927 protein-coding genes, 17 tRNA genes, 3 rRNA genes, 2 pseudogenes, 11 riboswitches and 2 other annotated features (1 of these 962 only partly in view) are annotated in these 922746 nt (G+C 44.4%); of the genes and pseudogenes, 701 read left to right on the top strand and 248 right to left on the bottom strand.

Going from position 1 to position 922746, the window contains the following annotated elements; translation table 11 throughout:
* Positions 1-5: 5 nt before the first annotated feature.
* The 13 genes from N5C46_RS09805 to N5C46_RS09745 all read left to right on the top strand — a co-directional run bounded on the left by N5C46_RS09805 (position 6) and on the right by N5C46_RS09745 (position 8632).
* On the top strand, positions 6-1325 hold the full coding sequence (locus tag N5C46_RS09805; RefSeq protein WP_261751896.1) for a sensor histidine kinase: 1320 nt from the start codon (positions 6-8) through the stop codon (positions 1323-1325).
* A gap of 187 nt (positions 1326-1512) precedes the next feature.
* On the top strand, positions 1513-1725 hold the full coding sequence (locus N5C46_RS09800; RefSeq protein WP_261751895.1) for a hypothetical protein: 213 nt from the start codon (positions 1513-1515) through the stop codon (positions 1723-1725).
* A gap of 56 nt (positions 1726-1781) precedes the next feature.
* Complete coding sequence (locus N5C46_RS09795; RefSeq protein ID WP_261751894.1) at positions 1782-1946, top strand: hypothetical protein; 165 nt, start codon at positions 1782-1784, stop codon at positions 1944-1946.
* A gap of 189 nt (positions 1947-2135) precedes the next feature.
* Positions 2136-2525: a VOC family protein gene (locus tag N5C46_RS09790; protein ID WP_261751893.1), complete on the top strand. Its 390-nt coding sequence runs from the start codon at positions 2136-2138 to the stop codon at positions 2523-2525.
* Positions 2526-2748: 223 nt separating this feature from the next.
* Positions 2749-3927 (top strand): MFS transporter, encoded by a 1179-nt coding sequence (locus tag N5C46_RS09785; RefSeq protein WP_261752330.1) that lies wholly within the window; start codon positions 2749-2751, stop codon positions 3925-3927.
* 112 nt (positions 3928-4039) lie between these two features.
* Positions 4040-4663 (top strand): DUF421 domain-containing protein, encoded by a 624-nt coding sequence (locus tag N5C46_RS09780; protein WP_261751892.1) that lies wholly within the window; start codon positions 4040-4042, stop codon positions 4661-4663.
* Between the two features lie 142 nt (positions 4664-4805).
* The gene (locus tag N5C46_RS09775; protein WP_261751891.1) at positions 4806-5033 is read left to right on the top strand and encodes a spore coat associated protein CotJA; all 228 of its coding nucleotides are present in this window, start codon (positions 4806-4808) and stop codon (positions 5031-5033) included.
* Positions 5033-5293, top strand: coding sequence for a spore coat protein CotJB (locus tag N5C46_RS09770; protein ID WP_098441517.1), 261 nt, complete (start codon positions 5033-5035; stop codon positions 5291-5293). The genes N5C46_RS09775 and N5C46_RS09770 overlap by 1 nt, the downstream gene beginning before the upstream one ends.
* 27 nt (positions 5294-5320) lie before the next feature.
* Complete coding sequence (locus tag N5C46_RS09765) at positions 5321-5890, top strand: manganese catalase family protein (protein WP_261751890.1); 570 nt, start codon at positions 5321-5323, stop codon at positions 5888-5890.
* Positions 5891-6044: 154 nt separating this feature from the next.
* A complete protein-coding gene (locus N5C46_RS09760; RefSeq protein WP_261751889.1) occupies positions 6045-6911 on the top strand; it encodes an ABC transporter permease subunit in 867 nt (288 codons plus the stop codon).
* A complete protein-coding gene (locus N5C46_RS09755; RefSeq protein WP_261751888.1) occupies positions 6908-7930 on the top strand; it encodes an ABC transporter permease in 1023 nt (340 codons plus the stop codon). The genes N5C46_RS09760 and N5C46_RS09755 overlap by 4 nt, the downstream gene beginning before the upstream one ends.
* A gap of 95 nt (positions 7931-8025) precedes the next feature.
* Positions 8026-8433 carry a YbaN family protein gene (locus N5C46_RS09750; RefSeq protein ID WP_261751887.1) on the top strand — a complete coding sequence of 136 codons (408 nt, stop codon included), beginning with the start codon at positions 8026-8028 and terminating at the stop codon, positions 8431-8433.
* Between the two features lie 19 nt (positions 8434-8452).
* Positions 8453-8632: a hypothetical protein gene (locus tag N5C46_RS09745; RefSeq protein ID WP_034762029.1), complete on the top strand. Its 180-nt coding sequence runs from the start codon at positions 8453-8455 to the stop codon at positions 8630-8632.
* A 108-nt stretch (positions 8633-8740) separates the two neighbouring features.
* Here the strand turns inward: N5C46_RS09745 and N5C46_RS09740 are convergent, their stop codons facing one another.
* The 8 genes from N5C46_RS09740 to N5C46_RS09705 all read right to left on the bottom strand — a co-directional run bounded on the left by N5C46_RS09740 (position 8741) and on the right by N5C46_RS09705 (position 17177).
* Positions 8741-10300 carry a glutathione ABC transporter substrate-binding protein gene (locus tag N5C46_RS09740; RefSeq protein ID WP_261751886.1) on the bottom strand — a complete coding sequence of 520 codons (1560 nt, stop codon included), beginning with the start codon at positions 10298-10300 and terminating at the stop codon, positions 8741-8743.
* 196 nt (positions 10301-10496) lie between these two features.
* The gene (locus N5C46_RS09735; protein ID WP_261751885.1) at positions 10497-11795 is read right to left on the bottom strand and encodes an SLC5/6 family protein; all 1299 of its coding nucleotides are present in this window, start codon (positions 11793-11795) and stop codon (positions 10497-10499) included.
* 4 nt (positions 11796-11799) lie between these two features.
* The gene (locus N5C46_RS09730; protein WP_261751884.1) at positions 11800-12489 is read right to left on the bottom strand and encodes a response regulator transcription factor; all 690 of its coding nucleotides are present in this window, start codon (positions 12487-12489) and stop codon (positions 11800-11802) included.
* A 13-nt stretch (positions 12490-12502) separates the two neighbouring features.
* Positions 12503-13270: a sensor histidine kinase gene (locus N5C46_RS09725; protein WP_261751883.1), complete on the bottom strand. Its 768-nt coding sequence runs from the start codon at positions 13268-13270 to the stop codon at positions 12503-12505.
* 69 nt (positions 13271-13339) lie between these two features.
* Positions 13340-14320, bottom strand: a complete 981-nt coding sequence (locus N5C46_RS09720) for an ABC transporter ATP-binding protein (protein ID WP_261751882.1) — start codon at positions 14318-14320, stop codon at positions 13340-13342.
* Positions 14317-15321 carry an ABC transporter ATP-binding protein gene (locus N5C46_RS09715; RefSeq protein WP_261751881.1) on the bottom strand — a complete coding sequence of 335 codons (1005 nt, stop codon included), beginning with the start codon at positions 15319-15321 and terminating at the stop codon, positions 14317-14319. The genes N5C46_RS09720 and N5C46_RS09715 overlap by 4 nt, the downstream gene beginning before the upstream one ends.
* Before the next feature lie 12 nt (positions 15322-15333).
* Positions 15334-16254, bottom strand: coding sequence for an ABC transporter permease (locus N5C46_RS09710; protein ID WP_261751880.1), 921 nt, complete (start codon positions 16252-16254; stop codon positions 15334-15336).
* Between the two features lie 17 nt (positions 16255-16271).
* The gene (locus N5C46_RS09705; protein ID WP_261751879.1) at positions 16272-17177 is read right to left on the bottom strand and encodes an ABC transporter permease; all 906 of its coding nucleotides are present in this window, start codon (positions 17175-17177) and stop codon (positions 16272-16274) included.
* Between the two features lie 239 nt (positions 17178-17416).
* On the opposite strand from N5C46_RS09705, the gene N5C46_RS09700 reads away from it, so the two are divergent.
* The 11 genes from N5C46_RS09700 (at position 17417) to N5C46_RS09650 (ending at position 26839) form a co-directional block, all read left to right on the top strand.
* Positions 17417-18937 carry a glutathione ABC transporter substrate-binding protein gene (locus tag N5C46_RS09700; protein WP_261752329.1) on the top strand — a complete coding sequence of 507 codons (1521 nt, stop codon included), beginning with the start codon at positions 17417-17419 and terminating at the stop codon, positions 18935-18937.
* A gap of 62 nt (positions 18938-18999) precedes the next feature.
* The gene (locus tag N5C46_RS09695; protein WP_261751878.1) at positions 19000-20244 is read left to right on the top strand and encodes an amidohydrolase family protein; all 1245 of its coding nucleotides are present in this window, start codon (positions 19000-19002) and stop codon (positions 20242-20244) included.
* 18 nt (positions 20245-20262) lie between these two features.
* On the top strand, positions 20263-21498 hold the full coding sequence (locus N5C46_RS09690) for an amidohydrolase (protein ID WP_261751877.1): 1236 nt from the start codon (positions 20263-20265) through the stop codon (positions 21496-21498).
* Positions 21495-22436 carry a DMT family transporter gene (locus N5C46_RS09685; protein WP_261751876.1) on the top strand — a complete coding sequence of 314 codons (942 nt, stop codon included), beginning with the start codon at positions 21495-21497 and terminating at the stop codon, positions 22434-22436. Before N5C46_RS09690 ends, N5C46_RS09685 begins: the two co-directional genes overlap by 4 nt.
* Before the next feature lie 372 nt (positions 22437-22808).
* Positions 22809-23003 carry a helix-turn-helix transcriptional regulator gene (locus N5C46_RS09680; protein WP_261752328.1) on the top strand — a complete coding sequence of 65 codons (195 nt, stop codon included), beginning with the start codon at positions 22809-22811 and terminating at the stop codon, positions 23001-23003.
* A gap of 18 nt (positions 23004-23021) precedes the next feature.
* Positions 23022-23441: a hypothetical protein gene (locus tag N5C46_RS09675; protein ID WP_261751875.1), complete on the top strand. Its 420-nt coding sequence runs from the start codon at positions 23022-23024 to the stop codon at positions 23439-23441.
* 170 nt (positions 23442-23611) lie between these two features.
* Positions 23612-23935 (top strand): PadR family transcriptional regulator, encoded by a 324-nt coding sequence (locus N5C46_RS09670; RefSeq protein ID WP_159361452.1) that lies wholly within the window; start codon positions 23612-23614, stop codon positions 23933-23935.
* A gap of 2 nt (positions 23936-23937) precedes the next feature.
* Complete coding sequence (locus tag N5C46_RS09665) at positions 23938-24708, top strand: DUF1129 family protein (RefSeq protein WP_261751874.1); 771 nt, start codon at positions 23938-23940, stop codon at positions 24706-24708.
* Positions 24709-24856: 148 nt separating this feature from the next.
* On the top strand, positions 24857-25507 hold the full coding sequence (locus N5C46_RS09660; protein ID WP_261751873.1) for a lysoplasmalogenase: 651 nt from the start codon (positions 24857-24859) through the stop codon (positions 25505-25507).
* Between the two features lie 125 nt (positions 25508-25632).
* The gene (locus N5C46_RS09655) at positions 25633-26208 is read left to right on the top strand and encodes a sigma-70 family RNA polymerase sigma factor (protein WP_261751872.1); all 576 of its coding nucleotides are present in this window, start codon (positions 25633-25635) and stop codon (positions 26206-26208) included.
* Complete coding sequence (locus tag N5C46_RS09650) at positions 26201-26839, top strand: hypothetical protein (protein WP_261751871.1); 639 nt, start codon at positions 26201-26203, stop codon at positions 26837-26839. Before N5C46_RS09655 ends, N5C46_RS09650 begins: the two co-directional genes overlap by 8 nt.
* A gap of 42 nt (positions 26840-26881) precedes the next feature.
* Here N5C46_RS09650 and N5C46_RS09645 read toward each other — a convergent pair whose 3' ends face one another.
* Positions 26882-27070: a hypothetical protein gene (locus N5C46_RS09645; RefSeq protein ID WP_261751870.1), complete on the bottom strand. Its 189-nt coding sequence runs from the start codon at positions 27068-27070 to the stop codon at positions 26882-26884.
* Between the two features lie 373 nt (positions 27071-27443).
* Here N5C46_RS09645 and N5C46_RS09640 point away from each other — a divergent pair, with 373 nt between their 5' ends.
* The 4 genes from N5C46_RS09640 (at position 27444) to N5C46_RS09625 (ending at position 30564) form a co-directional block, all read left to right on the top strand.
* Positions 27444-28097, top strand: a complete 654-nt coding sequence (locus N5C46_RS09640) for a hypothetical protein (RefSeq protein WP_261751869.1) — start codon at positions 27444-27446, stop codon at positions 28095-28097.
* A 16-nt stretch (positions 28098-28113) separates the two neighbouring features.
* Positions 28114-28353 carry a hypothetical protein gene (locus N5C46_RS09635; RefSeq protein ID WP_261751868.1) on the top strand — a complete coding sequence of 80 codons (240 nt, stop codon included), beginning with the start codon at positions 28114-28116 and terminating at the stop codon, positions 28351-28353.
* 170 nt (positions 28354-28523) lie between these two features.
* Positions 28524-30230, top strand: coding sequence for a methyl-accepting chemotaxis protein (locus tag N5C46_RS09630; protein ID WP_261751867.1), 1707 nt, complete (start codon positions 28524-28526; stop codon positions 30228-30230).
* A 136-nt stretch (positions 30231-30366) separates the two neighbouring features.
* A complete protein-coding gene (locus tag N5C46_RS09625) occupies positions 30367-30564 on the top strand; it encodes a hypothetical protein (protein WP_261751866.1) in 198 nt (65 codons plus the stop codon).
* A 63-nt stretch (positions 30565-30627) separates the two neighbouring features.
* On the opposite strand, the gene N5C46_RS09620 is transcribed toward N5C46_RS09625, so the two are convergent.
* Together N5C46_RS09620 and N5C46_RS09615 are read right to left on the bottom strand one after the other, a co-directional pair.
* Positions 30628-31035, bottom strand: coding sequence for a hypothetical protein (locus N5C46_RS09620; RefSeq protein ID WP_261751865.1), 408 nt, complete (start codon positions 31033-31035; stop codon positions 30628-30630).
* A 110-nt stretch (positions 31036-31145) separates the two neighbouring features.
* Complete coding sequence (locus N5C46_RS09615; protein ID WP_261752423.1) at positions 31146-31286, bottom strand: hypothetical protein; 141 nt, start codon at positions 31284-31286, stop codon at positions 31146-31148.
* Positions 31287-31863: 577 nt separating this feature from the next.
* Between N5C46_RS09615 and N5C46_RS09610 the strand changes: the two genes are divergently transcribed.
* From N5C46_RS09610 to N5C46_RS09580, 7 genes are all read left to right on the top strand, one after another.
* Positions 31864-33066, top strand: a complete 1203-nt coding sequence (locus tag N5C46_RS09610; protein WP_261751864.1) for an MFS transporter — start codon at positions 31864-31866, stop codon at positions 33064-33066.
* Positions 33067-33512: 446 nt separating this feature from the next.
* A complete protein-coding gene (locus N5C46_RS09605; RefSeq protein ID WP_261751863.1) occupies positions 33513-33953 on the top strand; it encodes a GyrI-like domain-containing protein in 441 nt (146 codons plus the stop codon).
* A gap of 230 nt (positions 33954-34183) precedes the next feature.
* Entirely contained in the window at positions 34184-34369 is a 186-nt protein-coding gene (locus N5C46_RS09600) for a hypothetical protein (protein WP_261751862.1), read from the top strand.
* Entirely contained in the window at positions 34366-35157 is a 792-nt protein-coding gene (locus tag N5C46_RS09595) for an AAC(3) family N-acetyltransferase (RefSeq protein ID WP_261751861.1), read from the top strand. Before N5C46_RS09600 ends, N5C46_RS09595 begins: the two co-directional genes overlap by 4 nt.
* 16 nt (positions 35158-35173) lie before the next feature.
* Complete coding sequence (locus N5C46_RS09590; RefSeq protein ID WP_261751860.1) at positions 35174-35446, top strand: YesK family protein; 273 nt, start codon at positions 35174-35176, stop codon at positions 35444-35446.
* A 54-nt stretch (positions 35447-35500) separates the two neighbouring features.
* Positions 35501-35752 (top strand): hypothetical protein, encoded by a 252-nt coding sequence (locus N5C46_RS09585; protein WP_261751859.1) that lies wholly within the window; start codon positions 35501-35503, stop codon positions 35750-35752.
* Positions 35753-35824: 72 nt separating this feature from the next.
* Positions 35825-36565 carry a phosphotransferase family protein gene (locus tag N5C46_RS09580; RefSeq protein ID WP_261751858.1) on the top strand — a complete coding sequence of 247 codons (741 nt, stop codon included), beginning with the start codon at positions 35825-35827 and terminating at the stop codon, positions 36563-36565.
* Positions 36566-36653: 88 nt separating this feature from the next.
* Here N5C46_RS09580 and N5C46_RS09575 read toward each other — a convergent pair whose 3' ends face one another.
* Positions 36654-37424, bottom strand: coding sequence for an SGNH/GDSL hydrolase family protein (locus N5C46_RS09575; protein ID WP_261751857.1), 771 nt, complete (start codon positions 37422-37424; stop codon positions 36654-36656).
* Positions 37425-37531: 107 nt separating this feature from the next.
* Between N5C46_RS09575 and N5C46_RS09570 the strand changes: the two genes are divergently transcribed.
* Together N5C46_RS09570 and N5C46_RS09565 are read left to right on the top strand one after the other, a co-directional pair.
* Positions 37532-38458 (top strand): ABC transporter ATP-binding protein, encoded by a 927-nt coding sequence (locus N5C46_RS09570; protein ID WP_261751856.1) that lies wholly within the window; start codon positions 37532-37534, stop codon positions 38456-38458.
* A gap of 7 nt (positions 38459-38465) precedes the next feature.
* Positions 38466-39449: an ABC transporter permease gene (locus N5C46_RS09565; RefSeq protein WP_261752327.1), complete on the top strand. Its 984-nt coding sequence runs from the start codon at positions 38466-38468 to the stop codon at positions 39447-39449.
* 191 nt (positions 39450-39640) lie between these two features.
* On the opposite strand, the gene N5C46_RS09560 is transcribed toward N5C46_RS09565, so the two are convergent.
* The 5 genes from N5C46_RS09560 to N5C46_RS09540 form a co-directional block, all read right to left on the bottom strand.
* Positions 39641-40291 (bottom strand): zf-HC2 domain-containing protein, encoded by a 651-nt coding sequence (locus N5C46_RS09560; protein WP_261751855.1) that lies wholly within the window; start codon positions 40289-40291, stop codon positions 39641-39643.
* A 1-nt stretch (position 40292) separates the two neighbouring features.
* A complete protein-coding gene (locus tag N5C46_RS09555) occupies positions 40293-40778 on the bottom strand; it encodes an RNA polymerase sigma factor (protein WP_261751854.1) in 486 nt (161 codons plus the stop codon).
* Between the two features lie 255 nt (positions 40779-41033).
* Positions 41034-42401, bottom strand: coding sequence for a PTS ascorbate transporter subunit IIC (locus tag N5C46_RS09550; protein WP_261751853.1), 1368 nt, complete (start codon positions 42399-42401; stop codon positions 41034-41036).
* 29 nt (positions 42402-42430) lie between these two features.
* Positions 42431-42697: a PTS sugar transporter subunit IIB gene (locus N5C46_RS09545; RefSeq protein WP_044338820.1), complete on the bottom strand. Its 267-nt coding sequence runs from the start codon at positions 42695-42697 to the stop codon at positions 42431-42433.
* A gap of 19 nt (positions 42698-42716) precedes the next feature.
* Positions 42717-44816 (bottom strand): BglG family transcription antiterminator, encoded by a 2100-nt coding sequence (locus N5C46_RS09540; protein WP_261751852.1) that lies wholly within the window; start codon positions 44814-44816, stop codon positions 42717-42719.
* Between the two features lie 260 nt (positions 44817-45076).
* Here N5C46_RS09540 and N5C46_RS09535 point away from each other — a divergent pair, with 260 nt between their 5' ends.
* From N5C46_RS09535 to N5C46_RS09450, 18 genes are all read left to right on the top strand, one after another.
* Entirely contained in the window at positions 45077-45496 is a 420-nt protein-coding gene (locus N5C46_RS09535) for an HIT family protein (protein WP_261751851.1), read from the top strand.
* Between the two features lie 68 nt (positions 45497-45564).
* A complete protein-coding gene (locus N5C46_RS09530) occupies positions 45565-45825 on the top strand; it encodes a PH domain-containing protein (protein WP_261751850.1) in 261 nt (86 codons plus the stop codon).
* A gap of 12 nt (positions 45826-45837) precedes the next feature.
* Positions 45838-45990, top strand: a complete 153-nt coding sequence (locus N5C46_RS09525) for a hypothetical protein (protein ID WP_261751849.1) — start codon at positions 45838-45840, stop codon at positions 45988-45990.
* Positions 45991-46004: 14 nt separating this feature from the next.
* Positions 46005-46283, top strand: a complete 279-nt coding sequence (locus N5C46_RS09520) for a YesK-like family protein (RefSeq protein WP_261751848.1) — start codon at positions 46005-46007, stop codon at positions 46281-46283.
* Positions 46284-46740: 457 nt separating this feature from the next.
* Positions 46741-48471 (top strand): ATP-binding protein, encoded by a 1731-nt coding sequence (locus N5C46_RS09515; RefSeq protein ID WP_261751847.1) that lies wholly within the window; start codon positions 46741-46743, stop codon positions 48469-48471.
* Between the two features lie 115 nt (positions 48472-48586).
* The gene (locus N5C46_RS09510) at positions 48587-49378 is read left to right on the top strand and encodes a phosphotransferase (RefSeq protein ID WP_261751846.1); all 792 of its coding nucleotides are present in this window, start codon (positions 48587-48589) and stop codon (positions 49376-49378) included.
* Positions 49379-49381: 3 nt separating this feature from the next.
* Positions 49382-49852, top strand: a complete 471-nt coding sequence (locus N5C46_RS09505; RefSeq protein WP_261751845.1) for a GyrI-like domain-containing protein — start codon at positions 49382-49384, stop codon at positions 49850-49852.
* 12 nt (positions 49853-49864) lie between these two features.
* On the top strand, positions 49865-50284 hold the full coding sequence (locus N5C46_RS09500; RefSeq protein ID WP_261751844.1) for a YhfM domain-containing protein: 420 nt from the start codon (positions 49865-49867) through the stop codon (positions 50282-50284).
* Positions 50285-50519: 235 nt separating this feature from the next.
* On the top strand, positions 50520-51107 hold the full coding sequence (locus N5C46_RS09495) for a histidine phosphatase family protein (protein ID WP_261751843.1): 588 nt from the start codon (positions 50520-50522) through the stop codon (positions 51105-51107).
* Positions 51104-51568, top strand: coding sequence for an NUDIX hydrolase (locus N5C46_RS09490; protein ID WP_261751842.1), 465 nt, complete (start codon positions 51104-51106; stop codon positions 51566-51568). Before N5C46_RS09495 ends, N5C46_RS09490 begins: the two co-directional genes overlap by 4 nt.
* Positions 51569-51663: 95 nt before the next feature.
* The gene (locus N5C46_RS09485; RefSeq protein ID WP_261751841.1) at positions 51664-52137 is read left to right on the top strand and encodes a DinB family protein; all 474 of its coding nucleotides are present in this window, start codon (positions 51664-51666) and stop codon (positions 52135-52137) included.
* Between the two features lie 231 nt (positions 52138-52368).
* A complete protein-coding gene (locus N5C46_RS09480) occupies positions 52369-52713 on the top strand; it encodes an ArsR/SmtB family transcription factor (protein ID WP_229593121.1) in 345 nt (114 codons plus the stop codon).
* 20 nt (positions 52714-52733) lie between these two features.
* Complete coding sequence (locus N5C46_RS09475) at positions 52734-54023, top strand: arsenic transporter (RefSeq protein ID WP_261751840.1); 1290 nt, start codon at positions 52734-52736, stop codon at positions 54021-54023.
* Positions 54024-54047: 24 nt separating this feature from the next.
* Complete coding sequence (gene arsC / locus N5C46_RS09470) at positions 54048-54467, top strand: arsenate reductase (thioredoxin) (RefSeq protein ID WP_206854179.1); 420 nt, start codon at positions 54048-54050, stop codon at positions 54465-54467.
* A 72-nt stretch (positions 54468-54539) separates the two neighbouring features.
* Positions 54540-54905 (top strand): arsenite efflux transporter metallochaperone ArsD, encoded by a 366-nt coding sequence (gene arsD, locus N5C46_RS09465; protein ID WP_261751839.1) that lies wholly within the window; start codon positions 54540-54542, stop codon positions 54903-54905.
* Between the two features lie 15 nt (positions 54906-54920).
* Complete coding sequence (arsA, locus tag N5C46_RS09460; protein ID WP_261751838.1) at positions 54921-56699, top strand: arsenical pump-driving ATPase; 1779 nt, start codon at positions 54921-54923, stop codon at positions 56697-56699.
* Positions 56700-56712: 13 nt separating this feature from the next.
* Entirely contained in the window at positions 56713-57135 is a 423-nt protein-coding gene (locus N5C46_RS09455; RefSeq protein ID WP_261751837.1) for a protein-tyrosine phosphatase family protein, read from the top strand.
* 12 nt (positions 57136-57147) lie between these two features.
* Positions 57148-57423 (top strand): adhesin, encoded by a 276-nt coding sequence (locus N5C46_RS09450; RefSeq protein ID WP_261751836.1) that lies wholly within the window; start codon positions 57148-57150, stop codon positions 57421-57423.
* Positions 57424-57468: 45 nt separating this feature from the next.
* Here N5C46_RS09450 and N5C46_RS09445 read toward each other — a convergent pair whose 3' ends face one another.
* The 3 genes from N5C46_RS09445 to N5C46_RS09435 form a co-directional block, all read right to left on the bottom strand.
* Positions 57469-58335 carry a permease gene (locus N5C46_RS09445; RefSeq protein WP_261751835.1) on the bottom strand — a complete coding sequence of 289 codons (867 nt, stop codon included), beginning with the start codon at positions 58333-58335 and terminating at the stop codon, positions 57469-57471.
* 21 nt (positions 58336-58356) lie between these two features.
* The gene (locus N5C46_RS09440; protein ID WP_261751834.1) at positions 58357-58512 is read right to left on the bottom strand and encodes a hypothetical protein; all 156 of its coding nucleotides are present in this window, start codon (positions 58510-58512) and stop codon (positions 58357-58359) included.
* 71 nt (positions 58513-58583) lie between these two features.
* On the bottom strand, positions 58584-58907 hold the full coding sequence (locus tag N5C46_RS09435; protein WP_261751833.1) for an ArsR/SmtB family transcription factor: 324 nt from the start codon (positions 58905-58907) through the stop codon (positions 58584-58586).
* Positions 58908-59175: 268 nt separating this feature from the next.
* Here N5C46_RS09435 and N5C46_RS09430 point away from each other — a divergent pair, with 268 nt between their 5' ends.
* A complete protein-coding gene (locus tag N5C46_RS09430) occupies positions 59176-59307 on the top strand; it encodes a hypothetical protein (RefSeq protein WP_261751832.1) in 132 nt (43 codons plus the stop codon).
* A 79-nt stretch (positions 59308-59386) separates the two neighbouring features.
* On the opposite strand, the gene N5C46_RS09425 is transcribed toward N5C46_RS09430, so the two are convergent.
* Positions 59387-59803 (bottom strand): universal stress protein, encoded by a 417-nt coding sequence (locus N5C46_RS09425; RefSeq protein WP_261751831.1) that lies wholly within the window; start codon positions 59801-59803, stop codon positions 59387-59389.
* 278 nt (positions 59804-60081) lie between these two features.
* Between N5C46_RS09425 and N5C46_RS09420 the strand changes: the two genes are divergently transcribed.
* From N5C46_RS09420 to N5C46_RS09405, 4 genes are all read left to right on the top strand, one after another.
* The gene (locus N5C46_RS09420) at positions 60082-61560 is read left to right on the top strand and encodes a SulP family inorganic anion transporter (protein WP_261751830.1); all 1479 of its coding nucleotides are present in this window, start codon (positions 60082-60084) and stop codon (positions 61558-61560) included.
* Positions 61561-61830: 270 nt separating this feature from the next.
* Positions 61831-62385 (top strand): GNAT family N-acetyltransferase, encoded by a 555-nt coding sequence (locus tag N5C46_RS09415; RefSeq protein ID WP_261751829.1) that lies wholly within the window; start codon positions 61831-61833, stop codon positions 62383-62385.
* A 1-nt stretch (position 62386) separates the two neighbouring features.
* Entirely contained in the window at positions 62387-62758 is a 372-nt protein-coding gene (locus N5C46_RS09410) for an iron chaperone (protein ID WP_261751828.1), read from the top strand.
* A gap of 18 nt (positions 62759-62776) precedes the next feature.
* Positions 62777-63370, top strand: coding sequence for a YdeI/OmpD-associated family protein (locus tag N5C46_RS09405; protein WP_420720444.1), 594 nt, complete (start codon positions 62777-62779; stop codon positions 63368-63370).
* A gap of 27 nt (positions 63371-63397) precedes the next feature.
* Here N5C46_RS09405 and N5C46_RS09400 read toward each other — a convergent pair whose 3' ends face one another.
* Entirely contained in the window at positions 63398-64750 is a 1353-nt protein-coding gene (locus tag N5C46_RS09400; protein WP_261751826.1) for a polysaccharide deacetylase family protein, read from the bottom strand.
* 216 nt (positions 64751-64966) lie between these two features.
* On the opposite strand from N5C46_RS09400, the gene N5C46_RS09395 reads away from it, so the two are divergent.
* A complete protein-coding gene (locus N5C46_RS09395) occupies positions 64967-65602 on the top strand; it encodes a zinc dependent phospholipase C family protein (RefSeq protein WP_261751825.1) in 636 nt (211 codons plus the stop codon).
* Positions 65603-65730: 128 nt separating this feature from the next.
* On the opposite strand, the gene N5C46_RS09390 is transcribed toward N5C46_RS09395, so the two are convergent.
* Entirely contained in the window at positions 65731-67149 is a 1419-nt protein-coding gene (locus N5C46_RS09390; RefSeq protein ID WP_261752326.1) for a DHA2 family efflux MFS transporter permease subunit, read from the bottom strand.
* Positions 67150-67403: 254 nt separating this feature from the next.
* Here N5C46_RS09390 and N5C46_RS09385 point away from each other — a divergent pair, with 254 nt between their 5' ends.
* The 6 genes from N5C46_RS09385 (at position 67404) to N5C46_RS09360 (ending at position 69949) form a co-directional block, all read left to right on the top strand.
* Entirely contained in the window at positions 67404-68000 is a 597-nt protein-coding gene (locus tag N5C46_RS09385) for a TetR/AcrR family transcriptional regulator (protein ID WP_261751824.1), read from the top strand.
* 21 nt (positions 68001-68021) lie between these two features.
* Positions 68022-68204, top strand: coding sequence for an SE1832 family protein (locus tag N5C46_RS09380; RefSeq protein WP_061808884.1), 183 nt, complete (start codon positions 68022-68024; stop codon positions 68202-68204).
* Positions 68205-68602: 398 nt separating this feature from the next.
* The gene (locus tag N5C46_RS09375) at positions 68603-68803 is read left to right on the top strand and encodes a hypothetical protein (RefSeq protein ID WP_261751823.1); all 201 of its coding nucleotides are present in this window, start codon (positions 68603-68605) and stop codon (positions 68801-68803) included.
* 23 nt (positions 68804-68826) lie between these two features.
* Positions 68827-69456 (top strand): YdcF family protein, encoded by a 630-nt coding sequence (locus tag N5C46_RS09370; RefSeq protein ID WP_261751822.1) that lies wholly within the window; start codon positions 68827-68829, stop codon positions 69454-69456.
* On the top strand, positions 69453-69677 hold the full coding sequence (locus N5C46_RS09365) for a hypothetical protein (RefSeq protein ID WP_261751821.1): 225 nt from the start codon (positions 69453-69455) through the stop codon (positions 69675-69677). Before N5C46_RS09370 ends, N5C46_RS09365 begins: the two co-directional genes overlap by 4 nt.
* Positions 69678-69712: 35 nt before the next feature.
* Positions 69713-69949 carry a DUF3953 domain-containing protein gene (locus N5C46_RS09360; protein WP_261751820.1) on the top strand — a complete coding sequence of 79 codons (237 nt, stop codon included), beginning with the start codon at positions 69713-69715 and terminating at the stop codon, positions 69947-69949.
* On the opposite strand, the gene N5C46_RS09355 is transcribed toward N5C46_RS09360, so the two are convergent.
* A complete protein-coding gene (locus tag N5C46_RS09355) occupies positions 69935-70210 on the bottom strand; it encodes a hypothetical protein (protein WP_261751819.1) in 276 nt (91 codons plus the stop codon). The genes N5C46_RS09360 and N5C46_RS09355 overlap by 15 nt on opposite strands.
* 129 nt (positions 70211-70339) lie before the next feature.
* On the opposite strand from N5C46_RS09355, the gene N5C46_RS09350 reads away from it, so the two are divergent.
* The 35 genes from N5C46_RS09350 (at position 70340) to N5C46_RS09180 (ending at position 100672) form a co-directional block, all read left to right on the top strand.
* Positions 70340-71032, top strand: coding sequence for a hypothetical protein (locus N5C46_RS09350; RefSeq protein WP_261751818.1), 693 nt, complete (start codon positions 70340-70342; stop codon positions 71030-71032).
* Between the two features lie 226 nt (positions 71033-71258).
* Complete coding sequence (locus tag N5C46_RS09345; protein WP_261751817.1) at positions 71259-73220, top strand: PhoX family protein; 1962 nt, start codon at positions 71259-71261, stop codon at positions 73218-73220.
* A 157-nt stretch (positions 73221-73377) separates the two neighbouring features.
* Entirely contained in the window at positions 73378-73887 is a 510-nt protein-coding gene (locus tag N5C46_RS09340; RefSeq protein ID WP_261751816.1) for a nucleoside deaminase, read from the top strand.
* A gap of 1 nt (position 73888) precedes the next feature.
* On the top strand, positions 73889-74365 hold the full coding sequence (locus N5C46_RS09335; RefSeq protein ID WP_261751815.1) for a hypothetical protein: 477 nt from the start codon (positions 73889-73891) through the stop codon (positions 74363-74365).
* Positions 74366-74383: 18 nt separating this feature from the next.
* Positions 74384-75007 (top strand): kinase, encoded by a 624-nt coding sequence (locus N5C46_RS09330; RefSeq protein WP_261751814.1) that lies wholly within the window; start codon positions 74384-74386, stop codon positions 75005-75007.
* Positions 75008-75098: 91 nt separating this feature from the next.
* A complete protein-coding gene (locus N5C46_RS09325) occupies positions 75099-76352 on the top strand; it encodes an ATP-binding protein (RefSeq protein ID WP_261751813.1) in 1254 nt (417 codons plus the stop codon).
* 313 nt (positions 76353-76665) lie between these two features.
* A complete protein-coding gene (locus N5C46_RS09320; protein WP_261751812.1) occupies positions 76666-77733 on the top strand; it encodes a DmpA family aminopeptidase in 1068 nt (355 codons plus the stop codon).
* 16 nt (positions 77734-77749) lie between these two features.
* Positions 77750-78241: a kinase gene (locus tag N5C46_RS09315; protein WP_261751811.1), complete on the top strand. Its 492-nt coding sequence runs from the start codon at positions 77750-77752 to the stop codon at positions 78239-78241.
* Between the two features lie 16 nt (positions 78242-78257).
* Positions 78258-78689: a cytidine deaminase gene (locus tag N5C46_RS09310; protein ID WP_261751810.1), complete on the top strand. Its 432-nt coding sequence runs from the start codon at positions 78258-78260 to the stop codon at positions 78687-78689.
* A 46-nt stretch (positions 78690-78735) separates the two neighbouring features.
* Positions 78736-79209 carry a GNAT family N-acetyltransferase gene (locus tag N5C46_RS09305; RefSeq protein ID WP_261751809.1) on the top strand — a complete coding sequence of 158 codons (474 nt, stop codon included), beginning with the start codon at positions 78736-78738 and terminating at the stop codon, positions 79207-79209.
* The gene (locus tag N5C46_RS09300; RefSeq protein ID WP_261751808.1) at positions 79190-79999 is read left to right on the top strand and encodes an MBL fold metallo-hydrolase; all 810 of its coding nucleotides are present in this window, start codon (positions 79190-79192) and stop codon (positions 79997-79999) included. Before N5C46_RS09305 ends, N5C46_RS09300 begins: the two co-directional genes overlap by 20 nt.
* Before the next feature lie 90 nt (positions 80000-80089).
* The gene (locus N5C46_RS09295) at positions 80090-80656 is read left to right on the top strand and encodes an AAA family ATPase (protein ID WP_261751807.1); all 567 of its coding nucleotides are present in this window, start codon (positions 80090-80092) and stop codon (positions 80654-80656) included.
* A 39-nt stretch (positions 80657-80695) separates the two neighbouring features.
* The gene (locus N5C46_RS09290) at positions 80696-81292 is read left to right on the top strand and encodes a GNAT family N-acetyltransferase (RefSeq protein WP_261751806.1); all 597 of its coding nucleotides are present in this window, start codon (positions 80696-80698) and stop codon (positions 81290-81292) included.
* A 26-nt stretch (positions 81293-81318) separates the two neighbouring features.
* Positions 81319-82203, top strand: coding sequence for an alpha/beta fold hydrolase (locus N5C46_RS09285; RefSeq protein WP_261751805.1), 885 nt, complete (start codon positions 81319-81321; stop codon positions 82201-82203).
* Positions 82204-82220: 17 nt separating this feature from the next.
* Positions 82221-82790 (top strand): class I SAM-dependent methyltransferase, encoded by a 570-nt coding sequence (locus tag N5C46_RS09280; RefSeq protein WP_261751804.1) that lies wholly within the window; start codon positions 82221-82223, stop codon positions 82788-82790.
* 264 nt (positions 82791-83054) lie between these two features.
* Positions 83055-84341, top strand: a complete 1287-nt coding sequence (locus N5C46_RS09275) for a histidine--tRNA ligase (RefSeq protein ID WP_261752325.1) — start codon at positions 83055-83057, stop codon at positions 84339-84341.
* 184 nt (positions 84342-84525) lie between these two features.
* Entirely contained in the window at positions 84526-85356 is an 831-nt protein-coding gene (locus N5C46_RS09270; RefSeq protein ID WP_261751803.1) for a glycerophosphodiester phosphodiesterase, read from the top strand.
* Between the two features lie 293 nt (positions 85357-85649).
* On the top strand, positions 85650-86069 hold the full coding sequence (locus tag N5C46_RS09265; protein ID WP_261751802.1) for a MarR family winged helix-turn-helix transcriptional regulator: 420 nt from the start codon (positions 85650-85652) through the stop codon (positions 86067-86069).
* 12 nt (positions 86070-86081) lie between these two features.
* Entirely contained in the window at positions 86082-87275 is a 1194-nt protein-coding gene (locus tag N5C46_RS09260; RefSeq protein WP_261751801.1) for an MFS transporter, read from the top strand.
* 195 nt (positions 87276-87470) lie between these two features.
* Complete coding sequence (locus N5C46_RS09255; RefSeq protein ID WP_261751800.1) at positions 87471-87947, top strand: GyrI-like domain-containing protein; 477 nt, start codon at positions 87471-87473, stop codon at positions 87945-87947.
* 112 nt (positions 87948-88059) lie between these two features.
* Positions 88060-88533, top strand: coding sequence for a DUF2975 domain-containing protein (locus N5C46_RS09250; RefSeq protein ID WP_229593200.1), 474 nt, complete (start codon positions 88060-88062; stop codon positions 88531-88533).
* Positions 88534-88542: 9 nt separating this feature from the next.
* Complete coding sequence (locus N5C46_RS09245; RefSeq protein ID WP_034762209.1) at positions 88543-88764, top strand: helix-turn-helix domain-containing protein; 222 nt, start codon at positions 88543-88545, stop codon at positions 88762-88764.
* Between the two features lie 2 nt (positions 88765-88766).
* Positions 88767-89582, top strand: a complete 816-nt coding sequence (locus tag N5C46_RS09240) for a DUF817 domain-containing protein (RefSeq protein ID WP_261752324.1) — start codon at positions 88767-88769, stop codon at positions 89580-89582.
* Positions 89579-89833 (top strand): hypothetical protein, encoded by a 255-nt coding sequence (locus N5C46_RS09235; protein ID WP_261751799.1) that lies wholly within the window; start codon positions 89579-89581, stop codon positions 89831-89833. The genes N5C46_RS09240 and N5C46_RS09235 overlap by 4 nt, the downstream gene beginning before the upstream one ends.
* Positions 89834-89947: 114 nt before the next feature.
* Positions 89948-90232, top strand: coding sequence for a DUF3784 domain-containing protein (locus N5C46_RS09230; protein WP_261751798.1), 285 nt, complete (start codon positions 89948-89950; stop codon positions 90230-90232).
* Between the two features lie 122 nt (positions 90233-90354).
* Complete coding sequence (locus tag N5C46_RS09225; RefSeq protein ID WP_261751797.1) at positions 90355-91323, top strand: ATP-binding cassette domain-containing protein; 969 nt, start codon at positions 90355-90357, stop codon at positions 91321-91323.
* Positions 91313-92092, top strand: coding sequence for an ABC transporter permease (locus tag N5C46_RS09220; protein ID WP_174523023.1), 780 nt, complete (start codon positions 91313-91315; stop codon positions 92090-92092). The genes N5C46_RS09225 and N5C46_RS09220 overlap by 11 nt, the downstream gene beginning before the upstream one ends.
* A gap of 281 nt (positions 92093-92373) precedes the next feature.
* Entirely contained in the window at positions 92374-92769 is a 396-nt protein-coding gene (gene spxA, locus N5C46_RS09215) for a transcriptional regulator SpxA (RefSeq protein WP_261751796.1), read from the top strand.
* A gap of 74 nt (positions 92770-92843) precedes the next feature.
* The gene (locus N5C46_RS09210) at positions 92844-93260 is read left to right on the top strand and encodes an RrF2 family transcriptional regulator (protein ID WP_034762217.1); all 417 of its coding nucleotides are present in this window, start codon (positions 92844-92846) and stop codon (positions 93258-93260) included.
* 59 nt (positions 93261-93319) lie between these two features.
* Positions 93320-93652: an IDEAL domain-containing protein gene (locus tag N5C46_RS09205; RefSeq protein ID WP_034762219.1), complete on the top strand. Its 333-nt coding sequence runs from the start codon at positions 93320-93322 to the stop codon at positions 93650-93652.
* Between the two features lie 294 nt (positions 93653-93946).
* On the top strand, positions 93947-94960 hold the full coding sequence (locus N5C46_RS09200) for a C45 family autoproteolytic acyltransferase/hydrolase (RefSeq protein WP_261751795.1): 1014 nt from the start codon (positions 93947-93949) through the stop codon (positions 94958-94960).
* Positions 94961-95150: 190 nt separating this feature from the next.
* Positions 95151-96890, top strand: a complete 1740-nt coding sequence (locus N5C46_RS09195) for an ABC transporter ATP-binding protein (RefSeq protein ID WP_261751794.1) — start codon at positions 95151-95153, stop codon at positions 96888-96890.
* Positions 96887-98659, top strand: a complete 1773-nt coding sequence (locus tag N5C46_RS09190; RefSeq protein ID WP_261751793.1) for an ABC transporter ATP-binding protein — start codon at positions 96887-96889, stop codon at positions 98657-98659. Before N5C46_RS09195 ends, N5C46_RS09190 begins: the two co-directional genes overlap by 4 nt.
* 315 nt (positions 98660-98974) lie before the next feature.
* Positions 98975-99673, top strand: a complete 699-nt coding sequence (locus tag N5C46_RS09185; protein ID WP_261751792.1) for a hypothetical protein — start codon at positions 98975-98977, stop codon at positions 99671-99673.
* A gap of 93 nt (positions 99674-99766) precedes the next feature.
* Complete coding sequence (locus tag N5C46_RS09180; protein WP_261751791.1) at positions 99767-100672, top strand: HD domain-containing phosphohydrolase; 906 nt, start codon at positions 99767-99769, stop codon at positions 100670-100672.
* Between the two features lie 187 nt (positions 100673-100859).
* Here the strand turns inward: N5C46_RS09180 and N5C46_RS09175 are convergent, their stop codons facing one another.
* Complete coding sequence (locus N5C46_RS09175; RefSeq protein ID WP_061810063.1) at positions 100860-101063, bottom strand: IDEAL domain-containing protein; 204 nt, start codon at positions 101061-101063, stop codon at positions 100860-100862.
* A 150-nt stretch (positions 101064-101213) separates the two neighbouring features.
* On the opposite strand from N5C46_RS09175, the gene N5C46_RS09170 reads away from it, so the two are divergent.
* Together N5C46_RS09170 and N5C46_RS09165 are read left to right on the top strand one after the other, a co-directional pair.
* Positions 101214-101924 (top strand): SDR family NAD(P)-dependent oxidoreductase, encoded by a 711-nt coding sequence (locus N5C46_RS09170; protein WP_261751790.1) that lies wholly within the window; start codon positions 101214-101216, stop codon positions 101922-101924.
* 14 nt (positions 101925-101938) lie between these two features.
* Entirely contained in the window at positions 101939-102298 is a 360-nt protein-coding gene (locus tag N5C46_RS09165) for a MerR family transcriptional regulator (protein WP_261751789.1), read from the top strand.
* A gap of 45 nt (positions 102299-102343) precedes the next feature.
* Here N5C46_RS09165 and N5C46_RS09160 read toward each other — a convergent pair whose 3' ends face one another.
* From N5C46_RS09160 to asnB (N5C46_RS09135), 6 genes are all read right to left on the bottom strand, one after another.
* Entirely contained in the window at positions 102344-102712 is a 369-nt protein-coding gene (locus N5C46_RS09160; RefSeq protein ID WP_261751788.1) for a hypothetical protein, read from the bottom strand.
* A gap of 166 nt (positions 102713-102878) precedes the next feature.
* A complete protein-coding gene (locus N5C46_RS09155) occupies positions 102879-103679 on the bottom strand; it encodes a YibE/F family protein (RefSeq protein WP_261751787.1) in 801 nt (266 codons plus the stop codon).
* On the bottom strand, positions 103676-104797 hold the full coding sequence (locus N5C46_RS09150; RefSeq protein ID WP_261751786.1) for a YibE/F family protein: 1122 nt from the start codon (positions 104795-104797) through the stop codon (positions 103676-103678). Before N5C46_RS09150 ends, N5C46_RS09155 begins: the two co-directional genes overlap by 4 nt.
* Positions 104798-105095: 298 nt before the next feature.
* Positions 105096-107489 (bottom strand): transthyretin-like family protein, encoded by a 2394-nt coding sequence (locus tag N5C46_RS09145; RefSeq protein ID WP_261751785.1) that lies wholly within the window; start codon positions 107487-107489, stop codon positions 105096-105098.
* A gap of 180 nt (positions 107490-107669) precedes the next feature.
* Positions 107670-109370: a S9 family peptidase gene (locus tag N5C46_RS09140; RefSeq protein WP_261751784.1), complete on the bottom strand. Its 1701-nt coding sequence runs from the start codon at positions 109368-109370 to the stop codon at positions 107670-107672.
* 353 nt (positions 109371-109723) lie between these two features.
* A complete protein-coding gene (asnB, locus tag N5C46_RS09135; protein WP_261752323.1) occupies positions 109724-111547 on the bottom strand; it encodes an asparagine synthase (glutamine-hydrolyzing) in 1824 nt (607 codons plus the stop codon).
* Positions 111548-111925: 378 nt separating this feature from the next.
* On the opposite strand from asnB (N5C46_RS09135), the gene N5C46_RS09130 reads away from it, so the two are divergent.
* From N5C46_RS09130 to N5C46_RS09095, 8 genes are all read left to right on the top strand, one after another.
* Entirely contained in the window at positions 111926-112759 is an 834-nt protein-coding gene (locus N5C46_RS09130; RefSeq protein ID WP_261751783.1) for an STAS domain-containing protein, read from the top strand.
* 164 nt (positions 112760-112923) lie between these two features.
* A complete protein-coding gene (locus N5C46_RS09125) occupies positions 112924-113472 on the top strand; it encodes a hypothetical protein (RefSeq protein WP_261751782.1) in 549 nt (182 codons plus the stop codon).
* 129 nt (positions 113473-113601) lie between these two features.
* Complete coding sequence (locus N5C46_RS09120) at positions 113602-113934, top strand: hypothetical protein (protein WP_051758405.1); 333 nt, start codon at positions 113602-113604, stop codon at positions 113932-113934.
* Between the two features lie 150 nt (positions 113935-114084).
* Positions 114085-116130 (top strand): DUF4179 domain-containing protein, encoded by a 2046-nt coding sequence (locus tag N5C46_RS09115; protein ID WP_261751781.1) that lies wholly within the window; start codon positions 114085-114087, stop codon positions 116128-116130.
* 196 nt (positions 116131-116326) lie between these two features.
* Positions 116327-118234, top strand: a complete 1908-nt coding sequence (locus N5C46_RS09110; RefSeq protein ID WP_272501232.1) for a PTS mannitol transporter subunit IICBA — start codon at positions 116327-116329, stop codon at positions 118232-118234.
* An 85-nt stretch (positions 118235-118319) separates the two neighbouring features.
* Entirely contained in the window at positions 118320-120389 is a 2070-nt protein-coding gene (locus N5C46_RS09105; RefSeq protein WP_261751780.1) for a BglG family transcription antiterminator, read from the top strand.
* A gap of 5 nt (positions 120390-120394) precedes the next feature.
* Positions 120395-121534, top strand: a complete 1140-nt coding sequence (locus tag N5C46_RS09100) for a mannitol-1-phosphate 5-dehydrogenase (protein WP_261751779.1) — start codon at positions 120395-120397, stop codon at positions 121532-121534.
* 344 nt (positions 121535-121878) lie between these two features.
* Positions 121879-122526 carry a 2OG-Fe(II) oxygenase gene (locus N5C46_RS09095; RefSeq protein ID WP_261752321.1) on the top strand — a complete coding sequence of 216 codons (648 nt, stop codon included), beginning with the start codon at positions 121879-121881 and terminating at the stop codon, positions 122524-122526.
* 43 nt (positions 122527-122569) lie between these two features.
* Here the strand turns inward: N5C46_RS09095 and N5C46_RS09090 are convergent, their stop codons facing one another.
* On the bottom strand, positions 122570-123529 hold the full coding sequence (locus N5C46_RS09090) for a DMT family transporter (RefSeq protein WP_261752320.1): 960 nt from the start codon (positions 123527-123529) through the stop codon (positions 122570-122572).
* A 196-nt stretch (positions 123530-123725) separates the two neighbouring features.
* Positions 123726-123902, top strand: a riboswitch (Lysine riboswitch).
* A 114-nt stretch (positions 123903-124016) separates the two neighbouring features.
* Here N5C46_RS09090 and lysA point away from each other — a divergent pair.
* The 6 genes from lysA to N5C46_RS09060 all read left to right on the top strand — a co-directional run bounded on the left by lysA (position 124017) and on the right by N5C46_RS09060 (position 132428).
* Positions 124017-125303 (top strand): diaminopimelate decarboxylase, encoded by a 1287-nt coding sequence (lysA, locus tag N5C46_RS09085; RefSeq protein WP_261751778.1) that lies wholly within the window; start codon positions 124017-124019, stop codon positions 125301-125303.
* A gap of 109 nt (positions 125304-125412) precedes the next feature.
* A complete protein-coding gene (locus tag N5C46_RS09080; protein WP_261751777.1) occupies positions 125413-126282 on the top strand; it encodes an ABC transporter permease subunit in 870 nt (289 codons plus the stop codon).
* Positions 126282-127307: an ABC transporter permease subunit gene (locus tag N5C46_RS09075; protein ID WP_261751776.1), complete on the top strand. Its 1026-nt coding sequence runs from the start codon at positions 126282-126284 to the stop codon at positions 127305-127307. Before N5C46_RS09080 ends, N5C46_RS09075 begins: the two co-directional genes overlap by 1 nt.
* A 558-nt stretch (positions 127308-127865) precedes the next feature.
* Positions 127866-131579: a S8 family peptidase gene (locus tag N5C46_RS09070; RefSeq protein WP_261751775.1), complete on the top strand. Its 3714-nt coding sequence runs from the start codon at positions 127866-127868 to the stop codon at positions 131577-131579.
* Positions 131580-131703: 124 nt separating this feature from the next.
* Complete coding sequence (locus N5C46_RS09065; RefSeq protein ID WP_261751774.1) at positions 131704-131952, top strand: hypothetical protein; 249 nt, start codon at positions 131704-131706, stop codon at positions 131950-131952.
* A gap of 194 nt (positions 131953-132146) precedes the next feature.
* A complete protein-coding gene (locus tag N5C46_RS09060) occupies positions 132147-132428 on the top strand; it encodes a GyrI-like domain-containing protein (protein WP_261751773.1) in 282 nt (93 codons plus the stop codon).
* 59 nt (positions 132429-132487) lie between these two features.
* Here N5C46_RS09060 and N5C46_RS09055 read toward each other — a convergent pair whose 3' ends face one another.
* Positions 132488-133390 carry a LysR family transcriptional regulator gene (locus tag N5C46_RS09055; protein ID WP_261751772.1) on the bottom strand — a complete coding sequence of 301 codons (903 nt, stop codon included), beginning with the start codon at positions 133388-133390 and terminating at the stop codon, positions 132488-132490.
* Between the two features lie 118 nt (positions 133391-133508).
* Here N5C46_RS09055 and N5C46_RS09050 point away from each other — a divergent pair, with 118 nt between their 5' ends.
* Entirely contained in the window at positions 133509-135506 is a 1998-nt protein-coding gene (locus N5C46_RS09050; RefSeq protein ID WP_261751771.1) for a YhgE/Pip domain-containing protein, read from the top strand.
* A gap of 47 nt (positions 135507-135553) precedes the next feature.
* Here the strand turns inward: N5C46_RS09050 and N5C46_RS09045 are convergent, their stop codons facing one another.
* The gene (locus N5C46_RS09045; RefSeq protein WP_261751770.1) at positions 135554-136261 is read right to left on the bottom strand and encodes a DUF1836 domain-containing protein; all 708 of its coding nucleotides are present in this window, start codon (positions 136259-136261) and stop codon (positions 135554-135556) included.
* Between the two features lie 157 nt (positions 136262-136418).
* Here N5C46_RS09045 and htpX point away from each other — a divergent pair, with 157 nt between their 5' ends.
* From htpX to rlmD, 10 genes are all read left to right on the top strand, one after another.
* The gene (htpX, locus tag N5C46_RS09040) at positions 136419-137300 is read left to right on the top strand and encodes a protease HtpX (RefSeq protein ID WP_229593269.1); all 882 of its coding nucleotides are present in this window, start codon (positions 136419-136421) and stop codon (positions 137298-137300) included.
* Positions 137301-137524: 224 nt separating this feature from the next.
* Positions 137525-138610, top strand: a complete 1086-nt coding sequence (locus N5C46_RS09035; protein ID WP_261751769.1) for an ABC transporter substrate-binding protein — start codon at positions 137525-137527, stop codon at positions 138608-138610.
* Complete coding sequence (locus tag N5C46_RS09030; protein ID WP_261751768.1) at positions 138600-139424, top strand: alkaline phosphatase family protein; 825 nt, start codon at positions 138600-138602, stop codon at positions 139422-139424. The genes N5C46_RS09035 and N5C46_RS09030 overlap by 11 nt, the downstream gene beginning before the upstream one ends.
* Positions 139425-139507: 83 nt before the next feature.
* The gene (locus tag N5C46_RS09025) at positions 139508-140353 is read left to right on the top strand and encodes an ABC transporter permease (protein ID WP_261751766.1); all 846 of its coding nucleotides are present in this window, start codon (positions 139508-139510) and stop codon (positions 140351-140353) included.
* Positions 140350-141129: an ABC transporter permease gene (locus tag N5C46_RS09020; RefSeq protein WP_261751765.1), complete on the top strand. Its 780-nt coding sequence runs from the start codon at positions 140350-140352 to the stop codon at positions 141127-141129. The genes N5C46_RS09025 and N5C46_RS09020 overlap by 4 nt, the downstream gene beginning before the upstream one ends.
* A gap of 1 nt (position 141130) precedes the next feature.
* Positions 141131-142132 carry an ABC transporter ATP-binding protein gene (locus N5C46_RS09015; protein WP_261751764.1) on the top strand — a complete coding sequence of 334 codons (1002 nt, stop codon included), beginning with the start codon at positions 141131-141133 and terminating at the stop codon, positions 142130-142132.
* Positions 142129-142908 carry a DeoR/GlpR family DNA-binding transcription regulator gene (locus tag N5C46_RS09010; RefSeq protein ID WP_261751763.1) on the top strand — a complete coding sequence of 260 codons (780 nt, stop codon included), beginning with the start codon at positions 142129-142131 and terminating at the stop codon, positions 142906-142908. Before N5C46_RS09015 ends, N5C46_RS09010 begins: the two co-directional genes overlap by 4 nt.
* 12 nt (positions 142909-142920) lie before the next feature.
* Positions 142921-143886, top strand: a complete 966-nt coding sequence (locus tag N5C46_RS09005) for a histidinol phosphate phosphatase domain-containing protein (RefSeq protein ID WP_261751762.1) — start codon at positions 142921-142923, stop codon at positions 143884-143886.
* A 188-nt stretch (positions 143887-144074) separates the two neighbouring features.
* Entirely contained in the window at positions 144075-145241 is a 1167-nt protein-coding gene (locus N5C46_RS09000) for an N-acetylmuramoyl-L-alanine amidase family protein (RefSeq protein WP_261751761.1), read from the top strand.
* A 160-nt stretch (positions 145242-145401) separates the two neighbouring features.
* Positions 145402-146766: a 23S rRNA (uracil(1939)-C(5))-methyltransferase RlmD gene (gene rlmD, locus N5C46_RS08995; RefSeq protein WP_406688037.1), complete on the top strand. Its 1365-nt coding sequence runs from the start codon at positions 145402-145404 to the stop codon at positions 146764-146766.
* A 147-nt stretch (positions 146767-146913) separates the two neighbouring features.
* Here rlmD and N5C46_RS08990 read toward each other — a convergent pair whose 3' ends face one another.
* From N5C46_RS08990 to N5C46_RS08980, 3 genes are read right to left on the bottom strand one after another with little or no spacing between them, the layout of a single operon-like run.
* Positions 146914-147504, bottom strand: coding sequence for a hypothetical protein (locus tag N5C46_RS08990; RefSeq protein ID WP_261751759.1), 591 nt, complete (start codon positions 147502-147504; stop codon positions 146914-146916).
* Positions 147501-148526, bottom strand: coding sequence for an ABC transporter permease subunit (locus tag N5C46_RS08985; RefSeq protein ID WP_261751758.1), 1026 nt, complete (start codon positions 148524-148526; stop codon positions 147501-147503). Before N5C46_RS08985 ends, N5C46_RS08990 begins: the two co-directional genes overlap by 4 nt.
* Positions 148523-149428 (bottom strand): ABC transporter permease subunit, encoded by a 906-nt coding sequence (locus N5C46_RS08980; RefSeq protein ID WP_261751757.1) that lies wholly within the window; start codon positions 149426-149428, stop codon positions 148523-148525. Before N5C46_RS08980 ends, N5C46_RS08985 begins: the two co-directional genes overlap by 4 nt.
* A gap of 161 nt (positions 149429-149589) precedes the next feature.
* On the opposite strand from N5C46_RS08980, the gene N5C46_RS08975 reads away from it, so the two are divergent.
* The 7 genes from N5C46_RS08975 (at position 149590) to N5C46_RS08945 (ending at position 158095) form a co-directional block, all read left to right on the top strand.
* Complete coding sequence (locus tag N5C46_RS08975; protein ID WP_261751756.1) at positions 149590-150984, top strand: amino acid permease; 1395 nt, start codon at positions 149590-149592, stop codon at positions 150982-150984.
* A 107-nt stretch (positions 150985-151091) separates the two neighbouring features.
* Positions 151092-152540, top strand: a complete 1449-nt coding sequence (locus N5C46_RS08970) for a protein adenylyltransferase SelO (protein WP_261751755.1) — start codon at positions 151092-151094, stop codon at positions 152538-152540.
* A 67-nt stretch (positions 152541-152607) separates the two neighbouring features.
* Entirely contained in the window at positions 152608-153642 is a 1035-nt protein-coding gene (locus N5C46_RS08965; protein ID WP_261751754.1) for a zinc-binding dehydrogenase, read from the top strand.
* Positions 153643-153826: 184 nt separating this feature from the next.
* Positions 153827-154399, top strand: a complete 573-nt coding sequence (locus tag N5C46_RS08960; RefSeq protein WP_261751753.1) for a cysteine hydrolase family protein — start codon at positions 153827-153829, stop codon at positions 154397-154399.
* Positions 154400-154545: 146 nt separating this feature from the next.
* Complete coding sequence (locus N5C46_RS08955; RefSeq protein WP_261751752.1) at positions 154546-155175, top strand: TetR/AcrR family transcriptional regulator; 630 nt, start codon at positions 154546-154548, stop codon at positions 155173-155175.
* A 2-nt stretch (positions 155176-155177) separates the two neighbouring features.
* Entirely contained in the window at positions 155178-155879 is a 702-nt protein-coding gene (locus tag N5C46_RS08950; RefSeq protein WP_261751750.1) for an ABC transporter ATP-binding protein, read from the top strand.
* On the top strand, positions 155879-158095 hold the full coding sequence (locus N5C46_RS08945; RefSeq protein WP_261751749.1) for an ABC transporter permease: 2217 nt from the start codon (positions 155879-155881) through the stop codon (positions 158093-158095). Before N5C46_RS08950 ends, N5C46_RS08945 begins: the two co-directional genes overlap by 1 nt.
* Positions 158096-158158: 63 nt before the next feature.
* Here the strand turns inward: N5C46_RS08945 and nei are convergent, their stop codons facing one another.
* Positions 158159-158995, bottom strand: a complete 837-nt coding sequence (gene nei / locus N5C46_RS08940) for an endonuclease VIII (RefSeq protein WP_261751748.1) — start codon at positions 158993-158995, stop codon at positions 158159-158161.
* A 139-nt stretch (positions 158996-159134) separates the two neighbouring features.
* Positions 159135-159241, top strand: a riboswitch (SAM riboswitch).
* Between the two features lie 92 nt (positions 159242-159333).
* Here nei and mmuP point away from each other — a divergent pair.
* Both mmuP and mmuM read left to right on the top strand, forming a co-directional pair.
* Entirely contained in the window at positions 159334-160746 is a 1413-nt protein-coding gene (mmuP, locus tag N5C46_RS08935; RefSeq protein WP_261751747.1) for an S-methylmethionine permease, read from the top strand.
* Positions 160715-161665 carry a homocysteine S-methyltransferase gene (gene mmuM / locus N5C46_RS08930; RefSeq protein WP_261751746.1) on the top strand — a complete coding sequence of 317 codons (951 nt, stop codon included), beginning with the start codon at positions 160715-160717 and terminating at the stop codon, positions 161663-161665. The genes mmuP and mmuM overlap by 32 nt, the downstream gene beginning before the upstream one ends.
* 152 nt (positions 161666-161817) lie before the next feature.
* On the opposite strand, the gene N5C46_RS08925 is transcribed toward mmuM, so the two are convergent.
* Positions 161818-162717 carry a Gfo/Idh/MocA family protein gene (locus N5C46_RS08925; RefSeq protein WP_261751745.1) on the bottom strand — a complete coding sequence of 300 codons (900 nt, stop codon included), beginning with the start codon at positions 162715-162717 and terminating at the stop codon, positions 161818-161820.
* 176 nt (positions 162718-162893) lie between these two features.
* A riboswitch (purine riboswitch) is annotated at positions 162894-162997 on the top strand.
* Positions 162998-163132: 135 nt separating this feature from the next.
* On the opposite strand from N5C46_RS08925, the gene N5C46_RS08920 reads away from it, so the two are divergent.
* From N5C46_RS08920 to N5C46_RS08895, 6 genes are all read left to right on the top strand, one after another.
* The gene (locus tag N5C46_RS08920) at positions 163133-163996 is read left to right on the top strand and encodes a 5'-methylthioadenosine/S-adenosylhomocysteine nucleosidase (RefSeq protein ID WP_261751744.1); all 864 of its coding nucleotides are present in this window, start codon (positions 163133-163135) and stop codon (positions 163994-163996) included.
* 108 nt (positions 163997-164104) lie between these two features.
* A complete protein-coding gene (locus tag N5C46_RS08915) occupies positions 164105-164890 on the top strand; it encodes an SDR family oxidoreductase (RefSeq protein WP_261751743.1) in 786 nt (261 codons plus the stop codon).
* Between the two features lie 51 nt (positions 164891-164941).
* Entirely contained in the window at positions 164942-165916 is a 975-nt protein-coding gene (locus tag N5C46_RS08910; RefSeq protein ID WP_336275565.1) for a TRM11 family SAM-dependent methyltransferase, read from the top strand.
* 266 nt (positions 165917-166182) lie between these two features.
* Positions 166183-167214 carry a Delta(5) desaturase DesA gene (locus N5C46_RS08905; protein ID WP_261751742.1) on the top strand — a complete coding sequence of 344 codons (1032 nt, stop codon included), beginning with the start codon at positions 166183-166185 and terminating at the stop codon, positions 167212-167214.
* 75 nt (positions 167215-167289) lie between these two features.
* The gene (locus N5C46_RS08900) at positions 167290-167763 is read left to right on the top strand and encodes a response regulator (protein WP_261751741.1); all 474 of its coding nucleotides are present in this window, start codon (positions 167290-167292) and stop codon (positions 167761-167763) included.
* A gap of 129 nt (positions 167764-167892) precedes the next feature.
* Complete coding sequence (locus N5C46_RS08895) at positions 167893-168264, top strand: DUF2500 domain-containing protein (RefSeq protein ID WP_261752318.1); 372 nt, start codon at positions 167893-167895, stop codon at positions 168262-168264.
* 45 nt (positions 168265-168309) lie between these two features.
* Here N5C46_RS08895 and N5C46_RS08890 read toward each other — a convergent pair whose 3' ends face one another.
* From N5C46_RS08890 to rluF, 3 genes are all read right to left on the bottom strand, one after another.
* Positions 168310-169308: an inorganic phosphate transporter gene (locus N5C46_RS08890; RefSeq protein ID WP_261751740.1), complete on the bottom strand. Its 999-nt coding sequence runs from the start codon at positions 169306-169308 to the stop codon at positions 168310-168312.
* A 14-nt stretch (positions 169309-169322) separates the two neighbouring features.
* Positions 169323-169940, bottom strand: a complete 618-nt coding sequence (locus tag N5C46_RS08885; RefSeq protein WP_079531227.1) for a DUF47 domain-containing protein — start codon at positions 169938-169940, stop codon at positions 169323-169325.
* Positions 169941-170110: 170 nt separating this feature from the next.
* Positions 170111-170818 (bottom strand): 23S rRNA pseudouridine(2604) synthase RluF, encoded by a 708-nt coding sequence (rluF, locus tag N5C46_RS08880; protein WP_261751739.1) that lies wholly within the window; start codon positions 170816-170818, stop codon positions 170111-170113.
* 154 nt (positions 170819-170972) lie between these two features.
* Here rluF and N5C46_RS08875 point away from each other — a divergent pair, with 154 nt between their 5' ends.
* From N5C46_RS08875 to N5C46_RS08865, 3 genes are all read left to right on the top strand, one after another.
* Entirely contained in the window at positions 170973-171746 is a 774-nt protein-coding gene (locus N5C46_RS08875) for a MerR family transcriptional regulator (RefSeq protein ID WP_261751738.1), read from the top strand.
* Positions 171747-171831: 85 nt separating this feature from the next.
* Positions 171832-171978 (top strand): DUF3934 family protein, encoded by a 147-nt coding sequence (locus N5C46_RS08870; protein WP_082386265.1) that lies wholly within the window; start codon positions 171832-171834, stop codon positions 171976-171978.
* A 292-nt stretch (positions 171979-172270) separates the two neighbouring features.
* Positions 172271-172471, top strand: a complete 201-nt coding sequence (locus tag N5C46_RS08865) for a cold-shock protein (protein ID WP_034762311.1) — start codon at positions 172271-172273, stop codon at positions 172469-172471.
* Positions 172472-172549: 78 nt separating this feature from the next.
* On the opposite strand, the gene N5C46_RS08860 is transcribed toward N5C46_RS08865, so the two are convergent.
* Complete coding sequence (locus N5C46_RS08860) at positions 172550-172762, bottom strand: hypothetical protein (protein ID WP_261751737.1); 213 nt, start codon at positions 172760-172762, stop codon at positions 172550-172552.
* Positions 172763-173006: 244 nt separating this feature from the next.
* Here N5C46_RS08860 and N5C46_RS08855 point away from each other — a divergent pair, with 244 nt between their 5' ends.
* The 8 genes from N5C46_RS08855 to N5C46_RS08820 all read left to right on the top strand — a co-directional run bounded on the left by N5C46_RS08855 (position 173007) and on the right by N5C46_RS08820 (position 182834).
* The gene (locus N5C46_RS08855) at positions 173007-173207 is read left to right on the top strand and encodes a cold-shock protein (RefSeq protein ID WP_034762315.1); all 201 of its coding nucleotides are present in this window, start codon (positions 173007-173009) and stop codon (positions 173205-173207) included.
* Between the two features lie 531 nt (positions 173208-173738).
* On the top strand, positions 173739-175184 hold the full coding sequence (locus N5C46_RS08850; RefSeq protein ID WP_261751736.1) for a DEAD/DEAH box helicase: 1446 nt from the start codon (positions 173739-173741) through the stop codon (positions 175182-175184).
* A gap of 115 nt (positions 175185-175299) precedes the next feature.
* A complete protein-coding gene (locus N5C46_RS08845) occupies positions 175300-176166 on the top strand; it encodes an AraC family transcriptional regulator (protein ID WP_261751735.1) in 867 nt (288 codons plus the stop codon).
* 189 nt (positions 176167-176355) lie between these two features.
* Complete coding sequence (locus N5C46_RS08840; protein ID WP_261751734.1) at positions 176356-177372, top strand: LacI family DNA-binding transcriptional regulator; 1017 nt, start codon at positions 176356-176358, stop codon at positions 177370-177372.
* 143 nt (positions 177373-177515) lie between these two features.
* On the top strand, positions 177516-179624 hold the full coding sequence (locus N5C46_RS08835) for an amylo-alpha-1,6-glucosidase (RefSeq protein WP_261751733.1): 2109 nt from the start codon (positions 177516-177518) through the stop codon (positions 179622-179624).
* Between the two features lie 56 nt (positions 179625-179680).
* Complete coding sequence (locus N5C46_RS08830; protein WP_261751732.1) at positions 179681-180934, top strand: ABC transporter substrate-binding protein; 1254 nt, start codon at positions 179681-179683, stop codon at positions 180932-180934.
* A 154-nt stretch (positions 180935-181088) separates the two neighbouring features.
* Positions 181089-181988 carry a carbohydrate ABC transporter permease gene (locus N5C46_RS08825; protein WP_261751731.1) on the top strand — a complete coding sequence of 300 codons (900 nt, stop codon included), beginning with the start codon at positions 181089-181091 and terminating at the stop codon, positions 181986-181988.
* A gap of 15 nt (positions 181989-182003) precedes the next feature.
* Positions 182004-182834, top strand: a complete 831-nt coding sequence (locus tag N5C46_RS08820) for a carbohydrate ABC transporter permease (protein WP_261751730.1) — start codon at positions 182004-182006, stop codon at positions 182832-182834.
* A 127-nt stretch (positions 182835-182961) separates the two neighbouring features.
* Here the strand turns inward: N5C46_RS08820 and N5C46_RS08815 are convergent, their stop codons facing one another.
* Together N5C46_RS08815 and N5C46_RS08810 are read right to left on the bottom strand one after the other, a co-directional pair.
* On the bottom strand, positions 182962-186129 hold the full coding sequence (locus N5C46_RS08815; RefSeq protein WP_261751729.1) for a bifunctional cytochrome P450/NADPH--P450 reductase: 3168 nt from the start codon (positions 186127-186129) through the stop codon (positions 182962-182964).
* A gap of 82 nt (positions 186130-186211) precedes the next feature.
* Positions 186212-186781, bottom strand: coding sequence for a TetR/AcrR family transcriptional regulator (locus N5C46_RS08810; RefSeq protein ID WP_261751727.1), 570 nt, complete (start codon positions 186779-186781; stop codon positions 186212-186214).
* A gap of 532 nt (positions 186782-187313) precedes the next feature.
* On the opposite strand from N5C46_RS08810, the gene N5C46_RS08805 reads away from it, so the two are divergent.
* From N5C46_RS08805 to N5C46_RS08780, 5 genes are all read left to right on the top strand, one after another.
* The gene (locus N5C46_RS08805; RefSeq protein ID WP_261751726.1) at positions 187314-188138 is read left to right on the top strand and encodes an SDR family oxidoreductase; all 825 of its coding nucleotides are present in this window, start codon (positions 187314-187316) and stop codon (positions 188136-188138) included.
* A 168-nt stretch (positions 188139-188306) separates the two neighbouring features.
* Positions 188307-188393: riboswitch (cyclic di-GMP riboswitch) on the top strand.
* Between the two features lie 97 nt (positions 188394-188490).
* Positions 188491-189411, top strand: coding sequence for a methyl-accepting chemotaxis protein (locus N5C46_RS23220; RefSeq protein WP_272501231.1), 921 nt, complete (start codon positions 188491-188493; stop codon positions 189409-189411).
* 593 nt (positions 189412-190004) lie between these two features.
* Positions 190005-191264, top strand: a complete 1260-nt coding sequence (gene hflX, locus N5C46_RS08790; protein ID WP_261751724.1) for a GTPase HflX — start codon at positions 190005-190007, stop codon at positions 191262-191264.
* Between the two features lie 111 nt (positions 191265-191375).
* Positions 191376-192443 carry a PLL family lectin gene (locus N5C46_RS08785; protein WP_261751723.1) on the top strand — a complete coding sequence of 356 codons (1068 nt, stop codon included), beginning with the start codon at positions 191376-191378 and terminating at the stop codon, positions 192441-192443.
* Positions 192443-193075, top strand: a complete 633-nt coding sequence (locus N5C46_RS08780) for a GNAT family N-acetyltransferase (protein ID WP_261751722.1) — start codon at positions 192443-192445, stop codon at positions 193073-193075. The genes N5C46_RS08785 and N5C46_RS08780 overlap by 1 nt, the downstream gene beginning before the upstream one ends.
* Positions 193076-193100: 25 nt before the next feature.
* Here the strand turns inward: N5C46_RS08780 and N5C46_RS08775 are convergent, their stop codons facing one another.
* The 3 genes from N5C46_RS08775 to N5C46_RS08765 all read right to left on the bottom strand — a co-directional run bounded on the left by N5C46_RS08775 (position 193101) and on the right by N5C46_RS08765 (position 196284).
* A complete protein-coding gene (locus tag N5C46_RS08775; protein WP_261751721.1) occupies positions 193101-194519 on the bottom strand; it encodes an alanine/glycine:cation symporter family protein in 1419 nt (472 codons plus the stop codon).
* 274 nt (positions 194520-194793) lie between these two features.
* Positions 194794-195897: a DUF1648 domain-containing protein gene (locus N5C46_RS08770; RefSeq protein ID WP_261751720.1), complete on the bottom strand. Its 1104-nt coding sequence runs from the start codon at positions 195895-195897 to the stop codon at positions 194794-194796.
* 3 nt (positions 195898-195900) lie between these two features.
* On the bottom strand, positions 195901-196284 hold the full coding sequence (locus tag N5C46_RS08765; protein WP_261751719.1) for a GntR family transcriptional regulator: 384 nt from the start codon (positions 196282-196284) through the stop codon (positions 195901-195903).
* A gap of 187 nt (positions 196285-196471) precedes the next feature.
* On the opposite strand from N5C46_RS08765, the gene N5C46_RS08760 reads away from it, so the two are divergent.
* Positions 196472-196978, top strand: a complete 507-nt coding sequence (locus tag N5C46_RS08760; protein ID WP_261751718.1) for a GNAT family N-acetyltransferase — start codon at positions 196472-196474, stop codon at positions 196976-196978.
* Between the two features lie 154 nt (positions 196979-197132).
* Entirely contained in the window at positions 197133-198833 is a 1701-nt protein-coding gene (locus N5C46_RS08755; RefSeq protein ID WP_261751717.1) for a transglutaminase domain-containing protein, read from the top strand.
* Positions 198834-198982: 149 nt separating this feature from the next.
* Here N5C46_RS08755 and N5C46_RS08750 read toward each other — a convergent pair whose 3' ends face one another.
* A complete protein-coding gene (locus N5C46_RS08750; RefSeq protein WP_261751716.1) occupies positions 198983-199759 on the bottom strand; it encodes a halocin C8 precursor-like protein in 777 nt (258 codons plus the stop codon).
* Positions 199760-200167: 408 nt separating this feature from the next.
* Here N5C46_RS08750 and N5C46_RS08745 point away from each other — a divergent pair, with 408 nt between their 5' ends.
* Both N5C46_RS08745 and N5C46_RS08740 read left to right on the top strand, forming a co-directional pair.
* Positions 200168-201205: a TDT family transporter gene (locus N5C46_RS08745; protein WP_261751715.1), complete on the top strand. Its 1038-nt coding sequence runs from the start codon at positions 200168-200170 to the stop codon at positions 201203-201205.
* A complete protein-coding gene (locus N5C46_RS08740; RefSeq protein ID WP_336275561.1) occupies positions 201202-201921 on the top strand; it encodes a sulfite exporter TauE/SafE family protein in 720 nt (239 codons plus the stop codon). Before N5C46_RS08745 ends, N5C46_RS08740 begins: the two co-directional genes overlap by 4 nt.
* A 50-nt stretch (positions 201922-201971) precedes the next feature.
* On the opposite strand, the gene N5C46_RS08735 is transcribed toward N5C46_RS08740, so the two are convergent.
* The gene (locus N5C46_RS08735) at positions 201972-202328 is read right to left on the bottom strand and encodes a DUF488 domain-containing protein (RefSeq protein ID WP_261751714.1); all 357 of its coding nucleotides are present in this window, start codon (positions 202326-202328) and stop codon (positions 201972-201974) included.
* A 201-nt stretch (positions 202329-202529) separates the two neighbouring features.
* Between N5C46_RS08735 and N5C46_RS08730 the strand changes: the two genes are divergently transcribed.
* The 3 genes from N5C46_RS08730 to N5C46_RS08720 all read left to right on the top strand — a co-directional run bounded on the left by N5C46_RS08730 (position 202530) and on the right by N5C46_RS08720 (position 208568).
* Positions 202530-203222 carry an ABC transporter ATP-binding protein gene (locus N5C46_RS08730; protein WP_261751713.1) on the top strand — a complete coding sequence of 231 codons (693 nt, stop codon included), beginning with the start codon at positions 202530-202532 and terminating at the stop codon, positions 203220-203222.
* A complete protein-coding gene (locus N5C46_RS08725) occupies positions 203219-207766 on the top strand; it encodes an FtsX-like permease family protein (protein ID WP_261751712.1) in 4548 nt (1515 codons plus the stop codon). The genes N5C46_RS08730 and N5C46_RS08725 overlap by 4 nt, the downstream gene beginning before the upstream one ends.
* Positions 207767-207950: 184 nt before the next feature.
* Positions 207951-208568, top strand: coding sequence for a LysE family translocator (locus N5C46_RS08720; RefSeq protein WP_261751711.1), 618 nt, complete (start codon positions 207951-207953; stop codon positions 208566-208568).
* Between the two features lie 74 nt (positions 208569-208642).
* Here the strand turns inward: N5C46_RS08720 and N5C46_RS08715 are convergent, their stop codons facing one another.
* Positions 208643-208975, bottom strand: a complete 333-nt coding sequence (locus N5C46_RS08715; protein ID WP_261751710.1) for a winged helix-turn-helix transcriptional regulator — start codon at positions 208973-208975, stop codon at positions 208643-208645.
* Positions 208976-209108: 133 nt separating this feature from the next.
* Here N5C46_RS08715 and N5C46_RS08710 point away from each other — a divergent pair, with 133 nt between their 5' ends.
* Positions 209109-209603, top strand: a complete 495-nt coding sequence (locus N5C46_RS08710) for a lactoylglutathione lyase family protein (RefSeq protein WP_261751709.1) — start codon at positions 209109-209111, stop codon at positions 209601-209603.
* Positions 209604-209723: 120 nt separating this feature from the next.
* Positions 209724-210182, top strand: a complete 459-nt coding sequence (locus N5C46_RS08705; RefSeq protein ID WP_261751707.1) for a GNAT family N-acetyltransferase — start codon at positions 209724-209726, stop codon at positions 210180-210182.
* Between the two features lie 65 nt (positions 210183-210247).
* On the opposite strand, the gene brnQ is transcribed toward N5C46_RS08705, so the two are convergent.
* Positions 210248-211546: a branched-chain amino acid transport system II carrier protein gene (gene brnQ / locus N5C46_RS08700; RefSeq protein ID WP_261751706.1), complete on the bottom strand. Its 1299-nt coding sequence runs from the start codon at positions 211544-211546 to the stop codon at positions 210248-210250.
* Positions 211547-211873: 327 nt separating this feature from the next.
* Here brnQ and N5C46_RS08695 point away from each other — a divergent pair, with 327 nt between their 5' ends.
* Positions 211874-212047 carry a hypothetical protein gene (locus N5C46_RS08695; protein ID WP_261751705.1) on the top strand — a complete coding sequence of 58 codons (174 nt, stop codon included), beginning with the start codon at positions 211874-211876 and terminating at the stop codon, positions 212045-212047.
* 45 nt (positions 212048-212092) lie between these two features.
* On the opposite strand, the gene N5C46_RS08690 is transcribed toward N5C46_RS08695, so the two are convergent.
* Positions 212093-213511 carry an NAD-dependent succinate-semialdehyde dehydrogenase gene (locus N5C46_RS08690; RefSeq protein WP_261751704.1) on the bottom strand — a complete coding sequence of 473 codons (1419 nt, stop codon included), beginning with the start codon at positions 213509-213511 and terminating at the stop codon, positions 212093-212095.
* 188 nt (positions 213512-213699) lie between these two features.
* On the opposite strand from N5C46_RS08690, the gene N5C46_RS08685 reads away from it, so the two are divergent.
* Positions 213700-214635 (top strand): NADP-dependent oxidoreductase, encoded by a 936-nt coding sequence (locus N5C46_RS08685; RefSeq protein ID WP_261751703.1) that lies wholly within the window; start codon positions 213700-213702, stop codon positions 214633-214635.
* A 50-nt stretch (positions 214636-214685) separates the two neighbouring features.
* On the opposite strand, the gene N5C46_RS08680 is transcribed toward N5C46_RS08685, so the two are convergent.
* Entirely contained in the window at positions 214686-215663 is a 978-nt protein-coding gene (locus N5C46_RS08680; RefSeq protein ID WP_261751702.1) for a DUF4003 domain-containing protein, read from the bottom strand.
* A 148-nt stretch (positions 215664-215811) separates the two neighbouring features.
* Here N5C46_RS08680 and N5C46_RS08675 point away from each other — a divergent pair, with 148 nt between their 5' ends.
* Together N5C46_RS08675 and N5C46_RS08670 are read left to right on the top strand one after the other, a co-directional pair.
* Complete coding sequence (locus N5C46_RS08675) at positions 215812-216024, top strand: helix-turn-helix transcriptional regulator (protein ID WP_261751700.1); 213 nt, start codon at positions 215812-215814, stop codon at positions 216022-216024.
* The gene (locus N5C46_RS08670; protein ID WP_261751699.1) at positions 216021-216386 is read left to right on the top strand and encodes a permease; all 366 of its coding nucleotides are present in this window, start codon (positions 216021-216023) and stop codon (positions 216384-216386) included. The genes N5C46_RS08675 and N5C46_RS08670 overlap by 4 nt, the downstream gene beginning before the upstream one ends.
* A 42-nt stretch (positions 216387-216428) precedes the next feature.
* On the opposite strand, the gene N5C46_RS08665 is transcribed toward N5C46_RS08670, so the two are convergent.
* The 3 genes from N5C46_RS08665 to N5C46_RS08655 form a co-directional block, all read right to left on the bottom strand.
* Complete coding sequence (locus N5C46_RS08665) at positions 216429-217907, bottom strand: flavin monoamine oxidase family protein (protein WP_261751698.1); 1479 nt, start codon at positions 217905-217907, stop codon at positions 216429-216431.
* Positions 217908-218054: 147 nt separating this feature from the next.
* Positions 218055-218378, bottom strand: a complete 324-nt coding sequence (locus N5C46_RS08660) for an ArsR/SmtB family transcription factor (RefSeq protein ID WP_261751697.1) — start codon at positions 218376-218378, stop codon at positions 218055-218057.
* Entirely contained in the window at positions 218379-218813 is a 435-nt protein-coding gene (locus N5C46_RS08655) for an SRPBCC family protein (protein WP_261751696.1), read from the bottom strand.
* A 254-nt stretch (positions 218814-219067) separates the two neighbouring features.
* Here N5C46_RS08655 and N5C46_RS08650 point away from each other — a divergent pair, with 254 nt between their 5' ends.
* Positions 219068-219925, top strand: a complete 858-nt coding sequence (locus N5C46_RS08650; protein WP_261751695.1) for an AraC family transcriptional regulator — start codon at positions 219068-219070, stop codon at positions 219923-219925.
* A 53-nt stretch (positions 219926-219978) separates the two neighbouring features.
* On the opposite strand, the gene N5C46_RS08645 is transcribed toward N5C46_RS08650, so the two are convergent.
* Both N5C46_RS08645 and N5C46_RS08640 read right to left on the bottom strand, forming a co-directional pair.
* Complete coding sequence (locus N5C46_RS08645; protein ID WP_261751694.1) at positions 219979-220779, bottom strand: hypothetical protein; 801 nt, start codon at positions 220777-220779, stop codon at positions 219979-219981.
* Entirely contained in the window at positions 220779-221591 is an 813-nt protein-coding gene (locus tag N5C46_RS08640) for a hypothetical protein (RefSeq protein ID WP_261751693.1), read from the bottom strand. Before N5C46_RS08640 ends, N5C46_RS08645 begins: the two co-directional genes overlap by 1 nt.
* Before the next feature lie 247 nt (positions 221592-221838).
* Here N5C46_RS08640 and N5C46_RS08635 point away from each other — a divergent pair, with 247 nt between their 5' ends.
* A complete protein-coding gene (locus tag N5C46_RS08635) occupies positions 221839-222705 on the top strand; it encodes a DMT family transporter (RefSeq protein ID WP_261751692.1) in 867 nt (288 codons plus the stop codon).
* A 150-nt stretch (positions 222706-222855) separates the two neighbouring features.
* On the opposite strand, the gene N5C46_RS08630 is transcribed toward N5C46_RS08635, so the two are convergent.
* From N5C46_RS08630 to N5C46_RS08610, 5 genes are all read right to left on the bottom strand, one after another.
* Entirely contained in the window at positions 222856-224211 is a 1356-nt protein-coding gene (locus N5C46_RS08630; RefSeq protein WP_261748840.1) for an IS1182 family transposase, read from the bottom strand.
* Positions 224212-224376: 165 nt separating this feature from the next.
* Entirely contained in the window at positions 224377-225030 is a 654-nt protein-coding gene (locus N5C46_RS08625; RefSeq protein ID WP_261751691.1) for an ABC transporter ATP-binding protein, read from the bottom strand.
* A 1-nt stretch (position 225031) separates the two neighbouring features.
* Positions 225032-226069: an ABC transporter permease gene (locus N5C46_RS08620; RefSeq protein ID WP_261751690.1), complete on the bottom strand. Its 1038-nt coding sequence runs from the start codon at positions 226067-226069 to the stop codon at positions 225032-225034.
* Positions 226070-226141: 72 nt separating this feature from the next.
* Positions 226142-227512, bottom strand: a complete 1371-nt coding sequence (locus N5C46_RS08615) for a HAMP domain-containing sensor histidine kinase (protein WP_261751689.1) — start codon at positions 227510-227512, stop codon at positions 226142-226144.
* Complete coding sequence (locus tag N5C46_RS08610) at positions 227509-228183, bottom strand: response regulator transcription factor (RefSeq protein WP_261751688.1); 675 nt, start codon at positions 228181-228183, stop codon at positions 227509-227511. Before N5C46_RS08610 ends, N5C46_RS08615 begins: the two co-directional genes overlap by 4 nt.
* A gap of 186 nt (positions 228184-228369) precedes the next feature.
* On the opposite strand from N5C46_RS08610, the gene N5C46_RS08605 reads away from it, so the two are divergent.
* The 6 genes from N5C46_RS08605 to N5C46_RS08580 all read left to right on the top strand — a co-directional run bounded on the left by N5C46_RS08605 (position 228370) and on the right by N5C46_RS08580 (position 233561).
* Positions 228370-229041, top strand: a complete 672-nt coding sequence (locus tag N5C46_RS08605; RefSeq protein ID WP_261751687.1) for a sigma factor-like helix-turn-helix DNA-binding protein — start codon at positions 228370-228372, stop codon at positions 229039-229041.
* A 21-nt stretch (positions 229042-229062) separates the two neighbouring features.
* Positions 229063-229647 (top strand): ATP-dependent Clp endopeptidase proteolytic subunit ClpP, encoded by a 585-nt coding sequence (clpP, locus tag N5C46_RS08600; protein WP_261751686.1) that lies wholly within the window; start codon positions 229063-229065, stop codon positions 229645-229647.
* Between the two features lie 189 nt (positions 229648-229836).
* On the top strand, positions 229837-230355 hold the full coding sequence (locus N5C46_RS08595; RefSeq protein WP_261751685.1) for a hypothetical protein: 519 nt from the start codon (positions 229837-229839) through the stop codon (positions 230353-230355).
* Positions 230356-230433: 78 nt separating this feature from the next.
* Positions 230434-231492, top strand: coding sequence for a C45 family autoproteolytic acyltransferase/hydrolase (locus N5C46_RS08590; RefSeq protein WP_261751684.1), 1059 nt, complete (start codon positions 230434-230436; stop codon positions 231490-231492).
* A 214-nt stretch (positions 231493-231706) separates the two neighbouring features.
* On the top strand, positions 231707-232279 hold the full coding sequence (locus N5C46_RS08585) for a helix-turn-helix transcriptional regulator (RefSeq protein WP_261751683.1): 573 nt from the start codon (positions 231707-231709) through the stop codon (positions 232277-232279).
* Between the two features lie 34 nt (positions 232280-232313).
* Complete coding sequence (locus N5C46_RS08580; protein ID WP_261751682.1) at positions 232314-233561, top strand: ATP-binding protein; 1248 nt, start codon at positions 232314-232316, stop codon at positions 233559-233561.
* Between the two features lie 48 nt (positions 233562-233609).
* On the opposite strand, the gene N5C46_RS08575 is transcribed toward N5C46_RS08580, so the two are convergent.
* The gene (locus N5C46_RS08575; RefSeq protein ID WP_261751681.1) at positions 233610-234284 is read right to left on the bottom strand and encodes an NAD(P)H-dependent oxidoreductase; all 675 of its coding nucleotides are present in this window, start codon (positions 234282-234284) and stop codon (positions 233610-233612) included.
* A gap of 169 nt (positions 234285-234453) precedes the next feature.
* Here N5C46_RS08575 and N5C46_RS08570 point away from each other — a divergent pair, with 169 nt between their 5' ends.
* The 7 genes from N5C46_RS08570 to N5C46_RS08540 all read left to right on the top strand — a co-directional run bounded on the left by N5C46_RS08570 (position 234454) and on the right by N5C46_RS08540 (position 239753).
* The gene (locus N5C46_RS08570) at positions 234454-234999 is read left to right on the top strand and encodes a GNAT family N-acetyltransferase (protein WP_261751680.1); all 546 of its coding nucleotides are present in this window, start codon (positions 234454-234456) and stop codon (positions 234997-234999) included.
* Positions 235000-235211: 212 nt separating this feature from the next.
* Positions 235212-235463, top strand: coding sequence for a FeoA family protein (locus N5C46_RS08565; RefSeq protein ID WP_034762401.1), 252 nt, complete (start codon positions 235212-235214; stop codon positions 235461-235463).
* Positions 235464-235465: 2 nt separating this feature from the next.
* Positions 235466-236191, top strand: a complete 726-nt coding sequence (locus N5C46_RS08560) for a FeoB small GTPase domain-containing protein (protein WP_261751679.1) — start codon at positions 235466-235468, stop codon at positions 236189-236191.
* Positions 236178-237569, top strand: coding sequence for a nucleoside recognition domain-containing protein (locus tag N5C46_RS08555; RefSeq protein ID WP_261752316.1), 1392 nt, complete (start codon positions 236178-236180; stop codon positions 237567-237569). The genes N5C46_RS08560 and N5C46_RS08555 overlap by 14 nt, the downstream gene beginning before the upstream one ends.
* Positions 237570-237686: 117 nt before the next feature.
* Positions 237687-238295: an SAM-dependent methyltransferase gene (locus N5C46_RS08550; protein ID WP_261751678.1), complete on the top strand. Its 609-nt coding sequence runs from the start codon at positions 237687-237689 to the stop codon at positions 238293-238295.
* Positions 238296-238369: 74 nt separating this feature from the next.
* Positions 238370-239287 (top strand): ketopantoate reductase family protein, encoded by a 918-nt coding sequence (locus tag N5C46_RS08545; protein WP_261751677.1) that lies wholly within the window; start codon positions 238370-238372, stop codon positions 239285-239287.
* A gap of 304 nt (positions 239288-239591) precedes the next feature.
* Positions 239592-239753 carry a hypothetical protein gene (locus tag N5C46_RS08540; RefSeq protein ID WP_261751676.1) on the top strand — a complete coding sequence of 54 codons (162 nt, stop codon included), beginning with the start codon at positions 239592-239594 and terminating at the stop codon, positions 239751-239753.
* Between the two features lie 70 nt (positions 239754-239823).
* Here N5C46_RS08540 and N5C46_RS08535 read toward each other — a convergent pair whose 3' ends face one another.
* The 6 genes from N5C46_RS08535 to N5C46_RS08510 form a co-directional block, all read right to left on the bottom strand.
* On the bottom strand, positions 239824-241143 hold the full coding sequence (locus N5C46_RS08535) for a (Fe-S)-binding protein (RefSeq protein WP_261751673.1): 1320 nt from the start codon (positions 241141-241143) through the stop codon (positions 239824-239826).
* Positions 241140-242552: a glycolate oxidase subunit GlcD gene (gene glcD / locus N5C46_RS08530; protein ID WP_261751672.1), complete on the bottom strand. Its 1413-nt coding sequence runs from the start codon at positions 242550-242552 to the stop codon at positions 241140-241142. Before glcD ends, N5C46_RS08535 begins: the two co-directional genes overlap by 4 nt.
* A 98-nt stretch (positions 242553-242650) precedes the next feature.
* Positions 242651-243817 carry an anhydro-N-acetylmuramic acid kinase AnmK gene (gene anmK / locus N5C46_RS08525; RefSeq protein WP_261751671.1) on the bottom strand — a complete coding sequence of 389 codons (1167 nt, stop codon included), beginning with the start codon at positions 243815-243817 and terminating at the stop codon, positions 242651-242653.
* On the bottom strand, positions 243810-244724 hold the full coding sequence (locus tag N5C46_RS08520) for a BadF/BadG/BcrA/BcrD ATPase family protein (RefSeq protein ID WP_261751670.1): 915 nt from the start codon (positions 244722-244724) through the stop codon (positions 243810-243812). The genes anmK and N5C46_RS08520 overlap by 8 nt, the downstream gene beginning before the upstream one ends.
* Positions 244725-244727: 3 nt before the next feature.
* Positions 244728-245825, bottom strand: coding sequence for a DUF871 domain-containing protein (locus N5C46_RS08515; protein WP_261751669.1), 1098 nt, complete (start codon positions 245823-245825; stop codon positions 244728-244730).
* 12 nt (positions 245826-245837) lie between these two features.
* Positions 245838-246176 carry a PTS lactose/cellobiose transporter subunit IIA gene (locus N5C46_RS08510; RefSeq protein ID WP_261751668.1) on the bottom strand — a complete coding sequence of 113 codons (339 nt, stop codon included), beginning with the start codon at positions 246174-246176 and terminating at the stop codon, positions 245838-245840.
* Between the two features lie 160 nt (positions 246177-246336).
* Here N5C46_RS08510 and N5C46_RS08505 point away from each other — a divergent pair, with 160 nt between their 5' ends.
* From N5C46_RS08505 to N5C46_RS08475, 7 genes are all read left to right on the top strand, one after another.
* Positions 246337-247203, top strand: a complete 867-nt coding sequence (locus N5C46_RS08505) for a MurR/RpiR family transcriptional regulator (protein ID WP_261751667.1) — start codon at positions 246337-246339, stop codon at positions 247201-247203.
* Between the two features lie 2 nt (positions 247204-247205).
* On the top strand, positions 247206-247511 hold the full coding sequence (locus N5C46_RS08500; RefSeq protein ID WP_060673327.1) for a PTS sugar transporter subunit IIB: 306 nt from the start codon (positions 247206-247208) through the stop codon (positions 247509-247511).
* Positions 247512-247538: 27 nt separating this feature from the next.
* The gene (locus N5C46_RS08495; protein WP_261751666.1) at positions 247539-248819 is read left to right on the top strand and encodes a PTS sugar transporter subunit IIC; all 1281 of its coding nucleotides are present in this window, start codon (positions 247539-247541) and stop codon (positions 248817-248819) included.
* Positions 248820-248891: 72 nt separating this feature from the next.
* Entirely contained in the window at positions 248892-249182 is a 291-nt protein-coding gene (locus N5C46_RS08490) for a hypothetical protein (RefSeq protein WP_261751665.1), read from the top strand.
* Between the two features lie 15 nt (positions 249183-249197).
* Complete coding sequence (locus N5C46_RS08485; protein ID WP_261751664.1) at positions 249198-250529, top strand: 6-phospho-beta-glucosidase; 1332 nt, start codon at positions 249198-249200, stop codon at positions 250527-250529.
* 275 nt (positions 250530-250804) lie between these two features.
* Positions 250805-251728, top strand: a complete 924-nt coding sequence (locus N5C46_RS08480) for a DMT family transporter (RefSeq protein ID WP_336275559.1) — start codon at positions 250805-250807, stop codon at positions 251726-251728.
* Positions 251729-251746: 18 nt separating this feature from the next.
* Entirely contained in the window at positions 251747-252298 is a 552-nt protein-coding gene (locus N5C46_RS08475; protein WP_261751663.1) for a cysteine dioxygenase, read from the top strand.
* Positions 252299-252341: 43 nt separating this feature from the next.
* Here N5C46_RS08475 and N5C46_RS08470 read toward each other — a convergent pair whose 3' ends face one another.
* Positions 252342-253892 (bottom strand): glycoside hydrolase family 10-like protein, encoded by a 1551-nt coding sequence (locus N5C46_RS08470; protein ID WP_261751662.1) that lies wholly within the window; start codon positions 253890-253892, stop codon positions 252342-252344.
* A 278-nt stretch (positions 253893-254170) separates the two neighbouring features.
* Here N5C46_RS08470 and mnmH point away from each other — a divergent pair, with 278 nt between their 5' ends.
* From mnmH to N5C46_RS08410, 12 genes are all read left to right on the top strand, one after another.
* Complete coding sequence (gene mnmH, locus N5C46_RS08465) at positions 254171-255211, top strand: tRNA 2-selenouridine(34) synthase MnmH (protein WP_261751661.1); 1041 nt, start codon at positions 254171-254173, stop codon at positions 255209-255211.
* A 519-nt stretch (positions 255212-255730) separates the two neighbouring features.
* The gene (gltB, locus tag N5C46_RS08460; protein WP_261751660.1) at positions 255731-260329 is read left to right on the top strand and encodes a glutamate synthase large subunit; all 4599 of its coding nucleotides are present in this window, start codon (positions 255731-255733) and stop codon (positions 260327-260329) included.
* A 17-nt stretch (positions 260330-260346) separates the two neighbouring features.
* Positions 260347-261834 carry a glutamate synthase subunit beta gene (locus N5C46_RS08455; protein WP_261751659.1) on the top strand — a complete coding sequence of 496 codons (1488 nt, stop codon included), beginning with the start codon at positions 260347-260349 and terminating at the stop codon, positions 261832-261834.
* Between the two features lie 590 nt (positions 261835-262424).
* Positions 262425-263471 carry an ArsR/SmtB family transcription factor gene (locus N5C46_RS08450; protein ID WP_261751658.1) on the top strand — a complete coding sequence of 349 codons (1047 nt, stop codon included), beginning with the start codon at positions 262425-262427 and terminating at the stop codon, positions 263469-263471.
* A 12-nt stretch (positions 263472-263483) separates the two neighbouring features.
* The gene (locus tag N5C46_RS08445) at positions 263484-264398 is read left to right on the top strand and encodes an ABC transporter permease subunit (RefSeq protein ID WP_261751657.1); all 915 of its coding nucleotides are present in this window, start codon (positions 263484-263486) and stop codon (positions 264396-264398) included.
* Positions 264395-265297 (top strand): ABC transporter permease subunit, encoded by a 903-nt coding sequence (locus N5C46_RS08440; protein ID WP_261751656.1) that lies wholly within the window; start codon positions 264395-264397, stop codon positions 265295-265297. The genes N5C46_RS08445 and N5C46_RS08440 overlap by 4 nt, the downstream gene beginning before the upstream one ends.
* Before the next feature lie 118 nt (positions 265298-265415).
* Positions 265416-266858 carry an N-acetylglucosamine-specific PTS transporter subunit IIBC gene (gene nagE, locus N5C46_RS08435; protein WP_261751655.1) on the top strand — a complete coding sequence of 481 codons (1443 nt, stop codon included), beginning with the start codon at positions 265416-265418 and terminating at the stop codon, positions 266856-266858.
* An 87-nt stretch (positions 266859-266945) separates the two neighbouring features.
* Positions 266946-267680, top strand: a complete 735-nt coding sequence (locus N5C46_RS08430) for a DUF2161 domain-containing phosphodiesterase (protein ID WP_261751654.1) — start codon at positions 266946-266948, stop codon at positions 267678-267680.
* A gap of 92 nt (positions 267681-267772) precedes the next feature.
* Positions 267773-269641 carry a squalene--hopene cyclase gene (gene shc, locus N5C46_RS08425; protein ID WP_261751653.1) on the top strand — a complete coding sequence of 623 codons (1869 nt, stop codon included), beginning with the start codon at positions 267773-267775 and terminating at the stop codon, positions 269639-269641.
* 62 nt (positions 269642-269703) lie between these two features.
* Positions 269704-270639, top strand: a complete 936-nt coding sequence (locus tag N5C46_RS08420) for a heme-dependent oxidative N-demethylase family protein (RefSeq protein WP_261751652.1) — start codon at positions 269704-269706, stop codon at positions 270637-270639.
* Positions 270636-271112, top strand: coding sequence for a dimethylamine monooxygenase subunit DmmA family protein (locus tag N5C46_RS08415; protein ID WP_261751651.1), 477 nt, complete (start codon positions 270636-270638; stop codon positions 271110-271112). Before N5C46_RS08420 ends, N5C46_RS08415 begins: the two co-directional genes overlap by 4 nt.
* A 13-nt stretch (positions 271113-271125) precedes the next feature.
* Entirely contained in the window at positions 271126-272082 is a 957-nt protein-coding gene (locus N5C46_RS08410) for a PDR/VanB family oxidoreductase (protein ID WP_261751650.1), read from the top strand.
* Positions 272083-272138: 56 nt separating this feature from the next.
* On the opposite strand, the gene N5C46_RS08405 is transcribed toward N5C46_RS08410, so the two are convergent.
* The 4 genes from N5C46_RS08405 to N5C46_RS08390 all read right to left on the bottom strand — a co-directional run bounded on the left by N5C46_RS08405 (position 272139) and on the right by N5C46_RS08390 (position 275098).
* Entirely contained in the window at positions 272139-272324 is a 186-nt protein-coding gene (locus tag N5C46_RS08405; protein ID WP_261751649.1) for a hypothetical protein, read from the bottom strand.
* Between the two features lie 93 nt (positions 272325-272417).
* A complete protein-coding gene (locus N5C46_RS08400) occupies positions 272418-273668 on the bottom strand; it encodes a helix-turn-helix domain-containing protein (RefSeq protein WP_261751648.1) in 1251 nt (416 codons plus the stop codon).
* Between the two features lie 107 nt (positions 273669-273775).
* Entirely contained in the window at positions 273776-274432 is a 657-nt protein-coding gene (locus tag N5C46_RS08395) for a VC0807 family protein (RefSeq protein WP_261751647.1), read from the bottom strand.
* Positions 274433-274534: 102 nt separating this feature from the next.
* Positions 274535-275098 carry a hypothetical protein gene (locus N5C46_RS08390; protein ID WP_261751646.1) on the bottom strand — a complete coding sequence of 188 codons (564 nt, stop codon included), beginning with the start codon at positions 275096-275098 and terminating at the stop codon, positions 274535-274537.
* A gap of 114 nt (positions 275099-275212) precedes the next feature.
* Between N5C46_RS08390 and N5C46_RS08385 the strand changes: the two genes are divergently transcribed.
* The 3 genes from N5C46_RS08385 (at position 275213) to N5C46_RS08375 (ending at position 278787) form a co-directional block, all read left to right on the top strand.
* Complete coding sequence (locus tag N5C46_RS08385) at positions 275213-276097, top strand: ABC transporter permease subunit (RefSeq protein ID WP_261751645.1); 885 nt, start codon at positions 275213-275215, stop codon at positions 276095-276097.
* Complete coding sequence (locus N5C46_RS08380; protein ID WP_261751644.1) at positions 276090-277094, top strand: hypothetical protein; 1005 nt, start codon at positions 276090-276092, stop codon at positions 277092-277094. Before N5C46_RS08385 ends, N5C46_RS08380 begins: the two co-directional genes overlap by 8 nt.
* Before the next feature lie 178 nt (positions 277095-277272).
* Positions 277273-278787, top strand: coding sequence for a flotillin family protein (locus N5C46_RS08375; RefSeq protein WP_261751643.1), 1515 nt, complete (start codon positions 277273-277275; stop codon positions 278785-278787).
* A gap of 168 nt (positions 278788-278955) precedes the next feature.
* Here N5C46_RS08375 and ade read toward each other — a convergent pair whose 3' ends face one another.
* Positions 278956-280698, bottom strand: a complete 1743-nt coding sequence (gene ade / locus N5C46_RS08370) for an adenine deaminase (protein WP_261751642.1) — start codon at positions 280696-280698, stop codon at positions 278956-278958.
* Positions 280699-280776: 78 nt separating this feature from the next.
* A riboswitch (purine riboswitch) is annotated at positions 280777-280878 on the bottom strand.
* Between the two features lie 99 nt (positions 280879-280977).
* On the opposite strand from ade, the gene N5C46_RS08365 reads away from it, so the two are divergent.
* From N5C46_RS08365 to N5C46_RS08325, 9 genes are all read left to right on the top strand, one after another.
* Positions 280978-281448, top strand: a complete 471-nt coding sequence (locus tag N5C46_RS08365) for a DinB family protein (RefSeq protein ID WP_261751641.1) — start codon at positions 280978-280980, stop codon at positions 281446-281448.
* A gap of 135 nt (positions 281449-281583) precedes the next feature.
* Positions 281584-282375, top strand: a complete 792-nt coding sequence (locus N5C46_RS08360) for a DUF4397 domain-containing protein (protein ID WP_261751640.1) — start codon at positions 281584-281586, stop codon at positions 282373-282375.
* Positions 282375-282989, top strand: a complete 615-nt coding sequence (locus N5C46_RS08355) for a class F sortase (protein WP_261751639.1) — start codon at positions 282375-282377, stop codon at positions 282987-282989. Before N5C46_RS08360 ends, N5C46_RS08355 begins: the two co-directional genes overlap by 1 nt.
* A gap of 128 nt (positions 282990-283117) precedes the next feature.
* Entirely contained in the window at positions 283118-284506 is a 1389-nt protein-coding gene (locus tag N5C46_RS08350) for a bifunctional metallophosphatase/5'-nucleotidase (RefSeq protein ID WP_261751638.1), read from the top strand.
* Positions 284507-284641: 135 nt separating this feature from the next.
* Complete coding sequence (locus N5C46_RS08345) at positions 284642-285604, top strand: alpha/beta hydrolase (RefSeq protein WP_261751637.1); 963 nt, start codon at positions 284642-284644, stop codon at positions 285602-285604.
* A gap of 14 nt (positions 285605-285618) precedes the next feature.
* Complete coding sequence (locus tag N5C46_RS08340) at positions 285619-286713, top strand: threonine aldolase family protein (RefSeq protein WP_261751636.1); 1095 nt, start codon at positions 285619-285621, stop codon at positions 286711-286713.
* A 217-nt stretch (positions 286714-286930) separates the two neighbouring features.
* Complete coding sequence (locus N5C46_RS08335) at positions 286931-288328, top strand: FAD-binding oxidoreductase (protein ID WP_261751635.1); 1398 nt, start codon at positions 286931-286933, stop codon at positions 288326-288328.
* Complete coding sequence (locus tag N5C46_RS08330; protein ID WP_261751634.1) at positions 288325-289305, top strand: bile acid:sodium symporter family protein; 981 nt, start codon at positions 288325-288327, stop codon at positions 289303-289305. The genes N5C46_RS08335 and N5C46_RS08330 overlap by 4 nt, the downstream gene beginning before the upstream one ends.
* A 114-nt stretch (positions 289306-289419) precedes the next feature.
* Positions 289420-289785 carry a PH domain-containing protein gene (locus tag N5C46_RS08325; RefSeq protein WP_261751633.1) on the top strand — a complete coding sequence of 122 codons (366 nt, stop codon included), beginning with the start codon at positions 289420-289422 and terminating at the stop codon, positions 289783-289785.
* Between the two features lie 97 nt (positions 289786-289882).
* Here the strand turns inward: N5C46_RS08325 and N5C46_RS08320 are convergent, their stop codons facing one another.
* The 4 genes from N5C46_RS08320 to N5C46_RS08305 form a co-directional block, all read right to left on the bottom strand.
* Positions 289883-290911: a FecCD family ABC transporter permease gene (locus N5C46_RS08320; RefSeq protein ID WP_261751632.1), complete on the bottom strand. Its 1029-nt coding sequence runs from the start codon at positions 290909-290911 to the stop codon at positions 289883-289885.
* Positions 290908-291915, bottom strand: a complete 1008-nt coding sequence (locus N5C46_RS08315) for a FecCD family ABC transporter permease (protein WP_261751631.1) — start codon at positions 291913-291915, stop codon at positions 290908-290910. The genes N5C46_RS08320 and N5C46_RS08315 overlap by 4 nt, the downstream gene beginning before the upstream one ends.
* A 69-nt stretch (positions 291916-291984) precedes the next feature.
* Complete coding sequence (locus N5C46_RS08310; RefSeq protein ID WP_261751630.1) at positions 291985-292911, bottom strand: iron-hydroxamate ABC transporter substrate-binding protein; 927 nt, start codon at positions 292909-292911, stop codon at positions 291985-291987.
* Positions 292862-293707, bottom strand: a complete 846-nt coding sequence (locus N5C46_RS08305; protein WP_261751629.1) for an ABC transporter ATP-binding protein — start codon at positions 293705-293707, stop codon at positions 292862-292864. Before N5C46_RS08305 ends, N5C46_RS08310 begins: the two co-directional genes overlap by 50 nt.
* A 177-nt stretch (positions 293708-293884) precedes the next feature.
* Between N5C46_RS08305 and N5C46_RS08300 the strand changes: the two genes are divergently transcribed.
* Complete coding sequence (locus N5C46_RS08300) at positions 293885-294931, top strand: NAD(P)/FAD-dependent oxidoreductase (protein WP_261751628.1); 1047 nt, start codon at positions 293885-293887, stop codon at positions 294929-294931.
* Between the two features lie 123 nt (positions 294932-295054).
* Here the strand turns inward: N5C46_RS08300 and N5C46_RS08295 are convergent, their stop codons facing one another.
* Both N5C46_RS08295 and N5C46_RS08290 read right to left on the bottom strand, forming a co-directional pair.
* Positions 295055-295783 (bottom strand): TerC family protein, encoded by a 729-nt coding sequence (locus tag N5C46_RS08295; protein ID WP_261751627.1) that lies wholly within the window; start codon positions 295781-295783, stop codon positions 295055-295057.
* Positions 295784-295990: 207 nt separating this feature from the next.
* Entirely contained in the window at positions 295991-296290 is a 300-nt protein-coding gene (locus N5C46_RS08290; RefSeq protein ID WP_420720443.1) for a hypothetical protein, read from the bottom strand.
* A 192-nt stretch (positions 296291-296482) separates the two neighbouring features.
* Here N5C46_RS08290 and N5C46_RS08285 point away from each other — a divergent pair, with 192 nt between their 5' ends.
* The 3 genes from N5C46_RS08285 to N5C46_RS08275 are packed head-to-tail and all read left to right on the top strand — an operon-like array spanning position 296483 to position 299537.
* Complete coding sequence (locus tag N5C46_RS08285) at positions 296483-297496, top strand: tripartite tricarboxylate transporter substrate binding protein (RefSeq protein WP_336275555.1); 1014 nt, start codon at positions 296483-296485, stop codon at positions 297494-297496.
* A 54-nt stretch (positions 297497-297550) separates the two neighbouring features.
* Entirely contained in the window at positions 297551-298009 is a 459-nt protein-coding gene (locus N5C46_RS08280; RefSeq protein WP_261751625.1) for a tripartite tricarboxylate transporter TctB family protein, read from the top strand.
* Positions 298010-298022: 13 nt separating this feature from the next.
* On the top strand, positions 298023-299537 hold the full coding sequence (locus N5C46_RS08275; protein ID WP_261751624.1) for a tripartite tricarboxylate transporter permease: 1515 nt from the start codon (positions 298023-298025) through the stop codon (positions 299535-299537).
* Positions 299538-299580: 43 nt separating this feature from the next.
* Here N5C46_RS08275 and N5C46_RS08270 read toward each other — a convergent pair whose 3' ends face one another.
* From N5C46_RS08270 to N5C46_RS08255, 4 genes are all read right to left on the bottom strand, one after another.
* Positions 299581-300270 (bottom strand): response regulator, encoded by a 690-nt coding sequence (locus tag N5C46_RS08270; protein ID WP_261751623.1) that lies wholly within the window; start codon positions 300268-300270, stop codon positions 299581-299583.
* Positions 300271-300282: 12 nt separating this feature from the next.
* The gene (locus N5C46_RS08265; protein ID WP_261751622.1) at positions 300283-301866 is read right to left on the bottom strand and encodes an ATP-binding protein; all 1584 of its coding nucleotides are present in this window, start codon (positions 301864-301866) and stop codon (positions 300283-300285) included.
* 183 nt (positions 301867-302049) lie between these two features.
* Positions 302050-302487, bottom strand: a complete 438-nt coding sequence (locus N5C46_RS08260; RefSeq protein WP_261752312.1) for a hypothetical protein — start codon at positions 302485-302487, stop codon at positions 302050-302052.
* Positions 302488-302506: 19 nt separating this feature from the next.
* A complete protein-coding gene (locus tag N5C46_RS08255) occupies positions 302507-302845 on the bottom strand; it encodes an ASCH domain-containing protein (protein WP_261751621.1) in 339 nt (112 codons plus the stop codon).
* 185 nt (positions 302846-303030) lie between these two features.
* Between N5C46_RS08255 and N5C46_RS08250 the strand changes: the two genes are divergently transcribed.
* The 5 genes from N5C46_RS08250 to N5C46_RS08230 all read left to right on the top strand — a co-directional run bounded on the left by N5C46_RS08250 (position 303031) and on the right by N5C46_RS08230 (position 306219).
* Positions 303031-303969: a DMT family transporter gene (locus tag N5C46_RS08250; RefSeq protein WP_261751620.1), complete on the top strand. Its 939-nt coding sequence runs from the start codon at positions 303031-303033 to the stop codon at positions 303967-303969.
* Positions 303970-304043: 74 nt separating this feature from the next.
* On the top strand, positions 304044-304565 hold the full coding sequence (locus N5C46_RS08245) for a ferritin (RefSeq protein WP_261751619.1): 522 nt from the start codon (positions 304044-304046) through the stop codon (positions 304563-304565).
* Between the two features lie 123 nt (positions 304566-304688).
* Entirely contained in the window at positions 304689-305225 is a 537-nt protein-coding gene (locus N5C46_RS08240) for a DUF3189 family protein (RefSeq protein ID WP_261751618.1), read from the top strand.
* Positions 305226-305321: 96 nt separating this feature from the next.
* The gene (locus tag N5C46_RS08235) at positions 305322-305465 is read left to right on the top strand and encodes a hypothetical protein (protein ID WP_261751617.1); all 144 of its coding nucleotides are present in this window, start codon (positions 305322-305324) and stop codon (positions 305463-305465) included.
* Between the two features lie 118 nt (positions 305466-305583).
* A complete protein-coding gene (locus N5C46_RS08230) occupies positions 305584-306219 on the top strand; it encodes an FMN-dependent NADH-azoreductase (protein ID WP_261751615.1) in 636 nt (211 codons plus the stop codon).
* 51 nt (positions 306220-306270) lie between these two features.
* On the opposite strand, the gene N5C46_RS08225 is transcribed toward N5C46_RS08230, so the two are convergent.
* From N5C46_RS08225 to N5C46_RS08210, 4 genes are all read right to left on the bottom strand, one after another.
* The gene (locus tag N5C46_RS08225; RefSeq protein WP_261751614.1) at positions 306271-307545 is read right to left on the bottom strand and encodes an MFS transporter; all 1275 of its coding nucleotides are present in this window, start codon (positions 307543-307545) and stop codon (positions 306271-306273) included.
* Positions 307546-307576: 31 nt separating this feature from the next.
* Positions 307577-308872 (bottom strand): alkaline phosphatase family protein, encoded by a 1296-nt coding sequence (locus tag N5C46_RS08220; RefSeq protein WP_261751613.1) that lies wholly within the window; start codon positions 308870-308872, stop codon positions 307577-307579.
* A gap of 165 nt (positions 308873-309037) precedes the next feature.
* Complete coding sequence (locus N5C46_RS08215; protein ID WP_261751612.1) at positions 309038-309829, bottom strand: polymer-forming cytoskeletal protein; 792 nt, start codon at positions 309827-309829, stop codon at positions 309038-309040.
* 26 nt (positions 309830-309855) lie between these two features.
* Complete coding sequence (locus tag N5C46_RS08210; protein ID WP_261751611.1) at positions 309856-310491, bottom strand: YhbD family protein; 636 nt, start codon at positions 310489-310491, stop codon at positions 309856-309858.
* Positions 310492-310694: 203 nt separating this feature from the next.
* On the opposite strand from N5C46_RS08210, the gene N5C46_RS08205 reads away from it, so the two are divergent.
* The 3 genes from N5C46_RS08205 to N5C46_RS08195 all read left to right on the top strand — a co-directional run bounded on the left by N5C46_RS08205 (position 310695) and on the right by N5C46_RS08195 (position 315807).
* The gene (locus N5C46_RS08205) at positions 310695-312746 is read left to right on the top strand and encodes a catalase (RefSeq protein ID WP_261751610.1); all 2052 of its coding nucleotides are present in this window, start codon (positions 310695-310697) and stop codon (positions 312744-312746) included.
* A 200-nt stretch (positions 312747-312946) separates the two neighbouring features.
* Positions 312947-313375, top strand: coding sequence for a hypothetical protein (locus tag N5C46_RS08200; RefSeq protein WP_261751609.1), 429 nt, complete (start codon positions 312947-312949; stop codon positions 313373-313375).
* Positions 313376-313668: 293 nt separating this feature from the next.
* Positions 313669-315807, top strand: coding sequence for an ATP-dependent Clp protease ATP-binding subunit (locus tag N5C46_RS08195; RefSeq protein ID WP_261751608.1), 2139 nt, complete (start codon positions 313669-313671; stop codon positions 315805-315807).
* Between the two features lie 146 nt (positions 315808-315953).
* Here the strand turns inward: N5C46_RS08195 and N5C46_RS08190 are convergent, their stop codons facing one another.
* Positions 315954-316466 (bottom strand): CBO0543 family protein, encoded by a 513-nt coding sequence (locus N5C46_RS08190; RefSeq protein ID WP_261751607.1) that lies wholly within the window; start codon positions 316464-316466, stop codon positions 315954-315956.
* 112 nt (positions 316467-316578) lie between these two features.
* On the bottom strand, positions 316579-317322 hold the full coding sequence (locus N5C46_RS08185) for a Cof-type HAD-IIB family hydrolase (protein WP_261751606.1): 744 nt from the start codon (positions 317320-317322) through the stop codon (positions 316579-316581).
* A 161-nt stretch (positions 317323-317483) separates the two neighbouring features.
* Between N5C46_RS08185 and N5C46_RS08180 the strand changes: the two genes are divergently transcribed.
* Complete coding sequence (locus tag N5C46_RS08180) at positions 317484-317795, top strand: MGMT family protein (protein ID WP_261751605.1); 312 nt, start codon at positions 317484-317486, stop codon at positions 317793-317795.
* Between the two features lie 11 nt (positions 317796-317806).
* On the opposite strand, the gene N5C46_RS08175 is transcribed toward N5C46_RS08180, so the two are convergent.
* Positions 317807-317989: a hypothetical protein gene (locus N5C46_RS08175; RefSeq protein WP_261751604.1), complete on the bottom strand. Its 183-nt coding sequence runs from the start codon at positions 317987-317989 to the stop codon at positions 317807-317809.
* Positions 317990-318221: 232 nt separating this feature from the next.
* Here N5C46_RS08175 and N5C46_RS08170 point away from each other — a divergent pair, with 232 nt between their 5' ends.
* Positions 318222-319016 carry a cyanophycinase gene (locus tag N5C46_RS08170; protein ID WP_261751603.1) on the top strand — a complete coding sequence of 265 codons (795 nt, stop codon included), beginning with the start codon at positions 318222-318224 and terminating at the stop codon, positions 319014-319016.
* Between the two features lie 14 nt (positions 319017-319030).
* Positions 319031-321661 carry a cyanophycin synthetase gene (gene cphA / locus N5C46_RS08165; protein ID WP_261751602.1) on the top strand — a complete coding sequence of 877 codons (2631 nt, stop codon included), beginning with the start codon at positions 319031-319033 and terminating at the stop codon, positions 321659-321661.
* A gap of 81 nt (positions 321662-321742) precedes the next feature.
* Here the strand turns inward: cphA and N5C46_RS08160 are convergent, their stop codons facing one another.
* The gene (locus tag N5C46_RS08160; RefSeq protein WP_261751601.1) at positions 321743-323362 is read right to left on the bottom strand and encodes an ABC1 kinase family protein; all 1620 of its coding nucleotides are present in this window, start codon (positions 323360-323362) and stop codon (positions 321743-321745) included.
* 222 nt (positions 323363-323584) lie between these two features.
* On the opposite strand from N5C46_RS08160, the gene N5C46_RS08155 reads away from it, so the two are divergent.
* Entirely contained in the window at positions 323585-323926 is a 342-nt protein-coding gene (locus N5C46_RS08155) for a VOC family protein (protein ID WP_261751600.1), read from the top strand.
* Between the two features lie 335 nt (positions 323927-324261).
* On the top strand, positions 324262-324762 hold the full coding sequence (locus tag N5C46_RS08150) for a DoxX family protein (protein WP_261751599.1): 501 nt from the start codon (positions 324262-324264) through the stop codon (positions 324760-324762).
* A gap of 92 nt (positions 324763-324854) precedes the next feature.
* Here N5C46_RS08150 and N5C46_RS08145 read toward each other — a convergent pair whose 3' ends face one another.
* From N5C46_RS08145 to N5C46_RS08135, 3 genes are all read right to left on the bottom strand, one after another.
* Positions 324855-325040, bottom strand: a complete 186-nt coding sequence (locus N5C46_RS08145; RefSeq protein ID WP_060673389.1) for a YfhD family protein — start codon at positions 325038-325040, stop codon at positions 324855-324857.
* Positions 325041-325143: 103 nt separating this feature from the next.
* The gene (locus N5C46_RS08140) at positions 325144-325269 is read right to left on the bottom strand and encodes a YfhE family protein (protein WP_079531092.1); all 126 of its coding nucleotides are present in this window, start codon (positions 325267-325269) and stop codon (positions 325144-325146) included.
* Between the two features lie 71 nt (positions 325270-325340).
* Positions 325341-326246 carry a TIGR01777 family oxidoreductase gene (locus tag N5C46_RS08135; protein ID WP_261751598.1) on the bottom strand — a complete coding sequence of 302 codons (906 nt, stop codon included), beginning with the start codon at positions 326244-326246 and terminating at the stop codon, positions 325341-325343.
* 91 nt (positions 326247-326337) lie between these two features.
* Here N5C46_RS08135 and recX point away from each other — a divergent pair, with 91 nt between their 5' ends.
* Together recX and N5C46_RS08125 are read left to right on the top strand one after the other, a co-directional pair.
* A complete protein-coding gene (recX, locus tag N5C46_RS08130) occupies positions 326338-327144 on the top strand; it encodes a recombination regulator RecX (protein ID WP_261751597.1) in 807 nt (268 codons plus the stop codon).
* A gap of 40 nt (positions 327145-327184) precedes the next feature.
* Positions 327185-327598, top strand: coding sequence for a hypothetical protein (locus N5C46_RS08125; RefSeq protein WP_261751596.1), 414 nt, complete (start codon positions 327185-327187; stop codon positions 327596-327598).
* A 102-nt stretch (positions 327599-327700) separates the two neighbouring features.
* Here N5C46_RS08125 and N5C46_RS08120 read toward each other — a convergent pair whose 3' ends face one another.
* Entirely contained in the window at positions 327701-329269 is a 1569-nt protein-coding gene (locus tag N5C46_RS08120; protein WP_261751595.1) for an IS1182 family transposase, read from the bottom strand.
* A 164-nt stretch (positions 329270-329433) separates the two neighbouring features.
* A complete protein-coding gene (locus tag N5C46_RS08115; RefSeq protein WP_261751594.1) occupies positions 329434-330105 on the bottom strand; it encodes an SDR family NAD(P)-dependent oxidoreductase in 672 nt (223 codons plus the stop codon).
* Positions 330106-330459: 354 nt separating this feature from the next.
* Here N5C46_RS08115 and N5C46_RS08110 point away from each other — a divergent pair, with 354 nt between their 5' ends.
* A complete protein-coding gene (locus N5C46_RS08110) occupies positions 330460-330786 on the top strand; it encodes a YfhH family protein (RefSeq protein WP_261751593.1) in 327 nt (108 codons plus the stop codon).
* 37 nt (positions 330787-330823) lie between these two features.
* Here N5C46_RS08110 and N5C46_RS08105 read toward each other — a convergent pair whose 3' ends face one another.
* Both N5C46_RS08105 and N5C46_RS08100 read right to left on the bottom strand, forming a co-directional pair.
* Complete coding sequence (locus N5C46_RS08105) at positions 330824-330982, bottom strand: YpzG family protein (protein WP_079531087.1); 159 nt, start codon at positions 330980-330982, stop codon at positions 330824-330826.
* A 31-nt stretch (positions 330983-331013) separates the two neighbouring features.
* Positions 331014-331178 (bottom strand): small, acid-soluble spore protein K, encoded by a 165-nt coding sequence (locus N5C46_RS08100; RefSeq protein ID WP_034762570.1) that lies wholly within the window; start codon positions 331176-331178, stop codon positions 331014-331016.
* Between the two features lie 151 nt (positions 331179-331329).
* On the opposite strand from N5C46_RS08100, the gene N5C46_RS08095 reads away from it, so the two are divergent.
* Complete coding sequence (locus N5C46_RS08095; RefSeq protein WP_034762572.1) at positions 331330-331605, top strand: YfhJ family protein; 276 nt, start codon at positions 331330-331332, stop codon at positions 331603-331605.
* A gap of 42 nt (positions 331606-331647) precedes the next feature.
* Here the strand turns inward: N5C46_RS08095 and N5C46_RS08090 are convergent, their stop codons facing one another.
* Complete coding sequence (locus tag N5C46_RS08090; protein ID WP_261751592.1) at positions 331648-332634, bottom strand: metal-dependent hydrolase; 987 nt, start codon at positions 332632-332634, stop codon at positions 331648-331650.
* Positions 332635-332721: 87 nt separating this feature from the next.
* Here N5C46_RS08090 and N5C46_RS08085 point away from each other — a divergent pair, with 87 nt between their 5' ends.
* Complete coding sequence (locus N5C46_RS08085) at positions 332722-333030, top strand: hypothetical protein (protein ID WP_261751591.1); 309 nt, start codon at positions 332722-332724, stop codon at positions 333028-333030.
* A gap of 49 nt (positions 333031-333079) precedes the next feature.
* Positions 333080-334186: an A/G-specific adenine glycosylase gene (gene mutY, locus N5C46_RS08080; protein WP_420720442.1), complete on the top strand. Its 1107-nt coding sequence runs from the start codon at positions 333080-333082 to the stop codon at positions 334184-334186.
* A 32-nt stretch (positions 334187-334218) separates the two neighbouring features.
* Here mutY and N5C46_RS08075 read toward each other — a convergent pair whose 3' ends face one another.
* Positions 334219-334443, bottom strand: coding sequence for a hypothetical protein (locus tag N5C46_RS08075; protein WP_034762579.1), 225 nt, complete (start codon positions 334441-334443; stop codon positions 334219-334221).
* A 105-nt stretch (positions 334444-334548) separates the two neighbouring features.
* Here N5C46_RS08075 and fabL point away from each other — a divergent pair, with 105 nt between their 5' ends.
* The 10 genes from fabL (at position 334549) to nikC (ending at position 344843) form a co-directional block, all read left to right on the top strand.
* Positions 334549-335292: an enoyl-[acyl-carrier-protein] reductase FabL gene (gene fabL, locus N5C46_RS08070; RefSeq protein WP_261751590.1), complete on the top strand. Its 744-nt coding sequence runs from the start codon at positions 334549-334551 to the stop codon at positions 335290-335292.
* Positions 335293-335368: 76 nt separating this feature from the next.
* Positions 335369-335575 (top strand): gamma-type small acid-soluble spore protein, encoded by a 207-nt coding sequence (locus N5C46_RS08065; protein ID WP_034762583.1) that lies wholly within the window; start codon positions 335369-335371, stop codon positions 335573-335575.
* Between the two features lie 252 nt (positions 335576-335827).
* Positions 335828-336091: a YgaB family protein gene (locus N5C46_RS08060; protein WP_420720441.1), complete on the top strand. Its 264-nt coding sequence runs from the start codon at positions 335828-335830 to the stop codon at positions 336089-336091.
* A 183-nt stretch (positions 336092-336274) separates the two neighbouring features.
* The gene (locus N5C46_RS08055) at positions 336275-336805 is read left to right on the top strand and encodes a nucleoside tri-diphosphate phosphatase (RefSeq protein ID WP_034762875.1); all 531 of its coding nucleotides are present in this window, start codon (positions 336275-336277) and stop codon (positions 336803-336805) included.
* 169 nt (positions 336806-336974) lie between these two features.
* Positions 336975-338723 carry an ABC transporter ATP-binding protein gene (locus N5C46_RS08050; RefSeq protein WP_261751589.1) on the top strand — a complete coding sequence of 583 codons (1749 nt, stop codon included), beginning with the start codon at positions 336975-336977 and terminating at the stop codon, positions 338721-338723.
* 307 nt (positions 338724-339030) lie between these two features.
* Positions 339031-340047 (top strand): ABC transporter ATP-binding protein, encoded by a 1017-nt coding sequence (locus tag N5C46_RS08045; protein ID WP_061810823.1) that lies wholly within the window; start codon positions 339031-339033, stop codon positions 340045-340047.
* Positions 340022-340987 carry an ABC transporter ATP-binding protein gene (locus N5C46_RS08040; RefSeq protein ID WP_061810824.1) on the top strand — a complete coding sequence of 322 codons (966 nt, stop codon included), beginning with the start codon at positions 340022-340024 and terminating at the stop codon, positions 340985-340987. Before N5C46_RS08045 ends, N5C46_RS08040 begins: the two co-directional genes overlap by 26 nt.
* A 74-nt stretch (positions 340988-341061) precedes the next feature.
* Entirely contained in the window at positions 341062-342651 is a 1590-nt protein-coding gene (locus N5C46_RS08035; RefSeq protein WP_261752309.1) for an ABC transporter substrate-binding protein, read from the top strand.
* A 263-nt stretch (positions 342652-342914) separates the two neighbouring features.
* On the top strand, positions 342915-343919 hold the full coding sequence (locus tag N5C46_RS08030) for an ABC transporter permease (protein WP_034762595.1): 1005 nt from the start codon (positions 342915-342917) through the stop codon (positions 343917-343919).
* 27 nt (positions 343920-343946) lie between these two features.
* Positions 343947-344843, top strand: a complete 897-nt coding sequence (nikC, locus tag N5C46_RS08025) for a nickel transporter permease (protein WP_034762597.1) — start codon at positions 343947-343949, stop codon at positions 344841-344843.
* Positions 344844-344888: 45 nt separating this feature from the next.
* Here nikC and N5C46_RS08020 read toward each other — a convergent pair whose 3' ends face one another.
* Both N5C46_RS08020 and N5C46_RS08015 read right to left on the bottom strand, forming a co-directional pair.
* Positions 344889-345971, bottom strand: coding sequence for an FUSC family protein (locus N5C46_RS08020; RefSeq protein ID WP_034762600.1), 1083 nt, complete (start codon positions 345969-345971; stop codon positions 344889-344891).
* Positions 345972-346208: 237 nt separating this feature from the next.
* Entirely contained in the window at positions 346209-347495 is a 1287-nt protein-coding gene (locus N5C46_RS08015) for a glutamate-1-semialdehyde 2,1-aminomutase (protein WP_261751588.1), read from the bottom strand.
* 199 nt (positions 347496-347694) lie between these two features.
* On the opposite strand from N5C46_RS08015, the gene N5C46_RS08010 reads away from it, so the two are divergent.
* The 10 genes from N5C46_RS08010 to N5C46_RS07965 all read left to right on the top strand — a co-directional run bounded on the left by N5C46_RS08010 (position 347695) and on the right by N5C46_RS07965 (position 355112).
* Positions 347695-348705: an ABC transporter ATP-binding protein gene (locus N5C46_RS08010; protein ID WP_034762604.1), complete on the top strand. Its 1011-nt coding sequence runs from the start codon at positions 347695-347697 to the stop codon at positions 348703-348705.
* A 48-nt stretch (positions 348706-348753) separates the two neighbouring features.
* On the top strand, positions 348754-349545 hold the full coding sequence (locus N5C46_RS08005; RefSeq protein ID WP_261751587.1) for an ABC transporter permease: 792 nt from the start codon (positions 348754-348756) through the stop codon (positions 349543-349545).
* Positions 349546-349548: 3 nt separating this feature from the next.
* Positions 349549-350334, top strand: coding sequence for an ABC transporter permease (locus tag N5C46_RS08000; RefSeq protein WP_261751586.1), 786 nt, complete (start codon positions 349549-349551; stop codon positions 350332-350334).
* A 61-nt stretch (positions 350335-350395) separates the two neighbouring features.
* A complete protein-coding gene (locus N5C46_RS07995) occupies positions 350396-350800 on the top strand; it encodes an ion channel (RefSeq protein WP_060673410.1) in 405 nt (134 codons plus the stop codon).
* Positions 350801-350873: 73 nt separating this feature from the next.
* A complete protein-coding gene (bcp, locus tag N5C46_RS07990; protein ID WP_261751585.1) occupies positions 350874-351338 on the top strand; it encodes a thioredoxin-dependent thiol peroxidase in 465 nt (154 codons plus the stop codon).
* 228 nt (positions 351339-351566) lie between these two features.
* Positions 351567-352517, top strand: coding sequence for a D-2-hydroxyacid dehydrogenase (locus N5C46_RS07985; RefSeq protein ID WP_261751584.1), 951 nt, complete (start codon positions 351567-351569; stop codon positions 352515-352517).
* A 1-nt stretch (position 352518) separates the two neighbouring features.
* Positions 352519-353067: a cob(I)yrinic acid a,c-diamide adenosyltransferase gene (locus N5C46_RS07980; RefSeq protein ID WP_261751583.1), complete on the top strand. Its 549-nt coding sequence runs from the start codon at positions 352519-352521 to the stop codon at positions 353065-353067.
* 92 nt (positions 353068-353159) lie between these two features.
* Positions 353160-353600: a peroxide-responsive transcriptional repressor PerR gene (perR, locus tag N5C46_RS07975; protein ID WP_371928721.1), complete on the top strand. Its 441-nt coding sequence runs from the start codon at positions 353160-353162 to the stop codon at positions 353598-353600.
* Positions 353601-353718: 118 nt separating this feature from the next.
* Complete coding sequence (locus N5C46_RS07970) at positions 353719-354282, top strand: transposase (protein ID WP_261749724.1); 564 nt, start codon at positions 353719-353721, stop codon at positions 354280-354282.
* The gene (locus N5C46_RS07965; protein WP_336275584.1) at positions 354168-355112 is read left to right on the top strand and encodes an IS3 family transposase; all 945 of its coding nucleotides are present in this window, start codon (positions 354168-354170) and stop codon (positions 355110-355112) included. The genes N5C46_RS07970 and N5C46_RS07965 overlap by 115 nt, the downstream gene beginning before the upstream one ends.
* Positions 355113-355165: 53 nt before the next feature.
* On the opposite strand, the gene N5C46_RS07960 is transcribed toward N5C46_RS07965, so the two are convergent.
* Positions 355166-355516, bottom strand: a complete 351-nt coding sequence (locus tag N5C46_RS07960) for a YgzB family protein (protein WP_034762624.1) — start codon at positions 355514-355516, stop codon at positions 355166-355168.
* A 154-nt stretch (positions 355517-355670) separates the two neighbouring features.
* Here N5C46_RS07960 and N5C46_RS07955 point away from each other — a divergent pair, with 154 nt between their 5' ends.
* The 29 genes from N5C46_RS07955 (at position 355671) to N5C46_RS07815 (ending at position 374322) form a co-directional block, all read left to right on the top strand.
* Positions 355671-356537 (top strand): nucleotidyltransferase-like protein, encoded by an 867-nt coding sequence (locus N5C46_RS07955; protein ID WP_261751582.1) that lies wholly within the window; start codon positions 355671-355673, stop codon positions 356535-356537.
* A gap of 260 nt (positions 356538-356797) precedes the next feature.
* Positions 356798-358349: ribosomal RNA gene (locus tag N5C46_RS07950) — 16S ribosomal RNA — on the top strand.
* A gap of 197 nt (positions 358350-358546) precedes the next feature.
* A 23S ribosomal RNA gene (locus tag N5C46_RS07945) occupies positions 358547-361483 on the top strand.
* A 299-nt stretch (positions 361484-361782) separates the two neighbouring features.
* Positions 361783-361899 (top strand): 5S ribosomal RNA (rrf, locus tag N5C46_RS07940).
* Together the 16S, 23S and 5S rRNA genes with 16 tRNA genes alongside form the textbook arrangement of a ribosomal RNA operon.
* Positions 361900-361906: 7 nt before the next feature.
* A tRNA-Asn gene (locus tag N5C46_RS07935) sits at positions 361907-361981 on the top strand.
* 6 nt (positions 361982-361987) lie between these two features.
* Positions 361988-362079 (top strand) — tRNA-Ser (locus N5C46_RS07930).
* A 16-nt stretch (positions 362080-362095) separates the two neighbouring features.
* Positions 362096-362170: transfer RNA gene (locus tag N5C46_RS07925), tRNA-Glu, on the top strand.
* Positions 362171-362209: 39 nt separating this feature from the next.
* Positions 362210-362285, top strand: a tRNA-Val gene (locus N5C46_RS07920).
* A gap of 75 nt (positions 362286-362360) precedes the next feature.
* Positions 362361-362434: transfer RNA gene (locus N5C46_RS07915), tRNA-Met, on the top strand.
* A gap of 90 nt (positions 362435-362524) precedes the next feature.
* A tRNA-Asp gene (locus tag N5C46_RS07910) sits at positions 362525-362601 on the top strand.
* A gap of 17 nt (positions 362602-362618) precedes the next feature.
* Positions 362619-362694, top strand: a tRNA-Phe gene (locus N5C46_RS07905).
* A gap of 14 nt (positions 362695-362708) precedes the next feature.
* Positions 362709-362784: transfer RNA gene (locus tag N5C46_RS07900), tRNA-Thr, on the top strand.
* A 16-nt stretch (positions 362785-362800) separates the two neighbouring features.
* Positions 362801-362884 (top strand) — tRNA-Tyr (locus N5C46_RS07895).
* Between the two features lie 119 nt (positions 362885-363003).
* Positions 363004-363077: transfer RNA gene (locus N5C46_RS07890), tRNA-Trp, on the top strand.
* 11 nt (positions 363078-363088) lie between these two features.
* Positions 363089-363164: transfer RNA gene (locus N5C46_RS07885), tRNA-His, on the top strand.
* A 39-nt stretch (positions 363165-363203) separates the two neighbouring features.
* Positions 363204-363275 (top strand) — tRNA-Gln (locus tag N5C46_RS07880).
* Between the two features lie 4 nt (positions 363276-363279).
* Positions 363280-363354 (top strand) — tRNA-Gly (locus N5C46_RS07875).
* Between the two features lie 7 nt (positions 363355-363361).
* A tRNA-Cys gene (locus tag N5C46_RS07870) sits at positions 363362-363435 on the top strand.
* Between the two features lie 8 nt (positions 363436-363443).
* Positions 363444-363527: transfer RNA gene (locus tag N5C46_RS07865), tRNA-Leu, on the top strand.
* A 4-nt stretch (positions 363528-363531) separates the two neighbouring features.
* Positions 363532-363605: transfer RNA gene (locus N5C46_RS07860), tRNA-Gly, on the top strand.
* Positions 363606-363912: 307 nt separating this feature from the next.
* A complete protein-coding gene (locus tag N5C46_RS07855) occupies positions 363913-364809 on the top strand; it encodes a carbohydrate ABC transporter permease (RefSeq protein ID WP_261752307.1) in 897 nt (298 codons plus the stop codon).
* Positions 364809-365636 carry a carbohydrate ABC transporter permease gene (locus N5C46_RS07850; protein ID WP_224520626.1) on the top strand — a complete coding sequence of 276 codons (828 nt, stop codon included), beginning with the start codon at positions 364809-364811 and terminating at the stop codon, positions 365634-365636. Before N5C46_RS07855 ends, N5C46_RS07850 begins: the two co-directional genes overlap by 1 nt.
* An 82-nt stretch (positions 365637-365718) precedes the next feature.
* Positions 365719-366996 carry an ABC transporter substrate-binding protein gene (locus N5C46_RS07845; protein ID WP_261751581.1) on the top strand — a complete coding sequence of 426 codons (1278 nt, stop codon included), beginning with the start codon at positions 365719-365721 and terminating at the stop codon, positions 366994-366996.
* Positions 366997-367138: 142 nt separating this feature from the next.
* Entirely contained in the window at positions 367139-368950 is a 1812-nt protein-coding gene (locus tag N5C46_RS07840; RefSeq protein WP_261751580.1) for a cache domain-containing sensor histidine kinase, read from the top strand.
* Positions 368931-370499: a response regulator transcription factor gene (locus tag N5C46_RS07835; RefSeq protein ID WP_261751579.1), complete on the top strand. Its 1569-nt coding sequence runs from the start codon at positions 368931-368933 to the stop codon at positions 370497-370499. Before N5C46_RS07840 ends, N5C46_RS07835 begins: the two co-directional genes overlap by 20 nt.
* Positions 370500-370514: 15 nt before the next feature.
* Positions 370515-371240, top strand: a complete 726-nt coding sequence (locus N5C46_RS07830; RefSeq protein ID WP_261751578.1) for a ThuA domain-containing protein — start codon at positions 370515-370517, stop codon at positions 371238-371240.
* 19 nt (positions 371241-371259) lie between these two features.
* On the top strand, positions 371260-372285 hold the full coding sequence (locus N5C46_RS07825) for a Gfo/Idh/MocA family protein (protein ID WP_261751577.1): 1026 nt from the start codon (positions 371260-371262) through the stop codon (positions 372283-372285).
* A gap of 15 nt (positions 372286-372300) precedes the next feature.
* Positions 372301-373341, top strand: coding sequence for a Gfo/Idh/MocA family protein (locus tag N5C46_RS07820; protein WP_261751576.1), 1041 nt, complete (start codon positions 372301-372303; stop codon positions 373339-373341).
* A gap of 12 nt (positions 373342-373353) precedes the next feature.
* Entirely contained in the window at positions 373354-374322 is a 969-nt protein-coding gene (locus tag N5C46_RS07815) for a sugar phosphate isomerase/epimerase family protein (RefSeq protein ID WP_261751575.1), read from the top strand.
* Between the two features lie 134 nt (positions 374323-374456).
* Here the strand turns inward: N5C46_RS07815 and N5C46_RS07810 are convergent, their stop codons facing one another.
* Together N5C46_RS07810 and N5C46_RS07805 are read right to left on the bottom strand one after the other, a co-directional pair.
* Positions 374457-374600, bottom strand: coding sequence for a hypothetical protein (locus N5C46_RS07810; protein ID WP_261751574.1), 144 nt, complete (start codon positions 374598-374600; stop codon positions 374457-374459).
* Entirely contained in the window at positions 374581-375252 is a 672-nt protein-coding gene (locus N5C46_RS07805; RefSeq protein ID WP_261751573.1) for a B3/B4 domain-containing protein, read from the bottom strand. Before N5C46_RS07805 ends, N5C46_RS07810 begins: the two co-directional genes overlap by 20 nt.
* 99 nt (positions 375253-375351) lie before the next feature.
* Here N5C46_RS07805 and queG point away from each other — a divergent pair, with 99 nt between their 5' ends.
* From queG to N5C46_RS07760, 10 genes and pseudogenes are all read left to right on the top strand, one after another.
* Positions 375352-376491 (top strand): tRNA epoxyqueuosine(34) reductase QueG, encoded by a 1140-nt coding sequence (queG, locus tag N5C46_RS07800; RefSeq protein ID WP_261751572.1) that lies wholly within the window; start codon positions 375352-375354, stop codon positions 376489-376491.
* 85 nt (positions 376492-376576) lie between these two features.
* Positions 376577-377446: an amidase domain-containing protein gene (locus N5C46_RS07795; protein ID WP_420720455.1), complete on the top strand. Its 870-nt coding sequence runs from the start codon at positions 376577-376579 to the stop codon at positions 377444-377446.
* Positions 377447-377451: 5 nt separating this feature from the next.
* Positions 377452-377496: pseudogene (locus N5C46_RS23305) on the top strand (hypothetical protein); the annotation flags it as partial.
* A 16-nt stretch (positions 377497-377512) separates the two neighbouring features.
* Positions 377513-377986: a tRNA (uridine(34)/cytosine(34)/5-carboxymethylaminomethyluridine(34)-2'-O)-methyltransferase TrmL gene (trmL, locus tag N5C46_RS07790; RefSeq protein ID WP_079534738.1), complete on the top strand. Its 474-nt coding sequence runs from the start codon at positions 377513-377515 to the stop codon at positions 377984-377986.
* 87 nt (positions 377987-378073) lie between these two features.
* The gene (gene nfsA / locus N5C46_RS07785; protein WP_261751570.1) at positions 378074-378823 is read left to right on the top strand and encodes an oxygen-insensitive NADPH nitroreductase; all 750 of its coding nucleotides are present in this window, start codon (positions 378074-378076) and stop codon (positions 378821-378823) included.
* A 549-nt stretch (positions 378824-379372) separates the two neighbouring features.
* On the top strand, positions 379373-381268 hold the full coding sequence (locus tag N5C46_RS07780; RefSeq protein ID WP_034760298.1) for a PrkA family serine protein kinase: 1896 nt from the start codon (positions 379373-379375) through the stop codon (positions 381266-381268).
* Positions 381269-381369: 101 nt separating this feature from the next.
* Complete coding sequence (locus N5C46_RS07775) at positions 381370-381552, top strand: hypothetical protein (RefSeq protein WP_224520610.1); 183 nt, start codon at positions 381370-381372, stop codon at positions 381550-381552.
* Positions 381553-381628: 76 nt separating this feature from the next.
* On the top strand, positions 381629-381802 hold the full coding sequence (locus N5C46_RS07770) for a hypothetical protein (protein WP_098441226.1): 174 nt from the start codon (positions 381629-381631) through the stop codon (positions 381800-381802).
* Positions 381803-382065: 263 nt separating this feature from the next.
* Positions 382066-383226 carry a sporulation protein YhbH gene (yhbH, locus tag N5C46_RS07765; RefSeq protein ID WP_371928753.1) on the top strand — a complete coding sequence of 387 codons (1161 nt, stop codon included), beginning with the start codon at positions 382066-382068 and terminating at the stop codon, positions 383224-383226.
* Between the two features lie 140 nt (positions 383227-383366).
* Complete coding sequence (locus tag N5C46_RS07760; RefSeq protein WP_261751569.1) at positions 383367-383858, top strand: STAS domain-containing protein; 492 nt, start codon at positions 383367-383369, stop codon at positions 383856-383858.
* 24 nt (positions 383859-383882) lie between these two features.
* Here N5C46_RS07760 and rpiA read toward each other — a convergent pair whose 3' ends face one another.
* Entirely contained in the window at positions 383883-384569 is a 687-nt protein-coding gene (gene rpiA / locus N5C46_RS07755) for a ribose-5-phosphate isomerase RpiA (protein WP_272501230.1), read from the bottom strand.
* A gap of 85 nt (positions 384570-384654) precedes the next feature.
* On the opposite strand from rpiA, the gene N5C46_RS07750 reads away from it, so the two are divergent.
* The 7 genes from N5C46_RS07750 to N5C46_RS07720 all read left to right on the top strand — a co-directional run bounded on the left by N5C46_RS07750 (position 384655) and on the right by N5C46_RS07720 (position 389665).
* Positions 384655-385644, top strand: coding sequence for a Gfo/Idh/MocA family protein (locus N5C46_RS07750; protein WP_261751567.1), 990 nt, complete (start codon positions 384655-384657; stop codon positions 385642-385644).
* Positions 385645-385681: 37 nt separating this feature from the next.
* On the top strand, positions 385682-386419 hold the full coding sequence (locus N5C46_RS07745) for an alpha/beta hydrolase (RefSeq protein ID WP_261751566.1): 738 nt from the start codon (positions 385682-385684) through the stop codon (positions 386417-386419).
* Between the two features lie 106 nt (positions 386420-386525).
* Positions 386526-386843, top strand: a complete 318-nt coding sequence (locus N5C46_RS07740; protein WP_261751565.1) for a YciI family protein — start codon at positions 386526-386528, stop codon at positions 386841-386843.
* A gap of 10 nt (positions 386844-386853) precedes the next feature.
* Positions 386854-387876, top strand: coding sequence for a phosphotransferase enzyme family protein (locus N5C46_RS07735; RefSeq protein ID WP_261751564.1), 1023 nt, complete (start codon positions 386854-386856; stop codon positions 387874-387876).
* Entirely contained in the window at positions 387873-388076 is a 204-nt protein-coding gene (locus N5C46_RS07730) for a hypothetical protein (protein WP_261751563.1), read from the top strand. Before N5C46_RS07735 ends, N5C46_RS07730 begins: the two co-directional genes overlap by 4 nt.
* 122 nt (positions 388077-388198) lie before the next feature.
* Positions 388199-389005: a pyrroline-5-carboxylate reductase gene (gene proC, locus N5C46_RS07725; RefSeq protein ID WP_261751562.1), complete on the top strand. Its 807-nt coding sequence runs from the start codon at positions 388199-388201 to the stop codon at positions 389003-389005.
* 120 nt (positions 389006-389125) lie between these two features.
* Positions 389126-389665: an NAD(P)H-dependent oxidoreductase gene (locus N5C46_RS07720; protein ID WP_261751561.1), complete on the top strand. Its 540-nt coding sequence runs from the start codon at positions 389126-389128 to the stop codon at positions 389663-389665.
* Positions 389666-389742: 77 nt separating this feature from the next.
* Here the strand turns inward: N5C46_RS07720 and N5C46_RS07715 are convergent, their stop codons facing one another.
* The 3 genes from N5C46_RS07715 to N5C46_RS07705 form a co-directional block, all read right to left on the bottom strand.
* On the bottom strand, positions 389743-390414 hold the full coding sequence (locus tag N5C46_RS07715; protein WP_261751560.1) for an SIMPL domain-containing protein: 672 nt from the start codon (positions 390412-390414) through the stop codon (positions 389743-389745).
* Positions 390405-390911: a hypothetical protein gene (locus N5C46_RS07710; RefSeq protein ID WP_261751559.1), complete on the bottom strand. Its 507-nt coding sequence runs from the start codon at positions 390909-390911 to the stop codon at positions 390405-390407. The genes N5C46_RS07715 and N5C46_RS07710 overlap by 10 nt, the downstream gene beginning before the upstream one ends.
* A gap of 88 nt (positions 390912-390999) precedes the next feature.
* Positions 391000-391950, bottom strand: a complete 951-nt coding sequence (locus N5C46_RS07705; protein WP_261751558.1) for an L-lactate dehydrogenase — start codon at positions 391948-391950, stop codon at positions 391000-391002.
* Positions 391951-392285: 335 nt separating this feature from the next.
* Between N5C46_RS07705 and N5C46_RS07700 the strand changes: the two genes are divergently transcribed.
* Positions 392286-392822 (top strand): GNAT family N-acetyltransferase, encoded by a 537-nt coding sequence (locus N5C46_RS07700; protein ID WP_261751557.1) that lies wholly within the window; start codon positions 392286-392288, stop codon positions 392820-392822.
* Between the two features lie 143 nt (positions 392823-392965).
* Entirely contained in the window at positions 392966-393511 is a 546-nt protein-coding gene (locus N5C46_RS07695; protein ID WP_261752306.1) for a histidine phosphatase family protein, read from the top strand.
* 59 nt (positions 393512-393570) lie between these two features.
* On the opposite strand, the gene N5C46_RS07690 is transcribed toward N5C46_RS07695, so the two are convergent.
* Positions 393571-394872 (bottom strand): NCS2 family permease, encoded by a 1302-nt coding sequence (locus tag N5C46_RS07690; protein WP_034760258.1) that lies wholly within the window; start codon positions 394870-394872, stop codon positions 393571-393573.
* A 241-nt stretch (positions 394873-395113) separates the two neighbouring features.
* Here N5C46_RS07690 and N5C46_RS07685 point away from each other — a divergent pair, with 241 nt between their 5' ends.
* The 3 genes from N5C46_RS07685 to cydC all read left to right on the top strand — a co-directional run bounded on the left by N5C46_RS07685 (position 395114) and on the right by cydC (position 400414).
* The gene (locus N5C46_RS07685; RefSeq protein WP_261751556.1) at positions 395114-396757 is read left to right on the top strand and encodes a M20/M25/M40 family metallo-hydrolase; all 1644 of its coding nucleotides are present in this window, start codon (positions 395114-395116) and stop codon (positions 396755-396757) included.
* Between the two features lie 207 nt (positions 396758-396964).
* Positions 396965-398695 (top strand): thiol reductant ABC exporter subunit CydD, encoded by a 1731-nt coding sequence (gene cydD / locus N5C46_RS07680; RefSeq protein WP_261751555.1) that lies wholly within the window; start codon positions 396965-396967, stop codon positions 398693-398695.
* On the top strand, positions 398696-400414 hold the full coding sequence (gene cydC, locus N5C46_RS07675; protein WP_261751554.1) for a thiol reductant ABC exporter subunit CydC: 1719 nt from the start codon (positions 398696-398698) through the stop codon (positions 400412-400414).
* A 50-nt stretch (positions 400415-400464) separates the two neighbouring features.
* On the opposite strand, the gene N5C46_RS07670 is transcribed toward cydC, so the two are convergent.
* Both N5C46_RS07670 and N5C46_RS07665 read right to left on the bottom strand, forming a co-directional pair.
* Positions 400465-401082, bottom strand: coding sequence for a nitroreductase family protein (locus tag N5C46_RS07670; protein ID WP_261752305.1), 618 nt, complete (start codon positions 401080-401082; stop codon positions 400465-400467).
* A 202-nt stretch (positions 401083-401284) separates the two neighbouring features.
* Positions 401285-401425, bottom strand: coding sequence for a hypothetical protein (locus tag N5C46_RS07665; protein WP_261751553.1), 141 nt, complete (start codon positions 401423-401425; stop codon positions 401285-401287).
* Between the two features lie 149 nt (positions 401426-401574).
* Between N5C46_RS07665 and N5C46_RS07660 the strand changes: the two genes are divergently transcribed.
* The 8 genes from N5C46_RS07660 (at position 401575) to wrbA (ending at position 410244) form a co-directional block, all read left to right on the top strand.
* Positions 401575-402534, top strand: coding sequence for a LacI family DNA-binding transcriptional regulator (locus N5C46_RS07660; protein WP_261751552.1), 960 nt, complete (start codon positions 401575-401577; stop codon positions 402532-402534).
* A 208-nt stretch (positions 402535-402742) separates the two neighbouring features.
* Positions 402743-403009, top strand: coding sequence for an MscL family protein (locus N5C46_RS07655; RefSeq protein ID WP_261751551.1), 267 nt, complete (start codon positions 402743-402745; stop codon positions 403007-403009).
* 96 nt (positions 403010-403105) lie between these two features.
* On the top strand, positions 403106-404038 hold the full coding sequence (locus tag N5C46_RS07650; protein ID WP_261751550.1) for an ATP-grasp domain-containing protein: 933 nt from the start codon (positions 403106-403108) through the stop codon (positions 404036-404038).
* A gap of 226 nt (positions 404039-404264) precedes the next feature.
* On the top strand, positions 404265-405446 hold the full coding sequence (locus tag N5C46_RS07645; protein ID WP_261751549.1) for a sensor histidine kinase: 1182 nt from the start codon (positions 404265-404267) through the stop codon (positions 405444-405446).
* 192 nt (positions 405447-405638) lie between these two features.
* Positions 405639-407906, top strand: a complete 2268-nt coding sequence (gene helD / locus N5C46_RS07640) for an RNA polymerase recycling motor HelD (protein WP_261751548.1) — start codon at positions 405639-405641, stop codon at positions 407904-407906.
* Between the two features lie 133 nt (positions 407907-408039).
* Positions 408040-408870, top strand: coding sequence for an aldo/keto reductase (locus tag N5C46_RS07635; RefSeq protein WP_061810930.1), 831 nt, complete (start codon positions 408040-408042; stop codon positions 408868-408870).
* Between the two features lie 283 nt (positions 408871-409153).
* The gene (locus tag N5C46_RS07630; protein WP_261752304.1) at positions 409154-409555 is read left to right on the top strand and encodes a DoxX family protein; all 402 of its coding nucleotides are present in this window, start codon (positions 409154-409156) and stop codon (positions 409553-409555) included.
* A gap of 74 nt (positions 409556-409629) precedes the next feature.
* Positions 409630-410244, top strand: coding sequence for an NAD(P)H:quinone oxidoreductase type IV (gene wrbA, locus N5C46_RS07625; RefSeq protein ID WP_261751547.1), 615 nt, complete (start codon positions 409630-409632; stop codon positions 410242-410244).
* Positions 410245-410326: 82 nt separating this feature from the next.
* On the opposite strand, the gene N5C46_RS07620 is transcribed toward wrbA, so the two are convergent.
* On the bottom strand, positions 410327-411211 hold the full coding sequence (locus tag N5C46_RS07620; protein WP_261751546.1) for an RluA family pseudouridine synthase: 885 nt from the start codon (positions 411209-411211) through the stop codon (positions 410327-410329).
* A 177-nt stretch (positions 411212-411388) separates the two neighbouring features.
* On the opposite strand from N5C46_RS07620, the gene N5C46_RS07615 reads away from it, so the two are divergent.
* Complete coding sequence (locus tag N5C46_RS07615) at positions 411389-411784, top strand: DUF5365 family protein (protein ID WP_034763266.1); 396 nt, start codon at positions 411389-411391, stop codon at positions 411782-411784.
* 180 nt (positions 411785-411964) lie between these two features.
* On the opposite strand, the gene N5C46_RS07610 is transcribed toward N5C46_RS07615, so the two are convergent.
* Together N5C46_RS07610 and N5C46_RS07605 are read right to left on the bottom strand one after the other, a co-directional pair.
* On the bottom strand, positions 411965-412438 hold the full coding sequence (locus N5C46_RS07610) for a thioredoxin family protein (RefSeq protein ID WP_034763152.1): 474 nt from the start codon (positions 412436-412438) through the stop codon (positions 411965-411967).
* A 1-nt stretch (position 412439) separates the two neighbouring features.
* Entirely contained in the window at positions 412440-412865 is a 426-nt protein-coding gene (locus tag N5C46_RS07605; RefSeq protein WP_261751545.1) for a disulfide oxidoreductase, read from the bottom strand.
* Positions 412866-413024: 159 nt separating this feature from the next.
* On the opposite strand from N5C46_RS07605, the gene N5C46_RS07600 reads away from it, so the two are divergent.
* The 6 genes from N5C46_RS07600 (at position 413025) to N5C46_RS07575 (ending at position 421124) form a co-directional block, all read left to right on the top strand.
* On the top strand, positions 413025-414698 hold the full coding sequence (locus N5C46_RS07600) for a glycoside hydrolase family 13 protein (RefSeq protein WP_261751544.1): 1674 nt from the start codon (positions 413025-413027) through the stop codon (positions 414696-414698).
* Between the two features lie 188 nt (positions 414699-414886).
* Positions 414887-416428, top strand: a complete 1542-nt coding sequence (locus N5C46_RS07595; RefSeq protein ID WP_034763158.1) for a bifunctional GNAT family N-acetyltransferase/carbon-nitrogen hydrolase family protein — start codon at positions 414887-414889, stop codon at positions 416426-416428.
* Between the two features lie 440 nt (positions 416429-416868).
* The gene (locus N5C46_RS07590) at positions 416869-418620 is read left to right on the top strand and encodes a phospho-sugar mutase (RefSeq protein ID WP_261751543.1); all 1752 of its coding nucleotides are present in this window, start codon (positions 416869-416871) and stop codon (positions 418618-418620) included.
* Between the two features lie 174 nt (positions 418621-418794).
* On the top strand, positions 418795-419910 hold the full coding sequence (locus N5C46_RS07585; protein WP_261751542.1) for a GAF domain-containing sensor histidine kinase: 1116 nt from the start codon (positions 418795-418797) through the stop codon (positions 419908-419910).
* A gap of 14 nt (positions 419911-419924) precedes the next feature.
* Positions 419925-420560 (top strand): response regulator, encoded by a 636-nt coding sequence (locus N5C46_RS07580; RefSeq protein WP_261751541.1) that lies wholly within the window; start codon positions 419925-419927, stop codon positions 420558-420560.
* A 21-nt stretch (positions 420561-420581) separates the two neighbouring features.
* Positions 420582-421124 carry an NADPH-dependent FMN reductase gene (locus tag N5C46_RS07575; RefSeq protein ID WP_261751540.1) on the top strand — a complete coding sequence of 181 codons (543 nt, stop codon included), beginning with the start codon at positions 420582-420584 and terminating at the stop codon, positions 421122-421124.
* Positions 421125-421244: 120 nt separating this feature from the next.
* Here the strand turns inward: N5C46_RS07575 and N5C46_RS07570 are convergent, their stop codons facing one another.
* On the bottom strand, positions 421245-421499 hold the full coding sequence (locus N5C46_RS07570; RefSeq protein ID WP_034763164.1) for a YhdB family protein: 255 nt from the start codon (positions 421497-421499) through the stop codon (positions 421245-421247).
* A 167-nt stretch (positions 421500-421666) separates the two neighbouring features.
* On the opposite strand from N5C46_RS07570, the gene N5C46_RS07565 reads away from it, so the two are divergent.
* The 4 genes from N5C46_RS07565 to N5C46_RS07550 all read left to right on the top strand — a co-directional run bounded on the left by N5C46_RS07565 (position 421667) and on the right by N5C46_RS07550 (position 425425).
* Positions 421667-421969 (top strand): DUF3889 domain-containing protein, encoded by a 303-nt coding sequence (locus N5C46_RS07565; RefSeq protein WP_034763166.1) that lies wholly within the window; start codon positions 421667-421669, stop codon positions 421967-421969.
* A 251-nt stretch (positions 421970-422220) separates the two neighbouring features.
* Positions 422221-423411: an MFS transporter gene (locus N5C46_RS07560; protein WP_261751539.1), complete on the top strand. Its 1191-nt coding sequence runs from the start codon at positions 422221-422223 to the stop codon at positions 423409-423411.
* Between the two features lie 150 nt (positions 423412-423561).
* Positions 423562-424974, top strand: a complete 1413-nt coding sequence (locus tag N5C46_RS07555) for a SpoVR family protein (protein WP_061810943.1) — start codon at positions 423562-423564, stop codon at positions 424972-424974.
* A gap of 106 nt (positions 424975-425080) precedes the next feature.
* Positions 425081-425425 (top strand): hypothetical protein, encoded by a 345-nt coding sequence (locus N5C46_RS07550; RefSeq protein ID WP_261751538.1) that lies wholly within the window; start codon positions 425081-425083, stop codon positions 425423-425425.
* Between the two features lie 223 nt (positions 425426-425648).
* Here the strand turns inward: N5C46_RS07550 and N5C46_RS07545 are convergent, their stop codons facing one another.
* Positions 425649-426278 (bottom strand): YczE/YyaS/YitT family protein, encoded by a 630-nt coding sequence (locus N5C46_RS07545; RefSeq protein ID WP_261751537.1) that lies wholly within the window; start codon positions 426276-426278, stop codon positions 425649-425651.
* A 204-nt stretch (positions 426279-426482) separates the two neighbouring features.
* Here N5C46_RS07545 and N5C46_RS07540 point away from each other — a divergent pair, with 204 nt between their 5' ends.
* A complete protein-coding gene (locus tag N5C46_RS07540) occupies positions 426483-428078 on the top strand; it encodes an SLC13 family permease (protein ID WP_420720454.1) in 1596 nt (531 codons plus the stop codon).
* Between the two features lie 44 nt (positions 428079-428122).
* Here the strand turns inward: N5C46_RS07540 and N5C46_RS07535 are convergent, their stop codons facing one another.
* From N5C46_RS07535 to N5C46_RS07525, 3 genes are all read right to left on the bottom strand, one after another.
* Positions 428123-428899 (bottom strand): 3-hydroxybutyrate dehydrogenase, encoded by a 777-nt coding sequence (locus N5C46_RS07535; protein WP_034763177.1) that lies wholly within the window; start codon positions 428897-428899, stop codon positions 428123-428125.
* A gap of 18 nt (positions 428900-428917) precedes the next feature.
* Positions 428918-430204: a GntP family permease gene (locus N5C46_RS07530; protein ID WP_034763179.1), complete on the bottom strand. Its 1287-nt coding sequence runs from the start codon at positions 430202-430204 to the stop codon at positions 428918-428920.
* Between the two features lie 99 nt (positions 430205-430303).
* Positions 430304-431629 carry a hemolysin family protein gene (locus N5C46_RS07525; protein ID WP_261752302.1) on the bottom strand — a complete coding sequence of 442 codons (1326 nt, stop codon included), beginning with the start codon at positions 431627-431629 and terminating at the stop codon, positions 430304-430306.
* A gap of 300 nt (positions 431630-431929) precedes the next feature.
* Here N5C46_RS07525 and N5C46_RS07520 point away from each other — a divergent pair, with 300 nt between their 5' ends.
* The 3 genes from N5C46_RS07520 to N5C46_RS07510 all read left to right on the top strand — a co-directional run bounded on the left by N5C46_RS07520 (position 431930) and on the right by N5C46_RS07510 (position 433656).
* Positions 431930-432259 carry a hypothetical protein gene (locus N5C46_RS07520; protein WP_224520576.1) on the top strand — a complete coding sequence of 110 codons (330 nt, stop codon included), beginning with the start codon at positions 431930-431932 and terminating at the stop codon, positions 432257-432259.
* Between the two features lie 179 nt (positions 432260-432438).
* Entirely contained in the window at positions 432439-433332 is an 894-nt protein-coding gene (locus N5C46_RS07515) for a cation diffusion facilitator family transporter (RefSeq protein WP_261751536.1), read from the top strand.
* 138 nt (positions 433333-433470) lie between these two features.
* Positions 433471-433656 (top strand): Fur-regulated basic protein FbpA, encoded by a 186-nt coding sequence (locus N5C46_RS07510; protein WP_034763185.1) that lies wholly within the window; start codon positions 433471-433473, stop codon positions 433654-433656.
* A 45-nt stretch (positions 433657-433701) separates the two neighbouring features.
* Here the strand turns inward: N5C46_RS07510 and N5C46_RS07505 are convergent, their stop codons facing one another.
* Positions 433702-434604: an aldo/keto reductase gene (locus N5C46_RS07505; RefSeq protein ID WP_261751535.1), complete on the bottom strand. Its 903-nt coding sequence runs from the start codon at positions 434602-434604 to the stop codon at positions 433702-433704.
* A gap of 86 nt (positions 434605-434690) precedes the next feature.
* On the opposite strand from N5C46_RS07505, the gene N5C46_RS07500 reads away from it, so the two are divergent.
* The 8 genes from N5C46_RS07500 (at position 434691) to splB (ending at position 440928) form a co-directional block, all read left to right on the top strand.
* The gene (locus N5C46_RS07500; protein WP_261751534.1) at positions 434691-435614 is read left to right on the top strand and encodes a phosphotransferase enzyme family protein; all 924 of its coding nucleotides are present in this window, start codon (positions 434691-434693) and stop codon (positions 435612-435614) included.
* Between the two features lie 49 nt (positions 435615-435663).
* Positions 435664-435773, top strand: a riboswitch (TPP riboswitch).
* Positions 435774-435940: 167 nt separating this feature from the next.
* Positions 435941-436927 carry an ABC transporter substrate-binding protein gene (locus N5C46_RS07495; RefSeq protein ID WP_261751533.1) on the top strand — a complete coding sequence of 329 codons (987 nt, stop codon included), beginning with the start codon at positions 435941-435943 and terminating at the stop codon, positions 436925-436927.
* A gap of 12 nt (positions 436928-436939) precedes the next feature.
* The gene (locus N5C46_RS07490; RefSeq protein WP_261751532.1) at positions 436940-437233 is read left to right on the top strand and encodes a thiamine-binding protein; all 294 of its coding nucleotides are present in this window, start codon (positions 436940-436942) and stop codon (positions 437231-437233) included.
* On the top strand, positions 437230-437991 hold the full coding sequence (locus tag N5C46_RS07485; protein WP_261751531.1) for an ABC transporter permease: 762 nt from the start codon (positions 437230-437232) through the stop codon (positions 437989-437991). Before N5C46_RS07490 ends, N5C46_RS07485 begins: the two co-directional genes overlap by 4 nt.
* 1 nt (position 437992) lies before the next feature.
* Positions 437993-438730 (top strand): ABC transporter ATP-binding protein, encoded by a 738-nt coding sequence (locus N5C46_RS07480; RefSeq protein WP_261751530.1) that lies wholly within the window; start codon positions 437993-437995, stop codon positions 438728-438730.
* On the top strand, positions 438723-439502 hold the full coding sequence (locus tag N5C46_RS07475) for a TatD family hydrolase (protein WP_261751529.1): 780 nt from the start codon (positions 438723-438725) through the stop codon (positions 439500-439502). Before N5C46_RS07480 ends, N5C46_RS07475 begins: the two co-directional genes overlap by 8 nt.
* 139 nt (positions 439503-439641) lie before the next feature.
* Positions 439642-439887, top strand: a complete 246-nt coding sequence (locus tag N5C46_RS07470) for a transcriptional regulator SplA domain-containing protein (RefSeq protein ID WP_034763200.1) — start codon at positions 439642-439644, stop codon at positions 439885-439887.
* Between the two features lie 12 nt (positions 439888-439899).
* On the top strand, positions 439900-440928 hold the full coding sequence (gene splB / locus N5C46_RS07465) for a spore photoproduct lyase (protein WP_261751528.1): 1029 nt from the start codon (positions 439900-439902) through the stop codon (positions 440926-440928).
* Positions 440929-440974: 46 nt separating this feature from the next.
* On the opposite strand, the gene N5C46_RS07460 is transcribed toward splB, so the two are convergent.
* Positions 440975-441403 carry a low molecular weight phosphatase family protein gene (locus tag N5C46_RS07460; RefSeq protein WP_098441178.1) on the bottom strand — a complete coding sequence of 143 codons (429 nt, stop codon included), beginning with the start codon at positions 441401-441403 and terminating at the stop codon, positions 440975-440977.
* 372 nt (positions 441404-441775) lie between these two features.
* Between N5C46_RS07460 and N5C46_RS07455 the strand changes: the two genes are divergently transcribed.
* The 3 genes from N5C46_RS07455 (at position 441776) to putP (ending at position 445642) form a co-directional block, all read left to right on the top strand.
* A complete protein-coding gene (locus tag N5C46_RS07455) occupies positions 441776-443020 on the top strand; it encodes a dicarboxylate/amino acid:cation symporter (protein ID WP_261751527.1) in 1245 nt (414 codons plus the stop codon).
* Between the two features lie 214 nt (positions 443021-443234).
* Entirely contained in the window at positions 443235-443798 is a 564-nt protein-coding gene (locus N5C46_RS07450; protein WP_098441176.1) for an NAD(P)H oxidoreductase, read from the top strand.
* 374 nt (positions 443799-444172) lie between these two features.
* On the top strand, positions 444173-445642 hold the full coding sequence (gene putP, locus N5C46_RS07445; RefSeq protein WP_061810957.1) for a sodium/proline symporter PutP: 1470 nt from the start codon (positions 444173-444175) through the stop codon (positions 445640-445642).
* 55 nt (positions 445643-445697) lie between these two features.
* Here putP and N5C46_RS07440 read toward each other — a convergent pair whose 3' ends face one another.
* Positions 445698-447095, bottom strand: coding sequence for a cryptochrome/photolyase family protein (locus N5C46_RS07440; protein ID WP_261751526.1), 1398 nt, complete (start codon positions 447093-447095; stop codon positions 445698-445700).
* 197 nt (positions 447096-447292) lie between these two features.
* Between N5C46_RS07440 and N5C46_RS07435 the strand changes: the two genes are divergently transcribed.
* Positions 447293-447745, top strand: a complete 453-nt coding sequence (locus N5C46_RS07435; RefSeq protein WP_261751525.1) for a helix-turn-helix transcriptional regulator — start codon at positions 447293-447295, stop codon at positions 447743-447745.
* Between the two features lie 62 nt (positions 447746-447807).
* Here N5C46_RS07435 and N5C46_RS07430 read toward each other — a convergent pair whose 3' ends face one another.
* Both N5C46_RS07430 and N5C46_RS07425 read right to left on the bottom strand, forming a co-directional pair.
* Positions 447808-448326 carry a universal stress protein gene (locus tag N5C46_RS07430; RefSeq protein WP_261751524.1) on the bottom strand — a complete coding sequence of 173 codons (519 nt, stop codon included), beginning with the start codon at positions 448324-448326 and terminating at the stop codon, positions 447808-447810.
* A gap of 338 nt (positions 448327-448664) precedes the next feature.
* A complete protein-coding gene (locus tag N5C46_RS07425) occupies positions 448665-450725 on the bottom strand; it encodes a sigma-54 interaction domain-containing protein (protein WP_261751523.1) in 2061 nt (686 codons plus the stop codon).
* A 165-nt stretch (positions 450726-450890) separates the two neighbouring features.
* Here N5C46_RS07425 and yfcC point away from each other — a divergent pair, with 165 nt between their 5' ends.
* From yfcC to N5C46_RS07375, 10 genes are all read left to right on the top strand, one after another.
* Positions 450891-452393, top strand: coding sequence for a putative basic amino acid antiporter YfcC (gene yfcC / locus N5C46_RS07420; RefSeq protein WP_261751522.1), 1503 nt, complete (start codon positions 450891-450893; stop codon positions 452391-452393).
* A 57-nt stretch (positions 452394-452450) separates the two neighbouring features.
* The gene (iadA, locus tag N5C46_RS07415) at positions 452451-453626 is read left to right on the top strand and encodes a beta-aspartyl-peptidase (protein WP_261751521.1); all 1176 of its coding nucleotides are present in this window, start codon (positions 452451-452453) and stop codon (positions 453624-453626) included.
* A gap of 247 nt (positions 453627-453873) precedes the next feature.
* Positions 453874-455142, top strand: a complete 1269-nt coding sequence (locus N5C46_RS07410) for an MFS transporter (protein ID WP_261751520.1) — start codon at positions 453874-453876, stop codon at positions 455140-455142.
* A gap of 422 nt (positions 455143-455564) precedes the next feature.
* On the top strand, positions 455565-456098 hold the full coding sequence (gene sigY, locus N5C46_RS07405; RefSeq protein WP_261751519.1) for an RNA polymerase sigma factor SigY: 534 nt from the start codon (positions 455565-455567) through the stop codon (positions 456096-456098).
* Positions 456082-456399 (top strand): YxlC family protein, encoded by a 318-nt coding sequence (locus N5C46_RS07400; protein ID WP_261751518.1) that lies wholly within the window; start codon positions 456082-456084, stop codon positions 456397-456399. The genes sigY and N5C46_RS07400 overlap by 17 nt, the downstream gene beginning before the upstream one ends.
* Positions 456396-456602 (top strand): sigmaY antisigma factor component, encoded by a 207-nt coding sequence (locus tag N5C46_RS07395; RefSeq protein ID WP_261751517.1) that lies wholly within the window; start codon positions 456396-456398, stop codon positions 456600-456602. The genes N5C46_RS07400 and N5C46_RS07395 overlap by 4 nt, the downstream gene beginning before the upstream one ends.
* A 538-nt stretch (positions 456603-457140) precedes the next feature.
* Positions 457141-458898 carry an ABC transporter ATP-binding protein gene (locus N5C46_RS07390; protein WP_261751516.1) on the top strand — a complete coding sequence of 586 codons (1758 nt, stop codon included), beginning with the start codon at positions 457141-457143 and terminating at the stop codon, positions 458896-458898.
* On the top strand, positions 458895-460913 hold the full coding sequence (locus N5C46_RS07385) for an ABC transporter ATP-binding protein (RefSeq protein WP_261751515.1): 2019 nt from the start codon (positions 458895-458897) through the stop codon (positions 460911-460913). The genes N5C46_RS07390 and N5C46_RS07385 overlap by 4 nt, the downstream gene beginning before the upstream one ends.
* Before the next feature lie 211 nt (positions 460914-461124).
* Positions 461125-461505 (top strand): hypothetical protein, encoded by a 381-nt coding sequence (locus N5C46_RS07380; protein WP_261751514.1) that lies wholly within the window; start codon positions 461125-461127, stop codon positions 461503-461505.
* Positions 461502-461984 (top strand): endolytic transglycosylase MltG, encoded by a 483-nt coding sequence (locus N5C46_RS07375; protein ID WP_261751513.1) that lies wholly within the window; start codon positions 461502-461504, stop codon positions 461982-461984. The genes N5C46_RS07380 and N5C46_RS07375 overlap by 4 nt, the downstream gene beginning before the upstream one ends.
* A gap of 46 nt (positions 461985-462030) precedes the next feature.
* On the opposite strand, the gene N5C46_RS07370 is transcribed toward N5C46_RS07375, so the two are convergent.
* Positions 462031-462639: an NAD(P)-dependent oxidoreductase gene (locus tag N5C46_RS07370; protein WP_261751512.1), complete on the bottom strand. Its 609-nt coding sequence runs from the start codon at positions 462637-462639 to the stop codon at positions 462031-462033.
* Positions 462640-462839: 200 nt separating this feature from the next.
* On the opposite strand from N5C46_RS07370, the gene N5C46_RS07365 reads away from it, so the two are divergent.
* The 4 genes from N5C46_RS07365 (at position 462840) to fumC (ending at position 466629) form a co-directional block, all read left to right on the top strand.
* Complete coding sequence (locus tag N5C46_RS07365; protein ID WP_261751511.1) at positions 462840-463655, top strand: amino acid ABC transporter substrate-binding protein; 816 nt, start codon at positions 462840-462842, stop codon at positions 463653-463655.
* A complete protein-coding gene (locus N5C46_RS07360; protein ID WP_261751510.1) occupies positions 463639-464334 on the top strand; it encodes an amino acid ABC transporter permease in 696 nt (231 codons plus the stop codon). Before N5C46_RS07365 ends, N5C46_RS07360 begins: the two co-directional genes overlap by 17 nt.
* Before the next feature lie 18 nt (positions 464335-464352).
* Positions 464353-465087: an amino acid ABC transporter ATP-binding protein gene (locus N5C46_RS07355; RefSeq protein WP_261751509.1), complete on the top strand. Its 735-nt coding sequence runs from the start codon at positions 464353-464355 to the stop codon at positions 465085-465087.
* Positions 465088-465243: 156 nt separating this feature from the next.
* Positions 465244-466629 carry a class II fumarate hydratase gene (gene fumC, locus N5C46_RS07350; RefSeq protein ID WP_261751508.1) on the top strand — a complete coding sequence of 462 codons (1386 nt, stop codon included), beginning with the start codon at positions 465244-465246 and terminating at the stop codon, positions 466627-466629.
* 91 nt (positions 466630-466720) lie between these two features.
* Here the strand turns inward: fumC and N5C46_RS07345 are convergent, their stop codons facing one another.
* From N5C46_RS07345 to N5C46_RS07335, 3 genes are all read right to left on the bottom strand, one after another.
* Positions 466721-466939 (bottom strand): alpha/beta-type small acid-soluble spore protein, encoded by a 219-nt coding sequence (locus N5C46_RS07345; RefSeq protein ID WP_034763234.1) that lies wholly within the window; start codon positions 466937-466939, stop codon positions 466721-466723.
* Between the two features lie 594 nt (positions 466940-467533).
* Positions 467534-468631 (bottom strand): ABC transporter ATP-binding protein, encoded by a 1098-nt coding sequence (locus N5C46_RS07340; RefSeq protein WP_034763235.1) that lies wholly within the window; start codon positions 468629-468631, stop codon positions 467534-467536.
* Positions 468632-468727: 96 nt separating this feature from the next.
* Positions 468728-469645, bottom strand: a complete 918-nt coding sequence (locus N5C46_RS07335) for a PucR family transcriptional regulator (RefSeq protein WP_261751507.1) — start codon at positions 469643-469645, stop codon at positions 468728-468730.
* Positions 469646-469792: 147 nt separating this feature from the next.
* Here N5C46_RS07335 and N5C46_RS07330 point away from each other — a divergent pair, with 147 nt between their 5' ends.
* Complete coding sequence (locus N5C46_RS07330) at positions 469793-470053, top strand: metal-sensitive transcriptional regulator (protein ID WP_034763238.1); 261 nt, start codon at positions 469793-469795, stop codon at positions 470051-470053.
* A 53-nt stretch (positions 470054-470106) separates the two neighbouring features.
* Here the strand turns inward: N5C46_RS07330 and N5C46_RS07325 are convergent, their stop codons facing one another.
* On the bottom strand, positions 470107-470295 hold the full coding sequence (locus N5C46_RS07325) for a hypothetical protein (protein WP_261751506.1): 189 nt from the start codon (positions 470293-470295) through the stop codon (positions 470107-470109).
* Positions 470296-470392: 97 nt separating this feature from the next.
* Positions 470393-470602, bottom strand: coding sequence for a YheE family protein (locus N5C46_RS07320; RefSeq protein ID WP_261752301.1), 210 nt, complete (start codon positions 470600-470602; stop codon positions 470393-470395).
* A 126-nt stretch (positions 470603-470728) separates the two neighbouring features.
* Between N5C46_RS07320 and N5C46_RS07315 the strand changes: the two genes are divergently transcribed.
* A complete protein-coding gene (locus tag N5C46_RS07315; RefSeq protein WP_060670520.1) occupies positions 470729-471127 on the top strand; it encodes a ferritin-like domain-containing protein in 399 nt (132 codons plus the stop codon).
* 42 nt (positions 471128-471169) lie between these two features.
* Here N5C46_RS07315 and N5C46_RS07310 read toward each other — a convergent pair whose 3' ends face one another.
* The 4 genes from N5C46_RS07310 to N5C46_RS07295 are packed head-to-tail and all read right to left on the bottom strand — an operon-like array spanning position 471170 to position 476157.
* Positions 471170-472363, bottom strand: a complete 1194-nt coding sequence (locus N5C46_RS07310; RefSeq protein ID WP_261751505.1) for a YheC/YheD family endospore coat-associated protein — start codon at positions 472361-472363, stop codon at positions 471170-471172.
* Complete coding sequence (locus N5C46_RS07305; protein WP_261751504.1) at positions 472360-473733, bottom strand: YheC/YheD family endospore coat-associated protein; 1374 nt, start codon at positions 473731-473733, stop codon at positions 472360-472362. The genes N5C46_RS07310 and N5C46_RS07305 overlap by 4 nt, the downstream gene beginning before the upstream one ends.
* Positions 473733-474824, bottom strand: coding sequence for a YheC/YheD family endospore coat-associated protein (locus N5C46_RS07300; protein WP_261751503.1), 1092 nt, complete (start codon positions 474822-474824; stop codon positions 473733-473735). The genes N5C46_RS07305 and N5C46_RS07300 overlap by 1 nt, the downstream gene beginning before the upstream one ends.
* Before the next feature lie 4 nt (positions 474825-474828).
* Entirely contained in the window at positions 474829-476157 is a 1329-nt protein-coding gene (locus tag N5C46_RS07295; RefSeq protein WP_261751502.1) for a YheC/YheD family endospore coat-associated protein, read from the bottom strand.
* 131 nt (positions 476158-476288) lie between these two features.
* On the opposite strand from N5C46_RS07295, the gene N5C46_RS07290 reads away from it, so the two are divergent.
* The 6 genes from N5C46_RS07290 (at position 476289) to N5C46_RS07265 (ending at position 483186) form a co-directional block, all read left to right on the top strand.
* The gene (locus tag N5C46_RS07290) at positions 476289-477428 is read left to right on the top strand and encodes a DUF445 domain-containing protein (protein ID WP_261751501.1); all 1140 of its coding nucleotides are present in this window, start codon (positions 476289-476291) and stop codon (positions 477426-477428) included.
* A 74-nt stretch (positions 477429-477502) separates the two neighbouring features.
* Positions 477503-477856: a YlbF/YmcA family competence regulator gene (locus tag N5C46_RS07285; RefSeq protein WP_261751500.1), complete on the top strand. Its 354-nt coding sequence runs from the start codon at positions 477503-477505 to the stop codon at positions 477854-477856.
* A 133-nt stretch (positions 477857-477989) separates the two neighbouring features.
* Positions 477990-478862 carry a Cof-type HAD-IIB family hydrolase gene (locus N5C46_RS07280; RefSeq protein ID WP_336275548.1) on the top strand — a complete coding sequence of 291 codons (873 nt, stop codon included), beginning with the start codon at positions 477990-477992 and terminating at the stop codon, positions 478860-478862.
* Between the two features lie 133 nt (positions 478863-478995).
* Complete coding sequence (locus N5C46_RS07275) at positions 478996-480489, top strand: coproporphyrinogen III oxidase (protein ID WP_261751499.1); 1494 nt, start codon at positions 478996-478998, stop codon at positions 480487-480489.
* Positions 480490-480676: 187 nt separating this feature from the next.
* Positions 480677-482290: a long-chain fatty acid--CoA ligase gene (locus N5C46_RS07270; RefSeq protein WP_261751498.1), complete on the top strand. Its 1614-nt coding sequence runs from the start codon at positions 480677-480679 to the stop codon at positions 482288-482290.
* 101 nt (positions 482291-482391) lie between these two features.
* Positions 482392-483186: an enoyl-CoA hydratase gene (locus N5C46_RS07265; protein ID WP_261751497.1), complete on the top strand. Its 795-nt coding sequence runs from the start codon at positions 482392-482394 to the stop codon at positions 483184-483186.
* A gap of 94 nt (positions 483187-483280) precedes the next feature.
* Here N5C46_RS07265 and N5C46_RS07260 read toward each other — a convergent pair whose 3' ends face one another.
* Entirely contained in the window at positions 483281-483466 is a 186-nt protein-coding gene (locus tag N5C46_RS07260; protein WP_261751496.1) for a YhzD family protein, read from the bottom strand.
* A 191-nt stretch (positions 483467-483657) separates the two neighbouring features.
* Here N5C46_RS07260 and N5C46_RS07255 point away from each other — a divergent pair, with 191 nt between their 5' ends.
* The 6 genes from N5C46_RS07255 (at position 483658) to N5C46_RS07230 (ending at position 491403) form a co-directional block, all read left to right on the top strand.
* Entirely contained in the window at positions 483658-484557 is a 900-nt protein-coding gene (locus N5C46_RS07255) for an ABC transporter ATP-binding protein (RefSeq protein ID WP_261751495.1), read from the top strand.
* The gene (locus N5C46_RS07250; protein WP_261751494.1) at positions 484550-485800 is read left to right on the top strand and encodes an ABC transporter permease; all 1251 of its coding nucleotides are present in this window, start codon (positions 484550-484552) and stop codon (positions 485798-485800) included. The genes N5C46_RS07255 and N5C46_RS07250 overlap by 8 nt, the downstream gene beginning before the upstream one ends.
* 143 nt (positions 485801-485943) lie before the next feature.
* A complete protein-coding gene (locus N5C46_RS07245; RefSeq protein WP_261751493.1) occupies positions 485944-487155 on the top strand; it encodes a metallophosphoesterase family protein in 1212 nt (403 codons plus the stop codon).
* Positions 487156-487160: 5 nt separating this feature from the next.
* Positions 487161-490112, top strand: a complete 2952-nt coding sequence (locus tag N5C46_RS07240) for an ATP-binding protein (RefSeq protein WP_261752299.1) — start codon at positions 487161-487163, stop codon at positions 490110-490112.
* 53 nt (positions 490113-490165) lie between these two features.
* Positions 490166-491107, top strand: a complete 942-nt coding sequence (gene yhaM / locus N5C46_RS07235; RefSeq protein WP_034763296.1) for a 3'-5' exoribonuclease YhaM — start codon at positions 490166-490168, stop codon at positions 491105-491107.
* A gap of 116 nt (positions 491108-491223) precedes the next feature.
* The gene (locus N5C46_RS07230; protein ID WP_034763298.1) at positions 491224-491403 is read left to right on the top strand and encodes a sporulation YhaL family protein; all 180 of its coding nucleotides are present in this window, start codon (positions 491224-491226) and stop codon (positions 491401-491403) included.
* 52 nt (positions 491404-491455) lie between these two features.
* On the opposite strand, the gene N5C46_RS07225 is transcribed toward N5C46_RS07230, so the two are convergent.
* Positions 491456-492409 carry a peptidylprolyl isomerase gene (locus tag N5C46_RS07225; RefSeq protein ID WP_261751492.1) on the bottom strand — a complete coding sequence of 318 codons (954 nt, stop codon included), beginning with the start codon at positions 492407-492409 and terminating at the stop codon, positions 491456-491458.
* Between the two features lie 186 nt (positions 492410-492595).
* Here N5C46_RS07225 and N5C46_RS07220 point away from each other — a divergent pair, with 186 nt between their 5' ends.
* The 3 genes from N5C46_RS07220 to N5C46_RS07210 all read left to right on the top strand — a co-directional run bounded on the left by N5C46_RS07220 (position 492596) and on the right by N5C46_RS07210 (position 493081).
* Complete coding sequence (locus tag N5C46_RS07220) at positions 492596-492682, top strand: YjcZ family sporulation protein (protein ID WP_044337791.1); 87 nt, start codon at positions 492596-492598, stop codon at positions 492680-492682.
* A 92-nt stretch (positions 492683-492774) separates the two neighbouring features.
* Complete coding sequence (locus N5C46_RS07215; RefSeq protein ID WP_060670486.1) at positions 492775-492858, top strand: YjcZ family sporulation protein; 84 nt, start codon at positions 492775-492777, stop codon at positions 492856-492858.
* A 127-nt stretch (positions 492859-492985) separates the two neighbouring features.
* Positions 492986-493081 carry a YjcZ family sporulation protein gene (locus N5C46_RS07210; protein ID WP_079534381.1) on the top strand — a complete coding sequence of 32 codons (96 nt, stop codon included), beginning with the start codon at positions 492986-492988 and terminating at the stop codon, positions 493079-493081.
* Positions 493082-493144: 63 nt separating this feature from the next.
* Here N5C46_RS07210 and N5C46_RS07205 read toward each other — a convergent pair whose 3' ends face one another.
* On the bottom strand, positions 493145-493324 hold the full coding sequence (locus tag N5C46_RS07205; RefSeq protein WP_034763303.1) for a hypothetical protein: 180 nt from the start codon (positions 493322-493324) through the stop codon (positions 493145-493147).
* A 221-nt stretch (positions 493325-493545) separates the two neighbouring features.
* Entirely contained in the window at positions 493546-494082 is a 537-nt protein-coding gene (locus tag N5C46_RS07200; protein WP_034763304.1) for a DUF3267 domain-containing protein, read from the bottom strand.
* A 183-nt stretch (positions 494083-494265) separates the two neighbouring features.
* Here N5C46_RS07200 and N5C46_RS07195 point away from each other — a divergent pair, with 183 nt between their 5' ends.
* Positions 494266-494595 carry a YhaI family protein gene (locus tag N5C46_RS07195; RefSeq protein ID WP_261751491.1) on the top strand — a complete coding sequence of 110 codons (330 nt, stop codon included), beginning with the start codon at positions 494266-494268 and terminating at the stop codon, positions 494593-494595.
* 1 nt (position 494596) lies between these two features.
* Here the strand turns inward: N5C46_RS07195 and N5C46_RS07190 are convergent, their stop codons facing one another.
* A complete protein-coding gene (locus tag N5C46_RS07190) occupies positions 494597-495172 on the bottom strand; it encodes an HTH-type transcriptional regulator Hpr (protein ID WP_261751490.1) in 576 nt (191 codons plus the stop codon).
* Positions 495173-495538: 366 nt separating this feature from the next.
* Positions 495539-495910 (bottom strand): YtxH domain-containing protein, encoded by a 372-nt coding sequence (locus N5C46_RS07185; RefSeq protein ID WP_261751489.1) that lies wholly within the window; start codon positions 495908-495910, stop codon positions 495539-495541.
* A 164-nt stretch (positions 495911-496074) separates the two neighbouring features.
* On the opposite strand from N5C46_RS07185, the gene N5C46_RS07180 reads away from it, so the two are divergent.
* Positions 496075-496269 (top strand): membrane protein YhzF, encoded by a 195-nt coding sequence (locus N5C46_RS07180; protein ID WP_034763309.1) that lies wholly within the window; start codon positions 496075-496077, stop codon positions 496267-496269.
* 61 nt (positions 496270-496330) lie between these two features.
* On the opposite strand, the gene N5C46_RS07175 is transcribed toward N5C46_RS07180, so the two are convergent.
* Positions 496331-496867, bottom strand: a complete 537-nt coding sequence (locus N5C46_RS07175; protein ID WP_034763310.1) for a tryptophan transporter — start codon at positions 496865-496867, stop codon at positions 496331-496333.
* A 171-nt stretch (positions 496868-497038) separates the two neighbouring features.
* Complete coding sequence (locus N5C46_RS07170) at positions 497039-497461, bottom strand: HIT family protein (RefSeq protein WP_261751488.1); 423 nt, start codon at positions 497459-497461, stop codon at positions 497039-497041.
* Positions 497462-498768: 1307 nt separating this feature from the next.
* Between N5C46_RS07170 and N5C46_RS07165 the strand changes: the two genes are divergently transcribed.
* From N5C46_RS07165 to N5C46_RS07150, 4 genes are all read left to right on the top strand, one after another.
* Positions 498769-499512, top strand: coding sequence for an ABC transporter ATP-binding protein (locus tag N5C46_RS07165; RefSeq protein ID WP_261751487.1), 744 nt, complete (start codon positions 498769-498771; stop codon positions 499510-499512).
* The gene (locus N5C46_RS07160) at positions 499502-500731 is read left to right on the top strand and encodes an ABC transporter permease (protein ID WP_261751486.1); all 1230 of its coding nucleotides are present in this window, start codon (positions 499502-499504) and stop codon (positions 500729-500731) included. The genes N5C46_RS07165 and N5C46_RS07160 overlap by 11 nt, the downstream gene beginning before the upstream one ends.
* A 62-nt stretch (positions 500732-500793) precedes the next feature.
* Entirely contained in the window at positions 500794-501495 is a 702-nt protein-coding gene (locus N5C46_RS07155; RefSeq protein WP_261751485.1) for an EcsC family protein, read from the top strand.
* Between the two features lie 142 nt (positions 501496-501637).
* Complete coding sequence (locus N5C46_RS07150; protein ID WP_261751484.1) at positions 501638-502045, top strand: DoxX family protein; 408 nt, start codon at positions 501638-501640, stop codon at positions 502043-502045.
* A 40-nt stretch (positions 502046-502085) separates the two neighbouring features.
* Here N5C46_RS07150 and N5C46_RS07145 read toward each other — a convergent pair whose 3' ends face one another.
* Positions 502086-503288 carry a M20 family metallopeptidase gene (locus N5C46_RS07145; protein ID WP_272501229.1) on the bottom strand — a complete coding sequence of 401 codons (1203 nt, stop codon included), beginning with the start codon at positions 503286-503288 and terminating at the stop codon, positions 502086-502088.
* Between the two features lie 96 nt (positions 503289-503384).
* On the opposite strand from N5C46_RS07145, the gene N5C46_RS07140 reads away from it, so the two are divergent.
* Positions 503385-503978: a phosphatase PAP2 family protein gene (locus N5C46_RS07140; RefSeq protein ID WP_261751483.1), complete on the top strand. Its 594-nt coding sequence runs from the start codon at positions 503385-503387 to the stop codon at positions 503976-503978.
* Positions 503979-504018: 40 nt separating this feature from the next.
* Here the strand turns inward: N5C46_RS07140 and N5C46_RS07135 are convergent, their stop codons facing one another.
* Complete coding sequence (locus N5C46_RS07135) at positions 504019-505416, bottom strand: hypothetical protein (protein WP_261751482.1); 1398 nt, start codon at positions 505414-505416, stop codon at positions 504019-504021.
* Positions 505417-505653: 237 nt separating this feature from the next.
* Here N5C46_RS07135 and liaF point away from each other — a divergent pair, with 237 nt between their 5' ends.
* From liaF to N5C46_RS07120, 3 genes are read left to right on the top strand one after another with little or no spacing between them, the layout of a single operon-like run.
* Positions 505654-506466 (top strand): cell wall-active antibiotics response protein LiaF, encoded by an 813-nt coding sequence (liaF, locus tag N5C46_RS07130; protein WP_261751481.1) that lies wholly within the window; start codon positions 505654-505656, stop codon positions 506464-506466.
* Positions 506467-506485: 19 nt separating this feature from the next.
* Positions 506486-507520 (top strand): sensor histidine kinase, encoded by a 1035-nt coding sequence (locus N5C46_RS07125; RefSeq protein ID WP_420720440.1) that lies wholly within the window; start codon positions 506486-506488, stop codon positions 507518-507520.
* Positions 507521-507538: 18 nt separating this feature from the next.
* Entirely contained in the window at positions 507539-508192 is a 654-nt protein-coding gene (locus tag N5C46_RS07120) for a response regulator (protein ID WP_272501228.1), read from the top strand.
* A 92-nt stretch (positions 508193-508284) separates the two neighbouring features.
* On the opposite strand, the gene N5C46_RS07115 is transcribed toward N5C46_RS07120, so the two are convergent.
* A complete protein-coding gene (locus N5C46_RS07115) occupies positions 508285-508860 on the bottom strand; it encodes a cysteine hydrolase family protein (protein WP_261751479.1) in 576 nt (191 codons plus the stop codon).
* 144 nt (positions 508861-509004) lie between these two features.
* Entirely contained in the window at positions 509005-509511 is a 507-nt protein-coding gene (locus N5C46_RS07110; protein ID WP_261751478.1) for an antibiotic biosynthesis monooxygenase family protein, read from the bottom strand.
* A gap of 276 nt (positions 509512-509787) precedes the next feature.
* Between N5C46_RS07110 and hemE the strand changes: the two genes are divergently transcribed.
* The 3 genes from hemE (at position 509788) to hemY (ending at position 513354) form a co-directional block, all read left to right on the top strand.
* A complete protein-coding gene (gene hemE, locus N5C46_RS07105; protein WP_261751477.1) occupies positions 509788-510816 on the top strand; it encodes a uroporphyrinogen decarboxylase in 1029 nt (342 codons plus the stop codon).
* A 90-nt stretch (positions 510817-510906) separates the two neighbouring features.
* Positions 510907-511839, top strand: coding sequence for a ferrochelatase (gene hemH / locus N5C46_RS07100; RefSeq protein ID WP_261751476.1), 933 nt, complete (start codon positions 510907-510909; stop codon positions 511837-511839).
* A 117-nt stretch (positions 511840-511956) separates the two neighbouring features.
* Positions 511957-513354: a protoporphyrinogen oxidase gene (gene hemY / locus N5C46_RS07095; RefSeq protein ID WP_261752296.1), complete on the top strand. Its 1398-nt coding sequence runs from the start codon at positions 511957-511959 to the stop codon at positions 513352-513354.
* A gap of 115 nt (positions 513355-513469) precedes the next feature.
* Here the strand turns inward: hemY and N5C46_RS07090 are convergent, their stop codons facing one another.
* Positions 513470-514876: a LysM peptidoglycan-binding domain-containing protein gene (locus tag N5C46_RS07090; RefSeq protein WP_261751475.1), complete on the bottom strand. Its 1407-nt coding sequence runs from the start codon at positions 514874-514876 to the stop codon at positions 513470-513472.
* 188 nt (positions 514877-515064) lie between these two features.
* Here N5C46_RS07090 and N5C46_RS07085 point away from each other — a divergent pair, with 188 nt between their 5' ends.
* The 3 genes from N5C46_RS07085 (at position 515065) to N5C46_RS07075 (ending at position 518856) form a co-directional block, all read left to right on the top strand.
* Positions 515065-515637, top strand: a complete 573-nt coding sequence (locus N5C46_RS07085) for a TetR/AcrR family transcriptional regulator (RefSeq protein WP_261751474.1) — start codon at positions 515065-515067, stop codon at positions 515635-515637.
* A gap of 125 nt (positions 515638-515762) precedes the next feature.
* Positions 515763-517961 carry a YhgE/Pip domain-containing protein gene (locus N5C46_RS07080; protein ID WP_261751473.1) on the top strand — a complete coding sequence of 733 codons (2199 nt, stop codon included), beginning with the start codon at positions 515763-515765 and terminating at the stop codon, positions 517959-517961.
* A 142-nt stretch (positions 517962-518103) separates the two neighbouring features.
* Positions 518104-518856 carry a FixH family protein gene (locus tag N5C46_RS07075; protein ID WP_261751472.1) on the top strand — a complete coding sequence of 251 codons (753 nt, stop codon included), beginning with the start codon at positions 518104-518106 and terminating at the stop codon, positions 518854-518856.
* 65 nt (positions 518857-518921) lie between these two features.
* On the opposite strand, the gene yhfH is transcribed toward N5C46_RS07075, so the two are convergent.
* Entirely contained in the window at positions 518922-519056 is a 135-nt protein-coding gene (gene yhfH, locus N5C46_RS07070; RefSeq protein WP_079533738.1) for a protein YhfH, read from the bottom strand.
* A gap of 196 nt (positions 519057-519252) precedes the next feature.
* Here yhfH and N5C46_RS07065 point away from each other — a divergent pair, with 196 nt between their 5' ends.
* The 3 genes from N5C46_RS07065 to N5C46_RS07055 all read left to right on the top strand — a co-directional run bounded on the left by N5C46_RS07065 (position 519253) and on the right by N5C46_RS07055 (position 522692).
* Entirely contained in the window at positions 519253-519987 is a 735-nt protein-coding gene (locus tag N5C46_RS07065; RefSeq protein ID WP_261751471.1) for an MBL fold metallo-hydrolase, read from the top strand.
* An 11-nt stretch (positions 519988-519998) separates the two neighbouring features.
* Positions 519999-520985: a lipoate--protein ligase gene (locus N5C46_RS07060; protein ID WP_261751470.1), complete on the top strand. Its 987-nt coding sequence runs from the start codon at positions 519999-520001 to the stop codon at positions 520983-520985.
* Between the two features lie 150 nt (positions 520986-521135).
* Entirely contained in the window at positions 521136-522692 is a 1557-nt protein-coding gene (locus N5C46_RS07055) for a fatty acid--CoA ligase family protein (protein WP_261751469.1), read from the top strand.
* A gap of 41 nt (positions 522693-522733) precedes the next feature.
* On the opposite strand, the gene N5C46_RS07050 is transcribed toward N5C46_RS07055, so the two are convergent.
* On the bottom strand, positions 522734-523036 hold the full coding sequence (locus N5C46_RS07050; protein ID WP_261751468.1) for a hypothetical protein: 303 nt from the start codon (positions 523034-523036) through the stop codon (positions 522734-522736).
* 151 nt (positions 523037-523187) lie between these two features.
* Between N5C46_RS07050 and N5C46_RS07045 the strand changes: the two genes are divergently transcribed.
* From N5C46_RS07045 to N5C46_RS07025, 5 genes are all read left to right on the top strand, one after another.
* Positions 523188-523964 carry an enoyl-CoA hydratase-related protein gene (locus N5C46_RS07045; protein WP_261751467.1) on the top strand — a complete coding sequence of 259 codons (777 nt, stop codon included), beginning with the start codon at positions 523188-523190 and terminating at the stop codon, positions 523962-523964.
* 453 nt (positions 523965-524417) lie between these two features.
* Complete coding sequence (locus tag N5C46_RS07040) at positions 524418-525737, top strand: serine hydrolase domain-containing protein (protein ID WP_261751466.1); 1320 nt, start codon at positions 524418-524420, stop codon at positions 525735-525737.
* A 98-nt stretch (positions 525738-525835) separates the two neighbouring features.
* The gene (locus tag N5C46_RS07035; protein WP_261751465.1) at positions 525836-526768 is read left to right on the top strand and encodes an alcohol dehydrogenase; all 933 of its coding nucleotides are present in this window, start codon (positions 525836-525838) and stop codon (positions 526766-526768) included.
* Positions 526769-526881: 113 nt separating this feature from the next.
* On the top strand, positions 526882-528483 hold the full coding sequence (gene dcuS, locus N5C46_RS07030; RefSeq protein WP_261751464.1) for a DcuS/MalK family sensor histidine kinase: 1602 nt from the start codon (positions 526882-526884) through the stop codon (positions 528481-528483).
* Positions 528476-529186 (top strand): response regulator, encoded by a 711-nt coding sequence (locus N5C46_RS07025; protein ID WP_261751463.1) that lies wholly within the window; start codon positions 528476-528478, stop codon positions 529184-529186. The genes dcuS and N5C46_RS07025 overlap by 8 nt, the downstream gene beginning before the upstream one ends.
* A 95-nt stretch (positions 529187-529281) precedes the next feature.
* On the opposite strand, the gene N5C46_RS07020 is transcribed toward N5C46_RS07025, so the two are convergent.
* Complete coding sequence (locus tag N5C46_RS07020; RefSeq protein ID WP_261748840.1) at positions 529282-530637, bottom strand: IS1182 family transposase; 1356 nt, start codon at positions 530635-530637, stop codon at positions 529282-529284.
* Positions 530638-530927: 290 nt separating this feature from the next.
* On the opposite strand from N5C46_RS07020, the gene N5C46_RS07015 reads away from it, so the two are divergent.
* From N5C46_RS07015 to N5C46_RS07005, 3 genes are all read left to right on the top strand, one after another.
* The gene (locus tag N5C46_RS07015; RefSeq protein ID WP_261751462.1) at positions 530928-532250 is read left to right on the top strand and encodes a 2-hydroxycarboxylate transporter family protein; all 1323 of its coding nucleotides are present in this window, start codon (positions 530928-530930) and stop codon (positions 532248-532250) included.
* A gap of 70 nt (positions 532251-532320) precedes the next feature.
* Positions 532321-533223, top strand: coding sequence for an AEC family transporter (locus N5C46_RS07010; RefSeq protein WP_261751461.1), 903 nt, complete (start codon positions 532321-532323; stop codon positions 533221-533223).
* 131 nt (positions 533224-533354) lie between these two features.
* A complete protein-coding gene (locus tag N5C46_RS07005; RefSeq protein ID WP_261751460.1) occupies positions 533355-534605 on the top strand; it encodes a YeeE/YedE family protein in 1251 nt (416 codons plus the stop codon).
* A 38-nt stretch (positions 534606-534643) separates the two neighbouring features.
* On the opposite strand, the gene N5C46_RS07000 is transcribed toward N5C46_RS07005, so the two are convergent.
* Together N5C46_RS07000 and N5C46_RS06995 are read right to left on the bottom strand one after the other, a co-directional pair.
* A complete protein-coding gene (locus N5C46_RS07000) occupies positions 534644-535708 on the bottom strand; it encodes a CotH kinase family protein (protein ID WP_261751459.1) in 1065 nt (354 codons plus the stop codon).
* A gap of 114 nt (positions 535709-535822) precedes the next feature.
* A complete protein-coding gene (locus N5C46_RS06995) occupies positions 535823-536380 on the bottom strand; it encodes a helix-turn-helix domain-containing protein (protein ID WP_261751458.1) in 558 nt (185 codons plus the stop codon).
* Between the two features lie 102 nt (positions 536381-536482).
* On the opposite strand from N5C46_RS06995, the gene N5C46_RS06990 reads away from it, so the two are divergent.
* From N5C46_RS06990 to N5C46_RS06975, 4 genes are all read left to right on the top strand, one after another.
* Complete coding sequence (locus N5C46_RS06990) at positions 536483-537202, top strand: AzlC family ABC transporter permease (RefSeq protein ID WP_261751457.1); 720 nt, start codon at positions 536483-536485, stop codon at positions 537200-537202.
* Positions 537199-537510, top strand: coding sequence for an AzlD domain-containing protein (locus N5C46_RS06985; RefSeq protein ID WP_261751456.1), 312 nt, complete (start codon positions 537199-537201; stop codon positions 537508-537510). The genes N5C46_RS06990 and N5C46_RS06985 overlap by 4 nt, the downstream gene beginning before the upstream one ends.
* Before the next feature lie 287 nt (positions 537511-537797).
* The gene (locus N5C46_RS06980; protein ID WP_224520508.1) at positions 537798-539069 is read left to right on the top strand and encodes a M48 family metallopeptidase; all 1272 of its coding nucleotides are present in this window, start codon (positions 537798-537800) and stop codon (positions 539067-539069) included.
* A gap of 180 nt (positions 539070-539249) precedes the next feature.
* Positions 539250-539573, top strand: a complete 324-nt coding sequence (locus N5C46_RS06975; protein ID WP_261751455.1) for a hypothetical protein — start codon at positions 539250-539252, stop codon at positions 539571-539573.
* 37 nt (positions 539574-539610) lie between these two features.
* Here N5C46_RS06975 and N5C46_RS06970 read toward each other — a convergent pair whose 3' ends face one another.
* Together N5C46_RS06970 and N5C46_RS06965 are read right to left on the bottom strand one after the other, a co-directional pair.
* A complete protein-coding gene (locus N5C46_RS06970; protein WP_261751454.1) occupies positions 539611-540291 on the bottom strand; it encodes a DUF421 domain-containing protein in 681 nt (226 codons plus the stop codon).
* Positions 540292-540411: 120 nt separating this feature from the next.
* Positions 540412-540648: an IDEAL domain-containing protein gene (locus tag N5C46_RS06965; protein ID WP_034763355.1), complete on the bottom strand. Its 237-nt coding sequence runs from the start codon at positions 540646-540648 to the stop codon at positions 540412-540414.
* 196 nt (positions 540649-540844) lie between these two features.
* Between N5C46_RS06965 and N5C46_RS06960 the strand changes: the two genes are divergently transcribed.
* A complete protein-coding gene (locus N5C46_RS06960; protein WP_261751453.1) occupies positions 540845-541414 on the top strand; it encodes a competence protein ComK in 570 nt (189 codons plus the stop codon).
* A gap of 7 nt (positions 541415-541421) precedes the next feature.
* Here N5C46_RS06960 and N5C46_RS06955 read toward each other — a convergent pair whose 3' ends face one another.
* Positions 541422-541811, bottom strand: coding sequence for a YhjD family protein (locus N5C46_RS06955; RefSeq protein WP_261751452.1), 390 nt, complete (start codon positions 541809-541811; stop codon positions 541422-541424).
* A 207-nt stretch (positions 541812-542018) separates the two neighbouring features.
* Here N5C46_RS06955 and N5C46_RS06950 point away from each other — a divergent pair, with 207 nt between their 5' ends.
* The 4 genes from N5C46_RS06950 to N5C46_RS06935 all read left to right on the top strand — a co-directional run bounded on the left by N5C46_RS06950 (position 542019) and on the right by N5C46_RS06935 (position 548785).
* Positions 542019-543989 (top strand): S9 family peptidase, encoded by a 1971-nt coding sequence (locus N5C46_RS06950; RefSeq protein ID WP_261751451.1) that lies wholly within the window; start codon positions 542019-542021, stop codon positions 543987-543989.
* 251 nt (positions 543990-544240) lie between these two features.
* The gene (locus N5C46_RS06945; RefSeq protein ID WP_261751450.1) at positions 544241-544882 is read left to right on the top strand and encodes a TVP38/TMEM64 family protein; all 642 of its coding nucleotides are present in this window, start codon (positions 544241-544243) and stop codon (positions 544880-544882) included.
* On the top strand, positions 544879-545439 hold the full coding sequence (lepB, locus tag N5C46_RS06940) for a signal peptidase I (RefSeq protein WP_098441092.1): 561 nt from the start codon (positions 544879-544881) through the stop codon (positions 545437-545439). Before N5C46_RS06945 ends, lepB begins: the two co-directional genes overlap by 4 nt.
* Before the next feature lie 205 nt (positions 545440-545644).
* A complete protein-coding gene (locus tag N5C46_RS06935; RefSeq protein WP_261751449.1) occupies positions 545645-548785 on the top strand; it encodes an AfsR/SARP family transcriptional regulator in 3141 nt (1046 codons plus the stop codon).
* 63 nt (positions 548786-548848) lie between these two features.
* Here the strand turns inward: N5C46_RS06935 and N5C46_RS06930 are convergent, their stop codons facing one another.
* Positions 548849-550363 (bottom strand): HD-GYP domain-containing protein, encoded by a 1515-nt coding sequence (locus N5C46_RS06930; RefSeq protein ID WP_261751448.1) that lies wholly within the window; start codon positions 550361-550363, stop codon positions 548849-548851.
* 450 nt (positions 550364-550813) lie between these two features.
* Between N5C46_RS06930 and N5C46_RS06925 the strand changes: the two genes are divergently transcribed.
* The 12 genes from N5C46_RS06925 (at position 550814) to N5C46_RS06870 (ending at position 562871) form a co-directional block, all read left to right on the top strand.
* On the top strand, positions 550814-551998 hold the full coding sequence (locus N5C46_RS06925; RefSeq protein WP_406688022.1) for a substrate-binding domain-containing protein: 1185 nt from the start codon (positions 550814-550816) through the stop codon (positions 551996-551998).
* A gap of 100 nt (positions 551999-552098) precedes the next feature.
* A complete protein-coding gene (locus N5C46_RS06920; protein WP_261751446.1) occupies positions 552099-552863 on the top strand; it encodes an ABC transporter ATP-binding protein in 765 nt (254 codons plus the stop codon).
* Positions 552847-553554 (top strand): ABC transporter ATP-binding protein, encoded by a 708-nt coding sequence (locus N5C46_RS06915; RefSeq protein ID WP_261751445.1) that lies wholly within the window; start codon positions 552847-552849, stop codon positions 553552-553554. Before N5C46_RS06920 ends, N5C46_RS06915 begins: the two co-directional genes overlap by 17 nt.
* 12 nt (positions 553555-553566) lie before the next feature.
* The gene (locus tag N5C46_RS06910; RefSeq protein WP_261751444.1) at positions 553567-554427 is read left to right on the top strand and encodes a branched-chain amino acid ABC transporter permease; all 861 of its coding nucleotides are present in this window, start codon (positions 553567-553569) and stop codon (positions 554425-554427) included.
* 43 nt (positions 554428-554470) lie between these two features.
* Positions 554471-555427 (top strand): branched-chain amino acid ABC transporter permease, encoded by a 957-nt coding sequence (locus tag N5C46_RS06905; protein WP_261752295.1) that lies wholly within the window; start codon positions 554471-554473, stop codon positions 555425-555427.
* Between the two features lie 14 nt (positions 555428-555441).
* Positions 555442-556446: a 3-oxoacyl-ACP synthase gene (locus tag N5C46_RS06900; protein ID WP_261751443.1), complete on the top strand. Its 1005-nt coding sequence runs from the start codon at positions 555442-555444 to the stop codon at positions 556444-556446.
* A 16-nt stretch (positions 556447-556462) separates the two neighbouring features.
* Complete coding sequence (locus tag N5C46_RS06895; RefSeq protein WP_261751442.1) at positions 556463-557374, top strand: intracellular short-chain-length polyhydroxyalkanoate depolymerase; 912 nt, start codon at positions 556463-556465, stop codon at positions 557372-557374.
* A complete protein-coding gene (fabG, locus tag N5C46_RS06890) occupies positions 557371-558114 on the top strand; it encodes a 3-oxoacyl-ACP reductase FabG (protein ID WP_261751441.1) in 744 nt (247 codons plus the stop codon). Before N5C46_RS06895 ends, fabG (N5C46_RS06890) begins: the two co-directional genes overlap by 4 nt.
* A 25-nt stretch (positions 558115-558139) precedes the next feature.
* A complete protein-coding gene (locus N5C46_RS06885; RefSeq protein WP_261751440.1) occupies positions 558140-559318 on the top strand; it encodes a thiolase family protein in 1179 nt (392 codons plus the stop codon).
* Positions 559319-559585: 267 nt separating this feature from the next.
* Complete coding sequence (locus N5C46_RS06880) at positions 559586-560680, top strand: endonuclease (protein WP_261752294.1); 1095 nt, start codon at positions 559586-559588, stop codon at positions 560678-560680.
* A 118-nt stretch (positions 560681-560798) separates the two neighbouring features.
* Entirely contained in the window at positions 560799-562286 is a 1488-nt protein-coding gene (locus N5C46_RS06875) for a class I adenylate-forming enzyme family protein (protein ID WP_336275545.1), read from the top strand.
* A gap of 48 nt (positions 562287-562334) precedes the next feature.
* A complete protein-coding gene (locus tag N5C46_RS06870) occupies positions 562335-562871 on the top strand; it encodes a GNAT family N-acetyltransferase (RefSeq protein ID WP_261751438.1) in 537 nt (178 codons plus the stop codon).
* Positions 562872-562908: 37 nt separating this feature from the next.
* On the opposite strand, the gene N5C46_RS06865 is transcribed toward N5C46_RS06870, so the two are convergent.
* Positions 562909-564066 (bottom strand): MFS transporter, encoded by a 1158-nt coding sequence (locus tag N5C46_RS06865; protein WP_261751437.1) that lies wholly within the window; start codon positions 564064-564066, stop codon positions 562909-562911.
* Positions 564067-564229: 163 nt separating this feature from the next.
* Here N5C46_RS06865 and addB point away from each other — a divergent pair, with 163 nt between their 5' ends.
* From addB to N5C46_RS06850, 3 genes are all read left to right on the top strand, one after another.
* Positions 564230-567712: a helicase-exonuclease AddAB subunit AddB gene (addB, locus tag N5C46_RS06860; RefSeq protein WP_261751436.1), complete on the top strand. Its 3483-nt coding sequence runs from the start codon at positions 564230-564232 to the stop codon at positions 567710-567712.
* On the top strand, positions 567705-571463 hold the full coding sequence (gene addA, locus N5C46_RS06855) for a helicase-exonuclease AddAB subunit AddA (RefSeq protein WP_261751435.1): 3759 nt from the start codon (positions 567705-567707) through the stop codon (positions 571461-571463). The genes addB and addA overlap by 8 nt, the downstream gene beginning before the upstream one ends.
* Positions 571464-571553: 90 nt before the next feature.
* Positions 571554-571856, top strand: a complete 303-nt coding sequence (locus N5C46_RS06850) for an HNH nuclease-like protein HlpB (RefSeq protein ID WP_261751434.1) — start codon at positions 571554-571556, stop codon at positions 571854-571856.
* Between the two features lie 46 nt (positions 571857-571902).
* Here the strand turns inward: N5C46_RS06850 and N5C46_RS06845 are convergent, their stop codons facing one another.
* From N5C46_RS06845 to N5C46_RS06820, 6 genes are all read right to left on the bottom strand, one after another.
* Positions 571903-572121 (bottom strand): spore germination protein, encoded by a 219-nt coding sequence (locus N5C46_RS06845; RefSeq protein WP_034763373.1) that lies wholly within the window; start codon positions 572119-572121, stop codon positions 571903-571905.
* Positions 572122-572199: 78 nt separating this feature from the next.
* Positions 572200-572607, bottom strand: coding sequence for a spore germination protein GerPE (locus N5C46_RS06840; protein WP_261751433.1), 408 nt, complete (start codon positions 572605-572607; stop codon positions 572200-572202).
* 3 nt (positions 572608-572610) lie between these two features.
* Positions 572611-572790, bottom strand: a complete 180-nt coding sequence (locus N5C46_RS06835) for a hypothetical protein (protein ID WP_060670356.1) — start codon at positions 572788-572790, stop codon at positions 572611-572613.
* Positions 572765-573394 (bottom strand): spore germination protein GerPC, encoded by a 630-nt coding sequence (gerPC, locus tag N5C46_RS06830; RefSeq protein WP_261751432.1) that lies wholly within the window; start codon positions 573392-573394, stop codon positions 572765-572767. Before gerPC ends, N5C46_RS06835 begins: the two co-directional genes overlap by 26 nt.
* A gap of 31 nt (positions 573395-573425) precedes the next feature.
* On the bottom strand, positions 573426-573650 hold the full coding sequence (locus N5C46_RS06825; RefSeq protein ID WP_079533795.1) for a spore germination protein GerPB: 225 nt from the start codon (positions 573648-573650) through the stop codon (positions 573426-573428).
* 13 nt (positions 573651-573663) lie between these two features.
* Entirely contained in the window at positions 573664-573885 is a 222-nt protein-coding gene (locus tag N5C46_RS06820; protein ID WP_224520486.1) for a spore germination protein, read from the bottom strand.
* A gap of 130 nt (positions 573886-574015) precedes the next feature.
* On the opposite strand from N5C46_RS06820, the gene N5C46_RS06815 reads away from it, so the two are divergent.
* From N5C46_RS06815 to N5C46_RS06800, 4 genes are all read left to right on the top strand, one after another.
* Positions 574016-575203, top strand: coding sequence for a DUF418 domain-containing protein (locus tag N5C46_RS06815; protein ID WP_261751431.1), 1188 nt, complete (start codon positions 574016-574018; stop codon positions 575201-575203).
* A 24-nt stretch (positions 575204-575227) separates the two neighbouring features.
* On the top strand, positions 575228-576097 hold the full coding sequence (locus N5C46_RS06810; protein ID WP_261751430.1) for a fumarylacetoacetate hydrolase family protein: 870 nt from the start codon (positions 575228-575230) through the stop codon (positions 576095-576097).
* 72 nt (positions 576098-576169) lie between these two features.
* The gene (locus N5C46_RS06805) at positions 576170-576541 is read left to right on the top strand and encodes a YisL family protein (protein ID WP_060670344.1); all 372 of its coding nucleotides are present in this window, start codon (positions 576170-576172) and stop codon (positions 576539-576541) included.
* A gap of 161 nt (positions 576542-576702) precedes the next feature.
* Positions 576703-579612, top strand: a complete 2910-nt coding sequence (locus tag N5C46_RS06800) for a bifunctional diguanylate cyclase/phosphodiesterase (RefSeq protein WP_261751429.1) — start codon at positions 576703-576705, stop codon at positions 579610-579612.
* Between the two features lie 64 nt (positions 579613-579676).
* Here the strand turns inward: N5C46_RS06800 and N5C46_RS06795 are convergent, their stop codons facing one another.
* On the bottom strand, positions 579677-580240 hold the full coding sequence (locus N5C46_RS06795; RefSeq protein ID WP_060670340.1) for a DUF2777 family protein: 564 nt from the start codon (positions 580238-580240) through the stop codon (positions 579677-579679).
* A gap of 148 nt (positions 580241-580388) precedes the next feature.
* Between N5C46_RS06795 and asnB (N5C46_RS06790) the strand changes: the two genes are divergently transcribed.
* The 4 genes from asnB (N5C46_RS06790) (at position 580389) to N5C46_RS06775 (ending at position 586407) form a co-directional block, all read left to right on the top strand.
* Positions 580389-582245: an asparagine synthase (glutamine-hydrolyzing) gene (gene asnB, locus N5C46_RS06790; protein WP_261751428.1), complete on the top strand. Its 1857-nt coding sequence runs from the start codon at positions 580389-580391 to the stop codon at positions 582243-582245.
* 337 nt (positions 582246-582582) lie between these two features.
* Entirely contained in the window at positions 582583-584106 is a 1524-nt protein-coding gene (locus tag N5C46_RS06785; protein ID WP_261751427.1) for a phytoene desaturase family protein, read from the top strand.
* The gene (locus N5C46_RS06780) at positions 584103-585605 is read left to right on the top strand and encodes a phytoene desaturase family protein (RefSeq protein WP_261751425.1); all 1503 of its coding nucleotides are present in this window, start codon (positions 584103-584105) and stop codon (positions 585603-585605) included. The genes N5C46_RS06785 and N5C46_RS06780 overlap by 4 nt, the downstream gene beginning before the upstream one ends.
* The gene (locus N5C46_RS06775; RefSeq protein ID WP_261751424.1) at positions 585571-586407 is read left to right on the top strand and encodes a phytoene/squalene synthase family protein; all 837 of its coding nucleotides are present in this window, start codon (positions 585571-585573) and stop codon (positions 586405-586407) included. Before N5C46_RS06780 ends, N5C46_RS06775 begins: the two co-directional genes overlap by 35 nt.
* A 108-nt stretch (positions 586408-586515) precedes the next feature.
* Here N5C46_RS06775 and N5C46_RS06770 read toward each other — a convergent pair whose 3' ends face one another.
* The 4 genes from N5C46_RS06770 to N5C46_RS06755 form a co-directional block, all read right to left on the bottom strand.
* On the bottom strand, positions 586516-587901 hold the full coding sequence (locus N5C46_RS06770; RefSeq protein ID WP_261751423.1) for an ammonium transporter: 1386 nt from the start codon (positions 587899-587901) through the stop codon (positions 586516-586518).
* Positions 587902-587963: 62 nt separating this feature from the next.
* Positions 587964-588305, bottom strand: coding sequence for a P-II family nitrogen regulator (locus N5C46_RS06765; protein WP_098441062.1), 342 nt, complete (start codon positions 588303-588305; stop codon positions 587964-587966).
* 269 nt (positions 588306-588574) lie between these two features.
* A complete protein-coding gene (locus N5C46_RS06760) occupies positions 588575-589930 on the bottom strand; it encodes an MATE family efflux transporter (protein ID WP_261751422.1) in 1356 nt (451 codons plus the stop codon).
* 111 nt (positions 589931-590041) lie between these two features.
* Positions 590042-591802, bottom strand: coding sequence for an alpha-glycosidase (locus N5C46_RS06755; protein ID WP_261751421.1), 1761 nt, complete (start codon positions 591800-591802; stop codon positions 590042-590044).
* A gap of 292 nt (positions 591803-592094) precedes the next feature.
* On the opposite strand from N5C46_RS06755, the gene N5C46_RS06750 reads away from it, so the two are divergent.
* From N5C46_RS06750 to N5C46_RS06730, 5 genes are all read left to right on the top strand, one after another.
* Positions 592095-593372 carry an extracellular solute-binding protein gene (locus N5C46_RS06750; protein ID WP_261751420.1) on the top strand — a complete coding sequence of 426 codons (1278 nt, stop codon included), beginning with the start codon at positions 592095-592097 and terminating at the stop codon, positions 593370-593372.
* 150 nt (positions 593373-593522) lie between these two features.
* Complete coding sequence (locus tag N5C46_RS06745) at positions 593523-594809, top strand: carbohydrate ABC transporter permease (protein WP_261751419.1); 1287 nt, start codon at positions 593523-593525, stop codon at positions 594807-594809.
* A 1-nt stretch (position 594810) separates the two neighbouring features.
* Positions 594811-595653, top strand: coding sequence for a sugar ABC transporter permease (locus N5C46_RS06740; RefSeq protein ID WP_079534824.1), 843 nt, complete (start codon positions 594811-594813; stop codon positions 595651-595653).
* Positions 595654-595691: 38 nt separating this feature from the next.
* A complete protein-coding gene (locus N5C46_RS06735) occupies positions 595692-597227 on the top strand; it encodes an alpha-amylase family glycosyl hydrolase (RefSeq protein ID WP_261751418.1) in 1536 nt (511 codons plus the stop codon).
* Between the two features lie 125 nt (positions 597228-597352).
* Positions 597353-598384, top strand: a complete 1032-nt coding sequence (locus tag N5C46_RS06730; protein WP_261751417.1) for a LacI family DNA-binding transcriptional regulator — start codon at positions 597353-597355, stop codon at positions 598382-598384.
* A 70-nt stretch (positions 598385-598454) separates the two neighbouring features.
* Here the strand turns inward: N5C46_RS06730 and N5C46_RS06725 are convergent, their stop codons facing one another.
* Positions 598455-599327, bottom strand: a complete 873-nt coding sequence (locus tag N5C46_RS06725) for an SDR family oxidoreductase (protein WP_261751416.1) — start codon at positions 599325-599327, stop codon at positions 598455-598457.
* Positions 599328-599428: 101 nt separating this feature from the next.
* Between N5C46_RS06725 and N5C46_RS06720 the strand changes: the two genes are divergently transcribed.
* Complete coding sequence (locus tag N5C46_RS06720; RefSeq protein WP_261751415.1) at positions 599429-599602, top strand: hypothetical protein; 174 nt, start codon at positions 599429-599431, stop codon at positions 599600-599602.
* Positions 599603-599661: 59 nt separating this feature from the next.
* Here the strand turns inward: N5C46_RS06720 and N5C46_RS06715 are convergent, their stop codons facing one another.
* From N5C46_RS06715 to N5C46_RS06700, 4 genes are all read right to left on the bottom strand, one after another.
* Positions 599662-601014, bottom strand: coding sequence for a CoA-disulfide reductase (locus tag N5C46_RS06715; protein WP_261751414.1), 1353 nt, complete (start codon positions 601012-601014; stop codon positions 599662-599664).
* A 69-nt stretch (positions 601015-601083) separates the two neighbouring features.
* Positions 601084-601575, bottom strand: coding sequence for a YajQ family cyclic di-GMP-binding protein (locus N5C46_RS06710; protein ID WP_034763412.1), 492 nt, complete (start codon positions 601573-601575; stop codon positions 601084-601086).
* Positions 601576-601727: 152 nt separating this feature from the next.
* Entirely contained in the window at positions 601728-601859 is a 132-nt protein-coding gene (locus N5C46_RS06705) for a DUF3941 domain-containing protein (RefSeq protein ID WP_094075248.1), read from the bottom strand.
* A gap of 57 nt (positions 601860-601916) precedes the next feature.
* Positions 601917-602774: a DegV family protein gene (locus tag N5C46_RS06700; protein WP_261751413.1), complete on the bottom strand. Its 858-nt coding sequence runs from the start codon at positions 602772-602774 to the stop codon at positions 601917-601919.
* Positions 602775-602941: 167 nt separating this feature from the next.
* Here N5C46_RS06700 and N5C46_RS06695 point away from each other — a divergent pair, with 167 nt between their 5' ends.
* Both N5C46_RS06695 and N5C46_RS06690 read left to right on the top strand, forming a co-directional pair.
* Entirely contained in the window at positions 602942-603796 is an 855-nt protein-coding gene (locus tag N5C46_RS06695; RefSeq protein ID WP_079534816.1) for a YitT family protein, read from the top strand.
* A 54-nt stretch (positions 603797-603850) separates the two neighbouring features.
* Entirely contained in the window at positions 603851-604234 is a 384-nt protein-coding gene (locus tag N5C46_RS06690; protein WP_261751411.1) for a Gmad2 immunoglobulin-like domain-containing protein, read from the top strand.
* Between the two features lie 40 nt (positions 604235-604274).
* Here the strand turns inward: N5C46_RS06690 and N5C46_RS06685 are convergent, their stop codons facing one another.
* The 3 genes from N5C46_RS06685 to N5C46_RS06675 all read right to left on the bottom strand — a co-directional run bounded on the left by N5C46_RS06685 (position 604275) and on the right by N5C46_RS06675 (position 605537).
* Positions 604275-604466: a DUF3813 domain-containing protein gene (locus tag N5C46_RS06685; protein WP_034763417.1), complete on the bottom strand. Its 192-nt coding sequence runs from the start codon at positions 604464-604466 to the stop codon at positions 604275-604277.
* A complete protein-coding gene (locus N5C46_RS06680) occupies positions 604466-604612 on the bottom strand; it encodes a hypothetical protein (protein WP_167562130.1) in 147 nt (48 codons plus the stop codon). The genes N5C46_RS06685 and N5C46_RS06680 overlap by 1 nt, the downstream gene beginning before the upstream one ends.
* Positions 604613-604721: 109 nt before the next feature.
* Entirely contained in the window at positions 604722-605537 is an 816-nt protein-coding gene (locus N5C46_RS06675; RefSeq protein ID WP_261751410.1) for a Cof-type HAD-IIB family hydrolase, read from the bottom strand.
* A gap of 189 nt (positions 605538-605726) precedes the next feature.
* Between N5C46_RS06675 and N5C46_RS06670 the strand changes: the two genes are divergently transcribed.
* The gene (locus N5C46_RS06670; RefSeq protein WP_261751409.1) at positions 605727-606500 is read left to right on the top strand and encodes a prolyl oligopeptidase family serine peptidase; all 774 of its coding nucleotides are present in this window, start codon (positions 605727-605729) and stop codon (positions 606498-606500) included.
* A gap of 84 nt (positions 606501-606584) precedes the next feature.
* Positions 606585-606893, top strand: coding sequence for a metal-sulfur cluster assembly factor (locus N5C46_RS06665; protein WP_060670294.1), 309 nt, complete (start codon positions 606585-606587; stop codon positions 606891-606893).
* A 59-nt stretch (positions 606894-606952) separates the two neighbouring features.
* Here N5C46_RS06665 and N5C46_RS06660 read toward each other — a convergent pair whose 3' ends face one another.
* Together N5C46_RS06660 and N5C46_RS06655 are read right to left on the bottom strand one after the other, a co-directional pair.
* Positions 606953-607645 (bottom strand): Crp/Fnr family transcriptional regulator, encoded by a 693-nt coding sequence (locus N5C46_RS06660; RefSeq protein WP_261751408.1) that lies wholly within the window; start codon positions 607643-607645, stop codon positions 606953-606955.
* A 71-nt stretch (positions 607646-607716) separates the two neighbouring features.
* Positions 607717-608526: an undecaprenyl-diphosphate phosphatase gene (locus N5C46_RS06655; RefSeq protein ID WP_261751407.1), complete on the bottom strand. Its 810-nt coding sequence runs from the start codon at positions 608524-608526 to the stop codon at positions 607717-607719.
* Between the two features lie 194 nt (positions 608527-608720).
* Here N5C46_RS06655 and N5C46_RS06650 point away from each other — a divergent pair, with 194 nt between their 5' ends.
* Both N5C46_RS06650 and clpB read left to right on the top strand, forming a co-directional pair.
* Positions 608721-608900, top strand: coding sequence for a YjzC family protein (locus N5C46_RS06650; protein WP_034763424.1), 180 nt, complete (start codon positions 608721-608723; stop codon positions 608898-608900).
* A 122-nt stretch (positions 608901-609022) separates the two neighbouring features.
* Complete coding sequence (gene clpB / locus N5C46_RS06645; RefSeq protein ID WP_261751406.1) at positions 609023-611614, top strand: ATP-dependent chaperone ClpB; 2592 nt, start codon at positions 609023-609025, stop codon at positions 611612-611614.
* A gap of 32 nt (positions 611615-611646) precedes the next feature.
* Here the strand turns inward: clpB and N5C46_RS06640 are convergent, their stop codons facing one another.
* A complete protein-coding gene (locus tag N5C46_RS06640; protein WP_336275582.1) occupies positions 611647-611784 on the bottom strand; it encodes a DUF2929 family protein in 138 nt (45 codons plus the stop codon).
* Between the two features lie 293 nt (positions 611785-612077).
* On the opposite strand from N5C46_RS06640, the gene N5C46_RS06635 reads away from it, so the two are divergent.
* The 8 genes from N5C46_RS06635 (at position 612078) to N5C46_RS06595 (ending at position 619268) form a co-directional block, all read left to right on the top strand.
* Positions 612078-612821: an alpha/beta fold hydrolase gene (locus N5C46_RS06635; protein ID WP_261751405.1), complete on the top strand. Its 744-nt coding sequence runs from the start codon at positions 612078-612080 to the stop codon at positions 612819-612821.
* A 22-nt stretch (positions 612822-612843) separates the two neighbouring features.
* A complete protein-coding gene (locus N5C46_RS06630) occupies positions 612844-613563 on the top strand; it encodes a hypothetical protein (protein WP_261751404.1) in 720 nt (239 codons plus the stop codon).
* A 101-nt stretch (positions 613564-613664) separates the two neighbouring features.
* Positions 613665-614633 (top strand): BMP family ABC transporter substrate-binding protein, encoded by a 969-nt coding sequence (locus tag N5C46_RS06625; RefSeq protein WP_261751403.1) that lies wholly within the window; start codon positions 613665-613667, stop codon positions 614631-614633.
* Positions 614630-614818: a ComZ family protein gene (locus tag N5C46_RS06620; protein WP_034763435.1), complete on the top strand. Its 189-nt coding sequence runs from the start codon at positions 614630-614632 to the stop codon at positions 614816-614818. Before N5C46_RS06625 ends, N5C46_RS06620 begins: the two co-directional genes overlap by 4 nt.
* A 170-nt stretch (positions 614819-614988) precedes the next feature.
* Positions 614989-615921, top strand: coding sequence for a beta-ketoacyl-ACP synthase III (locus tag N5C46_RS06615; protein ID WP_159361745.1), 933 nt, complete (start codon positions 614989-614991; stop codon positions 615919-615921).
* A gap of 51 nt (positions 615922-615972) precedes the next feature.
* Complete coding sequence (gene fabF, locus N5C46_RS06610) at positions 615973-617217, top strand: beta-ketoacyl-ACP synthase II (RefSeq protein ID WP_261751402.1); 1245 nt, start codon at positions 615973-615975, stop codon at positions 617215-617217.
* A gap of 95 nt (positions 617218-617312) precedes the next feature.
* Positions 617313-618074 (top strand): DUF2268 domain-containing putative Zn-dependent protease, encoded by a 762-nt coding sequence (locus tag N5C46_RS06605; RefSeq protein ID WP_261751401.1) that lies wholly within the window; start codon positions 617313-617315, stop codon positions 618072-618074.
* Positions 618075-618518: 444 nt separating this feature from the next.
* The gene (locus tag N5C46_RS06595; protein WP_261751399.1) at positions 618519-619268 is read left to right on the top strand and encodes a YjbA family protein; all 750 of its coding nucleotides are present in this window, start codon (positions 618519-618521) and stop codon (positions 619266-619268) included.
* Between the two features lie 101 nt (positions 619269-619369).
* Here the strand turns inward: N5C46_RS06595 and trpS are convergent, their stop codons facing one another.
* Both trpS and N5C46_RS06585 read right to left on the bottom strand, forming a co-directional pair.
* Complete coding sequence (gene trpS / locus N5C46_RS06590; protein WP_261751398.1) at positions 619370-620368, bottom strand: tryptophan--tRNA ligase; 999 nt, start codon at positions 620366-620368, stop codon at positions 619370-619372.
* 51 nt (positions 620369-620419) lie between these two features.
* Positions 620420-620652 (bottom strand) — a binding site (T-box leader).
* 43 nt (positions 620653-620695) lie between these two features.
* Entirely contained in the window at positions 620696-621079 is a 384-nt protein-coding gene (locus N5C46_RS06585) for a DUF3899 domain-containing protein (protein WP_261751397.1), read from the bottom strand.
* 510 nt (positions 621080-621589) lie between these two features.
* On the opposite strand from N5C46_RS06585, the gene N5C46_RS06580 reads away from it, so the two are divergent.
* The 12 genes from N5C46_RS06580 to pepF all read left to right on the top strand — a co-directional run bounded on the left by N5C46_RS06580 (position 621590) and on the right by pepF (position 636176).
* Positions 621590-623242, top strand: a complete 1653-nt coding sequence (locus N5C46_RS06580; protein ID WP_261751396.1) for a peptide ABC transporter substrate-binding protein — start codon at positions 621590-621592, stop codon at positions 623240-623242.
* Positions 623243-623414: 172 nt separating this feature from the next.
* Positions 623415-624344, top strand: a complete 930-nt coding sequence (gene opp3b / locus N5C46_RS06575; protein ID WP_261751395.1) for an oligopeptide ABC transporter permease — start codon at positions 623415-623417, stop codon at positions 624342-624344.
* Positions 624344-625378 (top strand): oligopeptide ABC transporter permease, encoded by a 1035-nt coding sequence (opp3C, locus tag N5C46_RS06570; RefSeq protein WP_261751394.1) that lies wholly within the window; start codon positions 624344-624346, stop codon positions 625376-625378. Before opp3b ends, opp3C begins: the two co-directional genes overlap by 1 nt.
* Positions 625379-625396: 18 nt before the next feature.
* Positions 625397-626467, top strand: coding sequence for an ABC transporter ATP-binding protein (locus N5C46_RS06565; RefSeq protein ID WP_261751393.1), 1071 nt, complete (start codon positions 625397-625399; stop codon positions 626465-626467).
* A complete protein-coding gene (locus N5C46_RS06560) occupies positions 626467-627402 on the top strand; it encodes an ABC transporter ATP-binding protein (protein ID WP_261751392.1) in 936 nt (311 codons plus the stop codon). The genes N5C46_RS06565 and N5C46_RS06560 overlap by 1 nt, the downstream gene beginning before the upstream one ends.
* 262 nt (positions 627403-627664) lie before the next feature.
* On the top strand, positions 627665-628816 hold the full coding sequence (locus N5C46_RS06555; RefSeq protein WP_420720453.1) for a putative glycoside hydrolase: 1152 nt from the start codon (positions 627665-627667) through the stop codon (positions 628814-628816).
* 296 nt (positions 628817-629112) lie between these two features.
* The gene (locus N5C46_RS06550) at positions 629113-629685 is read left to right on the top strand and encodes a GNAT family N-acetyltransferase (RefSeq protein WP_261751390.1); all 573 of its coding nucleotides are present in this window, start codon (positions 629113-629115) and stop codon (positions 629683-629685) included.
* A 297-nt stretch (positions 629686-629982) separates the two neighbouring features.
* Positions 629983-630378: a transcriptional regulator SpxA gene (spxA, locus tag N5C46_RS06545; RefSeq protein WP_032089161.1), complete on the top strand. Its 396-nt coding sequence runs from the start codon at positions 629983-629985 to the stop codon at positions 630376-630378.
* 334 nt (positions 630379-630712) lie between these two features.
* Positions 630713-631384, top strand: coding sequence for an adaptor protein MecA (gene mecA / locus N5C46_RS06540; protein WP_261751389.1), 672 nt, complete (start codon positions 630713-630715; stop codon positions 631382-631384).
* 105 nt (positions 631385-631489) lie between these two features.
* A complete protein-coding gene (cls, locus tag N5C46_RS06535; protein WP_224520449.1) occupies positions 631490-632995 on the top strand; it encodes a cardiolipin synthase in 1506 nt (501 codons plus the stop codon).
* Between the two features lie 90 nt (positions 632996-633085).
* Complete coding sequence (locus N5C46_RS06530) at positions 633086-634264, top strand: competence protein CoiA (protein WP_261751388.1); 1179 nt, start codon at positions 633086-633088, stop codon at positions 634262-634264.
* An 88-nt stretch (positions 634265-634352) separates the two neighbouring features.
* Positions 634353-636176 carry an oligoendopeptidase F gene (gene pepF, locus N5C46_RS06525; protein WP_261751387.1) on the top strand — a complete coding sequence of 608 codons (1824 nt, stop codon included), beginning with the start codon at positions 634353-634355 and terminating at the stop codon, positions 636174-636176.
* A gap of 96 nt (positions 636177-636272) precedes the next feature.
* Here the strand turns inward: pepF and N5C46_RS06520 are convergent, their stop codons facing one another.
* From N5C46_RS06520 to N5C46_RS06500, 5 genes are all read right to left on the bottom strand, one after another.
* The gene (locus N5C46_RS06520; RefSeq protein ID WP_261751386.1) at positions 636273-636461 is read right to left on the bottom strand and encodes a hypothetical protein; all 189 of its coding nucleotides are present in this window, start codon (positions 636459-636461) and stop codon (positions 636273-636275) included.
* 280 nt (positions 636462-636741) lie between these two features.
* Entirely contained in the window at positions 636742-637608 is an 867-nt protein-coding gene (locus N5C46_RS06515) for a ClpXP adapter SpxH family protein (RefSeq protein ID WP_261751385.1), read from the bottom strand.
* Entirely contained in the window at positions 637601-638002 is a 402-nt protein-coding gene (locus N5C46_RS06510) for a globin domain-containing protein (RefSeq protein WP_261751384.1), read from the bottom strand. Before N5C46_RS06510 ends, N5C46_RS06515 begins: the two co-directional genes overlap by 8 nt.
* A 246-nt stretch (positions 638003-638248) precedes the next feature.
* Positions 638249-638890 (bottom strand): lytic transglycosylase domain-containing protein, encoded by a 642-nt coding sequence (locus N5C46_RS06505; RefSeq protein WP_261751383.1) that lies wholly within the window; start codon positions 638888-638890, stop codon positions 638249-638251.
* Between the two features lie 47 nt (positions 638891-638937).
* A complete protein-coding gene (locus N5C46_RS06500; RefSeq protein WP_261751382.1) occupies positions 638938-639525 on the bottom strand; it encodes a CYTH domain-containing protein in 588 nt (195 codons plus the stop codon).
* Between the two features lie 128 nt (positions 639526-639653).
* Here N5C46_RS06500 and N5C46_RS06495 point away from each other — a divergent pair, with 128 nt between their 5' ends.
* The 4 genes from N5C46_RS06495 to N5C46_RS06480 are packed head-to-tail and all read left to right on the top strand — an operon-like array spanning position 639654 to position 642409.
* On the top strand, positions 639654-640028 hold the full coding sequence (locus N5C46_RS06495) for a UPF0738 family protein (RefSeq protein ID WP_261751381.1): 375 nt from the start codon (positions 639654-639656) through the stop codon (positions 640026-640028).
* A 19-nt stretch (positions 640029-640047) separates the two neighbouring features.
* Positions 640048-640710: a GTP diphosphokinase gene (locus N5C46_RS06490; RefSeq protein ID WP_261751380.1), complete on the top strand. Its 663-nt coding sequence runs from the start codon at positions 640048-640050 to the stop codon at positions 640708-640710.
* Positions 640707-641504 carry an NAD kinase gene (locus N5C46_RS06485; protein WP_060670229.1) on the top strand — a complete coding sequence of 266 codons (798 nt, stop codon included), beginning with the start codon at positions 640707-640709 and terminating at the stop codon, positions 641502-641504. The genes N5C46_RS06490 and N5C46_RS06485 overlap by 4 nt, the downstream gene beginning before the upstream one ends.
* Positions 641505-641518: 14 nt before the next feature.
* Entirely contained in the window at positions 641519-642409 is an 891-nt protein-coding gene (locus N5C46_RS06480; RefSeq protein WP_261751376.1) for an RluA family pseudouridine synthase, read from the top strand.
* Positions 642410-642475: 66 nt separating this feature from the next.
* On the opposite strand, the gene prpE is transcribed toward N5C46_RS06480, so the two are convergent.
* Positions 642476-643213 carry a bis(5'-nucleosyl)-tetraphosphatase PrpE gene (gene prpE / locus N5C46_RS06475; RefSeq protein ID WP_261751375.1) on the bottom strand — a complete coding sequence of 246 codons (738 nt, stop codon included), beginning with the start codon at positions 643211-643213 and terminating at the stop codon, positions 642476-642478.
* Between the two features lie 278 nt (positions 643214-643491).
* Between prpE and mgtE the strand changes: the two genes are divergently transcribed.
* The 5 genes from mgtE to N5C46_RS06450 all read left to right on the top strand — a co-directional run bounded on the left by mgtE (position 643492) and on the right by N5C46_RS06450 (position 648834).
* Positions 643492-644835, top strand: a complete 1344-nt coding sequence (gene mgtE / locus N5C46_RS06470) for a magnesium transporter (RefSeq protein ID WP_261752293.1) — start codon at positions 643492-643494, stop codon at positions 644833-644835.
* Between the two features lie 21 nt (positions 644836-644856).
* Entirely contained in the window at positions 644857-646719 is a 1863-nt protein-coding gene (locus N5C46_RS06465) for a monovalent cation:proton antiporter family protein (protein ID WP_261751374.1), read from the top strand.
* Positions 646720-646829: 110 nt separating this feature from the next.
* Positions 646830-647315 (top strand): DinB family protein, encoded by a 486-nt coding sequence (locus tag N5C46_RS06460; RefSeq protein ID WP_261751373.1) that lies wholly within the window; start codon positions 646830-646832, stop codon positions 647313-647315.
* A gap of 80 nt (positions 647316-647395) precedes the next feature.
* Positions 647396-648172 (top strand): enoyl-ACP reductase FabI, encoded by a 777-nt coding sequence (gene fabI / locus N5C46_RS06455; RefSeq protein WP_034763489.1) that lies wholly within the window; start codon positions 647396-647398, stop codon positions 648170-648172.
* Positions 648173-648294: 122 nt separating this feature from the next.
* Positions 648295-648834 carry a spore coat CotO family protein gene (locus N5C46_RS06450; protein WP_261751372.1) on the top strand — a complete coding sequence of 180 codons (540 nt, stop codon included), beginning with the start codon at positions 648295-648297 and terminating at the stop codon, positions 648832-648834.
* Between the two features lie 45 nt (positions 648835-648879).
* Here the strand turns inward: N5C46_RS06450 and N5C46_RS06445 are convergent, their stop codons facing one another.
* Positions 648880-649374 carry a CotY/CotZ family spore coat protein gene (locus N5C46_RS06445; protein ID WP_261751371.1) on the bottom strand — a complete coding sequence of 165 codons (495 nt, stop codon included), beginning with the start codon at positions 649372-649374 and terminating at the stop codon, positions 648880-648882.
* A 134-nt stretch (positions 649375-649508) separates the two neighbouring features.
* Between N5C46_RS06445 and N5C46_RS06440 the strand changes: the two genes are divergently transcribed.
* From N5C46_RS06440 to N5C46_RS06395, 10 genes are all read left to right on the top strand, one after another.
* Positions 649509-649865 carry a DUF1360 domain-containing protein gene (locus N5C46_RS06440; RefSeq protein ID WP_261751370.1) on the top strand — a complete coding sequence of 119 codons (357 nt, stop codon included), beginning with the start codon at positions 649509-649511 and terminating at the stop codon, positions 649863-649865.
* A 262-nt stretch (positions 649866-650127) separates the two neighbouring features.
* Positions 650128-650595 (top strand): sporulation protein, encoded by a 468-nt coding sequence (locus N5C46_RS06435; protein ID WP_261751369.1) that lies wholly within the window; start codon positions 650128-650130, stop codon positions 650593-650595.
* A 12-nt stretch (positions 650596-650607) separates the two neighbouring features.
* Positions 650608-651078, top strand: coding sequence for a stage V sporulation protein AC (gene spoVAC / locus N5C46_RS06430; RefSeq protein ID WP_261751368.1), 471 nt, complete (start codon positions 650608-650610; stop codon positions 651076-651078).
* Positions 651078-652094: a stage V sporulation protein AD gene (gene spoVAD / locus N5C46_RS06425; RefSeq protein ID WP_261751367.1), complete on the top strand. Its 1017-nt coding sequence runs from the start codon at positions 651078-651080 to the stop codon at positions 652092-652094. The genes spoVAC and spoVAD overlap by 1 nt, the downstream gene beginning before the upstream one ends.
* 20 nt (positions 652095-652114) lie before the next feature.
* The gene (gene spoVAE, locus N5C46_RS06420) at positions 652115-652471 is read left to right on the top strand and encodes a stage V sporulation protein AE (protein WP_034763503.1); all 357 of its coding nucleotides are present in this window, start codon (positions 652115-652117) and stop codon (positions 652469-652471) included.
* 14 nt (positions 652472-652485) lie between these two features.
* The gene (locus N5C46_RS06415; protein ID WP_261751366.1) at positions 652486-653178 is read left to right on the top strand and encodes a DUF421 domain-containing protein; all 693 of its coding nucleotides are present in this window, start codon (positions 652486-652488) and stop codon (positions 653176-653178) included.
* 79 nt (positions 653179-653257) lie between these two features.
* Entirely contained in the window at positions 653258-653389 is a 132-nt protein-coding gene (locus N5C46_RS06410) for a YjcZ family sporulation protein (RefSeq protein ID WP_079534613.1), read from the top strand.
* A gap of 154 nt (positions 653390-653543) precedes the next feature.
* Complete coding sequence (locus N5C46_RS06405; protein WP_034763965.1) at positions 653544-653804, top strand: sporulation-specific transcription regulator SpoVIF; 261 nt, start codon at positions 653544-653546, stop codon at positions 653802-653804.
* A 168-nt stretch (positions 653805-653972) separates the two neighbouring features.
* On the top strand, positions 653973-654245 hold the full coding sequence (locus N5C46_RS06400) for a hypothetical protein (protein ID WP_261751365.1): 273 nt from the start codon (positions 653973-653975) through the stop codon (positions 654243-654245).
* A gap of 27 nt (positions 654246-654272) precedes the next feature.
* Entirely contained in the window at positions 654273-655169 is an 897-nt protein-coding gene (locus N5C46_RS06395; RefSeq protein WP_261751364.1) for an MBL fold metallo-hydrolase, read from the top strand.
* Here N5C46_RS06395 and N5C46_RS06390 read toward each other — a convergent pair.
* The 4 genes from N5C46_RS06390 to N5C46_RS06375 all read right to left on the bottom strand — a co-directional run bounded on the left by N5C46_RS06390 (position 655166) and on the right by N5C46_RS06375 (position 657785).
* A complete protein-coding gene (locus N5C46_RS06390; RefSeq protein WP_261751363.1) occupies positions 655166-655840 on the bottom strand; it encodes a DUF421 domain-containing protein in 675 nt (224 codons plus the stop codon). The genes N5C46_RS06395 and N5C46_RS06390 overlap by 4 nt on opposite strands.
* 116 nt (positions 655841-655956) lie before the next feature.
* Positions 655957-656379 carry a GNAT family N-acetyltransferase gene (locus tag N5C46_RS06385; protein WP_261751362.1) on the bottom strand — a complete coding sequence of 141 codons (423 nt, stop codon included), beginning with the start codon at positions 656377-656379 and terminating at the stop codon, positions 655957-655959.
* Positions 656380-656382: 3 nt separating this feature from the next.
* Positions 656383-656901: a YjcG family protein gene (locus tag N5C46_RS06380; RefSeq protein ID WP_034763515.1), complete on the bottom strand. Its 519-nt coding sequence runs from the start codon at positions 656899-656901 to the stop codon at positions 656383-656385.
* A 161-nt stretch (positions 656902-657062) separates the two neighbouring features.
* Entirely contained in the window at positions 657063-657785 is a 723-nt protein-coding gene (locus tag N5C46_RS06375; RefSeq protein ID WP_261751361.1) for an alpha/beta hydrolase, read from the bottom strand.
* 150 nt (positions 657786-657935) lie between these two features.
* On the opposite strand from N5C46_RS06375, the gene N5C46_RS06370 reads away from it, so the two are divergent.
* The 4 genes from N5C46_RS06370 (at position 657936) to N5C46_RS06355 (ending at position 662396) form a co-directional block, all read left to right on the top strand.
* A complete protein-coding gene (locus N5C46_RS06370) occupies positions 657936-658490 on the top strand; it encodes a phosphatidylglycerophosphatase A family protein (RefSeq protein ID WP_261751360.1) in 555 nt (184 codons plus the stop codon).
* A 294-nt stretch (positions 658491-658784) separates the two neighbouring features.
* Complete coding sequence (locus N5C46_RS06365; protein ID WP_261751359.1) at positions 658785-659780, top strand: TAXI family TRAP transporter solute-binding subunit; 996 nt, start codon at positions 658785-658787, stop codon at positions 659778-659780.
* 122 nt (positions 659781-659902) lie between these two features.
* Positions 659903-660424 carry a DUF1850 domain-containing protein gene (locus N5C46_RS06360; protein ID WP_261751358.1) on the top strand — a complete coding sequence of 174 codons (522 nt, stop codon included), beginning with the start codon at positions 659903-659905 and terminating at the stop codon, positions 660422-660424.
* Complete coding sequence (locus N5C46_RS06355; RefSeq protein WP_261751357.1) at positions 660411-662396, top strand: TRAP transporter permease; 1986 nt, start codon at positions 660411-660413, stop codon at positions 662394-662396. Before N5C46_RS06360 ends, N5C46_RS06355 begins: the two co-directional genes overlap by 14 nt.
* A gap of 42 nt (positions 662397-662438) precedes the next feature.
* Here the strand turns inward: N5C46_RS06355 and N5C46_RS06350 are convergent, their stop codons facing one another.
* A complete protein-coding gene (locus N5C46_RS06350; RefSeq protein ID WP_261751356.1) occupies positions 662439-662681 on the bottom strand; it encodes a WYL domain-containing protein in 243 nt (80 codons plus the stop codon).
* A 148-nt stretch (positions 662682-662829) separates the two neighbouring features.
* Between N5C46_RS06350 and N5C46_RS06345 the strand changes: the two genes are divergently transcribed.
* A tRNA-Val gene (locus N5C46_RS06345) sits at positions 662830-662901 on the top strand.
* Between the two features lie 129 nt (positions 662902-663030).
* Here the strand turns inward: N5C46_RS06345 and N5C46_RS06340 are convergent.
* Positions 663031-663204 (bottom strand): hypothetical protein, encoded by a 174-nt coding sequence (locus N5C46_RS06340; RefSeq protein WP_179126173.1) that lies wholly within the window; start codon positions 663202-663204, stop codon positions 663031-663033.
* Between the two features lie 374 nt (positions 663205-663578).
* Between N5C46_RS06340 and N5C46_RS06335 the strand changes: the two genes are divergently transcribed.
* The 5 genes from N5C46_RS06335 to gndA all read left to right on the top strand — a co-directional run bounded on the left by N5C46_RS06335 (position 663579) and on the right by gndA (position 668861).
* The gene (locus tag N5C46_RS06335) at positions 663579-663779 is read left to right on the top strand and encodes a cold-shock protein (RefSeq protein WP_034763533.1); all 201 of its coding nucleotides are present in this window, start codon (positions 663579-663581) and stop codon (positions 663777-663779) included.
* A 183-nt stretch (positions 663780-663962) separates the two neighbouring features.
* Positions 663963-664730, top strand: a complete 768-nt coding sequence (locus tag N5C46_RS06330; protein ID WP_261751355.1) for a 3-hydroxyacyl-CoA dehydrogenase — start codon at positions 663963-663965, stop codon at positions 664728-664730.
* Positions 664731-664811: 81 nt separating this feature from the next.
* Entirely contained in the window at positions 664812-665957 is a 1146-nt protein-coding gene (locus tag N5C46_RS06325; RefSeq protein WP_261751354.1) for an acyl-CoA dehydrogenase family protein, read from the top strand.
* A 14-nt stretch (positions 665958-665971) separates the two neighbouring features.
* Positions 665972-667126 (top strand): thiolase family protein, encoded by a 1155-nt coding sequence (locus N5C46_RS06320; RefSeq protein ID WP_261751353.1) that lies wholly within the window; start codon positions 665972-665974, stop codon positions 667124-667126.
* 322 nt (positions 667127-667448) lie between these two features.
* On the top strand, positions 667449-668861 hold the full coding sequence (gndA, locus tag N5C46_RS06315) for an NADP-dependent phosphogluconate dehydrogenase (protein ID WP_261751352.1): 1413 nt from the start codon (positions 667449-667451) through the stop codon (positions 668859-668861).
* 39 nt (positions 668862-668900) lie between these two features.
* Here gndA and N5C46_RS06310 read toward each other — a convergent pair whose 3' ends face one another.
* Both N5C46_RS06310 and N5C46_RS06305 read right to left on the bottom strand, forming a co-directional pair.
* On the bottom strand, positions 668901-669062 hold the full coding sequence (locus tag N5C46_RS06310; protein WP_167562134.1) for a hypothetical protein: 162 nt from the start codon (positions 669060-669062) through the stop codon (positions 668901-668903).
* A 122-nt stretch (positions 669063-669184) separates the two neighbouring features.
* Entirely contained in the window at positions 669185-669955 is a 771-nt protein-coding gene (locus N5C46_RS06305; RefSeq protein WP_261751351.1) for a SurA N-terminal domain-containing protein, read from the bottom strand.
* Between the two features lie 565 nt (positions 669956-670520).
* A riboswitch (cobalamin riboswitch) is annotated at positions 670521-670701 on the top strand.
* A gap of 144 nt (positions 670702-670845) precedes the next feature.
* On the opposite strand from N5C46_RS06305, the gene N5C46_RS06300 reads away from it, so the two are divergent.
* On the top strand, positions 670846-673083 hold the full coding sequence (locus N5C46_RS06300) for a ribonucleoside-diphosphate reductase subunit alpha (RefSeq protein WP_261751349.1): 2238 nt from the start codon (positions 670846-670848) through the stop codon (positions 673081-673083).
* A gap of 16 nt (positions 673084-673099) precedes the next feature.
* Positions 673100-674137 (top strand): ribonucleotide-diphosphate reductase subunit beta, encoded by a 1038-nt coding sequence (locus N5C46_RS06295; RefSeq protein ID WP_261751348.1) that lies wholly within the window; start codon positions 673100-673102, stop codon positions 674135-674137.
* Between the two features lie 42 nt (positions 674138-674179).
* Here the strand turns inward: N5C46_RS06295 and N5C46_RS06290 are convergent, their stop codons facing one another.
* Together N5C46_RS06290 and N5C46_RS06285 are read right to left on the bottom strand one after the other, a co-directional pair.
* Complete coding sequence (locus N5C46_RS06290; RefSeq protein WP_272501227.1) at positions 674180-675646, bottom strand: aldehyde dehydrogenase family protein; 1467 nt, start codon at positions 675644-675646, stop codon at positions 674180-674182.
* 23 nt (positions 675647-675669) lie between these two features.
* Positions 675670-676413, bottom strand: a complete 744-nt coding sequence (locus N5C46_RS06285; protein WP_406687383.1) for an SDR family oxidoreductase — start codon at positions 676411-676413, stop codon at positions 675670-675672.
* Between the two features lie 178 nt (positions 676414-676591).
* On the opposite strand from N5C46_RS06285, the gene N5C46_RS06280 reads away from it, so the two are divergent.
* Positions 676592-676921 carry a DUF3243 domain-containing protein gene (locus tag N5C46_RS06280; protein WP_261751346.1) on the top strand — a complete coding sequence of 110 codons (330 nt, stop codon included), beginning with the start codon at positions 676592-676594 and terminating at the stop codon, positions 676919-676921.
* Between the two features lie 40 nt (positions 676922-676961).
* Here the strand turns inward: N5C46_RS06280 and N5C46_RS06275 are convergent, their stop codons facing one another.
* From N5C46_RS06275 to kynA, 3 genes are all read right to left on the bottom strand, one after another.
* The gene (locus N5C46_RS06275; RefSeq protein ID WP_034763564.1) at positions 676962-677405 is read right to left on the bottom strand and encodes an SACOL1771 family peroxiredoxin; all 444 of its coding nucleotides are present in this window, start codon (positions 677403-677405) and stop codon (positions 676962-676964) included.
* A gap of 105 nt (positions 677406-677510) precedes the next feature.
* The gene (locus N5C46_RS06270) at positions 677511-677711 is read right to left on the bottom strand and encodes a cold-shock protein (RefSeq protein WP_034763568.1); all 201 of its coding nucleotides are present in this window, start codon (positions 677709-677711) and stop codon (positions 677511-677513) included.
* Between the two features lie 246 nt (positions 677712-677957).
* Positions 677958-678797: a tryptophan 2,3-dioxygenase gene (gene kynA / locus N5C46_RS06265; RefSeq protein ID WP_261751345.1), complete on the bottom strand. Its 840-nt coding sequence runs from the start codon at positions 678795-678797 to the stop codon at positions 677958-677960.
* A 253-nt stretch (positions 678798-679050) separates the two neighbouring features.
* Between kynA and N5C46_RS06260 the strand changes: the two genes are divergently transcribed.
* Positions 679051-679863 (top strand): YihY/virulence factor BrkB family protein, encoded by an 813-nt coding sequence (locus N5C46_RS06260; protein ID WP_261751344.1) that lies wholly within the window; start codon positions 679051-679053, stop codon positions 679861-679863.
* A gap of 34 nt (positions 679864-679897) precedes the next feature.
* Here the strand turns inward: N5C46_RS06260 and N5C46_RS06255 are convergent, their stop codons facing one another.
* Complete coding sequence (locus tag N5C46_RS06255) at positions 679898-681292, bottom strand: peptide MFS transporter (protein WP_261751343.1); 1395 nt, start codon at positions 681290-681292, stop codon at positions 679898-679900.
* A gap of 422 nt (positions 681293-681714) precedes the next feature.
* Here N5C46_RS06255 and N5C46_RS06250 point away from each other — a divergent pair, with 422 nt between their 5' ends.
* The 3 genes from N5C46_RS06250 (at position 681715) to N5C46_RS06240 (ending at position 685641) form a co-directional block, all read left to right on the top strand.
* Positions 681715-682770, top strand: coding sequence for a M42 family metallopeptidase (locus tag N5C46_RS06250; RefSeq protein ID WP_261751342.1), 1056 nt, complete (start codon positions 681715-681717; stop codon positions 682768-682770).
* Positions 682771-682959: 189 nt separating this feature from the next.
* On the top strand, positions 682960-684435 hold the full coding sequence (locus N5C46_RS06245) for a UDP-N-acetylmuramoyl-L-alanyl-D-glutamate--2,6-diaminopimelate ligase (protein WP_261751341.1): 1476 nt from the start codon (positions 682960-682962) through the stop codon (positions 684433-684435).
* A gap of 123 nt (positions 684436-684558) precedes the next feature.
* Positions 684559-685641 carry a GGDEF domain-containing protein gene (locus N5C46_RS06240; protein ID WP_261751340.1) on the top strand — a complete coding sequence of 361 codons (1083 nt, stop codon included), beginning with the start codon at positions 684559-684561 and terminating at the stop codon, positions 685639-685641.
* A 28-nt stretch (positions 685642-685669) separates the two neighbouring features.
* Here N5C46_RS06240 and N5C46_RS06235 read toward each other — a convergent pair whose 3' ends face one another.
* Positions 685670-686887 (bottom strand): NupC/NupG family nucleoside CNT transporter, encoded by a 1218-nt coding sequence (locus N5C46_RS06235; protein WP_261751339.1) that lies wholly within the window; start codon positions 686885-686887, stop codon positions 685670-685672.
* 171 nt (positions 686888-687058) lie between these two features.
* Here N5C46_RS06235 and N5C46_RS06230 point away from each other — a divergent pair, with 171 nt between their 5' ends.
* The 4 genes from N5C46_RS06230 to nhaC all read left to right on the top strand — a co-directional run bounded on the left by N5C46_RS06230 (position 687059) and on the right by nhaC (position 692168).
* Positions 687059-687292: a YueH family protein gene (locus N5C46_RS06230; RefSeq protein WP_261751338.1), complete on the top strand. Its 234-nt coding sequence runs from the start codon at positions 687059-687061 to the stop codon at positions 687290-687292.
* 113 nt (positions 687293-687405) lie between these two features.
* Complete coding sequence (locus N5C46_RS06225) at positions 687406-688974, top strand: peptide chain release factor 3 (protein WP_261751337.1); 1569 nt, start codon at positions 687406-687408, stop codon at positions 688972-688974.
* A gap of 236 nt (positions 688975-689210) precedes the next feature.
* Positions 689211-690239, top strand: a complete 1029-nt coding sequence (locus N5C46_RS06220) for an EAL domain-containing protein (protein WP_261751336.1) — start codon at positions 689211-689213, stop codon at positions 690237-690239.
* A 519-nt stretch (positions 690240-690758) separates the two neighbouring features.
* Complete coding sequence (gene nhaC / locus N5C46_RS06215) at positions 690759-692168, top strand: Na+/H+ antiporter NhaC (protein WP_261751335.1); 1410 nt, start codon at positions 690759-690761, stop codon at positions 692166-692168.
* A gap of 62 nt (positions 692169-692230) precedes the next feature.
* Here the strand turns inward: nhaC and N5C46_RS06210 are convergent, their stop codons facing one another.
* Positions 692231-693103, bottom strand: coding sequence for a hypothetical protein (locus tag N5C46_RS06210; RefSeq protein WP_261751334.1), 873 nt, complete (start codon positions 693101-693103; stop codon positions 692231-692233).
* Positions 693104-693290: 187 nt separating this feature from the next.
* On the opposite strand from N5C46_RS06210, the gene N5C46_RS06205 reads away from it, so the two are divergent.
* The 7 genes from N5C46_RS06205 to N5C46_RS06175 all read left to right on the top strand — a co-directional run bounded on the left by N5C46_RS06205 (position 693291) and on the right by N5C46_RS06175 (position 702730).
* On the top strand, positions 693291-696380 hold the full coding sequence (locus N5C46_RS06205; RefSeq protein WP_261751333.1) for an efflux RND transporter permease subunit: 3090 nt from the start codon (positions 693291-693293) through the stop codon (positions 696378-696380).
* Positions 696381-696502: 122 nt separating this feature from the next.
* The gene (locus N5C46_RS06200) at positions 696503-697591 is read left to right on the top strand and encodes an SDR family oxidoreductase (RefSeq protein ID WP_261751332.1); all 1089 of its coding nucleotides are present in this window, start codon (positions 696503-696505) and stop codon (positions 697589-697591) included.
* Positions 697592-697794: 203 nt separating this feature from the next.
* Complete coding sequence (locus N5C46_RS06195) at positions 697795-698256, top strand: hypothetical protein (protein ID WP_261751331.1); 462 nt, start codon at positions 697795-697797, stop codon at positions 698254-698256.
* 63 nt (positions 698257-698319) lie between these two features.
* Positions 698320-698415, top strand: a riboswitch (yybP-ykoY riboswitch).
* A gap of 100 nt (positions 698416-698515) precedes the next feature.
* Complete coding sequence (locus tag N5C46_RS06190) at positions 698516-699301, top strand: TerC family protein (RefSeq protein ID WP_261751330.1); 786 nt, start codon at positions 698516-698518, stop codon at positions 699299-699301.
* A 215-nt stretch (positions 699302-699516) separates the two neighbouring features.
* On the top strand, positions 699517-700716 hold the full coding sequence (locus tag N5C46_RS06185) for a DUF5667 domain-containing protein (RefSeq protein WP_261751329.1): 1200 nt from the start codon (positions 699517-699519) through the stop codon (positions 700714-700716).
* A gap of 191 nt (positions 700717-700907) precedes the next feature.
* On the top strand, positions 700908-701603 hold the full coding sequence (gene sigI, locus N5C46_RS06180; protein ID WP_261752291.1) for an RNA polymerase sigma-I factor: 696 nt from the start codon (positions 700908-700910) through the stop codon (positions 701601-701603).
* Positions 701600-702730 carry an anti-sigma factor domain-containing protein gene (locus N5C46_RS06175; protein ID WP_261751328.1) on the top strand — a complete coding sequence of 377 codons (1131 nt, stop codon included), beginning with the start codon at positions 701600-701602 and terminating at the stop codon, positions 702728-702730. The genes sigI and N5C46_RS06175 overlap by 4 nt, the downstream gene beginning before the upstream one ends.
* A gap of 92 nt (positions 702731-702822) precedes the next feature.
* On the opposite strand, the gene N5C46_RS06170 is transcribed toward N5C46_RS06175, so the two are convergent.
* The gene (locus tag N5C46_RS06170; protein WP_034763616.1) at positions 702823-703023 is read right to left on the bottom strand and encodes an alpha/beta-type small acid-soluble spore protein; all 201 of its coding nucleotides are present in this window, start codon (positions 703021-703023) and stop codon (positions 702823-702825) included.
* 266 nt (positions 703024-703289) lie between these two features.
* Here N5C46_RS06170 and N5C46_RS06165 point away from each other — a divergent pair, with 266 nt between their 5' ends.
* Entirely contained in the window at positions 703290-704642 is a 1353-nt protein-coding gene (locus N5C46_RS06165; RefSeq protein ID WP_261751327.1) for a TrkH family potassium uptake protein, read from the top strand.
* Positions 704643-704712: 70 nt separating this feature from the next.
* Here N5C46_RS06165 and N5C46_RS06160 read toward each other — a convergent pair whose 3' ends face one another.
* Positions 704713-705237 (bottom strand): hypothetical protein, encoded by a 525-nt coding sequence (locus N5C46_RS06160; protein ID WP_261751326.1) that lies wholly within the window; start codon positions 705235-705237, stop codon positions 704713-704715.
* Positions 705238-705371: 134 nt separating this feature from the next.
* On the opposite strand from N5C46_RS06160, the gene N5C46_RS06155 reads away from it, so the two are divergent.
* Positions 705372-705530 carry a hypothetical protein gene (locus N5C46_RS06155; protein WP_261751325.1) on the top strand — a complete coding sequence of 53 codons (159 nt, stop codon included), beginning with the start codon at positions 705372-705374 and terminating at the stop codon, positions 705528-705530.
* Positions 705530-705655: a hypothetical protein gene (locus N5C46_RS06150; RefSeq protein WP_261751324.1), complete on the top strand. Its 126-nt coding sequence runs from the start codon at positions 705530-705532 to the stop codon at positions 705653-705655. The genes N5C46_RS06155 and N5C46_RS06150 overlap by 1 nt, the downstream gene beginning before the upstream one ends.
* Before the next feature lie 29 nt (positions 705656-705684).
* On the opposite strand, the gene N5C46_RS06145 is transcribed toward N5C46_RS06150, so the two are convergent.
* Both N5C46_RS06145 and N5C46_RS06140 read right to left on the bottom strand, forming a co-directional pair.
* Positions 705685-707412 (bottom strand): B12-binding domain-containing radical SAM protein, encoded by a 1728-nt coding sequence (locus N5C46_RS06145; protein ID WP_261751323.1) that lies wholly within the window; start codon positions 707410-707412, stop codon positions 705685-705687.
* Positions 707413-707755: 343 nt separating this feature from the next.
* Positions 707756-708781: an acyltransferase family protein gene (locus N5C46_RS06140; protein ID WP_261751322.1), complete on the bottom strand. Its 1026-nt coding sequence runs from the start codon at positions 708779-708781 to the stop codon at positions 707756-707758.
* A gap of 169 nt (positions 708782-708950) precedes the next feature.
* On the opposite strand from N5C46_RS06140, the gene N5C46_RS06135 reads away from it, so the two are divergent.
* From N5C46_RS06135 to N5C46_RS06125, 3 genes are all read left to right on the top strand, one after another.
* Complete coding sequence (locus tag N5C46_RS06135; RefSeq protein ID WP_261751321.1) at positions 708951-711104, top strand: PAS domain S-box protein; 2154 nt, start codon at positions 708951-708953, stop codon at positions 711102-711104.
* Between the two features lie 14 nt (positions 711105-711118).
* On the top strand, positions 711119-711574 hold the full coding sequence (locus N5C46_RS06130; RefSeq protein WP_261751320.1) for a methylated-DNA--[protein]-cysteine S-methyltransferase: 456 nt from the start codon (positions 711119-711121) through the stop codon (positions 711572-711574).
* Between the two features lie 159 nt (positions 711575-711733).
* Positions 711734-712327 (top strand): DUF2087 domain-containing protein, encoded by a 594-nt coding sequence (locus tag N5C46_RS06125; RefSeq protein ID WP_261751319.1) that lies wholly within the window; start codon positions 711734-711736, stop codon positions 712325-712327.
* Between the two features lie 42 nt (positions 712328-712369).
* Here N5C46_RS06125 and mtnA read toward each other — a convergent pair whose 3' ends face one another.
* The 3 genes from mtnA to N5C46_RS06110 form a co-directional block, all read right to left on the bottom strand.
* Positions 712370-713422 carry an S-methyl-5-thioribose-1-phosphate isomerase gene (mtnA, locus tag N5C46_RS06120; protein WP_261751318.1) on the bottom strand — a complete coding sequence of 351 codons (1053 nt, stop codon included), beginning with the start codon at positions 713420-713422 and terminating at the stop codon, positions 712370-712372.
* Positions 713423-713437: 15 nt separating this feature from the next.
* Positions 713438-714622, bottom strand: a complete 1185-nt coding sequence (gene mtnK / locus N5C46_RS06115; RefSeq protein ID WP_261751317.1) for an S-methyl-5-thioribose kinase — start codon at positions 714620-714622, stop codon at positions 713438-713440.
* Positions 714623-714740: 118 nt separating this feature from the next.
* A riboswitch (SAM riboswitch) is annotated at positions 714741-714896 on the bottom strand.
* A gap of 95 nt (positions 714897-714991) precedes the next feature.
* On the bottom strand, positions 714992-715774 hold the full coding sequence (locus tag N5C46_RS06110; RefSeq protein WP_261751316.1) for a carbon-nitrogen family hydrolase: 783 nt from the start codon (positions 715772-715774) through the stop codon (positions 714992-714994).
* A gap of 121 nt (positions 715775-715895) precedes the next feature.
* Between N5C46_RS06110 and N5C46_RS06105 the strand changes: the two genes are divergently transcribed.
* The 10 genes from N5C46_RS06105 to N5C46_RS06060 all read left to right on the top strand — a co-directional run bounded on the left by N5C46_RS06105 (position 715896) and on the right by N5C46_RS06060 (position 724679).
* Positions 715896-717080, top strand: coding sequence for a pyridoxal phosphate-dependent aminotransferase (locus N5C46_RS06105; RefSeq protein ID WP_261751315.1), 1185 nt, complete (start codon positions 715896-715898; stop codon positions 717078-717080).
* Between the two features lie 48 nt (positions 717081-717128).
* A riboswitch (SAM riboswitch) is annotated at positions 717129-717231 on the top strand.
* Positions 717232-717330: 99 nt separating this feature from the next.
* The gene (locus N5C46_RS06100; RefSeq protein ID WP_261751314.1) at positions 717331-718539 is read left to right on the top strand and encodes a 2,3-diketo-5-methylthiopentyl-1-phosphate enolase; all 1209 of its coding nucleotides are present in this window, start codon (positions 717331-717333) and stop codon (positions 718537-718539) included.
* The gene (locus tag N5C46_RS06095; RefSeq protein WP_261751313.1) at positions 718539-719198 is read left to right on the top strand and encodes a 2-hydroxy-3-keto-5-methylthiopentenyl-1-phosphate phosphatase; all 660 of its coding nucleotides are present in this window, start codon (positions 718539-718541) and stop codon (positions 719196-719198) included. Before N5C46_RS06100 ends, N5C46_RS06095 begins: the two co-directional genes overlap by 1 nt.
* Entirely contained in the window at positions 719195-719842 is a 648-nt protein-coding gene (locus tag N5C46_RS06090) for a methylthioribulose 1-phosphate dehydratase (RefSeq protein WP_261751312.1), read from the top strand. The genes N5C46_RS06095 and N5C46_RS06090 overlap by 4 nt, the downstream gene beginning before the upstream one ends.
* Positions 719839-720351, top strand: a complete 513-nt coding sequence (locus tag N5C46_RS06085) for a 1,2-dihydroxy-3-keto-5-methylthiopentene dioxygenase (protein WP_261751311.1) — start codon at positions 719839-719841, stop codon at positions 720349-720351. The genes N5C46_RS06090 and N5C46_RS06085 overlap by 4 nt, the downstream gene beginning before the upstream one ends.
* 204 nt (positions 720352-720555) lie before the next feature.
* Complete coding sequence (locus N5C46_RS06080) at positions 720556-720801, top strand: aspartyl-phosphate phosphatase Spo0E family protein (protein WP_261751310.1); 246 nt, start codon at positions 720556-720558, stop codon at positions 720799-720801.
* A 233-nt stretch (positions 720802-721034) separates the two neighbouring features.
* Entirely contained in the window at positions 721035-721493 is a 459-nt protein-coding gene (locus tag N5C46_RS06075) for a MarR family winged helix-turn-helix transcriptional regulator (RefSeq protein WP_420720439.1), read from the top strand.
* Positions 721494-721638: 145 nt separating this feature from the next.
* Complete coding sequence (locus tag N5C46_RS06070) at positions 721639-723333, top strand: M3 family oligoendopeptidase (RefSeq protein ID WP_261751308.1); 1695 nt, start codon at positions 721639-721641, stop codon at positions 723331-723333.
* Positions 723334-723457: 124 nt separating this feature from the next.
* Complete coding sequence (locus N5C46_RS06065) at positions 723458-724489, top strand: YkvI family membrane protein (RefSeq protein ID WP_261751307.1); 1032 nt, start codon at positions 723458-723460, stop codon at positions 724487-724489.
* A gap of 70 nt (positions 724490-724559) precedes the next feature.
* On the top strand, positions 724560-724679 hold the full coding sequence (locus tag N5C46_RS06060; RefSeq protein WP_219169248.1) for a DUF6254 family protein: 120 nt from the start codon (positions 724560-724562) through the stop codon (positions 724677-724679).
* A 41-nt stretch (positions 724680-724720) separates the two neighbouring features.
* Here N5C46_RS06060 and N5C46_RS06055 read toward each other — a convergent pair whose 3' ends face one another.
* A complete protein-coding gene (locus N5C46_RS06055) occupies positions 724721-726106 on the bottom strand; it encodes a DUF2254 domain-containing protein (RefSeq protein ID WP_261751306.1) in 1386 nt (461 codons plus the stop codon).
* 134 nt (positions 726107-726240) lie between these two features.
* Entirely contained in the window at positions 726241-726420 is a 180-nt protein-coding gene (locus N5C46_RS06050; RefSeq protein WP_044337597.1) for a YkvS family protein, read from the bottom strand.
* A 166-nt stretch (positions 726421-726586) separates the two neighbouring features.
* Here N5C46_RS06050 and N5C46_RS06045 point away from each other — a divergent pair, with 166 nt between their 5' ends.
* The 13 genes from N5C46_RS06045 to N5C46_RS05985 all read left to right on the top strand — a co-directional run bounded on the left by N5C46_RS06045 (position 726587) and on the right by N5C46_RS05985 (position 737143).
* Complete coding sequence (locus N5C46_RS06045; protein WP_034756172.1) at positions 726587-726781, top strand: hypothetical protein; 195 nt, start codon at positions 726587-726589, stop codon at positions 726779-726781.
* A 194-nt stretch (positions 726782-726975) separates the two neighbouring features.
* Complete coding sequence (locus tag N5C46_RS06040; RefSeq protein WP_261751305.1) at positions 726976-727566, top strand: cell wall hydrolase; 591 nt, start codon at positions 726976-726978, stop codon at positions 727564-727566.
* A 98-nt stretch (positions 727567-727664) separates the two neighbouring features.
* Positions 727665-727844: an aspartyl-phosphate phosphatase Spo0E family protein gene (locus N5C46_RS06035; RefSeq protein ID WP_261751304.1), complete on the top strand. Its 180-nt coding sequence runs from the start codon at positions 727665-727667 to the stop codon at positions 727842-727844.
* Positions 727845-727978: 134 nt separating this feature from the next.
* Entirely contained in the window at positions 727979-728725 is a 747-nt protein-coding gene (locus N5C46_RS06030; RefSeq protein WP_420720438.1) for an SDR family NAD(P)-dependent oxidoreductase, read from the top strand.
* A gap of 148 nt (positions 728726-728873) precedes the next feature.
* Positions 728874-729812, top strand: a complete 939-nt coding sequence (locus N5C46_RS06025; RefSeq protein ID WP_261751302.1) for an AAA family ATPase — start codon at positions 728874-728876, stop codon at positions 729810-729812.
* Complete coding sequence (locus N5C46_RS06020) at positions 729812-731005, top strand: DUF58 domain-containing protein (protein WP_261751301.1); 1194 nt, start codon at positions 729812-729814, stop codon at positions 731003-731005. Before N5C46_RS06025 ends, N5C46_RS06020 begins: the two co-directional genes overlap by 1 nt.
* A complete protein-coding gene (locus N5C46_RS06015) occupies positions 730975-732231 on the top strand; it encodes a hypothetical protein (protein ID WP_261751300.1) in 1257 nt (418 codons plus the stop codon). Before N5C46_RS06020 ends, N5C46_RS06015 begins: the two co-directional genes overlap by 31 nt.
* Positions 732232-732323: 92 nt before the next feature.
* Positions 732324-732938, top strand: a complete 615-nt coding sequence (locus N5C46_RS06010) for an ABC transporter ATP-binding protein (RefSeq protein ID WP_261751299.1) — start codon at positions 732324-732326, stop codon at positions 732936-732938.
* A gap of 18 nt (positions 732939-732956) precedes the next feature.
* Positions 732957-733739, top strand: a complete 783-nt coding sequence (locus N5C46_RS06005; RefSeq protein WP_261751298.1) for an ABC transporter permease — start codon at positions 732957-732959, stop codon at positions 733737-733739.
* Between the two features lie 72 nt (positions 733740-733811).
* Complete coding sequence (locus N5C46_RS06000) at positions 733812-734069, top strand: hypothetical protein (RefSeq protein WP_061810120.1); 258 nt, start codon at positions 733812-733814, stop codon at positions 734067-734069.
* A gap of 316 nt (positions 734070-734385) precedes the next feature.
* Complete coding sequence (locus N5C46_RS05995) at positions 734386-734652, top strand: phosphocarrier protein HPr (RefSeq protein ID WP_034756145.1); 267 nt, start codon at positions 734386-734388, stop codon at positions 734650-734652.
* Positions 734652-736373, top strand: a complete 1722-nt coding sequence (gene ptsP / locus N5C46_RS05990; protein WP_261751297.1) for a phosphoenolpyruvate--protein phosphotransferase — start codon at positions 734652-734654, stop codon at positions 736371-736373. Before N5C46_RS05995 ends, ptsP begins: the two co-directional genes overlap by 1 nt.
* Positions 736374-736966: 593 nt before the next feature.
* A complete protein-coding gene (locus N5C46_RS05985; protein ID WP_261751296.1) occupies positions 736967-737143 on the top strand; it encodes a hypothetical protein in 177 nt (58 codons plus the stop codon).
* 43 nt (positions 737144-737186) lie between these two features.
* Here N5C46_RS05985 and N5C46_RS05980 read toward each other — a convergent pair whose 3' ends face one another.
* Positions 737187-738338, bottom strand: a complete 1152-nt coding sequence (locus N5C46_RS05980; protein ID WP_261751295.1) for an aminotransferase A — start codon at positions 738336-738338, stop codon at positions 737187-737189.
* Positions 738339-738469: 131 nt separating this feature from the next.
* Here N5C46_RS05980 and corA point away from each other — a divergent pair, with 131 nt between their 5' ends.
* From corA to queE, 4 genes are all read left to right on the top strand, one after another.
* On the top strand, positions 738470-739465 hold the full coding sequence (gene corA / locus N5C46_RS05975) for a magnesium/cobalt transporter CorA (RefSeq protein ID WP_261751294.1): 996 nt from the start codon (positions 738470-738472) through the stop codon (positions 739463-739465).
* Positions 739466-739584: 119 nt separating this feature from the next.
* A riboswitch (PreQ1 riboswitch) is annotated at positions 739585-739629 on the top strand.
* Between the two features lie 123 nt (positions 739630-739752).
* On the top strand, positions 739753-740418 hold the full coding sequence (gene queC, locus N5C46_RS05970) for a 7-cyano-7-deazaguanine synthase QueC (protein WP_261751293.1): 666 nt from the start codon (positions 739753-739755) through the stop codon (positions 740416-740418).
* Positions 740415-740849: a 6-carboxytetrahydropterin synthase QueD gene (queD, locus tag N5C46_RS05965; protein ID WP_261751292.1), complete on the top strand. Its 435-nt coding sequence runs from the start codon at positions 740415-740417 to the stop codon at positions 740847-740849. The genes queC and queD overlap by 4 nt, the downstream gene beginning before the upstream one ends.
* Complete coding sequence (gene queE / locus N5C46_RS05960) at positions 740846-741568, top strand: 7-carboxy-7-deazaguanine synthase QueE (protein WP_261751291.1); 723 nt, start codon at positions 740846-740848, stop codon at positions 741566-741568. Before queD ends, queE begins: the two co-directional genes overlap by 4 nt.
* A gap of 57 nt (positions 741569-741625) precedes the next feature.
* Here the strand turns inward: queE and N5C46_RS05955 are convergent, their stop codons facing one another.
* A complete protein-coding gene (locus tag N5C46_RS05955) occupies positions 741626-741823 on the bottom strand; it encodes a hypothetical protein (protein WP_261751290.1) in 198 nt (65 codons plus the stop codon).
* A 117-nt stretch (positions 741824-741940) separates the two neighbouring features.
* Between N5C46_RS05955 and N5C46_RS05950 the strand changes: the two genes are divergently transcribed.
* Positions 741941-742861 carry a chemotaxis protein gene (locus N5C46_RS05950; protein WP_261751289.1) on the top strand — a complete coding sequence of 307 codons (921 nt, stop codon included), beginning with the start codon at positions 741941-741943 and terminating at the stop codon, positions 742859-742861.
* A 79-nt stretch (positions 742862-742940) separates the two neighbouring features.
* Here N5C46_RS05950 and N5C46_RS05945 read toward each other — a convergent pair whose 3' ends face one another.
* Complete coding sequence (locus N5C46_RS05945) at positions 742941-743408, bottom strand: YkyB family protein (protein ID WP_098440926.1); 468 nt, start codon at positions 743406-743408, stop codon at positions 742941-742943.
* Positions 743409-743651: 243 nt separating this feature from the next.
* Positions 743652-743867: pseudogene (locus N5C46_RS23300) on the bottom strand (hypothetical protein); the annotation flags it as partial.
* 219 nt (positions 743868-744086) lie between these two features.
* Between N5C46_RS23300 and N5C46_RS05940 the strand changes: the two are divergent.
* The 6 genes from N5C46_RS05940 to N5C46_RS05915 all read left to right on the top strand — a co-directional run bounded on the left by N5C46_RS05940 (position 744087) and on the right by N5C46_RS05915 (position 749879).
* On the top strand, positions 744087-746177 hold the full coding sequence (locus N5C46_RS05940) for a sensor domain-containing protein (protein ID WP_261751288.1): 2091 nt from the start codon (positions 744087-744089) through the stop codon (positions 746175-746177).
* 170 nt (positions 746178-746347) lie between these two features.
* Positions 746348-746566, top strand: a complete 219-nt coding sequence (locus N5C46_RS05935) for a hypothetical protein (protein WP_261751287.1) — start codon at positions 746348-746350, stop codon at positions 746564-746566.
* A 133-nt stretch (positions 746567-746699) separates the two neighbouring features.
* Positions 746700-747467 (top strand): 2,4-dienoyl-CoA reductase, encoded by a 768-nt coding sequence (gene fadH / locus N5C46_RS05930; RefSeq protein WP_224520368.1) that lies wholly within the window; start codon positions 746700-746702, stop codon positions 747465-747467.
* A gap of 160 nt (positions 747468-747627) precedes the next feature.
* Complete coding sequence (locus N5C46_RS05925; protein ID WP_261751285.1) at positions 747628-748851, top strand: EAL domain-containing protein; 1224 nt, start codon at positions 747628-747630, stop codon at positions 748849-748851.
* 73 nt (positions 748852-748924) lie between these two features.
* Positions 748925-749164, top strand: coding sequence for a hypothetical protein (locus N5C46_RS05920; protein WP_235576015.1), 240 nt, complete (start codon positions 748925-748927; stop codon positions 749162-749164).
* A gap of 211 nt (positions 749165-749375) precedes the next feature.
* Complete coding sequence (locus N5C46_RS05915; RefSeq protein ID WP_261751284.1) at positions 749376-749879, top strand: DUF3993 domain-containing protein; 504 nt, start codon at positions 749376-749378, stop codon at positions 749877-749879.
* Positions 749880-749947: 68 nt separating this feature from the next.
* Here the strand turns inward: N5C46_RS05915 and N5C46_RS05910 are convergent, their stop codons facing one another.
* Together N5C46_RS05910 and N5C46_RS05905 are read right to left on the bottom strand one after the other, a co-directional pair.
* A complete protein-coding gene (locus tag N5C46_RS05910) occupies positions 749948-750181 on the bottom strand; it encodes a glutaredoxin family protein (protein WP_261751283.1) in 234 nt (77 codons plus the stop codon).
* Positions 750178-751131, bottom strand: a complete 954-nt coding sequence (locus N5C46_RS05905) for an MBL fold metallo-hydrolase (protein ID WP_261751282.1) — start codon at positions 751129-751131, stop codon at positions 750178-750180. The genes N5C46_RS05910 and N5C46_RS05905 overlap by 4 nt, the downstream gene beginning before the upstream one ends.
* Positions 751132-751287: 156 nt before the next feature.
* Here N5C46_RS05905 and N5C46_RS05900 point away from each other — a divergent pair, with 156 nt between their 5' ends.
* Both N5C46_RS05900 and cbpB read left to right on the top strand, forming a co-directional pair.
* Positions 751288-751533, top strand: a complete 246-nt coding sequence (locus N5C46_RS05900) for a YkuJ family protein (protein ID WP_034756109.1) — start codon at positions 751288-751290, stop codon at positions 751531-751533.
* A 135-nt stretch (positions 751534-751668) separates the two neighbouring features.
* A complete protein-coding gene (cbpB, locus tag N5C46_RS05895) occupies positions 751669-752109 on the top strand; it encodes a cyclic-di-AMP-binding protein CbpB (protein WP_034756107.1) in 441 nt (146 codons plus the stop codon).
* A 128-nt stretch (positions 752110-752237) separates the two neighbouring features.
* On the opposite strand, the gene N5C46_RS05890 is transcribed toward cbpB, so the two are convergent.
* Positions 752238-752963 carry a sulfite exporter TauE/SafE family protein gene (locus tag N5C46_RS05890; RefSeq protein ID WP_261751281.1) on the bottom strand — a complete coding sequence of 242 codons (726 nt, stop codon included), beginning with the start codon at positions 752961-752963 and terminating at the stop codon, positions 752238-752240.
* Positions 752964-753073: 110 nt separating this feature from the next.
* On the opposite strand from N5C46_RS05890, the gene N5C46_RS05885 reads away from it, so the two are divergent.
* The 11 genes from N5C46_RS05885 (at position 753074) to N5C46_RS05835 (ending at position 768297) form a co-directional block, all read left to right on the top strand.
* On the top strand, positions 753074-753952 hold the full coding sequence (locus N5C46_RS05885; RefSeq protein ID WP_261751280.1) for a transcriptional regulator CcpC: 879 nt from the start codon (positions 753074-753076) through the stop codon (positions 753950-753952).
* Between the two features lie 95 nt (positions 753953-754047).
* Positions 754048-754755 carry a 2,3,4,5-tetrahydropyridine-2,6-dicarboxylate N-acetyltransferase gene (dapD, locus tag N5C46_RS05880; RefSeq protein WP_034756098.1) on the top strand — a complete coding sequence of 236 codons (708 nt, stop codon included), beginning with the start codon at positions 754048-754050 and terminating at the stop codon, positions 754753-754755.
* A 114-nt stretch (positions 754756-754869) separates the two neighbouring features.
* The gene (locus tag N5C46_RS05875) at positions 754870-755988 is read left to right on the top strand and encodes an N-acetyldiaminopimelate deacetylase (protein ID WP_261751279.1); all 1119 of its coding nucleotides are present in this window, start codon (positions 754870-754872) and stop codon (positions 755986-755988) included.
* Positions 755989-756224: 236 nt separating this feature from the next.
* A complete protein-coding gene (locus N5C46_RS05870; protein WP_261751278.1) occupies positions 756225-758624 on the top strand; it encodes a DUF8725 domain-containing protein in 2400 nt (799 codons plus the stop codon).
* On the top strand, positions 758621-759556 hold the full coding sequence (locus tag N5C46_RS05865) for an ABC transporter ATP-binding protein (RefSeq protein WP_261751277.1): 936 nt from the start codon (positions 758621-758623) through the stop codon (positions 759554-759556). Before N5C46_RS05870 ends, N5C46_RS05865 begins: the two co-directional genes overlap by 4 nt.
* Positions 759553-760404 carry an ABC transporter permease gene (locus N5C46_RS05860; protein ID WP_261751276.1) on the top strand — a complete coding sequence of 284 codons (852 nt, stop codon included), beginning with the start codon at positions 759553-759555 and terminating at the stop codon, positions 760402-760404. Before N5C46_RS05865 ends, N5C46_RS05860 begins: the two co-directional genes overlap by 4 nt.
* A 4-nt stretch (positions 760405-760408) precedes the next feature.
* Positions 760409-761899, top strand: a complete 1491-nt coding sequence (locus N5C46_RS05855) for a DUF8809 domain-containing protein (RefSeq protein ID WP_261751275.1) — start codon at positions 760409-760411, stop codon at positions 761897-761899.
* A gap of 5 nt (positions 761900-761904) precedes the next feature.
* A complete protein-coding gene (locus N5C46_RS05850) occupies positions 761905-762906 on the top strand; it encodes an AAA family ATPase (RefSeq protein WP_261751274.1) in 1002 nt (333 codons plus the stop codon).
* Positions 762903-763766, top strand: coding sequence for a DUF58 domain-containing protein (locus N5C46_RS05845; RefSeq protein WP_261751273.1), 864 nt, complete (start codon positions 762903-762905; stop codon positions 763764-763766). Before N5C46_RS05850 ends, N5C46_RS05845 begins: the two co-directional genes overlap by 4 nt.
* 9 nt (positions 763767-763775) lie before the next feature.
* Entirely contained in the window at positions 763776-765536 is a 1761-nt protein-coding gene (locus tag N5C46_RS05840; RefSeq protein ID WP_336275541.1) for a vWA domain-containing protein, read from the top strand.
* On the top strand, positions 765520-768297 hold the full coding sequence (locus N5C46_RS05835) for a VWA domain-containing protein (protein WP_261751272.1): 2778 nt from the start codon (positions 765520-765522) through the stop codon (positions 768295-768297). The genes N5C46_RS05840 and N5C46_RS05835 overlap by 17 nt, the downstream gene beginning before the upstream one ends.
* Positions 768298-768334: 37 nt before the next feature.
* On the opposite strand, the gene N5C46_RS05830 is transcribed toward N5C46_RS05835, so the two are convergent.
* Positions 768335-769201: a mechanosensitive ion channel family protein gene (locus tag N5C46_RS05830; protein WP_261751271.1), complete on the bottom strand. Its 867-nt coding sequence runs from the start codon at positions 769199-769201 to the stop codon at positions 768335-768337.
* A 355-nt stretch (positions 769202-769556) separates the two neighbouring features.
* Here N5C46_RS05830 and N5C46_RS05825 point away from each other — a divergent pair, with 355 nt between their 5' ends.
* The 7 genes from N5C46_RS05825 (at position 769557) to N5C46_RS05795 (ending at position 777839) form a co-directional block, all read left to right on the top strand.
* Complete coding sequence (locus N5C46_RS05825; RefSeq protein ID WP_034756074.1) at positions 769557-770099, top strand: peroxiredoxin; 543 nt, start codon at positions 769557-769559, stop codon at positions 770097-770099.
* Positions 770100-770178: 79 nt separating this feature from the next.
* Positions 770179-770634: a TlpA family protein disulfide reductase gene (locus tag N5C46_RS05820; RefSeq protein ID WP_261751270.1), complete on the top strand. Its 456-nt coding sequence runs from the start codon at positions 770179-770181 to the stop codon at positions 770632-770634.
* Positions 770635-770837: 203 nt separating this feature from the next.
* Positions 770838-772592: an ABC transporter ATP-binding protein gene (locus tag N5C46_RS05815; protein ID WP_261751269.1), complete on the top strand. Its 1755-nt coding sequence runs from the start codon at positions 770838-770840 to the stop codon at positions 772590-772592.
* 10 nt (positions 772593-772602) lie between these two features.
* Positions 772603-774426, top strand: a complete 1824-nt coding sequence (locus N5C46_RS05810; protein WP_261751268.1) for an ABC transporter ATP-binding protein — start codon at positions 772603-772605, stop codon at positions 774424-774426.
* Between the two features lie 240 nt (positions 774427-774666).
* Positions 774667-776004, top strand: a complete 1338-nt coding sequence (locus N5C46_RS05805) for a cytochrome ubiquinol oxidase subunit I (RefSeq protein WP_261751267.1) — start codon at positions 774667-774669, stop codon at positions 776002-776004.
* Positions 776005-776063: 59 nt separating this feature from the next.
* Positions 776064-777077 carry a cytochrome d ubiquinol oxidase subunit II gene (locus N5C46_RS05800; RefSeq protein WP_261751266.1) on the top strand — a complete coding sequence of 338 codons (1014 nt, stop codon included), beginning with the start codon at positions 776064-776066 and terminating at the stop codon, positions 777075-777077.
* A 102-nt stretch (positions 777078-777179) separates the two neighbouring features.
* A complete protein-coding gene (locus N5C46_RS05795; protein WP_034756057.1) occupies positions 777180-777839 on the top strand; it encodes a potassium channel family protein in 660 nt (219 codons plus the stop codon).
* A gap of 46 nt (positions 777840-777885) precedes the next feature.
* Here N5C46_RS05795 and rnjA read toward each other — a convergent pair whose 3' ends face one another.
* Together rnjA and N5C46_RS05785 are read right to left on the bottom strand one after the other, a co-directional pair.
* Positions 777886-779553: a ribonuclease J1 gene (rnjA, locus tag N5C46_RS05790; RefSeq protein WP_079531628.1), complete on the bottom strand. Its 1668-nt coding sequence runs from the start codon at positions 779551-779553 to the stop codon at positions 777886-777888.
* A 3-nt stretch (positions 779554-779556) separates the two neighbouring features.
* Positions 779557-779763, bottom strand: a complete 207-nt coding sequence (locus N5C46_RS05785; RefSeq protein WP_034756052.1) for a DNA-dependent RNA polymerase subunit epsilon — start codon at positions 779761-779763, stop codon at positions 779557-779559.
* Positions 779764-780416: 653 nt separating this feature from the next.
* On the opposite strand from N5C46_RS05785, the gene N5C46_RS05780 reads away from it, so the two are divergent.
* Positions 780417-781190, top strand: a complete 774-nt coding sequence (locus N5C46_RS05780) for a Cof-type HAD-IIB family hydrolase (RefSeq protein WP_261752289.1) — start codon at positions 780417-780419, stop codon at positions 781188-781190.
* Between the two features lie 52 nt (positions 781191-781242).
* Here N5C46_RS05780 and def (N5C46_RS05775) read toward each other — a convergent pair whose 3' ends face one another.
* Entirely contained in the window at positions 781243-781797 is a 555-nt protein-coding gene (gene def, locus N5C46_RS05775) for a peptide deformylase (RefSeq protein ID WP_261751265.1), read from the bottom strand.
* A 325-nt stretch (positions 781798-782122) separates the two neighbouring features.
* Between def (N5C46_RS05775) and N5C46_RS05770 the strand changes: the two genes are divergently transcribed.
* The 5 genes from N5C46_RS05770 (at position 782123) to lpdA (ending at position 788251) form a co-directional block, all read left to right on the top strand.
* Positions 782123-782782: a YkyA family protein gene (locus N5C46_RS05770; protein WP_261751264.1), complete on the top strand. Its 660-nt coding sequence runs from the start codon at positions 782123-782125 to the stop codon at positions 782780-782782.
* Positions 782783-783247: 465 nt separating this feature from the next.
* On the top strand, positions 783248-784363 hold the full coding sequence (pdhA, locus tag N5C46_RS05765; protein ID WP_034756042.1) for a pyruvate dehydrogenase (acetyl-transferring) E1 component subunit alpha: 1116 nt from the start codon (positions 783248-783250) through the stop codon (positions 784361-784363).
* A 3-nt stretch (positions 784364-784366) separates the two neighbouring features.
* Complete coding sequence (locus tag N5C46_RS05760; protein WP_034756039.1) at positions 784367-785344, top strand: alpha-ketoacid dehydrogenase subunit beta; 978 nt, start codon at positions 784367-784369, stop codon at positions 785342-785344.
* A gap of 155 nt (positions 785345-785499) precedes the next feature.
* Positions 785500-786837 (top strand): dihydrolipoamide acetyltransferase family protein, encoded by a 1338-nt coding sequence (locus tag N5C46_RS05755; protein ID WP_034756037.1) that lies wholly within the window; start codon positions 785500-785502, stop codon positions 786835-786837.
* A gap of 4 nt (positions 786838-786841) precedes the next feature.
* Positions 786842-788251: a dihydrolipoyl dehydrogenase gene (gene lpdA, locus N5C46_RS05750; protein WP_034756034.1), complete on the top strand. Its 1410-nt coding sequence runs from the start codon at positions 786842-786844 to the stop codon at positions 788249-788251.
* 107 nt (positions 788252-788358) lie between these two features.
* On the opposite strand, the gene N5C46_RS05745 is transcribed toward lpdA, so the two are convergent.
* Positions 788359-788751 carry a small peptidoglycan-associated lipoprotein gene (locus N5C46_RS05745; protein WP_261751263.1) on the bottom strand — a complete coding sequence of 131 codons (393 nt, stop codon included), beginning with the start codon at positions 788749-788751 and terminating at the stop codon, positions 788359-788361.
* Positions 788752-789041: 290 nt separating this feature from the next.
* On the opposite strand from N5C46_RS05745, the gene N5C46_RS05740 reads away from it, so the two are divergent.
* The 3 genes from N5C46_RS05740 (at position 789042) to N5C46_RS05730 (ending at position 790546) form a co-directional block, all read left to right on the top strand.
* The gene (locus N5C46_RS05740) at positions 789042-789290 is read left to right on the top strand and encodes a hypothetical protein (protein WP_261751262.1); all 249 of its coding nucleotides are present in this window, start codon (positions 789042-789044) and stop codon (positions 789288-789290) included.
* Positions 789291-789355: 65 nt separating this feature from the next.
* On the top strand, positions 789356-790195 hold the full coding sequence (locus N5C46_RS05735) for a polysaccharide deacetylase family protein (RefSeq protein ID WP_261751261.1): 840 nt from the start codon (positions 789356-789358) through the stop codon (positions 790193-790195).
* A gap of 231 nt (positions 790196-790426) precedes the next feature.
* Positions 790427-790546 (top strand): GapA-binding peptide SR1P, encoded by a 120-nt coding sequence (locus N5C46_RS05730; RefSeq protein WP_082051137.1) that lies wholly within the window; start codon positions 790427-790429, stop codon positions 790544-790546.
* Positions 790547-790644: 98 nt separating this feature from the next.
* Here N5C46_RS05730 and N5C46_RS05725 read toward each other — a convergent pair whose 3' ends face one another.
* Entirely contained in the window at positions 790645-792114 is a 1470-nt protein-coding gene (locus N5C46_RS05725) for an aminotransferase class I/II-fold pyridoxal phosphate-dependent enzyme (RefSeq protein ID WP_261751260.1), read from the bottom strand.
* 484 nt (positions 792115-792598) lie between these two features.
* Between N5C46_RS05725 and N5C46_RS05720 the strand changes: the two genes are divergently transcribed.
* Positions 792599-793576, top strand: coding sequence for an NAD(P)H-dependent flavin oxidoreductase (locus N5C46_RS05720; RefSeq protein ID WP_261751259.1), 978 nt, complete (start codon positions 792599-792601; stop codon positions 793574-793576).
* A 6-nt stretch (positions 793577-793582) separates the two neighbouring features.
* Positions 793583-793855: a UPF0223 family protein gene (locus N5C46_RS05715; RefSeq protein WP_034756022.1), complete on the top strand. Its 273-nt coding sequence runs from the start codon at positions 793583-793585 to the stop codon at positions 793853-793855.
* A 60-nt stretch (positions 793856-793915) separates the two neighbouring features.
* Here the strand turns inward: N5C46_RS05715 and N5C46_RS05710 are convergent, their stop codons facing one another.
* Positions 793916-794536 carry a YktB family protein gene (locus N5C46_RS05710; RefSeq protein ID WP_261751258.1) on the bottom strand — a complete coding sequence of 207 codons (621 nt, stop codon included), beginning with the start codon at positions 794534-794536 and terminating at the stop codon, positions 793916-793918.
* Positions 794537-794715: 179 nt separating this feature from the next.
* Between N5C46_RS05710 and N5C46_RS05705 the strand changes: the two genes are divergently transcribed.
* Together N5C46_RS05705 and N5C46_RS05700 are read left to right on the top strand one after the other, a co-directional pair.
* Positions 794716-794910, top strand: coding sequence for a hypothetical protein (locus N5C46_RS05705; protein ID WP_034756016.1), 195 nt, complete (start codon positions 794716-794718; stop codon positions 794908-794910).
* Between the two features lie 222 nt (positions 794911-795132).
* A complete protein-coding gene (locus tag N5C46_RS05700) occupies positions 795133-795930 on the top strand; it encodes an inositol monophosphatase family protein (RefSeq protein WP_261751257.1) in 798 nt (265 codons plus the stop codon).
* A 51-nt stretch (positions 795931-795981) separates the two neighbouring features.
* On the opposite strand, the gene N5C46_RS05695 is transcribed toward N5C46_RS05700, so the two are convergent.
* Positions 795982-796167 carry a YlaF family protein gene (locus N5C46_RS05695; protein WP_034756006.1) on the bottom strand — a complete coding sequence of 62 codons (186 nt, stop codon included), beginning with the start codon at positions 796165-796167 and terminating at the stop codon, positions 795982-795984.
* A gap of 288 nt (positions 796168-796455) precedes the next feature.
* Between N5C46_RS05695 and typA the strand changes: the two genes are divergently transcribed.
* A complete protein-coding gene (gene typA, locus N5C46_RS05690) occupies positions 796456-798294 on the top strand; it encodes a translational GTPase TypA (RefSeq protein WP_098440889.1) in 1839 nt (612 codons plus the stop codon).
* Positions 798295-798317: 23 nt separating this feature from the next.
* Entirely contained in the window at positions 798318-798626 is a 309-nt protein-coding gene (locus N5C46_RS05685; protein WP_034755992.1) for a YlaH-like family protein, read from the top strand.
* Between the two features lie 44 nt (positions 798627-798670).
* On the opposite strand, the gene N5C46_RS05680 is transcribed toward N5C46_RS05685, so the two are convergent.
* Both N5C46_RS05680 and N5C46_RS05675 read right to left on the bottom strand, forming a co-directional pair.
* Positions 798671-799078, bottom strand: coding sequence for a hypothetical protein (locus N5C46_RS05680; protein WP_261751256.1), 408 nt, complete (start codon positions 799076-799078; stop codon positions 798671-798673).
* A 22-nt stretch (positions 799079-799100) separates the two neighbouring features.
* Complete coding sequence (locus N5C46_RS05675) at positions 799101-799301, bottom strand: YlaI family protein (RefSeq protein WP_224520338.1); 201 nt, start codon at positions 799299-799301, stop codon at positions 799101-799103.
* A 173-nt stretch (positions 799302-799474) separates the two neighbouring features.
* Here N5C46_RS05675 and N5C46_RS05670 point away from each other — a divergent pair, with 173 nt between their 5' ends.
* On the top strand, positions 799475-799930 hold the full coding sequence (locus tag N5C46_RS05670; RefSeq protein WP_261751255.1) for a pyridoxamine 5'-phosphate oxidase family protein: 456 nt from the start codon (positions 799475-799477) through the stop codon (positions 799928-799930).
* A gap of 51 nt (positions 799931-799981) precedes the next feature.
* On the opposite strand, the gene N5C46_RS05665 is transcribed toward N5C46_RS05670, so the two are convergent.
* Positions 799982-800584 (bottom strand): YhcN/YlaJ family sporulation lipoprotein, encoded by a 603-nt coding sequence (locus tag N5C46_RS05665; protein WP_261751254.1) that lies wholly within the window; start codon positions 800582-800584, stop codon positions 799982-799984.
* A gap of 178 nt (positions 800585-800762) precedes the next feature.
* Here N5C46_RS05665 and N5C46_RS05660 point away from each other — a divergent pair, with 178 nt between their 5' ends.
* Positions 800763-802091, top strand: coding sequence for a PhoH family protein (locus N5C46_RS05660; protein WP_261751253.1), 1329 nt, complete (start codon positions 800763-800765; stop codon positions 802089-802091).
* A gap of 76 nt (positions 802092-802167) precedes the next feature.
* Here N5C46_RS05660 and N5C46_RS05655 read toward each other — a convergent pair whose 3' ends face one another.
* Positions 802168-802665 carry a peptidyl-prolyl cis-trans isomerase gene (locus tag N5C46_RS05655; protein ID WP_261751252.1) on the bottom strand — a complete coding sequence of 166 codons (498 nt, stop codon included), beginning with the start codon at positions 802663-802665 and terminating at the stop codon, positions 802168-802170.
* Positions 802666-802804: 139 nt separating this feature from the next.
* Between N5C46_RS05655 and glsA the strand changes: the two genes are divergently transcribed.
* The 4 genes from glsA to pyc all read left to right on the top strand — a co-directional run bounded on the left by glsA (position 802805) and on the right by pyc (position 809114).
* Entirely contained in the window at positions 802805-803728 is a 924-nt protein-coding gene (gene glsA, locus N5C46_RS05650) for a glutaminase A (RefSeq protein WP_261751251.1), read from the top strand.
* Between the two features lie 194 nt (positions 803729-803922).
* The gene (locus N5C46_RS05645; protein WP_034755973.1) at positions 803923-804204 is read left to right on the top strand and encodes an Fpa/YlaN family protein; all 282 of its coding nucleotides are present in this window, start codon (positions 803923-803925) and stop codon (positions 804202-804204) included.
* Positions 804205-804313: 109 nt separating this feature from the next.
* Positions 804314-805531: an FtsW/RodA/SpoVE family cell cycle protein gene (locus N5C46_RS05640; protein WP_261751250.1), complete on the top strand. Its 1218-nt coding sequence runs from the start codon at positions 804314-804316 to the stop codon at positions 805529-805531.
* Positions 805532-805673: 142 nt separating this feature from the next.
* Positions 805674-809114, top strand: coding sequence for a pyruvate carboxylase (gene pyc, locus N5C46_RS05635; protein WP_261751249.1), 3441 nt, complete (start codon positions 805674-805676; stop codon positions 809112-809114).
* A 42-nt stretch (positions 809115-809156) separates the two neighbouring features.
* Here the strand turns inward: pyc and N5C46_RS05630 are convergent, their stop codons facing one another.
* Entirely contained in the window at positions 809157-810017 is an 861-nt protein-coding gene (locus N5C46_RS05630; RefSeq protein ID WP_261752288.1) for a COX15/CtaA family protein, read from the bottom strand.
* Positions 810018-810552: 535 nt separating this feature from the next.
* Between N5C46_RS05630 and cyoE the strand changes: the two genes are divergently transcribed.
* The 7 genes from cyoE to N5C46_RS05595 all read left to right on the top strand — a co-directional run bounded on the left by cyoE (position 810553) and on the right by N5C46_RS05595 (position 817264).
* Positions 810553-811467 (top strand): heme o synthase, encoded by a 915-nt coding sequence (gene cyoE, locus N5C46_RS05625; RefSeq protein ID WP_261751248.1) that lies wholly within the window; start codon positions 810553-810555, stop codon positions 811465-811467.
* Positions 811468-811568: 101 nt separating this feature from the next.
* Positions 811569-812645 (top strand): cytochrome c oxidase subunit II, encoded by a 1077-nt coding sequence (gene coxB / locus N5C46_RS05620; protein ID WP_261751247.1) that lies wholly within the window; start codon positions 811569-811571, stop codon positions 812643-812645.
* Positions 812646-812674: 29 nt separating this feature from the next.
* A complete protein-coding gene (gene ctaD, locus N5C46_RS05615; RefSeq protein ID WP_261751246.1) occupies positions 812675-814543 on the top strand; it encodes a cytochrome c oxidase subunit I in 1869 nt (622 codons plus the stop codon).
* Complete coding sequence (locus N5C46_RS05610; protein ID WP_261751245.1) at positions 814543-815172, top strand: cytochrome (ubi)quinol oxidase subunit III; 630 nt, start codon at positions 814543-814545, stop codon at positions 815170-815172. Before ctaD ends, N5C46_RS05610 begins: the two co-directional genes overlap by 1 nt.
* A 4-nt stretch (positions 815173-815176) precedes the next feature.
* Positions 815177-815509: a cytochrome c oxidase subunit IVB gene (gene ctaF, locus N5C46_RS05605; RefSeq protein ID WP_159361829.1), complete on the top strand. Its 333-nt coding sequence runs from the start codon at positions 815177-815179 to the stop codon at positions 815507-815509.
* Between the two features lie 284 nt (positions 815510-815793).
* A complete protein-coding gene (ctaG, locus tag N5C46_RS05600) occupies positions 815794-816702 on the top strand; it encodes a cytochrome c oxidase assembly factor CtaG (RefSeq protein ID WP_261751244.1) in 909 nt (302 codons plus the stop codon).
* A 100-nt stretch (positions 816703-816802) separates the two neighbouring features.
* Complete coding sequence (locus tag N5C46_RS05595) at positions 816803-817264, top strand: DUF420 domain-containing protein (RefSeq protein WP_034755946.1); 462 nt, start codon at positions 816803-816805, stop codon at positions 817262-817264.
* A 79-nt stretch (positions 817265-817343) separates the two neighbouring features.
* On the opposite strand, the gene ytvI is transcribed toward N5C46_RS05595, so the two are convergent.
* Together ytvI and N5C46_RS05585 are read right to left on the bottom strand one after the other, a co-directional pair.
* The gene (ytvI, locus tag N5C46_RS05590) at positions 817344-818402 is read right to left on the bottom strand and encodes a sporulation integral membrane protein YtvI (RefSeq protein WP_261751243.1); all 1059 of its coding nucleotides are present in this window, start codon (positions 818400-818402) and stop codon (positions 817344-817346) included.
* A 193-nt stretch (positions 818403-818595) separates the two neighbouring features.
* Positions 818596-818955: a YugN-like family protein gene (locus tag N5C46_RS05585; RefSeq protein ID WP_261751242.1), complete on the bottom strand. Its 360-nt coding sequence runs from the start codon at positions 818953-818955 to the stop codon at positions 818596-818598.
* 675 nt (positions 818956-819630) lie between these two features.
* Here N5C46_RS05585 and N5C46_RS05580 point away from each other — a divergent pair.
* Positions 819631-820560, top strand: coding sequence for a CAP domain-containing protein (locus N5C46_RS05580; RefSeq protein WP_261751241.1), 930 nt, complete (start codon positions 819631-819633; stop codon positions 820558-820560).
* A gap of 35 nt (positions 820561-820595) precedes the next feature.
* On the opposite strand, the gene N5C46_RS05575 is transcribed toward N5C46_RS05580, so the two are convergent.
* Positions 820596-821084: a PaaI family thioesterase gene (locus N5C46_RS05575; RefSeq protein ID WP_261751240.1), complete on the bottom strand. Its 489-nt coding sequence runs from the start codon at positions 821082-821084 to the stop codon at positions 820596-820598.
* Between the two features lie 162 nt (positions 821085-821246).
* On the opposite strand from N5C46_RS05575, the gene N5C46_RS05570 reads away from it, so the two are divergent.
* From N5C46_RS05570 to N5C46_RS05555, 4 genes are all read left to right on the top strand, one after another.
* Positions 821247-821669: a YlbD family protein gene (locus tag N5C46_RS05570; RefSeq protein WP_034755933.1), complete on the top strand. Its 423-nt coding sequence runs from the start codon at positions 821247-821249 to the stop codon at positions 821667-821669.
* Positions 821670-821680: 11 nt separating this feature from the next.
* On the top strand, positions 821681-821923 hold the full coding sequence (locus N5C46_RS05565) for a YlbE-like family protein (protein ID WP_224520327.1): 243 nt from the start codon (positions 821681-821683) through the stop codon (positions 821921-821923).
* 92 nt (positions 821924-822015) lie between these two features.
* Positions 822016-822408, top strand: a complete 393-nt coding sequence (locus tag N5C46_RS05560) for a hypothetical protein (protein WP_261751239.1) — start codon at positions 822016-822018, stop codon at positions 822406-822408.
* Between the two features lie 136 nt (positions 822409-822544).
* Positions 822545-822991: a YlbF/YmcA family competence regulator gene (locus tag N5C46_RS05555; protein ID WP_034755927.1), complete on the top strand. Its 447-nt coding sequence runs from the start codon at positions 822545-822547 to the stop codon at positions 822989-822991.
* A 56-nt stretch (positions 822992-823047) separates the two neighbouring features.
* Here N5C46_RS05555 and N5C46_RS05550 read toward each other — a convergent pair whose 3' ends face one another.
* On the bottom strand, positions 823048-823362 hold the full coding sequence (locus N5C46_RS05550; RefSeq protein ID WP_261751238.1) for a hypothetical protein: 315 nt from the start codon (positions 823360-823362) through the stop codon (positions 823048-823050).
* A gap of 135 nt (positions 823363-823497) precedes the next feature.
* Here N5C46_RS05550 and N5C46_RS05545 point away from each other — a divergent pair, with 135 nt between their 5' ends.
* Entirely contained in the window at positions 823498-823773 is a 276-nt protein-coding gene (locus N5C46_RS05545; protein ID WP_261751237.1) for a YlbG family protein, read from the top strand.
* Positions 823774-823854: 81 nt separating this feature from the next.
* Here the strand turns inward: N5C46_RS05545 and N5C46_RS05540 are convergent, their stop codons facing one another.
* The gene (locus tag N5C46_RS05540) at positions 823855-824244 is read right to left on the bottom strand and encodes a DUF7147 family protein (RefSeq protein ID WP_034755919.1); all 390 of its coding nucleotides are present in this window, start codon (positions 824242-824244) and stop codon (positions 823855-823857) included.
* A 193-nt stretch (positions 824245-824437) separates the two neighbouring features.
* Between N5C46_RS05540 and N5C46_RS05535 the strand changes: the two genes are divergently transcribed.
* The 3 genes from N5C46_RS05535 to coaD all read left to right on the top strand — a co-directional run bounded on the left by N5C46_RS05535 (position 824438) and on the right by coaD (position 827180).
* Entirely contained in the window at positions 824438-825838 is a 1401-nt protein-coding gene (locus tag N5C46_RS05535) for a hypothetical protein (protein ID WP_261751236.1), read from the top strand.
* Positions 825839-826106: 268 nt separating this feature from the next.
* On the top strand, positions 826107-826664 hold the full coding sequence (gene rsmD, locus N5C46_RS05530; RefSeq protein WP_261751235.1) for a 16S rRNA (guanine(966)-N(2))-methyltransferase RsmD: 558 nt from the start codon (positions 826107-826109) through the stop codon (positions 826662-826664).
* Positions 826665-826694: 30 nt separating this feature from the next.
* Entirely contained in the window at positions 826695-827180 is a 486-nt protein-coding gene (gene coaD, locus N5C46_RS05525) for a pantetheine-phosphate adenylyltransferase (protein WP_261751234.1), read from the top strand.
* A gap of 78 nt (positions 827181-827258) precedes the next feature.
* Here the strand turns inward: coaD and ylbJ are convergent, their stop codons facing one another.
* Entirely contained in the window at positions 827259-828479 is a 1221-nt protein-coding gene (gene ylbJ, locus N5C46_RS05520) for a sporulation integral membrane protein YlbJ (RefSeq protein ID WP_261751233.1), read from the bottom strand.
* A gap of 175 nt (positions 828480-828654) precedes the next feature.
* Between ylbJ and N5C46_RS05515 the strand changes: the two genes are divergently transcribed.
* A complete protein-coding gene (locus N5C46_RS05515) occupies positions 828655-829434 on the top strand; it encodes a patatin-like phospholipase family protein (RefSeq protein ID WP_261751232.1) in 780 nt (259 codons plus the stop codon).
* A 7-nt stretch (positions 829435-829441) separates the two neighbouring features.
* The gene (locus tag N5C46_RS05510) at positions 829442-830485 is read left to right on the top strand and encodes a SepM family pheromone-processing serine protease (protein WP_261751231.1); all 1044 of its coding nucleotides are present in this window, start codon (positions 829442-829444) and stop codon (positions 830483-830485) included.
* Between the two features lie 54 nt (positions 830486-830539).
* Here N5C46_RS05510 and N5C46_RS05505 read toward each other — a convergent pair whose 3' ends face one another.
* A complete protein-coding gene (locus N5C46_RS05505; RefSeq protein WP_261751230.1) occupies positions 830540-831754 on the bottom strand; it encodes a nucleotidyltransferase in 1215 nt (404 codons plus the stop codon).
* A gap of 237 nt (positions 831755-831991) precedes the next feature.
* Here N5C46_RS05505 and N5C46_RS05500 point away from each other — a divergent pair, with 237 nt between their 5' ends.
* The 4 genes from N5C46_RS05500 (at position 831992) to N5C46_RS05485 (ending at position 834400) form a co-directional block, all read left to right on the top strand.
* A complete protein-coding gene (locus N5C46_RS05500) occupies positions 831992-832534 on the top strand; it encodes a YceD family protein (RefSeq protein ID WP_261751229.1) in 543 nt (180 codons plus the stop codon).
* Between the two features lie 64 nt (positions 832535-832598).
* Entirely contained in the window at positions 832599-832772 is a 174-nt protein-coding gene (rpmF, locus tag N5C46_RS05495; protein ID WP_034755898.1) for a 50S ribosomal protein L32, read from the top strand.
* Positions 832773-832902: 130 nt separating this feature from the next.
* Positions 832903-833661, top strand: a complete 759-nt coding sequence (locus N5C46_RS05490) for an enoyl-CoA hydratase/isomerase family protein (protein ID WP_261751228.1) — start codon at positions 832903-832905, stop codon at positions 833659-833661.
* Positions 833662-833788: 127 nt separating this feature from the next.
* Entirely contained in the window at positions 833789-834400 is a 612-nt protein-coding gene (locus tag N5C46_RS05485) for an RsfA family transcriptional regulator (protein WP_261751227.1), read from the top strand.
* 48 nt (positions 834401-834448) lie between these two features.
* On the opposite strand, the gene N5C46_RS05480 is transcribed toward N5C46_RS05485, so the two are convergent.
* Positions 834449-834925, bottom strand: coding sequence for an N-acetyltransferase (locus N5C46_RS05480; RefSeq protein WP_034755893.1), 477 nt, complete (start codon positions 834923-834925; stop codon positions 834449-834451).
* Positions 834926-835157: 232 nt separating this feature from the next.
* On the opposite strand from N5C46_RS05480, the gene N5C46_RS05475 reads away from it, so the two are divergent.
* The 46 genes from N5C46_RS05475 to pyrE all read left to right on the top strand — a co-directional run bounded on the left by N5C46_RS05475 (position 835158) and on the right by pyrE (position 883428).
* Entirely contained in the window at positions 835158-836507 is a 1350-nt protein-coding gene (locus tag N5C46_RS05475) for an acetyl-CoA carboxylase biotin carboxylase subunit (RefSeq protein ID WP_261751226.1), read from the top strand.
* Between the two features lie 62 nt (positions 836508-836569).
* Positions 836570-836785 carry a biotin/lipoyl-binding carrier protein gene (locus N5C46_RS05470; RefSeq protein WP_034755887.1) on the top strand — a complete coding sequence of 72 codons (216 nt, stop codon included), beginning with the start codon at positions 836570-836572 and terminating at the stop codon, positions 836783-836785.
* Between the two features lie 94 nt (positions 836786-836879).
* A complete protein-coding gene (locus N5C46_RS05465; RefSeq protein WP_034755884.1) occupies positions 836880-838421 on the top strand; it encodes an acyl-CoA carboxylase subunit beta in 1542 nt (513 codons plus the stop codon).
* Between the two features lie 139 nt (positions 838422-838560).
* Positions 838561-839457: a ketopantoate reductase family protein gene (locus N5C46_RS05460; RefSeq protein ID WP_261751225.1), complete on the top strand. Its 897-nt coding sequence runs from the start codon at positions 838561-838563 to the stop codon at positions 839455-839457.
* 1 nt (position 839458) lies between these two features.
* On the top strand, positions 839459-839845 hold the full coding sequence (locus N5C46_RS05455; RefSeq protein ID WP_261751224.1) for a DUF3397 domain-containing protein: 387 nt from the start codon (positions 839459-839461) through the stop codon (positions 839843-839845).
* 88 nt (positions 839846-839933) lie between these two features.
* Positions 839934-841553: a bacillithiol biosynthesis cysteine-adding enzyme BshC gene (gene bshC / locus N5C46_RS05450; RefSeq protein ID WP_261751223.1), complete on the top strand. Its 1620-nt coding sequence runs from the start codon at positions 839934-839936 to the stop codon at positions 841551-841553.
* Positions 841554-841772: 219 nt separating this feature from the next.
* Complete coding sequence (gene mraZ, locus N5C46_RS05445; protein WP_034755875.1) at positions 841773-842204, top strand: division/cell wall cluster transcriptional repressor MraZ; 432 nt, start codon at positions 841773-841775, stop codon at positions 842202-842204.
* A gap of 38 nt (positions 842205-842242) precedes the next feature.
* On the top strand, positions 842243-843178 hold the full coding sequence (gene rsmH, locus N5C46_RS05440) for a 16S rRNA (cytosine(1402)-N(4))-methyltransferase RsmH (RefSeq protein WP_261751222.1): 936 nt from the start codon (positions 842243-842245) through the stop codon (positions 843176-843178).
* Between the two features lie 25 nt (positions 843179-843203).
* Complete coding sequence (ftsL, locus tag N5C46_RS05435) at positions 843204-843572, top strand: cell division protein FtsL (RefSeq protein ID WP_261751221.1); 369 nt, start codon at positions 843204-843206, stop codon at positions 843570-843572.
* On the top strand, positions 843572-845764 hold the full coding sequence (locus tag N5C46_RS05430; protein ID WP_261751220.1) for a penicillin-binding protein: 2193 nt from the start codon (positions 843572-843574) through the stop codon (positions 845762-845764). Before ftsL ends, N5C46_RS05430 begins: the two co-directional genes overlap by 1 nt.
* A 161-nt stretch (positions 845765-845925) precedes the next feature.
* Complete coding sequence (locus tag N5C46_RS05425) at positions 845926-847845, top strand: stage V sporulation protein D (RefSeq protein ID WP_261751219.1); 1920 nt, start codon at positions 845926-845928, stop codon at positions 847843-847845.
* 206 nt (positions 847846-848051) lie between these two features.
* Positions 848052-849512 (top strand): UDP-N-acetylmuramoyl-L-alanyl-D-glutamate--2,6-diaminopimelate ligase, encoded by a 1461-nt coding sequence (locus N5C46_RS05420; RefSeq protein ID WP_261751218.1) that lies wholly within the window; start codon positions 848052-848054, stop codon positions 849510-849512.
* 2 nt (positions 849513-849514) lie between these two features.
* Positions 849515-849937, top strand: coding sequence for a hypothetical protein (locus tag N5C46_RS05415; protein WP_261751217.1), 423 nt, complete (start codon positions 849515-849517; stop codon positions 849935-849937).
* A 2-nt stretch (positions 849938-849939) separates the two neighbouring features.
* A complete protein-coding gene (gene mraY / locus N5C46_RS05410) occupies positions 849940-850914 on the top strand; it encodes a phospho-N-acetylmuramoyl-pentapeptide-transferase (RefSeq protein WP_261751216.1) in 975 nt (324 codons plus the stop codon).
* Entirely contained in the window at positions 850915-852264 is a 1350-nt protein-coding gene (murD, locus tag N5C46_RS05405; protein WP_261751215.1) for a UDP-N-acetylmuramoyl-L-alanine--D-glutamate ligase, read from the top strand. It begins immediately after the preceding gene.
* A 113-nt stretch (positions 852265-852377) separates the two neighbouring features.
* Positions 852378-853478 (top strand): stage V sporulation protein E, encoded by a 1101-nt coding sequence (spoVE, locus tag N5C46_RS05400; protein ID WP_034755851.1) that lies wholly within the window; start codon positions 852378-852380, stop codon positions 853476-853478.
* A 632-nt stretch (positions 853479-854110) separates the two neighbouring features.
* Positions 854111-854896, top strand: a complete 786-nt coding sequence (locus N5C46_RS05395) for a cell division protein FtsQ/DivIB (RefSeq protein ID WP_034755849.1) — start codon at positions 854111-854113, stop codon at positions 854894-854896.
* Entirely contained in the window at positions 854880-855581 is a 702-nt protein-coding gene (locus tag N5C46_RS05390; RefSeq protein ID WP_261752287.1) for a DUF881 domain-containing protein, read from the top strand. Before N5C46_RS05395 ends, N5C46_RS05390 begins: the two co-directional genes overlap by 17 nt.
* Positions 855582-855644: 63 nt before the next feature.
* Positions 855645-856373 carry a DUF881 domain-containing protein gene (locus N5C46_RS05385; RefSeq protein WP_261751214.1) on the top strand — a complete coding sequence of 243 codons (729 nt, stop codon included), beginning with the start codon at positions 855645-855647 and terminating at the stop codon, positions 856371-856373.
* A gap of 1 nt (position 856374) precedes the next feature.
* Complete coding sequence (locus tag N5C46_RS05380) at positions 856375-856737, top strand: small basic family protein (RefSeq protein ID WP_034755840.1); 363 nt, start codon at positions 856375-856377, stop codon at positions 856735-856737.
* Positions 856738-856851: 114 nt separating this feature from the next.
* Positions 856852-858150 (top strand): cell division protein FtsA, encoded by a 1299-nt coding sequence (gene ftsA / locus N5C46_RS05375; RefSeq protein ID WP_061809829.1) that lies wholly within the window; start codon positions 856852-856854, stop codon positions 858148-858150.
* Between the two features lie 41 nt (positions 858151-858191).
* Positions 858192-859355, top strand: coding sequence for a cell division protein FtsZ (gene ftsZ / locus N5C46_RS05370; protein ID WP_061809828.1), 1164 nt, complete (start codon positions 858192-858194; stop codon positions 859353-859355).
* A gap of 268 nt (positions 859356-859623) precedes the next feature.
* A complete protein-coding gene (gene spoIIGA, locus N5C46_RS05365) occupies positions 859624-860550 on the top strand; it encodes a sigma-E processing peptidase SpoIIGA (RefSeq protein ID WP_261751213.1) in 927 nt (308 codons plus the stop codon).
* A 53-nt stretch (positions 860551-860603) separates the two neighbouring features.
* Positions 860604-861323 (top strand): RNA polymerase sporulation sigma factor SigE, encoded by a 720-nt coding sequence (gene sigE / locus N5C46_RS05360; RefSeq protein ID WP_034755828.1) that lies wholly within the window; start codon positions 860604-860606, stop codon positions 861321-861323.
* 200 nt (positions 861324-861523) lie between these two features.
* Positions 861524-862300 carry an RNA polymerase sporulation sigma factor SigG gene (gene sigG / locus N5C46_RS05355; RefSeq protein WP_060669863.1) on the top strand — a complete coding sequence of 259 codons (777 nt, stop codon included), beginning with the start codon at positions 861524-861526 and terminating at the stop codon, positions 862298-862300.
* Positions 862301-862440: 140 nt separating this feature from the next.
* Positions 862441-862728 carry a YlmC/YmxH family sporulation protein gene (locus tag N5C46_RS05350; protein WP_034755825.1) on the top strand — a complete coding sequence of 96 codons (288 nt, stop codon included), beginning with the start codon at positions 862441-862443 and terminating at the stop codon, positions 862726-862728.
* A 51-nt stretch (positions 862729-862779) separates the two neighbouring features.
* On the top strand, positions 862780-863601 hold the full coding sequence (gene pgeF, locus N5C46_RS05345; protein WP_261751212.1) for a peptidoglycan editing factor PgeF: 822 nt from the start codon (positions 862780-862782) through the stop codon (positions 863599-863601).
* 1 nt (position 863602) lies between these two features.
* The gene (locus tag N5C46_RS05340) at positions 863603-864277 is read left to right on the top strand and encodes a YggS family pyridoxal phosphate-dependent enzyme (protein ID WP_261751211.1); all 675 of its coding nucleotides are present in this window, start codon (positions 863603-863605) and stop codon (positions 864275-864277) included.
* 16 nt (positions 864278-864293) lie between these two features.
* Positions 864294-864737: a cell division protein SepF gene (locus N5C46_RS05335; protein ID WP_261751210.1), complete on the top strand. Its 444-nt coding sequence runs from the start codon at positions 864294-864296 to the stop codon at positions 864735-864737.
* 8 nt (positions 864738-864745) lie between these two features.
* Positions 864746-865009, top strand: a complete 264-nt coding sequence (locus N5C46_RS05330) for a YggT family protein (RefSeq protein WP_034755819.1) — start codon at positions 864746-864748, stop codon at positions 865007-865009.
* Positions 865010-865106: 97 nt separating this feature from the next.
* Positions 865107-865877 carry a YlmH family RNA-binding protein gene (locus tag N5C46_RS05325; RefSeq protein ID WP_261751209.1) on the top strand — a complete coding sequence of 257 codons (771 nt, stop codon included), beginning with the start codon at positions 865107-865109 and terminating at the stop codon, positions 865875-865877.
* A gap of 89 nt (positions 865878-865966) precedes the next feature.
* Positions 865967-866482, top strand: a complete 516-nt coding sequence (locus tag N5C46_RS05320; RefSeq protein ID WP_034755815.1) for a DivIVA domain-containing protein — start codon at positions 865967-865969, stop codon at positions 866480-866482.
* Positions 866483-866530: 48 nt separating this feature from the next.
* Positions 866531-866764, top strand: a binding site (T-box leader).
* A gap of 120 nt (positions 866765-866884) precedes the next feature.
* On the top strand, positions 866885-869656 hold the full coding sequence (gene ileS / locus N5C46_RS05315) for an isoleucine--tRNA ligase (RefSeq protein ID WP_261751208.1): 2772 nt from the start codon (positions 866885-866887) through the stop codon (positions 869654-869656).
* Positions 869657-869794: 138 nt separating this feature from the next.
* Positions 869795-870076: a hypothetical protein gene (locus tag N5C46_RS05310; RefSeq protein ID WP_261751207.1), complete on the top strand. Its 282-nt coding sequence runs from the start codon at positions 869795-869797 to the stop codon at positions 870074-870076.
* Between the two features lie 106 nt (positions 870077-870182).
* Complete coding sequence (lspA, locus tag N5C46_RS05305) at positions 870183-870677, top strand: signal peptidase II (RefSeq protein WP_261751206.1); 495 nt, start codon at positions 870183-870185, stop codon at positions 870675-870677.
* Positions 870649-871560, top strand: a complete 912-nt coding sequence (locus N5C46_RS05300) for an RluA family pseudouridine synthase (RefSeq protein ID WP_034755805.1) — start codon at positions 870649-870651, stop codon at positions 871558-871560. The genes lspA and N5C46_RS05300 overlap by 29 nt, the downstream gene beginning before the upstream one ends.
* A gap of 194 nt (positions 871561-871754) precedes the next feature.
* Positions 871755-872300, top strand: a complete 546-nt coding sequence (gene pyrR, locus N5C46_RS05295; RefSeq protein ID WP_034755802.1) for a bifunctional pyr operon transcriptional regulator/uracil phosphoribosyltransferase PyrR — start codon at positions 871755-871757, stop codon at positions 872298-872300.
* Between the two features lie 148 nt (positions 872301-872448).
* Positions 872449-873777 (top strand): solute carrier family 23 protein, encoded by a 1329-nt coding sequence (locus tag N5C46_RS05290; RefSeq protein ID WP_061809823.1) that lies wholly within the window; start codon positions 872449-872451, stop codon positions 873775-873777.
* Between the two features lie 166 nt (positions 873778-873943).
* Positions 873944-874822: an aspartate carbamoyltransferase catalytic subunit gene (locus N5C46_RS05285; protein WP_261752286.1), complete on the top strand. Its 879-nt coding sequence runs from the start codon at positions 873944-873946 to the stop codon at positions 874820-874822.
* A 16-nt stretch (positions 874823-874838) separates the two neighbouring features.
* Positions 874839-876125, top strand: coding sequence for a dihydroorotase (locus N5C46_RS05280; RefSeq protein WP_261751205.1), 1287 nt, complete (start codon positions 874839-874841; stop codon positions 876123-876125).
* A complete protein-coding gene (locus N5C46_RS05275; protein WP_156029913.1) occupies positions 876122-877213 on the top strand; it encodes a carbamoyl phosphate synthase small subunit in 1092 nt (363 codons plus the stop codon). Before N5C46_RS05280 ends, N5C46_RS05275 begins: the two co-directional genes overlap by 4 nt.
* Complete coding sequence (gene carB / locus N5C46_RS05270) at positions 877206-880418, top strand: carbamoyl-phosphate synthase large subunit (protein ID WP_261751204.1); 3213 nt, start codon at positions 877206-877208, stop codon at positions 880416-880418. Before N5C46_RS05275 ends, carB begins: the two co-directional genes overlap by 8 nt.
* Positions 880415-881188 carry a dihydroorotate dehydrogenase electron transfer subunit gene (locus N5C46_RS05265; protein ID WP_261751203.1) on the top strand — a complete coding sequence of 258 codons (774 nt, stop codon included), beginning with the start codon at positions 880415-880417 and terminating at the stop codon, positions 881186-881188. The genes carB and N5C46_RS05265 overlap by 4 nt, the downstream gene beginning before the upstream one ends.
* Positions 881185-882126, top strand: a complete 942-nt coding sequence (locus N5C46_RS05260) for a dihydroorotate dehydrogenase (RefSeq protein ID WP_261751202.1) — start codon at positions 881185-881187, stop codon at positions 882124-882126. Before N5C46_RS05265 ends, N5C46_RS05260 begins: the two co-directional genes overlap by 4 nt.
* Positions 882098-882808: an orotidine-5'-phosphate decarboxylase gene (gene pyrF / locus N5C46_RS05255; protein ID WP_261751201.1), complete on the top strand. Its 711-nt coding sequence runs from the start codon at positions 882098-882100 to the stop codon at positions 882806-882808. The genes N5C46_RS05260 and pyrF overlap by 29 nt, the downstream gene beginning before the upstream one ends.
* The gene (pyrE, locus tag N5C46_RS05250) at positions 882805-883428 is read left to right on the top strand and encodes an orotate phosphoribosyltransferase (protein ID WP_261751200.1); all 624 of its coding nucleotides are present in this window, start codon (positions 882805-882807) and stop codon (positions 883426-883428) included. The genes pyrF and pyrE overlap by 4 nt, the downstream gene beginning before the upstream one ends.
* Before the next feature lie 104 nt (positions 883429-883532).
* Here the strand turns inward: pyrE and N5C46_RS05245 are convergent, their stop codons facing one another.
* Positions 883533-885236 (bottom strand): Rqc2 family fibronectin-binding protein, encoded by a 1704-nt coding sequence (locus N5C46_RS05245; RefSeq protein ID WP_261751199.1) that lies wholly within the window; start codon positions 885234-885236, stop codon positions 883533-883535.
* 213 nt (positions 885237-885449) lie between these two features.
* Here N5C46_RS05245 and N5C46_RS05240 point away from each other — a divergent pair, with 213 nt between their 5' ends.
* Positions 885450-888131 carry a calcium-translocating P-type ATPase, SERCA-type gene (locus N5C46_RS05240; protein WP_261751198.1) on the top strand — a complete coding sequence of 894 codons (2682 nt, stop codon included), beginning with the start codon at positions 885450-885452 and terminating at the stop codon, positions 888129-888131.
* Between the two features lie 124 nt (positions 888132-888255).
* Here N5C46_RS05240 and N5C46_RS05235 read toward each other — a convergent pair whose 3' ends face one another.
* On the bottom strand, positions 888256-889611 hold the full coding sequence (locus N5C46_RS05235; protein WP_261748840.1) for an IS1182 family transposase: 1356 nt from the start codon (positions 889609-889611) through the stop codon (positions 888256-888258).
* A 241-nt stretch (positions 889612-889852) separates the two neighbouring features.
* Between N5C46_RS05235 and N5C46_RS05230 the strand changes: the two genes are divergently transcribed.
* The 34 genes from N5C46_RS05230 to N5C46_RS05065 all read left to right on the top strand — a co-directional run.
* A complete protein-coding gene (locus tag N5C46_RS05230) occupies positions 889853-890728 on the top strand; it encodes a YicC/YloC family endoribonuclease (RefSeq protein ID WP_261752285.1) in 876 nt (291 codons plus the stop codon).
* 56 nt (positions 890729-890784) lie between these two features.
* Positions 890785-891057, top strand: coding sequence for an extracellular matrix/biofilm regulator RemA (gene remA / locus N5C46_RS05225; RefSeq protein WP_034755776.1), 273 nt, complete (start codon positions 890785-890787; stop codon positions 891055-891057).
* On the top strand, positions 891058-891672 hold the full coding sequence (gmk, locus tag N5C46_RS05220) for a guanylate kinase (protein ID WP_034755774.1): 615 nt from the start codon (positions 891058-891060) through the stop codon (positions 891670-891672).
* A complete protein-coding gene (gene rpoZ, locus N5C46_RS05215) occupies positions 891673-891894 on the top strand; it encodes a DNA-directed RNA polymerase subunit omega (protein WP_261751197.1) in 222 nt (73 codons plus the stop codon).
* 134 nt (positions 891895-892028) lie between these two features.
* Positions 892029-893258 (top strand): bifunctional phosphopantothenoylcysteine decarboxylase/phosphopantothenate--cysteine ligase CoaBC, encoded by a 1230-nt coding sequence (gene coaBC, locus N5C46_RS05210; protein WP_261752284.1) that lies wholly within the window; start codon positions 892029-892031, stop codon positions 893256-893258.
* Positions 893245-895668 (top strand): primosomal protein N', encoded by a 2424-nt coding sequence (priA, locus tag N5C46_RS05205; protein ID WP_261751196.1) that lies wholly within the window; start codon positions 893245-893247, stop codon positions 895666-895668. The genes coaBC and priA overlap by 14 nt, the downstream gene beginning before the upstream one ends.
* A 31-nt stretch (positions 895669-895699) precedes the next feature.
* Complete coding sequence (gene def, locus N5C46_RS05200; protein WP_261751195.1) at positions 895700-896182, top strand: peptide deformylase; 483 nt, start codon at positions 895700-895702, stop codon at positions 896180-896182.
* Positions 896182-897132: a methionyl-tRNA formyltransferase gene (gene fmt, locus N5C46_RS05195; protein WP_261751194.1), complete on the top strand. Its 951-nt coding sequence runs from the start codon at positions 896182-896184 to the stop codon at positions 897130-897132. Before def (N5C46_RS05200) ends, fmt begins: the two co-directional genes overlap by 1 nt.
* Complete coding sequence (rsmB, locus tag N5C46_RS05190; RefSeq protein ID WP_261751193.1) at positions 897125-898462, top strand: 16S rRNA (cytosine(967)-C(5))-methyltransferase RsmB; 1338 nt, start codon at positions 897125-897127, stop codon at positions 898460-898462. Before fmt ends, rsmB begins: the two co-directional genes overlap by 8 nt.
* Before the next feature lie 138 nt (positions 898463-898600).
* Positions 898601-899350, top strand: coding sequence for a Stp1/IreP family PP2C-type Ser/Thr phosphatase (locus N5C46_RS05185; RefSeq protein ID WP_261751192.1), 750 nt, complete (start codon positions 898601-898603; stop codon positions 899348-899350).
* Positions 899351-899354: 4 nt separating this feature from the next.
* Complete coding sequence (gene pknB, locus N5C46_RS05180; protein ID WP_261751191.1) at positions 899355-901367, top strand: Stk1 family PASTA domain-containing Ser/Thr kinase; 2013 nt, start codon at positions 899355-899357, stop codon at positions 901365-901367.
* 133 nt (positions 901368-901500) lie between these two features.
* Complete coding sequence (rsgA, locus tag N5C46_RS05175; RefSeq protein WP_261751190.1) at positions 901501-902382, top strand: ribosome small subunit-dependent GTPase A; 882 nt, start codon at positions 901501-901503, stop codon at positions 902380-902382.
* 2 nt (positions 902383-902384) lie between these two features.
* Positions 902385-903035, top strand: coding sequence for a ribulose-phosphate 3-epimerase (rpe, locus tag N5C46_RS05170; protein WP_261751189.1), 651 nt, complete (start codon positions 902385-902387; stop codon positions 903033-903035).
* 57 nt (positions 903036-903092) lie between these two features.
* Complete coding sequence (locus N5C46_RS05165) at positions 903093-903740, top strand: thiamine diphosphokinase (RefSeq protein ID WP_261751188.1); 648 nt, start codon at positions 903093-903095, stop codon at positions 903738-903740.
* Positions 903741-903853: 113 nt separating this feature from the next.
* Positions 903854-903934 (top strand): stage V sporulation protein SpoVM, encoded by an 81-nt coding sequence (gene spoVM, locus N5C46_RS05160; protein ID WP_032088878.1) that lies wholly within the window; start codon positions 903854-903856, stop codon positions 903932-903934.
* 469 nt (positions 903935-904403) lie between these two features.
* Complete coding sequence (rpmB, locus tag N5C46_RS05155; RefSeq protein WP_034755741.1) at positions 904404-904592, top strand: 50S ribosomal protein L28; 189 nt, start codon at positions 904404-904406, stop codon at positions 904590-904592.
* Positions 904593-904817: 225 nt separating this feature from the next.
* Positions 904818-905180 (top strand): Asp23/Gls24 family envelope stress response protein, encoded by a 363-nt coding sequence (locus tag N5C46_RS05150; RefSeq protein WP_034755738.1) that lies wholly within the window; start codon positions 904818-904820, stop codon positions 905178-905180.
* Positions 905181-905195: 15 nt separating this feature from the next.
* Positions 905196-906860: a DAK2 domain-containing protein gene (locus tag N5C46_RS05145; protein ID WP_261751187.1), complete on the top strand. Its 1665-nt coding sequence runs from the start codon at positions 905196-905198 to the stop codon at positions 906858-906860.
* A 96-nt stretch (positions 906861-906956) separates the two neighbouring features.
* Positions 906957-907619: an L-serine ammonia-lyase, iron-sulfur-dependent subunit beta gene (sdaAB, locus tag N5C46_RS05140; protein WP_261751186.1), complete on the top strand. Its 663-nt coding sequence runs from the start codon at positions 906957-906959 to the stop codon at positions 907617-907619.
* 46 nt (positions 907620-907665) lie between these two features.
* Positions 907666-908559, top strand: coding sequence for an L-serine ammonia-lyase, iron-sulfur-dependent, subunit alpha (gene sdaAA, locus N5C46_RS05135; RefSeq protein ID WP_034755730.1), 894 nt, complete (start codon positions 907666-907668; stop codon positions 908557-908559).
* Complete coding sequence (recG, locus tag N5C46_RS05130; RefSeq protein ID WP_261751185.1) at positions 908546-910597, top strand: ATP-dependent DNA helicase RecG; 2052 nt, start codon at positions 908546-908548, stop codon at positions 910595-910597. Before sdaAA ends, recG begins: the two co-directional genes overlap by 14 nt.
* A 92-nt stretch (positions 910598-910689) precedes the next feature.
* A complete protein-coding gene (gene fapR / locus N5C46_RS05125) occupies positions 910690-911271 on the top strand; it encodes a transcription factor FapR (protein WP_254651311.1) in 582 nt (193 codons plus the stop codon).
* Positions 911272-912261 carry a phosphate acyltransferase PlsX gene (plsX, locus tag N5C46_RS05120; protein WP_261751184.1) on the top strand — a complete coding sequence of 330 codons (990 nt, stop codon included), beginning with the start codon at positions 911272-911274 and terminating at the stop codon, positions 912259-912261. It abuts the gene before it with no gap.
* Position 912262: 1 nt separating this feature from the next.
* Positions 912263-913207: an ACP S-malonyltransferase gene (gene fabD / locus N5C46_RS05115; RefSeq protein ID WP_261751183.1), complete on the top strand. Its 945-nt coding sequence runs from the start codon at positions 912263-912265 to the stop codon at positions 913205-913207.
* Positions 913208-913951, top strand: a complete 744-nt coding sequence (gene fabG / locus N5C46_RS05110; protein ID WP_261751182.1) for a 3-oxoacyl-[acyl-carrier-protein] reductase — start codon at positions 913208-913210, stop codon at positions 913949-913951.
* 94 nt (positions 913952-914045) lie between these two features.
* On the top strand, positions 914046-914279 hold the full coding sequence (gene acpP, locus N5C46_RS05105) for an acyl carrier protein (RefSeq protein ID WP_034755712.1): 234 nt from the start codon (positions 914046-914048) through the stop codon (positions 914277-914279).
* A 191-nt stretch (positions 914280-914470) separates the two neighbouring features.
* A complete protein-coding gene (gene rnc, locus N5C46_RS05100) occupies positions 914471-915217 on the top strand; it encodes a ribonuclease III (RefSeq protein ID WP_034755710.1) in 747 nt (248 codons plus the stop codon).
* An 11-nt stretch (positions 915218-915228) separates the two neighbouring features.
* Complete coding sequence (gene smc, locus N5C46_RS05095) at positions 915229-918795, top strand: chromosome segregation protein SMC (protein WP_261751181.1); 3567 nt, start codon at positions 915229-915231, stop codon at positions 918793-918795.
* Between the two features lie 16 nt (positions 918796-918811).
* Positions 918812-919798 (top strand): signal recognition particle-docking protein FtsY, encoded by a 987-nt coding sequence (gene ftsY / locus N5C46_RS05090; protein ID WP_261751180.1) that lies wholly within the window; start codon positions 918812-918814, stop codon positions 919796-919798.
* 180 nt (positions 919799-919978) lie between these two features.
* The gene (locus tag N5C46_RS05085) at positions 919979-920290 is read left to right on the top strand and encodes a putative DNA-binding protein (RefSeq protein ID WP_371928757.1); all 312 of its coding nucleotides are present in this window, start codon (positions 919979-919981) and stop codon (positions 920288-920290) included.
* Between the two features lie 12 nt (positions 920291-920302).
* Positions 920303-921646 (top strand): signal recognition particle protein, encoded by a 1344-nt coding sequence (ffh, locus tag N5C46_RS05080; protein WP_261751179.1) that lies wholly within the window; start codon positions 920303-920305, stop codon positions 921644-921646.
* Between the two features lie 118 nt (positions 921647-921764).
* Entirely contained in the window at positions 921765-922037 is a 273-nt protein-coding gene (rpsP, locus tag N5C46_RS05075) for a 30S ribosomal protein S16 (protein WP_034755689.1), read from the top strand.
* Between the two features lie 12 nt (positions 922038-922049).
* On the top strand, positions 922050-922283 hold the full coding sequence (locus N5C46_RS05070) for a KH domain-containing protein (RefSeq protein WP_261751178.1): 234 nt from the start codon (positions 922050-922052) through the stop codon (positions 922281-922283).
* A 231-nt stretch (positions 922284-922514) separates the two neighbouring features.
* Positions 922515-922746, top strand: the 5' portion of a protein-coding gene (locus N5C46_RS05065; protein WP_034755683.1) for a YlqD family protein. It continues 155 nt past the right edge of the window; only the first 232 of its 387 coding nucleotides appear in the window; its start codon is at positions 922515-922517; its stop codon lies beyond the right edge, outside the window.

The raw sequence follows: 922746 nt of genomic DNA, 5'->3' as shown, positions 1-922746 counted from the left end.
TACCGATGGATCATTTTGAGCTATTGACCGGTCTACTTCTTAACCTCCTTGCCATATTGATCATCATTTTACTGATAAGCTTTCATTACCTTTCCCGAAATAAAGTACATAAGCTTCACATCAAACCGCTGTCGATCTATTTAGCCAGTTCGCTGCTTCTGTTACTCAGCCTTGCGTTAAGCGTTCGATTGGAAGATGGATTTATGTATGACTTGCGGTTCATCCCTTTTTTACTCGGTGGGATATACGGCGGGAACCGGGTACTGCCCTGGCTCGCTCTTACCATGATCGCCGTTCGTGCCCCGATGATGGGACCCGGATTATGGGTGACCGTGGTCATGGCGGTTCTCTTCACGCTGCTCATCCTGTATATGCGTCCGAGATGGGAGGGGAAAACGTGGATGACAAGGGTGTACTGGTATACGCTCTTTGCCTTCGGATACTCGGTCCTGTCATTATGGATCCCGTCCTTGATCTTTCACTTCGGGTATGAAAATTCTTTCTTGATCTATTCGGCCGTTCTCAGCGGATCTACGTTCTTCGTCTTTTACCTGTGTGAAATCATCCGGACCATCTATATTCTTCAGTTGGAAGCGATCAAATACGAGAAGATGCAGGTGGTCAGTCACCTGGCGGCGAGCATGAGTCATGAAGTGCGGAATCCCCTCACCACGGTAAAGGGATTTCTTCAGCTGATCAATGAGGATCCAACCAACGTCAGCACGAATCGTGAGCTGTCGAAGGTCGCTGTCAGGGAAATCGACCGGGCGACAGAGGTGATCAATCAATACTTGGACTTTGCTCGTCCTCACCCAGAGGTTGAGGTGGAAGTAGAGATCCGGGGTGAAATGAACCGGTCCAAGGAAATCATCATGCCCCTGGCGGTGAAAAAAGGAATCATCCTGAAGGTGAACATCCTTCATCATCATTCCATCAAAGGGGATCCCAACAAGCTCCAACAGATTCTCATCAACGTCATGAAAAATGGTCTCGAGGCAATGGAAACGGGTGGTACGCTCCGGATCTTCAGCTATCAGGAAGGTGAAAAGGTATTCATCGTCATCAACGATACTGGAATTGGCATGACCAAAGAACAACTCATGCGCCTCGGCGAACCCTACTTCTCCATGAAAGGCAAAAACGGGACAGGCCTCGGCATGATGACCGTCTACCAACTCACAGAAGGAATGAAGGGCACCATCAACGTCCAAAGCAAGCCCGGCAAAGGAACCTCCGTCATCCTCTCCTTCCCCATCTACAAAGAAGAAGGAGAAGGAACCCTGGCTACCCCGGCCCATACAACAAAGGTCCGTCCCTCACTGTGAGAGGGCCGGACCTCTGCTTTTTTAAGGGCGAGGGACGGACCTCTGTTTTCAGCCCATTTTCGATGTGAAACCCACTAGGTATGGGATTTTAGCTCGAGTTTCAGAGGTCCGTCCCTCGCCATTTGAAACTTTTTACATGTCCGACCGTATAGATAAGTAAGAATAATTAAAGAAGGGAATGGATTCTGTGAATGGGATCTTACTGATCATCATTTTAGGAGCAATCGGTTGTGCCATTGTGGGGACGGTCTTTCTAGCCAATAAAGCACTGGGTCAATACATGCACAATAAAAGAGGGATCGAACAGCAGTCAGCGATCATCACTTGTCCGAATTGCGGGGCGGAGAATGAGCGTCAGATGAATGGGCAGCATTGCAGGGAGTGTTATGAGGCGTTTTAGGAAACGGATCGAGTCTTTGGAAATGAGCAATGGGAAGTAGAAAGGAGAGGTTAAACATGATTTGGTTATTCATACTGGGTCCGATCATTCTCGTCTCTGGCATCGCGATTTACTTGGAGAAAAAGTCAGGGATGACGCCTCCTGATCTGACGGAACACGCGATGAAAATCGATGAGGCGGATAAGAATAACAACGTGCACAAGAATTCGGGAGGTTCATAAACAATGGTCAGCGGCTATATGCCCTGGCTATTTTTCGTTGAGGGACGGACCTCACTTTTCTGCTCGTTTTATGAATGAAACCCACTGGAATCAGGATTCTCATTGGAAATTTAGAGGTCCGTCCCTCTCGCCGAACGGCCGTTTCTTCTGTAGAATAAACAGAAAGACAATTAGAAGGAAGTGAGCCGATTGATTAAGTACACATGTCTTCATCATGTGAGTTTGAATGTGACGGATCTTGAGAGGGCTAAAGCGTTTTACGGGGACATCCTGTGTTTAAAGGAAATTCCACGTCCTGATTTCGATTTTCCCGGAGCCTGGTATGATATTGAGGGCCAGCAGCTTCACCTGATCGCGGACCCGTCTTCCCAGACCATCCGAAAAGACAAGCATCTATCCAGCAGGGAAGGTCACTTTGCCCTCAGAGTGGAGAACTACCATGATACGCTTCGGTGGTTAAAGGAAAAAAATGTAGAGGTTCTCAAGAAACCCCATTCCAAAAGCGGCTTCGCCCAGATCTTCTGTGCTGACCCGGATGGAAATCTGATTGAATTGAATGTAGATCAAAAAGAGTTGTAAAAGAAATCAACAAGAGCTTCTTTCTCATGAGGGAAGCTCTTGTTTTTTTTGCCGCAATGATTCTGCTCATCCCATCACCATTCAAAATTGCCATTCGTTTCATTGAATGTTCTTCCATCCTTTTTCAAATACTGATTAAATAGCAGATCAATCCAAAAGGGTGGTTTAGTTGAACGAACAATGCAATAGCACGACGAAGATTAGCAATTGGTGTGTGGTGAGCATGGCATCGATTCCTTTGGTCATGACCCTGGGGAACTCCATGCTGATTCCTGTACTGCCGATTTTTGAAAAAGAGGTGGGGATCACTTCTTTTCAGACCAGTATGATTATAACAAGTTACTCGATTGCGTCGATCTTTCTGATTCCAGTGGCTGGATATTTGTCGGATCGCTTCGGCAGGAAGGTGGTCATCCTGCCGAGTTTGCTGATTGCGTTAATTGGAGGACTGGTCGCAGGCTTTGCGTCCTGGAAGATGGACGATCCCTTTACGTGGATCATTATCGGACGTGTCCTCCAGGGGATCGGTGCTGCCGGGGCGGCCCCGATCATCCTGCCCCTGGTTGGTGATTTGTATAAAGATGATGATGAAAAGACGAGTTCCTGTCTTGGATTGATCGAGACGTCCAACACATTCGGCAAGGTGTTGAGTCCCATATTAGGGGCTTTATTTGCTGCGTATTTATGGTATCTTCCGTTTTTCTCTATTTCAGTGTTCAGTCTCATTTCGATCGTCCTTGTTCTCTTTTTCATTAAAGTTCCCAAGAAGAAGGAAGAACCCGTTGCCCTTTCAGCCTTCATCCAGAGTACGAAGAAGATTTTCAAACAAGAGGGAAAATGGATCTTTACGGTGTTTCTCGTGGGGATTTACATCATGCTCGTCCTGTTTGCCGTTTTGTTTTTCCTATCAGATTCGTTGGAGAAAACCCATGGATTATACGGGGTGAAAAAAGGCTTTGTCCTCGCCATCCCATTATTGGCTCTTTGTATTTCTTCCTTTATTACGGGAAGAAAAATCAAGGGAGAGCTAAAGGTCATGAAGGTGATTATGACGGTAAGCTTGATTCTGATGAGCATCAGTGTCGCCCTGATCGGATTCGTTGATCAGCGACTGATTCTTCTCCTGGCTGTTTCAAGCTTCCTCGGCCTCTCCATCGGTGCACTCCTTCCGACGATGGACGCGTTGATCACGGAAAACATCGAGAAAGAAGAGAGGGGGACGATTTCCTCCTTCTATAGTTCGTCCCGTTTCATAGGAGTGGCTGCCGGTCCGCCGTTGATGGCCGTATTGATGAAATCCCTCCTGAATATTAGTCTCATTGGGGCGGGAGTCCTTGGCATCCTGATGTTTATGCTTGTGTTGATTTTTATCAAGCCTGAAAAGTCTGGTTCAGCGGCATAAGAAAACCAACCTTACGAGGATAATGTAGCGTTACGGAGGAATAGTATAGAGACATACCCTGTTCCCTCTTCATCACTTGAAGAGGGATTTTTAGCGAAAGGACGGAGATGACATGGACTTTGATTGGATTTGGAAAGCGATACTCATAGTGCTGGCGGGCACCTTATTGCTAAGGGTCGCCGGGAGAAAATCGATCTCCCAGATGACACTTGCCAAGACGGTCATCATGATCGGGATCGGATCACTACTCATACAACCGGTGGCAGGTAAAAATATTTGGACGACGATCGGAGTTGGGCTGATTCTCGTTCTGACCCTCATCGTCATTGAATACCTCCAGGTGAAATCAGACCGAGTCGAACAGTTCATCACCGGCAAATCCAAAATTCTGATGGAAGATGGCGTCATTAATGAAAAGAATTTTAGAAAGTTGAGGATGACAGTCGATCAGCTTGAAATGAAATTAAGGCAGCAGGGAGTCAGTCAATTGTCGGATGTGAAATGGGCGACCCTTGAGCCGAATGGACAAGTGGGAGTGGAATTGATGGCAAGCGCAAAGCCCGTGACGATGAAAGAATTTGCCCAGCTCCAGGCAGAGGTAAAGAGACTGATCAATCTGCTTCAAATCCCTCAGACTACGGGCAGGCCGGTCAGCCGGCAAATGGAGGGTGAGGACATTTTTACAGAAATCAAACACCCTTCCTCCGTCAATCCTCCACCAAAGCATCTTCAGTAACAGAATCAGAAGACCCCTTACCTGAGATGGTTCGGGGTCTTCTTTATGACCTTGGACACGCCCCAATTTCCACCTACCCGTCATGGGGGAAGATCCTTCTGCATAACAATAGAAAGATATTGTCAATTCAGGAGGGAGTACCTTGCATACGAACTATAAAGTGTATCATCCATACGTAAGTCCCTTTGATCCTTGTCCGCCGATCACGCAGAAGGTGTATTCGACACCGCCTAATCTCTATATGGGATTCCAGCCTGCAAATCTAGAGCAGTTCACCCCGAGGGAGGCACTGCGCAACGGAACGCTCTGGAAGGCGTTCTACGATCCTTACTACAGCCCATATGAAACGAGTGGGGATGGTGACTCATGATGAAGCAGCTTCCGGCTCATTATTACGAAGTGATGGAGGAACTTCAGACCGTTGATTTCGTCATCGTCGAACTGACCTTATACTTAGACACTCATCCAGAAGATTACGAGGCGATCAAACAGTACAACGAATACGTACGGATGAGGAAAAAAATCAAAAAGAAATTCGAAAAGGAATTCGGTCCCTTGACCGGGTTCGGGTACAGCTATTCAAACTATCCGTGGGACTGGAAAGACGCCCCTTGGCCATGGCAGGTCTAATACGGAATAAAGGAGAGGATGGACACGATGTGGGTGTATGAAAAAAAACTTCAATATCCTGTACGGGTCAGTACATGTAATCCGAAGCTGGCGAAATTTCTGATCGAGCAATACGGCGGCGCGGACGGAGAACTGGCAGCAGCCCTTAGATATTTAAATCAGCGTTACACGATTCCCGATAAGGTCATCGGTTTACTGACCGACATCGGGACCGAGGAATTCGCCCATTTGGAAATGATCGCCACCATGGTGTATAAACTCATCAAAGACGCCACACCGCAGCAAATGAAAGATGCGGGTCTCGATGCGAACTATGTAAATCACGACAATGGCATTTTTTATCAAAATGCGTCCGGTGTCCCCTTCACAGCCTCCTATATCCAGGCAAAAGGTGACCCGATTGCAGACCTATACGAAGACATTGCTGCCGAAGAAAAAGCGAGAGCCACATATCAATGGATCATCAATATGAGCGATGACCCGGACCTGAACGACGGACTGCGTTTCTTGAGGGAACGGGAAATCATCCATTCCCAGCGTTTCCGGGAAGCGGTGGAAATATTGAAGGATGAGCGTGATCGGAAGGTGTTTTTTTAAATGAGGGAAAATGGTCAGGGGCTACCAGCTCTGATCATTTTTTTCTTTAAACCTGATTCGGACACATAGTCCGTCAAATAAGAGTATAATTGACAGAATTTTCAAATCTGGTATATTGGTAATGATTAGCAGGAATCATTACTGGAGGTACAAGATGAAACAACTCAAACAATCCGGCCTTGAAGCCGTTCTCATTATCATCGGAATCATTCTCGTCAGTGCCACATCCGGCCTGTTCACAACTCAGGCGTTTTCCCTCGTTACCTATGGACAGGAACTGATGGAGGTATGCAAGGAGCTAGTCGAGCCTCACCATCTGGTCTATACGAACCCCGTCTCGCATATCGAACGTCCGCTATTTCCCATCATCCTGAAAGCGTTCCTGAGCAGTGCACGTATCTTTTTCCTGGCACTCGGTATGGCGTTAACGGGTTCCATCTTACTGATGATCCTTTATTTTTCAGTGGGGAAAAAGATCCGGAAAGGGGTGGAAGGTGTCGCTTTCTTTATCGCGTCTCTTCCTGATATTTTTGTGATCGGGATCCTTCAACTATCGGTCATCTGGTTCTTTAAACAATCCGGTATTCTGCTCCTCGATGTAGCATCCCTGGGCGAAAATCAGGTCATCCTGTTCCCGGCCATCACGCTCTCGATCCTGCCGACGTTCTTTTTTCTCGGATCTATGGTGTCTTTTTTGAAGGAAGAAGAGGGGCTTCCCTATGTGGAGCTTGCGAAGGGGAAGGGTCTCGGCCGATTCCGGATCATGTTCATTCATATGATGCGGAATGTGCTCGTCAGCCTAACCTATCACGGCAAGCAGATCATCTGGATGATGCTGTCGAACCTATTAATCCTGGAATACTTATTCAATGTGTTCGGGGTCACGTCGTTTCTCTTTTCCTATAACACACCTGCGATCTTCGCGGTTACGTCGATCATGCTATTCGTTCCCCTCTATCTCCTTTTAAAATTGATGCAGTTTGTGATCTCGAGAAAAATAGGAAGGGAGATGAGTCTATGAGAAAGTGGAATCGGTATCACGTCACCATCAGCATCTGTTTACTATTCATCGTCGTGCTCGTCGGGTGGAGCATGATCTTTTATCTGACCGATGCCAAAATCCCGAATACATATATCCTCTACGATGATGAGGCAAATATCATCGGCGACGCTCCGTTCCCTCCTTCAGCCGACTTTCCGTTCGGGACGGACCGGGAAGGGGATCACTTGTTTTACAAAGTATTGGAGGGGGCGCAGTATACCATTGGCGCCGCCATCCTGATTTCCCTTCTCAGCTTCATCCTGTCCTTTGCCGTCGGGGTGATGGGAGGGTTTACGACATCACGGGCGAAGAAGTGGACGCAATCGATTTTCACGTCCTTCTATTTCATCCCGCAATCGATCATCGCCTTCAATATGCTTTACCCCTTGCTATGGGAACCCAGGCAAGGGTTCGAGACAAGTTTCACCGAACGGGTCATTTGGCAGTCCATCGCCCTGGCCGTAATCATGGCTCCGACAACGGCGATTCTCTTATCCAACGAAACACGGCAGATTCTCGACAAAGAATTTGTGACGTGTGCCCGGGTCCTTGGTGGAAGCAAGACTTTCCTGTTCAAGAATCATGTGCTTCCACACTTGAAGCCGCGGCTCTTTATCATTTTTCCTAAAATCATGATCCAGGCGCTTCTCATCATCGCCCACCTCGGATTCTTCGACCTATTCTTCGGTGGGACCGATGTGTGCTACGGACCCATGTGCCCGCCTCCGCAACCTTTCGTACAGGAATGGGCGAGCATCATGTCCATGAGCTATGTCGAATTGACCAACGCCTGGTGGATCTTTATGATCCCGATGTTCTTCTTCGCCCTGACGATCCTGTCATTGACGGGGATTGCGAGGGGACTTGAGGGATTGTTGGAGGAGGATGAGGTGAAGGCGGGTTCGGTTGAGAAGAAGAAGGCTGAGCGCAAGGAGAACGGTGCTTTGGTGGAGAGTGATTTTATTTTGTTAGACCAGGGTGTTGATAGGAGTGGATGATGGATTAACAATAATCTCCTAACCCGTCACACCCAACTTTCTGCTATATTTATAGTACAATGAAGGAAATCGGTTGAGGGTAGGGGAGATGAGTCATGACATTGAAAAAGATGAAAAGCATCCTGTTCATGCTGCTCGGGTTCATAGCCCTGGCGTGCGGGGTTGCCGGAACAGTCCTGCCTGTCCTGCCGGGTGGACCGTTTTACCTGCTGGCGGTTTACTTCTTTTCCAAGAGCTCAAAGCGCGTGGACGCCTGGTTTAAAAACACGTATATCTACAAAAAATACGTGGTCTCCTTTCTCGAAAAAAAGGGCATGACCCTGAAAGAAAAAATCAGGATCAATCTGACCGCAGACTTCTTTATCCTGCTTTCCATCCTGTATGTCGACATCCTTGCTGTCCGGATCATCCTCATCGGACTCGCATTATATAAACATTATTATTTTATCAAGAAAATCAAGACGATCCCTCCGCAGTCGTACCAAGTGGAGGAGAGCCAGTGATCGACAGGCTTTAGTTAACATGAAGAGATATCAATTAAAACGTGATTTCAGGGGAGTCAAAAAAGGCTCCTGTTTCTATTTAGTCGTTGAATCCGAATATATCGGCATCAAGGAATATGTGGTACGAACGCAGGATTTCTCGAGGAGACTGATCATCTCTGAAAGGGAGATGGAGAAGTATTTTAGAAGGATGATATAATTCACAAAAAAAGCAGCGTATTTTTCTTCAATTTCTCGAAGAAAGATACGCTGTTTAGTAATAAAGGGACTTTTTTAGGAAGAGGGGACCTCTTCCTTTACCCTATATTCAATCTATTCTAATCTTATTGATCTCCATATAACCTGCAGGGCTAATGGAGAAATCCTTCACGCCTTTTCGAACGGCAGCCATATTCTCAATCACTCGAACCGGGATATAGACTGCATCTTTCATCTCCAGTTCCTGGGATTTCGCGTAAAGCTCGATTCTCTTCTCTTGATCTTTTTCAGAGCGTGCTTCTTCGATCAGTTGGTCGACCTCATCATTGCCATAGAAGAAGGTATTACCGGCCGGGCCGCTGGAATCGCTGTGGAAGAGGTTGTATTGGTTATAGTCGGCATCGCCGGTTGCGTTTCTCCAGCTGATGATGAACATTTCTGAGTTGCCGCTTGTGGCTTGCTCGACAAAGGTTCCATACTCCTGGATCTGAATGTCAAGATCGATTCCAATTCCTTTGAGCTGGGATTGCATGACTTCTGCCAGGCTGATTCTTTCTTTACTGTCCATGGTGAGTAGTGTAGTTTTGAATCCATCAGGATAACCAGCTTCTGCAAGGAGTTTCTTCGCTTCATTGACATTATAGTCATATGCTTTCATATCTGGATGATAGCCGAAGACTTTAGAGCCTAATAAGGAATTCGCTTTTTTTCCAATATTGTTAAAGACGCCTTTCATGATGGAATCCATTTCGACTGCATGGGAAATGGCTTTCCGGACACGGACATCATTAAACGGTTCTTTCTGTACGTTAAACCCAACGTACTCAGTCCCAAAGCCTTCACTGCGGTAAACTTCTACGTTAGCAGAAGCCTTCACTGAATCCATCATATTGACAGATAAAGGTTCAGCGATATGGGCTTCACCCGTTTCAAGCATGGAAATTCGCGTTGTCTCTTCCGGTACTACCTTGAATACGACCTCACTGACATTTGGTTCATCACCCCAATAGGAATCGTTTTTATGAAAGGTAATTTCTTTTCCCGTTTCCCATGATTCAAATACAAAAGGACCTGTTCCAACCGGCTCTTGGATAATGTCTTTTCCATATTTGTCTATGGTCTTTGGACTGATAATCCCCCCTTCATGACTCGCCAAGATGGATAAAAGGGGAGAAAAAGGCTCTGTTAAAAGAATCTGAAGGGTATGATCATCGATGACTTTGACTTCTTTGACCATTTTGAATACGACTGCCCGAGGGGAAGCCACCTTTGGATCAATCAACCGGTCAAATGTTTTCTTCACTGCTTCTGCGTTAAACGGTGTTCCATCATGAAATGTGACATCGTCCCTTAGTTTGAACTCCCATGTGGTATCATCAAGCTGTTCCCACTCTTTTGCAAGGAGGGGCTTGATTTTGGCATTTTTATCCCTGCCCACAAGCCCCTCATAAATTTTACCGTGTGTCACACTGGCTGCATTGATGGTAGACATGAAATGATGGTCAAGGTTCTCCACATCGGATTGGCGGACGATGACCAGCTGGTCCTGTTTCTTGGAAGCCTGTCCATCCTCCTGACCACCGGAATTGGCCCCCATGTTGGTGGAACATCCGCTCATTACAAGTAATACGGCCAGAACGATCATTATGAATCTACTCTTATTTTTCATTTATATATCCTCCCTTCTGTATTGAATTAATTATAAGAATTTTCAGATATATAAAATTAAGAAATCTTTACCGCTTTTTTTGTTTTGTTGACCTCTTCTGTGAATAAAGGGAAATGTTAGTGGAATTCTTCAAGAGTATATAAAAGAAAGACCCGTCAACATAAGCGACGAGTCTGAGTTTAATTCAAATGCTTCTCTATCTATGTTTCACCACCTCATTTCCAATGAGGACAAGAATGACCAGTCCACTCGCCAAAACAAAACTGATCCACGTAGACTGAATGGAACTATAGCTTGAAAGAGACAGCATTCCACCACCAAGGCCAATCAATGAACAGTAAGGAATGGATGCAGGGACTGTTTTCTTATAAAAAATGACCACCAACATGGTCGGGATGATTGCAGCATATACCTGGGCGAAGAAAAAGATGAGCTCCATCAGGCTGGGTGACAAGATCGAGCTTATGAGAAACAGTGCCAGGGAAATCACACCTGAGACCAGGTAGGTCTTCTTTAATTGCTGGTCTTCGTGCCACTCGTATCGATGATTCAGCATATTACGGATGACCATGATCGATGTGGCATGAAGCTCTGCTCCCACTGTGGAGGCAATGGCACTGAAGCAGCATCCAATAAATAAGAGAAGCAGGAACAAAGAATCGATCTTCTCTACGAGCTGACTTAAGATGGAGTAAATGTTTTCAAAGCCATGCCCATAAACCGCAATCAGAACAATGGCTGTGAAGGCAAGGGGGATGGTCGCCCATATCATTCCGGCCATCATAAAGGATGTTCGGACTTTGGACTTTTCAATGATATACATTCGCTGCCAACTTGCCCGATCGATCAATACTTGTCCAAATCCAATCAGTAAAGCTGTCAGGATAAACAAGGTGATTTCATTATGTTTCATAAATAATAAGTAAGGATGATACAGCAGCAATCCATCATAAACGGGGAAAATGCCTTTTTGAATGAAAAAATAAACAGGAATCAGAATAATGGCTGCGAAAATAAATGAGATATGAATGCCCTCGAATCGATGGATCTGCTTCATACCCCCTAAAGACAGGAGGAAGCAGTATAGAAAGAAAACGAGTAATCCTACATAGATCGGCGTTTTTAAGAGAAAATGAAATAGCACACCTGCCCCGAGCGCCTGTACGAGCAGGGAATCGAGGCTAGTTAGGAGCAATACCCACATGACAAACCAATACGACCGCCCCTGGAGCCTTTTCCTCAATACATCCCCGATGGTCATGGAGTCAGGGAATCGATTCCTGATATATGGAGTGATCCATCCGAATAGAAAGAGGGCGATGGCTCCCATCATGGCATATCCGATACCACCTAGGAGACCATATTTCACTAGGGTTTCAGGGGAGGACAAAATCGTGTTCCCCGTCACCCATCTGGTGAGTAGGGTAACCACTCCATATGCCACTCCAAAGGAGATGGTTCCTTGTATATACTCACGATACGTCCTTGGCTTCATTGATTTATACCTTCTCTCTTATCCGGTATTCCCGAGGAGTACAGCCGGTTTGCTTCTTAAATAATGAGCTGAAATAATGCTGGCTACTGAACCCGCACTCTTCCGATATGGAGGAGATGGACTTTTCCGATTCCTGCCGGAGCAATCGTTGTGCAGCTTGGACTCTGAAATCATTCAGGTATTCAGAGAAGCTGATGCCCATTTCTTCGTGGAACTTTCTGCTCAGGTACGTGCTATTGATATGGATCTGGTTCGCAAGGGATGAAAGGGAAAGCTTCTCGCTAAATTGTTCATGGATGATCGTTAATGCTTCCTGGACGATATGGGATTGAATGGCTGCATACTTATATTGGTCCAGAACGTGAAAGAGTTCTTCTTCAATAATCGGTTTCGTTAGATAATCTTTTGCCCCGAGGCGAAGGGAGGCCTGTGCATAGTTGAATGATTGGAAGGCCGTCACCATGATGATATCGATGTGTTCATACTTCTTCATTTCCATCCCAAGTTCGATCCCAGATTTACCGGGAAGCTGGATGTCGAGTAATGAAAGACGGATCGGGTGTTCAGAGAGGATCTTTAAGGCCTGTGACGCGTCAGCTGCAGTGTGGATCGTCCAGTAGGGATATTGTTCAGAAATCATATATTCGAGCTGCTCCAGTTCAAGGGGCTCATCGTCAACAAGTAATAGATGCATTCCGTTTCCTCCTTCATGACATATTTTTGTCCTCTTTTGTTGTACGTGGCCAGAAGACCTGGACACTTGTTCCTTTTGTTTCCTCATTCAGATTAATGAGGATTTCTTCTTTCGGGAAGAGCATCTGCAGTCGTTTCTGGATATTGAGTAACCCAATTCCCCGATCACTCTCCTGAGGAGCCAGTTGATCCGTGGCGGTTGCCGTGCTATTCCAGACTTCTAAATAAACCCTTTTCCCCTGCTCATGGAGGATGATCATCAGCTTCCCTTGTCCGGGACTTCGTTCGAGACCATGCTTGAAAGCATTCTCAACGAGAGTTTGCAGGAGGTAAGGGGGCACAAGGGAAACCCTGCAGCATTCTTCCACGTTCCAGACGACATCCAATCGGTCTCTGAATCTCAGTCTTTGGATTTCAAGGTAATATTGGGTGTATTCAATCTCCTCGTCAATCGTGATGAGGGGATCTGTCTGTTTGTATTTAAACTTGAAGTATTTCGACAATACCTCGATGGCGGATATCAGTTCCTGTTTCCGATTCAATCGTGCCAGGCTCAGGATGATATTCAGTGTGTTGAAAAAGAAATGGGGCTGAATCTGCTGGTTCAGTTGATTGTATTTCGCTTCCTGCAGCTCCTGTTTCAGAAGCAATTCGTTCTTTTCCTTCTCCAATTGATCCAGCCGTTTTTCAAACAGAAAGAGAAATAATAAGCTAAAAGCCCCAATGATTGGGGCCAGTACAGACAGCATGATATAAAAAGAAAAAGATTCCTGTGTGATCATGGGAAGAACTCCTCTAAGGGTGAGTCATACTTTCTATTTTATAAGAAATTGTCGATTCTGAACATATGCTCAAACATAATGGCATCTTGTAAAATGTTCCCCAGATCCCTTCATAGGAGGCAGTTCTTGTTTACACAAATCCGTTGCAAGAGGGCATCTCGTATGAAACTTACATCCAGGAGGCGGATTCAATGGGGAAGGGACATCTCCCTTTAACAGGATCCGATCCTTCTTCTTTGAAAAATCCGGTACGGGTATGGCCGATAGCAGGGCTTTAGTATAGGGATGAGTAGGATGATCGAACAATTCCTGCTTCGTCCCGATTTCGACGACCTTCCCGAGATACATCACGATGACCCGATCCGAAATATGACGGACGACACTTAAGTCGTGAGAGATGAAGAGGTACGTCAATTTCAATTCCTTTTGGAGTTTTTTGAGCAGGTTCAGAATTTGTGCCTGTATGGAAACGTCCAGTGCGGATACGGCTTCATCACAAATAATCACTTTTGGGTTGACGGCAAGGGCACGTGCGATACCGATCCGTTGTCTCTGACCGCCACTGAATTCGTGGGGAAGGCGATCGAGTGATGTAATCGGAAGTCCCACATAGCCAAGTAATTCCTTCATGCGTTCCTCTTGTTTTGAAGCAGGAAGCACCTTTTGAATGGTCATGGCTTCTTTCAAGATTTTCCTGACGGTTTGTCTTGGGTTCAAGGAGGCGAACGGATCCTGGAAGATGACCTGGATGTCACCCCTTAAGCTCCTTAATTCCTTCTTTGTTAAACTATTCAATTCAATTCCATTGTACTTGATACTGCCTTCCGTCGGCTTATCCAGCTGCAGTATGGCACGACCTGTTGTTGATTTACCGCATCCGGATTCTCCTACAATGCTGAGGGTTTCCCCTTCGTAGAGGGTGAAATGGAGGTCATCCACGGCTTTTACTACTTGTTTCGGTTGGAATAAGGATTCCCGTTTGACAGGGAAATACTGCTTCAACCCCTTCACTTCTAAAATCGGCTTCTTTCCGGTCATCACTGCGGTCATGTCATCTGCACCTCTTTCTCATCTTGTTCGGCATTGTATAAGAAGCATCTGATCTGGCTTCCGTCCTTGAGTGAATGAAGCTGTGGCTCTTCTTCATGGCATTGCGCAGTCGCCAGCGGGCAACGGGGGGAGAAGCGGCACCCCTTGGGCATATCATAGGGGGATGGGACGCTGCCTGGCATCGTTTGAAGCTCATCCTGGTCTTCATATAATTTCGGCAGTGAAGACAGAAGACCATTCGTGTAAGGATGTTTCGGATGGGAGAATAATGCTTCCGTCGAACTATACTCCACAACCTGCCCGGCATACATGACCGCGACCTTATCACATAATTCAGCCACCACCCCCAAGTCATGGGTAATGAAGATGATGCCCATATTCAATCTCTTCTGGAGGTCCTTCATCAGCTCCAGGATCTGGGCCTGGATGGTCACATCGAGAGCGGTGGTCGGTTCGTCGGCAATCAGGACTTCAGGATTACAGGCAAGAGCCATGGCAATCATGACACGCTGTCTCATCCCACCGCTCAGCTGAAAAGGTTCTTGTTTCGCCCTTTGTTGAGGTGAAGGGATACCCACTAATTCAAGCATCTCCACGGCTTTTTTCCAAGCGTCTTTTTTTCCTAGCTTCTGATGGACACGAATGGCTTCGGCAATTTGCTCCCCGACGGGTATGACAGGGTTCAATGACGTCATCGGCTCTTGGAAGATCATTGAAATTTGATTGCCCCGAACCCGCCTCAGCTCTGAGTCGGACATTTGAAGGATGTCTTTCCCTTTCAGTTCAACAGTGCCGTCCACTATTTTTCCGGGAGGGGAGGGAACGAGGCGGAGGATCGATAGGGATGTCATGCTCTTTCCGCATCCCGATTCCCCCACAATACCAAGAGTTTCCCCCTCATGAAGGACAAAGTCGATTCCATCGACGGCTTTTGTCACTCCTTTTTTTGAAGTGAAATGGGTTTTCAAGTTTTTAACTTCCAAGACAACAGTTTTACTCATTTCAACCACTCCTTAATTAAGTTCAATCCGTTTGTTGAAGAATCGGTATAAAACATCTACAAATAAATTGACGAACACGAACACGAGGGATGCGACCAGGACGCCTCCTTGAACCATTGGAAGATCTCGGGTACGAATCGAGTCCACGATCATTCGGCCAAGACCATTGATGGCAAAGACGGATTCAATTAAGACCGTTCCCCCGAGCAACGCCCCAAATTGAAGACCGACCACCGTGATGACGGGTATCAATGCATTCCGCAACGCATGTTTATAGATGATGGCAAAGCCTTTCAACCCTTTTGCCTGGGCGGTCCGGATATAATCCTGCCTAACAACTTCGAGCATGCTGGACCGCGTCATTCTGGCTACGATGGCTGCTCCTCCGACACCCAGGGTAAATGCCGGTAAGATGATATGTAGCATGCTGTCCCATCCTGCAACCGGTAAAAGCTGAAGCTTGACGGAGAATAGATAGATGGATAACAGGCCCAGAAAGAAGCTTGGCAGGGAAATCCCCAATAAAGCAACGACCATCACTGAAATGTCCGTAGCCGAGTATGGACGTACGGCGGAAATAATCCCTGCGGTCATCCCAAGGACTACTGTGATAAGAATGCTGTAAAAAGCAAGTTCAATCGTGATGGGTAAGCGTGTCATGATTTCTGAGATGACTGGCTGCTGACTCTTTAAGGATTCTCCTAGATCACCTTGGAAAACGTTCAAGATGTATTCTCCGTATTGAACATAGAGAGGTCGGTTTAACCCGAGCTCCGTCCGTAATTGATTGATCGCTTCTTTCGATGCCCCTTCTCCTGCAAGTATGACCGCAGGATCTCCGGGAACCATCTGCATGATGAGAAAAACCACCAGGGTCACTCCGAAGATGACGGGGATGATCTCGATTAATCTTCTAAAAATGTACAGTATCATTTCGTTTTCCTCCTTAATTAAGATTTCAGTCTCGGATCAAGAACATCCCTGAGCCCGTCCCCGAATAGGTTAAAACCCAATACGAGAATGGAAATGGCCAGCCCCGGGAAGAGGGCGATATAAGGGGCGGTAAATAAAAAGTCCCTTCCACTGGACAGCATCGTCCCCCATTCAGGCGAAGGTGGCTGTGCTCCCAATCCCAGGAAGGATAATCCTGCTGCTGAAAGGATGGCGGTAGCGAGCCGCAGTGAACCCTGAATAATGATGGGAGATAAAATGTTCGGCAGAATGTGCCGGAAGATGATGATGAAATCATTGGCTCCGAGTGACCGGATGGCATCGATATATTCAAGCTTCTTCGTTTCAAGTGTGGATCCCCGTACGACCCTTGCAAATAAGGGGATGGAGAACACCCCGACGGCAATCATGACATTCACAAGACTCGGTCCTAAGGCAGAGATGATGGCAAGAGCCAATAGAATCCCCGGGAAAGCAAGCATGACATCGAGGATCCGGCTGATGAGGGTATCGATCCATCCACCATAAAATCCGGAAACCAATCCCATGATGATGCCAAAAAATGCTCCGAATCCTACAGCTGCAAAGCCGACCCCCATGGAAAGGCGTGACCCATAGAGGATCCTTGCAAGGATATCCCTTCCTTTATCATCGGTTCCCATCCAATGCTCTGTGTTCGGGGGCTCGAGTTTATTGTCCAGTTGAATGGCATAAGGATCATGGACGGAGAGGAGAGGAGCAAACAAAGCAATGAGTATATAGAAGAGAATGATCCCTCCTCCCACTACGGCTGCCTTATTTTTTGAAAAGGTGTCCCAGAAGGGTTTGAACCTTTTTTCGTACAGGCCGGGTTTTGAATCGAGCAGGGGTGATTGAAGTTCTTCCACTTTAATTTCGGTCGACATGACGTTTCCTCCTTAATGAAATGGTTTGTGTAATTCAAAGATAGAGGACGAGAGTGGGAAAGGGAAGATGATAAGTTTGAATTGTCAAAATAATTAAAAAGTTGGTAAAGATATTGAAAATTATTCTCCGTTTTCTTTTTTATAATGCAGATAGGCACCAACAATTCGGGAAAGGGAGAGTGGATGAATTGAAAGAAAAGAAGAAGTATCTCAGGGGGATCGCAGGACTGTTCATTGTCATGGTCATGCTTATCACCCAAGCATGTTCCACCAGTAATGTAGAAGGTGGAACGGCAAGTAAGCAAGGCGGAGGATCGGAAGGCGGAGTACTGAAGGTCGTCCGGTTATCCGATGCGACTAATTTAGATCCACATTTCATCACGGATATCCCATCAGCCAACGTACTCTATCAAAAGGTATATGAAACCCTTGTGGCATTCGATAAGGATATGAACATTGTTCCTTCACTGGCGAAAAGCTGGGAGCAGCCGGATGACACGACGTGGGAATTCACGTTGAATGAAGGAATCACATTCCATGACGGATCTGCATTGAATGCGGAAGCGGTGAAAGTCACGTTCGACCGCTTATTGGATCCAAATACCGGGTCCCCGCAAAAGGACAAGCTCGGTATGATCAAAGAAATCAATGTATTGGATGACTACAAGGTGCAGTTTAAGCTTGATGCCCCTTATGCTCCACTATTATCAATCCTTGCAAGTAACGAAGGAAGCATCATGAGTCCAAAAGTCATAAAGGAAAATCCTGATAGTCTGGCAAAGCATCCGGTGGGAACCGGCCCATTTGCCTTCGAATCATGGAAGTCAGGCCAGTCCATCATCCTGACTAAAAATGAAGACTACTGGGGAGATAAACCGAAAATTGATGGAATCGAGTTTCAAGTCGTACCAGAAGACGCAACCCGCTTAGCGATGATTGAAACAGGCGAAGCTCATATCAGTGATCAGGTCCCGGTGACGGAAATCGAGCGCATCGAAAGCTCGGACACATTGAATCTGTATCGAACGGAAGGACTGGCTGTTGAATACGTCGGATTCAATACAAAGAAAAAGCCTTTCGACAATGTGAAGGTGAGACAAGCGATTTCCATGGCCATTGAAAGAGAAGCCATTATCAAAGGGGTGTACAACGGTGTGGGAACATTGGCGAACGCTGCAATGAGTCCGAAAGTATTCGGTCACAGCGACAATGTGAAGCCATATGAATATGACCCGAATGCCGCCAAGGGGCTTTTGAAAGAAGCAGGATTTGAAAAAGGTCTTGAGTTGACACTGATTACGAGTGACCGTAAAGAACGGATCAATATGGCAGAAGTCATCCAGTCCCAACTGAAGGGGATCGGGATCAAAGTCAACATTCAGGTGCTTGAGTATGGTGCGTATATTGAAGCCGTCGACACTGGAGAACACGATATGTTCATCGGTGGATGGGGGAATGCAACTGGTGATGGAGACTACAATCAATACAACCTATTCCACTCTTCCTCCCATGGGTCTCCAGGGAATCACTTCTACTATACAAATGAAAAAGTAGATGAACTCATCGAGCAGGCAAGAAGAGAAGTAAGTCCGGAAGTAAGAAAAGATCTGTATGAAGAAGCCATGAACATCGAAATGGAAGAAGCGGTTTACATCCCAATCAGGAACTACGAGCACTTAGCTGTCTACAACAATGAAGTGAAAGATTTCTGGTTAAATGCCGTCAACTACTTAATGGTGAATGACGCAACGATTGAATGAAAATTTGGCAGGACGGTGAGTCACCACCATCCTGAACATACTAAAATGCGGAGGTTGAGATGATGAAAACGATATGGATGAAAAATGTGAGAATGGAAACGGGATTCGAGAAAGAAAGTGAAATTGTCATGAGAACGCTGACGGACATTGCCCATATCAAAATTGAAAGTGGAAAGATTACCTCTATTACCCATGACGAGCCACAGATCGAAGTCGGGACCGAGGTTGTAGATGCAAAAGGGAAGCTATTGCTCCCCTCTTTCCGTGAAATGCATATCCACATAGATAAAACCTATTACAGTGGACCGTGGAAGGCATGCCGTCCAATTACGAAAGGGATTTTCACGAGAATTGAAGAGGAGCAGGAACTGCTCCCAAAGCAATTGCCATATGCCCAGGACAGGGCGGAAAAGATGATCGAGCTTCTGCTGCAAAACGGACACACCCACATCCGTACTCATTGCAATATCGAGCCGACCTCCGGTTTGAAGCACCTCGAAGTCACGGTTGCCGCCTTAGAAAAATATAAACAGCACCTGACCTATGACATTGTGGCGTTTCCTCAGCACGGGCTGTTGCGCAGTAACTCTGTCGAACTGATGCGGGAGGCCATGAAAAATGGTGCTACCCTTGTAGGTGGAGTCGATCCCGCCACAGTGGACCGTCATATCGATCGGTCCCTCTATACGACCTTTGACATCGCCACGGAGCATAACGCCGGTGTTGACCTGCATCTTCATGATCCGGATACACTTGGAGCATTTACGTTTGAGCGCGTAGCTGATTTTACAAAAGAAGCGAATCTAAAGGGACGTGTCACGTTGAGTCATGCCATTGCCCTTGGTGATCTGGAAGGCCAGGCTCTTACGGACATAATGGAGATTCTAAAAGATCAAGAGATTGATATTACGACCACGATCCCGATTAATCGTCCGACCATTCCTGTGACAGTACTGGATCAATACGGCCTGCAGGTATCCGTGGGTCATGACAGCCTGACCGATCACTGGTCCCCATTTGGAACCGGGAATACGATCGAGAAGCTGAACATCCTTGCTGAACGATTCCGGTTGATCGATGAGTATTCTATCAACCGTACCTGGAAGTACGCTTCCGGCGGGATCACCCCATTGAATGATGAAGGGATCCAAGTGTGGCCGGAAGTCGGGGATCGGGCAGACTTTGTCCTGGTCGATGCGAGCTGTACAGCCGAAGCAGTGGCAAGAAGAGCTCACATTGATTCTGTTTATAAAAATGGAGAGAAAGTTGCTCTTCCAGAAACTGAATCTGCATTGATCAATAAATGATAGAGGGGAGATATTTCGATGATTTGGCTGAAAAATGTGAAGCTTGAAGTAGCGAATAGAGAACACCAGGGAATGATGGAAACCCAAACGGCATTATTCCACCTCGGAATCAAGGAAGGGAAAATCGTCCAACAGCTGCCTCATACACAATCTATTCCAGAGACGACTGAGGAGATTTATGATATCAAAGGTCATCTGGCCATTCCAACCTTTAAAGAGATGCATAACCATTTGGACAAAACGTATCTGTCCCTTGGATGGAAAGCGACGAAGCCTGTTAAAAACCTGAAAGAAAGACTGCAATTCGAAGCGGAAGAACTGAAAGGACTTGCCCCCACGACGAAGCAAAGAGCGAAAAGCATGATTGAAGAAATTCTTTCAAGCGGGTCCACCCATATCCGCACTCACGTAAACATCGATCCCTATATCGGGTTGAAGAACCTCGAAGGCGTCATCGAAGCATTGGAAGAGTACAAGCATGCTGTCACGGCTGACATCATAGCTTTCCCGCAGCATGGATTATTAAGAGAAACTGTTCCATCATTAATGAGAGAGGCTATGAGAAGCGGGGCAACCATGGTAGGAGGACTTGACCCTGCCGGAATCGATCGATCTATCGAAACATCACTCTATGAAACCATGAATATTGCAACGGAGTTCAATGCAGATGTCGACATCCACCTTCATGATGGGGGCCATGTGGGAACCTACACGATTGAAAAATGGATGGAGCACGTGGAAGACTCTAACTGGCAGAACCGGACCGCCATCAGTCATGCCTTTTGTTTAGGGGAGGTGGCTGAAGGGAAACAGGCTGAGCTTGCAGATCGATTAAGAGAAAACGGAGTGGCCATCATGTCCACCATTCCGCTGACCAAGTCACTCCCACCAATCAGGCTGCTGGATGATCATGGGGTGAAGGTTCATCTTGGATGTGATGGATTCTATGATTCATGGAGCCCCCTAGGACATGGGGACGTACTGGAGAAAGTATATAAATACGGGCAGATAACCCGAAGAAGCGATGAAGTATCCCTGCGTGACAGTCTGAAATGGATCACAGGCGGGATAACAGCATTGACGAAAACAGGCGAATACAAGTGGCCGAAGGTGGAAGACGATGCAAGTTTTATTTTCGTGGATGCCGCGTCATCAGCTGAGGTCGTGGCCAGAAGACCGAAACGAGTGGCGGTAATGAACAAAGGGAAAGTCGTCTATGGGTCTCTCTGGAGTACTCAAGAGTTAGTGAAATGAACGGAAGGTTAAATGGAAAGCCCGTGTATCTATACATGGGCCTCCTTTTTTGTGTGACCTGCTGGGGGAGTAACTTCATATTCGGAGCGATATTGGTACAGTATTTCAAGCCGATGGAAATTGCTTTTTTACGGCTAATTTTTATTATCCTGTTTCTGTTACTTTGGTTTTATAAACCCATTATACGCGCAGGTTCGGTGAAAGTGATGTTTGTCCCGTTAGTATTCATCGGCTTTATTGGCGTGACCTTGAATCATTGGAGCTTCTATGCAAGCTTGACCAAAGCTTCACCTGTAACAGCTGCCCTGATTCTGGCGACTGCCCCCATCTGTACATCACTTATTAATTCGCTTGTATTCAAGGAACGGAAAAACGCATTATTCTGGATGTGGAGTATACTCGGATTCGCCGGAGTATTTCTGGTCATCGTGAAGAAAGGATCCATTGTATTCGGCATGGGTGAAGGCTGTATCCTCCTTACCATGCTCACGTTTTCAGTATACATGGTACTTGTGGAACGATATGCCAAGCATCTGTCTTCCATTCTGTTGACCTTTTATTCAACTTTGGTGGGTTTGATTTTGATGATGGCCTTTTTGCCATTCTATGATGTCACTTTTCTTAGGGTTGTTCCATTCAGCATATGGATTCTTCTCTTCTTCACAGCCATCATCATGCATGGGATTTGTCCCCTGATTTGGAACCATTGCATTTCGAACGTCGGATCTACCAACACGTCACTACTGTTGAATGTAGAACCCTTTGTGGCCATGGTGGTCGGGTATATTGTGTTAAAGGAATCGGTAAGTGGAATGCAGCTGGTGGGGGGATTGTTAATTTTGTTGAGTGTGACGATGGCTATGTATTCTAATCGGGGAACCCTCACGAATATCGACGGAAAAGATATAAAAAAAGAAGTAGCGGAACGATTAGTCTGAAGCCGGCTCAGGTTATAATCGCTGGGCATTTTCACACGGGGTCCAAACCAAACTCTGGCGCATTGTAGAATCGCTTGTATTCTAAATCGGATTCAAGAAACCCCATCTAGGTCACATTCTTTTCCCTCGTACGTGATCGGCTCTTGAAAGAAGAAACAGTTGGATACCGAGTCTTCTTTTGGGAGGCAACTCCCTTAACAATTTTGGAAGGCGAGGTCAAACATGATTTATCGGTGCGTATCGTGAAACTTCTTGGTCGACTTCAAACATCTGGTGAGGAGGTCGTACCGATATAAGCCGCCAGCCTATGCCCAGAAAAACCTGACTAAGGAGTTATATTACGCCATATATATGTTACTATTATCTCAAGAGATGCTTGATGTATATGGAAAAAAAGTAAAAATTTCCTTTGGTGAAAATTCAACCCAACAGCAGCTGGCAAACCAAATGGGAGTCACCATGCAGACGATCAGCCTGATTGAGAAAGGTTCATACAATCTACCATTGAATTTATTTCTGGAAATCTGTTATGCCGTCGGGAAGACGCTGGATGAAGTGTTTGGATAGGTAAGGGGGAGAAGTAAGTTGAAGAAAATTGCAGACGAGCGACTAAAACTACAAAACTTAAAAAATATTAGAGTACTGTTCCTGTTTCAGAACGCAGGCATCATCGGGATTCTTGCCTATGACTTTATCACATCGGGACTGGACGGGATGACGGATAATCCTCTTTGGTTTCTGTTTATCATGACGACCATTGTTTCAGCTTATTTGTCCATGAGCATCAGTGTGGATCATGAAGAAGAGAGGCAGCCTCCCAAGAAGAGTTTGTGGATTGCCGTAGTGGTCGTGACCATCTTATCCGTTATATTGGGGATCATCGCCTCTTTACCGGACGGGTCCGATATGACAGATGGATTAATCGTTGGAGGGGTTGTTTTTTTATGCGGGTTGATCCCCGCCATCTATGTGTATACCATCAGGGAAAAAAGGAATGACGAATAGGAAGGTCCGTCCCTCATGAGGGACGGACCTTCCTCATAAGGGGTTGATTTATTTTCCAGCATCTGCTAAAGTATATCTATATTGTATTGCAACATAGTCCTGATCTGAAATTTTTTTAGATAACTATCTTGCTTTGCAATATAGTTTGATTGTGGAGAGGAGGAACGAGGGTGTCATCCAGTCAGTTATTAAAGGGGATCCTGGAGGGGTGCCTGCTTTCCATCATTTCAAAAGGTGAAGTGTATGGGTATGAAATGATGGAGAAGCTTGCGGCCAATGGATTCAAAATGGTGAAAGAAGGAAGCATTTATCCGTTGCTCCTCCGAATGAAAAAAGAAGGGCTCGTGACAGCCTGTCAGAAAGAAATGCCTTCAGGCGGGCCGAAGCGAAAATATTACTATATCACGCCAAAAGGAAAAGAAGAGTTGGAGGATTTCAAACAAAGGTGGAGAGAAGTCTCTGTGAGTGTGAATCAATTACTGGAGGAGGAGTGAGCATGTCATTATCGAAAGAGAGCGAAGACTTTCTGGGGAATTTGAGAATCTATCTGATGTCTAGCGGGAAGAACGAACAAGAAGTAGATGAGATCGTGGGGGAACTGGAGGATCATTTGGTTGAAACGGAGAAAAGGGGAAAGAGCGTATCAGAGGTTACCGGTTTGACACCCCGGCAGTACATGAATCAAATTTCCGCAGAGATGCCCATCGATTACAAGAGTATCTTCGAGTATATCGTGATGGTATTAGTGGGCGCTTTCTCTTTTATCGTATTGAGTGACGCCTTAAGCGGGGACCTGACCTATTCGGTATTTGAATTGATTGGGTATCCACTTGTCATGATTGGGTTTTTATTCTGTACCTCAGCGGTGTTTAAATATGTTTCAAGCCATCCGGTGTCAAAAGCAAGAGAATGGACACTATTTTCGATTCTTGGAGGAGTTCCCATCTTATTGTTCATGGGATTGTTATTTCTTGGACAGAACGTCGAGGCACCTACCGTTGTAATGGAAGGAATCGGAAGGCTATTTGCGCTCATTCTTGCCTTCGCGGCCATCATTGCCGTGTCTCTGTGGTCAAAAACGTGGATCATGATCATCCTGGCGATCCTTGTGAATGGACCGCAACTACTCATTCAACAAAGCTCCTTTCCAGAAGAAACGAAACTGATATTGACAGGTCTTTCCCTTCCCGTTTTTGTCGGTGGATACTTTTTACTTCTTATCGTCAAAGAGAGGAAGAAAGAAAAACATTCAAGACCCGTGACATAAAGGGAAAGCGTGAAGGATGATCCATTTGGGGGAGCGTCCTTCTTTACATTCTTCGGGAATGTCATTGAAGTATCATAAAAGGAATTCGGCTCAAAAAGGGAGTATATATAGCAATAGGAAACAGAACGTAAAAGGACGTGTATTTACAATGATGAAATGGTCACTTCCCCTCCTTATTGGAGCCATGTCAGTAATTTATTTATTCATCCCATCCGAGCCATTACCCGTGAAAGTGATCTTTAAGCTCATCCCCATGTTTCTCATCATCGTCTTCGCCTTTCGTCAGTTATCTTCCAAACCAACACCGGCACTGCGTTTCATCCTCTTAGGCCTCTTCTTTTGCACGCTTGGAGATGCGTTCATTGCGGTTTCATTTATAGCAGGCCTTGGGGCGTTTCTGGTCGGACACCTTTTCTACTTGTGTGGCTTTATTTATTTATCTCGGATGAACAAGTGGAGACTTGCAGCTGCCATCCCGATTGCATTGTATTCATTCCTGATTGGACGGCAACTGATTTCAGCACTCCGAACAGATGGGGATATTGGTCTCGTCATACCGGTCATTGCCTACATGCTCGTCATTTCCATCATGGCTTTATCCGCGATCCTGACCGGAAACAAGTGGGCCATTGCCGGGAGTATCCTGTTCGTTCTATCCGATTCCATTCTGTCATGGAATATGTTCGTATCAGAGATCCCTTTTTCAGCCGTCTTCATCATGACCACCTACTACTCTGCGCAGTTCCTGATTGCGAGTAGCCTCTCATCCCTGCAACAAATAAAAGAAACAATTGTATGAGATGGAATGTTCTGTAATAATGAAAACGGGCACTGCCCGGTGAAAGCCTGACCGAGGAGACTCGACAGGTTTTATTTTTGGTTAAAAATGTAAAATTAAAACTTTTATCATTTGAGTAACGTCTAATGAATGATACATACAAAGCAGGTGAATTTTCTAAAATGGAAGAGCGGACAAAATCCGAGAAAGACCGGTTGCTTGAGGAAGCCATGACCCAGTACGGAAATGATGTCTATTATGTGGTTTATTCCTATGTGAAAGAACATAGCCTGGCCGAGGATCTGACACAGGAGGTCTTCATCAAGTTTTATCAAAAGATGGATACGTTCAGGGAAGATTCCTCCCTGAAGACATGGATCATCTCTGTCGCCATTAACCACTGCAAGGATTATTTAAGAAGATGGGATACGAGGATGATCAGTATCTCCAATAAGATCAACGACATGGTGAAAGGAAAGATGGGGGCACCGGAACAGACCGTGATCAAAAATGAGCAGAATTCTGAGCTGATTCAAAAAGTCCTCGACCTTCCCGTAAAATATCGAGAAGTCATTTTCCTCTATTATTTTGAAGAAATGAAGCTTGCCGAAATCGGTGAGAGTCTCGACATCAACACGAATACAGTGAAGACCCGGCTGACAAGAGGCAAGGCACTGCTTGGTTCCACGATCAAACGAAGCGAGGTGTTTAAGAATGGATGAACTGAAATCATTGCGCGGGTTGATGAAAGAAGAGACCTTCAAGGGACGTGGTTTTACCGAAAAGATGAGAGAGAATATCTTGAATGAAGTCCATTCTAAACCATCCAAGTCGTTTTCTATCTGGAAAAAACCGATTTTTGCCCCTGTCCTGTCTTTTCTATTTTTCGCCGCCTGCCTATCGATCTTTATTTACTTCAGTGGAACACAGCTGGGCATCATCGGGAATAATGCGAGCGCCCCGTTATATGAAGCAAGCGATCGTCCGGAATTCCTGGGAAAAGAGTTCAAATACATCACCAAAGTTCCCTTCAAAGTGACAAATGTCAGCTCGGAAGCGAAGGAAGGCCCCTACGGAAACGCACAAATCGTCACTCTCATGGGTCCGGAAAAGCAGACGATCACGATGTCATTTCAACTTCTTGAACCTGGGTTAGATCTGACACTAACTGAAGAACCGGTAAAGGTCGGTACTTCCAAAGGAAGCTATTCTGAAACAGAGGGCCCGTTAAAGTCAAACAGGCTCACGTGGATAGAGGGTGAGGCAATATATGAACTGAAATACATGCCCGCCAGGTCCGACATCACCCTTACTAAAGACGACATGATCAAAATGGCGGAATCCTTCCGTTAAGGAAAAAGGATGATGGTTGCCTGCACCATCATCCTTTTCCTGTTAACTCCCGTAAACCACTTTCACGATTTTTCCGCTATTGTCATATGTAACCCTTTTCCACTGACTGCCGCCGTTTGCGCTTTTATATAAGACAATCGTATAACTGCCCGACGTACTCCGGGAAGCTTCTTTCCAGGTGACGCCACCCTGGCCACCGCCGTCTTTAATGACTTTTGTTCCGTTACTCATCATAGTCCAACTCCTTTTGTTAGTGAATTCCATTAATCTATGACTATCATACTATAAATCTGCTGGATATATTTTCTTTTTATACAGGCATGACCTGGGGAAATCGCGAGTGAAGATCTGGCTAGCTATCGAAATCCAGTCGGGATATTAATATTTTAATAAAAAAATTCGACAGGTTGGCATGAAAGTTGGTAATCCCGCACGATTCTCCCTACTCCGGCATGATTAATCTGAATCTCGCATGATGATCCCAGATTCTGCATGAAGGGGAGCGAATCCCGCACGAATGAATAATAGGATTGTATAATATGTGTAGGTTTGAAATAATTGGTAGTGTCATAAACAGATTTTTTACAAAAGGAAGTTAAAAACCATGATAAAAAATAAAAAATACCTCATTGTTTCAGGCGTGATCCTCATTATCTGCATGTCCCTTTATTTCCCGTATCCAAATAACCGGATCATATTCAACCGTGTCACCTTCATGTCCTTTCCCATCAGCGATCAGGATGGATACAATCTACTAGCCATCATTGGTTCTTTCCTATTTATCTTTGCGATGATCTTACTCGTAAAAGGAATGTCGAGTTACCATGTTCGAACGGTGATCATCGTTTTATTCGCCTATACCTTATTGCCTCTGGGACTCGTGGCGGTTTACCAAGAAACGGTTGCCGAAGGAATCGCCGCTATTTCGTACGATGGAGAGGGGACATGTGATTTTGAAAGGGTCAGTGAGGATGAATTAAATGGAGAATGCCAGCTGCTGATCACCAACCATAGTGGTGATCCCGTGACATTCGAGATCGAATTTCTGGATCCATATATTCCGGATAAGGCTTACCGTTTGACTTCTCTCATGAATGAGGGAGGCCCTTATCAAATCACTGTAGAAGCCGATCGTGAAAAAATGGTTGAAGTCAAAGAGTTACTCGACATATCAGATTTCCCCAATCACGGGGATGGAGGAGGTTCCACGAACGTTCACTTCAAGATTTCTGATGGGGAGAGGGAACGGGTTTTATAAGGGGGAGGGTGGTTATATGAAATGGCAAGTGAGTTTAATAGCGGCGATATCCCTACTTTTGATAGGGTTACTGATTTACCTTGGACCTTTCCGGCAATCACTGTTTCTTCAGGCGTTATTTTTATTTTTTTCAACCGTAATGGCTCATGCTGCTTACAAAAACAGGTCGTCTATTGCTTTCTGTATTTTGTCCATCGGTGCTGTGGTTTCCTTGGGCTCCATCGTCATTATCATTATTAACAATTTTACGATTTAACATGATTTTCATCATATGCAATTGTAAAAAGCAACGGGATGATTCTCGTTGCTTTTAGTTATTTGGAAAAAGAATCCCTCTATTAGTTCTTAAGTAATGGTATGATAGTTTTATATGTAGAAATTTGTCGTCATTTAGCAAATGGTGGAGAAGTCAGAGGAGAGAAGCGGATGAAAAAAATGAATTTCAGGAACTTAAAAATTGGCAAAAAGTATGGATTGACCTTAACATTCGTGTTTATTTTATTTGGAATAGCGACTGTTATCGTCACAGGTTTATTGTATAAAGTGGGGAATGATGTGAAAGACCTGCAGAGAAGAAGCGATCTTGCCATTGATATCACGGAGATGGGATCGATCACAAGATCAAAGAGCATTCGCATCACTCAATACATAGAAGAAGGGAACTCACAATATGTGGATGAGTTCACTGAAAGAAGAGAAAAGTTCAATACGTTTGAAGCAGACGTCAGATCGAAAATTCAATCCAAAGAGGATATGACTTTGTTCAACCAGGTCATCCAATTGGATAAAGCGATGAATGATTTATTCATGGATGGTGTGGTTCCTGCAGCTGAAAGCGGAAATCTTGATGAAGCAAGGAGACTTGCCAAGCAGGCGGATGGCATTCGGAGTAATACAGTGGATGTGTTGTATGAACTGAGGGATAACGTAAATGAACAGCGGGCTGATGCCGTGACGATGGTGAACACGAACCAGGAGAAGACGTTCTACACCCTGGTCCTGTCAATGCTTGTCGCGATGATCATAGGAGGCTCCAGCGTATTCTTTATCAGCCGCAGGGTGACGAAGAATCTGACCAGGGTCGTGGAGATGAGTAATGAAATGGCCGGTGGCAACCTGACTGTCGAACCTGTCGACTATGATGGGAAAGATGAGATTGGACAACTGGCAACTGCCGTCAATGCGATGGGAAAAAGCTTGAGGACGATGATGACGCACATCATCGATATCTCTGAAACCTTAAGCAGTCAAAGTGAAGAACTGACTCAGTCAGCCGAAGAGGTGAAAGCAGGTTCAGAGCAGGTGGCAAGTACGATGGAAGAGTTGGCCCTCGGATCTGAAACCCAGGCTCATAATGCCTCGACCCTTTCCGGGAAAATGGAGATTTTCTCCGAGCAGATGGAAGAAGCCAACACGAACGGGAAAGAAGTCGTCATTTCTTCTACAGACGTTTTATCCAAAACGGGCGAAGGAAAACAACTGATGAACCAGTCTGTGAAACAGATGTCAGTGATTGACGAGATTGTTCAGGACGCTGTGTCCAAAGTGCAGGGACTTGATCACCAAACGAAGGAAGTGACGAAGCTTGTTTCCATCATCAAAGATGTGGCGGAGCAAACGAATCTCCTCGCCTTGAATGCAGCGATCGAAGCGGCCCGTGCAGGGGAAGACGGAAGAGGATTCGCCGTTGTCGCAGAAGAAGTGAGGAAGCTTGCCGAGCAGGTGTCGAGATCAGTGGAGGATATCACCCTAATCGTCGGCAGCATCCAAAAAGAATCGTCCGATGTCGCAGATTCACTGGAGGAAGGCTATAAAGAAGTGGAAAAAGGGACCCACCAGATCAAAACGACAGGGGAAACCTTTGAAACCATCAGCTATCAGGTGAATGGCATGGCGGACCGGATACAAACGGTCACGACAAATCTTGCCACCATGTCTGCGGGCACCCAGGAAATGATGGCGAGCATCCAGGAAATCGCCTCCCTATCAGAAGAAGCAGCCGCCGGAGTCGAGCAAACTTCCGCCTCGACCCAGCAAACAAGCAGCTCGATGGAAGAAGTGGCGGGAAGCTCAGAACAGCTGGCGAAACTTGCGCAGGAATTAACTGGTCTCGTACGGAAGTTTCAAGTGTAAAAGATAGATAGTCAAAGCCACAGAGGATGGATTCTCTGTGGCTTTATTTTTTTCGTATTCAACACCACAAAGATCTCAAAAAAGTGATAAAATGGAAATTAATCCCATAACGTGGCACGCTGAAAGGAGTCTCTTCATGTTTAAAAAAAGCATTCAATTACCCCTGGGTTATTTTGTCGGTAAGATCCTCTACCAATTCATTAAAAACGAAGAGATCAGGTGGATAGAAAATATCAGTATTAGCTTTGGTATATTTTTATTTGTGTTGTTGTTTCATTGGGCAGATAAGCCGTATAAATGGAAAAAAGATAACGTTCAGGGGAAAGGAAAGTAGAAACGAAAGACGAAGAAAAAATGTGTGGGGCAGGGTGAATGAGAAGATTCATGCTGCAAAATATTACCGTTCCACCCGATTCTCAAGGTTGAATACCCGTTTATCGATGTCTGTCAGCCTTGTATTTAAGTAGTGAAATTCAGATTCTGTCTGCTGTTTCGTCACTTTTAACACAGCAATGACATCCTCGGTTTGGGATACTTCAATTCGATTGACGGTTTCCTTGATATCCTTCACGTCGGCTTGGGTTGTTTTAAGGTCAGAGCGGATGCTGCGAACGTCGGCTTGGGTTGTTTTGAGGTCAGAGCGGATGCTGCGAACGTCGGCTTGGGTTGTTTTGAGGTCAGAGCGGATGCTGCGAACGTCAGCTTGAGTCGTCTTCAGCTCACTTCGAAATTCCTTCATATCCGTGCGCACTTCTTTCATCTCATCACGTAAATCCAACAGTATTTCAAGTATCTGCTTTTCCATTTTTCTCACCTCCTTTTCATTATTATAATACACCTGAATGAGACATTCTACCTTGAATCATTTCCATTTTGGAAGAAAAAAGGGGACGATGAGATCGCCCCTCTGCATCATTAATCCCGCATGGATCCTGCTTCCCGTGAAGTCATAGCTCCTTGGCCTGCAGCTACGTCTTTTTGGATTTGTTTTTTCACCTGCTGTGGGTCGGTCCCTGTTGTCATGGATTTCATCTCTGTCTGATCAGGTTTTTTCATAATAGCAATCACCTCCACGTTTAATTTAGGCTCTTAGTATGGGCTGTTGTCGCAGGGGATATAAATCCTCCTCTTGTCCAAAAAAAGGAAGAGAGATATAATAAGAATGAATCTTACATACTAAAGGAGGGAATATCATGCATACGTTCACTTTGGACATCAAAAAATACCGTGTATTAATGATGTCTATTATTGGAATTTCAGCCGTCCTCGGGACACGTCTGTCCTTTTTTAGCTGATTTTTCATAGTGTGAACGAGTGTGTGAGTTCCTGTAATAGCGAGAGCCATGGGGAATGATTCCCTGTGGCTTTTTTTAATTTTATGTAGCGGTGGCGGCTCGGGAGCGGCCAGCTATTCAGCTGCTGAATATCAGGGGATTTTCAGCAGCTGAATAACAAAGGAATATCAGCAGCTGAACCCGCCTGCGCTTTTTTAATCCAGCTCCGGCGGCTAAAGGCTCGAGGTCATAAGCTAAACAGACCAAAACGGCAAAAAACGCCGTTCCGCCCTGTTCATCTTATGCTTGTCGCCTTTGACCAAGCCGCCTGCGCTTTTTTAACGAGAGGACGAATCGAAATGATGAACATATTAAAAACAAAAAACAATATCTATTTACTATACTTTTATCTCTTTTTTGCCCAGCTGTTTTTCGACCGGGCGTTATGGGTCATCTATCTTGGCGACAAGGGGATGACATTGGGCGAGATCGGGGTCCTTGAGGCGCTTCTCCACTTGGCCATTGTGTTATTCGAGGTACCAACCGGAATGATTGCCGATTTGTACGGGAGGAAGGTCAGCCTGGTGATCGGGAATCTGTTCAGTCTCCTATACGGATTGTTCATGCTCTTGAGCGGAAACTTCTCCATGTTCACCCTGGCGTTTCTGTCCATGGGGCTCATGGTCACCCTTCATTCGGGTGCCGAGCAGGCATTTGCCTATGATACGTTGAAGAATGACAAACGGGAAAAGGATTATACCCGGGTGATCGGAAGCATGACGGCGATATCACTGTTATCCCTGAGTCTGGCGAAATTCCTCGGTGGCTTCATGGCGGAAGTGAGCTGGGAATGGGTCTACGGATCCACGATTGTCACCCACGTTCTGGCCGTGATTCCGCTTCTGTTCATGAAAGAACCGGAGCGGGAGAAAACCGAGGAGATCAGCGGACGCTGGTACAATCAGTGGGTCCATCAATTCCGTTTGGGGGTCAATGTGTGGAAACATAACCCGGTCATTCACGCACCGGTTGTCCTTTTTATCCTGGCGAGTGCGGTCATGGTGATCATGGTATTTTACGGGCAGGAATATTTCGTGGAACTGGGCTATTCGTCCATCGTCGTGGGAGCCGTCTTTACCATCGAAGGACTTCTCGGCGTCGTCATGGCAAAGATTGCGTACAAGGTGGAGGAGAGGTTCAAGTTCTTTAACATCCTCTATTACGGATTGGGACTTTTTCTTGTGTTCTTCCTCCTGTTTATCTTCGCAACGGACTGGGCGATCCTGCTGTCGTTTCTGATCCTTGCCCAGCTGTTAAGTTTGTTCGAACCGATTTTCAGCTCCTTCGTGCAGAGCTTTTTGAAAAGCAATATTCGGTCGACTTTCCTTTCTCTGATCGGCTTGATGGAGAGCTTTGTGATCATGATCAGTTTTCCGCTGTTTGGCTATGCCATTGAACGGACCGGTTTCACCGACGGATTCGCCTGGCTGCTGGTGATTTTCTTTGTGGTGGCAGGTGGGTATTTGGTTGGTCAGAGGGTGAAGATGAAGGGACGGATGTAAGGGGGAGTTCCTCTTCTTTTTTAAAGATGTCTTGCCCTTTATAGAAGTACCAGCAAAAGTAAAATAAGCGGAGATTTTCCGGTAACATTCAAAATATCCTTTGTTATGGGTGATATAGGCGGAGATATTCCGCCTATCCACCGAAAAGTCCCTCATTTTTGTCTTTATAAAAACAATAGGCGGAATTACTCCGTCTATTTTGGCTTTTTTTCCTATACATTACGAAATAAGCGGAATTATTCCGTCTATATATCAGCTCTAGTGCCCTACCTAATCTCCCAACTGATACGTTACGAATGTAACCGGAATTCACAAGAACTTTTATTCATCCGTCAATTCTGGAGATTCTATTGTCCCTCAAAAAAAAATCCTTATTTTTTAGTAGGGGATTTACATGTTCCAAAAGGGTAATTATGGTAAAATTAAAGGAGCGGGGAGGGATATGAATGGTTGCTAAAATGAAGAAGACATTTCGTTTTATAGGATTGAAGGGGGAAGGAGCCTTTCGTGATTTTAGTACGGAAGTGCCAAAGCATGCGCAAGAGTTTCTCCGAAGGTTACACGAAGTAAAAGGCGAGACTGGTCCGGAAATCGCCCTGTATGAGCCGAAAAGGGACCAAGAGCATGTGAACGGAATCTATTATGTCGGGGTCACATTAGACGAACCCCTCACCAACGTTCCTGAGGGGATGTCGTATATGGAACTGAACGAAGACTATGCGACGACGAAAGGAAAAGATATTGAAAATCTTCATAGGGATCTAAACAAGTGGGTGCATGATCAAGGATATCAACTAAGAGCAGAATCATATATTGTGGAGACGTATCATCACTTGGAGGATGGCGGGGAAGAAGTGGCGGTTTACTTGCCGATTGAAGGAGCTTAATAAGCTTCTTTTTTTGTATCTAATTTCATTTTATCACCCTGATTTCCAGAATATCAGTCTTTTAATTCTGTCTATTTTTTAGGATTTAGCCACGGGGAATCTCTACAAGGGAAGGCAAAGTTTGTTTTATCAGAAAGAAAATACAAATAATGATTGTGAAATCCCTAAGTATTTGAAATAATTGGAATTACTTACTGAAAATACAAGGAAAACCTTCGGAGGAACCAACCATGAAAACAGGTCCAATTCTTTTCATAACAGGGTTACTACTCTTTATGCTTGGAATCTATTTATCTACATATATCGCTAGCCTGGGTGTGTTATTAAGTGTCGGTGGCGGGATGATGCTTGGCGTCAGCAGCTATTTCATGGGGACGCATCAGGTGAAACAAAGAAAAAGGGTGAAAAGGCCATGAAAAAAGGAAGTCTCGTCACCAAAGATCATATGGTACAAGATTTAAAGAGGATGGGCGTTACAAAAGGAATGACCGTCATCGTCCACTCCTCCTTAAAATCAATCGGCAGAGTCATAGGCGGACCGGTTTCCGTGATCCTGGCACTGGAAGAGGCAGTCGGTACAGTAGGGAACATCGTCATGCCGACCCAAACCGAGCATCTTTGCGACCCGACGGAATATGGAAGCGGTTATTCAGATGAGGAACTGGAACTCATCCGGGAAAACATGCCGACCTTTCATCCCGATTTAACTCCGACCTCTTATATGGGGTTCATTCCGGAGACATTCAGAAAACAGGATGGGGTGAAACGGAGCCCGCACCCCCACACATCATTCGCTGCCTGGGGGAAAGACGCTGCCCGCATCACGCAGGAACATGGTCTCGACTTTTCCATGAATGAACAATCCCCATTAGGAAGGATGTATGAGCTGGGGGGCTACATCCTTCTCCTTGGTGCCCCGACGAATTCAAATACCTCATTGCACCTTGCTGAATACAGGCAAGACAACACCTTTGTGAAAGAAAAAATATGGGATGTCAAAGTGAAAAAAGGAGAGAAAGAAGTCTGGACGACATATCGTGATATCAACAATGAATCCGATGATTTTGACCGATTGTTTGAGGAGTTTCATAAAGAAACATCTTCTGTAAAAGAGGGTCTGGTGGGGGAAGCGAGGAGCTACTTCATGCCGATGCGACAGATGGTGGACTACGCTGTAGGATGGATGGATAAAAACAGAAACTGACGGGGAGGCATTCGATATGTTCATTGACGTGATGTCGTTGGTCGTCATCGGGGCTGTTGCTGCGTGTGTTTTACAGGCTTTACAGAGGTACGGTAGGATCCCTTCTTTTTATAATGTGAAGTTATTCTTTGGGGTGATCCTACTATCTTCCCTCTGCTGGATTATTAGTCTGGCTGTGGGCGGATGGGGTGGTTTAAGCTTAACTGCAATCGGATTGAACGGGCTGGTGGCAGCGGTGTCTGGGTTGGTTTGCTCGTTTCTATTGAATATCCTATTAAGAGACGGATAAAGAATGATCTTTTTATATCCGACATATGTAGATTAGAGAAGAGGAGGGGTACAATTGAAAAAAATATTCAGTTTAGGTTCATTCATCATCTTTCTAATCGGTCTAGTATTTTATTTTTTAGCCCTGTTAGGAAAAGATACGTTCTTACTGCCTGCTGTCATCATGGCAGCCATTGGTTTTCTGGCAGCTTTGTTCGGTGAGAAAACGATCTACAGAAAAATCGGTCTGTTTGGAAATGGTCTCATACTAGTGGTCGGGCTGCTACTTCCGTTTGTGGTAACGACGTTTTTTTGGAATAAGCCTTAAAGCCAGGAACTTCTTTGATAAAGAAGTTCCTTTATATTATAGAAGATGCTAGAGGGTAAGGGGCGAAACACAATGAACTTAGGAACTCCCATTGCAACCGGAAACACAGCCAAAGTCTATCTCTACCAAAATAAAATATACAAAGTCTTTAATGAATACCTACCAGTCAAGGAATCCCAAAAAGAAGCAAAAAAGCAGCAGTATGCCCATTCATGTGGGCTGCATGTACCTGAAATCTATGAGGTCAAAAACATAGACGGAAAACAGGTTATCATTATGGAGCATATAAAAGGAAGAACACTAGGTGATCTCCTGACTGACAACATGGAAAAAACGGAGTACTATATGGGCTGGTCTGTAGATATCCAAATGGGCATTCATCAGCTCAACGCTCATTCCATTGAACCGATGTTTGAAAAACTGCATCGCCAAATAGAATCTGCACCTGATTTGGAAGATGGGGTAAAGACTCGTTTACTGAAAAAACTAGATTCCATGACCCTTGAAGAAAAGCTCTGCCACGGAGATTTTCATTTATACAACTTGATTTTGTCAGGGGATAAAGTCGCCATCATCGACTGGGTTGATTCCAGCGCAGGGGATAGACGGGCTGACGTCTATCGGAGCTATCTCCTGTATTCCCAGGTCTCAGAGGAGCTGGCGGAATTGTATATACGCCTGTATTGTGAGAAAAGCGGACTGTCCAAAGATGAAATTTTCCAATGGGCCCCAATCATCGCCGCAGCAAGACTGTCAGAAAGGGTTTCTTCCGAAGATCCAAAACGACTTTTGGAGATTGTGCATCAAGTTTAATAATATGCCGTGGGGACAGGTACCTAGGAACACACAAAAAAGCCACGGTACCTGTCCCCATGGCTTTTTGAATTCACCTTTTTTGCAATCATTCTATAACATTTTTCTCAATAACAAGTGACAGGCTATCAGCCATTTGCTTATAAGTAGCGTCATTTGGATGGAAGTTGTCACTTGAAAGATCGCGTTTGGCATCCGTGACCAAATTGAAGGTGTCCACGACTTGAATGTCGTATTTCAAGCCTAATGTACGGGCGGATTCATTCCATTTTTGGATGACAGAATCAAATGAATCCCCGTCCGGTAATTCTTTAAAGGGATTATATAGCCCCATATAGAGGATGACGGCATCTTTATTTATGTCACGAATGGTTTCAAACGTTTTTTCCAAGTTTGGAATTTCCGTTTCAAGAATGCCAAGGGCGGTGTCTTCTGAATAATTGTTTAATATCTCACCGGAATTAAAGAGATTGTTCCCTCCAATTGTGATGGAAATGATTTTGGCATCCTTAAGAGATCTCTTGACCTCCTTTTGTTCCAACTGAGCCCGTAAATCTTCAATCCTGGCCCCCCGTATACCTAAGTTTTGGTACCGATCCACCGTATTGGTTTCTTTAAGTGAATCCCCAACCAGCGGGACGAAACCTTCTCCTTTTGAAGATCCTACCCCTCTTGTCAATGAGTCGCCAAGGGCAATATACGTTTCTCCGGGAGTGACGGTAGCTTCTTCAGATTCTGCCACGATCTTCTCTTGGGGAGGGTTGGCGATATCCGAATAGGCTCTTGCAAATCCGTATCCAAATAGAACGGTCAGTGCAAGGGAAAGGGTGATAAATAGTGGCCACATCCATTTTTTCATCTCGTAATCTCTCCTTCTATTATGATTGTACCAACTTTTACTCATGCTGAGTATTGAAAAGAGCAATTGAGAAAAAAGTTCGGTAGAATAGATGTAGGGTGATAAATATGAGCATAAAGCCAACCGTTCAATTGAAAAATGTAACGAAAGTAATAGGGAAAAAGACGATTATTGATAATATATCATTTGACATATATCCAGGAGAAGTATTTGGATTCCTTGGTCCCAATGGTGCCGGGAAAACGACGACGATCCGGATGCTCGTCGGTCTGATCAAGCCAACCTCGGGAATCATTAAAATCTGTGATTTTGATGTGAGAAAGCAATTTGTACAGGCGATGCAGCGCCTTGGTTCGATCGTTGAAAATCCAGAATTGTATAAGTATTTGAGCGGTCGGGAAAATCTGCAACTGTTTGCACGGATGCTGCCTGGGGTGGACAGTGAACGAATACAGGAGGTCATTGATCTCGTGGATTTGACTGCTCGAATTGATGACCAGGTACAGACCTATTCACTGGGGATGCGTCAGAGGCTCGGGATTGCACAAGCATTGTTGGGTCGTCCGGATGTGCTTATATTGGATGAGCCTACGAACGGGTTGGATCCGATGGGAATAAAGGATCTTCGTACATTTATCAGGAAACTGGTCGACGAAACGGGTCTTTCCGTTCTTGTATCCAGCCATATATTAAGTGAAATTGAAATGCTTGCCGATCGAGTGGCGATCATGAGCCGTGGGAAAATCGTGAAGGTAGGTACGGTAAGGGATTTAGTGGATGCATTGTCATCGGGGGTGGACTGGAGAGTCAATGATGCGTTTCGTGCACTTGACATCGTTAAAGCATCTCCCTATGTCCAATCTGCAGAATTGTACGATGATCATACGATCCATACTCTCATGGATGAAAGCAAAACGTCGATCCTGAATGAATCGTTACTACAGGCGGGAATTGAGGTATGGACCATTGAAAGGAAGGTCCAGACATTGGAGGACTTATTTATTCGTTTGACAGGGGGCGATCATATTGTCTAATCCCAATATGCTGGGTCTGATTCATAATGAAGTCATGAAGATTGCCTCCAAAAAACGCTTTGCGGTTGTCATCGCGATTTTAATCATTCTCGTCTCTATGTTTACATATGCACAATACCGGGAGATACAAGAGAAGATTGAAAAGCAGGGTACGCTGGACTGGAGGGTAGAGCTGCAGCAGGAGATCGTCGACCGGCAAAACCGGCTCGCATCCAGTGGGATCCAGGATGAGGCCAGACAATTCCTTGAATTGGATTTGAAGCAAAAGCAATACTACCTGGACAACAACATCAATCCGAACTATCCCGGGGCACCTACATTCATTCGCATCTTCTTCTCCCAGGGACTCACACTCGTCCTGCCTTTACTCATTATCATCATTATGGCAGATGTTGTGAGTGGAGAATACAATGATGGGACCATCAAGACATTATTATCAAGACCGATTAAACGATGGAGGATCCTGATGGCCAAATGGCTGACGGTTTTGCTGTATACATCGATGCTGATCGCAGCTACGGTGATTGTCTGCTATGGGATTTCAGGGATCGTCCTCGGATATGATGGCTGGACGGCACCTATCCTGACGGGCTTTCAAGCTTCTCCATCGGGTGAATTTTCGACGACCTATATCCATACTCTCCCGATGTGGGAATATTTACTGATGTCAGCGGGTCTTGCGTGGGTTGTGACAGCGACTGTTGCAACGATTAGCCTGATGATTTCAGTGCTTGTGAAAAATACAGCAACCGGTATCGGGGCGATGATGGCTGTGTTGATTGCAGGCACCCTTTTATCTTCTATCGGTTCTAGCTGGACGAGCTCAAAGTATTTGGTGAACCTGAATTTTGATCTCATCAATTACCTGGAAGGTCAAGCTCCTCCAATAGAAGGGATGTCACTGCCGTTTTCATTAACCGTACTTGCAGTATGGACTGTCGCTTGCCTTGCCGTTGCGTTTTGGAATTTTACTCAGAAGGATATTTATTAAATGCATCGTATTAGAAGAAACAGAAGTAGCCACCCTCCACAAATATGGAGGGTGGCTACTTTTTTTTCCTTCTCCCCAGTCCCTTTCGACTTAAAGCTGATGAAGAAAAGGACGATGATTAAAACAGGAAATTCAATCAAGGTGATGAGATGACCCAGCACATAATAAACCATGATACTTGTCCCCACGGCTTAAAGGTCAGAATGGTATAAATCGATTAAGGATAGTTCTTTCGTGTGGTGTTTGTATTGGATCGATATTTTGTCATCAGCTGTCAGTTTTTTCTCTTTCCCATTATCCAGTAATAAAGTGTTTTCATCCAAGAAGGTATAGGTAATGTTAATCTCATTCTTCAGGCTTTCTGGAGTTGAAAAATCTTCGCGCTTCTCATAAATAATCATCCAGTCTATATAGTCTTGATTCAGCTGTTCTTTTCTAGGTAACAAGAAGTGGTTGTCTTGTTTTGATGTAAATGTCAGTGTAACCGTTTTCCCTTGCTTTTGGATGGTTGTTTGAACATCGTTTGCATCTGCTATCCACATTCTTACGAAGAGCAGGTAATAGCTAAGCATCAAAATGAGGAAAAGGAATAGGAGAGAGGCGACAATCGTGAATATTTTCTTTCTGTTCTTTGATCGTACTTTTTTGAAGTAGTCCACATTTCTATCCTCTTTTGCCTGTACATGCACATGTTCTGACATCCATTCTTCTCGCATGTCATGTACATATTCTCTACATTCTTTGCACTGTTCCATATGTACGCCCATTTGCTTATTGGTCTCTTCGCTCGTTAAATGTTCCAGATAGCTCGGAACCAAATCTTTAAACACATGATGGTCCATTTTATTGATCACCCTTTCTTATTTGTTGTTTGGCACGATAAAATGTGACTCTTGCCCAATTCTCTGTTTCTCCCAATATCGAGCCGATGTCTTTGAACGATAAATTCCCCAATAACCTGAGATAAAGGAGTTCGCGTTTTTTCTCGCTAAGTTGTTGAGCCTGTTGAAAGAAATGGACTTTGTCTTCGTTTTGAATATATTGTTCTTCCAAATTGTAAACAGGAGTGTGTTCACTACTTAGTGATTCCACTAACCGGTGCTTCTTCCTTTCACGATTGACTTCTTTCAGCCAAACGTTCTTGGCGATTGAACAGAGCCAGGTGGAAAACGAGGCTTTTCCGTTTTCCCGAAAATGACCGATGGACTTAATGGCCTGATAAAATGTTTCTTGAGTCAACTCCTCGGCAGATTGAGCGTCATTTGTCAGGGTTACTAGGTATCTAAAAATAAAATCTGCGTATTCTTGATAAACATCTTCCTTATCCACGTCTTACCTCCTTTTCGACAAAGTGTTGGTCACAAGAGAATGAACCCTTTTAAAAACTTAATCATCTATTACTCCAGGGAAACGTTCATTCGTTACAAAAAATATGTAAAAATTTCTCAAGGACTAGATTACAGGAAAAACTTCCTTTAGAGAATGGTTTTTTTCTATTGTCATTGATTTCACACACCACGGTACCTGTCCCCATGTCTCACAGCGAAAAAAACCACCCGCAACTCGCGGGTGGCTGAATTCATCTTACGCTACTTCTGTTTCTTCCTTCTCCCCAGTTCCTTTCGACTTAAAGCTGATAAAGAACAGGACGGCAAGAAGAACGATGATGGATACGAATACCATCATATTGGATTCGATCAGACTGACAAGGTTACCAAGTACGATGCCGACCAATCCGAAGTCTGCATCTCCAAACGTGGTTCCCTGGAATCCGAGTGAACTTAACACCGGTAATAACAGGGCAGGCAGGAAGCTGATCATGATTCCGTTCGCCATGGAACCGATGACGGCACCGCGGCGTCCGCCGGTAGCGTTACCGAATACGCCGGCTGCTGCCCCTGTGAAGAAGTGGGGGACGAGTCCCGGAACGATGACCTTCAATCCGAGTAGTGGAAGGAAAAGCATGCTCACAAGTCCGGCGATGAAGCTGAATAGAAATCCGATGATGACGGCGTTCCCTGCGAATGGGAAGATCGCCGGGCAATCAAGGGCGGGTTTAGCATTCGGAACGACTTTGTCCGCGATCCCTTTGAAGGCAGGTACGATTTCACCAAGGAGCATGCGCACCCCTGCTAAAATGATGTACACACCAACAGCGAATGTGATCCCTTGCATAAAGGCGAAAACAAGGAAGTTCTGTCCTCCGCTTAATTCTCCTTCGACGAAAGCTGGACCGGCTGCGCCAGCTACGACGAAGAACAGGATGACCATCGTCAGGGAAACGGAAACGGATGTGTCGCGAAGGAATCCGAGTGACTTTGGCACTTTGATTTCTTCTGTCGATTTGCTTCCTTTTCCAACTGCTTTCCCGACCATCGCTGACACTAAATACCCGATCGATCCGAAGTGACCGACGGCAAAATCATCTGAACCCGTGACTTTGCGAGTGAACGGCTGAAGCATCGCTGGAGACAGGACCATCAATGCCCCAAGGATGATCGAACCAAGAACGATCAACGGTACTCCCGTGAATCCACCGGTCGTCAGGATAACGGCGATCATGCAGGCCATGAACATGGTATGATGTCCGGTTAAGAAAATGTATTTAAAAGGACTGAATCGTGCAATCAGAATATTGACCACCATACCGAACAACATGATCATCGCTGTTTCCGTACCGAAGCTCTCCTGGGCAAGAGCCACGATCGCTTCGTTGTTCGGGATGACCCCGTCGACTTCGAAGGCGTGGTTGAACATGCTGCTGAACTGCCCAAGGGACTGGACGAGTACATTCGCACCCGCCCCGAGGATGACGAAGCCCATGACCGTTTTGAGGGTTCCGGACACGACATCCCCTGAATTCTTGCGCTGGATGAGGAGCCCGATTAAGGCGAATAGACCGACAAGGATTGCAGGTGTACCGAGTATATCCTTCATTATGATATCAATCATGTGTATCGCTCCTTCTTTTTAAAAGTGGACTAGATATTTTGTTCCAATGCTGCGCGAAGTTCGTTCTTGTCCATCAGGTTCTTCAATTTCACTACATTTTTACGGCCATCTTCAAGGCTCTCGACGATATCTTCAGAACCGAGGAATAGATCCGCTTGTTCCGTCTTGGCTGTTGTCAAATCCGTGTGGGATACTTCTGCTTCTTTCCCCATATCCTTCAATGCTGCTTTTACGTTCATTTCTACGATCATGCTGCTTCCTAATCCGTTTCCACATACCACTAATACTTTTTTCATTTTGATTTCCTCCTCAAATTTATACTTCTACAGTTTGATTGATTAATTCAATGACGGTTTCTTGATCGTTTGCTACGATCAACTTTTCTACATTGCCTTCATTTGATAATAGTTCTGTAAGCTGTGAGAGTGCCTTTAAGTGCGTTTGATTATCGATTGCCGCAAGCACAATGATGAGCTGAGCGCGATGCTTTTCTTTTTCGGAAAAATAAACCGGTTCCTCGAGTCGCAGGAAGCTCATCCCCAGCTGTTCGACTCCTGTTTCAGGACGTGCGTGGGGGATTGCGATATTCGGTGCGATGACGATATAAGGACCCAATTCCTTCACGTTCGTGATCATCGCCTCCACGTAATCCGGTCGGATCGCTTGTTGGTCGACAAGGGGCTGGCTTGCCACCTTGATGGCTTCCTCCCAATCCGTGACACGGTCTTTCAGCTGGATCGTCTGTTCTGTCAGTAATTCATTAAGCATAGGCTTTCTGAGCTCCTTTATCGTGGGAGTAGTTTGTTCTAAAAGCTGGACCAGTTCTCTTTTTAATGCGGCTTCTTCATGGATGGTCGCGTGACGCTTGATCACATCCATCAGAAGTTCGGTCCGGTTCTTTTCGGACGGCTTCGAGTCGAAAAGCTCATTCATCCGCTGCATGACCCGTTCCTTTTCCGAATTCGTCAGAATGGCGGGCACATGGATGACGGGAATGTCTTTTTCTTTTATATAGTTGGTAGAAAAAATAATATCCGCCTCATACTCGTTCGTTCGATAGTCCCTCATGGAGAGCGTCGTGATGACATTGAGCCCGGCAATCAGATTCTCGAGCTGGGTCCGGAGCATATTGGATGTCCCGATCCCGTTTTCACAGACGATCAGGGCTTTGAACTTCGTCTCGACCTTTTTCTTCTCTTTCGTCAACCATCCTCCGAAATGCAGGGTGATATAGGCTGCCTCTTCATCGGGTACCGCTTTTCCGACATAGAGTTCCAGATGTCTCATCACCCGCTTTGTCAGGTGAAAGATGTCAGGGTACGTCGTTTGAATGCTGTCAGCCAGATCATTCGCAATCGAGAGCCCGTACTTGAGCCGGTAAAACGTCGGTTTGATATGGGAGATCAGGTTTTCCTCCAGTCCCTGTTTGTCATCGAATACAACACAGGAGTAAAGCTGGAAATCATGGATCATCCGTTGAACGACTTCCTTCAGCCCTGACAATTCCTGTTCCGTATAGCGGTTGAAATTATCCTGCTGGACTTTCGATCCGAGCAGGTTCATCGTGATGAAGCAAACCTCATCATCCGGAAAAGCGACGTCCAGCTTATTTGTGATATGAAGGGCTGCCCGGTAGGCTTCCGTCTGCCTCAAGACTTCTTTCTCCTCGTCAGGCACCGAGATATACTTTTGCAGTTCTATCCGCTTCATGATCATCAGGATCTGAAGCGACAGGATCTCGACCATTTCATCCGTCAGCGTCAATCCCAATTCCTTTTCCGCTTCATAAAGAATTTCCCTCACCAGGCGTCTTTGCTCGGTTTCCTGTGACCACGTATCGGCTTCCGGCTGGATCATCTTGTGAACCTCATTCCGGACATTCTGCCAATCGTGGTGCGAGAAGATGGTGGCGAGGATCGTGGAAAGCATCGTTCGCTTTGCCTCTTCGGGACCCTTCAACCGGTAGCCTGATCCTTTTTTGTAATAAAGTTGGAGTCCTGCTTCACGAAATTCCTTCTTGATGTCTTTAATCACCTTCGCGATCGTTCCCCGGCTCATGCTCGTAAGATCCATGAACCGCTGCATCGACGCATCCTGTTCCTCCAAGAGGATCGAGGCTTTAATGAGGACTTCGCGTTCTTCTTTCGATAACTGATACTGCCAATCTTCAAAACTCTGATCCTTCGAAATCATCAACTTCGATTTCGAATCAGGGGGCAAAAACAACCCTTTTCCATGCTGACTTTCAATCGGTTCCAAGCCTTCCGTCCTCAGCCAGCTGTTGATCTGATCAAGATCGTAATAAATGGTCCTTTGGGACAGGTTCATTCTGGCAACCAGTTCCTTCGTCGGGACCGGATCGGGCGAATGCTGAATGATGGATAATAAGTGTGCACGTCTTTTATCCAATACCATGAGGATCCTCCTCTGATTAATTTTGCATATTTATATTCTTGTTTAGTAGATGATCATCTTATGAGTCTAGTATATAGGCATTTAACCAGTAATGAAAGGGGTTTCACTGTGTAGAGTTTGTATGGGGTGTTTTTGCAAAAATGAACAGTAAAGCAAAATGAGTGTCACTACTGGGATTTGGGTTGTCAAAGGAAGGGGGGTTTGAAATAATTGGAAGGAGAGGTTAGAGTATCGCAAATTTATATAGAAGGAGAAAACACATGACCAATCAAGAAACCTGTCCATTCTGCCATCCGGAAAAGGACAAAGACCAAAACATCGTATTCGAAAATGAATCCTGCTATTTCCTGCAGCATAACAAGCACCAGGATGTACTGGAGGGGTCCGGCGTGATTGTGCCGAGAAGTCATCACGCAAATGCTTTCGAGTTAACAGAGAAAGAATGGAACGATACATACGAATTATTACAAAAAGCAAAGACATATTTAGATGAAACGTTTTCACCAGACGGCTATACCCTTGGATGGAATGTCGGAGAGGTATCCAATCAGTTCATCTTCCACTGCCACCTGCACGTAATCCCGCGGTATAATGACGAACCGCTGGCTGGAAAAGGGGTACGGTACTGGTTAAAGCAACCTGAAAACAAGAGGAAGAAAGAGGCGTCAAGTTTGAAATAGGAAGAAATTTGAAACCTTCTGTATCCTTATCTCGTAGAAATATGTATAGATAGATAGGAGTGATCAGAATGGAAGTAAAGGTATCGAGGAACAATGAGAACCTGCGAATCAAATGGCAGTTAAGTCAAATTGACATTCCCCTTTCACAAATCAAAGATGTATTAATGGATGATACATATGGTGGCGAAGAGAAGATGGCCATCCGAATCGGATTTCCTTATGGACACACAGACAGAATCGTCATCAAGACCCATTCTGAAACGTATATTCTGTATACGAGCAATGGTGGATTGAAAGATAAGATTCTCTCATTCATGGAAGCGAGTTAGGTGGGTTTCTGGATGTGGGTCGCCATTTCTTTGCCATTGGCCGGAGGTATTGCTGCTGCTCATTCCGGTAAGAAAAAAACGGAAAGAAAACATGTGGTTGCCTTCCTTGGGTTTATTGTGGCCGTGATACTCTTTTTCTTATGGTGGTTTAACAGAGGAGTTTAATAGGGGGTGGCAATATGTTGATGTTAGAGGGATGGCTGCCAATCATCATGCTTTTTGTCATTTCAGCATGTCTGATTGTTTTGATCGCCAGGTTTACCCGTAATCATATCGTATTCAGTTTGTCTGCACTATTGGGCTTGGTCTGTCTCAGTACCATTCTATACAGTATCTTCATGGTCGGAGGCTGGGACGGGATGGCCATCGGTTTCTATGCCATTGCTGCGTTTCTTGGTCTAGCGATCGGAACGGCTATCAGCCCGTTCGTTAAGAAAAAGGATGGGGTGAGTGGATGATGGCACTCTTGACGGCGATTGGTGATGTCATTGCAGCCATTGCTGTATCGTTTCTGAAGGACAGAAAGAAATGATCCCCGATTCTACTATATTAGCCGTTTGCCCAAATCCACATCTAAACGATCCCGCTTCTCTCCATGGAGGCGGGATTTTATATGATTTTTTCCAACGATAATCCTTTTTTACCATAAAGTAACGTTTATTCACTAGGGAAATATATATAGTTTTCTTTCGTAATTCAGTAAAATAGATTATGTGGGTCTATTCGCCTACCTGAATAATGGAAGCGTCTTCTTCTAAGCTGCATGGGGGCCGGAAGGAATTTAGGTAAGTTGTTCAACAAGATCGTTCGGAATCCGATATAAATAAGAAAGCATCCCTCAGTTACAGAAACGTAATGTGATTACCTCACAAGGGATTCAACATCTGCATGATCATCGCAAAAGGGGAGAGGTTAATGGAGTTTGTTCTGTTAGTTGCCATTTCATTCATTCCTGTCATCATTTCAGGATCGCTATTATTCTATTCAACATCCACCTTAAGCAAAGCCCTATCCATATTTTTATTTCTATTATGTTTATGGCAGATTGATATTGCCTTTTTATATGCCAATGACTATTTTTCTCCAGAATTGATCGATCATGCGTTCAGGCTCTTCCGGATCGGCCCAATTCTGATCATGCCGGTCATGTATTATTTTGCGTACTATCTTGTAGAAAGGCATGATGAATTAAGGAAATATCACATGTTCTTTAATAAAGCGGTGCTCCTGTTCCTCGTTGGATTCAGTCTCATTGTATACGGGATAAACTTCACTAAGATCGGAGTCACCTCGTATGCGCTCGTTCCGGAAACGGCGTTCGCCCCTTCTCATTTCATTCCCGTGTATGGGATGCTTAACTCTACTTTCATCATTAATGTGTTATTGGTATTTGTTCACACGTTTTTCCTTCTTGGCCTTACATTAAAGCTACATGACGCCTTTTTCCGTCTTTTTTATTCCAAGCTTGTGTTTGGCTCCTTCTTTGTTTTCTTAAACGGGGTCATCAGCGGATTTGGTGTGCTGCCTTTATATTTCTCAAGCTTCAATTCCATCCTTGTCGCCATCCTCCTGTTTCTCGGCTTCTTCCAAATGCAATCGGAACAGCTGAATGTGGCGAATGACAGTCTCGTGAAACAAAGCAATCTGTTGGAAGAAATCATGAATATCAACCCAAACTATCTGGTTGTACTGGATAAAGAGAATCGGATCGTGAAGATCAATCATTCCATCTGTGCCTTATTGTTGATATCCGGAGAACAGATGATGGGCATGACATTTTCCAACTTCCTGAAGGCACATCAGTTGAAAATCACACGCGGTGAATTGCAGAAGCTGACCCGCATCAATGGTGAAGTCCACTATATCCAATGGGGCACCACGACCTTGCGCTATCATGACAAGGAACTGTACACCTTGTTTTATGGAATCGACTTCACCAATCAGAAACAGAATGAACAACTTCTCCTCTCCACTGAAAAAAGCAAGGTCATCGGGGAACTCGCCGCAAGCATTGCCCATGAAATCCGAAATCCACTGACGACGGTGAGGGGATTCATCCAACTTATGAAAGAAAAGAATGTGGACAGTCAGTATGAAGGAATCATGCTCGAAGAAATCGATCGGGTAAATGAAGTGTTGAGGGAGCTATTGCTGCTTGCAAAGCCCGAAGCGAATGACGATGGCGACCTCCGTGAAGAAGACATGGAGCTCAATATCCATCATGAAGTCAACCATGTCAGGATCCTGTTCGACGCTGTTGCGGCGGAGCAGAATAAAAGGATCTACATGTCGAGCACACTTCCGTCCGACACCCTGGTTGCCTTTCATGAATCTCACTTCAAACAGGTGCTCCTCAATACGATCAAGAACAGTCTTGAAGCCGTCGAGGAAAAAGGCAAGATTAAAATCAAGCTAGATCAGACAAATGAGTGTATCCGGGTCCGGATCATCGACAACGGGAAAGGCATTTCCAAGAAGCGCCTCGCCCGGATCGGGGAACCTTACTTCACCAATAAAGAAAAAGGGACCGGCATCGGCCTCACCATATGCTTCAAGCTCATGAATGACTACAACGGAGAAATGTCCGTGAAAAGTAAAGTAGGCTGGGGAACGACCGTCACGCTCCTCTTGCCGAAGAAAAGCTGATCCTCTTGTGAAAACGAGAGGTTTTTTCATGGAAGCGAGTAGGGGATTGTGAAATGGTTTGAGTTTTGAAATAATTGGGATTGTAGGATCAAATTGGTTTCATGGGGGGTAGCTTATGTCACATGAAGAAAAACTAACCGGCGGGAATGTCTCGACCGTCTACCGTTCTGGAAATACAGTCCGTCGGGAACTGAAGCCTGAGAGCGCCCGGATTCACAAGCTTCTGAACCATCTCGAAAAGAAAGGATTCCAGCACTCACCGGCGTTTCTCGGCCTCGATGAGAAAGGCAGGGAAATCTTATCGTTCATAGAAGGGGAAGCGGGGAATTATCCTTTAAAGGAATATATGTGGTCAGATGAGGTGCTTAGCGGTATCGCGGAGATGCTCAGGCACTATCATGACGCCGTGAGCGATTTCCCCATCGACGACGGCTGGGAACCGATCGATCTCACGCCAGAACCCTTTGAGGTGTTATGTCACAATGACTTCGCCATATACAACATCATTTTCAACAAACAACATCCTGTAGGAATCATCGATTTCGACGTGGCAGGACCCGGTCCAAGACGGTGGGACATTGCCTATACCCTGTACACCTGTGTACCCTTGAGCCGTGTCCGTTATTCAGAAACGGGTGACGCTATGCATTACGACCGGGAGCGGGATGCAGCGAGGATCAAAGAGCGGGTGAAACGGTTCTTTGAATCGTATGGTATTGATTTTGGAATGGAAGATCTTCAGATGGTCCTTCGTCGATTGGAAGCTATATGTCAAACCATCCACCGGAAAGCACGGGAAGGGGACCCTGCTTTTCAAAAGATGATAAAAGAAGGGCATGTGGAACATTACCAGAAGGATATCGCATTTGTCCGGGAAAACCTTAATGATTGGATAGAGGAGGCGTAAATGATGGCAGAATTGAAAAGTGTGGGAGAAGTGAAATTAGTGGGGTTCAGGGTCGTTTGCCCTGGTGACGAGTACGTGGTGGAAATCCCGAAAGCGGCGAAGCAGTTGAAAGAAAGAGCGGGTGAAATCCATCATGCCCTGCACCCTGATCAGCAGATCGGTGCCTTTATAGTAGAAGCATCATCCCCGGAGGAAGATGGTTACTGGATCGGGTTGCAGGTAAGTGAATATGGAGACATTTCAACAGACATGATCACCTTGACCATTCCGCCCCACACCTATGGCACGATTTTTCACCAGGGTCCCAATCATGACATCCGGCAGAGCTACGAGCAGCTGCACCAGTGGATTCATGAAAACGGGTATACCCGTTCCACCAAGAGTTGGAATCTAGAAATCTATCAAAAAGAAAACCAGCCTGGGGACCCTTCTGATGTGCGGGTGGAATTGTATGATGCCATTCTAATGGGGTGAGGTGGAATGCAGATGAAAAGAATGGCCCTCATTATTCTTGCGATTCTATTGGTCGGCTGTCAGGTAAACGTGTTGGGAATCGGTGGCGAAAAACAAAACATCGTCGTCGAGAAGCAGGTCGGAAATGAAGATAAATATGAAGAGTTTAACAAGGTCACGGATACCAAACAGGTGGAAGAGGTAAGGGGAATCCTACGTGATGTCCACTGGCAGGATGCACAAGTAGACTTCATCCGGCCTCCTGGTTATCGTTTTATGTATGAATTTAAAAATCCGAATATCGATACAAAGGCCATGCTGCACCAGGTGTGGATCAGTCCGATGAAAGATGAACTCGAGGTCATGCAGGGTACAGATGAGTATGCCAAGCTGACAAAGGAAGACTCTGCTCGTTTGTTTGAAATTTTGACGGGGGAGAGTTTAGGAGACTGAGCGGGGAGCTATGTGTAAAGAAAATTCGACAAACCGGCACGATGATCTCATATCCCGCATGATTTCTTCTATTCCCGCACGATAAATATGAACTCCGCATGATTGTTTCAGATCTCGCATGAAAGTGGATGGAACCGGCATGAATCCTGTTGCGATGACCACCCAATATAGAACGTTGAACCATTTCTATTATAAAAGGAACTGATTTTTATCAGTGAGAGGAGGAAATCCCAGTTTGAATACCTACATCTATATGATAAGACACGGCGACTCACCAAAAGAAGGTCCTGAACGTACACGGGGTTTAACGGAAAAAGGGTTAGTCGATGCCCAAAAAGTTACCGAACTGCTGAAAAAGGAAAACATGGACATCGTGGTATCAAGTCCCTACCTCCGTTCAGTTCGAACCGTAGAAGGGATAAGTCAGCATATCGGACAATCTGCGATCGTAGAAGAAGACCTGAAGGAAAGGATCTTTTCCACAGGTAACAAACGGATTTCCGACCAGGAGCTGGAGCCTTTGTTGGAGGCGTCGTTCAGCGACCCGGATTTTGCCTTAAAGGGTGCGGAATCGAATGCCGAATGTCAAAGTCGGGCCATTGCCGTATTGAATACACTCTTACATACATATGAAGGAAAGAAAATTGCGGTCGGCACACATGGAGCCATCATGACGCTGATGATGGGCCATTATGACAGCCGCTTTGATTTGAGTTTCCTGCACAGTACATCCAAGCCGGATATTTATCGAATGGAATTTAGTGGTCTCGAACTTGTAAGGGTCCAGCGATTGTGGACAGAAGCGAAGAGGGTGATGACATGAGTGAAGTACCAATCAGATGTACAGGAGTCGCCGTCGTATTACTGAAAAAAGAGGATGACCAACACAAAGTATTACTCGTGAAAAGAGCCGAATCTGTCTTGAAAGATGAATGGTGCTATATCGGCGGAGGAATCAAGGAAGGCGAAAAAGCCTGGGAAGCCGCATACAGAGAGGTGGAAGAAGAGACAGGCATCACAAACCTTTCCTTATATTCTGCCAACACCTTTGATCGGATTTATTCCATTGAAGGGAATTACATATACATCGCGCCTGTGTTTGTGGGATTCGTAGCAGATGATCAGGAGGTGGTGTTAAACGAAGAGCATAGTGATTATAGATGGTTGTCCTTTGAAGACGCAATGGGCATTGTGTCTTTACCTGGAAATGAGGAAGTACTATCGTTCATTGAGAAGCATTTCGTAAAGAAAGAAGCTCCTGATTATTTACTGGTTAGACGTTGAGAGGGTTTATTAGATATCTTTTCATACATAAAGGAAATATAAGCTCGAAAATAGAATGATTAACCTATACACTTTTCAAAAATGGAGGCCGAAAGATGGACGTTTTTATAAATCAATATGACTGGATCCGCCGTACGAGAGAATTATTATTCCGTTATTGTGAAACGATGTCCCAAGCGGATTATGTAAAAGAACTTGAATCGTTTGGAGGAGACTCCATCCGCAATCTGCATGTTCACGTAGCAGATTGCTACCGTGTATGGCTGGGAAGTCGTGCGCTAGGTCGGTCCCTTCCTAAAATCACTGCGGATTCCGCAAACACTGTAGAGGAAATGCGTGACATTTTCAGGAAGACGGATGACCTGCTTCATGAATTTCTAGAGGAGTTCAAAGGGAAGTGGGATCACACCATGCACATATCCTTCGGGGAAGACGATAGTGCCGAGATTTCTGCATTATGGTTGTATACCCATACCGTCACACATGAATTTCACCATAAAGGCCAAATCGTGAAAATTGGCAGACAGCTGGGGTATATTCCTCCGGATACGGATCTCATTGAGCCTTAATCGTTTCAGTTGGTTGGTGTCTGTTTTACTATTACTTAAAAATAGATTAAAACCGGGGAACAATCTCCGGTTTTTTCTTTAATTCCGTTCCTTTTCTCTATCTCTTCACAAAATCAGTACACAGTGTCCAATAATTCTAAAGCAGCGTCTAAGTAGAATACAAAAACATCTTGCAATCTATATATAAGTGAACTATTATATAAGCATACATTAATATATGGAGGCGAGTGGATGAAAGCATCGACGGTTGAAATAGACAAATCCGCGACCATTCTTAAGTTACTAGGGGATAAAACCCGGTTGACCATGGTAAAGATACTAGATACAAATGATTGTTGTGTGTGTGAATTCGTGGAGATTTTTCAAGCGAGTCAGCCTGCTATTAGTCAGCACGTCCGTAAGTTGAAGGATGTAGGAATCGTAAGGGAGAAGCGACGTGGTCAATGGATCATATATTCCCTTAATCGTGAAAGTGAATACTTCCCCATGATCCAAAGCCTCCTGGACCACCTGCCGAATCAGGACTTCAAATTGAAGGAATTGGAGGAGCAGGGCTTACGCATTTCTTGTGAATAATAGGAGGTAAAAAAGGAATTATGACTATATTAGCATCTGTGATTTTTCTCATCACCCTTGTGTTCGTCATTTGGCAGCCAAAGGGACTTTCCATTGGATGGTCAGCCATCGGCGGAGCCGTAATTGCCCTGATCGTAGGGGTAGTCGATTTCAGCGACGTGGTTGATGTGACCGGCATCGTTTGGAATGCGACATTAGCATTTATAGCAATTATTATTATTTCTCTCATCCTTGATGAGATCGGATTCTTTGAATGGGCTGCCTTGCATATGGCAAGGGCGGCAAAAGGAAACGGCGTAAGGATGTTCGTCTACGTGTCACTTCTTGGAGCAGTGGTGGCGGCTCTATTCGCAAACGACGGAGCGGCGCTGATCCTCACACCGATCGTGCTTGCGATGGTACGGAATCTGAATTTCAGTGAGAAGCTTGTGTTTCCGTTCATCATCGCCAGCGGATTCATCGCGGATACGACATCTCTTCCTTTAGTGGTCAGTAACCTCGTGAACATCGTGTCCGCTGACTTCTTCGGGATCGGATTTGTGGAGTTTGCTTCACGGATGATTGTGCCGAATTTATTCTCATTAGGAGCAAGTATTTTAGTTCTGTATCTCTTTTTCCGAAAGAGCATACCGAAGAATTATGATGTTTCTCAGCTGAAGAAGCCTGTGGATGCCATTAAGGATATCAAGATGTTCCGTCTTTCATGGGTGGTGCTCTCGATTCTCCTTATCGGTTATTTCGCCAGTGAATTCATTGGCGTGCCAGTTTCCATCATTGCAGGGATCGTAGCCATCTTCTTCTTGTTCATGGCTAGAAGAAGTGCAGCAGTCAATACGAAAACCGTCATCAAAGGCGCTCCGTGGGCCATCGTGTTCTTCTCCATTGGGATGTACGTGGTCGTATATGGTCTACGTAATGTAGGACTGACCAATGTGCTCTCGGATGTCATCCAGATGACGGCTGATCAAGGATTATTTGCAGCCACAGTCGGAATGGGATTCATCGCGGCGATCCTATCGTCCATCATGAACAATATGCCGACGGTGATGATCGATGCTCTGGCGATTGCCGGCACGGATACGACGGGTGTCACACGAGAAGCGTTGATCTACGCCAACGTCATCGGATCGGATCTTGGACCGAAGATTACCCCGATCGGATCATTGGCAACATTATTATGGCTACACGTCCTTTCTTTAAAAGGGGTAAAAATCCCCTGGGGGACGTACTTTAAAACAGGAATCATCCTGACCATCCCAACCCTATTCATCACACTGGTCGGGCTTTATATCTGGTTATTAATCATCTAACAAAAACTAAAGGAGAGATTCAACATGTCAAAGAAAACCATCTACTTCCTATGTACAGGGAATTCATGCCGCAGCCAAATGGCGGAAGGCTGGGCGAAAAAACACTTAGGTGACGAGTGGAACGTATACAGCGCAGGAATCGAAGCGCACGGTTTAAATCCTAATGCAGTGAAAGCGATGAAAGAGGTCGATATCGACATTACAAATCAAACATCCGATATCATCGATCCTGAGATCCTGAATAATGCTGATTTAGTCGTGACACTTTGCGGAGACGCAGCGGATAAATGCCCGGTGACACCTCCACAAGTGAAACGTGTTCATTGGGGATTCGATGACCCGGCGAAGGCAGAAGGAACGGAAGAAGAGAAATGGGCATTCTTCCAACGCGTACGTGATGAGGTAGGAGAGAGAATCCACCGTTTTGCTGAAACGGGCGAATAAAAACACATAGCCAAGAGACGGTGTTCTCTTGGCTTCTTTTCTGGCGTTTTAATAAAAAGGAGGAGAGATACGATGAGTAAAATGGAGATTTTCGATCCAGCAATGTGTTGTTCAACCGGGGTATGCGGACCAAGCGTCGATCCCGAGTTGACCAGGATTGCATCTGCTGTGTATTCCCTTGAGCAAAAGGGATATGATGTATCCCGTTATCAGTTGACCAGCGAGCCTGAAAAGTTCGCAGGAAATCCGGTCATCAGCAAAGTCCTCCAGGAAAATGGGCCGGACTCATTACCACTTGTACTGCTTGATGGTGACGTCGTGAAGTCAGGGAATTATCCTACGAACGAAGAGATGGCTGAATGGTTCGACCTTTCAGCGGAAGAGTTGACGAAGAAGCCGAAAGTCCGACTATCCCTCGACTTGAAATCACGGAAATAAGGAAGGATGAGATGTATGTTTCAATCTTATGTCCCTCAGCAAGTGGTGAAGACCCCCTTCCTTTTTATAACAGGTAAGGGAGGCGTGGGAAAGACGTCCACAGCCAGTGCCACAGGGGTTGCCTTGGCCGATCAGGGAAAGAAAGTCCTGCTCATCAGCACCGATCCCGCGTCGAACCTGCAGGATGTGTTTCAAATGGACTGTTCCAACACGCCGACGCAGGTTCCGGTCGTCGACAATCTGTGGATCAGCAATATTGATCCGGAAGAATCTGCGCGGGCGTATCGGGATAAAGTGGTCGGTCCTTATCGGGGAGTTCTCCCGGATTCGGTGGTTGCGACCATGGAAGAACAATTGTCCGGAGCCTGTACAGTGGAGATTGCCGCTTTTGACGAGTTTTCGGGCCTCCTGTCCAATCAGGAGATCACGGAGGAGTACGATCATATCCTGTTTGATACAGCTCCGACAGGGCATACCCTTCGCTTATTGCAGCTTCCGACAGCCTGGAACGGATTTCTGGAAGAAAGTACCCACGGGGCTTCCTGCTTAGGTCCACTTGCCGGGCTCGCAGAGAAAAAAGAACTTTACTCCAAAACGGTCTCTGCATTATCTGACCGGGATCGAACCACCCTGCTACTTGTTACGAGAGCAGATGGATCATCCCTTATGGAAGCGAATAGAGCAGCGCTTGAATTAAGGGAGATCGGATTGAATCATCAACTTCTCCTCGTGAACGGACTACTAAAGGAAAGAGTGGCCCGAGATTCTGTTTCGCTTGCTTTTTACAACAAACAGCAACAAGCTTTAAGAACGATGCCAGAGGGACTGAAGCAGTTGGTGGCTTATTCTCTTCCGTTCGTATCGTATTCATTGACAGGAGTCGAGAACCTGCGTCACTTATTCAAGTCGACGATGCCGGCATATTCCGATCAAGATCAGGACTTGTTTATTGAAACGGAAAAGCTGAACGATTTAATTGAAGATTTCTCCACTAATGAAACATCTTTAATTTTCACCATGGGGAAAGGCGGAGTCGGAAAAACAACCGTAGCTTCTGCCATCGCTGTAGGGCTCGTTGAAAAAGGGCATAAAGTTCACTTAACGACGACGGATCCGGCAGCTCATATCCACTACCAGTTTGAGCAGGATGCAGGGGATGCAGTAAACGAACGCTTGACGATCAGCCGCATTGACCCGAAAACGGAAGTGGAAAAATATAAGCAAGAGGTGTTGGATCAGGCGAAAGAGAACGTCGATGAGGACGGACTTGCTTATCTTGAGGAAGACTTGAATTCCCCTTGTACCGAAGAAATTGCCGTCTTCCGCGCATTCAGTGAAGTGGTGGCACGATCGGAGGATGAAATCGTCGTCATCGACACGGCCCCTACCGGCCACACCCTTCTGCTACTGGATGCAGCAGAATCATATAGTAAAGAAATCCAGAAATCGACAGGTGACGTCCCTGCAAGTGTAAAAGAGCTCCTGCCAAAGTTGCGAAATGCGGAGGAAACGGCTGTAGTCATTGTCACCTTGGCTGAAGCAACACCCGTCTTGGAATCGTCCCGTCTGCAGGAGGACCTTAAGCGCGCTTCCATCACTCCAAAGTGGTGGGTGATCAACCAAAGCCTGCTGGAGACCAAGACGAATGATCCCGTTTTAAAGGGGAAAGCACAATCTGAAAAGGACTGGATTTTAAAAGTACAGAACCAGTTTGCAGAAAAGACAGCGACGATCCCATGGATGGCAGAAGAGAAAATCGGATATAAGAAGTTGAAAGATTATCTAATAAACTAGTGGAGGTACAAGCATGAAAAACTATCATGAACTGGTCCAGGACCGCATTTATATAGGCGGAGCGGATGACGCAGAAGAAGCCGTAAAACACGAAACTATCGATCTTGTCTTCGATTTAAGGGCGGAATCACCGAAAAGTGATGCGACTTATTCACGCATTCACAGTCCGATTGTCGACAACGAAGGGGATCAAGACGACTCCATCAAGGCTTCCATCGAGCAAGTGGTAACAGCCTATAAAGACGGGAAGAACATTTATTTCCACTGTCAGGGAGGCAGCAACCGTACAGGTACAGTCGCGGTTGGAACCCTTCTTGAACTTGGATTCGCCGAAACGTTGGAGGAAGCGGAAGCCATGGCCCAAGAGTCCCGTCCTAAAATCAATGTGAAACCTGAAATGATGGAGTCTTTACGAAAACTTTACCCGAATAAATAGGAGGGAACACATATGCACATTACAGATCAAGCGAGAACCGTATTAACGGAAGTGTTACAAGAACAGGGAGCAGAAGGGATCCGTTTATCGTCCACAGCAGGCTGCTGCGGCCCACAGATCGCCGTATCCATGGACGACCCGGAACCGACAGACACGATTGAAACCATCAATGGCATCCGCGTTGCCATCGCCCCTTCAATGGAGGGAACAGATGCATACACGATCGATATCGAAACTACCCCTGATGGAGTAGGGCTGGTCCTGATCGGTGCCAATCAATGTTGTTAACATAAAGAGGCCGCTGCATATGAGCAGCTGCCTCTTTTCAATTTATCAGATGAGATAGAAGATAAATCCCGATACGGTGGACATGGTGATCACCGACAGAACAAATGTCACGACCAACTGCTTCTTGAAGATGGATTTCAGCAGGATCACTTCAGGAAGACTGGCCCCGGCGGAACTGATCATCATCGCCATGACAGGACCGAGGGCCATCCCTTTCATTATCAGGATCTGAGAAATCGGGATCATGCTGGACAGTCGTATATATAAAGGAACCCCGACAATGGCAGCGATCGGGATGAGCCACCAGTGCTCCCTTCCAAAGAAACCGGAAATCCACTCAGTCGGAACGAGTCCGTGGATGACGGCACCGATGGCAGCTCCAATAATGAGGTAGGGATAAACGCTTCTCATCAAGTCAATGGTTTCCTTCCAGGCACCCTTTAAGGAGAACCTTTTCTCTTCTTCATTAAAACCGGTCATCATGACGTTCTTTATATACTTTTCAAATCCGAATGCCTCGAGTAAGAAGCCGATGCTGATTGAGAAGATGGTCGTCACCACAGTATAAATGAAAGCTACTTTCCACCCGAGGATAACCCCCATGATTGTCAAGATCGTGGGATCTAAAACGGGTGAAGCAAATAAGAAGATCATGACAATCCCAAAAGGCAATTTCTTTTTCAACATATTTACCACAACCGGTATCGTTGAACATGAGCAAAATGGAGTGACAAATGCAAAAACGATCGCAGCGGCGGCACCCCAAGCCTTGTTTTTCCCCGAAATCATTTTCTCGATTTTTTCATAAGGGATGAACCCTTGAAGTAAACTGATGGCAAATGAAATGACCACAAACAAGACCGTTAATTCCAGTGCAATTTCCAGAAAGCTTTTAACTGTTTCCCCCCACATAGTGACCGTCCCCTTTCCTGATTAAACGGCCGGGCAGCAAGGGCCGCAGCATAGTTGGTCTTCGATTTTCTTAGTGTTGATGGATGATGCCGATTTAGCGTGATGCATGGCGACCCTTTCCTGCATGTCGCGTATTTTTTGTTTTAAAATCATTTCATCTTTATAGAAATTAAACATTTGGTATCTCCTCCGTTAATCAAAATAAGTTGATTTATTAATCAAAAAAAATTGATATAAACTTTAAAAATTTAACAGGATGGCCTGAACAGGCAACATAATTCGGCTGAAAGCAGGTGGTTGATCTCATCCTGGTTCAAACTGTAATAACTCCAAGTTCCCTTAGTTTCTTTCGTCACAATGTTCGCGTCTAAGAGTATCTTCAAATGATACGATAATTTAGATTGCTTCATATCCATTAATGGAGCGAGGTCACATACACACATTTCGCCTTTCATCGTCAAAATGTTCATGATTTGAAGCCTTTTTTGATCGGCAATGGCTTTGAACTTCTGTTCGTAAGTTTCAAATATCTTCGTGTTGGATACGTCTTGTAATGGAATGTCGTTTGTCATCACTCAATCCTCGTTTCTCATCAAATTTTCTTGATGTAATCATCTTATATCCATTATTTTCATGTGTCAAGAATTAAATCAAATATATTTGATGTATTGGTATTATCCTATGCAGCTGACTGGATGCCGGTTCCCAAAATCAATTTTTTTTGATTTATTAATTGCTATTCTGAAAAGTGAAACATATACTAAGAGTATAAATCAAATAAAGTTGATGTATACAATTAATCAATTTTTTTTGATTTAAAAATGGAAGGGGATGGATGATATGAATTTCATTAAGATTTTACTGGGGGATAAGAAAAGCGATTCCGAAGGGTGTTGTCAGATTGAGATAAAAGAAGTGGTACAAGAACGATGTTGTTCTTCTGAAGAAAACGAAGAAAGTTCATACTGCTAGTCTAAGGATATAATAGAAGAGATGCGTTGAGACCTGCAATGAACAGAACCCCTTCGGCCAGTGGGCCCAAGGGGTTCTGTCATTTCACGATCATCACAGGACACTTCACTCTTTTCGCGACTTTATGACTCACACTCCCCAAGACCATTTCCTGAAGGGTATTCAACCCTCTGCTTCCAATCACCACTGCGTCAAATTGGTGCTCGTTCGCATGTTTGACGATCGTGGGACCTGGTTCCCCGTGTAAATAATGAGTTGTATAGTTAATCCTCGCATGTTTGATTTTCTGTTCGATGAGTAGAAGTTTCTTCTTTCGATGGTCAGCGGTGTCGGTTCCCCAATGTTGCAGTACATCGTCTCTTGATTGTCTCCCATCAATAACATACACCACTTCAATGGTGCCGTTTTTTTGGCAGGAGGCAAGGGCGATGGCTTTTTCAGTTGCTCTAATAGAATGGTCGGACCCATCTGTTGCTAATAAAATTTTATTGAACATGATTGAATCTCCTTTCTATGTTGTTTCGAGTTATGTAAGGTATTCGACTATGACCATCTAATATCCTTTACAATCGTTTATGTAAATTTAATGGAAAGTTGGATTCTGTCGAAAATGAACGTATTTATAAGAAAATGAAAGAAATGAAGGTTTGTGAACGTTTAATTGGAGGCTTCACAACAAGTGGGATTCGTTATATAATGGCCTTTGTGTTTAACGGACCCGACTTTCATGAGAGTTGAAAGTCAACAAAAAAATTTCTTAAAAAGAGGTGCATAATGAATTTATCAACAATTAAATCTCAGTGGTTTGGAAACATCCGTGGGGATGTCCTGGCTGGAACGGTTGTAGCCATGGCTTTGATTCCCGAGGCGATTGCGTTCTCGATCATAGCGGGTGTCGATCCGATGGTCGGATTGTACGCTTCCTTCTGTATTGCTGTGGTCATTGCTTTTGTAGGTGGGCGCCCCGGCATGATATCCGCCGCAACCGGTGCAACAGCTCTGGTGATGGTTAATCTTGTGGCCGATCACGGGCTGCAATATCTACTGGCCGCCACCATTCTGACGGGTGTCATTCAGATTATTATGGGTGTATGCAAGTTGGGGCGATTAATGAAGTTTGTTCCCCGTTCCGTCATGATCGGATTTGTAAATGCCTTGGCTATTCTGATCTTTACGGCACAACTGCCACACTTTGTAGGGGAGTCATGGGTGATGTATGCGATGGTTGCCGGGGCGTTGGCGATTATTTATATCCTCCCGCGCTTCACCAAAGCGGTACCATCTCCATTGGTTGCCATCATTGCCATCACCGTGGTCGCTGTTTTGATCAATAGTGATGTGCGGACCGTGGGTGACATGGGACAGCTGACTCAGTCGTTACCGATCTTCTTGATCCCGGATATTCCGTTTACCTTTGAAACGTTACAGATCATCTTTCCCTATTCCCTTTCCATTGCGATTGTCGGATTGGTTGAATCCTTATTGACCGCATCCATCGTGGATGATATGACGGATACAACAAGTGATAAGAACCAGGAAGCAAAAGGACAAGGTGTTGCGAATATCGTTTCTGCTTTCTTTGGCGGGATGGCAGGGTGTGCCATGATCGGTCAATCGGTCATCAACGTAAAATCAGGCGGAAGAGGACGTTTGTCTACATTGGTAGCCGGGGTGTTCTTGATGATCCTGATTCTGTTATTGAACGACTTCCTTGTCACCATTCCGATGGCTGCGCTTGTCGGTGTGATGTTCATGGTTTCCATCGGGACATTCGATTGGGCTTCCATTAAGAATCTTCATAAGACGCCATTATCAGATACGGTCGTCATGTTGGCGACGGTCATTACCGTGCTCCTGACACATGATTTATCAAAAGGGGTTCTGGTTGGAATCATCTTGAGTGCCATATTCTTTGCCTCCAAAATTTCGAAAGTGAAGATTACGACGCTATCCACCGATCAACCGCATAAAAAGGTGTATCGGGTATCAGGTCAGTTATTCTTTGCTTCCGTAACGGAGTTCGTTGAATCGTTTGATTTCACGGAACAGGTGAAAGAAGTGACATTGGACCTTACAGATGCCCATCTTTGGGATGACTCAGCTGTAGGGGCCATCGATAAAGTGGTCATCAAATATCACCAGAACGGTGTGAAGGTCACCTTGATTGGATTAAACGAAGAAAGCAATAAACTTGTGAACAGGCTGGCTGTTCACAATCAGCCGGGCGCACTTGATAAAGCCGTTGGACATTAAAAGGGGAGCTCTTTGTCTTGAATGACAAAGAGCTTTTTTTGTTTATCATTAATTAAAGGAAAACCATTGATCATTTTCTTGAGTAGTTTGCGTGGTTTTGGAATAATGAGGAGAGAGAGCGGGCGTTCTCTATGGTTTAGCAGAGCCATTTGACCCTCGAAAGGCTACTTTCTCGTGGAGATTCTACTTGATCATAAAGGAGAACCGCCAACCAATCGAGAAATATCTACATAAGAGATGATGCAAGCTTATAACAAGGGAATGATAAAGATGAATCTACAGTATGAAGTAATTCCTGAAGAAGAGGCCGAATCCTGCCGCGATCTTTGCAATGAACTGATGCTCTTCCAGAAGTCGAAAGCATCCATTGCGCCGGAACGGTTTGACAGCATGAATTTTGACACGCGGATGCTGCCGTCTATAGAAAATGCAGTACATAATTTCCTGGTGGTCGTGAAGGATCACGATAGACAGGACGAAGTCATCGCCTATGTGTATACGAACATCTCACCAAAGGAAGTCTATTCGAATGATTTTGCCACGTTTTTCGACCTTTCGACTGTCCAAAGAGAGAACGTAGGGTGTCTCTCGCAGTTTTACATAAAGGAAGGGTATCGACAATTTGGAATCGGATCAAGACTGTACAATATGTCGATGGAATGGTTGGCAGAGTTTGAAGATGTCGAGGATTATTTTGTCTTCACCTCGAATGGGAATGATGATGCTCTGGCATTTTATCAGAGAAAGGGTTTCACGATTTCCCATGATATTCTGGACGGTTTTATTACGGTCTTGCGAAGAAAAGCAGAGATAAGGAGGAGTTAATATGGACGTCTTTTCAAGCTTTTTAGAAGGTATCGATCATCCCGATCATCGTGCGCGGATGGAGGAAATCCTGACCTGGGTGCAGGAGACATTCCCACAATTGGAACCTGTCATCAAGTGGAATACGCCGATGTTTACGGATCACGGGACCTTTATCATCGGGATTTCGACTGCGAAGCATCATGTAAGCGTTGCACCTGAAGAGGTCACAATGGTGCATTTCGCCGACCGAATTAAAGAAGCCGGCTACAGTGCGACGAAAGGTTTATTTCGCATCCCGTGGAAAGATCCCGTCAATTACAAACTGCTTGAGGATATGATCACCTATAATATTCAAGAAAAAGCTGAATTCACAGGCTTTTGGCGGAAATAGAAGAAAGGAGTGGTGCATGTGATCAAGCCTAGTCGCAAGGTTGATGGATTCATTAAAAAAGCGAAGCAGTGGCAGGAAGAATATGAAAGGCTGAGAAGCATCCTTCTTTCCTTTGAGGAACTGGAGGAAGAAATCAAGTGGATGCATCCTTGCTACACGTTAGAGGGAAAAAACATCGTGTTGATGCATGGATTCAAAGACTACTGTGCCCTCTTGTTTCACAAAGGTGCGTTACTCAAGGATCCTCAAGGGATTCTGATCCAACAGACGGAAAATGTGCAGGCGGCACGCCAGATCCGGTTCACCAATCCTCAGGAAATCATCGAAATGAAAGAGATCCTGAAAGCGTATATTCAGGAAGCCATTGAAGTGGAAAAAGCAGGTCTCACAGTGGAGTTGAAAAAGACGGAAGAATATCCCGTGCCAGAAGAGCTTCAACAGAAATTCGATGACATGCCGGAGCTGAAAACGGCTTTTGAAGCCTTGACGCCTGGACGTCAGCGTGCCTATATCCTTTATATTTCAAAAGCGAAACAATCGAAAACCCGGGAGTCGAGGGTGGAGAAGTACGTGCAACATATTCTGGACGGTAAGGGCATGAATGATGAATAAAGAAAGGGGATGAAGCATATAAAAGCTTCATCCCTTTTTCATATTCCCATAAAAGGGGCTCGCGGTTTCCGCTGCCAGCTTCGACTGCAGTTGAGAGACGGTGAGGAAATGATAACCCTCTTTTTCAAGAGTCGTAAGCAGGGTCGGTAACGCATCGGCTGTGGTGGAGTGAACATCATGGAGGAGGATGATGGCACCTGGAGCGATTTCCTTCTGAACGACAGAATTGATGGCAGCTGCATTTTTGTTCTTCCAATCAAGCGAATCGACGGACCAGAGGACGAGTGAAGTCCCATTATCATTGGCGACCGTTTCTACGTCTTGATTGATCGCACCATAAGGCGGGCGCAGCATGACGGGGATTTCCTTGGTCGCATCCATGATTTTCTCACGGGAAGCCAAGACTTCCTGAGCCATCTGTTCTCTGCCGATTTTCGTTAAATCCTTATGATGATCCGTATGATTCCCGATTTCATGTCCGGCTTCTGCCACGCTCTTCGCAATGGCCGGGTATTTCTCTGCCTGATTGCCTAACATGAAAAAGGTTGCCTTAACGTCATGTTCTTTCAATACGTTTAGAATCCGTGGTGTCACGTGAGGGTCGGGGCCGTCATCAAAAGTGAGGGCCACATATTTCTCTCCCACTCCGATCGACGCCTCTGCCACTTCCAGGGTGTCGGCTATCTTATCATCCAGATAGGGGAGAATGGCATGGATGGGGACTTCCACCCGGGTTGGGCCGGCTTCGTCGATATCATTGAAATACAAGGTGAGTGCCTTCCCGTTTAATGTCCAATTCCAGGTTGCCGGATCTTTTAACGCTTCCTGCATTTTTGCATTGGCATGCCTTTGAATACGGGTCCGGATCGTTTGGATCATTTCATCATTCGTCGTCATGATGTCCGGCAGCTTGATGAACTTCCCTTCTGCCACATTGAGGGTAAAGGTCTTCACTTGCTCTTTTGCCCGTACATCATTGACCAGTTGGTACGAGTGAAACATGATACTATATGTATCCTGTGTCGATTTCCTGCTGTCGGCCTGGATGATGAGGTGGGCCCGGTACCCTTCTCCAAGCTCTTTCTTGTTTTCTTTGACCCTTTTTAAAAAGTCTTCCTTCTCTTTCTTGATCCAGTCGTTGAGGGGCTTATTGATTTGTGGATCCTCCATAACCGGAGTTTCGGTGGACATTGTATACGTATCTGCATCCGTCGATTCCGTCTTGAATTCAATGCCCGGTGGAGATGTTGCTTCCGATTCAGGGTCAAACCGGATCGCATCGACGAGCTGGGCCATCCCATAAATGAAAGAAAATCCTATTACGATCAGCACAACCCACCCTGGCCAACGTATCCGCCTGAAGGGTATCTTTTTCAGCATATGTCATCCTCTTTTCTGCTAAAAAGGTCTTTGGAATAAATTTGGCAATTCCAATTATTTCAAATTATTGACTGCAATTCAATGCTTATTTTTTATTATTTAGAATAAATGGGAAATGGTGGTTTTAGTGAAACTTAACGGTCTTCACAATCGTCTATTATAGATGAGTGTTTTTTTAGCTGTTGGGAAAATAAGGAGAAAAGGGGACTGGACACAGTGGCAACGTGGATGGCACATTTCAGAATTGCGGAGAATTTGCTGAATAGAGGATTGCGGGCCTCTGAAAAAGAGTTTGTCGTGGGGAATATCGGGCCGGATTGTGGTTTGCCTGATCAGGAGACAGGTATCTTCTTTCCTGACAAAATCGCTACTCACTTTAAGGATGATGGGAAAATAAATCCTGAATTGTTTTGGGGAAAGTACATACAGAAGGAAGACGATTTCCTTGAACCTCGCTCCTCTTTTTATTTAGGTTACTATCTTCATTTCGTGACCGATGTAGAGTGGAGTCGGATGCATCGTGAAAAGAAGAAAGAACCTGTTTATCAAACGATCCTTGGAACGCCTGAATATACGAAAAAGGTAAAAGGGGATTGGTATGGTTCGGACTTTGTGTACTTACAGGAAAACAAGGATACGAATTTCCATCGGGTTTTCCAACATATTGATCGTTTCCCGGATTACCTGGACATCTTTCCGGAAAATCAGATTACGAGACAAATCAAGCGGATCACGGAGTTTTATCTTAGCGACTCGTATGCCTTCGCCTTGGATCCGAATTATCCATTTGACTATTTAAAACCCCGGATGAAATTTCACGGTTTGTTGAGGAGACGACGGAGAAGCTCGTAGGTATCTTAAATACGAAGTTTCAAGTGGAGGTTCTTTGGGACAGAAATCAGAGTGAAATCTACTCAAAAAATTAACTGAATTTATAAAAAAGAGGCATCATCTGTCACAGGATGATGCCTCTCATTATATTAACTCGAACGCGACATGAGTGTCTCCTCGGGTGCCTGTTCTATCTTCTTGATGAAGAAGGACAGGACTAAGCTGACGGCTCCGATGATCATGATGGCGAAGTAGGTATCGTTGATTCCCCCGATCGATGCTTCCATGATCATATGGGCTTTCGATGCATCTGAGCCTTCCATCATGATGTCCTGGAGATGTTCTTTCGTCCGGCTCGTCATAATCGTGACGAGGAGGGACGTTCCGATGGCCCCAGCGACCTGCCTTGCCGTATTGGAAATGGCGGTCCCATGTGAATGGAGACTTGATGGAAGCTGATTCAGCCCGGCCGTCTGAAGCGGCATCAGGAAGAGGGCCATCCCGATCCGGCGTCCGGCGTACATCAGAATAAGATGCATATAGCTTGTGGAATCTGATAAATCCGTAAACGTGTACGTTGTGACCAGTATGATGGTGATTCCAATAACCGAAAGCCATTTTGCCCCGAAACGGTCGAATAATCTTCCCACCGCAGGACTCAACAGCCCCATCAGTAATGCACCTGGGAGCATCAGGAATCCCGCTTCTAAGGCGGTGAATCCACGGGCGTTTTGAAGATACAACGGAAGCAGGATCATATCTGCATACATGACCATCGTAATCACGCAGTTGATGAGAGTAGTCAACGTGAACATATTGTACTTGAACGCTCGAAGGTCAAGAAACGGTCGTTCCGTAACCAGCTGTCTCCAAGAGAATAGCACTACGGCTACAACCCCGACACTCAGTGTGGCAATGACCTCAATACTGCCCCAGCCTTCACTTCCCGCTTCACTGAACCCATAAAGCAAGGCGCCGAATCCAATCGTGGAAAGGATCAAGCTGACGATATCCATCTTGCTTTCAATCGTTTCCGACACATTCCTGAGAAAAATGAATCCGCACACGATGATGATCAGAATGAACGGAATCATTCCATAGAATAACGTCTGCCAAGGAAACACATCAAGGACATAGCCTGTCAGTGTCGGGCCGATTGCCGGAGCGAAAATGATCGCGAGGCCGACGGTCCCCATGGCGGTTCCCCTTTTTTCCGGAGGATAGAGTTTCAGCACTACGTTCATCAGGAGCGGCATGATGATCCCGGTGGACGCAGCCTGAATCAGCCGGCCGGTCAGTAAAACAGGAAAATTGGGTGCTAGGGCCGAGACAACCGTACCGACAAGGAAGATCAGCATGGCACTAAGGAATAACTGCCTCGTCGTATAGCGTTGCATTAAAAAGCCGGTGACGGGTATCAGTACTCCGTTCACGAGCATATAACCCGTCGTCAGCCATTGCCCGGTGGATGCATCAATGCTGAACACATCCATGATCGTGGGAAGGGCGACGGTCATGGTGGTTTGATTAAATATCGTAAAGAAGGCGCCAAGAATCATGATGGTCATGACGGGTCCTTTTTTTATGGAGTTTGTAACGGTACTCAATCCTTTCCACTTCCTTTCGTGGGCTTAATTTACAATGTGTAGTATACTAAACAAAACATAAATTAAATTATAGAAGCTATCCCGAAAGCTTTCAATGAACAGTACGGTGGGTTGTGTTGATTAGTTTACACATAGAAAAACCTTGTTGTTTAATCCTGTAAAACTAAACAGAATCAACGAAATCGTCAATTAGTCTTGGGGAAAGGAGAGATGATATGGGTAATAAGAAGAAACAGACCGATCCTAGAATCCTTCGAACACGCCAGCTATTAAAGGACGCCTTTGTCCAATTGCTGCAAGAGATGGATCTTGAGAAATTAACCGTCAATCGGCTCACAGAAGCGGCCACCATCAATCGGGTGACGTTCTACCTGCATTATCAGGACATTTCGGATATGCTGGATAAGATGGCCGATGAGATGATCCTCGAGATTTCAAGCGTATTGGGAGAACCGGAAACGGACGAGCACCCGGATCATGAAGAAAATATCAAGGTGCTGGAGAGGTTCCTTGAACATATCTCCTTGAATGGGAAGTTTTATAAAACGGTCCTAGCGACGAGGAGAATCCCGATCTTCAAAGAGAGGATCCTCACCTTTTTTACCGACTGGCTCGTGACAAGAATTGAGAGCAGGGGAGAGGCGTCCTTCGTCCAAAAAGCCGGCATTCAGCAGGAGATCTTCATATGGTACGACGCGGCGGCAATCATCGGGACCATTGAATCGTGGCTGCGGAATGATATGCCTTATACCCCTGCTTTTCTGGCACGGCAATTTTACCTGATCCATACGAGAGGATTCGATCACCAATAAAGATGGAAGGAATGAACCAACGTGACGAAAGAAGAATTGGAATACAAAGTAAACGAAGTGAAATTGGACTATATCCGTATTCAGGGGGACCTTGAGAAGCTCGAGTCCTTCGGCAGAAACACGGATATTCAGCAAAGGAAACTAGACGAACTCGAGACTGAGCTTTCAGATCTGCGCAAACAGCTGGAAGCGATCGATGTTTGATGAATAATGAAGGGCAAAGGGAAATAGGTATATAGAAAGACAAAGGGTACAAGGTTTCATCTTGTGCCAGCTCTTTGATTGGGGCTGATTTCTATGTATCGAAACCGGGACAGACAGGTCAATATCGTCATTATGGTGCTCTTTTGCATCCTGATCTTTCATATCATCCGCATCATCCTCCATGTACGAGTCTATTTCGTATACAGCATGGGGATGGGATATCTTTTATTTCTGGGAATGATCATTTTCCTTATTCTTTTCCTGTTATTTAAAAGATGAAGCAAGAGGCACTTTTCTTGATTGGAAAAGTGCCTCTTTTTTTTGTTGGGGAGAATCACATATAGGAAAATTATGTTAAAATATAGAAAGTGATAAGATTAAGAAAACGGAGGTTATCTATGAAAAACATGAATTCATTGGCTTTATTCGTGTCGCTCATCGTATTAGTCGGGTTTCCCATTCTCTTTTTCTTTGTCTCTTTGTTCACGGGAGATTTGCGATATCTCATATGGAGTCTCCCTCCGTCATTTTTAGCGGGATTTACAGGGTTGATCTTGACACTTCAAACGATAAAAAAAGAAAAGAGTCTATCAAAATAAATAAGAACACAGCGAGGGTCGGAATGTACATCTCTAAAATAAATCAAGAACATCTCACATATGACCAAATGACACAACTATTATTCTCCTCTATTCATGACGATCAATTAAAAGGGGATTGTATCTTTGTTGCAGGAAGCAGCAAAGCAGTGAAGTACCGATTGCCGAAAGCGGTAGAGCTTTACAAACAGGGAAGAGCCGGTAAGATCTTGTTTTCCGGTGGTGTGAAGTGGCAGGGAAATGAATATACAGAAGCCGAAGAATTAAAAAGGGGAGCCATCTCACTAGGGGTTCCGGAAAAAGATATCTTAATCGAAACAGTTTCCCTACATACTTTAGAGAATGTACTTGCTTCCCTTCTTGTCCTAAACCGGGAATTTCATCTGCACAATACCCGGCGCCTGCTCGTCGTGACGACTTCCTATCATATGAGAAGGCTTCACCTTACACTGAAAACGTATATGCCGGAATGGATTTCCTTCACCCTATGCCCTGTGGATGATGACAATACCAACGAAGATAATTGGTTTCTGAGTGAAACAGGTGTCAAACGCGTCCAAGGGGAAACGGGGAAATTGATTCGGTACGTGAAGCAGGGAGCTTTGAAGGATGAAGATGTGGATATTCATTTAAATAAAGGAGCGAATATATGAAAAAAGAAAAAATGTACCCGAGATTCTGGCTGTTTGCCATATACTTCACCGGCTTTTGGATTTTATATGGCTGCTTTATCCTGTTCCAAGATCTAGTCATCGAAGATCATTTCGATAGTCAGCCGCTCTATCTGATCGGGGGAATGACCATTATGTTGGCACGGTCCGTGCAAGAATATAAAAAGGCAAAGAGGCCTGAGGAAGAAGTGTCACAAAAATAAGTGGTTTTTGTTCACGGAAAAGGAGAAGTGAATGCGTGTTAAGGATATTAGGCAGTGTTTTCTCTTTGGCGGGTTTCGTCCTGGCCACCTTTGTACTGGTGATGCAGGAATATCAATGGATTGAACTCATGATGTTAATGCTTGGTCTATCCATAGGAATCATGGGGATAGAAGAAATTTTGAGGGATCATAAGGGGAGGGGATGGGTATTACTCTTAACCGGTTTACTTTGCCTCTACTCTTCTATTCAAGGATTCTTATTCTTCCATTAAAAGTTGGTTTCTCTTATAGTCTACCATCAACTTCTGCAGGATAACTGATAAGTAGCGGTCCGATGATCTGGAAATGACAGATGGCTGGTCCCAAATATTTCTCACGACCATCAGGATCATCTGTTCCGTCGCCTTCCTGCACCCCGTCACCCTATAACCCGTGCGAAACATAAACGTTTCATAATCCTGATAGAACTTCTTAAAAGAATGGTGGTCTCTTGATAGTAAACAGGACATCAAATCGAGCTTGGTCATCCTCATGTACAACAACTCCCCCTTTATACTCCTTTTGTTCATACCCTTCTTCATCCAATTGATAACTCTTTTACCACCATTTATTGAATAAATATGTTTTAACGTGGTATACAAACGGTAAAAGGTGGTGCAGAAATGTCGATCAAAATAAATACTGCAGCCCTCCTTCTAGGCAGTGCATTTCTTTTATCAGCCTGCAGCGGAGACGGGACTGCATCCGATCAGGACGAAAGCAATCAGTCGCAGGATCAAAATCAAACGAAAACTTCGACGGATACGAATGAAGATAACAATGGAGACGACACCGTCGGCGAGAATACAAGCGCCGCTGACAGTGAGAATAATGAAGATGCCGGGGGAAGTAGTGACAAAGCAAATAGTGATACCAGCAGTGAGAATGAAGAGATTCAAAAGAAAGAGTATGAATCAGCGGAGGACGCTGCAGCGGCCATCAATGGGTATGAGAAGGTAGAGCAGACGAATATCGATTTGGGCCATGGAATCAAAGGGTTACAGGAAGGGGCAGCCGGGCATGAGTATCTTTACTGGAATGAAGGCGACTGGCTGATCAAAGTCGACTTTCCGACGGATCCAGAGTATCGCATCGACGGATATGATGGAGCGGAGGACATGGCGAAAAAAGTGGTGGAGTATCTAGAAAAAAATTATTTGCCCGCACCAGACGAAAAGGGCGTCATCACCATCAACGGATTCAAGGAACATCCTGAAACCGTCGTGAAGTGGCAAAAAGGGAAGAACGTCTATACGATTACTTCGAAAGAGAAAGAACCGTTTGATGCATTGGATACCGCAGTTGAATCTAATTGAAATGGCGTCGGGAATCGCCCCGTCGCTTTTTTTTATCAATTTATCGGAAAGGTAGTCTTCCTACTTTGATCACCATACTTTGAACCATGTCCATTTACACATGAATTGATATGGAAAAGTAAACGGATATTTACATAGACTTTAATTTTCCCCTCTTGTATTCATACTGCCTTAATCATCTCATGTTTTACTAGAATAGTAGCAAATACTTGAGGAGGTATTACAGATGAAAAAAAGACTATCAATCGGATTATCGATGGCATTACTTGCATCTTCATCCTTAACAGCCATGGCTCACGATAACGGGGAGCACGAAAAAAAGAAAGATTCACACAAGAAAATCGAGAGTGTTGTATTCTCTTCCATGAAAGCTCCTGACACGATTAAAAACATGGTGAAAACCTATACAACAGCAACAGTGAAAGTTACTTATAAAGATGGAACAGTAAAAGAATTACCTCTTAACTACGATCAGCTCTACCTGTCAAAGGATAAAATCGTTTCAAACAAAGGAGAAATGATCCCGGCTGGAACCCCGATCGATGTGAACGGTGATCCAATCATGGATACGAGCGTTCCAACAGATCCTTCCTATTTCATCTCGGATGCTCCAGATTCAAATAGCCTTCTGACGAAAGGGAACAAGTCATTTATGATTTCCCATTTCGAATACGATTCACAGAACAATGCCGGTGAGGAGATTTCCGGTCTGCCTGCTTCCATGACCCTTTCTGAACTTGACCAGGATAAGAAATCGGGCAAGCTTTCAGTGAAAGAAGCACATAAGATTGATTTTTCAAGTGTAGACGGACTATGGAATCCGTGTAACGGTTCCACTACGGATTGGGGTACTCATCTTGGTTCAGAGGAATATGAACCGGATGCACGGGAATTTGCAAATAAAGAATCTGATGCCTACAAAGAAGTAAGCAACTTTGCCAAGTATTATTTTAACGATGAGTCCAAGGCGAATCCTTACAACTATGGATGGATTCCGGAAATTTCGGTATCTCATGATGGAGAGCCATCAGTCGTTAAACATTACAGCACCGGGCGCTTCTCCCATGAAATGATGCAGGTCCTTCCGGATAACAAGACGGCATTATTCGGAGACGACGGCGGCAATACGATGATGTTCATGTATGTAGCCGATAAAGCGGAAGATTTCTCAGCAGGAACTCTATACGCTGCCAAGTTCGAACAAACGGGTACAGAAAAAGGCGGGTCCGGTGACTTGAACTGGATTAAGCTCGGACACGGTAGCGATAAAGAAATCTCAGACATCATTGACAGCGGAGTGACATTCAATGATATTTTCGAAACAACGGAAGAACCAACAGAAGGTTTTACGGCGGTTAAGACGAATTCCCATGATTCAGTGGAATATCTAAAAGTGAAACCAGGGAAAGAAAAAGCGGCGGCTTTCTTAGAACCACGCCGATACGGCACCATCCTGGGAGCGACTTCTGAATTCAACAAAATGGAAGGTCTTGCTGTCAACGCGGAAGACCATAAAGCGTATATGGCTATCTCTTATCAAGAAGGAAGCATGGAAAAACAGGATGGAGCCGTTCAGGACGACATTCAACTTCCTAAGATTGAATCAGGTGTCACATATGAATTGAATCTTGAAGGCAGTCAAGCGGACCATGGAAATGAAAAGATTGATAGCGAATATGTCCCTGCCAGCATGAACGGATTTGTATTGGGTGAGGACCTCTCTTCTCCGGACACACTCGGAAACACAGCAAACCCTGATCTAGTAGCAAACCCTGACAATCTGAGCTTCTCAGAAGATCTGAATACACTCTTCATCGGAGAAGACAGCGACATGCACACGAACAACTTCGTGTGGGCGTACGATGTACAAACGAAAAAGCTTTCCAGAATCCTTTCCGTCCCGGTCGGAGCAGAAGCAACGGGATTAAGAGCGGTGGATTCAATGAAAGATTCGAATTATGTCCTAAGTAACTATCAACATCCTGGAGCAGATCTTGATGAAAAAGAAATCACAGCAGTCGATAAAAACGAATTGGAACAAGCGATGAAAGATACACTGGGCATCATGGAAACGGGTGGAGTCGGCTATATCTCCGGCATTCCTGGTGTGAACAAGAAAGATGGACACCACAAGAGCCATGTTGAGAAGCAAGATGAAGAGCGCGAAGATCACGATTCAGAAGAATAAGATTCGTGTAAAAAAGGTCTGTCACTGACACGTTAATGTTTTAACGTGGAGGAGACAGACCTCTTTTTTATAAAAGAAAATAGCCTTTGAGTTAATCATTGAGTTATCCTTCTTAATTTGAAATAATTGGTATATGGGTTTTGTAAGGAGGGGGAAAATGCGCAACGATCGATTCTTTCTGGAATTGGCGCTTGAGGAAGCCGAAAAAGCATTAAACGATCAGACGTATCCGGTAGGGGCTGTCATCGTGGATGAAAATCAGAACATCATCTCCACAGGGAGAAACCGTGTCCATTCTCACCAGGATGCAACGGCCCATGCAGAAATGGATGCCATCCGAAATGCCGGTTCGTCCATATTCAAAGCGAAAATAGAAGGTGAGACATTAACGATCTACACTACTGTGGAACCGTGTCTCATGTGCACCGGCGGGATCCTTTTCTCTAAAATCAGGAGAGTAGTGTGGCTGCTGAATGATGGGGAAAGATTTGGCGGATATAAGAGAGTTAACGCTGCCGGCATCTTTGAACGAAAACTTAACGAAGTCGACGTACTGGAAGAGCCGTATGCCGATTTGAAGGTGAAGCAGCTCGAACTTATGAGAAGGTGGGAGGAGAATCCCAATCATGTAGTGAACTTGAGGAAAACATTCAAAAAGGGAGGATGAAATGGTTTATTTTATCATTGGCATCATAGTAGTATTGATCATCTTTTTATTGAAGAAAGCATCAAAGCCGGAACCACTGCAGGAAAATCGTTACGAAATTTACAGCTATGTCGTAATGGAAGACGAAGACGAAGAGAAATTTGGTGAAGCCGATCAACCACTGTGGGATCTGGCCGAGCGTCATTCCTTCCTTCATCCAGGACAGATCCTGTGCAGGGTAGATCGCTACAAGGATGTACATCAAGAAGAATGGGATGAAATCAGAAAGTATTCCAGCTTCACAAAAGCCAAAGAACCTTATTACATATTCTTCGATGAGTATCGTGCAGACAAAGACCGGCCGACCCAAATGGCTTGGGATCAAAAGGTATTTGAAACAAATAATCTCGAGGAAGTGGAGAAGTGGTGCGAGGAGTTTGAAAAAGAAATTTTCGAGAAACATGACGTGTATGTAGGGAAGGTATATGACCCCAAGTGATGATGGAGGAACATGGACATGGCCATTGATCAAGTGATGCGTACATTATTCGCACATTATACAAGACGCTCTTCGACCAACCGTCCCTTCATCGTCGGGGTCGATGGCTTGGGTGGTTCGGGGAAGACGACCCTTGCCAGAAAGGTGCAACAAGCATTCATGTTTGCAAAGTGTGACGCGGTCATCCTTCACATGGACGACTTCATTGTGGAAAAGAGCGAACGATATGGAACAGGGTACGAGGAATGGTATGAATACTACGCCCTTCAGTGGAATGTTGAACAGCTTCGGAAAGAGCTTTTCCAAAGGTTACATGGAGACTTTAACTCTATCACCTTACCTTTTTATGAATCCAATACGGACTCAGTTGTACCGAGAAACATTCAGATTGACGGGGTGAAGGTGGTCCTGATTGAAGGCGTCTTCCTGCAGCGGAAGGAATGGCGCAATTTCTTTGACTTTGTGATTTTTCTAGACTGTCCACCCGAACTCAGAACCGAAAGAGTCATCGGCCGGGACACCTATCTCGGGGATGAGCGGGCCAGGGTCGAGAAGTATAAGAGAAGATACTGGCTTGCGGAGGACCATTATCTTCTTCACGAAAATCCGGCCGGACAGGCAGACTATATTGGAAGAATCTAAAAATGTCGTAAATTGTTGAAATATTCTCTATCTTCATCTGATTTTTTGTTAAAATAGAACCATATATAAACAGAAGGCGAATGGTGCCCAGATGAGTATAGTGAAAGATTTCCTGCTGCAGCTCACCCTCATGATCATACCGATATTCAGTTATTTCACCTTTATTCTGGAAAAAGTAAAGAATGACCGCACAATCAAGATGTTCGTAGCCCTATTGTGGGGAGTGTCCATCGTGTTATGTATGTCATTTCCAGTGGAATATGCGGGAGGAGACCGCCTCGATTTACGATTTATTCCGCTCCTTCTCGGGACATTGTACCTCGGGATGTGGCCGGGGTTATTTCTGTCCGCCCTGATTATATTCTATCGCATGACCTCGGGAATCACCATGGGACTCTATACGACAATCCTTGTTCTCGTTATCACCCTGCCTGTCATTTTGTACGTTCAACGAATGTTTATGCGGGAGAAAAAGGATCGAAGAGTGATGATTGCAACGGGATTATCTTTCCTATATTGCCTCTGTGGCATGACGGTGTTCAGTCTTATGAATGGAATCTCACTCCCCGTTTTGAAAGTACAGGGTATCCATCTTCTTTTTACCGTGGCCGTTACCTGTTTCTGTACGGTATTAATTGAAAAAATCCGCGAGACCCATCAGCTGAGGCTAGAGGTCCAGGATGCGGAGAAATTCAGGATGATCAGTGAGCTGACCAGTGTGTTTGCCCATGAAATCCGAAACCCCATGCAGGTGACCCGTGGCTTTCTTCAGCTACTCGATGAGCCGGATTTGCCTCATCATAAAAAAGAATATATTAAGGTGTCTATTGAAGAATTGGACCGCGCCAATGAAATCATCAACGACTTCCTGGCGTTCGGCAAGCCCTCCATGAATACATACGGGACCATCAATGTCGGTGAACAGTTAAAGAGAGTCACCACGCTCATTCAAACATTCAGCATAAACCAGCAGGTGGAGTTCAAATCCGATGTAGCGGATGACTGCTGGATTAAAGCAAATCCTCAAAAGCTGAACCAGTCCCTAATCAATATCCTGAAAAATGCTGTGGAATCCATGCCCGATGGTGGAACCGTCTGGATCGCCTGTCATTCATCCGAAGACGGACACATCAGGATCACCATCAAAGACCAGGGAATCGGCATGAACCCGAAACAAGTCGACCGCCTCGGCTCTCCCTATTATTCTCTCAAAGAAAAGGGTACCGGGCTCGGGATGATGGTCAGCTATCAAATCATCCGTTCCTTCAAAGGGCGAATCACAGTGGAAAGTGAAGAAGGGGTCGGTACTGAGTTTGTCATTGAATTTCCGCGTGTTGAAACGTGAAAAACGGTTTAGACCTTTATTGGTCAAAGCCGTTTTTTCTGGTGCATCCAAATTAAGAAGATTCGACGTTGAGGCTTGATTCCACTTGAAACCGGCATGATTAAATCCAGTCTCGCACGATTACCTTCAGTCCCGCATGAAAAATCCAGAACCCGCACGATTTTTTATAATCCCGCATGATTACCTGGCGAGGAATGTCATTACCCAAGAAAGGATTGAGTTTATATGAATATTTTGGAATAATTGGTATGTATAAGACTAGCTTTCTTCACAACCAAAATTTTCGGAATATTCACCTAATGGAGGGGCCACGATGAACAATCCTGCACAAAAAAGAATCCGGGACTACGGAGTGAAAATAGGAAAGTTAGAAACGGGTCCCAATAATTCTCTTACTGATGTTGAAGGCGTAACGGTCGGTCATGTCACCCTTAGTGAAAATGACGGGCAAACGGGCGTCACGGCGATCCTGCCTCACCAGGGAAACCTATTCAAAGAGAAGCTCATCGCCACCACCCATGTCATCAACGGGTTCGGCAAGACGATGGGCACGATTCAAATCAATGAACTTGGAACCTTGGAAACTCCCATTCTATTAACGAACACATTGAACATCGGTACAGCCGCCGACGCCCTCTTCGATTACATGCTCGAACAGAATCCTGAGATCGGCAGAACGACGGGGACCGTCAATCCCGTGGTGTGTGAGTGCAATGACATGTTTTTAAACGACATTAGGGCACGTTTCATCACGAAAGACCATGTCCGGCAGGCGTTGGAAAACACTTCGTCATTCGTTGAAGAGGGGACGGTAGGAGCCGGTACCGGCATGCTCTGTTACTCCCTTAAAGGCGGAATCGGGACGGCTTCACGGATCATGAAGATGGAACACGGGACCTACACAATGGGTATCCTCGTTTTGACAAATTTCGGGATACTAAGCGACCTGACCATAAACGGAAGGGCCGTCGGCGAAGAACTGAAGGAGAGAATCCTCCAAACCCGCGAAGAACAGGACAAAGGCTCGATCATCATCATTGCAGGGACGGACCTCCCCGTGTCAGAAAGACAGCTCAACCGAATCATCAAGCGGACGATCACAGGATTATCCCGTACAGGCTCCATCATCACAACCGGGAGCGGCGAAGTGGTCATCGGCTTCTCGACGGCAACGAAGATCCCCCATGACCATACGTCCCAATGCATGTCCGCCCCGATGATCCATGAAGAAGAAATCGACCTTGCATTCCGCGCCATTGGAGAAGCGACGGAAGAAGCAGTATTGAATTCATTGATTACGGCAACGCACGTGGTGGGCAGGGATGGAAATGAAAGACCGGCATTAAAAGATTTACTGAAAAAATACACTATACAGCTATAACCACCTGGGAGGAATTATGGAATCAACATTGATCATCATACGAGGAAATTCCGGCAGCGGAAAAACAACGACCGCCAAACGTCTTCAAGAACATTTTGGAAGGGGGACGCTCCTTGTTTCCCAAGATGTCGTCCGCCGCGACATGTTAAAGGTACAGGACCGGGACGGCAACCTGTCCATGGACCTGATCAGGCAGATCGCAGAATACGGCAGAGGGAAATGTGAAAACGTCATAGTGGAAGGAATCTTCACTGAACAACGCTACGGCGATATGCTTCGGCAGTTAATCCAATTTTATAACGGAAAAGCCCATACATACTACTACGATTTATCGTTTCAAGAAACCGTCCGCCGACATAACGCCCGTTCAAAAAGGACAGAATTCGGGGAGGATTCTTTACGTGCATGGTGGAATGCAGAGGACTATCTCCGTGTGGATGGAGAAGTGCAATTGACGGATGAAATGACGGAGGATGAGGTAGTGGAAATGATTTTAGAACAAATATGAAAAAAGGAAGTGCAACATGTTAAACGTTAAACCCTTAGAAGAAAGAGACTATGAACTGATCAAAGAAGCAGAAAGAGTCATAGAAACGAATTACCGGTACGGTCGGCATCACATCGGTTCAGCCGTCAGAGCAACATCGGGAAAGGTCTATGCAGCTGTCCACGTCGAAGCAAACGTCGGCAGGATCACCGTCTGCGGCGAAGCGATGGCTCTTGGGAAATCCATCTCTGAAGGGGACCATGAATTCGAAACCATTGTCGCCGTCGCCCACCCCCATCCACACGAAGATATCGAGAAATGCTGGGTCGTCGCGCCTTGTGGGATGTGCAGGGAGTTAATCAGTGACTACGGGACACAAACTGATGTCATCCTTTCTTATCGGGGTGAATTGGTGAAATGTAATGTGTTGGAATTGCTGCCTGAGAAGTATGGGAATGAGATGGAGTAATTAATAAGAATGATTGGATCAACGGAGGCATTGCAGGATGAGAGAAATGGAGATTAGGAAAGTAACTCAAAGTGATGTGAAAGAGTTGGCCATATTAATGGATCAGCTTGGCTATCCCACCAGTTTGGACGAGATGAAGTTAAGAATGGCCCAAATCGATTCCACCCCTGACTATCTTACCTTAGTAGCTGAAGTGAAAGGGAAAGTGGCCGGAATGGTTGGGCTGACGAAAGGATATTACTACGAAATGGATGGTTGCTATGTGCGGATTGTCGCCCTGGTTGTCAATTCAGCCTTTCGTAACATGGGCATAGGCCATGAATTAGTATCTGAAGCTGAGAGATGGGCCAGACATATTGGTGCTAAAGGAATCGGACTGAATAGCGGGAACAGGGAAGAGAGATTAAAGGCACATGCTTTTTATCGCAAGAGAGGATATGTGGCCAAGAGTACCGGATTTGCTAAGAGTCTAAATTCAAATGGACAGAAGGAGGCGACCCATGATTCATTTCAAAAATGATTACCTAACCGTTTTCCAAAGCTCGTTATATCAAACAACATCCGCAGTCATACAAACCGGCGACGTGATGATCCTGACTGATCCCAATTGGCTTACAAATGAAGTCCAAGCCATTCGGGAGTATGTGGATAGTGAATTAGGTGCCAAGCAGCTTTATATCATCTACACGCACAGTGATTTCGACCACATCATCGGTTCCGGGGCATTTCCGGAAGCAAAGGTGATCGCTTCAGAAGAATTCAAGCATCACGAACACAAAAAGGAAATCATGCAGAAGGTCAGTGAGTTTGACCAGCGATATTATATTAATAGGGACTACGAGCCCCATTATCCATCAGTGGATCACTCCATATCCCACGACGGAGAAAGGCTCGAAATCGGCTCACTTTCCTTAACTTTTTACAAAGCACCTGGCCACACCCACGATGGCCTTTTCACGGTTATTGAACCTTTAGGCATCTTCTTATCAGGTGACTATCTATCCGATGTAGAGTTCCCTTTCATTTTCAGCAGTTACATAGATTATAAGAAAACGATGAAAAAGGCAGCAACGATTCTGGAAACTCACTCTATTCAGGTACATGTCCCTGGGCATGGATCTGTGACAAATAATCCGGACGAGATCATGAAGAGAATCACGGAATCAACCTACTATATCAATCATCTTTTACAGGGTGGGGAAAAGCTCGAAACCCATTGTCGCGAACAATACCCCTTTTTTGAGGGAATGAAGAGTATCCATTTTGAAAACATAAAGTTGGCTAGAAAAGAGGATGGAGAAGACCACTGACAAATCTTGTTCATGAACAAAAAAGCTGGTCCTTAAATAAAAATAAAATCAAGCGATTTACTAGCAAATAACCCAAAAGGGGGCACTCCAATGAAACTCATCTTACTTTTCGGACCCCAGGCCGTCGGGAAAATGACGGTAGGTCAAGAGTTAGAAAAACGAACAGAATTGAAACTATTCCACAATCATATGACCATCGAATTGCTACAACCTTTCTTTGGTTTCTCGGAAGAAATGTGGAGAATCTGCAACATGCTGAGAGTCGAAATTTTTGAATCCTTCTCAAAAACAGATCAGTACGGGATGATCTTTACCTTTATGTGGGCATTTAACGAAGAAAAGGACTGGAAGTGGGTCGAGAAGGTCACAGACATTTTTGAATCAAATGGGGCAGAAGTCTATTTCGTGGAGCTTGAAACGGATCTGGAAGTAAGACTGAAGCGTAACATCACACCGAACCGACTGCAGCATAAGCCGTCGAAGCGAAATATCGAAGACTCCGAGAAGCGATTGCTAGCTTCCCTGGACACCCATCGCCTGAATTCGGTTGAAGGGGAAATAGAAAGAGAGAAGTATATCAAGATCAACAATACGGATATGAGCCCCGAAGAAGTTGCCGAGAAGATAATAGAAGAGTTTCAACTCGAGCGAAAGTGAGGGACGGACCTCAAATTGAATGCAAAAATAGGAGGACATATGAAAAACAATATCTTTCATTCCCCACCGGCATTAGAAAACGAGAAAATTAAATTGATACCCTTGGAGGTTCATCATTCCGCTGCTCTCCTTGAAGCAAACGATCCGGAGATATGGCGTTTTATGTTTAACGAAATCACAACCCTCGAGCAAATGGACCAATGGGTAACAACCGCCGTCCGGCTACGGGATCAACAAACTGCCTTGCCTTTTGCTGTTGTGTTAAAAGAACAAAATAGAATCATTGGGTCAACCAGATTGTTCGAAATCAACCTCTCACAAAAATCGTGTGAACTCGGTTCAACGTGGTACAGCAAAGAAAATCAGAGGTCTTTCGTGAATTCCAGCTGTAAGTATCTCATTCTTCGTTATTGTTTTGAAGAACTGGGGATGATGCGGGTTCAGCTTAAAACAGATGAACGAAACCTCCGTTCCCAGAAGGCAATTGAACGGTTAGGTGCCGTGAAAGAAGGAGTTCTGAGAAAAGAAAGGATCCTGTCAGGAGGCTATGTCAGAAATGCCGTTCTGTATTCGATCATTGATGAGGAGTGGCCTGCGGTAAAGGCAGGATTTGCTTTGAGGGATTCGAAGTATTGAACTGAAACTTATAAGGAGACACCACCATGCCCAACCTCAAAAACGGAGAATTCACAGTACCTCTTAATGGAATCAATCACTGGGTTAAAATCGATGGCGCTGAAAACCGGACTACCCCCTTGATCATTCTCCATGGGGGACCAGGTGGCAATCATTATGTGTTTGAAAGGACGGCTGGCCCGTTATTGTCAAATGCAAGGACGGTTGTTTACTATGAGCAACGCGGGTGTGGAAGATCGGATAAGCCTTACGCTGATGATGAATATACACTTGACGTATTGATTGAGGATTTCAAAGAACTGAAGGAATGGTTAAGTGCTGAAAGGGTTGACCTTCTTGGCTACTCATTTGGCGGAGAGCTGGCTCTAGAGGTTGCCAATCACTTACCTGAAGAGATTCACCAAATCATCCTGTCAGCTCCAAGTCTTCTCAATACAGACATTCAGAAAATGGTGCAAGTAACCGGGTTTTTGTCTATTGGGGATTCAAATCTAATCAACAAAATATCAGCGTGCTTTCAAACGGAAGGGACTCTTGACACAATCTATAACGAGGTATGGGAGATGGTGAGTCCCGAAATCGTGGACCTATTATTATTTGAAAATCAGGAAATCGCCAAAATAAATCGAGGGTTGTGGGAAGAAAGCAATCTCGTTAACACTGGTCTCATGAACCGTACCCTCACGAACAGGCCGCTTGAAGTCCCCCTTCTTGAACGTCTCAAGGAAATCCATCATCAGATACTCATAATGACAGGAGTGTTTGACCGAAATACTGGTTTGCCCATTTCGAAATTGATCCATTCCAACCTGCCCAATAGCACTCTGATTCAATTTGGGGAAAGTGCCCATTTTCCTGACTTGGAGGAAACAGAAAGGTTTGTAAAGGAGACCAATAAGTTTTTAGATTAGAAAGTGAGGTAACCCAAATGAACAATACCCAAACAGAACTCAAAGTCGTGATCGGCGCAGGAGAATATCATAATAATCCCGGCTGGCTGCATACCCAGGAAGAAGACCTGAACTTACTGGACGAAACGACGTGGCAGAACATGTTCGAAGAAAGTTCGATATCCGTTTTATTAGCAGAGCATGTTTGGGAACACCTTACATACGAAGAAGGTCTGCAGGCAACAAGGATATGTATGAAGTACCTTAAGCGGTCTGGGTATATTCGATGTGCTGTGCCTGATGGATATTTTCCTGATGAAACCTATCAAAGTATTGTGCAGATAGGAGGTCCGGGACCGGAAGATCATCCTGCAGCGAGTCATAAGATTGTCTACAACTATAAATTATTAACTGAGTTATTTGAAGCTGCAGGGTTTGAAGTCAGGTTACTAGAGTATTGTGACGAAAGCGGACAGTTCCATCAAAATAACTGGGATGGTGCTGACGGGGTCATCTTCCGATCCAAGAAGTTCGATCCAAGAAATCAGGGAGAAAGGCTAGCTGCTCCTTCTCTCATCATTGACGCCTTTAAAAGGGGAAATGAATAGTTACCGATAAATCATCAACATATATTGAAAACCATCTTCCGCCGTGATAACATATATGAAAATAAGAGGTGGATAAATATGACTCTCATCAACAAGCAATGCTCATTCACACAATTCCATCATCATAACAAGTAACCTTGCTATCCGATTTTTAACAATCGCACATAGGAAGGTTATTTCCCATAGAACCGCATTTGATTAAGTTATTCGCTTATCAAGTGCGGTTCTTTTTTTATACAAAAAAGGAGGAGAAGAAAGATGAAAATGAAGAAGATGGATTATCAAAATGTCAAAGGGACACAGGATTATTTACCGGAGGCGGAAGTGATCCGAAGGGAAGTCAGGAGGACTCTGGAGGACGTTTTCATCCAATACGGCTGCAAGCCCCTCGAGACCCCTATCCTGAATTACACAGAGTTGCTTGCTTCAAAATATGCGGGTGGTGCTGAGATCCTGGAAGAGATGTATACCTTAACGGATAGGGGAGAAAGGGATCTCGCCCTGCGATATGACCTCACGATTCCTTTTGCCAAGGTGGCGGCCATGAACCCGACCATCCCCATGCCGTTCAAGCGCTATGAAATTGGAAAAGTGTTCAGGGACGGACCTATCAAGGCGGGAAGGTTCAGGGAATTCACTCAGTGCGATGTGGATATAGTTGGCGTCGAATCACAGGTAGCGGAAGCAGAGCTGATGATGATGGCACTGGATGCATTCGGAAAGCTCGATATGAAGGTGACCATTCAATATAATAACCGGAAACTGCTGACGGGGATGCTTGAAGTGTTCGGTGTGGAAGCGGATCAAATCAATCAAGCAGTCTTGATCCTCGATAAACTCGAAAAGATTGGTGTCGAGTCGGTCATCTCAGAACTCTCTGAACTGTCCATTGCGGACAGTACTAGCCGATTGATACAACAATTTTTAACAGACTGTGACAATAACAGATTGGGCTATTTCGAGTCATACGCCGATCAAAACGGCCAAATCAGGGAAGGATTGGATGAATTAAAGGAACTGACTTCCTATCTTGACTTCCTGGAAATCAACGAACAATGCGTGTTTAATCCCTTTTTGGCAAGAGGTCTGGAAATTTACACGGGAACCATTTATGAAATATTCTTAACGGATGGGTCCATCACATCAAGCATCGGTAGCGGAGGACGGTATGACAATGCTATCGGTGGTCTATTGGGAACAGGTGAAAATGTCTCGACCGTCGGTATCTCCTTTGGATTGGATGTCATATATGCAGCGATCATGACGACTAAGCAAAATGGGAAGAAAAGTGCCACCGTTGACTATTACGTCATTCCACTTGGTACCGGGAAGGAAGCTTTACGGGTGGCAAATGATTTAAGGAAAAAAGGCTATATTGTCGAAGTTGAGATGAGCAGCCGGAAATTAGGAAAACTCTTGGAGAAAGCAAATAAAGAAGGGGTACGGAATGTGATTGTTATAGGAGAAGAGGAGGTCCGGAAGAATCAGTTTAAGGTGAAGGATATGGAAACCGGAGAGGAGAAAGTATGGGAGATGAATGCTTTGAAGTAGGCTGCATGATAAGCAAATAATACTACATCACGGTACTTTTTCCTTTTTTGTAAAAATCCCTAAGAAAATAGATCGAAATTTCTTCACACAACCTTTATTAAGATGGGTACCGAACTACATACCCACTTAACATCCCTTCCCTAAAATGTAGTCGAATACATATTAGGGATAGGAGAGGAAGAATATGAACAAAAAGTTTTTAGTCGGTACAGGAATTGCGGTTTCATTATTATTGAGTCCGTTCAGCCAGGCGTTTGCAGAGGAACCGTCAGCAGGTGAGAAAAAGCAAGTAGAGAATATTGCACATCGCGGGGCGGCAGCCTATGCACCTGAAAATACGATCGCAAGCTATGATTTGGCAGTCGATATGAAGGCGGATTATATCGAAATCGATGTTCAACGAAGCAAAGATGGTGAATTGGTTGTCATCCATGATACATCAGTGGATCGCACAACCGATGGATCGGGAAAAGTAGGGGATCTGACACTCGAGGAAATGAAGAGTCTTGATGCAGGCAGTTGGAAAGGCGAACAATTTGCAGGAGAAGAGATTCCTACATTTGAAGAGGTCCTGGATCGCTATCATGGAAAAGTAGGGATTTTAATCGAAATGAAGTCTCCGGAGCTTTATCCTGGTATTGAGGAACAAGTAGCTGATGCATTAAAGGAACGTCACCTCGATACACCGCAAAATGAAAAAATTATTCTTCAATCCTTTAATTTTGACTCTATGAAAAAGATGGATCAACTCCTTCCAAAAGTTCCAATCGGAGTTTTAGCCTGGAGTCAGTCGCAGGCGACACCTGAAGCATTAAAAGAAATCTCTGAGTATGCAGAATGGTTCAATCCAAGCTATGGAATCGTGACAGAACAAGTGGTGGAAGACGTTCACTCTTTAGATATGCAAATTGGATCATGGACAGTGCGCAGTCACGAAGCCGCGGATTTTTTGTTCGACATGGAAGTAGATGCGATTATAACAGACTATCCGGATTATGTGGATCCAAGAAATTAATAGGATAAGAGAACAGAAGCAGCGGATGCTGCTTTTTTTGTGCATCTGAATATTTCATTCTACCTTTGCCCATACTAATCCACACAAGCCCTTTTCGTATTATAGCTCTGACTTGGTTCGTCCAAGTTAACCTACGCCTTACGAAGAAGGGCTAATTTTTTGTTTCTTAATGAAGCATGTTACCCCCAGTTCATTCTCCATTCTCGACAACCCAACAATCATCTGTTACTATATAATAGTTACCTAAGATAACTATTACCCAAGATAACTATATAAAAAGGAGGATCCATTAAATGAAATCGGAACAACAGTTTTTTCAGGAGCTGATCAGGCTCTACAGGCCATTTGAGAATCAATTGAACGTTCAGCTGAATGAACACGGTCTGCATAGGGCTCAGTGGACGATTTTATATAATCTTTATCATAACGGACCTGCTTCCAATGTGGAGATCTCCAACTATCAGAGTGTGGAGAAGCCGACCATTACAAGGACGGTTCATCAGTTGGAGGAAGCGGGCTATATCGAGCGTATTCCCGGAAAGGATCGTCGTGAAAAGCGGATGCAGCTGACGGAGGCGGGGATCGAAGTGTATGAGAGTGCCCGCAAAACCATCGACCGTTTTGAACAGACCATCATGGAAGGGATCAGCGAAGAGAAGCAGCTTGAGATGATGGAAATGATGAAAAAAATCAAAGAAAACTTGAACAGATAAGGAGTTTTACAGATGAGTCAGACACAGTCAAAGCTATGGACGAAGGACTTCACGCTCATGTCTATCGCTAACTTTTTCATCTATTTTATCTTTTATTTATTGCTTGTCACCATGGCGGTCTATGCCGTGGATGAATTCGGTGCATCGGAAAGTCAGGCGGGACTAGTGACCGGGATCTTCATCATCGGGACCTTGATTGGCCGCTTGTTCCTTGGCCGCATGATCACGACCATCGGAAATAAAAAAATGTTGTTTGTCGGCATGATCGCTTTCATTGCCACATCATGCCTGTATTTTGTGGAGGGTGGCATCAGTTTCCTACTGCTTACCCGTTTTCTTCACGGGGTTGCACTCGGGATGGTCAGTACGGCGACCGGTACCATCGTAGCGGAAATCATTCCTGCGAGCCGGAAAGGGGAAGGAATCGGTTACTACAGTATGAGCATCACGCTCGCAACTGCTGTTGGACCATTCTTCGGACTGTTCTTAAGTCAGCATGCAAGCTTCCATACGATCTTTGCTTTCTGTCTTGCCCTTGGGGTCATTAGCTATGTCTTCACCTTGTTTGTGAGAATCCCGGTTGTCAAGAAACCGGCAGGGGAGAGAACGGAGAAAGAACGTCTAAGTCTCTCAAGCTTTATTGAACCAAAGGCACTTCCGATTGCACTTGTTGTACTGTTCGTTTCCCTTGCTTATTCAAGTGTCCTGTCATTCATTAATTTCTATGCCATCGACATCGACCTTGTAGAAGCAGCGAGCGTGTTCTTTGTCGTCTATGCCGTAGCGATCCTTGTATCGCGTCCGTTTACAGGTAGACTGATGGATGCAAAAGGGGCCAAGGCCGTCATGCTGCCTGCGTTTGTCCTGTTCGCGGCGGGATTGTTCCTGCTGAGCGCTGCAGGTAACACGATGATCCTGCTTCTTTCAGGTGTTCTGATCGGACTTGGATTTGGTAATATGCAATCCGTCACACAGGCGATTGCCGTGAAGGCCGTTCCACCTGAGCGTGTCGGGCTCGCCACATCAACCTATTACATTTCCCTGGATGCAGGACTTGGGTTCGGACCGTATGTACTCGGCTTCCTGATTCCCTTGACTGGCTACCGGTCACTGTACATGATCATGGGAATCCTGGTTGCTGCAACACTCGTACTCTACTATTTCCAGGAAAGAAAACAATCGCGCACAGTACTCGCGCATGAATAATCTTAAAGGAGTCCGGCCAATGGTCGGTCTCCTTTTTTTGAGGGACGGACCTCTAAAAGGCATTTGAACTCTATTGATTTCCCGCCCATAAAGGTCCGTCCCTCACCTGTCTATCATGTGCAAGAATGGACAGGAGGGTTTTTGAAATTTCTACTATATTAGTAGAGTGCATGTGAGATGAAAGGCGGGAGAGGGATGGAGTTTAAAGAAATGGTGAAGGAAGCTTTTGTTGTGGTCGGGTATAGCGCTCCGGGAAGCTGGGGTGGAGATTTTGCGTATCCGATACCTGGCCTATGGGAGAAAGCGAAGGAATTCATCACAACGGATCAGGTGGATCAGATTGTAGGAGTCTGCCTTCCCCCAAGAAGCGATGACTACTATTACACCTGTGGGGTGGAGATGGATTCTGTAGCTTTTCGAAGAATGAGAAAGGACGTGACGGTACACCTTTTCAAGAAGCAGAAATACGTCGTATTCAAGCATACGGGTCCTTCCCAAAACATTTCTGCAACCTACCACAAGCTGTGGAAGGTCTTCGATGAGGAAGGATATCTTATTGAAAAAGGAATGCCCGAGATTGAAGTGGTAAACGCGCATTTGTTTGGAAAAGAAGATAGCGGTGAATATGAAATGGACATCTGGATTCCGGTTGGTGAGCATCCCCACGCATAAGGGGGTGCTTTTTAATTATCAATAAACATATCTTAAAAAATAATAAAAATTTATTGTAAATCGATAAACAACATGTTAAATTCATATTATATTATCAAGTGAGGTGCTATGAATGAAACGGGAAACACTTTTTTTGAAGATTGCCCTTTTTCTTATTGCGACTCCCATTGCCGCTTTATGTTTGATCGGATTACCACTGATCGCAATGGAAGCGGCGGGTTCGAAGGTAGCCTATGTCGTTTATGGGATGCTGGCAGTCATGTATGCATCGGCGATTCCTTTTTACACAGCGTTGTTTCAGGCGTTTAAATTGTTAATGTTGATTGACCGGCACAACGCATTCTCTGGGACATCCGTGAAGGCGTTGAAGATAATCAAGAAGTGTGCCATTGTGATCAGTCTCTTCTATGTAGCAGGATTGCCGCTCTTTTATGTGATGGCGCAGGTGGAGGACGCACCGGGCATTATCGTGATCGGGCTGATTTTCATCTTCGGTTCAGCCGTCATTGCCGTTTTTGCGGCGGTGCTCCAGAAGCTACTCTACAATGCCATCGAAATCAAATCTGAAAATGATTTAACGGTCTGAGGTGAAATTATGGCAATTATAATCAATATTGATGTGATGCTTGCGAAACGGAAAATGAGTGTGACGGAGCTTTCGGAAAAGGTGGGAATCACCATGGCCAACCTTTCGATCCTGAAAAACGGGAAGGCAAAGGCGGTTCGTTTATCCACGCTCGACGCGATATGCAAAGCCCTTGATTGTCAGCCGGGAGATTTGCTTGAGTATCAACGGGATGAAGAAGCAGAGTCATGATCATGAGAGCGGGCAAACAACTCCTTCGTTTCGGCTGGGAGCAGGCTCTGTCCTGCTTGTTTCCTGTTGTCATCTTTGCATCTTTGGCGTTGACTCAAATCATTCCGCTTCCCTTCCTGCCGAGGTATGACTGGCTTCTCCTGATCTGCCTTGTGATGCAATGGGGTATGGTGAAATCGGGTCTCGAAACCCCGGATGAACTGAAGGTCATCACCCTGTTCCACCTGATCGGCCTTGCCCTTGAACTGTTCAAGGTACATATGGGTTCGTGGTCTTATCCCGGGGAAGGCTATTCCAAGCTGTTCGGCGTCCCTTTATATAGTGGATTCATGTATGCAAGTGTAGCAAGTTACCTGTGCCAGGCGTGGAGGAGGCTCAAGGTGGAATTGATCAGGTGGCCGCCGTTTTGGGCAGTCGTTGCCCTTGCCGCAGCGATCTACCTGAATTTTTTTACCCACCATTATTGGATCGACATCCGCTGGTGGCTTTCGGGCCTTGTCATCGTCGTCTTTTGGAAAACGTGGGTCGAATATGAGGTGGGTGGGACACGTTACCACATGCCCCTCGCCCTATCATTTGTCCTCATCGGCTTCTTCATCTGGATCGCTGAAAACATCGCAACCTTCTTCGGTGCCTGGGAATACCCGAATCAGACCGAAGCCTGGAGCCTTGTCCACCTTGGAAAGGTCAGCTCATGGCTTCTCCTCGTCATTGTCAGCTTTTTGATTGTGGCAACGTTGAAACGCGTGAAGGGTAAGGGTGGGGCAATCCACATCCCCACCGAACATTCCCAGCAAGGTCAGGAGGGAACAGTTTGAAGAAGCTGGCTTTCGTATTCATATTGATCCACATCATCATCTTTATCCTGTGGATCATGAATTCAGGATACTTATTTTCACCCTTTGGAATGTTGGCTTGGATCGCCATCGTAGCAATCGGGTTTATGATTCAAATCAAGCTGGATAAAGTGAGCATAAATAGAAGAATACTCGCCACCTCAAATGGGTGGATGGTGTTTTTGATGGTGGCAACCGTGTTTATCTATTTTGCTGTCAGCTCCATGCCTTAATATATAGTAGGAACAGGTCCCTTGGTACGCCAGTGGGGCTTTTTTAGTAAAAATATGGAACCTTTCAGGAGCAGAAACGTACATGTACTAACATGAAAAATTGGAGGAATCACTATGGACTACGGTTTGCTGGTGATCGGTCTTGCTCTTGTCCTCGTCTCATATTTAGTCGGGATCAAAAAACAAACTTGGCTGCTTGCGGGCTTCAATGAAAAGATGATCAAAAATAAGTCTTTGTTAGGAACGGTAACGGGGCTTTTCTTTTTTCTTCCATTAGGATTGATTGTGATCATCAATAGCTTAATCGATTATCACTACGAGGGAACCATTCTTGTGGTGGTCATGTTGACTCTTTTAACGGGTGTGTATGTATTCATTAATAGGAGGCTTATGGATTGATGGCTTTCCCTGCCTCATGACCTGTCTCCCGCCTTCACACCCGCCAACACATCCGCTCACACCCAATAAAGGATAAACCAACCCCCTCCTCGAATAGAAATAGATAGAACGGAGGGATGCTCATGAATGGCAGGATTGAAGTGGAGAATCTAACCAAAACATTTAAAAAAGGAAACGTTCAGGCAGTGAAGGATGTATCATTCCAAGTCGAAGAGGGAGAGTTCTTCGCCTTTTTAGGACCGAATGGTGCAGGGAAATCAACGACGGTCCAGATTTTGACGACGCTCATCAATGCTTCCTCTGGAAAAGTGGAGGTAGCGGGATATGATGTCATCGGGGAGCCGGAACACGTCCGGCGGCATATCGGCGTCGCCCTTCAGGAGACGGGGGTAGACCCGGATTTGACCGGACGCGAGATGGTGGAGCTTCAGGCGTTTATTTTCGGCTTCGGGAAAGAAGAAGGGAAACGCCGGGCACAGGAGCTTCTGGACATTGTGGATTTATCAGAAGCATCTGAGCGGAGGATCGGTGGTTATTCCGGGGGGATGCGAAGGAGACTGGACCTTGCCCTCACTTTGGTCAATGAACCGAATATCCTCTTCCTGGACGAACCGACGACGGGACTGGATCCGTCGAGCCGGGCAGCGATCTGGAAAGAGCTGCGCCGTCTGAACAAGGAGAAGGGCACGACGATCTTTCTCACAACACAGTATCTGGAGGAAGCCGATTCCCTGGCAGACCGGATCGGCATCATCAACAAAGGCGAAATCGTCGCCATGGGATCCCCGAAGGACTTGAAATCAGAGATCGGGCAGGATCTCATTACCATAACCCTGAAAGACCGTGATGTGATCGAACATAGTGTGAACCTGATTCGCACCCAAATGGAAGGGGTCGATGTCCTTGCACAACAAGAAAAAATCCTCGTTTATGTAGAAGAGGGAACGAGGCAGCTTCTTGAGGTAGTCCGAATCCTTGACACGGAGGATATCGGGATTGTCGATATTCAATTGTCCTCCCCAACCCTGGATGATATCTTCCTGAAACTGACGAGCGAGACGAAGGAAGGGGTGAAGAGCCGTGGGGAATAATGTATTCAAGGACACGTGGCTCATGACGGTCCGGAACATCAAGACCACCATCCGAAACCCGTTTTCATTCATTCCTAACCTGATTATTTCTGCTTTCTTCCTTCTGGTGTACGAGGGGGGACTGAGCGGTATATCCCAGTTGCCGACCTTTGAAGGTGCCGATTACCTGGCTTTCATCCTTCCCGTATCAATTGTATCGGCTGCCATCGGTGGAGCAGGGGGAGCGGGGCAGAGCATCGTAAAGGATATTGAAACCGGCTTTTTCTCAAGACTGCTATTGACACCGGCATCTCGCCTTGCCATCGTCCTTGGTCCGATCATCGCCGGAATGCTGCAGCTGCTCGTCCAGACGCTCCTTATCATTGGAATGGCCTTTTTACTCGGTCTGAACGTCAAAACAGGATTTGCAGGGGTTTTGTTTGTCCTCTTGATCGCCATTGGCTGGGGTCTTGCTTTTGCCGGGTACTCTGTGGGGATTGCCCTGCGGACGAGAAATGCCCAGGCTGCCCAGGCGGGGACATTCATCTTTTTCCCGCTCATTTTCTTAAGCACGACCTTTGTTCCACTTGAATTGATCGAGGCACAGTGGTTAAAGATTGCCGCCACGATCAACCCGACGACCTATGTGTTTGAAAGCATGCGGACCGCTCTCATCGACGGTTGGGTGTTCTGGGATTTGATGCAGGGTGTCATCGCCATCGTGATTGTCTGTGCCATCACGATCACATTCGCCGCCGTATCTGCGAAAGGGGCCGTATCAAGAAAATAGAGTGGCATAGAATTCTTCTCTTATGGGGAAGGATTCTTCTTTTTATCAGTACCTCTTTTGTTTACAAAAACATCAAAAGATTCATTGCGATCAATCTTACGTTTATCAATATAGCTTATCGGGTAAGGAATCATCATAACGGTCAAAAAGAGTTTTCTAAAAAGTGTTGACATCTTTAACTGTAAATATTATTATTACAGTGTACCCGGAATAAGGAGTGCATTTATTTTAATCATAACTGTTACTTTTTTTATTACATTTAAAAAGGAGTGTGTAAATACATGGTCAATTTATTTCTGACACCGAGCTGTACGTCCTGCCGCAAAGCGAGAGCGTGGCTTGAGGAACATTCCATTGAATTTGAAGAACGCAATATGCTGACAGAACCATTGACACCTGATGAAATCAAATCGATCCTCCGCCTGACGGAAAATGGAACAGAGGACATCATTTCCAAACAATCAAAGGCGTACCAGGAGTTGAAAGTAGACATTGATTCGTTGCCGCTCCAGGATTTATATAAACTGATCAGGGAAAATCCCCTCATATTGAAACGGCCGATCATGCTGGATGAAAAAAGATTACAGATTGGATATAACGACGAAGAAATCCGCAGCTTTCTCCCAAGGAAAGTGCGTAACTTCGAATACAGTGAGCTGCAAAAGCTGGCCAATTAACCGGGAAACCGGATTCTTGACAGTGTGAACTGTAAAAGTTACCATTACAGTAACATCCGGGAAGGAGGCAGTCCATGAATAGCGACTTTACCTTAGCCATCCATAGTTTGACGTATCTGGCACTGCAGACGGACCGCATGTCGACAAGCGATGCGATCTCGGAAAGTGCAGGGGTTCATCCGGTCCGGATCCGCAAAGTCCTCAGTCTTCTGAAAAAGCAGGGATTCATTGCGTCGAAAGAAGGGACAGGCGGCGGATTCATCTTCGCCATGGACCTGAGTGACATCAATCTGTGGGATATTTATAAAATCACATCAGAAGGCGCCCTGCAGCCAAAATGCACCGCCACCAATGATAAGTGTCTCGTAGGCGCCAATATGAAGAATGTCCTGTTCCAGATCTTCCTAGGTGCAGAAGAAAAACTGGGGGATTACTTAAAGGACTACACGATTAAAGACATCGTCGAGATGATCCATCAGGAGAAAGCGTAGAGAGCTTTCTTTCTGAATAAATGTAACAAATAACATTACAGTTTGGAAGGTGAAAAGGAATGTCAAACGAGCAAACACTATTAAAAATTGGAGATTGGGTCAAAGGGAAATTACTTACCGGAGAACTGGTCATCGGCTATATTGAGAACCTGGACACCAAAGGAGAAGCTGTTAAAGCGAAAATCGTGACCAGCGATAATAAAACCATCGAAGGGAAAATCCTTCCCCTGTTAAACAGACAAATAAACAAAATTCCCGATACACATGTCAAAAATAAAGAACAGATCCAATACTTGATCGACCTGGCCCTCGAAACGGGAGACGAAGAGTGGTTCCTGGAGCTGACAGCTAAGTTGAACTCTATGCGTGAACTGGTTGAGGGTGTGAAGTGAATAGAGTAGTGTAAAGCTGAAGGGGTGGACTCTTCGGCTTTTTTTATTTTGTGATAGATGAAGGAAATTCGACAAGCTGGCATGATAATCTGAAATCCCGCTCGATTGTTCCACATCCCGCTTGATCCTGAGTCGTCCGGCATGAAAATTTCATATCTTGCATGAAAGGTCTCGAAACCCGCATGAATCCCGGATACCTTGTGAAATTCAACTCATCTATCGGTCCCAAACAAGCACAAAATGACAGGTGTGAAGCAATCAGAAGGAATAGGATGGAATCAAGGAGGGATTTACATGCCGGATTTCAAATTACAAGTCTTTCAAATGAGGGGCAACTCATATGATATCGGAGTAGAAACAGGTGAAAAGATGAGAGATACTTCCATCTTACATATGCTTGGATCAATCACTAAACAAGAGATCGATCTTCCAGAAATGAAATCGATTTACTCCTCGTTCGCCCCGCACCTGTTGGAGGAACTGGAAGGCCTTGCAAAAGGTTTCGGTATCTCATTTCTTAAAGCAGCTGCCTTATGCAGTGGGTATGATGTACCGAAGACTGAAGCGATGGGATGTTCCAGCCTTCTTACTAAGGAGTATTATGTACGGAATTATGACTTTTCCCCGGATTTATATGATGGGGTTTTTAGTATGGTTCAGCCAAAACAAGCCTTTGCATCCGCAGGGTATAATCTTCAACTCCTGGGGAGGCATGATGGCGTGAATGAACATGGTCTGGTTGCTGGCTTGCACTTTGTCAGTCATGACGGCTACAGAAAAGGAGTCTCTCCGTGGACTGGCATACGGATGGTTCTGGATACGTGTTCTTCCGTTGAAGAAGCAGTTGCCTTACTAAAGGAAATCCCGCACTCCGCCTGCTATAACTTTTCCCTCGGAGATCGAAAGGGAAAGATGGCCGAAGTGGAAGCGAGCCCTGAGAAGGTGACGGTCAGGTATGGAGAATCTTTTCTGTCATGTGTGAATCATTTTCAGGATGAACACATGAAAAGGAAAAATCGCCCATCCATTGAAGGCTCCCTGGAGCGAAATGAACATCTGCTGAGTTTAAACGAAAAGCAGCGTTCCCATCAACAACTGTTTCACCATTTTAAAGACATCGACTCACCGATTTTCTTTACAGATTACGAGAATTTATTCGGCACCCTTCACACCTTTTCGTATTCCTATCCCGATTCAAGAATCCTAACAACCATTGCCGGGAGCAAAGAGGTTCTGGACGTGAACTTTCAGGATTGGGTAACAGGGGGCGACATTCTCAGAAAGAACCTGAGTGGCTACATAGAGTGATTATAGAAAAGCTGATCCCACGCTAAGGCGGGATCAGCTTTTTCTTCATCCAAAAGTCGTAGAACCCATCCGCCCCAACGACCGAAGATAGGGAGGGAAAGGATGAATATACTTAATTTATACAGTATTCAAATTATAGTGAATATTTTCATCCGTTGGTATAAAATAGAATTTTGTGAGGGGGTTCAACATGAACTTATTAAAAATTACGTTAAACCATTTTAAGCCATATTGGAGGAAGCTAATGGTTGCACTCCTGTTTTCCGTCATCGGGGGACTCTTTACCATCGTTCCGTCGATTCTTGTGAAGCGATTGGTGGATGACGTCATTGTCGGAGGAGATCTGAATTTTCTTTTCTGGGTAGTAGGCGGGATTCTCGGTGCGTATCTCGGTAAATCCCTGTTCGAGACGATGCAGGAATATGTGCAGGTGAAAATCGGTCTTGATGTGATCACAGATATGCAGATCCGGGCGTTCAGAAAGCTGCACCGGACCCCGATGTCGTTTTTCTCGAAGACGCCGAGGGGGGATATGCTCTTCCGTCTGACGCATGATGTGGAATCGATTCAGAACCTGAACAATACGGTCGTTCCCCGTATTCTGCAGCAGGTGGTGGGAGCGGTCGCTGCCTTTTCCACAGTGTTTGTTTTATTCTGGCCTGCTGCAATTGTCATGTTCGCGGTTTTTGCCATTTATATCATCCCTTCCTTCACCTTGGGGAAAAAAATGAGGAAAATGAGCGCGGTCCAGCGGGAGATGAGTGCGGATATGTATCAGCACCTGCAGGAAAGCATTGAAAGTGTCCGATTGGTGAGGACTTATCAGACACAGGATATAGAAGTTGGCACTCAGGAGAAGAAGCTGAGTGATTGGAAGCAATTCTCGATCCGGGCAGCGCTGATCGGCAAGGTGAACTGGCGCCTCGGGAATCTCTTTAATATCGCAGCACCGGGTGTCGTCATGCTGATCGGGGGCTGGGCGATCTGGGATGGAACGATCACCATCGGTACGCTCGTTGCCTGCCTGAGCTTCATTCCCATCATGTTTTTACCGGTAAGATCCATGGCAGAGCATGCCTTGACAATACAGCAGGCAATTCCGGCACTGCAGCGGATTTACGAATATTTCGATCTGCCGGAAGAACATGAAGAGAAGCTTCCTGCTTTTGGTCCTGTAAAAGGAAAAATAGACTTACAGAATCTATGGTTTTCGTACCCCGGGACGGATAAGCAAGTCTTAAAAGGCGTTTCTTTGTCTCTCGAACAGGGGAACCATATCGGGATCGTTGGAACGAGCGGCGGAGGGAAGAGTACGCTGGTCCAGCTGTTACTGGGACTCTATGAACCGCAGCAGGGTTCGGTGATGATCGATGATAAGAATCTATTCGACTATAACCGGAACAGCTTCCGTCAGCAGGTAGGGGTCGTATCCCAGGAAACGTTCCTCTTAAATAGCACACTCCGGCAGAATCTATTGTACGGAAAACCTGATGCGACGACAGAAGAGCTCGATCAGGCTGTAGAAGCGGCAGGGTTGAAGGAGTTGATCCTTTCGCTGGAGGAAGGATATGAAACGATCGTCGGGGAGAGGGGATTGAAGCTTTCAGGCGGACAGAGGCAAAGGGTCGCCATGGCTCGTGCCATCCTCAGACAGCCGCCTGTCCTGATCTTCGATGAAGCGACTTCTTCCCTTGACGGGGAAACGGAGGAGCGGGTGCAGGCTTCCTTGGAAAAACTCATTCCGGGACGGACCACGATCACCATCGCCCACCGGCTTGTCACCGTAAGGAATGCCGATGTCATCATTCTTCTCGATGGAGGAGTCGTGGCGGAAAAAGGCACTCATGAAGAACTGCTTCTGAAACAAGGGAAGTATTATGAATTATACAGAGCTCAATACAGCGAGCTTGAGAGGGAGATGATCGGATGAGCGCCAAGAAGAATCGCGACGGTAGAAGAGTGCTGAGCTTTCTCCGTCCTTATAAAAAATGGGTCATCGCGGATTCCATCGTCATCGCGATCAGCCAGGTGTTCTCAGCATTAATACCGACACTCGCTCTTAGCTGGCTCGTGGATACGATCATACCGAATGAACATTATAATTGGCTATGGGGGTTGATGTGGCTCCTGATTTTATCTGCGGTTCTGGATCTCGTCATGATGGTCATCGACGAGTATTTCTGTCACCAGACCGCAAAGACCGTGACGAATTGGCAGAAGCTGCGCCTGTTTCGTCATCTGCAGATCGTCCCGTATTCTTTTTACCATCATAATTCCACGGGAGAGATGCTTGCGAGGGTGTCGGATGACCCGGATACGCTTCATAATTTCCTCGCCTGGGAAGGTTCGACCTTCATGGCAAGCGTGCAGGGAGTATTCATTTACAGTCTGGTGCTCCTCTGGATTCATCCTTATCTGATGATCACAAGCGTCGTCCTTGGCGTAATCTTCTATTGGACTTCTAATATAGTAGGGGCAAGAACCCGATTGGCCTCAGCGGATGCCAGGAAAGAAGCGTCGAGATATCTTGAAAGATTAAGAGAATCAGTGACGGGAATCCATTTGTCCCGGGTCATGGGGGTGTCGGACAGTGAAGTGGACAGCGTCATCTCCATCCGTGACAGCTTCGTCCAGCACTCGGTGAAAGAACTGAAAGCGAGGATGCAATCCGTTGTCGTCATCGCAAGTTATAACGGATTTGCCCTGGGACTGGTATATTTGATCAGTACGCTCTTAATCTGGAATCAAGGCCTGACAAGTGGTCAGATGCTGACAGCCGGAGGACTCGTGACCATTGCGGCGAATGAGATGCAAAGACTTCTCAGAAACTGGCTTTCTGTCAGACGGACAGGTCCGGCGTTGGATCGGTCGGAAGTTTTGCTTGGCGAGGAAGTTTCGGAAGCGGAGGTGTCTGAAGGCATCGCCGGTGAACGGGCAATCGGCAGCATCCGTCTTCAGGACGTGGCATTCTCTTATCCCGGCAAAGATGAAAATGTATTAAAAGGTGTGTCTTTTTCCATCGGTGCCGGGGAAAAATGGGCATTGGTCGGACCGAGCGGCTCGGGTAAATCCACGATTGTCGATCTCTTGTTCAAGCTCTATGATACGGGGGTCGGACGGATCGAAGTGGATGGCAGGGATATCCGGGAGTGGGATACAGCGTGGCTGCGGTCGCAGATGGCCATTGTCACCCAGGATGTCATGCTGAGAAGTGGTACACTCGCTGATAATCTGCGGATCGGAAAAAGGGATGCAACGGATGAGGAGCTCTTAAAGGCACTCGAAGACAGCGGGCTCGGGGATCTGATCGAGACGCTGCCTGAAGGGCTCAATACTTCGGTCGGTGAAAGGGGAAGCCTGCTTTCCGGCGGACAGAAGCAGCGTCTGTCCCTTGCAAGGGCCCTTTTAAAAGATGCTCCCATTCTAATTCTGGATGAAGCAAGCTCTGCCCTTGATCCCATCACGGAAACGAAGATCAACGAAGCCGTACTGAGGGCCGGGAAGAATCAAACGATCATCATCGTTTCCCACCGTTTATCCACGGTCCTGTCTGCCGATCAAATCGTCGTCCTGGAGGATGGACGGATTGCAGAGCAAGGAAAACATGGAGAGTTGTTACAGAACCAGACCGGTGTGTACTCACGGCTGTTTGGAAGGGAAGCAGAGATTGGTGGAGCGACCATCGATTATGTTTCTTAAAGGATGTCGGGATGCCTGCTCATTTGGCGGGGATCCCGCTTTTTTCGTGAAGGAGAGATTTACCCTTGTTGAAAATAGTTAAAAAGACGGGTTAGTTAATAGGTCTTTTGGGGTAATGTGAAAGAGTCATGTTGCGCATTTTTGACAAAAATCTTTCAAAACATACAAAAAAGGGAGGGGATTAACACCAATACGACAAAACTAGACAGATTATTCAGAAATAAATTGTTGTTATTCGCGTGCAGGACTTTTATACTAATCTTATAGATTAGAATGCGAAGGATCTGCACAAGAAAATGGTGGGAGGGAATACATATGAAAAAAGCAGTTATGGTCATGTTAATGGTGTTGGTATATTTTAGTTTCGGAAACAGTGTAATGGCAGCATCCAGCCAGAACGATTACGAAAAGGTGCTTGAATCCATTGCGAAAACCAATCAGGATATTGATGAAAAAGTGAGAAAAGCGGTAGAAGAAGCAGATAAATTAAATGAATCTTTCTTATCTGACGTTCGTGAAGTGGAAGAAGGGAAAGAAGTCGTCAAACTAAAAGAGGAAAAGGAAAAGAAACTGGAAGAAATGAAAGCAGAACATGATGAAAAGAAACATGAAAAACTCAAAAAGAATCTTTCGGATATAGAAAATAGAATCGCTGAAAAACAGGCAGAAATAGAGAACGAGATCACGTTGATCCAAGAGGAGATAGAGGCACTATCCTTTGAGAAAATGAATTCCAGCAATGATAAAGAGAAGGAAAAAGTAGACAAGAAATTGGATAAGTTATATGAAAAACTAAACAAACGATCTAATAAGATGAATGGAATATCTCAAAAATATCAAAAGGATTTGGATGTGGTCATCACCAAAGTGTATGACGATACACTTAAGATGTCACAAGAAACAATTGAGAAGGCAGCTGAAAAAGGGGTCATTGCTGAATGCAGTTGGAAACATGTGCGCTTTGCAGACCGCTGGGTGTGGATCGATCCGATTCGGGTGGTTGGCTACTATTAGATTGTTAAACTGAATAAGAGAAGAATAAAACGAGTTCACTATGGGCTCGTTTTATTCACTGTTGAATATCATAAATAAGAGGGGGAGAGACTGATGAAAGGATTCACGTTAGGAAATAGCCGGAAACCATTGGGAAAAGTAGCGTTTCACAATTTTGAATTGAGTTTGTTGTCCCGGGGTGATGGTGTTGAGGTGCTGCTTCAGACCATTAATGAAGGAAGCTTATTCTATGTTTACCCAGGTGATAATCCTACTGGGCTCGAGTTTTATTATGTTCTATCAGGGGAGATGGAATGTGACGTAGGTGGTGAGAAGAAAAGGCTTGGACCGGAGGATTATTTCTCGGCTCAAGGACTTGTAGAACCGATTCATTTTACAGCCTTAACCCAAGTGACCCTATTATGGGCAGTGACAGACCCTACCTTCTTTCATCTAAGCAAGGATATGTCCATTCTTATGGGAAAAGTAAAAGAAGTGGAACAAAAAGATCGCTACACCTCCATGCACAGTGACAGGGTGGCCAAATACTGCGTTAAAATTGCTAAAAAGCTCAAATTAAATAAAGATCAGCTGGAAAACCTAACCATGGCTTCCCTTCTTCATGACGTAGGGAAGATCCATGTACCTGCAGAAATACTGAACAAGCCGGATCGACTCACGGATGATGAATTTTCGATAATCAAAAAACATCCACAAGATGGAGCCAATATGATCAAAGAAACGTATTATAAAGAGCTTGTCCCGATTATTGAGCAACATCATGAGCGGCTTGACGGAAGTGGTTATCCTCATGGTTTGAAAGCTGAGGACATCCTTTTGGAGGCCAGGATCATCGCTGTAAGTGATACTTTCGATGCCATGACAGAAGACAGGGCGTATCGTAAAGCCTTCAGTAAGGAGCATGCCATGGAAGAGTTAAAGAGGCTTTCAGGGAAGCATTACGATCAGGAAATTGTACAGGCCTTTGAAGAAATATTAAAAGAGGAAGGGATTCTTTGAAGTTGAAAGAAACCTTTCCGATACGAGAATTTTACTCCATACATATACAGGGTTCCTTTTTGAAACCTTCTTTTATTTTAAGATAGCATTGGATCCAATCTGAACCCTTTGCTTGGTTATGACATAAAAAGGACAATCCATATGCTCGTCCGGCAAAGGATTGTCCTGATTTATAGTGAAAAATTAATTATCCCACACTCTGAATTTCCTTCAATTCCTCCGTCAACCGCAGGAATTCTTTTTTATTCCGGTTACATAATGCCTGGTCAATCCCTTGTGCGATTTGCTCTTTCCGAAATGTCAGCAGTGCCTCGTCCAATATCATTTCTGCAAATAAGGAATCCATGTGATTTACATCAGACTGTGGTGAGTTCAGCAAATACTTCTTCATGACAATCAGCTCCTTGACCTTTTTTCTATTATACTAACCATTTATAGAATATTCAAACATTTTATCAAAAAAATATTCTTGCCCTCAACCTTGGTTCAGGGTTTATTCTGAATTTAGAACAACAAAACGAAGTAAATGGAGGAAAGATATATGACAAAGTATGCTTTGGTAACAGGTGCAAATAAAGGGATTGGATACGAAGTGGTTCGACAATTGGCTGAGAGGGGATATGACGTTTTCTTAGGTGCCCGCAATGAAGAGTTTGGGCAAAAAGCGGTGGATTCACTGGGCTTGTCTAATGTAACGTTCGTTCAATTGGATATTACTGATTCACAGTCCATTCAAGAATCAGTCCGTACGATAGAAGGGATCACAGAGCATCTTGACTTACTGATCAATAATGCCGGAATCGCATTGGATTTCAACATCCAACCGAGTGAAGTGAAAGTCGAGATGCTGCGTGACATCTTTGATGTAAACTTCTTTGGCACTTTCCAGATGATGCAAGCGTATCTGCCCCTATTGAAAAAAGCAGAAGGAAGTAAGATGGTGAACGTCACGACGGATATGGCGTCACAGACCATGTTTGCTAACGGGGACGTTCACCCACTCAATGTCCTGGGGTATAACTCATCCAAGACGGCTGTGAATTCACTGACATTATCCTTCAGTAAAGAACTGGGGAGTGAGGGTCCTGAAGTCATGGGTGTCACACCTGGTTTCACTTCCACTGAATTAAACGGGAATGCCCCAGGCGGGAAAACGACGGCCCAAGGAGCAGAAGTCATTGTGAAATACGCTTTGAGTGAGACAAACTATCATGGTAAAATCCTTAATAACGACGGGATTATTCCTTGGTAGAGAGAAGGTACACAATGGATTATTCAATTGGGCAAGTTGCCAAGATGAACAATATGACGATATCGCAACTGCATTACTATGATCGGCAAGGGTTGTTACCCTTTATTAACCGGACGGAAAATGGCGACCGCACTTTCGATGAAGGCTCCCTTAAGTTCCTTGAAATGATCCTCTGTCTGAAAAATACGGGAATGCCGATCAAAAAGATCAAGGAATTTGTCCAGTGGACGATGGATGGGGAACAGACTCTGCCTGAACGCCTGGACATGATGCTCGAACAGGAACAAAACGTTCAACAGCAGATAAGGGACATGCAAGCCAACCTTGAGAAAATTCAAATGAAAATCAAACGATATGAAAATGAAATGAAGTAATAGGAAAAACCCCGAATCTTTTATAAAATCGGGGTTTTCATCTTCTTATTTATCAAAAAACAACAAGGATTTCAGAGGATTCTTGAACGTCTTCTTCGTTGCTTCATAATCAAACACGCCGCTGTTACATTCCTCGACTTCTCCAAATCCGATGAAATTCATCCTCATGTCTCGGGAGAGATTCCGTGCGTACTCCCATTCTCCCCATTTTTCAAAAAGGTTCACTTGCAGTTCGTGTGCCTTCAATTGGCTTTTAAGGGTTAGCGTGCTTTCATCCTGTTCCTTGGTGAACTCTTCCACTTCGCCGAACTTGTTCAGGATAAAATCGATCTCTTCCTGCAGTTTTTCAGGTTCGTTCTCGTATTCATCTGATAAGTTGATTTGACAATTAATGCGGATCTTCATTTTACCCATGGTATTCCTCCATTCTTGTTTCTCCTTAATTCCCTATACGGATGGGGGACAGTAAAGGTTTCAATCGTTTCTATAATCCATCATAAGTAAATAGATGAATGTATTCCAGTGATCTCCATTTTGACGCCAAACGAAAGGTCCGTCCCTCATATGTGAGGGACGGACCTCATTTATCGACCGGTGGTTCGTCCAGGACAGGGGACCTGTCCCTTCGTCCAGCCTTCACCAGATAATACGCTGTGATGGCAGAGGTTACGGGGATTGCAAGGGCCACTCCGAGTCCTGCTGAGCCGATGAAGATCATTTCAGAGGTGAACACTTTGGAGTTCACGATGTCTCCGATGGAGTAGGAAAGATCCTTGAACCAGATCAGGAGTCCCATATATCCACCGAAGAAAGCGAAGAACAATGTATTGGCGCTTGTCCCGAGAATATCCCTTCCAATGCTGATCCCGGATCTAAATAAGTCCTTTCTGCTGATCGTTGGATTGTGGTAAGCCATTTCCTGCATAGGAGATGAAACGGCAATGGTCACATCAATAATCGCGCCGATGGTACTCATAATGATCATCGAAGCCCCGATTTTCACAAAGTCCACTCCTACATACAGAGAAAAGGCACCGATTTCCTCGGTTTCATCCTCACTGAAACCCTGAATCATGGCGGCATCGGTCAACTCCAATATGAAGAAAATCAACGCGCAGGTCGTCACAATCGTAGAGATGAAAGCGGTGACGGTCTTGATGTTAATTTCACTGATATAAAACAGGGAAATGCAGCTGATCAGGATGCATGCAATCAACGTCAGGATGATCGGATTCATATCTTGATCATTCATCATGATAATGGTGAGAAGGAGTACCCCTGTATTTAAGAATAAGGCCACAAAGGACCTTGCTCCTTTTTTACCGCCCACTGCAACCATCAGAGCGAATAGAATGATGGCGAGCCATACTTGAACCGTCATACTTTCACCCGCTTTCTGTTCACAAAGAAAAAGGCTGTATAAATGCCGATCGGGATGGCGAGTACAATCCCGATACCTCCTGTGAGGGCCCTCGTCATTTCTAGGGAAAGATTCATGGAAAGGGTAAACGCGAGTGGTGAGGCATTTTTAAAATAAAGGATGAGCATGGGAATTCCACCGCTGATGTAGACGAAGAACAGGATGTTGGTCATTGTTCCCATGATATCCTTTCCGATGTCAAAACCTGACGTTCTCAGTGCTTTCATAGAGATGTCAGGATTTTTCTCGAATAGTCCAAAGATCGAGGACGATAAAGTGATGGCTACATCCATCACTGCTCCCAGGCAGCCCACGAGGATCCCCGCCATGAATACCATTTGGTAAGGGCGGGTGAGATACTGCATTTCCTCATACCGGAGTCCGTCCCCGGCTGTGAAGCGGATGACAACATAGCTGATAAGGAGCGTCATGAACGTTCCGATCAGAGTGGCCACCACCGCCGCATACGTTTTCTCATTGAATCCATTCACGAATAAGAGGGAGACGAGGGTGAAGGCAATCACCCCAACGCTGCAAGCCAGCAACAGGCCCACTTTCTCCGAGTTTAGATAAACATCCAATGCGTAAGAGAGAATCAGTGCATTGACCCCGAGGGTGATCAGGGAGAACAGACCCTGTCTTTTTCCTACAATCAACAGGAAAAGGATGAATGCCCAGGTCATGATCATCAGATATTGATCCCGCTTCACATCTTCTATATGCCCATTCAATGTATTATCCTTTTTATCCCCGTCATCAATGGAGACGAATAATTCATTCCCCGGTTCATAGCGCTGATCGTTGGCGCCGGACATGGAGTATTTATTAGATAAGAGGATGGTCTCCCCTTTATGTTTGCCGTTTTTCACTATGGCTTTCAACTGTTGTATGTATACCCGGTCTTTATTCCCGGTCATGTCTTCCATATCCGTCTTTTCCATTATCTTTGAACTCGTCACTTCTGCAATCGGACGGTCGTACAGACTCTGATTGTGGTTGACGAAATATAATGAAGCGAAAACACAGATTGCCAGGAAGGCGAATAATAGTAGTGTCCTATATTTTTTAATGACTATCACATTTCATCCTCCAGCCCCCGGATGAATCCATCATCCAAATCGTAATCATTATTCCATATCGGCAGGGATTACGCAAAGGTGGACATAAAAAAAGTGTCCATGTAATATGAACACTTCAGGAAGAGATTGTCACGCCGCTTATGAAGCGTTACGCCAATCAAAAAGGAAGCATCTCCTTTCCTTCTAATTCTCATGTTAATTTATGAAACGGGTTTCATAGCAAGAAATATTTCTCCGCATCGGATAAGGAAATAATGGACAAAAAAACTAGCAACAGTAAATGCTGCCAGATATGGGTTTAAGGGCATCCGATAATAAACGATGTTGGATCGGTTGGTGCTGTGAACGGTACTAATGTTTCAAATGTTGTGGTCGTATTATCCGTTGCAAAGAGAGTCCAGGTAATCGTGTTATTAATTTTATTGAGTACAGCGGTGATTTTTGCGTCAAAGGAACGGGATGGACCGTTATTGATCCGGCCGTTGATGGTTCCCTCTACGATGGCTGTTGTTAGATTATTCTCGCAGGAGATGCTGGTTCTCCGGCCCTGGGTGAATTGGAAGTTGTCACCGTTCGAGGCGTTAAATACAAAGTTGAAATTGTCGACGGCAGGGTTACAAATGCCTTGAATACCTGATCCACATTGCACGACCGTAATATTTAACCGACCCGTATAATCCTCTACGTGACCAAATCGTACAACACGTATACGTGCACCAGGCTGTGCTCCGCCTTGAGTATTTAACCTGAAACGGCATGGACATTCAGGTGGCGGGACCGGACAGTTTAGGTTAACTTGGAAAGGTCCTGCCGTGATGCCGTTTCCAGCTACGGCTGTTGTAGCAGTGAGCTCCACTGGTCCGATTGCTCCCTGATTGGGAGTGATAACGGCAGAATAATTTCCATTTGCATCCGTGATGGCAGGGTTTGGGGATACAAACGCAATACTTGGATCGACTGAGAAGAATACCGCTACCTTTTGGGCGGGTGTATTTCCGCACAGAACTCTACCTGATAATGGGGCTCCATCACAACCCACTGAACCTGCTGGAGGTATTAGGGTAAGGGACTGCCCATCGCAAACAAGGCATTCTGCACGGACAAAGTTCGTATTGCTGGCAGATATTCCTAAGACGACAGCTTCTGCCGTATATGGAACCCCTTCTTGCACCGGAGTGATCGGCTGAACCGTAACGACACTAGAGTAGGATCCATCTGGCCCCGTGACGGGATTCGGTGTTTCGAAATTCAATAATGGACTACTCAAGTTCACGGTTACGCCCGGTACGGGAAGTCCCTGGCAAAGGACACGGCCGGTAATGACTGCACGGCAACTGATCGGCCCAGGGTTATCTAATTCGATGACGGGGTTCTCACAAACGCAGTTCACAGAGGCATTACGTGATTCAGAAGTCACTTCTTCTCCGCCGAACATGGAGGAGGCCTGGATGGTGATGGTCTCTGTCACGTTCAGTCCTGGCTGGATCGTAGCGTTAAAGATCCCATCCGCATTGGTGATGGCAGGGTTAGGATTCACCGTGACGGTACCAGAAGACATGACCGTGAAGAAGACAGGAGTATTGATGATCGGTTCACCATTACAGGTGAATTGGCCGGTGATGGTCCCTCCGTCGCACCCGATTGGAGACAATGGCTGATTTAATGTTAATAATGGATTATTGCATCGAACACAGTCGACAAACACATTACCGGAAGCCGTCACTTCGATACCCGTAAAGGTAGCCGACGCCGTATAGTCTGCTTCCTGTCCTTCTGTGTCAAAATTGATTGTTACCAGAGAAGTGAATTCACCGTTCTCGTTGGTTACAGGATTAGGGTTAATAATATTCAATACGGATGATCCTGTAAGCGCAACGGGTACATTAGCCACAGGCTCCCCGTCACATGTCAGTCTGCCTGACAGAAATCCATTGCAACTGATTTGAGGGGGGCTGTCCAATGTGATTGAGAGATTTTCACAACCCGGACAATTGATTTCGTATTCTACGGGTTCTGAACGGAATGTATTTCCCCCGATTGTAGCTGTTGTCACGATGGTTACGATTTCAAGTGCTCCTGGAAATGGCAGGATGGTAGCTTCATATACTCCATCATTATTCGTTAGCGTGGGGTTTGGGGTTACGATGACTTTACCGGAAGGAGAATCCACTTCGAATCCGATTTCGACATTCGGTACCGGCAATCCTTGACAGGTCACCCTGCCGTCAATTGGGATTCCCGGGCAGGTAACAGCCTGTAATTGGGATGCGAAAGCTTGTACCGTTTCAGGGGAGGTGACAATTAAATTGGAGCAATTGAGGCATTCCACTCTTGCAGTGATAGTGTCGGTGATGGTTTCTTCGACAACGACGGCTCTTGCCGTAATACTGACATTAGGCGTGACAGGGGTATTACGGTCGACAATGACCGTTGTTGAAAACTCTCCCCTGCTATTGGTTACAGGATTAGGATTTTGGAATGTTAGTAAATCTGAAGGCGAGGTAAGATTGACCGTCACGCCTTGTAAAGGACGAAGATCACATCGCACTTTACCACTGATCGTGGCGTCACAGCTGATGGTCCCCAGGTTATCTAAGGTAATGGTGGGGTTTGTACATATTCCCCGTGGAAAAAGTCCTGGACAGCCAGGCGGGAAGATTTGTGTTGAAGCGTTTGATGCTTTCTTTCTCACATCTATCACGTTCCTTTCAAAAAAGTTTATCCCTTCATTATATGTTTTGAAAGATGCGAAGGTTCTCTTTTCTGTCTTTTTAAATCGGAAGTGTAGTATATGAGTTTAATATAAAAGAGTAGAGGAGGAAATACTTCCTCCTAAATGGGGGGCTATCTCAACGCAATGATCTATTATATATTATCTGTTAGACATAGTAGACGAAGAATCGATTGTAATCCTATCCAAAAAGCCGCGAATTTCCCTACATGCCTTCATTTCATTTTGTTTCTTCGAGAACCCGTGTCCTTCATCGTTAAATGTTAAGTAGTTAACATCGATCCCTCTTTGATTTAAATGCTCTATGATTCGCTCCGACTCCTCCGTCTTCACCCTCGGATCGTTCTCCCCGTGGATGATGAACATCGGAGAATTCATATGGTCGATATAGGTAATAGGTGAGTCTCTTACAAGCTTCTCATAGTCTGTTTCAGGATTTCCCACCATTTGATCCATAAGGGTTCTCCAACTTGCCGGAACATTATTTAGGAAAGTTAAAAGATTCGATATGCCAAATATGTCGACTATCCCGCAGAAATACTCAGGATGTCGTCCGGCGAGAAGCAGACTCATATAACCGCCGTAGCTTCCACCCATCGCCACGATTTTACCCTTTTCAGCAAACTCCTCTTGTATGAGCCATTCCATTCCAGCGACGCAGTCGTGTCGAGGTCCTTCCCCCCAGTTCTGTTCAACCATCTTCTCGAATGTTGCCCCGTAGCACTTACTGCCCCGGAAGTTGGGGGCAAAGAGGGTGTAGCCGCTTTGGACGAGGTACTGGAGCACAGGTCTGTAGATCATACGCTCTGCTTTCTGAGGTCCCCCATGTGGCCAGAGGATGGTGATTCCATTGGGATTTTCCGGTTTGTACAGCAGGGCTTCAATTTCCAGACCATCATGGCTTTCGTAGTGGACGATGTCCGGCTTAATCATGTTTCCTTCAGGCACGCCAAGTACTTTGGTATTCGTCACCTGTGTCCAGCAGCCGTTCGTTTCCCTCTTGAAAATGGTATCCGTTTTGTCAGCAGAAATTCCAAGCACATAGAGGTTTCCATTCTTGGTGACTACTATTTTTTTGATAACATCGCAGGGGGTATCGATTCTCTCTCCCTCATCCGAAGACAAATCATAGATATATAGATGATCCCTTACGCCTTTTTCCGCTATGATGACGATCTTATTTGATTGTTGATGGAACCGGATCGAAGTGATTTCTTCTTTATCCAATGTAAAAAGAGGCTGGAATTCATAGGTTGAAAGGTTAAAAGAAGCAAGATATGAAAATTCTTTTCCATAGTTCGTTGTGAAATAGATAAACTCCTTGGTCAAGCAAATGTCCTTGATTGTATGAGCGGTGTGAACATCCGGTACCAGGGGCACTTTACTACCACCAGACTGGTAAAAGGCAGTGGCATGGGTGTTGGAATACGTTTCTGTAAAGACATAAGACCCGTCGGAAGAGGCGGCTGCCACAACGATCGGAACATGTTCACCATTTTGGATAAGGGTGGTATGGCCCGTTTGTAAATCGGTTTTATAAATATTCAACAATGGGTTTTCATGATTGGTAGAGTAGTACATTTCCTGATCTGTAAAGCAGGCGTGATAGCAAGTGGAACCGGATTCCTCTTCATGGAAGGGGATAGGGGTACCTCCTGATATAGGCATGTGATGCAATTGCTGATTCTCATCGCCATCCTTCTCGAAGGTTGCGATGATTTGATTTTGATGAATATGGATGAGGCTGCTATTCTGGTTGATGGTTGTTAACCGATAAGGGAAGAGGTGGGGTAGATCCATTGCCCATAGATTAAAGGTCCCGTTAAGGTTCGTGCTGAACACGAGGGTGTCTTCGTTTTCATTAACAGTGAACGTGCTGATTTCAGTAGTGTGGAAATAATGTTCGACTTCCGTTGCAGTGCGGATAGGTCATTCCTCCTTGGAAATACACTCAGTTATAGGTATATTATTCCATTTGGTGGGAGGATAGGCAAGATAAAATAAATGAGGATGAATTTCAGGAAATGAATCAATCCTGCTACAAGTAGCCTGGATGGAGATTCGATAGGCAATAATCTTACATACTTCTACAACTATTTCCCCGGAAATTGATAAATACTTATACAATTCGACGCATCTTCCGCTTCCATGAACAGGAAAAGGAGCCAGGGGACCTGTCCCATGGCTCCTACAGATTATATCGCCACTTTAATGCTGTACTCTTTCAACCATCCATTCACCTGGATTAAATAATCCAATAAACCTTTTGCACTGGAGTCAGGAAGACTGCTTTCTCCATCTGCAATCTTTCTGACGGCCTCTACATCGATTAACTGGAGAATCGGGGACGTTGAATCATCCAATATATTGTTCATCCACTTCTGGACTCCTGCGAGATACGCATCATCCTTCGTACTAGGATATGCGCTCTTCCGTCTATTCCGCACATCATCAGGGAGATACCCTTCAAACGCACGGCGTAAGATACCCTTTTCAATGTCATCGATATTCTTCATCTCGAACGGAATATTCCACAGGTATTCAACAAGGCGGTAGTCACAGAAGGGTACCCGGACTTCAAAGCCCGTCATCATGCTTGCCCGGTCTTTCCGGTCCAGCATAAATGGAAGGAAGCGGGTGATGAACATATATGACATCCGTCTTTGCTTCGCTTCCACATCGCTTTCCCCTTCTAATACCGGTAGCTCAGCGAGTGCTTCCTGATAGCGCTGCTTTTGATATTCCTTGATGTTCAGCCAATCTTTCAAGTCTTCATTCAGGACACCGGCGATTCCACCGATATTCAGGAGCCACGGGAATACATCGGCATCGAGGAACTTCTCCTGATGGAACCACGGATAACCGGAGAACACTTCATCTGCGGACTCCCCCGACAATGCGACGGTGGCATCCTTTTTCATTTCCTTAAATAAAAGGTAGAGGGAGGTCTCAATTTCGCCGACTCCCGGCAGGTCCCTTGCACGCATAGGGATGAGAAGATTATCTACAAGTTTCTCCGCATCAAATACAATCGAAGTATGGTCCGTCCCTACATGATCTGATACCCGCTTCACCCAAGGTTCATCAAGGTCGCGTCGCAGGAAATCTTCCTTGAAGCTTTCTTCATTGTTCACGAAGTCGATGGAGTAGGTTGGAAGCACTTTGTTTTCCTCCTTGAACTCCTTACCTGCAATCGCTGTGAGTCCACTTGAATCGAGGCCGCCAGAGAGCATGGATACAAGTGGTTTATCTGCGATCAGCTGTCTCTTGACCGTATCTTCAAGCAGACCTCGAATGGTTTGTACAGTGGTTTCAACATCATCCTTATGCTCTTTGCTTTCAAGTTTCCAATATTGGACGGTCTTGCGATCATTTTTTGTGACAGTCATGTAATGGCCGCCGCGAACTTCATATATATCTTTAAAAATGGCTTTTCCTGGTGTCTTCATCGGTCCGAGTCCGAATACTTCAGATAAGCCTTCTGTATCGATTTCTGCTTGAACGTCAGGGTGGGCAAGTAAGGCTTTGATTTCGGAGCCGAACAAGATCTGATCTTCTTTAATCTTATAAAATAAAGGTTTTACCCCCAAATGATCACGACCGAGTATGAGTTTTTCTTTTTCCTCATCCCAAATTCCGAAAGCGAAGATGCCGTTGAAGTGACGGACGCAGTCTTCACCCCATTCTAGGTAAGCCCGCAGTAGCACTTCTGTATCGGAGTTCGTTGTAAATGGATGATTCCTCTCCGTCAGCTCTTTCCGGAGCTCCAGATAGTTATAAAGTTCTCCATTATACGTTAACGCAATGGTGTTTTTTTCGTTTTGATAGAGCATGGGCTGTTTGCCGCCATCCGGATCGATGACAATCAATCTGCGGTGCCCGAGTGCAGCATGACCCTTCAGCCAACTTCCCTCTGCATCCGGTCCACGGTGCTCAATGGCATCGGTCATATTCTTTAAGGTCCGCCCATCATCTGAAAGGTCTCTTGTCCAATCAATCCAGCCTGCAATTCCACACATATTCCATACGCCTTCTTTCTTAGAGTTCATTCATGGTGAGCGCTCACCATGAAATGGATTTTAGTTATTGGCTGTGTCGATCCCTTTTACGGGGTCACGTTAAATGGTAAATCTCTTCTTCGGCGGGCGTCAAAGGATTGCGGCTGACTTCTGAGAAAAAATGTAAAAGGTCATCCATTCCTGTCAGCATACTCCTAAAAAATCATGTCTTTTTCCTTATGAAGTGCAATGTGTTGAGTTGGCTGTTCTGGATGAATTTTTTTCTTTCCTTTATGCCCCAGTCATAGTACATTACTGTTATAAGCATATGTAGAACATCGCTCCCTCTCTCGTGGATAAGTGTTCACATTCTCTTGTCTTATAGAAAGCAGGTCGATTATGAAGGTAGCGGAGAAGTTTTACGAATTTATGAGCGCACGTACATGGCAACTGACAGAGGATTGGTATGATTCCCTTGATAAAAGTGATTCTTCAGGCGTGTATGCTTCAACGGATCCCCATGTGATTCAAACGTTAAAACGGCAAAATCATGAATTTCACGAACGCTTTTGTGTTTTATTTAAAGATGTAGGGCAGGATGCTCTGTCTAACTTCGAACGTTGGATTGAAGAAATTGCCAAGGATAATGAACATTTATCCACGCCTACCCACTATATCCTAAGGGAATTCTTTCGAACACAGGATCAGTATTTAGGAATTTTACAGGAGTTTGTCCGTCAGCATGGTGATGAGTTTCCGTCCGGAAGAATCGATGACTTCAGGGAGCTGATCATAAAAACGTTCAGCATCGTCATCTCCAAGTTTGCAGAAGAGAACTACGAGTATTCCCAGAGGCGCTTAAAAGCGCAGCAGGAAATGATCCGGGAACTCAGCTCCCCGGTCATATTATTAAATAAGAAAACCGGTGTCCTTCCATTAATCGGTGACATCGATACGGGACGGGCAAGGTACATTCTCGAGCACACTCTGGCAGAATGTGTGGACAGGAATGTCGAGCATTTATTCATCGACCTTTCCGGTGTCATTATGGTGGATACCATGGTCGCCCAGCAATTATTCCAGATCATTGACAGCCTAAATTTGATCGGTGTGAAGAGCACCATTTCCGGAATCCGTCCCGAAATTGCCCAAACGGCTATTCAGCTGGGCATTTCTTTTGAAAACATTTCGGTCACCTCAACTCTTGAACGTGCGTTAAACGAACAGATATAGTAGAGTTATAGACAACGAGCGATTATTTGAACGCTCGTTTTTTTTTAAAAATTCTTCATCATATTTTGTTTGAAATCATTTTATATAGGGAATTACCTCCAGTATAGAGTGAATTTGGCAAGGTATGCCCTTGAATAAAATTCACCGTAGAAGGAGGGGGCGCCATGCAATTCGTCAAGATGATCCGTTTCCATCAAAATGGATTCATATGTGGATCACCTGCTAGACATAAGGAGAACAATCCGGTGTTCATCAACCGTGTCGTTCATAATCTGTTTCTTACCAGTCAAACGATATATACGACAGAAATAATCTTTCCAAACGAAGAGGACCGTGATTGGGACGGTTGTTTTTGCTATTTGGAGGAGAATACGATGCAAACGTCAGGTACGAGGACGATTGGTTTCCTTCCCAGGGAAAGCACCATATGGGTGAGAAACATAAGCCACGTCGGTGATGGCATCCCTTATTACAATCGTTCCCTTCATCCATTGGTGGAAGATGAATCCGGTGATGGAGAGAATATGATCACCGATACATGGGTGCAAATGAGTGTAGAGGATGCTTTGGAGCGAACCCGTCTATGGAAGGAGAAGAGTGTCGACCTGCCTGGTTGGGTAACGGAGTGCTATTTGACCGAGCTCCAGGTGAAGAGGTTGATCTATCCTTCCTCGAATGAAAAGGTCATGGAGTTTTGGTTAAGTAAAAATTAACACACTGGAGTGTCTGCCTGTACCATTTTTTTGTTATACTACATAGTAGTTAATCTTACAATCTAAGAGGACCTGAAGTGTAACGATCTTTCGTTCACTATCTATGTACGATATAAAAGGGGAATTCACTTGAAATTTGAAGAATTGAATCCGGATCTCGTGGCATTATGTCAGACAGCCGATCATTTTCACATGGCAGAAACCGTGATCGGCAGTCCATTAAGAGGATTAGATATCCTCTCATTGAAGGGGATAGAACGTAAGAAGAACCTTCCAGTCGACGTGACTAACCTTTTGATCATCTATTTCTTTACAGAGGTGAAAGGCACGGTCTATCACCGGAACGCCCTGGCTAAATTATATAATCACTGGGTATCGAATGAAGTGTTCACCTTTTCTAAAGCACAAGAGATGGTGAAGCTCGATATGCAATCCCAGTTGGGTGAAATCGATCGATTATAATAGTAAGAAGGAGGTCTGGATCCAAGTGATCCAGACCTCTTTTAGTATCAAAAGAACAGGGGAATCAATCAATTTTCAAGAAAAGCATTGTGAAGTATTGGGAATTTTGAAATAATTATGAGTAGGAAAAAGGAAGGAGGGAAGACGGTTATGGCGAAACTGGAAACCGGTCCCGTACCGGTGAGCAGGAACTATGAAAGGGAAATGGAATCGATCATTGCCCGGTTCGAAGAGGAGAAGCATTCCTTCTATGCATTGGCTCGGGTTTACACGAATCATCATCAGGAGATGGAGGATCTTTTTTACCGCTCGCTTATCCGCCTTGAGGGTGAAGGTCGAAAACGGAAGAAGGCTCATTCGGCTGCGGCTACAAAGGTTTTTCTGGAAGAATGCCAAAAGGTATCGGAACCATCTTTGAGTTCAGATGATGATCCCTTTCACCCATTTCATCACCTGGGAGCAGCAGAAAAAGAAGCGGTGGCCTTAGTCTATATGAAAGGGTGCGACCAGGATGACGCCGCCCGTATACTTGATATTCCGATTGATGAAGTGAAATCCCGCTTATTCAGAGGCATACGGAAGTTACGGGAAACGATGGGGAACGGCCCTGAAGTAGAAGGCTGCCACGAATATCAGAAGCATTATCTGGATTACTTAGGAAGAACGATGGATCGACCGGAAAAGGTGGATTTTGAAATACATATATATCATTGCACGGGTTGTCAGGAGGACCTCGCTTCGTTTCAGGAAGTGACCCTCGCCCTTGCCCAATTGGCAGAAGAGACCCATCTCCCGCCAGATGTCATGGAGAGAGTCAGAAAAAGGCTGGATCAAAGGGAAGCACAGAGACAGAAACGGAGTAAGAAACGGAAATCGATCCTTCTTTCCTTCGCAGGATTATTTGTACTCCTGATCGTGACGGGATTTATCACAGGTGGATTTGCTAGTCTCTACTATTCTTACACGGAGGATGATGAACAGCTCCGGGCCATTCTCCAGCACAATCTTGGTGAACGTCTCGACCTGGAGTCGGAGAGTGACGGTGTAAAGGTTACGATCAAGAGTGTTGTCGCGGATGACGTGCAGACGCTCGTCTTTTATGAAGTAGAAGACATGAAGGGGAGAAATCGTTATATGATGAACCCTTATGAAGGGGTCATCATCGAAAACGAATACGATGTCATGAAGAGGGACGAGCAATCCAGTTTCTATTCTCCTCCCCGGGATCAGGAAAACCTACATAATGATAAGAAAAATGTCTATAGGGGAACCATCAGTCTCCAGCCGGTCTCAGTGGACGAGGGGACGATAAAATTACAGATTGTACGACTCATGCAATTAAACGAAGATCCTTCAACCGGCGAATGGATCGGCGGCGGGGAAATGAGATTTGCCGAAGGGGGGTGGAGCTTTGAGATTCCATTCGAAAAGCAGACATCCCGTGTCCATAAGCTGGATAAGAAGATGGAAGTGGCAGGCATACCGGTCCGATTGGATCAAATGACGATCGCGCCAACTGCAACGGTTCTTGAATATAGCTTTCAGGAGCAAGAAAAGGAAGGGCGGATCGACATGATGACCTTTGAGTCGATTGAAGCGAAAGATAAAAAATGGAAGGCGGATCAATTCGGAGGCATGATGTATGGAGGAGCTTCTGATAATGAGGGATGGAATTCCTTTAAAACGGCCTTTGACACGCTTTATTTTGATGATCCTAAAGATGTGACCATCCGATTTGGAGCGGCTCATCTTTTTGTAAAGGATCAAAAAGTCATTGAACTAGATGTAAATAAAGAGTTGCCGGATACGATAGAGTATCTCGGTAACACAATCACCATCGATGACATCAAAATCGGTAGCCCGACACAGGTGACCCTCACACACGACTTGCCGAAAGACCGTGAATATGAAAATGTGAACTATTTATATTATCGGACTGCGGAAGAAGAGGAAGATTACTACTCAATCGGAGTCAGTGGCGGTGATGGCATATTGATGGACAAGGATGGCAAGAAGTATGAGCCGGGTTCATATGAGTACGAGAAACTGGACCAGCCCCGTTACTTTGAAACGGAACAAACCATTGATTTTTACAACGACGGCTCCTCTGATGACGTCGTGCCTACAGAGCTTGTCATCGACGGCTACAGCACCACCAAATACTTGGACGATTCGGTTAAGGTGAAGCTGGATTGACCGCTTGAAGGGAACAGTACCATGCTGTTCCCTTTTTTCTTGATCCACCACCGGAATATCTTCCCCATTCAGAGAAACAATAGGTTTGTCGTCACCAGGGTGACAAAGTTAGTTTTCATCATTCTTGAAACCCCCATGATGGAAGGCCTATCATTAAAATAAGAAATTATTATTTATACATGAAAGGATGAGAGAAGTGGCGCAATCCAATATGAAAGTTGCGGTACAAAAGTTTGGTAACTTCCTCAGTTCTATGGTTCTGCCAAATATAGGTGCATTTATCGCTTGGGGTTTAATTACAGCGTTGTTCATACCAACTGGGTTCTTTCCAAATGAAAGCCTTGCCAAACTGGTGGGGCCGATGGTTACGTACCTGTTACCGTTATTGATCGGTTATACAGGAGGTAAACTCGTACACGACCAGCGCGGTGGGGTCGTGGGTGCCATCGCGACAATGGGTGTCATTGTCGGTGCACCTGATACACCGATGTTCTTGGGGGCCATGGTCATGGGGCCGCTTGGAGCATATGTGATCAAGAAATTTGATGGAATGATCGAAGGGAAGATACGGGCAGGATTTGAAATGCTCGTGAATAACTTCTCGGCTGGTATCCTTGGGGGAATCCTTGCCATTCTGGCATTCTTAGGTGTCGGACCTGCCGTGGACGCATTTACAAGTCTACTCGTTGAAGGTGTTGACTGGCTGGTTGCAGCAGGCCTGCTTCCATTAACCAGTATCCTGATCGAACCAGCGAAGATTCTATTTTTAAATAATGCCATCAACCACGGTGTCCTGTCACCAATAGGTCTTGAGCAGGTTCAACAGGGTGGGAAATCGATTCTATTCCTATTAGAAGCGAATCCGGGACCAGGTTTTGGTGTTCTTCTTGCCTTTATGTTGTTTGGAAGAGGAACAGCGAAACAATCGGCTCCAGGAGCAGCGATCATCCATTTCCTTGGTGGGATTCACGAGATTTATTTCCCTTACGTATTAATGAAGCCGAAGTTGTTCATCTCCGTCATCCTTGGTGGAATGAGTGGGGTCTTCACTCTTGTATTATTGGGTGGCGGACTGGTATCACCGGCATCACCGGGAAGTATCATTGCGATTACAGCGGTTACTCCTCCTGAAGGAATGGCGTACCTTGCCAACTATGCAGCGATCCTTGTCGCAACAGCTGTGTCCTTCATCGTGTCTGCCATCATCTTGAAATCAAGTAAAGCGACAGACGAAGATATCGAAGGGGCAACCAAGAAAATGCAGGAAATGAAAGGCAAGAAGAGTTCCGTTGCCGGTCATGTGAGCAAGGGAACACTGCCTGAAGAAGTTAACAAGATCGTCTTTGCCTGTGATGCAGGAATGGGCTCAAGTGCCATGGGTGCTTCCCTTCTGCGTAAAAAAGTGAAGGCAGCGAATCTCGATGTCAGCGTGACGAACACATCCATCAGCAATCTGCCATCAGACGCTCAAGTGGTCATCACACAGGAAGAATTGACGCCACGTGCGAAAAATAAGCTTCCGAATGCGTATCACATCTCTGTGGATAACTTCCTATCCAGCCCTGAGTACGACAAGCTGATCGCGAGTCTTCAGGACGGGATCACGGATGAGCAGGCAGAGGTTGTCGAAGAGGCAGAGGAAGAGGCGGTTAACGCTGAACCGAATGCAGATCACGATGACGATCTTCTTCTTGAAGAGAACATCTTCATGAATCAGTCATTCTCCACGAAAGAAGAGGCGATCCGTTTCGCCGGGGAAGCTCTTGTGAAAGCAGGGTATGTGGAAGAAAGCTATGTAGATGCTATGATTGATAGAGAAGGAATCACATCTACGTATATGGGTAATAATGTAGCGATCCCACACGGTACGGAAGACGCGAAGAAAGCCGTCATCAAATCCGGATTCACCGTCGTTCAAGTTCCAGACGGCGTCGATTTCAACGGAGAGAAGGCGAAGATGATCTTCGGTATTGCCGGTAAGGATGGAACGCATTTGGAAATCCTTTCAGGTATCGCCGTTGTCTGCTCCGAACAGGAAAACGTCGATAAGATGGTTCAGGCGAAAACGGCCAAAGAACTGAAAGACATCATCAACAGTAACTAGAACAATCATTCAGAAAGGCGGGATTCCTGCCTTTCTGTTCTCATTTGTTTTGAAAAAAGCTCATGCCAGGGAAAGAGGGGAAAGTATGTTTATTACATCAAGGGAAAAATCCATAATCGAATTGATTGTAAAAACATCGGGGAAACATACCGTGTACTCTCTCTCTGCGTTTTTGAATGTGAGCGGAAGAACCGTACAGCGAAATTTGAAATCAATCGAAAGCATTTTAAAGCAGTACCATCTGGAATTGAAAAGGACGGCCAATGAAGGTCTGTTCATCGATGGGAAGAACGAGCATATTTATCGTTTAATACAAAACCTTGCGGATGTGAGTCCGACCGACGAAACACCTGAGGAACGAAAGCTGAATCTCCTGATCATCCTTCTCCATGAAGGGCCATCTTTTAAAAAACAGGTGCTTGCGAGACAGCTCGGAATCAGCGTGACGACCTTGTCTTCTTATCTGGATGAGCTTGCGGATTGGCTTCAGAAGTACGGGATCACCCTGACGAGGAAACGAGGGGTGGGGGTGGAGCTTATGGCGGAAGAAGCCGACAAGCGTCATGCCCTGGCAAGTTTTTTCCTGGTCCATTTTTATGAAGACATCATCGAGACACTGTATGGGATGCAAGAGGGCCATCATCTTGATGAACCGGTTCTCGGTTATTTCAAGCCGGACTATTTACTCGCCGTCGACCAGGTGGTGAATCATCATTTGGCGGACGAGCAGATCACGTTAACGGACAGTGATTATATCGGTCTTGTCGTGCATATCTGCCTGACAGTCCAACGAACCGAAAAGGGATTCGGATTACAGCAAAGGGAACCATCTGAAGAAGGGGCACCCCGGGAGTTTCAGTTGATGGACATGATATGCGGGGAACTGAAACAGCGGCTTTCCGTTTCAATCAACGATCTGGATGTACAATTCTTGACGGTCATTTTGAAAGGATCAAAGGTGCAGGATCCAGAAGTCGTTTACTATGACAGTATCCTCCTTGGGCACCTTATCAAAAATATCATAAAAGATGTTTCGGCAGACCTCCACGTTGATCTGTCCGATGACTTTTCCCTGTTCCAGGGGCTCCTAGCCCATATGGGACCGTCCATCTTCCGCTTGCAGCAGGAACTGGACCTTTTCAATCCCCTGACGGATGAAATCAAGAAAAAGTATCCGGTCTTATTTCTAGCGGTGAAAAAAAGTCTGGAAATGGAGTTTAGGGATATCTCGTTTCCGGATGATGAAGTGGCATTCATCGTCCTTCATTTCGGATCCGCCATGCTGATGAATGAAGAAAAGGTAAATGTCCAAGCCGTGGTCGTATGTCCCACAGGAATCGGGACGTCCAAGATGCTCGCAAGCCGCATCCAGCGGGAGTTGAGCATGATCAACAAGGTGGAAATCCTGTCGATCAAGGATTTCCAGACAGCGGATCTTGAGGAGTATGACATTGTCATTTCCACCGTCAGGCTTCCTTTTACGGAAGTGGAGTATATTCTGGTGAGTCCATTATTGAGTGAGAAGGACATCGGATTCATCCAAAGCTATCTGCAGAATAACGTCGAGAAGCTGACGAGGAAAAAATATTTGAAACCATCACAGAAGTCTGATGGGAAAGCCGAAGTGAGAATGCTCCTTCAGGAGATCAAAGATGTCCATTCCAGCATGGAAGCCATCCTTACCAATTTCCGCGTGTACCGGAAGCAGTCGGCGGGAAATCACGTCAGGATCCTGATTGAAATGGTGGAGCAGGCTTACAGGGACGGACTTCTTCAACAGCCTCGAGTGGTCCTGGACCAACTGTTGGAAAGGGAGAAGAAAGGCGGACTGGGCATCCCGAACACGAATATGGGGCTTTTTCATTGCCGGGATCATAACGTAAATAAGCTGATCTTCCAGGTGGCCCATCTGGATGAACCTTGCAAGATCAAGGGGATGGATGGTGCGGAGATGGAGATGAAGAGCCTTCTCCTAATGCTTGCCCCGGAAGAATTGAGCAGGCGGGAACAGGAAATCCTCAGCCTGATCTCTACAAGTTTAATCGAAGATCATCGATCGATGATGATTTATTCGTCCACGAACGAAGCGATCATTTTAAAGAAATTAGAAGAAATCTTTCTGGACTACTTACAAACTAATTTGATAAAGGAATGATGATGTTGAAACAAGCCATACATTTTGGAGCAGGAAACATAGGCAGAGGGTTTATCGGAGCATTGTTTTCCCAATCAGGTTACCATGTGACCTTTGTGGATATTGCGGAACAAGTGATCAATAAACTGAATGAAGAAGGACGCTATGAGGTGAAGCTTGCAACGGAAACGATGGAAACGGAAACGATCGAGAATGTGTCCGGCCTGAACAACCTTCATCAGGAAGGGGAAGTAATCGATACGATCGTCTCGTCTACTTACCTTACGACGGCAATCGGACCGAACATCCTGCCACGGATCGCACCCCTGATCGCTAAAGGGATCACTAAGCGAGTGGCCTCTTCAGAGGAACCGTTATACGTCATCGCATGTGAAAACCAGATCGGTGCAACAGATATTTTGAAAAAGCATATTTTAGAAAATCTTAATGAAGAAACGGCTGCAAAGCTTGAAGGCAAAGTCTTCTTCTTCAATTCAGCGGTTGATCGCATTGTACCGATGCAGGATCAAGGTTCATTGGACGTCCTCGTTGAACCATACTACGAGTGGGTGGTCGAGACCACGGAAGAAATCCCGCCAGTTGAAGGAATGACGATCGTGGAAGATCTAGCACCCTTCATCGAACGGAAGCTGTTCACGGTGAACACAGGGCACGCCGTCATTGCTTACCTTGGATATCTGCAAGGGAAATCGACCATTGATCAGACATTGGCCGATGACGGAATCGCTGCACAAGTGAAGGAAACGTTGAAAGAAACAGGTGCCTACCTTGTGAAGCAATATGGTCTCGATGAAAACGACCATCTTGCTTATATTGATAAAAACATCGAACGCTTCAAAAACGCCTACCTGAATGATGATGTGACCCGTGTGGGACGCGCGCCGATCAGGAAACTTGGTCCCGATGACCGATTGATCCGCCCGACCACAGAAGCTCAAAAAGCAGGACTTTCTTATTCGTATCTCGCCAAAGCGATTGCAGCAGCGCTCCTGTTCGACAATCCTGAAGACGAACAGGCCATGGAAATCCAGGGCATGATCAAGGAACACGGCCCTGCATATGTTTTGAAAAAAGTGAGCGGACTGGATGCGGATAGTGAAATTGTGGAGGAAGTATTAGTTCAGTATGAAGCATTGAAGAAATAAATGGATGGACTGTCGGATGGGATTCGGCAGTCTTTTTTTATGAGTTTTGACTACGTGTCCTTTCTGTGACATGCCTGAACCCACGCCAATCCTACACCTGAATCAGCCTCGTTATTTTTCAGCGGAAAAAGAAAAAATAAAGATAGAATTCCCCTCATCCCGGGTGTAAAATATATAAAAATACACTCTCATATTTTGACATGCAGGAGGAAACAACCGAATAAAAGATACAGTTATGCCAAAGTTGCTATCGTTTTCCCAGTCTGGAAGATTCAAAGAATGCTTCCACCAATGTAAGAATTCAGAATGTTAAAAATACGATTAGAGGTTGATGAAAGTTGGCAATGAATACGACTGATATAGCTGTAAAGGAACAAACGATTTTTCACCACACGGGGAATAAGATCAAGACCGAAGACCGGGATATCCAGATCATCGTGAAAATGGAGGAGCCCCTGATCGTCGTCCTTGGCAATGTGCTGAGTCATGAAGAATGTGATGAACTCATCCAATTGTCAAAAGATCGGGTCGAGCGCTCAAAAATCGGGAATACCCGGACAGTCGATGGACTGAGAACGAGCAGTTCTGTCTTTTTGGAAGAAAGCCATGACGTCGTGACACGGGTTGAAAAGCGAGTCTCTCAAATTATGAATATACCCGTCGAGCACGGGGAGGGTCTTCAGATCCTGAACTATAAGCCTGGTCAGGAATACAAGGCGCACTTTGATTTTTTCTCGGCATCTGCAAGACCGGTGAAGAATCCGAGGATCAGTACCCTTGTCATGTACCTTAACGACGTGGAGGAGGGCGGTGAAACGTACTTTCCGAAACTTGGCCTGTCTGTCTCCCCGCAAAAAGGGATGGCCGTTTACTTTGAATATTTCTATGATAATCAGGAACTGAACGATTTAACGCTGCATGGCGGTGCACCGGTTGTCATCGGGGATAAATGGGCTGCGACCCAGTGGATGAGAAGGCAGGTATTTAAATAATTAGAAAGGAGGAGTATCCCCAGGGTGGGATGCTCCTCCTTTTTTAGCTAGCGGATTTTACCGGTTTCACCACACCGCCATTCATTCTTTTAACGTTGACGGTGTGGATGATCATTCCTGTGATGATCAGGAGGATGCCGAGGAGAGCGAATCCTGACGGAAAGGGAACGGAAAGGATGGCCGCTTCTCCCATGATGACGAACAGGATCTGGGTCGACTGGGTCGCTTCCACTGCCGCAAGCTTCCCGGGATGATGCCTTGCCATATTCGTCGCAAGAAAAAAGAGGGAAGTCGCAATCACACCTGAGCAAACGGCTACGATAAAGGATTGTGTCACTTGACCAGTGGAGGGGATGCCTACTCTAAAAAACGCATAGCTTCCAAGGATCAGCCACAAGGGAGTACTTGCGATCGTCATTCCGAGCACCCGTTGAAACGTATCAAGCTTCCCTCCGCATACCTCCATCATTTTACGGTTCCCAAGAGGGTAAGCGAACGCTGCGACGATCACCGGTAAGACTCCTGTGATCACTTCTGAAAGAGACAGCCCACTGGCATTTTCCTGTTGAATGAACAGTACCCCGATTAAAATGATCGAGGAAATGCCGAGAGCCCTTTTTTGAATGGAGTGCCTGCGTCTCACAGGTCCTGAAGTGAAAAACAAGGGAGCGAGCAGGATCCCTGCCACAATCGTGAATTGCCACGTGCCCGCAACAAGCCAGCCGGGTCCATATGCTGCCGCATACGTCAAAGGACCATAAAAGAGGACAAACCCGACAAAGCTCCACGTCAGCCACTCGTATGGTTTCTTCTTCATTTCGATCCACACTTGATTTATATTCTTTCGTAAACCTACAATAATGAAAAGGAATGGAAGCATGAACAAAAAACGCAGGGACGAACTCCACATCCAGCTTCCGCCGGCCAGTTCCATGGACCGGTTCAGGATGAAGGTGACGGCAAAGAACATGGATGAAATAATACCGAGAGTCAATTCTTTGATGGGAAGCACTCCTTTCTGATACATATATAGTTTATTTTATATATATTATAAGCGAATACATTTAAAAGAAAAATCCTCAAAAAGGAAGTGAAAATTTATCAACCCTACCCCCGAATTAACGCTCCATCCAAAAACCAATTGACAACCTTTTCAAGAGAATGATATAGTTATGCCAATAAAAAATATACAGTCACTCTCTGATAATAGAGGCGCGAGAATGATGAGTACCTTCTTTGAGAATAATGGATTCCGGGATAAGTTGGGAAAGGCAGATCGCCGAAGCAGAAAATAGCCAATTCTATTTTTTGTTGGGCCAGCATTGAAGAAATGCTGGACTGTCACAATGCAAAAGTTGTGGAGCACTATTGAAGAGATGTTAATACATAGTCTTCATCTTGGTTCCGTAACCTTTGATGGAAAACCGTATGAGCATCTGCTTCATACGGTTTTTTTGTGTTTTTTTAGAGAGTCTAAAGGAGTTAGGGATATGAGTACAGTTGATGTGAATGTTCAAGGGGATTTAACGATTGGTGGGATCGGTACGGGTGATTTGGTGGAAAGATACGGCACGCCACTGATGGTTTATGATGAAGGGATGATTCGCGGGAATGCGAAATTGTTTCGGGATGCATTCAATGAGAGTGGTCTGAAATATCAGGTGGCGTATGCGAGTAAGGCATTTCTTTGTAAAGAAATGGTGCGCCTGGCGGAACAAGAGAACCTCTCCCTGGATGTCGTCTCAGGCGGGGAATTGTATACGGCACTTGAAGCTGGTTTCCCGGCTGCACGGATCCATTTTCACGGCAACAATAAATCCGAAGATGAGCTTCTAATGGCTCTTGAAGCTGAAATCGGCTGCTTTGTCGTCGATAGTTTCCTTGAACTTGAACTGCTCCATGACCTGGCAAAAGAGCGGGAGCAGGAGGTGCAGATCCTGATCAGGGTCACACCGGGGGTGGAAGCCCATACCCACGAGTACATCACGACGGGCCAGGAAGATTCAAAATTCGGATTCAGCATTTCAAACGGACAGGCGGCAACGGCGATTGGACTTGCCATCAGGAAGCCGTATTTCTCATTGCTGGGCCTCCATTCCCATATCGGATCTCAGATCTTTGAACAGGAAGGCTTTGATCAGGCGATCCGGGTACTGTCTGATTTCATGCAGCGGATCCGGATCGATTTGGACGTCATGATGCCTGTCTTGAATATCGGTGGCGGATTTGGTGTCCGGTATACGGAAGAAGACCAGCCTCTGCCGATTCCGACCTATGTCAAAGGGATAACGGATAGTGTGAAAACCTATTTTGCGAAAAATGAATACCCGCTCCCGGAAGTCTGGGTGGAGCCGGGTCGAAGCATGGTGGCAGAAGCGGGCACGACGTTATACAAAGTGGGCTCGAAGAAAATCATCCCGGATGTGCGCACGTATGTGGCGATTGACGGAGGGATGACGGATAATATACGCCCGGCTCTGTATCAGGCGAAGTATCATGCGGTACTGGCAAACCGTCCGAATGAGGAATGCACGGAGCTTGTGAGCATTGCAGGGAAATGCTGCGAGTCGGGTGACATGCTCATCTGGGACCTGATGCTGCCGCCGACGAATTACGGTGATATCCTGGCTGTGTTCAGTACGGGGGCATACGGGTATTCTATGGCGAGTAACTATAATCGGATACCGAGACCGGCTGTTGTGTTTGTGGATAACGGGGAATCCCGGGTCGTGATCGAGCGGGAGACGTATGAGGATCTTGTAAGGAAAGATCGATAGGGAAAAGAGTGGTGGAGTCCAAAGGGGCTTCACCTTTTTTTATGGGATTTTTTGGCTTATTATGGTAATGTAAAGGTAACTTTATCCAATGAATTCGGAGGATCAATCTATGAATCTCAAATCGATCGGTTCCATGGTTTTGAAATTTGTCTTCGTTCTGTTCGGAATCATCCTTCTGACAGGCCTCATCGGTTTGTTCAATGAAGGTGTGGATCTCAGTTTGAAACAATATATGCTCAACATTGTGGAGATATCGACCTCCCTCGTTCATTCTGAATCGATGACCATTACGAATGAATCGAACAACTCATATCCGATGTTCCCGGCCTTCTGGGAGCCGTATTTCTATTCTGTTTCGATTTTTTTGTCTGCTTTTCTTTTATCCATCCTCATGGGCATCTTTCTTGCGTACCTCACACATCTGCTGCCATCCGGCTGGTCAACGTTCATCCTTAGGGCGACTAACTTGCTCGAGTCCACACCCGATATCTTCATCTTGATTGTCATTCAATACAGTGTCATTTTCATCTTGAAAGAGACGGGTGTGCTTCTGTTTCCGATCGTCGGCTCCCAGGAAAAGGTGTATTTTGTTCCCATTGTGACTTTGTGTATTTTACCGACAATCATGTTGTTCCGGATCATCTATTTACTGGTGAGCGATGAATATGGGAAGCCGTATGTAGACCTGATCAAGAGCAGGGGGATGTCCAAACACTCGATTTTCTTCATCCATGTCCTGCGGAATATTTCGTTCAGCTTATTGAATCATTCCAAATCGATCATTCTTTTTCTGTTATCTTCCTTAATCGTATTTGAAAGATTATTTAATATTTATGGCATCACCCACTTCATCCTGTCATTCTCTCAAATGGATGTGATCTGTTTCAGTTTGATCATGTTTTATCTGCCTGTTTTTGTCCTGCTCATCCTCATCAGGCTTTTCGTTGATTGGAAAACAGGTCAGAAGGTGGCGATATGATGTTGAAAAAACTGATGAAGAATCGGTCATTTATGATGGGGTTTTTATTTCTGTTCGGTATGTTTGCCGCAAGTCTTGTTTACTATGTTGGCTGGGGAGATGAGGTGCCGAAGCTGGACCTTTTGAAAAATGAAGAAGGGGAACTTCTCAGTCCTCCGTATTCACCGGCAGAGTATCCACCCCTTGGTACCGACAATTTTAACCGGAATATCTTTCTTCTTATCATTGTTGGGGCGAAATATACCATAGGGGCAGCGATCTTGATCACACTGTGTAGGGTATTGCCTTCGGTGTTCATGGGGTTGGTGCTGCATTTCTACTTGAAACCGTTCAGAAGAATCATTGATAACATTGTGGATGCCGCAAACTATTTTCCGCCGACCTTATTATCGTTCTTATTATTGAATTGGATGCTGCTTGATGGTCCGTTACATCATCCGGAAGGTTTCCCGTATGGTTTTACGGATAAAACCGTTTTTTATCTGGTCATTCTTATCGTGATTTCCCTTCCGAGTCTGACACTGCTATTTACGAATGAATATGACCGGATCATGAGTCACGAGTTTATTGATAGTGCGAAAGTGCTGGGTGCAACGAAGCGTCATTACATCAGGAATCATATTCGCCCCTTTATTCTTCCACAAACCCTTCTCGTGTCGATTCGGGAATTTATGATCATCATGCTGTTGATTGCACATCTTGGGGTATTGAATATTTACATAGGGGGATCATCATTTAAAGTTGACCTTTTTGACAATCCGTTCCTGGTTTCCCTTTCTAATGAATGGTCGGGTCTCCTCGGAGGCTGGTGGCAATTCCTGTGGACGACCTATCCGTGGATTTCTTTCATCCCTGTCGTTTTCTTTACCTTGACGATCCTGTCGGCAAAGCTGATGCTGATCGGGGCGACACAAGTGGTGGAAACCCTAATGGAATACTCAACAGATGAAGGATCAACTGATGAATCTGAAACCACATGCCTAAAAGGCAAAGAAATGTTCCAACTTGTGAAAGAGGCGAAGTGAGAGGCTGTATCTAATGGCCCGTGTTTATAGTCCGGAAAATGGAATAAGGGAGAAGGCAGCGTCTGTCGGGATGCTGCCTTCTTTCTTTTGTGTTTCAAACAGAAATCCCGGTTCAAGCGGAGAGCGGGTGATTTGAACGTTGGTACCATGAAGTTGTTTTACGATTATTTAAGAGGACTTAAGTCTTGTAAGAATGTAATCGATAAGATATTTTTTCGATACTCCCCACTTTTTATCCCACATCCGCCATGAGTTTCTGTACCCGATTTCATAGATTTATTTCCTGCTTTACCGGAAGCGGGGGCTCTCTAGTACTCTCGTCCCGAAAAATAACCCCAATTGAGAAACCTATGCGCACACCCTTACAATTTAATTATCGACATGAGGTTCTATCGACTTCCAGGACATATCTTTCAAATTCAATCAAGGAGGCGGTGCCTGAATGATCTACCAGTAGTCTATCAATCATGTATTGACTACATAGTTTCTTCCTTTTTTCCTCACCCGAGATTCTACCCTATGACCGAATCAAGACCTTAATAGAATAGGAGAATGATAATGAAAAAGCTGAACGTAAAACCGCTTCTGGTCGGATCGATCGCAGCCTCTATGATTGCGGGCTCGATGTTCCAAGTGGAAGCCAAAGGCGTTCCTACGAAGGACGTCAATCCTAAACAGTCAACCGTTGATGTGAAAGCCAGCATAAAAGGGGAGCATACCATCACCCTCATAACCGGAGATGTAGTGAAAGTCTCTACGTTAAACAATGGAAAACAAATCATCAATGTCGAGCCGGCAGATAAAAACGGTGATGGTGTCAGGGTGATGACGATCAAAGATGAAACATTCGTCTTTCCGAACTCTGCGATGCCTTATATGTCAGCGGGTAAGCTGGATGAAGATTTGTTTAACATTACAAAATTGATCGAGTATGGGTATGATGACAAAAACACAGATGCTGTACCGGTCATTGTCGAATACAAAGAAATGAAAGCGAAATCGATCAACGCTGCACCAAAGGGGTCTAAGAAAGTACGGGAATTGGAAAGTATCCACGGAGCCGCACTGTCAGCAGAGAAAAAGCAGGCTGAGGTTTTCTGGAATGACGTGACGGTTAAAAGTGCTGAAAAGCAAGCAACGTCACAATTCGAAAAAGGTGTAGATAAGATCTGGCTGGACGGTCGCGTTGAAGCAGCCCTTGATCAGAGTGTACCGCAAATAGGTGCGGATCAGGCTTGGGAGCAAGGATATACCGGTGAAGGGGTCAAGGTGGCGGTACTGGATACCGGGATTGACTCGGAACATCCGGATATCACAGGTCAAATCGACGAGGCAGTGAGTTTCGTTCCCGGTGAAGAAGTGAAGGATGTCCATGGCCATGGAACCCATGTGGCCTCAACGGTTCTTGGGACGGGGGCTGGTGACGGGAAACATAAAGGGGTCGCCCCGGATGCCCGTTTACTGGTAGGAAAAGTATTGAGCGATGAAGGATTTGGACAGGATTCCTGGATCATCGATGGAATGGAATGGGCATCGGAAAATGCAAAGATCGTCAATATGAGTCTTGGAAGCGATATGCCGAGTGACGGGACGGATCCGATGGCGGAAGCGGTCAATCAATTGACCGAGGAAAATGGGACATTATTTGTTATCGCCGCAGGAAATAGAGGCGGTGAAGGGACAATCGGTTCACCGGGAGCAGCGGATTCGGCATTGACGGTCGGGGCCGTTGATAAGAATGATCAGCTCGCATGGTTTTCCTCGAAAGGTCCCCGCTATGGCGATATGGGTCTGAAACCTGATTTGTCTGCCCCTGGTGTGGATATCGTAGCTGCCCGTTCTCAGTATTCAAGTGGAGAGGGATTATATAAAAGCATGAACGGAACATCCATGGCCACTCCACATGTAGCCGGGGCCGCAGCGATCCTTTCAGGGAAGCATCCGGAATGGGATGGGAAAACCCTGAAGCAGGTGCTGATGAACACAACGAAAAAGCTCGACGATTATGCACCCTATCAGGTTGGAACCGGTAGAGTCGATGTTCCTGCAGCACTGGACACAAAAGTAAGAGCCACGGAATCCGTTTCTTTCGGATTTTTCAAATGGCCACATGATCAGGCTGCGCCAGTTGAAAAGGTGATCACGTATACGAACGAGAGTGATCAGGATATCAGTCTTGAGCTGGAAGCGACTTTCACCAATGGGGAGGGCGAAGAAGCTCCAGAAGGCATGCTGAATCTTGAACAAGAAAAGGTTACAGTCCCGGCTGGTGGGACAGTTGACGTAAAGGTGACGCTGGATTCGACTCTCGGGGAAGCAGGGTCGCGCTATCAAGGGTTCCTGAGAGCGAAGGAAGATGGAAAAGAGCTCATCAGCACAACGATGGCCATGGTCAAGGAGGAAGAACGCTATCCACTGACCTTGAAGGCAACCGATCGTGACGGATCGAAGGGGCTTGCTTATGTCGTCTTATTCAGTGAGAAGATGGAACCGGAAGCGGTGGCCGTAGATGGGACACTTGAACTTCGATTGCCTCCTGGCACGTATTCCGCCATGTCCCTTATGGATGTTGATGCAGAAACAGATCATGCTGGTGTTGCTCTTGTCGGGAATCCGGAAGTGAAACTTGACGGACCGAAAACCGTTGAACTTGATGCACGTAAAGCCAAGGAAATCAAAGCAGTCGTTCCAAAGAAAGCCGAAGCGAACTATAAGCGTCTGGAATATCATCAAACCATCGGAGACATGCCGATGACAAGTCTTTACTTAATGCCTGTCTGGATTGATAAGATGTATGCCGTACCGACTAAAGAAGTGAAGAGTGGGTATTTTGAGCAGCTGACACGCTGGCGTCTGACAGAGCCGACCTTGACAATTGATTTTAAAGGGAAAGAATTGGATGATATCCCACTGGCGGGAAGTACGTTGTTAGATGGGAAGTATAATATGTCCACAGTCTATGCGGGTAAAGGGAGCGCTGCTGACTTTGACCGCCTCAAAGCAAAAGGAAAAGCTGTGGTGGTCGATCGTAATGCAGAAGTGAGCGTGTCCCAGCAAGCGACGAATGCTGCTGAAGCAGGGGCAAAGCTTGTAATCATTGTGAACAATGAGGACAAAGAGTTCAGTGTATATGCGGGAACTCCTGACTATACCGATAATCCGGTAGCCGTTGCTGGTATCAGTAAGAGTGAAGGGGATAAGCTCGTGAAAGCAGTACGTTCTGGAAATATAAAATTAAAGGTGGAAGGGACGGTCGATTCTCCTTACCTTTATGATTTAATGGATGTACATGAAGGCTCGATTCCAAAGGATCTGACCTATGCACCTAAAGGGAAGCAATTAGCGAAAATCGAAACAAATTATACTTCACCTGTTGAAACGGATGGCGGGGAGTTCCGATATGATCTGCGCCCTCACACGATGAGAGCAATTGGATTCCTGCAAAAAGTGTCACTGCCAAGCGCCCGTACCGAATATGTATCGGCGACAGAAGATACAAGGTGGTATCATCAGGCAAACGTACTCGATGAGACCTGGCAGGTGAGACAACCGCTGATGACATATGATGGTGGAGAGAAAATCTCTGAGAACTGGTTCTCACCGGTCGTTCGTCCGAGTCTGGGAGAAGGATACTGGCCGCCGAGGAGACAGGGTAACTCGCTTCAGATCAATGTTCCTGCATGGGCTGACGGCGGGAAAGGGAACACCGGTGGTACGGAATGGGATGTCTCAAACCAAAACCAGACCACCCAGTTATACAAAGGGGATACCTTATTGAAAGAGGGTCAGGGACAGGCGCTGAACGTTTGGGACATCTTACCTCAAGAACGTACCCAATACCGATTCGTCACAGACGCCAAACGGGACGAAAATCGCTGGAACACCTCAACCCGTACCCATACAGAGTGGACCTTCTGGACAGAAGCGACTGAGAACTGGATGGAAGACCTTCCATTCCTGATCCTTGACTATAAGGTGGATACAGATGTAAACGGGGATGCACTTTCCAACCGTCCGACAAATCTGGAGCTATCCGTTGGTAAGGTTGAAGGTGCTATTGGTTATGGCGAGATAGATGGTTCTTCCCTGGAAGTGTCCTTTAACGAAGGGAAGTCTTGGAAGAAGGTGAAGCTTGAGCGTGACGGAGATACGTTCAAAGCGGTCATCAATAATCCTAAATATGCCAAGAGTGTATCATTGAAAGCAAGTGCCTGGGATGATAAGGGGAATAAAATCAGTCAGGAGATTGTGAAGGCTTATGGATTGAGATAGGTAGAATGGTAGGGGAGATGCCGGGATGGCATCTTCCTTTATTTTTATGAAACTATTATTAAGTTCACCCGTAGAAATAGAGGATATAATGGATGGAAATCTGTGAAAATAAGAAGGTGAAAGGATGAATAACCTATTTTTTCTGCCTATTGGGATTGGGGTATGGATTGAGAAAAGAGTAGGAACAGGAGTAAGAGGAATCATCGGGTATTTAATCATCTATATGATAATCACCTTCGGTTTCTCCCTCATAACAGATGGAATTGGAAGCACGTTCATCAATCGAATGTTTTATTTTTTTAATACTTATCTTTGTTTAGGGATGCTTTATGTGATCTTTCATTACTGGAAAAGAAATGAGAGGAACGACTGATAAAGATAAAACCAAAAATATTAGTCGGCAAATCCAAGGTCATGTCGATGGCGGAGGATTCGACAAAAAATCTCTGGCAAAGCTTCATGCCACACCGAAAGGCGATTTCCCATCGCATGGATGAAAAATTCTATAATATGAAGGTATTCGAACTAGGGTTCGATGTGAAGTAATTAGCACCGGGGACTCCTTTCATGAAGTGGGCAGCAGTAGAGGTCAAGTCATTTGGGAAAGAACCTTTAGAGATGGATACATACACGATGAAAGGTGGATTATACGCCAAATTCCTTCACCAAGGTCCCGCCATCATCTTCCATGAAACCCTGGAATACATCCACAAAGAGTGGATGCCGGCTTCAGAATATCAACTGGACGACCGAGAACACTTCGAACGCTTAGACGAACACTACAACCCAGCAAATCCCAATGCAGTCGAAGAGGTCTGGATCCCCATTAAGAGAGGGACGGACCTCTGATTTTAAGGCAAAACCCAATAGGGACGGACCTTCATTTGCAAAAATGAAGGTCCGTCCCTTTATAATTGGTTCAGCTTCTTTCCTATATGATTAAAGTAGTCGATCATGAAGGGATGGAATTCTTTGGCGGTTCGGGTGAAGTGTCTTCGTTTGGACCAGCCGAGGCCGATGGTGCGCACGCAGGTCGGGCTTTTGATCCGGATTTTGTGGGGAAATGGTGTCTGGCGGTTCATCCATGAGATGGCAGGGATGAAGGCGATGCCGAGACCTTGCCTGACGAGGTCACCTATGACGCCTGGTTCATCTCCTTCGAAGGAAATCACGGGTGAGAATCCCGCCTGCAAACAGATCTCATCTGTCAGGTTCCTGAGTCCGTAGCCTGTATTCATGCTGATGAACAGTTCATCCTTCACCTCGATCAAATCGATTTCATCTCTGTCTTCCAACCAGTGACCAGGAGGGACGATAAGGAAGATTTCCTCTGTCATCAACGGCTCCCACACGATATCTTCATCATCTTCCAAGGGGATGGAAGAAATGCAGTAATCCACTTCGCCATTTTTTAACTGCTCTTTCATTTCAGACATCGAGTGGACGAATTGCTGAAATCGGACGTGGGGATTTTCCTTCAAGAACGACCCGACCAGATCCGGTAGCACCCTTGGGATCGTGACGGCCATTCGGATGGTATGTTCCTCAAGGTTCATCGCTTCCCTGATTTCTCTTTTTCCTTCATAGATTTCCATGAATATGCTCTCTACCCGGTTAAGAAACAGTTCTCCAAACCGGTTCAGTTTGATCTGTCGGTGCTGTCTTTCGAATAAGGGAACCCCCAGGTCCTCTTCCAAACGGGCAATCGTTTTGCTGAGGGAGGGCTGGGCAATTCTTAGTTCCTCTGCAGCCCTGGTCATATGTTCCAGACGGGCAACGGTCTGAAAGTAGTGGAGCTGTTGTAGTTCCATAAGAACACTTCCTTTCATAGACTGAAAGCTATATATGTATAACTCATTATGTATTATACATTATCATTTTATCCACGTATGATAAATGGATGTAAATGAGTATAAGAAGGAGTTTGTTATGAAAGGATTCACATTATTATTACAAGATTTAAAAGCCATGGTCAGTCATAAGCACAGAAGAATCGCCCTCGGCTTTCTTCTTTTAGTTCCACTGATTTATTCGGGTTTATTCCTGTCAGGCTACTGGAATCCATACGGTAAACTTGAACAATTACCCGTTGCCATCGTCAATGAAGACGAAGGAAGCGTAATGGAGGATGAACCGATAGAGGCGGGGAAGGATTTTGTAAAGGAACTGAAAAAGTCAGAAGATCTAAACTTCAAGTTCGTTTCCGCTACTAAAGCCAATGAAGGTCTCAAAGAAGGGACGTACTACATGGTCGTGACCATCCCCAAAGACTTCTCGGAAAAGGTGAGTACCCTGATGGATGAACAACCCGAGCCTGCCGAACTACTTTACAAGGACAACCCTGGTAAAAACTTCGTCGCCTCGCAAATCAGTTCGAGTGCTACGGAAAAAATGAAGAGCAAGCTGTCTGATACGATTTCCAAATCCTATGCAGACGGCGTGTTTTCAAAGTTTGAGGAATTAGGGAAAGGATTAACGAAATCGAGTGATGGAGCGAACCGATTGCATGAAGGGATCGCAGATGAGAAAGCAGGAATGAACAAGTTTGCAGCCGGAATCGACTCACTTGGAGAAGGTTCACTCAATCTTCAAGCAGGTAGTGAAAAACTATCAGCCGGCGCGGGTTCCTTTGAAAGTGGACTTCATCATCTCAATTCAAGTTCAGCTCAGCTTGCCGGCGGGATGAAGAACCTGTCACAAGCCGGAGAGAAAATGAATAATGGCACCGAACAACTGGCGAGTCAAACGAAGCAGCTTGCAGGTGCAGAGAATAAGCTTACACAACAGCAAACGGAAGCGAGGCAAGAGGCAGAAGAGCTGAAAAACGAGCTTCAAGCCTATCAGGAATCCCATCCAGAGGTGAAAAATGACCCTGAATTCGCAACGATTCAATCACAGGCGGAAAAATTGTCAGCCTCCACCTCGGAGCTTGAAAATGAACAAGTGAAACTCCATCAACAATCAGAACAGCTTGCCGGAGGACAAAGTAAGCTGCATGCAGGGTTTACCCAATTGGCAGACAAACTGAACCATGCATCCAACGGAGCTTCTGAATTAGCGTCCGGAACATCCACGCTCTCTTCTGGCTTCGCTGATTGGAACAAAGGCTTCACAACCCTGACTGCGGGAATCGACCGCTTAACCAACGGAACGGACAAGCTTTCTTCAGGAGTCGGCGCTTTGAATGAAGGATTGACAAACCTGGAAGCAGGCTCAGGAGAATTATCATCGAAACTCAGCGATGCTGCAGAAAAAACGTCAGCAGTACATTCAACGGATGAGTTATCGTCCATGTTCTCAGACCCCGTCCATCTTGTGAAATCCAATGTGTCCAAGGTTCCGAACTATGGAACAGGGATTGCTCCCTATTTCTTGTCATTGGCGCTATACGTAGGAGGAATCATGGCAGCGAATATCCTGCCACTCGCTAGACGCAATGATCTTCGCGTAAATGGAACGACCCATTTCATCAATAAACTAGGATTGGTGTTTTTCATCGGGGCCATTCAGGCACTCATTGTCGACGGGGTCCTATTGTTTGGATTCCATTTAGAGGTCGTGAATATACCGCTGTTTATCCTATCAAGTGTCATCGTTTCCTTTACGTTCATGACGTTTATCTTCATGCTGATCACCGTGTTCGGTTTTGTTGGGAAGTTTCTGGCCGTCACCTTCCTTGTCCTGCAATTGGCGACATGCGGAGGGACCTTCCCAAGAGACTTAAATACACCGATATTGCGCATCATTGGGGAGAACTTACCGATGGCGCACTCATTAAGTAGCTTCCAGGAAGTCATTACCCTCGGGGACTTCACTCAGCTGACGCACCAGCTGTGGATCCTGTTTGCTTATTTGGCTGTCGCCGGTGGGATCGCCTGGTTTACCACCCATATGCAGCATTCGAAAACCGCTGAAGCCGCGGAATGATCATAAAAATGCCTGCCCCCGATCAAAAGGGGGGCAGGCATTTTTTGTTAGGATAAGGCACCCATGACATATCTCTTCGTTACATCCTGATAAAATCCGGCCTGGACTGTCAATACGGATACCATCATGACATTGAGGACTTTGGTGAGGTTTTCCTCTGCAATCCCGTGAAACGTTGCCAGCATAGCGCGGCACTCATCTTTGATGAATCCATCGATATGCTCGTTCACTGAACCATCCGCCGTTTTGATGGAAGGGAGGGACTGGTGGTGGATCTGATCGAAAATGGACGCATAGGCAAGATAAAGATCCGTGGGATTGACGATGTCATCGGTTCGGTCTTCAATATTATTGAACACAAGAGTCAGGATCTTACGAATGGATTCAAAATCAAGTGTTGCTTTCAGGTCTTCGACGATGAATAACATGGCAGCCTGTTCGGTGGTGTATTTTTTACCGAGTTGTGGGGACCCGATCAACCCTCTTACATCCCGTTTCACCCAGTTCTGGACGGTGCTTTGGGGGAAATTGGTGAATTCGATCAGGTTTCCCAGGGAGACGATCTCTTTGAGGGAAAAGCCGATGTCGCCTTTGGCTGGTTTAAGGATTTTTCGGATGATGGGTGGACGCTCGCCTTCTTGAATGGAGTCCGGCCAAATTTCCCCGATCACCCCATGTGGATTCCTGCCCGCAGTGCCGTTCAGAGAGAGCAGCAGTTCGGCCATATTTTTGCGTGTCAGTTTAAACGTTTCCATCGTGATTACCCCGTCTCTTTAGCAAATATCTTCTTCTATACTACTGGTTAGGTGAAGTCTCGTCAATTTCACCTTTTGCTTGTATTTTGAATAGGAAGGATTTATAATAGTATCAGATACAGGTTCATTTGAACTTGAAATAGGAGTGAGGAAAAAGATGGGGAAACGAATATTTTATTTCCTGTTAACGAACGTTTTAGTACTGCTGACGATTAGCATCATTTTTTCCGTCACAGGAGCGGGGAACTACATCACGGCTTCAGGCGGATTAGATTTAGGGGCACTGCTCGTATTCAGTGCGATCATCGGTTTTTCCGGATCGTTCATCTCTTTAGCGATGTCACGCTGGATGGCGAAGAGGATGATGGGTGTCCAGGTATTGAATCCGGATGGCGCATTATCATCTGAGGAACGTGCCGTTGTCGAGAAAGTCCACCGTCTATCAAGGGCGGCAGGGCTTACACACATGCCGGAAGTGGGAATCTATCACTCTCCCGAAGTGAATGCATTTGCTACAGGTCCTTCTAAGAAACGCTCGCTTGTTGCCGTTTCGACTGGATTGCTTCGTGAAATGGATGATGATGCGGTTGAAGGCGTCATTGCCCATGAAGTGGCCCACGTTGCGAACGGGGATATGGTGACGATGACCCTGCTACAAGGTGTGGTCAATACATTCGTTGTCTTCCTCGCACGGATCGCCGCATGGATTGCGTCCCGATTCGCAAGGGAAGAAATGGCACCGATCGTGCATTTCATTGCCGTGATTGTATTCCAAATCGTCTTCTCGATCTTGGGAAGTCTCGTTGTCTTCGCTTATTCCCGTCATCGTGAGTATCACGCAGATAGAGGCGGAGCGGATCTTGCCGGTAAGGATAAGATGGTCCATGCCCTGCAGATGCTGAAAGCTTACTCAAGCCGGATGAAGGGGGAAGACGACACGGCGATTTCTACGTTGAAAATCAATGGACGACGTAAATCGGCGATGTTCTCGACTCACCCGGATTTGGATGAGCGGATCAGCCGTTTGCAGGCGAAATAATAGAAGATATAAAGGTGTCTGACTCCGTTAAGGGGAGTCGGGCACTTTTTTTTTATGGATTCTTATCAGTATCCCGAACCATCTCTTCCCTGTCCTTTACATCACATTAACATTATTTCAGAATAGTTTTACGTTTGGTTAATCTCCTGTTTACTTTGGTTCCCTATGATGAGGGTGTAATACAAAAGAAAACAAAAATGATTCAAAACTAGGAGGAGACATCCATGAAGAAGAATGCATTGTTGAAGGTATTAACTGTAGGGGTGACTTCCGCTTTCCTTATGGCGGGCTGTTCTGGAAATGATAACGCAGAAGGAAGCAAGATCGATACTAGTAATCTATCATTGGATCAAATAGAAAAGAAGGCAAAAGAAGAAGGGGAAGTGAACTCAGTCGGAATGCCTGATTCATGGGCAAACTGGGGACAGACTTGGAAGGATATCATGGAGAAATATGATATCAAGCATACAGATACAGACATGTCGAGTGCCGAAGAGCTTGCGAAGTTTGAAACAGGAAATGTCGATGTAGGAGATGTCGGTGTGGCATTCGGCCCTCTTGCTGAAGAGAAAGAATTGACGCTTCCATATAAACCGACGCACTGGGATGAAATCCCCGATTGGGCGAAAGACGACAATGGAGACTGGGTGGTCGGCTATACCGGCACCATGGCTTTCATTATCGATAAAAATAACGTGAAGAATCCTCCATCTTCATGGAGTGACCTCCTAGAGGGTGACTATAAGGTGGATGTAGGTGACGTGATGAAAGCCAATCAGGCTCAATTCGCTGTCCTCGCAGCAGCATTTGCAAACGGTGGAGACGAGAAGAATATTGAACCGGGAATCGAATTCTTCCAAAAGCTCGCAAAACAGAAACGCCTGCAGACGACGGATCCATCCTTGACGTCTCTTGAAAAAGGGGAGACTGATGTCGCGATTGTGTGGGATTTCAACGCACTGAACTATCGTGACCAAATTAATAAAGACCGGTTTGAAGTCGTGATTCCATCTGATTCATCTGTCGTGTCGGGATATGCGAATGTCATCAATAAAAAGGCCAAGGATCCACACGCAGCAATGCTGACACGTGAATATATCCTATCTGATGAAGGACAGGCAAATCTTGCCCGTGGTTACGCACGACCGATTCGTGAAGATGTGGAGCTGCCAGAAGATGCGAAAGCAAAGCTTCTTCCTGATAGCATGTATAAGAATGTACGACCGGTAGAGGATGCAGACGCATGGGAAAAGGCAACGAAAGCCCTACCGCAAAAATGGCAGGAAGAAGTGTTGGTCCATGTCAACTAACGATAAGCTGATCTTTATCATGATCGACGGTCTCCGTTTTGACACGGCTGTAGATAATATGGGATATCTCCATCATCTGGTGGAGAAGGGACAGGCTTCACGATTCAAGGTGATTTCCGAGGTGCCGAGCATGTCCCGGCCCCTGTACGAGGTTTTGTTGACAGGGACACCTCCTTACCAAAACGGCATCACGTCCAATCAGATTGTACGTGGTTCAAAGGAAGAGAGTATCTTTCATCTGACAAGTAAAAATGGATTGAAGAATGCAACGGCAAGTTATCATTGGGTAAGTGAGCTCTATCATTCTGCTCCATTCAACCCAATGACGGACCGTATCAAGCTTGACGGGAATGGCACGATTCAAAACGGGATCTTCTATTGGGAGGATCACTATCCCGATACTCATCTATTTGCCGATGCAAACTATATGAAAATAACAAAAGATCCTGATTTTCTCTATATTCACAGCATGAATGTAGATGATGACGGACACAAATATACGGCAGACTCCGCCGGTTACAGGAATCGTGTGATCGCCGTGGACGTCATGCTTGCGTCCATTCTTCCTGACTGGATCGCGGAAGGATATCAAATCATCATTTCTGCCGATCATGGAATGAACAAGGATGGTCAGCATGGAGGGACGACGAAGGAAGATCGGGAAGTCCCGTTATTCGTCATCAGTTCGAAACTCGAAGCGGGAATCTATGAAGAAGAAGTCCCACAGCTTCAGATCGCTCCATTGGTTTGCAAACTATTAAACATTCAAGCGTCACCTGCCATGCAGGCGTTAACGATTCCAGACCTCATGTAGGTCATATAGTCCCAATCAGGGTGATGGGTAACGGCCTTGTCATCCTGAGCACAGGGACAATGGTGTAAAAGGAGTGAACACTCATGAAAAAGAGGACATCCGGTATTATTTTGACAATGGTTCCTTTGTTGGCCTTTATTCTATTATTCTTACTCGTTCCTTTCATTTCAATGATTCATGCAAGCTTTACAAAAGGTGGGCAAACATCTTTCACTATTGAAAACTACCTGGAGATTTTTACGAATCCCTATTATTATAAATCGTTTGAAAACAGTATTATCATTTCAGTCTCATCCACAGTGGTAGCGATTATCCTTGCGCTCTTTGCTGCATATGCCATTACGTTTTTTCATAAAAAGACTCAGGACCGGATTTTAGTACTTGCAAATTTAACTTCTAATTTCGCAGGGATTCCATTGTCCTTTGCCTTTATTGTCTTATTGGGAAATAGCGGTGTGTTTACGATTTTAGCGCAGAAATTGGATGTGGCTTTGTTGAATCATTTTAATCTGTATTCCTGGACAGGCCTCATTCTAATCTATATTTACTTCCAATTGCCCCTGGCCGTCATGCTCATGTTCCCTGCATTCCATGGCATCAAGGAGCAGTGGAGGGAATCGGCTTATCTTCTCGGTGCATCACCGCTTACGTTCTGGAAGCGAATCGGGATTCCGATCCTGCTGCCGAGCGTCGCGGGTACAGCGAGCATACTGTTTGCGAATTCAATGGGAGCCTATGCCTCTGCCTATGCCCTGACAGGAAGCACGTATAATCTGGCTACCATCAGGATCGGGGCCTTGATATCTGGGGATATCTTTGCCCAACCTGAACTTGGAAGCGCCCTTGCCGTGTTATTGGGTGTGACGCTGATTGTCGCGATGCTGATTAATGAATGGCTCACGAGAAAAGTAAGGAGGGATGTCGGATGAAAAAAAGTCGTGTATCGTTCATCCCCCTGGTCGTAGTGTTTCTTTATCTTATCGTTCCGCTTTTAGCGACGTTCCTATATTCGATTTCGACTAAGTGGAATCAAACCGTTCTGCCAGAAGGAATCACATTCAAGTGGTACACAGAGTTATTCAGTGACGGAGCATTCACTTCAGCCGTCCTGCGTTCCCTAATGCTCTCAGGAGGAGCCACGGTACTCTCAGCACTATTCATGGTGCCTGCGATATTCGCCATTGTCGTCTATGCCCCACGTTTGGAAAAAGGGCTGCAGGCACTGGTGCTCCTCACTTATGCCATGCCGGGAGTCATTATGGCAGTAGGGCTGTTAAGGGCGTATTCGAAAGCGGGAGTGCCCATGGTCCTGGTGACGATCGGTGCCTATTTCATCGGAATCATGCCCTATATGTATCAAGGAACACGAAATAGTCTCAGAAATATTCATGCCGTCTCCCTGATGGAATCGGCTGAACTTCTGGGGGCTACTAAAATCACGGCCTTCAGAAAAATCATCGTACCCAATATCATGACGGGGATCCTGGTATCGGCCCTCCTTTCATTCTCGATACTGTTCGGGGAATTCGTCCTGGCGAATTTATTGATCGGTGGAAGTTATGAAACGGTACAGATTTACTTGTATCAGCAATTAAAGAAAAGTGGCCACTTCTCCAGTGCCATCGTCGTCTGTTATTTCGTGTTCATCAGCATCCTATCAAGCCTGGTTGTGAAATTTGCCCAGCGTAAAAAGGAGTCGTTCTAACATGAGCTTTATCACATTGAATCAAATCCAAAAATCCTTTGAAGGCCAGACGGTCATTCAAGAAATGAACCTTGAAATCAAGAAAGGGGAGCTTGTGACGTTCCTGGGTCCAAGTGGCTGCGGGAAAAGTACTCTCCTCAGGATGATCGCAGGTCTTGTCACTCCTGAAGAAGGCTCCATTCTGATCGATGGAAGAGATGTGACCAATGTCTCGCCGAAGGACAGAGGAGTAGGAATGGTGTTTCAATCGTATGCCTTGTTTCCCAATATGAATGTGTACGAAAATGTCGCCTTTGGATTAAAGATGAAGAAAATGGAGAAGGGCGAAATTCATGAAAAAGTGATGAGTATGATCGAACTGGTAGGATTGACAGGGAAAGAAAAAGCATATCCCCATGAGTTATCAGGTGGGCAGCAGCAGAGGGTGGCTCTTGCGAGAAGTGTTGTCGTCGAGCCGAAAGTCCTCTTGTTGGATGAACCCCTGAGTGCCCTTGATGCCCAAATCCGAAAGAATCTTCAAAAGCTATTACGTTCAATTCAGCAGAGACTGGGCATTACGATGATTCTTGTGACCCACGATCAGGAAGAAGCCATGGTTGTGAGTGATCGAATTGTGCTTCTGAATAATGGCCAAATGGTTCAGAACGGCCATCCTCATGACATCTATATGAATCCTGCTACAGAGTTCGCCGCACGATTCATAGGACATTATAACGTACTTGATGCACATGATTTAAGAACCTTGTTCGGCCAGACTCTTAAGGCAGACGGCATGTATGCCATTCGGCCGGAAGCGTTTCAAAGAACTGAATCCGGTCCCTTCTATGCCATAACAGCCGTGGTGAAAGATGTGGCAGTATTAGGTAACATCGTCCGCTATTCAATGGAGTCGAACTCTGTGCCTTTTTCTGCCGACTTGCTTCAGCAACGGGAGTCTGGATTGTCTCCAGGAAGTGAAGTCACTCTATATATTTTAAAAGAGGATGTGATTCCACTGACATGAGTGCATTTGCATCGGACCGGCACAAATTAATAGAAGACATCCTTCAAGAGGATGAGAAAATATACGTCACACAATTAGCAGAAAAAATGAGGGTGACGCCTGAAACCATTCGAAAGGATCTGGCGTTTCTAGAAAAAGAAAACCGCCTTACCCGAGTCCATGGAGGAGCGGTGAAATACGTCCCTGTCGTTCAAGAGCCGTTGTTCCGGAAAAAGATGAATGTCCAGCTGGAGGCGAAACGGAGGATTGGTAAACTTGCCTCCCGTTATATTCAGGACGGGGATACCATCATGCTTGATGTTGGCACCACCACCTATCAACTGGCAAATGCTCTTGCCGGGCTTCAGCGTTTGACAATCGTCACCAATTCCCTGGCTGCAGCGGAAATCATCAATAAGAGTCTTGAGGCTAAGGTCTTTGACGGGAAGCTTGTCATGCTTGGCGGGTTGAGCAATCCTGAACAAAAATCCGTATCGGGGGCCATGACGATTCAAATGCTCCGTCATTTTCAATTTGACAAAGTGTTTCTGTCTTGTGGAGGGGTCACGATGACAGATATATTCGATTACGATTTGGAAGAATCTCTTGTGTCTGAAACCGTCATGAATCAGGGAAGGGAAATCTATCTGCTGGTTGATTCCACCAAGTTGAACCAGACCTCCTTTTGCAGAATCGGTCCAATGGAAAAACTTGACTATGTGGTATGTGATGCACCGATGCCAAGGGAATGGCAAAAGAGTAAACAGCGTACGTTGAAAAAATGGATTTCACCATAAGGAGGAAACCTCATGAGTGTCGATTATCATGTACATCTGGAAGAAGGGCCTTATTCATTTCGATGGCTGGAACGTACGAGCCGGGCACTTCAGCATTTTTATCCTGTAAGTGAAGGGAGCCATCATAGAAGCTGGATTCAATCCAGCTATAAGCTTCTTAATGAGCGGTTGGAAAAAGGCCCATATTCATCCGAGTGGCTGGATTTATACTTACAGAAAGCCAAGGAACGAAGCCTGAAAGAAGTAGGTATTGTCGATCATTTATATCGTTTCAGGGAAACCAGAGACTACTTCGAGAAGCACATGGATATAGGTGAAACGGACCTGGGAAGAAAACAATACCGTTGGTTGAATCAGGTCATGACCGAACACATGGGGGACTTTGTCGACTTCATAGAAAGTCAAAAACAGAAGTGGGCAGAGCATGGCATTAAGCTGAAGCTTGGGATGGAAGCTGACTACTTTCCTGGCTGCCATAATCAGTTGAAGGAATTGCTATCGGCTCATAGATGGGATTATGTGATTGGTTCGGTTCACTTTGTGGATGGGTGGGGATTTGATAACCCTGAAGCCATAGACCGATTTGAACACTATGAATTAGTAGATTTGTATGGCCGCTTCTTCCAGATTGTTGAAGAAGCCATCCGTAGCGGCTTATTTGACTTCGTCGCCCACCTCGACAATCTGAAAGTCTTCAATTTCAGACCCCATGAAGAAATTCTTTTGCCCCATTACGAGAAGATTGCACGTGCATTGGTGGATACGAATACAGCGACAGAAGTGAATGCCGGGTTATTTTATCGCTACCCTATTAAAGAGATGTGCCCGAGCCCGAACTTTTTACAAGTTCTTATTGAAGCAGGTGTGAAGTTCACGACCTCTTCTGATTCCCACTTCCCCGATGATATCGGGCGTTATGTAAATGAAAACACAGAGCGGTTAAAGGCATTGGGGGTTCACCAGATTGCGACATTCTAAGTCATAGAATTGCTTTTTTATAGTTTAATCGTTTATGTGCCTGTCTCCGTTAGTGGGGACAGGCGCCTTTTTATGTTTACTCATGAAAATGATAAACATTCCTCTACGAAATGATTCTATTCTTTTCCCCTCGCCGTGACCATTTGTACAAGCTGTGAATATTTTACTAGTAAAGGAGGATACAAAATATGGTAAAAGCTAGTGATTATTTAATAGCATTGGATGATGGTCACGGTCTTGGGACAGCTGGGAAACGGACGCCTTATATTCCGTCCATTGGAAGGCAGATCCGGGAAAACGAGTTCAATGAGAAAGTGACCTTGTTTTTAAAATTAGAATTGGAGAGATGCGGATTCCGGACGCTGTTAACAGCTCCGACGGATGCAGATACTCCGCTTCAGGCGAGAACCGATGCCGCGAATTCCATGGGGGCGGATGCATTGGTTTCCAATCACTACAATGCATTCGATGGGAAGTTTGATGGCCCTGGGAAGGATGCAGAAGGGCATTCGCTCCATGTATATTTCAATGATGCAATGGACCGAAAACTTGCAGAGAATATCGCGAAGTACTTGAAACAGGGGACGAAGCAGGTGTACCGGGGGATCATTGAGCAGAATCTTCATATGACGAGGGAGTTCGATGGCCCGGCGGTACTTGTCGAGAATGGCTTCATGGATAATGAGAGGGAAGCGCTGCTCATGATCAACGAGGATTTTCAGCGTGAGACGGCTAGGGAGCAGGCACTGGGAGTGTGTGATTTCTTTGGGGTGCGTTATGTGGCTGCAGGTAACGGTGGAACCGTCGGGTCACCTCCCGTTTCCGGTGGGACAAGCACCGGAAATGTTGTCGGCAAACGTGTTGAAAGTATTTACAAAGGTGCGGAAGGTCTTGACTTCTACAGCCGGCCGACCTTCGATGATACCTACCGTGCAGGTAAATTGAAGTACGGGTATGGATTTCCGACGATTGTCCGGAAGCTGAAGGTGGAAGGTGCGGATATGTATGAAGTCATGAACTCCAGGGGCTATGTGTTTTATGTGACGGCATCGCCGAAATATGTGAAGGTGGAAGGATCCGGACAGCAGGGGGGCATAGCCTCACCGCCGCCTGCAACAGGAGGGCCGATTGCCATTGGGGAAATCACCATCATAGGAGTCGCCAATGCCGCCATCATACAAGATCGTCCGGATCGCTTGACCTCAAAAGATCTGGGTACCATCAGAAAAGGCCGTACCCTTCCCGTCACGGGATCGGTCAGAGGGAAAAACAGCAGTTCAGGCTATTGGGAAGTCGTCTACAACGGAAGACGAGCCTATGTCACCGGAGAATTTGGACGTTACAGAGCCTATTAGTTTGTTCCTATCAAAGAGGAGCCTTGCATGCAAGGCTCCTTCTTTGTGCTAGTTGCCCCCTATATCCCTGTTGCATTCCGCCTCCATTTTTAATAAAGTATAGAGTTAGAGAGCAAGTTGAAGGAGGACGTAGAAATTGTCGAATATCAAACCAGAAACGATGGTTGCCACTATAGAAGAGTTAGATCAAAAAGGGTCGGGACAGGCTGTGATCTGGCGTGAAAATGAGCTTGGGAATCCGAAGAAGCTGCGACTCACCATCCCTCAGACCTTGATCGGGGAAAAGGTGAAGGTGACGGTCGATCAGCCGGACCGCAGAAGACGTAAGGCAATGGCGGATGAAATCCTGGAGGCGAACCCAGAGCGCATCGCACCTCCCTGCCCTCATTTTGAACGCTGCGGCGGCTGTGTGTGGCAGCATTGGGACTACGAAGGTCAGCTGAAGCACAAGACCGATCATGTAAAGGAAGCTTTAATAGGTCAGGGCTTTGATCCCGCACTCGTACGAGATACGATCGGGATGGACAACCCATGGCGTTACCGCAATAAGATGGAGTTTACGTTCTCGCCTGAAGGAGAGCTGGGGCTGCATGAACAGGGGAATTTCCGAAAGATCATTTCTCTTGAAACGTGTCTGATCGCGAGTGAAGAAATGGTGGAAGCGACGATGGAAGTTGCCGATTGGGCGAAGGATCATGACCTGCAGGGGTATGACAAGGATAAGCATGAAGGATTATTGCGCCACTTGATGGTCCGCCAATCGTTTGCGACAGGTGAATTGATGCTTGCCTTGTTCGCAACCGAGGCACCTGAAGCCCATTCTGAAGCCGTTGCCGATTTAAAGAAACGTGTCGGAGAGAAATTTCCTCACGTGAAGAGTCTATTATGGCTTGAAAACACGGCATGGGCAGACCGTACCCAGGCAGAGGAGATCCACCTGCTTTCGGGACGTGATTTCATCTATGACGAAATGGACGGCTACCGCTTCCGCCTATGGTTCGATACGTTCTTCCAGACGAATCCTACTCAGGCACAGAAGCTTGTGGATCTGGCGGTTGAGATGAGTCAGCCGAAGAAAACGGAGAAGATGATCGATCTTTTCTGTGGAGTAGGGACGTTCTCTCTTCCATTTGCAAGCAAAGTAGGGGAGCTTGCTGGTATCGAAATCGTGGAAAGCTCCATTGAATCGGCGAAACGGAATGCAGATGATAACGGAATCTCTAATACTACATTCCTCGCAAAGGATGCACGAAAAGGAATCGACCAGATGCTTGAAACGTTCGGTCATCCACAGCTGTTGATGCTTGATCCGCCGCGTTCCGGTGCCGGCGGGAAAGTGATGAGAAGGATCGGTCGCGCGAAGCCGGAGCGGATCGTGTACGTTTCATGCAATCCGGATACATTCGCAACGGATATTAAGGAGCTTGAGCCATTCGGCTACACCCTTGAGGCGGTTCAACCTGTAGACCTGTTCCCTCATACAGTACATGTGGAATGTGTCGCCACATTGACATTGAATTCATAAGCGGGAAGGACTGTAGACTCCCCTTATCAACCAAACACCCGACCCAATGTGGGCCGGGTGTTTTTTGATGGTCCTTATTATCTGAAAATATAGTAAGAGGGACGGACCTCCATGCTACATTCGAATGGAGGTCCGTCCCTCTATTTTTCATTTGATCGGCCTTGATTTTTTGAATACGTCTGTCAGGTTCCATTTTACGTCATTGCCGCTTGGGTCAGAAATGTTGACGATGGGCGCGACCTTAATGATGCCGGTTACTGTTCTTTCTTTGTACTTGAAATCTGTCCGGCCGATGGTGGCAGCGATGTTTTCTCCCCATAATCCGTATTTTTCCTGGATCTTTGATTTTTGGATAGCGGGATTGAAGAGGACCTCCATTTTGTAGCGTTTATCAGGGTTGACCCGTTCCACTTTGATCTGGAATTTCCCTTTTTCGTCCACTACCCCGGTACTTTCGGTGGCATACTCCATGTCTTCTTCCCCCTGCCAGTTGATCACCCTTGCATACGATTCATGGTCCCCGTATTCCTTGAGGCCGGCAAAGATGATGGAGTCTTTAGGAAGGTTGCTTTGTCCATCCACCACAAGTTCATTATCCTGAAGGAGTACGGTCCCGGTCAATTCAATCCTGACCCCGGAAGGAGCTTCCTGTTTTGGAGGAAGTTCCGTGGCCATTTCAACACGGCATCCGGTCAGGAATATGAGAGTGAAAAAAATAAGTAGAAGCCGATTCCTCAATGGAATTCCTCCCTTGACCGGTTTGTGAACGTAAACGGATCCTCAAGGTATGTTGGTGTTTCCGACTTATTGGAAGGCTTCTTATCCTTCGAGACAGGAAGCATATCTTCAAGGAGGACTTCTTTTAAATACCTGGTCACTTCATTGATACAGAAAATCGAAACGGCAAAGAAAGCGAGAGGGGTCAACACGAGCCACGTATGGAGGAAGACCATCTGAATATTGATGCTCATGGTCGCCGCCCATTCATTTGTGTAAGAGAAATATTCAGGAATGGGCTCGGTGATCCCGAAGTTCGCTATTTTCAAACCACCCAAACAGATATGAAGAACCCCGATTTGAATAAGTAGATAAAGGGTTTGCGAGATTTGTTCCGAGAACATGACGAGGGCATGACGGCTGAATTGTGGACGTAAATGCCGCCTGATGATATAAAATCTGCTCGCCCCAATCTGTCTGGAAACGCTAATGAAATCATTCTTCAAGTACTCTCTCATTTCTTCCCCGATATACATCCCCAGTGAAGGAATCACAATAATGGCAATCACCCCAATTTCGATGATCAGAAATTGAAACGAATACATAGCCCCTGACTCAAATGCAAGCTGAAGTGGGCTTAGGAGGACGAAGGCAATGATCGCTAAGGGGATGAAGTTGAACGTATCCCCGATTCCTTTGATCATCTGTCTCATCCAATCGGGAAGAAAAGCATACATGATACCGAACAAGAATCCCCCGACCATACGGAGGAGGGCGATGGCGATAGCCGAAAGCAACGTGTATTTCGCACCTGAAAGGAGCAGATAAAATAAATTCCGTCCCAGTTTATCACTTCCCAAAGGGGCCATTTCTTCCCTTGAATATGGAGGATCTGCAATCAATCTTCCGTCCTCGTCTTTTAAAAACGACGGACCGGGCTCAAGGAGTTCCGGATAGACTGCAGGCACGATGAAGCTGGCTGAGAGCAGAATCAGGAGAAAACCAAGTGGAAGCCAAAAACGGAATGATTTAAGAATGATCATGAACTGACCTCCCCGCCTGACAGCCATTTCTTAAGCAATACGGATCCCAAAGTAAATACAATGAAAAAAGGTATGTAAATCATCAGCATACCGATAAAAAAGGCACTCGGCGTATTGCTTGACACATCCAGAAGCACATTCATAAATCCATTAATGTTAAAGAGAATCTCGATGATCAACAGATTGGAAAGCATGAGAAGAAAAATCGGTTTGATATGATAATAAAAGTGGATCCAAACGTTCCGGAATAAATGAACCCAGATTGTATAGGCCTTTGAAAATCCTTTCGAATAGGAATACTCTACATACGGTTTTTCTTCTTCTTCCCGGAGCTGAAATAAAAATTGCTTTGTCAAAAAGGCAACCGGCATGATAGCAAGACAAATGATCGGGAGAAGGTAGATTTTTTCATCCCCAAGGGTATAGATTTCAAACAGCAGGATGTCCGTTTTCTTAAAGAACCAGACGATGAATAGCTGGATGAATACAATGATCATGACGTCCGGAAGGGAATCCAGTGAATCGAGTAAGCGAAAGCAAACCCGGTAAACCTTCCTGGGCAAAAACATAAACAAGTAGCTTATTAGGGAAGACATGCCGGCAGCAAGGAAAAAGGCAAGCAGCAGGAGCGAGAACGAATAGCCGAACAGTTGGAAGAACAAAGGGTAAATCGGATAGCTCTTATAGTCCATCGGATCGCCGACTCTGATGATGATGGATCCGGGTTGGAGGATTTCACGGGCCATTTCCTGAATGGTTTGGAGATACTTCCCCAGCATGATGACCAATTCAGTATCGTATGCAAGGAGAGAACCTGCAGCGCTGAAAAGGAATAGACCGATACATGTGAGTATGAATTGAATGGGGAGACTGACGATAGATAATCTTCTCAGTTGACACACCTCCAATGTCTTTTAGAAATAGTATAACGTCGCGTTACAAAAATTTCAAAATAATTTTAATTTTTACAATTATGTTAATTTACTGGGTGAACAACCTTTGTATAGTAATCCGCACCGATGAAAATCCTATCTGTAGTAGATACAGACGAAAGGATGGTTGAATGAAGGACGAGCATTTATTGACTCAGACGGTAGCCCATCACCAACAGAAGAAGCAGGAGAAAAGGGAAGGGACCAAGCTCAGCTGGTGGCAGCTGTCCCTGATTGGGATTGGGTCCGTCATCGGAGCGGGATTCTTTCTCGGAACGGGGTTATCCATCAAGACGGCCGGCCCGTCCATACTCATCGATTATATGATTGCAGGAGTGACCGCTTACTTCGTATTCAGTGCCCTGGCGGAAATGATCACGAATGATCCACAAAAGGGGACGTTCAGGATTTATGCGAAGAAGGCATTCGGACATTCATTCGGGTTTGTCTCAGGGTGGATGTACTGGCTATCGGGTATCCTGATTATGTCCAGTGAAATCGTGGCTTTATCGACGTTCACACAGTTTTGGTTTCCCCACGTCCCGTTATGGACCTTTTCCATTCTTTACGCCGTCTTGGGTTTTGGCATCAATCTACTGGGAGCAAGTAATTTCGGGAAGATCGAATCGGTATTTGCCGTGATCAAATTGTCGACCTTGCTTATATTCATCCTTTTCGGTGCCCTGCTTTTATTTCATATCATCACGCCATCCGAGCTTCAATCTGCCAGAAATGCCGGTATTTCTCCTTTTATGCCAATGGGTATCAAGGGAACATGGGCGGCTTTGATCTTCGTGTTTTTTTCATTTGGGGGCATTGCCGTTCTCGGTATCGCTTCGAATGAACTGCGTGATAAGAAAGATGTCCCGAAAGCGGGCAAGGGCACGTTGTTTTCCCTGGTGACGGTGTATGTTCTTTCCTTGTTCTTTGTCATGAGCATGGTGTCATGGACCAAGATCAACGAGTCAGAAAGCCCGTTTGTAACGGCGCTCTCGGCGTATCACATCCCGTTCCTTGATTCGATTTTCAATATTATCATCATCAGTGCTGCCTTCTCGACGATGGTCGGTGCCTTATTCTCCATAACGAATGTGATGATTTCCCTGGCTGTCGATGGAGATGCGCCGAAAGGATTAGCTAAAAAAAATGATCGGGGTGTGGCAGTGAAATCCTTGATGATTACAGCGGTCGGGCTCGGGATATCGATTCTGTTTTCCTTTCTCCTTCCCAATGAAGTGTATGAATATATCACCACTGCAGCGGGAGTCATGTTGATCTTGAACTGGGGAATCATCCTTGTATCCCATATTAAGCTCCATCCTTCCTATGATGCAGCGAATGGAAAGTTTAAGATGGTTGGATATCCCTTTACCTCCTACCTCGGGATCGCTTTGATCCTACTGGCGATTTCAGGTGCCATGGTCCACGCGAATCAACGGATTGGGTTATTCATCTCATTGGGATTGATCCTTGTGATTTACCTTTCGTATTGGGGTGTTTTCCGCAGAGGCCATAAAGGACATTAGGGGGAAAGAAAGGTATAATGGAAGGGAGATAAAACGAAACTTCACCAAAAAATCATAGAACATGTCTATGGTTTTTTGTTTTATTTATTGAAAAGGAGGAGAGGACGATGATGGAAAAGAAAGCAGGTTGGAATCTGGAAAACAGTTATAAAAGCCTTCCTGGAACATTTTTCACCCTTCAGGTTCCTGAACCTGTTCGTGCACCAAAGCTGATGGTTCTAAATGAAAAGGTTGCTGAGTCCCTGGGGCTCGATGCCGAAAAAATTGGAGCGGATGTCCTATCGGGCAATGAAATCCCTGAAGGAGCCGAGTCCCTTGCCCAAGCCTATGCGGGCCATCAGTTCGGTCATTTCAATATGCTCGGTGATGGACGGGCTGTACTGATTGGCGAGCAAATCACACCGGAGGGAAAACGATTCGATATTCAGCTTAAAGGGGGAGGAAGAACCCCTTATTCCCGGGGAGGGGACGGTCGGGCAGGACTCGGTCCCATGCTCCGGGAGCACATCATCAGTGAAGCCATGCACGGACTTGGGATTCCGACTACCAGGAGTCTGGGGGTAGTGACAACGGGTGAGCCCATTTACCGGGAAACGGAACAAGAGGGTGCGATCCTGACAAGGGTGGCGGCCAGTCATCTCCGCGTCGGGACGTTCCAGTTTGCTTCAAGGTTCGGGGAGGTGGATGATCTCCGTGCCCTGGCAGATTATACCCTGGAGCGCCATTATCCAGAGGGAAAGGATGCTCCAAACCGCTACCTTTTCCTATTGAAAGAAGTCATCAAACGACAGGCAGCCCTGATAGCCAAGTGGCAGATGGTGGGCTTCATCCACGGTGTCATGAACACGGACAATATGACGATCAGCGGGGAAACGATTGATTACGGACCTTGTGCTTTCATGGATACGTATGACCCGAAAACGGTCTTTAGTTCCATCGATGTACAAGGGAGATATGCATACGGGAATCAGCCGCCGATCGCAGGATGGAACCTCGCCCGCTTTGCCGAAAGCCTGCTCCCGATCCTTCATCCTGAACAGGAAGAATCCCTCAAGCTTGCACAGGAGGCGGTTCTGGAGTTTCCGAAGTTGTATGAAGGACATTGGCTTGACGGCATGAGGGCCAAGCTTGGGATATTCAATGAAGAAGAAGGGGATCGCGCGTTGGCAGAAGAACTGCTGGATCTCATGCATAAGCATCAGTCCGACTTTACAAATACGTTCCGGAGCCTGACGTTGGGTCGTGAAAAGTCAGAAGGATTTAACACATCTGACTTTACGTCTTGGAAGGAACGTTGGAAAGAAAGGCTGAGCAGACAGGACGAGACGATGGAAGCGTCCAAGCAGCGGATGCGCACGAGTAATCCGTCGGTCATCCCGCGCAACCACAGGGTCGAAGAAGCCCTTAAGGCAGCAGTCGAAGAGGATGATCTCACTGTCATGAATGACTTGCTGGCAGTTCTGAAAGATCCGTACGCTTACTCTACCGACCAGGAAGAGTACTGCACGCTTCCAAGTCCGACGACCCGTCCTTACCGTACCTTTTGTGGAACGTAACGATAATGGGTTGAGGGTAGGATTTTCGGCAACACTATAACCAGGATAATGGAAAGGTGGAACGCTCATGAAGGCCGTTCAAGTTACAGGATATGGAGATGTCGACAAGCTCGAAGTCGCGGAGATTCCGGTCCCCGTCCCTCAAAAGGGGGAAGTCCTTGTCAAAGTAAAGGCGTGTGCCATTAACAACACTGAAATCTGGATGAGAGAAGGCGCCTATGGAACGGAAGAGAAGTCTGGGTGGCGGCCTGAAGGGGTCCAGTTTCCAAGGGTTCCCGGTTCGGATATCACAGGTGAAGTGGTAGAAGTGGGTGCGGATGTTTCTGAAACCATGCTGGGTAAAGATGTTGTTCTGTTCCCCTTCACTTCAAGCGGCGTGGAAGGAAGCGAACATATATCCGACGATATGTCATTCATCGGCTCCGAATATGACGGGGGATATGCTGAATACGTCGTCTGGCCTTCGGAACTTTGTTATGATATGCCTCTCTCCACATATGAAGAAAGTGCCGTGTTTTCCGTCAGCGGTTTGACGGCATGGCATATGGTGGAACAGATTAAGGCTCAGCCTTCGGAAACGATCGTCGTCACAGGTGCCAACGGCGGTGTAGGATCATTGAATGTTCAAATTGCTTCCAGGGTATTCGGAGCAAAGGTCATTGCCATAGTAGGAGACTTGGCTTTGGAAGACAGGATGAAAGAGCTTGGTGCCACACACGTATTGTCCTATAAGTCGGCAAATCTTGCCGGGGAAATACTTGATGTAAATGGAGGGCCTGTCGATTCCGTGTTGGATGTAGTAGGGGATGCACTATTCGAAACCTCCCTTGAAGTCTTGAAAAAAGGGGGAAAATTCTGTATATCCGGATCAGCCGGTGGTCAGAAAACACAACTCGACTTCAGAACCCTTTATTTAAAACATATCACGTTTTATGGGTCGGTGTTAGGGACAAGAGTAGAGTTCGAACGTATGCTTGATGCAATCTCTGAAGGGAAAATCAAGCCGGTCATTGATCGGACGTTCCCACTCGAGCAAGCCAGTGAAGCACAAACCTATTTTAAACATTCAGGAAAACTGGGGAAGATCGTCCTGCTTCCCTGATATACACGTGATAAAGCTCGGAGTCCTATGTGATTCCGGGCTATTTTTTACTGTGTTAAAGGATTGTACGGGGGCTAAGCCGAACTATACATATATAGACTTTAAAGGGGGCGGTTCATGATGAAAAAGATGACCGAACGACATCCATATAAAAGAGGACTTAAATCGTAAAGGGGTTTTATATGTGAAGCAGTCATTACTTGTCATTGATGTACAACAGGAGTTAGTGGAAGGAAACGAAAAGGAACAGGCGGTCTTTCAAAAAGAAAAACTGCTCGAGACTATCAACAGAGTGATCGGCAAGGCGAAGGAAGCGGACGCCCACATCGTCTTCATCAGGGATAAAGACGTCGCAGGTGGTACCGGCGAAGGGTTCGGGGTACATCGGGACCTTGAGATCCCGGATCATGCAGAGGTATTTGATAAGCTCGCTACCAACTCGTTTTACGGGACGCCGTTACTTTCCTTTTTAAAAGAAAAAGAAGTAGGGCATATCGTGATTGCGGGTTGTCAGACCGAGCACTGCATCGATACGGCTGTCCGTTATGCGACGGTAAGCGGATTCGATGTCACCCTGGTAGCTGACGGCCATTCCACCAAGGACTCACAAGCCTTGAAGGCGGAGCAAATCATTGCCCATCATAATGTCGCTTTAAGGGGTCATTACAATGTGGATCATTTTTCGGATGTAAGGCCATCCAATGAGGAACTGTTCCAGCCAAAGCATGATGAGTATCGGAAGGAATATGGAATGTAGAAAGTACGAGCCCGCTTCATTTGATGAAGTGGGCTTTGTTATGTCATGGACAAGCACGGTTTGACAATCAATATTCTTCCAGTTAAAATATGAATGTATTCATAAATGAACGCGTTCATATTTTTATAATCAAAGGAGCATTGATCATGGCAGGATTACGTGAAGATAAAAAACGGCAAACCCAGCTAAACATCATGGAATCAGCAAAGAACATTTTTTCTCAAAAGGGATTCGAAACGGCTTCCATGGTTGAAATAGCGAAGGATGCAGGAGTGGGGACCGGTACCATCTACAATTATTTTCCTTCTAAGGGGTCTTTGCTATTGCGGATTTTCACTGAAGAAGCGGAGGGGATGAAAGAAGCGCTTCAAGATCCGTTTTCCTCAGAAGATGGTGGAGATCTGGTAGAAAGTGTGGTTGGTGCCATGCAGGGATTTGCAGCATTTTTTCAGCATTATCCGAAAGCATTTTGGCGCGAGCTTTTTCACGTGATGACGGGAGAAGTGGAAGAGAGCATCCGGTTGAGACAGGGGTTATTCGGCATTGATGAAGAGATGATGAAGTGGGTCATGTATTTAATCGAAAGGCATTCGGATTGCTTTGCCGTAAAGGTCGATCCGGAAGAAGCGGCTTATGCCATCTATAGTGCCGCCATGTCCGATACGATGTTCTATATGTATAACGAAGAAATGGATCATCAAGCGTACAAGGAGCAATTGGCGAGGCACATCCGATTTTTATTTGAAGGAAAAATGAAACCGGGAAAGAAGGAATGAACATGAGCATCTTGAGCATCAATGGAGTTCATAAAACCTATCAAAGCGGCCAAACGACCTTTCAGGCACTGACGGATATTCATGTAGAGGTGGAGGAGGGGGAGATTGTCGTCATCCTCGGTCCCTCGGGTTCAGGGAAGTCCACATTGTTGAATGCCATTGGAGGCATTGATGCAATTGATTCAGGGAGCATTGTGGTCAATAAGAAAAACATCGGCCGATTGAGTGACCGAGAGCTTGTGGATTATAGAAGGGAAGACGTTGGCTTTGTCTTTCAAATGTATAATCTGATCCCGAATTTAACGGTCTATGAAAATATCGAATTGACGGCGAATATCAGCCGGGAGTCAATGTCTATTCCGGAGGTGATTCATGCTGTTGGATTGTCGGGGATGGAGGAACGCTTTCCCCGGGAATTAAGCGGAGGGCAGCAGCAAAGAGTCTCGATCGCCCGTGCCGTCGTGAAAGCTCCGAAACTATTATTATGTGATGAACCGACTGGAGCATTGGATTCGGTCACATCGAAAGAAATTCTGCAGTTGATCGAGAAAGTGAATAAAGAATTTAACACGACAGTCCTGATCATCACCCACAACCAGGCAATCAAAAGCATGGCGAACCGGGTCATCACATTGAAAGATGGAAAGGTAGAATCCGACTTTGTCAATGAACATCAAACCTCCGCTGAAGGGGTTGAGTGGTGATGCCTCTTCGGAAAAAGCTGTTTCGGACCATAATAGAAAAAAAGGCGCAGTTCTTTTCAGCGTGGTGTCTGATTGTCATCAGCTCCATCGTGTTTTACGCATTCACAGTAGCCGGAGCGAATCTCATTGATAATCTCCAAATATTTTTTACCGAGAATAAAGTAGAAGATGCTCAGTTCATGACCCAGCAGCCTTTGAATGAAATCGAAGAAATTGAAAATCAGAGTGGCGCGGTAATCGAGCAAAGGATGGCAATTGATCTTCCATATAGTAAAGATTCGACTCTCAGGTTGTTGGGTGAGACGGATGATCTCAATCTCCCCACTGTAGTGGAAGGGGAAAAGCTATCGTCGGACCGTGATATATTAGTGGATAAAGGTTTCGCCAAAGCTCATGATGTGGCGATTGGAAACATGGTTGAACTGGGAGGGGAAACGTTCCATGTTACAGGCTATATGGCTATTCCGGATTACATCTATCCATTAAAGGATGAAGCAGGCTTCCTGAAAAACCCTGATGCATTCGGTGTCGCCGTCGTGAAACCATCTGTTTTATCACAGTGGGAAAATCACCGGATTTACTATAGTGTCCGTCTATCGGATGTTTCCCCGGAAGAACTGAAAAAGCAAATCAATCAAACGAATCAGATCATTAAATGGACGGATAAAAAAGATAATAATCGCATTTCCTTCATCAAAGGGGATATTGCCGGTGTCAAAAAGATGGGGCAATTTCTTCCGATCGGTATTTTATTCATTAGTATGGTGATCATTCTTATATTATTGTGGCGCTTAATGAAGAAGGAATATGTACAGATCGGTACATTGTATGCCCTCGGCTACAGGAAAAAGGAAATTATCCGTCATTATCTTTCTTACGCCGGAATTCTTGCTACCACAGGAAGCGTGGTCGGTACGATCCTTGGCTGGATATTCCTGCATCCATTGCTATCCACTTTCGCGGCTTATTATAATCTGCCCGTACTGGATGTGAAACTGCATGTGGGTTATTTACTTGTGAGTATCTTCCTGCCACTTGTGCTGTTCCTCCCGTTCACCTATTACTTGGTTCACCGTGTCTTGAAGATCCCGCCGGTGAGTTTGATAAAAGGTGGAGAACGAAAGGTCAAAGTGAGCAGGATGGAGCGGTTGTTTAAAATGAAGAAGCTGCCGTTCCACCGGAAATTCGTGATTAGGGAAATCATGAGAAACCTTCCCAGGGCACTGTTTTTGATCATAGGTGTGATGTTTGCGACATTATTATTGTTGTTCGGATTCGTCACCAAGAATTCGATGGAGTTTCTCGTGACCGATAATTTTCAACAAGTATACGACTATGAGTATAGCTATCTATTCAATGCTCCCAAGACCAAAGAGCCTGACTCTGGACAGGTGGGATCCGTGGCACCATTTACCACAGATGAGGAGAGCGTGATGATCACTGGCCTAAAGCCGGATAATACAGCCATTCGATTGCAGGATGCAAGCGGGGAAAGGCTTACATTCGATTCGGTGGTCATGAATAAATCACTCTCAGATAAATTAGGGGTTCAAGAGGGGGATTCGATTCATGTAACAAATGAATTGACGGACAAATCCTTTACTCTCACCATTGATCACATCGCTGAATCCTATCTTGGAAATATGATCTATATGCCCCTCGATGAATTCAACCGATTAAATGATTATCCGTCGGGAAGTTATACGGAAATTTATTCAAACAAAGAACTCCACTTGTCGGAAGATCAGATTGTCTCGATGACAAAGTCATCCGATACGATTGACGGTTTCAAGGAAATGATCAAGCCGTTGAACTATGGTGTGGCAGCGATTGCCTTTGTTGCGGCGATCATTGCGGTAATCATCATCTATATATTGATTTCATTATTAATCGAGGAAAATTCATTCAAAATTTCACTCATGAAAGTCATCGGCTACCGGGAGAAGTCGATCATGAACATGATGATCGGCTATAACATTTGGTTTATCATCCTTGGGTATGCGATAGGCATTCCCGTGACGATATTCTCGATTTCAGCCTTTATGAATTCCATCACTTCAGAAATGAATGTGACGATTCCTGTCAGGCTGGATTGGATGAGTGTCATTATCAGTTTCATCATCATGATCCTATCGTATTATGTTTCCCTGTGGCTGAATCGCCGGAAAGTAAAAGGGATATCGATGAAAGAAGCGATTAACCGGAGTACGGAATAGAATCTGTGGTTTGACGTTAAAAAGTTAAAAGGGAACGTGGCATTAAGATTGCCACGTTCCCTTTTATTTATCGTTCGATCCTTGACAAACCGGACAATGGTAAAGTCTTCTTGAAGCGGCTCCGGCTACCGTCTTCTCGATTTCGCTTCCACAGATGAAGCAAGATTCCCCTTCACGGTTAAAGACCCAGTGACGATAGCGGGATCGCTTCACACCTTTGTCTTTCAGTTTCTGAGCAAGGACGGGATCATTGGTGATACCTCCAGTTTCATACGATTGCTTTACTAAATCCATCATCGCATGGGCAGCTTTGTTTAATTGATCTTCAGTACAGTCGACAGGCCTGAAGGAAGGATGTATGCCGGCAATAAACATAATTTCTGATCGCAAATAATTCCCGATTCCGGCGACAAAACCTTGATCAAGCAATAAAATCGACCATTTCCGGTTTCGGAATCTTTTGTCCTTCATCCGTCCAACCAGCTCATCTATGGATACCTCTTCGCTTAAAAGGTCTGGCCCGACTTTTGAGATGAATGGGTGAGATGGCACCTCTTCATCTCTGAGAACCTCGATATCCGACGCGCTATAGAGAAGGGCGGATTTTTTCTCGTTATGAAGGGCTAATCGAAGCTGGCGATTTGTTTTCGGGTAATTGTAGGTGTTTCTGATATACCATTTTCCGTAAAGTTGATTGTGGGAGTAGATGGTGTATCCATTGTCAAAGCGGATGAGCATGGCTTTTCCTTTCGTATCGACTCTTGTCACGTTAGACCCCTTCAGCAGTTCTCCATAGTCCTTTAAATGAGGGAAGGCAAAATAAACATCTTCCACTGTTTTATTTATAAGAGCACGCTCAACGTTATCGGCTGCTCTTCTGATTTCTGGACCTTCTGGCATGGCGGTTTCTCCTTTTTTACAATAGTTGTTCCCTAATTATACCTTCATGTAACCATTGGATGGGTTGGGCTACATTATCGGTTTCAGGGTCTTGACATTATTCCGATATATTGATAGAGTTTTAAAAAATCAAAATATTTTCTTATCCAGAGAGGTGGAGGGACTGGCCCTTTGAAGCCTCAGCAACAGGTCTGCGAAGATACTGTGCTAATTCCAGCGGGTGATTCAAACCCTGATAGATAGGAGCAATCTTTTATTTGTCGGTGACGCACTCGTTCAGGGTGCGTTTTTTGTTTGTTCACTCATTCCTCAATTAACTTAGAAGGAAGGGTGTTTGTATGGAAAACGCAGGACAGAGTTTCAAAAGAAAGATGAAGACACGGCATTTAGTGATGCTGAGTCTTGGAGGGGTGATCGGAACCGGGCTTTTCTTGAGTTCGGGTTATACCATTCATCAGGCTGGTCCATTTGGGACGATCCTTGCATATTTAATCGGTGCGCTGGTGGTGTATCTAGTGATGCTGTGTTTAGGCGAGCTATCTGTCCATATGCCGGAGACCGGATCCTTTCATAGTTATGCTGCAAAATTCATTGGTCCGGGGACCGGTTATACAGTGGGCTGGTTATATTGGCTGACATGGACGGTGGCATTGGGGTCGGAGTTCACGGCGGCCGGCTTGATGATGCAGCGCTGGTTCCCTTCGATTAGTGTATGGATTTGGAGCGCGGTCTTCGCTGCGTTGATTTTTTTCCTTAATGCATTGTCGGTGCGTTTTTTTGCTGAATCTGAATTTTGGTTTTCTTTAGTGAAAGTGATTGCGATTGTGGGGTTTATTGTGATTGGGGCAGGGGCGATATTCGGGTTCATCCCCCTTGGTCATTCAGAGCCCGTTCCATTTTTCTCGAATATCACCGATTCAGGGTTATTTCCGAACGGGGCATTTGCCATCTTGATGACCATGCTTGCCGTGAATTTTGCTTTTTCAGGAACAGAACTGATCGGAGTAGCGGCGGGAGAAACAGAGAATCCATCCAGATCGATTCCTAAAGCCATCCGCACTACGCTTGTGAGATTGATTCTCTTTTATGTAGGGACGATTGTCGTGTTATCTGCATTATTACCGAGCCAGTCAGCCGGTGTATTGGAAAGCCCTTTTGTCGCAGTGCTTGGACGGATTGGAATTCCTTTTGCCGCAGATATCATGAATTTTGTCATTATCACGGCTATCTTATCAGCGGCAAACTCAGGTCTGTATGCTTCTTCCCGAATGCTATGGTCTCTGGCTGATAAGCAAACGATCTCCCCGATTTTCGCTAAATTGACTGATAGGGGGATCCCTCTTAATGCGATTGTGTGTAGCATGCTTGGAGGGGGACTGTCCTTGCTTTCAAGCATCATTGCACCGGGGACGGTCTACATCGTATTGGTTTCGGTCTCAGGTCTTGCCGTCGTGATCGTGTGGATGAGCATCAGTGCTGCTCAATTTCTATTTCGAAGACAATACATAAGGGAAGGAAACGATGTGAAAGACCTGGCCTATCGGACGCCGCTCTATCCACTGGTTCCCGTTGCATCATTTCTGCTTTGTCTCGCTTCCTGTATCGGCATTGCCTTTGATCCCACTCAGAGGATCGCCCTTTATTGCGGGATCCCGTTCATCGCCGTTTGTTATGGAAGCTATTATCTGACACAATCCGTGAAGAAAAGAGGTACAGATCATGTCGAAGCAACTGAAGCTGAATCCCATTGAGGAGATTTTACAAACACATTCCCTGATGATTTTGGATGGAGCATTAGCCACAGAGCTGGAATCCCATGGCTGTGATTTAAATGATCCCCTTTGGTCAGCCCGTGTACTCCTTGAAGAACCGGAAGCGATTGAGAAGGTTCATGCTGATTATTTCCGTGTGGGAGCCGATTGTGCGATTACAGCCAGCTACCAGGCATCGGTGGATGGTTTTCTGAAGCGTGGAATAGAGAAAACGGAAGCGCTGGAATTAATCAAGAAAACAGTTACTCTTGCCAGACAGGCTCGGGATGACTTTTGGAAGGAAAAGAAGGTGAATTGGGATCGTCCGAAACCAATCGTCGCCGGTTCTGTAGGACCTTACGGGGCATACCTTGCTGACGGCTCTGAATATGTAGGGGACTATGGTGTAAGTGATCAACTTTTAGCAGATTTCCATTATCCGAGAATCAAGGCATTAGTGGAGGCGGGTGCTGATGTGCTGGCATTCGAAACCATCCCATCTTTGCAGGAAGCAAAAGTACTCGCTTCGCTTTTAAAAGAATTTCCGGAAACTTGGGCATGGCTGTCTTTTTCATTAAAGGATGGAGAGACGATAAGTGATGGAACGGGGATTGAAGAGTGCGCGCGGGTGTTCAATGATCATGAACAAATCGCTGCGATTGGTGTGAATTGTACACCGATTCCTGCGGCTAAGTTTGCGATGAACGTACTAAACAAGCATACTGATAAGCCAATCATTGTGTACCCGAACTCAGGTGAAACGTACGATGCTGAGACTAAAACGTGGAATGGGGAGGAAGCATGTTGTGAGTTTGATGAAGATTCAGTAGTTTTGTATGAAGCAGGAGCCCGTATCATTGGTGGTTGCTGCCGTACACATCCGGGGGATATTGAGGCGTTGGCGAAGAGGTGGAGGTAATCCATATGCTTACATGCAAAGGCCCAAGTGGTGAACCACTTGGGCCTTTGCATGATTATGGCTACTATTATTGAATAGAAAACCTCTCTTTGGCGAGATATAGGGGTGGGTTACGTGCCCCTCCCACTATGGCAAGGCTCCCCTTCGTTCAATTAGTCGATCATTCCCACAATTCTTTCACAAATCTCATGGGTGATCAAAGAATCCTCGATGGAAGGGTCCGGTTCCTGCCCTTTTTCCACACAGGCGAGGAAGTGATCGACCAGATCGTAGAATCCCCGTTTATACAGTGTCGGCTCCCAGTCACCAAAGGAGGAAACACTCTTTTCTTTGTTATGGTAGTGAGTCGTTTCTACAAGACTGTCGACGACGTACTTATGATGTCCGGCAGAGTATTCAATGATTTCTTCCGTCACGCCTCCGTCACGATTCATGATGCCGACTGCCGTACAGTCCTCACCGATGAGCTGTATGACGAGGTGGTGAAGGAGATCTCCTTTTTTAAAGGATTGGACCTTTACATCTTTTACAGTTGAATCCATCAGGAAGCGGAGAGTGTCTACTACATGAATGAAATCTTCGACAACAAATCTTCTTGCCTTGTCCGGTGCAGCAAACCTATTTTTCTGCATCAACAAGAAGCTCGGTTTTCCGTGCTCTTTCAGTTCCTTTACCTTTGGAATGAAGCGTCGGTTCAATCCAACCATGGCAATCTTCCCGTTCTCTTTTGTAAGTTGAACGATTCGTTCGGTTTCCCTGAAGTTGAGGGAGATCGGTTTGTCTATGTATACATGAATGCCGTGCTCAAGGAGCTTTTCCGATATTTCGTAGTGGGCTTCAGTGGCAGTACTGACGAAGGCAGCATCGATGTTTGCTGCTATCAGTTCTTCAACCGTCTGAACCCTTTTCTCCACTCGATATTTATCTCCAAGTGCATGTAACGTCTTGGCATTTCTTGTGCAAAGGACCAATTCAATGCCTTCTTTTTCAGATAGGACAGGAAGATAAGCTTTCTTTGCGATATCCCCTAATCCGATAAGACCGATTTTCATCGTCTTCACCTCTTCATTTTTCTTTTATTATAGTATTCTACAATAGGATTTCAAATGTAACGCTTTCAAACTGACAGAGAGACATTCTTTCAAACACGAACAATAACTAAATTAATTAAAATAAAATTCGTATTTTGGTTGATTAAAAGAAGAGGGTTTGTTATAGTTACACCGTACCACCATTACATATCGTCACTCGTATATCCTCAGTAATATGGTCTGAGCGTTTCTACCCGGTTCCCATTATAAGAACCGGACTACGGGTTGAAGTATTCGGTTTTTACGGTTTTTTTGCCGTTTTTGCTTTTACTTTGACTTCTGAGATCTGGAACGTAGATTCACTCTACCATGACAGGTCTTTTTCTTTTGACCAAAATCAGCGGGATTCAATCACCATGAAAAGGGAGAGATTCACATGAAAAAGAAAATCGCATCACTCGCAGCAGTATCTGTACTAGGTTTATCCTTATTTACGGGATGCAGCTCAACGAAACAAACGGAAGCGAAAGAAAAAAAGGAAGAGCAGCCGATTCTGATTCAGGGGCCGATGCCCATTGAAGCTGAAAAATTCGCTGGAAAACTTAAGAATGTAAAGGAAGAAACATCCGGCTCATTCGTTTTTTATAAAGGAACGGTGGACGATTACCCGGTCATCGTTGCCAAGACGGGTAAAGGAATGGAAAATACGGCAGCGGCTACGGCTGTCGCCATTGAAAAATATGATCCCATCGCCATCATCAATCAAGGGACTTCAGGCGGTCATGATCCGGCATTGAACGTGTTTGATATCGTACTCGGGGAAAGAACTGTCAATCTTGGTTCATTAAAAACGGGGAACATGGCAGATGAAGAAGGAATCGAACCTACTGCCTGGAAGCCGATGGACCTGATGGCATCTGAAGGAAGTGCCGGGGAAGACCCTAATGCAGAAAAAATCCGTTATTACGATGGGGACGAGTCACTGCTTGCAGCGGCTGATGCCGTTAAAGATACATATAAAAAAGGCAAGGTCGTCGAAGGAACAATCGGCTCTGCTGACGTATGGAATAACGAAGTGGACCGCATACAATGGTTCCATGACAAATACGGTACATCCGTAGAGGAAATGGAAGGGGCAGCAGCGGCACAAATCGCCGGAGCATATGATGTACCTTTCCTTGGAATCCGTGTACTGTCAAATAACAAAACGAACGGCGGAGCGTACAATCCCGACACAGCAGCTGCGAACCAGGGGTATGTGTATGAAGTCGTGAAAGAGTATATTAGAGAGATGGAGTAATTCATCATAAGGGACCGACCCGTAGTCGGTCCCTTTTATATTGAAAAGTTTTACTGATTCTGTTAAAGGGAAGAACATACCATACTAGATTGCCAAGGAGGAAACTGAATGGGTAAAACAATTTTTATTACTGGCGCGGGAAGCGGTCTCGCCAAGGGAGCGTCTCTTGGTCTTGCGAAGAAGGGCCACCGTGTCATTGCGACGACAGAGCTAACCTCGCAAAAGACCGACCTGATGAGAGAAGCGGATGAACAAGGATTGAATATGGAAGTATTTAAGCTTGATATAACGAACGCAAGGGACCGCGAGCAAATATCGAAGTATGAGTTCGATGTCTTTGTAGCCAATGCGGCCATCAATGAGGGAGGACCACTCGGGGAAGTGCCGATGGACCGGTTTCGTGCACTGTTTGAAGTGAATGTGTTCGCCACCCTGGAAACGGTTCAGCTGGCGGCCCAAAAGCTCGTGAAGAAAGGAAGCGGGAAAATTGTGTTCTTGAGTTCGATGGCCGGTATCTCAGCAACGCCTTATGTTGGTCCGTATACGGCAACCAAACACGCGATTGAAGGGATTGCCCAAACCTTGAAGTCCGAGCTTGAAGAATTTGGAGTGAAAGTTGCCACCATCAATCCAGGGGCCTTCGAAACCGGATTCAATAAGCGGAGCGGGGAAGAAATTTGGAAATGGTTCGATGACGAGAAGAACTTCACCCGCAAAGAAGATATTCTGGAACAGCAGAAAGGGCTGGAAGATCAGTTCGATCCTGAAGATATGATTCAAAAGATGATTGAAATCATCCCTGCTGAAAACCATAAATTCCGTACTGTTTATCCGGAAGAAACGGAAAAACAGTTGAAACAGACACAAGCAGAGCGCTGGGAAATGGAAATCTGATTCCGTCAATAAGGAGGGAGGAGACCCTGTGAAGGGGTCCCTTCCTTTTTTGTGATACAATGGAGAAATGCAAAACCTCACACGGAGTTGATTACAATAGAAACGAAACACTATTTATATACGTTTTCATGGGAGCCGAACGAGGAGTCCTTATGTGCGTTGGAAAGACGCAGCCTGTTCGGAGAGGCTTCTGAATCTAGTATTCTTGAAAGTACAGTGAAGGTCGATCCAAGCAGAAGCCCTTTCATCCGGGAGAGACTGGAGATCATATGCGAAGGTGCTAAATGGGAAGAATTACTTCATCACATAGAGCGATTAGACGCAGTGGATGGATTTAAGGTCGTGTTTGTACAAAATCCTGATGGAGACAGAGTCGGCTTTAAGAAACTGCGGAAAATCGAGAAGGAAATCGGCATGCATCTGAAAGGCGAAGCAGAACTTGTCGATCCCCATATTTGGTACGGTGTCATCAACACCGGTGAACGCTGGGTGTTTGGGGCTTATATGAAAAATGAAGCGATATGGCTTCATCATGTAAAAAAGCCTCACAGCTATTCCACTGCACTGAGTACCCGTGTGGCAAGAGCCGTCGTGAACATTGCGGCGCCGGAAACCGAAGGCATCAAGATGATCGATCCATGCTGTGGAATCGGGACAGTCCTGGTAGAAGCCCTGTCCATGGGTATCGATATTGTAGGCAGTGACCGCAATCCGTTGATCCTTGACGGAGTAAGGGAGAATATCGCTCATTTTGGATTGGAAGGGGAAGTGTCATTAAGAGATATCAATGATGTAACCGGCAGCTACGATGTCGCTGTCATTGATCTACCTTATAATCTCTGCTCCGTCATAACGGATGATGAACAACTTGAAATGCTCAAGAGTGCGAGGCGATTCGCTGAAAAGGTCGTGGTCGTGACGTTGGAAGATGTGGATAGAAATGTTGAAAAAGCGGGCTTCGATATTGTCGACCGTTGTGAAGTAAGTAAAGGAAGATTTGTCAGACAGATACTAGTATGCGCGTAAAGAGTGTGGAAGACCACGCTCTTTTTTTATGACACTTTTTCACCAAAACAAGAATATATTTCTTTTTCTCAAAAATAATAAAGGTAAATTGAACGTTACGATGAGTGAGAGGAAGTCAGTATTATCAAGGGTTTCAGGTAATGTAAACGCATGACATTTTCTCCCTTATGACATTTGTCATGCCCAGCATATGACACCTACTACTAACACGATGCCCCCCTCTATCCTATAATGAATCCAACGCCTTAAACGAAGGGAATAATGACATGACAAATATAAAAACGTTAAAAAAAGAAGTTGCCCCTTATGAGAAGTCAACAACGAAAGAAAGTGTATGGCAGATGATCAATACGCTTGGACCATTCTTTCTATTATGGTTCCTTGCTTATCAAAGTCTGTCGATATCATACTGGCTCGCCCTCGTTCCAATCGTGATCGCCGCAGGATTCTTGACGAGGATTTTCATTATCTTTCATGATTGCACCCATTTCTCTTTCTTTAAAAGTCGTAAAGCCAACCGGGCAGTCGGAACGGCCATGGGTGTACTGACACTGTTCCCGTTCGATCAGTGGGGACATGATCATGCCGTCCATCATGCGACAAGTGGGAATCTGGATAAACGGGGAACCGGTGACATTTGGACCCTTACAATCGACGAATATATAGCAGCACCTTTGAAAACACGTTTAGCGTATCGTTTCTACCGCAATCCGTTCGTTATGTTCGTTCTGGGACCGATTTATGTATTCCTATTGAAAAATCGTTTCAACCGTAAGAACGCTCGTAAGAAAGAGCGCAATAACACGTATTTAGTGAATGTCATCATCGTGGCTCTCATTGCACTGCTTTCTGTCACGCTTGGATGGCAGGAATTTCTTCTTGTGCAAGGTTCGATCTTCATGGTTTCAGGTTCGATCGGAATCTGGTTATTCTATGTACAGCATACGTTTGAAGATTCCTATTTTGAAGAAGACAAAGAATGGCAATATGTGCTGGCAGCCGTGGAGGGAAGCTCATTCTATAAGCTTCCGAAGGTCATGCAGTTCCTGACTGGAAATATCGGCTATCACCATGTCCACCACCTCAGTCCAAGGGTACCGAATTACAAGCTGGAGCAAGCTCATGAAAATACGGAGCCACTACAGAATGTACCGACGATTTCACTCTTAACGAGCTTGAAATCCCTTCGCTTCAAGTTATGGGACGAAGAAAATAAGACGTTTGTAAGCTTTAGGGGCATCAAATCCTCAGCGAAATCAAGCGCGCGCATTTCCACAGAAGCCAAACCTGAATTATAAACGCAGCCGACTCTCCTTATGATATTCATATAAGGGGAGTCTTTACTTGATACGGTTCAAAAGGAGAGGACATATATGATTCGCATCGTGATAGCAGAGGATGAAGAATGGGTGTTAGGAACAATCGGCGCACTGCTCAGCCTTGAAGAAGACATGGAAATAGTGGGAAAGGCGAGGGACAGGGAGCATGCACTGGAACTCATCCACGACATGCAACCAGACATCCTTATCCTCGACATTGAACATCTCTTGAGGGACGGACCTCTTGACGTGCCGGAATGTCGACTGCTGGTACTCGCAACCTTCCCTAAAGAGGGATACCTGGAAAGGGTACAGGCAACCGGTGCAAAAGGTTACTTATTAAAGGATAGTCCGAGTGAAGAATTGACCTCTTCCATTCGCCGTATGATGATGGGGAAGCAAGTCTTTTCTTCCAAACTTGTGGAGAAGAAGGAACCTGCATTATACGAAATCCCCCATGCACCGGGACCGGTGAAGAAGAACTATTTCACGATGATCATGGACAAGATGAAGCATCCGACAGGGTGAATGATTCGTCAGCACCTCACACCATCACAGTGGGGGCTGACTTTTTTTATTTGTCATCATCAGAATCCCCCACTCATATACGTAATAAAATGTTAAAATGTAGAAAAAGAGCAGGAGGGGGAAATGAGTATGAATGGTGGAGGAGACTTTATGTTTCAAGTGGTCCCGATCTTCATTGGGATCATCTTTGTGATCGTGATTTCGTTCATTTTGTTTTCTGCCGTAAAAGGAGTATCACAGTGGAGTCAAAATAATCAATCGCCTGTCTTGAATGTAGGGGCTAAGGTGCTGGGGAAACGGACGGCTGTGAAAGGCGGAGGAGAAAGCAGGGCTTATAGCCATTATTACATCACCTTCGAAGTGGAAAGCGGAGACAGGATCGAATTAAAAGTGAATGATAAGAATTATGGAATGCTTGTAGAAGGGGACGAAGGGGATCTGACCTTCCAGGGCACGCGTTACCTCGGTTTCGAGCGTAGTCATCTTAAAGCGCAACAATAAAAGGAAGTCAAAGGGGGAGGATGCTCCCTTCTGACTTCCTTTTTATTAGAAAAATAGATTCAGGATATAAAAGAAGATGGCGGCAAGACTTGCCGAAATGGGCAATGTGATGACCCATGTGATCAACATTCTTTGAGCCGTTCCCCACTTCACACCCTTCAGTCTGTGAGCGGAACCCACTCCAAGAATGGAAGAAGAGATGACGTGTGTCGTACTGACGGGTAAGTGAATCGCCGTAGCCCCGAAAATGACGGCTGCTCCCGTCAAGTCAGCTGCCACACCATTCACCGGTCGGATCTTCATGATCTTTCCGCCAACGGTTTTGATGATCTTCCATCCGCCGATCGAGGTCCCGAGACCCATGGCCGTGGCACAGGAAACCTGAACCCACGTCTGGATATCATCGGAGGTTTGATAATTGTTCACGATCAAGGCCATGGTGATGATTCCCATCGCTTTTTGCGCATCGTTCGTACCATGGGTGAACGATTGAAGTGCCGCTGTTGCAATCTGAATCGAACGGAAATTTCGGTTCGTTTTCGCCAAATTTCGATTTTTGAAAACGACCTTGAATATGCTATAGATGATGAACCCGATGACAAAAGCCAATAGGGGTGAAAAAATCAACGCCTGGATGATTTTAATGAACCCTTTGTAATTCAACGCTGAGACACCAGCCGCCGCAATGGCAGCCCCTGCGATCGCCCCGATCAATGCATGGGAGGAACTGCTCGGTATCCCGTAATACCACGTCACTAAATTCCACGTAATCGCGGCAAGGAGCGCTGCCAGGATGACAATCGTCCCATTCTCCAAGGAAAAGGGGTCGACGATGTCCTTGGTGATCGTTTTGGCGACTCCTGTAAATGCGAGAGCTCCCGCGAAATTCATGACGGCTGCCAGGATGATGGCATGCCTGGGCTTTAGTGCCTTTGTCGATACAGCTGTCGCGATGGCATTGGCCGTATCGTGGAACCCGTTGATGAAATCAAATGCAAGGGCCCCCACAACGATAAGTATGGTTAAAATTAAGATTGTATCCATTCCTGCAAGACTCCTTAAGCATTCTTCATAATAATGGTTTCAAACGTGTTGGCCACATTTTGACAATAGTCTGCGATTTCCTCAAGCTCTTCATAGATCTCCTTGTATTGAATGATACGAATGGGATCTTTTTCTGTATGGAAGAGATGCTTGATGGATTGGCGGAGAATCCCATCACATTTTGATTCTAAATCTTTGATCTTGATGGCATGCTCTCTGATCTGGATCCATTTCTTTGTGGATAGCAGTTCGACAGCCGATTCAATCTCATCGGAACATTGACGGATCGCTTCGACAAACTTCAGCATATATTCATCTGCCTGAGTGATGGAATACATTTCAAACATGGCGGATGTATGCTCGAGCCCATCCAATACATCATCCATGCTCATAGCCAGGGCCAGGATATCTTCCCGTTCAATCGGTGTGATGAACACTTTGTTCAAGTCCAAAATGACTTCATGCACAAACGAATCCCCTTTTGTTTCATATTCCTTCATCTGACCGGAAAATTCTTTTAGGTCGCTAACATTATTCAGTTTATAATCAGCAAAATAATGCGCACTCTCTTTCAAATTACCAGCTATTTGACTAAGAAGAATAGCGAATTTATCCTTTTTCTTGAAAACCATATGTTCTCAAACCTCCACAAAATCTAGTTAGAATTTCTAAACCATTTAATAATAGCGTATATTGTCGAAAATAAGAAGAGGAAATCCATTCGTTTCCTGGAGCCTGAAAAGATAGAAAAAGGACCTGTAACCCGACTGTTAGGCAGTCAAGGTACCGGTCCTGTCTGTTATTACCATTCTTTTGGTTCGTAATCCAAATCCTGAAACAATCGCGCCTTTTCCTTTTTTGAAAGATCGCGCCACTGTCCGACAGGGAGATTTCCTAATTGTATATTCATGATCCGTGTACGCTGCAATCGGTATACCTCATATCCGAGGGCTTCACACATGCGGCGGATCTGTCGGTTTAACCCTTGGGTGAGGGTGATCTGAAATACATATTTCGAAATCTGCTCCACTTTACATGGCAGTGTTTTCGTTCCAAGAATCTTGACGCCCTCTGACATCTGCTTGAGGAAGTCTTCGGAAATCGGTCGGTCAACCGTAACGATGTATTCTTTCTCATGCTGGTTTTCCGCACGGAGGATTTCATTGACGATATCCCCGTCGTTCGTCAGGAGAATCAGTCCATCGGAGTCCTTGTCCAGGCGTCCGATATTGAATATTCGCAGGGGATGATTAACGAGATCCACGATATTCCCCTTGACCCCTTTTTCTGTTGTACTCGTTATTCCAACAGGCTTATTCAGAGCGATATATACATTATTCCGGGCGACCCTTACAGGTGCTCCGCTCACCAACACATCGTCACCTGGGTTCACCTGGTCACCGATCTTCGCCACACGTCCATTGATCGTGACCCTGCCTTCCGTGATCAACTTGTCGGCACCGCGTCTCGACGCCTTCCCAGCTTCACTGATATATTTATTAATTCGCATATTCAACACAACCTTATACTCAAAGTGATTATACTAAGAATATCGGACTGGCACGTTATTTTCAAGGAAATCCACATTCGCCCTTTTTGGAAGAAATCCCTTTACATTCACGCTGCGTCAACCTGTAAAGTAAGAAATGTCAGGAGGTGACATCATGGAATATACCGTCAAGAAATTAGGGGAGATCGCTGGGGTGAGCACAAGGACCATCCGTTATTATGATGAAATTGAGCTTCTGAAGCCGGCCAGGATCAATTCGTCAGGTTACAGGATCTACGGACAGGAAGAAGTCGACCGCCTGCAGCAGATCCTCTTTTACAAAGAATTAGGTGTTGGACTGGATGAAATCAAGGATATTCTCGATGATCCCGCCTTTGACGCAACACTTGCATTACGGGAACACCGGAAAATATTACTGAACAGACGCGCTCAGCTTGATCAACTGATTGCGAATGTCGATAAAACACTAGGTGTAAAAGAAGGGAGAATGACCATGTCGGATAAAGAAAAATTTAATGGATTCAAAGAAAAAATGGTGGAAGAGAATGAGAAAAAGTATGGGAAAGAAGTGAGGGGGAAATATGGTGACAAGAGTGTGGATGAATCCAACGCGAAAGTCATGAACATGTCAGAGGAAGAGTATGAAAAGGTCACGGGACTCGAGCAGGAAATCAAAAAAATGCTGGGAGAAGCATTTCAAGACGGTGATCCTGGAAGTGAAATGGCACAGAAAGCGGCTGATCTTCACAGACAGTGGATTTCCTTCTATTGGGGTCACTACAGCAAGGAAGCCCATGCAGGACTCTCCCAGATGTACGTGGACGATGAACGATTCAAGGCCTATTATGATGGGGAACAAGAGGGAGTGGCCGAATTCCTGAGGGATGCGATCCACATTTATACCGGGCAGAAAAAAGAAGTGGAATAAACAAGAAGTACCCTGACCGACTAATCCGTGTTATGATATGGGGACGAACTTGAAAGAACGAACCTCATCATAACGGAGTGAAAAAATGAGTAAACCTAAGAAAAAGAGCGGAACAGGCCAGGGCACCGGCAAAAAAGGCTGGAACCGGTGGCAGGCAGGCGCCAATAAGAAAAAGAGCAATAAGCCTTATACGAGTAAAGGTGTAAAACACGGAAACAAGCAGGAAGACTAAGAATGCACGTCCATTACCTTTTGGTAGTGGGCTTTTTTTCTGCAGCTAGGGGAATGGAATTGCCTCTTCTTTCTATATATAAAGAAAATGATGAAGAGCGACTTTCTCTAAAGCATTTTTTAGAAGTGAAAAAAGAATTTGCTATTTTTACGATTTCCTGTTATTCTAAGAAAGAATTATTTTTGTTCGGTCTGTAAGGAATGAAAGTATTTAAACTTTTCGCCTTTGATATCTAATTGAGCAATAATAGTAATAAATCGTGGATACAATGTCCACACAGGAGGATACACACATGCAAGAAGGTACAGTAAAATGGTTTAACGCAGAAAAAGGTTTCGGTTTCATCGAAATCGAAGGTGGAGAAGATGTATTCGTACATTTCTCAGCTATCCAAGGCGAAGGATTTAAATCTTTAGACGAAGGTCAAAAAGTTTCATTCGAAACTGAGCAAGGTCAACGCGGACTTCAAGCGACTAACGTTAACAAAATCTAATTGCTTTAAAAAGAAGGACTCTCTCTGAGGGTCCTTTTTTTTGCAAAAAAAAGTGCCTGCAATTAGGCACCTTTTTAGTTACGTCAATGCGTATTTTATGATTCCTTGAATGTAGATGAACGTTTCCTTCAACTCACATTCCCTGATCTTGATCTTTCCTTCTCTTTCTAATTCAGCTGCCACATTTTCAATGGTTTCTGCTTCTTCCCTGGATTCCACAGGAAGTTCGATCGTGAAAAAGTTTCCGCGACTTGTTTGATTCAGCTTTTTTAGTAATGTGCTTTTATTCATTCGGCCATCTCCTTTATATCTTTACTTTCGACAAAGAGGCGATATTCTCCTTTAAGGAGAGAGAGTGGGAGCGAATTTCCGGCCGGATTTGCTTTTTAACAGAATATCTGTTAATCTTAGTAAGAATTATTTTTGTTCGGTCTGTAAGGAAAGAATAAGTTTTAAACTTTTCGCCTTTGATATCTAACTTGAGCAACGATAGTAATAAATCGTGGATGCAATATCCACACAGGAGGATACACACATGCAAGAAGGTACAGTAAAATGGTTTAACGCAGAAAAAGGTTTCGGTTTCATCGAAATCGAAGGTGGAGAAGATGTATTCGTACATTTCTCAGCTATCCAAGGCGAAGGATTTAAATCTCTAGACGAAGGTCAAAAAGTTACATTTGACACTGAGCAAGGTCAACGTGGACTTCAAGCGACTAACGTTGTTAAAGCGTAATAGCTTTTAAGAAAAAAGGACTCTCTCAGGAGGGTCCTTTTTTTATTGGAGATGAGTCGTGGGTGGACAGGCCGCCTCCGCTTTAGGTGACTGCTAGCTCCGGCGGCTAGCCCCTCGAGGTCATAAGCTAAATAGGCCAGGAAGGCAAAAAACGCCTTCCCAGCCTATTCATCTTATGCTTGTCGGGGCTGAACGAGCCGCCTCCGCTTTAGGTGACTGCTAGCTCCGGCGGCTAGAGGCTCGAGGTCATAAGCTAAATGGACCAAGAAGGCAAAGAGCGCCTTCCCGGCCCATTCATCTTATGCTTGTCGCCTCTGGGCGAGCCGCCTGCGCTTTAGGGTATAAAAAGGGACCGACAGCGTTCGTCGGTCCCGGAGACAACATGTTACAAGTTAAAAATGGTTAGGTAAAGCATAACACACTATTGGGGGATTGCCTAAATAAATTTGAAAAGAATTTATGTTGGCGTGATTTTACGAATAGAATGTGTACTTTCCTATGAAAATAAGAAAAACTAAATGAGGTTATGATATGTCAATCAAACAGTTTAAGGATTATAAGCTCAGTGGAGAGATTGTCAGGGCGCTGTCCGGTTTAGGATATGAAGCTCCTACAGACGTACAATCCAAGGTACTCCCACTGGCTTTAGAGAAAAAAGATCTTGTTGTCCGTTCTCAAACGGGGAGCGGAAAGACGGCTTCTTTCGGGATTCCCCTATGCGAGATGGTGGAGTGGGAGGAAAATAAACCCCAGGCCCTGATTTTGACCCCGACACGGGAGCTTGCGGTTCAAGTCAAAGAAGACATTACGAATATTGGGAGATATAAGCGGATCAAAGCGGCAGCCGTATACGGGAAATCCCCTTTTCATCGCCAAAAGCTTGAGTTGAAACAGAAAAATCATATCGTCGTCGGTACACCGGGCCGTGTCCTCGACCATATTGAAAAAGGGACCTTTCCCCTGGATAAACTGGCGTACCTTGTCATTGATGAGGCCGATGAAATGCTAAATATGGGCTTTATCGATCAAGTAGAAGCGATTATTCAGGAACTGCCATCTGATCGTGTGACGCTGACATTCTCTGCGACATTACCAGAGGATGTCGAAGCACTCTGTCACAAATATATGAAGCAACCTGTTCATATTGAAATCAAGGCAACGGGAATCACGACGGATAAAATCGAGCATTCCGTTTTTGAAGTGAGGGAAGAGGAAAAGCTGTCCCTTCTGAAAAACGTGACAACTGTAGAAAATCCGGACAGCTGTATCATCTTTTGCCGGACGAAGGAAAATGTGGACACATTATGTGAAGAGCTGGACCGGTCAGGCTACCCTGTGGATAAAATCCATGGCGGCATGATCCAGGAAGCCAGATTTGAAGTGATGGACGATTTTAAGCGGGGAGATTTCCGGTACCTGGTGGCAACGGATGTGGCTGCGCGGGGGATCGATATAGAGAACATCACCCACGTGATAAATTATGATATGCCCATGGAGAAAGAAAGCTATGTACACCGCACTGGTAGAACGGGAAGAGCAGGTCAGACAGGTAAAGCGATTACGTTCTGCACGCCATATGAAGAGAAATTCCTTGATGAAATTGAGGGGTATATCGGATTTAAGATCCCTAAGCTTACGGCACCTACGCGGGAAGCTGTGGATAGGACGAAACAAGAGTTTGAACGGAAGCTTTCTGAGGAACCCGATTTTAAAATGGACAAAAGTCAGCAGCTGAATAGAGATATCATGAAGCTCTATTTCAATGGCGGGAAGAAAAAGAAAATAAGGGCAGTCGATTTTGTCGGAACGATTGCGAAGATCGATGGCGTGACGGCTGAAGACATCGGCATCATCACCATCCAGGAAAACCTTTCGTATGTGGAAATTCTCAATGGAAAAGGGCCGTTGGTGTTGCAGGCCATGAAGAAAACGACTGTAAAAGGGAAGATGCTTAAGGTACATGAAGCAAGGAAGTGAATGTAGTGACATTCTCCTGTGAGGAGGTCTTTTTTACATCCTGCAACATGGGGCACGATATGTCGGGTTGATAGGTTTCATTCTTGCTATTCTTAAGAAGAAGGAGGTCATGGAAATGGATACATTGAAGACGATGAATGACGCTTTACACTATATTGAAGAAAACCTGACAGAAGAAATCGATTATGAGAAAGTGGCCAGGCGTGCCTATTGCTCGGAATATCACTTTAAACGGATGTTTTCATTCCTTGCCGGGGTTTCACTGTCGGAATATATCCGACGACGTCGTTTGACCATGGCGGCACTTGAACTGCAAAACGGAAATGTAAAGGTGATTGATATAGCCTTAAAATATGGCTACGCATCACCCGATTCCTTTACGAGAGTCTTTCAAAAAATGCATGGGATCACTCCGTCACAAGCAAAGGGCCATTCCATCAAATCATTTCCACCGATGACCTTCCAATTATCCATCAAAGGAGGCAATGAAATGAATTATCGAATCGTAGAGAAAGAACCGTTTTCCATTGTAGGAATCATGAAACGGGTGCCCATCGTGTTTAATGGGGTGAATCCTGACATTGCAGGCATGTGGCAGAGTTTGGATGAAGACATGATCAAGAGGTTAAAGAGCCTATCTAATGTTGAACCACAAGGATTGATTAGTGCATCTGTCAACTTTTCCGAGGGCAGGATGGAAGAGAAGGGTGAGCTTGATCATTATATTGGCGCAGCCACAACAGAGGAATGCCCCGACGGCTTATCGAAACTTGATGTCCCTCGTTTAACTTGGGCAGTATTTGAAGTGGTCGGCCCATTTCCGGACACTCTGCAGCAGGTATGGGGGAGAATCTATTCGGAATGGTTCCCGACTTCAAGCTATGAACAAGCAGAAGGACCGGAGATATTGTGGAATGAAAGTAAAGATGTTACGTCTGAAGCGTTTCGGAGTGAGATATGGATACCGGTTAGGAAGAGGTAAGCAAGAGGCAGTGAATTCGTATGAATTCGCTGCTTTTTTACTGGTCGGGATTCCGAAAGGCTTCCGGCGGATATAGCCGGGATCTCATATGTTCCAAACCAATGTTATAGAAAAATAATATTGTAATCGTTTTCAACCTGTTGTATTATTCAGATAAAGGAAATCCGAAACGTTTTGGGAGATGTGCAAGTGACTACGATTAAAGATATTGCAAGAGTAGCTGGGGTGTCCGTTACGACGGTTTCAAGGGCGTTGAATGGATACTCGGATGTCAATGAAGATACAAGAAAGAAGATTGCCCAAGTGGCAAAAGAGTTGAATTACAGCCCGAATTCCATTGCACGGAGTCTGGTGATGAAGAAATCGAAAACGATTGGATTACTCGTTTCCGGATTCACGAAGGAAAGTGTGAAGGATAATTTTATCGTGGAAGTTCTTGCGGGCATTAATGATTTTGTGTCAGGTTCTGATTACGACCTTGTGTTATTTAATACGAATTCATCGAAGCAGCGAGAAAAGACTTACACACAGCTTTGCAAGGAACGAAGAGTTGATGGAGTAATCATCCAGGGGATCAGAACCGATGATCCTTATTTACATGAAGTGGTGGAAAGTGATATTCCCTGTGTATTGATTGATATTCCCCTTGAGTCTACGAATGTAAGTCATGTGACAACAGATAATGTGTTGGGGGCTGAAAAAGCGGTCCGGCATTTAATCGACCAGGGCCACAGGAATATCGGGATGATCAATGGGCACGAGTTTGCGTTTGTCAGTCAGCAGCGACTGGAAGGCTATCATGCCGCCTTGCATCAAGCACAAATAGAAAGTAAACCCGCCTACATTGTAAACGGCGCATTTACTGAAGAAAGCGGAAGGGCAGCAGCCCATGGATTGCTTTCCTCAAACCCGGAAATCACAGCCATCTTTTGCTCCAGTGATTTAATGGCCATCGGGGCAATGAGTGCTGCGAAAGAGTTGGGTTTTAGGATCCCGGAAGATCTTTCGATTGTGGGATATGATGATATCCTGCTTGCTTCATATGTGAGCCCTAAGCTTACGACCATCCAGCAAAATAAATTTCAATTGGGTTATGAAGCTGCAAAATTATTGTGGGATTTGTTAACGAATCAGTCTGAAACCCATCGGATGGTGTTGGAAACGAAGTTGATCGAGAGGGGAAGTACGATCTGCATAACCGAATAAGAGTTGGTGAGTGATTTCACGGACCAGCTATTATTCAGGAGGAAATCCGAAACGTTTTGGGTGATAAGTATATATTTTTTTACTCTATTACCAAAACGTTTCGGAAAAAGTGAAAACCATATGTAAAAGTGGGAGGAACCGATATGAACTACCGAGTGATTAAAGAAAACAACTTATTTCTTCTTACAGATGAACAGGGAGATATCACTTCAGAACATAGTTACGGGCTGGGATTATACAAGAATGACACGAGGTATTTAAGCAAGTTAAATGTGAAAATCAATCATCAAAAACCGATTCTATTACACTCTGATGGATCTGAAAATTATATGTCTACGATTCTATCGACAAATCCCCACCAGGAAGAGGAGGGCCATCTTATTCTTTGGCGGGAATCCGTCGAGATCGAACGTAAGCGCTTTATTTATGATGATGTGTTATATGAAACGATCAAAACAAAAAACTATTACCCAAAGCCGGTTTCGTTCGAGTTGAGTATAGAAGTCGATGTGGACTTTAACGATATGTTCATCGTCCGCGGATTCCAAACGGGAAAGGTAGGGAATAGAACGGGACAGAAAGTGGAAGATCAATCCCTCGTCTTCCAATACGAAGGAGCAGACGGTATCAATCGCGCGACCAACATTCACTGGGATGCAGAGGCGAAAAGTGTGAATGAAACTGGAGAGGTCACCTTCCAGGTGGGGCTTCAGCATGAGGAAGAGCGATCCATTACATTGATGATCGTGCCTCTGGAAAATGGAGAAACGAGAGATGACATTTTACCGGTCGAAGAGGCTCTTCAAAGATTAAGAGTTTCTTATAAAGAATGGGCCGCTGGGTTAACAAAGGTAGAAACCGATTACGAACCGCTTCAGCGTCTGGTGGACAGGGGGTTATCCGATCTTAGGGTGTTATTGAACGACACTGGATACGGTAAGTTTCCTGTAGCTGGTCTGCCTTGGTTCGGGGTACCATTTGGTCGGGATAGTCTTATTGCGGCGCTGCAAATGATTGCCTTCCAGCCACAGGTTGCGAAAGGCACCCTGTTCACGATGGCGAGCGAGCAAGGAACGAAGGTGGATCCATGGAGAGACGAACAACCAGGGAAGATCATGCATGAAATTCGCTACGGAGAGCTTGCAAATACGAACCAGATTCCGTTCACGCCTTATTACGGGACGATTGATGCCACACCGTTATTCCTTGTCCTTCTAACGGAGTATGTGAAATGGACGGGTGATTTTGGCACATTCCGAAAGCTTTCAGACAATGTAAAGAGCGCATTGAAGTGGATCGACCAATATGGTGATCGTGATGGAGATCTATTCCTTGAGTATCACCAGGAATCTTCCAAAGGAATTGCCAATCAGGGCTGGAAGGATTCAGGGGATTCCGTCGTCCACAGAAACGGGGACTACGCGGATACGCCGATTGCATTGGTAGAGGTCCAAGGCTATGTGTACCAGGCAAAACGGGGACTGGCTGCCATTTATGAAGCACTTGAGGACCATGATACAGCCTCCAGATTAAAGGCAGAAGCGAAAAACCTCCAAGAGCGGTTTGAACAGGAGTTTTGGATGGAAGACCTTGAATTCTACGCCATCGCTCTTGATCGCAAGAAAGAAAAGGTAGGTACCATTACTTCGAATCCCGGGCATGTGTTGTATTCAGAAATGATGACAGGAAACCGTGCTGAAAAAGTCAGTCAAACCTTAACTGGTGACAGTATGTTCTCCGGTTATGGAATCCGTACGATGGGGAAAGGGGAAGCAGGCTATAACCCGATGAGCTACCATGATGGAAGTGTGTGGCCACATGATAACAGTATGACTTTGCTAGGATTAAGCAAGCTGGGATTAACGGCTGAAGCGAAGAAGGTCATGAGTGGGCTGATTGATGCGTCCCATCATTTCGAATACGACCGCTTGCCCGAATTATTCTGCGGATACGAGTCAACGATCGGAAAGGCAGTAAAGTATCCTGTCGCATGTTCTCCGCAGGCGTGGGCAGCGGGGACACCTCTTGTGTTTGTTCAATCTTTATTGGGGCTTTTCCCGAATAGCCTTCAAAAAGAGATCCATTTACATCCGATTTTACTCAATGGGATGAATACCTTAACGGTTCAAAATATAGCGATTGGTGAGGGAGTGCTTTCTCTCTCCGTGGTGCGAAATGGTGACAAAGTAGAGACCACCATTATGGAAAACACAACGGGCTATAACATTGTAAAAGAAAAACAAACAGTTTAGGTACACCTGGGAATAAGCTTCCTATTTTTCATAAATCAATAAAGGGGTTGGAAGAAATGGTGAAAATGAAGTGGATGGCGAGTTTAGGAATGACGACGATGTTAGTGGGATCAGTGCTTGCGGGCTGCAGCGGTTCGGATGAGAAAGCAAGTTCAAACGGTGGCGAAAATGGTGAAAAAGTGGAAATCACCTTAGCCGGCTGGGGAGGGAATCCTTCAGAGCAAAAGCTCCTTAAGCAAACCCTTGAAGACTTTGAAGCGAAGCATCCAAATATCGATGTAAAGCACGAAGTCATTTCCGAGCAGTACATGGATGTCTTGAAAACACGCTTGATCGGTGGCGAAGGACCGGATGTCTTTTATCTCGATGCCCTGGAAGCACCTGCACTGATTGATACCGGGGTTGTGGAACCACTTGATGATTATGTGACGGAAGACTTTGATGTGAAAGATTTCGAGAAGCCGATGCTTGAAGCATTTCAAGTTGATGGAAAAACGTATGGATTTCCGAAAGATTACTCGACTTTAGCGCTCTTTTATAATAAGAAGATGTTTGAAGAGGCGGGCGTCGAAGTTCCGAAAACATGGGAAGAACTCCGTGAAGTTTCAAAGGCCCTGACGAAAGAGGGCGTCTATGGATTTGGTGTCGCACCTGAGCTTGCCCGTCTTTACCACATCGCACAGGCAACAGGTGGGGAAGTCGTAAAGGATGACAAAGCGAACTTTGCTTCTGATAAAGTGGTGAATGCCCTTCAGCCTATCATTGACCAGCATAATGAAGACAAAACCTCTGCTCAGGCTTCAGAAGTGGGAGCGAACTGGGGTGGAGAAATGTTCGGACAACAAAAAGCAGCCATGGTCATAGAAGGAAACTGGGCGATTCCATTCTTAGCGGATACGTTCCCGGATGTTGATTATGGAACGGCTGAATTACCGACCATTGATGGGAAAAAAGGAACAATGGCTTATACGGTGGGATATGTGATGAATGCTGCCTCTGAAAAGAAGGAAGCTTCATGGGAGCTGATTTCGTATCTGACAGGTAAAGAAGGAATGGAAACATGGACGTCCAAAGGATTTGCCCTTCCGACACGTAAGTCAGTTGCTGAAAAATTAGGGTATGACAAAGATGAATTACGCGGTGCACTGGTAGCAGGAGCACCATATGCAACAGTTTGGGCAGAAGGAAAGAACCTGCCGATCATCATGAATAACTTTAACAACCAGTTCATTGCGGCGTTCCTCGGAGACCGTCCATTGGATGAAGCTTTGAAGGAAGCACAGGAACAGGCGAATAGCGAAATTCAATAATCTTTCTAAAGGTACCTGGCACTCATGAACGTGTCAGGTACAACTTTACCATTGACTGTATTCTTTCTTTTTAGGTCTTGTCTTGTAGACCTTGGCGGAAAGAATACAGGTAATAGGTGTGGGTTAACGAGACAGATAGAAAGTAGGGATAAGAATGAACAAGCCATCTTCCAAAAAGAGATTAAAAGATGCAGGACAAGGATACTTATTTATGTCACCGACACTGTTGGTATTAGCCGTGTTTATCATTGGACCGATTCTATATGCCATTTTTTTATCCTTTCATAAAGTTCAACTCCTTGGTGATATGAGTTTCGATTTTGTGGCTTTTGACAATTTTACCCGGATCATGGAAGACAACCGGGCGATCATTGCATTGAAAAACACAGCGAAATACGTGCTGATCGTGGTACCGACACAAACCTTCCTCGCACTGGTATTAGCAGCCACGTTAAATGCAGGATTAAAGGGTGAGAAGCTGTTCCGGATCGTCTACTTTTTGCCGACGTTAACCTCTTCAGCCGTATTGACCCTGATCTTCATGTGGATGTACAACAAAGAAGGATTGATCAATAACATATTAGGTAAAGTCGGTTTGCCCACCTACAATTTTCTGGGGGATCCCGATATAGCCTTGAATGCCATCATGTTGATGAATATTTGGGCGACGGCGCCGTTTTTCATGGTGATTTATCTCGCTGCCCTTCAGGATATTCCCGACTCGTTATACGAAGCCGCTGAACTGGACGGAGCGAGTGCCATTCAGAAGTTCTTCTATGTGACTGTTCCGTTCCTCAGACCGGTTACATCCTTCGTCGTGATCATGGGAGTCATCGGCACGTTCCAGTTGTTTGATCAATCGTATATTTTCTCAGGGGGATCCGGAGGACCCAATAACTCGACGTTAACGGTCGTGCTCTTAATCTATCAATATGCGTTTAAATCATTGGGATCCATGGGATATGCAGCGGCCCTCGCCTTTGCACTGGCTCTCATCATCCTGGTAGCAACCTTGATACAACGTAAATTCTCTAAAGAAGAATCACTCTATTAATGGGGGGACTAAAGCATGAATTCAAAGAAAAAGACGTTCAGTAAACGTCTCCTGTACATCGTTTTGATCGGCTATGCCATCACGACCCTGATCCCATTTCTATGGGCACTGTCTTCTTCATTTAAAACGCTGGAAGAAATCATTAGCGGGACCATGAATTTCATACCCAGAAATTTCACTTTAGATAATTATAAACAAATCTTCATCAAACAGGATCTGTTTCCAAGATGGCTGTTCAACAGTCTGTTCATTGCTGTAGTCGGTACCGGGTTGAATATCATTTTTAATTCCATGTCGGGGTATGCCTTGGCACGATTGAGCTTTCCTGGGAAAAAGGCATTGTTCATCATAATCCTGGCTGTCCTGATGATCCCTGCACAGGTCACCATGATTCCGAATTACTTAATTTTAAAGGAAATCGGATGGCTTAACTCGTATCAAGGGATGATTGTACCGGCCATGATCAATGCGACCTTCATCTTCATGATGAGACAATTCTTCATCAACTTCCCGAAGGAACTGGAAGAGGCGGCTCAAATCGATGGTCTCAGCCGTTTCGGTATCTTCTTTAAAGTTGTCTTGCCATTGGCAAAACCGGCCCTGGCTGCACAGGCGATCTTTGTATTTATGGGCTTTTGGAACAACTTTATGACCCCATTGATCGTTATGACGGATACGGAAATGTACACGCTGCCGTTAGGGTTGAACACCTTCAAAGGACAGTATGTCAGCTATTGGAATTACATCATGGCCGCATCGATGGTGTTTACACTTCCTGTTCTGTTGTTGTATGCATTCTTTAATCGGTACTTTATTAAGGGGATTTCGTTTACAGGGGGGAAATAGCAGTATGGGGGAGCTTCCAAAACAGAAGCTCTCTTTTTTGAGTCAATTATGGTACATGTACGTCGGTCATTTCCGAATCTATTATGATCAAAAAAAGCGAACCCTATAAGGATTCGCTTCTCTTATATCATGCCCCAGCCCAAACATCCTTCGCGTATCGACCATTGTCTTCCAATGATCTGAGCCACTTATCGGCTTCTTCTTTCGATGTTTGATAGAAACGCATGTAGCTTTCTACTAATGTCTTTTCTACATCCGGAGCCATCTTGCTTCCGTCCCCACAGATGTATAGTCGTCCGCCTTCTTTCAATAATGGCAGGATATCTTCTGCATTTTCTGCGAGTCGGTGCTGGACGTATGCTTTTTCTTGACCCGGGCATCTTGAGAATGCGGTGTGAAGTGTGACGATCCCTTCTTGTTCCGCCTTCTCCAATTCGTTCTGGTACAGGTAATCGTGCTCAGGATTTCGGCAACCAAAGTAGAGATGTGCTTCGCCGAGTAATTTTCCTTGTTCCTTCAGAATGCTCCGTGCCTGGATGAATCCTCTGAATGGAGCGATTCCCGTTCCGGGTCCGATCATGACAATCGGGGTTTCCGTATCCTCTGGAAGCTGGAAGTTCGATTGCGGTGTAGAGATAAAGCAGGCGACTTTGTCTCCTAGGGATCGCTCTGCCAGATAGTTGGATGCGATTCCTTTGTATTCACCATGCCCGCTCCACGCATCTCCACGGACAACGCTGACGGTGATGGTTGCTTCTCCGTTTTTGTATAAAGGTGAGCTTGAAATCGAATAATAGCGTGCCTTCAATGATGGAAGAAGTGCAAGGAAACTTTCAAACGGTATTTCACATGCCATGTACTTTTCCACAAGATCGAGCATCGTTAAACGTTTACTTAATACCGCTTCTTTATACGTCTCATCCTTCAACAATTCCTCAAGCTCAACGACGTGAGGAGGGCAGACGGTATGAGCGGCCAGGGTCCTGATTTGAGAACGGGTAGCGGGTTCTTGGAACTCTACATAATTGGCCAGTAACTCATAAAGTTTGACAGGCTTCTCTGTAGGGAGGTGCGCCGCTTTACCGGAATCCCCCGTCAATGTAACGAAATCCTGTCCGTTCAGGTTGAATCGACTGAGCACTCGCTCGACAAGAGACGACGGATTTTGCGGAAGAACCCCGATATGGTCGCCTTCCTGATAGGTAACACCTTCTGGCAGCATGAGGCTGATATGTCTCGTACTCCTGCCGCTTTCTGCGTGGTGTAACTCTGTATTCTCATTTACCACTGCGGTAAAGGCATGGTGTGTGCGTGCCAGCGGTGTGTCGCTCACGTCACTGACATAATTCATGGTAATCGAGCTATTTGATCCATCGTTCTGATGCAGTTCGATGTTCAAGTCATCAGCCAGATTCGGCCAAAGGGAGTCTGCCCATTTTTCATAATCCCCTTCAAAGTCATCGCTTGCATCTCCGTGGCCGATATCCGCGATGCGGTGTCCGCCTTTTTCAAACAGCTGTTCATCTATGAAGTTAGGGATCCTCTGATACGTAGTCGCCCAGTTATGGTCACCGCATCCGAACACTGCGTAATGAACCCCTTTAAAGTCATCAGGCCCACTTTCTTTCAGCATGGAAATGAATTGACCTGCATTGTCAGGCGGGTTTCCGTTGTAGGAAGCAGAGACCATGATGACTGCTCCTTCTGTTGGGAGTCCATCACTGTATTCATCCAATGAAGCGATCTCTGTACGGAATCCTTGTTGACGGCCGGTTTCCCCCAGATCCCGGGCGATTCCTTCCGCCGTTCCCATGTTTGAACCATAGAGGACGAGCAAGGGCGTGCCGTGGGATGATTCAACCGGGACAGATGCAGCCGCTTTTTCGGGTTTTGCTTCTTCGGAGGAAGCGATTGAGAATGCCATGGCAGGCTTACGGGGTGAAACCCGCATCGTCAATCCATCAGGCTTGAGAGTCAGCGTCTCTTTGACGTCCAGTTGATAGTCTTGATGATCGATCAGGTCAAAATGCTGCAGGACCATTCCGAGCACCAGTGTCGCTTCATGAAGGGCGAACTGCTGTCCGATGCAGGCACGCTGTCCATTACCGAACGGTTTGTATGCGTGATAGGGAATGGAAGACGGGTCCTCGAATCTTTCAGGAATGAAGGCTTCCACGTCTTCTCCCCATACGGATGTATCCCGGTGTAATTCAGGAATGACAAGTGTGAACACATCATCTTTTTTGACATCATATTGGCCGCCAAGAGTTGTGTCGTCTTTGGCATATACAGAAAATGCAGGGGCGGTAGGCCACAGTCTCAGCGTTTCATTCAAGACCATGCGGACATACTTCAACTGTTTCACTTGCTTATAGTCAGGAATGGAATCTCCCACCACGCGATCGACTTCCTCCTGAGCCTTTTTCAATTTTTCCCGATTGTTCATCAGGTAGTAAAGGGCGAAGGAGAGGAGTCCACTTGTGGTTTCATGACCTGCAATCAAGAAGGTAATGATTTGAAAGCGGATGTTCTCGTCACTGAGCGCCTCGCCTGTTTCTGGATCTGTTCCTTTCAACATATAGGAGAGGAGATCTTCTTCCCCTTGATCCCCGTTTGCCTTGCGGTCGGCAATCAAGTCGTCGACAAGGGAGAACATGTACTCGATGTCTTCCCTGAATTGTTTCTTTGATTTGATCATCAGTTTATCTTGAAGCCCGAGGCGCTGTGATTGGTTCATCGCTTCATCCAGAGCCCGCACCATACTATCGACAAAGGGGTGGGAGGTTTCCCGGTAGAAGCTGTTAAAACGGTAATTGAAACCACAGAGTCCAATGGTATCCAGGGTCAGACGGGTCATATCCTCAGGGACATCGATCTCATCTGCTGGGTTTAGGCGTGCCCATTTTTGGATGAGCTGGGTGGCGAGATCCACCATCTTTGAGTGGTAGCCTTTCATGGCCTGCTGGCTGAAACTTGGCAGCAGGATATTATGCGCCTTCTTCCAGTTCATCTCTGTCGTTTCGCTGGTGAAAAGTCCGTCTCCACCGAAGGCTCTCACTTTTTGCAGGGCCGGTCCGACTTTTTTATCAAAACGGGTTTCATCGCATATTTCTTTTGCAAGGGAAGCGCTGGACACAAAGGTGCTCATTCTGCCTGGAAATTGGAACTGATAGATGGGTCCCAGTTCTCTGGCAAGCTTCATAAATGATTGTAGTGGTTTTTCTTTATCGATTACGGGCAAACTCCCGAGTGGTCCATAGGTTTTCGGTTGTGGGTATTGAGATTGTTGTGTCATGGTTCATTCACCTCGTATAGTAGTTTGGTTGTCTCCGGAATGAACGTTCATTCCGCATGGGATGTGAGAAACGAATCGCTTCTCACATATGTAATCGAACAGCGTCCCACATACTTTCCTCTACATCTGAAAGCATGGAGGTATCAGGCTCTAATTCCCCGATCCGGACAAGCCGCTGAAGCTCGAGAAAGGCACCATAAAGGATGGCGATCAAAGCCGTCGAAGGCAGATTCTTGATGACCTTCTTCTCTTTACCAGAATCGAAGAAGCATTTAAATAGATTCAACAGTTCTTCGAAGCATGTGTGACTTTCTTCATTAAGGAAATGGGCGCTGCTGTGTGTTCGGATGAAGTAGAGCGCCTGACTCTGTTCTTTTGTAAATTGAATCATCGATTGGAAAATATGATGAAATTGATTCCGTATCGACTGCTCATAAGGGAAATCATTTTCCACCGTATTCGTAAAAATCTTCACATATTCTTGAAAAATCGTATTCCCAAGGACTTCTTTATTTTCAAAATAGCGATAGATGGTTCCTGCTCCCACGCCTGCGGACGAGGCAATCATGGGAATTGTCGTGGCGTCATAACCCCGCTCTGCAAATAGAACCAGTGAACTCGCTACAATGCTGTCCCGCTTATTTAATGCCATTGACATACCAACTCAGCCTTTCATAACGGTAATGCGGAATGAATGTTCATTCCAGTATAGTGTATACCCATGTGAAAGTGTTCTCAATCACACGAAATACCCATTATTTGTGAAGGTTTTGTTAAGAAGGGGTATGGCCCTTTTTTTCTTTTCTATTATAAATGCCGGTCCAACTCTATCAATTTTTCATAGAATAAGTTTGTAAGAGAGCTCACTTACTAGAGTCATGAATAGAAAGGGGGGATTCTATATGCCGTTAGGTCTTGTTACCTTTCTAATTGCCGTACTATTGCTGGTCGCTTGGTTGTTGGTATCAATCTTGGCTCCAAACAGCAATCTTGTATCTTTATTGAAAGATGCTGTTTGCAGTACTTTGGGATGCTAATCTAGGTTCTTTTAAGAGGGACGGACCTCCAAATGCCTTTCATTCGAGGATGAAACAGGCACTGTGGAGGTCCGTCCCTCTCTATGTTTACTATTTCACATAAAGGGAAAATACTCTCCATGAGATATTTCAAGGAGGTTTTACTTTATGAGAAGGCTAGCAGATAAGGTTGCGGTGATTACTGGAGCTGCAACAGGGATCGGGGCAGCGACTGCCAAAGTGTTTGCGCAGGAAGGAGCGACTGTGGTTTGTGCAGATGTGAATGAGGAGGAAATGAATAAAACAGTGGACGAGATCAAAAGTGAGGGCGGAAATGCAATGGCATTTCAACTCGATGTATCCAGTGAGGAAAGTGTCACGTCGTTTGCTGAAGAGATAAAGAAGAAATTTGGTGTGATCGATGTCCTCTTTAACAACGCGGGGGTCGATGAACAGGGTGGAAAAGTGCATGAATATCCAGTCGAACTATTTGACCGGATCATCGCAGTGGATTTGCGAGGGACCTTTTTATGCAGCAAATATCTAATCCCGCTTATGCTTGAAAACGGTGGGTCCATTATTAATACAGCGTCCATGTCCGGGCAAGCCGCAGATTTGGACCGGTCTGGCTACAATGCTGCTAAGGGAGGCATTATCAACTTTACGAAGGCCATGGCTATTGATTATGCGAGACATGGCATCCGTGTGAATTCCCTTTCGCCAGGAACAATCGAGACACCTCTGATTGACGATCTTGTCGGGAGCAAACAGGATAAGATGGGCGAGAAATTCAGGGAAGCCAATAAGTGGATCACCCCGATGGGCCGTTTGGGAAGACCTGAAGAAATGGCTGCGGTTGCCCTGTTTCTCGCATCGGATGACAGCTCCTACGTGACAGGTGAAGACATCACAGCAGACGGAGGCATCATGGCTTACACATGGCCGGGGAAAATGCTGATCGAAGAAGAAGAGTGGAAAAAGGGAACTGAATAATAGTTTTGAGGGACGGACCTCCAATCTTAAGGCGACCTTAGCACCAAAGGGTTGCATGTGGAATGGGGGTCTTTTTTTGTTTAAATATATAAATAGAAGAAAATTTATAAAATTCAGAGGATAATAGTTGTTAAATAGAGGTCTAACTAGTAGGATAGTCTTACAAATATATGAGTTGGAAGCATAGATCATTCACTTGATAAAGTGGGCGCTGTTTGTGAATGGGAGCGAGTGGCGCAACCGGCCAGCACACTGCCAAGCGGAGAGCCTCTATTAAACACGACCTATTTCTCTGTGGTACATATTTGTTTAGTCTCTACTAATTTTGTTGAAAAAGAGGAAGTGTTGCGAAGTGCTGAAAACAAAATCAAGAAATAGTACCCAAGTGTTTGGGGAGTCCGCATTACTTGGAGCCATTGAAAAATCGCTTGCCATGATTGAATTCGATGCTAACGGAAATGTGTTATGGGTAAACGGGAATTTCGCAAAGACGATGGAATATGATGCAGAAGAAATGATCGGGTTGCACCATCAGACATTTTGCACGACGGAGTTTGCCGGAAGTCTGGATTATAAAAAATTGTGGCGGGATTTAAGGAGTGGGAAAAGCTTTCAGGAGAAAATCCTGCGGGTCACGAAGACTGGGAAACTTCTTTGGCTGGAGGCTACATACACACCAGTTTATAACGAAGAAGGAAAGCTTGAAGGTGTTGTGAAGATCGCGACGGATATTACGAAACGGGAAACAACGATTGAAAAGGTCGCTTCTGAATTACAGAAGATGTCTGAAGAGTTAAGTGAAAAAGCCGAGCAGGGGATCAAGAGAAGTGAAAAAGCGGCTACGGCCACCGGTAAACTGGTCGAAGACTCAAATGAAAATATGAAAACCTTGGAGTCTCTTACTCTGCAGGCACATTCGATTGGGAATATCGTCAAGACGATCAGGGAGATTGCGACTCAAACCAATCTTCTTGCACTGAATGCCGCCATTGAAGCGGCACGTGCCGGAGAACATGGGAGAGGATTCAATGTGGTAGCAGGTGAAGTGAGAAAGCTTGCCACAAGGGTCCAGGATTCCATTCAGGAAGTGAACGCCCATGTGGAAGGAATCACAGGCGAAATCAAAAAAATCAATGAAGGAACGGTCCGGTCACAATCAGGCATTTCAAATAACCAGGACCGCAACCAACAGGCCGTCCTCGCCTTCAAAGAAATCGGCAGTGCAGCCCGACGACTCGACCTGCAGGCACGGGACTTCAAAGATATCCTCTAAGCTTGAGGGACGGACCTCCAACTTTACCTCATTCCGTTTGTGAATCAACCGGGAAAGGGGAAGGATTGGGGGTTCTTTTCTTTAGTGGGGTAACGTGGTGAGGGACGGACCTCAAAATATCCATTGGAGGATCCATAATTAATGGTTTTGGAGGTCCGTCCCTCAAACCATATCTTCCCATCCATCACGGGGTGTGGTAGAATGGGGGTAACATATGAGAAATGGAGGTTTTCCTTTTGATTTTGATCAGACTACGCATCCGCAATTTGAACGCTTAATTGAATAAGTTCAAAGGCTCTGCCTGTGTGCAGGGTAAATGGGATTGGTCTGACTATTTTTAAAGGAATTCTTCATTTAACGTGGAATGAAGGAAGGGAGTGCGCATAGCACTCTCTTAAAAATAGAATTGAATACTTACCGAGAGGCGCTAGTGTGTGTTTAATCATTAATCATAAAAACACGCCAGGGGAAAATGCGGTCTTCTTCTCGTGCCATTGGTATATTCAAATCCATTTACAAAAAGCACAGGCGGAGGCCTGTGTTTTTTTCTGCACCATCATGACCAAAATAAACAAACAGGAAGTGACTATGTAATGGAAGAAAGATTAAAAGCCATCGCCATAGGCGTTAATACGAAGGATAAGAACAATGACTTTGAGTATTCAATGCTCGAGTTGAAAGGGTTGGCCGATGCCAGGCAGATCGATGTCGTGGGGGAACTGACTCAAAACCTGCCCCGGCCGAATCACGTGCACTATATCGGAAAAGGGAAGATTGATGAACTGCTGCCGCTCCTTGAAGAATGGGAAGCGGATGTCTTGATTACAAATGATGAACTTGCGCCTTCTCAGATCCGGGTCCTCGAGGAAAAGCTTGATGTCCGGGTGATGGACAGAACGATGCTGATTCTCGATATCTTTGCAGAACGGGCGAAAACCCGTGAAGCCCAGCTGCAGGTCGAGGTGGCACAGCTGCAATACATGCTGCCCCGTCTGGTAGGACGCCGGGAATCGCTTGGCCGTCAAGGAGGAGGGTCAGGGCTTGCCAACCGTGGAGCCGGTGAAACGAAGCTTGAGCTTGACCGCCGCCGGATTGAAGAAAAAATCACAGCCTTGAATAAAGAACTGGATTCAGTGGTTGACTTGAGAACGACGCAGCGGAAACAGCGTAAAAAGAGTGAAATCCCTGTCGTTTCCCTGGTGGGGTACACGAATGCGGGTAAATCGACGACCATGAATGCATTCGTCGAAACCTTTCATCCAAATGAAAACAAGCAGGTATTCGAGAAGGATATGTTATTTGCGACCCTGGAAACATCGGTCAGAAACATTACCTTACCGGACAAAAAGGAATTTCTTCTGACAGATACGGTCGGGTTCGTAAACAAACTCCCCCATCAGCTGGTCAAGGCATTCCGTTCCACCCTTGAAGAGGTGGTGGAAGCGGATCTCATCGTTCATGTGGTGGATTATTCAGATCCTCATTACGAGAAATTGATGAAGGTGACGGATCAAACCCTTGATGAACTTGGGACTGGTGACATTCCCATCATTTATGCATTCAACAAGGCTGAATTGGTTGATGAGGAAGTGCCGAGAGTAGAGAAGGACCGCATCTATTTTTCCGCGAAAAATCGAATCGGGATCGACGAGCTCCTTGGGGTCGTAAAAAGCTATATATTTAAAGACTATAAACGCTGTCAAATGTTGATTCCGTTTGATAAGGGGCAGTTGATATCGTATTTTAATGAGAATGCCACTGTGTTAGAAACGGAATATGAAGAAAATGGAACAAAGCTGACCCTTGAATGCAAGACGAGTGATGCTGAAAGATTTAAAGACTATATCATTTAAGTGATATGAACCTTCACCACCTGTTGTGGCGAGGGTTCTTTTTTTGAGGAGGAATGGACATACTCCAATATCTGGGCTTCTGCATACAGTAAGCTTGAGGAGGGATGCAGTATGTTTTTTCAACGACGCTATCCTGTTTATCCAACAGCGTATGAGTGTTACCCGTTTGGAGCAGAAGTAAGAAACGATTATGAAGATATGTTCTTACCACATACTTATCAGCAATACATTCCACCCTATGATTACTATCCGCAGAATCATCCTTATCAGGGATATGCCCAAGAGCAGGTCTACACGGATCCATTTGACTCCCGGGCCAACTGGAGGGAATGGGAGGATCTTGGTGCACCGCCGCGTGGGATGAAGGGTTCCCCTGCCGTTGCATCCTGGCAGGCCAACCGGCTGGATACGTTTGTCAGAAGTGAAAACGACAGAATGTATCATAAATGGTGGGACGGTTCCCGCTGGAGTGAGTGGGAGGACCTCGGAGCTCCAAGGCGGGGGTTGAAGAGTTCGCCTGCTGCCGTATCGTGGGGCAGAAACAGGATTGACACCTTTGTCAGAGGGAACCGGGATATTCTTTTTCATAAATGGTGGGACGGTTCCCGCTGGAGTGAATGGGAAGACCTTGGAGGGCCCCCGCGTGGCTTCAAGGGAGATCCGGCAGTGTCATCATGGTCAGCCAATCGTCTGGATGTGTTCGTCCAAGGATACGACAATAATCTTTGGCATAAATGGTGGGACGGCAGAAACTGGAGTCAATGGGAGAATCTTGGCGCTCCAAGGGGCGGCCTGAGGGATTCACCGGGTGCAGTATCATGGGGACCAAATCGGATCGATTGCTTTGTACGTGGAAACAATGACCGGATGTGGCATAAGTGGTGGAACGGTTCAAGATGGAGTAATTGGGAAGATCTCGGATCGCCGCCTCGAGGATTCGAAGGGGCTCCGGCAGCATCTTCATGGGCAGCCAATCGAATCGACACCTTCGTCCGTGGAGACAACAACAATATGTGGCATAAATGGTGGAACGGTTCCCGTTGGAGCAACTGGGAGGATCTTGGTGCACCACGTGGAGGCGTGCGTTCATCACCTGGAGTCGTTTCCTGGGGACCTAACCGTGTGGATGCCTTTGCCAGAGGAAGAAATGACCATATGTGGCATAAGTGGTATGCCTGATGAATGGAACCATCCCTGCGTGTGAAGAGGGATGGTTTTTTTATCCCTGGAAATCAAGACTATGTTATGATTTGGTAAAACAAGGAAGGGTGTGGTTGGCCATGAAAGAAGAGATTCAGGATATCAGACTGGCGAAAAAGGAAGACCTTGAGGAAGTGCTGGGGTTATTGGTGAATGCAGCAGGCTGGTTACGTTCAAAAGGAATGAAGCAGTGGGATTATTACCTGACAGATCTTGAAGGTAACAAAGATGAAGTCATTGCTTCCATTGAAAATGATTCAACCTATATCGTCGAATTTGATGGGAAGGCGATGGCCACCCTGACACTCGAATCGACACCGAATGAGTGGGATGTGGATATTTGGGGAGAGGAAGCAGGGGATGATGTTGCATATTTACATCGATTGGCGGTTCACAGGGATTTTGCGGGAAAAGGGATTGGGACAAGCCTTTTGGATTGGGCTGAAAATGCTATGAGAACTTCGGGTGAAAAAAGCATCCGTTTCGATTGCATCGCAGACAATGAGGGTCTGAACCGTTATTATCAAAAACGATATCCGTTAAAGGAAGTCATCGATATCCATGGCCGTCACTGTAAATATGAAGTTCCCCTAATGAAAAACCCTGTGTGATGACGTATCACACAGGGTTTTTAGTTTAACTGGCTTTTCTTTTAGGTTGAGCTTCCATCATCGGCAAGTATTCGTTGAAATAATGATTTGTCTCCGAAGCGATGACCTTATAGAGTAAAAGTAAGGCAATCAGATTCGGAATCATCATCAACGCATTGGACATGTCGGCAAACGCCCAAACCAGGTTTAGATTCGCGACTGCCCCAAGTCCGGTGGCAAAAATGTAAATAAGCCTGTAGGAATTGGCAAATCGATAATTGGTGATATACTCGAAGCATTTCTCTCCGTACATGTACCATCCGACAATCGTGGAGAATCCGAAGAAGATGACGGAGAAGGAAACGATATACTCTCCGACCACACCAAGAGCATGTCCAAACGCGGCGCTCGTCAATGCCCCGCCATCAAGGCTCGGAGCGTGCTCGACACCGGATATCGCTCCGCCTGTCGGATCCCAGAAACCTGTGATCAAAAGAACGAGGCCGGTCATCGTACACACGACGATCGTGACGATGAATGTTCCGGTCATGGCGACAAGTGCCTGCTTGACCGGGTGGTCGGTTTTCGCATTACCGGCAATCAGTGCTGCGGTACCAAGACCTGCTTCGTTTGAGAAGATTCCTCTTGAAACCCCGCTGCGGATCGCTTCTGAAATAATGATCCCTGTAAACCCGCCTGCAGCTGCCACAGGATTGAATGCGTAGAAGAAAATCATTTTAAACGCAGGAATGATCATGTCGTAATTAAGGACGATGATCAGAAGTGAACCACCGATATACAGGAACGCCATGACCGGGACAAAGAAGGAAGCGACGGTACTGATCCGCTGAATCCCTCCGAAGATGATCAAACCTGTCAGGACGGCAAGAACGATTCCTGTTACGAGATTGTCAATGTGAAAGCTTGTACTCATGACGTCTGCAATCGTATTCGACTGCACGCTGTTCCCGATGCCGAGAGCGGCGAATGCACCGAATAAAGCGAATGCGACGGCCAGCCACTTCCACTTGCTGCCAAGGCCTTTTTCTACGTAATACATAGGACCGCCTGAGTATTCCCCATTTTTATTTTTCACACGGTATTTCATGGCAAGCAGGGCTTCTGCGTATTTCGTTGCCATCCCAAGGAGGCCGACGATCCACATCCAGAAGATCGCCCCGGGTCCCCCGATGGTGAGGGCCGTTGCCACTCCGGCAATGTTTCCGTTTCCGATCGTTGCGGATAAAGCCGTCATCAGCGTTTTGAAGTTACTGATGTCCCCCTCTGATTGATCAGAGGACGCGGAAGGCTTCTCTTTCGTGAAAGCAAGTTTAAAAGCATACATCAGTTTACGGAACTGAAGACCTTTCAGCATAAATGTTAAGAATAAACCCGTACCGAATAATAGTACTAAACTTGGTGTCCCCCATAAGAATGAATTAATCTTGTCTAGCACATCTAACATAGAATCCTCCTTGTCATCTCGTGTTGTAAACGTTTTCTCTGTGAGTTTCCATCTACTATTTATATAGTATTCCGAACAATCTGTCCATAACAATTGTCGAATTTCCAGAGATTGAGCCTTTTTTAGTAGGGACGGACCTTGGTTTCCGGTGAATAATGGAAGTGTCCGGTAGGAAGAGAAATCGTGGAAATCGCATAACAAAAGGGACGGAGCTCAAATCGGCTGGACGTTTGCGTCACGTCTTGGCTTGATTTTTGAGGTCCGTCCCTCAGCATCATAATAGTGTCACGATCAGTATGACGAGGAGTGGTCCGATAAGGACGATGTATCCCAAGGGTCTTGCGAAGTTCAGGGTCCACCCCACTCCGAAGCGTTTTTCGACGAAGATGGAAGGGTCTTCGGGATTGAAGTAGAAGAGACCGCCTTTCCAGTATTGATCGTCGTCAGTGTTGATCACATCACCGGAGCTTTCATCGATGATTTCAACATCCAGATCTGAGTCCTTTTTCCCCACTTTAATGGCGAGTATGACAGTCCCTATCAGGACAAGTGCAGAGAAGGCAAGTGGCATCGTGATGATCAGTAGGTCACTGACGCTGTTTTCGTACAAAGTGGTGAACTGCAGGAACGTAAACAGCATGGACACCAGGATGGAGATGAAGAACAAGAGCCAGCTTGTGTACTTTCGAAGACGCAGCTGACGGACGCGGGATGACTTGACATTCCCTGCGCTCAGCTTGATGCCGGAATTTCTTGTGAGTTCATTGATCCCGAGGAACATGGCATTCATCACCAGTAGCACGAGAGGAAGTGTCAGAGCGGAAAGGTACGTTTTACCGGTAAAAGCATCGGGCTTGCCATCCGGTCCCCAGTGTGTAGGGATCTGGTCCGGGAGACTTGAGTAATTTAATAAAGTAAACACCACTAATCCGACTGTGATGACCATGGGGATGACATATACGATCCATGGAAGCATTTCATCCTTCGTTCTGAGGTTCAACTCAGAAACGCGAACCTGTTTACGGTCCTTGAACCACTGCCCTCGCTTTTTCATTTGTGTCACTTTCATATGAAAATAAAAATAAAGGGCCATCGAGATTAATAAGATGATAAAGGGCATAAACAATCCAGCAAATATGAGTTGATTCTCGGTGAGGGTGTTCATTGATGCCCAAATGAAATAGGTGGCCAACACGATGATTGAGACGAACAATGTCAGGATGGCATAAAGTTTTTTATAATGACGAAGTTGTTTATTCTTTACCTCATCAACAGGAATGGTTACACCGAACACCACCGTTCGCTTCACAATGAAAGGAACCGCCATTTGAAGTGCTGCCAGAAAGCCTACCGTGACGAAAATAAGAGTCATTTCCATTTTTTAATCCCCCTTAACGTTTGAAATGATGGACGCGACTAATTCTGTGATTTCTTCTTCGTTCATGCCGGCGACCAGTGATTCGACTAAGATCGGCCGTAATTCTTCTGAAATCCGATTCAACCTTTGCGGAGGAATCGTTCCCTCGGAAGGTGAACAAATGACGGCACCCGACTTCGGAACAATCCGGATCACTCCTTTGCTTTCCAATTCATGATAGCTTTTATTCACGGTATGCATGTTCACACCAAGATCACCCGCAAGACTCCGTACAGAAGGAAGGATATCACCTGAAATTAATTCACCTCTGACAATTCCTTCCATGATCCCGTTTGTTACCTGTGCATAAATCGGTGTATCCGACTGAGGTTCAATTTGGATAAACAAAGTGTCACCTCCTAGTTTTGTTATATGTTAAGTATAACAGAATTGTTATAGTATGTGTATAACAATAAGACGGAAATTCCAAAAAAAGTTAGAAGCTTGGATGATTACTCGTTATACTTGATTATAGAAACGATGGAGGAGAGGAACAGGTGAGTAATAAGAAAATTCGCGGGGGAAGGTATACATAATGAATGAAAATCTGGAAATAAAAGAACTGACAACCATTGATGAGCATATAGATGAGCTTTCTCACTTATTAAGGACAGTCGTGGACGACGGGGCGTCCATAGGTTTTTTATCCCCTATGGAACATTCTACTGCAGTGGATTTCTGGGGGCATGCACTGCGTCCTCATGTGATCCTTTATATAGCATGGGTGGAGGAAGCCATTGCAGGAACTGTGCAGCTTCATCTTTGCACCAAACAAAACGGTACCCACAGAGCCGAAATCGCCAAGATGATGGTCCACCCCCAATTCCGCCAAAAAGGCATCGCCAAAAAACTCATGCAAACCGCTGAGAAAAGAGCAAAAGAAGAGGGACGGACCTTGCTCATTCTCGATACAGTAGAAGGAGCTCCCTCTAATCATTTGTACACCTCCCTAGGGTTCGTAAAGGGAGGACGCATACCAGATTACGCCACATCGCCTTACGGGGAACTAGAGGCGACCATCATTTATTATAAGCACATATAAACATATAAGAGGGACGGACCTCAAATCAGTCTCAAATTTAACACAAGCTATCACATTTAAAGGTCCGTCCCTCCATTAATAGTAAAATAGAATCAGAAACTAATATCTGTCTGGTTCGTATGTGTAGATAGTACAGAAGTTTGAGGAGGAAAACATGAGGGAAAAACGTTCGTTTTTGATTTTAGTACTGTGCTTATTGAGCAGTTTCCTGTTTATGACGGCATGCAGTGACTCGAATGCCAGCAGTGGGGAAACGAAAGACGGTAAAAGAGAAGAAAATCCGTATGAAAAAGAAGTAAAGAAAATGAATGATGAAATAGGAGAAGAGGAGCCTCTGAAACTCACATCCTATAGCGAGGAGATCGGCGTCACAATCGATGAGCCGGTATATAAAGAATTCGCTGCGAATGGAAAGGTGAGCGTGAAGGGGGAAATTGAAAAGTATCAAGATCTGAAATCGGACTTTGCCTGGATTAAGGTCAGGGCGAATGAAGAAGGGCCAGGAGGAAGGCAGCTCGAATATTACACACCGATCGAAGACGGCAAGTTCAAACAGGATATCCATTTTTTTAACGGGGAAGGTGAGTATAGCGTTTCTGTGCAGTTCCCGAGCAAGAACCGTGAAAATTACTACTATGATACGGCGTCTTTTACCGTCCATAATGTGAATCCTGAGATCAATAGGGATGTGACCCTGACACCGTTTGGCCAGGATGCCGAACTGTCATTAAAAACGAAATCCAGCTATGTCAAAGGGAACGAAGTCTTTTCTTTAAAAGGAGAGGCTGCGGGTCTCTCGGATGAAGACACGATCATGCTCAGACTAAAGAAGGATTCAGATAACTGGAAGCATGTCATCCCCGTGAAGGATGGGGAATTTAACTATGATGTTCCCCTGTTTTACGGAAAAGGGGTTCACGAGCTTGAAGTGCTGGTTCCGGATGGAGACCGTGAAAATTACTACCAGACGGCGACCACTCTTCTTATAGATAACGAGTCCGACAGAGTGATGAGCCCGATTGAGTATGCGGATACGTATCGTGAGCGGGGAGTGACCCTCGAATCTCCTCAATTTGGGGGAGAGGAGTCTGATGGCCTATACAGGATTAAAGGAAGCATTGATCCGGAAGCAGAATTCGGCCCGGAAACGTCGCATATTTATATCACGACCAAAAAAGGGGGGGACGAAGCATTGGATGTCATCCCTGTTGAAGATTTCAACTTTGATGATTCGTTTTACCTGCGCTTTGGGCCGGGAATGTATGAAGTAACCCTCAGTGTACCTGAAATCAAGGAAGAGAACAGTGATTATTTCAGGTTTTTCGGCTTTGCGAAGTTCGAGGTGGAGTCCACAGGTGAAGACAAGCGGGATCTACTGCCTTCCCGAGGTGTTCAGTCGGATTCCCCTGAAATCAAGAAGCAGACAGAAACCGTCACTTCAGGAAAATCAAGTGACAGGGACAAGGCGAAAGCCATCTATGATTATGTGGCAAAAAATGTCTCATATGATGTTAAAAAGTATGAAAACGATGATTTCAACTGGGATGACAGTGCATTGAAAACACTGGAATCCAAAACCGGCGTGTGTCAGGATTATGCGTATCTGGCGATTGCCATGCTTCGTGCCAGCGATATTGAGGCGAGATTCGTGGAAGGCAGGGCAGGCGGTATTTTCCCGGGAAGGCATGCGTGGGTGGAAGCGAATCTTGATGGGGAATGGGTGACCCTGGATCCGACATGGGGATCCGGTTACTTGAAGGACGGTAAGTTCGTCCCTGCATTCAATGAAGATTATTTCGACCCGGATATGAATGAATTTAAGAAGACGCATACACGGACGGGTGTGTCGTATTAGGAAGGCAGACCCAGTTCTCTTTTAAGGATAATCGAATGAAACACCCAAAAGTGTCAGTTTAGTTTGAAAACTGCTAAACTGACACTTTTTTCTTTTGTAGATGCTACATTGGTCATAAACGAAATGATAAAAACTATATTATTGATAGTTTAGCCACAAATCTGATCGGAAGCTGCTGCACAACCTAAGCTTCCAATTAATGAACATACTGCAGCTAATCCAAGTCCACCAAGACCCGTGGTAATACCAAGTGCCGCCGCTACACCGTAACACGCAACTCCTCCGCCTGTTCCGCAGAGACCTGCTACAGCATACTCGCAGAAACCGAGTGCCCCAATCTCATCTTGACCATTTGGAGTAGTCAATGACTTAATGTTCAGCTGTCCATTCGAAAGGAAATCTTCCTGGCTTATTTCCAACCCGTCCTTATCAAAAAGCAGCCCGTCTTTATCGATTGTTACATCATAAATCTCCTTTTGATTGTGGTTAAAGTGGTAAAGCATTTTTAAGTTTATATTTTCATCATCAACCTTTTGGGCAAAAAGATCTTGGTGAGAAATGACTTTTTCAGCTTTTGTATCATAGGTGAACTGCACATATGCCAAACCATTGCTCTTACTTGTGAATTTACCGAATATGAATTCGATATACGCTATTTTTCCTTTTGTTCCTTCCACTGTGTTAATGACAATTTGATCGGTTGAGATGGAGTTGATTTTAGAGGTTGTCTTGTACAACTGATATTCTTCCGTCTTTTTTAAGGAGTTACGGATGTGATTAAATTCCTGATTATCTACGTTGGATTCTCCCTTTGTGAACAAGGGCTCTTCTGCACCCGCTTTTCCAGTGAAACTAAAGACAGAAGATGTTACAAGGACAGCGATCATTACCAACATGCTTAAATTATTTCGGAATTTTTTGCTCAAAATTATTTCCTCCCCTTATTTTTTGCGATTTTTAATTATCATGAGGGTCGTGATGATTGAATAAATAAACAAAAACAATACGATGACTAATTCAACCGTTGATTCAAACATAGGGCATCCCCTTTCTTAAAAGTCTTTTAGAAAGTACCCATATAAAGGAAAATAAAACCTTTATTTGGTAGATTTATATTTTTTTTAAGTGAGGGACGGACCTCCAATTCGCAATGAACCAAATGGTTTTATTGCTTATTGGAGGTCCGTCCCTCTTTTTCATTGAGAAATGTTAAACTTATATAGTTGATATTTTGAGTGTAGGAGGAAGGATTGTGGATAAGAATACGAGGTGCAGGGATTTTCATTTGGCTCCCTCGTTCCAACAGGGAGAAGGGAGGTCTCTAAGGTATTAAGATGAAGACTGAAGAAAACAATAACCGCATCGATCCAGCTTCTGGTGCCATCATTATGGCTATTGGAATTTTTCTTTATGCTAGCATTGATGCCTTTACATGGGTGAACCACATGACGGCAAAAATACTGAGTGTTTCCTTGATTGGGCTGGCTGCCTTTATATATAAATCTCTTATTAAGCAGTTGTTATCTAAATCAGATAGAGTTCTTTTACTATCGAAGCCCGTACCTTCATTCGTCATGGGATCATGGGTTGCAGGTATTTCGGTCTTGAGTAATGTGGCTGTCAAATATTTTCCTGATCTGAGCGTGGCGGTTCAAGTTGTCATGCTATTCAATACACTGATGTGGCTCGGTTTTATGGCAAGCTGCGTCTACCAGTTTAAAGAGTTGATGAAACGGCCGACAGCCCACTCCATTCATGGTGTCGTGTTACTGGCTACCGTCGCCACCCAGTCGGTGGTGATTTTTTGGGTGAAGCTTTATCCTTCTCTTCCGGAGGGATTGCTGGTTGGGGCGATATCACTGGGAACCTTTTTTTATGTGATTGGGCTGGCACTGATAATCGTTCGTTATGGCAGGGGAAACCGTTGGACGCTCGTGGAGGATTGGCCGAGTACGAACTGTATCATTCACGGTGCTTTATCCATTACGGGCCTTGCCATCGTTTCATCTGAGTTGCTGTCCGGAAGGATTATGATGGTGTTTTGGCTGGTTGTATTTGTCCTTCTGATAGGGGTGGAATGGCTGGAAATGGTGAGAGCAGCCAAGCGGGTTCGGAAACTCGGGTGGGAAAAGGGGATTTTTACCTATCATGTTAGTCAGTGGTCGCGGAACTTCACCTTTGGGATGTTCTATGCCTTTACGATGACCATGCATGATAATCCTTATTATTTGAATAGCTTTTATCCGTTTCATGAGGAGTTTTTGCATGTTTGGGCGTGGATTGTGAGTCTGTTTCTCATAGCCGAAATGGGTTTATGGGTGGGATCAAATCGATCTTTGCTTGATAGTAAGAGTAAGGAGCGTGTGTCTTGAGTACTTTCATCTTGTTTATGGTGATCATTTTATGTGCATCCATCTTGCAGACCAGTACCGGGTTTGGATTTTCCATCATGGCTACTCCTTTTCTACTGCTCTTGTATCCTCCTAAAGAAGCGATTCAGATTAATTTGATCTTATCCCTTGTGATTTCTTTGGCACTGATTGTGAAAATCAGGCGGGATATTGACTCTTCACTGGTAAAAAGGTTTGTAATCGGGAGCATGCCCGGCTTATTCGTGGGAATAGTGGTTTTTACTCTTATTGATATGAGTTTCCTAAAGGTAATGATCAGCCTGGTCATCATACTGCTCACGATTTTACTTATCTTGAAATTCCGCATCAGGCAGTCGCCTGCCCGGGACTTTCTGGCAGGGGGATTGTCAGGTGTGCTGACCACGAGTATCGGTATGCCAGGGCCGCCTCTGCTTCTGTATTTCTCAGGCACCGGGACAAAGAAAGAGAAACTTCGGGGAACGACACTTGCCTTTTATTTGTTCATCTATCTCGTCAGTCTAGGGATCCAGGTGGAAGTGGCTGGAACGACTCTGACCGTTTGGAAATCAAGCTTGCAAGCATTACCCGTGGTAGCTGTTGGCTTAATCACAGGACAAGCATTATTCAGCAAAATCAATCAAAAACTCTTTCAAATCGTTACCTACGTACTCCTCTTATTTACAGGCATCTATCTTTTAATAGAAAGTATTATTTGAGGGACGGACCTTCAACCAGCGAATGTTGCTGATGTAGAGGTCCGTCCCTCTTACATATCCTCCAGGACTTCTTTAAGCACGACGGCATGGTTGTGTTTCTCATCTTTTGCTCCGTAGAGAAGGACTACGCGTTCGTTCTCTGACATTTCCTTCAGTTCCCGCAGTTTTTTTTGTTTTACTTCATCTTGATGGAGTTCGTCTTTATAGGCTTGTTTGAACTTCTCGAACTTTTCGGGGTCGTGGTTAAACCACTTCCGTAAAGCGGGACTGGGTGTGATTTCTTTCATCCACTCCTCAAGATCTGCATCTTCTTTCGATATTCCACGGGGCCAGACACGGTCGATCAGGATTCGGTGACCTCCTAACCGGGGAGGTTCATCATAGATTCGTTTCAAAATGATAGACATTGTAAACCCTCCTTCTATTCTCAGGATAAAGGGCAATGGGGGAAGAAGCAATGTTTAGAAATCTACGTAAAATCCTCCCTACCTATAGCGCCGTCATCCGAACAACAAGGTCCGTCCCTCATATGTTTTCAAATATTTGTCATGCATTTGTAGTATTTCTGTTATAATTGTTAAAAAATTCAAAAATCAGGGGGCTTTTGGATGGTTAATGGAGTCAAGGTTGATGGGGTATCTAAGATATATAAAGGTGAAGGTGTAGAGACGCATGCTTTATTGAATGTAACGGCCGAATTTCAACAAGGGGAATTTGTTTCTGTGGTAGGGTCATCCGGTTCGGGAAAGTCAACGTTATTGAGCGTGATCGGAACGTTGGACCGTCCGACAGGTGGAAATATCTTATTTGAGTCAAAGGATGTAACGGAATTCAGTCAGAGGGAGATGGCGGATTTCCGGTTTGAGAACATCGGTTTCATCTTTCAACAATTCCATTTGATCCCTACGATGACAGCATTGGAGAATGTGATGGCACCCCTTTTCTCAAGGAAAGTTCCGTATGATAAAAAACAGCGGGCGAAAGAATTGCTGGAATCCATAGGGCTTGGTGATAAGCTACATTCCCTTCCTTCACAACTATCAGGCGGACAGCAGCAGAGGGTCGCCATTGCAAGGGCTTTGGTACATGAGCCTAAGTGGCTGCTGGCAGATGAACCAACAGGCAACCTGGATACGGAAACAGGGGAGCTTATCTTTCATATCATAAAATCACTCAATCAGGAAAAAGGCTGTGGGGTCATCTTTGTCACTCATGACTCAGAGCTTGCCGAGAAAGCGGATCGAATCATTGAAATGAAGGATGGCAGGATTCTATCTGATCGGATGGTGGGAGCCCTGTGATCCGCTTTATATGGAATACGTGGTGGCGCAACAAGCAGCGGTTCATCCTGCTAATCATCGGAGTCCTGCTTTTAAGTGTCGGACTGAGTTATCTCGTCGGGATGACGCAAACCAACAATGGCACGATTGTGAATGAACTGCAGAAAAGGTGGAAATCTTCCTATCACATGGTTGTGAGGCCGCCTGACTCCAGAAGTGTCACAGAAGATATGAATCTATTGGAACCGAACTATTTGAGTGGACTCGACGGGGGCATCACTCTGGAACAATATGAAACCATCAAGGGAATGGATGATGTCAAGATTGCAGCACCCATCTCTGTGATGGGGTATGTATTCAATGACGTTCAAATGGGAGAGGTGAACATAACAGAGCCGGGAATTTACCGGTTGAATCAAAAAGAAACGGTTCAGACCGGGGCGAAAGAGGAGATTAACGACGGGAACTATTATTTTACAGTCGGGGGCGGACAGTATTCGATGGACCGGGCTTATGGGGTTGGTGAGTCAATAGGTGAGTTATCCTACGGTACACAGGTCCTCGTTGCAGGGATCGATCCCGAACAGGAAGCGAAGCTTGTCGGACTCGACAATGCTATGGTGGCTGGAAAAGGGAGCCGGTATTTTTCAGAGAATGACGAGGTCATGGATATACCACTGGAAGGCAACCTGAACGATATTTCCATACCGGTCATTTTAAGCAACCGTGAATTCGTTGATGGGGAAATACACTATACAGTGGAAAAGCTCGATATGCCATTCGATCCCGATCAACAGGGTGCAACGATGGAAAAAGTGAAGAAGAATGGCGGGGAGAAATATTTAGAGGAGCAAACAGGAAGTGTCGTGGAAGAAAGAAGTTTCACGACAAAGGAAGCGCACGAAAAAATTGTCAATTCCGTCATGAACCCAAGTTTCGAATCAGGTTTGGGAGGTATGAGCTGGATGGCCTTCAAGCCGTCGCCGGTGGAATACAAGCCGGTGACGAGCCCATTTCGGGAAAGATGGGCTTTCAGTTATGAAGTGGAACCATACAGCTTACCGGAGGATTCTCTTCTGGCAGTCGATCAGGCGTACAGGCCGGTTGAATCGTTCGGAGAGGATAGCTCAAGCTGGCCGCGGCTTCGACTGGACTTTATCGGAATCTTTGATGCCCAGAAGCTGGCCATTTCAAAAGACCCCTTGACGGAGCTGCCCGTCGAAACGTACTTTCCTTCGAAAGCCAGCTGGGTAGTAGATGAGAAAGGGGATCCCATCAATCCACCCGTCACGATGAAACCTGCAAACAATCCTTATGGTTTCCTGACGAAGCCCCCTTTGATGTTGACGACACTGGATGCGGCGGCTCATGTTCTGGGGGATAAACCCATCTCAGCGATACGTGTCAACGTGAAGGGGGTCGACAGCTTCAATGAAGATAGTGAAGCCGCCCTTCAAAAAGTGGCAAAAGAAATCGAAGAGGAAACAGGTTTGATCGTGGATGTCACGTTAGGTTCCTCCCCTCAGCCTGCTTTGACTCATATCCCGGGCATTCAGGGGGAAAAGGGCTTTGGCTGGATCGAACAGCCATGGATTAAGATCGGTTCCTCGATCACGATTTTTAAAGAAGCAAAGCTAGGGGTGTCAGGAGTAGTGGGGAGCGTCATCCTGGTCGCGATTGTGTATGTGTTTTCATCGAATCTCATCATGATGTATGCGAGGAAAAAGGAGTTTGCCGTTTTGCTTTCATTGGGCTGGCGTCCGAATCAGCTTTCAAGGCTCCTTCTCCTTGAAGCGCTATTGCTGGGTATGGTCGTTTCTTTTATCAGCTGGCTCATACTGGCATGGTTTTCAGTAACAAGCGAACTGGAAACATCCTATATTCGAGTCGCCCTCATCGGATTGATCGGACTGACGATTTATACCGCGGGTGCACTCATTCCCGCCTATCTTGTGAAAAAAATCAGACCATACGAAGCGATGCGATCAGGGGAAATCTCCATGAAACACAAACGGGTGGCAAGGTCCGAATCAGTGGTCGGAATGGCCATCAATTCAATGGTGTCCAGGTGGAAACGGACCGTTTTATCCGTCGTTTCAATGGGTCTGCCGACGGGGCTTCTTGTCTTTTACTTATTCATCACCTTTCGATTGAAAGGAGTCATGTATACGACCTGGTTAGGGGAGTACGTGGCCATGGAAGTCAGTACGATGCATTATGTGGCAATGGGGATCGCCCTCTCGATCGCCATCCTGACTACGGCTGAAATCATCTGGCAGAATGTAGCGGAGAGACAGCCCGAAATATCTGTGTTTAAAGCCCTTGGCTGGAAAAATGGTACCGTCCGGATGCTTGTCATTTTGGAAGGGATGTTTTCAGGGGCGCTTGCCGGTGTCGTCGGCCTGCTTTTTGCCTTTACGTTAGTCTGGAAGGTTTACGGAAGCTTCCCTTTCACCCTTTGGTGGATCTATGTGGCCGCCCTATCGATCCCGGTTGTCACGGGGATCATCGCAGCCGTCCTGCCTGCGGGGAAGGCTGCCAATACTCCTCCTTATCAGGGACTGAATGGAGGATACAGCAACGATAAGAAAGTGGAAAAGCAATTCAAATACATTCTTTCAGGTGCAGCTGTCATCCTCCTTCTCGGTGTCATGACATTAGTGGGGAAGGGAATTCCCGAAGTGCAGAAAGTTGAAACCGCCAAAGTGGCATCTCCCGTGAAAGAACAAGGAACAGAAGGGAAAACGACGTCGGTCTTTGCACCGGTAAAGAAAGAGGAGGCTGGGCCACAGGAGGATGCTCCCCTGGCATTTTTAAAAGCGAAAGAACTTGCAGGAAAGCAGGCAGAGCTTGGTGAAAAACTGGACCTTGATCAGCAAACGATCCTTATTGAGTCACCTAGTAAAACGCCACCGGAATTAAAGGCAAAAAAGAAACATCAGCTCATCACGATCCCTGTCACCTGGGATATTAAATATAGTGATCCCAATTCAAGCAACCTCTCATTCAAACCAGGTGCCTATTTCCTATTGGATGAAAAGGAGAAGAAGTATTATCCATTGAAAACGGACATTGTGGATGCACTCAATTACCGTGGGGGAAGATTGAAGCTTCCAGGTAGAGTGACGGCTTTATTGACGTTCGAAGTGCCCGAGAAGTATGAGCGCTTTCTGATAAGCGGAAGGATTCCTGATCATTCCAAAGATGTAGTGGCCGAACTTACGAGAGAAGACTTGAGAAAAAGCAGGGAACCTTTTACGTTGAAGAAAACCGGTGTTTCCCCTGGTGCAACAGGGGATTATACGATGAAGATAAAATTGGATAAAGAGAAAAACTGGAGCGTGGAAACCGATATCAGGGTGACCAATCATTCAGAAGAAGCATTTCGGGATATTGGGTTTTATTTCATTCCGAATGCATTTACGGAAAAAAATAAACCGGATTTCGTTAAAGGTCATGCGGAAACCAACATTCACACTATAAACAGTACCGGCGAGAATCTTCAGTACTCCTTAAATGGGAATAAGCTCCTTGTCGACCTTGACAAAAAGCTGCAGCCTGGTGAAACGAAATCGATCAGTATCGACTACAGTCTGAAACTTCCGGAAGAAGGATTGCGGTTATCTCAGAAAGGGGAAGACTTCTTTCTTGCACAGTGGTATCCGATGCTCGCGACGTATCAAGATGGTTGGGATATAGAGCCTTTCGATCCGAAAGGCGAATCCTATGATACAACCTATGGAAATTATCGTGTTTCCTTTGAAACTCCTGAGGAATATTTGGTGGCAAGCTCCGGGGAAGATGCGTCGGAAGAACCGGTGAATAAAGGGGAAATCGAAGGAAGCAGCATCCGGGATTTCTATCTCGCATTCCTCAACCCCGATGAATGGGAACAAAAAACAGAAAAGGTGAAAGTCGGGATGTATCGAAACGTGGCCATCCGGGCTTTTATGAAAAAAGAACAAGATTCCATTATGGATGATGTGCTCAAAAAAGCAGCAGATTCTTTCCTTTTTTACCATGATAACATCGGCGAGAATCCGACGGGTGAATTGGATCTCATTGCAAATAATGGGGACATGGAATACTCCAATATTGTAGAAATTTCGGGTGATCCCGAGGGATATGAACATCCATTATTTCATGAAATCGCCCATCAATGGTTCTATCAGGGAGTGGCGAACAATCCTTATCGTGATGCATGGCTTGATGAAAGTCTCGCGGAATTACTATCCGCCTATTATCTCGCATATGCATATAAGGACGAGGGAAAGGCGTTTGCTTTTTCCAATCAAGTGTTGAACACGGTGAAACCGGAAAAGTTCTTAAATACCCCGCTCAATGAATTTCAGCGGAATTATGTTTCAACTGTGTACGGAAAAGGCCCGAACCTGTTGAATGATTACTTCGAGAATAATGGAGGCCGAACGGAAGCGTTGAACTTCCTGGCGGCTTACTACAAAGAGTATCAATTCAAACATGTTGACTCAGACACCTTTGCACAGTTCTTCGAAGAATACTATGAAGGCAGCCAAAAAGAATTCCTGACAGGTTGGCTTGAATAGAAAGTGAGAGGGACGGACCTCCAAACGGTTCTCTTGGAATTCATTGAGGGATTTGTTGGAGGTCCGTCCCTCATTGTGATTACCATTTCATCCGGACAAATCGACAATCGTGTTGGATTCTCATAAAGAAGTACTTTCTCTGCTACAATCAGATTGGTTTTCTTTAGAATAAGGAGAGGGAACAATGACTGCTGCATTATTGTTTATCAAGAGCGTTATGATAGGAGTGGCCATTGCTGCACCTGTTGGACCCGTGGGGATCGTATGCATTCAAAGGACACTGGCATATGGGAGGAGGACAGGTTTCTTATCAGGGTTGGGAGCTGCCACGGCAGATGCCTTATATGGGTTGATTGCCGTTATGGGGCTCACGGTCGTTTCCGGCTTCCTCATGGCTCATCAGTTCTGGATTCAAGTATGGGGTGGGGTGTTCCTTTTGCTGTTGGGTTGGAAGACATTCACCTCTCAACCCCCGGCATTAGGCACAGTTGGACCGGACACTCCTTCGTCGGTAAAAGGATTTTTATCCGTTTTCTTATTAACGCTCACAAATCCCCTTACTATTTTTGCATTTATCGCGATATTCGGGGTGTTTCGGGTGGGGGGACCTGAGGATTTCCTGACCTCTTTGACGGTGGTATCGGGAGTATTTTCAGGATCTGCGCTTTGGTGGGGGATACTTGCATTCGTGGGTGGATGGATAAGCAGCAGGATCGGACCTGACTCACTCAAACTAATTAATCGTACAGCGGGCATCGTCCTAACAATCTTCAGTGTACTCTTTTTGATTGACCTGTTATAAGCAGAGGGACGGACCTCCAAAAGGGATTTCTACTTTACATAAGATTCCCGTTTGGAGGTCCGTCCCTCTCTCTTCTAAAAATCCCCATGCTCATTACCCCACTCATGCATCTGCTGGAGGATGGGCATGAGGGTCATGCCGAGGTCGGTCATGGAGTATTCGACTTTAGGGGGGATGGTGTCGTACTGGGTGCGGTTGATGAATCCTTCTTCTTCGAGTTCTTTCAGCTGCTGGCTCAGTACTTTGTGGGCGACACCCGGCAGGAGACGACGTAGTTCATTGTACCGGTGGGTACCCTCCGTCCCGAGGTGCCAGAGGATGACGGTCTTCCATTTCCCTCCGATTTTCCTCAATGTGTACTCGATTGAACACTTCAGTTTACCGTGCTGATCGGTGGGTGTATCCATATCATAACCAGTCCTTTCTTACCTAAAGGTTAGTTTCTCACAAAAAAGTGCATTCTTACATAGAGCCGCTCATCTTCGTATAATGAAGTCGTGTTAGATGAAACTAATCAAAACGAAGGAGGAGTCATTTACGATGTTACCATATCCAAGATCATTTTCTCATATAGGACTATCCGTCCCAAGCCTTGAAAAGGCGATAAAATTTTACCAAGAGGTGTTCGGCTGGTATGTCATCATGGAACCTTCTGATGTCGAAAATGACGACACGGCCATCGGTCAGATGTGCCGCGACGTGTTCGGGAACGATTGGGAGAAGTTCAGGATCGCCCATATGGCAACAGGAGATAAAATCGGAATCGAGCTATTCGAATTCCCCCACAATGAAAAACCTGAGAACAACTTTGAGTATTGGAAGACGGGATTATTCCATTTCTGTATCCAGGATCCCGATGTAGAAGGCATGGTCGAAAAGATCAAGCAGCACGGAGGAAAGCAGCGTATGCCGGTCCGTGAATATTATCCTGGTGAAAAACCGTACCGCATGGTGTATGTGGAAGATCCATTCGGGAATATTTTCGAGATTTATTCCCACAGCTATGAATTAACCTACTCCGATGGGGCTTACTAATTGATGCAAAAAAGGCGCGTTCATTCTTGAACGTGCCATTTTCATTTTGGAAAAAGGTTTTCTGTCACGGATGAAGAATGTAGTAGTGATACATTCAATAAGTGAGAGAGGAAAAACGCAATGAAAATAATTGAATTACATAAGGATTCAAGCATGTTTGAACAAGCAGTGAACGTGTTCTGGGGACAATGGGGGAATGAGGATAATTACAGGTTCTACCATGACTGCATGTTACATTCCTGTCAGACGGAAGCGGATCTTCCCCGTTTTTATATCGTTGTTCGTGAGGGGGACATCATCGGCACGTACGCTTTACTAAGAAACGATCTCAACAGCCGTCAGGACCTGTTTCCATGGTTTGCATGTCTGTATGTTCACCCTCACCAGAGAGGGGAAGGGCTTGGTTCGACCCTCCTCGACCATGCCCTCCGCGAAGCTCATAAAAAAGGGTACGACAGTCTTTACCTGACGACTGACCTCGAAGGCTATTATGAAAAATACGGATGGACTCATTTAACAGAAGCCATTGGCCTCAGTGGAGATTCCATGAAAGTTTATCAAAAACGGACCAGTATATAAAAAAGCAGCAAGGGAAATGTGATAGGTCACATTCGCTTGCTGCTTTTTTATGAGAGGTCCGTCCCTCAAATGATTTTCTTTTGAAAGAGGTCCAGTCCGTATCCGATGATGGCAGCCAATAGGGTGGGGGTGGTCCAGGCGAGTCCATTTGTACTCAGTGGAAGAACGCTCAGTGCGTCCTGGATTCCTTCCATTTTCAAGTTGAGGCTTGCGAGCATTTCGTATAAGGAAAAGACCGCCGCTATGCTGACACCATATACATACATCCTTCTGCTTTCTCCGAAGAAGTGCTGAAAGAGCGAAAGGGCTACGAGTACTATCGCCACGGGATAAATGAGAACAAGCAGGGGGGTGGCGACCTTTAAGATCATATTCAGCCCCAGGTTGGTAACGGCCATCCCGATCAGGATGAAAATCAGTACATATGCTTTATAGGAGTATCTTGGATAAATCTCATGAAAAAAGCGCCCGCACGCATTGATCAGTCCGATGCATGTCGTCAAACAGGCAATCATTACAATTAAACCAAAAAGGAGATTGCCGCTGTACCCAAATAGTTGCTGTGATGCTAACACAAGTATTTCTGCGCCATTACTGATAGGTGCTTCATGGGGAATCACGCGTCCGATCCACCCGAGGGAAAGATACACCATCACGAGTCCAATGGCGGCAATCATTCCGGCACTGATGGTTCCGCGGATCAGCTCTTTTTTACCGGAAGCTCCTTTATCTTTCAATCCATTGATGATGACAATGCCGAAAGCGAGGGCTGCCACGGCGTCCATCGTAAAATACCCTTCAAGGAAGCCTTTCAGGAACGGTGCTGACTGGAACTTCTCGCTTGCTTCTGCATCAGTATAATCAAACGTGATAAAAGCCTGTACGCATAGTACAGCCAGTACTAAGAGTAATATAGGTGTTAAGAATTGTCCGACGAGATCAATCACTTTTTTAGGATTGATGGTGAGCAAGTAGGTTAACCCAAAGAAAGCGATCGAGAATAATAATAAGGGAAGCCGCCCTTCCACACTGACGATCTGCAAAAATCCCAATTCGTACGCCACATTGGAAGCCCTCGGGATTCCGTAAAGAGCACCGATGGACATATAAATGACGATGGCAAAAACGATCCCGAACACAGGGTGGACCCGATCACCAATCGATAATAATCCATTTTTTGAAAGGGATACGGAAATGATCGTCAAAAAAGGCAGGAACACTGCCGTTAAAATAAATCCGGAAATCGCTGCTATAAAGTGGGTTCCGGATTCCATCCCGAGATAGGGCGGGAAGATTAAATTCCCTGCACCAAAAAATAACGAAAAAAGCATAAACCCCGAAATCAGGACATCTTTTTTTCTCATAAACACGCCTCCAAATTCATGACCGTCAGATAGGCCATCCGTCACATTTTACATCACACATGAAAAAACCCGCCCCCTGATCAGGGACGAGTCTGAACTCGCATAACTAACCATATTCTGTATGGTCCAAACTTTCGGATGCAAAAGTAGATTTGCTATATTCATACTTTTCTTCTTTTTTAAAATTTCATTAATACTCACAATCTAGCACAGGCTATTTGTGCCGTCAATGAATTTTCCTACTATAATGTTAATTTCTTGACTATCTTCAGTTATGCAAGCAACAAGTCTGGAATATGTATATAAAAAGTAGGGGGAGCTGGTTCCATGAAGCATGTTGCAGCGGCAATCTACCTTTCTTTCGGAATGCTATTCTTATTTTTGCAAGGGTTTGACGGGTTTACTGGACCGGAAAATATGAATTTTATCATTTTCTTATTCCTAATGGCCGGGGCACTGTATCTATACAGGGAAATCAAGGAGCGTTTTCAAAAAAAATAGACAAAGGCACGCATGGGGATGCGTGCCTTTGTCTGTGATTTGTGCTTACAATCCAAGGGAGATATACTTCACTTCCAAAAATTCTTCTATGCCCTGGTGACCGCCTTCACGGCCGAGGCCGCTTTGCTTAAATCCTCCGAATGGAGCTTGTGGGGTCGATGGCAACCCATCGTTCAATCCGACAATACCGTACTCAAGTTGTTCACTGATCCGGATTCCCTTCGTGATATTCTCGGTGAACACATAGGCAGCGAGGCCATAAATGGAGTCATTGGCCCGTTGGATGGCTTCTTCTTCGGTTTTGAAGGTGGTGATCGGAGCGACCGGTCCGAATGTTTCGTCATTCATGCACAGCATGTCATCGTTTACGTTCGTCAAGACGGTCGGTTCGAAATATAGCCCTTCTATTCCTTTTCCTCCGTAGGCAACGGAAGCTCCTTTGTCTACGGCATCTTCCACATGCTTGCGGACTTTCTCGATGGCATCCTCATCGATCAATGGACCGATATCGACGCCTTCTTCGAGCCCGTTTCCGACTCTCAGTCCCTTCACTTTTTCAACCAGTTTTTCAGAAAAAGTATCTGCGATGGATTCATGGACATAGATCCGATTGGAGCAGACGCAGGTTTGGCCGGCATTCCTGAACTTTGAGGCAATGACCCCATCGACTGCTTTCTCTAGATCAGAGTCGGCCATTACGATGACAGGTGCATGACCGCCGAGTTCCAGGGATATTTTCTTGACGGTGTCCGCTGATCCCTTCATCAGGACCTTACCAACTTCCGTTGAACCTGTGAAGGTCAGTTTCCGGACGCGTGTGTCTTGCATCCACGCTTCCCCGATGGATTTCGAATCTCCTGTCACGACGTTTACGACGCCTTTCGGGATGCCCGCTTCTTCAGCAAGGGCAGCCATCTTTAATGCAGTCAAAGGGGTTTGATTGGCCGGTTTGATCACGACCGTACAGCCGGTGGCAAGTGCCGGTGCAACCTTTCGTGTGATCATTGCCGCAGGGAAATTCCACGGAGTGATGACGGCTACGACCCCGACCGGCTGCTTATGGACGAATAATCGCTTGTTCCGCTGAGTGGCAGGGATTTGTTCTCCGTAAACCCGCTTTCCTTCTTCAGCGTACCAGGAGATGAATCCGTTGGCATATTGAATTTCGCCGAGTGCCTCTTTTAGAGGCTTTCCTTGCTCGATGGTCATCGTGCGTGCAAGATCCTCTTTGTTTTCATTAATAAGATCGTACCATTTTCGAATGAGTTCACTTCGTTCGTAAGCAGAGAATTGGGACCATTCCTTGAATGCCTCATGAGCGGCATCCACCGCCTTCACAGCCTCTTTTTTACCTCCATTGGGAATGGTGGCGATCACTTCCGATGTTGCGGGATTGGTTACCTCTTTCTTGTCAAGATCCGATCCGGTTTGTTCTCCATTGATGATGAGATTGTAGTGTTGCATCGTGTTCCTCCTTTAGAAAGATAGATTCCCATATGCTTATGACTATGTAGTTTGTCTTAAATTTACAATAGTGAATGGGAAGAATCCAGTAATACATCCTGTGTAAATACCGATGGGCTATCTATTGTTTAAATACCCTAAGGAAGAGGGAACATAAACCGTATGAAAAAATATAGGGAGGCGCTTGAATGAAAGCCATCATCATCAATCAATATGGAGATAAAGAAGTATTACAGGAAAAAGAAGTCGATAAGCCCGTGATCGGGGACCATCAAATACTGCTCGAAAATCATGCTACATCCATCAACCCCATCGATTGGAAGGTGAGGGCAGGCTATTTAAAAGAGATGCTGGACTTTGAATTCCCCATCATCCTGGGATGGGATGCAGCGGGAGTGATCGCTGAAAAAGGGAAAAATGTAAAAGGATTCGAAGTAGGTGATCGTGTATTTGCAAGACCGGCTACGACAAGGGAAGGTACTTATGCTGAGTATGTGGCAGTAGATGAAGAACTGCTTGCCAAAATGCCAGAAAGCATGAGCTTTGAAGAAGCGGCTGCGATTCCCCTGGCCGGATTGACAGCCTGGCAGTGCTTAGTCGGCTTCGGTGAAATCAAAGAAGGCGATAAGGTGCTGATCCACGCAGGATCCGGCGGAGTAGGGAATTTTGCAATTCAGATTGCGAAAAGCTTCGGAGCGCATGTCGCCACAACTGCAAGCGGAAAAAATGAGGAGTTCGTCCGATCATTGGGAGCCGATCAATTCATCAATTATAAAGAAGAAGACTTCAGTGAAGTGTTACAAGGCTTCGACCTGGTGGTGGATACCATGGGCGGAGAGGTTCAATCGAACAGCTATAAAGTCCTCAAGGAAAATGGAAAGCTCGTATCGATTGCAGAGCCCCCGAAAGAGGAGGAAGCAGCTAAGTACGGCGTGAAAGCCGAATTCCTTTGGCTTGATCCTAAAGGTGAGCAGCTCTCAAAGCTTGCCGGCCTTTACGAATCCGGTCAATTAAAGCCCGTGATCGGAGAAACATTCGAACTGAGTGAACAAGGGTTAAAAGACGCTCACGCACTCAGTGAAACGCACCACGCAAAAGGGAAAATCGTGATTAAAGTGAAATAATTATAGGAGGGACGGACCTTTGGAACAAAGGTCCGTCCCTCTATTTATGTTCAAGAATCCCCGCCACCCGTCGTGACCGAAACAGCTGCAACGGTTGCTATCATTGTCGCCTGCTGTGCCTGGATGAGCGTTTCAATTGCCGTGGATAAACTGACTTGCATCACAGCGTTGTTTTCGATCTTATCACTGATGAGCATGTTCACGGCCATCATCAGGTTGATGTCTTTATGCCACTTGAAAGCCTTGCTCGAGTTCAATTCTTCCCACACATCCTTCACCTGGTTCACCAGGGCAAGATCTTCGTCCACGAATGAAAGCAGTGCGATTTGAGGATAGAACATGGCTTTCGGTTTGATGCCCACTTGCTTAAACGTGTCATACAAGTGAGTGCAGCGTTGAGCCAGCTCATCTTGAGACCATTCAGAGTGAAGGGATAGGATATGGCTCATACTTTGCAGATCATTTCCTTTCCTAAATCCTGCTGAGTTCAGTTGATGATAGAACCCCTCAATTTTTTCTATCAGGGCATCTTGATTTCCTTCCCGTTGGGAGAGGAGCAAGGCAAAGGGGTAATCACTGTGTCCTGTTAAAAAAAAGTGTTGATCCCTCATTTTTTTATACACTTCCATACCGTACGCAGCGAAATCCTGTTTCCTATCTCCATCAAAAAGCATCGTCATAGCCGCGATATAGGAGAACGATCCCCTTGAAAATCCAGCACCGATCAAGGAATCATATAAAGAGAGAAACTCATGGAACCGAGATGGATAGTCATCAAAACGTGTATCGAGCATGGCCGCAAAAGTGAAGCGGATTTCATGCTTTAACGTCGAAAAGGCTCCCACGTTATTCTTAATATAGTCACTGATTTCCATAAATCGATCGATGTGAAAGGGACGTTTATTCGTTACATACAACGAAGCCACCATCATCAGTGATCGTGAATCGGATACTTTCCATCGTAAACGTTTCTTTAACTTCGAATAGATCTCTTGGTAGTCCTCAAGCTTGCTCATCACTTCTTCCATAAGTGTCCACATCCCCACATCCCTATTTATAATCCTTATTAGGAAATACGTATGAATGATTAAAAAGTTTCATTTGAATTATGTAAAGGACACTTGACGTAAAGCTTCCTTTACAATATCATGTGGAAATATAAGGAGGTAGCTCTCTTTGAAAAATAAATTGGTAGAATACCGAAAGACATTTGGATACTCACAGGAAAGATTAGCTGCGAGACTCGGAGTATCAAGACAAACCATTATTTCAATTGAAAAGGGGAAGTATGATCCTTCTTTGAATCTTGCTTTTCAGTTAGCGAGAGTATTTGAAGCGTCTATTGAAGAGATTTTTGTTTATGAAGAGAAAGAGGGGGAGAAATTGTGACGAAGAGTTATCTAATTATTGGTTGGATTATGGCACTCCAGACTGCTTTCTTGTTTTTCATCGGCATCTCAGCAGGGAAATTTCCGTACTACGCTCTTAATCCGCTGGCCTTGACCGTCATGAGCTTTTGCATGTATTATCTTTATCCACAGTTCAAGGAGAAGGATGAGCGGATGAAGATGATCAGGGAAAAGGGAATCTTTTACTCGTACTTTGCCATATTAGGTTTTTTCATCATCATCATGTCAACTCTCGGGATTGGCCTGATTGACCTAACTGCTATGAATCTAATGTACGTCATAACCAGCCTTACCATCATGTCCGTATTCATCTCCATGTTGATTATGGCAAAAGTATACTAAACAGTAGGGACGGACCTTTGGAACAAAGGTCCGTCCCTCTCTTCAATCCGTTCTTTTGTTGACTTCATAGGCGGCACGTATGGCTGATTCAATTGCCCCTTCCACCCAGCCGTGGAAAGGGGAGGTGTGTTCTCCGGCAAAGTGGATGCGGTGTTCCGGTAAGTACAGGGAATCGGAAAAGTCCGTAGCCTGGTTCGGGGCGAATAGGGTAAAGCATCCGGCAGAGAATTGGTTTTCCCCCCAACTGTAAGAGGCACCTTTTGAAAATTCTTTGTACACTTGATCTCCGTATATTTTATACAGTCCCTGAAGTGCTTCACGTATCCGCTCGTCTTCAGGCAAGCAGTTCCACAGATTGGCATTCTGTCCCCAGCTGTAACTCCCGAGCATGACACCGGGACCAGCGACCCCGATCCCATGGCTTGGACGGTACGTATATCGGATAGGAAGATCTGTTATGATATTGCCTATGTTGATGGTTTCCCAGAACTTCGATTTGAACTCCAACCCAATTTTCACAGATGAGACATAATTGAGCTCCCGTATCGCCTTCCATTTCTGAAAGGAGATGGATTCGTGGGGCTGGACATCAATGAATTGAAATACAGAATAAGGGACCGTCACGATGGTATAGTCCCCCAGAAAGCGGTGGTAACGGTTTGTCGTGCGATCTCTTGTGATGACCTCAACGCCGTCATCCTTCTGAACAATTCCATGGACCTTTTGGGAGTAGAAGATATTCTGATGAAGCTCCGGCAAGAAAGAGTAGGGAAGCTTATCGTTTCCACCATCTATTTCATAAAACTTTAATTTATCATTAAAGACCGTTCGGACAATATCAAGAAGAATATCAACGAATGATAGCTCGGGAAACCCTTCTATACCGAGGATGACCTTTACGATACGGATGGCTTCGGGAGAAAGGGACGTTCCGATTGGATTGAACCGCAAGAAAACATCGAAAGAATAATGATCAAACTTCAACCGTAACCGTTCCTGTTCCTCTGGGCTTGCTTTTTCGTACAAGTCTAAAAAAGGTTTGACGGCAGAGGATAATAATTCGATGGCTGTTTTGCCTTGTTCCTCAGGGGGGAAAGGGTACTTGAAGATACCTGGATTTGAGTTGTAGTTGGAATCTGTCGTTTGAACTCCATTTACGAGATATAGATCGCTCTTATTGATGAACTCATTGGTCGGTAAGTTGAATTTACGAATATATTCAAATACTAAATCATGGGTTTCTGGAAATCGCATGGCTCCTACATCCAGGTATTGGCCTTCTGAAAAAGGTTTTCTCAGCGTATAGACCCTTCCTCCAATCCGGTCACTTCCTTCAAGGATGGTAACGGAATGACCCGCCTTTTTCAATAAGGAACCTGCAACCAATCCCGCCATGCCAGCCCCGATGATGATTATGTTCTTTTGTTTTTGTGTAGGAGTCAATCCATTGTTAACGATTGAAACCATATCATCCGGATAAGAAAGATCACCATAATGATGATCATCAGCTCTATTTCCCAATTCGTTCTCCCCCTTAAGGCGAAGCTGCATTATCTATATATATGTTAGAGGGGAAGATGAATAGACGGGGAAGACGTAGTTCCAAATCTCTAATTTGTAAAAAATAAACAGGGACGGACCGTGAATCTAAAGGTACGTCCCTCTTCGCTATTCTTCATTATTATTTTCCAAAACGTATTTCAGCTTGGTCAGTTTATTGCTCCAGAACTGTTCGTAATAGGCTAACCAGTCCTTTAGTTCTGCGAGGGGTTCAGGCTGGAGGCGATAGATTTTTTCTCTGCCGATTTTTTCCCCTGAAACCAACTCGGCTTCTGTCAGGATGGCAAGATGCTTTGCAATGGCGGTCCGGCTCATGGGAAAGTGGGAAGTCAGAGCCGAAATCGGCATTTCTTTTTCCGAAAGAAGGCGAAGCACTTCCCGGCGGGTAGGGTCTGCGATCGCCTGGAATACGTCATGTTTAACCGCGGACACTTATTCCTCCACAACCTTCCGAAGGCGCTGGTCCACTATGCCGACCCAGCCGTTCTCCATACGTTCCCGTATAACGGAGCTTTTTTCGTTCGGTTTAGAAACAACCGCATCATCATGCTTCCAGCCACCATGAATCAGCGTGAACTCGGTTTGTGTCCCGACCTCTTTTAATAGAAATGTGACGAACCAGCCATCCGTATCCCAGGAAAAGGACAGCTTATGAGGAGCATCCACTTCCAATACCTTACAGGGAGACGGGCCGAAAGGGGACTGGATATGGAAGTCGTATCCCTCTTCTGGTTGAAAATCATTCGGCATGAACCATGTAGATATGCCTTCTGAAGTGGAGACCGTGTCCCATACCTTTTGAATGGGGGCATTGAAGAGGACGGTTTGGGTAATATCTTGAAGTTGATTGCTTTGATTTGATTTCATATTTCTCGCCTGCTTTCTGTGATTGAAAATAACACCAATTGGTTTCGTTTTAATGATATAACACCATATGGTTTCGTGTCAACGAAAAGAGGAAATAGGTGAAAGAGTGTAGAAGTAGTGTCTTGGTAAAGATTAGTATTAGCATAGGAGCTAATAATTATCGAATAGAATATAACCGGTCATAACCGTGCACAAATTGACAGGTGCACCGATTAGTTGAATGGTACATTAGGGTAGTGAGGAGAAGATCAGAAATGGAAATGCTTCATAGGATGAATGACTGCATTCAGTATATTGAGGAAAATCTTGAAGGGGATATCAAGATGGAGGAGCTTGCCGGGCTCTTCCTGAACTCGAAGTTTCACTTTCAACGGCTGTTTTCACTAGTCACAGGCTGCACTGTAGCCGAGTACATCCGGAGAAGAAGGCTGACTCTTGCGGCTCAGGAACTGAATCAAGCGAATGTAAAGGTCATTGATGTCGCTTTCAGGTATGGATACGAAACACCGGAATCCTTCTCGAAGGCGTTTCGTAAAGCTCACGGTGTTTCTCCATCCCAGGTGAGGGAATCAGGAACTCCTTTAAAAGCATTCCCGCGTATCTCCTTCCAAATCCAATTAAAAGGGGAAGTTGAAATGAATTATAGAATCGTTGAAAAAGAAGCCTTTCAGGTGATTGGAAAAGGGAAAAGAGTCTCAACCCATAATGGCCAAAACTTGAAGGAGATTCCGACATTTTGGGATGAGGTGAATACTTCCGGCCTGGACAGTGAGATTTGCGAGGCTGCGGGTCATGATGAAATGCTCGGAATCTGCATGGAGTTCGATGATCAGAATGAAGAGTTTACCTATTTTATCGGAGCAGAAAAGAAGTCTGACACTCATCCCCCGCTGGAGGTTAAGGAGATACCAGGTTCCACATGGGCAGTATTTGAATCGGTCGGCCCAATGCCTGACGCGATCCAGGGTGTGTGGAAACGGATTTTCTCTGAATGGTTCCCGTCTACAGGGTATGAGCATGGAGATGCACCTGAATTTGAATTATATCCTCCGGGTAATCCGAATGACGAGGATTACAGGTGCGAGGTCTGGGTTCCCGTTATGAAGAAATAAGGTCATGCTTAAAAAAAGAAGAAGCACCTGAATCGATCCAGGTGCTTCTTCTTTTAATTGGCATCTTTATACCGGTAGCGATATTGAATGTTTGCTGTACGTTCATCTGTATCAATGGTAAATCGATTCCACAGGCTGTTGTCCCTAGTGGTTTCACTTTGAGGGAGGAAGGGGATCGTTTGATTGGCGCCAATGGACATTGTACCCGTTTCAATGGTGTCCATTACATTCCCCGAAGAATCATAAAATGCAATCTGAACTTGGACCAGCAGGTCACGGTCCTCAAAGTTCCTCATGAATACGAGGTTGGAATAATCGGATCCCCTGCAGGATGAGGAGTTTGAGTAGCATATCTGCTGGGACAACGAAAGCGTCATCCCGATCGGCTGATCGGTTTGAGAATCCATATCGCTTAAAGCCTTATCCGCACGTTTCATGGCCGTAGCGTAGGTGGACTTTTCTGCGACGGGCAGGACGAAAATGAAAATCATCATCATGGTCAGGCATAAAAGGCTTATGACAATGAAAATGGGAGAGCTCTGCAGGATTGATTGCAAAAATGGTGTTCGTGAAAAGAATCCCATCAGGATGACGATCAACATAATTATTCCCAATAATAATCCGCAAACCATCAACATGATCTTGATTTCCGATCCGGTTGGAAGGAGGGGGAAGCCATATTCCTCCAAGTAATGAAGGTTTACGATCACGGTCACGGAAAAGATTACCGCCCAAATTCCAGCACTGATTAAAGCGTATCGCAAGAGCACCCTGTAATGCCTGTGATGGTCCATCAGGGCAAACATATAGATGAGAAACGGTATGGTGGCAATGGGGATGATCAGGAATGCCATCATGCTTCATTCCTTTCTTCTGGACTTTCGATATAAAGGTCTCTATTTGTAATCGAGATGGTTTCATTCTGGATGGGAGCCCCTTCATCACCTGTATATGTCACCTCGTGAGGCGGAGAAATGATTTCATACATTTCTTCAAATCTGTCAGGATTGGATTCCCATTTGCTGAACAAATAAAAATAATAGTCATGCCAGAAGTTATACACCTTCCATTTCATCATCTTCCATGTAAGGACAGCGAAATAGAGGACTTTTGCAGGCGAGATCAGTTTTTTGATTTGAGCTGAAGGCATTTTGGCCAATTGACGGAATACCGTGAAACATTCATGCAACTGTTTCATGACTCCAAGAATGGTTGTTTTGTCCACCTCCTCATTCATGAAGTTCCTGTAAAGGACTTTATTGTGCTGGGTTGATTCCTCGTCATACGTTTTCAGTTCGTTCAGAACGTTATAGCAGGAAAGCATGTCGCTCTGTGAACGGCTGGGGACTGCAAAGAGATCAAGAAAATCAAGGAATGCCTGTCGATCTTTGTCTTTCGCCTTTTTCCTAAAGAACACCGAACAGATGGTATCCAATCTCTTATATTGCTGTTCTCTTTCTTTAAATGCCTCAAACTCCCCTTTGTCCGTCGTAACGGTCATCCCCCTGGATGTGTGAATGATAATACGGGCATGTGACCCGTTGTCCTTCTTGAGGAGTTGAATGATCCGATCATCTAAATGATGGACAATATTTTCTGAAACATCCTGATGATCTTCCACTGCATATTTAGAAATTCTCTCCTGTAGTACATCGATTACTGTCAAACTGGTCACCTCTGATATTTTCATGGTATGTATCTACGGATGAAGACCCTGTACGTTTCATTGACCGTATAAGTGAGGAGAAATTTCCTATACAGAGAGTGTGCATCCTGTTTTTACCTATACCCGTCTAGTTCAAAAGACATTCCTTTTTCAGGGAAATAACAGGTGGTGGTTCGGATTTTTTTCTTTGCCTCCTTTTTTTGATACACTGATTTAGTTGCTAAATTGTTCATCAATGGAGGATATAATGTCAAATCGAAATAAAGGCATATTACTATTATTATTATCAGCGTTTGGTTTCTCCTTGATGGCTGCATTTGTCAAGTTATCGGGGGATGTGCCGACGATCCAGAAAACCTTCTTCCGGAATATCGTTTCTGCATTCATTGCATTCGGTTTTGTCCGGTACCATAAGGAACGACTATTCGGAAAAAAAGAAAATCAAAAACTTCTTTTACTGCGTTCGAGCTTAGGGGCTGTCGGGATCGTGCTCTTCTTTTATGCGATCGATCATCTTGTGCTGTCCGATGCCGATATGCTGAACAAGCTGAGCCCGTTTTTGACCATCATTTTTTCGGCTCTATTCTTGAAGGAACGGACGCGCGTCTTTCAGGTGGTGGCGATCATCATTGCGTTCATCGGGACATTGTTCATCATTAAACCGGCTTTTTCTTTTGATGTCATCCCATACGTTGCAGGGGTGTTTTCCGCTATTTTTGCAGCAGGTGCGTACACGGTCCTCCGGGTGCTCGGGAGCAGGGAGAAGTTTTACACAGTCGTCTTTTACTTTTCCTTCTTTACGACCGTCGTGCTGTTGCCGTTTGTCATCGGATTTTATGAACCGATGACCGCTAAACAGTGGGTCTACCTGTTATCCGCAGGTGTCTTTGCGACAGTCGGTCAGTTCGGGATCACGATTGCGTACAAGTTTGCGCCGGCGAGAGAGATTTCAATCTTCTTCTATTCGACGGTTGTATACTCTGCTCTTATTAGCATCTTCCTGTTCGGACAGATTCCTGACGTATACAGCATCATTGGGTACATTGTGATTTTCGGAGCATCATTGTATATGTTCTTGAAAAATAATGAAGCCGGTAAAAAACAAGCAGCATGAATGAAGTATATATACGGTTGAAAGTTTCATTTTACAAATCTAAAAAACCTATCCACCTTGTGATGGATAGGTCAGACTGTAGACAAACCCCACCTTCACTTTAACCGAAGGTGGGGTTTTCTGATATTTTAAAAGATTTTTCTCCTGTTTCTAGGCTGGACATGGCCCTCGCCATGTCCAGTTTGCCAACTTCTTAAGATTCATGGCAGCGAATGTAAGCATCGCCTGCATTGAAACTTTTTTAAGACCTCTTAAGGTCGTCCAACGCATGCCATGCTTTTCTTTTGCGTCCGCAAAGACCCGTTCGATCGTTTCTTTGCGTTTCGCATATAGAGTTTTATTAAGTTCTGTATGTCTCAAATGTTCTACTTCATCTATGTAATCCTGCCACACATGTCGATGAATCATCTTGGTGTGATTCTTACTTTGTGTACAACGTTCTAACAGAGGACAGTCTTTACATTCCAAAGGATTTGAAGCGTATTGTTTGTACCCGTCTCTTGTGGTAGTACGGTAAGGTAAAATTTGTCCTTCGGGACAAAGATAGGAGTCAAAATATTCATCGTAAACGTATTCGTATTTCCTAAGATATCCGTCTTTCGTTCTCGGCCGTGTATAAGGCATAACGGGTCTGATTTCTTGGTCCATGAGGAATTTAGCGATGTGGGGTGTTTTATATCCTGCATCAACAGCGACAGAACTGGGCTTACCGACTTTATCCGTGACTTGAGTGACGAGCTTGTCCAACATCCGACTATCGTGAACATTTCCTCCCGTGACAAGAGATCCTAAGATAAAACCCCGGGAGTCGCTTGCCGTATGAAAAGAATACGCAAACAGCTTTTCGCGCTCATCTTTTACGTAATACCCACTTTCAGGGTCTGTCGTGCTGACCTTTATTTCTTTTGACTCTTCTTTATTCTGTGGGGGGAAGGGCTTTTTTCCGTGTTCCTCTCGGTCAATGTTGATCTCTTTATCCAGCTGATCCTGATACGTTCTAGTTTCGACTCGGGCTATTTTCTTTTCGAATTTCTTCTTATTCGCATTCGCTTTTACATGAGTAGAATCTATAAACGCAACGGATGGATCCACCAATCCTTTGGTCATCGCTTCTTTCAAAATGCGGTAGAAAATTTGTTCAAAGAGATCCGTATCGTGGAAGCGCCTAACGTAGTTTTTACCGAAGGTTGAAAAGTGAGGGATTTTCTCTTTGAACGAATACCCAATAAACCATCGATAAGCAACGTTGGTTTCGATTTCTTTGATGGTTTGACGCATGGAGCGTATGCCAAAGAGGTATTGGGTAAAGACCATTTTAATGAGAACAACGGGATCAATACCAGGCCGCCCATTGTCTAAACAATATTTATCTTCTACTAAGTCATAAATAAATTCAAAATCAATCGCTTGTTCAACTTTCCTAACTAGATGATCCTCAGGAACAAGTTCATCTAGCGCAACCATTTCAATTTGATTTCTTCCTTCTTTAGTGTGTTTTGATAACATTTTTATCCCCCACAAAAGCTTTATTCCTTTCTATTATACAAAAAAAGCTTGTAGACTTGGTCTAATTCTTAGACTTTGTCTACAAGCTGACCTATCCACCTTGTGATGGATAGGTTTCGCAACATAAAAAAAGCGTGCCTGGTTCTTACCGGGCACGCTTCTTTCCTATCCCATCCGATAAACCCAATCACACTCCCCGATCATCGACTCATCATGGGTGACCATGATGGTGGCGATATTCCTTTCCTTCGTTTCTTTTACCAATAATTCCACAACGGATTTTCCCCGTTCCCGGTCAAGGCTTGCTGTGGGTTCATCGGCAAGGATCAGCTTCGGTTCATTCATGAGGGCACGGGCGATGGCGACCCGTTGCTGTTCGCCTCCGGAGAGTTGTTCAGGATAATGAGCTTTCCGTTCTTTAAGTCCAAGGTGAGACAATAATTCCAATGCCCGTTCCTGCAGGTGGTCCTTATGCTTGGTAAGCTTCCCTACGAGTAACAGTTGTTCTTCCACTGTTAAGAAAGGAACCAGGTTCGATTGTTGGAAGATGAAGCCGATTTCCTTCAGGCGAAGAGCCGTTTGTTCTTTTCCGGTCATGTCATGAACATTCCTTCCGTTTAGAGTCACCTCACCACTTGTGGGGCTGGTCAACGCCCCGATGATGGAAAGGAGAGTGCTTTTCCCCGAACCGGACGGACCAAGTATCGCACCGAACTCCCCACTATTGACTTTCATGCAAATATGATCAAGTACCGTGAGACGTTCATGTCCCTGTTTGTATGTCTTCGTAACTCCGTTTAATTCTAAAATGGATGTCATCTTATTTCACCCCTCCGATTGCTTCTAATGGGTCTACTTTCATAATGCTCCTAAAGGACAGGAGTGAACCGATCCATGCCATGACCAAAATCAATCCGCTGTTTAACAGGATCATGCCAGAGGATAATTCAAACGGGACGCCTCCTGGAATGAGTTGTGTCAATCCGTACGTAAGGGTATTGCCTGCCAGGATCCCAAGTGCGGCAAGAATGGATATCTGAAGAAACAGGGCTCGTAGAAGAATGCCTGCCTTTGCTCCGATCGCTTTCAGTACACCGTATTGATGAAGCTTTTGCAAGGTCATGACATAGAAGAACGTTGCCAGGACAACCGCCGAAATGATGAGCAGAAAGATGACCATCATCTTTAAAGAGCCCTGTTCCGCCGAATAACCCGGTACGTTTGACAGAATATCCTCTTTTGGTGCTGCTTCCAGTTTGGAAGGAATGTCCACTCCACCCTTATTGGTGAAAAGGAGTGCCTGATACGTAAGATCATCTCCATGGAGATCTTTCCACGTTTCCATCGAGGTGAACATGGCCGGGGTATGGCCGTAGCTGAAACGTTTTTTTGTAAAACCCTTAATGATCCATGTTTTCCCTTGGTACGTGAAAGAGTCTCCGGACTGATATCCTTCTTTTAGTAAGCCAGGATCCGCAAGTACCTCGTAAGGGGCGAGTTTCACACTTTCTTCTGCGTCCGGCATGAAAGTGCTGGTTGGATCTAAGGCAAAGAGGCTGATATTCACGGCTTCCCCTTCATGAGTAATTTCGACCATCTTCAATGCCAGTGGAGAGCCTCCTTTTACGGTGGATCTATCAGCAGTCGTCATATTTGATCGCTCAAGCTGATGCGAGTCGCTTTTTTCAACAATATATGTTTCTGCAGACAAATGTTTAATAGCAGAGGCATTATCAACGGATAAGCCGTTGGCAAGCCCGGATATTGACAAGACGAGACTTGTGATCAGTGTGATGATGCCTGTGATCAATAAGAACTTCATTTTGGCATAGCGGATTTCTTTCCATGCTAGAAACAAAAAAATCACCTTCCCTTTCATAACTTCCCTTTCATGATAAAAGGGAAGTATGAACGGAAGATGAACAACGGATTAAGGAAGGATCACCTTGAAAGTGGTTCCTTCATTTGGATGACTCTCCACATGAATTTCGCCATGATGTAGGTCGATGACCTTTTGGACGATGGATAGACCAAGACCGCTGCTGTCCCGTTCGTGACTCCGGGACTCGTCGGCTTTATAGAATCGGTCAAAGATCTTCTCCATATGCTCAGGCGGGATACCGATTCCAGTGTCCTGGACGGTAAACGTGATGCCCTTTGATTCTGTGAGAAGGGTCATATTAATTTCCCCTCCTCGTGGAGTATATTTAATGCTGTTGGATAAGAGGTTCTCGAAAGCCTGGTACAGCAATTCCCCATGTCCAATATAGGTCACCTCATCCGCTTCGAAGGATAAGGAAAGGTCTTTTCCTTCCCACAGCCACCTCGTCTGACCAATGAGAGCTTGTACCATCGATGTCAGATCTACAGGTTCTGACTTGATCACTCCCTGATCCTGATCAAGGGAGGCAAGGGTCAATAGCTGTTTACTCAACTTTGATAACCGTGTGCTTTCGGATTCGATCACCTTTGTGTAATATTCCTGATCTTCTTTGGATAGGGAAGGGGATCGTAACAGATTCGCATAGCCTTTCAAAGAAGAAAGCGGTGTTTGAATTTCATGTGACACATTGGAAACAAACTCCTGACGCATATTTTCCACCTGCCTCAGCTGACGGCTCATGCTCGTAAATGATTTGGCAAGGGTCCCGATTTCATCCTTGAGATTTTCATGCAGCTGTATGGAATAGTCTCCACCGGCTATCTTCTTCGTGGCAACGGTAAGTTCCCTGATCGGCTTTACAAGGTACCGTGTGCTGAAGAATACGATCAGCATGCTCAGCACGATCGTCAATAGAAGAAGGACGGACAGGAGAATATGTATTTCATTGAACTGCTGCTTGACGTTCGGTCTCATGAACAAGGCATGTGGTTTCCCATTGATTTCGATCGGGACACCGATAGAATTGGATAATTCATTAGAGAAAAATCCCGTCACAAACGTGGTGGAAGGATATTCAGCCATCCCGTGATACGTTGTCCCGTTCAGAACGCTTCGTATTACTTTGGGAGATAGAGTGGGATCACGAAATTCCTCCCCATAAAATGTCCCTGTTCCTTTTCCATCGGTCACATAAAACTGATAGCTTAACCTTGCCGTCTTTTCAAAAAAAGTGGATTCCTCCATGGAAGCTGCCTCATAAAGTTCCACAACGTCCCGGGCGATTTCGGTATTTTTTTCATCATTGGAAGGCTTTAAAATACTTTGATAATAAAGATTCGAACCGATAAAGGCGATCACACTGCTTACGATCATGATCAACAGGGTGACGACGACGATCCGGATATAAAGGGTTTTCATTTATGTACCTCCAATTTGTAGCCGACTCCCCGTACGGTTGTGATCGTGAAGGTATTGGTGGAACCTCGAAACCTTTCACGCAGTCGTTTAATGTGCACATCGATGGTCCGGTCGTCCCCTACAAAGTCCATTCCCAATACATGCTGGATGAGTTCATCGCGCGTAAATGTCCTGTTCGTAAAGCTTGCAAGATAATAGAGCAGTTCGAATTCCTTGAGGGGGAGAATCATGGTTCTATTCCCGGCTTTCACCTCATAAGACCGTTTATCAAGCGTCATGTCTCCCAATCGGACGGTTTGGGCACCGGCCCGGTCGAATCGTCTCAAGATTGCCTGTACCCGGAAAAGGAGTTCTTCTTTCTCAAAGGGTTTCACCATATAATCATCGGTACCTGCCTGGTATCCTTTGGCTTTATCTGTTATGCTGCCCCTCGCAGTCAACATGATGATGGGGATATCATAGTCGTCCCTTATCTCACTTGCCAACTGAAATCCATCTTTATTCGGCATCATCAGGTCGACAATGGCAAGGTCGATGGTTTGATGGGGAAGAATGACGGAAGCAGCTTCGCCATCTGGTGCTTCTGTCACCATGTATCCATTCTGCTCCAAATAAACGCGGACAAGCTTTCGGAGATGGGGATCATCATCAACGACAAGGATCGATATCATCGGGAACACCTCATTTCTGTCATCGTTTTTTATGATTTCACTTTAGCACAAGTGACGGAGATGAAACCAATTTATTAGCCAACTCCCACCTGTTGGATATAATAATATTAAAATCATCCTTTTACCCATATCTTTTTCACAACCTTATCCGTTAAAAGCATGAGAGGATGCAAAGGAGTGAAGACAATGCAAATGAGATCGATATTCAACCTGGACGAAGAAAGGATCGAAGAAATGGTCCCAAAGCTGTTCCGGTACTGTTATTTTCTGACGAAGGACAAATGGGACGGGGAGGATCTTGCCCAGGAATCGGTTTATAAAGCCCTCAGCCGCTACCCTGATCGTCAGGATTGGAGTCCTGCTTTATTGAAGAAAATGGCCTACCATCTGTGGATCGACAAGGGACGGAAAGAAAGCAGGGAAACAATCGGATCTGTCCCGGAGTCTGGTGTGGATATCCATCTAAAAGAGTGGATCAGTCCTGAGATGATCGGCGTGCTTTCTAACAGATTGACTCCTAAGCAACTGGTTGCCTTCGTATTAAAGGAAGCCTTTCAGTACAAAATTTCTGAAGTGGCCATACTGTTAAACCTGACAGAAACGGCTGTGAAGGCTTTGTTGAACCGGTCCAGGGCAAAATTAAAAAAGATCTCCGACGATGATGAATGGGGTGAAAGTGACTCATATGGTGAGGATACTCTTCAAAAAGAGCTGAACGCGATTTTGTATCGCTGCTTGAAAGCCCAGGATCCAAGTCTCCTGATTGCCTACATCCCGACACTGCTTGCAACTGGTACTGTCCACATGACGGCACCGGAAATTCCTTCGTCTTCACATGTCCTCTCAATGGCAGCATAACGTATGAAGGAGGAAGTATATATGAACGCAATACCTTATGTAATTGAACAATCAAGTAAAGGAGAACGTTCCTACGACATTTACTCACGGTTATTAAAGGATCGGATCATCATGGTGAGTGACGAAGTGAATGATCAGATGGCCAATAGTATCGTGGCTCAATTGTTGTTTCTCGCCGCTGATGATCCCGAAAAGGATATCTCTTTGTATATCAACAGTCCGGGGGGATCCACTTCCGCAGGGTTCGCCATCTTTGATACGATGGAGTACATCAGCCCGGATGTGCGGACGATCTGCACGGGCATGGCGGCATCATTCGGCGCGATGCTGCTCTTGGCAGGCACGAAAGGAAAACGGTTCGCCCTGCCTAATAGCGAAATCATGATCCATCAGCCGTTGGGAGGTGCCAGGGGGCAGGCGACAGACCTTGAGATTTCAGCTAAGCGCATCCTGAAGTTAAGGGAGCATATCAATGAAATCATTGCGGAGAAAACAGGGCAATCGGTTGAAAAAGTTGCATTTGATACGGACCGTGACTACTTCATGAGTGCCTATGAAGCAAAGGAATATGGGATCATTGATGAGATTATCGAAAAGAAGAAGTGATGGATGTGGGGACGGTCTTGATGGCCGTCTTTTTTTATTCAGCTGCTGAATATTTGGATGATTTCAGCAGTTGAACGAATAAGAACGAATACGGGAGGATGATTGTGTATCCCCTACACTCATCACAAGATATACCATAACATGCGGGCTGTATGGTAAAATAAACCACAAATGACAGGGGGGTAACAAGTGACATTATTTTTCATTATGGGTATTGTCGGACTTTTCTTTTTTTCGAAAATCCCGCGAGAGAGACTCTATATATTTAAGTGGATTCAATCTCTAAATAGGTTTAATTGGTTTCAGAATCCCTGGTTAGTCGGTGTATTCTTGTTTGGGATGAATCTATTATTATTCGGTACAACCGGACTGCTATTATATGGTACGACTCTACTAATGACTCCATACGTTCACCTCATTATTATGATGCTTGCCACCGCGTTGAGTCTTCTCCTATGGAGCTCACTTGTCCGTACAAAAGTGTGGGGAAAAGGGGAGCGGTGGAAAGCAGGGACGGTCGGAAGCAGTTTTTATTTGGTTCTTTTTTTGTTTATCCTGTACCAATGGAACACGTATGTACCCCAGTATCCAGGTGAAGACGGATTTATGGCCTTCATCGGATTTTTCCTTGGGTTAGTGGTGACGGGTATGGCGTTCCTCATATGTTTCATGATGATTGTCTTTCTTCCAGTTGATAAGCGTGTATAAGGGATGGCGATCGCTTTCCTTTTCCAATCCATTCTATTATCCTTGTAGAATAGATTCTGATGAAAATGAGGTTTTAGCATGAAAACAATACATAGCGATGTGATTCAATTTCGCGGTTCCCATTATGACTTCGGGTATATGCAAGGGGAACGGATAAAGGATTCCATAACGGTTAGAAATCGGGAGAATCAGTGGAAGGTACGAAAACCCAGGTTTTCTATCAGTATTGAAGAAACAAAGACTGCGATCAGAAGGTTTGCCCCAGGCATCTGGGATGAACTACTTGGGTTACAAGAAGCCCTCGAGTGGCCGATGGAGCGGGTGCTGAAGGAGTTTGGCGGCTACCGGGTGGATTATGTGAAGTCCGGCTGCTCGATCGTGACGGGTAAAGACTACTTGATCAGGAATTATGATTATCATCCGAAAACGTATGAGGGACGTTATACGTTTTATCAGCCATCGGATAAAGGATACGCCATCATCGGCCCTAGCCAGCGCGTGACGGGCAGGATGGACGGGATGAACGAACATGGCCTCTCATTGGGGTATAACTTCATGCACCGCAAGAATCCAGGAGATGGTTTCATTTGCTGTATGATTGGACGGTTGATCCTTGAATCCTGTAAAGATGTTACCGAAGCCGTCGACATGCTGAAGGAAATCCCTCATAGGCATTCGTTCAGTTATGTGGTTTATGATCGAAGTGGGGAGACGTATATCGTGGAAACCTCACCACGTGGGGTGGCGACTCGGCAAGCCAAGGCATGCACCAACCATTTTGAAATGATGACCGATGAGAACAGAAATCACCTGGTCGATTCGAAGCGGAGATTGAGCATCATCAAGGAAACGGGGGATCAAGACGCTCATAGTGCATTCCGATTAATGAATGATACGGGTAAAGGGGTATTCTCGGATCTTTACGGCAGCTGGGCCGGCACGATTCATACATCGGCTTATTTTCCGAAAGAAATGAAAGCCTGGTTTGCCCTTGGCGGAGACCGGGAGCCTGTTATCTTTGATTTTGCTGAATGGCTAAAGGGTAAGGATGTAGAACTGGAAAAATTGACAGGTAAAGTGGATACTGACATTCCGTTTGTTCATATGGATGAGGGAGCGGATTGGTTCAAGAACTAAATGCAGGACTTCAGGTTTACCCCTGGAGTTCTTTTTTTATGAATGGAAGGCGATGAAAATTCCATTTTACTAGAAGAATTTTTCTGTTTTTTCCTTAAATGTAGGGCTTTTAGTCGGTTTTACGTTATTTTGCAATAGTGACAAAATAGTCACATAGTTTTTGGATATTGAATCAGTATAATAGAACTAGAAAGGTTTTGTAGGAGGGATGCGAATGAGTCATCAGAAGAGAAATTGGCTAGAACGATTAAGAAAGATGAAGGGGTATAGCCAAGAAGAAATTGCCTATTTAGTTCATATCGACAGGTCCTATTATTCTAAAATTGAAAGTGGCGTCAGAGTACCAAGCAGGAGGTTGGCAGAGGATTTGGCAGACTTGCTGAATTTTCACGTTTCCGTCTTCGAGTTGGAGGAAAGTCCCTTTCATTTCGCCCTGCAAGACTCCCCGATGGTGATTGCCCATTTTGATTTAGAGTTAAGATATACATGGATTTTTAATCCCCATACGGACTTCGATCCTGTTTCAGTCATTGGTAAGCGGGACGTGGAATTAGAAAATAATGAGGGCACCAGGGAATTAATGAGATTAAAGCAAGAGGTCATTACCGTTCGTACATCTATTAGAAGGAAAATCTCGTTTCCGTTATCCGATCAAACATATGAATATGATGTTACCTGTCACCCCTTATTTAATCATAAAGGGAAACTAATTGGCGGAAGCTCTGCCTCCACTCAGCTGATCAAAGAAGAGGTACAGACCAAGGATTATGAAATTCCCTCCTGTTAAGATTGTCCAATTGAAGTGAGAGAGGGGTGTGCACATGCATGATTCTGTCTTAATGAACTTATTATTGAATTTTTTATTTATTGTAGTGGGACTCTTGCTATTCGCCCTTTATTACGATGTGACAAAGAAGCAGCCCTCTAAATGGATAGTCATCACACTTTCTACAGTTACGATTCTGTTATGTGTAATGTTCAGTCATAAGCTGACAAATGGAATTTATGTCGATTTACGAAGGATCCCCTTTTTTCTGGCCAGCTTATACTTTGGACCGGTCGTATCATTTGTTTTGATGATCATCATCATAGCTTTACGCTACTTGATCATCGGGAGCGGTCTCATCCATTTCGTGATCCTCAACTACTTTATCACCTTTATCATTTTGTCAGCCTTTTCAAAAGGTTTCCTGCGGGCTAAGAAAAAAGTGAAAATGGTCTTTACCGTTGCCATTTGTTTTAGCATGACGATCTTTAATCTCTTATTTGGATATATCCATCAAGCTGAGATTTCAGTGGATGAGTATCTTTATCTCGTGATCATTCCTTTAGGCGCTACGGTGATCTCCGTGATGATAGCGGAAATGATACGAAAAGTAATGATGCTGCGAAAAACATTCTCCCAACATGAAAAGCTGAGAGTGGTGAGTCAATTGGCTGCCAGTATATCTCATGAGATACGAAATCCCCTAACATCCTCCAAAGGATTCCTGCAGCTTGTACAAGAAGAAAGGAACGAAAAAACACAGAGGGAGTTTATTGAACTGTCTTTAAAAGGGATTGATCAGGCCACACATGTCATAGAGGAGTATTTGACGTTCACGAACTCAGCTAAGGATAAAATAGAAAGAATTGATGTGAAGCACTCCATTCTTGAACTGATTGAAAACCTGAAATTAAAGGCTGGTAAGGTTTCATTTCACCATCAACTTATAGATGATGTGTATGTGGATGGTCAACACCATAGCTTTCGGAAATGCATCGGGAATGTAATAGTAAACGCCATAGAATCCATGCCTCTTGGCGGAGAAGTGTCCATCACCATGATTGAAAAAGAAAGCCTTATGATTGCTATTTCTGATTCTGGTCAGGGGATGACGAAGGAACAAATCCAACGTTTTGGAGAACCCTTTTTTACAACAAAAGATGAGGGAACGGGCCTCGGGATGATGGCAGCCACAATTATTGTGCATTCAATGAAGGGTAAGATCCAAGTGGAAAGTGAGTTGAATAAGGGTACCACTGTTTTTATAGAATTGCATAAGTCCCTGAAGGCAGATACAGGGTGAATAGATAAAAAAGGAATCCCGGCGTAAGCGGGATTCCTTTTCACATTATTACACAAACTTCACGATATCTTCATAAGGACGGCGTGATTTCGGTGCTGGATCTTTGACACGGTAACCGAATGCCACCATGACGGAAATACCAAAGTGACCGTCTTCAAGCAGGCCTTCTTCATTCAGTAATGTATTCATCTTCTCAACATCAAATCCTTCGATCGGGCATGAATCTACACCGATCTGGGCAGCAGCGGTCATCATATTACCAAGGGCTATATACGTCTGCTTTCCGGCCCAGTCGTAAAGAGGACGGTCGCCTTCAAGTAAATCGAAATCAACCTTCTGGAACTGTTCGATCCGTTCTAAATACTTTGCCAAATGATCTTCAGGCATGTTCTTTTTATTTTTGAAATGATCCTGTAAATAGTCTGAATCGTACTTGGTATCCTGTTTGGTTCTCGCCAGGATTACGACGAAATGACTCGCCTCAGGCAGTTTACCATATGCTCCCCAAGCGGTGTTCTTGATCTTTTCTCTAAGTTCAGGATTTTGGATGACCAGGAATCTCCATGGCTCGAATCCGAAAGAACTTGGAGACAGGCGGCCCGTTTCCATAATGAATCTGAAATCGTCATCAGATACTTTCTTATTCGGATCGAATTCTTTGGTTGCATGTCTGAAATGGTATGCATCCAGAATTTCTTGCTTAGTTTGATCTTTATTAGACATCGAATATCCACTCCTTATCTATTAATTCCAACATGTTTAACTTACCACAAGTTCAGGAGGTTAATCATGTGAAGTGTTTGGTGGAACTTTTTTCGGTATGGTGAAACAAATGGTTCATTGTATCCGTAAATAAGGAAAAGAGTTGATTATACATGGGAGGGAAGAGAGATTGAATCGTATTGAAATAAGAACAATTTCAGAATTTGATCTAGACGGAGACGTTCAAGGTCACTTGCAGCGGTTATTATGTGAGTGCTTTGGTGGGGATTATCCTGTGGACAGGATCTATTTTAAACAGAAGCCTCACTTAAGATTTCTGGCATACATAGAAGATACTTTAGTTGGACATATTGCATGTGATTATCGGGTGATGAATCTTAATGGAGAGCGTATCAATGTTTTAAGCCTCATTGATGTGTGTGTTTCATCCACTATGCGCTCCAAAGGGATCGGATCTCAATTGTTGAGGAAAATAGATGAATTTTGTCATGATCGGGACATTGACTACATTGTGTTATTCGCTGATGACCCTGATTTATATGAACGAAACGGGTTCCAAAGGGTACGGAATCGCTGCAAGTGGTTAAAGATCAATGATAAGGATCAAACGACATACGGGATCGGACATGAAGTCATCGATGAACTCATGGTTAAAGCGGTTGGTGAGAAAGGTTGGGAAGAGGGAGAGCTTGATCTAATAGGGTATCTTGGTTAATAAGTGCTTTCCATATATCTGTTTCAAAAAGGGGTATCTGGCTGCCAGATGCTTCTTTTTTTATGTCTTAAATGGACGTCCATTTAAAAAATCTACAAAAATATGAAACTTTGTTTGACATTTTTGGGGTGAAGGGAATAAGATGAACATATAATTTGCACAAGGGAAACTTTTTAATATGAAGACAATATAATTTACCGGAGGAATGAAATATGTCCGAAGTCAAGAAGTTGCTTCTTTCAGAATGTAAACCAGGCGACCGCGTTCTTATAACATCACTATCATTAGAAGGCACCATGAGAAGAAGATTATTGGATCTGGGATTTGTAAGGGGATCAGAGGTAGCGGTCGTTCAAAAAAGCCCACTGGGAGATCCAATGGCCTTTCGGGTGAGTGACACCACGATTGCCCTCCGTAAAGAAGAAAGTTCAAGGATTCATGTTGAGAAAATAGGAGGTGCGTAAAGATGGAATCATACAGAATTGCTCTGGCAGGAAATCCGAATACAGGGAAAAGTACCTTATTCAATCTGTTGACAGGTTTAAGACAGCACACAGGGAACTGGCCGGGGAAAACGGTCATTCACGCAGAAGGAGAGTTCAATCACAAGGATACGGATTTCACTATCGTCGATTTACCGGGGACGTACTCTCTTTATTCCAATTCAGCAGATGAAGAAGTGGCCCGGGATTATATCATTTTTGATAAACCGGATGTGACGCTGGTGGTACTGGACGCAACGTCCCTTGAGAGAAACATGAACCTCGCCCTTCAAGTGATGGAAATGACGGATCGAGTGATCGTAGCCCTCAATTTGATGGATGAAGCGAAGAAAAAAGGAATCGAAGTCAACAGTGAAGCACTAAGCAAAAAACTGGGCGTACCAGTTGTGAAAATATCGGCGAGAAATAACACGGGCATTAAGGAGTTACTGGATACCGTACATGAAATGGCTTTAGGAAATGTACCGACCACTCCATATCGCATGACCTATTCTGCGGATATCGAAGCGAAAATAGAAGAACTTTCTCCCAAAGTCCGGCAAATGATCGGGGATGAGTTTCCGATTCGATGGATTTCCCTGCGATTATTGGATGGAGATGAAAGCATACTCAACTCGTTGAATGATTACTTCCGGAGGGAACGAAAGAAAGGAGGATTTTCCAATGTCTCAGTCAATGCAACCACATAATGGAGATCAGGGACTTGCGTATTTATTCAATCATGCGAAAGGGATGTCGAATGACAACCTGAGGGATGAGATTGTCGAAAACATTTATTCGACGAGCAGAGGGATCTGCAAGGAAGTCGTAAAATACAAAAACAAAGAACGGATCCATTCCGAAAAGCTGGATAAAGTGCTGACTTCACCCATTTGGGGATTCCCCATCATGCTTGCCATGCTTGGAGCAGTGTTTTATCTGACGATTGCGGGGGCGAATATCCCATCCAGCATGCTGGCGGAAGGATTTGCCTGGATGGAAGGGAAGTTGACCCTGCTCTTTAACGCCATGAATGCACCGGCATGGCTTCACGGTGTACTCGTTCTGGGGTTCTTCAGGGGTACAGGATGGGTGATCAGCGTCATGCTTCCTCCGATGGCGATTTTCTTCCCGGCTTTTGCTCTTCTTGAGAATTACGGGTATTTACCCCGTGTCGCCTTCAATATGGACCGCCTGTTTAAGAAAGCAGGAGGGCACGGAAAGCAATCCTTGACGATGGCGATGGGGTTTGGATGTAATGCTGCAGCCATCATGTCGACGAGGATCATCGAATCACCGAGAGAACGGATGCTGGCCATCCTGACGAATAACTTTGTTCCCTGTAATGGTCGCTGGCCGACTCTGATCCTTCTTGCTTCCCTGTTCATGGCGGCCGGGTATGCCGGTGGGATGGCGTCCCTCGTGACTGCAGGAATGGTCATGACCATGGTATTGATCGGAATTGTCGTGACCATTACGGTTTCATGGGTGCTATCGAAAACAGCCCTTAGAGGCGTTCCGACTCATTACACGCTTGAGTTACCGCCATACCGCCGTCCGAAAATCTGGAGTACCGTCTTGCGCTCGAGTAAAGATAAGTCCTGGTATGTGTTAAAAAGGGCCGTGATTGTGGCTGCACCAGCTTCGATTATCACGTGGATCATCGCCAATATCCATATCGGTGACACGAGCATCCTCATGCATTTTGTCCAGTTCCTGGATCCATTCGGGCAGGCACTCGGCATGGATGGGTTCATCCTGGCAGCCTTCATCATCGGACTGCCGGCAAACGAAATTGTCGTGCCTATCCTGATCATGGCCTATCTTTCCCAAGGGGCGATGCTTGAGCTTGACGATCTGACCGAGTTAAAAGCAGTCTTCGTCAGTCATGGATGGACGTGGTTAACGGCACTGAATATGATGCTCTTTTCCCTGCTCCATTTCCCTTGCGGCACGACGCTTGTGAATATCTACAAGGAAACGAAAAGCAAGAAATGGACGTTCCTGTCCTTTGCGATTCCGACAGCGATTGCGATCGGGGTCACATTCCTGGTAGCAACGATTGTCAGGGCATTGGGCTGGGTATAAGAAATAGGAAAGCAGATCCCTTTGAGGAGGGGTTTGCTTTTTTAATGTCTGAAAGGAATCGGGAATCGTGGTACGATGGAAGAGCATGTATACGGCAGGTTCAATAAGGAGAACAGAATGAACGAACATGATTATGATACATTATTGAATATCAAAACGGGCGATCGTCAAATCGGCTTTCACAGATCCTTTCATTATCATCGCTATGAACCGACTCCTTACGCGGCATTAGAGGAGTTATTTCGGCATTATGAACTGGAAAGCAGGGACCGGGTCGTGGATTTCGGATGTGGAAAAGGCCGCTTGAACTTCTTTGTTCACCATCTTTTTCAATCGACTGTCGTCGGTGTCGAAATGAACGACGAGTTTTACGGTGATTGTATGAGGAATCTTTCGACCTACCGCGAAAAAACAAAAATCAGGAACGATGCGATTTCCTTTCGCCATTGCCTGGCTGAGGACTATGAGATTAACCCGGCAGACAATCGTTTCTACTTTTTTAACCCCTTTTCAGTTCAAATTTTCATAAAAGTCATCAATCATATTCTTTTATCAGTGGAATCCTTCCCCCGTGACATTGAGATTCTTCTGTACTACAGCTCCGATGATTATGTTCATTACCTGGAAGATCATCCATTATTTCAGCTGCGAAAAGAAGTTGTGTTAACAGGGGAGTTCGCGAAGAACGAATATGAGCGGTTTCTGGTTTATGGGCTGGTGTACTGATCAGAACTTTTGATTTATCCGCTTTCATATTGGAGAATGAAATAGAAGATCTAACAAAAAGGGAGGCGGAAGACATGAGAATATTGGTTGTAGGAGCAGGAGCCGTCGGCGGATACTTTGGGGGCAGATTGGCAGAGAAGGGTGAGGACGTCACGTTTCTCGTGCGGGATAAAAGGGAACACCAGCTGAAAGAACATGGACTTCACATCGAGAGCGTTCATGGCGATTATCACTATCAGCCGAAGACCCTTAAGGCGGAAGAAAAAGCAGAGCCCTTTGACGTCGTCATATTATCCACCAAAGCGTACCACCTGGAAGGAGCCATTGATAGCCTACATCCGTTTGTAGGGGAGAACACAATGATTCTTCCACTGTTGAACGGCATGTCCCACGTCGATGACCTGATCCAGGCATTCGGGGAAGAAAAGGTGATAGGCGGCCTATGCTTTGTCGAGTCCACACTTGATGATTCGGGTAAAGTCATTCAGACAAGTCCTATCCATGACCTGGTGTTTGGAGAGAGGAATGGAAATCGGACGGACCGGATCACCAGACTGGAAGAAGTTTTCTCTGGAACGAAAGCGAGCTTCCGATTATCCGATAGCATCGAGCAGGAAATGTGGCATAAATATCTCTTTATCACCACCCTTTCAGGAGTTACATCCCTCTATCGTGCCCCGATCGGTCCAATCCGGGAGACCGGTGAAGGAGAGGGGCGGATCAAGGCGGTCCTTTCTCAGGCAGCGATGGTCATGAGGAAGTTGGACGCACCCCTTGCAGAAAATATTGAAGACGCTCTTTACGATAAAATCAGCGGGATGGGATACAGCATGAAGTCTTCCCTGCAGCGTGATATGGAGAAGAATCTATCAGTGGAGGCCGATCATTTATACGGTTTCTTACTGGACGCTGCCGAGAGTCAGGACATAGTGGTCCCTGATTTACGGTTGATTTATGGGAATTTGAAGATTTATGAGATTGCGAGTCAATGAGTATGGGAGACATCGGATGCCTTTTGGGGTGTCCGGTGTTTTTTTGATGGGTGGGGGTGGGGGCAGCAGGTGAATAAATGGAAGAATTCAGCAGCTGAAAATTCTTGATCAGTCAGCAGCTGAATCCGAGGGGATATTCACCTGCTGATTTCGAAGAGATATTCAGCTGCTGAATATCAGAGTAAAATCAGCAGCTGAATCAAAACCTGAACAATCTGTTGCTAACGAAACAAAAAAGAAACCTTCCCTCATCTCAATCGTATATACCAATAGAACCTACTCTACTCAAAAAGGAGGCCCTCCCATGAACAGACTCATCACAACAAGCGCTGTACTCGTCGCCATCGCCGCCATCACCATCTGGCTCACAACCAATGCCACCAATGCCCTCACACTGCTTGCAGCCTATGGAATCATCCTCTCATTCCTCGTCTACTTTTCATTCTTTAAAATCAAAAAAAGATAAAAATCGAGGGACGGACCTCCAATCATCTCTTTTGCGGCAGCAAAAGGATGGTTGAGGAGGTCCGTCCCTCTCAGTCGACTGCTTCCAATAAGAAGTCGACGATGTGGATGGCTCGCATTTTGTCTGATAGGTCTTCCCGTTCGATGCCAAGTTTCATTTGGAGGAGGCAGCCCGGGTTGGAAGTGATGATGGTCGTGGCCCGGGTGTCTTCGACGTTTTCCATTTTATGATCGAGGATCTTCATGGACATGTCGGATTCGACGATATTATAAATTCCTGCCGATCCGCAGCAGTGGTCGGCTTGTTTCATCTCGACGTAATCGGCCCCTTCCACGGATTGGAGGAGAAGTCTTGGTTCTACAAATGTTCGCTGCACGTTGCGTAAGTGACAGGAATCCTGGTACGTGATTCGTTGTGGTGGTACAGTCAATGGCTTTTTATGAAACTCCAATTCTACCAGAATCGAGGAAATGTCCTTGATCTTATTTTTAAAACGGAGAGCACGGTCTTGCCAATCGGGATCGTCTTTCAGTAAGTGATCGTAATCGACAAGAAAAGCTCCGCAGCCACCGGCATTGGTGATGATGTAATCGACACCGTTTGCTTCAAATGCCTCAATGTTCCGTTTGGCCAGCCCCTTGGCGGCATCCTTTTCACCGCTGTGTCCATGCAAAGCCCCGCAGCAGGTTTGCGTCTCCGGAATCACGATGTCACAGCCTGCCAGTTGAAGGAGTTTCGTTGTGGCCTTATTTGTTTCCAGAAACATCGTATCCATCAAGCAGCCGGAAAAGAATGCAACTTTTTTCCGGACCTCGCCAATCGAAGAAAGGGAAGTCGGGCGTTCCTTCATCTCTTTCAGCTTCGGGACTTGAGGCAGGACGCGTTCCATCGTGGCCATGCTTTCCGGGAACAGCTTCATCACGCCCGTGGTGTGGACGGCCTTCTGCAAACCGGAACGCTGATAGATTCCGAGAAGGTTCGTGACCATCCTCATTCGATCAGGGTGGGGAAATAACCCTTCAAATACGGTCTTCCTCACAATCCGGGCGGGAAGGGAGTGTTTTTTATTTTGATTGATGATATCCCTGGCTTCCTCGAGTAAGTGTCCATAATTGACGCCAGAAGGGCAGACCGGTTCACATGCCCTGCATCCGAGGCACAGATCCAGAGTACGCTCGACTTCTTCATCGGGCTCGATCACACCATCGACGACGGCCTTCATCAGGGCGATGCGCCCCCGTGGGGAGTGTGATTCCTTGAATCCGGATTCGATATAGGTAGGGCAGGAGGGAAGACAGAATCCGCATCTCATACAATTCAATAATTCATCTTCATCCATGCGTTCTTTGAATGCCTGTTGTATCTTTTGCTTTTCCTGGACGGTCGTCATCTTGAAATCACCACACGTTTTCTTGATTCTTTCGCAAATACTTTATTCGGATTCATGATGTTATTGGGATCGAAGGATTGCTTGATCATTTTCATGGCGTTGATTCCTTCAGCACCAAGTTTCCATTCAAGATAAGGCGCCTTCATCATTCCGACGCCGTGTTCTCCCGTGATGGTCCCGCCTAATTCGATGGCATGAGCAAAGATCTCCTCAAAGGCTGCTTCGACCCGCTCCATTTCATCATGGTCCCTGGCATCTGTGGCAACGGTCTGATGAAGGTTTCCGTCGCCTGCATGGCCAAAGGTGCAAATCTTCACCCCGTGGCGTTCTGCTATATCATTGATCGCTTTCACCATTTTGGCAATTTCGGAACGAGGTACTGTCGCATCCTCCAAGATCGTCGTCGGCTTCAGTCGTGCAAGAGCCGAGAGGGCTGAACGCCGGGCAGTGCGAAGGGCATCTGCTTCGATTTCGGTTTTAGCGAGTTGGACGGAGACGGCATGGTTTTCGACACACACTTCTTCGATACGCTTCATATCACGTGCGACCACTTCGGGAGGACCGTCCTGTTCAATCAGCAGGACTGCTTTCACATCCGTAGGCAGTCCGATTTTGGCAAAATCCTCTACCACTTCAAGGGTAGGCTGATCCAGAAATTCCAGGGTCGTCGGGATGATCCGATTCGAGATGATGTTCGACACACTTTTTGCAGCTGCTTCTATGTCCTGATAAAGGGCAAGCATCGTCTGTTTCGTCTCCGGCATGGGAACGAGCTTCAATGTCGCTTCCGTGATCACACAAAGGGTTCCTTCCGACCCGACAAATAGGCGGGTCAAGTCATACCCGGCCACATCTTTTGCGAGTTTCCCGCCTGTCCGGATGATATCACCATTCGGAAGGACAGCTTCCAGGGCTAGTACATAATCACGGGTGACGCCATATTTCAACCCTCTCAACCCACCGGAGTTTTCATTGATATTCCCTCCGATGGTGGAGATCTTCATGGAGCTCGGGTCTGGAGGATAGAAGAGTCCCTTGGCTTCAACGGCGTGAATCAAATCAAGTGTAACAACTCCGGGCTGGACGGTGATCGTTAAATTTTCTTCATCCAATTCGAGGATGTTATTCATATGGGTGAAAAGCAGGACAAGACCGCCTTCAGTGGGGCACGTCCCGGCACAAAGATTCGTTCCGGATCCCCGCGGGACAATGGGGATGCTGTGTTCATTGCAGATCTTCACGATTGCCGATACTTCCCCCGTTGACCGGGGAACGATGATGGCATCGGGCATGGATTGATAGTTGGGTGTAGCATCATAGGAATAGACAAGTTTTTCAGCAGGGGTATCACGATAATTATCTTCACCGACGATGCTGACGAACCGATTCTTGATATCAGGAGTGATCATACTGGTTTCCACCTTTATTATCGAGTTTTCAAAACGGTGACTAAAATGAGTAGAGAGACGGCACCCGACTGGGGTCAAGGTCCGTCCCTCCTGATAGATTATGTTGTGATGGTGGGGCTTGGTGTGATCGACCCGAGGATGACGGGCTTTTTCGCTCCGGTTGCCCCAGGGACGTTGCCTGGATTGCCGTGCAGGGTTTCGTTGGCTAGTAGTGCAAAGGCAATCGCTTCCTTGGCATCGGAGGAGTATCCGATATCTTCCTGGATGAGGATTGTCACTTCAGGGAGAAGCTCCCTCATCATTTGGAGAAGCATCCGGTTATAGCTTCCCCCGCCGCCGATGATGACCTCGTTGATCGGATGCAGAGGGAAGACGAATGTTTTATAAGCATCCGAAATGGATAGGGCGGTAAAGTAGGTGGCCGTGGCAATCAGATCTTCTTTCACAAGATGACTATATTCATCCAGGATCCGGTTCACGAACACCTCACCAAACAGTTCCCGGCCGGTGGACTTAGGAGGCGCTTTCTGAAAGAAATCCTTCTCCCACTCCATCCATTTCCCTGCTGCTTCAGGGTGAATCGTTCCCCTGGCGGCAATCGATCCATCCTCGTCAAAAGACAAACCGAATAACTTTTCGCACAGTCCATCGATCACCATATTCCCGGGACCTGTGTCAAAAGCAAACACCTCTTCAAGGGAGCAGTCCTTCGGAAGGACGGTCACATTCCCGATTCCCCCGATATTCTGGAGAAGCCTGCCCCCATCCTTTTTCCGGTAGAGAAGGAACTCTGTATAAGGGACAAGGGGCGCCCCTTCTCCCCCTGCAGCCATATCCATGGAACGGAAGTTGGACACCACCTGTGTGTTGGTCCTGTAGGCAATCACGCTCGGTTCTCCGATTTGAAGAGTGGAAGCAACCGAGTCTTCCGTATGAAAGGGCTGGTGATAGACCGTTTGTCCATGGGAACCGATAAAGCCAAGCTCATCAACAGAGACGCCCGCCTCCGTACATACTTTCTCTACGGCATCGGCGTATACGTCACCAAGCTCAAAATGCAGGCTGGATAAAAGAGGGGTGGAGGAATGCTCGGGACTCATGACATCAAAGATTTTCTTTTTCACCTGGGGAGGGAAGGGGGCCGACGAATAGTGTACAAGCTCCACCACTGTATTCGTCCCGGATCCTTCAATGGAAACTAGGGCGGCATCCACTCCGTCCACGGAGGTACCGGACATCAGTCCGACTGCTAATCGTTTACTCATATGACAACCTTCCTTTCCGGATTGCTTCAACTATATCCACTGCGCCTGTAGCGGGTGACGTAGAATCAACGATGAAAATCGAATCCATAAACACTTTTGAAATCGTCTCTTTAAACGTGGATTGAACCACGGGATTGTGTTCAAGGACACTGCCTTTCAACGCTATGACCGGCTTTGTTTCAATCTGTAACGTCTCGATCAATGCGATGGTCTGTGCGGCAAGCTGATTGCCGGCGGTTTTCAATAAGGTAAGGGCCGTTTCATCCCCTGCCTCTGCTTCCTTGTGAATCACTTTCCCAAGCCGGGCGATGTCCCCTTTTGAAGAAGAATAGATAAATCCTTTCAACCCTTTGGCATCAGAGGTGCCGATTTCCTTCATCAGGCTCAAGGAGAGGGGAGAGAGCGGTATGCCGAAATCGATTTCCCCGGCGATCTTTTTACAAGCTTCGATGGCTAGGTGATACGCACTGCCTTCATCTCCAAGAAGATGCCCCCAGCCACCGGTCGTTCCTTCCCGTTTCCCGTTCCTGCCATAACAAATCGATCCCGTGCCCGCGATCGTCATCACACCATTCCGGTTACCGATCAAGCTGAAATAGGCAAGTGTCGCATCGTTTATCAGAATGATAGGAAGGGAAGTCATCCTGCTCAATTCTGACTGAATTCGGTGGGAGAGGTTTCCCGACCCTCCACCTGCCATTCCGATGACAATGTGGGTGGCACCATCTGAAGCAGTATGGTCCAGGCATTGTTTAACGACTGAGGAAAGGTTCTGCAATGCTTCCTCATATGAGACGGACGGGTTCCCGTGTCCGGATAAACTTTGGAAAAGGATATTTTTCTCCACATCCATGACAAGTCCTTGAACCTTCGTTCCGCCTGCATCGATTCCTATTATTCTAGTCATCTCTTAAACCTTCTCACAAGGCTTGAAGGCAAATTTGCCCCAAGGTTTCAAATAATCCAACAGGAAGATTTCTTCTTCACGGATCCTTCCCACCACGTTCGTCTTACCGGAGTTCTCCATATCCTTGAGGGCAATCTGAAGTTCTCCCGCGTATTGGGCATACAGGTCGTTTTCAATGATGATGTCCCCACGCTTGATGTTGACGTTATTATGGGGCGCAAATTCTCTTCCTCTGTATTTGACGCGGCTTTGAGTGGAACGAATCATATAATCCGATACATCTCCACGGTAAAAATGGGGTTCTTCAAAGATGATCGTTTTCTCCAGGTCCGTAGTCGTTTCATGGGTTTCGACGGTGAAAGTGAGCTTCGATGTATTCAGCTCACTGAGCAGCTGCATTTCACGTTCCGATGCATACGCATTACTGATGATGACATCGTCGATCAATCCAGTGGCAAACAGATGCTTCGCCTGCACATCAATAGGAAGGGAACGGTGCATCTCCAGTGTAGGCAATCCTTCTGTGACGGGCCATGGACCGAATGTGGCATCCGCGGAAGACACAAAGGCTGCCGTCCTCATGCCGAAGTCTTTGAACTTCTGGCTGCAGTCGATAAAGAAAGGATAAGATAAGCCGGAGTAACGGTGCGGATAGAAATTATGGCATCCTAATAATTGGTCCTTATTGGGCTGATACGTCATGATGTTATCGATGTATTTCGTGGCATTGCTCATGTTCAATTCGATTTTCAAATCATAAGGGTTGTACGACATCATGGATTCCTCATGACCGGTATATCCGAGATCAAGGCGGATACCATGGGCACCCAGGTCGGCAAAAAAGGATAGGTCATCGTAAGAAATATCGAGCTCTTTGAAAATACGGGGACTGATGTCGGCTATGACTTCCATATTTTTCTCACGGGCAAACTTGATCGTTTCTTTGAAGTTCGCAATGATGCCTTCCTTGTCCCCTTCAACGGATAATAAGCAGGTAAACACACGCTGGAATCCGTAAGAAGCTGCAAGGGCCAAATACTCTTTATCTTTTTCAGTTGTAGAATGATTCGGATAGATTGAAACACCCAGTCTTTTACTCATCGTGACTCCTCCTTAATTAGATTGGTTTTCGAGTGCATGGATTCTCTTTAACATAGGAATCATTTGTTCAATCAATGAGATTTCACTGATTGACGTCATCAAGTGATCCTGCGCATGAATCATAAGAAGTGATTTTTCAAATTCTTCCCCGTTGATTTCGGCCTGTATCAGGCTTGTTTGGGTTTTATGGGCTTTATTCAGTTCCTCATGGGCGGTCTTTATCATCTCTTCCGCCTCATCGAATTTCCCCTCATGTGCTTTAGCGAGGGCTTCATAAGCCGTACTCTTCGCATTCCCACCGTTTGATATGATCTCGAATATTTCCATTTCCACGTTGCGGATCTCTGCCATCGTGTATTCCTCCCTAGGCCTTTTTAGAACTCTTTTCTACTAATTTTGTAAAATAAAAGTTTAAATATTTTAAAATAATATTGAAATTTAATTTCATTATCGCATATAATCATATTAAACTGAAAGCCTTTTCAAGACAATCATTTTTTTGGAGGTGACCATGACAGAATTCCAGGTTTTAAAACACATCAAAAGTCAGATGGAGAGCTTTACACCCTCTGAAATAGCGGTTGCTCAATATGTGCTCGAATTTCCTGAGAAAGTGATGGAGATGACCACAAAGCAACTATCACAATCATGCGGCAGCAGTGAAGCCGCCATCATCCGATTCTGCAAACGGATCGGAATCAACAGTTTCAGCGGCTTGAAAATCGAGCTCGCGAAAAGTACGAACATCGAAGAAACGAAGAGTCATGACATAAATACGCTCCTCTCTTTTGAAGATAATCTTGAAACCGTCTTCAATAAAGTATTGGTCAATACCTATCAAGCCATCAAGAACACGGAAAAGCTTTTTTCCATCGATGAACTCGGTAGGGCGGTGAATGCGTTTCATGAAGCCGAAAGAGTATACCTGTATGGAGTGGGCGGTTCAGCTGTGGTAGCGGAAGATTTCACCCAGAAGCTGTTGAGATTGAACTACCTGGCGTTTCAGGCAAGTGATATTCATATCCAGATGATGATGGCTGCGAACTTAACGGAAAGGGACGTTCTCTTCGTCGTCTCAACATCCGGTCAGACGAAGGAAATCCTGAAGCTGATGAATGTCGCAGAGGAAAAGGGAGCCACCATCGTCCTGTTGACACAGCACGGTAAATCACCGGCAAGAAAGCTCGCCGATATCGTACTGACAATTTCAGAGGAGGAACATAATATCCGAATCGGTACCATGACGGCAAGAATTGCTCAACTCGTCGTGATCGACGCTTTATTCGTGGCATTATGCATGAAAAAGGGACATGGCGTTTACGAGCAAATTATTCATACACATGAAGTGGTCCAGCGAATGAAAGAGGAGGAGGAATAGGGATGAAAGTATTATTCGTATGCTCTGGAGGGATGTCCAGTGCGATCGTCGTCAATGCCCTGAAGAAAGAGGGAACAAAAGAGGGGATTGAAATGGAAGTTCATGCAATCGGAACAGGGGAAGTATCCGAGGAAATCTCTAAGGGATGGGATGTATGTATGGTAGCACCTCAGATCAGACACCGATTTGATCAAGTGAAGAAAGCCGCCGATGAGGCCAATGTTCCATGCGGGCCGATTCCGCCACAGGCTTACACGCCACTGGGCGGGCCAACTTTACTGAAAACAGTAAAAGAATTAACAAACTAATTAAATAGGAAACAAGGGGGTAGTAACATGCAAACGTTTGTGAACTTTCTGGAGAATAATTTGTCAGGTCCAATGGCCAGACTCTCTGAACAAAGGCATTTGCAAGCAATCCGGGATGGGGTTATTTCAGCACTGCCATTTATTATCGTCGGTTCATTCTTTCTGATCTTAGCGTTTCCGCCACTGCCTGATGCATGGATATTCGGTGACATCAAACAGTGGGCAGCAGACAATATTGTCGAGATCCTGATTCCGTACCGTCTGACCATGTTCATCATGTCGCTCTATGTGGCCTTCGGGATCGGATACAATCTCTCGAAAAGCTATAAACTGGATCCATTATCCGGCGCACAGATCTCAGTCGCAGTACTTCTATTGACCATTACACCGAAAGTAATGGACGGAGAAGGCTGGGTCCTTCCAATGACCAACCTCGGTGGGCAGGGATTATTCGTTTCCATGGTTGTCTCGATCCTGGCCGTTGAAATCCTGCGTTTCTGTAAAACAAAGAACATCACGATCAAAATGCCAGAGCAAGTACCGGCATCCGTATCACGAAGCTTTGAAGCACTTATACCTGTAGCAATCGTTATTTTATTGATATCATCCGTTACTGTCTTAGCAGGGGTCGATCTGCATAAGTTGGTCGGTGTTGCCGTCGCTCCACTGGTCACTGCCGGTGACAGCATATTCGGAGTATTGGTTCCGGTATTCCTGATCGATTTCTTCTGGTCATTCGGGATTCACGGTGTATCCGTTGTTGGAACCGTGGCCCGTCCACTATGGGAAGTATTCCTTGTGAACAACGCTGACGCGGTTGCAAGCGGGCAAGCGATCCCGCATATCGCTCCGGAAACGTTCTACCAATGGTTCATCTGGATCGGTGGATCAGGAGCAACGCTTGGATTGGTCCTTGCGATGGTCTTCTTCTCCCGTTCAAAATATTTAAAAGCACTAGGGAAAACATGTCTTGTACCGGGTCTTTTCAATATCAATGAGCCTGTCATTTTCGGTGCTCCAATCGTATTGAACCCGATCTTGATCATCCCATTTATAACGGTACCTTTGATCACAGCGACTCTTTCGTATGTGGCCACCACTATCGGTTTGGTATCTCCAACGTACATCATGCCGCCATGGACACTGCCTGCACCGATCGGCGCGTACCTTGCAACGGGTGGTGACTGGAGAGCGATCGTCATGGTTCTGATCAATGTCGGAATCTCATTCGCTATCTACTTCCCATTCTTGAAAATGTATGACAAGAAAATGCTGAAGATGGAAGAGAGCGAGCAACAAGCGGCATAAGATTTTATATCAACAATCAGAAGTGGGAGTCCTAGGATTCCCACTTCTTTACTAGTATAAGGAGTGATGGACATGACAGAAACCGTTGTCCCAAAGAGAATCGGTTTTAAAAGTGTGTTTGTATTATTAATCTCTGTATCTATTGGACTTTTACTTCTTTCTAAACCGTTGATGAGCACGGGACTCGCAAAAGAATGGAGTATGTTTTTGGCTACGGGCATTTCAGCTTCCATCGGTCTTTCATACATTTTATTGAAAATTGAAGGACCGGTTGAAGATGCATCTGTTAAAAAGAAGCGGATGCTACTGGCAGTCGTGGTCAGTTTCGTCATAAGTTTCATTCTGGCTTTTGTGGCCAGGTAACTGGAGGGTCTTGCAATGAAAAAAGGAATCAAGATTGTGACGATCGGCGGGGGCTCGAGCTATACTCCCGAGTTTGTTGAAGGATTGATCAAGCGGTATGATGAGCTTCCGGTTCGTGAATTATGGCTTGTGGATATTGAAGAGGGAAGAGAGAAGCTGAATATTGTCGGGAATTTAGCGAAGCGAATGGTGGAGAAGGCAGGAGTCCCGATGGAAGTCCATTTAACACTGGAGAGGAGAAAGGCGTTGAAGGGAGCTGACTTTGTCACGACCCAGATGCGGGTCGGACAGCTGAAAGCCCGGATTCAGGACGAGCGCCTGCCGATCAAATACGGGATGATCGGCCAGGAGACAAATGGGGCAGGGGGACTTTTTAAGGGAATGAGGACAATCCCTGTTCTTTTGGAAATCTCAGAGGAAATGCAGGAACTGTGCCCTGATGCCTGGCTGATCAATTTTACGAATCCTGCAGGTATGGTAACTGAGGCGTTGCTGCGCTATGGTTCGCATCCGAAGGTCGTGGGCGTTTGCAATCTTCCCATCAATACGAGAATGACGCTTGCAAAACTCCTCGGTGTCGAGGTGGAACGCGTACTTATCGAATTTGCCGGACTCAATCATATGGTCTACGGACTGGACGTACTGCTGGACGGAGAATCTGTATTGGAGGAAGTACTCGACATCATGAGTGATCCGGACAGGCAGGTGAGTATGCGGAATATTGCTCCACTGCCGTGGGAACCGGAATTCATCAGGAGTCTGGGAGTCATCCCTTGCCCATATCACCGCTATTACTACAAAACGGGTGATATTTTAGAAAAGCAGCTGGAGGAATTCAAGACCGGTACGACTCGTGCGGAGGTCGTCCAGCAGTTGGAGGAAGAGCTGTTTGATTTGTATAAGGATGAAAGTTTAGCGGTTAAGCCTCCGCAACTTGAAGAGCGGGGAGGGGCTTATTACAGTGATGCAGCATGCAATCTCATATCGTCCATTTACAACGATCGCGGGGATATCCAGACTTTGAATGTACGAAATAATGGAGCAATCAGTGATTTGCCAAGGGATTCTGCCGTGGAAGTGAACTGCGTTGTGACGAAAGCGGGACCGGAGCCGATTGCAATCGGAGAACTCCCTGTGTCGGTCAGTGGCCTTGTGCAACAGATCAAATCCTTTGAGCGGGTGGCTGCAGAGGCATCCGTAACCGGTTCCTATGAAAAAGCATTGCTTGCCATGACCATCAATCCGTTGGTGACCAGTGATGTGAAAGCGAAGCAGCTGCTGGACGAGATGCTTGAGGTTCATAAAGAGTATTTGCCTCAGTTTGGTGAGCGGCTGACCCAAAATTAAAGATAGAAAACGACCCGAATCATGATTTGGGTCGTTTTTTTGTGGGAAGGGGAGTGAAGGGAGGGGGTTAGTGGACTTACTATCGACTTCTCCGCTTTTATTATCGACTTTATATGACCCGTGACGGAACAGCCCCGGTCTTATTTTCTAGAACCAGAATATATTTTCAAAACCAACCAACTTATTTTCAAAACACATCAACCCTCTGCACATCTTTCCCCGGGACGAGCATAACTTGATAGAAAGAAACCATGTCCGGAAAGGGTGCCACGTCCATGATCCCGATGAAAACAAAGGCTGCGGCCTCTCTATATGCCACCATGTCCATCAGCTTCTGGGGGATATCCTTCGTGTCGACGAAAGCGGTGCTGGATACCCTTGATCCGTATACGCTCCTCGTGATGCGGTTTGCAATCGGAGCACTGTTTCTCTTCATGCTACTCGTAGTAAAACGATACAAGCTTACGATTCCTCTAAAGTATATCCCTCACTTAATCATACTTGGCGTTCTCGGCGTCTTCATTCACCAGGTCATCCAGGCGACGGCCCTACTCACCATCGATGCATCGTCGGCAGGATGGATGATTTCATTTTCCCCTGTGTTCACCGTCATCCTCTCCATGATGTTCTTGCATGAAAAAATGACTCTCCCTAAAGTCCTTGGAATGATTATTGCGATTACGGGTGTGCTGATGGTGACGACTGCGGGGAGGGGACAGTCGATCGGATTTACTGTCAACATAGGGTATCTCCTCATGATTCTCAGTACATTGAACTGGGCGGTATACTCCGTGCTTCTGAAAAAGCTTCGCATTGAGCTCCCATCCCTCGTGATCACCTTTTACATGAGCCTGCTGGGATTCAGTTTGACCACTCCGTTTCTCATTCGAAACCGGGGGTGGGAAGGCATTTCCCAATTATCGAATGTGGAGTGGGCACACTTGATCTTCCTCGGTGTATTCGTCTCGGGAATCGCGTATTGGTACTGGGCGAAGGCGTTGGAAGTATTGGATGCGTCCAAGGTGTCGATGTTTCTTTACTTGGAGCCTGTCACCACTCTCATTGCGGCCATTCTTCTCCTTCACGAGAAAATTTTTCTCATAAGCATCCTGGGTGGAGTCATAATTATTATAGGAGTTGTCATTGTCAATGGTCAGATGATTTCTGTCCTCCATCGGTTTCTATGGAGGAAGCGATAACATCAGGGGGGATGCGCAGTGACCTTAAAAGAACGGATAAAGAATCGATTGGATGGATTATCACATCCTTCTACGAAAGAACTGAAAGAAGTCTTGCAGTCTCTGAATATACGTCTTGAGGATTTACAGCCTTATCTGGAATCTCCGGAAGGGAAACCCTACTTTCGAAAGCTCCTGTATCAAAATGAAGCAGTGGAGCTCCTCGTCATGAATTGGTCGGATATGGAATGTGCCCCGCATGACCACGGAGATTCGAAAGGGTGGATCCAGGTGATGGATGGGACTTCCGTCAACACGATTTTTGAAGTGAAGGATAATCACCTTCCACATGAAATATTCCATCGCGAATATAGGGAAGGTTCTTTCTTTTTTGCCCCGAAGAAAGGGGTTCACAAGATGAGGAAGGGGAGTGAAGGGAGTCTTGTGACTCTCCACCTCTATTCACCGCCCATTCAGGGGATGATGGTATACGATTTGGAGAAATGTGCGGCCTGTGTGGTATCCGATGAATGCGGTGCTTGGTGGCCGGAAGATATGAGGGAAAAGGTAAAGGACATACAGTTGAAATAAGAAGAAGCGTTTCTCCACTGCGGGGAAACGCTTCTTTCTATGATTATCGTACTCTCACTGATTTCGCGTCCTTGCTTTCCACACCTGTCGGAGATACGGAGGTAACACCATACGTGTACATTCCACCTTCTGCAGCAGAAGTGTCTTTATACGTCGTGACGCCTTCTTGAGAGTACACGACATCCACGATATTCGCAGGATTCATGTAGTCTCCTTCTTTCACGCCGTCAAAGCGATAGATGACATACTTTCTTGCATCTGAATGTTTCTTGTCATCGATGGTCAACGTGATACCGTCTTCCTGCTTATCCGCTTTTACCGTGTTCGGTTTCTTCGGAAGGTCATCATTGTTCCAAGGAGTGGCAGGCGTCAAAGCCTTTTCCGTATATACTTCATTTCGTAGAATATCAGTGTACCCAAGCGGGTTTTCGAAAATTTGTCTCAGGGAGAAATGCATTTGGCCAAGGGCCGTACCGTTAGCCCGGTTGTCCATGATTTGCCCCGGCAGTTCATAAGGATTGAACCATTCCTGATCAAAGTTGTCCCCGACCTTATAATCGGCCATCCCGATGTACAGATTCACCGGATGTTCATAAGAATACTCGTTCACTTCCCGGCTCCACCAATCGAGTAGGACGGAGTAGTTGGCGACGGCGAGTTTCCTGGACCAGTAGATTTGCGGGGTGATGTAGTCGATGCTTCCATCCTTGATCCACTGGCGGGTATCTGCATACAGATCATCGAAATTCGTTTGTCCCGCTTCTGTCTCACTTCCCGTCGGATCATCGGCGATATTTCTCCATACACCGAACGGAGAGATACCGAATTGGACATACTCTTTGATAGTTTTGATTTCAGTGTTGATATCAGCGACCAGTTCATCGACGTTGTTGCGTCTCCAATCATCGATATTGGCGAATGTGCTGCCATATTTCTCGTATGTATCTTGATCTGGGAAGCTTTCTCCTGCAATTTTATAAGGATAGAAATAATCATCCATATGAACCGCTTCTATGTCGTAGTTGCTAACTAGTTCTTTAACTGTATCAATCAAGTATTCTTGTACTTCGGGAATTCCGGGGTTGAGATAGTACTGCTTCCCGTATTTCAGTACCCACTCCGGGTGAAGTTTGGCCACGTTGTCATCCGCGAGAGAGTCGATCGTTTGATTCGGCATCGTGATCCGGTAAGGGTTGACCCATGCGTGTACTTCGATTCCTCGTTTATGTGATTCATCTACCATGATGGCAAGTGGGTCATAGCCTGGATCGGTTCCCTGCTCATCACCCGTAATATACTGGGACCATGGGGCCAGTTCGGAAGGATACAAGGCATCGGCAGTCGGCTTGACTTGATAGATCACCGTATTGAAGTTCAATTCTTTTAACTCGTTCAGGGTGTTCACCACCCAATCCGTAAATTCCTGCTTGTCCATTCCAGGCTTCATGTCAATATTCGTCACTGTCGCAATCCATGCAGCCCGCATCTCTTGCTTCGGTTCAGATGTCCCGGATGCCTTCGCTTTCCCGGTAGAAAAGGGAAGTACCAGTGAGAACAACATCACGGCCATCATCATGTACTTTACTGCTTTCATATCTTTACTCCTCTCTTACGGTTATAAAGTAACCGCTTTCATTTTATTGAAATAATACTTCATGAAATTTAATTAAAATATGAAATATTATTTCTCTTTTCATTATAAGGGGTTCTAGTACTCTGGTATATAGTACCAATGAGGTGAAAAAACTGAATATTCAATCGATAAACAGTAGGAAAGGACCAGGTGAATACTTCTAAAAAGAATAAAAAGGGAAAGAATGAATACGGAAGTGGTGTAGAATAGAAGTGAAATGTAAAAAGGGAGAGGATGACATGTTCAAAGATCTACCGATCGATCAATGCGATTTAGATAAGTATACATTCGTGGACGTACGATCTCCTTCTGAATACAGGGAAATGACGATTCCGGGCAGCCTGAATATACCCGTTTTCGATGATGAAGAAAGAGCAGAAGTAGGGACATTATATAAGCAGGTGAGTAAGGAAGTGGCGACGGACCGGGGACTGGAGATTTTTTCAGGTAAGCTTCCCCGATTCATTAATGAATTCAAGAAACTTGAGGGTGAAATCGTCGTGTTTTGCTGGCGTGGTGGTATGAGGAGTAAAGCAGCGGCTACTTTCCTTGACCTGATGGGGATCAGGACTTCCCGGATTCTGGGAGGGGTCAGGGCTTATCGCCACTGGGTGCTGAAGGGGCTTGAAGATATTGACCTGAAGCCTGCTTCTTTTGTACTGAACGGTGGGACAGGCACCGGGAAGACCGCGATTTTGAAGAAGCTTCAGGAAGAAGGATATCCGGTTCTTGATATTGAAGGCCTCGCCAACCACAGAGGGTCCATCTTTGGAGAAATCGGACTCACGGCCAACAACCAGAAAACATTCGATTCCCTCCTCCTTCGGGAACTGATGAAAAAGCAGGAAGCCCCTTTTCTTTTATTTGAAGCAGAAAGTAAGCGGATCGGTAAGGTGCTCCTGCCTGATTTTCTTATTCAGGAGAAGGAAGAGGCATTTCATATCTTCATCGAAATGCCCATGAAAGAAAGAGTGAGGCATATATTAGACGAGTACCGTCTTCACGAACATCATGAAGAGTTTGTGAAAGCGTTCAGGTCCATCAAGCGAAGGATTCACAGTCCGATTGCCAATGAAATCGAGGCTGAGCTGCAGAAGGGAAACTATGAACGGATATTGGAACTGCTCATCGAATATTATTACGATCCGAGGTACTTACATATGTGGAATCAATATCCAGAGGATCGAAAGACCACGGTTAAGGTGAATTCAATCGAAGAAGCATACCAAGAAATCAAGAAGCTCCTTCCTGAGAAAAGCCCCTTGGTTTCCAATCACTGAGACCTTTGCCCATGAGAAAGAGGGACGGACCTTCGAATTTTCGAAGGTCCGTCCCTCTTTCTTTTGGTTTGAAAAGGTCCCCATGAGGGAAAAGAAGAAGGATTTAAGCAAATAAATGACAAGGCGGTTCCATTTGAATACATAGAGGTCCGTCCCTCCTCGCTAAGACCCGGTAGGTTGAAAAATTTTGCTGATAAAAAAATTTTTTTTAGTGATGTTTTTGCATGAAAATTCATGTGGGAATTTGCTGAAATATGCTTTGGGACACGAATTATTGTAAGCGATTTCTTTATGTTCGTACCAAGCTTTTAAAGATTCTGAATATTAAGTTAAAGGTATCATTTATAAATCAACGTTCTTTCTCCTTATTACATATATATTTGGAAAAAGCACACGCTTCCCATTAACAAAATTTTTCGTTTTTTCTAAATTTCATGATATACTAACGAAAATTAAGAAAATTTAATTAACCGGTTAATTATTCAAAAAATATACAAGTTTAGTAGAGGAGGACATTGGATGAAAACGAATCTTCCTGTAGCGCAAGGCATGTATGATCCTGCGCAAGAACATGAAGCATGTGGAATTGGAATGATTGCCAATATCGATGGGACGAAAAGTCATAACATCGTTCAGAATGCCATCAATATTTTATGTAACTTAGAACATCGCGGAGGACAATCAGCCGATACGAGTACCGGTGACGGTGCAGGTATCCTCACTCAAATCCCCCATCATTTCTTCAAGAAGCAGTGTGAGAAAGAAGACATCATCCTTCCCCGTAAAGGAGAATATGGAATCGGGATGGTGTTCCTTCCTGAAAATTATGAGAAGCGCATGAAGAGTAAAGAAATCTTCGAACGCATCATTGATGAAGAGGGCCAGAAGACACTTGGCTGGAGACCTGTTCCACTCAATGATTCCTTTGTAGGGAAAGTGGCATCGAAGTCTAAACCATTCATCCGCCAAGTCTTCATTGGCGTATCGGAAGATATAGAGTCCCGGATGGATTTCGAGCGAAAGTTGTATGTGATCAGGAAAAGGATTGAACAAGAAGTCGCAACGGTTGAAGGGCTTGAGGATGTCTACCTTTGCAGTTTGTCTTCCACGACCATCGTGTACAAAGGGATGCTCATCCCGGAACAGCTCGATTCCTTTTATATTGACCTCAACCATCCTGAGTTCCGGTCAGCTTTAGCACTTGTACATTCCCGCTTTAGTACAAACACTTTCCCGAGCTGGCAACGATCTCACCCAAACCGATATACGATTCATAATGGAGAATTCAATACATTGCGAGGCAACGTGAACTGGATGCGTGCACGTGAGAAACTGTGCCAATCCAGTGCTTTCAAGGAAGAAGATCTGAAGAAAATCCTACCCGTCATCGATGAGACAGGCAGTGATTCTTCCATGTTTGATAACTGCTTTGAATTCCTTCATTTATCAGGTAGATCCCTTGCCCATACGGCCATGATGATGGTGCCTGAGCCATGGGAAAACGACGATACGATCCATCCTAAGAAGAAGGATTTTTATGAATACCACAGTTGTCTGATGGAGCCGTGGGATGGACCTGCAGCCCTGGTATTCACCGATGGAAAGCAAATCGGGGCGTGCCTCGATCGAAACGGACTGCGACCTGCCCGTTATTATGTGACAAAAGGCGGCATGATCGTTCTGGGATCCGAAGTGGGGGCGCTGGATATTTTTGCCGATGACATTGTGTACAAAGATCGCCTCCAGCCTGGAAAGATGCTTCTCGTCGATCTGGAAAAAGGGCGGATCATCCCGGATGAAGAGATCAAGCTCCGTGTCGCGTCCGAGCATCCGTACAGACACTGGCTCGATAATAATAAGTTCGAACTTGAGGACCTTCCGGAAACGACACAGGAAGTGACACGATTGGATTCAGAGGAAGTGCTCCTTCAGCAGCAGGCATTCGGTTACACGACAGAGGAACTGAATAAGATCATCAAGCCGATGGTGACCGATGGCAAGGATCCGGTCGGTTCCATGGGATACGATTCACCCCTTGCCGTTTTATCCAAGAAGCCTCAGCTTCTATTTAACTATTTCAAACAATTATTTGCCCAAGTGACAAATCCACCGATCGATGCGATCAGAGAGCAGATCATCACATCTGTCGGTACAACGATCGGAGCTGAAGGAAATCTGGTGAATCCTGGTCCTGAGAGCTGCAGGCATATTCATTTAAAGACACCGATCATCACAGGGGAAGAGCTTGAAAAGCTTCGTCATCAGAAAGAAAAAGGATTTAAGGCAGTTACGTTATCGATTTTATTTGATGTGACCGAAGAAGAAGATCAGCTTGAACGGACCCTCGATGCTCTTTACGAAAAAGCTGACCAGGCCGTTGCTGATGGGGCGACACTCCTCATTCTTTCCGACCGCGGGGTGGTGAAGGAGAAGGCGGCCATTCCGTCACTCCTTGCCGTATCAGGTCTGCATCATCATTTAATCCGTCAGGGGACGCGTACAACCGTGAGTATCCTCCTGGAATCAGGGGAACCAAGGGAAGTGCATCACTTCGCCACCCTGCTCGGATATGGTGCTGAAGCCATCAATCCGTATCTGGCCTATGAAACACTGCTTGATTTGATTGTAAAAGGCGAGATTCAAGACACCACCTATGAAAAAGCGGTGCAGCGTTTTGTGAAAGCGGGAACCGATGGGGTCATCAAGGTTCTATCGAAAATGGGGATTTCTACGATCCAAAGTTACCGTGGAGCCCAAATATTTGAAGCAGTCGGCATTCATCAGGATGTCATCGATAAATATTTCACCCGTACCGCATCAAGACTCGGCGGAATCGGGATGGATATCATTGAAAAAGAAGTTCTTTTAAGACATAGAAAGGCATTCAACGACCGGAAAGATAACCAGCGTACATTAGAATCCGGGGACGAATTTCAATATCGGAAAAATGGGGAGGACCATGCGTACAATCCAAGTACGATCCACACTCTTCAACATGCATGCAGGACGAATAATTATGAATTATTTAAGAAATATTCCACTATGCTGACTGATGAAAAGCAGAATCTTCAATCCCTCCGCGGCCTTCTTTCGTTTAAAGAAACGAAGCCCGTACCGATTGAAGAGGTGGAATCAGTCGAAGAAATCTGCCGCCGCTTCAAGACCGGTGCCATGTCATTCGGTTCCATCAGTCAGGAAGCCCATGAAGCGTTGGCGATCGCCATGAATAAAATCGGCGGACGGAGCAATTCAGGAGAAGGCGGGGAACACCCTAGCCGCTTCATTCCAGATGAGAATGGAGATTCGCGCCGCAGTTCGATTAAGCAAGTAGCCTCAGGCCGCTTCGGCGTAACGAGTCACTACCTTGTGAATGCCGATGAGATTCAAATCAAGGTCGCTCAAGGGGCCAAACCTGGTGAAGGGGGACATCTCCCAGGTAAAAAGGTTTATCCTTGGGTTGCTGAAGTAAGGGGATCGACACCGGGGGTCGAGTTGATTTCACCACCGCCTCATCACGATATCTATTCGATAGAAGATCTGGCCGAATTGATTTACAACCTGAAAAATGCAAACCCGCAGGCAAGGATCAGCGTCAAACTGGTATCCGCCGTAGGTGTCGGAACGATTGCAGCAGGTGTGGCAAAAGGAAGGGCCGACGTTGTGTTGATCAGTGGATATGACGGAGGGACCGGTGCGGCACCGAGAACCAGTCTTAAACATACGGGACTGCCGTGGGAAATCGGTCTTGCCGAAGCCCATCAGACCTTACTGTTAAATCGACTTCGTGACCGGATTGTCGTTGAGACGGACGGCAAGATGATGACGGGCCGGGATGTGGTCGTCGCATCCCTTCTTGGAGCAGAGGAATACGGATTTTCGACTGCGCCACTTGTGGTCCTTGGCTGTGTCATGATGCGCGTCTGTCATATGAATACATGCCCTGTCGGAATTGCGACACAAGATCCTGAGCTTCGTAAAAAGTATACTGGGGACCCGGAACATGTGGCGAACTTCATGCGTTTCGTTGCTCAGGAAACAAGGGAGCTCATGGCTCAACTTGGTTTCAGGACGATCAATGAAATGATAGGACGAACCGATATCCTCGAAGCGAACGAAGCAATCGATCATTGGAAAGGTAAAGGGATAGACCTGTCAGCCCTTCTCTATCAACCGGATGTACCAGAGAAAGTAGGCAGATATGCGACCCGTAAGCAGGATCATGAGCTTGAGAAGACATTGGATTTCCAAGAACTGATTCCACGCTGCCGCAATGCGATTGAAACAGGGGAGCCGGTTGAATGGACGACGGCAATCCGGAATATTCACCGGGTGACCGGGACGATGCTCGGCAGTGAAATCACCAAACGATACGGGGCAGAAGGATTACCTGAAGACACGATCCGTCTGACCTTCAAGGGCTCTGCGGGTCAAAGCTTCGGTGCATATATTCCTAAAGGATTGACCCTGAGGCTTGTCGGGGACTCCAACGATTTCGTCGGAAAAGGATTATCAGGTGGGAAAATCATCGTCCATCCGGATCCGACCGCTACCTTCATCCCTGAACGGAATACGATCATCGGAAACGTTTCTTTCTACGGGGCGTCCGGTGGAGAAGCGTATATTTACGGGGTAGCAGGAGAGCGTTTCTGTGTCCGTAACAGTGGGGCCCAGGTAGTCGTGGAAAGCGTCGGGGATCACGGATGTGAATACATGACTGGAGGTAAAGTCGTCGTCCTTGGTCTGACCGGACGGAACTTCGCTGCCGGTATGTCCGGTGGGGTTGCGTATGTCCTGGATGAAGATGAAACCTTCCGTTCAAGATGTAATCAGGAGCTTGTCCTCGTTCAACCATTGTTTGATCCGGAAGAGATGCAGGACGTCTATGATATGATCGAGCGATACGTTCACTATACAAGCAGCAATAATGGAAAGAAGATTTTGGCGAACTGGGAATCATACGTGTCCAAATTTGTGCGCGTGATCCCTAAATCCTATCTCAAGATGAGAGAACGGATCAGTGAACTTGAAAATAGTGGATTAGAGAAATTCGATGCGGAAATGGCCGCATTTGAAGAAGGTACAAAAGAAGAGAAAAAAGTATTGGAGCCTGCGAATTAATCAGGGAGGGGGATATGATGGGAAAAGCAACTGGATTTATGGAATATTCGAGACAGACAACGGCTGAGAGACATCCAGCCGAACGGACGAAAGATTGGAACGATTACACCACTCCTCTTTCGGAAGAAGAAATCAAGAAACAAGGGGCACGCTGCATGGACTGCGGCGTACCCACTTGTCAGTCCGGAATGGAGATCAACGGGTCGACATCGGGCTGCCCTGTGTATCACCTGATACCCGAATGGAATGATCTTGTGTATCAGGGACAATGGAAGGAAGCATTGAAACGCGAGCATCAGATGAATAACTTTCCTGAATTCACCGGCTTCGCCTGTCCGGCTCCATGTGAAGGGGCGTGTGTGCTTGGAATCAATGAGCCGCCTGTTGCCATCAGGACTGTGGAACGCTCGATCATTGAGAAGGGATTTGAGGAAGGCTGGGTCATTCCGGAACCGCCTCAGTTCCGCACCGGTAAGCGCGTGGCCGTCGTCGGATCAGGTCCTGCAGGATTGGCTTCAGCTGCGCAGCTGAATAAAGCAGGTCATCTTGTCACCGTTTTTGAAAAAAATGATCGAGTCGGCGGTCTCTTGACGTATGGGATTCCCGAAATGAAGCTTCCATACTCGGTCGTGAAGCGCCGTGTCGATATTTTAGAAGAAGAGGGCATTGAATTTGTCACGAATACGGAGGTTGGGAAAGACTACACCGTCGAAAATCTTCGGGAGAACTTTGACGCCGTCATCCTCTGCGGGGGAGCAGCCGTACACCGTGACATCCAGGTCGATGGACGTGATCTGAAAGGCGTTCATTATGCCATGGAATTCCTTCATGCGAATACGAAAAGCTTATTGGATTCGAACTTACAGGATGGCGAATATATTTCTGCTGAAGGGAAGAACGTCATCGTCATCGGTGGAGGGGACACGGGTACAGACTGTCTGGCCACTTCCGTGAGGCATAATTGTAAAAGCCTGACTCAGTTCGATATATATGATAAAAAAGGTGCGATGCGGGATGAAGTGGGCAATCCTTGGCCACAGTATCCGGTCATTCACCGGGTGGAGTACGGACAAAAGGAAGCGGCCGAAGTCCTTGGCGATGATCCACGTGCGTACGCTGTCATGACGAAGAAGTTTGTCGGTGATGAACATGGCCATATCAAGGAAGTTCATACGGTCAATGTGAAACTCCGCTATGACGAAAATGGAAACAAGATCCGTGATGAAATCCCGGGAACTGAAAAAGTTTGGCCGGCGGACCTTGTCCTTCTGGCCATCGGATTCAGCGGACCCGAGCAGGATCTGATCAAAGAGCTTGAAGTCGAAACAAACAGCAACTCCACTGTGAAAGCGGAGTACGGGAACTACATGACAAACGTCGATGGCGTCTTCGCTGCAGGAGACATGCGCCGTGGCCAAAGCCTCATCGTCTGGGCCATCAACGAAGGCCGTGAAGCAGCCCGCGAATGCGACCGCTACCTTATGGGCACAACTGAATTACCTTAATCCTTATTGAGGGACGGACCTCCATCGGGCTTGATGCCTGGTGGGGGTTTTTGGTGTTTGAGGTAGCAGACGTTGTTAAGAGGGACGGACCTCCGTCGTAAATGGGATGTATTAAAGGGAGGACATGTCTGTATCGGTGAGATTTAGGTTGAAAAATCTTTAGGGAATGAAGAAAGTTAGTTGTTTTTTGGGGATTGTAGTGAAAATCCTATCATATGTCTATGTTCAGGATTCTAGAACCTGTTGATAATGGCTTATTTACTCCTCTGTGGTGGACCAGTCAATAGGGCTTGCCGTTAATTGCGTCATTATAGGGAGTGATTGCGTCATTATTTAGTTTATTGCGTCATTTTCTCGATAATTGCGTCGTTTCACACCGTATTTGCGTCTTTTACCACTTATAGGAAACCTAAACACCTCCCATCCCCCATAATCCTCCAACCAAGGTCCGTCCCTCCACCATATACCCTCAACCCCACCAAAACTCCCTCTTGACAGATCCACCCACTTACCGTAAATTATGTTTAATTTATCCAGTTATTGAATTTGATTAGGTGATTGACGAATCAGTTACAGAAGGTGGAGTTAACATGGGTATGGAAATTGTATTTTCCCCTTTTAATGAATTAATGGCCAGTTTGCACGTGTTGTGTAATCCTGTGCATCATCCTTATCGCAGGAAGTGGGCGATGGAGGTGGAAAGGTCACTCCCAACAGAGATGGTCGACGAAATCCGATTGCTTGGTTCGCTTTCATACGAGTGGATGTACCTTATGAATATCCGTAACGAGTATGTACTGAACGAATCTTCCACTGAGGAAGTAATTGAGTTTATTTGTTCCATGCCGGATGACGCATTTGTTTTTTATATGCTGGGAGAACAGTATAGTGTGGATACGCTTAAATCCTGGAAGAAGGACAGCCGGATGTCTCCATTAAGCTTCCAGCAAAAAGAGTTATTATCTCATCCCAAACAGTGGAAGGATCGTATTCATGAGCTTCTTTACGAATTCAATGAAAAAGTCTTTCAGCCGGAATTATTCCGGATACGTCCTTGGATCAAGAGTGCGGCAGCAACCTTTCAGCAGAAGCTTGACCAATCTTCACTGGAGGCCCTGAACGAAGTCCATCCTGATGTAACGGTCACCCTTCAAACGATTAAAGTCCAAAAAGGAGAAACATATCAATTTTCTCTGGCAGACTATCCACACGTCACGTTGCAGCCATCCACTTTCATTACTCCCCATGTCATGCTCGGGGTATATCCAGGAAGGCTTTGTCTTGGGCTGCACGTGGCGGTTCCGGATACAGAAGAGATGAAGGATGAACCGCCGGAGGATTTATTGCTCATGTTCAAAGCATTGGGGGAAGCAACACGACTAAAGATTTTGCGGGACGTTTTGATTCATCCATACAGTACGAAACAGCTTGCTGAAAAACATAGTCTTTCTGAAGCGACCATTTCGGGTCATATCAAGACTCTTCAAAAAGCCGGTTTAGTAAAGAGTGAGCGTAAAGGGTATTATATCTTTTATTCAGGAAACAGGGAAAGGATGGAGTCCCTGCGATCCGACCTGAGTCAATTCATCTCACTCCCATTATTGGAGCAATTTATTTATGAACATGATTTCGCATAAGGGGACTTGAAGATGACAACATTCATGAAAGGAATAGGTCAATTTGGATTAGCGTGCATAGGGATCCTTCTCATTCTTGCTTCACCGGCCTTGATATCCGGTCCGAAGAGCTTTGCAGCATCGACAATGACAATCATGCAGGAAATCATGCATCCTGGCACTCTTTCTTATTACGCTCATTCTGAAACACTGTCTTTTTCCCGGATGCCTGAAGCGAGATCGGTTGAGTTCCATCAGAAGCAGGCAACGATAGAACTGTTTCCTTCCATACTAGATTCGTATGTTTATAGCATGTCACTGATGATGGGCGGCTTGATGTTGTCGATTGTCGTGGCTTCTCTGTCAGGCTTGTTTCTTATTCAGTTCCCTTCTTTTCTGAAAAAAGTGATTTTCTCCGCAATAGACGTACTCGAGTCAGTCCCTGATGTATTCTTCATCTTTAGTATTCAATTATGTGTTGTCTGGTTTTATAAGATGACCGGTGTTGAACTGGCCCTTGCTTATTCCACCAATGATCAACAGGCCTTCCTCTTGCCAGTCATCATATTGAGCATAGTCCCGGGAATTTATATGTTGAAAATCCAGCTTCTCTTCATGAACGAAGAAATGGAAAAGGATTATGCCCTGTTTGCCAAATCCAAAGGTCTTTCACATGCGATGATTTCGCTTCACCACATTTTCAGGAATACAGTCATGGAGTGCCTGGCTCATTTACCCGTCATCGTTTTGTCCCTGTTCACACATCTCGTGGTCCTTGAATTCCTGTTTCAGAGTAACGGAATCATGAGGTTCATTTTGGGAGATCAGCCCGCATCATCACGTGTCTTCATGTTGATTCTTACCATGACACCATTTTTTTTCATTATAAATGGGTTAAACCATTTTCGGCAGCGGTTTTATCCAGGGAGTGGAGGAGAAATGGAGTGAACATTGCAAGGGTGGTACCATCGATTCTATTATCCTTCCTGTTACTCTTGAGCGTCATTTGGCCAATCATGACAGAGGAGCCGGTCGCAAAGCCTTTCCTCTATGATGAAAAAGGGGAAATCATGGACACGACCCCTTATCCGCCTTCAAGCTTATATTGGCTTGGAACGGACCGGGAAGGTAAAGATTTATTTTATGAGCTGATGACGGGAGCAAAATGGACGATGTTAGTTGCTTTTATTGTCGCGTTGTTGAGAATCACCCTGTCTACACTTCTTGGAGTCTGGCTGCATAAATGGCTTGCTTCCTTATATGTGCAAGGATTGTTACACGCTCTCACCTTCGTTCCGCAGTCCCTCATCGCCATTATATGGCTTACTCCTTTTTTGCTGTATGAGGTAAGAAGTGCGCCGCCCCTTTCAATGGCTGAAGCCGTTTTATTACAGGTCCTTGTCCTCGTGACGGTGGGGGTGCCGACGACAGCGAGGATGATCGGGGAAACGGTTCGCCATATTCACTCATTTGAATTTATGGATAGTGTGAAGGTGCTGGGGGGATCATCTTTCCATTTGGCTAGGAAGCATGTTTTTCCCCATCTTTTGCCGCGACTGTTCATTTTGTCAGGAAGACAGCTCGTACAAGTTCTCACGCTTATGTTGCATCTTTCCATTTTTCATTTATTCATAGGTGGGACAATCATTATGTCAGGACAGGAGCATGATCAATTCAATGTTCATGCAAGCTCAACGTATGAGTGGGCCGGATTGATCGGAAGTCGATATGGAGAGTTATTATTGGAACCTTACATCGTGGTTTTTCCCGTCATGGCTTATTCCTTGTTGATCCTATTGATGAATATGATGATCAAAAATCTTGAAAAATCCTATCGAAAGGTATGAATACACACCGTCATCCACTTCTAAACAACTGAATGCCGGAATATTTTTTAAAGAAGGGCTTTGTCCTCATGAAAGAGACAAGGAGTCTTTAAAAACAGACTGATAGGGGGAAAACAAAATGATGAAATACTTGCAGCGCATTGGTCGTTCGTTGATGCTTCCCGTTGCCGTGTTACCGGCTGCGGCGATTTTGATGGGGATCGGGTATTGGATCGACCCGTCCGGCTGGGGGGCGGATAGTCCGATTGCCGCTTTCCTGATCAAGGCAGGGGCATCGATCATTGATAATATGGCGATTCTATTTGCTGTCGGTGTCGCACTCGGGATGGCAAAGGCGAAGGATGGATCGGCGGCACTGAGCGGATTGGTCGCGTATCTCGTTATTACCACATTGCTGTCGACGGATTCCGTTGCGTTGTTACAAGGGATAGAAAAAGAGGCAGTGAATCCCGCTTTCGATAAGATTGGAAATCAATTTGTCGGAATCTTGTCGGGGATCGTAGCGGCAGGTATGTACAATCGTTTCAGTCATGTGAAGCTACCGGATGCTTTTGCCTTTTTCAGCGGGAAACGATTGGTGCCGATCATGTCCGCAATCGCCATGCTCGTCGTTTCAGGCGTGATGCTGTTTGTATGGCCGGTCATCTATACAGCGCTTGTTTCCTTCGGGAAGGAAATCAGCGGGCTTGGGTTTACAGGCGCAGGTTTATATGGGTTCTTCAATCGATTATTGATTCCCACCGGATTGCATCATGCGTTGAATTCTGTGTTCTGGTTTGATGTTGCCGGAATCAATGATATCGGGAACTTCTGGTCTGGCACGGGTGAAAAAGGTGTGACGGGAATGTATCAGGCTGGATTCTTCCCTGTCATGATGTTTGGTTTGCCGGCAGCTGGTCTTGCCATTTATCATGCAGCGAAACCAGGTAAGAAAAAGCAGGTTGCTTCCCTGATGCTTGCAGCAGGTTTTGCTTCCTTTTTTACAGGAGTGACAGAACCTCTTGAATTTGCCTTCATGTTCGTGGCGCCGGCTTTATATGTAGCTCATGCCGTGCTGACCGGATTATCCCTTGCGATTGCATCCTTCTTCCACTGGACGGCAGGTTTCGGATTCAGCGCAGGGTTTGTCGATTTTGTCCTGAGTTCAAGGCTTCCCCTGGCCAATCTGCCATATATGCTGCTGATTCAAGGTCTCGTATTTGCTTTCCTATATTATTTCTTATTCCGTTTTATGATTTCGAAATTCAATCTGATGACACCTGGGCGTGAAGAAGAAGGGGAAGAAGGAGAGATGGCTCCTATTCTCACAGGAGAAGACAAGTTCGCAGTCATGGCAGCAGAAATCTATGCCGGCCTCGGCGGAGATGAAAATGTTACCTCCGTTGAAAATTGCATCACCAGATTGAGAGTGGAAGTGAAGGACATGGAGATTGTGGACCAGGAACGGATCAAAGCAACGGGGGTCCCGGGGATCCATGTGGTGGGGGAAAATAGCCTTCATGTGATTGTCGGGACGTCTGTGCAGTTTGTGGCAGACGAGATCGAGAGGATTCGGGGGTAAGGTCTTTCTTTCTCTGAAACTGCAAAAATCTCTCCAATAGTCTATACTTTATCTTATAGAATTTTTTCCCGGAAAGGTTTTTTACCCATGACGAAACTGAAAGAATCGGATTTATATCAGCCGATCCAGAAGCATTTTCATAAACAGGGATATCAGGTGAACGGTGAAGTGAATGACTGTGATCTGACGGCGATGAAAGAGGGGGAGCTGGTGATTGTGGAGCTGAAGCTTTCCTTGAATATCGAGCTCCTCATCCAGGCAACGAAGCGGCAGCGGCTGACGGATCTTGTGTACATTGCGATTCCGAAACCGAAGCGCCTCAGGTCGAAGCGATGGAACGATATACGTCATTTGGTCAGGCGTCTTGAACTTGGTCTTATCACGGTTTCCTTTACGACAAAGACGCCAAAGCTTGATTTTGCCATTCATCCGGAAGCCTTTGACCGAAAGAAGGTTATGCGAAATAGCAAAAAGAAGCGGGCATCCCTGGTGAAGGAAATCGAAGGCCGCAGTGCGGATTACAATGTAGGCGGCAGCAATAAAACGAAGATCATGACCGCTTATAAAGAGAGCTGCATACACATCGCCTGCTGCCTGGAAAAACACGGACCCATGTCCCCGAAGAATTTAACAAAGCTGGGGACGGGCGACAAAACCCCGTCCATCCTCCAGAAGAACTATTACCGGTGGTTCGAAAGGGTGAAAAGGGGCGTGTATCAAATCACGGATTCCGGCAGAGAGGAAATGCAAAAGTATCCTGAACTTGTAAGCTATTACTCACAGAAAATAGAAGAAAATCAAGAAGGGTCTGCTCCCCGGTAACCGGATGGCAGGCTCTTCTTTGCTTCTCACTACTAGTACCGGTGTTCTTCTCATATACATAACGTTAGAGAAGGAACCCGGGAGGATAAATGATGAAAAAAAATATAGAAAATACAATCCGAAATATTCAACAGCATCTTCTGCAGATGCAAAATGCAGAAGGAAGCTGGTCCTTTTGTTTTGAAAATAGCGTGATAACGGATGCGTATATGATCATTCTTCTCCGCTCACTGGAGGCGGATGAGGAAGAACTGATAAGCAAGCTTGTGAACCGGCTTTGGAGATTGCAGACAAGGGAAGGGACGTGGAAGCTCTTTGACGATGAGAGGGATGGGAATCTGTCTTCAACCATCGAGGCGTACTTTGCCCTGAGATTCAGTGGAATGGTTGCAAAGGAGGATAAGAGGCTCCAGCAGGCCGAACGGTTTATAGAGAAAAATGGCGGGTTTCACAAAGCTCACTCCATTACGAAGTTCATGCTGGCTGTTCACGGTCAATATGACTGGAAGCATCTACTGCCGATCCCCATTCAATTCCTGTTGATCCCGAAAATATTCCCTGTTAACTTTTGGGATCTGAGCAGCTATGCCCGAGGTCACCTGGCTCCGTTGATGTTGCTGAAAGATCTTCGGTTCCAGTTAAGAACAAATGATACACCGCAAATACAAGAACTTTCCCGATTTATCAGTGAAGTGAGGTACAGTCAACGGGAATTGAAACTATTTTCAAAAATCAATGAGGGCATCCAGTCACTTGCGAGCATTCCATCCCATCTTCATCAACAAGCCAGACAGTTTGCCCTCGAGTATATGCTGCAGCGATTGGAAAGGGACGGGACCTATCTCAGTTACTTCAGCACGACCTTCTATATGATTTATGCCCTGTTGGCACTGGGGTACAAAAAGAGTGATCCCGTCATTGTGAAGGCTGTGCAAGGGTTGAAAGAGATGGCTTGTGAAACGAAGAATGGACTTCATATTCAAAATTCACCTTCAACTGTTTGGGACACGGCCCTTATCAGTCATGCCCTGCAGGAATCGGGGGTGGGACCTGATGAACAGTCCATAGAGGGATCAGTGGATTACCTTGTCAGGATGCAGCACTTCAAGTATGGGGACTGGGCTCTTGAGAGTGGTGTAAGGCCCGGAGGATGGGGCTTTTCGGAGAGCAACAGCATTCACCCTGATGTGGATGATACAACAGCGGCTCTGAGGGCCATTACGTATGCTGCAGCGGGTAACCCACATATCAGGCCATCTTGGGACCGCGGTCTGGATTGGATACTCGGCATGCAGAACCGGGATGGCGGTTTTCCGGCTTTTGAAAAAAACAAGACGAAATCGATCCTCACTTCTTTTCCGATGGACGGGGCAGAAGCGGCAGCCATCGATCCATCCACCCCTGATTTAACGGGAAGAGCGTTGGAGTTTCTTGGCAGACAGGCAGGATTGAACAACGATCACCCCCAAGTGAAAAAGGGCGTGGAGTGGTTAAAACTGATGCAGAAGGACGATGGATCCTGGTATGGTCGTTGGGGTGTCTGCTACATCTATGGGACATGGGCGGCCATCACGGGGATGAGAGCAGTGGGGGTCTCATCATCTGATAAATATCTTCAAAGGGCTAAGAAATGGTTGGAAAGCATTCAGCAAAAAGATGGGGGATGGGGGGAGTCCTGCTACAGCGATCAAGAAAAGACATTCGTGCCTCTTTCCTTCAGTACCCCTTCACAAACAGCGTGGGCCTTGGAATCACTGATTTGTATCGAAGACAAACCGACCCCTGCGATTGATTTGGGAATGATGGCACTTCTAGATATGATGAGTGGAACAAAGGGCATTACAACCCAAACATACCCAACGGGAGTCGGCCTTCCGGGAAACTTTTACATTCATTACCACAGTTACCAATGGATTTGGCCTTTGCTCACCCTCAACCGTTATAAAGAGAAATACGGTTGAGGTCCGTCCCTCAAAGCGGTAAAATAAAAAGTGAGAATTTTCTAACAAAAGGTGGTGTGAAGGTGAAACTGGATTCGTTCCCTTATCCCTTTAAGGGTGATGTGTATCGGTATTCAAATAATTCGGTTCCGCTGGAGGAAGCGGGTTGTGTCGAGGTTACCTCTTCTTATCGGGAAGAAATCAAACTTAAACGGGCACTGTTATCCCGCCATCCCAAACGATGCTTCCAGTCCCTGCCGCACACATGGAAAGGTCAATGGGAAATCACGGAGCTTGTCATTCAACATCTCACCCAGTTCTACCCTGAAATGTTTACCCTTGAAATAAAAGAAGATGCATGGACGTTCCGTAACCATATTCTGAATGAGAAGACAACTTTTATCCCAGGTGATGATTTGTCTCTATCCATGGAGCCCCTTGATTTTATCGGTAGGCACGTACAAGAAGACCTCATCTTCATGATGGAGCGGGACGGGGATCTGTTCCTGGATGCGGGACAGCTGTGTTTTCCTGCAAACTGGTCCCTTGCGTTCAATACGGGGATGAGCTTCAAGGAAATACACGGACCGATTCCCGGGTTTAATGGAGAGGGTCTGGATCAGCGGATATTCACATTCTTAATGAGGATGGAAGCGGGAGATCCATGGGTAAGGAGGAATTGGTCGCTAATGGCGGGTGATCGCCTGGACACTTCTCTCGAAACGTTTGATGAGTGGGGAGAAGGCCGAAGAAATGTGACAAGGGAAAATGTGGGGGAATTCGTGCACGTAAGGGTGGAGGTGCAGAAGCTTTTTAGGTTACCGGGTTCGAATGGGCTGCTTTTTACCATCCATACTCATCTATCACCACTTAAAGAATTTACGAAGAATCAGAATTGGACGGAAGAGTTTTATCATATTCTGCAGGAACTTCCTGATCATATTGCGGACTATAAAGGGATCTCCCTATTTAAGGAAGAGGTCATCAAGTACTTGAAGGGAAAGAGGGAGAGGAATTGAAGACCATCATGCAACCTTCGTTCGTGCCTTCTAAACGGAAGTATTTATTCTGTGGTGATCGAGTCGGGATGGGAATACTGGAACCTGTGATGAAAATAGTCAATAAAGTACATCTCCCTTCTCAATTCGTATTGGTGGAAGATAAGGAAAAAGCAGATATCTCTTGTTGGCTGAAGAACCAAAAAATGGGGAGTTATTTATACATCGCAGTGGAATGGAGCAGGCTCCCGAATTTTAAAAGAATGGCAGGGGTCAGTGGTTTTTCCGACGACGAAGCACAATATATCGGTCACGGAGTCAGGTTCATCAATGTGTACTGCTGTAAATGTCAGAAGAAAACGAAAGTGAACGGAGAGCTGCCCGATGCCTTCACGACCTGTCCACATTGTCACTTGAAATTATCTGTTTCAGATCATTATTCTAAGCGAATGGAATCCTATCTCGGGTACCCGGCATTGATCCAATCGGAATAAGGAGTGATTACGGTTGAATCTAAATAAAACCATCGCCGTCAGAGTACAGTCGGTCCATCAGGAAACACCATATGTCAAACGGTTTTCACTAACGCCAGCTTATAATGAACTTCTCCCTCCTTTTAGCGGGGGGTCCCACATCACAACGTATATTGAGACAGGAGGGGAGACGATTGCACGATCTTATTCCCTTACGAATCCACCCGGTCAAAGGGACACCTACCAAATCGCCATTCGGCTGAATGAACAATCCACAGGCGGGTCCCGTTATTGGCATGAACAGGTGAAAGTAGGAGATACTCTCCGCATCAGTCCTCCACAGAATCATTTCCCATTGAGCTTTCGAGGGAAGCATCATGTTTTCTATGCAGCTGGAATCGGGATCACGCCTTTCCTTTCCATGATGGCAGAACTTAAAAAAGAGAATCGCTCCTTCGAGCTTCATTATGCGGCAAAGTCCGAAGAATCCTGCCCGTTTTTTACATATTTAAAGAAAGTGTATCCCCATGAGAGTCATTTTTATTTTTCAAGCGAAAGGAGATTGAACGACCAGAGCCTCTGGGAGCACAGAATAGGGACTCATGTGTATTTTTGCGGTCCAACTTCTTTTATCGATGAATTCACTGCAAGTGCCCTGACAATAGGATATCCCCGATCAACCATTCACTTTGAACGTTTTGCTCCACGGCAGACATTGAAACGTCAGGATTTCTTGGTAGAAGTAGAAAACGGTCCCACCCTTAAAGTGCGAAAGGACAGGACATTATTGGAAGCCCTTCTCAAGGCAGGGGTCAATGCGCCATATTCATGCCGGGTCGGTCGTTGCGGAACTTGTGAGGTGAAGGTATTGGAGGGGGAAGTCGATCACGGTGATTCTTTCTTGAGTGAAAGTGAGAGGAGTGAACACCACTCGATATTAACATGTGTTTCCAGGGCAAGGCAGGAGAAATTGCGGATAGCATTGTCATAAGGCGAAAGTGATAAGAAATACAGAAGAAGACCCGGAATGAATCCGGGTCTCTTCATTTACTTACCGAGCATCGCCATAATCCCTTTATAGATTAAGAAGAGTGAGAATACGAGGATAGCTAAAATACCGATGATGTCTGTTACCGGTGACACGCTTTCTAAAAATGTTCCGTTAAGTGGTACCCTTAACAATGCGAAACCGGAAAGAATACCTGCTAATAACAAAAGAATGAATCGATCCATTCTAATCGCCTCCTTTCACGATAGTATATGAAGGAGGGATTGGGAAGTTGAACCCAATAATGGGAGTGTTTTCATTCATACATCATGCAGGGATCATTCCAATTCGTAATAACTGATTTCATTCGCCATCTTTTCGGATGCGAGCTCGAACCCCTTTTCTGTTTGGCCGGTTTTGACATAATATAAAAAGAGTTGTCTTTCATAATGCTGGTACATCAACTGACTGCCCGTCCTTTTAAAGTGGGGGAGGGCGGTTTGCTCCATATATGTATAGAGTTCTTCTTCATTTCTTTGCAAGGTAAGCAGATAGATTTCAAAGAACACAAAGCTGGGATCCTGGTGCTCCCTGGCTTTCTTCAGCCCGCTGTTTGCCAGGTGAATGAGCTCTTCTTCAGGAAGAAGATTCCCTTTCATACAGGAAAGGATATATCCACTGAGTGTGACTAAGTAAGAAGAAGCAGGGGTACTCTCTGTAGTGAGATCCAATGCCTTTTCATACGATTCCTTCGATTCCTTATATCGTTTTCTTCGGAAATATTCAAATCCAAGGTTGTTGTGGATTTTATGGGCCCTTTCCATGGAGTTGACAGATTCACAGACTCTGAGAAGTTTATCATACTGTTGTTTGGTCTTTTCCATGTCAAAAGGTTCTTTCGCGTTCAATTGAATCAATATGAGAATTTCTGAATCAATGACTCTGAGGATGTTCAGTGTTTTTTGAAAAAACTGCAAGGCCCTTTGGCCGTAATAATAGGCAAACGTATTGGAGTGGATGGAATGATAAGCTGTTGCCAGATGAAAATAATATTCAGCATTCGGGTATTCATCATCGATTTGCTTCAAGGCTTGTATGCAACGGTCGAATTTTCTTGTTGAAAAATAATAGATTCCTTTTACATGTAATAATAAGTTGTGTTCATAAGGGGAAAGGGAGTCTTGTTTCGTTTTAATCATCTTCAGGATTTCATTAGCTTTAGGAGGGTTATCCAAGAACAGATGATACCTTGCTAATAATAAATGATATTGAAAGAAGAAATCGGATAAAAATCGTAAAGGCTCTTGTTCGATTTCTGATTTTAGTTGATGGATTTCATTGGTCCGGATCATGATGATCGCATCGTTCCATTTGGCCAATGTATGCTGCAAGGATTCATATCGCGAACGTTCCGCTAACATATCGACTCCGAGCCTTTTAGCAAGTAAATCGGTGATTTCACTTGAGTATTCTGTGATACCCCTTTCGATTTTACTTAGATGTGTAGTGGAACAGATCCCCTGTGCAAGCTGCTCCTGGGTCAATCCTGATTCTTCCCGATGAAATTTAATCAATTTACCTTCAATCATAGTACACCTCGGAGTGAACATTTTATTATCCATTATAGGAAAAATATTCACGTTGTTCCATAGGGTTCGGACAAGACGGAGGTCTGAAGGCAGAAACATCCAATAGGCTAAATGGCCTTTTCTTCTTCAAGCTCATCCTGCACTTCCTTCACCAAATGAGGGGAATCGTTGATGATCTTCCCGATATAGAAGAATCCCGCAACGGTGACACCCGTCATGATCCAGCTGAACGCCTGGCGCAGAATGATCCCTTTATCAAATGCCTCTACACCATACTCCAAAATGAGCCATGCTTTCACACCGGCGAGGATCCCGCTCCTTAGTGCAAAGCAAAGCGTGATCAATTGAAACAAGATATACAGAGGTTTCTTATAGAAAAGTCTCTTACTAAACGTACGGTCATGGCCTTGGAGCTCTGCGAAATCAAGACCGAAGTACAAGGTGATGGGCCTTCTGACGACCATGGTAACGAAGAAAAATAAACTGATCCCGGCAGCGTAATAGACATTATTCCAAAGAAGCTGTAAAGATGAACCGGCCAGTACGTCTATCAGGGTACCGACAATCAAGGTGAACAAAATAAACAGGCCGAATGTATTCACTTTCTTCATCTCGACGAATCGGTAGACGGTATAAATGATCCCGGGAACAGAAGACAGGAGCATGGCGTAATAATCCCCGGTGTAATCCCTCAAGATATTCCAAACAAAAAGAGGAAGGGCGACATAAATCATCAGATCCAATAGTACGATATTCTTCTTCACTTCTATCACTCTTTCTTTTTTTCTTATACAAAGAGTACGGTTCTCAAAAGGACAAAGTTTTAAATAAATGGATAATGATCAAAAATGAAGTCGATTTCTATTTTATGGTGTGTTTTGTTTCAGGATGAAATCCATCGTACCACCAACCGTTTCATCTTCCTTGAAAACATTGACATACAATAGAAGTCCTGTAAGTGTTTTTCCATTTTCAGAGATTTCTATATAGCTTTCATTGTTCTTGAGGTTTTCTCCGAGTTTGATCTCCTCAGGCTGTTTATCCGGAATGAACATAAGATCCAGACGGTACCTTTTATTGGGGTCAGGCCATTTCAGGATGGTTAATTCAATCGATCCATCCTTCTCCACTTTCGCCGTAGAAGCAACGGCGATATCTTCAGGTTCAACCTGATAGGTCTGGATTTCTTCAAGTGATACCGTATCCTCATAGGGTTTGAGCATAATATACAAAACAGAGTCCGGCGGCAGGTCGGTGTTCCCCCTTATAATGATCTGATGTGGTTTAAACGAGACGGATGCATTTATCATCATATTTTTAGGATTACGGGGCTTTTCTTCCTTTGCGGTTGTGAAAGTAATCCTGCAACCTGCTAACAGACTAAATAGAACCAACATTCCCAGACCGATTAATAACCATTTAACCTTCATATTGGAGTCCCCTTCATCTCTTCGTTTTCAGAATAGTGTTTACAATTATATTACAGTATTGTAACATAAATATAGAAAAAATGTATCAATTTGGAAGTTGTGTGGAGGGATATTATGAAAAGGGTGTTTGAGATTCCCTTTCATTTTTTGGTTGTCGTGTTGGGATTGTATTTACTTAGCGGAATCGGTTCGCTGCTCGCATATGATACAGAGCTTTTGATTAACTTGGCAGCATATGGGGACAGACTGCAACAGACCTGGATTGACATTCTGCATCCCTCGTCGATTTATATTTATTGGGGCGATGGGAATAAGCAATACAGTATCACACACGTTTTTTCACAAACGTATTATTACTCTTTTCTCATTCTTTTCAGTTCTTTCTTCTTGGCGATTTGTCTGGCCGTACTCGTGAGTTATACCTTTATGTTATTGCCACGGAAATCATATCGTTTCTCTATTAAAATCGTCAATGTCCTGGATACTCTGCCGGATGTATTCATCGTCGTTCTATTTCAGCTTTTCATCATCTGGTTATTCAAAAAGACGAATCTGCTCGTGTTTGATATTTATGCCCTCGGTGAAGATCGCATTTACTTTTTGCCGATTCTTTGCTTATCGGTTTTGCCTGTAGTGTTTTTGCTGAAGCAGTTTTTGTTTCAGCTCAAGGAAGAAGAAAGTAAACCATATGTGGAGTTTTCTTATTCAAAAGGCTTCAGAAGGGCCTACACGGTTTGGCATCATCTGTTCCGGAATGTCTGGGTTCACTTCTTTTTTCATTTGAAGCCGATTTTTTTACTGATGCTTTCAAATCTATTGATCATTGAACTTCTCTTTAACATCAATGGCTTCATGCAGACGTTGCTGCGTACGGCTACCAGTTCACCTTCTGCATTTTTCCTCGGGATGCTTCTGATTTTTGTTCCGTTCTTTATTGTGTTCACAATCGGGTCCATGATTCTATCAAAATGGCTGGAAGGAGGGGAGCAGAATGAATAGATGGATGGCCAAACGTTTGGCACTGCCTATCCTTATACTGGCCGGCTTCATTGTCATCAGCTTCCTGGTTCCGGTAATGAACCCTGGTTATGACGAGGTAGTGGATTATCTCTCGGATGAAAATGGTAGAGTAATAGCGGCCCCGCCGTTCACCCCTGGCGAAATGCCTCCTCTCGGGAGTGATAAACTCGGGAGAAACTTTCTGCTTCTACTATTAGTAGGCGCGAAGTACACGGTTTTTGCGGCATTGGCCATTGCATTATTACGAATGGTGTTGGGGTTTTTCTTTGCCGTACTCTACACATTCCTCCCCGGATTTGTGGGGCGATTCATCAAGGGGCTGGGGGAGTCATTTCAATATATCCCCCTTGTCATCATCGTATTTGCGCTTCTGGTCCCACTCGAAGGGGCCTTTCATTCAGAGATCCTCCCTTCCAACCGGTACTTCTTCATTCAAGTGATTGCGATTGCGGCTGTGACAGTCCCGTCTCTTGGAATCTATTTGGGAGAAGAGATGAAGCTTTTTATGGGAAATGAATTCATCCAGGTGTCACGCTCGATTGGTGCAGGCAGGTTCCACCTGTTCAAACAGCATCTGCTGCCCCAGTTCAGAAGGCACTCGATCGTATTATTTTCAGAACAGGTTTCCCAGACGCTTGCCCTGCTCATCCAGCTCGGCATCCTTCATATGTGCCTCGGAGGCTTGAAAATCGCAAACTTCGGTATCATGGAAACCATTCCGGTATATTTCTCTGAAACGAATGAATGGGCAGCAACGATTGCCATCAATATTCAGCAGATCTTCCTGCGTCCGATGCTTGTGGTCGTTCCACTGACCTTATTCGCCGTCTTGATCCTATGTGTGAACTCGATCAGTGCCACTTTACGGAGATCACTCATTGAAGGTGAAGGGAGTAGGGTGAAGAAAAAGGTGAAAGAAGAAATTTTGGAAAAGAAGATTTCAGTGACGAAAGATCTTTTTACGTTGAAACAGTAGGATAAAATGGGGGTGAAGAAAAAAGGGAACGAAGATCTCCATTTATATAAAAATAGGAGATTCGCCTAATTTATTGAAACTTTTTCATCTTCAGATCCGTATATAGTAGTGTAGCCGGCACTTTTATGTAAATTAAATCAGATACCTGATTTAAAAATTGTTGAGAGGGGTTGTCAGAATGCTAGGATCATTGAGTGTAATTGGATTTTTCGTTTTCCTGATTCCTGTTCTGGTTATTGCAGCAATCGTGGGGATCGCATATTACTTCTGGATGAGGTTCCGCTATCGTACGGCGAAATCGAACCAGGCATTGATCATTACCGGACCGAAACTGGGGGATCCTGAGAAGGAATCGAATATTTTCACCGACCAGGAAGGCCGTTCCATGAAAATCATCCGTGGTGGGGGATACAGATTAAGACGTTTCCAGACGTCCACTCCTGTTAATCTTACATCATTCCAACTGAAACTATCGACACCAAGAGTGTACACAAACGGAGGAGTTCCGATCGTGGCCGATGCCGTGGCCATGGTAAAGGTTGCCGATACCTTGAACGGGATCGCCAACTACGCCGAGCAGTTCCTCGGCAAGGATCAAAAAGAAATTGAAGATGAAATCATCGAGGTGCTGGGAAGTAACCTCCGCGCGATTCTTTCAAAAATGACCGTGGAAGACATCAACAGCAACCGGGAAAAATTCAATGCCGATGTGTCGGAAATCGCCCAGAAACAGCTTGACCTGATGGGCTTTAAAATCACGTCACTCGGTTTGACGGATATCCGGGATGCTGACGAGCAAAATGGATACTTAGAAAATCTTGGTCGCCCGCGTATCGCAGAGGTGCGGAAACAAGCTGAAATCGCTGAAGCGAACACAGAACGTGAAACACGTATTCACCGGGCTCAAACTGACCAGGAAGCGAAAGAAGAAGAATACAAACGTCAAATTACGATTGCAGAATCGAAAAAGGAAAAAGACATCAAAGATGCTGCCTTTAAAGAAGAAACCGAACGCGCAAGAGCGAAATCCGAACAGTCCTATGAGCTTGAAAAAGCGAAACTTGCCAAGGAAGTAAAAGAAGAAGAGCTGACCCTTCAATTTCTTGAACGGGAGCGTGCGGTTAAGCTTGAAGCGGAAGAATCCAAGGTCCGTAAAACAAAAGCCGATGCAGATTATTACGAAACGACTCGTAAAGCGGAAGCCGAAGCTCGTAAATCGGAAATCGACGGGGAAGCAAAAGCGAAGATCCGCCGGGAAGAAGGGTCTGCCGAAGCCGATGTCATCCGTGAACGCGGTAAAGCCGAAGCTGAATCCCGTAAACTCCTGGCTGAAGCTATGGAGAAACACGGCGATGTCATCATCACCGAGAAACTCATCGAAATGTTGCCGGTGTTTGCTGAGAAGATCGCTCAGCCTCTGAACAATATCGATTCAGTCAAGATCATCGATTCAGGTAACGGCCAAGGGGTTCCTTCCTTTGGTAAAAGCATCACCAGAACGATGCTCGACATGCAGGAGCCATTGCGTGAAATGACAGGCATCGATGTGGGGGAATTACTGAAGTCGTATGCAAACAGGACGCAACCGACCCATTACCAGCCTGCTATTTCCGAGTCAGGAGACAAGGAAGCAGCAGCTTCGAACGAAGTGGAAGAAAAAGAGTTTGAAGAAGCGGGTCAGGGAAGTAAATAAGATATCAGAAAAGGTGCCAGGCACGGAATGAAGATTCTGTGCCTGGCACCTTTTAGTATTGGAAGTGGAGTTCAGCTGCTGAAATAACGGTGAAAATCAGCAGCTGAAAACTGCGGGAAATTCAACAGTCAAGCAAAAAACAACCGAACCGTCCAACTCCACGTTTCATCACTCCAAACCCACCTCGATATGCCGGCAATCCCCGACATCGAACAACCCTAAATCCGTCAGCTTCAATTCCGGGATCACAGGCAGAGTGAGGAAAGAGAGGGTTAAAAACGGATTAAAGTCCCCGGAGAATCCCAATTTGACGAAGGCATCCTTCAACTGATGAAGTCCCTTTGCAACGTCTTCATAGTCCCCTTCAAACATTAAACCTGCTATGGCTAGAGGAAGGGTGGCAATGGTCCGTCCTTCCTTCACCATGACAAGGCCGCCGTTCATTTCTTCCAGTGCCTTTACAGCCGTTAGGATATCCCCATCATTGGTGCCCGTTGCCACAATGTTATGGGAATCATGGGCAATGGTGGTGGCAATGGCTCCATCCTTCAATCCGAAACCTTTGACGATGCCTAATCCAATGTTGTCAGTGTGGTTATGTCTTTCCACGACGACGATTTTGAGGTGATCATGAATAGGTGAGGATTTGAAGCTTCCGTTTTCTACTTGTATCGTTTCGATTCGTTTATTTGTTCGAAGCTGATTGGGATTAATTTCAATAATATTCGCTTTTTTTGCAGCCCCGATTTTGATTGTCAGATCTTCTTCAGTAATGTCAGGAATATGGACTGTTGACGTCAGGGATGAGTCAGGATGTGTTTTGACAATCGTATTCCCAATGTACTGCCCATCCTTAGCTACCGCTTTTCCAGCTTTGAACACATCAGATATGGTCACTGTTTCAAGGTTTTCAAGCAGGACGAAATCCGCTTCATAGCCAGGGGCAATGGCTCCTTTGTGATGAAGGCCGTAACATTCGGCGGCATGCAGGGAGGCCATGGCAATCGCCAATATTGGATCGAGGCCTTCCCCGATGGCTAACCGGATATTATGATCGATACTGCCTTCTTCGATTAAGTCATCCAGATGTTTATCATCTGTACAAAAGAGGCATCGGCGTGCATTTCTATCATTGACGACACCGATGAGAGACGAGAGATCCTTTGCGACACTCCCTTCCCGGATCAAAAGGTACATCCCCCTCCGCAGGCGTTCCTTTGCTTCTTGAACGGAGGTACACTCATGATCGGTCCGGATGCCCGCTGATTTATATACATTGATGGCATTCGTATCAAGACCAGCCAGATGGCCGTCCATATTGTGGGTGAATGATACGGTGGCGGTGATTTTGTCCACAATCGAGTCTTCCCGTTTTTGCAGAGATGGATAATCCATCACTTCGGCAAGTCCGAGGACACGTTCATGCTGATAAAAAGGTATCAACTCATGTGCTGTCAAAGTGGCTCCTGAATGTTCAAAAGGTGTGGCAGGGACACAGGAAGGAAGCATGGTGAAGACGTCTAATGGAATGTGTTCTGAATCGTCCAGCATGAACTGGATCCCATCTTCACCGGACACATTGGCTATTTCATGTGGATCAGTGATGACGGTCGTGACGCCGTGCGGAAGAACGACTTTTGCGAACTCAGAAGGGGTGACCATGGAGGATTCGATATGGACATGTGCGTCGATAAAGGAGGGACTGATATATTTCCCCATTGCATCAATCACTTGTGTTCCTTCGTACTTCCCGATACCGACAAATATCCCGTCCGTTATCGCGACATCTCCGTCCATGATTTCCAGATTGAAGACATCGATGATTTTCGCGTTTTTTATGACTAAGTCTGCAGGGATATCTTTATTGGCCGCTGCAATCCGTTTCTTTAGTGATTCTTTTTGTGTACTCATGTGATCCTCTCCTTATCGAATAGAAAAACCCCGGGATTCATCCGGGGTTTGACTTAAAGAGAGAGAAGAGCAGGGACTGCTGTCGCTGCTCTCTCTCGTAGTCAAACCATTTACGGTAGTTTGGTAGAAACTTTTGGACCATATTTCCAATATTATACGAGTATGCGAATATATTTATTTATGCAAAATGATTATTTCACATTGTATATGCATCGAATGGAATGTGTCAATGGGTATCCCCTTGTATAATGAAAGTAAAAGGTCATGAGGAGAATGAAAATGAATGTATATTGCCGAAGCACCCTGCATCAAATCGAAGTAGCCGTCGAGTCGATCATAAAGATCATGGACGGTCTTAAAGAGGAAGACCTATTAATGAGACCCACTCCTTCCAAGCATTCCATAGGGGAGTTGCTTTCACATATTTCTCTCATATGCATGGCGGATGATCTCATCGCTGGTGGAGCCAGTCGAGAAGAAATGGATTCTTTTTATGGGAATAAATCTATCCATACCCTCGATGAAATGAGAATGGAACTACAGGAGAATGTTCACTATTTGAAAGAGCGGGTGGCGAAGTGGACGGAAGAAATGCTAATGGAAGAGACCACGTCATATTGGGGAGTGACCTATACAAGATTCGAATGGCTGGTGGAGGTCGCAGCTCATCTTTATCACCACCGTGGACAGCTTCATTCTATGCTTGTCCACTGTTATGATAAGGATCCCCGGGTACCAATGTTTGAATGAGGAGCCCCTCATTAGTCAGTGAAAGAGTGAATGTGCTGAGTCGTGCAGTTCAAAGTTGAAATCTTTTTCATGTGATTATACATTTAATATACAAGTAAACTACAAAACTTGTACAAAACAAAAGGAGTGGATGAAATGAAAAAGATTTTTACGATTTTTGTAATTGCTATGCTTTTCCTATCACTGGCAGGAGGTGCGTTCGCAGCAGAAAATGATGCGATGGTTCGTATCGTACATGCTTCTCCGGATGCCCCGGCTGTCGATGTATATGTTGACGGAAATGCCGTGGTGGAAGGTGCGGAATTTAAAGCATCGACGGATTATATGAATCTTCCTGCCGGAGACCATAAAGTGGAAATTTATGCTGCGGGGACCATGGGAAGCGAAGATCCGGTCATTTCTCAAGACCTGACGGTTGAAGCGGGTATGGCTTACACTGTAGCAGCGGCCAATACGTTGGAAAACCTGGAACTAGTCGTGGCACAAGACTCGATGGATGTAACGGAAGGGATGACGAAGGTACGCGTTGGACATCTTTCACCGGATGCACCGACTGTTGATGTAGGTCCTATAGGTGGAGATGCATTATTCAGCGGGGCAGAATTCAAAGCAATCACAGATTACAAGGAATTAGATCCAGGAACATATGATTTGGAAATCAGAACACCTGAAGGAGATCAAGTGTTGGATCTGTCAGGTACGATGCTTGAAGAAAACACGGTATACAGCGTATTTGCCATTAACACGGCTGATCAATTAGAAGTGCTTGTGTTGAAGGATTATACTATGATGCCTGGAAGTATGCCTGAAACAGGAATGGGCGGAGCGGCGACTGAACAATCTTCCAACCTTCCAATTGTACTTGCAGCAGTGGTATTAGGTGGAGCGGCTCTACTATTTGTCACACGCAGACAACTGCAAAAATAATGAAAAAACGATTACTGACTATTCCCCTTATGGCTCTTCTGGCGGCATGTGCTGCCGAAGAGCCTCAAACCGTTCCGGATACCGGTGTTCAATCATCCACCGTTGAACAACCTGTTCAAGCCAAAACGCCTGAAGCAGTAGAAGAAGAGAACAAGATCAAACCAACCTTCCTGTCGATCCCTAAGCTAGGACTTGAGGCGCCGATTAAGGAGTTTGGGCTTGATAAGAACGGGAATATGGAGCTTCCGAAGAACGGTAAGGATGTAGCGTGGTTTGAACCGGGCTTTCAACCGGGTGAAAAGGGGAATGCCGTTCTTGCAGGGCATGTAGATGATGAGAAGAAACCGGCTGTTTTTTTTGAGCTGAAGACGCTTGAGCCTGGTGATGAGATCCATCTGCAGGGGGAATCTGGAGAAACCCTTACATTCGTGGTGAGGGAAAAGGTCGCCTACGATAAAGATGATGCACCGCTTCGAAAAATTTTTGGTCCGAGTGAGAAAAGGATGCTCAATCTGATCACATGCACAGGTTATTTCGATCATGATATTCATAACTACGTTGAACGACTCGTTGTCTATACAGAGCTGGTAGATGATCAAACGAAAGAATTTTAAAAGTAGAGCTTACCTCCCACCTCATGGAAGATAAGCTCTCTTTTTTTCCATAAAAAGCCTTTACACCCTCCGGATTTCCTATACTATTAATAGAGAGAGTTTTCTGACAAACATTTGTGGAGGTTAAGATGAAACTTAAAATATTACATACAAATGATGTACACAGCCACTTTGAGGCATTCGGGAGAGCGGCTTCACTGATCAAAGAGTATAAAGATGAGAATACGATTGTGCTGGACGGGGGAGATTTTGCCGATTTCAAAAGCATCGAGCTTCAGGGAACAAAGGGGATGGCTGCGATTGAACTGCTTAGAAGTGTCGGCTATGATGCATTGACCATCGGGAACAATGAGATGTTCAACGGCTTCGATACTCTTGAACATATGGCCGGTAGTAGTCCGATCCCTTTTATCAGCAACAATCTGTACAGAAAAGACAAGGCACCCATCAGCGGAGTGAAGTCAAGCGTCATTATGGAGAAGAACGGCCTCCGAATTTTCATAACGGGTGCATCCCCTGACCTGCAGGGGTTCAATGATGGTCTCGGGGTACATATCTCGGATTATAAGAATGCCATCAAGGAGGAGCTCGTTCGTCACCGTGGAACATATGACGTCTGTATCCTTCTGAATCATGTGGGTACGGAAGCCGACGAGGAACTTGCGAATGAGCTGGATGAGGTGGATATCATTCTTTCAGCTCATGATCATCAGCTCTATGCACAGGCGAAGAGTGTGAATGGTACAGTGTTGAACAGTGCGGGCTGCTATGGGGAGTACGTGGGTCTGGTCGAAGTGGAAGTAACAAATGAGGGAGTTGAACTGATACGTGGTGAAACGATCTCGACAAAGCCCTTTCCAGCTGATCAGGAGGTAATCGATATCCTGAAAGACAATAAAGAAAAAGCGATCGAGGCGTTAAGCAGGCCGCTTTACACACTCGATTGGCCCCTTTGGCATGATGTGATGGAAGAGAATCCGATGGCGAATTTGATTGCCGACGGTCTGCAGGACATGCTGAAATGCGATTTCGGATTGATCAATAGTGGTATCGTGAACGCCGGGGCTTTTCAGGATATCAGTCACAAGAAACTCATCGAAATCTGTCCATCCCCATTGAATCCGACTTCATTCGAAATCCTGGGGAAATATATCCGGAAGGCGATTAAGGATTCACTGGATGCCCAGGTGTGCTTGGCTGATGGAAGAGGACCGGGCTTCAGGGGGAAATTCGTTGGCAGACTTCATGTGTCGGGTGCAGAAATTATTCATGAAGGACGGCGAATCTCTGAAATCCTCATTGCAGGTGCGCCCTTGGAGGATGAGAAATGGTATTCCGTTGCCTCTTCTGATTATTTACAGAGGGGATCCGGTTATGAATCCCTCGGTCACGGCCGAAATGAAAAATACCTCCCTGAAGAGATTCGTGATGTGATCCGGATATATGCCGAACGCGGAGGGTTCATTGAAAAAGCGCAGATGAATAGGTGGCGTGAAGGCAGTAATGTCATGGCTTAGGCTTTAACGGAGACGCTCAGTGAACCTGGGCGTTTTTTTTCGGGGAAAGAACATTTAAGCAGGTCTTTTTTCTGTGAAACTTAGGCAGCCTTCAAGTAAAATAGAGATAACTACTTGTATGAAGGAGAACGTGCCATGAAAAAGAAAATTCTGTGGATTGTCAGCAGTTTGGTGTTGTTTCTACTCATTGGTCTGACTGTCGCCGGCAACTACTTTTATGATGTAGCCATCAATCGCAGCAATGAAGCAGTGGAGCTTTACGGCGGGACGGAAGAAGCCGTCGAGGCGGTCAGTGCATTGGAGGAAGAACAGGAGAGGTTGGAAGAATTAAGGAACTGGACAAGCAAGCGGGATTTTCAAACGGTGGAGGTCCAATCGGAGGATGGGTTGACCCTTAGGGCCCGATACCTCGAGAACGAGTCGCCTAATGGGAAAACGGTGATCCTTGCTCATGGGTATAAGGGAAACAGTGAGCAAATGCCGGAGATCACCAGATTCTATTATGAAGAGGGATACAATATCCTGAAGCCCGATGCTCGGGGGCATGGTAAGAGTGAAGGGGACTATATCGGCTATGGCTGGGACGACCGGCTTGATATGAAAAAGTGGATCGATCTTCTGATTAATGAAAAAGGGCAGGACACCATCTTTCTCCATGGCTTTTCAATGGGGGCCGCCACCGTGTTGATGACGAGTGGTGAAGACCTTCCGGAAGAGGTGAAGGGTATCATAGCGGATAGTGGATATACTTCAGTGGACGAGGAGCTTGCCCATCAGTTGAAATATCTTTATCGGTTACCTGCGTTTCCGATTATGGACATCACGGGTGTGGTGACAAAAGTGAGAGCAGGATATTCATTCAAGGAAGCATCGGCATTGGAACAGGTGAAGAAGAACCATTTGCCCCTCTTCATCATTCACGGCGATAAGGATGAACTGGTCCCGACGGAAATGGCCAATCGCTTGTATAAGGCTGCGAAGGGTCTGAAAGAATTATGGATCGTACCGGGGGCAGGGCATACAGAAGGATTCACGGTTCAAGAAGAAGAATACAAGAAACGGATCAAGGGGTTCATTGCCGAGGCGATGAAATCATAGAAGGGGGAATCTTGATGGGGGAAATAACGTTAATTGAAGCGTATAAAAAGGCTGCACATCCTTTACAGGGTCATGGGAAAAGGGATCTTCATGTTATGAAGGAGGCACTGGAGGGGTTCGATGGTGATTTGGATAGCGATATATACGGATCAGGAAAGATTATAGAAGACTTTCAAGAGAAGATAGCGGATAGCCTTGGGAAAGAGAGGTCGGTGTTCTTTCCAAGCGGAACGATGGCCCAACAGATTGCCCTCCGCATTTGGTGTGATCAAAAAGGGGTACAGAGAGTGGCGTACCATCCTTTATGTCATCTGGAAATTCATGAAGAGGATGGGTTGAAAAAACTACACGGGATCGAGCCCATTTTACTGGCGGATAAGGACTCGGTGATTAGTCTTGAAGATGTTGTCGGTTTGAAAGAAGACATCGCATGCTTATTATTGGAGCTTCCTCAACGGGAAATAGGAGGACAGCTGCCTGAGTATGAGACCCTTGTAGCCATTTCTCAATATTGCCGTGAAAAGGGGATCAAGCTCCATCTGGACGGGGCGCGACTCTATGAAGTGCTCCCTTATTATGGGAAGAGTGCTGCAGAAATCTGTGAGTTGTTTGATAGCGTCTATATTTCATTTTATAAGGGGTTCGGAGGAATTGCAGGTGCGATCCTTGCAGGCGACGAGGAATTCACTGACGAATCCAAGGTGTGGAAAAGGCGCCATGGCGGTGATCTGATCAGTCTTTATCCATACATTATCAGTGCTGACTACTATTTCGATCAACGTTTCGATAAGATGGATCAATATTATGAAGGAGCCAAGGAACTGGCTGCTTATTTGAATGGTTGTAAGGGGATCAGGACCTTGCCGGAAACGCCTGTTTCAAATATGTTTCACGTCTTCTTCCACTACCCTCAAAAGCAGATCGAAAGTATTCTGATTGGAGTGTATGAAGAAACGGGGGTCGGCTTAACCGGCTACGTGAAAGAAGTAAGCGAAAATGAATGTGTTTTTGAAGCAAGCATCGGGGACCAATACAAAACCGTACCCAAAGAAAACCTGGAAAACATGTTCACCCTCCTAAATGAAAAACTAAAACAAGAGCATAAATGACAAAAAAGTGGTATCGGAAGGAACTCTTCCGATACCACTTTTTTGGAGGGACGGACCTCACTGAAATCCCGGTATGATAAGGATTCTTCAGTAAAAAGGCCGTTTTTGAAGGTCCGTCCCTCAAATGATATCTCAAAAGAATCCCAAATGACTATTGAAATATTCTGATTATTGGGTATAATTCGATACATTATACATTTTGAAGGAGAGAGGGCTTATGAGTGTGAAGGATGGTCGTTTGTTGGATGAATTAAGGGAGGTTGTTGGCAATGGACAGGTGACGATGAATGAAACGGTTTTGGATCAGCATGGGAAAGATGAGTCCTATCACTCCCCAAGCCCGCCGGACGTAGTGGTGTTCCCCCGCAGCAGTGAGGAGGTGAGGGCTGTCGTGAAAGTGGCGTCAGCTCACCATATACCCATCATTCCTTTTGGACTTGGCACTAGTCTTGAAGGGCACGTCATCCCGTATGACAAAGGGATCACGATCGATTTTTCCGAGATGAATAGAATCCTTGAGGTAAGGGAAAAGGATTTCCTCGTGAAGGTTCAACCCGGTGTGACGCGGACCCAACTGAACAAAGAGTTAAAGAAATATGGTCTATTCTTCTCGGTGGATCCCGGAGCAGATGCGACTCTCGGCGGAATGGCTGCGACGAATGCCAGTGGGACGACGTCTGTTAAATACGGTGTCATGCGTGATCAGGTGCGTGATCTCGAAGTGGTACTCCCTGATGGAGAAGTGATCCACACCGGGAATATGGCACAGAAGTCCTCCTCCGGTTATCACTTGAATAGCTTATTCGTAGGGTCTGAGGGGACGCTGGGGTGCATCACGGAATTGACCCTCCGCGTATACGGCATCCCTGAACACATCGTGGCAGCACGTGCTTCTTTCAAACAAGTTGATGATGCAGTGGAGGCCGTTGTTTCGATCCTGCAGGCGGGAATCCCGATTGCCAGGTGTGAGCTTGTAGATGAGCCGTCCATGATTCAGGTGAACCGGTTCAGTGATACGGATTATAAGGAAAAACCGACTCTGTTCCTTGAGTTTCATGGAAATGAAGCGGGTCTGAATCAAGACGTTGAATTCACGAAAGAAATCGTGGCAGATCATCAGTGTGAAGACATTGTCTTTGAAGAGGATACAGCAGCACGGAACAAATTGTGGGAAGCGAGGCATAATCTCGCCTATGCATATGTGCATGGGCATCCGGGAAGGAAACTCATGGTGACGGATGTCTGCTTACCCATTTCTGAATTATCCGGAGCCGTTCAGCACGCCCGAAAACAGCTTGAAGAATTAGAGCTCATCGGAGGGATCCTTGGGCATGTGGGGGATGGGAATTATCATACCTCACTCATGATTGACCTGGATGATCCGGATGAGGTGAAGAGAGCCGGCGTCTATAATGAACGGATTGTGGAATACGCCATTGAACGGAATGGTACCTGCACAGGGGAACATGGCGTAGGGGTAGGGAAGATGAAGTACCAGGAGCGTGAACATGGGGGAGCCCTGAAGGTCATGGGGAAAATCAAACAGGCACTTGATCCCGATGGAATCTTCAACCCTCACAAACTGGTACATCAAAAGAAGGAGGAGTCAAAATGAGACTACTTGAAACCATCAGTAATCTGGCAGGAAAGTACTTTGCGGTATGGGTCATCCTGGTAGCGGCTGTCGCTTATTTTATCCCTGCACCATTTCTATCATTAGGAGCGTATATTACGATTCTATTGGGTGTCGTGATGTTTGGCATGGGGCTCACTTTGAAGCCCGTTGATTTTCAACTGGTACTAAAAAAACCTCTTCCTGTCATCACAGGGGTCCTGGCACAGTTTCTCATTATGCCGCTGGGTGCATTTTTAATTGCTTACATACTTGGTCTTCCGGCTGAACTGGCTGCCGGTTTGGTACTATTAGGGTCTGTTCCCGGTGGGACGGCATCAAACGTCATGGTCTATCTGGCTAAAGGGAATCTGGCTTTATCCGTCGCCATGACCTCACTGTCGACGCTGTTGGCGCCCATTGCAACACCGTTGATCCTTCTAGGTCTTGCCGGCCAGTGGCTGCCCGTCGATCCCGTCGCCATGTTTCTTTCAATCGTTCAGGTAATCATCCTGCCAATCACTTTGGGGTTAGTGATACGAAAGCTATTCCCGGGTACCGTGGAAAAAAGCCTGAACGTCATTCCGCTTATTTCAGTTCTAGCGATCATCATCATCGTTTCAGCCGTCGTCTCTGCAAACGTTGCAAATATCGCATCTTCCGGGGCGATCATTTTCACGGCTGTGATCCTTCATAATCTATTCGGACTTGGCTTGGGATACGGAACCGGTGTCCTGATGAGGCTGGATGAGGGGACGAGACGTGCGATCTCTATCGAAGTGGGAATGCAGAACTCCGGGCTCGGTGTCGCCCTTGCCACTGCCCATTTTGGTCCCCTCGCTGCCCTGCCGAGTGTCATTGCGGCTGTATGGCATAATATTTCAGGACCGATCCTTGCAACGTTTTGGAGTAAGAAGCCTGTGGAGGTCGAGGTAGAGGAGGAATATAGTAGAAGATCCGTCACTCCTACGGTGAGGTAGAGTAAATAGGAAAGGTTCGGAGATGCTGGAAGAAGAAATGCGTCTTTCCTAAAACTGGATAATGAATCTGCTATACTTAAAAAGAAGATTTAAGTTTAACAGGGAGGCGTGCAGATGGTAGAAGTAAAGAAAACGATGAGATTCACTTTTTTTGAAGAAGTGGAAGTACCCCAGGAATTATATACGATGCTGATTGAAGGGGAAAAAGCGGAAGTCGCATATAAAACCGTCAGAGACGTAGCGGTCGTCACAAATAAAAGAATCATGATAGCCGACCGTCAGGGAATAACGGGAGAGAAGCTTGAAGTCTATACCATCCCATTTAAATCGATCATTCTCTATTCCAGCGAGAATGGGGGAGCCCTTGATATCGACGCCGAACTGGAGCTATGGACGAAAGTCGGAAAGCTGAAACTAAGCCTCAACAAAAAAGTGGACATCCGGAAACTCGATCGATTGATTGCCACTAATATCCTATAAAGAAAAAGGCCGATCCCCACATGGAAGTGAGGATCGGCCTTTTTTGCGGAGGGACGGACCTGCCTTTTTCAACCGCAAAACCCGTCCTTATCACATTTCACCTTGAAAAATGAGGTCCGTCCCTCCTTAGTAACAGGTACATGAAGTAGGGGGCGCCGATGAGGGCGATCATGATGCCGGCAGGGATTCCGTCGGGTTGGAGGATGTTCCGTCCGATGGTGTCTGCAAGGAGCAGGAGCCAGCCCCCGAGTAATATGGCGATGGGGATGAACAGTTGATTGCGCGGTCCGACCATCGCTTTTGCCATATGAGGGGCCATGAGACCGATAAAGGCGATTCCGCCTGTGACGGAAACGGCTGATGCTGCCAGGGCGACTGCCACGACCAGCATCATGAACCGCTCACGGTTGATCGAGACGCCAACCCCCACCGAAACGGGTTCGCTTAAACCAAGCAGGTTCAGCATCTGGGATTTATAAAGTGCATATGGAATGAGGATCACCAGCCAAGGGAGAATCGCCCATATGAATGGCCAGTCGGCACCCCATATATTCCCCGCCAGCCATTTGGCAATGAAATCTACCTTTGTCCGTTCAGCACTCGAAATCAGGATGACCATGAGCCCCGACAAGGCCATGGAGAATCCAACTCCCACTAAGATGAGCCGGACAGGCTGTATCCCGTTTCTCTTACTATATGAAAATAAGTAAATCAAGCAGGCTGTAAGGAGTGCCCCCCCGAAAGCCACAACCGGAAGCAGGTAAGCAAATGACCCTGCATCGATAGGGAAGAATAAAAAGAAGATGGCAATCGCGACACCTGCCCCCGAATTGATGCCGATGATTCCGGGGTCGGCCAGGTCATTACGGGTCATTCCCTGCAGGATGGAACCGGATAAGGCGAGGGCCATCCCCGCTAGAATCGTGATGATGATCCTCGGTAAACGTATGGAGAAAAGGATGAATTCTTCTTTGAATGACCCTTCACCGAATAAAGTCGGGAGGAGCCTATTATACGATATAGAAGAATAGCCCAGGCCGATGCTGATAAAGGCTGTTGTGACAATAAGTATGAAGAAAGCTAAAAGTAGCCATCGTTGTTTTTTAATCAAATCAGGGTGTATCATGAGAATCCTTTCCCTCCTTTATGTACGATGAACAGGAAGAAAGGCAGTCCCATCATCGCGACGATCGCTGCCACAGGTGTTTCGTATGGGGCATTGATTGTGCGTCCAAGTGTGTCAGCGAGAAGCATGAATGAAGCCCCGAACAGAGACGAGATCGGAATGATGAAACGGTAATCTGTCCCGACAACCGCCCGGACCATATGGGGAATCATCAACCCTATGAACACCATATTCCCGACAAGTGCAACGGCAGCACCTGCAAGCAGGATGATCACGATGAACAGGATACTTTTGACAAACGCGGTGCGCTGACCCAAGCCTACCGCTACTTCTTCATTTAAACTCAAGATCGTCAGTTGTCTGGAGAAAAATAAAGCTACCAGAATCCCAATCACAATAAGTGGAACGATTACCTGCAGTTGAGTCCAGGTGGTGCCAATCAATCCACCTGCCGTCCACATGGAGACATCTTTTGACAGCTTGAAAAATAGGCCGATCCCCTCTGCGATGGCAAATAAAAAGGCAGATACGGCAGCTCCTGCCAGTACGATTCTAAAAGGGGAGAAACCGCCCCTTCTTAAGGAGCTGATCCCGAATACCATAATGGCCCCTGCGGCTGAACCTATGAAGCAGGCAATCATGATCCCGATATAACTGATGGAGGGGATGAATGCGAGGGCGATGGCCAATGAAGCATTCGCGCCGGCTGTCAGGCCAAGCAAACCAGGGTCGGCCAGGGGATTCCGGGTCATGCCCTGCATGATGGCGCCTGATACAGCCAGAGCTGCCCCGACCACAATGGCGGCAACTTCCCGGGGGAAGCGGATCTCTTGAAGGATATTTATTTTATCGCCTTCAGCCGAAAACGTCAGGGCATGAAAGACATCCCCCACCGTTGTTTCAGCAGCTCCGAATGTAACAGACACCAAGAAGGCAGCTGCAAAAAGGAGGATTGCACCGATCAATTTATACAAAAATGGAATTCGTTGATTTTGATTTTTCATACTCCATCATCTTTTCTTTTTAGAATATTGAAAAGGGGAATTCTTATCATAAGAATCCCCCTTTAAGAATCAATTGCCTAGAAATTTATCTTTGAAGAAGTCCAATTGGTAATCCAATGTGAGAGGATCATTAAAGTAAAATTCCATCATATTCACTTCAAAAACCCGGTTGTTCTTCACGGCAGGAATGTTTTTATATGTTTCGGTTTCCATAAAGGAGTTATCCGCTTTCGGATCTTTACTTACAATCAGGTAGTCCCCGGCAAACTCAGGCATCACTTCAGTGGAAAGGGCGAAATATCCTGGTTCCAGTGCTTCTTCTTTTACTTTTTCAGGCATGTTTAAATCCATTTCCTGATAAAGGATTTCTGTACCCCGTCCCCAGTTGTTGCCGTATACGTATAATTGCTTATTGAAGCTTTCTATGACAGAAACAGTCGCGTCTTCACCGATTTCTGCTTTGATATCATCACCGGCAGCTTTGGCACGTTTCTTGAAATCATCCACCCATTTCTGAGCTGCTTCCTCCTTGTTTAATAGTTTTCCAATTTCGAGATGCTGCGTTAAATAGTCTACTTTTCCATATGTGTATGTAACCGTAGGAGCGATTTCTTTTAATTTATCCACATTCTTGATATTGGATAAACCGATGATCAAATCGGGATTCAGTTCGATGATCTTTTCAAGACTTTCATCTGTTACTTCTTCCACGCCTTCGAGTTCTTTATCCCATCGTGGATTCAATTTGGACCAGGAGTCGACGCCGACCAGGTTCACATCAAGTGCCATCACGTTGCCGGCAAATGAGGATAGGACGACGACACGCTGTGGGTCGGCAGGTACTTCAACGGGACCATTTTCTGATTGATAGGTGATGGTATCCGATTTACCTTCCTTTACTTTTGAGTCTGAACCTTCTTCTTTTGTTGAACCATTGCTGCAGGCGCTAACCAGTAACACCAACAGCAGAGTAAATGGAATGAGCCATTTTTTCATGTTGATCTTCTCCTTTGAGTAAATTGTATGTGATGCACATTGGCTTATTTGTTCGGGGATCTCTTCCAATTTCGGCATCAATGTGGAACACCTTTTTCAATACGTCGCGGGTGATGACTTCTTCGCAGCTTCCGGATTTGACGATTTCACCTTCTTTTAACGCTACGATATAATCGGCAAACCGGGCTGCCTGGTTCAAATCATGGAGGACCATTACGATGGTGCGTTCCTGTTCCAGGTTAAGCTTTTGTAACAGTTCAAGTACTTCGAGCTGGTGGGCCATGTCTAAATAGGTAGTGGGTTCATCGAGGAAAATGATGTCCGTTTCCTGTGCAAGCGCCATGGCGATCCACACACGTTGACGCTGGCCGCCTGATAAGGCATCGACTTCTCTGTACTTAAATTCAAGAGTCCCTGTCACTTCAAGGGCCCAATTGATGACCTCGTAGTCTTTTTTCGTCAGCCGTCCCATTCCTTTTTGATGGGGGAAACGTCCGTATGACACCAATTCACCAACCGTCAATCCACTTGCACTTTCAGGTGTTTGAGGGAGGATCGCCATCTTTTTTGCCAATTCTTTTGTGTTTCCTTTTGAAATGTTTTCACCATCCAACAGGACATTGCCGGAGTGGTGGGGGATGATGCGGGTAATCGCTTTCAACAGGGTGGACTTTCCACAACCATTGGATCCGATGATGGTGGTGATCTTTTTATCCGGTAAGTCGACGCTGAGATCTTTCACAATCAGGCGGTCCCCGTAACCAATGTTTAATTCGTCTGTACAGAGGCGTACCATTTTATGACCTCCATTTATAATATTGATAATGATTCTCATTCTCGAACAATTTCCATACTATAATCCTTTTTTCCCGATGTCAACAAAAAATTTGGTTGTCAAGTGAATGAAAAAGAGATAGGATTTAATTGAGAATGATAATCAATTGAAGTTTGGTTACTCAAGGAGTGAACGGAAATGGAGAAGGAACTATTTGATGTAACGGTCATCGGCGGAGGGCCGGCTGGCCTTTACTCAGCCTTTTACAGCGGTCTCAGGGAAATGAAAACAAAAATCATTGAATTTCAGCCAAGTTTAGGCGGGAAGATACATGTGTATCCCGAGAAGATGATTTGGGATGTAGGGGGACTTACACCAGTTCCGGGAGCAAAACTGATCGGGCAACTTGTTCAACAGGGGCTGACGTTCGATCCAACGGTCGTGCTGAATGAAAAAGTTGAAACGATTACGCGGAACGAAGAGGGGATCTTTATTCTGGAAGGCTCTTCCGGTGAAAAACATTACTCAAAAACGGTCATCGTCGCAGTGGGTAGCGGGATCATCAATCCGCAAAAGCTTGACATCGAAGGGGCAGAACGTTTTGAAGTTTCCAATTTAAACTACACGGTGAAATCATTGAAACGATTTAAAGGAAAGACAGTCATCATCTCAGGTGGAGGCAACTCAGCGATTGATTGGGCGAATGAACTGGAGCCGGTAGCTGAGAAGGTATACATAGCCTATCGTAAAGACGCCCTCAAAGGACACGAAGCACAATGTGCCCAGCTCATGAACAGCTCGGTTATCTGCTTACTCAACACCTCTATATCCAAATTGATTGCTGGTGCAGCCCATGATTCGATTGAAAGGGTAGAGTTGACGAATCACCAAACAAATGAAGTATCCTATCTGTCCATCGATGAAGTGATCATCAATCATGGATATGAAATCGATACATCCCTACTTAAGAATAGTTCACTCGAAATCGACATGATCGATCAATATTACATAGCAGGTACGACTACGAGCGAATCATCAATAGAAGGGCTGTATGCAGCAGGGGATATCCTGAAACATGAAGGAAAAGTGAACCTCATTGCCGGTGCTTTCCAAGATGCAGCAAACGCGGTCAACAAAGCCAAGCAATTCATACAACCCGACGCCAATCAATTCGCCATGGTATCATCCCATAACGAAGCATTCAAAAAACGAAATAAAGAGCTGGTCAAGCAGATGATGAAATAGAGGGACGGACCTTTATTTGGTAGAAAGATTCCTTGTATATCAAGGTTTCACTGCCTGAAAGTGAGGTCCGTCCCTCACCACAACAGAAAAAGATGCTTACCGAGGTAAGCATCTTGGGGTGTGTTATGCGTTGTATTGTTCGACGTTTTTTCGTTGGCTGTTTGATTGGGTACGCTTGTTGGCAAGGTAGCCTGAGAGCAGGACCAGGATCATCAGGCCGATTGTAATGATGGTAGTGATGGTTCCGTGATGAAGGTTGATCAGATCCAGGAACTTCTCATCCGACACGATCATTTCCCCTGCTGTGTAGGCAAGGATCCCAGCTCCAAGGTAAGCGATCCAGCGGAATCTTTCCAGGATCTTCACAATGGCTTTCGAGCCGAATATCATGATCGGGATCGAGATGAAGACGCCAAGGGCAATCATTCCAATATGTCCATGAGCGGCACCTGCAACAGCAACTACGTTATCAAGACTCATGGCTGCATCTGCGACAATGATGGTCATGATGGCCTGTCTAAGTCCTGTGTGTGATTTGATATTGGCTTCCTCTTCATCTTCAACGAGGACCTGGTAGGCAATCCATAGTAACAGGACTCCTCCGATGAGATGCACATAAGGAATCTGAAGTAAATAGACGATGATGGCAGCAAAGAAAATACGCAGGATGACGGCGCCAGCCGTGCCCCAGAAAATGGCCTTGTTCTGAAGGTCTTTCGGTAATCTTCTCGTTGCCATGGCAATGACAATCGCATTATCTCCAGATAAAATGATATCGATGGCTATGATTTTTAAAAGGGCAATGATTGCACCGGTAGATATGGCTAGTCCAAGTGGAAATAAGAAATCCATATAGCTTCCTCCTTGTGTATACGAATCTATGAATAATTTGCTAACTAATCTATTATACCACATTTTTTCAATAGAAAAACGTCCAGTATTCACGTGATCCGTTAACTCTATTCCATGGGAGGAATTTCATGGGTTAATAGAGAGAGTGTAATATGTGCTATCACCAAGAAATCCCCGACTCCTGAATGGAGTCGGGGATTTTCGTTTTCAGTATGATTGGGGATAAGGCGGTGGATAGGGATAAGGATACGGATAAGCAGGAACGGGTACCGGGTAAGGCCCGGGTGACGCAGCAGCCCCGACGGCTAACCCTGTCACGGTCCCGGCTGCAAATCCGGGGTAGCCCCAGCCGTGATATCCCCAGTTTCCTCCGTGATTCCAATTTCCTCCCTGGTTCCAGCTTGTTCCGTGTCCCCAAGTCGCGTGGCCGTGGCCGTTTCCCCAACTTGCATGCCCTCCACCGCCGTGAGCGGGCCTATACAGAGTGTATGGCTGATTCAATGTCATTCTCACCTTTCTCAAAATAGAGGAGTTGCTACATCATATGTTTGAGTTGAGGAAGGGGAATACGGATAGTCTGTGAACTTTATAAACAAAATAGCCAGAAGGATTCTTTTGGAGTTTATTTTCGATTTATTCTCAATGGTTTCTGAATTTTCTATAATGAAAGCGTTATCAGAAAATTAAAGGGGGAAATCAATGATGAAAAAACATGGAATCATGGCTCTTATTTTATCGGGTTTATTGGTCGTAACCACTGCATGCGGAGGTTCGGACACGGCCAGTAATTCTGAAAGTGATGGGGAATGGACTCCATCAAAGCCGATTGAAGTTGTGGCTCCAGCTGGTGCAGGTGGAGGCTGGGACACTACGGCAAGGACGGTATCAAAAGTAATGGAAGAACAGAAAATCATTGATCAGCGCATGGCGGTAGTGAATAAGCCAGGTGGTGGTGGATCAGTCGGCTGGTCTTATATCAATGGGAAAAAAGGGGACAATCACACGATGTTTGTGACTTCACCGCCGATATTCTTTGTCCCTCTTAATGGACAATCAACCCTTTCCCACAAGGATTTCACACCGATAGCAGGTGTGATCGCTGACTATGCTGCGTTTGTTGTCGATGCGGACTCCCCTTACGATACGATGAATGATCTTGTAGACGCGTTGAAAAAGGATCCGACGTCTGTATCGATTGTCGGGGTTTCTTCACCGGGAAGCATGGATCATATGCAGTTCGTTAAAGCTGTGAAAGCAGCGGGGGTCGATGTGAAAAAGCTGAAATACGTTTCCGCTCAGGACGGATCCGGTATGAGCATGCTTCTCGGGGGAAAGGTGGATGTTTATTCCACGGGTCTTGCCGAAGCATCTGAACAAGCCCGGGCCGGTAAGGTGAAGGTTCTCGCAATCACGGCTCCTGAGCGGTTGGAGGGAGATACCGTATCAGAGTTCCCAACGTTAAAAGAACAGGGGATTGATGATGAATTTGTTGTGTGGCGTGGTTTCTTAGGGCCAAAGGATATGGACCCTGATGCCGTTGCTTATTATGAAAAAGCGTTCAAGGAAATGATTGAAACGGATCAATGGAAGGAAATGCGTGATAAATTCGGCTGGACGGACAACTATATGTCCTCAGAAGAGTTCGGTCAATTCCTGGATGAGGAATACAAAGAGATTGAGACTCTGATGGAGGAAATCGGATTGAAAAAATAGGGGATCGGGAGCAGAGTTTTCTGTTCCCCCTTTCTTGATAAGGAGTGAATCAAAATGAGAACCAAACCAGATCGAATCATTTCACTGGTATTGCTCGTGTTTGCCGTTGTCTATCTGGCTCTGAGCTATCGGCTGCCGGCATTTCCATATGCGGTCATCGACAGCGACGTCCTTCCAAAAGGTCTTGGATACCTGCTCATCATTTTAGCCATCGTTCTATTCTTACAGGCGAAAGATGATACGGATGCAGATAAGGAGAGGCGCTATGTGAAAAAAGAAGATCTCATCATTTTACTATCTGTGCTTGCAGCTCTACTTATTTATATTTTTCTATTAGAACCAGTGGGATTTTTATTATCTACTATTCTATTTTTGCTCGTCATTCCGTTTGTGCTAGGGTTCAAAAAGAAAGTGACGACGGTACTTGTGGCCTTTCTTTTTTCAGGTGTCATGTATTATTCATTCAACTATCTACTCAATATAACATTACCACAGGGGATTCTCCCCTTTTAGGAGGTGAAAGAGCATGATTGAAAGTATCTTATATGGGTTCCAAGTAGCCTTCACGCCGGAAAACCTGTTCTTTGCATTTATCGGGGTACTCGCTGGAACGATCATTGGTATGCTGCCGGGTTTGGGACCTATCAGCGCCATAGCGATCATGATTCCCCTCAGCTACGGGATGTCCCCCGCTTCAGCTTTGATCCTGATGGCAGGGGTCTATTACGGTGCTGTATTTGGAGGCTCCACTTCTTCGATTCTATTAAATGCTCCCGGGATTTCCGGTACGGTAGCCACAGCGTTTGACGGATATCCCATGGCAAAGCAGGGGAAGGCAGGGAAAGCCCTCGCCATTGCCGCCATCTCTTCATTTGCAGGAGGGACGATCAGCGTTGTGGCCCTCATGCTTGTGGCCCCTTATATGGCGAAGCTTGCCATCACATTCGGCCCGACAGAGTATTTCGCCCTCATGCTTCTTGGACTTACGGCAATATCCAGTTTATCCGAGGGGTCGACCAATAAAGCCTTGATTTCAGCGACGATTGGATTGATGGTCGCAACGGTCGGGATCGATCAGCAGACAGGTACCCAGAGGTTCACATTCGGAAATCCGGGTTTACTCGAAGGAATCGATTTTCTCATCATTGCATTGGGGTTATTCGCTCTTTCCGAAGTATGTCAGTTGATCATTTCAAGGAATGAAAATACGTTGAAGGGAAAGGAGGCAGTCGGAAGCTTAAAGCTTGAAAAGCATGAACTAAAAGAAATGGCAGGTCCGATCAGTCGTCACTCCGTCCTGGGGTTTATCCTTGGGGTTCTTCCTGGAGCGGGTGCAACGATTGCCTCTTTCTTATCCTATATTTCAGAGAAACGATTATCGAAAGATCCCTCTTCATTCGGAAAAGGGAATATAAAAGGGTTGGCTGCGCCTGAGACATCGAATAATGCTGCAACAAGCGGTGCATTCGTCCCCTTATTGACCTTGGGGATACCAGGATCTGGAACGACTGCCGTTCTCCTTGGAGCCTTATTGGTCGTAGGGGTACAGCCGGGACCGTTAATGCTTCAGGATCATCCTGACGTTTTCTGGGGCGTCATTGCAAGTATGTATATCGGGAATCTTTTTCTGTTGGTTCTCAACCTGCCCCTTATTCCCATTCTGGCAAAAATTCTCTATATCCCGAAACAGTTATTGATTGCTTTGATTATCGTATTCTGTTTGATCGGGGTATATGCCGTCAGCTTTAACACATTCCATTTATACCTTCTCGTCGGATTCGGTGTATTGGGCTATGTATTAAAGATGTTCAAATTTCCGGCGCCGCCGTTTATTCTTGCGTTTATATTGGGGGGGATGATGGAGCAATCATTCAGGCAGGCGATGACGATTTCGAACGGTTCGTACGGGGTGTTTCTCCAAAGTAACATCACCATTGGATTATTGGTCGTATCTTTCCTCTCCCTTGTTCTGCCAACTCTATTAGGGCTTAGGAAGAAAAGGGGGAACATGCAATTCGAGGACTTAAAGAAAGAAGCTTGAACATGGAAAAGCAGTGAGACGATTCTTGCCTCACTGCTTTCTATTATGGTGCAAAGTATCTCCTCTGTGGTCTGCCTACACCACCGTACGTCAACTCTACACTGATTTTCTTTTGTGAAACCAGGTACTCCAGATAACGCCTGGCAGTAGTCCTGGTGACACCTACCTCGGCGGCCATTTCTTCTGCAGTGTAACCCCGAACGTCATTCGTTTCTATTGCTTTATGAATGGACTCCAATGTAATCATATCAATCCCTTTTGGGGGATCTGGTACAGTCCGGATGCTGCCGCTACTCTTCTTCCGGTTAAATAGATTATCCACATCGTGCTGATTCTCCACTTGTGGATCATTCATTCTCTCTTTATACTGCTGGTATTTGAGGAGAGTTTCTTCAAATCGGTTAAAGATGATGGGCTTCAAGATATAATCAAATGCACCGCCACGAATGGCGTTTGAAATATGCTCGGTTTCCCTGGCTGCTGTAACGAGGATGACATCAGTGTTACGGTACTCTTTTCTGATCTCCCATAGAAATTCACTGCCCGTCCCATCCGGGAAGTAAACGTCAAGGAGTATCAAGTCCGGATTGACGACAGGTAACACTTTTTTGGCTTCTGTGATGGTGGTGGCAATCCCACCTACCTGAAACCGCTCCATTTGAGTGATATACGTACTGTTGATTTCAGCTGTCTGAATGTCATCTTCTATAATGAATACGTTCCACTTACGCAATTCATTCGCCCCCTATTGCTGTTTTGGAATGCTGACCGTAAACAGGGCTCCCCCAAGCTCACTTTTATCAATTGTAATATCCCCTTCTAGATGCCTGACACTCTTCTGGACGAGGTGAAGACCGATTCCCCGGTCCTTACCCGTTTTAGTGGAGTATCCCTTTTTAAATATGGATTCAAAATCCTGTATTCCTTTACCACTATCTTCTATTTCAAAGATGAAATCATTCCCAAGATCCGTCATGAATAATTGAACATGTCTTTTATGTAGGGGATAGGATAATACTTCATCAAATGCGTTATCAAGTATATTCCCAATGATCGTAATCAATTTTTCCCTCTGTATATCCGTAAGCGGCGTAGTGATCGAACTATCAGGATGAATCGAGAAAGATACCTTCAATTCCTGAGACCGATTGTATTTTCCGATAATAAGACCGGAAAGTACGGGATCCGGTACGGCTTTCAATAAAAACTGAATCAGTTCCTCATAACCCGATGCCTCTTCCTGTATGAGGGTCAATGCTTCATCATGATGACGAAGCTGAATCAGGCCGGCAATCGTATTCAATTTATTTCGATACTCATGGGTCTGGGACCTGAGGATGCCTGCATATTCTTGAACCTGTGATAGCTCCTTCGTAAGCTGATCGATTTCATCCTTTCTTCTAAAACTGGCGACTACTCCTACAATTTTTTCTTCTTCAAAAATCGGCAGCCTGTTGACGATGAGGTCATGATGATTCAGAGAAATCTCGTCGTCAAGCTGACTTTCCCTAGTTTCCAGTACATCTACCATTTTTGTATCAGGAATGACGTCTAAAATATACCTGCCTCTATTTGAATGGTGATGATTGATTGCAAGAATGCTGTGAGCTTTCGCATTGATTTCAGTGATCAATCCATGCTGGTCGATGGCAATGATCCCTTCACGTACCGATTCAATAATCGCCCGCTTTTCCTTGAACTGCATGGCGATTTCTTTAGGCTCCAAACCGAAGATTGCTTTCTTGATCCCTTTTCCTATGAAAAAGGAGCCGATGATCCCGATTAAAAGGATGATAGTGACGAGTATTAACACCTTTGTCCGGTAAGGAATGACAATATCATGGATACTGTCTTCAAGAAATCCGACTGATACAACACCGATGATTTCATTTTGATTGTTTCTGATCGGAACTTTTCCCCGGACAGAGGGACCGAGTGATCCGGTCGCATGAGAAACGTAAGAATCCCCGTTTATTAAAGCCCTATCATTGTCCCCACCAACCATCTTTTTTCCAAGACGTTCAGGCAAGGGATGGGAATAACGGACAGAGTCTTTATTGCCCACCACAATGAAAGTGGCCCCGGTTTCTTTCCGGATATCTTCCACTAAGGGCTGGATGATATCTTCGGGCTGCTTTTGATTGAATGCTTCGATGAGAGCAGGCATCTTGGAGACTGATTGTGCCACGGCAAGAGCCTGTTTTCCTTTCAAATCTGTCAGTGTCCCAGATAACATTCGAAAGAAAATCACCGACAGGGATAAAATCAAAACGGAGAGAAGAGTTAATACAATGAAGATAATCTTGGACTGAAGAGTGAATTTTTTCATCAAAGCTTCCTTCTTTTTTGAAAATTCTATTATTACTAGAATAAAAGAGTTGGAAGGTTTGTACAAGGGCTGATGAAATATACGGGGAATGAGTAGAGTGTTTTTATATCGAAACAATGTCATGAAATAAAAAAGCGTGTACCAGGCACAATCATCCCCGATTGTACCTGGTACACGCAAAAATTACACCCACATACCCGGTTTCACCACCATAAACCACAGCATGGCCAGGAGGAGAATGAGATAAGTCCAAACGGTCCGATGTAACTTTCCAACAAGCTTTTCCCTGTCGGCACCTTCCTCTCCGAACTTCCTTAAAGTCGGCGAAAATGCCCGTGCAAGAAAGAAGAGAGAACATAACATGATGACGAGGGTCATGATGATCCACGGCGTCGTCCAGGTCCATGGTCCGAGAAGCACGAGGAGAATCCCCGTTCCGACTAAGACGTGCCCTGAATGCTTGGAAAGCTGCACCGTGTACCGGAATGTATCCAGGTACGAAGGCAGGGTGGACCGGGAAGCGGTCCGTAACTTGTTCATCGTCAAGAGAAGTAAGAAAAATGGCCCGATGGAAGCCACGACACTTATGACATGAAGATAGATCAGAGTTCTATATAGCAGTTGCTCCATGGGAAGTGCTCTATTCTGTCACTAAGCTAAATTCGTGGACCCATACTCTCATGTTGGGGTGCCACGGCATTCCTGGATGATAAGAAAGGATGGCGTTTTTATAATCCTCCACTGATTTAAACCCTTCTTGCTTGGCGTGATCGTCTGTCAGTTCACCGAGTGACTGTGAATAGACGCTGTTCACTATGTATTTCTTTCCTTGAAGCTCCATGATTTCCCCGATATCCGCGTATCTTCCGTTTCGACGGGTCGCCGTTTTCGTTCCTTGAAGCACTTTTTCAACGTCTTCCGCTTTTGTGACTAAACGCTCGATGGTACATGTTTTTGGTGGCAATTCTTGATTTGTCATGTTAAAAAACCCCTTTCGACCTATACTATAGCATAGTCTTGGGTCGGGGAGAATAAAGGTGTTGTCTATTTCAGGGCTGAAATGTCCCTTTTGTTTCCAAAAAAGGATTTCTATCTCTAGTCGGAATGGCTTTCGGGTGCTATGATTGGATGAAATATCCGATATAGAAAGAAGGCTCCGACGAATTGAAAAAATGGCAAACGTATATCATCCTTGTGTTCATCATGCTCATATGGGGCTTTAATGTGCCGGCTTTAAAAACGCTTGTAAGCGAATTTACACCTGTTACAATCACCTCGCTGCGCATTTTCACAGCAGGGGTTACAGTATTCATTCTCCTCGGCCTGATGGGAAAGATCAGGAAGCCGACAGCACAGGAATTCCTGTTCATCATTACCGGTGGTCTGCTAAATGTGGTCAGTCATCATTATTTTTTATCCGTCGGGTTAACCGGAACGTCGTCTACAAACGGTGGACTGATCCTTGGCACGGGGCCATTATTAACGGCTCTAATGGCGACAATCATCCTCAGGAACCGGCCGACCGTGATTAAGATCATCGGGTTTCTTTCAGGTAGTGTCGGTGTGACGATCATTGTACTGTCGGGAGGGGAAGGACTCGGTGGACTGAAGATAGGGGACTTGTTCATTTTCATCTCCATTTTTTCTCAGGCGTTGAGCTTCATCATCATAAGCCGTGCCGCCAAGACGTTGGATCCCCGGTTATTGACGGGTTATATGCTTGTGTTTGGTTCTGTCGTTCTGTTTGTCATAAGCCTGATCACAGAGCCGGGAGGACTGAAACAGTTAGGCGATGCACCGGCCGCCATATGGGTGCTGTTTTTTGCCTCGGCCATATTGGCCACAGCAGTCGGACATATGATCTACAATCATTCGATTGGAAAATTAGGGGCTGCCGAAACATCGATTTTCCTTAATCTCAATACCTTTTTCTCACTTCTGGGAGCGGCGGTTTTTCTTAGTGAAACCGTGACGATCTATCATCTGTTCGGACTGGTGTTCATCGTTCTTGGAGTCGTGTGCGGGTCCGGGACCCTCGAAGAATTTGTGGTCAGAAGAAAACAAAAGCGGTTCCTCGAGGGGAAACAACATCACCATATGTAGGTTTAATGAATCCATCATAATTATTACTTTCCTTCAATAAAATGAAGAGTCAAAATATTTTAAGGAGGAAGGGTATGCTTAACGAACAAATTCAAAAGCTCTTAAATAATTTGATTGGAATCGAGCACGTGTCTACTACTCTGTATCTTGCCATGTCAGCCTATATGGCGAATCAGAATTATACAGGAATGGCCAGTTGGCTGAGACTACAGTCGGAAGAAGAGCGAACACATATGTTAAAGCTTATCGACTATGTGACAGACAGGGGAGGGCTAGTCGATCTTCAGCAGCTTCCTGCGCAGCCGAAAGAGTATGGCACCCCTCTTCAAACGTTTCAAAAAGTGCTGGAGCATGAGCAATTCGTGACAAACTCCTATCAACAAGCGTACAACTATGCCGCCCAAAATGATCAACAGACTGCTGTCATCATTCAGGAATTTCTGAGAGAACAGATTGATGAAGAAGCTCAGGCACTGACGATCGTAGACCGGTTGAAACTTGCCGGAGATAATCCCGCCGCTCTATTGGTACTGGATCAGGAACTTGGTCAGCGTACAGCAGCACCTGCAGCCGGTCCAGCTCCTGCGGGTGGTTGATTCTATCGTGTATTCCTGCTTTCCCATTCGTGGGAGCAGGTTTTTTTATTGAATTAACATGAAAAGGGATACTCTCCACCCCAACCGTTCATACTGAAGAAAACGACTTTTATAGGTGATCAGATGATTTATATATACAACGATTTCGGTGGCACTCATACCACATCCATGGCTGCGGCTTATCACTTACAATTATTGAAACCGGGGAAGTTAACGAAGAAGGAGATCCTTTCAGTTCCTTATTTTAACCAGCTTACAAAGAAAGACACGGGACACATTCTCTATCATGGAACGGACGACGAAGGTCATCCCGTCTATACGATCGGACGAAGGAATTCCAAGTATGTGGTCCCTGCCTTAACCGATCTGAGTGGCATTTTGCTGAATCGATACGGACAAGAAGAGAAGATCATCATTTCCAATACTTCACCGACCGTCCCTCCAATGATGACAGCGGGAGGTTTCTTCTCAAGGGAACTGAAGATCGATTGGATCGGCGTGCCCCTCCTTGTGAAAGGGGCGAAGCAATGCCATGGTCTCATTCAGCACCTCGTGGAGGAAACAAAGCATGTGGCAGCATCATCCCCTGAACAGGTCGTGGTATTAGAAAATAAAAAATATCAATATAAAATGGGAAAAAAGGATATCTTCTGGAAGTGAAGCATATTATAATAAGTAAATACTACCGGGTAAAAGGTCTGTGCTGAATGGACCTGTACATAATGGTCATACTATAGTAAAACGGAGGTGTCGAGATTGGAAGGTAAACCATTTCACTTTGATGGCAGTCACCATTTCGCAGCAGGGGAAGCACAAGAAAACACTCCATTTGAACTAACAGACGAAATGAGAAAAAATATCGGGGGAAACCCGTTTGAAGTACCAGGTGAAGAAGAGTAAGCATCGAATGCTGTCCTAAAGGGCAGCATTCTTTTTTTTAACCGTTCAAAAAGGATAATTCCATTCATATCTTCACAAAATACGATTGTGAGTTAATAGAAGAAAGGATGGATGATGAATGGCAAAGGTATTATATATTACCGCGCATCCTCATGACGATACCCAATCGTACAGCATGGCGGTTGCGAAAGCATTTATGGATACGTATAAGGAAGTGAACGGGGATGATGAGGTGATTCACCTCGATTTGTACCGGGAGCATATTCCCCATATCGATGCGGATGTCTTCAGTGGATGGGGGAAGCTTCAAGCAGGTAAAGGATTTGAGGAGCTTTCCATGGAAGAGCAGAAGAAAGTAAACCGCTTGAATGAACTATCCGATCAGTTCATCGGGGCTGATAAATACGTGTTTGTGACCCCTTTCTGGAATTTTTTATTTCCACCGGTGATGAAAGCATATATCGATTCCGTGGCAGTGGCCGGGAAATCGTTCAAGTATACGGAACAGGGACCGGTTGGCTTATTGACGGACAAGAAAGCGATACATATCCAGGCCCGTGGCGGTATTTACTCTGAAGGACCGGCAGCAGGCATGGAAATGGGGCATCGTTATTTAAGCCTTATCATGCAGTTTTTTGGTGTGCCTTCCTTTGAGGGTGTATTTGTGGAGGGACATGCGGCGATGCCTGATAAAGCACAGGAAATCAAGGAAGATGCGATTGCCCGCGCGAAAGACGCAGCACATACTTTCTAATTGAAATGCTTAAGAAAGAGCCTGAACATAAGCGTTCAGGCTCTTTTTTCTTTATACGATGGCTGACTTCTCGACGTCAGCTTCTGTCGGTTCGGGTACGAAAGCAAGGATGACAATCCCTATGATAAAGAGGATGACAAGACTGAATACTCCACTGTTGGACGCACCGGTCAATTGTGCGGTGACTGCCACTAATAAGGGCCCGAGAATCGATGCAAATTTACCGAAAATATTATAAAACCCGAAGAATTCGTTGGCATTTTTCTTCGGTATCAGCTTCGCAAAATAAGCCCTGCTCAGTGCCTGGATGCCTCCTTGTGAAGAAGCGACGAGCATGGCGAGGATCCAGAAATCCATGGTTGTCTCTAAGAAATTGGCGTAAATGCAAACGATGATATACACTGAAATGCCTACATACAGCATCTTTTTACCCGTGAATTTTTCAGCCAGCCTTCCATAGAGAATCGCGAATGGTCCAGCCACCACCTGGGTCACAAAAAGGATGATCAAAAGGTTGGTGGAGGTGATCCCAAGATCCGACCCGTACGCCGTGGACATGGTGATGATGGTGCCGACACCGTCAATATAAAAGAAGTAAGCAAGCAGGAATAAAAAGAGTGCCCGGTATTTTCTGATTTCTTTCATCGTTTTGCCAAGACGTTTGAAGCTGTTCGCGACTGGGCTTTTTTCCCGTTGGATGAAGTAGCGCTGATGGACATTCTTTAATAGCGGTATAGAGAAGAGACCCCACCATAAAGCGGTGATCACAAAGGCAATCTTACTGGCGGAGGTAACGGAGATGGGAAGGGTCCCGTTCTGGGATAAGATGATGATGGCGATGCTTAGGATGAACGGTATCGTGCTCCCGATATACCCGAATCCAAATCCACGTGACGATACACGATTCATCCGTTCTTCCGTCGTAACGTCGGTCAGAAAGGCATCGTAGAAGACGTTCGAACCGGCTGAGCCGACTGCTGCCACTGTATAAAAGACTAAAAGGAGCAGCCATTGATCGCTCGGGACGAAAGCGAGGAGGAGGGTGAACGTCACACCCAGTGCAAAGAAGAAGGAAAAGAACTTCTTCTTATATCCCTCATAATCGGCGATGGTCCCAAGGATGGGGCCGATCATGGCCAGGATGAAGGTCGCTATGGCAATGGTGTATCCCAAATAGGCCGTTGAATTAGCGGCACTGACACCGGCATTTGTAGCAGCCGCTTTATAAAAGAGCGGAAAGACGGCGGTGGAAATGATGATGGAATACGCTGAATTGGCCCAATCATAAAAAATCCAGCTGCTTTCTTCTTTCGAAAAACGTTTCATGGTTTTTCCCCCTAAGGAAACAGAATCTTCATTAGATATCCAATACTTCTTCAATCATTTTTCCGTCAATATCTTCTAAGGTGAGTCCGAGCAATCTGGCAAATGTCGGTCCTTCATCAATGAGACCCATGGAAGGAATCTCGAGGTGAGGACGAATTCCTTTTCCCGCCGCCATGAAGATCGTGGAGTAGTTCTCCTTTTCCGGAGAATAGCCGTGAGAGCCATACGTGTAACGCTTATGCTTCACATCTTCCGGAGTGATTGTGTGGATGAAGGAACCATCCAGTGCATCTTTAAAATAAAACCCGAGTCTGGCTTCGAGCATGAACGAACAGTGTTCATCGGCCCCTTTCCGGGCAGCTTCTTCTCCAGTGAGTATGGATTCGATTCCATTGGCCGGATCTGGTTGTAATCGTTCCAATAGCGCCTTCACTTCTTGTGTCGAAACGGGATCCTTTGTGTACACATAAGCAGAACCATCACACCCTTTGCAATATGCTTTCCAGTCAGTGACCTTCCCGCGGTGGCTTACGTTGATGAACCCCTTTTCTTTAAGGAGGGTGTTGAGTTGGACGGCCTTCGATTCATCGAGGGCACTATGATCACCAAGGGCTACGATCGTCGACTTATCATAGATGCCGTTGTCCCTTAACGCTCCTACGATCCTTCCCAATCTGTCATCATGGCGGCGGAGGGCTGCATGTGCTTCCTCAGAAGAGAAACCATGGTAATGCCGCTGGGTATCAAGGTCCGTAAAGTGCACAAGCAATAAATCTGGTTTCCTTTTGATTGTTTCAAGCGTCGATTCGAGGACGAAATCATCCAGCTCAGGTTGATTCAAGCCTTTGCGCATATGGCCAAAAAGACGATTCATCTGCAGTTGGAAGAGGGGACTCCCATTCAAAAGTGAAACGAGGATTTGATTATGCCAGGGCCGATTGGCGAAGATTTCCGGCATATTATAATCGATATCCGCATTGGCTGTCACCGGCCAAAGGAGGGCTGCCGTCTTCATGCCCCCCTTCTTTGCCTCGTCATAGAGGGTGGTACCCTTAATGGATTTACGGTGCCAATGCCAGTCCGGCGATTCCCTGCCAGGCTGGAGGAGTGTATTATTCACCACACCGTGGCGATTGGGGTACTTTCCGGTTACGATCGTGGCGTGACAGGGATACGTGACAGAAGGATAGATGGTTTCAACCCTTTTGCAGTACGATCCATGTGCAAGCAGCTCCTGGAAGTGGGGAAGTCCCTTTAGAATCGGAAAGTCCAGGGCAGATAAACAATCGAAAGAGATGATGATGAGGTGATCCGTCAAACGTTCCATAAAGTCCTCCAATATCCTCGCAGGATTGTACTATATACCTATTAATATAGCAGAACATTCAGAATAAAAATATGAAATTTCGATTATGGGGAGATGAAGCGTATGTAAAGAGTCGGGGAAAATGAAAAAACAGGGATGGCCGCGCCACACCCTGTCACTGTTCCGTCAGATTTTCACTTTGTTTCTGATCGAGCTGTCCTTGTGTATCTCGATGGTGCCGGAGTATTCTACCGTATCGATTTCACAATTCTCGCTGATTACGACGTTTTTTCCGCGAACGAGTTTTGCCTTCGTATTTTCAAGATAGACTTCGTCCCCTTCGATCAGTTCGGAAAATAAGTAATCTTCCTTTTGAAGAAAGAAGTTGACTACCTGTTTTAGTAGTTTGCTTGAAGAGTGGTGAGTCACTGAAATTTTTTCACCGCCGATTTCTTTAATGGATGATTTATGGTTGATCTCAATCTGGACATTGTCGGCGTTCAGCAATCCATCAATATGCACAGAGCCTGAAGTTGAGAAGGTTTCGACTTCACAATCCTCTCCAACCGTTAACGATCCGCTCGCCCTGATCAATCCGCCCTGAATTTTTCCACCTACCTTGCATGAGCCGCTCACCTTGAATTTTTCAACGATCAGATTCCGGGTCACCTTACTGGATCCACTTATCGTCATGTCGGATGCCATCACGGATCCTTCATATTTGGAACTCCCGCTCGTTGTTATTGTTTCGGCTTTCGTATCTCCTTCGATGGAGGAAGAACCGCTTGTTTTGATCAGGCCTGCTTTAATATCACCTGCAACGGTGCCGGAACCCGATATTCTCATTTCACGGCAGTCGATATCCCCTGCGATCTTCCCGCTTCCACTGATCTTCACTTCATCAAATTGTCCGCCGCCGGATGTTCCGGACCCGCTGATCTTCAAGTCATGAAGCTTTTTCTTTTCCACTGTATTCATGCATTTCTCCTCCAATTAAAGGGACGTCAGATCCCCTTTGTATTCGTTAACGTGATTTTCAATTCTTCCATCATTTGTTGCAGATCGAATCTCAATACGACTTGAGCCGTATGGTCCACAAGAAAGTCTGAAGGGAGGGGCAGGAGCATCCACATATACTCCTCACTTTTCCGGATACCGATCAGCTCAAGGGAAGATTCTTTCAGTGGTGTAAACTTCTCATGAAGAAAAAGATAAAGGGTTTGCTGAGCTTCTTTAGGGATTTCTAACCTATGGCACTTTTCGATGATCACCATATGCAGGATGTCCTGGAAATCGTACGCTTTTCTTGCTGGTAATAGGGATGTACAGAAAGCCATGGTGTGTTCTGAAAGAATGTTGTGCGACGATAGTTCTTCTTCACTGACTTCGATCCTCGCGGGATTGGGTGAAAAGAAATCCGAAAGCTCATCCAGGGAGTAATCATCTTTCATTTCTTTGATTGCATCGATCCGGGCAAGCATCTTCTCCCTCGGGAAGAAGGTCTCCTGACCGGTGTAGCTGGATTTCTTGATGAACCATCCTTCCGGAATGATATTCTTACGTTTCCAGCGGTAAAGCTGTCCGTAGGATATCCCGGTCAGTTCCAGTACTTCCTTTTTAGAAATAAAATCGGTTTCCATGGGGATCTCCTCTTTTCGAAACAAAACATTGTTACGTTACTGTAGATTCAGTTTAACAGAACAATGTTACGCAGTAAAGGAAAAAATTAAAAAAATCATAAATCCCGACCTTCCAATAAATGTTTACATCAATCCATCAAGGGTACTAGATAATCAGAATGTTTTACATAGTAAACATTAATAAACATGAGAGGGATGAAAGAATGGGAGACGATCGTCGTACGAAGGTGAATGGTAAAAGTAAAGATGAACAGCTTGAACAGTATAGAGTGGATGACGAAGGAAAGCATCTGACAACCAATCAAGGGCTGAGGGTATCAGAGGATGAGTTTTCCCTGAAAGCCGGAGAGCGTGGACCTACTTTAATGGAGGATTTTCATTTTCGTGAGAAGATGACCCACTTCGACCATGAACGGATCCCTGAAAGGATTGTCCATGCCCGGGGATTCGCGGCACATGGGGAGTTCGAACTCTATGACTCTATGAAAGAATATACAAGGGCTAAATTCCTTCAGGACACGTCGACAAAGACACCTGTATTTGTCCGCTTTTCCACAGTGGCGGGATCCAGGGGTTCTGCCGAGGCAGTGCGTGATGCCCGGGGATTTGCCACTAAATTTTATACAGAGGAAGGGAATTACGATCTGGTAGGGAACAATATTCCCGTCTTCTTCATTCAGGATGCGATCAAATTTCCGGATCTTGTTCATGCCCTTAAACCTGAGCCACATAACGAAATGCCTCAGGCTGCTTCTGCCCACGATACATTCTGGGACTTTATTGCAAACAATCAGGAGTCCGCTCATATGGTGATGTGGGCCATGTCCGATCGGGCGATCCCCCGCAGTTTCCGTATGATGGAAGGCTTTGGTGTCCATACATTCCGTCTGGTGAACGAGGAAGGGAAAGCCCATTTCGTGAAATTCCACTGGAAACCTGTACTCGGAACACACTCACTCGTTTGGGATGAAGCACAGAAGATTAACGGAAAAGACCCTGATTTCCACCGTCGTGATCTATACGAATCCATCGAGGGAGGGGACTATCCGGAGTATGAACTGGGTGTTCAGCTCATCAAGGAGGAAGATGAGTTCAACTTTGACTTTGATGTCCTTGACCCTACGAAGCTATGGCCGGAAGAGGAGATCCCTGTGAAGATCGTCGGGAAAATGACGTTGAACCGCAATGTGGACAATGTGTTTGCCGAAACGGAGCAGGCGGCATTCCATCCTGGATCTGTTGTGCCTGGAATCGATTTCTCCAATGATCCGTTGTTACAGGGACGCCTATTCTCCTATACAGATACACAATTAATCCGTCTCGGGGGACCAAACTTCCACGAGCTTCCGATCAATAGACCTGTGTGTCCTTTCCACAATAACCAGCGTGATGGATACGGACGCCATACGATCAATAAAGGACCGGTGAGCTATCATAACAATTCACTGGCTCATAATACACCGGCCCCTGCTTCTGAGAAAGAAGGCGGGTACACCCACTATCAGGAAAAGATGGAGGGCAGGAAAGTACGTACAAGAAGTGAAAGCTTCAAGGACCACTTCTCTCAGGCTACACTATTCTGGAATAGCATGAGTAAGCCGGAGAAGGAGCATATCATTCAAGCCTTCAGCTTTGAGCTGGGAAAAGTGAAAAGCAAATCGGTTCAGAAACAGATCGTCGATATGTTTGCAAACGTCAGTATGGATCTGGCAAAAGGTTTTGCGGAAGCGATCAATATAGAAGTACCTGAAGGAAAAGGATCGAAGGTTACGAAATCTTCCCCGGCTTTAAGTCAGGAAAACACGAAAAAGAAGCCGGCTACCCGCAAAGTCGGTGTCATCGTAGGGAATGGCTTCAAAGGGGAAGAAGTGAGCCGTGTCCTCTCTGCCCTTAAAGAAGAAGGGATTCAGCCTGAAATCATCAGTGACAAACTGGGGACGCGCAAAGGTGATGACGGCACAGAGCTTGAAGTGGACCACACATTCTTAACGGGAGAATCGGTCTTATTCGACAGCCTGTACGTTGTAGGTGGAGAAAACGTAGATAAGAAATTCTCTCAAGATACCACCTACTTTGTAAAAGAAGCGTATTCTCACTTTAAACCGATCGGTGCCACACATGAAGGTTTACACTGGCTGGAAGAAGCAGGTGTGAAGGGTCCGGGCGTGGTAACCGGGGAAGACATGAAGTCATTCGCAGAGGACTTCACTGCAGCCATCGCAGCACATCGGCATTGGGATCGTGAATTAGTATAAAGATAGTAGAAATAGTAACGGGAAAATGCTAGACCTGCTCTTTAGGTCTAGCATTTTTTTATGGTTGAAATAGCCCTTTTTACTAGAAAATAGACGTTTCTATCATTCGAAACTAGCAATACATACATAAGATAACCATGTAAGGTGCTTTACAAGTACTGAATAAGTGAGGGATTTGCAATAAGATGGAGGGGAAATCTATGAGTGAAAAAAATAATCCACTAGAAGGACTAATGGATTTAATCAATCAATACACAAAAGAAGATGGAAGTAAACTGGATCTGGAATCGGCAAAAGAGAAATTAAGCTCATTACTGAGTGAGGATCATCTCAAAGGACTGTTAGATTCTCAAGGAAAGGGTTCTCTGGATGCAATGGCTTCACTTGGAAACTTAGGGGGCATGGCAAATGTGATGAATATGATCCCAATGGTTGAAAAGGTGGTGAATAAGCATATGTATAAAAAACCTTGTGAATCCTATAAGCATGATGATTGTAAAAAAGACAAGCATCAAGACATCAAAGATCTTCTAGAAGACATTCTATGCGAATTGAAAAAGATTAAAAACTGCACATGCCATACAAAGAAGCATGAGTGCTATAAAGACAACTGGGAGCATTGGTATTAATAGAGTCGGCGGACATGCCGGCTTTTTTGTGTTTTTCAGGAGTGGAGTATCAATAAATCAATTAATTGATTTATCTATCCAACCCTACTATACTCTTCAATCAACGGGAAAGTGGGAGCTGAGAAAAAATTTCCATAAGCAAAAATGTTGAAAGTCAAAAAAGGTCAAATTATACTGTATTCATAAGGTCAAATAAAGTCAAAGTCAAACATAGTCAAATTCTAAAATGACCTTAACCATAAACCAATTAACAAACCATTTTATATATAACAAGACAACAGGAGGTCATGTTTATGAAATGCCAAGTATGTCATCATAATCAAGCAACGGTTGAAGTTTATACGCAACTGAATGGTAAGAAATCCAGTATGAAAATGTGTTCTGCTTGCTTTCAAAAGCAGCAAACCCCTTCTGGCATTCACGGAGGATTCCCGTTTGATGAATTGTTCAAAGGTATGAGCATGGACGGAAGTCCTGACCATGGATTCCAAAACCAGCAACAGCCATCTTCTTCAGCTCAAGGGAAAGGTGGGAATGGTGGAAACGGCATCCTCGATCAGTTCGGACGTAATGTCACTGGAGCCGCTAAAGCCGGTTTGATCGATCCGGTTATCGGTCGAGACAAAGAAGTGGATCGTGTGATTGAAATCCTGAACCGCCGCAATAAAAACAATCCGGTACTGATCGGTGAACCCGGTGTCGGGAAAACAGCCATTGCGGAAGGATTGGCACGTAAAATCGTAGCAGGCGATGTGCCGTCAAAATTATTAAACAAAGAAGTATATGTGATGGACGTTGCTTCCTTGACCGCCGGTACAGGTGTACGGGGTTCATTCGAGGAACGGTTGAAAGCCATCATCAGTGAATTGCAGAGTCGTGAGAACGTCATGCTCTTTATCGATGAAATCCATCAATTAGTGGGAGCAGGTTCTGCAGAGGGATCCATGGATGCAGGGAATATTTTAAAACCGGCGCTTGCCCGCGGTGAACTGCAGGTGATCGGTGCGACAACCCTTAAAGAGTATCGTCAAATCGAAAAAGATGCGGCACTCGAACGTCGTTTCCAGCCTGTCATGGTCAATGAGCCCACTCCGGAAGAAGCCATTGAAATTCTCAAGGGTTTAAAAAGCCGCTATGAAGACTATCATGGGGTGAAATTTACTGATGAGAGCATCGAGGCTTGTGTGAAATTGTCACATCGTTATATTCAGGACCGATTCCTGCCGGATAAAGCGATTGATCTCATGGATGAGGCAGGTTCAAAAGTGAACCTTCTATCTGAAGGCAAGGATAAAACGGCCATACACAAAAAATTACATGAAGTAAGAGTGAAGAAAGAGCAGGCAACGAAAGAAGAAAATTATGAGCAGGCAGCAATCCTGAGGGATGAGGAAGCGTCCTTGGAGAAGCAGCTTGGGCAGGAATCCTCTGATTCTAAGGCACTTGTTGAAAAGGACTTGATCCAGGCAATCATTGAGACCAAAACAGGCATTCCTGTTGGAAAGCTTCAAAGTGATGATCGCAAGCGGATGAAATCCCTTGAAGAAAACCTTGCTCATAAAGTGATCGGACAGGATGAAGCCGTGAAAAAAGTGGCGAAAGCCATCCGACGAAGCCGGGCAGGCTTGAAAGCAAAGCACCGTCCGATCGGAACATTCCTATTTGTCGGACCGACGGGTGTCGGGAAAACGGAATTAACGAAGACATTGGCTGAAGAGTTGTTTGGATCTAAAGATTCCATGCTCCGACTTGATATGAGTGAGTATATGGAGAAACACTCTGTGTCTAAACTGATCGGATCCCCTCCTGGCTATGTGGGTCATGAAGAATCCGGTCAACTGACTGAGAAAGTAAGAAGAAATCCGTACTCCATCATACTCTTGGATGAAATTGAAAAAGCACACCCGGATGTACAGCATATGTTCCTGCAGATTCTTGAAGACGGCCGTCTTACGGATAGTCAGGGCAGAACGGTGAGCTTCAAAGAAACTGTGATCATCATGACAAGTAACGCCGGGGTGACGGATAAGAAGGAAGCCGTCGTAGGTTTCAATACCGGTGGCACAGATGCCATTAAAGAAACGAATATTCTTCAATCGCTGGGTGCCTACTTTAAACCGGAATTCCTGAACCGATTCGATAGTATCATTGAATTCGAATCTCTGGAAAAGGTTGAGCTGCTGGAAATTCTTGATCTGATGCTGAATGAATTGCAGGCTGAGCTCAAGGAGCAGGGGATTACCGTGGAAATTGACGGAGAAGCGAAGCGCAGACTCGTGGAGCTCGGATATCACCCTGAATTTGGTGCAAGACCATTGCGCCGGGTGATCCAGGAAAGAGTGGAAGATAAGATCGCCGACTTCCTTCTTGATGAAGAAGGCGTAACGGAACTGATCGTATCAGTTGAAAATGATGAGATTATCGTGAAATAAACAGGGAAAGGAGCATCCGGAATGGGGATGCTCCTTTTCTTTATTCTTTTCGTTTCAAAATGGCGATATAAATGGCCATCGTTATATACACCCCAAGAATCGAAACTATAAATACAGGTGTGGAAAAGGAACTCATGAAAACACCCTCACTTTAATTCATGAAAAGATGGATGGAAGATCAACAGAAGGATGCCGATGATGGGAACAGAAAGGAGGAGTGCAAGCAGCGGTTTTTTGTGATGCAACCCCAAAATGGTAAACATGATGATGTTAAATACAGCAGACCATCCCAAATTCCAGCCATTTTCGTAAAGGAAAAGCCCTTTTTTATGAAATAAGTACTCGAGAAATGTAAAATAAGCGATCCAGCTTGAAACGTAAACAATCTTCTTTTTCCGGTAAGGAAAATAACGGAGATAGATCATAATCACCACTGGAATGATGAAAAAGGTAAAAACAAGATCGATCAATGTATGATTCAGCCAGTCTACCGTCACCGCTTTATATTCCCATAAGGTGTGGTTATAAAAAATCACGTTATAGGTGAGATTGCAGATAATATAAAACTGCACCGTTGGATAATAGTCCTTCCAGCGTTTCCAATCAATAAAGAACTTTGCAAAAAGTAAATAGACAACGACGATCAGTAATAAGTACATAGTTGGGTACAATCCTTGTTTTTCCATTAGTATAGACGTTACAGGAGAGGAATAGACCCGGTGAAAAGAGAAAGTGCCTGATTCGATAGAGAATCAGGCACTTTTACACTAGTTAGTTCATTTCCTTCAGTACTTTATCGATTGCCTGAGCGACACCGTGATCAGTATTGATCCCCGTCACCCAGTCCGCTGCTTCTTTCACTGCTTCCTGAGCGTTGCCCATGGCCACACCGAATCCAGCTTCTCGGATCATCGCGATGTCATTCATACTGTCCCCGACTGCCATGACTTGATCCATTGAAAGGTCCAGCCATTTACACACTTTTACCAGGGCAGCGGCCTTATTGACCCCTGCTGGATTGATTTCGATGTTGGTTGGTGAGGAGTTCGTAATTTCAAGTGCTTCATTCTTCACCAGTTCATCCAACATGACTTTGCGGACATCATCATCCTGGATATCAAAGCCAAACTTCAGCCAATTATAAGATTCGATATCCTGCTCAAAAGGTTTCCTGCTATTGAATAAGCCTTGGGAAGTGGAAGACCAGAAATACACATCATGCTCTTCTTTAAGCGCCCATAGCTGCTTTACAAGATCAATATCAAGGGGGATGCGGTCTACAAGATTGTATTCATAATCGTAGATCTCCCCGCCATTCACGGTGACAAGATAAGATGAACGACCAAGCTCATCTGAAATGTCCCTGCATGTAAAAAGAGAGCGTCCTGTACTCAATACAACATGAATTCCCTTTTCCTTTGCCCGCTGAATGGCTTGTTCGTTTTCAGGAGATACCTCGCCCTCATGGTTGACGAGTGTCCCATCCATATCCAGTGCAATCAGTTTAATATCCATTATTCTTATCACGTCCTTCTATTCATTCATATACAGTTTAATATAAAGAGAGCGAATCTTCTAGGAACGTGACTTGATGAAGACATGATATCCTATATTCTGTACTTCCTATTTCCATAAGGGTCATACATAATTGAAAGGAAGAAGGGAGGTGAACATGCATGAAGCCGTTTACCGAACGGGCGGTGAACATCATAGCCGATATTCCTCCGGGAAAGGTCATGACATACGGACAAATTGCGGAGCTGGCAGGTAGCCCCAAGGCTGCAAGGCAGGTCGTGAGGATTCTCCACTCCATGAGTGAAAAGTATAAACTCCCCTGGCACAGGGTTCTGAACAGCAAAGGGGAAGTCGGATTTCGTGATGAGGAGCAAATGATGACTCAGAGACTGTCCCTGGAAGCGGAAGGGGTCCACTTTATAGGAAATAACCGGATTGAACTGTGGAAGTATCAGTATCACCCTGAATCATAGAGGAACAAATTTCAATCTAACAAGCCGAAAATAAGGGCAAATAAAGACATAAGGCCCGTGAACCCAATGATTACATAACCGATAATCCGGATCCCGAGTGGAAGACTCTCCTTTCCGGGCTGGTTCATGGGCGCCCCTTCAATTTTAGACATATGGTCGGTCACATCATTGAACGGTTCTTTACGATTTGTCATGGTATCCCTCCTGTAAATATATTACTATAAATTTAAAATCGAAGAAAGTGATCTTATAGCCAGATGGCCAGGTCTTCACCTTCAGAAAGGATTGGACCTGGTCATGTTCTGTTTTTATATAGGTTTAATCAATGGTAAACAGGGGTATAGATGCTTTGTTGAACACAAAATATATTTTTAATTTTCTGAACTATTTTTGGAAATTAAATGAGAGCGAAGAGGTTGATGGAGGATGGCAAAAGGTGATTTGCTGATCATTGGTGGCAACGAGGATAAAACGGATGAGAAGGTCATCTTATCGAAGTTCGCTACAATATGTCAAAATAGACAAGGTCCGATTGGGATCGTTACGACTGCTACAGCTTATCCGGAAGAAGTGGGGAATGAATACGCAAGTTTGTTTCACACCCTTCATGGAACAAAACCACTATTGCTCCATCTGGATTCCCGCGAGAAAGCGGATGATCCTGAATTGATCGAGCAGCTTTCCTCTCTATCGGGGTTATTCATGACAGGCGGAGATCAACTCAGACTCACGAGTCTCCTGGGGGGGACAACCTTCTATAAACACTGTCTTAAAGAATGGAAGGGAGGTCTGGTCATAGGCGGGACCAGTGCAGGGGCTGCCGTCATGAGCAGGTTGATGATCATATCATCCAAAATCTCAAAAAAGCAGGATGTCTCGATCCTCGAAATGGGATCTGGCTTCGGATTTCTCGAAGACGTCATAATAGATCAGCACTTTTCCCAGCGTGACAGGTTTTCAAGGCTGATGAGGGCGATTGCATTAAATCCTCAAATTATCGGGGTGGGGATCGATGAAAATACAGCGATTTGGGTCAACAGTGAACGGAATCAATTTGAAGTGATCGGTGAATTCAATGTGAGCATTTTCGACGGGAAAACGTCTTCCTATATAGATGTTGCTGAAAATAAAGAGAACATGACCATATCAGATATTCGTTTTCACACATTGGGTGAGGGCGCGATCTTTGATTTAACCAAAAGGGAATTAATTATATCTTAAGGAGAGAACATTTAATGAAAATCAATCGCGTCAACTACTTATCCGGTCCTAACTTATACAGCTTCAAGCCGACGATCTGCATCGAACTCGATATAGAGGAGTTCGAAGAAAAGCCCTCCAACCGATTGGAAGGATTTACCGACACATTGCTGAAGGTCATGCCGTCCCTGTTCACACACACCTGTTCAAGGGGGTATGCAGGGGGATTTGTGGAACGCTTGTATGAAGGGACGTGGATGGGTCACATCCTTGAACATATCGCACTGGAAATCCAGCATCTGGCGGGAATCACTGTAAAGCGCGGCAAAACAATCACGAGCGAACGGAAAGGGATTTATTTCGTGACATACGATTATGTGGAAAAGAAGTCCGGATATTATGCGTTTACAGCAGCGATGGAAATCGTAGAAGCCATCCTCGAACATAAAGAGGTCAGTGCCGAACCTTACATATCAGAAACTTCCGATCTCTATCATCTGCATAAAATGGGGCCGAGCACAGAGGCCATCTTTCAAGCCGCCAAAGCACGGAAGATACCAGTCGAAAGAACGGGAACAAACAGCCATTTAAGGCTCGGGACCGGTAAGAAACAAAAATTCGTACAGGCGACCATTTCAAGTCAATCCTCTTATCTTGCTGTAGAGGACTCCTGTGATAAAGATGCGACGAAAATGTTATTGAAGAGTGCAGGTCTGCCAGTGCCAGAGGGGGATGTAGTTTCAAACGAGTACGAGCTTCTTCAGTCTGCAGGAAAGATCGGATTCCCACTCGTAATCAAACCAGTCAATGGACGCCAGGGACAAAATATCGTGACGGATATCCAGAATGAAATGGACCTGTTAACGGCCTTCCGCTGTGTATACAGTGAAGGGACTGACTATATCATTGAACGTTACTATAAAGGAAAGGACTACCGATTCCTTGTCGTGAACAATGAACTCATAGCAGCCAGTCTTCGCCAGCCTCCCACGGTAATCGGTGACGGGAGAAAAACAATAAAGGAATTAATTGAAAGCGAAAACAAAAATCCTTTGCGTGGAGAGGGACATGAGAAAGCCATGAGCAGGATTCCCCTGGATGAACGAACCGTTGTACATCTGGAGAAGGAAGGACACTCCCTGGATACTGTCCTTAAAATGGGACAAAGTCTTGAGGTATTGGGGAATGCGAACCTTTCCACCGGTGGTTCAGCCATTGACGTGACAGATGAGGTTCATCCTCATTACCGCAAGATGGCAGAAGGAGCTGCGGTTGCCATTGGTCTTGACATTGCCGGAATCGATATCCTTTCAACGGATGTAACCGTCCCATTCGAAAAGGGGGCTGCAGCCATCCTTGAAGTGAATGCTGCGCCTGGGATACGGATGCACCATTATCCTTCAGAAGGAAAAAGCCGGGACGTCGGGGGAGCGATCGTTGACTATTTATTCGAAAATCGCGAGGAAGCGGCCATCCCGATAGTCGCTGTGACAGGAACGAACGGTAAGACAACGACCTGCCGGTTGGTCTCCCACTTATTACAGAAGGAGGATGTAACCGTCGGCTTCACATGCTCTGACGGCGTTTGGATCGCCGAACAACAAATCGATGAAGGCGATTGCAGCGGTCCAAAAAGCGCCAGGAAAGTCCTCTCCCACCCTGGTGTGGACGTTGCCGTACTTGAAACGGCCAGAGGCGGCATGCTGAGGGAAGGTCTGGCTTTCAGGCACTGTGACGTGTCCATCGTCACTAATATCAGTGAAGATCATCTGGGATTGAATGGCATAGATACACTGGAGGATTTAAAAAAGCTGAAGCAGACGGTGGCCGAAGTGGTTCTACCAGGAGGGTCGTGCGTATTGAATGCGGATGATCCGAGATGTGTCGAAATGGCCACTCAAACGTATGGAAAGGTTATCTATTTCTCATTATCTCTTTCAAATCCAGTGATACAGGAGCATATTGAAAGTGGGAATGAGGCTTGGTACATGGATGAAGGATGGATCATGCATACCTGTGAGGGGAAAACGGAACGATTTTTGCCGGTCTCCCATATTCCCATCACCATCAATGGTGCTGCCAAGTATAATGTCTTGAATGTGCTTGGTTCTCTTGCCGCTGCACATTCTTTAGGGCGCCCACTCTCCGAACTTAGAAGCAAGGTGATCAGTTTTCTACCGACTGAAAATCAGAATCGTGGACGATTCAATGTTCAAATCGTACAAGGAAGGACCATTATTGTGGACTACGCCCATAATCCGGCAGGCTTAAGGGCATTATACGATACCATTGCCCATCTGAAGGATGGAAGGGTCATCACGGTTGGCTCAGCTGCGGGAGACCGGAAAGACGAAACGATTCAGGAAATGGGAAGGATTTTTGGAAAGCATTCTGATATCTTCATTATCAAGGAAGATCTGAATTTAAGGGGAAGGACTCCGGGAGAAACCATCCATTTGCTGACCAGAGGGGTGGATGAATCCAAAGGACATCCAACGATTCATGTGCAACCGGAGGAAATCCATGCTTTGTTCATGGCGTGGGAGATGTCACAGCCGGGTGACACCTTACTGTTTCTGTATGACGACTACGCATCGATTCAAACCTTTATGGATTCCGTGATGAAGAGCTCAGTATCAAGGAGTGAATTTCAGAGGGCTGAATAGAATCGTACTTAAAAAGTATATTAATAAAGGAAAAAAGCTCAGAGTCGACTCTGAGCTTTTCATTTAAATGGACAACTCTCACTACAGTTGTCCATTTTTGAGTTTTTTCAACCAGTTTCGTTGCCTTCTGGCAATAATCCAATACCCTGCGACACCAAAAGCGGCTAGGCCAAAGCTTCCTTGCCAGATGACCTCCATACCGAGCGCAAGTCCTGTGAATCCCCCGATGCATCCTGCAAGTAAAAGGACAAAAGCCTGCTTCTTTTGACCCTCGAATAGTTTAAATTGAAACCCGTTTAGCTGATGATGATCCTTTTGTTCCAATGCTTTTTCAGGTAGATCCAACAACTGCCTTACTTTCTGAACGGTCTGAAAAAGAGGTTGGGCGCTGACCCATTTCATAAGAAGCTCCCATTTGTTCGTGTTCCCATCCTTCACCCAATCCATAAAGGCTGGTTTAACGACATCAAGGGTTTCTTCATCCGGGCTCAATGTGTGGACAAGTCCTTCGATGGTGGCGAAGGACCGCCCTAAAAAGATAAAGCGGGTCGGAACCTGGACAGGAAGTGATTTCACCATTTCGTTGATTTCCTTCTTTACTGATATCAGATCCATCTGTTTAAACTGCTCCATATCCAGAGTGACAAATTCCTTTAGCACAGGCTCAATCGTCTTCGGACTGGCGTCTGGAAGCAGGAACCCCAATTCTGCAAGAGCCTCTGAAGCTTTCCGGAAATTCTTTAAAAGAACCCCTTCGAGGAGGTTTTGGAAATGGGCTGAATCCCTTTTTGAAATTTCCCCGATCATCCCGTAATCCAATAAAACGAAAGTACCATCAGGCTGAAGCAGAATGTTCCCGGCATGGGGATCGGCATGGAAGATTCCGGGCTCGAGCCACTGAGGGAGGAAGAGACGGAATAGCTCCTGTGCAAGCTTCTGGCCATTCAGTCCATACAAATCAATCGCTTCTCTATCATTCAATCGAACCCCATCGACCCATTCCATCACCAATACTTTATCTGTACAGAGTTCAGGATACATAGTCGGGATCTTCACATTGGCATGATCTTTAAACCTCTGTTTAAAAGAAATGCCGGTACTCATTTCTTTGGAAAAGTCGAGCTCCTGCTCGATGACCTGCTTCAATTCTTTATATAGCATTTTAAAATTAATGAACCCCTTCGGCATGGGAGCAAAATGCCTGGCAAACCAGATGATGATGGACAATGTCCGAAAATCGGTCTTCACAAGTGAGGGGATCTCCGGTCGCTGCACCTTGATGGCCGCTTGCGTGCCATCAAGCAATGTCGCTTTGTACACTTCCCCGATGGAAGCCGAGGCGATGGCTTCTTGATCAATGTTCAGTACCTTAGAAGAAACGGGGCCGCCCCATTCCCCTTCAAGAACCGATTCAATCTTTTCCCAAGGGGAAGGAGGTACATGGTCAACCAAGTCCTGAATTTGATTGATGAACCCTTTCGGAAGCAGATCCTCCCGTATACTTAACAGTTGTCCAACTTTGATCAACACGCCATTCAGTTCAAAAAGGGTTTCCTTGAACTCTTTCCCGATTTGTTCCCAAAGCTTTTCTTTTTCCCATTGGGACTTACCCCGCAGCCGGTACCAGTAGACCCTGACCACGATGGATAAGGCAAGTGATAATACCTTCCACATTCTCCAAAGCTTGTTCTCTGACTTCATCATTTCATCCCCCGTAAACGGATATCTGTCTCTATTATGTAATACGTGTGGGAAATTAGAAAGTTTCGGTTTTTGTATTATCAAAAAATAGCGGGTTGTATTTGGGTTTTTATGGTAAAGTTAATGCGTACGGGATTTATTGCAACATAAGCGATGTATAACTATGTTACGTTATACAAACCAAGTTAGGTTTTGGTAAAAATATCAATTGAGGTGGAGTATATGAAACTGGCTTTTCTATGTCATCCTGTAACAGATTTAAAGAAATCCCTTATTTATTATCGAGACACATTAGGGTTTGAAGAGGCTTGGAGAGAAGGAGATCATACCATTGCCCTTAGGCTGCCGGGAACGGATGTTCAACTAATGATTGAAAATGATGAGCCTGAATTAGGACCAGGCGGAATTTTTATCGTAGACAGCGTAGATGAATATTATGAACATCATCAGGAAAAGCTCCATTTCATTAAAACTCCATGTGATATTCCCCCAGGAAGATATGCCATCTATCAAGATGATAGTGAAAATTTAATCCGGATCATTGATTTGAGTAGAGAGCGTTAACTACAGCGGCCCGCTTGTTCACCTGTTAAAATTCCGTTGATTTTTGACAGGTGAAGATTGGCTGAACTTTAACAGTCAAATAAGAAAGGTAATTCAGCTGCTGATTTTTGCTTCTATTTCAGCAGCTGAACTCTTCCTAAATTCCAGGATTTTGACACCTTTGTGAACGACACGAAAGCCTATTGTATTAAGGGGGGAGAAGAGGTATATTAAGAGTGTAAAGAACATGTGAAACATTTCACAATAACACGATATAAATCACAACAGGTCATCTTAATGCAATTATATTTGTGAATATTTTCACAAACTATACATCCAAAAGGAGATGATCCATCATGAGATGGTGGGAAAATCAAAAAGTGAGCGCGGTTTGGACAGTGTTGAGAATTTGGTTGGGAGTTCAGTGGCTTGAAGCTGGGTGGCATAAGGTGAATGACGGTTTTGATGCAAGCGGCTTTTTGCAGGGGGCTTTGGCTAATGCTACAGGTGACCATCCAGCCGTACAAGGATGGTATGCAGAATTCTTGAAAGGATTCGCTTTGCCGAACGTAGAACTGTTCAATGTCTTGATTCCTTGGGGAGAAATGTTGGTAGGGGTAGGGCTGATTGTCGGCTTCATGACTCTGCCGGCCCTTCTCGCAGGTGCATTTATGAACCTGAATTTCTTACTGGCAGGGACTGTCAGCACGAACCCCATCCTTTACACAGCGGCCATCATTCTTCTTTTCACAGGTAGAGGCGCCTACTACTGGGGAGCCGACCATTGGATGATTCCCTACTTCAAACAGATGATCACTCAACATGACAAAAAGCACAAGAAGCCGATTGTGGTGTGAACGTTTTGGATATGAAGAGCCCCATGCTGTCACAGCGTGGGGCTCTTTAAAGCTGAATTCCTCAAACCCGGCTTTTTAACGAACGGGATTCACTATTGGTTTTTCTTCACCCGTGCACGCTGGTTTGCAGCGTTCGCACGGGCTTGTGCTTCCATATCTGCCTGATCGGCAAGTTCTCGTGAGAACTCTTCGTCAACACCATCAGATTTGAGCTGAGCGGGTGTTTGTGGCAGGCTGTTTTTATTTCCTCTTTTGCTATGGCCGCGTGATCTTCCCAATATCAACATCCCCTTTTGGTTAAAAAATAAAGGTACAGGATCCTGTGGGACCTGTACCTTTATCTTTCTTCAAAGTAAGGGCTTTTAGTTAGGTAATAATTGTCTACCTGTGGGCTTTGGAACTGAAACCGCCTGCACGATCTGCTGCTTTGAACTCCCTTGAGTACGTGACTTCCTGAGCACTTGATAGAACCGACTTGTTTTTGTCTTTCTTTTTCTTATTATCCATTTCTATGTACATCCCTTCTTTTCAAGATTATTTCTATTTTTGCCGTGAAAAGGAAGGGACATACCTGTGACTTACTGATAAATATCAATGAGGGCACTTTTCAAATCCGGATATTGAAATTGAAAACCGTGTTCTGAGAGGACAGCCGGTAAGACTTTTTGTCCTTCCAATACGAGTGCGCTCATTTCACCCATCGCCACTTTTAAAGCAAGGGAAGGGACTGGTATCCAGTGTGGCCTGCCAAGGACCGTCCCGAGTGTTTTTCCGAATTCTTTCATAGTAACGGGAGAAGGAGCGGTGACATTAACAGGTCCTGCAATCCCCTCTGTTTCGGCTACAAAATGCACGGCTCTTGCGATATCCTTGATGTGAACCCATGACATCCACTGCTCCCCAGAACCGACAGTGCCCCCGACAAACATTTTATAGGGAAGGGCAATCCGTGGAAGGGCGCCTTCCTCCTTGCCGAGAATGATGCCGAATCGCGTATAGGCTACCCGTATGCCTATTTGTTTGGCTCTGGCTGCTTCCTTTTCCCATATTTGAACGGTTTCCCCGAGGAAATTGTCAGCTGTCTCGGTTGAGGCTTCCGTATACGTATTCGTCTTGGAAGAAGGGTAATAGCCGATTGCGCTTGCGTTGATAAGGCAGGCAGGCTTGTCTTTCAATGCTTTTATGATATTGATGACTTCCCGGGTTGAGTTGATTCGGCTGTTGATGATCCGTTTCTTCCGTTCCTCTGTCCATCTTCCGCTATTGATGGACTCTCCCGCAAGATTGATGAAGGCGTGAATTCCTTCGAGCTCCTCTTCGGGTCTTGCCCCATCGGAAAGCCATTTCACATACGTCACACCTGGCCGAGCATCATATTTATCCGGACTTCGGGTCAGGATCATCACTTCATGCTGGTGTTTGAGAAGTTCCTCTGTCAGAGCCTGACCGACAAAACCTGTTCCACCTGTTATGGCAATCTTCATCATCATCCCTCCAGTTATACTTATTATTTTACCTATCTTCAGAATAAAAAACATATGTTGAATGTGTTAGGATTAAAAGGAGGTGGAAAATATGGGTAAGATTACGAAAATAACGAAGCAAGTGAAGAACGATGAGCGTTACAATTTATTTATAGATGGAAAATATTCTTTCAGTGTGGATGAAGCGGTTCTTGCCAAGTTTCAGCTCAGAAAAGGGCTGGAGGTGGATGAGCTCGAGATTTCAGAGCTTCAATATGAAGACGATGTAAAAAAAGCATTTAATAAAGCCATTCAGTATCTGGCCTACCGGATGAGAACGGAAAAGGAAATCCGTGATCACCTCGAGGAAGGGGACCCGGAGGAAGGGGTCATCCAGGAAGTCATTCATAAATTAAATGAGATTAAATACATCAATGATTTAGAATTCGCCCACGCGTTTGTCGGTACCCAGATGAATACGGGTGACAAGGGGCCGACTTGGATCCGGGGGGAATTGAGAAGAAAGGGTGTAGGGGATTCCCATATTGAAGAAGCCCTCGCCGCTTTCACACAAGAAAAGCAGGTAGACAAAGCGGTCGCCCTGACAGAAAAGCTCCTTCATAAATATCGGAAAGATTCCAAGATGATTGCCAAGCAAAAGATTGAACAAAACATGATGAGGAAAGGGTATCCTGGCTCAGTCATGAAAATCGTATGGGAAACCGTCGAATCCGAACGGGATGATGATGAGAGATGGGATGCGGTTTATCATCAGGGGCTGAAGGCTCACAGAAAGCTCAGTTCAAAATACGATGGATATGAGTATGTACAGAAAATGAAGCAAACGTTGTATCGAAAAGGATTTTCAATGGAAGACATTGAAAGGCTGTTGGAAGAATTAAAAGAAAATGAAGAGTGATTTTTTTCATCACTAAAGGGATGGGGAAAGGGAGAGTTCAGTGGAGATAGTTACGATCCTGTTTATTGTTGTTACCCTGCCGCTTATCATTGGGACAGGGAGAAAATTCAAGCTTTACACTGGAGGAATAGTGATTGGTACTGCCCTCTTATTTCTCATCGGTGAATTGATTATAAAAGTGCAAACGGACTACTATTCATTAGGCAGGCAGGAGTGGTACAACCAGGGATTTGCTGAGGATATGGGAAAATGGGTCGTGCCATTCTTTCTTCTCGGAGTGGCAATCTTCTTGATCCTGGTCAATATCAGGATGATTCAGCAGTTTTTAAAACGAAAGGATGGCATCCGCTGGGTATGGGTCGCCTTTGTCGTGGTCATTGACGTATTCGCATTGTTTTTAGTCCCTATGCTATTATTTTTCGTGGCCTTTATGTTTTTCCCGTTTGCTCCTTAAATCAAGAGGCTGGGACAAAACTAGTTTCTAACTGAAAAAAAGGTGAATTTGAGCGTGCTCAAATTCACCTTTTTTATTTTCTCGTGTAAATTCATCTGAAGATTAGTTGTTGGCAATGAATTTTCTCAAATTCACTGCCATTAACGCGATTCCCATTTCATTTTCAACCTTCGATTTTCCTCGTACGGAAAATCGAGTGAAACGCAAATTAGCCTTCAAGAATCCAAAAACTGGCTCCACATCGATTTTACGTTTTCGATAGATGGCTCCTGTTTTCTCCTCTGAAAGCTTCGATCTTACATATTCTTTTTGCTGCTCCCACTTTTCATTCACCATCAGTTTTCGATTATTGCCTTCTTTTGCTTTGGTACATGATGAACGAAAAGGGCACCCCAAGCAGTCTTCGCACTCATAGATCTTGAACTTCCGTTCAAAGCCTGTACGGTCATGGCGAGTAGAATAATGCTGAAATTCAAGACGTTTTTGATTAGGGCAAATATATGTATCCGTTTCTTTTTCATACTCCCAGTTGTCAGGGTTAAATAAGTTTTGTTTATATTTTTTCTTTTGTTCCTTTAGATACCAGTTATACGTAATAAGTGCTTCTCGTTTTCTATTGGAAAGGATATCGTTATAATTTTGTTCACTTCCATAACCCGCATCTGCGACGATTTGCTTTGGCAATTCGAAATAATCTTGCTCAATTCTATCTAGAAATGGAATTAAGGTTCGGGTATCTGTTGGGTTTGAAAACAAGCTATAGGCTAAGGTGTATTGACCTTCCGTGGCGATTTGTACATTATAACCAGCTTTCAATTGTCCGTTCTTCATATAATCATCTTTCATTCGCATGAACGTCGCATCGGTATCTGTTTTAGAATAACTATTACGTGTTCCAAAGGTCTCTAAGTCTTGTTGGTATTTCTGTTTGCGCGAGATAAAATCAATCAGTTTTTTACGGACTTGTTTTGGATGTTTGCGTTCAGCTCTTAAAGCTTTTCGTCTCGGAATGTCCGAGGTAGCTTCAATCTGTTTATCAAATTTGGTTACGACTTCGTCTACTTTTTGAACCATTTGAGCGAGTTCTTCCACAGACAATTGTTCAGAGGTTTCCCGTTCTATTTCAGGTATGATTTCACTTTTTAGAAGTTCAGTGTATAGCTCATTTGATTTTTCAATTAAACTTGCATGGTATCTTTCAATGGATTTCTTCCATACAAAAGTGAATTTATTGGCATTCGCTTCAATCTTTGTGCCATCAATAAATATCGCTTCTTGATCAATCAGTTTTTCTTCCACCAATTGGCACCGAAATTGGACGAAACATTCGCGAATGACTTCTTTCACTTCGGGTTGAACACGGAATCGGTTAATGGTTCGATAACTTGGTTCATATCCTTGTGCTAGCCACATCATACGAATACTATCTTTTAAAAGTGCTTCAATTTTGCGTCCTGAAAAGACCGATTGTGAATACGCACATAAGATAATCTTAAGCATCATGCGAGGATGGTAGGCGGGACACCCTTCATTTCGAAGAAATGGTTCGAACACTTTATGAGGGATACTTTCAACTAAATGATGGACATGGATGGCAATATCGTTTTCTTGTAATTTCATTTCTAAATCTAAAGGCAAAACGATCTGATTCATGGTATAATCTTTGAACATAAGGACCCTTCTTTCCGATGAGATTTTGTGTGGTAACTTTATTTTATCAGAAGAGGTCCTTATTTTAATTTAAAAATAATCAAAGCCGGTGAAATTTTACTTGTTGTAAAATTTCACCGGCTTTTTCATTTCAGAGGAGGTTTTTGTCCCAACCTCTTTGCTGTTTATTTTTTTGATTCGATGACGATTTCATCTTTTTCCTGATATTCATTTACGATCGTCTCCGCTACTTCTTTAGGAGAGCGGAGTCTTGACGGGTCACTGATATGGTCACTGTTTTCCCAAAATGGAGTATCCATTCCACCCATATAAGCATTCACGATGCGAAGGTTCGAGCCTTCATATTCCTTTTGAAGGCTTTCCCCGAATCCTCTTAGGGCGAACTTGCTTGCTACATATAAAGACTCGTTTTTCTTTCCTCTGAGGCCGGCTGTAGAAATGATATTGATGATTGTGCTTTCCTGCGCCAATTTAGGCAGCATTGCCTTCGTTAACCGGATTGGTCCAAGGGCATTGGTTTCAAACATAGTGATTAATTCATCGTCATTTGACTCCTCGAAAGGACCGAAATAGCCTACGCCTGCGTTATGTATGAGTAATTCAACATTATAATCATTAAGGTGATTCCTGCTGAATTGGTGAATGTCATGAGCGGAGCGTAAATCTAATGGTGCAAATGATACCTGCCCGCCTATGTTTTCTATTTCTGTTCCTGCTTCCTTTAGACGGTCTTCTGTTCGACCAAGTAGGAAGATATGATATCCTTGCTGGCTAAGGAGTTTCCCCAATTCTTTCCCGAGGCCTGAGCCTCCACCTGTGATGATGGCTGTCTTCATGTTTAATCATCCTTTCTTATGCTTGTCGGTGCTGACCAAGCCGCTTGCGCTTTTCTTATTGTCCAGCTCCGGGGCTTAGAGGCTCGAGGTCATAAGTCCAGCCCACCAAAAAGGCAAAGAGCGCCTTTCCGGTGGACTTGCCTTATGCTTGTCGCCTCTGGGCAAAGCCCCTCCGCTTTTCTTATTGTCCAGCTCCGACTCCTAGTCCCTCGAGGTCATTTCCAATCAAGCAGTTGAGGGCAAAGAGCGCCCTCATCTGCTTGCTCGGAAATGCTTGTCGGGTCTGACCAAGCCGCTTGCGCTTTTCTTATTGTATCATTTTCTCTATACTACTATTAGTAGAGGTGATGAGGAATGGAACAAGAGAGAAGATATAGTGAGATGACGGAGCATGAGTTGAGGCAGGAGATTGCTTCGTTGAAGGAGAAGGCGAGAAAGGCTGAGCAGTTGGGAATTGTGAATGAGTTTGCCGTATTGGAGCGAAAGGCCCTTATGGCGCAGGCTTATCTGATGGATCCAGATGCTTATAAGCCTGGTGGGATTTATGCGATTGAAGGAGATCCCGGCACTTATTTCAAAGTGGACTATCTGAATGGAGTATTCGCCTGGGGGTACCGATTGGGCGGAGACGGTAAAGAGGAAGCCATGCCCATTTCCCTTCTGGCCGGGGAAAAGAAATAAGGAAGAGGTCCGTCAAGAGGGACGGACCTCGGAAGATCTAGGAACGCTTACGTGTCTGGTTCTCCAGAATGATTAAGTCTTGAGTTTGTGTGGTTTGTCCATTTGCCTGAGAATGGGCATGCTTCGGATTGTAGAATGCCTTGTTAAATGGACTGCTGTACTTATTTCGGTAGAAGTTGTTTTTCATGTTTCCCATCGTGACTACCCCCTAATCAAATTTCACTGTATTAAAGTGAGTCGTGATCTCTTTGTCCAGAAGATTTCATGCGTTCTTGAGGATGGGTGTTGATGGTGCCGTTAGCCCTTTTAGATGCATATTCCGCCTTTGCTCTCGGTTCACCTTCAAATTTATTGTTGTTCATGTTGGGGAACCCTGTCGATTTATTTCGCATAATGTGCCTCCTAAAAGGTGAAATGTACTGACTTATACCGTGAAGAAGCAAAGATTCACAACTAAGCTTAACCACGTACCTTTAGTATGGGTGAAATGTTCGACATTATCATAAAAGTACAAACTAAATATTTGGAAAAGGAGGAGACAAAATGGAGTCTACATTCCACGAATTAACACAATTGTTAATTGAAAAAAATAATAAGCTTTCGTATGAAAAAGCGAGGACCTGGATTGAACTCGTATGGGAAGATTTCGAAGCGACATACGCAAAAGCAGGTTACGATTACAAAGGGAAAGCAGTGACGGAGAAAGTCGTTCGACAATGGGTCAATACATACGGTGAGCAAATTCATGAATTCGCCGCACAAAACCCGAAATACAAACACCTGATCGACGACAAAGAAGATGATGATTTAGTACATTAAAGTGATGAGGGACGGACCTTTTAAGGTCCGTCCCTCACTGCTTTAATCAATTAAAATGTCGATGTCCACTTTTGAGCGGAGTTTTTCTTCGCTGAATACCCATCCTGTGTAGGAGCTGACGATGTTCAGGTCTTTATCGAGCTGCACGAGGGCGACGAATGGGTAGTGTCCGTTATTTCGATATCGCAGATCGATGAAGCGGACTTCATAATGGTCATCGTACTCATCCACTTCCCACCTGTAAACCGGGGAAAAGGAGAGGAAGGCTGCCAGGTTTTTATCTTTCCTCGCAGCGTTGATGATTGGACTGTCAGGTAGTTCCACGCGTTGGAATTTATCAAAGATCGTAATCGACCGCCTGAATGCCCGTGCTACATAATAATGTTCCTTCGTAACGATCGCCAGGCGCCACTGGAAAAATCGGATCGTTGGTGAAACGATGATCTTTTCAGCCTCGGGGATTCTTCGCTTCACTGCATTTTTCACGGCTTTTTGAACCTGAAATCTCAATACATAATAAGCAAAGATGACAATGTACATGACCAAAAAGGTTTTTCCCGGTGGAAAACCAAGACCCCACAAAATCAAGCCGACTACATGTATGGCGAATATGATCGCATCAAACGTGTTAATGACCCCTAGAGCGACCCATTTCGACGAGATCGGCCTGATGGCCTGGGTCCCATAGGCGTTGAAAATGTCGACAAATACATGGAGGAATACGGCCACAAATGTCCAAATCCATAGATGAAGCAAATCAGCACCTGGAAAAAACGGATAAAGACAAGCAACAATTAAGAGCGGCCAGAGAACGACCGCAGGAATACTGTGGGTGGCCCCCCGGTGGTGACGAATATAAACCGCATTATTGCGCAATTTCAATACGGTATCGATGTCAGGAATTTGAGAGCCGATCACGGCTGCGACCAACACACTTTGAGAAGTGGCTGCGCTTTCAGCTACGACGGGATCTAAAGTAGCCAATCCGCCGAGAGCGAAGCCCATGACGATATGAGTGCCTGTATCCAAAAAAAGTCCTCCCTTGGCTCGCATTTCTAAGATTTGTTTATGACGTTTCATTGGTGAACATGATATGGTTAAAAGGAGATTATTTCAATGAAAAACACTTTGCACATACATTTGGAATACGAAATCAAGCAAAATTCAAAGCCTCGATATAAGCAAATTATGACCGATATCGCAGAGTCATTACCACAATATGATGCTTTCAACTTCCATTGGGAGAAGGCTGAAGATGATTCGAATCGCTATATCGAAACCTTTGTAGTTCCGACAGAATCCCATTTCCATGCGTTAAAACGTTTGCGGATGTCCCGTCGTCATTTATTATTTGGACTATTGGACGAATGTATTTGTGGTGGGTTACAAGAAATAAACCTTATTTGTTTAAAAACAGAGTACTAGTTATTTATTCCCTATTCAATGCAACAATTAACATCCTGGAGGTACAAAATTGATAGAAGAGCCACTGAAACACTTACAGACCATAAACCGTGAGGAATTTCAGAATGATTTGATTTCATGGTTTTCAAGAGAACAACGCGATTTGCCGTGGAGGAAGGATCAAGACCCATATAAAGTTTGGGTGTCAGAGATCATGCTTCAGCAAACGAGGGTGGATACGGTCATCCCTTATTTTAACCGATTTATTGATAAGTTTCCCACGATAGATGCTCTTGCCTCTGCTGATGAAGAGGACGTCTTGAAAGCGTGGGAAGGCCTCGGTTATTATTCGAGAGTCAGGAATCTGCAAACAGCTGTTAAAGAAGTGAATGAAAAGTATGAAGGAATCGTTCCGGATACGCCGAAAGAAATTTCTTCTTTAAAAGGGGTCGGCCCATACACAGCGGGGGCGATTTTAAGTATTGCTTACAGCAAACCTGAGCCTGCCGTAGACGGAAATGTGATGAGGGTATTTTCACGTATTTTGTCCATATGGCTTGATATTGCCAAACCTTCATCCAGAAAAGTGTTTGAAGAAGCAGTAAGGGAACTGATTTCAAAAGAAAACCCATCCTTTTTCAATCAGGCATTAATGGAACTTGGTGCTTTGATTTGTACACCGACATCCCCATCCTGTCTGCTTTGTCCCGTACGTGAGCACTGTCAGGCTTTTGAAGAAGGTGTTCAGACTGAACTCCCTATTAAATCGAAGAAAAAATCGGCCCGTAAGCTTAATATGGCGGCAGCGGTCTTGTTCACGGAAGATGATCGGGTGTTGATCCATAAACGCCCCGGGAAGGGCCTGCTCGCTAATCTATGGGAATTCCCTAATTTTGAAGTCGGAAATGCAAGCAGCGGCCGGAAGCAATTGCTCCAGCTCATGGAAGAGGAGTATGGAGTGGATTGCTCTTTAAAGGCCGGAGTTGTGACAAAGATACAGCATATCTTCTCTCACATCGTTTGGGACATAGAAGTGTATGTCGGATCTGTATATAGCAACACGTTAGAAGGAAGCGAACTGATTGCCGTTACTCCATTCGAAATGGAAAAGTATGCTTTTCCTGTATCACATCAGAAAATCTGGAAGGAAACAGGAGCAGGGATACTGCAGAAATAGAAAGGAGCAGCGGGTCCCGCTGCTCCTTTATTTCAGTCGTAACTTATCTTCGTTCCATGGGTATAATCGGCTTCGCCGCGCTTCAATCCGCCGCGGTTTTCGATTTCTTCGACAATTTCCCGGTGAATAGATTGTCCTTCTGCATTCAAATAAGGTACTATTTGTTGTAGTGAATGGTGAAAGAAAGCAAGTTCGCTTTTCTTCCATTCATCTTTTGGAATCATTGAAAGCTCGGTCATATCTCTGCCTACATACATAACTCATTCCTCCATTTAACTGATATGTTCTTATTAGTTTGTGTGTTCAGGGGCGGTTTATGCTTTGGACCATTTGGAAAAATGAAATTGAAAGGATGAAGTAACATGAGTCAAAAAGTAGCATTAGTAACAGGAAGCAGCCGCGGTCTTGGAAGGGAAATCGCCATCCAGCTTGCAGAAAAAGGGTACGATATCGTCGTCAATTACGCCCGCAGTAAAAAAGGTGCCCTTGAAACGGCTGAACAAGTTGAAAAACTGGGACGAAAAGTATTTGTGGTCCGTGCGAATGTCGGGGATGTCGATAAAATCAAATCCATGTTCGAACAGATCAAAGAAGAGTTCGGCCGGTTGGATGTGTTGGTAAGCAACGCGGCATCAGGGGTATTACGTCCTGTCATGGAGCTTGAAGAGTCTCATTGGGACTGGACGATGAATATTAACAGTAAAGCCCTATTATTCTGCGCTCAGGAAGCGGCAAAATTGATGGATAAAGGTGGGCGCATCGTAAGCATCAGCTCTCTGGGATCAATCCGTTATTTGGACAATTACACGACAGTGGGTGTTTCAAAAGCTGCCGTGGAAGCATTGACGCGCTATCTTGCCGTTGAGCTTGCCCCACGTGACATTATCGTAAATGCCGTATCAGGCGGCGCAATCGACACGGATGCACTCAAACACTTCCCTAATCGTGAAGAGCTCCTTGAGGATGCCCGCAGCAAAACGCCTGCAGGACGTATGGTTGAAATTGATGATCTTGTGAAGTCAGTCATGTTCCTCGTTTCAGACGATTCTTCCATGATCAGGGGTCAAACCATCATCGTTGACGGTGGTCGTTCGCTGCTTGTCTAATGGGATGTTTTTCCTGAAAATAATCGAATAGTGAAATCCACGCTTGGTTATCTTAATAAGCGTGGAGGTGATTACAATGGCAAAACAACCAAACAAAACTCAATCTGGTACAAGCGTTCAACACGTGAAACAACAAAACGCTCAAGCTGGTCAAGCTCAGCAACAACAATACGGTACTGAGTTCGCTTCTGAAACGACAGCAGCTCAACACGTAAAGCAACAAAACCAACAAGCAGAAGCTAACAAAGCGAAAGCTTCTGGAAAATACGGTCAACAACAATAATTTCATTGTTCTTGACAGAAAAAGCACCCATTTCGATGGGTGCTTTTTCATTTTGGAGGGACGGACCTCTCAAAACAACACTCATAATCGTACAAAGCTTTATATAACAACATTTCTACTCCATATAACCTTAAAAATGGAGGTCCGTCCCTCCATCGACAAAACTTTCATGATTATGACAGAAAAAGTCAAAGGGTTTGTGATGGGAAGGGAGAATGTGTTAGGAGAGCTTGTTTAGAGGAGTTGGTCGAAGTGTTGCAGCAACGATTTAATGAGTTGGTTTCGGTACAGCTGGGTACAATGGATAAGTTGTTATATCTTCAGTCCGAGATAGAGCGTTGCCAGGCGTTGGAGGAAGAATTGATCGAACTTCAGGAGATGACAAAGGTAGAATCGATACAGAAGGAAATCCTTAGGAAGAAGAAGGATCTCAGGGAAATCCAGCAAACCTTCCAAGAGCAGACCGATGAAGTGATCCGTTCCTATCAAAAGGAACAAAGCGGTGTCACATCATAAAATCAGGGAGAGTACCGCTTCCAATTCAATATTAGACCCAAGTCAAGATCAAATTCGGGCCATTCTTAAAGGATATTTTCCTTAAGGATAGCCCTTTTGTTTTAAATTTTCTGAGGAAACGTTATAATGATAAAATAGACAAGCATATATAAAGGTAATTCTGAAATGAAAGAAGGGGATACGATGGCGGTTCCCACTGAAGGAAAATCTGTACAAATACATAGCTTCAAGCATGATGGAAACATTCACCGCATCTGGAATGAGACGACGGTCCTGAAAGGGACGACCAATCAGATCATCGGTGGAAATGACCGGACGATGGTGACGGAGTCAGACGGAAGGACATGGATGACACGAGAACCGGCCATCTGCTATTTTCATTCAGAGCTATGGTTTAACATTATTTGTATGATTCGTGAGGACGGTATTTATTATTATTGTAATTTAAGCTCACCATTTGTATATGATCATGAGGCGATCAAGTATATCGATTACGACTTGGATATCAAAGTGTTTCCCGACATGACATATACACTGCTCGATGAAGATGAGTATGAAGCTCATCGAAAGTTGTACGGTTACCCGGATGTGATCGATCATATCCTTAAGCGGAATGTAGATAAGCTTGTCCGCTGGATCAGACAGAGAAAAGGGCCATTCGCCCCGGACTTTATCGATATTTGGTACGAGCGATATTTGACGCACAGAGGGTAAATGGATTTTCAGGAAAGTTGTATAGGTGTAAAAGGGCTGACCCGGTAAGGAGCAACCTTCTCCTGATCGATCATGAGATCAGGGGGAGCTGCAGTGCTTCTTTCCGTACAGGGTCACCCCTTTTTATTGGGGTAAACTAAACGCATACACCTTAGAAAGGAGTAATCACTTGGATAGTATCAAACGGTACCTTCAGTTTGTCAAACCTTATAAGTGGCAGATCATAGGTACATTAATTATAGGCATCATTAAATTCACCATCCCTTTATTGATCCCCGTATTAATCAAGTATGTCATTGATGATATCGTCGGGGCTAAAGGACTGACAGCCGATGAGAAGACAAGTCAGCTGCTCATGATCATGGGAATCATGCTCGTCCTGTTCCTCCTTGTGAGGCCGCCGGTGGAATATTACAGGCAGTACTTTGCACAGTGGACAGGCAACAAGATCCTGTATGATTTGAGGGATTATCTTTTCTCGCATATTCAGCGGCTAAGCTTTAAGTACTATTCGAATACAAGGGCGGGGGAAGTCATTTCAAGGGTCATCAATGACGTGGAGCAGACGAAGAATTTCGTCATCACCGGGCTGATGAATCTTTGGCTGGATGCGGCCACCATTGTGATTGCCTTGTCCATCATGTTCACGATGGATGTATCGCTCACCCTTGTGTCTCTCATCGCTTTTCCATTCTACGCCTTCAGTGTCCGCTATTTCTTCGGCAGGCTCAGGGGCTTGACCAGAGATCGCTCCCAGGCGCTTGCAGAAGTTCAAAGCCATCTGCATGAACGGGTCCAGGGGATGGCTGTCATCAAGAGCTTTGCTGTTGAAGATTATGAACAGAAGCAATTCCAGGATCAGAATCATAATTTCCTTACGAAGGCTTTAAAGCAGACAAGCTGGAATGCGAAGGCGTTTGCGGTCGTCAATACGATCACGGATATCTCCCCGTTGATCATCATTGGTTATGCCGGGCTGCAAGTGATCAATGGAGACCTTACCATTGGTACGATGGCTGCATTCATTGCGTATATCGACCGCCTGTATGGCCCGCTCAGACGACTGGTGAATTCATCTACAACACTGACTCAATCGATTGCTTCCATGGATCGTGTCTTTGAATTCATGGATGAAAAGTATGATATCGATGATGAGCCGGGCGCGGTTCCTTGTGAAAATGTACAGGGAGATATCCAGTTCAACAATGTCTCTTTCCGTTATGAAACGGATGAAGAGAGAGTGCTCCGGAACCTCAACCTGGATATCAGGACGGGGGAAACCGTTGCGCTGGTCGGTATGAGCGGCGGGGGGAAATCATCCTTCGTTAGTCTGATCCCCCGCTTCTATGATGTAACCGAAGGGGAAATCCTTTTAGACGGAACGGACATCAGGAGGTTCCAGGTGAGATCTTTGCGGGACAACATCGGGATGGTACTGCAGGACAATATTCTCTTCAGTGAGTCCGTCAAGATGAATATTAAGTTCGGTAATCCCGAAGCGACGGATGAAGAGGTCATCGAGGCGGCGAAAGCGGCGAATGCCCATGACTTCATCATGAAATTGCCCCAAGGCTACGATACCCGCGTAGGGGAGCGTGGCGTGAAGCTGTCAGGCGGTCAGAAGCAAAGGGTGGCGATTGCAAGGGTATTCCTGAAGAATCCGCCGATCCTCATCCTGGATGAAGCGACTTCTGCCCTTGATTTAGAAAGCGAACACCTCATCCAGGAATCCCTTGAAGTCCTGGCAAAAGACCGGACGACCTTTATTGTGGCCCATCGACTATCCACGATCACTCACGCGGACCGGATCATCCACATGGAGCATGGGGAAGTTGTCGAAATGGGGACACACGAAGATTTAATGAAGAAGCAAGGTCACTACTACAAACTCTTCCAAGTGCAACAACTTGACCAATAAGAATGAAAGTCATGACATATCACGATTCCTGTGATAAATGTCATGACTTTTTTTGTGTTTCAAAAAAACATATCAAACTTATTTCAGGTGTGTCATGAATAAAGTAGTGCTAAATAACTTTATATGGAAGGAATGAAAGGGTTAATTGGACATATATTGAATGGAAGTGGGAATATCAACTTCTTGTAGAAAAATTCTGAAAATGGATTGCAACATTTGTAACATCTTGTATAATAAGAGACATATAAAAATTTAGAAAATAAGCACTATTAAGAAAAGAGAGATAGTTTCGAAGAGGAGGATTTGAATGAGCGAACAGCGTCCTTTACTGAAAGTGGAAGATTTAAGGACCTCCTTTTTTACGGATGATGGAGAAGTTCCTGCAGTCGATGGAGTCAGTTTTCATGTGAACGAAGGGGAGGTGCTCGGGATTGTCGGGGAAAGTGGATGCGGGAAAAGTGTCACTTCCTTATCCATCATGGGTCTCGTACCAAAGCCGCCAGGGAAAATCGTCGGCGGAAAAATCCTTTATAAAGATGAAGACCTGACACAGGCTTCCGAAAAGCGGATGAGAGATATCCGGGGCAATGACATAGCGATGATTTTCCAGGAACCGATGACATCGTTGAACCCCGTCTTTACCATAGGAGATCAATTAATCGAAGCAATACGCATACATACGAAAGTAGGAAAGAAACAGGCAAGGGAAAAGGCCGTCGACATCATGAAGATGGTCGGCTTGCCGAGATCTGAAGAATTAATCAAGGAATACCCTCACCAATTATCCGGAGGGATGAGGCAAAGGGTCATGATCGCCATGGCGATGGTGTGCGATCCCCGCGTCCTGATAGCAGACGAACCTACAACGGCATTGGACGTGACAATCCAGGCCCAAATTTTAAAATTAATGAAGCGGTTAAATAAGGAACTGAACACAGCCGTACTCCTGATCACACATGATTTAGGGGTTGTGGCAGAAACGTGTGAACGGGTCGTTGTCATGTACTCAGGCAAGGTGGTGGAAGAGGGCACTGTTGAAGAAATCTTCAAGAACCCTCAGCATCCTTACACGAAAGGCCTGATACAATCAGTACCCGACATGCGCATCAAGCAGCAGCGACTTCACTCGATCCAGGGGAATGTTCCAAAGCCGGGATCGATCAAGACAGGCTGTCGATTTGCAGCCCGCTGTGATGCAGCATTCGATCGCTGTTTAGTGGAAACACCGGAATTATATGAAACATCACAAGGACATTGCACACGATGCTTCCTGTTCGATGAAGCGGAGGAGGGAGTTTATGACGGAACCGTTGCTAAAGGTTGAGAATCTTAAGAAACATTTCCCGATAACAGGGGGGATCCTTGGACGACCAGTCAGTTCTGTTAAAGCGGTGGACGGGGTTTCTTTTACCGTCAATAAAGGAGAAACCCTTGGAATCGTAGGGGAAAGTGGATGTGGGAAGTCGACGACGGGCAGGATGCTCATGAGACTCATCGACCCATCCGAAGGCAAAGTGACATTTGAAGACCGTGAGCTTACAAGTCTATCAAACTCGGACATGAGGAAGATTCGCCGGGAGATGCAAATGGTCTTTCAGGATCCTTTTGCATCCTTGAATCCCAGACATACGGTAGAAAAGATCCTCGAAGAACCACTCAAGGTTCATGGAATGGGTTCTGCCAAGGAAAGAAAAGAAAGGGTTCATGAACTCCTCAACATCGTCGGCTTAAGCAGCTATCATGCTAAACGTTATCCGCATCAATTCAGCGGAGGACAAAGGCAGAGGATCGGGATTGCCAGGGCGCTCATGACGAAGCCGAAACTCATCATAGCCGATGAGCCTGTGTCGGCCCTGGACGTATCCATTCAGTCCCAGGTATTGAATCTGATGCAGGATCTACAAAAAGAATTCGGACTAACCTATATATTCATCGCACATGATCTCGGTGTAGTCAGACATATAAGCGACCGTGTGGGAGTTATGTATCTCGGAAAAATGGTGGAGCTGAGCGATAGTGAGAATCTCTATGAAAAGCCTCTTCATCCATACACCCAGGCGCTCCTGTCGGCGGTACCCGTACCGGATCCGGATTTCAAAAGGGAAACCATTCTCTTACAGGGGGACATCCCGAGTCCGTCCAATCCACCTAGCGGCTGCACATTCCATACCAGGTGCCCGCATGCAACGGACATCTGCAAACAGAAAGTGCCGGAATTCAAGGAACACCAACCAGGGCATTATGTAGCTTGTCATCTTTACTAGAAGACAAGTCTCATAAGTATATAAACATTATTCAGGAGGGGATTTAGTTGAAAAAAAAAAGCTGGTCAATTTTAATGCTGCTCATCCTGCTCGTATCATCCGCGCTTTACGGATGTGGAGGAGATGAAAAATCATCAGGTGACAGCGGCAACAGTGGAGATAATGGAGATCCCAAAGTATTGATCTTCGGTCGCGGGGGAGACTCTGTCGCTCTTGATCCGGGAACAGTAACGGACGGGGAATCATTTAAAGTAACGAAAAACATCTTCGAAACACTTGTTAAATTCGGAGAGCAGGATACAGAAGTAAACCCGGGATTAGCTGAAAAGTGGGAAGTATCCGATGATGGGTTGAACTACAAATTCATGCTGCGTGAGGGAGTGAAATTCCAGGACGGCACAGATTTCAATGCAGAAGCCGTTGTGAAGAACTTCGAACGCTGGATGAACGGGAATGCAGATCAATTCCCTTACTACGGTTCTATGTTTGGCGGTTTTAAAGGTGATGAAGGTCACGTGATCAAAGAAGTGAAAGCGGCTGACGACATGACGGTCGAATTCGTATTAAAGCGTCCTCAAGCACCATTCTTGAAAAACATTGCCATGAGCCCATTTGCGATCGTAAGCCCGAAAGCAATTGATGAACTGGGTGACAAGCTTGCTGAAGCGCCGACAGATGCGGGGACTGGTCCTTTCAAATTTGTTGAGTGGAAGCGTAATGACAAAATCGTCATCGAGAAAAATGAAGACTACTGGAATAAAGATCTACCAAAATTAGATCAAGTGGTATTCAAATCGATCCCTGAAAACTCAGCCCGTCTGAATGCGCTGATTTCAGGTGAAATCGATCTTGCTGATGGTGTAAACCCAAGTGACGCAAGCAAAGTTGAAGGTGATGACAACCTGCAATTATTCGAACGTCCATCCATGAACGTTGGATACTTAGGTTTAACATCTACGCGTAAACCTTTTGATAATCCTAAAGTACGTCAGGCGATCAATTATGCCATCAACAAGCAGGAGATCATTGATGCATTCTTCGAAGGAAAAGCGGAAATGGCCAAAAACCCGATGCCTCCGGTAATCGGCGGATACAATGATGATATCGAGCCTTATGAGTACAACCCTGAAAAAGCGAAGGAACTTCTTGCTGAAGCGGGTCTGAAAGACGGATTTGATATGGAGCTATGGGCAATGCCTGTACCACGTCCATACATGCCGGACGGCCAAAAAGTTGCTGAAGCGATTCAAGCGGATCTTGCTGAAGTAGGAGTAAAAGCCAAAATCGTATCTTACGAGTGGGCGACTTACCTTGAAAAAGCGAAAAATGGAGAAGCGGATGCATTCTTACTCGGCTGGACCGGGGATAATGGAGACGCTGATAACTTCCTATATGTTTTACTTGATCAAGACAATATTGGAAGCAACAACTACTCTTACTACAAAAACGATGAGGTACACAAAATCCTGATCGATGCCCAAACCGAAGTAGATCCTGGAAAACGTGAAGAGCTGTACAAGAAAGCCCAGGAAATCATCCATGAGGATGCTCCATGGGTACCACTTGCTCACTCTACACCACTGCTTGCAGGAAGCGCAGCACTTAAAAACTTCAAGCCGCATCCAACCGGTTCCGACTGGTTAGGCGCAGTGGACATGGAGTAATAAGCAACAAACCAAAGGGGAGATATCTAAGATTTCTCCCCTTTGTACATAGAAAAGCGGAGCCGACTGTTTAGCCCCGACAAGCATTTCCGAGCAAGTAGATGAGGGCGTTTTTTGCCCTCAACTGATTGATTGGAAATGACCTCGAGGGGCTAGGAGGCGGAGCTGGACAAGAAGAAAAGCGGAAGCGGCTTGAACAGCCCCGACAAGCAATCATATTATTTTTATCGAAATCAGAATCTCCACACAGAGAGGTGAACAAAATGTTCCAATACACCATTCGTCGACTACTGCAGCTCATTCCCGTATTACTCGGGATGACTCTTATCGTTTTTTCGATCATCCGTGCCATTCCGGGAGATCCCGCTCAGGTGATACTGGGGCAGCAGGCTACGAAGGAAGCCGTTGCAGCATTAAGGGATCAGCTCGGTCTCGATAATGCCTGGTATATCCAATACATTGATTATTTAAAAGGATTATTGACCGGGGATTTAGGGAGCTCCCTGCGAACGAAGACGGAAGTTTCAACCGAAATCTGGCCTTATCTGGCCGCTACAGCTGAGCTTGCCATCGTGGCCATCATCATCGCCATTGTCATAGGTGTGAACGCAGGGATCATCAGTGCATGGTTCCAAAACTCCTGGTTCGACTATACGGCCATGATCCTGGCTCTTATCGGTGTTTCCATGCCGATCTTCTGGTTAGGACTGATGGAGCAATGGACATTCGGTATCCAGCTTGACATCCTGCCTACAACTGGAAGGGAAAATATACGGAATCCCGTTGATTCAATAACCAACTTCTATATTCTCGATACAATCATGCAGGGCCGTTTCGATCAGCTTGGTGACGTATTGAAGCACATCATTCTGCCGGGGATTGCCTTAGCGACCATCCCGATGGCCATTATTGCCCGGATGACACGCTCAAGTATGTTGGAAGTTATGCGTTCGGATTATATTCGCACAGCCCGTGCCAAGGGATTGAAAATGTTCTGGGTCGTGTACAAGCATTCTTTGAAAAATGCCATCATCCCGGTGCTGACCGTCATTGGTTTACAGATGGGTCTTCTACTCGGTGGTGCGATCTTGACCGAGACCATCTTCGGCTGGCCTGGAATCGGACGTTATATATACGAAGCGATCGGTTACCGTGATTACCCAGTCGTTCAATCAGGAATCCTGGTTGTCGCCACCATCTTTGTTACGATTAACTTGATTGTCGACTTACTGTATGCGGCTGTCGATCCGCGTATTAAATACAACTAACATCAATGAAGAAAGAGGTGAACTCTCATGGCAGAATTAGCAGAACCGCAAAAGGAGCTTCATCCTTCCCTGGAAGAAGAAACGGTTTCTCCCTGGAAGGAAGCCTGGAAAAGCTTCACAAAGAATAAAATTGCTTTAGTCGGATTTTGTATCGTCCTGTTCTTTGTCATCCTGGCGATTGCAGCACCACTCATTGCACCCCAGGGGATCAATGAGCAGGATTTATCCAAACGACTGCAGGCACCGTCCTCAGAACATTGGTTGGGGACGGATGATTTTGGACGGGATATTTTATCACGTATCATCCATGGTGCGCGTATCTCGTTATGGGTCGGTTTCTTCGCCGTCATAGGTTCTTCCGTGATCGGTAGTTTACTGGGGATTGTAGCGGGTTATTATGGCAGATGGGTCGATACGATCATTTCCCGTATTTTTGACATTATGCTTGCCTTTCCAAGTATCCTGCTTGCAATCGCTGTTGTGGCAGCACTTGGGCCGTCACTCCGAAATGCATTGATTGCCATTGCCATCATCAATATACCGAATTTCGGTCGACTCATCCGTTCACGGGTACTGAGTGTGAAGCAGGAAGAGTATGTCATGGCTGCAAAAGCAATCGGGATGAGCGACTTCAGGATTCTTTTCAGTCATGTACTGCCGAATAGTATGGCTCCGATCATCGTGCAGGGAACACTTGCCATTGCGACGGCCATCATTGAAGCGGCAGCACTTGGTTTCCTTGGTCTTGGAGCCCAGGCACCTGAACCTGAATGGGGAAAAATGCTGTCCGATGCAAGACAGTATATGCTTCAGGCCCCTTGGACGATGATCTTCCCGGGACTCGCCATCATGCTGACTGTATTAGGCTTCAACCTGATGGGGGATGGACTCCGGGATGCGCTGGATCCAAAAATGAAAAACTAATAAAAAACGGAGCAAAGGACATCAGTCTTTGCTCCGTTTTTTCATTTATTCTTCTTCTTCCCCGATCATTACCTCGTTATCCTCTTTATGATACGACTGAAAACTTGTAATCAGTTTTTCCAAATGCTCCAGATGTTCATCGTATTCAAAAATGGCAGAGAAAATATGAAGCAGATGGAAATTATGGATGTTATCATCCTTTGTATGATGATTGACCTCTTCAAGCATGATCCTCATCAATTCTTTCCGGTGCAGGCATACATCCTGCTGGGCTTCCGATTCTGCATGGGGATGCATCTTGCCAAGGAACTTCAATAGCAGTTGTTCATGATAGGTCAGTAAACAATCGAGTTGATTTTTAATGACGACCCGCAATTCGTCGGGCAATTGATAGATTTCGTTTTCATAGCGGTTGAGGCGCTTCAATATTTCAAAACTCCGATTGGTTGAAGATATCATTTGTCTGAAGATCACGAGCTTCCGGCTTTTGACAATCGAATTTTTCTTGAAATAATCCCGTTCCTCTTTATATAGAAGATACAGTTGGTCGACCTTTATCAACTTTTCTTTAATGCGTTCCAGATCCTTTTTCAAAAGGTGGAACTCCGTTGCATGTCTCATACTTAACCTGATCCACTTCAGGATTTCCTCCGTTGAATCGGATACTTTATGATAAAGCTTGGTTTCATATTTTGGCGGCAGGAAGACAAGATTCACCAGGAATGATGAAAAGACCCCGATCATGATGGTGGAGAAACGGATGAAGGCAAACTGGATGAAGTCCTGATCCGTCACTTCCATGATCGCAATCATCGTCACCAGAGCAAGGCCGATTGTGTTCTGCAGCTTTAATTTTAGAATGATAGCAATGGCGATAACAGCAGCGAGACCCACAATCAATGGATTGCTTCCGAATAATAGTACAAATATGACAGCAATCCCGGCCCCGATCAGGTTACCCTGAATTTGTTCGATGATGGATAGATAAGAACGATAAATGGTGGGCTGGACGGCAAAGACCGCCGCGATTCCAGCAAACACCGGAGAAGGTATGCCTAGCAGCTGGGATACAAGTAATGCTAATACAATCGCAATTCCCGTTTTAAGGATGCGAGCACCAAGTTTCATGGAATTAGAGTCCTTTCTTGTGTAACGTTTTAATAAACAATACTGTACTATACATGTACTTACAAGTAATATCAATAGGCAAATTCGAATAAGTTTTTACAAAATATGTACCTTTTTATAAAGGGGAATAAACAATCGTTCTTCCACAAAAACCATAGAAATGCGATAAGGTAGAGAAATAGTATGATATCTCAAAAAAAGACTGCACGCTTGTGGCATGCAGTCTATTGATTGTGTTTACAGCTGTGCAAAGGCACGGTCTACAGCTTCGAGTGTTACCTTGATATCCTCTTCGGTATGAGCCGTCGTCAGGAACCAAGCTTCATATTTAGATGGAGCAAGATTGATGCCCTGATTAAGCATAAGTTTGAAGAACTTCGCAAACATTTCTCCATCGGTTGCTTCAGCCTGTTCATAGTTCTCCACTTTTTCCGTTGTGAAATAGAGAGTGAGGGCTCCCTTCAGCCTGTTGATAGAGATGGGGGTGTTATGCTTTTCTGCCGCAGCTAAAATCCCTTTTTCAAGCATATCCCCAAGTTGATCTAATTTCTCGTACACGCCGTCTTCTTTTAATACTTCCAGACAGGCAATCCCTGAAAGGATGGAGGCTGGGTTTCCGGCCATCGTTCCAGCCTGGTAGGCAGGTCCGAGTGGTGCCACCTGTTCCATGATTTCTTTCTTCCCGCCGTACGCTCCGATCGGAAGTCCTCCGCCGATGATTTTTCCGAGTGCAGTCAAGTCAGGTTTTACCTTCAGCATGTCCTGGGCACCGCCGTAAGTAAAGCGGAATGCTGTGATGACTTCATCATAGATGACAAGGGAATGGGAAGCATGGGCGATTTCATTTACCTGCTCGAGGAAGCCTTCCTTCGGTTCCACGATCCCGAAGTTTCCGACGATCGGTTCCACAAGGACAGCAGCGATTTGATCTCCCCATTTTTCCATCGCTTCTTTAAACGGCTCGATGTCATTGAATGGAACAGTGATGACTTCCTGGGCGATGCTTTTCGGAACCCCTGCAGAATCCGGCGTTCCGAGCGTTGACGGACCGGAACCGGCTGCAACCAGTACCAGATCAGAGTGGCCGTGGTAACAGCCCGCGAACTTGATGACCTTGTCTTTCCCTGTATAGGCTCTTGCCACACGGATCGTGGTCATCACGGCTTCGGTACCTGAATTGACGAAGCGGACTTTGTCCATGTAAGGCATGGCTTCTTTGATCATTTTCGCAAATTTCACTTCGTGGCGGGTAGGAGTTCCATAAAGGACACCGTTTTCCGCCGCTCTTGTGATCGCTTCGGTGATATGAGGGTGGGCATGTCCCGTGATGATGGGACCGTATGCAGCCAGATAATCGATATATTTGTTCCCGTCCACGTCCCAGAAATATGCGCCTTTTCCTCTTTCCATGGCAACAGGTGATCCGCCGCCGACTGCTTTATAGGATCGGGATGGGCTGTTCACGCCTCCGACTATATGCTCCAATGCTTCTGTATGTAAAGTTTCTGATTCAGTGAATTTCATATTTTCCTCCCGGTTAATGTGTATTTGTCTATGAACCACCCTTCTATTGTAGTACGGTCTTTTCCACTTTAGCAAATAGGGAATCGATGGGTACACTAAATTTCAAGCAGACTGTTCAAAGAGAATCAGCCTACTGTGGTACACTATTCTTTGTTTCTAAAAGACAAACCTATTTTAAAAGAATGTAGGAGGACGCAAGATGAACGCAATTGAAGTGAATCATTTGCGTAAAGAATTCAAGGCTTTTTCCAGTCGATCAGGGCTGAAGGGTGCCTTCAGGGATTTATTTACGCGTAATTATAAAGTCGTTCCGGCGGTGAACGATATTTCATTTAATGTGAAGCAGGGGGAGATGGTCGGTTATATTGGTGAAAATGGGGCCGGGAAGTCGACCACCATCAAAATGCTGACGGGTATCCTGACTCCGACCGGGGGAGAGTTAACCGTCAATGGGATGAATCCCCATCGGGACCGGGAGAAGTTCGTACAGACGATCGGTGTCGTATTCGGCCAGCGTTCCCAGCTTTGGTGGGATATTGCCGTGCAGGAGTCCTTTCAACTGCTGAAAAAGGTGTATAAAGTGCCGGATCAACAATACAAGGAGCATATGGATCATGTGATTGAAACCCTGGATATCGCTCCGCTCCTGGACAAACCTGTCCGTAAGTTATCCCTGGGACAGCGGATGAGGTGTGAACTCGCCGCCGCACTTGTCCATAATCCACCACTGCTCTTCCTGGATGAACCGACAATCGGATTGGATGTACTCGTAAAGTTGAAAATCCGTCAGTTCTTAAAGGAAATCAATGAGAAATACAATACAACCATTTTACTTACGACCCACGATTTATCCGATATCGAAGCGTTGTGTGAACGGGTCGTGATGCTCGATGAAGGGAAGATCATTTACGATGGTGAACTGAGTCGGCTGAAAGAAAACTGGGGAGATCAGAAAGAAGTCGTCTTTCAATTTCTGGATGAAATCTCTCTGTCTGCTTTATCGGATCTTACTAAAAATGAGAACATTTCCTGGAGTTTTGATGAGAAAAAGCAATCCTATGCTGCGATAACGGAAGCCGATGAAGAAGTCATCTCACAGCTCATTACAGATGTCGTGGCAAACTTCAAAGTGAAAGATATGAAGATAGAAGAAACGACTACTGAGGAAATCATCCGAAACATCTATGAAAAAGGGGCTGTGACAAGTTGAGTGGAGGAAAACAAACTGTGAGTCTGCTCGTGTGCGGGGTGAAGGAACATGGCTAAGTATATCGAAATGATTCGCATCCGATTTCTGATGATGCTTGCCTACCGCACGAATTATTATAGTGGAATCTTGATTTACAGTATCAATATCGGTGCGTACTATTTCCTGTGGCAGGCCATTTATGGTGGAAAGCAGGATATTGAAGGATTATCAATCATTCAGATGACGACCTATGTGGCCGTATCGTGGATGGCCAGGGCATTTTATTTTAATAATATTGATCGTGAAATTGCGCAGGAAATCAAAGAGGGGAAAGTGGCCGTTGAATTCATCAGGCCTTATAACTATCTCGGCATGAAGACGATGCAGGGGCTGGGTGAGGGAGTCTTCCGTTTGGTGTTTTTCTCATTCCCCGGGATGTTCATCGTAAGCCTGATTTTCCCGCTCCAAATCGGGACAGGCTTTGACACGATCGGATTATTCGCCATTTCGATCCTTTTCAGTTTCATCATCAATACCCAAATCAATTTGCTGACAGGGATCACAACCTTTTTCTTATTTAATAACGACGGTCTCATCAGGGCCAAACGGGTCGTCATCGATTTATTCTCGGGACTCCTTCTTCCGATTCACTTTTTCCCCCTGTGGGCCCAAAACGTGATGGAGTATCTGCCCTTTCAAAGCATCAGTTATGTCCCGAGCATGATTTTCACCAATGGCTTTACCACGTCGGAAGCCTTCAATGCAATCATGATGCAGGGTCTTTGGTCGCTGCTACTCCTTATACCGATTAAAGTGCTTTGGGTCATGGCAAAAAAACAAATGATCATACAGGGAGGGTGACCGATGTTTTATGTGAAGATGTTTTTTCAATATGTCGCCCAATACATGAAGATCAGGCTGCAGTACCGGGCGGATCTGATTGTCGAGATAGTATCCGATTTACTATTTCAAGCTGTCAATCTTGTATTCATCCTTGTTGTTTTCGGTCACACGCAGCTGTTGAGCGGATGGACAAGGGATGAAATAATATTCATCTATGGATTTTTCCTTGTACCGTTCGCCCTGTTCAGTTCCTTCTTCAATATCTGGGACTTTAACGACCGGTATGTAGTGAAGGGTGAGTTCGACCGGATCCTGACGAGACCCATCCACAGTTTATTTCAAGTGATATTGGAGCGGATGGAGCTGGAGTCCCTTTTTGGCGTCATCACGGGAATGGCCGTCATGTACTACGCAGGTGGGAGGCTTGATATCAACTTCGAATGGTATGAGCCGGTTCTATTCATCGTATTTGTCCTGGGGGGAGCCCTCGTCTATGCAGGGATCTTCATTGCTCTTGCAAGCATTGCGTTCTGGTCGGATGCGAAAACGTCCATCATGCCGATGATGTACAATATCGGAAATTATGGAAGATATCCCGTCGATATTTACAATAGCGTCATCCGGTTTGTACTGACCTGGATCCTTCCTTTTGCGTTCGTTGGCGTATATCCTTCCGCCTTTTTCCTTGAAAAGACGGAATGGTATCCGTATTCGTTCCTGACTCCATTTGTCGGAATCGGTTTTTTCATTTTTTCCATCGTCCTTTGGAATGAAGGTGTGAAACGGTACAGGGGAGCAGGTAACTAGAATGATTTCACGATGAAAAGCGTACATATACTAAGACAAGCAGAAAAAAGAGGGTATGTACATGCTTTATATCATTGGATTTTTCATTCTTTTTTGCATGGTCATGAGTCTGCGGGCATTATTTTATCCTTCACGATGGAAAGAACACCATGTTTCCCTTCATCATTTTCTCTTTTTGGGAATGTGCTATATCACGATCATGATCGGGTTCGGATTATTATTCATGCTCCTTGAGATCGAGGGCATCCAAATTCTTGTCGAGGCGGGGAGACCGCTTTCCGGAGACTTCCTCGATCATTTTTTCACGACAATGTATTTCAGCGGCATCACCCTCTTCTCGGTTGGCTATGGAGATGTAACCCCTGTGGGGATCGGGAGAGGGATCGCCCTTATCGAGTCCTGGCTAGGCTATACGATACCGGCAGCCTTTGTCGTGAAGTCGTTTTTACACTATGAGAACAAGTAGCGTATGGTTTGAGTTTTTCCCTCCTATTGGGTACGCTAAAGTCAGAACGATAATCATTAGGAGGGGAAAATGTATGACAGTTGGTCAAAAAGCACCTGAATTCGAATTACTGGCAAGCAATGGAGAAAAGGTAAAGCTATCCGATTACAAAGGAAAAAACGTGGTCCTTTATTTCTATCCGAAGGACATGACACCAGGGTGTACAACCCAAGCGTGTGATTTCAGGGATCAGCATGAGAACTTTGAAGAGCTTGATGCCGTCATCCTTGGGGTGAGCCCGGATCCCGTCGATAAACATGAGAAATTCGTGGACAAGCATGGACTCCCGTTCCTTCTGCTGGTAGATGAAGATCATAAAGTGGCAGAGGAATACGGCGTATGGAAGCTGAAGAAAAACTTCGGGAAAGAATACATGGGGATCGAGCGTTCCACCTTCATCATTGATAAAGAAGGGAACCTGTCGAAGGAATGGCGGAAGGTGAAAGTGAAGGGGCATGTCGAAGAGGCTCTTCAATATATTCAAGAAAACCTTTCCTAAGCCTATTTTCAAGCCTATTTTAACGGGTTTGAGGCTTTTGTCCATTCACAAAAGCTGTAAGGACATATAGTAAGAGTAGGGCAACCTCCTCAAATAAGTCAGTCTCATCCGTGTAGCAGGATCGACCAGGTCGATCCTCTTTTTTTATGCTCATGGGGATGCTCGAAACTAGGGAGAATCCACTCCTATATGGTAAAATAATGGGCAATAGGGATGGGAGGCAACTACATGAAAATCATCTTTACATTTCAACCGAAAGAAGAATTCGTTTCAGATTTAACGAATAGCTTCCCCGGGGTTGAGTTCCTTTTTTACAAAAAAATCAACCAAGCGGAAAGTGAGCTTCCCGATGCGGAAGTGATCGTCACGATGGGGGAAGATTTAACGAGTGATCATATTGAAAGAAGCAAGAAATGCAAATGGATCATGGTCACGTCGGCGGGACTCGAAAAAATGCCGTTTGAAGCAATAAAAAGAAGGGGGATCCTCGTCACCAATGCAAGGGGAATCCACAAAATCCCCATGGCGGAGTTCACGATCGGCTTGATGCTTCAGCATGCGAAACAGCTTCAGTCAGTTTGGGAGCAGGAAAAAGATGCCGTGTGGAGCAGAAGGTTACCTACCACTGAACTTCATGAAGCGTCTCTCCTTATTCTTGGAGCAGGGGCCATAGGTGGGGAAATTGCCCGACTGGCAAATGCATTTCAAATGAACGTAAGTGGAGTGAATTCTACCGGATCACCCGGGGAGAATTTTGACAGCATGTTCACCTTGGAGACATTCAGGGGTCAGCTCCCGAAAGCCGATTACATTGTTTCGGTGCTTCCGAGTACGAGTCAAACCAAAGGAATATTGGACATTGATCATTTTGAACAGATGAAGGATTCTGCTGTATTCATCAATATTGGCCGGGGTGACCTTGTTGAAGAATCCGTCCTTCTTGAAGTAATGGAAAAGAAGTTGATTCAACATATGTATCTGGATGTATTTGATCAAGAGCCGTTAGCTGAACATCATCCTTTTTGGAAAACGGAAGGCATCACAGTGACGCCCCACCTTTCAAGCATTACAAAAAAGTACATGCCAAGGGCACTTGAAATCTTTAAAAAGAATTTATCTACATATAGTAATAAGAGGGATAACTTTATTAACGTGATTGATGCAGAGAGGGGTTATTAATATGAAAATTTATACGAAATCTGGAGACAAAGGGACGACTTCCCTGGTATATGGAACCCGCGTATCGAAAAAGGATCAACGTGTGGAGGCCTACGGAACCTGCGATGAAGCGAACTCCATGATAGGTCTTGGTCTAAGTTATATCAAGGCTGAATACTTTGATGGTAAAGAAGAGTTCGAAGAGTTTCTTCACAAGGTGCAAACGATCCTTTTCCATGTCGGGGCAGAACTTGCTACTCCCTCTGGAAAAGAAGTGAAATGGAAGCTTGATGAAACACATATCAAGGAATTGGAAGATCAAATCGATAGGATGGACGGATCTCTCACACCTCTACGAAACTTCATCCTTCCCGGTGGTCAACCGGCCGGTGCCGCCCTGCATACAGCAAGAACGATTGTCAGGAGAGCTGAAAGAGAAGCTGTAGGAATTGATGAAAACATCAATCCATTAGTCCTTTCGTATCTGAACCGGCTTTCTGACTACCTCTTCGTAGCAGGCAGATACATCAACCAGCAGCTTGGTGAGCAGGAGAAAAACCTCCACGAGTAGCAGGGTGAAAGATTGACAAAATGGACCGTTGATTAGTACACTATTTATAAAGATTATAAAATAATAATTCTTATGAAAAGAGGTGCATGACGATGTCTGAAGAAGGACAATTGAAAGAAGCGATTTCGACATTGAAGGAAACGGGAGTCCGTATCACTCCTCAACGTCATGCGATATTAGAGTATCTCATTGATTCAATGGCCCATCCAACTGCCGATGACATATATAAAGCGCTCGAAGGGAAATTCCCTAACATGAGTGTGGCGACCGTTTATAATAATTTGCGTGTATTCCGTGAAGTAGGGTTGGTGAAAGAACTGACATACGGGGATGCCTCCAGTCGCTTTGACTTTGTGACGACCGATCATTATCATGTCATTTGCGATGGCTGCGGAAAAATCGTAGACTTTCATTACCCTGGACTTGATGAAGTGGAACAACTGGCTTCCCATGTCACGGGATTCAAGGTGAACAACCATCGTATGGAAATTTACGGCACGTGCTCTGACTGTTCTGTTAAGGAGACACATTAGAGAAGAATGGTTCTAAATTAGAACCATTCTTCTTTTATTTTAGGCATCAAAAAAGACCTTCCGTTGGGTATCGACCCCCAAAAGTTAGAGTAGAAAACTAACTTTTGGGGGTGTTTTTATGGCTAAATATAGTGAAGAATTTAAACTAAAACTTGTCACCGAGTATCTGGATGGCCATCTTGGATATAAATCATTGGCGAAAAAATATAACCTACCTTCTAAGACACCACTACTAGATTGGGTAAGAGCTTATAAAACACAAGGAATAGAAGGTATAAAGCGAAGAGAAATAAACAAAGCGTACTCTGTTCAATTTAAATTAGATACGATACTATTTATGTTAGAGACAGGCGCTTCTTATCAGGAAACTGCGGAACAATTTAAGCTGAACAATCCTTCATTAATTCATTCTTGGACGAAAATATTTAATGAACAAGGAGTAGATGGCCTGAAACCTAAATTAAAGGGGAGACCTTCTATGTCTAAGAAACCTAATAAATCGGAGAAGAAGGAAGAGAAAAAGGTAACACGCGAAGAGGAATTAGAACGCGAGAATGAATTACTGCGATTGGAAAATGCGTACCTAAAAAAGTTGAGAGCTTTTCGGGAGAATCCGAATGCCTTCCGCGAAAAGCACAAGCCAAGCTCGCATTCGAACTTAAAGAAGAAGGATTCCGATTAAAAGATATTTTTCAAGTAGTGGGGATTCCCGAAGCAACCTACCACTATCATGTGAAGGGTTTTGACAAAGAGGATTCAAATGCAGAATTAAAAGAACTCATTACTTCCCTATTTAAAAAATTTCATGAACGTTATGGGTATAAACGGATTACGAAGGAATTAAAGAAATTAGGTCATCATATCAATCATAAAAAAGTATATCGTATTATGCGAGACATCGGATTGAAATGTGTAAAATTCATGCGGAAATCCCGTAAATACAATTCGTATAAGGGGAACGTTGGAAAGGTGGCAAAGAACCGATTATCACGCCGGTTTAACACGCATGTCCCTCTACAAAAATTAGTAACTGACATTACAGAATTTAAATGTCTAAACGAAGAGAAGTTATATTTAAATCCCATTCTTGACCTCTATAACGGAGAAATCATCGCGTACGGAATCAGGAAACGTCCCACGTTAGATCTAGTCACGGAACCTTTACATGAAACGATAGAAATAATAAGAGATCACGCAATCTATCGAACCACCATCCATTCTGATCAAGGCTGGCATTACCAGCACAATCAATGGGTGAAGACATTAAAGAAGAATAATGTATTCCAAAGCATGTCACGGAAAGCTACATGCGCAGACAACGCTGTAATGGAAAACTTTTTTGGTGTTTTGAAGCAGGAAATGTATTATGGAGAAAAATTAGTTACCTTTGAGGATTTGAGAAGCCGGATTGAAGAATATATCCACTGGTACAATCATGAACGTTCAAAAGAAAAATTGGATGGACTTAGTCCAGTCGAATACCGAACTCAGTCCATCCAATCAGCTGCATAACAAAACTCTAACTTTTGGGGTTAGCCACCTTGAAGGTCTTTTCTCATTCAGCTTTATCTTTTCCTTTTATTATAGTCCTCATCGAATTCTTCCCCTTCAAGGTTCGGGTCAAGAGTCAGGGGCTCGTTACAATACATGCACATATCTACACGCCCAAGGACCTTGGTGACCTTACCGCAATTGGGGCATGTCACCTGTACGGCCTTCGTGGACAGCATCCCGATCCAGAAGTAGACAACCGTACTTCCGATGATTCCCAGAAAACCCAGTAGCATGAATGTTGTCATAACCCACGGATGTTCTCTAAAATATATACCGACGTACATAATGATAAATCCGATGAAAACTAAACTTAAGGCAAACGTACGGATTTTATTGATCTTACTTGAATATTTCTTAGCCATTTGTTTGTCCCTCCTAAAAAAATACTATACCATATTTGTTGACAGTAGAGGGATGTGAAACCATTTTGTCGAAAAATGACTATATTCAGAGAAGGAAATCCCCTTTGAATGTCGAAATAGTAACCAACCAATGAGTGATGTGGAGGAGTATGAAATGGAAGACATTTTACGACCGATATACCAAGAGCGTACAAGTCACCCCAATACTTTAGGAGCGCTTCTAATAGAACAAAGCAAGAAATCAAGTCCCTTGACCGATACCTTTGATATTGTCCTGTTCCTTATTGTGAAGGAAGCGGAAGAGCCTGTGTTCATCAAGCATTATTCTTATAAAGAACAAAAGGCAGCGTTACATATCGTGACAGAAGCCAAGCTGAACGAGTGGATCTTACTCGGATCCAACCGGAAAGTGATCGATTGGCTGTTCAATGGAAAAGTCCTGTTTGACCGCAATGAGTTTATCCAGAATCTTAAGACCGAGTTACGAGACTTCCCTTTCTATGGCAGAAAGATCAAAATGGGCATGGAATTTGCCAAATTGATCCGCCGATATATGGACGGTAAAGAATTCTTTGAAAGCAAGCATTATTTGGATGCTTACAATCACATCGTCCACTCATTGCATCATTTAGCGAGACTGGCGGTCATTGAAAACGGGTTCCATCCTGAGGTAACCGTATGGAACCAGGTCAAGCAAATAGAACCTGAGATTTATAAGCTATATGAAGAGCTCGTTACCAGTGATGAAGAAATTGATAAACGGCTGGAGCTATTGTTTCTGGCAAGTGAGTTTCTCATCCACTCAAGAACGAAGGTTTCGACTGAGCATCTGTTGGATATCCTTGGCCAAAAGGAACACTGGACGTTCCAGGATCTTCTTAATCATTCAGAAGCAAGACAGTACTCCGTTGATTTAAGCATGCTCATCGAATATTTAACGGATAAAGGATTTGTTGAAATCGTCGACGTAGAGACGAAAGGACAGGGTATTTATCATCGCTATTATCGGGCTGCGAAATAATTATAGTAAAATATTAATTTTTCGTTGACTTCAATCTGCTACCTTGGTATATTAGTAAATGTCGCTGCTGAACGACGGCAACGAGCGGTCAGTGGCGACTTAAAAAAACGAAAAAAGTTGTTGACAACACAGTGTCAACTTGATAAGATTAAAAAGTCGCTTAAACGAAGAGCTTACACATTGAACCTTGAAAACTGAACAAAACAAGACAATACGTCAACGTTAATTCTAGATTTATTTTTAAAGAGCTATTCAAACTTTTATCGGAGAGTTTGATCCTGGCTCAGGACGAACGCTGGCGGCGTGCCTAATACATGCAAGTCGAGCGGATTGATGGGAGCTTGCTCCCTGATATCAGCGGCGGACGGGTGAGTAACACGTGGGTAACCTGCCTGTAAGACTGGGATAACTCCGGGAAACCGGGGCTAATACCGGATAACTCATTTCCTCGCATGAGGAAATGTTGAAAGGTGGCTTTTAGCTACCACTTACAGATGGACCCGCGGCGCATTAGCTAGTTGGTGAGGTAACGGCTCACCAAGGCAACGATGCGTAGCCGACCTGAGAGGGTGATCGGCCACACTGGGACTGAGACACGGCCCAGACTCCTACGGGAGGCAGCAGTAGGGAATCTTCCGCAATGGACGAAAGTCTGACGGAGCAACGCCGCGTGAGTGATGAAGGTTTTCGGATCGTAAAGCTCTGTTGTTAGGGAAGAACAAGTGCCGTTCGAATAGGGCGGCACCTTGACGGTACCTAACCAGAAAGCCACGGCTAACTACGTGCCAGCAGCCGCGGTAATACGTAGGTGGCAAGCGTTGTCCGGAATTATTGGGCGTAAAGCGCGCGCAGGTGGTTCCTTAAGTCTGATGTGAAAGCCCACGGCTCAACCGTGGAGGGTCATTGGAAACTGGGGAACTTGAGTGCAGAAGAGGAAAGTGGAATTCCAAGTGTAGCGGTGAAATGCGTAGATATTTGGAGGAACACCAGTGGCGAAGGCGACTTTCTGGTCTGTAACTGACACTGAGGCGCGAAAGCGTGGGGAGCAAACAGGATTAGATACCCTGGTAGTCCACGCCGTAAACGATGAGTGCTAAGTGTTAGGGGGTTTCCGCCCCTTAGTGCTGCAGCTAACGCATTAAGCACTCCGCCTGGGGAGTACGGTCGCAAGACTGAAACTCAAAGGAATTGACGGGGGCCCGCACAAGCGGTGGAGCATGTGGTTTAATTCGAAGCAACGCGAAGAACCTTACCAGGTCTTGACATCCTCTGACAACCCTAGAGATAGGGCTTTCCCCTTCGGGGGACAGAGTGACAGGTGGTGCATGGTTGTCGTCAGCTCGTGTCGTGAGATGTTGGGTTAAGTCCCGCAACGAGCGCAACCCTTGATCTTAGTTGCCAGCATTCAGTTGGGCACTCTAAGATGACTGCCGGTGACAAACCGGAGGAAGGTGGGGATGACGTCAAATCATCATGCCCCTTATGACCTGGGCTACACACGTGCTACAATGGACGGTACAAAGGGCAGCGAGACCGCGAGGTTTAGCCAATCCCATAAAACCGTTCTCAGTTCGGATTGTAGGCTGCAACTCGCCTACATGAAGCTGGAATCGCTAGTAATCGCGGATCAGCATGCCGCGGTGAATACGTTCCCGGGCCTTGTACACACCGCCCGTCACACCACGAGAGTTTGTAACACCCGAAGTCGGTGAGGTAACCTTTTGGAGCCAGCCGCCTAAGGTGGGACAGATGATTGGGGTGAAGTCGTAACAAGGTAGCCGTATCGGAAGGTGCGGCTGGATCACCTCCTTTCTAAGGAAGATTTACTAAAACGTTTGACGTGTCGAAGTTTTGTTCAGTTTTGATGGTTCAACCATCAAAACATTTTTTATCTCTTACGAGATAGAAGTTGTGTTTGTTCTTTGAAAACTAGATAAAGATAAATTGATAGTCAAGAAATTACCGAGTATCGCCATTTTAGGTTTTAAACCTGATGTAACAACCAATTCGGTTAAGTTATGAAGGGCGCACGGTGGATGCCTTGGCACTAGGAGCCGACGAAGGACGGGACTAACACCGATATGCTTTGGGGAGCTGTAAGTGAGCTTTGATCCAGAGATTTCCGAATGGGGGAACCCATTGTTCGTAATGGAACAATATCCTTACTTGAATACATAGAGTATGGAAGGCAGACCCAGGGAACTGAAACATCTAAGTACCTGGAGGAAGAGAAAGCAATTGCGATTCCCTGAGTAGCGGCGAGCGAAACGGGATATAGCCCAAACCAAGAGGCTTGCCTCTTGGGGTTGTAGGACACTCTATACGGAGTTACAAAGGAATGGAGTAGACGAAGAAGTCTGGAAAGGCTCGTCAAAGAAGGTAACAACCCTGTAGTTGAAACTTCATTCCCTCTTGAGTGGATCCTGAGTACGGCGGGACACGTGAAATCCCGTCGGAAGCTGGGAGGACCATCTCCCAAGGCTAAATACTCCCTAGTGACCGATAGTGAACCAGTACCGTGAGGGAAAGGTGAAAAGCACCCCGGAAGGGGAGTGAAATAGAACCTGAAACCGTGTGCCTACAAGTAGTCAGAGCCCGTTAACGGGTGATGGCGTGCCTTTTGTAGAATGAACCGGCGAGTTACGATCCCATGCAAGGTTAAGTTGATAAGACGGAGCCGCAGCGAAAGCGAGTCTGAATAGGGCGAATTTTAGTATGTGGTCGTAGACCCGAAACCAGGTGATCTACCCATGTCCAGGATGAAGTTCAGGTAACACTGAATGGAGGTCCGAACCCACGCACGTTGAAAAGTGCGGGGATGAGGTGTGGGTAGCGGAGAAATTCCAATCGAACTTGGAGATAGCTGGTTCTCTCCGAAATAGCTTTAGGGCTAGCCTCATGTGTAAGAGTCTTGGAGGTAGAGCACTGTTTGGACTAGGGGCCCTCATCGGGTTACCGAATTCAGACAAACTCCGAATGCCAAAGACTTATCCATGGGAGTCAGACTGCGAGTGATAAGATCCGTAGTCGAAAGGGAAACAGCCCAGACCACCAGCTAAGGTCCCAAAGTATACGTTAAGTGGAAAAGGATGTGGAGTTGCTTAGACAACCAGGATGTTGGCTTAGAAGCAGCCACCATTTAAAGAGTGCGTAATAGCTCACTGGTCGAGTGACTCTGCGCCGAAAATGTACCGGGGCTAAACGTATCACCGAAGCTGTGGATTGACACCTCTAGGTGTCAGTGGTAGGAGAGCGTTCTAAGGACTGCGAAGCTAGACCGTAAGGACTGGTGGAGTGCTTAGAAGTGAGAATGCCGGTATGAGTAGCGAAAGATGGGTGAGAATCCCATCCACCGAATGCCTAAGGTTTCCTGAGGAAGGCTCGTCCGCTCAGGGTTAGTCGGGACCTAAGTCGAGGCCGATAGGCGTAGACGATGGACAACAGGTTGATATTCCTGTACCACCTCTTTTCCGTTTGAGCAATGGGGGGACGCAGGAGGATAGGGTAAGCGCACTGCTGGATATGTGCGTCTAAGCAGTTAGGCTGATGATGAGGCAAATCCCGTCATCGTGAAGGCTGAGCTGTGATAGCGAGCGAATTATAGTAGCGAAGTTCCTGATTCCACACTGCCAAGAAAAGCCTCTAGCGAGGAAAAAGGTGCCCGTACCGCAAACCGACACAGGTAGGCGAGGAGAGAATCCTAAGGTGAGCGAGAGAACTCTCGTTAAGGAACTCGGCAAAATGACCCCGTAACTTCGGGAGAAGGGGTGCTCTGGTAGGGTGCAAGCCCGAGAGAGCCGCAGTGAATAGGCCCAGGCGACTGTTTAGCAAAAACACAGGTCTCTGCGAAGCCGTAAGGCGAAGTATAGGGGCTGACGCCTGCCCGGTGCTGGAAGGTTAAGAGGAGTGCTTAGCGCAAGCGAAGGTGCGAATCGAAGCCCCAGTAAACGGCGGCCGTAACTATAACGGTCCTAAGGTAGCGAAATTCCTTGTCGGGTAAGTTCCGACCCGCACGAAAGGCGTAACGATCTGGGCACTGTCTCAACGAGAGACTCGGTGAAATTATAGTACCTGTGAAGATGCAGGTTACCCGCGACAGGACGGAAAGACCCCGTGGAGCTTTACTGTAGCCTGATATTGAATTTTGGTACAGCTTGTACAGGATAGGTAGGAGCCTTGGAAACCGGAGCGCCAGCTTCGGTGGAGGCATCGGTGGGATACTACCCTGGCTGTATTGAAATTCTAACCCGCGCCCCTTATCGGGGTGGGAGACAGTGTCAGGTGGGCAGTTTGACTGGGGCGGTCGCCTCCTAAAGAGTAACGGAGGCGCCCAAAGGTTCCCTCAGAATGGTTGGAAATCATTCGCAGAGTGTAAAGGCACAAGGGAGCTTGACTGCGAGACCTACAAGTCGAGCAGGGACGAAAGTCGGGCTTAGTGATCCGGTGGTTCCGCATGGAAGGGCCATCGCTCAACGGATAAAAGCTACCCCGGGGATAACAGGCTTATCTCCCCCAAGAGTCCACATCGACGGGGAGGTTTGGCACCTCGATGTCGGCTCATCGCATCCTGGGGCTGTAGTCGGTCCCAAGGGTTGGGCTGTTCGCCCATTAAAGCGGTACGCGAGCTGGGTTCAGAACGTCGTGAGACAGTTCGGTCCCTATCCGTCGTGGGCGCAGGAAATTTGAGAGGAGCTGTCCTTAGTACGAGAGGACCGGGATGGACGCACCGCTGGTGTACCAGTTGTCTTGCCAAAGGCATCGCTGGGTAGCTATGTGCGGAAGGGATAAGTGCTGAAAGCATCTAAGCATGAAGCCCCCCTCGAGATGAGATTTCCCATCACGTATGTGAGTAAGATCCCTAGAAGATGACTAGGTAGATAGGTCAGAGATGGAAGCATGGCGACATGTGGAGTTGACTGATACTAATCGATCGAGGACTTAACCACACTATAAAGCGGAGGCGGCTTGAACAGAGACGACAAGCATTTCTGGGCAATCAGAAGAGGGTGCTCTTTACCCTCAGCTGATTGAACTGAAATGACCTCGAGTCTCTAGCCGCCGGAGCTGGACTGCATTCTACTTTCAATAGTAGATGCAACAATTGGTCGATATTCGGCTTTCTTGACATCAATCCTTTATCTAGTTTTGAAGGAATAAAATTTATATGAAAATATAAAAAAATCCTTGAAAAAAATTATCTACACGATATAATAGTACTTGTCCTTAAAAAAGAGACAATACATAGTCTGGTGACAATGGCGAAGAGGTCACACCCGTTCCCATGCCGAACACGGAAGTTAAGCTCTTCAGCGCCGATGGTAGTTGGGGGATCTCCCCCTGTGAGAGTAGGACGTCGCCAGGCATATCGTTCCGCAGTAGCTCAGTGGTAGAGCTATCGGCTGTTAACCGATCGGTCGCAAGTTCGAATCTTGCCTGCGGAGCCAATATATGGAGAGCTGTCCGAGTGGCCGAAGGAGCACGATTGGAAATCGTGTAGACGGTTAACGCTGTCTCAAGGGTTCAAATCCCTTGCTCTCCGCCATTTATATTTTCAACAAGGCCCATTGGTCAAGCGGTTAAGACACCGCCCTTTCACGGCGGTAACACGGGTTCGAATCCCGTATGGGTCACCAAAGTTTTTTGCAAAAGCAAAATAACGTACCAAGTAATATGGAGGATTAGCTCAGCTGGGAGAGCATCTGCCTTACAAGCAGAGGGTCGGCGGTTCGATCCCGTCATCCTCCACCATGATTTTTTACGAAGCGTAAGCGGAGTAAAATAATCTTCCTTAATTAATATGTGTACCTTAACATATCTTATCGTCGCGGGGTGGAGCAGTTCGGTAGCTCGTCGGGCTCATAACCCGAAGGTCGCAGGTTCAAATCCTGTCCCCGCAATACCATTTTTGACTCGTTATATAAAAGGTTATCGTTAATCTTTCATGAGTCACGTATGGATAGTTATTTTCACTGTCGTGAAAAAACTCTGGTCCGGTAGTTCAGTTGGTTAGAATGCCTGCCTGTCACGCAGGAGGTCGCGGGTTCGAGTCCCGTCCGGACCGCCATTTTCATTTTACATAGTGGCTCAGTAGCTCAGTTGGTAGAGCAATGGACTGAAAATCCATGTGTCGGCGGTTCGATTCCGTCCTGAGCCACCATTTATTTACTTGATGCCGGTGTAGCTCAACTGGTAGAGCAACTGACTTGTAATCAGTAGGTTGGGGGTTCAAGTCCTCTTGCCGGCACCAGTCAAGTGATGTAGCTGGAGGGGTAGCGAAGTGGCTAAACGCGGCGGACTGTAAATCCGCTCCTTCGGGTTCGGCAGTTCGAATCTGCCCCCCTCCACCAAGATTTTTTACGAAGCGACAGCGGAGTAAAATAATCCTCCTTAAACTATGCGAAGCGATAGCGGAGCACAGTAATCTAGACGGATAGCATATTGATTTTGTTAAATTAATATATTTCATAGGGGTATAGTTTAACGGTAGAACGAAGGTCTCCAAAACCTTTGGTGTGGGTTCGATTCCTACTACCCCTGCCAATTTTAACATGGCGATTGTGGCGAAGTGGTTAACGCACCTGATTGTGGTTCAGGCATTCGTGGGTTCGATTCCCATCAGTCGCCCCATAAAAGTCACATTTTTATTTCCGTGACATATACTATCAGTGGGCTATAGCCAAGCGGTAAGGCATCGCACTTTGACTGCGACATGCGTTGGTTCGAATCCAGCTAGCCCAGTAGTGCGGAAGTAGTTCAGTGGTAGAACACCACCTTGCCAAGGTGGGGGTCGCGGGTTCGAATCCCGTCTTCCGCTCCAATAATATGGCGGCATAGCCAAGTGGTAAGGCATGGGTCTGCAAAACCCTGATCACCGGTTCAAATCCGGTTGCCGCCTCCATATGTAATGCCGGTGTGGCGGAATTGGCAGACGCGCACGACTCAAAATCGTGTTCCTCTGGAGTGCCGGTTCGATCCCGGCCACCGGTACCACATCGCGGGTGTAGTTTAGTGGTAAAACCTCAGCCTTCCAAGCTGATGATGAGGGTTCGATTCCCTTCACCCGCTCCAACTTACATACGACAGACTTTCTCTTTATGAGGAAGTCTTTTTTATTTGTTCAAATTTCAGCATTATTTCAACACCACTTAATGATTTGCAAAACTAATTTTTTACACAAAACTCACAACCTTTTCTTTTACCCATCACCCACCAAAACAAAACCCATCTAGTCAAAATAGTGCACCTTCTTCGTCAATTGAGTTCCCCTTATTGAGAAAGCGCTACCATTATAATATAAGAAAGCGATTACATAGTTAGGGTGGTGATTCGGGTGGAACCAAAGATTCAGACTGGACCAGTAAGCCCAGATGTACAAATGAAGGCAGTGACGAAGAAGAAGTTCAAGTATAAGAGCTTGCTGACGTACGCTGCCTTTGTAGGACCGGCACTTTTATTTTTCTTAGTGATTCAGATTCTTCCGTTTTTGATGGGTGTGTATTATTCCTTCACCTCATGGAATGGTGTAAGTTCGGTAGTTGAGTGGGTTGGGTTCGATAACTACAAAAAGATCTTCACAGATGATAAGACATTCTTCAATTCATTTATGTTCACGACAAAGTTTATGTTTGCGGCAGTGATCATCAGTAACCTGATAGGATTCGGATTTGCCCTATTATTGAATGCCGCGCTGAAGACGCGCAATATCCTGAGGACGGTATTCTTTATCCCCAACGTCATCGGGGGTTTGTTACTCGGGTTCATATGGCAGTTCATCTTTGTTAAAGGATTCGCGTCACTTGGGAATATGACGGATATCGGATTCTTTAAAATGCCGTGGCTGGGTGATGAGAAGACGGCTTTCTGGGGGATTGTCATCGTATTTGCATGGCAGATCTCCGGATACATGATGGTCATTTACGTGGCAGCATTGCAAGGGGTGGACAATTCACTTCTTGAAGCAGCGAAGATAGATGGTGCATCGAATTGGACCCTCCTGACGAAGATCATCATTCCATTAATACTACCTGCATTCACGATTTGTTTCTTCCTGACGATTTCGATGGCCTTTAAAATATTCGATCTGAATATTTCCTTAACAGGCGGTGGACCGTTCAATTCTACACAGTCCGTGGCCATCAATATCTATCAGGAAGCGTTCCAGAATAACCGTTATGGACTTGGGACAGCGAAGTCGATTCTGTTCTTCGTGGTAGTGGCTGTATTTACGACGGTTCAAGTGATGGTGACGAAGAAGAAGGAGGTTGAGGCATAATGGGCAATCGCTATACGAAAAGGACATTTGTATTAGAGATCATCGGGATTGTGATCGGGCTCATCTTCCTTATCCCTTTCTACTTCGTACTGGTCAACTCGGTGAAACCATTTGCTGCGATTCTGATTGATGCGGCAGCATGGCCGGAAGAATTTATGTTTTCGAACTACGCAAAAGTGTGGGAAGTCATCAATTTTCCCCGGGCTTTCTGGAACTCATTAATCATCACCGTTTTTAGCAATATAGGCCTAGTGATCATCAGTTCCATGGCAGCATGGAAGATGGTTCGCACACCAGGGAAGTTCAGTAAGATCCTATTTGTCATCTTTGTATCCGCCATGGTGATCCCGTTCCAGACGGTAATGATTCCCTTGATGAAGGTCGGGGGGACACTGGGACTGACAAATAGCATTCCCGGTCTCATTCTCATGTACTTTGGGTTCGGAGTGCCACTGTCCCTGTTCTTATATCACGGATTTGTGAAAACCGTCCCGATTGAAATCGAGGAATCAGCGATGATAGACGGCTGCAGTCAGTTTGGCGTGTTTTGGAGAATTGTTTTCCCATTACTGAAGCCGATTACGGTTACGGTGATCATTTTGAACACATTATGGATCTGGAATGATTATCTCCTTCCATTACTTGTGTTACAGGATGCAGAGCTGCGTACGATCCCCCTTGCAGCAAGTTCCTTCTTTGCACAGTACACAAAGCAGTGGGATATGGGTCTTGCAGCCTTGGTTCTCGGGATTACGCCAATCATCATCTTCTTCCTATTTTTACAGAAGCATATCATTAAAGGGATTGCTTCAGGTTCGATCAAGTAGATATAAAGTTTCTGTCGAGATGGTCTATCATTGATACAGAAATTTATATAAAATATTTTATATCAGGGAGGTCAATCCATTTATGAAACGTATTTTATTACTGTGTATGTCTTTGGTTTTAGTATTTGGAATCATTGCCGGTTGTTCTTCTAAAGACAAAACAAGCAGCTCAAGCGGGGATTCGGGTTCAGGTGATGATGTTGTAACACTGAATTTCTTCCAGTTCAAGGTTGAAATTGCCGATCAGCTTCAGGAAATGATCAAAGAATTCGAAGCGGAGCATCCGAACATTAAGATCAAGCTTGAAACCGTTGGTGGAGGTGCTGATTACGGTGCTGCCCTTAAAGCGAAATTTGCTTCAGGTGAAGAGCCGGATATTTTCAACAATGGTGGATTCAAAGAGTTAGAGCTTTGGAAAGAGAAGCTTGCGGATCTTTCTGGTGAGCCTTGGGTTGAGCATGTCCTTCCGATCGGGAAAGTTCCGATGACGGATGAGGATGGCAAGCTTTACGGTATGCCTGTTAACTTGGAAGGGTATGGTTTTGTTTACAACAAAGATTTATTCGAAAAAGCAGGCATTACTGAGCCTCCTAAAACGATTGATGAGTTGAAAGACGCTGCGAAGAAGCTCGAGGCGAAGAAAATTACTCCATTCTCAGCTGGTTACGGCGAGTGGTGGGTAATCGGGCAGCATTTACTGAACATTCCTTTTGCACAACAGGAAGATCCGGATAAGTTCATCGCGGGACTTTATGACGGATCTGAGAAGATTGTAGGAAACGAGAAGTTCAAACAGTTCAAGGAAGTACTCGACACTGAACTTAAATATGCCAACGATAATCCTTTAACGACGGATTATAATACGCAGGTAACGTTGTTTGCTTCTGGTGAAACGGCGATGCTTCAACAAGGGAACTGGACGGAGAACATGATCACGGAGATCAACCCTGATATCAACATGGGCTTCCTTCCGATTCCGATCAGCAATGACGAGAATGCAGATCGCCTTCCTGTCGGTGTGCCGAATAACTGGGTATTGAATAAGAACTCTAAACATCTTGAAGAAGCGAAAACATTCTTGGAGTGGATGGTTTCTTCTGAAACAGGTAAGCGTTATATCACAGAAGAATTTGCGTTCATCCCTGCCTTTGATAATATCGAGCCGAATGGTCTTGGTGACCTGGGTCAATCCATCCTTGACTACTCTAAAGATGAGAAAACGATTCCTTGGACTTGGTTCAAATGGCCGGATGGAGCGAACAAAGAATTTGCTGCAACGATCCAGGAATATGCAGCCGGAAAAATTGATTATGATACTGTACTTGAGCGATTCCAACAAACATGGGATAACTTGAAGTAAACAGAGTAATGGAAAGCATGTCTATTAAAGGCATGCTTTCTATTTAATAAGTTTAGTAGGAATATTTCGAAAAAACACTTCCAAGAGCGGGGAATAACACTTTATACTAGTGTATAAGTGAGACCTGGGAGGTCCGTCCCTCATGTTAAAGACAAGCATTCGGAATAAGTTGATTGCGTTGTTGATGATCACGACGATTGTGCCGTTTGGCAGTTCGATCATCATTACATATTTGTATACGAAGGATTCGATAGAGGAGCAGGTGGTGAAGGAAAGCAGTAATCTCCTTTATCAGGGGAAGGTGAACTTGGAGAGCTATATCAATGAGCTCAACGGGTTATCGCTGTCTCTTTATAATAATCCTGATTTCATCAATTTCATGAGGTCACCGGGTAAGGAGAATAATTACCTGACGATCGGCATCGTGAAGAATATTGTGCAAACGATTCTCTACACAGGGGATACGATCAACGGGGTGCGAATATCCTTCGCTGACGGTGACCGGGTCATTTCGGCAACGAAGCGTTCGACCGTTGTGTTCTCTAATAGAATAAAAGATTCACAGTGGGAATACTTCAGGAAGGCTGAGCGAAGCCCATATAACATGTACATTGAACCAACCTATAGTCAGGAAGAGGAGAATATTAATCGTTCGAAGGAAATCATCACGATCCACCGGGCATTCCGCAATGTTCCGGGTGATGAGGTATTGGCTTATATATCCCTGGACATCTCACCTGATAAAATCATCGATTTGAGCAGGAACCTCTATAATCCTGAATCAGAGGAATTTTATTTATTATCTTCAGAAGGGGAAATGATCTACAGCTCGGATCGCGACGTATCGGATGATGGAAACAATCAGAAATGGATCAGAAAGATCATGGAATCGAAGGATGTCTCAGGGACCCTTGAGTGGAAGGAAGATACGTTCAACGGGGTGATGATGTACGATCAGCTCCCGGCTTCCGCAGGCGGATGGTTCCTGGTGAAGAGGGTATCGTATGCGAACCTCTATGAAAGTGCCTTTAGTGTGGCGAAGATCAATATTTTGTTCGGGGTCCTTGGATTGACCCTCGTGGTGCTGGCGACTCTGTTTGTTTCCTTCAAAATTACATCTCCAATCCGGATACTGCTTTCGAATATCCAGGAGGTGGAAAAAGGGAATATGAAGGTACAGGCGGAATCATTCGGCTTTGATGAAATCGGCATCCTTGGAAATCGATTTCAGCAGATGATCGAGCGGATCAATCACTTGATCAACAGGGAATACAAGCTGGAGCTTGAAAATAAAACGAATCAATTAAAGGTACTGCAGTCGCAGATCAATCCCCATTTTCTTTACAATGCCCTGCAGTCCATCGGGACGATTGCCCTTAAGAACAGGGTTCCGCAAATATACTCCCTGATCACCCATTTATCTAAAATCATGAGGTATGGGATGAATATGGAGGAGGATGTGGTTCCTTTAAGTAAAGAAATCAATTATACGAATGCGTATCTCCTTTTACAAAAGGAGCGGTTCGGCGAAAACCTGGAGTATAGTGTCGAAGTGGACGAAGGGGTGAAGGAGGTCCAGGTTCCCAAAATGATTCTGCAGCCCCTCATAGAAAACTACTTCAAGCACGGTTTCGATATCCGTGATGGAGTGGGGAGGATTGATCTGACCTGCTTTCAGGATGGGGCAGAACTGGTGATGGTCGTCCGGGACAATGGGGCAGGGGTGACAGAAGAAAGGCTCAGGGAAATAGAAGAGCACTTCAAAGCAGATGCATGGAACAAAACCGGTGAAGAAACCAATATCGGGCTGAAGAATGTGTATGTAAGATTGAAGCTTTACTATGACCATAAGGCCACTCTTCTCCTTCTGAATCATGAAGAGGGGGGCTTAATGGTCACCATGAGGGTGCCGTTACGAATGGAGGGTGAGGCAAATGAAAGCAATCATCATTGATGACGAAAAGCATGTGCGCGAAGGGTTACTTTTGTTGGCAGAATGGGAAAAGCACGGTATCCACACCATCCTCGAGGCGGAAGATGGAGACGAAGCCATTGAATTGATCACAGAGCACAGGCCCGAGATCATCTTCACGGATATGCGGATGCCGAAAAGGGACGGAATCACCCTGTTAAAATGGCTTCATGCCTCTGAACTGACAAGCAAGACCATCGTTGTTAGCGGATATGATGACTTTGAATATATGAGAAACGCCATCCATTATAAGAGCTTCGATTACATTCTGAAACCGATTGAACCGGATGTGCTGAATGACACGCTGGATAAGGCGGTGAAGGAGTGGAATGAGCAGGCACGCTCAAGAAAATCTCAAGTGGAGGAGAGCCGGGTAATGAATGAAGTGAAACCCCTTTACTGGGACCGGTTCTTCTCGACCCTTTGTTCGAAAGAGGGCATGACAAAAGAGATGGCAGAAAAAGTTGAAAAAGAGTTCGGTGTGTCCATCGAAAAGCTGCATAAGACTGTTGCACTCCTGCCGATCAAGCCGATCGTGATGAAGTCTTTTCAAGGAGACAGGGATCTTGCCTTTTTTACCATCATCAATATTTGCAATGAGCTTTTACGAAAGCAGAACGATGGGGTTTGTTTCCGGAATAGTAACAAAGAAGAAGAACTTGTTATCCTCTTCTGGCATCATAAGCATGTAACGTATTTACTGGAGGAAATCCACTCATTGATCTATCAATATGGAAGGGTGTCCCCGGTCATGGCTCTTGGTCAGAAGTCGAGAAAGGTGAAGGAAGCTTATGAATCCGCCCTTGAAGTGTATTCCAGGCACCCCCTCCTTGCCCAGAAGAAGTTTGTTACCCATCAGGATGTGAAGGCAGGATCCCATCTCCATTTACTGGATCATTCCAATGAATTGAAGTGGGCGATTCGTTCGGGAAGCAGGGAACAGGTTCAGTCCCAGCTGGAAGGGATCTTTTCGAAATTAGAAAACAGCCATATACTTTCCCTCGAGCAGATCCAGGTGTGGGAGGATCAGTTTGAGATCCTGCGGAATAATTGGTTGAAAGAATACGAGATCAGACGCCAGAAAGCTTTTTACCGGGGCACGGATTACTGGAGGGAGGACGGCTCGTTTTCGTTCAGAAAATTTAAAGATGAAAAGACGAAAGAGTTTATCGAACTCATTCAAACGCTGACACAGGCTAAATATCAAAAGGAAAAAAACAATATGCAATATATTGAGGAATATCTGCAGCAGCACTATCAGGAGGATATCAATCTTCAGAACATTGCCGACAGGTTCTATTTAAGCCGGGAATACATTTCCCGTAAGTTTAAGCAGGATTATGGAGCGACCATCACAGATTATGTCACGAATATCCGGATGGAGAAGGCAAAGAAGCTCCTTGAAAATCCTTACTTGAAAATTTATGAAGTGGCCTATGGTGTAGGGTATGGAAATGAAAAATATTTCAGTAAAGTATTCAAGAAACATACCGGTCTCACACCAAATGAATACCGGCATGCCAAAACTTAACTTGGAGGTTTTACAATGATAAACGTAACCGTATGGAATGAAAATCGTCATGAACAAAAGAATCCGAAAGTGAGGGAAGTGTATCCTGAAGGAATTCATGGTGCCATCGCTTCTTTCCTCGGAGAAGCGTCCTGCAATGTGAAAACCGCTACATTGGATGAAGGAGATCACGGATTGACGGAAGAAGTGCTGGAAGGCACAGATGTATTGGTCTGGTGGGGCCATATCGCCCATGAAGAAGTGAAGGACGAAGTGGTTGAACGGGTGAAACAGCGGGTCCTCGACGGGATGGGATTGATCGTCCTTCATTCAGGTCATTTCTCTAAAATTTTCAAAACCTTGATGGGGACATCCTGTGACCTTAAGTGGCGGGAAGCGGATGAGAAGGAACGCATCTGGATCGTCGACCCGAGCCATCCGATCACAGCCGGTTTGGGGGAATATTTCGAGCTTGAAAAAGAAGAAATGTATGGAGAGCATTTTGACATCCCGGCTCCTGATCAGCTTGTGATGGTCAGTTGGTTCGAGGGTGGAGAAGTGTTCAGAAGCGGGTGTACGTATCAGCGCGGGAACGGAAAAGTATTTTACTTCCGTCCGGGACATGAAACCTATCCTACTTATTACAATGAAAATGTCCAAAAGGTCATCGTCAATGCAGTGAAATGGGCAGCGCCAGTGGATCATGCAAGACCTGTATATGGGAATGCAAAGCCGCTCGAAGAAATCAAAGGATCAAACTGAAAATAGAGGAGGAAAAATCATGAATACATTAAAAATCGGAGTTATCGGATGTGGAAGCATCGCTCAGCACCGTCACCTTCCGGAATACGCAAATAATCCAAACGTTGAGGTAGTCGCCGTGTGTGACATCGTTGAGGAGCGGGCATGGAAAATCGCCGATGCAGTCGGAGCTAAAGCCTATACCAATTATAAAGAACTGCTGGCAAACGCTGATGTAGAAGCAGTGAGCGTATGTACACCGAACTACCTGCATGCACCGGTTTCCATCGATGCCCTGAACGCAGGAAAGCATGTACTATGTGAAAAGCCGATGGCGACTTCAAGTGAAGAAGCAGAAAGCATGATCGATGCCTCCGTAAAAAGCGGTAAAAAGCTGATGATCGCTCACAACCAGCGTTTTGTCCCTTCCCATCAAAAGGCGAAGCAGCTGATTGAAAACGGTGAAGTGGGCAAAATCTACAGCTTCCGTTCGGCATTCGGCCACGGTGGTCCTGAAGGCTGGAGTGCTGATGGCAAGGATAGCTGGTTCTTCAAAAAGGATGAAGCGTTCATCGGTGCCATGGGTGACCTTGGTGTTCATAAAACAGATCTTCTCCGTTACATCTTAGGGGAAGAATTTGCCGAAGTCGGGGCCTTTGTGGAAACTAGCGCAAAGGAAAATGCCGATGTGGATGATACGGCAGTCTGCGTATTGAAAACGGAAAGCGGTACAATCGGTACCCTTGCAGCAAGCTGGTCTTATGTGTCCAAAGAAGACAACTCGACCATCATATATGGGGAGAAAGCGATTCTCCGTTTAGAAGATGATCCGGTCAACTCCCTTATCGTGCAATACTCGAGTGGGGAAGTCGTGAAGTATGAACTTGGCGGCATTCAAACGAATGACGAGGGAGGACAGTCGAATTCCCGGGTAATCGATCAATTTGTACACAGCATCCTTCACGATGCAGAGCCTGCCGTACCGGGTGAAGAAGGAAAGAGATCACTTGAGGTTGTATTGGCTGCCCTTGAATCAAGTGAAACTAAACGAATTGTAAAGCTATAAAGGGGAATGCGAACGATGACCAAACTTCGGATGGGAGTGATCGGCGTCGGGGGGATCGCCCAGACGCGTCACATCCCTACTTTTATTAAACTATCAGATTCAGTATCGATTGAAGCGATCAGTGATATCAATCCCGTCACCGCTCAAACCGTGGCAGAAACTTTTAACATCCCGCACGTGTTCAGTGATTATCGGGACATGTTCGGGCATGTGGATGCCGTAACGGTCTGTACTCCGAATAAATTTCATGCGGAAATCACGATTGCCGCCCTCGAAGCGGGTCTTCACGTGTTTTGTGAGAAACCTATGGCCATGACTCCTGAGGAATGTGAAAGAATGATCGGTGCCGCTGAAGAATCAGGGAAGGTACTGGCGATCGCCTATCATTATCGCTTCATGAAGGACTCACGTGCGGCGAAGCGGGTGATCATGGAAGATGAAATCGGAGAACCGATGGTCGCAAGGGCAAGAGCGATCCGTCGCCGCAAAGTACCGGGCTGGGGAGTCTTTACCAATAAGGAGCTTCAAGGCGGCGGAAGCCTCATCGACTACGGATGTCACTTCCTTGATCTATCCCTATGGCTTCTCGGAAATCCGTCACCTGTTGAGGTAACGGGGACGACCTATAACAAACTTAGTAGAATGCCTGATCAAGTGAATCAATGGGGAGATTTCGATAAAGAGAGCTTCGAAGTCGATGACCACGTGACCGCTTATATCAGATTCGATAACGGTGCATCCATGCTTTTTGAAACGTCGTGGTCCGCAAACGTGAAGAGTGATGAAGAAAGCATGAGTATCTCAGGGGTAACGGGGGGAATCGATTTATTCCCGTTCCAGATGAACCAGATGAAACACGGCATGCTCCTGAATAGTGACGCGGATTGGGTCCCCGGTGAAGACGATCCGAGTCTTCCACAAGCCCAGAACTTCATTAACAGCTGTCTCGGTTTAGAGCAGTTGGTTGTGAAGCCAGAGGAAGCCATGCAGGTGTCCCAAATCATAGATGCCATTTATAAAAGCAGTGAAACCGGACAAAGCATCACACTGAAATAGGAGGAAGTATAAATGAAACTAGGCGTATTCACCGTATTATTTTCACAAAAAAATCTTGAAGAAATGCTTGATTATGTAAAAGAAGCCGGTCTTCATGCAGTCGAAATCGGCACGGGAGGATATCCCGGAAATGCCCACTGTGACCTGGACGCCCTTTTAGAAAGTGAAGAAAAGAGAAACGAGTACTTAGAGAAAGTGACGTCTAGAGGCCTTGAGATCAGTGCTTTCAGCTGTCACGGAAATCCGATTTCACCTGATGCCGTCTTTGCTGAAGAATCCCATGTGGCCCTGCAGAAAACGATCAAGCTTGCCGGGTTGATGAATGTACCGGTCGTCAACTGCTTCTCCGGAACCGCAGGGGACCATGAAGAAGCCAAGCATCCGAACTGGCCGGTATCTCCTTGGCCGAACGAATACGGGGATATCCTGAAATGGCAGTGGGAAGAAAAGTTGATTCCATATTGGAAAGAGATAGGGAAGCTTGCAGAGGATCATAATGTAAAAATCGGTCTCGAGCTCCACGGGGGATTCCTTGTACATACCCCGTATACGTTATTGAAGCTTCGTGAAGAAACATGCGATGCGATCGGAGCCAACCTGGACCCAAGTCATCTTTGGTGGCAAGGGATCGATCCGGTTGCAGCGATCAAGATCCTTGGAAAAGAAAATGCAATCCACCATTTCCATGCAAAGGACACCTACATCGACCAGGACAACGTCAACATGTACGGTCTGACAGATATGCAGCCATACGGCAGCATCCAGACGCGGGCGTGGTCCTTCCGTTCGGTTGGATGCGGGCATTCCTTGCAGGAGTGGTCGGATATGATGAGTGCCCTGCGCACATTCGGGTATGATTATGTCGTAAGCATCGAGCATGAAGATCCGATCATGTCGATTGAAGAAGGATTCGGCCGTGCCGTCAAGAATCTGAAATCGATCTTGATTGAGGAGCAGCCGTCGGATATGTGGTGGGTGTAGGTTTTTTTGAAGGGAGAGGGTCCATGGGGCTCTCTTTTTTTGAGGAGTAAGTGTGATTGTCTCGAGTAGTTGCTCAGGGTTTACATTTATTGTTAATTGGCTGGATTATTAGCTGCTGAAACGGCTGGATTTTCTCAAAAAATGGCCGGATTCAACGTGATTTCGGCTGGTTTCACGATAAAAATGGTCGGATTATGGTGAATTTCGGCCGGATTCGGATTGAACCCGGCCACTGTCAAAATTGAGTTGAAGAATTCACTATCCACCAACCACTTCAAACGAACCTTCCCCTCCATGAATCCCGATGAACATATCCATCAATGATTTCGTCAGTTTCCCGCTTTCTTCTTTAGAAAGGGATGGCTTCAAAAAAATGATCTGTACGGCATTTTTCGTCTGTTCCCCGACGGGTGCACGATCAGAATCGACGAATGGACTTCCGAAAGGTCCGTCCCCGTCACAGGCGACGATGAGGTTTTCCAGGGAGTTTTCCCGGCCGTTGAGCCCTGTGTAGGTTTGTCCCGTTTCCCCTACTTTTAACTCGATGTGATTTCCCTTGAGCCCCGAACAGTCGTAGATACCGATCGGCACTTCGTATTGAAGGGAGAAGAAGTTATTGAGATCGATGGCAGAGTTGATGGTCGTCAGATAGTTTTGTTTTTTGACACGGCGGAAAAGGGCCTCGGCTGAATGACGGTACCGGTTTGGATCTTTTCCTGTACTCTTGAAGATTTCCCTCCAGGCGGCAATCCCTTCCAGTTCAGCGACACTCTTATCATGAAGGTCAAAGAATATCGATTCCTGAAACAGTTGAAGTCTGCCCTTCAGCATTTGAGGGGAAGAGCCGACTTCGATATGATGGTATTGAATGAATCCGACTTTGAAATCGGGGATTTTACTCGTAATGGATGAATCTATTGTGATTTCCACTTATTTTCCCTCCACATTTGTTTTAAAATAGTTTATCATAATACACATTGCTATTTCACGAATGCTTATTTAAATAAATGCAGAAAGGAGGCAGGGGCAATGGATATAAATCAATTAAAACAGGATATCATTACGTACAGTAAAGAGATTGGAATAGATAAGATCGGGTTTACCACGGCCGATACGTTCTCTGAAATGAAGAACCGGCTCCTTCGTCAGGAGATGCTAGGGTATCAATCCGGATTCGAGGAGAAGGATATTGAGAAGCGGGTCGATCCTTCCTTGATATTTGATCAACCGAAATCGATCATCGCGATTGCCCTTGCCTATCCTTCCAAGATGAAAAATGCGCCACAAAGCAAGCGTGGGGAGAGACGGGGAATTTTCTGCAGGGCATCATGGGGGACGGATTATCACCATGTGCTCAGGGATCGTCTTTCAAAGCTTGAAGAGTATATTGTCTCCAGAGTCCCACAGGCGCGTTTCAAATCCATGGTGGATACGGGGGAACTTGTGGACCGGGCCGTGGCGGAGCGTGCAGGGATCGGCTGGAGCGGGAAAAATTGTTCCATCATCACACCCGAATTCGGATCATATGTGTATTTGGGGGAAATGGTGACAAATCTTCCATTTGCACCGGATACACCTATGGAGGACCAGTGCGGGACATGCAATAAATGTGTGGACGTATGCCCGACGGGGGCCCTCATGGAAGGCGGACAGCTGGATTCCCAAAAATGCATTGCGTTTTTAACTCAAACGAAGGGATTTCTTGCGGATGAGTACCGGGTGAAGCTCGGAAATCGCCTGTACGGTTGTGACACCTGTCAAACCGTTTGTCCGGAAAATAAGGGTATGGACTTTCATTTTCATGAAGAGATGGAGCCGGATCCGGAAATCGCGAAGCCGCTCTTAAAGCCCCTATTAACCATCAGTAACCGTGAGTTCAAAGAGAAATACGGTCATGTATCGGGTTCCTGGAGAGGAAAGAAGCCCATACAGCGAAATGCCATCATTGCTCTCGCTCACTTTAAAGATGAAACGGCCGTAGATGACCTTATCCATGTGATGGAAAAAGATGTGAGGCCCGTCATGCGTGGAACCTCCGCATGGGCCCTGGGGAAAATCGGCGGAGAAACAGCGGAAAAAGCACTTCTCATGCAGCAAGCGGTTGAAACGGATGAAGAAGTCATGGATGAAATACGAAAAGGTCTTAATTTAATACAGTACAAAGGATAAACTCGTCAATTCTCCTCGAGTTTATCCTTTTTTGTTTTGAACGGTTTGAGTGGAGCATATCAATTAGTGAGGAGGGGAGACGATGATTCGAAAGCTGTTAATGGAAAAAGTCCATCATGTAATCGAAGAATATACTTCTCGCAGTCAATCAGATTACGAGAGTGACAAAGTGAGAAGAAAAAAAGCATCTTGCGAGGAGCGCCACGCAGAAATCGTGAAGGTGGATGCAACCGGAAAGGTCCTCCGCATTACACAAGAAAGCAATGAGACTCAAACCATTTTATATGATGTTCATTATAAATATCTCATCAAGCAAGGGGCCCTGCTCTATTTGGAAGAGGAAGTGGAGAATCGAAGGGCGGTCTTCTACAATGATAAAATGTATGAAGATGGAGAAATCCAGATTCAACGTGAAGAGAGCGTGGAAGAAGAGGAGGGCGTTACTCATGAAGAAGAAAGAGTGACGTACAGGTATGACCGACTCAGTGCCGTTCAATATGCAGAGCGGTGGTGGAACAGCTATAACCCGGCATTCAAGAAGTTCGAAAATGATTGCACGAATTATATTTCGCAATGCCTTCATGCAGGGGATGCTCCCATGCGTGGATATCCCACCAAGGGGAAGGGCTGGTGGATGCGGAATCAGAACTGGAGTTACAGCTGGACGGTGGCGAATTCCTTAAGGTGGTATATCCCTAATTCGACGATTGGTCTTCGCGGCAGGCTTGTGGATGATGCGAAAGAATTGAAGCTTGGGGACGTGATCTGCTACGACTTTGAAGGGGACGGACGTTTTGATCATACGACCATCGTGACGGGAAAGGATGCCGCGGGAGAGCCCCTCGTGAATGCCCATACCTTCAATAGCCGGATGAGATATTGGAAATACGAAGATTCCACTGCCTATACACCTAATATGAAATATCGTTTTTTTACGATCGTAGATGACCGTTAAGTCTTGTTCTATGGGGGAGAAATGGTATAATGTCACTTAGAGTTTTATGAATGAGGTGACATTGACATGGGAGTACATGTTGTATTATATCAACCAGAAATACCTGCTAACACAGGGAATATCGCAAGAACATGTGCAGCGACCGATACAACCCTGCACCTGATCCGACCACTCGGATTCTCGACGGACGATAAAATGTTAAAGCGTGCCGGCCTTGATTACTGGCAGTTTGTGAACATTGTTTACTATGATTCCCTCGAAGAGTTCTTCGAGAAAAACGACGGCGGTGAATTTTTCTATTTAACAAAGTACGGGAAAATCCCTCACACGAACTTTGATTATAGTGTGGAAGACAAAGAATACTTCTTTATTTTCGGCAGGGAAACATCGGGACTTCCTGATGACATCATCCAGAATAATCTGGACCGGGCACTCCGCATCCCTATGAATGAAAACGTCCGCTCCTTGAACCTTTCCAACACAGCGGCTATTCTCATCTATGAAGCATTGAGGCAGCGAAATTATCCGGGACTGTTATAAAAAAGCAGGAATGAAAATCAAATGATTTTCATTCCTTTTTTTATTTAGCTTATACTAAGAGGATAATGAGAAGGGAGAGACTACATAATGAATGAAACCATCGAAACCATCCTGAAACATCGATCCATCCGTGAATTTAAAAATGAAGCACTGACAGAAGAACAGATCCATACGATTGTCTCCAGTGCACAAGCGGCGAGTACATCCAGTTATATACAGGCGTATTCTATCATTGGCGTGAAGGATCCCGTGAAAAAGAAGAAGCTTGCTGAGCTTGCCGGGAATCAAGGTTATGTCGAAGCAAACGGACATTTCTTCGTATTCTGTGCTGATTTATTCCGCCATGAAAAAATAGGGGATTGGGAAGAAGCAGACATCATTCCTTCTTTGGAAAGCACGGAAAAATTCATGGTGGCCCTCATTGACGCTTCCCTGGCCGCACAGAATGCAGCCATCGCTGCTGAATCAATGGGACTTGGGATCTGTTATATCGGAGGGATCAGAAATGATCTGGAATCAGTGAGTGAACTGCTGGGGCTGCCGGAGCGGGTCATCCCTTTATTCGGACTTGCTGTCGGTATCCCTGAACATCATTCGGATGTGAAGCCGAGACTGCCGTTGGAATCGGTTTATCATGAGGATTCATACAATGTGGATGAGACCTCCATAAAGGAAGGGCTCGACCGCTACGATGAAACAATTTCAGCTTATTATCATGCCCGGACCGCAGGGAAACGATCGGATCGCTGGACCGCGCAAATGGCAAAGATGCTGTCTGGTAAGAAGCGGATGTACATGAAGGAATTCGTGGAGAAGAAAGGCTTTAATAAGAGATGAGACATTCAACCGGAGAAATGAAAAAGAACTGGCCATATGGTCAGTTCTTTTTCGTTTTAGTTTTAGTTACATCCAGCTCCGGCGGCTAGAGGCTCGAGGTCATAAGTTAAACCTGCCAAAAAGGCAAAGAGCGCCTTTCCAGCAGGTTCACCTTATGCTTGTCGCCTCTGAACGAGCCGCCTCCGCTTTAGTTTGAACCCGGTTTATCGTTATATCCAGCAGTGAAAATCGCTACTAAGAACGTTAAAGATACACCTACGATCATGACAGTACCCATGTTTTTGCAACCTCCCAGTTTACTTATTCCACAGTCTGTCTTTAGTATAGCCTATTTTCAAATTGATGTGAACGAAAGTTGGATTTTTTTTGCTGTTTTGTGAAAGTTTGAAGGTCGAAAGAGAAAGCGTTTCATATTTATGTCTCTATTCCAATGAATGAAGCGAATATCGACCGTTTGTCTTGAATTAAAATATCTTATTAACATGTTCGGGTGAACAAGCGCATAGAGTATATTAATCGTCTCTCATTAAGCGACAGGGGGAGGTCCTTATGGATATTTTAAAAAGAATTGAACATTACCGAGAAGAAGAAGAGAAACTGAAATGGGAAGGGACGTTTGCTCAGTATTTAGACCTGCTGAAAGAGAAGCCTTGGATCGGGCAGTCTGCTCATTCAAGAGTCTTTAATATGATTAAAGATGCCGGAGTCGAGGAGGTCGAGGGGAAACGGAAGTATAAATTCTTCAGCAATCAATTATTTGGCTTAGAAGAGGCGTTGGAAAGACTCGTTGAAGAATACTTTCATCCTGCTGCGAAACGATTAGACGTGAGAAAGAGGATCTTATTATTGATGGGTCCTGTAAGTGGAGGGAAATCGACACTCGTTTCCATGTTGAAACGGGGACTCGAGCAGTATTCACGGACTGAAAGAGGAGGAGTATTCTCCATTAAAGGCTGTCCGATGCATGAAGACCCGCTGCATTTGATCCCTCAGCATTTACGTGAAGATTTCTATGAAGAGTATGGCATCCGAATTGAAGGAAATCTCTCTCCGTTGAATACAATGCGTCTGGAGAAAGAATACCAGGGCCGCATTGAAGACGTCCAAGTGGAAAGAGTCTTCTTCTCTGAAGATAAACGTGTTGGAATTGGTACATTCAGTCCATCTGATCCAAAGTCACAGGATATCGCCGATTTAACAGGAAGCATCGATTTCTCGACGATTGCAGAATTCGGTTCAGAATCCGATCCGCGTGCGTACCGGTTTGATGGGGAATTAAATAAAGCGAACCGTGGTTTGATGGAATTCCAGGAAATGCTCAAATGTGATGAAAAGTTCTTATGGCACTTATTATCTCTTACCCAGGAAGGGAACTTCAAAGCAGGCCGGTTTGCCCTGATTTCTGCCGACGAGCTGATTGTGGCTCACACGAATGAAACCGAGTACCGATCCTTCATTTCGAATAAAAAGAATGAAGCCCTGCATTCACGTATCATCGTCATGCCGGTCCCGTATAATTTGAAGGTCACCCAGGAAGAGAAGATTTATGAAAAAATGATCAACGAAAGCGATGTTTCGAACGTCCATGTGGCTCCTCATACATTAAGGGTCGCAGCGATGTTCACGATCCTCACACGACTGAAGGAACCGAAGCGCGGTGACATCGATTTGATCAAAAAGATGCGCCTGTACGACGGCGAAAATGTAGAAGGGTTTAACTCCGCTGACGTGGACGAAATGAAAAAGGAATATCAGGATGAAGGAATGAGCGGTATCGATCCGCGTTATGTGATCAACCGTATCTCTTCTACGATTATTCGAAAAGAAGTACCGACCATTAACGCGTTGGATGTTCTCCGGGCTTTGAAGGAAGGTCTGGACCAACATCCATCGATCACCAATGAGCTTCGGGAAAAATATCTAAATTTTATCTCCCTTGCCCGGAAAGAGTATGATGATATTGCCAAGAAAGAAGTGCAGAAAGCCTTTGTGTACTCGTATGAAGAGTCTGCCAAAACGCTTATGGATAACTATCTTGATAATGTTGAAGCCTACTGCAACAAAGCAAAGCTTCATGACCCGTTAACGGGTGAAGAAATCAATCCGGATGAAAAGCTGATGCGTTCCATCGAGGAGCAGATCGGAATCTCTGAAAATGCGAAGAAGGCATTCCGTGAAGAAATCCTGATCCGTATCTCTGCTTATGCCCGTAAAGGGAAGCGATTCGACTACAATTCACATGATCGCCTGAGAGAAGCCATTCAGAAGAAGCTATTCGCTGACTTGAAGGATGTCGTAAAGATCACGACATCATCCAAAACGCCAGATGAACAGCAGCTGAAGAAGGTCAACGAAGTGGTTGCCCGCCTCATCGACGAACATGGCTACAACTCAACATCCGCCAACGAATTACTGCGTTATGTAGGCAGTCTGTTAAACCGTTAATAGAAGAACAGTCGGGAGGTGCTTCGGCATCTTCCGATTTTTTCTGGATTGTTTAAATCTCTCATCTAAAGGGAAAAGTAGTATCCAAGAGGTGAAGAAATATGAGTAAAAGCAAACACGAATTAGATAAAAATTATGAACCGGAAAACGGCTCAATGGCGCATGATATGGAAGAAATGGAGCAATTGGGGAAACAGATGGATAAGCTCAGGACGAATGAAGAATTGAAAGAGGATAAAAAGCAGCCCGATCCTGTTCAGTATAAAGAGAAAGACAAGGAATAGTTGACAGAAAACTCTGAATACCATAATCTATAGATAGAGAGCCGGACCCATTATCAAATGAAGGTGGGTTGATAGGATGTCGTTTACACCGAAATCCCGGGAAGAAGCGGAACCTCTCAATGGAAGCATGGCCTCCAATATGGAGGAAGTCATTAAACTGGGAAAGCAAATGGAGAAATTACGTTCCAGTGGCGAATTAAAGTTGAACAATCGAGTTTCAGACCCGGCTCAATATGAAGAGGAAGCTTAATCAGGTGAAAGTGCCTGATTATTTTTTTTGGAATCCGATCGATCCGGGACAGGCATTACAACCTGTCAGAAAAATAGGCTCGTCCAATTAGAAAAGAACGGTTAATTGTCGAAATTATTTGTAAATTTATCAATACTTCTGCATAGGATAGAGTAATCCCCGTTTCACTTCATGGGATACGTGCAGTTTAGACAGTCAACATAGTGTATGCAGGAAAATGAAAAAATGTGAAAAAAATTAAGGAGGGGAATAATTTGAGTCAAATGGATAATCATCAGTTTGTCATTTCCAAGGAAGATTGGGCCCTCCACCGCAAAGGTCACGATGATCAGCAGAGACATCAAGAGAAAGTACAGGATGCCATCCGCAATAATTTACCAGACTTGATCACAGAAGAAAACATTGTCATGTCCAATGGCCGAGACGTCGTCAAAATCCCGATTCGTTCGTTAGATGAATATAAAATCCGTTACAACTATGATAAGAATAAACACGTCGGGCAGGGAGACGGTGAAAGCCAGGTAGGGGACGTCATTGCAAGGGACGGCTCACAACAACAGCAGGGTCCAGGAAAAGGTCAAGGGGCCGGGGATAAAGCCGGTGAAGATTATTATGAAGCAGAAGTATCGATGCTTGAAATTGAAGAAGCCTTATTCAGCCAATTGGAGCTTCCGAACCTGAAGAAGAAAGAGCAGGATGTCCAAACCGTCGAGCATATTGAATTCAATGATATCCGTAAAACCGGCCTAATGGGGAATATAGATAAAAAGAAGACGATGATGTCTGCCTTCAAACGAAATGCCATGAAAGGAGCACCAAGCTTTCATCCGATCTTTACAGAGGATCTGAAATTCAGGACGTGGAACGAAGTATTAAAGCCCGAATCCAAAGCCGTTGTACTCGCGATGATGGATACGAGCGGCAGTATGGGAGTGTGGGAGAAGTATATGGCAAGAAGCTTCTTCTTCTGGATGACCCGATTCCTGCGCACGAAATATGAAACCGTGGAAATCGAATTCATCGCTCATCATACCGAAGCCAAGGTGGTGTCAGAAGAGCACTTCTTCTCGAAAGGGGAAAGCGGAGGTACGATCTGTTCATCAGCCTATCGAAAAGCCCTTGAGCTCATAGATGGAAAGTATGCTCCAAGCCGTTACAATATTTACCCTTTCCATTTCTCCGACGGGGATAACCTGACGAGTGATAATGTGCGGTGTGTCAAGCTTGTCGAAGAATTAATGAAAGTGTCCAGCATGTTCGGATATGGGGAAGTGAATCAGTATAATCGTCACTCCACATTGATGTCAGCCTATAAAAATATTAAAAACGACGATTTCCGCTACTACATTCTTAAACAAAAAGCCGATGTATTCCATGCCATGAAGAGTTTCTTCCACAAGGAGCAGGAAAAGGCATTCGCGTGAGAAAAACCAGCCGACGAGGCTGGTTTTTCATTGTCATCTATTTATCTCGTTACATATGAAATCATTAGGTTATTCTGTATCTAAAGTGCTAGAATAGAGAAAGGTACTTTAAAAACATTCTATAAGCGGTGAGGGTTGTCATGACAAGTGAAAGTCAAGAAATTAAGCAGCTAAAGCAGGAAATAAAAGAATTGAAAGAACAGCTGGTTCAATCAGAGCAGCTCATCATGGAGATTTCAGCACCGATTATTCCATCCATCATCCCTGAAACCATCCTGATCCCCATTACGGGGAGGCTCAGTCCTGAACGCTTTCAGAGGATCATCACAAAGATATTGGACGTTTCTTATGGAGAGGACATTAACACTATCATTGTCGATTTCTCAGCGATATCAGAGAAAGAGATCGGTGAAATCGATATTTTCGGCACGTATATTGATAACATGGCAAAGGCCATCGGGTTAATGGGAATCGAAACTCTTTTTGTCGGATTCACCCCTTCTCTTACTCAAATCATGATCAATTCAGGAGTGAGGGAGCTTCAAGGGATCAAGACCTTCCTGACATTCCGGACAGCACTTCAGTACTTGATGAAGGAAAAAGACATGGAATTCCAAAAAGCCAACCAATAAGGTTGGCTTTTGTGCTGAGGGCCATCATGGCAGATTCTTCGTTGGTGAGACAACTTCCACGCCATCCGGTTTCCCGACAATCACCAGGTCGGTCACGTCAATGAAAAGACCTGTTTCCACGACACCTAATAGTTGTTTTAAACGGGAGTGAAGGGAGGCAGGGGCATCGATGCCTGTGAAATGACAATCCACGATATAGTTTCCGTTATCGGATATAAATCGTTCATCATTTCTTTTTCTTAAAACAGGCGTGCACCCTAATTCAGCGAGTGATCGGCATGTCACTTTCCATCCGAAGGGGATGATCTCGACAGGGAGTGGAAAGGAGCCGAGCTTTGAGACCAATTTGGACTCGTCCACGACAACGATGAACTTGCGGGTGAACGTATCAATGAACTTCTCCCTCACCAATGCTCCACCTCCCCCTTTTATTAAGTTGAACATGGCATCCACTTCATCGGCGCCATCAATCGAAAGGTCCAACATGTTCACTTCAGAGAAGGTGGTTAATGGAATACCGGCTTTTTTTGCCAGGCGCTCTGTTTCCACTGAAGATGGGATGGCCTTGATTTGTAATCCTTGAGAGATAAGCTCCCCCAATTTAAGAATCGTCCAATAAACGGTTGAACCGGTACCTAAACCGATCGTCATTCCGTCCTGTATATATTCTGCCGCTTTTTCACCGGCCCATTTCTTTGCCAGGCTGTCCACTCTATTGCCCCTTTCCAATTTAATCATCGTTTTACTTAGCATTCTATACTAGAATAAACATGAATGAAAGAAGGAGAGATCATATATGATTAGATTCGGAATCATCGGAACCAACTGGATCACTGACCGTTTTATACAAGCATCAGAAAGCGTGGATGACTTTCAATTACAAGCGGTTTACTCAAGGACCGAAGACAGGGCAAAGGCATTCGCTGAAACCCATGGAATCAGGGACTGGTTCACGGATATAGAAGAGATGGCGAGTACAGATCTTATCGATGCGGTGTACATAGCCAGTCCCAATTCCTTTCACTGCAGTCAGGCCATCACCTTTTTAAATAAAGGCATTCACGTATTATGTGAGAAGCCATTGGCTTCGAATGAAAGGGAAGTTCAAGAGATGGTTGCTGCTGCGAAGGAGAACGATGCCTTACTCATGGAAGCGGTCAGGACCACATTCCTGCCCAATTTCCAGGTGCTTAGAGAGAAGCTGCACAGCATCGGGACCATTCGGAAAGTCAATGTCAGCTGCTGTAAGTATTCTTCCCGATACGACGCGTACAAAGATGGGACGGTCCTGAATGCATTCAATCCCGCTTTTTCCAATGGTGCCCTGATGGACTTGGGTGTTTATTGCATTTATCCCATGGTTGTTCTATTCGGAGAGCCGAAGGAAATAAAGGCAACTGGCACCATGCTGGATTCAGGTGTCGATGGTTCAGGCACAGTCATCATGAAATATGATGAAATGGAAGTGGTGTCCACTTTCTCGAAGATTTCAAATACGCACATCCCGACTGAAATCCAAGGAGAGGAAGGAACAGTCACCATCGATCAAATAGGTGATTTCAGTACACTGACGTTTTATTATCATAATGGAGAAAAAAGTGTTTATACTCAAAAAGAGGACGTTCCGTACATGTATTACGAAATAAATGAATTTGTTTCCATCATCAAAAAAGGCGGGGAATACGAATCTCCCATTAATTCTTACGAGAATTCATTAATCAGCTCCAGGGTGATGGATAACGCCAGAAAGCAGATCGGACTGGTATTTCCGGCAGATCGGACTTGACGATTCGGAAATGATATTTATGAAAGGGCGGGGGCCAATGAAAAAGATATTAAAATGGGCCGGGCTTTTTCTTCTGGCGGTGATTGTTGTAGGTTTTCTTGGATTCTACATCTGGTCAGAACAAACGTATTCAGCTACGGAGAAATTGACGAAGACAATCCATATAGAAGATGACCCAATGATAGAGGAAAACAATGACTGGCTTATTTTTAAAAGTGAAGATTCAAATGGGAAAGGCGTCATCCTATATCCGGGAGCAAAGGTGGAAGTGGAGGCTTATGGGTATATTGGTAAGTCTCTATCTGATAAAGGATACACCGTCGTCATCCCCAAGATGCCACTTCATATCGCTTTTCTCGGCATTAATGAAGCTGAAAAGATCATCAGTGATGTCGATAAAAACCTTGATTGGTATTTGTCAGGTCATTCGTTGGGAGGAGTGGCTGCTGCATCGTATACCTATGATCATCAAGATGATGTGAAAGGTCTCATATTCCTGGCGTCCTATCCAACAAATTCAGCGGATTTCTCCAAGAGTGATATGCCGGTCCTGAGCATCTATGCCGAGAACGACGGTCTTACCACAGGCGATGACGTTGAAAACAGTAAGAAGCTCCTGCCGTCTAAAGCGGCCTTCCATAAGATTGACGGAGGTAACCATGCCGGATTCGGAGTGTACGGTCCACAAAAGGGAGACAAGGAAGCGAGTATTTCCGTGTGGGAGCAGCAGGATGAAATCATACAGGTGATGGACGATTGGATGAAGGAAAACTGACCCCTTTAGTGCCGCTTGACTCAAACTCAAGCGGTCTTTTTGATTCCTGAATAAAGGATTATGGACGGAGCAGGTCGTATATGTCATGGTGAAGGGAGAGATAGAAATGGAATTTATTTATGTATTAAAGTTGATCCCACGCTTGTATCAAGAAGCGAATTGGACGGCCGGGGATGAAGAAATCGTACAACGTCATTTCGATCGGTTGAAAGAATGGACGGACAATGGGAAAGTGATCCTTGCAGGCAGAACATTAAATGAAGAGGAAAATGCCTTTGGAATCGTAGTGTTTGAAGCAGATGACGAGGAGCAGGCAAGGGCATTCATGAAAGAAGACCCCACTGTGGCCGAGGGTATCATGACAGCCGAACTATTTCCTTATCATGTAGCCCTTCTAAGAAAAAATCAACAGGTCATAGACTAGGAGATAAAAGATGGAAAAGTGGATTGAAGAATTATTTACAGGGGATGTACTAATGGATGCAGCTTCACGTTTCGGCTGCGGTACAAGTCATGCGAAAAAGCTTGGTGATTTCGAAAACTATGTGTATGAGGTGCACAAGGGAGAAGTTCCTTATATCCTCCGCCTGACTCACAGTTCCCATCGTTCCAAAGGGGAAGTGGAAGCTGAGCTGCAATGGATCAATTACTTACATAAACATGGGATGAACGTTTCACTCGTGAATGATTCAGAAACAGGAAATCTGGTTGAAGTCCTGGAGACGGGGGATACACATTTCTTTGTCTGTTTATTTGACAAAGCTCCCGGGAAACCCGTTATGATGGATGATCCTTTATTTGATGATGACCTTTTTTATAAGTGGGGAAAACTCACCGGTCATATGCACCGGGTAACGAAGGGCTACGTGCAGGATGAAAACAAGCGTGAGCGCTGGGATCAGGATGATGTGCTGGATTACGACAACTATTTATCATCTGTTGAAGACAGGGATATCATCGAAAAAGGCCGTCTAAATAAGGAAAACATCCGGGGCTTTAAAGAGACACAGGATTCGTTCGGCCTCATTCATTCAGACATCCATCCGGGTAACTTCTTTTATCATGATGGAGATCTCCATGTGTTCGACTTTGATGATAGCATGCAATTCTTTTTTGTAAGTGATGTGGCCATCCCCCTTTATTATTCGGTATGGTGGAAGTTCCGGAATGAGACGCTGGAAATCCGGAGCAGGTTCGGGGAAAGATTTCTCATCGCGTTTCTTCAAGGGTATGTGGCGGAGTGTGAAATCGGGGACGAATGGGTGAAGCGCATCCCTCATTTCCTGCTTCTCAGGGATCTGACGCTGTACACAATCTTTCATAAAAAATGGGATCTTGAGAATTTGTCGGAAAGGGAGCAGTCGTTGTTGACTCAAATCAGGGAACGATTACACCGCGATGAACCGATTGTGGAGTTGGACTATGACAAGATCCTTACTGAAGTGCGTACAAAATGATCTGGGCATTACTGATCACGGGCATCATCATCGGCTTATTGGTCAGGGTGATGAGGGTGACCTTCAAGAGTGGATACGGCATGTCGGAAGACCTGTTCGATCAGCCTGTGTATGTGAAAACGTGCAGTCATTGTCATAAAAAGATTCCAAAGGGTTATTCTAAATCCCTGTGCCCCCACTGTGGGAAGCTGGTGGAATGATCGAGTGGCTTGGAGGAGTATTCCTCTGAGCTTTTTTTGTGAAATGCATGAAACATGTTATTAAGGGGAAAAGTTTGGTATGATGCTAAAGACTGTTTACATACAAACGAGAGGTGAAAGAAATGGATAAAACCATTGGATTCATTGGATGCGGAAATATGGCGCAGGCCATCATGGGAGGGATATTGAAGTCCGGGCTGGTGGGCAGACAATCTGTTCGTGCAAGTGCCAGGACTCAAGAAACCCTGAATATGGTCAGAGAGAAATTTGGAGTGAAGGCGACGGATGACAATCTGGATGTAGCTGCCTTTTCAGATATTGTATTCCTTGCGGTGAAACCGGATCAATACAAGGAACTGATCGAATCCATCAAAGATTCCTTGAAAAAAGAGAGCATCATCATTACGATTGCGGCTGGAATCACGATTGAATGGATGGAAGAGCAGATTTCCCCTTCTGCCAAAATCGTCCGGACGATGCCGAATACTCCGAGTCTTGTGGGGGAAGGAATGACGGCATATTGTGTGAATGAAAAAATCACAGATAGCGATTTGGGACATGTACAGGCAATCCTTGAAAGCTTCGGAAAAGCGGAAAAAATCGAGGAAAGCTTGATGGATGCGATACCGGCTGTGAGCGGATCCTCTCCTGCCTACGTGTTTATGTTCATCGAAGCACTCGCCGATGGAGCGGTCCTCCAGGGAATCCCGAGGAGTCTTGCCTATCAGCTGGCATCACAGGCAGTGCTTGGGGCTGCTAAAATGGTCCTTGAAACCGGCACCCATCCCGGAGAGCTGAAGGATGCCGTCTGTTCACCCGGAGGCGCGACCATCGAAGCAGTGGCGGCTTTAGAGAAACACCAGTTTAAGGGGGCTGTATTATCGGCTATGGAAGCCTGCGGGCGCAAATCGAAGTCCCTTGGTGAATAGCTGATTGAGTTCCTGAAAATGTAATAGGAAAAATAAAAAATAAAAATTTTTAAGATAATATTTGTATGTACAAATGAAATTGTGTTATTATTTGTACATACAAATAAGGAGTGAGAGAATATGAAGACATTAGTGCTGGTTGGACATCCAACCATAGAAGAATCCAGAATGAACAAAGCGTGGGCAGACCGACTGGAGAAGGAAGAGAACGTCACGGTCCATCATTTATATAAAGAATATCCTGATATGAAAATCGATGTAGAAAGAGAACAACATCTTCTGCTGGCCCACGACCGGGTCGTATTTCAATTTCCATTCTACTGGTACAGCACTCCCGCCATTTTAAAAGAATGGCAGGATCAAGTGCTTCAATATGGTTGGGCATACGGTTCGGAAGGGACGAAGCTGCATGGAAAGGAATTCCTGGTTGTCACTTCAACAGGCGGACCTGCCGGGGCTTACCAATCAGGAGGGTATAATCATTATTCCATGAGTGAATTGCTGAAGCCATTACAGGCCATGGCTAACCTTACGGGGATGACCTTCCTGCCTGCATATGCCGAGCAGGGCGTCCGGATGTTGAGTGATGATGAAGTCTCCATTTCTGCAGAGAAAGTGGCTGCCTATGTGAGTGATGGGGATTTGAAGAGAGGTCGGTAGGCGGTATTTTGTAAGAGTGATGGAAAGTGGATGCCAGAAAAAAACTGCCTCAGTAGTCATCTACTTTGGCAGTTTTTTTAATGGGTCCTGAATTCTACTGTGATGATGGCTGTGACGGCGATTTGACCCGGCTGAACGGCCGTACTTTCGTCGGCTGCCTTTAAATAGGCGGTGTTCATGAAGGGAACGGCTGAGGGCCGTGATTGTTCCGTAATGGATTTGGGCTGTGGATTAAGCTGTTGATTTGATTGGCCGGATAATGTGAGGGCCTTTTGGTATGCCTCTTGATAGGCTAGGGCGAGAGCCTGCTGGTAGGATTCGATGGGGTTAGACTGAATGAACTGAATGTTTTCCACACGATTGGCCCCGCTCTTTAGAGCATCATCAATGATCTTCCCGACTTTTTCGATCGACTTAACAGTGACCCTGAATACTTGTCGAACTTCATAACCGGTGAACGTTTGTTTTCCATCTTCGAATTGATACTGTGGAAGTACTTGATAGGTGGACGTCTGGATATCCTGTCGGCGGACTCCGTTATTTAAAAGGGATTGAACGACCCGGTTGGAAAGTTGCTTGTTCTCGTTTTGGGCAACTTCAAGCTCTTTATCATTCGTAACAATGCCTATCGATACGATGGCTTGATCCGGGTCGACATACAAAGTATGTTCCCCGCTCACGGTTATGATGCCATTTGATTGATTGGTTCGGTAGTACGGGTAGGAGTGCATGGCGGCACCTACACGCATGTAAAGGATTCTATTTTATCCAAATCGATGCCGAAGTACACCCATGTGAATCCGATCCATCTCCATCCGGCAATGGAACGGCGCCCGACAAACACCGGGTAGAACCAGAAAGCATCTCTTCTTAACCATATATAGGTATATCGGAATAAGCATCTTCTGATGGCACCCGGGTCGACTGCGAAGGTGCTCGGCCCTCCTTGCGTTCCTTGAAGTGCGGTTTTTTGCGGTTGGAAGTTCGGTGGTGGACCGGGTGGTGGTTGGTTTTGTCCGCCCTGCCCGCCTGTAGGGGGTGGTGAGCTTGGTGCTCCTTGTCCTCCACCGGGAAAACCGGGAATGCCTGGGAAACCACCGCTGCCTGAACCCCCGCCGCCGCCTGGAAACCCGGGAATACCGGGGAAGCCCCCACCGGAACCCTGTCCTCCCCCGGGAAAACCAGGAAATCCGCTGCCGGATCCTCCGCCGGGCAAGCCGGGGAATAATTGTCTGTGATCGTACATAGAAGAACCTCCTCATAAAGAATTCTCTTTATCTTATGAGGAGGGGGAGTGGGCGTGCGTGTCTAATCTGCTGTGATAAGGTGCCGGATCAAGATTCCAGCGCTTTTTTCATGACGTTTTTCAACGTTTGGGCAGAATGGGAGAACTGGGCCTTTTCTTTTTCATTCAAGGGAAGTTCGACAACTTTTCGGATTCCATCCCGGTTGATGATGGCCGGTACACCGATATACATGTCCTGTTCCTGATATTCTCCTTCGAGGAGAGCGGAAACGGTCAGGATGCTGTTTTCATTATTGAAGATGGCTTTGGTGATCCGGGCAAGTCCCATGGCGATTCCGTAGTATGTTGCCCCTTTTCGTTCGATGATGTGATAGGCTGCGTCCCTTACATTGACAAAAATGTCATCGAGGTCTTTCTGTACGTTCTCCTTGTCCATATCAATCAGTTCATTCAACTGACTTGCACCAACTGTCGTATGGCTCCATACCGGGAACTCTGTGTCGCCATGTTCCCCCATGATATAGGCGTGGATATTTCGTGTATCGATATCGAAGTGCTGACCGACCAGGTAGCGGAGCCTGGCTGTATCGAGTATCGTCCCTGAGCCGATGACTCTCTCTTTCGGCATGCCGGAGAATTTCCACGTGGCATAGGTTAAGATGTCGACAGGGTTGGTGGCGACAAGGAAGATTCCGTTGAAACCACTTTCCATGACGGAGTCTACGATGTTTTTGAAGATCTTCACATTTTTCTCTACAAGGTCCAATCTGGTTTCACCGGGGGCCTGATTGGCTCCGGCCGTTATGACGACCAAATCAGCGTCTCTACAATCACGATAATCCCCGGCTGAAATCTTCATGGGGGAAGCAAAAGCAAGACCGTGATTTAAATCCCTTGCATCTCCGTCGGCTTTCTCCTTATTCAAGTCGATCATCACAAGCTCATGGGCGATTCCTTGATTGAGAAGAGCGAAGGCATAACTGGAACCGACAAATCCTGTACCGATTAGAGCTACTTTGTTTGTGCATTTGATTGTCATACGTCATCACCTATTCTTTCATGATTTGTCCTAGCGATTGGTAACATCCATCCCCGATGGTTAGAGGGGAAGAGTAGATTGAATCTGTAGATTTTGTGAAGTATTTCACAAAAAATCATAACACGTTTCTCACTGATATTCTATTAATAAATACATCCTATCATACATTTATTGTGAAATGATTCACAAATATGTCAAAGTTACTGGAGAGGGACGGACCTTGATTCCTAGGACCTGGTCCTAGGAATCAAGGTCCGTCCCTCTAAAAGAAGGGTTTTTAAGTGGTTGTGATGAATGTATATAGGAAGAGGTTTGTTTATGGAGGTGTTGTATGTATGAATGTCGTGATTGGGGAGTTGAATGTCCGTCCGTTAGTGGATGGGGATAAGTACACGCTCTCGAGGTGGTTATCGGATCCCGTCGTCCTGGAATTTTATGAAGGCAGGGATCGCCCTTTCACCCCCGAGATGGTGGAGGAGAAATTCTTCTCGGATAGGGGTGTCATGAGTTGTCTTGTTGAATATGAAGGAATTGAAATCGGTTATCTTCAATATTATCAGCTCGATCATGAGACGATGATACGCTACGGCTATACGAATCTGGATGAAGTGATTTATGGGACGGATCAATTCATCGGAGAGACGGATTATTGGAATAAGGGTGTCGGGACACAGCTCATTCGTGCTGTGGTGGAATACTTGCTTCAGAAGGAGGGAGTCCACCGCCTCGTGATGGATCCGATGACGTGGAACACGAGAGCGATCCGCTGTTATGAGAAGTGTGGATACAGTAAAGCCAGAATTCTGCGGGAGCATGAGCTTCATGAAGGGGTGTACCATGATTCCTGGTTAATGGAGTTCATACCTGAGTAAATGGAAGATACACCCGTGGCTTTTTGGAAAGTAAAAAAGGAAGAACATGATTTCTAAGCAGTACATATCGAATAGTCAGGGGCTGTTCAAACGGGCGGCCCTATTTATTGTTGTCTAAGAGAAAGGAGTGAATGGATATGATCGTGACTAAATTATATCTGGTCAGGCATGCCCACTCGATTTATACGCCGGAAGAGTTAACGAGGCCCCTGTCTGAAAAGGGAAGAAAGGATGCTCTTAATGTGACGGAACGATTGAAGGAGGAAGGGATTGATGTGATTTGTTCCAGTCCCTACAAAAGAGCCGTGGAAACGGTAGAAGGAATAGCCGGGCATATCAATCAGGAAATCACATTGGTGGAAGAGATGAGAGAGCGCACACTATCCTCGGTGCCTGTCGAAAACTTTCAGGAAGCCATTTCATCGGTTTGGGCTGATCCTTCCCTTACACTGGAAGGCGGAGAGTCGAATCTTACCGCTCAAAAGAGGGGTGTGGAGGGGATATTTAAAATATTGGAAGAATATACTGGTAAAAACGTGGTCATTGGAACCCACGGAAATATTATGGTCCTGATCATGAATTATTTTGACGCGAGATATGGAGTGGAATTCTGGAGAGAACTTGAGATGCCGGATGTATATTGTTTAGCATTCCATGATAGAAATCTCGAGAGTGTAAAAAGAATATAATCGCAGCTCATTCAAAAAAGACCGTTCACTGTGAACGGTCTTTCGAGTCTCTATTTGAATCAATGAGGCAGGAACGCGAGCTGATAGAAGAACAGGACAGCAAAGATATAAACAAGTGGATGTACTTGTTTCCATTGTCCTTTCACTACTTTCAGTAAGGGATAAGAAATGAATCCCAATGCGATCCCCGTTGCAATGCTGGATGTTAAAGGCATGCTCAGGATGATGAGGAATGCAGGAAAGGCTTCATCCAACTGATCCCATTTAATTTGGGAGATGCTTCCCATCATCAGGCTGCCCACGATGATCAGGGCAGGAGCCGTAATGGCAGAGATCCCTGAGACGGAACTGACCAGTGGCCCGAAAAAGGCGGAAGCGATAAACAGGATCGATACGGTCAAGGTGGTCAATCCCGTTCTTCCCCCGGCAGAAACACCAGCCGAAGACTCGATATATGCGGATGTCGGGCTCGTCCCGAACATCGCACCGATCGTTGTCGCGATGGAATCGGCCAGAAGTGCCTGGCGGGCCCTCGGAAGGGTGTTTCCTTTCATCAGGCCAGCCTGCTGTGCCACTCCGATCATCGTTCCCGTCGTGTCAAAGATGGTGACAAGTAAGAATGAGAAGACGACCGCGTATAATCCATACTGGAAGACGTCGGCAAAAGCCGTTACCGGGTTTGCTACCATCAGTCCTTCAGGAAGATGGGGAATGGCCACGAATCCTTCCTTAAAGGAAAGGTCTCCCGTAAAGTACGCAATCAATCCAGTCACGATCATCCCGATGAACAGGGCTCCATGGACGTTCAGGACCATGAGGATCAGTGTTACGGCCAATCCGGTCAATGCAAGAAGAGCCGAATGGGAATGAAGATCCCCAAGCTGTACTAAATTTGTCGGATGTGCCTGGATCAATCCAGTCAGACGCAAACCGATAAAAGCAATGAATAAACCGATTCCTGCTGTAATTCCGTGCTTCAGATTTTGAGGAATGGCTTCGATCAATTTTTTTCGCAGGGGTGTTAAAGAGAGCAGGATGAAGACGATCCCTGCCACGAAAACGGCAGAAAATGCAACGATATATGAAATATCATCATGTGCTCCTACCACTGAATAAGTAAAATAAGCATTCAATCCCATACCAGGTGCAATGGCGATCGGATAATTTGCAAACAATGCCATCCATAACGTTCCGGCTACGGCCGATATGATGGTTGCTAAGAATACCTGATCAAACGGGACACCCGCATCGGATAAGATGATGGGATTCACCACCACTATGTATACCATCGTCAGGAATGTTGTGATCCCGGCAAGTATTTCCGTTTTGGGATCTGTACCGTTTTCCTTTAATTTAAACATCGTAAAACCTCCAATAAAAACGAACATTAAAAACACACAACTTCTATAATATTCGGTATTAGAACGAATTTCAATAGAAAAGACCGAATTATTTTTAAGAAAATATCTTGAAACCCCTTCCAAACCCCATCCTTTTTCGATAAGATGTTATCAATTATAGAGGAATCAGTTTCTATAATGCCCATGCAATGGACGATTTACCACGCATAGGCTCATATTTCTTTAAGAAAGGGGCGGTACTATGTATACTCAACTGAAAAACAAGTCAACTTCTGAACAGATCGAACTCATCACACGATCCTTAATCGCTCTGAAAAGTTATAACGGTACAACAGGCGAAAGTGAGAAAGCCCTCTTTATATATAAGTTGATCTCATCGTTTCCTTATTTCAAGCATTATCCCGAAAGAGTCTGGCTCCAGGAAGTCCCAAATGATCCGATTGGAAGGAAGAACGTTTTTGCCTTCGTAAAAGGGGCGTCGTCTAAAACCGTCGTATTTCATGCTCATTACGATACGGTGGGAACCGATGATTATGGTGCCCTCCAGGATATGGCCCATGATCCCGATTTCCTGCAGAAGTTCTTCATGGATTATGAAGGGGAGGAAAAGGTAAAGGAAGATGCTCTTTCAGGAAACTGGCTGTTCGGGAGGGGCTCCTTGGATATGCAGAGCGGGATCGCCGTCCATTTAGCGAACCTTTTATTTCATACAGGTGATAAACAGCCGGATGGGAATTTACTCTTCCTGTTCAATGGGGATGAAGAAAGTGAGCATGCCGGGATGATTGCGGCTTTAAGCGATCTCCACCGCTTGAAAAACGAAGGCTTGGACTATTTAGCAGCAATCAACACAGACTTCATTTCCCCTATTTATGACGGGGATTGTAAACGGTATATTTATACGGGAGCAGCGGGGAAGCTGCTGCCAAGTTTCTATATATATGGAAGAGAAGCGCATGTAGGGGATGTCCTGACGTCGATTGATCCAACCGTGATCGCTTCGAAGATCAATCTCGAAATCAATCAGAATCTTGATTACCTCGAGGATATCCCCGGGGAGTTCACCCTGCCGCCTTCATGTCTCTATTTTAAAGATGATAAGCATACGTATAATGTTCAGACCCCACTCAGTGCGTCTCTGTATTTCAACTATTTTGTATATGAAAGGACGGCTCGGGAAGTGCTGTACGATATGAAAAAGGTCGCATTGAAGGTAGTAAGTGAAATGGAAGAGCGAAGCAAAAGGCAGTTCGAACAGTACCGGAGCTATCACGGATTCCCTGAACGGGAATTTTCATGGGAAGTGGAAGTCCTTACGTTAAGGGAGTATATATTCTGGCTGAAAGAAAGGGGCATAGATCCGGACCCCGTCATGAAAAAAATCTTTCATGATATGGAAGGGGAGGACAGACGGACGATTGCTTATACAATGGTGGAAGCCCTACAGCATCTTGATCCCGACAGGACACCAAGGGTCATCCTATTCTTCGCTCCGCCTTTTTTACCACATAATTTTGTGAATGAGGAAAATGAGTACGGCAAAAAGGTGAGAGAGGTGCTCGGAACCTGCTTGGATGATATTTCAAATGAGACAGGCGAAGAATTCGTCATCAAACGGTTTTTCCCTTATCTCGCAGATGGCAGCTTTCTTTCCCTCCACGAAGAAGATGAAGATATTGAAGTGTTCAAGAAGAATCTGCCCCTCATCGATCACCTGTACCCGGTGCCCATTGACATGATCCGAAAGCTGAACATCCCCTCCATTAATATAGGAGTCTACGGGAAAGACGGTCATCAATGGACCGAAAGAGTGTATAAACCCTATACGTTCTCCGTCCTGCCGGAGATTATCAGGCGGGTGACGAAGGACTTGCTGGAAATTTGATATGGAAAAGGTAGAGAGGTTATTTCCCTCTCTATTTTTTATTGGTTGTAGAGTGAGATTTACAATAGTAATGAATTTTTCTGGGCTTTCAATAGAAAATTGTCACAAAACGGTCAATCCCAAAAGATGCATGAACGGAACAAGTTTACTATAATATAGATTGTGAAGTATTTCACTAACTTTTAACTTTTGGGGTTGAGAGAAAATATGAAAGAGCTTAATCAATTAGCCAAAGAGCAAAGAGCATCCACCATGACGCTTTACGGGACTTCCCTGTTGATGGGAGGAGTCGTTGTGGGACAGGCTTATTTGCTCGTAAGCATTGTTAATTCGATATTTATAAAGAAGTTGGGGTTCCAGGAGATTCTCCCCATGCTTGGGGCTTTGCTTCTCATACTCATAGGGAGGGCCGCCCTTTCATATGTCAATGGCCGGATCGGAATCAGGATGGCAAGAAAGGTGAAGGGGGACCTGAGGAAACGGCTGTTAAAGAAATGGGCAAAGAATCCCCTTCAGGCCTCCATTCAAGGTCAATCGGGTCAAAAGGTCAGCACGATGATGGATGCGGTCGATGGGGTGGACGGATTTTACAGTCAGTATATTCCTCAAAGGATCCAGACCACCATCGTTCCTTTGATCCTGCTGATCACCATCTTCACCGAGCATGTGTATACAGGTTTGATCATGGTGGTGACGGCTCCATTCATCCCATTATTCATGGCCATCATCGGAGTCATGACCAAGAAGAAATCAGAGAAGCAGATGAATAAGCTGACCGCGTTTTCCGGGAGGTTCCTCGATACTCTTCAAGGATTGCCTACTTTAAAGTTACTTGGGAAGGGGAAGCAACAGAAAGAGGGGATCAAATCAAGCAGTCTGGATTTCCGGGAAGCGACCATGGATGTATTGAAGACGGCATTTTTGTCTTCGTTGATGCTTGAATTCATTTCCATGTTAAGCATCGGCCTGATCGCCCTGGAGGTGGGGCTGAGATTGGTAGTCTTTGAGAGTATCCCATTCTTTACCGCTTTCTTCGTTCTTGTCCTGGCACCGGAATTCTATCAGTCTTTAAAAGAGCTGGGGAATGCCTTTCATACCGGTCGTGGGAGCATGGGGGCCGCAAAGAAGGTCATGGAGGAGCTTCAGGAAAAGGGTCAGCCGGTCAAATGGGGGGAAAGGGAGTTCAATTCAAATGGGATTCCTCCCACCATCGAACTGCGTAACCTCGGGTTCTCCTACAGTGAAAAAGGCTATGCCCTTAAAGGGGTCACCGCCTCCTTCCCTTCACAGAGCCAGGTGGCGGTCATCGGTCAGAGTGGAGCGGGGAAGACAACCCTCCTTCATCTGCTGGCAGGTCTGCTTGATCTTTCTGAGGGAGACCTTCTCATTAATGGAGTCCCGAGAAGCGAATACGCGGAAAGTGACTGGTTTGATCAATTGAGTTACATTTCACAGAACCCGTACTTATTCTCCGGTACGATAGCTGAGAATATCGCGGTCGGGGGAAGAAAAGGGATCACTCGAGAAGAAATCGTATCCGCTGCTGAAAAAGCGGGGATTGCTGAAATGATCGCGGGACTTCAGAAGGGATATGATACACCGATCGGGGAAGCGGGGAGAGGGCTTTCCGGTGGGGAGAAGCAGCGCATTGCCATTGCAAGGGCGTTCCTCAAAGGTCCGTCCCTCATCTTGTTTGATGAACCGACTACCGGACTGGATATTGGTACCGAGCAAATCCTGCAGTCGTCGATGGAGGAGTTGGCTAAGGGTTCTACCGTCATTACAGTAGCGCACCGCCTTCATACAATACGAAAAGCAGATGCCATTTTGTTGTTGGATAAAGGAAAAGTGGCTGGGCTTGGAACTCATGAGGAGCTCATGAAATCGGCTCCTCACTATCGTGATATGGTGAATGTACAGCAAGGGGTGAAACATTAGATGAAAGAATTACAATTTGTCGTAAAGCTGATGATGAAGGAAAAGAAGGATGTTGTGTATTCAATTCTTTTAGGCTTTCTGGCTGGAATTACCTCTGTGGGACTCTTTGCTTCAAGTGGGTATTTAATTTCCAAAGCGGCCTTGGAGGTACCGCTTTATGCCCTGACCGTCATGATTGCCCTGTTAAAATTGTTTGGCTTAACGAAGGCACTTAGCCGGTATGGGGAACGCTATTTTTCCCATCGGGCCACGTTCACGATTTTGGCGAACCTGCGGGTTTCCATCTATGAAAAAATCGAGCCCCTCGCACCGGGGATTTTCGGGCGTTATCGAAGCGGGGACCTTCTCGCAAGAATCGTAGGGGATGTTGAGAGCCTCCAGAATTTCTTTCTTCGTGTCTTTTATCCGCCCGTCATCCTGGTGATGGTATTTTTAAGCACGGTTTTATTTACTGTGTATTACTCTGTTTCGATTGCCCTGGTCCTTCTCGGAGGTCTATTGTTGACAGGCTATATCGTCCCAGCCTACTTCGCATATAAACAGAGAAAAGTGGAGGGGACGCTGCGGGAAAGAAGAGGGGAGTTATCGACAGAGGTGACGGAATTTCTTTATGGATTCAGGGACCTGAAGATCTATCGTAGACTGGAGGAAAAAGAGGCCAGTCTTGTCCAGGCAGCGACAGGGTATGTGAGTGAGCAGGAAAGGGAGAGCCGATATTCTCTCTTTAGTCATTCAACGAACATCCTCGTTTCCCTGATCATTTCATGGATAGTTTTGGCTTTGGGGGCTTATTCAGTAGCAGCGGGTCAATTGGACGGAATATTCCTTGCCATGCTTGTCATGATCTCATTAACCGTATTCGAAAACGCCACACCAATGGCGATCCTGCCTGCCCACTTTGAAGATTCACGCCGGGCGGCAACCAGACTTTCTACTATCACGCCCGAAGAACCTGTCGAGAGGGACGGACCTCCAATGGCTTCGCTTCTTGAAGGGGATGTTCCTTCCTTCTGCGTGAAGGATGTGAGTTTTTCTTTCGATGGGGAGGAAAGAAAGACATTGGACAGTGTGAGTCTCGAGCTCCCAGCAGGTTCGAAAACAGCGATCGTAGGACCATCGGGGTCAGGAAAGTCTACATTACTTCAATTGTTATTACACTTTTACCCAACGGATGAAGGAGCGATTTTCGTCAATGATGCTTCCATTAAGGATATCGATAAAGAATCATTGTGGGGGTATGCGAATGTTGTTCTTCAGGAAAACCATTTCTTTTACGGTACAATCAAAGAAAACCTGATGCTCGTGCGCGATGATTTGACAGATGCAGAAATGAAGTCGGCATTGGATAAAGTGAAACTGGATCACATTTCTTTAGAGGATGAAGTATTGGAAAAAGGAGAGAATCTTTCCGGAGGGGAAAAGCAGCGGTTGGCGATTGCAAGGGCCCTTTTGAAAGACGCACCATTATGGATGCTCGACGAACCGACATCTTCCGTTGATGCACTGATGGAAAAAGAAATATTTGACCATCTGTATTCAGCAGCCGAAGGGGATACGCTGGTTCTGATCAGTCATCGATTGACAGGTCTTGAAAAAATGGACCAAATCATCGTCATGGATCAGGGGAGTGTGGTGGAATCAGGAAGCTATCAGGAGCTTATGAGTCAAAAAGGCTATTTCTATGAAATGAAGCAGATTGAAAAGAGCGTCCTATTCTAACTCACAGTAAAGCCACATCCCATGCAGGATGTGGCTTTCGTAACAGGCAATCATTCTGCCCAATCAATTAAGTTTCGGATGTCCAGTCGATCTGTCTTTCGAGCTTTTTGAAGGGGTTTTCCGATTGTGATCAGCATGATCGGAAGATAACGCCCGGATACTTTGAATTCAGAAACGAGGGTAGCCGGATTGAATCCACCGATCGGACAAGTGTCCCAGCCCTTCGCTTTCGCGGCAAGCATGAATTGCATGGCAGCGAGTGACGCATTGCTGAATGCCGCGTCCCGGGGGTATTCCTCACGGCTGTACGCACCTTCGATCTGTTTCTTCAGGACCTCTTTGATTTCTGACGTCATTTCGCCTTTCTCAATCGCAGGATCAAAGACGGGATCAATGTTTTTATTGGCCTCAAGGTCACCAAGTATAGCCACGACCGCAGAAGCATCCTGTACCTGCTGCTGGTGATAGGCGATCGGAAGTAAGCGTTCCTGTACTTCTTTATGGTCAAATACAAGGAATCTCCATTGCTGGAGATTCCATGCAGATGGAGCTTTCCCAGCCGCCTCTAGCAGGCTGACTAATTCCTCACGGGGGATTTCCACGTGAGGGTCGTATACTTTCGTGGAGCGGCGTTCGTCGACGATTTGAAAGAAATTATCCATGAGTATGCCTCCTTGATGTATGAAGAAATGTTATAATGTGGTATATAATTGTATGTTACTTACTTTTTGTAAGTTGTTTTGCAATACGAACAATATAACCGACGTTTTAGTATGCGTCAAGGAATGAAGTTTTAGGATGTGTGGGAAAACGATCCGCGGTGGATGTTGAAAATAAAAGCCTGCTTCACTTGGAAAGCAGGCGTATGAATTAAAGAAGCTTAGAGTTGTAGATGTGCTCAAAGGGATCATCCTGATCGTAGGAAGTGTGGAAATGGATGGGCTTTAATGCAGCGTAACTTCCGCCGATGATGATGGCACAGAGAATGGGTAAGGATAAAATGCCGAGCATAGTATAGCCTCCTTATCATGTTAATTGGAATGAAAGAGCATTGATATTCCTTGCATGATTTTACTTTAAAGTGTGAAACGCGTTTCAGAGCAAGCGTTTTTTTTGTAGAGAAATTTTTTGAATGAAATATGGTCTTGAGGGGTATGGGTATGACAAATATCAGAAGTATTGCGAAGCTTGCAGGAGTTTCGGTGTCAACGGTTTCCAGGGTATTGAATGACCATCCTTATGTGAAAGAAGAGAAGCGCCGGAAGGTCCTGGATGCTGTGGAGCAGTTAAACTACATAAAGAACGCGAACGCCGTCCATTTATCAAAAGGGAAAACCTATAGCATCGGAGTGATTCTGCCCTATTTGAATCTTCCTTACTTCGGGGAGATTCTACAAGGCATAGCAGGGGAAGCGTTAAAGCATGGTTATCACCTCCAGCTTTTTCAGACGGATTATGACAGGGGGGCTGAACTGGATGCCTTTCATCGACTTCAGATGAAGGAAGTGGATGGATTGATCCTGACGTCACGCTCCAATTCTCTGGATGCTCTTGCTTCATTTATCAGTCCGAATGTGGTTTTTTGTGAAAATGTATACGACCCCACATATAAAAAGGTATTCATTGATCATTATCAGGGGATTCGCAGCGGCCTTGAGTATCTTTATTCGAAAGGGCATTCGCAAATCGGGTTGTGTTTACACAGAACATTTGGGACGAATAGCGAAGAGCGGATCCGGGGATTCTTCGACGGCGCAGAGGCTGCCGGCCATCCCGTGCGTGACGAGTGGATCTTCAATGACTGCTACGATCTTCAGGACGGACGGGATGTGTTGAGTGAATGGGAACGGATGGAAGAGAAGCCCTCTGCCCTTATTGTAACGAGCGATCAAGTATCTGCGGGAATGGTGGCAGAGGCGGGAAAAAGATCAATCAGGATTCCAGACGACCTGGCTATCCTGAGCTTTGATAACCATCCCCTTTCCGATGCCCTGGATATCACATCTTTTGAAGTACCGATAAGAAAGGTGGGGGAAGAAGCGTTTAAACTCTTTCTTGAATCTGAACATCCTGATCCGGTCATATTGAACACAACATTGTTTGAACGGGGAAGCGTGTAAGTCATGCTGCTCATTAGAGGGAGGGAAAACCATGCAGGGGAACAAGGAAGAAAGGATGCTCGTCATCCTGATGGGAGTTGTCGCGTGTATTGTATTGATCGCCATAGCAGGAAAATATATTTTATAAGAAATTTGCCTTCATAATACGCTCCTTTTCCCCATATCTTAAAGTAATGAAGCATCTTCAGATAAGACAGGAGTGATTGGATTGGGGAAGTTCCTGGGCTCATTGGTTGACCTTCTTCTGATTGCCGCAAGTATTTTTCTAATGGTTAAACTGGTCAATCGTTTAACTGCCAGTGATCAGGCTACTAAGGTTCATCGGACGAACAATCTTGAAGTCCTGCAGGAAATCAGAGATATTCTGAAAGACGATTTTAGGAGTGCCCGCATAGCGGTACCGGTCAAAGCCCGTGATCTCCTGACGAAAAGCGGAATGAAAATTCAAATGAGGACGGATCGTAAGTTAAAGTGAATTCATGATCATTGCCTAAATCCTACTTTTATAGTAGGATTACTTTGTGTTGTAAGACTGTATTTTAAAATCATACGAACAAATGGGGTAATGATCATGAAAAAAATTCATATCATTCATGAAAACAGTGAGTGGACCAATCATTTAACATCCAGGCTTGACGAGCTCCAACTGCCTTATGAGGAATGGTTCCTTGATCGTGGACTCGTCGAATTATCATCAAAGCCGCCGGAAGGTATTTTCTATAATCGAATCAGTGCGTCGTCTCATACGCGAAACCATCGTTTTGCACCGGAATTGACGGAGAGCGTTCTATCCTGGTTAGAGCGAAACGAAAGAAAGGTCCTGAATGGAAGCCGTGCCCTTCGCTTGGAAGTCAGTAAAGTGAATCAGTATACAGCCTTGAATGCTGCCGGCATCAAGACACCGGAAACCATCGCAGCCGTTGGGAAAGAACAAATCATCGAAGCTGCTGAAAAGCTTGGTAAGCCATCTTTCATCACGAAGCATAATCGTGCAGGAAAAGGTTTGGGAGTGCAATTGCTCCATTCGGTGGAAGCATTGAAGAAGTATGTGTACAGTGACGACTTTGAAGAGCCGTTAGACGGCACGACACTCATTCAGGAGTATATCGAAGCACCCGATGCATCGATTACACGCTGTGAGTTCATAGGTGGTAAGTTCATGTATGCAGTGAAGGTGGATACATCGGAAGGATTCGAATTATGTCCTGCTGACGTATGCCAGGTGGATGATCTATTCTGTCCTGTAGGGGAACAGGAAGACAAGCCTAAATTTCAGATCAGGGAGAACTTTTCCCATGAGGTCCTGACATCCTATGAAGCGTTTTTGCATGCGAATCAAATCGATATTGCCGGGATTGAATTTATCCAGGATAAAGAAGGCAACATCTACACGTATGATGTGAACACGAATACGAATTACAATAAAGAGGCCGAGTCGAAGTCCGGGCAATACGGAATGCTCCAGCTGGCAAAATATCTTGGCGAACAATTGAAAACGGTGTAAGGTGATGGCTCTCCTGTAGGTGTACAGGAGAGTTCTCTTATGTAAATCCCGTGTTACATATATAATTGTAACGATAGAGGGATTAGTATGGTAGAATTTTTATAAAGAAGACAATTTCTGTGAAAGGTCAAAGGGTCGGATGATTATTTTTAATCAGGATGTCATTAATAATTTCTTTTATATCATTTTGAGTATTTTTTTAATTTTTTTCCTTGTTGAAAAAAAGATGATACACGGTTGGTATACAAGGCTCGCAACCCTTGTTTCTTTAGGTATGGCCATTATTCTGTGCATGCTTTCCCCCATATACAATAACCCCTACTGTGTCCACGATCTCAGGATGATCCCGTTTGTTCTCGGCATTCTGTATGGGGGGCCATTTACAGGTCTCGCATTGCTCGCTGTCTTATTGGTATCCAGGACGATGATCTACAGTTGGAGTATGGTGGCATTCGTGATATATGCCGTGATCTACCTCTTGACGGTCATCGGGATGAAATGGTTCGATTTCAACCGGTTATCAAGCCGGAAGAAGATTATATTCTCTGTAGTGCTTTTTACAGTTCATTCCATCGTAGCAGCTCTTATTGCGAAAGCGATGACTGTGTTTGTGATCGACGAAAGCTATCTGATAAATTTTATTTTCCTCCCTTCCCTGGGCATGCTGATCCTGACATACATATGTGAGACGTTGCTGAAACAGATTCAAATCAAACAGGCACTTGTGAAAATAGAAAAGATGGAAGTACTCGCACAACTGGCCGCCAGCATTTCCCATGAGGTGAAAAATCCTTTAACGGTGATCAAGGGTTTCCTGAGGCTTCTCCATCAGGAAAATCTTCCTGTAGGGAAAAGGGAACAATATCTAACGATCGCATCATCCGAACTGAACCGGGCAGAAGAAATCATCAACGATTATCTGACGTTTGCCAAACCGGATCCGGATCAAGTGGAGAACATCTCCGTTTCGGAGCAGCTGCATAAGCTCGCCGACATGGTTGAGCCCTTGAGCAATCAACAATCGGTGCTCGTACATAAACAGATCGAGGATGCCTCCATCGTAGGGAACACCCGCAGTTTCCAACAGGCCTTTCTCAACATCATGAAAAACGCCATTGAATCCATGCCTGATGGGGGCACACTCACCATTCTTTCGAAGGTCCAAAAAGGGACCGTAAGCATTTCCATCACTGATACCGGCGTCGGAATGACCCCGGATCAACAAGAGAGACTTGGCGAACCTTATTTCTCTACGAAGGAAAAGGGAACGGGCCTCGGGCTGATGGTTTCTTACCGGATCATCGAGGCCATGAGGGGTGTCATTACCGTGGAGAGCCGAGTGGGTAAGGGCACTGGTTTTCAGATTGTGTTTACGGTGGATCAAGTGAAGGACCCTTCATCTATTTAGGTGAAGGGTTTTTCTACTTGTCTATTCCTGAATTATCTGATAACATATATTTCTGCTCCCAAACGCCTACATAATTTTTACAGATTTCGATATGTCTTAATTAACGTTTTCCCCACTGAGAGTCGTTACCTCGGTGGAAGTGGCAAGACGTTTTTTCTCCATTGCGGCTAAAACAATTGGAAGGAGAAATGTATGACAAAGGAATCGCCTATTCATCCCGATTTTTCAATTGAATCAGAGCGCTTAGAGTTTACGAAGCGCTATATTGATGTAGTCATCAGCACATCCCTGACGAGTAAGGAAAAGTATAAGGAAAACATGGAAAAAGCTTTTGGAGATATTGATTGGGGAGAGTCGAGTGCCGCCTACATCGATATCTTGACGAACTCAAGCTTTTTTGAGATGTCCAAAGAAGAATTGGAGTCCCTTACGAAAGCAAAGACGAAACCTTACTTTGCCCGGATCGATTTTCAACATGAGGGCTCCGGCAAGGTGGAGAAGCATTATATCGGGAAGACCTCCTTATATCAGCGTGAAAATCAAGAGCAAATCATCGTCGACTGGAGATCCCCCATCGCAAACCTGTACTACGAAGGAAGGATCGGCGATGTCTCGTACGAGGCTGAAGGTGAAACGTACGAGGGAGATTTATCCCTGAAGCGCCAATACATGATCGAGGATGGACTCCTGGAAGAAATTCGCGATATTGACTTAACGACCACGGATGAACTGCTTCAGGATTCTTTAGCCAAAAGCTCAAGTAACCGTTTGACCGAAATCATTTCCACCATCCAGGAGGAACAGAACCGGATCATCCGGGCCGACCTGAACAAGCCGATCATTGTACAGGGGGCGGCGGGAAGTGGAAAAACAACCATTGCCCTTCACCGGATTTCTTATTTTATTTATAACTACAAACAGCACTTTGATCCGAGGCAACTGATGATTCTGGCCCCGAGTAATTTGTTCATTGACTATATTTCGGAAGCGCTGCCGGAACTTGGAGTGGAGCGGGTAAGGCAAACGACATTCACGGATTATGTCATGACCTGCTTAGAAAAGAAGCTTACGATTGTAGAAGATCATAAGCTCATCCAGTTGATCGAGACCCATGATGAAAAAGTAGAGACTGCATCATGGATATCTGGATTCAAAGGATCTAAAGCATTCAGGAGAATTCTCGAGCATTATATAGAAGAAGTCGAACAGCGCTTTTATACCTCAAAGGACTTCTATGTGGATAAATACAAGCTCTACACCGCCAAAAGGTTCACTCACCTTTTCAAAGAGGAATATACGTATATGCCAATCTATCGCCGGATGGATAAGCTGAAGTCACTCCTTCAAAGCTATGTCCGCTCGAACAAAAAGCAAATGGTTGAGAAGGTCGAGAAATTCTTTGATGAGCGGATCGAAACCGCACTCTTTGAACGTTCCAAGGCAGGGAACCGAAAGGAATATGTCTCGAAAGCATTGGATAAGAAAATCGAGCGTGTGGATGAGATCAAGAAAGCAATACGTACAAGTGTCAATGGATACATGAAGCAGTTTGAAAAGAAGAATCTGCATCAATATTTCATTGAGTTGTTTTCGGATCCCGTGCGCCTTGCTTCCTACTCGAAGGGGGAGCTCAGCGGGAGACAGGCAGAACAGCTCTGTCAGTACACGTTGAAATATGCGAAGAAAAAGCAGTATGAAGTAGAGGATTTGGCCATTCTCCTATACTTGCAATCCCATTTGTTCGGAATCGATAAATTTCATAAAGCAAAAAATATCGTTATAGATGAAGCACAGGATTATAGTTACATGCAGCTCTATTCATTGAAGCGGGCACTTGAGACCGACATGTTCACACTGGTCGGGGATCTCGCTCAAGGGATTCACTCATACCGGGGTCTTCAATCCTGGGAACCGGTCTACCGGGACATCTTTCCGAGGGCGACGTACACCGAGCTTCAAAAAAGCTACCGTACGACAATCGAAATCATGGAGGAAGCGAATAAACTGCTGAGTCTCCTGCCCTATGATTTTCCGAAAGTGAATCCGGTGGTGCGACACGGAGATGCTCCGAGCTTTGATGAGTATGTGGATGTGGATGAACTAGCTTCCTTCATTGAGAATAAAGTGGATTCTGGACGGAAAGAAGGATTCCAAACCTTCGCCGTCATTGGGAAAAGCATGAAGGACTGTGTGGAAATAAGCGAAATCCTTCAAGAGAGGCAGCCCGGGAAAGTGAAGCTGTTGGAAGAACAGGAATCGATCCCGAAAGATCAGATTGTCGTCGTTCCTTCCTATCTCTCGAAGGGACTCGAGTTTGACGTGGTCATCATCGCTGCGGTGGAAGAGTCATTCAACCGGGAAAACGAACTCGACATCAAGCTCCAGTACGTTGCCATGACACGTCCCCTTCATAAACTTGCATTCATAGGGAAGAAACGAGAACAATTTATCGGTCAATAGGCAATGTAGAAGAAAAGGTCCGTCCCTCAAAACCGAGGGACGGACCTTTTTACTCTCATAGAATACTCCGGAATCATAAAATTAGCTTTCTGGCGTTTAACTTTGTAAAATAATGAGTCAGGAGGGATGCAATATGTTGAAAAACTTACAAAGCACGAAGACACTACATAACGGGATCGAAATTCCTTATGTCGGTTTAGGAGTTTACCAAATGAAAGATCCGTCTGAGACGGTACAGGCAGTCCGTACAGCGATTCAGTCCGGATACCGTTCCATCGATACCGCCGCGATCTATGATAATGAAGAAAGCGTAGGACAAGGGGTGAAAGAAGGTGGAGTAGCGAGAGAGGACCTGTTCATCACTTCGAAAGTGTGGAATAGTGATCAAGGCTACGATACGACTTTAAAGGCATTTGAAACGAGCCTGAAGAAGCTGGAGATGGATTACCTGGACATGTATCTCATTCACTGGCCGGTGGAAGGAAAGTACAATGATACATGGAAAGCAATGGAGAGACTTCATGGCGAAGGATTGATCAAATCAATCGGTGTAAGTAACTTCCATCAGCATCATCTTGAAGATTTGATGAAAAACGGCAATGAAAAGCCTGTATTAAATCAAATCGAGTTACATCCCCGTCTGAACCAGGAGAAAATACGAGAATTCTGTGCTTCACACAATATCGCAGTCGAAGCGTGGTCACCAATCGCTCAAGGGCGTGTACTGGATGAACCTACATTAAACCACATTGCAGAAAAGCATGAAAAGTCTGCTGCACAGGTGATTCTGCGCTGGCATCTTCAGAATGATGTCATCATCATTCCAAAGTCAGTTCATGAAAACCGCATCAAAGAAAATGCAGATCTGTTCAACTTCGAACTTTCACTGGAAGAAATGAATCAAATCAACCAACTGAATCTGGACGAACGTTTTGGTCCAGATCCAGACAACTTCGATTTTTAATCGATAATACAAAGAGGTCCGTCCCTCCAAAGAAAAGGGACGGACCTCTTTTTTTCTTGCTCCAACCCATTTTTAATTAATGTTGAAAATAGTTATTGACAGAGAGGAGAAGAGTATTATACAATTATCTCGAAATCAAAATAATCATATTCGAGATAACTTGGCTTATTTTTTTAATTATATATCTCACATTCAAGATAATTGACGTAAGAATAATTGAATTTGAAATGTTTGAAGGTGAATCTCGAAGGGAAAACATGAAGGAGGAAAAAAGATGACAGCATTGGCTGCGTTCGGTTTATTGGTTATTCGTTTAGTAGTGGGATTGACATTCGCTGCCCACGGAACACAGAAATTATTTGGATGGTTCGGAGGTCATGGTGTACAGGGCACGGGAGGTTTCTTTGAGTCCATTGGAATCAAGCCGGGAAGAACGATGGCATTACTTGCAGGGATATCCGAAGTAGCAGGAGGGTTATTGTTTGCCGCAGGCTTCCTTACGCCATTAGGAGCACTGCTCATCATAGGTACAATGATTGTGGCCATCGTGAAAGTTCACGGTGCAAACGGTTATTGGGCAACAGAAAATGGGACAGAATATAATGTGATGCTCATTGTTGTAGCACTAGGGGTAGCCCTCGTCGGAGCAGGGAGCTTTTCAATAGATGCACTATTATTTGCTTAATGGATTTATATGCAATCTGAATCTGTGTTTCACCTATTTACTATATAAAAAAACATATTTAAAGGAGAGGTTTTATGTCTTATGTAAAATTGGCAATCATGTATTACAGTTCAACAGGAACAAACTATCAGATGGCGAAATGGGCTGAAGAAGCTGCGAAAGAAGCAGGGGCAGAAGTGAAATTACTTCGTTTTGAAGAGACTGCACCAGAAGGAGCGATTGCTTCCAACCCGGCATGGGAAAAGCACTACAATGAAACAAAAGATACGGTGCCTGTAGCGACCCTTGATGATCTAGAATGGGCAGACGCTTATTTATTCAACGTCCCAACCAGATTCGGAAATGTGCCTTCTCAGGTCAAAGCGTTCCTTGATACGACTGGAGGCCTTTGGTTCAATGGTAAACTGGCTAACAAAGTAGTGAGCGCCACATCATCTGCAAGCAACTCACACGGTGGACAGGAGCAAACGGTTCTGGCTCTGTACACAACCATGATGCACTGGGGTGCCATCATCGCCGCACCTGGATACACAGACCAATCAAGCTTTACAACTGGAGGCAATCCATACGGTACGAGTGTAACGGTCGATGGGGAAGGCAATATGGTCGAGTCTGTCGAACCTGCTGTGAAACACCAAACCCGCCGTACGATTCAAATCGCTGAAGCGGTGAAAAATGGATTGAAATAATAATAAAAAGACCAGGTCACTCGTAGTTTTGAGTGACCTGGTCTTTTTTTGCGTTTACAGACTTTCCCTTAAATTTAATCCATTACAACCCAATATCATCATGGCATTCAGCCTTACATTCAATCCGTTCCCCCGTCAGCGGATGTGGAAACGAAATTTGGGCTGCATGCAGTGCCTGCCTGGTGAATACCGGTTTTCCCCCATATAATGTGTCACCAGCCAGGGGGTGACCGATGTGACTCATATGTACACGGATTTGGTGTGTACGTCCGGTATCAAGCTGTACTTCGATGAGTGTATATGGATTCCTGACTTCCATTACTTTATAATGGGTGACTGCATCCTGACCGGATGGCGAAACCCTTCTTCTCGTATTGTGATGACGGTCTCTCCCGATCGGTTCTGAAATGGTGCCTTTTTTCTGCTTCAATCGACCGTGAACGAGGGCATGATAGGTACGCTTGATTTGTCTTTCGGCAAGAAGGCGGTCAAGGATCGCTTTACTTAATGGATGCTTGGCGAAGATGATTGCTCCGGACGTATCGCGATCCAACCGATGGATGTGCAACACGCGGCATCTCTCACCATTTGCCTGATGATGGAAAGCGACAAGGTTGGCCAGGGTATCCGTTTCATCAGGAGTATTTGGATGGGTATCGATCCCGGCAGGTTTATTGACCACAATCAGATGTTCATCTTCAAACAAGACGTCTAACTCCCCGTAGGTCGGGGGAACATCGTATTCGACTTCCTTGAATAGTCGAATCTGTAGAATATCTCCTTGTGAGAGTGGGGAAGTCCATGAAATCAACTCTCCATTTACTTTGACATCACCGTCCATCCTCATGGAATGAACCAGTTTCTTAGGAGCCTGCCAGTGTTTTCTAAGAATTGTTTCAATCGTTACATTTTTCCAATCATTTGGAATGACTAGGTCGAATCGTTCGCCTATTTTCCGTGTTTTCATCAAAAAACCCCTTTAAATGACAAATATCTTATACTCTTATGGGTATTTAATCCTACCATAGCACCTATTCAACCCAATTCATGGGTATAATTACCACGCTGTTGGTTCTACTTCTATGTTATCCTTAATATATCTATTACAGAGAGATTACAACCGTTACAAAGGTGGGCTATGATGGTGAAAGTTTTACTAGCATCAACACATGAACAGGAAGATAAAATTCAAGAGCTTATACAGTACATGTATTGTACTATTTTCCCTGATTATTTCACAGATGATGAAATCGAACAATTCGATGATATGCAAGTATTACATACGACGACGAGGAACTTTGAATATTTCGGGACTTTGAAGGAAGCATTTCAAGTGATCTCAAGCCTGCAAACACTGATTTCCATTGTTGAAAGCGGCTCAAAAGAAGAACTATATGAAGATATGTTCTATCATAATGCCGGGATCCTTCAAAGCTTTGGCATGTTCTTCCCTTTATCGTATGATCAATTTACGGAAGAATCGGACTGTAAGCATAATCTGAGCATCTATTCGAGAGCAGATAACCAGTTGCTTGTGTAGGCTATATCACGTCCTTAATAGTTAGATACTTTAGAAAATTCACATTAGCATGTTTGAAAGGTTCGTGTGAGGGGAAAATAGCAAGTAATAAGTTAATCTTGAAGATACAACGTATCTTCATCTTGAAATTCCTCCTCACTTGAAAGGGGCTGACTCGTGGAAAAGTCAGCCCCTCTTTTTTTATTCTGATTTTACATTCTCTTTGAAAAATGCCTTGAAATCTTCTTTAGGATGTTCTCCTACAATTCTCGCCACTTCTTTTCCATTTTCATAATGGACGAGTGTAGGGGTGGCTTCGATTCCGTATTGATCCCAGCCCTGTTCGAATTCAAGGAGATTGTACTGAACCATGTCGACTCCCATATCTTCGGCAAGAGGTGCGAGGGTGGGTGTGGTTCTTTTACAATGGATACAAGTAGAACTGTAGAAGTATACGGTCGCTTCTTCTTTATTCTTTAATTTCTCTTCCAGCTCTTCGGGAAGGATGACGTTTTGATAGTTCGGATCATCCAGCAATTCAACGGTCGCAGGGTCGAGTTTCGCTTTTTTGAACTTATTTCCCTCGGCTTTTTGACTGTTCTGGACGCTTGTGACAATGGCGATGGCTGCGAATAATCCGACGATCGCCACCAGGAATATGATGATTTTTTTCAATCTAGTTTTCCTCCTTTATAGCTCTTAAGACGATCACACTTGAAATGAAGATGATGATGAACCCCAAGAGTGCAAGAAACGGAATCGTGATAAAACCGAACAGGTTGATGTATTCACCTGTACAAGGAACGCGTCCGCAGGCTGGGGCACTTTCAGTCAGGATCGAAACTTTTTGGATAGAGTAATGATAAATGGAAATGAGAAGGCCGATGCCGGAAAAAATTGTAGAATATAATGCCGCTTTAAAATCTTTGCGTACATAAGCCACTCCTAATAAAATCACCATCGGATACATTAATATCCGCTGATACCAGCATAATTCACATGGCTCATATTTCATGATTTCAGAGAAATATAAACTCCCCATCGTGGCGACCAGGGAAGAGGCCCAAGCCAGGAATAACAGAGAATCTGCTTTTTTATTCATATAGAATTCCTTTCTACGTATATTCTATCAAATTATAGTATGATATTATTATAAAAGTAAAATGAGAAAACTTTATGAAGAAATGTGATATTTTTTTAACGATTTGTGCAAGCGGTTGCAGAAAGCGCTTGCTTGATTCTGAACAGGAGGAAAACACATATGACAAAGAAATGGTGGAAAGAATCGGTCGTCTATCAAATTTACCCTCGCAGTTTCATGGATAGCAATGGTGATGGCGTAGGGGATATCAAAGGAATCATCTCTAAATTGGATTATTTAAAAAAACTGGGTATTGATGTGATATGGTTATCCCCTGTCTACGAATCCCCGAATGATGATAATGGATATGACATTAGTGACTATAAAAAGATTATGGATGAATTCGGCACGATGGCTGATTGGGAGGAAATGCTCGGAGAAATGCATAACCGTGGCATAAAGCTTGTGATGGATCTAGTGGTGAATCACTCTTCCGATGAGCATGGCTGGTTTGTGGAATCGAGGAAATCAAAGGATCATCCATATCGTGATTATTATATATGGCGTGAAGGAAAAGACGGTAAAGAGCCGAATAACTGGGAATCTGTCTTTAGCGGTTCTGCCTGGGAATATGATGAGGCGACAGAAGAGTATTTCCTACATCTCTTCTCGAAAAAGCAGCCGGATCTCAACTGGGAAAATCCGAAGTTGCGCCGGGAAATCTATGACATGATGAAATTCTGGCTGGATAAAGGAATCGACGGTTTCCGTATGGACGTCATCAACTTTATATCGAAAGTGCCAACGTTACCAGATGCGCCGAACCCGGAAGGCAAACCGTATGCTTCCGGCCATGAATACTTCATGAACGGTCCGCGCATTCATGAATTCCTCCAGGAAATGAATCAGGAGGTCCTCTCCCATTATGATTCGATGACAGTTGGGGAGATGCCGGGTGTGACACCGGAGGAAGCCGTACTTTATACAGGTGAAGACCGCAATGAAGTCAATATGGTATTCCAATTCGAACATATGGATGTCGATTCGGGTCCGGGAGGGAAATGGGACGTCATTCCATTCGATCTTGTGAAATTGAAATCAATCCTGACTAAATGGCAAATGGAACTTCACGGGAAGGGCTGGAACAGTCTGTATTGGAACAACCACGATCAGCCAAGAATCGTCTCAAGACTCGGACAAGATGGGGAGTATCGTGTGAAGTCTGCGAAGATGCTTGCGACCCTTCTCCATATGATGCAGGGAACTCCATACATTTATCAGGGGGAAGAACTTGGAATGACGAATGTCCGCTTCTCTTCCATTGATGAATACAAGGATATCGAAACATTGAACATGTATCGGGAAAAAGTGGCCCAGGGTATGAAGCCAGAGGAAATCATGGAATCCATTTACGTAAAAGGAAGGGACAATGCAAGGACTCCCATGCAGTGGGACGGCACGGAACACGGTGGATTCACAGATGGAGAACCATGGATCGCCAGCAACCCGAACTATAGGGAGATCAATGCCGAAAAAGCCTTGAACGATCCAGAATCCATTTTCTACTACTATCAAAAGTTGATCGCCATCCGCAAAAAACATGACATCATTCCATACGGATCGTTCGAGCTTCACTATGCAGATCACCCTTCCGTATATGCCTATACGAGAACACATGGGGATGAAAAGATTCTCGTCCTTTGCAATGTGTCAGGAGAAGAGCAAGTCATCGACAACATCGCTTCCTTTGATATCACTCAAGCGGAAATCCTCATATCAAACGAAGAGCTGCATGAAAAAGATGCATTTACTTTAAACCCTTGGGAAGCAACGGCTTATTATATTAAAGGTTAAAACGAAAGGAAGCATCCATTTAATCGGATGCTTCTATTTTTGCTTGATGTTGAAGATGCAAATCATATTTCTTCAAAAAATCCTCACCCCTTTGCTAAAATAAAAGAAATGGACTGTCATGAACTTCGTTTCAACAGTGCACTATAAGGGTATATAATTCAGGTATTTTATGAAGGAGTAGATCATAGATGGCAGAAAAACTGGATTTATCGCAGTTCGAAAAGAAAATGATCATTCGTCCAATGGAACATAAGGACATTCAAGATATCATCAATATGCAGTCGGTCTGCTTTCCCGGGATGGATCCATGGAAAGTGGCGCACTTGGAAAGTCACCTGGAAGTGTTTCCGGAAGGTCAGCTCGTAGCAGAACTAGATGGGGAGATCATCGCATCATGCTCGAGTCTGATCATCAACTTTGATGAGTATGACGACCGCCATACATGGGATGATGTAACGGATAATGGTTACATAACGAACCACAATCCCGATGGCTATAACCTGTACGGGATCGAAGTGATGGTGCACCCTGATTACCGGCGCATGAAGGTAGGCCACCGTTTGTATGAAGCAAGGAAGGACCTTGCCAGGCAGTGGAATTTAAAGAGTATCATCATCGGGGGACGCATCCCGAATTATCATAAACATTCTGATGAAATGTCTCCAAGGGAGTATGTGGATTCGGTGGGGCGTCACAAGATTTATGATCCAGTCCTTTCGTTCCAGCTTCTGAACGGATTCACCCTGATGAGAATCAATCCGAACTACCTGCCGGATGATAAACGGTCCCATAAATACGCCACACTGATGGAATGGAATAATGTCGACTACCGTCCATCCAGCAAACGTCATTTCAAAACGAGCTATCCGGTCCGGATCTGTGTCGTTCAATATATGATGCGGAAAATCAACTCCTTTGAAGAGTTTGCCAATCAGGTGGAGTACTTCACCGATGTGGCTTCCGATGCGAAATCAGATTTCGTGGTGTTCCCTGAGATTTTCACCACCCAGCTCATGTCATTCCTGAATATTCAGTCACCAAGCCTTGCAGTCAGAAGATTGACTGATTTCACAGAGGACTACATTGAATTATTCACGGACCTTGCTGTTCGGTACAATGTCAACATTATCGGGGGTTCACACTTCGTCAAGGAAGAAAACGATGAGATCTACAATATTGCCTATCTCTTCCGTCGTGATGGGACGATCGAGAAGCAATACAAAGTTCATATCACGCCGAATGAACGGAAATGGTGGGGGATCAGCCCAGGGGATTCCGTCAGGGTCTTCGATACGGATTGTGGGAAGATCGCGATTCAAATATGCTATGATATTGAATTCCCCGAGCTTGCCCGTATCGCTACAGACAAAGGAGCGAAGATCATCTTTACCCCATTCTGTACAGAGGATCGTCAAGGCTATCTTCGCGTCAGATACTGTGCACAGGCCCGTGCAGTCGAGAATCAGATCTATACAGTCATTTCCGGTACGGTCGGAAATCTTCCGCAAACGGAAAATATGGACATCCAATATGCCCAGTCCGGCATCTTTGCCCCGTCTGACTTTGAATTCGCACGTGACGGAATCGTAGGCGAAACCAACCCGAACATCGAAATGGTCATGATCGGAGACGTCGACCTCGAAGTCCTCCGCCGCCAGCGCCAATCAGGCACCGTCCGTCAACTCAAAGACCGCCGCCATGATGTCTATGGAGTGAATTATAAAAAATAATGCACATCAAAAGCCCTGCTGATTTGTTCAGCGGGGCTTTATTTAATGAAAGCATATTTAAACATCCTTCGGTAAATATATCGTGGGTATAGGATCATTTATTTTAATGAATATTTATATTTTTAACGATTACACACTACCTTATAAAGTTGATTGGAACGGAAGGTGCTCGACTCCTGCGGGAAATGCGGGAAAGTTGAGACCCCGCAGGGCAGAGCCCGAGGAGGCTCAACTCACGCCCCGCGGAAAGCGAGCACCTGGAGTGGAAATCAACCAGCACTCGCTTTTTTTATCAACACAAACATACTGATTCTTTCAAATAGAAATTATGCTAAAATAAGGATTAAACGAATCTTGTCGACATGTGACGGATTGTTTTAGAAGGAATTCTACAATATATGATAGAATTCATTATTATACAGCATTAGGAGGGGATCGTTTTGAGTTGGAAAACATCTTGGGAAAAATGGAGCAGCTACTTACACCTGGACAAAGAAGTCAATGAACTTTTAGAGTCAATGAAAGACGACGAAAAGTCCTTGGAAGACGCATTCTACAAAAACCTTGAATTCGGTACGGGTGGAATGAGGGGAGAAATCGGTCCCGGAACCAATCGAATGAACATTTATACAGTCAGAAAAGCCTCTGAAGGACTGGCGCGATACATAGAAGAGCAAGGAGAAGAGGCTAAAAACCGCGGAGTTGTAATCGCTTACGACTCACGTTATAAATCACCTGAATTCGCCATGGAGTCAGCGAAGACCCTGGCAACCCATGGCATCCAAACATATGTCTTCGATGAATTGAAACCGACACCGGAGCTTTCATTTGCCCTGCGGCAGCTAAAGGCATTCTCAGGCATTGTGGTGACTGCAAGCCATAATCCACCTGAATACAATGGGTATAAAGTGTACGGGGAAGATGGTGCTCAACTTCCTCCACACGTAGCGGATGCAGTGATCGGGAAAGTGAATGCCGTTGAAAACGAACTGGAAATCCATGTTCGGACCGAAGAAGAATTAAAATCAGCCGGCCTGATTAAAATGATCGGGGAAGACATCGATCAATCATACCTGGAACATTTGATTTCGATTTCAGAGAAGCCTCAGATTGCCAAGGAAACCGATTTAAAAATCGTATTTTCACCTCTGCATGGCACTGCCTTGAAGATGGCTGAAAAAGGGTTGAAAGCATTAGGGTATGAGCAAGTTCACATTGTAAAGGAACAGGCAGTCCCTGATCCTGAGTTTACAACAGTGAAGTCTCCGAACCCTGAAGATAAAGCGGCATTTGAATACAGCATCCGAGACGGGAAGGAAATCGACGCGGATATCCTGATTGCGACGGATCCCGATGCAGACCGTTTAGGTGTAGCGGTAAAAGGGGAAGCAGGCGAGTATATCCTCCTTACCGGAAACCAGACAGGGGCCATCCTCCTGGATTATATCCTTGCTCGCAAACAGCAAAAGAACATGATCCCTGAGAACGGCCGGGTATTCAAAACCATCGTGACATCCGAATTGGGCCGTAAAGTCGCTGAGCATTATGGCGCTTCAGTCGAGGATGTACTGACTGGTTTTAAATTCATCGGGGAAAAAATCAAGCAATACGAAGAAACAGGCGAGTATTCATTCTTATTCGGATACGAAGAGAGCTATGGATACCTGATCGGCGACTTTGCCCGTGATAAGGATGCCATTCAAGCCGTATTGATGGCAGCGGAAGCGGCTGCCTATTATAAAAAAGAAGGCAAAACGCTATACAATGTCCTCCATGAATTATTTGAAGTACACGGGTTCTATCAGGAAGGACTGAAGAGTCTGACTCTTAAAGGAAAAGAAGGGGCCGAACAAATTCAGGGGATCCTGAAGGACTTCAGGAACGAACCGTTGAAAGAAGTGGCAGGTTTACGTGTGGTTTCTTCAGAGGACTACAAGACAAGTAAGAAACTGGATTTGGTATCCGGTGAGGAAACCTCCATTCATCTGCCTTCTTCCAATGTGTTGAAATATCATCTTGAAGATGGATCTTGGATTTGCCTCCGTCCATCAGGGACCGAACCGAAGATCAAGTTCTATTTCAGCGTGATCGGTGAGACCGAAAGCGACAGCGATGATAAATTACAAGCTCTGCAGGATGCCATCATGGCGAAAGTCGAGACGATGATCCGTTCGTCTGTAGGGAAGGCGTAAACCTTTTATCCTTCTAAAACAAGAGATGTGTTCCTGCATCTCTTGTTTTTTTGGATTGTGGCGGGAACGTGTGTTTTCGGTCAAAGGTCGTAGAATGGTATCCTTCTTTTTGATAATACCGGATTTATGTGAAATCTATATAATAGTAGTATAGGATCGGAGAGGACGATGAATATGAATTCTGAATCCCTTTCAAATATCGGACTTTTGAAAGAGATAGCCGAGTTGCTGAATAACGAAACAGAGCTTGATTCCATGCTTTCAGGTGCACTGAAGAAGCTGATCAGAGGTTCAAGCTTTACAACAGGGTGGATCTTTTTCATTGAAAAAGAAGGAAGCCACGAACTTGTTTCTTATGAGAATCTGCCAGGATCCCTCTCAGACCGTCAATGTGAGCCGATGAAAAAGGGTGGGTGCTGGTGTGTGAATCGATTCCGCAAAGGTAAACTGACCAAAGCGTCCAATATTATTGAATGTCAGCGGATCGAGCAGGCCATCGAAGAGAACAGGGAAGATACAGATGATATTACGCACCATGCGACGGTCCCCCTCCAGTCCGGGGATGAGTCCTTTGGGCTATTGAATGTCGCAGCACCGAACAAGACCCATTTCACAACAGACGAACTGGCGCTTCTTGAATCCGTTGCCTTCCAAATCGGATCCGCCATCAAGCGCATTCTGCTCACGAAAAAAGAGCAGGAAGTCGCATTGATCGGAGAAAGGAACCGACTGGCAAGAGATCTTCATGATTCGGTCAATCAATTGTTGTTTTCCCTTACTTTAACGGCAAGGGGAGGGGCAGAAATGACGGGGGATGAAGAGGTAAAGGATACGTTCAAAACGATTCAAGGGATGGCTCAGGAAGCCTTATCGGAAATGAGGGCCCTCATCTGGCAATTGAGACCTCATGGACTTGAGAATGGAGTCGTAGAAGCGGCCAAAGGATATGCAGAAATGCTTGGATTGACTTTGGAAACGAAAGTTGAAGGAGTCATTTCTCTAAGCTCTAAAATAGAAGAAGTGTTGTGGCGTGTCAGTCAGGAAGCGCTGAATAATTGTAAAAAGCATTCCGGGGAAAAACACATCCTCTATACATTGAAAAGTGAGCTGCAATCCATCGATCTGAAGATTGAAGATAGAGGATATGGATTTCACTATGACGGAAAGCAGTCCCTGCCTTCAGTAGGGATCCAAAGTATGAAAGAACGTGTGAAAAACATTGGTGGTACGCTGACCATCGACAGTCAGCTTGGAAGGGGAACGGTCATATCAGTTCGATTACCGTATTAGGAGGTGCCGGGTAAATGATTAGAGTATTGATAGCAGATGATCACCACGTCGTGCGGAGGGGATTGGTTTTCTTTTTAAAAACTCAAAAGGATTTGGATATCGTCGGTGAAGCGAAGGATGGGCAAGAGGCCGTTCGAATGGCTGGAGACTTGAAACCCGACATCATTCTAATGGATCTGATGATGCCGGTCATGGACGGGATCCAGGCGACCAGGGAAATTAAAAAGAATTATCCAGACATTCAAATTTTGATGCTGACGAGCTTTTCCGACCAGAATCACGTGATTCCCGCTATAGAAGCAGGAGCGGCTGGATATCAGTTAAAGGACATTGAACCTGATGAATTAGTGAGCGGGATCCGAAAACTGCTTTCAGGTGAAAATTCTCTTCACCCGAAAGCAACCAATCATTTACTGACAAGGATCACGAAACAAGAGCATCCCCATAAAATCCATGAACTGACCAAACGGGAGAAGGATGTTTTGATTGAGCTGACGAAAGGGAAGAGTAATAAAGAGATTGCTTCAAGCCTCTATATTACGGAAAAAACCGTCAAGACCCATATTTCGAATATTTTTTCCAAGCTGGAAGTGTCAGATCGGACACAGGCGGCACTCTATGCCGTGAAACATCAATTGACAAAAAATTAATCTGGAAAGGATTTTTATGACATGAGCATTGTAATCATTAACGGAAGCCCGAGAAAACGCGGACGCACTGGAATTGCGTCAAGATTCATTGCAAGGACATATGATTGTGATCTTGTTGATTTAAGTGATGGCTCGCTTCCTCTGTATACGGGAGAACAGGAGCAATCGGAGGTCGCCGCCGTTCAATCACTTAAGAAAAAAGTGAAAGATGCGGACGCCGTCATTTTAGCTTCCCCGGAATATCACAGCGGTATGAGCGGGGCACTCAAAAATGCACTCGATTTCTTAAGCAGTGAGCAATTCGCTCATAAACCTGTCGCGCTTCTTGCATGCGCAGGCGGGGGGAAAGGCGGTATCAACTGCTTGAATAATCTTCGTATCGTCGGTCGGGGAGTGTATGCAAATGTCATTCCGAAGCAGCTTGTTCTTGATCCCCACTGTTTTGATTATGAAAGTGATGGGCTATTAGAGGAACCTGCAAAGTTAGTGGATGACCTGATGAGGGAACTAAAGGTGTATGTAAAAGCAGCTGAACTGGTAAAAACTGAAATTTCGTCCCAATGATAAAAATCGGCATTTTGCCGGTTTTTTTTATGTGCACCTGGAAATAATGATGGAAATAAATAAAAGCTGATCCAATAGCGTATACTAATTGGATCAGCCGTAGGTGGAATTCTCTTTTTGTTACATCTCTGCAAAGGTTTCCTGAAGTGGTTGCTCGACACTATAGGTGAAGTTTGCATGTTCGATATATCGTAAAAGCGTATAGAGATTACGCTCTACAACCGTGTAATCATTTGAAAAATGATACGCATGTAAGAAATGTTCAATTCTTTTTGAAAGAAGGTCATCCTTCGTTCTCACCATAAGGATCAACAGGTTATCCCATTCTGATCGGTGAGTGTAATACAAGGCCCGATCGTAATCGACTTTGTTCACTTGGTTTCCCTCCTTCTGAAGGGGTACTCCTATTTTGCACGAGAAACCGTATTTTTTTCTCTGTAAAAGTTGGTACTGTTGCAAATGCTCGTTTTCCTTCTATTGGGTGAATAAAAACGCCTGATTAATTCATCCTATGTAATGAAACGTAAACAGAGGTGATGAAAATGAAGAAAGCAATCGTGATGTTATCAACTGTATTTTTTCTGGTATTTTCAAGTCAGGCGCATGCCGAGCAGTCGGATTATAAGAAGTTTGGACGCATTGCGACAGCCGTCATCAAAGAGGACTATCCCGGACAGCCTGTAAAGGATTATCAGTACCAGGGACGCAAGAAAATGACGGAGAACAAGGTATCCGATGCCTTTGAATTTACCGTTCAAGAAAATAATGCCGAGAAAAAGGTCGTTGTCATCGTGGTACACGATCTAGACAATGAAAAGGTACTCAACATCTCGGTGAAGGAATAACGGGAACAGATGAAGTCTTCTTTGATTAAGGAGGCTTTTTTTGTTATAGGCGAGACTGGCCATTTTCCCATAAAATCTGCACGCGCATATACATATGTACAATAAACTAAAGTATTACCTGCAAATTCACCATCAGTTTGCTAAAATGAAATCATACATAAATCGTTTTGATTCTGAAAGGGGATCTTTGTTCCGATGTGATGCTGTTCTTTTCTTACCTATATATAAACTGAATAGAGGGAGGAAGAGATATGCATTCCAATGCATTTAGAAATCTGTGGTTCGGTCAGTCATTGGCCAATATGGGGGATATCTTCTATATCGTAGGGTTGATCTCCCTTGTATACAATATGACCGGTTCTGCTGTTTACATGACGGCCGTTCCTTTAGTGATCACCTTTTCACGATTCATCAGCAGCATGGCAGCGCCTTTGTTGTTGAATCGTACACAGATGAAGAGCTTGATCGCGTATTCGCAAATGGGGAAGACATTTTTTTTATGCGTGTTCCTCCTGATGATGGTACTGGGTAGTGGAAATGTGTGGATGTATCTCAGTTGTGCGAGTATCATTTCTTTTCTGGATGGTTGGGCACTGCCGGCGAGAAATGCATATGTGCCATTTCTGGTTAAGAGAGAGGAGCTGATGGGTGCGAATGGCTTCCTCTCAACCGTCGATCAGACGATTCAATTCTCAAGCTGGGCTTTGGGCGGTATTCTTTTAGCAGTCCTGAATGCAACGAATCTTTTCATTGTGGTGATCCTCTTGTTTCTGGCCAGCACTTTTTATATGCTGAAGCTGCCGGTCATTCCAAGTAGCACGCTGGAAGTTCGCAAGATTTGGTGGCAGGAGCTTGGGGAGGGCTGGTCTCAGGTGAAAAGCCGGAAAGGGCTGGTCCCCGTTTTTTGGATATACGGACTGGAGTCGATTTCAGGGACCGTCTGGATTGCGGCCGTTCTTTATTTATATGTGGATCTCTTGCTTCAGCGGGGGGAAGAATGGTGGGGATTCATCAATTCAAGCTTCTTTGTGGGATTGGTCCTTGCCTCCTATCTCATATTTAAGCTGCATGGCATCTTTTCAAAACACCGGCATAAGTGGCTCCCCTTCTGCATGATTGTCACTTCAGGTGTCACTCTTGTATTTGCCTGGAATAAAATAGCCGTGATGGCGCTTATCCTGTCGTTTGTGTTCGGCTTATTTGATCAAATAAAGAACGTAGTGCTTCAGACGTATTTACAGGAGAGTGCGCCGCCGGAAGAGCTCGGGAAGATTTATGCTGCACAAGGGGCGTTAACCACGCTCTTGTTCGGCTTATCGTCAGTGGGGGTCGGGCTTCTCCTGGAAGTCATGAGTGTCTCAATGGTTTTCACATGGTCTGCACTCTTGCTGCTCACTACTCTCATCCCAGTTAAATTATTGCAAAAGAATTTGAATACGTAAGGTTGATAAGAAGGCTGTTCCCTGGATTATGGGGACAGCCTTTTTGTTGGTTATGCTTGTCGCCTCTGCCCAACCCGGCTCCGCTTTTCTTTTCATCAAATCCCCATTGTCTTCATACATTTAGATAAGAGAATAAAGAGGGGGATGAAGATGAATTTAGAGGAGCAGAAGAATTTGCAGAATGCGATAGGGGAAATTACTGAGATAGCAGCCGGGTTTGGTCTGGATTTTTATCCGATGCGATATGAAATTTGTCCTGCTGACATTATATATACTTTTGGGGCTTATGGGATGCCGACACGGTTTTCGCACTGGAGTTTCGGGAAGCAGTTCCATAAGATGAAGCTGCAGTATGATTTGGGGTTGAGTAAGATATATGAGCTTGTGATCAACTCGGATCCTTGTTATGCGTTCTTGCTGGATTCCAATTCCCTCATACAGAATAAATTGATTGTGGCTCACGTTCTGGCACACTGTGACTTCTTTAAGAACAATGTCCGTTTTCAGAATACGAAGCGGGATATGGTGGAAAGTATGTCGGCTACGGCTGAACGCGTGCGCAGATATGAGATCGAACATGGGAAGCAGGAAGTCGAGAATTTCCTTGATGCGGTCCTTGCCGTCGATGAACATATCGATCCTTCCCTCATGAGGCCGAAACTGTCGTGGACGATGGATGATGTGGAGTGGGAAGAAGAAGAAGTGAGTCATGCGACGCCATATGATGATCTATGGTCCTTGGATGAAAAGCCAAAGAGCAGGGAAAAGAAGAAAGTGAAGAAGAAGTTTCCTCCGCAGCCGGAGAAGGACATCCTTCTTTTCATCGAGCAGTACAGCAGGGAATTGTCGGACTGGCAGCGGGATATATTGACAATGATGAGGGAGGAAATGCTGTATTTCTGGCCACAGCTTGAAACGAAGATCATGAATGAAGGATGGGCCTCTTATTGGCATCAGCGGATCATTCGTGAAATGGATCTGACAAGCGGTGAATCGATCGAGTTTGCCAAGCTCAATGCTGGTGTCGTACAGCCGTCCCGCACACAGATCAATCCATATTATCTCGGTCTGAAGATTTTCGAAGATATTGAGGATCGGTTCGACAACCCGACAGAAGAGATGAAAAAACGGGGGGTAAAGCCGAATTCCGGTCGTGAAAAAATGTTTGAAGTGCGTGAAATCGAATCGGATATTTCCTTCTTGCGAAACTATCTAACGAAGGATCTGGTGACGAGAGAGGATATGTATCTGTTCCAAAAGCAGGGGAAGGATTATAAAATTGTCGATAAAGAATGGACCCATGTCCGGGATCAGCTCGTGGGCATGAGGGTGAATGGCGGTTTCCCTTACATCACTGTGAATGACGGGGATTATATGAAGAGCGGGGAACTTTACCTGAAGCACTGGTTCGAAGATGTCGAGCTTGATATTAAATATTTGGAAAAGGTTTTACCTTATTTGCACCGGCTCTGGGGAAGACCGGTTCATATCGAGACCCATGTGGAGAACCGGGATATGCTATTTACGTATGACGGAAGAAGTGTTCAGCGGAAATATCTATAGGAGGAAGAGTCACATCCAGGATATCATCCGGATGGGGCTCTTTTTTGTTCTAAAAAAGGTGGACGGGTTCATACATAATAATAAGAACATTAGAGGAGGAGATAAGATGGCAGACGTGGAAGTCTTTATCGGTGATTTAAGGGACCGGTCGTTTCATTATGAAGGGGGAGACTGGAATCATAATTATCCAAAACGGATCAGTCCCTTTTTTCCGAGGGGCTATGAACTATTCTTCTCCGTGCTGGATGGTATTTATTATAAAAGATTGGAGGGACGGCAGACCGATTGGGGAAGTCATACCTGCCTGATGTTCCCGGCAGAGATGCTATCGATGCTGGAAGAATATTATAAGAGAGAAACGGATGATGAACAAGTACAGCAACTATTCCAGTTTATAAAGCAACTGGATCAGGATCAGCAATACGGCCTGGTTGCATGTGAGATGTCATAAGGGATGAACCTTTCCATTTTGAGGTGCTTTTTAGAAGAACTTGCCATAGTTTGGTGAGTTCTTTTATTTGGAAAAAGACGTTGAAGAACCAGTGAAAGGAAAATAAGCGGAATTTCACCGCCTAATTAACAGCTCGGTGTTTAACCAGATCTACCAAGCGATAAGTGCCGCCCCCCTTAAAACGAAATCCTTTAGCCTCTGGTTCACCCCTTCCACTCTCGTTTCACATACTAATATTGCTGTGTTGTGGGAAACGTGTGTGGAGTCTGTTAGTGAAAAATAAGAAAGACTTTTGAAAGATGGGACTTTGAATGAATGTATAAATGAATGTAAACACAAAGACTGGCCCGGATAGGAAAAGGCCGATCAGTAGTACCGTGCACTCACAGATTATCCGGACCCTGCTGATGGAAAGACCGGTTAAATCTGAGATGGTGAGCATAAATCCATCCCGTGGACCGGTCCCGAGATGGGCAGCGGAATATAATCCCCCGCCGATCCCCATCAATAAAATGGCAGATAGTAGAATCGGAATATCCGTGATCAGCCCCGTTTTTGGAGGAAGCAGATCATAGAAGAGAAAAAAGTCCACTAGCACTCCCACCAGTACTCCGTTTAGGATGGTGCCGATTTGAACATATTTTCCCTTTAGGATAAGCGTACCTGAAACGAGCATGGCTCCTACGATGATATTCCACGTTCCGATGGTCAAACCGAACTTCTGGAACATGGCGATATTCAGTACATCCCATGGATGAATGCCTAAGTACTGAACCTTTATGGACATGCTGATCCCATAGCTGAAAATGAGTAATCCGAAAACAAAATAGCTTATTTGCCAGTAAATTTTCATCTCTTCTCCTTTTGTAAAAACGTCATATCTATCTAACATTATTTTACAATGAAACGTTCTATGATGAAATGGTCCTTTAATCATTCTCTGAAAACGGATAGGAGGAAAGAGGTACTCTTACAGAATATGGTTGGTTTTTGTTTATGACGCTTTCGTAAAAGGGTATGGACTATTAATAATCAAAGGGGGGAATGGGTTATGCAAATGGTGAAAAGAGCATGGGGAACACTTTGGGGCTGGCACCTTGATGTCAAGGATACGCTCCAATTCTTCACCTCAGGGAGCACGCCGGTGAAGGAAACGATGGAAACCGATCGAAAGCCGGAGCCTTCTCTAAAACCACGGCAATCGATCGGGTTCGTATTAGGCCCAGTATTATTTTTGCTCATATTACTTTTCTTTTCTCCTGAGGGACTTTCCGAAGAAGCGGTAGCGGTTCTTGCAGGAACAGTATGGATTGCGGTTTGGTGGATCACAGAGGCCATACCGATACCGGCAACATCTCTCCTGCCGATCATTTTATTCCCGGTTACCGGTGCCCTTCAGTCCGGAGAAGTGACATCTGCTTATGGAGATGGCACAATCTTCTTATTTATGGGAGGTTTCATCATTGCAATCGCCATGGAAAAATGGAATTTACATAAGCGAATCGCCATGAACATCATTTTATTAATCGGGACAAGCACTGAGCGGATTGTCCTTGGGTTCATGCTTGCGACAGGATTTCTTTCCATGTGGATATCAAACACCGCAACGGCCATGATGATGTTGCCGATCGGAACCGCCGTAGTTTATCAAGTGAATGAAAGTTTACAGAAGGAAGGAGCAAAAAGGACGGGGCATTTCAGTAAAGTCATCATGCTCGGGATTGCCTACAGTGCATCGATCGGAGGATTGGGAACCTTAATCGGGACGCCTCCCAACACGATATTTGCTGCAGTGATCAAACAGCTGTATGGAATCGACTTTTCTTTTGCAAAGTGGATGCTCTTCGGAGTCCCTCTCGCGGCCATCCTCCTCATGGCCACATGGTGGTATCTCATCAAGGTGGCATTCCCGCTGAAAATCAAGGAACTTCCTGGGGGCAGGGAGATTGTGGAGAAGGAAAACCGCTCTCTAGGAAGGATATCTTTCGAAGAAAAGCTTGTTTTGACAGTCTTCGTCGCTACAGCCTTTTGCTGGATCACACGTTCTTTTTTATTGAACGACTGGATCCCATCTTTGGATGATACGATCATTGCCATTACAGGAGCACTCGTCCTCTTCCTGCTTCCAGGCAGAAAAGAGTCAAGATTGTTGAAGTGGGACGATGCCAAAAAGCTTCCATGGGGTATCCTGCTTCTGTTTGGCGGAGGACTTGCCATTGCAAAAGGTTTCAAAGAGACGGGCCTTGCGGAATGGATAGGGAAGCAGTTGACGGTACTCGACGGAATATCATTTATCATCATCCTTGTGGCTGTCACGGCTTTTGTGATTTTCTTGACGGAAATCACGTCCAATACGGCCACAGCCACGATGATGTTCCCGATTATGGCAGCCCTTGCCGCTGCTTTGAATGTTCATCCGTATAGTTTGATGGTAGCCGCCGGTCTCGCTGCATCCTGTGCATTCATGTTGCCGGTTGCCACACCGCCTAATGCAGTGGTATTCGGATCGGGTTATATCAAGATGGGGGACATGGTCAAAGCGGGTGTATGGTTGAATCTTATTAGTATTGTGTTCATCACGCTCTTGATTTATTTCGTCATGCCTATGGTATGGGGAGTGGATCTGAGTGTATTCCCGGAAAACATGAAGTAAATAAAAATCGGATCAGGGTTCTGATCCGATTTTTCGAGTTGGTATTATTGAGCTGTATATCCTCCATCGAGGACTACCGCTTGGCCGGTAACACCTTTCGCTTTGTCACTTGCAAGGAAGATGGTGTAATCCGCAATTTCTTCCACTGAGAGTAACCGTTTTTGGGGCACCAGAGGGTAAATGACGTCCTCCAATACTTTCTCAAGCTCTACTCCCCGGGTTGTTGAAATATCCTTCAACTGGTTACGGACAAGGGGGGTATCCACGTATCCAGGGCACATGGCGTTTACGGTGATACCGTGTTCAGCTCCTTCGAGGGCGGACACTTTGGTTAATCCGATGACTCCATGCTTCGCACTATTATAAGCTGCTTTCCCGGCAAATCCGATCAAGCCATTGATGGAGGCCATGTTGATGATCCGACCGAACTTCTGCTTTTTCATATGTGGAAAAGCAAATTTCGTTGCAATGAATGGGGCGGTCAGCATGATTTTGATTAATAGTTCGAACTTTTCAATCGGAAAGTCCTCAATGGGTGAAACATGTTGAAGCCCTGCATTATTGATCAGGACATCGATCCGTCCATAGTGTTCTACGGTCTTATCGATTCCGGCCTTCACGTCGTCTTCACTCGTTACGTCGCATTTAATGCCAAGGCATTCAAACCCTCTGCTTTTTAGTTCATCTACCGCTTCATCCAATCCTTCTTGATTGATATCGGACAGAACGACCTTTGCACCATTTTGGGCAAAATGTTCCCCGATTTCAAATCCGATCCCTCTTGCAGCACCTGTAATAAATACCACTTTGTCATTGACCATTTTGATTTCCTCCTCGAATTAGTAAATTCCCATATTGGCTAGGATGATTGAGACGATTTCCGCGATTGTCGGAATTAGCAGCCCGACAACGGCAACATCTAGATATGAATCTTTATGAGTAAGTCCCGTTACGGCAAATAGGGTCAGGAGAGCGCCATTATGAGGCAGAATCGATGCACCGGAAGAAATGGACGCAATCCGGTGGAATGCTTCTGCGCTGATTCCGCTTGTCTGTGAAAGCTCATAATATTTATCTCCCAACGCCTCCAGGGCAATTCCCATCCCTCCGGAAGCAGAACCCGTTATGGCAGCCAATGTTTGAACAGCGATAGCTTCTGAGATCACCGGATTCCCTTTGATGCCCAGGATGAGTTTCGTTAACGTCTTAAAACCGGGTGCCGCTGTCACGACAGCCCCAAACCCGACTGCGGCACTGGTATTGATCACGGCCATCACAGAACCTTTGGCCCCTCCATTGACAGCAGGAATGAATTTCTTATAATGTTTGAAATTAATGAGTAATATTGAAAGGATTCCGACAAGAAGGGCAGTCAGGATATTCCACTTGAACACATTCAAGGTAACGACGACGATGACAAGTGGCAGAAACGAGAGATAGAAGTTCGGAAGCTCCGATTCTTTAATTTCTTTTACATCATTCCCGCCTTTGGGTTCGGTGAAAACATCGCCTTTCGCCGTGAACTGCTTTTGACGCCATCTTAAATAAAAGTACCCGCCAACCGCCATGATTAACCCCCCGGTAATCCCGATGATGGGAGCGGCAGTAGGTGATGTCTTGAAGTAATCGATCGGTATCAGGTTCTGGATCTGTGGTGTACCGGGGATTGCGGTCATGGTAAAGGTGAAAGCACCTAATACAAAGGTTGGCGGCAGTAGTTTCCGTGTAATATCCGCCTCTCTGAACATGGCGATCGCCAGTGGATAGATGGCAAACACCACCACGAATAAACTGACACCGCCATATGTCAATACCGCTGCAGCAATCAGTACTCCCAGGATGGCCCGGTCTTTCCCGATAATGTTGGTGATCTTATATGCCACGGATTGAGCGGCACCTACATCTTCCATCAACTTTCCGAAGATGGCCCCAAACAGGAAGACAGGAAACCATTCTTTTGCAAAGTCCACAAATCCGGTCATATACGTTTCTGTATAGGCCGGCAGCAGATCAAGACCACTCATTAACGCAACCAAACCTGCAACCAGCGGCGCGATCCAGATGATCGACCATCCTAAATACGCTAAAACCATAAGCAGGATTAATCCAACGATGATGCTAGTCATAATTCACCTCTTAACTATCTATTTCCGCTTATTTTTCCATTTAAGAAAAGATTTATTCTCTGCTGACGTCTTGAGGAACATAAAAAAACGAACGGGCTCTTAGTGAGACTCGTTCGTTTCAGATGTGTTCTTTTTCATTTTGGTGACTTCCAGGTACTGAATATGGTGGCCGTCGATTTCTTTGACTTTAAAGCAGTAGCCTTGTTCTTCGATCTTATCTTCAGGCTTGACCTCATATTTTTGAGTGAGGAACCAGCCTCCGATTGTGTCGACTTCCTCTTCTTCAATCGAGATGCCGAGAAGGTCATTCACTTCTTCAATGAGCATGACGGCGTCGAAAATATAATGATCTTCTTTTATCTTCTGGACTTCAGGAATTTCATCGATATCAAATTCATCCCGGATCTCACCGACGATTTCTTCGATGATGTCCTCCACCGTAACCAGACCTGCCGTTCCTCCGTATTCATCAAGAAGGACGGCCATCGGGGAGCGTTCCTTTTGCAACTTGAGGAGCAGGGCTTTAATCGGGATAGTTTCAATGACGCGGATGACGGGCTTAATGAAGGAGGTTACGTCTTCATGCTCGCTTTTATGATTCACGAGGGTCGTTAAGAGTTCCTTCACATTCACGACCCCAAGGATATTGTCTTTATCCCCATCCACGACAGGGTATCTCGTATACCGCTCTTCCTTAATGACTGATAATACTTCATCAATGGTGGATCCTGCGGATAGAGTCACAATGTTTGTACGGGGGACCATGATTTCCTTGGCGATGCGCTCGTCGAATTCAAATATCTTATTCACATACTTGAATTCCGAAGAGTTGATTTCACCGCTCTTATAGCTATCGGAAAGAATGATTCTAAGCTCTTCTTCCGAATGGGCGATTTCATGCTCTGAGGCCGGTTTCAAACCGAACATGCCTGTAAACACACGTGCCGAACTATTCAAGGTCCAAATGAATGGATACGCAATCCGGTAGAACCAAATGAGCGGCTTGGCGAATAACAAGGTGATTTTTTCAGCTTTTTGGATGGCGAATGTCTTCGGAGCCAATTCCCCTATTACCACATGCAAAAAGGTAATGACCGAAAAAGCCAGTGCAAATGAAATGATGCTTGAAATGGACGGATTCAAATCAAACTTTTCAAATAATGGGTGTAGCAAGGTTTCAATGGTTGGTTCTCCTAACCAGCCAAGTCCAAGGGAGGTGATGGTAATCCCCAGCTGACAGGCAGAAAGGTATTCGTCGAGATGGGAAATGACCCTTTTCGCAGCAACAGCGGTTTGATTTCCTTCAGAGACCAACTGATCGATTCTCGAACCCCTTACTTTCACAATGGCAAATTCAGAAGCGACGAAGAACGCTGTCAATCCGATCAGCAGGGCGACAAGTAGTAAATTAATTAAAATATCCAAGTAGTAGAAGTCAAAAGCACGGGAAGTTGTCCCATTCTTTCGCTTCAATCACCTCCTGTATGAAATAGTCATGATTACGTAAGAATTGAGGGCCGAATGCCACTTGAAATCCTTAAGAATTGAATATATCCTTTAACGTATTACATTCCTATCCATTGTCATTGAAATGCAACACGCATTGGGTTATTCTGAGATATAACGATTAACCGGAAAGATTCATGATTTCATCATAGTGAATATTTATGAACAATACAATCATTTAGGATTCAAAACACTGGATAATTGGAAAGGAGGACGATCATGGCAGACGTTTTTAATCAAGAGTTTGTTGTATCCCTTATCATTGCCTTTTCGGTTTATGTCATTTTAAGAGGAGTAGCCATTTTCTTCGGCAAAGCAGGAAAAGGGTATCTTGAAAACCTTCAATCCCAAACAGGACGGTTATACCTGCAATTAATTGGAGGCTACTATATATTATCAGGTGTATTGGGCCTGCTTATTCCCCGATTAGACTGGAAAACAGAAGACATTTACTTCGCCATCGCCATCTTCGCCATTACATCCGTTGTGTTCTGGGTAACACTTGACCTCTTCATGAAGCGGGAGCGTAAAAAGCTGCAACAAAATTAATCCTTCAGCGAAAACCCGGATTCAGTGTCCGGGGTTTTTTTATGTTCAAAGATCGGATTCAGGAGCCGTCCTGTTCATAGGGTGTATGCCATATTTTTGCTTAATGGAAGCGGCGGTACGTATAATAGTGAATAGTATAGACGTACTTAGAAGAGAAAATCGAAAGTGAGGGATATCATATGGGTCACGATCACAGTCATGGCCATAATCAAAATAAAAAAGCATTATTAATCAGCTTTCTTTTCATTTTTTCTTTTATGATTGTTGAAGTGGTGGGGGGAGTGGTGACAAATAGTCTCGCTCTTCTCTCAGATGCAGGGCATATGCTCAGTGATGCAGCGGCACTTGGCTTAAGTCTGGCCGCTTTCTATATAGGGGAGAAAGCGTCGGATATGGGGAAGACATTCGGGTACAGACGTTTTGAAATCGTCGCTGCCTTTCTGAACGGGATCACCCTGATCCTGGTTTCCCTTTATATTTTCTGGGAAGCTTACCGCCGCTTCATCGACACTCCCACTGTGTCACCCGGCATGATGATCATTGCCATAATCGGCTTGATTGTGAACATCATAGTCGCCTGGATCCTGATGAAAGGGGACAACGAACATAACTTGAATGTCCGCAGTGCGTTCCTTCATGTACTGGGGGATATGCTCGGTTCAGTCGGGGCCATCATAGCGGGTCTTCTTATTTACTTCTTTGATTGGAATCTGGCAGACCCGATTGCTTCTGTCATCGTAGCGATTCTTATTGTCATCTCCGGATGGAGGGTGACGAAGGATTCCATTCATATCTTAATGGAAGGTTCTCCGGGAGATGTTGATATGGAAAAGGTGTCTATGAGCCTGTCCCAAATACCGGGGGTTATGGAAGTCCATGATCTTCATGTATGGTCCATCACTTCGGATTTTAAAGCCTTAAGCTGCCATGTCGTGGTAGGGGATGAAGTGAATCGGGATGGAATTTTAGTACAGCTGTCATCCTTTCTTGAACAAGAGTTTGGTATTCATCACTCTACTATCCAAGTCGAAGGGGAAACCGTGCTCGAGGGACATCATCATAGTTGTACATGATCGATTGGGAATATTATGAAGAAACTCCCTCTCATGATTGCAGTGACGGGTTTTTAAAAAAGTCGATTGAAGAAAAATGGGAAACGGATGTTTATGTCTCTCCATGATTGGGGTATATCCTCAACTGGAGGGATGAACATGCTACATCAAGAAACGAAATCAGAGCAGAACAAAACACCCGAATTTAAAAAAGACTTTTATATACAACAGTTATTGAGGATCGGCGTCTATAAATCGTTCGGTAAGCAGCTCTATGAACTTTCAATGGATGAATTGCAGGATGTGTACCTTGAATATTATGTTGGTGGAGATATAGCTCAATAAAAAGACGACCCTTTAAAGAAAGGATCGTCTTTTTTCATGTACTCATTAAGGAACATCATGTCCCATGGATGTCTGTAGGATTTCAAACCATTGATCATGATCCAATTGGATGGAAAGAGAGTCGATTGCATGCTGGATCCGTTCTTTTTTACCTGATCCGACAATCGGCATGATTTTGGCCGGATGGTTAAGCAGCCACGCGTATAGAACCTGGTCGATCCCCTTCGCTCCTGTTTCCTCCTGGACTTTCTTTAATGTATGTTGAAGGCGGACCGCTTTCTCATCTTCCCCCTTGAAGATCGCCCCTCCTGAAAGTGGTGACCATGCCATGGGAGCCACACGCTTTTCCTGACAGAGGTTCAACGTGCCGTCTTCAAAATTCTCGAGGTGATAGGCGGATAATTCAATCTGGTTTGTGATCAATGGACATGGTAAATAGGATTGAAGCATATTCCACTGATGGTCTTTAAAGTTGGATACTCCGAAATGACGGACTTTCCCTTCTTCTTTTAATTGTGTGAAGGCTTCCGCTACCTCTTCTCCGTTCATGAATGGATCCGGTCTGTGAATCAACAATAAATCAATGTAATCCGTCTTTAATTGTTGCAGAGAATGTTCAACCGAGGTGAGAATATGTTTCTTACTCGTATTGTAGTGATGCGTCTTATGCTCCGGGCGATTGTCAGAAGGCAGGACGATGCCGCATTTTGTTACGATCTCCATCTTCTCCCGCAAGGATGGTTGGAGGGCAAGCGCCTCACCGAATAAGGTTTCACACGTATAAGAACCATAAATATCGGCATGGTCAAACGTTGTGATTCCGTTTTCAATATTGTGTTGAATCAATGATAACGTATCTTCCTTGGACTGCTTCCAGTCTGATAGTCTCCATAATCCATGAATGATCCTCGAGAATGATAAGTCTTCTGTCATTTGTATTCTTTGCATAGGTGAAACCTCTTTTCGTATGGTATGTGGATATTCTTTCAAAGTCATACTACAAGTATATTACTATGTATTGAAAGGAAATAGAAATGATTGAACCTCTTCAGGATATTGTACGTCATTGGGGAATGGATCCCACTTCCTTCAAAACACTTCTTCTTCATCCGAATGTTACGGAAGTGAAGGCAGAAGGAAAGACCTTCTATTTAAAAAGAAGAGTGTATGCTTCTCTTGAAAATCGGATGGAGGAGCTCTATTTAACCGCTTATTTAATGAGTCATCACCTTAACGTTGAATCCCCTATATTAACTTCCTCACACCTTCCGTATGTAAAGGAAGGAGAGCAAATCTATTCTCTTTATGAGGCCCTTGAAGGAACGCCCTTGAAGGAATGGTCTGCCGACTCCCTGACAAATGCAGGAGCATACCTTGCAACCCTTCATCTCATCCTTAAAGACTATCGGTGTCATTATGAAACGAAGGGCTGGGAGATTGAAAGACATGTAACAGAATGGGTGAAAGAGCTTGAAACTGAATCGATCGGCATAAGGGGGCAAGTGATCTTATCAAAGATGAAGGGGTGGGAGCATCCCTACCGGTGTTTGCCCCATCAATTCGTTCATAGCGACTACAATTCGGGGAATATTTTGATGGAGGGAGGAGAAGTGTGCGGGATCATTGATTTTGAACGAATCCGGACGGCACCCCGGATTACTGACATCGGCTACTTCCTCGCAGGTATGCTCAAAGCACTCCCGATAGAGAAAAAAGATGATTCAATGAAATGGATCCTGGCGTTTATGAAAGGATATGAAAGGCATGCCCCTTTGACTGCAGGAGAGAAAAGGATCTTGCCGTCAATAGTCATTCTCTTTCTCCTTCAATATGCCTTTTTAACCTATCATCAGGGATATTCAGAAGCTGGTACTTCGTGCATGGATTTCATCGAGAAGCTGTTTGAATACCCTTATTTCCGTGGAGTCTTTCAATATGAGAAGGAAAAGCTTGAATAACCTTTCATTCTATGGCAAAGTAGGGAGGAAGATAACGTTAAATTTCATATTCCACGTGTAGGGGGACCGGAGTGGCCGGTTGAGATTGTATCCTGTAGATACTGACCCTTTGAACCTGAACTGGCTGATACCAGCGTAGGAAACATTCTCTTAAACGATACATAACCTGTTTAACGATGCGTCCCGCGGCTGAAGCTTGGGGCGTTTTTTTGTTGTATCCCGGACTTTACGCCTCAACTGCCATTGGTTTACATTCATTTTCCAGAATAAGCGAAGAATATAGGAGTGAAACGTTATCACCGCTAAAGATCGAAGGAGGAATCACCATGAAAAAATGGATATTCCTCATCTGCTCTGTACTTCTTTTATCCGCCTGTAACGGCGGGGAAGATGCAGCTGATGAGAAGAAGGACAACCTTAAAAAAGTAAGTGTCGTACTCGACTGGACACCGAACACCAACCACACCGGATTATATGTAGCGAAAGAAAAAGGCTACTTCAAGGATCAGGGACTGGATGTAGACATCATCCTGCCCGGGGAAGCGGGTGCCGATCAGCTCGTAGCATCGGGGAAAGCCGATTTCGGAGTTGGATATCAGGAAGGTGTCACTCAAGCGAGGGTCCAGGATGTACCCATCGTATCCATAGGTGCCATCATACAGCATAATACGTCGGGGTTTGCTTCCCCGAAGAGTAAGGGTATTACAAAACCAAAGGATTTTGAAGGGAAAAGCTATGGCGGCTGGGGTTCACCCGTTGAGAAAGCCGTTATGGATTCAATCATGAAGCAAGAAAACGCGGATGTAGAAAAAGTGAATTTCATCAACATGGGAGACACCGATTTCTTTACTGCCGTTAAACGGGACGTTGACTTCGCCTGGATTTATTATGGATGGACAGGAATTGAAGCTGAACTCCGCGGTGAAGAGTTGAACATGATGTATGTAAAGGATTATTCTGATAAACTGGATTACTACACGCCAGTCCTCACAACGAATGAAAAAATGATCGATTCAGATCCTGAAACGGTGAAAGCATTCATGGCAGCTGCTTCCAAAGGGTATCAATTCACGATAGATAACCCGAAAGAGGCGGGGGAGATTCTATTAGATGCAGCCCCGGATCTTGATAAAGAATTAGTCATGAAAAGTCAGGAATGGCTTGCACCCAAATATAAAGATGATGCTGACCGATGGGGAGAGCAGAAACTGGAAGTCTGGGAGAACTATGCGTCATGGATGTATGAAAATGATTTATTAGATAAGAAACTCGAAAGCAAGAAAGCATTCACGAACGAATTCTTACCAAAATAAGAGGTGAACAAAATGGGGAACGCACTTGTAAGCATACAAATCATTCCAAAGACCAAGAACGGTGAAGATGTGATTCCATATGTGGATGAAGCGATCGCAATCATCGAAAAATCGGGAGTGCGATATGAAGTCCATCCTTTGGAAACGACGATGGAGGGGAATCTGTCTCAATTATTCAAGGTGATTGAACAGATGAATGAACGAATGATTGAAATAGGAAGCAAAAATGTCATTTCTCAGATCAAAGTATTGTACCAGCCGGATGGGATCGAAATGAACGACTTAACGGAGAAATATAAAGGATGAGGACATGGATTTCAAAAGGATGGAGACCCTTCTTGGTCCTCATCCTTTTATTCATCATTTGGGAAGTGGCCATTAACCTATTTGAGGTGCCAGCCTGGCTGATGCCGTCGCCTTCAGAGATATGGGAAGAAGGAATCGCCTCGTGGTCTGAGTTCAAGGGGCATTTCTCATCAACGGCATTTCTGACGATCACAGGGTTTGCGATCGGCTGTTCAATCGGGATCGGGACAGCGGTGGTACTGCATCTCCTCCCTAAGGTAAGGGAAGCGGTCTATCCCCTCATGATCCTGTCTCAGAATATACCCATCATTGTCTTGGCGCCTCTTCTTGTCATTTGGTTCGGATTCGGACTCCTGCCCAAAATCATCGTCATTACCTTGATTTGTTTCTTTCCTGTGGCTGTTTCGGCGATGGATGGATTCAGGCAGACAAATGGAGAGTACATTCTTTATATGAAAATGTCCGGTGCAACCAAAGGACAGATTTTCCGGAAAGTGGAGTGGCCCCATGCATTGCCTTCCATCTTCTCCGGTTTGAAAATTTCCGCGACCTATAGTGTGATGGGTGCTGTCATTTCTGAATGGCTAGGGGCTCAAAAAGGAATTGGTGTCTATATGACACTTGCATCCTCTTCCTTCAGGACCGACAGGGTTTTTGTCGCGATTTTCATGATCATGCTCCTCAGCCTGCTGTTCTTTGGCCTCATCGTACTATTAGAAAAAATCATGGTGAAATGGAATCGAAAGGAGGACACATAACATGACGACGTTATCGATCCAAAATATGTCCAAATCCTTTGATGGTGAATTGATTCTCGATGATCTTTCCATTCAAGTAGGGGAAGGTGAGTTCGTTTCCATCCTTGGCCCTTCAGGAAGTGGGAAAAGTACGTTATTTCACGTGATCGGTGGATTATTCGCACCCGATTCAGGGGATATAAAGCTCGATGGAGAGTCGATAAATGGCCGTAGAGGGTCCATCAGCTATATGCCACAAAGTCCGTCCCTCTTACCGTGGAGGACGGTGATCGAGAATGTGATGCTTGGTCAGGAGCTGCACGGAAAGAGGGATAAGGAAATGGCGATGGGGATGATTGAGCGCGCCGGTTTGAAGGGCTATGAGGACGCTTACCCTGAAGATCTTTCAGGGGGGATGAAACAGCGCGTCGCATTCATACGTGCACTGGTCAGCCCTCAATCCTTTTTGTGCCTGGATGAACCATTTTCAGCCCTTGACGAATTCACGCGGTTGGACATGCAAAGGTGGCTCCTTTCCATATGGGAGGAAGACTTAAGTTCTGTCCTGTTTGTCACTCATAACATCGACGAAGCCCTCTTCATGTCGGACCGTATCATTGTGTTATCAACCAGACCGGCACGCGTGCAAAAGGAATTCAAGGTGCCTTTCCCGCGGCCGCGTGACAAAGAAATCCTTCTAACCGAAGAGTTCCTGAAATGGAAAACGGATATTTTTGAGGAATTATCCCAGTATGTGTAAACCATCGCTCATTGATGCTCATATTCATCTGGACTTATATGAAAAGGAAGAACGTGAAAAAATCCTGAAGGAGCTCGATCTCTACTCAGTAGAGTCTCTCATTACTGTATCCTTTCACCTTCAATCATCCAAACAAAACCTTGCATTTGCGAAAGGGGACGGACGGATAAAGGCAGCTGCCGGTTTTCATCCGGAACAAGAGCTTCCTTCGGATAGTGAGGTGGATGAACTTCTAGCTTTCATTCGTAAGAATCATAAAGATCTGGTTGCAATCGGGGAAGTCGGGCTGCCCTATTACAAAATGAAAGAAGATCCCTCACTGATCCTCGCTCCTTACATAGAGATGTTGGAACGCTTTATCATTGAATCGAACCGGCTGAATAAACCCATTATCCTTCATGGGGTTTATGAGCATGCACCCATCATCTGTGATTTATTGGAGAAGCATTCCATTTCAAAAGCTCATTTTCATTGGTTTAAGGGAGACAGTAAAACGATCGAAAGGATGATCCGTAATGGTTACCTCGTTTCTGTTACGCCTGATGTCCTTTATGAAAAGGAAATACAACAGCTGGTCAGGGCCTACCCTATCCAAGGGCTGATGGTGGAAACAGACGGTCCCTGGAGGTTTGAAGGAGTCTTTCAAGAAAGAATGACCCATCCTGGCATGATGCACCGCTCCATTGAAAAAGTGGCCGAATTAAAAAGCATGTCAGAAGCAGCTGTATATAAACAATTGGTCAAAAATACAACTGAATTTTATGATTTATAGAACAAACTTCTCCTGCGGTTAGTCAAGTGGGAGGAGTTTTCTTTTTTAGCTAAAAGTCATTTAAACATCTTTTACCATCATATTTCTATCTCGATTGACAGAAAATGAAAGTAATGAATGATAGGAAAAGGTGATAAAAATGGAATTGAATAATCACTATACGCCATATCAAGCTGGCGATGTTGTCTACGTGATCTACCGTAACCCGCATACGCAAAGTGTAGCCAATGTACAGGAAGCAGCAGTTGTGCACGATCCGGAAAACCCAAACGAATTAGCATTATTTCTTTATGAAACCTATTATCCGTTAACACATGAAGTAGCCGTCTATTCTACAGAAGCAGAAGCAGAAGAGGCATATTCACAATCATTTGGAGACCTTTAGGAGGGAAAGAATATGGTGAAACCGTTCGTGCCTCAATTGGTCTATTTCGAACCAAATGCACTGGATTACCCATTAGGAAAGCAATTAAAGGAAAAGTTCGAGAAGATGGATGTGGAAATCCGCTATACCACTTCCCACAATCAGGTGCGAAATCTGCCTGGGGATAATCATTTTCAAAAATACAGGATCGCCAAATCAACGTTAGTGGTAGGCGTGCGGAAAACACTGAAGTTCGATACCTCCAAGCCGTCAGCAGAGTATGCCATCCCATTTGCGACAGGGTGTATGGGTCACTGCCATTATTGCTATCTTCAAACCACGATGGGCAGTAAACCCTATATTCGCACGTACGTAAATGTAGATGAAATATTTGAGGCGGCAGATCGATATATAGAGGAAAGGGCACCTGATTTCACGCGTTTTGAAGCAGCGTGTACGTCTGATATCGTCGGCGTGGACCACCTCACCCATACGCTAAAGCGCGCGATCGAACATTTTGGTGAATCGGAGTATGGGAAGTTACGTTTCGTAACCAAGTTTCATCACGTTGATCATTTGCTGGATGCGAAACACAATGGGAAGACCAGATTTCGCTTCAGCATCAACGCAGACTATGTCATCAAGAATTTTGAACCGGGAACATCCCCGTTGGATAAAAGGTTGGAAGCAGCCGGTAAGGTGGCCAGGGCAGGGTATCCATTGGGCTTTATCGTAGCCCCCATCTATATACATGAAGGATGGCAGGAAGGGTATAAGCACATGTTCGAACACCTCGAAGCCCACCTTCCGGAAGAAGCAAAGAAGGATTTAACATTCGAATTTATCCAGCACCGTTTTACGAAGCCGGCTAAAAGGGTGATCGAGAAGAATTACCCGATGACGAAGCTTGAATTAAATGAAGAAGAACGTCGATACAAATGGGGGAAATACGGAATCGGTAAGTATATTTACCAGAAGGATGAAGAGCAGGAAATCAAAGATCATCTGTATGCTTATATGGAGAAGCATTTTCCGAAAGCGAAGCTGGAGTATTTTACGTAAAAAAAAGGGACTGATTACATGAAACGTTCTGTTGTAATCAGTCCTCTTAATGTAATTGTGGAAGTAAATGTTCCAGATCCTTTACCCGCATAGCAATTTCGTCACAAATTTCCTGATAGTGTACCCATTCTTCAATCAATGTCGCAGACCGCTTTCGTGGATTCGGTAAATTCCAATAGATGACTTTTTCTTCTAATTCAGAGGGGAGTTCCATCTTATCATCATACTCTGTATCCTGAATCGCAACGATAACCGAGGCCTCGCCAAGTTCCTTCATTTCAATGCGAGAAAGAGGAAATGAACTGATATCAATACATAATTCTTTCATTGCCAGTACGCTGAATTCAGCACGACTGTCAGCAACCCATCCGGCACTTTTAAAAGACCAATCCGACACTTCGAGCTTCTCTGCCCAGCCCTCAGCCATCAAGCTGCGCTGTTGACTACTTGAAAGAAAATAGACGGTTTTATTCATAATCGTATGTTCCTTTCTATTTCATGCTGTTATTACTATTTACCCAATCACGTAAAAGATAATCCATGAAATGCGAAAAGAAATTATTGGAAAGGCTTTCTTAGTAGAATGGGTTCATTGAACTGCCTGAAATTATGAAATCCCAATCCGTAAAACTAGTAAATTCGATGTGAATCTCACTCAACCTTCTTTCATTTTATAAAAAATCAGTATAATGGGGGAAGGAGAATGAAGTTCTTGAACGAATAAAACAGCCGGGGGATGACAATAGAGGAATTCATTCATTGAAAGTTCTAAAAATTTTTGGTTTTATAAAAATGATATAAGGGTAATATCTTTATACTATTTGGAAAATTATAGGGAGGTACATCTATGAAATTTAATTTGACAACAAAGATTATTACAGCCTTGATATTAGGGGCCGTAGTAGGATTGATTCTGAACATATTTGCAAAAGATTTATTCGATATATTAGATCCTTATCTGTTCACACCCCTGGGCAAGATTTTCCTCAATTTGATCAGTATGCTTGTCGTGCCGATTGTTTTTCTTTCCATCGTCCTTGGATCGGCAGGATTAGGGGACCCGAAGAAGCTTGGAAGAATCGGATTAAAGACGATTGTTTACTTTTTACTGACAACGTGTATCGCCATTGTGATCGGTTTGACTCTGGCATACATCATCGATCCTGGATTGGTAGAAGGCATCGACGCCTCCCAGTCAGAAGGCTTTAAAACAGAAGAGGCCCCTCCTGTAGGCGAAACTCTTATGAACATCATCCCTAAAAATCCCTTAACGGCCATGACTGAAGGCAATATGCTCCAGATCATCGCGTTTGCCATCTTCATCGGATTCGGATTGACGGCACTGGGTGAAAAGACCAAAGGAATCCTGAAACTTGTGGAGCAAGGAAACGATCTGATGATGTATCTCGTAACCCTTGTGATGAAATTCGCTCCATACGGAACATTTGGATTGATCGCTTCGGCAATCGGAAGTCAGGGTTCCAGTGCCCTGAAAGCAATGTGGCTTTATTTTGTAGTTGTCTTAGCGGCTTTAATTGTTCATGCCATCATTACGTACGGAGGAACAATATTCTTACTCGCAAAGAAAAACCCGATTTGGTTCTTCAAGAATTTCAGTCCTGCCATGAGTGTCGGGTTCAGTACATCCAGCAGTAACGCGACCCTCCCGATTTCTATGGACGTTGCTCAGCAGCGACTGGGTGTCTCAAAGTCGGTCAGCTCATTCGTCCAACCCCTGGGAGCCACGATCAACATGGATGGTACGGCCATCATGCAAGGGGTGGCCACGGTGTTCATCTCTCAGGTATACAATGTGGATTTATCCATGGAACAGCTGATTACCGTCGTCCTCACGGCTGTGCTTGCAAGTATCGGTACAGCAGGGGTACCGGGAGTCGGATTGATCCTCCTGGCCATGGTATTGAGCAGTGTCAATCTTCCTGTCGAAGGGATCGGTTTGATCCTTGGAATTGACCGTCTGTTGGATATGGCCCGTACATCCATTAATATCTCTGGTGATGCTGCATGTGCCCTGTTTGTATCCGAGTCAGAGAAAAAACGGACCATTAAGATCCAAAGGGGCGAATCATAAACGTCCACTTATCGTCATGCTGCAAGAAAAAAGGTGAAATCAACTCGATTTCATCTTTTTTTTGTAAAAAGGAGCGGGTCGTATTGGGTATGTATGTTCTACATGCGCATTCGACAAATTAAAGGAGACGGACTTGGTGAGAAATCCGGTATGTTATCCTGAATAATGAATGCCGCACAGTAATCACTGAAGTCTATTTAAGGAGTTGTTTTTCTTGAAAGTACTGATGATTGTTGCTCATCCGCGAACGAATTCCCTCACGTTTTCCATTACAAAGCATATTCAGAAAGGTCTGCATGACAAAGAATATAAGTCATCCATTCTAGATTTGTACAGGGAGGAATTCAATCCCCTGCTTGACGAAAAGGGTGAAGAAGAGTGGGAAAACCCTGCGAAAGGGAAACCCTCCTATATTGTTGAGAAGGAAAGGAAGAAATTAAAGCGATATGACGCCCTGATCTTTGTGTTTCCGATTTGGTGGTATGGTTTACCAGCCATCATGAAAGGGTATATTGATCGAGTCTTTACATATCCGGCATTCACTCAAGTCAATCCTCAGAAGGTTCTTTGGGTCGGGCTCGCAGGTGAAACGAAAGAGGAATTTATTTCTAATGGTCACGATGAATCGTTGAGACATCAACTAATAAAGGGAATTTCGGAAAAGATGGGAGTCATTGACAAGGAAGTGGAGATCTTTTTTGACACTATGGACAGGGATAAAAAATTCGATTATGAAAAAACTATGAATAAAGCGTATCTGCTTGGTACGTTATTTTGATTAGGGTGAGAAAAAAGTACTGTTTTTCAATAAATTTAAATAATTTTTTGTGAATAAATATTGAGTAATATTTGATATAAGACAAAAATATCGAATATTAACGTATATTTATTCATGTATTTAACCCTGTAAGGAGCAGATGACTTTAAAAAATTCTCGTTTATGGTATGATAATTCTTGTGTCTATAACAGCCGGGAAATTAACATTAAAAAAATAAGTGTATAAAAACTACACTTAATTGCATAAGGAGGAGGTACTTGATATGGGTGAAGAATTAACATTGGGAACCTGGTTATGGTTATTAATTCCGATGCCGACATTGATCATTTTATCAATCATTACTTTTTTTACAGAAAAAACAAAGGAGTAGATTATGGATATTAATATTCAAACGTTAACATCGATTATTATTTATTTAATTGGAATGGGTATTATCGGTTACATGGCTGCTAAGTTAACCAGCAATTTATCCGACTACGTGCTTGGAGGCAGGCGATTGACTGCCGGTGTAGCTGCATTGAGTGCAGGTTCTTCCGACATGAGTGGTTGGTTGATGCTCGGTCTGCCGGGTGCCGTGTATGCCAGTGGTATGGGGTCAATCTGGTTAGCGATTGGTCTATCAGTAGGTGCTTACTTGAATTGGCAATTCGTTGCAAAGCCTTTCCGGGTTTATACGGAAGTGGCGAATGATTCAATCACAGTACCTGATTTCTTTGAAAATCGTTTTCACGATTCAAGCAAAATTCTTCGAGTGTTCTCTGCTATCATCATCCTGATCTTCTTTACGTTCTATACTTCATCGAGTTTAGTGGGTGGAGCAATCTTACTTGAAGAATCATTCAATATGGATTACCGATTAGCTTTATGGGTTGGTGCAGGGGTCATCCTGTCTTATACGTTCTTTGGTGGATTCCTTGCTGCCAGCTGGACAGACTTCATTCAAGGGATCTTGATGTTCCTTGCTTTGATCATCATTCCGATCGTAGCCATTTCCGAGATTGGCGGTTGGGATGCAACGGTAAGTGCCGTATCAAGCATCGATCCATCTTACTTGAATGTTTACACAGGAGCGACGTTTGTTTCAGTCGTATCGCTTCTCGCATGGGGCTTGGGTTATTTCGGACAGCCTCATATCATTGTACGTTTTATGGGTATTAAATCAACGAGAGAAATACCTAAAGCACGCTTGATTGGTATGGTATGGATGATCGTCTCCCTATTCGGAGCCATCTTCATCGGTTTCTCTGGTATTGCGTATTTCGCTGATTCACCGTTGGAAAACTCGGAAACGGTGTTCATCATGTTCTCGCAAGTATTATTCAATCCATGGGTAGCAGGTTTCTTACTTGCGGCCATTCTATCAGCAATCATGAGCACAGTGGATTCACAGCTTCTTGTTTCATCAAGTGCCCTGGCTCAGGATTTCTATAAAGCCATTTTCCGAAAAGAAGCAAGCCAAAAAGAAGAAGTATTGGTTGGTCGTATTTCGGTAGTGGTCATCGCCATCCTTGCCATTTTCCTTGGATATGACCGCGATAGTAAAGTGCTTGAGTTAGTCAGTTATGCATGGGCTGGTTTCGGTGCTGCCTTTGGACCGGTCGTGATCTTGAGCTTATTCTGGAAACGCATGACACGTAACGGTGCCCTTGCAGGTATGATCACGGGTGCAGTAACCGTCATTGTATGGAAGCAGTTGTCTGGAGGACTCTTCGATGTGTATGAGCTCCTGCCTGGATTCATCTTCGCGACCATCGCAATCTTTATCTTCAGTTTTGTTGGTAACCCTCCTGCCAAAGAAGTACAGGAAGAGTTCGAAACTGTTAAGCTGCGTCTAAAAGAATAACCAGTAGATCTTAAAAAGGGACCCGATACGATTGTATCGGGTCCTTTTCTTTGCATTATTTTATTTCCTCATAATGCGCCAATGCTCTCTTTCTGGCTGCTTTGTGATCAACGACCGGATATGGATAATCTGCTCCAAGGGTAAGCTTTGCCTTTTTCAGCACATCTTCGGGAGCGTCTGAAGGTTTGTGAATATATCGATCAGGGAGTTGACTTAGTTCAGGGACCCACATCCGTATATATATCCCTTCTTCATCAAACTTTTCACTTTGAAGGGTTGGATTAAAGATCCGGAAGTAAGGTGCTGCATCAAATCCTGAGCCTGCCACCCACTGCCACCCCATGGAGTTGTTGGCAAGGTCTGCGTCGATCAGGGTATCAAGAAACCACTCTGCTCCCCTTTGCCATGGGATGAGCAGGTGCTTCGTGAGAAACGATGCCACAATCATTCGCACCCGGTTATGCATGAAGCCCGTTGCCCACAATTCCCTCATCCCTGCGTCGACGATGGGATACCCGGTTTTGCCTTTTGTCCATTTCTCCCATCCTTCTTCATCACTTTGCCAATGGAATTCGGAAAACTTTTCATTAAGTGGACGTGTAGGTGACTCGGGATAATGGAGGAGGACTGAATAGGAGAATTCCCTCCATATAAGCTGCTTAATAAATGGTTCAATCGGTCTGTTCTCCGTATCGAGGAGGGTATGATAGATTCTCCTGACGGAAATGACTCCGAGAGCCAAGTATGGTGACAGGGTGGAGTACAGTCCCTTGCCCGGGAAATCTCTACCTTCTGAATAATCCTCTAATCTTTTAGTAAGGAATGAGTTCATTCTTTTGAATGCCGCTTCTTCACCAGGGTCCCATATGCTTTCCATGATGTGATACCAGGGGATGGTCGGAAGGAGATCCAAATCATTCAGGGCCATCCCATCGTCTTGCAGATGTGGAACCTCCATCCGTTTTAGAGCTGGAAGGGGTTTGGGGATTTCTTCTTTCCTGAGTGATCGGTAATAAGCTGAATACACTTTATATGGAGTACCGTCATCCTTTTTGATTTTCCAGGGGGGCAGAAGGAGGGTTCCCTCGAACGTCTTGACCTGGATTCCTTGGGAGGACAGGTCTTCGGCCATCGAACGATCCCTTTGGTAAATGTCAGGGTCGTATGTCCGATTCCAGTAAACAGCTTTTGCATTGGTGTTTTTCACCCATTTGGAAAGGACTTTTTCCACGTTCCCCTTATCCAGCCATAGTCTGCCGTTAATCGATTGAAGGGAATGTTGGTAGGCCTCGATATTCCGGTGCAGCCACCACTTCTTTGCTTCGCCTATGTTGCTTTCCTCGTCTAGTATATATAGGGGGATCACATTCCCTTCCTGGCAGGCTGCATAGAGAGCAGGGTGATCGTGAATCCGTAAGTCCTCCCTGATCAGAACGATGATGGGATTCTTCACCTTGATTCCTCCTTTAAAATGATGCTATCTTCAGCGCATGGTTACAAAAATGATTACATGCATTCTAAGTAGAAGTATAATGAATCATTGATTTGTATTCAAAATTTAATGGGTTGGATAAAAGATGTTTGATTGGGATTGAAAACAGGTATGATAAAGGTGTAATATTACACTATAAACGATTAAGGTGTGAAACCATGACAAAAGAAGAAATCATATTAATCATCTCTGATAAATTAAGGCTGGTAAGGACAGAAGCGGGGTATACGCAGGATAAGATGGCTACTGTCATAGGGTTATCGAAAAAAACCCTCGTGCAGATTGAAAAGGGTAGAGTGATGGCCAGCTGGACCGCAGCCATCGCCATTTGTGCGTTATTCAAGGATAGTGAAACGTTAACCACCAGTCTTGGTGGAGAACCCCTTGAGGTCATTGAGACCATCGCCCGGGAAGGCATTGATTATCGGAAGGAAAAAACACTTGGTGGCAAGATTTGGTGGAAGGATATCAAAAAGACCGACGAATACATTCTTCAACAAAACCTGTTCAGCAAGCACTATCGAATACTCGATGCAGAGGACTACCGGATCTATAGCAGCTTCGATGAGAAAAGCAGCCGTAAGCGATTGGATGAATTAACGAGTAATTAGGATACATAACAAAAGAGGAGGGACGGACCTTTAAAGGTCCGTCCCTCCTCTTTGTTGATGGCTTACTTTACCACAAGGACACTGGATTCACAGTCTTGCGTGACTTTTTCGCTTACACTTCCGAGTACCCATTTCTTCATGCCGGATTTGCCGCTGCTTCCAACGACAACCAGGTCGGCCTGTATTTCCTTGGCGTATTCACAAATGCGTTTCGCTTCAGAACCTGACAGGTGAATGTAGTTGGCATCCACTCCATGAGGAGAAAGTTTTTCCCTCGCATTTACTAAATACGGGTGAGTGGAAGAAGGTGTCTTGATTTCATGTCTATCTTCGCCACGGACTTTGTTGTCAGGGGAGACCGATAGATTCCCCATGTACTGGTTATCGAAACCAGGGGACGTATCAGCGAGTGCGTGAGTCGGTGTGAAATTATCACGAGGTTCATTCGCTGTCTTTTCGTCTGAAATATGAAGTACGGTCAGTTTAGAGTCTATGGAACTTTTCATTAATTTCGATACTTCGTCTAATGCTTTTTTACTGCCATCTGTTTCATCATAAGCTAATAGAATATGTCTATACACGTTAATCACCTCAACATTGGGATACCTGTTGTTTACCCGTTTCTAGAATTTTTAATCTTCTTTGGCAGATTCCCGAGGTGGGGATTAGTCTTAAACAAAAATGAGGAGCAGAATGGGGGAAGATCCATTCTGCTCCTTCGCTTTCAATAATAAAACTCAAATAATTGCAAGAATAATGTTTGGCTGATAGGGTCTATCTTAAAGCATGCTGATGATCCAGCCAATAACAACAATTGCGCCAATGACCATTAAGATCGTACGTACCATGAAAATCACCTCGACTTATTGTATCGTGAAGAATGTTTTTGTATCTAACCGGTTAAAGGTAAGATACCCCGTTATCGACTGATTAAAACATTCTCCTTCTGTTCGTTTAGCCAATTTACTCCTGCAGGTGTTATTTCAGTTCCGATTCTCCCTCTTTGGATGAAAACGTATCCTAAATCCTGTAATTCACTCAATCTTGTCCTGATCTGTTGAACGGATAGCGGGGTGGGACTTTGTTGGAGTGATGAATGGATCTTTTCCCTGCTTGCCCTCTCTCCATTCTCAAAGAATCCCACTAATGCAGTCAGGATGTTGATATACTCCTGGGATTTAGACATGGTGATTTCCGCCGGAGAATAGGTACCGTTAGTTTGCTCTATCTCAGTGAAATTATAATCATTTCTCGGTAATTCTTGCAGAGTCAACCTGTTGTGCCCGGCTACGGTCATCATATATAGGAGAGTATTTTTTAGTTCCCGGATATTTCCCTTCCACGGGGCTTTCTTCATGGCTTCCAAAACGGCGCGGTCGATCGAGGTGATTTTACTATGTTCCATCCCGAGGAAGTGTTCGATGAGAAGGGGGATATCTTCACTTCTTTCCCTGAGGCTTGGAAGCTGTAAGGATAACACTTTTAATCGATGGTAGAGGTCTTCCCGAAACGTACCTTCAATGATTAAGTCTTGAAGATCCTTGTTGGTAGCAGCGATGATCCTCACATCCACCGGGATATTTTTGTTTCCTCCAATCCTTCTGATTTCCATTTCCTGAAGCACCCTTAGAAGTCGTGCCTGAAGCTTTAAGCTGATATCACCTATTTCATCAAGGAATAGGGTGCCTCCATCGGCTTGTTCGAATAATCCTTTTTTGCCTCCCTTTTTAGCACCTGTAAAGGCTCCTTCCTCATATCCGAATAATTCACTTTCCAATAGGTCTTCCGGCAAGGCGCTGCAGTTAACAGCGAGGTATGGACTGTTCTTACGGGAAGAATCATTGTGCATGGCGCTGGAAAACAGCTCTTTCCCAGTCCCTGTCTCCCCATAAATCAATACCGGCAGCTCGCTTTTTGCGAGTTTTTCTGCGATCAATTTAGTGTCGTTAATAAGATGGCTGTTCCCTAATATGCTGTCGAATGTATACTTAGCGATATATCCCCTTCGCTGGAGCTCGCGTTTCCGCACTTTCTCCATTTCAATGGTCTCTTCCATATCTTTAAAAGTAGCCACAATGACACCTTCAGCCTCCAAACGGAAGCGATACACCATGACATTTTGCTGCCGGAGTGTGAAATATTCCAGATCCTCATCATGCTCTGAGGTCAGGAAACGATTGAGCTCGATGTTTTTGAACACCCTGCTCAATTTCTTCCCCTTAGCGTGAGCCGCGTTAATCCCGATCATTCTTTCGAGCACTTCATTGAAGACGGTGATTTCCCCATCCTCCTGAAAGGCGAGGATTCCGTCGTTAACTCCATCGACCACTTTATTTAAAAATTTGTTTAATGTTTTGGCCCGACGGTTGATGGCCCCGAGCTTCTGACTGAGCTCGATGATTTTCCTTGTATAACGATCTGTAATATCAAAGGTCAATCTCTCTGATAATTGAAAGTGGTGGATGATTTTCATGATTGTATTCAAATCGATCAGTCTGACACCTATATCGATTTTTTGGGGGATGGAAGAGGGGATGCTCGCCATCTCCCCTGGAGAAACAGCTATATCAATTCGTTTCGTATCCCCTCCTCCTGATGGGGAGTAGGGAATATAGTCCACGTGATCTATACCGAGACGCTTCAGAGTGGCGACGGCTTCCTGGGCCGTCTCGATGAAGTCATTCACATAAAGGATCTTCTTTCCCGGAGGTAATTCAAATATGCGGTCTATGTATTCATAGTTCACCGTACGGCGGGCTTTAATGATGGTACAGGAATCGAAATCGATATATTCCTGTACTTCAGGCTCGATCAGAGAAGATGAGTATACGATCAGTTCATTTGTGAAATAGGTTGGAATCCCCTCATCGCAGGCATAACTGGTAATATGGATCAGTTCGCCAAAAACGGACTGTAACTGTTCCTTCAGGGCTCTCTCTGTTTCCTTTGTGCCGGCTAATAGAATTAATTCACGTTTCATTTGAATCCTCCTTATGGTTAATGAAAGGTTTTTGGTTATATATATTCTAACCTATTTCAACCATTAGCGGGATTGAAGTTTGTATTTTCAGATAATAACGGGTTGGCATGGAACTTGCATATAAGGAAATGAAGGATAATAATATGTCAAACGGGGGGATAAGAAATGGAGAGAGAACAAAAAGCTTGGAAGGTACCGCATACATTTATCATTGTGTTTTTCGTCGTGCTTGCGGCTGCCATTTTAACGTATGTCATACCTAAGGGGCAATTTGCTACAGAAGAAATCACGTATATGCAGGATGGGGAAGAACAAACAAAAACAGTCTTGGATCCGGATTCGTTCAGTTATTTAAAAGATGAGGATGGAAACCTGATCAGGGAAGGAACAAGCCTTTTCGAACCTGGTGGTGGGATAGGTTTTCTGAATTATGTATTTGAAGGTCTAGTATCAGGGGATAAATGGGGCTCGGCCGTAGGAGTAGTGGCCTTTATCCTCATTATCGGGGGAGCCTTCGGAATCATCATGAAAACAAGGGCGATCGAAGAAGGGATCCTCAAGGTGATCGATCGGACCAAAGGGAAGGAGTCCCTTATCATTCCGCTCATGTTCTTCTTATTTTCATTAGGTGGGGCCGTTTTTGGAATGGGGGAAGAGGCCATCGCGTTTGCCATGATCCTCGTTCCGATCATGATTGCGATCGGTTATGATGCCATCACGGGGATCATGATTACATATGTTGCGACTCAGATCGGGTTTGCCACATCGTGGATGAATCCATTCGGGGTAGCGATCGCTCAAGGGGTTTCCGGTGTTCCGGTTCTATCAGGAGCCGGCTTCCGCATTGTCATGTGGATCGTCTTTACTCTGGTCGGAATCATTTACACTTGGAGATATGCCAAAGCAATCAAGAAGGATCCAAAACGAAGCCTTTCTTACACAACGGATGAATATTTCAGGAAAGAAGGTAAAGTGGAAAATTTACATGCGAAATTCACTTTGGGACATTCACTCGTCATCCTTACAGTTGGAGTGGGGATCGCCTGGATCATTTGGGGGGTAGTGGAACATGCCTATTATATTCCTGAGATCGCAAGCCAATTCTTTACAATTGGTTTAGTTGCAGGGATCATCGGGGTTCTGTTTAAATTAAATGGAATGAATTGGGATGATGTAGCAAACGGCTTCATCGACGGTGCGAAAGATCTATTGCCTGCAGCTTTGGTAGTCGGGATGGCGAAAGGGATCGTCATCATCCTTGGTGGAGACGCACCGGATGCACCATCTGTATTGAACACGGTATTATATGGTGCAGGGCAGGTAGTCGGTGATTTCCCGGAAGCCATTTCTGCCTGGTGTATGTATGTATTCCAATCTGTTTTCAACTTCTTCGTGGTTTCCGGTTCCGGTCAAGCGGCGCTCACGATGCCATTGATGGCCCCGCTTTCCGATATTGCCGGCGTCACGCGCCAAGTATCAGTACTGGCTTTCCAACTGGGGGATGGATTAACGAATATCCTGGTTCCGACTTCCGCCGCCCTTATGGGAACACTCGGGGCAGCGCGGGTCGACTGGGGAGTGTGGGCTAAGTTCATTCTTAAATTCATGCTTATTTTATTCGTACTATCATCCATCTTTGTCATTACAGCAACGCTCATTGGATTTTAATCAGCCATTCTTCGGGCAAGGCTCGATTATGAATAAATAGTGAAAGGAGCAAACATCATGTTAACACTTATACAAAACGGGGAAGTTTACGCTCCAGCATATCTAGGGAAAAAGGATATCCTCCTGGTAGGGGATAAAATAGGTTTCATTGAAGACAAGATTGAACTTCCCGGTCAATTTGTGGATATTAAAGTGGTGGATGCAACCGGTAAGTATGTTGTACCCGGATTCATCGACTCACATGTCCATATTATGGGTGGAGGCGGCGAAGGGAGCTTCCGTACAAGAACTCCTGAAATTCAATTGACTCAGGCCACTCTCTCAGGAATCACCACTCTTGTCGGTGTCATCGGTACAGACGGGACGACGAGGACGATGGCAAGCCTCATAGCCAAAGCGAAGGGGCTTGAGGAAGAAGGGATAACCTGTTATACGCAAACCGGTTCATACCAGGTACCTTTGAAAACACTTACCGGGAAGATTGAGGATGATATCATCTTAGTGGATAGAATCATTGGGGTGGGTGAAGTGGCGATTGCCGATCATCGCTCATCTCAGCCGACGGTTAACGAGTTGGCGAAAATTACTTCCGCTGCAAGGATCGGAGGGATGTTGTCAGGGAAAGCCGGGATTGTCAATATCCACGTCGGGGATAGTTATGATCACCTGAACCTGCTGGAAGAGATTGTCGAGACGACGGATATTCCGATCAAGCAGTTCTATCCGACTCACATCAACCGGAATGCCCATCTTTTTGAAGCAGGGATCCAGTATGCCCTTAAAGGCGGCTATGTAGACTTTACAACAAGTACCATCCCTCAGTTTCTGGAAGACGGGGAAGTCAAATGCAGTCAAGCGCTTAAACGCATGCTAGATGCGGGCGTACCGGTGGAACAAATCACCTATACCTCAGATGGACAAGCAAGTCTGCCGAATTTTGATCGTGATGGAGAGCTGATCGGACTGCAGATCGGTCAGGTGTCAAGCCTCTATGAAGAAGTGAAGGATGCCGTTCTGAAGGAAAACATCCCTTTGGAAACAGCGATCAGGGTCATTACCTCGAATCCTGCGAAGATCCTGAAACTAAAGCAAAAAGGTCGCGTGGAAGTTGAAAAGGATGCTGACCTTGTCCTTTTGGATCAGGAAACCCTTGACGTGAATACGGTTTTCGCCAGAGGGAAATTGATGGTGAAAAACGGGGAAGCGATCGTGAAAGGGACATTTGAACAGTGATGGAAAGAAAGGATAGCCCGGAGCCTTGATGGTCCGGGCTATTTTTATTGAATTTGAATGATCGATTGGAGCGATGCTTGTGAAATCTGCCTTTTATCTGCGAAACGAAAAATCATTCCCGTTTCTGCAGAGGCGCCTAAACCTTATCCGACCCGAGACGGAGGGAAAAACCACCAGAAGCCCCTACTGTCCTTAAGATCATTTCCATATGATAAAGATAGTTACTTATTGATGGGGGACGGATGTTATGAAAAAAATGATTGAAATCTTTAAGAATCCAATATTTTTAAAATTATTCTTCGCTAACTTTACTTCGCATATGGGAAGTGTGATTGGCCTGACAGCGTTTATGTTTTATCTGCTGGATCGCTTTTCTGAGCAGCCCGTGTATGCATCGATTACGGAAATGATGTATTCACTACCGACTCTTCTAGTGTTTTTCCTTGTAGGCGTATTCGCTGATAGGTTGGACCGCCAGAAAATTGCCTATCACTGTGATACGATCAGTTCTATTCTTACATTATTATTATTCGGTGCCATCTTCATAGGCTGGCTTCCGCTCATCTTTACGGTTCTCTTCCTAAGAAGTGGTGTCCAGAAATTTTTCTTCCCGGCGGAACAAGGAATCCTCCAGGGGGTACTCTCAAAGGATGATTATTCTACTGCTGCCGGACTTAATCAAATGGTGATGAGCTTGTTTATGCTGCTCGGAAATGCCGTTGCCATCTTTGTCTATTGGACCGCCGGGATTTACGGTGCCCTTGCGGTGGATTTCGTTACATTTGTGATTTCGGCAATCTTGATCAGGAAATGTGTCATCCCGGAAGAAGTCCGGCTTCCAAATGGGAAGCATTCCTGGAAGGATTTGAACATTCAATCTGTCGCAAAAGATTTTACAGCTGGCATGAAGTATATCCTGAACCATAAGCTCCTTTTATCGTTGATAGGCGGGTTTGTTGTATTCGGAATTGTGAATGGCGGATTCTCGGTAATTCCTATCTTTATATTGAAGTATAAATTGGCTCCCGATTCTTATGAGGAATATTCCATTCTATTAGGGGTAGCCTTCGGGGCAGGAGTTCTGATCGGAAGTATCTTCTCCTCCATGCTCACCCAAAAATTCAAGTTTCATGTACTGATCGTGGCAGGTCTCGTGATATCGGGTACCTTTATCATCGCAGCATCGTTTGCCCCGACCACCTGGCTTTTTCTTATGATCATTTTCATCGCAGCACTGGGATTGCCACTTGTAAACATTGCAATCGGGGGCTGGATGCCAAGTATCATTGACCCTAAGATGATGGGGAGGGTACAGGGATGGATCAATCCTCTTATGATGCTTTCTCAATCCATCACCCTGGGAGTCATCGCCATGACATTCCCGTCTGTGATCACAGTTGAAATGCTCTACTGGCTCGTCGGAGGCTGCCTCCTCATCGTAGCCGTATTCTACACCATCATCCTGCCTAAATACGTAAAGGAAGAAGAACCACATTCTGCCGTTTTAAATAGTTAAAGAAACATCCCTGCTGAATTGGGCAAGATGATTCAGTAGGGGTTTTTTATATTATAAACCTCTTCAATCGTTTGAAAATAATGTGGTTTGGAAGGAAAAAATGATTTTTCCTTTACTCATAAGTAAATATGCTTTGATAGTTGATTGGAGCGGAGGGTGCTCGACTCCTGCGGGAAACGCTGGACAGGTGAGACCCCGCAGGCGTAGCCGAGGAGGCTCACCGCCAGCCCCGCGGAAAGCGAGCACCTGTAGCGGAAATCAACCAGCACTCGCTTCTTTAACAGTAAAAATGTTTAATAAACCGCTATTATAAAAAGAATGAAAATTATTTTTAAAAAGTATAATCATTTTATGAACGTTTTTTCTTCATGTACGTCTTATCAATGAACTCACCTGCCGGGGGATAGAAAGGACAGTAAAGGATGGAAGAGAAAAAATGGATTAAGCAAGCGAAAAAAGGGAACCATGAAGCCTTTGCTCTTCTATTTAGGGAACATTACCCCTTTTTAGTGAAGTATTTGATCAAAGTAACGATGAATCGTGATCTGGCAGAAGAGCTTGCTCAGGACACAATGGCTAAATGTGTGGAGAAAATCCATCAATACAACGGGAAATCAAAGTTTTCCTCCTGGCTGATTACAATTGCCACCAATCGGTATATCGATCTTCAGCGCAAAAGCAAAAGAGAAAAGGATTGGCAAAGGGAAGAAATGAACGGTAGAAAGCTCAAGTGGGAAATGGAATCGAGAAACGAAGAGTGGAATGACGCATTAGCCGCACTGGGACGACTTTCAGATGAAGTGAGGCTTCCTATTATATTGAAACACTATTATGGATACTCATACGAGGAAATCGGCCAAATGACGGATCTTCCGCCTGGGACCGTTAAATCCAGGGTCCATCACGGAATTACAAGGATGAGAAAGGAGTTGAAAATAGATGAACAACAAACATGAACAGGATGAACTAAAGGAATTGATAGATGAAGGCTTTCGATCGATTGATCGTGAAGTAGAGGAAAGCACTCCGTCCCTTCAATGGTTTGAACAATTGGTCGAGGGTCAGCAAGAACAGTTAAAAGCAAGGTTTAAACGAGATATGATACTCTTTCTTCTTCTCGCTGGCTGCCTACTGACCGTTTTCTCCCTTACTTTGTTTCAAATGCCGATTCTATTTCTTCTCCTTCAGGTTCTCATTTTCGCAGGAGCTTTGATATTTATTGGGTTGACTTATACGAAAAAGGTGAAAAGGACATGACAAAAGAAGAGCTTTATATCTTGCCGATTGTCATTCCCCTTCTTTTGGTCCAAAGCATCTATTTATTCATCGATGCACGTAAGAATGGACATCAGTATTGGTTCTGGGGAATTTGGGGACTGATTCAGTGCCCGATGCCCATCATTTTTTATTTCATATTCGCGAAAAAAGTTTTTAGAAGAAAAGGGGAGAGAAAATCATGATCATTGTAACGACAGATTATGTACCAGGAAAGTCATATAGTATATAGAAAATTATCAATAAAAATAATATTGACACAATTAAGGTCCTGTAGTATGGTTATTAATGGAATAAAAAACGATAACGAATGGAGGGTTTGTGATGATGAAAGTGAATGGATCTCAAGGAGCGCGAGCGGCTTTTCAAATCAATTTCATATCATCACATGACCAGTAACTCCTTAGCGATTTCATATGAATCCACGAGCACAGGTTATGTTTATAATCTGTGCTTTTTTATGTCCATTCATGAAGACGGACGTCTATAAGGCACAAGAGAATCACTCCCACCTGGGGAATGCGATTCTGACTGCCCTGTGACGTCCGTCTTTTGTATGTTAGCGCTTAACGGTGAACCCAAGGGAATCCTTGATCACACATAGATTATCCATTTTATGAAGGAGGAAAAGATGATGGTAATGGTTCAAATGAAGAAGATGATGTCTGCTGTGGAGACAGAAGGCGGATAGTAAAGAAAGTCAACATGGGGAGGTAGACTGGGATGTTTAGTATTTTTAAGAAATTATCATGGTTTTTTATTGAGAATTGGAAAAGGTATACAGTGGCGATCGTCCTATTGACGATTGTCGGGATCCTTGATGTGATCCCCCCGAAGCTTGTAGGAAATGCCATCGACGACATTCACCTCGGTGCGATGACCTGGGATGTGGTGGGGAAGTATCTCTGGTTGATTGCCGGGATTGCCATCATCTCGTACGGAATGACGTATGTATGGATGTATCAACTGTTTGGCGGTGCCTTTCTCGTAGAAAGGAAGCTGCGCAGTAAATTCATGGGTCACCTCTTAAAGATGACCCCGACGTTCTTTGAGAAGAATCGGACGGGTGATTTAATGGCGAGGGCGACCAATGATCTAAAGGCGATTTCGATCACGGCGGGTTTTGGTGTCCTGACGTTGATCGATTCGAGCGTGTTCATGTTAACAATCCTGTTTACGATGGGGTTTCTCATCAGCTGGAAACTGACGATAGCCGCCGTTTTACCTCTGCCGATCATGGCTCTGTTAATGAAGGTATATGGTGCAAGGATCCATAAACGGTTCACCGAAGCCCAGGATGCATTCGGAGACTTGAATGATAAAGTTCTTGAGTCGATTGCAGGGGTCAGGGTCATCCGGGCTTACGTACAGGAAAGGGCAGATGAAAAGCGGTTCGGTGATATGACGGAAGATGTGTATAACAAAAATATCGGTGTTGCGAGGATCGACTCATTGTTTGAACCGACCATAAAAGTCCTCGTTGGATTAAGTTACTTAATCGGATTGGGTTATGGCGCCTACCTGGTATTCCACCAGAGCATTACCCTGGGACAGCTGGTTTCCTTTAATGTGTATCTCGGGATGTTGATCTGGCCGATGTTTGCGATTGGTGAATTGATCAATGTGATGCAGCGGGGGAATGCGTCCCTCGATCGGGTTCAGGAGACACTTGATTATGTCCGGGACGTACAGGATGGAGAGAATCCTAAATCAATCGTTTCCCCTGAACAGATCGGATTTAAGGATGTGGACTTCAAATATCCTTCCTCACAGGTACTGAACCTTTCCAACATCAATGTGAACATCCATCAAGGAGGTACCCTTGGGATAGTCGGAAAGACAGGAAGCGGCAAGACGACTTTCATCAAGCAGCTTCTCCGTGAATATCCGGCGGGAAGTGGTTCCCTATCGATCGGAGGAATCCCGATTGATGACTTGTCCATTCAACAGGTAAGGGATTGGATTGGGTATGTCCCACAAGATCATGTTCTATTTTCCAGGACCGTAAGAGAAAATATTTTATTCGGAAAGCATGATGCAATAGAGGCAGATTTGGAAACGGCGATAGAATTGGCTGATTTCAAGAAGGATCTCGACATGCTGCCTGATGGCTTGACCACCCTTGTAGGGGAGAAGGGTGTGGCTCTTTCGGGTGGGCAGAAACAACGGATTTCGATTGCGAGGGCCCTCATCAAGAACCCGGAAATCCTGATCCTTGATGACTCATTATCGGCCGTCGATGCCAAGACAGAAGCGAAGATCATAGACAATATACGAACAGAACGGGAAGGGAAAACAACGATTATTACGACTCATCGTCTCTCGGCGGTTCAGCATGCTGATTGGATCATCGTCTTAGAGGATGGGAAAGTGGTAGAAGAAGGGGTCCATGAAGTGCTCCTCGAGAATGGCGGTTGGTATAAAGAACAATTTGACCGCCAACAAGTTGAAGATTCCTCACCAGAGGAGGTGGGCGCATGAAAGTCGGAAGAAAACTAACCGAATATGCCTTGATTTATAAAAAAATCATCATAGCTGCACTTTTGATGCTCAGTGTATCAGTGGCAGCGGAACTTGCCGGTCCATTCATTGCCAAAAAACTGATTGATGACCATATTATCGGGATTGAATCGACCTGGTATGAAACGGTTAAGGGAAAAGAAGCTGTACCCTATGAGGGAACATGGTATAAGCGTGATCAATATTTCAGTGATGGAGATGCAAAAGGGGAAGACGTCCGTATCCTTCAGGTAGGCAGAGCGTTTTATTTCGTCCCTGCCACCGTTTCCTTTGACGGGGAACGATCGGTGTCATCGGGGGAGATGACCATCACTAAAGGCGGGGAATCAGAAACCTATCCCGCCAAGAAATTAACAGGGGATGAGCTTCTCAGGTTCTATAATCCTGAAATCCCAAGGATCATCCGATTGATTGCCTTTTATTTCGGCTTGCTTGTGGTTGCGGCCTTTTTCCAATACGGCCAGCGGTTTTACCTTCAGAAGGCGGCAAACCGTGTGATACAAAAGATGCGTAATGATGTGTTTCAACACATCCAAAAGCTTCCGATCCGTTATTTCGATAATCTGCCGGCAGGGAAGGTCGTTGCCCGGATCACAAACGACACGGAAGCAATCAGGGACCTGTATGTAACCGTACTTTCGACGTTCTTCTCCAGTACGATTTATATTATCGGGATTTACATTGCACTCTTTATCCTTGACGCAAAATTAGCGGCCATCTGCTTGATCCTGATACCGATCCTGGTTGTGTGGACGTATCTTTATCGTATGTATGCGTCGAAATACAATCATATCATCAGATCCAAAGTGAGTGATATCAATGCCATGATCAATGAATCAATACAGGGCATGAACATCATTCAGGCTTTCAGCAGGGAGAAGAAAACGAACGAAGAATTCGAAGATCTGAACGAAACCCACTTCAACTATCAAAATAAGCTATTAAGCTTAAATTCAATGACCTCCCATAACCTTGTTGGGGTACTGAGGAATATCACGTTCGTAGCGTTCATTTGGTATTTCGGAGGAGCATCGATCGGAGTGGGATCCGTTGTCACGCTCGGCGTCCTTTATGCTTTTGTTGACTACATCAATCGGTTGTTCCAACCGGTCACAGGGATCGTGAACCAGCTTGCGAATCTTGAACAGGCACTTGTGGCGGGAGAACGGGTTTTCCAGCTGCTTGAAGAGACGGGGACCCCTGTGGATGATGGGAAAATGAGCAGGTATGACGGAAATGTAAGCTTTGAGCATGTATTCTTTGGATATAAAGAGAATGAATATGTGTTGAAAGATATTACGTTTGAAGCGAATAAAGGGGAAACCGTTGCCTTGGTGGGACATACGGGTTCAGGAAAAAGCTCGATCATGAATCTGTTATTCCGTTTCTATGACAGCAATGAAGGGAAAATCCGGATTGATGGAAATGACATTGTCGATATTCCCTATCAAACGATTCGGGAACATATGGGAATTGTCTTGCAGGATCCTTATTTGTTCACAGGGACGATTGCTTCGAATGTCAGTCTCGATGATCCAAGGATTTCAAGGGAGCAGGTAGAGGCTGCACTCAATGCGGTAGGGGCGGAAAAAGTGTTCAAAAACCTGGAGAATGGATATGATGAGCCGGTGATCGAGAAAGGAAGCACCCTTTCATCCGGACAGCGCCAACTGATATCCTTTGCACGTGCACTGGCCTTTAATCCAGCGATCCTGATCCTCGATGAAGCGACATCAAGCATCGATACAGAGACTGAGGCGATCATCCAGGAAGCGATGGAAGTCCTGAAAAAGGGCCGTACGACCTTCATCATCGCTCACAGATTATCGACGATCAAGGAAGCCGATCAAATCCTTGTATTGGACCGAGGGGAAATCGTGGAGCGTGGGAATCATGATGAATTAATGAAAAGGCTGGGCCGATATTATCAAATGTATCAGCTCCAGCAGGGAACTAAAGATCATCTGGCAGGATAGAAGGGAAAGGGCGTCTGACGATGTAGTCGGACGCTTTTTCTTATACTGGATTTTGAAATTATACTGATGTTACGGGGAATTATCCATGTATTAATACAATTTCCTGTTAAGAAAACAGGACTTTCGTGGGATTTTGTCGTTTTAAATCGAATTTATTCCCTTATCCATGTATAATTTAATTGATAAAAAAGTTTCATAAAGGGAGGATCCTATGATGGGATGGGCAATCGCCATATTATTTGGGTCAGCAGTTGTGCTGCTCATTTTATCGTTTATTAAAACGACACAAACCAACTCGAAGCTTGAGCAACAGATAGAGCATGTTTCCATTTCCGTATTGAACGAGGTTCATGAACTGGAGAAGCAGTTACGAAACATACAATTGGATGCAGAAATTACAGCCCAGCAGGCAGGAGCTGCACCTGCAGCATCCGAGGAACGCGAATTGCTCCGTGAGATGCTTGATTTGTATAAAAGAGGCTATTCTGTTGAAAGTATTGCAGGGAAAACAAAGCTCAAGCCTCATGAAGTGGAGCATATGCTTGCGCCATTTATGGCTCAAAAGGGTGAAAGGGGCTTAGTGGCACAATGACAGTGACATCGAACTCATTGCGGAGCTTTGCTGGAGGGATCTTGATCGCCACCTCTTTGATTGGGGCTGTGTATCTTTTCGGTCCTTCTGAAGCAAGCAGTACCGGAAAAGAAGAACCTGCTGAAGTGCAAAAGCTGTCAGAGGATGAAATGGTGAAGAAGCTGACTTCAAAAGGCTATGTCATACATACTGAAGACCAGTGGAGCAAGCAGCTGAAAGCCATGAATGAAAAGCAGGAAGAGGCATCGATTAAGAAGGATGACGGCAAGGTGGTCTACAAAACGATGCTCACCGTTTCTACCGGGATGACAAGCATCGACGTAGGAAACGCTTTGGAACAAGCCAATATCATAAAAGATGGGTTGGATTTCTATAAAGAGGTAGAAAAGCGGGGGCTTGAGAACGAGCTGCGTCCAGGTACCTTTGAAGTCGAAAGTGGAATGAGCACGGACGAAATCATTTCTACCATCTTCGAATAATTGGAAAACGGGACTGGCATTCAGTCCCGTTTTTTTTATCCCATACTCAATAACAGATCCCAACCCGGCTTTTGATGAAGGACAGGTCTGACAGTTGTTTGTATATAAAATCTCCTGTGTCATACATGGAAATGCTGCTACCGCCTTCTGGAAGTACATTTCTTTCCGTTCGGTAATTGCCGAGCCGTTCTCCATCCGGCAAATAGGTGGGGCAAACGATGGTCCAGTCCATTTCGGATGCCTGAAGCATGAGGAAGGCTCTTAGGTGGTCTTCGGCCGCGGTTGTGCTTCTCCGTTTCGATTCACTCGACTGAAAACGGTAAAGACCATCATCCGTCCGCGCCTGGAGGATGCCCGCCGTCCCGCACGTAATGATCCGTTTCACCCCATAGCTTCTCATGGCTTTTAACAGGATCGGCATGCTTTTTGTGAGGACATCCTGCTTATCTGTATTCAGGCAGCTGATCACGGCCTCTGAGCCTTCGATGGTCTTCATCACATCTTCTTCGTTCAACACATCCCCGATTATTTCCGTGCCGGGAGCGTCCTGACCGCTGCCTCTCCGTACCAATCGATTTACTTCATATTCTGATATAGCCCGTTGAAAGACGACGGAACCAACCCGGCCCGTACTCCCGAATAAAGCAATTTTCATATCGTGCCCTCCCATATTTCTTTGAAATTAGTGTAGCGTATAATCGGAAATTTTTACATGTTTGTGTATTCAAGTATACATACTAAAGGTGAAGAAAAAAATCTCGGGTAGGAAACTTTTATGTTGACTTATCTCTGGTAACGTTTTATGATGACATTCGTAACAAATTTAAATCCGATAAGAATAGTGGGGGTTATACAATGAAAAAGTGGAAATTATCCATCATCATGCTAATCGCTTTATCCATGGTGTTAGCTGCATGTGGTCAATCTAAAGATAAAGAAGAATCAAATGGTGATTCGAAAGAGACATCCCTTTACGATAAGGTAAAGGAAGATGGAGAATTACTTGTCGGGACGGAAGGTACATATCCTCCTTTCACATTCCATGACGAATCAGGAAAGCTGACCGGGTTTGACGTAGAAATCGCCCGTGAGGTAGCGAAGCGTCTCGGAGTCGAAGCGAAATTCCAGGAAACACAATGGGATGCAATGTTTGAAGGTTTGAATTCCAAGCGTTTCGATATGATCGCAAACCAGGTGGGAATTCGTGAAGATCGTGAGAAGAAATATGATTTCTCTAAACCATATATCGAATCAAGTGCAGTAGTTGTTGTATCAAAAGACAACAAAGATGTTACTTCATTTGAGGACATCAAAGGATTGACTTCTGCTCAATCCCTGACTAGTAACTACCGCGATATCGCTGAAAAAAATGGTGCGAAAATTCAAGGGGTGGAAGGCCTTTCACAATCCATCCAATTACTTGAGCAAGGCCGAGTGGATGTAACAGTGAACGATAAGATTTCAATCCTTGATTACCTGAAGAAACAGCCGAATGCCAATGTGAAAATTGCCGCAGAAGCTGAAGACGCTGGTCAAAGTGGTCTGATGTTCCGTAAAGGCAACGACAAGCTGGTAGAAGAAGTGAATAAAGCGTTAGAGGAAATGATGGAAGACGGTACGTACAAAGAGATCTCTGATAAGTGGTTCGGAGAAGATGTATCTCCTAAGTAGCATTTACCAGGATCCTCAAGCAATGATTGATATTTTACAAAGCTCCCTGCTTCCAATGTTAGAGGGGGCTTTGTATTATTCTATACCTCTAACGCTCATTTCATTTGCTTTAGGTATGATCCTGGCTGTTCTGACTGCTCTTGCCCGTCTGTCAAATATATCAATCTTACGTGGGATTGCAAGGTTTTATGTATCTGCGATAAGAGGGACCCCTTTACTCGTTCAATTATTTATCATTTTCTATGGGTTGCCTACTTTGGGGATCAAGTTCGATCCGTTCCCATCTGCCATCATCGCTTTCTCATTAAATAAAGGTGCATATTCGTCAGAAATCGTCCGTGCCGCGATTCAATCGATCCCGAAAGGACAATGGGAAGCCGGCTATTCCATCGGCATGACGTATTCTCAAGCCTTAAAGAGAATCATCCTGCCGCAGGCAACACGGGTATCCATTCCTCCGTTATCAAATTCTTTCATCAGTCTGGTGAAGGATACGTCACTTGCTTCCTTGATTCTAGTGACGGAAATGTTCAGGAAGGCACAGGAAATTGCGGCTACCAACTATGAGTTTTTACTTATGTACATGGAAGCAGCGCTACTTTACTGGGTCATCTGCTTTATCTTATCCATTATACAAGGTCGTATAGAGAACCGACTGGATCGGTACATTGCCAAGTAATATAAAAGGAGATTGAACATGATTTCCATTAAAGGATTAACAAAACGATTTGATCAGTTAGAAGTATTAAAAGGAATGAATGTAGAAGTCGAAAAAGGACAGGTCATCGTCCTGATCGGTCCTTCTGGTTCAGGAAAGACAACGTTCCTTCGCTGCTTGAATGCCCTTGAAATCCCGAATGACGGTACTGTTTCGATAGGCGGTTCCACCGTTGATTTCAATAAAAAGGTAACCAAGCAGGAGCTTATCAGCCTAAGAAGAAAAACAGGGATGGTATTTCAGAACTATAATCTGTTCCCTCACATGACTGCACTCGAAAACGTCATGGAAGGACCGACCGTTGTACAGAAACGAAAAAAATCCGAGATGCGCGAAAAGGCCATCAAACTGCTTGAAAAAGTCGGTCTTGGTGATAAGATTGATTATTATCCATTCCAGCTTTCAGGCGGGCAGCAGCAGAGGGTCGGCATTGCAAGGGCCCTCGCCATCGAGCCGGAAGTGATGCTCTTCGACGAGCCCACTTCAGCGCTTGATCCCGAACTGGTTGGCGAGGTATTGAAAGTCATGAAAGACCTTGCCGAAGAGGGGATGACGATGGTGGTCGTCACACATGAAATGAGATTTGCCCAAGAAGCGGCCGATAAGGTCATTTTCATGGATGGGGGATACATCGTCGAAGAAGGCCCTCCCCGGGAAGTGTTTGAAAATCCAAAGAATGAACGTACGAAGCAATTCCTTAACTTAATACAATAAAGAGGGAAGATGAATGGGCGTGGACGCTCATTCATCTTTTTTTTAGGTTTTATTCATATCGTCAGCTGAAACTAATAAACTTTTCAGAAAAAGGTTAGAAGGAACGTTTTAGTGGAAATATGGTAGTAGTTGGATCACTTACAGGGAGGAATGACAATGGAATACCGTATTGAACGTGACACAATAGGAGAAATGAAGGTGCCGAAGGAAAAATATTGGGGGGCCCAGACTCAACGGAGTAAGGAAAACTTCCAGATCGGTACCGAAAAGATGCCCATTGAGGTTACATATGCCTTTGCACAGTTGAAGAAAGCGGCTGCAGTCGTCAATCATTCACTTGGAAAGCTTCCTGAAGGGAAGATGAGGGCGATTGGAAAGGCCTGTGATGAGATTTTGGAAGGGAAGTGGGATGAGCATTTCCCCCTGGTCGTCTGGCAAACGGGAAGCGGCACACAGTCCAATATGAACGTAAATGAAGTAGTGGCTTATCGTGCCAATGAACTTCTCGGTGAAAATGGCTCGGAGGAGAGGGTCCATCCCAACGATGATGTGAACATGTCTCAAAGTTCCAATGATACATTCCCGACGGCCATGCACGTAGCGGCGTATCAGGAAATCGAATCCAAGTTGTTTCCCGTGCTTCAGGATTTCATTGGAACATTGAAAGAGAAAGAGGATGAATTTCAGGATATTATCAAAATCGGCCGTACCCATCTTCAGGATGCCACGCCGTTGACTCTCGGACAGGAAATCAGTGGATGGCGTTCCATGATGGAAAAATCCTATAGCATGACAAGGGAAAGTGTACAGCGTTTGGTCAATCTTGCCATCGGCGGAACGGCGGTAGGAACGGGGATCAATGCAGATCCGACTTTTGGCAGCAAGGTTGCGGCCCAATTAGAAGTACAGACAGGCATCAAGTTCGCTTCATCGGATAATAAGTTTCATGCCCTGACATCCCATGATGAAATTGTGTACGTCCACGGTGCCATCAAGGCATTGGCAGCGGATCTTATGAAAATTGCAAATGATGTCAGATGGCTTTCAAGCGGTCCCCGAAGCGGCATAGGGGAAATGACGATACCTGCCAATGAACCAGGCAGCTCCATCATGCCGGGGAAAGTGAACCCGACACAAAGTGAAGCGGTGACCATGGTCGCGACCCAAGTCTTCGGGAACGATGCAGCTATAGGTTTTGCCGCCAGTCAGGGGAACTTTGAGCTGAATGTTTTCAAACCGGTCATCATCTATAATTTGATACAATCCGTAAGGCTGCTTGCAGATGGAATAAAATCCTTCAACGATAAATGTGTAAAGGGACTGGAGGCGAATCGGGACGTCATTGAAGACTTTGTGCAAAGATCCCTCATGCTCGTTACGGCTTTAAATCCGCACATCGGTTATGAGAAGGCGGCAGAAATTGCGAAGAAGGCCCATCAGGAAGGATCAACATTGAAAGAAGCGGCCCTCGAATCAGGCTATTTGACGGAAGAACAGTATGATAAATGGATTGACCCGGCAGCTATGGTCCATAATAAATGATGGGAAAGCATGGACTGGAATTTATTTAAGACATAATGAAACTCCCGGCCTAAAAGACCGGGAGTTTTATCCAATCATATTAAATTGGTGATTATTTTTGGTACCCGCCACCGATTTGTTGTTCAGCCATTTGAACCAGGCGTTTAGTGATTTCTCCACCTACAGAACCGTTAGCACGAGCTGTTGCATCTGGTCCTAATTGTACGCCGAACTCAGAAGCGATTTCGTACTTCATTTGGTCGATTGCTTGTTGAGCTCCTGGAGCTACTAGTTGGTTAGATGAATTGCTGCGAGATTGTTGCTGTTGCATAATCTGTCATCTCCTTAGAATGTATAAGTTTTTTTGGTTGGGTTAGCTGGAATTGCACCAGCACGCTATTCCATGAGCGACCATCTTCAAATGGTGTAACCCATCGAGTGGGGTTTAGTGAAGGCTTGTTGCTGCCTTGTTACTAGGTATTATGGTTTCTCTGAAGAATTATATTCAAGGGGATGACAGGGAATTTATTCCTATTAAATCCCTGCAAGTTTTCTACATAAATCACCATGATTGTAAAAAGGATAACACTATAAAAAGATTTAGATTGAAAGTATGGTGACACATCATGAAAGCTTGCGCGTTATGTAACGGGATCGTTGAATACAGGGGACTTTGCACTAAATGTGGAGACTCGACAACGGATCAGGGTAGATATTATGATTTTTACGATGAGTATAGTGCGTATATGGATATTCAGCACGTGCAATTAGCCGACGGCATTCCGAATAGCAGCTGCTCTGATACTTGTCTTCATCTCTTTACATGCCTCCGGTGTGGGGAAGAAGAAGGGAAAAGTATAGACCTGACGGAATTTTAATAAAGAATGGCGCACCCTAAAGCTGGGTGCGCCATTTTCTTATCTACTTATCGGATCCTTGACTCAGATTCTGAATCAAAGAAATGAGCTTTGTTCATATCGAATGCAAGATCGATCGTTTGTCCTGCAACGATATCTGTACGGGAATCAACCCGGGCTACAAACTCTTGTCCTTCTAATTGAGAATACAGCATCGTTTCAGCACCCGTTAATTCAGATACTTCAATCTTCGCCGTGATTTTCGCACCTTGAGCGGTATCCAGGAAAAGAGGCTCGTCATGGATATCTTCAGGACGTACACCAAGGATGATGCTCTTTCCTACATGGCCTTGTTCGCGAAGCACTTTCATTTTTCCTTCCGGTACAGACACTTTCGTATTGCCGATGACGAACTTCCCATCTTCCAGGGATCCGTGGAAGAAGTTCATGGCAGGTGATCCGATGAATCCGCCTACGAAGACATTTTCCGGTTTATCATATACTTCTTTGGGAGAACCAACTTGTTGAATCACACCGTCTTTCATGACAACGATACGTGTAGCCATCGTCATCGCTTCTGTCTGATCATGTGTTACGTAGATCGTTGTTGTCTGTAAACGTTGGTGAAGCTTGGCAATTTCAGCACGCATCTGTACACGAAGCTTAGCATCAAGATTGGATAAAGGCTCATCCATTAAGAATACTTTCGCATCACGGACGATGGCACGGCCAAGTGCAACACGCTGACGCTGACCACCTGATAAAGCTTTCGGTTTCCGGTCTAGCAGTGCTTCAAGACCGAGGATCTTGGCCGCTTCCTGTACGCGACGGTCAATTTCCTGTTTATCGAACTTACGCAGTTTAAGACCGAATGCCATATTATCATACACACTCATATGAGGGTATAAGGCATAGTTCTGGAACACCATGGCGATGTCACGGTCTTTAGGCGCCACATCATTTACGCGTTTTCCGTCAATGGAGAAATCCCCTTTGGATATTTCTTCGAGCCCGGCAATCATGCGAAGGGTGGTGGATTTCCCACAGCCCGATGGTCCAACAAATACGATGAATTCTTTATCTTGAATGTGAAGGTTAAAGTCATTTACCGCCGTTACCTTACTATCATAAATCTTGTGGATATGTTCTAATTTTAATTCAGCCACTTCGTTTCTCCTCCTTGAAATGCAATCGTTTTCATCTATAGATTCATTGTAGAGAAAGCGGATTCAAAACGATATGGTCAACCTGCACAAAGTTGCCTAAACATTATTGGGCAGGTTGTCAGATTGGAAGCTTAAACAGGCAAAGTAGGCAAGGATACCACCTTGAAAGCTTTTAATATCTATATTTGTTCTTTCAATAAACTTATCAATCCGGTACTGGACACTGTTCCGATGCATGAATAATGTCTTGGCGGTCTGACTGATATTGGACTGATTTTCGAGAAATGCCCTGATGGTGTGAATTTGTTCAGGATCTTCAGAAAAGAAGTCGGCGACCTTTTTAAAGAAATGCTCCTCCCATGCATGCGGAAAGTGGTGTAGGGTGAATTCAGGCAGAACCGTCACGGCCGACTGGATGAATGCCTGCTTATGAATGGTTCCAGAAAACGAAAATAGCTCACGTTCATGGGCGAAAAAAGCAGGGAAATGTGAATCGGCATCATGAAACTGCCCAATGTAAAAAGAAGGACTGACGAAGAAATCCGATTCAATGACATGGGAAATCGACTGCAGCTGTTCCTCATCCATCATCCACTCATGCTTCCTTTCTATAAGCAGTCCCATGCGATCTGAGAGGAAAATGAGGATGGTCCCGTGTGGTAATAAATGTTGGAACGCTTCTCTCAGTTGAAGCTGTTCCCTGCCTTCCTTCAGACTGAATTGAATGATGCGGAACTCTCCATCATGCATTGACGGGACCGGCCCGTTCTCCAGTAAATAATGGTACCACTCAGCGGAATCGTGAGAATCATTCACGCTTCCAGGTGAAGGAGTGATTTCTTGAAACAAGCAATATAATAAATCCAATTCCGGCTGGGAAATCTCTGATTGATCGATCCCTATATATTCATCTTCCTGTTCGTTCGTAAACCAGACTTTTGTAGATTCGAGGCTTGTGGGATAATGGTGCTGAATGATGGCGCCAGGATATTTTTTACGTAAAGATGTAAACATGTGATCCCTCTTTGTTCATTATTATAGTAAAAAAGGTTATAATGACATTGTACTGAAATAGCTGGAGTAATCAAAGAGTGCATGATTGCAAAAGTACAATAATTTTAATACTATTGTACAATGAATAATTCTTATGGGGTGTCCTGAATGGAATATACAAAAGAAGTTACGAATCGAATGAAACGTCTTGAAGGTCAGGTCCGTGGTGTATTGAAAATGATGGAGGATGAGAAACATTGTAAGGATGTTGTGACTCAACTATCAGCCGTTCGAACTGCTGTTGACCGAACAATCGGCCTCATCGTGGCAAAGAATCTGGAAGCGTGCATACGCGAGTCGGAAGAAGAGGGCATAAAGGCGGAAGATGCGATCCAGGAAGCTGTCAATATGCTCGTTAAAAGTCGATAAAAGGTAAAAAGCTGCCAAGGAAAATTCCTGATTGGCAGCTTTTTTTTTCCATATTATCTTGGGGGCTCTTCGTAGTCGGTGATTTCGATCGCTTCTTCGATGTTGGTGGTGTTTTCCCTCATGTGGACGGAACCTCCGGACATCCCTTCGTTGATGAAACGGTCGACATCCAGAAATGCTTTTTCTTTTCCTTCGTAATTCGTATCAGGAAGGAATTGATCGTTCTTATTGTCTTTTTTCATGCTCATCAGCCTCCTTTCTTTAGTTTTAGAAAGGGGGCTGAAGTTATGCATGGAACAGGATTAATTTCTACCGGACTGGGGTATTATGTAGGTTGCATCACTCATAAACATGGAATAGCATCAGTTCATGCAGCTGCTTCTTAAGGATCTCTTCCTTGTCAGCCGGAGGATTGGGGCCGGTCCATTCGATTCTTCCGTCTTTATGGTATGTTCCTGTATATTTCGTCCCGCTGAAATAAAAGGAAAATGTCCAGCCCGGGAGCTGTTTATTTTCGTACATGTTCTTAAATTGAAAATGTTGGATCATCATTTGTCACCTCCATTCATATTGTAAACGTTTTAACCCGGGCTGTGTAGGACCGGCCGTGAAATGTATCATAAATGGAAGGCTTCTCTAATAGAATTTACTGAAGAGATAGGGGAGGGACGAAGAATGAATTCGTTTATTCGTGATTTAGAGAAGGCGATCAGTGATGAATGGACAGGTTATTATTTCTATAAAGAGCTAAAAGCGCGGACCAATAATCCTCTGTACGTAGAGTTTATTGAACATGCTCAAAAAGACGAAAAAGAACATTATGAAATGTTTCAATATCTGCATTATCTATTGACGGGAGAGTATTATGAGCACAAGAAAGAAAAGGTGGGGTTCACCACTTTCAAGGAAGGGGTGCTCCGTGCACTGAAGGATGAACTGGAGGGTGCGGAGTTTTACCGGGATATGCTCCTGGAGATTCCAAATCAGCAGGCGTATAAACCGCTTTTTATTGCCATGACAGATGAACAGGAACATGCAACCAGGTTTTCAACCATCTATAATTCCTTACGATAAGCGATAAAGAAAAAGGTTGAACCTTGTGTCATTCACGAAGATTCAACCTTCACTGTTTTGTGCACTGAGTGTCATGAACGTACGGACAAGCTGTTTTCTCCGCTTCCTCTCAATCTCTGTCTCGTCGAAACACATCGGCTTTGAATTAATTTCAAACAATACGAATCCCCCTTGTTCTTTGGGAGCGAGATCAATGGAAAACTCCCCTACATAGCCAAACGATTTGGCCAGTTCTTCCCCGCATGTTTGAACGATCCTCGAAATTTCTTTTTTTGTTTCTGCATCTGCCACTTCCTTCAGGGAAATGATTTTGCCGCCGGCAGGTACATGGGTGGTGACTTCCTGACGCTGGGACATGCGGACCCCGATACCGATCAAACGGAAATCATCACCCGTGTGAAGGACTAATATGCGAAAGTCGAAGCGGTGTTCGTGCATTGTTTTACAAGGGACCGCTTCCTGCATGATCCACTCATTGCCCAAAAACCATTCGTTATACGTTTGATGAAGGCGGGAGATCGATACGAACCTCTCTATTTTCTTAATGCTTTTACATAGGACCCCGCCTCTGTCATCCAGTTCAATCAGGCGAATCCCTTTTCCTTGCGAAGCGAGAGCGTGTTTAACATATATTTTATGATGAGTGGTCAAGAAACGTGAAAGGGAGGCTTCATCGGTAACCAGCTCGGTCTGCGGCAAATATGCTTTGAGCTCATCATTTTTGGACAACAGCTCGTGGATTTCCCATTTATTAAAGAAATGGGGATTGAAGAATGGAATCCCATGTTTCTTGATAAAACGAAGAAGCTTTTCGTATGCTTGGTTTTGCTCGGCATGCCTTGATGGGACCCGATTGTAAATGACGTTCGGAACGGGAAACAGGCATCTTACCCATTTGTGTAAAACATGATTATACATGATCCCCTCTATCGAATCGCCCAGTACATCCTGCGGGGAGAAGACGAAACAGATTCCTCCAGACTGCTCGACGTCCTGTTGTATCGACCGGAATAATTCAAAGTTTCCCTTATATTTGTTTTTTCCTTCTTTACTTGAAACGATGCCGACTAAGGGGATCGCGGGACGATTCCCCTTTCGGTGAGAGATGGTAAAGGTATAGCATTGATTGGAAGCTATAGAGGATAAGAGAAAGGAATCCTTCGCAAATCCATAGGTAGTAATGGGTTCTTCCCCGTGAAAAAAGGTCTTCTTCATCCGGTCGTAAAGGATGTTCATGGTATCATTTCCTCGGGATGATCCAAGCTTTGGTGGGTGAGGAAAATACCAAATGATAAGGCGAGTTTCCTTGTTAGTAAGTCAAACCTTTTTAAGTCAGGATGTGAGAATATCGATCTGCCAGGCTTTGAGTTTGCTTCAAACATCCAAATGCGATGGTTGTCGTCCACACCGAAATCGAAGCCTATTTCACCGATGAACCCTTCAAGATTCCCCTCAATGGCGTGTGACAACAATAAAGCCGCGTCCTTTAATGACCCTTCAATGGTTTGTCTTTCCTTTTCTTCCGGGAACAGTTCTGAAAGGACCCTCACTTCTCCACCATTGTTCGCATGTGTCGTCACACTTCCCGTTCCCGCTACTTTTCCTGCCATTGCACTGACTTGCCAGTTTCCTTCTTCGTCTTTATTGGTATGGACCCTGAAGTCGATGGGACGATTATTTTCTTTCAGTAAGGAGATACCCTGCTGGACGATAAAGGAGTCCAGATTCCGGCTTTTGAACACTGTATTGGCCAACAGCTCCAGTGATTTAAACTTAAGTAAGCGGTTCTTCTGATCACCGTCCCTGAAACGGCAGTAATACTCTTCTGTGGACCGGTTATATGTGATTTTGTGTATTCCGTTTCCGAGACTCCCGTTCTTCGGCTTCAAATAAATATGGTTATAGGCGGAAAGCATCCGCTCCATTTCTTCGAATGATTGGAACGGCCTGGTTTCAGGAAGGAAGTGTTGAACAGTGGGGTCATTTTCCAATCTCTCGAATAGGTCGAGTTTATTGAAGAATCCTGGATTATACCACGGAATGCCGTATTCTCTTTCCAGTCTCTCCTTCAGTCCCTGATAGGTTTTCCGCTTTTCACTCTGTCTGTTTGGGAGTCTGTCATAAATCACATTCGGGAAAGGGATTTCTTCCGTTTCCCATCCTTCCCCAAAATGAAAGAATCCTTTAATGAGTCCATTTTCCCAATCAATATGCTGTTCTCCAAATACAAAGGGGATGACTCCCAAGGAAGATTGAACCGATAATAGTTTCTTGAAGAAGTGGGAGCGTTGTCCGATGGGACTTAACCGGAAACTTGTGAAACCCGCAGTGAATATTCCAATCAGTACCCCTGCGTGTAGACATTCGTCTTTACAATAGAGGGAGAGGGAATCCACTTTTGAAGGAAGGTGCAGCTTTTCCGCTAAACCTGTACTGATTCCCATCACGTTACGGCCATTCGGATGGCGCCTGCAGCTGGCAGGTTGTCTTCCGGTCCCGAGTACCACGGTATGTGGAAAGGTGTCTTCCCCGGTTTTGAACCCGGAAGGAAGGTATAGGGTGCTTTCTTCATCTTGGAAGTATTCGACTTTATATGCATGGAGCATTAGAAATCACCTCGCCTTAAGGATGAAAGAGATTGTGAGGATAGAAAGTCACAATAATCTAAAGGTGCCTGATATAATGTTGACAGCTTCCCGGGTTGTAATGCATCCACTACCTTATGCCCCGGCTTAGAGTTCAAATCCAGGATCCATAGGGAATGATCATCCCCGATAATGAGGTCGACCCCGATTTCAAAAAGAGGGGAAAAATGTTTTTCAAGCAGTATAGGGACTTCTTCCAAAATGGATGTAAGTTCTTCGTCGATAAAATCCCATCCATGGGAATTCTGGGTATCCTTCCACTCCGAGTATGAAAGATAGGAAGCACCGCGGCTGATATTCGTCAGAATCCCATTCTCTTCACCTTGGCGGATCGCTCGTTGAAATTCCCTCCATTCCCCCTTGTGATCTTTATTCATGAGAATCCGCATATCGAAAGGGGCATTTCCTTTCGTCAGGTTTGGCAGCCTTTTTTGACAAATGAACGTGTGAACCTTGAGCATGTGGTCAACCCATTTTAGAAAGACATCTTCATTTGGAAATGATTGTTCTATGATTCCTTGCTTTTTGGTGGTGCGAACGACAATACTCTGTTGATTGAAAACGAGATGGTAAACAGCAAACCCATGAGCCCCGTCGACAGGTTTGATTATTATATCTTTATGTTTGAGGAGGAGATTTAATAAATGTTTTCCATCGGCTACTAAGGATGTTACAGGGATATAGGGGGCGAGGGAGGTCTGTTTCAGCTTTTCATAAAGATGCCATTTGTTTGGCAATCCGTACCCAAGGAAACGGATATGCTTCTGGTTCTTCAACCATTGAACGACAGCTCTCGCCTGCCGGGACTTCATATCTTTCTGGTAATACGTTCTGTCATAAATGTACTCAGGGATTTCAAAGGCATCTTTTTCCCATTCCCCTGTCACCCTGTCGAAGTGGAATCCTTCCACGGTTTCGTTTAAAGGAGATATTCCCTGAGGGGAAAACAGGTAAAGGTCGATTGGATAAGAAAGGGACTGCTTTGCGATTTCGAGAAAATATTCATTTGTCACTTCAGGAGTGAGGGTCATGATGCCCAATGATTGATTCATCGTATTATTCCTCCTTATTAGTCCAGATGGCCAAACTATATTCATAAAGTGCTTTAACCGAAGGACGAATCCTGTCGTTCTCTAAGTAGGTCCGTTTAGAAGGCTTGGAATTGATTTCGATCAGCCAGGGTTTTCCAGAATGATCTATGCCGATATCGATGCCGAGTTCTGCGAAATGTCCTTCCATGCTATCGGCAAGAAGTGTTGAAGCGTGTATACATAATTCTTTCATCCCTTTCATGATAGCCAGGCTCTCCCTGGGAGAAAAAATTGTTTGCAAAACCGCGAGAGGCTTTTCGATTCGTCCGCCCTGGTCGACATTTGCCACGAATTGACCCCTTGAAGCGATTCTTGCAACCGATGAGACCAGCTCCCAGTCTTTATTCCGGTTCTGATGACAGAGAAAGCGAAAGTCCAAAGGCTGTCCTTCGACCGTTAGAAAGGGGATCGTCTCCTGAACCAGATAAGAACGATTGCACCATGCCTTAAGCTGTTTGTACAAAGCAGGGTAGGTGGGGAATGTGAGGGGATTCTCAGTCGAAAATGAATTCTGCTGCACATGATATCCATCGTCTCTTTTTTGGATACGCATGATGTAGCGTCCCTTGCTCCCATTTATCCCTTTCACGAAAACATCGTGATGCAAGGTAAGCATCTTCTCCAGGGAATGAAGTCCCTTTACGGTTTCCGGCAGGTGTGGAGAAAGGATGGGGCTGTCTTTTAATGCATTGTATACCTCGTCCTTGGACAAAAAGCCGGAATTGAAAACCTGGATACCCCGGTCCAGAGTGCGGCCAAGAGCACTTTGAAAGGAAGGGGACCGCTCTATTTTCCGTGAGTGACATCGATTGTATAGGACATGGGGATCAGGTAGAAGACCGGTTTCCCAATCGTTCCCGTTATAATAAACGCCTTCCCTTTTATTCCCGGTGAAGGAGGAAAGGGGAAGCAGGTAGAAAAATCCACCTTTTCGTTGAAACCATTCCTGACACTCTGTAAAATATTCCTTTAAAGAATGGGAATGGATGGTCGCGACCGTAGATTGATTGAGTAAGAGAGCCGCAACCGGTCCCATATGAATCATCCCGGCATCGATGAAAATCCATATATTTTCCATTGTCGGGAAGGATGCGAATAATGAATCGGATGTATCCAACATAATCTGTAAAGAATCTGTTTTTGTTCCTATACATGTCACATCAAGAAGGGAGCTGCCACATTTCAACGTCATTTGTCGTTGAAAAGGGAAGCGGTCCATCCATTTTTCTGGAATATATAAATGATGATGATCCTTCGTGTGTTGATGCGAAACAAATGAACATTTTATCTTCATCCGGCATTCCCCGTTTGCATAACCCGTTGGATTGACTTTATAATAATTTATTGGGCTAATGTTGATATAGCATTCTATGTAAACATAGGCAAAATGTTCAAACGAGAGAAGTAGAAAAGGAAGGTGCACTCATGCTAGATGCTTTCATCCTGGTATTATTCATGGTAATCGTTGGGGCCCTTATTGGGGGAGTCACCAATTCACTTGCAATAAAAATGTTATTCAGGCCTTATCGGGCATACTATATCGGAAAATTCAAAGTCCCATTTACACCGGGGCTGATCCCGAAACGCCGGGGGGAATTGGCAGAGCAACTCGGGAAGATGGTGGTGGACCACTTAATCACCCCTGAAAGCCTTCAGAAAAAAGTGATGAATGAAGACTTCCAAAAGGATGTGACACTTTGGCTATCCGAAGAATTGCAGCCGGTCTTCACATCCGACAAAACGGTGAATGAGTGGCTCGACACCCTCCAAATCCCCGTTTCCTCCGAGAGACTCAATGAATGGCTCGAAGACTGGATCGCAGTAAAGATCAAGGATACGAAGATGTCCTATACGTCTATGAAACTGGAAGAAGCACTTCCTGAGAGGTGGCAGGAAAAGGTTTCAGAAAGTATACCGAAGCTTGTCGACTTCATTGCAAACAGGGCGGAAGCGTATTTCACAAGCCCGGAAGGAAAAATGAAAGTGAAGATCATGATCGACGATTTCCTCAAAGAACGCGGCATGCTCGGAAATATGCTGGGCATGTTCCTCGGCAACACCTCGGTTGCGGATAAAGTGCAGCCGGAAATCGTCAAGTTCATCAAGCACGAAGGGACACAGGAGATCCTCTTTAACCTGTTGACCCAAGAGTGGTCGAAGCTGAAACAAATGAAACTGGAAGAGTTCATCGACAGATTGCCGGAAGAGGAGCTCATCCACACAGTCCAATCGTCACTTGTCAAACTCGTCAACATTGACGGTCACCTCTCCAAACCGCTCAGGTCCTGGCTCGAACCGCACAAGGATTCCTTCTTCGATATCCAGCTGCCGAAATGGGTGGATAGAGGGACGGACCTCTTATCCGGGAAGATTCCGAATCTCATGGAAAAGATGCACCTTCAGCATATCGTTCAGGAGCAGGTTGAATCATTCTCTGTCGGCAGGCTCGAGGAACTAGTCCTCGGCATATCGAGGCGGGAATTCAAAATGATCACGTATCTCGGGGCTCTGCTCGGCGGTGTGATCGGGATTATCCAGGGATTGATCGCCCTTTTCATATCCTGATAAGGGTCCTGCCTAGAAATCAACTTCATTGTTTGTTATAGTGAGGGAGACTGAAATTTTAGGAGGTACGTATTTTGGCTATTAACTTATACGATCAAGCGAACGATCTGGAAAGCGCATTGCGTCAGAGCGATGAATTCCTGCAATTGAAGAAAATGTATGATGAAGTAAACAATGACGAATCTGCTAACAAGATGTTTGAAAACTTCAGAAACATTCAAATGACTCTTCAACAAAAACAAATGAGCGGTGAAGAGATTTCACAGGAAGAAGTGGAGCAGGCTCAAAAAACAGCTCAACTTGTTCAGCAACATGAAAAGATTGCAAAGCTTATGGAAGCTGAGCAACGCATGAGCATGGTGATCAATGACTTAAACAAAGTCATCATGAAGCCGCTTGAAGAACTTTACGGTTCAATGCAAAAATAACGTGATGAAGAGGGACCGACTTCCTTATGGGAGCCGGTCTTTTTTTGTTGGCCTTTCACCCCCTTGGCATATTTGTCTTCCATCCTTCATAAAAGTAGAGAAAGGGAGTAGACAACATATAGGGGGGACACCAATGATGATCTATCGAATGCTGGCTTTGAATATTGATGGCACGATTGTAAATGAAAACGGAAAAATTGCGAAGGAAACGAAGGAAGCAATTGAGTACGTTCAAGATAAAGGGGTTCCGGTCACATTGGTTACAAGCCGGAGTTTTGCTTCTGCTAAGAAAGTAGCCAAAGCCCTGAAGCTTGAAAGCCCGATTGTTACACACAGCGGTGCCTATATCGCAGGCGAGCTTGAAAAACCGATATATGTGAAAAAAATTGCGGAAGACATTACGTATGAAATCTCTCAATTCCTTGAAGGCTTTTCATGTCAGGTACATTTGTCCCATGAAAAGCGATCCATCGTAGGCAAAACCAGTACCCGGGCACGTGAGATGGCAAAGGTCTCATGGCAAAGAGAATCCAAATTACTTTACAGCAAACAGTTTGTGGACCGGGTGAGTGATCACCTCTTGGAGAATCCGATGTCGGTTCCGAAGATTTCGGTTGTGATGGAGCACAGGGAAGACGTATGGGACGTTGTCGCTTCGTTAAAAGGAATGTATGAAGAAGTGGACGCAATCCCGACGTCAGACTATAAGCTGGATATCGTTCCCAGGGGTGTTTCAAAGCTCAGGGGATTGATGTATCTGTCTGAGCGTCTCGGAGTGAAGAAACATCAAATCGTGATGGTGGGATCCGGCATCGATGACATTGATTCCATGGAATGCTCAGGTCTCGGTGTCGCCATGGGAGATGCACCACGTCAAGTGCGGGAAGCGGCGGACTGGATCACACGCAGTCAGGTTGAAAAAGGGATTCCGTACTTTGTCACTGAGTTATTCCGTAAACAACATCCCATCCCATTCCTGAAAAAAATGAACATCATAAAATCGTGACTCAAGGAACACCCCGTCATTCCAACAGGAATACGGGGTGTTCTTCTGTTGGGAGGGTTCGGACCATTGACCATTCCGACCCCTTTCTGTACACTTATAACAGCTTATTAGTTATATGAAAGGTGATTAGAACGTGGATGTTTTGATAAAAGGAATCGAGGATGAACGTTTCGAACGTCCCCTGCGATTGATAGCGAATTTATTCTTTGAAGAGTCCTCGATTCACTTCGGTGATTGTGATGAGGCCGATCTTCAAGTCCATATAGAACTTTCTTCAGATGACAAGATAGAGGCGGAAGCCGTTTTAACGGACTCAAGCGAACAATCATACACTGCACGCTATGAGCATGACTGGGTGCCTTATGAAAATGAGAAAGAACGGTTCAAACAGCTGAAAACGGCTGTTTCCCATGTGTATTTAAATGTTCTTCAAGATTTGACGGGGATCAGGCAGAAGTGGGGCATCCTGACGGGAATCCGCCCCACTAAGCTCATTCATAAGCAGATGCAGCTTGGATTGCCCAAGGAAGAGATTCATAAGAAATTAAAAAAAGAGTACCTGATCACGGATGAAAAGATCCAGCTGATGCAAAACATCGTCGATCGTCAATTATCCGTCGTGCCTGATCTCTATGACCTTCAGCAGGAAGTGAGCATTTATATCGGCATTCCGTTTTGTCCAACCAAGTGTGCGTATTGCACGTTCCCTGCCTATGCGATTCTTGGTAAACAGGGGAGGGTGGATTCCTTCCTGGCGGGACTTCATTACGAAATCCAGGAAATGGGACGATGGATGAAAGAAAACAATATCAAGATTACGACCATCTATTATGGCGGGGGTACCCCTACGTCCATCACAGCTGAAGAAATGGATGCTCTTTATGAAGAGATGTACCGCTCCTTCCCGGATGTGGACAAGGTAAGGGAAGTAACGGTGGAGGCAGGGAGACCGGATACGATATCCGAAGATAAACTCGAAGTGCTCAATAAATGGAACATCGACCGGATTTCCATCAATCCTCAATCTTACACCCAGGAAACCTTAAAAGCGATCGGGCGGCATCACACGGTGGAGGAAACGATTGATAAATTTCATTTATCCCGCGGTATGGGAATGAACAATATCAATATGGACCTCATCATTGGTCTTCCAGGCGAGGAGCTTCCGGAGCTGCAGCATTCCTTGGACGAAACAGAAAAGCTTATGCCTGAATCCTTGACGGTTCACACCCTGTCCTTTAAGCGGGCGTCTGAAATGACGAAGAATAAGGACAAGTATAAAGTGGCGGACCGTCTTGAAATCGAGAAGATGATGAATCTTGCGGAAAAGTGGACCAAGGAGCATGGGTATGAGCCTTACTACTTATATCGCCAGAAGAACATTCTCGGTAACCTGGAAAATGTGGGATACGCACTTCCAGAGCAGGACAGCATTTATAACATCATGATCATGGAAGAAGTCCAGACCATCATTGGAATCGGCTGCGGGGCGGCAAGCAAATTCATCGATCCGAAAACCGGAAAAATCACGCACTTCGCCAATCCGAAAGAACCGAATGCCTATAACCTTGGATTCAAAGAGTACACAGAAAAGAAAATCAGGATTTTGAATGATTTATTTTTATAAAAATGAAACGCGCCGCTTCAATTCGAGTGGCGCGTTTTTTATTATGGCTTCCGTTTCCTTGTTCATTACAGGAATATTTCATCCCGTCTTAAAGGAGATATCATCATGAAAGGAGAATTAGTAAGATAGACATAGAAAATCAGACATTTTTTGTAAACGCTTACTATTTTGAGGGGAGAGATCGAATATGATGCAAACACCTCTGCTATTGACACAAATGATTGAACGAGCCGAAAAGTATTTTCCTAAGAAAGAAATCGTATCCCGGACAGAGTCGGGGATCAACCGCTTCACATACAAACAGTGGGGTGAGAGAACGCGGAGGCTGGCAAGTTCCCTATCGAAGCTCGGTGTTGAAGAAGGGGACAAAGTCGGTACACTTGCATGGAATCATCATCGTCATCTGGAAGCGTACTTTGCGATTCCATGCAGCGGAGCCGTATTACATACGATCAATATCCGCTTATCGCCACAACATATCGTCTACATCATCAATCATGCCAAGGATCAAGTATTGCTCATCGACCCGGACATCGTCCCGCTCATTGAAAAGGTGAAGGACCAGATCCCGACGGTTAAAGCCTTCATCGTCATGACCGATGGAGAATTGCCTGAAACGACCCTCGAGCCTGTGTATCATTATGAAAGCTTGTTGGAAGAAGGGGATCCATCGTTCCAATTCCGCAACGACATTGATGAAAATGCCCCTGCTGGAATGTGTTATACGTCGGCCACGACCGGAAATCCCAAAGGAGTCATCTATTCCCATCGGGGCATTGTGCTCCATGCAATGGCACTCGGGCTGGCTGATACGACAGGCGTCAGTGAGAGGGACGTTGCCCTACCGGTGGTGCCGATGTTCCATGTGAACGCCTGGGGACTCCCGTTTGCGGCGGTCTGGTTCGGTAGTAAGCAGGTTCTGCCGGGACCATATTTCACCCCTGGACTGCTGGCCGGGCTCATGCAGGATGAAAAGGTGACCATTTCCGCAGGGGTACCGACGATCTGGCTTGGATTACTCAATGAATTGGAGCAAAACGAGTATGATCTATCAAGTCTTCGATCCGTTCTGTGCGGGGGATCGGCAGCTCCTAAAGGGATGATCCGGTCATTTGAAGAGAAGTTCGGCATCCCGTTCATGCATGCGTATGGCATGACTGAAACGAGCCCGCTCGCTGTGATCGCCGCATCCAAAAGCTATCATGACGACCTTTCTGCCGAAGAGAAGCTCGACTTGAAAGCGAAGCAGGGGATCCTCGTACCTGGATTAGATATGAAGATCGTCGGAAAAGACGGAGAAGTGGCATGGGATGGTATCGAAATGGGCGAGCTTGCCCTAAGGGGTCCCTGGATCGCTTCTGAGTATTATGAAGATGAACGTACCGAGGATGCGTTCAGGGATGGCTGGCTATATACCGGGGATGTCGTCACCATTGATGAAGAGGGCTATATCAAGATCGTTGACCGCACGAAGGATCTGATCAAATCTGGCGGGGAATGGATTTCTTCCGTCGACATTGAAAATGCCCTCATGGCCCATGAGCATATCTTCGAAGCTGCTGTGGTGGCAGTGCCCCATGAGGAGTGGCAGGAACGCCCGATTGCCTGTGTCGTTTTAAAGGAATCGGGAAAAGGAAGTGTGACCAAGGAAGAAATCATGGATTTCCTGAAGCCTCAGTTTGCGAAATGGTGGCTGCCGGATGAGATACTGTTCCTGGATGAAATCCCGAAAACCTCTGTTGGGAAATTTCTGAAGAGGGCTCTGAGGGACCAGGTTCAGGACCAGATGAAACAAATCTAATTAAGACGGGAGATCGGCTCTATGTCGATCTCCGTTTTGAATTATTGTACTTTTCTAAATAATCATTCTGCGCTATGCTAATAGAAAGGGGAGGGATTTTTTTGACAGTGTCAAATCAATACGAAACAATAAAATTACATAAAGATGGGAAGGTGGCGAGGGTTCATTTGAACCGGCCGCAGTCCCTGAACGCATTGGATGCCCGGCTGATGGAAGAATTGCTTGCTGCTTTGAAGGAAGTGAAACATGATCCAACGATTTCTTTATTGATCCTGACAGGGGAGGGGAAGGGATTTTCCTCCGGTGGAGATATTAAATCCATGCTGTCATTAAGTGGAGAGGAGCAGTTCTCACGGATCATGGATACGATCAGTGAACTGGTGATGACTTTATATTCCATGCCGAAAGTGGTCCTGACAGGCATTCACGGGGCAGCGGCGGGACTTGGGTTGAGCCTGGCTCTTGCTTCTGATTATATCCTTTGTGAAGAAGACAGTAAGCTCGCCATGAACTTTATCGGCATCGCTTTGATCCCTGATGGAGGAAGTCATTTCCTTCTACAGGAACGCCTCGGCACGCATAAGGCAAAACGTTTGATCTGGAATGGAAAAGTATTTGAAGGACAGGAAGCCCTGATGAAAGGGCTTGTCGATGAAGCCATACCTTCAGGGAAATTGGAGGAAGGCATAGCACGCTATACCAAACAGGTATTAAGCGCGCCGACGAAAGCAATGCTGAAAACGAAAGAAGTATACGTGGAGTTGAACAAAGAAAGATTGCAGCATGCACTTGATCTTGAGAAGGAAGGTCAGTGGCTCATGCGCCAAACCTCCGATCACCAGGAAGGCATCCGCGCATTCGTGGAGAAGAGAAGACCTGAATTCAAGGGTGAATAATGGAAAACGGGAATCAGTCTTAAAGGCTGGTTCTTTTTTGTACATGCAAAAAAATGCATTACAGCCATTGAAGTCTGTAATGCAAGAAGTCATTCTACACATGAAACAGCAAGAGTTTCCCTAGTGGGGACGTACAGCGATGCGTATGTTCAGCATAGCCTTTTTCCTCAAGCATGGTTTCTCCCATTTTCTTCGCTTCATTGTCAGAGGAAGCTTCGAATGATTCGTCCAGGATTTTTTTGCCGTCACGCTCGAATACCGTCAGTTTATATACTTTCATTATGTAATACCCCTTTGTACTTGAAATGGTGTTCTTCTTTATTTTTTCATACTATCATTTTTTTGTGAAGTCTAAATAGTTTGATAACGAAAAAAGAATGGAAAATGAAACCTTTTATGGATAGAATCGTAGAGTACTAGAGAAAAGAATGCCGGATTTCATTAATGGGGCAACAGGAGGGAAAACAAAAGATGAGTTTGAAATTACAACAGGTCACCAAAAGGTTTGGGGATTTCACGGCGGTAGATGAACTGTCACTAGAAATTCCCCCAAGTGAAATGTTCGGGTTCCTCGGGGCGAATGGAGCCGGAAAGACGACGACCTTCCGAATGGTGTTGGGATTATTGGATGCAACAGAAGGCAGGATCACGTGGGACGGCAAGGGGATTGATTATTCAACCAGTCCGGAAATCGGGTATCTCCCGGAAGAAAGAGGACTTTATCCGAAGATGAAGGTAGGTGATCAAATCGTCTATTTGGCACGCCTGCGGGGGATGGAAAAGAAGACCATCCTGAAAGAACTGGATTATTGGCTGGAGCGATTCAATGTTCCTCAATACCTCAATAAAAAAGTGGAGGAACTCTCCAAAGGGAATCAGCAAAAAATTCAATTCATCGCATCGGTCATTCATAAGCCTAAACTATTGATTCTTGATGAACCATTCAGCGGTCTTGATCCCGTGAATGTGGAGCTGTTAAAGGACGCAGTAAGGGAAATCAAGAAGAACGGAACGACCATCGTGTTTTCAAGTCATCGGATGGAGCATGTGGAGGAGCTCTGTGAAAGCTTGTGCATCATGCATAAAGGGCGTCCCGTGGTACATGGAGGACTGAAGGAAATCAAACGTTCCTTCGGAAAGAAGAATGTCGTGATACATGCAGATTTCGACCTTACCTACCTAAAGGACATTCAGGGAGTGACAAAGATTAAAGAAACGACGGAAGGAGTCCTGCTCCAGGTGGAATCCGAGGCTGCCGCCCAAGGGGTATTTCATGATGTCGTCAAAAAGGGCTTCCTTCGTAAATTCGAGCTGGAGGAACCTTCACTGAACGATATATTTATAGAAAAGGTGGGAACTTCTTATGAATAATTTCTTCTTGATCCTCGGTCATTCCTATATGTCAAAATTGAAAGCCAAGTCTTTTATCATATCCACCATCATCATTGCGGCTGCACTTGTCCTGCTGGCCAATTTCGACAGCGTCATTTCGAGTTTCACGGTTGATGAAGGAAGCAGGGTAGCGGTTCAGGATGAAACGGGCAAATTATATGAACCGCTCCTGGAGCAGCTGGAGATGATGAATAGTGAGATTCAATTAAAGCCTGCCTCGGAGTCAACAAAGGAAATCGAGAAAAAAATAGAGTCGGAAGAATATAAAGGTTTACTGGTCTTAACTGAAAGCAGTGATGGGCTGCCACAGGCCCTGTATAAATCAAACTCGTTATCGGAGTCTGCTGTGACCGGAGAATTGCAGGCGGCCCTGCAAAATGTGAAATCCTCCCTTGCTGCGGGTAAGCTGGATCTGTCCGGGGAGGAGCTATCCTTATTAAGTGCCCCCGTAGATTTCGAGAAGGAGGCACTGCTAGAAGGGGCAAAGTCTGAAGAAGAACTGAGTCAGGCAAGGGGCATTGTCTACGTCTTATTATTCTTTATCTATTTCTCGGTGATTGCCTATGCCAATATGACAGCGATGGAGGTCGCCACAGAGAAAAGCTCCAGGGTCATGGAAATCCTCATTTCAAGTGTGTCACCGGTCAAACAAATGTTTGCCAAAATCATTGGGATCGGTCTCGTTGGCTTGACTCAATTAGCCGTTATCCTTGGTGTAGGTTATTTTACCCTGATCCGCAAGAAGGATGAACTGGTAGGGGGATTCTTTGAAGGGTTCGGATTTGAATCCCTATCACTCAGTGTCATCATTTATGCTATCATCTTCTTTCTGCTTGGTTATTTCCTGTATGCAACCCTTGCAGCGCTACTCGGATCACTTGTGAGTAGAATTGAAGATGTTCAGCAGATGATTATGCCGATGACCTTCCTGATCATGATCGGGTTCTTCATATCCATGTTTGGTCTCGGAAGTCCGGAATCGGGATTTGTCACGGTTACATCGTACATCCCCTTTTTCACACCGATGGTCATGTTCCTGCGTGTCGGGATGCTGAACCTGCCGGTGTATGAGCCGATCATCGGGATACTCGTCCTGGTTGTTTCCATCGCTTTGCTGGGAGTATTCGGTGCACGTGTCTATCGTGGAGGAGTGCTATTATACGGGAAGTCCAATTCATATAAAGATATTAAGAAAGCTATCGATTTAACATCAAAGAAATAAGTGGAAGGCTGTCACCTTTAAAGTGGCAGCCTTTTTCAGTATGAATGTGATAAATTGTGAATCCATACTGAAATCTTCCCCGGTTTTAGGATATAATGAATGAATATCAGAACGTATATTCGTAGTGTTGAAGGAGGGACTTCATGGAGAACATACGGTTTTTTCATGTAGCAGACTTACATTTGGACAGTCCGTTTAAAGGGCTGAAGCATTTACCGGCAGAAGTATTTGAACGAATACATAATAGTACCTTTGCTTCTTTTGAAAAAGTGGTGAAAGAAGCGATTGCAAGAGGGATCGACTTTATGATTCTCAGTGGGGATCTGTTTGATGAAGAAGACCGAAGCATAAGGGCTCAGGCTAAATTAGTGAAACAATTTCAAATCCTTCATTCACATGATATCCCTGTATACGTCGTCCACGGAAATCATGATCATCTCGGCAGCCGTCGATTAGAACTGGATATGCCGGATAACGTACACATTTTTCACGAGAAAACCGAAGTGAAACAGCTTACCACAAGGAATGGTGCCCTGGTTGATATTGTGGGCTTCAGCTATGGAACAAGGCATATCCGGGAAAGAAGGATCGGGGAATATCCTAAAGGAGCCCGAGGGCGTTATACGATCGGGGTCCTGCATGGCAGTGAAGGGAGCATGCAATCTTCCCATGAAACGTATGCCCCTTTCACGATAAATGAATTATTGGAGAAGAATTACCATTACTGGGCACTCGGACATATTCATCAACGCCGGATCTTGCATGAAGAGCCATTTATCGTCTATCCCGGCAATATCCAGGGCAGGCATCGAAAGGAGACCGGTGCAAAGGGATGCTATGAAGTCTTACTTGGTGAGCATGGGACAGAGCTGTCGTTCATTCCCAGCCATGATTTGCTGTGGGAAACATGTGATGTATCCCTGCATGGTATAGGAAGGTTTGGTGAGGTGTTTCAGCGCATCCAACAGGCGATGGAAACCATACATGAAGATAGCTTGATTGAAATCGTCCTAACCGATGAAGATTCGCTCCCTGAAGATATGATGAGGAAGGTTGAAAATGGCGACCTCCTGGAGGCGCTGCAATCCGATATAGAAAGTCGTGGAGAATTGAAATGGGTTCACTCCATACGCCGGTCTCCCGGCACCACAGTGTTAAAGGAACGGGATCCCTTTCTTCAGGATATGATTTCAACTCTTGAAAGCCTGGAAGGGGAAGAATGGAAAGAAGTCCTGGCAGAGCTGTATGAACATCCGTCAATCTACCGGTTTCTTGCACCTTTGGAGGACGAAGAGAAGAACAATCTAATAGAAGAAACAAAGCACTTACTGAAAAGTGGGGGTGAAAGAAATTGAAGCTGATGGAACTTCATATATACGGATATGGGAAGCTTGACAACAAGCATTATACACTTAGCGACCTTCAATTATTCTATGGAGAAAATGAAGCGGGTAAATCCACGATCATGTCATTCATTCATAGCATCCTATTTGGTTTTCCGACGAAACAGCAATCTTTGTTGAGATACATTCCGAAATCATCGTCCGAGTATGGTGGGAAAATCCTTTGTCACATGGAAGATCAGGGGATTGTGAGCATCGAGCGGGTCAGAGGGAAGGCTGCGGGAGACATAACCGTCCAATTTGAAGATGGAAGAGTGGAGGGAGAAGAAATCCTCCAACAATTGTTGGGCAAAATGGACCGGTCCACCTATCAAAACATCTTCTCATTCAACCTGGATGGCCTTCAAAACATCCAGCGACTCAAAAAAGAGGAACTGAACCGATATTTATTCACAGCGGGATCTACAGGGACGGACCTTCTATTGAAGCTTTCCCAGGACTGGCAGAAAGAAAGGGAACTGCTGTTTAAGAAATCAGGTAGAAAACCGAAGATCAATGTCGTGCTTTCCGAACTGAAAGATCTTGAAAAACAAGTGAAGGAAGGGAAAGAGAAAAACGATCAGTACCTGCCGCTCATAGCGAGACGCAAATCTTTGGAGTCGGAAATATCAGCCTTGGAGAAGGAAAAGGAGCTTCTTTCTGATAAGAGAGAACATCTTATTTCCGTAAATGAAAATTGGGATACCCTTGTCCAATTCAAAGATGTGGAAAAGCGCCTCTCCCAGCTGAAAGACCTCGAATTCCCACCAAACGGATTGGAACGGATGAACGAGCTGAAAATCGAAGAAAGACAAACATCAGCCTATCTTGAGACCCTGAAAAGCAAACAAAAGGATCTAATGGAAAAGTTGGAATCAAAAGATCTGGACCTTACATTAAGAGAAGACATTCCGTTTATGGAGGAACTATTGTCCCGTCAATCCTCTTACTTGAAGTGGAAAGAAGAGAGCGGGGAGCGAAGCAGAGAATTAAGAATGGTCCACAGTAAAATCAGCGACACCATCCGGGAATTAGGGCTGCAGGTTGAAATGGAAAATATCCCGTCATTGAACACAAGCCTGATGATGTCTGAAAACATCCAGCAGGCTTTGGATGATCAGACCAAACTCCTTTACGAACGGGAAAGCCTGGATAAGCTTCAAGAAGAGGAAATGGAAGAACTTCAAGCCATTGAAAGAAAATGCGAAAACTTAGAACAACGATTAATGGAAGAAGATGAATATCAAGAATTACAACGAAAGGTCAAGGCCCTAACCGGCAAGCATTCTACGAGGGAGCAGATGGAATGGGTGAATCTGCAAGTAAAGGAGGCAGAGGGAAACTATAGCCGAAAAAAAGCTTCCTACTCGTATCAGATGCTGATCAGTGGTGGAGCATTCCTGATTGCAATGGGATTCGGTTTATGGGGGGTATTCTCCGGCAATTGGATCATGGCAGGTATGAGCTTGCTGTTTCTGATGGTTATCGGTGGAACCATCTTTCAATCGAGGAAGAATGTAAGGAATGAAACCGACACTCTTCAAAAGCTCAAAGAGAGAGCCAAAGCTATTCAACCGGAGAAAACCGGGACCCTGGATACAGCAGAACAAAGCCTTTTGGAACAAATGGAATTTCGCAACGAGTGGAAGCAGCGGGTCTTATCGTTAGAAGAACAGGAGCTGAAGATACAGAAGCTTCAGGAGAGAAAGGAAGAGCTTGAGAAAGCGATCATCAGGGGAGAAGGAAGGATAGAACGCCTGAAAGAGGAACTATACTTACCTTCCGATTTTCATTGGAAGTGGCTGCGTGATGCATTTGCCAAGATGAAAGAATTAGTCTATTTATATGAAACATATAGCCATTTATCCGCTGAAGAGGCTTATTCAGAGAAGAAAGTGAAAGAATTCACTGAAGAATGTCAGGGTTGGTTTCACCGCCATGCCCTCTTGTTCACGACGGTGGACGAAGCGCTGCTTCAATTGAAAGGGATGCTGCATGATCTGGAGAAACGACGGCTGGTAGTCGAAAATATTGTTGCAGAGTTAGAGCCTTTAACTATGGATATCGAAAAACATTCCATAGAAATTGAAAAAATCCGCCGTGATCTACATGATCTTATTCAAATAGCTGGCTGCACCGGGGAAATGGAATTCCGGGAGAAGGCTATGAAGGTTCAGGAACGAAGCGAATTTAAGTCTCAATATAAGGGGATGAAAACGAGATTGACCCAAAAAACCCTTGATACGTTTCTTGAGTTTAATTCGTTGGAAGAAAGCAGGAGGGAATCGGCCCGGGTTTTACAAACCATCGATGAATTGTCAAAAGAGCTGTCCGCTCATCAAAAAGAGCTCGCCTCCCTTTCGTATGAAATCAAAACGTTAGAAGAAGGTAAGAGCCATTCCGCCATCCTTCAAGAATTCGAAAGCAAAAAAGCCGAGCTGGGGGAGCTTGCCTTTGAATGGTCTACGTATACATTGGCAGGGGTCTCGTTAAGGAAAACAATGGAGCTATATCAGAAAACCAAAATGCCGAAAGTCATAGAGCTTGCAGAAGAAAACTTCAGGGAACTGACAGAAGGGCATTATCAGCGAATTTTCTTACTTGAGGATGAAATGATCAAAGTGGAGAGGATGGATGGGACCATCTTTGATGCAATCGAACTCAGTCAAGGGACGAAAGAGCAGCTTTTTATTTCAATCCGCTTTGCCCTCATTCAATCGATCGGTGATAAATATCGATTGCCTGTTTTGATTGATGATGGGGTAGTCAACTTTGACCTGGCCAGAACAAAGGCATTTCTTTCGCTCCTAAGGAAAGTGGCAAGAGATCATCAAGTGCTATTTTTCACCTGCCACCCCCATATCAAACAATCGTTCACGGATGAAGAGATGATTGTGTTAAAGAGGAAGGAGTCGATCCGGACTTCCTGAGTACAAAAATATGATATACTGAAACTACTTTTATAGTGAACGGAGGAGAACAGATGTCAGGTATTACACATTTCAGCGTAGGTGAGACGATCGACTTGCCATTATTAATCAAGCAAATGACAAAGGGTACCACAAATACAGGAAAGCCGTTTCTTACGCTGATCCTGCAGGATAAGAGCGGAGATATGGAAGCGAAGCTCTGGGATGCTTCTGAGCAGGATGAGAAGGCCTACCAGCCTGAAACGATCGTTAGGGTCGTCGGGGACATACACAGTTACCGCGGGAAGAATCAGCTGAAGATCAAACAGATCAGACCCGCTTCCCCGGCGGATGGCTATGCCATTTCAGACTTCCTGGAAACGGCGCCGGTGAGCATAGATGAGATGACGAGCAAGATTACACAGTATATCTTTGAAATGAGAAACCCGAATATCCAGCGCATCACAAGGCATCTGATCAAGAAATATCAAAAGCCTTTCCTTGAATATCCGGCAGCTACTAAGAATCACCATGAATTCGTATCAGGCCTTGCTTATCATGTGGTCTCGATGCTGGATCTTTCGAAAGCCATTGCCGGACTGTATCCTTCCCTGGATTCGGACCTTCTCTATGCAGGGGTGATCCTTCACGATTTAGGGAAAGTCATCGAGCTGTCGGGTCCTACCTCGACAACGTACACGATTGAAGGGAATTTGATCGGGCACATCTCGATCATGGTGAATGAAATCGGGAAAGCAGCGGATGAACTGGGAATCGAAGGCGAAGAGGTCATGATTCTTCAACATCTCGTGTTGAGTCATCACGGGAAAGCCGAGTGGGGAAGCCCTAAGCCGCCACTCATCCGGGAAGCTGAAATCCTTCACTACATCGATAATGTCGACGCAAAGATGAATATGCTTGACCGTGCACTTCAGCGGGTAAAGCCGGGAGAGTATACGGAGAGAGTATTCGCACTCGACAACCGTTCATTCTATAAACCAACCTTTCATAAATAATAAAAAGAATCCGGTCCATGGACCGGATTCTTTTTTTCTATCATGCTGTCATGTTTTCTTTCCGACCCTCATATAGTGTAAATAAAAGAGGACAAACCTATAAGGAGATGAAGCAAATGACCCTGCCTATTTGGATGTACCTGGTTGTAGCAGGAATTTTCGGAAGTGCCTTTATGACGATCAAATCGGCGAAAGAAGAAAAGACGCTGGAAGATGAATGGATTGAGAAAGAAGGAGAAGTGTATATACATCGAATGGAAGAGGAAAAAGAGAAGAAGCGGCAACTGACGTCTTGATCAAATGATAAAAAAGGACTGATGGCTTAAGGTAGCCGTCAGTCCTTTTTGGTTATTCCTGTTTTTCCGTTGCCGGAGCTTCGCCTTCAGGTGCAGGTGTTTCTCCACCCTCAGGAGCTGCAGGGGGATTCAGTACTTGATCGAATGATTTTTTCAGATCTTTATCTTTGATGTTCAGATCAGCTTTTTCGATTTCAGCTTTCATCGCTTCCTGGATTTTTTGAGGATCCACTTTGGAAAGCTTCAATTCTTTTTCGATCTCCTTTTTCATTTCGTCAAAGGATTTCTTTTCTTTTTTATCAGTCACTTCGATGATGTGATAACCATATTCTGTTTTGATCGGCTCACTTACTTTGCCTTTTTCAAGAGTATCCAGTGCCTTTGAAAATTCAGGGACAAAGTTTTGACGACCAGCGTAGTCTACCCATCCTAAGCTTCCGCCGTTTTCAGCAGAACCGGGATCTGTAGAGTACTCCTTGGCAAGATCTTCGAATTTAGCTCCATCAGCCAATTTTTGTTTGACTTCTTTCGCTGTTTTTTCATCTTCTACAAGGATGTGGCGGACTTTAATTTCAGGCTTCCATTTCTCGTAGTAGTCTTTGACTTCTTTATCCGTTACTTTCACATCGGAAATGGCGGCTTTTTCTTGAAGCAATTGAAGCTTCAGATATTGTTTGAACGACTTTTCGTCCAGATTATATTGTTGTAAGAACATATCGAATTGAGGTCCTAGTTGATCTTTCGCTTCATTCAGCTTTTTATCAACTTCCTCTTTTGACACGTCATACTTGTCCTCAAGGACTTTCGTATATACCAGTTCCTGAAGGGCCTGTTCCATTTGTGGAGTGAATTTTTGTTTCATTGATTTGTAAAGTTCATCTTTTGTTACATCTCCGGCTTTTGTTGTTGCAACAACGTCACTGTTTCCTTCAGCTCCGTCACCGCTGCATCCTGCAAGTCCTACGACTCCCGCAGCCAGTGATACTGAAATGATCCATTTTTTCATGGTGACCAACTCCTACAATAATTTCGTTTGATGGCTTGTCAAAATCTACAAAACATACTATAACACACTTCTTCCATTTAAAAAAATATTTTCCAAACTAATCTTCAGAAAAATGGGCATTTTACACACCCATTTCCTAGGTACTTTCATATGATAAGAGCGAAGAGAGAAAAGGAGGTAATAAATATGAGCTGTGGATACAATTCCGGATTCGCGTTAATCGTAGTGCTGTTCATCTTATTAATCATCGTTGGTGCCGCATATATTTGCTAAAAAACTAAAAAATTTAATTTATGACATTAGCCTAAACAAAAGGCAACTAACTTGAATAAGATAAAGTAGCGCTTCAAAGGAGGTGGAAAGTTATGGGTCACGCATACGGCGGAGGTTTCGCGTTAATCGTAGTACTGTTCATCCTGTTAATCATTGTAGGTGCAGCATGGCTATAATTTAGCCTCAGGGTTTAGGTTCACCGGATAAAGACTGTAAGAGGGGGCAATACCTTAAGAAAGGCTGGCCCCTTTTGCTTCATATTCATATGTTTATGCTTTTCATACATGAAAGGAGGAAGCGCATATGTCAGGTGCTTGCGGCGGGTACGGCGGAGGTTTCGCGTTAATCGTAGTTTTATTCATTTTGTTAATCATCATTGGTGCAGCATACGTTTGCTAATATAAATAGATAAAAAAGCAGATCCGGTTTTCCGGATCTGCTTTTTTTCCCACATTTCATGTTCTATGTAAATAGTATCTCTATGTAAGAAGAAACCAGCAGTATGGTGATTAGGATATTGATGGTCCTGAATACCTTAGGTTGGCGTTCTTCAGGTATTTCTTTTTGTAAACATAATGCGTTGGTCATTTTATTTATATAAAATAAGATGAAGACAGCAAATACTAAAAACATGGAGATCATCCAAACCCCTCCCCGTTATCTCCTATAGACTATACATTACCAAATTATTTCCCTAATTGGTAGCAAGAGTGTTGCCTTAGTTCATGTAAATGAAGCTTTTTTCGTATATGGAGCCCTTCCCGTTATGAAGAATGAGTGAACGAAAGCAGTGAATTATCCCTAAAATAGGAGAAGGATGATTTTATCCATCGAGTGTATGCTTCAATGGCCATCCATCATCCTTACTGATAAATCAATATTTCGTATCCATCTTCATTTTCTTCGATTAATGCATTCTTTGGTGAGTCCATCAACTGTTTCGCATAAATGAAATCAATGGCACAGATCCCTGAATGAAATGCAAGGAGCATGGTAAAGTAATGCGAATAATGTGGGAAATGGAAGCACCCGTATAATAAAATACTGTTTAGTACAAAGAATGGGGCCACAAGGGCAACCAAATAACGGTATTTTGAAATTGGCTGATCCACCCGCAATGAAAGGATCGGCAAAAAATACATTTTTCTGTTGCATTTGCATTTTATTTTTCTCACGAAAGGCAAGATGGGCACGATGTGAAAAAATTTATGCAACGGATAGATACTGATCAGTCCCACGAAGAATCCCAGGAAATGCTTATCGTAAAAAGCACTCGGAAATAGTAAGTTGATTGGTACGTATATTAATGAGAATACCATCATCATGATGATGGATGAAAGTAAAAAGACTCGGTAAAATCCAAATTGTTTTTCCAGATTGATTGTTTTCCAGCAATGCATAAAAAAATCGCCTCCATTAGACGAATAGTGGTTAATTAAGTGCTTTACATACTTTATTACGATTGCCGGAAAAAATCAATACATTTTAGAAGGATTTTTCTTATTTTTTGAAGGGAGTTTGAGGAGACATGTATGTGATAGTTTTGTACAATAAGAGTATGAGATAAATAGCGGGTGATAAAGATGCACGAACTAATGAAACGAATAGAAAAACTTGAATACCATCAGAGGTTGATGGCTGAAATGATGCCTGGAAACGGATTTCCCTTTTATCGCCTGATCATTCGAAATGGATTGTCAGAGAGGGAAGTGAAGGAGTTCTTTCAAACTTGTGATAGATTGAGCATGAAATTTGAAAAACAAAAAGCGGAAGGATTCGTATACAATACTCCGCTTTTTAAAGAATTTGAAGAAGGGCTTCATGCAAAGCTGAAGGTGCATGAAGTCGTGGATAGTTGCCTGGTTCAGAATATTTATCCAGCTTTGATGGTACAACTACAGAAGAGCTTGTAGATCAGGCCAGTTCTTCCTCATCTTCAAATAGTTCACCGAGCTTTCCATTATCATCAGAAAAATCATTTTCAATATTGTGAAATGACTTTTCGAATATTTCCATAAAATCATTTCCATAGATATTACGGACGACGGTCATCATTTCGATCATTTCAGGAAACTTCCCATATAATTCCCGTAATGGAGCCACTCCCTGGAAGATCGAATGACTTTCCGGCTGGTAGTTCTTCATTAGATCGAGAAGGATATGCTCCCCCTTGGCCGTCAGTTGAATGTACGTATTCCGCTTATCATTCTCCCGTTTAGAAAATTCAAGAAGTTCACGTTCCTCTAATTTCTTCGAAAAGTTAAATGCCGTTGAAACATGCATAACACCGAATTTGGCCACGTCCGAAATGGAAGCACCCTTTAAATGATACGCAATCCAGAGAATATGATGTTCATTGATATTTAAGTCGTATGGCTTGATCCATTGCTGCCAGTCCTTTTCTATGGCCTTCCACAAAGCTTTACTTAGCTGAGCCATCCTTTGACTGAAGAGCATTGCCTCTTTCAAAGTAAATTCTCTTTCCTTCATCTCATTCACCCACTTTGCTAGAAAATCTTTTTTTACTATAAGCTGTTCTGAATTGTTACGTTGTAAGCAGTTCCAAAGGATACGCTTAACGATCATCAAAAAAGAAAGCGCTTATATTTTATTATGCCAATAAAGTAATAATTAATAAAGGCTAAATTGACAAAATTTTTCGAAGTATATAATTTCTGGTTGGTTTACCGGCCTCATATTAGAAAGATAAGAGGGTTTGAACCTTGTAATGACGGGATTTATATTGGAAATCACTATTCTGAAAGAAATCGGAGTGGAATTAAATTTTATTTTAAATAAAAGAGAATCCCCGTAAGCCATAACCCACAAATGGGTGGAAGGCAAACGGGGACAGGGTTATTGATTCGTCGTATTGGCTGAGTTGATCGATTTTTCCAGTTCTTCGATGGTTCGCTGGATGGATTGGATTTCTTCCTGAAGGCGCTGGTTGTTCGGCTCGGTTGAAGCCTGCCACTGCTTGAAGGAAGCTTGGAGATCCTTTGAAAGCTGAAGGACGGTTTCCTTTCCTTCCTGTGACAGGGTGCCGATTGACTCTTTCAATTCACCGATGTGGCCTTTCATCTCCTCGATGACCACGGTCCAATCATCTTTCTTGTCTTTGATTTGTGCACGGATTTCTTTACCTGATGAAGGGGATGTCAGCAGGGATGCGACTCCTCCGACCACTCCACCGATTAATAATCCGTAGGCAAGAGATTTTTTATTCATTATGTTCACCTCGTTCTTCTATTTCTATAATACTATATTTCTCCAATCAGTATGTATTCTCCTTTTCCCTTTTAGAACAGATTGAAACAAGACGGTTCATATCTTTCTCTTCCAACGCATAAAAATAAGATAAGAGGTGGGGAGAAGGGGGAGGTTCTAACAGAATGGATGGAATAATCTTTGGTTTCTTTGCTCTCAGTACTGTGTTGTTTCTAAGTATGGTATATAACTTCATTAGTATCCAAAGACCTGGAATGTATCCTCCTAAAAATATATTAAAAAAGCGTGCGACCATATTGGGTTCAGGTGGATTGATCACGTTTCTCATAGGGATACTGCTCTGGTTTGCAGTCAGTTAATAAAAAAGCCCCCCATTTTGTGACGGATCACAAGGCATGGAGGGTGTTTTTATTATTTCGTTTAGGATAGCTGTTCTGTTGTGACAGCTTCTCGAATGGTTGAACGTTTTAAGATACCGTTGATGATTGGATACACGACGAACATCGCGCCGGCGTTCACAAGTGTTGCCGGAAGTACGACTGCTGCGAATAGAGCGAAGAAAGCTCCAGGCAGGCCTACGATCACATATGCAGAAAGCAGGAATACGCTCCCTGACACGAGTGTACCGATTGCGGTTAGAACAGAAGCGCCTAACAGTGAACGAGTGATTTTCTTTGTTGCCAGGAATAATCCGTAAAAGACGAATGCCGTGACCGGTTTATCGATCAGGTTTGGCAAGAATCCACCAGGGAATTGTGTTGTCAATCCTGAAATGACTCCTGTCAGTAAACCTAGCAGCAAGACGTTTTTCTTTGCAGGAAACAAAATGATTCCCAAGAACATCATCGTCAGCATCATGTCCGGTTTCATCCCTAAGAATATGCCCGGGATCACTGTGTGCAGTACCGCTCCGATCCCTACTAATAAAGACAGGGATACAAGTGTTTTTGTATTCATTTCTCATCTCTCCTCAACTAAACTATACTTTGTATTCTGCTTCTCCTAATGTGCACTGTTGCCATTAGCGAAAAGATAGCTACATTATAACATATAGATACACCGTGTCAAAGACCAATATTTCTGAAAAAAGCCCGGCCCCTTTACTCAAAAAGGGCCGGGCATTCAATACTATGACAGATGACGGGCGATAGAATCGGCGATTTCTTTTAAATCTTCGTGGCTATAGTCTTCGTTATGGGTTTTCCATACAGCACCGAAACCATCTCCATTGCCGTAGCGTGGTATGAAGTGCATGTGGAAATGGAAGACGGATTGTCCTGCTTCTTCACCTGCATTGCTTAAAAGGTTCATTCCCACAGGGTTAAATTCAGCCTTGATGCTGTTTGCGATCTTTGGTGCAACAGAGAAGAGGTGGCTTGCCACATCAGGTGTCAGCTCGTAGACGTTTTCTTTATGTACTTTCGGAATAAGGAGTGTATGACCTTTCGTCACCTGGCTGATATCAAGAAACGCAAGGACAAGGTCATCTTCGTACACTTTCATTGCCGGGATTTCCCCATCGATGATTTTACAAAAAATACAGTCGCTCATGCTCATTTCCACCTTTTTAGTAAGAGTGTATGTATTTTACCATTAAAGTGAAAATAAATGAAGAAGAGACAGGAACGATTTTCCTGCCTCTCTTCTTTAGAAGGGGTAATACTGTAAAGGTTTATATGTCAGGCTTCATTCTCTTTGATAAACACCTCATTCGTTAGTAGCTTCGAAATGTGTACCATTCTAGGGTAGAATGAACTTTGTTCAATGCGACCATCCCCTTATCTTTTTGCTATTTAAGCATTTAGACAATAGAAACTGTTAGCCGTCTTGGACAAACACCTCATTTGCTATAAGGATGATATGTGTAAATCGTTAGAAACATGAATGACTCTGTGCAAACTGACCATCCCCTTATCTTGTAGGCTAAGAAAGCTTAGTAAGAAAGTTGATTTAGTCAAAATGTGCTTTAACAAACACCTCATTTATCAAATTTTTGATGAAATGAATTGGGTGAGTGTGTCATTCACTAAAGAAGACGACGAATCCTTCAAGTCGCAAACAATAGTGAAATCGGTTAGCTGGTCTTTAACAACCATCCCCTTTTTCTTATTGCTGGCCCCTTCTGATAATATGTTGTGCATTCTTGGGGGAGGTTATGAATACAAAAATATGGAAAGTGTGTTATCAACCGGTTGTCGTGAAAACTTCCATCTAGAAGAAGTGAGTGCTGGTTGATTTCCGCTGCAGGTGCTCGCTTTCCGCGGGGCGTGAGTTGAGCCTCCTCGGGCTTTGCCCTGCGGGGTCTCAACTTTCCCGCTATTCCCGTCGGAGTCGAGCACCTTCCGCTCCAATCAACTTTCCAAGTGAAGTGTTTAAACTAAAACAATTTAATGACGAGATTGCTTCACCATTGGATACAGCACTCTTATCATTTTAGTTATAGTAATGCCCCGTTCTGCTAAGACTTCCAGACGACCGAACATTCTAATACTAAAGTCTGTGTATGAATAACCAAGACCTGGTGAAACGGTCCTTTTGCAATAATTGCTAAAGCACATTCAGTTACAGCAGGATCTAGCTATTGATTGGAGTGCAAGAGGTAGACTCCTGCGGGAAAAGCGGAATAGGTAAGACCCCGCAGGAGCGAGAGCGACGAGGAGGCTTGCCTTCCGCCCCGAGGAAAGCGAAGTCTTGCACGGAAATCAATAGCGGTGTAGAAAGTGATCTCGACAAATTACTTGCTTGTTCGTCTTTAGAGATCTGTTGGGGAAAATGATTCATATTCAAAGCATGCCTTTGCTTTAAAGTTTTGATAAAATAGAAATAATACATATAGAAGAGAAAGGACGTTGCTGCTCGTGTCGTTATTAGAAATTAAGCATCTTGTCGGCGGGTATACAAGGAAGCCGGTTTTGAAGGATATCACATTCTCGATTGACTCTAATGAAATCGTCGGGTTAATCGGATTGAATGGGGCAGGTAAGAGTACGACCATCAAGCATATCATCGGGCTGATGGAGGCGAAGCAGGGTGAGGTTTCCATCAATGGGCACACATTGAAAAAGGATGCCGATCAATACCGCAAGCAATTTTCATACATACCGGAAACACCGATTTTATATGATGAACTGACCCTGGAGGAGCACCTGAAACTTACGGCCATGGCATACGGATTATCAGATGCGGAATATAAGGGAAGAATCGATAAATTGTTGAAAGCGTTTCGCATGGAGAAGAAGATGAGCTGGTTTCCTGCCCATTTTTCTAAAGGGATGAAACAAAAAGTGATGATCATGTGTGCTTTTCTTATCCAGCCCAGTCTGTACATCATCGACGAACCGTTTGTCGGATTGGACCCACTCGGGATCCAGTCGTTACTGGATTGGATGGAGGAAATGAAACAAAATGGGGCGGGCATCCTGATGTCTACCCATATATTGGCTACTGCCGAAAGATATTGTGATTCATTCATCATCCTTCATGAAGGGAAAATCCGGGCAAAGGGGACTTTAGAAGAGCTTCGCAGGGAGTTTACGATGCCTGAAGCCACTTTAGATGATATATACATCCAGCTGACGAAGGAAGAATCTCATGATGAATAATGTGGAAGGGATCTGGAAAAAGAGGATTGTAGAGTATAACCAGGAACTTCAGAAGTATTTGAAGTACATGTTCAACGATCATTTATTATTCGTCCTGATTTTCGCTTTGGGGGGTGCGGCGTTTACGTATAATCAGTGGGTCAAGACACTCGAGCCAACATTCCCGGCTCCTTTCATCATGGCAGTCGTACTTGGTCTCTTATTGGCATGGAGTCCTGTTTACACCTTCCTACGGGAAGCGGATGCTGTATTTCTTCTACCTTTAGAAGAACGTTTATCCGGTTATTTCAGGAAATGCGTCTGGATCAGCTTCATGTTTCAATCCTACATTCAACTGCTTGTCCTGGCTGCCCTTATGCCTATGTATGTAGCTGTATCTGGAAACAGTTTCAGAAGCTTCTTTCCTTTACTTGGCTTAGTATTGGTTATAAAAATATGGAATCTTTATGTTCGCTGGTTTATGTTAAGGTTTCAGGAGAGGGAAGCTCACCTGACGGACAGTCTTGTCCGTTTTCTATTGAGTGGGACTCTTTTGTTCCTTGTATTATCGGGAGCCGACCTTTGGATGACACTCGTCGTGGCCGCCTTGATGCTCGGCTATGCCTTTTATTTTCATCAGGCAACAAAGGGTAAGAACCTTAAATGGGATTTATTGATTAATCTTGAAGAGCAGCGCATGCTGATCTTTTATCGCATCGCCAATATGTTCACAGATGTTCCAAAACTGAAAGGCAAAGTGCACCGGAGAAAATGGCTCGACTGGCTTGTGAAGGCTCCTTTTTCCCAAGCATCAACCTATCGCTATTTATATCTTCGCTCGCTTGTGAGGACAAGTGAATATTCAGGTCTGTATATACGCTTGACCCTGATCGGTGTGTTGCTGATTTATTCCAATCCATCTTTCGTCTTCAGTATCCTGACGGCTATGGTATTTCTTTATTTGACAGCTTTTCAGATGATTCCATTATTCAAGCGCTTTGACTATAAGATCTGGGTACTCATTTACCCCGTTTCAAGGGAATTGAAGACATCATCTTTTCAGAAAATCATGAGCCAGTCGATGATGATTCAGGCCCTTGTGTTTTCACTACCCCTTTTCATAAGGGGAGAATGGCTGCCTGGATTGATCACGCTGCTTGCAGGCTTAACCTTCTCCATCTTTTTCAGTCAGTTCTACCTTGTCCAAAGATTGAAGAAGATGGAAGAAACGCTTTTTTAATCAAACAGGTTAGATGAACATAGTATGAGTAAAGGCTGACGAAAAAGGATGGTGGTTCTAAAGTGAACCATGAGAGAGAAGAGCTGGAACAGTGGAAACGAAGATACACCAGGAAATCGTCCATCTTTAAGAGGGTATCCAAACAGGCACAAACGAAAGTGAATGAGTGGATACCTGAGAAAGCGCATAAAGTTGTCACGGAAAGCATCAAGAAAATGGTGGAGGTCACCCTGAAGGGCAGCGAATGGGTGTCCCTGCAGGCGGCCTATAGACCTGAGCTACAGGAACGGGAAGTTGTGATGAAGGAACGAATGGAATTTTACCGGAAAGCTGCCACCATCGAAGGGGCGGGAACGGGCGCCGGTGGGATCTTTCTCGGTCTTGCGGATTTTCCATTGCTCCTGTCCATTAAGATGAAATTTTTAAGTGAATGCTCCCTTATCCATGGGTATGATCCCAAACAATATGAGGAACGTCTATTTCTTCTGTATGTTTTTCAACTTGCATTCTCAAGTGATACCCATAAGAAGAAGGTCCTGCACCTCATTAAGAATTGGGAGGATGAAAAAGAAAGGCTGAAGGAACTTGACTGGAAAACCTTTCAGCAGGAGTATCGGGATTACATCGATTTGGTGAAGATGCTCCAACTCATCCCGGGTGTCGGGGCTGTTGTGGGTGCCTATGCGAATTATCAGCTATTGGATCAGCTTGGTGAAGTGGCAAAATTTGCTTATCGGATTCGCTACTTCCATGCAGTAGAATAGTACCGTATGAGGGTCGATCGCCATGATCGGTCTTCTTTTTGTTAGGGTCATTGTGATGACAAACCCATCTTTTTATTTCCGCAATGACTTCATGTATAGTGATAAAGGTAGGGTAAATTGTGTTTAGTGAGGTGTGAAATAGATGAATAAACGGAAAAAAGCATGGAAGATCGTCGGGCTCATATTATTCTCCTTCTTCTTCTTTCTGGCAGGGGTCTTTCATTTTATTGAAGCTCAAGGATTTGCGAAAATGGTCCCTGCGTTTATTCCTTTAAGGGAAGAGCTGGTTTATATTACGGGAATCATTGAATTTATTCTGTCAGTCCTGCTGTTGATTCCGAAGACTCGTGAAAAAACCGGGATCATCACAGCGGTTTATTTGGTTCTTGTATTTCCTGCGAATATCTATGCAGCCATTAAAGGAATTCCGGCTCCGGGACAGGAAGATGCCAATCAACTGCTGCTTTGGATCAGACTATTGTTTCAACCCCTCTTGATCTGGTGGGTGTTGGCGGTCAGTAAAATTGAAAAGAATCATCGCTTTTATTAAAAAAGAAGGATCGGATGTGAGCGTCCGATCCTTCTTTGCATTATTTCGGAACGGCTTCCGAAACGGAATGTTTATCCTGGTAGTGAAGTGTTGCACTTGCCAATGACTTTGCTGCAATGAGAAGCGCTTTTTCATTAAGGTCGAACTTTGGGTGGTGGTGTGGGTAGGCCGTTTCCACATTGTCGGGCTTGGCTCCCGTAAAGAAGAAAGTACCCTTCACATGTTCTAAATAAAAGGCAAAATCCTCACCGCCCATCTGCATTTCGATTTCTTCCACTGTATGCACTTCATCTACAGTATCTGCACTTTGAATGAATAGGTCCGTCTCCTCAGGGTGATTGACAACGGCCGGATACCCCCGCTCATATACATATTCATAATCACAGCGCCCGGAAAGGCAGGCCCCTTTCAGAATCTGTTCAATTTCTTCTTCAATAAAGTCCCTGACTTCTGGATTAAAAGTCCGTACCGTTCCAATCAATTTAGCTGAATCGGCTATGACATTGAACGCATTATCAGCTATAAAGGAGCCGACCGTCACGACGGCTGGTTCAATCGGGTTTACTCTTCTGCTGACGATTTGTTGAAGTTCTGCAATAATTTGAGCCCCGATCACGATGGAATCCTTCGTCTTGTGAGGCTGTGCCCCGTGCCCCCCGGATCCTTTAATGACAATTTCAAAGCGGTCCGCAGCGGCCATGATCGGACCTTTTCGGTGAAGGACCTTCCCAAGTGGTTCGGTTGCCCATAAATGGGTGCCAAAGATCACATCCACACCTTCGAGGCAACCCGCTTCAATCATGGACTTAGCTCCTCCCGGTGCATATTCTTCAGCGTGCTGATGTATGAGAATGACTGTCCCTGAAAGGGTTTCGCGCATTTCATGAAGGGTTTTCCCCAATACTAGAAGTGACGCGGTATGGCCGTCATGACCACAGGCGTGCATGACACCCGGAACGGTAGAACGATATTCCACTTCCTTTTCATCCTGTATGGGAAGGGCGTCAAAGTCTGCACGGAGAGCCACGGTCTTACCGGGGAGTGCCCCTTCCACTCTCGCTACCACACCATTGCCGCCGACTTGTTCTTGAACCGGGACCCCGATCTTTTTGTAGTAATCCGCAATATACTTTGCCGTATTTTTTTCCTGGAAGGATAATTCCGGGTGTTGATGAAGAAATCTTCTGATTTTAACCATTTCTATCCAACGATCTTCTAATTTCTGATATAATTCATTCAGCAAGTCCCCAACCTCCTAATGTTTGGTGAATATTACGAATATTATAACACTAAAAGTTCTCGGGAAGAGGGGATAAGTGAAATTCAAGGAGGGGATCCGATGAATAAAATCTTATCCATTTCAGCAATCATTTCATTTGTACTTTTTATGACCATAGCACATTTTGTTTATCATGACATGGAGATTGTCGGAGAGGATTATCTTCTCACAAACATGGGCGACTTAAATGTTTTAGAACCATTTTCCGTGATAGGGACCGAGCTGGTCATCGGAATCGCCACAATCGCCTTGATCCTGTTCCTTTGGTGGGTTAAAAAAGATTATGCAGGAATCATTACGGTCGTGGTACTGGTTGCGGGAAGTAACGTCCTGAATAAAGCCATCAAAGGGTGGATGGAACGTGAAAGACCATCGTTTTCCCATGGGGAAGAAGGATTCAGTTTTCCCAGCGGTCATGCCATGGTGGGAATCGTCTTCCTGCTGGTCATCGCTTATTTCATCAGTAAGGAAATTTCGACTATGGGATTGAAAGTCACGATCTTCACCTTGGCCGTCATCCTTTCCCTGTTGGCAGGGTTCAGCCGGGTAGCAGAACAGGCCCACTATCCCAGTGATGTTGCTGCCGGCTTCCTTCTGGGTTACTCGTTTTTCGTACTGTGTATCTTCCTATATGAAAAGCGCCCTGCAAAATAAGAGGGACGGACCTTCCGAGGTAAGGTCCGTCCCTCTGTCTTTAGATTAAGAACATCGCTACGATGGTAGTTGCGATCAGTCCGATGACGACCGGGAGCAGGTTTCGCCTTGCGAGTTCGAATGGGTCGACTCCGCAGATGGCTGCTGCCGGAATGAGTGCCCATGGTACAAGGGTCCCGCCACCGACCCAGATGGCCGCCACCTGGCCAAGGGCCGTCAGGGTAGCGATGCCGGAACCGATGCTTTCAGCAAATAAATTGGCGACAGAACCGGCAAGAGAAATCCCCGAGAAGCCTGATCCATCAAGTCCAGTGATGGCACCGACCGTCGTAAGTGTAATCGCGCCCACCGCCTTTGAAAGCGGGACCGCGGCAGCAAGGGATGCGCCCAGGTCGTTGACGATTCCATGTGATGTTGCCGGAAGAAAATCGCCAATGATCGTTTGAAACCCCGAATCCCCTAAATAGAAGAAAGCGGCAATCGGTATGACCGGACCGAATACTTTAAACCCGAACTGAAATCCGTCAATCATGAAACTGGTCGTTTTCTCTAATCCTTTTCCTTTATAGGCGGCCAATGAAATCAATAAGAGGATGATGATGGATGTTCCCCCGATAAGTGCGGTTGCATCTCCACCCTGCAGATCGAACAGAACCATTGCCGTAATATCAGCACCGAATAATAGAGGGATAAGGATCGCAATGGCCTTTTTCCAACGGGATGATAACAGGTCAAGTGAAGAATCCTGCTCTGGATCGATGGCAGCTAGGGAGCTTGAATCGACGGTAAGGATCCCTTTTTTCATATCTCGTTTAAGGAAGATGAATGCCGTGACGGTCGTGACCACTCCCATGACAATGATGAGGGGAATACTCGCCGAAATAACTTCTGAAACAGGGATACCTGCAGCGTCTGCCGTCAGCTTTGGAGCTGCCTGGATGACAAAGTCACCTGAAAGAGCGATCCCGTGACCGAATAAGTTCATGGCCATGGCGATGCCGAGAGCTGGCAATCCGACCCGTAAGGCAACGGGTACCAACACGGCTCCCAAAAGGGCCACTGCGGGGGATGGCCAGAAAAACCACGAAATGAACATCATCACAAGACCAATCGTCCAGTATGCCAGCGCAGGGGTGCGGATGAACTTCGTGAACGGACGGATCATCACATCATTGATCCCAGTCGACGTCAGTCCTTTACTCATGGCAACGATGATGGAAATGACGAGAATGGTAGAAAGTAATTCAGTGATGGCAAAGATGAAGCTATTAAATATACTACTGATCGACCCGCTGATCGATCCCGTAGCAATCAAAGCGATACTGAAGATTCCGAGAATACATACGATGGTCGTGTCTTTTCTGAAAATCATAAATAGGATGATCAACCCTATGAAAACTAAATAAATCCAATGAAGAGCAGTCAAGTCAATCCCCATTAGAATACCCCCTCAATGTTTCAAACCTTGGGCATTTGCCCTGATCTGTACTATAGATTATGAAAATGCAAATAAGGTGTGATACAGGATAGAAACATTTTTTCAGCCTCTGGACTGAGGCTGAATCATTCCGATGCTCGTCAAACAACCATGGAAATCAATCTATAATGGAAGAAGTAACAGGAATAGACGATGTTAATAGCGAAAGTTTATAAGTGATGTGAAGGTGGTGTTCGTATGAGATATAAAGGAAGAAAGCAATGGTTTTTCTCATTTTTGCTGATGGTGATAGGATTGTGGCTATTATTACTGAATATAGGTGTCATTTCCTTGGAAATAACGCAGATATTTGTCAACATTATTCCTATTTTGTTATTGCTGCTGGGTTTGAAGTGGTCAGTAGACAGCTTTTTGAAAAAAAGCTTCGGTAAATTACTGTTTGGTCTTTTCAGCCTGACCCTAGGGGTGCTGATCCTCCTGGATAAATACGAAGTGTTGGTTTTCGATTACGGGAATTGGTGGAAGTTATGGCCGGTTATCATCATAGCCATTGCGATTCATCGGATCGTGAGGAATAAACCGATTAAGGTGAGTATAAGCAGTGATTATCCGTTTGATAAGACAGCTGAAACAGATGATGAGGAGCAGCCGCTGGGTGAAAAGATCCCTCAGAAGAAAAATAAGATTAACAGAGGCTTTATCGTCGGGGATATCCGTTTTTCAGAACCGAACTGGCCCCTGGAAAACATGAAACTTTACAATGCCATAGGAGATTACTATTTTGATTTCAGTAAAGCCTTCATTCCTGAAGGGGAAACACCAATTGATATCAGAGGCTGGATCGGCGATGTGAAAATGATCATACCGGAAAATGTCCCTGTGGAAATCACCTTGAAGGTGCAGGTGGGGGATGTGAAGTTGTTTGATCAGAAATCTGCTGATATTCGTTCTGAACTGTATTATCGATCACCAGGTTATGTCGAGGCAAGTAAAAAAATCAAGCTGACGATTGATGTGAAGATTGGTTCGATCCGGATTACAAGGATATAAAGGCAGCGTAAAAGGAGGAATGAGATTGAATAACACCTCAAATATCCGAAATTGGATTTTTAAGAGCTTTTTAATGATGGCTGTCATGACCATTCTGCTTTTTTTTATCGTGTTGCAAGTTTATCTGTTCCTTTCAGAGGATCCCAGTATCTCTCTTAAACTTTCCATTTATTTAACCACTTGGTTGGCCATCATTTTATTCCTATTAAGCATTTATTTCGGTTTTCGTACAGGGTATACATTCAAAGGCAGAATCGATGATATATCCACCTTCGTCACCTTACTCCGAAGTGGAAAGTTCTCTGCGAGGGTGGACAGGTATGAGCATGATGAGCTCGGGATTTTATCGGATGAATTGAACCAGCTTGCGGTATTCATTCAAGAGCAGGTGAAATCACTTCAGCGGCTGGCAGATGAAAAGTCAGAGCTTGCCGATCAGGCTCACCAGGCTGCGGTCATGGAGGAGAGGCAGAGGCTTGCCAGGGATTTGCATGATTCTGTCAGCCAGCAATTATTTGCACTGAATATGCTTTCTTCCGCGGCGCAAAAAAGCATCGGGACTGATTATAAAAAGGTTGAAATCATCGTGAAACAAGTAGCCGAGATTGCAGGGAAGGCACAAGGTGAGATGAGGGCCCTTCTTCTTCATCTGCGACCGATTGACTTAAAGGGAGGAAGTCTTCGGGAAGCGCTAACCATCTTGATCAGAGAATTGAAGGAAAAAACGCAAATTGAGATCGATGCCACCCTGGATGGAATGGAAGACTTATCGAAAGGGACTGAAACGCATATGTTCAGGATCATCCAGGAGAGTCTTTCAAATATCCTTCGTCACTCGGAAGCAACGAAAGTAAAGATCGTGACGGAGAAAAAAGGGGGCTTTGTCACATTGTATATCAGTGACAACGGTAAGGGGTTCAATCTAAAGGAAAATAAGATGACCTCGTACGGACTTCAAACGATGAGAGAGCGGGCGGAGGAAATTGGAGGACTATTTCAGATTCGCTCCAAAGAAAAAGAGGGAACGTATATCGATCTCCGCATCCCGGTCTAATTCAAAGGGGGAAGACAATTGGATAAGATAAAGGTAATGATTGTAGATGATCACGAGATGGTACGGCTGGGCATGAAAACCTATTTGCTGACAGAAGATCGGATAGACTTTCTTGGAGAAGCGAAAAGTGGAAATGAAGCGGCTAAGCTTGCCAAGCTGTATATGCCCGACGTCATATTAATGGATTTATTAATGGAGGATGGAAATGGCATTGAAGCCACAAGGAAGATCCTATCCTTTCATCCTCACTGTAAAATTATCATCCTTACAAGCTACTATGACGATGAAAAGGTGTTTCCTGCCATCGAAGCAGGTGCTCATAGTTACTTATTGAAGACGGCAAGTGCAGAAGAAGTTACCGGGGCGGTTTATAAAGCGGTTAAGGGTGAATCGGTCATAGCGTCCAAAGTTGCCGATAAGATGCTGAACCGATTCCGTCCCCAGGAAAGAAAGGCTCATGAAGAGTTGACGACAAGGGAAATGGATGTGTTGAAATGCTTGGGTGAGGGGCTGACGAATCAGGAAATTTCTGAAGAGTTATTTATCGGGATCAAGACCGTCAAGACCCATGTGAGTAACATTTTGAGTAAGCTTGGGGTCGCGGACCGGACCCAGGCAGCCATTTACGCGAATCGAAACGGGATACTGCATAAAGCCGGAAGGAAAGAGTAGAGATGAAAGGAAGAAAGCAGAATGGGCTTAGTCAAAAGGAATGATTTCATTCCCCTTGACTAAGCCCATTCTGCTAAAAGCGAAAAGGATGATTAAAAAATGACCGGCTTCGTTAATTTCAATCTTGATGATAGCAATGAATCCGTTGAAGATATGGAGGCAAATTCATGGTGAAGATTTGCCAGGGACAGTCCATGAACAATTTCAGCGGAAAATAGGGAACCGTCAAACGAATAGGTTTCAAAGCATGCAGTGGCATCATAAGGGACCGTCACTTCATATCCCAGATCCGCAGCCATACGGACAGTGGTGGATATACCATGATTTGTGGTGAACCCCATGACAACAAGGGACTTATATTTTTCCCGTTTTAAAAATAAATCCAGATCTGTATCGATAAAAGCGCTATTGGCGTGCTTAATGATATGTTTTTCCTTTTGTACAGGACGGAAAGACTCTATAAAATCAAAACCTCTTGAACTTGAATGCAGTGGTGATTCCATATCGAAAGAAGAATGTTGCACGTGTACAACCGGCCAGGCTTTTTCTCTCCAACCGTGCAAAAGCTGATAAGCGTTCTTTTCCATACAGGGATTATTCCGCTTTCCACGTGAAGAATCACTATATGCCTGTTGAAAATCAATCAAAATCAAACATGTTTCACTCATCGGAACTCCTCTCCTTTCATTCAGGATGTCTGTAACCAATACGATTAAGTATACTGTTAATTATTTGTAATTATGTATGTACACCTTCACTGCAATTGTAAAGATTGAAAAGAAAAACGCTGCCTGAATACAGGCAGCGTTTCTTCAGGATTGACCCGAAACATAGTATTTACTTACATAGGATGCACGTGGGAAGATATCCTTTTGGTTATCAATTCCTTCTTCAGTGCCCCTCTTTGCATGGGCCTTCTCGTATTGCTTGGATTCCTGCCAGCCCAGGAAGCTCCGTTCATCCTCCCAAAGGGTCATGATCACATATGTATCGTTGTCCAGTGGTCTAAGGACTCGAATCGCGGTAAACCCCGGCACCTCTTCAATCAACCCGGCACGGTTTTTAAAGCGGTATTCAAAAAGCGGCCTGCCTTCGTCTGATACGGGGATGTTGTTGAAGACCACGTATCCTTTACTTTCAAGTTCACCTGATTGATCGACAATTTCATAGCTGCGGGGAGATTCAAAGACACTTTCTCCGCTTGTTTCATGCAAAAGCAGTGCATCTTCGCCCTGCATCAAGAGCATTTTTTCACCCGCATGCTGATCCATTATTTTTTGTAGGAAATCATGTGTTCCTGTCGTCATATATAGCTTCATCCAAATCACCTCAATAAAGTAGTCACTTCTACTATACTCTTCCCTTTTCTTTCTCTCTTGTAACATGAATGATGGATATTTTTTCACCACCCCTCAAAAATCGGCAAATTTATGACATTTTCCCTTGAAAACTATACAATTCTCCCTAAAACGTCTATAGTTTAAAAGGGTTACAATCTGTACGTTCAAATAATATATAGGACAATTTTAGAATCTACTCAAATTAGTTTACAATAGGGTTAATGGAGTTACATAGAAAGGTGGACGAACAAAGGTATGAAACAGATGAATGATACTTTTTTACGAGCGGCAAGGGGAGAGCAAACGGATTATACTCCGGTTTGGTATATGAGACAAGCGGGTCGTTCACAGCCTGAATACAGGAAAATCAAGGAGAAATACTCTCTCTTTGAAATCACGCACCAGCCTGAACTTTGTGCATATGTGACAAGGCTGCCTGTGGAACAATATGATGTCGATGCAGCCATCCTTTACAAGGATATCATGTCCCCACTTCCTTCAATTGGAGTGGATGTCGAGATCAAATCAGGCATCGGTCCTGTGATCGATAATCCCATCCGTACCACTGCGGATGTTGAAAAGCTTGGGGAAATCAATCCTGAACAGGATGTTCCTTACGTATTGGACACAATCAAATTATTGACACAGGAACAATTGTCGGTCCCATTGATCGGCTTTGCCGGTGCTCCATTTACGATGGCAAGCTATATGATTGAAGGCGGCCCTTCCAAAAACTATAATAAAACAAAAGCGTTCATGTATGCAGAACCGCAAGCCTGGTTTGCTTTAATGGATAAATTGGCAGCGATGACCATCACCTATGGAAAAGCCCAAATCAAAGCAGGGGCGTCTGCCTTCCAAATATTCGATTCCTGGGTAGGTGCATTGAATGTACAGGATTATCGCACATTCATCAAGCCGGTCATGGAAAGAATCTTTAATGAACTGAAGGAAGAGAATGTACCATTGATCATGTTTGGTGTCGGAGCAAGCCACCTTGCGAATGAATGGCATGATCTCCCCATCGATGTAGTCGGACTTGATTGGAGATTGCCGATCAAGGAAGCAAGGGAAAGAGGCATCTCCAAAACGGTGATGGGTAATCTGGATCCTGCGATCCTGCTGGCACCATGGGACGTAATTGAAGAAAAAGCCAAAGAGATTCTGGATCAAGGGAAGGACCTGAGTCACATCTTCAATCTCGGACATGGAGTATTCCCTCAAGTCAATCCAGACACACTAAAGCGATTAGCAGCCTTTGTGCATGAATACAGTGCCAGGTAGAGAACATTCACACATGTCCATAAATGGATTCTGTGAAAGAAACATGGCACAATAATGTAATGTATGAAACTGATAATGAGGTGAAATGGGATGTCAAAGAAGAAAATGGGTCTATTGGTGATGGCCTATGGTACACCATATAAAGAAGAAGATCTGGAACGCTACTATACACATATCCGCCATGGAAGAGTCCCTTCCAGTGAACTGCTTGAAGACCTGCGTGGACGTTACGAGGCCATCGGGGGGATTTCCCCACTGGCGAAGATCACCCTCGATCAGGCGAAAAGCCTGGAGGAACGTTTAAATGCGGTTCAAGACAACATTGAATTTAAAATGTATCTTGGGTTAAAGCATATCGAACCGTTCGTAGAAGATGCAGTCGAACAAATGCATCATGACGGCATTGAAGAAGCGGTTTCCATCGTACTCGCCCCTCATTTCTCAACGTTCAGCGTCAAATCGTACAATGGACGAGCGAAAGAGACGGCGGAAAAGCTTGGCGGTCCAACGATCACAGCGATCGAAAGCTGGTATGAGGAACCTAAATTCATACAGTACTGGGTAGACCGGGTGAAGGAGACCTTTGCAAACATGAGTGATGAAGAGCGAAATAAAGCGGTGCTCATTGTCTCTGCACACAGCCTTCCTGAACGCATTCTGCAATCCGGAGATCCTTATCCGAAGCAATTAGAGGAAACGGCGAAAATGATCGCAGAGGGAGCCGGTGTTACGGAATATGCAGTAGGCTGGCAAAGTGAAGGGAACACTCCCGACCCATGGATCGGTCCTGACGTCCAGGATCTGACAAGGGATCTTCACAAGGAAAAGGGCTACACTACTTTTGTTTATACACCGGTAGGGTTTGTGGCTGATCACCTTGAAGTACTCTATGACAATGATTATGAATGTAAAGTCGTAACAGATGATATCGGAGCTTCTTACTATCGTCCGGAAATGCCGAACGCCAAACCGGAATTCATTGATGCCATGGCAGATGTCGTGTTAAAACACCTTAAAAAATAGTTTCCCGTTTTTGGCTGTACACCGAAGGACTGAAGCGAGTGGGTTCACTCTCAAGCGCTTTAGTCCTTCTCTATTATGGGATATGAAGATATTTTGTTAAAGAAGGCGATGAACGTGTTGGAACAACAAAACAAAAAGGTTGTAGTCGTAGGTGGAGGGATCACTGGTTTAACCACAGCCTACTATCTGCAACAGAAAATCAAGGAAGAGAATCTCCCCATCGAAGTAAAACTGGTAGAAGCCACCCACCGATTGGGTGGGAAGGTCCAAACCCTCAAAAAAGACGGCTATATCATCGAAAAAGGACCGGATTCTTGTTTATCGAGCAAAACGGAAATCTCCCGTTTAGCGGAAAAACTGGGTATGGAGGACAAGCTCGTCCGAAATAAGAAAGGCACGTCCTACTGTATAGCCGGTGGTGAACTCTATCCAATTCCCGGGGGATCCATCGTAGGGATTCCAACCCAAATCGCCCCTTTCATCACGACAAGTTTATTTTCACTATCAGGAAAAATGAGGGCTGCAGCGGATTTTATCCTTCCACGTTCCCAGGAAAGAGAAGATCAGTCATTGGGGAAATTCTTCAGAAGGAGAATGGGGGATGAAGTGGTTGACCATTTGATCGAACCGCTCTTAACGGGCATATTCGCCGGGGATATCGATCAATTAAGCTTAATGTCTACATTTCCGCAACTCTATGAATTGGAACAGAAACATCGCAGTTTAATAGCAGGCATCAAAAAGAGCGGACAAGCGGGGGAAGCGAACGAAGAAGGGAACTTCCTGACTTTTACCGGGGGTCTTCAATCATTGATTGATGCCATGGAAGCTGGTTTGGAACCAAATACCGTATACAAAAGCATGAAGGTTACGAATATAGAAAAAGAGATCAGCGGTGATTATACCGTCACCTTCACGAACGGGGATCAAATGGAGGCAGACAGCGTCATCGTCACGACTCCCCATCACGTATTGCAATCCATGTTCCCCTCCTATCCGTTCTTACATTTCTTAAAGGAGATGCCTGCTACGTCAGTGGCGACGGTTGCAATGGGATTCTCACAAGAGGCCATAAAAAAAGATATCGCAGGGACAGAGTTCCTGGTTTCCAGAAATAGCGATTACTCCCTGACTGCTGGAACGTGGACACATAAAAAATGGCCACACACGGCTCCGGAAGGGAAAGCATTATTGCGTTGCTACCTTGGCAAGTCCGGTGACGAAACCATCGTGGATCTGTCCGATGACCACATCGAACAGATCGTGCTTGATGACTTGAGTAAAATCATGGAAATTGATGGTCCCCCTGATTTCACGATTGTCTCACGTTATAAAAATTCCATGCCTCAATACACGGTGGGGCACAGGGAACGTATTCAACGTATGTATGAGCAAGCAGAGGCTACTTTGCCGGGGATATTCATCGCTGGGAGTTCATATGATGGAGTGAGTATTCCCGACTGCATCGGGCAGGGGGAGAGGACCGTTGCAAAAGTGTTGGATTTCTTGAACTGATTATTTTCGGAAGACTGCCGGGAAACTGGTGGTCTTTTTTTTGAGGGGCATGCTGAATATTCTCTATGCCTCACTTTCCAGATGAAAGAAAGCACCCTCGGGTTGAAGGTGCATCCTACTTCACTACCCGATATCTGGAATGCTGAAGCACCCAGTTCTGTGGAAAGGCAGAACCCAGCACCCAGTAGCTCAGCCCCCTTAATCGATAGTCGTTCACCACACTTTGTTTTGCCAGCATGCTTCTTGCATCTTCAAACCAGACTTCATGCTGCTGCCCGTTCTCATCCCAATACTTGAAGAATGGAGACTGATACTGATCATTATATTGAATGCGGACCCCGTATTTGCTTGCAAGGTCTATGGCCCCCTGGGGAGAGACGGATTTCGCAAAGGTCCCATCCACCCATGGTATTTTCCAGTCACGGCCATATAAGGGAGCCCCCATGAGGATTTTATTGCGGGGGATGACCGTTACGGCGTAGTCCAGTACTTTTTTCACTTCATTAATGGGTGCGATCGCCCATGGTTTTCCCCCTGCCCATCCCCACTCATAAGTCATAAGGACAACAAAGTCGACAATTTCCCCGTGAGCCTTATAGTCATGGGCTTCGTATAACAGACCTTTCTGATCTCCCTTGATTTTCGGTGCGAGTGCCGTTGAGACAGAATAGCCTTTTGGTTTTAATGCTGAGACCGTCCTCTTTAAAAAGGCATTATAATTTTCCCGGTCTTCGGGGTAAACGTATTCGAAATCTATGTTCAAGCCTTTATAACCCTTTGCTTCCATTTTCTCCTGAATGGAAGAGAGTAACGTATTTTGCAGTGAATTGCTCCTTAAGATCGTGGCAACAAGATCGGAGTTGAATTTGCCGTCTACATAATTGGTCAGAACCAATAGGGGATCGACATGTTGATGATCCGCAGCCGATATCAGACCGGTATCGTTCAGTTCTGTAATCGTCCCTTCTTTTGTAATGGAATGGGTGAAAGGAGCAAGGTAAGTGAAGTAGCTTCCCAGCCCATTCACTTCGGCCACTCCTTGACTATCCGTCCTCGTGATGTAGGCATTCACCTCGATCACCGGTTTCGTGTTCGGGATCCGAATTTGTTGATTAGGGTAGATAAGGGAAGGATTCGAGATGGCATTCGCATTCAAAATCTCTTGTATGGGAACTTTATAATTATAGGAAATGGTATAAAGGGTATCGCCTGTTCGAACCCTGTGAATGAAAGCGGGCATGACGATCAACTGACCGATAAATAGTGTGGAGGGGTCAGAAATCTGATTGAATGTCTGTAGTTCATTGAGGTCCACTTGATACTGTTGACTGATCTTATACAACGTATCGCCTGGCTGAACAATATATTCTTTTAATGGTTCCGGGATGAGAAGGCTTTGTCCGATAACGAGTATATTGGGATTCTTTAATTGATTTCCATAAGCGATCTGGTTCACCTCAACCCCGTACCTCGATGCGATCGACCAGAGTGAATCCCCGCTTTTCACTACGTAAATATTCATAGGACACCTCCTGAACGGTCTTATACCTATAGCCTATTCAACAGGGCTTATTCGATATGAAAGAACGGGGATAAAGAAAATGAAAAATATCACTTGTGTAATGATCGAAGATGTGATAAATTTATCAATGTTAACAAAATGACTAAATTACAAATATAGTCAAACGGTCAAATGGAAGGAGTGAGTTCATGGCGATTGATCGAAGGAAACAGATCCTCGAGGCGGCTACCAATTCTTTTTCCTTGTTTGGGTATAAGGCCACAACGATGGATCAAGTAGCTAAAATAGCGAATGTGGGAAAAGGAACGATTTATACGTTCTTTAAGAATAAGGAAGAATTATTCGACGAGATTGTTTCATCGTTAATTAATGAAATGACCTTTGAAGCAGAAGAAGTGATTGATCCGGAAGCTACATTTTCTGAAAATGTCCACCGCGCGTTGTTTCGTCTTCTCGAATTTCGCAAAGAGCATAAGCTGACGATCAAGTTATATCAAGAAGCCCGTGAAATGGGAACGCCTGCTGTATCCGAGGTCATTGACCGCATGGAAGAAGTGGTCATAGAATTTTTGAGTCGCCGAATAGAAAAGGCCGTTTCCTCAGGAGCTATTAAGCCCTGCAACCCGGAAATGACAGCATTCGTCCTATTGAAGCTATACGTTTCATTGATCTTCGATTGGGAACGTGCACATGGTCCACTTGATAAAGATGAAATAGCCAATCTGTTTGAGCTATATATCATTAAAGGGTTATCAAATTGATAGTCCTTAATTTTTAGGAAAAAATGACCAATTGAATAAAATAGTCATTTATTTTTTACCTTTCAATGACCGTTTGGGCTTATTGGTCAATAGTTCAATCATTTGAATAACAATAGGAGGATAATATGAAGAAATCATTTATTGGTTCAGAATTCAAAGCGATTTTTCGCAACAAGAAGCTGCTCATTCCAATATTAGCCGTGCTCTTTATTCCTGTACTGTACAGTGGCATGTTCCTTTGGGCATTCTGGGATCCATACGAGCAGCTTTCGGATCTTCCTGTAGCTGTTGTGAACAGTGACCAGGGAGCAGAGTTTGACGGCAAGGAGTTGCATATCGGATCGGAGCTTGTTGATAAGCTGAAGGAAAGCGATCAGTTCGATTTTCATTTCGTGGATAAAAAAGAAGGGTACAAGAATCTGGAGAAACAAGACTACTATATGCTTGTAGAAATTCCAGAGGACTTCTCTGAAAATGGCACAACGCTGTTAGAAGATCATCCTCAAAAGCTTTCGCTGAAATATGTACCAAATGAAAGCTTTAACTTCTTATCTGCTCAAATCGGGGATACGGCCATGAAAGAGATCAAAGCGAGTCTTTCTAAATCCGTTTCAGAAACGTATGCCGAAACCATGTTTGATAAGATTCAGGAAATGGGAGATGGTTTCAAGACCGCCAGCGATAAAGCGGGCGAAATCAACAACGGGGCCATTGATCTTTCTCAAGGTGCCAAGAAGCTAAAAGACAATTTAGCAGTCCTTGCTGAAAAGAACGTCGAAATGACAGACGGTGTGGCCAAAACCCGTGCAGGTGCCGAGAAACTGGCTAAAGGTTCTCAGGAACTATCTGACGGTGTCGGTGTCATGACGGATAAATCACAGCAACTATATAAAGGGACACAGGATGTTCAAACCGGGTTGAATTCCCTTGCTGCCGGAATCGATAAAAGCAAGGCAGGATTGGAACAAGTGGACGCCGGGCTTGATAGTGCCGTGGACAATACGGCTAAATTACAGGCAGGTTCACAGACCCTTGCAGAAAAAATCGGTGCCTTGAAAGGTGGAGCTGACAGTGCTCAAGCAGGTGCTCAAGCAATCGGAGCAGGTGCCACCAAGCTTGAGAATGAATTGGCTCCATTCATGGGTAGCCTGCCAGAAGAAAAGCAGGCTGAACTAAAGGCTGCAATCAGTCAAATCAAGCAGGGAGCATCTGGTCTTGAATCCGGTACAGGTGAATTGAGCACTGGAATTACTGGATTACAAGGCGGAGCAACTGACTTAGCAACTAATATCGGTAAATTAAATGAAGGTCAAAAGAAACTACAAGGCGGTGTCGATCAGCTTGTTGCCGGTTCAGCACAGCTTGACGAAGGTTCCAATCAACTTGTAGCCGGTCAAAACAAAGTGGTGGAAAACTACGGTTTATTAAATCAGAAACTTGGAGACGTATACCAGGGAACGGTAGGTCTTGCTTCAGGAGCGAATGAACTGAGCTCAGGTCTTAACCGGGTATATGATGGCTCCAATCAGCTGGCAGACGGATCCAGGAAACTCGCCGATGGTTCAACCGAGCTCGCAAACGGTTCAACGAAACTATCTGATGGAACGACGGAATACGAATCGAAATTAAAAGATGCAGCAAAAGAAGCCAACAGTGTCAAAGCGGACGACGATACGTATGACATGATGGCGGGTCCAGTCGATGTGAAAAATGAGAAAATCAATCATGTTCCAAACTATGGAACGGGATTTGCTCCATACTTCTTATCACTTGGACTATTTGTAGGAGCTTTACTAATCTCGATTGTGTATCCACTCCGCGAACCATCTGACCGCCCATCCAGCGGAATGAGCTGGTTCATGGGTAAATTCACAGTGCTTACGACAGTGGGGATCATCCAATCACTGATCGCAGCAGCGATTTTACTCTTTGGATTGGGGCTTGAAGTGGAAAGTGTACCATTATTCTTACTTTCTACTATTATTACAAGTCTTACGTTCCTGGCATTGATTCAAATGCTGGTAACAATCCTTGGTGATCCGGGACGATTCGTCGCCATCATCATCTTGATTCTGCAATTAACAACGAGTGCCGGTACATTCCCACTCGAATTGATACCGACTGCACTGCAGCCAATCAGTGCACTGTTACCGATGACGTACTCGGTGTCAGCGTTCAAAGCGGTCATTTCAAGCGGGGATTTTGCCTTCATGTGGCAGAATCTATACATCCTGCTCGGATACTTCATTGTGTTTGTTGCATTGACTGCTGTGTTCTTTGTAGGGTTATTCAAGAAACAATATACAAAAACAGTAGAAGCTTAAGGAAAAAAACGGTAGATGTCACACACATCTACCGTTTTTTCTTCATTAAATGGACAAACCCTTCGTAAACATGAACGTGTATACTAATTGGGAAGAGGTACATAATGGTGATACACTTAAAAGGCCAAAAGGAGGATCAATAATGAAAAAAATAAGTTTGTTTATGCTGGTAGGCTTTCTTGCATTGGTTATCGCTGCATGCGGTAATTCAAATGAAGATAACGGAGCAAAAAAAGATGAAAAACTGGAAGCGATTGACGCAAAGTTAGACGTGCCCGAAAAAGGAGAAAAAGGTGAACCCGTTTCCCTTTCCACGAAAGTCACCAAAGGTGATGAGAACGTCGACGACGCCGGTGAAGTGAAATATGAGATTTGGAAAAATGGTCATAAAGATGAAAGCGAAATGATTGAAGCCAAGCACGAAAAGGGTGGGCTTTATAAAGCGGAAAAGACGTTTCAAGAAGACGGACTGTATACAGTACAGGTCCATGTAACCGCCAGGGACATGCATACGATGCCGAAGACGGAAATTGCCATCGGGGAAGTAGGAGCCGGAGAACATGAGGAAGCGGGTGAAGATCACCACCATGGCGACCATGAAAGTACTGTTTCCATACATTTGATGAAGCCTGACAGTATTACAGCGGGTGAAGAAGCGGAAATGAAGGTACATGTAGAAAATAAAGAAGCAGCACTGGAAGATGCCAGAGTCCGTTTTGAAATATATCAGGATGGACAGGAGAAGCACGAGTGGGTGGATCTGACACCGGATGAAGCCGGCAAGTATAGCGGTTCCTACACATTCCCGGAAAAAGGTTCATATAATGTACAAGTGCATGTTACCAAAGGAGAAGAAATTCACGAACACTCGATGGAAACAGTGGACGTACAATAATCATAAAAAGGATGCTCTTCATTTTTGAAGAGCATCCTTTTTAGTACCCCTTGATTTTCATACGCTTAGTATTCGTAGTCAGTCGTACATTTTTCGCAATAAATGCCGTAGCATTCATGCTGCTCCTCAATTGTATCTCCACATTGTGCACAAGACTTAGGCGGCAAATTTCGAAAGAACTCAACAATATTTTTTACCATGTTCATCACCCTCCGTAAATTTGTATTCACCCATCAATTGTTCGTGTTATATAACTGATGTGTTAATTTATTTTATTGTATTATAACAGTATGAGTTTCGTCAACAATTAATTCTAAAATGGGCGGAAAAAATGAAAAAATAGGCACAATGAAGTATAGTAGGGGTACAGACTAAAGTGAAAGGCGTTGTTCAGACATGAAGTTAACCGTTATTGGTCAATGGGGCGGATATCCGAAAGCAGGAGAAGCGAGCACCGGGTATTTACTTGAAGCGAATGGCTTTAAACTGCTTATTGACTGTGGAAGTGGTGTATTATCCCATCTTCAACACCATATAGAAGCAACAGAGTTGGATGCGGTCCTTCTGTCCCACTATCACCCCGATCATGTGGCAGATATAGGTGTACTACAACACGCATTATTGATTCAATACTTCCTGGGAAAAAACGAAGGTACACTGCCTGTATATGCCCACCGGGAAGATCAACAAGGATTCAATTCCCTTACATACAAAGATTTAATGACAGCCCATGAGTATACTGAGGACTCTTCATTATCCGTCGGTCCATTCACGGTAACGTTTGTGAAATCCAAGCATCCCGTTCCATGTTACGGGATGAGAATCGAGGCAGATGGGAAATCCCTCTTTTATACAGCAGATTCAGCCTTCAGGGAAGAATTCATTTCATTCGGACAGGATGCTGATGTGCTTCTGTGTGAATGTAATTTCTATGGTGATATGGATGCCTCGAACGCTGGTCATATGACTAGTCTGGATGCCGGAAAACTTGCTCAGAAAACCGGTGCACGCAACCTCATCCTCACCCACTTGCCTCATTTCGGTGACTTGGAGCAGTTGATAACAGAAGCGAAAACAGTTTATAGCGGTCATGTATCATTAGCAAAAAAAGATATGGTTGTAGAAATTTAGGAGGGAAAACGATGTTATTTATTGATAATAAAGGAATCACAGATCCGCGGATCAATCTTGCTATAGAAGAATATGCACTGAAGAACTTAGATATTAATGAGAGTTATTTATTATTTTATATCAATGAACCTTCCATCATCATCGGGAAGAATCAAAATACAATCGAAGAGATCAATACAGATTACGTAGAGAAACAGGGACTTCACGTGGTACGCCGTCTTTCCGGTGGGGGAGCCGTGTATCATGACCTGGGGAACCTGAACTTCAGCTTTATCACGAAAGATGATGGGGAGAGCTTTCACAATTTCAAAAAGTTCACTGAGCCTGTTGTATCGGCCCTCCATAGACTCGGGGTGAAAGCAGAGCTGAGCGGTCGTAACGATCTCATCGCAGAAGGCAGAAAGATCTCAGGCAATGCCCAGTTCTCCACTAAAGGTCGGATGTTCAGTCACGGAACGCTGCTGTTCGATTCCGAAATGGAAAACGTCGTGTCCGCCCTCCGGGTGAAAAAAGATAAGATCGAATCAAAAGGAATCAAATCAATCCGGAGCCGTGTGGCCAATATCTCAGAATTCCTGACTGATCAAATGACGATAGAAGAGTTCCGCTCAACCCTTCTTGATTTTATTTTCGACGGAAGCGATGTAGAAGAATATGTCCTGACGGAAGAAGACTGGAAGAATATCCATGAGCTTTCAAAAGAACGCTATCAGAACTGGGATTGGAACTATGGGAAGTCACCAAAATTCAATCTCCAGCATTCCCACCGCTTCCCGGTCGGTTCCATCGATGTGCGACTCGAAGTGAATAAAGGAAAGATCGATAACTGTAAAATCTTCGGTGATTTCTTCGGGGTTGGAAATGTAGAGGACATTGAAGAAAAGCTGGCTGGTACACGCTACGAGCGGAAGGACATTGCCGGGGCATTGGAAGGTGTTGATATCCAACACTATTTCGGTAATATCACGAAGGATGAATTCGTTGACTTGGTGTATTGATATAAATGGAAGAACCGTCCAAATTGGGCGGTTTTTTTACGTCAATATACTTGTATTAATACTATTCTTTATATAGAATATATTTTGAATACTTTTAATAGTTTGATGAATGACCATTCATTCAGTTTGTTGAAAAGGGGAGGGATACAATTGAATATTGCTACACGGTTAGACCAAATCGCTCATAAGAAAGCAGATAAAACAGCCTATCATTTCTTGAATACTTCAAGTACATACGGGGAATTGAATGGTGCTGTATCGAAATTTGCAAGCGGCTTGGAGCAATTGGGTCTGAAAAAAGGAGATCATATCGCGCTTGTATTAGGGAATTCACCGCATTTTGTCATCGGATTATATGGTGCACTTCGTCTTGGATTAAAGGTCATCCCGATCAATCCGATCTACACTCCTGATGAGATTGGCTATATTCTGAAGAATGGTGATGTGAAGGCCATTCTCACACTTGATCTACTCGTGCCATTAATCGAGAAGATGCAGCATCTTTTATCGGATGTCGAGCACTTCATCCTGTGTGAATCAGGAGATGAACGGGCAAAGGATATTGACTTAGAAAAAATGTCTCTTGCTTACCCTAAAATGAAATCGTTTACAAGTGTTTTGGGGGAAGGGGACCCGGGATTCAAAGGTGAGACGGTGGATGAGAATGAGGTGGCGATCATTCTTTACACTTCCGGAACGACAGGGAAACCAAAAGGCGCCATGCTCACTCATAAAAATATTTATTCCAATGCGACCGACGTCGGCAGCTATTTGCGAATGAATGAAGATGATACCGTCATTACCGCTCTGCCAATGTTTCATGTTTTCTGTTTAACAGTGGTCCTGAATGCACCTCTTTTAAGAGGAGCTACTCTGTTAATCGTTCCACGCTTCAGTCCAAAGGCCATTTTTGAATTATCAAAGGCGTATCAATCAACCGTATTCGCAGGGGTACCGACCATGTACAACTTCCTGTTTCAGTATCCTGATGGAAACCCGGAAGATCTATCATCTCTTCGTCTCTGTATTTCAGGCGGTGCTTCCCTGCCGGTGGCCCTTCTTAAAAACTTTGAGAAGAAATTCAATGTCATGATTTCTGAAGGATATGGATTATCCGAAGCGTCACCTGTGACATGCTTCAACCCGCTGGATCGACCTAGAAAACCGGGGTCGATCGGAACATCGATTATGAACCTGGAGAATAAAGTCGTCGATGAAATGGGAGAAGAGGTCCCTGTAGGACAGGTCGGTGAACTGATTGTCAAAGGCCCGAATGTCATGAAGGGATATTATAAGATGGAAGAAGAAACCGCCGCAACGATCCGTGACGGCTGGTTATATACCGGAGACCTTGCCCGCATGGATGAAGATGGCTACTTCTACATTGTGGACCGAAAAAAAGAGCTGATCATTGTAGGGGGATACAATGTTTACCCTCGTGAGGTGGAAGAAGTGCTATACAATCATCCAGGTATCGTGGAAGCAGCGGTCATCGGAGTCCCCCATCCCGAATTGGGTGAAGCCGTCAACTGTTATGTTGTAAAAAGCGATCCATCCCTGACAGAACAGGGTGTGCTGGAATATTGTAAAGAGCATCTTGCGAAGTACAAGCTTCCGGCTTCCATCGAGTTCTTGGATGAACTGCCGAAGAATACAACGGGGAAAATTTTAAGAAGAGCGTTAAAAGAGCAAGTCCTACAGTCATAAAAAAAGAAGATGTTCAGTGGATCACTGAGCATCTTTTTGTATCATTTCATAGCTTTACTGGCCTGTAATAACTTGGATTCACCTTTTTCCCACGTCTCGACCTGCTCAATTGCCTGCTCCGGAGTGAATCCCTGCCCGACCAATACACCGGATAAGATAAATTCCTGGAAGAGGTGTGTCAGGTTGATGCCTTCTTCTACTTCAGATAAGGCACGGGTAACAAGTGGTTGAATATACTCAACCCACTGATCCGGAAGACTTTTCGTTTCACGGTGGTGCGGATTGAAGCTTTGACTGGCCTGTTGATGCTGGAAGTAAGGGTTTTGATTATACGGATGATACATACTATCGTACAACTCCTTTATGGGTAGATGTCACGATAGTCTATGCATTAGCCCGGGAAGTGTTCAGTCCATTCAAAAAATGAAAGGGTTTTCTCGATTCGTGTCGAATCATACATAAGGAGGAAACACTTAGACAAAGGGGAGAACAAACATGGAATCCATTTTACTGGAACAAAAGGGCAATGTCGCAACGGTCACCATCAACAGGCCGGATGCAATGAACGCCTTTAATTTCGATACACTGAACGAACTGCAGCAGGTAGTCGAAGCACTCCGGATCAACCCGGACGTCCGGGTCGTCATTTTTACCGGAAGCGGAGAAAAAGCTTTCTCAGTCGGAGCGGACCTTAAGGAACGAAAGACCTTGACTGAACAGCAGGTCATCCGTAATGTTTACAAGATCGGTGAAGTCTTCCAATCTGTCGCCACCCTTCCGCAGCCGACCATCGCCGCCATGAACGGCTACGCATTCGGCGGAGGGATGGAACTTGCTCTCGCCTGCGACTTCCGGATAGCTGTAGCGGGGACGACAATGGGGCTGACCGAAACGAGCCTCGCCATCATACCGGGAGCAGGAGGGACTCAGCGACTTCCGCGATTGGTGGGCGAATCAAAAGCCCTCGAACTTATCCTGACGGCTAAACGTTTAACTTCAGAAGAAGCATTGCAAATCGGACTTGTTACAAAGGTAGTAGAAAAAGAGAATTTCATGGGGGAAGTCCATGGATTCGTGGAACCGATGTTAGCGAACGGACCGGTTGCCCTGCAGCAGGCTAAATTTGCCGTTAAAAATGGGATGAACGTGGACCTGCAGACAGGTTTGCAGATTGAGAGAAAGGCATATGAAATCACGATCCCCACTGAAGACCGGGTGGAAGCTTTACTGGCGTTCAGTCAGAAGCGGAAGCCTGAGTTTAAGGGGAAGTGAATCGAACGTTTTGACTGATTGAGGTTTTGTGTGAGTAGCGGATCTGCTGTGGAGCCAGCTTGGCTCTCGCGGCGGATCTTTTTATAGTGCGGGACTGGTGGAGAATCACTTTTGAAAATATATTATTAGATTTGAAAATAAGAGTAGCGTTTTTGAAAATTAACCTGGTGGATTTGAAAATAAAACTGTCATGTCCTATACAGATTTCATTTCCTTACGTCTCAAGTCTCACTATAAGTTAGTCCTCTGGTCGTTAGTAGGATGATACATTTATTGGTAAATTTATGAAAATGTTATTATTCTTCTGGTGATTCATTAAGAAAGGGGACATCGACCTTGAAAAAAATACTTATTTCTATATGTTTGGTTTGTTGCATCGTGCTTCCTATTGCGTCACATGTTCGTGGAGAGATGACCAAAGCAGGGCTTATCAATGAATTTATGAGAGATTCAATGAAAAAGTATAAGATTCCAGGTGCTTCATTAGCCATTGTCCAGGACGGAAAACTTATTTATCAAGAAGGGTTCGGGGAACAGAGTAATGGGGCACCCGTAACAAAGGACACCATGTTTACAATTGGCTCTGTCAGCAAGCCCATAACCAGCCTCGCCATCATGAAATTAGTAGATGATGGAAGGGTGGACCTTGACCAAGAGATATCTCAATACTTACCACACTTCCATTATAGGAAAGATAGTTCCTATCAGGAAGTAACCATTAGGCAGTTACTGACGCATACAAGCGGGATTAGCTCTTATGACGGGATGGTTCTTGCAGACCGCAATCTTCGAGGAGAAGATGCTATAGCTACAGCTGTTCAGGAACTGAGTGGTGTTTCTTTAAATCATGAACCAGGGGAAGTGCATGAATATAGCCCTGCGAATTATTTACTGTTGGCAAAAGTAATAGAGAATGTATCCTATCAGTCGTTTACTACTTTTATGGATGATGAAATTTTTAAAAGAATCGGAATGTATAGGACTGTATCAAATTATAGGGATGCAGAAGAATTAGGGTATCAGCCCGGGTTTCAAACATGGTTCGGCAAGCCGATAAAAAGTAAAGGGTTTATGGATGATAGCGGTGCTCCATACGGGTATATGGTCTCCACTTCAGATGATATTTCGAGGTTCATAAGATTTATGTTGGACGGAGGCGGAGGATTGCTCTCAGAGAAAACCTTCTCTATGTATACTTCTCCACAAGTTCATAGAAAAGAAGACATGTATTATGGTTATGGCTGGAGAATCTCAGCAAATGCGGATGATTCATACTATTTCCATGGCGGTGAAACACCCGATTCCCGGTCAGAACTATTCATAAATCCTAATGGGAACTATGGGTTTATCTTACTCACGAACAAAAACAACTTTTCAGAAGTCCATTCAACCATCTGGATGAGGGATGGTATTAAGAAGATTTTGGAAAATGGGACAATGCCGGAAGTGAAGCCGGTTAATCATCACTTACAATGGATTGTCTGTTCCATCACAGTTTTCATTTTTTTATTATGCGTTTGGAATATATCCCGACTCAGAACGAAAGCTGCCATTAAGAAGAGAGTATGGATATTTATCGGATCACTCTCCTTACTTCTTGCGATCGGAATCATTCCCCTATTATCTTATTTCTTCTCTACTCCCTGGCATTCAATCAATCTATACGCACCCGACATTGCATTCATCATAAAACTTCTCGTTGGGACGTTTACATTAAATGGTGTCCTTCTGTTAATGATTTCATTGCTAAAACGAAATGAAGCGAGACACTGATAGCCTCATTACATGGGGGTAATAAAATTCTATTAAGAGCCAGGCGCAAAGACTCTCAGATAAATAGGCGAAAGTTTTTGAATGAAAGGAAAGGCGACATGATACAAAAATCACTTGAACTAACAGCGAAAAAGACATTGCAGTGGAAGACACAAACCATACCTTCCCTCAATGAAGATGAGATTCTCATTAAAACCATTGCAGGAGCCATCAGCCTCGGGGCAGAACTTCCTCAATACAATGAAACGGATCCCACTGACCTTCCGCCGACTTACCCGAAAGAAACCGGGTATGAAAGTTTTGGGGAAGTGATAGCCACAGGGGAGGCGGTCAAAGGCTTCAAAATAGGGGACAGGGCTGTTGCATTTTATGGGCATAAGGATTATGGGATCGTAAAAGAGAGTAAGGCCATTTTCGTTCCGGAAGAGATTCCCTCTCAAGAGGCATTGCTCGTGATATTGTCATGTGATGCAGCAAAAGGTGTGCTTAAATTGAATCCGAAAGGGAACGATCGGGTGTTGGTTACAGGTGCCGGGACGATGGGTCTATTGACCATCTACTATTTGAAGGAATATATGAAAGTCAGTCACATTGATATGGTAGAACCTCATAGCGTCAGAGGCGAATTAGCAAGGGGATTGGGGGCGGAAACCGTCTACAAAGATCAAAGTGAATGCCCAAGTGATTTCTATGATTATGCATTAGAGTGCTCGGGGTTTAACGAGGCATTTAAGATACTGCAAGAGTCGCTTAAGATTGAAGGTGAAATGTGCATATTATCCGACGGGAATAAGGAATCATTTATTCTTCAACCTGACTTTTTCCGTAAGGAGCTTAAGGTTGTAGGGTCAAGTGATGGATGGGATTATGCGGAACATTCTAAATGGTACTTTAACCAAATTAAAGGTAAGGATTCCGGTTTACACGAGCTGTTTGAAAAAACGATCACATTTGAAGAACTACCACAGTGTTTTGAAGAGCTGGGTACAGGAAAGATTTCTCCCATAAAGGTTTTGGTGAACTATTGCTAACATCAATTCTATCAAAAAGAGGTTCCCATGGAGCCTCTTTCTTTACGCGGGTCTATCATAATACCAAAATTCATGTAAAATAAACAATCATACCAAACGGAGGAGTGACGCCCGTGAAAAAGAAGAAGCTTAAACTAAGTACCATCATCATTCTTTTCGTCTGTGTCGTTGTCCTCGTTTCCCTTGTCATAACCGATCTGCTGATTACAAGGACGATCAATGATACGATTGAAGCGAATATCGAAGAAAAAGCCAAGATAGTTTCAAGGACGGTGGCTCACTCCTCGATTGTGAAGAGCGGCCTTCAGAATCAAGAAAAGGAAGGCAGCATACAAGAATACGCCTTGGATATCCAAGAATCAGCAGAGGTCCTGTTTGTTGTGGTGATGGATATGGAGGGCATACGGAAATCACATCCCGATCCTGATCGAATTGGCAGGCACTTTGTCGGTGGGGACGAGAAAGATGTGTTGGAAGGTAAAGAAAGCCTGTCCATTTCTAAGGGCACGCTTGGTAAGTCTGTGAGGGCTTTTTCTCCCGTTTACAATGAGAAACACGAACAGATCGGGGCAGTGTCTGTGGGGATTTCCCTAAAAAGTGTTGAGGAAGCATTGAATCAAAGCCACTACAATATATTATTGGGTTCGGCTCTTGGAATCATTGTGGGGATTATAGGCGCGATCATCATTGCCCGGTACATAAAGAGAATCTTATTTGGTCTTGAACCCTTTGCGATCGCGAAGATCTTAGAGGAGCGGAATACGATGCTCCAGTCGGTCCATGAAGGAGTGGTGGCTGTGAATAAGGATTCCACCATTTCCCTTGTGAATAAATCAGCGCTGAAAATTTTCAATAAAGCTGGACTGAGTTCCGATCCGATAGGTATACCCATTAAGGAATACATGCCGCACACCCGTCTTGAACGGGTGATGGAGACGGGGCAACCCGAGCTTGACGAAGAGCAGACGATCAACGGGGTATCGATACTCGTGAACCGGGTTCCATTAATCGTCAATGACGAGGTGGTCGGAGCGATCTCTACCTTCCGTGATAAGACGGAAGTGAATCAGTTGGCGGAACAACTAACCGGTGTAAAATCATATGCGGAAGCTCTCAGGGCTCAGTCACATGAATTCATGAATAAAATGCATGTCATCCTGGGACTCGTAAAGATGAAGGATTACAGCCATTTAGGGCGGTATGTAAAAGACCTTGTTTCCTTCCGTGTCGACGAAGTGAGCATGGTGACCTCGAGAGTGAAAGCTCCCGCCCTTGCCGGCTTTATCATGGGGAAACTGAGCTATGCGAGGGAAAAGAACGTTAGGTTAACCATCGAGTGTCACGACTTTCTTCCGGAACCAAGGGACCCTTCTGTTACCCATGAGCTGATCACCGTCATTGGCAACCTATTGGATAACAGTATTGATGCAATGATGGATTGTGACGAAAGGGAAGTTTTGATGGAGTTATTTTATCAGGATGGTCAGCTTGAAATCGTAGTGACGGATACAGGGATAGGGATGCCGGATGACATGGTAGACGATATTTTCATCAAGGGGTATTCTTCTAAGGGAGAAGGACGTGGATACGGTCTTTTCCTGGTGAAAGAGAGTGTCGGTAAGCTGAATGGGACATTGCATGTTGAATCGAAGGAAGGTTCGGGAACGACGATGATCGTTCAGGCTTCATATAAGGAGGCGATGAAGGGTGATTAATGTATTGATCGTGGAAGATGACCCAATGGTGGCCCGGTTTAATCAAAGGTATCTGGGGGAGATCGATGGATTTCAATTAATCGGCATTTCGAATTCCATTGAAGATGCCATGGAGAAGATAAATGAGTTCAAGGTCGATTTGATATTATTGGATGTTTATTTGCCCGGGAAGCAAACGGGAATGGACTTATTGGAGCAAATACGCATGGAACAGCGGGAAATGGATGTCATTCTCATCACAGCGGCATCAGAAGTCGAAAATATTCAAAGTGCCCTCAGGATGGGCGTTGTTGACTATCTAATCAAGCCATTTGAATTCGAACGATTTAAAAAAGCGTTGACGTCTTACCGGGAGAGTAATCACATGCTTCAAAAGCACTCTACCATCGAACAGGAGGAACTGGATCTGCTTTTATTACGGGATGTACAAGATACCGGGGAGAAGATGTCCCTTCCTAAAGGGTTGGCGAGAAGTACATTGGCGTCTATTTATCAAGAGCTTGTCAGTTTCGAAGAAGAGTCATTTTCAACAGATGATATAGCGGAGGTGACGTCCATTTCACGGGTGTCGATCAGAAAGTACCTGAGGTTTTTGAAAGAAATCGGGGTTGTGGATGAGACCCTGGTCTATGGAATCGGAAGGCCGGTATATCAGTATTCGTTGAAGAAAATGAATATCCAGAGAATCGAAAGTTATTTATAAGCAGCTTATGGCTGCTTCAGACTGTAGACAAACCCCACCTTCACTTTAACCGAAGGTGGGGTTTTCTGATATTTTAAAAGATTTTTCTCCTGTTTCTAGGCTGGACATGGCCCTCGCCATGTCCAGTTTGCCAACTTCTTAAGATTCATGGCAGCGAATGTAAGCATCGCCTGCATTGAAACTTTTTTAAGACCTCTTAAGGTCGTCCAACGCATGCCATGCTTTTCTTTTGCGTCCGCAAAGACCCGTTCGATCGTTTCTTTGCGTTTCGCATATAGAGTTTTATTAAGTTCTGTATGTCTCAAATGTTCTACTTCATCTATGTAATCCTGCCACACATGTCGATGAATCATCTTGGTGTGATTCTTACTTTGTGTACAACGTTCTAACAGAGGACAGTCTTTACATTCCAAAGGATTTGAAGCGTATTGTTTGTACCCGTCTCTTGTGGTAGTACGGTAAGGTAAAATTTGTCCTTCGGGACAAAGATAGGAGTCAAAATATTCATCGTAAACGTATTCGTATTTCCTAAGATATCCGTCTTTCGTTCTCGGCCGTGTATAAGGCATAACGGGTCTGATTTCTTGGTCCATGAGGAATTTAGCGATGTGGGGTGTTTTATATCCTGCATCAACAGCGACAGAACTGGGCTTACCGACTTTATCCGTGACTTGAGTGACGAGCTTGTCCAACATCCGACTATCGTGAACATTTCCTCCCGTGACAAGAGATCCTAAGATAAAACCCCGGGAGTCGCTTGCCGTATGAAAAGAATACGCAAACAGCTTTTCGCGCTCATCTTTTACGTAATACCCACTTTCAGGGTCTGTCGTGCTGACCTTTATTTCTTTTGACTCTTCTTTATTCTGTGGGGGGAAGGGCTTTTTTCCGTGTTCCTCTCGGTCAATGTTGATCTCTTTATCCAGCTGATCCTGATACGTTCTAGTTTCGACTCGGGCTATTTTCTTTTCGAATTTCTTCTTATTCGCATTCGCTTTTACATGAGTAGAATCTATAAACGCAACGGATGGATCCACCAATCCTTTGGTCATCGCTTCTTTCAAAATGCGGTAGAAAATTTGTTCAAAGAGATCCGTATCGTGGAAGCGCCTAACGTAGTTTTTACCGAAGGTTGAAAAGTGAGGGATTTTCTCTTTGAACGAATACCCAATAAACCATCGATAAGCAACGTTGGTTTCGATTTCTTTGATGGTTTGACGCATGGAGCGTATGCCAAAGAGGTATTGGGTAAAGACCATTTTAATGAGAACAACGGGATCAATACCAGGCCGCCCATTGTCTAAACAATATTTATCTTCTACTAAGTCATAAATAAATTCAAAATCAATCGCTTGTTCAACTTTCCTAACTAGATGATCCTCAGGAACAAGTTCATCTAGCGCAACCATTTCAATTTGATTTCTTCCTTCTTTAGTGTGTTTTGATAACATTTTTATCCCCCACAAAAGCTTTATTCCTTTCTATTATACAAAAAAAGCTTGTAGACTTGGTCTAATTCTTAGACTTTGTCTACAAGCTGAAGCAGCTTATGGCTGCTTATTTTAATTTCAAAAAACAAACAATAGTTTCATAATCTATGAAAATGTAAAGCGTTTTCATAAAATGAGTATAATGTAAGCGGTTGCTAAAGTGCGATTACAGGGGTGTAAGGAAGAGAGTGCTGGAAAGAGAGTTTCTGCATTCAGTTCGTACTGATAAATCGAGAAAGGGGATGAACAAAATGGGACAAGCAGCATCAACACTTTCATATGAAAATGGGAAAACAAAAGAGGATGTGACAGATACGAAAGATCGTTCTCTCAAAATCTTTAATATGCCGATCCTTTGGTTCCTGGTCTTTGCAGGGATTACGCTGGTTAGCATGTACACGGGGAATCTGCCGGGAGGGATGATCGGAAGCCTTCTCGTCATGATGGTCCTTGGTGAATTATTTGGATGGGTGGGAGACCGTACCCCCATCGTGAAAACGTTCCTTGGGGGCGGGGCCATCATCGCGATTTTCGGCGCGGCCTATATGGTTTATGCAGGATTGCTTCCTGAAACCACAGTCACATCCATGACCGACTTTATGAAATCAGGTGGATTCTTGAATTTTTATATTGCGGCGTTAATTACCGGAAGTATATTGGGGATGAATTCGAAAGTGTTGGTGAAGGTGGGCCTTCGCTACTTTCTACCAATCTTCGGTGCAGTGGCGGGAGCGATCATTGTAGCGGGTATATTCGGATCTCTTGTCGGCTTTACCCTTAAAGAAGCGATTCTTGTCATTACCATGCCAATCATGGGTGGGGGAATGGGAGCCGGCGCAGTGCCGATGAGCCAGATCTATTCAGAAATGATGGGGAATGATCCGAGCTATTATATATCGATGCTTGTCCCGGCACTTGCGTTGGGAAATGTATTTGCCATCATTCTGGCATCGGTTCTTGATATTATCGGAAAAAAGGTCCCTTCCCTGAGTGGAAACGGCCAGCTCATGAAAGGCTTTACCTATGAGAAAACAAAGCAGAAATATCACATTGAGAAGATGGGGGTAGGCTTACTCGCTGCACTGACATTCTTTACGGTTGGGACCCTGCTGGGATCCATTCTTCCTCTTCATCCTTATGCAATCATGATCATCCTGGTGGCAGTGGCGAAGATTTCGAATATCATTCCTCAAAATGTAGTAGAGGGAGCGAGTCAGTGGTATCAATTTGTAGCGGGTAACTGGACCTTCGCTTTATTATTCGGGATCGGTGTTGCGTACACGGATTTGAATACGGTCCTTGAAGCTTTGACTCTTCAATATATCCTGACCGTACTCGGAGTGGTCCTGGGGGCGATCATCGGAGCTGCCATACTTGGGAAACTGGTTGGTTTTTATCCGATCGAAGCAGCCATCACCGCAGGACTGTGCATGGCGAATATGGGAGGAACAGGGGATGTTGCCGTGTTGTCAGCATCGAAACGAATGGAACTTATGCCATTCGCACAGATATCTTCACGACTGGGTGGCGCATTGATCCTGCTGTTAGCCGGATTAATTATCCCTCTCCTGTAAATATGGTACACTTAGGCTTGACTCTAGTAGTCAGGCCTATCTTTCATTTCAATAGATTGTGGTGACATAAATGGATGTAATATTGATTGTACTGCCTGCCTTACTGGTCTTTGCTGTTGGGTATATCGGGCAAAAGAAACTTGGCTTCGAAATCAACTCGATTTCGAAGATGGCCATCTACTTAATGTATCCTTTCCTGGCGTTCAAGACCTTTTACGAAAATGAACTGAATATGGACTATCTTTATATTTTTCTCTTTTGCCTAGCACTTTGTGTCATATTGATTCTTTCCGTTAAAATAGTGGCTGCGGTCAGGAATTACTCAAAACCGAAAGAATCAGCCATGATCCTTTCCGGGGTTTTCATGAATTCGGGTAATTACGGTGTACCCATCATTTTGTTCGGGTTTGGCGAACTCGGTTTTCGCTATGCCGTCATCATGATGGTGATTCAATCGTTCCTTATGAATACGATCGGATTATACTACGCCATTAGCGGGAGTGACAAAGCAAGGGGACCAAAGGAAATCTGGATAAAGATCGTCAAGATGCCGATTTTGTATGGTGCGTTTATCGGTCTTGCCTTTCAGGTACTGCACCTTCACGTTCCACTATTTCTGAATCAAACGATTGATTTGATTTCACAAGCAACGATCCCTACGATCATGGTGGTCCTCGGGATGCAGCTGGCCACTCTTGGCGGGAAGAAAGTGGAGAGAAGCGCATTATCCTTCATCGTGATCATGAGAATGGTCGCTTCGCCCATTCTGGCATTGGCGATCGTCTCCCTGCTGCCGATTTCATCGACACTCGGTTCGATCCTTATTATATTGGCAAGCATGCCGACTGCTGCCAATACGACGATGTTTTCACTGCAATTCAATACGGAACCTGATCTCGTCTCAGCAAGTACGCTGGTCACGACGCTTTTGAGTATCGTGACGATTCCGGTCATGTTGGCACTGGTTTCATAATGTAAAACCACTTGAGTGTTTTCGCTCAGGTGGTTTTTTTATGGAAGCTCATCTTTTGACAGATTATGAAGAATCCATTACTATTGTAAAATGAATTCCAACCAAATCAATAAGATTAAGGAGGATTTGTTATGGCTGAATATGTTCAACCAATTAATGAACAAAAAGGTCCCGAGAAAAAGAGTACCGAATTGAACTCACCACAGACGTCATTAGTGGCTAGTGGGATCATCGTGTCAGCGGTTCTTGGTCTCTACCTGCTCTTTACACAGGAAATCGCTCAAACCGTGCTTCTCGTTCTCGGACTTCTGTTAGGATATACATTATTTCATGCACGTTTCGGCTTCACTTCTGCCTTCCGCAGGGTGATGTCTGTAGGAAACGGCCAGGCGATGCGTGCCCATATGGTGATGCTCGCCGTTGCGGTTACCTTGTTTGCACCGATTCTTGCTACAGGGTACACCTTTTTTGGAGGGGAAGCGACAGGCTATGTGTCACCAGTCGGTGTCAGCCTGATTGTTGGTGCCTTTCTGTTCGGAATCGGGATGCAGCTGGGGGGAGGATGTGCTTCCGGAACCCTTTATGCGATTGGCGGAGGGCGTTCCGTCATGTTCATCACGCTATTATTCTTTATTGTAGGTGCAACCGTCGGAGCGGCTCATCTTCCATTTTGGACAGAGGAGCTACCTTCCTTTAAGCCGATCTCGCTGGCCACGTCTACAGGACTGGGTTATTTCGGCGCGTGGGTCGTTTCCATGTTATTCTTCGCATTCGTTGCATGGGTCACCCTTCGGATTGAAAAAAAGAAGAATCCTCCGCGCATGGCAGTTCTTCCATCTGCTAAAGGGTGGAAGCGGATCTTCCGTGGATCCTGGCCACTTATCGCAGCTGCCATCGTTCTTGCCGTATTGAATGCCCTCACGCTCATGACGAGGGGAAATCCATGGGGAATTACTTCTGCCTTTGCGTTATGGGGATCAAAGGTTGCCGGAATGTTCGGTGTAGATGTTGCCAGCTGGGGCTATTGGTCGGGAGCCAATGCAGAGGCCCTTCAAGCGTCAATCTTTGCTGATTCTACAACCGTTTTGAATTTCGGCGTCATTCTTGGAGCGTTCCTGGCCTCAGCATCCGGAGGTTTGTTCCGCTTCAATAAGATCACTGGTAAAAATGCCATTGCATCGGTCATTGGCGGACTGTTGATGGGATATGGTGCCCGCTTGGCATTTGGATGTAACATCGGCGCTTACTTCGGAGGAATTGCTTCCTTCAGCCTTCACGGTTACATCTGGGGAGTGCTGGCCCTTGCCGGCACATTCCTTGCACTCTATCTTCGTCCTCTGTTCGGCTTGTCCGTTCCTAAACCGAAGGATACGTTCTGTTAATGGAAAGCGTGGGAATTTCTTGTTCCCACGCTTTTTTATTAGAGATACCGTAATTCCTGTCTCAGGTAAGCACCCCGATCTTCAATGAACTGAAGGATGAAGGAAGGTTCCCGGTCATACAATTCAATCTCTTTCTGATAATGGGGGTCCATCAAAATATAGGGTCTCAGGGAAGAATGTAAACTCATCACTTTGTCTTCAAGGTGTGCCACATTGAACGTCGTATCGAGGATCTCCTCCAATATATCCTTATATCTTTTTCGATAGCCCGATCGTTTCATCAGTTGTGTGGTCAGTCTGTTTTTCGTTTTCCCCGTTATCGGTACATAATCCCATTCCATGATGTCCCCGTTCACCCGTCTTCCAAACGTAGCGTCGTAATCCCATGGTATGATGGAAAATTGTTGGTCTTTCCGGATCAGATACAAAGCGTAGTTATGGGTGAATCCATCATTATTCATTGTACAGACAGCCCCGGCAAGCCACCTCAAGTAGTTTTCAATGTGTAAGAGCCGGGGGATTTCATGTTGGAAGGTTGAAGGTGAATTGATACTCTTGATGAAGTGGATGAGAGTATGATCGTCTTCCATATGTCCGAGTTTTCGCTGGTATCCTGATGTCAGGCCCCGTTTTCCCTTTAGTGAGAAATCAGCTTTGTCGCTGACAGCATAATAAATCGTTCCATGGGGAAGGTTTCTCTTTTTCAGGTACATCTCATCCACCGATTCCAACTGAAGGTATAAACCAAGAGGCTCTCCTTCCAGGGTAACGAATACATGCTCACTATCCGGTGTGTGGATACCCAGTTCCCGCATGAAATCGAGGGAGAGTTTATTCCGGAAATGGGAGGGGTCAAGGGACTCTGCGTTCAGGTGCAGTTCTGATGATTCATCCGGGCCGGGTTCTGTGGCAAATTCTATATGATAGGACTTTTTTTTCAATCCCCGTGTATAGGATCCCCTGTACCGGATATGGATGTCATGGACGGCCTCTTCTATTTTTAATTTAGCCGGGACAGGCGTGTTGCTCCATACATCACGTTCCAGTTCCCGTAAATCAGCATGATCAAATTGGAGGTCAAATGAGGGTAGGGATGGAGTCATGTTCATTATTCTCCTCTCATCTTAAAGATGTAATAGTATATTGGCGGGTTTCAAAGTTTGACACGACGTCAGAAAAAAGCAGTCATGAAATGGAGGTTCCATTTCATGACTGCTTTACTCTTCCCCGTAATAGATGACCATTTGGCAGACAGCTTCCTGATTCGACTCATTGGCGTATTCATGACCGGAGTCTGCGGCAAATCGAATCGAACTTCCTGCCGTCAATTCATACTTTTCCTCTGCAATCTTCAGGGTGATCTCTCCTGAAAGGACTGTGATGTATTCTTCCACACCCTTCGTATGTCCTTCATTCCGATAAGTGCAACCCGGTTTCATTTCCACCCGATAGCTTTCCCATTTCTTTAAGGGGTCAAAAGGGAAGATGGGATACACAATGTAGTTGCCGTCATCTTCAAGCACAGGCTGGACGTCTTCATAATGAATGATGGACACCTGGCTGCTCGGCTTCTCAATGAGGGAAGAAAAGGATACCTTCAAGCCATTGGCAATCTTCCACAGAATGGCGACGGTAGGGTTCGAATCACCCCGTTCAATTTGACCGATCATTGCCTTGCTGACCCCTGTCCGTTCAGCCATTTGTTCAAGGCTGAATCCCCGTTCTCTCCGGATCTTTCTGATATTCTCACCAATTTGTATCGGGAAATTTTCCATGCTAAAACTCCTCTTGTGTATTATAACGTCTATATGTATAATATAATAAATTATCAAAAAATTTAAATAGTGGATAACACTTATTATAAAGGATGTGAATGGATGGAAGCACTTCTTTCTACGAAAAAAGTAAGTGACTTTCGCTATGGCCTGCAGGGTGGCATCAGCATTGCCATTGGATATATGCCTGTGGCCCTGACGTTTGGCCTGTTGGCACGCACAACCGGGCTTACAGTGACGGAGACGATCCTGATGAGCATGCTCGTGTTCGCAGGGGCTGCTCAATATATATCCTTGAGTCTGATTGCGGTGGGTACGGGAATGATTGAAATCATTCTCACAACGTTCATTGTAAACATCCGTCACTTTCTGATGTCTGCTTCGTTAAGTGAGAAGCTTGAAGAAGACCGTTTGTTTAAAAAGCTTTTTTATGCGTTTGGCATCACGGATGAGACCTTTACGGTCATCAGTGTCAAAGAGGGGAAAGTACGGACGGGGTTTGCCGTTGGCGTTATGCTCATTTCATACGGCAGTTGGGTCGTTAATTCCGGAGTGGGATATTTTATCGGAGAGATTCTCCCCGAATTTCTTCAGGCCAGTATGACCATTGCTTTGTATGCCATGTTTGTCGGACTTCTCGTTCCTTCTATGAAAAAGAGCGTCAAGGTTACATTTTTAGCCGTGGTCGCAGGGGCTCTGAATAGTACCCTCCTGTTCACCACAAATCTTTCAAACGGCTGGTCGATTGTCGCCGCCACACTTGTTTCTGCCGTGATCGTAGAGGCAGTCGTCATGCTGAAAGGAAGGGGGAAAACCATATGAATCCTTCCATTGTGTGGATGATCATTGGAATGGCTGTAGTGACCTACATACCCAGAATGCTCCCTTTCCTCGTATTTAAGGGAAAGGAACTTCCACCTTTTTTTCAAGGAGTGCTGAAGAATGTCCCTTTTGCTGTCTTGGGAGCGTTGATTTTCCCGAGTATTCTTCTCATACAGGAAGGGAACCTCCTGTTTGGGGCAGTGGGGACGGTTGCTGCCTTTGCCATTGCGTTTTTGGGTGCCAACGTGATCCTTGTGGTGATCGGGGCGATCTCCGTTTTGTCTTTGTATTCGGTCTTCTTCATGTAGAAGGCTGTTGGTCACGATTCCAATCGTGGCTTTTTTTTATGGAACATGGACGTCGTCTTTTGGAGAATGCTATATAAATTTGAAAAATGACAGATGAAAATTTATCCTGGCAGATATAATGATGATATGGCAGGTGAAATCAAAATGCCGCACGTAAATCACCAGAATGGCAGATTAACGTTTTCCCCCTGCATGAACCGAACCATTTCTCCCCCCGTCCGTGTTTAGGTTCTAAAACTTTGGACAGGGTATTACATATAGTAGTGAAGACGAAGGGAGGAAGTATGTTGGCTAGAAAATGGGCGCTAAGATCAATACTGGCTTACTTGCTATTAGGCTTATTTTTATATGTGTACTTATTTTTCCTGGCGGATTCCACTTTACCTGAAACGTATAAGGGAAGCAGTGCGGACCCGGCCACTTTTATGAATAATAAAGAAATTCTGTTGAGTGAGGACTTTTCCAAAATCAAGAATCTTTTGTTTTTCTTATCCACTCCGTATGAATGGTTATTCTATTTCCTGATCCTGATTTTCGGAGTATCCCGTGTGTTTGAAAAATGGGCGAGGGGGACGGTGAAGAATGGGTTCCTTCAAACGGCCATTTTCTTATTCTGGTTATCGATTTCTTCTTTTGTGGCTATTTTCCCTTTGCAGTACATTTCATATAAGATTTCAAAAAGCTACCACATCTCCACTCAGACGTTTTCCATGTGGATGAAGGACGAAATCACGGATTTCTGGGTGAATTATCTGCTCATGTTCATCATCGTCTCGGTCCTGTATGCCTTGATGAAACGCTTTAAACAGCGCTGGTGGCTTGCGGCCTGGGCTTTGTCTGTGCCATTCACGATTTTCATGATGTTTGTTCAGCCTGTACTGATAGATCCCCTCTACAATGATTTCTATCCATTGAAGGATAAGGCGTTGGAAGAGCAGATCCTCTCACTTGCCGACAGGGCGGATATCCCTGCAGATCACGTGTTTGAAGTCGATATGTCAGAGAAGACCAATTCCCTTAACGCATATGTCACCGGGGTAGGGTCCAATTCAAGGATCGTCTTATGGGATACGACCCTCGAAAAGCTGACAGACAAGGAAATCCTCTTCGTCATGGCCCACGAAATGGCTCATTACGTGGAAAAGCATATCTATATCGGAATCGGGATCTATCTCGTTCTGTCCTTCTTCGGACTATTCCTGACCGCTAAGCTGATGAGGGGGATTGTGGCGAACCACAGTGATGATCTGAAAGTATCGAAAGTCTCGAACTTGAGCTCACTTCCACTGTTCTTAATGATTACATCCATGCTGTTGTTTACGATCAGCCCACTCAGCAACTGGATATCAAGGTACCAGGAAACGAGGGCGGACCGCTACGCCATTGAAATGACCGGTGATAAGGAGTCGGCCATCTCGTCCTTCCAGAAGTTATCGAAGGTGGGGTTATCCCAAGTGAATCCTCCTCTGTTGGTGAAGATCTTCCGTTACGGACATCCTACAATGCTTGAACGCCTGTCGATGCTTGAGGAATATGAAGCGGAGAAGAAAAAAGAGTAAAGAGAAAAAACCGAGTCAAAGTTAAATTGACTTGGTTTTTTATTTTTGAATGAACGTCGTAAAATATGTAACCAGCTATAACTTGAAAATAGAAAGTTACATAAATTATTTTATCTAAATTATAACTTTTATGGTAAAATAAGTAATGTTACTTAAAGTTGGATGGAGAGGTGGTAGGGGATGGAAGGAATCATAAACCAAAAACTGTTGTTGTACTTTAGTAAGATTGCTTTTACTATGTTGGTGTTAGTGGGATTGCCATTTTGGAGTTATCTCGAAACTGGCCGCCCAATGATGGAATGGTCATTAATCATTGGAATATTGATCACTTTGATCATCATTTATGCTTACGGTGGTGGTTATCGGTATCAAAGGATCCAACACATGTTAAAAGGGAAAAAGAAGAAGAGATTCTATCACTCGATATCATTTTGGACAGCCTTAATTTACACTGTAGTCGTATTCTATTTAACGATAAAAGTTTATGGGGACATTTTCCATTGAAATCTTGAAGGCATAAAGAAAAAGGCCTGGTCACCCACTAGGCCTTTTCTCTTTTGCTGATAACCAGGTTTTTCGCTTTTTCCGTCATATAGGCGAAGATCACATCTTTGTGGTGCAGGTTGGAGTTGGTTAGCTGCGTTTCCAGCCATTCCTTCGATTTTCCCAGGAGCTTCAAATTCCTGGTTTGGATTTTTCCGTCCACTATGACTGAAATCGGCAGGCCTTCATCGTCGATCTTCAACTTGAGATGTTCCACTGTAACCGGCGTATTTTCCACCTTGGGTATAATACTCACTTCACCGATGGGCTCAAGCATGGCGTAGTCCACATCTGAAATCTTCGGGTACCCTTGAGATCTTAGGATGGATGATAATTGAATAAGTGAGATTTTTGATTTCTCCAGATTATCCTCCAATATCTCCCCGTTTTTAATTAACAAGGTCGGCTCTCCCAGGAAGAACCGGTTTCCCCATTGACTTAACGTCAGGAATGAAAACAGCACATGGAGCCCGACAAGAAAGACGAGGGCTGTGATGGTCGGCCAGAATTTGGTTGAAATCAATGGCTCAGAGGCAATGGTCCCGACGATGATGATGGCCACCAGGTCATAAGGGGTCATCTGGACGATTGTAGACTTACCCATCAGCCTCATAGCCGCTATGGTGATCAGGTAGAGGACCAGAACTTTTATCAATAGGATCATGATGATTCGCTCCATCGTGTATAGATTCTCCATTAGGATTAGCCAATGGGGAGGAAGTCATGCACGTGAGGGACCAAAGGCCCGTCCGATAAAAAGGGAATGGCTGACTCGGAAGGTGGAGTCAGCCATTTATGATTATCCGTAACTTACGTTCAATTCATTTAATTCCTTTGATAATTTCATGAACAGTGCTTTATCCTTAGTATCCAGGGCGGCATCAATGTCAATTAAGAGCTTGGATTTCTGTGTCATTAAGATGCTTTCATGCAGGACCATATCGATATAAATTTCCATTACGCTTCTTTCAGCGGCTTTCTTCCGGGTCATGGCAGCGGCTTTCATCATTTCTGTATAGGACTTTTTGCTTTCCATATACGTCACCCCTGAATTCTTTTTATTAGTATATGGGGTAAGTAGTAAAAATTCAACCAAAAAATTAAATATTCTGATAATTTTTTATTCATAGAACAGTGGAAGGGAATAAATATCAGAATTTTTAAAAATATGAGAGACAACCCTCGAAATTTGTGGTATTATTTTGGTGAAAAATGTAAATGGAGGCGATGAAATGAGAGAAAAATCTCGAATTATAGAAGAATATGAAGTGAATCCCCATACGATGATCCTTCAGCCTATGGAATATGGCGCCAGGACATTTACGAAAATAATAGAGGTGGATGACGTATTGATTTCTCCGTTCAAACCCTTTGATATCCTCAAGAAAAGTTGTGAATTCTTTGGCTGTTCTTATGAAGGCAGGAAAGAAGGTACGAAGAAACTTACGGGTATCATCTACAAAGCCCCCATCATGGTCAACCCTGATATGTCCATTTATCTATTCCCGACATCATCTCCAGTAAAGCAGGAATGTGCATGGATTTCCCACTCCCATGTCCGGGGATACGAACGGTTGACAAATGGATCAACACGAATCTTCTTACAAAACAATGAATCCTGCACGGTGCCCATTTCTTACAGTTCTTTTGAAAACCAAATGCTCCGCACCTCAGATCTGCGCATTGCCTATACACAGCGGATCGCCAAAATGGAAAGTAAATATAATACGAAGGTCCAGAGTGAAATGAATAATGTAAAAACGTTCTATTTGAATCGACATATACACAAAACCGATGCGTGAGCCACTGTCACGCTTCTTTTGTTGTATCTGCCTTTGTTTCCGTGAAACGGCGGAACAGATAATGTCTCATTAAATCCTCCACCCGGTTCCGGAGGCGTGGATTGAAGTAATTATGATGCTCTTCATATCCCTTATACAAAAACATGTACATCGTGAAAGCATCATCCGATTGAATCCGCTCCACCTTCATCTTATTCGTCCTCATATACTTTTTAACGTGGGCCAGTTCTCCCTGAATGACCTTCATCGTCTCCTCGATCATCTCTAAATACGGTCTCTTTAATTTAAACGGGCTGCTGTCGACGACTTGCAGGTCGCGATTCAATATCGTCAGCACCATGGGCAGATAGATGGCCTGCTCCAAAATATTCCGATCGGTCTCCGGTATCCTTGTCATATGAAAAGACTCCTTTTCACTTTGGTATAGAACATATGTTCGTATTTCATATTTTACGTTGATTTCAATTTACTTTCAATAGGGAAAATTGTAGAATTTGAATTTGTTTCTATTATGAAGGGGATCGCAGGTTTTTATCCGTGAAGGGATTCGTATTTTCAATGTCGAAAGGATAAAGGGGACAGAATGAAAGGAAGGTGCCGTAAGATGAATAAAAGCATGACCATAAAAGACCTTTATGAAATAAAGGCTGTATCGGATCCAAGGCTCTCACCGGGTGGAGATGAAGCTGTATTTGTTCAAACGGTGATGTGTGAAGAAAAAGATGAATATTTCTCAACCTTACATAGTATCGACCTAAAAGAAAAATCCATTCGTCAATGGACGTTTGGGGAACAGCGAATTTCGTCACCAAGATGGTCACCTGATGGAAAAAGGATTGCTTTCATCTCCAACCGGTCCGGTGTGAATCAGCTCTATCTCATCCGACGGGATGGAGGGGAAGCAGAGCAGGTCACGGACTGTCGGACTTCGGTCTCGAATCCTGTGTGGTCCCCATGCGGTGAAAAGATTGCCTTATCCATTCGCTTAGAAAAATGCGGAACGTTCGATCACAAAGAAGAAAAAGAGGGAAAATTAAAACCTTTTGCTACAACAAGCATGAAATATAAAAGTGATGATCGCGGCTTCCATGATGATTCATATTCACAGATGGCATATGTGAATGTAGATACGAAGGAAATGAAAAGGCTCACGGATGATGAACATGACTACACGCTTCATTCATGGTCCCCGGATGGAAAGTACCTTGCCGTATCGACAGACAGGAAAGAAGACAGGGACTTTTCATTTCAGTCCGATTTATATCTTTTTCACCTTGGCACTAAAGAGATGAAACAAGTGAACGGAGAGCAGGGATACTACGGGGAAGCAAGCTGGTCCCCGGATAGCACGCGCCTCGCCTATATTGGTCATAATCGTGAATTTGAAAACGCCACACATAATAAGATATATATTCACGAACTTGAGACAGGATACTCCGTTTGCCTCACTGAAGGAATGGATGTGCCGGTAGGGGATTACCTTAACAGCGACAGCATCCAGGGCTCGTCACGTACGGGGATACAGTGGTCTAAGGACAATGAAAGTTTTTACTTTCTGGCATCGGACTCGGGGAATACGGTCCTCTATTATGCTCACATCGAGGGGGCCATTTATCCTGCACTCTTACAGGAAGAGCAGCATGTCTACGGCTTCGACCTGGATTCGGACCGCCAAACCATCCTATTGGCCATGAGCAGACCGACAGAACCAGGGGAATTGTATACACTGCATGTCCCAACCGGAGAACTCACCCCCATCACCCGTTTAAACGGGGATCTGCTTGCCGCGAGGGAACTGTCCTCTCCGGAATCGTTCATGTACAACGGGGCAAAAGATTGGCCGGTCCAAGGCTGGATCATGAAACCTGCGGGGTTTGAGGAAGGAAAGAAGTATCCCCTTATTGTCGAAATTCATGGCGGTCCTCATACGATGTACGGAAACACATTCTTTCATGAGTTCCAGGTCCTCACAAACTCAGGCTATGCTGTCTTATACGTCAATCCCCGTGGAAGTCACGGCTACGGTCAGGAGTTCGTCGATGCCGTAAGGGGTGATTATGGCGGCGGGGATTACGAAGATATCATGAAGGCAGTGGATTACGCACTGAAGGAATTTCCGTTCATCGATGAATCCCGCCTTGGCGTGACCGGTGGAAGCTATGGTGGCTTCATGACCAACTGGATCATCGGTCACAGCGACAGGTTCAAAGCAGCTGTGACCCAGCGATCGATCAGTAACTGGATCAGCTTTTATGGAGTAAGTGATATCGGATACTATTTCTCCGAGTGGCAGATCCAAAGCGACCTTGGGGACGTTGAAACTCTGTGGAAGCACTCTCCTCTCGCCTATGTGAAGGAAATGGACACTCCTCTATTGATCCTTCACAGCGAAAAGGATTACCGCTGTCCGATCGAGCAGGCAGAACAGTTATTCATCGCATTAAAACGGGAGAATAAAGAGGCGAAGTTCGTCCGCTTCCCGGAATCCAACCACAATCTCTCCCGGACAGGAAAGCCATCCATGCGGGAAGCCCGTTTGCAGGAAATCGTCGACTGGTTCGGGGAGCATTTATAGAGTTTGGGAGAACTGTCATTCCGGTGGGGATGGCAGTTTTTTCGAGGGAATCGGAGGAGGGAGAGGGGGAATGGCCACTCCTGAAAAAATTACCGTTCCGCATGAGGTTTACAATCCCCCGCTTTAGGAAAACGTGTATTAATAAAAACGACACGTCAAATTGCAATATGGAAATCCTGTTCCGGTGTGATATGATGAGAGAGTAAGAAGTGAAGGCGAAGTTCATGGTCGTTTAAGGGGAAACATATAATATGAATATCAATACGATAAAAAATTGGTTTACGCTTGAAAATATGATGGATTTGATTCAGCAATATCGTTCATTTGGACCGATTCCCGGAATCCTCCTCCCGTTACTTGAGGCATTTCTTCCATTCCTGCCCCTGGTTGTATTTGTGACGGCCAATGCAAATGCATTCGGTTTATGGTGGGGCTTTTTGTTCTCATGGATCGGTGCTACGCTTGGTGCCCTGATCGTCTTTCTATTGGTAAGGAGATATGGGGAGACAAGGGTCTTTCGCTTCTTGAGGAAGAATAAGCAAGTGAATCGATTGACAAAATGGGTAGACAGGCATGGGTTTGGACCGCTGTTCATCCTCTTGTGTTTCCCGTTTACTCCGTCTGCGGTTGTAAATGTGGTGGCAGGGTTATCCTCCATCAGCATCGCTCAATATATGCTGGCAGTGGTAACGGGGAAAATGGTGATGATATTCACCATAAGTTTTATAGGATATGATATTATATCATTAGTTAAACAACCAATTCGTACTGTAATCGTTGTGGCTATTATTTTTGTGTTATGGTTTGTCGGAAAAAGAATTGAGATACATCTGAATAAGAAAATGGAATTAGACCAACGAATCGAACGGAAAAAGCAGGAGGAATCAAATTGAGAGAAGAGGTAAAAAGAGAAGGACTTGAATGGATCAAAGCCTTGGGAATTGGATTAATCATATTCATCATCATTCGAACCTTTCTCTTCTCCAACTATGTGGTGGAAGGCGAATCGATGATGCCGACACTGCAGGATGGAAATAAACTGGTTGTCAATAAAATCGGCTATCATATAGGAGAACTGGACCGCTTTGATGTAGTGGTGTTCCATGCAAATGAAAAAGAAGATTATGTGAAGAGGATCATTGGTTTGCCTGGTGATAAAATCGTATACAAAGATGACAAACTTTATGTGAATGGGGAGTACTATCCAGAACCCTATTTAGAAAAATTCAAGCAGGAGTACATCGGCAGTAAGCTGACGGGTGACTTTACCCTGCAGGAAATCACAGGTGAAAAAACAGTTCCTAAAGGTAAGATCTTCGTTCTCGGGGACAATCGCCGGGGAAGTATGGATAGCCGCTATTTCGGATTTGTGGACCGTGAGCAGATTGTCGGGAAAGTGGACCTTCGCTATTGGCCGATCAATGAATGGGATGTACAGTTTAGAAAATAGAACGGAAAAGAAGGCGCCTCATGATGGGGACGCCTTCTTTTTTGCCGATTATGTACTAGTTATCCACCTTTGCCATAAATATGATAGAATAATAAGAAAATTCGTTCGTTTTGAGGGTGGTTATGTGACAGCGGAAATTCCAATTATTGAAACCAAATTTGTGCCGCCTGTTGTCAAGGATTCCTACATTAGGCGTCCAAGCTTAATGAAAAAGATGAGAACGGTTACAGATTACAAATTAGTGATCGTCCATTCGGGAGCAGGCTATGGGAAAAGTACGGCCATCAGCCAATTCTTACAGGATGTACAACCAGAATATTGCTGGTACTCCATCACACAGACCGATGATGGACTGATCCCTTTTGTCACCAATATCGTCTATGGAATCCAAAAGCAGATCCCACATTTTGGAGAAGAACTAAGAGAGATGCTCCGGTCTATGGGACAATATATGAAGGAAGATGATATCCACCGGTTAAGTGCCCTGTTTATTAACGAATGCATGAAAATCCCCCGCTCCTTCACCATCATTGTAGATGACTATCATCTTGTGGATCATTCCTTTCTCATCAATCAATGGATGGAGAAAGTCATCGAACATTTACCCGGAAATATTCATTTCTTTCTTTCTACACGCACCAAACCTGCCTGGTCCTCATTTATTCAGCTTAAGATATCCGGTCAACTGATGGAGATATCAGAAAGTGATTTGTGCCTCAGGAAAGAAGAGGTGGAGCTACTATTAACGGGGTTTCATGAAACCCTCATCCCTGAATCCCAGCTCGATGCCATTTATGATTTGACCGAAGGCTGGGTCATCGCAGTCAGTATGATCCACTCGCAGCTTAAGGAAAATCCGGATATCCTTACGGTGGAAAAGCAGCATTCCTCCCTGGAAGAACTCTTTCATTACCTGGCCCAGGAAGTGCTCTCCAAGCAAACACCAATCGTGCAACAATTCCTTAAGCAGATTTCGATCCTGGATGAAATCAACGGAAATACATGCGAAGTGATCTTTGACCTGCCGGGATCCGAACAGATGCTGAAGCAGCTATCCGAAAAGAATGCTCTCCTACAGGAAATGAAAGGCTCTCATCACTTTCGTCTGCATGCCTTGTTCCAAACATTTTTAGAACGAAGATTGAAAGAAGAAAGCCCAGGGCTCTATAAGGAACTTCATTTGAAGTGCGCCCGATTCTTTGAAGGGATCGGGAAATGGGAGAAAGCCATCTTCCATTATTTGAAAATGGGGAATATCGAGGCAGTGTCCACGATCCTCGCCAAAGAAGCTGAAGGGATGATGAAGGGCGGGCAGCTCGAAACATTGGGGGATTATTTAAAAGGCATCCCGGATCATGTAAAGGATCAACATCATTCCCTGTGGTTTTATCAAGGTGAATTCTTTCGCTATCGTTCATTTTATGAAAAAGCAGAAAAAGCTTATACGAGGGGAGTAGAGCTGACATATAATGATCCGATTATGTTGAGTAAAGCATATGAAGGAATCGGAAGGATTTATTTAGATACGATTCAACCGGGAAAAGCGCAGCGGTTTTTACTTAAGGCCATTGAATGCCTTGAAGCCGGGGAGCAGGAATATGTAGAAGAAAAGAATCACCTGTACGTGTTAACAGCCGAGAACCTTGTAAACTCAGGAAAGGCGATACAGGCAAAGCTTTGGTATGACAAAGGAAAAAGGAACGGATTCATGAAAGAAGAAGGCAATCTCGAAGCAAGGATGCTGCTCAGGACTGGCAAGCTTCAAGAAGCCAAGCAGGTCCTGCTATACAAAGAAGGGGAAGATCAGCTACCGCAATCACACCGTGAGAAAGAATTGTTGCTTTCCCTCATTCAATCGTTCATGGGGAACGGGAATGAAGCCAAATCATTGGCACAGCATGGAATCAGTCAGGGAATAAAAGGGAAATCCCCGTTTGTGGAAGCCTGCGGGTGGATCAGGATGGGACATGCGGTTCAGCTGATCAGCGACTATGATACATCCCTGGCGAAAAACTGTTATGAAACCTCGCTAGAATTAATGAGTCAAATCAATGTCTCCAGGGGAAAAGCAGAACCGTTTATGGGATTGAGCATTCTTTATGCCCGGATGGGTGAGTTTCAAAGGGCGGAGGAACTGGCAGAAGAAGCGCTGCATGAAACGGAAAAGGTAGAGGACATGTGGCTGTATTCCCTTATCCTGCTCAGTATGGGGATCACGGGTTTCTACCGTGAAGAATGGGGAGAAGCAAGAACATGCTTTGACCGGGCGGAGAGACAATTTGATTCCTGCGGTGACCGATACGGCAAAACGATGACAAAGCTGTGGAAAAGCGCAGTCGCTTATAAAACCGATGATACTGCTTTGTTTATGGAGAGCATGACCTCCTGTTTGAATGAAGTACAGACAGGGGAATATGAATTCATCTTTTTTAAGCCGACGACATTCGGGCCAAAGGACCTGCAAAGCCTGGTTCCGTTAATCGTGAAAGCTTATCAGGCAGGAATCCATGCTCCGTACTGTCATCAACTGCTAACGAGATTGGGGTATGATTCGATCCCATCTCACCCGGGATATTCCATAAAGGTTCAAACCCTTGGCCGATTTGAAATCCAGTTAGGGGATCAGAGGGTCATGGAGAAGCAATGGCAAAGGGAGAAGGCAAAGGAATTATTTCAATATCTGCTGATCCATGGAAAGCAATTAAAGAGGAAGGAAGAAATCATCGAAGAGCTGTGGCCGGAGGGGAGTGGTTCCGACCGTGATTTCAAAGTGGCACTCAATGCCTTGAACAATGTATTGGAGCCGAATCGACAAGCAAGGGGAAAAGCTTTCTTCATCGGGAGGCATCAGGAAGGCTACGGACTGAATCCATCAGCAAATATCGAATACGATGCCGAACAATTTACGGGTTGGATCATGGAAGGGTTAAAGGAGAATGATGTAGAAAAGTCCATACAATATCTTGAAAGGGGCTTTCACTACTATAAAGGTGAGTTCCTGCCCGACCGAAAAGGCATGTGGTGGACGGGTAAGGAAAGGGAGAGGCTGCAGCTGCTGTACTTGAGGGGAATGGAAAAACGGGCACAGCTTGCTGTCAGGGCGGAAAAGGTAGACGAAGCTCTCGATTACTGCTTCTCCATCATCGACCATGATCCTCTCTGGGAGGAAGCTTACAGAATTCTCATGTACGGCTACTACCAAAAAAATAACCGATCGCAGGCCGTTAAATGGTTCAGACGGTGCAAATCCCTCCTTCAGTCTGAACTTGGTGTCGAACCGATGACGGCGACCGTTCAAATGTATGAAATGGTGGTGGGGCCAGAGAGTGGCGGAAAAGCACTTTAAATAGAAAAAGGATCCGGTCGGTTTGCGATCGGATCCTTTTTTTGGTGCGTTGCGAGACATGTATCACCCTGTCTCCCTTATGTTCCCCGCATCGAGTTCCATCCTCTTAAGGAAAGCATCTACAAATTCCTTGTCCCACTGTGTCCCCCTGCCTTCTTTCAAGATGGAGAATGCCTTCTCATAAGGCATCCCTTTACGGTAAGGACGGTCAGACGTCATGGCGTCAAAGGCATCTGCGACAGCGATCAATCGTCCGAATACGGGTATTTCGTCGCCTTTTAACCGGTCAGGATAACCGAAGCCATCGATCCTCTCGTGGTGATGCCTAATCCCGGGTAAGATGGGCAGGAGTTCTTCCGTCAACTGAACCCCTTTGACGATTTCTTCACCGATTGCAGGGTGCCGTTTGATCTGATCAAATTCTTCATCGGTCAATCGACCTTCTTTTAAAAGCACGTCATCCCTGATCCCGATCTTTCCGATGTCATGAAGCAGTGCCGACTTATTGAGTAAATCGATTTCCTCCAGAGACCATTTACACTGTCTGGCAATCAGAACGGAATATTCCGCCACACGCTTACTATGCCCTGCAGTGTAAGGATCACGTGCGTCCAAAGTGCCTGCCACCACTGCAAAAAATTGGTCTAGAAGCAGCTGGTTCTTCTGGTCACGGAGATTGATGGCTTCCACCATGTGGTTAAATCCTGAAAAGAGGTGGGAGAACTCGTCCGTATACGTATTGAGAGAGGGTGCAACATGCCCCTGTTCCACCTTTTCAAAACGGTTGACCAATTCCATTACGGGTCCTTCAATATTTTTGAAAATAAGGATCGCCCCGTAGAAGGCAAGGACCGTAATGATGAGGACAAGGATGCCTGCCCATTTCCAGTAGTCCACTAAAAGAGTAGAGTCCGCGATGGATAAGCGGATCTGAGACGCGAGTGAAAACAGCAGGATCGGAAACAGGGCAAGGAATAACGATGCGGCCAGTATCTTTTGTTTTAAACTGATAAATAAAGTGGACTGGTTGGAAGGATCGACCCCATACCATGTCCTCGACTTCCGGATCAAATCTACTTGCAGATGGTGACAAGCTTTGAATGTTAAGAAAAATTCGATCAACGCATGAAGGATCGCCACTAGAAAAGCCCCGAACCATGCGTAAAGGATATACGAGTACGGAATGGAAAGGGTGCCTTCATGGATGAATACGACTGTCAGCAAAGTCGACGGTACTGAAAGCCCCAGGAAGTGGGGCAACAGGATCCGTTTAACGGTTAAAAGCGGAAATCTTTCTGCTTGATTATAAGCGGTAACGAGGACTTCCAAATCGATGGAAGGGTCTTTCCTGATATAAACATCTTTCATTGGACGAATATGCTTCCTATAGACGAGAAATTCAAATCCGAACATTGTGACAATCGAGAGGAAGATGATGCTGCCCATTGAAATGAATTCATCCTCCTTAAGGGAAAGGGTTTGAAATATGAACACAGAGCCGACACCGAACACGGCTATGAAACTGCCTAAAAGATAATTTTTGATGATGGTACGCTGAAATTGCTGAAATATCTCCAAGGATGAATCCTCCAATTTCACTAACATTTAGTAGATTCATTATATAGGAAAAAGGGCTGGGGGAACATGGTGATTTTATAGATTTAGAGTAAGAAATCGAATCCTTTTGCATAGTAAGTGACAGTGAAGTCGGGAGTAAGTCAGCTGTTTCATCAAATGAACCATGAGGAATCGATGGAAATCCAGCCGAAATGGGGAAGAATCCAGCCAATTATCGCGATAATCCAGCCGAAAACGTCTAGGAACCAGCCGTTCTCGTGGAGAATCCAGCCAGCATCCGAATGAATTCAGCCTTTTACCTTTTTTATCCAAAAATTTTATCCCGCCAAACCCTGTAACTCATTTGTAACTCCCCTCCCCTAAGATGAAATCAAAGCTATTATCGCTTTAGTTCAATCTTAAGGGGGAAAAAGAATGAATCGATCATTTAGATGGACGGCTTTCATCCTGATGTTGTCATGTCTGTTGGTTACGGCGAGTGCCTGCAGTTCGGAAAGCAGCAGTGGATCAGGGGACGGGGAAGGGAAGGACCAGGAAACGGTGAAAATCGGGGTGCTTGCTTCCCTGACCGGGGCACTGGAGTCATACGGTAAGCAGACGAAGCAGGGATTTGAATTGGGTCTTGAGTATGCGACGGATGGAAAGATGGAAGTGGCAGGAAAGAAAATAGAAGTAGTCTATGAAGATACCGAAACAAAGCCCGAGGTAGCGGTTCAGAAAGCGACGAAATTATTAGAAGAGGATGAAGTCGATTTCCTGGTGGGGTCTTCAAGCTCAGGTGACACCCTGGCCGTGCTCCCTCTTGCAGAGGAGTATGAAAAAATCATGATTGTCGAACCTGCAGTTGCGGACAGCATCACAGGATCAGAGTTTAATCCATATATCTTCCGGACCGCACGGAACTCTTCACAGGATGCTGTTGCAGGTGCTGCGGCGATCGCGAAGGATGGGGTGAAGATTGCCACTCTGGCACCGGATTACTCTTTTGGACGCGACGGGGTGGCAGCTTTTAAGGAAGCAGCCGAAAAACTCGGAGCAGACATCGTCCTTGAAGAATATGCCGACCCGGCAGCGACGGATTTTACCTCCAACATCCAGAAGGTCATCGATAGTAAACCGGATTATCTTTTTGTCATCTGGGCAGGGGCCAATTCTCCCTGGAATCAGATAGCGGATATGAAGCTTCAGGAAAAAGGGATCAAAATATCCACGGGAGCACCTGATATCGCGGCACTTTCTGCTATGGAACCCCTTGTCGGGATGGAAGGATTCAGTGTTTATTACCATGAGCTGCCTGACAATGAGATCAATGACTGGTTAGTGGAAGAGCATCAGAAGAAATATGATGAAGTACCGGATCTCTTTACTCCTGGCGGTATGAGTTCGGCGATTTCCATTGTCGAGGCGATCAAGAAAACGGAAGGTGATCTGGATGCCGATACACTTATCGACACGATGGAAGGCATGAGCTTTGAGACGCCGAAAGGGACGATGACGTTCCGTGAAGAAGATCATCAGGCCCTTCAAACACTGTACGCCATTAAGCTTGAAAAGAAGGAAGGAGTTCCATATCCTGTACCGGTATTGATCAGGGAACTTTCTCCTGAAGAAACCGCGCCGCCAATCCGTAACTAAATTGAACGTAAACGAATGAATGGGGGGGTGACTGACATGGTGTTATGGCACTTTGTTTACAGTCAGCCCCTTTCATGAAAATTCAAGCGGGGTGAAAAAATTGAGCATTTTAGAAACCAAGAACTTAAGTATCACATTCGGGGGCCATACAGCTGTGGACAATGTGACGTTTTCTGTACCGGATAAAGAATTCAAATCCATCATAGGGCCGAATGGTGCCGGCAAAACGACACTCTTCAATCTATTAAGCGGCCAATTAAAGCCATCGAGTGGAGATGTATATTTAAAAGGAAAGAAAATCACCAGGCTGTCCCCGACAAAACGTGCCCGACTAGGCATCGGCCGTTCCTTTCAAATGACGAATGTGTTTCCGAACTTAACGGTGTTGGAGAATGTGAGATTGGCCGTACAGTCCAAACAAGGAATCCGGTATGTGATGCACAGGAATATAAACGCATTCAGCGACGTGCTGAGTGAATCCCATGAATTACTGAAACTCGTCATGCTTTCGAATAAAGCCGACTCCCTTGCTGTAAATCTTGCACATGGGGAAAAAAGAAAACTTGAAATTGCCATGCTCCTTGCACTGGATACGGAAATCCTATTATTGGATGAACCGACGGCAGGGATGTCCCTGGAGGAAGTACCGCAGATTCTGGAAGTGATTCATGCCATTAAATCTCAAGGAACAAAAACGATTGTCCTCATAGAGCACAAAATGGATATGATCATGGATTTATCAGACAGCATCATGGTGTTATTCAATGGGCGATTGCTTGCCGATGATCATCCGAAAGAAATCATGAAAAATGAGCAGGTGCAATCAGCCTATTTAGGGGGACTATATGATGAGCACACTGCTTAAAGTGGATCATATTGAAACGTATATCGGGCAGTACCATATCCTCCAGGGAGTTTCGTTTGAAGTGAAGAAGGGAGAAGTAACGGTACTGCTTGGACGAAACGGTGCAGGGAAAACGACCAGTCTCAGGAGCATCATGGGACTTACACCGCCATCAAAAGGAAAAATCATTTATAAAGGCGAAGAAATCCATGGGCTCCCGACCTTTAAGGTGGCGGGTAGAGGCATCGGTTATGTACCTGAGGATCAAGGGATATTCGGAGAGCTGACAGTGGAAGAAAATATGAAGGTGGCGATGAAAGCCCAGGACCGGGAGACGGAGGACCGCATGAATTGGATCATTGATCTGTTTCCGGATTTAAAGAGGTTCTGGAAGAAAGCCGGAGGGAATTTAAGCGGCGGACAGAAGCAGATGCTTTCCATCGCAAGGGCGTACTTAAATAATAATGACCTCATTTTAATTGATGAACCGAGTAAGGGGCTCGCTCCGATCGTCGTAGAGAAAGTCATGCGTTCCATTGAAGAAATGAAGGAAAGAACGACCATCCTCCTTGTAGAGCAGAATTTTTTGATGGCGAGCGGGATTGGGGACCGTTTCTATATTATCGACGATGGAACCACTGTTCATCATGGCCAGATGGAGTCATTGGTGAAAGATGAAGAAATGAAGAGGAAATACTTAGGAATCGCGTGAGGAGTGAATAGGATGGACCTCATCATTACCCTGGCACTGAATGGATTAGCGACAGGGATGCTGATCTTTTTGCTGGCAGCAGGATTGACACTCATATTCGGGTTGATGGATGTATTGAATTTTGCCCACGGCGGATTGTTCGCGTGGGGTGCCTATAGCGGAGTTTGGATTTACACCGTGACAGGGAGCTTTGTGATCGGTATCATCGGAGCGGTTGCAACGGGATTGGTACTAGGTTTTGTGACGGAGAAATTCATCATACAGCCTGTGTATGGAAACCATGTGCAGCAGATCCTCATTACTCTGGGCTTCATGCTCGTCCTGTCTGAATTATTGAAAGTGGTATGGGGACCGAATCAGCTATCGGCCACAGCTCCTGACTATTTAGCTGGAAGCTTTTCGCTCGGGGATATTATCGTCATTAAATACCGTGTCTTCATTATCCTCATCGGCCTCTTCATTTTCACGATTGTGCAGCTGATTTTGAATAAAACGAGAATCGGTTTGATCGTCAGGGCAGGGGTCATGAATAAAGAAATGGTTGAAGCGTTCGGGATCAATATTAAGAGAGTGTTTATGTATGTATTCATGGCCGGGTCTGCACTTGCTGCCCTCGGCGGGGTTCTCCTTGCGCCCTATTCGGGTGTCATATATGCCGAAATGGGCATGGAATTCGCGATCCTTGCCTTCATCGTCGTGGTGATCGGGGGAATGGGGAGCTTTCCGGGTTCATTATTCGCAGCCATCTTAGTTGGATTGTCAGGCTCGTTCATGACCTATTATGTCCCGGAACTATCCCTCGCCGTCAATATGATCTTAATGGCTCTCGTACTCATATTCCGACCACAAGGGTTATTTACAGTAAAGGGGTGAGGAAGTGAAGATTCTCAAAGACAGATCGAACGCATTTTTAGGTATGGCATTAATCATCTTGATCGTTTACCCATTTTTTAACGATTCAAGAAGTATGATGATTCTTTTGACGCAGGTATTCATCTTTGGCATCTTCGCCATGAGTTACGATCTCCTGCTTGGCTATACAGGAATCGTCTCCTTTGGGCACGCCATGTTCTTCGGAATCGGCGCGTATTCCACAGGGATCTTTCTCGACCGGATGGAGCCGACCATGTTTTGGCTCGTAGTCTCTATCCTTACGGCGTCCGTCATTGCAGGAATCGTCAGCTATGTCGTTGGACTCCTGACGTTACGCCTTAAGAGTCATTTCTATGCCATGCTGACCCTGGCCTTCGCAGGTTTGTTCCTCGTCGGTGCGGAAAAGTGGAGAAGCCTGACCTTCGGGAATGACGGATTTACGTTCCGGACACCGGATGTATTGAAGGATCGTCTTGTCTTTTACTTCGTTTGTCTCGGTGTCATGGTCATCATTTTTCTGTTATTAAAAAGGTTCACCCACTCTCCGGCGGGCTCCGTTCTCCAGGCGATCCGTGAAAATGAGCAGAGAGCGGAATCGATCGGCTTCCAGGTTCTTCATTACAAGATTTTAGCCAGTGTGATAGCCGGGGTGGTAGCTTGCTTTGCGGGTTCTTTGTACAGCTTGTCCTTACGCTTCGTGAATACGAGCGTATTCACAATGGATGTGACCCTTGATGCATTATTGATGACCATCATCGGCGGGGTGGGGACTTTGATCGGACCGATGGTCGGTGCAGGGTTGATTGAATTTGCCCATCACTATCTGACTGAGCTCGCGAAAACGTATCCGATCTTTGAACGATGGATCATTTTCTTCGGTATCCTTTATATCCTGGCCGTGATGTTCTTCCCGGCCGGCATTGTGGGATCATTCAAGAAAATCAAGAAGAGAAAACGGACAAAAGAAAAAGACAGAGAAGAGAAAAACATCGCAAGCTAAAAGGGAGGATCTTCATGACAGTCGGTATGCTCAGTACAGGGATGTATTTGCCCTCATCCACTATGACAAGTAAAGAAATCGCAGAAAAAGCAGGACTTCCGATAGAGGTTGTAGAAAGCAAAATGGGGATTAAAAAGAAAACGGTTCCAAATCCTGAAGACCATACATGTGCCATGGGGATTCAGGCGGCAAGAGAAGCCATTTCAAAGGCCGCCATCGATGCCAAGGATATAGATGTAGTCATATACGTTGGGGAAGAGCATAAAGAGTATCCCCTCTGGACCGCGGGTATCAAGCTTCAGGAAGAAATCGGGGCGTACCATGCCTGGGCATTCGATGTTGCACTGAGATGCGGAACCACCATCATGGCCATGAAACTTGCAAAAAGCTTACTGGAAACGGACCCTGCCATTAGAACGGTCCTATTGGCAGGGGGCTACCGCAACAGCGACTTCATAGATTACGAGAATGACAGGACCCGCTTTATGTTCAACCTGGCAGCAGGAGGCGGGGCGATGATTCTACAAAAAAACCTGAAGAAAAACCGGGTATTGGAGACATCCATCATCACTGATGGCTCGTTTTCAGAAGACGTCATTGTCCCCGTGGGAGGAACGAAGGAGCCTTTGACAGGAGAGTCCCTCCACCGTTATAAGCTTGATGTGACCGATCCTGATGGAATGAAAAAAAGATTGGAACAGAAGTCCATGGATCACTTCCTAAAGGTCATACGTGAATCCGTATATAAGAGTGGTTACGAAGAAAAGGATATCTCTTATGTTGCGATGCTGCACATGAAGAGGTCCGCCCACCTCTATGTATTAAAGGAATTGGGGCTCACGGAAGAGCAATCCATCTATCTGGAGGAATACGGCCATATCGGGCAATTCGATCAAATTCTATCACTGCGATTGGCGGAAGAAAGAGGCAAGCTGAAGGATGGCGATGTGGTCGTCCTCGTCAGTGCAGGTATTGGATACGCATGGGGGGCGACCACCATCGTCTGGGGGAATTCTTAAAAGGGGGATCAGCGTTATGACAACGGTTGTATTAAAGAAAGTATTGCTTGGAAATGGAGAAACTCTCGCTTATCGGGAGCGAAGCGGGGGACATATTCCCCTCGTTCTCGTCCATGGGAATATGACGTCATCCAAACACTGGGATATCGTCCTGGAAAATATGGATGGGCGTTATAAGATTTATGCGGTTGATATGAGAGGATTTGGAGAATCCAGCTATCATCGGGAGATTGCAAGTATCAAAGATTTGTCTGATGATCTGAAGGATTGGGTGGACGTGCTTGGTCTCAACGGATTTTCAATGATGGGATGGTCCACAGGAGGGGCGGTCGCGATGCAATATGTCATTGATCATCCCGATGATTGCAAGAATCTAATCTTACTCGCGTCTGCATCTACCAGAGGTTATCCATTTATGGGGACGAAAGAAGATGGCACACCTGATTTGGGAAAACGCCTTCGTACGACGGAAGAAGTGAAATCGGACAAAGGAAAGACGATTCCCGTTCAAGCCGCATATGACGGAAATGACAGGGATTTCCTCCGTGGTCTTTGGAATGCCCTGATCTATTCCCATACCCAGCCTGAGGCAAGACGCTATGAAGAATACATCGATGATATGAGAACCCAGCGGAATCTCGCTCATATTTATCAAGCGCTTAATACGTTCAATATAAGTGGTGTATACAATGGTCTGGTGGAAGGAACGGGTAAGGCCGGCACGATCTCCATACCCGTTCTTGTTATCCGGGGAGAGCGGGATTATGTCATCACAAAGGAAATGACAGAGGAAATCATCGTGGATATAGGAGAAAACGCTATATTTGTCGAATTAAAGAATAGTGGGCATTCACCGCTCATAGACGATTTGGATCAATTGCTCGACACGATCCATTCGTTTTTGCATACGAAGGAGGAAATGGCATGAGGCTTCTCGGGAAAGTCGCAATCATCACTGGTGCAGCCAACGGGATCGGATTTGCTGCAGTTGAAACATTTGTAAACGAAGGATGTCATGTGGCCCTTGTGGACTTCAATCAGGAAAGCGGGGAAGAAAAAGCCCGCCAGCTGAACGAATTGGGGAAGGGAAAAGCCGTCTTCTTCCAAGGGGATGTGGCCGACCGCTCTTCGGTGGATTCATTCGTGCAAGGGGTAAAAGAGCAATTCGGAAAGATCAATATTTTAATCAATAACGCGGGAATCACGAGGGACGCTATGGTTCATAAGCTTTCATCAGAAGATTTCCAGAAGGTCCTGGATGTCAATTTAACAGGTGTATTCAACTGCACTCAGGCAGTCCTGCCGCATCTGATCGAAAATGGCAAAGGGAAAATCATCAATACGTCGTCTGTCAGCGGGGTTTACGGAAACGTCGGTCAGACCAACTATGCTGCAACGAAGGCAGCGGTCGTTGGGATGACGAAAACGTGGGCAAAGGAATTAGGCCGCAAAGGGATCAACGTCAATGCAGTCGCACCGGGCTTTACCGAGACGAACATGGTGGCGGCCGTGCCGGAAAAGGTCATCGATCAAATGAAAGCGATGATTCCACTTGGCAGATTGGGAAAGCCGGAAGATATCGCAAAGGCCTATTTGTACCTCGCATCAGACGATAGTGACTATGTGAATGGCACCGTCCTCCATGTTGATGGCGGAATCATGATGTAATCAGACACGAAAGGAAAGTGATAATATGAGAAACGTAGTAATCACCTCGGCTCTTCGTACGCCGGTTGGCGCATTTGGAGGAGCGTTCAAGGACCTCCTTCCGACGGACTTGATCGTACCTGTAATGAAAGAAGCGGCAAAGGAAAGCGGGTTATCGGCAAGTGACATTGATGAAGTGATCCTTGGGCATTGCATCCAACGGACCGATCAGCCGAATACGGCCAGAACGGCTTCCCTGCTTGCCGGTTTTGATGACACAACGACGGGCTTTACGATTCAACGTCAATGCGCAAGCGGCATGCAGGCCATCATATCGGCAGCCATGCAAATCCAAACGGGCTTATCCGATATCGTCATGGCTGGCGGAGTGGAAGCGATGAGCTCGAGCCCCTATATATTAAAGCAGCACCGCTTCGGTCAAAGACTCCAACACGGTGAAATCCGTGATTCGGTGTGGGAGGTGCTTGAAGATCCCATTCACGGAATCATGATGGGGGAAACCGCTGAAAACCTTGCGGAGATCCATTCCATTTCCCGCGAAGAGAAGGATCAATATGCTGTGATGAGCCATGAGCGGGCAGTGAACGCAATCGAAAAGGGGTACTTCGATAGGCAGATCGTTCCGATTACGGTGAAGGAGCGAAGAGGGGAGAAGGTCATTGAAAAAGATGAAAGTCCCCGTGCAGGACTGGAACTCGGTAAACTCGAGAAATTGAAGCCGGCGTTCCGTGAAGGGGGATCTGTTACAGCAGGGAACTCGTCCAGCCTGAATGATGGTGGTGCGGCTTTAATCTTAATGAGTGAAGAAGAAGCCGTCAGGAGAGGATTACAGCCACTTGGAAGAATCGTCGGTTATTCAGTAGCGGGAGTCGATCCCAAAGTGATGGGAATCGGTCCGGTACCTGCCATTCAAAAAGGATTACATACAACAAAAAACTGGTCCCTGGATGAAGTCGATCTATTCGAAATCAACGAGGCGTTTGCTGCTCAGTATTTAGCGGTGGAGAAAGAACTTGGACTGGACCGGGAAAAGGTGAATGTGAACGGAAGCGGGATCAGCATCGGTCATCCCGTCGGTTGTACAGGCGCGCGACTAGTCGTGTCCTTGCTTCATGAAATGAAGCGCCGTGAATTGAAAAAAGGAATTGCGTCATTATGCGTGGGCGGAGGCATGGGTGCTTCGGTTTTCGTGGAAGGAATGTAGCAGGGAAAGAGCCGGTCCATGAGTGGGCCGGCTCTTTTTACGTTGCTGAAATGTAACAAAATCACCAGCTGAACCTTGTGAAATTTGACTCATTTTCCCTTTTTTACATAAAATTTACCCTATAATGACAATCGATATTGTACGCTAAATGTGTAATGCATTCAAAGGAGGCGAAGCAATTTGAAGTCTATACACAAAAAAGTCATCGGTATTTTTGCCATTGTATTTATTTTTACAATTGCGTGCAGTCAGGTATCCCCCAGTCAAATGAGTGCTGCAGGAAATGGGACGTGGAATTCCCCTTATACGGTGGACCAGGCCGTCTCAAATCAAAATGGATCCACACAGTCCGTAGAAGGATATGTGGTCGGACAGCCGACTTCAGAATCATCGGTTGTCACAAATCAATTTCCGAACGATTATGCATTGGCATTAGCGGATTCCCCGTCAGAAGCCAATACAGATCAGATGGTGTATATTCAGATACCATCTTCTTATCGTTCAAGCTTCGGCCTTCAAAGTAACCCGGGACTGATGGGTGAGAAAATCAAGGTAACGGGCAGCTTGACAGCCTATTTTTCCCACCCGGGAGTGAAGTCGACATCGGCGTTTGAATCGTTGGAAGGCGGGGAAACCGATCCGACCGATCCTCCAACGGAACCGACCGACCCACCGGCTTATGAAGAGTATTACAATACAGCAGAAGGGAAAACGGGTGATGCCCTGAAAACCGCACTACATAACATCATCGATGATCATCAAACCCTTTCATACGATGCGGTATGGGGAGCTTTGCGAAATACGGATGAAGACCCGAACAATCCTAATAATGTCATTCTCCTTTACTCAGGACGTTCACAATCGAAAACGACAAACGGTGGCGGAGTGAACGATTGGAACCGGGAGCACGTATGGGCTAAATCCCATGGTGATTTCGGAACGGCACAGGGGCCAGGGACGGACCTTCATCATTTAAGACCGACGGATGTTACGGTCAACTCTACAAGAGGCAACCTTGACTTCGATAATGGTGGGAACGAGCAGAGTGAAGCCCCGGGAAACTACTATGATAGCGATTCATGGGAGCCTCGTGATGAAGTGAAAGGCGACGTGGCACGTATGATTTTCTACATGGATGTCCGCTATGAAGGGGACAGCGGTGAAGTGGACTTGGAAATGAACAATAACGTCAACAACGGAAGTGCCCCTTATATGGGCAAAATGTCTGTACTCCTTGAATGGAACGAAGAAGATCCCGTTGATGAAAGGGAAATCCGCAGAAATAACATTATCTATGAACAATATCAAGGAAATCGAAATCCATTCATCGATCACCCCGAGTGGGCAGAAATGATCTGGTAAAAGAGTTTGGGCCCGGAGTCTTCCGGGTCTTTTTTTCGTTGAAGGAGGCACGGCCTGTAACTCATTTGTAACCTCTGATCCTTATGATGAATACAACCACCAAAAGGAGGAGATGAGTATGGAAAGAGTCACAGATTGGTTGCATAAGCGATCAATGATCTCTCCTGATCGAATTGCGTTACTGGATGCTGCCACGAACGAGAGGATTGATTACCGCACTTTAGATGAACGGGCGTCTAAGTGGGCTCAATATATGTGTCATCACGGGATCACAAAAGGGGACCGTGTGGTGTTCATTTCTACGAATCATACGGTCTGCTTCGAGATTTTGTTTGCTTGTGGAAAGATAGGGGCTGTGTTTGTTCCGCTCAATTGGAGGTTAGCGCCATCTGAGATTGAATCGATTGCAAAGAATTGTACCCCCAGTCTTCTTTTTTATAAAAAAGAACTTCAATTCCTCGTTACGTCAATTTCTAAATGCTGCCCACAATTCTGTATAGAGGATGCTGCAGGGAAAGTTTACTCAGTGGAAAAAGGTATGTCATATTCCCCCATTCTCTCACTCTCTGATCCCTGGCTGATGATTTATACAGGGGGTACGACTGGGAGTCCAAAGGGTGTCGTCCTTTCACACAAATCTGTGACGTCAAATGCCCTGAATACAGTGGTGAGCTGGAATTTAATCCAGGAAGATTGCACCGTGACGTATTTGCCTACTTTTCATACGGGAGGATTAAATGCTTTATCGATCCCCCTATTAATGATAGGGGGGAAGGTCGTCCTCGCTGAGAGGTTCGATCCGGAACAGGCGATACGGGCTTTAAATGAATATGAGTGCAGCATTGTTCTCCTTGTACCGACCATGTATCATTTGCTGATGGAAAAGGACGAATTCAAGTCTACCCCTTTCCCGAAGATGAAGGTGTTTTTATCCGGCGGAGCCCCTTGTCCGGGGAAAGTATACGAATTTTTTAAAGAAAAAGAGATTCCTTTTAAGGAAGGGTATGGTCTGACAGAAGCGGGGCCAAATAATTTCTACATTGACCCTTCCCGTATGAAAAAGGGTTCGGTCGGGAAAGCGATGATGTTGAACCGGGTGAAGGTCATCGATGACGAGGGGAACCCTGTCGGCCGCGGGGAAGTCGGGGAACTTTTATTAGGTGGAGATCATTTATTCAAAGAATATTGGCAGAATCCTGAACAAACACAACAGGTGATACAAGACGGCTGGCTTCATACGGGGGACCTGGCGAAATTCGATGAGGATGAAGATTACTACATTGTCGGCCGGAAAAAAGACATGATCATTTCAGGCGGTGAGAATATTTACCCTCAGGAGCTCGAGCACTGGATAAGCGAGCACCCTGCAGTTTCTGAGTGTGCGGTGATCGGTTTGCCCCATGAAAAATGGGGGGAAGTCGTCACGTCCTTCATTTCGTTACAAAAAGGTGCTGGTATATCAACGGAGGATGTGAAGGCATTTTGCCTGCAGAAGTTCGGCAAGTATAAGATCCCCAAGGACTATCACTTTGTGAAAGAATTACCGAAAACAGATGTGGGCAAAGTCAATAAACAGGCATTGACAAAGCTTTTACAGGGGCAATAAAGGAAAAATAACGGAACATCTCGAAATACATATATCGAGGTGAAAAGGATGAAACGGTTATTATCCAGTACAAGAATATACCTATCAGGATTTCAGGAAGAAGACGTTTCGGCAATAAGGGAATGGAATCAAAATGAAGATGTGCAAAGACTATTGGATGCCCTCCCCCATAAACCGAAATCAGAAGAGGAAATCAAGAAATGGATGGGCGATTCCGGTGACAATGCCTATCGTTTTGCCGTCCGTCTGAAGGATGACGGCAGGATCATCGGATTTGTTGAGTTGGACGGAATTCTGTGGACACATCGAGTGGGATGGGTCTCGATTTCCATCGGTGACGAGCAGTCATGGGGAAATGGATACGGCAGGGAAGCCATGCAGTGTCTCCTGGCCTATGGGTTTCATGAGTTGAATTTACACCGTCTTCAGTTAACGGTATTTTCGTATAATGAGAGAGCGATCCGTTTATATGAATCACTGGGGTTCACGAAAGAAGGAAGCTTCCGACAGTTCCTGCAGAGGGACGGGAAACGATATGACATGATCCTGTATGGGTTATTGGTGGATGAATGGAAAGGAGGATGAGGGTGTCCTTCTTTTTTTTGTGGGGAGAGGTGTGGCGCTAATCCCCAGTCCCCCATCTCTTCCGCCCCGCATATAACAAGCCCCCCATCCAAGCATGAAATAAAAAGCATCCCACTAACAGAAACAGCGATTGTACATAGGTAAGATGCATGATGACCAACGGTGCCACGCTGGTCCCTCCTAATAATAGAAAGGAGTAGAGGCTGAGTGCCTGGCTTCGTCCCTTTCCGCTCATATTTCCGATCAGGGTGATGACGGTCGGGATCAATAAGGAGGTCGCCGAGACAAAAAGAATGGAAGAAAGAATGATGATGAAGGGTTCGTGATCATATGCAAACATGAAAGCAGCCCCCACACTTATCAGCGATAAAGCGACTCCGATAAACAGAGTTTTGTAGATTCCGAGTGCCTCCATAAGACGGCCGGTGAAAAGGGATAAACCGGCTCCGATCAGTCCTACTGACCTGGTGAGGAAAAGCAGGCCGGGATCGTCTGACATGTAGCGGGTCAAGCTGTCATAATAGGCGATGAATGTAGCGAGAAGGGTGAAGACGATTCCGTAACAGTAAAGGAGTTCTTTTCTCTTAAGCAGCTTTACGATGGTGGCGAGTTGTTGTGAGGGTGAAACAGATACAACGTTTGTTGATGGAAGCGTCTGGTTTCCGATTAAGAAAAGGGAAGCGTACACCACCGCGAAAAAGAAGAACACTGCAGACCAGCCGGAGAAGCGTGTGATTCCTTCGCTGAGCAACTGACCGAGGATACCGGCAAAGAGAAATCCTGAATTGATGAAGGCCAGAAGCAGGGTCCGATGCTTTCCTGAAAACAAATCATACGTATAGGCAAACGCGACAGGTGCAAAGCTCCCCAGACAAAATCCCTGTACTCCCCTCGTGATTAATAAACTCCAAAAGTCTGCAGATAGTCCAACGAGTCCTGAAGAAACGGCAGATGCAAGCATCCCCCAGACGAGGATCTTTTTTTTGCCGAAGTGGTCTGCGGCATTGGCAAAGGTTAATAATCCGCATGCGTAGAGAAAGATAAATGAAGTTCCGGCCATGACGACTTCACTTTGGGGAATGGAAAGAGTGGCAGAGATGCTTCCATAAATGGGGATGAAGGTGTAAATATTACAAGCGACCATTACGGCCATCACAACCAGGACAGCAGCAATTCTGTTGAAATTTGGATTCATGATGATATCACCTACCTATCTTTACTGTATGCGGATGTTCCAAATATTTTCAATCAAAATTGAGACGGGAAAGATTCGTAGTTGTGTACTATAATGAACCTATACAAAAATTCATAAACCCTCTTGGGTAGAATAGATAGAATATAAGAAAAGGAGTGAGAGGATGTCTGTACGTTTTATTCTCGGACGCTCCGGTACGGGGAAAACCCATCGCATATTGGATGAGATGAAGAAGAGTTTGTTGGAAGCCCCGAATGGAGATCCAATCATCTATATCGTACCGGATCAAATGTCCTTTATATCTGAATACGAGCTCGTAAACACGCCGGGATTGAATGGTATGATCCGCGGACAGGTGTTCAGCTTCACCCGCCTTGCGTGGAAGATCCTCCAGGAGACAGGTGGAATGAGCCGTTATCACCTATCTGATGTCGGTTTGAATATGATGATCCGGAAGATCATAGACGAAAACAAGGAGAATCTCCATATTTTCACCAAGGCATCGGACAAGCCGGGATTCATTCATCATGTGGAAGCGATTGTCAAGGAGTTCAAGCGCTACTGCATAACGCCCGCGGACCTGCTGGAATTCAAGGGAGAAAGTGATCGCTCCAAGGTATTGAAGGATAAGCTTCATGACCTTGAACTGATTTATGAAAATTTTGAGGAAAAGCTTTTTGGAAAGTACATTGATTCGGAAGATTATTTTCAACTGCTGGCTGATCATGTGAAAAACTCCGACCTCCTGAAAAAGGCAGAGATCTACATAGACGGCTTTCATAGTTTCACTCCACAGGAATACCTCATAATCGATCAGCTCATACAACATACCAAAAAAGTGACGGTTGCCCTTACAACGGATCCTGAGCAGCCAATCGACGCCATGAACGAGTTGAGCCTGTATCGGATGACAAACGAAACCTATCATACCCTTCAGGATATATGCAGGGTGTCAGGGGTATCGGTGAATGAAGAGGTACTCACTAAACCGATTCGCTACCAGAGTGAAACGATGCTTCATTTAGAGCGTCATTTTGAAGAGCGTCCAACGATTCCCTATGAGGGGGGAAAGGACACCATTGAATTCCTCGAAGCGTCCAACCGTCGGGCTGAGGTAGAAGGAATCGCCAGGGAGATCAGAAAGCTTGCCCGGGAAGAAGGATACCGCTACAAGGATATCGCCGTATTGGTTCGGAACAGCCAGGATTATCGTGATAAGGTCGAAACGATTTTCCAGGATTATGCGATCCCCTTTTTCCTTGATCAGAAGCGGACGATGCTGAACCATCCTCTCATCGAACTCATTCGCTCCACACTTGAGATCATGAACACGAACTGGAGGTACGAGCCGGTCTTCCGGGCAGTGAAAACAGACCTTTTATTTCCATATCAGAAGAACCCAACCGATTTGCGTGAAAAGATGGACCGGCTGGAGAACTATGTGCTCGCTTATGGAATAAAGGGAGACCGGTGGACGAAAAAAGACCGCTGGAAATACCGTCGCTTCAGGGGTCTCGAACATGTGGATGCACCTCAGACCGACCGGGAGAGGGAGCTTGAGCACGAGATCAATGAATTGCGGTTATTTATCTCGGCTCCGATCATCCGTCTGGGAAAACGATTAAAGAAGCGCGCCACGGGACGGGAATACTGTGAGGCCCTTTATCTTTATCTTGAAGAGTTGGATATACCGGCAAAGCTTGAACGGATGCGCATCGAAGCAGAGGAAAAAGGAAATTTGATCGCAGCAAGGGAACATGACCAGGCGTGGTCGGCGGTGATGGATCTCCTTGATCAATATGTAGAGATGCTTGGTGATGAAGATACGACCATGAAGAAATTCTCATCCATCCTTGATGCAGGGATTGAAACGATGGAATTCTCATTGGTCCCCCCTGCCATTGATCAGGTCATTATTGCAGATCTCGAGAAATCCAGACTTGGCGATATCAAAGCCGCGTTCATCATTGGAGTGAATGACGGGGTTCTCCCTGCGAAAATGAATGAAGAAGGGGTCCTGTCCGATGAAGATCGTGAGTCATTGATCACAAGGGGATTCAAGATCGCCCCGAGTAACAGGACGAAGCTGTTGGATGAAGAGTTTGTGGCGTATAAAGCGTTCACGACTCCGGCCGAACGCCTTTTCATCAGCTATCCCATCGCAAATGAAGAAGGAAAGGCGCTCTTGCCTTCCTCATTCATTAAGAGATTGAATGAAATGTTCCCGGATGCACACACAAAGCTTCTCATCAATGAACCGTCGGAACTATCTGAAGAAGATCAGCTTCATTACGTCTGTCATCCAAATGTGACGATTTCCCATCTGACGTCGCAGCTTCAGTTAAAGAAGAGGGAGTATCCGATCCATGACTTCTGGTGGGATGTGTATAATTTTTATACTGAGTCCAATGAATGGAAATGGCATTCCGGGCATATCCTGTCGAGCCTTTTTTATGAAAATCGCGGAAATCAACTGTCAGAAGATACGAGCAAAGATTTGTACGGGGACCATATCCTTGCCAGTGTTTCCCGGATGGAGCTCTTTCACAGCTGCCCATTCTCACATTTTGCGAGTCATGGACTGAAGCTCAGGGAACGGGATTTCTTCAAATTAGAGGCACCGGATATCGGTGAAATGTTCCACTCGGCTTTAAAATGGATCTCAGAAGAAGTGGAGCGACATGGTCTGACATGGGCATCACTCTCGAAATCCCAGTGTTTGCAGTTGGCGAAAGAAGCGGTCCTGATGCTTGCACCAAAGCTGCAGCATCAGATCCTATTAAGCTCGAACCGGCACTATTATATCGCTCAGAAGCTTGAGCAAATCATAGGCAGGGCAAGCCTCATCCTAAGTGAACATGCGAAGGCCAGCGGGTTTGTACCTGTAGGGGTGGAACTTGGATTCGGTCCCCAGGCGACTCTTCCGCCGTTCCAGTTCCAATTGAGAAATGGGACGAAGATGGAGCTGCAGGGAAGGATTGACCGGGTGGATAAAGCGGAGGATGCAAACGGGGTGTATCTCAGAATCGTCGATTACAAATCGAGCGCCAGGGATTTGGATATGACGGAAGTCTATTACGGTTTGGCCCTGCAAATGCTGACGTATTTGGACATTGTGTTAACCAATTCAAAACAGTTCGTCGGAAAGGAAGCGAAGCCTGCCGGTGTCCTCTATTTCCACGTTCACAACCCGATGATCAACAGCAAGAAGATCCTGACAATGGATCAAATCGAGAACGAAATTTTCAAGAGCTTTAAGATGAAGGGCCTCGTCCTTGGGGATTCCGACATTGTCAGATTAATGGACCAGACGCTCGATACGGGGAACTCTGATATCATTTCAGCAGGGATCAAGAAGGACGGTACGTTATCTTCCCGTTCGAAGGCGGCCTCAGGTGAAGACTTTCATTATATGCGACAACATGTCAGAAAGCTCTATGAAGCCTCCGGGAACCGGATCATTTCAGGAGAGACGGATATAGCTCCTTATAAGCTGAAGGACCGGACCCCGTGTCAATTTTGTTCGTACCGTTCCGTCTGTCAATTTGATCAGTCGTTGGAGGAAAACGAGTACAGAGTGCTGCCGACAGCGAAACCGGAAGATTTATTACGGAAAGTGAGAGAGGAGGCAGAATCCAATGAATAATGGCAGTATTCCAGTCAAGCCGGATCATGTTACATGGACGGATGATCAGTGGAAGGCGATCTGGGCAAAAGGGCAGGACATCCTTGTCGCTGCAGCGGCAGGGTCGGGTAAGACAGCTGTCCTGGTAGAGAGGATCATTCAGAAGATCCTCTCAGAAGAAGACAGGATGGACGTGGATGAGTTATTGGTTGTTACCTTTACCAATGCTTCAGCGGCTGAAATGAGACATCGGATCGGCGTGGCGCTGGAGAAGGCAATCGATGAGGACCCCCATTCCCGCCATTTAAGGAAGCAGCTCAGTTTACTGAACCGGGCGTCCATTTCGACCCTACACTCCTTTTGTCTCGAAGTGATACGAAAATATTATTATCTCATTGATATCGATCCTGGATTCAGGATCGCAGATGAGACCGAAGGAGACCTGCTTCGGGATGAGGTCCTTGATGATCTTTTTGAAGAGGAATACGGCAAGGAAGATAATCAGGACTTCTTTAAGCTCGTCGATACATTTACAAACGACCGAAGTGACGGTGCCCTGCAGGATATGATCAGGAAGCTGTATGATTTTTCCCGCTCCCACCCGAACCCCGATGAGTGGTTGAGAAGACTCGAGGTTCTATATGAGGTGGAAGAAGGGAAGGAAATCGATCAACTCTCCTTTATTGAGCCTCTTCTGACAGATATCCGATTACAGCTTCATGGTGCAAAAAGCTTATTTCAGCGGGCTCTGGAACTCACCCGTGTGCCGGGGGGACCTGGTCCGAGAGCGGAGAATTTCTTAAGCGATATCGAGATCGTCGAGAGCCTGGAGGAAAGTCTCGCAACTTCCTGGAACACTTTATATGAAACGATACAAACCCTGCCCTTTACGAAGCTGAAAGCATGCAGGGGGGACGATTATGATAAAGAAATAGTGGATGAAGCGAAGAAACTCCGGGATCAAGGAAAGAAGACACTGGAAAAGATTCAGGAGGATTTCTTTTCAAGAAGACCCGGTTCATTCCTTGAAGATATGCGGAAGATGAAGGGCGTGATCCACACCCTGGCGGAAGTGGTGATCGAATTCGGTACCCGTTTCAGGCTAGTGAAGGAAGAAAAGGGACTCGTCGATTTTGCCGATTTGGAACATTTTTGTCTCGATATATTAAGGGACCCTTCATCTGAAGCATTGGTTCCTTCAGAAGCAGCAAATCTTTACAAAAATAAGTTCAAAGAAGTACTGGTGGATGAATACCAGGATACGAATATGGTTCAGGAATCCATCCTCCTCCTCATTACCGAGGAACGTGAAGAAATTGGAAACCGGTTCATGGTGGGGGATGTAAAGCAATCCATTTACCGATTCAGATTAGCGGAACCGAATCTGTTTTTAGGAAAGTATACCCGTTTTCTTCCCGAGAGAGGGGAAGCCGGATTGAAGATCGATCTTTCCCAAAACTTCCGAAGCCGGAAAGAAGTGCTGGAAGGGACGAACTTCTTATTTAAACAGATCATGGGCCCATCGGTCGGTGAAATGGAATACAACAGGGAAGCCGAACTTGTAAAAGGTGCCCCTTATCCGGAGGAAACGGAGTATCCGATTGAAGTGGCCATCATCGATCAGGAAACAGAGGAACCTTCTGCCAGTGGTGATGAAGAGGGGCTGTCCATCTTTGATGAAGGGGATATCGAGAAATCGGTCCTCGAAGCCCGTTATATGGCAAACAAAGTGAAAAAAATGATCGAAGAGCGGACACCGGTCTATGATACCAAAACGAAAACCGAGCGTCCGATACAGTACCGTGACGTCGTGATCCTGCTTCGTTCCATGCCTTGGGCGGCAGAAATCATGGAAGAATTCAAACGCCAGGGAATACCGATTTATGCAAATTTATCTACAGGATATTTCGAGGCGACCGAGATTGCCATTATGCTTTCCCTGCTGAAAGTGATCGATAATCCGTACCAGGATATCCCCCTTGCGTCTGTACTAAGATCTCCGATTGTCGGACTCGATGAGCAGGGTCTTGCCAGTATACGGGTCCACTCCAGGGCAGGGACGTATTACGAAGCGTTGAAGACATTTGCCAGTGAAAAGCCGGGCAATCCCCGTGAAGAAGAAACATTCGAAAAGGTCAAAGTGTTCCTTTATCACCTCGGGAACTGGCGGACGAAGGCAAGGCAGGGCTCGGTGACAGAATTGATCTGGCAATTGTACCGGGATACCCGATTCTATGATTATGTAGGAGGGATGGCCGGCGGGAAGCAGCGACAGGCTAATCTCAGGGCACTCTATGACCGTGCCCGGCAGTACGAAGAAACTTCCTTCAGGGGATTATTCCGATTCCTGCGATTCATTGACAGGATGAGGGAACGGGGAGATGATCTCGGAGTGGCGAGAGCCCTGAGTGAACAGGAAGATGTGGTACGGTTAATGACGATCCATTCCAGTAAAGGCCTTGAGTTCCCCGTCGTATTTGTCGCCGGGACCTCTAAACAATTTAACCTGATGGATCTGAATGCAGCATACTTATTGGATAAAGACCTTGGATTGGCCGTGAAATATACCGATGCAGCTAAACGGATCAGCTACCCGTCCCTTCCCCAATTGGCGTTCAAGCGGAAGAAGCGGATGGAGGCGATTTCGGAGGAGATGCGGGTGCTGTATGTGGCATTGACCCGGGCCAAGGAGAAATTATATCTGGTCGGTACCGTGAAAAGCCTGGAGAAATCGCTGGAGAAATGGCGGGGGGCTTTAAGTCAGACCGATTGGTTATTATCTGATTATGACCGGGCAGGGGCTAGTTCTTATCTTGATTGGATAGGTCCCTCCCTCATGCGTCATCCTCAGTGTGGGGAGCTTGGCGCGTCAGGAGTCGGCTTGATGAATGAAGAGATTCTTAATCACCCTTCCTGCTTTCATATCACGAAAATTCATAAATCCGAGTTGGTGGCGGATGAGGATGAAGAAATGAAAGAAGAAAAAACGTGGCAGGAGAAAGTGAAGAATGGCGAAGTGGTGGATATTGTGTCACCCCGTCACGAAGAGGTATTAGAACGCCTATCGTGGGAGTACCCTCATATACGTGCTACAAACCTTCGTTCAAAGCAATCAGTTTCAGAGCTGAAACGGATGGTTGAAATAAGGGACGAAGCCTCAAGTAATGATATCCTGAGGCAGCACCATAAACCTGTGTATAATCGACCTCAGTTCATGCAATCGAAGGAACTGTCCCCTGCTGAGAAGGGAACAGCCATGCATACTGTCATGCAGCATATTTCTTTTGACGATGGGGTGCCGACAGAGGAAAAGGTTGAAGATCTTTTATCAAGGCTCGTTCAGAAAGAAATCCTGACAGAAGAACAGAAACTGGCGGTGTCAGTCGAACACATCGCAGGCTTCTTCCAGAGTGGAATCGGTCAGAGGATGGCAAATGCCCTGGATGTCCAGCGGGAAATCCCATTCAGTATGAGCGTTCCCCTTAGTGAAATATCGGAAACGGGTGAAGAAGCACCTGAAGAAACCATCCTTGTTCAAGGGGTCATCGACTGTGTATTCAGGGATGAGTCGGGGATCGTCCTGTTGGATTACAAAACAGACGGCATCCATGACCGTTATCAGGGCGGATTCACTGAAGCGAGGCCAGTCCTTGAAGAGAGGTATAAAGTGCAAATCGAATTATACACCCGGGCACTGGAATCCATATGGAAGGAACCGGTAGCAGAAAAGTATCTGTATTTCTTCGATGGAGGACATGTGTTGGAGTTATAAAAGGAAACACTTCGGAGCATTAGCTGCGAAGTGTTTTTTTGCTGCTAAAGGGAATACCTATACTAATCACGTATTCAGGGATGGTGAAAGATGAGTAAAAGAGCGATTGGTGCATGTGAGTTATGTGCCAGGAGAAATGTAGAAATTACGATTCATCACCTCACACCCAAGGAGGTCGGGGGAACATTCCTCCCCACGGCACAACTATGCATTCCTTGTCATAAACAGATTCATTCCCTTTACACAAATGATGAACTAGGAGCAAGATTAAACTCAATCGAAGAGTTAAGAAAAGATGAGAAGATTCATGCATTCATAAAATGGATCCGAAAGCAGCCGCCTACTAAATTAGTCAAAACGAAGAAAAGCCACGAGCGAAGAAAGAAGAGATAGTCGATACAAAAAAACCAAAAAGCCTGCTGGTGGGCTTTTTGGTTTTTTAGTTATTTCCGGTAATTGGCTGGTCTACGACATTACAATCAAATGTTGTATTAACACTGAAGACATTGTAGCTCAGTTGAAATGGTCCGGTATTGAATCCACCAGAACCACTGAACGTTTTCGATGCGGACTTAGGGGAGATAATACCTGTATCCCCAAACTGTACACTTCCTCCACCTACATTAAGAATAGCGACAGGACCTACTAAAGCGGGCATATTCAACATCCTCTTCATAAATATCTATACTGTTAACCTATGTGAAACAGAATGGAATGTTCATATTGCTATAGGCTTTTAGTCTGGCTGATCTATGGTTTCGAAATTTTCCACCTCTTCATGCTTTTTAGATTCAAGCTGACGGATGTGTTTCACTCTTGCTTCCATGGCTACACTCGACGTATTTCCAATATGGATGATGGAAGAGAAAGCCGTAGCCTTGATAAATACTTGATCTACCTTGATCGGACAAAGGTTTAGTCTATTGACCCTGACAGTGGGATCGTAAGGTGGTTTTTTCAGTGGTCCTTGAAAGACACTGGAATCAAAGCTTCCTTCGCTCGTCAAGAAAAACTCTTTCTCCCGTTGAACAGCATAGGCAAAGGATAGAGCGTTTATGTTTTCGGAATCGCCCAGTTGATAGAGAGAACTAAAGGATAACGTAATGCCGTCTAATTTATTTACAATCGAATATCGCTTAAACATCTATTATCCCTTCGGTGTCAGAGGAACAAATGGACCGATGATCAATGATTCGGGCGGAGTATCGAATGCAGAAGTCAGCTGGATGATATCGGCGTCCCCGATCAGGACGAGAGAGGAGCTTGCCACCCCTGCAATATCGATACTGCCGACGGACAATTCACGATTGATTACTTGGAGGTTCATTGTTATTCATCCCTTCCATATTTTCCGGCATCTGGGACATAAAGGAGAAGAGTGCCGTTTGAATATCCTGTTTGATCTTTGAAATGATTTTTCTTTCCCATTCCCCTTCAGATTGTTTGGACTCGACATGCGGTATGTTCTCCAGATAGAAATCGATTCTCTGCGGCATCTGATTCAGAAGGTCTTGCTGCACCATTTCATAATAAGAAGGATCGAGGGATCGTTGGAATTGCATTTCATTGTCTTGAATCAGGGCAGGTACTTCGGCTTGAATATATGCTTGTATTTCTTTCGTTATCCTTTCTTTATAAGGAGTCAGGTCTTTGATTGAATCGACATTCACATTCTGATCAACGGCCAAATCTTCTATCGTATCCTTTAAATTACTTGGGTTAAGGCCGATGTTCAACGTACCGTCCAGGGACTCGACTTTAAGCTGATCGAACTTATATTCAATTTTTTCCACATTGATCTTGGGAGTATCTTTGATCGTCGTCAATTCCTGTGAGAGCTCATCTACTTTCTTTTCTAACGCGACAATTCTCGAATTCAACATGTCGATATACTGATACAGTTGTTGGGGTGTCATATAGTAATTAGTCATCCTGCCACCTCTTTTCTTGTCGCGGACTCTTTTAAGGCCTTTGAAGAGGAACTAAAGGAGATGCTGATGGTCCCTGTGAAACACTCCCGTTTTTTTCTGCTTCAGGAGCAGGTTCCGTGAAACCACCGGTATTATACAGATAGTCATTTGTATTTATCTGTCCACATGTACCGATCTGCAATACGGAAGAATTGGACATTCCCCCGATTTTAATGAATTGTATCTGTATGGATTGTTGAACATAATAATTCGTCATTTTCGCATCACACTCATAGGGTAAAGTTTATTCCTTGATCCATTCCATCATCGTCCACCGTGTAGGTCAAGGAACTTTCATTATAGACGGAAATCCCTCTACCTGTAATAAATGAACCTGCACCGGCAAAGGTTTTGGCTGTTGATATCGGACTGATGTTAAAGACGTCCCCAATGTGAAAGACGGCACTGGAACCGACGTTTATGACTTGTGCTATTCCTACAATTGCAGGCATTCTGACTCACACCTTTAAGACAAAGTTAATTATTGTTATTCTATGTTAAGAACATGAATAGGTGATAATCGCCTAAATGACCGTTTCAGGTTAGAATAGAAATTAGATCAATGATTTCGGAGGAAAATGAATGAACAACTTGTCGCCAATTGAACAATCAGAACGTATTGTAAGTCTCGATGTGATCAGGGGATTCTCTCTGCTCGGCATCTTTATCATCAACATGATTTCCTTCCATTCACCGTTTCTGTACTTTGATCCGTATACCTGGTGGAAAACACCTGAAGATACGGCATTATTTCCATGGATTGATGTTTTGGTCCAAGCGAGTTTCTATCCCTTATTCGCCATGATGTTTGGCTATGGGCTGGGGATCCAGCAGCAAAGGGCAACGATGAAAGGGACGTCCTTCTACCTGTTTGGGGTAAGAAGACTCCTTATTTTATTGGGTATCGGCTGTATTCATGCCTTCCTGATCTGGTCAGGGGACATCCTGATAAATTACGCCGTTTTCGGTCTGATCCTTCTTGGTTTCATGCGGCTTTCCGGGAAGGGATTGATGTGGCTGGGAGGAATGCTATTTCTCATGCCGCAGTTGTTTTTCAGTATTTTACTAGTGTTGATGACATTCTCTGATCCCACGGGTGTGACCAATTATACGAACATTGCCGCATTGCAGGATTCGGTCTCAGCCTATGCCTCAGGAAGCTTCAGCAGTATCATGGAACAACGCTTTCAGGACTGGTATATAGTGAACTCACCTGACAATCTTTTATTCTTGTTACTTTCGATTCTTCCTATGATGATGATCGGGGCAGGCGCAAGTAAACTTCAGCTATTGAGCAAAGTCAGAAAGCATAAGAAGGTTTGGATGATAACAGGTGGATGTACGTTACTCGTTGGAATCATCATTAAAGCGCTGCCGTTACTCATTGAGTCCAACTTCGCTTACAGCTATATACAGGACTTTTTAGGAGGTCCGTTCTTATCAGTATCTTATGCAATAATCCTTTCATTATTATTGTTGAATGAAAAAATGATGAAATGGAGCAAGCCATTCGCTTCAGTAGGGAAAATGTCCCTCTCAAATTACCTGATGCAATCCATCATCGGCACCCTGATCTTCTATTCCTATGGGTTTGGACTTTACGGAGAAGTGACGTTAACGACAGGGACGATGCTGGCAGTGGGGATTTATGTCATACAGGTGATCCTATCTGAAATGTGGTTATCCAAGTTTCAATATGGACCTGTTGAAAAGCTTTGGCGGGTATTAAGTTATGGTAGACGCAATGTTGTGAAAAAGGGAGAAGTGTAAAACTGGAAAAGGGGATGAATAAGGATGAAATTCGTTAGCTATGCAGTTGAGGGGAACGAAACATATGGAGTGGAAGTGGAAGGAAGGATCCTTGATTTAGCAGGGGTGGACGGATTACCCGGGGATTTACTTCAGGGAATCGAATCCGGGGAAGGTTTTCTTGAAAGTGTGGAAGCTCTTCTTAGGGAAAAGGGTGAAGCTCTTTCATCATTTGCAAAGGATGAAGTGCAATGGCTTTCCCCGATGCCGACAGTGAAAAGAAACATTATGTGTGTAGGAAAGAACTATCGTGAACATGCCATTGAAATGGGTGGTGAACAGGATATCCCGAAGAATATCATGATTTTCACGAAAGCAACCCATACGGTCATCGGTCCCGGGGAAACGGTGCTTCATCATGATGACATCACAGACGAGCTTGATTATGAAGGGGAACTGGCCGTGATCATCGGAAAGAAAGGGAGAGGGATTTCTCCTGAAGAAGCGATGGACCATGTGTTTGGTTATTCGATCCTGAATGATATCACAGCCCGTGACCTCCAAAAAAAACACGGCCAATTTTTCATAGGAAAAAGCCTGGATACAACTTGCCCGATGGGTCCGTTCCTTGTGACAAAGGATGAAGTGGATGACCCTCAGAACCTGTCCATCACCACGAAGGTCAATGGCGAAATTCGCCAGTCTTCCAATACGGGACAAATGATTTTCTCCATTCCGACGATCATTTCCACCCTGTCCAAAGGAATGACGCTGTTGCCGGGGGATGTCATTGCGACAGGTACACCTTCTGGAGTAGGAAAAGGCTACAAGCCCCCACGCTTTTTGAGAAAGGGAGATGTAGTGGAAATCGAAATAGAAGGATTGGGAATTTTGACAAATCCGTTACAGGCTTAGTTAAAATTTCTGTTGATGTACAGACTGTGGTAATATTATGGACGTAAACTATCTACCTGTAGGAGGTTCAATATGTTTGATAATACACATGCCCATATTACAACGTGGGTTGTTGCCATCATTCTTTTCTTTGTAGCGGTCGGACTGCATAACGCAGGGAAGAAAAAAGGCATGAAAGTTGTACATATGATCTTACGATTATTTTACTTGCTCATTATTCTAACCGGTGCCCTTTTATTCTGGAAGCATCAGGGAATCAATCCGGCCCTTTATGGCATTAAAGGATTGGTGGGAATATGGGTGATCGGTATGTTTGAGATGATCCTGGTCCGCATGAATAAAGGAAAAAGCACGAATGTATTGTGGATTGTCATGGTGATTGCGCTACTCATTGTTCTATACTTGGGACTGCGTTTACCACTTGGGTTACATCCATTTGCATAAGCTGGAAAAGTCTGCTCATTTATGGAGCAGGCTTTTTATTTTAGTCTTTTCCTGAGATGAAGGAAGTGAACGGCAACTATTTTCATATAAATGGATATCCAAATCTGTCGAATTGTGGTATTTTGTTAGAAACGATGTCTTTCAAGTAGGTGTAGAAAATGGTGAAGTCCTTTCAATTCATATATAAAGACGAACACTCCCTGAACCAATTTATTCAAGAGCAAGGTATAGATCAACATTCCTCCCTCCTGATCCAGGCATTTGTCGGCGGTGCCCCTTTCGCTGTCATAGAAGGGCTGCAACGTCTCATTAACAGGATATTACCCCAGGGGATCCTCATTGGCTGCAACTCGAACGCTCAAGTCATAAAAGAAGCGATTGTATCAGAGATCGTCTTATCCTTTACGATATTTGAAAGCACCACAATAGAGTCCCTTTTACAAGAAAAATCAGGACCCAGTAAGCAACTGGGTATCCATCTGAACGAAGCTGTAGGGAAATCCGACACCAAAGCGTTCATTATCTTTGCGAGCCACTTACAGCTGGGAATTCAGGAATTCTTGGAAGGTGTATCGGAAAGAGGGGATGAAGTGGCCATCGTCGGCGGTGTTTCTTCTGATTTGCCTCATAATAGGCCGACATACGTATTCACGAACCACGAAATAACAAGCGAAGGCTTTGTAACGGCTTCTTTGAGTGGTGAGGAGTTAAAGGTCCATTCCCACAGCGTAGAAGAGTGGCAGGAAGTAGGCCCCGTCTTCAATATCACGAAAGCACAAGGGAATATATTGAAGGAAATCAATCATGTGAAACCGATCCGTATCCTTGAAACCTATTTAGGGAAGAGATTTGTGACTGATCTTCCTGACTCTTCGATCGAGTTTCCTTTTCTTTTGCAAAAAAAGAATGATAAAGTGGCGGTCTATATCGTGAATGTGCTGACTAATGGAAGTGTTGAACTCAGTCGGGAAGTGACGGAGGGTGAGACGGTGTCATTTGGATTTGTTGATGTGCAGGATTTAATCCGCTCCACAACAAAGCTCTTATCCCGACTGAAACGCCGACCGGTGGAAACTCATTTTGTCTATAATTGTATAGCCAGAAGAAGATATGTTCGCGATGTAACGAATCAGGAACTTTCCTATCTAAATCAGGTATCGCCATTGACCGGTTTCTTCTCTTACGGAGAATTAGGAAATAGTGGGGGTGAACCAAAGCTGATGGCTCATTCCCTTTCGTATCTTGGATTGTCTGAAGGGATACGTGAACCTATCACGGATATTAAGATCGATTTTCAATTAACGCCTGAAGCCGATGTTATGATGAGTTTGACCCATTTAGTCAATACAGCGGAAAAGGACATAAAAGAATTAACACAAAACATCCAGATCTCTGAGGAGTATTACCGTTCCCTTTTTGATAATAATACGGATTTTGTCTACAGTACCGATCTGAATGGCCGATTTAATTCCCTCAACCCTTCATTCATGAAAACATTTGGATTTACGAGGGAAGAGGTTCTTGGGAAATCCGCCCTTAACTTTATCAGGAAAGAGGACGCGGTGCGGGTAAGGAGGCATTTTTACCGGGCGATGGATGGAAGAGAACAGTATTATGATCTTCCCATTGCATCCAAGAAAGGTGAGGTGAATTTCTTTCAAATCAAGAATATCCCGATTACCGTTGAGGGGAAATGTGTCGGGATCTTCGGGATAGGTCGAAATGTCACGAAAGAGCGTCAATTTGAGAAAAAAATCACGCAGCTCGCATATTATGATGGTGAAACCGATCTGCCTAATAAGATGAAGTTCAGGGAAATGGTAGACGAGCATATTCAAAGGGCGAAGAAGAAGAAACGGCAGCTGGCGGTATTGTTTCTGGATATGGACCGTTTCAAGATGATTAATGATACCCTTGGTCATTTTGTGGGAGATGTCATCATCAAAGAACTTTCCCAAAGGATTCAAGGGATCCTCCCCAAAGGAGCATACCTCGGCCGATTCAGTGGGGATAAATTTACGGTGCTCCTCACGAAAGAGGTGAATGAAGCCACTATTTCAGAAATTACCCAGGATATACTGGAAACCGTCCAGGCACCTTTTTCTTATCAGGGCAAAGAATTTTACATATCCGTCAGTATCGGTGCAGGCATATATCCCCGGGATGGGGAAGAGACTGCCGACTTGTTAAGAAATGCCGATTCTGCTCTAAACTGGGCCAAATCCAAGGGCGGGAATAATACCGTTTATTTCTCAAGGGATATGGAAGAAGAGATTACACGGAAGGTGGAAATGGAGGCCCATCTCAGACGAGCCGTCGAGAAACGGGAGTTGTTCATCGCGTTTCAACCCATCCTTCACATTCAGGGTCAATCCCTGATAGGCTGTGAATCATTGCTCAGATGGCAGCATCCAACCTGGGGGTTGATCCCGCCAGGTGAATTCATCCCCCTTGCAGAAGAAACAGGGCTGATACATGATATCGGTAAATGGGTCCTGGTCGAATCCTGTATACAGTTAAAAGAGTGGTTAGACCAAGAGGCGGGGGAGTTCTATATATCTGTCAACGTTTCAGCACGGCAATTCCAGCACCCTACATTCCTGAATGATGTGGAAGAAGCGTTGGCTATATCCGGGCTGCCGGCGGAATACCTCTGCCTGGAACTGACTGAGACGATCATGCTTCATGACGCAGCTCATACAATCGAAGCCATGAAATCACTTGCTGGTCTTGGGGTGAAGCTTGCGATTGATGATTTCGGCACAGGTTACTCTTCTTTAAGTTACTTGAAGCATCTCCCTCTTCATATCCTGAAAATCGATCGTTCGTTTGTACAGAATATGAGCGATCACACACCTGATGTCGCGATCGTTCAATCCATCTCCACCATGGGGAAGGGATTGAAGATGAAAGTGGTGGCCGAAGGGGTGGAAACCCCCGGGCAATTAGAGTTATTGAAGGAGCTTGGCTGTGATTTTGCGCAAGGGTTTCTGATTGAAAGGCCGATGTCACTGGAGAAAATGAACATATTTCTAAAGAAAATGCACCTCGTGACAAGCCTGGAAATATAAAAAGACAAATGCCTGTCGGGTACCCTGCCTGACAGGCATTTGTCTTTTTGATCCGGTAGTCAGTTCAAATATTAAAGCTTTCAATGACAATTCTTCTACCCGTACTTAAAGTGAATTCAAAGCGGTCGCGTTTCTTCTTGTAGTAGGTGAAGTGATGCTGGACAGCACATACTTCCACACCGTTATCAAACGTGATGAAGTTTACGCCTTCCTTAATTTTTTGGTTTCCAAGGAAGACAAGGTGGTTATGGCAGAAGATACTGTCATAAATCGAATAGCCCAGGTTATTTAAGGCTGTTGTAAACTGGTGAAAGGCATCATCCGAAATCTCTTCTAATAAATTCTCCAATGAATACAATATATTCTTCTTTATTTGAATTCGATCGCCATTCTCGATTCTTATTCGCTCATAGGGGGTGACAATGATACCATCTTCCAAGAGAACGCCAGAAAGCCACTCTCCATCTCTATACACTTTCAGTTCATGATTGAGGTAAAATTCGAGCTCAGATTCTTCCTCGGCGTCAATCTCGAAAAAGAACCATGTATCTTCTTCGAATAAAGCAGTGCCTTCGGAAAAAGATCTTTTTTGGGATTTTAAAATGTTTGATCGAAATATGTTGCTCAAGTGAATATCCCTCCTTAACTACATTTCTTGTCATAATTATCATATTTCATTCATGTAAAGATTGATTGAGACAATTAACCATTTCTTTAAAGGGGCATAGAATAATTTATGTGTCAGTGAGCCCAGTTTGTTTTACTAGAAAGTGAGGATGATCACTATGTGCGGAATTACAGGTTGGATCCATTATAAACAGGATATGTCGAATGAAAAAGAAGTTGTTGAGAAAATGGCGGAAACCCTTTCTAAAAGGGGACCTGACGAAACGAATGTATGGGTCGAACGGCATGCTGCGTTCGGTCATAAACGATTGATCGTAGTCGATCCGGCAGGAGGAAGGCAGCCGATGAGCCTCAACCATAACGGACACCCTTTCACCATATGCTATAACGGAGAGCTGTACAATACAGAAGATCTAAGGCAAGTACTTATAGAGAAGGGATATACCTTCAAAGGGCATTCTGATACCGAGGTCCTGTTAACTTCCTATATTGAGTGGAGGGAAGAATGTGTCCAGCACCTGAACGGGATCTTCGCCTTTGCAGTATGGGACAGTGAGAAGGGGCATGCATTTATAGGAAGGGACAGAATGGGCGTAAAGCCTTTATTTTATGTTGAAAAGGATGAAGGCATCCTGTTTGCATCCGAAATCAAGGCTTTACTTGCTCATCCCGATGTTTTGCCACAGGTGGACCTGCAGGGGCTTTCGGAAGTGCTCGGCCTCGGCCCATCCCGCACTCCCGGGAATGGGGTGTTCAAAGGGGTGAAAGAACTTCGTCCAGCCCACAGCATGATCTTCTCCAAGGAAGGCTTAAATATTTGGAGATATTGGAATGTAAAAAGTGAGGAGCATACGGATTCGTTCATCGAAACGGTCTCGAAAGTGCGTTTTCTGCTTAAGGATGCCATAGAGAGGCAGCTTGTTTCCGATGTACCGCTGTGCACATTCTTATCGGGAGGACTCGATTCAAGTGCCATTACGGCGGTGGCAGCAAATTCATATAAGGAAGAGGGGAAAGGGAAACTCCATACGTACTCCATTGATTATGAAGAAAATGACCAATACTTTAAAGCGAATGATTTCCAACCGAACTCCGATGCCCCTTGGATTGAAAAGATGACTGCTGAATTCGATACGATTCATCATAAATGTGAAATCAGTCAACAAGAGTTAAAGGACTATTTGATTGAAGCAGTGCATGTAAGGGACCTTCCGGGTATGGCCGATGTGGATTCATCTCTCTTATGGTTCTGCAGAGAAATCAAAGAGGACTTTACAGTGGGGCTATCCGGTGAATGTGCGGATGAAATCTTTGGGGGGTATCCGTGGTTTCACCGGCCGGAAGATTTCAACCGCAGAGGATTCCCATGGATGCGTTCCACCGCGGAACGACAGGGGCTTCTCAAAGATGAGTGGAGTAAGAAATTAAACCTCGAGGAATATGTTCTGGAGCAGTATGATCGCACGGTTGCCGAAACCCCGTTGTTAGATGGGGAAAGTGAAGTGGAGACGAAAAGGAGACAATTATTCTATTTAAACTTATTATGGTTCATGACGACCTTGCTGGATCGAAAGGACCGCATGAGTATGGGAGCGAGCCTCGAAGTCCGCGTTCCGTTTGCAGACCATAGACTTGTAGAGTATGTGTGGAATATCCCGTGGGAGATGAAAATGCATGAAGGCAGGGAAAAAGGCATCCTGAGGAAGGCACTTGAAGGCGTACTCCCCCATGAAGTTCTTTACAGAAAGAAAAGCCCATACCCGAAAACCCATCACCCGGAGTATACAAAACTGGTCAGTGACTGGCTCAATGAAATCCTGGAAGACAAGTCAAGCATTCTCTATGAATTATTTGACGAAGAGAAACTCAAAGAAATCGTCGCAAGCGGGGGAGCAGCCTTTGAAGTCCCCTGGTACGGCCAACTCATGACCGGTCCCCAACTGCTTGCCCATCTTGCCCAGATCCATGTGTGGTTCAAGGATTATAAGATTGAAATTGTGGAGTGAAGCAATCGAGGAAAGGGACTAAGAATGTATAGACAGGTACAAACATAGAATGACAGTATGAATGATTGAAATGGAGGCATAGTAAAAGGATAAGAATCCTTTTACTATGCCTCCTATTTGTTCTGGCTTAGAATTTTGTTGCTAAGTAGCAACAAATTGATGGTAAGGTGATCCGATTACGGTTTTAATGGGTTTATTGGGTGTAGGACAAGTCCAATAAAGAGAGAAAGACAAATTTAGTTGGAATAATAAAGTTTATTGTTTTTTCAGAGTGGAAAACAGTTGTATAAGTGTTGTATAATAATTGTACAAATAAAAGACATTGGAGGCTATAATGATGGCCGAAAAGATAATCGTCATCGGTGCAGGTCCCGGGGGCCTGGCCGCGGCAATGCTTCTTGCCAGTAAAGGGTACAAAGTAGAAATCTATGAGAAGCAATCATTTGTGGGAGGAAGAAATGGTTCTGTCACGATGGAAGGCTATACATTTGATATTGGGCCGACATTCCTCAGCATGCCGGAGATAGCAGAAGAATTATTCGAAGCCTCAGGAAGGAATCTTCATGATTATGTTGACCTGCGGGAGCTTTCCATGATGTATGAACTCATTTTTAAAGATAAAAAAGTCAAAATGTACAAAGATCCCGAAGCGTTATCCCGGGAAATCGAACGACATTATCCAGGGAATTCAGAAGGGTATTCACGTTTCATGAATGATACTCGTAAAAAAATGGAACGTTTGAAACCGATTTTACAGAGCCCGATGGATCGATATTATCAATATATCAGTTGGAAGGTATTGAGGGCGCTTCCACAATTATCCCTGGGTAAATCCCTATACAGCGTGTTGAGTGATTACTTTACAGAACATGAACTGCGACTCGCGTTCACTTTCCAGTCGAAGTATTTAGGCATGTCCCCCTGGGAGTGTCCGGGCGCCTTTTCCATATTGTCTTTCATGGAACACGAATACGGTGTCTTTCATCCAATCGGCGGATTGAATCAACTATCGAAAGCCATGGCAAGAGTGGTGGCGGAGCATGGAGGCTCAATCCATCTCGGTCACGGGGTCAAGAAGTTGTGGATTGAAGACGGAAATGACGTAAAAGGAATCATTACTGAAAATGGAGAGAGAGTTGCAGCGGATGAAGTGATCATCAACGGGGACTTTGCCCATGTCATGACCAACCTGGTGGAAGATGGGGTTTTGCAAAAATACAGTAAAGACAGGCTGAAAAAGAAAAAATACTCCTGTTCCACATTTATGATTTATCTTGGCATTGATAAACAGTATGATCTCCCTCATCACAGTATCGTGTTCGCGGAGGATTACAGGCGAAATGTAGAGGAGATAACGAAGTCATTCACCCTTTCAGAGGACCCTTCTATTTATATTCAAAATGCATCAGTGACAGATCCAACACTGGCGCCGCCTGGGCATTCAACCTTATACATCCTTGCACCGGTCCCTAATAATGTAAGCGGGATCGATTGGACAGAAAATGAACAAGCGTTCCGGGATCTGGTATTGGATGCTGTTGAGAGCAAGGCAGGTTTAGAAAATATCCGGGATCATATCAAGGTAGAAAAGATCATCTCCCCCCATCATTGGGAGACCGATTTCAATATATATGAAGGTGCCACCTTCAATCTTGGTCACCAATTAACGCAAATGATGGCACTTCGCCCACATAATAAATTTGAAGAACTCGAACACTGCTGGTTGGTCGGTGGAGGCACGCATCCCGGGAGCGGATTGCCTACAATATTAGAATCTGCGAGGATCACGACCAATATGTTGATGAATGAATACCCTTCGCACTCGTTCACTAAAGAACAAACGATGGAGGAAGCTCTATGAAAACAGCAGTCGTAGGATCAGGTATCGGCGGATTGATTTCGGCATTATTACTTGCAAAAGACGGTCACCACGTCACGGTCTATGAGAAAGAGCCGATCATCGGTGGACGTCTTGCCTTTGTTCAGGAAGGGGATTACAAGATTGATAAGGGACCTACCATTGTACTTCTGCCCGACATGCTCATGTCCATCCTTTCAGAAGCAGGCATAGATACGAATGAAATAGAATTCGTTCGCTGCGATCCCCTCTATGATGTTCATTTTGCTGATGGGCAAACGTATACGAAATATGCCGATATCCATAAGCAATATGATGAGATCAAGAAGAAGTTTCCCGGAGATGAAGAAGGATTCCTTCGATTTATGTGCGATATGGAAGAGCGATTTGCAATCGGGAAGCCGCAATTTCTTGAAAGGTCCTTTCTGAAAACGAGGGATTATCTCAATCCCCAAACTCTTGGTTCATTGCTTAAGCTAAAGGCATACCGCAATGTGATGGGGAACTTAAAGCATTATTTTCAACACGGGAAGTTGCAGACGGCCTATGGATTGCAAACACTGTATATCGGTGGGAATCCTTACACGACCCCGGCGATTTACAGCCTGGTGTCCTTCAGTGAACATAAGCACGGCATCTACTATATAAAAGGGGGATATGCTGGCCTATTGGACCATGTGAAGGAAGCTTGCAACCTGCATGGTGTCACGATCAAGACCTCCTCACCCGTCACGGAAATCGAAACAATAGGGGGCAAAGCGACTCATATCATCCTTGGGGACCAGAGGGAGCCGGTCGATTCGGTTATCATGAATGGGGATTTCCCTGCGGCATCCAAATTAGTAAGGAAGAAATCGCCCAAACCGTATAAGCCTTCATCAGGTTGTGTGCTTTTGTATATGGGAGTCGACAGGAAGTATGATGATAAGGAAATGCATCAATTCTATTTAAATGAAGATTTCTCGGGGAATATGGAGGATATTTTCGAGAATAAGAGAATTCCTAAAGAACCATCCTTTTACGTATTCAATCCTTCCAAGGTCGATCCTTCACTTGCGCCTGAAGGCAAGAGCGTCCTATATGTCCTTATACCGGTTCCGGTGTCGGAGAAAGTGGATTGGAAAGAAGCCTCAGAATTTCTTTCAGACCTTATATTGGATACAATGGAAGAAAGGGGATTCGAAGAACTGAGAAAAAGCATAGCTTGGATGAAAATCAGGACGCCTGAAGAGGCGATGCAAGAAGGGTTATATTCGGGGGGGAGCTTCGGGATTGCGCCAAGCTTGAGTCAATCCGGTCCCTTCAGACCCCAGGTTCAACCCTTTCCGGAGAAGAACATCTTTGCTGTCGGGGCATCCATCCACCCTGGCGGAGGAGTACCGATTGTCATGCAGGGTGCGAAGCTCGTAGCCCAAGCCTTTAAGGAATATTGCAAAACAGAATCAGAAAGGAAGGATGTGTCCTTACATGAACAAGATCTTGAAAGCATACGATCACTGTGAAAATATCATAAAGGTTCATTCCAAAACATTTTACAGAGCTTTTTCATTACTGCCGAAAGACCAAAAGAAGGCTGTATGGGCTGTGTATGCCTTTTGCCGCAAAGTAGATGATATCGTTGACGAGGGCACGAATCCTTCAGAAGAATTACGCCGTTTCGAAATGGAATTTGAAACGTATCTGACCGGTTTTTATCCCCCGGATGAGCCGATGTGGGTAGCGCTGGATGATGTGTTTAAACGGTTCAATATGGATGTTCAAGCTTTCCGGGACATGATAAAGGGGCAAAGGATGGACCTTGGTGAAAGGGTCTACGTCAAGATGGACGATGTCATTGACTATTCCTATCACGTGGCGAGCACTGTAGGCTTAATGCTCCTGCCTATCCTTGCCCCCGGGAAAGAACAGTCATTGAGGGAAGACGGAATCTATCTTGGGTATGCCATGCAGCTGACCAATATATTGAGAGATATCGGCGAGGATCTTGAAAGGGGTCGATTATACATCCCTCAGGATCTATTAGTGAAATATGAGTATACTGTAACGGATTTAAAAGAACATAGAATCAACGACGCTTTTCAGTCGATATGGGAAGAAATGGCCCGACTTGCAGAAAATTACTATGAAAAAGCCTTTCGTACCATTAATCTTTATCCTGTGTATTCGAGGACCCCGGTAAAAGGCGCAGCCCTGTTATACCGTGCGATTCTGAACGAAGTCAGAACGAATCACTATAATGTTTTTTCAAAGAAGCACTATGTATCCAAAGATGCAAAAGAGAAGATCATTTCATCCATATCATAAATAAGCTCGTATGGAGGCTGTACGGATGCCTTCCATATGAGCTTATTGTTGTCCCGGACCCATATTGGAAAAGAAAAAAGAGCCGCATGTAGCAGCTCTTACTCAAAATCAGATTGTGTTCCGTTGATTCATATCACTCACATTTCCCGTTCCGATCGAGTTCAAGCGCTCGACTAAGTCAGATCCGAATGGGGAAGTGGAAGAAACGTTCGATTCCAATACTGTATCCTTTAATTCATAGGCATTGGAGCCATGCTCCGTAAAGTCCAGCCCTGAAAGTTCTTCTTCACGGGAGACACGAATACTTGATACTCTTGTTACGATGAATAGGAATCCGCCAACGGTGACAGACGTCCAGGCAATGACGGCCAACACCCCGAGGGCTTGAGTGGCGACCAGGGCAGCGCCTCCACCATATAAAAGTCCGTTCTGGACGTCGAATAATCCCACAGCCACTGTACCCCATATTCCACAAATTCCATGAACGGCAATGGCTCCGACAGGATCATCGACTTTCAATTTCGAATCGATGAAGGTGACAGCCTCGACTAAAACGACTCCCGCGATCAGACCGATCAGGAGTGAGCCTGTGAGAGATACATTGGCGCAGCCGGCGGTAATTCCGACCAGTCCGCCGAGGGCACCATTTAATGTTAGGGATGGATCAATTCGCTTGAATCGGATCAACGTGTAAAAAGCGGATGAAAGAATGGCGGCGGAAGCTGAAAATAAGGTCGTCGTGATGACGTGCGGGACAAGGGTGGGATCAGCGGCCAGGCTGCTTCCTCCATTAAACCCGAACCAGCCGAACCATAGGATGAACACACCGAGGGCCCCGATGGGAATATTATGGCCCGGGATGACATTCACTTTTCCTTTGCTGTATTTCCCAACACGGGATCCAAGGAATAGGACTGTGATGAATGCGCCTACTGCACCCGTTAAATGGACGACAGTAGATCCGGCGAAATCGACGAACCCAAGCTCAGAAAGCCAGCCGCCCCCCCACACCCAATGTCCGACGATCGGATAGATGATTCCTGTCATGGCGATGGTCAAAAGGATATAGCTTTTGAGTTTCATGCGTTCAGCCACGGCTCCCGAAATGATCGTGGCACAAGTAGCGGCAAAGACGGATTGAAATAAGAAGAAACCGATGTCTTCCCGTCCTGATAGGAAAAAGCTGTCCGTGCCGATGAGGCCGCCTGAAGATCCACCGAACATAAATCCGAACCCTACGATGAAATAAAGAACAGAGGCAATGGCTACAGTTAAGAAGTTTTTCATGAGGATATTAAGAGAGTTCTTGGCGCGGGTAAATCCGGTCTCGACCATGGCAAATCCGGCGTGCATGAAGAACACAAGGACTGCAGCGATCATGACCCACAGGGAGTCGACGGATGCTTGAACAGATTCTGCGGTAGGGGCAGCTGCGAAAGCGGTAGTGCTCACAAAAAGTGAAAGGAACAGAAGCGACGTAATTTTTTTAATCAATGGAATCCCTCCAGTATTGGTTTGGTAAAGCGGCTAAATGATTGAGTGAAGAAAGAAGTGATTTACAAAACGGCTTTTTTTCCTCGTTCGCCTGTGCGGATACGGATGACATCTTCGACGGGATAAATGAAAATCTTACCGTCACCCACGGTATCCGTACTGCAATGTTCAACGATGAGATCAATGATGTCTTCCACCTGTCCATCGTCGATGATCATTTCCACCTTTACGCGGGGGACTAACTGCAGCTCAAATTTATTCCCCCTGAATATCCCCTGTTTCCCTTTTTGTTTTCCACACCCGGCTGCCTCTGATACTGTCAGGCCGCTGAATCCACGAAGACATAATGCTTCTCGCAGGGATAGAAATGCTTCTGCACGAATAATCGCTTCCACTTTTTTCAATGTGATTTCCTCCTCTTGTACATTTGATTTTTTCATGTTAGGTTTTATGACATGAATAAGTTATATCATTTATCATATTCAGAAAATAACAAAAGTTCAAGTATTAATTTGCAATGAAAGCGTTTTTATGTAAAAAAACATAACATTTGTGAATGAGGGCGTTTTCATTTGCAGGAAAAAAGAGTCAGCTCGACTAGAGAGCTGACTCTATTTTTATGATGGGAGGGTGGGGAGTAAGTTTGCCACCATCTGAAGGAAGGTCCGTCCCTCTAAACGGTATTTTTATCATGTTGGACAAATCGTTTATGGATCCATACTTTGGATCGCCAGCGTTTGAGCATGATGATGCCCCGCAGCCATTCATCGGCGATGAAGGAGATCCAGATTCCGATAAGTCCGAGTCCGAACCAGATTCCGAGGATATAGGAAAGTGTGACGCTCACTCCCCACATGGATAATATCCCCATATAGACCGGGAAGCGTACATCACCTGTTGCCCTAAGTGCGTTAATGACCACTAAATTAAAGCTTCTTCCCGGTTCGAGAATGATGGTCAGATAGATCAATGTTTTACCAAGGGAAATGATTTCTTCGTTGCTCGTAAATATGCGAAGGAGAGGTTCTGCTGCAACGGAAAAAATCCCTGCCATGATGAGCGAGATGATGATTGCGATCTTTAAGCTTTTAAGGCATCGTTCGTAAGCACTGTCAAAATCCCTGGCACCGATCATGTGTCCGATGATGATTTGTGTTCCCTGGCTGATGGCGACGCTGAATAAGAAAATGAACATCATCAGGTTTTGGGCGTAAACCTTCGTCGTAATAGCATTGGTCCCGATACTCGCAATGAAGTAAGTAATGACCATTTGTGACCCGTTATAGGAAAGATGCTCCCCTGCAGAGGGGACACCGATCCTCAACAAATTTTTAACGTGAGAGAGTGGTAGATTCAATAGTCTTCTGAATGGAAGAGCAGTGGGGATCCGTTTCCTTATCACGATGATACTCACGATGAATCCGATCAGTCTCGAGGTGATGGTGGAAATCGCCACACCCTCTACGCCTAATACAGGGACACCGAACGGTCCAAAAATAAATAGGTAGTTTCCGATCACATTGATGATATTCATGCCGATTGTGATATACATGGCGTCTTTTGTATAGCCGTAGCTCCTCATGATGGCTCCTGCAGTCATGATCAATGCCTGGATGAAAGCGAAGCCTCCCACGATTTTTAAATAGGAAGAAGCTTCATCCATCAGTGAACGGGGGAGATCCATTGATGATAAGATCGGCTTACTGAAAAATACAAGGGCGATACTCAATAAGAGTCCGAATAGTAGATTGACAGCAATGGAAACGATCGACACTTCCCCTGCCATGCGATTCTCATCCGCCCCGAGATGCTGGGCTACGAGGATGGCTGTACCCGTCGCGACAAATCCAAACATCACAATGATGAGAGAAAGGATCTGATTGGAGACCCCGACGGCTGCTACCGAGTCATCCGAGTACTGACTCAGCATTAACGTATCCGCATTTCCCATCAGCATATGAAGAAAAATTTCAATGAAGATCGGCCAGGTCAAGGCAAAGAGGGTCATGTTTCTTTGGTTATTGCTCATAGTTTTTCTCCTTTAGCTTACCGGGGGCATACACCGGCATTCGTTACATATGAAATAGATAAGGGGACTAACCGTTAAGGTGTAGTCCCTCTTTTTAGGAAATAAGCATCATTAGAATTTCAAAATGGCAAACCCATACCCTTCGAGTGCGACCTCGATGGACTCTGCTTCTGCAGCAAAATCTTCTCCGGTCCACAGATTGGTGATCTTCTTTCCTTTCAACTCAAAAGGAAGGGAGTAGGTGGTCGATTCTTCACTGCAGTTTAATAGAACAAAGATGGTTTCCTCTCCGTTTGACTTGGTGAATGAAAGGCAATGCTCATGAAGATCACCGGGTAAGAACGTCAGATTTCCTTCGTTGCTTAACAGCGGGTATTTCTTCCGAAGGGCGATATGTTTCTGTATATGCCCGAAGAGCTCCTCGTTATGATGTTCCTGTTCCCATGGGAAGCATTTACGGCATCCTGGATCCTGTTCACCTGTCAGACCGATTTCATCACCATAATAAATACAAGGTGTGCCGGTAAAGGAGAGCATGAACGAGTAGATTTGTTTAGCGCGTCGGATATCTCCGCCGCACTCTGTTAATACCCGTGGTGTATCGTGACTACCGACAAGGTTGAAATTTACTTCATTTACATTCTTAGGATACATATGAACGACAGATGTCATGTTTTCTGCAAATTGAGAAGCAGAAATGGTCTGGTGGGCAAACAGATTCAATAGATTGGTCGTAAAAGGATAATTCATGACAGCATCGAATTGATCTCCACGCAGCCAGGGCATGGAATCATGCCAGATTTCCCCTAAGATATACAGCTCCGGCTTTAAACCTTTTACTTCTTTTCGGAATTCACGCCAGAAGTGGTGATCGACTTCATTGGCTACATCGAGACGCCAACCATCGATATCGAATTCCTTTATCCAGTAGCGGCCAACTTCCAATAGATAATTTCGCACCTCTTCATTCTCAGTATTTAGCTTCGGCATGGAAGGTTCGAATGCAAAGGTATCATAATTGGGAGGCGAACTTTCTATATCTAATGGAAATTCATGTACATGGAACCACTCTTTATAAGGTGAATCCTTACCCTTTTCCAGCACATCCTGAAACTGCTCAAAGTAGAAGCCGCTATGATTAAAGACGGCATCGAGCATGACTTTGATATCATGCTGGTGACAGACCTTGATTAATTCCTTCAATGTTTCCTTCGTCCCAAACTGGGGATCAATCTCGAAATAATCGATTGTGTCGTATTTATGATTGGAATGCGCTTTAAAGATCGGTGTAAAGTAAATCCCGGAGATTCCAAGCGTTTTTAAATAAGGGATGTTCTGGATCACGCCTTCTAAGTCCCCTCCGAAAAAATTGGTCGGGGTGGGTTCTGCGCTATTCCAATCCAGTGTCCCTTCCGGATCATTCTCTGTATTCCCATTTGCGAATCGCTCAGGGAAAATTTGATACCAGACTGTATCCTTCACCCATTGGGGTGCTTGAAAGACATCGATAGTATTCAGGAACGGGAAGCAGAAATAATCCCCTATATCAGTAGAAGGGGCCTCATTAAATCCTTTTTCTCCATAAAAGACTTCTTCCGTAGCGTCATCGAGGAGAAAACCATAACGAAGCCGTCTGAAAGGAGGGGATATGGAAGCGAACCAATAATCGAACAACTGATCCGTTCCGGTTAAAACCATTTCCTTACGATCATATAGCCATTGTCCATTTTCCCATTGATAGGGATCTCCGTGGAGGAGAGTAACGGTTTCAACATCCTGTTTCTTTGTGCGAATCCGTATGTGTAATTCATTATTTGTGCAAGCGTATGCATAATTATCTTTCGGTCTATGATAGATGGCTTCCAGTAGCATCGTACATCCTCCTCTTATTCATTCCATTAAAGAGTATTCCAAACCAACAATGTTGTCAATGATAGGCAGTCAAACTAGTAAAGCGTTTTCTTTCCTTTCTGTTAAAACACAAAAAAATTCAAAAAAAGTATTGTCAAAGGAGATTTAGTTTGTATAATAAGAAGTAGGTTGTGCAATCGTTTTCACAAAAGAATGTAAGCGATATCTTTAGAGATTAAGTCATAGTGTGTGCAAGCGTTTGTTCAATCTAAAACATGAATTAATAGTTTCACCATACTTAGGAGGGGTCGAAATGAAGAAAGCGTTATCATTGCTTATGGTAATCATGCTTGTACTGGGGGCGCTCGCTGCTTGTGGTCCAAACCGTGAGGAAGGATCAAAAAGTGACAGCGGAGAGAAAAAAGCTGACGATGCGAACAAACCTGAAAAACTGGTTGTCTGGGAAGATCAAGAGAAAATCGGATGGCTGGATGAAGTAGGTGCCAAGTTTGAAGAAGAAACTGGTATCAAGGTTGAAGTGAAAGAAGTCGAAATGGCTACTAAGATGAAAGAACAATTACGTTTAGACGGTCCTGCAGGGACAGGTCCTGACGTTTTGACATTACCACATGACCAAATCGGTGAACTTGCTCTTGCAGGGCATATCGCTCCTTTAGAAGTCGACGGGGACATTGAAAAGCGTTTCACTGAATCTTCCATGACGGCTGAGAGCTATGATGGTAAATTATATGGTCTTCCAAAATCTTCAGAAACGCCTGTTTTCATTTACAATAAAGCGTTGATGGAAGAAGCACCAAAAACAATGGATGAAGTATACACATTCTCTAAAGATTTCACAAAAGATGGAAACTACGGTTTCTTAGCATTATGGGATAACTTCTATTTCGCACATGCACCTATGGGTGGTTTCGGCGGATATGTATTTGCGGAAAAAGATGGGGCATTAGACCCGAAAGATCTTGGCTTAAACAATGATGGTGCTGTAGAAGGTACTGAATACATCCAAAAATGGTACACAGAAGGTTTATTCCCTAAAGGGATCATCGGGGAAAACGGTGGATCTGCACTTGACGGTCTTTTCGGAGAAGGAAAAGTGGCATCTGTCATGAACGGACCATGGTCATTCCAAGGATATAAAGATGCCGGTATCGATATCGGTATTGCTGCAATGCCTAAGCTTCCTAACGGAGAGCCGATGAAAACATTCATGGGTGTAAAAGGCTGGCATGTGTCAGGCTACTCTAAAAACAAAGAGTGGGCTCAAAAATTCATCGAATTCATTACTCAAGATGAGTATGCGAAATTACGTTTCGAACAAACACAGGAAGTTCCAACAAACCAAGGTCTGATCGACGATCCTGCGATCGCTGACAATCCTGGTGCAAAAGCGGTTGCTGAGCAATCTCAATATGCGGTTCCAATGCCGAACATCCCTGAGATGGGAGAAGTTTGGGGACCAATGGCTGATTCACTTCAAACGGTTGTAACAGGTAAGCAGGAACCGAAAGCGGCTCTTGATGCAGCAGTGAAGCAAATTCAGCAAAACATTGATGCGAACCACTCCAACTAATCATAACCATAGCGGTACCTTCTCATTATTGAGGGGTACTGCTATCCTTTTAAAGACCTATTCAAGGGCTTTTTAAGGAAAAAAAGCTTTCTTTTCTTAAAAAGCTCTTGAAGCTTATCATAACTGTGAACGTAGAAAGGGGAATATAGGATGGAGCAACAATCCTATCAAACAAATCATAAAAGAACAGCGCTGGCCCTTTCCCTAATCCCTGGTTTAGGTCAGATGTATCATAGACAATTTCTAAAAGGCGGATTCTTCCTGATCATGACAGCTGCCTTTATTCTTGTCTTCAGAGACCTGATCGGCTACGGATTATGGGGGATTACGACCCTTGGGACAGATGTATCATACGGAGATCATTCCATTTTCTTAATGGTATACGGTATCTTGGCAATCATAGTATCTATTTTTGGAATCGGTTTTTATCTGTTTAATCTCAGGGATGCGTATAAAAATGGAGAAAAGCGGGACAGGGGGGAGAAGCTTAGCACGATCCGCGAGCAGTACAGAAATCTGATTGATAATGGATTTCCATATCTCATTATGTCTCCAGGTTTTTTACTACTCGTATTCGTCGTCATTTTCCCGATCATCTTCGTAGTATTACTGGCGTTTACAAACTACGATCTGTATCACTCACCACCGGCTAAACTGGTCGACTGGGTAGGGCTTCAAAACTTTGTTGATATCTTCAAGATTGATATATGGAGAGAAACGTTCATCACCGTACTTGCCTGGACACTCGTTTGGACGTTCGGGGCGACAACGCTTCAAGTGGCACTTGGAGTATTCCTTGCGATCCTTGTTAATCAAAAGGATTTAAAAGGGAAAGCCATCATCCGTACGGTATTCATCCTGCCTTGGGCAATACCGGCTTTTGTTTCGATCCTCGTTTTCGCCGGAATGTTCAACGAATCTTTCGGAACGATCAACCGTGACATCCTGGGCTTCTTCGGTATTGAAGGATTACCTTGGATGACCGAACCGATGTATACACGAATCGCGTTGATCGGAATTCAGGCATGGCTCGGCTTCCCGTTCATCTTTGCCATGACAACAGGGGTGCTTCAATCGATTCCCGATGAACTTTATGAAGCAGCGACGGTCGATGGGGCATCGGCTTTCCAGAAATTCAAGAATATCACGCTGCCACTTGTCCTGTTTGCAACGGCACCGATCATCATTACGCAATATACGTTTAACTTTAATAACTTTAACGTCATTTACTTATTCAACGGCGGTGGACCGGCTTTAACCGGCCAAAATGCAGGTGGGACGGATATCCTCATCTCCTGGATCTACAGTCTGACGATGACATCCGCACAGTATTCGAAAGCCGCTGCCATTACGTTATTGTTGTCCATCATCGTCATCACTGTAGCGATCTGGCAGTTCAAGAGAACAAAATCATTCCAAGAAGAGGATATGATGTAATATGAATATGAAGAGACAGAAACTCATACGTTTAACACTTTCATACGCAGCCATCGGAATCATGTTTGCCATCATCCTTTACCCGGTTGCCTGGATCATCGGATCATCATTCAACCCGGGACAAAGCTTATCCGGTTCATCCATCATTCCGAAGAATGCAACATTGGCCCATTATAAGGAACTATTTGATCTCGAAAAAAGTAATTATATGCTTTGGTACTGGAATTCATTGAAGGTCAGTTTATCTACGATGGCCCTAACCGTCTTACTGGTCAGTCTGACCGCCTATTCTTTCTCCCGATACAGATTCGCTGGACGTAAGAATGGGTTGATGACATTCCTGATCCTGCAAATGATTCCGAACTTTGCCGCGCTGATTGCGATTTTCGTATTAGCGCTGTTAACAAAACTTTTAGATACTCATATCGGATTGATCCTTGTATATGTGGGTGGTCAAATCCCTATGAACACATGGTTGATGAAAGGATATTTGGATACGATTCCGAAAGAGCTGGATGAATCAGCCAAGATGGACGGAGCGGGACATTTGCGCATTTTCTTCCAGATCGTCATGCCTCTTGCGAAACCGATCATTGCGGTTGTGGCACTGTTTTCATTCATTGCCCCATTCGCAGATTTTATCATTGCAAGTATCCTGTTACGTTCAGAAAAGATGTATACACTACCGGTTGCCCTTTATGATATGGTGGCCAAACAATTCGGGGCAGAGTTTACAACATTTGCTGCCGGATCAGTACTCATTGCCGTACCGATTGCCCTATTATTCCTGTTCTTCCAGAAATACTTCGTTTCAGGATTGACGGCAGGGGGTACAAAAGGATAATCTTATAGGCGTTACTAACATTTATAGGAGGAGCGGAGATGAAAAGAAGAGTATTATCTCTCATTTTAGTCCCGTTTCTTCTTTTTTACGCCCTTCCGGTAGGTGCAGTTGAAAAAGAAGAACGAAAATGGCAGGATGAGACCATTTATTTTCTGATGGTCGATCGCTTTAATGATGGGGATACAAGCAATGATAAAGATGTTAACACGAAGGACCCGAAAGCCTATCAGGGCGGAGATTTCCAAGGAATCATCGATAAATTGGATTACATCAAGGATATGGGATTCACTGCCATTTGGCTGACCCCCATATTTGATAATCAACCGATGGGTTATCACGGCTACTGGATTACGGACTTCTACAAAACCGAAGAACATTTCGGCTCCATGAAGACGTTCAAGAAGCTTGTGGAAGAAGCCCATAAACGGGATATGAAAGTGATGCTGGACTTTGTGGTGAATCATGTCGGGCCGGAACACCCCTGGGTGAATGACCCTGAAAAAAAGGACTGGTTCCATGAGAAGCAGCCGATGAATTTCAATAATGAAGAAAGTCTTCAGAATGCCTGGCTATATGATCTTCCCGATTTAAATACAGAAAATCCCGAAGTGAAAAATTATTTATTCGATGCGGCAAAGTGGTGGATCAAAGAAACCGATATCGATGGGTATCGTCTGGATACTGTACGTCATGTCCCGCAGGAGTTCTGGAATGAGTTCAGCGAAGAGGTGAAGTCGGTAAAAGAAGACTTCTACCTGTTAGGTGAAGTATTCGACCGGGACCCGGAAAAAATCGCTGCCTACAATGGGACAGGGATCGATGGATTCGTCAATGTTCCCCAAGCGGAAGAAATGCGTTCCGTCTTCCAAAAGCCCGATACATCCATGGATCGGTTATTCAACTTTTGGAAATACAATGAAACGTTCTATGACAATCCATATGTGATGGGAACATTCATTGATAATCATGATATGGAACGATTTACGAGAATGATTGTTCAAGAGAAGCTCTTCCCTGGAACAAGATGGAAGCTTGCCCTCACGTATATGTATACAACCCCGGGAATCCCGATTGTTTATTACGGTTCTGAAATAGCGATGGACGGAGGGAATGACCCTGACAACCGCCGCTTTATGAATTTCAGGGCTGATAAAGAACTGATGGATTATATCACCCGGTTAGGTGAAATTCGTCAAGAATACCCCGCACTGACGAGAGGGGATATCACACCGATCTACAATCAAGACGGGATGGGAATCTTTAAGCGTATATATAAAGATCAGACCATCGTCATAGCCATCAACAATACGAGTGAAACACAAAATGTTCAATTAACTGAAGACGATTTGGCGGATAATCATGAGCTGAAAGGATTGATCAGTGATGACCTGGTCCGCAGCGACAAGGATGGAAATTATCATCTAGTCCTCGATCGAGAAGAGTCGGAAATCTACTTGCTCAAAAACAAGAGCGGACTGAATTATCCGTACCTGATCGCTTTGGGAATCATGTACTTCCTATTCTTCCTCTTCCTGTATCTTGTAAAGAAACGTGGGAAATCGAAGAAACGGTAATAGAGCAGGGCCCTTAAGATGAGCCCTGCTGCCATTTTAACCATAAAGAATTGGAAGCGTTTTAATTGTATGAATGAGCAGCCCGCCTGCGGGTCCTCATTTTTTAATAAAGGGGGGTGGAATAAATGGCTGTTACCATCAAGGATGTTGCAAAGCTTGCAAACGTAGCGCCATCTACGGTTTCACGTGTGATCGCAAACAATCCTAGAATTAGTGAAAAAACAAAACAAAAAGTCCGGGAAGCGATGGAGCAACTTGGGTACCATCCCAACTTCATTGCAAGGAGCCTGGCCAATCAGTCCACACAGGTTATCGGTCTGGTATTACCGGGTTCCGCCAGTGCCTTCTCGCAAAATCCATTCTTTCCGACTGTCTTAAGAGGGTTGAGTGAAGGGGCTCAGGAAAAACAGTATGCCCTTCAAATGTCCACGGGCCAATCGGAAGAGGAAATCTACGAAGGGGTCGTCCAGATGGTACAGGGTGGACGGGTGGACGGAATCATCCTGTTGTATTCAAAGGTAGAAGACAAAGTGATGAACTACTTGAAAAATCGTGATTTCCCCTTTGTTGTCGTCGGGAAGCCGTATAAATATTGTGAAGAAATCACACATGTGGATAATGACAACTACCGGGCAACGAAAGAAGTGACGGACTACCTCCTCGAGCTTAAACATGAATGCATCGGCTTCATCGGAGGAGACCTGAATCTTGTTGTGACCGTCGAGCGTTTGTTAGGGTACGAGAAGTCCCTCCGTGATGCGGGGATCGATATGAAGGACGAATATATCATACACGAAGAATTCCTTCGGGAAGGGGGGCGTGAAGCCATCAAAGAGCTCATGCAGCTGGAAGCCCCCCCGACTGCCCTGGTTGTGGCCGATGATCTGATGGCGCTTGGGGTCTTGAACACATTGGATGAGATGGGCATTCGCGTCCCGGAAGACATCTCCATTGTCAGCTTCAATAATGTTCTCCTGGCGGAAATGTCCAGACCACCGCTTACATCAGTGGATATCAATATTTATAATCTTGGGAATGAAGCTGCAAAAAGCCTGATCCAGAAAATTGAGAATCCAAAAGAACCAATCAAGAGAATCATTGTTCCTCACCATCTAGTGACCCGGTGTACCTGTGGTGAACGGAAAGGGAAGTCCTAAAAAAAAAGCGACTGAAGTGATGATCCCCTCAAAAAAGAAGGGGGGTCATGGACCTCAGTCGCTTTTCGTCTTATCCATTGATGACGGTACCGCCATTCACATGAATCATCTGTCCCGACACGTAGCTTGAATCATCACTGGCAAGATATACGTAGGCAGGTGCTAATTCAAACGGTTGTCCCGCCCGTCCAAGGGGTGTATTCGCTCCGAATTCCGACACTTTTTGTGAACTGAATGTCGATGGTATCAACGGAGTCCAAATCGGTCCTGGAGCGACCCCGTTCACCCTGATTCCATCTGCGGCAATGTTTTCAGCCAGTGAACGGGTGAAGCTGACAATGGCGCCTTTGGTAGAAGAGTAATCGATCAGATCCTTGTTTCCTTTATATGCTGTGATCGAAGCCGTATTGATGATCGAGGCTCCCTTCTTCAGATGTGGGAGGGCAGCCCGCGTCAAATAGAACATGGAGAAGATGTTCGTTTTGAATGTACGCTCCAACTGTTCATCACTGATATCCACAAGTCCTGACTGAGGGTGTTGTTCAGCAGCGTTGTTCACGAGGATATCAAGTTTTCCGAACTCGGATATCGTCTTATTCACGATATCTTTGCAAAATGTCGAACTTCCCACATCACCTGGTAACAGGATGCATCTGACGCCTTCTGCTTCTACCAGTTCCTTCGTTTTATTCGCATCCTCATTCTCGTCCAAATACGAAATTGCTACATGTGCGCCTTCCCTCGCGAAGTACCAGGCAACCGACCGTCCGATCCCGCTGTCGCCTCCTGTGATGAGTGCGACCTTTCCATCAAGCTTCCCACTGCCTTTATAGTTTTGATCCGTATGGATGGGCTGGGGGTTCATTTCATCCACCGTACCAGGCTGGTGATCCTGGTGCTGAGGGGGAAAAGTCTGTTTCTGGTTTTGTTGTTGTTGAGACAATGAAAACACTCCTTTAGGGATTTAGGTTATCTTAAAATAGTGTTTACCCGGAAAAAATAATTATTAACGTGTTTTTTTTAGAGGATGTTAGGGGGATTTAGGTGGTCCTGAGGGGGAATCCAGCCGATTCAATCAATAATCCAGCCGTTCAAATGAAAAATCCGGCCGATTTTACAGAAAATCCAGCCGGAATGACATGGAATCCAGCCGTTCTGAACCAGAATCCAGCCAATCAACAAATTTATCCATATTCCGAAGAGCGACTCACTTATTAAGCAAACAAAAACTACCCGACACAAAAAGCAGGCTACCCCAACGAGTAGCCTGCCTCCAATCATTTCTTATTCATCTTTCCAGCAGCCTTATATCCAATCATATTCAACATTCCCTTAGGTGAAGAGAAGGGAGGGGCGTAGCAGGTCTCGATTTCCTGTAGTTCGGTGACCGAGAGTCCACCGTAGATGGCAGTGGCCAGGATATCGATTTGTTTATCGACACCTTCACCGCCCACCACATTTCCCCCGAAGATCTTACCGGTCTCAGGACAAAAGTGGACGCGGACATATACGTCATGAGCCCCGGGGTAGTAGCCGGCGTGGGACTTCCCTTCGTGCACGACGGTTTGATAGGTATAGCCTTTTTTCTTTAATTCTTTTTCTCCCAGTCCCGTTGAAGCGATGGAAAGATCGAATACTTTGGCAATCGCCGTTCCAAGCATTCCCTTGAAAGGGACAGGGTCCCCGGTTACGTGCTTAGCGGTTATATAGGCTTGCCGATGAGCCGGCCAGGCAAGGGGTACCTGTTTCGGCGCATTGTCAACGAAGTCGATGGACTCGACGACATCCCCGACTGCATAAATGGAATCATCGTCCGTTTGCATGTACTCATTGCTGATGACCCCACCTGATTTCCCGATTGATAAACCGGCATCCTTCGCCAGGTGGTTCCGGGGTTTCACTCCGACAGAAAGAAGGATGAAGTCGGACTGTAACATTTCACCGCTGTCGAGTTTTAATGTATTCTCCGGCAGTACTTCTTTCAGACCATCTTTCGTATACAGGTTTACCCCTTTTTCCGTGATATGATTCTGCAATCCTGCAGCTGTCTCCTCATCAATGATACTGATGACGTGCTCAGACCTTTCGACGATATTCACCTTCATTCCTAGATGAGTGAAGTTTTCAGCCATTTCGACCCCGATGAATCCACCACCGATGATGGTGCATGAATCGGGTTTGGAGGTCTCTAGGAATTGCTTGATCCTGTCCATATCTTCGACGGTTCTGAGATGGAAAGACGGGATTTGGTCGATCCCCGGAATATTTGGTATAAAGGGGGAGGCTCCCGTTGCAAGGACGAGATAGTCATAGGTTTCCTCGTAATCTTCATTGCGGTCATGATCCCTGATAAGTAAAGATTTCTTTTCGCGATTGATTTTTAACGCTTCATGATGCATTCTGACGTCAATATTCTTTTTGGTATGTAATTGTTCAGGAGTGGCGGCAAATAGACTTTCCCTGTCTTTGATTACATCTCCCAGGTAATAGGGCATGCCGCAGGCTCCGTAGGATAAGTAAGAGGTTTTCTCGAGCAGGATGATCTCGATATCATTGTCGAGCTTCCTGATTTGAGAGGCTGTCGTCGCCCCACCGCCGACGGCACCGATGATGATGACTTTTTTCTTCATGTTTTTCCTCCTAAATGAAAGAAGTCTAATGGCTTTATTGTACCCATTAGACTTCTTTGGAAAACCGTATTAACGGAAGTTTACGTATTGTACATCAATGGAAAGATCAGCTTCACGGATGGCTGCGATGATCTTTTGGAGATCATCTTTGCTTTTACCCGTAACACGAACCTGATCATCCTGAACCTGACTCTTTACCTTCACGCCGGAGTTCTTGATGATTGTGTTGATTTTCTTTGCATTGTCTTTGTCGATTCCCTGTACAAGCTTGGCACGCTGACGGACAGTACCGCCTGATGCACCTTCAAGCTTACTGTAATCAAGGTTCTTAACAGGGACGTTACGCTTGATCAGCTTACTGAGAAGGACATCCTTCAACTGATTCATCTTGAATTCATCATCGGAGACGAGGACGATTTCCTCACCGTCCAATTTGATGTCACTCTTGCTCCCTTTGAAGTCATACCGGGTTTGAACCTCTTTCAACGCGATTTGAATCGCATTGCTCACTTCTGACATATCCACTTTGGATACGATGTCAAACGAACTTTCCTTTGCCATATGTAACCCCTCCATACTTTTTCTCTTTTCATTATAGACAAGCTGTGACGGGACATACAACTTCTTTGGTTGAAATGGTGCAGGTTTTTTTAGGGGAAAAACAAAAGCCACCCCTTCATGAGAGAACGGGTGGCTTTCGGCCGGTCCATCCCTTATAGATGATCCGTTTTTTTGGAGTATTGATTTTTACCGGCTTTCCGGTTTATTTCTTTGATTTTATTCTTTTCCTGGCGCAAGGCATTGTTGTCCCTCGCCTTTTTTTCGTTATCAGATGTATGTGGCATGATGATTCTCCCTTCCGTATTGGATCTCGTTATTAGTATGGGGAAGGGGGGAGAAGTTTATGAGTGCTGGTTTAAGAAAAATATGGCTAAGGTCCCTGTCCCTGTATGAGAACCTATGGCGCATCCAATAATACTGATGTAAACGTCCTTAGGTGAAAATTTTTCCTCTATGAGCTGCTTCATTTCAAGGGCGAATTCTTCGTCATCACCGTGACTGATGGCAATCACCTGGTCAGAAAGATTTTCACCACGTTCTTCCATCATATCTAAAATGCGTTTAAGAAGTTTCTTTTTTCCGCGTAGTTTTTCAAGCGGTACAAGTTTACCATCTTCCATGTGCAGAAGAGGCTTGATGTTCAGCAATCCGCCTAAAAAGGCTGAAGCTTTTGAGACCCGGCCTCCTTTTGCAAGATATTCAAGATCTTCTACGGTGAAAAGATGTTCCATATGCTCGGAGTTAAATCGGGAGGCTTCGATGATTTCTTCTTTTGTCCCACCGTTGTTCAAGAGTTCGGCCGCTTTCATGACGACCAACCCATATCCGAGTGAAGCACATTTGGAATCGATGATGGTCAAATCAAGATCAGGGTAATCTTCTTTTACCTGATCCCGGATCATGACAGCCGTTTGATACGTGCCTGATAATTGGGAAGAGAAAGCAACGTAAATGCCGGATTGATTCGATTCTGCAAGCTGTGTGAACTTTTTCAGGAACAGGTCCGGTGAGACTTGGGACGTTTTCGGCATATGTCCGTCCCTGATTTTATCGAATACGGTTTTTGGTTCAATGGTGATCAAGTCCTCGTAGTCCTGGCCATCTATATGTACTTTAAGTGGAAGAAGCTCTATGTTGTGTTCGTTGAAATAGGCAGCAGGAAGATCGCTTGCACTATCAGCAAATAATTTTACTGTCATCCTCATCATCCTTTGACTTATCTTTATAGCTTTAGTCTAGCGATTTTCAGTGAAAATAACAATCGATTGAACAGGAATTATGATAAAAAGATGAATAGTAGAGGGAGTTTAGGTAAGATGAAATGTGGAACATAAAAAAATAACAACAAGATGCAGGAGGTATGTGTATGTCGAGAGATCATGTTCAATTAGAGGCGAAGAAATTTGTCGTGGTCCTGGTCGGATCCCTTTTAGGAGCCATTGCCATGAACTTCTTTCTAATTCCCGCAAATGTGTATGCGAGCGGCTTTACGGGACTTGCCCAGCTGCTGTCAAGCTTACTGAAGGAGTTTGCACCATTCAATATTTCAACAGGTATTTTATTATTCATCCTTAATATTCCCGTCACCATTCTGGGGTGGCTTAAGGTCGGCCGTTCCTTTACTGTGTATAGCTTCATTTCCGTGTTTCTTACTTCCTTTTTCCTGGAGGTTCTTCCTGTCATTAAATTATCACCGGACATCCTTCTGAATGCAGTATTCGGCGGGGTCATAGCCGCTGTCGGTGTCGGGATCACATTGAAGTGGGGAGCATCTACCGGGGGAATGGATATCATCGCCATGATCCTGTCAAGAATGAAAGATAAGCCGGTCGGATCGTATTTCTTCTTGATGAATGCCGTAATCATCACGTCTGCAGGTTTCTTGTACGGGTGGGAAAAAGCACTGTATACGTTAGTGACATTATATGCTTCCACACGTGTCATCGACGCCATCCATACACGCCATGAGAAGCTGACTGCGATGATCGTCACCAAGAAATCGAACGAATTGCGAGAAGCCATCCATTCGAAGCTTGTGAGGGGAATTACAACTTTGCCCGCTAAAGGGGCTTTTTCCGGAGAGGACAAGGAAATGTTAATCATCGTCATTTCACGGTATGAATTGTACGAGCTTGAACATACGATCAAGGATGTAGATCCCAATGCGTTCACAAATATCGTTCAGACGACCGGGATATTCGGGTTCTTTCGAAAAGATTAGATTCTCATGTTTAACAAATACTATGGGTGAACCCAGATAGAAAGGGGCATCACCTTGAAAGCCATCGTGTATATACTGATCAGTTCAATCCTGTTATTGGGGGCACCCATGAAATCGGGAGCAGAGAGCGTATTACCCCAGGAACACCCTTCCTTTAAAGATGTGAAGGTAAGGGAGATCAAAGGTCGCTTTACGGTCACTGGACAAGCCCGTGTCTCGAGTGGAAGTTTTTACTATATGGTTGAGGATGGACATCGGGTACTCCTTTCGGAAACGCTCTTGAAAGTGAATAAAGAAGCTCCAGCCTGGACGGAGTTTTCCATCATACTCCCTGAGTTGAAAAGGAGAAATGGAAAGCTGTTCCTGAATTTATATGAGCGTGATGAGGGGGACGGCAAGATCATTCACAGTTATCTTGTCGTTCTGCCAAACAAATAAACAGGGTTGCCCTTTTACGGGCAACCCTGTTTGATCTAGCTTATGAAAGGCGGTTCAACTCGTCCTGAAGAGCATGAAGCTGCTTCTGCTCTTCGACATTCGAGTTAGCGTAAGCAGATGACAAAGCATTCTTCGCTTTATCAATGGACATTTGAGCGTTTTCTCCCGTACTGCATGCCTGTTTAGCGGAAGATACAGCGGTACGTGCCTGCTGGAATAGTGGATTGCTCATTATTCCAGCCCCCCTGCACCGTCACCATGTGAAGCAAGCTTCTTAGCCTCTGCTTCTGCATACGTCAGATGATACGGGATACGTTCGTCATGTTTTGATACAGCAATTTTACCTTGTTGTACAAATCGTTTCGATTTTCTACCCATCACTTACCACCCCTTGTGCAAGTTGGAACGCTGGATGCGTTCTCTCCTAGTATGGCTCTCGGAGGCGGAACGTACAGTAAGAAGATTTACCCACCGTTTCCATCCGAATTTATAAGTCGAAGCGTTTTTGCAGATAACGCCCGATGCCATCTTCTTCATTCGAAAGTGTCACTGCATTCGCGATATCCTTCAGTGGATCGATGGCGTTACCCATGGCGACACCTGTTCCTGCGTAGTCGAGCATTTCCAAGTCATTGTCCTCATCCCCGAATGCGATGATTCTTTCTTGGGGGATATTCAAGGAAGAAGCCACACGCTCTATCCCGACAGCTTTATTCAATCCGGATTTAACGATCTCAATGATATGCCAAGGTGCTGCCCAGCGGCGATGGTCGATCAGTTCTGCATGAACATCATCGAGGTGGGCGCGAATGTCGGCTACATCCTCTTCTTCAGCATGAATGAGCATGGATGTCGGGTGATCCGATAATACGTTCCGGATATCACCTGTTGAAATGGAAGGGTTACCCATCATAAATACATCGATGATCTTTTCATCATGATAATGAAGATAGACATCATCCATCACTTCAGCGACGATATTACGGAATGGAAAATCATCACAAGCATTGATGATTTGTTTGGCCACATCGAGATCCATCGGCTCATGATAGACTCCCCATGATGGGTCGGTGGGGTGATGCACGAATGCCCCATTGAAATTGACAATGGGAGTGGTCAACTGCAATTGTTGATAATACAATTCACTTGCACGAAACGGCCTGCCAGTTGCAATCATCACTTCATGCCCTTTATGGCGCGCTTTTTTTAATATATCATGTGTTTTGGACGAGATTTTCTTCTCATCGGTTAATAATGTTCCATCGAGATCCAGAACAATCAAATGTTTTTCTTGTGAGTTCATGAATACAAATCCCCAATCTTATTGGTATGAAGGCTATTCTAGTGTAGCGTTGCACGAAGAAAGTTGTCCACCGCCTGCACATAGATTTTAAGAAATGTTTACATACGCCTTCGATTTAAATATTATACATACTACCAAATCTAGGATATCATAGTAAAGTGAAAAGCAATCAGGAGGGAGAGAACCATCATGATTCTTATTGATAAATCAACTATACAAACGATCCCATTCCTTCATCTTGTGAGGGAAGAAGACATGAATATACCGCTGCCGACATGCTTCTTTATTCACGGCTTTACGAGTGCGAAAGAGCATAATCTTCACTACGCATACCTTCTTGCTGAAAAGGGGTTCAGAGTGATACTCCCGGATTGTTTAGAGCACGGAGAACGATCTTCTGGAAAGTCAGAGTATCAATTGGGAGAAGTTTTTTGGAAGATCGTGTTGAATACCATACATGAATTATCCATATTGAAAGAGCACTTTGAAGAAAAGGGGCTGATCACACCAAATGGAATCGGTGTGGCAGGAACATCCATGGGAGGGATCGTGACATTGGGTGCACTGACTCAATATGAATGGATTTCTTCAGCCGTTTCACTGATGGGGAACCCTACATATGTGAAATTTGCACAGGCCCAGCTCGCTCAAGTGGAATCGCTTGGATATGACCTGCCATTTAGTGAAGGGGAAATCGAAAGCATGATGAGTGAGCTTGCCCATTATGATCTTAGCCTTCAACCCGAGAAGCTCGGGGGCAGACCCCTCATGTTCTGGCATGGAAAGCGCGACAAAGTCGTCCCCTTCCATTTGACCAGGGAATTCTATGACAGCATATTGCCTTATTATGAGGAACGGGAAGATCATCTGCTTTTCATAGAAGATGATAAAGCCGATCACAAGGTTACGAGAGAAGGCGTATTGAGGCTTGTCGAGTGGTTCGAGAAGCATTTATCAGCTTAACTTTTTGTTTTATACGTGGTTATTTGTTAAGATGAGTAATGAAAATGGGTAAGAGACAAGTATAAGCGTAAAGGAGTGATTAGCATGGATCAAGATCTTAAAGATAATATGATGGGTGCTTTAGAGCAGGTTGTCGACCCTGAATTAGGAATAGACATAGTGAATTTAGGTTTAGTGTATGATGTGGATCTCGATGAGGAAGGGAAAGCAACAGTCACCATGACCCTTACGTCAATGGGTTGTCCGTTGGCTGGAACCATTGTGGATCAAGTGAAAACAGCACTGAGAGACATTCCCGAAGTGAAAGAAACAGAGGTAGACATCGTCTGGAATCCACCATGGAGCAAAGACAATATGTCCCGCTATGCGAAAATCGCATTGGGAATCAGATAATACCCAATACATGAGAAACCCCCTGAAAGGCTTTGCTTCAGGGGGTTTTTAGGTTTGGATCAATCGATCCTGCATATGGAGACCGGGCAATTCTCACAGTCAATTTCATTCTTCAGGTATTCCAGATCCAAAATTGTGATATATCCTTTTTCCGACAGAAGGACGTTGTCTTTCTTCAGTTCGCTCAATAATCTGTTCACGACTTCCCTGGATGTTCCGCAAAAATTGGCCAATTCCTGGTTGGTTAAGGGCATGTCGATCAGGATACCGGTATTGACGGCTTTTCCGTAGCTATTGGTCATGCGGATCAGGGTAGAATACAGGGCTCCTTTTTTCCCATGAAGGATGAGGTCGCGAAATTTTGTCTGATTCTGCTGATTTTGAAGCTGTATCCATTTCAGCCATTGTATGGTCAGATCACCGTTTTGAGAAAGTGTTTCTTCAAACCTTTCTTTCGGTAAAACATAAACCGCCGTGTCCTCAAGTATTTTTGCGCTGAGCATGTAGTAGGCTTCTTTACTGAATAAAGTCAATTCTCCGATGACATCATCCGTTGAACAGATGCGCAGGGATAATTCCCGTCCATCGGGAATGACTTTGCTTATTTGAACCCGACCGCTTTTGATTAAATATAACTCGTGAGACGCTTTTCCTTCTTGAAACAAGTAACTTCCTTTTTTTAAGGTTCTCACCGACTTTTTCTCGATGAATAACTGTTTTATCTCCGAAGGCACTTCAACATTCTCACTCATGAGATCACACCGTTTCCATCAAAATGTCTTATTCTAACAAGCTTACCAAAGATACCCGACGGATAGAAGGTTTATGTGAAAATCAGGACGGCAGCTCCGACCGCGACACAATAAATAGCGAAATATTTCAAGTTCCCTTTTGCCATAATATTCATGAACCACTTTAATGAGAAGTAAGAAGCAATCAGGGAAGCAATGAAGGCAACTGTATATGGAATCGCCATGGAAGCTAGGTTCGGATCACCCATCAAGTCGCTAATCCCAAATACCATGACGCCTACACTGACAGGTATATAAAGAAGGAACGAGAAGCGAAGGGCTGTTTCTGCCTTCATACCGCTTGCCATGGCGGCAACGATCGTTGCACCTGAACGACTGATTCCGGGGATGAGGGCAACTGCCTGTGCAAGACCGATGATGATCGCGTCCTTTACGTTCAAGTCTCCATCATTTTTTCTTCCTCTCAGGTTACGGATCATCCAAAGGGCGATACCTGTAATGATGAGCGTGATACCCACCGTGATGACAGAAGTAAGATGTTCCTCAATCACATCGCCGAATAATATACCGATCACCCCAGCTGGGATTGTGCCGATCAGTAAATATATGATGAAATGAAAATCACGTTTTGTTTCGGGTGTTTTCTGCTTGAAATAACCGAGGCCATTTACGATGAGGCGTAAGATGTCTTCCCGGTAAATAATGAGAACAGCGAGTAATGATGCCGTATTGACCAGAATTTCAAAGGTCAGTGTTGTGTCTTTGATACCAAGGAAATGCTGTGCAAGCAGCAGGTGTCCACTGGATGAGATCGGAATCGGTTCCGTGAACCCTTGAAAAATCCCCAAAAATAAGTATTTCATAATCAAATAAAAATCCATTGTATATCCTCCAAGCTTTTTTTCTCCACATTTTTTAATTTAACACCATTAAGGGAAAGACTGTAAAGCCTTTTTCCGAATGTTAACCGAACCGTAACGTGATTATCATATTTATCCTTCATCTGGCATGCATGAAAGGTCACGCTTGTAGAAAAATAGGAAAGAAGCATCGCTTCGAAAAAGGAGGGGTAAGAATGGGACAGTCACGACAATTCAGGGCCGGCGAAAAGGCACCGAACAATGGTGAGTATATAGAAATCGGTGAAACCGGGAGCATGGTAAAGAATCCGCAAAAACTGCGTCTGAAAGCAGGGGACAGGTTTCCTGAGAACTCCAACCATAACCGCCTATGGTCGTATATGAGAAAACCTTAACCATCAGGAACAAGGGTGCCCCGTTCAAGGCAATCCTTGTTCCTTTTTCTTTTCCTTTTTCGAATGAAAGGGATATAATGTCATTAAAGGTCAATGAAGGTCAAAATGTGAGGTGACAGATAATGAATCTTGATAACATGACCCACAGCATCCAGGAAGGGTTGGCTTCGGCTGGTCAATTGGCCACAGAAAAGCTACATACAGATATAAGTGCCCTTCATTTGTGGAAGTCGCTGCTCGGGCCGGAAGAGAGCTTCCTTCGCACAATATATGAACGGGCGGGGATAACCATTCAGTTAATGACGGAATGGATCGATGAGAAGTTAGATGACATCCCTGCGGTAGAGGGTGAGGGAATCCAATACGGACAGTACCTTTCAAGGGATATCCATCAACTTTTCGCCGATAGTGAGAGCTTGAAACGCAAATGGGAAGATGACTATATTTCCATTGAGCATCTTGCTCTTTCCCTGTGGAAGCAGAAGCAGCATCCGATTACGCTGTATTTGACGCAGCAAGGGGTAATGGAAAAGATCGTAAGAGAAATCATTGAACAGATAAGAGGAGGGAGCAGGGTGACGACACAAAACCCGGAAGTGAAATATGAAGCACTCAAGAAATACGGAAGGGATCTTGTGGCAGATGTGAGATCAGGGAGAATCGATCCTGTCATCGGGAGAGATAGTGAAATCCGCCACGTCATTCGCATTCTTTCCCGGAAAACGAAGAATAATCCCGTCCTGATCGGAGAGCCGGGAGTAGGGAAAACCGCCATTGTGGAAGGTCTGGCACAGAGGATTGTTCGTAAAGACGTACCTGAAGGTTTAAAGGATAAGACGATTTTCGAGCTGGACATGAGCTCTTTAGTCGCAGGAGCGAAATTCAGGGGTGAGTTTGAAGAGCGGCTGAAGGCCGTACTCCAAGAGGTGAAAAAGAGTGAAGGGCGCATCCTTCTTTTCATAGATGAACTCCATACGATTGTCGGTGCAGGAAAAACAGAGGGGGCCATGGACGCGGGGAATATCCTGAAGCCCATGCTTGCCAGAGGGGAGCTTCACTGCATCGGGGCAACGACCCTCAATGAATACCGAAAGTATATCGAGAAGGATCCAGCCCTGGAAAGACGCTTTCAACAAGTGCTCGTACAGGAACCGAATGTGGAGGATACGATTTCCATCCTGAGAGGCTTGAAGGAACGATTCGAGATCCATCATGGGGTCAATATTCATGACCGGGCCATCGTAGCTGCGTCCCGCCTGTCGGATCGTTATATATCAGACCGGTTCCTACCTGATAAAGCCATCGACCTGATCGATGAAGCATGTGCGATGATCCGGACGGAAATCGATTCGATGCCTTCAGAGCTCGATGAAGTCACCCGTAAAGTGATGCAGCTTGAAATCGAGGAAGCAGCATTGAATAAGGAAAAGGATGCTGCAAGCCTGGAGCGGCTCGAACGAATCCGTGAAGATTTAAGCAATCTGAAGGAAAAAGCGAATAGCATGAAATTAAAATGGCAACAGGAGAAAGAAAGTATCTCCGTAGTACAGGAGAAGCGGGAAGAACTGGAGAAACTCCGGCGCAAGTTGGAAGAAGCCGAAAGTGATTACGATTTGAATAAAGCCGCTGAGCTCAGGCATGGACGGATCCCGGCCATGGAGAAAGAACTTGCGGCGGTAGAGCAGGAAATGATGAAAGAACAGGAAGGGCGCCTGCTTCGTGAAGAAGTGACAGAAGAAGAAGTGGCGAACATTGTGGCGAGATGGACCGGAATCCCGGTCACAAAGCTTGTAGAAGGAGAACGGGAGAAGCTATTGAAGCTTGATCACATTCTTCATGAGCGGGTGATCGGCCAGGATGAAGCTGTCGGGCTGGTCAGTGATGCCGTCATTCGTGCAAGGGCAGGGATCAAGGATCCGAACAGACCGATTGGTTCCTTCATTTTCTTAGGCCCGACAGGAGTCGGGAAGACAGAGCTTGCGAAGACACTTGCCCAAACGTTATTTGACAGCGAAGAGCAGATGATCCGAATCGATATGTCGGAATATATGGAGAAACATGCGGTTTCCCGTTTGATCGGTGCACCTCCTGGATATGTTGGCTATGAAGAAGGCGGTCAGCTGACGGAAGCGATCAGGCGTAAACCTTATTCAGTCATCTTGCTGGATGAAATTGAAAAGGCCCATCCCGAAGTATTCAATATTCTTCTGCAAATGCTTGACGATGGCCGGATCACCGATTCTCAAGGGAGAACCATTGATTGTAAGAACACGGTGATCATCATGACATCCAATATCGGATCTTCTCATCTCCTTGAACGGAATAAAGGAGAGGAAGAGATTGACCCCGGTACGAAAGATCTTGTGATGGGGCAGCTTCGTTCCGCGTTCCGCCCTGAATTCCTTAACCGAGTGGATGACATTATTCTATTTAAACCATTGAGTATTCAAAACATTAAGGGGATCATTGATAAACTCATTGAGGACCTTCAACATCGGGTAGAGGAACAGCAGATCATTCTTACCCTGACAGAAGGGGCGAAGGAATTCATTGCAGAATCCGCATATGATCCCGTGTATGGAGCTCGTCCTTTAAAAAGGTACTTGCAGAGGGAAATCGAGACTAAGCTTGCAAGGGAGCTCATTGCCGGAAATATACGGCAGGGTCAAACCATCACGATTGATGCGGGTGAAAATGGTCTAACGATTCATTAAATGAAAAAAGCAGCCGGATTTGGCTGCTTTTTTTAATGGTTTTCTGCAGGCTCGTTTGGAATAACAAGCGTGATAAGGAATACCAGTACCGCGAAACAAACGGAAAGGATTAATCCTGTTTGAAAATGAAATTCGTTTCCATTCATTGAACTTACAACGTAAGTCAGCATTTCGGACAATGCAAAAGCCCAGAAGAACATCCAAAAAAATCTCACGCCAAGTCACCTCATTCCTATGTATTGAACACATTCAATCGTATGTTGTCACTCATTTCAATCTTTATTAGTTTACCACAGCTTTAACAATTAATAAATGACTAATCTGTGAAATGTAAACCCTGTCATCTGTTGGAGGATAGGGGCAAAAATTTATAAATAAAAGGTTTCCTATGGGCTATCTCCCTTACAAATGCAGTCTCATTACATAAACTATAGAGACTCAGTATGTAAAAGGAGAAATTTGAATGTATCAACGATTGTTTCAATTAGAGCAAGAGTGGTGCATGATCCATTACCCTGAACGACCAAATGGATTCGCTGTAATGATTATAGGGGACTCCCATCACTATGTAGACGAAAAGAGCAGTTTCTGGGTGCAGCATGAGGCGCGGTATAAGTGGATTCAAGAGCTGACAGCCAAGGGGTACATTGTATATTATAGTAATCTGTATGGAGCGAATTGGGGTAGCGATCAAGCCGTACAATTGGCCAGGCGACTCTATCAGCATGTGAAACGGAACGAAATCATCAATGGAAAGATCCACATTTTGGCCGAAGGAATGGGAGCGTTAGTATTGAAAAATCTCTATCCGAAATTGGCACATGATATTAGGAGTGCCGTCCTGCTCTCCCCCTGCGTATCGATGTATGACCATTTAGAACAAGAAAAAGAACAGAAATTCTTTTATAAAAAAGTGATAAAAGAACTTTCATTGATGCTGAAGATGAAGGAAGAGGATTGTGAAGCCTTCATCTCACAACAATCACAGGACTACAAAATATTCCAGGATATCCCTATTCCCCTGTATATTGTTCAGTCAATGACTCTAAATCGTTATAAAAATCAATTCACTCTCATAAAAGATATATATACGGAGCGTTTAGCAAAAGGAATTTCAACGGATCTATTCTTTGTTCTTCCTGAGAAACGAGGGTCTCTTGGAGGGAAGATCGCATCTTACTTTTCCCTGCATGAGAAAGAGTTATAACAAATAAATTGGAGTGATTGACTTGAACCATCATGCGTTCGTTTTCGCTGCACAACAGTTTTTGGGATTTGAACTCTGTCATGCCCTTCTGGAAAAAGGATGGACCGTGACCGCCATCGATGAGCACAAAGAGACGAAGGATAAATGGATGGAAATTGGAAGGAATGCAAACCTGGAGTACGTGTCTTATGGGGGATGGGATAAGAGCGTACGCAGAGGGTCCAGTGTATTCCTTCCTTACTATGATCAGGTAAGAGGGAATAGGGCGGGGTATTTATCAGAAGTGGATGAACTGCTCTCAAAAGTGGACCAACCCTTTCATGTGATTCGAATCTATTCCAACGGGAAAGGAAATAGAGGTCTTGAGGAAGATGGTGCTGCCTTCTACCTTCCAACATTATATGGTATCCATCAACCGGAAGAATTCCTTTTTGCACAAATATTGACCGGCAAAGGGGAAGGAACGGATTATGTGGATGATCCCTCGGGGGCGATTTATGTGAAGGACGCAGCTAAAATGATTGTCAATCTCTCTTCAAAAAAAGACATCTTTACCTTGAAGCCTCTGTCAGACAGGAGCTGGAATGAAGCTCTATCCTATATCACAAATGAAACGTTTTCAACTGGTCACCGTAAAATCGATGCCGTTGGAAAAGAAGTGATCGTCAGACCATCAAAGTCTCACAGGGGCATCATTGATCAACAAGAAAAAGGGATTCGCTTGCATGAAATTGAGGAGTGAGAAAACTTTTCCTTTTCATGTAGATACAGGTGAGGGTAAAATAGGGATGATGTAATGAACCTTTTATAGATGCTGCATGGGCTTTAAAGGAGTTGCTGCACATGAATAAGAAATGGTACATGTTTTTCCTGATTGTATTCCTGGTCGGACTAAGTGGTTGTTCAGCAGGAAACAGCGAAGAGATAGAAAAGGTTGGTTTACTTGTTCCGGAAGCAGTGAATGATGGAGTTTGGGGAACAAAAGGGTACAAAGGATTACTAAAAATACAATCCGATTATCATGCAGACGTGTTCTATAAAGAGGGAATGAAGAATGATACATCAATCAAGCAGGCAGTAGAGGAATTTGATGATAAGGATGTCACCTTAGTATTTGGACATGGGAGTGAGTATGCGGATGTCTTTAACGACTTGTCTGGAGAGCATCCCGATATGCATTTCGTCAGCTTTAACGGACATGCCACGGAGAAAAACACGACAAGCCTACAGTTCAAGGGATACGCTATGGGCTTTTTCGGAGGAATGACAGCAGCCTTTCACTCTAAAACGAAGAAGATCGGTGTGATTGCGGCCTTTGAGTGGCAGCCTGAGGTTCAAGGGTTTATAGATGGAGCGAAGTATCAAAACAGTGAGACAGAGGTTAACGTAGAGTACACCAATCATTGGGACGATCAAGAGAGGGCCCTTAACGAGTTGGACACTTTACTAAAAGAGGGTATCGATGTTGTGTATCCTGCAGGTGACGGCTATAATGTAGCAGTAATCGAAAAGCTTAAGGAGAAAGGACTTTATGCCATAGGGTACGTTTCCGATCAATCCGATCTCGGGGAATCAACGGTCCTGACAAGCACCGTCCAGCAGGCTGATAAGTTGTATGGAGTAGTAGCCGAGAGGTTCGCCCATGATGAGCTGGAGTCAGGCAACCTGGAATTTGATTTTGGAGACGGTGTGATCTCCATGGGAAAATTCAGTCCGCTCATTCCGAAAGATTTTCAAACTGAAATAAAGCAACATATCAAGGACTATATTGATACCGGCAAATTGCCGAATGGAAAGGAATCGAAGCAATGAATCAAGACAAAACAATGGAGTTTATGCAGATTGCCATGAAGTATTTCCCCCAAGCGAAAGAACAACTCGATCAAGCGGGAGTCGAGTTCTCTCCTGAAATGCTGCAGCCATTCATGACGCTGTTCACCCAGGTCATGAGTGAAGCTTATGAATTAGGCAAACAGGATGCCTTACATAAAGAATAAGCGAATGGAAAGACGGGTCACCTGAATTTAAGGTGACCCGTCTTTTGTTAGGAAGAAAAAATAATTGCAGAAAGTAGAAATCTTCGATAAAATTAGTACCAAGTCATAATAATTGATAATAACCATTGAGTATATGAAAAAAATTATAAGCGAAAGTAGGGAACGCCAGTATGAATACAGGTATTATTGGAATTGGACGTTATCTTCCTGAAAAGATCTTAACAAACGCGGATCTTGAGAAAATGGTGGATACTTCGGATGAATGGATTCGTACGAGAACAGGCATTGAAGAGAGAAGAATAGCAAATAATGAAACAAATACCTCTGATATGGCTTTCGAAGCCGCAAAGAAGGCAATTGCTGATGCGGAGATCGATCCCGAGGACATCGACCTGATCATGGTAGCAACCGTTACCCCGGATCATCCATTCCCATCCGTTGCCTGCCTCCTTCAGGAAAGATTGGGAGCCAAGAAGGCTGCGGCAATGGATATCAGTGCCGCATGCGCAGGATTTATGTATGGTATGATTACGGCAAAGCAATTCATCGATAATGGTGCGTACAAGAATGTCCTCGTGGTCGGTGTAGAGAAATTATCCAAAATCACTGACTGGGAGGATCGTAACACAGCCGTCCTATTTGGAGATGCTGCCGGTGCGGCGGTCCTTGGACCCGTTCCAGACGGCAAGGGGATCCTTGCCTTTGAATTAGGATCGGACGGATCAGGAGCGAAACATTTGTATCAGGATGAAAAATTGATCATGAACGGCCGGGAAGTGTTCAAATTCGCAGTTCGTCAAATGGGCGAATCCAGTATAAATGTGATTGAAAAGGCAGGTTTAAGTAAAGAGGACGTAGATTTCCTCATTCCTCACCAGGCCAATATCCGTATCATGGAAGCAGCTAGGCAGCGCCTTGAGCTGCCGGTGGAAAAAATGTCTAAGACCGTAAATAAATATGGAAATACATCAGCGGCTTCTATCCCGGTTTCCTTAGTGGAAGATCTTGAAGCGGGAAGAGTGAAAGAGAATGATGTTGTCGTCATGGTAGGATTCGGTGGCGGTTTAACTTGGGGCGCGATCATTATGCGCTGGGGTAAATAATTGAGTATCAGAAGCTTATTGACAACTTGCAGTTAAAGGAGATGGATTAGAATGAATAAGAAGCGTGTAGTGGTTACAGGATTAGGAAGCGTCACGCCTTTAGGGAATGATGTTGAATCGACCTGGTCGAATATTTTGGCCGGAAAGACGGGGGTAGGGCCTTTAACGCGTTTAAACGCCGATGAGTATCCTGCCAAAGTGGCGGCAGAACTAAAAGACTTCAATATTGAAGAGTTCGGGGTGGAAAGAAAAGAAGCAAGGAAGATGGACCGCTTCACTCACTATGCGATTGCCGCATCGTTAATGGCAGTAAAAGATTCAAAACTTGATATCACAGACGAAAATGCACATCGCGTTGGCGTGTGGATCGGTTCAGGAATCGGGGGAATGGAAACATTCGAACAGCAGTACGAAACATTCCAGAAACGTGGATATCGCCGGGTAAGCCCATTCTTCGTGCCGATGATCATACCTGATATGGCAGCGGGACAAGTGTCCATTATGCTCGGAGCGAAAGGGTTCAACTCTTGTACCGTAACAGCTTGTGCAACAGGAACAAACTCAATCGGTGATGCCTTCAAGGTCATTCAGCGTGGGGATGCGGATGTGATGGTTTCCGGTGGAGCAGAAGCGCCAATCACGAAAATGTCCGTTGCCGGATTCTGTGCAAATACAGCCCTTTCCACGAATCCAGATCCTGAGAAAGCATCAAGACCCTTTGATTCCAATCGTGATGGCTTCGTAATGGGAGAAGGGGCGGGAATCGTCGTTCTGGAAGAACTTGATCATGCCTTAAAACGTGGAGCGACGATTTATGCAGAAATCGTCGGGTACGGATGTACCGGAGATGCCTATCACATCACTGCCCCGGCACCTGCTGGAGAAGGCGGCGCAAGAGCGATGAAAATGGCACTTGAAGATGGCGGGATCCGTCCGGAAGAGATGGATTACATCAATGCCCACGGAACAAGCACTCCATATAATGATAAATACGAAACGATGGCTGTGAAGGAAGTGTTCGGAGAGCATGCCTATAAACTGGCCATGAGTTCGACGAAATCCATGACGGGTCACCTTCTTGGTGCAGCAGGCGGAGTGGAAGCGATTTTCACTGTACTGGCGATGAAAGACAGTGTCCTTCCTCCAACCATCAATATTGAAACGCCGGACCCTGATTGTGATCTTGATTACGTAGCAAATGAAGCAAGGAAACAAGAAGTCAATGTAGCGATGAGTAATTCATTAGGATTCGGTGGTCATAATGCCACCATCGTATTTAAAAAATATCAAAGTTAACAATTATGGGCCTGTTACATGTAGCAGGCTCTTTTTGTTGTGAATCTTTCCTCTTTCACATATACATGTTAAAAAGCATGGAAAGAGGGATGAAGGTGGCAGTTGTACCTACAGATGATTGGTTGGCAGAGTGGATCGATAATCCCGTGGATCTACTCAAGAAAACGAAAAATGGTAAAGACGATCAGCAATCGTTTTATCAATACCTTACAAAGCACGGAATGTATCGTTCTGCGCGTCTCGCCGGAGATATTTACGAAAAAATGAAAGAAAAGAAACTTTGGGAACGATTTGCTCTCTTTGAAAAAAAATATAAGCGAAAGTGGAATGGACCGAGCGTCCCGATCTATCTATTCCCCGTACAGGAAAAAAGGGGGATGTTCCAGACATCCATGAAAAAATCGGGGGTATGCTTCAAAGATGAAATCTTCTTTTTCGTTACGGACCAGGAAGATCCAAAAGAATATGAAGCGTTATTTGTCCATGAATACCATCACTGTGTCCGAATGAAGCGGTTAAACAAAAAGGAGGACCACTATACGCTCCTTGACTCCATCATCTTTGAAGGGCTGGCAGAAACTGCTGTCAGAGAATACTGTGGAGAGAAATATGTGGCTCCCTGGACAAAAGCGTATGATGAACAGGAATTGTCCCGCTACTATGAAAAATGGATAGAGCCCAATTTGGAAGTGAGGCGGGATAGTCCTCTGCATGATCAGCTGCTTCTTGGACAAAAATCCTTTCCAAAAATGCTCGGCTATTCCTCGGGCTACCGATTGGTGCAACAGTTTTTAAAGAAGCAGGATTCGTCAACCCTTTCCCTCATAGGAGAACCGTCATCAGTATTTTTGCCATAGAAATCAGGAGAATTGCTGAAGCCATGGGCTTTCCTGAAAATAGGATGTCCTCTGCCGTCATATCTTCCTGTTCCTTTCATAAAATATACTAAGCATGGACGGGCTCCAATATCTTAATGCAAGGATAGAGGCGGAAGGTATGGTGGTACAATTGTTTGGACTCTTTATTGGATTTGGACTGGCTGTATCAGGAGGGGTGAGCTTAATCATGTATTTAAATTTGCTCACGACAGGAATGACGTTTACAGATTATATATCTTTTGTTTCCACACGTGTTGAAAGTTATTTATTTCTTTTGGGAATCCTCATTATCACCCTTTCAATCTATATACCCCGCAGAAAAATATAATGACAATCATAAAACCCTTGATAATAGGAATAAATTTACACAAATTAGCCTATACTGATTGACAAATAAGATTGAAGCAAAGCGAGGGGTCAATCATGTTATATCTTCATGATGTATGGGTAAATTGGTTCGAAGGCGAAGAAAATGGCTACAATGTCTGCCATTTTCATGAGTGGAGAAAAGAGGACGTTATTGAATTACTGGATCAGGTTCCTCTGATTAAAGTAGACACGACACTGTTTCATTACATCGAGAATGATTTATCAGAGTTACCTCAACAACTGCTCCATCATGTCTATCAAAAAGCATATCTGCGAAAAAACCACGAACGGATCCAGTTGGATTATTGTTTCATCGTGACGGATGGCACCGGGATACTGGCAGTGGATACAATCGGATACACCGTCCCAATCAGAAAAAGCAGGCTGATACCAAGACAGGAACAACTGGTGTATGAAATGGTCGAAAGTCATGAAACGGTAGAGTATTCCATCGAGCCGGACGGTAAAAGGGAGGATGCGTATCATATTCTTTCCCCGAATCCTTATATGATGAGCGGGCTGACGCGGAAGGAAAGACAATTGAAGCAGCTGTTATTCATGGCCCTTGATCAACTTCACAGTTCAAACAACACGGCGGAAATCCGGTATTGGTACACAGAATGGGCACCAGAGCGCTACCGCACCATACAGGAAATGGATTTCGAAGACATATGGCAGATGCTATATGAAGAAACCCAGTACGGGTGGTCGGACAAGCACCTCACCCTCTGTGAGAATTTGATTAAGGGACAACCATTTTTCGAAAAACTATGGGAAGTGGAGAATCGCCCTAAGGTTAATTGATCGTTCGCAGGAAACCTTGAGTCCGTAGTGGGCTTGAGGTTTTTTTGTATGAGGGCAGGGGAAAGGCCAGAAACCGCGCAAGCAGTCTCTGGCCTTCCTGTTTATTTCCTCTTTCTCTCTTTTCTTCCCAATCCCATGGCCTTTTCCATCTTCTTCAGCATTTTGTTTGCTGCGAAGTTTGCCTTTTCTGCACCGCGATCAAGGATATCATCCAATTCCTCTGAATCGATCAATTCATAGTAGCGGTCCTGTACCGGCTTGATGGCGCTTATGACCACCTGTGCCAAGTCGCTTTTGAAGTCCCCGTATCCTTTCCCTTCATATTTCTGTTGTATTTCTTCTATAGAAGTACCTTCAAGGATCGAATAGATCGAAAGGAGGTTAGACACGCCGGGTTTGTTTTCTTTATCGTATTTCACGATGCCATCTGAATCGGTCACGGCACTTTTGATTTTCTTCTCGATCTGTTTAGGATCGTCAAGGAGTGTAATGAACGCTTTCTGATTCGAATCGGATTTACTCATCTTCTTCAACGGGTCCTGAAGGGACATCACCCGGGCACCGACTTTGGGGATTCTTACTTCGGGTACGGTGAAGATATCATTGTATTTATTGTTGAATCGTTCCGCCAGGTTCCTGGTCAGTTCCAGATGCTGTTTCTGATCCTCCCCGACGGGAACAAGATCTGTTCCGTACAACAGGATGTCTGCCGCCATTAGCGGTGGGTACGTTAATAATCCCGCTGAAACGGCTTCTTTGCCATGGGATTTATCTTTGAATTGAGTCATTCTTTCAAGCTCCCCGATATAGGTCACACACTGCAGGATCCAGCCTGCCTGTGCATGTGCAGGAACTTCCGATTGAATGAATAATGTAGACTTCTCCGGATCGATGCCACAGGCGATATACAGGGCGGCAAGACTGCGGATGTTTTTGCGCAGCTCCATCTTATCCTGAGACACCGTGATCGCATGCTGGTCAACCACACAGAAGTAACAATTATATTCTTCCTGGAGCTCGGTGAATTGCTTCATCGCCCCGATGTAATTACCGAGGGTGATCGTCCCACTCGGCTGAATGCCACTGAATATTGTCTTCATTTCATTTCCTCCTAATTTTACACAAAATAAAAACCCACCCGTCCTATAAAAAATAGGGACGAATGGGATGATTTCCGCGGTGCCACCCTAAGTGCCCGTTAGAGCCAGCTTAGTCCATGACGTGCATGGAACCTCTTTAACGTAAGGTCATCCCGTTATGTGCTACTCCGTTTCACACATAAAGCTCCGAAGTCCATTCCTTTTCAAATGAATACTTGTTTGCACCAACCACAAGTTCTCTTTTATTCATCCTGAAAAGTACTACTCTTCATCCAAGCTTATACTTTCATTCATATGTAGCTATTATATGAGAAAAGAAGGGTGAATTCAAGTGTACAGAAGGTAGGTCATGATAATCGAAAGGACGAATGCGAGTCCTCCGGTCAGTAAAAAGGACTTCGTAATAGAGTAGGAACGTTGTACACCATATTCCTCGTGAGCTTCTTTCATCTCATCCAGGTCATCGAACTGGGAAATATACTTTCCCTGTTTCGTGCTGTTGCGAAACCTTTTAAGAGCATAGACGATCCCGTTAAAAAATCCCTTTCCAAAAATATAAAGGAGGGCACCGATACTGATATAGGCAATCCCGATGACAAACAAACTGTCTATTATAGAAAGAAGCAGATTTTTTTCCTGCAGTGAAGCCACTACCACAGCAATGATAAAAATAAGAAAGGTAAGTATGTTGAACAATTTCATTCGTTTCATAATGCTCCTTAAGATGTTTTTAACCAAAGTATACATGAAGGAAGAAGAATAATTCAATCCTCATTCATATATATACAATTCTTTCAAAAGTGTATAAAGGAAGACAACAGACATCCATGCAGGGCGTACATACAAGTAGTATCTCATTTCAAAAGTTGAAGGAGAGTGAAATAAGTATTAATTCTATTATTTATATTTAGTCTGATGTTTTAATATTTATAATAGAAGGGGGGCATTTAAAGATGGTGAATCATCCATATTGTAAAGTGGTTTCATCCAGTGGAAATTTACGATTGTAACAATTGTAATAGGACAAACTCTCTAAAATGTTTAGGAAAAACGTTGATGTATCAAGGTTTTAACAACAATATACCTACTAATCTGATAATTTAGCAAAAAAACTGTTAAATTCATATTGCAATAATTTCTCTATCATGTATAATAAGTAACAAATCTTCTGAAAATTAGAAGATAAATAAATATGAGATTTACGAGGAGGTCAATTTCAAGATGAAGAAAAAGTTTTCATTCTTGCTGGTTCTTCTTCTGGCTCTAAGTACTTTCTTGGCTGCATGTGGCGGCGACAAGAAGACTGAAGGCAATGAAGAAGGATCAGGTGCAGGCGGTTCTGACGAAAAGAAAGAACAGGTACTTAATCTTATCGAGAGTTCTGAGATCCCATCAATGGACTCCACTCTGGCAACTGACTCTGTTTCATTCAACGTAATGAACAACGTATTTGAAGGTCTTTACCGTTTAGGTGAAAATGACGAGCCTGTACTTGGTATGGCTGCAGAAGAGCCACAAGTAAGTGAAGATGGCAAAACTTACACGTTCAAGATCCGTGATGCGAAATGGTCCAACGGAGATCCCGTTACGGCTAACGACTTCGTTTATTCTTGGCAAAAAGCATTAAACCCTGACACTGGTGCAGAGTATGCGTACATCATGTACGATATCAAAAACGCTGCTAAAGTAAATGCTGGTGAAGTTCCAGTTGAAGAACTAGGTGTTAAAGCTACTGATGACAAAACATTAGAAATTCAGCTTGAAACTCCGGTACCATATTTCAAAGCTTTACTTTCTTTTGCAACATTCTATCCTCAAAACCAAAAATTCGTGGAAGAGCAAGGCGACAAGTTCGGTCTTGAAGCTGACACGGTTGTGTATAATGGTCCATTCACACTTTCTGAGTGGAAGCATGAGCAAAGCTTCAAACTTTCTAAAAATGACAGCTACTGGGATGCAGAAAATGTGAAGTTGAAAGAAGTTAACTTCAACATCGTTAAAGATACTGCTACTGGTGTTAACCTTTATGAAACAAATAAAGCGGATATCGCTGGTCTTTCAGCTGAATTCGTTGATAAGTACAAATCAGATGAAAACTTCAAAACAAGAGCTGAAACGTCTGTCTTCTTCCTTCGTTTAAACCAAGGTAATGAAGTGCTGAAAAACGTTAACGCTCGTAAAGCAATCGACTCTGCTTATGACAAAAAAGGTATGGTTGATGTACTACTTAACAATGGATCTATGCCTGCGTACTACTTAGTACCAAAAGATTTCGTAACAGGTCCTGATGGAACTGAATACCGTGAAGCTGTTGGCGATTTCGGTGGATTCGACGCGAAGAAAGCTGCAGACTACTGGGCTAAGGCAAAAGAAGAGTTAGGTAAAGATTCTATCGAATTAGAACTACTAAACTATGACTCTGACAGCTCTAAGAAAATCGGTGAATTCTTAAAAGAACAACTTGAGCAAAACCTTGAAGGATTAACAGTTAAGATCAAAGCTCAACCATTCAAGCAAAAGCTTGAATTAGAATCGAAGGGTCAATATGACTTCTCTTTCGCTGGTTGGGGTCCTGACTATCCAGATCCGATGACTTTCGTTGACATGTTCGTAACTGACGGTGCTCATAATCAAATGGGTTACTCAAATCCTGAATATGACAAGAAAATCGAGCAAGCTAAAGGTGAACTTCTTGACGATTTAGATGCACGTTGGCAAGCAATGGTTGACGCTGAAAAGATCCTGTTTGATGATCAAGCGATCAGCCCAATGTACCAAGCTGGTGTTTCTTATCTAGAGCGTCCATATGTTAAGAATGTACTACGCCATTCATTTGGTGCAGATAATTCATACAAATGGGCTTCAATTGAGTAAGTATTAACTCAGTAGACACACCTTTAAAGGGAGAGCGTATGCATGAGCATATGCTCTCCTTTTCCAGTGAATGTCGATAATTATCAAAAAAGTAAAAATACATTGAAAATTTGTCGAAAATAGCTATAATTAAAAATGTAGAAAAAATAAGATAAAAAAGGGGGGCTAAAGAATGGTCAGATATACAATTCAACGTATCGTCTATATGATCATCACTTTGCTTATCATTGCAACCGCCACTTTCTTTCTGATGAAGCTCCTGCCTGGATCTCCACTGCAAAACACAGAAAGGCTGTCTCCGGAACAACAACAAATCATCCTGGATAAATACGGTCTCAACGACCCGCTGCCTGAACAATATATCAATTATATGGTTGGGCTGGCTAAAGGGGATTTGGGTTTGTCCTTCCAATATGATAATAGACCAGTAACTCAAATTCTTGGCACTCGTATTGGACCTTCCTCACTTTTAGGATTTCAAGCCATGGTATTAGGAACTTTTATAGGACTGTTAGTAGGTATCATTGCTGCAATTAAACACAATACTTGGTTAGACTATGGATCTACTTTTATGGCTGTATTGGGAATTTCGATACCGTCCTTTGTATTTGCAGCACTATTACAATATTATATAGGGGTCAAACTCGAATGGCTTCCTGTAGCACTTTGGGGCGAATATAAGCATACCATTCTTCCTACGCTTGCATTGACTGTAGGTGTGGTAGCGACCATTGCCCGTTTTATGAGAACTGAAATGTTAGAGATTCTAAACTCTGATTATATTTTACTTGCAACTGCAAAAGGTATTTCAAAGACAGGTACCATTGTGAAGCACGGAGTTAGAAATGCCATGATTCCAATTGTTACCATTCTCGGGCCGATGACAGTAGCAGTCATGACTGGATCACTGGTTGTAGAACGGATTTTTGCGGTTCCTGGATTAGGGGAACAATTCGTCTTATCAATCAACACGAATGATTATACGGTCATTATGGGAATAACCCTTTTCTTTAGTGCTTTATTCATCGGTGTTATTTTCTTGGTGGACATTTTATACGGAATCATTGATCCGCGTATTCGCTTAGCTGGAGGGAAGAAATAATGGGAGCAAAACAAAAGAAACAAGAGCAACTAGATGAACTTAGTCCAGACCTCTTCCAACCTCAACAAGCTAGTGGGGACGAGGCAGAAAAAATTTCACGTCCAAGCTTGAATTTCTGGCAGGATTCATGGCTTCGTTTGCGCAAGAATAAAGGTGCACTTGTCGGGATCATCATCACTGTAATCATTATTTTCTTTGCCATTTTCGGTCCTGGAATGAATGAATACAAATTCAGTGATCAAAATATCCGCCATGCAAAGCTGCCTCCGAAAATTGAAGCGCTTTCAGGAATCAGCTGGCTTCCGTTTGACGGTAAAGATGCTGACGGTTTTGATGTATATGAATCAAGACAAATCAAAGAGAATTATTGGTTCGGTACAGATGACCTGGGACGTGACTTATGGACGCGTACATGGAATGGAACCCGCGTCTCTTTATACATTGGTATACTTGCCGCAGTCATTGACTTCCTGATCGGGATTTCCTACGGTGGGATTTCTGCTTACTACGGCGGGAGAGTCGATGACGTTATGCAACGGATCGTTGAAGTTTTGGTAGGGATACCAAATCTGATTGTTGTCATCCTGTTCATCCTGATATTTGAACCGGGTATATTCTCCATTACGATGGCAATGGTCATAACCGGTTGGGTCGGGATGTCTAGGATTGTCCGTGGACAAGTTCTTCAATTAAAGAATCAGGAATTCGTCCTAGCCTCCCGTACTTTAGGGGCAAGCAGTAATCGTTTAATCTTTAAACATCTGCTACCGAACGTAATGGGACCTGTCATCATTACGACAATGTTCACAGTTCCTGCTGCTATTTATACAGAAGCATTCTTAAGCTTTATCGGATTAGGGATCGCTCCACCTAAAGCGTCTCTGGGATCATTGGTTAATGAAGGATACAGATCTATCCAGTCATATCCGCACATGATGCTTGTACCGTCAGCGGTCATTTCATTAGTCATTCTTAGCTTCAACTTAATGGCCGATGGACTGCGTGACGCACTAGATCCGAAAATGCGTAAGTAATGGAAGGGAGATACTAATATGTCGAAAATTTTAGAAGTGAAAGATCTACACGTCTCCTTCAATACGCATGGAGGGGAAGTACAGGCAGTACGCGGTGTAGATTTCCATTTAGATAAAGGTGAAACATTAGCAATCGTAGGGGAGTCGGGTTCAGGTAAATCCGTAACGACGAAAGCCCTTATGAGATTGATTCCAAACCCGCCGGGATTCATTAAGGGCGGGGAGATCCTGTTTGAAGGAAAAGATTTAGCGAAGCTTCCTGAAAAGGATATGCAAAAAATCCGCGGTAAAGATATCTCGATGATCTTCCAGGATCCGATGACTTCTTTGAATCCAACGATGACAATCGGGAAACAGATTATGGAACCACTGGTGAAGCACCAGAACATGAGCAAAAATGACGCTAAAAAACGCGCCATTGAATTACTGAAGCTGGTTGGTCTTCCGAGTCCTGAAACCCGTTTTAAGCAATACCCGCATCAGTTCTCGGGTGGACAGCGTCAGCGTGTCGTGATCGCCATTGCTCTTGCATGTAATCCTAAAATCCTTATTGCCGATGAACCGACAACGGCATTGGACGTTACGATTCAGGCACAGATCCTTGAGTTAATGAAGGATCTTCAAAATAAAATTGAAACATCCATCATCTTCATCACCCATGACCTTGGTGTAGTTGCGAATGTGGCAGATCGCGTAGCGGTTATGTACGGTGGTCAGATCGTAGAGACGGGAACAGTCGATGAGATTTTCTACGACCCTCGTCACCCGTATACGTGGGGATTGATCGGTTCGATGCCGACAACCGACACAGAAGGTGAGCAGGAGCTTGTAGCGATTCCTGGTACTCCTCCCGATTTATTGAATCCACCAAAAGGGGATGCATTCGCCCTCCGAAGTGAATATGCATTGAAAGTGGATTTTGAACAAGAACCGCCATATTATCAAGTATCAGACACTCACATCGTGAAGTCATGGTTATTACATCCGAGTGCTCCACAGGTAGAGCCACCAGAAGCAGTGAAAGTGAGGCAAAGACTGATGCCTTCAAATTATAGAGAGCCGGTACTTGTTGAGGGGGTTCGTTCATAATGGCAGAAAAATTACTTGAAATTAAGAATTTAAAGCAGTACTTCAACCCGGGAAAACCGAATATGGTTAAAGCAGTCGATGATATCAGCTTTGATATATATAAAGGGGAAACCCTTGGACTTGTTGGAGAATCCGGGTGTGGGAAATCAACGACAGGCCGTACGATCATTCGTCTTTATGATGCGACGGACGGTCAGGTTCTCTTTAACGGTGACGATGTTCACGGGAAGAAGTCACGCTCTCAATTAAAGAAATTTAACCGTAAAATGCAAATGATCTTCCAGGATCCGTATGCGAGTCTGAATCCCCGCATGAAGGTAGCCGATATCATTGCGGAAGGTATTGATATTCATGGATTGGCTTCTTCCAAGGAAGAACGTTTGAAGAAGGTTCATGAGCTACTGGAAACAGTGGGTCTGAACAAAGAACATGCAGGCCGTTATCCGCATGAATTCTCAGGTGGACAACGTCAGCGTATCGGGATTGCCCGTGCACTGGCTGTGGATCCTGATTTCATCATTGCCGATGAGCCGATCTCAGCCCTTGACGTTTCGATTCAGGCTCAGGTCGTCAATCTGATGCAGGAACTTCAAAAGGAAAAAGGGTTAACGTATCTATTCATTGCCCACGATTTATCCATGGTAAAGTATATCAGTGACCGGATTGGTGTTATGTATTATGGAAAGCTTGTTGAGTTGACGACAAGTGACGCCCTGTACAAAAATCCGCTTCATCCTTATACTCAATCGCTTCTATCTGCGATACCGTTACCGGATCCCGAGTATGAGCGCACCCGCAGAAGAAAAGAATATAATCCTTCTGTTCATAACTATACAGAGGATGATAATCTTGAAATGCGTGAAGTGGTACCTGGACATTTCGTTTACTGCTCAGAAAAAGAATTTGCGCAATATCAAGCATCATACAAAAGCTAAGAGGATGATAAAAGCTCCCTTCGATGAGGGGAGCTTTTTCCTTTGATAACGTCTAAACCTTAATGAGATTCATACTATATATTGAATAATATTCATTTCCTTGGAAATTTCGACAGACTAGGTGGATTAACCCTTTTCTTTCAAGTTATTTCCTTGTTAGAATAGTATAAGGAGTTACATAATTTACTAGATAGCATACTTAATAGAGGAGAGGTTCATTTTGAAATGGAGTAAGGTAGCGACATCTTTATGTGTAGCCACAATGTGCGTCTTGCCCTTCCAGTCAGCAAGTGCCGCTGAAGATGGTCCGGTGAAACATGAGAAGAGAACGTTTGCGATGAGTAAAAAGGAGATTACAAGCCCGGTGCCACGATTTGTTTATGACTCAGGACTGAGTTTCGAGTATCCTGATGCGGTAAGAGGGGTATACGTTACAGCACATTCCGCTGGCGGAGCCCGTTTTGATACTCTTACGAAATTAATGGATACTACAGATCTTAATGCCATGGTCATTGATATTAAAGATGACGTAGGGAATGTAACATATGAACCGGAAAAGTCTTCTCCGTATGCCAAGGTCGGTCAGCCATACATCAAAGATCCCAAAGCGATGTTAAAGACCCTGGAAGAAAAGAAAATCTATCCGATTGCACGTGTCGTTGTATTCAAGGATACCGTTCTTGCGAATCAGCGTCCTGACTTGTCATTTAGGGACGGGGATAAGGTTTGGTCAAATGGAGGAGGGGATTCCTTCGTCAACCCATTCCTTAAAGAAGTGTGGGATTATAATGTAGGCATCGCCATTGAAGCAGCAAAAATGGGCTTTCAGGAAATTCAGTTCGATTACGTCCGATTCCCGGAAGGATTCGAGAAACGTGATGATGAACTCACCTATAACGGAGGGGAATATGCCAAGGAAGACAGTGATAATGTACAGAAACGTGTACATGCCGTCACTGATTTTGTGGAATATGCCCATAAGAAGTTGGAACCTTATGGTGTGAAAGTATCCGTTGATATCTTCGGTTATACGGCAACCCTTCCAGAGGCACCCGGTATCGGTCAGAATTTCTCGAAGATATCTGAAAATGTGGATGTCATATCATCCATGATCTATCCCAGTCATTGGACACCTTATTTCGGGATTGCCAAACCGGATTTACAGCCGTACGAACTGGTAACAGAATACTCGAAGGTAGAGAAAGCGAAAATAGCTGAACTGAAAAATAAGCCGATCTCAAGACCGTGGCTTCAGGATTTCACCGCTTCCTGGCTTGGCAGCGGAAACTATAAACCTTACGGAAAAGCAGAAGTAGAGGCGCAGATCAAAGCGTTGAATGATCAAGGAATCAATGAATTCCTTCTGTGGGATGCAGGTAATTCCTATACTGAAGGCGTCGACTACACTCCTTAATAGAAGAGACTGACCTCTGGAACGTGCAGGTCAGTCTTTTTTCCCTTAAGGAGAAACGGGGACCGAAGCATTGCTTCCCATTTGAAAAAGCGTTGAAATATTGTTATCATTAAATTATTGGTAAGATTAACCGCTTTCAACCACATTACCCTCTTCATGGGCAGTTCAGCCTGTGATTCCGTACGATTATCCCACGGATAAGACTAACATCTAACATAAACCTATTTTTTTCTGAGAATGATAATGGTATCCCGTTAGTCAATGTCACTTAAAAATTCAATCGAAGGAGTAGATCCATGCACTGGTATGAAAAATTAAATCAATATTTCCCTGTAGAGGAAATGAAATCAAAAGAACATCTTGAATCACTGTTAAAAGAAAGAAGCGACATCTATCACAAAGATGAAGGGCCGCACCATGTACTAATGTATGCGGAACTTGAAGACTTTATCTTCATCGATTATCTCTTTGTCTCAAAGGATGCCCGCGGACAAGGCCTGGGCCATAAATTACTCGATAAGTTAAAAGAAAAGAAGAAAGCCATCATTTTGGAAGTCGAGCCAGTGGACTATGATGACACTGATACTGAGAAGCGCTTGAAATTCTACAAACGTGAAGGTTTCGAACACGCCGTCAGCATCGGATATGCCCGCCGTTCACTTGCTACAAACGAAATCAATGAAATGGAAATCCTATACTGGGCACCAGAGCATGAATCCGAAGATCTTATCTTCGAATCCATGAAAAAAACATATGAGCTCATTCATACGTATAATGACCACAAATTTTACGGTGCTTCTTATCAACCCGTTGACGAAGTGTTAAAAAAAGACGATGAACGCGATGGGGATGTATTAAAAGATCTTTAAACGGAAGAAAACCTTATTGCCTATTCGCAATAAGGTTTTCTAAATGAAAAAATGGAAATATACAATATCATGTTTAAGCTAAGAGTGTACCGGGTAAACCCATAATAGAAACAGAATATATAGCTATGTTAAACCTCTGTACAGGAAATTTGACAAATTAGTTAAAACTATGTTCATGGGACAGTAATTCATGTATAATACATAATAGAGATTTCTTATTTAAACTAATTTTAATTAACGGCGTTTAAATAAAATACTCTATATTATAAAAATTCCTAAAGGGAGTGTGAATGATTCGTGGTTACATTATTCACTTCACCTAGTTGTACATCTTGTCGCAAGGCAAAAGCTTGGTTAGAAGAGCATGAGATTCCATATACCGAACGCAACGTTTTTTCTGAACCATTAAGCATTGATGAAATCAAAGAAATCCTTCGCATGACTGAGGATGGAACAGATGAAATCATTTCAACCCGTTCTAAAACATTCCAGAAGCTTAATGTAGACCTGGAAACTTTACCACTACAAGAGCTGTTCGAATTGATCCAAAAGAATCCCGGCCTTCTGCGACGCCCGATCATTCTTGATGAAAAGCGCCTTCAGGTTGGATACAACGAAGATGAGATCAGACGTTTCCTACCAAGAAAGGTTCGGACATTCCAGCTTCTTGAAGCTCAAAGAATGGTAAACTAAAGTACTCTTTTCCATGTAGGGGAATATATAAGTAAAAGGGGCTGACCCTTTAAGGAACGTTGCGTCTCCTTTCGGGTCAGTCTCTTTATATTAGAATAAGTTTTATCACTTGAATTTTCTGCAAATATCCGCTAAAATGTCAAAAACGCCTAGAGGGATTTGCGAGAAAAAAATGGGTGTTAGTTTAATTCCATTTTCTGAGGTTTTATCATAAAATAGAAGTACAAGGTACAAACTAATTTAAGTGTATCTTCAATCTTCACCAGCAATAGAGCGTTTTGCTCAGAGGGTGTAGTCCCTTCACTAACATCATGCAAGAAGGGAGAGGTGTTAATTGGAAATCGAACGCATAAACGAAAATACAGTCAAGTTCTATATTTCTTATGGAGATATTGAAGATCGCGGATTTGACCGTGAAGAAATCTGGTATAACCGTGAACGGAGTGAAGAACTCTTCTGGGAAATGATGGATGAAGTCCATCAGGAAGAAGATTTCGGAATCGAAGGACCGCTTTGGATTCAGGTTCAGGCGTTAGATAAAGGGCTTGAAGTCCTTGTTACAAGAGCTCAGGTTTCTAAGGACGGCCAGCGATTCGAGCTTCCTATTCCAGAGGATAAGCTCAAGGAACTTCCAGTCGATGAGCGTATAGAGGAGCTATTGGATCAGCATTTCCAAATCAAGCAGGATCAGGATGGGGAAGCTGAAGTAGTTTTGGACTTCACGTTGAAATTCAATGATTTCGAAGATGCGATTTCTCTATCCCATCGGTTGAAAGACATATCTATGGAACATTTAGAAACAAAGCTGCTTGCATTCAAAGATAAATATTTTATTTATGTTAAATTTTCTGAAGAACACTTTTCAGAAGAAGATATCGATAATACGTTAAGTATACTGCTTGAATATGCCGATGAATCACGAATGACCGTTCATCGCCTTGAAGAGTATGGCAAAGTGGTCATCCATGACCATGTCTTTGAGACGTTGAGTGAACACTTTTCGTAAGGATCAATACCGGTTTCATATAGAAATCGGTATTTTTTATATCCACTCTCTGTATAAGGGTTTTCAATTTTTGAAACATTAAGCCGGTGGAAGGTGTTACTACATATGAAGAATACAGTAAGGGTCCTCTTATTTTGTGCTGTCCTTGTATTAAGTTATATTTTTTATTTTGATCAGTATCTTTCAGGAATGGTGAAGTATTTTAGTATTGTCTTCACATTCTCCGTCGTTGTCATTGGGTTTCTTATTTTCTTTGAAAATCGTCATCCGGCCCAAACCCTGACATGGCTCGTCGTTTTGGGGGCATTTCCGTTTTTAGGCTTCATTTTTTATTTATTATTTGGACGGAATTACAGAAAAGAGAAAATGTATAAAAAGAAGTACATATTGGATCAGGAAACCTATAATAAATTCGAGCCCGGTCCAAAGGAAATAAACGCAGATATGTTTGGCTTATTTCAAGAAAAGCATTTTCAGTTAGCGCAAAGAATCGGCAACAGTGCCATATCCTTTTCCACTGAAACAAAGCTGTTGACCAATGGTAACGAAACGTTCGGTGAAATTCTGACGTGGTTAAAGACGGCGAAGCATCATATCCATATGGAATATTATATTGTGCGTCATGACGAAATCGGTAACCAGATTAAGGATATCCTTATTGAACGGGCGAATGATGGAGTCAAGATACGCTTCCTTTACGATGCCGTAGGTGCCTGGCAATTATCAAAGGATTATATAAATGATTTAAAAAATGCAGGTGTAGAAGTAGTTGCGTTCGGACCTGTCAAGATTCCGGTGCTGAATAATAAATTCAACTTTCGGAATCACCGTAAAATCATTGTCATCGATGGGAGTATCGGATTTGTGGGAGGACTCAATATCGGGGATGAATACTTAGGTAAGAATCCACACTTCGGTTTCTGGAGGGACACTCACCTGTTTGTAAGGGGAGAAGCGGTTCGGACCCTGCAGTTGATCTTCCTGCAGGATTGGTATTATATGACGAACGATGACTTCCTGACACCTGGATATTTAAGTCCTGACCCTCTTGAAAATGCGAACGACGGCGGAGTTCAAATGATTGCGGGGGGACCCGATAATGAATTGAGCGTTTTAAAGAATATATTCTTCTCCATGATCACCTCGGCGAAAAAGAGTGTGTGGGTGGCATCCCCTTATTTCGTTCCGGATGAAGATATTTTCTCAGCTTTGAAGATTGCTGCTTTAAGCGGTGTGGATGTGAGACTCCTTGTTCCCCATAAACCTGATAAACGGATTGTATTCCATGCTTCACGCTCTTATTTCCCAGATCTTCTGGAAGCCGGAGCCCGAATATTTGAGTATCAAAAAGGATTCATGCATAGTAAAATCGTGATAGTAGATGAAGAAATGGCATCAATAGGAACGTCGAATATGGATATGAGAAGTTTTCACTTGAATTTTGAAGTGAATGCATTTTTGTATAAAACAGAAAGCACTTCTTCGATTGTAAAAGAATATTTACATGACCTGGAGGAATCGGAAGAATTGCAGCTGGAAGAATTTCAGAAGCGACACCTGGGATACAGGATCTTGGAATCCACTTCCCGACTGATGTCTCCCTTGTTATAGAGTGAAGCCCTCAAGCATTTTTTGCTTGAGGGCTTTGTTTATGCAGGATTTTCACTGTTTATGTCGAATGGTAACAGAAGGGGGTGTTCTATGTTAACAGCATTATTCAACCAGCAACTATTTACCACCATCCATTATTCCAGGGAGGAATTGAGAGGGTTAAGAAGGAGAGGTGCCTCATTTGTCTGTCCCCATTGTTCTTCCGTATTGACCATGAAAATCGGTAGCCGCAACATACCCCATTTTGCCCATATGTCCCAAGCAGATTGCGAGTTGGTGAAGGGTGAGACTCTACACCATCTCTTAAGTAAGCAGCTATTATATGACAGGGTCAGCTCCCTCCATGCAAGAGTGAGTCTAGAGCATTACATTAGAGAGCTTAAGCAAGTCGCAGATATTTATGTAAAAACAGATACAGCAGAGATTGCCATCGAGATTCAGTGTTCCACCATACCGATTTCTGAAATAGTACGACGCACACATGGTTATCACCGACAGGGGATCACCCCCTTTTGGATCCTGACCCAGCCCCTTAAGTCCAAGAAGCTCCTGAGTCTGACGACTTTCCAACAAGCATTTATCCGATACTCTCCACACTTGGATTATTTTCTCCTTCAGTTTCTTCCGGATAGAAGTATCTTTCAACTCTATTCCCATCTCCTTCCGGTTTCCGGCACGGCATTTATGAGTGCAGCGCCCATCATCATACCCGTTTCCGAGTTCACACTTCCTCCTTCCATTCCGGATGTTTCCGTTCTTCATCCCTACTCCTTATCCCATTGGTACGATTATAGAACGAAATCGATATACAACAGAATCCATTATAATAATGCGAGAACAGACGTGTTCTTAAGGGAAGTGTACGGGGAAGGGGATACGTTTTTATATTTGCCCCTGTATATTGGCATCCCTGTCATTCCCCATGGCATTCATATCAGAAATCACGAAGTGGAATGGCAATATTACGTATGGAAAGATTGTTTGAAAGGGGATTCGATTTCAGAGGAAAGTGTGTGCAGGGTGCTGGATAGAAGAATTGCAAAAGGCCATATCGAGCTGCGATCCCTTCCTCTACTAAAAAGAGATGAAGTGATCAAGAGGATTGCAAGCGGTTATTTAAGATTACTTGAACAGGTGCAGGTTCTCAGTAAAATAAATGATACGTATCAACTCACTGAACCATGGAGCTGCCCGGATCATTTTTCAGCCTTCGAAAAGCATAAACATGATTTTTTTCCTAAATGGAAGCATATATTAAAAAAGCTGTAAGAAAGATTGTATTGTTGCAGGAAATTGGTAGATGAGAGAGAATGTAACTATAAGGAATTTTCTGTAGATTTCAGAATGGAGGATGTATATGTCAAAAGATACAGCTACTAAAAGTCTGCCTGGAAGAAAAGAGGTAGATGAAACGTTAACGTGGAGATTGGAAGATATTTTCGAAAGTGATGATGCGTGGGAGAAAGAATATAAAGAAATCCAAGGAATGACAAAGAGAGCAGACGAATTTAAGGGAACACTGGGTGATAGTGCAGATCAGCTTTATAAAGCATTTGCCTTCCAGGATGAAATAATGGAACGTATGGGGAAGGTATATACATATTCTCATATGCGCTATGACCAGGATACGACCAATTCCTATTATCAGGGTCTTGATGACCGTGCCAAAAGTCTTTATACCCAGTTAGGGAGTAAGTTTGCTTATTTGGTGCCGGAAGTTCTATCGATTGACGAAGAGAAGCTGAATGGTTTCCTTGAAGAGAAGGATGAACTGAAGAAGTATAAGCATGCTTTAGAGGAAATCAATCTTCAGCGTCCACATGTTCTCTCCGCTGAAGAAGAAGCGCTCTTGGCCCAGGCATCTGAAGTGTTCAGTGCCGCAAGTAATACATTTGGCATGTTGAATAACGCAGACCTAGAGTTTCCGAGCATCAAAGATGAAAATGGGGAGGAAGTGGATATTACACACGGTCGTTTTATCCGGTTCCTGGAGAGCAGCGATCGCCGTGTCCGGGAAGACGCCTTTAAAAAAGTCTATGAAACGTACGGGGAATTTGAAAACACATTCGCTTCAACGTTAAGTGGAGCGGTGAAGAAAGATAATTTCGTCGCCAACGTCAGACATTACGATTCAGCGAGACATGCGGCTTTATCCAATAACAATATCCCTGAAGAAGTGTATGATAACCTTGTTGATACGGTGAACAAAAACCTTCATCTGCTTCAGCGTTATGTGAAGCTTCGTAAGAAAGTGCTGGGTTTGGATGAGGTTCATATGTATGATTTGTATACCCCGCTCGTGAAGGAAGTCAAAATGGACATAAGCTATGACGAAGCACAGAGCATGATCCTCGATGGACTAAAGCCACTGGGTGAGGAGTATGCCAATGTGCTGAAAGAAGGATTTGAGAATCGGTGGGTGGACGTGGTCGAAAATAAAGGAAAGAGAAGCGGTGCTTACTCATCCGGGGCATACGGAACCAATCCTTATATCCTCATGAATTGGCAGGATAATGTAAACAATCTATTCACACTGGCCCATGAATTCGGTCATAGTGTCCATAGTTACTATACGCGCAGTTCCCAACCATACACGTACGGTCATTATTCCATCTTTGTGGCAGAAGTCGCTTCCACTTGCAACGAAGCATTATTAAATGATTACCTGTTGAATACGATCGATGATGAGAAGAAAAGATTGTATCTGTTGAATCATTATCTTGAAGGATTCAGAGGGACTGTTTTCCGTCAGACGATGTTTGCTGAATTCGAGCATCTTATCCATAAGAAAGCCCAGGAAGGAGAGGCCCTGACTTCGGAGTTCCTTACCAAACAGTATTATGAGCTGAATAAGAAATATTTCGGGGAAGAAATTTCAATTGATGAAGAGATTGGACTGGAGTGGGCACGTATCCCCCATTTCTATTACAATTATTATGTATATCAATATGCTACAGGCTTCTCTGCAGCGACGGCCCTTAGTCAACAGATCCTCGAAGAAGGCGAGCCTGCAGTGGAACGCTACATCGATTTCCTTAAAGCTGGAAGTTCCGATTACCCGATTGAAGTATTGAAGAAAGCAGGAGTGGATGTGACAACTTCCAAACCGGTGGAAGATGCATGTAAGGTCTTTGAAGAAAAGCTGAATGAAATGGAAGAACTGCTTGAAAAATTGCAATAAAATAAACGCGATTACGAAAAGAAACACCCCTCCTGAAGGTAACCTTTCAGAAGAAGGGGTGTTTTTTCTTGGCACCTGGTTATATAGGTCCGTCCCTCATTTCATCGATTTGAATCCCCTGAAGCGGTTACGGTTTCCCAGTGAGTGGAAGAAGAGGAGAAGGGAGAGAAAGAGGATGGGGGACGTGATATAAACCGGTACCAGGTGCATAAGGCCAAGGATATTTATGAAGAAACTGATCACGATCAGTAGAAGGAGGATTCCGTATTTCATTTTTGCGAGCATAGCCATTCCCTCCGAACATTGTCTTATAACCATGTATATGAAGGGGAAATGGAGAACATGAATCGATTTTGACAATATTGTGAAATACCATACAAACAACTTGCCAATACAAGTGGAAACGTGATATATTATCAGTGTGAAGTTGATCACAAGCAAACATATACCCCTTTGTTTGACCGTGAAAAATTTCTCCCATCCCCTTTGTTCGTATTGAAAAACCGATGTTGGAAACAACATCGGCTTTTCTTGTTTATACGGCTGTTTAATTATACTGAAATAATTATTGACTGATATATTTCCAAAAGGTTCCGTGCTTTGCAGGGAGCTTCTTCACTTTTTGCTGAAGTGTCCATTTCTTCATTTGTTTCTCTACTTCTTCTACCGATAGATCATATACAACAGCTATTTCCTTCGATGCAACAACCCGATAATACTTCATGAATACATCCAGTGGAGGCAACGGCTGTTTTTCCGGCTTTGATGCAAGCATTTCTTCAATGATGTGTACGTATACCTCATAGGAATACAATCCTGTAATCTTTAATCCCTCATCTTCAATATTCTCATTGAAGAAGACAAGCGTCGGAATTTCCTCCACTTCCATTTCAGAGGTAATCTTGACATCGCATTGAAAAGCTTTGGATGCGGAAGAAGAGTTGATATCGTTCATGAATTCCGTGAGATCAAGCTTGGCTGCCTGTGCGCATTCCTTCAGTACCTCAATATTGGAGATGTCTTGTTTCTGAAGGAATAATCGTTCTTGTAAAAAACGTAAAAAGCGGATCCCTGAGTGCTTTCCTTGAAGTTCTGCCGCTTTAATGGCGAATGAAGCGAGATAGGGTGAATCAATCGGATTCTCAATCCACAGGCTGCCGTCACAGGACATGCCGGAGCGACTCGCTGTTTTATCCCATTGCTGTGCAAGGTCCTCCTGCTTCCGTTTCGTCGCAAGGTTTAATGAGGCGAGCTGTCCGCTTAGAATATAGCGGATCCGGAAGTATTGTCCATACTCAATGTGCAATTTCTTTAATATTGGTTCAAGCGCCCAGCATTCCGGGCAAAGAGGGTCAACAAACATATATATTTCCAGAGGTTTCTTGTCACGCCCACACCCTTTGAGGTGATGCCAGCTAGTTGTTCTAGTCAATGGAAGAACCCTTGGAAGTTTCAGTATTTACCATATGATGGGCGGTTAATACAAGTCTGTGAAAAAAGTCATCCCTTACAGGACCCTCTAGGTTGACCTCATCCATTGCATCATGCATGCAACTTAACCATGCCTTAGCCCGTGACTCTGTGATGGGAAAGGGGAGGTGCCTTGCACGCAGCATGGGGTGTCCGTGTTCTTCTGTATAAAGAGCCGGTCCACCTAAATATTGAGTTAGGAATTGTTTCTGTTTACGAGCTGTCTCGGTTAAATCATCCGGAAAGATCGGTGCTAACTCAGGATGATTTGATACTCTATTATAAAAGGCTTCAACGAGCATGGAGAGTTTCTTTTCGCCGATAAGATTATAAGGCATTTGTGGTTTCTCGACCATAAGAATGACTCCTTTTTACTTAGATTGTATGTTCATTCTAGCAAGCATTCTTTCATATCTCAAACAAATCGCCTTACATCAACTGATTATTCCTAAATTAGTGTAGCCCGCTTTTGTCACTCTATTCCCAAATCCCATGAAATAGTGGGAAATATGGCTGGAGAGGCAATGGGGGTCGATTGGACCATCCAAGTCATAAAAAAAAGCGGGCCTATGAGGCCTGCTTTTTGAATGAGGACGGAATCGTTAGGCAAAATAGCGATCTGTCACTTTTTTTACGTATGAAGTGGTTTCTTTGAACGGTGGGATACCGTTGTATTTATCAACGTTTCCGGGACCTGCATTGTAGGCAGCCAGTGCAAGGTGGATGTCGCCATTGTACTTATCGAGCATTTGCTTTAAATATTTTGTACCGGCAAATACATTCTCTTCCGGATCAAATAGGTTGTTGACCCCAAGTCCTCGTGCTGTGCTCGGCATGAGCTGCATCAATCCCGTGGCGCCTGCAGGGCTGACGGCATCCGGGTTGAAATTGGACTCCTGTTTAATGACGGCTTGAATCAATTTTTTTGGAATGGCGAAGTGATCCGATGCACGGCTGATGATTTCATCGATCTCCTCAGGGGCATTCCAGTTCGGCTTGTTTAGAGCCGAAAGAGGATTGATTCCAATAGGGACCGAACTGGCTGATTGGGTCAGGAGGGCTCCATTGACGGCTCCAAGTGTTTGATTCAGATCTATATTTTGTTGGCTTGGTTGCAGGGCACTTGTTAATAATTGTTGAAACAAATCATTCGATTGACCAGTTGTATCCTGGAAAGAAGATACGGACCCGAGACTGTTCAAGGCTTGAAGCTCCATCATCGTTCTTAATTGTTGGACATTCATATATTTGACTCCTCTTTAATAAAACGCTTATTCCTATTCTATATCGGTCATGATCGATCCTGTTTTAATTTCTCCAAGTAAAAACGTTTGATTTTGTTATCTGTCTGACGAAGTGGGATCTGATGCTGCTCGAGTAATTCCAGGAATATCGCTTCGCCTGTTGTACGTTCTTTCACTTCATATTCGAGCTCATAGTCTTCCTTTTGCAGGTAAGAGCTATGGTCGAAAACAAGGAGACCATCCCTATAGGGGATTTCCACCCTGCTGGTTGAGAGTGTCCCGAAGTGTTGAAGGGACTCATAAGAGATGGAAAGGGAGTTCAGCACATCTCTGACTTCACCTTCCGGGAATAGCCCATCTTGTAAAAGAAAATACGATTGGTCTTTGGATAAGGGTTGATTCGTCTCCAGGAGATCTTCTTTCAACGGGGTCTTTAACGTCAACGTATACGTCCCGTTTTTCTCCCGGATCCGGAGGGCAGACTGCTTCTCCTTTAATTGATAATCCGGTGTATCGAAATAATGATTATCCTGAGAAATGAAATCTTCCTCCTTTATATGAAAATGTGAAGTCAATCGGTTGAATTCTTCTTCTGTTACAAGATTCTTAAATTCAATTTCAATTTCCTGTGCCATCACAAGCATCCTTTCCTTGCATACTTCCTCTATTATCTCTTTAATAAAAGGGAACTTCAATATTTAGATGAAATGGTTTTCTTATGTTAAAATGATACTGATTGTTTAATGGAAGGATGAAGAAAAGCATGAGGAAAATTGTTCAATTTAATCACACAACATATGAAAAAGGGACATTATATTTACATACGGACCAGTCAGAGCTCTTAGAAGGTACAACGGCGGCAGGTCAGATCATTGCAGATTCCGATCGCTATGCTTTCGTATACTTAGCTGAAAATGAAGAGGAATATGTATACTTATATTTGGAAGAGTCAATCTGGCCGGAATTAAGAAAAGCCCTTCATGATAAAGCGGAAGTCGTGGCAAAAAGTGAAAAAGATACACTCGAATTAACTCAATTTATAGAAGAGCTTGAGTATCTCATAGATAATATAGAAGGAAACGGGAACTACGGTGACGAAATGGTTAATAAGGTAGAGAACGTATTTCTTGAAAAGTAGGCGTTTAGAGGTGAGGGGAATGAATCACTGGGAACAATTTTTGGCTCCCTACAAGCAGGCGGTTGATGAATTAAAGATTAAGCTTAAGGGGATGAGGGGAGAATATGAACTTCATAACACTCATTCTCCCATAGAATTCGTGACTGGGAGAGTCAAACCGATCGCGAGTATCCTTGATAAAGCAAATCAAAAAGGAATCAAGCTATCCAATATTGGAACAGAATTGCAGGACATCGCAGGACTAAGGATGATGTGTCAATTTGTAGAGGATATTCATGTGGTGGTGGAAAAGCTCCGGGGCCGCAAGGATTTTACAATTATTGAAGAAAGAGACTATGTGACCCACAAGAAACAAAGCGGATACCGTTCTTATCATGTTGTCATCGACTATCCGGTACAAACGATCCATGGTGAAAAGAATATCCTGGTGGAAATTCAAATCCGTACGCTTTCGATGAACTTCTGGGCTACGATTGAACATTCGTTAAATTATAAGTACAGTGGACAAATTCCTGAACAAATCCGTCACCGTCTGCAAAGTGCTGCCGAAGCGGCATTCAGGCTGGATGAAGAAATGAGTTTGATCCGTGAAGAAATCCAGGAAGCCCAGGTCATTTTCACAAACAAAAAGGAAAAAGACCAGCGTGGATCTGAACCTAAACAGCAGGGGGTAAATGAATGAAGTTCGCTATTACATCAAAAGGTGATTCAAAGTCCAATACACTGATGCATAAAATGAGAACGTATCTCCAGGATTTCAACCTGATCTATGATGACGATCAACCCGATATCGTCATTTCAGTCGGTGGGGACGGTACACTGCTCTATGCTTTTCATCGCTATAGATCAAGGCTTGATAAGACGGCCTTTGTGGGTGTGCATACAGGTCACCTCGGCTTTTATGCAGACTGGGTGCCGGAAGAAATCGAGAAACTTGTCATTGCCATCGCCAAGACACCCTATCAGATCATTGAATATCCACTATTGGAAACGATTATCCGTTATCAACATGGTGGAAAAGAAACCCGTTATCTTGCATTGAATGAATCAACGGTTAAAAGCGTTGAAGGGACCCTGGTGATGGATGTTGAAATCCGGGGGCAGCATTTTGAACGGTTCAGGGGCGACGGATTATGCCTGTCCACTCCTTCAGGCAGTACGGCATATAATAAGGCACTGGGAGGGGCGATCATTCACCCGTCCTTACCCGCCATCCAATTCGCTGAAATGGCTTCCATCAATAATCGGGTGTTCCGTACCATCGGATCGCCCCTCATTTTACCTGCACATCATACATGCATGCTGAAGCCTGTGAATGGACCGGACTTCCTGGTGACGATCGATCATCTATCCCTCCTTCATAAAGATGTGAAAAGCATTCAATATCGTGTCGCAGATGAGAAAATCCGCTTTGCACGCTTCCGTCCTTTCCCGTTCTGGAAACGGGTGCATGATTCGTTTGTAGCGGATGAATAATGGGGAATCATAAGGTGAAGGGATATACGCTAAAATGGTGCATCCCTTCAACCTATGAAGGGATGCTGATGAGAGAGTTTCTAATCGATCAGCAATTGTCAAAGCGTACATTGACGGCAGTCAAGTTTGATGGAGGAAGGATCACCCTCAACGGAAAAGAAGAAAATGTCCGGCATCCACTTACTGCAGGAGATCTTCTTGAGGTGAGATTTCCTGAAGAAAGAGCAAGTGAATCCCTGGTGGCAGAAACAATCCCTCTCTCAATCATTTACGAAGATGATGATGTGCTCGTTGTGGACAAACCGTGGGGGATGAAAACGATCCCCACGAAAGAAGAGCCGACAGGAAGTCTTGCGAATGCCATATTGGGACATTTCAATCAACAGGACCTCGCTTCAACGGTACACATCGTCACCCGGTTGGATAAAGACACATCGGGACTGGTACTAGTGGCAAAACACCGCCACATTCATCATCTGTTCAGCCTTCAGCAGAAGGAAAGGGAAATCCACCGGACATATGAAGCCTTTGCAGAAGGGGTTATGAAAGGATCCGGATCGATAGAAGAACCGGTTGGAAGGAAAACCGACAGCATCATTGAAAGAGAAGTGCGGTCAGATGGACAATATGCCCTGACTCATTACAGGGTGGAAGATCAGTTCCCTGAATTTGCCCACCTGGAATTGAAGCTCGAAACAGGCAGAACCCATCAGATCCGTGTTCACCTTTCGTTCTTAGGCCATCCTCTTGCAGGAGATGATTTATACGGAGGAAGTGGTAAGCTGATAGGCAGACAGGCCCTTCATTGTAAAAGACTGCACTTTTTCCACCCGATTATGAAAGAATGGACGAACTTGGAGTGCCCCTTGCCCGATGATATGAGGATGCTGCTTGATAGCCAGTAAGAGATCCCTTTCAGTTAAACTGAAGGGATTTCTTTTTTTATATAATGAGACCGACAGGAGGAAAACTCATTCAACTTCCCGAAACTTCTCCGCCACGAAAGGCATGCTTGATGCTACACTCACTACTTCCAGTTCAGGGTATCTAAATGCAGAAAGCATTCCGCCAAACACGGCACCTGTATCGATATTGGCCGTTTTATTGAGGATGCGTGCTTCTTTCACCGGGGTGTGGCCGTATACGATCCAAGCTTCGCCTTGATAGTCACGTGCCCAGTCTTTTCTCACAGGGGTGCCGTCATCATTTTTTTCACCCGTTATGTCCCCGTAAAGGACGAAGGTTTTGACACGGTTTGATTGTTTTCCGATTAGTTCTTCTTTGATGTCTGCATGGGCAAGGATCAGCTTACCTTTATCCAATACATGGTATAAAGGGGATTGTTCATATAGTTCAATGAACATATCCCGATAGCGATTTCTTTCCTTTTCAGTGAGGGCACTCAGTTCTGCCACGGTTGTTTCGAGGCCGTGAAGGATTTTTACGTTGTTCCCTAAGAAATAACGGTAAAGCTTATTGCAATGATTCCCGGGAACATAATAAACAGTATCTTTTTGAAAAAGCCCGTATACTGTTGAGATCGTCTCCAGGGAGTGATGTCCCCGATCCGTCAGGTCTCCCATGAAACCAAGTTTCCTTCCATAAGGATGAACAGGAAGTCCGGTGCCCCATTCATACCCAAGCTTTTTCGTCAACTCTCTAAATTCGGTAAAACAGCCATGAACATCACCGATAATATCCAATTTCATGGGGATCCCACTCCTTTACCTGCCTTTTTTCTTTTCTTTTCACGTATTTTATGACATATTAATAATTCAGCAATTCATGCATTTATGATTCGTCAGGCATTAGTATGACATATTAAAGCAAAGGAATACATAGATGGTTATGATTTCATAAGAGACAATTGTGTTGAGATTTGCTAGTATTATTACGACTATATTCAATGAAGTTATGAAGGAGGGTGTATTGGATGTCTGAGGTTACTCAAGAACAGGAGAATGACAGAGATAAGCAGGAAAAGGAAATGTATGATGAAGACCTTCTCATCAGAGCCCTTCAAGAAGAAGATCTGGATTTGTTTCGTTCAGAATTTGTTCAATTACACTCCTATGATCAAGCAAAGTTTTTCTCTAAAATAGATGAAGACTTACGAAGCCGGCTGTATCATTATCTTTCACCGGAAGAAATGGCGGAGCTTTTTGAAAGTCTGGATATTGATGAAGAAGATTATCAGGATATCCTGGCCGAAATGAATCCTACATACGCAGCCGAAATGCTTTCTAATATGTATGCCGATGACGCAGTGGATGTTTTGAATGAACTGGATAAAGATCAGGTAGTCAGTTATTTGACAATCATGAATGATGAATCGGCTAAAGAGATTAAAGAGTTATTGCATTATGAAGAATACACAGCTGGTAGTATCATGACCACTGAGTTCGTGGCCATTTCAAAGAATCAGACGGTCAGATCTGCCATGTATATATTGAAAAACGAAGCACCCAATGCGGAGACGATCTACTATATCTATGTGGTGGATGATGACAAAAAGCTTGTAGGGGTCATATCCCTTAGAGATTTGATCATCAGCCATGATGATGTGATGATTGGTGAAATTATGAGTGGCCGTGTCATGGCTGTCGGTGTCAGCGAAGATCAGGAAGCTGTCGCACGACAGATGAAGGATTACGACTTCCTTGCCCTACCGGTTGTTGATTTTCAACATCATCTACTTGGGATCATTACGGTTGATGACATCATGGACGTCATGGAAGAAGAGGCGTCCGATGATTACTCTAAACTTGCCGGTATCGCCGATCTGGATTCCATTGACAGAAGTCCTATAAATGCGGCCAAGAAGCGTCTCCCGTGGCTTATCGCCTTATTATTCCTCGGAATGTTCACTGCAAGCCTCATCGGAAGGTTTGAAGATACGTTGGATAAAGTGGCCATCCTTGCCGTGTTTATTCCATTGATTGCCGGAATGGCAGGAAATACTGGAACTCAGGCACTCGCCGTTGCCGTTAGGGGGATTGCCACAGGTGACCTGGAAAAGGAAAACAAGATGTCCCTTGTCTTTCGTGAAGCGGGAACAGGGCTGATTACCGGGACCACATGCGGGATTGTGGTCAGCATCATTGTGTACGTGTGGAAAGGCGAATTCTTTTTAGGGATCCTTGTCGGGGTCTCCGTATTGATTTCACTTTTCGTTGCTACCCTCGCAGGTACATTGGTGCCCCTCTTGATGCACAAGCTAAAAGTAGATCCGGCTGTCGCTTCCGGTCCTTTTATCACGACGATTAATGATATCATCAGTACTTTAATCTATCTTGGATTAGCGACGATGTTTATGAATTACCTAATATAGAGAGAAAAGGGGGAAATATGAATGGAACAACATGCATCTGTTGCATCCCTTGTGATCGTGATCATGGTAGCATTTTTAACTCCCATTTTGCTGCATCGATTCAAGTTGAATTTCATCCCGGTCGTAATCGCAGAGATTATCATGGGATTAGTTATAGGAAAGAGCGGGTTTAATCTCGTCCAGCAGGACATGTGGCTTGAGACATTATCTACCCTGGGGTTTATTTTCCTCATGTTCTTAAGCGGTCTTGAAATTGATTTTACCGCATTTTCTGGCGGAAAAAAGAAAAAAGAGCTTTTACCGAGTGGTAAAGAAGAACCTAACCGCTTGAAATTGGCGATTATCATTTTTATCGGTATTTTCTTTGTATCACTGGGACTATCTTATCTGTTTGTCCTGTTTGGACTTATCGATAATGCGTTCTTGATGACATTGATCATTTCCACGATATCACTTGGTGTTGTGGTACCTACGCTGAAAGAGGCACATATCACGAAAAGTGCCATCGGTCAGATCATTCTGCTGGTCGCTGTCATCGCTGACCTGGTGACCATGATTTTACTGGCTGTGTTCGTTTCCCTTTATGGAGAAGGACATGGGAATATGTGGCTTCTTCTGATTCTCTTTGGTGTAGGTCTGCTATTATACTTCCTGGCTAAGAGGCTGAAGAATAACCCCTTCATCAAAAGTCTGTCGACAGGGACTGTTCAAATTGGTACACGTGCGGTCTTTACCTTGATCATGTTACTGGTGGCAGTGTCAGAGACGGTGGGTGCGGAGAACATTCTGGGAGCTTTCCTTGCCGGTGTACTTGTATCCTTACTTGCACCGAATCAGGAAATGGTTCATAAGCTTGATTCATTTGGATATGGATTTTTAATCCCGATCTTCTTCGTGATGATCGGCGTGGAGCTGGACCTTGGCTCACTACTGAGTGACAAGAAAATGCTTTTACTCATTCCATTGCTGGTTCTCGCCTTCCTCGTTTCGAAGATCATCCCGGTATATTTATTGAGGTACTGGTATGATACGAAAACGACGATCGCTTCAGCATTTCTCCTAACGTCAACTCTGTCGTTGGTAATTGCTGCTGCAAAGATCGCAGAAAGGATTGAGATTATCACCCCTCAAATGAGTGGCACGCTCATCTTGGTGGCCGTGATTACATGTATCATCACACCTATCATCTTTAAGAAGCTTTTTCCAAGGGAAAGTGCTAAAGAGAAGAAGCTTAAAATAACGTTCCTGGGTGCCAATCAGCTTACCATGCCCGTTTCAAGGGAGCTTCAATCCTCCTTGTACGAGCCCGTCCTGTATCATACGAAACAGGATAAATCAGATCGAAGCATCGCGGATTCACTGTTCGATATCCATGAAATCGATGATTATGATCTCGGTACACTCCAGGAGAAGGAAATCTTTGAATCGGATATCCTCGTGATTTCAACTGGGGATGAAGAGGTGAATGCGACACTTGCAGTGACGGCGAAAGAGTATGGAGTAGGTCGTGTGATTGTAAGGGTGGAGAGCCCTGATCTGCATGAAAGTCTTCGCGAACAGGATATAGAAGTTTATTCTGTATTCTTATCAACGAAAGCTTTATTGAGGGCGCTCATTGAATCACCATCCGTCATGAGTATCTTGACCAATCAAGAAACATCCCTATACGAAATCCGCATGTTGAACAGTCAGTTTGAAGGAATGACACTCCGGAAATTCCCATTCACTGGAGACGTCATCTTCGTCCGGATCTTCAGAGGAAAGGACTCTATCGTTCCCCATGGGGATACAGAACTTCACATGAATGACCGTCTGATTGTCACAGGTTCTAAAGAATATGTCGATGAACTCAAACGAGAACTCGAATTCTGTGAATACTGCTAACATGAATCCTGCTTCCCAAGAAACATTTTTCTTGGGAAGTTTTTACTTTATAAAGGAGTATCATGACGTAATCCCTAATAGATAATAAAGATGAAAAGGAGGAAACCAATATGTGGGAAACCAAAATTGTGGAGATTCGGAAATTAGTGAAGGAAAGTATAAGAGGATTGTCTTATGAGGAATTGAATCAAAAACCTTCCCCCGGGGAGTGGAGCATTGCACAGATCATCCTTCATCTGGCCGGAGCGGAAACCCGCTTTTTGACTTTGGCCCTTGATTCTGCTGAAAATAGAGGGGGGAGAAGCGATTCCGATGTGGATTTATCGGTATTTGATGATCCATCCCAAAAAATGATAGCGCCAATCGAGCCTTCGACTGATCCACAGACCATGGAAGAGTTGATGAATGCATTGGATGAATCACGTTTACTCACCTCACACTTTCTGGAGAAATACACGAAAGAAGGCTTGAATTGTCAATCCATGAACCATCACCGATTTGGAGACATGCCGATTTGGCAGGTACTCGAACTTCTCGGGAAACACGAACAAAGGCATCTCGTGCAAATAGAAGATGTGAAAAAGAGAATAACATAGAAATTTTCTTTTCTTTTAAGGGATAGTGCGGTAGAATTAGTAGCAGGTACTAATAACATGTATTAATTAGGAGGATAATAATGACTCTTTCATTAAAAGGTAAAACATATGTTGTAATGGGAGTGGCGAATAAACGCAGTATCGCGTGGGGGATCGCCCGTTCACTTCATCAATCAGGTGCACGTTTGATCTTTACATATGCAGGGGAGCGTTTTGAAAAAGGTGTCAGGGATTTAGCCGGCACACTGGAAGGCGGGGAAGATTCACTCGTCCTTCCATGTGATGTGACGAATGATGAAGACATCGAAAAATGTTTTGCCACTATCAAAGAAGAAGTGGGAACGATTCATGGACTGGCTCATTGTATTGCCTTTGCCAATAAAGAAGAACTTGCCGGAGATTATATGAATACGACAAGAGACGGTTTCCTGCTTGCTCACAATATCAGCTCCTATTCACTGACTGCAGTGGCAAAAGTGGCGAAGGACCTTATGACTGAAGGCGGAAGCATCGTGAGCATGACGTACCTGGGCGGAGAACGAGTCATGCAGAACTATAATGTCATGGGAGTGGCAAAAGCCTCTCTTGAAGCGAGCGTAAAGTATCTTGCGAGCGACCTAGGGAAACACGGCATCCGGGTGAATGCCATTTCCGCAGGTCCGATTCGTACCCTGTCAGCCAAAGGTGTCGGGGACTTCAATAGCATCCTGAAAGAAATCGAAGAGCGCGCTCCGCTTCGTCGCAATACGACACAGGAAGAGGTCGGAGATACGGCGGTATTCCTTTTCAGTGATTATTCTAGAGGGATCACAGGAGAGAACCTTCACGTAGATTCAGGCTATCACGTATTGGGATAATAATAGAAAGAACGGCTGTGGGAAACATTCCCTCAGCCGTTTTTTTTATATTCCATAAACATGAAACCCCTGGGCGCTTTCTGCATACATATAAAAGTGGAGATCAATTAGGAGGTGTCTCAGTGAGAAAAGAGAAAAAAGCAGGGAGAGAACCCCTGCTGTATATAAACCAGCCGAGATTAGAAGAAGTGAAAGGCAATATGCAAGTTACTTACCGATCAGTCAAGAAACCCAAGTCAAAGGAAGAGAGTAATAAAAGTAAAAGGACACCAGAATTAGAAACATCATTAAAGTCATTAAACCAGGGGATACAAGAAGATAAATATGTAGATGAGCAGTTATTTTTGGACCAGGGGGAGCCCCAGGAAGAACCAAGTGTCCAACCGGTCCCTCAGTTGCCTGAACGGAAAACCGCCGCTTCTTCGTTCAGGAAATTAAAGCCATTCCGTGAATTGAACATAGAGGAGAAATTAGACTACATTTCTGCAAGCATTTCAGGCAAAGTACCTTTTCCTTGTGAATTTTCAAATGGTGTGTTGGCAGTGAAAGGCGTCATCCTGGAGGATTCCGGAAATGAAATAACCGTTAAAAGCTTTCAAGGGGAAGAAGTAAAAATGAGGAAGAATGAATTGCAATCCATCAAGATGATCGGCCTCCAATAAAAAAAGAGCCAGGCGGGATTCCCGGCTGGCTTATTTCCTCTGAACTTAGTTTATTTCGTCGCATTCCAAGAATACGTGTACATCTTTGATACATTGAATCGCACAGAAGCAATCCAGGTCGACTGTGATACACTCGCCGGTAAATACCCAGTCAGTGTTATTGCCCATAGTGTCCATTTCAGAACCGGATCCTGACCTAGAGCCAGAACCAGAACCATCAGCATAGTCAGGCTTTAACACTTGAAGAGTGGCACAGCAGTTATCAAAAACTTCCTTCACCCGGAAAAATGGTGATTTCCAAGGGCATCCTTTGATGTGCGCTTTAAACGTCTCACCGTTTTTTAGATATAATTTGAAGATACGAGTGTTCAACCGATTGGAAGGGCTCACCAATGAACCTAGTGGCTCAAGGAAACAATCATTTTTACAATCGTTACACTCCTGATTTGCTTCGTCTTGGATATCTTTAATAGCACGGACGGCTTGACATACGCAACCACGATCTTTTGAACTATTGTCTTTATCTCTTCCGCAACCCATATAGAAGTTCCTCCTTAAAATGAATTTCATTTACATTACTAACATATTGTCATGTAGGCAATTAGGTAACGGACATCTGCCCTCTTTTGTAAATTTGGGCTTGTATAATTTGTGAATTGAAGGGAGTCTTTCCATTGCAACTTACGTTGATAGAACTGTTCGCTCTCGGCTTAGCCATATTCCGGTTGACCCATCTCATTGTCTTCGATAAGATCACTGAGTTCTTAAGAGCTCCATTTTTCGATGAGTATGTTGAAGTGGAAGAGAATGGGGAAGAGGCGATTTATCTTTCTCCTAAAAAAGGTGGTTTGAAAGGGTTTATCGGAGAGTTATTGTCCTGTTATTGGTGTACGGGAATATGGGTATCAGGCTTTCTTTATGCAGGCTATTGCTTTTTTCCATTGTACTTCGTCCCACTCATCACCCTTTTAGCCGTTGCGGGAATCGCTGCCATCCTGGAGACTGCGGTACAAAGTTGGAAAACAGACTGAATCTATAGGTAATTAGTGGAAACAAGCTCGGGTTTCTTCACATATACTAAAAAGGGAATCAGGATAAAGGAGGAAATAAAAAGTGAAGAAAACCTCTACAAATACACAGAAACAAGGAAACTCATCCACTAAGAAAAAAGGGTGCGGCTGTGGGTCAAAAGTGAAAAAAAACTAAGACTGCTCAAATTGGGCAGTCTTTTTTTAATAAAAAACGACTTTATGAAAAAAATAAAGGTGAGTACAAACAAAAGAGGGATCTGTCATGAATAAAAAAAGGATCATCATTCCACTTTCATTATGCGTTTTGATTGGATGTGCCAATAAGGAAGATGGAAGTGATAGCAAGATTGCACTTATGAAGAAAACCAATCCGCCCCCCATTGAATTAGTGGACAATCCAGAGACTGACAGTTACGGTCACGCCATCAAAAGGGAAATTTCCAAAATGAAGGAGCTTTATGATGTCGCTGTCATCCAGGGAAAGAAAGAAACGCTCGTTGTTTACAAGGTTAAGCACTTGCACAGATTCAAAATGAAAAAGATTGAAAAGAAAATGGACCGGTATTTGGAAGATAAATATCCAAAGGAAGATTTTATATTGTCCAGTGACTATAAAATCTTTCTCGAAACCATCCGCTTAAAAGAAAAACTGAAAAATGGGTCTATCTCAAAAAAAGATGCTGAAAAAAGATTCCGGGATATCGTGAAGCTGCAAAAAGAGAAAACGTAGGAGGAATGTTTCGTGTCAAAACCACAAAAAACACCCGAACAAAAGAAGTACGAGCAGTTAGAAAAACAATATGAAACGAAGCGGCCCCTACTGAAAAATGTCGTGAAAGCATTCTTTGTGGGAGGCTTCATCTGTTTGATCGGACAGGCGGTAACGTATATGTACATCTATTATTTCAACTTCACTGAGCAGACTGCAGGGAACCCTACGGTTGCGACGATGGTCTTTCTTGCCATGCTCCTGACCGGCTTTGGGGTGTATGACCACATTGGCCAATTTGCTGGGGCAGGAAGTGCCGTCCCTGTCACAGGCTTCGGGAACGCCGTGATTTCTGCCGCCATTGAGCACAGAACAGAAGGACTCGTCCTCGGTGTTGGAGGCAATATCTTTAAACTGGCAGGATCTGTCATTGTCTTCGGGGTATTCTCAGCCTTTGTCGTGGCATTGATAAAGACCATTCTAATCCAGCTGGGGGTGATCTGATGCTGCAAGGGACACGTTCGTGGGTATTTCCTGGGAATCCGGCCATCCTTTCCACCGGTGTCGTCGGTGGGCCTTTTGAGAAAAAAGGAAACCTCACTGCAGACTTCGATCAATTTTATGATGATGTATGGATGGGGCAGGGAACGTACGAAAAAGCCAACCGGACTCTCATCGAGGACGCCGTTCAGATCGCACTCGAAAAACAATCACTGCAAAAAAGCGATATCCAATTTTTTTTAACCGGTGATCTGATCAATCAAATCACCCCTTCAAGTTTTGCGGCAAGAACCAATGGAATTCCTTATTTCGGTTTGTTCGGTGCGTGTTCGACATCGATGGAGGGCCTCGCACTTTCGGCCTTTTTAGTGAATTATCATGGAGCCCGTCATGTGGTTACGGGAGCCTCCAGTCACAACTCTGCTACCGAGAAGCAATTCCGCTACCCTACTGAATATGGCGGGCAGAAACCCCCGACGGCCCAATGGACGGTTACAGGTGCCGGCTATGCTGTGATTGGAGAAGGGACATCCGTCACCGTGCCGACTCCGAGAGTGACATCCGCAACGATCGGGAAGGTTGTGGATATGGGGTTGAAAGATCCATTTAATATGGGTGGGGCCATGGCCCCGGCAGCTGTAGATACGATTGTTGGTCATTTTCAGGATCTGGGAAGGGATTCTTCGTACTATGATCTTATTATTACAGGCGATCTTGCCACAATTGGAAGGCAGACGGCTGTTGAAATGTTGAAACAAAAAGGCTACGCGCTCCCTGATGGTCTGTTTCAAGATTGCGGGATGCTGATTTACGGTGAAAACCAGCCGGTTCAATCAGGAGCAAGCGGGCCTGGATGTTCAGCCACCGTACTTTACGGCCATTTATTGAATGAGATGAAAAAAGGAACGTACAAACGTATTTTAGTCATCGCGACAGGAGCATTGTTGTCACCCTTGACATTTCAACAAGGAGAGTCGATTCCTTGTATCGCCCATGCGGTGTCGATTGAATTTATGTAGATCTGAAAGGAGGAAACCAAGTGTTAGCGATGTTTTTTTGGGCCTTTACAATAGGTGGAATCATCTGTGTGATCGGTCAATTATTGTTTGATGTGGCGAAACTGACTCCGGCGCACACATTAAGTCTGCTGGTAGTCTCGGGAGCCATCCTTTCAGGCTTCGGATTATACGAGCCCCTTATCGATTTTGCCGGGGCGGGAGCGACCATTCCCATTACGAGCTTTGGGAACGCACTCGTCAATGGGGCGATGCAGGAAGCCGGTGAACACGGATTGGTGGGAGTCCTTACCGGTATGTTTGAAGTCACGAGTTCAGGGATCTCATCCGCCATTATCTTCGGCTTTATTGGTGCGCTCCTGTTCAAACCAAAGGGATGATGAGGTGAACAAAGATGCCTGAATACTTGCAGGTGGCACTAAGAAGTATATTTATCCTGCTTTCCCTTTTTGCAATCACTAAATTATTGGGGAAGAAACAGTTGTCGAAGTTATCCTTCTTCGAATACATCACAGGGATTACAGTTGGGAGCATTGCAGGGACTCTTTCAATGGATTTGAACCTGCCCTTGAGTGAAGGGCTGATGAGTATCTTATTATGGTTTGCATTTCCCCTCCTGTTTTCTTTCCTGTCCTTGAAGAGCATTCGCTTTAGGAGGTTTGCTGAAGGCAAGCCTACGGTATTCATAAAGGATGGAAATATTGATGAAAAAGCGTTGAAGAAGGAGAAGTATTCCGTTGATGAAATGCTTGAACAACTACGGAAAAAGGATGTGTTCCGCGTTGCAGATGTGGAATTTGCATCCCTTGACACGAACGGTGATTTAAGTGTTTTGTTGAAGAAAGAAAAACAACCCCTTGTAAGAGAAGATGTATTTGATATATCACAAAAATCCACCCCGCCTCAAGCCGTGATCACAGATGGGAAAATCGATCAAAAAGCCCTGGCTGAAGTGGGTTTTCCCTTGCCATGGTTGGTTCGGGAGTTGTCTAAACGGAAACTGACGGTGGAGTCCGTCTTTCTGGCACAATTGGATTCTGAAGGCAACCTGACCTTTGATCTGTACGATTGGACAAACACACAATAAAATATCCAAAAGCCCATACGTTCTCCCCTCTTAGTACATATGTTATAAGAGACTAAAGGTAAAAGAGAGGTGAATTTATATGTATGGATATGGATACGGTGGCTGTGGATATGGTGCCGGCTGTGGATATGGCGGCGGTTATGGCTCAACGTTTGTATTGATCGTTGTGCTTTTCATTCTCTTGATTATCGTTGGAGCAAGTTTCTGTTAGAAAGGGGTACAAAAGGCAGAATCCTCATTGGAGAGATTTTGTCTTTTTGTTTTGTACAAAAAAGAATACATCAATTCAAATTATTTATATATTCAATTCACGCTCCTGGGTTTTTTACATATGATGCTTATAGTTAAAAGGAGGCGTGATGGAAATGAATAATAACTTTTTTAAGAATTTAGAGAAGAAGACAGGCGTTAACATGAACGAAGTGTTAGAGCTTGCGAACTCTTTACAAAATGCAAATTTCAAAGATGAAGCAACGGTTAGAAGCGTCATCAAACGTGTATCTAAAATCGCCAATAAACCTGTAAACAAGGAAATGGAAGATAAAATTGTCCAATCGATCGTGAACGACGGGAAGCAATTGGACTTCGGAACAATCTCCAACATGTTAAACAAGGGGAAAAAATAAAGAAGGAATCAAACTCAAGGAGAATGGACATAAAACAACGTGAAGCCACGTATTTTATGTTAATTCTTCTTTCTTTTTTATAGGAAGTATTAAAGAGACAGGTAGGTAAGCGTGAGTGCGTTTTTAACAATCTGAAATTGGGTAAATAAAACCAAGGAGGTCATAAAAATGGGATATATTGCGCCGATTCCTCACTATCAGTACAAACAGTATCAGGAAAGAGATATCAAAGTTGATCGACACCACTTCAATTTTTTCCCCATACAACCAATTAAACCACTGAAAAATAAATCACAGGCACACCCAGAAGGAGCAGGCGATCATGTTCAGCCTTCCATTCAGGGAAAGGCTCCATACGAGAACCTTAGAAAATCATCCATCCCCTCCAATTTATTAGCACAGCTCACAGGAAAAGGAAAACACTTTAACGAATATGTGTAGTGAACCGATTTCTATGGGGGTATTGACTTGAAACTAGAGAAATTCACAGAACATTGCTTTGCATTTACCGGTGCGGTTACGATCGGATATTGTGTAAAAGATGGAAAGGGGCTTTTAATCGATAGCGGATTGGATGATTCGGCAGTGAAGAAGATGAAGAGGATATTGGACGGAGAGGGACTTCCCCTCGATTATTGCGTGATCACCCATGCCCACGCCGATCATTTTGGCGGTGCCAGGTATCTTAAGAGTAAATATGATATTCCATTGTTTGCCCTGAAATTTGAAAAAGCGATTATTGAGAATTCCATTTTAGAACCCATCTATTTGTTCAATGGGGCTGTTCCAATAAGTGACTTAAGGAATAAATTTCTTGAGGGACAGGCAGTCGAGGTGGATGGAGAACTATTAATAGGAGAAAATATCATTGGTCCGTTTATTTTTGAGGTCATTGATTTACCAGGGCATTCGCATAGTCAGGCAGGTCTTCTGGTTGATGGTATTTTATATGCAGCGGACAGTTATTTTGGAAGTGAGACGTTAAAGAAGCATGTGATCCCCTTTATTGTGGATGCAGACCTTACATTGGAATCGTTAGAAAGACTCCTTCACATATCCTGTAAAGGAGCGATCCCGGGTCATGGCCGGTTCGAAGAAGACATCTCTCAAACGGTGAAGAATAATATCGAACTTCATGAAGAAAGAATGAACTCCCTTTTAGATGTGATAAATACAAGCCCTGGCGGTAAGACATTTGATCATATCATGAGGGAATACTTAGAATTACATAGTATCAACGTCTCGAATGTGGGGCAGTGGCTGCTATTCAGAACATCGGTCACGGCCTACCTCACAAGTCTTGAACGGAAGAAACTTCTCTCCTTTTTGATTCAACACAATGAACTGATTATTAAACCCCGTTAGTATCCTTGAACCAACAAGGTTTTTCCATCTTCCCATTCTGCGTAAAGCACGTCTTTGGAGGAGTGGAAGCCTTGTTTTTTTATTTCATTCAATAACCAAGTATCTTCTTGCCCGGCAAGGGTTAAGTTATCATAGACAATTTCACCATCTACGATAAAGGCAAGAGGGAGGGTGGCTGCCTTGATTGGGAGTTGAAGATCCTGTCGTTGAACCATGTCATATAGCGGCTTACGGATGACGCTCAACGTTCCGTCTGATTCAAGAAGGGCATATTCACATTCCCTGACAGAAAATACATCCTTTGCCCGGAGTAAATGCTGAAGCTGATTCAAATCCAGATGATTTTTTTTGAGTTCTTTAAAATTGATATGTCCTTTATTGATGATCAATGAAGGGGTCCCCTCGAGCATATGGCGGAACCGCCTTGATTTTTGAGTGAAGAATTCAGTAATGAAGATCAGACTCCCCCAAATCGAAATGGCAGCAAGAATTTGGTATACGGTTGTTTTCCCATCATAAAGGGAGTTTCCCACGAGCTCACCAAGAATTAAAGCGGAAATGAAGTCAAAGGCTGATATTTGCGTGATTTGTGTTTTTCCGAGGATTTTTGTCAAAATGAGTAGTGCAAAATATCCGACGATTAATTCAATGGCAATGGACTTGATTTCCATGATGATCCCCCTTTCCATACCTTTCACCATTATCGCCGGGATGGGTGGTGAATATACGAAGGGATAAACAAAAAAGAACAGAGAATCCAGGCCTGAAACTGGACTCTCTGTTCTATTCAGATGGTTTTTTTCATTGTTTTATGAGGGATGCCGGCATCGAGGAATTCCTCGGAAGTAACCTGATACCCTAATCCTTCGTAAAAAGGGATGGCATAGGTTTGGGCATTTAATTTCAATTGTGATAAAGGCTGCCGCTTCGCATATTCCTCAATGGCGAGCATCAATTCACGTCCGGCACCTTTCCCCCTGGTGGATTTAAGGATACAGACCCTTTCCACTTTTCCGACTCCATCGAGAATGCGAAATCGTCCTGCCCCGACCGCCTTGTTATCCTCATAGAGAACGAAATGAGTGGAGTCGTTTTCATACTCATCGATTTCTTCTTCCAGGGGAACCTGCTGTTCCACTACAAAGACCGTCTTTCGTATATGGAATACCTCTTGGATCTGATCCTCTGTCTTGGCAACTTCGACAATCACCGTTTACTGTTCCTTCCCTAATCGGAACGTTTCGTACACGGTCCAGGAGCCGTTCTCTAACTGATAAAGCAAGTGGAAGCGGTCGATGATTTCCTCATGATCGATGCCCAGCATGCTCAATGATCCGAAAATATCCGAATGCTCATCATTCGAAAGCTTCTGGGCAATCGTGATGTGAGGGACGAAAGCGAATTCCGGTTCGTCACCCATGAAGTTTTGGTTATGCATGTCATCGTGCAACCCCTGAAGTTCAGGTTTTGACTCGACCTTGAAATAAATCACATTGTTTACAGGTTGAAAGGAACTTACTTTGTACACCTTTAAATTAAATGGATCGTATTTCTTTGAAATCACGGAAAGCTTTCCTGCGATATCTTTAATTTGATCGTCGTCTGCACTAAAGACATTTTTCAATGTCAAATGTGGCGGAACCAATGCATAATGAGGATCATAGCGTTTCCTATAAGAGTTCGCGATATCTTGAAGCTTTTTCGATGGGAAAATGACTATACCATAATTCATTTTCTTCAATCCTCCTCTATTTAACTATCATTGTCATATGTATAGTATAGCAAATTTTTCAAAAATTTAATATAGGGCGAACGAAAGAGCAATGGGATGATTACTGAAGCTTACGGCTGATCTAAAGAGACAAGGGAGGAACCCCTTGCCTTTTAGATCAGCTAAAACATTAGCTTCAATGCACGTTTTAAATCAGGCTGCCAATGCTTCCATGTATGGTCCCCGTCGAATTCATCGTAAAAGGAACTGAATCCTTTTTGATCGAATGTTTCATGAAGCTGACGGTTTGGTTTTAAGAAATCCTTTACTTTGCCATCTGTCGTCTTCACTTCGGTTTCCTGCAACCCTATTATATGGTAAATGCTTAACAGATGAGGCTGTGTGAAATCTTCCACGGCATCAAGGACTTTTTCATTGACGAAAGGAGATTGAAGGAGAACCTTGCCGAATGTGTTCGGGTATTTCAAAGCAGTCATCAAAGAGACGGTCGCCCCCAATGAATCTCCGATAAGGGCACGTCCCATCCCCATATGATAAGTTGGGTAATGCTCATCTAAATAAGGGACCAGTTCATGTGCCAGAAAGCGGATATACGCATCGTTTTCCTCACCGTGGGGATGATATTTCCGTCTGCGATCCTCTACGTCTTTATATGAAACCCCCACAATGATCATATTTTCGATTTCCTTGTTTGAAAGCAATTCATCCGCGAGTCGCGGAATCCTTCCCAGCTGGAAGTAATCTTTGCCATCCTGAGCAATGAGAAGGGTGTATTTATAAAGGGGAGAGTAGGTTGCCGGTAAATAAACCAGCATCTTCATCTCTTCGTTTAATTCTTTACTAAAGAGGTTTAATTCGGTTACAGTTCCTCTTACAGTTGTCATGACGATAGCCTCCTAGAATGATTGTTAACGTTTACAGAAAGATTGTACCATAATCTCTTTCATAATTCCCAAAAGCGGTTTGCAATACGAAAATTCAAAAGAGTGTTATAATTTTTATACAATCATGCCTGTTTAGAAAGGGGAATAACAATGAATAAACCTGTCCATTCAAGAGATGTAACCAAAGCTGCACTCCAAAGATTGAAAGATCGGGGAGTGAGGATAGAAGATATAGCCGAGATCGTCTTTGAAATGCAGTATCCATATAATCATGATCTTACGATGGATGATTGTATTGATAGTGTGAAGAGAGTTTTATTAAAAAGGGAGATTCAGCATGCCATTTTGGTAGGGGTGGAGCTGGATCAGCTTGCTGAAGAGAAGAAGCTTTCTGAACCCCTTCAATCGATTGTAGAAATGGATGAAGGACTGTTTGGAGTCGACGAGACCATTGCACTGGGGGCTGCTTTAGGCTATGGAAGCATTGCCGTCACCACATTCGGCCATCTGGATAAGAATAAAATTGGCATCATCAGGGAGCTGGATACGAAAAAAGGGAATGGTGTACATACCTTTTTAGATGATATCGTAGCAAGCATCGCTGCAAATGCATCTTCAAGGATAGCCCATACTCAGAGGGACATGGAAGAAAATATTTCCGAAGAAGATAAGTTGAAGTTCGAGGACGAGGAATTGATTGGCTGAAATACTATCTGATATATAACAGCGGGGGACTGAAGAAAGAGTTAGCTCTTCAGTCCTTTTTGTGTGGACAAATATACATGGCAGGTGAAAAGGGAGGTAATTCCTGTAACCGCTTTATACATTTCCTATACATCTCGAGGTTCGGGATAAAGGGAACTGTATGACATGGTTATTGTATAAAAGGGTTTTTTATGAAAAATGTTAAAAGTTTATGTATTTGATTTGACAAGATTGTTACAGATTGTGTTACAATTATTTCGTTAACGTACAAAATTTAATAGGGGGGATTAGAATATGAAAAAACGCAGTTTATTTCTAAGCACTGCACTACTTCTAGTTCTATCTGTCGTTCTTGCTGCATGTGGCGGTGGATCAGGTGGAGGTTCATCATCTGATGGTGAAGGTAACAAAGAGGTTGACTTCATTGGAATTGCTACAGGTGGTACAGGGGGTACATATTACCCGTTGGGCGGAACATTCGCTAAGATTATCGAAGATGAAACCGGAATCAAGTCCTCAGCATCCACTTCAGGTGCATCTGCTGAAAATATGGCCGCTGTGAAAGACGGTAAAACTGAAATCGCTTTTACGCAAACGGATATTGCATCTTATGCGTCTGAAGGTACAGAAATGTTCAAGGACAACAAGGTAGAGAACGCAAGAGGTATTGCGACACTTTATCCAGAAACAATCCAGATCGTTACAACAAAGGATTCAGGTATCAAATCAGTTGAAGATCTAAAAGGGAAAGTCGTTTCTGTAGGTGAAGCTGGATCTGGTACTTTACTGAATGCCACTCAAATCCTTGAGGTTCATGGGATCAAGCTGGAAGACTTAGAAGCTCGTAATCTATCATTTGATGATTCAACGACAGGGATCCAGGATGGTACCATCGATGCGGCATTCATCACATCAGGTACTCCGACTGGAGCGGTTGAAGGTCTGGCTGCAACAGAAGACATCGCAATCGTACCTGTTGAGTCAGATAAAGTCAGCGAATTGATCGAGAAGTATCCTTACTACTCAGAGGATGAAATCCCGGCTGGAACATACAGTAAAGTGGATGACGCAGTGACAACGGTTGCCGTTCGTGCCATGCTTGTGACGAACGCTGACATTTCTGAAGATGTCATCTACGATGTGACAAAAGCCATTTTTGAAAACACGGATAAAATCACCCACGCCAAAGGTAAGCTGATCAAAGCTGAAGATGGACTTAAAGGTATGGGAATCGAATTACATCCTGGTGCAAAGAAATACTTTGATGAAAAAGGAATTTCAATGGAATAGTTTCACACCAGAAGATGGACGAAGGGATAGGCCGCTAATACGGTCTATTCTTTTGTTTTGGTTTAAGCTAATTCCAAGCCTCTAGCAAAACGGACAATAAATGGAATGGTGGGGAATTCTTGATGAAGAAATTTTCATTCATGGGTGCGATTCTCCTTATTCTTTGTGTTGGAATCATCCTTTTTATACCCTTGCAAACTTTTTTAGTGATAGAACCGAGAAGTACAACGGGGGACCCGGTCCTTTTCGGACTTCCGGAGGATCATTCCTTTTCGGTTCGCTATACACACTCTATTCATCTATCAGAAGTAGAGGAATTTTACCATCAAACATCTTCCAATCAAATTCAACAAACCCAATTACTCTATGAAGATACTGCCATTGGGATGCCGGCCAATGCAGAGGGAAATGAAACCTTTGAAGTGACGAAGGAAGGCAAATATTTAATTTCTAATATGGATAAAGTGTTCCCATTCATTGATATCCGGATCGGACAGGTCGTCGCCAATCACCGCCTTGTGATAAACGGAAAGGAATATCCTTTAGCCGACTATTTTGATAAAGGCTCCGTCGTTCGGGTTCAGATAATGAAACAATCACTTTATGATCAGTGGAAAGGAGTGACTGTAGTTGGAAAAAGATAAAGAATTTGAATCATTGACTGCAGAACAACAACAAGAGTTACTAGAGAAATACGATCCAGAATCATCTACAAGAAAATTCCATCATGGGATATTCAAATGGATCATATTCTTCGGATTATTGGCATTTTCACTATTTCAATTAGTAGCATCGATCTTTCAATTCATCCCTAGGCAATTATTGTTATCCATTCACTTAGGGTTCGCTCTTTCTTTAGTGTTCCTCTTATTCCCTGCCCGGAAGAAGAATCTGAAGAAGGATAAGATCGCCTGGTATGACGTCGTTCTTTCAGTCATTTCGATTGGGATCGGTGCTTATTGGCCGATCATGCAGGATGATATCGTCAGCCGGGTGGGATTGATGACCTCCCTTGATTTCTATGTCGGTTTCGCTGCTATGATCCTTGTACTTGAAGCAACCCGTCGTGCAGTGGGGTTACCGATCACCATCATTGCTTCTGCGTTCATCCTGTATATGTATTATGGCAGATTGATGCCTGGATTCCTTGCCCATAGAGGATATGACTGGGATGATATCGTTAAAACGATGTTCTTTACAAGTGAAGGGATCCTGGGTACTCCCCTATATGTATCAGCGACCTTCATCTTCCTGTTCTTATTGTTCGGGGCGTTCCTGGTGAAAACCGGCGTCGGACAATACTTTAATGATTTGGCCGTATCCATTGCCGGGAAACGTGTAGGAGGGCCCGCAAAGGTTGCCATTTTCTCCAGTGCCCTTCAAGGGACGATCAGTGGAAGCTCGGTCGCAAACGTCGTGACTTCGGGTTCCTTCACGATTCCTATGATGAAGAAGCTTGGGTACCGTAAAGAGTTTGCCGGTGGAGTAGAGGCTGCTGCTTCGACAGGTGGTCAGCTGATGCCTCCGATCATGGGAGCTGCCGCATTCCTGATGGTCGAGTTTATCGGAGGGATTTCCTATTGGGATATTGCGAAAGCTGCCTCGATTCCTGCCGTCCTGTATTTTACCGGGATTTGGATTATGACTCACTTTGAAGCGAAACGTATCGGTCTTCGTGGATTATCAGATGAAGAAATGCCCAACCGTAAAGAAGTATTCAAAAAGATTTATCTGCTGCTTCCGATACTGACGGTCATCATTCTGTTGGTAAGCGGGATGAGTGTCATGCGTGCTGCACTGTGGTCGATTGTTGCCACTATCGTCATCAGTGCCATACGAAAAGATACAAGGATCGGTTTCAAGGATGCTGTGGATGCCCTTGTTGACGGCGCCAGAACTGCCTTGTCTGTAGCCGTGGCGACAGCTGCCGCCGGTATGATCGTAGGTGTTGTAACGAAAACGGGGTTAGGATTGACCCTGGCAAATGGATTGGTGGACCTGGCTGCAGATCTGACCAATACAACAGAAGGCAAGCTGATCCTAACATTGATCTTCACGATGATAGCGTCGATCGTACTCGGCATGGGTTCTCCGACAACGGCGAACTATGTCATAACTTCCACCATCGCTGCTCCTGCGATTATTCTATTAGGGGCACCGGAGCTTGCGGCACATTTATTCGTGTTTTACTTCGGGATCATTGCTGATATCACGCCTCCAGTGGCGCTGGCTGCATTCGCCGCGGCCGGGGTATCGGGAGGGGAGCCGATACGGACAGGGGTCAATTCCGCTAAATTGGCCATCGCTGCCTTTATCATCCCCTATATGTTCGTCCTGTCACCTGAACTGTTAATGATCGATACGACCATTCCTAGATTACTTTGGGTCGTCTTCACGGCCGTAACGGGGATGATGGCGATCGGGGCAGGTATGATCGGATATTGGTACCGTCGAGTGTTCGTCATAGAACGTTTCCTTTGCGTAGCAGCCGGATTATTACTGATTTATCCTGAGGGGATGTCAGACATTATTGGTCTGGTATTATTCGGTATCATGCTTGCGCTGCAATTCTTTATTAAGAGAGAAGATAAAACACCAACAAGAGCAACGGCATAACACAATAAGAGGCTGTTACCCCATTCATGGGCTAACAGCCTCTTATTTATTGTAATCCCGTCTTGATATCGTCCGGTCAGAATGAAAATGGATGGGAGAAGCAGCTAAGATGTCATGAATCCTGAAGTTGCGGACATCTCTCCTGAAATAGCAATAAGCAGTGATATAATCCTTTTCAACTCTTTTCACCAGTATTCTCCTTTTCGAACACTTCTGCCCGGAAGTCATGTAAATGATTTCAATGGGACATCGATCCATCAACGATCGCTCTAATAACCTCATCATATGGAAGCCCCTCTCAGATGATTGTATTGACATTGTATGCGAACGAATGTTCTTTTATACATAAAATCTGGAATAGGTGAATTTCTTTATGAAAATCCATTGACAATTCTTTAGAATTTACTATAATAGAATATGTACCTTACATCGCGACTTGTTAGCTCAGTGGGAGAGCACTTCCTTGACAGGGAAGGGGTCGTGGGTTCGAATCCCTCACAGGTCATACATAGAAAAAAGGATGCATCTTATAAGATGCATCCTTTTTTGACGTTAAAAGATTGAATTGAAAAAGGACTCTGCTGAATTCGGGTAAGAGTCCTTGTCAAAATCATATTAGTAATGAGGATTGTATTTAGTTCAGTTCTAACTCTTCTTCAAAATAAAATGTGCCTGGATGTTCCTTTACGATATAAGAATATCGCTTCATGTTCTTAACGTATTGCCATTTTAATATTGTGACTGTTTCTCCTGTTTCCTTGATCGTAACCATAGAACCATTACTGAACCGATTTTTTGTGGATTTCATTGGGCACTCCCTTTCATATTTAATCATTATACCACAGTTTACCCTCCATTTTAGAGTCCCATGAGTGATAAACTTGATAAAAGGATCACGTTCCACCTAAAGGACCAGAAGGAAGAAGAAAGGAAACGCATTCATGTTAAAAAGTGGAATGCACCTCGTGCCGAATACGGATATAAGATCGAGGAGTCAAATTATGTCAGAGGTCTGACTTTAAAAACTTCCGCCTCAGGAACTTGCTTATTTGTTTCATTACTGTTATTCTATAGAAGAATTATTTTTGTCCGGTATACGAGGGAAGAACAAGATTTGGTTTTCACCTGATATCGCAAGAATAGTAATATATTGTGTGTAACGCACTTTAGGAGGCAACAAACATGGAAAATGGTAAAGTAAAATGGTTTAACGCAGAAAAAGGTTTCGGATTCATCGAAGTAGAAGGTGGAGACGACGTATTCGTACACTTCTCAGCGATTCAAGGTGAAGGTTTCAAATCTCTTGACGAAGGTCAAGAAGTATCTTTCGACGTTGAACAAGGTGCTCGTGGACCACAAGCAGCTAACGTACGTAAAGCATAATCTAACTTTACACATCCAAAAACAGACTCATTCGTGAGTCTGTTTTTTTTGTGTATTCATGCCTGTTTGGTATATCGGCGCCTGCTCTTCTGGTGAATAGACGGAATTTTTAAAACTTTATATCTTTTTCCTGCATCCAACGCTAAAATAAAACTATAAGCAGGCAGATTGGAGGGAATGTGAGTGGAGATGAAAGATTCTGTTGCCGTCATCACGGGGGGAGCATCCGGACTGGGAGAAGCCACGGCACGAAAAATCATGGAAGAAGGGGGAAAGGTTTATATCCTTGACCTCAATGGGGAGAGAAGCTCAACGTTAAAAAAAGAGTATGGGGACTCCATGTTTTATCATGAAACAGATGTAACAAATGAAAAAAGTGTAAAAGAGGCCCTTGATAGAGCCATGGAAGATTTCGGGGGATTCAATACAGTTGTGAATTGTGCAGGTATCGCACCTCCTGGAAAAGTGGTGGGGAGAAAAGGTATCCATTCCCTTGAGAAATTTTCCAAAGTAATTGAAGTGAATTTGATCGGTACGTTCAATGTCATACGGTTGACTGCAGAAAAGATGATGCAAAACATACCGAATGAGCATGGGGAAAAAGGTGTGATCGTGAATACTGCGTCTGTTGCCGCATTTGACGGTCAAATCGGTCAGGCTGCGTATAGTGCATCAAAAGGAGGAGTTGTAGGAATGACCCTGCCGATTGCAAGGGAACTTGCAAGGGACGGCATCAGGGTCATGACGATTGCACCGGGATTATTCCATACCCCTATGTTTGACACCCTTCCAGAAGAGGCAAGACAATCCCTTGGGAGCACGGTTCCTTTCCCTAAACGTCTTGGTTATCCATCTGAATATGCTCAGTTGGTGAGAAGCATACTTGAAAACCCGATGTTGAATGGAGAGACGATCCGCTTGGACGGAGCCATCAGGATGCAGCCTAAATAACCAGTTAGTGAATGCATGTTCATTCATTTATATATGAAAGCGCTATCCTTTATACACCAATTCGAAATGAGGGAGAGACGTATGAAACATCCTTATTTAACCGAAGAACACAGCATATTTCGTCTGGCTCTGAGGAAATTTCTACAAAAGGAAGCTTATCCTTATTATGAGGAGTGGGAGAATAACCGGATGGTTCCCAGATCATTTTGGGAGAAGATGGGGAACCAGGGGTTTCTTTGCCCGGACATTGAAGAGGAATATGGGGGAAGCGGAGTTGATTGGGGCTTTTCTGTCATCATTAATGAAGAATTGGAAAGAGTGGGTTCCGGTTTGATTGGAATAGGGCTTCATAATGATATCGTGGTTCCCTACATCTCGGAATATGGGACAGATGAACAGAAAAAGAAGTGGCTTCCTTTATGTGCGAGGGGAAAGATGATTACAGCCATTGCCATGACAGAGCCTGGTACGGGTTCAGATTTAGCGGCCATCAAAACGACAGCGCTTTCAGAGGGAGATCATTATATTGTTAATGGACAAAAGACTTTTATTACAAATGGTATTCATGGTGATTTAGTGATTGTCGCTGTTAAAACGGATCCCCATAGTAAACCGCCTCATAAAGGTGTCAGCCTGTTGGCGATTGAAAGGAATACTCCGGGGTTTTCCAGGGGGAGAAAGCTGGATAAAATCGGATTGCACTGTCAGGATACAGCCGAACTCATTTTTGAAGATTGTAAGGTACCGAAAGAAAACCTGATCGGGGAGGAAGGCAGTGGCTTTCACTATTTGATGAATAAGCTGCAGCAGGAACGTCTTATTGTGGCGATTGCAGCCCAAACGGCTTCGGAAGAAATGTTTTCCCTTACGATGGAATACGTGAAGAGCCGTCAAGCCTTTGGAAGGTCCGTCAGTCAATTTCAGAATACCCAATTCAAGCTGGCAGAAATGGCCACTGATATTGAAATGGGCAGAGCTTTTTTGGATGGGTTGATAGCCGAGCATATGCATGGAAAGGACGTAGTGACAAAGGTATCCATGGCCAAGTATAAGCTGACAGAAATGGCCCGTCACATTGCCACAGAATGCATGCAGCTTCACGGTGGATATGGCTATATGGAAGAATATCCGATCGCCAGGCGATATCGGGATATACCGGTTGCAAGCATTTATGCCGGCACAAACGAAATCATGAAAGTGATCATTGCGAAGAATCTGGGGTTATAGAAAGGGAGAGTGGGATGAGAGAAGTTGTCGTTGTTGAAGGGATCCGTTCTGCGGTTGGAAGAAGAAAGGGATCGTTGATGGGGATGAGACCTGACGATTTGGCAGGAGAGATACTTAAAGGATTGGTAGAGAAGTCGGGTGTTGATCCGGGTTGTATCGACGATGTCATTCTTGGATGTGTCACTCAGTCTGGAGAACAGGCTGGAGATATTGCCAGGGTCGCTGCGCTAATAGCGGGGTTTCCGATTGAAGTGCCCGGCACCACCATTGACCGTCAATGTGGATCGAGTCAGCAGGCCGTGCATTTTGCATCACAAGCCATCCTCTCCGGGGATATGGATGTCGTCATTGCAGGTGGGGTGGAGAACATGACCAGAACGCCGATCGGATCTAATTATCAAGGTGCAGATTTTAGTGAAAAGTTAAGGGGAAAACATGAAATCATTCATCAGGGGTTATCAGCAGAGCGAATCGCTGATAAATATGGTTTTACCCGTGAAGAATTAGACCGGTTCTCCTATGATAGTCATCAGAAAGCTTTAAAGTCCCAGGAAGAAGGACGTTTCGATCGTGAAATTTATGGTGTGAAAGTACAAGGGGAAGACGGAAATCCGTTCTTCTTCACGAAAGATGAAGGACCAAGAAAAGAAACATCACTCGAAATCCTTGGGAAATTAAAACCTGCATTCAAAGAAGATGGCGTCATTCATGCGGGGAATGCCAGTCAAATCAGTGATGGTGCCGCAGCCCTGCTTCTTATGTCCAGGGAAAAAGCCGATGAATTGGGCCTGAAAGCACGTTTTAAAATTCACACCCGTGTTGTGGTGGGATCTGATCCCACCCTGATGTTAACGGGACCCATCCCTGCGACCAGGAAAGCCCTGCAAAAAGCGGGGCTGTCTGTCGAAGATATTGACATATTTGAAGTGAACGAAGCATTTGCCCCCGTGGCACTTGCATGGTTGAAGGAGATCGATGCGGATCCTTCCAGGCTAAATCCGAATGGAGGGGCAATCGCCCTCGGCCATCCATTAGGGGCCAGTGGAGCCAGAATCATGGTGAGCATGATGCATGAGCTTGAACGCACGGGAGGAAGATACGGTCTGCAAACCATGTGTGAAGGACACGGCATGGCCAATGCCACAATCATTGAAAGACTTGATGTATAATAATGAGAGGGACGGACCTTTAAGGTCCGTCCCTCTTATGTTGAAAGAATGGATAATTTTATTATGAATAGCAATAATAAAATGAGCGATCATAGTAGGTTTTCTACAGATAGATGTGTGATGAGGCGGGGTTTGTGGTAAACAGTGTATGCCTTTCATTCTTGTTGTGGGGAATTTATAATGAGAAGCAGAGAAAAAAATTTCATCTAATCTTATATAAGAAAAAAATTTTTCATGAAAAATCCACCACGGAAATTTATTTCGTATTATAATAATAACGGTGAAGTGATCTATTTATTCGTACTAGAAAGGAATGAACGTAATGACAAAACAACAAATAGGAGTCGTCGGCGTCGGAGTGATGGGAAAGAGCCTCGCCTTAAACTTTGAAAGCAGAGGATATTCAGTTTCTATATATGATGTGTCGGATGAAAAGGTAAAAGAAGTACTCGACGAGCATCAAGGAAAGTATTTGGTTGGAACACATGATGTAAGTGAATTTGTTCAATCGTTGGAAGTACCGCGTAAAATTCTCATCATGGTACCTGCCGGGAATATTACGGACAAAGCGATTGATTCATTGCTACCTCATCTGGATAAAGGGGATATCCTCATCGACGGTGGGAACGCATACTTTGAAGATACCATCCGCCGCAACAAGGCGCTGGAGGAGAAGGGAATCAACTTCATCGGTGCAGGAGTATCCGGTGGAGAAGAGGGTGCCTTATACGGACCTGCGATTATGCCAAGTGGCCAGAAAGAAGCGTACGATCTAGTCGAACCTTTCCTCACTGCCATCGCTGCCAAGGTAAAAGGGGATGCATGCAGTACATATATCGGTCCGGACGGATCCGGCCATTACGTGAAAATGGTTCATAACGGAATAGAATACAGTGATATGCAACTCATTTGTGAAGCGTATTATCTCATGAAGAATGTGCTTGGGTTAAGTGCAAAGGAACTTCATGAAATATTTAAAGAGTGGAACGCCGGGGAGCTTGACAGCTATCTGATTGAAATTACAGCCGATATCTTCACTAAGGTGGATGAAGAAACAGGCAAGCCCCTTGTAGATGTCATTTTAGATACTGCCGGTCAAAAAGGGACAGGAAAATGGACAAGCATCAGTTCCCTTGAATTGGGAGTACCGTTATCCATCATCACTGAATCTGTTTTTGCCCGTTTCATTTCAGCCATGAAGGAAGAACGTGTGAAGGCGAGCAAAATCCTGAGAGGACCTAAAAATAAAGAGTTTACAGGTAATAAACAGGAGTTTATCGAAATGATCCGCAAGGCGTTGTACTTGAGCAAGATCTGTTCTTATGCACAGGGATTTGCACAGCTTCAATCGGCGTCGGATGAGTATGGTTGGGATCTTAAACCAGGTGAAATTTCCATGATCTTCAGAGGTGGATGCATCATTCGTGCCGGCTTCCTGGGAGAAATCAAGAATGCCTATGATCGTGATCCCGGCTTAACAAATCTGCTCCTGGATCCATATTTTAAAGAGATTGTTGAAAATTATCAGGATGAAGCAAGGGAAGTAGTGGCAACAGCCATCAAACTGGGTATTCCTGTACCGGGTCTCGCCAGTGCATTAGCTTACTATGACAGCTATCGTTCTGCATCATTGCCGGCGAATCTGCTGCAGGCACAACGGGACTATTTCGGAGCCCATACGTATCAGCGTATAGACAAAGAAGGTACTTTCCATACAGATTGGTTAGCTGAATAATATAGAACCGCCCTGTGGATCATCCACAGGGCGGTTTATTTATTCGTCTTTAGTATCGTGTTTTTTCTTTTCGTCACGCTGGTCTTTTTTTAGTTCGTCGATAGGGATGGGATCGACATTTTGTTCACTTTCATGCTGATCAAGGATACTTTCCTGATCCTGCTCGGCATTTTCCGGATTTTGATTTGTTCTTTTCGTCATGATGCTCATCCTCCTTAAATGATAGGTTCTTATACCATACCCCCGGGACAGGGAGAAAAACCTCCTGTGGAAGATAGAAAAAAAAAGAAAGCCGCCATAAAAAGGCGGCTTTCTGACTTGTGTTAGATTTTCACATCAATTTTAGCATTTTTCTTTAAATCTTCAACATGTTGAACAAGCTTTTCTTGTTTCTTCTGCTGTTCAAGCTGAGTCTTGATCTGTGGTTTTACATCTTCAAACTTTGGTGCATCCTTTGCTTGATCCTGCCCCTGTTGACTTGCATATTGATCATAAAACTTCTTCATTTCATCTTCTGTCACTTCGTCGACTTTGATTTCTTTTTCTACGTAGTTGGTGTACTTAATATTTTCAGCAATCTGAGTTTTCAACTCATCCATGGTAAATCCGGCTTTTTTCATGGCATCTTCGAATTGCTTTTCATCTTTGTATTGCTTTTTCACTTCGTCGAGCTGCTTATTGATTTCATCATCCGTCGCTTTATAGCCTTTTTCCTCGGCCTGTTGCATAAGAAGCGTTTGACCGACTATGCTGTCAATGGTTTGATCTTTGATTTTTTTGGCAGCATCTTTACTTGTCGGATCCTGTCCCATTTGTTGATACTGCATCTGTGATTGAGTCAACACATTGTTGAAATCTTCACCTTTGATTTTTTCGTCGTTTACGATGGCGACGACCTTATCTTTTTCAACCTTTTGTTCATCCATTTTCTTTTGCATTTCTTCCATCTTTTTCGCTTGCTCTTCTTGAGCCTTTTTGTCAGAAGCCTCTGTTTTTGGTTTATCGTCAGCTTTTTGGCTCTCCTCATTCGAACCGCAAGCGGCTAGTCCAATTGTTAATAATCCTACTAGTAAAGTCGTTAATAGTTTCTTCATAATAGACTCCTTTCAGAACTAAGGTGTGATTTCAAAAAAAATCACTTAATGGGCATTGTAAATGAAAAACCTGCAAAAAGAAAGTATTTAGGTCAAAATATATTGATTGTAATCTGGATGAAACACAGATGAAAAAGCTGATTCTCCTTCCGTACATTGATATGTAGGGAATACAAATCCTACTAAAGTGATAAAGCAGGAGGAATATTGCATACGTTCAAAAAAAGAGGTTGTTTAAATCGAGACTTTCTCCATTTAAACAACCTATCAAAAATATTGGGGACCAAAGAATACTGTCAAACAACCTTCTATTTGGATTATAGAGATGGACTCCATTTCCCTCAACCCACATATATGTTAACGTAGATGGACTACTGTCCGTTTGGAAGCACTATTCCATCATCTTCTTCCCTTTTCAGGGAAAATAATAATTATAAGCATATTTCAAGATCTATTTTTGCAAAAATAAAAGTGAATAGATTACTTGTAAATCTATTTTGAATCATATATGATAGTTAAAGACACAACATTTGGTGTCTGTTTTTATTTTTATGACTATATATTGATTATAACCTGTGAATAAGGTGTCTGATTAGACTTAAAAGGGAATCCGGTGAGAATCCGGAGCTGTCCCCGCAACTGTATGTGCTGACGAAATAAGGAACTGCCACTGTCGTATCGATGGGAAGGCCTTAGAGTAGGGTGAAGCGCTAGTCAGGAGACCTGCCTTATTTAACACGTGTTATCTTCTTCGGGAATTGGGAGGATAAAGCGAGGATTATAATAGGCTTTTAGGTCTATTTATATCTCCGTATTGTTTAAAGCCCGTCCTTCTTGAAGGATGGGCTTTTTTTGACTCCTTCCCACATTAAGAATCGGGAGGAATGAACATGACATTCTCAATGGTAAGACAAAAAGAAGTGGAAGGGATTCTCCACAGCCTCAGCAGACAGTTTCCCAACCTGGATTTTACAGAATTCGATAAGAAAATCACCATGTATGCAAATCAGCAGGAGGAAGGGACCAGTGAACAGCTTCATCATTTCATGATCCTGACAGCGATCGAACGTATCACCGCACTCGAACCGGATTGGACCTATGTGGCAGCATCCTTGTACATCAAAGATTTATATGAGGGCATATCATTTTCAAGGGGGAAATCAAAAGAGAATCTATCCGGCTCATTTTATCAAGTGGTCAAAGATTTAACTGTAGCTCACCTTTATTCCCCGTCACTACTGGATTCATATAGCAAGGAAGAAGTGGATTACTTAGGTTCCATACTGGACTTCAGCAGGGATCAACTCTTTACTTACATAGGGATCGTTACGCTGGCCGAGAGGTATTTGACAAAGTCCCATAATGGAAAAGTGCTGGAGCTTCCTCAAGAGAGATTTATGGTCATCAGTATGACGTTATGCATGAATGAGGAAAAGGAAAAAAGAATTCCCTTGATTGAAGAAGCGTATTGGGCACTGTCCAATCTGTATATGACCGTGGCAACCCCTACTTTTGCAAATGCAGGAAAAAGCCATGGCCAGTTATCCAGCTGTTTCATTGATACGGTTGAAGATGACTTAAGGAGCATTTATGACAGTAATACGGACGTTTCCACTCTTAGCAAGAATGGAGGGGGCCTTGGAATTTATTTAGGAAAGGTCCGTAGCAGGGGGAGTGATATTAAGGGATTTAAAGGAGTGAGCTCCGGGGTCATACCGTGGATGAAGCAACTGAATAATACGGCGGTTTCCGTCGATCAACTGGGTCAGCGTCAAGGTGCGATCGCCGTATATTTGGATGTATGGCATAAAGACATCTTCCCCTTTCTGGATACCCGGTTGAACAATGGGGACGAAAGGCAGAGGACCCATGATCTTTTCACGGGCGTCTCCTTACCCGATCTATTTATGGAACAGGTGGAAAAGAGGGAAGACTGGTATTTATTCGACCCTCATGAAGTGAAAGGAGTCATGGGCTTTTCCCTGGAAGACTTCTATGACGAAACATCCGGTGCTGGTAGTTTTCGTGAGAAGTATTGGGAATGTGTCGCTCACCCCACCCTTTCACGGGAAGTGGTGCCTGCCATTGAAATCTTTAAGCGCATCATGATATCTCAGCTCGAAACGGGGACTCCGTATATGTTTTACCGGGATAGCGTAAACCGCATGAATGCCAATCCCCATAAAGGGATGATCTATTGCAGTAACCTATGTACCGAAATCGCTCAGAATATGAGTGCGACTGTGATGGAAGAAGAGGTGATACAAGATGGGAAGATCGTCACATATAAGTCACCGGGAGATTATGTCGTATGCAATCTCGCGTCCATTTCTTTAGCCAAGACCATCCTGGATGATGAGCTTGAGAGAGTGGTGGCGATAGGCGTAAGACTGCTGGATAATGTGATTGACTTAAACGACCTTCCCGTCCTGCAGGCCCAGATCACCAATCAGCGGTACAGGGGAATCGGATTAGGGACATTCGGATGGCATCATCTCCTTGCCCTGAAGGGATTGAAGTGGGAAAGCAGTCAGGCGGTCGACTATTGTGATTACCTTTATGAAGAGATTGCTTATTATACGATAAAAGCAAGCCATGAACTGGCAAAGGAAAAAGGAAGCTATCCTTATTTCGACGACTCGGACTGGGCGACGGGAGATTATTTTCTGAAGCGGGACTATTCAAGTGAAAGATGGATTGAATTAAAGGATGGGATTAAAGACAAAGGGATCCGTAATGGATATTTAATGGCGGTAGCCCCCAATTCCTCAACCTCGATCATTGCGGGGTCCTCTGCGAGTATCGATCCGATATTCAGGCTCCAGTATTCAGAAGAAAAAAAAGATTACAAGATTCCAGTGACCGCTCCCGATCTGTCTCCGGAAACAACCTGGTATTACAAGACCGCTTATCAAGTGGATCAACATTGGAGTGTGGAACAGAACGCAAGGAGGCAGAGGCATATCGATCAGGGGATTTCATTTAATCTGTATGTGCGTAATGACATCAAGGCTAAAGATTTACTGGATCTTCACCTGGACGCATGGAAGTCCGGATTGAAAACCACTTATTATGTAAGGTCTACGTCCGTATCCAATTTCGAAGAATGCGAAAGCTGTCATAGCTAGGGGAGGAAGAAGGAAAATGGAAGAATTGAAACAGCGGGTCCTGATTGATTCACTGGCCCCAAATAAATCAACGGGTATCGTAAACGGGAAAAGTTCCAATATATTAAACTGGGATGACGTGCGGTTTCCCTGGGCTTACCCGAAATATAAAAGGATGCTGGGGAATTTCTGGACTCCATTTGAAATCAATATGGCTAAAGATATTAAGCAGTTCCCTACTTTGTCGAAGAATGAGCAGGAATCCTTTTTAAAAATCATAGGTCTCCTGGCGCTGCTTGACAGCGTTCAAACCGACTATGCGGGAAAAGTGGCAGATTACCTGACGGATTCGAGCCTAAACGCCCTGATGATCATCCTGGCACAGCAAGAAGTCGTGCATAACCATTCCTATAGCTATGTGTTATCCAGCATCGTATCGAAAAGAGAGCAAAATGAAGTGTTTGACTTTTGGAAGAACGATCCCATTCTATTGAAAAGGAATGAATTTATCACAAATGGCTATAAAGGATTTGTTGAATCACCGACTGTTCAGAATCTATTAAAGTCAATCATTTATGATGTCATCCTGGAAGGATTGTTCTTTTATTCAGGTTTTGCTTTTTTCTATCATTTAGCAAGAAACCAAAAGATGGTCGCAACGAGCACGATGATCAATTATATCAATCGTGATGAACAGCTTCATGTCGGGTTGTTTGAAAAAATATTTAAAGAAGTTTTGAATGAAAATCCTTCTTATCAGACGGAAGAGCTGCGTATGTTCGGGAAGGAAACATTCAAACAGGCAGCGCACCTCGAAATGGAATGGGGAAGAGAGATCATTGGATCCCATGTGGAAGGGCTTCTGATGAGTGATGTAGAGGATTATATTAAATTCATGGCCAATAAAAGAGCGAAGCAATTAGGTTTTGACGAACCATTCGAGGGCTACAAAACGAATCCGCTTAAATGGATCATAGCGTATCAGGAAGTCGATAGGGGAAAGACCGATTTCTTTGAACAAAAATCAAGGCAGTATACTAAAACATCGGATGCCAATGGATTTGATGAGCTGTAAAGGAATCATAATAAAAAGCGAGTCGGCATGACTCGCTTTTTGTTATCTCTTTTCAATAAAAGGACCATAATCCCTTCTCTTATGTTGAACGGCCACCCATTTCACCGTCGTGAATTCTTCGAGTGCCCATTCCCCGTTGAAGCGTCCGAGTCCTGAATCTTTTTCTCCGCCGAATGGCATATGGGGCTCGTCATTCACCGGTTCGTCATTGATATGAATCATCCCGGTTTCCACTTGATGAGCCACATTCGTCGCTCTTTCGATGGATGAAGAATGGACTGCTCCGCTTAAGCCATAAGGATGTTCGTTAGCTAGCCCTACAACTTCTTCTTCGGAATCGAATGGTATGATGGCTGCCACTGGTCCGAAAATTTCATTCTTTGCAATCGGCATGGAATTTGTCACATGGGTCAGAACGGTCGGATATAATAAGTTCTTTTCTGCATTTCCTCCAAGTGCCACTTCAGCGCCCATTTCCTTGCTGCTTTCAATATCTTTCAATATCCGGTCTACTTGATTTTGATCGATCAATGGGCCGATCTGTGTCTTTTTGTCAGAAGGATCTCCAACCTGTAATTCTTTCACTCTGGAAACGAAGGCATCCACAAACTTATCATACATTCCTTGTTGAACCATGATCCGATTGATGCTCATGCAAATCTGCCCCTGGTGATAGAATTTACCGAAAAGGGCTGATTCAACAGCCTGATCAAGGTCAGCATCATCAAGTACGATAAAGACATTATTGCCACCGAGCTCCAAAGCCGTTTTCTTAAGATTTTTCCCTGCAAGCTCCCCGATGCGGCGTCCCACTTCCGTAGATCCTGTAAAGGAAATCAAGCGGGGGATGGGGTGGGTCACGATGTCATCCCCGATTTCAGACCCTTTTCCTACCACTACATTAAGAAGTCCTTTCGGAAGTCCGGCCTCTTCAAATATACTTGCAAATAATAACCCGCCAGTCACAGGAGTATGGGTAGCTGGCTTAACCACAACCCCGTTTCCGGTAGCCAAAGCAGTCGCGATGGAGCGGACAGCCAGATGGAAGGGGAAATTCCATGGGCTGATGATGCCTACTACTCCGAGTGGGGCCCTGTATACCCTGTTTTCCTTACCGGGAACTTGGGAAGGGAGGATTTTCCCCTCCATCCTATACGGATACGTTGCAGCTTCCTTCATGCTGTTAATGGAGACGGTCACTTCACCTGCAGCTTTCATATACGTACTCCCTGACTCCTTGATGAGCCATTCAATGATTAAATCCTTATTTTCTTCAACAACAGAGACCGCCTTTTCCATAATGCTCCTCTTTGTTTGAGGAAGCTCATTTGCCCAGGATTTCTGTGCTTCCTGTGCTGATTGATATGCTTTATCGAGATCTTCTTTACTGGCAGCTTGAATGGATCCAATTTCAGTATGGTCAAAAGGATTCTGATTCGGTATTGTATTTTCACTGCCTCCATCAATCCATTCACCATTGATGAAAAGTTTGTCAAATTGTGTATTCATAAAAATCATTTCCTCCTTGTTGTTTACATATCCTGCTGGGTAGGGCGTACAATGATTTCATTCACATCTACATGATCAGGCTGCTCCACGGCATAAGAAATCGCTTTGGCGATATTTTCACTGTCAAGTGGCTTCATATCCCGATCCTTGAAAGCGGCTAAGATATCTTCGTCTGTAATGGTCTCAGTCAGTTCTGTGGCAACTGCCCCGGGACAGATGATCGTCGTACGAATGTTGTATGATGCATTCATTTCCTGTCTCAAGCCTTCTGTGATTGCCCTGACGGCGTATTTGGTTCCACTGTAGACTGAACTGCCCGGCATCACTTTATGCCCGGCTACGGATGAGATGTTAATGATATGTCCTGACTTCTGATCTTCCATATAAGGAAGAACAGCGGATATCCCATAGAGTACCCCTTTAATATTGACGTCAACCATCTGATCCCATTCTTTTATCTTTCGTTTATTAATCAGTGAGAGGGGCATGAGGCCTGCATTATTGACCAATACATCAATCCGGCCGGCTTCTTCTACCGTTTTCTTCGCAAGTTGTTCCATTTCTTCGACGTTCGTCACGTCTGTTACGTGATAATATGCCGTTCCGCCCATTTGCTCTATTTCATTTTTCAATTCCTTCAATCGTTCTTCCCGTCTCGCTGCAAGCATCACCGTGATATCCTTTGACGCCAATTCCTTTGCCGTTGCCTGACCGATCCCACTGCTCGCTCCAGTAATGATCGCTACCTTCTTTGAACTCATACTCATTCGTCCTCCTTAATAGTTGTTTAGCTTTATTACCTCCTTATTGTTTACACATTAAGTTCAGCAAATAAACAATACAGAGAGAGTCGAGTGTGTTTTTCCATATTAAAGAAAATAAATGTTTAGTAATTCCTTTCCTGGGAATATACATAGTAGATTAGTGAGAGGAGAGGTTGGCTGCATGGCAAATCATTCTACAGAAGAAAAGATGGAGTCGAAGGTAGAAAATACAATGGATCGTATGTCCCAGGACAAAAAAGAGGACATTCTTTCAAACTTTGATCATTTCAAAGAATACTTAGGGAACAAGGTTTCCTTAGCAGATAAGCTGGGGATGAATGAAGAGCAGCAGGCAAAGGCAGCTCAGAAGGTAGGGGACTATCTGGCAGCTCATGAAGAACCGAAAAACAGGGAAGAGAAGCTGTTGTATGAATTATGGAAAGCGGGAAATAAAGAAGAGCAGCATATGCTTTCTCACATGCTCGTGAAACTTGTTCACGCGGAATCGTGAGCAAACAAAGAAGGGCATCCGAACGGATGCCCTTCTTTTGCTACATATGTATTTCTGGATCTACCTTCACCGATACATTCCCCTTAAGGGCACGTGTGATCATGCATGACTGTTCAGCTTTCAGCATTAATTTCTTTGAAAGTGCGATGTCTTTCTCACTGGCAGCAGAACCGAGTGACAGGATTGGCCGATGAATGATTTCTTTATACGTGATGACCCCTTTTTCTACTTCTACAATTCCTTCAGAAGTCATCGTTAAGTCTTTTTTCTCTATATGGCTTCTTTCCAGCATAGCAGCAAGCGTGATGATATAGCATGTAGCTGCAGCTCCAAGGAGCATTTCATCAGGATTTGTCCCGATCCCGGGACCGTCCATTTCAGGCGGGATCGAAATTTTCGTATGAAAATGTTCAGAGCTCAAGGTGCCTGTATCATTCCTGAGACCCGGCCATTCAGTCGAGATGTGAAACGAGTGTTTTGCCATACATAGAATCCTCCCAGAAAACATGTTAAGAATATTGTATACACTTTGTGAATGGGTGGCAAAGAAAAAAGACTCTACAGAGTAGAGTCTTTCGGTAAGCATAAATTATGCTTTAGTAACGTTAGCTGCTTGGTCTCCACGGTTTCCTTGAACGATTTCAAAAGAAACTTTTTGACCTTCTTCTAAAGTTTTGAATCCTTCGCCTTGAATAGCTGAGAAGTGTACGAACACGTCGTCTCCACCTTCGCGCTCGATGAATCCGAAACCTTTTTCTGCGTTAAACCATTTAACTGTACCTTCTAACATAATGTTACCTCCTCGTGTGTTCTCCACACAATGTATTACTATTCTTGCTCATGTAACTTCAAGGCGAAAAGCTTTAAAAACTTTGTCCATCCTTCCATTCCGAACAAAAATAATTCTATTACATATTATCAGGTAATTTTATATCTGGCAACCCTGAGGATGACCATAAATAAAAATAGGCTAAAAGAATGTGTGAATAATGCATGTATTCTAAAAACATTTAAAAGAGTAGTTGTAAAAGCTGAATCAAAGGTTCGTGCGCACGTTCCAAAGCTCAGGGAAAAAGCGGTGGTCAAGCACCTTTTTTAAATACCCGACACCGCTGGAGCCACCAGTACCCATTTTGTGACCGATGATTCTTTCGACTGTTTTCATATGGCGGAACCGCCATTGCTGGAGCCAATCTTCAATGTCGATTAATTTTTCAGCCAACTCATAGAGGTCCCAATATTGATCAGGATTTTTATAGACGGTTGTCCAGGCTTCGAGTACCGACTGGTCTTCACTGTAGGGTTTTGTATAATCACGATTCTTTACATCTTCATGAATAGGCAACCCTGCACCAGCCAAAGCAAGGATGGAAACATCATAAAGGGAAGGGGCCTCATAGGCATCGGTAAGCTGGGCTAATAACTCAGGATCTTTTTTGTAAATTTCAAGAACATGCCTGGTTTTATACCCCAGGGCGAATTCAATCATCCTGTATTGATATGATTGAAACCCGGAGGCTTGACCAAGGCTGTCCCGGAATTGGACATACTCTGATGGAGTGAGGGTCGATAACACATCCCATGCATGGATGATCTGGGATTGTATCTTTGAAACCCTGGCAAGCATTTTAAATGCAGGGGACAGTTCGCCTTTTTGAATGGAGGCAATGCTCGCCCTGGTTTCATGCAGGATCAATTTCATCCATAGTTCACTGACTTGATGGATGATGATGAACAGCATTTCATCGTGGTGACCGGACAAACGCTTTTGACTATCCAATAATGTGTCCAGACCCAAATATTCACCATACGTCATTCTATTGATAAAATCCGTATATACTTCTTCATTCCCCATGGAATCGTTCTTGTTAACCATAAAGATTCTCCCTTTCTTCTGTGTGGATTCAGAGATGCAACTGATCCCCTTTTATATATATTTCTTGAAGGGAACACGTAAATCCTCCCTCGGTTTTATGCTCGGTATTTTTTTGAATCATTCATTTAATATGGAATGGTCATTGGAGGATGCACCATATGGTCGGTGAATTCAGTAAAACGGTTCAAAGAGGATTGAATCGTATCTTAAAGGGGAAAATAATAGTATCTTTTCCTGCTTAGGAGTTAAAACCATGATTATCATACATCATTTTAAGACGGTGACTGTTCGATTTTTCAAGGAACGCTTCTTCGATCATTCAGCGCAGCTGGCCTATTACTTATTGTTATCCATTTTTCCATTTTTGATTTTCGTGTTTTCATTAATCAGTTATCTGCCCATATCGGAGACCAACGTGCTGCTATTGATCAAACCTTTTGCCCCTGATAAATCATACGCCATCATCCAGGATAATATTGAACGCATCCTATATGACCAGAGGGGGGACGTCTTGTCGGTTTCCATTTTCTTCACTTTCTGGCTTTCTTCGATGGCGGTCCAATCGATGGTACGTTCGCTGAATCAGGCATATAGGATCGAAAGGAAGAAACCTTTTCTCATCGCATTGTTGTATGATCTCTTATTGACGGTCGGCTTCATGGTCCTTATTTCGTTTTCCCTCATCGTACCGGTTGTCGAGGAGTATGTCCGTCATGCACGATTTACAGAGGGCAAAATTAACGGCGACTGGAGTCAGGCCTGGGTGATCGGCAAATGGGGATTGAGCTCTGTCTTTATGTTCATCCTCTTTGTCTTTCTGTATATGGTCGTTCCAAGTAAAAGGATATCGCTTCTTCACGTCATCCCTGGCGCACTGGTTGCGACATTCGGGTGGCAGGGAGTTTCGTGGCTTTATGGAACTTACGTGAAGTTGAATGATTATTCCCAGTTTTACGGTCAGCTGGGGAGCGTCATTACGCTCGTGGTCTGGTTTTATATATCCTCAACCATCCTTTTGATCGGGGGCTTGTTGAACGGTAGTGTAGCAGAGAAAACATTGAAATAGAAATCGCCCGGCACTAAAGCCGAGCGATTTCTTGTTATTTTATATGATTTTCTTCCCTCATCATGATCACGAGCTTCTTGGAAATGGTCAGCAATACAAATCCCAATATGATGGCGGCAGCGCCAATGACGGCGAATATTTCTAAATACCCCAGGGTCGCAGTGAGGGAAGCAAGTTGACCTGCGAGTAGGCTTGCCACCCCGATGGCAGCCATCCAAACCCCCATCAGGAGGGAGGCGATCTTCACGGGGGCTACTTTACTGACGAGAGACAAACCGACAGGGGACAGAAATAACTCCCCCAGTGTGTGAAGCAAATACGTAAAGACGATGAACAGAAGATTGGCTTTTACTGTGATGTTTTGTTCATCGGACCCGGTTTGCATGACTGCAGGTATGAGGACCATGAATCCCAGGCCGAGTAGGATCATTCCGATTCCCATTTTTGTAGTCATATTTATATCGCCCCTTTTCGATCGGGAAAGTCGTAACCAGACACTTGAGAGGATCGGTGCAAGGATGACGATGAATAATGGATTGACTGATTGGAACCAAGCAACGGGAATGGTATAACCAAACACGTCACGATCGATGAAATTTTTCGTGTAGAGAGTAAATGAACTCCCGGCCTGTTCAAACCCTGCCCAGAAAAATACGACAAAGCATGCAAGGATGAGAATGGCAGTAGTACGCTGCTTTTCCTTCTTGGTCAAAGGCACATCCCTGTCTTCATTGGCTTCTTCCGCTAATAGTTTATTTGGCTTTAATCCTACTTCCCCAAGATATTTATTGTTTAACGTACTAAAGATGATCTGCCCGGTGATCATTCCGATGGAGGAGGCAAGGAATGCCCATTTGAATCCATAATGCATCGTTCCGTCCGCCATGGTGGTAAGGAACAGGTCCTCTGCAAGGAAACCTGCAATGAGGGGGGCGAATAATGCTCCCAGGTTGATTCCCATATAGAAAATGGTAAAGGCGGCATCTTTTCGTTTATCGTTCCGTGGGTAAAGCTCCCCTACGAGTGTGGATATATTCGGTTTAAAAAAACCGTTCCCAAGAACGAGAAGGGCAAGTCCTGCATATAAGCCGATTTGGGAGTGAGTGAGGAAAATGGTGAAATCTCCACATGCCATGGTGATTCCTCCGATGGTGATCGCCTTTCTCAGCCCGATGTATCGATCCGTCAGCCATCCTCCTACTATTGGGGTAAAGTAGACACTGCCGGTATAAATACCATAAATGGACAACGCTTTTGCGGGATCGACCCCCAAGCCTCCGCTTACAAAGGCTGTCGTTAAGTATAGAACGAGAAGGGCCCTCATTCCATAGTAACTATACCGTTCCCATAGTTCTGTGAAGAATAACAGGTAAAGACCTTTGGGATGCTTTTTACCTTGAGGTAAACGGTCTAATGTTGATGAGTTCACGTTATCACTCCTGTTTTTGAAAATAAGTAGGTCTGACAGGAAAGGGTGGCGAGTTAACTTTTTTCCAAATCCTTTCATAGTATTCCCGTTCTTTTCATAGGCATGTACAAAAAGGGGCGGTGGGAAAATTGTTTAATGGGTGTTTGTATTGCGGTCATTCCAGCTTGACGGAAAACGAATTATTTATGAATGAAGGGTATGGGGAATCAAGATGGAACGTTACTGGACAGAGAGTGGAAGGGGATATGGTCATGTATAGCTGTGATCAATGTGGTTTCCTTCACCCATTCATAAAGAAAAAACGAAAGAAGTTCGAAAGGGATGGCATGAAGAAATCCAGGGGCATTCGGTGGAATATTCGGTAAACAGCATTTGTAGTCCTGTTGCAGATGACGGTATAATATGGGAAGGGAGGGAAACAGATGAATACATATCCAGATACGAAGAAAACCATTCAATTGATAAAGGAACTTGTGGAAATTCCAAGTCCTTCAGGAAACACGGATACGATCATGAATTTTGTGGAGGAATATTTCACGGATTTACAGGTGGAAATGAAAAGGAATCGAAAGGGTGCACTCATCATCACCCTGCCTGGTGAAGATACATCGAGGCATCGCATGCTGACGGCACATGTTGATGCATTAGGTGCCATGGTCAAGGAAATCAAGAGTGATGGACGCTTACGGTTATCCATGATTGGTGGATTCAGATGGAATGCAGTGGAAGGGGAGTACTGCAGGATTGAAACAGCTACAGGCAAAACCTACAGTGGGACGATCCTCATGCATCAAACCTCTGTCCATGTTTACAAAAATGCAGGTGAAGCGAAACGGGACGAAACGAATATAGAAGTCCGGATCGACGAAAAAGTACGGAATGCTGCAGATGTAAGAGAGTTGGGAATAGAAGTGGGGGATTTCGTTTCATTCGATCCCCGTGCTGAAATCACGGAAAGCGGATTCATAAAATCCCGTCACCTGGATGATAAAGCGAGTGTAGGGATGCTTATGCAGTTAATCCGCCACATTCAATCCGAAGGAATCACGCTTCCATATACGACCCATTTTCTGATTTCAAATAATGAAGAAATCGGTTATGGCGGAAATTCGAATATTCCTGACGAAACGATTGAATATCTGGCAGTCGATATGGGTGCGATCGGCGACGGTCAATCGACAGATGAGTTTACCGTTTCGATTTGTGCGAAAGATTCAAGCGGACCTTATCACTATGGACTTCGCAAGCATTTAGTCTCATTGGCAGAGGAGAATGGGATCGAATATAAAGTGGATATTTATCCGTACTATGGATCGGATGCTTCCGCTGCCATACGGGCAGGTTTTGATATTGTCCATGGTTTGATAGGGGCAGGGATCGATGCGTCTCATGCCTATGAACGCACCCATGAAACCTCTATTCTTCACACGGAAAATTTGCTTTGGCATTATGTTCAATCCAAGATGGTCATTGAATAAACAAGTAGTCTTCCATCACCTTATATTATTGGGTGATGGAAGACTTTTTTTGTTTCACGCAAATTTAAACGGGGTATGGTGACAATTGTGTGATAAAAATTTGTTTTGATTTTAGGAGGTATTTCTCTTATCAAAGCTAAGATGATAAGATAAAATAAAAACACAATTAACTTAAAATGAGGTAAAAGAATGATTACATATAATCTGTTAGAGAGCATTAAATTAAAAACGGTATACGGTGAACTTCCTTCTGAGATAACTGACATTCACGTCGATTCAAGAAAAGTGACAGAAGGCACCATGTTTGTATGTACGAGAGGGTACACAGTGGATGGGCATGATTTCGCTGCAATGGCCGTTGAAAAAGGTGCGACCTTAATCGTCGCTGAAAAGCAGCTTGATATTGATTTAAGTAAGGCGGCATTAGTTGTAGTTAAAGATACTTTCAAAGCCCTGGCTCAATTATCGAATAAATATTATGATTATCCTTCTCAGAAACTCACTGTTTTCGGTGTGACGGGCACAAACGGAAAGACCACAGTCAGTAATCTGATCCATTCCATCCTAAAAAGGGCTGGTCAGAGTTCTGCGTTATCCGGAACGATTGGGTTTAATCTGAATGGGGAATTGCTTCCCAGTGAAAATACGACATGCGATAATTTAACGAATCAGCAGATGATGCAAAGTGCATTGGACCGGAAGATTGAAAACTTCACCCTGGAGGTATCCTCTCACGGACTGGCACTCGGTAGATTGTGGGGAATCGACTTTGATGTTGTTGCATTTACAAACTTAAGTCACGATCACTTGGATTATCATGGGACGATGGAGCATTACGGATATGCAAAAGGTCTCTTATTCTCCCAGCTGGGGCAGGACCTTCAAGATCCAAAGTATGTCATCCTGAATGCGGATGATGAATGGTATCACCGTTACAGCTACATGACTCCACATGAAGTCATCAGTTACGGACTCGACGCTCATGCAGACTTCAAGGCAGTGAATATTGAATATTTCAATGATATGACGAAGTTCACCTTGAATTCACCCGAAGGAAGCTTTGAGGTCGAGATGAAGCTCCTTGGGAAATTCAATGTCTATAATGTACTGACTGCCATGGCATGCCTCTATGCAAGGGGGATGGAAATCTCAAGACTCGTGGAAATCATCCGTGATCTGCCTCCGGTGAATGGGCGAATGGAGAAGGTTGACATGAAGGCACCGCTTTCTGTGTACATCGATTACGCCCATACACCTGATGCCATTGAAAATGCCATTCAGTCTGTCCTTCCGTTCAAGGAGAATAAAATCATCTTCCTGGTCGGTACAGGTGGAAACCGTGATAAGACAAAACGTCCGACAATGGCAGAAAAAGCATCACTCGCAGACTACGTCATCCTGACGACGGATGACCCAAGGTATGAAGAATACGACAGTATCTTGAACGATCTGGAAAAAGGCATGCAGCATGACAAATACGCTCTCATCGGAGATCGGGCTGAAGCCGTCAAACATGCCATCGAAGTAAGTGAACCGGGAGATATCATCATCTTCGCAGGAAAAGGTCATGAAGACTATCAAATCATCGAGAATACCAAATATCCCCACAGCGATAAAGAGATTGCTGCGGAAGAAAGTAAACTGAAGTATGGTATAACGGAATAATCACTATAGATGAACAGACCAATACGACAAATGTTGGTCTGTTTTTTTATGGATGAGGATAGACGGAATTCACAATCTTTGGTAAATTTAATATACACATTAAAAGATGAGAGAATGAAGCGTATGAAGTTTTCGTTATACTTAAATGACTATGAAACAGAAAAATTGTTTTCCACTTTGAGATGGCTGTTTGTCCTGATCGCCACGCTCATCTTCTACATACCTCCATTTTCTGAAAATATTACAACGAACAAAACGGTCTTCCCTTATTTGTTGGTATCAGGAATCATTTATATGCTGGTGACTCAAATTGCTTTGATACGGGCGAGGGAGGACAAGCGAAGTCTTCAATTCATCCTGAAGGCGGGGATCGTCTTTGACTTTCTGGCACTGATTTGGCTGATGGTCTTATCACAGGGAATACATAGTCCCCTTTATCCCATATCCATTCTTTTCGTGATGCACGCGACGATTTACTGGAGGACGAAGGGTGCACTCGTCTCCCTGTCTGTATTCAGTGCAGCCTATGCTGTGATGGGCTTTATGACGGTGGACATCTTTCAATTTCAGCACTATTTCACTTTGACGTCCAACTTGTTCTTTCTCTGGATCATCGGTTTATTCGGGGCATTGATCATGTTAAGAGAGCGGGCTCACTATGTCCAAAAAGAAGCCTACCATCACCTTGCCCATAAGGACTATTTATCAGGGTTGTTTAATCATCGTTCGTTTCAGGAAAGATTCAGAGGCAGATTGGAAGGGAAGGAATCCTTTTTGCTATTATTGGGAGATATAGATGATTTTAAAAAGGTGAATGATGAGTACGGTCATTTGACAGGGGATGAGGTCATTCGGAAGACAGGGGAAGTCTTTCGTTTTCATGCCGAAGCATATAATGGGCAGGCTTTCAGGTATGGTGGAGAGGAGTTTGTCTTTATCTTACCCCATATGGAGGAGCGTAACATTCAACGGTTTCTTAAGGAATTATACGGACAGTTGGAAGATTTGGATCCAATCGCCATTTCCATGAGCTTCGGTCAGTCTCAATCAACGGAAACCCTGGAACCTGAAAGGCTGATCGCACTTGCCGACGAACGATTGTATCAGGCCAAGAATGCCGGCAAAAAAAGAACCTGCCTGGCAAATGGTGCACTGTTCATGCCGGGTCACCCTGCACCCCATAAAGAAAAAGAAGCCATCCGCTAATGGATGGCTTCTTTGATGAAACGGTGAATTAAATGAACATCCCGGCAATAGCAGCACTCAATAGTGAAGCAAGTGCACCTGCAGCGACTGCTCTTAATCCTAAACGGGCAATATCTCCCCTGCGGTTTGGTGCGAGATTCCCGAGTCCTCCAAGTAATATCCCCAGGGAAGAAAGATTCGCAAATCCGCATAATGCGAATGAAATGATTGCTACTGTTTTATCGGAAAGGTTTCCGATTTCCGGAGCGAAAGCTGAATACGCAACAAATTCATTAATGACAAGCTTCTGCCCAATGAAGTTTCCTGCTGTAACCGCTTCATGCCATGGTACACCGATTGCAAAGGCAAGAGGAGCAAATACATAACCAAGAATAAGCTGAAGAGAAAGGCTGTCGAACCCGAACCATCCGCCTACTAATCCAAGTAATCCATTGATCAGCGCGACAAGAGCGATGAAGGCAAGTAGCATCGCACCGATGTTTAAAGCCAGTTGCAGACCTACGCTTGCCCCGTTGGCGGCAGCATCAATCACATTGGCCGATTCCGAATCCGCTTCCATTTCAAACGCTTCAGGTTCCGGAGAATCGTCTGTTTCAGGCACAAATAACTTGGCCATGACAAGTCCTGCAGGTGCAGCCATGAAGCTTGCAGCAAGTAAGTATTCCAGTGGAACTCCTAATAGTGAATATCCTACAAGGACAGATCCGGCTACGGATGCCAATCCACCCGTCATGACGGCGAAGAGTTCTGATTCAGTCATTTTCGCCAAGAAAGGTCTTACGACTAATGGTGCTTCTGTTTGTCCGACAAAAATATTTGCTGCGGCAGACAATGATTCCGCTTTCCTTGTTCCCAACAGTTTAGACAAACCGCCGCCTAAAATCTTGATGAAAAATTGCATGATTTTAAGATAATAAAGAACTGAAATTAAAGCTGAGAAGAAAATAACGACAGGAAGTACATTGAATGCAAAGATGAACGCAATGTTTGATTCCTCAGTGTAAAGTCCTCCAAACAGGAACGTGATCCCCTCGTTGGAATAATTGATGATGGCATTCACCACTTCGGTCAACCATTTAAGAGCCTCCTGCCCCCAAGATGTTTTTAATACGATAAAAGCGAAAAATAACTGTATGGCAAGTCCTCCAAGGACTGTTCTGACATTAACCCGCTTTTTGTTCTTAGAAAATGCAAAAGCAATTCCCATAACGACAATGATACCCATGATACCCCATAAATATTGCACTTCTTTCACCTCTTCGATAAGTATGATTGGAACTTGATGCTTTCGGGTTTTTATTTTACAATTCTTTCAGACGTCTGACAACCTACAATTGCAAGATTTGTCGAAAGTTGTACGGACAACATCGTCAATAGTATGCGCAAATACAGCGTTTTCATGAAAGGGGATACAATAATGAAGATCAGAAAAAATTTTTTGGAAGGCTTGGAACAAAAAGTATATATATATGAAAATAAGAAAGAAGAGTTTTTTGTGGTCGCCGTCCCGGATATCAATTGGTCTTATACATTCACTTATGAAGAGGACGATATCCAATCAAAATTAATGCATTCGTTAAAGGAAAGAATTGCATCTGAAACAGCTTTAACATTAAGCTCCCGTATCGTTCAATGGACAACCGAGATGTAGAAGATCTTATTTAGATATAGAACCAGGCTCAGCATGGCATTGATTCTTTGTTGCATTGTTACTTTAGAACGAATATGATGAGAAAGTGAGAATGACGAGAAAGGATTTTATGAATGAAAATAGACTTTATACAGGAAGTTCAGTCAAGACGGACTTTCGCCATCATTTCCCACCCGGATGCTGGGAAAACAACCTTAACAGAACAGTTACTATTATTCGGAGGTGCGATTCGCGCCGCTGGAACAGTTAAAGGAAAGAAATCAGGTAAGTTTGCAACATCTGACTGGATGGAAATCGAGAAGCAGAGAGGGATTTCTGTCACTTCTTCGGTCATGGCCTTCGATTATGATGATTATCGGGTGAATATCCTGGATACACCAGGTCACCAGGACTTTTCTGAAGATACCTATAGAACATTGATGGCTGTTGACAGTGCGGTGATGATCATCGATTCTGCGAAAGGGATTGAAGCACAAACCTTGAAGCTTTTCAAAGTTTGTCGAATGAGAGGCATTCCAATCTTCACTTTCATCAATAAGCTTGATCGCCAAGGGCGTGAACCACTTGAGTTATTGGAAGAGCTTGAAGAAGTACTGGGAATTCAATCGTATCCAATGAACTGGCCGATAGGAATGGGGAAAGAATTCTTGGGAATCTATGATCGCTTCCATAATCGCATCGAGCAATTTCGAGTTGAGGAAGAGGATCGCTTTATTCCATTAAATGATGAAGGTGAAATTGAGGGAGAACACCCTCTTAAAGAAAGCAATCTATATAATCAGACTCTTGAAGATGTTTTGTTGCTGAATGAAGCTGGAAACCAGTTTTCCCGTGAACGCATAGCGAATGGAGAATTATCTCCAGTCTTTTTCGGAAGTGCATTAACGAATTTCGGTGTACAAACATTTCTGGAAACATACTTACAGTTTGCTCCATCTCCGCAGCCAAGGAATTCCGATGCCGGAGAGATTGAGCCGACAGCAGAGGATTTCTCCGGGTTTGTATTCAAGATTCAAGCCAATATGAATCCTGCCCACCGGGACCGGATTGCATTTGTCCGCATTTGCTCAGGTCAATTCGAGAGGGGAATGACGGTCAATCTTTCCCGTACAGGAAAGTCCATTAAGCTGGCGCAATCCACTCAATTTCTTGCAGATGATCGGAGTACGGTGAATGAAGCGGTCAGTGGGGATATCATCGGTGTTTACGACACGGGTACGTATCAAATCGGTGATACTCTTGTCCAGGGAAAGCAGGGCTTTCAGTATGAAAAGCTGCCTCAATTCACCCCTGAACTTTTTGTCCGTGTCACAGCTAAAAACGTGATGAAGCAGAAGCACTTCCAAAAGGGGATCCTTCAGCTCGTTCAAGAAGGAGCCATTCAGTATTATAAAACACGCACGGAAGATATCATTCTTGGAGCGGTAGGTCAACTTCAATTTGAAGTATTTGAGCACAGGATGAAGAATGAGTATAACGTTGATGTGAAAATGGAACCGATCGGGTCCAAGATTGCCCGGTGGATTGAAAACGAAGAAGATGTCAAGGAAACTATGTCAAGCTCCAGGAGCATGCTGGTCAAGGATCGACATGATAATCTTGTTTTCCTTTTCGAAAACGATTTTGCCATGAGATGGTTCAATGATAAAAATCCTGATATCCGATTATATAGCCTAATGTAATGACACTTAGCACTTCTCCAGAACAGGGGGAGTGCTTTTCTATTTCTTCTTTTTCACTCCTTTTTTTGTTGTGAAAAACCTGAACCATCTGTCGGTTCAAACTGCATTTTCAAAAAAATTCACAATCAATGAGTAATTTTTCCTAAAATAAAGGGATATTACTGGTGTTAGTAGGGTACTAAGTCTTAGTATATAGGTAAGGCTATATATGACTTACAGGGGAAGGAAGAGATAGGATGCAATACGCTTGTGCAAACTGTGGAATTGAGATGGAGTATCATGAAGCAGGGTATTTATTTTTACATAACGAAAAAAGGCTGAACTTACCGCTGACAGGATCAGTTGATAAGACAGAAGAAGGCTTATATGTATTACCATATGATAATCTTGATGAGGTCTATGGTAAATTATCAGAAATAGAAACCGTATTAGTTGAGGAAGAATGGACATGCAGTTTTAATTGTTCAGAGAAGCCCGGTCCCTTCCGTCCTGCTGAAGAATTCCTGCAATTAATTAAATATAGAGAAATGGTTAAGCTGATTCAAGGAGGGCAATTTACGAGTCACCTCCAGCCTATCATTGATCTTAGCGATTTCAGTCTTTTTGGCTATGAATCGCTCTTACGCTCAAATAGTGGCCATAATCGTATCAATCCAGGGGAGTTGTTTGAAGCTGCTTCGCGAACCGGGTTTCACTCCATGCTGGATCAGAAGGCGAGGAAATCAGCAATCGAGTCCAGGCAGGGCCAAGTGGAACCTGGTACGAAGAGTTTTATTAATTTTCTTCCTTCGACGATTTATAATCCTGAATTTTGTTTGCGCCACACCTTCAAGATTGTGAATGAATGCAATGTAGATCCAAAAGACCTTGTATTCGAAGTGGTAGAAACCGAGAAGATTGAAGATGTAGAACATTTAAGATCGGTACTTGACGTATATAAGAGAGAAGGGATGAAAGTCGCCCTTGATGACGTGGGTTCAGGTTTTGCCACGGTTGAAATGTTAAGCCTGCTGCAGCCGGACTATGTAAAGATCGATCGATCCTTCATCAACCACTGTGATTCTGATGAGGATAATCAGGAATTTTTACGTGAAGTAATGAAGATTGCCGGAGAATTGGACATTTTGGTCCTGGCAGAAGGGATTGAGAGAAAAGAAGAATTGCTCTTCTGTAAAGAAATCGGAATCCACTATGCGCAAGGCTATTTCATAGGAAAACCTCAAGAAGAAGCGATGGAACCATTTGAAGAAACTCTATTCGTTTAATCGTCAAACCCCTCCCCTTATATTAGGAGAGGGGTTCTTTATGTAAGGGGATCCTTCAAAGGGAAAAAGGACAATAAAATCGTTCCTTGACAATTTTAAAGAACATGATATTATATTACTATAAAATACTTTAGCACATAAAAGCTTAAAAGCGTTTAAGGGTAAAAGAGGAATGGACCCTTAAACCAATCAATCACATATCATTGTCTTGAACAACGCAGTAGGAAATAGTGAGACAGCAATCAGAGACTGGACGTCAGCTGGAAGTCCAGGTCCGCTTCTTTCTGAATTACATTGTTTATAAATTCTCTAAGTGATTTAGGGGACTTATCAAGAGACAACCTTTATGAAGTGGAAATAAATCATGCAATGGATCAGTCGATTCTATGCATGTCATGATTTATTTCAATTAGGGTGGTAACGCGGAGAACTCTTCGTCCCTATCAGGGATGGAGGGTTCTTTTTGTCATACAATCCCTTTTCGGTCACATAATATAGCTTACAGAAGGAAGTGTAAACATGTTAAACATTCAAAGCATTCATAAACCGTCCGTTCCTGAAGCATCCGCAGTATTACTCGCTGTTCTGGGAATCATCAGTGTCAGCATTATCGGTGTGGGAGCGGTCCCTCATATTCCGATCATTCTTTCCCTCTTCTTTTTGATGGTATATGGACTGATACGCAAAGTGAAGTTCAGAGAAATGGAAAAAGGGATGATTGCCGGAGCGCAGGGTGGATTAGGTGCCATTCTATTATTTTTCTTTATTGGTCTGCTTGTGAGCAGCTGGTTGATTAGTGGGACCATACCCACGTTGATGTTTTACGGGTTTGAATTTGTCACTCCACATTATTTTTATGCAATTGCCTTTTTACTTACATCTTTAAGTGGAGTCGCAATCGGAAGCTCACTGACAACGGCAGCGACAATCGGTGTAGCTTTAATCGGAATCGGGGAGGCTATGGGGTTATCCATGGCAATCACGGCTGGTGCCATCGTTTCAGGTGCCTTTTTTGGAGATAAGATGTCTCCATTATCGGATACAACCAATCTTGCTTCCTCCATCGTCAAGGTGGATCTGTTTACCCATATTCGAAATATGGCCTGGACGACCGTACCTGCCTTTATCATTACATTGATTGTATTCGGGGTCCTTTCGCCAGGGACCAGTAAGGTTGATTTGGCCCAGCTTGATGCATTGCAGGAAGGTTTAATGCAGACCGGCCTTATCCACTGGTACAGCTTAGTTCCTTTAGTGCTGCTGGTAGTGCTGATTGTATATAAGACGCCTGCATTATTCACACTGGCCATCACGATAGCCGCTTCTGTGTTCTTATCTTTTTTCCACGGGACGTTGAAGGTAAATGAATTATTCCAGGTGCTATTCGAAGGCTTTACCTCGAAGACAGGGGTGGAATCCGTTGACTCACTGTTGACAAGAGGGGGAGTGAACAGCATGATGTTTACCATTTCCCTTGTCATTCTCTCACTGAGTCTCGGTGGATTACTATTTAAACTGGGTATCATCCCGGCACTGCTTCACAAGGTGTCTGCTATCATTCAATCTGAAAGAAGAACGATTCTATCCACTGCATTATCAGCGATTGGTATCAATGTTGTAGTAGGGGAGCAGTACTTATCCATTCTATTGACTGGTGAAGCATTCCAATCTCAATACAAGAAATTGGGTCTTCACCCTAAAACCTTATCCAGGACATTGGAAGATGCAGGAACAGTGGTGAATCCACTTGTTCCATGGAGTGTGTGTGGAATATTCCTCACAGATGTATTAGGTGTTTCAACCATGGAGTATCTACCATTTGCGGTCTTTTGCCTGATATCTCCTGTCATCACCATCCTGTATGGTTTCACGGGGTGGACCATTGAAAAAGAGCCTAAGGAGAATAACGCTGCTATATCGAATTCATAACAATCAGACAATGTAAAAGGACTGTCAGTCTGAATGATTCACTCTCTTAGTGTGAGGATGATTCATTTAGAAGACAGTCCTTTTTGGTGCATTTCAATATATGTGTCGAAATACCGCTGGTAATACTGGCTCCCTGCAGATATCATGATTAAATGGAATAGGGGAAGCACGCCGATCATCAAAGGGTTCTTGAGCAATAATACACCTTCCTGCACCATAAAAACCTCAACGGTCAAGAGAAAAAGGATGCTCCATAATGAATATTTCCAATCCCCGTTCCTAAAAAAAATAACCAGGCTATAAAAGTAGGTCGTGAACCAAAAATACAGGGCATTCCCTGCGATCAAATCCCTGACAGGATTCGAAAAATGATTCAGGGGGAGGATATACAGCTTTAAAAGGGAAGAGAGAATCCAGGCAAAAGAAAGAGTGATGGTGGAAAGTGCAAAGAACAAAGTGATGAATTGAACATAGTGGTTGTCAGATTCATTCAGAATTTTCCACCAGATTTTGGCCAGTATAACGGAAATAATAAGGAAAAAGGTTGTATAATACGATTCCCACCAATGATGTTCGTATAACCTCGTGTGGATGAACCACGTTTCAATGAGGAAGAAGACACCGATGATGACCGCAATCCTCCATGCCGGCAAGCGGTACAATACAATATAGGTTATCGCAACCGGAACCGAAAATGCCTGTGAACTGATCGATCCCAGCACGCTGTCATTGTAATTATTCGATAAAATATGGGGATGATACGTATAGCTGTTAAATAATACAAAGATGATATATTCAAATACATAGGCCAACCCGGAAATGAAAAGCCAAAATAGGATGATCCGGCCAGATATGTGACGATTCTTTATTACGATTAAATATAATGCAAAAATGCTGAAAAAGCTAAGGAATACAAAGGGAACCCAGTTCGCCATTTTAATGCTCCTTACGTTACAGTATAAAAATAGTGTATACCGATAAGGTGGAATTATTTATTTTTAACCGATATTTATCATTCACAGACGCTTTAATATTGAAGGATCTTCCTGAAGAGACTATAGTTAACAGTAACTCCTTGCAAACCGTAATGAACGTTATACATAAAGAAAGGGGAGCACATCATTGAAAATTAGTGATTTTTCCATACGCCGACCGGTGTTCACCATTGTCACCATGCTGCTTATCCTGATTTTGGGAGGGGTCTCGCTCCTCAGGATCCCGTTGAAACTCATCCCGGACCTCAATCCACCCGTAGGTGTCGTGGTGACCAATTATCCCGGAGCAGGTCCTCGGGAGGTGGTGGAGAAAGTAACAAAACCACTTGAAGAGAGTCTTTCCACCTTGCCGGGAATGAAGAACCTTCAATCGACTTCAAAGGAAGGTTCGAATTTTATTCTCCTTGAATTTTCATGGTCGACCTCTATCGATGAGATTGAAAATGATGTCCTGCAACGCCTCGACCAAACTCCACTTCCCGATGGAGCAGAGAATCCAAGATTTCTCAAATTTGATCCCGCCCAGTTCCCGATCATTCAATTTTCTTTACGGGAAGAAGGGGACGAGTCCAACCTAAAGACACTTTCAGAGAACTTGAAACAGGAACTGACAAGAGTGGAAGGGGTCGCAAATGTAAATGTTTCAGGTTCATTAACGGATGAAGTGGTCATTGAATTGAATCAGCAAGCGTTGAAAGATAATCGTCTAAGTCAGGGCGATGTGGTCAATACAATCCGCGCCAACAATGTGACGGCTCCCGGAGATACGATCGAGACAGATGGACAAACATTGACCACAAGAGTAGTAAGCAAGCTCCAGTCCGTGGATGAATTAAAGGGATTGGTCTTACAGGTGAATCCGCAAACTGGAAAGAAGCTTAAGCTTTCTGATGTCGCGAAAGTTGAACAGAGAAAACAGGATACAAACACGATCACCCGGGCAAACGAAGAATCTGCCATCCTGTTCAGTGTGCTGCAGCAATCAGATGCTAACACCGCCTCCGTATCGAAAGCGTTTCAAAAGGAGCTGGACCGTCTCCTTAAGCAGGATCAATATCAATCAATCAAAGCTGATATCCTGTTCGATCAGGGGGATTACATCGCACAAGCCATTGGGAATATCGCCAATTCCCTCCTGATAGGTGGAGCGTTCGCCATGCTTGTGCTCTTCTTATTTTTGAAAAATGTAAAGAGTCCCCTTATCATCGGGGTGGCCATCCCTTATTCCGTCATTGTGACGTTCGTTCTTATGTTTTTTGCGGATTTCGCATTGAATATCATGACATTGGGAGCCCTGGCTCTTGGAATTGGAATGTTGGTTGATAATGCGATCGTAGTCATTGAGAATATATATCGCCATTTATCCCTGGGGAAAAATCCGAGGGAAGCGGCCAGTATCGGGGCAAGAGAAGTGGGGGGAGCCATCACCGCTTCCACTTTGACCACTGTAGCGGTATTCCTGCCGGTTGTCTTTATATCCGGTTTACTGGGAGAATTGTTTACCGAATTCGCCTTGACGATTTCGTTTAGTTTATTGGCCTCCCTTGTCGTGGCATTGACGGTCATCCCGATGCTCGCAAGCAGACTCTTGAAAAAACCGAAAGGGAATATCGAAGCAAAGCGGAGACGTTCCAAGAGCAGAAAGACATTCGCCCGGTCGGTTAAATGGGCGCTTCGTCACCGATTCATCGTATTATTCATCACTCTCATTACATTAGTGGGCGGCGGACTTGGCCTTACGACGGTAGGAACGCAGTTTTTACCACCAACTGATGAAGGGTTTTTCAACATGAGGGTCGAATTGGATAATGGAGCTTCCGTCGATGAGACCAATAAAGTCGTCAAAGCGATTGAAGGCAGGTTGAAAAAAGAAAAAGATGTGGATGTCTTCGTAAGTCTTGTGGGTACAACCCAGGAAGAATCTTTCAGAGGAAGCGGGAAAGGGAATATTGCAGAAGTTTATGTGAAAATGATGCCTCTCGATGAGCGGGAGAGATCGATTTTCAGCTTTGCGGATGAAGTAAAGCCAGAAGTGGAAAAAGCGGCTCAAAAGGTCAATAAATCTGCTGAAGTTTCCTTTAACTTACAGTCAACATCCGGCTCCAGTCCTCAAACCTTGACGTTCAACTTGCGGGATACAAATCAGAACCGACTGAAGGAGTCCGTCGATACGTTATTCGCTTCGTTGAAAGAAATGAAGGATGTCACGGAAGTTTCAACAGATCAGATGGAAACGGTGAAAGAAGTCCAAATGAAGGTGAACCGGGAGAAGGCACTTCAACAAGGTTTGGCACCTGCTCAGATCGGGACGCTCGTTCAGGATGTAACCCGGGGGGTCCTGACTACCCAAATGGTCACAGGGTCTTCTGACGTCATAAATGTTCTTGTTCAATATGACAGGAACATCACTGAAAATCTGGGTTCTTTAAAGAAACTCCTCATTCCAAATGGACAAGGGAAGTATATTCAGTTAAACTCCGTCGTAGACTTTTCAATTGAAGATGGTCCTGTCAGCATTCAAAGGATTGACCAGCAGCATGCCGTTCAATTCACACTCAACTATTCATCGGCAACCAATCTTGGAGCCATTTCGAAGGCGGTGGATGAGAAAATCGAATCACTGGATCTTCCAAACGAGACCTTGGTTTCATTCAGTGGGGACAGAGAGCTCCTTGAGGATTCGATTGACGACATGGCCCTGGCACTCGGGCTTGCCATCGTGCTTGTCTATATGGTCATGGCTGCTCAATTCGAGTCATTTAAATACCCATTTGTCATCATGTTTACCGTTCCGCTCATGGTGATAGGTGTAGCAATCGCCCTGGCGATTACACAGACACCTATCAGCATATCGGCGATCATCGGAGTGATTGTACTGGCTGGTATCGTCGTCAACAATGCAATCGTCATCGTAGATTACATCAATCAGCGGAAAGAGGCGGGAACTGACAGCTTTGACAGTATCGTCGAAGCGGTTCAGGACCGGGCGAGGCCGATCTTCATGACGGCACTGACGACGATCCTCGGCTTATTGCCACTGGCCCTCGGTTTGGGTGAAGGGACCGAAATCAATCAGCCTATGGGCATTGCCGTCATTGGCGGGCTGATCAGCTCGACTTTATTAACCATATATATCATACCGATTGTGTACAGCTTCTTTGATAAAGAGACGAGAAGAATGAAGAAACCAAGAGAAACAAAGTTATATAAAGAATAGAACACACAACGAGAGCTAACCCGCATGTTAAGCAGTCACCTCCTAAAAGGATGAGGTACCTTAGCCTAAGGTTAGCTCTTTTTTATCAAAAATAATGGTGACAAGCGGGGGAGACGTTCGAAATGGAAAAAGGTATCTATTTGATTACAGGGTTTCCGGGCTTTTTAAGTCATAATATTGTGGAAGAGTTACTCAAGCAGGATAAGGCAACGAAGGTATACTTACTTCACCTTCATTCAATGCGTAAGCAGGCGGAAGAAGGATTGGGGAAACTGAGATTCTTGTCAGATGCAGAGATCATCCTGGTAGAAGGGGATATTACCCGAACGAATCTTGACATGTCAGAAGAGAAAATCCTCGAAATTAGGGAGGAAGTGGAATATGTTTGGCACTTAGCAGCCATCTATGATCTCGCAGTCCCTCAGGATCTTGCTCAGAAAGTAAATGTAGAAGGCACACGACAGGTCAATGATTTCTGTCAAACCTTCCGTCGATTAAAAAGATACGTGTATTTTTCCACTGCTTTTATTGCTGGATCTCGTGAAGGTGAACTAATGGAGAATGAATTGATCCGTCCTGAGCGTTTTCATAACTTCTATGAACGGACTAAATATGAAGCAGAGGTTCTGGTGGATGAATGGAAGGACAAGCTGCCGATTACGATCATCCGACCAGGTATCGTGAAGGGAAACTCAGAAACGGGAGAGACCGTGAAGTTCGATGGACCATACTTTATTATGAATATGTTTAACAGACTATCTTTCCTGCCATGGATTCCATTTCTCGGTGAGGGTACCTCATATATAAATATCGTCCCAGTTGAATATGTCGTGAAAGCATCCATTTATCTGGGGCATGAGGAGACTGGGAAAGGAAAGACCTATCATCTGACGGATCCAGAACCCCTGATGGTAAAGGAAGTGTATGAACAGATTTTATGGCATATGTTAAAAAAGAAACCAAAGGGGAATATTCCGTTATCTCTTTCTAATTGGGCTCTTGGTTTCCGCTTTATACGCCGTTATTTAAAAGTCGAACGGGAAGCTTTGGACTATTTTACACTCCAAGGTAAATTCAACTGCCAACAAGCCCTAAAAGACCTGGAAGGGACTTCGATTATATGTCCGTCCCTTTCCAGCCAGATTGAAAAAATGGTTGAGTTTTATCTTGAAAATGCCTCTAATGAGCGATTGCACGTAAAGATCGATTAATAGAGGGATGGAAACATTCAAACGGGCAATCATCGTAATAATTGGGAGAGATATGGTAAAAATAAAGGGAGAAGCTTCAATAGGAGGAATCTCAAGATGTCATTTTCCCTTACGCTATACCCTGACCGAGACAAACACAATTCTTACAATAAGCCTATTAGAAACAACCAGTATTACCACTCCTCCTGTTTGACGGGGTGCTTATGAAGTCATCCATTACAAAATTAGAAGGCATCCTGTGGAGTATTGCGCTGCCGGGTTTTCCTCAATTGCTGGTCGGTTTATGGTTTAAGGGAACGTTGTTTGTCCTTCTTGAGATCATAATCAATATTCAAAGTAACTTCAATCTGGGGATCATGTACAGTTTTTTAGGCGAAACACATAAAGCAGCAGACATACTTGATTACCAGTGGCTTATGTTTTATCCGTGTTTATATATGTTTGCCATGTGGGATGCGTATAAAATTGCCGATGGCCATAAGGGGAAGTACAGCTTTTTACCATTTGTTATGTCTGCCTATATGGTAACGGTTGGTTTGATGTATTCCCCTAGGGTATATCTATTCGGGAAATTCATCGGGCCCATTTTTCTACCGATTTTGTTTGTGATTCCTGGAGTGTTGCTGGGACTATTGATACGAGCCATCCTGATACGGGTTCAATAAATTTTTTTCTCTTTACGGATAGATGTTTTTGAGTTAAAATACATCTATACAAATGAACGTTTTCTACCTGTCAAAGGGGAGTAGCTATAGGTTTCATACCTAAACAAAGTCGTCAATTCATGGTGTATGCCATCGGCTTTGTTGGCATATCCGTATGCTAAGCAAGACCTTTGCCTTATTTAGGCAAGGGTCTTTTTATTTTTATAAAATTCCTTGCCTATTGGAAAACTAACTATGTAAATAGGGAGGGACTAGAGGTATGGATGCTTCGATGTTATTGGAATATGGATGGGTCCTGCTGATATTGGTAGGTCTTGAAGGGATTTTAGCTGCTGATAATGCGGTGGTAATGGCTGTAATGGTCAAACATTTACCTGTGGAACAAAGGAAGAAGGCACTTTTTTACGGTCTTTTAGGAGCCTTTGTCTTTAGGTTCGCTGCATTATTTCTCATTTCATTCTTGGTCAATGTGTGGCAGGTTCAGGCGATTGGGGCGATTTATTTATTCTACGTGGCCATTCACCATTTTGTGAAGAAAAGGAAAGACACCGGGGCAGTAGAAGAAAAACCGGCGAAAGGCTCTGGATTCTGGACTACGGTACTCAAGGTGGAACTTGCGGATATCGCATTCGCGGTTGATTCCATGCTTGCTGCCGTCGCTTTGGCCGTAACCCTGCAACCGACTGGATGGTTTGATGTAGGAGGGATTGACGGAGGGCAGTTTATCGTCATGTTCCTAGGCGGCATCATCGGGTTGGTGATCATGAGATTTGCCGCTACCTGGTTTGTGAAATTATTGGAGAAATACCCTACCTTGGAATCAGCAGCATTCCTAATTGTTGGCTGGGTAGGTGTGAAACTTGCCGTGTTCACCCTTGCTCATCCTGATGTAGCCATCCTGGATCATCACTTCCCTGAATCAAAAGGGTGGAAACTTGTCTTCTGGAGCGTATTGATCCTGCTATCTGTAGGTGGGTATTTATTATCAAGAAGAAAAGCAAGGCAGGAAGAAGAAAATATTGAAAGAAAAGCAAAAGCAGAATAATGAGGTCATATAAAGCTAACGTGGAGTTTTCCCGTTAGCTTTTTTTGTTTTGCCGAACGGAAGTTTTGACGGCTCGTTGCCATGAAGAATTATACGATTGAGGGAATTTCTAAACTTTTATTTGGTTAAACCCCCTCAAAAAAAGTTATTTAAACGTAACTCCTTTAATAAGGCGATCGATCGGCCAAATCCAAATTAACTTCCGAGGTGTACATATGAAAAAACAATCAAAAATAGTGAAATCTTCATTAGCAGTACTTGTAGCGAGTTCTATTAGCTTACCAGGATCACTCGCGTTTGCAAATTCAAACGACGATAACTTTGACAGCGTTAAATTGGAGCAAGAGAAAACAGTCAGTGCTGATGTCGCAGTAAATGACGACGCAATGTTGGAATCCTCAAAAAATGAAATTGAAAAACTAGAGCAAGCCTCAGAGGCTCCATCCTTATTGCCTGGTGATTTTTTCTATTTTGCGAAGCTTGCAATCGAAAAAATCCATCTCGCGTTTACAATGGACGATGCTAAAGAAGCCAAGCTGTTAGCCGGATATGCTGCAGAAAGATTGGCCGAAGTAGAAGAATTATTCAAAGATGGTAAACAAGACGAAGCCATCGAAGCCTTAAATAAAGCGATTGAGATGATGCAAAAATCGGAAAATCAGTGGTCTGATGATGAATTAGAAAAGGGTTCAACTGATGATGAGAGTGTTGAGTCTGATTCTGAAAAGAATGATGAATCTAAAGTGGAAGAAGAAACTGATAACACAACCTCTGAAGATGCCTTGAAAGAAGAACCCACTTCCGATGATGAAAAGATTGAAGAGAATACCGATGATAACGCTATGGAAGAAATGATGGCACAAAACATCTTGTCACTTAAAGCAAATATGGAAAAAGTGAAAAATCCAAAAGCGAAAGCGGCCCTACTAAAAAATATTGAAAAGAGTTACTTGAAACTAGCTGAAAAGCTTGACAGATTAGAGGAGAAAGCAGCACAAAAGGCTGAAAAAAGTGAAACTGAAAAGGATACAAAAACTCCTATGGAAAAATCACCTGTCTTAGAGACAGAAATGCCGGCAAAGGAAGAAGCTCCGGTCGAACAGACTACCGAAACGACAACACCAGATAAGGAAGAAACTGTTTCACCAGTAAAAAAACAGATAGAGAAAAAAGAAGAAAAAAAAGAATGGAAAGCACAGCATAAAGAAGCAAAACAAGAATCAAGAGCAGTACGTAAACAAGAGAAGCAAGAAGCAAAAGAAGTACGTAAACAAGAAAAACAAAAGGTAAAAGAAGCCCGCCACGAGAATAAAGAAGTAAAAAAACAACATTCAGCACCAGTCAAAGTAAATCATCAGCACAGTGAGAACGGCAAACGAGAAGAAGGCGGTAAGGGTCATCATAAAGAATCATGATTTCGATCTAGAGTCTGAAAGTGATTGACACATCGGTCAGGAAAGGGTTGTAAAAGCAACCCTTTCTCCCTAATATCCTTTTACATTCAACACCATATGAGTATAATAGTGTGCAGGATGGGGTGAGGCTGGTGCTAAATGTTCTACTATTTCTACTCGCTAAACAAAAGAAAAAGCAATCGCTTGAAGAGATGGCGATCCAGATACAAAATGGTGATGAGCAATTATTGAACATGGTGCTCGAAGACTATAAGCCATTTATTAAAAAAACGGTATCATCGGTATGCAAACGATTCATTTATGAAAGTGACGATGAATTCAGCATCGGTCTGATTGCCTTTCATGACGCAATTTTAAAGTATAATCATCAACGAGGCTCTTCCATCATCAGTTTTTCTGAAGTGATCATCAAGCGGAAAGTAATCGATTATATCAGAAAGAATGGGAAGATCCAGGATATAAGCTTCGATTTTAGCTTATTTGAGAATGGGGAAGATTCTTCCGGTGTAACAATCGATCAGATTGTGTCCGTAGAGGAATTCGGAAAACAGGAGGAAGCCAGAAAACGACGGGAAGAGATCCTTTACTTTCAGGAACAACTGGCTCAATACAAGTTGTCCTTTCACGATCTGGTTGAACAGTCTCCCAAACATGAAGATGCAAGATTGAATGCCATAGAAATCGCCAAAAAGGTAGTGAGTTCACCAGAACTTTTAGATTATCTTACAGAAAAAAGACGATTACCGATAAAAAAATTAGAAAAACAGGTGAACGTCACCAGAAAAACAATCGAGAGAAATAGAAAATATATTATAGCCATTTCTCTCATTCTTATAGGGGATTATGTTTATTTACGGGATTATTTAAAAGGGCGGTTAGAGATATGAAAAAAGGGATCATTATGGAAATCAAACAGGATATCCTGGTGATGATGACACCAGAAGGAGAATTTCTTACAGGAAGAAAGCAGCCCGATCAACAGTATGCGATAGGCGAAGAAATTCCTTTCTTTCCTCTGAGCTCAAGAGCTGATAAACCAAACACGATTTCCAAGTGGAATTGGAGAGTGTCGACATCTTTGCTGACAGTTCTTGTCGTCATCATTGCCTTATTCTCAAGTTCTGTTCTGCAGAATAACCGGGCGTATGCCTATGTCTCGGTCGATATCAATCCCAGTATGGAATTAACATTAAATAAAGATCAACAGGTGTTGAATATCAAGCCATATAATGGTGATGCCGAGGTTCTCTTAAAGGAACTGAGAGACTGGAAAAATGAAGATGTGGGGGAAGTGACGGAGAAAATCTTCCTTTTAAGTGAGAGACTCGGGTATTTAAAGGGAACTCAAAATGTTTTCATTACTTCTTCCTTCATTGATGATTCCGACCCTAAACGGGAAACCGAATTGATGGACGAATTAAATGAGTTTGTGGAGGACTACGGTTCTGATCATTCTACGAACATCATCATGAAAGAAACATCCCGGGAATTCAGGAAAAAGGCATCTGAAAAAGGAATGACTGCAGGCTCACTGATTCGTGAAACAGAACAGAAGGGCTCCACTCGAACAACGGAGCCTGTAAAAAATGATTCAACAATAGAAGATAACGAAGTTCAAGAAAAAATGCTCAAACAAGAAAAAGAGAAGCAAAAGAAAGCGATCATTGATGAAAAAATCAAAGCTGAAAATCAAAAGGTGAATCCGCCAATAAAAGAGAAGAAACAACCTGCGGATAAGGCTGAAAAACCTCGAAAAAACCATGATCAGCGTCAAAAATCTCACCCCGAAAATAAAGGGGAGAGGGGAAAATCCGAGAAGTCACAAATGGAGAAATCCTCAAATGGTAACAATGGGAACCGAGGTAATGACAAACCTTATAGAGGGCATGATCATTCTACACGAAATGACCAAGGATACCATGAAAACAATGATAAGCGTAATGATCATCAAAATAATCGAAACGAAGAAAAGAAACAGAATCATGAAAACAGAAAAGAAAATAAAAAAGATTAACAGGATAGGAAAAGGCTCATTCATCTGAATGGGTCTTTGTTTTTGAAACCGAAAAAGGGTAGCTGGTACATGCCAGCTACCCGTATTCCAAGTTATTTAGTTTGTTGTCCAGTTAATTGAGATTGAGCTTGCTTCACAAGACGCTTCGTGATTTCTCCCCCAACTGATCCATTAGAGCGGGCAACTGTATCAGATCCAAGCGTCACGCCAAACTCCTGGGCGATTTCGTATTTCACTTGATCAAGGTACTGTTCAACACCAGGAACAAGCAATTTATTTGAACTTCTAGCCATATTCGTTTTCCTCCTTACTGGTATACTTGAAACAATGTATGTTTCAGTACCTATATTATTTGTCATATCATCATGAACATGAATGGTAATATTTCGCCGAAATTGTATTGTTTGCTTGAAAATGCTTTGAATCAAATACTTTTCGGTTTAGGGGGCTTACATTAAAGGAAGAATAAACATTAAAGAAATTAATCATTTTTCCTTTCATTCTTCGGTTTTATTCTTTAAGATAGAAAAGGAAATAACGTTGAAAGGGAAATACATACATGTGGTATAAGCTTAGATTGAATTTAAATAAATTAACTCCTGCACAAGTGATCGTAACGTATTACCTTTTGGCGGTGACGATTGCGACCATTCTGCTCAGTCTTCCCATTGCGCATAAATCCGGGGCAGAGTGGAGCTTTTTGGATGCGATCTTTACTGCCGTAAGTGCTGTAAGCGTTACGGGACTTACCGTTGTAAGTACGGTCGACACATTCAATACAACGGGAATTTTCATCTTAATGTTTGTTCTTCAATTCGGTGGGATTGGGATCATGACCCTCGGTACATTTTTCTGGTTGATCGTAGGGAAGAAGATCGGCTTGAAAGAACGCCGCCTCATCATGACGGATCAAAATCAGACAAGCCTGGCCGGACTTGTAAGTTTATTAAAGCAAATCTTATTACTGATCATCTTCATTGAAATCGTGGGGGCATTTATTTTAGGTGTCTATTTCTTAGGCTATTATCCCACGTGGCAGCAGGCTTTTATTCATGGACTATTTGCCTCTGTCAGTGCCACAACGAATGCGGGCTTCGATATCACGGGTCAGTCACTCATTCCTTATGCAAATGACTACTTTGTCCAGTTCATCACCATCATTTTATTGACACTCGGAGCCATTGGATTTCCCGTACTGATTGAGACGAAGGATTATCTAATGAGCAAGAAGAGAAACAAACACCACTTTTCTTTATATTCAAAGATTACGACCGTTACGTTCTTTGGATTAATGATATTCGGGACATTGGTCATCTTTCTCTTTGAATATAACCGCTTTTTTGATGGTATGGAGTGGCATGAGGCATTTTTCTATTCGTTTTTCCAGTCGGCTACAACAAGGAACGGCGGACTTGCCACCATGAATGTGGCCGAGTTTTCTATTCCCACCTTATTGGTCATGAGTGCCCTTATGTTCATCGGGGCTTCTCCAAGTTCGGTTGGTGGAGGGATCAGGACCACGACATTCGCCCTGAATATTTTATTTTTGTTCCATTTCGCAAAGGGAAATCAAACCATTAAGGTATTCAAAAGGGAAATTCACCATCAGGATGTCATTAAATCCCTGGTCGTGACGATGATGGCCATTTTTATCTGTTTCCTATCTGTCATCATCCTCACGTTCACAGAGGACCATTCCATTATGGAGATTGTCTTTGAAGTTGCTTCCGCGTTCGGAACGACGGGATTATCCATGGGAATCACCTCTGAGCTTTCCTCAATCGGAAAATGCGTCATCATCGTGCTGATGTTCATTGGTCGGGTGGGGATACTCTCCTTCCTCTTCATGATTGGCGGAAAAGAAAAGACAGCTAAATATCACTATCCAAAAGAACGGGTCATCATTGGGTAATGGACCTCTTTAAAAACGATGCTGCATGCAGCATCGTTTTTTTGTCCTTTTAAGGATGAAAGGGGTTCTATCATTTTAAGGCGGAATAGGGCACGTGAAAGTGGATCATAAGGAATAGGATGATGGGGATGGAGATGATCCATCCTAATACCGGGTTTTTGTGATGTACGATCAGTACGGTGAACATCATGAGATTAAAAAGAAGATCCCAACCGAAATGCCATCCATTGTGGTATGTCATCATCCCGATGAGATGGGAAAGGCCTTCTGTCAAACCATAGATACCTGTCCATAGCAAGATCCAACCAACCCTTCCCCATGAACCCGACGGAAGTCTCCCGATGAAAATGGCGATTGTGACTGTATATTGAATCGCCATTTTGCTCAATGAAATAATGGTGTGATTCAAATGAAGAGAGTCCCCAAAGGGTGTGACAGTACGGAACTCCCACATGGAGTAATCAAATAACAGAAATTGTGAAAGTAAATCTCCGATAATGAAAAATAATAAAGTGGGATAATAGCTGTAAAAATCCTTCCAATTGCCAAACTTCCACCCTAAAAAAGCATATGCCAGCAAAAAAATTAGTATCATGTCCTATCCTCATTCGCCATTTTTCCTTAGTTTCCGGAGTAAATGTTGAATTATTCAGTTGAGTGTATACCTATTTTTAGAAGAATGGAAAAGGGGGAGGAGGGGAAAATAAGGTCAAAGGAGATGAGATATAAATGAAACGAAAAGCACAGTATGATGCTGCTGAGAAAAATAATCAAACACCACTTAAGAATAAGCAGGAGACTGAATTTTCTGCTGAGTTCTCACAAGGTGAGGATGCGGCAAAAGGGAAGAATAGAAATTCAGCAAAAGGCAAAAAAGGGAGAGGCTGATGAAAGACAAAAAACAGTCTTTCCGTGAAGAATTCGGTCAGGAATTTGGAGATGTCAATGCAGCTAAAATAATGGAAGTAACACAAAAACAACCAAAAACAGAAGAAAAGAAGAAAAAATGTTAAGCGATTCGCTTAACATTTTTTCTTCTTTATCATTGAACAAGTTGACGGTCAAACTCGAATACGGTTGATTGGCCGGTTGAAGGTTCAAAGTAGGCAAGAACGTACTGATCCTGACCTTCTTTTGAACGGATCGTTTCAAGGAGTGTATGCTTATACAACTCTTTTTCATTTAATTTAAGACTGGCAAATGCATCGCCTGCAATGGTTGGCTGTGCTAAAAGACTTTGATAAATGGCAGATCTCTCTTCCTTCGTCAGCTCATGGGTCCACCATGGTTTTCTTGGTTTGTATTTTTGATTGTCTAAATAATCGAGCTTCATGAGACCTTCAATGACTGAGATGTGAAAGCTTGTTTCATTGGATAAAAACTCATGCAGTCGTTTGAACAGATCTTCCAACTGATGGCCGATCCTGGACCATCCGCGATTTTCCCAATAGGAACCAAACTGCTGGAAGAAATCAAATGGAGTGTCAAAGCATTCAGTGACCAGATACTCAATCGTTCGATCCATGCGGTGATCGTTCCAATATTTCTCCAACACGTCTTCCACCTGCTTGATCCGGACGATATCGTCGAATGACAATACGTTATTTCCCAAGATTTCATAAGGGGAATGATCCATATACGTATACTGATGATCATTTGCGCGAATTCTAAGGCCCGTCCCGCGCAGCATCTTAAGAAATCCTAATTGCAGCTCTTCAGGTCTCATTTCAAACACATCATTGAATGTCTTACGGAATGATTGGTAATCCTCTTCAGGAAGACCAGCGATCAAATCCAGATGCTGATCGATTTTTTTACCCTCTTTCACCATGGTGACGGTTCTCGTGAGCTTTTTATAGTTTTGTTTTCTCATGACCAGATCATTTGTTTCATCGTTGGTTGATTGAATGCCGATCTCAAATCGGAATAGGCCCCGTGGTGCATGTTCATTGAGGAATTCAATCACTTCGGGACGCATGATGTCTGCCGTGATTTCAAATTGAAAGACGGTACCCGGCAAGTGCTCGTCGATAAGGAATTGGAACATTTCCATTGCGTAGCTTCGGCTGATATTAAAGGTCCGATCCACAAACTTAATGGTCTTCGCCCCATGTTTCATCAGGAAGCGGATATCTTCTTTTACCTTTTCACGGTCAAAGTAGCGCACCCCCACTTCTATAGAAGAAAGACAGAATTGACAGCGGAAAGGGCATCCTCTGCTTGTCTCGATATAGGTCACCCTTTTGCCGAGCTCTTGCAGATCTTCCTTAAAACGGAATGGTGAAGGGACTTCTCTTAAATCAATTTTATTTTGTTGCGGTTTGATTACAGGCTTTCCGTCATCTAAATAAGCCACTCCATGTACCTTCGACCAATCTTTATCACCATCAAGCTGATCCAATAATTGTTTGAAGGATTCTTCTCCTTCGCCTATCACAATGAAATCCACGTCTTCAAGGCGCTCAAGCCAATATGGGACGTCATATGTCACTTCGGGACCTCCGAGGATGATCGTTACATCAGGCATGATTTTTCGAAGGATCTGAATGACTTTGATCGTTTCTTCAATATTCCAGATGTAGCAGCTGAATCCGATGATGTCCGGCTTTTTAGAGAATAAGTCGGTAACGATATTAAGGGTGGGATCCTTAATCGTGTACTCGGAGAGCTCAATTTCGTGTTGGGGTTCGGCATAGGCCTTTAGACAGCGAATAGCTAAATTCGTGTGAATGTATTTTGCATTTAACGTACTTAAGACGACTTTCTTCATTCATATTCTCCTTTATTCTAAGTCCGTTTGACTCTCAGTCATATGACTTTCAGTAACCAAATGATTATCTGTTGCAAGTTGTTCGTACAACGTAATAAACCAACCTGACTATCATTTTATCTAAGCTTGCGATAAAGCTCAATGTTTGTCTTAAATGAATTTAAATTTATTGTAACTATTAGAAGGAATTTTAGGAAAAGGTGCGAATAATATAAGGTAATATACGTTTTTTGAAAATTGTGTTGAATGATGAACCAGGTGATTCTCGATCAAAAGCGAATAGTTAATCATGAAAAAGGGACTGACCCGTGAATACAATGGGGTCAGCCCTTTCTAGTGAGGTTTATCTTGTTTTCATTTCCCTTTTGGAAAGCAGTTTCTGCAGCCTGGTTGATCTAAACTCGATGATAGGTTGTGTGATGCTGGTAAAGAATTTAGTTGAAAATATCATCGTCAGTACAAAGGATACCCCGAGTAACAGTAACAGACTGGTGTTAGGGTCAATTGTGTCCTTAAGATGGCTTTCACGGAATAACCGAATGAGAAAACCGTGGAGTAAGTAGACATAGAGAGTGTTTTTCCCCCACTTGGTGAAAAACTGTCTTTTTGTAGGAACAAATGTGAAAAAGCTGAAGATCATCACGACGTTTAATAAGTAAACAGCCGCCCTGACACCCATGCTGATGACGTTGTTCCATTCAAAATCTCCATATGGTTTGGAACCAAGGAGCCATTTATCTGAGAATTCAGGTATAAAATACATCCCTAAAAATACGATTACAAATAATGAACCTGCCACTAAACGGGCTTTACTCGTTTTAAAATATTCGAAGTGCTCCTTCTCCATGTAGTACCCCATCAGGAATATAGGAAAAAACACAAACGTTCGGGACAAGCTTAAATAATTTGAAATAACATCGGCGAATCCTACAAGCAGTCCAAGTGAAAAAGCCACTGTCAAGCCCATTCCAGGTTTGAATTTGAACCATTTGATGAATGCATATAGGAGAGCGTTCCAGCAGAAAAGGCTGATAAGGAACCACAGTGACCAGTGAGGATTAAGTGGATCCACCTCGAATGTTGATTTTTGATAAAGAAAATGATAGTACACCGTATAGATCAGTTGAAACACAATGTAGGGAAGTATCAACTTTTTAGCAAGTTTCTGGATATATCCCTTTTTATAGAATCCTTTCGCGAAGAACCCTGCCACAAGGATGAAGGCCGGCATGTGGAAGGTGTATATCGTTTTATACAATGAAAGGATAAAGGGATCGCTTTCAATATAGGATCTGATGACATGTCCAAATACCACTAAAAAGATCAAAATGAATTTGGCATTGTCGAAGTAATAGTCGCGCTGTTTCATATCTTCACCATCTTTTAGAAAAGTTTAATCCTAATTCATTCTTACCCTAGGATACAATGAGCAAAACATGATTTTCATTGTTAATTATCACCAGAAGTACGGGGAGCTATGCGGATTCTGTAATATTTAAGCCAATGGTCGTCTTTTAATATAGTAGGGGGATGAGGAAATGACTAATAGTAGTAATGTGAAGGAAGAGCAAAATAGGGATTTATGTCATCCCGTCGATAGGGAAATTTGCTCAGCTTCACCCATGCCGATGCTTGTGATCAATAAAGAGTTGAAAATCGTTTATGCCAACCCCGAAGCATATGAAACCCTGGAGTCAAATGATGAGAATATTGTAGGGAAGCTCTTCAGCTCATTTTTCTCTTCCGTGCCCGCGCCCATAGTGGCCCACTATAAAGAAGTAATGGAAACGGGAAAAACCTTGGAAGACGAAACCCTGATGAATGTAAATGAGAAGAAAATCATCCACGTCGAACTTTTGCTGAAAAAATCGACCATTTCACCTAATGCTTATTTATACTTTAAGGATGTAACGGAACTGAAGGAGAAAGAGCGCAAAGACCATTTAAATGTACACTTACTCTCGAACATCTTCCAGAATGCTTCAGAGGGGATCGTGCTATTCGATATTGATGGGAATATCAATGATGTGAATCATGCATTCAGTTTGCAAGTGGGTCTCGATAAGGATGAGATCACCAAAAGGAATATCAGTTCCTTCATTCCCGAAAATGCCCATTATAAGGTTGATAAAATCAAAGAATTGATTTCTCAAAATAAGAAAGCCCGTGGTGAAATTCCGATCAAGAAATCACAAAGTATTTCAATCGTGGAATTTACGACAAGTCCATACGTTCATCATAAACTTCACATGGCCATTCTCAGAGATGTAACGGAAAAAAGGCAGATGGAGATCCAGCTGAAGCGTAATGAGGAATTGTTCAAAGGGTTGTTTGAAGAAGCGATTGACGCCATTGTCCTATGGGATCAAGACGGAAGGGTCCTTAAAGCGAACTCTTCAGCATTGAAGATATTCGAGTGCACACTTTCCGAGCTCCTTTCCAAAAAAATCAGGGACTTCGTTTATCCCTTGGAAAGCCAGAAGTTTGATTTGGTCATGGAACAGTTATATAGAAGCGGGGCTGTAAGGGATGAGGTGTTGTTCCTCATGCCGAACAATCAGCTCAAACATCTGGAATTCACGTCCAAGCTTCATTCCGTTGATGGTTATAATATGACCATATTCCGTAATGTCAGTGAACGATATCAAATGGAGAAGGAACTGCGGGAGAGTGAGGAAAGGTTTCGGAAGATATTCGAAGGTTCATTGGACGGGCTGCTTCTGACCAATCACAATTATGTCGTCGTAGATGCGAATCCTGAAGTGAGTAACATCATTAAGTTGGATAAAGATCAGCTCATAGGTAAAGATGTACGCGAAATATTGAATATTGAGCCGGGTGAAGAAGCCTATGAGGATTATCTGCATCAATTGAAGGAGGAAGGTCAGGCAACGTTTTTACAAACGCTGACATCCTCCAGGGACAGGCTTCAATATGTTGAATTATCGTCAAAATACAATTTGCTCTCTAACCTGAACTTGACCATCATCCGTGACATCACCGATCAAATCGAAATGCAGGAACAACTGAGGAAATCTGACACATTAAGTGTGGTAGGGGAGCTTGCCGCAGGGATTGCCCATGAGATCAGAAACCCGATGACTGCACTTAAAGGATTCATCCAACTGCTTGAGAACAGCGTCGGCAAAGATCATGAAATGTATTTTAATGTGATCACTTCTGAATTCCAGCGTATTGAGTCAATCATCACGGAGTTTCTCGTGTTGGCCAAACCTCAGGCGATCCAATACCAGGAAACGAATTTAATCAGGATCATGAAGGATACGGTGGAATTACTGAGTGCACAGGCCGTCATGCATAATGTTCAGTATGAGGAAAGGTATCAGGAAGACCTTCCGACCATAGTAGCTGAACCCAACCAGTTAAAACAGGTTTTCATCAATGTCATTAAGAATGCGATTGAAGTCATGTCGGATGGAGGGGTGATTTCCATCAGCATCGGGGAGACTGAGGACGGGTTGATCCATATCGAGATTAAAGACCAGGGAGGCGGAATCTCAAAGGATAAAATCAAGAAGCTCGGCGAACCTTTTTATACAACAAAAGAAAGAGGGACTGGACTTGGACTTATGGTAAGCTTTAAGATTATTAAAGAACATAAAGGCAGCGTCCAAGTTGAAAGCATCGTTGGAGAAGGGACCGTTTTCCATATCTATCTGCCTAAATCATAAAGGAGTCCTGTAATATGAACATTCATACGATTGTAATCGACAGCCCCATTGGGAATTTGAAGCTTACGGCCGATCCCACTCAATTGCTTTCTGTACAGTTTGTTGAAGAAGAAGAGTGCATCGAAACGGATCATCCCATTTTGAATAGAGCAAAGGAACAGATACTGGAGTTTTTCAGGGGTGATAGAAGAACATTTGATCTTCCATTGAAAATAGAAGGAACCGTGTTTCAAAAGGAAGTATGGAATATTCTCAAGGAAATACCCTATGGTGAAACCTGGTCATATCAGGATGTAGCACAAGCCATTCAAAGACCGAAAGCGGTCCGGGCTGTGGGGCAGGCAAATAAAGCGAACCGTTTTCCCGTCATCATCCCTTGCCACCGTGTCATTGGGAAAAATAAGACACTCACCGGTTATGCAGGTAAGCAAATAGACAAGAAAGAAACGTTACTCTTATTAGAAAGATAATAGGAACAGGCATTTTCCATGTGGAGAATGCCTGTTTTTTATTTTGGGTTCACGAAACGATCATGCAGGGGGAAAATTCTGAAAATAACAGTTGCTCATTTTCTCTATTTAGATTATTATCTAATTAGATGATAATCTAAATAGATAGGAGGTGGAAGGGTGCAATTAAGCAAACAAATCGCGTTTCATAAAACGATGGGGGACGCGACCCGCATCAAGATCGTTTACTTATTGGCAGAAGAGAGTTTGCACGTAGGGGCCATAGCCGGAAAGCTCGGACTTACTGCGCCAACGATCTCCCATCATTTGACGAAACTGAAAGAGTGCAATCTTGTTTATTCGCGGAAAGAGAAAAACACGGTTTACTACCATTTGAATAAAAAAGTACTAAGTCATCACGGGGACGTTCTGCACAGGTTTGCTCAAGAAGAGAAAGGGGACAGGACAATGTCAGAGAAGTTAGTGAAAGAAAAACAGAAGGTGAAGAACAATTTTCTGGAGAAAAATGGACGCATCAAAAGTATTCCCGCCCAACAAAAGAAAAAACTATTCATTCTTGAACACCTCGTGGAAGGTCTGAAGGTGGGGGAAAAGTATAAGGAAAAAGAGCTGAATGAGTACATCCTGCAATTCCATGAAGATTTCGCCACCTTGAGGAGAGAGTTCATCATCCATCAGTTCATGTATCGGGAAAACGGCATTTATGAGGTGAATCCAAAGGAAATGTGGGCATCTACAAAACTATCAGAATAAAAGAGGAAAGAGAAGGATGGTCATCCTTCTCTTTCAACATAATTATGCCAGGTTTATAGTCTGTTGAATGCTTTCTTGAAAATGAGGATACAGCACACCCTTTTCAGTGATGATGCCGGAAATCAATTCATGAGAAGTCACATCAAAAGCGGGATTATAAACATGGACGTGTTCGGGTGCGATCATAGTGCCACCCATCGTCGTGATTTCGTCTGGTCCTCTTTCTTCAATCGGGATATCATCACCGGTTCTTGAGGAGAGGTCGAATGTCGAAGAAGGGGCAGCCACGTAGAATGGTATATGGTAATGGTGGCATAGGATTGCAAGCATGGAGGTTCCGATTTTGTTTGCGGTATCCCCATTGGCAGAAATTCGGTCGGCTCCTACGATCACGGCTTCCACACCCTTTTCCTTTATTGTATGAGCGGCCATGCTGTCAGTAATGAGGGTCACGTCGACACCGGATTGCTGAAGCTCCCAGGCAGTGAGTCGTGCGCCCTGAAGGACGGGGCGTGTTTCACAGGCGAATACTTGAAACCCTATTCCCCTTTCCCTGCCTAAGTGAAAGGGAGCAAGTGCCGTTCCATATTTACTCGTGGCAATGGATCCCGCATTACAGATGGTCATGATCCTCCTCTTGTCATCCAATACATCCAATGCGTATTCACCGATCATCCTGCATACTTCTTCATCCTCCGTATGGATCTGGATGGCTGAATGAAGCAGATTGGTCTTGGCTTCATTAACGGATTGTGCATGGGCCAGAACTTGTTCCAACCGATTCAATGCCCAGACCAGGTTGACTGCTGTCGGTCTTGAATCGGCTAGGTAATCTTTATCCCTCCTGAATAGGTGAGTGAATTCTGTTAGATTGTCTGTTTCATAATGGGAAGCAGCATGTGCCAATCCATAGGCGGCTGTGATCCCTATTGCCGGTGCACCTCTCACTTTGAGAGAGACGATGGCGTTGTAATAGTCTGTAATGTTCGTTAGCGTCAAATATTCCACAGTGTTCGGCAGCTTTTGTTGATTAAGAATCAGTAAATGATCTTCATGCCACTCGAGTGAAGTTGGAATGGTCGGTGTATGTGTCATGAGTATCTCCTTTAATTATTCAGAATATGACCGTACTAAAGTCAGAAGCTCTTCAATGGAAAGAATGTGTTTCCGATTTACAATCAGCTTTTTTCCAAGGTTAAGGCATGCCCGCTTGGCCTTTAATCTTTGTTCTTTATCTTCGATGCTCTCGAGGTCATCCACATGTGCAAGACCGATCGTCCTTCTTATGCACTCGCATCCTGCAAACCCGATGCTGTCCTGAAAACTCTTCTCCAATACATACTCAAGGTACCCATTCACCTTCGTATAGGCGTCACCACTTTCCTTCCAATGTTTGGAGAACGTAGCTGAGAAGACGTTCCAAGTATTTTCGATATGGTGTAGGATGGGTTCCTTTTCACCTGGACTCGCAATCACTTGGAAAATAAGGTTTGCAATAAACTGACCGATATCGAAACCGATCGGCCCATAAAAAGCAAATTCCGGGTCAATGACTTTTGTGTGTTGGTCATCCACAAAGATACTGCCCGTGTGGAGGTCTCCATGAAGCAGGGCTTCCCCTTCGGTAAGGAAACTCTTTTTAAGCTTCGCCACCTCGAGCTTTACAGTGAAATCATCCCATAATTGCTGCACATCCCCGGATAATTCCTCCTCAAACTCATTTGTTTCACTGTTGAAGAAAGGATCCGTGAATACCAGGTCCTCTGTGATTTTGCATAGCTCAGGATTGGAAAATTCCTTCACATACTCCTTTTTCCTAAATGGATGAAGGGCATAATCAGATGTGAAATACAGTGTATTTGCAAGAAATGTACCAATGTCATCTGATAACCGGGGGTACTTATTCCCATTGATCAGGCCGGCACGTGCGATGGTGAGGCTGCTTAAATCCTCCATCACCGTGACGGCAAGGGATGGATCAGAATGATACACTTCCGGTACGAGATCGCCTACAAATGATCGCTGAAGGTTTAAGGCACCCGCTTCAATCCTTGCCCGTTCGATGGTAAGTGGCCAGCTTTCACCTACAACCTTTGCATAGGGGAGGGCTTGCTTGATGATGATTCCTTTACCTGAATCCCTTTCAACGACATGAAAAACGAGATTAAGGTTTCCATCTCCGATTTCTTCACAAGTTAAAAGTGAACCGTCTTCAAAGATTCCTACATTCACTGCCATAGAGATGGCCGACTGTTCCGTCAGTGGTTGATACGTATTGAGCTTAGTGATTGCCATTTTCGTTCCTCCTTTTAGTGCACCCTTCTAAAAGAAAAGGTGTTAGGGAGGCTTTTCCGCGGCATAAGAAAAGCCTCTTTCCATGTTCGAAAGAGGCTTGAAGAGTCATCTTCTTCGCCTCTTATCTCCCAGAAAGATGATCTTTCTGTTGGAATTAGCACCGTGCCTTACTGGATTGATCATCCGGCGCATACAGCGCCCCGTTTTACAACGGTATTATGGTCGGTTGCTGGGCTTCATAGGGCCAAATCCCTCAGCCAGCTCTTGATAAGAGTTGCGTATATCTTATTTAATTAAAATTCTGAATGTTCATTTGAATTGAATGGTACCATTGAAGTATTTTCCATGTCAACGGTTTTTTAATATTTTCTAATAAAAATTTGGTCTCCGGTCTTGAAAGATCGGAATTTGTTTACGGACCTTTTCCACTTCCTGCAAATTGATTTCAGCAGCGACCAACTGTTCACTTTGGGTTCCTTTGGCAAGGATTTCCCCCCACGGATCGATGATAAGGGAGGAGCCGCCAAATTCATTGTCTGGGTCACTCCCCACACGGTTGCATGCAATCACAAAGCATTGATTTTCAATCGCACGTGCCCTTAAGAGGGTCTGCCAGTGATCTATTCTTGCAGCCGGCCATTCAGCCACCACAAAGACAATCTTCGCTCCCATCATCACATGTTTCCTGAACCATTCAGGGAAACGGATATCGTAACAAATGAGTCCTGCCATCATCGTATCATCAAGAGAGAACGACCCGTCTTCCTGTCCAGGAAGTAAATAATGATGTTCATTCATTAGTTTGAATAAGTGAAGCTTTGAATACCGTTTCACCAACGCCCCATTAGCATCCGCCACCAAAAGTGTATTTCTTACCCCGTCATTTGATTTATTGGCAACAGAACCACCAACGATATGAATGGAATATTTTTTTGAAAGGGAAGTCAGGAAGGAGGAAGAGTCTTCGGCTTCTTTATCTGCGATTTCATCTATCCGTGTAAGATCATAACCTGTCGTCCACAGCTCTGGAAGGACGACGGTACCGCATCCCTCTTCCTTTGCTTTTTTGACCCACTGTTCCACTTTCAACTTGTTTTCTTCAGGATTCCCAAACATAATATCCATCTGGGCGAGACCAACCTTTTGAATCATTACCATCACCTCGTTATGTACTTTTTGTCATTTATTCCTTTACATTCTTTATGTTCCGTTATATCATTTGTGACTAGAATTTGAAAGTAATTAATTTTCAAAAAAATGAGTGGGTGAATGGATGAAACACTTTGAAAAAGCAAAACGATTGGAATCATTACCGGAACAATTTTTCGCTTCCCTTGCAGGAACTGTGAATGCGGTTGTGAATGAGGGGCATGATGTCATTAATTTGGGGCAGGGAAATCCGGATCAGCCGACCCCCCCACATATTGTGGAAAAATTAACAGAAGCGGCTCAATCCTCTTCTAATCATAAATATCCTCCGTTTCGCGGTTTATCGAGCTTTAAAGAGGCGATTGCAGCTTTCTATTTGCGGGAATACGGAGTAGAAGTAGATCCCGAAACCGAAGTAGCGGTTCTCTTCGGAGGAAAAGCAGGATTAGTGGAGATTCCTCAATGTTTATTGAACCCCGGGGATGGGGTATTTGTCCCGGATCCCGGTTATCCGGACTATGTATCGGGGGTCGCATTGGCAGAAGCCAGTATGATCAAGATGCCGTTGAAAGAGGAAAATGGGTTTCTCCCGGATTATCGTGTCCATTCCCGTGAAGAATGGGAAAGGGCGAAATTAATGTTCCTTAACTACCCCAATAATCCAACGGGTGCAACCGCAACAATATCCTTTTTCGAGGATACTGTGGAACTTGCGTCAAAGCATGACATTTGTGTGGTGCATGACTTTGCTTATGGGGCGATCGGTTTCGATGGACAGAAGCCTGTGAGCTTTCTTGAGACGGATGGTGCCAAGGATGTCGGGATTGAGATATATACATTATCGAAGACCTATAATATGGCAGGCTGGAGAGTCGGTTTTGCCGTTGGGAATAAAAGTGTCATTGAAGCGATCAATCTCCTCCAGGATCACCTTTACGTAAGCCTGTTCGGAGCGGTTCAAGAAGCAGCCACTACGGCTTTATTGAGTTCCCAGGATTGCGTAACCGAACTGGTTGCCACATATGAAGAACGGAGACATCTCCTGATCTCGGGTCTACAGGGAATTGGGTGGGATGTAAAAGCTCCTCAAGGTTCTTTCTTTGCCTGGCTAAAGGTGCCGGAAGGATTCACATCTGTTGAGTTCTCAACCTATTTACTTGAAAAAGTCAAAGTGGCCGTTGCTCCAGGTGTAGGATTTGGCGAATATGGAGAAGGGTATGTACGGGTCGGTCTTTTAACGACAAATGAACGGATAAAAGAGGCGATTTCCCGTATAGAAAGTTTAGAATTATTTCACAAAAGGGATTGACATATGTTGAAATTGGTGCAATAATCCAACTGAATTAATATAATGAAATTCTTATCAAGAGCAGGCGGAGGGACCAGCCCGATGAAGCCCGGCAACCGACTTATTTAAGCACGGTGCTAATTCTTGCAGCTTTACAGCTGACAGATAAGAAGAGTGCCGAATGTAAACCTCTTCTTATCTGGAAGAGGTTTTTTTGTTTGGATGATATCAAGACACGGAAAAAGTGCTTTTACATAGGGAGGTAATACGGATGGGTGAAGTGATCGCAACATATCGAATTAAGGGAAAGAGTGGTTCCTTCGAGAAAAAGGCAGAAGGGATTGCTTTGGGACTCACGGTCGGATCATGGACGGACCTGCCGCTGCTGGAGCAGGAACAATTGAGAAAATACAAGGGAAGAGTCGTTTCAGTGGAAGAGAAGGAGGAAGGTCCATGGGGTGAGGTGAAGATAGGGTATCCCGGTCATAATTATTCCAATGATATCCCGGCTATCCTTACAACGGTATTCGGCAAGCTTTCTCTCGATGGTGAAGTGAAATTACTGGATCTGGAGTTCTCAGAAGACTTAAAAAAGTCATTTCCCGGTCCGCGTTTTGGGATAGAGGGCATCAGGCAATTAACAGGGGTTCATGGTCGACCGCTGTTAATGAGCATATTCAAAGGGGTGATTGGCAGGGATCTCACTTTCCTTGAAAATCAGTTAAGAGCTCAGGCCCTCGGCGGAGTCAATGTCGTAAAAGATGATGAAATATTATTTGATAATTCCTTGACTCCATTTTTTGAAAGAGTGAGATTAGGAAAAAAAGTGTTGCACGACGTCTTTGAAGAAACGGGTAGTAGAACCTTGTATGCCGTAAATCTGACAGGGAAAACCTCACAGTTACGGGACAAGGCAAGAAAAGCCAGGGAGCTTGGGGCAGACGCTCTTTTATTCAATGTATTTTCATACGGTCTCGATGTTCTGCAGGAATTGAGAGAGGACCCTGCGATTTCATTGCCGATCATGGCTCATCCTGCCTTTGCCGGGGCTGTTGCAGCATCTCCAGTATATGGGGTGAGCTACTCTTTATGGTTGGGTAAATTATTGAGAATGGCCGGAGCTGACTTTTCACTATTTCCATCTCCGTATGGAAGTGTGGCACTAGAGAAGGGCAACGTCCTATCCATAAGCCATGAATTAACGAAGCATGACGACCATTTGAAGAGAACCTTGCCAGTTCCATCAGCAGGCATACACCCGGCACTTGTACCACTTTTGGTAAAAGATTTCGGGACAGATTGTGTCATTAATGCCGGAGGAGGCATTCACGGTCACCCGGACGGTGCAAGTGGGGGAGGAAGGGCATTCCGTCAAGCGATCGATGCTGTTTTAAACGGAAGGTCACTCCAGGAAGCAGCCGAAACCCATGAAGAACTGAAGAAAGCCCTGTCCCTATGGGGAGGGGAGGTAAAGGTGTAATGAGTCATCCAGTGATATTCTGTGATTTCGATGGGACGATCACAGAAACAGATAATATCATTTCTTTGATGAAAGCCTTTGCCCCACCAGAATGGGAGCCTATAAAAGAGGACATTTTAAACCAGTCGGTCTCGATTAAAGAAGGGGTAAGCAAGTTGTTCTCCTTCATTCCTTCTTCACAGAAAGACGAGATGATCCAGTATTTGATGGAAACAGCGGTTATACGTGAAGGGTTCAAGGAATTCGTGGACTATACAAAAGTCAATGAGATTCCCCTGTATATCGTGAGTGGGGGAATAGACTTCTTTGTTCACCCGTTACTGAAAGAATTCGGGCCTTTTAAGGCTGTATATTGTAACGAAGCGATCTTTAATGATTCGACCATAACCATTCATTGGCCGTATCCATGTGACGTGCACTGTGAAAACAAAGGTTGTGGATGCTGTAAGCCTTCCATCCTGAGGGCATTATCCCTGGAAAATCATGAGGTGATTGTAATAGGGGACTCTGTTACAGACATCGAGATGGCGAAGCTTGGCGATACAGTACTCGCAAGGGACTATCTGGCACGTACGTGTGAAGAAAAGGGAATCCCGTACCATCCTTTTGAAACATTTCACGATTGCATAAATGTGATAGAAAAAGGAGTGACAATATGAAGTCGTATCAAGCCGAATGGGAAGAGCTCGCTGATATCAAAAGAGAATTGGCAGACAGGGACTGGTTTATGGGAACCAGTGGGAATCTGGCGATACGTGTGGGATCATCGCCTGTATCATTCCTGGTTACGGCAAGTGGAAAGGATAAGCGAAAGCACACGAAAGAGGACTTCCTCCTTGTGAATGCACAAGGTGAGGCCTTGGAGGAAACCCAACTGCGTCCCTCAGCCGAAACCCTTCTCCACAGTCACATATTCAATGGGAGTTCAGCGGGATGCAGCTTACATGTCCATACTGTTGCCAACAATGTGATCAGTGAACTGTATGGGGATGAAGGTGTCATCACATTCAGAAACCAGGAACTGATTAAAGCCTGGGACAAATGGGATGAACATGACTCCATCTCGATTCCCATCATCCATAATCATGCGCATATTCCAACCTTGGCGGATTCCTTCCTCCCATACATTAAAGAAGATAAAGGGGCCGTACTTATTCGCAATCATGGAATTACCGTTTGGGGACGTACAGGGTTTGAAGCTAAGAAACTATTGGAAGCGTGTGAGTTTCTGTTCCAGTACCACCTTACATTATTATCATTAACAACCACAAAATCTATTTCCAAGGGAGGAGTCAAATTATGACAACGATACACATTCAGGGGAAAAATCAGATCATAGAGCACCAGGAAGAGGTAGTAAATTATTTAAATGACCAAGGGGTTATCTACGAACATTGGAACATGGATAAACTGGACGAATCATTAAGGGACCGATACGCTTTAACCGATGAGGATAAAGAGGCCATTCTCTCCACCTTTAAAGAGGAGATTGAAGATATCTCAGCCCGCAGGGGGTATCAGGCAAGGGATGTGATTTCCCTTTCCGAAAGCACACCAAATCTTGAAGAGCTATTAAAGAATTTCCAACAGGAGCATCATCATACGGATGATGAGGTACGATTTATAGTGAATGGACATGGCGTTTTCGTCATTCAAGGAAAGGACGGGGATTTCTTTGAGGTGCATCTGAATCCGGGTGACTTAATTTCCGTTCCTGAAAACATCCGCCACTATTTTACTTTAAGCGATGATAAGCAGGTGGTAGCCGTCCGCATTTTTGTCACCCAGGAAGGCTGGGTACCAATCTATTAATCATCCATCAGGATAGACAAAGAGTCGCTTCTTTTGTCTATCTTTTTTTTGCACGTTTGGCGAAAAATGTCTAATTCAGCAATAATACTAGTTATTTTGTCTTGTTTTGCGAATCTATTTACTTTTCTGATAATACTTGCGATAATGCTCAAGTAATGATTTTACTATAAAAAGACTAGGAGATAAAAAAGGAGTTTAGTAGAAATGGGTCGTTTATTAAAACAGAAGTGGCTATTATTGAAAATCAACCACAAGCGCTCGGAAATGGTATCAATGGGAGTGAATTTAGGATTATGTGCTGAGGAGACAATCAAATGCAGCCAGCAATTGGATCAGCTGTTGAACGACTATGAAAAGTGCACAAATAATGGTGGATCAGAGCCAGTGCACGAATCATCAAGCGAATTAGGGCAATACATTAAGAGTTTATTGAAACGCACTGCTTCTTGACCACTCACCAGGAATTCCCTCATCATTCAGACATATGAGAGAAAGAATCTCCGTACAATTCCACATTCACATCATACGAACAAAACTAATTTGTCGTTTTTTCAAAGGTAAAGGACGGTTCGCCGATAGCGGGCCGTCCTTTGCTTTTTCCTTCTGCAAAAAGACTCTGACAGTTGACAATGAGCAGATATATTTGTATAATATTTTGAAACTGAGATATATTCTTTAAAGGAATGAATGCCATGACCGAAAAACAAGATACAAAACAGTCGTTGAAACTTTTCATTGTCCTCTCCAGAGCTTTTAAAGCTTTAAATGAAGAGATAAATAAGAACATTCAAGAAAATGGTCTGAACCCGACAGAATTTGCCGTGTTGGAGCTTTTGTATCATAAGGGAGACCAGCCTTTGCAACAAATTGGAGGAAAGATCCTGCTAGCTTCAGGCAGCATCACGTATGTTGTCGATAAGCTTGAAAAAAAGGGATATCTTAAACGTGTTGCCTGTCCCAAGGATCGTCGGGTGACTTACGCCCAGATTACTGAAAATGGCAAAGCGTTGATCGATGATATTTTCCCGAACCATGAGAACCGGATACACGAATTGATGTCTGCGCTGTCTACCGACGAGAAGGAAGAAACCATTCAAATGCTGAAAAAGCTTGGACTATCCATTAAAGATCTGTCCTACTAGGCCACATCAATCTGCCCTGTCTATTATAGACGGGGCTTTTTATTTTTGGGAGATTATATTGAATTTGATCCCTATATCAACAGGAGATTCCGGCTATGAAGTCGAATACCTATAATCGGGATGAATTTAAGAGGAGGCACAAAGTATGAAGTTTGAAGAATATACATATGAAAGACCAAATCTGGAAGAGATTAAGCCGGCATTCGAAAAGGTGCTTCAGAAGTTTAAAGCAGCTTCAAATGTTACGGAACAGATGGAAGCGATCAAGGAAATCAATGAAATCCGACTTACCATCGACACTATGCAGAATATTTGCTATATCAGGCACTCCATCGATACAAATGATAGCTTTTACAAAGAAGAGCAGGAGTATATTGATGACATGATGCCTGAGGTTTCCGGCATGGTGACAGAATATTATCAGGAACTGGTGAATTCCCCCTATCGTAAGGAATTGGAAGATAAGTGGGGAACACAGTTATTTTCTCTGGCAGAGAGTGAAATCAAGACGTTCTCCCCCGAAATTATCACTCTGCTTCAAAAAGAAAATAAGCTGTCTTCCCAATATACGAAACTGATGGCTTCTGCCAAGATCCCGTTTGAAGGCGAAGAGAGAACATTGGCCCAAATGGGTCCCTTTACACAATCCGTGAATCGCGGGACAAGGAAAGAGGCAGCGTTTGCCACCGTTTCTTTCTTTGAAGAAAATCAGGAAGAATTAGATCGTTTATTCGATGAGTTAGTAAAAGTCCGTCATACCATAGCGACTACTTTAGGTTATAAGAACTTTGTTGAGTTAGGGTATTATCGCATGACGAGAACGGATTATACACCTGATATGGTAAAAACGTTCCGTGATCAGGTGAAGGAGCATATCGTCCCTCTATCCACCGAGCTGAAAGAAAGACAGGGGAAGCGGATTGGGATCGACTCCATGAAGTTTTATGATGAAGGATTCAAATTCACATCAGGCAATGCATCCCCTAAAGGAGACCCTCAGTGGATCATTGACAATGGTAAGAAAATGTATGAAGAGTTATCACCTGAGACAAAGGAATTTTTTGATTTCATGATCGAACGCAACCTCATGGATTTAGAGGCGAAGAAGGGGAAAGCGGGAGGAGGATATTGCACATATATTGCTGGGCATGAAGCGCCATATATCTTCTCGAATTTCAATGGGACGTCTGGCGATATCGATGTATTGACACATGAAGCGGGCCACGCCTTCCAAGTATATTCAAGCCGTGGATTCGATATCCCGGAATACATTTGGCCAACCTACGAAGCGTGTGAGATCCATTCCATGAGCATGGAATTCTTCACTTGGCCATGGATGAATTATTTCTTTAAAGAAGATACGGATAAGTATCAATTCTCTCATTTGAGTGAGGCGCTTCAGTTCCTCCCTTACGGTGTAGCGGTTGATGAATTCCAACATTTTGTGTATGAGAATCCTGAAGCCACACCTGCTGAACGGAACGCAGCGTGGAGAAAGATCGAGAAAGAGTATCTCCCGCACAAAGACTATGATGGAGTGTCGTATTTGGAAAATGGAGGGTTCTGGCAGAGGCAGTCCCATATTTACAATTCACCATTCTACTATATCGATTATACGTTAGCTCAGATCTGTGCTTTTCAATTTTGGAAGAAAATGAATGAGGATCGTGAAGGGGCCTGGAGTGACTATGTCGCCCTTTGTAAACTGGGAGGAAGCCGTTCATTCACAGCACTCGTGGAAGCGGCCCATCTGGACTCTCCATTCCAGGAGGGAACGGTCGAAAAAGTAATCGAACCAATCAGACAGTGGTTAAATGGAATCGACGATACAACCCTATAAATGAAACTGGGCAGCCGCATTTTATGCGGTTGCTTTTTTTGTTTAATCAAAGAATTATGTTCTTTTGCTTCTGATTTCCCATGCTTGTACATAAGGTGAAGTAGAAGGTGTCAGAGGTGATGGGATGAAAAGGATGGCTGGATCGTTTCAGATTGCAGCAGTATATGTAGGAACTGTCATAGGAGCCGGATTTGCCACTGGAAGGGAAATTGTCGAGTTTTTCACCCGGTTTGGTTTCGTCGGGTTTATTGCCATATTACTAAGTGGATATTTATTTATTACGATGGGAACCAAGATCATGCTTAAATCCCATGATATTAAAGCGAAGTCATTCGAGGAATTCAATGAATATTTATTTGGCAAATGGTTTTCAAAGGTCATGAATATCGTCATGATGATCATGCTCATCGGAGTATCAGCCGTCATGCTTTCAGGGGCAGGGGCCGTTTTTCAGGAGCAGCTCCTATTATCCAAGCAGTTAGGCATTCTGTTGACCATCGCATTGGGTTTTTTAACGATGATGGTAGGGATGAAGGGCTTATTTGCTGTGAATACGTTTGTCGTTCCTCTTATGATTGTCTTCAATCTGTTCCTGATGGTGTATTCTGTTCGCCATGCGGATTTTATGGAAGCATTCCTCATGATCCCTCATGCGGAAGATGGATGGAAATCGGTCGTGGCCCCATTTTCATATGTTGCCTTCAATCTCGCCATGGCACAGGCTGTTCTCGTTCCTGTTGCAGGAGAAGTGAAAGATCGGGAAACCATTAAATATGGGGGATATCTTGGCGGATTTTTTCTTACACTCATTTTGATCTCCAGTCATATCACGCTGGTCATGATCCCGAATGTAACCGAGTATCAGATTCCCATGGCCGTGGTGATGAAGTCATTCGTATCAGGCTTCTACTTTATTTATATCCTCATTATTTATGGTGAGATTTTCACTTCTGTCATCGGTGGCGTATTCGGGCTGGAAAAACAGCTCGGAAGCTATTGGAAAGGCTCATCTTTATGGACTTTTACCGGGATTTTCCTGATGATTTATTCTTTGAGCTTCTTTGAGTACAGTGAACTCCTGTCCTACTTGTATCCTCTATTTGGCTATATGAGTTTGATATTCATTATCCTTCTCTGGATGAAACCAAATAAATAATGTTCAAAAAGAGTAAAAAATGGTTCTGCTGCTCATGTTAATAGAGAGTAAATCAAAAGGAGTGACAAACATGACACAGTCCAAACATGAAAAAGAAAGACAGTGGAATGTAAGAAAAGAGGAGCAGCATCCTCACGGAAAAGTTTCTTCATTCAAGGAGCTCTCAGAAGGAAAGAAAGAAAAGCAATAAAAGGAAAACGGATGCTAAGTGGCATCCGTTTTTTCATTTGGTTATAAGTCTTTTTTATGATGATAAGAGTCATCGGTTTTGTATTGCTCGGGGAAGTATTTATTTCTGACTTCATCCTTGTCCCAATCGTCTATGCCACAAGCTGCTGCGAGTTCGTCCAAATGTCTCATGATGTACTGCATATCAAGGTCCTGAAGGCTGTCATAGTCGATGCCTTCAAGTATATAATTTTTGAATGTCCAGACCAGCCGCTGTGTTTCACTGCTGTTATTTTCACCAATCATTCTCAGGGAACGGAGGATTTCTGCAATGATGGATACGTCTTGTTTACCGTAATGCCTTAATTGATAAAAGCTTTTGTATAAATAATCGACAAAGGTCGGCTGTTCTAAAATGATACGCAGCTGGTTTTCGTCATCTGTCAAATAAGAGCTTGGAAGCTTATGTTTAGCGAGCTTTGACAGGATGATCCCGATTTCTTCAATGCAGTTCTTGGCTGTATTAGGGTCATTGATGGCTGGTGAAATGGCCCTTAAGGCTATTTCTACAAGCTTCCGGATGCCGAGTTCAATGTCTTCCATGGGCTCTTTATCTGGACCCAATACCAGATAACCCAGGTAGTCTTCTGCGTCAATGTCTTCATTCGTTGTCCAAATCGTCATCACGGGGGTCCCCTCAAGTAAGTATTCGCCGGGTGTCTTCACCATCCGTACAATACTCTTGTCCTTTTTGGCCTTTTTAATCATCCCTTCGATATCAATCTGTTGCAGATATCCGGATTCTTCACTGAACACATTGGTCGGCTCCGTTTCCTTAAAGAAGGAGTCATTGAATGTGGATGGTTCCTCTTGAATGGCATTTCTTCTATATAGGTAGCTATTATCAATTTTTTTATTTGTTTTAATGGTGATGTTATGGATTAAATTACTTACCTTCACCCAGTTGGAAACATGGTGGACGAAATAAACGAAGACAAATAAACAAATAACGGCCACTATGCCGGCAAAAGTCGAGGAAATATATAATTCCTGACCTGATTCATCCTGGAGGAGGACCAGCAGGGTTATACAGTAGACCACACCGGATACGAAGATGGCAAGCACCCGCTGAGTCGGGCGGTCATTGATGAAATTCTGTAAGGTCCTCGGTGAATACTGGGATAGAAAAGTCGTGAGGACAACCATGATTGTTGAAAAGGTAATGGTCGTCATCGTCATGATGGATGACGCGATCGTACTGATGATGGTCATGGATAAGTTGAAATTAGAGAACAAAACCTTTGGAAATATGGGATAGTTATGCTGACTTAACCACCAATCAAAATAAAAGGTGAGAAGAGAAAGAATTAATGAGATCAGCGAGAATAAAAATGGCACAAACCAAAAGCTTTTTTGCGCTTTATTCAATATATGTATATTCAGGTTCATAACAGGGTTCCACCTTACGAGACAGTATGCTATCAGAATAACCCCAAAGCTGCCGCCGTAAACCTTTCTATGTTGGTACTACATCAAAAAAGGAGGAGGGTGTCCTCCCCCTTATAAGAAATATATATTAAGGATTATGCCTCTACAATCTTATAGTTTTTATGATTCACCACCGTCTTTTCTTCTAATTCAAGGTCTCGATAATTCTTCATATAAGTTAAATCGACGATTACTGAATTTTCATTCACTTTCTCAACGATTCCTTTTAATCCTTCTCTAAATTCAATGACATTCCCGATTTCTGCTTTTTTCATCAAAAGCCGCTCCTTTTTGGCAAAATTCTACAAACAATTACTAATATTTTGACGCAAAGTCATGAAAAGGTAAAGAGTTTTCTAAAAATTGCATATAAAATTTATCTCTTGAGCTCAGTAGCCTTTTGAAACTACAATAGAAACAGTGAAGATGGAGGTAGTGTATATGAGTGAAACAGAAATTCTTGAACAGCTGCAATCATTGCGTACAAGAGAAGTAGAGGAAATAATGGTATTGAAGGAAGATTTTCTTGCTTTCCGATCTGTGCTGGTAAAACAGGAAGACTTCAAACAGTTCCGTGGGATAGCTAAACAAGGTGGGAATATCCTCTTTCAATACCTTGATACACCGAGAAGTTAACCGAAGTGGAGGGAATCATCCTCTGCTTTTTTTGTTTGTATATGAGCATCAGAGTCTTGTTGTCTATAAACAGTATATGAACGGGTTTCTTCATTTAGTATTGAAGCATGAACCATTGGTGGTAACCATTACCTGCTGAAATTCTCCCCATTCATTGTTATCTTATGAGGGAACGCTATTTGGGAGGTAGAAATATGATTAAGAAGAGCTTTATTTTAGGAATTGCAGCACTTTCTTTTGTTACGTTCTCTACTCAAACATTTGCTGCAGGGGGAGAACACACTGTAGAAAAAGGTGAGTCCCTTTGGGATATCGGTAAAGAGAAATCTGTATCCGTCATTCAATTAAAGGAAGCAAATAATCTGAAATCCAATGAAATCCAACCGGGTCAAACCATCAAGATCCCTGAGAATAACGTGACAACCGAAGATCGGGAGCTGCTTGCACAGCTTGTACATGCAGAAGCAAAAGGTGAGCCATATGCAGGTAAAGTCGCAGTTGCAACCGTCGTATTGAACAGAGTGGACTCTACTGAGTTCCCTGACACTATCAAAAGTGTAATCTATCAAGTTTCAAATGGACATTATGCCTTTTCGCCTGTACAAAATGGACAAATCAACCAGGCGCCTTCACAGGAAGCAAGGGACGCGGTCCAGGAAGCCCTGGCATTCAGAGGCCAAGGAAAGGGATCACTCTTTTTCTATAATCCAGTGACATCTACAAGTGACTGGATCACAAGCAGGGACACCTTGCTGACAATTGGGAAACACCGTTTCGCAAAATAAGAAGAGTCGTAAATAATAAATGAGCGTTCGGATATCTTTTTTCTTTCCTCTATGTGGGATTAATAGTAAAATAGAGAAAAGAAAAAGAGGTGATGTTGATGAATGGGACAATTGTTGCTCGAATTGAGTTGGTAAGGTGGAAAATGATAGAGTCAGGCCTTCGTCTAGGGCTGGACAGTCCCACTACCATTCAACTGAGTAAAGAGCTGGATGCCTTGATCAATATTCATCAGCGAAATGATACTGAAAAAACAACTCATAATAAAATGATTCAATAATTTAGTAAAGGGTTAACCCTAGGAAATCTCTCTTATTTTAAAAGGAGAATTCCAATCGGGTTAACCCTTTTCTATTAAAAGAGATTGAACTTTCAGGGCGAAGGGTATCCTTCTGTATAAACATTTAATGGGAGATGAAGAGAATGAAGAGCAAAATTGTATGTATTACAGGGGGAGCAAGCGGTATAGGGAAAACCCTGGTTGAAGAATTTGCCAGAGAGGGCGCCATGGTTGAATTCATGGATAAGGACCTGGAAAAGGGGAGAGAACATTCCTATAGGCTTAATGCAGAGGGGTATAACACACGATTCCATCAAGCAGATGTCGGTGTCCCCGATGAGGTGAAAGGCGTCTTCAATAAAATAAAAGAAGATCATGGGGTGCTGGACGTTCTGATAAATAATGCAGGTGTCTCCAGATTCATGTCCTTCTGGGAGATGGAACCTGACGACTGGAACAGCATTCTATCATCAAACTTAAGCAGCGTATTTTACTGCAGCAGGGAAGCGGCTTCATTAATGAAGGAGAAGGGAGGATGCATCATAAATATGGCCTCAACAAGAGCTTCTATGTCTGAACCGGATACTGAAGCCTATTCAGCGACAAAAGGAGGCATTGTGAGCCTCACTCATTCCCTGGCCATTACTTTGAGCGAAGTGGGGATCCGTGTCAATTCCATCAGTCCCGGATGGATTCAAACGGAAGATTATGACACCTTGAGAGACATCGACCACAGTCAGCACCCTTCCGGCAGGGTGGGGAAACCTGGAGATATTGCTAGGGCATGCTTATTCCTTGCCCACCCCGATAATGATTTCATCACAGGTGAAAACATCGTGATTGATGGGGGAATGACAAGGAAGATGATTTATGAACATTAACGGTAAAAAAACGAACCACTTCACCTATCCTGGTGAAGTGGTTCGTTTTTTTTTAGGAAAAGGGATAATTTAACAACAAGTTATGATAGAATAAAAAAATAATATATTTAGAAAATTTAATTAATACAGTCAATGAGGGGGAAAAAGAATGAATCGATTGGATTCAATCAAGAGAGAGATGAATAAAGTGCTAGTGGGGAAGGACAAGGAAATCGACCTGTTGTTAATTGCATTACTTCAAGAAGGACATGTTCTATTGGAAAGTGTCCCGGGTACAGGAAAGACTTTGCTCGCCAAAACTTTCAGTCACTGTATCGATGGAGCATTTAAAAGGATCCAATTCACACCGGATGTATTACCGAGTGATGTGACAGGTATACAGTTTTTCAATCCGAAAACACAGGAATTCGAATTAAGGACAGGACCCGTGGTCACGAATGTCCTCTTGGCAGATGAGATTAACAGGGCCACTCCTAGAACACAGGCGAGTTTACTCGAAGTAATGGAAGAAAAACAAATCACCATAGACGGGGAAACCGTCCCATTAGAGCCCCCGTTTATCGTGGTCGCCACTCAGAACCCGATTGAATCCCAGCAGGGAACATTTCCACTGCCAGCTGCACAGCTGGACCGATTTTTGTTGAAGATTCCGTTTACGTATCCTGATTTTGAAGAGGAGAGAGGAATATTAAATCGCTTTAAATCATCTGAACCATTAAATACAGTCAACAAAGTGTTAAGTCTTGATGAGTTACAATCATTGACCCGCCAAGTTAAAGAAGTACATATATCTGAGGATATCGAAACATATATCCTTCAAATTACAAGGGGAACAAGGGAACATGAATGGGTGGAGGTAGGTGCAAGCCCACGAGCGAGCCTCGCACTCCTCAAGGCCTCTCAGGCTCAAGCATTCCTCGAAGGCAGGGATTTTGTGAGACCGCAGGATATTGTAGCCGTTGCCTCATATGTTCTCCAACACCGGATCCAATTAACGATCGAGTCATCCTTAACGAGAACGGCTGAAGAAGTGATCGAGCAAATTGTAGAAATGTCGGTTACTCCTGTAGAAGCGAGGCAAGCTTAGTGAATTGGAAACGTGACATTGTCGAAGATCCCTATATATCCTTGACTCTGGTCCTGCTTGTCATCGTTGGGGCAGCAAGCTTTTATGTACATTCCTATGTAGGGTTGGGTATTTTTTTGTTGATGATCCTCTATTTCAGGGTCCATCAATGGTATCTAATGAAAATTGGTGAAGGCATCAGCATTGGAAGGACCACGAAGAGGATTAGGCTCCATTGCGATGAGGAGCAAAAGTGGGAATTTCAACTTCAAAATAAAGGCATGTCCATTTGGGGTGCGACGTTGAAAATCACATTTAAAGATATCGTCATCCCCACTATGCACCCCTACTCGTCAGGGGTGGAGGACAAAATTGAAGTGTCCATCCCATTCTCCATCCGTAAAAATGAGGAAGGGAGCATCTCCATACCTGTTATGGGAAAAAGAAGGGGATTATGCAAGATTACCAATATGCAGCTGGAAATCCCCCACTTATTCGGAAGTGGTAAAGTACTTTTGGATTTACTTGATAATGTCCCGTCCACCATTATCGTATTTCCTTCAGATTCTCCAGTGAAAATGGCCGAACAAAAGCTTACATGGAAACAGGGGGACGTCCCCATCCAACATTCATTATTTCATGATGTCTTTCATCAGATAGGGACAAGGGATTACATCCAAGGAGACCGCTTTCAGGATGTTCACTGGAAGGCAACTGCCAGAACCGGCAGCCTTCAAACGAAGATCTATGCACCAGCTACCCAAAAAGAGTGGATGATCGCCATCAATCTATCTGATCGCTATGCCATCACAAACCAGCTCGAAGAAATCATTCAATATGCCTCCTATATGATGAGGCTTGCGGTAGAACAAAATATCACTTTCTCCCTTGTCTTAAACGTGAGATCCCAGGGAGGGACCCCTTACTATTATCTTCCGCCCGGAATAGGAAGGGTTCACAGGCAGAGAGGGATGGAAATGCTTTCTACTCTATCGACAGATGAGTTTACAATCCCATTCCATATTGTTCTGAAGCATTTATACCTTAGACAATTGGTTCCTTCTGTATTTATTACTGCAGGGGCACTGGGGGCACGTGAAGAAGTTTTATTGACAAAGATTGAAAAACAGAAAATCCAAGTTTACAAGTTGAATTCAGAACAAAAACAAGGAGTCGTCACATTATGGAATCGTTCGCTGAAAGTTCCTTCTTGATCAAACATAAACAAATGCTCATGGTGAAAATGGGGCTGCATGTCGGAATCGATATTTTATTCGCCCTATTAATGACCACATTCCTTTTTTCCAAAGAAGCACTATTAAGCAGCTACGTACCGGCACTTTGTATGGTGTTTATCATAATAATGACATTTCTTATAGTAAGCACATTGAAACCTTGGATCTTTAAACTATTGTTAGGGGCACTCGCTATTTCTCTTGTATTAAGTATCTATTTCTTCTCTGCTGCATGGTGGGTGATGCTGGCTATACTCGTTTTTTTGCATTGGAGAATCACGTCTTATACCAAAAGTAACGATGCATCCATCGAAGTGAGCAGCGGGTCTGTCCTGATCTTTTTATTTATCGCTTCGTTTTCATTATTGACAGGTTCCATAAGAGACTTGGGAAATACGAATATCATCTACAGTCTGTTATTCATCTTACTTTCAATCATCATCACGCTCACGCCGATTCAAAGAATGCTCAGTGATGTGAAAAACGACCATAAAAAAGTGCTGTTGAAACCAATGGGATTTTGGTTATTAGTAACATTGGCAGGCGGTATACTGGCTATATTCAGCTCGCTCGCCAGTAAAGGGATCTATTGGGGAGCTGAGAAGGTGTTTTGGGTATTTTCTTTCTTGGTGGATCCAATTTATGATCAGTTGATAAAATTAAGAGACATGTTCTTGAGTACGAGGGATGCTCAGGAGGGAGAGGGAAGTGAAGTTCAAAAACAGGATTTAGGAGAAACTCCCGATTATGAACTTACCCAGGGATTATCATTTTCCTGGGTGAATGAGGTCCTACTCGGGTTATTGGTTATAGCAGTCATCATTTATTTAGTGAAGAAACGGAAATCCTCCCTTGACATGGCAAGAGAGGCAGAAAATTCTCCAACGATGATGACTCAAAAGATCGTACCCCATGTCGAGGAGGATGATAGGGATCGAATTTCGTATTCAAAAGCAAGGGACGTAATCCGGCTATCCATGGAGAAGCTCGAAGGGGAAGCTCACAGGTGGGGAGCGGGAAGACAACAGAATGAGAACGTTCAATTATGGTTCAATCGGATCGGGCTCAGTGAATCTGAACGTTTTTTCTCTCTATATGAACGCATCAGATACGGTCAATCCGTTCCAAGTCAGCAAGAAGTCGATTACTTCACAAATCAGATTGAACATCATATTGGTGAATTGAAAGAACGGGAAGATCAATAGAAGAAGCTAATGCTTACATGAGTCATTAATGTAAGCATTAGCTTCTTTATATTTTTCTTGGTGGGGTATGATAAAGATGAGGAGGGCGTTATATGTTGTATGAATTAAGAGATGTGCATTATAAAGATATTTTACATATTAAGGAGATGGACATTTCCGAACACAGGACGACCTGCCTTGTTGGGGAAAGCGGTGCCGGGAAATCTACTCTATTGAAATTGTTGAATAAAATGAACATACCAGATAGGGGCGAAATCCGTTATAAAGGGAATTCCCTGGAAAGTGTGGAGCCTGTGAAGCATAGGAGGGAAGCTGTCATGATTTCTCAAACCCCTCTTCTGTTTGGAGACACAGTGGAAGAAAATCTTCAGAAGGGACTTGTCTTTTCAGAAAAGCCCCTGGCTAGCCGGGAGGAACTATTGAAGATTTTGACCATTGTCAAGCTGGATAAACCACTGGATGCTCGTGCAGAACAGTTGTCTGGCGGTGAGCGCCAGCGATTATCCCTCGGCAGGGTGTTAGTAATGAAGCCTGCTGTTTATTTATTGGATGAACCTACGTCGGCTCTTGACGAAGAAACAGAGATTGAAGTGATGAAAAGTTTTATTACGTGTGCAAATGGGCATGGAGGGACCATCATCATGGTGACCCATTCGACAAATGTGGCCGAAGAGTACGGCGAAGAAATCATTACGATCAGAAAATAGCAGATGGAGGTGTAAAGATTGGAAAAAGGAATTATCGACATAGAATTATGGAGATTCATTGCGGCGTATGCCTTTGTCCTTCTCTTGTTATTTATCGTGAAATGGAGGGGGATATCGAGGGAAAAACAGATCATACTCGCTTCTCTCCGGATGACCATTCAATTGATTATCGCTGGCTACATCCTTACATATATTTTTGATCATCCGAGCCCTTGGCTAACCTTGAGTATCATAGTCGTAATGGAAGTATTTGCGGTCAGGAATATATTCAAGCAGGTTAAATATGAAATGGATCGAAAGTTGAAAGGCATCGCAGCGATCTCATTATGCGCAGGTACGCTGATCAGCTTGTTTTATTTCAATATGGTCGTCATCCATTTCTCCCCATGGTATGAACCAAGATATTTCATTCCGATTGCAGGGATGATTGTGGGGAACGCGATGACGGGCATAACGCTTGGAATCAACACCCTCCTCGGGGGATTGATAGAACAGAGGGAAAAAGTAGAAGGAGCTTTGATGCTGGGGGCAACCCCTAAAGCAGCCTCTAAGACGTATTTGGATAATGCATTTGATTCTGCCATCCTTCCCACTCTGAATAATATGCTTGGGATGGGTATCATTTTTCTTCCTGGGATGATGACTGGGCAAATTCTTTCAGGAGTAAGCCCCCTGGTGGCCATTGAATATCAGATTGCCATTCTGTTAGGTATTGTCGGAAGCGTTGCATTGACTGTCGTCATGTTTATTTTACTGGCATATAAGCGACTATTTACAAAGGATGCCCAATTGAACATTTGACGGCTTCCCCGTTCTAATCTAGTTTCCACGGCATATGCTAGAGAAAGAATGATAGAAAGGGGAGGGTCCCATTTGAAATACGAAATCGAGCAGGCACTGAGGGTGAAAAGTCTTGCCATCGATGTGATGGAGGAATTGATGAAAGAAGACAGGAAGTATGAGGTCCAGGAATTAAAGCAGCTGTCAGAGTTATTCTCCCGATGTATTTGTGACTTGGTCAATGTATACTCAAATATCTCAGAAGATCATGAAATGACATTGAAAGGAACGGTTATCAAAGCAAAGATCGGCTATAACCTCATGAAGGCAGAAACAGTAGAAAAAGAATAGTATGACAACCCTAAGAATGACTCATACTAAAGACTCCATATCACATGGATATGGGGTCTTCACTGCGTTTTCTTCTTTAGGGTTTACAATAAATCATCAAATTTTACATAATTAGGTTCATAACAGTGGCAAATTTATGAAATACTAAAAAAATCAAGCTTTACAATTGTGTATATCCTCATTGCATGCTATTCTTTTTTATTGAACAGCTTTATAGGAATATTGGATTAATCACTAGAAATAGTTGACGTTTTCTTTATAATCCATTACTTTTATGAAGCAACTAAAAACAAGATAATTGAAGGAGTCGATTCACATGGCACAAAAAACATTTACAGTTACAGCTGAAACAGGAATTCATGCTCGTCCGGCAACTCTATTGGTTCAAACGGCAAGCAAATTCGACAGCGATGTACATCTAGAATACAAAGAAAAGAAAGTAAACTTAAAATCAATCATGGGTGTTATGTCTTTAGGTGTTGGTAAAGGTGCAGAAATCACAATCATTACTGAAGGTAGTGACGAAGAAGAAGCGTTAAACAGCTTACAGGAAACATTGAACAAAGAAGGTTTAGCTGAGTAATGTCCAGTCTCTTAAAAGGAATAGCGGCATCAAATGGTATCGCCATAGCGAAAGCGTATCGCCTGGTCGAACCTGACCTGAGCTTTGAAAAGAAAAGCGTAGACAATGCTGAACAGGAAGTTTCACGCTTCCAGGATGCCATTGCGACATCTAAATCAGAGCTTGAAGCGATCCGTGATAAAGCGAGAGTTGATTTAGGGGAAGACAAAGCTCAAATCTTTGAAGCACATCTTCTTGTCTTAAGCGATCCAGAACTACTGACACCTATCGAAGACAAAGTAAAATCAGAAAATGTAAACGCTGAATCCGCCCTTAAAGAAACCGCGGATATGTTCGTATCCATGTTTGAATCCATGGATAACGAGTATATGAAGGAACGTGCGGCGGATATCCGTGACGTGACGAAACGTGTCCTTTCACACCTATTGGGCGTGCAGATTGCAAACCCAAGCATGGTAACAGAAGAAGTAATCGTGATTGCAGAGGATTTAACTCCTTCTGACACGGCACAATTAAACCGTGAATTCGTTAAAGGATTCACAACGGACATCGGTGGAAGAACATCACATTCGGCCATTATGGCCCGTTCAATGGAGATCCCGGCTGTAGTGGGGACGAAATCCATTACTTCCTCTGTTGAAAATGGTGATATGATCATCGTTGACGGATTAAATGGAGAAGTACATATTAATCCGACTCCGGAAGTCATCGAAGAGTACAAGAAAGAACATGCCCGTTATGAAGAACAAAAGGCTGAATGGGCGAAGCTCGTGAACGAACCGACGGTATCCAAAGATGGCGAACATGTTGAACTTGCTGCCAATATCGGGACACCAAAGGATCTTGAAGGGGTAAAGAATCACGGTGGAGAAGGTGTAGGACTTTATCGTACAGAATTCCTATACATGGGTCGTGACGAATTACCGTCAGAAGATGAGCAATACGAAGCATATAAGGCTGTATTAGAAGGAATGGAAGGGAAACCAGTTGTGGTTCGTACCCTTGACATCGGTGGGGATAAAGAGCTTCCTTACTTAAATCTGCCGAAAGAAATGAACCCTTTCCTTGGGTATCGTGCGATCCGTCTATGTTTAGATGAGCAGGATATCTTCCGTACGCAGCTTAGAGCTTTATTGAAGGCAAGTCCATTTGGAAACTTGAAAATCATGTTCCCGATGATTTCAAATCTTCAAGAGTTCAGAGAAGCGAAAGCAATCCTGGAAGAAGAGAAGAAAGCCCTTCTTGAAAATGGGACAACGGTAGCTGATCACATTGAAGTGGGAATCATGGTGGAAATTCCTTCAACTGCCGTCATGGCGGATGTATTTGCCAAGGAAGTTGATTTCTTCTCGATCGGGACAAACGACCTGATTCAGTACACAATGGCTGCCGACCGCATGAACGAGCGCGTTTCCTATTTATATCAACCGTATAACCCTGCCATTTTACGTCTTGTGAAAATGGTCATCGATGCGGCTCATAAGGAAGGAAAATGGGCAGGTATGTGTGGAGAAATGGCTGGAGATGAGATTGCCGTACCAATCTTACTTGGATTAGGTTTGGATGAGTTCTCAATGAGTGCAACATCCATTTTGAAGGCACGTTCTCAAATCCGTCAGTTGAACCGTGCTGAAATGAAAGAACTGGCTGAACAGGCACTACAACTTGACACCAATGATGCGGTCATTTCTGCAGTGAAAAAAGCCACATCAATGGAATAAATGTAGGTTTAAATAGTGAAAATGAGGGTAATATATCTGAGAAGAATAAGGCACACACCCTTTGGGCCTTTTTATTCTCATTTCCCCCTTTCTAGTGGATTGAAGGAACGCTTGGTTCTTTCAATCCCTTTTTTCTTTTTCAAAAGGGGCTTACACATATGATTACCATTTTGAATGTCATGTTCAAACTTCATGATCAGAATTCCCTTGTTTATTATACTGTATGAAAGCGCTTTTTTAAAGTGTTTTACTAAAATAACTTTTTTGGGTGCCTGGGGGGTTTGAAGGCCAATTATTGGACGTTTTTTGTTCAGTGGAGCGGCGTATCGGTGAACGAAAAATTTTTTATAAAAAAAGTAGAAAGATGGTTTATCATCTTTAAAAGCGGGTATTCTATTACTAAGCATGAAATTGGAGATTAATTTCTCACTAACACCCCCTTTTCCTTTTTTTATTGAACTAACTCAGTTAACTGCGTTAGTTCTTTTTTTTTGGATATTTGTCCATTGAATAGGACTTCAGATGAAGATGAATAATAAACATATGCTGATCGATTAAGCGGTTCAGCAATATAATAAAGGGGGAAATAAACGATGGCTAAAAGGACAAAGAAAAATGATCCGCAGCAGAAAAATAAAAAAGGCTTTGATTCTTCAAAGATCAATGCTGAATTTGCCCATGAAATAGGGAGTGCAGCGACAAATAAAATCCACAACGACAAAGCGAAAAAAGAAAAAGCATCTAATAACAATGGTGAATATAGAGGATAATCATAAAGAGGGACGGACCTTGCATCAAGGTCCGTCCCTCTCATTAGGATTGGATGAAAGATTGAAGCCGGTCGAGTCCTTCTGTCAGTTGATCCATGGAACAGGCGTAAGATAGTCGGAAATATCCTTCTCCAAGTGGTGAAAAGGCATCACCGGGGACGACAGCCACCTTTTTCTCCTGAGCCAGGGCCAAGGAGAAATCAAATGAACTTAACAGGATGTGATCGGGAATTTTCACGAAAAAGTAAAAGGCACCGTGGGGTTTGACGATTCCCTTGAATCCCATATCAACAAGTCTGTCGTATACATAGTCCCTTCGTTTCTTATACTCTATCTTCATATCCAGGGCATCGTCTTTCCCGGCTGTCAAAGCTTCATAAGCCGCTTTCTGGGAGATGGACGAAGCGCAGGACACATTATATTGGTGCACCTTCAAAAGGTGCCTCGAAATGGCTTCAGGAGCGAAGATCAGGCCGATCCTCCAACCTGTCATGCTATGTGATTTTGATAATCCATTCACGATGATCGTTTGCTCTCTTAAATACTCTGCAATGGAATGGTGGGAATCATCAAAGGTAAGTTCGCTATATATTTCATCAGCCAATACAAAAATGTTCCGGCTCTTGAGTAATTCGGCAATTTCTTTCAGTTCTTCCTTTGATAAGCTGACCCCTGTTGGATTTGAGGGGTATGGGAGGATGATGCATTTGGTTGAAGGGGTCAGGCTGCCTTCGATCAATGCTGCATCTAATTTAAACTCATTTTGGGTAATGTCGATATGGACCGGATAGGCACCACATAGTTTGATGATGGGTTCATACCCTGGATATACGGGCCCTGGAAGAAGGCAGTCGTCCCCCTGGCAAAGGATCGTTCGCAGAATCACATCGATTCCCTGGGACGCACCATTTGTGACGATGACTTCTGTTGCAGGGTCATATTCTACATGATATTTTTCTTTGACGAATGAAGCAGCCGCTTCACGTAATTCGATAAATCCTGCATTGTGGGTATATGACGTGAAATCTCCATCAATGGCCGCTTTTCCTGCATCTTTAATATGTTGAGGGGTTGGGAAGTCAGGCTGACCGATTGTAAGGGAAATCATATCGTCGATGTCTGACACCATGTTGAAAAATCGTCGTATACCCGAAATTTGTATGTCCCTTACCCTGGGGTTAATATGCTGTTCCAATATGTACACCTACTTTGATCGTTTGATTCATATTTTACCATTAAATTGAATGTTAACGCAGTGGTTTTGTTTGAATGGAGGAGAAATAGGGAAAGGATAAAAAATGAAAAAAGACAGTTAGGGAGAGCCATATGATCCGAACAAGTATAATCATGGAAAACGGGGAGATCCAAAGTGATGTTCCCTTATCAAGAATAAAGGAAAAAGATGTAAAATGGTACTGGGTCGATTTCTCAGAGCCTTCAAGCAAGGACATCAGATTGCTGAAGCTGTATTTTCGATTTCATCCCCTTGCGATTGAGGATTGTCTGGATGATTTCAGTCAACGTCCCAAGCTTGATTTTTATGATCAATACATTTTTGTGCTCATGCACGGAATCAATACACAAACCCTTGATTCCCATGAGGTAAATATGTTTGTAAATTCAAGGTTTATCGTTACGTTCCATAAAGAACCTGTCAGTCAGTTAAATCAAATATGGGGAGAGATGGAAGAAGAAGGGGGCCAGCTCAGTCCCTTTAAGATCATGCATAGAATCGTTGACCGCCTCGTGGATGATTATTTCCCCCTTGTGTATAAGATAGAAGATCGCCTTAATACGATTGAAGACAACACGAATGAAGAAGCCGACAGTGATCTGATGGATGAATTATTTGATATTCGACACGATATGTCAAAGCTGCGTCGCATCCTCGTGCCGATGAGGGATCTATTGTATCGCATCAGTAATTCGGGCAGATTGAATGCACTGAAGGAAGAGCAGCTATACTTCAATGACGTCTATGATCATTTAATTAAGCTTGTTGAAATGCTTGAATCTTATCGGGAGTTCTCGTCGGATATACGTGATAATTATTTATCGATCAATTCCGATAAAATGAACAACATCATGATGACATTGACTGTCATCACGACGATTTTTATGCCCCTTACCTTTATTGCAGGTTTATATGGTATGAACTTTGTCAACATGCCTGAACTCGATGAGCCCAATGGGTATTTCATCGTCCTGGGAATCATGGGACTCGTAGCACTGATCATGTTTGGGTTCTTTTTGAAAATAGGCTGGCTGCGTTTCGGCTCGAAAAAAAGAAGGAAAAGGAGAAGGCTCCTCCGGTTAAAATAGTCTTGCCCCTATAGCTTCGTGATATTTTCGGATAAATTGTACGTGAAATGTAGATTTTTTTGTGAAAAAACGTTATATTGGTTGAGGACAATAGAAGAAGAATTGGGTGTCTGTATGAAACCCGAGAGGTTCTAGCACAACCCTCTATAAAAAACTAAGGAAAACGGCATCCTTAGGTGTCGTTATTTTTTTGTTAGTGGCAAACGTAAGCCTATATTATAGAGTCTGACAGAATCTCTTTCTTCTTTTCGTGGCAGAAGCCTGTAGAAGAGAAAGGAGAACCTTTTATGAACACAGAGAAAGCGTTAGTCGTATTCAGCGGAGGTCAAGATAGTACAACGTGTTTATTTTGGGCAAAGAAAGCATTTAATGAAGTAGAAGCAGTAACGTTCAACTATGGTCAGAGACATGTGGCAGAGCTTGACTGTGCGAAAGAGATTGCTGAAGATCTGAATGTACCACACCATATTTTAGATATGAGTTTGCTAAATCAACTGGCCCCAAGTGCCCTTACAAGAACGGATGAAGAAATTACACATCTCGAGGGGGAATTGCCTTCCACATTTGTTCCTGGGCGAAATTTATTATTCCTATCATTTGCGGGCATTTTAGCCAAGCAAATCGGTGCGAAACATATTGTAACGGGTGTATGCGAAACGGATTTCAGCGGGTATCCGGACTGCAGGGATATTTTTGTGAAATCTTTGAATGTATCCCTCAATCTTTCTATGAATGAGCAGTTTGTCATTCATACCCCCCTTATGTGGATCAATAAATCCCAAACGTGGGAAATGGCCGACGACTTGGGAGCATTCCGATATATTCAGGAACATACCCTTACTTGTTACAACGGTTTGAAAGGGAGCGGGTGCGGGGAATGTCCTGCTTGTGAACTGAGACAAAGGGGATTGGATGAATATTTGAGTAGCAAAAAAGGAGGAAAGGGATCATGATTCAACAGATATACCCTGTTCCCGATCATCCCTATGAATATGAATTAAATAAAGATATGCATTTTGCTGCTGCACATTATATTCCTCATGTGGAAGCAGGAAGCTGCCAGGAGGTTCATGGTCATACGTACTTTGCCAACATCACGATTGGTGGAGATCGACTCGATGATTCAGGATTCCTCATTAATTTCCAACATATCAAAAAACTGATCCATAAACGATTTGATCATACGATGATCAATGAGGATGAACGGTTTTCTTCAGAAAGAGGGACGGAATTCCCAACGACGGAAGTAGTGGCGAAAGTCATGTGGGAAATCATCCAGGATCATTTAGACACGCTTCCCCACCGACCACAGTGTCTTCAAGTGTTCTTAAGGGAAACCCCTACCAGCTATTGTATATACAGACCAAAGAGGAAACGCTCATGAAGAAAATTCCCGTACTGGAAGTATTCGGGCCAACCATTCAAGGGGAAGGGATGGTCATCGGCCAAAAAACGATGTTCGTCAGGACGGCAGGATGTGATTACAGCTGTGCCTGGTGTGACTCAGCCTTTACATGGGATGGATCCGCCAAAGAGGATATCATGCTCATGACGGCAGAAGATATTTGGAATCGATTGCTTGAAGCAGGTGGGGACAGATTTTCCCATGTAACGATTTCAGGTGGGAATCCTGCCCTGTTGGCAAGTTTAAAGGAGCTTATTGATATCTTAAAGGAAAATGGTATTGAATCTGCCCTTGAAACACAGGGAAGCCGTTGGCAGGATTGGTTTTATGATATAAGTGATCTGACCATATCCCCGAAGCCGCCAAGTTCCGGCATGGAGACGGACTTTGAGAAACTTGATGAAATCGTTCATCGATTAAGTGAGAATTCTTCACAGTTCAGTTTGAAAGTGGTGGTCTTTGATGATCTCGATTTAGGATATGCCACACGCATCCATCACCGTTATCCCGGTGTACCATTTTATATCCAAACGGGCAATCCTGCCGTTGGAGAAGGTGACACAGCCAAGCTGGTGTCGGATTTACTGTTGGATTATGAAACACTCATAGATAAAGTGTGTGAAAGAAAAGATTTAAATCATGTTCGTGTGCTCCCCCAGCTCCATACATTGGTATGGGGGAACAAGCGAGGGGTGTAGGAAGAAAAGCGATTGATGGATTCCCATTCAATCGCTTTTTCTATTGGGTTGATCCACTTAAGCACGGGGGTCTTCATCTGCCTGATTCCGGCGCTTTTGCCCTTCAATATACGAAAGTTCATAGGGTTCATCCTTGCCTTCTGCATTCTTCCCGAGAGCAATCAAAGGAAAATTATTCTGTGCAGGCAGAATATGATCCGTAATATCATCAAAATCAGGCAGGCCCCTGCCTTCATAACCTCTACGGTCCGTCATAACAACACCTCCTGTCCTTAGTATGGATTAGGAATCCATTACTAATCAGTTATTTTTCGTGCTCGCATGTAAAGAAGTTCCTGGATTGTTCGATATAAGTAGGGAAGGCAATTATGTATGGAAGGACGAAAACCATTGAATCAATCAAACGGAATACTTCTCGAAAGCGGTACAAATGAACTTGAAATCGTGGAATTCGAGGTTCAAAACAATAAATTTGGGATTAATGTCATTAAAGTGAAGGAAATCATCCAGCCGACTGCCGTGACACCGATTCCCCACGCACACCCGCATGTAAAGGGACTTGTTCAATTAAGAGGGGAAGTACTGCCGGTCGTAGACATGGCGAGGGTACTTGGGGCGGAAAAAGAGGAAACAATGAAATCAAAATACATTGTAGCTGAATTCAATCAGCAGAAGGTCATCTTTCATGTCCATAACGTTACTCAAATCCATCGCATTTCCTGGAATCAAATCGAGAAACCTTCAGAAATGTATTCTGGAGTCCATTCGGGGATCATCGGGGTGATCAAGAGGGAAGAAAGCATGATTCTTCTTTTGGATTTTGAGAGCATCATGCTCGAGATTAATCCTGAAACAGGAATCCGCGTTGATCAAGTGAAAAAATTAGGTCCAAGAGAGAGAAGGAACAAGAGAATCATTGCAGCTGAGGATTCCCCATTACTTAGGAAGCTGTTGAACGACACACTGAGAGAAGCAGGATATGAGGATGTAGAGTTCTTTGAAAATGGAGCCGATGCCTTTCAGTACTTAGAATCCATTGTGGATGGAAGTCAGGATGTGAAAGAAAGCGTACATCTTGTACTGACGGATATTGAAATGCCACAGATGGATGGGCATCATTTAACAAAAAGAATCAAAAATCATCCAAAGCTCAATACCCTCCCGGTCATCATATTTTCATCTCTTATTACAAATGATTTAAAGCATAAAGGCGAGATGGTAGGGGCGGAAGACCAGGTCAGCAAACCGGAAATCGCTGAGCTTATTTTAAAGATCGATCAGTACATTCTGTAATCCAACTAAAAAAAGGGTTCTGACAATGGTCAAAACCCTTTAGAGGATATATGCGTTACCGCACTAAAATCAGTGGGTATTAAAAGAAGCTATCGCCCAACTTTTTAAATACAGGCTTTTGATATTGATTTTTTCCCGGTTTCCGTATCTGATCGGTATGATCTGACATTCCGGTATACTGTTCCAAAATCCCTTTCGCCTGTTGTAATCCCATTTTACATTTCGGGTTTCGCAGGCTCTGGTCAAGTGATCCCAAATGTGGAAGCTCTTTGAAATCTTCCTTTGCAGGAGGGAGATGAAACGTATATTCTCCGCAATCAATCAGGACATCAGATTGTTGCTGACTGTTCTTTGGGTTTTTAGAGAAGTGAAGTCCCACTTTTTTGGCCTTACCTTCCCTGATCATTTTCATTAACGCTCGTTTTTTTAATGAATATAAGTATTTTGGGTTACCTGCTGTTTTCGCATGGCGATTCACAGTGAAAATAGCTTGAGAGAGGGTAATGACAGATGTGGAAGAAGGGGTGGATTTACTAGTGTTTCTCAAGTTATTGGCTCCTTTCTAGTGTATTCTTCTCTATTATACCCCCTTTCCCTATGATTGGAAAGGGTAGGAAGGGGAGTTTATTGGTAAAGATCCCAGGAGGTGCGATGGGGAGAAGGGAGAGGCAGTACAATAAAGGCTCTACCTAAACAATGTAAGGTTAGGCGAGCCTTATGATTATCGTCCGGGATATATATTAATATTCTCAGTAAAGTTATTCGGTGAAGCTTGAAAACTATTGACTCCATATGGTTGTGGATAGCCGCCGGGATAAGGATACCCTCCGTAAGGTGGATAAGGCGGATAGCAACCATAGCATGGTCTGTTGAATAGCAGAGGACTGATGGCCAATCCTGCTAAACCTCCTGCTAAGAATGGTAATCCAAAGAATGGGAAGAAACGCTGATCGCCCCCTCTGTAAGGCGGATAGCTTCGATGTGGGTAATATGCATATGGGTACATAATTAAAGAAAACCTCCTCTCTCTAATTATTCTATGGTTCATGATCAACCTGCGCGCCTGTCCCGGATATAATGGGCTTATGAGGGGGATACAACGACCATTTTCTCAACTATTGGGAATATTCCTACAAGAATGTAGGAAAACCACGGCTGAACTAGTAAAATGGAATCAGGATATATGATACAGATAAAAACATCAGCATAAAAGGATGACGAATCCATGAAATGGACAGACGATACCATCATCAGTCAAGATAAGAAGAACCTCGATACGGTCTTGAAGGAGTTCATTTTAGACCATATCCACGATATGATCTTCATTATGAAGGTAGAAAAAGGAAACATTTTCAGGTACTCCTATGTCAATGAGTCTGCTAAAAGGTACACATCCATCCAACAGGAGGATATGGGGCGCTTACTGGAGGATGTGATGCCTTTGGAAATGGCACTCGACTTACAGAAGAGATATACGGAATTAGTGGAGACAGGTGAGAGCATGACCTATCAGGACACATTTCAAGCCATGAATGGAAATCAGGTAGTGAATGAGTCCATTCTGACACCAATCATGAATGAATGTGGTCAAGCAGAGTATGTCGTGTCCATTACACGGGATATTACTTCTTCAATTGAAGAAAAGATGAAATTGAAGAAAGCCAAGCAACGATACAAATCCATCATAGAACATAATCTGGATGCGATTTTTATTTTGGACTCACAAGGAGTCATTAAGGATTCGAATAGAGCAGGGTGTTTGCTTTCAGGGTTTTCAAAAGAGGCACTCGTCAACATGGATATCTTCCAATTAATGAAGGCTCAGAATCGTATGGAATTGCGTGAGGCTCTTTTCCAAACGTTATCGGGGGTTCCGTCTTCCATTGATTATTGTCTTCTTGGGAATGAAAAAGGCGAAGAAAGAATCACTCAATTGAAAATGGTCCCCATCGTGGTAGATCAAAAGTGTGACGGATGTTATATCATCATAAAAGATATCACGAAGCATCATGAACAAAGTGAAATGATTCATTATATGGCCCTTCATGATCAACTGACAGGAATATGGAACAGGAAGGCCCTGGATGATCATATCCCTATGATCATTCACAATATGGAGGAAAGAGGAGTGGAACTTTCCCTTCTATACCTTGATTTGGACCGGTTCAAATTTGTGAATGACACATTGGGTTTAAAGGGTGGCGACCGTTTTCTGAAAAGGATCACAGAGCGCCTGATCACTCTCACCAATGAGGAGTGCTTACTGTACAGGCAAGGTGGAGATGAATTTATCTTCCTCTTGAAAAACAGCAGCTTTGAAATGACAAAGACTAAAGCAGAAGAGATCCTGGCGTTATTTATCGACCCTTTTACAATCGACAATCAGGAATTTTATATATCCCCTTCCATTGGTATCAGTTGTTATCCTGCAGACGGCTATGATTCCAATTCCCTCATTCAAAAAGCCGCCCAGGCTCTCTTTGAGGTGAAAGAAAAAGGGAGGGCACATTATCGGTTTTACCATACCCATATGAAATCGAGTTTTCCAAATTATATCATTATGGAATCCCATTTGAGAAAAGCGATAGAAAAAGGCGAGTTGTATGTCCATTATCAGCCACAAGTCAATTTATCGACTGGAGCCATCGACAGCTTCGAAGCTTTGATCCGCTGGAATAATCGTAAATTTGGCTTCGTGTCACCTGCCCAATTCATTCCGCTTGCAGAAGAAACAGGACTGATTCATCAAATCGGTGAATGGGTGTTGGAGCAGGTTTGTATCCAGTTGCAAAAATGGAGGGGCAAGGGGTACAGGTCGGTGCGGATGGCCATCAACATTTCCCCGAAGCAATTTCTGCAAGAGCAATTGGTGGAAACAATCAATTTCTACTTATCAACGTATATGATTCCCCCTAGCTGCATAGAAATTGAAATTACGGAGGGAGCCATGCAAGATACTCAGCAAACCTTGAAAATGCTGAAGAAACTGAAAGATCTTGGAGTGTTTATATCTGTGGACGACTTTGGTACGGGTTACTCTTCCCTGCATTATTTAAAACGATTTCCCATCGACGTATTAAAAATCGACCAATCGTTTGTCAAGGAGATAGGGATGAACCATAAGGACTCTGCCATTACGACTACGATCATCCATCTTGCCCACAGTCTGGGTCTGGAAGTCATCGCAGAGGGAGTGGAGCGCGAGGGCCAAGTCGACTTTTTGAAGAAGGCAAATTGTCAGAAGGCTCAGGGTTACTTTTTTAGTAAGCCGATAGGACCAAAAGAGATTGAGCAGCAGCAATTCGTCCTCATGTAAAAGCAGCGTTCGGTTGTGCATGTGACACAGAGTATCACCTCAAATGTTTGACAGAGTAATTCCTATGACTTATTTTAAAGTGAGGAGAGTAATAGGTTCATAGAAGGACAAGGGAAGGATACCTTTCCAAATGAATCACGGTTCCTAATGCTTTATGAAGGAGAGGGATTATGAAAAAGACAAAACGTATGGAAGTCCTCTTTCTCCCAACCGAAAGAGGAACGGTCAGAGTGTATGTATACGGCTTTAAATCTCCTCGATCTTTAGGTCAGGTAGTTGTTTCATATAATGATGTTTCAGTTGAAGCAAAAGGATATAAGCGAAATAAAACAATTATTAAGGCGCTTGCCCAGTTACACGAGCTCATCGTGAATAATCCGGATGGTTAACACAGCAGACTGATTTTTAAGAAAACGATATTTTCTTAAAAATCAGTCTTTTTTTACTCTAAACATAGTTGTAGAGTGAGGTTGTATGGTAAAATATGAGTGAGTATTCATTCATTACTAGGGGGAGTTACATATGGGAGAAGAACAAGTTGTCATCGTAACAGGCGGTTCGAATGGTATGGGGAAGTATATGGCAAAGCACTTCGTCGAAACAGGGGCAAGTGTCGTTGTCACGGGGAGAAATGAGGAGAGGCTTCAATCGGTGAAGGAGGAGTTCTCTTCTCTCAAAGGGAAAATCGAAGTATTTCAAATGGACGTTAGGGAGCAGGAACATGTGAAGGCCATGGTCGAGTTTACGGCAGAAAAATTCGGCAAAATCGATGTTCTGATCAATAATGCAGCCGGAAACTTCATATGCCCTGTAGAGAAGCTCACTCCAAATGGGTGGAAGTCCGTCATTGACATCGTCTTGAATGGAACATTCTTATGTTCACATGCGGTTGGGAACTATTGGATCGAACATGATCAAAAGGGATCCATCATCAATATGGTGGCAACATATGCTTGGAATGCCGGAGCGGGTGTCGCTCATTCGGCAGCGGCAAAAGCCGGGGTCTTATCATTGACAAGAACCCTGGCCGTCGAGTGGGGTCATAAGTATGGGATTCGCACGAATGCGATTGCCCCGGGACCGATCGAACGTACCGGAGGAGCTGAGAAGCTGTGGATCTCGGAGGAAGCTGCCAAAAGGACCATCGACAGTGTACCATTAAAACGCTTGGGTACACCGGAAGAAATTGCAGGACTTGCCTTTTTCCTCGCCTCTGAAAAGGCTGCCTATATTAATGGAGAATGCATCACGATGGATGGAGGTCAATGGCTGAACCCGTTTCCATTTTGATCTAACACAATCATGAAGAGAGCTCATCCTAAAGAAGCTTTCCCCATTCCTGTTCAAGTGACAGGAAAGGGAAAGCTTTTTGGGTTATTCTTTTTTAATACATCAGAATAGTTGTGTTATAATTATGCAAAAAAACATGAGCGATGGCGGGGGAGTGCGAATGGACGCATTAGAGATATTATCCAATATAGAAAAAGTGATTCCGTACTTTCAACCGATCTTCAGTGCAGATGAACATAAAATCATCGGGTACGAGGTATTTGGAAGAATGAATATGGGGAATGATGGGGTCGAAAGTCTTGGGCCATTCTTTGGTGACGATGAGATACCTGATGAATATAAAATGGAAGTGGATGAACGTGTCACACGTCTTGCGCTGGAAAAATTTTTAGCAGAGAAACAAGAGGGTTACATATTTTTGAACCGGAATGCCGGGTTACTTATGCTGGATCATGGTGAGTCCTTCCTTGAGCTACTCCTGGAATATGAAAAGAAGGGTTTGGACTTAAGCAGGACAGTAATCGAATTGTCAGAAAAAACGTTTGTAGGGGACTTTGATCAATTGGTCCATCTTCTCCTCTATTACAAAACATATGGAATAAAGATTGCCATCGATAATATCGGTGGTAACAGCGGTCAATTGGACCGGCTGTCACAGTATTCGCCGGATATACTGAAAGTGGATTTATATCAACTTCGTAATGATGCCGGGAATAAAGTGTATAAAGATATTCTATATAGCTTATCGATGCTTGCCAGAAAAATCGGGGCATCCCTGTTGTTCGAAAATATCGAAATCAACTACCAGCTCCAATTTGCCTGGCTGAATGGGGGCAGGTATTACCAGGGCTTTTATCTGAAGCATCCTTCCGACACCTTTCTCGAACCGGATCTGTTAAAAGAAAAGCTGAAAGAAAAGTGCCAGGACTATATCCGATATGAAAAGAAACATTTGGAAGCAGGCTATGAGTTCGCGGACGTTCTTCATAAAGAGATCAGTCAAAAACTGATGACTTTAAAGAAACAAACGGTGGAATTTGATGATTTGCTTTTTGAGGTGGCGAGGCATTTTACGGATAAATGTTTTCGGGTTTACATTTGCGATGAAAATGGGTTTCAAGTTACGAGTAACGTCGTGAAATCCGATCAGGTTTGGACGATTGAACCAAGGTACAAAGGGAAAAATTGGAGCTGGCGCCCGTACTTCCTGGAAAATATCATCCGGATGAGAATCGATAAAAAAGGTTTGCTATCTGATATTTACAGTGACATAGATTCTGGAGAATCCATCCGTACGTATTCCTACCCGTTCGGAAATGGTCTGTATCTCTTCATGGATCTCTCGTATGAATTTTTATTTGAAGAAGACGGTTTGCTTTTTTAGCATGCATTTCTTGAATAGCCACCTCTTGTTGGGACAAATTATTCTAAAGGACATTTTGTAAGGAGGGGCTATATTGAGTATATTTATGATTGTGCTTGCGTTGATTGTTTTGGCGCTTGCTGGTTATTCACTTGTGTATACCTTTAGACTGGCGGGGCAGGAAAAACGGTTGAAGGGTGACTTTGACACAGACATTCCCGACGTCGTAAAAGAGCACCCGTTCATCCGTAATCCCGTGTTTTTATCCATCCTGATTGGGACCATTCTGATAACATTATTCATCATTTATTGGTCGATACGTTATTTATCATAATAAAAAGGATGCCGCATGAAGATCATGCGGCATCCTTTTTTGGTTAAATGTTCCACCATAAAACGTGTTTAAGCGCCACTGACAGGGGGAATTTTACAGTCAAACCAAAAAATATGTCAGTCATTGTTATGATTTAACGAAGAAATGGTATCCTATCGACATTTTTCCATTGCTACAATAATCTCATCTATAGAAATAGGAGTGAATATACGTGCGGAAGAAAAAATTATCGCTATTATTTTTCATTTTAGTCCTAGTAACAGCAGCTTGTGGACAAGCGGGGCAAATACAGGCATCCACGTTCACAAAGGAAAATGCCTTATCCCTTGTTAAGGAAGCCTTTCAAACTCAAGTATCCTTGAGTGAAAAACCACAATCCAAGAATCAGATTGAGGAGAAACTGTCAAAGTATCTTACACATAGTCTTACAGCAGGCTTTATGAATGAAAACGTATATGAGGTAGACGGGGGGTACATCACATTCGGCTCTGATTTCGCCTCTCACTATGTACCATATTTTCATTATGATGATTCCACGAGGGTACGATACATAGATGGAAAATGGTATGTCTGGGAAGAAAGGACAGAAGATGAGGAGGGGCCGGTTTCCAGCACGAACGGCATCGAAGCCGTGGTGTTGAGTGAAGAAGAAGGAACATGGAAGGTTTCCTCGATCACGTATGAATTACCGGAATCCGTTCAACCATCACACTAATAGGCTAAGGTGGCCCGGAGATGCTTAGAGGATGAGAGCATCTCCGGGCCACCTTTTTAGTATAGGGGTTATTTGTTTAAGGCAGCAGACAGGGCTTCCAGGTTGAAGCCTGAAATGACTTCCGAATCAATGGTGACGGTGGGAGTGGAGTAACACTGCAATTGATTGATAAGATAGTTTCTTGCTTGCGCGTCTTTTTTTATGTTGATTTCTTTATAATTCACATGATGTTCTTTCAAGAACATTTTGACCACTTCGCAGGGTGGACATTCTGGTTGTGAATATAGTGTGACTTCCTTCATGATGAACGGTCTCCTTTTTGTTTTATGAAATAATCTACGATTCCCATTGCAGAAACGTTCATATCCAACTCCAACAATGAGAAAATAGGGTTCTTTGGATCAATCCCTTTTTGGACCAATTCTCTTCCTGTCAGGTCAATCAGAGCTGAGGTGATGGTCCTTACATTCTCCTCTATTGTAACATGTGAAGAATACTGTTCCTCACTCTTTTTTAGAAAAAGATCCAACCACTTTTCTACTTCTGTAAGGGCAAAAGAGACTTCCTCGCTTACCCCGTAATGGCCAAAATACAACCGGTCGAGAGGAAGGCTTCTATAAAGGTGGATGGAAGTCTTCATTTTTTCAGGATCAAATTGATTGGGTGAAGTGGAAGGGAAATAAAACCGCTTCGATCCTATGGTGTATTGAATTCCACATGTGTCGCCGGTGAACATCCCTTTTGAAGCGGAATCAAAGATACTGAGGTGATGTTCTGCATGTCCAGGGGTATGATAGAACGTCAGCGTACACGTATCACTGAGACCCAGTTTTTCTCCATGATCCATCACCAGGATCCTCTCTTCAGGAATCGGTGCAATCGGGTCGAATAGTTCATCGAATTTTTCACCATAAACCGCTCTTGCTCCTGCAATCAAACGGGTGGGATCGATGAGATGACGCCTTCCTTTCGGGTGGACGATAATACTCGCGTTTGGGCACTCTTTTAGAAAAAGACCTGCTCCTCCAGCATGATCAAGATGGATATGGGTTAAAATTATGTATTGAATATCTTCAAGATTAATGTTTAACTTAGAGAGACCTTTTTTTAGATGAGGGATTGAAGGGCTGGCGGATGTTTCGATTATGGTCAGCGCCTCTTCGTTTATGATATAACTGCCTGTGCGTTCCTTTAAGGATAAATCCATTAGATCAACTAATGATATACGGGAATCTATACGGTAAATACTCATCGAAATCCATCCTTTCAGTGAGGGAAGATAATAGTCACCTTTCATTATAAAGGAATTTATGTAGAAAAAGGACAAAACATTAGATTTCACAGGATAGAATCTGGTACAATGCAAAAGCTATGACCAAGAATTAGAACAGGAAAGGAGAGAGTGATTATGTCTCAGCTTCTTGGAATTATACAAAGATTAAAATCATTACAAGAACAAGGTGAACAAGGGGAAACTCAACAACGATTTTTTGAATACAATGGTAAGAAAATCTGTGAGGTGAAGTATCTTCCCAAACAGGATACATTCGAAATTGAAGTCATGAATGAAAAAGGAAACAGCTTTCCTTTTGATAACATAGACATTACAGCCATTGAAATCTTCGAACTTCTTCAGGAAGCCCAACAAGATTAAACAATCAAAAGGTAACCATACGGTTATCTTTTTTAGTCTTTAAACCGATTGTTTTAACATACATTTTTCTTCCAGTATGTTAAAATGGGAAGTAAGCGTCACGCAAATTCTTATTGATTAAATGAGGGGTTATACATGATTTCATTGAGTAGCAAGGAGTTATTAGAAACGAATATTAAGGATTTCATTATTCCTTCTGAGAAGGTGGCTCACGTTCAAGTGGGAAATTCCCTGGAACATGCGTTACTATTACTCACAAAGAGCGGTTACTCAGCCATCCCTGTCCTTGATCCAACATTCCGTTTTCAGGGGTTGATCAGTTCAAGTTTAATTACCGATTCGATTCTCGGTCTCGAACGTTTTGAGTTTGAAAAACTTGAAGAGAAAAAGGTAGAGGAAGTCATGACAACAGATTTTCCAATCATCTCTTTACAAGCAGATTTCAAGAAGGCTTTAGAATTATTAGTCGACCACCCATTCTTATGCGTTGTGTCCGACGATGGCTATTTTGAAGGAATCATGACAAGAAGAGTTGTATTAAAGCAACTTCAACGACAGCTGTTTAAAAGGGATTAAACCCTCAAGGGCAGTTACATACAGGGAAAATGGTAGAGGATGGCACACTTGTCATCCTCTTTGTTCTTTCATTAGGTAAGATAAAAGAGTTACGGATTGCTTCACTATTTTTAGTTCCATGGATCTTCTTAAAAGAAAAGATTCTTGCCGAGCTGCAGGATTAGAATGAATGTCAAAATGTTTAATAGTATCTTGAGATATTTCATAGAAAGCCTTGATGCCAGTCTTACTGCCAACTGAGCTCCTAAGAGGGCCCCAAGTGCAAACGGGACGGCTGCACCCCATTCGACGTGACCATTTTGAAAATAGACCGTGAATGCCCCTAAACAACTGACAAAGGTTTGAAAACGGGTAAGGGCCATTGATTTTATATAAGACAGTCCATGAAATAAATGTGTGTACATGAGCATCGTAGCCTGCCCTGGTCCGAACAATCCGTCGTACGTACTGATGAAATACAGAAGCCCGTACACCCTGTAATGTGTCTTTTTCCTTTCCTTTGGCTGGAATCCCTTCAGTAGGCTTAATGCCAGAGCAAGGAGAAGGAAGAAAAAAGCCATCCATTCAAGGAGGGACGGGGATATTTTATCCGATAGAAAGGCCCCAGACAGCCCCCCGGCCAGCGCTATGGGAAGGATGGGCAAAGATTCCTTCCATGTGATTTTCCGATCCCGCACCAGGTAAATGAAACTCGAAAAAGAACTGATGATATTCGAAAATTTAGCCGTTGCAATCGCGGTATGAATCGGTAACCCCAAAAGGAGCATGACTGGCATACCGATCAGGCCGCCGCTTCCGGCAAGCGTTCCGATAAGAGCTACAATCAAACCAGTGAAAAACAATATCACTTCCATTCGTACCACACCTCTTTTCTATCTACTCTCAGTGTATTCGACTTCAGCTAATAATGAAATTTTATAAAAGTTAAGATATAATATAAGAAAAACTTATGTAGGTGAACACAATGGCATTTTCGGAATATCAGCTGCTCCATGTACTTGCCCAGGAAATGAATATGAGGAAAGCTGCTGAACGGTTATTTGTATCTCAGCCTGCATTGTCCCAGAGACTGCAGACGATTGAGAAGGAATGGGGGACGAAATTATTTATCCGATCCCAAAAAGGCCTTTCACTGACACCGGCCGGAGAACTTGTCGTGAATCTTGCAGATGAGATGCTGCAGAAGGAAGAGAGTGTGAGGGAACGTATTCAGGCCCTTGAGTCTGAAGTGCACGGAACGTTGAAGATCGCCTGTGCCTCGATTGTAGGGCAAAATTGGCTTCCGAAGGTTCTTAAGCGTTTTGTGGAGACCTATCCACATGCCAAGATTTCTTTGATGACAGGATGGAGCAGTGAAATTCTTAAAGCCATTTATGAAGACGAAGTGCATATAGGGATCATCAGGGGGACTCCGGACTGGAAAGGGCCGAAACACCATTTATTTCAGGATACCCTGTACTTGGTCGATAGAGAGATCCAGTCCATCGATGAAGTCATGAAAACGGATCGTCCCTTTATCCAGTTTAAAAGTGATTCGAATTATTATCAGGAAATTCAAGATTGGTGGCATCGTCAATTCCAGACCACCCCAAAGCGGACGATCGTGGTAGACCAAATTGAAACATGTAAGCAGATGACTCTAAACGGGATCGGCTACGCCATACTGCCAGCCATCACGTTGGACGGCATGGAAGAAAATATTTATAAAATCCCCCTCATCGATGAGCACGATTCACTCATTCACCGTGATACATGGTTACTTGGTTACGAGTCTGCCTTTCAATTACGACAGGTGGAAGCATTTCTAGAAGTTGTAAACGAATTCATCCATGAAAACTCATAGGATTCAACAATATGGGTTGTCTTCCACCCTTTAATCTGATAAAGTAATTCAAGAAACGAATTCTGAATTTATACATAATTACGGAGGGAATTTTCATGAACATGATGGATGCAAACGAAATTATTTCTTTTATTCAAAATAGTACTAAATCGACTCCAGTAAAGGTTTATGTGAAAGGTGATCTGGATGGGATCAACTTCGGTTCTGCCCAAACGTTCCTTCAAGGGACATCAGGGGTTGTTTTCGGAGAGTGGAGTGAGCTTTCTACTATTCTTGAAGAGAATAAAGATAAAATTGAAGACTATGTAGTGGAAAATGACCGCCGAAATTCTGCGATTCCTCTTCTGGACCTTAAAGGCGTAAAAGCCCGTATCGAACCGGGTGCCGTTATTCGCGACCAGGTCGAAATCGGTGACAATGCTGTCATCATGATGGGGGCCATGATCAATATTGGTTCTGTAGTAGGAGCAGGAACCATGATTGATATGAATGTTGTACTCGGTGGACGTGCAACGGTAGGTAAGAATTGTCATATCGGAGCAGGTGCTGTGCTTGCAGGAGTCATTGAACCGCCATCTGCTAAGCCCGTGGTTATTGAAGACGATGTCGTCATTGGTGCCAATGCCGTGGTCCTCGAAGGTGTAACGGTCGGTAAAGGGGCTGTTGTGGCAGCCGGAGCGATTGTCGTGGACGATGTTGCCCCATACACGGTTGTTGCCGGTACCCCTGCGAAGAAGTTGAAAGATATCGATGACAAAACAAAATCAAAGACAGAAATCAAACAAGAATTACGTCAACTGTAATCCATTCGATCATAGAAGATAGAAGAAAGAACGGACGGTCATCGTCTGTTCTTTTCTTGTAGATTCCAGTTTTCCCGATCCATCATTCTAGTTTTCCCTTAAAGGAGGATACCCATGTCAACAGTAGACTTTAAGGCGATCAGGAGAGATCTTCATCAAATTCCTGAACTTGGGTTTCAAGAGTTTAAAACGCAAGCATACTTACTGAATTATATTAGCACTCTCCCTGCTGAACGATTAGAGATCAAGACTTGGAAAACGGGCCTTTTTGTTAAGGTTCACGGAACAAGGCCAACGAGGGTGATCGGGTACCGTGGGGACATCGACGGCCTGCCGATCCAGGAGGAAACGGAGCTTGAATTCCCTTCTTCACATGAAGGGAAGATGCATGCCTGTGGACATGATTTTCACATGACGATCGAGTTGGGGGTCCTCACCTATTTTGTTCACCACCCAATCGAAGATGACCTTCTCTTCATTTTCCAACCGGCAGAGGAAGGGCCGGGCGGGGCGGAGCCGATGCTCCAAAGTGAAATCATGAAGGAGTGGATGCCGGATTGTATATTTGCCCTGCACATTGCCCCGGAATACGAAGTGGGGACGGTTGCCGTTAAAGAGGGACTGCTGTTTGCCAATACGTCTGAACTATTCATAGACTTTAAAGGGAAGGGTGGACATGCCGCCTACCCCCATCATACAAAGGATATGATTGTCACGGCTTCCTCCTTTGTCACCCAAATGCAGTCAATAGTCTCAAGGAACGTTGACCCTTTAGACAGTGCGGTCATCACAGTCGGAAAAATGGAAAGTGGTACGGTCCAGAATATCATTGCAGAAACGGCACGATTGGAAGGGACCATCCGTACCCTCTCACCACAGTCGATGCAGAGTGTGAAAGAGCGCTTGGAAGCCTTGATCGAAGGAATGAGAATCAGTTATGACTGTGAAATCGAAGTGAGTTATGGCAGCATGTACCGGCAGGTTTTTAATGATCCCAAGTGGACAAATCACTTTATGTCTTTCCTGCGGGAAACCAATAGGGACCTTGTCATCTGCAAAGAAGCGATGACTGGGGAAGACTTCGGTTATATGCTTGAGGAAATACCCGGCTTTATGTTCTGGCTTGGTGTCGACTCCCCATACGGCCTCCATCATTCTAAATTAAACCCGAACGAAGATGCCATTGACTTTGCCATCACTCTTCTAACGGATTATATCGGTTCATTAAAATAACCTCTCTTAATCACGGGACGTATCCAGGATACGTTCCGTGATTTTTTTTGATTTTGACCGGAATAAACGAAAATACTCTTCATTCATTTCAAAAACAGTCTTGCGAATATGTAAAAATAGTGTAAAATTACACTTGTGGAAGTTGGGTAATTAAGGAAAAAATAAAAAAAGAAACTTTTTCCTGTTACATTTCGTCTATGTTTTAGAGAGAAAGAGAAAGAGAAAGGGGAATGCATGTGAAAAGGTGGGGAAAAGTATTATTCGTTGTGTGTTTAGGCATACTGATGTTCCTGTTCATAGAGGACACAACACTGGCAAAAGGACAAATAAAAATTTCAGTGGAAGAAGGAATCGACGGAAAAGTAAAGGAAGGCCGGGGGTTTCCTCTTAAAGTCACCGTAGAAAATACAGGTTCCGATTTTAAAGGAGACCTTTTGTTTGATTATGCGCCATCCTATCAAACAGGGGGAGCGAGGGCATTATCCATTGATGTTCCTGCCAACTCCGAACGTACATACACATTTTCCATTCCAGGTTTCAATGATGAAATCAGACATAATTCAAATCTTCAAACCATCCATTTGTTCGAGGGGTCATGGGAAAATGGGAAAGAAGTGACATTCAAAGGGGATAAACGCTTAACACCTAATTTCATTTATACCAATAATACGACCATTGGATTATTAAGTGAGAATCCTGATCGATTGAAAGGGATCAAGGGCTCGACCATGGGAGGGAACAGGGTAGAGGCGTTGACACTCTCAAAGGATACATTTCCTGAGGAACAGGGCGGTCTTCAGATGTTTGATTATATCGTCTTAGATCAATTCAACGTAACGGGACTCAGTCAGGAACAACAGGGGGTTCTGAAGAGCTGGGTTCAAAATGGAGGGGTCCTATTTATCGGGGCTGTCCCTCATCTAAGAGATACACTTGGGTCAGTAGCTGATATGGCTCCTCTATCACAGCAGGAAGAAGCGACCCTTTCCGATACGTCATCCTTTAATGTTAAGAAAAACATCAAGGCTTCATTCAGCTCCTTAACCGTCTTTGAAGGGGAAGTGAAGCAAGAAGGGGAAGTAGTGGCCGAACAAGGGGATATCCCAATAGTTGCAAAGAGCGCAAGAGGTCTTGGGGAAGTGTGGCAAACGTCTTTTTCATTGGGTGATCCTGCTTTGAACGAATGGGAAGACTATGATGAGTGGTTTGCATACATGCTTTCTAAAACAGAACCCTATTTTTTATTGGGCCAGAACAATGGTGACCAAAGTTTTCTTGAGAGAATTTATTATGAAGTGGCAGATAGTAACGAACTCTTCCCATCGACAAATTTTAAAGTAAGCACATTAGTCATCATCCTGATCGTATACTTGGTCATCATCGTGCCGCTTCTTTATTTCCTATTAAGGAAAATGGATAAACGTGAACAGGCATGGTGGATCATCCCTGCCATATCGATCCTTGTCTCATCGGGTATATTTATAACAGGTGCCAAAGACAGAATCTCAAAGCCTCATTTGAATCAAATGAACATCTTGAAGGTGGAGGATGATGGGAGTGCCCATGGGATTGCAGCATTCACAGCTCTTTCCAACACAGGGGGGGACTACGACTTTGTTTCTGACAGAAATCAATTGGAGCTTACACCGGCAAGGATGAGAAATAATCCGGGTGGAGGCAATCAGTATAAATTCGCCGTTGAGGAACTGAACAAAGATCAAAGAACGATCACGTTCAGGGATGTCGAGTACTGGTCGACGAGAACCGTTTTGGGCACCGGCGAAAAAGAGGATCTGGGGAAATTCATCCCGGAATTAAATATGAAGGATAAGACGATTTCAGGTACGATTCAAAATGATTTCCCTTACGATTTCACCGATGTATATATTTGGTCGGGATCCCGGATTTACCGGGTGGGTGAAGTAAAGGCAGGGGAAACACTTAGTGTCGATAAGAAGCTTTCGACTGACTATCTATCATCGCCGATCGGTAATCCCAATATGTCGGCACCGTTCCCGAATCAACAAAGCATGAAACAGCAGAAGAAGGAACGCTTGGAAAACTTCGCCTCACAAATGATTTCTTCCGATAATGAACCGAATTCACCCGTCATTTTTGGATATACGGAAGCTGAGGTTTTCGATATGAGCATTAAGAATAAAAAATCGAAATCGGATAATTTCTCGTTGCTTTATCAGCATTTTCCTTCTCTAGGCACTTATAAGGGAGCTTTTACGCTTCGGAGTGAGCAGCTGGACCCTGATGTCAAGCCTGTTAATGGGCAAATCATCGAGCATTATTCCCATAATGGTGCAGATGAAATGGGCCTAGAAGATGGAACGTATGAAATGACCATTCAACTTCCTAAACAAATCGATTTGTCAAAGGTCGCTCTTCATTCTTTAAATATGACGCTTCATACGGGAGGGGTCCTGAAGTTCTCACTTGTAGAGCCCTATACAGGCGAAAAGATCCCTCTTGAAGAGACATCTGCAGGAGCGATAGAAGTGAATGAGAATATGAACAACTATTTGAATGGCAATGGGGAAATCGTTTTTGAGTTTGAAAAGCGCTCTCAAGGGGATCCTTTCGTTCGTCTTCCTGCCATTGTATTGAAAGGGGAGGTACAACCATGATCGAAATCCACAACTTATCCAAACGTTATGGGTCATTTCTGGCACTTGACGACCTGAACTTATCCATTGATAAAGGGACCGTATTTGGGTTTGTCGGTCAGAACGGGGCAGGCAAGTCCACGACATTTTCCATACTGGCCACCCTTTTGGCTCCTACGACCGGAACGGCCACAGTGAATGGATTCAATATTAGTAAAGAGCCTAAATTGGTCCGGAGACAAATTGGTTATATGCCCGACTTCTTCGGTGTGTATGATCAATTGAAAGCGGAAGAGTATCTTGATTACTATGGTGCAAGCTATAAAATCCCGGCTGACCAGAGAAAAAAGCTCATCCCTCAGCTGTTGGAATTGGTGAATCTTACACATAAGAAAGATTCCTATGTGGACCTGTTATCAAGGGGGATGAAGCAGCGACTGTGTTTAGCCAGGTGCCTCATCCATGATCCGGAGGTTCTCATACTGGATGAACCGGCTTCGGGATTGGATCCGAGGGCAAGAATCGAGATGAGAGAAATATTGAAGGAATTGAAGAAAATGGGTAAAACAATCTTGATCTCGTCCCATATCCTTCCTGAGCTCGCAGAAATGTGTGATGAAATCGGGGTCATCGATAATGGAAGGCTTGTGGCCCACGGTTCTGTTGCGGATATCCAATTTCAACTTCAGGCAGATAAGTTGATCGTGGTGAAGGTGAGGGGATTAGTAGAAAGTGCCGTTGCATTTTTTGAAGATGATCCGTTTGTGTCGAAGATCGAAGTGAATGAAGAGGACAGAACTCTTCAATTTCTCTATAAAGGGGATGAGACCGGACAAACGGAATTACTCAGAAAAGCCATTCTGAATGATATTCCCATCCTGAGTTTCAAAGAAACAGAGACGAACCTCGAGGATGTCTTTATGGAAATCACCAAAGGAGTGACCCTTTCATGAAACAATTACTCATCAATCCCATGTTGAATAAAGAATTCAAGCTTCGCTTCCGTTCATTTAAAGCGTTCATCGGAATGTTATGCTACCTGATTGCCGTAGGGATCGTGGTGATCGGCTTCATTTATATGCAAACCAGATTTTCCAATACGGGCTATTTTCGCCCGGAAGAGAGCAGGGTGATGTTTATGATTCTCTCATTCTTGCAGCTTGCTCTCGTATTATTCATCACCCCGGGTTTAACGGGAGGCGTCATCAGCGGTGAAAGAGAGAAACAGACGTTAAGCATGCTGCTGACGACAGAACAAAGCTCCATGAGCATCATTTTGAGCAAGCTTGTTTCATCCGTTTCGTATTTGTTATTACTTGTGATATCAAGCTTGCCTTTATACAGCTTTGTTTTCTTATTCGGAGGCGTATCTCCTTCTGATTTACTCACTGTGTTTGGATATAGTTTATTTCTCGTCTTTACATTTGGTTCGATCGGCGTGTTTTATTCAACGGTCATAAGGAAAACGATTGTGTCCATGGTAACGACCTATGCGACGGTTCTATTTCTGGTAGGGGGGACGTTGTTTCTCTTTATGCTTTCCATGGCAATCGGTAACGGCCCATATCAGAATCAGACCACTCCTGTTCCTTATCTCATCGCCATGTTCAATCCTGCCATTGTCATCATGGGGCATTTTGAACCGATGGCGATTGATGAAATTTATTCACGCAGCGGGATCACGTTTCCGTTGTGGATCTCATTCCTGATGATCTATTCAATAGTTGCAGTGATTTCCCTGTCTTTAAGCATTATGAAGCTGAGACCGAGCATGAAGGTGAAGAGCACAAATAAAGGGTGAGAACATGGAAGCGAAATTTCTTCAATTACTGAAACAATTAAGAAAAAAGCTCTTGATCAGGCAAATTTGGTATGTCTTCCAGCTCCTGCTTGCTTTCGCAGGGGCATTTGCCCTGTGCTTGATCACTTTGGCATCAGTCATCATCATCCCCAATTGGGATAGAATGCTTTGGATCGGGATCCTTTTCATTGTCGTTTCCGGAGTGATGATATCTTTTCCCAGAAGGGTAAGCTTGAAGGAAAGTGCCCTGTTTTATGATCGATTCGTTGAGGATGATCGGGTCACAGCCGCTTATAGCAGTCTTCACAATGGTCATGTATTATCCCCGCTGATCATCCGGGACGCACTGGTCAAGATGAGAGAAACCCCTCCAGATATGAACATGTACCGAAGAAGAATCATCCAGCCAAGGTTGATGATTTCCACCACGCTCCTTGTTTCCTTATCCCTGCTGATTTTCACTCAACGGGATGCCACTTTTCATGAAGCGAAACGAATGGAAAAGGAAAAGGAGATCATTGCCCAATCAAACAGCAGAATAACCAAACAGGCAAATAAGAAAGAGAATGCCTCTATTAAAAAAAGGCTGTTAAAAGAAAACGAACAGCTTAAAAGACAGAAGAGCGCGGCAGAACGTTATGAAGAAATAAACAAAAAAGTGAAAGAACTGTCCCTTCAGAAGAAAACGATGGAAAAACAGAAGACTAAGCTGCAGGAAGTGAAGAAAGAGTTGAATGGATTGGATTTTCCCTATATAAAAGCAGCCATTCAAGAGACTGACAGTGATAAACTTCAGCAAAAGGTTAATCAACTATCAGAGGAACAGAAAAATCAGTTGCTTGACGCGATGGAAAAGCAGGGGATTGCCTCCGTTGAAGAATTAGCGAATGTATGGAAGGAATCGAAGGGGTCCAACCAACTAAATGAAATAGCCAACCTTCAGGAAGAGCTGCAGCAGGAAGCCGATCTCTTGGGCAAAGCAATCGGGAAAAGCAGGACAACTGATCAAGGGCAGACAGCTCAAAACACGCCCTCTAAACAGAAAGGAGAGGCGGCTTCATCCAAACAATCCAACAGCCGATCTGAAACAAATAAACAAAATGCTTCTTCTACTAAAGGGAGCGGGGCGACCAGCTCTTCCGGACAAAGTGGCCAAGGAGCAGGAACGGGTTCAGGCAAAGGGAAAGGCAGCAGTGGCAAAGGAAACGGAACCGGGGCAGGCTTTGGACAAGGGGACAGGGAATGGCTCTCGGTTCCTGAAAAAACAGGCGGGGAAAGTCGTATAGAACTTGATTCGGGAAAACTGGGTGATGGGAAGAAGGGAGATCAGTTCCAGGCCAATGGGCCGGTTCAAAAAGGGTCTCTGAGGCCATATGAAGAAGTGTATCAACAGTACTATTCCTCGTATCGGAGCGGAAAGGATCGAACCACCATCCCTAAAGATCTAGAGCATATCATCGAATCGTATTTTAGTGAGATTGATCCAGGAGAGTGAAAAGGATGAACATAGAAGAAAAGGAGCAACAGTTCAAGGAAGCATCAAAGAAGATAGAGGAAGTAAAAGCAGAGGTTCAGAGATTCATTGTCGGACAAGGGGATATTGTAGAAGCGGTGCTTTGGACCATCCTGGCGGGAGGACATACTCTCCTTGAAGGACTGCCGGGGGTAGGGAAAACCATGCTCGTAAGGTCTCTTTCCGATGTGATGGATCTCAGTTTCTCCCGCATACAATTCACCCCCGACCTGATGCCTACGGATATAACAGGCACAATGGTCATGAAACAAGCCCGTGATGATGACCATCCTTTTACCTTTCATGAAGGTCCATTGTTCCATCACCTGGTATTGGCCGATGAAATTAATCGTTCAACGCCCAAAACCCAAAGTGCCTTACTCGAGGCCATGGCCGAGCATACGGTGACCGTGGTCGGGGACACGATGACGTTAGAGAAGCCCTTTTTTGTCCTGGCAACTCAGAATCCCATCGACCTTGAAGGGACGTACCCTCTTCCCGAAGCACAGGTCGACCGTTTTATGAGTAAAGTACTCGTTTCCTATCCTTCTAAGCAAGAATTGAAACAAATCATCAAGAGAACAACGGGAACCGAGGAAGTCTTCCTTGAGAAAAAGCTAAGTCAACGGGAGCTCCTGACGATTCAGGCCCTTGTGAAAGAAATTGTCGTAACAGATGAAATGATTGACTTCGCCATCGACCTCATTGATGCCACGCACCCGGCCAGTGAAAAAACAACCGGAGCAATCAAACAATATGTCGAGTATGGGAGTGGACCCAGAGGGCTGCAGAACGTCATATTAATGGCAAAGGCCCGAGCGTTGACACAAGGCAGATACCATGTGTCAACAGGAGACATCAAAAGGGTGGCCCCTCTCGTTCTGAGACACCGGATCATCCTCAATTTCGAAGGGGAAGCCACGAATGTGCATACCGATGACCTTATACGTGAATTAATCGATTTTGTTCAAAAGGGTGATCATCTATGAACTTTCACAGCCAGTTTTTAGCTCAGCTCAAAAGGCACAGGATCAACGGTGCCAGCTTGAAAATGGGTCACCATAAAGGCTCCCGCCTGGCAACCTACCAGGGCAGCTCCCTTGAGTTTTCCGATTATCAACTCTATGAACTTGGTGATGATGTCAGGCAAATCGATTGGAATGTGTATGCCAGGACCGAAAAAGTCTATATCAAAAGGTATTTGGATGAGAGGGAATGTAAGATTCATATTTTTCTTGATTGCACCAACTCCATGGTAACAGAAGAGAGAAAATGGAAGAGAGCAAAAGAGTTGGCAGGAGCACTTTCCTTCCTCGCCCTGTCAAATGACGACCGACTCACCCTGCATTGTGTCGGGGCCCGAAAGACTTTCATGAAGAAAGGGCCCCGGGACGCAAAAAGCATTCTCTTTGATATTGGCCAGCTTTCACCTGAAAGTCCCGGAGTCAGCTCGTTTTATGGGGAAATGATAAAACGCGTCAGGAACACTCGCTCGATTTCCTTTATCATCTCTGACGGTATGGAACCTATTTCGCGGATTGAGGATGCTCTTAAAAGGCTGTCTATTAAAAGGGAAATGACCTATTTCATTCAACTGTTACACGAGGACGAGCTTTCACCGTCTTATGAGGGTGATGTGAAATTGATTGATAGTGAAAAGCATCAGGAAGTGAATGTAACATTGAACCGGACTGTAGTGGATCAATATCAGAAGCGTTTAGTGGAACACAATACAATGATTGAGTCATTGTGCAAGAAGTGGGGATTCGGCTATATCCGGACAACCTGTCTGACCCCATTGAACACAGTATTCTTTAAGGATTTCAAAGAAAATGGATGGATTCGCTGAGGTGATGGTATGGGAATAGGAAATCCGGTCTTTTTTTTCTTTTCAATTTTCATAGCAGCCGTCATATTAATGTACTTTTTCCGGAAGCAGTACCGGGCTCTTACTGTGCCTTCCAATCTATTATGGGAGGAGGTCATGAAAGAATGGCAGGCATCACCATGGTTTCATCGATTACAGAGAAATCTCCTTTTACTCCTGCAGGTGCTCATACTGTCCTTGTTGATGTTCGCCCTGGTCAAACCATATACTACAGAGGATTTGAAGAAAAAAGATCATGTCATCATTTTATTGGATACCTCTGCCACCATGAATGCCTCACAGGGCGGGGTATCCCACTTTGAACTGGCTAAAAGGGACATTCACTCACTGATAAAAAAAAGTGAGGGTGACATCACTCTCTTGGCAGTGGGGAATTCCATTACCACCGTTGTTTCAGAAGAATCAAACGATCAAGTGGTGTTCAACCGACTGAAAAATATTTCGGTAACAAATGATCATGAAGATATGGAGAAAGCTCTTCGGTTGGGTGAAGCACTTGGGAAGGGATCGTCATCGGTCGTTCATGTCTATTCTGACTCGTTATTTAAAGCCGATTATAAAGATGAAACAATACATACACCGATCAGGGTTCATAACTCCATACCCCATCCGAAGAATGTTTCTCTTACAAGCTTCGGAGTGGAAAAATCGGGGACGGCCTATAAGGGAGTCGCCGTCGTTGAAAATCAAAGTGACGAGTTACAATCAGGGACGATCGTCATATATGATGATAAAAAAGAAGTTATATCTAATCGACTCAAGATCGGTGCAGGGAAGGAAGCCGTCATTCCCCTGGATGAATTACCTTCAAGCCCGGTATTAAAGGCCAAAATCGACTTTCAGGATGATTACAGGGGAGACGACATCATTACCAGTGTTCAGGCAACGTCAAAACCTGCCGTCCTTGTGCTTGGGGAGATCAATCCTTTCCTGCTAAAGGGGTTTCAATCACTTGGCGTAAATGTGAAGACAATTGAAGAAAACCAGTTGAAAACAGGTGATGACATCATTGTGACAACGAAAGAGAAATGGAAAGAGCTATCCATCGCCAACCCCGTCCTGATCATCCCTGGACCATCGGACAAGTCCACTGTTCTTACAACTGATATGGAAGTGAAAGGCGATGACCCACTTCTAAAGCATGTTGACTTTGAAAAAGTATTTGTTGAAAAAGCAGGTTCCATCGGGATAAAAGAATTGGATACCGCCGCTCAGAGTGGTTCCGTACCGCTTATTCAGAATGGTGAAAGGAATGGGGCGAAAATGGTGGTCCTGAACCTTCATCTAACTGACACAGACTTTCCCCTGCACCCGGGATTTCCGATCTTTCTTCACAATGCCTATCAACATCTATCAGAAGATGGAGGATTCATCGGGTATTTTCAGCCGGGAGAAGGAAGGACTGTTCCACTTGCCCCAGGGGATTGGGATATCTACTCTGGCGATGGTGAATTTATTAAGAAATCGGACCAGGGGGACTGGTTTAAAGCTCCGCTTGCCCCAGGGGTTTATCAAGCCGTACAGGGAGACGTGACGAAATATTTTAGCGTCGTACTTGATGACAGAGAAAAGAAGCCGGGAGGCGAGGCATTTTCTTTGGAACCAACAGAAGAAAACGGAGAAGAAGAGAGAGAAACAATTCCCCAAACACTTTCTTCCTGGTTTCTGGTGTTGGCGATCCTGATCTTATTTATAGAGTGGGAGGTATACAGGCGTGGGAATCGAGTTTAAAGAAGTACTCTGGCTATTGCTCGTGATTCCACTTGGGTTGGTTCTCTTTCTCTTTGTGAAACAGGGGATGAATCGGAAGGAAAGAAGGCTCATCCTGGCATTAAGGGGATGCGCTATGGTCCTGTTGATCCTTGCCCTTGCCAATCCGTCCATTGTTTTACCCGAAAAGGCAAAGCCGGTCATCTTCTTGGCGGATCGGTCCGCTTCTGTATCCTTGCAAGAAGACCGTATCCTTGATGAGATCAACCGGGGCGTCCATTCCAAACATGAACGGGATCGATACGGTATTGTTTCATTTGGTGAAAATGCGGCAATCGAACAGACGATTTCAGATGAGAGGGAGAATCCTGAACAGCTGGTGGGGGAAATCAAGGAGGGAAATACAAATCTTCAGGAAGGGTTGGAGTACTCATCGAATCTCCTCCCCCGTGGCGGGAGGATCATTGCCATGACAGACGGGAAGGAAACGATGGGGGCAGGGGAAGATCTCATTCCTTTATTAAAGGGGAAGAAGATCGAGGTTGAATGGATGGCCATCGCCTCCGATACGAAGGATGATGTGGCCATAACAGATGTGTCTGCTCCATCCGTCCAATATGAAGGAGAAGAAACAACTCTCACGGTCAATACATACAGCACGACCAAAAAAGAAATTGAAATGCGCATTACTTTGAATGATCAAGTGATCATAAAGGAAAACCTTCAGGTGCAAGAAGGCAACAACGAGTTTCAGTTCAAGCATGTAGTCGATCAATCCGGATTACTCGTGTATAAGGCAGAAGTGTTCTCTAAGGGAGATGGGAGTCCTGAAAACAATGCACTCTACCACCTGGCACGTTCAGAAGGAGCCGCAAAAGTCATGCTGGTGGAAAACGCAGATGGGGAAAGTGCATTGGCGCCGTTACTAAACTCAGCCGGATTTACCGTCGATGTATATAAACCGGAACAACTGCCCGGCAAGCTGACATCCTATCTGCAATATCAAAGCATCTTGTTTGATAATGTAGCTGCCACAAGCATCCCTCAGGAAAAAATGCTTCTAATGGAAAAAAGTGTGAAAGAGTTTGGAAGAGGATTCATTATGTTCGGTGGTAGTGACAGCTTTGCCCTTGGGGGATACTTTAAGACACCGATCGAACGAATACTTCCCGTCGATATGGATGTGAAGGGGAAGAAGGAACTACCTTCCCTTGGACTGGTGATCGTTCTGGATCGCTCCGGCAGCATGGACGGGCAAAAGCTGGCCCTTGCAAAGGAAGCAGCAGCGAGAACCGTTTCCCTCCTAAGAGACAAAGATACGCTGGGAGTCATTGCCTTTGATGACCGGCCATGGGATATCGTCAAAACGAAGCCACTTACTGATCGTAAAAAAGCAGAAGAAAAGATCCGTTCCATTTCTCCAGGAGGCGGGACAGAAATCTACAGCTCCCTTCAGCAGGCTTATGCGAGTCTTGAGAATCTATCATTAAAAAGAAAGCATATCATTCTTTTGACAGACGGACAATCAGCCACCTCAGGGAGTTACCAGACACTTGTAGAAGACGGCCATGATAAACAAATCACCCTATCCACCGTTTCAATCGGAGAAGGGGCGGACAGAGGCCTGCTGAATGATCTGAGTCAGTGGGGAAAAGGAAGATTCTATGATGTCACTGATGCCAGCGTGATACCGAGCATCTTGACGAGGGAGACGGTGATCACGACAAGGACCTATATAGAAGATCAACCGTTTTATCCCAGGGTTGCATCGTCCGAGTGGGCGACCCTATTTAAAGACGGTGTTCCTCAGATGAATGCTTATATTGCGACTTCCCTTAAAGGGACTGCCCGGATGGAAATGGAGAGCGGAAAGAACGATCCGGTACTGGCTACCTGGAGATACGGTCTTGGTCGATCATTCGCCTTTACGTCGGACACGAGTGGGAAATGGACGGGTGATTTTGCACGGTGGCAGGGGTGGCCGGCATTTCTCAATGAGCTGGTCACACGCTCGTTTCCTGATCTTCGTTCGAATCCTTACTCCATCGACGTAAAGGAAGAAAACGAAAATACCCGTCTAAAGTTGTCATCGTCCGAAGGGGACATCTCACCACTTGAGGTGACGGTCCTGTCTGAAGATGGAAAAATGATTCCCGCAACAACCAGGATAAAGGCACCGGGGGATTATGAGGTCGTATTTGAAGAACATTTATCGCCCGGTCTTTACAATATGAATATTGCCAAAAGTGGGGAGGGTGGTGAAAGCACATTTCAGACAGGTTTCTCAGTCCCTTATTCGAAGGAGTACTCTTTCAAGGGAGGATCCCAGTCACTTGATACAATCGTAGAAAAGACGGGTGGAAGGAAGACTTCTTCCTTGAAAGGGGCATTCAGGGACCTGCATGAACCCTCGTTTACAGCACGGTCCATTCAAACCATTCTCATTACAGCAGGCTTCCTTTTATTCTTTTGTGAGATTTTTATAAGAAGATTCGGGGTTGGACCGATCATGATGGTGGTTGATCTGATTAAACCACGGAGGACATCGCAAGAGATGAAAGATGAAACAAGCATCGAACAGCTTGGCAGAAAAGTCAACAAGGAGCGCAGGAATGATGAGCGTAAGGGAACTGACCGTCCGCGAACCTTGGAAGCGACCAAAGAAAATAGGGAATCCGTCAAAAAAGTGAAACGGGAAAAGAAAACAGCGGAACCTGTAGTAAATGGTGATGATGCGCGATTGAAACGTCTTCTTGAGGCGAAAAAGAGAAGGGAGAAATAAAAAAAGAGAAGGCGGCGCCTTCTCTTTTTTTATTTCATCAGTCTTCTTTTTTCTCGATATAAACCTGGTGAGGATAAGGAATTTCGATCCCATTCTGATCGAGGGCTTCCTTCAATGCTTTACGAAGCTTTCGCTCCACTCCCCATTGCTCCATGTTCTTTGTTTTGCATAATACCCTGAGAACGACATCAGAAGCACCCAATGTCTGAACACCTAGCACATTCGGGCCATCGACAATGTTATCATCTTCCTGTGCAATGGTATCACATACTTGCTGAAGTACGACCATTGCCTTATCGATGTCATCATCATACGAAATACCGATATCGACAAGGGCCCTCATGTTTCCACGTGAATGATTGCTCACACTCGTGATTTCCCTGTTCGGCACATAGTGCAGGGTCCCATCAAAGCCGCGGATATGAGTCGTCCTTAAACCGACCTCTTCCACAATTCCTGAGAAGCTGCCGGTCGTCACGTAATCACCAACGTCAACCTGCTTCTCAAGAAGAATGAAAAAGCCGGTGACCACGTCACTTACCAACCCCTGGGCCCCGAACCCGACGGCAAGTCCCACAATCCCGGCTCCGGCAAGGATCGCGGTCACCTGGATACCGAAGATTTGTAAGATTGTCACAAAGAAAACGAAGATCAGGATATAGCCGACAATATTTTTTGAAAGACTTTGTAATGTCTGAGCACGACCAACTGATACATCATTTCTCTTTCGATATTTTTCAAAGATTCTTTCAATCACTTTGTTCGCTGCACCTTTTACAATGATAAAAGCGATCCAAATCGCTAAAATTTGCAGTGCCCCTATTCCGATCGTCACTAATAGACCGCCCCAATTAAAATTGGATAGTCGATCACTTAAAGCGCTTAAACCAATTATGTAACCCAAACCAAAAACATCCTTTCCTATAAATGATGACCATACTAGTATACACAATACCCCATAGGTTATGTCAAAGGAGATCCACGCTAAAAAGCATACTGGTTTATTCTCTGGTGGATAAATGATAAACGTAATCCTGGCAAGTCATTCATGCAAGTAGAGACTAAATGACATCTGTTTTGGGCAAAACAACTAAGGGATGATGGAAACAAATTATAATTATTATAATATTGAATTAATTATAATTGACTAAAAAAATCCAATCCTATATAATGATATTTGTGAGTTGAAATGGACAGGCTTATAAAGCCATCCTTTCACAGACATTATTTCATCAAACACTCATTGGAGGGATTTATTCATGGCAGAACGCATGGTTGGTAAACAGGCTCCACGTTTCGAAATGGACGCTGTAATGCCAAACAAAGAATTCGGTAAAGTTTCTTTAGAGGAAAATATGAAAAACGATAAGTGGACAGTATTGTTCTTCTATCCAATGGACTTCACATTTGTATGTCCGACGGAAATCACAGCAATGTCAGACCGTTACGATGAGTTTGAAGACTTAGATGCAGAAATCATTGGTGTCTCTACAGACACTATCCATACACATTTAGCATGGATCAACACCGATCGCAATGCAAATGGAATCGGTGAACTGAAATATCCACTTGCGGCAGATACAAACCATTTTGTATCCCGTGAATATGGTGTTCTGATTGAAGAAGAAGGTGTGGCTCTTCGCGGCCTTTACATCATCAACCCTGAGGGAGAACTTCAGTACCAGGCTGTATTCCACAACAATATTGGCCGTGACGTTGAAGAAACATTACGTGTACTTCAAGCACTTCAAACCGGCGGTCTTTGCCCGGCGAACTGGAAGCCAGGTCAAAAAACTTTATAATTTTCAAAATGAATAAAGGCCTAACCGTTTGTTAGGTCTTTTTTTTACTCATAAACAGAAATTAAAGGAGGCACTCGTAATGAAACTGCGTGAACCTATGCCTGAACTCTCCGGTGCTACTGAATGGTTGAATGGAGAAGTAACAAAGAATGATCTTGTTGGAGATAAACCGACCCTGATCCACTTCTGGTCGATTTCTTGTCACCTATGTAAAGAAGCCATGCCCCAAGTCAATGAATTCCGTGACCGATACAGTGATAAACTGAACGTAATGGCTGTTCATATGCCCCGTTCAGAGGAGGATTTAAATCTGGACGAAATCAAGAAGGTGGCTGCTGAGCACGATATCACTCAACCGATCTTTGTGGACAGTGAGCATAAGCTGACCGATGCATTTGAAAATCAATACGTTCCTGCTTATTATGTATTTGATAAAGACGGAAATCTCCGTCACTTCCAGGCAGGAGGGAGCGGTATGAAGATGCTTGAAAAGCGTGTGAACCGTGTCCTGGATGAAATGGAAAAAAGCGAATAGGGATCAACCGTAATATGGAAGAGAGATCGGTCAAAAGACCGATCTTTTTTTTTGGTTTCGTTTTTACAATAGATATGAATAGAGAGTTAAAGGACAATTCACAAAAAGGAAAAAATTCTAAAAAAAGGGTAGATAAATATTTCGAAAGCCGATATATTTAGTAGTACGTTGTTTTTTTATGGAACACGGAGGGGAGAGAAAATATGGATACATTTAAAAAATTGAAAGCCTTTTACTGGCCTTATAAAAGGCATTTTATCATTTCAATGATTTTCTTGATTTTTGTTACAGGCATTACAGTGGTATATCCCATGATCTTACAAATTACAATTGATGATGTTATTCTCCAAGGGGAATATAAGTGGATTCCGTACCTTGCATTCGGATTCATCGGCATCATGGTCGTGAAAGGGATCGCTACATTCATCCAACAGTACAACGGGGACCTATTCGGGATCACATCGGTCTATCGTTTGAGGAACGAATTGTATGAAAAGCTTCAATTCCTCCCATTCAGTTATTATGATAACGCTAAGACAGGGGACTTGATGTCACGCCTGACGGCGGATGTAGAAGCTTTTCGCTTTTTCTTATCTTTTGGTTTCTCGGAATTGCTCCGCTTCTTCCTGCTGGTGACGGTCAGTTTTGGGGTGATGTTCTACTATTCACCATCATTGACGTTTGTCACCCTGGTTTCCCTGCCTTTTCTGGCCATTGCCGTATACAAATTCGATAAGGCTGTCCATCCTGCCTTTCGCGGTATCCGCAAATCCTTTGGAAAGCTGAACACGAATGTCCAGGAAAATATCTCAGGGATCAATACGGTGAAATCACTGTCCCGTGAAGATTTTCAAATCAATAAATTTAACCGGTCTAATGGTGATTATAAAGATAAGTATCTTTTCACCTCGGACATTTGGGCAAAATACTTCCCGCTCATGGAGTTCTTAGGGAATGTGAGTGTCGTGACACTCCTTGCATACGGTGGATATCTCGTCATGAATGGAAATCTGCAACCAGGTGAGCTTGTCGCCTTTTACAGCCTGGTCTGGTATATCATCTGGCCGATCATGAACCTTGGATTCACCATCAATCTTTTTTCACAGTCCAAGGCATCGGGAGAGAGATTACTGGAGATTTTGGAAGTGGATGAGAAGATAAAGGATCATAGTGGTGTCATCCATGTTGATCGCTTGAAAGGCGAAGTGGAATTCAAAGGCGTATCATTGAATTACACGGTGCATGACGAAGCAGCCCTGGAGGATATTTCCTTTAAGGCAGAACCCGGCAAGGTCATTGGTCTGATCGGGGGCACGGGATCAGGAAAAACGAGTATCACCCAGCTGATCACACGTTTCTATGAACCGGATAATGGAGAAATCCTCATTGATGGAAGGGATGTAAAAGAGTACTCACTAAAATCACTCCGTCAAAATATCGGATTCGTACTCCAGGAGTCATTCTTATTCTCCTCTACCATCAAAGCCAATATTTCTTATGGTCGACCGGAGGCATCAATGGAAGAAATTATCGAAGCAGCAAAACGGGCCGAGGCACATGATTTCATATCCGATTTGCCTGATGGGTATGATACAAGACTGGGTGAAAGGGGATTGGGTCTTTCAGGCGGTCAGAAACAACGGATTGCCATAGCACGTGCGATCTGCACGGACCCGTCGATCCTCATTCTTGATGATGCTACAAGTGCCGTCGATATGGAGACGGAATTCAGAATCCAAAAAGCGCTGAAAGAAGTCATGTCCGATCGTACGACCTTCATCATTGCACACCGGATTTCATCGCTAAAGCATGCCGACGAAATCATCGTCCTTGAGAATGGTAAAGTCGTTGAGCGAGGGGTTCACGATTTCTTACTGAAAAATAACGGACCATATCAGCGAATTTATGATATTCAATACCAAGACCAGAAAAAAATATTACAAACTCAGGAAGGGTAGGTGATAGGGTTTGAGCAAAAATAAGAAAGTGAATAAAAACATTCTGAGCAGGTTCCATTACTCAACCGATCAAGTAATCGATAAGCCATTCAACTGGGAACAGCTCTACCGTCTACTGACTTATTTAAAACCATATTCTAAAAAATTGTTGCCTTTGTCGATCATCACCGTTCTGATCACAACGGCTGTCCGCCTGATCATCCCGATACTGATCGGGGTGTACACACTGGATAAAGCGATCAGGCAAAAAGATGAGAATCTTCTCTTTACTCTTGTGGGAGTCATAGCGGGACTGTATGTTTTGAACTATATAGCCAATGTCCTCAGGATCAAATGGATGAATCAATTGGGGCAGGGAGTCATCTATGACCTGAGAAAACATTTATTCAGTCATGTACAGTGGCTTTCCCATCGTTTCTTTGATCAGCGTTCAGCAGGATCCATCCTTGTCCGGATCATGAATGACATCAACTCCCTTCAGGAACTTTTCACGAACGGTGTCATCAATCTGTTGATGGATATCATTCTGCTCATCGGAATCATCGTGATACTCTTTACGTTAAGTCCGGAACTCACACTTGCCGTCATGGTCATTTTGCCTATCATGTTCTTCATATCTACAAGCTTGCGCAAAAAAATACGCAAATCCTGGCAGGTGGTAAGGCTTAAGCAATCTAAACTTAATTCTCATTTAAATGAAAGCATCCAGGGAATCAGGGTGACACAATCCTTCACCCAGGAAAAAGAAAACATGGCCTTCTTTGATGGAGTCAACACAGAGACCTTCGATAGCTGGAGAACGGCAACAAAGAAAAATGCCATGTTCCGTCCACTGGTGGAATTAACCAATGCCATCGGAACCGCCGTCCTGATTTGGTTTGGGGCCCACCTCATTCAAAATGGATCCCTGGAGCTTGGTGAATTCGTCTCCTTCGCATTCTATCTGGGTATGTTCTGGGAGCCGATCTCAAGACTAGGGCAGGTGTATAATCAGCTGTTGATCGGGATGGCTTCATCCGAGCGAATCTTTGAATTCCTTGATGAACAACCGATTGTAAATGAAAAGAAAAATGCCATGAACCTGACGGATATCAAGGGAAGAATCCAATTCGAACATGTCGAATTCTCTTATGATGACAAACGTAAAGCACTCAGGGACATCAATCTGGAAATGAAAGCAGGGCAAACCGTTGCACTCGTCGGACATACAGGTTCTGGGAAGACGACGATCGCGAATCTCATCAGCCGATTTTACGACCCGACAAATGGGGTAGTGAAAATTGATGGAGTGGATTTACGGGATGCATCTGTTTCCAGCTTACGCAGTCAAATCAGCATCGTCCTGCAGGATACATTCATTTTCTCTGGAACGATCATGGATAATATCCGATTCGGACGCCCGGGTGCATCCGATGAAGAGGTCCTGAAGGCAGCCGAAGCCATCGGGGCAAATGAATTCATCGAAAAGTTATCCAACGGTTATGAAACGGAAGTCGAGGAACGGGGGAATGTGTTATCTGTTGGTGAAAGACAACTATTGTCCTTCGCACGTGCCCTTTTGGCCAACCCTCGCATCATCATCCTGGATGAAGCGACAGCATCCATCGATACAGAAACAGAAGTCAAGATCCAAAATGCATTGAAGAAATTACTGAACGGCCGTACCGCGATCATCATCGCCCACCGCCTATCCACAATCCGTGAGTCCGACAATATTTTTGTCCTTGAAAATGGAAAAATCAAAGAGTCTGGAAATCACGACGAATTGATGGAACAGGAAGGAGACTATTTTGAACTGGTAAAGTCACAGTTCAGGATGTTGGATGCGATGTAATGTGAAGTATTGAGGACCCCGCACTGGTGTGTGGGGTTTTTTTGTGGAGTGGTGGCGGTGAAACGGTTTCGTTCCCAGTTGGAGAAACTAAACAACAGAAAACTTTGTGAAAAACGTCACAAAATAGTCATTGTTCAATACTTCACAAACTCACCCTCAGGTTTTATAATGAACAATAAGTGATAAACAGTAGGAAAGAGCTGTTTACGATAAAAAGTAATTCGGTAGGGGGAGTAAAGAATGGTTTTGGATAGTGTGATTTTAAGCAGGATGCTCACGTCGACAACCCTTGCATTCCATATTATTTTTGCAACGATTGGGGTAGGGGTTCCGGTTATGATATCCATAGCGGAGTTCATGGGGATCAAACGAAATGATCCTCATTACCTTTTGCTGGCACGAAGATGGGCGAGGGGATTTACGATTACGGTGGCTGTCGGGGTGGTGACCGGGACTGCGATTGGCCTCCAGCTGTCCTTGTTATGGCCTTCGTTTATGCAGGTCGCCGGACAGGTGATTGCCCTGCCATTATTCATGGAGACTTTTGCGTTTTTCTTTGAGGCCATCTTTTTGGGGATTTATCTTTATACATGGGATCGATTCAAGAATAAATGGATTCACTGGCTTCTGACGATACCGGTGATGATCGGTTCTTCAGCTTCGGCACTATTCATTACGACTGTGAACGCGTTTATGAACACGCCACAGGGATTTGAATTGGAAAATGGAAAAGCAATCAATATCGACCCGATTGCAGCCATGCTGAATCCCGCGACACCAACCAAAGTGTTTCATGTGCTGACGACGGCATACTTAACATCTGCCCTCATACTGGCAGCCATCACAGCATTTGCGATCCTCCGTAAAAAGGGAGGGGACTATCATAAGAAAGCCCTGCGTTTAACGATGGTATCTGCGTTGATTTTCGCTTTTGGCTCTGCTCTTGCTGGGGATTTGTCGGCCAAGTTCCTGGCTGAATATCAGCCTGAGAAACTTGCGGCGGCAGAGTGGCACTTTGAGTCGGAAGAGAATGCCGATTTAATCGTTTTCGGGACGCTTGATGAAAACAATGAAGTCCATAATGAAATACGATTACCAGGTTTCCTGAGCTTCCTGGCGGGAAGTTCGTTTGATACGGAGGTCATCGGGTTGAATGAATTCCCGGAAGACGAACGGCCGCCTTTATGGGTACATTATTTGTTTGATTTGATGGTGTCCATCGGGTTTTACAGTATCTTCATTGCAGGGGCATTTATCTTATTCTGGAAATGGAAAAAAAGAAATGAATGGAATAAAGGATTGCTATGGGGGATTGTTGCCAGTGGACCGCTTGCGATGCTTGCCATCGAATTTGGCTGGATTTACGCCGAGGTCGGACGGCAGCCATGGATACTGCGAGGATATATGAAGGTCGCGGAAGCTGCAACAAAGGCAGACGGGGTCGGCTTGACGTTCGCGTTATTTGTTGGTCTCTATATACTCCTCGGCATCCTGTGTGTCGTTGTATTGATTAAAATGTTTAAAAATAAGCCGGCAGAGGCTGAATTGGAACAACGCTTTCCTAAAAAAGCGAGTTAGCGTGTAAGGCTCCTTATAAAGAAGGGGCCGACTGATTTTGTTAAGGGGGAGGAATGAATATGAGTTTGGAAATCGTGGGGATCACCGTCCTGTGGATTTTCCTATATGGTTATCTGATAGTGGCTTCGATTGATTTTGGAGCCGGCTTCTTCGCCTTTTACGGGAGGATGAAAGGGAAAGAGCATACGTTGAATGTCTTGATCAGTCGATATCTTTCTCCTGTATGGGAAGTAACGAACGTCTTCTTTGTCTTCTTTTTTGTCGGTTTGGTCGGTTTTTTTCCTGACGCAGCTTATTACTACGGGACGGCATTATTGCTTCCGGGGAGTATCGCGATTATTTTGCTTGCCATCAGGGGGAGCTTTTATGCTTTCGGAAACTATGGTTCCAAAGACAATATCGTTTACCTGTTTTTATACGGGGCAACAGGGTTACTGATTCCGGCTTCCCTGTCTACGGCATTGACCATTTCAGAAGGAGGCTTTTTGGAAGAGCAGGGGGATAAGGTCGTATTCCTGGCCCGTGAATTATTTACGAGTCCTTATTCATGGAGCGTGGTCGTCCTGTCCATCGTATCGGTCTTATTCATCAGTGCCACATTCCTGACCTATTATGCCAATCGTGCCGGGGATATGGATTCAAGAGAAGAATTGAGAAGGTTTTCCCTATTCTGGAGCCCGCCGACGATTTTAGCGAGTTTACTGGTTTTCGTATCTTTAAGAGAACATAATCCCGGGCATTTCAATAGCGCCATCGAGATCTGGTGGATGTTCGGATTATCCCTTGTGTGCTTTCTTGGCGCTTCATTTTTTATCTATAGGAGAAGGAATTTTGGTCTTGCATTCATCCTGGTCATGCAGCAATTCTTCTTTGCATTCTTTGGCTACGGGGCTTCACATTTACCATATATCTTAAAACCTTTTATCACGATTGAAACGAGTGTCACGAATCCAACGATGGGGATGGCACTGGTGGTGGTCTTTATCGCAGGACTGTTATTACTGATTCCCTCACTTTATCTCTTGATGAGACTTTTCTTATTTGATGCGGATTACGTTAAGGGGAACAAGTGAAGAGTTGGAACTTGAATGAAATACTAAAAAGGAAAGGGAGAAATGTCATTTTCTCCTTTTTTTTATGCTAAAATATAGATTATATAGACTGCGGGGGGATACATGGTGAAAAAAGAGTTTGTAGTTATTGGCTTGGGCCGATTTGGCGGCAGTATCGTACGATCATTAACGGATCAAGGCATGGAGGTCATGGCCATTGATCAGGATGAGGACAAAGTGAATGAATTTTCTTCCATTGCTTCACATGCGGTTGTTGCGGATTCAACTGATGAATCCGTATTGAAGAGCCTGGGGATCCGTAATTTCGATCATGTCATTGTCGCGATTGGAGATGATATCCAATCAAGTGTCCTAACGACATTGATGTTAAAGGAAATCGGCGTCAAGAAAATTACCGTGAAAGCACAAAACGATTATCATGAAAAGGTCCTCCGTAAAATTGGGGCGAACCAGGTCGTTCATCCGGAGAGGGATATGGGAAGAAGGATCGCTCATAATATCATTTCAAATAATGTATTGGATTATCTGGAGTTGTCAGATGAACACTCGATCGTGGAGATTGTAGCGAGTGAACGTCTGAGTGGAAACTCCCTTATCGATCTGGATATCCGTGCTCAATTCGGAATCAACATCGTGGCGATCAAGCGGGAAAAAGATATCATCGTTTCCCCACAAGCTGATGAACAGATCCGGGTTGGGGACATCCTTATTGTCATCGGTGCCGATACGGATATTAACCGGTTCGAAAAAAAGGTATTATAAAAGGAAATAAGAGGCTGACCCATTTGGGCCAGCCTCTTATTCGTTATTATACTTCCATGATGATCGGTAGGATCATCGGGCGACGTTTCGTTTTTTCATATAAGAATGGAGCAAGTGTATCTGTGATTTCATTCTTGATTTCTGACCATTGGGACGTTCTTCTTTCAAGCACTTTGTTCAAGTGTTTGGAAATGAGCGTTTGCGCTTCATTAATAAGGTCGCCTGATTCACGCATGTAGACGAATCCTCTTGAAATAAGGTCCGGGCCGGAAGCGATCTTGAAATCCTTCATGTCGATGCTGACAACGACGATCACTAGGCCTTCTTCTGATAGGATGCGGCGGTCACGAAGGACAATATTACCGATGTCACCGATCCCGCTTCCATCGATATAGACGTTTCCGGAAGGGATCTTCCCGGCTACCTGTGCAGAGTCATTGCTTAATGCAAGGACTTCACCGTTATCCATGATGAAGCAGTTTTCCGGTTGGACGCCACAATCGACACCGAGCTGAGCGTGCATCTTCTGCATACGGAACTCACCGTGTATCGGCATAAAGAAGGTTGGATTCATCAGGCGAAGCATCAGCTTCATCTCTTGCTGTCCACCGTGACCGGATGTATGAATATCACTCAATGGTCCGTGGATGACTTCTGCACCGGCACGATATAACAGGTTGATCGTACGGTTTACACTGATTGTGTTCCCCGGAATTGGTGAAGAAGAGAAGACAACGGTGTCACCAGGCTGAATCTGGATTTGACGGTGGGTACCGTTTGCAATCCTGGATAATGCCGCCATCGGTTCACCTTGGGAACCTGTACATAGAATGGCCACTTCATTCGCTGGAAGGCGATTGATCTGGTTATGTTCAATGAATGTATCCTTAGGAGCGTTGATATATCCTAATTCTTGTCCAATCGTGATGGCTGCTTCCATACTTCTTCCGAAAACAGCAACCTTTCTGTTGTGGAATACTGCTGCTTCAACCACTTGTTGAAGACGGTGAATATTCGAAGCGAAAGTAGCAAAGATGACTCTCCCGTCCACTTTACGGAAAATATCATTGATGCTTTCTCCGACTTTGCGTTCTGACATCGTGAAGTTTGGAACTTCAGCATTTGTACTGTCAGACAGTAGGCAAAGAACGCCTTCTTTTCCGATCTCAGCCATTTTGGTTAAGTTCGCGGGCTCACCAACCGGCGTGAAATCGAATTTGAAGTCACCTGTATGCACTACATTTCCAGGTGGTGTTTTGACCACGATTCCGTAAGAATCCGGGATACTGTGCGTCGTTCTGAAGAAGGTTACGGATGTTTTGCGGAATTTCACGACATCATCTTCCTGGATGACATTTAATTTCGCATTGCGTAATAACCCGTGCTCTTCAAGTTTATTCTTAATAAGACCAAGGGCAAGCTTCCCACCGTATATTGGGATGTTTAACTCTCGAAGTAAATAGGGGATTCCTCCGATATGGTCTTCGTGTCCGTGAGTGACGAAGAGTCCCTTGATTTTATCTGCATTCTTCACGAGATACGTGTAATCTGGGATTACGTAATCGATACCGAGCAGTTCGTCCTCAGGGAATTTGATTCCTGCATCGATCAGGATAATTTCGTCTTGGAATTGTACGCCGTATGTGTTTTTACCGATTTCACCTAAACCGCCAAGGGCAAATACAGCGGTTTGGTCATTCTTTACAAATTTCATTAATTATTGCTCCATCTCGAAAGAATGGTGGTTTTTTTCATACTCTAAAAAAGCGCCCTCAAGCTTTTGTACGAATTCGATGTTATACGGTTTGTCTTTTAAATTCAGGCGTACTTCACGTTCTGATTCTGCTTCCATGTAAAGAGATTGAGTGCATTCGCGAACAGGCACTTCTGCTTTACTTTCTTGATAAAATACTTTAAAAATCATTTTTCTCTCTCCTTATCCGTTTTCAAAAAATCTAACTTTCATCTATGATAAAAAAGTTATCAACTATATTTACATTAACTTATATAATAGCCTATCATTTCTATAGGAACGAATCATTCAGTTATGTATGTATTAAATTATATAGGATTCTTCCGTGTAAATAAAGCTTTTGAATAATCCTGTACTAAATCATGACAAAGATAGAAGAGGGACCAATGCCAATGGAGGAAAAGCTCACTAGTGGCGTCAGTCCCTTATTCATTGTGCAATTGTATGTCAGTATGTCCGATTGTCATGGATTCTAATAGCGTTTCCCCAAAAAATCGTTTCCCGAGAAACAGAGGGATTATGCAATTGTCTTTTTTCTAAGCAATTCTTTCCACTGTTTTAAAAGCTTTTTCCTGAGCTTCTTTAACATGGTGGATCACTCCTTATTAATAGTTTACCGAGATTTACCTTTGAAGTAAAGGAACAATAATACGGACGTCTCTGTTGTGTTAGTTATATTGTACGGAATTTATGGAATCTCTTACATGGTTAAGTTTGGTAAATGGTTCTGTCTGACTGTCTTCATTGACATTTTCCGTGTAAAGGATTACCTTATACAACGGGTAAAATAGAATCGCAACTAGAATATTTAGAAAAGGAGAACGATCATGTCTAAAATAGTTTTCTTTGATATAGACGGCACGCTGCTTGATCACGACAAAAAACTGCCACAGGCCACAAAAGAAGCCATCCGGACTCTGCAGGCAAACGGAACGTATGTTGCGATTGCGACTGGAAGGGCACCATTTATGTACGAAAGCTTAAGAGAGGAATTGGGAATCGAGTCCTTCGTCTCTTTTAATGGACAGTATGTGGTTTTTGAAAATGAAGTGATATACACGAACCCTCTGCAAGTTGAAACGTTGGAGGAATTATTAGAGGATACGTATACAAAGGAACACCCAGTCGTTCATTTGAATCATGAAACGATGAAAGCGAACCATAAACACCATGACTATATCGAGAAGAGTATGAACAGCCTGAAGTTTCCCCACCCGGGATATGCCCCGGATTTTTATAAAGGAAGGGACATCTATCAATCCCTGCTATTCTGCACAAAGGAAGAAGAGGATTTTTACCGGGAGAAATACAAGGATTTCACGTTTATCCGCTGGCACCAATTCTCCATGGACATTCTTCCGAAAGGCGGTTCAAAAGCAGAGGGAATCAAGAAGATGATCGCCAAACTTGGATTTAACATGGAAGATGTTTATGCTTTCGGGGACGGACTGAATGATATCGAGATGATCCAATCCGTCGGTACCGGTGTTGCAATGGGCAATGCCGTACAGGAAGTCCAAAAACACGCAAATTTGATTACAAAGCACGTGGATGATGATGGAATCTATCACGGATTAAAAGAACTTGAATTGATCTAGGATACGCTAAAAAAAGACTCCCCCGGATATTCTGGGGGAGTCTTTTTTGGGTTTATCGTTCAATGGCGATGGCATCAGGTATCGGTTCAAATGGATTAGAAGGATTGATATGGTCATAGAACATGATACCATTCAGGTGATCGATTTCATGCTGGAATACAATGGCCGGCAGACCTTTGAGGCGAAGTTTTACTTCATTGCCGTCCACATCCCAGCCTCTTACAGTCACTCTGGCATATCGGGGTACGAATCCCGGTACGTTCCGGTCGACGGATAAACAACCCTCCCCCGAAGTTAAATAGGCTTTCTCGATGGAATGGCTGATGATTTTCGGGTTGAATAATGCGTAGCTGTATAATTTCCCCTGATTGTCTGTAACGTTGACGGCAAGCATCCGTTTTGAAACATTGATCTGGGGCGCTGCAAGGCCGATACCGGGTCTCAATCCATATTTGGCAGCCGTTTCAGGGTCTTGGCTGTTTATTACGTATTCCAATAAGCTACTCAGGACTTCCCGGTCTTCTTCGGATGGCGGGATGGGCACTTCCTTAGCTACCATGGTTAATGTGGGGTGACCCTCACGGATGATGTCATTCATCGTAATCATTGGTTTTCCTCCTAGGATACATAGAGATAGAAATAGATGAACCTGTCAGGACACAAAAAAGACAGGGCCATACAAATTGATCCCTTCTCTACTTTACGTATTAAGATAATCTATTATGTATGGTACTAGTTTATCATTTTCCTTTGAAAAAGTTAATGAATGAGATTCGATATTAACTGGAATACCCGGCGGCAAAAAGACATAATGATTTTAATAGGGAGAATAGTCCAATCGACATTTTTTTCCACAGTTGTAAATCCCTATTGTCAAAAGATGTAGACATAGATATAGTAGAAGGTGGTAAATAGTTAAGGGGGATCTAGTTGTGTCGAAATTTCGTTTTGCTTTCATTTTAGGAGCCGCTATTTTTGTATTAATGGGGTGTGTCGGTGGTTCTACACCTGAGGAAGATGTGTATAAGGTTCTTGAAGAAACCGTGGCCAAAGAAAGTCAATATGAGAAAGTTCAGAAGCCTCTTCAAGAATTGGAAGAAAAGGAACAAGAAATCTATACGAAAATCATGGATCTTGGAATGAAAGAGTTTGACCAGATTGTAAAGCTTTCCGATGAAGCTCTGGACAACATCGATAAGAGAAAAGAGAATATCGAAAAAGAACGTGAGTCCATGAGTGCAGCAAAGAAAGAGTTTGCCAAAGCAGACGAATATATTGATGAGTTAGAAAGTGATGATCTTAAAAAAGATGCGAAAAAGCTGAAAAAAACGATGGAAGAACGTTATCAGCTCCATGAAAAGCTAACAACTTCTTACTTAGAGGCCCTTTCTCTTGATAAAGAACTATATAACATGTTCAAAAAGAAAGACCTTACGATGGAAGAGCTTGAGAAGCAAATTTCCTCCATTAATGAACAATACGAAAAGATTGTGAAGTACAATGGGGACTATAATACAAAAACAGAAGAATTCAATAAGCTTAAACAAGAATTTTACTCAAAGGCAGAACTTGATGTCAAAGAGTCCGAATAAACGGGTACATATAAGATGAAGGGAGGCGTAAAGCCCTCCTTCATCTTTTTTATGTTTAAAGCTGTCCGTTGGTTTCTTACTCTATAACAGATGAGTCATAAGGATATGTTTATATATAACAGGGTGTTTCCAGGTATTAATACAGTTTTGAAAATTTATGGTAGAACGTATCAAAAAGATTTGATAGAAACAAGAATTTATAATACTTTGTCGTTGACTAACTGATTTTTAATATTGTAAACTAGGATAGGTATTCATGAATTGTATTAGTCGATAATGATTTTTCGACTGATACAGATAAACTCGAATGTAATTTCGGGTTTTCTTTCTTGGTATTTGTGGAAAACTACTTATAGTGTGTGTTTTTCCACAGGTATTGTGGTAGGTCATACTGAATTTGGGTAATCTAAACTATGTATGTAAAAAAACCAAAATAAATGTATAAAGAAAGGATAGGTGACTTCGATGGCTTCTAAATCAAAGAAGGCACAATTCGATGCAGTTAAGACGCTCGAACAAATTGAAGACAAGTTTGAAATGTTCCAAATTTTGAACGAAGAAGGCGAAGTAGTGAACGAAGATGCTATGCCGGAGATCTCTGATGAGGATCTGCAGGAATTAATGCGTCGCATGGTTTACACTCGTATTCTAGATCAAAGATCAATCTCACTGAACCGTCAGGGACGATTAGGTTTCTATGCACCAACAGCTGGACAGGAGGCATCTCAGATTGCTTCTCACTTCGCACTTGAGAAGGAAGACTGGATCCTTCCTGGATACCGTGATGTTCCACAAATCATCTGGCACGGACTTCCACTTGCGAAAGCCTTCTTGTTCTCACGCGGACATTTCCAAGGTAACCAGGCTCCAGAAGGTGTAAACGTATTATCACCACAAATCATCATCGGTGCTCAATACATTCAAACTGCCGGTGTGGCACTTGGCCTTAAAAAGCGTGGTAAGAAAGCAGTTGCCATTACGTATACAGGAGACGGTGGATCTTCACAGGGTGATTTCTATGAAGGAATCAACTTTGCAGGTTCTTATGCAGCTCCTGCGATCTTCGTCGTACAAAACAACCAATTTGCAATCTCTACTCCTCGCGACAAGCAAACAGCAGGACGAACGATTGCCCAAAAAGCGGTTGCTGCAGGTATCCCTGGTATCTTAGTCGATGGTATGGATCCGTTAGCGGTTTATTCTGCCACTTTAGAAGCGCGTAACCGTGCAGTGAACGGCGAAGGTCCTTCACTGATCGAAACACTTTGCTACCGCTATGGTCCACATACAATGGCCGGTGATGATCCAACTCGCTACCGTACATCAGAAATGGATACAGATTGGGAAAAGAAAGATCCATTGGTACGTTTCCGTAAATTCCTTGAAGGTAAAGGATTATGGAGTGAAGAGAAAGAAAACGAAGTAATCGAAGAAGCAAAAGAAGATATCAAAAAAGCGATCAAGGAAGCAGATTCAGCTCCAAAACAAAAAGTGACTGACTTCATCAACAACATGTATGAAGAACTTCCTTATAACCTTAAAGAACAATTAGAAATCTACAAAGAAAAGGAGTCGAAATAAGCCATGGCGCAAATGACAATGATTCAAGCGATCACTGATGCACTGCGCACAGAACTACGCAACAACGAAGACGTTTTAGTTTTTGGTGAAGACGTAGGTCTAAACGGTGGTGTATTCCGTGCAACGGAAGGGCTTCAGAAAGAATTCGGTGAAGACCGTGTATTCGATACTCCACTAGCAGAATCAGGAATCGGTGGTTTAGCAATCGGTTTAGCATTAGAAGGGTACCGTCCAGTACCGGAAATCCAGTTTTTCGGTTTCGTATATGAAGTAATGGATTCAGTAAGCGGACAAATGGCACGTATGCGTTACCGTTCAGGTGGTACGTATACTTCACCTATCACAATCCGTTCCCCATTTGGTGGTGGAGTACATACTCCAGAACTTCATGCGGACAGCTTAGAAGGTTTGATGGCTCAACAACCAGGTCTTAAAGTGGTTATCCCATCAACTCCATACGACGCTAAAGGACTATTGATTTCATCTATCCGTGATAATGACCCTGTCATTTTCTTAGAGCATATGAAATTATACCGTTCATTCCGTCAAGAGGTTCCTGAAGAGGAATACACAATTGAACTTGGTAAAGCAGATGTTAAACGTGAAGGTACAGACCTTACGATCATCTCTTACGGAGCTATGGTACACGAATCATTAAAAGCTGCTGATGAGCTTGAAAAAGAAGGTCACTCAGTTGAAGTAATCGATCTTCGTACTGTAAGTCCACTGGACATAGACACGATCATGGCATCTGTTGAGAAAACAAACCGTGCCATCGTTGTTCAAGAAGCTCAAAAGCAAGCGGGAATCGCAGCGAACGTTGTGGCTGAAATCAATGACCGTGCGATCCTTAGCCTGGAAGCACCAGTTCTTCGTGTAGCGGCACCGGATACAGTGTTCTCTTTCTCTCAAGCAGAGCCTATCTGGTTACCAAATCACAAAGACGTCATCGAAACGGCGAAAAAAGTACTTAATTTCTAATTGGAAGGAGCTAATAAGCTCCTCCATTGATAGATAAGTGAAAACAGAAGGGCATGCCACCCTTCTCTTTTCCAATTATAGATATAAGAAAATAGAGACAGATATAACCAAACATTCATCTATATATTCATTATTCAATACAGGAGGTCGAGTCCATGTCATTCGAATTCAAATTACCAGACATTGGTGAAGGTATTCATGAAGGTGAAATCGTCAAGTGGTTTGTAAAGCCAGGCGATAAAGTGGAAGAAGACGATGTACTATGTGAAGTGCAAAACGATAAAGCTGTTGTTGAGATTCCTTCTCCGGTAGCAGGAACGGTTGAAGAACTTCTTGTTGACGAAGGTACTGTAGCAGTTGTGGGCGATACTCTTATCAAGTTCGATGCACCTGGTTATGAGGACCTGCAATTCAAAGGTGGAGAAGAAGATAAGAAAGAAGAAAAAGCCGAAGAGAAGACGGAAGGTCAAGTTCAAGCAACTGCAGAACAAGGCCAGGACGTAAAGAAAGAAGCTTCTCCAGAAGCTGCCGAAGAGAAATCCGATGCAGAAGTCGACCCTAATAAGCGAGTGATCGCTATGCCTTCAGTACGTAAGTACGCAAGGGAAAACGGTGTTGAAATCCGTCAAGTATCAGGTTCAGGTAAAAATGGACGTGTCGTGAAGGAAGATATCGATGCATTCCTAAGTGGAGACAGCAAGCCTGCTTCTACCCAGGAAGAAGCGAAAACGGAAGAAAAAGCTCCAGCATCAGAATCTAAACCCTCTGCACCTAAAGCTCCTGAAGGTGAATACCCAGAAACTCGTGAGAAAATGAGTGGAATGCGTAAAGCGATTGCGAAAGCAATGGTGAACTCAAAACATACAGCTCCTCACGTAACGTTGATGGACGAAATCGATGTAACGAAACTTTGGGCCCACCGCAAGAAGTTCAAAGAAGTTGCAGCTGAAAAAGGTGTGAAATTGACTTTCCTACCTTACATCGTCAAAGCATTGACAAGTGCATTACGCGAGTATCCGGCTCTGAACACATCGATTGATGATGCAACAAGCGAAATCGTACAAAAACATTATTACAATATCGGTATCGCTGCTGATACGGATAAAGGTCTATTAGTACCGGTTGTGAAAAATGCAGACCGTAAGTCCATGTTCTCCATTTCAAATGAAATCAATGAACTGGCTGGAAAAGCACGTGATGGTAAACTTTCAGGCGATGAAATGAAAGGTGCATCTTGCACAATCACGAATATCGGTTCTGCCGGCGGACAATGGTTCACTCCGGTCATCAACCATCCAGAGGTTGCCATCCTTGGTGTTGGACGCATTGCAGAAAAACCTGTGGTTAAAAATGGTGAAATTGTAGCGGCACCTGTGTTAGCATTATCATTGAGCTTCGATCACCGCATGATTGACGGAGCTACTGCTCAACATGCACTTAACCATATCAAGCGTTTGTTGAACGATCCAGAATTATTATTAATGGAGGCGTAATACAATGGTAGTAGGAGATTTCCCAATTGAAACAGATACAATCGTAGTCGGTTCAGGTCCCGGAGGATATGTAGCTGCAATCCGTGCAGCTCAACTTGGACAAAAAGTGACAATCATCGAAAAAGAAAACATGGGTGGAGTATGCTTGAATGTTGGCTGTATCCCATCCAAAGCTCTTATCACAGCAGGTCACCGTTTCCATCAGGCGCAACACTCTGATGATATGGGGATCGTCGCTGAAAACGTAAAAGTAAATTTCGATAAAGTTCAAGAATGGAAAGCTGGAGTCGTTAAGAAATTAACAGGCGGTGTTGAAGGACTTCTTAAAGGGAATAAAGCTGAAATCGTTCGCGGTGAAGCTTACCTGGTAGATGCCAATACACTACGTGTCATGGACGACAACTCGGCTCAAACATACAAGTTCAATAACTTGATCCTTGCAACTGGTTCACGTCCGATTGAAATCCCAAGCTTCAAATTCTCTAAGCGCGTGCTTGATTCTACAGGCGCACTTGCATTAGAAGAAATTCCAAGCAAGCTTGTTGTCATCGGTGGAGGGTACATCGGAACCGAGCTTGGTACTGCTTATGCCAATCTTGGATCAGAAGTAACGATCTTGGAAGGTGCCGACGATATCCTTAGCGGATTCGAAAAGCAAATGACATCTGTCGTGAAAAAAGAACTTAAGAAAAAAGGCGTTGAAGTTGTAACGAAAGCTATGGCTAAAGGCGTTGAAGAAAGTGACAGCGGAGTCGTTGTGAAATATGAAGTAAAAGGCGAAGAGAAATCGGTTGAAGCTGATTACGTTCTAGTAACGGTTGGCCGTCGTCCAAACACTGATGAAATCGGTCTTGAAGAAGTTGGAATCGAGATGACAGACCGCGGAGTTATCAAAATCGATAAACAATGCCGCACAAACATCCCGAACATCTTCGCGATCGGTGATATCGTTGATGGACCACCACTTGCTCACAAAGCTTCTTATGAAGGTAAGATCGCTGCAGAGGTTATCTCAGGTGAACCGGCAGAAATCGATTACCTTGGTATCCCTGCTGTCTGCTTCACAGATCCTGAACTTGCAACAGTAGGTTATTCCGAAGCAGAAGCGAAAGAAGAAGGCATTGAAGTAACGGCTGCCAAATTCCCATTTGCAGCAAATGGACGTGCTTTAGCTCTTAATGCAAGTGATGGCTTCATGAAGCTTGTCACTCGTAAAGAAGACGGTTTAATTATCGGTGCTCAAATTGTTGGTTCTGGTGCATCTGACATGATCGCTGAATTAGGACTTGCAATTGAATCCGGAATGACAGCTGAAGATGTGGCCATGACGATTCATGCTCACCCGACTTTAGGTGAAATTTCCATGGAAGCAGCAGAAGTTGCAATGGGAAGCCCGATTCACATTATTAAATAATAGGCATGACAAAAGGATGATCCCTGTGATGGGATCATCCTTTTTATTATGGAAAAGAAAAGGATCGAAGCCTGCAGGGCTTCGACCCCTAATGATTATTTCATGCATTATTGTTCCCAGGTTTGAATGGCTCTGGAAACAGGCTTGATTATGTTTTCTTTAGATTTATGCCCTTCCACTTTACATATGATCTGATTGTCCTCTACCACAACGATGGCTGGAGAAGCGGGTGGAGTATCAGCGATATCATTTGTCGTCTTCGTGTTTAAACTGACAACCTTCAGTTGCTTAAAGTGATCCGGGTATTGTTTTTTAAGCTCAATGATGGCATCGTAGTATGGTATTTCCCTCGAAACATTTCTTTCATCCGTAAAAAAAATCACCTGTTTTTCTATGAATTGATCTTGTGCCAAAACCACTTTATTGGATGAGATGTCATCACACGAAGTCAAAATCAGCATAGTGGAAGTAAGTATCGCAAAAGCTAATATATGTTTCATACATCATCCTCTTTTCTTAAACGATGCTATGAACGTGGAGTTATGAATTTATAAATGAATTACTCTTTAACGTATCTTACGTCACATTTTATCATAGGGAAAAATGAAAAAGCGCCAAGTCATAAAAATGTTACAAAATTGAAAAGTCACACATAATGAAAGTCATCTTAAAAGAATATACTATGTTAATACCATGACTTTGATTGAAAAAGATATATAAGAGCCATCCGAGAGTTTTTATTATAGTGGGGCGGGTAAATGTAAATAAATCTATTAAAGGATGTTTTATCATGAAATCGTACATCGCTTTTTTGGTCCAAATGATTTTATGGAGCGTGTTTTCAATAGCTGAATGGGTTTCTGAAAAAGATCATATAGAATATAAATGGATTATGTTTGTCCTGTTTTTTTACCTTGCCTTTATGGCTGCAAGAAAGATTGTTCAATCAAGAAGGCTTACGCTGTTTATCACTTCATTCAGTCTGTCATGCTTTTTTGTTTTTAAAATGGCGTTTGAAAATATATTGGAAATATTTTAATTCTTTCCCAGATTCTCTTTAGAATATGTTAAAATATTCAAAGTGAATAGGGAAAGGTGAGAGACATGAAAAAGATTTTAGCATCCGGATTAACCCTCCTGCTCCTGACTGCTTGCGGAAGTGAACAAACAGGGTCCAGCCCTGAAGCGGAAAAATCCAACCAGACTGAAGTGAAAGAAGTGGATCAGAAGCAGAGTGAAGGACCAGAAACTGAAGTGTCCGAAAGTGAAACAAAAGAAAAGGAAGAACCTGCTGAAGAAGTGGTACTGACCAAGGATTATAAGATAAATGAGGCTAATTGGAGTATCGAACCAGTCGATAAAGCCAATCCTAAAGTGGTCCTACTGACGATTGACGATGCACCCGATCAACATGCACTCCAAATGGCTGAAGACCTAAAAGAGTTGAAAGCTCCAGCCATATTCTTTGTAAACGGTCATTTCCTTGATACGCCTGAGGAAAAAGAAACGTTAAAAAAGATTCATGATCTTGGATTTATGATTGGGAACCATACATATAGTCACAGTAGTTTAAAAGATCTTTCTCCGGAAGAGCAAAAAGAGGAAATCGTCTCTGTCAGTGACCTTGTGGAATCCATCACAGGGGAGAGGCCGCAATTTTTCAGGGCTCCTTTCGGGCAAAATACGGACTACAGCCGCAAGCTTGCTGCTGAAGAAAAGATGTCCTTGATGAATTGGACTTACGGATATGACTGGGAAAAGCAATATCAAACTAAAGCAGCCATTACAGATATCATGATAAACAGTCCATATTTGAATGATGGGGCGAATCTCCTCATGCATGATCGTACATGGACGAGTGAAGCGTTGAAGGACATTGTGAATGGCCTTCGTTCGAAGGGATATGAAACCCTGGATCCACACAGGATTAAAACAATAGAATAGTAATCAAAGATGCATGGATGAATCACTTCATTTATGCATCTTTTTTTATTGAATCCTACATATTCAGGAAAACCCTTACATATACTTTTATGATTAAAAGTATGATTGATTGTGAGGATAAAAACTTAAATATGTTATACAATTTAGGCTTGATATTTTAAATGTGTTATATTATTATAGAAGCAGATAAGATAAAGCGTTTACAAAACCACTTAAAGGAGAGGAAAAAAGATGGGAACAATTGTATGTCAATCATGCCTGGGTACTATTGAGCATTATGAAGATGAGAAGGTTTCTGTTTTATTCTCTAACTGCTGTGACTGCAACGACGATAAAGAATTAGATGATTAATGCCTGCTAAGGGGAGCGGGTATGAATAGCGTCTTAAAGGGGTTCTTATAAATAAAGAATAAAAAGGATGAAGAAGGGTCCCCTTCTTCATCCTTTTTTTATCGAATGGCCCGATGCTCTTTAATGACTCTTAAATGTCGTAAATCATAGTCTTCAGGCCCTTGTACCGGAAGACCTGCTTCTATATTGGTTTTGATATAATGGATGTTTTCCTGAGTGATGATCTCCCCCGGAATGAATATGGGAATTCCAGGAGGGTAGACCATGATGAACTCAGCGATGGTCCTTCCAACGGAATCATCAATCGGAATGACTTCCGTATCAGCATAAAAAGCGTCCCTTGGTGTAATGGATAGAACAGGAATATCAGGCAGCATCACTTTAACCGGGGTCATCTCGCCTTGTTTCTTAAGGCTCGTAACCAGTTCTTTTAAAGCAGTGACCAATTGGTTTCCTTCATATTCAGTATCACCAGGTGTGATGATGCAGAGGATATTATACAGGTCGGACATTTCAACCTCGATATTATGTGCTTCTCTTAACCACTTTTCAGCATCGAACCCACTGATTCCAAGATCCTTCACGGATATAATCAGCTTAGTCGGATCATACGCATAGGTGGCTTTCGTTCCAAGAATTTCTTCCCCTACACAGTATAATCCGTCAATCTCGTTGATTTGCTTTCTCATATTCTGTGAGAGTTCGATCGTTTTGGTGATGAGCTCCCGTCCTTCAGTCGCAAGTCGTTTTCTTGCAACATCAAGGGATGCGAGTAATAAGTATGATGTGGAAGTCGTCGTCAGCATGCTTAAGATGGTCTGCACACGCTTAGCAGAGACAAGTCCTTCTTTCATATTGAGGACTGAGCTTTGAGTCATGGATCCCCCGAGCTTATGAACACTCGTAGCTGCTAAATCAGCACCTGCCTGCATGGCTGACAGGGGAAGTTCATCATGGAAGTGTATATGAACCCCATGAGCTTCATCGACCAGTACCGGAACATGATAAGAATGGGCAATTTCCACGATTTTCTTTAGGTCTGCGGAAATCCCGAAATAAGTTGGATTGATGACCAGTACACCTTTGGCATCGGGGTTTTGTTCCAAAGCCTTTGCAACGGCGTCTGTCGTAATTCCATGAGAGATTCCAAGATCCTCATCAATATCGGGATGGATAAAGATAGGAGTGGCACCTGAGAAAACAATCGCAGACATAACGGATTTATGCACGTTTCTTGGAACAATGATCTTGTCTCCAGGTCCGCACACACTCATGACCATCGTCATGATCGCTCCGCTCGTTCCCTGAACAGAGAAGAAAGTATGATCGGCACCGAATGCCTCGGCAGCCAAATCCTGAGCTTCCTTGATCATGCCTTTAGGTTGATGCAGATCATCTAAAGGACCGATATTAATCAAATCAATGGAAAGCGCATTATCTCCTATGAATTCCTTAAAGGCAGGATCCATCCCTGCACCTTTCTTATGACCGGGAATATGAAACTGGACGGGATTTTTTTTACTATGTTCAATTAAGCCGGTAAACAACGGCGTTTCATTTTGAGACAATTCATTCAACACCTCTTTATATTCTTCATAAATCAACATGCATACTAAAGATATCATTATATAGGATTCAATCCACAATTTCATACATTTTCTTACGATATTTCAACAAACAAAAGAATTATAGCACTTAAGAAAATCTTTGCATAGTGACATACGCCCATGAAGGTGTATTTTTTTTCATAGCACAAACAAAAGAGTGGACACTCCTGATTTTTGGCTCATTTCCGTCCTGTGTAGAGTGACCGCCGGACCAAGCTCGCTTGAGTCCGGCGGTCACTCTACACAGGACGACCTTTCAGCAAAGCTGAAAGGCGGGTGAAACATCTGTTTCACCCGAATGAGCCAAAAATCTACCTAACTTATCAATTAAATACATACAACCCTCTCATCTAAGACTGACCTTATCTCTTATAAATATACAACACATGAAAGAAAGGATTTCACCACTTCCATCCAGAATAAATGAATGAATGGAGGGATTCAAATGAAATGGAAAACGAGGGTTACAGAATTATTGAACATTCAATATCCAATCATACAAGGGGGGCTTGCCCACCTGGCATATGCAGAACTGGCTGCGGCGGTATCAAATGCAGGCGGCCTTGGCCAAATCACTGCCATGTCACTCGATGACCCTGAACAGCTTCGTCATGAAATCAAAAAGGTAAGATCATTAACAGATCAACCCTTCGGAGTGAACTTTGCCATCGGTCAACATGGACGCCCATTCAGCGGGTTTGTAGATATTGCCATTGAAGAAAAAGTGCCGGTCATCTCCGTTACAGGAGGGAACCCGACTCCCCTGTTCCAACAAATTGAAGGGAAGGATATGGTGAAGCTTGTATTGGTCGCATCAAAAAGACAGGCCCTGAAGGCTGAGGAGCTCGGTGCGGATGCCGTCATGGTCGTCGGACAAGAAGGGGGAGGACATCTGGGTAAGGATGACACCGGGACATTCGTCTTGATTCCACGTGTGGTGGATGCTGTATCCATCCCTGTCATCGCCTCGGGAGGTATTGGGGACGGCCGTGGATTGATGGCAGCCCTCAGCTTCGGCGCAGAAGGAGTCGAGATGGGGACAAGATTCATAGCGACAAAAGAGTGCGTCCACGCCTCTGACGAGTATAAACGTGCCTTGATTGAAGGGGACGAGAGTGGTACAGTAGTCATTAAACGATCTTTAGGTGCCCCGGCCAGAGCGATATCAAATGCCTGGACAAATCAAATCCTGGCTGCTGAAACGTCGAATCCGGGATATGAAGAATTAAAGTCATACATAAGCGGCGAGGCAAATAAGCGATATATCTACGATGGGGAAGTAGACAAAGGCTTTGCGTGGGCAGGACAGGTGATGGGGTTGATCCAGGACATCCCTTCGGTTAAAGATCTCATCGAGCGAATCATTTCACAAGGTGAAAGCATTCGTGAAATGTGGAGTAATACATCATCAAAGGAGTTGTAGTGCAAAATGGAATATCAATACCCCTTCGATATAGACTGGTCGACAGAGGAAGTCATCGACGTCATTGCCTTTTTCGAAGCGATTGAAAAGGCATATGAAAAAGGTGTTTCAAGAGAGGACCTGATGAATCGATATAAGCGATTTAAAGAAATCGTCCCTGGTAAAGCAGAAGAGAAGAGGATCTGCAATGAATTTGAAGAATCCAGTGGCTATTCTTCCTATCATGTGGTGAAAAAAATGAAAGAGCAGCAGGACGCTGCCAAAATATCGATGAATTAAAAGAACGACTGCCCTAAACGGCAGTCGTTCTTTCTGCATTATTCCCTACAGTTATATGGTTTAGTTCATTTTATAAAGGGGTAAAAGTGTTTCAAAGGCACTTTCAACTTCCTGGATCAATTCATCTCCGGTCATCTTAGTGACAGAGTCACGATCCAGATGAAGTCCGCATAGAAGTTCAGCTTTCTTTACATTTTGAACTCTTTCAGTTAAAGCAATGAATTCATCTTGTGATAAAGAGGAGAAGGATGCAGCATCCGGTTTAGTATGATCTCCAGACCAAACAAAGTGACCGGGAATCAATGACCTTATCTTATCTGCATTTTTTTCAGCTTTCTTACCGAATTCAACCTTATTTGGAGCTTCATAGATCATTGCAAACCAAATAAATACATGGGTTTCCCATAACCCGATTTGGAAATGAGGATGTTTTTTGTATCCGCGTTTGTTGTTTGCAAAAGCAACCCACGTGTCATCTGGAGGATTCACTGAGCGTCTTGCATGTTTTGCCACATGGTAAAACATCTCATCACCGGTCAGGGCACTAAGAGCGGGTGCGAAATGTTCACCCAGGTAGGCAAGCTTTGGCCTGATCTGTTCTGCGATGGCCGTCATCCGGTCGTCGAGACCATCAATCTTGAAAACATTAAAATCATCTTTAGTGAAACCGTTAAATGTCATGTTGTAACCTCCTTATTTCCACCAATATCTTACCATAAAGAAGTACAGGCTTGTAGCCAAATGAATTATCTATAGGTGTCTGCACATTTTAGTTACAAGATGAGAGGATATTTCATAACATGTAGTAAATATTATCAGAACAATCAGATAAATCGAAAACTCGGAAGGGGTGTATGGCCATGAAACAAGTAATGAACACTTCTAAAAAACGTGATGTCCAACAGCAAAGAATGAACGTATTGAGACTTGAAATGGATTATGAATTAGCCGTATTGTTCGAAGCAATCCAAACGAAGAATACAGAAACCCAGACCAAGTCCAAGCAGAAACTTATGAGTATCCGGGAAGAACTTATGAAAATGAAGGCTTTATAGAGCAAATAACATTCAATGGTTTAAAGTATGCTGATAACAAAATCTACTTTTGAACGCGAGCTCATAGTGGTTGGAGAGTTCGCTTTTTTATGGAGAAATGACCTTATTTGATGAAGCCTATTTTCTTGAATAGATCGAACCTAGGAGTTAAGATTATCTGAAAAGACCATATTAGTAATGACTACACTGATTTTCGCTAAGCATATTGGAGGCTAAAAATACATGACAAATTGGACCGAATTAGATCAAAATGTTAGAACATGGATACATGAAGCCGGTGAGAGGATACGTCAGTCATTTAAAACCGAACTGAACATTAAAACGAAATCGAACCGAAATGACTTGGTCACCGATATGGATGAAGCGACTGAGCGATACTTTACAGAAAACATTCGAACCCATTACCCGGATCATCAAATTTTGGGAGAAGAAGGATATGGTGATGATTTTAAAGAGTTATCCGGAATAACATGGATCATCGACCCAATCGATGGAACGATGAATTTTGTCCATCAGCAGAGAAACTTTGCCATTTCTATCGGGATTTACGATGGAGATGAGGGGGAATTAGGATACATATATGATGTCGTGCATGACGAGCTTTACTTTGCGAATAAAGGCAAAGGGGTCTATATGAATGATGTGAAGCTTCCGAAGCTTGATCCCGTTCCTGTGGAAGATGCGATTGTTGCATTGAATGCACTGTGGGTGACAAAGAACAAGCGTATTGATTCCTCCATTCTGGCTCCACTCGTGCAGGATGTGAGAGGGACCCGGTCCTATGGTTCAGCTGCCATGGAGCTTGCTTATGTGGCTTCTGGGAGGCTGGATGCATACTTAACGATGCGCCTTGCACCGTGGGATTTCGCAGCCGGAAAGATTATGATCGAAGAGCTTGGTGGAGTGGTGACGGACCTTGATGGAAACCCATTGAATCCATTAAACAAGAGCTCTGTCTTCGTCGGGAAGCCTGGTCTGCATGAAACCATTTTGACTGACTATCTGCATAGAAACAAATAAATGAAAAAAAGAGTGGTGGCCGTAGGATGGCCGCCACTCCTTTTCTTTGTACTACAATCTTCCTTCTTCTCTGTATTTCTTCTTGGTCTTAAAACCGAATCCCATCACAATGAATAAACAAACGATACTTACAGCTGCAAGCAATATACTTTGTAAACTGATTGAAATGGCTATACCCATCAGTGAAACGGCCGCTAATATCGAAAAAAGTACAAAGATCCATTTTATATTTGCCATCCTGTAACCCCCAATATTGACAAACGATGATTCGTTCCCTTACTGATTGTCGACGCAGCTTCGTATGCTGCCCTAATTAAATTTTACCTATCAATTCAATAAATCGCAATGGGTTTCGGGGACAAAGAAGCAGAACATGCAAGTCGGTGAGGAAACATTTAGCAAGAATGAATAGGGGAGATGAAATATTTATTAGGGCTTTTGTCAATGCTGTGATATAATGGTCTAGTTGAACTGAAAAATATTATCTTTACACTATAAAGAAATCCAATATTCAGGAGTGGAAATATGAAATTAAGAAATGACCTAAGAAATATTGCTATTATTGCTCACGTTGACCATGGGAAAACGACATTAGTTGATGAGCTTTTAAAGCAATCTGGAATCTTCCGCGAAAACGAAACTGTTTCGGAACGTGCGATGGATTCAAATGATTTAGAGAGAGAACGCGGTATTACGATCCTTGCGAAAAATACGGCGATTCAATATAAAGATTCCCGAATCAATATCCTTGATACACCAGGGCATGCTGACTTCGGTGGAGAAGTAGAACGTATCATGAAAATGGTAGATGGTGTTTTACTGGTAGTGGATGCGTATGAAGGTTGTATGCCACAGACTCGCTTCGTTCTTAAGAAAGCACTGGAACAGAACCTTACACCAATCGTTGTTGTAAACAAAATCGACAAACCTTCAGCTCGTCCTGAAGAAGTTATCGATGAAGTATTGGAGCTATTCATTGAATTGGATGCAAATGATGAGCAGCTTGAATTCCCGGTTGTTTATGCTTCTGCAATCAATGGTACAGCAAGTACAGATCCGGATCCTGAGAAACAGGATGAAAACATGCAGTGTTTATATGATTCCATCATTGAGCACATTCCTGCACCGGTAGACAACTCTGAAGATCCACTTCAATTCCAGGTTGCACTTCTTGATTACAATGATTACGTAGGGCGTATCGGAATCGGTCGTGTGTTCAGAGGAACGATGAAAGTGGGCCAACAGGTAGCACTGATGAAGCTTGACGGCACTGTTAAACAATTCCGTGTAACAAAGATCTTTGGTTTCTTCGGATTAAAGCGTGAAGAAATCCAAGAGGCAAAAGCGGGTGATTTAATCGCAGTTTCCGGAATGGAAGATATCAACGTCGGTGAAACGGTTTGTCCGGTTGAACATCAGGATCAACTTCCGGTCCTGCGCATTGACGAGCCGACCCTTCAAATGACGTTCCTAGTGAACAACAGTCCATTTGCAGGTAGAGAAGGTAAATTTGTTACGTCAAGAAAAATCGAAGAGCGTTTATTGGCTCAGCTTCAAACGGATGTAAGCTTACGTGTTGAACCAACCGATTCACCTGATGCATGGACGGTTTCGGGACGTGGAGAGCTTCACCTTTCCATCCTGATCGAAAACATGCGTCGTGAAGGGTACGAATTACAGGTATCAAAACCACAGGTCATCATCAAAGAAGTCGACGGCGTGAAGAGTGAGCCTGTAGAGCGTGTTCAAATTGATATCCCTGAAGAGTATATGGGAGGCGTAATCGAATCACTTGGTCAGCGTAAAGGTGAAATGCTGGATATGGTGAACAACGGTAACGGCCAGGTCCGTTTAATGTTTATGGTTCCTGCACGTGGACTAATCGGTTATTCTACGGAGTTTATGACCCTTACTCGTGGATACGGTATCATCAACCATACATTCGAAGGCTATCAACCACTGCAAAAAGGCCGCGTAGGCGGACGTCGTCAGGGTGTGCTTGTTTCCATGGAGACAGGTAAAGCGTCACAATACGGCATCATGCAGGTGGAAGACCGTGGTATCATCTTCGTTGAGTCCGGTACAGAAATTTATGGCGGTATGATTGTCGGGGAACATACGAGAGAAAATGATATCACCGTTAATATCACAAAGCTGAAACAGGCGACTAACGTACGTTCTGCAAATAAAGATCAAACTGTTACGATTAAAAAGGCAAGAATCATGACACTGGAAGAGTCTCTTGAATACCTGAACGATGACGAGTATTGTGAAGTAACGCCTGAATCGATCCGTCTTCGTAAAAAAATTCTTGATAAGAATGAACGTGAAAGAGCAGAAAAGAAAAATAAGGTTACTCAATAAACTGAGTGAAGGGGGAGTAGGAAATGGATGTAACAGAACGTTTGTCCTTTTTCGCATCCCTTTACCGGGTTGACCAGAACGCGGAAATGGGTATGTGGTTGCTTTATATAACCATAGTTGGGCTCTCAATCTTAGTTTATAAGCTCGGTTTTGCGAAAAAGCTGCCAGTCATGAAATCGATCCTGATTTATACTTTTCTCATACTCGGTTGTACAGTGCTGACGTTTCTCGGCATTTTCCTTCCGGTGGCTGAAGGGTTGGTCGTTGCGGCTTTAATCTTAGTGATTTACAAGATCCGCCTGACGAATGAAAAGAAAAAAGGCACGTTTTAAGCAAAAAAAGCTGTAGTCCATACATTTAGGACTACAGCTTTTTTCTATTTGTGATTCGCCTTCGTGAAAAATCGATGGAGTGGCGGCAGGCTTAATCCATACAGTAGATGTCCTATTGTCCAAAAGGTGATGGCCATTCCATCGAATAAACCGGGTACATCCTTAAGGGCCAGATAAGAAAGGGGGAAATATAGAAAGACAGTGGGGAAGGTAAGCAGCAGGGAAAGGATCCAGGCTCCCCTGCTTGATACATTCAGCTTTTCTGCCAGAAACACATATACCAAACCGATCCCGCAGGAAATAAGTAAATGGAAAGAGAACTCCAGCCATTCTGGCAATGTAGATGCAAACAGTGGGATGAAATCAACATTCAATAATAATACATATACTTTAATGCCGGTAAGTCCCTGTATCCACTTAAGGAATAGTCCTAATATTGTGCCTGAGATCATTCCGACAGCGAAACCTTTTTGTTTAAAAGTCATCTTCGACTAAAGGAGAACGATAAAAACGGAAATTCCCCGTCGAAACACGTTCTTCTGTCTTCTCTTTAATGCGGTCATGGCATTTCTCGCACAAATACGTATGAATGGGTCTGTTACGCAGCTTTTTTGCCTGCAGGGAATAGTCGTCAATATTTTCAATTACTTCGCATAAAGCACATTTTACTCTCATTTTGTACACCTCTACTTGTTCTAATCATAACTCTGGTCATTTCAGTATATCATGTAGTGAGGTCGAACGCTTTATTTTACATTCTATTATGTCTTTAACAATCGAGTTTGGTATAGTAGAATCAAGATAATCACATGAAGACGTAGAGACAAAACGTCACCAGGGGGGATTGTATGGCTAATCAAGTAGAACCCGGCTTAATTCCTGCATTGTTTGATGAACTCCAATCAGAGCGATTCGTGACACTTGCCACCGTTGACCATGAAACACAGGGCCCCAATGTCAGTGCAATATCGTGGATTTTTGCCAAAGACGAACAGACTTTATTGTTTGCCGTGGATCAACGCTCAAGGATCGTCGAGAATATTAAGGGGAATCCGCTGGTTGTGGTAAACTTAATTGCAAATGAATCAACCTATTCCATTGGCGGAAAAGCTTCTATACATCAAGAGAAACTTTCCGGTGTGCCTTTAAAGCTTACCCTTTTGCAACTTGTCATCAATGAAGTGAGAGATGTCATGTTCTATGGATCGAAAATTTCCACAGAGCCTGTTTATGAGAAGACATATGATAAGACGGCTGCAGACCGTTTGGACCGTCAAGTAATTGAAGCCATGAAAAAAGCTTAGCATCCTAAGCTTTTTCATGGCTTTTTCTCAATTTCAGATAAGGCTGTCCAATCAATCGATTTTATCGTATGTTTGATCTTCTTGTTTTTTTCTAAGCTGTTTTTCTTTTGCATTATTCATTTTTTTCTTAGGTTCGTTCGGGGCATGTTCGGGATTAGTCTGTTTTAAAGATTTAGGGATCTCAGGCATCAACCTGCCCGATATATCTGACAATTCATTCATGATGCCCTGAACCGGTTCGCCTCGTTGGATATCTTTACTGATCTCCTTCAATCGGGCATAAAGATCCGGATCGGCGATGACCATGGCCTCTGCCCCGTATGGATCATTTTGAAGGGCTTCAGCGACAGAATATTTAATGGAACCGACCTGGGAACGCTCGACGTCGGAATCGATATCGATCCCTACAAATGCGTATTTACCGATGACGACAGCCGTTGCATCTTTCACATCCGGTACACTTGTGGTCAAATCAACGAGGTGCTTTGAGATTTGTTGTCCTGTCTTGCGTTCGACCTGCTGGATATTGCTATCCTGGACAGTGATTGGTTTATTATGTTTACTGTTTGCATCATTGTTATACCCGACCTCATTTTTGTTGGCGCAAGCTCCAAGGATGATGGTGACCATTAAGAGAGAGATGAGCTTAAACATGTGAATACCTCCCGATTTAGAATCAATATCTTTTCTTATTGTGTAATTTTCTTCTATCTTTATACGTTTATTCATATATTTTAAGAAACGGGCCGTCCTATTTGAGTAGCTGGGAATAACCGGAACATCATTGGCTACATACAATAGTAATAAGAAATCAGGAGCAGGAGGCATCGATTTGAATAAAATTTATGTATTAGATACCAATGTCTTATTACAAGATCCACAAGCCATCTATTCTTTCCAGGATAATGAGGTGGTTATACCTGCAGTCGTTTTAGAAGAAGTGGACTCCAAAAAGCGTTATATGGATGAGATCGGAAGAAACGCAAGACATGTATCGAAACTGATAGATAATTTACGGCAGGAAGGAAAGCTCCATGAAAAAATCCCCCTATATACAGGCGGGTCATTACGGATTGAACTAAATCACCGCTCCTTTCAGCAGCTTCAAGATATATTTGTTGAAAAAACAAACGATAATCGGATCATTGCCGTAGCAAAGAACCTCTCACTCGAGGAAGAAGCAAAAAAGGATGGGAAATCGGTTATCCTTGTCAGTAAAGATACCCTTGTCAGGGTCAAGGCGGATGCTTTGGGATTACAGGCAGAAGACTTCCTGAGTGACAGGGTCATTGAAGTGAATGATATTTATACCGGATTTATCGAATTATATACCGAGAGAGAATTCCTCAATAAATTTTATGAAAAAGGGGAACTGACCCTTACGGAGATAACGAAACAACGATTTTATTCCCATCAATTCCTCATTATGAAAGATGCCCTGGGAAGTTCTGCATCGGCCCTCGGAATGGTGGATGCCACCGGACTCAAGGTGAAGAAACTGGTCTATGATCAAGAACATATGTGGGGGATTAAAGCGAGGAATGTCCAACAAACGATGGCGACGGAGTTATTATTACGTGATGATATTTCGTTAGTGACCATGATCGGGAAAGCCGGGACCGGTAAAACGCTTCTGGCACTGGCAGCAGGACTTCTGCAAACAGAAGACTTTAATAAATTCAACAAATTACTCGTTGCCCGCCCAATCGTTCCGGTTGGCAAAGATATAGGCTATCTTCCTGGTGAAAAGCAAGAAAAGTTGAGACCTTGGATGCAGCCGATTTATGATAATCTCGAATACCTGTTCAATACAAAAAAGCCGGGGGAACTGGATGATATCCTTGCCGGGATGGGGTCCATCGAGGTGGAAGCATTGACGTATATACGAGGTAGAAGCATTCCAGATCAATATATCATCATAGATGAAGCTCAGAACCTGACGAAGCATGAGGTAAAAACGATTCTGACTCGTGTCGGAGAACGGAGTAAAATTGTGTTGATGGGAGATCCGGCTCAAATCGATCATCCTTATCTTGATGAATATAATAATGGACTGACCTATGTAGTGGAGAAATTCAAAGATCAGAAATTGGCCGGACATGTGAAGCTCATGAAGGGTGAAAGATCAGGATTGGCACAGCTTGCGGCGGATATATTGTAAGCATTTAGAATTACACAATGATAACGTATGAAAAAACCGGTTCAGATGTTACTGAACCGGTTTTCAACCTTTATGATTATTCCACACGAAATGCCCTGACATCTGTAATCGGTTTGTCCCTGTTCGAACCATCTGTAAAATAAATGTGAACGGGGCCGTTTTGCCTGAGTGGCTTGCCTTCTTTAGAAAATCCTATCAACAGCCGATCAGCCTCATTTATATCCAGAGTGTGATCCCCGTTTTCGGTTTCAATCACGATGGACGCTCCTTCAGGAAGTGGCTCCGCATTTTTTAAAAAAGGTGCAAAAGGAATGGCGAATGTTCCATTAAGGATTTTTTCTTTCTCATATCTCTTCTCGGTTTTCAAAGTGGGCGGATAGGTTGCACCTTCCTGGATCTCCCTGGACCAGTGCCTGGAAACCGCTTTTGTATATTCCTCCAACTCATCCACTTTTTCTGTTTTATCATCAAAATATGTAGTTAAATCCACTTTTCGATCATCAAATATCCAAACTCCTGCATCCATTGTAATGGGGAATTTCACTTTCCCTTTTATCGGTATGATACTTTCCACTACTGATTCCTCCTCTCGCTGATAGTATCAGTATATATGTTAAGCGCGGGTTTGTCACATTCTGATGAAAGCATTTTCAGCGTTTTCAATGAATGAAAATAGGGAAATGATAAGTAGGATAAAAGGAGCTGTTGGATATATGATAAACACTCAGGAATGGTTGGAAGGATTAGTTGAAAAGGCGAGACCCTTTGCATCCGAGGGAAGGGTTGCAGAGTACATACCCGCACTTAAGGATCAAAATCCCCATGATCTTGCAATAAGCATTTACACTCTGGATAATAACTCCTGTTATGCGGGGGATCACTTGAAGAAATTCACTCTCCAAAGCATCTCAAAAGTCATCACCCTTGCACTCGTATTAATGGACTACGGGGAAGAGCACGTTTTTTCAAAGGTTGGAATGGAACCTACAGGAGATCCATTCAACTCCATAGCGAAGCTCGAAACACACAAGCCGTCAAAACCCCTCAATCCGATGATCAATGCGGGGGCACTGGCTGTAACGAATATGATCAAGGGAAACACCGGAATGGAGAAATGGCACCGCTTAATCGAATTCATCAATCATATGACAGGGGAAACGGTCTCATATAATGAAGATGTGGCCTATTCTGAACTCCAAACGGCCAATCTGAACCGATCCCTATGCTACTTCATGAAGCAACATGGGGTGATCACGGGGAATGTCGAAGATCTACTCGTACTTTACACGAAGCAATGTGCCGTGGAGATGAACTGTGTGGATCTCGCCAAAATGGGAGCGGTATTCGCCAATGACGGGATCGATCCGGAGAGCGGCAGGGAATTGATTACGAGGGATGTAGCGAGAGTATGTAAAACATTCATGGTGACATGCGGGATGTATAATACCTCCGGGGAGTTTGCCATTAAGGTGGGGATCCCCGCTAAAAGTGGCGTATCCGGCGGCATCATGGGATCGGTTCCTGGTAAATGCGGAATAGGGATCTTCGGACCGGCACTAGATGATGTTGGAAACAGCATTGCGGGGCTGAAGCTTCTCGAAATGCTCAGTGATGAACACTCATGGAGTATTTTTTAACCTGGAATAATGGTTCATCCCTCCAATAATAGAGCGCGACTTACGTGATGAAATACCCCCATTTATTATATGAAAAATGTTCGAAATTCTGTCATTGAATCCCGGGAAAAACACTTATTTTTCTTGCAATTTATCGGGTTTAACGATAAAATTTTAAGACAGGAAGGTTATTTGTTCGGAATGGGGGGATCACTGTGGCGTCAGAAATGACAATCAATCATCGGGAAAAAGCCTATGAACTATTAAAGGCCGACGCAGAAAAGATATTACAACTTATCAAAGTGCAAATGGATAATTTAACGATGCCCCAATGTCCTCTATATGAGGAAGTATTGGATACCCAAATGTTCGGATTATCTCGTGAAATAGAATTTGCGGTCCGCTTAGGGCTTGTAGATGATCAAGATGGAAAAGATCTGATTGATTCTTTGGAAAGACAACTTTCTGCCCTTCATGAAGCATCTACAAAAAAGTAAAATAGTCATGACAACTCAAACAATACATAGATCTGTTGTTTGAGTTTTTTTGTTAAGGAAAGATGTTTTGAAAGATGAAATGATATAAGAGAAAAAGGATTGAAATGTCATGATTAAAAAAATAGCAAAATCCTACGATTATTCTTTAATCGCTGTGTATGTATTTCTTTGTTTATTTGGCCTCGTCATGATTTATAGTGCCAGTATGGTCATGGCAGTGGAACGGTTCGGCTGGGATAGCGACCACTTTTATAAAAGGCAGATGATCAATATCATCATCGGCTTTATTGCCTTTACGATAGCAGCGTGGTTTCCGTATAAAGCCTTTCAAGTAAGTAAGATCATCAAAGGCCTGATGGTTGTGATCATCGGTTTATTACTTGCGGTACATATTTTTGGGTATGAGGTGAATAACGCTAAAAGTTGGATCAACTTAGGATTCATGCCCATCCAGCCATCGGAGTTTGCGAAACTTGCCGTCATCATTTACCTTGGTTCCGTTTACTCCAAGAAACAGGCATACATAGATGACTTCAATAAAGGTCTTGCACCTCCATTACTGTTCCTTGGCTTCATATGCTTTTTAGTATTCCTGGAACCTGACTTCGGTACGGCAGCAATCATTTTTGCCATCGGTGCCATCGTCATTTCCTGTTCGGGCATCAGTTATAAAACATTTTTCAAGCTTGCAGGGCTTGGAGTAGGATTTTTAATTGTCCTCTCCCCGGTCATATACCTGGCAAGGGGCTTCATTTTCACAAAGGAAAGGCTTAGCAGGATTGAAGCCTATCTTTCCCCGTTTAAATATGCACAGGGTGAAGGGTACCATTTGGTGAATTCTTACCTTGCGATCGGGTCCGGGGGAGTGAAAGGTCTCGGATTAGGACAAAGCGTCCAAAAACTTGGCTATTTACCCGAGCCCCAAACGGATTTCATCATGGCCATCATTGCTGAGGAGTTAGGGGTATTCGGGGTAAGCTTTGTCATCCTCGGCCTTTCCTATATTGTGCTCAGGGGAATTTATACAGGCGTGAAATGTCAGGATCCGTTTGGAACGATGCTTGCAATCGGGATTTCCTGCATGATCGGAATCCAGGCTTTCATCAATCTTGGAGGGGTATCCGGCTTGATACCGATTACAGGGGTCCCACTTCCGTTCATCAGTTACGGTGGATCGTCCCTCTTGGTGCTATCTTTGTCGATGGGTGTCCTCGTAAATGTGTCGATGTTTGTAAAATTTGAAGAAAAATATAAAACAAAGAAGGAAAATGACTATCCTTCGGAGAATAAGGATAATAGCAAAAAAATATATGGTGTAAAAATGTAGGTCACTTTGATAGAGTATCTAAAACTCTAAGTCTAGGGTCTGCCCCCTAAGATACTTCTTAATTATCTTTGGGGTCAGCCCTTTTTTCATAGACTTCAATATGGGGAATTTCAATCATGAATAGCCAAAAGGAGAGAGTGTATTGAAACGAATTAAAAAAGTACTGGTAGCAAACCGCGGAGAGATTGCCATCCGTGTATTCCGTGCATGTACGGAACTTAATATTAGAACTGTAGCAATCTATAGTAAAGAAGATTCAGGATCATATCATCGCTATAAAGCAGATGAAGCCTATTTGATAGGTGAGGGGAAAAAGCCTATTGATGCCTATCTCGATATAGAAGGGATCATCCGAATTGCAAAGAATGCAGATGTGGACGCCATCCACCCTGGATATGGCTTCCTGTCTGAAAATATCCATTTTGCAAGAAGGTGTGAAGAAGAAGGAATCACCTTTGTAGGGCCTCATTCTGAGCACTTGAATATGTTTGGTGACAAAGTGAAGGCACGCCATCAGGCACAGCTCGCGAATATTCCGGTCATTCCGGGTACTGATGGACCAGTAGATACATTGGAAGAAGTCATCAGCTTCGGGAAGGAAAACGGATTCCCGATCATCATCAAAGCCTCATTGGGTGGCGGTGGACGGGGAATGCGCATCGTCCGCAATCTTGAAAGCCTAAAAGAAGCCTATGAGCGGGCTAAATCAGAAGCGAAGGCAGCGTTTGGCAATGATGAAATTTATGTGGAGAAATTTGTTGAAAATCCGAAGCACATTGAAGTCCAGATTCTAGGAGATCATGACGGTAACATCGTCCATCTGTATGAACGTGATTGTTCCATTCAAAGACGTCATCAGAAGGTAGTGGAAATTGCGCCTTCCGTATCGTTGAGCGATCGCTTGAGGGAAGATATCTGCGCGGCAGCCGTCCGGTTAATGGATAATGTCAAGTATGTGAATGCCGGGACCGTTGAGTTCCTTGTAGCAAATGATCAATTCTACTTCATCGAAGTAAATCCACGGGTTCAAGTGGAACACACGATTACGGAAATGGTGACAGGTGTGGACATTGTACAATCACAATTGATGATTGCCGAAGGGTATGCCCTGCACGGCGATAAGCTTGGTATCCCTCTTCAGGATGACATCAGGACAAATGGATTTGCCATTCAATCCCGTGTGACAACGGAAGACCCATTGAACAACTTTATGCCTGATACCGGGAAAATCATGGCGTACCGGTCAGGTGGGGGATTCGGGGTCCGTCTCGATGCCGGGAATGGATTCCAGGGTGCGGTCATTACACCTTATTACGATTCCCTTCTCGTGAAGCTTTCCACATGGGCCCTTACATTTGAACAAGCTGCGTCCAAAATGGTCAGAAATCTTCAAGAATTTAGAATTCGGGGGATCAAGACGAATATCCCGTTCTTGGAAAATGTCGTAAAGCATGAAAACTTCATTACGGGACAGTATGATACCTCGTTTATCGATACGACTCCTGAACTATTCATTTTCCCGATAAGGAAAGACCGTGGAACGAAAATGCTTTCGTATATCGGAAATGTCACAGTAAATGGATTCCCTGGAGTAGAGAAAAAGAAAAAACCTGTCTTTCAAAAACCGCGGGTACCGGCCCTTGATGTAAAGAAAGAGTTTCAACCCGGAACGAAACAAATCCTGGATCAGCATGGGGCGGACGGCCTGGTGAATTGGGTCAAAGATCAGAAATCAGTGCTCCTCACCGATACAACATTCCGTGATGCCCATCAATCTTTGCTGGCGACGCGTGTCAGAACAAATGATCTGAAACAAATAGCGGCACCGACATCTCAGTTGCTGCCTGATATGTTCTCCTATGAAATGTGGGGTGGAGCGACATTCGATGTGGCTTACCGCTTTCTTAAGGAAGACCCATGGAATCGATTGTTGACTTTGAGGGAGCGAATTCCAAATGTATTATTCCAAATGCTCCTTAGAGCGTCCAATGCGGTAGGGTATAAGAACTATCCGGATAATGTAATCAGGGAATTCGTCGAGAAATCAGCGTTTGCCGGTATCGACGTCTTCAGGATCTTTGACAGCTTAAACTGGATCAAGGGAATGGAAGTGGCGATTGACGCCGTGAGGCAAAGCGGGAAAATCGCAGAAGCGGCCATTTGCTACACAGGTGATATCGATGACCCGACAAGGACCAAATATGACATCGATTACTATAAGAATATGGCCAAAGAGCTCGAAGCGAGTGGGGCACACATTCTGGCCATCAAGGATATGGCGGGACTCCTAAAGCCGCAGTCAGCCTACCGGTTGATTTCGGAACTGAAGGATACAGTGAGCCTGCCGATTCATCTGCATACACATGATACGAGCGGGAACGGGATCTACACATACGCAAGAGCCGTCGAAGCGGGAGTCGACATCGTCGATACGGCCCTTAGCACCATGTCCGGCTTGACGTCCCAACCTAGTGCCAATACGTTGTATTATGCGTTAAAAGGGACTGAAAGAGAACCGAATGTTAACATTGATTCCCTGGAAACCCTGTCTCACTATTGGGAAGACGTCCGGAAGTATTATACAGACTTTGAAAGTGGAATGATGTCGCCGCATTCAGAAGTATACAAACATGAGATGCCAGGGGGGCAGTACAGCAATCTTCAGCAGCAGGCAAAAGCAGTTGGGCTCGGTCACCGCTGGGAAGAAGTCAAAGACATGTATGCAAGGGTCAACCATCTCTTCGGGGACATCGTCAAAGTGACTCCTTCTTCTAAAGTGGTCGGAGACATGGCTTTATTCATGGTTCAAAACGATTTATCAGAAACAGACGTACTCGAAAAAGGTGAGAAAATCGATTTTCCTGATTCAGTCGTTGAGTTATTTGAAGGATCACTGGGTCAACCTCACGGAGGCTTTCCGAAAGAATTGCAGAGCGTGATCTTGAAAGGCCGCAATCCGCTGACCGTACGACCTGGAGAACTGCTGGATGATGTGGACTTCACAGCACTGAAAGAAAAACTCTTTGAAGACCTCGAGCGTCCGGTCACGAGTTTTGATGCCCTTGGATATGCCCTCTATCCGAAAGTATTCATGGAATACGCACGAACAATGGATCAATTCGGGGACATCTCGGTCCTTGATACCCCTACATTCTTATTTGGGATGAGACTGGGTGAAGAAATAGAAGTGGAAATCGAAACCGGGAAGACACTCATCGTGAAGCTTGTCTCGATTGGACAGGCTCAGGCAGATGGTACCCGTATCGTTTACTTTGAACTTAATGGCCAGGCCCGTGAAGTAGTCATTAAGGACGAAAGCATAAAATCCACTGTGGCGGCCAAAATGAAGGCTGATGCAAAAAATGAAAATCATATCGGGGCTTCTATGCCGGGAACGGTTATAAGGGTCATTGCAGAAAAGGGAGAAACGGTTGAAAAGGGAGATCATTTAATGATCACTGAAGCCATGAAGATGGAAACGACCGTCCAGGCGCCTTTTGCAGGAACAGTTAAAGATATCTATGTGCAAAATGGGGATGCCATCAGCCCTGGGGATCTATTGATTGAAGTGAATAAAGCATAATGAAAAAGGATTCCGGTACATGTAAGTACCGGAATCCTTTTTTTAATGCTTCCGTTTACTTCTTGAAGCAAGAAGATTGAAGTAACATAATAATCCAAACAGACACGAAATGATCAAAGCATGCATTAAGGCAATCGCCAGGTTCAGTCTTGTGAACACTACGAGTGCACCACTCATTACTTGAAGACAAACCAGGGTGAAGGCGATGATCCAGCCCCAGTAGATCACTTTCTGGTGCTTATGCTCTTTAATGGCAATGTAAGTGATATAGGCAATCCATAAGAAGATGAAGCCTGCTGCTGCCCTGTGCCCCATCTGAATCCATTCGTACAGGTTTGTGGGGAGGCTTGGGGAGGAGTTGACGCATAATGGCCAATCCTTGCACACCAGGCTGGACTCCGTATGCCTCACGAGTGCGCCGGTATAAACTACAAGATAACTATATATCGTCACCCCGACCGTATGAAATCTCATCCGTCTGTCGATGACCAATGAATTCGCATCAAATTTCTGGTCGACCTCAAAAATCAGCAGTGTCAATAATAATATGGAAGCAAAAGAGATGAGGGAAATTCCGAAATGGATGGCCAGAACGAAATCCGATTGCCCCCATAATACAGCTGCAGCACCGATTAGTCCCTGCAATACAAGAAAGAAGAAAGAAAGGGCTGCAAGGAATTTTGTTTCCCGTTTATAACCGATTGATCTCCATGACCAGATCGATAAAGCCAAAACCAATAATCCCACACCGCCTGATACAACACGATGTGCTAATTCTATAACAAGCTCAAATGTAATATCACTTGGAATGAACTGTCCGTTACAAAGGGGCCAAGATCGTCCGCAGCCCATGCCGGATTCCGTCTTCGTCACCAGGGCTCCACCCAAAAGCACGAACAACATACCCAGAGTAGTCAGAACCGCAAGCCACTTTAATCCTTTGTGAACACCTTTTTGCAATCTATTCACCTTCTTAATTAAAAGACTCTACACACTTTCTATAAATAAATATAGTAGAAAAATATATATGCCTCTACGATATTACATAATAGGTGTGAAAAACTCAACCGATAAAATGTTACAGAATTATGAGCATTTATCTAGGGAGAATAGTGAATAGTAATAGTAGGGAAGGACTAATTTGCGTAAAAACAAAATCTGTAAGCGCTTAGCTGTGTTTTATGGTATGATGGGATTAAAATGTTTGTAGAAATTTGAAGAAACTTCTGCGTCTTCCTTTCTTCACAATTTCTTCACATAATTGTCTAATTCTCCCCCAAAAAGGAAAAAATATATGGTTTAATATAATATTGATAGCATATATACTATTTCTTATCTGTGGATGTTTTTACAGATGAATATAGAAATAGTTAATCATTTCCTATATAGTATAGAGGTGGCAACAAACCTCTTGCCTTTTATAGAGAGGAGAGAGAAAATGTCTAACAGTCGAATCATGACAGACGTTGAAAAAGCAGATGTGACAGCTTCAACTGCTTGGAAGGATTTTTTAGCGCTCATTAAAATTGGGATCGTTAATTCCAATTTAATTACAACCTTTACAGGTATGTGGTTAGCCTTTTATTTTACGAATACACACTTTCTAAATTCCCTGGATATCATGTTTCTTACATTGATAGGTTCTTCCCTGATTATTGCGGGGTCCTGCTCCATTAACAATGTATATGACCGGGACATCGATCATCTGATGGAAAGAACGAAGGAACGGCCAACCGTAACAGGCAAAATCAATGGACCAAAGGCATTGTCCCTTGGGTTAATCATGATTGCGGTCGGTCTGATCATGTTATTCATGACAACCATCACTGCTGGTGTCATCGGGTTGATCGGGGTATTTAGTTACGTTGTATTATATACAATGTGGTCAAAAAGAAAATATGTAAGCAACACAATTGTTGGAAGTATCTCAGGTGCGGTTCCGCCGCTGATCGGCTGGGCAGCTGTAGATGCAAACCTGGATGTAGTCGCCTGGGTGCTGTTCCTTATGATGTTTATCTGGCAGCCTCCTCATTTCTACGCGTTAGCGATGAAAAGAGTGGAAGAATATAGAGCAGCCAGTATACCGATGCTTCCAGTAGTGAAAGGATTCGCTACAACGAAGCACCATATCGTAGCATGGGTCGCGGCCCTTTTACCCCTTCCTTTCTTCTTGATGGATCTCGGAATGTTCTTCTTTATTCTGGCAACGGCCTTTAACATCGGCTGGCTGGCACTTGGTCTGGCAGGGTATAAAATGAAAGACGATATTAAGTGGTCAAAGCTTATGTTTGTCTATTCATTAAATTACTTGACTATCTTGTTCGTAGCGATGGTCATCGTTACGGTACTTTAAGATTAGCGGGAATTCTTTCTGTTAAGAAATCCAAATAGATATTTTTATGGGTCCTTGTTTTATTCAAAGTACATTACATGAAAGAGGGGTTTGATTAAGCTATGAAAGCAAGGCTATCTAAGTGGCGCTTATTTTCAGTTGTAGCAATGTTGGCGCTAGTTCTATCTGGCTGTGGAGAGCCATTTCTCTCCACACTGCAGCCAGCTGGTGAAGTAGCACAGACACAATATGATTTGATGATACTTGCTACATTAATTATGGTGTTGGTCATCATTGTAGTCATGGTTGTCTATATGGTTGCGATCGTTCGTTTCCGTAGAAAGAAAGGGGATACAAAAATCCCTAAGCAGGTAGAGGGAAGTCACACACTTGAAATTGTGTGGACCGTTATCCCGATCATCCTACTTCTTATCCTTGCTGTTCCGACTGTTACAGCAACGTTCCAGTTAGCGGATACAAAGGCGATGGATAAAAAGGATAAAGACGGTAATCGTGAGGCATTGGTCGTAAATGTTCGTGCCAATCTTTACTGGTGGGAGTTCGAGTATCCTGATGAAAAGATCATTACATCTCAAGATTTAGTTGTCCCTACTGACCAAAAGGTATATTTCAATGTGACAGCATCAGATGTAAAACATTCATTCTGGATTCCAGCAGCAGGAGGAAAGATTGATACAAACGTAGATGGCGTGAATAAATTCTTCCTTGAGTTTGACGGGAAAAAGGCCGAAGAAGCAGGCGGATTATTCTATGGAAAATGTGCTGAGTTATGTGGTCCTTCCCACGCTTTAATGGACTTTAAAGTTAAAGCGCTTCCTAAAGAAGAATTTACAGCATGGGTTGAAGATATGAAAAATGCAGGAGAACCGAAACCGACTTCTGATTTAGCCCAACAAGGACAAGAAATCTTCAGCAAGAAATGCTTAAGCTGTCACGCGGTATCACCGCAGGATGGAAGACCTGAATCTGCTCGACTTGCTCCTAACTTATCCAACTTCGGTGAGCGTTCACGTATCGCTGGCGTATTGGATCACAATAAAGAAGAGTTGAAAAATTGGATCTCAGATCCTGAGCAGTACAAACCAGGTAATAAAATGACAGGTACATATGGTAACCTGCAGGAAGATGAAATTGATGCACTTGCAGAGTATTTAATGGGCTTAAAGGTTCAAGATTAATTGGGGATTAGTAAAAGGGAGGTTTAATCGTGAGTAGCTATTCACAGAAAAAAGGCTTCGGCGCGACTGTATGGGACTACATGACAACAGTAGACCATAAAAAGATCGCCATCCTTTACCTAATGGCAGGAGGATTCTTCTTCCTTGTCGGTGGTTTAGAAGCTCTTATCATTCGTATACAACTTGCCGTTCCTAACAACGACTTTGTTAGCGCTGGTTTATACAACGAATTATTAACGATGCACGGTACGACGATGATATTCCTGGCTGCCATGCCGCTGATATTTGCATTCATGAATGCTGTTGTACCACTGCAGATCGGTGCCCGTGACGTTGCGTTTCCTTTCGTAAACTCATTGGGGTTCTGGTTATTCTTCCTAGGGGGAGTATTCCTGAATCTTTCATGGTTTATGGGAGGGGCTCCAGATGCAGGATGGACATCTTATGCATCTCTTTCCCTGGCATCACCGGGTCATGGAATCGACTTCTATGTATTGGGGTTACAGATTGCCGGTGCGGGGACATTGATAGGTGGTATCAACTTCCTTGTAACGATCATTAATATGCGTGCTCCAGGAATGACATATATGCGTATGCCGCTTTTCACCTGGACAGTATTTGTTACATCGGCACTTATCTTATTCGCGTTTCCTGCCTTGACAGTAGGTTTATTCTTAATGTTATTCGATCGTATGTTCGGAGCGAATTTCTTCGATGTCGCAAATGGCGGGAATACGATTATCTGGGAACACTTCTTCTGGATTTTCGGTCACCCTGAGGTATACATCCTTGTATTGCCTGCGTTCGGGATTTTCTCTGAGATCATTCCACACTTCTCTAGAAAACGATTATTCGGTTACTCATCCATGGTATTTGCGACCGTATTGATCGGTTTCCTAGGATTCATGGTTTGGGCCCACCACATGTTTACGGTTGGTTTAGGACCTATCGCGAATGCCATATTTGCGGTTGCTACAATGGCAATTGCCGTTCCGACGGGTATCAAGATCTTTAACTGGCTCCTTACTATGTGGGGAGGAAGTTTAAGATTCACGACTCCTATGCTTTATGCTGTAGCATTCATCCCTACTTTCGTAGCGGGTGGGGTAACGGGAATCATGCTGGCTTCTGCCGCGGCAGATTACCAGTTCCATGATACGTATTTCGTTGTTGCCCACTTCCACTATGTTATCGTAGGTGGGGTAGTATTTGCCCTACTAGCAGGTACTCATTATTACTGGCCAAAAATGTTTGGAACAATGTTGAACGATTTCTTAGGAAAGATCGCGTTCTGGTTATTCTTTATCGGCTTCCACCTGACGTTCTTCATCCAGCATTTCCTTGGACTGATGGGAATGCCGCGTCGTGTATGGACATTCTTGCCTGGTCAAGGATTCGAAACGGCTAACTTAATCAGCTCCATCGGTGCAGGATTCATGGGTGCAGCTGTAATCGTTTATGTCATCAATATCATTTCAACTCAAGTTAAAGGTGTAAAGGTTTCCAACGACCCTTGGGGAGACGGACGTACCATTGAATGGGCAATCCCGTCACCACCACCGTTCTATAACTTTAAACAAACACCACTTATCCGTGGGTTGGATGCGTATTGGTTAGAGAAAATGGAAGGGAATAAAGGATTGACTCCAGCTGAACCTATCGGTGATATCCATATGCCTAATAATTCCATTTTACCTTTCTTTATCTCACTGGGATTATTCATTGCGGCATTTGGTGCCATGTATCACGTAGATGATAAAGCATGGGCACTGCCTGTTCTCATCATCGGTATGCTTATCACATTGGGATCCATGTTCCTTCGTTCTGTTGTAGATGACCACGGTTATCATGTGCATAAAGAAGATTTAATGGACGACGATAAAGGGGGTAAGGCATAATGCAAGCTGAAGAAAAATTCACGCCAAAGACCTGGCCGGCCTCCCCTGAAAAGGCGACCCTTGAGGGGAAAAATAAATTTATGGGCTTCTGGTTTTTCCTAGGTGGAGAAACGGTCCTTTTCGGCTCTCTTTTTGCAACGTATTTAGCTCTTAAAAACAGAGTTCCTAGTGATAGCCATGCTCTCACTACTGATCTTTTTGATTTACCGCTTTCCTTTTTAGCAACGATGCTGCTTTTAACAAGCTCGCTGACAAGTGTCTATGCGATGTACCATATGAAAAACTTTAATTTCCAACGGATGCAGGCCTGGTTATTGATTACCGTTTTACTGGGTGCCGGTTTCCTTGGATTGGAGATTTACGAGTTTAATCATTACGTATATGAATACGGGCATACTTTTACTAGTAGTGCATTTGGTTCAGCTTTTTACACACTTGTAGGATTCCACGGGGCTCACGTTGCCTTCGGTCTTCTTTGGATCGTCAGCCTGATGCTTCGCAATGCTAAACGTGGTTTAAATCTGTACAATGCTCCGAAGTTTTACTTGGCTTCACTATACTGGCACTTCATCGACGTTGTATGGGTATTTATCTTTACAGTAGTATACTTAATGGGAATGGTGGGATAAACTGATGGCGAATCAACAATCAACTTCAGGTAACCCAAGTGTAGATTACGAATATCGTCGTAAGAAGAATGCAGAAGACATGAGAATGCAGTTAACATCATTCATGTTAATGATTTTCTTAACATTGGTGGCGTTTATCGCTGTAGCTGGGGATTTCGATAAGTACTTTGTGGTACCTTTCATTCTCCTACTTGCAGTCGTTCAACTGGTTTTTCAACTTTATTACTTCATGCATATGAGTCATAAAGGTCATGAAGCTCCATCCTTGTTCCTGTATTCTGGTGCACTTGTTGCATTTATCACAGTGTTAACATTTTTAACAATTGTATGGATCTAAAGAAAAGTCAGCCTTTTGGCTGGCTTTTTTTGTGCTTGTCGGGCCAACCCAGTCGGCTCCGCTTTTCGATTGTCCAGCTCCGGCGGGTAGTCCCTCGAGGTCACAACTGAAAAATCCCATAAGGCAAAAAACGCCTTTTGGGATTTCCCAGTTGTGCTTGTCGGGCCTGACCAACCCGCCTCCGCTTTTCTAATGTTCAAGAACTTGTCATGACCTCGCATTGAAGTGGGGGAGGGTTGTCAGTATAATGGGGGTAGGTGTTAATTGTGAAATGAGGTGAGAAGATGCCTTTGGGTATTTTTGGATTTATGGCGTTATGGAGCCCGTTTTTTCTTATGACGCTGGTGTTTATGACGGTACTCTATTTTTTGATAACGATAAAGTGGAGGGAGAGCTTCAGGGATAACAGGAAGCTGACTGGGAAGGAAGCAGCGTTTTTCCTTGTTTCGATGGTTTTATTATATGCCATCAAGGGTTCGCCTGTTGAGGTTCTGAGCGGGATATTGTTTTCTGCACATATGACACAGATGGCCTTTTTATATCTTGTCTTTACTCCATTATTGATTTTGGGAATACCGGATTGGGTTTGGAAGGCAACGATTGAATTGCCGGTCGTGAAACAAATATTCAGCTTTATGACCAAGCCGCTGATTTCCTTATTGTCATTCAATCTGGTTTTTTCAATTTACCATATCCCGTTAATCTTTGATAACGTACGGACGGATGTCACTCTACACGCTTTGACCACGTGCATATTATTCATTCTTGCCGTATTTATGTGGTGGCCACTGATTAATCCGGTAGACGAAGATATTGAATTAAGTGGTTTAAAACGAATCGGGTATATCTTGGGAAGCGCCGTGTTATTGACCCCGGCATGCGGATTGATCATCTTCGCCGAAAACCCGATGTATGCGACCTATTATGATCCAAACGAATGGCTCCAGGCGTTATCTCTATGTGTACCTGTTAATACACTGGAAGGGTTGACACTTACTGGTCCGGAATTATTCACGTCCATGTCGACTCTCAATGATCAACAGCTTGGGGGAGTCCTGATGAAGATCATTCAGGAAATCGTGTTTGGAGTCGTGCTATTTAATCTGTTCTTCCAATGGTATAGAAAGGATCAGGAGCAGCAAGAGAAGCTCTCCTATGATCCGGTTGCAGATTCAACCCTGCCAGAACAATAAATGCGTATACAGGGATATCCGGGAGTGTGGTTATTCCTGTATGTACATAGGTGCCATGAAAGAAACTGGTTAGAATTTTTTAGAAAAGAGAGGAAACGAGATGGATTTACCTATTTTACCTACCATTAGCACGAGTTTCATCGTGTTAAGTGCTGTTACTGTGGCAATAGGCTGGTGGCAGATTAAACAAAGAAAGATTGAACAACATCAGAAAACGATGACACTTGCGGGAATCTTCGCCCTTATCTTTTTCGTTATTTACTTGAGCAGGACGATTTTTGTCGGGAACACATCATTTGGCGGTCCTGATGACATCAAGGTCTATTATACGATCTTCCTGGTCTTTCATATTACTCTTGCGACCACAGGCGCCGTATTTGGCATCTTAAGCCTTTGGACAGGGTATAAGGATCGTCTGAAAACCCATCGCAAGCTTGGTCCGATTACAAGCTTCATCTGGTTTTTTACGGCCATTACAGGGGTTGCCGTTTATCTTCTGCTTTACGTTTTCTATAAAGGTGGAGAGACAACGTCCGTTATTAGGGCTATACTAGGATATTAATAAAAACCGCTATGTGAAATAAGCATAGCGGTTTTTTATATATAAAAAAGCAAATCCCGGAGCAGCGGGATTTGCCCTTTTATACTTTGAAGTTGGTTTTAATGATACCTGCTTCTTTAGCGGAGTTAAACACAATGAGCAGCAATGGGCCGATAATGAATCCCAATACCCCAAATAGCTTAAGGCCAAGATACATGGCAATGAGCGTAGCAAGGGGGGACAATCCGATATGGCTTCCCATTACCTTCGGCTCTACGGTTCGTCTGATGATCAACAATATGGCGGCCAGCACAGCTAATTGGGTTCCGAGGGCGATGTTTCCAGTCAAGAGATGGAAGATTGCCCATGGGCCCAATACAACGATGGAACCGATCAATGGAATGAAATCAATCACCCAGATGATAAGTGACATGACAATTGCCACATCAGGGGCTATGAAAAGAAGCCCGATCAAGGAAACGATAAAGATGATGATACTGACGAGAAATTGCGCCTTAAAGAATCCAAATATAACGTAGGTAAGTCTGGACGTCATGAAGGTTACTTTCTCAGCTGTTCTCTCTTTTAGATGACCATAAATGGATTTCTTGATCCTGGGCAGATCCAGCATGAATAGAAAAAGTGCGATTAAGTAGACAAGAAAACTGACCAGATAATTAGGTATATACGACAAAAATACGCTGATTCTTTCTATGTTGAATGAATTCAGAATCTTTGTTTTCCCACTCTCCAGAAAGCTCTGGACATCATCACTGAAGCTCTTGACCAATTCATCGGGAAGATCCTCGGTTGCATTCAACAATCGATCTTCGTAATCAAGCCAGATATCGCTTAATTGATTAACGTATTTGGGTGCATCTTCAATAAGCTTAATTCCTTCTCCGACCACTTTAGTGGTGACGAAAAACGAGGAAACACCGATGAGGAGAAGAAACAGAATGAAGACGGAAAGGACTGCGAATCTCCGTTTTGTTGAAAAGCGTTTTTGGATGAAACCTACAGCAGGCTCAAGAAAAAGAGCGGTGATGATCGCAGTGATCAATGTTACGGACACCGGCAAAATAAAAAATGCAATTAATGCTATCAGTAAGATGACCAATGAGATCATCCATACTTTTTTAGTGAAAAACTTGGACAATGGTGTACCCCTTTCTAACAGGAACCTCTTCCTTTTATTATATTAGAGTCAGAGAAGAATGAACAGTGGGAAGAAAGTGAAATTTTGAAGGTTTTGTTTCTGTTTAGAGCTGATTGTATTGAAGTCCCTTTCGTACAAAAAGACCATATAGAAAAGACTGTCCACAAGGCGGACAGTCTTTATTGTAGGTATATTACCATGCAAAGTTCATTGCATCTTTTTTAACATCTGCTAAGAGCTTTTCGCAAGAAGTGACAAGGTGTTTAGGGAACTCTTCACCTTCACCATATTCCACTCCGTGCGGGTAGTAATGTTTCCCGAGTAGCGGAGTCATTAATTGGATAACAGCGTCATGTTTTCCGATATCCCCCTCGACTGCAAGGCCCTGGATTCGTAAATAGAAGATGCCTTCTCTAATTTCAAATTTACGGTCATAGGTTACACGCTCGTAATCCCATTGACCTGCACGGACCAATCCATGAGATTCCATGATTTCGTCCAATCGGTTTAAATCGACTTTTAAGCTTTCAAATTCAGTTGCTTCAAAACGCATAATATTTTCCTCCTATATTGGCTTGCATGAGAATGACGGATCCCCATGCTGTCCGCATCGTAAAAGCATTTATATCGGTGTATGTACATTGATACTAAATGCGGTATTTCTCATACTTAATAATAGTGGAAAAAACTTTATCTTGCAATGTCTTGAATCATTTGAATTGGGTGATTTTTAAAAAGGTTAATATCTTTCATGTTAATACCGGAAAATAGAAAATGAAATATATTGAATAACAGGAGGGATAAGATGACCCAAACCCTGGAAAATATATCGGAATCCCACTTTAGTAATAAGCCACTTTAGTCAAAAGAAAATCCGGACGATCATTCGAAATTCATTTATTGAAAATCGAATTCGTTCGGATTTTTGTTTTTGTAAAGTATTATGTGAAAGGATTGAAAGAGTACGTCAGTTTTAGTGCGGCTGAAAATATGCTATTCTTTATGGTAGACACAATTTAATAATCCGATTAGTGTATACTATTCATAGTAACGTTGACCTATTTTTTCATGGGGAAAGAGAGGAGGGGAGATCCTGAAAACCGTTTTACGTGTTTTGATCATATTTGTCATTATTTTAATTATTGGTATTTATCAAGGTCAAAAGCAGGAAAACAAACCATTAAAGGGACCAGAAACCCAGACTCTTAAGGAAGACAAAGAGAACAAAGTGAATCAATCCATTGAGACACCAGGGGAAAGACCGGCTTCAGGCTTATCCACCTGGATAGGCAAAGATACGAAAAAGGTAAAGGAAGCATTCGGGGACCCGGAAAGAGTCGAACCCAGTCCGTACGGATATGATTGGTGGGTTTATCCGATTTCAACTAAACAATACATACAAATGGGCGTTGTAAATGATAAGGTGGTTACCTTATATGCCATCGGGAATCAGGTGGATGTGGCCCCTTATAAGCTTGGACAGAGCCTGGAAGATATCTATCGTTTTACCATTGTTGAATCTGAAATCGTTGTGAACGATGATTCAGGAGCTTATCAATTTGAATTAAATGAAGAAGATTTGAATACACGCCTTCTCGTACCCCTCGGAAATATCTATGCTCAGCTTTATTTGGATAAAATCACAAGCCGACTGACGAGTATCCGATTTCTGGATAGCCGCACATTGATCGAGATGCATCCGTATGAAATGATGTATCGTGGAGAATTGGCTGAGGAAATGGAACCTAGTGAAGACGAATGGGATAAGGTGAATACAGCAAGTGAACAGCAGATATTTGATATTACGAATGTAATCAGACATCAGTTTGATGAAGAAGCTCTCGAGTGGGATGAGGAAACGGCGGAGATAGCAAGGGGACATAGTAAAGAAATGTATGAGGAGGATTACTTCTCCCATGATTCACCTACCCTAGGGGATCTTACTCAGCGTTTGGAACAAGGGGATGTACGTTTTAAGACAGCAGGGGAAAACATCGCATCGCAATATATGGATGCCCCGGAAGCTGTGCATGGCTGGCTCAATTCAGAAGGTCACAGGAAGATCCTGCTGGAGAAGAATTTCACCCATCTTGGCGTAGGTGTTTACAAACGATTTTATACCCAGAATTTCATAGAGAAAATGGAAGAAGAAGAATAAAAAGGTGGATTCTCCAGAACGGAGAATCCACTTTTTTATTGATTCTTTTTGAAAATAAAAAAAGAACCCGTTGAGTGAGCTATGATTTTACCGTCAGAACTTACCACTTTACCATCCACTACAATCGTTTTGCTACCTTGATGAACGACTGTCGCATGGGCAGTGAGGCGTTCACCTACACCGGGTGCCAGGTAATGGACATTTAAGTTTGTCGTCACTGCGCCATAACCTTCTGGAAGCATCATGTTTGCCAAGGTACCCATAGCAGTATCAACAAGGGTAGCGGTGACACCACCATGTACAATTTCAAGCGAGTTATATGTAACGGGGGAGATTGGTATGCTAACCTCTAAGTTCCCGTCTGTCATTTTTCTGTCCATGGCGAAGATCCCGCCAATGATTGATCCATTTTCACTGTTTTTCTTCCGTTGTATACCTTCGAGCAGCTGTTTCATAATCAGGAGATCTTCATCGGTAGCTCCTGTCATACATTCATTAAATAATTTTTGTACCTGTTCTCTCATGTTTAAACATCCTTTTAAAGTATTCACAGTCAGCATTGAACTGTTGGGACAACGAGTGGGCAATTACATGTAAATATTACTACAAAAAGGAATGTATCACCATTCTTTTCAACTTTTCATAAAGTATAGTAGGTAGAAGCCTGTAATGGAGGTGTTCATATTATGGGGAAATCATTACACCCTAAAGTCAAAGAATTTAAAGGTTTTGTGAAAAAGCATCCGAAAATCATTAAGGATGTGCGAAACGGCGATGCTAATTGGCAGGATCTCTTTGAAGACTGGTATTTGCTTGGGGAAGATGACACAAGGTGGGATAAATATAGGACAGAGTCAGAGAAAGAAAATGAAAAGACTTCGACCAATTCCGAAAGTAAAGGAGGGTGGATGGACCAGGTGGGAGAAATGGTGAAGAAAATGGACGCTAATCAATTGCAGCAGCATATCAACAGCTTAAGTGAAGCTCTTGGGACCGTTCAGGGAGTTCTCAGTCAATTTCAATCAGGTAACAATAGGGGATCCGGTACAGCAACCAAAACGGAAGCTCCATCCAAACCTTCCCATCCATTTTCTTTCCGAAAAGATTAAGGGGGTAAAATATGAGATCGGACATCATTGAATATATTTACGGTAAAGAAGACCTGAAATTATTTCTAAGGGATCAACCCCAGTGGTATCGAACACTTTCCCGAAATCCAAATGAACTTGAAAAATTTGAAATCGCGTCCATCAATCATTTTGAAAAAACGATTCCACACAGGGTTCAAAAATTTTCGAATGGAGTACAGATGGCTTCCATGATGATCAGTATGTTTCAATCCATGAATAGTGCCGACAATTAAGGTGCTATTTTTTTGTAGACATTTGGACAACCAATATTTGAGTAAAAAAGGGATCGATAGGGCAAGGCTATAGGTAAGGAGTGGTGTAAACGATGAAGAAAATGATGTTGTTAGCCTTCGCTTTACTAGTATTAAGCGGCTGTAAGGAAAAGATGCCTGAGCCGGAAAGCTTCTCGTTCGCTAATAAGGTGGAGGCGGCCAATCGAGAGCAAAAGACTGTTTCCATCAAACATATGGTTCAGGGAAATCAAGTGTATATCGAGTGCATTGTGCCGGGTGTTACATTCACTACAGAAAAAAAGGGCGCAAAAAAGGGTAAAATCATTGTCAGGTCCAATACTGGGAATTTGTATAAAGAATATCACACGGCTGCCTTTGTCATTAAAGGATTACCCAAAGGTGTGCACTTATTGAATGTTGAAATTGTAGGGAAAAACAACCAGTCATTTGGGATGAAGGATCAATTTTATGTGACCATTCAATAAGACGCCCGAGAACTTCACCGCCATATTTCGGCGGTGTTTTATTTTTAGTCATTTTCCATTCGAATTTAAATATCGAATTTGTCTATTCGCTTCCTTCCGTAAAACATGTTAAAATATCGTTACGGAGGTGGGCGTTATGCTTGCTACTATTGAAAGAATGGAAATATTGGATTCAGCTGACGAATTATCTCAGTGGATAGTAGAATCTGATGTGGCAGAGAATTATCGTAAGTCTTTATATAAACTGCGTAACAACTCTGAAACTCAGCGAAAGGTCCAAACCTTTTCACGGATGAAAGAGAGTTACGAAGAAGTACAACGTTTTGGCAGATACCATCCTGACTACAAAACCATCATGAAAGAAATCCGGGAAGTTAAGCGGGAGATGGATCTTGATGAGAATGTGGCAGAATTCCGCAGAGCCGAAAACGAGTTACAGGATCTCCTTGATCAGGTGAGTCTTGTGATCGGACATTCCGTCTCTAAAAATGTGAAGGTTCCATCAGGAAATCCTTTCTTCTCAAGCGGGGGATCCTGTGGAGGCGGTTGCGGTTCAGGTGGAAGCTGCGGTTGTTCGGCGTGACATAACAAATAAAAGAAAGAGCGGACTGAATATGTCCGCTCTTTCTTTTATTTCACCTATTGTTTTAACCGCACACAATCCACACAGAGATTTCCACAGCAAAACATTTTTTCCAGGGGAACAAAGAACCGGTGGCGATACACATATAAAGATTCTTCTTCTCTAAAAAAAATAGTATCAGAATGCAGTCTCTTTCCACGCATGGCTTTAGCCGACCATTTCTTTATGCAGTATTCGATATCATCTTTCGATTTCTTTGATCGAATATAGATGAATGGAATGCCGGCACTCCATTTTACCTGAGCTTCTTCAATTCCGTCCTCTTCCTTCAGGTGTTCAATGAAATAGTCCCAAATCACATTCAAGTCCATATATGCCCTCCGTTCTCTCGATATGCACTTTTTACTTTACACTCCATTTAAGGAAAGATCATACCATTCCTTATTGCTTACCCACACGCTATTATGCTAGACTTAAAAAAAAGTGATTCCTAGAGGGGAAACTATATGTTAACAGAAAGACAAGGTTTAGTGGTTTGGTTACATAGCTTGAAGCATGCCAAGTCCCTTAGACGATTTGGAAATGTTCACTATGTATCGAAAAAAATGAAATATGTTGTGCTGTATTGCAATCAGGACGAATTAAACTCTGTGATGGAAAGAATCTCAGCTTATTCATACGTGAAGAAGGTCGATCCTTCCTTTAAGCCATTTATCAAGTCCGTCTTTGAAAATTCACGTCCTGATAAAGCGAAGGAATATGATTACAAAATGGGATTTTAAGAATGGCTGCCAAAGAATATTATTTTGGCAGCTTTTTTCATTTGACTGTCAGATCAATCTGTTTGAGCCGCGCGTCGACGGTCATTGCAGAGGGAGTATATAATGATTTAATCTCAAAATGGCAATCAAATGCTGATAGTACAGTGCATTTTCCGGAAACAGAGTCGAGGGCTTAACATCCATTTGAATGATGACCCTTCCAAGCTTCTCAGCTGTCTCCTCAAATAGTGAATAGCGCTGATTTGGTGTAATATTTGGGTTGGGAATTCCTTCCCTGCATACATAAATGGCCTGGAATTTTCCTTGTTCCGTCGGTTTCATTACAAGGGCCAAAGAAGTGACAGCACGGTCCTTCACAATGGTATGGAATGCCAGCATATGCTGCAAACGTTCTTCATTCGCTTTCGCAAGCTCCAAAAGCTCGTAAATATCTGAATAACCTTCTCCTAATTCAATAAAACGTTGAATCATTGTATTATTCCCCTTTTCTTACCAAGTTCATCAATTCCTTATTATTTCAAAATGAAAGACATAAGTAAAGATGGTAATGATGATCATTTCAATAGGATTTTTATTGAAAATATGGTCTTTTCACAAATATGTACCACTATTATCCTTATTCTTCTGCTATTCTTTAAGTAGTAAACGGAGGTAAGGGTATAGTATGAGACGATTTGTGTTCACTTTCGGTTTTTTGATGATCCTCGTTAGTTCCGGTATTCTCTTCTTCCAGTGGATGGGGTTTACGACAGAGAGTGCGGGTGAGTCGGGTATTGTTGAGGTAAGTCAGGTCTATTCCATCATTCATAAAGAAGATACATTTCATGTGACTCAGACGATTCACTTCCCATCGGGCATTCCTTCTGATCCCCTAGTGATCAAATGGCCCGGGGGAGCAGGGAACTTTGCCTGTAATGATAAAGAAGAAAACAATTGTTTAACGAAAGAAAACGGTGAATTTTATGTTAGTACCTTGAATCAGGATTCTCAGGAAATTACCATAACCTATTCATTAAAGCAGCCGACGAAAGCTGACAGTGTGCCTTTACGAAATTGGTATCCTGTCCTTTCCGGGGTTTCAACCCACAAAACGGATATTGAGTTAACGGAAAAGAGCTTAAGGAACGGAAAATGGATTGCGGGGTATCCTTCATCCAACCATAAAAAACTGGATTATATCGACTACTATTTCTTCAGTGGCAAAGGGGAACCTTCAGATTTAGTGTGGACAAAAGAATCGTTGAAAGAAAGCGGGTCGCGAGCAGTAAAGGTATTGACTGGGGAAGGGGATCCAGTCAATTTTGATAAGCTGAATTCACTCGAATCCGCTGACGGTTTTGTGACTGTCCTCATTTCTGAAAAAATTCAACCTTTTACGTCCCCTCATCTCATCGTGTTGAATGGTGCTTACGGGGAAGACGTGAAAAGGATAAGGCAAAGCTTATTGTACCAAACACTGTCCTCAAGGGATGAAGATGCCTGGTTGAAGGAATTGGTGGTTAGTATCCTCCTCAATGAGCCTCCAAACGCTGCCGAACCGGCATGGGCATACAAGCAGTTAAAAGAGGGTCTGAGCCCGTCCGAGTGGGATGGTCTTAGACAAAAGGTTAGGAACCAAACCGTAGACCGTAACATGTTGGATGATGCAGTCAGTAACGTGACGGGGTTCAATTGTTCATTTTTTGCTGACAGTGTGAAAGAAAATGAGCATCCTTTGCTTACTTTGAAGGCGGGCAAGCCGATAATGGTCAACAAAGAACCAATTCAGCTATCATACGCTTCTTATCAGCAAAAGGAATATGTTCAATTCCCTGAGGCAGTCGAGGCCATGGGGCTCGAAATAAAAGAACTTCAGCCTGGCGTGTACTTCACCACTGTGGAGGGTAATACTTTAAGGTTTTATCTAAATGAAGATTATTTTATTTACAATGAAGAAAATTACGGATTACTGGGGAAGCCGGTTCAAACGATAGGGGATACCATCTATATGGATATCCATTGGTTTGAAAAATTGTTCAATGCGGAAGTGAAGAACAAGAAAAATACAATCGAAATCTTAAATTGAACGTAAAAAGCCCTGCAGAACTTTCTGCAGGGTCCTTCTATATCCATCTCTGGAAAGAAGGCAAAGGGAGAGGAGAAACCGGAGGAAGAACTTATGGGGAATCGTAAGTCTTCTCCGCGGTTGGCAACAACATCAGTTAGGATGCTGTTACTCTCATTATCACCTATCAAAATGATTTTATACATTTTTGATGCAAATTATGAATGTGGCGATATGTGTCGAGATATGATAGGATAGGGAGGAAAAAATACATATATGGTGGATGATTATGAGAGTCATATCAGGTACGTTAAAGGGCAGGCCGTTAAAGGCTGTTCCTGGAAGTGGAACAAGACCCACAACAGATAAGGTGAAAGAATCGATATTTAATATGATGGGTCCCTATTTTGAAGGTGGGACAGGATTGGATTTGTTTGCAGGAAGCGGCGGTCTTGGCATTGAAGCATTAAGCCGTGGACTCGATTCCGTCATCTTTGTGGATAGGGATCAAAAGGCTTTCCAAACGGTAAAGGCCAATCTTAAAGACTGTGATCTGTTGGACCAAAGTGAAGTATATCGAAATGAAGCTACGAGAGCGTTAAAGGCGATATTAAAAAGAGAAATAGTCTTTGACTATATATTCCTGGATCCTCCTTACAAACAGCAGAAGCTTCAACAACTCCTCGAGTTCATCGATGAACACAAACTTCTGAATGAAAGCGGTTTCGTCATGTGTGAGCATGGATCGGAAATAACATTGGAAGATAGAGTGGGAAGCTTGAAGAAGCTAAGGGAAGAGACCTATGGAATCATCAGGATATCGATATTTTCCAGGGAGAATGATTGAGGATCACGATAAAGAGCGGGAGGTAAGTATATGCCAAGTATAGCAGTTTGTCCGGGAAGCTTTGATCCCATTACATATGGACATTTGGATATTATTACACGGGGTGCTAAGGTATTTGATGAAATGCATGTAGTAGTATTAAATAATTCTTCTAAGAAGCCACTCTTTTCGGTTGAAGAACGAATCGAATTGATCCGGGAAGTCACCAGGGATATACCAAATGTGGTCGTGGATTCATTTCAGGGCTTGTTGGTCGATTATGCTAAGAGTGTGAATGCAAAAGCAATCATCAGGGGTTTAAGGGCGGTATCGGACTTTGAATATGAAATGCAGATCACGTCCATGAACCGGGTACTGGATGATGAAATCGAAACGTTCTTCATCATGACGAATAACCAGTATTCTTTCTTAAGCTCGAGTATTGTCAAAGAAGTGGCTAAATACGGAGGCGATATCTCTGAACTTGTACCGAAGCGTGTAGAAGAATCATTAAAGACGAAATATCAGCGTGACTAACCATACAGGGTTGATCCAACTATAGACCTAATATCTTCACAAACTGTGAAATCGGTCTAAGCGGGTCAACCCTGTTTTTCAATGATTCACATGTTTTCGTGCATAAAGAACCATGTATACGATCAAACTTGAAATCGTGATGATGGGACCTGCCGTCTTGAACCAATAGAGCATGTCGGTCCAAAATGCGTCGTTGTGCCTGGCGAATACCGGGATGGCGTTGGAAAGCTGTTCATCGGAAAACCTCTCATAAATGGGCTTCCAAATGAGAATGGTCGTGACGGATGCGGAAAATCCGTGAACTAAGCGTGCGTAGAAGAAAGGCTTAAATCGAATATCCGTATCTGCCAGGATACTTGCGACCTGTGCCTGGACGCTGAAACCGCTGAAACCCAATATAAAGCTTGTGATGATCGCTTGGTGGAGGAGGGTGGCTTCCGTTACACCGCTTGTGAGTTTTGAACCCAATGTGATTTCAAAGAGTCCTGAAATAAATGGGATACTTAATTGGTCGGGTAATTTCAGAAGGGTAAATAAAGCCGATAGACCTTCGGCAAAAAAAGTCGTGATGTTCAGGTGATACAACATTTTATTAATGACGGAAAATAAGATGATGAATCCACCGATCATCAACAACGTTTGAATGGATGAAGTGACGGCATCCCCCAGTAGTTTGCCGATGGGGCGTTTATCCTGAAGTCTTGTGCGGTGAAGTGCCGACAATGCTTCCCGGAGGATGAAACCTTTCCTTTTTATCGGGCGGCTTCTGATTTCCTCTTTCTCTTTAGCTCCGTAGAACCTCATGACGATGCCTACGCATATATTCCCGATATAATGAGCAGCGGCTAACACAATCCCAAGGGTCGCGTTTTGGAAAAATCCGACAGAAACAGCCCCGAATATAAATAGCGGATTGGAAGAGTTCGTGAATGAAACGAGTCTTTCCCCTTCCAGTTTTGTAATCTGTTTTTCCTGGCGCAAACGAGCTGTCAATTTAGCTCCTGCGGGAAAGCCTGATGCCATTCCCATCGCCCACACAAACCCGCCTACACCCGGAACCCGGAATAATGGTCTCATCAAGGGCTCAAGCATGACACCTATAAACCGGACAACCCCAAATCCGATAAGCATTTCAGATACAATGAAAAACGGCAATAGGGATGGAAAGACAATTTCCCACCACATGTCCAAACCTCTGATGGATGCCTCCAATGATTCCCCGGGCATCAAGATGAGAGAGGTGGCAAATACCGTCACACTTATGGATAAAGCCAAGGTTTTGATTTTAGATTTGAACAACAGGACTTCCTCCCCTAAGAAAATAGTTCCTTCTATTTCAATTCCTTGTGAAATGGGAAAAGAATGATAAAATGAGATTAATTCAACTTGTCCTCATATTATCCAATATACTCATACATAATTGAAATAGACCATATGATGAATAGACCGATGACTCGGGAAAAGGGGGAAGGGCATGGGTAGACCAAAGATCGGATTAGCCCTCGGCTCGGGTGGCGCAAGGGGATTTGCTCATTTAGGCGTTTTGAAAGCCTTTGATGATGCCGACATACCGATTGATATGATTGCAGGCAGCAGCATGGGGGCGCTCGTCGGCTGCTTTTATGGGGTTGGTCACAAGATGGAAGACCTATACAAGCTTTCCACTACCTTCAGACGGAAGTATTACTTGGACTTTACCGTTCCGAAAATGGGGTTCATATCTGGCAAGAGAATAAAAGAGTTCATTCAGCTATTTACCCATAATAAAAATATTGAAGAATTAAATATCCCTGTTAGTGTTGTGGCAACTGACATTACGAATGGAGAAAAAGTCATCTTCACCACCGGTCCAATAGCAAGCGCAGTCCGTGCAAGTATTGCTATACCGGGTATTTTTGTGCCTGAAAGGATAAATGGCCGTCTGTTGGTGGACGGAGGGGTCATTGACCGCGTGCCGGTTTCCGTTGTGAAAGAGATGGGAGCGGACATTGTAATCGGGGTCGATGTGTCCCATGTGAAACGTAATGCAGAAATAACCACCATCTACGACGTGATCATGCAAAGCATTGACATCCTCCAACTGGAAATCGTCGCTCACCGTGAATTTGCTTCTGATTTCATGATCAGACCACATGTAGAAATGTACAGCACCAGAGCTTTTAAAAACATTGAAGAAATCATCGATATGGGAGAAGAAGAAGCAAAGAAGGCTATTCCTTCCATCAAGGAAGCTCTGGACAATTGGAAGGAGTAAAAAATATATGAAAACAAAAACGCTGATAAAAACCCTGCTCATCATGACCATCATTATGGTCGCCACTTCTTTTTATTATCTTCCTTTCTATGTTACGAAACCCGGGAATGCACACGAACTTGATCCAATCGTACACGTCGAGAATGGATATGAAGACGATGGAGAACTGATGCTGACAACCGTCAGGATGGGAAGGGCGAATATATATGCCTATCTGATGGCGAGCATAAGGAAATATGAATATATCTTTCCGGTAGAGGAAATCAGGAGTCCACATGAAAGCGATGAAGAATACAATCTTCGCCAACTTCAGCTCATGAATAATTCCCAAACCCATGCCATTGAAGTGGCCTATAAAAAAGCAGGCAAACCGTATGAATATAAATATAAAGGGATTTATGTATTAAATATTTATCCGGATATGCCTGCTGAAAAAGTGTTGAAACCCGGCGACCGGATCACCGCCATAGACGGTCAGACGTTTCAGTCGTCACAAGAATTCATTGATTACGTAAGTGGGAAAACAAAAGGGGATAAAGTGGACATCACATTCGTCCGGGATAAAGAGGAAAAGGTTGAAACGATCCCGCTTGAAGCATTTCCCGATGTCCCTGATAAGATCGGTCTCGGCATCACATTAAGCGATGATAAAGAAATCATAACAGATCCACCCGTAAAGCTTCAGACAGAGGAAATAGGGGGACCTTCCGCAGGATTGATGTTCAGTTTGGAAATCTATGACCAACTGACGAAGGAAGATCTGGCTAAAGGGCACAGGATTGCCGGTACCGGGACGATCTCGGAAGATGGTGTGGTCGGTCGCATCGGAGGCATCGAACAAAAAATCATCGCTGCTGATAAAGCGGATGCAGAATACTTCCTTGCACCGGATGAAACCATTACAAAAGAAATGAAGAAAAAATACCCTGATCTTGAATCCAACTATACCGCTGCGAAACGAACAGCCGAAGATATCGGTACGGATATGAAAGTGATACCCGTAAAAACATTTGATGAAGCACTATCCTTCCTCAAATCAATCGAAAACTGAACAAAGAGACTGCCTTTCGATTCGGAGGGCAGTCTCTTTGTTTGAATCACATTGTTATGACATCATAATAGGGGGTTGGGACCATTCTTGTCGTAGAAGTCTTGTGCGTGCGTCTGGATCCTGAAGGCCCAATGAATAAATTTCCGCAGCCTTGATATCTAATTGGATATCATGTGGGTCTGCACTGGATAGCTTGCTGATCAAAGGGAGGGACAGATTCTTTTTCCGGGAGTGGATAAATTCCCTTCCCTTGGTATTCATACCGAGAAGGCGGATATAACGAGGAGAGTCATGCCGGCTCCTCATTTCTTCTTTATGTGTATCAGTTAAAATATGAAGGAGCATTCTTTGAAGGCGTGTCCACGTGTAACGCTTCGTCTTAAGCTTCGTCATGAATTCTTCAAAGGACAAGCAAGACTTCGCATACTCTACCATCCGGTTTTCGATTCCCTCTTCTATTTCATAGATATCCCTCAACTCAGCTTTTGAAGAGGAAAGAAGCTTATATTGAAGCAGGGTCCAATAACTCTCCCATCTGTGGAATCCACCAAACTCGCCTTTATATCTTTCCAGTTCCTGCACAGAAGCTGCAGGAAGATAAGATTCGATCTCATGATCCCCTTGTGAACTGAATATACTTTTGCGAATGCTCGTCGCACTGGCAATGGAAGGGGAAGAGAAATGTTCATCATGGTAACCGGCTGATTCCCGGGTAATCGTATACGCTTCCAATGAAGAACCAAGCTGATTCCTTGCCTCCAAATAGTGAAATCCCAAAATATTGTTGGGTTTACTTAAATCGATGACAGAATCCTGATTTCCCAATTTCCGAAAGGCACCGGCCAGTGCTGAAGGATAGCTCATCCCTTCCTGAATCAATTCCTTTATGTACACATCGTATTGCTCCTGGTGTGTTTGGATGAATTGAATGGTCATTAAGAATCCATCAATATCCCCATCTTCGCTACCGAAACAGAAGCTTTCACAACCAAATCGGTCCAGGAGTGAAATCGCCCCTTTTGAAAAAATTTCCGCATGCTGTGTCGCAAAACAATATGGAAGCTCTATCACGACATCCACTCCTGACTCCAATGCCATCCTTGTACGGGCCCATTTTGAAACAAGTGCAGGCTCCCCACGCTGGAGGAAATGCCCACTCATCACGGCAACCACAACATCCGCCCCGGTAGCGGCCCTTGTTTCCCTCAAATGATGCAAATGTCCATTATGAAACGGATTATACTCCACAACTACCCCTGTCGCCCTCATAATAACCACACAACCTTTCTAAATCTAAAAAGTGCTTATCAACTTCATTATATAAGGAAATGATATAGATTCTCCCCTTTTTTGAAAGAATCATAACGAATATAATAAAATATTTGAAAGTCCTTATATTTAAACGTTATAATTACAACACTATGGTTAAAGAGAGTGTAAAGAAAAAATATTGACAAACGGTATTATGAAAGCTATAATTACCTTTGTTGCCTTGAGGTGATTACATTGAAATGGTCAATAATCCAATTACAAAAATTCAGAGACAAGGGACTTTCCATAGACGAAACGATTAATTTGGACGAACTGAAAGAAGTCGATCCCCAAATTATAGAAGTCTCACCTATTCGGGTGTCCGGAAAGGCGGATATCGGTTCAAACCGTGTCACTTTTCATCTTCATATAGAAGGAAAGTTAGTCCTTCCTTGCTCAAGAACCCTTGTGGATGTCGATTTACCAGTGGACATCAATACGATTGAGACGTATCTTCTAAATGAATCTGATTATGATCAGTTTGAGGAAGAAGAAGTACATCGTATACAAGGTGATGTTATTGATTTAAAACCGGCTATCAGAGAATTGCTGTTACTTGAGATTCCGATGCAGGTAATCAGTGATGAAGCGAGAGAACAAGATGAGATGCCTTCCGGTAAGAACTGGGAAGTGATGACCGAAGAACAGGCTCATGAAGTCGAACAAGAGGAAGAGAAGAAAGTAGATCCTCGACTCGCTGACTTAGCAAAACTTCTTGATCAAAACAAGAACTCTTAAAAGCGAAGTACCAGCTCGACTGGCTTCATAATGAGTATGAATCTCTTTTAAGGAGGTGGGAAGAATGGCAGTACCTTTTAGAAGAACTTCTAAAACAGCAAAAAGACAACGTCGTACACACTTCAAACTAAGTGTACCTGGTATGGTAGCATGCCCAAACTGTGGTGAGATGAAACTAGCACACCGTGTTTGTAAAGAGTGCGGAACGTATAAAGGAAAAGAAGTAGTAAGCAAATAATCGCTTACACCGCTAAAAAGCGTGAAGAGACCATGGCTCTTCACGCTTTTTTGTCGTATCTACAGAAAAGGTCTGTTCAACGGATCGTGAAAATCATACACTATATGTAAGATAAAAGGGGGCTTTTGTAGTGGGAGAATATTTATTACATATGAAAAGTGAAGGAATATTGGAGTTTATCATTGATCGACCGGATAAACGAAACGCAGTAAGCTACGAAATCATGAATGGGCTTCAGAAGGTGATGGATGAGTGCACTCAAAACGATCATGTGAAAGCGCTTCTCATAACCGGAAGTGGAGATCGTGCTTTTTGTTCCGGGGGAGACTTGTCACAGTTTCACAATCTTAAAACAGAAGGTGAAAGCTACGAAATGCTTAGTAAAATGGGCAGGCTCCTTACGAGACTCGCCTTTCTGCCGAAACCTACCATTGCCTTCATCAATGGGACTGCCATAGGAGGGGGATGTGAGATCGCTGCTGCGTGTGATTTCCGAGTAGCAAGAAAAACCGCGAAGATGGGGTTCGTTCAAGGGAATCTTGCCATCACCACCGGATGGGGAGGAGGGACCCTTCTCCTTGAAAGACTCCCTGTACCCAAAGCTATGTCTCTTTTAATGACGGCGCGTCTGGAACAGGCAGAAGCACTTCATGAAATGGGGTTTGTAGATGAAGTGGTGGATGAAATGGTACCTGTAAATGAAGTACCATTGATTCAAATGATTGCGTCTAAATCTGCAGGAGTCTTGAAGGCATATAAGCGGCAACTCCTTAATCGATGGGATACAAAGAGGATAGAAGAGAATATCCAGGAGGAAATCAAACAATGCTCCAAACTGTGGGCACATGATGAGCACCACAAAGCAGTGGATCAATTTTTATCTAAATAGTTCATGAATGTAAAAGGAGCAGGTGAAAACCGGTTCCTTTTTTATATGTTAAAAATAGTGATGCTGATTCTATCTTCTCTAGTAAGAGCATATGTATGGAGAAACTGACGAAATAGGGGGGATGGAAATGTCTTCAAATAGACAGGATGCCTGGAGCCAGGATGAAGATGTATTGTTAGCGGAAGTGGTATTGCGTCATATACGTGAAGGTGGTACTCAGCTTCAAGCATTTGAAGAAGTAGGAAAAAAACTATCAAGGACATCCGCGGCATGCGGCTTTCGATGGAATTCATTTGTTCGTAAACAATATAAATCCGGAATCGAACTGGCAAAGAAACAGAGAAAGCAATCTAAGAAACATTCTCCGCCGAAGAAGACATATGAAGAAAAGCAGGAAATTCCGACAGTAGAAAGTGCGTCGGAGTCTCCGGAAGCATTTTCGATGGGAAGCATGATACAGTACCTTCAAAAAGCAGAGGAAGCCGTCCGTAACGAGGAGAAAGTACGAAATGAAAACAGTCAGCTTCACGAACAAATCTCACAACTGCAGGAAAAGCTTAAAGAAACAGAAGAAGAGTTGAAAGAGTATGAGGAAAAATTCAATCTCCTTGAAGAAGATCATAAATCGTTATTAGCCATATTTGAAAAAGCGAGAAAGATGGCCCTGCTCCAAGGAAATGAAGACAAAGTGAAATTTCAGATGGATAAGAACGGTAATCTGCAAAGATTGAATAAATGAAATGAAAAAGGCTGACTCGAGTGTACTTGAGCAAGCCTTTTTCGTATATTAACTGATTTTCTGTTCTTTGACCCCTTCAGGGAACCATACATATGGATTTTCACCTAAATCTCTTTCCACTTCATATGTTACGGCTTCAAACCCCATCTTCTCCCAGAATCCTTGAGATTTGATCCGGGAGTTTGTCTTGATCGGCAATCCAAAGGTCTTGGCGAATTCCACTAATTCTTTACCGTAGCTTTTATTCTGGTATTTCGGCAATACTTCAAGCTTCCAAAGCTCCAGATAATTCTGGGGAGGATCGAAGTATTGATCAAAACGGGCATTGCGTTGATAAAGACTCATTCTGGCAACCAGAGTATCTCCGAAGTAAATTCCGTAAAAAGGAGATTCGCTATCGTTTTCAATGATATTCGCCTGCAGGTCCTCAAGCATGGATAATTCCTGTACACCATATTCTTTAAATTTCTTAAACTCCTCAAGAGTTTTATAGTTTACTTTTAATTTTTCCACTTTTACTGCCATAGTATGACCTCCTAAAATGCTGAAAAATGATTCTTTGATTACATTAAGAATGTTATATCCTTTTGCCATTCATTTACTATTAGAACGAGTATTTATTATTATTATATAACAAAATAACAAAAAATTCTGCACTTAATTAAGAAAACGTTTACAATGGAGAAGAAGGATTTCGACGATTTTTGTAGAATTCGTATTATGAACAGGTGTGTTCCATGAAGAAAGGGGAGAGATTGTGCAGAAGATATTAATTGCAAACAGGGGAGAAATCGCTTCTAGGATCATCAAAACATGTAAACAATTAAACATTCAAACAGTCGCGGTTTATTCAGATGCAGATCAGGATATGCCCTTTGTGAAAGAAGCGGATGTTGCATTCCGCATAGGTGAATCACAAGTGAACCGTTCATACTTAGTGGTGGACAATATATTGGATGTTGCAAAGAAGGAGAAAGTGGATGGAATCCATCCCGGGTACGGCCTGCTCTCGGAAAATGCCGACTTCGCGAAGAGGGTGACGGAAGAGGGCATTACTTTTATTGGTCCTGCCCATAACATCATTGAGAAAATGGGAGATAAGGTAGAGGCAAGAAGAGTGATGCAGGGTGCGTCTGTTCCTGTAGTGCCGGGAAGCGACGGAGGAGTCGCTACCATAGAGGCTGCTAAAGAGGTGGCGAATGACATCGGCTACCCCGTGATGCTGAAGGCAAGTGGCGGTGGCGGCGGGATCGGTATGATCCGCTGTGAAAATGAGCAAGCGCTCGTTCAAAGCTTCGATTCTACTAAAAACCGTGCTAAAGCCTATTTCGGGAAAGAGGAAGTCTTCCTCGAGAAATGTATAGAGAATGCGAGACATGTAGAAGTGCAAATCTTTGGTGACCACCATGGAAATCTCGTTCATCTATTCGAGCGGAATTGTTCCGTACAACGAAGAAATCAGAAAGTGATAGAGGAATCACCTTCTCCCGGCCTATCTCAAGAAACGAAGGAGAAGATGTTCACCGCTGCCATAAAGGCTGGAAAAGCAGTGAATTATACGAATGCAGGAACAGTGGAGTTTATCGTTGATGAAGAGGAGAATTTTTACTTCCTTGAAATGAATACCCGCCTGCAAGTAGAGCATCCGGTCACTGAAACGATCACGGGGCTCGATCTCGTGAAATGGCAGCTGCTGGTAGCAAGCGGAGAGCCTCTGCCCCTTTGCAGGCAGGAAGAAATCCAAAATGCCGGTCATGCAATTGAGTTCAGGGTATATGCTGAAGATCCAAAGACGTTTTATCCCTCTCCAGGCAAGCTGACAGAATTGGAATGGGGTCAAGGTGAAGGTGTCCGGATTGACAGCGGATACGAAAAGGGGAACAATGTGACCCCCTTCTATGATCCGATGATATCCAAGTGTATCATCCAGGGGAGTGACCGTCAGGATGCGCTCGAGAAGGCAAAGCTTTTCTTTGCGGGGGTAACGGTTGAAGGGGTCAAAACCAATGTCAGTCTCTTCAGGGATATACTTGAAGACAACGGGTTTAAAGATGGATCATATACGACCAAATGGCTCCAGGACTTTTTGACAGCCAACCGTACGTAATGTTGGTGCGGAATGATCCGCACCTCAATCAAACATAAGAAGACAAACAGGAGGAATCAATCATGAAGGAAATCACATCAACAATGGCAGGGACGGTACTGAATGTATTAGTGGAACAAGGTGGAGAGGTGTCGAGCGGAGATACTGTTCTAATGCTCGAATCTATGAAAATGGAAATTCCTGTTGAAGCTGAAGCGGCCGGGAAAGTCACAGAGATTAAAGTGAATGTAGGGGACTTCGTGAATGAAGGCGATGTATTACTAATAATCGAAGGATAATCCGGGTAAGACAATGAGTCAGAAATCGTTTGCGGTTTCTGGCTTGTTTATGAGCCGTTCTTGTATTTTTACATAAAACGACGGAGGGGATAATATGTCAACATCTAAAACGATCATCAATACTCTTGAAGAAACAAGGGAAAGAATTGCTTCCGGTGGTCAGCCTAAATATCATGAGAAATTGAAAGAACAGAAAAAGATGTTTGTCCGGGATCGCCTGCAACAATTATTTGATAATGGGGATTATCAGGAAGATGGAATGTTTGCCAATAATAAGGCGGACGATTTGCCGGCTGATGGTGTAGTGACCGCGATTGGAAAAGTAGGGGGACAGACTGTGTGCGTCATGGCCAATGATTCCACGGTCAAAGCCGGATCCTGGGGTGCGAGGACGGTTGAGAAAATCATCCGGATCCAGGAAACGGCCCTTAATTTAAAAGTGCCTATCTTTTATTTAGTGGACTCTGCAGGCGCACGTATCACCGATCAGTTAGATATGTTCCCGAATCGTCGGGGGGCAGGCAAAATATTTCATAACCAAGTGAAGATGTCCGGGATGGTTCCGCAGATTTGTGTCCTTTTTGGACCATCAGCAGCCGGAGGAGCATATATTCCTGCATTCTGCGACATCGTCATCATGGTGGATGGGAATGCGTCCATGTATCTTGGCTCGCCTCGGATGGCGGAAAAGGTGATTGGGGAGAAAGTGACCCTTGAAGAAATGGGCGGTGCAAGAATGCATTGTACGGTCAGTGGTTGTGGTGACCTGCTTGCGGCTTCCGAAGAGGAGGCAATTGAAGAAGCGAAAAGGTATTTAGGTTATTTCCCGGCCAATTATCAACAGAAGCCCAAGGTGCTTGAGGGACTTGCGCCTAAACATGAAAAGCTTCTCGAAGACATCATCCCTGAACATCAAAATGCTCCATTCAATATGTATGATTGCATCGATACGTTGATTGATGAAGGAAGCTTCTTTGAAATGAAAAAGCTATTCGCTCCTGAATTGATTACAGGTTTCGGGCGACTTGACGGTAAGGTAGTAGGGATCATTGCCAATCAACCGAAAGTGAAGGGTGGAGTCCTTTTCCATGATTCCGCGGATAAGGGCGCTAAATTCATTCAATTATGCGATGCTTTCCATATTCCTTTGTTGTTCCTTGCTGATGTACCTGGATTCATGATCGGGACCAAGGTGGAAAGAGCGGGTATTATCCGCCACGGTGCAAAATTGATAGCAGCCATGAGTTCGGCAACGGTAACGAAAATTTCTGTGATCGTAAGGAAAGCTTATGGAGCAGGTTTATATGCCATGGCAGGTCCTGCTTTCGACCCGGATGTCTGTATTGCCCTTCCTACTGCCCAAATTGCTGTAATGGGTCCTGAGGCGGCAGTGAATGCCGTATATTCCAACAAGATCCAGGCAATCGAAGATCCGAAAGAAAGAATTCAATATGTCCAGGAAAAACAAAAGGAATATAAAGAGCATATCGACATTTATAAATTGGCTTCTGAATTAATTGTAGATGAAATCACCGCCCCGAATGAATTACGATCCGTATTGATCCAGCGTTATAAGCTTTATGAGACAAAGGATGTCACGTTCAGTGAAAGAAAACATCCAGTATATCCTGTATAAGGACATATCATTGCCGGGCTCGTTCCTTTGGGACGGGCCCTTTCTTTCGAAAGGGATTGATTCTTTCTGCCTATAATCGTTTTCTCATTCAGAAAAATTTGGTAAAATGTTCGTAAACGATGAAAAAGAAGGAGTTTGTATGAAAATTGGAATCATTGGAGGAGGAGCGGTCGGCCTCTTATTTGCGGGTTATCTGGGCCGGTTATTTGATGTAACCCTGATCGTCAGGAGGGAGTCTCAAGTCCGTTCACTATCGGAAAATGGGGTAACCATCTATAAAGAAGGGTCGGCCATCACAACCAGGGTAGGAGCCGTACAAGAAACCGAAACGCAGAAGGAATTCGACGTTGTGATTGTGGCAGTAAAGGAATATGATCTCCCGTTACTTAGGCAGGGACTCGTCGAACTAGGAGCTCACGTGCCCCTTCTGTTTGTTCAAAATGGAATTGGTCATGTTGATTGGGTGAAATCATTACCTCATCGGCATCTGATCGCGGGCTCGGTGGATCACGGGGCCATGAAGGAAAATGACGCCGCCGTTCATCACTTAGGGGAAGCCGAGACGAATATTGCGTTAATTAGAGGGAATTGGCATGTGATAGAAGAAATAGTATTAAAGAGTACTGATTCCTTCCGGTTTTCAATCCGGAAAGACTTCGAGAAAATGCTTCTGACTAAGTTATTCGTCAATGTATCAATCAACCCGCTCACAGCTTTAACGGGTGTGACGAACGGTAAGCTTGTTGAAAACCCATATTTCCATAAATTACAGAAGGATTTATTCAACGAGATGCTTCTCTTATTTCCTCAAATGAAAGGAAATATTTCCTTCGAAAAAGTAGTCGATATCTGCCGGAATACATATCAAAACAGATCTTCCATGTTAAAAGACATAGAATCACAAAGAAGGACGGAAATTGAATCGATCATTGGCGTCCTTCTGGACAAAGCCCAAAAAGAACACCATTTTGTACCCATCATGAATCTACTTTACAAATTAGTTAAAGGAATAGAAAGAGAAGGTCTGGGGGGATAAAATGGCTTCCATTTTTTCGACGATCATTGCCATTTTCGTTATGATTCCATTTTTGGGGTATTTCATCAGTTTTATTCTTGCTAAGGAAATTTTAAAGAGTCACCGGAGAGCTGTGCATATCGCCATTGATATTACGACATTTCTCTTGATTGTATCTGTTCATTTCATTGTCATTGCCATATGGAGGACATCATATCTGTGGCTCATATTTATTGTGATCTGTTCAATCGGCGTGCTGTTTGCCGTCATGTATTGGAAAGCCAAGGGGGAGATCGACTACCCAAAAGTGCTCAGAGGATTCTGGCGGGTGAACTTCCTTTTGTTTTTTACTGCCTATATCACATTGATGATCACGGGCCTCGTCCTCCGAATCCTGGAACTGTATTAAAATTCAGCAGGCAAGTTTTTTCCTTTTCCTTATGTGGAATGATATACTCATCGTTAGGATATCAAGAGCTAGAAAAGGAGTAATTCATATGGAATTGGAAAGCTTAAACATTCCAGCAATAAATCAATTTGCGTCTAAATATTTAAAACAAGAAGAGCCTGTCACTTCTTTTTTTCATTATAATATCAATAAACCAGCCGTTTACGAGGAACGGATGGAGGATTTAGGGTCACGTACTTTCCCTAGGGAGGGTCTCTCAGAATGTATCTCTTCCTATATGAAAGGCCTGCCTTCTTCCGACAAAGTAGAAGAGGCACTTGAGAAACTGAGGGATAATGCGGTTACCGTCGTGGCGGGTCAACAGGCTGGTCTTTTGACAGGTCCTCTTTATACCATACATAAAATCATTTCAGTCATCCAATTGGCCAGGCAGCAGGAAGCGCGGTTGGGGCACCCGGTTGTACCGGTTTTTTGGATAGCAGGTGAAGATCACGATTATCAGGAAGTAAATCATATATACGTTGAAAAAGGATCAAAGCTTGAAAAGGTGGGGTATCCCGAGAGAGTATTGGACAAAAAGATGACCTCTCATATAACGTATTCCAACTCAGTGATGAAGAAATGGCTTGATGACATTCTCGTCGCTTTAGGCGAAACGGAACATTCAAAACAGCTTTCGGTGGAGCTTCATCAGATGATCGATGAGGAAGAGTCGATCGTCCGCTTCTTTGCCCATATCGTCATGAGTCTATTCAAGGATTTCGGATTACTGGTCATCGATTCCTCCCACCCTCCGCTAAGAAAGCTGGAAGCGGCACACTTTCGTCATCTGATTGAAAACAGCCAGTCGATTACGGATGCGGTCCTTCTGCAACAGCGTGACATACGAGAAAGTGGTTTTCATACTCAGCTGGAGATCTCTCCCACTGCCGCCAATCTTTTTCTTCAGATTCAGAATGAGAGGGCGTTGTTAGATCGGGATGGGGATACGTTTTTTGAAAAAAATAGCGGAAACACATACTCTTCCGTTGAGTTATTATCCATTTTGGAGAAAAGCCCTGAATCATTCAGCAATAATGTCGTCACAAGGCCGATGATGCAGGAATGGTTATTCCCGAACCTGGCGTTTATCGCGGGACCCGGTGAAATAGCCTACTGGGGAGAATTGAAAAGAGCGTTTGAATATGTAGACTTGAAGATGCCTCCCGTCGTGCCGCGATTAAATATCACCATAGTGGAAAGGGAGATAAATAAAAGGATCCAAGACCTCCAACTATCCCTTCACGGAGTGATTACAGAAGGGGTAACAACTGCCAGGGATGCCTTTTGGAAATCTCTTGAGCGTCCAGGGATAGAAAAGGAAATGAAAAGCATTCAGGATGAACTCGACCGCCGATATGAGGAAATCCGTAAACTGGCCGTCTCGATCGATCAAGGGTTAAATCCGATCCTTGATAAGAATCTTGAATTCCACCATGGTCAGTTCGATTATTTAAGAAAAAAAATTGACAAAGCGTTAAAAGATAAGCACTCCTTGATCTTCACCCAATTCACGAAAGTGGAAAACAGTATCAGACCAAATGAAGGACCACAGGAAAGAACGTGGAATGTCCTCTACTTCCTGAACAAATACGGCCCCACTTTCATAAGGGACTTGACCTCTCTGGATTATTCCTTTGATGGCACTCATAAAGTGATCTATATCTGATCAGTCAATATAAAAAAGGACCAAATTCGTTTTGATATGCGAATTTGGTCCTTTTTCTGTTGTTTAAAGACAAAATTCAACCTTGGAAATTTGTCTTTAAAAGCAGGAAAAACACTAATGAAAAATAGAGGAAATATTTTGCTGGGAAAGAATATAGAAAAGAGTGGAGAAAAGTGGGGGGATGTGGTACATTTGTGTTAGAAAGTGGGGGCAGTGCATATGTTCATGGGCGAATATCAACATAACATTGATAATAAAGGCCGTTTAATCGTACCTGCCAAGTTCCGTGATCATCTCGGGGATTCATTTGTCATCACCCGTGGACTTGATCAGTGCTTATTTGGTTACCCCATGGATGAATGGCGATCCCTTGAGGAAAAGCTTAAAGCCCTGCCGCTTACGAAAAAAGATGCCCGTGCCTTCACTCGATTTTTCTTCTCGGGGGCAACCGAGAGTGAACTGGATAAAACGGGAAGGGTGAATATTCCTGCTACACTTGTGAATTATGCACAATTGGATAAAGAATGCATTATTTTAGGAGTTTCCAATCGAATTGAGATTTGGAGTAAATCATTATGGGAAGACTATTTCACACAGTCTGAAGATTCATTTGCTGAGCTTGCAGAGAATATGGTGGGGTTTGATATATAGCCCACCACAAAACGTTCGATTGGAAAGGTGAAGTCAACATGTTTAAACATACAACTGTATTATTGAAAGAAACCGTAGATGGACTGGCTATCAAGGAAGATGGAGTCTATGTGGATTGTACGTTAGGCGGGGCGGGTCATAGTGAGTACCTGGCCGGAAAGCTTTCGTCCGAGGGGCATCTTTATTGCTTCGATCAGGATGAAACGGCCATCAACCATGCGAAAGAAAAGCTTGCAGCTTATCAGGACAGGGTGACATTCGTTCAATCAAATTTCCGGCATATCAAGGAAGAACTTGAACATCTCGGAGTACATAGTGTGGATGGGATTCTTTACGATCTGGGTGTGTCATCTCCTCAGCTGGATACTCCAGAAAGGGGCTTTAGTTATCACCACGATGCGCCTCTGGATATGAGAATGGACTTACAAGGCGAAGTAAGTGCTTATGATGTCGTCAACCATTGGTCGTTTGAAGATCTGGTCCGAATCTTTTACCGGTATGGTGAAGAAAAATTTTCGAAGCAGATTGCAAGGAAGATTGAAGCGGCACGCGAAGTGAAAGCAATCGAAACGACAGGTGAATTGGTAGAACTGATCAAGGAAGGGATTCCGGCACCTGCAAGACGAAAGGGTGGTCATCCTGCCAAAAGGGTCTTTCAAGCGATCCGAATTGCCGTCAACGATGAGCTTGGGGCCTTCGAGGATTCGTTGGAACAAGCCATAGGCCTTCTGCATAAGGGTGGAAGAGTGAGTGTCATTACGTTCCATTCTTTAGAAGACCGGATTTGTAAAACGATGTTCAAAGAAAAAGCATCAGGGCCGGACCTGCCACCGGGATTACCCATTATCCCGGAAGGATATGAAGCAGAACTTAAACTTGTAACGAGAAAACCGATCCTGCCGAGCAAAGAAGAGTTGGAAGAAAATAATCGAGCCAGGTCGGCTAAATTGAGAATCGCAGAAAAAAATATATAAAAAGAAGGAAACAGGAGGGAGAATTTTGAGTAACTTAGCGAGAAAGTATGAGCAGCAAAATGTTGAGAAATCCTATCAGTCCGTTCAAGCCAAACCCAAGCGTCTGAATGAAGAAAGAAGGTCCGTTGTCACACCGGGTGAGAAGATCCTTGTGGCCGTCTTCGCAATGGTATTTTGTATCCTGGCGGTTCAAATTGTTTCGACCCAGGCAGCCATCTATGATGTCAACAAAGAGGTACAGCACGTAGAAACGACCATTGAAAAGCAGGAAAAGGCGAACACTGACCTGAAACTTCAAGTAAGTGAACTAAGTACGTATGAGCGTATTCTCGAAAAAGCAAAGGAACTTGGACTTAACTTGAAAGAAAAGAACGTTAAGGTTGTTGAACAATAATGAAAAAAAGGCCAAGTATGAACATAGGGGCAGCCATCCTTTTCGGGATTTTCGGCTTGCTCTTTTTTGTATTAATGGTCCGCTTCGTCACCATTCAGGTCACGGGAGAAGCGGAAGGGAAGGTCCTGGCATCACAAGCGGCAAAAAAATATATTAAAAGTCATATCTTAGAAGCACATAGAGGAACCATCTTTGACGGGAAAGGGGAAGTCATCGCAGAGGATACATCCGCCTATACACTGGTTGCGATATTAGATCCAAGTATCACCAGTGATCCAAAGAAACCCAAGCATGTGACAGACCCTGAAAAAACGGCCAAAGTCCTCGCAAAGTATCTTGATATGAAGGAAAGTGACATTTATGACCGCTTAAACAAAAAAGGTCCCTATCAAGTTGAATTCGGTGCTGCAGGAAGAGATTTATCCCATCAGATGATGCTCGACATTAAAGAAGAAGATATCCCCGGCGTTACATTCAGGAAGGAAGCGAAGCGATTTTATCCTAACGGCTCCTTCGCCTCCCATCTTATCGGGTTTGCTCAGAAAAAAACCGACGACGAAGGGGATTCTACGACCGTGGGTAAAATGGGAGTGGAAGCAAGTTTCAATGATGTATTGAAAGGCAAGGATGGGTCTGTTTCTTATAAGAGTGATGTGTGGGGCTATCTCCTGCCGAATTCAGACGAACATGTTACACCGCCTGAAGATGGGGATGACCTATACCTGACCATCGATAAGAAGATCCAAACCTTCCTGGAAGAAGCAATGAATGAAGTCCAAAAAAAATACAAGCCCAAGAAAATGTTTGCGATCGTATCCGACCCGAAAACAGGGAAGATTCTTGCCATGAGCCAAAGGCCTACCTTCCACCCGGATACAAGAGAGGGGCTCCTGGATAACTGGACCAACATCATCGTTGAAGATACGTATGAACCAGGCTCAACGATGAAGTCTTTTTCCCTTGCAGCTGCAGTGAATGAAGGTAAGTTCAATCCGAATGAAACCTATGAATCTGGTAAGTATTATGTGGAAAATGTTCCAAACCCGATCCGGGATCACAATGGAGGAGAAGGTTGGGGAACAATTACCTTCCTTGAAGGCGTTCAAAGATCTTCCAATGTTGCATTTGCCAACCTATTGGATAAAATCGGATTCAAGAAATATGAAAACTATTTACATGATTTTGGATTTGGTGAAGCGACAGACGTAGGACTGCCAAATGAGGCATCGGGTTCGATCTTGTATCATTACCCGATTGAAAAATACACGACCATTTTCGGTCAAGGTACGACCGTCACACCGCTTCAAATGATTCAGGCGGAGTCGGCGATTGCCAATGATGGGAAAATGATGAAGCCTTATGTCATTTCAAAGATCGTCGATCCCAATACAAAAAAAGTCATCAAAGAGACGAAGCCTGAAGTTTCAGGAAGCCCCATCACAAAGGAAACAGCGATTAAGACGAGGGAATACCTGGAGACGACTGTCACATCTGAACATGGTACAGGACAGAAGTTTGCGATAGAAGGATATCGTGTCGGCGGTAAATCCGGTTCGGGTCAGATACCTGATCCATCGAATGGCCGTTATATGGTCGGAAAGGAAAATTATCTTTTCTCCTTTATGGGTATGGCCCCTATCGACGACCCTCAGTTAATCGTGTATGTCGGGGTCCAACAGCCTGAACTCGAACCGACTGAAATCGGATCGGATCCGGTCTCTGCGGTCTTCAATCCCGTCATGCAAAACAGCTTAAAGTACCTGAACATCAAACCTCAGGAAAAAGTGAGCCTGAAGAAACAATCACTCCCTGAAACGAGGGACATGAGCGTGGAAGAAGCAAAAAAAGAACTGGAAAAAGCAGGGGTGACTCCAGTTGTGGTCGGAAATGGTTCACAAGTGGTCAAACAGCTTCCTCAAGGCGGAAATGCCACTCTTGAAGGGGAAAGAGTCGTGATCAAAACCGATGGAGATATTACCATACCCGATATGAAGGGGTGGTCTGTAAGGGATGTCTTTAAGGTAGCCAATATCGCCGGTCTGAAGATTAATATGGTTGGAAATGGATATGCTTTCAGCCAGAATATACAGCCTGGGATAAAGGTCAAGAAAGATGAGCCACTCGTCGTCAACTTCAAGACCCCTGAAGAAGCGGCGGCACCGAAAGAAAAAGAAGAAGAACAGCTGAATTAACAAAAAGGGATGACTCAATTATCGGAGTCATCCCTTTTTATCCATCCATTTATAAAACCCTATTCCCCTGCCGAAAGCCCGGACTCTTTCATTGAATTCAAACATACCACCATGAGTCCAAGCATATAATGGAACGAGCCATAGAAGGGGAGGTTCCATTTGTGAAAAGAGTATCCAATGTAACGGTAAGGAAGAGGTTGGCAGTAGCGCTTATAGTAGGAGTCCTTATTTTCTCCATCATAGATATCCGGCTGGGGTATGTTCAGTTTTTTAAAGGGGACTGGCTTACCGGTTTGGCAAAAGACTCCTGGAGTCGAAATATCCCATTTCAACCTGAGAGAGGGAAAATAGTCGACCGAAATGGAGTAGAACTCGCAGGGAATCAAAGTGCACCGACCATATTTGTCGTTCCACGGCAAATTACGGACCCTCAAGGAACAGCGGATAAACTGGCAGCCGTTCTTAATATTTCAGTTGAGTCTGCATATAAATATGTAACACAGAAAGCCAATATGGTGCTGATAAAGGAAGCAAGGAAGATCTCGTATGAAAAAGCGAAAGAGGTAAGGGATTTAAATTTGAAGGGCGTTTACTTAGGCGAGGATTCTAAGCGTTATTATCCATATGGAAGTTATTTATCCCATGTTCTCGGCTTCGCAGGAATCGATAATCAAGGGCTCATGGGGCTCGAACTTTCTTATGATGAAGAGCTTAGTGGAGATAAAGGGTATGTGAAATTCTTCTCCGATGCCAAAGGAAAGAGAATGCCTGATATGGCCGATGATTTTGAAAAGCCGGAGAATGGATTGGATTTAAAGTTAACGATCGATACCAAAGTGCAAACCATCGTTGAGCGTGAATTGGATATCGCAGAGGCGACGTATGATCCAGATGGCATCATCGCCATCGCCATGAATCCTAAGAATGGTGAAATACTCGCCATGTCGAGCAGGCCGACATTTGATCCGGCTAATTTCCGCAATGTGCCCCAGGAGATCTATAATCGGAATTTACCGATTTGGAGCACGTATGAACCGGGATCCACGTTCAAGATCATTACGCTTGCAGCAGCCCTCGAAGAGAAAAAGGTGGATCTCTATAAAGAAACCTTTCATGACCCAGGGCATATCGAAGTGGCAGGGTCGACTCTTCACTGTTGGAAGCGCGGGGGACACGGGACACAAACATTTCTTGAAGTGGTTCAGAACTCATGTAACCCTGGATTTGTCGAGTTGGGTCAAAGGTTAGGGAAAGAAAAATTATTCAGTTATATCCATGATTTTGGTTTTGGTGAGAAGACGGGGATCGATCTGCAAGGGGAAGGGAAGGGGATTCTCTTTAACCTCGACCGTGTCGGTCCTGTAGAACAGGCGACAACCGCATTTGGCCAGGGGGTGGCCGTTACCCCTATTCAACAGGTCGCAGCAGTGTCAGCGGCAGTCAATGGAGGAATATTGTATCAGCCCTATATCGCAAAAGAGCTTATCGACCCTTCAACCGGAGAAGTGGTCATGAGAAAGAGCCCTCAGATCAAGAAAAGGGTCATTTCCGAAGAAACGTCAAAGCAGATTCGGGAAGCGTTGGAAAGTGTAGTGGCCAAAGGAAGCGGAAAGAAAGCGTTTGTAGATGGTTACCGGGTAGGGGGAAAGACGGGGACAGCGCAGAAGGCAAAGGATGGTAAGTACCTGGAAAACAATCATATCGTTTCCTTCATGGGAGTGGCTCCTGCAGATGACCCTCAGATTGTGGTGTATGTCGCTGTCGATAATCCGAAGGGGACGATTCAATTCGGTGGGGTCGTGGCAGCCCCGATCGGAGGGAGTATCATAGGTGATAGTCTGGAGGCAATGGGGGTACCGAAGCGTAAAGGTCAAATTGAAAAAGAGATGACGTGGACCGACACTCCGTTGATTGAAACCCCGGATCTGGTCGGATTGACGAAAAATGAACTGCAGGAACAACTGGTGAATCTTGACCTGGATGTAAGCGGAAGCGGTGAAAAGGTGGTAAGTCAGTCTCCGGACCCGGGAGTGAAAATAAAACAGGGTTCAAAGGTCAGGGTATATCTATCTGAAGAATAGTGGCTGATAAGGTCTACACGATCGTCATTTCATGATATACTTTTCATTTATGCCGGGGATTTGGACGGATGAATCCCCGGGGTATAAAGTGTCAGTCCTCGTGACGTAAAAAAGATATCGAACTAAGTTAAAAGGTTGATAGCTTTCATTCATATTTTTTTGTAAAATATAAAAAGGTTGCTTTCTGCCTGTGAGGAGTTGAAAGGATGAGATTGCACACTTTGCTGGAAGTACTACCGTTTTTCTCAGTACATGGTGAAGGGAATCCGGATATTTCAAACATCGCGAATCACCACAAGAAAGTAAAGAATGGTGATTTATTTATTTGTATCAATGGATTGGAAATCGATAGCCACTCTCTTGCAGAGGTGGCAGAGAAGAATGGTGCAGCAGCGATCCTTGCAGAAAGGAGACTGGATGCAGGCATTCCTGTCATCATTGTTCCCGATACGAAGAAAGCGATGGCGATTCTAGCGGACCATTTTTATAAACAGCCCTCCCATCAGCTGCTTTTGGTCGGAGTGACGGGGACGAATGGCAAAACCACGACGACCCATCTCATCGATCATGTTTTTACTCAAAGTGGGATGAAGACAGGATTGATTGGAACCCTGCATATCAAAGTGGGGGAGGAGTTGGAGGTCAGCCATAATACGACGCCTGACAGTTTGACCCTTCAGCAGACGTTCAGACGATTTTGCGATAAAGGGGTGCGGTCCGCCATCATGGAAGTTTCTTCACATGCTTTGGATCAAGGACGTGTGCACGGGTGTGACTATGACATAGCAGTGTTTACGAACCTGACGCAGGATCATCTGGATTATCATAAAACAATGGAAGACTACCGTAATGCAAAAGGCTTATTGTTTTCTCAATTAGGGAATACTTATTTCAAGAAATCCCCTAAGTATGCCATTATTAATAAGGACGATGATGCATCTGATTATTTCATCAAGTCCACAGCCGCCCATGTCGTTACATATGGACTGTCTCCATCAGCTGACTTCCATGCAAAAGATGTGGTCCTTCGGGCAACAGAGTCGGTCTTCACCCTTGTCACACCATTTGGGGAACGGGAAATGGTTTTAAAGTATGCAGGGAAATTTAATGTATACAACGCCCTGGCTGCAATAGCGACAGCGTTTGCTGCGGGTATACCAATTGATGAAAGTATAAGGAGCCTCGAGAAAGCCAAAGGGGTCAGGGGACGGTTTGAAACCATTTCAGAAGGTCAGCCCTATTCGGTCATCGTCGACTATGCCCATACTCCGGATGGCTTGAAGAATGTGTTAGAGACCATCCGGACGATTACAAACGGACATGTAATTGTAGTGGTAGGATGCGGAGGGGACAGGGATAGGATCAAGAGGCCGATCATGGCGGAGATTGCCTGTGATTATGGCGATTATGCCATTTTCACTTCTGATAATCCGAGGACAGAGGATCCGGAGGCCATCTTAAAGGATATGGAAGCCGGAGTGGTCGGCAAGCAATATCAATTGATCGTTGATCGCAAAGAAGCGATCAAAGAAGCCTTGAGCCTTGCGAAACCGGAAGATGTCGTGCTGATTGCAGGGAAAGGGCATGAAACCTATCAGATCATCGGGAATCATGTATACGATTTTGATGACCGGGAAGTGGCAAGACACTTCATCAAGGGGTTGTAGGAATGCTCCTTTATGATGAAGTGAGAAAAAAGTTTCCGGAAACCAGAGGAATCCATTTGCCTGGCTACTCCTTTTTAGTAGTTTCAAATTCAACTAGGATGGGAATGGAGAAAGGACTATATATACCTGCAGGTGATGAAGTGAACCTTTTTAGGAGCATTGAAAAAGGAGCGATTGCTTCCCTTTGGCGAAAGGGTGAAGAAATCCCATCATTTGTCCCCAATCACTTTCCGTTATTTATAGTTGAAGATGTATATAGGGCTTATTTATACTTACAAGAGAGTTACAAACAAAATTACAATCAAGAAAAGTGGGAAATTATGACGAAGTTTATTTTTAGCAGTGAATCTGAAAAACATCAAACAATTGATATGTCTGTAGAGGGATCTATACAGGATCCAACCGATGGAATGGGAGGGGAATGACGATGATGGAACAAGTGATCTTTTTTACCATCATAATGGCGTTTCTCATAACCGTATTGCTTGCCCCATTATTCATCCCTTTCCTCAGAAGATTGAAGTTTGGACAAAGCATCAGGGATGAAGGTCCCGAGTCGCATCAAAAAAAGACCGGTACACCAACTATGGGTGGAATTGTGTTCTTAGTATCCATCGTCATCACGACATTTGTTATGACCGGTAAATATTCAGAACCGGGCCCTGAAACGTATTTAATGATCCTCGTGACCGTTGGATTTGGTTTATTGGGTTTCCTGGATGACTTTATAAAAGTCGTGATGAAAAGGAATTTAGGTTTGACCTCCAAGCAGAAGCTGCTAGGACAGATTGTCATATCGGTGATCTTCTATCTTATCTTTAAACAAAACGACTTTCCGACCACTGTTTCGATACCACTGACGGATTTTTCGTTTGAATTAGGCTGGTTTTATTGCTTGTTCATTATTTTTTGGCTTGTTGGATTTTCAAACGCCGTCAATCTGACGGATGGTCTGGACGGTTTGGTGTCCGGAACAAGTGCCATTGCATTCGGGGCACTGGCTGTACTTGCGTGGAGCCAATCCCAATATGATGTTGCCATCTTCGGAGTAGCGGTGGTGGGGGCGGTTCTTGGCTTCCTCGTCTTCAATGCCCATCCCGCCAAAGTATTCATGGGAGATACGGGCTCACTTGCACTCGGAGGCGCAATCGCCACGATCGCCATTCTAACCAAGCTTGAAATCATATTAATCCTTATTGGGGGAGTATTCGTCATTGAGACTCTTTCCGTCATCTTACAAGTGGCAAGCTTCAAAACAACAGGAAAACGAATTTTCAAAATGAGCCCATTGCACCACCACTATGAGCTGGTCGGTTGGTCGGAGTGGCGTGTCGTCGTTACGTTTTGGACTGTGGGATTACTTTTTGCCGTTTTAGGAATCTATATTGAGGTGTGGTTATAAGTGAAAAACATTACAAAATTCAAACATAAAAAAGTATTGGTATTAGGGTTGGCAAAAAGTGGGGTAAGTGCTGCCTCTCTCCTACATAAGTTAGAAGCATTTGTTACGGTCAATGACCAAAAGCCTTTATCGGCAAATCCCGAAGCTCAAGGTCTCCTGCAGGAAGGGATTAAAGTCATATGCGGCAGTCATCCCATCGAGCTTCTCGATGAAGGCTTTCAATATGTCATTAAGAATCCGGGTATCCCATATCATAACCCGCTGATAAAAAAAGCGATGGAGAAGAATATTCCCGTTTTAACAGAAGTCGAGCTCGCTTATCTCATTTCAGAGGCGGAAATGATCGGGATCACGGGAACCAATGGAAAAACCACCACCACGACACTGTTATTCGAAATGTTGAAAGAGGATAACCAAAAGCCTCTGATCGCGGGGAATATTGGAACCGTTGCTTCTGAAGTGGCCCAGGATGCGAAAGAGGACGAAAAGATGGTAGTCGAACTATCTTCCTTCCAACTGATGGGGACCCAGGAATTCGCTCCGCACATTGCCATCATTACAAATTTGTATGATGCCCATCTGGATTACCATGGAGACTTGAACGAATATTGGAAAGCAAAATCCAATATTACAAAAAACCAAACCGAAAAAGACTATCTCATCATTAACGGAGACCAAGAGCATGTACAGGATACGGTCAGCTTTACAAAAGCCCAGGTGATTCGCTTTTCAACCGAAAAGGAAATAGAAGGCGGTGCCTATATTAAGGATCGTGCGATCTATTTCAAGGACGAAAAAGTGGTGGATTTATCCTCCATCGTCCTTCCTGGAGCGCATAACCTTGAAAATATCCTATGTGCCGTTGCAGCCTGTAAAATATATGGGGTGTCAAATGATAGTATCAAAAAGGTATTGAGTACGTTCGGCGGAGTGAAACATCGGACTCAATTCGTCCGGGAAATGAATGGCATCAAATTTTACAATGATTCTAAAGCAACGAACAGCCTGGCGACGAAAAGTGCGCTTAAAGCATTTGAATCCCCTACTATACTGCTTGCAGGGGGATTGGATCGCGGAAATGAATTTGATGACCTGATTCCATTCCTCGGAAACGTCAAAACATTGATCACCTTTGGAGAGACCTCTGAGAAGTTCGTGAAGACTGGGGAAAAGGCAGGGATACAAACGATTATTCCTGTCGATAATGTTGAAAAGGCGGTTCCGGTTGCGTATGAGCATGCACGGGAAGGGGATATCGTATTATTGTCCCCTGCATGTGCAAGCTGGGATCAATATCGTACTTTTGAACAACGCGGTGACATGTTTATCGAGGCCGTGCATAAGCTTTAATAAGGGCTTGTCCATATAGAGCATCCATACTTACACAACCAGTCATTCAATCCGGGATCAGTAGTTTTCTATGCTCGAACGGCTCTAAATTTGTCTATTCGAGGTGTTTAGGATTGCCTTTAAAAAAATCGACTCCCGATTTTATACTCATTGTGGTTACGCTCACTTTGCTTGCGATTGGACTGGTCATGGTATACAGTGCGAGTGCTGTATGGGCAGATTACAAATTTAATGACTCCTTTTTCTTTGCAAAAAGACAGGTGCTCTTCGCAGGTGTAGGATTATTCGCCATGTTTTTCATCATGAACGTAGAGTACTGGACATGGAGAAACTGGTCAAAGATCATCATTATCGTATGCTTCGTCCTCCTTGTGCTCGTTCTCATTCCCGGCATAGGGGTGCTCCGGAACGGTTCGAGGAGCTGGATCGGGGTGGGGGCCTTCTCCATTCAGCCTTCGGAGTTTATGAAACTCGCCATGATCGCTTTTCTATCAAAGTATTTATCTGAGAACCAAAAGTATATTACTTCTTTTAGAAAAGGAGTACTTCCAGCACTTTTACTTGTGTTTACGGCTTTTGGAATGATCATGCTCCAGCCGGACTTGGGGACGGGTACCGTCATGGTGGGGACTTCTGTGGTGATGATCTTCATATCCGGGGCCCGGATCAAACATTTCGTAGGACTCGGCATGATCGGTTTGCTTGGGTTTGTGGGACTCGTCATTTCTGCTCCTTACCGGATTAAACGGATCACATCCTTTTTAGATCCCTGGCAGGATCCGCTCAATAGCGGTTTCCAGATCATTCAGTCCCTGTATGCCATCGGACCTGGTGGATTATTCGGTTTAGGTCTTGGACAGAGCAGACAGAAGTTCTTTTATTTACCGGAACCTCAAAACGACTTTATATTTGCTATTTTAGCAGAGGAACTTGGATTTATAGGGGGAACTCTGGTATTGATCCTGTTTTCATTGATTTTGTGGAGAGGGATCAGGATCGCATTGGGGGCACCTGACTTATTTGGCAGCTTCCTGGCTCTGGGGATCGTTTCTATGATTGCCATCCAGGTGATGATCAACGTAGGGGTCGTGACGGGTCTGATGCCCGTAACCGGGATTACACTTCCATTCCTGAGCTACGGGGGATCCTCTTTGACCCTTATGCTCATGGCTGTAGGGGTCCTGTTGAATATAAGCCGCTACTCGAGGAACTAATGCTTTATCTAAAGAGATTGACTCATGAAAAATGGCACGAAAAAGTGAATGGTGAGAGAAGACCTCACCACTCCTTCCCATTTTTCTCAGTCGGTCTCTTTTTTGTATCTGATATATTACGAAGAAAATCCTTCTGTTGAATGAAATAACGATAGGATATTTACGTTTTCGATGTTACAATAAATTACATATACGTAATTCATTTTGATCATACCTTTTCAAAATAAAGGAGAGTTTGTTACTTTTGTTAACCAAAACTTTTACAATTCAATGACATGCATTCATTATGGTGAAATTGTTGTTTAAAATAGGGTTCAAGAGTGAAATACATAGGATGGCCCTTCTTTTGGAAAGCGAATGAAAGTACATATACGAAAAGCGGTATGGACAATCCATCTTAGGGTGACTGTAGGTCAATTCTCCAAAAATAGGCCATTAACCCTGCATCACTCATTTTATTTGCCATTAATAGGGCATATGGCAGAAAATAACGTTCTATTCCTCTTTTAACATGTTATTCCTTCGTATAGAATAGAAGGTATCCCAATGTAAAGAGTACTTTCATTATAAGACATGACGAGTTCAGCTTACTCATGGCATAATGAATTCAAAGTGAAATTGAGGAGAACGAAATGAAAAAAGAAAATGTTGTTTCCCTTGAAGATCGTATTCCTAAACTAAAACAACACCGAAAAAAGAAAGCAAACCGCAGGCTTCTGTTTTTACTTTCTTTATTCTTTCTGATGATATTGTCGGTTGTATACTTTCAATCGCCCTTGAGTCATGTAAACAAAGTGTCCGTTCATGGGAATGAACTTATATCCAATAAGACGGTTCTTCAAAAAAGTGGAATTGACAAAGGTATGAATGTATGGAGTGTAAGCAAAGAGAAAACGGTCGAGCAATTAAAGAAACTTCCTGAAGTAAAGGATGCGAAAGTGGAATTATCCTTTCCGAATTCATTCGACATTACCATTCAAGAATATGATAAAAAAGCGTATCTCTCAAAGGGGAATAAATTTTTTGTCATTTTGGAAAATGGGAAGGTCCTGGATAAAGGGACCGGATCGATTCCTGTGGATGCACCTCTATTGAGGGGATTCGAAGAAGATAAGGTCCTGGTTAAAATGGTGAACGAATTAGGGGAACTTCCAAAAGAAGTGCAGCATCTCATCTCAGAGATCAACCTCGTTCCCAAGAAGACAGACCAATATCACTTGACTCTATTTATGAATGATGGGTTCGAAGTGAGTGCGACCATCCGGAGTTTCTCTGAAAAGATGGTTCATTATCCTTCGATTGTCAGCCAATTAGACCCTTCGGTAAAAGGGGTCATTGACCTGGAGGTCGGTTCTTACTTCAGAGCATACGAAACGGAAGGTGAACAAACGGATGAAGAGGATGAAGGTGAGAGGTAAGCACGTGGTCCTCTCTCTTGTATGTCTGGTTTTGGGTTTCATCCTTGCTTTTTCATTCAGTCTGGCAAATACAGAACAAAAAGAGCTCGGGAGCCGGACAAATGGTCAATGGAAACAGGAAGAAACATTAAGAGATCAAATCCTCGAGTACCAGCAGAAGAATAATCGTCTGCAGGAAAAACTTTATGAGAAACAGGAGAAGGTCGGCAATATGGAGAAGGAATTCTCCAAAGAGAAGCAAATTTATTTCAACCTGGCAGAGGATGCCGAGAAGTACCGTATGTACTTAGGCAAAACGAAAGTGAAGGGGCCGGGGGTAACGGTGACCTTGTCCGATGCGAAATATGACCCGGAGGAAGAAAACGCGAATAATTATATTGTCCATGAACATCACGTTTTTAAGGTGATCAATGAATTATATATTGCAGGTGCCTCTGCGGTTGCCATCAACGGACAAAGACTTAAGCATGATTCATACATACTGTGTAACGGTCCGGTCATTCAGATTGATGGCATCGAGTACCCTGCCCCGTTCAAAATAACGGCAATCGGAGATCCGGAAGTGCTGTCTTCCGCCATGAATATCACAGGCGGGGTGAAGGATCAGTTGGTGAATGAAAATATCATATTTGAGATGAAAAAAGAAAATTCGGTCATCCTCGAACCCACGATCGGCGAATCATGAGCCGGCTCCAATTGAAGTAAGCGATACAGGTGAGGGTCAGGTCCCGAAAGTAAGGTGCAATAAATGGACAACAAACTTAAAATCAGCTTTACCGTCATTACGGTCATCATCGGGTTTATGATTGCCATTCAGTTCCAGACTGTCAAAGAGCCAGTTGTCCGGGACACCAGAGATATCTGGGAACTGAGAGAAGCGCTTCTGAAAGAAAAGGAAGTCAATTCCAACTTATTATCGGAAACGCGTTCTGTGGAAGCGAAGTTGGAGCAGTATAAAACCGAGCAGCAATCAAGCCCGGAGCAGGCTTTAAAGCAAACGTTAGAAGAATTGAAGACTGAAATGGGGCTGACGGAAAAAACGGGTCCGGGTCTTATCCTGACGATCGAGCCTTCGATGGAGGAAATCCTCCTCGGTGAAAAAGTTCAGAATGTTTCACCCGAACTTCTGGAGAGGCTTGTAAATGAACTGAATCAGTATGATGCAGTAGATATCGCGATTGACGGCCATCGTTTAATCAATACGTCAGTCATCCGTGATATCAATGGAGAAACGAAGGTGGACGGTAATTCAATAAAGAAAATACCGTTTGAAGTCATGGTGTTGACCAAGGATGTAAATGCAGCCAAGGACCTGTATAACCGCATGCAGGTTTCAAGATCCGTTGAAGATTTCTTTATCGATAACCTCCGGGTCAGCATTTCAAAGCCTTTAGAAAAGCTCACGGTTCCAGAATATAAAGATACGATTCGGATCCGTTTTATGGAACCGGTTAAGGAAAGGGGAGGGAACGAATAATATGTGGCTTCCCGTTTTAGGGTTGCTAGTAGGGGTCGTCCTCGGGCTTCTTACAGATATTAGGATTCCAGAAGAGTATTCCAATTATTTATCGATTGCGGTCCTCGCAGCATTGGATACATTATTTGGCGGTATTCGTGCCCACCTCCAAAATATTTATGATGACAAGGTCTTTGTTTCTGGATTCTTTTTTAATATTTTACTAGCAGCAAGTTTAGCTTTTCTGGGCGTACATCTTGGTGTAGACTTATATTTGGCGGCTGTTTTTGCTTTTGGGGTAAGATTATTCCAAAACATTGCAGTGATTAGAAGAATAATGATTAGCAATTGGTCAAATAATCAAGAAAAAAGAGAAAAAAATTAGAATTTTAAAAGGGAATCGTTTTTGTTACGACGAATATCATATTAAGATATACTTAGAATCATGTTTTCTAGGATTGTTGTTCCAAATAAACATTCTTTAAGGAGGTGCCATAGAGTGAACAGCAATGAAATTTACGTTAGCCTAGACATCGGTACATCCACAGTGAAAGTAATCATTGGTGAAATGACAAATGATTCCTTAAACATAATCGGTGTAGGAAATGTGAACTCAGAAGGAATCAGAAAAGGTTCCATCGTAGATATAGACGAAACTGTTCATACAATCAAGAAGGCAGTTGAACAAGCTGAAAGGATGGTCGGTTTATCCATAAGCCAGGTCATCGTAGGTATAACAGGAAACCATGTGTCACTTCAATCCTGTCATGGTGTGGTGGCAGTGTCGAGTGACAACAGGGAGATCGGGGATGAAGACGTTCTAAGAGTGATGGATGCAGCCCAGGTTGTATCGATTCCTCCAGAAAGGGAAATCATCAACGTAATCCCAAGACAGTTCATCGTTGATGGATTGGATGAGATTACAGATCCAAGGGGTATGATCGGTGTTCGACTTGAAATGGAAGGCACCATCATTACGGGATCTAAGACGATTTTACATAATACTCTCCGTTGTGTAGAAAAAGCCGGCCTTGAAATTGTCGATATCGTCCTTCAGCCTTTAGCCGCAGGTACGGTTGCCTTATCAAAGGATGAAAAGAACCTGGGAGCTGCCCTGATCGACATAGGTGGCGGTTCTACGACGATTGCCGTTTTCGAACAGGGGCACCTGAAAGCGACAACTGTGTTGCCCGTAGGCGGGGAGCATATCACGAAGGATTTGTCGATCGGATTACGAACCTCAACGGACGACGCTGAAAAAATCAAAACAAAATATGGACATGCATTCTATGACCATGCGTCAGAAGATGAAGTGTTCAGCGTGCCAATTATTGGCAGCGATCAACATCAGCAATTTAATCAATTAGAAATTTCTGATATCATAGAAGCAAGGCTTGAAGAGATCCTGGACCTCATCAGCCACGAGCTGAAACGATTGGGAATCAGGGACCTGCCGGGTGGATATGTTCTAACTGGTGGTGTAGCAAATCTTCCAGGTGTGTTAGAATTAGCACAAATCGTTTTCCAAAATCGTGTACGTGTGGCAATTCCTGATTATATAGGTGTACGGGAACCCCAGTATACGACAGCGGTCGGATTGATTAAATACGCTCAAAAGAATGCTAGATTGCAAGGAAGATCTGTAAGCGCAGAACCAGTGCCCGTAGAGGCCGCTGAGAAGCGTCAATCAAAACCTGTGAATAAAAAGCCGAAGCCTGCAAAGGTAAAAGAAGAAGAACATGAAGATGAAAAGGCCATGTCAAAAGTGAAAAAGTTCTTTGGATACTTCTTTGAATAAATAAAGGAATCCATAGATTCGACGAGTTAGGAGGATTTGTCATGTTGGAGTTTGATACAAATTTAGATTCATTAGCGACAATAAAAGTTATTGGTGTCGGTGGCGGAGGAAACAACGCCGTAAACCGCATGATCGAGCACGGCGTACAGGGTGTTGAATTTATCGCTGTCAACACGGATGCACAGGCTTTGAATCTATCAAAAGCTGAAATAAAGATGCAAATCGGTGGCAAATTAACCAGGGGATTAGGAGCAGGTGCGAATCCTGAAGTAGGTAAAAAAGCTGCTGAAGAGAGTAAAGAGCAGATCGAAGAAGCCCTTAGAGGAGCAGATATGGTCTTTGTCACTGCCGGAATGGGTGGAGGAACCGGAACTGGTGCAGCTCCGGTCATTGCCCAAATCGCCCGGGAAATCGGCGCATTGACGGTCGGTGTCGTGACACGTCCGTTTACATTCGAAGGCAGAAAGCGTTCAAATCAGGCAAGTGGTGGTATCGCTGCAATGAAAGAAGGCGTGGACACCCTTATCGTCATCCCGAATGATCGCCTTCTGGAGATCGTAGATAAGAGTACTCCGATGCTTGAAGCTTTCCGTGAAGCTGATAATGTACTGCGTCAAGGTGTACAAGGTATCTCGGATCTTATCGCTACACCTGGTCTTATCAATCTGGACTTTGCAGATGTTAAGACGATCATGTCTAACAAAGGTTCAGCCCTGATGGGGATCGGTGCAGCATCCGGTGAGAACCGTGCAACTGAAGCAGCGAAAAAGGCCGTTTCAAGTCCTTTGCTTGAGACATCCATCGATGGAGCCCAAGGTGTCCTGATGAATATCACAGGGGGGACTTCATTAAGCCTTTATGAAGTTCAGGAAGCTGCTGATATCGTAGCTTCTGCATCTGATCAAGAAGTAAATATGATCTTCGGTTCCGTCATCAACGAAGATTTAAAAGATGATATCGTCGTTACCGTCATTGCGACCGGGTTCAATGAAGAGGTCATTCAACCTCCGAAACAAACCCGACCAACTTTCGGTGGGATGAAACCAAATCAAAGTCCTAACCCTAGCCAATCGGTGAAACGGGAACAGCCTAAACGTGAAGAGCAGCCTCAACAGCAGGAGCCTGTGAGAACATCTTCTAATCAAGGTGCGGAAGAAACATTGGACATTCCAACCTTCCTTCGCAATAGAAACCGTCGTCGTTAATAATGGAATAGAAATAAGAATCCCCCAGGGCATCAAGCCTTGGGGGATTTTTATTTCTATAGGATCCAAAATACAATCTAAAAACCATAGGTTGGAGGTATCTGTTGCATCCATATTTAATGACATTTTTCGTTCATATCTCCGAAAACTTTTCCGTGGGAGCATACAAAAAATGACAACCTTTAAAAAGGATGTACGATATACTTCTGATAAGTCATTCCGGTCTTTATCAGAATGGAATTGTGAGGTGTTACAAGGAGGGGAGAGATTGACTTTATATCTGGATGTCATTTGGTTGTTAAATCTGTTAGTAGACTTTTTCTTATTATGGTTAACAGGAATCATCTTAAAGAGACAATACGCCCTCTGGAGAATAGCGATCGGGAGTCTGATAGGCTCAGTCATTATTCTCCTCGCTTTTTCACCATTTGCTCACTTTACTGGAAACCCCTTAGTCAAGTTATTATTTTCCGTTGTCATGGTGTATTCAGCTTTTGGTTATAGAAGATGGCGCCACTATATGTCAAACCTTCTTATGTTTTATTTCGTCACCTTTTTTACGGGTGGAATATTAATTGGGACTCATTATTTTATCAGCTTCGATCCAAGCACGGAATCATCCATGCTGCTTGCTAGCATACGCGGGTTTGGTGACCCGATAAGCTGGGTATTTGTGATGCTCGCCTTGCCGCTTGCCTGGTACTTTTCTAAGGGAAGGGTGGATAGTATCGAGCATGTGAAGCTCCAATATGATCAGCTCCTGAAAGTCAAGATCCAGATCGATGATTTTCATTGTACTGTAAACGGTCTTGTGGACAGTGGGAATCAACTTCAGGATCCCATTTCAAAAAGTCCGGTGATGATTCTATCCATTGCTGAAATCGAGGGTGAGATCCCGGATGAAATGAAGGCACTTTGCCATGATGTAGATGACATTTTTTCGGGTGAGAAACAGATCGATACCCGCTGGTCTGACAGGATGCGTATCGTTCCAGCACAATCAGTGGGAAGAAGCAGTCAGCTTTTGGCAGCGATAAAGCCTGATTCATTGGTACTCAGTGATCATGAAGCAGAATGGACCATACCAAATGGGTTAGTCGCCTTTAGGGAGGAACCCTTATCGGCCGATGGCCAATTCGGGGCGATCGTCCATCCGAAAATGGCTGCAAGAAAGCCGGTGCTTAACGTTTCGTAATTCAATTAATACTACTATACTCACAATTTAAAGAAATAGAAGGGGGAGCAACAATGAAAAAATTCAAATTCAAATTTTTATATTACTGGTACAAACTGTTAATCAAGCTGGGTCTGAAGACAGACGAAATTTACTACATAGGTGGTAGTGAAGCGCTCCCTCCACCGTTGACAAAGGAAGAGGAAGAAGTCCTCCTCCATAAATTGCCGAAAGGTGACAAGGCAGCGCGGTCCTTATTGATAGAACGTAATTTAAGACTGGTGGTATATATCGCCAGAAAGTTTGAAAACACAGGCATCAATATAGAAGATCTGATCAGTATCGGCACCATCGGCCTTATTAAAGCGGTCAATACCTTCAATCCCGAGAAAAAAATCAAGTTGGCGACCTACGCTTCGAGATGTATAGAGAATGAAATTCTTATGTACTTAAGAAGGAACAACAAGATCCGTTCGGAAGTCTCATTTGACGAACCCCTTAATATCGATTGGGATGGAAATGAATTGCTGTTATCAGATGTACTCGGGACGGATGAAGATATCATTACAAAAGACCTTGAAGCAACAGTGGATAAAAAATTACTCTTCAATGCCCTGCATCAGCTTTCAGATCGAGAAAAACAAATAATGGAGCTTCGATTCGGATTGATGGGAGAAGAGGAAAAAACCCAGAAAGATGTAGCTGATATGCTTGGAATTTCCCAGTCCTATATTTCCCGTTTGGAAAAACGGATTATTAAGCGCCTGAAAAAGGAATTCAATAAAATGGTTTGATCTTTAAAGCTGACTTTTTCAATTGAAAAGGTCAGCTTTTTAATGTGATCTGGAATAAAAAAATTTTTTTAGCTTTTTGAGTCAGTTATCGTAAGGGATTTGGAACGCACCCGCCACTGCCTGTCAGAATGAAATGCATATTTTTCCTCTTCAAGGAAATACTGAATTTTGTACAGCAGCTCCTACAAGGAGGGGAAAGAATGACACGTAATAAAGTCGAGATTTGTGGTGTGGATACGTCCAAATTGCCAGTACTCAAAAATGATGAAATGAGAATTTTATTCAAGGAAATGCAAGCGGGGGATATCTCTGCGAGAGAAAAACTGGTCAACGGGAATTTACGCCTCGTCTTAAGTGTAATTCAACGCTTTAATAACCGTGGTGAGTATGTTGATGATTTATTTCAAGTAGGGTGTATCGGATTAATGAAATCCATCGATAATTTTGATTTGGGTCAAAACGTTCGATTCTCTACATACGCGGTTCCGATGATCATTGGGGAAATCCGTCGATATTTGAGGGACAATAACCCGATAAGGGTATCCCGTTCACTGCGGGATATTGCGTACAAAGCTCTGCAAGTAAGGGAGAAATTAATGGGGGAGACATCCAAGGAGCCGACTGCGGAAGAAATAGCCAAAGTTCTTGATGTATCCCACGAAGAAATCGTATTCGCACTGGATGCCATTCAAGATCCCGTTTCGCTGTTTGAACCCATCTATAATGATGGAGGAGACCCCATATTCGTCATGGATCAGCTGAGCGACGAAAAGAATCGCGATTTCCACTGGATCGAAGAAATTGCCCTTCAAGAAGGAATGAGACGTTTAAATGATCGTGAAAAACTCATTATCAGCAAACGCTTCTTTCAAGGAAAAACCCAAATGGAAGTCGCAGACGAAATCGGCATCTCCCAAGCGCAAGTATCAAGACTGGAAAAAGCAGCAATTAAACAAATGAACAAAAATATTCAATAAGGTTAAGAAAAAGGCGGATCTCCACACGGAAGGTCTGCCTTTTTTTTTGATGCATACACTTATAATATCTACTATAAAAAGGTGAAGTGTATCACCGTTATCAACCGATAAGGAACTTCATGAAAAGAGGGTGAAGAAGTATGGTGCGTATATCAGAATTCCAGGTGAAGGATGTTGTCAGTATTTCAGATGGGAGGAAATTGGGGAATATCGGTGACATTGAGATCAATCTGGATACTGGAAGAATCGAGGCAATCGTTATAGGCACTGGGGGAAAAATATTGGGGTTTTTCGGGAAAGACGAAGATATCGTGATTCCTTGGAGCAGTATCGTAAAGATTGGGGAAGACGTCATCCTTGTCCGATATAAAGACAGCCATTATATACAAGGACAGCTTCAGGAACCGAAACAATCCCCCGATACATGACGAATCTCAATGGACTATGGTACACTAAAGAAAAAACGAGGGAGATTCACCGTGTCGAAAGAGCCTTTTTTAACAGAGACAAACTCATATTACTCCATTGGAAAATGGACGAAAGAAAACCCCGAACTCGTCGCGGGCATCACCACTAATCGTGGCGGAATAAGTGAAGGTCCTTTTCAGTCATTCAACATGGGGCTTCATGTAGGAGACAAGGAAGCATCCGTCACTCACAATCGCAAACTTCTTGCATCCGCTCTGGATATGCCTCTTGATTCTTTTGTGGCTGCTGAGCAGACACATGGGAAGAATATTTCTATTGTGATCCCTGAGGACAGAGGAAAAGGTGCAGAGACCTATCATAACAGCATTAAAGATTCAGACGGATTTGTGACAGGAGAAAGAAACCTTCTGTTAACGATGTGCTATGCAGATTGCGTCCCCCTTTATTTCCTTGACAGGATGACCGGAACAATCGGTCTTGCACATGCGGGATGGAAGGGGACGGTCCTTGAAATAGGGCCGAAAATGGTCGGTGCGTTTATCGGTAAAGGTTCCTCCCTGTCTTCCATAGAAGTGGTGATAGGCCCTTCCATATGTAAAGATTGCTATATTGTGGATGATTATGTGATTGACAAAGTAAAAAAAACACTAGAAGATGAAAACAACTTACCCTATAATTTAAAGGAAGAGGGACAGTACCATCTGGATCTGAAGAAATTAAATCATCAGCTCTTGGTGCAGTCCGGGTTGCATTCTGATCAAATTCATACTTCCAGTTTTTGTTCGTCCTGTCACGATGAATTTTTCTCTTATAGAAGAGATGGTGAAGAAACGGGAAGAATGATGAGTTTTATTGGCTGGAAGGAGAAATAAGATGAAGGTATCTGAAAATATTCAACACATCAATGAAAACATCCAACGAGCCTGTGAACGCAGTGGCAGAAGGATGGAAGACGTTCATGTCGTGGCGGTCACGAAATACGTATCCATCGACCGTGCAGAAGAAGCAGTCGAAGCAGGGCTTCTTCACTTAGGGGAAAACCGGGATGAGGGTCTGATCTCGAAGTGGGATGTTTTACGGGACAAGGCCCGGTGGCATTTCATCGGTTCCCTGCAATCAAGGAAGGTCAAAAACATCATTGATAAAGTATCATACATACACTCCCTGGATCGTCTGTCACTGGCGAAAGAAATTCATAAAAGAGCGGATAAACCTGTGTCTTGCTTCGTTCAAGTGAATGTTTCCGGAGAAGGATCCAAACATGGTATTTCTCCTGATGAAGTGAAAGAATTTGTCGGCAGTTTAAAAGACTTATCCAATATTAAAGTCGTAGGATTGATGACAATGGCTCCCCAAACGGATGATGAACCTTTCTTAAGGTCTTGTTTCAGGCAGCTGAAGACCATTCAGGAAGAAGTCCGTTCGCTTAATCTTCCATATGCCCCATGTACAGAATTATCCATGGGCATGAGCAACGATTATGTGATTGCAATTGAAGAGGGTGCCACATTTATTCGTATTGGAACTGCATTAGTTGGAAATGACTGAGAGGGGATGAATACAAATGGGTATTAAGTCAAAGTTTAAAACGTTCTTTTTGCTGGATGAAGATGAATACGAATATGAAGAAGAAAAGTATGAAGAAGAATACGAGGAGAAAAAGCCCATGAAGTCGCAGCTTTCAAATTCAAAACAAAATGTTGTGAGCCTTCAGAGTGTCCAGAAATCTTCCAAGATGATTCTTGTAGAACCAAGAGTATATGCAGAGGCACAGGAAATAGCAGACCATCTAAAGAATCGACGCTCTGTCCTTGTAAACCTGCAGCGGATACAGCATGACCAGGCGAAGCGTATTGTCGACTTTCTCAGCGGGACGGTGTATGCAATCGGCGGCGACATTCAACGTGTAGGCGACAATATTTTTCTTTGCACACCTGACAATGTTGAAGTGAGCGGAAACATTTCTGAATTCTTAAAAGAGGAAGATTTAGCAGACTCGAGGTGGTAATGTAAACTATGGTAATGCTTTATGAAATTTTGTCAAAACTAATCCAACTATACTCCTGGGCGTTAATCATTTATATTCTAATGTCATGGTTCCCGAATGCCAGAGAGACATCGATCGGACAGTTCCTTGCAAGGATCTGCGAACCGTATTTAGAACCGTTCAGACGATTTGTCCCATCGATCGGTATGATTGATATTTCACCGATTGTGGCATTCATTGTGCTGAATCTGGCCCAATCCGGGTTGTACCAATTATTTAGATGGCTTATTTAATCTGGACTATGTTAAGGAAAGATATCTATAAAGGACTGAAACCGGTCAAACAGTTTCGGTCCTTTTATTTTGGGTGAATCACAGAGGAGGTGAAAGTATGTCTTCGATCTATCAACATTTCAGGCCGGATGAGAAAGAGTTTGTAGATGCTGTGCTCCAGTGGAAGCAAACAGTGGAAGATCAATATACAGCGAAACGAACGGACTTTTTGGATCCGAGGCAGCAGCATATTGTCAGGTCCATCATTGGTCAACACGATGAAATCCTTTTATCCTTTTATCCTGAAAATACGGAACGGAAACGAGCTTTATTGTACCCACCTTATTTTCAGCCAGAGGAAGAAGATTTTGGAATAAGGTTATTTGAAATACAGTACCCTTCGAAGTTTGTTACAATAGAACATAGACAGGTATTAGGGACCTTGATGTCAATTGGATTGAAAAGGGATAAGTTCGGGGATATCCTGACAGGCGAGGAGACCATTCAGCTGATGCTTGCAGATGAAATTGCAGATTATGTCCTGATGGAACTGACCCAAATAGGGAAAGCCAAGATTTCTTTAAAGGATATTCCACTGAGTGAACGAATGGAAAGCCGGGAAGAATGGCAGGAGAAAACGACTACCGTCAGTTCAATGAGGCTTGACGTCGTACTTGCAGCCATCTATAATGATTCCCGCCAAAAGGCTCAAACCTTGATCAAAAGCGGACATGTAAAAGTGAATTGGAAAGCAGTTGAAAATCCCTCCTTTGAAGTCGAAGCTTCCGATGTTCTATCTGCCAGAGGGTACGGAAGAAGTAAGGTACTGTCGGTTGAAGGAAGAACAAAACGGGATAAATGGCGAATCTCTGTGGGGATTCTGAAATAATTTAAGAAAAATAAAGGAATTCTCCCACATACTGTCGAAATTTTAGTTATAATAAATATGTAATTCACCAAGTACTGGAGGTGGCTCCCATGCCTTTAACGCCATTAGACATACATAATAAAGAATTTAGTCGTGGCTTTCGTGGTTATGATGAGGATGAGGTTAACGAATTTTTAGATCAGATTATTAAAGATTACGAAATTCTGATCCGCGAGAAGAAAGAAACGGAAGAACGTTTAAACTCCTTGAATGAACGTTTAGGTCATTTTACAAGCATCGAGGAAACGTTAAATAAGTCAATCGTCATTGCTCAAGAAGCAGGGGAAGAAGTCAAGCGGAATGCAATGAAAGAATCAAAGCTAATCATTAAGGAAGCCGAGAAGAACGCCGATCGGATCGTTAATGAATCTTTATCCAAAGCCCGTAAGATTGCCATTGAGATAGAAGAACTCAAGAAGCAGTCAAAGGTGTTCCGTACTCGTTTCAAAATGTTGATCGAAGCACAGCTTGATCTTCTTGATACAAATGACTGGGATCAATTAATGGAATTCGATTTGGATGCAACGGATTTAAAAACTTTAAAAGAAGAAGAGACATTGTCTTGACGAAAAGAGCAATACTTTCATATAATTGAACAACAATCTTAATTGTATTAATAGGCTGAGACAGGGACAGTACGTACTTATCATGAATCCTTTCTAGCGAGTCGGGGACGGTGTGAGCCCGACAAGGAAAGAAGCCCGGAAGATCACCCTCGAGCCCTGCTCACGAAATTCCTTAAGGAAGAGTAATGAGTGGCGATTTATTCACGTTACGAATCAACAAGTGAAGACCAGTTTCGGTCTTTATGAGGGTGGTACCGCGGGAAAGGCTTTCTCGTCCCTATTCAGGGATGAGGAAGCCTTTTTATATTTCTCGAAAAAAGGAAAGTTCACCCTGCCTGATTAAGAAGTGAAGGATATAGAAAAGATGGCAATTAAGAGAGAAATGATTAGGAGGATGATTTCATGGAATATAAAGATACATTACTGATGCCGAAAACAGAATTTCCGATGAGAGGGAACTTACCGAAGCGTGAACCGGATACACAGAAGAAGTGGGAAGAGATGGACATCTATCAAAAAGTACAGGAAAGAACGAGTGATCGTCCTTTATTCGTCCTTCACGATGGCCCTCCTTATGCCAACGGGAATATCCACATGGGTCATGCATTGAATAAAATCCTGAAAGACTTTATCGTACGCTATAAATCCATGAGCGGTTTTCATGCCCCGTATGTTCCAGGATGGGACACTCACGGTTTGCCGATTGAGCAGGCGTTAACGAATAAGGGCGTAAAGCGTAAAGAAATGACGATCGCCGAGTTCCGTAAATTATGTGAAGAGTATGCTTACGAGCAAGTCGATAATCAACGCAAGCAATTCAAGCAATTAGGTGTACGGGGCGACTGGGAAAACCCTTATATCACATTAAAACCTGAATATGAAGCACAGCAAATCAAAGTTTTCGGTGATATGGCGAAAAAGGGTTATATCTACAAAGGGAAGAAACCTGTCTACTGGTCACCATCAAGTGAATCAGCCCTTGCAGAAGCTGAAATCGAGTATCAGGACAAGCGTTCCCCATCCATTTATGTAGGTTTTGCCGTTACAGAAGGTAAGGGTGTCCTTGAAGAAGGGACCCAACTGGTGATCTGGACGACCACACCATGGACGATCCCTGCAAACCTTGGGATTGCCGTACATGCAGACTTAAACTATGTCGTTGTAAATGTAAAGGAAAACAGCTATGTCGTAGCCGAAGATTTACTTGAAGACGTATCCGAGAATCTTGAATGGGAAAACCATTCTGTGACCAAAAAGGTCAAGGGTGCAGAACTCGAACATATCGTGGCAAAACATCCCCTGTATGATCGTGACTCCCTTGTGGTCCTTGGTGAGCATGTTACGACTGATTCAGGTACTGGCTGTGTCCATACAGCTCCAGGGCACGGGGAGGATGACTTCCTCGTAGGGAAGAAATATGGACTGGATGTGTTATGTCCCGTCGATGACAAAGGGGTTATGACTTCAGAAGCTCCAGGGTTTGAAGGTTTATTCTATGATAAGGCCAATAAACCAATCACAGAAAAGCTTCAGGAAGCAGGGGCATTATTGAAGTTAAACTTCATCACTCACTCATACCCGCATGACTGGCGCACGAAAAAGCCGGTTATTTATCGAGCGACGGCACAGTGGTTTGCATCCATCGATAAATTCCGTAAAGAATTACTCCAGGCGGTAAAGGATACGAAATGGGTTCCCGCATGGGGAGAAACACGTCTATTCAATATGGTCAGAGACCGTGGAGACTGGTGTATTTCCCGTCAGCGTGCATGGGGAGTGCCAATTCCTGTATTCTATGCTGAGAATGGTCAGGAGATCATTACAGATGAGACGATTGATCATGTGTCCAAGCTTTTCCGTGATCATGGATCAAATATTTGGTTTGAAAAAGAAGCAAAAGAACTTTTACCTGAAGGATTTACACATGAAGGCAGTCCTAACGGGAAATTCACGAAAGAACAGGACATCATGGACGTATGGTTCGATTCAGGATCTTCCCATCAGGCCGTTCTTGAGGAAAGAGATGACTTGCAGCGTCCTGCAGACCTTTATCTCGAAGGATCCGATCAATATCGTGGTTGGTTCAACTCTTCATTGACAACAGGCGTAGCCGTAACGGGTAAAGCCCCATACAAAGGAGTGTTAAGTCACGGATTCGCTCTTGATGGCGATGGAAGAAAGATGAGTAAATCATTAGGGAACGTCGTTGTCCCTGAAAAGGTAATGAAACAACTAGGAGCCGATATCCTTCGTCTTTGGGTAGCGTCTGTTGATTATCAGGCAGATGTTCGAGTATCTGACCCAATCTTGAAGCAAGTGGCTGAAGTCTACCGTAAGATCCGTAACACTTATCGTTTCTTGTTGGGGAACCTTTCTGACTTTAATCCTGAAACAGATGCGGTATCCTTTGATGGATTAAGAGAAGTGGATCAATTTATGCTCGTGAAGCTGAATGATCTTGTGAAGAATGTGAAAAATTCATACGATAAATATGAATTCGCAAGCATCTATCATGCAGTCAATAATTTCTGTACACTGGATTTGAGTTCATTCTACCTGGATTTTGCAAAGGATGTTCTGTATATCGAGTCAGAAAATCACTATGAGCGCAGAGCGATTCAGACGGTATTGTATGAAAGCCTGGTAGCACTTACGAAACTGATGTCCCCGATCCTTTCCCATACAGCAGATGAGGTTTGGGCATACATCCCGGGTGCAGTGGGCGAAAGTGTCCAACTGACTGATATGCCTGAAGTACAACAACTCGCAAATGCGGATGAATTGAAGGAAAAATGGAACACATTCTTAGAATTAAGAGATGATGTTTTAAAAGCACTTGAGGAAGCACGTAATCAGAAGGTGATCGGTAAGTCATTGACGGCTAAAGTGACCCTATACGTCAATGACGAAACGAAACGCTTACTTGATTCCATCAAAGAAGACTTAAAACAGCTGTTCATTGTATCATCCTTTGAAATCGGCGGAACGGTGAGCGAGGCTCCGGAGCATGCGTTAAGCCTTGGTGAAAACAACATTGTCGTTGAAAAAGCTGAAGGTGAAACATGTGACCGCTGTTGGATCGTAACCCCAACAGTGGGAGAGGATAAAGATCATCCAACTCTTTGCACACGCTGTGCATCCGTTGTGAAAGAAAGCTATTCCCATCTGACATAATCAAGTACGAGGTGACCTGTCATGTGACAGGTCCCTTTTTTTGTCTTTATACCACAGCATTTCAAATTCCATAATTGCTATATCTTGCAACACAATATTCAGGGTCATTTCCCCCATACTATAAGTGGAGGGATCAAGATGACATATGACCGATACACATCCATTGTAGAAGAGCTTAAACAATCCTTGAAAGAGCTTGAAGCAAGTCAATCTCAACACCCTTTAATCCAGCAATATATAAACGATGAGATCACCGAGGTAAAACAAGCACTGAGTCGTGTCCGGGATAATCAATACGGTTATTGTGAATCGAGCGGGCAGGAAATCCCGTTCGATTACATGGTAATGAACCCAACCTGTACGACGATCGAAGATGCATACGAATGGAGAAGGTTTGGGAAGATTTCATCCTATTCATAAATTTCTCCCGCGTTTCCATCGTTCTTCTCCAGTTTAAGTGTCTTTATTTCCCCTTTTATGCTAAAATGCAAAGGTAATCATTTAAAGATGTTCGGAGGTTGCCTTTGTGTATTATTATTTAGTGGCTTTGGTTGTAATTGGACTGGATCAATTGACAAAATGGTTGGTTGTAAGACGAATGACCGAGGGAGAAAGCATTTCAATCATAGATAATGTCTTTTATCTTACTTCTCATCGGAATCAAGGTGCAGCATGGGGAATACTCCAAGGACAAATGTGGTTTTTTTACATTATTACATTAATAGTGATTGTAGGTATCGTGTATTATATGCAAGTCCATGCAAAAGGACATACATTGTTTAGTCTGAGTCTTGCTTTCATGCTAGGCGGTGCAATTGGAAACTTTCTTGACCGTGTCTTCAGAAAAGAAGTGGTCGATTTCTTAAATACATACATCTTTTCCTATGATTTCCCGATTTTTAATATTGCCGATGCAGCATTAACCATTGGAGTAGCACTGTTACTGATTTATATGTATTTAGACGAACGAAAAGCAAAGAAGGAGAACAAAAATGGAAGTAATTCAGCACAACATACTTGAGGAAAACCAGGGAGAACGAATCGACAAGGTCGTTAGCCAGTTGAATAAGGATTGGTCCCGTTCCCAGGTTCAACAATGGATAAAAGAAGGTCATATTAAAGTAAATGAAGAAGCGGTGAAACCTAACTTCAAGTGTCCGTTGAATGCAGTCATCACGGTATCGATTCCGGAACCGGAAGAATTGGATGTAGAGCCGGAAGATCTTAACCTTGATATCGCCTATGAAGACGGGGATGTCATCGTCGTAAATAAGCCGAAAGGGATGGTCGTCCACCCTGCACCGGGTCATTATTCAGGAACAATGGTGAATGGATTGATGCATCACTGTAAGGACCTGTCAGGAATCAATGGCGTACTGCGACCAGGTATTGTACACCGTATTGATAAGGATACATCTGGATTGCTGATGGTGGCGAAAAATGACATGGCTCATGAGCATTTGGTGAATCAGCTTGTGGACAAGTCCGTTACCAGAAAATATACAGCCATCGTACATGGCCTGATCCCCCACGAATACGGGACGATCGATGCGCCGATCGGCAGGGATCCTAAAGACCGCCAAAGTATGGCTGTCGTGGATAATGGCAAACAAGCGGTCACGCATTTCAAGGTGCTGGACCGATATAAAGATTTCACCCTCGTTGAATGTGAACTGGAGACAGGCAGAACCCATCAAATCCGTGTGCATATGAAATACATCGGTTTCCCGCTCGCGGGTGATCCGAAATATGGCCCGCGAAAAACGTTAAGCATTGAAGGACAGGCCCTTCATGCCGGCGTGCTTGGGTTTGTTCATCCCAGAACGGAAGAATATATGGAGTTCCATGCGGAGTTACCCGAAGAATTCACGAAATTGGTTAAGCATCTTGAAAATAACCGTTGACAAATTTCGACCTTGCCTTTATGATAATGTTAATTGAATAAGTAACCTTTAATACGGTCCCGTGAGGCTGAGAAGGAGCAGTGTACGACCAAAAATTCTTTGGCGTGCAATCAGATCATAACGATAAGTGTGCCCTCTCATCTCTACGGTGAGAGGGATTTTTTATTGAAATAAAAGAAAATGAGGTGGCGAAAATGACAAAGAAAGCAACAGTACTGGATCAACCCGCCATTCGAAGGGCGCTCACACGGATCGCCCATGAAATCATCGAACGAAACAAAGGAATTGAAGATTGCATCTTAGTCGGCATCAAAACAAGGGGCATTTATATTGCCAATCGATTAGCCGAGCGGATCCATGCGATTGAAGGGGAAGAAATTCCGGTCGGAGAAATCGACATCACCCTATACCGTGATGATTTAACGACGAAAACAGAGGATCATGAACCAGAAGTGAAGGGTTCTGACCTTCCGGTTGATATTACAAACAAGAAAGTCATTTTGGTGGATGATGTCCTATTCACTGGAAGAACGGTCCGGGCAGGGCTCGATGCCTTAATGGATCTCGGAAGACCAAGTCAGATTCAACTGGCTGTGCTGGTCGACCGTGGACATAGGGAATTACCGATACGGGCGGATTTCGTCGGGAAGAATATTCCGACATCAAGCTCTGAGAAAATCATGGTCGCATTATCAGAAGTCGATCAGGAAGACATCGTTGCCATACACGAAAAAGAATAACGAAAGTCCTTTTAAGAGTGGTCCAGTGAGGCTGACAAAGGATGGGAATGAAGGTAGAAACAGGCCTTCTTGTACCCTCTTTGTGCCCTCTTTAGGACAAAGAGGGTTTTTTAATGGGTAAAAATGGGTATTAGAGGAGGAAACATACATGAATCAAAATCAACAAGTCGTGTTAGACGTAGAAGAAGTACCTAATATAGGAAAATGGATTACACTGAGCATACAGCATCTATTCGCCATGTTCGGGGCAACGGTGCTGGTCCCGTTCCTGGTTGGATTAAGCCCTGGGGTTGCTTTGATCTCAAGTGGACTCGGAACACTTGCCTATCTCCTGATCACGAAGGGGAGGATCCCTGCTTACCTTGGATCGTCATTCGCTTTTATCGCACCGATCCTCGCTGCCAAGAGCCTGGGAGGACCGGAGGCTGCCATGATGGGAAGCTTTCTTGCAGGGATTGTGTATGGAATCGTAGCGCTGCTTATATCAAAGCTTGGATTGAAATGGCTGATCAGGATCCTTCCTCCGGTTGTGGTAGGGCCCGTCATCATGGTGATCGGATTGGGACTTGCCGGAACGGCCGTCAATATGGCCATGTATGAAAATCCCGGAGCAGAACAATTGGTTTACAGTAACACGCACTTCATGGTGGCTCTTGCCACATTGGGAATCACGGTCATCTGTTCGATTTACTTCAAAGGATTTCTCGGAATGGTTCCGATCCTTGCTGGAATCATAGGAGGATATGTCATCGCGGTTTTTGCAGGGCTGGTGGATTTTCAACAGGTAATCGATGCTCCATTCTTCCAGATGCCGGACTTCTTTGTCCCCTTTGTGGACTACACGCCGAGCTTCTCATGGGAAATCGTAGGGATCATGGTTCCTGTTGCACTTGTGACCCTGGCAGAACATACAGGGGACCAGATGGTATTAAGTAAGGTCGTAGGACGAAATTTCATTGAAAAGCCGGGTCTTCACCGCTCCATCCTTGGGGACGGGGTAGCGACTGTGATCGCCTCTTTCCTGGGCGGACCACCAAATACAACGTACGGTGAAAACATCGGGGTGCTTGCGATTACACGGGTGTTCAGCGTATTTGTCATCGGCGGCGCTGCGGTACTTGCCATCATGTTCGGATTTGTCGGCAAGATAACGGCTTTGATCGGTTCGATCCCATCAGCAGTCATGGGTGGGGTATCCATCCTGCTGTTCGGGATCATCGCTTCAAGTGGACTCCGTATGTTGATCGATAACAAAGTAGACTTAGGAAACAAGCGTAATTTAGTCATCTCGAGTGTCATCCTTGTCATCGGAGTCGGAGGGGCATTCGTAAAGATCAACGAGCAGGTTTCCCTATCGGGGATGGCCCTTGCAGCAATCGTTGGGGTGTTCCTGAACCTTGTCCTGCCGGGCAGGGAAGAAAGTGAAGGAAGTAACAACTTATTCGAAGAAGAGAAAGCTAAGCAAGATGTTGCATAAATAGAAACACCTTTTAACATGGTCCAGAGAGTCTAGGAAGGGTGAATTTGAACAAGACATGCGGGATTTTTCCGCACTGTCACTGTAAGTATGTTCAAAAACACCCTGTCGGTAAGATGACAGGGTGTTTTTTTGGGAAGAGAAGAGAGGAAAGGGTTGTCTCATGATGAAGAACTTGTTGACGATGAATGACTTATCAAAAGAAGAAATCATTCAAATACTGAATCAGGCGGAACGTTTCCAAAAGGGTGAAACCTGGGAGGCAGGGACCGGGAAATACGCGGCCAACCTTTTCTTCGAAGCAAGTACACGTACAAAATGCAGCTTTGAGATGGCGGAAAGGAAACTTGGTCTTGAAGTCATTCCCTTCGAAGCCCAAACATCAAGCATCCAAAAAGGTGAAAGCCTGTATGACACGGTGAAAACATTAGAGAGCATAGGAGTCGATACGGTCGTCATCCGTCATTCACTTGAACGCTACTTTGATCAACTGACGCCTCTTAACATAAGTGTGATCAATGGCGGGGATGGGTGTGGAAATCATCCGACTCAATGTCTGTTAGATCTGTTGACCATCCATCAGGAATTTGGCCGATTCGAGGGAATCAAGGTATCCATTATAGGAGATATCGCCCATAGCAGGGTCGCCAGGTCCAATGCGGAAGCACTGACAAAACTCGGAGCAGAGGTCTTTTTCTCTGGCCCAAAGGAATGGTTCAAAGCAACAGACCGAACACACTATCTGCCTATAGATGAATGCATAACCGATTCTGATGTCATCATGCTTCTCCGTATCCAGCATGAACGTCACGAGATCACATCGACACTGACGAAAGAGGAATACCATGAAAGCTTCGGACTGACGGAGTCCAGGAAAGACAAGATGAAACCATCCGCTATCATCCTTCATCCTGCACCCGTCAACCGAGGTGTGGAAATAGCCGACTCATTGGTCGAATGTGAGCAATCAAGGATCTTCAAACAGATGGAAAATGGAGTATACGTGAGAATGGCCGTTTTAAAAAGAGCACTTGAAATCAATTGACTAGGGGGAATCTGAAATGAATTGGTTAATCCGGAATGCACGAATTGTAACAAAGAATGGTGATCTTGAGACTGTGGATGTAAAGGTGGAAGATAAGAAGATCATCGAAATCGGTTCAGGGCTGAAAGGGAAAGGTCATAAGGAGTTTCAAGCAGAAGGGTCAGTGATTTCACCCGGATTTGTCGACCTGCATGTCCACCTTAGAGAACCGGGCGGAGAACATAAGGAAACCATCGAAACGGGAACGAAATCAGCAGCAAAGGGAGGCTTCACCACCATCGCGGCAATGCCCAATACCCGACCTGTACCTGACTCGGTGGAAACTCTTCAGTCCCTGAATCAGAAGATCTCTGAAACAGCGAGTGTTCGGGTGTTACCGTATGCTGCCATCACGGAAAGACAAATCGGGGATACGCTTAATGACTTACCATCATTAAAAGAAAACGGGGCATTTGCATTCACAGACGATGGGGTAGGGGTGCAGTCAGCGGACATGATGTATCAAGCCATGAAGACGGCAGCAGGGATCAATGCCTCCATTGTCGCCCACTGTGAAGAAAACACCTTGATTTACGGAGGAGCGGTCCATGATGGGACATTCTCGAAAGAACATAACCTGCCAGGCATTCCTTCCATCTGTGAAGCTGTACATATATCAAGGGATGTGCTTTTAGCTGAAGCAGCCGGTGTACACTACCACGTCTGCCATATATCGACAAAAGAATCCGTCCGGGTCGTCAGGGATGCGAAAAAGGCCGGTATCAATGTGACGGCAGAGGTAACACCTCATCACCTTCTGCTCTGTGAAGACGATATCCCCGGGCTTGATCCCAATTTCAAAATGAATCCGCCTCTAAGAAGTAAAGAGGATCGACAGGCTCTTATAGAGGGGCTTCTGGACGGAACGATCGATTTCATCGCCACCGATCATGCACCCCATACAGAAGCCGAAAAATCGGAAGGCATGCAGCTCGCCCCGTTCGGAATCGTCGGGTTGGAAACCGCCTTCCCGCTGCTTTATACAAACTTTGTGGAAAAAGGGATTTTTACTCTGAAGCAGCTTATTGACTGGATGACCATCAAACCAAGTGAAGCATTTAATCTTCCGTTTGGACTACTTGAAGTAGGAGGAGAAGCGGACTTTACGCTTATCGATTTGCATGAACAAAGAGAAATTGACCCGGCTGGATTTCTGTCCAAAGGGAAAAACACGCCATTCAAAGGATGGGAATGCAAAGGATGGCCGAAAGCAACTTTTTATCAGGGATCTCTTGTATGGAATGAAGGAGGAAACGAACAATGAAAAGACAACTCATTTTAGACGATGGAACGGTTTTCGTAGGAGAAGGATTCGGAGCAAATGAAGAAAGTATAGGTGAAGTGGTATTCAATACGAGCATGACCGGCTACCAGGAAATCCTTTCAGATCCATCCTACTGCGGCCAGCTTGTCACCTTGACATACCCCCTCGTAGGGAACTACGGCATCAACCGGGACGATTTTGAATCGATCACTCCGGCCATCAAAGCGTTCATTGTGAGAGAAGTGGCGGACTTCCCTTCTAACTGGAGAAATGAATCCACATTGGATGAATTATTAAAAATAAAAGGAATTCCCGGAATATCAGGGATCGATACGAGAAAGTTAACCAGGATCATCAGGAAGCATGGAGCCATGAAAGGCATCATTTGTTCAGCTGAACTGGATTCCGGGGCAATGCTTGATAAGCTCCATGGGACAGATTTACGAACAGATCAGGTCAAACAGGTTTCCACGAAGACGGCCTATGCAAGCCCTGGAAGAGGGTACCGTGTGGTGTTAATGGATTTCGGGATGAAGCACGGGATTCTAAGGGAATTGAACAAGCGTGATTGTGATGTGATTGTGGTTCCTTATGATACTTCAGCGGAAGAAATCAGACGCCTGCAGCCTGACGGGATCATGTTATCGAATGGTCCGGGGGATCCGAAAGATGTACCCCAGGCGATTGAAACGATCAAGGAATTGCTTGGTGAAATTCCACTCTTCGGTATCTGCCTCGGACATCAATTATTTGCCCTGGCGTGTGGAGGGGACTCTTTCAAAATGAAATTTGGACATCGTGGCGGCAACCATCCGGTCAAAGATTTAAAATCCGGAAAGGTCGCACTGACTTCACAGAACCACGGCTACGCAGTCGATGAAAAATCTTTAGCCGGGTCAAGATTACAGGTCACTCACCTGGCCATAAATGATGGAACGGTAGAAGGATTGAAACATTTGGACTATCCGGCCTTTACGGTGCAGTATCACCCTGAAGCTTCTCCGGGACCCGAGGATTCCAACTACTTATTCGATGATTTCCTGCAATTGATGAAAGAAGAGAAAAGAAAGGAGCTTCAACATGCCTAAACGTACAGACATTAAAAGCATCTTAGTTATCGGAAGCGGACCTATCATCATTGGACAAGCGGCGGAGTTTGACTACGCAGGAACACAAGCCTGCATCGCATTGAAAGAGGAAGGCTACAGGGTCATCCTCGTAAACTCCAATCCTGCCACGATCATGACAGACGCTGAAATGGCAGATAAAGTATACATCGAACCATTGACACTTGAATTCGTCAGCAGGATCATCCGTAAAGAACGTCCGGATGCGCTGCTGCCTACATTAGGTGGCCAAACGGGATTGAACATGGCTGTTGAACTTGCCCAGTCCGGGGTCTTGGAAGAGTGCGGAGTTGAAATCCTCGGAACGAAGCTTTCAGCCATCGAGAAAGCGGAAGACCGTGATTTGTTCAGGAACTTGATGAATGAAATGGGAGAGCCGGTTCCGGATAGTGAAATCATCCATTCCCTGGATGAAGCCTATCAATTTGTGAACGAAATCGGGTATCCGGTCATTGTCCGTCCAGCCTACACTTTGGGTGGAACCGGAGGAGGAATCTGTCACAACGAAGCCGAATTGGTCGAGATTGTAAGTTCAGGACTGAAATACAGCCCTGTCACACAATGCCTATTGGAGAAAAGCATTGCAGGCTTCAAAGAGGTAGAATATGAAGTTATGCGGGATGCAGCCGATAATGCCATCGTGGTATGTAATATGGAGAATATTGATCCGGTGGGGATCCATACGGGAGACTCCATCGTGGTAGCACCAAGTCAAACATTAAGTGACCGTGAATATCAAATGCTCCGGAATACAAGTCTGAATATCATCCGTGAGCTGGGAATCGAAGGAGGCTGTAATGTTCAGCTGGCACTCGACCCTGACAGCTTCCAGTATTACATCATAGAGGTCAATCCCAGGGTGAGCCGTTCATCCGCCCTGGCATCCAAAGCGACCGGCTACCCGATTGCAAAACTTGCAGCGAAGATCGCCGTCGGCCTGACATTGGACGAAATGATGAATCCTGTGACGGGTAAAACGTACGCATCATTCGAACCTGCACTTGATTATGTTGTGACGAAGATCCCAAGATGGCCATTTGATAAATTCGAAGCGGCCAAACGAAACCTTGGTACTCAGATGAAAGCAACCGGAGAAGTGATGGCAATCGGCCGGACCTTCGAAGAATCACTACTGAAAGCGATCCGCTCCCTTGAAAGCAATACGTATCATATGGAATTGAGTGACGCGGATCAATTTACAGACGAGTGGATTGAGAAAAGGATCAGAAAAGCAGGGGATGAGCGCCTCTTCTACATCGGCGAAGCGCTGAGAAGGGGAGTGACGATCGAGACCATCCATGAATGGAGCAAAATCGACCTTTTCTTCTTATATAAAATGAATAGAATCATAGAGTTTGAAAAAGAACTGGCGTTGAACCCCTTCAACCCTGAGCTTGCACAAAAAGCGAAGCGCATGGGCTTCTCGGATATCACCATGGCACGGTTATGGGAAAGCTCTGAAGCGGATGTGTATACTTGGAGAAAAGAAATCGACCTTATCCCGGTATATAAAATGGTAGATACCTGTGCAGCAGAGTTCGAATCTGAAACTCCCTACTTCTACGGCACTTATGAAGATGAGAATGAATCAAGGGTCACAGAACGGGAGAGTGTCATCGTCCTCGGTTCGGGACCGATCAGGATCGGACAGGGAGTGGAGTTTGATTATGCGACCGTTCACTCTGTTTGGGCCATTAAAGAAGCGGGTTATGAGGCCATCATCGTAAATAACAATCCGGAAACGGTCTCGACCGACTTCAGTATCTCGGACAAATTATATTTCGAGCCACTGACGGTGGAAGATGTCATGCACATCATCGACCTGGAAAAGCCAAAGGGAGTCGTCGTCCAGTTTGGTGGACAAACGGCTATCAATCTGGCAGATGAGCTGGTGAGAAGAGGTGTCAAGATTCTGGGTACTTCACTTGAGGATCTCGATCGCGCAGAGAACCGTGATAAATTCGAGCATACCCTGAATGAGCTTGGCATTCCTCAACCGGAAGGTAAAACGGCCGTTTCCGTAGAAGGGGCAATTGAAATAGCAAAAAGCATCGGTTACCCGGTTCTGGTAAGACCTTCGTACGTACTCGGAGGACGCGCAATGGAGATTGTTTACAGGGAAGAAGAGCTTCTTCAATACATGAAAAATGCAGTAAAGGTCAATCCACAGCACCCGGTATTGATCGACCGTTATCTGATCGGCAAGGAAATCGAGGTGGATGCCATCTCAGACGGATCAGACGTAGTCATCCCGGGGATTATGGAGCATATCGAACGAGCGGGAGTTCATTCAGGGGATTCCATCGCCGTGTATCCTCCTCAGCAACTCACACAAGAACAGAAACAAACCATTATCGATTATACAACGAGACTGGCAAAAGGGTTGAACATTATCGGATTGCTGAACATCCAGTATGTTATTTCAAAAGGCGAAGTATACGTCCTGGAAGTGAATCCCCGTTCAAGCCGGACAGTGCCATTCATCAGTAAAATCACAAATGTCCCAATGGCGAATATTGCAACCAAGTCCATCCTTGGTATATCCCTGAAAGATCAAGGATATGAACCAGGACTGGTTCCTGAAAAACAGGGTGTGTACGTCAAAGTCCCGGTCTTCTCCTTTGCCAAACTTAGACGGGTGGACATAACTCTCGGACCTGAGATGAAATCTACAGGGGAAGTAATGGGGAAAGATCAAACCTTGGAAAAGGCACTTTACAAGGGGATGGTCGCTGCAGGAATGCAAATGAAGGAATACGGCTCCGTACTCATGACCGTGGCAGATAAAGACAAGGAGGAAGCAGTACTCCTGGCACAACGCTTTATCGATATCGGCTATCAAATCCTCGCAACGAAGGGGACGGCAGAGTATCTCGCCAAGGCAGGTATCACGGTCCGTGAAGTGGATAAGATCGGATCCAGCGGTCCTACATTATTGGATATCATCCAAAGCGGTGAAACACAGCTTGTCATCAATACATTGACAAAAGGAAAGCAGCCTGCCCGGGATGGATTCAGAATTCGAAGGGAATCGGTCGAAAACGGCATTCCATGTCTTACGTCACTGGACACTGCAGAAGCCATCCTGAGAGTGATTGAATCCATGACTTTCTCAGCAGAGGCACTTGACTCATTACCGAAAGTGAAAGAGGCGGTTCATCAATGATCGTTAACGAAAACATGGTTGTGCTTTCTCATGAACGGATAGCTGAAAACATTTATGAACTCGTTCTTCAAGGGAACCTGGTGGATGAAATTAAGGCCCCGGGACAGTTCGTTCATGTGAAAGTGGGGAAGGGAATCGACCCACTACTGAGAAGGCCGATTTCCATCGCCTCCCACGACCCTGAACAACATACCATGACCCTGATCTACCGGGCTGAAGGGAAAGGGACACGACTCCTTTCCCTGGTGGATCGTAGTGAAAGGGTCGACGTGTTAGGACCTTTAGGTAATGGTTTCTCCGTGGAAGGCCAACGTAAGACCGCACTGTTAATAGGTGGAGGGATTGGCGTTCCTCCCCTCTACGGTCTTTCCAGGAAGCTTGTAGAAAACGGTTGGGAAGTGAAGCACATTCTTGGTTTTCAAAATGAATCAGTCAGCTTTTATGAAAATAAGTTCGGGGAACTTGGGCTCACATATGTTGCCACTGTCGACGGCTCCCTTGGTAGTGCTGGATTTGTAACAGATGTCATCTCTGAAGAGAAGCCGGACTTTGATGTGTTTTATTCCTGTGGACCGACACCCATGCTGAAAGCTCTTGAAAGGCAATTGGAGGGCAAACATGGTTTCATCTCATTAGAAGAGCGGATGGGATGCGGAATCGGGGCTTGTTTCGCCTGCGTATGTCATAAACAGGATGATCCTGAAGGGTCGAGTTACGTAAAGGTTTGCAGTGACGGACCGGTATTTCCAGCAGGGGCGGTGCTTTTATGAAATCATTACAAATCGAATTGCCAGGCTTGTCTTTAAAAAACCCGGTCATGCCGGCATCAGGCTGCTTTGGTTTCGGTCGTGAATATAGTCAGTTTTATGATTTGAGCGAGCTTGGAGCGATCATGATCAAAGCGACGACGGAAGAGGCACGCTTTGGAAATCCTACTCCAAGAGTTGCTGAAACAAACGGGGGTATGCTGAATGCAATCGGGTTACAAAACCCCGGACTCAAAGGTGTGATGGAAAACGAACTTCCATGGCTTTCACAATTTGATGTACCGATCATTGCAAACGTGGCTGGTTCCCAAGTGGAAGATTATGTGGAAGTGGCAAGGGTCATTTCTTCCGCTGAAAACGTAACGGCACTTGAACTCAATATCTCCTGTCCCAATGTCAAAACGGGAGGAATCGCTTTTGGGACCATCCCTGAAGTGGCTAAGGAATTGACTGAAAAGGTTAAAGAAGTCTCACAGGTCCCGCTATATGTGAAATTATCTCCTAATGTCTCCAATATCGTCGACATGGCCAAGGCTGTTGAGGCAGGAGGGGCGGATGGCCTGACCATGATCAATACCCTCCTCGGGATGAGACTGGATATGAAGACGGGCAAGCCGGTTCTTGCGAACAAAACCGGCGGATTATCCGGCCCAGCCATCAAACCGGTTGCCATCAGGATGATCTATGAAGTGAGCCAGCAGGTGGATCTCCCGATTATCGGGATGGGGGGAATACAATCAGCTGAAGATGTGATTGAATACTTCTATGCAGGAGCCAGTGCCATCGCAGTCGGGACGGCGAATTTCGTTGATCCATTCGTATGTCAGCGAATCATCAATGAGTTACCGCCTCTACTTGAGGAGCTCGGGGTCGAACATATATCCGAATTAACCGGAAGGAGCTGGGGGAAACATGAATCGAGCACCGTTCATAGCACTTGATTTCCCGACATGGGAGATGACTTCAACCTTCCTGGAACAATTTTCAGAAAGTCTGAATGTGAAAGTCGGTATGGAGTTGTACCTTCAAAATGGTCCGGCGATCATCGAGAAGATTTTAAATAAAAATCATCGGATTTTCCTGGACCTGAAGCTTCATGATATCCCTCATACAGTTTACGGAGCCATGAAAGGACTTGCAGGGTTCGATTTGGAGCTAGTCAACGTCCATGCTGCAGGCGGCAGCATGATGATGGAGAAGGCGCTGGAGGGTCTTTATGCCGGAACCCCTGCCAATCATAAGCGCCCAAATCTGATCGCCGTCACACAACTGACCTCGACAACGGAAGAACAGATGCAAGAAGAACAGCTTATCCACACGACCATCAATGAGTCCGTCCTGCATTATGCCACTCTTGCAAAGCATGCGGGACTTGACGGAGTGGTATGTTCACCCCACGAAGCCCGTCTGATAAAGGACCATTGCGGGAATGACTTTATAAGGGTCACTCCCGGGATCAGGTTAGCAGAAGATCACATTGGAGATCAAAAAAGAGTCACTACACCGCAAATGGCGAAAGAATTGGGTTCTTCCTACATCGTCGTTGGAAGAAGCATTACAGGTGCTGCGAATCCGGTCCTTGCTTATGAACGGATCGTACATGAATGGGAGGGCAAAGAATGAAACATGAAATCGCAAAGAAACTACTCGACATCGAAGCCGTATTTTTAAACCCGACGGAGCCATTTACTTGGTCATCCGGCATAAAGTCACCGATTTATTGTGATAATCGACTGACCCTGTCGTATCCTTCAGTGCGGGACAGCATCTCAACAGGACTGTCCGAGTTGATCCGAAAGCACTTTCCGGAAGCGGAAGTCATCGCAGGAACAGCGACGGCGGGAATTCCACATGCCGCGTGGGTGAGCGAGAAATTAAATCTTCCCATGTGTTATGTCCGGTCAAAGCCTAAAGCCCATGGAAAAGGAAAGCAGATTGAGGGGATCGCGGCACCGGGACAAAAGGTTGTCGTCGTTGAAGATCTGATCTCCACGGGGGGCAGCTGTATAACTGCGGTTGACGCCTTAAGAGAAGCGGGATGTGACGTATTAGGGGTGGTTGCGATCTTCACATATGAATTGGAAAAAGGGAAAAGAATGCTTGAAGAACAAAACATTACATCCTATGCCCTCTCTGATTATTCAAGCTTACTTGAGGTAGCGGTCCAAAATGAGATCATCCGTGAAAGTGAATGGGAACAATTGAAGCTTTGGAGAAAAGACCCTGAGAGCTGGGGGATGTAAAGGGGAAAGCAACTCGGTTTTTGAGTTGCTTTTTGTCATTCTTCCAAATAAAAACACTTTCATCCGGTGGAATCATTACTGGATGAAAGTGCATCTTTGGTATATCAATCTTTCAACGATCGGACCAAATCGAGATCCGGTGTCACGTATACGGTTTGCTGTCCTTCATATATGACGAATCCGGGTTTGGCACCTTTAGGTTTCTTGACCTGTTTGACTTCGGTGAAATCAACGGGTACGGAGCTGGATTCACGGGCTTTACTGAAGTATGCGGCAATATTGGCAGCTTCCTTGATCGTTTCATCAGTTGGGTTGGAACTCTTGATGACAACGTGAGAACCTGGAATATCCTTCGTATGAAGCCAGACTTCATCTCTTCCTGCAACCCGGTTGGTCAAGTAGTCGTTTTGTTTATTGTTTTTACCGACCAGGATCTTTGTTCCGTCAGTTGACGTGTATTGTTCCAGGACGGGCTTCATATTGGCCTTTTTCTTTTTGGTTTGCTTGCGGACCTTCAGGTAACCCTCTTCTTCGAGTTCCTCCCTGATTTCCTCCACATCTTTCGTTGAAGCAGATTCTAATTGTTGCAGTAATTGTTCGAGATACACGATCTCTTCCTGTGCTTTTTCAATTTGTTCATGGACGATCTTTATGGCATTCTTCGCTTTTTGATAACGTGAAAAATAATTCTGTGCATTATCCGAAGGCGACTTTTGAGGATTTAATGGAATCGTGATACTTTCCCCGTTTTCGTCATAATAATTGACTACGCTCACCTCCGTCATCCCACGTTCCACGGCATATAGATTCGAAGTAAGAAGTTCACCGAGCAGCTGATAGCGGTCAGCCTGTTGGGCATCGTCAAGCGTTCGCTCCAGTTTCGTTATTTTGTTGATGTTCTTATCCCTTTCATTTCGAATGAACCGCTCGAGGTCATTTCCTTGTTGCTTGACTCGATCACGTGAAGCCTTCTGATAAAAGAAACGGTCGAGCAGTTCACTCAAGGAAGGGAATGTTTGTTTTTCACCCCCAAGATGTTGAAGGTCCATCCAGTAGAATGTTTCCTTATCTGCTGTGATCAGGGTCGGCGCTATATCAAAGTTTTTTGCATGAGCAATCAATGATAGGAATGACTCGGCAATGGCTGCCCCGCTGCCGATCCCTGCACGGTGTACGACTTCCTTCGCGTAAAGCGGTGAGATACCGGCGAAGGATTGGACAATCTGTTTATCAAGCTTACCCGAATTGAAATCAAGGGCGCGTAATACATCTACTGTTTCTGCTTCAAGTGGATCGATTTTATCCTGTTGAGGCGGCAACACGTAGGTATGGCCAGGCAATACAGTACGATGGGTGTTCATGCTTGGTGAAATATGCTTGATGCTGTCAAGAATCATATTTCGTTCTTTATCGACCAGGATGATATTACTGTGACGGCCCATTATTTCAACGATCAGTTGTTTATAAGATATATCCCCGATCTCGTTTCTGCCCTTCACTTCAAATACAATCATCCGATCCAATCCGATCTGACTGATCCCTTCGATGATCGACCCTTCAAGATGTTTCCGCAAGAGCATACAAAACATCGGTGGAACCGAGGGGTTGTCATAATTCTCAGCAGTCAATTGAACACGTGAGTAACTTGGGTGAGCGGATAAGAGCACTTTATGGTTCTTTCCATTTGCCCGGATAACCAGGATGATTTCATTTTTATAAGGTTGATGTATTTTGTTAATGCGTCCGTGTATTAAGTTTTCATTCAATTCTTTCGTCATGTTTCTTGTGAATAATCCATCAAATGACATATATAACATCCTCTGCTTCATGCGATTTCAGTATAGTTTGATTTCATCCGACCAGGGAGTGGTGAAAAGTGTATCAAATGTAACCGATTTTATCTCCCTGAAAGGGAAAATGCAAAACATACTTAAATCATATCATTTTTTAGGACGAGTCTGAATAAGAATGCTATGAGAAGGACAACTTTTCGTATCGTAGGAGGAGAGTGACATGGTTGCATGAAATTTCATGAGATGAGACAAGAGGACATAGAGCAGTCATTAAATACCAATTATCAAGAAGGGCTTTCAACAGAAGAGGTTGCAATCAGACGGAAACAATTTGGGTACAATCAATTAGAAGAAGCTGAGAAGCAATCAGCTTTATTGTTGTTTTTCAGTCAGTTCAAGGACTTCATGGTTCTCGTGTTATTGGCAGCCACGCTCATTTCAGGTTTACTCGGTGAATACATCGATGCCATCGCCATCATTGCCATTGTGTTCATTAACGGCTTTTTAGGCTTTTTCCAGGAGCGGAAAGCCGAGAGGTCGCTTCAAGCTTTAAAGGAGCTCTCTGCGCCACAGGTTTCAGTGTTAAGGGACGGTAAGTGGGTGAAAATCGTTTCTAAGGATGTCATCATTGGGGATGTCATCCGCTTTGCAAGTGGAGACCGGATCGGGGCGGATGTACGTCTCATTGAAGCGAATAATCTTGAAATAGAAGAATCCGCCCTGACCGGGGAGTCTTTACCCGTCACCAAATCCACAAACCCTGTAAATGGTGAAAATATGAGTCTCGGGGACTTGGAAAACATGGCATTTATGGGGACGATGGTCACGAGGGGAAATGGAATTGGTGTGGTGACTTCGATTGGTATGAAAACGGCAATGGGGCAAATTGCCGATATGATTCAAAACGCAGAAACCATGACGACCCCTCTTCAGAGAAGACTGGAAGAGTTAGGGAAGATCCTCATTACGGTTGCACTTGTACTGACGGGATTGGTGGTAGGGATCGGCGTGATCCAGGGCCATGATATGTATACGATGTTCTTAGCCGGGGTTTCATTGGCCGTAGCAGCCATACCTGAAGGGTTGCCTGCCATTGTGACGGTTGCCCTTTCTCTTGGTGTTCAAAGGATGATCAAGAAGAAAGCCATCGTCCGAAAGCTGCCGGCAGTGGAAACATTAGGCTGTGCATCGGTGATTTGTTCTGATAAAACCGGAACCTTGACACAGAACAAGATGACGGTCACCCATCTGTGGAGTGGAGGAAGGACGTGGACCGTCACCGGCACAGGCTATGAACCAGACGGCCAATTTTATACCGGGGAAAAACGGGTGACGCCTCACAGTGAGAATGCACTGCAGCAACTGTTGACTTTCGGGATGCTGTGCAATCATGCAGAGCTTGTAACCCGTGAAAAAACCTTTATCGTCGATGGTGACCCCACGGAAGGGGCCCTTCTTGTAGCAGGGTTAAAGGCCGGGCTTTCCAGGGAATCATTGCAGAAAAAATTCACGATTGTCAAAGAGTTCCCTTTTGATTCCACAAGGAAGATGATGAGTATCATCGTGGTCGACCAGAATGGAAAGCATTTCTCCGTAACGAAAGGAGCTCCTGACGTATTGGTCGGGAAAAGCGAATCGATCCTGTGGGAGGGAAGACTTCAGCCGAAATCACCAGAGGTCACCGAAAAAGTGGAAGGTGCCATCAGTGAGATGTCATCTAACGCATTACGAAACATTGCGATTGCATATAAACCGATCAAGGAACGTGCTGTTGAAGCGTTGGTGGAGGAGGACGTGGAAGAAGGGGTGACCTTCATCGGTTTACAAGGGATGATCGATCCTCCGAGACCTGAGGTGAAGCAGGCGGTGAAAGAGTGTCGTGCTGCCGGGATCAAGACGGTCATGATCACCGGCGACCATGTTCTGACGGCGAAAGCCATTGCCAAACAGCTGGGCATCTTGAAAAATAAAGACCGCGTCATGGATGGAAAAGAATTAAACGCAATGGAAGTGCATGAACTGGAAGAAATAGTGGATGAAGTGTCGGTGTTCGCCCGTGTATCACCAGAGCATAAGCTGAAAATCGTCAAAGCCCTCCAAAACAGGGGGCATGTGGTGGCGATGACAGGGGATGGGGTCAACGATGCCCCTGCCATTAAATCCTCGGATATTGGAGTCGCCATGGGGATTACAGGCACGGACGTATCAAAGGAATCTTCTTCGCTAGTCCTGTTGGATGATAACTTCGCTACGATTAAATCAGCCATACAGGAAGGAAGGAACATCTATGAAAATATCCGCAAATTCATTCGGTATCTGTTAGCTTCGAACGTCGGTGAAATCCTCGTCATGTTATTTGCCATGATTCTGGCTCTCCCGCTTCCATTGGTGCCGATCCAGATTTTATGGGTGAACCTGGTGACGGATGGCCTCCCTGCCATGGCACTTGGACTTGATAAGCCGGAAGATGATGTGATGAGAAGAAAACCGAGACATCCAAAGGAAGGTGTGTTTGCAAGGGGGCTCGGGTGGAAAGTGGTCTCCAGGGGATTCTTGATCGGCGGGGCGACGCTGCTTGCGTTCATGCTCTCGTATAAGACTCATCCGGATCACCTGGCGTATGCCCAAACCGTCGCGTTCGCTACTTTGGTCATGGCACAACTGATCCATGTGTTCGACTGCCGGAGTGAAGTCTCGGTGTTTTCAAGGAATCCGTTCGGGAACATGTATCTCGTTTTTGCCGTATTATCTTCACTCATATTAATGCTCTTAGTCATCTATATCCCTTCCCTGCAACCGATCTTCCATACAGTACCGATCGTATTGAAAGATTGGCTCTTGATCATTGGTTTAAGCTCCGTTCCAACCTTTTTACTGGCAGGGTCATTTTTTGCAAGAAAAAAACAGTGAAATGTGGTATAATCCAAAAGGTAATAGAGAAAATCCTCTATTACCTCAGACTGTAGACAAACCCCACCTTCACTTTAACCGAAGGTGGGGTTTTCTGATATTTTAAAAGATTTTTCTCCTGTTTCTAGGCTGGACATGGCCCTCGCCATGTCCAGTTTGCCAACTTCTTAAGATTCATGGCAGCGAATGTAAGCATCGCCTGCATTGAAACTTTTTTAAGACCTCTTAAGGTCGTCCAACGCATGCCATGCTTTTCTTTTGCGTCCGCAAAGACCCGTTCGATCGTTTCTTTGCGTTTCGCATATAGAGTTTTATTAAGTTCTGTATGTCTCAAATGTTCTACTTCATCTATGTAATCCTGCCACACATGTCGATGAATCATCTTGGTGTGATTCTTACTTTGTGTACAACGTTCTAACAGAGGACAGTCTTTACATTCCAAAGGATTTGAAGCGTATTGTTTGTACCCGTCTCTTGTGGTAGTACGGTAAGGTAAAATTTGTCCTTCGGGACAAAGATAGGAGTCAAAATATTCATCGTAAACGTATTCGTATTTCCTAAGATATCCGTCTTTCGTTCTCGGCCGTGTATAAGGCATAACGGGTCTGATTTCTTGGTCCATGAGGAATTTAGCGATGTGGGGTGTTTTATATCCTGCATCAACAGCGACAGAACTGGGCTTACCGACTTTATCCGTGACTTGAGTGACGAGCTTGTCCAACATCCGACTATCGTGAACATTTCCTCCCGTGACAAGAGATCCTAAGATAAAACCCCGGGAGTCGCTTGCCGTATGAAAAGAATACGCAAACAGCTTTTCGCGCTCATCTTTTACGTAATACCCACTTTCAGGGTCTGTCGTGCTGACCTTTATTTCTTTTGACTCTTCTTTATTCTGTGGGGGGAAGGGCTTTTTTCCGTGTTCCTCTCGGTCAATGTTGATCTCTTTATCCAGCTGATCCTGATACGTTCTAGTTTCGACTCGGGCTATTTTCTTTTCGAATTTCTTCTTATTCGCATTCGCTTTTACATGAGTAGAATCTATAAACGCAACGGATGGATCCACCAATCCTTTGGTCATCGCTTCTTTCAAAATGCGGTAGAAAATTTGTTCAAAGAGATCCGTATCGTGGAAGCGCCTAACGTAGTTTTTACCGAAGGTTGAAAAGTGAGGGATTTTCTCTTTGAACGAATACCCAATAAACCATCGATAAGCAACGTTGGTTTCGATTTCTTTGATGGTTTGACGCATGGAGCGTATGCCAAAGAGGTATTGGGTAAAGACCATTTTAATGAGAACAACGGGATCAATACCAGGCCGCCCATTGTCTAAACAATATTTATCTTCTACTAAGTCATAAATAAATTCAAAATCAATCGCTTGTTCAACTTTCCTAACTAGATGATCCTCAGGAACAAGTTCATCTAGCGCAACCATTTCAATTTGATTTCTTCCTTCTTTAGTGTGTTTTGATAACATTTTTATCCCCCACAAAAGCTTTATTCCTTTCTATTATACAAAAAAAGCTTGTAGACTTGGTCTAATTCTTAGACTTTGTCTACAAGCTGAGGTAATAGAGAAAATCCTCTATTACCTTTTTTATATAATGAGATATGTTGTACATAAGTGAGTGCTTCTCTTCTCAATCGATCAGCACGAGATGAAAATGAATTCGGTTATCTTACATACGAATACCGTCAAAGGATTGGATGTGATCGTAATGGTTGTCAGTATGACAGGCTTTGGAAGAAGCAAATCAGACTCTGAACAACATACTGTAACGGTTGAAATGAAATCCGTGAATCACAGATTCAGTGAATGTTACATAAGAATGCCGCGACAATTAATGAAGCTAGAGGATAAAATCAAGAAGCAAGTATTCCAACATGTCAAAAGAGGAAAAGTTGATATTTTCATTACCATCACAGGGGACGGCCTTGTTCATAAAAATCTTCATATTGACTGGAAGCTCATTCAAGATTATTATCAGTTAGTAAATGAAGTGAAAGAAACCTTTTCCTTAAAAGATGATGTGCGATTATCCCATCTCTTGAACAGAGAAGAATTCATCCTGATTGAAGAGATGGAAGAAGAAAATGAAGAGCTTGAGAATCTGGTATTAAACGCTGTGGATGAAGCAGCGCTGGACCTTAGAAAGATGCGGGAGAAAGAAGGGGAACTTCTCAAGAAAGATTTTCTCATCCATCTTAGTCAGTTTGAAAAGAATATCATTGAACTGTCCAGTCATGCTCCGGAAGTGGTCAATCAATATAGAGAACGACTAAGAAAGAGGATTGCCGAATACAACGAAACATCTTTCGATGAAAGCCGTTTGCTTACGGAAGTGGCCATCTTTGCCGATAAGTCAGACATAACGGAAGAATTGACAAGACTTAAAAGTCATATTCAGTACTTTCACTCCACATTAATCGATTGTGGGCCTGTAGGCAGGAAACTGGATTTCATGATCCAGGAAATGAACAGGGAAGTGAATACGATTGGGTCGAAAGCAAATGATTCCCTCATTGCCACCATTGTAGTGGAACTGAAATCAACACTTGAGAAGCTGAGGGAACAAGTGCAAAATGTAGAATAAGAAGTTTAGTTTCCTATCATTCAGGCGAAACTAAACTATTGATTAGGAGGAGCGTTATGTCGATCAAGCTCATCAATATAGGTTTTGGAAATATCGTGTCAGCCAACCGGATCATTTCAATCGTAAGTCCGGAATCAGCCCCGATCAAACGCTTGATACAAGATGCAAGGGACAGGGGAACACTCGTTGATGCTACATACGGAAGAAGAACAAGAGCGGTGATCATTACGGATAGCGATCACGTTATTCTTTCAGCTGTTCAACCCGAAACCGTTGCTCATCGTTTGACAGATAAAGAGGATTTAGTAGAAGAAGGGCAGGGTAAATAAATGAAAGAAAAAGGATTGCTGATCGTTCTTTCCGGACCATCAGGTGTAGGGAAAGGAACAGTTCGTAAAGCGATTTTTTCCCAGGAAGATACAAGGTTTGAATATTCCATCTCCATGACTACGCGGAAACCCCGTGAAGGAGAAGTGGATGGTGTAGATTATTTCTTTAAATCAAGAGAGGATTTCGAAGTGCTGATCGAGCAGGGGAAACTGTTGGAGTATGCAGAATTTGTAGGGAACTATTATGGAACCCCTGTAGATTATGTCCGGGAAACCCTGGATGCAGGAAGAGATGTCTTTCTTGAGATCGAAGTACAAGGTGCACAACAGGTCAGGGATAAATTCCCCGAAGGTTTATTTATCTTCCTGGCACCCCCAAGTCTTTCTGAACTTCAGAACCGCCTCGTGACAAGAGGCACTGAGACAGATGATTTGATCAGGGGCAGGATGAATACCGCAAGGAAAGAAATCGAAATGATGAATTTATACGATTACATTGTTGAAAATGACCAGATTGAACATGCGGTAGATAAGATTAAATCCATCGTTCAGGCAGAACACTGCAAACGGGAACGAGTGCAACAACGATACTTAAATATGCTGGAGGCTGAATAAATGTTAAACCCATCCATTGATTCATTAATGAAGAAGATTGATTCTAAATATTCGTTGGTCAGTATTGCGGCTAAGCGTGCAAGAAACCTGCAAGACTCGGGGGATTACCGTTTGAACCGATATGATTCTCATAAATTCGTAGGTAAGGCCCTAGAAGAAATTCATGCCGGTCAATTATCTATGAAAGAAAGAGACGCCAAAGCCGTTTATTCTGATGAATAGGCCGGCGGATCTTATTGAATAACTCCAGGGGTTGACTCGGAAGATTTCATCATCTTTCGGGACAACCCTATTTTCTTTTTCTATCAATATCCTTCATAATATAAGAAGGATAAAGTGTAATGGGGGAAAGTAGAATGATGCAGGGGAAAAGAATACTATTATGTGTATCTGGCGGAATAGCTGTATACAAAGCGGCAGCCTTGACCAGCAAGCTGGTGCAGGGCGGTGCTGAAGTGAAGGTGATCATGACGGAGTCGGCACGTAAATTTGTGGCCCCTCTTACCTTTCAGGCATTATCCCGTCAGGATGTGTATTGGGACACCTTTGATGAAAAAGATTCATCAAAGATCGCTCATATCGACTTGGCGGATTGGGCTGACCTCGTACTGGTGGCACCTGCCACGGCAAACATGATCGGAAAGCTTGCAAACGGGATTGCAGATGACATGATTACAACCACGATTCTTGCAACGACGGCACAGGTGTGGATCGCCCCGGCCATGAATGTACATATGTATGATCATCCAGCAGTTAAACGGAATATTGAAACCCTTTTTGGGTTCGGCTATCAATTTGTCGAACCAAGTGAAGGGTATTTAGCCTGTGGGTATATTGGCAAGGGAAGATTGGAAGAACCCGAGAAGGTAGTGGAGCTGGTTGATCGTTTTTTCCAGGAACGTGACAGTGATAAAAAGCTCCTCGAGGGGAGGAAAGTAGTGATCACGGCCGGTCCGACGAGGGAGATGGTGGATCCTGTACGATTCTTCACCAATCGTTCAACCGGAAAGATGGGATACGCCCTTGCTGAAGCGGCCGTTTCCCTTGGAGCTGATGTCGTATTGATCTCCGGACCTTCCGTGTTACCGATTCCAGCAGGTGTTGAATTTGTCTCCGTGACGACTGCTGAGGAAATGTATCATAGGGTCCATGACGTATTTCCATCTGCAGACATCGTCGTAAAGAGTGCAGCAGTCGCCGACTACCGTCCTAAAGAAATATTTGAAGATAAGTTAAAGAAAAAAGATGTAAATCTGGTGATTGAATTTGAGCGTACAAAGGATATATTAATGAGCCTTGGTGAAAGGAAGACACACCAATACCTCATCGGATTTGCAGCTGAGACGACAAACGTCGAAGAGTATGCCAAGGCGAAGCTTGAGAAAAAGCGGGCAGATATGATCGTCGCAAATAATGTGAAAGAAACGGGATCCGGGTTCGGAACAGATACAAACAAAGTATCGATTGTCACGAGTGGGGGAGACGTTCGCGAGCTGCCTTTATTATCAAAGGTAGAGGTAGCCAAAGAAATCTATAAAGAAGCCGTCCGGCATATGAAGAAGGGTTCCTCCCATGAACGTAGCTAGCGTCATTGTCGACGTTCCTGCCATGCAGACGGATCGAACGTATGATTACAGTATCCCGGATGAATGGAAAGGCAGCATCGTTCCCGGTATGAGGGTCGTTGTGCCCTTTGGTCCGAGGAAAATCCAGGGCTTTGTCATTGAATTAAAGGAAAAAGGGGAAGTCTCGAAACTTAAATCGATCGTCGAGCCGATGGATCTCATACCCGTCCTGAATAAAGAGTTACTTGCACTCGGGAGCTGGTTGACCGAGAAGACTCTCTGCTTTAAAATCTCCGCCTTTCAAGCGATGCTTCCTGCAGCCATGAAAGCGAAGTATGAAAAATTCCTTCGACTGGAAGAAGGCAGGAATCCGGGTGAACTCCATCTCTCCCTCCAACGCTTTTTCCAGGACGGAAAAGAGGTCTCCTGGAATGCAATCGAAGAAAGCGGCATGCTCACCCTCGTACATAAAGAGGTGAAAAATGGCTCTGTCGAAGTCATCTACAGGGTGAAAGCGAAAGGGAATAAGAAAACAGTACGAAAGCTTTATCTGAACGTACCGATCGATCAAGTGGATGAAGTGAAAGATGGTTTGCCGCCCCAGGCCAGTAAGCAAAAACAAATCATCGAATATATGTTGGATGCGGCTCCTGGTGGTGATGGGATACTCGCATCCGCCCTGACGGAAGTGATGGCCACGACTTCAAGTACCATAAAGTCTTTAGTCCATAAAGGGATCCTTGTAGAGAAAAACGTGGAAGTGTACCGTGATCCTTTTGAAAATAAAACATTTGAGAAGACATTCCCCCTCTCATTGACTTCCCAGCAGGAAGAGGCGATTCGTCCGATACTGAGTACCATCGATCAAGAGGAGCATCACACATTTCTCCTTTACGGTGTTACAGGGAGCGGGAAGACAGAGATCTATCTGCAGTCCATCCAACGGGTACTCGAGGAAGGGAAAGAAGCAATCGTACTTGTTCCAGAGATTTCCCTTACCCCTCAGATGGTACACCGCTTTAAAGGAAGGTTTGGTGACGATGTCGCCGTCCTTCACAGCGGATTATCAGTCGGGGAAAAGTATGATGAGTGGAGAAAGATCCAGCGCAAGGAAGTGAAAGTGGTGGTCGGAGCCCGCTCTGCCGTTTTTGCCCCTTTTGAAAATATCGGGATCATCATCATCGATGAAGAGCATGAAACCAGCTACAAGCAAGAGGAAAATCCACGTTATCACGCAAGGGACGTGGCCATCTATCGAGGGGAATTCCATCAATGCCCGGTGATCTTAGGCAGTGCAACCCCTTCACTTGAATCCTTCGCCCGGTCTTCAAAAGGGGTTTACGGACTATTGACACTTGATAAACGGATGAATGACGGGCCGCTTCCATCGGTAGATATCGTGGATATGAGAGAGGAACTCAGGAAGGGAAACCGTTCCATGTTTTCAACCAACCTGTTCGAAAAGCTCCAGGGCAGGCTTGAAAAGGGAGAGCAGACTGTCCTTTTTCTAAATCGCAGGGGGCACTCATCCTTCATCATGTGCAGAGATTGCGGCTTTGTCCTGCAATGCCCCAATTGCGATATCTCCTTGACCTATCATCGATTTTCCAATGGGATGAAATGCCATTATTGCGGGTATGAAGAAGGGGTCCCATCCACATGTCCAGAATGCACAAGTGAGCATATCCGTTATTTTGGGACGGGTACACAGAAGGTTGAGGAAGAATTGACAAAGCTCCTCCCGGATGCAAGGATCATTCGTATGGATGTCGATACCACATCCCGGAAAGGCTCACATGAAAAACTGTTAACGGCTTTCGGGGAAGGCAAGGCAGATATCCTCCTGGGTACGCAAATGATTGCAAAGGGCCTGGATTTTCCGAATATCACCCTGGTAGGTGTACTCAGTGCGGATACGATGCTCCATCTGCCGGATTTCAGGGCAGCGGAAAAGACGTTCCAATTGTTGACTCAAGTAAGTGGAAGGGCTGGCAGGCACACACTGCCCGGGGAAGTAGTCATCCAAACGTATACACCGGAGCACTATTCGATCGAATTAGCATCCAATCATGATTATAATCGTTTTTATCAGCAGGAAATGATGATGAGAAAAATGGGTTCCTATCCTCCTTTTTATTACATCACGCTGATCACATTAAGTCATGAAGATTTAATGAAGGTTGTGGATATTTCAGAGAAAATGACGGCATTCATCCGTTCAAAGCTATCTGATACAACGATCATCCTCGGACCGGTTGCATCGCCCATTCCCAGGATCAAGAATAGATACCGTTATCAATGTTTGATAAAATACAAGCGTGAACCAAATCTTGGGAGTACGTTAAAAACAGTACTGGATCAATTTCAGCAGCAATATGCATCTCAAGGGTTAACCATCTCCATAGATGTGAACCCTTATATGATGATGTAACACTATTCATATAGAAAAATGGAGGACAGTTATGGCAATACTTCCAATCGTCATGCATCCGGATGCCATTCTCGAAAAGGAATGTGAGAAGGTAACGGATTTTGATAAAAAGTTAAAGAAATTACTTGTAAATATGTATGATACCATGATCGAGGCGGACGGAGTCGGGCTTGCAGCCCCTCAAGTGGGCATCGACCTTCAGGTAGCGGTCGTCGACATCGGCGATGAATCAGGAACAATTGAACTGATCAATCCGGAAATCATCGAGTCAGAAGGGTCTCAAACCGACATCGAAGGATGCCTGAGCTTCCCCGGCCTCTACGGAGAAGTGACACGCCCATACTCGATCAGGGTCCGTACACAGGACCGTAAAGGAAGAACGGTTGAATTTCAAGCCCAGGATTTTCTGGCCAGGGCCATCCAGCATGAAATCGATCACCTGCACGGCATTTTATTTACAACAAAAGTAGAAAAGTATATTACAGAAGAAGAATTAGAAGGGTATGAAGCTTAATGACGAAAGTGATCTTTATGGGAACACCCGATTTCTCGGTTCCTGTTCTCCAATCTCTAATAGATGAAAAATATGATGTGATCGCAGTTGTGACACAACCGGATCGCCCCGTCGGAAGGAAAAGGATCCTCACGCCACCACCTGTCAAAGTGGCCGCTGAAAAGCACGGAATCCCGGTCTACCAGCCCGAGAAAATAAAGAATGAAGAAGAGTTAAACCAAGTGCTTGAGTTAAAACCGGACCTTATCGTGACGGCTGCTTTCGGTCAGATCCTTCCGAACAAACTGCTTGAGGCACCTAAATATGGATGCATCAATGTTCATGCTTCCCTGCTACCTGAACTCCGTGGAGGAGCGCCAATCCATTATTCCATTCTCCAGGGAAAAGGGAAAACGGGCATTACCATTATGTATATGGTGGAAAAGCTAGATGCGGGGGATATCATCAGCCAAGTGGAAGTGGAGATCGAAGAACGTGATCATGTCGGTACACTTCACGACAAACTGAGCGCGGCAGGTGCCAAATTACTTATAGACACCATCCCTCCATTACTGAGAGGGGAAATCTCACCCGTAAAACAGGATGATTCAAAAGCGACCTTCGCACGTAATATCAAGCGTGAACAAGAGAAGATCGACTGGACGCGTGACGGGGAAGAAATCTACAATCATATCAGGGGACTCCATCCGTGGCCGGTTGCGTATACCACATTGGACGGCTCGGTCATGAAAGTATGGTGGGGAGAGAAAGTGAGCGTGACCCCGTCATCACCCGGGAAAATCATCGGGATTGAAGAGGATGGTTTCGTTGTATCGACCGGCAACTCAACGGGAATTAAAATCACGGATTTACAACCCTCGGGCAAGAAAAGGATGAGTGCAAGGGACTACCTTCGGGGAGCGGGCGCACATTTAAAAGCCGGCCTGATGGTAGGTGAAGAACATGAGTAAACGAAATAAAACCGTACGGGAAGCAGCACTCGATGTCATCGAGGCAGTGGAAAAGAATCAATCATACAGCAATTTACTGCTTCATTCAGTGATCGAAAAAAACGAATTGCCGGGTAAGGATATCGGTTTATTAACGGAATTGACCTACGGGACCATTCAACGCAAAATGACGCTGGATTTCTATTTGGCACCATTCATCAAGGGGAAGCTGGATGATTGGGTTCGTCAATTGTTACGATTATCCCTTTATCAGCTGGTCTACTTAGACCGGATACCGGATCGCGCAGTATTCTATGAAGCAGTCGAAATCGCTAAAAAAAGAGGACATAAGGGTATCTCAGGATTAGTCAATGGGGTATTAAGGTCTGTACAGAGAAAAGGCCTACCGACTCTTGATTCCATCAAGGACCCGGTTGAAAGGGTCGCTATCGAAACGAGTCATCCATACTGGCTTGTCAAGAGATGGTCCGAACAATTTGGTTTAGAGAAAACGAAAGAAATGTGCGAAACCAACTTGATCGCTCCACACCAAACGGCCCGTGTGAATACCACCAGGATCAGCCGTGAAGAGCTCTTGCAGCAATTGGCTGACAGCGGAAATGAAGTGCAGGAAAGTTTGATCGTACCGGAAGCGGTGCAGTCTCTTCGGGGGAACCTTGCGAAAACAGATGCCTACCGAAATGGATTATGTACGATTCAGGATGAAAGCTCGATGCTTGTTTCTTATGCTTTAAAGCTTGAAAAAGGGATGAAAGTGCTGGATGCGTGTGCAGCACCTGGAGGAAAAACGACGCATATTGCGGAGAAGCTCTCCGGAACCGGCGAAGTCCATGCCCTGGATCTTCATAAGCATAAAGTCAAATTAATCGACGAAAATGCTTCCCGACTCGGTCTTTCCAATGTACACACCGCTGCCCTTGATAGCAGGAAAGCAGGAGAGAAGTTTGAAAAGGGAAGTTTCGATCGGATATTGGTCGATGCACCATGTTCCGGTTTAGGTGTTCTCAGAAGAAAACCGGATATTAAATATGCAAAGAAAGAGGCAGATTTACTATCCCTTCAAAAGATCCAGCTCGATATCCTCTCGGCGGTTGCACCCTTGCTGAAAAAAGGTGGATTACTGGTATATAGCACATGTACGGTGGATCGCAACGAAAATGAAGGAACCGTCTCGGCCTTTCTGAATGATCACCCTGACTTTGAGTTTCATGCACTCGATCAACTTCCGGAAACGGTGAGACCGTTCATTGACGGGAACCAAATGCAAATTTTCCCACAGGATTTCGGAGGCGACGGCTTCTATATCTCGTGCTTCCTGAAAAAGGATTGAGTCGATATTCATCAAATGTTGAAAGTAAAGCAGGAAAATCCGCTGTAAAAGTCGTAAAAGTACAACAGACCTTTTAGTATGTTATGTGCAGAAGGAACTACTTGAAACAGGTGCAGAAGAAGAGAAGAGGTGACCTAAGTGAAGACGGTTTATTTTACGGACAAAGGGAAAGTGCGGCAGCTGAATGAAGATAGTGCCGGTGTATTCGTGAATCAGCATGGAGATCATTTAGCTGTTGTAGCAGATGGGATGGGCGGCCACAGAGCAGGGGACGTTGCCAGTGAGCTTACCATTTCCATCTTAAAGGACTTATGGGAGAAAACCGAGAAATTTCACACCGCTGATGAAGCAGAAAATTGGTTAAAATCAACTATTAACGAAGTAAACAAAGAAGTATATACTTATTCTCAATCCAATTCCGAATGCGAAGGGATGGGCACGACTCTCGTCGGAGCCATCTGTACTTCTTTATTTGCAACGATTGTCAATATTGGTGACAGCAGAGGGTACATCCTGAATGAAAACGGATTTCATCAATTGACCGAAGATCATACGCTTGTGAATGAATTGGTGAGAAGCGGTGAAATTTCAAAGGAAGATGCAGAGCATCATCCGAGAAAAAATGTCATTTTAAGAGCGATCGGTACGGAAGCTTCAATTACGATGGATATTAAAACGATCATGTTCGAAGAGGAAGATGTCATTCTTCTATGTTCAGACGGTCTTTCGAATAAAGTCTCTGAAAAAGAAATGAAAGAGGTATTGGCCCAGGACCACTCCCTGGAAAATAAAGGGGAGTCGCTCGTTCATTTAGCCAATGAATATGGCGGTGAAGATAATATTACCGTAGTAATTGTCGAGTTTGCCGCTGAAACGGAAAGCGGGTGATAACATGATGGAAGGTAAGCGCATCAGTGGGCGTTACAGAATTATTAAACTCATTGGTGGAGGGGGAATGGCCAACGTTTATTTAGCTCACGATGTGATTCTTGATCGTGAAGTGGCCATTAAAATGCTCCGGATCGACTTTGCCAATGAAGAGGAGTTCATTAAACGATTCCAACGGGAAGCCCAATCTGCTACTAGTCTTGCCCACCCTAATATTGTGAGCATTTATGATGTAGGAGAAGAGGATGATCTCTATTATATCGTCATGGAATATGTTCATGGCATGACGCTAAAGCAATACATACAGCAACACTCGCCTGTCAATGTCGACAAGGCGATCGATATCATGAAGCAACTGACAATCGCCATGTCACATGCTCATCAGAATCATATCGTGCACCGTGACATTAAGCCTCATAACATCCTTCTTGATGAAGAAGGAAATGTGAAGATAACGGATTTCGGGATCGCGATGGCCCTTAGTGCCACATCGATCACACAGACAAATTCGGTTCTTGGATCGGTACACTATCTTTCTCCTGAGCAGGCAAGAGGCGGGATGGCCACAAAGAAATCGGACATCTATTCCCTCGGGATCGTCATGTTCGAATTGTTGACGGGCAGATTACCTTTCTCCGGAGAGTCGGCGGTCTCGATTGCCTTAAAGCATCTGCAATCGGAAACACCTTCCTTGAAAAGGTGGAACCCGGACATTCCGCAAAGTGTAGAAAATATCGTACTGAAAGCAACGGCAAAGGATCCTTTCAGACGATACGAAAGCCTTGAAGAAATGGATGACGACTTGTCGACGGCCCTTGATGCCGATCGCATGAACGAACCTAAATTTGCCGTTCCTCTTGACGATGAAGCGACTAAAGCGATCCCTGTCATCACGGATCAAAAGGCGTACTCGAATTTAGATGATACGATCGTCCATCACCAGACAGACGACGTGCAAACCAAGCCGACCCCGCCAGTGAAAGAGGGGAAGAAGGGTAAAAAAGATAAAACAAAACCGCCTAAAGGTAAAAGTAAGAAGAAGTGGCCGATGGTGATCATTGGTTTATTCTTTTTATTGATCCTGTTAGGGGTCGCGGCTGTCACGATGGTACCAGGTTTATTGGGGCCGAAAGAGATAGAAGTACCGAACGTTTCTGAAATGGATCAAACCGAAGCGATTTCGACGATCATATCAGCTGGGTTTGTGGTGGGTGAAACCAAGAAGGTACCCGATGAAGAAATTCCCGAAGAATATGTGATCAAGACCAATCCGAAAGCAGGCCGAATGGCGAATGAAGGGTCGGCTATTGATATCTATGTCAGTACGGGTAAAGAAAAAGTGGAAGTCGATGATTATGTCGGGAAAGATTTTGAAGAAGTGTCTGCAGATTTGGAGGAAAAAGGATTCACGGTAGAGAAAGAAGAAGAGTTTAATGATGAAAAGGCCAAGGGGACGATCTTGGATCAGGACCCGTCACCAGGGGACGACGTCGTGGCTGAGGAGACGACGATAACGTTTACGGTGAGTAAGGGTCGGGAATCCTTTGATTTAGACAGTTTGGAAGGGTTCGATCAAACTGCACTCGATAAATATGAAGCATCAAAAGGGATAAACATCATTGTACAAAGTGAAGAATTCTCATCAGAAGTAGAAGAGGGCAAGGTGATTTCCCATAAGCCGGTGGCAAGTACCCCAATAACAAAAGGGGATACGGTTTATGTGATTATGTCTAAGGGTCCTGAACCGCCTAAGGAAGTACCGACTAAGGAGGTTACCGAAGACGTAACCATCCCTTATAAGGGTCAAGAAGGGAATCCCCAATCCGTGGAAGTATTCATTGACGATAAGGACAGCAATCTTGACGACAGTGATGCAGACCAAGTTCAAGGGATTTATGAGGATACGACCATTACATTGACCTTCACGTTAGAAGAGGGAACAAAAGGGGAGTATCTCATTTTAGTCGACGGGGAAAAGTATGAAACAGGGACTGTCGAGTATCCTAAAGAAGAATAACATCGCCAAGGGGCTGTACCCGGGTTTTTAAAGAACCTACGGGACAGTCCTCTTGTTTTCATTTATAATGGGAATGATACATAATGAAGATAACGAAATTATTTAGATAACCGTATTGAATAGGAGGTTTCGAATGCCTGAAGGAAAAATCGTAAAAGCATTGAGTGGATTTTACTATGTGCTCTCAGAAGGCAGTGTGACGCAATGCAGGGGCAGGGGTAATTTCCGTAAAAATAAAATCACTCCCCTAGTTGGTGATTATGTCGAATTTCAAGCAGAGAACAAAACGGATGGCTACATTCTGAAGGTATTGGATCGGAAGAATGAATTGGTACGCCCACCCATCGCAAACGTCGATCAGGCGATTCTGGTCTTTTCAGCCAGTGAACCGGATTTCAGTCCTGCGCTCCTCGACCGTTTTCTTGTGTTGGTGGAGAGTAAAGAAATCGAACCGCTTATCTGCGTGACAAAAATGGACTTAGTGACATCGGAAGAAGCAGAAAAAATTGAACAATATGTGAGCGAGTACCGTTCTTTTGGATATGAAGTTTTGATGACGTCTTCCAAAACAGAACATGGCCTTGAGGAACTGACTCCGTATTTAAAAGATAAAATTTCGGTGTTTGCCGGGCAGTCCGGAGTGGGGAAATCGTCCCTTTTAAATGCATTGAACCCCGATCTGGAGCTGAAGACGGCCATGATTTCTTCCCATTTGGGCCGGGGAAAACATACGACCCGCCATGTGGAACTCATCGATATAAAGGATGGGCTGGTCGCAGATACCCCGGGATTCAGTTCACTGGAGTTTTCAGAGCTTGAAATAGAAGAACTGCCGAAATGCTTCCCGGAAATGGTCGAGGTAGCCGAAGAATGTAAATTCAGGGGCTGCCTTCATATCAATGAACCGAAATGTGCCGTAAAATCCGCCGTTGAAGCGGGGAGGATCCCTGATTACCGCTACGATCACTATTTGACTTTCCATAAAGAAATAAAAGAAAGAAAGCCGAGGTACTAAATATGAAAATCGCACCATCCATTCTTTCTGCCAATTTTGCAGAGCTGGGCAATGAAATTAAAGATGTTGAAAAAGGGGGAGCGGACTATATCCATGTAGACGTCATGGATGGTCACTTCGTACCGAATATTACGCTCGGGCCTATGATCGTAAAAGCGATCCGTCCACTAACAGCGTTACCTTTGGACGTGCATCTCATGATTGAAAACCCAAGTCAATACATCGAAGCTTTTGCCGATGCGGGAGCGGACTATATTACCGTCCATGTAGAAGCGGACCCTCATCTGCATAGAACGATCCAAATGATCAAAAGCAAAGGAGTCAAGGCGGGTGTCGTCCTGAATCCAGGTACTCCTGCAGAATTGATCAGACCTGTCTTGCAAGATGTAGACATGGTCCTCTTGATGACCGTGAACCCTGGATTCGGCGGGCAATCATTCATCCCGTCGGTCGTACCGAAAATCAAGCAGATCCGTGAATGGGCAAATGAAGTCAATCCTTCACTCGAAATCGAAGTGGACGGTGGCATCAATCCTGAAACGGCTGCCGTTTGTGCCGAAGCGGGTGCAGACGTATTTGTAGCTGGATCTGCCATCTACAATAAGAGTGACAGAGGGGCAGCAATCGAAGAGTTGAAGAAATCTCTCGTATAAGAGACGGAGGCTGATCCTTAAGGGTCAGCCTATTTTTATAAAATGGGAGTGGAGGATATGGAAATCAATATCGTTGCCGGCGGACCGGATCGATACATACCGGAATTGAACAAATACTGCAGTGATGAAGTCAAATGGGTTGGCGTGGACCGCGGTGTTTATACCTTGTTGGAACAAAAGATCGCTCCCCATATTGCATTCGGGGATTTTGACTCAGTGAACATGGAAGAGTGGGAACTGATCCAGCAAAAAGTCCGGGAAGTCAATCGCTATCAGCCGGAAAAGGACGAGACGGACCTGGAGCTTGCCATGAACTGGGCGATCGATCAGAAACCTGCTAAAATTTCCATCTTCGGTGCCACAGGGGGACGGCTTGATCACTTCATGGGTAACCTGCAGTTATTAATGACTCCTAAACTTTTAGAAGCACGCATCAAAGTGGAAATGATCGACGTGCAAAATCAATTATCCCTTGCCGAACCCGGGGAGCATAACGTTGAAAAAAGCCCGGAATTACAGTATATTTCCTTTGTTCCCGTCACCGAAAATGTCGATGGGATCACCCTCACCGGCTTTAAATATCCATTAAAAAATCGGAATATTTCAAGAGGATCCACACTATGTATTAGTAATGAACTTATACAATCATCTGGTACTTTTTCCTTTTCAAATGGCATATTAATGGTGATAAGAAGCAGTGATTAATGCTTCTCGTGACCAGGCAGAAAAGAAGATGTACTTAACTGAAACTGCTTGAATAGACTGAACTGTTGTCAAGCGAAACATTACGTTCTTTAGATTGTGGGGAGGGACTTTAAATGCGCTTTTATACAATTAAATTACCGAAATTCTTGGGTGGACTTGTGAGGGCGATGTTAGGAACGTTTAAAAAAGAATAAATGGTTTGTTGGGGATGGCTTTGGTGCCATCTTCTTTTTTTATTAGCTAGAAGCCTCCGCTTTTCGAGGTGTCCAGCTCCGGCGGCTAGAGGCTCGAGGTCATAAGCTAAATTGACCAAAAAGGCAAAGAACGCCTTTCCGGTCGATTCATCTTATGCTTGTCGCCTCTGCCCAAGCCGCCTTCGCTTTTCGACATGTCCAGCTCCAGGGGCTTGAGGCTCGAGGTCATAAGTCAAACTAACCAAAAAGGCAAAAAGCGCCTTTCCGGTTAGTTTGCCTTATGCTTGTCGCCTCAGGGCGAGCCCCTTCCGCTTTTCTGGGTGTAAAGTATTTTTTCTTGAAAGGTTTTAATTGTAGTATTGCATTATGGAAAGTTGTGTGATAAATTATTAAAGTATCTTTATGATGATAAGCGAAATGTGGAACTGAAATTAACTTCAGCTTCTTGTTAGTGAGGAGGGAATATATTATGGCAAAACAATGCGTAGTAACAGGCCGTAAAGCCAGCTCAGGTAACGCTCGCTCTCACGCAATGAATGCGAACAAGCGTACTTGGGGTGCAAACCTGCAAAAAGTTCGAATTCTTGTGGACGGAAAGCCTAAGAAAGTATGGGTTTCTGCAAGAGCGTTGAAATCTGGTAAAGTAGAACGCGTATAATACTTAAAATGGGAAGGCGCCTAATCTAGGCGCCTTTTTTCATTAAAAGGCATTTCTTGTACAGATCCACTTATGCAAGCCGATGATTAATCTTTGAATAATAAGGAAAAAATAGAGGGTAAACCCAACAAATGACGCTTGTGATAATAGTTTAGCTTTCAAAAACAGTATACTTATAGTAAAATGTTTTTAGCCAAGCATGTAATTAAAGGGGGAAAACATTCCATGTCCATCGAATTGAAAACGCAGTACGGACAAATTGATATTACGAATGATGTCATTGCAATGATTGCTGGAGGTGCAGCGGTGGATTGCTACGGAATTGTTGGAATGGCTTCAAAGAACCAAATTAAAGACGGTTTCACAGATATCTTGCGTAAAGAGAATTTCACTCGCGGAGTGATTGTTCGTCAAGATGAAGAGGAAGTACATATTGATATGTATATTATTGTGAGTTATGGTACAAAAATTTCTGAGATTGCCCATAATGTACAATCCAAGGTTAAATATACTCTTGATAAGACCGTCGGCTTGGCGGTAGATTCAGTAAATATTTTTGTGCAGGGGGTTCGTGTCACGAACCCGTAGTGAGGAGGAAGATTCGTGTCGATTACATCTTTGGAAGGAAAACGTTTTGCCCAGATGGTGATACAAGGTGCCACCAAATTATCTGCCAATGCGCAGCTGGTTGACGCGCTGAACGTTTTTCCTGTTCCTGATGGTGATACTGGAACAAATATGAATTTATCAATGACTTCCGGTGCAAAGGAAGTTCAAAACCATATTCAAGATCATATTGGAAATGTGGCTACTGCCCTTTCAAAAGGGTTGTTAATGGGGGCAAGAGGTAACTCAGGTGTTATCTTATCCCAATTGTTTAGAGGCTTTGGTAAGGCGATTGAAGGGAAAGAATCCTTATCCGGTGCAGAGTTTGCCAATGCACTTCAAACAGGTGTGGAAACGGCTTATAAAGCGGTGATGAAACCTGTGGAAGGAACGATTCTAACAGTTGCGAAAGATGCTGCGAGAAAAGGTGTTTCTGTAGCTGAGACTGAAAGTGATTTCGTAAAGCTTATGCAGGCAATTGTCGACGAAGCGCAGGCTTCATTGAATCGTACACCTGATTTACTTCCTGTATTGAAGGAAGTGGGAGTAGTCGATAGTGGCGGTCAGGGACTTCTGTTCGTGTATGAAGGGTTCCTTGCAGAACTAAAAGGGGAAAAGGTTTCCGATCAGGCGTCACTGCCATCCATGAATGATCTTGTTAGTGCAGAGCATCATAAGGCGGCACAGGATTTCATGAGTACAGAAGATATTGAATTTGGATATTGTACAGAATTCATGGTCCGATTCGAAAATGATAAACAGTCATTTGTAGAAGAAGACTTTCGCCAGGATTTAAGCAAGTTCGGTGATTCATTGCTTGTCATCAGTGACGATGAATTAGCCAAAGTACATATCCACTCCGAACAGCCGGGGGATGTATTGACGTATGGACATCAATACGGAAGTCTCATCAATATTAAAATTGAAAACATGAGACAGCAGCACAGCAGCATTGTAGGAGAATCCAAGCCTGCTGTAGCAGAAGCCCCGACTCCGGTCAAGGAAGTCGACTTTGCCATCGTGACTGTATCTATGGGTGAAGGGATTGCCGAATTATTTAAGAGCATCGGCGCAACTTCTGTGATCGAAGGCGGTCAGACGATGAATCCGAGTACGGAGGATATCGTGAAAGCTGTAGAAGAAGTGAATGCGAAGAAAGTCATCATCATGCCGAATAATAAGAACATCATCATGGCTGCCGAACAAGCAGCTGAGGTTCTTGAAATGGAAGTAGCCGTTGTCCCGACGAAGACCGTACCGCAGGGAATGGCTGCGTTACTTGCCTTTAATCCATCAGCTTCTGTTGAAGACAATAAGCAGTTGATGACCGAGGCGTCGAAACAGGTGAAAACGGGTCAAGTCACATTTGCTGTGAGAGATACGTCCATCGATGGCGTTTCGATTTCAAAAGATGACTTTATGGGAATTGAAGAAGGCAAGATTGTCGTTTCGGATTCCGACCGTCAAAAGTCTGCTCAAACTCTGTTGGAGACAATGCTTGATGCTGACTCTGAGATCTTGACGATTCTATACGGTGAAGATGTGACCGAAGAGGATGTTGAGTCACTCAGAGAGTATGTGGAACAACACTATGAAGATGTAGAAGTGGAAGTTCATAATGGTAAACAACCACTTTACTCCTATATATTCTCAGTTGAATAAGGATTAAAGGAAGGGGGCAGCTCTAAAAGGAGTTTGTCCCCTTCAATTATGTTAGAATGGTAGTATGAATCGGATGTTAGGTAAGGGGGAAAAGTCATGAAATACAAAAGTGTATTTGATATTATCGGTCCTGTGATGATTGGGCCATCCAGTTCTCATACGGCTGGTGCTGCCAGAATAGGAAGAATAGCGAGAAACCTGTTTCGCCGGGAACCCAAATGGGCGACGATCTCCTTTTATGGGTCGTTTGCAAAAACATATAAGGGCCATGGAACAGACGTAGCCATTGTAGGCGGTATCCTTGATTATGATACATATGATGAACGAATTATCGAATCGATCAATGTAGCTAAGAAAAAAGGGATAAAGATCAAATTTCAAGAAGAAGATGCCATCACGGATCATCCGAATACAGCCCGCATCCGTATGGGAGATGATCAAGGTGAAATCGAATTGGTCGGTATTTCGATTGGTGGAGGGAAAGTTGAAATCATTGAACTTAACGGCTTCGAACTTAAACTCTCTGGCCATCATCCCGCCATACTTGTCGTCCATGATGACCGGTTCGGAGCGATTGCATCGGTCTCCAACGTCATTGCCAAGCATCAACTGAACATCGGGCATATGGATGTATCCCGGAAAGAAAAAGGTCAAATGGCGTTGATGACCATCGAGGTCGATCAACCGATAGATGAAGCGGTGATAATCGAATTGACATCACTGCCGAACATTACACAAGTAACACGGATTTCCGATTAATCCATTACAATAATGATAGCGTTTACATAAAGAGGAGGTTATTTACATGTTTCGAAATGTTGCAGAATTGGTTGAACTTGCAGAAAGTCAGAACAAGAAAATTTCTGACATTATGATCGAACAGGAAATCGAGTTTACGGGAAAGACATTTGAACAGGTTTATAGTCAGATGGAGAAAAACCTGGAAGTGATGGAGCAGGCAGTAGCCAGGGGTCTCGAAGGGGTCAAGTCCCATTCAGGACTTACTGGCGGCGATGCCGTGTTATTACAGAAATACATTGATTCAGGTCGTTCCCTGTGTGGTGATACGATTTTGGATGCGGTGAGTAAAGCAGTGGCAACGAACGAAGTGAATGCAGCGATGGGAACGATTTGTGCTACTCCTACTGCAGGATCTGCCGGAGTGGTTCCCGGAACACTGTTTGCTGTTAAGAATAAGTTGAATCCGACTAAAGATGAGATGATACGCTTTTTATTTGCATCCGGTGCCTTTGGTTTCGTGGTGGCGAATAACGCTTCCATCTCAGGTGCGGCTGGCGGCTGTCAGGCTGAAGTGGGATCCGCAAGCGGGATGGCCGCTGCTGCCATCGTGGAGATGGCCGGTGGGACCCCTGGTCAATCAGCAGAAGCCATGGCGATCACATTAAAGAACATGCTGGGTCTGGTATGTGATCCTGTTGCGGGACTGGTGGAAGTGCCTTGTGTGAAACGAAATGCGATGGGAGCTGCCAATGCCATGGTTGCGGCGGATATGGCTCTTGCAGGTATTACGAGCCGTATTCCGTGTGATGAAGTGATCGATGCCATGTACAAAATCGGTCAAACCATGCCGGTTGCGCTTCGTGAAACGGCTCAAGGGGGACTGGCGGCTACGCCGACAGGAAGAGAGCTTGAAGCGAAAATCTTTGGGGTTTCCCTGAATAAACGTGAAGACTCGTAATGAAGGACTGACAATCCAGAACATTAAGGGGATTGGTGAAGAAACAGCTTTACAGCTGAATGCAATGGGGATACATTCCGTTCTGGATCTGTTAGAATACCTGCCTTACCGCTATGAGGATTACCGGCTTAGGGACCTGGAAGAAGTAGCTCATGATGAACGCGTCACGGTCGAGGGGAAAGTTCATTCGGAACCAGCACTGATGTTTTATGGGAGAAAGAAATCACGTTTGACCATGCGGATTCTCGTAGGGAGGAATCTGGTTCAAGCCGTGTTTTTTAATCAGCCTTACTTAAAAAAGAAGATCAATCTTCATGATACGGTGACGGTGACTGGAAAATGGGATAAAAACAGGCAAATCATTACGGCCCAATATTTTCAATCGGGCCCTCATGATAAACAGGGGGATTTTGAACCTGTATATTCCTTGAAAGGCTCAGTGAAAAACAATACACTCAGGAAATTCATCAAGAAGGCTTTTAATGATTACGGTCATCTGATCCATGAGAATCTCCCGGTCCATTTAATGGAAAAGTATAAGCTTTCAAGTCGGAAAGATGCCCTGTATCATCTTCACTTTCCTGATTCCACCGAAGATATGAAGCAGGCAAGAAGGCGGTTTGTTTATGAAGAATTCCTGTTGTTTCAGTTGAAGATGCAGGCACTGAGAAAGTTCGAAAGGGAACATTCAAGCGGCATGTCTCAACAATATGATTTGGAGAAAGTCAAATCATTCATTGATTCTTTACCATTTCCGTTGACTGATGCGCAAAAACGGGTCGTGAATGAGATTTCAGCAGATATGAAATCTCCGTATCGCATGAATCGACTTCTTCAAGGGGATGTGGGTTCCGGTAAGACGGTCGTTTCCGCCATTGCGCTGTATTCAAGTGTAACAGCGGGTTATCAGGGAGCATTAATGGTCCCGACAGAAATACTTGCAGAGCAGCATGCGAATTCCCTCAGCGAACTGCTGGGGACGATGGGGCTTTCCGTTGCCCTTTTAACCAGCTCTGTAAAAGGGAAGAAGCGTCGTCTTTTACTGGATAAATTGAAAGAGGGCGAGATTGATATTCTCATTGGTACCCATGCCCTCATACAGGATGAAGTCGAATTCAAGCATCTGGGCCTCGTGGTCACCGATGAACAGCACAGGTTTGGTGTCAATCAAAGAAGGGTCCTCAGGGAAAAAGGGGAAAGTCCTGATGTATTATTCATGACAGCGACTCCGATTCCGAGAACACTTGCCATCACCGTATTTGGTGAGATGGATGTGAGTATCATCGATCAGATGCCTGCCGGAAGGAAGTCGATAGAAACCTATTGGGCGAAAGCGGATATGCTATCCAGGGTCCTTTCGTTTATGGATAAGGAGTTAGACCAGGGACGCCAGGCTTATGTGATTTGTCCATTGATCGAGGAGTCTGACAAACTGGATGTGCAAAATGCCATCGATGTCTACAATCAATTGGTTCACTATTTTGAAGGACGTTACAAAGTCGGTCTGATGCACGGGAGACTTCATCCCGAGGATAAGGATGGAGTCATGAGGGAATTCAGTGCCAACCACCTTCAAGTGCTTGTTTCCACCACGGTGGTCGAGGTCGGTGTGAACGTGCCCAATGCTACCTTCATGCTCATCTATGATGCTGAACGATTCGGGTTGAGTCAGCTTCATCAACTGAGAGGAAGGGTAGGGCGTGGGGAACATCAATCGTACTGTATCCTCCTTGCGGAACCGAAGACCGAAGTCGGGAAAGAGCGTATGAAAATCATGACAGAAACGAATGATGGTTTTGTCCTTAGTGAAAAAGATCTCGAACTGAGGGGTCCAGGTGACTTTTTCGGCAGAAAGCAGAGTGGGCTCCCGGAGTTTAAGGTTGCAGACATGGTGCACGACTACCGTGCGCTGGAAGTAGCAAGGGACGATGCTCAAGCGTTGATCGCATCCTCTCAATTCTGGAGTGATCCAGAGTTTGAACCGCTCAGGGAGTATTTATCCGGGTCGGGAATATTAGAGGGTGAGAAGCTGGACTAGAAAGGCAGATTGTGAGATTATTTCTTGCAATCTGCTTTTTTAGATTATATACTACTATTAGTACCTAGTACTAATACTGGACGGTGTTAAAATTGAGACTTTCGAAAAAAGAAAGACAGGGAAACCTTACTGACACAATCAAAGTGAATCCTTTTATAACAGACGAAGAATTGGCTGAACGGTTTCGTGTAAGCGTCCAGACAATCCGGTTGGACCGAATGGAATTGTCGATCCCTGAGCTTCGTGAACGAATTAAGTACGTTGCAGAGAAATCGTTTGAAGACGAAGTGAAGTCGTTGCCTATTGAAGAGATTATCGGAGAAATTATTGATATAGAGCTGGATCAAAGTGCGATATCCATTTTTGATGTGAAGCGGGAGCATGTGTTCATCAGGAATGGGATTGCGAGGGGGCACCACTTGTTTGCACAGGCAAATTCCCTTGCAGTCGCTGTCATAAATGACGACTTGGCATTAACCGCGAAGTCGAACATCCGTTTTACCCGACCCGTAAAGGAAGGGGACCGGGTGGTCGCGAAAGCGAAAGTGATACATATGAAAGATCAAAAAGACCGAACAACGGTAGAAGTTCAAAGTTTAGTCGGTGGTGAGCTCGTGTTTACCGGTGAATTTGAAATGTATCGCTCTAAAAAATCTGTAGAGGATGAAGAGTAGATGAAATTAGCCGTTGATGCAATGGGCGGAGACCACGCCCCGAAAGAAATCGTTCTTGGAGTGAAGCGGGCATTACGTGAATTCAATGATATCGAAGTGCTTTTATACGGAGATGAAAAGCAGATCAAACAGTATATCACCCCGGAAGATCGCCTGACCATCGTCCACACCGATGAAATGATCGAAGGGACGGATGAGCCTGTCAGAGCGGTGAAACGAAAGAAGAATGCTTCGATGGTACTGATGGCCCAAGCCGTGAAAAATGGGGAAGCCGATGCCTGTATTTCAGCAGGAAATACGGGGGCACTAATGACGGCGGGATTATTCATTGTAGGGAGAATTGACGGGATTGAGCGGCCTGCATTGGCACCCACCCTTCCGACCCTTGATGGCAAAGGATTCCTCATGCTTGACCTTGGGGCGAATGTCGATGCGAAGCCCGAGCATCTTGCACAATACGCAGTCATGGGAAGCATTTATTCCGAGAAAGTGAGAGGGATCAATCACCCACGTGTGGGCTTATTGAACATCGGAACGGAAGATAAAAAGGGAAATGAATTAACAAAGAAAACCTTCCAGTTATTAAAGGAACTCCCTATCAATTTTGTAGGGAATGTGGAATCCAGAGACCTGCTGGACGGGCCGGCCGATGTTGTCGTGACGGATGGGTTTACCGGGAATATGGTACTGAAGACCATTGAGGGGACTGCCCTGTCAGTCTTCTCCATGTTGAAAAAAACGTTCACGTCTTCAACGAAAAACAAACTTGCAGCAGGACTTGTGAAAAATGACCTGAAGCAATTAAAGAATATGCTCGATTATACAGAGTACGGCGGGGCCGGCCTGTTCGGCCTGAAGGCACCGGTCATCAAAGCTCATGGTTCATCCAATGAAGTGGCTCTGTATAATGCCATGAGACAAGCAAGGGAAATGGTGAAGCACGACGTTTCCAATACGATAAAAGATGCTATTAAGGGGAGTGTGGAATAATATGAGTAAAATCGCGTTTATCTTTCCCGGGCAAGGTTCCCAAACGGTGGGGATGGGGAAAGAATTAGCCGGACAATATCCTGATGTGCAATCCTATTTCAGTAAAGCCGATGAACGGCTGGACACCAACCTTTCAACGATCATCTTTGAAGGTCCCCAGGAAGAGCTTACCCAGACAACGAACGCTCAGCCGGCTCTCCTGACCACAAGCATGGCCATCCTTGCGCGTCTGAAAGCCGAGGGGATTACGGCAGACTATACAGCAGGACACAGCTTAGGGGAATATTCAGCCCTGGTGGCTGCAGGTGCCATCGGATTTGAAGATGCTGTGTATACCGTTCGTAAAAGAGGGGAATTCATGGAAGAAGCAGTACCAAGCGGAGAAGGAACGATGGCGGCCGTCCTTGGTTTGGGCAGGGAACCATTGAAAGAAGTGACAGACCTTGTGACGGATGAGGGCCATCCCGTTGGACTCGCGAACTTGAATTGTCCGGGTCAGATTGTCATCTCAGGTACGGTAAAGGGAGTGGAGCTCTCTTCAGAGAAAGCGAAGGAAGCCGGAGCGAAGCGGGTCATCCCACTTCAGGTAAGTGGTCCTTTCCATTCCCAATTGATGAAACCTGCTGCCGAACAGTTCGTTTCAATCCTGGATTCGATCACGATCAAAGACGCAGAAGTACCCGTCATTGCGAATGTTACGGCAGAGCCTGTAACAGGTCGTGAGGAGATCAAGCGTTTATTAATTGAACAATTGTACTCGCCTGTACAATGGGAAGATACGGTCGAGAAGCTTCTTGAACTGGGTGTGGATACATTCATCGAAGTGGGACCAGGCAAAGTCCTTTCAGGTTTAGTGAAAAAAGTGAACAGACGTGTGAAGACATATGCTGTTCAAGATGAAGCGTCCTTACAACAAACTATTCAAGCGCTGAAGGAGGAAGCTTAAATGAATTTAGAAGGTAAAGTGGCACTGGTGACTGGGGCATCCCGTGGAATCGGACGGGAGATCGCTCTTGAACTTGCCCGTGAAGGCTGTAATGTGGCTGTGAATTACGCCGGTAGTGAAGCGAAAGCAAACGAAGTCGTGGATGAAATCAAGAGTATGGGCAGAGAAGCAATCGCCGTACAATGTAATGTATCGGATGCTGAAGGTGTACAGGCAATGGTGAAGGAAACGATCGGAGAATTTGGGTCCATCGATATCCTTGTGAACAATGCCGGCATCACCAAAGACAATCTGTTGATGAGAATGAAAGAAACAGAATGGGATGATGTCATCAACATCAATCTGAAAGGTGTATTCCTGTGTACGAAGGCCGTTACACGTCAAATGATGAAACAAAGAAGCGGCCGGATCATCAATATTTCATCCATTGTCGGAGTGAGCGGGAATCCTGGACAAGCAAATTATGTAGCAGCCAAATCGGGTGTGATCGGTTTGACGAAAACGACAGCGAGAGAACTTGCTCCCCGTGGAATCACAGTGAATGCCGTTGCCCCTGGCTTCATCTCGACGGATATGACCGATCAGCTTCCTGAAGATGTTCGAAGTGAAATGTTAAAACAAATCCCGTTAAGCCGTTTTGGCGCTCCCGGGGATATTGCGAAAGTAGTGACATTTGTTGCATCCGAATCCGCATCGTATATGACTGGGCAAACGCTTCATATCGACGGCGGAATGGTCATGTAATGGGGAAAATGAAATAATTTATTCATCGTTTTCATGTATACTCTTTTCATAAGAGGTGGAAATGCTCTATAATACTTGAGGGGAGGTGACAAAAATGGCAGAAGTATTAGATCGTGTAACAAAAATTATCGTTGATCGTCTAGGTGTAGATGAATCTCAAGTAACTCTTGAAGCTTCTTTCAAAGAAGATCTAGGAGCTGACTCCCTTGATGTAGTTGAGCTGGTTATGGAACTTGAAGATGAATTTGACATGGAAATTTCTGACGATGATGCTGAAAAAATCGGCACAGTAGGTGATGCTGTGAACTACATACAAGCAAAGGCTTAATCGTTAGATTGAATAGAGGGATGGGTGACCCATCTTATATTCTAACCATTTGAAACTTGGTAGGGGTCTGACCCCTACCAAGTTTATTTGTGTTCTAACTTCATTGTTCAAGAAATTTTTGCGTAAATGATTTTTTTAGAATAAACTTGATTAGTATACAATGAGAACATATTAGCAAGGTGGAGTGCCTGATGCGGAAGCAAAACAGAAGTAATGGATTATCTAAACATAAAAATGATTTGAAATTCAAGACATTTCAAAATCAAATGGGAATTCAATTTAAAGATGAAAAACTCCTTAAACAAGCTTTTACTCATTCATCCTATGTGAATGAGCATCGTCGAAAACCATATGAAGATAATGAACGTTTAGAATTTCTCGGGGACGCCGTTCTGGAATTAACGGTATCTCAATTTCTTTTCAAGAAATACCCCATGATGAGTGAAGGGGAACTTACCAAGTTAAGGGCGGCCATCGTATGTGAACCTTCCCTGGTGAAGTTCTCGATTGAACTGAATTTCGGTGAACTCATCCTTTTGGGTAAGGGTGAAGAAATGACGGGGGGACGTGAGAGACCGGCTTTACTCGCCGATGTCTTTGAAGCGTTTATCGGGGCGGTATACTTGGATCAAGGATTAGAAACAGTCATCTCTGTCCTTGAAAAAGTGGTCTACCCAAAAATTAATGTCGGTGCTTTTTCTCATGTGATGGATTATAAGAGTCAGTTACAAGAGCTGGTTCAAAGGGGCAGTGCAGGAATGATCGAATATAGTATCCTGGAAGAAAGCGGCCCTGCCCACAATCGTCAGTTTATTTCAAGAGTGAGTTTAAATGATGAAGAGTTGGGCATTGGAAATGGCCGGTCAAAAAAAGAGGCTGAGCAAAAAGCAGCACAGAAAGCTCTGGAAAAGTTAAAACAAAAGCTGGACGCGAAATAGGGGGAAAGAAGATGTTCCTCAAACAACTAGAAGTAATGGGGTTTAAATCTTTTGCAGAAAGAATATCCGTGGAGTTTGTCCCGGGTGTCACGGCTGTCGTTGGACCAAACGGCAGCGGGAAAAGCAATATTATAGACGCAATCAGGTGGGTGCTTGGTGAACAATCAGCCAAAAGCCTTCGCGGATCGAAAATGGAAGACGTCATTTTTGCCGGAAGCGATTCAAGGAAAGCGCTCAATATAGCGGAAGTGACCCTTGTTCTGGACAACGAAGACGGTGCACTGCCCATCGATTATAGTGAGGTCAGTGTCACCAGGAGAGTCTATCGTTCGGGAGATAGTGAATATCTTCTGAATAAACAGCCATGCAGGTTGAAGGATATCATCGAACTGTTCATGGATTCAGGGTTAGGAAAAGAAGCTTTCTCGATTATCAGTCAGGGTAAAGTGGAAGAAATCCTGAACAGTAAGCCGGAAGAAAGAAGAACCATCTTCGAAGAGGCTGCCGGGGTATTGAAATATAAATCACGGAAGAAAAAAGCAGAAAATAAGTTATTTGAAACACAAGAAAATCTTAATCGTGTGAATGACATCCTTCATGAATTGGAAGGTCAGGTGGAACCCTTGAAGCTCCAGGCTTCCATGGCCCGTGATTATCTGGAGAAGAAAGAGGAGCTTGAGAAGTTCGAAGTCGCCTTGACTGTGTATGATATTGAGGACTTACATAAGCAATGGGAGAAGCTGAGTGGAGAATTCGAACAGCATGGACAGGAAGAATTGGCCCTTTCCTCCCGCATTCAGAAGAAAGAAGCCCTCCTGACACAAACAAGGGATAAAATTGCGGCTCTCGATGAGTCGATTTCTGCCTTGCAGGAAGTACTCCTTTCCACAAGTGAAGAATTAGAGAAACTTGAGGGTAGAAAGCAAGTACTGGTAGAGCGGAAAAGAAATTCGTCCACCAATGAATCTCAGTTGAAGCAATCGATTGAAGAAGCAGAAACTCAGATCGAACGCTTAGCTACTGAAAAAGAAAAAGCAAAGCGCGACTTCAAGAGGATCGATTCTGAAGTGTCCGGGTTAAAAGAGCTCCTTGTCACGAAGCAGAATCAATTCAAGCACTATAATGAAAATATTGAAGATGTGATTGAATCATTTAAAAGTGATTACATTGAAAAGCTCAATCAACAGGCTTCTGCAAAAAATGAAATTCAATATCTTAACCAGCAGCTGGAACAGCAATCCAGTCGCAGTGGTCGATTAGAAGCTGAAAATGAAAAATATGTTTCTCAACGTGAAGAACTACATTTGCGTCACAAGGAACGATCGAAAGAACTTCAAGAGCAAAAAGAACAGATCGATGAGCACATCTTCTTGTATCGTGAGGAACAAAAGAAGCTTGAATCCGTAAAATCCAAATATGAAAAGCAGGAGAAAACGCTTTATCAGGCGTTTCAATTCCTGCAACAAGCGAAGTCCAGGAAAGAGATGCTCGAAGAAATGGAAGAAGACTATTCAGGTTTCTTCCAAGGTGTAAAAGAAGTCCTGAAAGAGCGTTCGGGTCAATTAACCGGTATTCAAGGGGCGGTAGCGGAGCTTATCACCGTTCCTAAATCATATGAAACGGCGATGGAAACGGCTCTGGCTGCTTCGATGCAGCATATTGTAGTCGATACTGAAGAAGACGGCCGTAGAGCCATTGCCTTTTTGAAGAAGCATCAATATGGCCGTGCCACGTTCCTGCCGATGAACGTAATCAAAGGGAAATCCATACCTGAAAGCCAAAAGAATATGCTGAAAGGGCATCCTTCCTTTGTTGGCGTGGGAGCTGATCTGTTGCATTTTGATGATCGCTTTCAAATGGTGATTTCAAGCCTTGTTGGAAATGTCATCATTGCAAAAGATCTAAAGGGTGCGAACGATATAGCAAAGCTGGTTCAATATCGCTATCGACTGGTTACGCTGGATGGGGACGTTGTCAATCCCGGGGGATCCATGTCCGGGGGTACGGTGAAACAGAAGAAAAATTCCCTTCTCTCTAGAAAAGGGGAACTGGAAGAGATGAAAGAAAAGCTTTCCAGTATGGAAGTTCAGACAGAACAGCTTCAATCCCAAGTGAAATCACTTAAAGAAGAAAGCAGTTTTCGCGAGAAGAAACTGGAAGAATTGAGGGTGAAGGGGGAGAGGTTGCGTCTCAAGGAACAGGAACTCCTCTCCCAACTTCGTGAAATTGAACTTTCCCAGCAGAACCTGGATGAAAGACTATCCCTGTATGACCTGGAGAAAAAGGATTTTACGTCAATCAAAGAAAAGCATGATTCCAGAACAAAAGAATTGGAAGACTCTCTCAAGAAGATAGGGGAAGAGGTTACCCAGCTTGATCAAAAGATCAATGAGCTGACTCTACAGAAAAATAGTGAACGGACGTCCAAAGACGCCTTGTTGAATGAAATCAGTGATATTAAAGCGAATCTTGCCGCACGGAATGAACAGTTGGTGAACAGCCGGCAGCAACTGAACCGGGTACGGGATGCGATGGCTGAGACAAGCAGGCGAAAGATAAGCCTCCAGGACGACCTGGAATGGTTGCAGACAGAAATGAAGGATAATTTCTCAGGTGAAGAGCAGCTTGGAATAAAGGCAGAAGAGTGTGCCGTGCAAAAGGAAGAAACGTCCAAGTTGATTGCTGTCCGCCGGGACGAGCGCTCCAACCTTCAACAGATTGTCGATGATGAGGAGATGGAGCTAAAAGAATTGAAGCGTCTGCATAAAGGTTTGGTTGGTGCTCTCAGGGATGAGGAAGTGAAAATCAATCGTCTTGATGTAGAACTTGAGAACCGTCTTGATCATTTGCGGGATGAATATATGCTTTCATTTGAAGCGGCAAAAGAGGACTACCCCCTCTCCATTGAGGTGGAAGAGGCAAGGAAAAAAGTAAAACTTGTGAAATTAGCACTGGAAGAGCTCGGGACCGTCAATCTGGGAGCGATTGATGAATATGAACGAGTGAAGGAAAGATACGAATTCCTGGTTGACCAGAAGAATGATCTGACAGAAGCGAAGGACACTCTGTACCTGGTCATTAATGAAATGGACACCGAAATGATCAAACGTTTTGATCAAACCTTCACGAGTATACAAGAGGAATTTGAAGGTGTATTCAAAGCCTTGTTCGGCGGTGGAAGAGCAGAATTGAAGTTGACGGATCCGTCTGATCTGCTTCATACCGGTGTGGATATAGTAGCTCAGCCGCCGGGGAAGAAGCTGCAGAACCTGGGGCTTATGTCAGGTGGGGAACGGGCTTTGACGGCCATTGCCTTGCTGTTTTCCATTTTGAAGATCCGCCCTGTACCATTCTGTATATTGGATGAAGTGGAAGCGGCCCTGGACGAAGCGAATGTGCAGAGATTCAGTCAATATTTAAAGAAATTCAGTGATGAAACACAATTCATTGTCATCACCCACCGTAAAGGTACCATGGAAGAAGCCCATGTATTGTACGGGGTCACAATGCAGGAATCCGGAGTGTCTAAACTGGTATCCGTCAGGCTACAGGAAACAAAGGAACTACTTGAAACTTAAATAAGGGTGTGGAAAAGTGAGTTTTTTTAAGAAGCTTAAAGATAAATTTACGCAGTCCAGTGATAATGTCACGGAGAAATTTAAAGATGGGTTAAGTAAAACAAGAAACAACTTCACGTCAAAGGTGAATGACCTGGTGGCCAGATACCGTAAAGTCGATGAAGAATTCTTTGAAGAGCTGGAAGAAATCCTGATCGGAGCGGATGTCGGATTTGATACCGTCATGGAGCTCATTGATGAACTTAAACTTGAAGTGAAACGAAAGAATATTCAAGATACGGAAGATGTACAATCCGTCATTTCAGAGAAGCTTGTAGAGATCTACCAGGGCGATCGTGAAGAGGACAGCAGCCTGAATATCCAAGATGATCAACTGACGGTATTGCTATTTGTCGGTGTGAATGGGGTAGGGAAGACGACGACCATCGGGAAAATGGCCCATATGTTCAAGGAACAGGGCAAAAATGTTGTTCTTGCTGCAGGGGACACTTTCCGTGCAGGTGCCATCGAGCAGCTTGAAGTATGGGGGGAACGTGTCGGGGTCCCGGTCATTAAGCAGGCGGCGGGAAGCGATCCTGCGGCAGTAATGTTCGATGCCGTCCAATCTGCCAAAGCGAAAAAGGCGGACATACTCATTTGTGATACGGCGGGAAGATTGCAAAACAAAGTGAATTTGATGAAAGAGCTTGAAAAGGTGAAACGGGTGATTGAAAGAGAAATTCCAGGAGCCCCTCACGAAGTATTACTCGTTCTTGACGCAACCACAGGTCAAAATGCCATGGTGCAGGCCAAAACCTTTAAAGAAGCAACAAACGTCTCAGGTATCGTCCTGACGAAGCTTGATGGGACCGCTAAAGGCGGAATCGTGCTTGCCATCCGGAACGAGCTCGAAATCCCCGTGAAATATGTGGGTCTGGGAGAAAAAATGGATGACCTCCAACCGTTCGATGCTGAAAAGTATGTATACGGCTTGTTCTCAACCCTCGTAGATGAAGAAGAATAGATCACGTTCCTTAAGGGGCAGCCTGTCAGACTATTAGATTTAGTCTGGCAGGCTGCTCTACTTTTCTCTATGAAAAATCCGTCAGTAACCTTGACAATCGCCCGTAAACACTGTATTCTTCATATGTAAAGGTTTTTCACTTAACAAGGAGGGATATCCGTGCTGGAGAAAACGACCAGAATGAATTATCTCTACGATTTTTATCAATCTTTGTTAACTCCCAAGCAGAGAAGCTATATGTCCCTCTATTATCTCGATGATTTCTCCTTAGGTGAAATCGCTGAGGAATATAATGTCAGCCGGCAGGCAGTGTACGATAACATCAAGCGGACAGAGGCCATGATCGAGGAGTACGAAGAAAAGCTTTTATTATTTAAGAAATTTCAAGAACGCAACGAGATTCTTGACCAACTCAGACAAAAAATAGAAGAGCCATCAATCGATTCTTCTCATTGTTTAAAACTCATTGATGATCTTGAAATATTGGATTAGGAGGCGGCATGAATGGCATTTGAAGGATTAGCCGACCGACTGCAAGGTACAATACAAAAAATCCGTGGAAAAGGAAAGATCTCAGAAGCGGATGTTAAAGAAATGATGCGTGAAGTTCGTCTTGCTCTTTTAGAAGCAGACGTTAATTTTAAAGTGGTGAAGCAATTCGTCAAGAAAGTAAGTGAACGGGCTGTCGGACAAGAAGTCATGAAGAGCCTTACACCTGGTCAACAGGTCATTAAAGTTGTTCAGGAAGAGCTTACGAACTTGATGGGTGGCGAACAAAGTCAGATTGCCGTCGCTAAACGTCCACCGACTGTCATTATGATGGTTGGTTTACAGGGTGCAGGTAAAACGACTACCACTGGTAAGCTTGCGAACCTGCTTCGAAAGAAACATAACCGCAAACCGTTGTTGGTGGCGGCTGATATTTACCGTCCCGCTGCCATCAAACAGTTGGAAACGATTGGAAAGCAATTAAGCCTTCCCGTGTTTTCAATGGGGGATCAGGTAAGCCCGGTTGAAATTGCGAAAAAAGCAATCGAAAAGGCAAAAGAAGAGCATCACGATTATGTTCTGATTGATACGGCAGGTCGACTTCACATTGATGAAAACCTGATGGGAGAGCTGAAAGAAATCAAAGAACTCTCCAATCCGGATGAGATTTTCCTCGTGGTGGATGCCATGACCGGTCAAGATGCAGTAAATGTCGCTCAAAGCTTCAATGATGCTCTTGGCATATCGGGTGTTGTCCTGACAAAACTCGACGGTGATACCCGGGGTGGTGCGGCGTTATCCATCCGTTCCGTCACTGAAAAGCCTATTAAATTTGTCGGTATGGGTGAGAAGATGGATGCCTTGGAAGCCTTCCATCCTGAGCGTATGGCATCACGGATCCTTGGTATGGGAGATGTGTTATCTCTCATTGAAAAGGCTCAGGCCAACGTGGATGAAGAGAAGGCCAAAGAATTGGAACAAAAAATGCGCACCATGTCTTTCACCTTTGATGATTTCCTTGATCAACTAGGTCAAGTGAGGCAGATGGGGCCATTGGACGAGCTTCTCAAAATGATGCCTGGAGCAAACAAGATGAAGGGTCTGGATAAGATTCAAGTCGATGACAAGCAGATCAGTCACGTAGAGGCCATCATCCAATCCATGACAGGTGATGAAAAAACCCACCCGGAAACAATCAATGCTTCTCGTCGTAAACGGATTGCAAAAGGGAGCGGTACATCCATTCAAGAGGTGAACCGTCTTCTGAAACAATTCGAGGACATGAAGAAAATGATGAAACAGATGAGTGGGATGCAAGGAAAAGGCAAGAAAAAAGGGATGAAATTCCCATTTATGTAAGTCATTCGTTTGGTTTTTCAAAAGAAAAATTGAACTGTTAAGAAAAAACACTTTACAAACAAAATACACATTTGATATTATACTAACTTGTGTGAAACTATTCGGAGGTGCTTTAATTATGGCAGTAAAAATCAGATTAAAACGTATGGGAGCAAAAAAATCTCCTTTCTATCGTATCGTAGTTGCAGATTCTCGTTCACCACGTGATGGACGTCAAATCGAAACAGTTGGAACTTACAACCCGGTTGCTAAACCAGCTGAAGTGAAAATCGATGAAGAGTTAGCTCTTAAATGGTTATCAAATGGTGCTAAGCCATCTGACACAGTTCGTAACCTATTCTCAAACCAAGGCATTATGGAAAAATTCCACAATGCTAAAAACAGCAAGTAATCGATTAGATCGATGAAAGATCTTATTCTAACGATTGTGAAACCCCTGGTTGACCATCCGGACTCTGTCAGCGTCGATTTGGATGAAGGAACGAACGGGTTAACATATAAGTTATCCGTTCACCCCGAGGATATGGGTAAGGTCATTGGGAAACAGGGGCGAGTAGCTAAATCGATTCGAACTGTGGTATACGCTGCAGCAGGATCTTCACAACAGAAGAAAATTTTCTTGGAGATAGTGGAGTAAGAAAGCTTCCTTAAGCTCATTACAACAAGCTCTAAGAATAAGGGGACTGACCCACAAAGGTTACTACTTAGCCTTAAGACGTCAGTCCCCTTTTTCATAGGGTTGACCGCCGTGTAGTGGTATACTATCGTCAGAAGGGTTCTAAAGCCCCCATACAAGCCAACTTCTCCCCTAAGAACACCCTTATGGCATTACATCAGTGAGGGGTGAATAAAAGGAGGAGGAAAGACGTTGAACGTGATACATACGATAACCATTAAACAAGTCCTCACAGAAAAGAGTAAGGACCTGTTAATGAAACGCTATGAAAATCAAAAGTTTCATCTGAAAAAGGAAAGTGATCAGCTTCAGTTCGAAATGAAAAAGATTGAACGTGGCAAGAAATACCCCACTCATAAATTAAATCAGCATTTTGAAAAAGAATTGAATGAACGGGCAGAAAAAATCAAGCTGTTGGATTTTC

This window comes from Rossellomorea vietnamensis, assembly GCF_025398035.1.
In the GTDB taxonomy this organism is placed as follows: Bacteria; Bacillota; Bacilli; order Bacillales; family Bacillaceae_B; genus Rossellomorea; species Rossellomorea vietnamensis_B.
This window is presented reverse-complemented; position numbering and strand designations above follow the sequence as displayed.

Excerpts from the sequence above, each read along its gene's own strand:
- N5C46_RS06995 (WP_261751458.1), bottom strand. The coding sequence starts at position 536,380 with ATGGAAAATTTCCCGATACAAATTGGTGAGAATATCAGAAAGATCCGG.
- N5C46_RS09550 (WP_261751853.1), bottom strand. The coding sequence starts at position 42,401 with ATGATTGATATCATAATGAAGGATATACTCGGTACACCTGCAATCCTT.
- rpmF (WP_034755898.1), top strand. The coding sequence starts at position 832,599 with ATGGCAGTACCTTTTAGAAGAACTTCTAAAACAGCAAAAAGACAACGT.
- queE (WP_261751291.1), top strand. The coding sequence starts at position 740,846 with ATGAAGAAAATTCCCGTACTGGAAGTATTCGGGCCAACCATTCAAGGG.
- N5C46_RS09505 (WP_261751845.1), top strand. The coding sequence starts at position 49,382 with ATGGCAGAATTGAAAAGTGTGGGAGAAGTGAAATTAGTGGGGTTCAGG.
- N5C46_RS08100 (WP_034762570.1), bottom strand. The coding sequence starts at position 331,178 with ATGCGAAATAAATCGACAGGGTTCCCCAACATGAACAACAATAAATTT.
- N5C46_RS06495 (WP_261751381.1), top strand. The coding sequence starts at position 639,654 with ATGAGGAAAATTGTTCAATTTAATCACACAACATATGAAAAAGGGACA.
- N5C46_RS09400 (WP_261751826.1), bottom strand. The coding sequence starts at position 64,750 with ATGCTGAAAAAGATACCCTTCAGGCGGATACGTTGGCCAGGGTGGGTT.
- N5C46_RS08405 (WP_261751649.1), bottom strand. The coding sequence starts at position 272,324 with ATGGATCGATTCATTCTTTTGTTATTAGCAGGTATTCTTTCCGGTTTC.
- N5C46_RS07015 (WP_261751462.1), top strand. The coding sequence starts at position 530,928 with ATGGGACAAGCAGCATCAACACTTTCATATGAAAATGGGAAAACAAAA.
- N5C46_RS08550 (WP_261751678.1), top strand. The coding sequence starts at position 237,687 with ATGAACGAACATGATTATGATACATTATTGAATATCAAAACGGGCGAT.
- N5C46_RS07345 (WP_034763234.1), bottom strand. The coding sequence starts at position 466,939 with ATGCAACAGCAACAATCTCGCAGCAATTCATCTAACCAACTAGTAGCT.
- N5C46_RS06390 (WP_261751363.1), bottom strand. The coding sequence starts at position 655,840 with ATGGAAATCAAGTCCATTGCCATTGAATTAATCGTCGGATATTTTGCA.
- N5C46_RS06845 (WP_034763373.1), bottom strand. The coding sequence starts at position 572,121 with ATGCCCGCTTTAGTAGGTCCTGTCGCTATTCTTAATGTAGGTGGAGGA.
- N5C46_RS06620 (WP_034763435.1), top strand. The coding sequence starts at position 614,630 with ATGAATCAAGACAAAACAATGGAGTTTATGCAGATTGCCATGAAGTAT.
- sigI (WP_261752291.1), top strand. The coding sequence starts at position 700,908 with ATGGCGATCCAGATACAAAATGGTGATGAGCAATTATTGAACATGGTG.
- N5C46_RS07060 (WP_261751470.1), top strand. The coding sequence starts at position 519,999 with ATGTTATTTATTGATAATAAAGGAATCACAGATCCGCGGATCAATCTT.
- N5C46_RS06595 (WP_261751399.1), top strand. The coding sequence starts at position 618,519 with ATGTTATATCTTCATGATGTATGGGTAAATTGGTTCGAAGGCGAAGAA.
- carB (WP_261751204.1), top strand. The coding sequence starts at position 877,206 with ATGCCTAAACGTACAGACATTAAAAGCATCTTAGTTATCGGAAGCGGA.
- N5C46_RS05850 (WP_261751274.1), top strand. The coding sequence starts at position 761,905 with ATGAACATAGAAGAAAAGGAGCAACAGTTCAAGGAAGCATCAAAGAAG.
- N5C46_RS06160 (WP_261751326.1), bottom strand. The coding sequence starts at position 705,237 with ATGATACTAATTTTTTTGCTGGCATATGCTTTTTTAGGGTGGAAGTTT.
- N5C46_RS08115 (WP_261751594.1), bottom strand. The coding sequence starts at position 330,105 with ATGAAGACAGCCATCATCACAGGTGGAGGCTCAGGCCTCGGGAAAGAA.
- N5C46_RS05535 (WP_261751236.1), top strand. The coding sequence starts at position 824,438 with ATGAGACGATTTGTGTTCACTTTCGGTTTTTTGATGATCCTCGTTAGT.
- N5C46_RS07475 (WP_261751529.1), top strand. The coding sequence starts at position 438,723 with ATGTGTAAACCATCGCTCATTGATGCTCATATTCATCTGGACTTATAT.
- N5C46_RS08310 (WP_261751630.1), bottom strand. The coding sequence starts at position 292,911 with ATGAAAAAATGGCTCATTCCATTTACTCTGCTGTTGGTGTTACTGGTT.
- N5C46_RS05395 (WP_034755849.1), top strand. The coding sequence starts at position 854,111 with ATGAAAAAAGAAAATGTTGTTTCCCTTGAAGATCGTATTCCTAAACTA.
- N5C46_RS07160 (WP_261751486.1), top strand. The coding sequence starts at position 499,502 with ATGATGAATAATGTGGAAGGGATCTGGAAAAAGAGGATTGTAGAGTAT.
- N5C46_RS05085 (WP_371928757.1), top strand. The coding sequence starts at position 919,979 with ATGAATTATCTCTACGATTTTTATCAATCTTTGTTAACTCCCAAGCAG.
- N5C46_RS09540 (WP_261751852.1), bottom strand. The coding sequence starts at position 44,816 with ATGGTATTGGATAAAAGACGTGCACACTTATTATCCATCATTCAGCAT.
- N5C46_RS05285 (WP_261752286.1), top strand. The coding sequence starts at position 873,944 with ATGAAGAACTTGTTGACGATGAATGACTTATCAAAAGAAGAAATCATT.
- N5C46_RS08450 (WP_261751658.1), top strand. The coding sequence starts at position 262,425 with ATGGGTATGGAAATTGTATTTTCCCCTTTTAATGAATTAATGGCCAGT.
- N5C46_RS05910 (WP_261751283.1), bottom strand. The coding sequence starts at position 750,181 with ATGAAGGAAGTCACACTATATTCACAACCAGAATGTCCACCCTGCGAA.
- queG (WP_261751572.1), top strand. The coding sequence starts at position 375,352 with ATGGATATAAATCAATTAAAACAGGATATCATTACGTACAGTAAAGAG.
- N5C46_RS09240 (WP_261752324.1), top strand. The coding sequence starts at position 88,767 with ATGAGAGCGGGCAAACAACTCCTTCGTTTCGGCTGGGAGCAGGCTCTG.
- N5C46_RS08470 (WP_261751662.1), bottom strand. The coding sequence starts at position 253,892 with ATGAAAGCAGTAAAGTACATGATGATGGCCGTGATGTTGTTCTCACTG.
- N5C46_RS08555 (WP_261752316.1), top strand. The coding sequence starts at position 236,178 with ATGCAACCACATAATGGAGATCAGGGACTTGCGTATTTATTCAATCAT.
- N5C46_RS08720 (WP_261751711.1), top strand. The coding sequence starts at position 207,951 with ATGACTGCTGCATTATTGTTTATCAAGAGCGTTATGATAGGAGTGGCC.
- N5C46_RS08265 (WP_261751622.1), bottom strand. The coding sequence starts at position 301,866 with ATGAAAAAATTCACTCTTCAGTCCAAGATTATCTTCATTGTATTAACT.
- N5C46_RS09575 (WP_261751857.1), bottom strand. The coding sequence starts at position 37,424 with ATGAAAAAATGGATGTGGCCACTATTTATCACCCTTTCCCTTGCACTG.
- N5C46_RS08920 (WP_261751744.1), top strand. The coding sequence starts at position 163,133 with ATGAAAAAGAAAATCGCATCACTCGCAGCAGTATCTGTACTAGGTTTA.
- N5C46_RS08785 (WP_261751723.1), top strand. The coding sequence starts at position 191,376 with ATGTTTTTTCAACGACGCTATCCTGTTTATCCAACAGCGTATGAGTGT.
- N5C46_RS06350 (WP_261751356.1), bottom strand. The coding sequence starts at position 662,681 with ATGATGAGGTTATTAGAGCGATCGTTGATGGATCGATGTCCCATTGAA.
- N5C46_RS08565 (WP_034762401.1), top strand. The coding sequence starts at position 235,212 with ATGTCCGAAGTCAAGAAGTTGCTTCTTTCAGAATGTAAACCAGGCGAC.
- N5C46_RS07305 (WP_261751504.1), bottom strand. The coding sequence starts at position 473,733 with ATGCTCCATGCATATAAAGTCGAATACTTCCAAGATGAAGAAAGCACC.
- N5C46_RS08685 (WP_261751703.1), top strand. The coding sequence starts at position 213,700 with ATGAAAGCCATCATCATCAATCAATATGGAGATAAAGAAGTATTACAG.
- N5C46_RS07355 (WP_261751509.1), top strand. The coding sequence starts at position 464,353 with ATGATTTCCATTAAAGGATTAACAAAACGATTTGATCAGTTAGAAGTA.
- N5C46_RS07460 (WP_098441178.1), bottom strand. The coding sequence starts at position 441,403 with ATGAATAAAACCGTCTATTTTCTTTCAAGTAGTCAACAGCGCAGCTTG.
- fabG (WP_261751441.1), top strand. The coding sequence starts at position 557,371 with ATGAGGCTTCTCGGGAAAGTCGCAATCATCACTGGTGCAGCCAACGGG.
- N5C46_RS08645 (WP_261751694.1), bottom strand. The coding sequence starts at position 220,779 with ATGGCATTCCTGATCATCCCCATTGCCACCATACCGTTTCTCATCTAT.
- N5C46_RS09035 (WP_261751769.1), top strand. The coding sequence starts at position 137,525 with ATGAAGAAGAATGCATTGTTGAAGGTATTAACTGTAGGGGTGACTTCC.
- N5C46_RS06660 (WP_261751408.1), bottom strand. The coding sequence starts at position 607,645 with ATGAGTGAGAATGTTGAAGTGCCTTCGGAGATAAAACAGTTATTCATC.
- ctaG (WP_261751244.1), top strand. The coding sequence starts at position 815,794 with ATGCCTTTGGGTATTTTTGGATTTATGGCGTTATGGAGCCCGTTTTTT.
- N5C46_RS08180 (WP_261751605.1), top strand. The coding sequence starts at position 317,484 with ATGAAGCCGTTTACCGAACGGGCGGTGAACATCATAGCCGATATTCCT.
- N5C46_RS06360 (WP_261751358.1), top strand. The coding sequence starts at position 659,903 with ATGAAGAAATTTTCATTCATGGGTGCGATTCTCCTTATTCTTTGTGTT.
- N5C46_RS09385 (WP_261751824.1), top strand. The coding sequence starts at position 67,404 with ATGGGTAATAAGAAGAAACAGACCGATCCTAGAATCCTTCGAACACGC.
- helD (WP_261751548.1), top strand. The coding sequence starts at position 405,639 with ATGACAAAGGAATCGCCTATTCATCCCGATTTTTCAATTGAATCAGAG.
- gltB (WP_261751660.1), top strand. The coding sequence starts at position 255,731 with ATGAAAACGAATCTTCCTGTAGCGCAAGGCATGTATGATCCTGCGCAA.
- N5C46_RS06310 (WP_167562134.1), bottom strand. The coding sequence starts at position 669,062 with ATGACGAAAAGAACAAATCAAAATCCGGAAAATGCCGAGCAGGATCAG.
- N5C46_RS09485 (WP_261751841.1), top strand. The coding sequence starts at position 51,664 with ATGGACGTTTTTATAAATCAATATGACTGGATCCGCCGTACGAGAGAA.
- shc (WP_261751653.1), top strand. The coding sequence starts at position 267,773 with ATGAAAAAAAATATAGAAAATACAATCCGAAATATTCAACAGCATCTT.
- N5C46_RS08150 (WP_261751599.1), top strand. The coding sequence starts at position 324,262 with ATGAGATGGTGGGAAAATCAAAAAGTGAGCGCGGTTTGGACAGTGTTG.
- N5C46_RS07320 (WP_261752301.1), bottom strand. The coding sequence starts at position 470,602 with ATGATCCAACATTTTCAATTTAAGAACATGTACGAAAATAAACAGCTC.
- N5C46_RS08985 (WP_261751758.1), bottom strand. The coding sequence starts at position 148,526 with ATGATCATTCTTAAATCATTCCGTTTTTGGCTTCCACTTGGTTTTCTC.
- N5C46_RS07035 (WP_261751465.1), top strand. The coding sequence starts at position 525,836 with ATGATACAAAAATCACTTGAACTAACAGCGAAAAAGACATTGCAGTGG.
- N5C46_RS06490 (WP_261751380.1), top strand. The coding sequence starts at position 640,048 with ATGAATCACTGGGAACAATTTTTGGCTCCCTACAAGCAGGCGGTTGAT.
- N5C46_RS07280 (WP_336275548.1), top strand. The coding sequence starts at position 477,990 with ATGATGATCTATCGAATGCTGGCTTTGAATATTGATGGCACGATTGTA.
- N5C46_RS08400 (WP_261751648.1), bottom strand. The coding sequence starts at position 273,668 with ATGATTGAAGGTAAATTGATTAAATTTCATCGGGAAGAATCAGGATTG.
- yfcC (WP_261751522.1), top strand. The coding sequence starts at position 450,891 with ATGGAGAGAGAACAAAAAGCTTGGAAGGTACCGCATACATTTATCATT.
- N5C46_RS08135 (WP_261751598.1), bottom strand. The coding sequence starts at position 326,246 with ATGAAGATTGCCATAACAGGTGGAACAGGTTTTGTCGGTCAGGCTCTG.
- N5C46_RS07310 (WP_261751505.1), bottom strand. The coding sequence starts at position 472,363 with ATGAACATCCTTTACGACCGGATGAAGAAGACCTTTTTTCACGGGGAA.
- N5C46_RS06275 (WP_034763564.1), bottom strand. The coding sequence starts at position 677,405 with ATGGCAAAACACTCGTTTCACATCTCGACTGAATGGCCGGGTCTCAGG.
- cls (WP_224520449.1), top strand. The coding sequence starts at position 631,490 with ATGAAGAATACAGTAAGGGTCCTCTTATTTTGTGCTGTCCTTGTATTA.
- N5C46_RS05275 (WP_156029913.1), top strand. The coding sequence starts at position 876,122 with ATGAAAAGACAACTCATTTTAGACGATGGAACGGTTTTCGTAGGAGAA.
- mnmH (WP_261751661.1), top strand. The coding sequence starts at position 254,171 with ATGTTCAAAGATCTACCGATCGATCAATGCGATTTAGATAAGTATACA.
- N5C46_RS05925 (WP_261751285.1), top strand. The coding sequence starts at position 747,628 with ATGGACGCATTAGAGATATTATCCAATATAGAAAAAGTGATTCCGTAC.
- N5C46_RS05565 (WP_224520327.1), top strand. The coding sequence starts at position 821,681 with ATGAGATCGGACATCATTGAATATATTTACGGTAAAGAAGACCTGAAA.
- N5C46_RS09755 (WP_261751888.1), top strand. The coding sequence starts at position 6,908 with ATGAGAAAGTGGAATCGGTATCACGTCACCATCAGCATCTGTTTACTA.
- N5C46_RS05505 (WP_261751230.1), bottom strand. The coding sequence starts at position 831,754 with ATGAGGGCGACAGGGGTAGTTGTGGAGTATAATCCGTTTCATAATGGA.
- fabD (WP_261751183.1), top strand. The coding sequence starts at position 912,263 with ATGAGTAAAATCGCGTTTATCTTTCCCGGGCAAGGTTCCCAAACGGTG.
- N5C46_RS06715 (WP_261751414.1), bottom strand. The coding sequence starts at position 601,014 with ATGAAGAAAAAAGTCATCATCATCGGTGCCGTCGGCGGTGGGGCGACG.
- N5C46_RS07380 (WP_261751514.1), top strand. The coding sequence starts at position 461,125 with ATGATGGGATGGGCAATCGCCATATTATTTGGGTCAGCAGTTGTGCTG.
- ftsZ (WP_061809828.1), top strand. The coding sequence starts at position 858,192 with ATGTTGGAGTTTGATACAAATTTAGATTCATTAGCGACAATAAAAGTT.
- N5C46_RS08015 (WP_261751588.1), bottom strand. The coding sequence starts at position 347,495 with ATGAAATTCACTGAATCAGAAACTTTACATACAGAAGCATTGGAGCAT.
- N5C46_RS08815 (WP_261751729.1), bottom strand. The coding sequence starts at position 186,129 with ATGACACAACAATCTCAATACCCACAACCGAAAACCTATGGACCACTC.
- arsA (WP_261751838.1), top strand. The coding sequence starts at position 54,921 with ATGTTTCAATCTTATGTCCCTCAGCAAGTGGTGAAGACCCCCTTCCTT.
- N5C46_RS09770 (WP_098441517.1), top strand. The coding sequence starts at position 5,033 with ATGAAGCAGCTTCCGGCTCATTATTACGAAGTGATGGAGGAACTTCAG.
- N5C46_RS06150 (WP_261751324.1), top strand. The coding sequence starts at position 705,530 with ATGAAAGACAAAAAACAGTCTTTCCGTGAAGAATTCGGTCAGGAATTT.
- N5C46_RS07050 (WP_261751468.1), bottom strand. The coding sequence starts at position 523,036 with ATGTATCATCCGTATAATCAAAACCCTTACTTCCAGCATCAACAGGCC.
- N5C46_RS07170 (WP_261751488.1), bottom strand. The coding sequence starts at position 497,461 with ATGAGCGACTGTATTTTTTGTAAAATCATCGATGGGGAAATCCCGGCA.
- N5C46_RS09625 (WP_261751866.1), top strand. The coding sequence starts at position 30,367 with ATGTTTAAAAAAAGCATTCAATTACCCCTGGGTTATTTTGTCGGTAAG.
- N5C46_RS07830 (WP_261751578.1), top strand. The coding sequence starts at position 370,515 with ATGATAAACGTAACCGTATGGAATGAAAATCGTCATGAACAAAAGAAT.
- N5C46_RS06170 (WP_034763616.1), bottom strand. The coding sequence starts at position 703,023 with ATGGCTAGAAGTTCAAATAAATTGCTTGTTCCTGGTGTTGAACAGTAC.
- N5C46_RS07575 (WP_261751540.1), top strand. The coding sequence starts at position 420,582 with ATGAGCATTGTAATCATTAACGGAAGCCCGAGAAAACGCGGACGCACT.
- N5C46_RS08875 (WP_261751738.1), top strand. The coding sequence starts at position 170,973 with ATGGAATATACCGTCAAGAAATTAGGGGAGATCGCTGGGGTGAGCACA.
- N5C46_RS09665 (WP_261751874.1), top strand. The coding sequence starts at position 23,938 with ATGTCATTATCGAAAGAGAGCGAAGACTTTCTGGGGAATTTGAGAATC.
- N5C46_RS06505 (WP_261751383.1), bottom strand. The coding sequence starts at position 638,890 with ATGAATGTCCAACAATTAAGAACGATGATGGAGCTTCAAGCCTTGAAC.
- N5C46_RS05245 (WP_261751199.1), bottom strand. The coding sequence starts at position 885,236 with ATGTCATTTGATGGATTATTCACAAGAAACATGACGAAAGAATTGAAT.
- N5C46_RS09055 (WP_261751772.1), bottom strand. The coding sequence starts at position 133,390 with ATGGAACTACAACAGCTCCACTACTTTCAGACCGTTGCCCGTCTGGAA.
- smc (WP_261751181.1), top strand. The coding sequence starts at position 915,229 with ATGTTCCTCAAACAACTAGAAGTAATGGGGTTTAAATCTTTTGCAGAA.
- N5C46_RS07190 (WP_261751490.1), bottom strand. The coding sequence starts at position 495,172 with ATGAAGGAAAGAGAATTTACTTTGAAAGAGGCAATGCTCTTCAGTCAA.
- N5C46_RS05855 (WP_261751275.1), top strand. The coding sequence starts at position 760,409 with ATGGAAGCGAAATTTCTTCAATTACTGAAACAATTAAGAAAAAAGCTC.
- N5C46_RS06380 (WP_034763515.1), bottom strand. The coding sequence starts at position 656,901 with ATGAATTATGGTATAGTCATTTTCCCATCGAAAAAGCTTCAAGATATC.
- N5C46_RS05675 (WP_224520338.1), bottom strand. The coding sequence starts at position 799,301 with ATGAGAGTAAAATGTGCTTTATGCGAAGTAATTGAAAATATTGACGAC.
- lpdA (WP_034756034.1), top strand. The coding sequence starts at position 786,842 with ATGGTAGTAGGAGATTTCCCAATTGAAACAGATACAATCGTAGTCGGT.
- gmk (WP_034755774.1), top strand. The coding sequence starts at position 891,058 with ATGAAAGAAAAAGGATTGCTGATCGTTCTTTCCGGACCATCAGGTGTA.
- N5C46_RS09795 (WP_261751894.1), top strand. The coding sequence starts at position 1,782 with ATGATTTGGTTATTCATACTGGGTCCGATCATTCTCGTCTCTGGCATC.
- queD (WP_261751292.1), top strand. The coding sequence starts at position 740,415 with ATGATTCAACAGATATACCCTGTTCCCGATCATCCCTATGAATATGAA.
- N5C46_RS09275 (WP_261752325.1), top strand. The coding sequence starts at position 83,055 with ATGAAGAAGATGGATTATCAAAATGTCAAAGGGACACAGGATTATTTA.
- N5C46_RS06905 (WP_261752295.1), top strand. The coding sequence starts at position 554,471 with ATGGCATTAATCATCTTGATCGTTTACCCATTTTTTAACGATTCAAGA.
- typA (WP_098440889.1), top strand. The coding sequence starts at position 796,456 with ATGAAATTAAGAAATGACCTAAGAAATATTGCTATTATTGCTCACGTT.
- N5C46_RS06410 (WP_079534613.1), top strand. The coding sequence starts at position 653,258 with ATGTATGGATATGGATACGGTGGCTGTGGATATGGTGCCGGCTGTGGA.
- N5C46_RS05840 (WP_336275541.1), top strand. The coding sequence starts at position 763,776 with ATGGGAATAGGAAATCCGGTCTTTTTTTTCTTTTCAATTTTCATAGCA.
- N5C46_RS08455 (WP_261751659.1), top strand. The coding sequence starts at position 260,347 with ATGGGAAAAGCAACTGGATTTATGGAATATTCGAGACAGACAACGGCT.
- N5C46_RS06030 (WP_420720438.1), top strand. The coding sequence starts at position 727,979 with ATGAAGAGAATGAAGAGCAAAATTGTATGTATTACAGGGGGAGCAAGC.
- N5C46_RS05740 (WP_261751262.1), top strand. The coding sequence starts at position 789,042 with ATGAAATCGTACATCGCTTTTTTGGTCCAAATGATTTTATGGAGCGTG.
- N5C46_RS06080 (WP_261751310.1), top strand. The coding sequence starts at position 720,556 with ATGGGTCGTTTATTAAAACAGAAGTGGCTATTATTGAAAATCAACCAC.
- N5C46_RS06935 (WP_261751449.1), top strand. The coding sequence starts at position 545,645 with ATGAAAAAGATGAGAACGGTTACAGATTACAAATTAGTGATCGTCCAT.
- N5C46_RS06880 (WP_261752294.1), top strand. The coding sequence starts at position 559,586 with ATGAGTGCTGCAGGAAATGGGACGTGGAATTCCCCTTATACGGTGGAC.
- N5C46_RS06695 (WP_079534816.1), top strand. The coding sequence starts at position 602,942 with ATGTCGAGAGATCATGTTCAATTAGAGGCGAAGAAATTTGTCGTGGTC.
- N5C46_RS05845 (WP_261751273.1), top strand. The coding sequence starts at position 762,903 with ATGAACTTTCACAGCCAGTTTTTAGCTCAGCTCAAAAGGCACAGGATC.
- rsgA (WP_261751190.1), top strand. The coding sequence starts at position 901,501 with ATGCCTGAAGGAAAAATCGTAAAAGCATTGAGTGGATTTTACTATGTG.
- N5C46_RS08735 (WP_261751714.1), bottom strand. The coding sequence starts at position 202,328 with ATGTCTATCATTTTGAAACGAATCTATGATGAACCTCCCCGGTTAGGA.
- spxA (WP_261751796.1), top strand. The coding sequence starts at position 92,374 with ATGGTCAATTTATTTCTGACACCGAGCTGTACGTCCTGCCGCAAAGCG.
- N5C46_RS07395 (WP_261751517.1), top strand. The coding sequence starts at position 456,396 with ATGACAAAAGAAGAGCTTTATATCTTGCCGATTGTCATTCCCCTTCTT.
- N5C46_RS06760 (WP_261751422.1), bottom strand. The coding sequence starts at position 589,930 with ATGAGCAATAACCAAAGAAACATGACCCTCTTTGCCTTGACCTGGCCG.
- corA (WP_261751294.1), top strand. The coding sequence starts at position 738,470 with ATGATCCGAACAAGTATAATCATGGAAAACGGGGAGATCCAAAGTGAT.
- N5C46_RS06960 (WP_261751453.1), top strand. The coding sequence starts at position 540,845 with ATGAGAGAAAAATCTCGAATTATAGAAGAATATGAAGTGAATCCCCAT.
- N5C46_RS09375 (WP_261751823.1), top strand. The coding sequence starts at position 68,603 with ATGAAAAACATGAATTCATTGGCTTTATTCGTGTCGCTCATCGTATTA.
- addB (WP_261751436.1), top strand. The coding sequence starts at position 564,230 with ATGTCTGTACGTTTTATTCTCGGACGCTCCGGTACGGGGAAAACCCAT.
- brnQ (WP_261751706.1), bottom strand. The coding sequence starts at position 211,546 with ATGAGAAAAAAAGATGTCCTGATTTCGGGGTTTATGCTTTTTTCGTTA.
- N5C46_RS08860 (WP_261751737.1), bottom strand. The coding sequence starts at position 172,762 with ATGAATAAAAGCACATTACTAAAAAAGCTGAATCAAACAAGTCGCGGA.
- N5C46_RS06675 (WP_261751410.1), bottom strand. The coding sequence starts at position 605,537 with ATGAACTCACAAGAAAAACATTTGATTGTTCTGGATCTCGATGGAACA.
- N5C46_RS07690 (WP_034760258.1), bottom strand. The coding sequence starts at position 394,872 with ATGTTTAAATTAAAGGAAAACGGTACAGATCCCAAAACGGAAATACTT.
- N5C46_RS07750 (WP_261751567.1), top strand. The coding sequence starts at position 384,655 with ATGATTAGATTCGGAATCATCGGAACCAACTGGATCACTGACCGTTTT.
- N5C46_RS06635 (WP_261751405.1), top strand. The coding sequence starts at position 612,078 with ATGTATCAACGATTGTTTCAATTAGAGCAAGAGTGGTGCATGATCCAT.
- N5C46_RS07010 (WP_261751461.1), top strand. The coding sequence starts at position 532,321 with ATGGATGTAATATTGATTGTACTGCCTGCCTTACTGGTCTTTGCTGTT.
- N5C46_RS09730 (WP_261751884.1), bottom strand. The coding sequence starts at position 12,489 with ATGCATCTATTACTTGTTGACGATGAGCCCCTTGAACTGGAGCAGCTC.
- N5C46_RS06640 (WP_336275582.1), bottom strand. The coding sequence starts at position 611,784 with ATGCTGACTTACGTTGTAAGTTCAATGAATGGAAACGAATTTCATTTT.
- N5C46_RS05555 (WP_034755927.1), top strand. The coding sequence starts at position 822,545 with ATGCTTGCTACTATTGAAAGAATGGAAATATTGGATTCAGCTGACGAA.
- N5C46_RS08000 (WP_261751586.1), top strand. The coding sequence starts at position 349,549 with ATGTTTTATGTGAAGATGTTTTTTCAATATGTCGCCCAATACATGAAG.
- N5C46_RS07740 (WP_261751565.1), top strand. The coding sequence starts at position 386,526 with ATGGAATTTATTTATGTATTAAAGTTGATCCCACGCTTGTATCAAGAA.
- clpP (WP_261751686.1), top strand. The coding sequence starts at position 229,063 with ATGAACGCAATACCTTATGTAATTGAACAATCAAGTAAAGGAGAACGT.
- N5C46_RS09345 (WP_261751817.1), top strand. The coding sequence starts at position 71,259 with ATGAAAAAAAGACTATCAATCGGATTATCGATGGCATTACTTGCATCT.
- N5C46_RS08190 (WP_261751607.1), bottom strand. The coding sequence starts at position 316,466 with ATGTACTTATTACTGATCGTCGTTGTCTATTTACTTTTTGCAAAGTTC.
- N5C46_RS06585 (WP_261751397.1), bottom strand. The coding sequence starts at position 621,079 with ATGAAACGAATGAAATTGTTCAACATACTTACCTTTCTTATTTTTATC.
- N5C46_RS08885 (WP_079531227.1), bottom strand. The coding sequence starts at position 169,940 with ATGGTTTTCAAGAAAAAGGATAAATTCGCTATTCTTCTTAGTCAAATA.
- N5C46_RS08345 (WP_261751637.1), top strand. The coding sequence starts at position 284,642 with ATGAAAAAGAAAATTCTGTGGATTGTCAGCAGTTTGGTGTTGTTTCTA.
- N5C46_RS08175 (WP_261751604.1), bottom strand. The coding sequence starts at position 317,989 with ATGACAAATCGTAAAGAACCGTTCAATGATGTGACCGACCATATGTCT.
- N5C46_RS05300 (WP_034755805.1), top strand. The coding sequence starts at position 870,649 with ATGGAAGTAATTCAGCACAACATACTTGAGGAAAACCAGGGAGAACGA.
- N5C46_RS06065 (WP_261751307.1), top strand. The coding sequence starts at position 723,458 with ATGAAAAGGATGGCTGGATCGTTTCAGATTGCAGCAGTATATGTAGGA.
- N5C46_RS09435 (WP_261751833.1), bottom strand. The coding sequence starts at position 58,907 with ATGACAAACGACATTCCATTACAAGACGTATCCAACACGAAGATATTT.
- N5C46_RS08305 (WP_261751629.1), bottom strand. The coding sequence starts at position 293,707 with ATGGTACGCCTCTGTACAGACGAATTAAACATTGGTTACGGGGACCGC.
- N5C46_RS08845 (WP_261751735.1), top strand. The coding sequence starts at position 175,300 with ATGGATACATTGAAGACGATGAATGACGCTTTACACTATATTGAAGAA.
- N5C46_RS07110 (WP_261751478.1), bottom strand. The coding sequence starts at position 509,511 with ATGAAGCTATATATGACGACAGGAACACATGATTTCCTACAAAAAATA.
- N5C46_RS09265 (WP_261751802.1), top strand. The coding sequence starts at position 85,650 with ATGAAATCGGAACAACAGTTTTTTCAGGAGCTGATCAGGCTCTACAGG.
- N5C46_RS05685 (WP_034755992.1), top strand. The coding sequence starts at position 798,318 with ATGGATGTAACAGAACGTTTGTCCTTTTTCGCATCCCTTTACCGGGTT.
- N5C46_RS08650 (WP_261751695.1), top strand. The coding sequence starts at position 219,068 with ATGGAAATGCTTCATAGGATGAATGACTGCATTCAGTATATTGAGGAA.
- N5C46_RS08695 (WP_261751705.1), top strand. The coding sequence starts at position 211,874 with ATGAAGCATGTTGCAGCGGCAATCTACCTTTCTTTCGGAATGCTATTC.
- N5C46_RS08220 (WP_261751613.1), bottom strand. The coding sequence starts at position 308,872 with ATGGAACGTTTGACGGATCACCTCATCATCATCTCTTTCGATTGTTTA.
- N5C46_RS06175 (WP_261751328.1), top strand. The coding sequence starts at position 701,600 with ATGAAAAAAGGGATCATTATGGAAATCAAACAGGATATCCTGGTGATG.
- rsmB (WP_261751193.1), top strand. The coding sequence starts at position 897,125 with ATGAGTAAACGAAATAAAACCGTACGGGAAGCAGCACTCGATGTCATC.
- N5C46_RS08515 (WP_261751669.1), bottom strand. The coding sequence starts at position 245,825 with ATGAGTAAAAGACTGGGTGTTTCAATCTATCCGAATCATTCTACAACT.
- def (WP_261751195.1), top strand. The coding sequence starts at position 895,700 with ATGGCAATACTTCCAATCGTCATGCATCCGGATGCCATTCTCGAAAAG.
- N5C46_RS07645 (WP_261751549.1), top strand. The coding sequence starts at position 404,265 with ATGATACACGGTTGGTATACAAGGCTCGCAACCCTTGTTTCTTTAGGT.
- rluF (WP_261751739.1), bottom strand. The coding sequence starts at position 170,818 with ATGCGAATTAATAAATATATCAGTGAAGCTGGGAAGGCGTCGAGACGC.
- N5C46_RS05755 (WP_034756037.1), top strand. The coding sequence starts at position 785,500 with ATGTCATTCGAATTCAAATTACCAGACATTGGTGAAGGTATTCATGAA.
- N5C46_RS07700 (WP_261751557.1), top strand. The coding sequence starts at position 392,286 with ATGAATGTCGTGATTGGGGAGTTGAATGTCCGTCCGTTAGTGGATGGG.
- N5C46_RS06370 (WP_261751360.1), top strand. The coding sequence starts at position 657,936 with ATGAATAAACCTGTCCATTCAAGAGATGTAACCAAAGCTGCACTCCAA.
- N5C46_RS07090 (WP_261751475.1), bottom strand. The coding sequence starts at position 514,876 with ATGAATATTTACGTAGTGAAAAGCGGGGATTCACTCTGGTCGATCGCA.
- N5C46_RS05575 (WP_261751240.1), bottom strand. The coding sequence starts at position 821,084 with ATGAGAGAACAGGTACAAAAATTATTTAATGAATGTATGACAGGAGCT.
- N5C46_RS05950 (WP_261751289.1), top strand. The coding sequence starts at position 741,941 with ATGGAAGGACGAAAACCATTGAATCAATCAAACGGAATACTTCTCGAA.
- N5C46_RS09065 (WP_261751774.1), top strand. The coding sequence starts at position 131,704 with ATGAATAACCTATTTTTTCTGCCTATTGGGATTGGGGTATGGATTGAG.
- N5C46_RS09130 (WP_261751783.1), top strand. The coding sequence starts at position 111,926 with ATGAAGGTAGCGGAGAAGTTTTACGAATTTATGAGCGCACGTACATGG.
- N5C46_RS08520 (WP_261751670.1), bottom strand. The coding sequence starts at position 244,724 with ATGACTAGAATAATAGGAATCGATGCAGGCGGAACGAAGGTTCAAGGA.
- N5C46_RS07980 (WP_261751583.1), top strand. The coding sequence starts at position 352,519 with ATGAAAATTTATACGAAATCTGGAGACAAAGGGACGACTTCCCTGGTA.
- N5C46_RS08095 (WP_034762572.1), top strand. The coding sequence starts at position 331,330 with ATGGAGTCTACATTCCACGAATTAACACAATTGTTAATTGAAAAAAAT.
- N5C46_RS09650 (WP_261751871.1), top strand. The coding sequence starts at position 26,201 with ATGGATGAACTGAAATCATTGCGCGGGTTGATGAAAGAAGAGACCTTC.
- N5C46_RS06070 (WP_261751308.1), top strand. The coding sequence starts at position 721,639 with ATGAAGTTTGAAGAATATACATATGAAAGACCAAATCTGGAAGAGATT.
- N5C46_RS07775 (WP_224520610.1), top strand. The coding sequence starts at position 381,370 with ATGAGTAAAAGCAAACACGAATTAGATAAAAATTATGAACCGGAAAAC.
- anmK (WP_261751671.1), bottom strand. The coding sequence starts at position 243,817 with ATGAGTAAACGATTAGCAGTCGGACTGATGTCCGGTACCTCCGTGGAC.
- yhbH (WP_371928753.1), top strand. The coding sequence starts at position 382,066 with ATGGATAATCATCAGTTTGTCATTTCCAAGGAAGATTGGGCCCTCCAC.
- N5C46_RS07080 (WP_261751473.1), top strand. The coding sequence starts at position 515,763 with ATGAAGAAATCATTTATTGGTTCAGAATTCAAAGCGATTTTTCGCAAC.
- N5C46_RS08850 (WP_261751736.1), top strand. The coding sequence starts at position 173,739 with ATGTCAATCAAACAGTTTAAGGATTATAAGCTCAGTGGAGAGATTGTC.
- N5C46_RS08825 (WP_261751731.1), top strand. The coding sequence starts at position 181,089 with ATGAACAAGCCATCTTCCAAAAAGAGATTAAAAGATGCAGGACAAGGA.
- N5C46_RS07260 (WP_261751496.1), bottom strand. The coding sequence starts at position 483,466 with ATGAAAGTATATAAACTGACGGTATTCGAGCGTGACGGCAAAAAAATC.
- N5C46_RS07360 (WP_261751510.1), top strand. The coding sequence starts at position 463,639 with ATGTATCTCCTAAGTAGCATTTACCAGGATCCTCAAGCAATGATTGAT.
- N5C46_RS08380 (WP_261751644.1), top strand. The coding sequence starts at position 276,090 with ATGAATAGATGGATGGCCAAACGTTTGGCACTGCCTATCCTTATACTG.
- N5C46_RS06730 (WP_261751417.1), top strand. The coding sequence starts at position 597,353 with ATGGCTGTTACCATCAAGGATGTTGCAAAGCTTGCAAACGTAGCGCCA.
- N5C46_RS05550 (WP_261751238.1), bottom strand. The coding sequence starts at position 823,362 with ATGGACTTGAATGTGATTTGGGACTATTTCATTGAACACCTGAAGGAA.
- ileS (WP_261751208.1), top strand. The coding sequence starts at position 866,885 with ATGGAATATAAAGATACATTACTGATGCCGAAAACAGAATTTCCGATG.
- asnB (WP_261751428.1), top strand. The coding sequence starts at position 580,389 with ATGATCACTATGTGCGGAATTACAGGTTGGATCCATTATAAACAGGAT.
- N5C46_RS08315 (WP_261751631.1), bottom strand. The coding sequence starts at position 291,915 with ATGAAAAATCAAAATCAACGAATTCCATTTTTGTATAAATTGATCGGT.
- N5C46_RS08275 (WP_261751624.1), top strand. The coding sequence starts at position 298,023 with ATGATTGAAAGTATCTTATATGGGTTCCAAGTAGCCTTCACGCCGGAA.
- N5C46_RS05420 (WP_261751218.1), top strand. The coding sequence starts at position 848,052 with ATGAGATTGCACACTTTGCTGGAAGTACTACCGTTTTTCTCAGTACAT.
- fadH (WP_224520368.1), top strand. The coding sequence starts at position 746,700 with ATGGGAGAAGAACAAGTTGTCATCGTAACAGGCGGTTCGAATGGTATG.
- coaD (WP_261751234.1), top strand. The coding sequence starts at position 826,695 with ATGCCAAGTATAGCAGTTTGTCCGGGAAGCTTTGATCCCATTACATAT.
- nagE (WP_261751655.1), top strand. The coding sequence starts at position 265,416 with ATGATGAAATACTTGCAGCGCATTGGTCGTTCGTTGATGCTTCCCGTT.
- N5C46_RS06510 (WP_261751384.1), bottom strand. The coding sequence starts at position 638,002 with ATGGTCGAGAAACCACAAATGCCTTATAATCTTATCGGCGAAAAGAAA.
- N5C46_RS07565 (WP_034763166.1), top strand. The coding sequence starts at position 421,667 with ATGAAGAAAGCAATCGTGATGTTATCAACTGTATTTTTTCTGGTATTT.
- N5C46_RS08035 (WP_261752309.1), top strand. The coding sequence starts at position 341,062 with ATGCTGCTCATCCTGCTCGTATCATCCGCGCTTTACGGATGTGGAGGA.
- gndA (WP_261751352.1), top strand. The coding sequence starts at position 667,449 with ATGACAAAACAACAAATAGGAGTCGTCGGCGTCGGAGTGATGGGAAAG.
- N5C46_RS07435 (WP_261751525.1), top strand. The coding sequence starts at position 447,293 with ATGACAAAAGAAGAAATCATATTAATCATCTCTGATAAATTAAGGCTG.
- N5C46_RS08625 (WP_261751691.1), bottom strand. The coding sequence starts at position 225,030 with ATGACATCCATTTTAGAATTAAACGGAGTTACGAAGACATACAAACAG.
- hflX (WP_261751724.1), top strand. The coding sequence starts at position 190,005 with ATGGAAGAAAGATTAAAAGCCATCGCCATAGGCGTTAATACGAAGGAT.
- N5C46_RS07835 (WP_261751579.1), top strand. The coding sequence starts at position 368,931 with ATGAAAGCAATCATCATTGATGACGAAAAGCATGTGCGCGAAGGGTTA.
- N5C46_RS09095 (WP_261752321.1), top strand. The coding sequence starts at position 121,879 with ATGAATACGACTGATATAGCTGTAAAGGAACAAACGATTTTTCACCAC.
- pyrF (WP_261751201.1), top strand. The coding sequence starts at position 882,098 with ATGAATCGAGCACCGTTCATAGCACTTGATTTCCCGACATGGGAGATG.
- N5C46_RS08055 (WP_034762875.1), top strand. The coding sequence starts at position 336,275 with ATGGCGGTTCCCACTGAAGGAAAATCTGTACAAATACATAGCTTCAAG.
- N5C46_RS07510 (WP_034763185.1), top strand. The coding sequence starts at position 433,471 with ATGCTACATCAAGAAACGAAATCAGAGCAGAACAAAACACCCGAATTT.
- N5C46_RS09595 (WP_261751861.1), top strand. The coding sequence starts at position 34,366 with ATGAAAAAAGGAAGTCTCGTCACCAAAGATCATATGGTACAAGATTTA.
- N5C46_RS05760 (WP_034756039.1), top strand. The coding sequence starts at position 784,367 with ATGGCGCAAATGACAATGATTCAAGCGATCACTGATGCACTGCGCACA.
- sigY (WP_261751519.1), top strand. The coding sequence starts at position 455,565 with ATGGAAGAGAAAAAATGGATTAAGCAAGCGAAAAAAGGGAACCATGAA.
- N5C46_RS08505 (WP_261751667.1), top strand. The coding sequence starts at position 246,337 with ATGACAGAATTCCAGGTTTTAAAACACATCAAAAGTCAGATGGAGAGC.
- N5C46_RS06035 (WP_261751304.1), top strand. The coding sequence starts at position 727,665 with ATGAATGGGACAATTGTTGCTCGAATTGAGTTGGTAAGGTGGAAAATG.
- N5C46_RS08775 (WP_261751721.1), bottom strand. The coding sequence starts at position 194,519 with ATGTTAGATGTGCTAGACAAGATTAATTCATTCTTATGGGGGACACCA.
- N5C46_RS09615 (WP_261752423.1), bottom strand. The coding sequence starts at position 31,286 with ATGAAAAAACCTGATCAGACAGAGATGAAATCCATGACAACAGGGACC.
- priA (WP_261751196.1), top strand. The coding sequence starts at position 893,245 with ATGAACGTAGCTAGCGTCATTGTCGACGTTCCTGCCATGCAGACGGAT.
- N5C46_RS06710 (WP_034763412.1), bottom strand. The coding sequence starts at position 601,575 with ATGGCAAAGGAAAGTTCGTTTGACATCGTATCCAAAGTGGATATGTCA.
- N5C46_RS06805 (WP_060670344.1), top strand. The coding sequence starts at position 576,170 with ATGTTTGATAATACACATGCCCATATTACAACGTGGGTTGTTGCCATC.
- N5C46_RS07545 (WP_261751537.1), bottom strand. The coding sequence starts at position 426,278 with ATGAAAATTTACTGGCAAATAAGCTATTTTGTTTTCGGATTACTCATT.
- N5C46_RS09580 (WP_261751858.1), top strand. The coding sequence starts at position 35,825 with ATGAACTTAGGAACTCCCATTGCAACCGGAAACACAGCCAAAGTCTAT.
- N5C46_RS06775 (WP_261751424.1), top strand. The coding sequence starts at position 585,571 with ATGAACAAGATCTTGAAAGCATACGATCACTGTGAAAATATCATAAAG.
- N5C46_RS09725 (WP_261751883.1), bottom strand. The coding sequence starts at position 13,270 with ATGATCACACAGGAATCTTTTTCTTTTTATATCATGCTGTCTGTACTG.
- N5C46_RS07685 (WP_261751556.1), top strand. The coding sequence starts at position 395,114 with ATGTATACTCAACTGAAAAACAAGTCAACTTCTGAACAGATCGAACTC.
- N5C46_RS09195 (WP_261751794.1), top strand. The coding sequence starts at position 95,151 with ATGAACTTATTAAAAATTACGTTAAACCATTTTAAGCCATATTGGAGG.
- N5C46_RS08210 (WP_261751611.1), bottom strand. The coding sequence starts at position 310,491 with ATGGAAACCGATTTTATTTCTAAAAAGGAAGTACTGGAACTGACCGGG.
- N5C46_RS08900 (WP_261751741.1), top strand. The coding sequence starts at position 167,290 with ATGATTCGCATCGTGATAGCAGAGGATGAAGAATGGGTGTTAGGAACA.
- N5C46_RS09635 (WP_261751868.1), top strand. The coding sequence starts at position 28,114 with ATGAAATGGCAAGTGAGTTTAATAGCGGCGATATCCCTACTTTTGATA.
- N5C46_RS05795 (WP_034756057.1), top strand. The coding sequence starts at position 777,180 with ATGGTGAAAAAAGAGTTTGTAGTTATTGGCTTGGGCCGATTTGGCGGC.
- N5C46_RS05745 (WP_261751263.1), bottom strand. The coding sequence starts at position 788,751 with ATGAAACATATATTAGCTTTTGCGATACTTACTTCCACTATGCTGATT.
- ade (WP_261751642.1), bottom strand. The coding sequence starts at position 280,698 with ATGAGTACACAAAAAGAATCACTAAAGAAACGGATTGCAGCGGCCAAT.
- N5C46_RS05955 (WP_261751290.1), bottom strand. The coding sequence starts at position 741,823 with ATGACGGACCGTAGAGGTTATGAAGGCAGGGGCCTGCCTGATTTTGAT.
- N5C46_RS06305 (WP_261751351.1), bottom strand. The coding sequence starts at position 669,955 with ATGAAGAAACTATTAACGACTTTACTAGTAGGATTATTAACAATTGGA.
- plsX (WP_261751184.1), top strand. The coding sequence starts at position 911,272 with ATGAAATTAGCCGTTGATGCAATGGGCGGAGACCACGCCCCGAAAGAA.
- acpP (WP_034755712.1), top strand. The coding sequence starts at position 914,046 with ATGGCAGAAGTATTAGATCGTGTAACAAAAATTATCGTTGATCGTCTA.
- N5C46_RS06650 (WP_034763424.1), top strand. The coding sequence starts at position 608,721 with ATGGGACAGTCACGACAATTCAGGGCCGGCGAAAAGGCACCGAACAAT.
- N5C46_RS08485 (WP_261751664.1), top strand. The coding sequence starts at position 249,198 with ATGAAAAAAGGAATCAAGATTGTGACGATCGGCGGGGGCTCGAGCTAT.
- N5C46_RS07315 (WP_060670520.1), top strand. The coding sequence starts at position 470,729 with ATGAATTCGTTTATTCGTGATTTAGAGAAGGCGATCAGTGATGAATGG.
- N5C46_RS08065 (WP_034762583.1), top strand. The coding sequence starts at position 335,369 with ATGGCAAAACAACCAAACAAAACTCAATCTGGTACAAGCGTTCAACAC.
- N5C46_RS05940 (WP_261751288.1), top strand. The coding sequence starts at position 744,087 with ATGAAATGGACAGACGATACCATCATCAGTCAAGATAAGAAGAACCTC.
- N5C46_RS08545 (WP_261751677.1), top strand. The coding sequence starts at position 238,370 with ATGAGAATATTGGTTGTAGGAGCAGGAGCCGTCGGCGGATACTTTGGG.
- N5C46_RS08945 (WP_261751749.1), top strand. The coding sequence starts at position 155,879 with ATGCCTCTTCGGAAAAAGCTGTTTCGGACCATAATAGAAAAAAAGGCG.
- N5C46_RS06955 (WP_261751452.1), bottom strand. The coding sequence starts at position 541,811 with ATGACAAGGATACCGGAGACCGATCGGAATATTTTGGAGCAGGCCATC.
- N5C46_RS08630 (WP_261748840.1), bottom strand. The coding sequence starts at position 224,211 with ATGTTATCAAAACACACTAAAGAAGGAAGAAATCAAATTGAAATGGTT.
- cydD (WP_261751555.1), top strand. The coding sequence starts at position 396,965 with ATGAAAGAGCTTAATCAATTAGCCAAAGAGCAAAGAGCATCCACCATG.
- N5C46_RS08480 (WP_336275559.1), top strand. The coding sequence starts at position 250,805 with ATGATCCCGATGAAAACAAAGGCTGCGGCCTCTCTATATGCCACCATG.
- N5C46_RS08040 (WP_061810824.1), top strand. The coding sequence starts at position 340,022 with ATGACGGAACCGTTGCTAAAGGTTGAGAATCTTAAGAAACATTTCCCG.
- N5C46_RS07255 (WP_261751495.1), top strand. The coding sequence starts at position 483,658 with ATGAGTTTGAAATTACAACAGGTCACCAAAAGGTTTGGGGATTTCACG.
- N5C46_RS06105 (WP_261751315.1), top strand. The coding sequence starts at position 715,896 with ATGAAACACTTTGAAAAAGCAAAACGATTGGAATCATTACCGGAACAA.
- N5C46_RS08105 (WP_079531087.1), bottom strand. The coding sequence starts at position 330,982 with ATGGGAAACATGAAAAACAACTTCTACCGAAATAAGTACAGCAGTCCA.
- N5C46_RS08715 (WP_261751710.1), bottom strand. The coding sequence starts at position 208,975 with ATGGATACACCCACCGATCAGCACGGTAAACTGAAGTGTTCAATCGAG.
- N5C46_RS06145 (WP_261751323.1), bottom strand. The coding sequence starts at position 707,412 with ATGAAGAAAGTCGTCTTAAGTACGTTAAATGCAAAATACATTCACACG.
- N5C46_RS05710 (WP_261751258.1), bottom strand. The coding sequence starts at position 794,536 with ATGACATTTAACGGTTTCACTAAAGATGATTTTAATGTTTTCAAGATT.
- N5C46_RS05715 (WP_034756022.1), top strand. The coding sequence starts at position 793,583 with ATGGAATATCAATACCCCTTCGATATAGACTGGTCGACAGAGGAAGTC.
- N5C46_RS08010 (WP_034762604.1), top strand. The coding sequence starts at position 347,695 with ATGAACGCAATTGAAGTGAATCATTTGCGTAAAGAATTCAAGGCTTTT.
- N5C46_RS07470 (WP_034763200.1), top strand. The coding sequence starts at position 439,642 with ATGGAATTGAATAATCACTATACGCCATATCAAGCTGGCGATGTTGTC.
- N5C46_RS09480 (WP_229593121.1), top strand. The coding sequence starts at position 52,369 with ATGAAAGCATCGACGGTTGAAATAGACAAATCCGCGACCATTCTTAAG.
- recX (WP_261751597.1), top strand. The coding sequence starts at position 326,338 with ATGGGTAAGATTACGAAAATAACGAAGCAAGTGAAGAACGATGAGCGT.
- N5C46_RS08680 (WP_261751702.1), bottom strand. The coding sequence starts at position 215,663 with ATGGAAGAAGTGATGAGCAAGCTTGAGGACTACCAAGAGATCTATTCG.
- N5C46_RS05680 (WP_261751256.1), bottom strand. The coding sequence starts at position 799,078 with ATGATCTCAGGCACAATATTAGGACTATTCCTTAAGTGGATACAGGGA.
- N5C46_RS08320 (WP_261751632.1), bottom strand. The coding sequence starts at position 290,911 with ATGATACACCCTGATTTGATTAAAAAACAACGATGGCTACTTTTAGCT.
- N5C46_RS09500 (WP_261751844.1), top strand. The coding sequence starts at position 49,865 with ATGAAAAGAATGGCCCTCATTATTCTTGCGATTCTATTGGTCGGCTGT.
- N5C46_RS08655 (WP_261751696.1), bottom strand. The coding sequence starts at position 218,813 with ATGAAATCAAATCAAAGCAATCAACTTCAAGATATTACCCAAACCGTC.
- N5C46_RS07125 (WP_420720440.1), top strand. The coding sequence starts at position 506,486 with ATGAGATTGAATAACACCTCAAATATCCGAAATTGGATTTTTAAGAGC.
- wrbA (WP_261751547.1), top strand. The coding sequence starts at position 409,630 with ATGTCTTATGTAAAATTGGCAATCATGTATTACAGTTCAACAGGAACA.
- N5C46_RS05825 (WP_034756074.1), top strand. The coding sequence starts at position 769,557 with ATGGCAGAACGCATGGTTGGTAAACAGGCTCCACGTTTCGAAATGGAC.
- N5C46_RS08835 (WP_261751733.1), top strand. The coding sequence starts at position 177,516 with ATGAACTACCGAGTGATTAAAGAAAACAACTTATTTCTTCTTACAGAT.
- N5C46_RS09690 (WP_261751877.1), top strand. The coding sequence starts at position 20,263 with ATGATTTGGCTGAAAAATGTGAAGCTTGAAGTAGCGAATAGAGAACAC.
- N5C46_RS06820 (WP_224520486.1), bottom strand. The coding sequence starts at position 573,885 with ATGCCTGCAATTGTAGGAATAGCACAAGTCATAAACGTCGGTTCCAGT.
- N5C46_RS09605 (WP_261751863.1), top strand. The coding sequence starts at position 33,513 with ATGGTTGCTAAAATGAAGAAGACATTTCGTTTTATAGGATTGAAGGGG.
- N5C46_RS06195 (WP_261751331.1), top strand. The coding sequence starts at position 697,795 with ATGAAGTCATCCATTACAAAATTAGAAGGCATCCTGTGGAGTATTGCG.
- N5C46_RS08590 (WP_261751684.1), top strand. The coding sequence starts at position 230,434 with ATGAAAACAATACATAGCGATGTGATTCAATTTCGCGGTTCCCATTAT.
- N5C46_RS09685 (WP_261751876.1), top strand. The coding sequence starts at position 21,495 with ATGAACGGAAGGTTAAATGGAAAGCCCGTGTATCTATACATGGGCCTC.
- N5C46_RS06290 (WP_272501227.1), bottom strand. The coding sequence starts at position 675,646 with ATGAATACACAATTTGACAAACTTTTCATCAATGGTGAATGGATTGAT.
- N5C46_RS05380 (WP_034755840.1), top strand. The coding sequence starts at position 856,375 with ATGTGGCTTCCCGTTTTAGGGTTGCTAGTAGGGGTCGTCCTCGGGCTT.
- N5C46_RS08635 (WP_261751692.1), top strand. The coding sequence starts at position 221,839 with ATGTCAAATCGAAATAAAGGCATATTACTATTATTATTATCAGCGTTT.
- N5C46_RS06580 (WP_261751396.1), top strand. The coding sequence starts at position 621,590 with ATGAAGAAAAAGTTTTCATTCTTGCTGGTTCTTCTTCTGGCTCTAAGT.
- N5C46_RS08770 (WP_261751720.1), bottom strand. The coding sequence starts at position 195,897 with ATGGAAATGACTCTTATTTTCGTCACGGTAGGCTTTCTGGCAGCACTT.
- N5C46_RS06560 (WP_261751392.1), top strand. The coding sequence starts at position 626,467 with ATGGCAGAAAAATTACTTGAAATTAAGAATTTAAAGCAGTACTTCAAC.
- N5C46_RS05885 (WP_261751280.1), top strand. The coding sequence starts at position 753,074 with ATGGCATTTTCGGAATATCAGCTGCTCCATGTACTTGCCCAGGAAATG.
- N5C46_RS05860 (WP_261751276.1), top strand. The coding sequence starts at position 759,553 with ATGAAACAATTACTCATCAATCCCATGTTGAATAAAGAATTCAAGCTT.
- N5C46_RS09565 (WP_261752327.1), top strand. The coding sequence starts at position 38,466 with ATGCTGGGTCTGATTCATAATGAAGTCATGAAGATTGCCTCCAAAAAA.
- mmuM (WP_261751746.1), top strand. The coding sequence starts at position 160,715 with ATGTCGAAGCAACTGAAGCTGAATCCCATTGAGGAGATTTTACAAACA.
- N5C46_RS06095 (WP_261751313.1), top strand. The coding sequence starts at position 718,539 with ATGAGTCATCCAGTGATATTCTGTGATTTCGATGGGACGATCACAGAA.
- N5C46_RS07585 (WP_261751542.1), top strand. The coding sequence starts at position 418,795 with ATGAATTCTGAATCCCTTTCAAATATCGGACTTTTGAAAGAGATAGCC.
- N5C46_RS07660 (WP_261751552.1), top strand. The coding sequence starts at position 401,575 with ATGACAAATATCAGAAGTATTGCGAAGCTTGCAGGAGTTTCGGTGTCA.
- N5C46_RS07270 (WP_261751498.1), top strand. The coding sequence starts at position 480,677 with ATGATGCAAACACCTCTGCTATTGACACAAATGATTGAACGAGCCGAA.
- N5C46_RS05730 (WP_082051137.1), top strand. The coding sequence starts at position 790,427 with ATGGGAACAATTGTATGTCAATCATGCCTGGGTACTATTGAGCATTAT.
- N5C46_RS06465 (WP_261751374.1), top strand. The coding sequence starts at position 644,857 with ATGGAACAACATGCATCTGTTGCATCCCTTGTGATCGTGATCATGGTA.
- N5C46_RS06165 (WP_261751327.1), top strand. The coding sequence starts at position 703,290 with ATGTGGTATAAGCTTAGATTGAATTTAAATAAATTAACTCCTGCACAA.
- N5C46_RS07205 (WP_034763303.1), bottom strand. The coding sequence starts at position 493,324 with ATGATCTCCATGTTTTTAGTATTTGCTGTCTTCATCTTATTTTATATA.
- N5C46_RS08805 (WP_261751726.1), top strand. The coding sequence starts at position 187,314 with ATGAGAAGGCTAGCAGATAAGGTTGCGGTGATTACTGGAGCTGCAACA.
- N5C46_RS07295 (WP_261751502.1), bottom strand. The coding sequence starts at position 476,157 with ATGAAGATAAAATGTTCATTTGTTTCGCATCAACACACGAAGGATCAT.
- N5C46_RS05415 (WP_261751217.1), top strand. The coding sequence starts at position 849,515 with ATGCTCCTTTATGATGAAGTGAGAAAAAAGTTTCCGGAAACCAGAGGA.
- N5C46_RS07385 (WP_261751515.1), top strand. The coding sequence starts at position 458,895 with ATGAAAGTCGGAAGAAAACTAACCGAATATGCCTTGATTTATAAAAAA.
- N5C46_RS08045 (WP_061810823.1), top strand. The coding sequence starts at position 339,031 with ATGAGCGAACAGCGTCCTTTACTGAAAGTGGAAGATTTAAGGACCTCC.
- N5C46_RS09155 (WP_261751787.1), bottom strand. The coding sequence starts at position 103,679 with ATGACGGTTCAAGTATGGCTCGCCATCATTCTATTCGCTCTGATGGTT.
- N5C46_RS07410 (WP_261751520.1), top strand. The coding sequence starts at position 453,874 with ATGAAAAAAATGATTGAAATCTTTAAGAATCCAATATTTTTAAAATTA.
- N5C46_RS07520 (WP_224520576.1), top strand. The coding sequence starts at position 431,930 with ATGGCAGACGTTTTTAATCAAGAGTTTGTTGTATCCCTTATCATTGCC.
- N5C46_RS05540 (WP_034755919.1), bottom strand. The coding sequence starts at position 824,244 with ATGATTCAACGTTTTATTGAATTAGGAGAAGGTTATTCAGATATTTAC.
- N5C46_RS05865 (WP_261751277.1), top strand. The coding sequence starts at position 758,621 with ATGATCGAAATCCACAACTTATCCAAACGTTATGGGTCATTTCTGGCA.
- N5C46_RS06130 (WP_261751320.1), top strand. The coding sequence starts at position 711,119 with ATGAACATTCATACGATTGTAATCGACAGCCCCATTGGGAATTTGAAG.
- N5C46_RS08390 (WP_261751646.1), bottom strand. The coding sequence starts at position 275,098 with ATGAAGGTTAAATGGTTATTAATCGGTCTGGGAATGTTGGTTCTATTT.
- N5C46_RS08185 (WP_261751606.1), bottom strand. The coding sequence starts at position 317,322 with ATGGATATTAAACTGATTGCACTGGATATGGATGGGACACTCGTCAAC.
- N5C46_RS06015 (WP_261751300.1), top strand. The coding sequence starts at position 730,975 with ATGGAATCGTTCGCTGAAAGTTCCTTCTTGATCAAACATAAACAAATG.
- N5C46_RS09620 (WP_261751865.1), bottom strand. The coding sequence starts at position 31,035 with ATGGAAAAGCAGATACTTGAAATACTGTTGGATTTACGTGATGAGATG.
- N5C46_RS09510 (WP_261751846.1), top strand. The coding sequence starts at position 48,587 with ATGTCACATGAAGAAAAACTAACCGGCGGGAATGTCTCGACCGTCTAC.
- N5C46_RS06815 (WP_261751431.1), top strand. The coding sequence starts at position 574,016 with ATGAACAACTTGTCGCCAATTGAACAATCAGAACGTATTGTAAGTCTC.
- N5C46_RS09045 (WP_261751770.1), bottom strand. The coding sequence starts at position 136,261 with ATGGAAACGTTTAAACTGACACGCAAAAATATGGCCGAACTGCTGCTC.
- dapD (WP_034756098.1), top strand. The coding sequence starts at position 754,048 with ATGAACATGATGGATGCAAACGAAATTATTTCTTTTATTCAAAATAGT.
- N5C46_RS06875 (WP_336275545.1), top strand. The coding sequence starts at position 560,799 with ATGGAAAGAGTCACAGATTGGTTGCATAAGCGATCAATGATCTCTCCT.
- N5C46_RS08950 (WP_261751750.1), top strand. The coding sequence starts at position 155,178 with ATGAGCATCTTGAGCATCAATGGAGTTCATAAAACCTATCAAAGCGGC.
- rpoZ (WP_261751197.1), top strand. The coding sequence starts at position 891,673 with ATGTTAAACCCATCCATTGATTCATTAATGAAGAAGATTGATTCTAAA.
- N5C46_RS05390 (WP_261752287.1), top strand. The coding sequence starts at position 854,880 with ATGAAGGTGAGAGGTAAGCACGTGGTCCTCTCTCTTGTATGTCTGGTT.
- N5C46_RS06100 (WP_261751314.1), top strand. The coding sequence starts at position 717,331 with ATGGGTGAAGTGATCGCAACATATCGAATTAAGGGAAAGAGTGGTTCC.
- N5C46_RS07490 (WP_261751532.1), top strand. The coding sequence starts at position 436,940 with ATGGGGAACGCACTTGTAAGCATACAAATCATTCCAAAGACCAAGAAC.
- N5C46_RS07370 (WP_261751512.1), bottom strand. The coding sequence starts at position 462,639 with ATGAAAATTGCTTTATTCGGGAGTACGGGCCGGGTTGGTTCCGTCGTC.
- N5C46_RS08020 (WP_034762600.1), bottom strand. The coding sequence starts at position 345,971 with ATGAAACTTGGTGCTCGCATCCTTAAAACGGGAATTGCGATTGTATTA.
- N5C46_RS07815 (WP_261751575.1), top strand. The coding sequence starts at position 373,354 with ATGAAACTAGGCGTATTCACCGTATTATTTTCACAAAAAAATCTTGAA.
- prpE (WP_261751375.1), bottom strand. The coding sequence starts at position 643,213 with ATGAAATTGGATATTATCGGTGATGTTCATGGCTGTTTTACCGAATTT.
- N5C46_RS07650 (WP_261751550.1), top strand. The coding sequence starts at position 403,106 with ATGAAAAAAATTCATATCATTCATGAAAACAGTGAGTGGACCAATCAT.
- N5C46_RS09210 (WP_034762217.1), top strand. The coding sequence starts at position 92,844 with ATGAATAGCGACTTTACCTTAGCCATCCATAGTTTGACGTATCTGGCA.
- N5C46_RS09325 (WP_261751813.1), top strand. The coding sequence starts at position 75,099 with ATGAGTATAGTGAAAGATTTCCTGCTGCAGCTCACCCTCATGATCATA.
- N5C46_RS06400 (WP_261751365.1), top strand. The coding sequence starts at position 653,973 with ATGGGATATATTGCGCCGATTCCTCACTATCAGTACAAACAGTATCAG.
- N5C46_RS06445 (WP_261751371.1), bottom strand. The coding sequence starts at position 649,374 with ATGGGTTGCGGAAGAGATAAAGACAATAGTTCAAAAGATCGTGGTTGC.
- liaF (WP_261751481.1), top strand. The coding sequence starts at position 505,654 with ATGAGATATAAAGGAAGAAAGCAATGGTTTTTCTCATTTTTGCTGATG.
- lysA (WP_261751778.1), top strand. The coding sequence starts at position 124,017 with ATGAGTACAGTTGATGTGAATGTTCAAGGGGATTTAACGATTGGTGGG.
- N5C46_RS09285 (WP_261751805.1), top strand. The coding sequence starts at position 81,319 with ATGCCCAACCTCAAAAACGGAGAATTCACAGTACCTCTTAATGGAATC.
- N5C46_RS06055 (WP_261751306.1), bottom strand. The coding sequence starts at position 726,106 with ATGAACCTGAATATACATATATTGAATAAAGCGCAAAAAAGCTTTTGG.
- N5C46_RS07855 (WP_261752307.1), top strand. The coding sequence starts at position 363,913 with ATGAAGGCAGTGACGAAGAAGAAGTTCAAGTATAAGAGCTTGCTGACG.
- coxB (WP_261751247.1), top strand. The coding sequence starts at position 811,569 with ATGAAAGCAAGGCTATCTAAGTGGCGCTTATTTTCAGTTGTAGCAATG.
- putP (WP_061810957.1), top strand. The coding sequence starts at position 444,173 with ATGGATATTAATATTCAAACGTTAACATCGATTATTATTTATTTAATT.
- N5C46_RS06740 (WP_079534824.1), top strand. The coding sequence starts at position 594,811 with ATGAATATGAAGAGACAGAAACTCATACGTTTAACACTTTCATACGCA.
- N5C46_RS09590 (WP_261751860.1), top strand. The coding sequence starts at position 35,174 with ATGTTCATTGACGTGATGTCGTTGGTCGTCATCGGGGCTGTTGCTGCG.
- N5C46_RS09680 (WP_261752328.1), top strand. The coding sequence starts at position 22,809 with ATGCTTGATGTATATGGAAAAAAAGTAAAAATTTCCTTTGGTGAAAAT.
- N5C46_RS08110 (WP_261751593.1), top strand. The coding sequence starts at position 330,460 with ATGGAACAAGAGAGAAGATATAGTGAGATGACGGAGCATGAGTTGAGG.
- N5C46_RS07495 (WP_261751533.1), top strand. The coding sequence starts at position 435,941 with ATGAAAAAATGGATATTCCTCATCTGCTCTGTACTTCTTTTATCCGCC.
- N5C46_RS09430 (WP_261751832.1), top strand. The coding sequence starts at position 59,176 with ATGAATTTCATTAAGATTTTACTGGGGGATAAGAAAAGCGATTCCGAA.
- N5C46_RS07710 (WP_261751559.1), bottom strand. The coding sequence starts at position 390,911 with ATGTACGATCACAGACAATTATTCCCCGGCTTGCCCGGCGGAGGATCC.
- N5C46_RS08535 (WP_261751673.1), bottom strand. The coding sequence starts at position 241,143 with ATGACGACCGTCCAGGAAAAGCAAAAGATACAACAGGCATTCAAAGAA.
- N5C46_RS09805 (WP_261751896.1), top strand. The coding sequence starts at position 6 with ATGGATCATTTTGAGCTATTGACCGGTCTACTTCTTAACCTCCTTGCC.
- N5C46_RS08730 (WP_261751713.1), top strand. The coding sequence starts at position 202,530 with ATGGTTAATGGAGTCAAGGTTGATGGGGTATCTAAGATATATAAAGGT.
- N5C46_RS09020 (WP_261751765.1), top strand. The coding sequence starts at position 140,350 with ATGAAAAAAAGTCGTGTATCGTTCATCCCCCTGGTCGTAGTGTTTCTT.
- N5C46_RS09410 (WP_261751828.1), top strand. The coding sequence starts at position 62,387 with ATGGACGTCTTTTCAAGCTTTTTAGAAGGTATCGATCATCCCGATCAT.
- N5C46_RS09490 (WP_261751842.1), top strand. The coding sequence starts at position 51,104 with ATGAGTGAAGTACCAATCAGATGTACAGGAGTCGCCGTCGTATTACTG.
- N5C46_RS08215 (WP_261751612.1), bottom strand. The coding sequence starts at position 309,829 with ATGAATACAGTGGAAAAGAAAAAGCTTCATGACTTGAAGATCAGCGGG.
- N5C46_RS06340 (WP_179126173.1), bottom strand. The coding sequence starts at position 663,204 with ATGAAATCCACAAAAAATCGGTTCAGTAATGGTTCTATGGTTACGATC.
- mraZ (WP_034755875.1), top strand. The coding sequence starts at position 841,773 with ATGTTCATGGGCGAATATCAACATAACATTGATAATAAAGGCCGTTTA.
- N5C46_RS06090 (WP_261751312.1), top strand. The coding sequence starts at position 719,195 with ATGAAGTCGTATCAAGCCGAATGGGAAGAGCTCGCTGATATCAAAAGA.
- N5C46_RS08510 (WP_261751668.1), bottom strand. The coding sequence starts at position 246,176 with ATGGCAGAGATCCGCAACGTGGAAATGGAAATATTCGAGATCATATCA.
- N5C46_RS06280 (WP_261751346.1), top strand. The coding sequence starts at position 676,592 with ATGGCAAATCATTCTACAGAAGAAAAGATGGAGTCGAAGGTAGAAAAT.
- N5C46_RS08290 (WP_420720443.1), bottom strand. The coding sequence starts at position 296,290 with ATGACATTGAATCAGCCATACACTCTGTATAGGCCCGCTCACGGCGGT.
- spoVM (WP_032088878.1), top strand. The coding sequence starts at position 903,854 with ATGCGCTTTTATACAATTAAATTACCGAAATTCTTGGGTGGACTTGTG.
- N5C46_RS05705 (WP_034756016.1), top strand. The coding sequence starts at position 794,716 with ATGAAACAAGTAATGAACACTTCTAAAAAACGTGATGTCCAACAGCAA.
- N5C46_RS09785 (WP_261752330.1), top strand. The coding sequence starts at position 2,749 with ATGGCATCGATTCCTTTGGTCATGACCCTGGGGAACTCCATGCTGATT.
- N5C46_RS05610 (WP_261751245.1), top strand. The coding sequence starts at position 814,543 with ATGCAAGCTGAAGAAAAATTCACGCCAAAGACCTGGCCGGCCTCCCCT.
- N5C46_RS07135 (WP_261751482.1), bottom strand. The coding sequence starts at position 505,416 with ATGGGGATTGACTTGACTGCTCTTCATTGGATTTATTTAGTTTTCATA.
- N5C46_RS06900 (WP_261751443.1), top strand. The coding sequence starts at position 555,442 with ATGACAGTCGGTATGCTCAGTACAGGGATGTATTTGCCCTCATCCACT.
- N5C46_RS06625 (WP_261751403.1), top strand. The coding sequence starts at position 613,665 with ATGAATAAGAAATGGTACATGTTTTTCCTGATTGTATTCCTGGTCGGA.
- N5C46_RS08810 (WP_261751727.1), bottom strand. The coding sequence starts at position 186,781 with ATGGCATTAAATAAGCGGGACAGCATTGTAGCGAGTTCACTGGTTCTA.
- N5C46_RS07555 (WP_061810943.1), top strand. The coding sequence starts at position 423,562 with ATGAATTTAGAGGAGCAGAAGAATTTGCAGAATGCGATAGGGGAAATT.
- N5C46_RS06700 (WP_261751413.1), bottom strand. The coding sequence starts at position 602,774 with ATGACAGTAAAATTATTTGCTGATAGTGCAAGCGATCTTCCTGCTGCC.
- N5C46_RS09515 (WP_261751847.1), top strand. The coding sequence starts at position 46,741 with ATGGAGTTTGTTCTGTTAGTTGCCATTTCATTCATTCCTGTCATCATT.
- N5C46_RS08820 (WP_261751730.1), top strand. The coding sequence starts at position 182,004 with ATGAATTCAAAGAAAAAGACGTTCAGTAAACGTCTCCTGTACATCGTT.
- N5C46_RS07005 (WP_261751460.1), top strand. The coding sequence starts at position 533,355 with ATGGCTGAATATGTTCAACCAATTAATGAACAAAAAGGTCCCGAGAAA.
- N5C46_RS08745 (WP_261751715.1), top strand. The coding sequence starts at position 200,168 with ATGAAGACTGAAGAAAACAATAACCGCATCGATCCAGCTTCTGGTGCC.
- queC (WP_261751293.1), top strand. The coding sequence starts at position 739,753 with ATGAACACAGAGAAAGCGTTAGTCGTATTCAGCGGAGGTCAAGATAGT.
- N5C46_RS08760 (WP_261751718.1), top strand. The coding sequence starts at position 196,472 with ATGAATGAAAATCTGGAAATAAAAGAACTGACAACCATTGATGAGCAT.
- N5C46_RS08870 (WP_082386265.1), top strand. The coding sequence starts at position 171,832 with ATGAGTAAACCTAAGAAAAAGAGCGGAACAGGCCAGGGCACCGGCAAA.
- N5C46_RS09205 (WP_034762219.1), top strand. The coding sequence starts at position 93,320 with ATGTCAAACGAGCAAACACTATTAAAAATTGGAGATTGGGTCAAAGGG.
- N5C46_RS08495 (WP_261751666.1), top strand. The coding sequence starts at position 247,539 with ATGCAAACGTTTGTGAACTTTCTGGAGAATAATTTGTCAGGTCCAATG.
- N5C46_RS06615 (WP_159361745.1), top strand. The coding sequence starts at position 614,989 with ATGAATACAGGTATTATTGGAATTGGACGTTATCTTCCTGAAAAGATC.
- N5C46_RS06520 (WP_261751386.1), bottom strand. The coding sequence starts at position 636,461 with ATGCTCGCAAAAATGAAATACGGAATCCTCCTTCTACTGATCGTGATC.
- N5C46_RS06415 (WP_261751366.1), top strand. The coding sequence starts at position 652,486 with ATGCCTGAATACTTGCAGGTGGCACTAAGAAGTATATTTATCCTGCTT.
- N5C46_RS07115 (WP_261751479.1), bottom strand. The coding sequence starts at position 508,860 with ATGAGTGAAACATGTTTGATTTTGATTGATTTTCAACAGGCATATAGT.
- N5C46_RS08225 (WP_261751614.1), bottom strand. The coding sequence starts at position 307,545 with ATGAAACGTTTTTCGAAAGAAGAAAGCAGCTGGATTTTTTATGATTGG.
- N5C46_RS08540 (WP_261751676.1), top strand. The coding sequence starts at position 239,592 with ATGAACAGACTCATCACAACAAGCGCTGTACTCGTCGCCATCGCCGCC.
- N5C46_RS09560 (WP_261751855.1), bottom strand. The coding sequence starts at position 40,291 with ATGGACCATCATGTGTTTAAAGATTTGGTTCCGAGCTATCTGGAACAT.
- N5C46_RS09370 (WP_261751822.1), top strand. The coding sequence starts at position 68,827 with ATGTACATCTCTAAAATAAATCAAGAACATCTCACATATGACCAAATG.
- pyrR (WP_034755802.1), top strand. The coding sequence starts at position 871,755 with ATGACAAAGAAAGCAACAGTACTGGATCAACCCGCCATTCGAAGGGCG.
- N5C46_RS05570 (WP_034755933.1), top strand. The coding sequence starts at position 821,247 with ATGGGGAAATCATTACACCCTAAAGTCAAAGAATTTAAAGGTTTTGTG.
- rpsP (WP_034755689.1), top strand. The coding sequence starts at position 921,765 with ATGGCAGTAAAAATCAGATTAAAACGTATGGGAGCAAAAAAATCTCCT.
- N5C46_RS07825 (WP_261751577.1), top strand. The coding sequence starts at position 371,260 with ATGAATACATTAAAAATCGGAGTTATCGGATGTGGAAGCATCGCTCAG.
- N5C46_RS08895 (WP_261752318.1), top strand. The coding sequence starts at position 167,893 with ATGAATGGTGGAGGAGACTTTATGTTTCAAGTGGTCCCGATCTTCATT.
- cydC (WP_261751554.1), top strand. The coding sequence starts at position 398,696 with ATGAAAGAATTACAATTTGTCGTAAAGCTGATGATGAAGGAAAAGAAG.
- N5C46_RS05290 (WP_061809823.1), top strand. The coding sequence starts at position 872,449 with ATGAATCAAAATCAACAAGTCGTGTTAGACGTAGAAGAAGTACCTAAT.
- N5C46_RS06850 (WP_261751434.1), top strand. The coding sequence starts at position 571,554 with ATGAGTAAAAGAGCGATTGGTGCATGTGAGTTATGTGCCAGGAGAAAT.
- mmuP (WP_261751747.1), top strand. The coding sequence starts at position 159,334 with ATGGAAAACGCAGGACAGAGTTTCAAAAGAAAGATGAAGACACGGCAT.
- nikC (WP_034762597.1), top strand. The coding sequence starts at position 343,947 with ATGGCAGAATTAGCAGAACCGCAAAAGGAGCTTCATCCTTCCCTGGAA.
- N5C46_RS05070 (WP_261751178.1), top strand. The coding sequence starts at position 922,050 with ATGAAAGATCTTATTCTAACGATTGTGAAACCCCTGGTTGACCATCCG.
- N5C46_RS06295 (WP_261751348.1), top strand. The coding sequence starts at position 673,100 with ATGGAAGAATTGAAACAGCGGGTCCTGATTGATTCACTGGCCCCAAAT.
- opp3C (WP_261751394.1), top strand. The coding sequence starts at position 624,344 with ATGGGAGCAAAACAAAAGAAACAAGAGCAACTAGATGAACTTAGTCCA.
- N5C46_RS06965 (WP_034763355.1), bottom strand. The coding sequence starts at position 540,648 with ATGGAAAGCAAAAAGTCCTATACAGAAATGATGAAAGCCGCTGCCATG.
- hemE (WP_261751477.1), top strand. The coding sequence starts at position 509,788 with ATGAAACAGATGAATGATACTTTTTTACGAGCGGCAAGGGGAGAGCAA.
- N5C46_RS05585 (WP_261751242.1), bottom strand. The coding sequence starts at position 818,955 with ATGCGTTTTGAAGCAACTGAATTTGAAAGCTTAAAAGTCGATTTAAAC.
- N5C46_RS08330 (WP_261751634.1), top strand. The coding sequence starts at position 288,325 with ATGAGACTACTTGAAACCATCAGTAATCTGGCAGGAAAGTACTTTGCG.
- sdaAB (WP_261751186.1), top strand. The coding sequence starts at position 906,957 with ATGAAATACAAAAGTGTATTTGATATTATCGGTCCTGTGATGATTGGG.
- N5C46_RS06810 (WP_261751430.1), top strand. The coding sequence starts at position 575,228 with ATGAAATTCGTTAGCTATGCAGTTGAGGGGAACGAAACATATGGAGTG.
- N5C46_RS08490 (WP_261751665.1), top strand. The coding sequence starts at position 248,892 with ATGACAGAAACCGTTGTCCCAAAGAGAATCGGTTTTAAAAGTGTGTTT.
- N5C46_RS07845 (WP_261751581.1), top strand. The coding sequence starts at position 365,719 with ATGAAACGTATTTTATTACTGTGTATGTCTTTGGTTTTAGTATTTGGA.
- N5C46_RS06040 (WP_261751305.1), top strand. The coding sequence starts at position 726,976 with ATGATTAAGAAGAGCTTTATTTTAGGAATTGCAGCACTTTCTTTTGTT.
- N5C46_RS06365 (WP_261751359.1), top strand. The coding sequence starts at position 658,785 with ATGAAAAAACGCAGTTTATTTCTAAGCACTGCACTACTTCTAGTTCTA.
- N5C46_RS09200 (WP_261751795.1), top strand. The coding sequence starts at position 93,947 with ATGCCGGATTTCAAATTACAAGTCTTTCAAATGAGGGGCAACTCATAT.
- N5C46_RS07560 (WP_261751539.1), top strand. The coding sequence starts at position 422,221 with ATGCATTCCAATGCATTTAGAAATCTGTGGTTCGGTCAGTCATTGGCC.
- N5C46_RS07960 (WP_034762624.1), bottom strand. The coding sequence starts at position 355,516 with ATGGCTAAGAAATATTCAAGTAAGATCAATAAAATCCGTACGTTTGCC.
- N5C46_RS06190 (WP_261751330.1), top strand. The coding sequence starts at position 698,516 with ATGGATGCTTCGATGTTATTGGAATATGGATGGGTCCTGCTGATATTG.
- fabI (WP_034763489.1), top strand. The coding sequence starts at position 647,396 with ATGACTCTTTCATTAAAAGGTAAAACATATGTTGTAATGGGAGTGGCG.
- N5C46_RS09305 (WP_261751809.1), top strand. The coding sequence starts at position 78,736 with ATGGAGATTAGGAAAGTAACTCAAAGTGATGTGAAAGAGTTGGCCATA.
- rpmB (WP_034755741.1), top strand. The coding sequence starts at position 904,404 with ATGGCAAAACAATGCGTAGTAACAGGCCGTAAAGCCAGCTCAGGTAAC.
- N5C46_RS06110 (WP_261751316.1), bottom strand. The coding sequence starts at position 715,774 with ATGATTCAAAAGGTTGGTCTCGCCCAGATGGATATTATGTTTGGGAAT.
- N5C46_RS08830 (WP_261751732.1), top strand. The coding sequence starts at position 179,681 with ATGGTGAAAATGAAGTGGATGGCGAGTTTAGGAATGACGACGATGTTA.
- N5C46_RS06655 (WP_261751407.1), bottom strand. The coding sequence starts at position 608,526 with ATGGATTTTTATTTGATTATGAAATACTTATTTTTGGGGATTTTTCAA.
- N5C46_RS07500 (WP_261751534.1), top strand. The coding sequence starts at position 434,691 with ATGATTGAACCTCTTCAGGATATTGTACGTCATTGGGGAATGGATCCC.
- N5C46_RS06230 (WP_261751338.1), top strand. The coding sequence starts at position 687,059 with ATGAAGATCAGAAAAAATTTTTTGGAAGGCTTGGAACAAAAAGTATAT.
- N5C46_RS06915 (WP_261751445.1), top strand. The coding sequence starts at position 552,847 with ATGAGCACACTGCTTAAAGTGGATCATATTGAAACGTATATCGGGCAG.
- N5C46_RS08365 (WP_261751641.1), top strand. The coding sequence starts at position 280,978 with ATGAATGTATATTGCCGAAGCACCCTGCATCAAATCGAAGTAGCCGTC.
- N5C46_RS09260 (WP_261751801.1), top strand. The coding sequence starts at position 86,082 with ATGAGTCAGACACAGTCAAAGCTATGGACGAAGGACTTCACGCTCATG.
- N5C46_RS09660 (WP_261751873.1), top strand. The coding sequence starts at position 24,857 with ATGATGAAATGGTCACTTCCCCTCCTTATTGGAGCCATGTCAGTAATT.
- N5C46_RS07505 (WP_261751535.1), bottom strand. The coding sequence starts at position 434,604 with ATGCAAAGAATACAAATGACAGAAGACTTATCATTCTCGAGGATCATT.
- N5C46_RS08865 (WP_034762311.1), top strand. The coding sequence starts at position 172,271 with ATGCAAGAAGGTACAGTAAAATGGTTTAACGCAGAAAAAGGTTTCGGT.
- N5C46_RS06735 (WP_261751418.1), top strand. The coding sequence starts at position 595,692 with ATGAAAAGAAGAGTATTATCTCTCATTTTAGTCCCGTTTCTTCTTTTT.
- N5C46_RS09000 (WP_261751761.1), top strand. The coding sequence starts at position 144,075 with ATGGTAAAAGCTAGTGATTATTTAATAGCATTGGATGATGGTCACGGT.
- N5C46_RS08780 (WP_261751722.1), top strand. The coding sequence starts at position 192,443 with ATGAATGGAACCATCCCTGCGTGTGAAGAGGGATGGTTTTTTTATCCC.
- sigE (WP_034755828.1), top strand. The coding sequence starts at position 860,604 with ATGAAAAAATTCAAATTCAAATTTTTATATTACTGGTACAAACTGTTA.
- N5C46_RS05785 (WP_034756052.1), bottom strand. The coding sequence starts at position 779,763 with ATGATTTTTAAAGTATTTTATCAAGAAAGTAAAGCAGAAGTGCCTGTT.
- N5C46_RS09160 (WP_261751788.1), bottom strand. The coding sequence starts at position 102,712 with ATGGGTAAAATGAAGATCCGCATTAATTGTCAAATCAACTTATCAGAT.
- N5C46_RS07455 (WP_261751527.1), top strand. The coding sequence starts at position 441,776 with ATGAAATTTAATTTGACAACAAAGATTATTACAGCCTTGATATTAGGG.
- N5C46_RS06895 (WP_261751442.1), top strand. The coding sequence starts at position 556,463 with ATGACAACGGTTGTATTAAAGAAAGTATTGCTTGGAAATGGAGAAACT.
- N5C46_RS09740 (WP_261751886.1), bottom strand. The coding sequence starts at position 10,300 with ATGAAAAATAAGAGTAGATTCATAATGATCGTTCTGGCCGTATTACTT.
- N5C46_RS09710 (WP_261751880.1), bottom strand. The coding sequence starts at position 16,254 with ATGATACTGTACATTTTTAGAAGATTAATCGAGATCATCCCCGTCATC.
- nhaC (WP_261751335.1), top strand. The coding sequence starts at position 690,759 with ATGTTAAACATTCAAAGCATTCATAAACCGTCCGTTCCTGAAGCATCC.
- kynA (WP_261751345.1), bottom strand. The coding sequence starts at position 678,797 with ATGGTTAACAAGAACGATTCCATGGGGAATGAAGAAGTATATACGGAT.
- N5C46_RS05985 (WP_261751296.1), top strand. The coding sequence starts at position 736,967 with ATGGCTAAAAGGACAAAGAAAAATGATCCGCAGCAGAAAAATAAAAAA.
- N5C46_RS06550 (WP_261751390.1), top strand. The coding sequence starts at position 629,113 with ATGCACTGGTATGAAAAATTAAATCAATATTTCCCTGTAGAGGAAATG.
- N5C46_RS08280 (WP_261751625.1), top strand. The coding sequence starts at position 297,551 with ATGAGAACCAAACCAGATCGAATCATTTCACTGGTATTGCTCGTGTTT.
- N5C46_RS09340 (WP_261751816.1), top strand. The coding sequence starts at position 73,378 with ATGCGCAACGATCGATTCTTTCTGGAATTGGCGCTTGAGGAAGCCGAA.
- N5C46_RS06970 (WP_261751454.1), bottom strand. The coding sequence starts at position 540,291 with ATGGAGCGAATCATCATGATCCTATTGATAAAAGTTCTGGTCCTCTAC.
- N5C46_RS07535 (WP_034763177.1), bottom strand. The coding sequence starts at position 428,899 with ATGGTCAATGACAAAGTGGTATTTATTACAGGTGCTGCAAGAGGGATC.
- N5C46_RS07045 (WP_261751467.1), top strand. The coding sequence starts at position 523,188 with ATGGAATCCATTTTACTGGAACAAAAGGGCAATGTCGCAACGGTCACC.
- N5C46_RS09080 (WP_261751777.1), top strand. The coding sequence starts at position 125,413 with ATGAATCTCAAATCGATCGGTTCCATGGTTTTGAAATTTGTCTTCGTT.
- perR (WP_371928721.1), top strand. The coding sequence starts at position 353,160 with ATGTCTGAAGAAGGACAATTGAAAGAAGCGATTTCGACATTGAAGGAA.
- N5C46_RS09750 (WP_261751887.1), top strand. The coding sequence starts at position 8,026 with ATGACATTGAAAAAGATGAAAAGCATCCTGTTCATGCTGCTCGGGTTC.
- N5C46_RS05515 (WP_261751232.1), top strand. The coding sequence starts at position 828,655 with ATGGGTAGACCAAAGATCGGATTAGCCCTCGGCTCGGGTGGCGCAAGG.
- N5C46_RS09705 (WP_261751879.1), bottom strand. The coding sequence starts at position 17,177 with ATGTCGACCGAAATTAAAGTGGAAGAACTTCAATCACCCCTGCTCGAT.
- N5C46_RS06555 (WP_420720453.1), top strand. The coding sequence starts at position 627,665 with ATGTGCGTCTTGCCCTTCCAGTCAGCAAGTGCCGCTGAAGATGGTCCG.
- N5C46_RS05720 (WP_261751259.1), top strand. The coding sequence starts at position 792,599 with ATGAAATGGAAAACGAGGGTTACAGAATTATTGAACATTCAATATCCA.
- N5C46_RS08335 (WP_261751635.1), top strand. The coding sequence starts at position 286,931 with ATGAGTGTGAAGGATGGTCGTTTGTTGGATGAATTAAGGGAGGTTGTT.
- N5C46_RS09780 (WP_261751892.1), top strand. The coding sequence starts at position 4,040 with ATGGACTTTGATTGGATTTGGAAAGCGATACTCATAGTGCTGGCGGGC.
- N5C46_RS07840 (WP_261751580.1), top strand. The coding sequence starts at position 367,139 with ATGTTAAAGACAAGCATTCGGAATAAGTTGATTGCGTTGTTGATGATC.
- N5C46_RS08255 (WP_261751621.1), bottom strand. The coding sequence starts at position 302,845 with ATGACAAATCAAGAATTGCCACCAAAAACATGTACCATCGAGCGTTTA.
- N5C46_RS09765 (WP_261751890.1), top strand. The coding sequence starts at position 5,321 with ATGTGGGTGTATGAAAAAAAACTTCAATATCCTGTACGGGTCAGTACA.
- N5C46_RS05695 (WP_034756006.1), bottom strand. The coding sequence starts at position 796,167 with ATGGCAAATATAAAATGGATCTTTGTACTTTTTTCGATATTAGCGGCC.
- N5C46_RS06405 (WP_034763965.1), top strand. The coding sequence starts at position 653,544 with ATGAATAATAACTTTTTTAAGAATTTAGAGAAGAAGACAGGCGTTAAC.
- N5C46_RS06885 (WP_261751440.1), top strand. The coding sequence starts at position 558,140 with ATGAGAAACGTAGTAATCACCTCGGCTCTTCGTACGCCGGTTGGCGCA.
- N5C46_RS05165 (WP_261751188.1), top strand. The coding sequence starts at position 903,093 with ATGGAAATCAATATCGTTGCCGGCGGACCGGATCGATACATACCGGAA.
- N5C46_RS05230 (WP_261752285.1), top strand. The coding sequence starts at position 889,853 with ATGGTTGTCAGTATGACAGGCTTTGGAAGAAGCAAATCAGACTCTGAA.
- iadA (WP_261751521.1), top strand. The coding sequence starts at position 452,451 with ATGTTAACACTTATACAAAACGGGGAAGTTTACGCTCCAGCATATCTA.
- N5C46_RS09050 (WP_261751771.1), top strand. The coding sequence starts at position 133,509 with ATGAAAGGATTCACATTATTATTACAAGATTTAAAAGCCATGGTCAGT.
- N5C46_RS06245 (WP_261751341.1), top strand. The coding sequence starts at position 682,960 with ATGATTACATATAATCTGTTAGAGAGCATTAAATTAAAAACGGTATAC.
- N5C46_RS08140 (WP_079531092.1), bottom strand. The coding sequence starts at position 325,269 with ATGGATAATAAGAAAAAGAAAGACAAAAACAAGTCGGTTCTATCAAGT.
- N5C46_RS08355 (WP_261751639.1), top strand. The coding sequence starts at position 282,375 with ATGAAAAAACGATTACTGACTATTCCCCTTATGGCTCTTCTGGCGGCA.
- N5C46_RS05640 (WP_261751250.1), top strand. The coding sequence starts at position 804,314 with ATGATTAAAAAAATAGCAAAATCCTACGATTATTCTTTAATCGCTGTG.
- N5C46_RS06500 (WP_261751382.1), bottom strand. The coding sequence starts at position 639,525 with ATGGCACAGGAAATTGAAATTGAATTTAAGAATCTTGTAACAGAAGAA.
- N5C46_RS07220 (WP_044337791.1), top strand. The coding sequence starts at position 492,596 with ATGAGCTGTGGATACAATTCCGGATTCGCGTTAATCGTAGTGCTGTTC.
- N5C46_RS09455 (WP_261751837.1), top strand. The coding sequence starts at position 56,713 with ATGAAAAACTATCATGAACTGGTCCAGGACCGCATTTATATAGGCGGA.
- N5C46_RS08385 (WP_261751645.1), top strand. The coding sequence starts at position 275,213 with ATGAAAAGGGTGTTTGAGATTCCCTTTCATTTTTTGGTTGTCGTGTTG.
- N5C46_RS06240 (WP_261751340.1), top strand. The coding sequence starts at position 684,559 with ATGAAGTTTTCGTTATACTTAAATGACTATGAAACAGAAAAATTGTTT.
- addA (WP_261751435.1), top strand. The coding sequence starts at position 567,705 with ATGAATAATGGCAGTATTCCAGTCAAGCCGGATCATGTTACATGGACG.
- N5C46_RS06010 (WP_261751299.1), top strand. The coding sequence starts at position 732,324 with ATGTTGTATGAATTAAGAGATGTGCATTATAAAGATATTTTACATATT.
- N5C46_RS06530 (WP_261751388.1), top strand. The coding sequence starts at position 633,086 with ATGTTAACAGCATTATTCAACCAGCAACTATTTACCACCATCCATTAT.
- N5C46_RS07515 (WP_261751536.1), top strand. The coding sequence starts at position 432,439 with ATGGGTCACGATCACAGTCATGGCCATAATCAAAATAAAAAAGCATTA.
- N5C46_RS08375 (WP_261751643.1), top strand. The coding sequence starts at position 277,273 with ATGCTAGGATCATTGAGTGTAATTGGATTTTTCGTTTTCCTGATTCCT.
- N5C46_RS07335 (WP_261751507.1), bottom strand. The coding sequence starts at position 469,645 with ATGTTTACATCTTTACGTAAAAAATATCCTGGCGCCATCATTCAGCAC.
- N5C46_RS07085 (WP_261751474.1), top strand. The coding sequence starts at position 515,065 with ATGGCGATTGATCGAAGGAAACAGATCCTCGAGGCGGCTACCAATTCT.
- pepF (WP_261751387.1), top strand. The coding sequence starts at position 634,353 with ATGTCAAAAGATACAGCTACTAAAAGTCTGCCTGGAAGAAAAGAGGTA.
- cphA (WP_261751602.1), top strand. The coding sequence starts at position 319,031 with ATGAAAATCAATCGCGTCAACTACTTATCCGGTCCTAACTTATACAGC.
- N5C46_RS07195 (WP_261751491.1), top strand. The coding sequence starts at position 494,266 with ATGCACGAACTAATGAAACGAATAGAAAAACTTGAATACCATCAGAGG.
- N5C46_RS05485 (WP_261751227.1), top strand. The coding sequence starts at position 833,789 with ATGTCTTCAAATAGACAGGATGCCTGGAGCCAGGATGAAGATGTATTG.
- N5C46_RS08970 (WP_261751755.1), top strand. The coding sequence starts at position 151,092 with ATGATGGAAAAGAAAGCAGGTTGGAATCTGGAAAACAGTTATAAAAGC.
- N5C46_RS08975 (WP_261751756.1), top strand. The coding sequence starts at position 149,590 with ATGAAGGACGAGCATTTATTGACTCAGACGGTAGCCCATCACCAACAG.
- spoVAD (WP_261751367.1), top strand. The coding sequence starts at position 651,078 with ATGCTGCAAGGGACACGTTCGTGGGTATTTCCTGGGAATCCGGCCATC.
- N5C46_RS09640 (WP_261751869.1), top strand. The coding sequence starts at position 27,444 with ATGATAAAAAATAAAAAATACCTCATTGTTTCAGGCGTGATCCTCATT.
- N5C46_RS09365 (WP_261751821.1), top strand. The coding sequence starts at position 69,453 with ATGAAAAAAGAAAAAATGTACCCGAGATTCTGGCTGTTTGCCATATAC.
- N5C46_RS09180 (WP_261751791.1), top strand. The coding sequence starts at position 99,767 with ATGAAAGGATTCACGTTAGGAAATAGCCGGAAACCATTGGGAAAAGTA.
- N5C46_RS09245 (WP_034762209.1), top strand. The coding sequence starts at position 88,543 with ATGGCAATTATAATCAATATTGATGTGATGCTTGCGAAACGGAAAATG.
- N5C46_RS09175 (WP_061810063.1), bottom strand. The coding sequence starts at position 101,063 with ATGAAGAAGTATTTGCTGAACTCACCACAGTCTGATGTAAATCACATG.
- N5C46_RS07180 (WP_034763309.1), top strand. The coding sequence starts at position 496,075 with ATGGATGGAATAATCTTTGGTTTCTTTGCTCTCAGTACTGTGTTGTTT.
- N5C46_RS08200 (WP_261751609.1), top strand. The coding sequence starts at position 312,947 with ATGAGTGAAAAAAATAATCCACTAGAAGGACTAATGGATTTAATCAAT.
- N5C46_RS06045 (WP_034756172.1), top strand. The coding sequence starts at position 726,587 with ATGAGTGAAACAGAAATTCTTGAACAGCTGCAATCATTGCGTACAAGA.
- N5C46_RS05280 (WP_261751205.1), top strand. The coding sequence starts at position 874,839 with ATGAATTGGTTAATCCGGAATGCACGAATTGTAACAAAGAATGGTGAT.
- N5C46_RS09695 (WP_261751878.1), top strand. The coding sequence starts at position 19,000 with ATGAAAACGATATGGATGAAAAATGTGAGAATGGAAACGGGATTCGAG.
- N5C46_RS07970 (WP_261749724.1), top strand. The coding sequence starts at position 353,719 with ATGGCTAAATATAGTGAAGAATTTAAACTAAAACTTGTCACCGAGTAT.
- N5C46_RS08360 (WP_261751640.1), top strand. The coding sequence starts at position 281,584 with ATGAAAAAGATTTTTACGATTTTTGTAATTGCTATGCTTTTCCTATCA.
- N5C46_RS08245 (WP_261751619.1), top strand. The coding sequence starts at position 304,044 with ATGCTTAACGAACAAATTCAAAAGCTCTTAAATAATTTGATTGGAATC.
- N5C46_RS07995 (WP_060673410.1), top strand. The coding sequence starts at position 350,396 with ATGCTTTATATCATTGGATTTTTCATTCTTTTTTGCATGGTCATGAGT.
- N5C46_RS08155 (WP_261751600.1), top strand. The coding sequence starts at position 323,585 with ATGAAACTGGCTTTTCTATGTCATCCTGTAACAGATTTAAAGAAATCC.
- N5C46_RS09390 (WP_261752326.1), bottom strand. The coding sequence starts at position 67,149 with ATGACCATCATGATTCTTGGCGCCTTCTTTACGATATTTAATCAAACC.
- N5C46_RS09350 (WP_261751818.1), top strand. The coding sequence starts at position 70,340 with ATGTCGATCAAAATAAATACTGCAGCCCTCCTTCTAGGCAGTGCATTT.
- N5C46_RS06865 (WP_261751437.1), bottom strand. The coding sequence starts at position 564,066 with ATGAATCCAAATTTCAACAGAATTGCTGCTGTCCTGGTTGTGATGGCC.
- N5C46_RS07250 (WP_261751494.1), top strand. The coding sequence starts at position 484,550 with ATGAATAATTTCTTCTTGATCCTCGGTCATTCCTATATGTCAAAATTG.
- N5C46_RS07225 (WP_261751492.1), bottom strand. The coding sequence starts at position 492,409 with ATGAAAAAATGGATCATTTCAGTATCACTGGCTGCGGGAGTCGTAGGA.
- mtnK (WP_261751317.1), bottom strand. The coding sequence starts at position 714,622 with ATGGCAATCACTAAGCTCAATACGTATCAACCACTGACGGAACAGTCG.
- glsA (WP_261751251.1), top strand. The coding sequence starts at position 802,805 with ATGATAAACACTCAGGAATGGTTGGAAGGATTAGTTGAAAAGGCGAGA.
- N5C46_RS07850 (WP_224520626.1), top strand. The coding sequence starts at position 364,809 with ATGGGCAATCGCTATACGAAAAGGACATTTGTATTAGAGATCATCGGG.
- N5C46_RS08615 (WP_261751689.1), bottom strand. The coding sequence starts at position 227,512 with ATGAAAACCCTTTATATCCGGATCGTCGTCGTCACCCTGTTGATCATG.
- N5C46_RS05260 (WP_261751202.1), top strand. The coding sequence starts at position 881,185 with ATGAAATCATTACAAATCGAATTGCCAGGCTTGTCTTTAAAAAACCCG.
- coaBC (WP_261752284.1), top strand. The coding sequence starts at position 892,029 with ATGATGCAGGGGAAAAGAATACTATTATGTGTATCTGGCGGAATAGCT.
- fabG (WP_261751182.1), top strand. The coding sequence starts at position 913,208 with ATGAATTTAGAAGGTAAAGTGGCACTGGTGACTGGGGCATCCCGTGGA.
- N5C46_RS06320 (WP_261751353.1), top strand. The coding sequence starts at position 665,972 with ATGAGAGAAGTTGTCGTTGTTGAAGGGATCCGTTCTGCGGTTGGAAGA.
- N5C46_RS05665 (WP_261751254.1), bottom strand. The coding sequence starts at position 800,584 with ATGTTTAAGCTCATCTCTCTCTTAATGGTCACCATCATCCTTGGAGCT.
- N5C46_RS09535 (WP_261751851.1), top strand. The coding sequence starts at position 45,077 with ATGACCAATCAAGAAACCTGTCCATTCTGCCATCCGGAAAAGGACAAA.
- rlmD (WP_406688037.1), top strand. The coding sequence starts at position 145,402 with ATGGTTGCCACTATAGAAGAGTTAGATCAAAAAGGGTCGGGACAGGCT.
- N5C46_RS09630 (WP_261751867.1), top strand. The coding sequence starts at position 28,524 with ATGAAAAAAATGAATTTCAGGAACTTAAAAATTGGCAAAAAGTATGGA.
- N5C46_RS07705 (WP_261751558.1), bottom strand. The coding sequence starts at position 391,950 with ATGACAATCAAATGCACAAACAAAGTAGCTCTAATCGGTACAGGATTT.
- N5C46_RS07300 (WP_261751503.1), bottom strand. The coding sequence starts at position 474,824 with ATGAATCAATCATTGGGCATCATGACCCTCACTCCTGAAGTGACAAAT.
- trmL (WP_079534738.1), top strand. The coding sequence starts at position 377,513 with ATGGGAGTACATGTTGTATTATATCAACCAGAAATACCTGCTAACACA.
- N5C46_RS08295 (WP_261751627.1), bottom strand. The coding sequence starts at position 295,783 with ATGGATTTCTTATTTCCACTTGGACTAGCCATATCTACCGGTGCAATC.
- hemH (WP_261751476.1), top strand. The coding sequence starts at position 510,907 with ATGTCAAAGAAGAAAATGGGTCTATTGGTGATGGCCTATGGTACACCA.
- N5C46_RS07185 (WP_261751489.1), bottom strand. The coding sequence starts at position 495,910 with ATGAATAAAAAATCTCTTGCCTACGGATTATTAATCGGTGGAGTGGTC.
- N5C46_RS09165 (WP_261751789.1), top strand. The coding sequence starts at position 101,939 with ATGGATTATTCAATTGGGCAAGTTGCCAAGATGAACAATATGACGATA.
- N5C46_RS09115 (WP_261751781.1), top strand. The coding sequence starts at position 114,085 with ATGGCGAAACTGGAAACCGGTCCCGTACCGGTGAGCAGGAACTATGAA.
- rpe (WP_261751189.1), top strand. The coding sequence starts at position 902,385 with ATGAAAATCGCACCATCCATTCTTTCTGCCAATTTTGCAGAGCTGGGC.
- N5C46_RS08340 (WP_261751636.1), top strand. The coding sequence starts at position 285,619 with ATGGGGGAAATAACGTTAATTGAAGCGTATAAAAAGGCTGCACATCCT.
- rsmD (WP_261751235.1), top strand. The coding sequence starts at position 826,107 with ATGAGAGTCATATCAGGTACGTTAAAGGGCAGGCCGTTAAAGGCTGTT.
- N5C46_RS07390 (WP_261751516.1), top strand. The coding sequence starts at position 457,141 with ATGTTTAGTATTTTTAAGAAATTATCATGGTTTTTTATTGAGAATTGG.
- N5C46_RS09570 (WP_261751856.1), top strand. The coding sequence starts at position 37,532 with ATGAGCATAAAGCCAACCGTTCAATTGAAAAATGTAACGAAAGTAATA.
- N5C46_RS08915 (WP_261751743.1), top strand. The coding sequence starts at position 164,105 with ATGGGTAAAACAATTTTTATTACTGGCGCGGGAAGCGGTCTCGCCAAG.
- ptsP (WP_261751297.1), top strand. The coding sequence starts at position 734,652 with ATGTCCAGTCTCTTAAAAGGAATAGCGGCATCAAATGGTATCGCCATA.
- N5C46_RS07425 (WP_261751523.1), bottom strand. The coding sequence starts at position 450,725 with ATGAAACGTGAATTAATTCTATTAGCCGGCACAAAGGAAACAGAGAGA.
- arsD (WP_261751839.1), top strand. The coding sequence starts at position 54,540 with ATGAGTAAAATGGAGATTTTCGATCCAGCAATGTGTTGTTCAACCGGG.
- N5C46_RS07400 (WP_261751518.1), top strand. The coding sequence starts at position 456,082 with ATGAACAACAAACATGAACAGGATGAACTAAAGGAATTGATAGATGAA.
- splB (WP_261751528.1), top strand. The coding sequence starts at position 439,900 with ATGGTGAAACCGTTCGTGCCTCAATTGGTCTATTTCGAACCAAATGCA.
- N5C46_RS05455 (WP_261751224.1), top strand. The coding sequence starts at position 839,459 with ATGGCTTCCATTTTTTCGACGATCATTGCCATTTTCGTTATGATTCCA.
- N5C46_RS06135 (WP_261751321.1), top strand. The coding sequence starts at position 708,951 with ATGACTAATAGTAGTAATGTGAAGGAAGAGCAAAATAGGGATTTATGT.
- htpX (WP_229593269.1), top strand. The coding sequence starts at position 136,419 with ATGGGGAAACGAATATTTTATTTCCTGTTAACGAACGTTTTAGTACTG.
- N5C46_RS09415 (WP_261751829.1), top strand. The coding sequence starts at position 61,831 with ATGAATCTACAGTATGAAGTAATTCCTGAAGAAGAGGCCGAATCCTGC.
- N5C46_RS09330 (WP_261751814.1), top strand. The coding sequence starts at position 74,384 with ATGGCCATTGATCAAGTGATGCGTACATTATTCGCACATTATACAAGA.
- N5C46_RS07230 (WP_034763298.1), top strand. The coding sequence starts at position 491,224 with ATGACCCTGCCTATTTGGATGTACCTGGTTGTAGCAGGAATTTTCGGA.
- N5C46_RS07780 (WP_034760298.1), top strand. The coding sequence starts at position 379,373 with ATGGATATTTTAAAAAGAATTGAACATTACCGAGAAGAAGAAGAGAAA.
- N5C46_RS09655 (WP_261751872.1), top strand. The coding sequence starts at position 25,633 with ATGAATGATACATACAAAGCAGGTGAATTTTCTAAAATGGAAGAGCGG.
- trpS (WP_261751398.1), bottom strand. The coding sequence starts at position 620,368 with ATGAAGACAATATTCAGTGGCATTCAGCCGAGTGGGACGATCACCCTC.
- N5C46_RS05265 (WP_261751203.1), top strand. The coding sequence starts at position 880,415 with ATGATCGTTAACGAAAACATGGTTGTGCTTTCTCATGAACGGATAGCT.
- N5C46_RS05320 (WP_034755815.1), top strand. The coding sequence starts at position 865,967 with ATGCCTTTAACGCCATTAGACATACATAATAAAGAATTTAGTCGTGGC.
- N5C46_RS05335 (WP_261751210.1), top strand. The coding sequence starts at position 864,294 with ATGGGTATTAAGTCAAAGTTTAAAACGTTCTTTTTGCTGGATGAAGAT.
- N5C46_RS08755 (WP_261751717.1), top strand. The coding sequence starts at position 197,133 with ATGAGGGAAAAACGTTCGTTTTTGATTTTAGTACTGTGCTTATTGAGC.
- N5C46_RS06565 (WP_261751393.1), top strand. The coding sequence starts at position 625,397 with ATGTCGAAAATTTTAGAAGTGAAAGATCTACACGTCTCCTTCAATACG.
- N5C46_RS05465 (WP_034755884.1), top strand. The coding sequence starts at position 836,880 with ATGTCAACATCTAAAACGATCATCAATACTCTTGAAGAAACAAGGGAA.
- N5C46_RS06780 (WP_261751425.1), top strand. The coding sequence starts at position 584,103 with ATGAAAACAGCAGTCGTAGGATCAGGTATCGGCGGATTGATTTCGGCA.
- N5C46_RS07550 (WP_261751538.1), top strand. The coding sequence starts at position 425,081 with ATGGCAGACGTGGAAGTCTTTATCGGTGATTTAAGGGACCGGTCGTTT.
- N5C46_RS09070 (WP_261751775.1), top strand. The coding sequence starts at position 127,866 with ATGAAAAAGCTGAACGTAAAACCGCTTCTGGTCGGATCGATCGCAGCC.
- def (WP_261751265.1), bottom strand. The coding sequence starts at position 781,797 with ATGATTACGATGAATGACATCATCCGTGAGGGTCACCCCACATTAACC.
- N5C46_RS06025 (WP_261751302.1), top strand. The coding sequence starts at position 728,874 with ATGAATCGATTGGATTCAATCAAGAGAGAGATGAATAAAGTGCTAGTG.
- N5C46_RS07635 (WP_061810930.1), top strand. The coding sequence starts at position 408,040 with ATGTTGAAAAACTTACAAAGCACGAAGACACTACATAACGGGATCGAA.
- N5C46_RS06680 (WP_167562130.1), bottom strand. The coding sequence starts at position 604,612 with ATGGGTAGAAAATCGAAACGATTTGTACAACAAGGTAAAATTGCTGTA.
- N5C46_RS09075 (WP_261751776.1), top strand. The coding sequence starts at position 126,282 with ATGTTGAAAAAACTGATGAAGAATCGGTCATTTATGATGGGGTTTTTA.
- N5C46_RS09355 (WP_261751819.1), bottom strand. The coding sequence starts at position 70,210 with ATGAGGATGACCAAGCTCGATTTGATGTCCTGTTTACTATCAAGAGAC.
- remA (WP_034755776.1), top strand. The coding sequence starts at position 890,785 with ATGTCGATCAAGCTCATCAATATAGGTTTTGGAAATATCGTGTCAGCC.
- N5C46_RS09745 (WP_034762029.1), top strand. The coding sequence starts at position 8,453 with ATGAAGAGATATCAATTAAAACGTGATTTCAGGGGAGTCAAAAAAGGC.
- N5C46_RS07745 (WP_261751566.1), top strand. The coding sequence starts at position 385,682 with ATGAAAAAGATATTAAAATGGGCCGGGCTTTTTCTTCTGGCGGTGATT.
- N5C46_RS09230 (WP_261751798.1), top strand. The coding sequence starts at position 89,948 with ATGGACTACGGTTTGCTGGTGATCGGTCTTGCTCTTGTCCTCGTCTCA.
- N5C46_RS05350 (WP_034755825.1), top strand. The coding sequence starts at position 862,441 with ATGGTGCGTATATCAGAATTCCAGGTGAAGGATGTTGTCAGTATTTCA.
- N5C46_RS06220 (WP_261751336.1), top strand. The coding sequence starts at position 689,211 with ATGCAATACGCTTGTGCAAACTGTGGAATTGAGATGGAGTATCATGAA.
- fabL (WP_261751590.1), top strand. The coding sequence starts at position 334,549 with ATGAGTCAAAAAGTAGCATTAGTAACAGGAAGCAGCCGCGGTCTTGGA.
- bshC (WP_261751223.1), top strand. The coding sequence starts at position 839,934 with ATGGAATTGGAAAGCTTAAACATTCCAGCAATAAATCAATTTGCGTCT.
- N5C46_RS06435 (WP_261751369.1), top strand. The coding sequence starts at position 650,128 with ATGAATAAAAAAAGGATCATCATTCCACTTTCATTATGCGTTTTGATT.
- N5C46_RS09475 (WP_261751840.1), top strand. The coding sequence starts at position 52,734 with ATGACTATATTAGCATCTGTGATTTTTCTCATCACCCTTGTGTTCGTC.
- N5C46_RS05310 (WP_261751207.1), top strand. The coding sequence starts at position 869,795 with ATGACATATGACCGATACACATCCATTGTAGAAGAGCTTAAACAATCC.
- N5C46_RS07605 (WP_261751545.1), bottom strand. The coding sequence starts at position 412,865 with ATGAATAAAAAAGCAGATTCTCTGTTATTCCTGGCTTGGGCCTCTTCC.
- N5C46_RS06155 (WP_261751325.1), top strand. The coding sequence starts at position 705,372 with ATGAAACGAAAAGCACAGTATGATGCTGCTGAGAAAAATAATCAAACA.
- arsC (WP_206854179.1), top strand. The coding sequence starts at position 54,048 with ATGTCAAAGAAAACCATCTACTTCCTATGTACAGGGAATTCATGCCGC.
- N5C46_RS08195 (WP_261751608.1), top strand. The coding sequence starts at position 313,669 with ATGAAATGCCAAGTATGTCATCATAATCAAGCAACGGTTGAAGTTTAT.
- N5C46_RS09060 (WP_261751773.1), top strand. The coding sequence starts at position 132,147 with ATGAAGTGGGCAGCAGTAGAGGTCAAGTCATTTGGGAAAGAACCTTTA.
- N5C46_RS07150 (WP_261751484.1), top strand. The coding sequence starts at position 501,638 with ATGAATAAACGGAAAAAAGCATGGAAGATCGTCGGGCTCATATTATTC.
- N5C46_RS05670 (WP_261751255.1), top strand. The coding sequence starts at position 799,475 with ATGGCTAATCAAGTAGAACCCGGCTTAATTCCTGCATTGTTTGATGAA.
- N5C46_RS05340 (WP_261751211.1), top strand. The coding sequence starts at position 863,603 with ATGAAGGTATCTGAAAATATTCAACACATCAATGAAAACATCCAACGA.
- yhaM (WP_034763296.1), top strand. The coding sequence starts at position 490,166 with ATGTCAGGTATTACACATTTCAGCGTAGGTGAGACGATCGACTTGCCA.
- N5C46_RS07325 (WP_261751506.1), bottom strand. The coding sequence starts at position 470,295 with ATGAAAAAAGACAATAAGAACGATCAATTCCTTCCTGATACGAATTAC.
- sdaAA (WP_034755730.1), top strand. The coding sequence starts at position 907,666 with ATGTTTCGAAATGTTGCAGAATTGGTTGAACTTGCAGAAAGTCAGAAC.
- N5C46_RS07330 (WP_034763238.1), top strand. The coding sequence starts at position 469,793 with ATGGAATATACAAAAGAAGTTACGAATCGAATGAAACGTCTTGAAGGT.
- N5C46_RS09225 (WP_261751797.1), top strand. The coding sequence starts at position 90,355 with ATGAATGGCAGGATTGAAGTGGAGAATCTAACCAAAACATTTAAAAAA.
- N5C46_RS09010 (WP_261751763.1), top strand. The coding sequence starts at position 142,129 with ATGAGTGCATTTGCATCGGACCGGCACAAATTAATAGAAGACATCCTT.
- N5C46_RS09250 (WP_229593200.1), top strand. The coding sequence starts at position 88,060 with ATGAAACGGGAAACACTTTTTTTGAAGATTGCCCTTTTTCTTATTGCG.
- N5C46_RS06140 (WP_261751322.1), bottom strand. The coding sequence starts at position 708,781 with ATGAAACAGCGCGACTATTACTTCGACAATGCCAAATTCATTTTGATC.
- N5C46_RS08300 (WP_261751628.1), top strand. The coding sequence starts at position 293,885 with ATGGAGAAGGAACTATTTGATGTAACGGTCATCGGCGGAGGGCCGGCT.
- N5C46_RS07770 (WP_098441226.1), top strand. The coding sequence starts at position 381,629 with ATGTCGTTTACACCGAAATCCCGGGAAGAAGCGGAACCTCTCAATGGA.
- N5C46_RS06975 (WP_261751455.1), top strand. The coding sequence starts at position 539,250 with ATGGAAGGAATCATAAACCAAAAACTGTTGTTGTACTTTAGTAAGATT.
- N5C46_RS08585 (WP_261751683.1), top strand. The coding sequence starts at position 231,707 with ATGAGTCATCAGAAGAGAAATTGGCTAGAACGATTAAGAAAGATGAAG.
- N5C46_RS06185 (WP_261751329.1), top strand. The coding sequence starts at position 699,517 with ATGAAAAAACAATCAAAAATAGTGAAATCTTCATTAGCAGTACTTGTA.
- N5C46_RS06705 (WP_094075248.1), bottom strand. The coding sequence starts at position 601,859 with ATGCCACATACATCTGATAACGAAAAAAAGGCGAGGGACAACAATGCC.
- N5C46_RS08925 (WP_261751745.1), bottom strand. The coding sequence starts at position 162,717 with ATGAAAATCGGTCTTATCGGATTAGGGGATATCGCAAAGAAAGCTTAT.
- N5C46_RS07075 (WP_261751472.1), top strand. The coding sequence starts at position 518,104 with ATGAAAAAAATAAGTTTGTTTATGCTGGTAGGCTTTCTTGCATTGGTT.
- N5C46_RS09530 (WP_261751850.1), top strand. The coding sequence starts at position 45,565 with ATGGAAGTAAAGGTATCGAGGAACAATGAGAACCTGCGAATCAAATGG.
- N5C46_RS09445 (WP_261751835.1), bottom strand. The coding sequence starts at position 58,335 with ATGTGGGGGGAAACAGTTAAAAGCTTTCTGGAAATTGCACTGGAATTA.
- N5C46_RS07480 (WP_261751530.1), top strand. The coding sequence starts at position 437,993 with ATGACGACGTTATCGATCCAAAATATGTCCAAATCCTTTGATGGTGAA.
- N5C46_RS06085 (WP_261751311.1), top strand. The coding sequence starts at position 719,839 with ATGACAACGATACACATTCAGGGGAAAAATCAGATCATAGAGCACCAG.
- N5C46_RS06270 (WP_034763568.1), bottom strand. The coding sequence starts at position 677,711 with ATGTTAGAAGGTACAGTTAAATGGTTTAACGCAGAAAAAGGTTTCGGA.
- N5C46_RS05460 (WP_261751225.1), top strand. The coding sequence starts at position 838,561 with ATGAAAATTGGAATCATTGGAGGAGGAGCGGTCGGCCTCTTATTTGCG.
- N5C46_RS05935 (WP_261751287.1), top strand. The coding sequence starts at position 746,348 with ATGAAAAAGACAAAACGTATGGAAGTCCTCTTTCTCCCAACCGAAAGA.
- N5C46_RS08560 (WP_261751679.1), top strand. The coding sequence starts at position 235,466 with ATGGAATCATACAGAATTGCTCTGGCAGGAAATCCGAATACAGGGAAA.
- pknB (WP_261751191.1), top strand. The coding sequence starts at position 899,355 with ATGATGGAAGGTAAGCGCATCAGTGGGCGTTACAGAATTATTAAACTC.
- N5C46_RS09030 (WP_261751768.1), top strand. The coding sequence starts at position 138,600 with ATGTCAACTAACGATAAGCTGATCTTTATCATGATCGACGGTCTCCGT.
- nei (WP_261751748.1), bottom strand. The coding sequence starts at position 158,995 with ATGCCAGAAGGTCCAGAAATCAGAAGAGCAGCCGATAACGTTGAGCGT.
- N5C46_RS06835 (WP_060670356.1), bottom strand. The coding sequence starts at position 572,790 with ATGAACCTCCAAGTAATCAATCGTGAATTGTCCGTCGGCAGTATCGAT.
- N5C46_RS05240 (WP_261751198.1), top strand. The coding sequence starts at position 885,450 with ATGAAATTTCATGAGATGAGACAAGAGGACATAGAGCAGTCATTAAAT.
- N5C46_RS08170 (WP_261751603.1), top strand. The coding sequence starts at position 318,222 with ATGGCAAAAGGTGATTTGCTGATCATTGGTGGCAACGAGGATAAAACG.
- N5C46_RS08430 (WP_261751654.1), top strand. The coding sequence starts at position 266,946 with ATGACGAAACTGAAAGAATCGGATTTATATCAGCCGATCCAGAAGCAT.
- N5C46_RS07735 (WP_261751564.1), top strand. The coding sequence starts at position 386,854 with ATGGAAAAGTGGATTGAAGAATTATTTACAGGGGATGTACTAATGGAT.
- N5C46_RS07140 (WP_261751483.1), top strand. The coding sequence starts at position 503,385 with ATGAATAAAATCTTATCCATTTCAGCAATCATTTCATTTGTACTTTTT.
- N5C46_RS07730 (WP_261751563.1), top strand. The coding sequence starts at position 387,873 with ATGATCTGGGCATTACTGATCACGGGCATCATCATCGGCTTATTGGTC.
- N5C46_RS07210 (WP_079534381.1), top strand. The coding sequence starts at position 492,986 with ATGTCAGGTGCTTGCGGCGGGTACGGCGGAGGTTTCGCGTTAATCGTA.
- rsmH (WP_261751222.1), top strand. The coding sequence starts at position 842,243 with ATGTTTAAACATACAACTGTATTATTGAAAGAAACCGTAGATGGACTG.
- ctaF (WP_159361829.1), top strand. The coding sequence starts at position 815,177 with ATGGCGAATCAACAATCAACTTCAGGTAACCCAAGTGTAGATTACGAA.
- N5C46_RS08205 (WP_261751610.1), top strand. The coding sequence starts at position 310,695 with ATGGGAGACGATCGTCGTACGAAGGTGAATGGTAAAAGTAAAGATGAA.
- N5C46_RS09255 (WP_261751800.1), top strand. The coding sequence starts at position 87,471 with ATGGAGTTTAAAGAAATGGTGAAGGAAGCTTTTGTTGTGGTCGGGTAT.
- yhfH (WP_079533738.1), bottom strand. The coding sequence starts at position 519,056 with ATGGTAAAAAATATTGTTGAGTTCTTTCGAAATTTGCCGCCTAAGTCT.
- N5C46_RS06925 (WP_406688022.1), top strand. The coding sequence starts at position 550,814 with ATGTTGTCATGTCTGTTGGTTACGGCGAGTGCCTGCAGTTCGGAAAGC.
- N5C46_RS06670 (WP_261751409.1), top strand. The coding sequence starts at position 605,727 with ATGATTCTTATTGATAAATCAACTATACAAACGATCCCATTCCTTCAT.
- mtnA (WP_261751318.1), bottom strand. The coding sequence starts at position 713,422 with ATGACACATACACCGACCATTCCAACTTCACTCGAGTGGCATGAAGAT.
- N5C46_RS07000 (WP_261751459.1), bottom strand. The coding sequence starts at position 535,708 with ATGACTCCATCCCTACCCTCATTTGACCTCCAATTTGATCATGCTGAT.
- N5C46_RS09600 (WP_261751862.1), top strand. The coding sequence starts at position 34,184 with ATGAAAACAGGTCCAATTCTTTTCATAACAGGGTTACTACTCTTTATG.
- N5C46_RS07955 (WP_261751582.1), top strand. The coding sequence starts at position 355,671 with ATGGAAGACATTTTACGACCGATATACCAAGAGCGTACAAGTCACCCC.
- N5C46_RS06950 (WP_261751451.1), top strand. The coding sequence starts at position 542,019 with ATGAATAAAAGCATGACCATAAAAGACCTTTATGAAATAAAGGCTGTA.
- N5C46_RS06200 (WP_261751332.1), top strand. The coding sequence starts at position 696,503 with ATGGAAAAAGGTATCTATTTGATTACAGGGTTTCCGGGCTTTTTAAGT.
- N5C46_RS05510 (WP_261751231.1), top strand. The coding sequence starts at position 829,442 with ATGAAAACAAAAACGCTGATAAAAACCCTGCTCATCATGACCATCATT.
- N5C46_RS07760 (WP_261751569.1), top strand. The coding sequence starts at position 383,367 with ATGACAAGTGAAAGTCAAGAAATTAAGCAGCTAAAGCAGGAAATAAAA.
- N5C46_RS08085 (WP_261751591.1), top strand. The coding sequence starts at position 332,722 with ATGAAAAACACTTTGCACATACATTTGGAATACGAAATCAAGCAAAAT.
- N5C46_RS06945 (WP_261751450.1), top strand. The coding sequence starts at position 544,241 with ATGAATATCAATACGATAAAAAATTGGTTTACGCTTGAAAATATGATG.
- N5C46_RS05630 (WP_261752288.1), bottom strand. The coding sequence starts at position 810,017 with ATGTTGTTCGTGCTTTTGGGTGGAGCCCTGGTGACGAAGACGGAATCC.
- N5C46_RS08705 (WP_261751707.1), top strand. The coding sequence starts at position 209,724 with ATGAAAATAATTGAATTACATAAGGATTCAAGCATGTTTGAACAAGCA.
- N5C46_RS09450 (WP_261751836.1), top strand. The coding sequence starts at position 57,148 with ATGCACATTACAGATCAAGCGAGAACCGTATTAACGGAAGTGTTACAA.
- N5C46_RS05905 (WP_261751282.1), bottom strand. The coding sequence starts at position 751,131 with ATGAGTATTTACCGTATAGATTCCCGTATATCATTAGTTGATCTAATG.
- N5C46_RS08610 (WP_261751688.1), bottom strand. The coding sequence starts at position 228,183 with ATGATATCGATCCTTGTCGTTGATGATGATCCCCATCTCCGAAAGCTT.
- N5C46_RS09700 (WP_261752329.1), top strand. The coding sequence starts at position 17,417 with ATGGTCATGCTTATCACCCAAGCATGTTCCACCAGTAATGTAGAAGGT.
- cyoE (WP_261751248.1), top strand. The coding sequence starts at position 810,553 with ATGTCTAACAGTCGAATCATGACAGACGTTGAAAAAGCAGATGTGACA.
- N5C46_RS09320 (WP_261751812.1), top strand. The coding sequence starts at position 76,666 with ATGAACAATCCTGCACAAAAAAGAATCCGGGACTACGGAGTGAAAATA.
- N5C46_RS06685 (WP_034763417.1), bottom strand. The coding sequence starts at position 604,466 with ATGAGCAATCCACTATTCCAGCAGGCACGTACCGCTGTATCTTCCGCT.
- N5C46_RS07580 (WP_261751541.1), top strand. The coding sequence starts at position 419,925 with ATGATTAGAGTATTGATAGCAGATGATCACCACGTCGTGCGGAGGGGA.
- pyrE (WP_261751200.1), top strand. The coding sequence starts at position 882,805 with ATGAAACATGAAATCGCAAAGAAACTACTCGACATCGAAGCCGTATTT.
- N5C46_RS06825 (WP_079533795.1), bottom strand. The coding sequence starts at position 573,650 with ATGACGAATTATTATGTTCAACAATCCATACAGATACAATTCATTAAA.
- bcp (WP_261751585.1), top strand. The coding sequence starts at position 350,874 with ATGACAGTTGGTCAAAAAGCACCTGAATTCGAATTACTGGCAAGCAAT.
- N5C46_RS06460 (WP_261751373.1), top strand. The coding sequence starts at position 646,830 with ATGTGGGAAACCAAAATTGTGGAGATTCGGAAATTAGTGAAGGAAAGT.
- N5C46_RS06060 (WP_219169248.1), top strand. The coding sequence starts at position 724,560 with ATGACACAGTCCAAACATGAAAAAGAAAGACAGTGGAATGTAAGAAAA.
- fumC (WP_261751508.1), top strand. The coding sequence starts at position 465,244 with ATGGAATACCGTATTGAACGTGACACAATAGGAGAAATGAAGGTGCCG.
- N5C46_RS09105 (WP_261751780.1), top strand. The coding sequence starts at position 118,320 with ATGTTTATTACATCAAGGGAAAAATCCATAATCGAATTGATTGTAAAA.
- N5C46_RS06990 (WP_261751457.1), top strand. The coding sequence starts at position 536,483 with ATGGAAGCACTTCTTTCTACGAAAAAAGTAAGTGACTTTCGCTATGGC.
- N5C46_RS08955 (WP_261751752.1), top strand. The coding sequence starts at position 154,546 with ATGGCAGGATTACGTGAAGATAAAAAACGGCAAACCCAGCTAAACATC.
- N5C46_RS07600 (WP_261751544.1), top strand. The coding sequence starts at position 413,025 with ATGACAAAGAAATGGTGGAAAGAATCGGTCGTCTATCAAATTTACCCT.
- N5C46_RS06785 (WP_261751427.1), top strand. The coding sequence starts at position 582,583 with ATGGCCGAAAAGATAATCGTCATCGGTGCAGGTCCCGGGGGCCTGGCC.
- N5C46_RS07375 (WP_261751513.1), top strand. The coding sequence starts at position 461,502 with ATGACAGTGACATCGAACTCATTGCGGAGCTTTGCTGGAGGGATCTTG.
- N5C46_RS05890 (WP_261751281.1), bottom strand. The coding sequence starts at position 752,963 with ATGGAAGTGATATTGTTTTTCACTGGTTTGATTGTAGCTCTTATCGGA.
- N5C46_RS09190 (WP_261751793.1), top strand. The coding sequence starts at position 96,887 with ATGAGCGCCAAGAAGAATCGCGACGGTAGAAGAGTGCTGAGCTTTCTC.
- N5C46_RS07065 (WP_261751471.1), top strand. The coding sequence starts at position 519,253 with ATGAAGTTAACCGTTATTGGTCAATGGGGCGGATATCCGAAAGCAGGA.
- N5C46_RS07820 (WP_261751576.1), top strand. The coding sequence starts at position 372,301 with ATGACCAAACTTCGGATGGGAGTGATCGGCGTCGGGGGGATCGCCCAG.
- N5C46_RS07595 (WP_034763158.1), top strand. The coding sequence starts at position 414,887 with ATGGCAGAAAAACTGGATTTATCGCAGTTCGAAAAGAAAATGATCATT.
- N5C46_RS08230 (WP_261751615.1), top strand. The coding sequence starts at position 305,584 with ATGGCAAAGGTATTATATATTACCGCGCATCCTCATGACGATACCCAA.
- mgtE (WP_261752293.1), top strand. The coding sequence starts at position 643,492 with ATGTATGATGAAGACCTTCTCATCAGAGCCCTTCAAGAAGAAGATCTG.
- N5C46_RS05595 (WP_034755946.1), top strand. The coding sequence starts at position 816,803 with ATGGATTTACCTATTTTACCTACCATTAGCACGAGTTTCATCGTGTTA.
- rnjA (WP_079531628.1), bottom strand. The coding sequence starts at position 779,553 with ATGAAATTTGTAAAGAATGACCAAACCGCTGTATTTGCCCTTGGCGGT.
- N5C46_RS08030 (WP_034762595.1), top strand. The coding sequence starts at position 342,915 with ATGTTCCAATACACCATTCGTCGACTACTGCAGCTCATTCCCGTATTA.
- N5C46_RS08325 (WP_261751633.1), top strand. The coding sequence starts at position 289,420 with ATGGTAGAAGTAAAGAAAACGATGAGATTCACTTTTTTTGAAGAAGTG.
- N5C46_RS07985 (WP_261751584.1), top strand. The coding sequence starts at position 351,567 with ATGAAAATCATCTTTACATTTCAACCGAAAGAAGAATTCGTTTCAGAT.
- N5C46_RS06335 (WP_034763533.1), top strand. The coding sequence starts at position 663,579 with ATGGAAAATGGTAAAGTAAAATGGTTTAACGCAGAAAAAGGTTTCGGA.
- N5C46_RS07485 (WP_261751531.1), top strand. The coding sequence starts at position 437,230 with ATGAGGACATGGATTTCAAAAGGATGGAGACCCTTCTTGGTCCTCATC.
- N5C46_RS09420 (WP_261751830.1), top strand. The coding sequence starts at position 60,082 with ATGAATTTATCAACAATTAAATCTCAGTGGTTTGGAAACATCCGTGGG.
- N5C46_RS05815 (WP_261751269.1), top strand. The coding sequence starts at position 770,838 with ATGGATACATTTAAAAAATTGAAAGCCTTTTACTGGCCTTATAAAAGG.
- N5C46_RS07620 (WP_261751546.1), bottom strand. The coding sequence starts at position 411,211 with ATGAAAACACGGAAAATAGGCGAACGATTCGACCTAGTCATTCCAAAT.
- N5C46_RS06325 (WP_261751354.1), top strand. The coding sequence starts at position 664,812 with ATGAAACATCCTTATTTAACCGAAGAACACAGCATATTTCGTCTGGCT.
- N5C46_RS07020 (WP_261748840.1), bottom strand. The coding sequence starts at position 530,637 with ATGTTATCAAAACACACTAAAGAAGGAAGAAATCAAATTGAAATGGTT.
- N5C46_RS07290 (WP_261751501.1), top strand. The coding sequence starts at position 476,289 with ATGCTAGATGCTTTCATCCTGGTATTATTCATGGTAATCGTTGGGGCC.
- N5C46_RS07720 (WP_261751561.1), top strand. The coding sequence starts at position 389,126 with ATGAAGACATTAGTGCTGGTTGGACATCCAACCATAGAAGAATCCAGA.
- N5C46_RS09520 (WP_261751848.1), top strand. The coding sequence starts at position 46,005 with ATGTTGATGTTAGAGGGATGGCTGCCAATCATCATGCTTTTTGTCATT.
- N5C46_RS06665 (WP_060670294.1), top strand. The coding sequence starts at position 606,585 with ATGGATCAAGATCTTAAAGATAATATGATGGGTGCTTTAGAGCAGGTT.
- N5C46_RS09715 (WP_261751881.1), bottom strand. The coding sequence starts at position 15,321 with ATGAGTAAAACTGTTGTCTTGGAAGTTAAAAACTTGAAAACCCATTTC.
- N5C46_RS05560 (WP_261751239.1), top strand. The coding sequence starts at position 822,016 with ATGAAGAAAATGATGTTGTTAGCCTTCGCTTTACTAGTATTAAGCGGC.
- N5C46_RS09425 (WP_261751831.1), bottom strand. The coding sequence starts at position 59,803 with ATGTTCAATAAAATTTTATTAGCAACAGATGGGTCCGACCATTCTATT.
- N5C46_RS07215 (WP_060670486.1), top strand. The coding sequence starts at position 492,775 with ATGGGTCACGCATACGGCGGAGGTTTCGCGTTAATCGTAGTACTGTTC.
- cbpB (WP_034756107.1), top strand. The coding sequence starts at position 751,669 with ATGATTTCATTGAGTAGCAAGGAGTTATTAGAAACGAATATTAAGGAT.
- N5C46_RS08240 (WP_261751618.1), top strand. The coding sequence starts at position 304,689 with ATGATTTATATATACAACGATTTCGGTGGCACTCATACCACATCCATG.
- N5C46_RS09335 (WP_261751815.1), top strand. The coding sequence starts at position 73,889 with ATGGTTTATTTTATCATTGGCATCATAGTAGTATTGATCATCTTTTTA.
- N5C46_RS05385 (WP_261751214.1), top strand. The coding sequence starts at position 855,645 with ATGGACAACAAACTTAAAATCAGCTTTACCGTCATTACGGTCATCATC.
- N5C46_RS09315 (WP_261751811.1), top strand. The coding sequence starts at position 77,750 with ATGGAATCAACATTGATCATCATACGAGGAAATTCCGGCAGCGGAAAA.
- N5C46_RS09015 (WP_261751764.1), top strand. The coding sequence starts at position 141,131 with ATGAGCTTTATCACATTGAATCAAATCCAAAAATCCTTTGAAGGCCAG.
- N5C46_RS05470 (WP_034755887.1), top strand. The coding sequence starts at position 836,570 with ATGAAGGAAATCACATCAACAATGGCAGGGACGGTACTGAATGTATTA.
- N5C46_RS07530 (WP_034763179.1), bottom strand. The coding sequence starts at position 430,204 with ATGACTAGCATCATCGTTGGATTAATCCTGCTTATGGTTTTAGCGTAT.
- opp3b (WP_261751395.1), top strand. The coding sequence starts at position 623,415 with ATGGTCAGATATACAATTCAACGTATCGTCTATATGATCATCACTTTG.
- rnc (WP_034755710.1), top strand. The coding sequence starts at position 914,471 with ATGCGGAAGCAAAACAGAAGTAATGGATTATCTAAACATAAAAATGAT.
- N5C46_RS06985 (WP_261751456.1), top strand. The coding sequence starts at position 537,199 with ATGAATCCTTCCATTGTGTGGATGATCATTGGAATGGCTGTAGTGACC.
- N5C46_RS06870 (WP_261751438.1), top strand. The coding sequence starts at position 562,335 with ATGAAACGGTTATTATCCAGTACAAGAATATACCTATCAGGATTTCAG.
- N5C46_RS07175 (WP_034763310.1), bottom strand. The coding sequence starts at position 496,867 with ATGAATACAAAAACACTTGTATCCCTGTCTTTATTAGTAGGGATCGGA.
- N5C46_RS05235 (WP_261748840.1), bottom strand. The coding sequence starts at position 889,611 with ATGTTATCAAAACACACTAAAGAAGGAAGAAATCAAATTGAAATGGTT.
- N5C46_RS09185 (WP_261751792.1), top strand. The coding sequence starts at position 98,975 with ATGAAAAAAGCAGTTATGGTCATGTTAATGGTGTTGGTATATTTTAGT.
- N5C46_RS09645 (WP_261751870.1), bottom strand. The coding sequence starts at position 27,070 with ATGAGTAACGGAACAAAAGTCATTAAAGACGGCGGTGGCCAGGGTGGC.
- N5C46_RS09290 (WP_261751806.1), top strand. The coding sequence starts at position 80,696 with ATGAAAAACAATATCTTTCATTCCCCACCGGCATTAGAAAACGAGAAA.
- N5C46_RS08350 (WP_261751638.1), top strand. The coding sequence starts at position 283,118 with ATGAAACTTAAAATATTACATACAAATGATGTACACAGCCACTTTGAG.
- fmt (WP_261751194.1), top strand. The coding sequence starts at position 896,182 with ATGACGAAAGTGATCTTTATGGGAACACCCGATTTCTCGGTTCCTGTT.
- N5C46_RS09295 (WP_261751807.1), top strand. The coding sequence starts at position 80,090 with ATGAAACTCATCTTACTTTTCGGACCCCAGGCCGTCGGGAAAATGACG.
- N5C46_RS06050 (WP_044337597.1), bottom strand. The coding sequence starts at position 726,420 with ATGAAAAAAGCAGAAATCGGGAATGTCATTGAATTTAGAGAAGGATTA.
- N5C46_RS08500 (WP_060673327.1), top strand. The coding sequence starts at position 247,206 with ATGAAAGTATTATTCGTATGCTCTGGAGGGATGTCCAGTGCGATCGTC.
- glcD (WP_261751672.1), bottom strand. The coding sequence starts at position 242,552 with ATGATCACTCCTGATATCAAGAATCGGTTCGTCAGCATCGTCGGTGAA.
- N5C46_RS09440 (WP_261751834.1), bottom strand. The coding sequence starts at position 58,512 with ATGTTTAATTTCTATAAAGATGAAATGATTTTAAAACAAAAAATACGC.
- sigG (WP_060669863.1), top strand. The coding sequence starts at position 861,524 with ATGACACGTAATAAAGTCGAGATTTGTGGTGTGGATACGTCCAAATTG.
- N5C46_RS07240 (WP_261752299.1), top strand. The coding sequence starts at position 487,161 with ATGGAACTTCATATATACGGATATGGGAAGCTTGACAACAAGCATTAT.
- N5C46_RS06840 (WP_261751433.1), bottom strand. The coding sequence starts at position 572,607 with ATGTTTAAGCGATATTCGATTGTAAATAAATTAGACGGCATTACGTTA.
- N5C46_RS08005 (WP_261751587.1), top strand. The coding sequence starts at position 348,754 with ATGGCTAAGTATATCGAAATGATTCGCATCCGATTTCTGATGATGCTT.
- N5C46_RS05430 (WP_261751220.1), top strand. The coding sequence starts at position 843,572 with ATGAAAAAAAGGCCAAGTATGAACATAGGGGCAGCCATCCTTTTCGGG.
- N5C46_RS09170 (WP_261751790.1), top strand. The coding sequence starts at position 101,214 with ATGACAAAGTATGCTTTGGTAACAGGTGCAAATAAAGGGATTGGATAC.
- N5C46_RS08855 (WP_034762315.1), top strand. The coding sequence starts at position 173,007 with ATGCAAGAAGGTACAGTAAAATGGTTTAACGCAGAAAAAGGTTTCGGT.
- N5C46_RS09610 (WP_261751864.1), top strand. The coding sequence starts at position 31,864 with ATGATGAACATATTAAAAACAAAAAACAATATCTATTTACTATACTTT.
- N5C46_RS08905 (WP_261751742.1), top strand. The coding sequence starts at position 166,183 with ATGACAAATATAAAAACGTTAAAAAAAGAAGTTGCCCCTTATGAGAAG.
- N5C46_RS05735 (WP_261751261.1), top strand. The coding sequence starts at position 789,356 with ATGAAAAAGATTTTAGCATCCGGATTAACCCTCCTGCTCCTGACTGCT.
- N5C46_RS06285 (WP_406687383.1), bottom strand. The coding sequence starts at position 676,413 with ATGAGTATGAGTTCAAAGAAGGTAGCGATCATTACTGGAGCGAGCAGT.
- N5C46_RS05330 (WP_034755819.1), top strand. The coding sequence starts at position 864,746 with ATGGTAATGCTTTATGAAATTTTGTCAAAACTAATCCAACTATACTCC.
- N5C46_RS08605 (WP_261751687.1), top strand. The coding sequence starts at position 228,370 with ATGCAAATGAGATCGATATTCAACCTGGACGAAGAAAGGATCGAAGAA.
- N5C46_RS08690 (WP_261751704.1), bottom strand. The coding sequence starts at position 213,511 with ATGCAACACTACAATCTCATCATCAATGGAGAACAAACCGGATCGGAT.
- N5C46_RS05150 (WP_034755738.1), top strand. The coding sequence starts at position 904,818 with ATGTCCATCGAATTGAAAACGCAGTACGGACAAATTGATATTACGAAT.
- N5C46_RS09280 (WP_261751804.1), top strand. The coding sequence starts at position 82,221 with ATGAACAATACCCAAACAGAACTCAAAGTCGTGATCGGCGCAGGAGAA.
- N5C46_RS08075 (WP_034762579.1), bottom strand. The coding sequence starts at position 334,443 with ATGTATGTAGGCAGAGATATGACCGAGCTTTCAATGATTCCAAAAGAT.
- N5C46_RS08965 (WP_261751754.1), top strand. The coding sequence starts at position 152,608 with ATGAAGGCCGTTCAAGTTACAGGATATGGAGATGTCGACAAGCTCGAA.
- N5C46_RS05805 (WP_261751267.1), top strand. The coding sequence starts at position 774,667 with ATGGTTTTGGATAGTGTGATTTTAAGCAGGATGCTCACGTCGACAACC.
- N5C46_RS06755 (WP_261751421.1), bottom strand. The coding sequence starts at position 591,802 with ATGCTACTGGAAGCCATCTATCATAGACCGAAAGATAATTATGCATAC.
- N5C46_RS07365 (WP_261751511.1), top strand. The coding sequence starts at position 462,840 with ATGAAAAAGTGGAAATTATCCATCATCATGCTAATCGCTTTATCCATG.
- N5C46_RS09525 (WP_261751849.1), top strand. The coding sequence starts at position 45,838 with ATGTGGGTCGCCATTTCTTTGCCATTGGCCGGAGGTATTGCTGCTGCT.
- N5C46_RS05700 (WP_261751257.1), top strand. The coding sequence starts at position 795,133 with ATGACAAATTGGACCGAATTAGATCAAAATGTTAGAACATGGATACAT.
- N5C46_RS06075 (WP_420720439.1), top strand. The coding sequence starts at position 721,035 with ATGAATGCCATGACCGAAAAACAAGATACAAAACAGTCGTTGAAACTT.
- N5C46_RS06210 (WP_261751334.1), bottom strand. The coding sequence starts at position 693,103 with ATGGCGAACTGGGTTCCCTTTGTATTCCTTAGCTTTTTCAGCATTTTT.
- N5C46_RS05875 (WP_261751279.1), top strand. The coding sequence starts at position 754,870 with ATGTCAACAGTAGACTTTAAGGCGATCAGGAGAGATCTTCATCAAATT.
- fabF (WP_261751402.1), top strand. The coding sequence starts at position 615,973 with ATGAATAAGAAGCGTGTAGTGGTTACAGGATTAGGAAGCGTCACGCCT.
- N5C46_RS05480 (WP_034755893.1), bottom strand. The coding sequence starts at position 834,925 with ATGGCAGTAAAAGTGGAAAAATTAAAAGTAAACTATAAAACTCTTGAG.
- N5C46_RS06260 (WP_261751344.1), top strand. The coding sequence starts at position 679,051 with ATGATTATCATACATCATTTTAAGACGGTGACTGTTCGATTTTTCAAG.
- proC (WP_261751562.1), top strand. The coding sequence starts at position 388,199 with ATGGATAAAACCATTGGATTCATTGGATGCGGAAATATGGCGCAGGCC.
- N5C46_RS05900 (WP_034756109.1), top strand. The coding sequence starts at position 751,288 with ATGTCTCAGCTTCTTGGAATTATACAAAGATTAAAATCATTACAAGAA.
- N5C46_RS08580 (WP_261751682.1), top strand. The coding sequence starts at position 232,314 with ATGCATGATTCTGTCTTAATGAACTTATTATTGAATTTTTTATTTATT.
- N5C46_RS07040 (WP_261751466.1), top strand. The coding sequence starts at position 524,418 with ATGAAAAAGTATAAGATTCCAGGTGCTTCATTAGCCATTGTCCAGGAC.
- N5C46_RS08445 (WP_261751657.1), top strand. The coding sequence starts at position 263,484 with ATGACAACATTCATGAAAGGAATAGGTCAATTTGGATTAGCGTGCATA.
- N5C46_RS05995 (WP_034756145.1), top strand. The coding sequence starts at position 734,386 with ATGGCACAAAAAACATTTACAGTTACAGCTGAAACAGGAATTCATGCT.
- asnB (WP_261752323.1), bottom strand. The coding sequence starts at position 111,547 with ATGTGTGGAATTGCAGGCTGGATTGATTGGACAAGAGACCTTTCAGAT.
- N5C46_RS07715 (WP_261751560.1), bottom strand. The coding sequence starts at position 390,414 with ATGCGTGTAGGTGCCGCCATGCACTCCTACCCGTACTACCGAACCAAT.
- N5C46_RS05800 (WP_261751266.1), top strand. The coding sequence starts at position 776,064 with ATGAGTTTGGAAATCGTGGGGATCACCGTCCTGTGGATTTTCCTATAT.
- pdhA (WP_034756042.1), top strand. The coding sequence starts at position 783,248 with ATGGCTTCTAAATCAAAGAAGGCACAATTCGATGCAGTTAAGACGCTC.
- N5C46_RS05545 (WP_261751237.1), top strand. The coding sequence starts at position 823,498 with ATGTTAACAGAAAGACAAGGTTTAGTGGTTTGGTTACATAGCTTGAAG.
- gerPC (WP_261751432.1), bottom strand. The coding sequence starts at position 573,394 with ATGACTAATTACTATATGACACCCCAACAACTGTATCAGTATATCGAC.
- N5C46_RS09270 (WP_261751803.1), top strand. The coding sequence starts at position 84,526 with ATGAACAAAAAGTTTTTAGTCGGTACAGGAATTGCGGTTTCATTATTA.
- N5C46_RS09005 (WP_261751762.1), top strand. The coding sequence starts at position 142,921 with ATGAGTGTCGATTATCATGTACATCTGGAAGAAGGGCCTTATTCATTT.
- N5C46_RS05325 (WP_261751209.1), top strand. The coding sequence starts at position 865,107 with ATGTCTTCGATCTATCAACATTTCAGGCCGGATGAGAAAGAGTTTGTA.
- nfsA (WP_261751570.1), top strand. The coding sequence starts at position 378,074 with ATGAATGAAACCATCGAAACCATCCTGAAACATCGATCCATCCGTGAA.
- N5C46_RS06750 (WP_261751420.1), top strand. The coding sequence starts at position 592,095 with ATGAAGAAAGCGTTATCATTGCTTATGGTAATCATGCTTGTACTGGGG.
- N5C46_RS06485 (WP_060670229.1), top strand. The coding sequence starts at position 640,707 with ATGAAGTTCGCTATTACATCAAAAGGTGATTCAAAGTCCAATACACTG.
- N5C46_RS08575 (WP_261751681.1), bottom strand. The coding sequence starts at position 234,284 with ATGTCTAATAAAGATCAAACTAAGCAAGAAATTCTGGATGCATACCAT.
- N5C46_RS08160 (WP_261751601.1), bottom strand. The coding sequence starts at position 323,362 with ATGAAGTCAGAGAACAAGCTTTGGAGAATGTGGAAGGTATTATCACTT.
- mraY (WP_261751216.1), top strand. The coding sequence starts at position 849,940 with ATGATGGAACAAGTGATCTTTTTTACCATCATAATGGCGTTTCTCATA.
- N5C46_RS05820 (WP_261751270.1), top strand. The coding sequence starts at position 770,179 with ATGAAACTGCGTGAACCTATGCCTGAACTCTCCGGTGCTACTGAATGG.
- N5C46_RS09310 (WP_261751810.1), top strand. The coding sequence starts at position 78,258 with ATGTTAAACGTTAAACCCTTAGAAGAAAGAGACTATGAACTGATCAAA.
- N5C46_RS09545 (WP_044338820.1), bottom strand. The coding sequence starts at position 42,697 with ATGAAAAAAGTATTAGTGGTATGTGGAAACGGATTAGGAAGCAGCATG.
- N5C46_RS07665 (WP_261751553.1), bottom strand. The coding sequence starts at position 401,425 with ATGCTCGGCATTTTATCCTTACCCATTCTCTGTGCCATCATCATCGGC.
- N5C46_RS07200 (WP_034763304.1), bottom strand. The coding sequence starts at position 494,082 with ATGCATTGCTGGAAAACAATCAATCTGGAAAAACAATTTGGATTTTAC.
- N5C46_RS06745 (WP_261751419.1), top strand. The coding sequence starts at position 593,523 with ATGGAGCAACAATCCTATCAAACAAATCATAAAAGAACAGCGCTGGCC.
- N5C46_RS08710 (WP_261751709.1), top strand. The coding sequence starts at position 209,109 with ATGTTACCATATCCAAGATCATTTTCTCATATAGGACTATCCGTCCCA.
- N5C46_RS06910 (WP_261751444.1), top strand. The coding sequence starts at position 553,567 with ATGGACCTCATCATTACCCTGGCACTGAATGGATTAGCGACAGGGATG.
- N5C46_RS09125 (WP_261751782.1), top strand. The coding sequence starts at position 112,924 with ATGCAATTCGTCAAGATGATCCGTTTCCATCAAAATGGATTCATATGT.
- N5C46_RS09720 (WP_261751882.1), bottom strand. The coding sequence starts at position 14,320 with ATGACCGCAGTGATGACCGGAAAGAAGCCGATTTTAGAAGTGAAGGGG.
- N5C46_RS09025 (WP_261751766.1), top strand. The coding sequence starts at position 139,508 with ATGAAAAAGAGGACATCCGGTATTATTTTGACAATGGTTCCTTTGTTG.
- N5C46_RS08285 (WP_336275555.1), top strand. The coding sequence starts at position 296,483 with ATGATGAAAAAACATGGAATCATGGCTCTTATTTTATCGGGTTTATTG.
- N5C46_RS06375 (WP_261751361.1), bottom strand. The coding sequence starts at position 657,785 with ATGACAACTGTAAGAGGAACTGTAACCGAATTAAACCTCTTTAGTAAA.
- N5C46_RS07540 (WP_420720454.1), top strand. The coding sequence starts at position 426,483 with ATGGTGAAAAGAGCATGGGGAACACTTTGGGGCTGGCACCTTGATGTC.
- N5C46_RS09760 (WP_261751889.1), top strand. The coding sequence starts at position 6,045 with ATGAAACAACTCAAACAATCCGGCCTTGAAGCCGTTCTCATTATCATC.
- N5C46_RS09735 (WP_261751885.1), bottom strand. The coding sequence starts at position 11,795 with ATGAAGCCAAGGACGTATCGTGAGTATATACAAGGAACCATCTCCTTT.
- N5C46_RS07245 (WP_261751493.1), top strand. The coding sequence starts at position 485,944 with ATGGAGAACATACGGTTTTTTCATGTAGCAGACTTACATTTGGACAGT.
- clpB (WP_261751406.1), top strand. The coding sequence starts at position 609,023 with ATGAATCTTGATAACATGACCCACAGCATCCAGGAAGGGTTGGCTTCG.
- N5C46_RS06225 (WP_261751337.1), top strand. The coding sequence starts at position 687,406 with ATGAAAATAGACTTTATACAGGAAGTTCAGTCAAGACGGACTTTCGCC.
- ffh (WP_261751179.1), top strand. The coding sequence starts at position 920,303 with ATGGCATTTGAAGGATTAGCCGACCGACTGCAAGGTACAATACAAAAA.
- N5C46_RS08890 (WP_261751740.1), bottom strand. The coding sequence starts at position 169,308 with ATGGATACAATCTTAATTTTAACCATACTTATCGTTGTGGGGGCCCTT.
- N5C46_RS09300 (WP_261751808.1), top strand. The coding sequence starts at position 79,190 with ATGATTCATTTCAAAAATGATTACCTAACCGTTTTCCAAAGCTCGTTA.
- N5C46_RS08120 (WP_261751595.1), bottom strand. The coding sequence starts at position 329,269 with ATGTTCAAAGATTATACCATGAATCAGATCGTTTTGCCTTTAGATTTA.
- N5C46_RS06250 (WP_261751342.1), top strand. The coding sequence starts at position 681,715 with ATGAATACATATCCAGATACGAAGAAAACCATTCAATTGATAAAGGAA.
- N5C46_RS06300 (WP_261751349.1), top strand. The coding sequence starts at position 670,846 with ATGACATTCTCAATGGTAAGACAAAAAGAAGTGGAAGGGATTCTCCAC.